Raw genomic sequence first — 663,466 nt, forward strand, 5'->3', positions numbered from 1 at the left:
GGCTTGACCTGGCAGCCAGCCAGGCCTGCGCCACGCACTACCACCTGACGGCTACGCAACGGCAACGCGTGCCACGCCAGTAGTGTAAACAGGCCCTAGTTAACAACCGGCGCAGCCAGGACTCAAGCGCAGGAGTGCGCCGAGTACCGATAACGTGCTTTCTGGCACGTTCCCGTTGAACCCTTCAGGCAGGTCGGCCGTCGAGGCTGTTACCGGCTCCCTGCTACACTGCACCTATCCCGTCACGGATGGATTCATGAGCGACACGACACCAGTCCGGGCGCCGAGGCATCCCGGTATTTATCTGCTGCCGAACCTGTTTACTACCGGCGCCATGTTCGCTGGTTTCTACGCCATCGTAGTCAGTATCGGCGGCCGTTTCACGGATGCTGCCATCGCCGTGTTCGTGGCGGCCCTGCTGGACGGCATGGATGGCCGCGTTGCGCGCCTGACCAACACACAGAGCGAGTTCGGCGTGCAATACGATTCGCTGTCCGATCTGCTGAGTTTCGGCCTGGCGCCGTCGCTGGTGATGTACAACTGGTCGTTGTCGAGCCTGCGTGAGTATGGGCCGTTGTGGGGCAAGATCGGCTGGGCCGCGGCGTTCATCTATGCGGTATGCGCGGCTCTGCGCCTGGCTCGCTTCAATACCCAGGTGGGTGTCATCGATAAACGCTATTTCCAGGGGCTGGCGAGCCCCGCCGCCGCGGCGGTATGCATGTCGTTCGTATGGAGCATGGACAACTTCGGTATTCCTGGTGACGAACTGAATATGTTCACCCCGGTTATGGCGGTTGTCGTCGGCTTGTTGATGGTGAGCCGCTTCCGCTATTACAGCTTCAAGTCACTGCCGATGGGTGACAAGGTGCCATTTCTGTGGATCCTGATCGGCGTGCTGATCCTGGTGCCTTTCTTCGTCGATCCGCCACGAGTGTTGCTGGTGGTGTTTTCGCTGTATCTGTTGTCGGGTCCGGTGGTAACGCTGTGGGGATTGGCGGCGCACCGCAAACGTCCACGGCGCGGCGTGCCATGAACGTACCGGTTGCCAGCGCTGCGCATCGTGCCCGTGTGTTGCGGGCGCTGGGCGTAGTGCCATGGCGTCGGCGCGAGTTGCCTGTCGCGGCAGTGGACATGCAGGTCGAAGCTCTTGTTCCAGTGTCGGAGTCCACCGGCGCTGCCATCGCTGTGGTGGTACTGCCACCAGGATGTGCGGTGCGCGAACTCGATTTGCTAGGGCGCGCACTGAACGCCTTCGGTCCGTCGCTGGCTCGGGCGCCACGCATTGAAGCCTCCGATACGGATGCCATGAAAGTTCCTCGCGCCCGGGCCTACCTGGTCTTCGGCCAGGCCCAAGCACATGCGCTCGGACGTGTGCTGCCGGCGGACGTCATGCGCGATGCACACATCGTGCTGGCGGATGCGCCATCCGAGATCCTGGCGCAGGCTGCATCAAAGCGTCGTTTGTGGCAGGCACTGCGTAGCATGCGCCGGGCACTGACGGCTGGCAGGGTGGCGTGATGGTCGCCGTGGCGCGCCCATCGCTGGAGATGCGCGCGATGCGGCGTGAAGACATGCCGCGGGTGAACATGATCGAGAATGCCTCGTACGATTTTCCATGGACGTTGGGCATCTTCGGGGATTGTCTGAAAGCCGGCCATCCTTCGTGGGTGCTGTGCATGGACGGCGAGATCATCGGTTACGGCATCCTGTCGGTAGGTGCAGGCGAGGCGCATGTGCTCAACGTCTGTATCGCGCCTGAGCAGCGCGGTCGTGGGTTTGGCCGCCATCTGATGCGCCGGTTGCTGGATATTGCGCGCTGGAACGGTGCAGTGCGCGTGTTTCTGGAAGTGCGGCCCTCCAATCCGAATGCGCAGGCTTTGTATCTTTCGCTGGGTTTTCGCGAAATCGGCCGGCGTCCGCGCTATTACCCGGCACATAATGGACGCGAGGATGCCATCGTGATGGCGCTGGAGTTCGAGGGGCTCTCATAAGCCCGGTTTCCTGCCACCTTGACCCCTCCCCGAAGAGAGAGGGAGGTGATGGCGTGCTCAGCCCAGTTTCTGCATCTGCTCGCGTAGGGCGTTGCGCTGTGTGCCCCAGTCGGTGATGCGCTGGCGTTCCTGTGCGACCACGTCGGCCGGTGCGTTCGCAACGAAGTTGGCGTTGCCGAGCTTGCTCTCGCACTTCTTGATCTCGCTTTCGATGCGTGCGATTTCCTTGGCGAGCCGCGCCTTTTCTGCAGTGAGATCGATCAGGCCTGCCAACGGAATGAGAACACGCAAGGAGCCGACCACGGCGGCTGCCGCAGCGGGTTCATCGGCGCCGGATGCAATCCATTGCGGTGCTTCCACGCGTGCAAGAAAGCTGATCTGCGTAGCGAATTTGGCAATGCGTGCGCGATCGTTGGCGTCGCCATCGGCAAACAGCAATGGAATGGTCTTGCCGGGAGCGATGTTCATTTCCGCGCGAATGCGGCGAATGCCGCTGAGCACGTTCTTGAACCATTCGATTTCCGCAGTGGCCGCTTGATCCGCTTCCAGCCTGGAGGCATCCGGCCACGAACGCTGCAGAATGCTATCAGCGCGGATGCCAAGCTTCGGCGCCACCGATTGCCAGATTTCTTCGGTGATGAATGGAATGATCGGATGCAGTGCGCGCAGCACCGTTTCCAGCACCACCAGCAAAGTATGCCGGGTCGACGCGGCGGCGCTTGCGTCATCGCCACTCAAAGCAGGCTTGGACAGTTCCAGGAACCAATCGCAGTATTCGTTCCACACGAATTCGTATAGCGCTTGCGCCAACAGATCGAAGCGATAGGTGACGAAGTGCTGGTCTACGTCGGCGAGCGTTTGCTTGAGCCGCGTGAGAATCCAGCGTTCCGCTTCGGTGACGGCTTGGCCTGCCGGTGCGGCCAATTCGCCTTCCGGCAAGTTCATCAGCACGAATCGCGCAGCATTCCACAACTTGTTGCAGAACGCTTTGTAGCCTTCCGCGCGCTTGATATCGAAATTGATCGTGCGGCTATAGCTGGCCAGCGCCGTAAAGGTAAAACGCAGCGCGTCGGTGCCAATGGCGGGGATGCCGTTGGGATAGTCCTTGCGGATGCGTTTTTCGACTTTCTCGCGGACCTGCGGAATCAGCAGGGACTTGGTGGATTTGTTCACCAGCGGCTCCAGCTCGATGCCGTCGATCAGGTCCAGCGGATCCAGCGTATTGCCCTTGGATTTGGACATCTTCTGGCCTTCCGCATCGCGCACGATGGCGTTGATGTACACCTCGCGGAACGGCACCTTGCCGGTGAAGTACAAGGTTGCCATCACCATGCGTGCAACCCAGAAGAAGATGATGTCGAAGCCAGTGACCAGCACGGCGCTGGGTAGGAAGATCTTGTCCTGTTCCCAGTGGGCGACGATCTCGCCGCGCTCGTTCTTGATCGGCCCGCTGGCAGGCCAGCCGAGGGTAGAGAACGGCCACAGCGCGGAGCTGAACCAGGTATCGAGTACGTCTTCGTCTTGCTTCAAGCTGCCCACGGGAGCGGTAGACGCATGCTTGCGTGCATCAGCTTCGTCTTCGCCGACGAAGATGTTGCCGGCTTCGTCGTACCACGCCGGAATGCGATGGCCCCACCAAAGCTGGCGACTGATGCACCAGTCCTGGATGTTGTCCAGCCATTGTGTGTAGGTGGTGGTCCAGTTTTCCGGTACGAACTTGACGGCGCCGGAGCGCACCGCATCGAGCGCGGGTTCGGTGATCGCCTTGCGACCGCCTGGGCGTCCGTCCGGTTGTGTGTCGTTGGTGAGATCGACAAACCATTGGTCGGTGAGCATCGGCTCGATCACCGCATCCGAACGCTGGCTTACCGGTACCTGCAGTTTGTGCGGTTTGGTTTCGACGAGCAGGCCGGCGGCATCGAGGTCGGCGAGTACGGCTTTGCGTGCGTCGTAGCGATCCATGCCCCAGTAGTTGTCAGGGATACGAAGGTCGTACGGCAACGCATCTTTCTCAACGGTTAAAATTGGAGATTGTGGATTCTCTTTCAGTCGACGCTGTTTCCAACTGAACTCGTCGATGATCTTTGCATCAAGGGTAAAGATTGTGATGGGTCTTAGGTTGTGCCGCTTTCCGATGGCGTAGTCGTTGAAGTCGTGCGCCGGGGTGATCTTTACGCAGCCGGTGCCGAATTCGCGATCGACGTAGTCGTCTGCGATCACGGGGATCGGGCGGCCCGTGAGCGGCAGCGTCAGCGTCTTGCCGATCAGGTGCTGATAGCGTTCGTCTTCCGGATGCACGGCGACGGCAACGTCGCCGAGCATGGTTTCCGGGCGCGTGGTGGCGACGACTAGCCCACGTTTGCCATCCGGTCCGCGCAAGGTCTGATCGGTGAATGGATACAGGATCGACCACATATGCCCGTCGCGTTCGACATTGTTCACCTCGAGATCGGATACGGCCGTACCCAGCACCGGATCCCAGTTCACCAGGCGATTGCCGCGATAGATCAAGCCAGCGCGATACCACTCCACGAACACTTTGCGCACGGCGGCGGACAGGCCTTCGTCCATGGTGAAGCGTTCGCGCGACCAGTCGGCGGCAACGCCCAGGCGGCGCATCTGGTTGGTGATGGTGGAGCCGGACTCTTCCTTCCACTGCCACACGCGTTCGACGAAGGGTTCGCGTCCCAGGTCGTGACGGCTCTTGTTTTCGACAGCGAGCTGGTTCTCCACGATTTTTTGCGTGGCAATGCCGGCGTGATCGGTGCCGACCTGCCACAGCGTATTCATGCCGCGCATGCGCTGATAACGGATCAGCAAGTCCATCACGGTTTGCTGGAACGCATGACCCATGTGCAGCGTGCCGGTGACGTTCGGCGGCGGCAACAGGATGCAATAGGGCTCGCCATGTCCGGATGGATGGAATACGCCGCTCGTCTCCCAGCGCGCATACCATTTCGACTCGATCGGACGGGGCTCGAAACTCTTTTCCATCGGGGACTCACATTGGCGCGCCGTAAGCGACACGCGTGGATAGGGCACAAAGAACGCATTGTAAGGGCAGGCCTTGGACCTGCCAAAGCGCGCGCTGTGCCTGTGCGAGAATGGCTTGATGAACTTGCTAGCCCTCGAAACCGCTACCGAAGCCTGCTCTGTTGCCCTGGTGCATGGGGAAACCATCATCGCCCGCTCGGAACTGGCACCGCGCCGTCACGCCGAGCGCGTATTGCCGATGGCGGATGAGCTGCTGGCAGAGGCCGGCATCGGCAAACATGCGCTGGATGGTATTGCCGTGGGGCGTGGTCCGGGCGCTTTCACCGGCGTACGTTTGGCCGTTTCGCTGGCGCAGGGGATGGCGATGGCGCTGGATCTGCCGGTGGTGACCATTTCCTCGTTGGCAGCGTTGGCGCTGGAAGCGCCAGAAGAGGACGCGGCGATCCTGGCCGTGATCGATGCGCGAATGGGTGAGATTTATGCGGCCAGCTACCGTCGTGACGAAGAGGGTCTTGTGGTCGCGTTAGATGAGGAGCGCGTGTGCGCCCCCTATGCACTGGTCTTGCCGCAGGTTGCGGCATGGAACGTGGTCGGCACCGGTTGGGCCACCTATCAGGAGGCGTTACGCGGCCGTCTTGGAAAGGAGCCACGTTCGGCGGATGGGGCCTGTTACCCGCAGGCGCGTCATGTGGCAACGCTGGCGGTGCGTGAATTCAAGGCCGGTCGTGCGGTGGCGCCGGAGCATGCGCTGCCGGTGTACTTGCGTGACAAAGTGGCTTTGACGCTGGCGGAGCAGGGCCGTTGAGGTTTCGTCTTGCGCGCGGAAGTGGCAGCCTCAAAGCTGCCCGATCACCCATTGCACCAGCAAGCTGCTGACAGATACCGCAGCCCATACACCCAGGCCGAGCAAAATCGGCCGCACGCCGGTGGAGGCCATCTTGCGCAGGTTGGCTGAAAGACCGATCGCGGTCAGCGCAACGATGATCATGAACTCCGCGGCCAGATGAATCGGTGGCAAAGCTACCGCCGGTACAAAACCTGTCGTGCGGATGGCGGATGCCACCAGGAACCACAGGATGAACCAGGGGAAGATCTGGCGCAGGCTGAAATCGCTGGTGATGCCGGCATGCTTGGCCGCACGCTTCTCGCGCATTGCAACGAGGATGGCCAGGACCAGGCAGATGGGAATGATCAGCGTGGCGCGCGTGAGCTTGACGATGGTGGCGTAATCGCCAGCGGCGGTGCTGTAGCTATAGCCGGCAGCAACCACGGATGACGTATCGTTGATGGCCGTGCCTGCCCACAATCCAAAGCCGAGATCGGACAGATGCAATGCGTGGCCGAGCAGCGGAAACAGCAAGACCGCGACGATGTTGAACAAGAAAATCGTCGAGATGGCAAAGGCGGTGTCGTGATCGTCCGGCTTGATGATAGGCGTTACCGCGGCAATAGCTGACCCGCCGCAGATTGCCGTACCCACGCCGATCAGCACCTGTAGCTTGTCGTGGACCTTCATCAGGCGTCCCAGCACCAGCGCGGTGACGAATGCCGTGGTCATGGTGACCAGCGTGACGGAGAGGGATTCCAGGCCGGTCTTCGCAACTTGGGTAAGGCTCAAGCCAAAGCCGAGGGCGATGATCGACCATTGCAGGATCTGTTTGCTCGCGAATTGAATGCCGGGCGTAAAGCTCTCCCGGGGCGAGAACAAATTGCGCACTGCGATGCCAATCACGATGCCGAAAACTGGGCCGCCGATCAGTGGGACAGCATGCCCAAGCCCCCATGCCAGCAGGGCGATGCATAGGGCCAGCAATAAGCCCGATGCGCGTGAGCGCAGGCTGGTTGTGGAGGGGGTGAGAGGGATGGCATTCATAGCGGCGATTCCTGGGATAGCCCTATTGTCTGCTTCGCCATCTATTAGGAAAATTTGAAATATCTAATGAGGTGTATAAGATAGACTGATGCTGAACGTCAGCCTGCGACAACTTGATGTGTTCGTCCAGATCGCCCTGTTGGGGAGCGTGCGTGCAGCTGCCGAGCGTCTGCATCTCACTCAGCCGGCTGCGAGCATGGCGTTGGCCGAGATGGAGCGGCAGCTGGACGCGCCGGTGTTCGATCGCGAACGCGGGAGGCTGCAATTGAACGCACGCGGGCGCGAGCTACTGCCTCTGGCCCAGGAGCTATTGGAGCGTCATGCCGAATTCGGACGTCGCGCGACCGGCACGACGGCGATGCTGGCGGGGGATCTTCGCGTCGGCGCGAGCAATACCGTCGGCAATTACCGGGTGGGTGAATTGTTGGGTGGTTTCGCCCGAGCCCATCCTCATGTCGCGATCCGCCTGCGAGTAGGCAATACCGGCGACATTGCCGCGGCTGTGCTCGACCACAGCCTGGATGTGGGCTGTGTAGAGGGGCCGGTCACGCACCCATTACTCGAATTGCGGCCTTGGCGGGATGACATGCTGGTGGTGTGCGCTCCGCCGGACCATCCTTTGAGTAAGAAACGAGGACTGAAACCCGAGCATTTCGCTGGTGCGCGCTGGATCTTGCGCGAGCCGGGTTCCGCCACGCGGGCCACTAGCGAACGAGCTCTCGCTCAGTTGCCAGCTGGCGAGACGGTGATGGAGCTGGATCAGATCGAAGCGATCAAACAGGCCGTCACGGCGGGTTTGGGCATTGCTTGCCTGCCGGAAGTGGCGGTGACGGATGCGGTGGCGGCGGGACGCCTCGTGGCACTCAAGACCCCCTTCCTGGATCTGGGGCGCAGGCTTTCAATCCTGCTGCATAGGGAAAAGTATCGTGGCGCGGCGCTTGAGGCGTTTCTGCATTCCGTATAGCCGGAATCGCGTTGTTTTCTGCGATGGAACGGCGTCGTAAATGTGTGTCAGGAGTGTGATGCCGGGGCGCTCAAAGCTGCTTGCAGCGGTCGGTAATAGCCGCGAGCAGGGATTCTGCTTCTTCATGCGTGTGCGCCCGGATAAGGCGGGGGGCATGATAGCGAAGCAGGGAATGATCCAGGCCAGCAAGGCGGTCACGCACATGCAAGATGCGGCTGGGATGCATGCTGAATTCGCAAAGCCCCAGGGCCAGCAGCAAGGCGGTGAAATTCACGTCGCCACCGATTTCCCCACATAGGCTGACGGGCTTGCCTGCACGGCGTCCCGCTGAAATGACATGGGATATCAGGCGTAGCAGAGCAGGCTGCAGCGGGTTATAGATATTTTCCAGCGCATCGTTGCCACGGTCGGCAGCGAGCACATACTGAGCAAGGTCGTTGGTGCCGATGGCGAGGAAGTCGGCATGTTCAAGCAGCGCCCGCACGTTGATAGCCGCAGCAGGCACTTCGATCATCGCGCCCAGGGCGAGTTTTTCCGGCAGGTCGATGTTCTCGCGCTTGAGCTCCTGGCGCGCCAGCTTGAACAGCGTGCGCACGGCGATCAGTTCGTCCGGCTGCGTGACCATCGGCACCAGTACGCGTACCGGCCCATAGCAGGCGGCGCGCAAGATGGCGCGAATCTGCGTAGTGAATACCGCCGGATGGCGCAGTGAAAGTCGAACCCCGCGTACGCCCAGCGCCGGATTTTCTTCGCCGCGAATCACCAGGCCGGCAGCATCGGCTTTGTCGGCGCCGAGATCCAGGGTGCGAATGGTGACGGGTGCGCCACCCATGCCAAGTACGACATCGCGATAAGCGTTGAACTGTTCGTCTTCCGACGGCAAGCCTTTATGGCGTAGAAACAGGAACTCGGTGCGATACAGGCCGATGCCATCGGCGCCGCGTGCGCGAGCGAGTGCTACATCGCTGGGCGATTCTGCATTGGCCAGCAGATGCACCGCAACGCCGTCACGCGTGCGTGTCGGTGCATTGGCGAGGCTGGCCAGCCGGCGTCCCTCCTGGGCCGCCTCGCGTTGCCAGGCACGGTAGCAGGCGAGATCCTGCGCCGTGGGGTGCAGAATGGCTTCGCCATGCTCCGTGTCGAGCAGGATCAAGTCGTCATCGTGGATCGTCGACAGCGCGTCGCGCGTACCGACCAGCATCGGCAGGTTGAGGCTGCGCGCCAGGATCGCACTATGGGAGTACGGGCTTCCGGAACTGGTGATGACACCGAGCAAACCATGGTCGGCAAGGTGCGCCATGTCCGCAGGAGCGATCGTATCCGCCACCAGGATTTCGCCGACGCGAGCGGCAAGCTTGCGCTCTTCAGCACTGGTTTGCCGTTGCAGGGCGGAAATGACGCGGCTGATCACCTGGTCGACATCTTCCATGCGACTGCGCAGATAGGCGTCGTCCATGGCGCTGAATACACCGGCAAGACGATCGCGCTGTTTCTTCAGTGCGGCGCCGGCACGATAGTGGCCGATGGTGATCATCTCATCGAGTCCGCGCAGCAATTCCGCGTCATCGAGCAACAGGCTGTGCGCATCGATGAATTCGTTCACCTCGCGCGCCAAGGCACCATGCAATTTGCCGCGCAGTTCGTGCAATTCCTGCCGCGCGGTTTCCAGTGCTGCATGCAGGCGTTCGAGTTCCGAGGGAATTTCTTCCTCAGTCAGCGGACGTGTATCGACCAGATAACGGCTAGGCTGGACCAGGCGGGCACGGCCGAGCGTCATGCCACGAGAAGCCATGGTGCCTGCCAGAATTTGCCTCATGCGCGCTCCTGGGCGGATTCAAGGACAACAGGGAATAAAGAACGATAGATGCAGACAGCTTGCGTGCGCCTGTCGCGCCGCAGACAGAATATTTTCCATTTCTTGTTCCTCGTTCCCTGCATCATCAGGCCCCTTCGTCGAATTTGCGATCGAACAGATTCACGACAGCATCAAGCGCCGCCGATTCGTCAGGCCCCTCGGTGCGCACAGTGAGAGATGTGCCGATGCCCGCCGCCAGCATCATGACGCCCATGATGCTTTGCGCATTCACTTCGCGTCCTTTGCTGACCAACCACACGGTTGATTTGAAGCCTTGTACGAGCTGCACCAGCTTGGCCGAAGCGCGCGCGTGCAAGCCCAGTTTGTTGGAGACCACAATCTCTTTTTCAAGCATGATCGATGAAGATTCCCCCGCGACCGCCACTGGCCGCTATTTCTGCAAGTTCATCCAGCGGCTTGTCGGCGTAATTGAGCACGCGCAACAGCATGGGCAAATTCAGTCCCGATACGCAGCGCAACCTTACGCCCACCGTACTCAGCGATAAACCGATATTGCACGGCGTCGCGCCGTACAGATCGGCCAGCACCAATACGCCGTCACCGTGATCCAGTTCGCGTGCGTGCTTGGCAGTCAATTCGCGCATGACGTCCGGATCGGCACGGGCCGGTACTTCCACGGTAGCTACCCGCAACGGCAGCTTGGGCAACACGTGACGGGCCGCCTTTACCAGCGCCTGGCCAACCGACTCGTGGGTCATCAGCATGACACCGACGCTCATGACACGGCTTCAGCTTGGTTCGTTAAAGACAACATAGGGATCACTCAAGTTCGCGATGGAAAGTCAGAACGCCTTCGCGGGTAGCGCGATAGTGCGCGGCAAGTTTCTCGACCAGGTAGACCGACCGATGCCGGCCGCCGGTGCAACCGATGGAGATGGTGACATAGCTGCGGTCATCGGCTTCGAAACGGGGAAGCCACGTGTCCAGCCAGCGTGTGGTATCGGCAACGTATTCGGCGACCTCGGGCTTTTGCTCGAGGTATTCCCGGACGGCGCCGTCCTTGCCCGAAAGCGGGCGCAGTGTCGGCTCCCAATGAGGATTGGGAAGACAACGGGCGTCGAAGACGAAATCGGAATCCAGGGGCAGGCCGCGCCGAAAAGCGAACGATTGAAACATCAGCGTAAGGCCGGCCGTGGTTTGCGCATAACCGGTGGCGATCAAACGGCGCAGCTGATGTACGTTCAGTTCGCTGGAATCGATGACCCGTTCGGCAATAGCCATCAAGGGCCGCAGCAACCTGCGCTCTTCTGCAATGGCGTCGGCGAGCGACATCCCGCGCACGGCAAGCGGATGCCTGCGACGGGTTTCCGAGAAACGCTTCATGAGGACAGCATCGCTGCAATCCAGAAAGATCAGATGCACATGCACGGTAGCGGCGAGTGCCGACAGCACCTGCGGCATGTGCTGAAAATCTTCATCGCGATTGCGCACGTCCACGCCGACGGCGATCCGTCGACGATGGCTGTCGCCGCGCGTGGCCGCTTCGACCAGTTGCGGCAGCAATGCGCTAGGGAGGTTGTCGACGCAATAGAATTCCAGGTCTTCCAAGGCACGCAATGCAACGGTTTTACCGCCGCCCGACATGCCTGTCAGTACGACCAGGTGCAAGGCGTTCGGATCGTCGGATGGAAGCATTCCTTTGGATTCATTCATGAGATCACCACGGAGGGAGCCGGCGCATCTGATGGGCCTGCCGATCCATGAAACTCTGCGCGGGATCGATGCCCTTGCTCTTGAGCATATGGCTGCGCACGGCAGCTTCCACCAGTACGGCCAAGTTGCGGCCTGGTGCGACGGGCAGTGTGATCATCGGCACCTGTACATCGAAGATTTCGCGGTGGCCCACGTCTCCGGTGAGGCGCGTGAGGGCGTCGGTATTGTCGCCGTCGCGCAATGGCTTGAGATGAATAACCAGTCGCAAGTATTTGGAGGTTTTGACCGAGGTATGGCCGAACATCTCGCGTACGTTGAGTACGCCCAGGCCACGCACTTCGAGCAGATCCTGTAATAGCTCGGGGCAAGCACCGTCGATGACATCGGGCGCGATCAGCGTGAATTCGGGAGCATCGTCGGCGACCAGCCGATGCCCGCGGCTGATGAGCTCCAGCGCCAGCTCGCTTTTACCGGAACCGGCTTCACCGGTGATCAGAACACCGATGGAGAACACCTCCAGCAGCACACCATGCAGCGTAAGACGTGGCGCCATGGTGCGCGCCAAGTGGTATTGCATCCAGGTGAGCAGCTCGTGCCCGCGCTTGGCGCTGATCCATAGTGGTGTATCGGTTTCTTCCGCCACTTCCCGTAAGTCAGCGGGAATGGTCTGATCCTTGGTAACGATGAATGCTACCGGCTGGGTGGCTGCCGCCTTGTGGATCACTTCCCATCGCTGACGGGAATCCAGACCGTCAAGGTAGCTCAGTTCTTCAGTACCGACAATTTGGATCTTGTTGGGATAAATGACGTTGAGATAACCCACGAGCGAAGGGCGTCTGGCTCGCGTCGAGCCGTATTCCAGCAGGCGCGTTTCACCACGCATGCCGGCGACCCATCGCAGCGCCATGCGCTCATGAATATCGTCGAAGAGTTGTCGTGCGGTAAGCCGTTCCAAGGATGTTCCTTTTGCCGCGGGGCTGCCTTACTGGGGGCGGCGGCAGGAACATTGTGCCAGTTTTGCGTTTCTGGCTCCCTCTCGGCTGAAGAAAGGGGGATTCGAAGGGGCATTCTGGCTTGGGCCGAGCTTGGCCCCTCTCCCGCGAAGGAGAGAGGCCATATCGAATGATGCTCAGCCGTATTGGCGAATTTCGCGCACTTCGCGCTGGTGTTTGTCACACAGTTTTTCGCGATAGCGGCGGAGCTGGTTGACGAGTTTGTCGAACATGACGTCGATGGAGGCGTACATATCGTTCTCGGTGGCCTCGGCGTGCAGCGTATTACCGGCTACGTTGATGGTTCCCTCGGCACATTGCTGAAGCTTGTCGACCGAGAGCACGACGTTAAGGCTGACAATACGGTCGTCGAGGCGAGTCAATCGATCGAGCTTGGCAGTGACGTGACTGCGAAGAGCTGGGGTGACATCGATCTTTTGACCACTGAGTTGGAATTGCATGGTGCGCCTCCTTCAAGAGCTGGCCGCCAGCGGCGGCGTTGATCGATGCGCGGATCGCCGTGAAACGATCGTTGCATCGTGAAGCTAGACCTTGTTGTTGAATATGGGATTGCTCCGTCAAGCTGCAAGTTCCCGCAGAGATTTTCGGCGTACAGATTCAGCTATTGCGCTGACGCTCGCTCGAACTGGGAATGCGCAGAATCTCTCGATATTTCGCAACAGTGCGTCGGGCTACCTGAATGCCCTTGTTGCGGAGTTCCTCGGCGAGGGCCTGATCGGACAGCGGCTTGCGGGGATCTTCGCCATCCACCAGCTTGCGAAGCATGGCCTGGATGGCGGTAGCAGAGGCGCTTCCACCGTCTTCGGTGGAAACGCCACTGGAAAAGAAATACTTCAGTTCGTAAGTGCCGCGTGGTGTGTGGATGTACTTGCGAGTGGTTACACGTGAAATCGTTGATTCGTGCATACCTACCTCCTCAGCAACTTCGCGCAGCACCAGTGGCTGCATCGCTTCCGGACCGTAATCCAGAAAAGCGCTCTGTCGCCGTACGATCGCTTCGGCGACTTTCAATAGTGTTTCGGCACGCGACTCCAAACTTTTAATGAGCCAGCGCGCCTCTTGCAATTGTCCGCGCATCCAGCTTGCATCATCACTGCGTGCTTGTGCAATCAGATTGCAGTAATGCTGGTTGAGGCTGAGCTTGGGTTGGCTATCCGGGTTCAGGAAAACGCGCCAGCGCGTGCCATCCTTGCGCGCGTAGACATCCGGTGCCACGTATTCAACGGGTGTGGTGTCGAGGGCCGCACCAGGCCGCGGATCGAGGCTGCGGATCAGTATCGCTGCACCGGTAACATCTTCTTCACTTACATGGAGGCGACGGGCGAGCTTGGCCATGTCGTTGCGCGCCAGCAGCTCCAGCTCGCTTTCCACGATGCGCAGTGCCAGGTCGCGATAAGGCGTACTCGCATCGAACTGTTCGAGCTGCGCGCGCAGGCAATCGGGCAGGTCAATGCTGCCTACGCCAGCGGGATCAAAACGCTGCAACTGCCGGCGTACTGTTTCAACCTCGTCGGGCGTGGCCTTCAGATGCGGTGACAGGGCGGCCAATACTGCCTCCACGCCTTCAGCCAAGTATCCATCAGTATTCAACGCGTCGATGAGTACGGTAGCGATGGCCTTGGCGCGCGGCTCCATGGGTGTCAGGTTGAGCTGCCACATCAGATGTTCTTGCAGCGATTCCGGTGCGGCGCTTTGCGGCTCCATGCCTTCATCGTCGCGGTGGTTTGCGCTGCTGCTACTGCCACTGCCATTGCTGGAAGAAAAATCTATCGGCTCATCGGAACTGATTTCAGCTTCGGTCCACTCGGGCGCTTCATCATTGCTGTCGCTGCCGGATGCGGAAGTGCTGCTTGCCGAAACGGATGCATCGAATTCGTTTTCGAATTCGTCATCGTTTTCAGTTTCGTCCTGTTCCGTGCCCGCATCTTCGGCAAACTCGAGCAGCGGGTTGCTCTCGGCAAGTTGACGCAACTCTGCAGCCAGCTCCAATTGCGACAACTGCAACAGACGAATGGCTTGCTGCAATTGAGGCGTGAGAGCCAGCTGTTGATTGAGACGGAATTGAAGCCCTGGTTTCATGCCTGCCAAAGGGGTCAAGATGGCTTCATCCTAACCCTTCGCTGATGCGTCGGCCATAGCTGCGAAGGGCTTCAGGGTTTGCTGCGCACAGGGATGTGAATCAGCGCAACAGTAGCCTGCCTTGGCGTAACGTTAAAAGCCTGTCCGACATCTGCGCGTAACCTGTCCGGCGCTTGCTGATGGCGCGGCTTGTTTGCCCGTGGACCCATGGTGTCATGTGGTTGCGCATGGACTTTATCCGCCTTGCGCTACTGTGGTCCGAGTGCTCCCATGTGGATGGCGGAGCTGTCGGGCAGGCTTCAGGGCATTACAGGCGGAATTCCCGGCCCAAATAGACCTCGCGCACTTTTTCGTCAGCCAGGATATGCGCCGGCGTGCCGCGCGAAAGGACTTCCCCTTCGTTCATGATATAGGCGCGGTCGCAGATGCCGAGCGTTTCACGCACATTGTGATCGGTGATCAGCACGCCGATGCCACGTTCCTTGAGGTGGCGCACGATGCGCTGGATCTCGCCGACGGAGATCGGGTCCACGCCGGCGAACGGTTCGTCCAGAAGCATGTAGCGTGGTTGTGCGGCCAGTGCGCGGGCGATTTCCACGCGACGACGTTCACCGCCGGACAAGCTGATGCCCTTCTGGCTGGCGATGTGGGAAATCTTCAGCTCGTCCAGCAGGCTTTCCAGCTCTGCATCGCGCTTGCGCTGATCCAGACCCTCACGCAATTCCAGCACCGCCATGATGTTGTCGGCGACGCTGAGCCGACGAAACACGGATGCCTCCTGCGGAAGGTAGCCGATGCCAAGCTTGGCGCGGGCATGCATGGGCAATCCGGTGATGTCTTGTTTATCGAGCTTGATGGCACCCCCATCAGCCTCGATCAGGCCGACGATCATGTAAAAGCAGGTGGTTTTCCCTGCGCCATTGGGGCCAAGTAGACCTACAACCTCGCCTTGGCGGATCGAAAATGCGAAATCGCGCACCACCTGTCGTGCGCGGAAACTCTTTTGCAGGCCTTCTGCGGAAAGCATGTGTAATGGTTATCCCTTGCTCGGCGCGCTGCTCGCGGAGGCCGGCGTGCTGGAACTGGATGAGGACGACGGCTTGGTGGCCGGTGCGGAATTACCTGCCGGCTTCGATGGCGAGGACGTCGCAGGTTGGCTGGTTGAGGCGCCGTGCTTGGGCGGCGGCAATGGCTTCTGTTTCGGCAGGAAAGTCATGGTGACGGGGCCGGCATTGCCGCTCTCCCCGACCATATAGCCGGTTTGTGTGTTGTAGGTGAGCTTGGCGCCATGCGTTTCGCCCTTGTTTTGCTGATGCACGACGGCGTGACCGGTGAGGATCGCGATCCCGTTGACGTTGTCGTAATAGAGCTGGTCGGCATCGCCCGTCATCAGATTGCCGTTGTCATCGATCTGTTCGATATGCGGCTGCTTTTTCGGCGTGCCAGTCACGATGATGTGGTCGACCGAGGTGTCTTCCTTGGCCGTATAGATTTTTGCGACTTGGCCAGTCAGCTTCATCGTGCCCTGGGTAATGAGCACATTGCCCGTAAAGGTGCTGACGGAGTTCGGCTCGTTGTAGCCGTCCATACTGTCGGCATGTACCACATGGATGGGCTGGTTGCGGTCATCCTGCCTTGCCAGCGCCGGTTGCAGGAGCAGCAGCCCCGTGACCAGCAGGCTGAGTCGTAGCATTTTTCTGGCGCGGATACAGGATGCCGTGCACGTCATGGAGCAGCTCCAAGTGGTTATCGTTGAGGTTGGCGCGCATGCCAACGCCGTTCATTACGCTCTGGCCCTGGGTCATCCTGGCCGGGTCCGCCGTCTCCATGCGGTTCTCCTTTGGCCAGCCCGTGACGTTCGAGGTGTGCAATGTTGCCATGGGACTTTGCGCATAGGCAGGACGGTACATATAGACCGCACCGTCCAGGCGCATCAGGGTGCCCGCCTTGTTGACCCATCCGAATGGCGCGTTGCCGTACCAATCCGGAACACCGGGTTTTTTCGACATGATCTGGAAAATCGGGGCATTGATGTAAAGCGACTCATCGCCCGCGCGGCGATCCATGCGTGGCGCTTTCATGGTGAAGTTCAACAGGCCGGTCACGTCGTAACTCCACACTTTCGCGTTGTAGAGCACGTAATCGGAAATGGGCGGCCCGATGAAGTCGTTGACCGGCGGTGCACCGACCACCCATCGTTGCAGCATCCAGCTTGCAGGTGCGGCGATTGCCAACAGGACAATCGCCACGCTGGTGCGGTTTTCGCGAAGGTATTGGCGAACATTCACCGCCAATGCTCCTGTTCCGCTGTCGTCTTGCCCTGTGCATGCAGGATGAGGTCGCACACTTCGCGCACTGCTCCCATGCCGCCACCCAGGCGAGTCTGCCAATGAGCCCGCTGCGCTACCCACGGATGGGCATTGGCGACGGCCACGGCAAGGCCGACTTCGCTCATGGGCGGCAAATCGGGTAGATCGTCACCAACAAAAGCAGCTTCTTCCGGTTGGAGGTTCAAGGCTTCCAGGATCTGGCGCAGGCATTCGCGCTTGTCGGCTTGGCCTTGGTAGACGTGCGTGATATCCAATTCTTCCGCGCGCAAGGCGACGGGATGGCTGATGCGTGCGCTGATGATGCCTACCTGCACGCCGTGTGCCTGCAAGCGCTTCAGGCCGAGGCCGTCATGGACGTGGAACACCTTGGTTTCATGGCCGCTTTCGCTATACCAGAGGCGGCCATCGGTGAGTGTGCCGTCCACATCGAAAACAGCAAGGCGGATGCGGGCGGCACGGGCGAGCACATCGGCGGACAGATGGGAAAAGTAATCCATGGAGAAAAAGTTTCCGTCAGACCACGCGTGCGCGCAGCAGGTCGTGAATGTTCAGGGCACCTACGACGCGTTGCGCTTCGTCGATCACCAGCAAGGCGTGAATCTGGTATTTCTCCATCAGCTGGGCCGCTTCAATGGCAAGTTTGTCTGCGCCGATGATCTTCGGGCCACGGGTCATCAGATCGCAAACCCGGGCATTGCGCAGGTCGACGCCGTCATCGTCCAGCGCGCGACGCAAGTCACCGTCGGTGAACACGCCCAGCAGATGCTGCTCGTGATCGACGACGGCAGTCATGCCCAAATGTTTGCGGGTCATTTCCATCAGTGCTTCGGTCAGGGAGGCGTCGGGGGAAACCATCGGCACTCCGGAACCGGTATGCATCACATCGCTGATGTGCAGCAGCAATCGGCGCCCCAGGCTTCCCGCCGGATGGGAACGCGCGAAGTCCTCGGAGGTAAACCCGCGTGCTTCGAGCAGGGCAATGGCCAGGGCGTCCCCCATCACAAGGGCGGCCGTCGTGCTGGCCGTAGGAGCCAAGCCCAGCGGGCACGCTTCGGCGGAAATGCCCGCGTCCAGATGCACATCGGCCTGGCCGGCAAGCGAGGAATCCGGATTGCCGGTAATGGCGATCAGCGGAATACCCTGGCGCTTGATGACTGGGAGGATAAAGAGGATTTCATCCGTCTCGCCGGAGTTCGACAGCGCCAGTACCACATCCTGCGGCAGGATCATGCCCAGGTCACCGTGGCTGGCTTCACCCGGATGAACGAAAAAGGCCGGTGTGCCCGTAGACGCCAGGGTGGCTGCAATCTTGCGTCCCACATGGCCGGACTTGCCCATGCCGGTCACGACCACGCGTCCCTTGCAGCCAAGAACCAACCGGCAGGCATCGACGAAGGCCTGGTCGATGCGCGGCTCCAGCGCCCGGATGGCTGCTGCTTCAGTGGCGATGACGGTGCGCGCGCTGCGCACGATGGCGGCGGCATCCATGCGGGTGGACTTGGCTTTGGCGATGGGGGCGTTCATGCGTCCTCGAGGCAGGTTGGGCAGGGGAGCCAACACAGGTTGTCGTTTCTGCGACAGCAGATTTCCATTAACATGGCATATTCGCATTCTATCTTGATGCCTGACGCCAATGGCTCGCCCCGCATTGCCCGGCAGCCGGCGTTCAGGCAATCGACGCAGTGGACAATTCATGGACGCAGCCAGCATCCAGGCAATGATCGAAACGGGCCTGCCCGGTGCACAGGTGAACGTGCAGGGCGACGACGGCGTGCACTTCGAGGCAGAAGTCGTAGCCGAGCAGTTCGCAGGCAAGCTGCCTCTTGCACGCCATCGTCTCGTGTACGCCACTTTGGGTGACCTGATGGGGGGCGCCATCCATGCGCTCGCGCTCAAGACCCTGACGCCGGAAGAAGCTGCTGGTCGCCGCTGATGCGCTGCAGCCCTCGCCGGCCTTTCGCTTTCTTCAAGGAATACCGATGGCCAAAATTCTGATCAGCGGCGGTGAGCCGCTACGCGGTGAAGTGGGTATTTCCGGCGCCAAGAACGCCGTGTTGCCGATTCTCGCGTCTTGTCTGCTGGCCGACGAGCCCGTGACGATCAGCAATGTGCCGCACCTGCACGATGTCACGACCACCATGGAGCTACTGGGCCAGATGGGTGTGCAGCTGGTGCTGGACGATCGCATGAAGATCCAGGTGGACCCGCGTTCTACCGACCGCTACTTCGCCCCTTATGAATTGGTGAAAACCATGCGGGCCTCGATCCTGGTGCTGGGGCCGCTGGTGGCCCGCTTCGGACAGGCCGAGGTCTCACTGCCGGGTGGCTGCCAGATCGGCTCGCGTCCGGTGGATCAGCATATACGCGGTCTGCAGGCACTGGGCGCAGACATCGAAGTCGAGAATGGCTACATCAAGGCTCGCGCCAAGCGCCTGAAAGGCGCGCACATCGTGATGGACATGGTGACCGTCACTGGCACAGAGAACGTGATGATGGCCGCCGTGCTGGCTTCCGGTACCAGCATCATCGACAACGCGGCCCAGGAGCCGGAAGTGGTGGACCTGGCCAACTGCCTCAACGCCATGGGCGCGCAGATCGAGGGGGCGGGCACTTCCACCATGGTGATCCATGGTGTCGAACGACTGCACGGCGCTTCCTATGAGGTGCTGCCCGATCGCATCGAAACTGGCACTTTCCTGGTAGGGGCGGCGATGACGGGCGGCAAGGTGCGTGCTCGCAACGCGCGCGCCAATACGCTTGATGCGGTGTTGGTAAAGCTGGAAGAAGCAGGGGCGCACATTGCCACCGGGCCGGATTGGATCGAGCTGGACATGCAGGGCCGCCGTCCGAAGGCAGTGAATATCACCACCGCACCGTATCCGGCTTTTCCCACCGACATGCAGGCGCAGTTCACGGCGCTCAATTGCGTGGCGGACGGCGTGGGCATCATCACCGAAACCGTTTTCGAAAACCGGTTCATGCACGCGCACGAATTGCAGCGACTGGGGGCGGATATCCGCCTTGAGGGCAACACGGCCATCATCCAGGGCGTCGACAAGATGAGCGGCGCACCAATCATGGCCACGGATCTACGTGCGTCCGCATGCTTGGTGCTGGCAGGCCTGGTTGCCCAGGGCGATACCACGGTCGACCGCGTGTATCACATCGATCGCGGTTACGAGAACATCGAGGAAAAGCTCAGCACACTCGGTGCGAAGATCCGCCGTCTACCGACGTAATTGCACCGGGTGTTGTTTTCCCCGACGCAACATCGTCATTCGTCTGATCGCAAGAGCAGGCAAAGGATGAATCCCCGCATTCGCGGGGATAACAAGCTTTTTTCGAGGAGTTCGGCCGGGTTGAGGGTCCAGGTTATGGTGTGCCGTAATGCACCAGTTGGAGGGTCAAATCACCGCCCTCACTTTGCGCCAGCTTGACCGGAAGAGGGAACTGCTTCGGCACGTACCACGCATCAAAGTGCTTGTCCGAATCGGTACGGGTAACACGTTCGGCCTGGAAGCTGCCTGCCGGCACTTTGACCGATTCGGTACCCTGCACCTTGTACTGTTGCTGTTCCACGCGCTGCTTGACGCCTACCGGCAGCGTTACGCTTTGATTGCCGCCACGCAGGGCCAAACCCAGCGCAAACGACATCGTGTTGCGGTCGACCATGCCCGGAACCGCAGCATAGTTGTCGACGCTCTTGCCCTCATCCACGCTGACTTGCCTGGTATTCCAGTTCACCTTCATGAGGCGTTGCTTGGTTTTCAGCGCAGTCACTTTGGATGTGTAAGTTTCGGTTTCCGGCGCATGATCATTCCAGCGGAAGCGAGTGACGTCACTGGAATTTGCGCCGAGCATGGCGGCCAGGCCGGATGTGCCGCGAATCTGGTTGCTGTATTCGTACTCACCGTTGCCGAGCGATTTCAGAGTAATCGTGGCCTCACCCATCGCTTCCCCATCGCGCGAAACCTGGTAGGTCGCGGTGAAGGGCGTGAGCGACGCAGCAAACGCGGCGGAGGTAGAAACGGCCAGCGCGAGGCCAGCAAGAAGAGGGCGGAAGAGTCGTGTATGCATAGGCGGCAGTGTACGCGTATATCCTGAACGTCTGATTGCAATCGGAGACGGCTTGCCCTCAGCGAACGAGTTGTCCGTTCTGGTATCGCAAGGGTTTGCGGAGCGGCTCGTCGTCGTAGCTCACTCCTGCATCATCCAGCTTCAGTCGGCCGGCGGCGATCAGCGCGACGACGGCCGGAAGCAGTTGATGTTCCAGCGGCAACAGTCGCGCGGCCAACGTGTTTTCGTTGTCGTCGGTGTCGATGGTCAACGTTGTCTGGGCAATAACGGGCCCCCCGTCGAGTTCGGCCGTGACGTAATGCACGCTGGCGCCATGCTCAGTGTCGCCTGCCTTCAATGCGCGCCGATGGGTATGCAGCCCGCGGTACTTGGGCAGCAACGACGGATGGATGTTGATCATCCGCCCCGCCCACGGCCGCAAGGCATCACCGTCAATGATGCGCATGAAACCTGCAAGCACCAGCAGATCCGCCTTGCTCGCGGCGAGGCGATCGAACAGGGCGAAGTCGTAATCGCGACGGTCGCGGTAATCGCGCGGATCGAGTACGGCCGTGGGTATGCCTGCAGCTTGCGCTAGCTGCAGCACGGGTGCATCGGCTTTGTCGCTGGCGACCAGCGCAAACTCGACTGGCAAGTCCCCGTGGTCGCGCGCCGCCAAAAGTGCGGCGAAATTGCTGCCGCGACCGGAAGCGAGAATGGCGATGCGAAGAGGTGCGGCCATGGCGTTTGTGCAAAGGTGTGATCAATGGCGCTGCTCAGGAACATCCTGCTGGCGCGGCGAAAGCATCTTGCGATGCTGTTATTCCGTGGCAATCCGCAACGAAACGTTTTATCCAGGCCTCGGTGCGGAAGAACGGCTGCTTCAGGCCCTAGCCGATATGCACGCGTTCATCGTCGCGTGCGGGTACCACTTCGCCGATCACCCAGCTCTTGAGATCGTGCTTGGCCAACAAGGCCGACGCGGCGTCTACCGCGTCGCGAGGCAGCAGAAGGGTAAAGCCCACTCCGCAATTGAACGTGCGCCACATCTCCTCCCGTGGCACATTGCCTTCGCGCATTAGCCAGTCGAACACTGGCGGCAAAGCCAGGGCAGATGCATCCAGGTGCAGGCCGAGGCCATCCGGCACGACGCGAATGATGTTTTCTTTCAAGCCGCCGCCGGTGATATGTGCCATGCCATGCAAGGGCAGCGTTTTGAGCAGGGCCAGCATCGGTTTTACATAGATGACCGTGGGGGCCATTAGTGCGTCGGCCAACGTCACGCCGCCGAGATCGAGGTCCAGCGGGCTGCCCGCACGCTCCACGATTTTGCGGATCAGCGAATAACCATTCGAGTGCGGGCCGGACGAAGCTACGCCGAGCACCACGTCGCCGGCCACGATATCCGCACCGCTCAGCAACGCATCCTTCTCTACCGCACCCACAGTAAAGCCGGCGAGATCGTATTCACCCGGCGGATACATATCGGGCATCTCGGCGGTTTCACCGCCGATCAGCGCGCAGCCGGCCAGTTCACATCCTTTGGCGATGCCACCGACCACGGCCACCGTGGTGTCCACATCCAATTTGCCGGTGGCGAAGTAGTCCAGGAAGAACAGCGGTTCGGCGCCTTGCACCAGCACGTCGTTGACGCACATGGCAACCAAGTCGATGCCGATGGTCTCGTGTCGTTTCAGTTGCTGCGCCAGCTTGAGCTTGGTGCCAACGCCGTCGGTACCGGAAACCAATACCGGCTCCTTGAAGCGCGTACCGAGATTGAACAACCCGCCGAAGCCACCCAGTCCACCCATCACTTCCGGGCGAAAAGTGCGCTTGACCAGCGGCTTGATACGTTCGACCACGGCATTGCCGGCATCGATATCCACGCCTGCGGCGCGGTAGGTGAGGGCGTCGGACATGGCCAACCTGGCTCTTCGAAGATAAGGAAAGGGGTGGGCTGACCGCTCTCCATGCAAGCGTCCTCAACGCCATTTTGCGCGTCATGTTTCGGTCGCCGCAGGCTAGCCAGCCGTTGCGGCGCCCAAGTGATCTACGCGCAAATCATGCACACGGCACGTACACAGAAGGGATCAGAGCATCCCTAATGATAGACGTTAGGGGTCGGATTGGGCAGACTTCCGTTCGATCCCCGAAGCTGAATATGACCGCCCATGCGTCTTCCACGCCTGCTGATCGCCGCCCTTTTGCTGCTTGGCCCCCTCATGGGCTTGCCTGGAAAGGCTTTTGCGCAGACGGCCTCGCCATACAGTGTGGTGGTGCCGGTAACGGATACCAGCGCAGCCCAACGCAACCAGGCATTCCAGACCGCGCTGGGCCAGGTATTGGTGCGAGTGTCTGGCGGCCAGGACTTGAGCAGCAAGCCCGGTTATGCAGAAGCCGTGCAAAACGCCGCGGGCATCGTGCAGCAATTTCAATATCAGCGGGATGGCGGCAGTCCTCCGGCCCTCGCCCTCTCGGTTACCTTCGACCAAGGGGCCGTTCAGCGGCTAGTGACGCAACTCGGCGCCACCGCAGCAGGCGTGAAACCGCCGCTGTTGCTCATTGTGCAGGGCAGTGATGGGCATGTACTGGGCCAGAACGATCTCGGCGCGCTCGCCGCAGCGGCCGGCAAAGGCGGCTATCAAGTGAGCTATGCGGATCCTTCGCAGCTGCCCGATCTAGGCAAATTGGCTTCGGCCGATCCCGCCGCGTTGTCGGCCATCAGCCGGCTGTATCACACGGGGCTTGTGCTGATGGGCAAGTTGCATGCGAATGGCGCGGACTGGACGCTGATCAGTGGCGGCCAGGCGCAGCATTGGAGCGCGCAGGCCGGCAATCAGGGTGACCTGTTTGCCGATGCCGGCAATAACGCCACCGATCGCCTCAGCCAGGCCCTTAATGTGATCGGCGCCACCCAGGTCGATGGAAAGTTCTGGATCACTGGCCTGCATTCTGCGCAGGACTACGCCAACCTGATGGCAACCTTGCAGGCTGATCCGTCGGTGCAGCGTGTTTATACCCTGGGTGCACAGGACGACGGCGTGCTGTTATCCGTGAAAGCGGGAATGCCGCTGGATGATTTGGCGGCGAATCTGGCCGCTGGCGGCCGGCTCATCCAGGGCAGTTCGCACGACGGCGCGGATGTAAGTCTGCGCTGGCTCCACTGAGCTGCGATGCTTGCTGCCTCACAGTCCCGTTGGAGACACCTTCCCAACGCGATTTCGATGTTGCGAGTACTGTTGGTCGTACCGATTGGTTGGACCTTGCTGCAGGGACGTTGGCCGGTTGCCTTGAGCCTGGTTGCGATAGCCGGCGTATCGGACGGCGTCGACGGCTTTCTGGCCCGCCGCTATGGGTGGCAAAGCCGGCTTGGCGGCATGCTCGATGCCATCGCCGACAAGCTCTTGCTGATCACCTGTTTCGTCCTGTTGGCGTGGCTTGGCCATGCGCCGCTTTGGTTGACGGGTATTGTTTGCGGGCGCGACCTGGTGATCGCTTTCGGCGCTTTGCTGTGGCGCTGGCAGGTGGGCCGGATCCAGCCGCAACCCAGTCTGCTATCCAAGGCCTGCACACTGATGCAGATCATCTATCTGCTCGCCGCGCTGCTTGCCCTCGCAGATCATTCGTTACCACGTTTTCCGATCCTCGCCTGGTCCGTAGCCGTGCTCTGTGTGGCGAGCGGCTTGCATTACGTGGTGCACTGGTCGCGCCGTGCCTGGCATATCCGTCATATGGGCTAAGGATTTTCAAAGCACAGCGCAAGACTTTGAACGGCCGGCTACATAAGCCACACTTGTTTGCGTCCCGCCTCTGACGACGAGTCTTTCGTGTCCTTAAGCCAAGAGACATCCCGCCGCTGGCAAATGCTGGCGATCATCCTGGTCATCGGGCTGCTGATCTGGCTGCTTGCTCCGGTGCTGATGCCTTTTGCCGTGGCCGCCATGCTCGCCTATCTCAGCGATCCCCTGGCCGACCGATTGGAGCGGTTGGGCCTGGGGCGTTCGCTGGCCGTGAGCATTGTCTTTGTCGTGCTCATCCTGGTGATTGCGGCAGCCTTGCTTTTGCTGGTGCCCTTGATCGCCAGGCAAATCGAAAACCTGGTGCAAAACTTTCCTCACTACGTGGAGTGGGCCAGGGATAAAGCGCTGCCGTGGCTGCAGGTCAAACTGCATCTGGATCCCAGGGCATTCGATACCGATCGCCTGCTTGCCGAAATCAAGGAACACATCGGCTCCATCGGTAGTGTGATCGGCACCCTCTCTCGCTCTGGCTTCGGCGTGGTGATGTGGATGACCAACCTGGTATTGATCCCGGTGGTCTGGTTTTACCTGCTGCGCGACTGGGACCGCCTGGTCGCGTGGGTCGATCGCATGCTGCCGCGTTCCGTCGAGCCGACCGTCGCGCATCTCGCGCGCGAATCCGACGCCGTGCTAGGCGCCTTCGTACGCGGACAGCTTTTGGTCATGCTGGCACTGGCCATCTATTACGGCGGAGCACTTACCGTGGCTGGCATTTCGGTGGGCCCACTGATTGGCATGGTGGCTGGCTTGCTCAGCTTTGTGCCTTATCTGGGTTTCATCACAGGTTTTGCCGCTGCGATCATTGCGTCGCTGGTGCAGCACGGCGACTGGGCGAACTTGCTGATGGTGGTGGGCGTGTTTGTGGTCGGGCAGCTGCTCGAGGGCTATGTGTTGGTGCCACGGCTGGTGGGCGAAAAAATCGGCCTTCATCCGGTTGCCGTGATTTTCGCAGTGCTTGCCGGCGGTTATCTGTTTGGCTTCCTTGGGGTGTTGCTCGCGCTGCCTGCCGCATCGGTCATCCTGGTATTGCTGCGCTATCTCGCGCAACGCTACAAGCTTAGCGACCTGTATACCGAAGAAGGGTCGCCGGATAGCCTCATCGCAGAAGTGGATGTCGAGGTCGAGCGAAGCGTCGACGGCGATACGCATAAGCCATGACTGCGCAGCTGCCATTGGGCTTGCGTTGGCCTCGCCGCCAACGTTTTGAACACTTCCACGCTGGTTCAAATGCCGCAGCCCTGGCTGCTGTGCGGGCGCTTGCCGTCCAGCCAGGCGCGCCATGGTTGTATCTGAGTGGGCCGGCTGGTAGCGGTAAAAGCCATTTGCTCATGGCGGCTTGTCAAGCAGCCAGCGAAGCAGGGCGCACGGTGCAGTATCTTCCACTAAGACGCTTGAGTGATTACGTGAGCGTGATTCGCGGGGTGGCTGGCAGCCCCTTTCTCGCGCTTGACGATCTGGATCTGCTCGCAGGTGATCGTGATGCCGAACATGCGCTGTTCGATTTGTACAACCGTGCCCGCGCTGAAAGTGCTGCGCTTATCTTCGCGGCAGAGTGCGTACCCATCCAACTAGCGCTCACGCTGCCGGATCTGCGATCGCGGCTAGGTGCATGCACGCAGTTCACGCTCAAGCCGCTGGACGATGCCGAACGCCGCATAGTGCTGAAAAACCAGGCTGCGTTGCGCGGCATCGTATTGGACGATGTTGTGCTCGATTGGCTTTTCGCCCGTTACGCGCGTGACCTCGGTGCCTTGCTCGACCTGCTCGATCGCCTGGACCAGGCCTCGCTGGCTGCTCAACGGCGAGTTACCGTCCCTTTTTTGCGGGGTCTTCTGCGCGACGAGCATCCATAAGTCGAGAAGTCAGCGATCGCGCATGTCAATGGGTGCTTTCATGCCACGCGAGCATGCTGCATCAAATCGTTTTCGGAGTTTGCTTTCCTGAGTGGTTTGCTGGGATGCGGCTGTCATGGGTGCCTCGATCGTTTTCGTGAGCACGCAGGTCCTGCTATTTCGCGATCAAATTAAAATGTTGACAGGCATCGCATACGACACCGCGGCGCGAAAACCCTGTCTGCGCGAGCCATCCGAGCGAGCATGTATGTTGCGAAGATCGGTGTCGACGATTCCATCAAGAAAGTTGCGTTCGGGATAAACGGCGGACGTTCTTCTGCTCAAACAATCCGCTGAAAGCCAGTGATTGCTTTGATGTATCTTGGCAGCCGAACCTGCCTGCATGATGGTTTCCGACCTGGGATAATTGGGGAGTGAGACATGATCGACCACACCGGCATTTCCGTCAGCCATTTTGAAAACAGCAAGGCGTTTTACGTCAAAGCGCTTGCACCGATCGGTTATGCGCTGCTGATGGAAATTCCTGCGTCAGTGACGGGCTATACCAACGTAGCAGCGTTCGGCGAACCGCCCCGGCCGGATTTCTGGATCAACGAAGGTGTGCCGAATCGCCCTGCCGTGCATGTGGCTTTTCGCGTCGAGCGTCGCGCGCAAGTCGATGCGTTTTACCAGGCCGCCATGGCAGCAGGTGGTCGTGACAACGGACCGCCGGGCATTCGCCCGCATTACCATCAGCATTATTACGCCGCATTCGTTCTTGATCCGGACGGGCACAACATCGAGGCCGTGTGCCACTCGCCTGAGTAGCGTCGATCCACGGTAGAGGAGGGAGCGATGGGGCGTCCTTCGGAACCCGCATGCGTTGATTTTTCATGCGCGGCCAGTCCGATCGATAACCGGCCCTCTTCGCGCGGTGAAAACGAGAGATAGCGCTTAAGCCAGACCTTAGCCAGAAGGACGGCGCATCACGCCATCTTCGACAGCGGGGATGTCAGGCGAAGATGCAGAAGGTGCTGAGGGCAGCCATCAGGCCTTCAACAAGCTTGGCGTCGCTTGTTCGCCGATGGCTTCCACCATGGCTTTCACCACATACAGGTTGCCGGCCACAATGTTGCCGCTCTGCGGAATGCCATCGCGTCCGGCGAAGTCGCAATACTGGCCGCCTGCTTCGCGTACCAGCAACGCACCGGCGGCCATGTCCCACGGCTTCAGGCCGATTTCGAAAAATCCGTCATAACGGCCGGCAGCCGTGTAGGCCAGGTCCAGTGCGGCAGAACCGGAGCGGCGGATATCTTCGGCTTGGGCGAGCAGGGCACGGGTCATGGCCAACTGCGCGTCCAGATGCGCGCGTTGTCGATACGGGAATCCGGTACCGATCATCGCTCCTGCCAAGCTTTCGCGCTTGCTGACACGCATGCGGCGATCATTGAGGTAGGCACCGTCTCCCTTGCTGGCTGTGAACAACTCATCGCGCAGAGGATCGAACACCACGGCGTAGACCGGCTCGCCTTTTTCGAGCAAGGCAATGGAAACGCTGAAATGGGGAATGCCGCGCAGGTAGTTATGCGTGCCGTCCAGTGGATCGATGACCCAAACCAGTGGCCCCTTGCCCAGCGCACCGCTTTCCTCGGCGAGGATGGCGTGGGAGGGATAGGCACGGCGCAATTCCTTGACGATCTCAGCCTCGGCCAAACGGTCGACCTCGGATGCAAAGTCCATGCGTTGTTTTTCAACGACATTGAGGCCGTCGATGCGGTTCATGTAACGCAGGATCACGTTACCTGCGGAGCGCGCGGCGCGTACCGCGACGTTGACGGCGGGTCTGGTCATGGCTTTGGCTTGGCAAAAGAACGGGTTAGCGAACGGAAATGGTAACAGAGCGGGGGAGGGCGGCGCGAGAGACAGGTACGGGAACGAAGCCGGATAGCAGGCGAAGCGGCTTGCATCCGTTTGCGTGCCCTCATCACGCACCGCTATTCCTGTGTCACTGCCCCCTTGCTGCCGACTCTCTACTATTCTTCCCAACCTTCGCATTTGCCGTACTCCCGCATGACTGTTGATACAGACTTGGCCAGCCGCATCCGTTTCGTTCTCGTCCGTACTTCTCATCCTGGGAATATCGGCAGCTCAGCGCGTGCCATGCGTACCATGGGGTTTGCGCGCATGAACCTGGTTTCCCCCCATCGTTTCCCGGATCGGGAAGCTACGGCCATGGCGGCCGGCGCCGACGATGTGCTGGCTGAGGCCGGTGTTCATCCTGGACTGGTTGAGGCGCTGACCGGTACGAATCTCGCGTTCGGCCTCTCGGCGCGTCGCCGCGGAGTGAATCTGCCCGAGCTGACACCGCGCGAAGCTGTCACGCAGGCGCTCGCGGCAGCGGCGCGCGGCGAGCAGGTTGCGCTGGTGTTCGGCAACGAGCGTACCGGCTTGGAAAACGAAGAACTGGCACGTTGCCATGCCATGGTACGTATCCCAAGCGTGGACGATTTCAGTTCACTCAACCTCTCGCAGGCGGTGCAAGTGATGGCGTATGAATTGCGTCTCGCGGCACTGAGCGAGACATTGCTGGCGCCACCGCCGTTGCACGATGAACCCCCTGCGGACGCAGTACAGATGGAGCGCTTCTACGAACATTTGATGCAGACGCTGGACGACATCGATTTCCACAAAGGCCGTGCGCCGACCACGATCATGCTGCGTTTGCGCAAGTTGTTTCAGCGTGCACAGATGGATGAGCGCGAGCTGCGCATGCTGCACGGCATCCTTGCTGACGCGCAGCGCATGGCTCACTTGGCAAGGGAAAAGAAATAATTCGAAACGCTAGACGTCGCTAGCTCAATTACTGTTCGTCGTCAGTCAATTCGATCTGCGGCGCGGGCACGATCAGCAGTTTGTCGATGCGCGCGCCATCCAGGTCGACCACTTCGAAACGGATGCCGCGCCAGGTAAATACCTCGCCGGTTTGCGGGATATGGCCGAACGCTGCCATCACCATGCCGGCGGCAGTGCGGAAGTCGTGTTCGTCTTCCCCCGGCAGCAGATCCACATGCAACAGTTCACGTAGATCGTCGGTGGAAATCGAACCGTCGACCAGCCAACTGCCGTCCTCGCGTTGCACGATCGGCGCGCTTTCTTCGCTGCCATGACCAAGCTGGCTGGCGCCGACTACGGCTGCCAGCAGATCGTTCAGCGTCACCACGCCTTCGATGTCGCCGTATTCGTCCACCACCAGTGCCATGGGCGTTTCCGCATCGCGAAACTCTTCCAGCAAATCGAGCGCGCGGGCGGTAGCAGGGACATACAGCGGTTTGGCGAGGGTACGGAACAGCTCCAGCTTACCGGTAGCGATGCCACCCAACAGGCTCTTTACTTCCATCACCCCGACGATGTCGCTCTCGTCGTCGCGGTAAACGGGATAGCGCGAATAAGAGGTCTGCCGCAGCACGTCCAGGTTTTCCTCCATCGGCGCATTCATGTCCAGCCATGCAATGCGTGTGCGCGGTGTCATCACGCTGTCCACGGTGCGATCGCCCAGGCGCAGCACGCGGTTGACCATGGCCTGCTCGTCCGCATCCAGCACGCCCTGTTCCGTGCTTTCAGCCACCAGCAGGCGGATTTCTTCTTCCGTTGCTGCATTTTGGCCGCGATTTTTCACCCGCAACAACGCCAGCAGCAGGCTGCTGGAGCGGTTGAGCATCCATACGAACGGGGCGGTGGCGCGTGAAAGCACCAGCATTGGCATGGCGACGACGGTCGATACCGTTTCGGGGGCAGAGAGTGCCAGGCGCTTGGGTACCAGTTCGCCGACCACGATCTGGATAAAGGAGATCACTACGAAGCCCAGCACAATCCCAACGACACGGGCATAAGGCTCCAACCATGCGACATGGCCGTCATGCAGCAAAGTGCCGATTTGCTTGCCTACAGCGTCCCCGGCCACGGCGCCGGTAATCAGCATGACCAGGGTGATGCCCACCTGCACGGTAGAAAGAAAATGCTCCGGCGCCTCGGCGTGCCGTAGAGCAACCCGGGCTCGGCGGCTAGTGCGGGCCATCTGCTTCAGGCGGCTCTTGCGCGAGGCGACCAGCGCCATTTCCGAGAGCGCGAAGAATCCGTTGCAGAGAGCGAGGACGAGGACGAGCGCGATTGTGGTCAGCATCGCGACGGGGCAGATGGTCGTGGCATGGCCTCAGTGTAAGGCACGGGACTTGGAGCGGGACAGGCACCTGGCCTCTGTCGCGGCTCTCCCTTACCCGCGCTTCGGAAAAGCCCCATCCAAGCTTTTGTCATCGTCCTGTAACATGCGCGTCACGTTTACCCCATCCCCGCTGCCGGGTCCTACCTGCATGTTTTCTCTCCAGACGATTTTTGGCAAAGGCGACAAGTTCTACGGGCTGCTGGAACAAAGCGCCGAAGCCGCCCGTGAAAGCGCCAAAGCCCTGCATGAGCTGGTAACCCAGCCCGACCATGCACCCATCATGGCCGCCTTCGCGGCTGCCCGCTCGCGCGAAAAGAACCTGGCGGCGCGGATCAGCGAGGAGCTGGTGAATACCTTCGTTACGGCTCTGGATCGCGAGGATATCGAGGCGCTCAACAGCGCCCTCTACAAGATCCCCAAGGGGGTCGAGAAATTCGCTGAGCGTTATGAGATCGTCGGGGGCCGCCTGGCCGGGGTGGACTTCGGCCAGCGCGCGCTGGTGCTGGCCCATTCCACCGACGTGGTAGCGGAAATGATCGGGCAGCTCCGCAACGGATTGCGCATCGATCCTGTGAAAAAGCTGCAAGACCGCATGCAGATGCTCGAATCAGAAGGCGACCGCATGCTGCTGGCGCCTTACCGAACGCTCTATATCGAAAGCAATGACGCCATGCGCGCGATGCTGGCCAAGGATCTGTTCGAACTGATCGAAAAAGCCATCGATAAGTGCCGCGATGTCGGCAACATCGTTTATTCCATTGTCTTGAAAAATTCCTGAGGAACACGCCTTGCACGCGTTCCCCTGCTTGAGTGCCGAAGCATCATCTCCCGTCGCCGGCATCGTCCATCCCATCGCACTTTTCTTCCCGGCAGAACAGGGTCGGTTGTCGTACGACCCAGACATGGCGCTGTTCGTATTGGCAGGAACCGAGGGAGTCGACGCATGAGTCTCGGTCTTGTCGCGATAGTGGTGCTGATCGCGCTTGTCTTCACCTATATCAACGGTTTTCACGACACCGCCAATTCCATTGCCACCGTAGTCGCCACCAAGGTGCTGTCACCGGGGCAGGCTGTGCTGTTGGCGGCGGTCACCAACATGATCGGTGCGCTGTGGGGTACCGCCGTGGCGGCCACTATCGCCGCCGGTATCGTCAATACCGGGGTGGTGGAAGCAGGACCGCAGCTTTTGATCTGCGCCTTGCTGGCGGCCATAGTCTGGAACCTGATTACCTGGTGGCTGGGTTTGCCGTCCAGCTCCAGCCATGCGCTGGTGGGTGCGCTGGTAGGCGCCGCGATTGCCGAATCCGGTGGACGTTTTGCGGCAGTGATCTGGGCGCACGGCGGCGCGCATTGGTGGGAAGGCAAGGGCGTGCTGCCGAAAGTCGTGATGCCGATGGTGGTGTCACCCGTCATGGGCTTCGCGCTGGGCTTCCTGCTGATGGGGGGGCTCTATGGACTGCTGGCCTGGTTTGCGTCGCGCAAAGGCGTGCTGCGCTATTTGGGGCGCACACCGTTCGTGAATAGCTTCTTCGGCAAGGTGCAGATTTTGTCCGCCAGTGCCATGGGTCTGGCGCACGGCATGAACGACGCACAGAAAAGCATGGGGCTCATTGCGTTGGCGCTGGCCAGTGCTACGACGGCAGGAACTTTTGATCACTTGCCGGCATGGCTGTCGTTCCTGCGCATCCATACATCCACGGCGGACGGTTTCGCCGTGCCGGCCTGGGTGGCGGTGGTATGCGCGCTCACCATGGCCGGTGGCACGGCCGGTGGCGGCTGGCGCATCATCAAGACGCTCGGCCACAAGATGGTGAAGCTGCATCCCATCAATGGTTTTGCGGCGGAGGGCAGTTCCGCGCTGGTGATTCTCGGTGCATCGATGTTCGGTCTGCCGGTCTCGACGACCCACGTCGTGTCGTCGTCAATCATGGGCGTGGGTGCGGCCAAGCGCTTCAACGCGATTCGCTGGTCCGTCGTGGAGCGGATGGTGTGGGCGTGGATTCTTACCTTGCCGGTCACCGCGTTGATCGCGTATGCCTTCGTATATGTCGCGAAGCAGTTAGGTTAGAGGGCCGGCTTGTGCACCGTGTCGGAGCGGTACGCCTGATGCGGTACAGGTGGCCATCCCACCTAATGTAATACGCTCAGAAGCTGTCGCCGACGTCGACGATCGCCTGTTCCAACTGATCGCCAAGCGCGCCGAGTTCACGGATCAGCCGTTGCAACTCCTGCTGCGTCAGTAATTCATACGGACGGTTTTCACATAAGTGCAGATAGGGCGAACCATCCAGGTCGGCAACAGCAAGAAAGCCGTTGCGCTGTTCCCAGTTGAAACGCAGGCATCGCTTGGGATCGGTGCCCGCGAGTGGGCCGATGGGCGTGGAAATGCGCAGGTAACGGCGCCCGTTCTCGTCTTCCAGCTCGGCCAGATAAATACCCTGGTGACGGCCATGTGGCAGCGTCAGGTCGAAACTGATCACATAGGGATCGTTTCGCCGCAACGCGTGCAGGCCGCCGATCATGGAACGCACTGCTTCGAAGTGTTGCATGCGCTTATCCGAATGGAGACGGATCACTGTACTCTGCCACGATCGTGGTGAAGGTGCACGCTGCTATGAAAGAAGCGTATTTACGTGTCTTTGAAGCCATTGCGGCGATTCCGCCCGGACGCGTCGCCAGTTATGGCGCCATCGCCGCCCGCGCCGGCTTGCCGGGGCGGGCGCGCCTGGTGGGACGGCTGCTTGGCGAGGTGCCCGATGGCATGGTGTTGCCGTGGTACCGCGTCCTGCGTTCGAACGGCCAGATCGCCATGCCGCCGGGTAGTCGTGGGTTTCGCGAGCAATGCCGCCGTTTGCGTGCGGAAGGGGTGGAGGTGAAGAACGGCAAAGTGCCGCTGTCGCGCTTTGGCCTGGATGCGGACGTGGATCGCGCATTGTGGGGATATGCAACGCTTCCCGCGTCTCGGCGCGAGGAAACGTAGCGTGAAAGAGCGAAGCGCGACGCAATGCGATGATTCACCCATTCCCCGCCTGCTACGCCATGCGTGAAAGCAATAAGCTTGTCGCTTCGTAAAAACGGCCCTCATCCCATCCTTTCCCCCAGGGAAGGGAGAAGACATACCAGCAAGCATGCCCGCCACACCTCTTGATATCCTGCACAGCGTCTTCGGCTACAGCGAATTTCGCGGTTCTCAGCAAGCCATCGTCGAACATGTCGCCGAAGGCGGCGACGCGCTGGTGCTTATGCCGACCGGCGGTGGCAAGTCGCTGTGCTATCAGATTCCCGCGCTGCTGCGGCAAGGCACCGGCATCGTGGTGTCACCCCTGATCGCGTTAATGCAGAATCAGGTGGATGCGCTGCGCGAAGCGGGCGTGGCAGCGGCCTATCTCAACTCCAGCCTGGATGCGGCCGCTCAGCGCGACGTCGAGCACAAGCTTATAGCTGGCGACTTGAATCTGCTCTACGTAGCGCCGGAACGCCTGCTCACCATGCGCTTTCTGGAGTTGCTCGGCCGCACGGAAATAGCCCTGTTCGCGATCGATGAAGCGCACTGCGTCTCACAGTGGGGGCACGATTTTCGCCCGGAATATCGCGAGCTGGCGATTCTTCATCAGCGCTTTCCATCGATTCCACGGATTGCGTTGACAGCCACGGCCGATGCACGCACGCGTGAGGAAATCATTGAACGCCTGGCCTTGCAGGAAGCGCGGCAATTTGTTTCCAGTTTCGATCGGCCCAATCTTCGCTATGCGGTAGCGCTCCGCGACAATCCCCGCCGCCAGTTGCTGGAATTTTTGGACGGCCATCGTGGCGACGCTGGCATTGTCTATTGCCTTAGTCGCCGCAAAGTGGACGAAACGGCTGCGTGGCTGGCTGAAGCGGGCAGCGAGGCATTGCCCTATCACGCCGGTCTGGATGCCGCGACGCGGACAGCCAATCAGCAACGATTCCTGCGTGAAGACGGTGTCGTCATGGTTGCTACCGTGGCCTTCGGCATGGGCATCGACAAACCTGACGTACGCTTTGTCGCACATCTGGATCTGCCGCGCAGTATGGAAGGCTATTACCAGGAAACCGGTCGTGCGGGACGCGACGGCCTGCCTGCCGACGCATGGATGATCTACGGGCTGTCCGACGTGGTCACGATCAGTCAGATGATCGCGCAGTCCGAATCGGGCGATGAGCGCAAGCGCATCGAGCGCTCCAAGCTGGATTCATTGCTGAGCTATGCCGAGGCCACCCAATGCCGGCGGGAATTGCTGCTTGCTTCATTCGGCGAAACGTTCCGGGGCCCCTGCGGGCATTGCGATAACTGCTTGCATCCGCCCAGGACCTGGGATGCCACGGTGCCTGCGCAAAAAGCATTGTCGGCGGTGTACCGCAGCGGGCAACGTTACGGTTCCGGACATGTGATCGACATCTTGCGTGGTATCGAGAGCGAACGCATCAACCAGCTTGCACACGACCGGTTGTCCACCTTCGGCATCGGTGCGGACATGGACGAAAAGCAGTGGCGTTCGGTGTTTCGCCAACTGCTTGCCGTCGGATTGCTTGCGACAGATGCCGAAGGCTACGGAACCCTGCGCCTTACGGCAGGCAGTCGCGACGTGCTGATCGGAAAGCATCCCGTCTTCATGCGCGAAGAGCTTCGGCCACAACGTCGCGCTTCGCGCCGTCGCGACAGCCAGCTGATCACTGGCGCAAGCCTTGGCATCGAGGCTTACGAACAGCCGCTGTGGGATGCGCTGCGTGGCTTGCGCGCACGCCTCGCCAAACAGCACGGCGTGCCGGCTTATGTGATCTTCCATGACGCTACCTTGCTGGCGATGTTGCGCGCCATGCCCGAAAACGAAGCAGAGCTGGCAGCGATCAGTGGTGTTGGTGAAGCCAAGCTCAAGCGCTATGGGCGCGATTTTCTGAGTGTGATCAACGCCGATGAATGAACGATGGCGATGAAGATGATCGATTATCCATGGTCGGTCACGTCGCGAGCCGATTTGCCGGACCAGCGCCGCGAACGCTGCACGCGTGCCTGGGAAGGATCGAATCCTTTCGCGCGGAAGGTTTGGGTGGCGCGTGCCAGGCGTGCATGCGGCAAAGCGGCTTCTTCCGCGATGTAGCGCCACTCGCTCAAGTGTTGCGGCAAGCGTGCCTGCGGCCAGCCTTGACGCAGTGCATCAAGCGCCGCTTCCGCGGAATCATGCCGGGCGACTTCACTTGCCTCGATCAGCGACCGCCAACGGTGGCCATGCCGCACGATACGAAACAAGCCACGATTGGTGGGAAATACGTACTGCGAAACCATCGGTAGATACTCCTTGCTTCCAAGTATCGACCAGAGTGATGACGCAACGATTATCTCTCTGCGTCATTACGGTGGCGAAGCATAGACGGCTTCGTGACGACAGAGTTCAATGTGTTAGCACGGTGTGATGTCAGGGGGCGTGACAGTCGATGCCAGGTGCGCTTGCTATGCTTTCACCCGGAGCCAGCGCAGCTAGCATGCCGTCGTGCATGCCCTTGGTCCACCATTGCCATTCATCGCCGATATAACGCGCACCGCTGCCGGATATGGCAATGTGCAAAGTGTGCGTTTCATCACGCAAACGGATAAAGGCGGTATGGGTGTCGGGATACATCGCCTGCACGATTTGCCCGTCGCTGCAGGTGTAGCGAACCCACGGTGTTTTCCGGGTGGCCTGGCGATCAGGCACAGTCGCTGCACAACCTGTCAAGGCAAGCATCAACACGACGGATAAAGCGTTTCGCGCATCCATGGGTCGGCTCTCGTGCTTGAGACTGACTCAGCATAAGGCAATACCTTGCCTGTCATGGAACGGTGAAGCGGCGGCGCCCGTTGCCGGACGCCGCACAATTGCTCAATGCAGGGCGGTTTGCGCCAGTGTCCTGATTTGCGCGGGATCGGTCTGGCCCACGGAGCGGCCCGTTTCCTTCTCGCCATGGAAGGCAATCAGCGTGCTTTGCGTGGCGATGCCCAGCGCGCGTTTTTCAGCGGTCTGGTTGTCGTAGTCGAGTCGCAGGATCATCAGTTTGGAAAAGGCGGGATCGTGCGACAGCGCATCGATCGTCGGTGCCTGCTTGCGGCAGGTGGGGCACCAGCTTGCGTAGGCATCCACCAGTACGGACTTGCCGGAGGCCTGGGCCGCCTTGAGCGTGGCCATGCTGAAGGGTTGGATGGGCTGGGCCATGAGCGGAGCGGTCAGCACCAGGCTAAACAATCCGATCGTGGAAAGCTTGCGAAGGATGGACATGGAAAAGTCCCTGTAGTGGATCCACACGTTTATTCGCCATGACCGCGCGAACGGTTACAGCCGTAACCTGAGAGCAGGATGAAGCGAAAGGACCCATGCACAAAGGCCATCAAGGCCGCGATCCCCAAGGAGTTCATCATGCCGTCCGATCCAAACCCCCTATTTTCCCGCAGTGAGACCACACGGCAATGAGCGACCATCTGCATCCTTTGGTGGCATATGCCGCCGGCGCACTGACGATCTTGTCGCCATGCGTGATTCCACTGGTACCCATCGTGCTGGGAAGTGCTGCACAGCGTCATCGCCTGGGGCCGTTGGCCCTGGCCGCCGGCCTGGTGCTGTCATTCACCCTGACAGGTTTTGCCATCGCCACGATTGGCGCATCGGTGGGATTGGACAGCACCAGCATTCGCTGGTGGAGCGCGCTATTGCTGCTCGTCGTCGGAGCCGTGTTGCTGATTCCCGCATGGCAGACACGTTTCGAGCAGATAATCAGTCCGCTCGCAAACTGGGCTGGCGAGCGCCAGGCCAGGCTGGAGCGTTTCGGGCTGGTCGGGCAGGCCGGTATCGGTGTTTTGCTTGGCCTGGTATGGAGCCCATGCGTCGGTCCGACGCTGGGGGCGGCGACCGTGCTGGCCGCGCAAGGCAAGGATCTCAGCGAAGTCGCCTTCGTCATGCTGGCTTTCGCATTGGGCATCGCCACGGTATTGCTCATCATGGCCTTTGTTGCGCAAAGCGCGATCACACGGTGGCGGGGGCGATTGATGACGGCAGGCGCACGCGGCCGTCAGGTATTTGGTGTGCTTCTCGTGCTGGTCGGCGCGTTGATCCTCACCGGCCTCGATCACCGGCTGGAAACCGCCTTGATCAGCGTATTGCCGGACTGGGTCACCAACCTTACGACATCGCTGTAACAGGTCATCCAGGATGGTGGCCACCCGTCATTCCAGGTGGGGTGGCCACGCGTGGCAATCGCGCAATCTTTTCCATGGTTGCGCTGCCGCCGCAGCGACGCATGGCAACAAACGCTGGACGACGGGACATGGTTGTATGGTGCTCGCGTGCCTACTTTGGGGGAGCCCCTTCCCGCACGGAGAAACGCCATGTATGACATCAAGAACCTTAGCCGTCTGAGCAAGCTGGATGAGAGCGCGCCGGAGGCAATGAAGGCTTTTCGTGCCATGGATGCGGCAACCTTTGCCGAAGGTGCGCTCAGCGTTCAGCAGAAACAGCTGATCGCACTGGCCGTCGCGCTCACCACGCAATGCCCCTATTGCCTGGAATTGCACGTCAAGGCGGCGCGCGATGCCGGGGCGAATGACAAGCAATTGGCGGAAGTCGCACTGATTGCCGCGGCGATGCGTGCGGGTGCCGCCATTACCCACGCCACCCATCTGTTTGGATCGAAGGCATGATGTTCTTTCGCGACGTATCAGAGCGATGGCGCCAGTGGGCGCCATTGCCGATTCGTCTTATCGTCGGCTACGGCTTTCTGGAGCACGGGATTGCTAAATTGCAAAAAGGCCCCGAGCACTTCGTCGCCATCGTGCATGCCATAGGTACGCCGCTGCCGCATCTGATGGCGTGGCTTACCATCCTGGTCGAAGTCATCGGCGGCTTGGCGATGATCTTTGGGGCCTTCGTCACTTTGATCAGTCTTCCCATGGCCATCGTGCTGCTGGTAGCCATGTTCACCGTGCACATCCAGTTCGGCTTTACGTCGATCAAGCTGATGGCGGTGACCGCAGATGGGCCGAAATTCGGGCCACCCGGCATCGAGACGGACCTCTTATATCTTGCTGGGCTGGCTTCGCTCCTGCTGAGTGGCCCAGGTCCCTTCGCGGTCGATCACTGGATTGCCAGGCGACTGCAGAAACAGGCCTAATCGCCACCGATGATCCGGCCGGATTGCGCATCGATTTGCAGTGAGACGCGCGTACCCGAGGGATTCTTCGCCTTGGCCGTCCAAATGCCATGATCGAAATCGACGTCATGTATGTGGGTGTATCCCTGTGTGGAAAGCGATGCGCGAATATCTTCTTCGCTCATCCGTGACACCTGCTTGTTCGGATAGGCCTTGCCGGTAATCGGATCGACATGCACCTTTACATGCGAGCCGTCTCCGCTGCGAGCACGCGCGGTCCACACGCCATCGTGAAAATCCACGTCGTGAATATCGGTATAACCCTGCTGGCTCAATTGCACTTCGATTTGCTGCTTCGTCAATGCTTGTTGTTGTGCCAGGCCCGCGCTACCGAATCCCACCAAGGCCAATGCCAAGGTCAATAAAGCGATCTTCTTCACGGACACCTCCTCATTGCCTGCGCGAAGCATGAGTCTTGGTCGCGTGCGATCAAGCGCCGGTGAAAAAAGGATTAGCCGGGTGGGGGCTATTCATGCTGCGCGATGGAAAGGTTCATGTTCCGTCAAGGCGCTGCGCAACGGCTGGGCTCAGCGTGTGCATGAACGATTCCACGCGATGCGTGTAATCGGCATCAGCCCCAAGCTGTTCATTGATCTGTTCGTGTGTTTTGTTTTCCTCGATGACCGATGCACGCGAACCAAACGCGTTAGCTTTTGCTACGAACCGCTGCGCCTGGGAACAGGAATCCTTGCGTCGGCTGGAGCAGACCGCGAGAAAAGGCGCGATGGGACCGTGCATCTGCTGAAGCGGAGAGGCTGCCATCCAGCCATCAGGCTGGGCACCAAAAGCCCGGTCGTAGAGTGGAAAATGGCGCGCCTGCATGATGGCGACCACATCCAGGGCCGCGCTATCGAGCGACACGGTGCCAAGCCAAGGCTCGGCGTGGTATCGCTGGGCGAGTGCGGTGTCGGTGCTGATCAGCGCTACCAGATGCGCACCTGCCGAGTGTCCCATCAAGATGAAGGAACTGGGATCGCCACCCCATTGCCTGACATGGTGCTGCGCATAAGCCAATGCGTGAGCTACGTCATCTGCCTGCATCAGCGGCGAAGCCTGGGGCAGCATGCGGTAATCAATCGAGATAAGCACAAAGCCACGTGGCACCCATCGGTTCACTTTGTTTTGCACGACACCACGCGCGGCTTTGTCGCCAAATGCCCAGGCGCCGCCATGCACCAGAAAAATCACCGGTGCCTGCTCGGGGTGGGCGGGCACGTAGACATCAAAACGCTGGTGAGGATCGTCGCCATAGCTCACATTACGAATGAGCTGTATGCCTGCCGCCAGTGTTGCAGGCCCTTGCGCGGCCTGCATGGCCTGCAGGCGACGCTGCATGAGCGCGTCTCGCAGCGAGCCACTTTGTGCACACGCGCAAGGCGGCAGCACGACGAGCAACCATAGTGCGGCGCGACACAGCGTGCTGAATGCGGTGGGTTTCATGTACGCCCCCTTGGCATCATGCATTCTCCTGCACTCGTGTTGTGAGATGTTACGAGTCAAGGATTCGTAACTGAGACCTTCAGGTTGACCGACGCGTGTTTATTGCCCACAAGCAACCGTTGCACCACTGGCATTGGTGCACGAACCGCTATGCGTAAAGCCTTCGCCCTTGGTGTAGGTGGTCTGGCCGTTATAGGTAACGCCGGTGGCGTGGTTGGTTGCGCTCGTGTCATGCGTCGTGACGCCGTTCGCCGTATAGGTGCTGGCGTTGTAAGTGCCACGAGGCCCGCTGCCGCTGGTCTGGGAACTACCGGCCACTGCGCCCGTGGAGCTGCGTGAATAAGCCCCATTGCTGCTGAAACTTCCACCTGCCGCAGTCGTAGCACTGCTCGTGTGACTGGACGATGCCGAGCCATCCGCATAGTGCGTGTAGCTGTTGTGACCGACATAGCTGCCGCCGTTGGCACCATGAATGATGCGTCCGCCTTGGTGCTGGATGGTGCCGCCGGATGCCGTGGTATAGCCGCCGCTGACGGCCGAGCCGCGAACGCCTCGCGCGCCGCGCAGATGGAAACGGGTTTGTGCGCTTACGGGGTTGGCAACAACAAGCGTCGTGGCACATGCCAGGGCAAATGCGGCCAAGCGCAGCGTGGGATTCAGGCTCATGGTGTGCTCCTTACGTATAAAAGGATGGGCTGCAGCGCAGCGCAAATGGCTGGCTTGGTTGCATCTTCGGGCACATGCCTGAATCAGGTATTGCCAAGTTCGGCTAAATGTGAGCATTTGTTGCAGGGCGCAGGGCTGGAAACATTTGCTTACAAAAGAGCAGCCAGCTGGCTTGTCCGTCGACTGCCGGGCAGGGGATAGTCGCAACATGGATAACCCGCACATTCTTGTCGTCGATGACGATCTGCGCCTGCGCGATTTGATCGAGCGCTATCTCACCCAGCAAGGTTTTCAGGTATATGGAGCGCCGCATGCAGCGGCGATGCGACGCGAACTTGCTGTGCGCCACGTGGACCTGATCGTGCTGGATCTCATGTTGCCGGACGCCGATGGATTGCAGCTATGCCGCGAATTGCGTGCGGCGGATATCGACACACCTATCATCATGCTGACCGCGAAGGGCGATGATGTCGATCGCATCGTGGGCTTGGAAATCGGCGCCGACGATTACCTGGGCAAGCCTTGCAATCCGCGTGAGCTAGTCGCGCGCATTCGTGCCGTATTGCGCCGTCGTCCGCGTACACCGGTAGGGGCCCCGCAAGCCGAGCAAGCGCCGGTGAACTTTGGCCGCTTCAGCTTCGATCTGTCCACCCGTCAATTGCTTGACAGCGGTACGCCCGTGAAACTGACCAGCGGTGAATTTGCCGTGCTGGCCGCGCTTGTAACGCATCCGTTCGAAACCCTGAGCCGCGAGCGGCTGGTAGCGCTTGCGCGAGGAAGAGACCATGAAGCGTTCGATCGCAGCATCGACGTGATGGTCTCGCGCTTGCGCCGCTACATTGAAGACGATCCGCGCCAGCCGCGTTGGCTTCAGACCGTGTGGGGCGAAGGGTACGTTTTTGTATTGCAAGGAGAGCGTGCTTGAAGCGTGCCCCAACCACGTTTTCCCTGATCCTCGGTCTGGTGGCCATTGCGCTGGTGCTCGCCTTGACGCTTGCCGCGATGTTATCGGCACGGGTCAGCCTCAAGATGGGCAGTGAGACCTATGGGCATCTCACCGCGGCTGCCGTGCTGGCGGCAGATGATCTTTCCGTGCGCAACGATCCTGATGCGGATCGGACCTTGGATGCACTCGATCAAATGGGGCTGCACTTTTCTACGACGACTCCGCCGCCAAGCCTCATTCGCGTGTCGGCGATGCTGCGGGACATCGGTCGTGTTGTCGGAGAAGTGTTGGGTGATCCATCGCGGGTAGTGGTGACGCAAGTGCCGGAGCCGCAGATCTGGGTACGTAGTGCGCGTGATCCGCGGCGATGGATGGTCTTGCGTGCCGTTAGTTATCGTCGCCAGGTACTCGCATCCACCATGGTGGTCATGATCCTGGCCGGCTTGATTGCATGGGTGATTGCTGCGCTTGCCGCACGTGTGCTGACGCGGCCTTTGGAAAGCCTCGCCCAATATGCACGCGAACTGTTGGCCGGCGAACCTGTCGTGCAAACACATTTGAAAGGCAGTCCGCGTGAGGTGCGAGAGCTCGCACAGGCGATCGGTCATGCTGGTGGACAGTTGCGTCATGCGGCACGCGAGCGGGAGTTAATGCTGGCCGGTATTTCGCACGATTTGCGCACCCCCTTGGCACGCTTGCGACTGGCGCTGGAGCTGGGCGATGCCAGCGATCCGCAACGCAGAGATGCGATGGTCGGAGATCTGGAAGAACTCGATAACGCCCTGGAGCAATGCCTCGCCTTCGTCCGCGATGGTCGTGATGAGCCACGACGCGAGATCGATCTCGTGACGCTGGTCGGTCAGTTGCTCGCCCTGCGCACTGAACCCGACGCCTGGCAGCTTCACAGCCCGGAGGTGCTTCCTGTCACCGTAAGACCCAGCCTCCTGCGCAGAGGCATCGGCAATCTGATGGACAATGCCGAACGCTATGGTGCCGCACCGTTTGAGGTGCGTCTCAGTAGCGACCGCATGGATGCGGTGGTGCAGGTCATCGACCACGGTCCGGGCGTCAAACCCGAACTCCTGCCCCATCTCGGGCGCCCCTTTTTGCGCGGAGACCAGGCCCGAGGCGGCGTGGGCACGGGGCTTGGCCTGAGCATCGTAGCGCGGACCGCCGAATGGCACGGCGGCAGCGTGGCGTGGCGCAATGCGCCTGGCGGGGGTTTTGTCGCCAGCCTGCGGATACCTGCCGTAACACCTCTTGGCTAGGCGCCCCTGCTTTTCCCCCGCCCTTCAGCCCCGCATTTTTCACGACGGTGTTCACAAACGCGGGGTCGCAAGATGCTGCGGGTCTTCATCGCGCTAAGATAGTGCCGATAAGGCTGGGGGCGAAGGGGCTTCACCACGATTTCACGTCTGTATTCGGATTGTCGTCAAAATTTGTCGCGCGTCAGGGATCCTTTGTGGGGAGGGAAGTGATGCAAGCGAGTTCCAATGGGAAGCCAATGGGGTGGTGGAAACACATAGCAATCGCCGGGACTTATTGCCTGGCCTTGGTGATATTTCGTCAGCTTTCGATTCCGCACTGGATCATCCTCACTGGATTCCATCTCAGCGTTCTATTGCTTGTTGATTACAAGTATTGGGGCGCCCTGCTGGTAGGCGAAACCGCACGCTTGGCTTATGTAAGCCTTACATGCCTCCATCAGTTCGGCCTAACGTGGGCGCTCGTAAATCTGATTCCATCCATCTTATGGATGATGCCCGTGGTCTGGGTGTTTCGAGAGCGAGGGTATCTTTTCCCTAACCGCGATACGGTCAGCATGGGTAGCTTGATGCTTTGCTCCTTGCTGGTTGCATTCATTGCAACCTTTGTGACGATGGGGCAGATATTAATTACTCCGCTGCCTCAGGGTTATGTGTTGCACTATGGAGAGGTGCTTGCGCAGCTCACCCTTGGTAATTTTCTGGGTGTTTTGACTGTTACTCCGTCTACATTAGCTGCGCGGCAGCTGTTTATGCAGGTGCGACGCAGTCACGTGCGATTCGATCAATCGATTATCGAAAGCCAAGCTTTTTTTGAATGCGTATTTTTAGTCATTCCTATTCTTGCCTTTCTCATATGGATTGGATCGCGGAACGCACATGTTCAAGAGATTGGCCAGATGGCGATGTTCATCCCCGTCGTCTGGCTCGCTTTGAGGCATGGTTGGAAAGGCGCGGCAGTAGGCGGCACCCTCGCTAGCATAGGAATCATGTTGCTAATGCCTGCGCGGAACGACCATTCCACGCTTGAGGCTGAAACACTAGTCGCAATGGCCATCTCGACCATGCTGCTGGTGGGATCGCGCATTGCTCTCTTGGATGGTCAGGCAAGGCACGAAAGTACGCAAGTACGTGCTGCGCTCGCATTGGCGCAGCGAAATGTTTCCTTAGGCGAGGCGCAGTTGCGAGTGGCTGCGGTAGCGCTCGAACAAGTTCGCGAAGGCGCGCACGATGTCTTTAATATGATGCTTTTGCGGTTGAAACATTTGCAGCCTGCCATCGATGATGCAGGTTATCGCCGTTACGTATTTGGTGCTCAAGATCAAATGTTTCGTTTGGCAGATAGCCTCTATCCATCTCAGTTACGCGAGCGCAGTTTGCCATCGGTTCTGCGCGAAGGAATGGTTGCACGGATCTTGGATGAGGGTGGCATCGCTTATTTTTGCGATATTCGCGGACCTATAAGCAATTTCTCACAGGCGATACATGTGGCGCTTTATCGGATTCTATGCGAAGCCATAACCGACGCCTGTGGCAGGAAGAACGTCACCAATATTCGTGTGCGTATTCGATGTGGGTGTCGTACGCGGCGTTGGATAGTACTCCAGCTGGACGCATGGGTGGATCCTGTTCGATTGCCCCATGCCAAATGGGATGAAGTGTTGCCTCGTCTTCATCGCACCACCACAGGATTGGGGCGCAAGGCCATTGAAGATCGGGCTGCCACGTTTGAGGGATGCTTCCGTGAGCAAGATTGGAATGGCGGCAAACGAATCAGCGTGCTGCTATTAGATCCCCGCGACCTCGACTGATGCCGTCGAGGTCGCGGTATTCTGAGTGATGGTGCTGATTAGGGGCTTTTGACGTTGCAATCAACAGGATCGCATGCAAGCAATGCGGTAAGACTGGTAGTGCCATCGCTCAATGGTGTTGCCGTTACTGTGGTCGTCCCATCGCTGTAAACGGTAGTCGGGGCTGATGTGGCCGATGCGCCAGTGAGTGTTGCGGATTGCTGCGGCGTGGAGACAAGCTGGGCAAACTTGCCGACCGGCAACGTGATGAACTGACCGCCGATGGTGCCGACACTACCCAAGACATTCCCGTTCACGTCATTGATCTGGATATAGCGGATGCCGCCCAGAACGAATACGTATGCATGGTAATTAGGACTCTGGCTGACATCGGTTGCATTTGGCCACGCTTGGCCGAGGCCGGTGGCTGGCGGGGTGGCAGCCGCAACCGCGCCGGATAAGCTGAGGGTGAAAAGTACGGTGAGTACGGCACGGCGAGACACGTTTCGCATAGAGTTCCCCTTCGGTGGATTTGACGGCGCTTAAAGCGCCAAAAGCAGCCTAGCACCGGAGATAAACAAAAAAACGTACGGCCAGGACTATGTCTGACTTCACGATTCAGGCGTGTGGCGGCGTCGTGATGTAAGTGTGAAGGGAATTGCGAAGCTCAAATTTGATACGGGCGAACGAGAAAGGTCTGCTTTGATAGTAAATCAGGTGCCGCCGAGGTTGGATAGAAATATGATCCGGAAATGAAACAGCGCTTTCTAACGAAGCAAGTCCCTGCCAGGGATACTGTCGGTTTAATCGATGTATGAGGAGTTGATGGTGAGTTGGGAGCATTTCAGGGCAGTTGCAAGAAGCAGTTTATGGCATGTCGTTGTCGCCTTAGCTTATTTTGCAAGCCTCGCCCTCTTTCGCCAGATCATCATTCCCCAATACGTCTTGCTGTCAGGAATGAGAGTTGCTGTCTTGATACTTCTACCATATCGCTATTGGCCTGCTTTGGTGGTGGGAGAGGAATTGCTGCTCATTCCTATGAGCGTGATTTGCTGGTCGCAATTAGGAAGCGTCTGGGGCTTGTTGAATCTCGTTCCGGCTACTTTATATGGCGCACCTATAATTTATCTTGCGCGGCGATATGGGTCGATATTGAAAAAAGGCTACGTAAGTATCGGAGTGCTTTTGGCTTCTCTATTGAGCGTATCTTTCATCTGTACAGCGTATAATTTGCTGATGCTGTCCGTGGCACGGCTGCCAACCAACTATCCAGTCATTAATTACAAGCAAATGGCTGTCGAGTGGTGGTTGGGAAATTTTCTTGGCATGTTGGCAATCGTGCCGGCAGCGTTGGTCTTTTATCAGGCTGTATTAGATAAAGGTTGGCGAAGGCCGCTGCAGGGTGATCTCTTTGTGAGCGTTTTTTTTGTTATGCCTATCCTGCTCTTTCTTACATGGCTGGGCACGCGTGGCATATATGTACGAATGATCAGCCAGGTGACTATGTTCATCCCTGTCGTATGGTTGGCGTTGCGGCATGGCTGGAAGGGTGCTGCATTGAGTGGAACTTTGGCCAGCATTGGTAATATTGCGATTTTGCTTTCCGTAAAGCGAGAGAGCAGTTATTCAACCCTTGAGGTCGAAACGCTCATCGCCGTAGCCATTTCAACCATGCTGATTGTGGGTGCGCGCATTGCCTTGCTGGACAGACGCGTCAGTGATGAGAGTGCCCATGCACGCATGGCGATGGCCTTGGCGCGACGGAACGCCCAGTTCGGAGAGGTCCGGTTGCGAACGGCGGCGTTGGCGATGGAGCAGGTGCGCGAAACGGCGCACGATGTGTTCCGGATGATGCTTTTGCGCCTGAGGCATCTCCAGCCGGCGGTAGACGATGCCGGTTACCGGCGCCATGTATCCGGTGCGCAGGATAGGATGGTTCGCCTGGCGGATAGCTTGTATCCCGCACAGTTGCATGGGCGTAGCTTGCCCATGGGATTAAGGGAGGGCGCGATTGTCCGTGTCCTGCAGGAAGCCGGTGTTGCGTATACCCATGATGTTCGCGGGCCTATCAGCCTGTTTTCCCAGGCCTTGCACGTAACGCTTTACCGGTTGGTGTGCGAGGCAGTCGCACAGGTCTGTGTGAACAGGGATGCCACCGATGTCCGTGTGCGTATCCGGTGTGGATGCCATGCGCGGCTATGGGTGGTGTTGCAGGTGGATGCGGGGAGCCATCCCGTTGGCCAGCATTTTGTCCGGTGGGATGAGTTGCTGCCGCAGCTTCATCAGATGACGGCGGGATTGGATCGCAAGGCCATGGAGGATCGGGCTGCAACCTTTGAAGGGCGCTTCCGGGAACGCAACTGGCGCGGTCGCCAGCGCATAAGTATGTTGCTGCTCGATCCCGGCGATGGTGCGTAAAGCCGAAGCAAAGCCATGCATGGAACAATTCATGGCTTTGCTTCATTCCGCTGCAACTGTTTAGCGATCCACCAGCGCCATCATCTTTTCGTTGTAGCGTGGGCCGGAAATCTTTTCCGGGGCGAGCGCCTCATCCAGGGCGTCCATCTGTGCGGCAGTAAGTGCGATCGAACCTGCAGCTATGTTTTCCTCCAGATAGGTGCGCCGCTTGGTGCCGGGGATCGGCACGATGTCCTGGCCTTTATGAAGCACCCAGGCGAGGGCGATCTGGCCCGGCTTGGCGTGCAGGTCGTTGGCGATGTCGCGTACAACTTGGGCGGCCTGGACATTGGCGTCGTAGTTTTTGCCCTGGTAGCGCGGATCGTTGCGACGGAAGTCATTTTCCGGATATTCCTCTGCGCGTTTGACGGCGCCGGCAAGAAAGCCGCGCCCCAGCGGGGAGAAGGCGACCAGGCCGATGCCGAGTTCGCGAAGCAGGGGAATGATGTCTTGTTCGAGATTGCGCTCCCACAACGAGTATTCGCTCTGCAATGCCGAGACAGGATGGACGGCATGGGCGCGACGAAGGGTGGCACCGCTGGCTTCGGAAAGACCGAAGAAGCGCACCTTGCCTTGCTTGACTAAATCTCCGACGGTGCCGGCGACGTCTTCGATGGGAACGTTGCGATCAACCCGGTGTTGATAGAGCAGGTCGATGTGATCGGTGCGCAGCCGCTTGAGCGAGGCATCCACGACTTCGCGGATGTGTTCCGGCCGGCTATCGGTGCCGGTGTTCTTGCCATCCACGATCTTGAATCCGAACTTGGTGGCGAGCGTGACTTTGTCGCGTTTGCCGGCAAGCGCACGGCCTAGCAGATCTTCATTCGTGAAGGGGCCGTAGACCTCGGCGGTGTCGAGAAAGGTGCAGCCCAACTCCATCGCCCGGTGCAGCGTGGCGATGGATTCGGTTTCATCGGCAGGGCCATAGGACTGACTCATGCCCATACAGCCCAGGCCGATGGCCGATACCTCAAGTCCTTGGTTGCCGAGTTTTCGTGTGCGTAATGTCATAACTGATTCCTCGTCATACTCGCGGTGCCCAGGTCACCGTTTTGCTTGTTCGTCATACGGAAGGTTCGGCCGTTGCTTTCGGCAATGCGTTTACGGCAATGCACGAGGCTGCCAATCAGCCGCCCATTTGGAAGGTTTGGGTCCCATCACGAATTGCAATGTTCCGCCTGCTTCGATTTGCGCATAGGAAATCACGGGTATCTCCAGCGGTTTGCCGTTTAGCGTGGCCGACTGGATGTAGATGTTGCGCGAGGAATTTTGCGGCGCGCTGATCTCGAAACGTTTGCCATTGGGCAGATTCAACGTGACACGCGTAAATAGCGGGCTGCCGATCACGTATTGGGCAGAAGCCGGATTCAGCGGATAAAAGCCCATGGCGGTGAAGATATACCACGCCGACATTTGTCCGCAGTCTTCGTTGCCGAGCACGCCGTTGGGTGTGTTGGAATAGGCATCGCGTGCGATTTCGCGCACGCGCGCCTGCGTTTTCCATGGCTCGCCGGTGTAATCGTAGAGATAACCATAGTGATGGCTCGGCTCGTTGTCGTGGCGATTGTGTCCGCCATTGAAATGCTCATCCAGCTTGGCCGATGCGGCTTGCGGACCGCCAAGTAGCTTCACCACGCCTGGAACATCGTGCAAGGCAGCGAAGAGATAAACCCATTGGTCGCCTTCGGTCCAGCCATCGTCGGGGGAGGCCCAGCTACCGTCCGAATTCCGGGCCTGCATGAAGCCGCGGGCGGGATTGAAGAGATTCCGGTAAGCGGTCGAGCGCTTCATGAAGAAGGCATAGTCGTCGGTCTTGCCGACGGCCTTGGCAACTTGCGCCACGGCGTAATCGTCATAGGCTTCTTCTTGCGTGCTCGAGGCAGACTCGGACACCTTGTCGGCAGGAATGTAGCCGAGCTTCTTTGCGTAGGTCAGGCCGGCACGCGCTTCATAGGGGGTATGCGGTTCGCGGTCGAACCAGCGGCGCGTGGTGTCGCCATCGGGCGGTGTCATCGCATCCTTGTAGACGGCTTGGTAGGCAAGCTTGTAATCGAAGCCTTTGAAGCCTTTGTTGATGGCTTCTGCGACAAGCGAGTCGGCATGCGTGCCGATCATGATGTTGGTGTAGGAAGGATTGGGCCATTTCGGCATCCAGCCGCCTTCTACGTAATCCTGCAGCAGCGCTTGCACCATGCCGTTGATGCGCTCGGGCGCAAAGATCGTCAGCAAACTGTTTTCCGCGCGGAAAATGTCCCAGATCGAATAGGCGGTATATGACACGCCGTTGTGCACTTTGTCGTCAAAGGCGCTGTAGTAGCGACCGTGTTCCGAAAAGAGTTTGGGATAGAGCAGGGCGTGATAAAGGCCAGTGTAGAAAATGCGACGCTGTGTATCGCTTGCTCCTTCAATCGATGCGATGCCCAGTTTCTGATTCCAGGTTGCCTTCAGCCGATCGCGGATGCCGTTGAAGTCCCACTGAGGCATTTCGGCATCGAGATTGGCGCGCGCCTGGTCGATGCTGATGAAGGAAGTGCCCACTTGCGCTTCGACGACGTTGCCCTGGCTGGCGTCGAACGTTACGAAGGCGCCGACGTTATCGCCTTGGACGTGCGTCTTATCAGGCCACGCTAGCACGCCTTCATACACTTTTGCAGCAGCGAAGGGGCGTTTGAATCGCACCACGAAATAGCCCTTGAAGTTCTTGAGCTGGAGCGGCCCAAGATTGGCATCCATGCGATCGGGGTTGTAGCCGACGATTTCGTTGCGACTGGCGTCGATGCTGACGAAACCCTCGATGCCTGGGCGCGTCGCTTCGATCAATACATTTTGTTTCGCGTCATGCGGGTAGGTGAAACGCAAATAGCCGGCGTGATCGGTGGCCGTGATTTCAGCAAGGATCTTGTGCGCCGGATCAGGCCCCATTTTTACGGAGTAGTAGTACGGCGTGCTGATTTCGTCCTTGTGCGTAAAAGCGAGCCGGCGTGCTTCGGGCGCATAGTTGATGGCGCCCATTTCGGGCATCAGCGTGACGTAGCCGTAATCGCCCATCCAGATGGCCGCCTGATGCGTGCCGATGAAGCCCTGGATATAGGTGTCGTCATATTCATAGGAGCTGACGCTGATGCGATTTTGCCGCGTCTGCGGCGTCCAGTTGGTCATGCCGAACGGTGTGCTTACGAATGGCATCGTGCCGCCGTATTCGGCGCCCTCGCCACCGGTACCGATATACGTGTTGACCCAGTCAACCGGCGTCTTAGGCGTATGGTTTTCGGTGCCGGATGCGGTGGTTGCAGTGGTACACAGCGCGAGGATCAGGCATGCGCTTGCCCCCAGGCGATTGAAATGGAGGCGGGTGGGACGAGACATCGGTAGACCTCTTGAGCACTTCGCTGTGGGGACCGCGAGGTGATACCTGAAAATGCATTTAGATGCGACAAAATTCGTTTCAGCATGATGACAAGCCAGCACGATGTTTCTTGCGCAATGCATCATGGATCGTACAGGCTCAGCCAGGGCATTTGAGAAGGGCGCTGTGCCAGTCGAATGGGGAATCGGTCGCGGCGCATTGTGTTTTGCCTTCTTGTTGGTGGGCGGTACGCATTGCAGTTACGCTTGGGAGCATCCCCTGATCCCAAAAGTGTGACTCGCCGGTTCCGGAACGAGCAGGAGGGTTCGAACGTGGAGCGATGGAGCAACAGCGCAAACCCGTGGCGAAGGATGGCGCCGGGTTTCAAGTTGTGGGTAAAGCCTGCCGTTAACTATGGCGGCATTGATCGCCGTACCCCTTAACGCCAGTTTTCTATGATGTCCGCCGTATCGGTAGCGATTGCTACGACCTGGCTGCTGGGGCTGCTGATGCTGCCCCTGCTTGGCTCGCTGCTTCGTTCTGGCGTGCCGGGGATCAAGGAGTGGCTGAGCGCCAATGGGGTCCTCATTGTTGCGCTGCCATTGCTGCTGTTGCGCGGCCACATTCCTGATGTCGTGTCGATCGTGGTCGCCAATGTGTTGGTGGCGCTGGCGGGCATATTGCTCTACGCCGGCTTCGCGCATTTTCTACACCGCCCGGCTCGCTGGCCCTTGTTGTTTGCTTGCGTGGCGATGACAGCGCCGGCCTTCGCGTACTGGCGGTATGTCGTAGACAGCATTCCCGTGCGCGTGGCGATATCGACCGGATTCACCGCGGCGATATGCATCGCGATCGCAGTTGTCGTGGCGCGCTATCGAAGGGTGGGGCGCGCGCGTTACACCTATGTCGCCACGATGGTGGTGACTGTGTTGTTTGCTGTCAGCCAGGCAGCCAGGGGCATTTATTTCATGACCTTGGGGCACATATCGAATGCGCTGACGTTCGATACCACCGTGAACGTTGTGCTGTTGTGCGTGGGGGCTGCGATCATGCCCGTGCTGCTGATGTGCGCAATGATGATGGTGCACGCCGCGCTCCTGTCCGAGGCGCGTGATGCGGTGAACCGTGATTTTCTTACCGGCGCACTTTCACGCGAAGGCTTTGCATCAGTGGCGCGGGTGCTGTTGGAACAGGCCGACCGCAGTCGGTCTCCCTTGGCGTGTTTGATCGTCGATCTGGATCATTTCAAGGCGATCAACGACACCTTCGGGCATATTGGCGGCGATAAGGTGTTATGCGAGTTCGTCGCATTGGTGCGTTCCACGCTTCGTGCCGGTGACGCGTTGGGACGCATCGGCGGTGAGGAGTTTGCGATTTTGATGCCGGGCGTCACGCTTGATCGTGCGCGTGCATTGGCCGAGCGCCTTCGAAACGCAGCCATGCTTCATGCCGTGGTGACCGATAGCGGCACGTGCACCTACAGCCTTAGCGGCGGCCTGGCAATCAGGTTGCCGGGCGAGACGTTGGATCAACTGATGATGCGAGCTGACCGGGCGCTTTATCAGGCCAAGGTCGCGGGGCGAAATAGGTTGTGCGTCGACGCGCCACCGTTTTGATGAAGCATACGTAATGACTCATTCCCGGTGAGTAGCGTTGCCCCCGAAAATGGCTGTTTTCACGCAGCCGAACCGGTGACCATGGCGGGCCACCAATATTTGGTCGCAAAAAAATAGGTGGCTATGGCTAGCAGGCAGACAGCTGCGCTAAGTACGGCGGCGCCGACGAGTTTGGCAGCGGGCGCCGCTTGCGCGGAACGGCCGCGCAGATAGGCCTCTGCGATCAACAAGTTTGGCACGTAAAAGAAAAACGCCATCACGGCATCGAACGGCCCGTGAAAGCCATGGGTATGGCCGATCCGATGAGCGAACAGAAACCAGAAGGCGTATTCCATGCGATACAGCCAGGAGCCGATCGCCAGTGCGAACAAGCGAATGGCCCATGCGCGATGCGTATCGAGCTCGCGTCGCCGGGCGTATCGGTAGGTTTGCAGGGCGCAGAACACCATAAGCGCACCGTAGAGGCCGAAACCGATGTTCATTGTCGTGCCGCCGATCGTGCCGGCTGTGGCGATGAAGAGCAGCCCTCCCACGCCCGCCAGCGCAGCAGCGGTTACGTAGATGCGGCCAAGCCAGCGATGCAAAGCCGGTACACGGGCGCGCACGACACTGAGCAGCTGAATAAAGCCGAGCGCGAGAATAACGCCGCCGGCAGCAAAGTGGACGCCTATGCCAAACGTTGCCGCGGTACGCGAGCCGGAATAAAGCCCAGGCAGCGAGGTATTCCAGCGCGCCGCGGAATGGGAGGCGAGGGCGCCTGCGTAAAAAACCAGGATGTACAGCCCGAACAGTGCACAGCTGAGCCAGGTAGTGATCATTAGCGCGCGACTGCTGTAATGGAACAGGCGTGCTGACCAGGATGTGGGAGGCATCCGCCTGACGGATGACGCTGCTGCAAGATTGCCTTCGGCCATAATGCCCCCGTGATGAGTGGCGCATTGTAGGGCAGGCGCCAGTTCGCGTTCTTGCGAGTGAGTGCCGCATCGACGCCGCGATAGTTCGCGGGAATGGTTGGGCAAGCGCGAAGCATTTTGGGCAGACGCAGCACGCGGCAGCAGCTGCTTGAACATGCGATCGCAAAGCGTTGGATTGCAGCGGCATCTCGGCAAACAGAAACGCCAAGGCATGTGCCCTGGCGTCTTGGCATAATGGTGGCCGGGGACGGAATCGAACCGCCGACACGGGGATTTTCAGTCCCCTGCTCTACCAACTGAGCTACCCGGCCAGAGTGGACAGCCGCATGGGCTATCTGTGCTGCGTTGAGCCGTGCATTAAATCGGATGGCCGGCGTTGCGTCAAGCCTTGGCGTCAGGATCGATATAGCCTTCGGGGCGCTTCGCTTCGCCGCTGAACAGGAATTTTTCCATTTCTCCGCCCAGGAATTGACGTGCCTTCGGGTCGAGCGGATTGAGGCGGTATTCGTTGATCAGCATGGTCTGGTGCGCCAGCCATTGCTGCCATGCGGGTTTGGATATTTCCGCAAAAATGCGTTGCCCTAATGGACCGGGCCAGGGAGCGAAGTCGAGGCCTTCGGCTTCGATGCCGAGTTTGGCGCAGTGGATCAGGCGGCTCATAGGGGATGTCTCGCTTTCGGGTTACGGCTCAGTGGGTTCCGGCAGCGCCATCAGCAGAGTGCGCACAGGAGCGGGAAGTCCCAATGCGGGCAGGTCGGCGATAGCGCACCAGCGAAGGTTGGCATTATCGGCGATTGTGTGCGCGGGTGTTGCGCCATCGAATAACAGCGGCTGGATCTGCAGGCGGTAATGGCTGAAGACGTGGATAAAAGGGGTCAGCAGTTGGGCATCGTCGATGCGTGCGTGGTGTTGTGCCTCGCGCCAGGCGCTGTCGGTGTCATCGGCTTCGGGCAGGCTCCACAGGCCCGACCAGACGCCTTGTGGGCCGCGTCGGTGCAGCAAGATGCGGCCTTCGTCGTCGCGCATTATCACCATCACCGTGCTACGTGTCGGAATGCTCTTCCCAGGTTTGGGCGTGGGCAGTTGTGCAGTGAGATGATCCCTGTGAGCGACGCAATCGCCTTGCATCGGGCAAGCGGGGCATAGCGGGCGCGTACGCACGCATACGGTTGCGCCCAGGTCCATGATCGCTTGTGAGTAGTCAGCGGTACGTTTTGCGGGTGTATGGGCGTCCGCGTGTTGCCACAGCTGCTTTTCGATATCGCGCTCGCCCGGATGCCCAACGATGCCGTGGTACCGCGTAAGCACGCGCTTGACGTTGCCGTCGAGGATGGGAAAGCGCAATGCATAAGCCTGCGCGAGAATGGCGCCTGCGGTGGAGCGGCCGATGCCGGGAAGCGCGGATAGCGCATCGAAATCCCGCGGCAACGCACCATCGTGGCGTTCCACACAGATTTGCGCGGCACGATGCAGGAAACGCGCGCGCCGGTAGTAGCCCAGTCCGGACCATAGAGCGAGCACCGTGTCTTCATCGGCCACGGCGAGATCGCGCAGCGTCGGCAGTTGCGCAGTGAAGCGCTCGAAATAGGGAATGACGGTGGCTACTTGCGTTTGCTGCAACATGATTTCGGACAGCCATACGCGATAAGCATCGCGTGGGTGCTGCCATGGCAGATCATGGCGGCCGTGACGGTCGAACCAGGTGAGCAGGGCGGATGCGAAATCGGTCACTGAGGATGCGGTGCGGCGGTTTTGGCGGAAGATTCGTCGGGATGATCGGCATTCGCAGACACGGTGTTGCCGGTCTGGATGCTCAGTCCCTCAATATGCACTTTACCGATGTCGAGCCGTGCCATGTCGATTTGGCCGTTACCCGGCGGCGCGCTGAGTTTCGGTCCCAATGGATTGGCGAGCTGATTCCACCATTGGGCCAGCGCGAGCGGTGGTAGTTCGAGATGGATGTGATTATCGGAGCCAAGCAATTGGAGATGCAGCAGCAGGGGTTTGTCTTGCGTGGCAGGAGTCAGCGAAATCGTAGTGTCGTAGTCACCGTCGCCCGCCAGCCTGAACTTGCCTTGCAGGTGCAGCGAGGCATTGGCTGCGCCCATCCACCGTGCACGACCTGTCAGATGCAGACTAGTAGCGCTGCTGTCGGCGGCGTGGATGGCTATGTTGTCGAGCTTCAATGCACCACCGTCGATACGGGGTACGCTGGAGAAGTTCAATTGCAGTGGTGTGCCATCGGTTTCCTTGGCGGCGAGGCTCACCCAAAAGGCCTGGCCTGGCGTCAGGCGACCGGTATCCAGCGCGACATCGTTCAACCACTCGCTGTTATTTTCCACGATGCTGCCGTTGCGTATGCGTACGCCGGTGGCAATGCGCGGAATCTGTTCGGGCACGCTTGCCGATTGTGGCGGCAGGCGCATCAGCCATGCTTGCAGTGCATCCAGATCGACACGTGGCGAACTGATCTGCATGCGCGAGATTTCCACGCGCCCCCCAAAGACGGTACGCCAGGGCAGTACCAGCCGGCCGTTGGCCGCTAGCAGGATAGGCATGTTCGTGGCAGGCGAACCGGTATCGCGGGCGATGAGCGTGATGCCTTCCAATTCCAGTGCCGGACGCGGAAACAGCGTGGGGCTGGCCGGGCTGGATAGCGTTAGCTGAAGTCCGGCTCTACGTGCCTGTTGCTTCAACATGGCAGTAAAGCGATCCGGCTGCAGCAGTATGTACAGGGCGATCAGTACCGTAAGGGCGATGCAGCCGAATACGCTGGCGCAGATGATCAGCAGCAGTCGTAGGGGGCGCGGCAGGGTCATCAGGTTTGTGTGAAGTCGGCAGGAAGCAGACCGTCGACGTAGGCTTCCGCATCGAAGGCGCGCAGATCCGTAGCGGTTTCACCCAAGCCGACGAAGCGGATCGGCAGACCGAATTCGCGCGCTAGTGCGAAGACCACGCCGCCTTTGGCGGTGCCATCGAGTTTGGTGACGACCAAGCCGGTGACGCCCACGATCTGGCGGAATTGGCGCACTTGATTGACAGCGTTCTGGCCCGTTGTGCCATCGATCACCATCAACACTTCATGTGGTGCGTCGGCATCCAGTTTCTTGAGCACGCGGGCGATCTTGCCCAGTTCGTCCATCAGGCCGCCTTGGGTGTGCAAACGTCCCGCGGTATCGGCGATGAGCACATCGGCCTGGCGCGAGCGCGCCGCTTGCAGCGCGTCGAAGATGACGCTGGCGGCGTCGGCATCCTGGCCTTGCGAGATGACGGGCACCTGGTTGCGCTCGCCCCAGGTTTTGAGCTGCTCTACGGCGGCAGCGCGGAACGTATCGCCGGCGGCAAGCAGCACTTGCCGGTTTTCATCGCGCCAGCGGCGGGCGAGTTTGCCGATGGTGGTGGTCTTGCCGACTCCGTTGATCCCTACGGTGAGCACCACGAACGGTTTGTGGCCACCGATATCCAAGGGTTGCTGCACTGGCTTGAGCAGCGCGACCAGTTCGCTCCGCAGTGCCTGAAGCAAGGCCTCGGCGTCGGCGAACTCGCGCTTGTGCATGCGCTTGCGCAGGCTTTCGACCAGTGACGTGCTGGTTTCGATGCCGACGTCAGACGTAATCAGCGTGGTTTCCAGTTCGTCCAGCAGGCTGTCATCCAGCTTGGGATGGCGGGAGAACAGTGAGGTGATTCCACGCGCAAAGGTGCTGCCGGACAGCCGCTCACGCCAGCCGCGTTTGACGGTTGCATCGCCAGCTGCAGGAGAGGAGGTGACAGCCGCGACGGGTTCGCTTGCCGGCTCAGACGCAACCACTTCGTCTTGGGCCTGGACAGGCGCTTCCTGACCGTCCTCCGACCCTTGGTCGGTTGGCTTTTTTTTCCAGAACTTGAGCATGGGAGGTGCAGTTCGAAGACAATGCTGAACATGCTAACACTCCGATCCGTACTGTCCGCTGAGGACGCTGGCGCATGAAGGCCATGCCAGGCCGAATCCGAATTATCGGCGGCAACCTGCGCAATTCACGGCTGAATGTGCCTGATCTTCCGGGGCTTCGACCCACGTCGGAGCGTGTGCGCGAGACGCTGTTCAACTGGCTGGCACCCACCATCGCTGGCGTGCGTGCGCTTGATCTATGCGCCGGTACCGGTGCCTTGGGTCTTGAAGCGCTTTCGCGCGGTGCTGCAACAGTGCAATTTGTAGAACCTGAGCAACAGGCGGCGGAGGCGTTGCGCAGCAACCTGGTCAGGCTCAAGACGAACGGATGGGAGGTGTCCGGGACGGAGGCTTCCGTTTTTTTGCGAGGTTCGCCGCAACTGTTTGACCTGGTCTTTCTCGATCCTCCCTTTTCGCTCCAACTCTGGACGTCGTTGGCGCGGCAGTTGGAGGAAGGAGGCTGGCTTGCCGCTTCGGCGCTGATCTATGTGGAATCGCCGCGCGAGTGGGTAGCGGCCTTGCCCTCAAACTGGATGCTGCATCGTGAGGGGCATGCCGGGGATGTGCGCTACGCGCTTTATCGGCGGACGGAGGACAGTTCCCGGGACGTTCCGTTAAGCTAATGCTTTCTCCCGTGAATCTATTTTTGTGAACCAGTCGTCGGTCAATAGGCGCCTTGCCGTCTACCCAGGTACGTTCGACCCGATTACCAATGGTCATGCCGATCTTGTCGCGCGCGCTGCGCCGCTGTTCGAGCGCATTGTGGTTGCGGTCGCCGAAAGCCCCAACAAGGGCAAGGGAACGGGTTTTTCGTTGCAGGAACGCATCTCGCTGGCGCGCCTTTCCTTGGCCGACTTGCCGAATGTGGAAGTGCGTGGCTTCGATTGCCTGCTCGCTCAGCTGGTTTCCGAAATCGGTGCGGGCGTTATCATTCGCGGCCTGCGTGCCGTGTCAGATTTCGAGTACGAATTCCAGCTGGCGAGCATGAATCGTCATCTTATTCCTCAGGCTGAGACGCTATTCTTGACGCCTGCCGAGCAGTACAGCTTTATTTCTTCCTCGCTGGTGCGCGAGATCGGCCGTCTAGGCGGCGATATTTCGGGTTTCGTGCATCCCGCAGTTCAACAAGCCATGCGCCAGCGCTGGCATAAAAAGCAACCCGAAACCGAAGGGGACAACTATGCGTAAACTCACTCTTATCGCCACCGCTCTCGCGCTGACCGGCTGCCTGGCTCTGTCTGCGTGCAACAAGCAAGAGGATCAGGGCCAGCAGCAAACGCAGCAGACCCAGCAGGTCAGCAAGCCAACCGATCCGAATGACACCAAAGCCTGGGGCGCCTATCTCGGGCAGATCGTGCAGAAGAATTTGCAGGGCATGTCTGCGCCGCAGCCGTACGCTTATATGATTCCGGCCGGCGACAGCGACGATGCGAAGGATGCACGCGACCGCCAGCTGAGCAATGTGCAGGACATCGTGGCTCGTGGCGTGCTGCCGGGTAATCTGCTGGCATTCGGTGGCCCGGATTCGGGCAAGACGGCTGACCTGATCACCACCGCCTTCAAAGACGCCAAGCCGGGCTCGCTCAAGGGCGTGATCATCGTTGTCATCGGCGACCAGGCGGACCAGCAGCGTGTGGAAGACGTGCTGAAGCCGACCAGCGCGACGATCCGCTACGTGCAGATGTAAACAAGCCTTGCTTTGAGTCCTCTCCCCAGCGGGAGAGGACTTGGGCTTGCCCGCGGCGTTGCCGTAGTCCTGCCGCCATGGCAGCCTGGGCCGGGATGGCGGGCATTTTCACGGAGCCCAGGCAGGCTCCTCAAGGCGGAATCCTGATGCTGCTTCGCACAACCCGCCGCCGGTCCATGTAGACTAATTCGGCATGTCCCTGAAGATCCTCGATACCTGCGTCAATTGCGACGTCTGCGAACCCGTCTGCCCCAACAAGGCGATTTCGCTTGGCGAGGAGTATTACGTCATCGATCCCGCCTTGTGCACCGAATGTGTCGGTCACCACGATGAGCCGCAATGCGTGGTCGTATGTCCGGTGGAATGCATCATCGTCGATCCCGCGCAGACTGAAACGCGCGAGCAGCTTGAAGACAAATACAAACATCTGATGGAGATCAAGGGATGAAGCTTGCGTTGCGTTGGCATGTCGTGCTGATGGGGTTTTTGCTGGGCACGAGCGGGGCATTTGCCGCCGACCGTCCTAGTCCTTCCACCCATGCTGCGCACATCGCGCAGCGTCCCGGCCACGCCGGTATCGCCAGTGCCAATGCCTTGGCGACGGAGGCCGGCTTTGACGTGCTGGCGAATGGCGGCAACGCCTTCGATGCAGCCGTGGCGGTGGCTTCTACGCTCTCGGTGGTCGAGCCGGAAAGCTCGGGTCTCGGCGGCGGCTTCATGGCCACCCTCCACGTGGCCGCGAGCAATCGCAACGTCTTTATCGATGCGCGTGAAACCGCTCCGGCCGCGGTGAATCCGAAGGATTATCTCAATCCGGACGGCACGCCTAATCGGGATGCCGCATTGAAAGGGCCGCTTTCGGCCGGGATCCCCGGAGAGCCGGCGGGCCTGGTATGGCTGGCAAAGCACTACGGCAAGCTGCCGCTGTCTGCCTCGCTGGCCCCGGCAATCCACATTGCACGTGACGGCTTCAAGCCAGATAGCAGATTGTTGGGTTCCATCCAGGGTGAGCAGAAAAATCTGCAGCGTTGGCCGGCTTCGGCGGAAAAATACATGCCTGGCGGAAAGGTTCCCGCAGCCGGAGAGATCTGGCGTGATCCCGCGCAGGCGCAGACTCTGGAGCTATTGGCGAAAGAGGGCGATGCAGGGTTCTACACGGGCGTGACCGCAAAGAAACTGGTCGATGCGGTGCGCGCGGCCGGTGGCGATTGGACGCTGCAGGATCTGGCTTCGTATCGCGTCAAGGAGCGTACGCCGATCACTATCGATTACCGCGGCTATAAGATCATTACCGCTCCGCCGCCGTCGTCCGGTGGCGTTGCGATCGCTGAAATTCTCAACATCCTTTCCGGTTTTGATCTAACCAAGTTGGACCAGGCGCATCGCGTGCACTTGATCGTGGAAGCCATGCGCCGAGCGTTTCGCGATCACAACGATTATCTGGGTGACCCGGATTTCGTAAAGATGCCGCTGGATATGCTGCTGTCCCCTTATTACGCCGATGGCCTGCGGCAGTCGATCCTGCCGGATAAGGCGACGCCCTCATCGATGCTGCCTGCATCGGAAGGCCGCGATCCGGGCATGCACACTACGCATTTCTCGATCATCGATGCTGACGGCAACATGGTCGCCATCACATCGACCGTGAACTACATCCTGGGCTCCACCTTTGTGGCCAAGGGCACGGGCGTGCTGCTCAATGACGAGATGGACGATTTCGCGCTGGTACCGAACAAGCCGAACGTGTACGGATTACTGGGCAGTAAAGCCAACGCTCCTGCACCGGGCAAGCGCATGCTGTCGTCGATGTCGCCCAGCATCGTGATCGGCCCTGACCGCACGGCAGTAATTGGTTCACCGGGCGGCTCGACCATCATCACCCAGGTGCTGGAAGGCATTCTCACTTTCATCGATGGTGGCGATGCGCATCAGATCGTGGCGCACAAACGCTTCCATCATCAATACATGCCGGACGTGGTGATGGTGGAACCCGGCACCTTCGATGCAGCGACCAGCGATGAATTGACCCGCATGGGCTATACCTTGAAGGAGCATCAGCCCTGGGGGTTCATGAACGTGGTGATCTGGGATCGTCGCACCAACAAGCTCGATGCGGCCAGCGATCCGCGCCGGGAAGACGGGTTGGGCAAGGTGCAATAAACGTCCTCTTATTGGGCTACTCACACATTCGTCATTCCGGCGCAGGCCGGAATGACGACAATGTAAGTTCGATATGCGCGAGAACAGTCATGCAGTTGTGGTCGATCAACGGCAATACGCAGAAGCTTGATGGCGGTGCGATGTTCGGCAATGCGCCGAAAGCGATGTGGTCGCGCTGGATCGAGCCAGATGAACTCAACCGTATTCCACTGGCCTGCCGTTGCCTGCTGGTCAAGGATCTCGATGGCCGCCATGTGTTGTTCGAAACAGGCATCGGGGCCTTTTTCGAGCCGTCACTGCGTGAACGCTACGGTGTGGTGGAAAGCCATCACGTTTTGCTCGACTCGCTTGCTTCAGCAGGTGTTTCGCACGAAGACATCGATGTGGTGGTGCTTTCGCATTTGCACTTCGATCATGCTGGCGGACTGCTCGCTTCATGGGGGGAAGGCAAGCCGTTGCAGTTGTTGTTTCCGAATGCGCGCTTTCTGGTGGGAGCGCATCATTGGCAGCGCGCATTGAAACCTCATCCTCGCGACCGGGCCTCCTTCATTCCGGAACTGCAATCCCTGTTACTGCAGAGTGGGTGTCTGGAGTTGGTGGCGGGTGAGTATTCTCAAACCCTCGGGCAAACCGTGCGGTTTTATTTCTCGGATGGGCACACACCGGGACTGATGCTCTCGGAAGTGGCAGGCGTGGTTTTTTGCGCGGATCTGATCCCTGGCCGCCCCTGGGTGCATTTGCCGATCACGATGGGCTATGACCGTTCTCCGGAAACGCTGATCGACGAAAAGCGCGCCTTTCTTGAAGATAAGCTGGCGCGCAATGTGCGGTTGTTCTTCACGCATGACCATGCATGCGCGGCGGCACGGGTGACACGCGACGAGCGCGGGCGCTATGGTACGGTGGACGAGCAGCCCGAATTGCGCGGTGCCTGATTGGTGAAGATGTTCCACTCCGGGAGGTTCGATGAGCGGCGATCCCAAGCCTCGCTTCTCAATCCGTGAGTTGCTGTGGCCCGCATTGGGCTCACTGCTTCTGCTTATCGGCGTGGGAGTGGCCGCCGTCGTCGACAGGGGACAAATCGATTACACCACGCAGCTGAAGCGGCATGGAGGCGATGTACTCGATCTAGGTAGCAACGGTCGCCCCGATGCAAGCGAACAGGGATACATGGTGCGTGTGGTGGGGTCGCTGCAAGTCGTCGAAGCCCCGTTGGACCAGCTATTCAATCAGCAGACGGACCAGCCGGTACTGATTCGTCACGTGCAGATGTTCCAGTGGCGCGAGTTGCGTTACGGAGGCTCGCCTTCGTACGAAATGGACTGGGAGGATCATCCGATTGATTCCAGCCATTTTCAGCATCCGGAGGGACATGCCAATCCGGGCAAATTCCCTATCGATGGCGCGCAGTTTGATGCGGGGCTGGTGCGGGTGAATGATTTTGCGCTGGCTCCTGCTCTGGTGCACGCCTTGGCAGGCAGTCAGTCCGTTGCCCCTGATTTGCGGAGTTTGCCGAGTAATCTTGCCGCGAGTTTCAGTCTTTATGACGGGGGACTTGTTACCAGCGCCGATCCCTCCCATCCGCATGTAGGTGATCTACGCGTTACGTGGGAGGCCATACCTGTTCAAATCGTCACCCTTGTGGCGAAAGTGGATGGCAACACATTGGTGCCGGCAAGCAATGCAGCAGACGGTATGGGTTTTGCAGTGCAATCCGGTGACGTGCCATTGACCAATATTTATGCGGACCTGCCTTTGCCGCCCGAACATCTATGGCTGCAGCGCGCGTTCGCTTGGTTGCTGGCGTCGCTCGGTTCGGCATTATTGCTGCAGTGGCGTTATCGCCGTGTCGATCCCATCCTTGCGCCGTCGATTGCGCTTGCGGTGATCGGCGCCATTGACGGCATTCTTTGGCTGGGCCATGGCACTTCGTGCATGGCGATGTGGTTGGGTCTCGCGGTGATCGGCGCCATTGTGACGGCATGGCGGCTACACGCATCAAAAGGATAATGCTCGGTGCTTGCCGGGCGGGTCGGCGCCGCATGACGCGGGGCAAGATTCAGCCGAATATCGCGGCGTGTTCGATAAACCACAAGCCTGCAAATAATTTTGGATCGATGGAATAGCCTTCCTTCGCACGCGCCAGCAGCCAGGCGCCTGCTTCCTGGCGCGGCACTTCGTGCACGATGATGTTTTCGGTGGCGTCTCCACCTCCATCACTGACCTTGGCCAGATCATGGGCTTGGACGAAGGCGATGATTTCGTTGCTCATCCCTGACGACGACGGGCCTTCGTGTACGAAGGTGACATTGCTGCAGCGATAGCCCGTTTCTTCTTCTAGCTCACGCTGGGCGGCGAGCAACGCGCTCTCGTGCTCCTGGTCGGCGAGATCGCCGACCAGCCCCGCCGGCATTTCGATGGTGAATTGCTGGACGGCGACGCGATATTGCTCAACGAATAACACCTTGTCTTCCGGCGTCACGGCAAGAATGATCACGGCACCGCCCGGATTGTTGCGTTCGGCGAATTCCCAGCGGCCACGGCGCTTCAGTCGCAGCCATCGTCCCTGATAGAGCGTTTCGAGCGATGCATGGGCATCGTCAGGCTTGCGGTCTGGATGATTCATGGAAGAGAAGGCCGAATGAGGGTGTCAGTGATCACGTGCCACTTTCTGCGCGGCTGAGTGCGGAAAGCCTTGAGCGCGTCAGTGGGCCAAAACGAAGTTGCTCGTACAGTAGCTCGAGCTTGTCCGTTGATGGAATGCGCAGCAGCCATTCGGCGCCGCTTTCGATCGGGGCGTCCAGGGCAATGCGCGTCAGGCGTCGATAAAGCCTTGCTGCCTCGGCATGCTCGCGCAATTTTGCGGCGCAGCTTGCCGCGCCACGCAAGCGCAAAAAAGGCACTTCGTCGACACGATCCAGCAACGCATCGAGCGTGCCGAAATGGGCTAGCAGCGCTGCTGCCGTTTTTGCGCCGATGCCGGGGACACCCGGAATGTTGTCGACGGCATCGCCGCAGAGTGCGAGAAAGTCCGCGACTTGCTCCGGATGTACGCCCAATCGTTCGAATACGCCGGCAGGTCCCCAGCGCAGGTTGCGTGCAAAGTCCCACTGCTCGTCGTGCTGGCCGAGCAACTGGCCGAAATCCTTGTCTGCGGAAACGATGACGCTGCGGAATCCGTGTGCGCGCAGGCTCCAGAGGGCAGTGCCGATCAAGTCATCCGCTTCATAGCTGTGGTCGATCAGAACGTGCACGCCCAGGGCTTCGGTGATCGCTCGGCACAAGGTGAATTGACGTTCGAGGTCTGGTGGCGGCAATTCGCGGTTGGCTTTGTAGGCCGGATAAATGGCGTTGCGAAACGAAGTGGTCAGCGATGCGTCGAATGCCACGGCAAGGTGTGAAGGACGTTCGCGTTCCAGCAGCTCACATAAAAAACGGGTGTAGCCGTGCACCGCGTTGACCGGGTGGCCGTCTGCATCATGGAATTCGTCCGGCATGGAATGCCAAGCGCGGAAGACATACAGGCTGCCATCGATCAAATGGGCGGTGGGAAGTTGGGGCACGGATTCAATCCTTCCATTCGCGCAGTAGATCATCGAGCGCGGGGCGATCACGGTCTGGAATATCGGTTTGTGGTGTGCCGATATGCACGAAGCCGATCACGCATTCGTTGTCGGCCAATCCGAGGATGTCGGCGACTTCGGGATCGTAGGCGGCCCAGCCCGTAAGCCATTGCGCCCCGAAACCCAGGGCATAGGCGCCCAGCAAGATGTTGTAGGCAACATTGCCCGCGCAGAGTTTTTGCTCGATTTCGGGAATGCCGCTGGCATGATCGAGGCAAGCGGTTACCACGATGACCAGCGGTGCGAAGGTGTAACGCAATCGCTCCTTGTCCCGTTTTGATTCGGGCAGTTCCGGATCGCGACGGATGGCGCGTTCCGCCAGACGCGCGCCGAACTTCAATTTGGCTTCACCACGCAGCGTCGTGAGCCGGAAGGGCACCAGTTTGCCGTGATCCGGAACGCGAATGGCCGCTTCCAGCAAGGCGCGCAAGGTGGCTTGATCGGGCGCGGGCTCGCCTAGCTGGCGTGATGGCGCGGAGTGGCGTTGTTGCAACAGCGAGAGCGCGTTTGACATGGGCCATACCTGGGAAAAGGCCTATCCTACTGCGCGATGCGGTCAGCCATGATGCATGGCAAACGTGGCGATCATGGTGATGCCAGCTTGAATCCGTCCGGCAGCAATGCTTTCACGCTGGTCGAGCGCGTAGCTCCAGCCATGTTCGCCAGCAGCACGGGCATGTTTTGTTCGCACAATTCGGCAAGCACCTGCCGGCATGCTCCACAGGGCGTTACCGGTTCCGGTGTGTCGGCGATGATGGCGATGGTGCTGAAGTCACCGGGCTTGCAGCCATTGGCTATGGCGCTGAACAGGGCGGTGCGCTCGGCACAGTTGCACAGCCCGTAGGCTGCGTTCTCGACGTTGCAGCCCAAAAATAAGCGACCATCTTTCGTTTGCAGCGCGGCGCCGACCTGAAAATGCGAGTAGGGCGCATAAGCCCGTTCACGCGCGCGGCGGGCAAGATCCAACAGTGTGGCGTTGATCTGCTCGGACATCGGAGTTCTTCCCGATTGCGGGCGGCCCAGTCTAGCGCGAAGGCCTGTCGAATCGTCAGCCGTGGCTACACCAATGGTCCGCCATGGACTACGCAGCGGCCGCGGAGAGGCTCTAAGATGCGGGCACCACACCGCGGGGGATGGTTGATGTCGATCACTGTATCTGCATTGCGCGAAACCGCTGCCGGCGAGCGTCGAGTGGCGATCACGCCGGAAGTGGCCAAGAAATTGCGGGGCAAAGGTCTGCGCGTGCTGCTTGAGCAACATGCCGGGCTCGCTGCCGGTTTTCCGGATGCAAGTTACAGCGATGTCGAATTTGCCGCCGCACACGATGTCCTGGCCCAAGCCGATCTGCTCGTCTCCGTATCGCCTCCCGACGACGAAGTACTTGGTAAGTTGCGTGAGGGGACTCTGGTCGTTGGCCAGTTACGTCCGTACGGCGCATCTTCACGCCTTGACGTATTGGCGAGACGAAAGCTGATGGCGTTCTCACTTGAATTGCTGCCGCGTACGACCCGCGCGCAGGCGATGGATGTGCTGAGTTCGCAGGCTGCGGTGGCTGGCTATCGGGCGATGCTGATCGCTGCGGAGCACGCACCGAAATTCTTTCCAATGTTGACCACGGCAGCAGGGACAATCCGGCCTTCGCGTGTACTGGTCATCGGCGCCGGTGTAGCAGGTTTGCAGGCCATCGCCACCGCACGCCGACTTGGTGCACAGATCGAAGGTTACGACGTGCGTCCGGAAACGCGGGAGCAGGTGGAGTCGCTGGGTGCGAAGTTCCTTGATCTTGGCGTCAGTGCTGCCGGCAGCGGCGGTTATGCGCGTGAACTCACTGCAGAGGAACGTACGGCACAGCAGCAGGCGCTGGCGGAGCATCTGAAAGTGTTCGACGTCGTGGTGACGACTGCCGCTGTGCCGGGGCGCGCGGCGCCGAAGATTCTTTCGACCGGGATGGTTCAAGGCATGAAGCCTGGTGCACTGATTGTCGATCTTGCTGCGGAAAGCGGCGGCAATTGCGAACTCACCCGCCCGGGAGAGCGTGTGGAAGAAGGTAACGTCGTGATCCTGGGGCCCCTCAATCTGGCGGCGGGAGCGCCCACGCACGCCTCGGAAATGTATGCGCGGAATATCTACAACTTTGTGGAGTTGTTGATTCGAGAGGATGTCCTGCAACCGGATTTCGAAGACGAGCTGGTTGCGAAAAGCTGCCTGTCACGCGGCGGCGAGGTCTTGTTCAAAGGCTGATAGACGCCACCGGCAAAAGTCCATCCAAGGGCATTCGCTATTCAGGTGAACGATGTCAGTGCCGCGGCATTCCGAAGGCGTGTCCGGCAGGAAGCGTGGAGCGCGGTCCCAGATGCTCCAGCCATTGCCGTTGTTCGTCTGGGGTCTGCTGGAGCCATTGCCGGCGCAGCGCCTCGCGCTGCTCCGGCGGAAGTTGCTGGAAACGCCGGAAAGCGTTGTGCAATTCCTGCTGCTTCGAGGGGGAGAGCGTGTCGTACAGATGCTGATTCTGGCGGGCTCGCGCACGCTGCTCCGGTGTCATCTGCTGCCATCGGGCGATGCGGTTGCGGATTTCCTGCTGCTGCTCAGGGGGAAGCTTCATCCACTCCTGTGTCCGTTGAAGCATGTGTTCCTGCCGGCGAGGCGGAAGGGTGCTCCATTGGGACTGTAGCGGGGCCAGCAGGTATTGCTGGGCCGGATTCAGCGAACTCCACGGATGCGTATCTTGCGCGCGCGAGGGGGCTGCGATCGTCAGACCGAGCAAAAGGACCATCAGTAAAGGCAGGCGAAGTCGGGGTAGCAGCATGAATCAACGCTTGGCCTGGCTGCCGTCGTTGGCGGCAAGCCAGCTATAGAACTCCAGGTTTTGATACAGGCCGGGATCGGCCTTGTCCGCACCGGGCGGCAAGTACTCATCCTGTTCGACCCCGGCAGTTGTTTGTGGGTGGGTTTCATCTTGCAGGTGCGGCGCCGGTTGCCAGATCACGAGCGCAGCCAAGGCAATGGCAGCCAGTGCGCCCACAGGCAGCAGCATGCGTGCGCGATGATGCATGGCCTTCGGTGTCGCGGTGGCTTGGAGCGCGGTGCGCCGGGCAGCACGCAGCCGGCCGACGGTAGCCGGATCGATACGGTAGGTCGCCTCCTGGTAGAGCGCCCGGAGGCGCTGCTCGAATTGTTTGTCGGACGAGTTCATCGCCACTCCTCCAATTGCTCCCGCAGATGCTGCATTGCCCGCGAGAGATGTGTTTTCACGCTACCTTCCGAACAGCCCATTGCCATGGCGGTTTCCGCCACATCCAGCCCTTCCAGTACTCGCAGGATGAAGGCCTCGCGCTGGCGTTGCGGCAGTTTTCCTACCGCTGCGGCCACGTCTGCGTAGGACTGCTCACCGTACAATTTTTCGAGGGGATCCGGGCCGCTATCAGCCGGCTCCCATACGGGCAATTCATCGCCATTGTCATCGTGGCCTCCTCCTAGCCAGCCGACGACGATGGAACGTACCTTGCGGCGGCGCTGCAGGTCCACGATGCGTCGCCGCAGGATGCCCCAGAACAGCGGCGTCCATTCCTCGGCCGGTTTGCCCCGGTAGTGCTTGACCAGGCGAAGCATGGCGTCCTGCACGGCATCCAGTGCATCTTCCCGGTTGCCCAGATGAAGCTCGGCCATGCGGAAAGCACGCCGTTCCATGCTGGCCAGGAACGCATCCAGGGTGGCCGGCGCGGTATGACTGTTCTGCGCAAGAAATTCCGCCTCGAACACGGTGGAGACGCTGTTCATGGCGTCGTTCTCCGATTCGTCAGGGCGAGCATCCCGGGGCTCCATCTGTTCGACTCTCGCCATTAACGCTTGGAGCTCGCCGGGGTTGACCGTCCACCAGCCCAGCGCGACCCGCCAACCGGCGGAGCAACGTGGATCGGGGCATCCCACTCACCGTATGATGCGACGAAGGTGACCGATTGGCGGGGGAAGCACATGCTTGACGGGTTCCTGGCGCTTTACATCTTCATGTTGGCCGCGTTCACGGGATACGAAATCATTGCGCGAGTGCCGGTGATTTTGCATACGCCGTTGATGTCCGGCTCCAACTTCATACACGGCATTGTGCTGGTTGGGGCCATGATCGCGCTAGGCCATGCCCAGACGCCCCTCGAAATGGCGATCGGTTTCATCGGCGTACTACTAGGTGCCGGCAACGCCGCGGGTGGTTACGTGGTCACCGAGCGCATGCTGGAGATGTTCAAGTCCAGCAAGCCCGGGCCGGGTGGCAAGGAGGGGCGCTGATGGCCTGGCCACAGACACTTATTGACGCTTGTTATTTCCTTGCCGCACTGCTCTTCATCCTTGGCCTGAAACGCATGAGTTCGCCGCGCACGGCGCGCGGAGGCATCTTATGGGCCGGCTTCGGCATGCTGCTTGCCGTGGCGGCTACCTTCCTGCTGCCTGACATGGCGCACCGGGGTTTGATCCTTGTAGCGGTGCTGCTCGGCGTGGCGGCGGCCTGGTGGTCGGGGCGACGCGTTGCGATGACGGCGATGCCGCAGATGGTTGCGCTCTATAACGGCATGGGCGGCGGCGCGGCTGCGTCGATTGGCGCGGCCGAGTTGATCGGCCATGTCGGCGAAGCCGCGATGAACAGCCCCCTTGCTGCGCATCCGCTCAGTCCGGTGACGCTGGCTCTGGGCGTGCTGGGCGCGTTCATCGGCTCAGTCAGCTTTTCCGGTTCGTTGATTGCCTTCGCAAAGTTGCAGGGATGGCTGGATCGTCGTTTTGTTTTTGCCGGGCAACAAGTGGTCAATCTGCTGGTGCTGGTCGCGGCTGTCTTGACCGGTATTGCATTGGCAACGGGGCATATTACCTTCGCGCTGGTTACCGCCTTTTTTGTCCTTGCCTTGCTGTTTGGCGTGCTGATGACGCTGCCCATCGGCGGCGCGGATATGCCGGTAGTGATTTCGCTCTACAACGCCTTTACCGGCTTGGCGGTGGCGTTTGAAGGCTACGTGCTGCATAACGAAGCGATGATCATCGCCGGCATGGTGGTGGGTGCGGCGGGCACGTTGTTGACCCAACTGATGGCCAAGGCCATGAACCGGTCGATCGGCAATGTATTGTTCGGTAGCTTCGGCGCGGCAGCAAGTACGGCGGCGCAAGCCATCGATGGTAGCCAAAAGCCGATCGAGGCTGCTGATGCCGCCGTGATGATGGCGTATGCCGAGCGCGTGGTGATCGTGCCTGGCTACGGCATGGCGGTGGCGCAGGCGCAGCACAAAGTATGGGAATTCGCGCAGCTGTTGATTGCACGTGGCGTGAAAGTGAAATTTGCCATCCATCCCGTTGCGGGGCGTATGCCGGGGCATATGAATGTGTTGCTCGCCGAAGCGGGCGTGCCTTACGACCTGATCGTGGACATGGAAGACATCAATCCGGAGTTTCCGGTCACGGATGTCGCCTTGGTTATCGGCGCCAACGACGTGGTCAATCCGGTTGCCAAGACGGATCCGTCGTCACCTATTTACGGCATGCCGATTTTGGATGTGGCAGATGCCAAGCAAGTCATCGTGATCAAGCGCGGCAAAGGCACCGGCTTCGCCGGCATCGAGAACGCGCTGTTCTATGCCGACAATGCGCGCATGCTATATGGCGACGGACAGGCTGCGGCCGGTCAGCTCGTATCGGAGCTGAAAGCCTTGGACGGCTAAATCGCTCTATGAGCGAACTTTCGATGCGCGGATCGCTGTCACGGCGGCAACCGCTGCGCTAGCCAAGGCCCAGGCGACATCACGTCTGCTTGCGCCGATGCGTGCAAAATCCAGCAGTGTGGAAAGTCCAGCAGTTCGCATGGCATCGATCAGGCGATATCCCATCATGGCGGCAATATCCACGGCTGCCATCAGTACACGCAGATAAGCGCTTGCCACCAGCGCGGCGAACGCGGCCAACAGCGCGGCGTTCCCTTTTTGGCCATGCACCCAATGCCGAATAGCGATTCCAAGCAGCCAGCCAGCCAGCAGGCCCAGCCAGGGTGCGGGTCTATGCAAGAGAAGGCTCAGCACCAACCACATGGCCCCGGCGGCGAGACCCAGCATGGCGGCGCAACAGAGCGCAAAACACTCTCCTACGATCTGGCGCAAGGTCATGGGCGGTCGCTAAAGGAAGGTTGAGGCCGGATCACGCGGTGTCCTGCGGGGCAAAGCGTGCATCTTAACATCCCGCCCTTTCTTGCCTGATCTTCCCTTGAGTTTCCCAACGGTGAGCCTGATGTGTGAGGTGCAGGCTTCAGCGGACGCCCGGCATAATAGTGAGCCGGTCCAGCCGGCTGTTTCTCCCCACGACTCTATTGAGATGGCATGAGCGGTTTCAGTCTTAGCAGCGAACCCTTCACCCTGGCACGAGACTGCGGCGCGGTCATGGTGCCGCAAGGCGAAAGCGTTGTATTGCCTGCCGGTCAGGTGGGCTACATCACGCAGGCACTTGGCGGCAGTTTCACTGTGTATGTGGAAGGCAATTTGTTCCGGATTGCCGGCAATGATGCGGATGCGCTCGGCAAGGAGCCGCCGCCGCCCTTGGAATTGGCAGCGGATGCCAGCGACGCCGATGTGGAGAAGTTGGTGTGGCAGCAACTGCGCACGGTGTTTGACCCGGAAATCCCCATCAACGTGGTCGAGCTGGGACTGGTCTACGATGTCAGCCTGGAGTCTGCGGGTGAAGGGCAGCGCAACGTATACGTGAAGATGACCCTGACTGCCCCCGGGTGTGGCATGGGCGATGTATTGGTCGACGACGCACGTACCAAGCTCGAATTAATTCCCACCGTAGTGGAGGCGGATGTCGACCTCGTGTTCGATCCGCCGTGGAATCACTCGATGATGTCAGAAGCGGCAAAGCTCGAGACGGGGATGCTTTGAAGCCCGTTTCTCTCCGATTTGGAGAGCGGGTTTAAAGGCTCATTTCCTCAAACCGGTTCGCTTCGCGGTTTTTGCGGACTTTGGACGGATCCCACACACGGCCGTTCATGGCGATGTAAACACCGTCCGGCAGCGTCTGCACAGCCGCTACTGCGCAACCGATATTGAACACCGCGTCAGAGCCCTGGAAGCGAGCGGGATTCAGCGCGCCGGTCAATACGATCACCTTGCCCTTGATCGATGCCAGTTCTTTGGCAGTTTCCACCATGGTGTCGGTGCCATGCGTCACCAGCACGTGGCGATGCGGCTGTGCTTCGATGGTGGAACGGATCAGCGCGCGATCCTCAGCGGTGATGTGCAAGCTGTCTTTGCGCAAGATCGGAATGACGTCGAACTGGAAAGCTACGCCAAGCTGACTGAGGATGTCGCCGATCTGCGGCGCGCCGATTTTGTAGTCCGACTTGTCATCGAAATAGATCTTGTCGATGGTGCCGCCAGTGGTGACGATGGTCAGATGCTGCATGGTCGCGATGTCTTGGGGATGAATTCGCATTTTAGCTGCCTGTCCGGGGTACGTGCCTCTCATCGCAGCAACAATCGGGTGTCTTCGCTGCCTATGTCGGAAAGACGCAGCAGGCCATGACCGAGGAAGCGGCGCAAAGCGGCTGCGGATCGCTCGTCGTGCCGATCGGATGACCAGGCTGCCTGGCGCGCCATCAGGGCGGCAGCGGCACATCGAGCCAATGTCAGAGCGACGCCGCGTGCGCCGGCTTCCAGTTCGATGCGTCCGAATTTCTGCGTATCCAGGTGCATGGCGACGGCGTCCAGCGCAGCTTGAAGGGTGAACGCGACATGCGAGTCCGGCGTTGCGCCGAGCCAGCCGGCAACTGCCTGGCGCAAGGCTGCGAAGCCCTCGTTACCGCCCAGTACACGCAGGGCATCAAGCGAAAGCACATTCGTAGTGCCTTCCCATATGGCATATACCTGTGCGTCACGCAGCAGCTGGGGTAGGCCGGTGTCTTCGATATAGCCGGCCCCACCGAAGCACTCCAGCGCTTCCGAGCATAGCGTGACTGCCATTTTGCCTGTCCATAGCTTCGTCAGCGGCGTCAGCAGGCGCAGGAGTGCCGGCTCATAGGTTTGGGCAGCCCCGTGCTCCACCCGCCCCAGCATATGTGCCACTTCGAACGTTAGTGCGAACGCACCTTCGAATTCAGCCTGCATATCGGCCAGGGTTTGTGCATGCAGGGGTTGTTCGATCAACGGACGTCCAAATACTTGGCGACGTATCGCGTAGTCCCGGGCCAGGCTGATGGCGCGCGCCATGCTAGCGAGAGCGCCTACGGCATTCCATGTGCGCGTGATGTTCAGCATGGGCGCTACGTGTTTCACACCATGCGCGAGTTCGCCAACCGGCCATGCAGGCAGGCCTTCAAGATGGATTTCTGCCGTGGGCAACTCGTGAGTGCCGAGTTTGTCCTTCAGCCGATCGATGACCAGCTCTGGCTTGCGTACATCGCCGTTCATAGTCTCGACGTAAAACAACGCTAGTGACGATGCGCCTTCACTTGCGCCTTCCGGGCGAGCCAGCGCCAATGCGGCTTCGCCAACCACCGCCGAGCTGAACCACTTGCGGCCGTAAAGGCGCCACTGACCCTGATCATCCTGTTTCGCCGTCGTTTCAGTGCGGCCGACATCCGAACCGCCTGCATTTTCTGTCATCCATTGTCCTGATAGCCAGAACGTATCTGCCTTGCGGCTCAGGAAGTGCGGTAATGCGCGATCGATCAGCGATCGATTACCGGAGGCTTTCAGCGCTGTCGCGGCACCATCTGTCATCGCAAGCGGACAGGTATAGAACTCGCTGGCGACGTGATACAGATAGGCGCGCGCAAATTCTTCCAGGCGCGCATGTTCGTGATGTTCATGACCGGATGCAAGGATGGCATGGCGCGTGGTGAGCTGCGGGCCTTCGAGCCATGCGGTGGTCAATTCGACACGATCAACGCGGCGACCCCATGCATCCCATTGGGTCAACACTGGTTTGCGTCGCGTGCTCTGGTGGCTTCGCTCCCATGCCATGTGTGCGTAGTCGCCCAATGCATCGAGATCCGCATCGAGGCCGGCCCGATGTGTTGCAGGAAACACACGGTCAAGCAGGCCGATCAGCAGGCGGTCGCTACGGTAGGGATGGGCGAGCTGAGGGGCGTCTTGCAGAAATCCCATATCAATCACCTCGGCAAACCAGCAGGGCCAGTATAGGATTTCTGGCACCTCGAACCGCTATCTTGTCCCAGAGGGGCTTGCCAAGAATCAGCTTGGATGCTTGCTTGTGTGTGCCTGGCGACTGGGGTTTTTACGGGCTTTCCATCTTGCGTCGGCACCCAGTGCGCCGATCAATAGCAACGCAAGCAACACTTCCACCAAGGCCGGCAAGCGCTCTTGCGGTGAGCTCCAGCTTTCTGCAACGCCGTGGCAGAAATAGAACAGGCTGAGCATCCCCGTCCAAAGCAGGGCGCGGCGCACTTTGCGAATGGCCAGCAGAGGAAGCAGCAGCGGCATCACGGTGATGCATAGGACCAGCCACATGGGTGTGTGCTGAGGCGGAAACAGCCATGCATACCAAATACATTGCAGCAAGGTCAGCGCTATCCAGGCGGCTATGCCGATGCGATGCATGACGGGCAAATGCGACGTCATGCTTGGGCTGCCAGCTTGCGAGCGATATCCGCCAGGCGCCGCCCTAGTGCGCGGGCGAGATCGCGTTCGTGCTCGCTGATGCCATTGTCTCCTTTGGGGCCCGCCACATGGCTGGCGCCGTAGGGTGTGCCGCCACTCTGGGTATGACTGAGCGCAGGTTCGGTATAGGGAATCCCTAACAGCAACATGCCATGGTGAAGCAGCGGCAGTGCCATGCTTAGCAAGGTCGACTCTTGGCCGCCGTGCATGGTGCTGGTAGCGGTGAAGACGGCGGCGGGTTTGCCCGCCAAGGTGCCACTCGCCCATTCGGCGCCGGTGGTATCCAGAAAATGCTTCAAAGGCGCGGCCATGTTGCCAAAGCGGGTCGGGCTGCCCAAGGCGAGCCCGGAGCATTCGTACAGATCCTGCTTGGTGACATAAGGCGCGCCCTCATCCGGTTCCGGGGGCTGGGCTACCTCGGTGACTGGCGCAACCGGCGGAACCTGGCGTATGCGCGCACGCATGCCTGGCACTTCTTCCACGCCGCGTGCAATCAACCGTGCCAGTTGGGCTGTATGGCCGGTGCGGCTGTAGTACAGGATGAGAATGTCGGTCATGACGCTGGAATGGGAGTGAGGTAAGAGGCCATTCTACGTAGGCGACACGACCTCGTCTGCTTGCCAGGGCATACTGTCGACACGGGTTCCCCGACCGAACAGCGCATCGCGCTACGGTATGGGGTAGTGTACGAACAGCTGGGATGTTGACCGGACTCATGAACCTGCGTTTCGATCGCGACCGCACGCTGACTTTCGGCCGTTTCCTTTGGCGCCGTTTCCTCGATGACAAGTGCTTCGAGACGGCTGGCGCGCTGTCATACACCACGCTGGTGTCGCTGGTGCCGCTCACCGTGGCGGTGCTGGCCATGTTCGCGGCGTTTCCCATGTTTGAGGATGCGCGTGACACATTGATCAATTTTGTTTTCGGCAACTTTGTCCCGGCAGCGGGAGAGACAGTGCAGAAAACACTGCTCGACTTTGCTTCCAATGCGAGCAAGCTCACGGGCATAAGCGTTCTGGTGATGTTGTTCAGCGCAGTGTCGATGATGATCAGCATCGAAGACCGCCTCAATCGTATTTGGAATGTGCGCAGCCATCGGCCGTGGGGGCCGCGCTTGCTGCTCTACTGGGCTGCGCTGACGTTAGGACCCATTCTGGTCGTGGGCGGCATCGCCCTCACCTCGTATTTGGCCGCCGTACCGCTGCTGCGCGATGCGAGTCAGCAATTAGGCATTGGGCAGGAGCTGCTCAAGGCGCTGCCGTTCGTGGTGACTTTCTTTACCTTGTGGTTGCTTTACACCACGGTGCCCAATCGCCAGGTCAATAGAAGACACACTGCCATAGGTGCGTTGCTCGGCGCTGCCTTGTTTGAACTGGCACGCTGGGGTTTCACCCATTACGTGCGGAACGCGCACAACTATCAGCAGATTTACGGCGCGCTGGCCATCATCCCTTTGTTCCTGCTGTGGATATATTTGTCCTGGGTGATCGTGATCCTGTGCGCCTCAGTGTCGGCATCCGTATCGGCTTTCGAATACCAGGCCCCCTGTGACGTATTGCCAGAGGGTTCGGAGTTTCTTGGCTTGCTGGTGGTGCTGCGCCATTTCGTGGATGCGCAGCGCGCAGGGCGGTGCACTGATCTGGCATCTATCCGCGCGGCAGAGCCTTGTCTGCATAGCACGTCGATCGCGCAATATTTCGATGACCTGGTACGCGCCGGACTGATTCATCGTAGTGAAGGAGGCGCGTGGTCGCTGGTTCGTAGCCTGGACAGCACAGATTTGCTGCACGTCTATCGGCACAGCGGCTACCGGCTGCCGCTAAATCCTGCGGAACAGGTCGCTGCATCCGGCATCGAATTGCCGCCGGAATTGCTGGCGTTGCTGACCCGGGTCGCGCACTCGTTGGACGTTACACTGGGTACGCGGCTGGATAGAGTCTATCCTGTGGGCTCCCCACCGGCGCCTTCGCGCCAGATACCCGAGAAGCAGGAATCTGAAACATGAAGTCGTTCGTAACGCTTTTGCTGCTGGCTGCCTGTGTGCTGGCTACTCCTGTACATGCGGCGATGCCTGCGCAGCCGTCGCTCAAGATAACGACCTTGGATGGCAAGCCATACGATCTGGCATCGCAGCGTGGACATTGGGTGATCGTCAATTTCTGGGCGACTTGGTGCGTGCCTTGTATCAAGGAATTGCCGGGCATCTCGCATTTTGTAGCGACGCATCCCAACGTGCGCGCAATCGGCATTGCTTATGAAGACACGGATGCGGCGGATATACGCACATTCCTGAACAAACATCCGGTGAGCTATCCCATTGCACAGGTGACAATGGATAAGCCGCTCAAGGATTTTGACGAACCGCAGGGCTTGCCGACGACATGGTTGATTGCTCCAGACGGCAAAGTGGCGAAACATTTCATAGGCCCGGTAACGCCTGCGTTATTGAGTGCCGCTATAGGTCGATAACGTGATGACCGGCATTCGCTTCCTCATTAGTGGCAAGGTGCAAGGCGTGTTTTTTCGCGCCAGCACCAGGGAGGAAGCGCTGCGTCTTGGGCTATGCGGTCACGCGCGCAATCTCGACGATGGTCGCGTGGAAGTGGTGGTCAGCGGCGACCGGAGCGCTTTGCAGGAGCTTGAGCGTTGGCTATGGCAAGGGCCTTCGGCTGCACGGGTCGATGAAGTGATTCTTAGCGAAGACGATGCTCCCGCACGGGAAGGCTTTCTGATTTTTTAGACGTCTATCTCGGACGGATTGCCGCGCTGCCAAAACATTAGAGTTCGATATCGGCGGGCGGACGTCCAATGCGGTATCGCGCGCTGATGGTGCGCACTGCCTTTCGAAAATCCGCGGCGAAACCTTGCATGTCGAACAACGGGCTCTGGCTATGTTGTTGCATAAGGTGGCTGCGAACCGCCGCCAAAGCCTCCGGATCGTTGCCTAGTGCGGTGGCCATGCCGATGAAGGATACGCCGTCGGCGGTAATCAGTTCGGGCAAGCCAAGATGATGCAAAAGGCTGGCGACGGTCCGACCTGCCATGGTTTCGCCGGTGCGTGTGAGCACCGGGCAGCCGGCCCAAAGCGCATCCGATGCAACGCCACGAGCATTGATCGGCAGCGTATCGAGGTAAAGATCTACATGTGTATAGCGCGCAAGGTATTCGGCGTACGACAGATGCGGCATGAAAATGAGGCGTTCGGGCGCGATGTCGAGTGCACTCGCCGCCTTCCGTAGGCGCGCATCGGTATCCGCCGGACCGGTGAGTAGCCACAGTACGCTGTGGGGTACTTGTTGCAAGATGAGCATGCAGCGTGCGAATACGGAGGGATTGATCGCGTGCGTTTCGCTGAAGCAGGCAAACACGATGCCTTCTTCCGGCAAGCCGCATTCCGCACGGGATGGTAGCGAGGCCTGAACTCGATACGGATCGCTCGGCTGATGGCATCGAGGAAGCCAGATCACTTTTTCGCTGATGTGTTCGCGCAACTCGCGGGGAAGCGCGATGGCATCGGTTAGCAGATAATCCATCCATGGGGCGCCGGAGGTGCCGATATATCCCAGCCAGCCTACCTGCACGGGGGCGGGCCGTAGCGCCATCAATTCAGCGTTGCCGCGACCCCGATAGCCATTCAAGTCAAACAATATCTCGATAGCGGTGCCGTGGATAAGCGAAGCGAGCTGTGTACGGCGCAGTGCGGAGACGTCGTGCAAGGTAGCTGCCGCGGATAGGCGCCGCCGCACGCTGCCGCCATCATCAGGCGTTGCTGCGAACAGGTGGATCTCCAGATCGCTATCGGCGAGGGCCTCAACCAGCGCGACCAGATGCTGTCCGATGGCTGCTTCGTGAAAGCCGTCGGCGAGCATGCCGACTCGAATCGGACTGTCCGGCAATGGCAGGTTATGGCGTAGACCCATTTGCTGCCGAAAGTCCGCTGCCTGTTGCTCGATACGTGCGGCATACGTCTTTGCGCAGCGCAGTTGCGCATCGGCGTCGGCATCTTCGACGAGGTAGGCAAAAGGGTGGATGCCGGGCATGCCTTCAGCCACGGCTCGGGCCACCTGTTCGCTCAGCGCGTCGATGTCTTGCCAATGGCACAGGCGGCGACGTGCGAACAATAGCTGTCCCAGGATCGGTACCGAACCGGGTTCGCGCGCCAGGGCGTCCGCGAAGGCGTCATTGGCGCCAGCAAGATCACCGGCTTCATCCAGCATCAGTGCCGCTTGAAATGCATGTTGTGCATTGTTGGGGGCAAGCTTGCTGGCCTGCCGTAGCGAGGCGGCGGCTTCCTGCGGCCGGCGTTGCATATGCAGCATATGGCCAAGCATGGCATGTGCGATGTCGGAGGAGGGCGCCTGCTGCAGTACTTGGCGCACGTGAGCCTCTGCTTCCGCCAGATGCCCCAATTCCATTTCCGCGGCAGCGAGGTTGAGCCGGATGGCCGGGTGTTGAGGTAGCGCCGAGATGGCCGTGGCAAAAGCATCACGAGCCTGGGCGTGCTGTCCGGTGGACATATAGGCGGCGCCAAGCGCTTGCCACAGGGCGGGATGTTTAGGTGACTTGTTCAAGGCATTCTGCAAACGCTCGATAGCTGCGCCGACCCGGCCATCGGCCATGGACAGGCTGGCCAGATTGCATTGCAGCTCGATGTTGTCAGGGGCAATCTCCGCCGCACGATTCAATGCCGCGTGAGCTTCCCTGCGCTGGCCCAGCCGCAACAGCGCTACGCCATGCAGGCGGATCAATTCGGCGGATACCGGAAATTGACGCCGCGCCAAGGCCGCGAAATGGGCGGCCTCTTCATTGGCATTACGCTGCAGCAGATCGCTGAGTTTTTGCAGCGTCGCGGCGATATCGGTGGGTAGGACGTCGGACATCGGTACCGGATGGATGGAGTGGCGACAAAATCCGCGCTCAAGGCCGTCATTCGGACTCACCGAATGAGCTGCTAGTGAATGCGGAACCCCTGTTCTAGGTCAAAGAGTAGCGCGAGGTGAGGCTCTCAGTGCGTGGCGGCGGCCAGGGATTTCAGTTCGTCTGCCTGATGTTCCCGGGTCAGCGCGCCGAGCAACCCGTCCAGGTCTCCCTGCATGATGTCCGTCAGATGGTGCAGGTCCAGGCCAATGCGATGGTCGGTAACCAGATTGTCCTTGTATCGGTAGGTGCGAATGCGCTGGCTGCGATCGCCGGTGCCAACCTGAAGGCGCCGCGATTGTGCCTGTTCGGCGGCTTGCTTGGATTGTGCTTCGTCCAGCAAGCGGGCCTTGAGCAAGCTCATGGCGCGGGCGCGGTTCTTGTGCTGACTGCGCTCGTCCTGGCATTCCACCACGATGCCGCTGGGCAGATGGGTGATGCGTATGGCGGAATCGGTTTTGTTGATGTGCTGGCCGCCGGCGCCGGAAGAGCGGAAGGTATCGACCTTCAGATCGGCGGGGGAAATGTCGATGTCCTGGATTTCGTCCAGTTCTGGCAGCACCGCGACGGTGGCGGTGGAAGTGTGCACGCGTCCCTGTGATTCGGTGACCGGCACGCGCTTTACACAGTGCACGCCTGATTCGAATTTCAGGCGGGAAAATGCGCCCTTGCCTTCGATGCGGGCGATGATTTCCTTGTAGCCACCGTGTTCACCTGGGTTCTCGCTCAGTACGTCGACTTGCCAGCGCTGACGTTCGGCGTAGCGGGTATACATGCGAAACAAGTCGCCGGCAAAGATGGCGGCTTCGTCACCGCCGGAACCTGCACGAACCTCGAGAAACAGGTTGGCTTCGTCACGGGGATCTTTCGGAATCAGCAATAGCTGCAGCTCATCATCGAGCTGTGCTGTGCGGCTTTCCAGCCGAGCAATATCATCGGCGGCCATGTCGCGCAGCTCGGGATCGTCGAGCATCGTGCGCGCGTCAGTGAGCTCGCGTTCCAGCTGGGTTTGTTCGCGCATGGCGTCGGCGACGGGCTGCAGCTGGGCATATTCACGCGAAAGCTCTCGAAAGCGGGAGCTGTCCGCGAGTACATCGGCCTGGCTGAGCAGCAGGCCGAGTTCTTCATGGCGTTCGGTGATGGCTTCAAGTTTGAGGCGAATGGAGGGAGTCATCGACAAGGATCGTGAATCAAAGTGAGCGGAAGGCCCGCGGTTTGACGGGAAGAAGATGAAGCGCGGCAGCCAGCCGCACTCGCTAGTCTTCTGTGGTCCCTGCTTTTTCGTCCAAGCCGTATAGACGTCCGGCTGCGTGCAGCAAATCGTGATCGCCGCTGAGCGTGGCTTCGCGCAACCGCGCACTGGGGTGATGCAGGAGTTTGTTGGTCAGGGTATTGGCCAGGAACGAGAGTGCCTCGTCCGGCGACTTGCCACGCGCGAGCATGGCGCGTGCTTTTTCCAATACCTGGTCGCGATAGATTTCGGCATGCAGGCGCAGGTCCACCGCGGGATTCTTTATCGTAAGCGCGCGGCGCCAGGCCATGTAGCGTTCGACCTGCAGGTCGATGATCGCATCTGCCTCGCGCGCGGCAGTTTCACGCGAGCGGCGATTGTCATCGATGACTTGGTGCAGATCGTCGATGCCATAGAGATACACGTCTTCAAGCTCGCCGACGGATGGTTCGATGTCGCGCGGTACCGCAATGTCGACCATGAACATGGGTTTGCGGCGGCGTACGGCAATGGCTTTTTCCACCACGGCGCGTGTCAGCACCGGCTGCCGTGCCGCGGTCGAGGCGATGACGATATCGGCTTCGGCCAGATGCTGCGGAAGATCGTGCAGCGCAATGGCGTAGCCGCCATGACGGCTGGCAAGTTCCTGCGCATTTTCCAAGGTACGATTGGCCACGATCAGTCGTCGCACCTGTTTTTCGGCAAGATGGCGCACAGCCAGTTCGATGGTGTCACCCGCGCCGATCAGCAAGACGCAAGCTTGGCGCAAATCCGTGAAGACCCGTTCGGCCAGCCGCACGGCGGTAAAGGCCACTGAAACGGTATGCGCTCCGATCTGCGTATCGGTGCGAATGCGCTTGGCTACCGCAAACGTGTGTTGCAGGAGGCGATCCATCGGTGTTTTCAGCGCATTAGCCTGGCGCGCCTTCTGGTAAGCGTCCTTGACCTGGCCAAGGATTTGCGGCTCGCCCAGTACCATGGAGTCCAGTCCCGTTGCGACCCGGAACATGTGTCTCACGGCCGCCTCGTCATCATGGCGATACAGGAACTCGTCAAGCTTGCCGGGAGTCAGATGATGATGTCGATTGAGCCATTCCTGCGGCACGTGTTCCGCGCCTGCTGTTACGCTGACGTAAAGCTCGGTGCGATTGCAGGTGGAAAGAATCATCGCTTCGTCGACACCGGGTTCATGCGCAAGCTGGCGCAGCGCGGTGTCGGCCGCTTCAGCGTCGAATACCACCTGTTCGCGCAGGCTGACCGGCGCGGTGAGATGGTTGAGCCCGAGGGCGATCAGTTTCATGACGTGATGCGAATGGAGGCGGCGGATGCTGGCCAGCGTAGACTAAGCATCTATGGTGTCGCCGGATATACGGATTGGGTAGTTTGGAGAAATAGTGTGCTGAGCGGGACGGGTAAGTTCAAGCAAGTGCGGCAGTTTGTAACTGGATGGTTGGTTGTGCTTGGTGTGGCCGGATGCGCCGCCGTGCCCCATCGGGCCGGTACGTCGTCCCTGGCGCCGCCGCAGCCATTGGCCCGCATGACGGTCGCCACGCCGGACGAGGATCACGATCTGCTGGCACAGCTGTTAGCCGGTGAGATGGCATTGTCCGGCGCCGATCTCAAGGCCGCATCGCAGGCTTATGACAAAGCGATGATGCTGTCAAAGGACCCGGAAGTCGCCAGCAAGGCGGCTGCACTCGCTATCGCTACGCATGATCCGGACGCGGCACGGCGGTCGATCGATCGATGGCAAGCTCTGGGGGCCAGCCCGGGCCAGCTGGCGCAAGCGCGGGCCCAGCTTGCGGTGGAGCAGGGCCAGACCGAGGAGGCCAGGCGTCAGTTGTCGCTGCTGATTGCCAGTGGCGACAAGGATGCGTGGCGGATGTTTGGCCGTGTACTGATTGGCAGCCGCGACCCGGCGCTCGCCGCTTCCCTGTTGGAATCCCTGGCAACCCCGGACCGTCTGCCAGCGGATCCCAAGGCATGGTTGGCGATGAGCGAACTGGGTGAGCAACTGGGGCGCCATGGTTATGCTCAGCAAATTGCTGATGATGCGATGAGGCGTTTCGGCACGGCCGAAACCTATGCCTGGGCTGCTCAGCTGAAGCTGAATAACGGCGATCGCACCGGGGGGCTCAATTTGCTGCGCCAGGCACAAGTCAAGGACCCGAACAACATCGGCCTGCGCCTGACTTACGCATCCTTGCTCGGACAGAGCGGCCAATACGGCCAGGCCACTCGCCTGCTGGAAAAAGGGCCGCAAAACGCGCAGACCTACGCGCTAAGGGCTGCGCTGGCCGCCAATGCCAAGGACAACAAGACCCTGGAACAGGTATACAAGCAGTTATCCCAGGCGCCCGACGATGTGCGCAGCTCCAGCGCTTATCTCCTTGGTCAATTGGCCGAAGTGCTTGGTCATAAAAAGGAGGCGTTGAAATGGTATGACCAAGTGCCTGACGACGATGATCACGCTTTTGATGCCGACTTGCGCAGCGCGATCTTGTTGCAGGATTTGGGGCGCAGTGCAGAAGCGCATCAGCAACTGGCGGAAGTGCAGACGGACTACCTTGATCAGCCGGCCCAGTTGCGTCGCGCCTACGAAGTGGATGCCGATCTCTATCTACGTGACAAGCGCTATGCGGAAGCCGCAGACGCTTTTAGCCACGCACTGCAAGTGGCCCCAGATGATCCGGATCTCCTCTACGGGCGAGGTCTCGCCTATGCGGAGATTGGCAAGACCGATTTGGCGATAGCGGATTTTCGCCGGTTATTGCAGATCAAGCCGGACGATATCGATGCCAGCAATGCGCTGGGTTTCACGCTCGCGGATGCGGGGCGTGATCTGCCGGAGGCGGAAAAACTGATCGCTGCCGCACGTGCGGCCAAACCGAACGATCCTTCGATTGCTGATTCCTGGGGCTGGCTGCAGTATCGATTGGGTCATCTCAACGAAGCCGTCCAAGTGTTGCAAAATGCCTGGCGATCAGGAAAAGACGCCGATGTTGGCGTGCATCTGGGCGAAGTACTCTGGAAACAGGGGCAGCACGAGCAAGCGCAGCAAGTCTTCGATGAAGTGCGCCGTATGGACCCGCATAACGTTAGCCTGCAGCAAACTTTGAAGCGCCTTCAGCCATGAAAATACCTTCGTTTCGTTTGCTGGCAGGGCTGCTGCCGCTGCTGTGGTTGGCTGCATGCGCCCCGCCACAACTTGTGCGCAACAAGGGTGATGCCGCCGCACTTGCCCAACAGGCGGCGCGCGAGCAGCAGCTGGGGAACGCGGATCATTGGACCCTTGAGGGCCGGATCGGTGTGTCGAATGGAAAGCGGGCCGATAGCGGCAGCGTGACATGGATCCAAAACGGCGACCGCTACGAATTCACTTTGCGCGCTCCGATCATCGGCAGGAGTTGCCGTCTTACGGGAGGCCCTGATGGGGCGGTATTGGAGGGGCTGGACGGCGGTCCTCTACGTGGTCCGAATGCGGAGGCACTGATGCGTCGAGCGCTGGGCTGGGACGTCCCCCTGGATGAGCTGCGCGCTTGGGTGCTGGGTGTGCGTGCCCAAGGAGCAGGGGCTGAGTTGAGTTTCGGTGATAACGAGCTGCCGTCACTATTGCAGCAGGATGGTTGGACGGTCAGTTATCCTGCCTGGGATACCACGCGCCAACCGCCATTGCCGATGAAGGTGTTTGCCGAGAAACCACCCTATAAAGTCCGGCTGGCGATCGAATCATGGAGCATGCATTAGTCATGCAACAGCACCGGGACTTGGTGTGAATACCGCCTCTTCCGATTCTCCTATGTCATTTCGTATCGAACGGGCTAGCACGGCGCACGTTGGCACCCTTTGTTCCATCGAGCGGGCGGCCGTCCAAATGTTTCGTGAGCACGCGGCGTGGCCTTTTTATTCCGCCATGTCGATTCCGCCGGAACAACTGGAACAAGACATTCTGCGAGGACTTGTCTGGGTGGCGCTGGTTGATGAGATCGCCGAGCCGGTAGGTTTCGTGTGGTTGGATGCAGAGCCGCATGGTCAGGTGATCGGTATTGCCGAGCTTGATGTGTTGCCGGCTTTTCACCGGCGCGGGATAGGTGCTGCCTTGCTCGAACACGCATGTGCCTGGGCACGCGCGGCCGGCTATCGTCGCGTGGATCTGGGGACGCTGGCGGATATTGCTTGGAATGCACCTTTCTACAGCGGGCATGGCTTCAGCGTGGTCGACAAGCGAGATCCCGCCTATGCTTATGCGCGTGATCGCGATCGGGAGAACGGTTTCCCTGAGAGCTTGCGGGTTTTTATGTCGCGAGCGCTTGCGCCGCCTGTCGCGAATGAATGGACAGCATGGCCAGCACCGGCAAAGCTCCAGCTCTTTTTGCGCCTCATTGGTGAGCGTGAGGACGGTCGCCGCGAACAGCAGGCGGTGGTCCATTTTCTCGATTGGAGCGATGAAATTCGCTTGCGGGCCCGGGACGATGGCGCTATCCGCGTCCAGGGTATCGACGAGCAGAACATGGAATCCAGTCGCCTTGTGCTGGATGCTGCCGCGCTGTTGCGCGAACGCCTGGGTGCAAGTCTTGGCGCGGATATCGAAGTAGAGAGGCGCATTCCCGCAAATCTCGGGCTGGGGGAATACAGTGCGCATGCCGCCACGGTACTGATGGCGCTCAATCACCTTTGGAAGGGGGGCCTTGGTACTGACGAGCTACGTGAATTGGCAAGCCTGCTCAAGGCCGATGTGCTGGCGTTCGTGCACGGTCGTTCCGCCTGGATAACAGGCGTTGGCGATCGCCTCAGGAGCATCAAATTGCCACGGCGCTGGTATGTCGTGGTGGATCCTCACGAGAGTGCGCCGGCAACGCATGATCTGGATGAAATCGAATTGACACGCTTTGCGCCGCCAGCCACAATTTCATCCTTTGCTTCCGGCGAAACATTGGATAATGCGTTCGAGCCGATTGCTCGCGCACGTTGTCCTCGAATCGCTGCGGCGCTGGATTGGCTTGAATCCCACGGTGGTGCCCGGCTTTCCGGCGACGGTCGTTGCGTTTTTCTCGAAACGGCGACACCTGAACGGGCCGAAGCGGTCGCCAGGCGGTGTCCGACTTCGTTCACAGCCTGGGTGGCTGAGGGCGTAGGGATTTCGCCGTTGCATAGGGCGTTGGCCCGACATGCAACGGGTTGAACCGGCCCCGTTCGGAGGCAAGTTAAAAAATTGAGTAATACTGGGGCGTCGCCAAGCTGGTTAAGGCACGGGATTTTGATTCCCGCATGCGTAGGTTCGAATCCTACCGCCCCAGCCATATTGAACAGGGGGTCTTGCGGCTCCCTGTTTGTGCAACCAGGGATAGGTTGCCACGCATCGGGTACATATATGCTCGACGCGCCAAGCCCTGCTCGGGTGTGTGCTCGAAGGGTGAGTTGAAAGGGCGGCAGGCCGTCTTTTCAAGATTGACCTAAATAATCGCCTGGTTCTGAGGAAACAACCGTGGATACGTCCAGTCCGATGCTGTTTACCGGCAACGCACACCGTGCCCTGGCCGAGGATGTCGCTCATCGCCTGGGCGTGCCATTGGGCAAGGCGCTCGTCGGCAAGTTCAGCGATGGCGAAGCGCAGATCGAGATCGAAGAAAACGTCCGTCGCCAGGAAGTGTTCGTGTTGCAGCCGACTGGTGCGCCGAGCGCAGAGAATCTGTTCGAGCTCCTGACCCTGGTGGATGCGCTCAAGCGTGCCTCGGCCGCCAGTGTGACGGCGGTAATGCCGTATTTCGGTTATGCCCGCCAAGATCGCCGTCCGCGCTCCGCCCGCGTACCGATTACCGCCAAGCTGGTCGCCCGCCTGATCGGCACTTCCGGCGTGGATCGTGTGCTGACAGTTGATCTACATGCTGACCAGATCCAGGGTTTTTTCGATGTGCCGGTAGATAACGTCTACGCTTCGCCGATCCTGTTAGCGGATATCTGGCGTAGCTACAGCATGGATGACCTGATTGTGGTCAGCCCTGATGTGGGTGGCGTAGTGCGCGCCCGCGCTATCGCCAAACGCCTGGATGATGCTGATCTTGCCATCATCGACAAGCGCCGCCCGAAGGCTAACGTGGCTACGGTGATGAACATCATCGGCGACGTAGAAGGCAAAACCTGCGTAATGGTGGATGATATCGTCGATACCGCCGGTACGCTTTGTGCAGCCGCAGCAGCTCTGAAGGAGCGTGGTGCTCGCAAAGTGGTGGCTTATTGCGTGCACCCGGTACTGTCCGGTGCGGCGATCCGCAATATCGAAGGTTCCCAGCTCGATCAGCTGGTCGTCACCAATACACTGCCACTGCGTGATGACGCCAAGGCCTGCGCCAAGATTCGCCAGCTTTCCGTGGCCGAGCTGCTAGCCGAAACGATACGTCGTATCGCCTTTGGCGAGTCGGTCAGTTCGCTTTACATCGATTGATGTATTTCCCCTGACATTCGTCGCCCTGGTAGAACCGGGGTGATGGCTTGGGTGGCGAGCGTCAACGGGGGCATGCCTTTACCGGAGCGATGGCGCCAGCCAGGCGCGTTGCGGAGAGGTCGGTGGTGGGCAGTTCGCCGCCTTTTTTGTATACTTGTGCGCTTTTCCGCCCGCATCCGCGGGTATTCTGGCTCTTCTGGTCGCGGGAGAGTCGATCCGACCGCCGTGAGGCGGTCTTTCAGACCAAGGCAATACCAACATGGCCAAGACTCATGAAATCGCGGCGCAGGCCCGCAAAGACGAGGGGAAAGGTGCGAGCCGCCGCCTGCGTCGCGCGTCCTTTGTGCCCGCAGTAATTTACGGCGCGGGCCAGCCCGCAGAGAGCATCCAGATCGAGCACAACACCATCCTGCTCGCCGCCAAGCATGAATGGTTTTTCTCTTCTGTGCTCGACCTGAATATCGACGGCAAGGTGCAGAAGGTACTGGTGCGTGACTGGCAGAAGCACCCGTTCAAGCAGCAGATGCTGCACATGGATTTCCAGCGCATCAACGAGAACGAAGCGATTCGCGTGAACGTGCCGATCCACTTCCTGAACCAGGAAAAATCTCCGGCAGGCAAGACCGCCGGCGTGGTGGTGTCGCACAACCTGACCGAAGTGGAAGTGGCCTGCTTGCCGAAGGATCTGCCGGAGTTCATCGAACTCGACTTGGCGGACCTGAAGCCCGGCGACATCATCCATCTGTCGCAGATCAAGCTGCCGGCGAACGTCGACATTCCGGCCCTGCACCTGGGCGCTGACCATGATGCGGCGGTGGTTTCCGCCGTGACTGTGCAGGAAGAGGCAGAAGAAACCCCGGCTGCTGAGGGCGCCGAAGGCCAAGCGGCCGCCGACGCCTCCAAGGAAGCCAAGAAGTAATTCGCTTCTCCTCGACTTACCCCTCTCCTTTCTGGGGAGAGGGGTGCGAGTGAGGGGCCAAGCTGGCGGCAAACTTCCGACCCATGGCAGGCCTACGACTCATTGTCGGACTGGGCAATCCCGGTGCCGAATATCCCAGAACCCGGCATAACGCCGGGTTCTGGTTTGTTGACGCCCTTGCCAGTGGGCACAACGAGCGTTTCGGTTTCGACGGCAAGCTGCATGGTGAAACCTGCAAACTGCGTATTGGTGGCGAATCGGTGTGGTTGCTTAAGCCGGCCACCTTCATGAACAAGAGTGGCATCGCCGTTGCCTCCGCGTTGCGCTATTACAAGATCGAGCCCGAAGAATGCCTGGTCGCCCATGATGACCTCGATCTGCCTGCTGGCACAGTTCGCTTGAAGTTCGATGGTGGTCATGGCGGCCAGAATGGTTTGCGCGACATCATGGCTCATTTGGGGCACGGCAAATTTCATCGCTTGCGCCTTGGTATCGGTCATCCTGGCCACAAGGATCAGGTTACGCCGTGGGTGCTGGGCCGTCCTTCCGTCAAGGATGAAGACGCCATGCTGGATGGCATTGCGCGTGCGCTGGATGTGTTGCCGCTGGCGGTCGATGGGCAGTTCGACAAGGCCATGCAGCAGTTGCATACCCCAGTGAAGCAGTGAGCGGACAACTTGCCGTCTACTATTCCGTTTTTCAAATTTTCATTTTTCGGATCGAGAAACCATGGGCATCAAATGCGGCATCGTCGGCCTGCCTAACGTCGGCAAATCCACTTTGTTCAATGCGCTGACCAAGGCGGGTATTGCTGCAGCCAACTTTCCGTTTTGCACCATCGAGCCAAACGTAGGAGTGGTACCCGTGCCTGATCCTCGATTGAACGAACTGGCCGCCATCGTCAAGCCGCAGAAAGTGGTGCCGACCGCGGTGGAGTTCGTGGACATCGCCGGGCTGGTGGCTGGCGCATCGAAGGGTGAGGGGCTCGGTAACAAGTTTCTCTCGCATATTCGCGAAGTGGATGCGATCGCACATGTGGTGCGCTGCTTCGAGCACACCGATATCGTCCATGTGGCGGGCAAGGTCGATCCTATCGCCGATATCGAGACCATCGATACCGAACTAGCCTTGGCTGACCTCGATACGGTCGAGAAAGCGCTTAATCGAGTAGAGCGCGCCGCTAAGGCTAACGATAAGGATGCTTTGGCGAAGAGACCGGTATTGCAGAAGCTTGCCGCCGGCCTCAACGAGGGTAGATCTGCGCGGAGCTTGGGGCTGGATGATGAGGAAGCGGCGCTCGTGCGCGAACTTTTCCTGCTTACGCTCAAGCCGCTGATGTATATCGCCAACGTGCGCGAGGATGGTTTCGAGAACAATCCCCATCTTGATGCCGTGCGTCAGCGTGCGGCAAATGAGGGTGCAGAGGTGGTGCCGGTTTGTGCGGCGATCGAAGAAGAGTTGGCGCAGTTGGACGATGCCGACCGCGATGAATTCTTGAAAGACCTCGGTTTGGACGAGCCTGGCCTCAATCGCGTTATTCGCGCTGGCTATAAACTCCTCAACCTGCAAACGTATTTCACGGCTGGCGAGAAAGAGGTGCGTGCCTGGACGGTCAAGCGCGGCGCTACGGCACCGCAGGCCGCCGGGGTGATTCATACCGACTTTGAGCGTGGCTTTATTCGTGCGGAAACGGTCTCGTACCAGGACTTCATCCAGTACAAAGGCGAAGCTGGTGCGGCAACTGCAGGAAAGCTGCGTAAGGAAGGTAAGGAGTACACGGTAAAGGACGGTGACGTGCTGCACTTCCTGTTCAATGTCTGAGTAAAAGGCCTCGCGCAAGCGAGGCTTTTTTATGTGGCATTTGCATAGGGCGAAGACTGAATGCATATGTCTCAGGGCGTGTTACGCATACGATTGGCGACACTTGAGGATGCGCAAGCGATCGGTGCTTTGAGCCGTCGCGTTGCGCGGCGATGGGTGCTGCCCGATCAGCCGAAAGAGGTTGGCCTTGGACTGCTTTCGCGCCTGACTGCGCCGACCATTCGCAAGCAGATCATTCAGGGGCATCGCTTTTATCTGGCATATCTTGATGCAGCGTTAGTCGGTGTTGCGTCGATACGCGACGACAGTCATTTGGTCCATTTTTATGTGGGTACGCGATATCAGGGGCGAGGTATCGCCCGGCGACTTTGGCAACGCATGCTACAAGATGCGATACAGCGTGCCGGGACACGTTGTTTCACACTCAATGCGACACGTGGCGCTGTGTCGGTCTATTTGCGTTTCGGATTTCGCACGGAGGGTGCTGCAAGACCTTCGCCCAGCGGAGTGCTCACCACACCTATGACGCTGCGAGTGACGATACGGCGTGGCAAGAGAGCATAATGAGCCCTTCGCGACGGATGCACGGGTGGAGATCGCATGTCAGGCCAGCAGCACGAAGTGACATTCCGTTTCCTTGCGCAGCCTACCGATGTCAATTTCGGCGGCAAGGTGCATGGCGGCATGGTGATGAAATGGATCGATCAGGCTGGTTATGCCTGTGCGGTTGGCTGGAGCGGCGCTTATTGTGTAACGGCGGCGGTCAGCGGCATCCAATTCGTCAAGCCCATTCTGATCGGTGATGTTGTCAGCGTCCGGGCGAAATTGATTCATACCGGTACTTCCAGCATGCAGATGGCCGTGGATGTACTTGCGCGTGACCTGCGTACTGGCGAGGAGCGCCTCGCGACGAGTTGTGTGATGGTGTTTGTTGCGCTGGACAAGCCTGATGGCAAGCCGACTCCGGTGCCTCCTTGGATGCCGCGCGATGACAACGAACGTCGATTGCAGCAGCAGGCGCAGCATTTGCTCGAGGTTTCCAAAAGCATGGGGCAGCTGGTCGACACGCGCGGTGCTGGAAACGATTGAAGATCTTGGTCGTTTAGCGCGGGAAAATCTCGGAAAAATCGACTGCTTTAGGTTCGCAAGGTGTTGACACATCAGGCCCCGATCCACACAATAGCCGTTCTTTGTTGGAGGGATACCCAAGCGGCCAACGGGGGCAGACTGTAAATCTGCTGGCTTACGCCTTCGGTGGTTCGAATCCACCTCCCTCCACCAGTTGATTGCTACGGTCAACCGTAGTCATGCTGGAAGGCAGATCGCAAAAGCGGTTGAATGCGCCGATGCGGTTCGGCAGACGAGTTCCGCGCAGGGCGGGAGTAGTTCAATGGTAGAACCTCAGCCTTCCAAGCTGATGGTGCGGGTTCGATTCCCGTCTCCCGCTCCATTGATCTCGTCGTTGTGTTTTGTGCTCATGTAGCTCAGTCGGTAGAGCACTTCCTTGGTAAGGAAGAGGTCGCTGGTTCGATTCCAGTCATGAGCACCACTACGCGAGCCGATCGCAAGGTCGTCTGACAACTTCGTTTAGGTTTCCTTTTTCACTCACTGATTCCATTGGGATTGAACGCTCATGGCAAAGGGTAAATTCGAACGCACCAAGCCGCACGTAAACGTGGGTACGATAGGTCACGTGGATCACGGCAAGACGACGCTGACGGCGGCGCTGACGAAGATAGGCGCGGAGCGGTTCGGTGGTGAATTCAAGGCGTACGATCAGATTGACGCGGCGCCGGAAGAGAAGGCGCGCGGCATTACGATTTCGACGGCGCACGTGGAATACGAATCGCCGAACCGTCACTACGCGCACGTGGACTGCCCGGGCCATGCTGACTACGTGAAGAACATGATCACGGGTGCGGCGCAGATGGACGGCGCGATCCTGGTGTGCTCGGCCGCGGACGGCCCGATGCCGCAGACGCGCGAGCACATTCTGCTGAGCCGTCAGGTGGGCGTGCCGTACATCGTGGTGTTCCTGAACAAGGCCGACATGGTGGACGACGCGGAGCTGCTTGAGCTGGTGGAAATGGAAGTGCGCGAACTGCTGAGCAAGTACGACTTCCCGGGCGACGACACACCGATCATCAAGGGTTCGGCGCTGAAGGCGCTGGAAGGCGACCAGTCGGAGATTGGCGTGCCGGCGATCATCGCGCTGGTGGAAGCACTGGACAGCTACATCCCCGAGCCGGTGCGTGCGCTGGACAAGGCCTTCCTGATGCCGGTGGAAGACGTGTTCTCGATCTCCGGCCGCGGCACAGTAGTGACCGGTCGCGTGGAGAGTGGCGTCATCAAGGTGGGCGAAGAAGTCGAGATCGTGGGCATCCGTCCGACCACCAAGACAACGGTGACGGGCGTGGAGATGTTCCGCAAGCTGCTGGACCAGGGCCAGGCGGGCGACAACGTGGGTCTGCTGCTGCGTGGCACGAAGCGCGAGGACGTGGAGCGTGGACAGGTGCTGGCCAAGCCCGGTTCGATCACGCCGCACACCAACTTCGAGGCGGAAGTGTACGTGCTGTCGAAGGAAGAGGGTGGCCGTCATACGCCGTTCTTCAAGGGTTACCGTCCGCAGTTCTACTTCCGCACGACGGACGTGACGGGCGCGTGCCAGTTGCCGGACGGCGTGGAGATGGTGATGCCGGGCGACAACATCAAAATGACGGTGGAGCTGATTGCGCCGATTGCGATGAGCGAAGGCCTGCGTTTTGCGATTCGCGAGGGTGGCCGCACCGTGGGTGCGGGCGTCGTCGCCAAGATCATCAAGTAAGCGGTAGTATGAGAAGTCGCCCGCGGTGCGGGCTGTGAAGTGCGGAGTTGGCGGCGGATTTGCCAATCCCTTAGCCGAAAGGCGGCTTTGCGGCTCGTAAAGCGAGCGACTTCACTTTTAGTTTTTTAACGTACGCCAGTAGCTCAATTGGCAGAGCAGCGGTCTCCAAAACCGCAGGTTGGGGGTTCGAGTCCCTCCTGGCGTGCCACCTTTCCTGGGAAATGATGGTGGGTGGCCGATAGGTCGTAAGACCAATGCGGCTTGAATCACCCATAAGAGACGCATGAATACCAAGGCTGAACAGTCCAAAGGTACGAGCGGTGCCGATATTGGCAAGCTTGTGCTGGCCGTGCTGGTGCTGGCGGCCGGCCTCGTCGGATATACCTATCTGACCAATATCGGTGCCAGTTCACCGCTGCGGCTGATCACCATTCTCGTTGCGGTGATCGTTTCACTGGCAATTGCCGCTTTCACGGCGCCAGGCCGGCGTGCCCGCCATTTTCTTGCCGAGTCTCAGTTCGAGATGCGCAAGGTGGTCTGGCCCACGCGGGATGAAACCGTCAAAACGACCGGCATCATTATTGTTGTGGTCATCGTGCTCTCTTTGTTACTGGGGCTGATTGACCTAATCCTGAAGTCGGTCGTGCTCGACTGGCTATTGAAGCTGGGTTCGTGAGGAGCGCCGCGATGAGCAAGCGTTGGTATGTAGTTCATGCTTATTCCGGGTTCGAGAACCAGGTTAAGAAATCCCTGGCCGAGCGCATTCATCGTGCTGGCATGGAAGAGAAGTTCGGCGAGGTGCTGGTGCCCACTGAAGAAGTAGTGGAAATGCGCAGTGGCCAGAAGCGACGCAGCGAACGCAAGTTCTTTCCAGGTTATGTATTGGTGCAGATCGAGACCGATACCGAAGGTAAAGCGCCACGTATCGATGACGAGTGCTGGCACTTGGTCAAGGAGACGCCGAAGGTGATGGGTTTCATTGGCGGCACGGCCGATCGTCCCATGCCAATTCGCGACAGTGAGGCCGATACCATCCTGAGTCGCGTGCGTGAAGGTGTGGACAAGCCGAAACCCAAGGTGTTGTTCGAGCCAGGTGAAATGGTTCGCGTCACCGATGGTCCGTTCAACGATTTCAACGGCGTCGTCGAAGAAGTCAACTACGAAAAGAGTCGTTTGCGCGTGGCGGTGCTGATCTTTGGCCGCTCTACCCCTGTAGAGTTGGAGTTCGGTCAGGTCGAGAAAGCCTGAGCTGGCGATTCGGCACAGGGCTTGCTTAAGGCCCGAATCATCTCTAAACTATTCGGTTCACGCTGGAGCCGAATGGCTCGGCGTGTACGTGTTTCTGGAATTCGCAGGAGTCGCGGGTTCCCCTCTATCCAGGGACTGTGTACGGCGAGGAGCCGCAAGGCGTCTGAACTCGCGAGGAAATTTCAATGGCAAAGAAAGTTGTTGGTTATATCAAACTGCAGGTCAAGGCCGGCCAGGCCAATCCGTCGCCGCCCGTGGGTCCGGCGCTTGGTCAGCGTGGCTTGAACATCATGGAGTTCTGCAAAGCATTCAACGCTGCCACGCAGAAGATGGAGCCGGGTCTGCCGATCCCAGTCATCATTACGGCTTATTCGGATCGTAGTTTTACCTTCATTACCAAGACTCCGCCGGCCACGGTCCTGATCAAGAAGGCTACTGGGGTTGCCAAAGGTTCTTCCAAGCCGAACACCGATAAAGTCGGCAAGATCACCCGCAAGCAATTGGAAGATGTTGCCAAGCAGAAGGAGCCGGATCTCACGGCTGCTGATTTGGATGCCGCAGTGCGCACCATCGCTGGTAGCGCGCGCAGCATGGGCTTGGTAGTGGAGGGTTAAGACATGGCAAAGCTCACGAAGCGTTTGAAGGCGGCCCAGGCCGCAGTGCAGCCAGGCAAGCTTTATGGCCTGGATGAAGCCCTCAAGATCGTCAAGGCCAATGCCAAGGCCAAATTCCCCGAGTCGGTAGATGTGGCGGTGCGGTTAGGTATCGACGCCAAAAAGTCGGATCAGGGTGTGCGCGGCTCGTCGCTGCTGCCTCACGGTACCGGCAAAACGGTTAAGGTTGCCGTGTTCTGCCCGGCTGGTGAAAAGGCTGAGGCCGCGAAGGCGGCCGGTGCTGATGCTGTCGGTATGGATGATCTGGCTGAGCGTATGCAGGCGGGTGAAATCGACTACGGTCGCGTCATCGCCACGCCGGACGCTATGCGCGTGGTCGGTAAGCTCGGCCAATTGCTCGGTCCTCGCGGCCTAATGCCGAATCCCAAGGACGGCTCGGTTACGGCCGATGTGGTTACGGCCGTGAAGAACGCCAAGGCGGGCCAGGTGAAGTTCCGCAACGATAAGGCAGGCATCATCCACGCCACCATCGGCAAGGCCAATTTTGAGGCCAACCAGTTGGCCGATAACTTGAATGCGCTGATTGCCGATCTGATGAGGGCCAAGCCGGCTACAGCCAAGGGTCAGTACCTTCAGAAGGTTGCGCTGTCCAGCACGATGGGCGTGGGCGTGCCGGTTGATACGTCGACCCTGGTGGCCGCTTCGGCCAAGTAATAGTTCAAGTCCTGCATGGCGATCCTCGCTATGCAGGCAGTTTTTGAGGGTAGCTCCGGTGCAAAAAAGCCTCCGGGGTCACCGTCAAAGACCGCAGGCGCGTTCAGCGCGTTACGACGACGAGCAGGGAGCTCGTGGTGGCATGGAATCGCCGTCGTGACTAGCGAGATCGCTTAATCGGTTTCATCACGAAGCCGGCCTGCGCAGATGGTGCAGCCCTTTCTGGAATCGTTTTTCTGGAATGGCCACCACCCGGGACATTCATGTCCCCAGCGTCAAGGATGGCGTTGACCAGGACCGCCAGCGGCAGGAGCCGTCTGCGGATTTAATTTGGAGGAGTGATATGGCTCTGAATCTTTCTCAGAAGCAAGAAGTCGTCGCCGAACTGGCAGAAGTTGCCTCGAAGGCCCACTCCTTGGTCGCTGCCGAGTATGCAGGCACCACGGTCGAGCAAATGACCGCGATGCGCAAGAAAGCTCGCGAATCCGGCGTGTACTTGAAGGTTGTCAAGAACACGCTCGCTTCACGCGCTGTAGTGGGTACCGAGTTCGAGGTCGTCAAGGACGTCCTGACCGGTCCGCTGCTGTATGCATTCTCGACGGAAGAACCCGGCGCGGCCGGTCGTCTGATCAAGGAGTTCGCCAAGACCAACGACAAGCTGAAGGCCAAGGTCGTCTCGGTGGAAGGCAAGTTGTTGCCGGCTGCGCACGTCGAAGTGCTGGCCTCGTTGCCGACCCGTGAACAGGCCCTGGCCATGCTGGCCCGCGTGCTGGCCGAACCCGCTGCGATGTTCGCGCGTGCCATCAAGGCCGTAGCTGACAAGCAGGGCGGCGGTGAAGCACCGGCCGAAGCAGAAGCATCCGCCTAAGTTCGACGCGAATCCAATCGAAACCATTTCCAGAGGTAAATCAACATGTCCCTTACCAACGAACAGATCGTTGAAGCCGTCGCCGCAAAGTCGCTTATGGAAGTGATGGACCTGGTGAAGGCCATCGAAGAGAAGTTTGGCGTGTCCGCCGCCGCCCCGGTCGCCGTGGCGGCTGGTCCGGCCGCTGCTGGCCCGGCTGTCGAAGAGAAGACCGAGTTCGACGTCGTTCTCGTGAACGCCGGCGACAAGAAGGTCGACGTGATCAAGGCTGTGCGCGCGATCACCGGCCTGGGCCTGAAGGAAGCCAAGGACCTGACTGAGTCGGGCGGCGTGCTGAAGGAAGCCGTCTCGAAGGAAGATGCCGAGAAGTTCAAGAAGGATCTCGAAGCTGCCGGCGCCAAGGTCGAACTGAAGTAATTGGCGCCCTTGCGCGCCGTCAGTTTGATCGAACGTCACGCAAGCCTGGGGGCGTAAGTCCCCGGGCTTTGCCCGCTTCGGCGGCTCGTGTCTGGCCGAAGTGGGTTTTAAGTGGGTCATGAGGACCCAATGTGGTAAGCCAAATGCTCCCCGCTTTTGACTTATCGAAACCGGAACTGGCAGGCGCCTGTTCCGGCTTTGGCATGGATGCCTGGGACCGGGGCATGGAGGATGGATGGGTCATCATGACTTTTCATCCTCGATTCCCCCATCCAAGTTTTTTTCATTTTGCCGGTGTGTGCACCACCGGCGCCACAGCGAACCGAGGCGTCACCGACCATGACCTACTCGTTTACCGAGAAGAAGCGTATCCGCAAGGATTTCGGCAAGCGTCCGCCCGTATTGGGCGTACCCAACCTGCTGACGATCCAGACCGATTCCTACCGTGAATTCCTGCAGGAGGACATTGCTCCCAAGCAGCGCGAAGACAAAGGTCTGCACGCCGCCTTGAAGTCCGTGTTCCCGATTGTCAGTTATTCGGGCAACGCAGCCCTTGAATATGTCGATTATCGCCTCGGTGAACCGCCGTTCGACGAACGTGAATGCCGCAATCGCGGTATGACCTTCGGCGCGCCACTGCGCGTGACCGTGCGCCTTGTGATTTATGACAAGGACAGCCCGGCTTCGAAGAAGGCCGTCAAATATGTAAAGGAGCAGGAGGTCTACATGGGCGAAATTCCGCTCATGACCGACACCGGCACCTTCATCATCAATGGTACCGAGCGTGTGATCGTGTCCCAGCTGCACCGCTCTCCGGGCGTGTTTTTTGACCACGACCGTGGCAAGACGCATAGCTCCGGCAAGTTGCTGTTCTCGGCACGCGTGATTCCTTATCGCGGCTCGTGGCTCGACTTCGAGTTCGACCCGAAGGATGCGCTGTTCACCCGTATCGACCGTCGCCGCAAGTTGCCGGTGACGGTGCTGCTGCGCGCGCTCGGTTACAGCAATGAAGAGATGCTCTCCATTTTCTTTGAGCACAACGTATTCCATCTGGGCAAGAAGGGCGGTACCACGCTGGAGCTCGTTGCCGAGCGCCTGCGCGGCGAAACGCTGAGCTTCGATCTAATGATTGGCGACAAGGTGCTGGTGGAAGCTGGCAAGCGTATTACCGCACGCCACGTACGCCAGCTCGCGGCCGAAAACATCACTGCGCTGGAAGTGCCGGATGACTATGCGGTCGGTCGTATCTTGGCTATCGATATCGTCGATCCGAAGACTGGCGAACTGCTGGCTTCCGCGAATGATGAAATCACTGCGGAACAGCTTGAGAATTTCCGCAAGGCCGGCATCGAAACGCTGCCGACGCTGTACGTGAATGATCTCGATCGTGGTGCTTACATCTCGCATACCCTGCGTATCGACAGCACCAAGACGCAGCTCGAAGCGCTGGTGGAAATCTATCGCATGATGCGCCCGGGTGAGCCGCCAACCAAGGAAGCGGCGCAGAACCTGTTCTTCAATCTGTTCTTCACGTTCGACCGCTATGACCTGTCGGGTGTGGGTCGCATGAAGTTCAATCGTCGCGTCGGCCGCAAGGAAATTGTCGGCCCCGGCGTGCTGTTTGACCCGAAGTACTTCGGCGAACTCAAGAGCGAAGAGGCGCAGGCCCTGGTGGCCTCACAAGGAGACCAGTCCGACATCCTGGATGTGCTGAAGGTGCTGATCGACATCAAGAACGGCCACGGTACCGTTGACGATATCGACCACCTCGGCAACCGCCGTGTGCGCTCGGTGGGTGAGATGGCGGAGAACACCTTCCGCATCGGCTTGGTACGCGTGGAGCGTGCTGTGCGTGAGCGTCTGTCTCTTGCGGAGGCCGATGGCCTCACGCCGCAGGATCTGATCAACGCCAAGCCAGTCGCAGCGGCAGTGAAGGAATTCTTTGGCTCGTCGCAGCTATCGCAGTTCATGGACCAGAACAACCCGCTGTCGGAAGTGACGCACAAGCGCCGCGTATCGGCATTGGGACCGGGTGGTCTGACGCGCGAACGCGCGGGCTTTGAAGTTCGCGACGTGCATCCTACGCACTATGGCCGCGTCTGCACCATCGAGACGCCGGAAGGTCCGAACATCGGCCTGATCAATTCGCTCGCCGTGTATGCACGCACCAATCAGTACGGCTTCCTTGAGACGCCGTACCGTAAGGTCGTGGATGGCAAGGTCACGAACCAGGTGGAGTACCTTTCGGCGATCGAAGAAGGTGACCATGTGATCGCGCAGGCGAACTCGCCGCTCAATAAGGACGGCAGTTTCGTCGAAGATTTCGTGTCTTGCCGTTTCCGTGGTGAATCCGAGCTGCGTCCTTCGCCTGAAATCAACTACATGGACGTCTCGCCGATGCAGACCGTATCGGTGGCGGCGGCGCTGGTGCCGTTCCTTGAGCACGATGACGCGAACCGCGCGCTGATGGGCGCGAACATGCAACGCCAGGCTGTGCCGACGCTGCGTTCGCAGACCCCGTTGGTGGGTACCGGCATCGAGCGCGCTGTGGCGCGTGACTCGGGCGTTATCGTCACGGCCAAGCGTGGTGGTGTGATCGACCAGGTCGACGCAGCACGTATCGTGGTGCGAGTGAATGAGAGCGAAGTCGGTGAAAACGATGCCGGTGTCGATATCTACACGCTGACCAAGTACACCCGCTCCAACCAGAACACCAACCTCAACCAGCGTCCGCTGGTGAACGTGGGTGACGTGGTGGCGAAGGGCGACACGCTGGCCGACGGTTCGTCGACCGATCTGGGTGAGCTCGCGCTCGGCCAGAACATGCTGATCGCCTTCATGCCGTGGAACGGCTACAACTTCGAAGACTCGATCCTGCTCTCCGAGCGCGTCGTGCAAGAAGACCGCTATACCTCGATCCACATCGAGGAACTGTCGTGCATTGCGCGCGACACGAAGTTGGGTGCGGAGGAAATCACTGCTGATATTCCGAACGTCGGCGAACAGGCGCTCGCACGTCTGGACGAATCCGGCATCGTGTACATCGGTGCGGAAGTGAAAGCCGGTGACATCATGGTCGGCAAAGTCACGCCGAAGGGCGAAAGCCAGCTCACGCCGGAGGAGAAGCTACTCCGCGCGATCTTCGGTGAGAAGGCGTCGGACGTGAAGGACAGCTCGCTGCGCGTGCCGCCGGGCATGGACGGCACTGTCATCGATGTGCAGGTGTTCACGCGTGATGGCATCGAGAAAGACAAGCGTGCGCGCCAGATCGAAGAGATGGAAATCAAGCGCATCCGCAAAGACTTCGACGACCAGTTCCGCATCCTCGAAGGCGCGATCTACAACCGCATGCGCGTACAGCTCGTCGGCAAGGTCGCCAATAGCGGCCCGGCCGGGCTGAAGCGCGGCGCTGAGATCACCAACGAATATCTGGATGGTCTGAAGAAGGACGACTGGTTCAAGGTCAATCCGAAAGACGAAGCCACCGTCGAATTCCTTGAGCGCGCGTCCGAACAGGTCAAGCGCCACAAGGAAGAATTCGATAAGCGGTTCAAGGAAAAGCAGGCGAAGATCACTCAGGGCGACGATCTGGCACCTGGCGTGCTGAAGATGGTCAAGGTGTTCCTGGCTGTGAAGCGTCGCATCCAGCCGGGCGACAAGATGGCTGGCCGCCACGGTAACAAAGGTGTGGTGTCCAACGTGGTGCCGGTGGAAGACATGCCTTACATGGCAGATGGCACGTCGATCGACATCTGTCTGAATCCGTTGGGTGTGCCTTCGCGTATGAACATCGGTCAGATTCTGGAAGTGCATCTTGGTTGGGCCGCAAAGGGCCTGGGCAAGAAGATCCAGCAAATGCTCGAAGCGCAGGAGAAGGTGGCGAAGGTCCGTGAATTCCTGGATCAGATCTATAACCACCATGTCGCCGGGGCTGTACAACACGTCGACCTGAAGTCGCTTACCGATGAGGAAATCCTCACGCTGGCGAAGAACCTGCAGGACGGCGTACCGATGGCCACGCCAGTGTTCGATGGCGCGGAAGAAGCCGAACTGAAGGCAATGTTGAGGCTGGCGGAGCTACCCGAGTCGGGTCAGACCATGCTGTTCGATGGTCGTACCGGCGAGGCATTCGATCGCCCGGTCACCGTTGGCTACATGCACTATCTGAAACTCAACCACTTGGTCGACGACAAGATGCATGCCCGCTCGACTGGTCCGTACTCGCTGGTCACGCAGCAGCCGCTGGGTGGCAAGGCACAGTTCGGCGGTCAGCGATTCGGCGAAATGGAAGTCTGGGCGCTGGAAGCCTACGGCGCGGCCTACACCCTGCAGGAAATGCTCACGGTGAAGTCCGACGACGTGCAAGGCCGCAACCAGATGTACAAGAACATCGTCGACGGCAACCACGAGATGGCGGCGGGCATGCCGGAATCCTTCAATGTGCTCGTGAAGGAAATCCGCTCGCTCGGCATCGACATCGACCTGGAAGAGATCAAGTAACCCGCGGGTTACAGGAGCTTATGCAATGAAAGATTTGCTCAATCTGTTCAACCAGCAGCGCAGCGCGCCAGAGTTCGATTCGATCAAGATCGCACTGGCGTCGCCGGAGCTGATTCGTTCCTGGTCGTATGGCGAGGTCAAGAAGCCCGAAACGATCAACTACCGCACCTTCAAGCCGGAGCGTGATGGTCTGTTTTGCGCCGCCATCTTCGGACCGGTGAAGGACTATGAGTGCCTGTGCGGCAAGTACAAGCGCATGAAGCATCGCGGCGTGGTCTGCGAAAAGTGCGGCACGGAAGTCACGCTCGCCAAGGTGCGCCGTGAACGCATGGGCCACATCGAACTGGCCAGCCCGGTCGCGCACATCTGGTTCCTGAAGTCGTTGCCGTCGCGCATCGGCTTGATGCTGGACATGACGCTGCGTGACATCGAGCGCATCCTGTACTTCGAAGCCTTCGTGGTGATCGATCCAGGTCTGACGGCGCTTGAGCGTGGTCAGCTGCTTAGCGAAGACCAGTACCTCGAGGCCGTGGAAGAACACGGTGACGAGTTCGACGCTCGCATGGGTGCCGAAGCGGTGTATGAGCTGCTGAAGTCGCTCGATCTGCCGGGTGAAGTGATTCGCCTGAAGGAAGAGATCGCCTCCACCAACTCCGAAACCAAGCTCAAGCGCCTCACCAAGCGCGTGAAGTTGATCGAAGCCTTCCTCGAATCCGGCAATCGTCCGGAGTGGATGGTGATGACGGTGCTGCCCGTGCTGCCGCCGGACCTGCGTCCGCTGGTGCCGCTCGACGGTGGCCGTTTTGCGACGTCCGATCTGAATGATCTGTATCGCCGCGTCATTAACCGCAACAATCGCCTGAAGCGTCTGCTCGAGCTCAATGCGCCCGACATCATCGTGCGCAACGAGAAGCGCATGCTGCAAGAATCGGTGGACGCGCTGATGGACAACGGCCGTCGCGGCCGCGCCATTACCGGCACCAACAAGCGGGCGCTGAAGTCGCTTGCCGACATGATCAAGGGCAAGCAAGGCCGCTTCCGCCAGAACCTGCTTGGCAAGCGCGTGGATTACTCCGGCCGTTCGGTGATCGTGGTTGGTCCGACCTTGCGCCTGCACCAGTGTGGTTTGCCGAAGAAGATGGCGTTGGAGCTGTTCAAGCCCTTCATCTTCGCGAAGCTGCAGAGCCGTGGTGAGGCCACCACGATCAAGGCGGCCAAGAAGCTGGTGGAGCGCGAAGAAGGGCAGGTGTGGGATATCCTCGAAGAGGTGATCCGCGAGCATCCTGTGTTGCTGAATCGCGCGCCGACACTGCACCGCCTGGGCATTCAGGCCTTCGAGCCGAAGTTGATCGAAGGCAAGGCGATCCAGCTGCATCCGCTGGTATGTACCGCCTTCAATGCGGACTTTGACGGCGACCAGATGGCTGTGCACGTGCCGCTGTCGATCGAAGCGCAGTTGGAAGCGCGCGCGCTGATGATGTCGTCGAACAACATCCTGTCGCCCGCGAACGGTGAGCCGATCATCGTGCCGACGCAGGACGTGGTGCTGGGCCTGTATTACATGACGCGTGAACTCGTGAACGCGAAGGGCACTGGCATGGTGTTCGCTGGCATCAGCGAAGTGCGTCGCGCGTACGACAACCGTGCCGTGCAGTTGCACGCCCGGATCAAAGTGCGTCTGAAGCAGGTACAAGTGCACGATAACGGTGAACGCACCAGCAGCATTTCGCTGGTGGAGACGACGGTGGGTCGCGCACTGTTGGCCGAGATCATGCCGGAAGGACTGCCGTTCGAACTGGCCAATACCGAGCTGACCAAGAAGAACATCTCGCGCCTGATCAACGCCTGCTACCGTCGCCTGGGTCTGAAGGACACGGTGGTCTTCGCTGACCAGCTGATGTATACCGGCTTCCGTTTCGCGACGCGTGCCGGTATCTCGATCGGCATCGATGACATGATCATCCCCACCGAGAAGAAGCCGATCCTGGAAGAGGCCGAGAAGGAAGTGGTCGAGATCCAGGAGCAGTACCAGTCGGGTCTCGTCACCGCGGGCGAGCGCTACAACAAGGTGGTCGACATCTGGTCGCGCACCAATGAGCTGGTGGCGAAGGCCATGATCGACGGTATCGGTACCGAGAAGGTCACCGATGCCGAGGGCAAGACGGTCAACCAGAAGTCGATGAACTCGCTGTACATCATGGCCGACTCCGGCGCCCGTGGTTCGGTGGCGCAGATTCGTCAGCTGGCCGGCATGCGCGGCCTGATGGCGCGTCCGGATGGCTCGATCATCGAGACGCCGATCAAGGCGAACTTCCGCGAAGGCCTGAACGTTCTGCAGTACTTCAACTCGACGCACGGTGCTCGTAAGGGCCTGGCGGATACTGCGTTGAAGACGGCGAACTCCGGTTACCTCACTCGTCGTCTCGTGGACGTGGCGCAGGATGTGGTCATCACCTCGACCGACTGCGGTACCGAGGAAGGTCTGATCATGCAGCCGATCGTGGAAGGGGGCGACGTGGTCGAGCCTCTACGCGAGCGCGTGCTCGGTCGTGTGGTGGCTGAAGATGTCTACGGTCCCGGCGAAGGTGATGAGCCGATCGTCATCCGTAACACACTGCTGGATGAAGCGTTGGTCGAGAGGCTCGACAAGGCGGGCGTGCAGTCCATCAAGGTACGTTCGTCCATCACCTGTGAAGCTTCGCATGGCGTTTGCGCGCTGTGCTATGGCCGCGACTTGGCGCGCGGCCATCTGGTGAACATGGGTGAGGCGGTAGGTGTGGTTGCCGCGCAGTCCATTGGTGAGCCGGGTACCCAGTTGACCATGCGTACATTCCACATCGGTGGTGCGGCGTCGCGTGCAGCGGCTGTCGACAATGTATCCGTAAAGACTACGGGTACATTGAAGTTCAACAATTTGAAAACGGTGCAGCACGCCCAGGGGCATCTGGTGGCGGTGTCGCGTTCGGGCGAAGTGTCGGTGATCGACGCCAATGGTCGCGAGCGTGAACGCTACAAGGTGCCGTACGGTGCGACCATCACTGTCAAAGACGGCGCGCCGGTGAAAGCCGGCCAGGTAGTTGCTAACTGGGATCCGCATACGCATCCGATCGTGTCGGAAGTGGCGGGTATCGTGCGCTTTATCGACTTCATCGATGGCGTGACGGTGCAGAGCCAGACCGACGAACTCACCGGCCTGGAATCGGCGGTGGTGACCGATCCGAAGCGCCGCGGTACCGCGGCCAAGGATCTGCGTCCGATCGTGCGCTTGGAAGACAGCAAGGGTCGCGAACTCAAGCTGCCGGGCACCGATATCGCTGCGCAGTACTTCTTGCCGGCTGGAGCGATCGTGTCGATCCAGAACGGTGCCGAAGTGGGCGTGGGTGACGTGGTTGCCCGTATCCCGCAGGAAACGTCGAAGACCCGCGACATCACCGGTGGTCTGCCGCGCGTGGCCGACTTGTTCGAAGCACGCAAACCGAAAGAGCCGGCAATTCTGGCCGAGCGTTCGGGCGTAGTCAGCTTCGGCAAGGATACCAAGGGCAAGCAGCGCCTAATCATTAAGGACAGCGAGGGTAATGAGCACGAGGAGCTGATTCCCAAGTGGCGTCAGGTCATCGTGTTCGAAGGCGAGCATGTGGAGAAGGGTGAAACGGTTGTGGACGGCGAGCCCAATCCGCATGACATTCTCCGACTGCTCGGCGTCGAGCCGCTGGCTGCCTATCTGGTGAAGGAAATCCAGGACGTCTATCGCCTGCAGGGTGTGAAGATCAACGATAAGCACATTGAAACGATCATTCGTCAGATGCTGCGGAAGGTTGAGATCACTGAGCCGGGCGAGAGCCACTATCTGCGCGGTGAGCAAGTGGAACGTGTGCGGATTGCTGCCGAGAACGAACGTGCTTGGGCTCGCAGCGAACGTCCGGCGGAATTCCAATCAGTGTTGCTGGGTATCACCAAGGCGTCGTTGGCAACCGAGTCCTTTATCTCGGCGGCCTCGTTCCAGGAAACCACGCGCGTCCTCACGGAAGCGGCAGTTCGTGGCACGCGCGATACCTTGCGTGGTCTGAAGGAAAATGTTATTGTCGGGCGTCTGATTCCGGCAGGTACGGGTCTGGCGTATCACGCACAGCGTCATCGTCAGGGTGGTTTGACCGCCTCGGAGCTGGAAACTCTTTCCGGTTCCGCCCCAGTCTCCTTTGTGGAGGCGCCGGTAGGCACTGATGCAGGTGTTGAGTAAGCCTCGGCGGTTTTGCTCACCGACATACGAAATGAGGCGCATGGAATGCGCCTCGTGTTCGAGTCAAGGACGGCGGGCGTTTTCTTGCCTGAAGCAAGATGCCCATGTTAAATTCCCGCTTCTCGGCAGACCGGTTTATTCGGTCTGCCTTTATGTTTCCCAGGAATAGCTTCGCATGACGACAGTCAATCAGCTGGTGCGCAAATCCCGCAGCCCGAAGAGCTACAAGAGTGCTTCGCCGGCGCTGCAAAGCAGCCCGCAACGTCGCGGCGTCTGCACGCGCGTTTATACCACCACCCCGAAAAAGCCGAACTCCGCCCTGCGTAAGGTTGCCAAGGTGCGCCTGACCAATGGTTACGAGGTCATCAGCTACATCGGTGGCGAAGGCCATAATCTGCAGGAGCACTCGGTGGTGCTCATTCGCGGTGGCCGTGTAAAGGATCTGCCGGGTGTGCGTTACCACACCGTGCGCGGCAGTCTCGACTGCGCTGGCGTTACCAAGCGCCGCCAGGCTCGTTCGAAGTACGGCGCCAAGCGCCCGAAGAGCTAAGTTAAAGGACACGAAATATGTCGCGTAAAGGTTCCCATCCCGCCCGGCTGGTATTGCCCGATCCCAAGCACGGTAGTCAGCTCATTGCTCGTTTCATCAACATGGTGATGAAGAGTGGCAAGAAATCCGTTGCCGAAAGCATCGTTTATGGCGCGCTGACCCATCTTGGCGAGAAGCATGCCGAGCCGGTTCAGCTAGTCGAGAAGGCGCTGGGTAACATCGCTCCGGCCGTCGAGGTGAAGTCTCGCCGCGTCGGTGGCGCAACCTATCAGGTGCCAGTCGAAGTGCGTCCGGGCCGTCGTATGGCGCTGGCTATGCGTTGGGCGATCGAAGCGGCGCGCAAGCGTGGCGAGACGTCCATGCCGCGCAAGCTGGCTGCCGAATTGTTGGAAGCTTCCGAAAATCGCGGTGGCGCCATCAAGAAGCGCGAGGAAACGCACCGCATGGCGGAAGCCAACAAGGCCTTCTCGCACTATCGCTGGTAAGCAGTACCGTACGGATTCGAGGTTAGTACCGTGGCACGCACCACACCCATCGAGCGCTATCGTAATTTCGGCATCATGGCTCACATCGATGCCGGAAAGACTACGACTACCGAGCGCATCCTGTTTTACACCGGCGTCAGTCACAAGATTGGCGAGGTACACGATGGCGCGGCCACGATGGATTGGATGGAGCAGGAGCAGGAGCGTGGTATCACCATTACGTCGGCAGCTACGACGGCGTTTTGGAAGGGTATGGATCGCTCCCTGCCCGAGCATCGGTTCAATATCATCGATACGCCTGGGCACGTTGACTTCACCATCGAGGTAGAGCGTTCGCTCCGTGTACTCGATGGCGCGGTGTTTGTGCTCTGTGCTGTGGGTGGTGTGCAGCCGCAGTCAGAGACTGTATGGCGCCAAGCCAATAAGTACGGTGTGCCGCGCCTTGCGTTCGTCAACAAGATGGATCGCACCGGTGCCAACTTCGGCAAGGTAGTGGATCAGCTTAAATCGCGCCTGGGGGCCAATCCGGTGCCGATGCAAGTGCCGATCGGTGCCGAAGACAACTTTGAAGGCGTAGTCGACCTCATCAAGATGAAGGCGATCGTATGGGACATGGACTCCCAGGGCATGAAGTTCGAATACCAGGATATTCCTGCCAACCTGAAGGATGAGGCCGAAAAGGCGCATAACTTCATGGTTGAATCGGCGGCTGAAACGTCCGAAGAGTTGATGAACAAGTACTTGGAAGAGGGTGATCTCTCCGAGGCTGAGGTCATTTCCGGTCTGCGCGCCGGTACGCTCACCAACAAACTGATTCCCGTATTTTGCGGTAGTGCGTTCAAGAACAAGGGCGTACAGGCAATGCTGGATGCCGTTATTCAGCTGTTGCCGTCACCGGCTGATCGTCCGCCAGTAAAGGGTATCGACGAGAACGAGAAGGAGGCTAGCCGCGCAGCGGATGACAATGCTCCATTCTCCTCGCTTGCGTTCAAGATCATGACCGACCCATTCGTGGGTTCGCTGACCTTCTTTCGTGTCTACTCGGGCACGCTCAACGCTGGTGACCAAGTGTACAACTCGGTCAAGGGCAAGAAAGAACGTATTGGCCGCATTCTCCAGATGCATGCCAACGAGCGCCAGGAAATCAAGGAAGTCCGTGCAGGCGATATCGCTGCTGCGGTCGGCCTGAAGGACGTCACCACTGGCGATACGCTGTGCGCCCAGGATCATGTCATCACCTTGGAGCGCATGACGTTCCCGGAGCCGGTGATCTCCATGGCGGTCGAGCCGAAAACCAAGTCCGACCAGGAAAAAATGGGTATTGCGCTCAGCCGTCTTGCGGCAGAGGATCCTTCGTTCCGCGTGCGTACCGATGAAGAATCGGGCCAGACCATCATTTCCGGTATGGGCGAATTGCACTTGGACATTATCGTCGACCGCATGCGTCGCGAGTTCAATGTGGAAGCGAACGTCGGCAAACCGCAGGTGGCTTATCGCGAAACGATCCAGGGCTCGTACAAGGCAGACTTCAAGCACGCCAAACAATCGGGCGGTAAGGGTCAGTACGGTCACGTTGTGATCGAGTTCTCCGCGATGACGGATGGGGATCACAAGAATCCGGATGTGAAGGACGACTTCCTGTTCGTCAATGAAATCACGGGTGGCGTGGTGCCGAAGGAATACATTCCATCGGTCGAGAAAGGTCTGCGTGAATCCATCACCAGCGGTCACCTGGCAGGTTTCCCGGTGGTGGGGGTCAAGGCGAAGCTCGTGTTCGGTTCGTACCATGACGTCGACTCTTCCGAGATGGCGTTCAAGATCGCAGCCTATGGCGCGTTCAGAGAGCTTTTCAAGGAAGGCGCGAAGCAGTCGCGGCCTATCCTGCTCGAGCCGATCATGAAGGTGGAGGTCGTGACGCCCGAGGACTACCTCGGCGACGTCATGGGTGACATTAGTCGTCGTCGTGGCGTGCTGCAGGGTTCGGACGATACACCTTCGGGGAAGGTCATCAATGCGATGGTCCCGCTAGGTGAGATGTTCGGCTATGCGACCGCGCTCCGTTCGCAAACGCAAGGCCGTGCCACGTTCACGATGGAGTTTGATCATTACGAGCCGGCGCCTAATAACATCGCCGAGCAGGTTATGAAGAAGGCGTGATTGTTGCGGTCATTCGTGGTTTGCAAAAATCGAAAAGCGGCCCTCCATGGCCGCACTCTCAAATATTGATTAACAAGGTTCCTTAAGAGGTTTAGGCCATGGCAAAGGGTAAATTCGAACGCACCAAGCCGCACGTAAACGTGGGTACGATAGGTCACGTGGATCACGGCAAGACGACGCTGACGGCGGCGCTGACGAAGATAGGCGCGGAGCGGTTCGGTGGTGAATTCAAGGCGTACGATCAGATTGACGCGGCGCCGGAAGAGAAGGCGCGCGGCATTACGATTTCGACGGCGCACGTGGAATACGAATCGCCGAACCGTCACTACGCGCACGTGGACTGCCCGGGCCATGCTGACTACGTGAAGAACATGATCACGGGTGCGGCGCAGATGGACGGCGCGATCCTGGTGTGCTCGGCCGCGGACGGCCCGATGCCGCAGACGCGCGAGCACATTCTGCTGAGCCGTCAGGTGGGCGTGCCGTACATCGTGGTGTTCCTGAACAAGGCCGACATGGTGGACGACGCGGAGCTGCTTGAGCTGGTGGAAATGGAAGTGCGCGAACTGCTGAGCAAGTACGACTTCCCGGGCGACGACACACCGATCATCAAGGGTTCGGCGCTGAAGGCGCTGGAAGGCGACCAGTCGGAGATTGGCGTGCCGGCGATCATCGCGCTGGTGGAAGCACTGGACAGCTACATCCCCGAGCCGGTGCGTGCGCTGGACAAGGCCTTCCTGATGCCGGTGGAAGACGTGTTCTCGATCTCCGGCCGCGGCACAGTAGTGACCGGTCGCGTGGAGAGTGGCGTCATCAAGGTGGGCGAAGAAGTCGAGATCGTGGGCATCCGTCCGACCACCAAGACAACGGTGACGGGCGTGGAGATGTTCCGCAAGCTGCTGGACCAGGGCCAGGCGGGCGACAACGTGGGTCTGCTGCTGCGTGGCACGAAGCGCGAGGACGTGGAGCGTGGACAGGTGCTGGCCAAGCCCGGTTCGATCACGCCGCACACCAACTTCGAGGCGGAAGTGTACGTGCTGTCGAAGGAAGAGGGTGGCCGTCATACGCCGTTCTTCAAGGGTTACCGTCCGCAGTTCTACTTCCGCACGACGGACGTGACGGGCGCGTGCCAGTTGCCGGACGGCGTGGAGATGGTGATGCCGGGCGACAACATCAAAATGACGGTGGAGCTGATTGCGCCGATTGCGATGAGCGAAGGCCTGCGTTTTGCGATTCGCGAGGGTGGCCGCACCGTGGGTGCGGGCGTCGTCGCCAAGATCATCAAGTAAGATGTGTCGAATAGAAACCGCCCAGGATATCGGGCGGTTTCATATTCATGCTTGCCCTGTAATTGTAGATAAGCTATAGTTACAAGCTCACTGCTTAGCTAATAACTGGGCAGGTTACCGCGAAATGAGGCGCAGGACGTGCTTCGAGTTCGCTAACAAGGAGGTTTGCGGGAATCGGAGCAAGGCGTCTACCTTGTCTTCAAAAGGGTTTCCGCTGTGATATTTGACTGAGCAGGCCGAAAGAAAGGCCTGCTTGGCTTTTTTGGGTTTCCGGTTGGCGGTGTTGGCTCGGATACCTGGAAGCAGGTGGCAATGTAATTGGGTTGTGCGAAGCGGTGAGAAGCCACTTCGATTCACAGAATTGTTCTTTAGATAACAGGACACGGTTTTATGGCGAACCAAAAGATTCGCATCCGGCTCAAGGCGTTCGATCATCGTCTGATCGACCGTTCGGCCAGCGAAATCGTCGAGACGGCTAAGCGCACTGGTGCTACGGTTCTCGGTCCGATCCCGCTTCCGACCAAGATTGAGCGCTACACCATTCTGGTGTCGCCACACGTCGATAAAGACGCTCGCGATCAGTACGAGACCCGTACTCACAAGCGCGTGCTGGATATCGTCGATCCCAATGACAAAACCGTGGACGCGCTCATGAAGCTTGATCTCGCCGCTGGCGTGGATGTTCAGATCAAGCTTGGTTGAGCGATAGACAGGATACGAACATGAGTATCGGACTGGTTGGCCGCAAGTGCGGCATGAGCCGACTCTTTACCGAGGACGGACGCTCGATTCCGGTGACGCTGATTGAAGCGACGCCCAATCGCGTAACGCAGGTGAAGACGGAAGATAATGATGGCTACAGCGCTGTGCAGGTTGCAGCGGGTGTCAAACGTGCCAGCTTGCTGACACAAGCCCAAAAAGGGCATTACGCCAAGGCGAAGGTTGAGCCGGGTCGTGGTCTTTGGGAGTTCCGCTTGAGCGCGGCTGACCTCGGTAAATATGCTGTGGGCGCCGAAATCAAGGCTGAAGAAGTGTTTCAAGTCGGCCAGATCGTCGATGTGGCTGGTGTCAGCAAGGGCAAGGGCTTCCAGGGCACCATCAAGCGCCACAACTTCAAGATGGGTGATGCCACCCACGGTAACTCGTTGTCGCATCGTGCGCCGGGTTCTATCGGTCAGCGTCAGACCCCGGGTCGTGTGTTCCCGGGCAAGAAGATGTCGGGCCACATGGGTGCGGTGAATCGCACTGTGCAGGGTCTGGAAGTGGTCAAGGTCGACGCCGAGCGTCATCTGATTGCGGTGAAGGGCGCGGTACCGGGTGCTACCGGTGGCGACGTCGTCATTCGCCCGACCACCAAGGGTTGAGGAGAGACGTGATGGAACTGAATGTTATTGGCGCAACATCGCCTAACAAGGCAGCACTCAGCGTCTCGGACGAAGTGTTCGGTGGCGAATTCAAGCAGGCTCTGGTCCACCAGGTGGTCGTTGCTTATCAGGCAGGCGGCCGCGCTGGCACCAAGGCGCAGCTTTCGCGCGGCGAATTGTCCGGTACCACCAAGAAATTCAAGAAGCAAAAAGGTGGTGGCGCTCGTCACGGTGATTATCGTGCCCCGATTTTTGTCGGCGGTGGTGTGACCTTTGCAGCCAAGCCGCGTAGCTACGAGCAGAAGGTCAACCGCAAGGCGTATCGCGTTGCGATTCGGTCCATTCTGTCGGAGCTGAATCGCCAGGATCGTTTGAAAGTCGTTGAGAGCTTCGGTGTCGAAGCTCCCAAGACTAAGGCGATGGTTGCGAAGTTGGCTGAGCTACAGGTTTCCGGACGTGTACTGTTGGTGTCAGAAGATACCAATGAGGCGCTGTTCTTGGCGTCGCGCAATATTCCGTACCTCCATGTGGTGGACGTGATGGCGTTGAATCCCGTTAGCTTGGTCGGTTCCGACTATGTGGTGATGACCGTTGATGCGGTCAAGAAAGTCGAGGAGTGGCTGGCATGAGCAACGAACGCATTCTGAATACGCTGCGCGCACCGCACATTTCCGAAAAAGCCGCCCGTCTTGCTGAGGGTAACCAGTATGTATTCGTGGTTGCCCCCGAGGCGACCAAGGCCGATGTCCGTCAGGCTGTGGAGAAGATGTTCGATGTCAAGGTCGAGCAGGTAAATCTCGTCAACGCCAAGGGCAAGGTTAAGTCCTTCCGTTTCCGCGCGGGCAGCCGCCAGGGCAAGCGCAAGGCGTACGTTCGTCTCGCCGAAGGGCAGACGATCGACGTGACGGCCAAGGCCTGAGCCAGGAGTTCTGACAGATGGCACTAATTACTCACAAGCCAACCTCGCCGGGTCGTCGCGACGCTGTTAGCGTACGCATCGAGGGGCTGCACAAGGGCGCTCCCTACGCGCCCCTGACCGAAAGCCAGTCGAAGACGGGCGGTCGTAACCATTTTGGTCGCATCACCACCCGTCATCGTGGCGGTGGTCATAAGCAGGCTTATCGCATCATCGATTTCAAGCGCGACAAGGAAGGCATCGCTGCCAAAGTTGAGCGCTTGGAATATGATCCGAACCGCACCGCGCATATTGCGCTGCTGTGCTACGCCGACGGCGAGCGCCGCTACATCATTGCGCCGGCCGGTGTGGTGGTGGGTGATCGCGTGGTCTCGGGTCACGATGCGCCGATCAAGGTTGGCAACAGCCTGCCGCTGCGCAATATCCCGGTTGGTTCGACCGTGCATTGCGTGGAAATGAAGCCCGGCAAGGGTGCGCAGATCGCGCGTTCGGCCGGTGCCTCGGTACAGCTGATCGCACGCGAATCCGGCTACGCTACCCTGCGTCTTCGCTCCGGCGAAATGCGCCGTGTGCCGGTTGATTGCCGCGCCACCATCGGTGAGGTTGGCAATTCCGAGCATAGTCTGCGCAAGCTCGGCAAGGCAGGTGCCACCCGTTGGAAGGGCATCCGTCCGACCGTTCGCGGTGTGGTGATGAACCCGGTCGACCATCCGCATGGCGGTGGTGAAGGCAAGACCTCCGGTGGCCGGCATCCAGTCAGCCCGTGGGGCCTGCCGACCAAGGGCTACAAGACCCGTAACAACAAGCGCACGCAGCAGTTCATCGTGCGTCGTCGCAAGTAATTAGGAAACCGTCATGCCGCGTTCATTGAAGAAAGGTCCGTTCGTTGACCTTCACCTCGTGAAGAAGGTGGAAGCTGCGGTTTCCACCAACTCCAAGCGCCCGATCAAGACCTGGTCGCGTCGCTCCATGATCCTGCCGGAAATGGTGGGATTGACCATCGCCATCCACAACGGTCGCCAACACGTGCCGGTGCTTGTCAACGAGAATATGGTCGGGCACAAGCTCGGCGAGTTCGCGGTGACCCGCACTTTCAAGGGCCATGGCGGCGATAAGAAGGGCAAGTGATGAGCACCGAAGCCAAAGCGATCCTGCGCAGCGCTCGCATTTCAGCGCAGAAGGCACGCCTGGTAGCTGACTTGGTCCGCGGTATGCCCGTGGGTCGTGCCAGCGACGTGCTCCAGTTCACTAACAAGAAGGCCGCACACCTTGTTCGCAAGGTGCTGCTGTCGGCCGTCGCCAACGCCGAAAACAACCTCGGCGCTGATGTCGACGAGCTGAAAGTCTCGCGCATCTTCGTGGACGAAGGTCCGGCGATGAAGCGCATGTACGCCCGCGCCAAAGGCCGCGGTTCCCGCATCCTGAAGCGCACGAGCCACATCACTGTGGTCGTTGGTAACTAAGAGGACGTAGACGATGGGTCATAAAGTTCATCCCACCGGTATCCGCCTCGGCATTGCCAAGGACTGGAACTCGAAGTGGTACGCCAATAAGGGCGAATACGCCCAGTACCTCGCTGCTGACCTGAAGGTTCGCGAGATGCTGCGCAAGAAGCTGGCTGCCGCTGGTATTTCGAAGATCCAGATCGAGCGCCCGGCCAAGACTGCCCGCGTGACGATTCACACCGCCCGTCCAGGCGTGGTGATTGGCAAGAAGGGCGAGGACATCGAGAAGCTGCGCAAGGAAGTCAGCGATATGATGGGCGTTCCTGCGCACATCAACGTCAATGAGGTGCGTAAACCTGAGCTCGATGCGCAGCTGGTCGCCGAGTCGATTGCGCAGCAGCTTGAGCGCCGCATTATGTTCCGTCGGGCGATGAAGCGGGCGGTGGGTAATGCGATGCGCCTGGGTGCCTTGGGCATCAAGATCAATGTGTCCGGTCGTTTGAACGGCGCGGAGATTGCTCGTTCCGAGTGGAGTCGTGAAGGTCGCGTACCTCTGCACACGCTGCGTGCGGACATCGACTACGGGACCGCCGAAGCCAAGACCACGTACGGCATCATCGGTATCAAGGTCTGGATCTACAAGGGCGAAATCTTCGACCTGTCCCAGGCCGGTCAGGAGCCGAAGGAAGAGCAGGCCGCGCAGCCGCGTCGTGAGCGCGAAGGTGGCGAAGGCCGTCGTGAAGGTCGTCGGGATCGGGATGGCGGTGAAGGCCGTCGCGACCGGTCGGCGAAGTAAGGAGAGTTGCCATGTTGCAACCTAAGCGAACCAAGTACCGCAAACAGTTCAAGGGCCGCAACGACGGCTTGGCATTCAGCGCGAACCTCGTCAGTTTCGGCGAGTACGGCCTCAAAGCCACCACGCACGGTGCGCTCACGGCGCGCCAGATCGAGGCGGCCCGTCGCTGCATTACGCGTTTCGTAAAGCGCGGCGGCAAGTTGTGGATCCGCGTGTTCCCGGACAAGCCGATCACCAAGAAGCCGATCGAAGTCCGAATGGGTGCCGGTAAGGGTGGCGTGGAGTTCTGGGTCGCACCGATCCAGCCGGGCCGCATGCTTTATGAAATTGAGGGCGTCGACGAGGCTACTGCGCGCGAGGCGTTCCGCCTGGCCGCCGCCAAGTTGTCAGTGCAGACCCAGTTTGTGACCAGAGCGGTGATGTGATGGCCATCAAAGACCTAACAACCAAGTCGGCCGAAGAGCTAAAGCAACACCTGCTGGACCTTCGCAAAGAGCAGTTCAATCTGCGCATGCAAAAAGGTACCGGTCAGCTCAGCCAGCTGCATCAGCTGCGCCGCGTCCGGCGTGATATCGCCCGCACGAAGTTCGTGCTCGGCGGCAAGAAGTAAAAGGCGGCCGACATGAGCGACAACCAAAAACAAGCACGCACCCTTGAGGGTCGCGTTATCAGCAACAAGATGGAAAAGACGGTTACCGTGCTGGTCGAGCGCCAGGTACAGCATCCGCTACTGGGCAAGATCGTACGCCGTTCCACCAAGCTTCACGCGCAGGATGATCTCGGCGCGAATGAAGGTGATGTGGTGCGTATCGCTGAATGCCGTCCGCTTTCCAAGACCAAACATCACCGCGTGGTCGAAATCGTCACGCGCGCCGAAGCGTAAGGGGAGGGTGCAAACATGATTCAGATGCAAAGCACGCTTTCCGCCGCCGATAACAGCGGCGCCAAGGAACTTATGTGCATCAAGGTGCTCGGTGGCTCCAAGCGCCGTTACGCCGCGATCGGTGACGTGATCAAGGTTACCGTGAAGGATGCCATTCCGCGTGGCAAGGTAAAGAAGGGCGAGGTCTACAACGCCGTGGTGGTTCGCACCGCCAAGGGCGTGCGTCGCGCCGACGGTTCGTTGATCCGTTTCGACGGTAATGCAGCCGTGCTCCTCAACAACAAGCTCGAGCCGATCGGTACCCGTATCTTCGGGCCCGTGACTCGTGAGCTGCGTGGCGAGAAGTTCATGAAGATCGTCTCGCTCGCACCCGAAGTGCTCTGAGGCGGAGAAGAACCATGAACCGTATCCGCAAAGGCGATCAGGTCATCGTGATCGCAGGCAAGAACAAAGGTCAGCGCGGCGACGTGCTGCGCGTTGAGGGCGAGCGCGTGTTCGTCTCCAACGTCAATCTGGTCAAGCGTCACACCAAGCCGAATCCCCAGGCCAACCAAGCTGGTGGGATCGTCGAGCGTGAGGCCTCGATCCATATCTCCAATGTGCAGCTGTTCAACCCCGCCACGAACAAGGGTGAACGCGTTGGTGCCAAGACGCTCGCTGATGGGCGCAAGGTCCGCGTGTACCGTTCGTCTGGCGAGGTCGTGGACGCGTGAGGATCACCAACATGACGCGCCTTGAAACTTTTTATAAAGAACAGGTAGTCCAGAAGCTCACTGAGCGTTTCGGCTATCAGAATGTGATGCAGGTTCCGCGCATCACCAAGATCACGTTGAACATGGGCGTGGGCGAAGCGGCGGGCAACAAGAAGGTGCTCGAGAATGCTGTGGCCGACATGGCCAAGATAGCCGGTCAAAAGCCAATTACGACCAAGGCGCGCGTGTCCGTGGCCTCGTTCAAGATCCGTGACGGTTGGCCGATCGGGTGCAAGGTCACTCTGCGCCGTGCGCAGATGTGGGAGTTCCTGGATCGCCTGATCAACATTTCGCTGCCTCGTGTCCGTGACTTCCGCGGTGTATCGGGTCGCGCCTTTGATGGCCGTGGTAACTACAATTTTGGCATCAAGGAACAGATCATTTTCCCGGAAATTGATTTCGACGCCGTTGATGCCATGCGCGGTATGGATATTTCCATTACCACGACAGCCAAGACTGACGAAGAAGCCAAGGCATTGTTGGAAGCCTTCAGCTTTCCGTTCCGCAACTGATACGCGAGAGATTTATGGCAAAGACCTCCATGGTTAACCGCGATATCAAGCGGTCCAAGCTCGTCAAAAAGTACGCTACTAAGCGCGCCGAGTTGAAGGCGATCGTGCTGAACCCGAAGTCTTCCTACGAAGACAAGATGGAAGCGCAGGCCAAGCTGCAGAAGCTGCCCCGCGACGCCAGCCCAAGCCGTCAGCGTAATCGCTGCGAGTTGTCAGGCCGTCCGCGTGGTGTGTACCGCAAGTTTGGCTTGGGTCGTAACAAGCTGCGCGAAGCCACCATGCGTGGCGACGTACCTGGTCTGCGCAAGGCTAGTTGGTGATTTGTTTTAACTGTCACCCTGCCTAGGCAGGGTGGCTAGACTCGTGGGCATGTCGCCATGCCCACGCTGATGCGACTTTAAAGCATCGGTATTCGCAAAAACCGAAAATAGCTGCTATGATCGGCGGTCTGCGTTCTGCAGGTCGGTCTTCGTGCCGGCTCACAATTTAGAATTGATTTCCGGTTTTATCGGATATCGGTGCACTCTGAAGGATGTTTTCATGAGCATGACTGATCCCATCGCCGATCTGTTTACGCGCATCCGCAATGCCCAAGCTACGGGCAAGCAGGTTGTCAGCGTACCGTCGTCGAAGCTGAAGGTGGCGCTTGCCGATCTTCTCAAGAATGAGGGCTATATCCTTGACGCCAAGACCTCCGACGTGGAGGGCAAGCCGGTGCTCGAGATCAAGCTCAAATATTTCGAAGGCCGTCCCGCGATAGAGCGTATCGAACGCGTCAGTCGCTCGGGTTTACGCGTTTACCGCGGCAAAGATGAGCTGCCAAAGATTCTCGGCGGCTTGGGTATTTCGATTATTTCGACGTCCGGCGGTCTGCTGACCGACGCGCAGGCTCGCGCCAAGGGCGTGGGTGGCGAAGTCATCGGCTTGGTCGCATAAGGAGTTCCCGATGTCTCGTGTTGCCAAGAAACCCATTTCCCTGCCTAAGGGCGTTGAGCTTAAGGTTACGGACGAAAGTATTGCAGTGAAGGGACCCAAAGGTACGTTGTCTGTCCATACGCTCCCGGGCGTCTCGGTGGCTACCGAGAATGGAACGGTCAACATCCAGGTCGCCGAGGGTGCAGAGGATAAGTTCGGTGGTACGGCCCGGGCGCTGCTTGCCAACATGGTGAAGGGTGTCTCCGAAGGTTATGAGCGCAAGCTGGAGCTGGTCGGCGTGGGTTACCGCGCTTCGATGACGGGCAAAGCGCTTAACCTTAGCCTCGGGTTTTCTCATCCGGTGGTGTTCAATGCGCCGGAAGGAATCACGTTGGAAACACCGTCACAGACTGAAGTCCTAGTGAAAGGCTCGGACAAGCAGTTGGTTGGTGAAGTTGCCGCCAAGATTCGTGGCTATCGTCCGCCGGAACCCTACAAGGGCAAAGGCGTGCGTTATGCCGGCGAGAAGATCACCCTGAAGGAAGCTAAGAAGGCGTAAGCGATTTTTCGCGATATGCGGCGGTGTCTGTCGCTGCAACGCTCAAAAGAATCGCATAAACGGTCGATCCGCTTTCTGGAGATAGATGATGAACAAGAAAGAAGCTCGTTTGCGTCGTGCCAAGGCTACGCGTGCTCACATTCGCAAGCTCGCCGTGCCTCGCTTGTCCGTGCATCGTACGGGCCAGCATATTTACGCCCAGGTTTTTGATACTTCGGGTGAAAAGGTAGTGGCGGCAGCGTCGACTGTGCAGAAGGCAATTGTCGACGGGTTGAAGGGAACCAAGAACCTTGCAGCTGCGGCGGCTGTCGGTAAGGCAGTGGCGGAGCGTGCCAAGGCTGCTGGCATCGAAGCTGTAGCGTTTGATCGTTCCGGGTTCCGTTATCACGGGCGTATCAAGGCGCTTGCCGATGCGGCGCGCGAAGCGGGCCTCAAGTTCTAAGCGGTAGCACTTAAGCAATAACGACAACAACTCCAAGCGGCTAGTCCGCAAGTAAAAGTCCCGGATAGTCCGGGCATACGGAAAAAATATGTCTTCTACTGATCGCGAAAATACAGACGGCCTGCTGGAGAAGCTGATTGCCGTCAACCGCGTGGCAAAGACCGTCAAGGGCGGTCGCCAGATGAGTTTCACCGCGCTGACTGTGGTTGGCGACGGCGAGGGTAAGGTTGGCTTCGGCTATGGCAAGGCTCGCGAAGTGCCGGTGGCGATTTCCAAGGCCATGGATCGCGCACGCCGGAACATGGTGAGCATTGATCTGAACAACGGTACGTTGTGGTACGCCATCAAGGCCAACCATGGCGCGGCACGTGTGTATATGCAGCCCGCCTCCGAAGGTACGGGTGTCATTGCTGGTGGTGCCATGCGTGCCGTGCTGGAAGTGGTTGGCGTGAAGAACGTGCTGGCTAAGGCCGTGGGTTCGCGCAACCCGATCAATCTGGTTCGCGCCACCATTAAGGGCCTGCAGGCCGTTGCCTCGCCGAAGCAGATTGCTGCCAAGCGTGGCAAGACCGTGGAAGAGGTGCTGGGTAATGGCTAATACCGAGAAAACTATCCGTGTTCGCCTGGTAAAGGGTTTGCGCGGTGTACAGGCTCGTCATCGCCTGAGTGTCAAGGCGCTGGGCTTGAACAAGACCAATGACGTCCGTGAGTTGAAAGACAGCCCGCAAGTGCGTGGCCTCATCAACACGGTCTACTACCTGGTGCGGGTTGAGGAGTAAGCATCATGCGTCTGAATGACATCAAGCCAGCCGCTGGTTCGCGCAAGGCCCGTCTGCGTGTCGGCCGTGGTATTGGCTCAGGTTTAGGCAAAACAGCCGGACGCGGTCACAAGGGTCAACACGCCCGCGCGGGTGGCACCCATAAGTTTGGCTTCGAAGGCGGTCAGATGCCGCTGCAGCGTCGCTTGCCCAAGGTGGGTTTCCGCTCACAGATGAAGGCGGAGAGCCAGGAAGTATTTTTGTATCAGCTGGCGAATCTGAAGGCGGATGTAATCGATGCCGTCGTCTTGCATCAAGCTGGATTGATTGATAGCAAGGCCAAGAAGGTCAAGGTCGTGGCCAAGGGTGATATTGGTCGCGCAGTGAAGCTTTCAGGCCTGCTGGCAACAGCTGGTGCCAAAGCTGCTATTGAAGCTGCCGGCGGCAGCGTGGAGTAACACGTGGCCGCAGCCAAGGGCACATCGGTCGGGTCGCTCGGTAAATTAACCGAGCTGCGTCAACGCATCTTGTTCGTGATCGGTGCGTTGATCGTGTACCGTCTCGGCTCGTTTATCCCCGTACCGGGCGTCAATCCAGATGCGATGGCCAATCTGATTGGTCAAAGCGGCGGGCTCCTGGACATGTTTAATATGTTCTCGGGCGGCTCTCTGGGACGTTTTTCGGTGTTTGCGCTGGGCGTGGTGCCCTATATCTCCGCGTCGATCGTGGTGCAGATGATGGGGTCGGTTGTCCCCAGCCTGCAGGCCTTGCGTAAGGAAGGGCAGTCCGGTCAGCGTCAATTGACGATGTATACGCGCATTGGCACGGTTGGTTTATCGGCGTTTCAGGCCTTTGGTATTGCAGTCGCTCTGATGAAGCAATCGAGTGGCGGCATGCCGGTTGTTTACATGCCCGGCTTTGGATTTGTCCTGTCTTCGGTAGTGGGTTTGACGGCCGGTTCCATGTTCCTGATGTGGCTGGGCGAGCAAATGACGGAGCGAGGGATAGGCAACGGCATCTCGCTGTTAATTTTCGCCGGCATTGTTGCTGGCTTGCCTGGGGCTGTGGCGCATACCCTGTCGATGTCGAGCAACGGCGAGTTGAGCACGATCAAGTTGGTCATGGTGATCGCGTTGGTGCTGGCAGTGACGGCTTTTGTGGTGTTCATGGAGCGGGCGCAGCGACGTATCACCGTGAACTATGCCAGACGCTCGGGCGGCCAGCGTTCGTACATGAATCAGACGTCGCATCTTCCGCTCAAGATCAACATGTCGGGTGTGATTCCGCCGATTTTTGCGAACAGTATTTTGATGTTCCCCGCGATGGCGGCGACTTGGGGTAATGCTAGCCATCAGTCTCGTTGGCTGCAGAACCTGGTGCAGGTGCTGACGCCTGGTGAACCTCTGTACGACATCATCTATGCGGTATTGGTGATTACTTTCGCCTTTTTTTATACGGCGATCGTATTCAACTCGCAGGACACGGCGGACAATCTCAAGCGGTCGGGAGCTCTTATTCCCGGTATTCGTCCGGGTCGTTCGACCGCCGAGTACATCGACGCCGTGATGACCCGTTTGACCGGCGTAGGTGCTTTGTATCTGGTGCTGGTCTGCTTGGTGCCGACGTTCATGCAGAATGCCTGGCATGTTCCGTTCTACTTCGGCGGCACGTCGCTACTGATCGTAGTGGTGGTGGTTATGGACTTTACGGCTCAGGTGCAAGCGCATCTGGTCAGCCACCAGTACGAAGGTTTGCTTAAAAAGGCCAATCTGCGCCGCGGCTGAGGCTGCAGATCGGCATGGGTGGAGAGCGGTGGCACCGGGTGCCGCAGGGCTTTCCTGACAGTTTGATTAAGGTTAGAATTGCGCGTTTACCGCGCAAGAAAGCATCGGAGAAAGTACATCATGGCGCGCATTGCGGGTGTCAATTTGCCGGTCCAGAAGCATGTCTGGGTTGGCCTGCAGAGCATCTATGGCATCGGCCGCAGCCGGGCCAAGAAGGTCTGCGAAGCGGCGGGGGTAAGCCCGAACACGCAGATCAAGTCGCTTAGTGAAGGCGAGGTGGAGAAGATCCGCCATGAGGTTGCCAAGTATGTCGTGGAAGGTGATCTGCGCCGTGAAGTCGGCATTGCCATCAAGCGCCTGATGGATCTGGGTTGCTACCGCGGTCTGCGCCACCGCCGCGGCTTGCCGGTGCGCGGCCAGCGCACGCGTACCAACGCTCGCACCCGCAAGGGCCCGCGTCGCGCGATCAAGAAGTGATCGCTTCTTAAGAGATTTGGATTCCGAACATGGCAAAGCCAGTTAAGACCAAGAAGAAAGTCAAGCGGGTTGTCACCGATGCGGTGGCTCACGTGCAGGCCTCCTTCAACAACACCATCGTTACCATCACAGACCGCCAGGGCAACGCGCTCTCGTGGGCGACTGCCGGCGGTGCCGGTTTCCGTGGCTCGCGCAAGTCCACCCCCTTCGCGGCTCAGGTCGCGGCCGAAAAGGCGGGTCGTGCTGCGGGTGATTACGGTGTTAAGACCGTGGAAGTGCGGATCAAGGGGCCCGGTCCGGGTCGCGAATCCGCGGTGCGTTCGCTGAACGCTCTCGGTTACAAAGTTCTCAACATCATTGACGTAACGCCGATTCCGCATAACGGCTGCCGTCCCCCCAAGAAGCGTCGCGTCTAAGGAGCACAACCATGGCACGTTATCGTGGAGCTACCTGCAAACTTGCGCGTCGCGAAGGCTCGGATCTGAGCCTGAAGAGTCCCGCGCGCGCGCTTGATTCCAAGTGCAAGCTGGAGAATAAGCCCGGCCAACACGGCGCCAACAAGCGCATGCGTATGTCGGACTATGCTGTCCAGCTGCGTGAGAAGCAGAAGGTCAAGCGCATTTATGGTGTGCTTGAGCGTCAGTTCAGCAACTACTACACCAAGGCTTCGACACTCAAGGGCAATACGGGTGAAAACCTGCTGCGCCTGCTGGAAAGCCGTCTGGACAACGTAGTTTATCGTATGGGTTTTGCAGTCACCCGCGCCCAGGCCCGTCAGCTGGTGTCGCATAAGGCGATTCTGGTCAATGGAAAGAAAGTCAACATTCCTTCTTACCAGGTCCGCCCAGGCGATGAAATTGCGGTGACAGATCGTGCTCGCAATCAGTTGCGGGTGCAGGAAGCTGGAACCGTATTCGACACGATGGATCTACGTCCTCAATGGGTGGAAGTAGATAGCAAGAAGTTCGCCGGCACGTTTAAGTCGGTGCCTGATCGCGCAGATCTCCCTACCGATATCAACGAAGCGCTGATCGTCGAGCTTTATTCGAAGTAATCAACCGGAGCCCTGCATGGCAGTTTCGTCAACTAGCGTGTTGCGGCCTCGCGGCCTCAGCGTTGAACAGCTCGGACCGAATCGCGCCAAGGTGGTTGTGGAGCCGCTTGAACGTGGTTTCGGACATACCTTGGGCAATGCGTTGCGTCGCGTGCTGCTCTCCTCGATTCCTGGCAGTGCCATCGTCGAGGTCGAAATTGATGGTGTGCTCCATGAGTACACCACGTTGGAAGGTCTGCAGGAGGACGTGATCGAAGTCCTGTTGAACCTCAAGGAAGTGGCGATTCGTCAGCACACGGGTGATGAAGTCACTTTGGCCTTGTCCAAGAAAGGCAAGGGTGTGGTTACGGCAGGTGACATCGCTGTCGACCATTCGGTGGAGATCATTAACCCAGAGCATGTGATCTGCCACCTGACCAAGGACATCGCACTCAACATGCGCCTGAAGGTGCGTCGTGGCGTCGGTTATCAACCGGCTAGCTCGCGTCAGCATCCGGATGACGAAGCGCGTCCGATCGGTCGCTTGCAGCTGGATGCGTCATTTGCGCCCGTGCTACGCGTAGCGTACGAAGTGGACGCGGCTCGCGTGGAACAGCGTACCAACCTCGATAAGCTCGTTCTGGATATCGAGACGAACGGCACCATCGGGGCGGAAGATGCAGTACGCAAAGCTGCTGAAATCCTTAACGATCAATTGTCTGTCTTTGGTGATTTCTCGCGTCGCGAGAGCGCTACCGACAAGGCAGAGAAGGGTGGGTTCGATCCGTTGCTGCTTCGTCCGATCGACGATCTGGAATTGACGGTACGCTCGGCGAATTGCCTGAAGGCGGAGAGCATCTACTACATCGGCGATCTGGTACAGAAAACCGAGGTGGAGTTGCTCAAGACACCGAACCTCGGCAAGAAGTCGCTTACCGAAATCAAGGATGTTCTGGGCGTGCGCGGTCTTGCCTTAGGTATGAAGCTTGAGAACTGGCCGCCGCCGGGCCTAGCGCACGGCATGCAGCTGGGTTGATGGTCTGTTTTTGCGATTATCATTGATCGCAGTAATCGTCGAATAATAGTGGGTGCGCGTCTTGCGCATCCGTTCGACATCAGAAGTGATCGTTCTGCGGTCACAGTCTTAATAAAAGCCCGGTTCATCAAGGGCCTCGATAGCGGGTAACCGCGGGAAGCCGGACTTAAAGGCCGGCTTTTCATAACAATAGACAAGAGAGTTTAGCCATGCGCCACCAAAAGTCCGGACGCAAACTTAATCGCACCAGTGCTCATCGCGAAGCGATGTTCCGCAATATGGCCTCGTCGCTGGTCAAGCACGAATTAATTCGTACCACGTTGCCGAAAGCTAAGGAACTGCGTCGCGTTGCAGAGCCTTTGATCACGCTCGCCAAAACCGATAGCGTTGCTAACCGTCGCTTGGCGTTTGCCCGTCTGCGCGATAAGCAGGCAGTGGGCAAGCTGTTCGTTGAATTGGGGCCGCGTTATCGCGAGCGTCCCGGCGGCTATCTGCGTATTCTCAAGTGCGGCTTCCGCGCGGGTGATAATGCCCCGTTGGCTTATGTCGAACTGATCGATCGGCCGCGTACCGAGGCGGTTGACGCCGAATAATCCGCACAAACGGTTATTTGAACGTCCAGAAATGAAGCCCCGGCCGGGTGACCCGCCGGGGCTTTTGTTTTGCGTAATTTCCACAGATCGACTTGCTGACAGCGTCGCAGGGAGCGGGTAATGTCAGCATCTCTCTCCATCGCAAATGCCTTCATGAACCCTCTCCGCTGGTCCTACCGCGCAAGCTTTTTCGTTGGTTTCCTGATCTGTGCGGGCCTGCTCGGATTTGCCCTCTACGCCGAGTACGAGCTCGGTATGGAGCCGTGCCCGCTATGTATTTTTCAGCGCATCGGCTTCATGTTCATGGCGATTTTTTTCCTGGTAGGAGCTATCCATGCGCCGCGTGCTGCCGGTCGCTGGTTCTATAGCGGCTTAGTGTTGATGGGCGCCTTGTTCGGCATCGCAGTTGCCGGACGCCATCTTTGGATCCAGTCGTTGCCTCCAGATCAGCTTCCTTCGTGCGGCCCGAATTTAGCGTACATGTTTGATGCTTTTCCTTTCGCCAAAGCGTTGAAATTGGTGTTTACCGGCTCAGGTGAATGTGCCAAGGTTCAGCCGATACTCGGGTTGCCGATGCCCTTTTGGACCTTGGTTTGGTACATCGCCCTTGCTCTCTGGGCGATCCGCGCCACGTTGCATCGAGCCGCACCGAGGTTGCGTTTATGAATCAGACAGCGCACAGCACTCATACGTCGGGTTGGGTGCCCACTTCCTGGCAACAGCGGGTGGCCCTGCAGCAGCCGAGCTATGAGGACACTGCGGAACTCGAGCAGGCGATCGGCGAACTGTCCCATCTGCCACCGTTGGTGACATCCTGGGAAGTATTGGCGCTGAAGCGTGCGCTGGCTGAAGCACAAGAAGGCAAGCGTTTTCTGCTTCAGGGAGGAGATTGCGCCGAGAGTTTTGCCGATTGCACTAGTCCGATCATCTCCAACCGACTGAAGGTTCTATTGCAGATGAGCCTGGTGCTAGTGCATGGCCTCAAGCAGCCGGTATTGCGTGTAGGTCGATTTGCAGGGCAGTACGCCAAGCCGCGTTCGGCCGATGTCGAGACGCGTGACGGCGTGACGCTGCCCAGTTTTCGCGGCGACGTCGTCAATGGTCCTGAATTCACGGCGCAAGCTCGCCGTCCTGATCCGCAGCGCCTTATTCGCGCACATGCGCATTCGGCCTTGACGATGAATTTTGTGCGCGCACTGGTTGATGGCGGTTTTGCGGATCTGCATCATCCTGAGTACTGGGACTTGGCGTGGGTGGAACACTCACCGCTGGCCGCAGAATACCGCCGCATGGTCGCAGGCATTGGCGATTCCTTGCGTTTTATGGAAACGCTCGCAGGCCCTATCGCCGGTTTTACGCGCGTAGATTTCTTCACGTCGCACGAAGCATTGCTGCTGCACTACGAGCAGGCCCTGACACGTCAGGTGCCGCGTCATCCGGGGTGGTTCAATCTTTCTACGCATTTCCCTTGGATCGGTATGCGCACGGCCGCGCTGGATGGTGCACATGTGGAATATTTTCGCGGCATTCGCAATCCGATTGCGGTAAAGATCGGTCCTTCAGTCACTGCCGAGCAATTACTGCCTCTGATTGATGTGCTGAACCCAGAGGACGAGCCGGGTCGGCTTACCTTGATTCACCGCATGGGGCAGACGCAGGTGGCAAGCAAGCTTCCGCCATTGCTCGATGCGGTAAAACGCGAAGGGCGTCGTGTGCTATGGGTTGCCGATCCTATGCATGGCAATACTGAAAGTACGTCCAATGGCTACAAGACGCGGCGCTTTGACAACATTCGCGGCGAGCTGGAGCAAGCGTTCGATATTCACGCCGCAGCGGGTACGCGATTAGGCGGCGTGCATCTTGAACTTACAGGTGAAGATGTCACCGAATGCATGGGTGGTGCGCGCGACCTGAGCGAGGCCGATTTGCAGCGTGCCTACAAATCGACGGTGGATCCACGTTTGAACTACGAGCAGTCGCTAGAACTGGCGATGCTGATCGTACGGAAATCGGGTCCCCTGAGTTAGCTGCTCATTACGTTTGAGGTGCGGTGCGGGTGCGTCTTTCCGTGCGCATGCGTTGCTCCAGGTTGGCCTGACTGTTTGCGGCATACGCTTCGCAGGCTTGCGTGTCGATTGGCGGATTTGATGGCAGGGGCCATGCGCGCTGCTTTGTGGAAGAAGTCTCTGCTGCGTGAGGTGTCCGCAGGATGTCGCAAGGAAGTGTCACCGGCATAACAAACCCATCAGGGGCCAGGGCTTTCGCGGATTTTGCGCTGGTGACTGTGTTGCGCGCCGCTGTCACCGCTGTCGCAACCATCCTGCCCAGGTGTGCTTCCATACAAACATCAGGGATGCGATGTTGGGCGCGTGAGCAAAAATGCTCACATAAGTCGTGGCGAATACCACGCCACAGTGCAAAAAGTGAGCCCCGATTTCATGGGACCTCCATGTTTGGTATGAAGGTTCACCCTGGCTATCCGTCTGGCCGAAGCGAATAGGTTTCGACCAGACGGACGGCTATTCAATGAGTCTCTACGGGCACCGGCGCGTAGGACTTCCCGTCCACAGTCGCCAGGAACTTCGGTGCTTGCCACGCATGAGTGTGTTGCTCAAAGCCGTAAGCGATCGAAATCAAGGTTGGCTCGCTCCATTTGGCTCCAAAAAACACGATGCCTACCGGTAGGCCATGCACCCATCCAGCGGGTACGGTGATCGAGGGATAGCCGGCGACTGCGGCGGGTTGTGATGCGCCACCGATAGTGGGGTTGCCGCTGACGATGTGATCGCCAAGCACCAGGTCGGTCAGGTAGGCGGGTCCCCACGAAGGGGCAAGCAATGCATCGAGATGGTTGGCTTGCAACGCGGCATCAATTCCCTCCGGGCCCGATAATTGTTTCGCTTTTGACAGCGCTTCCAGATAGGCCTTATCAGTAAGCGGTCCCTTCGTCTCTGCCTGCTCGAATAAATCCTGCCCGAACCAAGGCATTTCACGTGCTGCTTCGCGTTTATCAAAGGCAATCAGGTCGGCAAGCGTTTTTACTTGCAGCCCTTTGCGTCCAGCGAGGTAGGCATTGAGATCATGCTTGAAGTCGTACAGCATTACCGTCATTTCCGGATCGCCAAGTTCAGACAGATGCGGCAATGTCACCGGATCGACGATGATCGCGCCTTGCGCCTTCATAGCGGCGATGGCTTCGTCGAGCACACGATCAGCATTCGGTTCGTTGCCGGCCAATTGACGCACTACACCGATGCGCTTTCCGCGCAATCCATTCGGATCCAGGAAACGCGTGTAATCCGTAGCATGCTTGTCGGCATCGGCGGTAGCGGGGTCGCGCGGATCGCTTCCGGCCATGGCGGTTAATAAGATCGCCGCGTCCCTGACGTTACGTGCCATCGGACCGGCAGTGTCCTGATTATGGCTGATCGGGATGATGCCGCTGCGACTGACGAGACCCAAGGTCGGCTTGATGCCCACGATACCGTTCATCGATGCCGGGCAGATAATCGAACCGTCGGTTTCCGTGCCCACTGCTACAGGCACCAAGCCTGCCGCAACGGCAACGGCAGAGCCGGAACTCGAACCGCATGGATTACGGTCCAACGCATAGGGGTTGCGTGTTTGCCCACCGCGCCCGGTCCAGCCGCTGCTCGCGTGGCTGGAGCGAAAATCAGCCCATTCGCTCAGATTGGCCTTACCCAGAATGACCGCGCCGGCCTTGCGCAAGCGTGTAACCAGTGCCGCATCTTCCGGAGCCGGTGCCCCCATCAATGCCAACGAGCCTGCCGTGGTCAACGTACGGTCACCGGTATCGATATTGTCCTTCAGCAGTACAGGTATGCCGTAAAGCGGGCCGTGGGATGACGTGCGTTTTGCATCCAATTGAGCAGCAATCTTCAAGGCGTCCGGGTTCAACTCCAAAACGGATCGCAAGGTGGGACCGGATTGATCGATATGCCGTATGCGCGCAATGTCGTACTGCACCAGCGTTTTGCTGGTGAGTTTGCCGGCCTCCATGTGTTGCTGCAGCTGGGGCACGCTCTGCCATGCCAGGGAGTCATTGTCTTTTGCCAAAAGCAAGAAAGAGGGAAGCGTAGTAAGCGCGAGCGCAGCGCACATCAACGACAGACGGATCATGGCAAGCTCCGAAGCAAGTCAGGCGTGGGTTCTGTGACACGATGACGCAGCATAACTGCAGCAAGACTATTTCGCGCGTGGGGTCCTCCTATACTCGCCGCATGCGAACGCCTGATAAGCCCGCCTGGTCTGGTGCTCTCCTGCGATGGCTGTTGCTATGTGCCTGCATGGCGGGGGCCCGGTTCGTGTCGGCCGACACGACGACAGTACCTGATACCTTGCAGCAACGCATCGCCGCGTGTACTTCCTGCCATGGCATCCATGGCGAGGGATCGCAGGGAGCGGGTTTTTTTCCGCGGCTCGCGGGTAAACCGGCTGGCTACCTGGCGCTACAGATACAGAATTTCCAACGCGGGTTGCGCAAATACGCCCCCATGGAATACACCGTCCGGCTGTTGAGCCCCGCCTACATCCATGAGATCGCAGACTACTTTGCTGCTCAGCAAGTGCCATATGAGCGCAAGCCGGTTCCCGAGCTCGCGCCAGCCGTCCTGCAACGTGGAGCGCAACTCGTAAGGTCCGGCGATCCACGCCTTGGTGTACCTGCCTGCGAGACCTGCCATGGAGCGCAGTTGACCGGGACGGAGCCGGTCGTGCCCGGTCTGGTAGGTCTGCCCTACGACTACATCAGTTCCCAGCTTGGCTCGTGGCGTACCGGCACCCGTGCGTCAGCGCCACCGGACTGCATGGCCGAGATCGCCAATCGGCTGACACCTGCCGACATCACTGCTGTTTCAGCTTGGCTGGCAAGTCACATGGTACCGCCGGATGCGCATGCGCAAGCGGCAGGTTCCATCAAGCCTCCTTTGCATTGCGGTGTGCTCGAGTCGAGGAGTGGCGCATGAAACGCTTGCGCTCACTCTGGTTTCCCTGTGTGCTGATCGTCATCGCCTTTGCCGGCGGCTGGTGGCTGGCGCATCGTTATCCCCAAGCCGGCTTATCGCCGGAAGATCCTGTCATCGCGAAAAAAATAAAAGACGTCACTGAGATCGACAGGGGACGTTATCTTGCGACGGTAGGCGACTGCATTTCCTGCCATACGGCGCAAGGCGGCTTGCCTTACGCAGGGGGACGGATGCTTGGCACGCCGTTCGGCGCTATCCCTGCACCCAATCTCACGCCAGACCCGACGACCGGTCTGGGACGATGGAACTTCAATGATTTCTGGCGTGCCTTGCACAACGGCATAGGTCGACATGGCGAGCCGCTGTATCCCGCCTTTTCCTATACCTCCTTTACCAAGATCACGCGCGACGATGCGCTCGCAATCTACGCGTATCTGCGTTCGTTGCCCGCCGTGCACCGGGCTGCACCGCCGCTGCAATTGCGCTTTCCCTACAATGTGCGCGGTGCGCTTGCTGCGTGGCGGGCTATGTATTTTCAGCCTGGGATCTATCAGTACAGCTCCTCGCAGTCGGCAACTTGGAATCGTGGTGCTTATCTGGTGCAAGGACTTGGACATTGCAATGAATGTCACGCTGCACGTGGAGCCTGGGGTGAGATGGACACTCACTTGCCGTTGTCCGGTGGCGAAATTCCCGCGCAGGATTGGTATGCGCCGGATCTGAGCACGCAAGCGAACGGTGGCTTGCAAGGCTGGAGCAAGCAGGACATTGTCGATTTGTTGAAGACCGGCCAATCCTCCAAAGGTGCCGCTTTTGGACCGATGGCGGATGTGGTGGCAAGCAGTACACAGCACTTGCACGACGATGATCTGCAGGCCATGGCCGAATACCTGCGGTCGCTGCCTGCGCGCAGCAGGCCTGCGCCGCCTGCAGTGAACAGCGATGAAGCGTTTGTTGATCAAGGCGAAGCCATCTATACGCAACGTTGCGCAAACTGCCACGGTAAAGACGGCACGGGTGTTGCAGGGGTGTATCCGCCGCTAGACGGCAATGCCGACGTGACCGAGCCTACGGGCATCAACGCAGCACGTATCGTGCTCCTGGGCGGGTTTCCACCTGTCACCGAAGGAAACCCGCGGCCGTATTCCATGCCGCCTTATGCGCAACAGCTCAGCGATGCGCAAGTCGCTGCGGTAGTGGCCTATATTCGCCAAGCTTGGTCCAACCACGGCTCAGCACTTCAGGAACGAGATGTCATCAAATACCGGCATACGCCGATCGATTAAAGATGCATCCACTGGGGCGAATTTGCGAGAAAACGCCTGCTCGGCTGAGGCGCTTGAATCGCCAGCAAGACCTCAAGCCTGCGGCACAATGAAGACACCCGCTCAATGCCCAAGACGTTGCTGCTGCACTTGATTGGGTGTCGTGACATTGATCTGCTGGCCTTCATAAAGCGAATCCGAAGGGCTGAGTACGATCCGGTCCTGATCGTTCAAACCTTGCGTGACTTCTACCGTATTGCCGAAATCACGCCCGAGCATTACAGGCTGCAAATGGACATGCCGATCTTTGACCAGTGCAATACGTAAACCCTCGCTACGGAACAATAGCGTATTGGCAGGGACGATGAAGTTGCGCGTGGCGGTTGCCAGTGCCAGCTTGACGTTGGCATAAACGCCCGGCACCAAAGCACGATTAGCGTTGTCGACGTCGATTTCCGTTCGCAACGTGCGCGTATTCGGATCGAGCGCATCGGCGGTACGCGCCACCTCGCCAATGATCGGTTTTGCACCGTAGGTATTCAGGCTGACTTCGGCATGCATGCCGACATGCACACTGGCGGCATAGGTTTCCGGCACATCCACATACACACGCAATGTGCTGGTGTCGGCAATGACGAAAAGGTTGCTGCCGGTGGAGCCCGCATCGACCAGCGCGCCAACATCGAGATTGCGCTGCGTGATCACACCATCGAAGGGTGCGTCGATATATTTGAAGTCCTCAAGATTTTGCAGATGAGCCACGTTAGCCTGATCGGCCTGTACGGTGGCGACGTCGGCCGTGTACTGCGCCCTGTACTGGTCAGCCGTCTGCTGTGCTACGAGGCCTTGCGCGGCCAGCTTTGCATACCGGTCGGCAGTGACCTTGGCGAAGGCCTCATTGGCCTGATCGGTCCGCATTTGCGCTTTGCCTTGCAAAAGCTGGTTGTCTACGTCGGGCGTATCCAGGTCAGCCAGGCGCTGTCCTTTCTTTACCCGTGCACCGATGTCGACATACCACTTGGCGACATATCCGGTCGTGCGGGCATAAATCTGCGCGTCCTGCCATGAAGCTACTGTACCGGGCAAAGTCAGCACCTGATCTCTCGGGGCGGCTTTGGGCAGGATCGTGGCTACTGTGGGTATAGCGTCACTGTCGGTCTCTTGCACAAGCTCTCGGTGCGCATGCACTCGTTTGACGATGCCGAATACCGCGAGCCCGACCAGCACGACACCGAGCCCGATAAGAACAAGCCGGGCGCCGCGCGAGGGCTTGGCGGCATGATGCGGAACATGTGTATTAGGCATAAAGGATCTCACACTGCAGCCGCATCAAGGCGCGCCTGGCGGCGCCGATGCAGCAGGCTGAAGAAAGTCGGTACGAAGAACAGGGTGGCTGCTGTAGCAAGCAGCAAGCCGCCGATGACGGCACGCCCCAGAGGAGCGTTCTGCTCGCCGCCTTCGCCGAGGCCCAGCGCCATGGGCACCATGCCGATGACCATTGCCAAGGCGGTCATCAGCACGGGGCGGAAGCGCTGGAAACCGGCTTCAACCGCAGCGCGCACGGGATCGCCATGATGGGCCAGGCGTTCGCGCGCAAAGCTGATCACCAGAATGGAGTTGGCCGTCGCCACGCCCATACACATGATCGCGCCCATCAGGGCCGGTACCGACAGCGGCGTTTCGGTCAGGAACAGCATCCATACCAGACCGGCCAGAGCCGCCGGTAAGGCCGCGATGATAATCAGCGGATCCAACCAACTCTGGAAATTCACCACGATAAGCAGATAGACCAACACAATGGCGAAAGCGAGGCCGCCCAACAGACCTTTATAGGAGGCTTGCATCGTCTGTACTTGCCCGCGCACATTGATGTTGACGTCCCGCGGCAGATGTTTGGCATGTGCATCGACGATGCGCTGTACAGCACTTGCCACGCTGCCGAGATCGGTTTTATCGACCGAGGCATAGAGATCCATTGTTGGACGCGTGCTGTAATGCGTCACGATCGCCGGACCGTCACTGCGCGAAAAACTGGCGAGGTTTTCCAGGATCTGAGGGCTTACGCCACCGGTAGAGCTGCTACTGGCCACACCACTGCCCGACGTGCTGGTAATGGGCAAATCTTTCAACTCCTGCAGTGTATCGATCCGATATTGCGGAGCCTGTGTGGCAATCGTGTAACTGATGCCCGTTTTAGGGTCCACCCAGAAAGTGGGGCTGACTTGCGAAGAGCCCGCTAGCGCCGTAAGCAGGTTGCTGGCCACATCTTGTGTCGTGAGCCCCACCAGGCTGGCTCGGGTGCGATCGATATTGACGTTGATCTGCGGAAGGTTGAGCGCTTGCTGGATACGCAGGTCAACGAGTCCAGGCACCGTCAACAAATCGCGATAAAGCTGTTGAGCCACTTCCGCTGACGCCTTGGCATTGTGGCTGGACACCTGCACGTCGATTGGTGCGGGAGCGCCGAAATTCAGAATCTGCCCGACCATGTCCGCTGGCAAAAACGAGAAAATCACGCCCGGGTATTTTTTTGCCAGTTGCTGACGCAGACTGCGCACGTAATTGATAGTGGGATGGTGATCCTCGTTGAGTGTCACGAAGATATCGCCATCCGACGTACCCACCACACCTGTGTTGCTGTAGGACAGATTGATACCGCTATAAGGCAAACCCAGCGTGTCGACGATACTCGCCAGTTCCTTCTGGGGTATGGTCTGGCGAATCACGCTTTCAATGCCGTCGGCGAGTCGCGCCGTTTCTTCAATGCGCAGTCCTACTGGTGCGCGGAAATGCAGTTTGATCTGGCCGCCATCGACGTAGGGGAAAAAATCACGGCCTAACCATGGCACCAGCAATCCTACCGACAGCGCACAGCTGGCGAAGAACAGTATGGCGAACAAGCCGCGATGACGTTCGGTCGTTTCCAATGCGCCGCGATAGCCCTTACGCAGACGTTCGAAACGCCGCTCGAACGCGAGCTGGAAGCGGCCGAGAGGGCCGGTTGGCTGGGGCGCGTGATCATGTTTCTTGAGCCAGTACAGCGACAGAGTGGGCACCAGCGTACGAGACAGCACATACGACGCAAGCATGGCGAATACCACCGCTTCCGCCAGAGGCGCGAACAGGTATTTGGCGACACCGCCCAGGAAGAAGATCGGCACGAACACGATGCAGATCGAAAGCGTGGATACGAAAGCGGGCACGGCGATCTGATGCGCACCTTCCATGATGGCGTCGTAGACCTCCTTGCCTTCTTCCAGATGCGAATTGATGTTCTCAATCGTTACCGTGGCGTCGTCGACCAGGATACCTACCGCCAGTGCGAGTCCGCCCAGCGTCATGATGTTGATTGTTTCTCCCAAGGCCGACAGCGCAATGATCGAAGCCAGGATGGAGAGCGGTATCGAAATCGCAATGATCAGGGTTGAGCGCCACGATCCCAGGAACAGCAGGATCATCAAACCCGTCAGGCCTGCAGCGATGACGCCTTCGCGGATGACGCCGGCAATAGCCGCACGCACAAACAGCGATTGATCCGACAGGGAATGGATTTTCAGGCTGGGCGGTATCGCTGCGCGTATCGCCGGCAGCATCCCCTTCAAGCTATCGACAATGTCCAGCGTCGAGGCATCGCCGATCTTGAGAATCGACATCAACACCGCGCGCTGACCATTTACACGCACGATATTGGTTTGCGGAGGCGAGCCGTCATGAACGTGTGCGACATCGCGAATGTAAGTGGTGATGCCGTTGACAGTACGAATCGGTGCGTTGTTCAGTTCTTCAATCTGTTGAGGGCTGCCATTCAATCGCACGCTGTATTCGGTGTCACCGATTTTTTCGGTACCGGCGGGCAAAATCAGGTTCTGCGCACCGATGGTGGCTACGACATCGCTAGGCGAAAGCCCGTGCGCAAGCAATGCTTGCGGATTGATATCCACTTCCACTTGTCGCTGCTTGCCGCCGTAAGGATAAGGCGTGGCGGCGCCGCGTACAGATGTCACGAAGGTGCGGACAATCTGATTGGCATCATCAAAGATGGTTGTTTCCGACAGTTCTTTCGATGACAAGGCAAATTGCAACACCGGCACCGTCGAAGCGTTATAAACCAGGATCAACGGTGGAGTGATACCTTGCGGCATCGATCGCAACACGGTTTGCGATATGGCCGTGACTTGCGCCACCGCCATGTCGATCTTCACATTGGGCTGAAAATAAACCTTGACCAGGCCAACGCCGTTGAGCGATTGCGTCTCGGTATGCTCGACGTCGTTCACCGTCGTGGTGATTGCACGCTCGAAGCCGGTGATGATGCGATTGTTCATATCCTCCGCGGGCAGACCGGTGTATTGCCACACCACGGACACCACCGGGATATCGATGTTCGGGAAGATGTCGACCGGCGTGCGGAGAATCGCCAATGGACCAAGGATCAATAGCAGCAGCGCCAGAACGATAAAAGTAAGCGGCCGCTCAAGCGCGATTTTGACAATCCACATAACCGATGTATTCCATCAGCTTCTCGGGCGGAGATGTCCGTCGATGGCCGCTGACTTAACTAGGAAGTTGCCGGGAGAATAGCAGCCTAGACAATTTTCATGATGGCAACCATATGCCAGACGCAATGCGTTTTTCCGCACGTATTTGCGGTTTTGCTCAAAAGCTCGAACGTGTATCACCGCATATCGGTGCGTCCGTTTTGGGCTCCTGCCCAGTGCGTAAAAAAAGATGCGCGCGTTAGTGTCGTCTGAGCGTCTTTACGTAAGCGGCCAGCGCGATCCAGTGCGTCCAGTCCCAGTGCCCGCGTGCCTGCCCGGATGGAGAGGGCAGTACGAATACGTTGGTGCTGCCGAATGCCCGTTCCTGCAAGCCGTAAGTGATTTCGACGCCTAATGCGGCGCGTGCAGCGTTCTTACTGGTGAAGGCGATGACGCGTGGAGCGTGTTGGTCGATCTTGGTTAGCAGGCCTGGCACGTCAAAAGCGTCTTTCGGAAGCTCATTGTCGTTGCCGGCGTGACGTTTGGCCAGATCGGTCAGACCCATGCCAAAGGAGGGCAGCAGGGGGAATTCCTGCGGGGCGAGCAGCCGGGGAGTGAGACCGGCCTGAAACAGGGCACGCCAGAACATGTTGCCCGGGTGGGCGTAATAGGCTCGCTCTGCGGCAGACCGCCTCCCTGCCGCGGTTCCACAGAACACTAGCTGCAATCCCGGGCGTAATACGTCAGGGAGAATGGGGCGGCTCGGCTCGGCCTGGTTGACTGATAAACGGTGGTCAGGGGGACTCATACCATTACTTTACCGAACGCGGCAGTACAGCATGGAACCATGCATCGCGCATCGACAGTGCTCGCACACAGCCGTTATAAATGCAGAGGGGTGCGAGCACCCATTAGCTTCGGGGAAGTCGGTGAGCGAAGAAATCCTGATCAATGTGACCCCACGCGAGACGCGAGTCGGCGTGGTGGAAAATGGCATGCTGCAAGAATTGCACGTGGAGCGCGCGTCGCGGCGTGGTTATGTCGGGAATGTCTACAAAGGTCGGGTGCAGCGCGTTATGCCCGGCATGCAGGCGGTCTTCGTCGATATTGGCCTAGAGCGGGCGGCGTTCCTGCACGCTTCCGACATCGTGCGGCCACCGCTGCCCGAAGGGGCGGACCTGCATCCTGCGAATGGCGGGGGCAATGGGCACATGCCCTCCATCAGCGAGTTGGTGCATGAGGGCCAGGAAATCGTGGTACAGGTGGTGAAGGACCCCATCGGCACCAAGGGGGCCCGGCTATCCACCCATCTTTCCATTCCTTCGCGTTACCTCGTGCTACTGCCGCACGCGCGCACCTTGGGTATCTCCACTCGCATCGAGGACGAGAATGAACGCCAGCGCCTCAAAGAGGTACTTACGTCGTTGATTGGCGAAAACCCGCTTGGCTATATCGTCCGCACCAATGCAGAAGGACAGTCGGCCGAATCGCTGGCGTTCGATGTCACTTATCTCGGCAAGGTCTGGCGAGTCGTGCAGGAAAATATTGCGAAGGCCAAAGTCGGTGACCGCGTCTACGAAGAACTGTCGTTGCCGCTACGCGCCCTGCGCGACCTGCTCAATGACGATATTGAGAAGGTACGCGTCGATTCGCGCGAGACCTTCGAGAAAGTCACCAAATTCGTGCACAAGTTCATGCCAAGTCTGGACGATCGCATCGAGCACTATGCGGGTGAGCGACCCATTTTCGATTTGTATGGTGTGGAAGACGAAATCCAGCGGGCGTTGCGCAAGGAGGTGCCGTTGAAGTCAGGTGGCTATCTGATCGTCGACCAGACAGAGGCGATGACCACCATTGACGTCAACACGGGTGGCTATCTTGGTACACGCAATCTAGAGGAAACCGTTTATCGGACTAACCTGGAAGCGGCGCAAGCGGCGGCGCGTCAGTTAAGGCTGCGCAACCTGGGCGGCATCATCATCATCGATTTCATCGACATGACAGATGAGGAACATAAACGGCAGGTCATCCGCATGCTGGAAAAAGGGTTGGCGCGCGATCACGCCAAAACCACGGTCTATCCCATGTCGCAGCTGGGGCTGGTGGAGATGACACGCAAGCGCACGACTGAGAGCCTGGAGCGTCAGCTATGCGAACCCTGTCCGGCATGCATGGGGCGCGGCACGGTAAAAACGGCCGAAACGGTGACCTACGAGATATTCCGCGAGATCACCCGCGCGGTCCGTCAATTCAACGCCGAAAAATTGCTCGTCATGGCTAGCCCAAAAGTAGTGGGGCGCATTCTCGAGGAGGAGTCCACTGCGGTAGCCGAATTGGAAGAGTTCATCTCCAAAAGCATACGCTTCCAGGCGGAGGAGCATTACTCGCAGGAACAGTTCGATGTCGTATTGCTATAAGCCGGCTCTCAGTGTGGGCGTCCGGTGAACGTGCGTCGACACTCGGTGGTACATCGTTTTACGCGCGCACTCGGCTGGACAGTGGGCGTGGTGGTCATTGTGCTCGCCATCATGGCGGCGCTGGCGCAAGTGCTGCTGCCTTTGCTGGCCAAACATCCTCAGTGGGTCGCCGAAACACTTGGCAATCGGCTACAACGTCAAGTCAGCTTTGTTTCCCTGCAAGGACGTTGGGAGCCTTCCGGACCGCGTTTCGTGATGCACGATGTCACCATCGGACCAGGCATGGGGGGGAGCCCCCTGCACATCCCCGAAGTCGATCTGAAGCTGGATTTTGGGGGCTGGCTGCTGCCATCGCGGCATCTATTGAACCTGCAGGCCAGTGGGCTGGAGTTGGACCTGACGCGCGACGTGAGTGGCCGCTGGCATGTCAACGGCATCGGCGCGGCAGGAGGGAGCGAACGCCAAAACGTTTCATTTGGCCATCTTTCGGTCGAACTATGGCTAGACAATCTGCGTGTCGATATCGAGGATCAGCTTCTCCATAAGCACTACACGTTACTTGCCGACCAGTTGCGCCTGACCCATCAAGGCAGCCACGTTCGTGTAGGTGCGCGCGTGCGTCGGCTTGGCACCGCGGGATCTCTGCAGGCGGCCGGGCGCTTCCGCGACGATGGTGCCAGCGGGCGACTCTGGCTGGCGGCGCGAAACGTCGATTTTCATGGCATGGTCGCGGGCTTCGACCTGGGTGGGTACACCATCGATAGCGGCCACGGCAATGTCTCGGTCTGGATGGATTGGCACCACAGCCAAATTGTGCGTGATCTCTTCCAACTCCATGTCAGTGATCTGGCGGTCACCAGTCCCACGGGTGTCAAAGCCGGGGTGACAGATCTGAACGGTGTTGCGGAACTCAGCCGCCAGGAAGGGGGCTACACCGTTCGCTGGGTGGATGGCGATGGCGGTGCCTTGCGTGTCGACATCCGTCACTTTGGCACGCCCCAGGCCGATATCACTGCCGTAGCCAGTCATCTGCAACTTGCGCCACTGATGCCGTGGCTAGGCTTGAAGCCCGGGCTTTCACCCGGATTGGCACAATGGGTGGCGAGTGGGCGGCCCCACGGGCAAGTGACGCGAGCGACCTTTCACTGGAGCGCGGTGAGAGGATTGCAAAGTTTGTACGGCGCGTTCGACAACCTTGGTATGACATCGGTAGGCAAGCTGCCGGGTGTGGATCATTTGCATGGTGAAGTGCGCGGTGATGCAGAGGCGGTGTCGCTTGAGCTGCCTGCGCAAGCCATAACGATCAGTGCTCCGCACATCTTCCGCAACCCATTCGTAATGAGCCAGCTTGGAGGCAGCATTGCGTTTTGGCGTGATGATGAGGCAACCCATATCGGTATTTCGAGCCTGGATTTCGAAGGCGAGGGTTACGGCGGCAATGCCCAAGGTGACATTGCATTGCCGAGTGCGGGAGGACGTCCGTTTCTGGACGTCTATCTTGCGCTGACACATGCGGACATTAGCGCTGCAAAGCTGTTTTGGCCGATAGAGGGATTATCTCCCCGCGCCATTGGATGGCTGGATCAGGCGCTCGTTTCCGGCACAGTCGATGATGCGGCAGTGCTGGTGCACGGGAGTTTGGCGAATTGGCCGTTCCATCACAATGAAGGACGTTTCGAGGCGCATGCTGATATCAGCGACCTCACGCTGGATTACGGCAAGAGCTGGCCAGCGGCGCAACACGTGGACGCTACCGCCAACTTCATCGACATGGGCATGCTGGTGGAAGCCAGCAAGGGTGATTCGCTAGGCGTAAAAGTAAGCCGGGCCGTGGCAGTGATTCCCGAGCTGGGTCACGCGACGCTGGATCTCAATGTGACAGGCGAAGGCAATGCATCCGATCTGCTGAATTTCGTCAGCCATAGCCCGATCGCCAACAAGCATGCGGATGTACTTTCCAAGCTCAACCTGGGAGGCACCGGCAACTTCGATTTCCATCTGTCGCTGCCGACAAAGGATATGCATGCCTTCCTGCTAAACGGCACGGCGAACCTGAAGGATGTCGACCTTAGTGCGCCAGCATGGAATCTTCAGCTCGATCAGATGAATGGTCCAGCAAGCTTCGACGCCCATGGATTCCATGCTGGCCCGCTTGCCGGCGGATTCCGGGGTGAACCGTCACAAATGGATCTCGCCATTGGCAGAGCGACGAACGACCCGGGTGTCGTGATGTCCGCCAGTCTCGATGGCAGCTATGCCGTTTCGGAATTGCTGCAGGGATATCCGCAACTGAAATGGCTGGGTGATATCGCGAACGGACGTGGCCCGTTCACCATCGGCTATCAAATTGCACATGCGGCGGATCAGGGTTCGGACGTCCAAACACTGAGTATCGATTCGCCCTTATCGGGTGTGGCGTTGAAATTCCCCGTGCCACTGGACAAGCCGGCAGAAAGTACGCTGCCCTTGCACGTGTCGATCGGCATGCCCGTTGCAGGCGCGGATATGCAAGTAAGTCTTGGAGACGTCATGCGGGGACGGTTGCGTTTGCCTGCCGGTGATCAGTTGCCGCTTGCCGCGACGTTCGCCTTCGGTGACCAGATGCCTGACAACCTTCCAGCGAAAGGCATGCGCATTCGTGGCCATGCATCCGAGCTGGATGTGACGGGATGGGTCAAGCAATCCATCGGCGGTGCAGCGAGCGGCAACGGCATGAGCCTGGAGACCATCGACGTCACGACCGATCATGCCGAGATGTTTGGTCGGGACTTCACACAGATGCAGATCCAGGCCAAGCCGACAACGGACACGCTTGAGCTCGACGTGGACAGCAAGCTGGCAGCGGGTCATTTCAGCGTACCGACAGTGGAGCTAAGCAAGCGCGGCATCACTGCGCGCATGCAGCGTCTTTACTGGCCCAAGCAACCTACGGCGCCGGCACCGAAACCCGGTGAGGCGCCTGTGCCGGTGCCCGTGACGGACCCGGCCAATACGGGCATCGATCCGGCCGGGATGCCGCCTTTGCATATCTGGGTGCACGATTTGCGCTTGGATGATGCCAAGCTGGGTGAAGCGCGGCTGGAGACCTGGCCGACGCCTAATGGCATGCACATCGATCAGCTTTCTACGCAATCGCGAAGCGTGCAGATCAGCGGCAGCGGTGATTGGAACGGCACGCCGACCCAAAGCAGTACCCATCTACGTGTGGATTTTGATGCACACAATATCGGGCAGATGCTTAATGCGTTCGGCTATGACGGTATCTTCGATGGCGGCAAGACGCATGCGCAGCTCAATGCGACGTGGCCGGGAGGACCGTGGGCATTCGAACTCGGCAATATGGATGGCACACTGAGCGTGGCGGTCAGCAATGGCAGCATTCCCAAAGCCTCGCCAGGCGTGGGCGGACGCCTTTTCGGGCTTGCTTCGGTGGCTGAATTTCCCCGCCGACTGTCTTTCGATTTCAACGACGTATTCGGCAAGGGTTTTGGCTTCGACTCCATCACCGGTGACTTCAAGCTCAGCAACGGCAGCGCCTATACGAATAATCTGAAAGTGCATGGGCCGGCTGCGGAAATCACCGTTACCGGTCGCACGGGGTTACGCCGCCGGGACTATGACCAGCAGGTCGTCATCATTCCGCATATCGGCAACAGCCTGCCGGTGGTTGGCGCGGTGGTGGCCGGACCGATCGGTGTTGCAGCGGGGTTGGCTGTGCAGACCGTGTTGGGGAAGGGGCTCAATCATGTTGCCATTCAGCGCTACCACGTCACCGGCAGCTGGGACAAACCGGTCTTCACGTCGACAGGATCAAGCCCGCAAGAGAAGACGGTACCTGCCAACCCTCCCAAGGCAGCTGCTGGAGCGAGCACGACTACCGCGCCAGCGGCCTCTTCCACGACCGGCCAGCCGGCCCATCCTTAGCGATGGGATGCGCGCTCTTTAAGCGCCCGGTTTAGCCCATACTTCCTTCACTAACGCATTCTCACGGTAGCTATCGCATGAAGTCCCTTATCGCCCAAGCTGAAAGTCGCCTGCTCGCTCCTGGCGGTCTGGCCACTGGTGACCTTGAGCGGGTTTTTACGCAGCTTATGGGTCCTTCCATCGATGCTGCCGATCTCTACTTCCAGCATTCTCGCAGTGAATCCTGGGTACTGGAGGAAGGCATCGTCAAGGATGGCAGCCATGCCATCGAACAGGGTGTGGGCGTGCGCGCCATGAGCGGCGAGAAGACAGGCTTCGCTTATTCCGATGAGATCGTGCTCCCGCAGTTGCTGGAAGCTTCCAAGGCTGCTCGCGCCATCGCACAAGGCGGCAACGGGGCCGGTCGGCCGTTGGCCGTCAATGGCATCAAGCCGCTCTATCCCGCCATCGATCCGGTAGACAGTTTGCCCAACCCCGAGAAGATCACTGTATTACGTGAAGTAGATGCCTATGCGCGTTCGCGCGACTCGCGAGTGAAGCAGGTCATTGTGAGCTTGAACGCCACGCTCGATACCGTACTCATTGCCGGCTCGGACGGCACGCTGGCCGCGGACGTCCGCCCGTTGGTGCGCTTGAGCGTACAAGTGATCGTTGAACAGAATGGCCGGCGCGAGCAGGGCTATGCAGGCGGCGGTGGTCGTTACGGTTACCGCGAGCTGCTGGAAAACGGGCGCGCCAAGGCATTTGCGGACGAGGCTGTACGCCAGGCCCTGGTCAACCTTGATGCCGTGGATGCTCCCGCTGGCGCCATGACGGTGGTGTTGGGGCCGGGTTGGCCCGGCGTGCTGTTGCATGAGGCCATCGGTCACGGCTTGGAGGGCGACTTCAATCGCAAAGGCAGCTCGGCGTTTGCCGGACGTATCGGTGAGCGGGTGGCGGCACCAGGCGTGACTGTTGTGGATGACGGTACCTTGCCCGGTCGTCGCGGTTCGCTAAGCGTCGATGACGAAGGGACGCCGACCTCATGTACTACGCTGATCGAGGACGGCATCCTCAAGGGCTACATGCAGGACAAACTCAACGCGCGCCTGATGGATATGGCACCCACCGGCAATGGCCGGCGGGAATCATTCGCACAATTGCCGATGCCGCGTATGACGAATACCTACATGCTGGCGGGGGAGCGCGACCCGCAGGAAATCATTCGTTCGGTGAAAAAAGGTTTGTACGCTGTGAATTTCGGCGGCGGCCAGGTGGACATCACCAACGGCAAGTTCGTGTTCTCGGCCAGTGAGGCGTACTTGATCGAGGATGGCAAAGTGACCGCGCCGGTGAAAGGCGCCACGTTGATCGGCAGCGGTCCAGATGTGCTTACGCGCGTGTCGATGATCGGCAATGATCTGGCGCTCGACGAAGGCATCGGTGTGTGCGGAAAGGATGGGCAGAGCGTCCCGGTAGGTGTGGGCCAACCGACACTGCGTGTGGAAAGCATGACGGTGGGTGGTACCGCATCCTGATCTGCCACGTAATGATCGGCTGAGTAGTGTGGATGGGACGTCCTTTCGAGCCGGGCTGGCAGCATGCCATGGTGGTCGGGGGCACTGGCATGTTGGCCGGTGCCTCGCGCTTCATCACAGCGCATGCTCGCGTTGCTTCGTGGTTGGCACGGTCTCCTGAATCTCTCGCGGCAGCGACCGAGGGCATTCCCCGCAGCGAGCGATGCGCTCGTCTCGTGGTGGATTATCGGGAGGTGACTGCGTTCGCACGATGCATCGCGGCGCGGGTCGCCGAGGTGGGCAGTCCTGATTTTGTGCTGGCCTGGTTTCACAGTGAAGAGCCAGCCTTGAGGCTGGCAAAGCAATTGGCCGCGTATGGCACGCCTCTACGCTTCTTCCATGTGCTGGGCAGCGACGATGCCCGGCCGGATTCCAACATGCGTGCGCGGCGTGCCCGCTTTGAGGTGCCGGGGCTGGCTTATCGATCCATTGCGCTAGGTTTCATGCACGACCCATCCGGTTCGCGTTGGCTGACGCACGAAGAAATCTCACACGGTGTGATAGAGGCCGTGCATTCGGACGCCTTGGCAAGCACGGTGGGGATGCTTGATCCGTGGTCTCTGCGCCCGTGACGTCGCGTGGCCAGGGCCTGTTTACACTCCTGGCAACGCGAACGGCTGCGTCTATTTGCGCTGCCATACCGCGTCATCGCTCAGTCGTGTACTGACGTACACGCCTTCGCTCTTCCCTGTCGGGCGCGCAAACAGCAACCACGCCAGTAGTGTAAACAGACCCTAGTTTTCCTGATCGCCAGTCGAAGCAGCTTCCTTGAGCAGTTGGAAGATTTCTCGATAAGCACGCGGTGGCTTGTTCGTATCGCGCTCAACCCGCGCCTGGCGGATCAATGAACGGACATGCTGGCGATCGATAGCAGGATGCTGATTGATAAACTCCTGCAGTGCTTCATCGCTTTCCAGCAAGCGTTCGCGCAGCGCTTCCAAACGATGCATCGTTGCGGTTTCTTTTCGCTGCTGGTCACGGTTTTCTCCCAGCATGGCGCGCGCAGCATCGAATGTTTCGTCATCATGCCGCCGCATGACTTTGGCGAGAAAGCCAAGCTGGCGTTTGCGTGCGATGTGCGAGTTGATCCGGCGCAGTGCGTCGATTTCGCGCATTACGTCTTCAGGCAGCTCGGCACGCGCCAACTTGCTCGGCGGCAGTTCCGACAGTTGAGTGGCCAATGCCAACACGGCCAGCGCTTCTCGCCGTTGCTGGCTGCGTGTAGGGCCGTAGTCGTGGTCGGGATCGTCGGTGTAAGTACGGTTCACGGCGGTTTTCGTTCAACGCTCTGGAAGGGAGGGGAATGTCGATTCATTCTGCGCCGGCGCTTCTGGTCGGTTCGGCATCGACCAGCGCGAAACGCGGAATCGGCTCGCCGTCCAATTCCACGGTTTCGGCAAACATGGTGGCCGGGCGGACCCACAAACCGTGGTCGCCATAAAGCGCTTGATAGACAACCAGCTCTTCCATGGTTTCGCTGTGACGGGCAGTGCCGATCACGCGATAACTCTGGCCCTTGTAGTGACGGTAGATACCTATGGCTATGGACATGAGCCGCTCCTGTGGCAACCTTTCAAGTATTGGCAACGGGTCTGGGCGGCCCCATGTAGCAAAACCTGACCCATGGCTCAGAACTCGGGTCAGGCTCTTATTGTATCCATTAGCTCAGCAGGAAACTCACGTGAATGATGTTGCCATCAGCCAGGACAGCAGCCAAAAAGAGCTCGATCGATTGGCCGGGTTGGCCGAGGACGTGATCCGTCGTGCTCGTGCTGCCGGCGCCAGCCAGGCTGAGGTTTCGGCGAGTGTCGATACCGGCCTCAACGTGAACGTGCGACTTGGCGAAGTGGAAACGGTAGAGCACACGCGTGATCGCGGTTTCGGTTTGACCGTGTATTTCGGGCAGCGCAAAGGCTCGGCGAGCACCGCCGACCTTCATGCGGATTCCATCCAGGCCACGTTGGATCAGGCTTGCGCCATCGCACGCTATACCGAAGAGGATCCCGCTGCCGGACTTGCCGACGGGTCGCGCATGGCCACGCAATTTCCCGATTTTGATCTGTGGCATCCCTGGGCGATCGATACCGTCGACGCCATCGAGCTGGGCCAGCAAATCGAGTCTGCCGGGCGCGCGCATACGGGCGTCACGAATTCCGACGGTGCAAGTGTGCAGATGGGTGAAAGCCTGTCTGTCTACGCCAACTCGCATGGCTTCATCGGGCGGGAGCGCGGTACGCGGCACTCGCTGTCGTTGTCGCTGATTGCCGGTGACGAGGCGGGCATGCAACGAGATTACTGGTACGACAGTGTACGCAGCGCCGATGATTTTATGAGCGCGCGCGAATTGGGCGATAAAGCAGCCGAGCGCACGCTTGCGCGATTGGGCGCGCGACGATTGTCGACACGGCAAAGCGCAGTGCTTTTTTCGCCTGAGGTGGCGAGAGGATTGATCGGCCACTTGATTGGCGCAGTCAGTGGCGGGGCACTCTATCGCCACGCCAGCTTTCTGCTCGATCATGCCGGCAAACAAATCATGCCGGCGTGGCTCAACATCGTGGAACGCCCGCATCTGCTGCGTGGACAGGGTTCCGGAGCCTTCGATGCAGAAGGTGTTGCGACGCAAGACAGCGCCCTGATCGAAAACGGCGTGCTGGCTCGCTACGTGTTGGGCAGCTATTCGGCGCGAAAACTGGGACTGGAATCCACCGGCAACGCTGGGGGGATTCACAATCTGGTGGTTGAGCCGGGACACGCCGATGGTGGTGCGGCGGACGACTTTCGCGGCATGCTTGGCCGTCTCGGTACAGGCTTGCTGGTGACCGAAGTCATGGGGCAGGGCGTCAACACGATTACCGGCGACTATTCACGCGGCGCGGCGGGCTTCTGGGTGGAGAATGGCGAGATCGCCTATCCCGTGGAAGAAATCACGATTGCTGCCAATCTGCGCGACATGTTCATGGGCATTGTGGCGGTTGGTGGTGATGTGGATAAGCGCTCGCATGTGCTCACCGGCTCGATTCTGCTGGATCGTATGACGGTGGCAGGCGAATAGCTCACTTCGTCTGGCTCGGGATGGGCGCAGCAAGTTCCTGCGCAGCCTGCTAGGATGATGCCGCACCGGCATCGGCCGATGTCTGCACGACTTGCCAGGAGATGCGTATGAGCGTTCCGCCCGAGTCTGTGGTACCGCCTCCGCCGAGTGAGCCGTTCGGTGGCGATATTCCCGCCGAGGAACGTACCTGGGCCATGTTGGCCCATTTGTCGGCCTTGCTGGGTGGTTTGCTTACAGCGTCGTTCGGTCGCGGATGGGCCTGCTTCGTCGGGCCACTCGTGATCTGGCTGGTCAAGAAGGACACTATGCCCTTCGTCAATGATCAGGCCAAGGAGGCGCTCAATTTCAACATCACCGTAGCGATTGCTTCACTGGTGCTGCTGGTTTTGTCGATCGTCACCTTCGGCATCGGCTTAATCGTGGCGATTCCGCTGTGGGTGATCATCGGCGTGGCGTGGCTAGTGCTCACCATCGTTGCCGCCATTAAAGCGAACGAAGGCGTGCGCTACCGTTACCCATTTACGTTGCGGTTTATCAAATAAGCCGGTGTGCTCCCCCTCAAAAAGAAGGGGAAACTCAGGGTTCGAACGGCTCGGTATTTTCCGGTGCATCCGGATCGAGCAACAGGCGCACGCGCAGTTCGGCCTGGTCGAGCGCCTGCTGGCAGTGCCGATAGAGTCCGATGCCACGTTCAAAGGCGCTGAGTGATTCATCCAGGCTCATTTCACCGCCTTCCATCCGTGCCACAAGCTGTTCGAGTTCGTCGAGGGAACGCTCGAAATCAGCGACAGGGGTGGTTTCAGCGGGAGCAGAAGTGGACTTGGCCATGGCCGGAACGCTAACGCAGCGCACGAACGGAATCAATCACTGCCCTCGTACAACCTCGCGAAACATTTGTGCCGTGCACGCTTCCGAGGGTCCAGTGCCTATTCTAACGACCGGGACGCCAGCGTGGGCGTACGCCAGCCTCGCGAAAAATCGCCTCGGCGCGCGCACTCAACCAGCGGTCCGCAACGGCAATCAACCTGTCACCTTCGTAGAGGAGTGGGCATGCGTCGCGCTGCCATGGGGGAATCGCTCCGCTCTGAAAGAGTGCGCGTAATTCGCGGGTATAACGATCACCAGCCGGCTTGATACGTTCGCCGCCGCGGCGCCAGCGTATGTGCAGCGCGAAAGGAAGCTTTGCGCAAGGTTCCAAGCTCAACAAACCACCATCAGGCAAGGTCATCGATTCGCCATGCCAGAGCATGTCACTGGGTGCCCCGCTTTGTTTGACAGGTGCCATCGCCCACAGACGATATCTCCACACGTGGACTTCGGCTCCGGACCATTGAATGCATGGTTGTTGTCCATCCTGGGCTACACACTGCCGTTCGATCTGCCGACGCTGTGCGGTGGTCGGTGCAGGTAAGCCCTGAGCATGCAGCCAATAAGCCAGCAGCGGATCACGCAAGGCGGATGGCAGGGCAAGCCAAGCCCGAGCGTCCAGACTGTTCGTCGTGTCATCGCGCAAGGTTTCCAAGGCACTGAGCCAATCTTGTTGCAAGGTATCGGCAGCAGCCCTGCAGAGCATGGCGCTATGCGTGATCGAATGAGCCGCTTGCGGCCAGTTTGCTTTGAGCAGCGGAATTACTTCATGACGCAGATGATTGCGCGCGAGTCGCCGGTCATCGTTGGACGGATCCTGCACGCAGGGCAGACTGTGTGCTTCAACGTATGCGCGTAGCGAGTTCCGTGATAAAGCGAGCAAGGGTCGCCACGCGATACCGCGCCCAAGCGGGCGTTCAGGACGCATGCCGCCAAGTCCCTCCGGTCCGGCGCCACGCAACAGTTTGAGCAGGACTGTTTCGACTTGATCGTCCTGGTGATGGCCGAAAACCAGTCGTTCGTCGGCATGCAGATGTTGGATGAAAACGGCGTAGCGCGCATGCCGGGCAGCAGCTTCCAGGCCGATGCCGACTGAGTGATCTACGTTGGCGACATGCACGTCGCACACCAGTCCCAAGGCCGCGCAGAAAGCTTTGCAATGCGCTGCCCAGCGCACACTTTCTGCGTGTAAACCGTGATCCACATGCAAGGCGCGCAAACCGCGCGCGCGCGCTTCGGGTAAGTGCGCCAGGGCATGCAACAAGGCAGTGGAGTCCGGGCCGCCGCTGTAAGCGACGCAAAGCGATCCGTCCGGATGAGCGTGCAGTGCCTGTTGCAAGGTATGAACTAAAGCCTCGCCGCTGTTCACACACCACCGCTTTTCTTTTTGTTGCGCACATAGATGGCTTTGGGCCGGCCTTCGCCAGGGCTACGTCGATCGAGTTCGAACAGATCGATCGCGGCAATCAGGTCACTCAGCTTTCCATAACCGTAACTGCGCGGATCGAAATTGGGACGTTGTTTGGTGGTGATCGAGCCGACCCCGCCCAGTCCTGCCCATCCTTCGTCGTCAGACGCGGCATCAATAGCGTTACGCAGCAAGTTGATCAGCCCACTGTCTCTTTTTAATTGTGCTGGTGCGCGCGGTTTGAGCGGTTGTTCTTCGTCCGGCTTCGATGCAAGGATTTCGGTGTAGATGAATTTGTCGCAGGCCGCGACGAAAGGCTCAGGTGTCTTGCGTTCGCCGAAGCCATAAACGGTAAGGCCCGACTCGCGAATACGCGCGGCCAGGCGCGTGAAGTCGCTATCGCTGGAGACAATGCAGAAACCATCGAATCGGCCGGAATAAAGCAGGTCCATGGCATCGATGATCATGGCCGAATCGGTGGCGTTCTTGCCGCTGGTGTAACTGAATTGCTGGATCGGTTGGATCGATTGCGTGAGCAATTGTTCCTTCCAGCTTTTCAGGTGATTGCCGGTCCAGTCGCCATAGGCGCGCTTCACATGCGCGGTGCCGTATTTCGCCACCTCGGCCAGCAATCCGTCGGCGATAGCCGGCTGCGCATTGTCGGCATCGATCAGCACGGCGAGTTTGGTGGCTTGATCGTTGGCCATGGATGCTTTTCCCTAGGGACCCGGCAGGATGGTAGCGCGCGAGCGGCCCGTGCGAGACGGGCGCTGCTGAAATGCGCCTGGGCCAGTTCAATCACTCGATCCCGGTCAACCCACTGGCCATCATCTCCGCGGATACGGGAGCTTGGCTTACAAGCCAGCTATTCCTGATAGGCGCCGTAGCCACGCAGGCGACGATAGCGCTGCTCCAGCAATTCAGGCGCCGGGATGGCTTCCAGCTTGTCCAGTTCGTTCAGCAGTACGGCTTTCAGACGTATCGCCATCGAATGCGGATTGCGATGGGCACCGCCGAGCGGCTCGCGGACTACTTTGTCGACTAGGCCCAGTTCCAGCAGGCGCGGGGCGATCAAGCCCAGAGCTTCGGCTGCGTCTTTGGCTTTTTCTGCACTTTTCCAAAGAATGGAAGCGCAGCCCTCAGGCGAAATCACGGAATAGGTGGAGTACTGAAGCATGATGGTGCGGTCGCCAACACCGATCGCGAGCGCGCCACCGGAGCCGCCTTCCCCTATCACGGTACAGATGATCGGCACTTTCAGTTCAGCCATTTCGAGCAGATTGCGCGCGATAGCCTCGCTTTGACCACGTTCCTCGGCGCCAACGCCTGGGTATGCGCCAGGCGTATCGATCAAAGTCAGTAATGGCAGCTTGAAGCGTTCGGCTAGCTTCATCAGGCGTAGCGCTTTGCGATATCCCTCGGGCCTTGGCATGCCAAAGTTACGGCGTACCTTACCTTTGGTGTCGCGCGCTTTCTGATGGCCGATGATGACGACGGACCGTCCGTTTATACGCCCCAAGCCACCCACAATGGCAGCATCGTCGGCAAACGCACGATCACCCGCCAGCTCGTGGAACTCCTCGCACATCACTCCGATGTAGTCGAGTGTGTAGGGCCGAGCCGGATGGCGTGAAAGCTGGGTGATCTGCCAAGGTGTAAGCGCACGGAAAATATCCGCGGTCTTGAGCTTGAGCTTTTCACGAAGACGGCCGACTTCATCGTCGATATTGAATGCCTGGCCGCTGCTGGCGTGCTGGAGCTCCTCGATCTTGGCCTCCAGCTCGGCAATCGGTTGTTCAAAATCGAGGAAATTGGGATTCATTCGGTCACTTACGTGGCACAGAAGCGGGGCAGTATACCCGGGGAGGGTGACAGGGCGAGAACGGTGGCGTATGGCACGCCATGGCCTTCCCGCGGCGGTGGCAAGGGACTATTCCGCAGATTTGACGATCCTCACCCCGGCTCCCAATACGCCCGGCATACCGCGCACGGTACGGAGCAACTCAGGGATGGCGTGTACTTTCCATTCTTGCCCAAATTCAATGTCGGCCTGGGCGATCGCATTGTGATAGCCACTGAGCAGCACACTGGCGCCGCCGCCGCGATGTCCGGCAAGGGCCTGTCGGAATTGGGCGACAAAATCGGGTCCGATGCCGTTGATCCTCACCCGCAAAAGTCGCGCAAAGCGGCGGCATGCATCGGCCAGCGTGTAGGCCGAGCGAGCGCGCAGCTGGAAACCGCCGCCGGAGAAGTCATCGATGCGCAGCCCACCCTCCACCACGAGCAGTTCGTCACGGGTGAGCAGTGGGGCGACTTGCTGGTACACCTCGCCAAAGAAACTGACCTCGATGCTGCCGGTGCCATCCTCCAGCCGTACGAAGGCATCGCTATCACCTCTCTTGCGCACAGCTACGACCATGCCGGCGACGGTCCAGGGCGTATCGGGTCCACGCCGGAAGCGGTTCCCATCGTCCCCCTCGCTTTTGCGGGGCCTGGGTGGCTGGTAGCGGTCCGCGATTTCACCGAGCGGGCAGGTCGCGAGCTGGGCCAGTTCTTCGCGCCAAGGGTCGGTAGGGTGGCCGGAGAGATAATGCCCAAGCGTGTCACGCTCACCCTGCAGCTTTTGCTCCAGCGGCCATTCGGGGGCAGTTGGCAGCTCCACCTGAACGATCGGGGCGATCGCCCCCATCATGGCGCCGAACATGTCGTTCTGGCCCGATTGACGGTCGCGCAGGTGCTGTTCGGCGGCCTTGATCGCATCCGGCAGCTGCAGCATCAGACTGGCGCGGGTCGGCGCCAGCGCGTCGAGGGCGCCGGACAGGATCAAGGCTTCCAGCACTCGTCGGTTGAGCTTGGTGGGGTCCACGCGACGGCAGAAGTCGGCGAGGTCCTTGTAGGCGCCGCCTTTGCGTCGTTCATCGGCAATCGCTTCGCAGGCGCCTTGGCCGACGCCCTTGATGGCCCCCAATCCATAACGGATGACCTTGGGCTCCACGGCGACGAACATGAACTCCGAAGCGTTCACATCGGGGGGCAGAATTGTGAGCTCGATGGCGCGCGATTCGTCGAGGAAGGTCACCACCTTGTCGGTGTTGTCCATGTCCGACGAAATCGTCGCGGCCATGAATTCGGCAGGGTAGTGCGCCTTCAGCCAGGCGGTTTGATATGAGACCAATGCGTAGGCGGCGGCGTGCGACTTGTTGAAGCCATAGCCGGCGAACTTTTCCATCAAGTCGAAGATGGCATCGGCTTTTTCGCCGCTCAGTCCATCTTTGGCGGCGCCTTCGCGGAACTTGGCGCGTTCCTTGGCCATTTCCTCGACTTTCTTCTTGCCCATCGCGCGACGCAGCAGGTCGGCGCCGCCGAGCGAGTAGCCGCCGACGATCTGCGCCATCTGCATCACCTGCTCCTGGTAGACCATGATGCCGTAGGTCTCTTTGAGGATAGGTTCGACGCGCGGGTCGGGATATTCCACTTCCTCGCGGCCGTGTTTGCGCGCCACGAAACTGGGAATCAGGTCCATCGGACCCGGACGATACAGCGCGACCAGCGCGATGATGTCTTCGAAGCGGTCGGGCCTGGCGTCCTTGAGCATGCGCTGCATGCCGGAGGATTCAAGCTGGAACACCGCGACGGTCTGGGCTTTTTTCAGCAGGTCGTAGGTGGCGACGTCGTCGAGCGGCAATGCGGAGATATCAAGCGGTGATTCCCCGTTTTTTTCGCGGCGCGCGTTGATGGTCTTGACGGCCCAGTCGATGATGGTGAGCGTGCGCAGGCCGAGGAAGTCAAACTTCACCAGGCCGACAGCTTCCACATCGTCCTTGTCGTATTGCGTCACCACCCCGGCGCCGCCCGGCTCGCAGTACAGCGGCGCGAATTCGGTCAGCGGCTTGGGACCGATCACCACACCGCCGGCATGTTTGCCGGCGTTGCGAGTAAGGCTTTCCAGTTTCAGCGCCAGATCGACCAGCGACCTGGCTTCTTCATCTTGTTCGTAGAGGTCGCAGAATTCCTTGACGACGCGATCCGGTTCTTTCTGCGCTTTCTCCGAGCGACCCAAGGCGTCGGACAGCGTGAGATCGAGCGGGCGTGCAGGAATCAGCTTGGCGATTTTGTCGACCGCGTTGTAGCCCATGCCCAGCACGCGGCCCGAATCGCGCAGTACCGCCTTGGCGGCCATCGAGCCATACGTGATGATCTGGCTGACGTGGTCGCGGCCGTACTTTCGCGCCACGTAATCGATCACTTCGTCACGGCGATCCATGCAGAAGTCGATGTCGAAGTCCGGCATCGAAATACGTTCGGGATTGAGAAATCGCTCAAACAGCAGATTGAATTGCAGCGGATCGAGATCCGTGATCTTCAACACCCATGCAACGAGCGAGCCGGCACCGGAACCGCGCCCTGGACCAACGGGGATGCCGTTTTGTTTACCCCAATTGATGAAGTCCGCCACGATCAAGAAGTAGCCGGGAAAGCCCATCTTGATGATGACGTCCAGCTCCCGCTCCAGGCGGGCTTCGTAGTCCGCCAGGGTATAGCCGGCGGCAAGGGGGCTCGCAGCCAGGCGTTCTTTCAAACCCTCGCGGGCGATTTCACGTATATAGCTGGCCAAGTCGTGGCCTTGCGGCACCGGGAAGTCGGGCAGGTAGTAGGTGCCGAACGACAATTCCAGATTGCAGCGCTTGGCCAGCTCGACGGTGTTTTCCAATGCTTCGGGAACATCTGCGAACAGCGCAGCCATCTCCTCGGACGTTTTAAGGTACTGCTGGTCGCTGTAGTCGCGCGGACGCTTGGGATCGGCCAGCACGCGCCCTTGATGAATGCAGACGCGTGCTTCATGCGCCTCGAAATCATCCTGTTTGAGGAATCGCACGTCGTTGCTGGCAATGACTGGCAGATCCAGTTCGGCCGCAAGGGTCAACGCGACGTTATTCCAGGCTTCTTCGCCTTCTCGGCCGCAGCGGGTCAGTTCAAGATAAACGCGATCTGGAAACAGGCGGCATAGCGGCTGCATGCGTATCGATGCGGGGCCGGTACCTTGGTTCACGGCTACGCGCCCGCCTTCGCTCTCCCGCCCCAGCAAGGCGATCAGGCCAGACGTCGTGTCAGGTGTAAGCCAGGCGGCATCGACCAGGGCGCGGCCCCCCTGCTGACCTTCACGCCAGGCGCGTGACACCAGCCTGGAAAGATTGAGATAGCCCTCGCGGTTCTGGCATAGCAGGGTGAGCCGCCATGGACGGGGATCGTCTGGCGAGCTGATCCAGAGGTCACAGCCGCCGATGGGCTTGATACCCGCCGCGCTGCATGCTTTGTAGAACTTCACCAGCGCGAACATGTTGCATTCGTCGGTGAGCGCCACCGCCGGCGAACCGGCGTGCACGGACGCCGCCACCAGCGCCTTGATGCGGATGGTCGAGTCGACCAGCGAATATTCGCTGTGCAGATGCAGATGAACGAAACGGACGGACATGGCTCGCACGCGAAGCAATGGCTCAGCCTAACGGGGGCTCTTCGGTGGAGCAAGAATTGACAAGCCCACACCGCCCCGGAAATGGTTCCGGTAGTGCGGTCAATAGCCCACAACTGCTGCCATTTCGAGCTGATGCACGGCAGGATAACAATCTGCGGCAGGGATTGCCTGGCAGCCGCTAACGACCTCTGAATAAGCCTCTTTGTCGAAGACGGCCGTCCTTTCCTTCCTACCTAATGCGCTTCAGTGCACGCGGAACCGTTCCTGCTCCAAAGCCGGCTCGATGTAGTGCGAAAGGCTTTCCACTTGCAACGGTTGCAGGTCGTAATCGAGATGCTGCAATTTGACTTCGTCAGCATCGGGCGGCGGTACGGCAGGCTCAGCGATGTGTTTCTTGAACAGCAGCTTCAGTGCTGAGCGGCGACGGAAAGTAAACATCATGACACCCTCCTCGAAGTCCGGTGTCTGATAGTTTTCGAAAGCACCGGACGGCTAACAGCAGCGTCCTTGCACAACGATGGTCACGCTCGGCATGGCATGTATGCGCAGCCATCTCCCGGCTCCATTCCTATACCTGCTTGGATGCAAGCGCAATAGGTAAGGTTGCATAGTTGGTCGGACATTATGCGCGTCGTAAAACGTGCCACGGGGATTCAGAAAAGCTGACCTTGATCCAACAAAAGTTTCACCGGTGCAAAACTTCGACGATGTTCCTCGCAAGGCCCCAGGCGTTTCAGTGCGGCCAAATGGGCTGGCGTTGAATAACCCTTGTGTTCGGCAAAACCGTAACCCGGATATCGGGCATCCATGGCGACCATGAGACGGTCTCGATGGACTTTGGCCAGGATGGACGCCGCACTGATGGCGGGCTCCAGGGCATCACCACCGATGATGGCGCGAGCGGCACAGGGCAGATCTTTGGGGAGATGGTTGCCGTCGATCAATGCTTCGGTGGCGATTGGGTTCAACTCCATGACGGCTCGCGTCATCCCGACCATGGTGGCCTGGAAGATATTGATGCGATCGATTTCTTCGCGCTCGACCACCACGACGCTATACGCCAGCGCGTATTCCACGATCAGTGGATAAAGCGCTTCACGTTTGGTTTCGCTAAGTTTTTTGGAATCGTTAAGGCCGTCAATCGCGCGTTCGGGGTTGAGTGCGACGGCGGCAACCACCACTGGGCCAGCAAGCGGGCCACGTCCTGCTTCATCGACTCCGGCGATGACTATCCGCGCTGGACGCGTTCTGGCGTTGCCGTCCGCAATACTGGCGGACGAAGAACACGTGGCTCCGGTAGGTTTCATGTGCTGCGCATCCGGGAATCTCAGCGCCTTATCGTAACGGGAGTCTCGATCAATTCAATGATCGCCGCTGCCGCGCGGTCGCCGGCGTGTCCGGGCATGTGACCGCGCAGGATCTCATGCAATTGCTCGAATGCCGCAACGATGGTGCCGCGCCGTTCGCTGTCCTGAAACAGGTCGAGGGTAGCGGCGGCCAACTTGGATGCTATGCAGTTATCTTGCATCAGCTCGGGCACCAACAATGCGTCTTTATCCGTCCCGCATGCACGCGCAAGAATGTTCGGCAGCGCATACACATCGGTCTTCAGCATTCTGAGCATGCGGGCGATGCGGTAGCTGAGCGGCGAAACGCGGTAACCCACCACCATCGGACGCTTGGCCAGCATGGCCTCCAGTGTTGCGGTGCCAGAAGCAAGCAACACCACGTCGGCAGCGAGCATGGCCTCGTGTGCGTGTCCATCGAGCAAGATCGGTGCGGAATCCTCTCTGGCGCCTCGTGCAAGCAATCCCTTGAGCGTGGCGAGAGCACGTGAGTTGGCCGCGGGGACCACAATCCGCAATCCGGGGATGGCGGCGGCTACGCGTTGCGCGGCTTCCAGAAAGATCGCGCCCATGCGTTCCAGTTCAGAGTGGCGGCTGCCAGGCAAGACGGCGAGCACCGGTACGTCCAATGGCAGCTGCAAGGTGCGACGGGCCGGCAAGCGATCCGAAACGAGAGGGAAGCGATCGGCCAGCGGATGTCCCACGAAGCGAGCATCGATACCGTGACGCGCATAGATGGGAGGTTCCATCGGGAACAGGCATAGCACGCGATTAACGCTTCGGCCGATCTTTTCGGCACGGTTTTCGCGCCATGCCCAGATCGATGGACTGACGTAATGCACGGTGCTTAGTCCAGTCTGTTTCAGGCGCCGCTCAACGCCGAGATTGAAGTCGGGTGCGTCGATACCAACCACCACAGCGGGCTTTTCCACCAGCAAACGTGCGACTAGTTCTCTGCGCAGCCTCAGCAATCGTGGCAGGTGGCTCACGACTTCAGCGAAACCAAACAACGAAAGTTCGCGGATGTCGTACCACGACGTGAAGCCGTGCTGTTGCATTCGGTTGCCGCCGATGCCAACGAAGCGCGCCTGTGGGTAGTGTCTGCGCAGGGCCGCGATTAAGTCGGCTCCGAGCTGGTCGCCGGAATCTTCGCCGGCGATGATGGCGATCAGAGGACCTGGATCATTGTTGGACATGGTCGCATTTCCATCCGAAGGCCCTGTTTGATCCGATCGCATGCAATTGCACAGGATCAGCGTGCCAGCCCGCGCTCGCTGCGATCCAGGAAGTCCAACATGGCGCGCACGTCTTCGCTGTCCTTGGCTTGCGCAACCAATTGTTCGCGGGCTTCAGCCAGCGATAAACCGGAGGTATAGAGCGTGCGATAGGCGCGCTTGATGGCGGTAATGCGATCGGGCTCGAAACCGCGGCGCTTGAGCCCGGTCGTGTTCAGGCCACGTGGGCGGCCGCCCTGATCGTTGGCCATCATCAGGAAAGGGGGCACATCTGCGCCAAGCAGGCAGCCCATCGCAATAAACGCGTGTTTGCCGATCTTGCAGAATTGGTGCGCGCCTGAATAACCAGAAAAAACCGTCCAATCGCCGACTTCGACGTGACCCGCCAAGGCCGAATAGTTGGAAAAGATGGTGTGGTTACCGATCTGGCAGTCGTGGGCTACGTGCACGTACGCAAGCAGCCAGTTGTCGTTGCCGATGCGGGTCACGCCGCCGCCATCGCCTGTTCCACGATTGATGGTCACGAACTCGCGAATCAGGTTGCGGTCGCCGATGATCAGCTCGGTCCGTTCACCGCTGAATTTCATGTCTTGCGGATCACCACCGAGCGAGGCGAATTGCGCAATGCGATTTTCCCGCCCGATTTTGGTCGGGCCATCGATCACGACATGGGGGCCGATAACGGTGCCTTCACCGATTTCGACGTCGGCTCCAATGACTGTATATGCACCAATGCGTACATGAGCGCCGATGACGGCGGATGGATCGATTTGCGCAGTGGGGTGGATCATTTATCCGACCTCGCGGCGCACATCAGTTCGCAGCTCGCCACTTCTTTGCCGTCCACCAAGGTGCGAGCCTCGAACAGACCCATGCCTCGCAACAATCGTTTGAGTCTTACTTCCATGCGCAATTGATCACCGGGGACCACCGGTGCGTTGAAGCGAGCGTTGTCGACTTTCGCAAGGTAAAAAAGCGCGCTGGGCGACCCACCTTTCATGCGCGCGCTGAGCTGGGTCAGCAAGCCAGCCGATTGGGCCATTGCCTCCACGATCAGCACACCCGGCATGACAGGGTGACCAGGAAAATGCCCATTGAAGAATGGTTCATTGATGGTCACGTTCTTCAACGTTACCGCGCTTTGCTCCGGCACAATCTCAACCACGCGGTCCACCAGCAGAAACGGGTAGCGATGCGGCAGCAATTGCTGAATCTGTTCCACGGTCACCGGCAGGGTGATCGAAGCGGTGTTGTCAGTCATCGTTCTTATCCTTCTCCAGCGCCGCTAAGCGACGCGCGTATTCATCCAGGTGCTTGAAGCGCGCAGCATTGCGGCGCCACTGTCGGTTTTCCTGCAGCGGCACCCCGGAGGAATACTCGCCAGCCTCCCGAATCGAATGAGTCACCAGGCTCTTGGCCGTTATGGTAACCCGGTCGGCAACTTCCAAATGGCCAAGCACACCGGCATTGCCGCCGATCATGCAATAACGGCCGATCTTTGCGCTGCCGGCCACGGCGGCGCAGCCAGCCATGGCGGTGTGCGCCCCGATGTAGACGTTATGGGCGACCTGGATCTGATTGTCCAGGCGAACATCTTCTTCCAGCACCGTATCATCCAGTGCACCACGATCGATGGTTGTGTTGGCACCGATCTCGCAATCGTCACCGATACGTACACCACCGAGTTGCGGCAACTTCACCCAATGGTCGCGATCGAAGGCGAGGCCAAATCCATCTGAGCCGATGACTGCACCGGGATGCACCAGTACGCGTTTGCCAAGCGTCACGCGTGTAACCAGGGTGACCCTTGCCACCAGGCGCGATTGCGCGCCTACCTTGCAGTCAAGGCCGACGATGCAGTGGGGCCCGAGTATCGCTCCCTCTTCGATGACGGCGCCTTCGTCGATAACGCAACATGGGCCTATGCTTGCGGTGGCGCTTATATGTGCGCCAGGTGCGACTACGGCACTGGGATGTATGCCGGGCGCCGCGGCAGGCAGGCGTTCGAATAGCGCTGCGATGCGGGCATAGGCTACATAGGGATCGCCTGCAATGAGCGCCGAGGTCGGGCAATTGTCCAACGCTTCACTGCTGAGCACGACGACACCAGCGCGCGTGTGAGCCAGCTGAGCGGTGTATTTGCTGTTGGAGAGAAAGCTCAATTGGGTCGGCCCTGCGCCCGTGAGCGTACCGACACCATCAATGATGCGCTCACCATCTCCTTTGAATGCCAGACCGAAGCGTTCGGCGAGTTGGGCGACGCTGTATGGGATCGTACTCATCCATGGCTCCTGGGTATCTGCTGCATTGTAGGGGGTGAATCCCTGCAGAGACACTTGTGCCCCTCGGCCTGTAGCCGGTGCAAAAGAAAGCGCGGCTTGGCCGCGCTTTCCGCAGATGTCGACCGGGCAAACCGTTGCTTAGAACTGGCTGCCGAAGGTGAACTGGATGCGCTCTTCGTATTCGCTGTCGCCCGGTTGCGTGCGGAACGGGAAGCCGAGACTGATGATCAGCGGCCCGATGGGCGCCTGCCAGTGCAGGGAAACACCGGCCGACGCGTCGAGCTGCTTGGCGCTGAAGGTACTGATGCTCTGGTAAGCCTGACCGACGTCCATGAAGACCGACACGCGGGCCGTGTTGATGTCTTTCAGGAACGGTAAGGGCAAGTAGACTTCCGCGGTGCCCAGCACCTTGAACGAGCCACCGATCGGTTGCGCGTAGTAGCTGTAGGTGTTGCCAGCGCAGTAACCGTTCGCTCCCGGTGCCACATAACCGCCGCTCGTCGTACCCGGGCAAGCGCGCGGGCCGAGGGTGTTGTCCTGGAAGCCGCGCAGGTCGGTCACGCCGCCCGCATAGAAGTTCATCCAGAACGGGAATCCCACCTTGTCGCCGGCCTTGTAGCCCACACCAGTAGCCGGATCGTAGTCGGGGGTGGTGAATTTGTAGGTCTGATTACCATAGGTACTGCCGTAACCGACCTTGCCGTCCAGATACAGCACGAAGCCCTTGCCGATCGGCCAGTAGTGATTGGCTTCGCCGTTGAAGGTCCAGTACTGCACGGTCGAACCTGGCAGTGCAACATTCACGCCTGCTGTCAGCTGACCACCATGCGTCGGTGCCCAGTAGGAGTTACGCGTGTCATGCACCCAGGTGAGCGACCCCGTCCACGTATGCATGGTTTCGTGGCCCAGGGCGTTGATGTAGTCGACCAGGATCTGTGGCGTGTAACCCACATAGGTATTGATCTTGGTGCTACCCAGGCCAAGGCTGGCGCTCAGGTGGTCGAAGTCCGTGATCGGAATACCCAGCGTAGTGGAGAACGACTTGGTACTGTTGGAGTAGCTGGCGTACTCGCTACCCAGGTTGCTGTAATCCGCCTTCGAGAAGGTGGCGTTATAACCGATGCCGATACCGTTATCGGTGAGGTACGGATTGTAGTAACCGGCATTGATCGAGGTCAGGTAGTCGCTGCGCTCGGCCCCGATGGTGAAGTGATCGCCGGTGCCGAGGAAGTTGTTTTGCGAAACCGAGCTGGACAGGATGATGCCGGAATACTGCGAATAACCGACGCCGAAAGTCAGGCTACCGGCCGATTGCTCTTCCACCTTTACTGTCAGGTCGACCTCGTCGTCGCTACCTGGAACGGTCTGCTTGTCGATGGTCACTGTCTTGAAGTAGCCGAGCTGCTGCAGACGGATCTTCGAGCGGTCGATGGCCGCCTGCGAGTACCAGGATCCTTCGAGCTGGCGCATTTCACGGCGCAGCACATCGTCCTCAGTACGGGTATTGCCTTGGAAGATCACGCGGCGCACATAGACGCGCGGGCCCGGCTGGATGTACCAGGTGATGTCGGCGGTGTGCTTCTCCTTGTCGAGCTTGGGCACCGAGTTCACCTTGGCAAAGGCATAGCCGATATTGGCCAGCAGGGCCTTGATCGAGTCGGAAGTTGCCTCAATGGCGCGGCGATTGAAAAGATCGCCGTCTTTGACGAAGACAAGCCTGCGCAGGGTTTTTTCCGGAAGAATCAGTTGGCCGAGCAGGTGCGTGCCGGAGATGTGATAGATGTCGCCCTGAGTGACGTCCGCCGCGATGTACATATCGCGCTTGTCAGGTGAAATGGTGACCTGGGTCGAATCGATACCGAAGTCGGCATAGCCGCGATCCATGTAGTAGGACTGGAGCTTCTTCAAATCACCTGAGAGCTTGTCTTGCGAATACTGGTCGTTCTTCGAATACCAGGAGAGCCAGTTGGTTGTTCCGGATTCGAAGTTCTTCTCGATTTCCTTATCGGTGAACGCCGTGTTGCCTACGATGTTCACTTCCTTGATCTTCGCGACCTTGCCTTCGCGAATTTCGATGTCGATTGCAACGCGGTTGCGATCCAGCCGGACGACGTGCGGGCTGACCGATACGTTGTACTTGCCGCGGTTGTAGTACTGACGGATCAGCTCTTGCTGCACGCGGTCCAGCGCCAGGCGGTCGAAGGTTTCGCCTTCCGACAGGCCGATGTCTTTCAGGCCTTTTTTGAGATCGTCGGTCTTGATGTCATGGTTGCCGCGGATAGTCAGCTTGGCGATCGAGGGACGTTCCACCACTTTGACGACAAGGATGTTGCCATCGCGTTCCAGCTCGACATCACTGAAAAACTTGGTGTTATAGAGTGCGCGGATGGCTTGCTGCGCCTCTTCGGTCGTAAGGCGGTCGCCTTTGTTGATTGGCAGATAGTTGAATACTGTGCCAGCCGAGATACGGTTCAGACCTTCGATGCGGATATCGGAAACGACGAAAGGTTCGAGTGCCAAAACGCTCGTAGAAAGGGAGGCAAGCAGGATCAGGGCGGCGATACGCTTCATCGTCGATTCCGTTGTGTTATTCGGACGAGCTGGCCACAAGGCCGTCTCGCTGCAATGTTTTCCAAAGCCGATGTTCCGGCGTTGAGTTTTTATCCGCACTCACGTTCGGCAATGACCCGAGAAAAAAACGGGCCTTGCCTCTTGCGGACGGGTTGCCACGCGATAAGAAGGCCGCGGCCAGCATCCAACCGGAGGTTGCAAGCGGCGCGCATTCGTCTCACGAAGGCAGGATGATGCGATGGATGTCGTTGTAGAACGCCAGCCCCATCAGCGTGAACAACAAGGCGATGCCCACGTACTGGCCCGCGATCATGGTCCGCTCGCTGACCGGGCTGCCTTTGATCAGCTCGATAAGGTAATACAGCAGGTGCCCACCATCCAAGACCGGAATGGGCAGCAGGTTGATGATGGCCAGGCTGAGCGACACCAGCCCCAGGAATTCCAGGAAGCGATCGAGCCCCATCTGGGCAGCGGCGTTAGCTATTTGAGCGATGCCGATGACTCCCGAGATGTTGCGGGTGGATGCCTCGCCCATCAGCATCTTGCCGACCATGCCGAATGTGTCGGTGGCCCGTTGCCACGTCATCGTCAACGACTCGGTCAGTGCTTTCACCGGCCCATAGCGTTGGATAGCCAGTTCTGTTGCCGGCGGCGTTACGCCGATGATCCAGCGCGGGACGCTTCCGTCCACGGATTCCATGCGCGCGGTGACCGGAAAAGACAACTGTTTGCCATCGCGTGCCACCTCAACGGTGAGTTTGGGTGATTTCGAAGCGGCTGCGACAACCTGCTTGCCGAGATCATCAAAGTCTTTCACCGGCGTACCGTTGACGCTCAGGATCCTGTCCCCCGCCTGCAGGCCGGCCAAGGCAGCTGGATCACCGGGAGAGACAGTAGCGGCGATGGCTGGGGCCGGGGCGAGCTGCAGGCCCAGCTTATCCATGTACTGACCCACGTCCTCGCCTGCAGGCAAGCGATTGAGTGGCAATACCAGGGTGCGCTGGATTCCATTTGAGTCGCGTACGGTGACCGCAATCGGCGAACGGCTCAGGAGCGCATTGGCAATTACGTCGAACGACCCACTCCAGGTGGTCACCGGTTCACCGCCTACATTAAGCAAGCGATCGCCGGGCTGAATGCCCGCTTCTGCTGCCATGCTTTGGGGTGCCGCGGTGACAATGGGAGCGTAGTCCGTGCGGCCCAATACAAACATCAGCCAGAATGCAGCAAGAGTGAAAAGGATATTGAAGCCGGGGCCGGCGGCTACGATTGCAATGCGTTTCCAAATCGATTGCGCCGTGAATTCTTGATCGCGCAACGCCGGGTCCACTTCACCTTCCCGCGCGTCGAGCATTTTTACGTAGCCACCCAACGGGATGGCCGCGATCTGGTATTCGGTGCCGTCACGGCCGACGCGTTTCCAGATGGCGCGCCCGAAACCTATCGAAAAACGAAGCACTTTCACGCCGCAGCGGCGCGCGACCCAATAGTGTCCAAATTCGTGAAAGGTCACCAGCACGCCAAGCGTGACCAGCAACCAGAACACCGAGCCGAAAAAGGGATTCATCAAGTCAGGTACGTCTCTAAGGAACTCAAAGCTTATCAGTAAGCGCCGTAAAGTACCCGCCGGGCGCCCCTCCGGTCGCCCGAACGCATTGGTGCGGGGTCCAGGTATCGACCGCAGCCTCTGGCGGCAGTTCCATAGCTGAATCGGATAATTAAGACGCGGTCTTTCAAGTAATCGGTCAACTGCGCAATATTCAAAGCCCTAACAGCAGTTTGCCCAGGGCGAAGACCGGCAGGGCCGCGAACACGCTGTCGAGGCGATCCAGCAAGCCACCGTGTCCCGGAAAGAGGGCGCCCGAATCCTTTACGCTCGCATGGCGTTTGATCAGGCTTTCCAGCAGATCGCCCACAATGGAACTGGCTACGGTGACAATCGTTACGATGATCAGGCCGAGCAGCCGTAGGTCGTGCACACCGAGCAGCCAGCCGGCTACGGCCGCCACGACGGCGCTCGTGGCAAAGGCGCCAAAGACACCCGCCCAGGTTTTGCCCGGGCTAATTTGGGGAGCAAGCTTGCGCTTCCCGAAGAAGCGCCCCGCAAAATAGGCGCCAGTGTCCGCCGCCCAGACCACCAGCATTGCCAGAAAGACCCAGACATGGCCGAGCGGTTCGCTGCCATGGATGCTGAGCGCGGCGACCCATGCAGGAAAAACCACGAAGGCTCCCGCCAGGAGCTTGATGTTACGGTTTTCGGGAGTAGGGGCAGCGCCAAAGGCGAAGTGTCGAAGCCACACGCACGCCACCAGCCACCAGGCAACGCCCGCCACCAGCAATGTCAGCCATACACCCGGGGTGGTGCGCCATTGCCATAGGGCGATGAAGCCCAGGGCGCAGGCACCGAGCAGTATGCCGCGGTTGACGCGATGCTTCATGCCGGCCAAGCGGGACCATTCCCACGCGGCCGCCAGAAACGCTACCGCCAATAAGCATGCGAAGACGTTCGTCGGCGTCAGCAGGATAAGCAGGATAACTAAAGGGGCGAGAAGCAGGGCGGTGAGAACACGCTGTCGCAGCATGGGCGTTGTTCCTAGGGCCTGATCAAAATGCCTGCGCGAGCGTTGCTGCGAGGCGGTATCGGTTGAGGGATGAGCTCTGCTTGTTTGGCGTCTGAGCGGTACGGATGTCGGAGCTTTGCGGACCAAGGCCGCATGGAAGGCGTATCACTGGAACGCATCGTCTGTTCGGGAGCGATCGGCTGGCCGCATGGATGATCGTTCAGTGAGATATCGGCGTGCACGCCATCGTTCCTCTTTGCCCTGAGCGGGAGAAAGATCCGAAGCGCGGGCCACGCGAGGATCGTAGGAAGATTCAACGTACGGCCTGGGTGATTTGATCGCCAGTGCGGCCGAACCGGCGTTCGCGGCGAGCGTAGTCGTTGATGGCCAGTTGCAGTGATGCCTGGTTGAAATCAGGCCACAGCGTATCGGTGAAATACAGTTCCGCATAGGCTAGTTGCCAAAGCAGAAAATTGCTGATGCGGTGATCGCCACCGGTACGGATGAATAAATCCAGTGGAGGAAGTTCGGACAAGCTGGTCCAGCGGTCGAACGCGGCCTCGTCAATGTCATCCACCGAAAGGTCCCCCCGTGCCACCGCCATGGCCGCTTTTCGTGCGGCCTGCACGACATCCCAGCGCCCACCGTAGTTCACGGCAACATTCATGTGCAGCTTGGTGTTGGAAGCCGTCCGCTTCATGGCCTCGAGCATGCGTCTTTGCAGGGGCTTGTCGAAGGCATCGAGGTCGCCGATGAAGCGCAGACGAACCCCATTGCTATGCAATTCATCGACCTCTTTGTCCAGCGCGCGCATGAAAAGGTCCAGCAGTGCGCTCACCTCGTCTGCAGGCCGCTGCCAGTTCTCGCTTGAAAACGCAAACAGAGTAAGCGCTTCCACGCTCTGTTTCAGGCAGCCCTCCACCACTTCACGCACAGCCTTTCGGCCCGCATTGTGGCCAAAGCTACGGGGGCGGTGGCGGGCCTTTGCCCAACGACCGTTGCCGTCCATCACAATACCGATGTGGCGTGGAATGTAGTTGTGCGGGTTCGTGGTCATGGATGGACAAGGGTAACGGCGGCGGCGACGTTTACCTCACCGGGGTGGGCGACAGAAGCGTGTTTGCCAGGGAAAGGCCATCTGCTGCCATCGTCCAGCCTCCTGATGAGCGAAGAAATGCGTTGCGAAGCAGGCGCGCATTCTTCTTTGAGCCCATTCGCATACCGCGCTGCGTAGACTAGCTGTTGACCCTTTGCCCCCCTCGCACGTGCGGCAGGTAGTGCCCGTGGACACGCTCCCAGGCTCAGGCCGTTAGATGGCCATGAGCTCCTCTTCCTTGGCCTTGGCCAGTTGGTCGACTTCCTTCACGAAGCGATCCGTGAGCTTCTGGATATCCTCGTCCGCACGCCGCTCCTCGTCCTCGGTAATCTTCTTTTCTTTTAGCAAGTCTTTGACATGCTGCAGTGCATCGCGACGTACGTTCCGAATGGCGATCTTTGCGTTTTCGCCTTCATGGGATACATGTTTGGCGAGCTCTCGCCGGCGTTCCTCGGTAAGCGGCGGCAAATTGAGGCGGATTACTGTCCCGGCAGTCGTGGGGGTGATACCTATGTCGGAGGCCAACAGGGCCTTCTCGATCGGGGCGACCATGTTCTTTTCAAATGGCGTAACCACGATGGAGCGTCCGTCGGCCAAAGAAATCGAGGCAACCTGATTCAGCGGCATATCCGAGCCGTAATAGGGCACTTTGATGCCTTCCACCAGCGACGTGCTTGCGCGGCCGGTGCGCAGTCGCGACAGATCGTGCTTCAGGGCATCGATGCTCTTGCCCATGCGGGTCTGGGCATCGTGTTTGATGTCGTTGAGCATGTGAAATCACCCGTTTGCGTGCAAGCCGGCAAGTATAGCAGGGGGGCAGAGCGGGATGCGCCGTATGCGACAAGGGTGCAGAGTCCCGCTGCCAAAAGGGTGCGAAGGGCGAGAGTTCCCTGCAGGCCGCTACTTACATCAACTGGCGTCAACCAATGTGCCAATAGGCTCGCCACGCATGATGCGCATGAGATTGCCGGGCACCGTCATGTCATAAATACGGAGGGGCATGCGATGGTCCCTGCACAGGGCAATGGCAGCGGTATCCATTACGGCCAGTTTCCGTTCGATCACCTGATCGTAGGTCAGCCGTTCGAAGCGTTCGGCCTCAGGGTGCTTGGCAGGGTCCGCGGTATAAACGCCGTCCACCTTGGTGGCTTTGAGCAGCAGGTCGGCGCCTACCTCGATGGACCGCAGCGCGGCGGCGGAATCGGTCGTGAAGAAAGGGTTGCCGGTCCCCGCGGCAAACACTGCGATGCGGCCTTTCTCGATGTGGCGAATGGCGCGACGGCGAATGAAATCTTCAGCAACATCGTGGATTTGGATGGCGCTCATCACGCGAGCAAAACCGCCGCGTTTTTCGATGGCGTCCTGCATGGCCAGCGCATTCATTACGGTTGCCAGCATGCCCATGTGATCGCCGGTGACACGATCCATTCCGGCTGCCGCCAGGCCCGCGCCACGAAAGATATTGCCCCCGCCAATCACTACGCCGATTTGTATGCCAGCCTGCTGGACCTCGATGATTTCGTTTGCTAGCCGGCCAATCACTTTGGGATCGATGCCGTAGTCGGCGTCACCCATCAGCGCTTCGCCGGAGAGTTTGAGCAGGATGCGGTGGTACTTTAGCGAGTCGCTCATGAGGGCTCCGGATGGATGAGTGAAGAAATTCGATAGCGTCTGGAATCCTTTTCCAGGCTGCCGATCGGGCAGGAGTATCGGATCGAGGCACGTGGCTGTACCGAAGTGGTATGCCGCGTTTCCGGATACCCAAGCAAAACGAGCGCATTGTAGCGGAGCTCATCGCAGACGTCAGCGCATGATGCTTCTATGCTTTCGCACCATAACCACCAGTTGGAGTTTGTCATGCAGCATGCTATCGCCGCCGTCGCGTTGTTGGTGCGCGACTACGATGAGGCGATTGCGTTCTACACCGGGTGCCTGGATTTCGAATTGATCGAAGACACTCCGCTCGGCGACGGCAAGCGCTGGGTATTGGTTGCCCCGCCAGGTGCTAGCGAGACGCGTTTGTTGCTCGCCCTGGCAAGTAGCTCAGAACAGGATGTATGTGTCGGTGAGCAGGCGGGAGGCAGGGTTTTTTTATTCCTGCGTGTCGATGATTTTTACGCGCGCTATGAAGTCATGCGTTCTCGCGGTGTGCGTTTTCTTGAGTGGCCGCGTGAGGAGCCTTATGGCACCGTAGCTGTTTTCGAAGATCTGTATGGCAATAAGTGGGATCTTCTGCAGCCGCGCGAAACGCGGTGTTGATGCCTTGTACGGAATGAAGTCATAAAAAAGCCGCGGTTTCCCGCGGCTTTCTGTAAAACTTCCGGTGGTGACTTATGCAAGCCCTGCCTGCTTCATCACTTCCGCGGCGAAATCTTCTTCCACCTTCTCGATACCTTCGCCCACGGCCAGGCGAACGACCGAGATGACGTCTGCACCTTCCTTCTTCAGTACGTCACCGACCGAAGTGTTGGTGTCCAACACATAGGGTTGGCCGAGCAGTGTGACTTCGGAAATGATCTTGTTCACCTTGCCGCCGACGATTTTTTCGAGGATTTCGGCAGGCTTGGCCTTTTCCTTGTCGGACATCTGGCTCAGCGCGATTTCCTTCTCCTTCGCCAGGAAATCCGCCGGTACGTCTTCGGCGCGCACATAGGAGGGGTTCATGGCCGCAACATGCATGGCTATGCCTTTGGCCAGCTCATCGGAACCACCCTTCAGGGCGACCAATACGCCGATGCGGCCGCCGTGGATGTAACTGCCGATCACGCCGCTATTGGCAACGTGAGCCATGCGGCGCACCTGGATATTTTCGCCGATAGTAGCGACCAGGGCCTTGGAGGCTTCTTCTACGGTGCTGCCACCGGGATAGGCGGCTGACTTCAGTGCCCCGATATCCTTGGCGCCAGACTTCAAGGCGATGTCCGCAACGTTGTCGCTGAACTTCACGAAGTCGGGATTCTTGGTGACGAAGTCGGTTTCACAGTTCACTTCGACCAGTACCGCGTTGCCATTGCCCTGGGCGGTAACGATGCGCCCTTCGGCAGCCACGCGGCCGGCTTTCTTGTCAGCCTTGGCGAGGCCGGACTTGCGCAGCCACTCCATCGCGGCATCAATGTCGCCATTGTTTTCGACCAGTGCCTTCTTGCATTCCATCATGCCGGCGCCGGAACGCTCGCGAAGGTCCTTCACCAGTTGGGCGGAAATATTGCTCATGGGATCCTCGGAAACTTTGGGGCGCCGGAACCTCTTAGGGGGTTCCGGCGCGTTTAAGACTTAGTCGGCATCGGCGAGATCTTGGGCGCGGCCCCCGCGACCGCCACGACCACCGCGGCCGTCGCGATCACCACGCGGGGCGCCTTTCTTGGCCGGCGCATTGCGGCGCGGGGCGTTGGCGCGACGCTCCTCGTCCTTGGCAACCGGATTGCCTTCCTCGTCTAGTTCGACGAATTCATTGGCATCACCTTGTGCGGCGGCCGGCGCAGCGGCCCTGCCTTCCAGGATCGAGTCTGCAGCGGCGCGAGCGTAAAGCTGGATGGCGCGGATCGCGTCGTCATTGCCCGGGATGGCATAGTCCACCAACTCGGGGTTGTAGTTGGTGTCGACCACGGCGATCACCGGAATGCCAAGCTTCTTGGCTTCCTGCACCGCGATGTTTTCGTGACCGATGTCGACTACGAACAAGGCGTCAGGCAGGCGGTTCATGTTCTTGATGCCGCCGAGGGAGTTTTCCAGCTTGGCGCGCTCACGGCGCAGGGCGAGCACTTCGTGCTTGACCAGCTTGTCAAAGCTGCCGTCGGTTTCAGCTGCTTCCAGCTCCTTCAGACGAGCCACTGACTGCTTCACCGTGCGGAAGTTGGTGAGCATGCCGCCGAGCCAGCGGGCGGTAACGAATGGCATGCCGGCGCGGGCAGCCTCTTCGGCCAGGGCTTCGCGTGCGGAGCGCTTGGTGCCGACGAAAAGAATGGTGCCGCGCTTCTGCGCCAGACCCGACAGGAAATTCATCGCGTCGGTGAACAGCGGCAGGGTCTTTTCGAGGTTGATGATGTGGATCTTGCCGCGGGCGCCAAAGATGTACGGGGCCATCTTCGGGTTCCAGTAGCGGGTCTGGTGACCAAAATGCACGCCAGCTTCCAGCATCTGGCGCATGGTGACTTGAGCCATGGTAATACTCCTGCAGTGGGCCTTTTCGAGTGGCCCGGGGGTTGGGACCTCCATGTATCCCCGGCTTCGACTGCAGCGCCCGTGGTTTGGAGAAGGGCGGCTACAGCACCCCGAAGACGGTGCCGATACATGTGTGGCGTTGGTTGGGGTTGTACCGCAGCGCGGTTACAATCCCGCTTCGCTTTGCGCCGTGTGGGCCTTTATCGGCCGGAAGCGGTCTGCAAAACCCGGAAATTGTAGCCGGGACCACCGCTTCGCGGCAAGTTGCTGGTTTTCGAGGACTTTGCCGCCATATAACGATGCAGCTATGGCCATTACCCTCAAAAGCTCTCAAGATCTCGAAGGCATGCGTGTCGCCGGCCAGCTGGCGGCCGAAGTGCTGGCCATGCTCAAGGAGCATGTGAAGCCAGGGGTCAGCACCGAGGATCTGGACCGGCTCGCCTACGAGCACATTGTGAACGTGCAGAAGGCGATTCCCGCGAATGTGGGCTATCACGGCTTTCCGAAGACGCTTTGCACCTCGGTCAACCATGTGATTTGCCACGGCATACCCAGCCCCGGCAAGGTGCTCAAGGAAGGCGACATCATCAATCTCGATGTCACCGTCATCAAAGATGGCTGGCACGGGGACACTAGCCGCATGTATTACGTAGGAACCCCTGGCGTGCTGGCCAAGCGCCTGGTGGAAACCACGCATGAGGCGATGATGCGGGGCATTCAGGCGGTGCGGCCCGGCGCCACGCTCGGCGACGTCGGGCATGCCATCCAGAAGCACGCCGAAACGGCGGGTTTCTCGGTCGTGCGGGAATACTGCGGCCACGGTATCGGCAAGGTCTACCATGACGAACCGCAAGTTTTGCATTACGGCAAGCCTGGTACCGGGGTGATCCTGCAAAAAGGCATGACGTTCACCGTAGAGCCAATGGTCAATGCCGGCAAGCCGCATACCAAGCAACTGCCGGATGGATGGACCGTAGTCACCAAGGACCATTCGCTCTCGGCGCAATGGGAACACACCATTGCGGTAACAGATGATGGATACGAAATATTGACGCCCTGGCCGGATGCTTGATGAGGAAGCTGGCGGTGAAGACTCCAGCGTGTAGGCTTGAGTCGGCACCTTATATCCGGAGCCTTCGCACCCGTTTGCCATGACTCTTCCGCCCCTCCCGCGTCTTCCCCCTGCGGTTCCTCGTTCGGGCGTTTCCACCGAGGCGCGGCGCGCTTTGCGCCAATTGCTGGGGGATCTCGACCGGACCATCGCCATGGCATTTCGCGATGGTGTCAACGCTGCCGAGCTGGCCCTCCGGCGCAGTGATGCGGTCACGCGCATCGTGACTCATGTATGGATGGCGTGCCTTGGCGAGGTCAGTGATGCAGCTTTGTTCGCCATCGGTGGTTTCGGACGAGGCTTGCTATTCCCTTATTCGGACATTGACCTGCTAGCGCTGGTACAGAATGCCGATCCTGCGCGTCTTCGAGCCCTGGAGCAGAGTTTTGCAACGCTTTGGGACATCGGCCTCAAGGTAGGCCATGCTGTGCGCGATCCGATGCAGTGCAAGGCGCTGGCCGCTTCGGATGCGACGGTGTTCACCAGCTTGCTCGATGCGCGCCGCATTGCGGGGGATCCCGCGCTGGACGTGAGTCTTCGCGGCATCGTGGATGCGCCCGACATGTGGCCGCCGCAAGCCTACCTGCAGGCACGCCTCGCCGAACGCGATGCACGCCATGCGCGATTCGACGATACCGCGTACAACCTGGAACCCAACCTCAAGGATGGACCGGGCGGATTGCGCACACTCGATTCTTTGCGCTGGCTGGGTAAGCGTCTGGCGCATGCGCCGGACTTCCCCGACATGGTGACGGAAGGGTTGCTCGATCCGGCCGAATGCGACACCTTGTTGCAGGCCGAGGCAACGCTGCGGTGCTACCGCTTTGCCCTTCACCTCGAGGCAGGACGTCCCGAGGAGCGTCTGCTGTTCGATTTCCAGCGTGCGATCGCTGCGCGTCTCGGTTTCGAAGACGAACACGAAAAGAATCTCGGCGTCGAGCAGTTCATGCAGGGCTACTATCGGGCCGCCAGCCAGGTTGAACGCCTGGGCATCCAGATCGCCGAGCGCTTCGAGGAAATGCTGGAGCCACCTGGTGACGCGCAACCGGTGGGCGTGGATTTCGTGCGTTATGGCTCACGCTTGGCGGTGAGTGATCCGGAGTTGTTCGTACATCGTCCCGCTGCGCTGGTGGATATCTTTATCGCACGGCTCGACGAAAAAGGCCTTATCGGTTTCACTGCCGAAACAATGCGTCGTATCCATCAGGCAACCGCCATGCTGGGGGAGCGGCTTGCCAGTGATCCACAGGTGCTGGCCTCTTTTTTGCGACTGGTGCGGCGTGGCGCGCCGGCCGTGGACGCGCTTTGGCGCATGAATCGGCATGGCTTGTTGGCTGCCATCCTGCCGGCCTTCGGCAAGGTGTTTGGTCGCATGCAGTACGACCTGTTCCATGTTTATACCGTGGACGAACACACGCTGCGCGTGCTGCGCAATGTGGCCCGCTTTGCCGACCCTGCGACGCAGGCGGAATTTCCGTTGGCTTGCGAAGCCTGGTCGACTTTGCCGAAGCCGGAAGTGCTGTTGTTGGCAGCATTATTTCATGACATCGCCAAGGGACGTGGCGGCGATCATTCGGTACTTGGTGAAGAGGAAGCGCGCGCGTTCGGCCAGAAGCTTGGGTTGCCGGATGATGATGCGGAGCGTGTGGCATGGCTGGTGCGTTGGCATCTGCTCATGAGTACCACCGCGCAGCGTCAAGATATTACCGACCCCGATGTCGTGCATCGCTTTGCGGAAGTAGTGGGCGGGCGTGAGCGTCTAGGGCAGCTTTATCTGCTCACCATTGCCGACATCATCGGCACTAGCCCCCGATTATGGAATGCCTGGAAGGATCGCCTGCTGGCGGACCTCTATACGGCCACACGCTATGCATTGCGTCGTGATGCCAGGCCTTCATCCGGCGCTGCAGCGCGAGCGCAGATCTGTCGCGAGCAGGCAATGTCCATGCTGGTGGCCGAAGGCGGTGATTCGGAAGCCATCGCTCAGCTTTGGGATACGTTCCCGATGGTGAGTTTTCTGCGCCACCGTCCGGAGCAGATTGCATGGCAGACTTCCGAGATCTTGCAGAGTCACGGTAAGTTGCCATTGGTGGCCGTCAATCCTTTGTCCGTGCGCGGCAGCACGGAATTATTCGTGTATGCCCCCGATCGAGACGGGTTGTTCGCGAACGTCACTGCCATGCTTGACCGGCTGCATTTCTCAGTCATGGAAGCGCGCGTGCTCAGCTCGCCCGACGGCAAGGCAATGGATACTTTTTTACTGCTTGAAGCTGAAACCCAGAAGCCGGCCAGTCCAGAGCGTGCAGAAGAATTGCAGCAGCGCTTGCATCGGGCCTTGGCGCAGTCGGCACCTATCATGCCTCCCCGGCGAAGCATGTCGCGCCATCTGAAGCATTTCCAGATGGTCCCGCGGATCGATTTCAAGCAAGCCGATAGCCGCACGCAGATGGCGCTCGTGTGCAGCGATCGTCCCGGACTGCTCGCCGCAGTGGCACAAGTCATGATGGTTTGCGAAGTACGCGTACACGATGCCCGCATTGCTACTTTCGGTGAGCGCGTCGAAGACTTTTTCCAACTTACCGATCGTCGCAATGCCCCATTGAGCGAGACACAGCAACAGCGTTTGTGGCAGGCTTTGGTGGAGCGGATCGGACCACAGAGCCTGACTGCATAGCCCGTTCAAGACGGGGATGCGGGTGGCTTGTAAGGGGATGATTTCCCGCGGGGTCGCGCCCAGCGGCCTGTCATCGAGGGTGCCGCGCACCCTTATCCCTCTTTCTCCGGTTTGGCCTTTGGTGGCCAAGAAGGCTGTGCAGGCATGTCCGCATCCCATACTTTTCTAAAAGTTGTTCGTCAGATTCATCTTTACGCCGGCGTTTTCATTGCCCCGACATTGCTGTTCTTCGCTTTCACTGGTGGCTTGCAGGTGTTTGGGCTGCATGAAGCCAGCCGTGGCAGCGATTACAAACCGCCCGCGTGGCTGGTCACGTTGGCGCAGCTGCATAAGAAACAGACGATGGTAGTGCCAGTGCATCGGGGCCGCCCCTCAGAAGAGGGTCGTCAACTGCCTACAGCCAATCCGGCGCCAAACAGTGCACGGCAAATGGACGTGATGCAGCCTGGGGCGGCAAAGCTGGATTCGCCAAAGCATCAAGCCACCCATCCACTACCGCTGAAAATCTTCTGCGCCTTTGTCGCACTTGGACTCTTCATCTCGACTCTGATCGGGATCTATATGGCTTATCGATACACGCGCAAGCGCGCGCTGGTCACCGCCCTGTTGCTGGCTGGCACGGTGCTTCCTATCGTGTTGGCATCGATTTGATGCTTGGCCTGGCATTCATACATTTTACCTGCCGGTGTCTGGCTGTAATCTTTTCCACTGTCCCGCATACGAGTTCCTTCCCATGCAGTCTCTTGAAAGCCTGATCAATGATGCCTTCGAACGCCGTAACGAACTTGGCCAAAGCGAGATCGAAACGCATCTGCGCCCCGCGTTGAGCCAGGTACTCGATCTGCTGGAATCGGGTGAGCAGCGAGTGGCCGCGCCGGATGGCAGCGGCGGCTGGGTCATCAATCAGTGGCTTAAAAAGGCGGTGCTGCTGTATTTCCGCATCAATGGCAACCGTGTGGTGGACGGTGGTCCTGCCTTGGCGTTTGACAAGGTGCCGTTGCGATTTGCGCATGGTAACGATGTCGAGCTGCAGGGGCTTGGTGCGCGCGTAGTGCCCGGTGCCTTGGTCCGGCGTGGTGCGTACATCGCAAAGGACTCGGTATTGATGCCCAGTTACGTCAATATCGGTGCCTATGTCGGCGCAGGAACGATGGTCGATACATGGGCAACGGTGGGTTCCTGTGCGCAGATCGGCGCGGGCGTGCATTTGTCGGGAGGTGTCGGTATCGGTGGTGTGCTAGAGCCGCTGCAAGCCAACCCCACGATTATTGAAGACCATTGTTTTATCGGTGCCCGCTCCGAAGTGGTCGAAGGCGTGGTGGTGGAGCGAGGGAGTGTCATTGGCATGGGCGTCTTCCTGGGGCAATCCACCCGTATCTATAACCGCGCGACGGGAGAGATCTCTTATGGCCGCGTTCCCGCGGGTAGCGTGGTCGTGGCAGGGAATCTGCCGGCGAAAGACGGTAGCCATAGCCTCTACGCAGCCATTATCGTCAAGCAGGTGGACGAGAGAACGCGCAGTAAGACAAGCATCAACGAATTGCTGCGCAGTGGTGAATGACGGTGATGGCTAGCGGATACGGTCACTCGTATCGTGCTATGTGTTCTCTTCACTTGATGCAATACATAAATGGCTTCGCTTATGACCCCTCAAACTGCAACGCTGTACGGCCTTCCCCATTGCGATACCTGCAAGAAGGCGCGCAACTGGCTGGCGCGATTCGACGTGCCTCATGAGTTCGTTGATTACCGTGCCAATCCGGTGCCAGCGGCAACGCTCAAACATTGGGCGCAGCAACTGGGTGGCTGGGAAAAATTGATAAACAAAGCCAGTACGACATGGCGAAACTTGTTGCCGCAGCGTAAAAATCCCAGTAGCGATCCAGAGTGGACGTTGCTGTTGAAGGAATATCCGGCACTCGTCCGTCGACCGGTTGTAGTGCAAGGCGATGGCAAGGTAAGTGTGGGGTTCACCGACAATGGCTTCAAGAAACTGTTTGGGGTCTAGGTCATGTCTGACGTATTCGATCTTGCTGTTGATCTGATCAGTCGACGCTCTATTACTCCGGAAGATGCCGGTTGTCTTCCCGTTATCGGGGCGCGGCTGACTCGCCTGGGTTTTCGGATCGAGCATCTCCGCTATGGTGACGTCGACAATTTTTGGGCGACCCATGGCACGAATAACACGCCTGGAGAAGGGCCGCTGTTGATTTTTCTCGGGCATACCGACGTGGTTCCTACCGGTCCGGAAGAAGCCTGGCAGAGTCCGCCTTTCGAGCCATCCGTGCGCGATGGCCGTCTATACGGCCGTGGCGCAGCAGACATGAAAGGTGCGGTGGCGGCGATAACGGTGGCACTGGAGCGGTTCGTTACCCTCCATCCTGATCACGCGGGCCGTGTTGGCTTGCTGCTTACCAGTGACGAGGAAGGGCCTACCAATCTCGATGGCGTGCGCCGCATCGCCGGTTATTTGCGCGAAATCGGTGAACGCATCGATTGGTGCGTGGTGGGTGAACCATCCTCCAGGGAAAAGCTCGGCGACCTGATTCGTGTCGGGCGGCGCGGCTCGCTGTCGGGGACTGTGACCGTTCGCGGCGTGCAAGGTCATGTAGCCTATCCCGAGAAAGCGCTCAATCCGATTCATACGTTTGCGCCCGCGCTTGCGGCGCTGACGGCGGAGCGTTGGGATGAAGGTAACGGCGATTTTCCGCCGACTTCATTTCAAGTTTCCAACCTCAACGCGGGCACCGGTGCAACCAACGTCATCCCCGGTTCGCTCACGGCGTTGATCAATTTTCGTTACAGCACGGCCAGCCACGCGGACGATCTGCGTCGACGCACCGAAGACATATTGGCTCGGCACGGATTGGATTACACGATTGCATGGACGCTTTCCGGCGAGCCCTTCCTGTCACCTTCGGGAGGGCGCTTGCGGGACACTGTTGCGGCGGCGTGTCGTGAATTGTGTGGTACGGAGCCCGAGCAGAGTACGGGAGGCGGCACGTCCGATGGTCGCTTCATCGCGCCCATGGGGGCGGAAGTGGTGGAGTTGGGGCCGGTCAATGCCACCATCCACAAAGTGGACGAGTGCATCGACCTCGCAGAGCTGGAACGCTTGCCGGAGCTATACCAGGTCATTTGCGAGCGTATGCTGTTGAGGCCGTGCTGCTGAAGCGGAGCGGCACGGTTTTTGTCCTCAGCGCTGACGCAAGATGATGTGCTGCGGGCCAGTCACTTTATGGCGGAGAGGGTTCGAGAACCAGTGTATGCCGGGTGCGTCCTGGCATAAGCGGAGTGGGGCGTCCGTGTACCCAATCTTCGTGACCGGCGCCATAGAACGGCGATAGCGGGTTGTCGCTCTGTCCGCCCGGCATTTCAAGAATGCCTTCATTTTCGTGACCCGGCGAAACATCCATGCGTTCGGAGGCCCCGAAGCCGGGTGCCGCAACACGTGGCATATTGTGGTCGCCGGGTAGTTCGTCGTCCGGCATGTCAAGCATGTCAGCGAGGAAGGCAGGCAGCGCACGAGATAAAGGGTGGTCGATTCGCGCATGGTTGACCTCGCCCCAGGTGCGAGCGGCAAGTCCGCCCGGCTGCGCGCCAAGTGTTTGCGTAATATGTTTTGCGGCGTCCAGCAGCAGGGCGTGCCAGTCGTGATAGTTGGGCGCCAGCAAATGGACCGGCTGTTGTTGAATCAGCATCCAGACGGCCGCCTCCTGATTGGCCGGACCGGGCCATTCGAAATCAGAGAAACGCTGCTGAATGAGCGCAGTAAACGGTGCGAGTACAAGAGCATGCACCTCATCGCGGAACGCATGCACCAGACGGTAATCAACGCTATCGGGTGCTGCCTGGTTGCGCCACGCTGCGGTTAGCTGGCGCAGCTGATCCAGCGCAGGGTCACGCGTGCCGGCAAGGGTCGTCTGCAGCAGTTGCTGCCAACGGGAAAGAAACACGGCGTGATCATCGAGCTGGATATCCAGCAAATTGGCCGGCTCGAAATCGGCGCGGGCATGCAGGTCGTCGCGAATTTGTTGTGCGCGTGCGCCGAGGTCATATCCGCCGTTCCCGAGCAAGGCGAGTTCGTCTCGCCCTACGATGCGGTTGTTGGCGGTCCACAACCGGCCATCCACCGGATTTTCAATGCGTGGATATTGCGAAGCTGCTGCCCAGCCCAGCCATCCGGTATTCGGTTGCGACCAATCGGATGGCAGTTGGGGATCGAAGCTCGAACGTAGCGGAATACTGTTGCCGGCTATGCTCCAGCCGATGTGACCGGCGCTGTCTGCGACGAGGAAATTCTGCGGCGGCATGCCGAATGTGGAGCCCAGGTCCAGCGCAGACGACACGTTAGTCGCACGCTCAAGCTGCAGCAAAGCAAGATTGTAGGCGCGTGGCCGATCGGCGATCCACGCAAGTGCGAGTGGTGTGCCGTCTGTGTCCGTAGCCAGGATGGGTCCCCAGCGCGTGTCCTCCACATGCAGGGTATAGGGCGGCGCGCCTTTGATACGAATGACTTCGTCATGTTTCTCGATATTGGCCCAACCCTCCGGCACTTTGTAACGGTCCGGATCATGCGGATCGCGCAACACCCGCACCCAGTCCATCCAGTCGCCGTAACTATTGGTAAATCCCCAGGCGATTTGCCCGTTCGATCCCACCACGAGCGCGGGGGTACCCGGCAGCGTGACGCCTACGACATCACGCTCTCCCTTGGGTGCAGTGGGATCGGGGTAACGCAAGCGTGCATGGAACCAGATGTCCGGTACGCGTAGTCCCAGATGCATGTCATTGGCAAGGACCGCCGAGCCAGAGCGTGAAACCATGCCGGAAACCGCAAAGCTGTTGCTGCCGGGAAAAGCACGGTCGGTTGAAAGTGTCCGCCGTGCAATGCGTTGCAAGAGCGCCGTTTTCAGACTGGCACGGCGAAAATCATAGACTTCTGCGGAAGGAATGACAGGCGATGGCGACACATTGCCTTTGAGAGGGGCCTCCCAATCCGGATCGGGGGAAGTAAGAAAATCCACCAACGGGCCAGGCAGAACGGCGCGCATCTGGGCCAAGTGCCGTTCGCGTTCGTTGCGTCCATCGCCATCGAGATTCAGATACATTGCGGCGATCACCAACAATGTGTCTTCCGAGCGCCAGGGTTGCGGCTGGGTGTGCAGCAACAGGTATTCCCAGGGTTTCTCGCGAAGATGCGCCAAGCCTGCATTGACACCGTCGCGATACAGATCCAGCAGGTGTTTTTGCTCTGGCGGGAGCGCAGCGTAGGCGGCCGCTGCGACCGCCCTCAGGCGGTGGCGGCGATGCTCGATGTCTGTCTTTAGCGCGGCCGGTCCTACTAGCTCGGATAGCTCGCCTGCGGCAACCCGGCGCATGAGATCCATAGGAAAGAAGCGCTCTTGTGCATGGATGTAGCCCAGCGCATATGTGACGTCGTCACGCGATTGGCCCGTCACCGTTGCCGTGCCGAGTGCGTCGCGTTCGATCGTGACGGCATGCTGTGGACCGTTGACCACTTGCCTGCCATCGAGTTGGGCGCGGCTACCGGCGACGAGCCACCAGGCGGCGACAAGCAGGCCAGCTACGAGCACCAGCAGCAGCGCGACAAGTGTCCGGAGCCTGAAGAACTTTCGTTTCGTTGTCATTGGTCGGCGAAGACGGCAAAGATGCCCGCATAGGGCTTGACCATGAAGGTAGGGGCGCCGGCATAGCCGGTGCCGTCAATGTAGAACTGGGAGATGGTTCCATCTAGGTAAAGCGCATCGCGACAGCCGAGCTTGTCTCGGAATAGTTGCGCGAAGGTATGGAAATTAACGGGTGATTCGCTCACCGCGAAAATGACTTGATGTGGCGTATGAGCGCATACACCGCTGCGCCATTTTGTGCTGTTGGAGTCATCAACGAATTGGTTGTTGATCTGACCATCGATTACCAGCATTGGACCGGATTGCGTCGCCCAGTCCACGGGTTTGCCGTCCGCCTTGAAATCCGTCGTGGTGCGTACAGCGGCATGCCCGTCCGGATAAATCGCGAATACGCCGTTCGGACGGATCGAAAAATTGCCGGCAGCAGGATTGCCATGCGCAAGATTCAAGGGAACCAAGGTTTTACCGTGTTCTACATAAAGGCCCAGTGGTGCGTAGGATTGATCGTAAATGCCGGCGTTGGCGGCGAAGATCAGTCGCTTGCCATTGGCGGCGCCCCATTCGCGCAGGGTCTGGATGTCGCCGAAGGGTTGGCCGGTATCAGGGTTTTTCCAATGCAGCCCCAGCGATTCTCGATGAAGATCCAGGCTTACGACGGTGAAATCCTGACCCTGGAAAGTAACCTCGCGGTTCTCTATGGGTTGGACCTGGCGATCGCAAGCGGGAAGGGGCGCAAGCACCCCAAGCAAAAGAAGTAGGCGAATCAGCGGGCTGCGGCGCCACCGTTGGAAAAAGTTGAACGAGCGCATTCACCCATGGTGGCGGTGTGACCGTGGCGGATGCAAGAGCCATGCGGCTCGTGCGAACTGTCCCGATGCATGTCATGCAGGCGGTGCCCGGTCTGGAGTGGGCGATGACGGGTTACGTCACGACTGAATGAATCATGCTGCGCTACACCTTAAACTTCGCATTTGACGTCAGGAACGGCAATCCCATGCCCTACACGCCTATTGTCGCCACGCTTGGCTACGTGCTTTCACCTGATCGGGGCAAAGTGCTCATGATTCATCGCAATGCGCGGCCTGACGATCAGCACTTGGGTAAGTACAACGGGCTGGGTGGCAAAATGGAACCGGATGAAGATATTGCTGCATGTATGCGGCGCGAAATTCGGGAGGAGGCAGGCATCGAATGCGAATCGATGCATCTGCGAGGTACGCTCAACTGGCCTGGATTCGGCAAGCAGGGCGAAGATTGGCTCGGTTTCATCTTCGTCATCGACCGCTTCACGGGGGAGCCCTATACCCACAATCCAGAAGGCACATTGGAATGGGCTGATATCGATCGAATCATGGAATTGCCCATGTGGGAGGGCGACCGCCATTTTCTGCCACTGGTGTTCGATCGCGATCCGCGCCCCTTCCATGGCGTGATGCCCTATAAGGATGGGCGCATGCAGTCGTGGGCCTTTAGCAGGCTGTGAAAAAGGTTTTGCAAGCGCTGAACCGGGTGTTTTCTTGCATTATGGAGCGGGACGTACGGCCACCACGGCATTCAGCCCGCCGAACGCGAACGAATTGCTAAGTGCCGCACGCACCGGCATCGCGCGGGCCTGGTGGGGGACATAGTCGAGATCGCAAGCCGGATCAGGGCCGAGGTAGTTAAGTGTGGGCGGCACGATGCCGTAACGCAGGGCGCCCATCACCGCGATCATCTCCAAAGCGCCTGCAGCGCCTAATGCATGACCATGCATGGGCTTGGTCGAGGTAACGGCTAACCGGCGCGCATGATCGCCAAACACGTGGTGGATGGCGCGCGTTTCCGTGCAGTCGTTGGCCGGAGTGCCCGTGCCGTGCGCGTTGATGTAATCGATGTCGGCGGCTTGTATGCCTGCGTCCTGCAAGGCTGTCTGCATGGCTGCGGCTGCGCCGGCATCTGATGGAGCGGCAATATCGCCGGCATCGGCACTCATGCCGACCCCGGCGAGTTCCGCCAGGATGACGGCACCACGCGCACGCGCGCTGTCCAGCGTTTCCAGTACAAACATGGCTGAACCCTCACCGAGCACCAGACCACGCCGGTTGCAACTGAAAGGACGGCACGCATCGGGTGCCAGCACTCGCATGGCTTCCCACGCGCGCAGTACCCCAAGCGTGATGCATGCTTCCGTCCCGCCTGCAATGGCGGCATCCACGAGGCCCGCGCGAATCATCAGCGCCGCCTGCGCAAAGGCATGGTTCGAAGAAGCACACGCGCTCGATACCGTGAACGTCGGACCGGTGATGCCATGCACCATGCTGATCTGGCTGGCGGGCGCATTGCTCATGATGCGCACGATACCGAGCGGATGAAAGCGCCCGGCCTGCTCACCGTATAGTTTCTGATAGAGACCCTCGCGGGTTTCTTCACCCGCCGCACCCACGCCGACGACGATGGCGGTGCGGGCGGCGCGTTCGTTTCGAAAATCCAGCCCGGATTGGCGAATGGCTTCGCTTGCCGCGACCAATGCGTACTGGCTGAGTGGATCGAGAAAGGGCAGCCGTGTTTCGTCGATATGAGCGAGGGGTTCGAAGTCAGTGATTTCTGCCGCGATGGCGTTGTTGCGCAGCTGGCCGGGAGCGACATGCCGCACCGGGCCGATACCACTGCGGCCTTCGGTCATGGCTTGCCAGATATCTTGGGCGTTGTGGCCGAGCGCACAAATGCCGCCCATGCCGGTGATCACGATACGGCGCATGCTTGGCAGGTTCTCTCTTATCCGGCGGCGCTCTTGTTTGCGAGCTGCCGATCCACTGCTTCGATCAAGTGACCGACAGTGCCGTTTTCAAAATCGGTGTCTTCATTAGGCAGATTGACGTTGAAGTGCTCCTCGATGTCGAAGATCACTTCGATCGCGTCCAATGACGCAACGCCCAAGTCCTTGAGCGTGGATTCGTTCTTGATAATGCCGATGTCGATCTTCGCCTGCTTGCTGATGATCTCGAAGACTTCTTGCTGCACATTGCTCATGGAGCTTCCCCGATTACCTATGCTGCACAGCGTGACGAAGAGCGACAGCATTGTCCATACGACCCATGAGCGTAACTTCTTGAGTGCATCATGGGGCGAAGCTTTGCGAAGGATTGCCTGGATGAGGCAATGAATTCTTAATGCGGATGTCGCCAAATGTCGAGGTAGGTGAACTCGGTAGTTCGCAAAAGAGATCAATCGGTGGCGGTGACGCCCAAAGCACCCTTCGCTTCGGTAAGGGCGTCATTTCCGGGATGTGCGCCACTTTCGGCCATAGCCAGGCATGCGATGCCCAGCACAATGACGCCGGCGCCGCACAGGCGCATAGGTGTCAGGGCTTCATGGAACAGCCACGCGGAAGCGAGCATGACGCTCACCACGTCCAGATGCGTCGAGGCAAATGCCGGCCCGATCGGCGCGTGTTTGAGCAGGCTCATCCAGGTAATGAAGTTGCCGATATAACCGACCAGCGCGATGTAGATCCAAGGGTGCCCAAGGATGCGCATGATCCATGCGAAGCTGGCTTCAGGTGGAAAGGCATGTGCGCCGGTCAACTTGAAGCTCAGCTGCACTGCAGTGTCGAAAGCCAACAACAAAGCAAAGCCGCTGAGATAGAAGCGCCATGTTTTGCGTGCCGGCGTCATCCGCGCATCCCTACCATGGCTACGCCGAGACTTACCAGCAGAATGCCAGCCACCCGCAGCGGCGTGAGCTTTTCGCGAAAGAGCAGGCGCCCAGCGATCATGATCGCAACCATGTTGATGGACGCAAGCAAGATGCCTTCGGAAAGGTCGACTAGCGAGACGAAAGCGATCCACGACAATATATGGATGGCGTAGGCGAGGAGCCCCAGCCATATCCAAGGCCGACCAGCCATGTGGCGCCAGCGCGCCATGCCATCGCCGGCCCGCGGATCACTGGCGGCTGCCTTGAAAGCCAGCTGGCCGCCGGTATCGAGCGTCACGTTGACCATCCACAGGGTGGCGACAAGAGGAGACACGAGGGGCGCTCAGGCTGCGGCGCGTGCGGCAGGTTCGCAACTGGCGGCGATCTTGGAGAAGAAATCGGCGGAGTGCTGGATGAGCGTGCGGCGCTCACGGTCGATGGTGATCATGTGATAGCTGTCTTCCAGCCAAAGGGTTTCCACTGGGCCGGACACGGAGCGCGCGACGAGGTGGGCATTTTCTACGCTGGCGACATCGTCTTCGGTCGCATGCGCGATCAAGCACGGTGCGGTGATCCTGGGCAGTTCACGCCGCACAACGGCAGCCATGTTGTACATCTCCGCAAGCGATGGCCAGGGATTGCCGGGCAAGCCGGCCGCCGCGCTATCACCGCCCAGCATGAGGCCACTGATTTGCGCGCGAAGGCGCTCGTCGCGCAGCCCGTAGGGCTCGTTTTCATGCACCATTCGGTGCTTGCCTATCCCAAAGCGCTGGATCCACGGCAGCAAGAACGAGAGACGGCCGTACCACGGAATGGCCCAACCGTCATAGCGGAAGGTTGCGCCATAAACACCCACGCCACGAATCCACTCGGGGCGTTCGGCAGCGAGTTTCAGCGCGAGGATCGCGCCCATGGACAGGCCCGCTACGAACAGATGATCGACCTCACGACGAAAGCCTTCCGCTGCGGCTTCCACGCTTGCATACCAGTCCTTCCATCCCGTCGCGAGCAAATCCGGTACGTCACCGCAGTGTCCGGCTAGCTGCATGCCATAGACGCTGAAGCCTGCGCGATTCAGACCCTTGCCCACCAGCCGCATCTCGCTGGGTGTGCCGGTAAGACCATGAATCAGCAGGACGCCGCAACGGCCGCCTTCGAAACGGAACTCGACATTTTGGATCACAGAAGGGTCTCGACGGCGGAGGCATGGGCAGAATCAGCCGACAGTCTGTGGGGAGAGGCTTTCCAGGCGCTTTCGACACGCATGCCGGCCATGCCTGATGGTGTCTTTTCGAAAGCGCTATGGGTGTGCCGTGAGCTTTAGTCGGCGCAAGCCTTGGTCATGGCGCACCTATCCCGGTTTTCGTGCTCTCCGCAGGCAAGGCGGTCACGTATTAGTGTCCGTTGAAACCGCCGAACCGGCCCACACCGATGGAAATCCCCACCGACCCCGTGGGATGTTCGCAGCTACCTGTGTTTTGGAAGACGCTGACATTACCGGTTTGATAGCTGCCCGTGCCGATATGGCTGCCACTGACTACGCCCACGCCTACGGAACCGTGAACCTGGGGCTTGTTGTAGGTCGAGTCGTCACAAGCCGGGACAGCGGCTTCATTGTTGCCGCGTGCACCGCTGGTATCGCCGTAATAGACCCCTGGAGCCGGGCCAGTGGCAGGAGGCTGGCCATTGACGGTCACTGCGCTTTTGCTGCCGCTGCTGGCAGATGAAGCGGGCTTGGGCGCCGTGCTGCTTGAAGCCGGATAGCTACGATAGCTGTCGTTGGGCGGCAGCTTGAGATTCAGCGGTTGGCTATTGGTTTGCGCCCATGCGGCCGTCATCAGCAGACTTGCGGTCAAGGCGGTGATGGCTCGTCGTTTCATAGGTGCTCCGGAACTCTTCATGCCTGTAACGCACGACCAGGCTGACCGTGCACACATCTATTTGACGAATTGCGGCCGGTTGAGTTCCTTTCAACTGGGTTGGCGAGACAAGGGCGAAAGGTGCAAACCGATAGGTTGATGGCGAGACGCCGGATGACCAGCATTCTCGCCATGGCATCTATGCGATATGGCCGTTTCGTTAAGCCGTTGTCTCGATGCGCTCCACGCGGCGCAGACCGCGTGGCAGCAAACCACCCCGGGTGGCGCGATTGCCGCCGTACTCGACCAGATCGGACCAGCGCAGTGTGAGCTTGCGCTGTCCGGCGAAGAGGGTGATTTCGCCCTTGCCTTCGGTGACTACGGCAATGCCGGCCACGCGTTCGTCGCCACTGCTCAGCTTCGCTTTAGGGATTTCGATCAGCTTGTTGCCTTTGCCCTTGTCGAGTTCGGGCAACTCCGCGACGGAAAACATCAGCAGATGGCCGTCCGTGGTCACGACCACGATGCGATCGCGGGCCGGGTCGGCACTTATTTGCGGGGTCAGCACGCGTGCACCATCGCCCAGGGTGATGATTTGCTTGCCGGCCTTATTGCGGCCGGTCAGCGCTTCAAAACGGGTAACGAAGCCGTAGCCAAAATCGGTAGCGAGCACGAGACGCGTGTCGTTATCGCCTGCAGCCACGGCATCGAAGTGCGCGCCTCCCGGTGGCGTGAAGCGGCCGGTGAGCGGCTCGCCGTTACCACGTGCGGAGGGCAGCGTATGTGCTGGAGTGGAATAGCTGCGACCAGTGGAGTCGATCACTGCTACCTGTTGCGTGGTGCGTGCCTTCACCGTGGCGAGCAAGCTGTCGCCCTCGCGATAGGACAGCCCTTCTGCGTCGACATCGTGGCCTTTGGCAGCGCGGATCCAACCCTTCTTGCTGAGTACCACGGTGACAGGCTCGCTGGCGACCAGGGCGCTTTCGTCCAGCGCCTGTGCCGCTTCGCGTTGCACCAGTGGCGAGCGGCGTTCATCACCGTACTTGGCGGCATCGGCGCGAAGTTCTTCCTTGATAAGGCCCTTGAGTTTGGCGGGTGATTTCAATAGTACGTTGATCTTGGCGCGCTCTTCCTCAAGCTGGTCGCGCTCGGTGTTGATCTTCATTTCCTCGAGGCGGGCCAGCTGGCGCAGCCTGGTTTCGAGGATATAGTCGGCTTGTTCATCGCTCAGCTTGAAACGCGCCATCAACACCGGCTTCGGTTCTTCCTCGGTACGGATGATGCGAATCACTTCATCGAGGTTGAGATAAGCGATGCGCAAACCTTCCAGCAGGTGCAGCCGGCGCTCGACTTTGGCAAGGCGATAGTTGAGTCGGCGCGTGACGGTATCGATGCGGAAGTTCAGCCACTCGCCGAGGATGCGCTTGAGATCCTTGACCTGGGGACGGCCATCCAGCCCGATCATGTTGAGGTTGACGCGAAAACTCTTTTCCAGATCGGTGGTGGCAAAGAGATGTTGCATCACTTCATCCACTTCCACGCGATTCGAGCGCGGAACGATTACCAGCCGAATCGGATTTTCGTGGTCGGATTCGTCGCGCAGGTCCTCGATCATCGGCAGTTTCTTGGCGCGCATCTGCGCGGCGATCTGTTCGAGGATCTTCGAGGGACTGACTTGATGCGGCAGCGCGGTGATCACGATATTGCCGTCTTCGTGTTGATAGACGGCGCGTGCGCGCACGGAGCCGCCGCCGGTCTGATACATCGCGATCAGTTCATTGCGCGGCGTGATGATTTCCGCTTCGGTCGGATAGTCTGGACCGCGCACATGTTCGCAAAGGTCCGTCACCGTAGCGTCGGGATCATCGAGCAGTCGAATGCAGGCGCTGGTGACTTCGCGCAGGTTGTGGGGTGGGATGTCCGTGGCCATACCCACCGCAATACCCATGGAGCCATTCAGTAGCACGTGCGGCAGGCGTGCTGGCAACCAGCTTGGTTCTTCCAGTGTGCCGTCGAAATTCGGCACGAAATCCACCGTGCCCTGGCCGATTTCGGCAAGCAGCACCTCGGCAATCGGGTTGAGCTTGGATTCCGTGTAGCGCATGGCCGCAAAGCTTTTCGGATCGTCCGGCGAACCGAAGTTGCCCTGGCCGTCGATCAACGGGTAGCGGTACGAGAACGGCTGCGCCATCAGCACCATGGCTTCGTAACAAGCGCTATCGCCATGCGGGTGGAATTTACCGATGACATCGCCGACGGTACGTGCGGATTTCTTGGGCTTGGCGCTGGCGGCCAGGCCCAGTTCGCTCATGGCATAAACGATACGCCGCTGCACGGGTTTCAGGCCGTCGCCCACGAAGGGCAGCGCACGGTCCAGCACCACGTACATGGAGTAGTCGAGGTAGGCCCGCTCGGCGTATTCCTTGAGCGGGATCTGTTCGTAGTTGGCTTGCAGGTTCATGAGCGATATCGAATGCCAGGTGGGAGCGATGCCGTGGAGTAGCATCCCTAGAATGGTGCCAGATGGTCGGGAGCTTGGGCTAGAATGCTCTGATACCACGCATTCCCGGGTGAGTCATGCTCTATTTTCGCTATGCCGCCGTTGCCTCGGCCTGCGTTCTCGTCGCGGGTTGCGCGCACTTTGCGGGACGGCATCCGCTGCTCGGGTATAAGGACAAACACCATCCGCAGTCGGATACGGCCATCGTTGCATGCGCCGAGCAGCCGGGATTCATGTGCGGCATCACCGGCGTCAACGACAAGAGCACCTGGGAAAAATTCAATGGCGGCAAGACGCCATGGGTGCGCGTGTTGCCAGGCAAGCAGCTGATCAGGCTGACGCTGTCCAACCTGCACATCATCAATCGTCCTTCGGTGAAAATCGATCATGTGCAAGCAGGTCACGTTTATCGTATCGACGTGGCGTTCAACGGCTCCGCCTTGACGGCTTCTTATACGGACCTGGGCAAGATGGACTCGTATACGATCCACATGTCGCGTTTTCCGTTCTCGCCCAAGGCGATTACGGCGCACTTCTAGGATTTTATCCGTCTAGTCCTGCTGCACCGTAATCCCCAGCTTGGCCAATTGTGCTTGCAAGCTGTCCGGGCCGGCCAGATGCGCTGCGCCGACTGCAACGAACACCGTACCCGGTTGGTCGAGCATGGTCTTTATCTTGGCGGCCCAGGACGTGTTCCGCTGGATGATCAGCACTTGATAAAGAGCTGGCTCCTGCGTTTTCAGTTCGTTGTTCTCCAGCTTGGCAATGGCGCCCGTATCACCTTGTTTCCAAGCATTGATCAGGGACAATAGTTCGTCTTTGTCCTTGCCTGCATCGCGCAGGGTATCCCGCAGCAAAGCGATCTGCAGCGGCATAGATAAATCGGCAAGAAAGCGAATTTGCTGCTCGGCTGTTTCCAATCCGAGCACTGGTTTGCCGGCATGGGACATGTGCGCTTTCAGCTGATTGTCCACGCCTTCGGATGGATCGAGGCCTGCTTTCAATAGCGGCTCAACAGACAGTGTCAGTGCGGCGAGCCATGGTTTCATGGGCTGCAGCGCTACTGCGCCTCCTGGCAGTGCGGCCAAGCGCGCTGCTTTCACCACGGCGGCGTAGTCGCTCCCACTGAGTTCACTCGAGAGGGGATGGGCGGTGTCGATACCGTAGCGCAGCACCAACGACGCCATGTGAGCTTGATCGTCATCAGTCAATTCGATGTATAGCGCATGGCTTTGCATGAGTGCCTGACTGAGCGCGGGGAATTGCCAGTTCGTATCGTTCGGTAACAGGTGCACTGTGCCAAACAGATACACCGTGCTGCCGCCGCGCTTTGCTACCCATAACGCGGGATGCGCCAGGGCGGGGCAGCAAAGAAGTGCCAGCAGGGAGGCAAGCAGAAAACGTCGGATGACAGGCATATTCACTCAGCGCGGAACACGATATCCCCCTGGAACGCCATGGGGACTCAAGGTGAGCTGCCAGAGCTGGTCACGCCGGCTTCGGAAGACGGCGGCAGACACCGCCAGGTAAAAGTGCCACATACGGCGAAAACGCTGATCGTAGCGAATGGAAAGACCGGGCCATGCCGCATCAAAATTCGCACGCCATGCCGTCAAGGTACGATCGTAGTCAGCACCGAAGTTGTGCCAATCTTCCATGACGAACAAACCTTCCATTGCAGCCGTGACTTGACTGGCAGCAGGGATGACCGAGTTAGGAAAGATGTATTTTTCGATCCACGGATCAGGCCGTCCGGGTGCATGATTGCTGCCGATGCTGTGCAGCAGGAATAAACCATCGTCTTTCAGGCAGCGACGCGCGACTTCGAAATACTCGCGGTAATTCTTGCCGCCGACATGCTCGAACATGCCGATCGACATGATGGCATCGAACGGTTCGTGCAATTCGCGGTAATCCTGCAGCCTGATCTCGATGGGGAGGCCCTGGCACAGGTCGCGTGCCAGTTCCGCCTGCTGGCCGGAAACGGTGATGCCAACGGCATTCACGCCGTAGCGTTCGGCCGCGAATTTCACGGCTTCGCCCCAACCGCAGCCGATGTCGAGGACGCGTATGCCAGGCTTCAACCGCAATTTTCGGCAGACCAGGTCGAGCTTGGCTTCCTGTGCATCATCCAGATTCGCGGCCTCTGCCCAGTAACCGCAGGAATACACCATGCGCTTGCCCAGCATGGCTTTGAAAAGATCATTGCCAAGATCGTAATGCACCTTGCCGATTTCAAACGCATGCTGGCCGCGTTGCAGATTGATGAAACGCGCCTTGAGATGCGCAATCAGCGTATCCAGCGTCTTGAGGTGTTCGTCGAGATGACTGCTGAGAATCTTGGTAAAAAGGCCGGGAAGGTCATCGGCATCCCACCAGCCATCCATGTAGGTTTCGCCCAATCCCAAGGAACCGTGCGCGAATACGCGCGCATAGAGTTGCTCGTTGTGTACACGGAGATCGGTCGAAGCAGGTCCGTTGATCTGTACGCCGGCTGTTTCCAGCAATTCGGCCGCACGCTCTCGCAAAGAGTCCTGGCTCATCCTCTTTTTCCTTGGTCTACAGGCTCAAGGGTTCACGACAAAAACCTTGAGCCGGGACTGTTGGTTGCAGGGCGCGCTTTCTTGCTTGATTGAGCTGTGCCATCACGCCTGCGCCGCCTCGTTCGTCCAACAGTCCCGGCCCGGATTGCAGCTAGTTTACTTTGACCCCAAAACCCCTAAGTGTACGGGTGACCACGCATACACCAGATCAACACCTGCTTCGCGGACCAATTGCAGCAGGGTTTGTGCGTTGGCCTCGCTCAACAGAAATTCGATTTTCTGCGGAAGGTCGTCGGCGAGTTCAAAGAAATCTTCATGATGCAGGACGCCATGGCGGCCGAAACCAGCGGTGGCGCGGAACACCGATCCTCCTCCCAACTTGTTCCTCTTTGCCAGCTCGAGCAGCCACTCGGAAATCAGTAACCCATCGTGCCTGGCGTGCACATGGGTATAGAAGCGCAGAAAGATCCCGTTGGCCGGGTCACCCGAGAATGTAGACGACGTATTCATGAGATTGCCGACTCCGTATCAATGGCGCAGCAAGCCGCGTGTAAGGAAGATGCCCAGGATCGTCATGGCAAGTGTGCCGATGAGATGCACCGCGACATGGGCGCCGAACCATACGTATTGTCCACGTAACAATAACGTATTGGCTTCTGCGGAGAAGGTGGAAAAGGTCGTCAGGCCGCCGAGGAAGCCGGTCATGACGAAGAGCTGCAATTCAGGCGGGTAACCCCGAAAATGCTGGAACAAGGTCATCACGCAACCCATGATCAGACCGCCGCTCAGATTGGCGGCTAGTGTGCCCAGCGGCAGGGTGGGGAAAATAGGATTGAACAGGATGCCGAGTATCCAGCGCATCCAGCATCCGACGGCGCCGCCTAAACCGACGGCAAGAAATCCGCTCATGCTCACTTGAATGTGTCTCCCGTTTTGCAATGGTACGAGACCACGGCAACACAGGCACGCCTGCGCCGCCGGAATCCGGTGGTGCAGGCATCATCAACCTTTCGGTGGTTCGTTCCATGGGAGAACACCCAAGGAAACAGGAGGCATGCCATCTCCCTCATGGCTGACATGCTAGCCGATGCCGACCGCCGTTGAACAGGAAGCGCGAGCAAGTTGGAAAATCCGGCAGTCCAATGTCGTGACGAACGTTTGCTGCTTATGACAAAGGATCGGAGAGAGCCAACGGTAAATCGTCGGCCGGCATCGCGCTCAGTTCCGGCATGGCCGCGATGGCGCGCGCGACGTCTTCCGGTGTTTTGCGTTGTGCAGGAATGACATGCCGACCCGGACCATAAGGTCCCCACTCGCTGGCATTGGTAACAGTGAAGATGCCCATGGTCGGCACGTCCGACGCGCACGCCAGATGCATGATGCCGCAGTCGGCGCTGATATAAACGGCTAAACCGGAGAGAACGCTGGCGAGCTTGCGCAAGTCGCTGGAGAAATAGGCAGGGTAGCGGGAGCCGAGCATCGATTCGCCCGAGGCGGGCAGGATTTCCACGATGCGGTGATCGGGATAGGCTGCTTCCAGTACGTTGATGAAACGCCCCCACCACGCTTCGCCCAACAATTTGGGGCCAGTGGCGTTGGCGAAGATGCCGATAATGCCGCGCCCAGGCGTGGAGATGCCATATGCCGCGAGCGAGCGGGTAAGGGCGTCCTTTCCTTGCGCGCGTTCGTTTGCGCTGAGACGAATATCGGGAACGGGGTATTCGGCCGTCACCGCGCGCTTCATTGCGCTGCGTAGCAGATACACCGGACGGCGCCCCTTGCTTTCCAGGTCAGCGGGCAAGGGCACGGCATGGGTGATATCGCCATGTTTCTTGGGGCTGCTGAATCCCAGCGTATAAGTGGCGTTCGAGAGCAGCATCAACAGGCGTCCCGTCTGCGACAGCGGGTCGGCATCGATTGCCAGATCGTAGTGGCGCCGCCGCATACGCCTCAGATTGTCGAAAAACTGAAAGGGGTGTCCTACGCCGTGCGCTGGCAGACGAAAAATCCGCTGCACGTTGAAGAAGCGGCCATAGACGTCTTGCGCGATCGGGCTGCGCGTAAGGATGTCGATTTCGGCCGCGGGATAGACGGTTTCAAGTTCAGACAGCAGTGGCGTAAGCAGCAACGTATTGCCGAGGCTATGGCTGACGTGGCAGACCAGGATGCGGTAGATACCCCGGGTAGGAAGCGGCTCGGAGGTCGGCTGCCCATGGCTGCCGAAGATCAGGCGCATGAGCCGGCGAGCGACGCGGCGGCGAAGGTTATTGATGGGATCGTAGTAACGCGTGTTCTTGAGCACGGCTGAACTTTAAGTCGTTTGACGAGGGCGACTATACCGGGTCGTTAGTTGAAGAGGTTCCGGTCGATCTTCGTGGAAGGGATCGATCGGGTCGGCAAATCGCAAGGCAACGCTTGGACGGGGGCGGAGACACAGGGTCAGGGTTTGTCGATCAACAACCCGTGCTCTTGCAGCCATGCTTTCGCATTCTCTGCGTCGTGTTCGAACCAGGCGCGCGTCGAGCCCAATCGGAATGAATAACCCCACGTATCCATGTCCTTCATGATGCGCTCGCGCCCCACTCCTGGCAGCGCGTCTCCCAGCAGGATTTGCAGATAACAGACGGCGTCTTCTTCCTCGATGGAGTCGGTGGCGTCCGTATGGACGCATGCGCGGCGTTCCGAAGGCAGCACGATCAGGTGGCCGGCTTCATGCAGCAACGAGTGTATGGGGGTATCGCTGCGCGCGTAGACGGTGTTGCCGATGATGCCTGCCTCATCTTCACCCCAGAAGCTGCCCGGGATGGCCTTGCCATCGGCAACCAACGCCAGGTTCAAGCCATAGCTGGCGAGAAGGGATTCGACGGCACTTCGATCGATGTCGGCGAGACGTAGGATGGAGACGGACACGATGCTTTCTTTCTCTTTGACCCGCCTGCGCTATCTTCACGAGGAAGGCGAGAGGCAAGCTTGCGAAGCAGGTAAGTCAGGACGCCGTGAAGCGGGCAAGCCATGCTTCAATCCCTGGACCAACTTTGACGCTGGCCCCTCCCTTGGGCAGGGAGCCTGCGAGTCAGATTGCCGCGCCTTTCCCCGGCTTGCCATCCGGCAACGCTACTGACAGTTCCAGTACTTCGTGCCCGCTGTCACGCTCGACATTGATGTTGATCGCCTCGATGTCGACGTTGACGTATTTCTTGATGACCTCAAGCAATTCATTGCGCAGTAATGGCAAGTAGTCCGGCGCCCCACGCGTGGAGCGTTCCTGGGCCACGATGATGCGCAAGCGCTCTTTCGCGACAACCGCGGTGGGCTCGGGCTTGCGCTTGAGAAAGTCGAGGATACCCATGCGGTCAGCCTCCGAATACGCGCTGAAAGAAGCCCTTCTTGGGTGCATCGAGGAAACGCATAGGGCGATTCTCGCCAAGAATGCGGGCTACTGTGTCGCGATAGGCCTGTCCGGCGAGGGAGTTTTCATCCAGGATCACCGGTACGCCTGCATTGGATGCAGCCAACACGTTTTCCGATTCCGGAATCACGCCGACGACGTTGATGCCGAGGATTTCTTCCACGTCTTTCACGCTGAGCATTTCGCCCTGTTCGACTCGCGAAGGGTTGTAGCGTGTCAGTAGCAGATGTTGGGTGACGGTCCCGTCGCCCCGTTCGGCGCGGCGCGTCTTGCTGGCCAGCAGGCCCAGGATGCGATCAGAGTCGCGTACTGAGGATACTTCCGGATTTACGACGACGACGGCGTGGTCGGCGAAGTACATCGCCAGGTGCGCGCCCTTTTCGATCCCGGCTGGCGAATCGCAGACGACGTATTCGAAATCATCCTTCGCCAGATCATCGAGCACTTTTTCCACGCCTTCCTGCGTCAGCGCATCCTTATCGCGCGTCTGACTGGCGGCGAGTACGTAAAGATTATCGTAGCGCTTGTCCTTGATCAGGGCTTGCTTGATCCCGGCCTCACCGTGGATCACGTTGACGAAGTCGTACACGACGCGCCGTTCGCAGCCCATGATCAGATCCAGGTTGCGCAAGCCAACGTCAAAGTCGATCACTGCTACTTTCTTGCCGGCCATCGCCAAACCCGTGGCAAGTGAAGCGCTGGTTGTGGTCTTGCCCACGCCGCCCTTGCCGGACGTTACAACGATAATCTCAGCACTCAAGGCTCATCTCCCGCATGTGTTCTTGTAATAGTGTTTATTTCAAAGGTGCAATCAACAGCTTTTCGCCTTCGAGCCAGCATTGCACAGACTGACCTTCCAGGTCTTTGGGTATCTGCTCGAACACACGATAGTGTCCGGCGATGGCGACCAGCTCTGCGCGAAAATCCGAAACAAAGATGCGTGCTTTCGTATCCCCTTGGGCGCCGGCCATGGCGCGGCCTTTCAGCCCGCCGTAGACGTGGATGCTGCCATCGGCGATGACTTCGGCACCGTTGGCAATGGTGCCAGTCACGACCAGATCCCGATCACGGGCGTAAATCTGCTGACCCGAGCGGACCGCACCATCATGCCGTTGCGCACCGACGGCGCCGGCGGGGGGCGACAACACCGGTTCGCGCTCGGGCATGGGTGCTGGCACCGCTGTTGCGGCGGGGGCGGATGGTGCCACGCTGTGGCTGCCCTCGGCGGGTTCATAGGCGGCACGGAACTTGGCGATGAGGGGAAGCCCCATGCGCTGGGCCAGGGCCTCGGTAGCAGGGGTGCCATAGGCCAGCCCCACCGGAAGCATGCCGGCGCTGCGTACCGCTTCCAACAGGGCGTCAACCGTTCCGTCATCAGGCAAGTTGGGGAGGTGGCTAAGGTCGAGGACTACCGCCGCACGTGAAAACAGCTGCGGTGCCGAACGCACGCGGCGTTCGAGTTCTTCGCACAGGGCCGCCGCGTCGGGGCGTCGTACACGTACACAGGCAATGCCGACCTGCCCAAAACGCAGATCGCAGGCATCTGATGTTTCCATTTTTGCATTCATGAGCGCCGCTCTCCGGCGAGGCGGCGCGCTCTGGAGTCTTGATTGGCTAAAGGAAGACCGCGGCCCGCCAGCCAGGGAAGGTCGGGTAGGCCGCTGTGTTCCAGGTAGGTATCCCGGACAAAGGCGTAACTGGGTAGGTCCTTGGCGAGCAGACTGACCTGGGGTCCCTCCTCGCCCATGCGCTGCTGGCCTACTTCCTGGAAACCGTAGGTGCCATGGAAGAGCACCACTACGTCGTCACAGGGTTCCAGGAATACCTCGCACGTCAACAGCGGCACGCGCACTTCCGCGAAGCTGTTCACGTCGCAATAGAAAATGCGGCCCAAGCCGTGGCGACGGTAGGCGTTGGCAATCACGATCCGGTCGATGTAGACGAACGAGGGATAGTGCTCGCTGAACCACTGGTAATTAGGGCTGGCGTAATCCCTGCCGTCGCGCAGGGCGATCAGGAAGCCAGCGAGATGTCCGTCGATTTCCGCCACGCGGAAGTAATCCGCGTGCTCATAGAAATAGCGCAACTGCGCGGCATCCAGGACCAGAATGGAGCGACCGGCGGTATTGTTGAGCGCCAGTACGGCATCCAGGTCGTGCTCGCACACGTCGCGGATGGCAAGGGCCATTCGTTGCTCCGCAGTAAGTGGTGGCTAGTCAAGACCGACTGACGGCCCAGCTCAAGCCGCATTATGGCATGCGACACTGGACGGTACATCCTGTGCTGCCGCATGAAGACGCATGTAAAAGCTTCGTAAAACGCAAGGTGCGGGATAGTGGAGTCCGCGCGAAAGCTCATGGTGAGTCGGGTGGTTTGCCAGCGACTCTTCTTCCGGCGACCGCATGACTTCCCGCGCATTACACCACCAGGGCACGGGCCTATGATGCGAGGCATGGCGATGACTAACTTCAACCATAAACGGCTGTTGCGCATTACCGGCTTGTTCGCCTACCTGTGCGACGGCACGCCCTTGTTTACCGGCTGGGCGACCGAACGGCTGGATTTGCTGCATCGCCCCAATTTCGCGCTGCTGATTTGCACGCTGTTCTATCTGATCTTTGGCGTGATGTATCTGCTGATCACGAATAACCTCGGGTCACGGACACATGTCGTTGCGCGGCTGTTCGGCTTGTTGTTGATGACTGCCGCCGCATTGGTGGTGGGGTGGTACACCCACAGCGGCTTATCGGCCATTTTGCTGGTCGTGGTATCGGTCATCCTGCCATGGGTGGTTCCCTTCTGGATCGGGGTGGCTTGGACTGTGCTGCAGATTTTATGTCTGGCCGCGCTGTTTTCGACGTTTTCCGAACTCAAGTACAGCATCGTGCTGGCCTTGCTTCAGTCCAGCATCTATACCGCTTACTCGCTGCTTGCGTTTGTGGTGTCGACCGTGGCCAGCCAACAAGCGGATGAACGCGAAGCGCAGCGTCGCCTCAATTCCGAGTTGCGCGCCACCCGGGCATTGCTTGCCGAATCTACCCGCATTGCGGAGCGCATGCGCATCGCACGCGAACTGCATGACCTGATCGGTCACCATCTCACGGCGTTGAGTCTTAACCTCGAAGTCGCCAGCCATTTGAGCAACGAGGCTGCCGCCATGCACGTGCGGAAAGCACAGAGCACGGCGCGTCTATTGTTGGCGGATGTGCGCGAGGCGGTGAGCGAGCTGCGCCAGGACGATGCCATCGACCTCACTCAGGCGCTGCAGAGCCTTATCGACGGTGTTCCCAGTCTGCATGTGCATGTAGCGGTCCCTCCGCGCTTCAGCGTCGAGGATCCGCGTCGAGCGCAGGTGCTGTTGCGTTGCGTGCAAGAGATCATCACCAACACGGCCCGCCACGCAGGGGCTCGCAACCTCTGGCTTACCTTTGCTTACGAAGATGAAACGTTGCTTAGCCTGAGCGCCCGCGACGACGGCCGCGGCACCGTTGCCATCATGCCTGGCAATGGCCTGTCGGGTATGCGCGAACGTTTGGCGGAGTTCGGCGGCAGCGTATCGATGGAGAGTGGGACGGGGCAGGGTTTTGCTCTCAGCATCCGTCTTCCCTTGGGTACCCCTTCCGTGTTGGCACATACGCCATCACGTTTCGAGCCACCTGCGTTGAGCCTTACTTGATGAATTGCAAGAATGCTAAACGTACGCATGTGGTTTGCTGTAGCTACCTATGTTGCGAGGATCCACGATGATTTCCGTTTGTCTTGTCGACGACCAGAACCTGGTTCGCCAGGGCGTGCGTTCCCTGCTTGATCTGGCCGAGGACATCCGTGTCGTGGCTGAATGCGCGGACGGTGTACAGGCCGTGCAGGACATCCCGCGTATCAAGCCGGACGTCGTGCTACTCGACCTGCGCATGCCCAATATGAGCGGCTTGGAAGTGTTACAGGCCCTTTCGGCGCGCAACGAGCTGCCACCTACGATCATTCTCACCACCTTTGACGATGATCAGCTGGTGTTGCAGGGGTTGAAAGCGGGTGCGCGGGGATACCTGTTGAAGGATGTATCGCTGGAACAACTGGTGGAGGCCGTACGCACCGTTGCCAATGGTGGTTCGCTGGTTGCGCCGATGGTGACGCAGCGTCTGCTGGCCGGCGTCGGCCGTATCCACAACCAGTTCACCAGCCTGGAGCAGCCGGACCCGCTGACCGAGCGAGAAACTGAAATCCTGCGCCTGCTGTCCGGTGGCTACAGTAATAAGGAAATCGCCAATTCGCTCAAGGTCGCGGAAGGCACCGTAAAGAATCACGTGTCCAACATTCTCTCCAAGCTCGGCGTGCGTGATCGCACGCGGGCCGTGTTGAAGGCGCTTGAGTTGGGGATCGTTTGACCGATGCCCGGCGAACCCATGCCATAGGCAGGGTGAGTTGCGTGCGTGGGTACCATGGACTTGGACGCTGGCGCTGAATGGGTCAGCTCGGCATGGCCGGGACCAGGTCCCTATTTTTTGGCTCTTTTCCCCTAACAAATTTGGCCACGTGGCGCGTGATGGCATTGCTGCGAAGCAGCGTAGGAATAAGGCCCGCCATCCCGTAGCGTTCCTGCGCGTGAGCAAGTACCATCGGCAGCTTAGGCGCCGGCCGACCCCCCGTCCTGATGCGGTTTCCCTCGAGGGAAGTGCGATCGTGGCGGTTCCGTTCCGACTTGCGCTTTTCCACCGCACTAGAGAGACGTCTCGGAGAAACCTGGAATGACGCGTGTTCTGGAATTCATCGTTGCCCTGATCATCGTCGCCGTTGTTGGCGTCGTGGTGGGCGTTATCATGCCCGGCAGCGGCCACATTGAGCGGTCACTGGTGGTCAGCAAAGACCTTCGCCAGGTTTACGACGTGCTGGCTAATTTCCGCACCTTCCCTGATTACGGCGTGCTGCGCGCGTACGATCCGAAGACCAAGTACACCCTCTCGGGCAATGCCTATGGTCCCGGAGCTGAAATCAGCTGGAGCGGCGAGGACGAGAAGGTGGGCGACGGCAAGTTGACCATTGCCAGTGTCCAGCCGGAGTTCAACAAGATCGATACGACGGTCAACGACGCCGAGATCATCTGGAACCTGGACAATGCATGGCGCGGTAGCGACAAGCATTTCACCCTGGATCTGTTGCGCCAAGGCAACACCGGCAAGCTGACCAAGATCACGTGGTCGTATGACGTGAGCTATGGCTTCAACCTGATTGACCGTTATTCCAATCTATACATTCATGGCCAGCCGGATGCCTTCATCCAGTACAGCCTGAATAACCTGCAGAACGTGCTGGCGTCGGTACCCAATGTCGACTACAGCGGATTGGATCCGTACATCGTGCAGACCAAGCAGACCCCCGTGCTGATCGTCTCCACATCCATGAATCGCAAGGATGGCCTGGATGGTTTGAACGAAGCCACCGATACGGCCATCAAGCAAATCAACGATGCGGCCAAGAAGCTCGGCGTGAACGTGACCGGGCCGCGCGTCATCTTCACCACCAATTATGGTGATCAGACCTACACCTTCGATGTGGCCGAACCGATCGATTCCGCCAATCTCACGGTTGCGGGTCAGAGCTACCCGCTGACTCCTGCGACGCCTCCCTCGCTTGCCGATCAGGCCGCCGCTCCGGCTTCGAGCAGTACGGCCGCCGCACCGGCCGACGCCAATAACAATGGCCTGCAGCCGGGCAGCAAGGATCGCTACGGTCGTCTGGTCATCGACAACAATGTCCGCGCCACCCTGGCATTTGGTGGTCCGGCCCTGGAAGCTCCTTGGAACGGCACTGCTGCCGGTGTACCGCAGACGCGCGATATGCTGAAGGCTTATGCGCAGACACATGGCTACAAGTACGACGAAGTCACCCATCGCCTGTACGACATCCTGGCGCAGCCGGAAGTGAAGGACGCCAGCGGCAATATCCAGACTTATGCGCAGTACGACGTCTATCTGCCGATCACGGATTCACCGGATGGCGGCACGCTGCCGCAGCAGACGCCGGAACAGCAGGCAGGCATCAAGCAGCCGGGCGTCATCAATGGCAACGGTCAGCCTGCCTCCAGCAGCAGTGCTCCCGCACCGGCCAGCACCAGCGCGGCGCCTGCCGCCCAGTAAGTACCAGCGGCATGTTGTTCGAAAAGCCCTCCCGACCGGAGGGCTTTTTCATTTGTGCTCCGCACACGATGGTGCTCGACGAACTTTGTGGCCTGCTTGCGGTACATTGCACTGCGGTTCCCTTCGCGAGCGGACATGATCGAGACCGACAAGCTCACCAAGCGTTATGGCCATCTAACGGCGGTGGATGCACTCAGCATTTACGCCGAACCCGGACAAGTACTCGGCCTGCTAGGACCCAACGGAGCGGGCAAGACCACGGCCATACGCATGATCGCCGGCTTTCTCGCGCCTACCTCGGGCACAGCGCGAGTCTGCGGTCATGATGTGATCAAGGAACCGCTCAAAGCCAAGCGCGCGCTCGGTTATCTGCCGGAAGGGGCGCCCAGCTATGGCGAAATGACCGTGCGCGAGTTTCTGGTCTTCATCATGCGTATGCGTGGGCTGCGTGCTGATGTGGGCCGGCGCCGCTTCGACGAGGTGGTCAACTACTTGCAGCTCGAAGATGCGCTGAATGTCAGCGTGGATACGCTGTCCAAGGGACTGCGTAGGCGTGTCGGGCTTGCGCAAGCCATCCTGCATGATCCACCGGTGCTGATGCTTGACGAACCCACCGATGGCCTCGATCCCAACCAGAAACATACTGTTCGGCAGTTGATCGACGCCATGGCACGCGAACGGACCATCCTGATCTCTACCCACTTACTGGAAGAAGTGCATGCCCTGTGCAACCGGGTCGTGATCATTGCAGGCGGTCGGTTGCGCGCCGATGCCACTCCGGCGGAACTGGAAGCGCGTTCGCGGTATCACGGTGCAGTGTCGTTCAGTGCGGCGGGCAGCGGCATATCGCAAGAAATGCTTGGACGCTTGCCGCAAGTCGCAGGCATCGAAGTGGATCCACTGGACGGCCGCGTTACCGTTTTTCCAAAACCCGGTGCACGGATTCTGGAGCCGGTTGAGTCGCTGCTGCGCGAACAGGGATTGGAGGTCTCCGAAATCCAGCTTGAGCGTGGACGCCTGGATGAAGTGTTTCGGCAAATCACGCTAGGTGCAGAAATGGAGGCTCGCTCATGAGTCCCGCGATGGCCATCATGCGTCGCGAGCTGCGCAGCTATTTCGTCACGCCAGTGGCGTATGTATTTCTGGTGATCTTCCTCGTGCTCTCGGGCATTCTGACGTTTTACGCCGGGGATTTTTACGAGCGAGGCATTGCCGATCTGCAACCATTCTTCGTCATGCATCCGTGGCTTTATCTGATACTCGTTCCTGCCGTATCGATGCGCTTGTGGGCGGAAGAAGCAAAATCGGGAACCATGGAACTGTTACTCACGCTGCCTACCACGCTTTGGCAGGCGATGCTGGGCAAATTCCTCGCTGCATGGTTCTTCGTGGGACTGGCACTGCTGCTGACCTTCCCGATCTGGATTACCGTCAATTATTTAGGGTCGCCGGACAATGGCATCATCATCGCCGGTTATCTCGGGAGCTGGCTGATGGCGGGTGCATTTCTCGCGATCGGTGCATGCCTGTCCACCGTGACGAGCAGCCAGGTCGTTGCCTTCATCTTGACCGCAGTCGTGTGCGTGCTATTGATTCTTGCAGGGCAGCCCGAAGTCGTCGATTTCTTTCAGGGAACGCTGCCGCGCAAGCTGGTCAATGCCATCGCGCATCTATCGATGCTACGTCATTACGAAGCGATCGCGCGCGGTGTGCTGGACATGCGCGACTTGCTGTACTTCGTTCTCACCATCGCGGCGTGGCTGACAGCAGGCGTGCTGGTCCTCGATCTGAAACGGAGCCGCTGAGATGGCACGCATCACGTTGCGCAGGCGGACTCTTTTGATCAGCTTGCTGATTGCCGTCATTCTTTCCTATTGCGGCCTCGCCCTGGTGGCCAGCCGCTGGCTGGCGCCCGAACGATTCGACCTCACGACGGACGGCCTTTACACCCTCTCGTCGGGTACCCGGCAGATCATTGACAGTGTAAGGCGGCCACTGTGGTTGACGCTGTATTTCTCCCAGCACGCTACGAAAGATCTCCCACAGGTGAGCAGCTACGAGCAGCGTGTTGCCGAGATGCTGCAGGAGATGGTGGCTCGCTCACACGGGCGCATCCGTTTGCAAATTGTCGATCCGGTGCCTTATTCCGACGATGAGGCTAGTGCTGAAGGCAACGGCTTGACTCCTGTTAACGGTGGCAGCAACGGCGAACGCATATTCTTTGGTCTTGTCGGCACTACACGGCCGCCCAATGCAGATACGGCTGATGCGGAAACGGAAAATCCTAAGCACCCACATGGCAAGACGATCAACCGCACGCTAGCCATACCCTTTTTTGATCCAGGCAGGGAGGCTTTTCTGGAGTACGACATCGCCAAGCTGTTGTATCAGCTAAGCGAGCCAGAAAAGCCGCGCATCGGCGTGATTTCGGATCTGCCAATCATGGGCGATCCGCTGCAAGGCACACCGCCGTGGGCCGTCATGAGCCAGTTGCAACAATTGTTCGACGTGGAAATGATTAATGCCAACAAGCTCAATCATATCAATAAGAATATCCACGTCCTCTTGTTGATCCATCCCAAGAACCTGCCGGTCAGCGCGCAATATGCGATTGACCAATACGTGCTCGGAGGGGGGCACCTGGCGGTCTTCGTCGATCCTTTCTCGGAATCGGATCCTGCTCCGCTGGTAGACGATGCAACCAGCGCCACCAACAACCACAGTTCCAATTTGCCGCGCCTCTTTGCGGATTGGGGCGTTTCCTTCAATCCGGATCAAGTCGTACTTGATCGTTCACGTGCACTGCAGATCGAATTGGCCGGCGCCAACCTTGCGCATCCTGGCATGCTCGGTCTAGGTGCGGCTGAGCTCAATCGCGATGACGTGATTACTGCCAGTTTGCAACGCGTGTATGTCTCTTCAGCGGGGCATTTCGACCTGTTGCCCAACGCGAACACACGGCTGATACCTCTGATGCAGAGCAGTGCGGACGCCGAAGTAGTGCCTACCCAGCGGGTGATCGAGGCGAGCGGCAATCCGTCTAGCTTGCTGGACGGATACCAGCCGCAAAATCAGAACTATGTCATTGCCGCCAGGGTGCGGGGCACTTTCAATAGTGCTTTTCCGGAATACGCCAAGAAGCCTGGCCACTTGGCTACCTCGCCGCCGAATACGGAGGTGATTGTGGTGGCCGATACCGATTTGTTGACCGATCGGCTATGGGGGGAAAAGCAGACTTCTTTCCTGGGGCAACCCATGTTTAGCGCCTTCGCCAACAACGGTGACTTCATCAACAACCTGGTGGATAACTTGAGCGGTTCCTCGGCCTTGCTTTCCATTCGAGGACGCTCCAGTTCGCAGCGTCCCTTCACACGTGTGCAGGCCCTGCGGCGCGTGGCCGATCGAAAGTTTCTCCAGAAAGAACGGGAATTGGAGAACGAGCTGGCCGATACCAAGCAGCGGCTCGACGAACTTCAGCCCGCCAAAGGAGCGCGCGACAACTCGACCAGCGTTGAACAGAAGCAGGAGATCGAACAGTTCCTGCAGCGTGAGCTGGCGATCAGCAAGGAGCTACGCGAGGTTCAGCATCAGCTCAATACGGAGATTGATGCCCTGGGTACACGGCTGAAAGTGCTGAATATCGTGCTACTGCCGGTGTTGATCACCCTGGCCGGCTTGATCTATGGATGGCGTCGCACGCGACGCAATCGGCGTCAGCGAGCGTAATAAGTAAGGGGGTGGCTGCGGCAAGCTGGCGCTGCCGGTTTGCGCTACGCTGATTTAAGCTGAGGTACTACCGTCGGGGTGGGTTTGAGCCTGATGATCGCCATCTTGTTGAAGTGGTTCATTCCCTGGGAATTTTCATGGGTGTTCCTCGCGAGCTTCCTGGCTGCATGCGTGCTGTATTGGCGCGGCTGTCGCGCGCTGTCAGTAAGTATGGGGCGGAAGATCGCGTTCTGGTCAGGCATGGCGATCACCTACCTGAGCCTGCATACCTATTTTGATTTCTACGCCGAGCATGAGTTTTTCATGCATCGCTTGCAGCAATTGCTGCTGCACCATCTCGCCCCACTGATCATCATGGCGTCCTATCCTGGATCGGTATTGCGGGCAGGGATGCCGTTGAAGTGGCGTGCGCGCTTCCTGCGGCCGGTATCCCGCATGTGGCCGTGGCGCCTATTAAGCGCCGTATTGTTGAACCCGGCCGTCGCTACCGTGCTATTCGTCGTATTCATCCTGATCTGGCTGGTCCCCACCATGCAGACGATGGCCATGCTTGACTGGCGCATCTATCGATTCATGAATTGGTCGATGATCGTCAGTGGCTTTATTTATTGGTGGCTGGTGCTGGATCACCGGCCCAGGCCGCCCGGGCGCATGGTGCCCGGTGTGAGAGTGCTGTCGCCGGGCATCACCATGACACCTCAGATTCTCGCGGGCGCCATCATCACCTTCTCCAAGGCCGACCTCTATCCCATCTTTGAAATCTGCGGGCGGGCCTTCAACATCAATGTTTTCACAGGGCAGTTGATCGGGGGCATCATCATTTGGGTGCCTGCAGCCATGATCGAAACTGCCGGTGGTCTGCTTGCCATGCGCCAATGGCTACGGTTGTCGCGCAGCGGGCGAATCCGTCGTGAGTCGCGTGCTGCGCAGACGCTACCCACTGCTGCGGCAGCGGGTAGCGCAGGCCGTTAATTCAAAGCACTGGTGCGAGATCGCGCGCGGTGAAATGGGCTTCCGAAGGGTAGCCGAAGGCGTTATTGATATACGAGACGCCATCCAGTGTGATGCGTCGATTGACGTGGCTATGCCCGTATACATGAATATGCGATCCCCATCGCCGCAGCTCCGTTTCAAGGCGTTCCGTACCTAGAACGGGATAGACCTTTCGATGTTTGTCGGGAATGCGGTCCGGCATGAGATCGATCCGCGGAAGGAAGTGTGAAAACGTGATGATCGTACGCGGGCTTGCCAGGTCCAGCGATGAAGGCTCGGGGTTGCGGCTGATGAAAAAGTGCGTAAGTGCCGCATCATCGTAGTCGGGCCAACGGCAGGCGCGGTAATCCGCCCACGCGGTTCTGAGATACGCATCAGCCGGGCCGAAGGAATAGTCGTACCAGCCAAGCAGCGGCACGATAACGATATCGTCGTGGCGGAAGAGATCCGTGTGCACACCGTGATCTTTCGCCGTACCGAGCACCTTTTCGAATTTCTCAAAAGAGTCGGCAACAGGCTCGCGTGTGGCCCACAGGTCGTGGTTGCCTGGCACATATAAGACCACTGCAAAGCGCTTTGCGAGGGCTTCAAACGCATGTTCGAGCAACACTAATCGATCCGAAATGTCGCCGGCGAGGATCAATGCATCATCGTTGTATTCCTGCAACGGCAATTGCTGAAGCCACTCGCGGTTGGGCGCGTAGTCCAGGTGCAGGTCGGAAACTGCGAAAACACGCACGTTCGTGTTTGCCTCATGGCATCGCCGCTTTCTGAAGAGTAGCTGGAAACGGCGGCGCGGGGGTGGGAGCTACGCAAGTATTCGGGTGAGATACCACGAAGCTGCCTGGATTTAGTCGGAGGCGTTCGCCGGACGCGCCGTGAAGGAGACGGGCAGATGACTGCCGTCGGCAAAGTCCAGAGTGACATCGATCGTGTCGCCGGGCTTCAGCGGGCGTGTGGCTCCCTGGAGCATCAGATGATATCCCGCAGGAGCCAAGGCGACTTTAGCGTGGGGGGGAATGGAAAGGCGCTGCAGTGGCGCCATGCTGCTCATGCCATTCGCGCTTAAGGTCGTCTGGTGCAGCATGGCCGTCTTATAAGCTGGACTATGTGCGGAAACGATGACTGAGACAGCGGGACCGTTATTGCGCAGGGTCACATAACCACCGGCCGGTAGGTCGCCAGGCAGCAGACGAACCCAGGCATGCGATGCGCTGATGTGGCTTGCTTGGGCAGCTTGCGTTGCGAGTGGAACCCAGGTCACCAACAAGGCAAGTAAAGCATAGCGCTTCATGTCTAGGCTCCTTGGCTCAGCAGAAGGCGCAGATCATGGATCAATTTATCCTGAGTGTCCGCAGGCGTAGCCAACAGGCGTGCCTTGCCCGTGGTGTCAAAGATGTAAATACCGGAACTGTGGCTGACGTCATAACCGCCGCTGGATTTGTCTGGCTCGCGGGTGAAAGCGGCACGGTAGCGTTTGGTAAGTGCCTCGATGTCAGCTGGGGAGCCCGTCAGGCCAATAACATGAGAATCGAAGGCAGTGACATATCCGTGCAAGACCTCCGGGGTATCGCGGGCAGGATCCACGGTCACAAAAAGGATACGTACACCATCGGCCAATTTCCCTAAATGTTGCATCACCACATGCAGGTGCGCGAGCGTCAGCGGACAGACATCCGGGCAGTGGGTGTAACCGAAGTAGAGCAGCACTACCTTGCCACGGTAATTGGCGGCGGTAACCGTCTGGCCGTGATCATCCGTAAGCTGAAACGAAAGATCAGGCATGTGGCCGGAGATATCGTCCAATTGCCAGGGAGGCGCTTCGTCCCGGTGGCACGCGACAAGTAACAGGCAGATCAATAAAAGTGCCGGCAGAAGGCAAAGGCGAACGCAGCGCAGCAGCTTCATGCAAAAATTCCGACTGGTGGAACCTGATCAGCATACGACAGGCAGAACCTTTCCATCCTCCTTTTGTTCCCGGAAATGATGTTCATGCGACAACTTGCCCAAATGCGTGAAGGCTTACTGGTTGGCATGGCTGGGGCCAGTGCGGTACTACTGGGAGCCTTTGGCGCTCATGCATTGAGAGGGATGCTCGATACGGCGCACTACGAACTGTGGCACACCGCCGTGCAATATCATTTCTGGCATGCCTTGGCGCTGGCTATCGTCGCCATGTCTGGTCCAGGCAAGGCACGGCGAGTTGCCTCGCTGTCCTTTGCACTAGGAATTTTGCTGTTTAGCGGCAGCTTGTACGCGCTGGCACTGGGAGCGCCGCGATGGATTGGCATTGCAACGCCTTTTGGAGGCATGGTCTTCATCATCGGATGGGTTGCCATGGGAGTGGCGGTTCGGGCGTGTGCAAAGTGATATTGAGAGGATTTAACTGGATTGGCTGTCTGGCAAGGTTTTACCTGCGCGGTTTTAACCTGCCGTTTTCGTGCAGTGTTTTGCGCAGTACACATTCGATGCCGAGCTCGTAGGTGGCACTGAAAAATGCCGAGAGCTGTCATCGCCTGTATCGAGCACAATATGCTCGGTATCGAAGTGAGCGGTGACCTACGCGTATCGTACGAACACGCGCGCTTTGTTGAACTGCCGTCAATCTGCAATGCGGCATTCAGCGTGGACGTACAATGCGGGTTTTACCGGAGGCAACGATGAAACCGTTCGGCACCCCCTATTCGGAACATGCTCTCAAGGTGCTGCTGCTGGGAGCCGGAGAACTTGGCAAGGAGGTCGCCATCGAGCTTCAGCGTTATGCTGTGGAAGTGGTAGCGGTAGATCGCTATGAGCATGCGCCGGCGATGCAGGTTGCTCATCGTAGCCATGTTATCGATATGTTGGATGGGAATGCACTGCGCAGCCTGATTGAGCAGGAAAGGCCCGACCTGGTCGTGCCGGAAATCGAAGCCATCCATACGCCTACGCTGATGCAGCTGGAGGAGGCGGGTCTGAAGGTGATTCCCACCGCCCGAGCGGCATGGCTGACGATGAATCGAGAGGGCATTCGCCGTCTTGCGGCTGAAGAGCTGGGGCTTCCTACGTCGCCCTACCGTTTTTGCGACAGCGAGGCCGAGTATCGGGAAGCTGTCGCGGCGGTCGGTTATCCGTTCGTGATCAAACCGGTAATGAGTTCCTCCGGCAAGGGTCAAAGTATCGTGCGTGATCCGGCGGATCTAGAAAAAGCTTGGCATTACGCCCAATCGGGTGGGCGCGCCGGCAAGGGAAGGGTGATCGTTGAAGGATTTATTCCTTTCGACTACGAAATCACCCTGCTCACGGTACGGCATCGGGATGGCACCTGCTTCTGTGCGCCGATCGGCCATCGTCAGGAAGATGGGGATTATCGCGAGTCGTGGCAACCGCAACCGATGAGTGAGGTAGCTCGCTGCGAAGCGCAGCGACAGGCTGAAGCCATCACTGGTGCGCTGGGTGGCTGGGGTGTTTTCGGTGTTGAGTTTTTCGTCAGGGGCGATGATGTCATTTTCTCGGAGGTCAGCCCCCGCCCTCACGATACGGGCCTGGTTACGCTGATTTCCCAGGATCTATCGGAATTTGCGCTGCACGCACGTGCCATTCTGGGGCTGCCGATCCCGATGATCCGCCAGCTTGGCCCGTCTGCTTCGTGCGCCGTGCTGGTCGAAGGGGAAGGAAGGGCGCCGCGTTATGACGGTATAGCCGATGCGCTCAGGGAACCGGACACTCAGCTGCGCATCTTCGGCAAGCCGGAAGTGAAGGGACGTCGTCGCATGGCAGTCACGCTGGCGCGCGATAACGATATTGTTGCGGCGAAAGCCAAGGCGATCCGGGCGGCAAGAGCCATTCGTACTGAATTGTAGAATCGGATAGCCCTCTTTCTGCTGAGGTTAACTAATCCACACGATGGAGAACGAGGATGGAATCAATGGGCTTTGCGCATTGGCTGATCGTACTGGTGGAGACCTTCGCATTGCTGTTCGTCATGCTGATGGTGGCCGTGGTCCTGATCGTACTGGTGGTATGGGTCCTTGACCGCAATCAGACGCATAATTCGGTATTGCGCAATTATCCGGTGATCGGACATTTCCGTTATTGGTTTTTGCATCTGGGCGAATTTTTTCGCCAATACCTATATTCCAGTGACCGCGAAGAATTGCCATTCAATCGCGCACAGCGTATGTGGGTGTACCGAGCAGCGAAGAATTCGGAAAACACCAACGCATTCGGATCCACACGCGACCTACGCGGCGAAGGTGTTCCCTTTTTTGTTAATGCACCGTTCCCTGCGTTAGGCGATCGGCATCTCAAGCCCAAGCCGGTGCGTATCGGCCCGTATGCGCGTGAGCCGTACGATCACGCCGCTTTTTTTAATATTTCTGCGATGAGCTTCGGTGCGTTATCTGCACCGGCGGTACGTGCGTTGTCGATCGGCGCCGCGAAAGCAGGCATCTGGATGGATACAGGGGAGGGCGGTCTCGCGCCATATCACCTTGAGGGTGGTTGTGACATCGTCTTCGAGATCGGCACCGCCAAATACGGAGTGCGTACACCGGATGGAAAGCTGGATGATCAAAAGCTCTTGGCCATCTGCGCGCACAAGCAGGTGAAGATGGTAAGTATCAAGTTGGGTCAAGGAGCCAAGCCCGGTATGGGCGGTCTGCTCCCTGCCGTCAAGGTGACGCCGGAAATTGCGGAAATTCGTGGCATTCCGGTAGGGCAGGATTCGCAGAGTCCCAACCGTCACCTGGATATCGGCAATGTGTCGGAGCTGATGGATGCGCTCCAGCATATTCGGCGCCTTACCGGCAAACCGACTGGCTTCAAGGCCGTGTTTGGCGGTATGGAGTGGATTGACGATCTGTGCGACGAAATAAGTCGGCGAGGTATCGAAAGCGCGCCGGATTTCATCATTGTGGATGGTTCAGAAGGCGGTACCGGGGCTGCCCCGCAAACGTTGATGGAAGGCGTCGGCTTGCCATTGCACGAAGCGCTGCCGGCGCTGGTGAACACCTTGATCCAGCGAGGCATGCGCGATCGAGTCAAAGTCATTTGCTCCGGAAAATGCATCACTGCCTACGATGTGGCGTGGGCATTGTCGATGGGGGCGGATTTTGTCAACTCCGCGCGCGGTTTCATGCTGGCACTGGGGTGCATCCAGTCCTTGCAATGCAACCGCAATACCTGTCCTACGGGGATCACCACCCAGAATCCGCGGCTGCAACGTGGTTTGGTGGTCATGGACAAAAGCGAGCGGGTGGCGCACTACGCCAGGAATGTCATGCAAGAGGTTGGCATCATTGCCCATAGTTGCGGTGTGGACGATCCCCGTGAATTGGATCGCACGCATTGCCGAGTGGTCGGGGATGACGGGGTCTCCGTACCTCTGATCAAGCTGTTTCCATATCCGCAGGCGTCCACGCAAAAGGCAAGCGGTGCCTCAGAGTCGTCGGTCTTGCCTTAGCTCGGTCCAGCCTTCGGCCGTGCGCACTTGCAAAGGCTGGAAGCGCCGCTTGTAGTCCATTTTCGGGTGCCCTTCGATCCAGAAGCCAAGGTACACCCAGGGGATACCTCGGCGCTTCGCCAGTTCGATTTGCTGCAGAATGGCAAAAGTGCCCAGGCCGCGTTCCTTTTCGTTGGGATCGTAGAACGTATAAACGGCTGAAATGCCGGTCATGCATACATCCGTGACGGCGACGCCGAGCAACCGCTCGCCCAATTGCATCTCCAGGAATACCGTGGGGCTCCACGGAGCGGTCAGAAAACGGCGAAAGTCACTGGCTTCGGCTTCATCCATGCCGCCGCCAGGATGGCGTGTGCGCAGATAGCGCGAGTACAGCGCATGACGTTCGCTGTTGTACCCAGCCATGCGCTCGCTCACCATGAGATCCGCATTGCGTTTCAGGCAACGGCGTTGCGAGCGATCGGGCTTGAAGTTCGCTACGTCAATCCGGCACGGGGTACAGGCATGGCAATTCGGGCAGTGCGGAAAATAGAGATGCCCGCCAGCGCGACGAAACCCATGATCCAGCGCAGCCCCATACAGCCGATCCAGCTGGGGCGCGGCGGGGTCGATCACCAGATTCTGCGCGGTACGCCCAGGGTAATAACCGCAGGCATGCGGCAGCGTCTGGAATAGGCGGACGTGGTCAGAGCGCATGGGATGATTCTATGTCCGCTGCGCCCCGCTGTGGCAAGCGGCTTGTTCTTGCGGCTAGAGCACGTGCAGATAATGCAATGCCAGCACCACGAAGACACCCAGGATAGCGAGCAGCACGATGCGCCGGGCTCTCGCGACGGTATGTTCACGGCGGCTATAGATCGCCGTGACGGGGTCGCGCTGGGCCTTCAGCTCCTCCCCGTAGCGAACTTCCGGCGCAATCCCCAGTTGGCGCAGCAGCTCGCGCGCCTTGGTGTAATCGTCAGCCCGGCTGACCCAGACCTGAGGCCAGTTGTCCCGCTTTTCAGTGCGTTGTGAGTAGCTGAAGCGCTGGTAGCTGGGGCGATTCCAGTTGGATCGATTGGTGACGGTGGTTTCGACGCCGTTTTCGGCCATCAGCGCGACAACGCGATCGATATTTTCTTGACGGGGAGAGGTATAGAGCAGGCGCATGGCAAAAGTTTAGAGCCTATTCGTCGCGCAGCCGAATCAGGCCTTCTTGCGCGGTCGACGCCACCAATCGGCCGTCGCGGCTGAAGATCTGTCCACGGGCCAGCCCGCGCGAGCCTTGGGCGGTGGGACTGTCGCACGAGTAAAGCAACCACTCATCCACCCGGAACGGCCGGTGGAACCACAGGGCATGGTCGAGACTGGCCATCTGGATGTTATGCGTGAGGTACGAAATACCGTGAGGGAGAGTGGCTGTGCCGATCAGGTGAAAATCCGAGGCATAAGCCAGCAAGGCCCGATGCAGGATAACGGAGTCGTTGACCGGTGAAGACAACCGGAACCAGATGTGTTGAATGGGCGGCCGCTTGGCGGGATGGAGTTCGTCGCGGGGCCATACCTGCCGAAACTCGAATGGACCGTCGCTGCCGAGCCAGCGCTGCAATTTCACGGGCAAGCGGGCTAGCTCTTCAGGCGGCACCCGATGCATGGGTTCCGAATCCTCCGGAGCAGGCACCTCCGGCATGCTGGATTGATGCTCGACTCCCTTTTCGGGAAGCTGGAACGAGATCGCGCCATTGAGGATGGGTTGTCCATGCTGGATCGCCACCACGCGGCGAGAAGAGAAGGAGCCGCCGTCACGTGCGCGTTCCACGCTGTAAACGATAGGTGCCTCGACATCGCCTGCGCGCAAGAAGTAAGCATGCAGCGAATGCGCCTCGCGAGAGGGATCGACCGTTTGCTGGGCCGCCGAAAGCGCTTGCCCCAGAACCTGCCCTCCAAACACGAACCGCGTGCCGATATCGCGGCTCTGGCCTCGGAAAAGGTTGTCTTCCAGCCGTTCAAGCTGGAGCAGTTCGACCAGTTCCTTGACGTGTGTATCCCGCATGCGGTTAGCCCTGACGCCTAAATGGCTTGGCATTATAGCGGGGCGAATCCCCGCGCTTAGCGGCTTTCAGGGATCCTTTGCAAACGGCTGCCCGCAAGGACCTCGGTCCACGGAAACAAGGGACCTGGATCCCGTTTGCGCGGCACTTCCTGGCCAGGGTCATTGCTGGCGGCCACACGCGCCGTATCTAGATCCTCATGGCCGGCGATCTCGTGCAAATGGGGGTATTCCCGCTGCAATTGTGCCAACAGTGCCCGCAGCGAAACGATCTGCGCAGCAGTGTAGGGTTCGGCCATGATCTGGTTCCGCGAGTCGAACCAGTGCGGGTAGCGGCCCTTGTTGACCAGTTCGATACCGATCGACTGCGGGTTATAGCCACGTACGTGATGGGCTACCCGGGTGCCTGGTGCATAGCGATACACCGCGCCGTCGCGATCGATGTAGTAGTGGCCGCTATTCCCGGTGCCATCTTGATACAACACTTTTTCACCGTATTCGCGTGCCGTGGCCAGATCAGGCAGCTCAGTGCAGTGAATCACGACCAGGGTGACCGCGTTGGCTGACCGTTCCGGCAGCTGGGCGACGTAGGGCAATGGCTGGTCTCGGACGGTCAACATAGGCGCAGCGGCGGTTGTGCTCAGATGAATGAATGGATTATGCGGGAAAGCAACCGGCGAGACCGGATAAGAGAGGCAACAGGCCCGCGGTGCATTGTTCCCCCATAGTTATGCGTCTATGCGATGCCCGGCGGGCTATCATGCGCCTCCCCTGAACGTCCATGGAGGTTGCCATGCCGGGACACGTCATACTTTCTCATGGTTCGGATGCTGGTCCGGATGCCACCAAGGTAAGCGCGCTCGCGGCGGTGGCTGAATCGATGGGGTGGACGACCGAACGTCCGGATTACCGCGATGACGACAAGCTGGGCTATGCCGGTTCCGTTGCGCCGAGGGTGGCGCGTTTGCACCGGTACATGGGCACCTGCGGAACACCTCCCGTCTTGGTCGGTTCCAGCATGGGCGCTTTCGTTTCGGGGCTGGCGTCGCTGGAGCTTCCTGTGGCGGGCTTGTTCCTGATGGCTACGCCGGCAATGATTCCCGGCAACGACATCGCGTTCGACGTGCGCATGGATGTGCCTACCCTGTTGGTTCATGGCTGGCGCGACGAAGTCTGCTCGCTCGACGAAATCTATGAATTCGCCGGACGCCGTCAGTTGCCGCTCTTGATCGTGGATGATGACCATCGGCTGGGCACGCAGCTCGAGACTCTGCGCCGACAATTCGGTTTTTTCCTGGAACAACTGGCGTCACGCTCTTGAGCCATTTTTTTGCAACGTGCCCCAAGGGTCTGGAATATCTGTTACGGGACGAGTTGATCGCCCTGGGCGGAGAGGACGTGCACGAGGCGCTAGCCGGTGTGCGTTTCTCCGGCGATCTGCAAACGGCGTATCGCGCTTGTCTCTGGTCTCGTCTGGCCAGTCGCGTTCTTTTGCCGATCGCTGAATTTGATGCGGCGTCCGACGAAGCGCTGTATGCAGGGGTGCAGTCTGTCGATTGGACGGGGCATCTTGCTCTGCATGCCACATTGGCGGTGGATGCCAATACGGCGCAGAGCAAGCTTTCGCATAGTCAATTTCTGGCGCAGCGAGTCAAGGACGCCATCGTCGATCAGTTCCGGCAGCGTGGCCTGGAGCGCCCTGACGTCGATACGGAAGAGCCTGACGTACGTGTCAACCTACGCTTGCGCCGTGATCGCGCCACGGTATCGATTGATCTCTCCGGAGCGCCATTGCATCGTCGAGGCTGGCGTCAAAGCCAAGGCGATGCGCCTCTCAAGGAAAATCTCGCCGCGGCCATGTTGTTGCGCGCGGGTTGGCCTGACGTATACGCGCAAGGCGGAGCATTGCTTGATCCCATGTGCGGATCGGGCACGTTGCTGGTCGAGGGCGCATTGATGGTCGCGGACGTCGCACCGGGCCTGCGCCGTTCCTATTATGGATTTTTGGGCTGGAAGCAACACGATATCGCGCTTTGGCGCGGCTTGCTGGATGAGGCAAACCAACGTGCCGAGGCGGGCCTGCCCGAGTTGCGCAGTTGCTTCTTCGGTTCCGACGCGGATCCGCGCATGGTGCAAATGGCGAAGCGCAATGCACAGGAAGCTGGCATCGCGGGTTTTATGCGGCTCGATCGCCATGATATGCAACATGTGCGACCACCCCCAGGGATCACGAAGGGGCTGGTGATCACCAATCCACCGTATGGGGAACGGTTGGGCGATCGTGAAAGCATGCCGAAGCTTTATCGTGCATTGGGCCAGACGCTGCGTGAGTACTTCACGGGTTGGCGTGCGGCGGTGCTTGCAGGCGATGCCGAACTCGGTCGTGCCATGACGCTGCGCGCTGAAAAAAAATATGTGCTTTTCAATGGTGCGCTGGAAACGGTGCTGTTGATTTTTGAGCTCTATCCGCACGACGACACACCGCGCGAGCTTGCGCCGCTTTCGTCCGGTGCGCAGATGCTCAAGAATCGTTTGGAAAAGAATGTCAGGCATTTGCGCAAGCGGTTGGAGCGGGAAGGCATCCACGCATGGCGGACATACGATCAGGACCTGCCGGAATATGCCGCCGCAATCGACGTATATGTGACTATTTCAGGTATCCCGCATTTGCACATCCAGGAATATCGCGCGCCTGCGGATGTGCCTGCCGAATTGGCGCGCACTCGCTTGCGAGAGGTAGCCCGTGTTGCGGGTGATGTCTTCGAAACACCGCGCGCGCGCATTGCCATCAAGACGCGCGAGCGTGGCAAGGGCGGTGCCAAGTACGGGCAATTCGATCAGCGTGGGGAATTTATCGAAGTAGCAGAGAATGGCTTGAAATTTCTGGTGAATCTCTACGATTACCTGGATACCGGACTGTTCCTCGACCATCGTCTCGTCCGCGCGAAAGTGCGTGAGCTGGTGCGTGGCAAGCGCTTCCTCAATCTCTTCGCTTACACCGCCACCGCCAGTGTGTACGCCGCCGCAGGCGGCGCGTACGACACCACCAGTGTTGATTTATCGTCTACCTACCTCGCATGGGCATCGCGCAATCTCGCGCTCAACGGATTCACCGGAGAGAAGCATCGCCTCGTGCAGTCCGATGCCGCGAGTTTTCTCAAGCATACGAACGAGCGGTTTGGGTTGATTTATGTCGATCCTCCGACTTTTTCCAACTCCAAGCGTGCGGAGGACTTCGACGTACAACGCGATCATGTCGAACTTTTGTTGGCGTGTGCTGATCGATTGACCCATGATGGCATCATTCTATTTTCCAACAACTTCCGTCGCTTCTCGCTTGATAGCGAAGCGTTGGAGTCGCGCTTGAGCATCGAGCATTGGGGAGCGGGCAGCATCCCGTTCGATTTTTCGCGCCGCGCAAATATTCACGATTGTTGGCTGCTGCGTCTGCGTACGACCGAAGGGGGCGCAAATCCTTGGGATCGTGCTCGTATCAAAAAATGAAACCCTTCAGTACAGATTAAGCGCCTCAGGACCACCATTTATCCCGTATTGACGGAGGTGTGTCATGTTCAAACGCAGTGTCGGCAAATTCGCTGCCGTCGGCTTGGCGCTCGCTATGGCCGCGGCGGTTCCGGTCGGCGCGTCAGCTCATCCGTGGGGTGGCCCAGGATGGCATGGCGGTTGGCACGGTGGTTATTACCGTGGCGGCGGTTGTTGCTACCGCGGCGGCTATTGGAGCGGCGGTCGCTGGATTGCCGGTGCAATCGTCGGCGGAGCCGTGGCAGGTCTCGTAGCAGGTGCGGTGGCTGGGCCACCGGTTTACTACGCACCGCCGCCCACAGTGGTGTATACGCCGGGAACGGTGGTTTATCAGGCCGCACCGCCACCGGTAGTTACCACGACAGTGGTGACGTCGGACCCCTACCAGACGCGTTATATCGGTCCGGCTTATTGATCTTTGTTTGATGGTATCTATTCAATGCAAAAGAGCCCGGCATGTCGCCGGGCTTTTTTTTGTGCTGTGGGTCACGGTGAGGGGCCAGGTTGTTGCGTCCTTATGCTGCTGTGCTTGGCCTTGGCCCGGTATTGGTTGAAAGTGGCTTCGTCGATCAGGCTGAGAGATTGGATGGCACAACCTGGTTGAGACTGCGCTCGGACTTTTTCACCGGGACCACCGCAAATGCGAACTGGTGTTATGGCTTTATCGGCTTGGCTGGGAACGAATATCAAGCCGCGATTGCCTATTCCCAGCCTGGGACAGGCTGCCTGAAGTTTGATCAGATACCGTTGGTAAGGCCCAGTACGCACAATGGCAGTACGTGGATCGATAACATGCCATTCGTTGATTTGGTCAATACGAATGCAATCTTGGTAAGGCAATGTAGTCCACACAGGACTTGATTGCGCTAGCGCCGATCCCATAGAAGTCACGAGCGTAAGGGCCAGCAGTACGGAAATGACGGTCTTCATGGAAGTCACCTCGATGCTGTGTTGGAGAGTGGCGATGACCTTGGCACCATTACGGCCATATCCCTGCCATGCCCGGATCACATAATATGAACAATGCTTGCGGCATGGTGAAGGTTATGATTGTCCAGTGGTCCGAGCTTCACAAGGTGTCTCGCAGCAAGTCATGATTACAGGGTTCGTACCATGAATGTACCTGCATTCGCTGCTGACACCGAGGAGAGCCTCGCCCGGTATATGCGGGTTCGCCGGCAAACCTTGGCGCTATGCGCGGGATTGAGCGGTGAAGATCTGCAAGTGCAATCGATGCCGGATGCCAGTCCCGGTAAATGGCACCTGGCGCACACGACATGGTTTTTCGAGCAATTCGTGCTGGGAAACAATCCCGCCTATCAGCCGCGTCATCCCGAATGGCATTACCTGTTCAATTCCTACTACGAATCGGTGGGCCCAATGCATGCGCGTCCTCAGCGCGGCGTGCTTTCGCGCCCCTCGTTGGATGACATCCGTGATTATCGTGCTCGTGTCGATGAAGCGGTGGGCGAACTTGTAGCGCGTGGCATCGATGCATCGCTGGCGGCGAGGATCGAGCTTGGCTTGCATCACGAGCAGCAGCATCAGGAATTATTGCTGACCGACATCAAGCATGCACTCTGGTGCAACCCGCTGAAACCTTCGTACCACGAAGTTCCCATGCTCGAGCAGCGTACGGCGGGTTCGATGCGTTTTCTTCCAGGTCGGCAAGGGCCCGTGGATGTGGGACATGAGGAAGGCGGTGGATTTGCCTATGACAATGAAACACCACGGCATACGACGTGGCTGTCAGCCCATGCCTTGGCCAATCGTCTTGTGACCAATGGCGAATACCTGGCCTTTGTGCGCGATGGTGGCTATCGGGAAGCAGGCTTATGGTTGTCCGATGGTTGGGCGCTGGTGCAACGAGAAGATTGGCGGCGCCCCTTGTATTGGCAAGAAGACCTGTCCAGCGAATTTACCCTGGCCGGGGTCCGTCCCCTGGATCCGCAAGCACCGGTTTGTCACATCAGCTATTTCGAAGCGGATGCTTTTGCGCGCTGGGCCGGTGCACGCCTGCCAACGGAAGCAGAATGGGAGGACGCCGCTGGGCCGTCACCCATCCGCGGTAATTTCCAGGAAAATCATCGTTTTCATCCGATGGCAGCGCCGTTTGGAGATGGGCTGCTGCAAATGTATGGCGACGTCTGGGAATGGACTGCTTCACCCTACGTCAGCTACCCGAGTTTCAAACCTTTGCCTGGCGCATTGGGTGAATACAACGGTAAATTTATGAACGGGCAATGGGTATTGCGCGGTGGCTCATGTGCGACGCCACGCGATCACATCCGTGCCAGTTACCGCAATTTTTTTCCGCCCCATGCCCGCTGGCAGTTTGCAGGCATCCGATTGGGACAGGACCGATGAATGTGCAAGCTTATGCCGTACGCGATGACGAACAACGCCCACCGGATAACGTGCTGCTGCAAGTGGTACAACGAGGTCTGCGCGCACAACCTAAACATCTGCCGTCCTGGCTGTTCTATGACGAACAGGGTTCAGCTCTGTTCGAGCAGATCTGCGAGCAGCCGGAGTATTACCTGACCCGCGCAGAGATTGCGCTACTCCATATGCAGGCAGGCGATATCGCTGCTGTGCTGGGGCCGGATGTCCGTCTCGTCGAATATGGCAGTGGCCATGCGATCAAGACGCGCCTGCTGCTCGAACACCTCGCAACGCCGGTCGCGTGGGTGCCGATTGAGTTGTCAATGGAACCCCTGCGTCTCGGCATGTCGAAAATGGCCGAACTTTTCCCGCAGCTGCCCATTCAGCCTTTGGCTGTCGATTTCACTCGCCCCTTGCGATTGCCGGTTCCGCCCCGTGCTCCGCGCCGCACCGTGCTCTATTTCCCCGGATCCACGATCGGTAACTTCGAGGATCGGGAAGCCGCACAGCTGTTGCGCAAGATGCGTAGTGAGATGGGGGACAACGGGGGCATTCTCGTAGGCGCGGATATCAAGAAGGATCGGGCGGCCATGGAGGCTGCTTACAACGATCGCGCCGGTATCACCTCGGCATTTACGCTCAACATGCTCACGCGATTGAATCGGGAGTTGGGGTGCAATTTCGAACTCCATGCGTTTCGTCATCGCGCACGCTACAACGCTATGGCCGGGCGCATTGAGACCCACATCATCAGCACGCGGGAACAGCAGATACGAGTAGGACGCCAGGACGTCACGTTCCATGAGGACGAGGCCATGCTGGTGGAATACAGCTGCAAATACTCGTTGGAGGATTTCGCCCAACTGGCAGCTACCGCTGGCCTCGCCGTTCAGCACGTTTGGCTGGATCCGGACGGGATGTTCAGCCTGCAATACCTCACCCGGGCAGGCGCGCTATAGGAAGCTGTTTTTCGCGCGATCAAAGCCGACGTTCATGCGCCGGCTTGTCGTGTTGAATTGCTTCGTATGCGCCTCCCCGCAATGCCAGGCAATCCACGATGATGCCTGCTTGCCGATTCGAACCGGCGCTAGCGTGCCCGAGAAGCACATGCGGATCATGCTGCCTTGCGTGCGCCCAGCCGACCCAGGATGTCTTCCGCCGCACGAATGCGCTCGCTCGCTGCCGGCAATTCCAGTGTGATTTTCAGCTTGTCCTGTCCGTCCAGCTTATAGACGCGGGGCTGGCTCTGGACCAGTCGGATGATTGCCATGGGGTCGACGTCAGGCTTGTCGCGGAACGTCACCCTGCCACCGTTCGCACCAAAATCCAGCTTGCGGACGCCGAGCGGTGTTGCCATCAATTTGAGCCCTGCAACAGCGAACAGATGCTTGACGGCATCCGGCAGCAATCCAAAGCGATCAATCATTTCCACTTGCAGTTCGCGCAATGTTTCATTGTCGCGTGCACTGGCGATGCGTTTGTAGAGTGTCAACCGCGTATGCACGTCAGGCAGATAGTCGTCCGGTATCAGCGCAGGCAAGTGCAGCTCTACTTCCGTTTCGTGCTCGCTGCTCAGATCGAAATCCGGAACCTTGCCCGACTTCAGCGCACGCACGGCGCGCTCAAGCAATTCGGTATATAGCCCGAACCCGATTTCCTGGATCTGGCCCGACTGTTCGTCACCAAGCAATTCGCCGGCACCGCGAATCTCCAGGTCGTGCGTGGCGAGCGTGAAGCCGGCACCCAGTTCCTCCAGCGACGCGAGCGCTTCCAGGCGCTTTTCAGCGTCGGCCGTGATGGCCTTGCGGTCGGGCACGATCAGATACGCATAAGCGCGGTGATGCGAGCGCCCCACGCGGCCACGCAATTGATGCAGCTGAGCCAGGCCGAAGCGGTCAGCACGATGGATGACAATCGTATTGGCCGTAGGAATGTCGATGCCCGTCTCGATGATCGTCGTACATACCAACACGTTGAAGCGTTGGCGATGGAAGTCTGCCATCACCTGTTCCAGGTCGCGCTCCGGCATTTGGCCGTGTGCGATGCCGATGCGCGCATCGGGAATGAGCTCCTGCACTTCACGTGCGGTGCGCTCGATGCTCTCGACTTCGTTGTGCAGGAAGTACACCTGTCCGCCGCGCTGTAGCTCGCGCTGGAAGGCTTCGCGGATCAACGCGGGTTCCCACGCGGAAATAAAGGTACGCACTGCCATGCGATGCGCTGGAGGCGTAGCGATCAGCGAAAGGTCACGCAGCCCGCTCATTGCCATATTCAAGGTGCGGGGGATGGGCGTGGCCGTCATGGTCAGCAAGTCGACCTCGGCACGCAGCTTTTTCAGCTGTTCCTTCTGGCGTACGCCGAAACGTTGCTCTTCGTCGACGATCACCAGCCCGAGTTCTTTGAATTTCACCTCAGGCTGCAGCAATTTATGCGTGCCCACGATCACATCAATCTGGCCATCGGCCAGGCGCTTGAGCGTCTCGTTTACTTCCTTGCTGGAGCGGAAACGGGATAGCACGTCCACCCGTACTGGCCAATCGGCGAAACGATCGGCGAAATTGCGATAGTGCTGCTGGGCAAGCAGGGTAGTAGGAACCAGCACGGCGACTTGTCTGCCAGCCGTCGCCGCCGCGAACGCTGCGCGCAAGGCCACCTCGGTCTTGCCAAAGCCGACGTCACCGCAGATCACCCGATCCATAGCGCGCGGCGCAGCGAGGTCGCTCAATACGGCATCGATCGCGTGAAGCTGATCAGGGGTTTCTTCGAAGGGAAAACTACTGCCGAATTCCTCCACGAGTTGACGGTCGATCGGCAGCGATTCGCCGCCACGGGCCTCACGCTGCGCATAAATCGCCAACAGCTCGGCCGCGACATCCCGCACCTTCTCCGCTGCCTTCTTGCGCGCACGTTCCCATGCGTCACCGCCGAGCGAGTGCAGCGGCGCCAGCTCGGGGGCGGTACCGGAGTAGCGGCTGACCAGCCCGAGTTGCGCGACAGGCACGTAAAGCTTGTCGCCCTTGGCATACTCGATGGTTAAAAACTCGCCTTGCATGCCACCGAGTTCCATCGATACCAGGCCTTGATAGCGGCCGACACCATGATCGACGTGCACGATAGGCGAACCGATGGAAAGCTCGGTGAGATCACGGATGACCGAATCCGGATCGCGCGCGGCACCCCGTCGGCGCCGACGTTCAGTACGTACCCGCTCCCCGAACAGCTCGCGTTCGGTCAGTACCGTAAGGGCAGGTTCGGTTAACGCGAAGCCTTGTTCCAGTGGCGCAATGGTGATGACGAACCGATCTGCATCCGCCAGAAAAGCCTGCCAGTCCTCGATGTTCTGCGGACGCAGACTGGCGGCAGCCAGTTGTTCGAGCAGGGCTTCGCGTCGCCCTGCCGAATCCGCGGCAATCAGGATGCGTCCCGGATAATGTTCGACGAATTGCCGCAGAGAGGTGCCGGGCTCTTCGCCCTTGCGGTTGAGCGGCACATCCGGCGCCGGCTGCGTGCCGGCGGGTACGGCATGCGGATGGCTGCTATCCACCACGTCGACACGCAAACGCTTATTGAGTTGCTCGCGCAGTTGTTCAGTGGATAGGTAGAGTTCCGCCGGTGGAAGCACAGGGCGCTCGATGTCGTGCGCGCGCTGATCGTAGCGTTCGGCTGTCTGACTCCAGAATTGTTCCGCCGCTTCGAACGCGCCTTCGCCGAGCACGAACAGCGCGTCATCGTTGAGATAGTCGAACAAGGTGGCCGTACTGTCGAAGAACAGCGGCAGGTAGTATTCGATGCCGCCCGGTGTAACACCTTCTTTCATGTCCTGATAAAGCGGACAACGGCGTACATCGATGGGAAAGCGCTCGCGCAGGCGATTGCGAAAAGCCTTGGCGCCCTCATCAGTGACCGGAAATTCACGCGCGGGCAGCAGCTCCACCTTTTCGACTTGCTGCTGTGACCGCTGTGTTTCCGGATCGAAGCTGCGGATGGATTCCACTTCGTCATCGAACAGCTCGATGCGATAGGGCGCGGCCGCACCCATCGGGAAAATGTCGATCAAGGCGCCGCGCACGGCGAAATCGCCTGGCTCGCCCACTTGCGGCACATGACGGTAGCCTGCCGCTTCCAAGCGGCGTTGCTCCACCGCCAGATCGAGCTTCTGCCCCTTGCTCAGCATCAGGCCCGAGCCGGTGATGTGCGAGCGCGGTGCAATGCGCTGCATCAGCGTTGCTGCCGAAACCACCAGCACACCGCGTTTCACGGCGGGGAGGTGATAGAGGGTAGCAATGCGCTGAGAGACGATGTCCGGATGAGGGCTGAAAACGTCGTAAGGCAGCGTCTCCCAATCCGGGAAATGCAATACGGGCAGGTTGCCGGCAAACAGGCGCAACTCGTCTTCCAGGGCATGGGCGCGCTGCGTATCGCGTGTTACGACCACGAGCAGGCCGCTGTGCGACCTGGCTGCTTCGGCGACGAGCAAGGCACGCGCCGACCCATGGGGGGGAGTCCAGAAGCGGCGTTGCTTAGGCGTGGTGGGGAGGGGCGGGTGATTGATCGGAGTCTGCATGGGGATGCTGTCTGGAGGGCGTAGTACCGTGCTGCGCCGGTCGAACGGGCAAGTTTAGCGCGTCACCTGGTTTCTACCCATCAAGGAGACACCAAGGCCGTCGCCTAGGGGGTTGTTCTCTGCCAAGATGCCGTCCGGTATCGGCGCCAGTGCGCCAAGTTGATCTGACCGGTTGAGGTCGCCTATCGTCCTGGACGTTTCAGGATCTGTTTGCGCGCCATACCGCGTCATCGCTCCGTCGTGGACCGACGTACACGCCTTCGCTCCTCCTTGTCTGGCGTGCAAACAGCTCCCAGCGCGAGCCTCGCCAATAGGGTAAACAAGGTCTCAAGAGGTCTATGCATGTCTTCTCCAGCGCCTTACGACAGCCAGGCCGGTGCCGCTGTATATTCCCCCGCCGTACTGAAGCTCTACGACTGGTGGGTGCTCGGGGTGTCCAACCGCTGGGCGTGGCAATGTCCGACACGCCGTGTGTTATTGCCGTTTTATCGCCGGCATGTGGGAGCACGGCATCTGGATGTCGGCGTCGGCACGGGCTTCTATCTGCAACATGCCGGATTTCGTTCCGACCACCACATAGCGCTGCTCGATCTCAACGAAAACAGCTTGTACGCGGCGGTCCGGCGATTGGGACGCGCGGATGCCGAACGCTTCGTGCAGGATGTCATGCAGCCTGCCGTCGCTTTGCAAGGACGGCATTTCGACTCGATCGCATTGTTTTATTTACTGCACTGTTTGCCAGGTACCATGGCCGACAAAGCGCATGTATTCGGCCATTTGAAGCATCATTTGGCTGAGGGTGGCGTGCTATACGGCGCTACCATCCTCGGCGACGCCGCCGGCCACAGCGCCATGGGGCGCAAATTGATGGCGATCTACAACGAGAAAGGTATCTTCGGAAACCGGGCCGATACTCTGGATGGCTTGACCAAGGCACTCGAACAGCATTTCGTCGAAGTCGATATTCAGCAGCATGGCAAAGTGGCGTGTTTCGTGGCGCGTCAATCTCGCCACGACTGAAACCTTTATAGCCCCACGTTGATTTATAGCTTCAAGCTGATCAGCGCGGTGCAGGCGTCACCCGGCAGCATTTTCGCCACGAAGCCGAGCTCCTTGCACAGCTGGAGCATGGGGCGGTTTTCCATCAATACGTAGCCCCACAGCTCGCTGAGGCCGCGACGGCGGCATTCATCCACCAGGCGGCGCATCAGCAGCGCACCCAGGCTGATACGCGTCCAGTCGTGTTCCACTAGCACGGAAAACTCCGCGTTGTTGCTGGCCTCGTCCACAAAAATGCGCCCCACGCCACGCAGCTCGGCAGGGTCTACGGATTTGTCGATCAGGGCGAAGGCGGCTTCCACCGCTGGATCAATGCGGCATAGACGCTGCGCCATCGGCGTAGGCAATTCGGACATGGCGTGCATGAAGCGACGGCGAACATCCTGCGGAGACAGTCGCTTGAAGCAGCGCTGTACCGCGGCAACATCGTCCGGCTCGACGCTGCGCAGGATCAGCTCACGGCCATCGGCCGTAAATACCACTTCGCCCTCAGCCTGCGAAGCGGCCGGCTTGGCAAACCGCTCCCGGCTCAGAGGTGGCAACTGAGCGTGGCGGGAATAGGCCTCAAGATCGCGGACAGGGGTCATCATCATCCCCATACTTTAGCGTATTGTTTGCATCGCAACATGAACAATAATAGGTCATATTGCTGAAAATGCCGCTTGGAATGCCATGTGGAGCAGTCAGTCGACGGTCAATTTGCCGCAGTGCGATAAAAATAGTCAATCCACTACGTCGGGCTCGAAAAAGCTCCATCGCACATCGGTAAACCGCGCCTTGAGTTCCCGCTCCACCGTGTTGATAGCGGCGATCATGCTTAGATTATCTGGCGTAGGAACCATGCGCGCCTTCACCGCGACCATCACGTCCGGCCCCATCTGCAGGGTAATCAGGTGGAGCACGTCGGCGACTTCCGGGCGATCGAGCAGGAACGCGAGCAATTCGCGTCGCCGACGAGGCTCAACCCCCTGGCCGATCAGTAACGCCTTGACTTCATAGGCCAGTGCGATGGCGACGACAATCAGCAGGATCCCGATCGCCATAGTGCCCAGCGCGTCGAAAACCAGGTTGCCGGTAAGCATCGTCGCGCCGATGGCCAACCCTGCCAGGCACAATCCGGCCAAGGCCGCGAGATCTTCGCCAAAGATCACCAACAACTCGCTGGAGCGCGTTTCATGAAACCAGCGCCAAAGGCTTTGTTCCCCACGCGCCTGATTCACTTCATGCAAGCAACCGTGCATGGAAATACTTTCCATCACGATGCCGAACAACAGCACGCCCAAGGCGATCCAGGGCCATCGCAACGGTTCGGGATGAGTCAGCTTATGCGCGCCTTCGTACAGGGAGAACACGCCACCCACGGCAAACAGCAGAATAGCCACTGCGAACGACCAGAAGTACAAAGCTCGCCCCCAACCCAAGGGGTATTCCTCCGAGGGCGGATTTTTCGATTGCCGCATACCGAGCAACAGCAATCCCTGGTTTCCGCAATCAGCCAATGAATGGATCGCCTCCGCCAGCATTGCGCCCGAACCGGTAATGATCGCGGCCGCAAGCTTTGCTGCGAAGATGGCAAAGTTGGCGCCCAATGCAAGCAGGATGGCTTTCAGCGAATTAGCGTGGCCGGACATGCCTCACTCCCTGCGCACATGCGATGTATCAACGGATGCCGACACCGACACCCACGCCGAAGTGCACGTTGGGATGTCCTTCGCGCATCTCCGCGGCCGTCCAAACGTGCGACTGCGATACCTTGACCAGGGGATAGACATAGGTCGCTCGATCAACTGTGCCAGCACGACTGCCGCTGAGCTGCCCCGTCAAGGTAATCAGTGTGCCAGTCCGATAATTGAAGGATTCGACATAGCCAGGGAACAGTGCAATGAAACGCCCGACGCCTTGTGCGTTCGGCTTGGGTCGCTGCGATGAATCCAACGGATAGGCGAGAATCTCTATTTCGGAATGATCCGGAAAGTTGCGCACACTGATTACGCTGCCGCCCCAGATCACCTCACTATTGCCGTAACGCTCCGGCGCCTGCGCCACCTGTGCGGGAAAAGCCGTCGTGGTGCCGGGCTGGGCCTTATAGATGGGCGCAGGCGCGCAGGCCGTCAACAGAAGCAACGCCAGCGGCACAAGCCGTGAAAATGAAATGCGAAAATTCATGACGGAATCCTTGCATGAACGAACCGACGCCCGTGTTCGAGCTTAGCGGGGACGATCTGGCCGCGGTAGCGGCCTGGCGTGAGAGAACCGTGATGGCGCTGCGCCGTTATCCTGCAGCAGCCACTCCAGCCGCCAAGTCGCAGCATGCTCCTGCGAAAGCAGAGCGGCCATGACGCGCAAGGGTTCCTGCAAGGTTTGATCGAGATTCCAGGGTGCATTGAGAATCACCATGCCCGATCCATTCAAGCGCAACGGCGAATCGTCCGGGTGCACGAGTAACTCCACGCACAACGCGCGCCGCGCCTTGCAATGTTGTACCCAGCGCAGAAATGGCTGCACCTGACGGCGTTGCTTGATGGGATACCAGATGGCATAGGTGCCCGTCGGCCATCGCTGAAGTGCCGGTTTCAAAGCCGCTTCGATCAGCCGGTATTCCGCCTCCTGCGCTTCATAGGGCGGGTCGATCAGCACCAGTCCGCGCTTTTCCGGCGGAGGAAGCAAGGCTTTCAGTGCTTCGTAACCATTGCGATGGTGGACATGTACGCGATGATCATGGCGAAACAGTTCTCGTAGATGTGAGGCCTCGTCAGGATGCAGCTCGCAAAGTTGCAGGCTATCTGTCGCACGCATGGCTCGGGCAGCCTGCAGGGGAGAGCCGGGATACAGTTTCAGTCCGTGCTCATTGCCCGGCAAAGCAAGCATGGCGTCGACCCAGTGGCGCAGCAACGGCGGTAACGCCGGCGTGTGAGTACGTTGCAAGTCGGGAAACAGCAAACGTGCGATGCCATCGCGATATTCACCTGTCTTGCCGGCTTCTTCGCTATCCAGCGCATAGCAGCCGCTACCCGCATGGGTATCGATCAAGGCGAACGGTGTGTCTTTTGCACGTAGTGCCTGGATCAAGGCAAACAATACGTTGTGCTTGAGCACATCCGCGAAATTGCCTGCATGGTATGCGTGACGATAATTCATGGCGCTCGCGGCTAATAATCAGGTGAGGTAGCGTCTATCGCCACCATGGTCTTTCTGCATGCAGAAAAACAGTAAGGATGCACGGCATGGTGCAGGCAGTCAGGCAACAGGTCCCGCCGTTACCTGCGGGCGCGCAGGGGTGTGGCAGGGAAGTCTAATACGCCACGGTAATGCGTTGCCTTAGCGCGTCATGGTTATCAAGGCGATCGAGCAGGGCGGCTGCAAAGTCGACAAGGCTTATCCGGCTGACTCCCTGGGCATCTACCAGCAACCGGTCAGTGCCCATGCGGTACGTCCCTGTTCGCGCACCGTCCTCGAGCAGCGCGGCCGGGCTGATATACGTCCAGTCGACATCGGCCTTGCTGGCACGGAAGATTTCCAGTGCCCGCGCTTGTGCTTCCGCTTCGGGTCTCCAGGCTTCGGGGAAATGCGAGTCATCGATCACCCTGACGCCGGGTGCGGTCTCCAGGCTGCCCGCGCCCCCCACCCAGAGCAGGCGTCTGATATTCGTGCCGTTGAGCGTATCGAGCAAAGTTCTGGCTGCATTCGGCAGGGTCTCGGCACTGCCATCGCGTCGCGCCGAAAGACTGGCAATGATGGCATCGGCATGCTTTGCATAGGCGAGCCAGATAGCCGGTTCCTCGACGTGACCTACCGCTACGTGCAACCGCTCATGCTGAAGCGTAAGCCGGCTTCCATCACGCACGATGGCCGTGACGTCATGGCCGCGTGCCAGTGCCTCACTAAGGAGCGTGCGGCCGACATGACCGGTAGCGCCGAACAAGATCAGTTTCATGGCATTACCTAACAAAAAAAGGCCTGCCAGGCACCCGCCTGGTTATCGAGGTGATGGAAAGCAGTGATACGCAATGAGCCGTAAATAAAAAGTTGACGATCTGCGGCGATGGATCGGATGGATCAGAACATCCCTTTCGAACGGCTCATAGCGTTCCTATTTTGGCCTGTGTTGGTGCGTATCTGCGTGTCACCCGCCTCATGGCATTCCATCGACGTTATGGCTCTCGGCGGTGCCGAGCAGTTCCGGCTGGATGGACGTCTGTTCCTGTCTGTGCAGCAGCGGGTGTGCAAACACCGCCGCCAGGATCACCACTACCCCGGCGTAAAACCATCCATCGAGCTGGCGCTGCTCGCCCAGCAGAAGTATGGCGAGCACGATGGCATAGACCGGCTCCAGGTTGGTGATCATCTGCATCGCGAATGCGCTGACATGGCGCAGGGCGACCAGTACCAGCGAGAAGGGCAGCAAGGTGCAGCCGAACGACAAGGCCAGCAGCAACACGGCGTCGTGCCGATCTGGCCACTGAAACGCCGGTCCCGTGTGTGGCAACAGTGGCGCGATCAAGGTAAGGAAAAGGGCTCCTGTGCCCAATTCAAGGCAGGTGACCGTCAGTGGCTCGCCGTGCTCGACCATGCGCTTGTTGCACGCGCTGAAAAGCGCCACGAACAACGCGGACAGTACGCCTACCAGCATGCCGAGGCGCATATGACCCGGCATGCCTCCAGCCACCATCGCCACGCCTGGCACCACGGCGGCCGAGATCAACAGTTCACGCGGATCGAAACGGCGACCCGCCACCCACGGCTCGATAAAAGCCAGAAAAGCCGGTCCGAGAGCGATACAGGTCGCGCCTACCGATGCGTTTGCCAGCTTGATCGCTGCATAGAACGTCAGCCAGTGCAAAGCGACGAGCATGCCGATGCCCGCATAGGCCAGGCGTCGCTTCGGTGTCATGGCGCGAAGGCCTCGCCACACTCGCGGAACCAACAGCAGGCTGCCGGCCACCAGCAGCATGCGCCACCAGACCAGCGCCATGGCTGGCAGGGTGATCAATTTGCCAAGAATGGCAGTGAAGCCCCACAGCAGCACGCAGAAGTGGATTTGCAGACGGGCCTTGTTGACGGGCTGCATGAAGGGAATGGCGCCTAGACAGGAGTTCGCCATTCTAGCGGTGCGAGGTATTTCTATGGACGCCTGGCAGGGCCAGGGTCTGTTTGTCCGCCCTACCGCGTCATCGCTCCGTCGTGGACCGACGTACACGCCTTCGCTCTTGCTTGTCCGGCGCGCAAACAGTTCCCAGCGCGAACCGCGCCAATAGGGTAAACAGGTCCTAGTGCGGTTTCGGCCCTTTCGCGTGTCCCTTGGACTGTCCCGGCGGTGGCGCATTCCGCAGATCGGTCAGCACCTTTTGGCAGGTATTGGCATGCTGCTCGTGGCTTGGCACGATCACGGCAAGCAAGGCAGCCACCGGTGCTGCTATGACGCCTAGCGCCACCGCGCCGCCGCCACGCAGCAGCAGCGGTCCGGGCTGCACACCCACATCGGGATTTTTGAAAGTGCCTTTCACGTAGAGTGGCGAGCGCAACGAGAAGATGCGCAGCCCCTTGGTATGCGGCACGACATCCAGATTCAGATGCTCATTGCCGAAGTTGATGGTGCCGCTTACGTCGACCGTTGCATCGCTGGTATCCAGTACGAAGAGCCGGCTAGTGAACAGCCCGTTCGCGCCCGCCAGATCCGCCGCCGCGCAATTGATCTGTACGGTTTTATCGCCAAACAATTTTTCGAGCACCACGTTAGCGACATTCAGTCCTGCCGTTTCCAATAAGGTCTTGCTGATGGCGCCGTCATTCATGAGCAACTTCAACTCACCGGTCGCGCCACCGAGCAGCGAGGACACCGAATCACCGCTTCCATGCAAGCTCATGTCACCGTTGATTTCACCGAAGCTGCTTTGCATGGCTTGCACGGTTGGAAACAACTGCTTCAGACGTAGATGGCGAGCGCGCAAGTCCAGTGCCGTGCGCATGGGTTGTGCATCACCATCGATACGAATCTTGCCGTCGAGATTGCCGCCGGCCATGCTTACGTGCAGCGGATCAAGCCGAAGCGTTCCATTATCCAAATAGATGTGCGTGCTAAGAGCATCAACCGGCAGGGAGCTGGGGTGCTCGATATGTGCCGCATCGAACGTCACGTCGGCATCCATGGCGCGCAGACGATCCGTGCGGAAGGGCTCGACCGGGAGGGCTTTGCCGGCAGGTTGTTGTGTCGTGTCGCCGCGCTCCTTTTTTTCCGCTGGTTTGTCAGCGCCAATCAGCGGCGCCAGATCGACGAAACGCAGCTGTTGTGAATGCACGTCACCACTCAGCTTGGGGCGCGCGCCGCCCGTGACGACTTGCAGATCGCCGCCCAGATCGCTTTCCCCCACACGGCCTCTGAAGTTCCGATAGCTGAAATGGCTGCCTTGCGCGTGCAATTCGGCGGACAGGTGACCTTCCGTCGCGAACGGTGGTGTTTCCGGCAAGGTAATGCCGAGGATGGGGTAGAGCTTGGCCATGCTGGCGCCGGCGAACCAGACGCGTAAATTCAAGGCCCCGAGATGCATCGGATCAGTCAGCGTGCCGACCAGCGCGATCTTGCTGTCATCAATGTGCACTCTTGCCTGCACCGGGAAAGGGCGATCCGCTTGTTGCAAGGCCAACACGCCTCCGGTCTTGCCAGTGCCCTTTACCGGCGCGTCACGGTATGTGCCCTCGGCCGTCCACGCGAACTGATAGTCCGTACGCTTTGCATTGGCCGACATATCGGGCGTGGTCTTGGAGGCTTCCACGGTCTTGCCGAGGTCGTGCCCAACGTCGGCACGCGCGTTGGCAGTGGCTTGCGCTACCAGCTGGCTATAAGGGATGGCTTGCTGCAGGGGCGTGATGATCACATGCAGATGGAGTCTGCTCTGCGCATCATCCACGACTATGTCGCCTTTATCGAAGCCGATGGTACCTAGCGTCAGCTTCCAGCTCGAAGGGGCACCGTGTTGCAGCATGAACTGCCAGTTGGCCTGGCCTTGGGCATCGCGCTCGAGGTCCACATGGAGACCTTCGAGCTGGATCGAAGGGATATAAACGTGATGGATCAGCAAGGGCAGCGGCGATATGCGCAAACGCAAGGCGTCCAGTTGCGCGAATTGCAGCTGTTTCGTCCAGGACGGATTGCCCATGCGGATGTCGCGAGCCGTAAACGTCGGCCATGGCATCCAGCCGCGCCATCCTGGTTCCGACGGCTCCCGTCGCCATGCGGCGGTCAGGTTGCCCTGGATCACGAACGGACGGCCTGTTGCAGCAGTGACCCTTTGATCGATGGAAGACTTCAGCCGGTTCCAATTGAATAAGGCGACAAACAGGACCAGCGCAATCACCAGCAACAGCAGCACGCCTACGATCCAGGCCAGTATGTGATAGCTGCGCCGCATTGCTCCAAGCCTTGTCCGTCGGGCTGATCGGGTGCGATCAGCCCAGCTTCCAAGTAACTATGGTGGAAGCGAAGAATATGTGTAATCAGTCCCCGACGCTTAATGCAGATTCATGTGCGGTTGAAGAAAAGCGAGCTCAGTGCTTCGTATTCGCGACAGTTTCGATACGCGATGGAATGTCGATGCCGCACACGTCGATCTTTCCTGCCGGTACGGTGTAGAACGCGTCACGACGGTTACGCTTGGCTTCGATAAGTGCCGCGAAGGTGGGGCTGTCGGTACGCAGCACTTGCAGCTTCTCGCGCTGGGATGCAGGCAGGTCGGCAGCCAGTTTGACTGAAAGAATCGGCGTGCGTTGCGCTGCCTGCGTGTAGAAACCCAGCGGTCCGGTTCCGCGTGGGAGTGCCGAAAGATAGGACATCCCTTCGATGACGCGGCCTGCGATGGCGAGGTTGCGGTCGAGTCCGCGCGGTGCCTGGCCGATAACGACATACAGCGAGCTTCCGTTGCCACTGTCCGGAGGGACGTCGCGCGCCACGCCAACCATGCCGTAGCAGTGCACCAGCCATTCGCGTCCCGTTGAAGGATTGCGGGCAACGGGGAAGCCCTCGCTAAACCCTACCTGCGGCGCGTAGACGTCGCCATCGGGCAGAGGCGTCCAGGGCAATCTGGAGTCGATCGCACGTGTGTACTCCGGCGGCAACTTGCTTTTTGCATGGCCAAGCGACTTGATCTTGCTCTTGTCGCCACTGTCGTCATCATTGGGATCGCCCCACTGCGTCACGAAGTTATCCTGCACGCGGATGATCGCCAGACCGTCAAAGTAATGTTCGCGAACCAAGGTCCGAATGTTCTCGGCGTGCAGTGGCGTGAAGTCGGGCGCCAATTCGATCACCACGCGGCCTTGTGGCAGCTGCATGTAAAGCAGATTGGCCGGGTCTGGGGTGCGCCATTCTTCAGGCTTTGATTTTGCGAGCAGCTGTTTGGCTGTGGGGGTGGGTTTTGACGTGTCGGCATGGGCCGGCAGTGCGAGCAGCACGCCGAAGGCCATGGCCAGTACGGCCGCAGAGTGGCGCAAATGCATGGATGTCCCCAGACAATCTAGCTAACGAGCGTGGACAGTAGCAGAGACATTCGAGGCTGCGAAGTATCGGTGGCCGCCGGCGACCTGCGCGGCGCATCGCACGATATACAGATGAATCCGGTACTTCCGTGCACGCACTTGCCGAGGTGCACGGCGCCAGCAGGCCGTCACCGAGACCGACCTGTGGTGCCGTGCATGTTCGCGCCCGAAACCCGGGTTGCTGAATTCTTTGTGCTTTCCTATTGAGCGGGCGTCCAGGTGCGGGCATCCCACTTTTTCAACCGGGCCAGGCCGATCCGCGAATCACACTGCAGAAGTTCATCGGCTTGAAACCGGAACGTTTGTCGGCAAGCACGTCAGCTTTGACATTGCCGAATGTCGTTTCCGGCTTATGTCCAATGCCATCGTAGAACGCCTGGATAATGGCTTCTTTGAAGTGATCGTCGCGCGGATGGTGATGAACCACGGCTTCGCGTTCCTGAGCGCTGTACTGGTGATAATCGATGCCGAGCACGTCCATTTCCACGCCGGCTGTGACCAGGGCAACCACCGGATGCATGTGTTGTGGAATACCTGGAGTCGTATGCAGGGCGATGGCCGTCCATACGGTGTCGATGTCCGCCTGCGCGATGCCGTGGCTGCGCAGAAAGTCCTTTGCAGCGTTGGCGCCATCGACTTCGAAACGTTCATTCGCGCTGCTGTACTGCGGCGTCAGTCCCATGTCGTGAAACATGGCACCGGCGTAAAGCAGTTCGGGATCGAACGCCAGGCCGCGACGCTTGCCGGCCAGGGCGGCAAAGTAATAAACGCGGCTGGAATGGTGGAACAGGAGGGGTGACTCGGTATCGCGGACCAGGTCGGTTATTTCACGTGCGAGCTGGCTGTCCGGAATGCTGACACCATCAATTTGCAGGGCCATGGAAGGATCTCCGCTTGGGGGTGACCTCAGTGTCGATCCGGACCGGGTTTGGCATCAATCGGAGCAATACGTCATATACTGCCATTGTCCTTGAATGGCGGACACGGGGATATCCCTGTCATGGCAAAGATGATCGCTATCCTGGCCTTGCCGGGTGTGCAGCTCCTGGATGTCTCCGGGCCGCTGGACGTATTTGCCCAGGCGAATACGGAGGCCGGCAGACAGGTTTACGAACTTGAGGTGATCGCATGCACGCGAGGCCCTCTCGTCAGCTCTTCCGGTGTGCGCCTGCTACCCGACCGGGTGGCGGGCGAGCCGAATGGCCGCATCGACACCCTGCTGGTAGCGGGTGCGCCGCAGGCTCACGAATATGCGTTGCCGGCTGCGGCGCTGACATGGTTGCGTAGTGCGGCATCCCAGGCGCGCCGCTATGGCTCGGTTTGCACGGGCGCTTTCATACTCGCTGCCGCCGGCTTGTTGAAGGGCAAGCGCATTACCACTCACTGGGCTGCCGCCGCCCAACTCAGACAGGCCTATCCCTCGACCTCCGTGGATGAGGACGCGCTTTATGTTCGCGACGGTAAGTTGCGCACGGCGGCGGGTGTGACGGCCGGACTCGATCTCGCCTTGTCACTGGTGGAAGAAGATCTTGGGCGCGATCTCGCCATGCGCGTGGCTTCGCAGCTCGTCATGTTCTTCAAACGTCCGGGCGGGCAAATGCAATTCAGCCGCAAAGGCGAGACGCGCCCGGCCGGTCGTTCCGTGCTGCAGGAAGTACAGCGTTGGATCGCCGCACATCCTGAGCTCGATCACGGCGTTGCAGATCTGGCCAAACGTGCCGGCCTCAGTCCTCGTCATTTCGCGCGTTTGTTCCAAGCCGAGGTAGGCGTCACGCCGGCCACATGGGTGGAAGCGGCACGCATTGCCGCAGCGCGCCAGTGGTTCGAATCCGGGCCCGTCGCACCCAAGCAAGTCGCCGCTAAATGTGGCTTCCACAGCATCGACACATTCCGGCGTGTGTTCGTCAAGCATGTCGGCGTTACGCCGGCCGAATACCGTAAACGGCATGGACCGGTAGCAAGCCGATGACGAGGATGCATGTGACGGCTGTGATCACCGCCTGTTCACGCATTGCCATCGGTGGGAAAACTAGGCTGATCGGCATGCAGGCAGCCGCTGGAGAGTGATATGAGCAAGATCACTTACAACGACAAGTCTTACGACTTCAACGAGATTCGCGACCAACTGGACCCTGAGCTGGCGCGCGAATTGGAAGGCCAGTTCGATACCGATCAGGATTTCTTTGAGACCTATCTGGTTCGTCATCACGAAAAGTTCAACGAACAATTCGAGGTTCATTGAGCGTGTGCGGCTCATGCCGCATATCAATCTTTTGCTGGCCTTGAAGCGCGGAAGGGTTGCGATAAGGCTGCCGACAAAATCACTCCCGTAAGACTATGCTTGTCACGCCGTAGCGTGGCGGATAGACACGGGAGGCTGCATTGAATACAGGAGCCCTTCGACATCGGGTCGTGATCGTCGGCGCGGGTTTTGGTGGTCTCGAAGCGGCCAGGCGCCTGGGCGGGGAAGCGCTTGATGTGACGGTGATCGATCGCAGCAATCACCATCTTTTCCAGCCGCTTCTCTATCAAGTGGCAGCTGCGGCGCTGGATATTTCGCAGATCGCGTGGCCGGTCCGCCACGTACTTCGTCGATGGAAAAACCTCACGACGCTGATGGCGGAAGCCTGTGGCATCGACACGATGGAAAAGGCTGTCGTGCTGGCCGATGGAGGGCGTATCCCCTATGACACGCTGGTCGTGGCGACGGGTGCCACGCATGCGTACTTCGGACATGACGCATGGGCCCAGCATGCGCAAGGCTTGAAAACCCTGGGCGATGCCTTGGCGATCCGGCAGCACTTGCTGACCGTTTTCGAGCAGGCAGAGCGCGAAAGCGATCCGGAGCGACGCCGTAAGCTGCAAACCATCGTCGTGGTGGGTGCGGGAGCAACGGGAGTCGAATTGGCCTGCACCATCGCGGAACTCGCTCATCAGGACATGGCGGAGGACTTCCGTCGTGTAGATACGCGCTGCGCACAGATTGTGTTGGTCGAAGCCACGTCGAGGGTGCTGGCGGGATTTCCGGACACGCTTGCGGACTATGCGAAAGAAACCATGGAGCGTCTGGGGGTCACCGTGCTGCTGGATCATCCTGTGACCGAGTGCCATGCGGACGGCGTGATCTGCAAGGACAAGCATATCGATGCCGGCGCGGTGTTCTGGGCAGCGGGCGTGCGGGCATCGCCCGCTGCGGAATGGTTGCATGCCCCAGCTGACAAAGCTGGCCGGGTAAAGGTGAGGGATGACCTCAGTGTTCCCGGACATCCGGAGATTTTTGTCATCGGCGATACAGCACTTTGCGAACAGCAGTCAGGCAAGCCGGTGCCTGGCTTCGCTTCGGCGGCAAAGCAGCAAGGGCGATATGTGGCCGAAACGATCAAGGCAGGTTTGCACGCGCATCCGTCGCCGCCGGCTTTTCGCTATCGCAATTACGGCAATCTTTCGACGGTGGGCAAGCACACGGCGGTCGCGGACTTCGGATGGCTGAAGTTGCGGGGGCGCCCGGCGTGGGCGGTCTGGGCCATCGCGCACATTTATTTCCTGATCGGTACGCGAAACCGCCTGCTGGTCGGCTTGAACTGGTTGTGGCTTTACCTCAAGGGTGAGCGTGCGGCGCGCATCCTACTCAGCCGGAAAACCTGATCGAAGCGAACATGCCGCGCACACATGGCCAAGTAGCCGGATGCCTGAAGCAGGATCAGTTGCCAAGTTCCCTGCCGGTCATGAATACTCGTCGGTAAGCGTGCGGACGTCCAAACGAATGATCGGGGGAAAGCATGAAGATGAGTCATCTGCTGCTTGCCGCATGGCTGGCGACGCAATTTGCTGCCTGCGCAACGCCATCCGCGCCGACAGCGTCTGCCGCTTTGCATGGCGATGCCGCACATCCCGCACAAACCCAAGGTTGGGTCGATACGAAACTTTATTTTGGCCTTGGTCCGGCGGATCGACCCGATCAGGGGATCAGCGAATCGGCATGGCGCGATTTTCTCGATAAAGAAGTCACTCCGCGATTTCCCGATGGCCTGAGCGTGATCAACGTTTATGGACAGTGGCAAGGCAAGCAAGAAGCAGAACCCGAACGACTGCGTTCGAAAATGCTGGTCATCGATTATCCCGACACCCCCGGAAACCGCGCCAAGATCGAAGCCATCCGCGCGGCGTGGAAACAGCGCACAGGCGATCAATCCGTGTTACGGGTAACCCAGCCGGCGGACGTGTCGTTCTAGGGCCTGTCGACACTCTTCGCATGGGCATGATGCGGCAGTGCGCGGCCTGGCTTGGCAACCGGCCCAGTCAGCCCCGCACTACCATCTAGCGGCTACGTCATGGCAACGTGGGCTACGCGAAGAATGCAGACAGGCCCTCGGCAAACAGCAGGCAACGGCGACAACTCTGCGGAAGCCAGGGGGGGAGGTTCCAACATGATGCTGCCGCAAACGAGAGACATCACGTGAATAAATCCGAACGGCTTCCGCTCTTTGTCAGTGCCGATTTCAACGGTTTTCTGGGTTTGCTGGTCGATAATCTGTCGGTGATGGCGTTTCTTGCCACCGCCTTGATCGGCGTCTTCGGTTTTCCCGCAGACCTCGTCTACACGCGGATGTTTCCCGGCACAACCTTGGGCATTTTGTTGGGCAATCTCGCTTATACCGTGATGGCTCGCCGCGTGGCACGACGCAGCGGGCGCATGCACACGACGGCCATGCCGTTGGGCGTGGATGCGCCAACCACGATTGGCATGGCCTTGCTGGTACTTGGCCCTGCATTCGTCAGCTACAAGCAGTCCGGCATGAGCGAACATGCGGCTGCAATCGCTACCTGGCAACTTGGCATGGCATCGCTAGTGGTCATGGGCGTTTTCAAAACCGTGCTTTCCTTCTTCGGCGCGATGGTGCAGCGGCATGTTCCCCGTGCCGGCCTGCTTGGTTCCATTGCCGGTATTGCCTTAGTGCTGATGGGATTTCTGCCGCTGGTGGAGATCATGAAACTGCCGATGGTCGGATTCGCCGGGCTGGGTATCGTTTTGTATGCGCTGGTGGCACGCGGGCGCATGCCGTGGAACATGCCTGGGGTATTGGTGGCTTTCGTAGTCGGCGTGGTGCTTTACGAGTTGCTTGGTCATCTCGGTTGGCTAGGACACGGCTACCACTCGACCGGCGCCTGGCGGTGGCGGTTTGCACTGCCGTGGCCGACCTTGCAATGGGTGCATGGCCTGCCGTTGACGGTCCCCTATCTGCCGCTGATTCTGCCGTTCGGCTTGCTGATGGTGGTGGGTGGCATCAATGTTACGGAAAGTGCTCGTGCTGCAGGTGACGACTACAACACACGCGACATACTGCTGGTCGAAGCCCTGGCTACCTTGATCGCGGGATGCTGCGGCGGCGTCGCGCAAACGACGCCTTACATCGGACAGCCTGCTTACCGCGTGATGGGCGCGCGCACGGGTTACACCTTGCTTGCCGGTATCGTGATCGGCTTGGGCGGCATCCTGGGCTATCTGTTCAACCTGGTAGAAATGCTTCCGCTTGCCGTACTTGCTCCGATTCTAATTTTCGTCGCCATCGGCATCACGGCGCAGGCGTTCGAGGCGACGCCGACGCGTCATGCTGCGGCGGTCATCTTCAGTTTTTTTCCAGCCATCGCGCGCATGCTCGCAATCAAGCTGAGCGATCCCAGCTATGTCGCCTCGGCTCATTTCACCGCCCTCTATAACGATGCATCGCAGGGGATCTCGGAGCTGGCGGTGATCAACGTGCTTGGCAATGGCTTCATCATCACCTCCATGATCTGGGCCAGTATCGTGGTGGCCATGATCGAGGGCCGGCCGGGGCGTGCCGCCTGGATCACGCTGCTAGGTGCAATCCTTGCGCTGTTTGGCGTGATTCATTCAGTCACCCCGGAGGGTGGTTTGTATTTGCCGTGGATGCTGGATCCCTGGCTTCGTTTCATCGCGTTGCAATTCACCGGTGCCTATCTTGTACTTGCCGCCGTGCTGGCTGGGTTTTCCCTTGGGCGGCGCCCCGCGAGTCTGCCGGAAGGCTGATGAGTGGCGTGATGTTGCACGAAAGCTTCGAAGCAACGCGAGCCACGTCAGTAGTGTAAACAGGCCCTGGCAATGTGGTAGACCGGTTTCCGGCTGCTTGAGAGCGGTCACGATCCCGTAGCCCGAAAACTGGCAGAGTGTGCAGCGCTATCCAGATCACCAGCATCGAACACAGGGGGGCCTCATGATCGTGCTGGAAATTCAGGCGCTCTCGCTGACGCGAGAGGGTTTGCTTGTCGATGTCGGCCGCTCGGTAGCGGCCAGCGGATTTGCCTTGGTACGCCAGCGTCTGATGGATGATGCCAATGGCATATTGCTGACGATGGTGGTACGCGGACTGGCGCGCAAGCAAAAGGCGCTGGAGTCCGCGTTGGCCGAACACGAGCGGGTTGTAAGCTTCGAGATCTTTCCATTCGTGGAAGGGACGGCGAGGGCACATTTCGCCGCCGCACGCTCGATCGCTTCCTCTTATGTTCCGCCGCCGGTCCCCGAGACCAAAACGACGAGCGCCGAGGCTGACGTCAAGAATGAGCCAGTACGCTCTTCGCCATCACCAGTACCGATGTTCCATGGAGACGATGCGCCTGTCGCGGACACCTCATTGCCAGCCATCCGCCTGGATCAAGTGGAAGCGCTTTTGCCGGATCCACCATCCGAGCCGGAATGGGGATTGTTTCGCGCGCAGCCCGCCGCGTCGCCCGCCACGTCGCCGGCACCCATACCCGTCGAACCTTTCGTGGAAGTCGTGCCGCTGGAACCGGATGTTCAAGCGATTGAGCAAGTGTTTCCCGGCCTGACGGCTGAGTATCCACGGATTTATCCATGGCTGGAGAGGTTGGAGCAGTCCGTGCAGGCGGGCGCCCGCGAGTCGTCCCTCCAGGGGATGGGACGACGTGTCGGCGCATGGTTGTTCGGGCGCGACCGTGCGCAAGCAACCCAAGGCGATGGAAAGGAAATCCTCGAAGGCTTTGTGCTGCCTGCGCTAGGCGCACTGGTCGAGGTCGAATACAAGGCTAATCAGCTGCATATCCATGACAGTCCGTTATGCGTAGAGGGCGGACATTGCGGCTGCACGTTTTACATCGGTTATCTCGAGGGCGTACTGGGGGCGGCCGCGCCATCGGATCCCCCGCCAGTCATCGCGATGTGTTGCCGCAGTTGCGGCGCGGATGAGTGTGTACTGGCCATCATGGGATGAGGAGGGACCGGGAATGTATTCCGCGGTGCGCGCGTCGTTGGTTGTGCGTCAGGAGTGCCGCTGTGGATCCCAGGGCGCGTATTGCGAGCAGGCGCTGTAGAAATCGTCCAGGACTTTTTTCACCCCGTCGACTTCGAACGCAAAGCCGTAGCGAAACACGCCCTTCCTGTCGCTGACCCAGGCGCCCATTGCCTTCGCGGACGCTACACGAGACAGCTCCGCGAGAGGGTAGATGCGATGGATGACAATCGAGTCATCGACAAGTGTGGCGCCGCCTTCCTGCGGCAATGTCGGCTGCTGATTGATTTCGAAATAGGAACGTGCGCTTCGCGCCATGATGTCGCGGGCAGGAACCAGACCGACGGTGTCGTAGGTTGTCAGTTCAGCGCCGCCGGGCTTGCACAGCAAGGTAATCCGGTGTTCGCCCGAACGAACCCGTTGTTTCAACTCCAGGTAGGGCGCGCCGGAGTAAAGCTTGTATGTCGCAAACAGATGCAGGCGTCCGTTGTTGGCGAGATCCTCGGCGACCATCTGATCGGCACTCATCCATTCGACGGGATCGTTTGCACTGGCTGCCGACAGAGCGGTGAGCGCATTCGGGTTGATCGCCATGTCTTTCAGAAAGGCGGCCACTTTCTCCGGTGTTTGTTGCACGGGGTAGGTGGGAAAACCGATCCGGTCGCTGCCGGTAGGCGCCCAGCGATAAAGTCCGCCCAGATACGCATAGGCGCATACGCCTTCACAGATCGCCGTCTTGTTGATGTTTTTCGAATGACGCGGCGGTCGCGGGGTGCCCAGGTGAGTCGCCATCGATCCGCCCCGGAACAGTCTGCCCAATGCCAATGCGGCATCCAGGTCGCCTCCGGTGACGTTGAGGTAGATGTCCGAGCCAGGGCGAATCCTCCCTTCTTTCATTGATGTCAGGAATCGCTGCGGCGCATCGGCGTCTATCACGCCATAGAGATAAACCTGCGGCACCTTGGTGATCGCCAAGGTCATCCGGTCATCGTTGATCTGCATAGAGAGCCTGCTGGAAAGCGGCTTGCGCGAACTATGCAACGAAGCACTTTCCCAGGCGTAGGCGCTGCTCGAAAGACCGCTCCAGGCCATCACTAAAAGACCCCAGCCCATGGCATGGCGAAGCAGTGACGGGATTTTGCGAAGAAAAAGGCGCGAAAAAGATGGATACGGCACTGCGTTTCCCTGGCTTGGAGACGGCACACATTTGGAGACCCGAAAGTTTGCTGGGTTTCGTGTGTCCTGCAGATGAACCGCCATTCATTTTCAGGCAGGCGCTGTCGTCGCCTGCTCTGGCGGGCTTCCAGGGGCGATGGATTCAGAATCGAGCTGGGGGTGTGTCATGCCACCGTGTCAGCCGGTTGAGTAGGGCGCATGTCATCAGCAACGAACCGGTGACGAAGAACACGGCATGCAAGCCGATGCGCGCGCCGATCTGTCCTCCGATCAACGGACCGATGACTTGTCCGGCGAATTGCGACGATTGCAGATACCCAAGCGTCTTGCCGATGTGCTGCTCATGCACCAACTGGCGCACCGATTTCGCAATGGAAGGGAGCAGTCCGGCTAGCGTCATGCCCATCAACAGGCGCAGAAGCGCCAACTGCCACCACTGCGTGACAAAGGCCTGCGGCACCATGACGACACCGGTTGCCAGCAAACCCATGCTGATCACTTTCCGGCTACCCACGCGATCCGCGAGTGCGCCCAAACGTGCGGCGGTCAACATGCTGCCCAGTGCGGAGGCAGCCATGACGATGCCGGCGATGCGCGTAAGTTGAGCGGCATGCACACCGAGCTGACGGATGTATACGGTAATAATCGGCTCGATGGACATATTGGCCAGCAATACCATCATCGCGGTCACCAGCAGGGCGACGATCGAGGCACGGTTCGCGGATCCAGCCAGCGTCGTTTTGGCGGCATTGTTGCGTGTGTGTGCATCCCGCTCACGATCGAAGTCTTCGCGGACGAACAGAATAGTGGCGAGCGCGGCGATGGCGATCCATGCGCCTCCCACGAAAAACGTACCGCGAATGCCCACCCATGTGGGTAGAAAACCACCCACGAGTGGACCGACGAGATTGCCGGTCAGTGCGCCGATGGATAAAACACCCAAAGCCCAGCCGGATCGTTCGCGAGGCGCCTGCGTGCCGACCATCACCATCGAGGCGGAGGCATAACCGCCTACCAAACCGGCAACCAGTCGTAACACCACCAATTCGGTAACGTTGTGCACCATGCCGATCAGGGACATCGTGACCGCCATGCCGATGCCTGCGCGTATCAGCATGGGTTTGCGTCCGTAGCGATCAGCCAGGTGTCCCCACAGCGGCGCCGTCACCGCTGTGCCCAGAAACGTGGCGCCGAAGGCCACGCCGGACCACTGGATGACGGCGGATGATGTCGTCACACCCAACTGCTGCACATAAAGCGGAAGAAAGGGCAGCAACATGCTGAGGCTGAGCAGCGTCGTGAACGAACCGAATACACAGACGATGAGATTGCGTCGCCAATACGATGCATGGCGTTCCGCGTAACTCAGTGGCGCTACTTCGAAGCCTGGCTCGTCGACACGTTGAACGGACTGGGCGGACATAATCCTTGCCTGAGAAAAGAGCAACATGCCGCTTGCTCGCATGTCACCAGAGATAGGGCGATGGCGCGGCAAGCCGCGCCATCGCATGCATTACTTCCGCTCGGCCAGCTGCTTGCGATACGCTGGCACCGGCAAACCGCCCCAACCGAAGTTCTCCAGCGCTACCTCTTCGATGACCACGAAGGTCGAGTCGAGCGGTTTGTTGAGAACATCCAGCAGTAACTGGCTGGCTCCTTTGATCAGGGCTGCTTTTTCTTCAGCAGTCGCGGCGTTGCGCCCGGGCCCCGAACCCTCGCGGGTAATTTTGATATTGACGATTGGCATACTGATTCACCTCGTTATCTGTAGAGCACATATCGCGCTTGTTGCGCGGCTCAATGACCGGCGCTCTGGCCACCGTCGACATGCAGGATCTCGCCTGTGACGAAACCTGCAGATTCGAGATACAGCACGGCTTCGACGATGTCGCTGATCTCTCCCATGCGGCCGACCGGATGCAAGGAAGCCAGCGCGGCGTGGGTTTCCGGCGTATGCATGGGTGTCTTGATAATCCCGGGCGCGACAGCGTTCACACGAATGCCGCGCTTGGCATATTCAATGGCCAGCGACTTGGTCGCGGCATTGAGGCCACCCTTGGTCAGCGATGCCAGCACGGATGGCACGCCGTCGATCGCGTAATCGGCCAAGGTGGTGGTGACGTTCACGACGTGGCCGCTGCGCTGTTTCTCCATCTCGGCAATGGCAAGTTGCGTGATGTGGAAGAAGCCATCCATATTGACGGCGAGTACTTTTGCATAGTCTTCCTCGCTGTACGCCGTAAACGGCTTGGCGATGAAGATGCCCGCATTGTTGATAAGCGTGTCGATGCGGCCGAACTTGGACATGGCCTCACGGATGATGCGTTCGGCCACGGCGCGATCCGAGATGTCGCCCGGTACGGCGATGACGTCGGCATCGTTAGAGGGTTTGATGCCACGCGAGTTCGCAACAACGCGGTAGTCGCGGTCACGGAATGCTTTGACCAGCCCCGCGCCAATACCTTGCGACGCGCCGGTAATAACTACAACTTTCTGTGAAGTGCTCATGATGTATAGCTCTCGAAGATGGAAGGGGAGTCGGTCGTATGCCGATCGGGCCTGTGGCGCCGACACCCTTAATCTAGGAGCGCAATACGTATTAGCGAATCCCTGCTATTCGGCAGACACTCTTCCGCGGCGCGGTGGAATCGATGCTTCGGCCAAGGTCTCCGCGTCCTTGGCCAGACGTGCGAATTGCTTGCGAAGACGCGGCAATGCAAAGTCCACGAACGTGCGTACCTTCGGTACTGAAAGACGGCCATACGGCGAAACAAGATGAACCGGAATAAGCGGCGGTTCCGCATGGGCAAGCACGATGCGAAGCAGATCTTGCTTGATGTCCGGCGCGACGTGATAGGAAAGAAGACGCGTGACGCCATGCCCCTCTACGGCCGAAGCCACCGCAGCGCGGACGTTGTTCACCACCAAGCGAGGGGTGAAGGAAACGGAATGAGGAACCGATGAACCTTCCGGCGGAGGAAAGCTCCATGAATCCAGGCCCATATGCTGCATGGCGATGATCGGGTGCTTCGCCAGATCGGACGGCTCTGCGATGCGCGGGTGTGTCGCCAGATAGCGCGGTGAAGCAACCACGACGCGCCGCACCTCTCCAATGCGATGCGCAACCAGACTCGAGTCGGCCAGATGAGTGATGCGCAAAGCCAGGTCCATGCCTTCGTCGATCAGGTTGACCGGTCGTTCCAGCAGATACATGCGAACGTTCACCGTCGGATGCTGTTCCATGAACGCATCGACGATGGGTCGCAATACTTCGACACCCGCAAAGACAGTGGCGGTGATCGTCAATGTCCCGCGCGGAACGGAGCGCTCGCCTGCCGCCTGTCTGTCCGCCTCATCGAGATCTGCAAGCACCTTGCGGCAGGCAATCGCGTAGCGTTCTCCGGCTTCGCTCAATTTGATCGAGCGTGTTGTCCTGTGCAGTAACGGCACTCCGACGTGGGCTTCCAGAAAAGCGATAGCCCGGCTTACCGCGGCTGCCGATCGTCCGGTTTTGCGGCTGGCTCCTGCAAGGCTGCCTTCATCCAGCGCCGCGACAAAAACCTTCATGGCGTCAATGCGGTCCATAGACATGCCTCAAGCGTGGGTCGAGGAAATAAATCATCGACAGTGTGCTACAGGCGCATGAGACGGCGGTAGACGTCGCCAGCCGACTTATCGACGGCGCAACGGCTGCAACCGGGGCCGGATCATCGATTCGATCGCAGGCTTTTGATGGTCTACATCACACGGGCGTCAACCGTGATCAGGGCAGGCCCGGCATCGCACGATCCATTTCTTCCTGCAAAGCCTGCATCAATGCTTGCGTCGACAGGGCGCGGGCCAGGGGCGCACCCTGGCCGGCCCAGTGCGCACCGTAACCAGGCTGCCCGCCGGCTTTGCCGGCCGCGTTCAATGCCTTGCCCGCATCGTAGGTGATGGGGTAGTCGGGAACCGCGTTATCCGGTACGTCCTTGCCCCACTGTGTAAATGCGTTGGCAAGGCTGCGCGCCGGACGGCCGGAGATCACTCGTGTCATGACGGTGTGATGAGCAGCGTCGCTGAAAAGCAGGCGGCGATATTCCGCATCCGCCAACGACTCATCTGTCGCAACGAAAGCCGTTCCCAGTTGGGCCGCGCTCGCACCCAACGACAAGGCTGCCGCAATGCCGGCGCCATCCATGATGCCGCCGGCAGCAATCACCGGAAGGTTTGTCTTGCGCACGAGCAGGCGCGTCAGCGCAAAGGTTCCCAGCTGACTATCCCCGGCATCCGGATCGAATATGCCGCGATGGCCGCCCGCTTCGTAACCCTGAGCGACTATCGCATCGATACCCGTCGACTCAATCGCCTTGGCTTCCTGCAGGTTGGTGGCTGTGGCGAGAAGCATGATGCCTGCTGTGTGCAGCGCTTCGATTTGATGCCGATGAGGCAGGCCGAAATGGAAGCTTACAACCGGAGGCTTTTCTTCAACGAGCATCGCAAGCATGTCGTCGTCGACACGGAAGGACGTGTAGATTTCACGCAACGTCTCCGGTGGCTGGGCGCCAGAACGTTCAAACGCCGGACGCAGCCGTTCAAGCCATGCGGCTTCCTTGCGGGCATCGGCCTGCGCCGGGCGATGGACAAACAGGTTGACGTTAAGCGGCCCATGGCTGCGCTGCCGAAACTGCTGAATGGCTTCACGCGCCTTGGCGGCGTTCATCGCGCCTACGCCGAGCGAGCCCAGCCCGCCCTTATTGCTGACCGCCGCGGCCATGGTGGGTGAGGACACACCTGCCATCGGCGCCTGGATGATGGGCGTCTGCATGCCCAACCGTTCGAGCAAGGGAGAGGAGTAAGTCGTCATACGCGTGACTGTTGCAAATAGGAAAGGGGCGGGCGAAACCTATGGATACTTCCGGCGAGTTCTGAGCTTAGCCGTTTCGCTGATGGATCTCTTCGTTATCCATGACGTGCAAGCACGATGTCCATTACGCCAGGCATCCGATCGCTCCATGGCTGTTCGCGCACACGCCGCCGTACTTTAGATCTGATCCATCCTTCTTCGCAGTCCTGCCCGGTGGCAATCAGTCTTTCATTATCCGGAAGAATCATCGGGTCCCGGCTTCATTCGGGCATGCAAATAGTAAACATATTTGTTGACAATAAACTTATGTGTTGATATTAATGCGACATGATGAATATCCAGAACATGCTGCGGGTGGTGGGCGAAACCGGATTGGATGCGGATGTCGCGCGGGAACGGCTGGACCAGGTTTTCTTTGCCCTGTCGGATCCGATCCGGCGGGAGATCCTGGAACGGCTTGATGGACAGGCATTGTTGGTCTCCGAGCTTGCCGCATCCTTCGACATCTCCCTCCAGGGCGTTTCGCGCCACATCCAGGTTCTGGTGCGTGCAGGGCTTATCCAGCAGGAACGCACGGGACGCATCAGCCGTTGCAGCCTGGATGCCGCTCCCTTGCTCGACGCGGCGGTGTGGATCAACCGCTATAGCAAGTATTGGCAGCAGCAGTTCGACATGCTTGCGGCCACGCTGGCGGACATCGACGAACGGAAATCGAAGCCGCCCACGTCCGCCAAGCCGGGCAAGCCCGCGAAAAAACGGGCAGCACGCAAGAAGTAAATCGCGCCAAGCCTGCCGCGCATATCCAAAACCCAGTCCATACATTGAAAGGAGGGTGTCATGGCCAATCATCCCGTCGTGAATCACGAAGAGTGGATCGCCGCACGCACGCATTTTCTCGCCAAGGAAAAGGAGTTTACGCGCCGCCGTGATCAACTGAGCCGCGAACGCAGGGCGTTGCCGTGGGAGCGCGTTGAAAAGGAATATGTCTTTGAGGGTCAAAACGGCAGGGAAACGCTGATGGACCTTTTCGGCAAGCACAGTCAGCTTATCGTTTATCACTTCATGTATGCCCCGGAGTGGGACATCGGCTGTCCCGGCTGTTCTTTCTGGGCCGACAATTTCAACGGCATCATCCCGCATCTGAACCAGCGTGATGTTTCAATGATCGCGGTATCGCGCGCACCGTTGCAAAAACTGCAGACGCAGGCACGTGCATTCGGTTGGACGTTCAAGTGGGTTTCTTCATCCGATAGCGACTTCAACGTCGACTACGGCGTCTCGTTTTCACCAGAAGCCCTCGCAAGGGATGAAGCGCTCTACAACTACGACACACAGAAAGTGACGGGGGCAGAGCGTCCCGGGATCAGCGCTTTCATCAAGGAGGACGGCGAGATCTTCCACACCTATTCCACCTACTCGCGCGGTGTCGACATGCTCAATACCGCTTATCACTACCTCGACATCGCGCCGAAGGGACGCGATGAAGAAGCGCTGTCGTTTCCGATGGCATGGGTAAAGCATCGCATCGCATACGATCAGTGACGTATCAGCCTGCCGGAGAACACGCTTATGAAATACGCCGATGTAAACGGAAAGCTTGCTGATTATCGCCGGCAAATCGCCGCGATCCGGGAGAAGATGAGAGAAACGCTCATGGGCGTCGAACCGCAAGAGGTCAAAGACTACGAGTTCACGCATGCCGATGGTTCAGTGCGTCTTTCTGAGCTTTTCGGCGAGCATGAGGATCTCATCGTGATCCACAACATGGGTGTCTCCTGTTCGTACTGCACCCTATGGGCCGATGGATACAACGGCATCCATCAACATGTCGTTACGCGAGCTGGCTTTGCCGTGTCGAGTCCGGACCGGCCTGCCGTGCAGAAGAAATTTGCCGAAAGCCGCGGATGGAAGTTCCCGATGGTAAGCCATGCGGATACGAGCTTTGCCGCCGACATGGGCTATGTGTCCGCGAGTGGTGGATGGATGCCGGGTGTGTCCGTTTTCCGGCGCGAAGGCGATGCCATCGTGCGTGTTTCCGATACCGGTTTCAGCCCCGGCGATGATTTCTGTTCGCTCTGGCATTTTTTCGATCTGCTGCCAGGCGGTGTCGGTGAATGGCCGAGCGTCGCAAAGAGACCATCGTGCTGTAGCAGCCATTGAGATTAGGAACCTGCCATGTGCCCGATTTGCATCGGATCAGCTCTTTATCTACTGAGTGGTGCGGGTTCGGCGGGCGGTATCACGGCCCTTGCCCTGCGGTCGAAGCGGCGAGGTCGAAACGCCGAATTCCCTGGCAACTCTGATGGGCGCCCGGAAGGTGATGCCCACGGTGACAACATGGGGGAAGTACGAATGACGGGTGTGCTGGACAACCGTGCAAAGCAATAAAGCTTTCCTACTTCGCTCGCTGACGATTCGCCATCAATTGGACGGCTAGACGACCGTTGATGTGAGCTGAGCACGGGGTCGCAACCGTGTCGTCATGGATGGGGTATAAGGCGTCATGACGAGACGGGGGAGTCACGGTGCTGCGCAGTCTTGCTTCGAGGTTGGCGTTGTGGGTTCTTGCTGGCGCAACAGGCGTATTCGTCCTCAGCGGCTTTTTGCTATTCCGCATGGTGGGGCGCGAGATTTTGCAGCAGGCGCGTCGCGAATCGGGAGCGCTGGCGAGTCAGGGAAGCAGCCTGATCCAGGAGCGGCTGGACAAGATCACCACGACTGCCCAGGTGCTGGCCGTCATCATCGGGCCGCGCCCCTTGGACGCAGAGCCGCTTATCCACGATGCCATGGCGGGGAACACCGACCTCGCAGGGTTGGCGGCTGCGTTTGTTCCGGATAGCGCTGCTGTCCGGGAGGCGGGCCAGTCCCCCTTCGTCAACCGGCAAGACGATGGAACCCTGGTGCGTCGCGACCTGCTCAAGGATCCGTTGCCGTACTCGAGCGCGCCATGGTTTCAGAGAGGGTTGACCTGCCATCGCGGATGCTGGCAGCCAACCTTTTATTCCCGGTCGCGCCACCGATTGCTGGTCAGTTACTCGGCGGCGATGATGGTCGATGGAAACGCGATCGGCGTCGTCAATGCGGATGTCACGCTTGATTGGCTGCAAGGCGTATTGCTGTCGATGCATCTGCCTCCGGGTGCACATGCTTTCGTCATCGATGAACATGGAACCTATCTGGCGAATGACATGGCCAGCCTGGTCGGCAAAATGGCCGCGCCAAGCTTGCTTGGTGAGCTTGGCGCGACAGCGTCCACGCAAGTGCCTTCAAGCGTGCACGGCTTGAACGAGCAGGGGCGTCGCGCATGGATGTATAACGAGCCGATCGGAAACACGCATTGGAGGTTGGGCGTTGTCGTGCCCGACGAACTTATTTATGCCGGAGTGCGCCATGCATTCCTGTGGGTGCTGGTCATTGGTGCGCTCACCTTGTTGATTCTTGCGTTGCTCAGCATGTTCACCATTGCACGTATGCTGGCGCCCTTGGCGGTGCTTGCCGAGCGGGCAGAATTCGTCGCGCGCGGGGCTTTGGACTTTGCCTTGCCACGCGTATCCCGGCGTGACGAGGTGGGAAGGCTCACCACCGCTTTCGACAAAATGCGGGTCGAACTGGCTCAGCATTTGTCGCAGCTGACACGTATTGCGCGCGAGCAGGAGCGCCTTGCCAGTGAATTGGAAATCGCGCAGCAGATCCAGACCGCATTGCTACCCGGATCGCATTATCTCGATGCCCACTGTCAGAATTTTGAACTGTTTGCAGCCCTGAAACCTGCCAGGACGGTGGGTGGGGATCTCTACAGCTATTTCATGCTGCCCAATCAGCGCTTTTGCTTCATGGTCGGCGACGTTGCCGACAAAGGCATTCCCGCTGCCTTGTTCATGGCGCGCACCATCACGCTTGCAAAGGCGTTGGCTTCCCGCGCCCAGTCACCCCATCAGTTGCTTCAGCTATTGAATAAGGAGTTATGCAGAAACAACGATAACTGTATGTTCGTTACGTTGCTATGCGGCTTCCTGGACACGGTAAGCGGAGCCATGACGATGGCGAGTGCAGGTCATGATCCGGCGATGATGTGGGGTCATGACGTTCCGCGGTGGCTGCCGGTTGTTTCCGGCCCTGCGCTGGGACTGGATGAAGCGGCCTCCTATCCCGTTTTTCGTCTGCGCCTGCGGCCGGGTGACACCTTATTGATGTACACGGACGGAGTGACGGACGCAGCCGATAGCGCGATGCAGTCTTACGGTAGCGAAAGACTGCTCGCCCGGATGACGCAATTTCAGGAAGCAAAGCATGGCGACCCGGTCCGGTTCCTGGTGGACGATATCGACGAATTTTCAGCGGGCCAGGGTCAGACGGACGACATTGCCGTGCTTGCGCTACGCTGGAATCACGTCGGACTGGAAAAGGGGGCATCGATGCTCGACCTGGTTTTCCCCGCTTGTTTGGACCATGTGTTCGGCACTCTCGAACGTTGCGAAGAGGCGCTGAGTGAAGCAGACATCCGCAACGATGTGCGACTTGATGTCCGCCTGGTTCTCGAAGAACTGATGGTCAACATGGTTCAACACGGTCGCCCTCAGGACGGCGACGGAACGATCGGGCTGCGCATGACCGTGGCGGAAAGCGCCATCCTGGTCGAACTGAATCACGACGGCGAGCCGTTCGATCCGCTGCAATTCGGCTCGCCTCCTCTCACCGGGGATATTGCGGATAAAGAGGAGGCCGGCGGCCTGGGCATCCACCTCGTGCGCGCGATGGCCAGCGAATTGAATTACACCCACGACGAATACGGCAATCACCTCCAGCTCCGTTTTGTCTGGTCTCATCACGCGGAAAATAGCCATGGCATTTAATTTACGCATCGACTCGCTTGATCCTCAAAAGTCCACACTTTACTTGCAGGGACGTCTGGATGCCCTGACGTTTGGCGAGTTCGATAAAGAGGCCGAGAAGGTTCAGCAGCACATGGCGCCTGGAAGTACGCTGGTGCTGGATCTGTCATTGCTTGAATACATCAGCAGCGCCGGGCTGAGGAGCATTGCCAAGACCAGACGGGCCATGCGGGCACGCGACGGACGCACCTTACTCGTGAATCCGCAGGAGCAGGTGCGGAAGGTGTTCGACATCGTCAAGGCCGTGCCGGTCAATGAGATATTCAAGGACCTGCGGGAACTGGATGAATACCTTGACCGAATCCAGAGAAAGGCACTCGACGGGGATGAGGATGTGGATTGAATGCCTGCTTGCCGGACAAGCAGCATTGTCGCGCGCTTCTATGCACGGATGACCCGGTATATCTAACCACTTGCACCGACACGTTCAAAGGAATTTTTAAGACGCATGATGCTAAAAATCGAACGTACGTGATGGCAAGCTCATAGAGGGGTATGAGGCTCGCGGTTGTCACACGTTTGCCAAGCGTGGCGGTTGTAGTTGTAGACGGTGTTTCCGGACGGCGTTCAAAAACGCCGAGGCCGGAGTGTGGCCGCATCGTTCGCGATGCATTTTTCTGCAAGAGTCAATGGTTCGGGTCTTCACGTCTAGCAAAGCACCAGTAAAGGAAATCAGCCCATGAGCACGATCACGACGAAAGATGGTGTATCCATTTTCTACAAAGACTGGGGCCATGGTCAGCCCATCGTGTTTCATCATGGCTGGCCGCTCAGCGCAGATGACTGGGATACGCAGATGATGTTCTTTGTGCTTCAGGGCTATCGCGTCATTGCGCATGATCGGCGTGGACATGGCCGCTCAAGCCAGGTGGCAGACGGTCACGACATGGATCATTACGCCGCCGATGTGGCGGCCCTGACCGAGGCGTTGGATTTGCGCGACGCCGTGCATATCGGTCACTCGACGGGCGGAGGCGAAGTCGCTCGCTACGTGGCGCAACATGGCAAAGGCCGCGTCGCCAAAGCCGTTTTGATGTCGGCAGTACCGCCGATCATGGTGAAAACACCGGGCAATCCGGAGGGATTGCCCATCGAGGTCTTCGATGGATTCAGAAAGGAGCTCGTTGCCAATCGCGCGCAGTTCTATCGTGATGTGGCCGCGGGTCCCTTCTACGGATTCAACCGGCCTGGAGCCAAACCGCTTGAGGGCGTCATTCAAAATTGGTGGCGCCAGGGCATGAACGGTGGCACCAAGGCGCATTACGACGGTATCAAGGCTTTTTCCGAGACTGACTTTACGGAAGATCTGAAAGCCATCGACGTGCCCACGCTGGTCATGCACGGCGATGATGATCAGATCGTTCCTTACAAGGACGCCGCCTTGCTTTCGTCCAAGCTGCTCAAGCACGGTACTTTGAAGCTTTATCCCGGCTATCCGCACGGCATGCTGACCACGCATGCCGATGTCATCAACCAGGATTTGTTGGCGTTCATACGCAGCTAGGGTCTGTTTACACTACTGGCGTAGCACGCGTTGCCGTTGCGTAGCCGTCAGGTGGTAGTGCGTGGCGCAGGCTTGGCTGGCTGCCAAGGCAAGCCGCGCGCTGCCGCATGGTGGCTACGCAACGGCAACCCGAAGGGCTGGGTCTGTTTGCCCGCCATACCGCGTCATCGCTCAATCGTGTACCGACGTACACGCCTTCGCTCTTCCTTGTCTGGGGCGCAAACAGGTCCCAGCGTGAGCCACGCCAGTAGTGTAAACAGGCCCTGATTGAAGCCATTCTTTTTCGCTGGAGGGCGGCTGTTGCCGTCCTCCGAGATAAGCCGAAGAAAGCGAGGGTGGCCGGTGCTGTTTTCCAGGCGGGTCTTGCCGGGAACGCTTTTTTTGAGGCATTGATGGAGTTGGCGGAATCGATCGCCGCCTACGCCGCATAGGGCAGTTGACGAACTAGGCGCTTGCACTCCGGCCTGCATGGGACTCAGCCCACGCCAGGGCGTCGGCGCCGGCCGCTGTGCGAAGGGGAGTTGATGGATCGTTCGCCGCACGCCACACCGCTTCGGCGACATCCATCGATCGCGTGATAGCCGTCGATTGTTCCCATCCTGCGAAGACACGCTGCGCGAGTTCGGTATATGCCTCGGGGAAGCCGGATTGCATTCGCGACCGTGCGTTTTCGCCAAAGCGAGTCTCCGGGGCACGTCCTGGCAGCACCAGTCTTACTCTTACATTGAATGACTCCAGCTCCAATGCCAGCGATTCGGTGAATGCATTTATGGCTGCCTTGCTGGCGGTGTAGACAGAAAGCAAGGGAAGCGGCCTCAACGTCACGCTCGATGTGACGTTCACGATGACACCGGCTTTTCGTTGGCGAAATTGAGGCAGCACTGCCTGCGTCATCGCAATCGTGCCGAGCGTGTTCGTTTCGAAGATCTCCCGCGCGATGTCCATCGGTGTTCCTTCCAGGGCATTCAACATGCCGATGCCTGCATTGTTGACCAGGACATCGATGGGGCCGGCCGCTTCTAACGCCTGGCGAATGCTTTCCGCACGCGTGACATCGAGAGCAAGTACACGCAGATGCTCAGCGCCGGGAAAAACATCGTCGCGCGGAGAACGCATCGTGGCGATCACTTTCCAACCGTGGTCGAGGAAATACTGCGCGGTTTCAAGGCCGAACCCGGACGAGCACCCGGTGATCAGGACGGTTTTCATGAAGACTCCAGTGATGGGTTTGCCATGACGAGACAATAGGATGCCGAGCCAGGACTGACTACAATCGAAAGTCCAAGTTTCTTTTGCGAGAGTCCTGGCATGACCGATCCACTCGCGGAGATCGTCACCTTGCTTCAGCCGAGTGCGCGCTTTTCCAAGGCGATCAGTGGCGCTGGGCGCTGGAGCGTGCGCCGCACGGAACAGGGGCAACCTTTCTATTGCGTGATTCTCGAAGGCTCCAACCGTCTCCATGTCGACGGACATCCACCGATGACCCTGCAGGCAGGAGATTTTGTGCTGATCCCGGCGGCACATGGTTTCATGGTGACAAGCCTGGAGCCGCCGACGCCGGAGGATATCGACTCGTTGCCCGTTGCATTGCCCGAAGGCGAATTCAGGCTCGGCACGCAAAATGTCCCAGCTGATGTTCGATGGCTGGTAGGTCACTGTGTTTTCGACTCGCCGGACGCAGTGCTACTGGTTCCACTCCTTCCGCAACTCGTACACGTTCGCGGCGAGAAACGACTGGGCACGCTCGTGCAACTGCTCAGAGAGGAATACCGTGGGCAGCGGCCCGCACGCGATGTCATCCTGGACCGCCTGCTGGAGGTTCTTTTCATCGAGGCCCTTCGATCCGCAGCGGGTATCGCAGCGTCACCAGGCCTTTTGCGTGGACTCGCCGATGAGCGCCTCGCATCCGCGATACGGCGAATACATGAAAGCCCGGCCCAGCCCTGGACGGTTGCACAGCTCGCCAAAGAAGCGGCACTCTCACGCTCGGCATTCTTCGAGCGATTCAGCCGAGCCATCGGTGTTGCACCGATGGCGTATCTGCTTGCCTGGCGCATGGCTCTGGCCAAGAACCTGCTGCGGCGTCAAGAAGGAAGCGTTGGGGAAGTGGCCGAACGCGTCGGCTACAGCTCCACCAGCACATTCAGTGTTGCCTTCACCCGCTATGTGGGCATGTCACCCATGCGATATGTGCGGCAGAAGATGCCATGACAACGCTCCCGACTTTGCTTTCCCTTCCACGGTTATTTACAGGAGCGGAACTTTGCATGTCCTGTTTCCAAGCCCTTGCTCAACGGAGCGAGCGGCTCCGTGGCGGTGATTGAAGGGCAGCTACTGCGACATGAAGTTGGCGATACGCTTCGACCAGATGGCCGAGCGGGAAGGCACGGTTTCTCCCACTCGGATTGGGTAGAACCCAGATGGCGGCGCCTTGCATGCGAGTCGATTGCAATCCCCAGGCGATGTCTCGTTGACCTGAGAGCGCGCAGTACGCCGCTTTGCCCAGAAAGGCGACAACGTGTGGCGCGTAGCGCGCGATCTTCTGTTCGAATTCGACCGCGGCGGAAGTGAATTCCTCTGGCGAAAGTTGATCTGCACGCGCGGTCGGTCGCTTTACCACGGAGGTTACGCCGCACCCATATCGGAGTATGGCGCGATCGTCCTGCGGCGAAATTTCCTCAGGTGTAAACCCTGCGAGGTGGATAACCCGCCAGAAGCGATTGCTTCTTCCGGCGAAATGATGTCCCGTCGCAGCCGCTGTCATGCCAGGATTGATCCCGCAGAACAGAACCTTGAGGTGTCGGGCAAGGATGTCGGGGAGCCCGTCTGTCACGACCCGCCTCTCAAGCGCGTGGCACGTCTGTGTGCGATATCCGGACATGTTCTTGCTGGCTTCACAAATGGTGATCGCATTGACGGTCAGCCGCAGATCACGGTGACTGCTTTCTGCGCAAGCTTCTTCAGTTCGCTACGCGAGGTGCCGGAGCGGGCGCGGACGGCCATGCTATGCATCGTCGCCGTGGCGAGCAGAGCGAGGGCTTTAGGATCAGCGTCCTCTTTCAATTCTCCAGCGCTACGTGCGAGTTTGAAGCGTGTTTCGAAATCGGCATCGAGTGCACGGAAACCCTCCGCAACAATACGCCGGATCTCCGGATCGACCGGCGCCTCCGTAATGGCAGTACCGACCACGAAACATCCAAGCACCTGGTCATGGCCAGAGAAATAGATGGATAGCGCGGCCTCGTAGACCTTCATCAAGGTCTCGGCCAAGTTGCCACCGCTCTCGAAGGCTTTGCGCATCACCGCGAATTTGCGCTCCCAATAGTCGCTCAACGCCTTGACATAGATCTCGTGCTTATCGCCGAACGCTGCACGCAGGCTAGGCCGGTTCATGCCGGTTGCAGCAGAAAGATCGTCGAGCGACGTACCGGCATAACCGGTCTTCCAGAACGCCTCGGCTGCCTGTCGGAGAGCCGTCTCAGGCTGGTAGGCACGCGGCCGGCCACGGGGTCTTTTTTCGGCCTTGCCTTTTTTTGTACTAATTCGCATAAAAATACTTGACCTCGGATTGTTTTGATGATTATTATTCGAAACGGTACAAAATTCAACATGCATGGAGCCGAGGTGAGGGTTGGTCAGCGGATGAGCTAGGCCAACGGTTTTCGCCTTGTGCCTGCAGCTATTGAGGACTCTGGGATGCGCGAACAATCTGAGGAAATGATCGGCGGCCTGGGTTCGGATCGCGCCGAGATGGCAACCCGGAGCATCAAGGCAAGATTGCGCGGCCCCCTGATGGCAGCCTTGCCGCTGCTGCTGGCGATAGGAGGCAGCGCCAAATACCTGGCGGATGCACATGAAGTCACGACCGATGACGCCTTTGTGCAAGCTGCGAAGGTCTCCATCAATGCGAGAGTCCCCGGGCAGGTGGTGAACATTGCGGTAAGGGACAACCAACGGGTCCATGCAGGGCAGCTATTGTTCCAGGTCGATCCGGCGCCTTACAGAATTGCCGTGGAACAAGCCGAGGCACGGCTCAACAGCGCACGCCTGCAAGTCGAAGCGCTCAAGGCGACTTATCGCCAGCAATTGGCCAATGTGGCATCAGCGAAGGCTTCGGCTGATTTCGCCGAGCACGAATATCAGCGCAGGAAGGCGTTGCTCGCCACGGATTTCACCTCCCGCTCCGCGTACGAACAGGCCGAAACCAATCTCATGGTCGCACGGCAGCGCATTGTGTCGGTTCAGCAAGCGGTCTCCAGCACCGTCGCCGAATTGGATGGCAACCCCGACATCCAAGTCGATCAGCACCCAGCGGTCCGTGAAGCAAAAGCGCAATGGGATCGCGCCCGGCTTGATCTCTCCTACACCCGTGTCGTCGCACCGGACGACGGTATCGTGACCAAGGTTGATGATCTTCAGGCAGGTGATTTCGTCAGTAGCGGCGCCACGGTGTTCTCGATGATATCGAGCCGGCATGTCTGGGTAGAGGCGAATTTCCGCGAAACCGGTCTGACGCATATGCGACCGGGTCAGGCGGCGATCGTCGATGTGGATACCTATCCCGGGCATGATTTCAAGGCGCATGTAGTCAGCATCAGCCCAGGCACAGGATCGGAATTCGCGGTATTGCCGCCTGAAAATGCCACGGGCAACTGGGTCAAGGTGGTGCAGCGCTTGCCAGTGCGGCTGGAGTTCGACGACATCGATCCGAGGTGGCCGCTGTATTCGGGCATGAGTGTCACCGCGCACGTCAATACCCGGCAGGACAGCTATGCAGCACGTTCCGGCATCGGAGCAGGTTCATGAACGCTGTTCTTGATAGCGGCGCCGAACCGAGCTCTCATCGGTTCCTGGTCATCGCCGCGTTACTCGCGACCTATATGCAAGCGATGAACATATCGATCCCGAATGCGGCGATATTGTACGTGCAGGGCGCCTTGTCGATGACCGACGATGAGATCGGCTGGGTCTTTACCTCCTACCTCGCCGCAAGCGCCATCGTTATGCCGATGACGCATTGGCTGGCGGGCAAGTATGGAAGGAAAGCGGTCTTTCAGGCCTCCATCGTACTCTTCAGCCTCGGGCTCATACTCGACACGCTGGCAACGACACCACTGCAATTCGTATCTGCACGCATCATCCAGGGCGCGGCGAGCGGCACGCTCGCGCCGCTATCGATGGCGATACTGATGCATGAACTGCCACCTCTGCGGCATGGGCGCATCGGCGTTGCATGGAGCGTGTCATCGTTGCTGGGCATGCTCAGTGGCCCGGGTATCGGTGGCTGGCTCAGCGAATATGCCGGGTGGCGTTCGATCTTCTATCTCAGCCTTCCGTTAGCCGCGTTCATTGCGTTGACGATGGGTTTCTACCTGAAGGAAAAGAAAGCCGAGAAAACCCCCGCTTTCGATTTCTTCGGACTGACCACTTTCTCGATGGGCGTCGTTGGGCTGCAGATGCTGCTCGACCGTGGCGAGCGCATGGAGTGGTGGGCGTCGACGGAGATCTGGGCGGACGCCACCGCCTCTGCGCTCGGCTTCTATCTCTTCATCGTGCATGTGCTGACGAAAGACAGGCATTTCTTCAACAAGGCCTTATTCAAGGATCGCAACTACAGTCTTTCGACCATGATGTTCTTCGCGCTTGGCTTCGTCCTGCTGCCAACCTTGGCGCTGACTTCCCCCATGCTTGAGGAATTGCTCGGCTACCCGGCGCACACCGCGGGCGACATCACGATTCCGCGAGGCGTCGCCTTGATAAGCGCATTACTCCTGACGTGGCGTCCGCCGGCACGCATCGACAACCGGTTGTTGGTGATCAGCGGCCTGGCTCTGGTGATCTACGGCAACTGGCGGATGCTTGGCTACTCGCCGCTGATGTACTGGTGGCCGGTGGTTTGGGCCGGCGCTTTGCAAGGTGCGGGCCTGGGCATTCTGATGCCCGCACTGACCCGGGCCGCCTTCAGCACGCTAGACGCGAAATTTCATCCGGAAGGCGCGCTGTTCTTCAATCTGTCGCGGCTCTATGGCAGCACGATCGGCATTGCCGTTGTGCAGATCTTCTTTTTCAACAACACCCAGAGCATGCACTTGGCGCTCGCCAATAACCTCAGGCCCTACCGCATCGCCAGCCTTGCGGGTGGCGTGCCGTCGCTGCATGGACTGGCCATGTTGAACGAGTGGGTCACTGGCCAGGCGGCGATTGTCGCGATCATCGATCAATTCAAGATCCTGATGATGGCCATGCTGATCGTGAGTCCGCTTGTTCTGTTGCTTCGCAAGCCACGTGCTGCCCACTGAGATTTCCGGAGTCGCAACATGAAACTGATCAAATCAATGTCGTTAGGGGGCGCTGCCCGCACGGTCATGCTTGCTTCCACCTTGTCCGTGCTTCTCTCTGCGTGCATGGTAGGGCCCAACTTTGAAAGACCGGCGGCGCCAACCTCGCAGCACTACGACGCCCAGGCCGAACAGAAACTCAGTCGCGCGGACCCGGCGGCTGACGCTCCGCAGATCGATCTCGGCAAGAGGATGGATGACGATTGGTGGTCGGTGTTTGGCTCCGCGAAACTCGACGAGGTGATGCATGAAGCCATCGCCGGCAATCTCGATCTGCAAGCCGCGGATGCCACGATTGCCCAGGCGAACGAAGCGGTGGCTTCCGCTGCGGGTGGCTTGCGTCCGCATATAGGGTTCGGTGCTCAGGGCGGCCGTCAGCGGGCGAATTACGGGTACGACAACATCACGTCCAACTTCTACGCGGTCGGGCCGCAAGTGAGCTTCGATTTCGATCTATTCGGCGGCACGAAACGGCTGGTCGAAGAACGCACGGCACTCGCCGAACTTCAGCGGCATCGATTTGATGCAGCCTACCTGACCGTGACCGGCGACGTCGCCAGCGAGGCACTGCGGCTTGCATCCGCCAGCGCTCAGATTAAGGTCGTGCAGATGCTGATTGCTGATGACAAAAGAAACCTCGAACTGGTTCGCTCAGCACATCAATACGGCAGCACCACGCAAGTCGATATCGAGCTGGCTACCACGCAACTCGCACAAGATGAGACGTTGCTGCCACCCCTCGCGCAGCAACGCGACGTGGCGAAGCACGCGTTGTCCATCCTGGTGGGTAAGGGCCCTGCTGACTGGATGCCGCCGGACTTTGAGCTGAGCGATTTCGCCCTGCAAGAACACGTGCCGGTCAGTCTGCCCTCCGAACTTGCGCGCGATCGGCCGGACATTCTTGAAGCGGAAGCGCAGCTCCATGCAGCGAGTGCCGCGATCGGCGTGGCAACGGCGGATATGTACCCGCATCTGCAGCTCTCGGCCTCGCTCACCCAGGCAGGCCCCGGCATCGGAACGCTTTGGGGCATGGCAACCGGCCTGACCGGGCCGATCTACGAAGGCGGAACGCTCAAGGCGAATCGTCGCGGTGCCATCGACGCGTACAAGGCATCCTTCGCCGACTACCGGCAAACCGTCATCCAGTCCTTGGGCCAGGTAGCGGACATGTTGCAAGCGATCAACCATGACAGTGACGAATATGCCGCGCAGGAGCGCGCGCTGAGCGCCGCCGAAGCGAGCTTGCAGTTAAACCAGCGCGGCTATCAGGTAGGTGAAATCGGCGTGCTCCAAGTACTGGACGCCGAACGCAGCTACCAGCGCGCCGTGATCGGCCAGATTCAGGCGAAGACCGCGCGCTATCTCGACATCGTGCAGCTATCCGTCGCACTCGGCGGCCATTCCAGCGGCGCCTTCGAGCAACGCCTGGCCTACCGTGAGAAACCATGAATGTTCGGATGAATACCTTTCATCCGGCATCTCGACATGCGGCGCAATCAGCCATGAATGCCGCAGACGTTTTAAGAAAAGAGGATACAAACATGCATACCGTTGAGCATTTTCGCAATACAAGCATTCCGTTGACGCATGGCGTCGGAGCGATTCCCGCTGTCGGATTCGGTACGTTGATAGCAGATCCCGTCGCAGCCAGGCAGGCCATCAGCGTAGCGCTGCAGGTTGGATTCCGGCACATCGATGGCGCGGAAATCTACCGCAACGAAGACGTGGTTGGCGAAGCGCTGCGGGAAGCCTTCGAAGCAGGCACGGTCAGCCGCGAGAAGCTGTTCGTCACCACCAAGCTATGGAACAACAATCATCGCCCCGACCGGGTGCGGCCTGCCTTCGAGGCAAGCCTGCGTCGTCTTCAGCTCGACTACCTCGATTGCTATTTGATCCATACACCTTTTGCCTTCCAGCCTGGCGACGAGCAGTACCCCATGAATAAGCAGGGTGCGCCCATCTATGACGAGCAAGTCACGCTGGTTGAGACGTGGCGCGAGATGGAGCGTTTGATGGATGACGGCAGGTGCGGCGCCATTGGGTTGTCCGATATCACCCTGGACAAGCTAAAGGAGATCGTCGCGGTTGCGCGCATCAAGCCTGCCGTCGTTCAAGTGGAGTGCCACCCTTATCTTCCCGAATGGGAGCTGCTCGACTTCTGCCAACAACATGGCATCGTGCTGCTCGCCTTCGCGCCACTAGGGCATGGCATGGAACCGCGCATAACGGATGACCCCGTGATCAAGGCCATTGCACAGCGCGTCAACAAGACGCCTGCGCAAGTGGCATTGGCGTGGGCAGTACAGCGCGGCACCGCGTTCCTCACAACGTCGACCAACCCGGCGCATATCAAGGAAAACTTCGACATTTCTCTGCTGCCTCAAGACGCCATGCAGGCGATGCAGCAAGACATCACCACCAACATCCGCTTGAACGCGGTGGTCGAGACTGGTGTGCCCGGATTTGTTCCACGCCCCCGGTGAGAGTGTCGCCTTGCGCTTTCGGCATGATCGAAGTGAAGCGCGTGCATTTATGCAAGCCACGTGGAACGAAAGAGACTCCTTATGTAATGACGTCACCCCAGTACGCGACCACCACAGCGGGCCAGCAAAAACTCGCCGCCGGTCCCCGCATTGTTCTTTATATTAATTCGGAGCGGAATTTGGCCGACGCAGCGTATTGCGATACGTCCCCCGCCACGCAGCCCGCAATGGAAGCAGACGGCGAAATCCATAGGGTCGCAGCACTCTGCGATGGCCCGCGCCTTATTGATGTAACGACCCGAAATGTGCGGGGCGCACACATCCAAAACGAAGGCATGCTATCGATCGTCAAGTCAATCAAGCGCCGTCTTCTTTTTGGCCTGAGGGCGGGCGATGGCGTTGTTCCAGCCGAATACGGTAACGACTGAGGCTCAACCGATAGCGCCTTCATATGCCCATCCCAAGTGCGACACACCAGCCTCCACGTGGTGTGTCGCGGGCAAGGATCATACGCGCGCGAACGATCTAGCCGATGCCTTCGGTCTTCAGCAGCTCATCGTTCTGCTGGCGAAGTACATGCAGTGCGGCATGCAGCCCTTCCACTTGGGTCGAGTTCAACGGCCATTGATATGCCCCAGCCGGGGCGCCCATCGTTTTCGCTCGGTGGAAAGCTTCGCTGTTGCTCAGCAATTTTTGGATAACGTGGATTGCCAAAGCCATTTCAGCGATCTTCGTGAGGCACGCTTGGCGTTCCGCACGTTCCGGATCCTTGCAGCCTCGTCGAGGCGGAGGGCCAAGCGGCCCGAAGGGTTTTGGCAGGCGTGCGCGTGCCGTATGATCCGTGGTAGCCATGATCAACTCCGTGTTAGCTGGTTGTGGTCAGCGGGTCGTATGGGCTGCTATCCCATGCGATCCGCGCTTTCACTGCATTGCTGCAATGGTCACCCACGTAGCCCAACAAACGACAGCGTGGGTGACCACCCGAGAGTATCCAAGCGCAATAAATGTGTCTGTAGGGGATTTCTGATTTTTGAGGCTCGCGCGAAAGCGGTCTCTTCCCATGCGCCGCACGCATGATCGCTTTGGCGCACGCTCATGGCGAGAACGTAGCGAGTCTTCAGGCCGGATAACGGTCGCTTTGAATGAGACCGTAAAGCACGGTATCCGCAATCTCCCCGCCAATCATCCATCGCTCTCGCAGAAAGCCCTCGCGCATGAAGCCCAGGCGTTCAATCAGTCGGATAGAAGGCTGGTTTCGAGGATCGATATCTGCTTCGATGCGGCGCAATCCAACTCGCTTGAAACCTTGCTCGATCAGCGCATCAGCGGCTTCAATCATGTACCCGTTGCCCCAGTGCTTGCGGCTGAGGCAGTACCCGATCTCCGCGCGCCTGGACTGCGAGACGCCATTAAACAGCCCACAGTCGCCAAGTACCTCGCCGGTATCGCTCAATTCGATAACGCAAGTCACGCTGCTGCCGTCTCTCGAAGACTGCAATTTCTCAGCAATGCGAGCATGCGCCTGCCCGATATCCTGCATGGGTGGGAAGGAAAAGTAACGCACCGCTTCGGAATCGGACCATATTTTGAAAAAGGCTTGGGCATCTTCCATGCGAAGAGGACGAAGGCGCAGACGATGGGTATCGATCGTGATGGGTTCGAACATGCCCACTCCTGACTCGGTCATGCGGTAAGCCTGCGGCTTTGCCGGGGGACTCACCAAGGTTCGACCTATATGGCGGTCATTGTGAACCTGAAATCTTAAGCAAGAGATGAGATTCACGATAAAAGCGTATCAAAGCTTGAGTCATGTGCGATGGGACGGTAAGTACCATGCGGTGTTCATTCGGAAGCGGCGTAAGAAGCGAATGTTCAATTTATCGACTAGCGCATACTGATAATACGAACTGACGGAATCGTCTGGCGGCACGCGGCCGTTAAATGCGTTCCTGAAACCGAAGGGATTTCACGATCAGTGCGAAGGCGGCCGAGTGTTGGCGCCGGCTTGGGTAAAACAGACGGTATCCAGGGTAGGGTGGTGACCCGTTCTCCAACACCGCTTGAAGTGCGCCGCGCGCAATGTGCGGGCGTACTTCACCCTCTGGAACATAGGCGAAGCCAAGGGCCGCCAAAGCTGCGTCCATCATGAGGCTGAGATTGTTGAAGGTGAATTGTCCGTCGACACGTACGACTACATCGACGACGATAATCCCATGCGTGTTATCGATGTCTTCGTCGATGAATTAGACCTTGGCGGCCCGGGTTTTGACGATCAATACATCGATACGTGTTTATCAATTTGAAACCCACAAAATTTGCAGGGAAGTGTCCGGTCAGGATGCCGAAACAGGCTCGCCACGGAGTGATAGCGATTCTTGCATTGTGGGCACGGCGAGCGCAGAAAGGGTAATGCAAGGGGCACGAAAATGAGAGGTGCTGCTGCACGCATACCCCAGCGCACTGCATCAGGCAAACCATCCATACGCTCTGAAGTATACAGACAGCCAATGGCGGCGACGAAACCACCTACCGCCAGATTCCTTTTCTGCTTCATGCTTTCTATAGCGGCCCGCAACCGACGACGCTCCTGCGCCGGGTCCTTGGTCGTGTTGTCCATTCAATTTCCCCCGAGTCCTTACATCAGTTTGAGTGGGAGGACTTATACTCGTCAAGTATGAGCCCAAGTCGGCTGAGCGCGCTGCGCGCCTGTGCAAAGCCAAGCATCTGAGATAACTGCTTTGGGTGGGGTGCGGATATTGATGTCGAGCAGATGTCCATATCTATGACACTTATCCCGCAAAAGTGAAACCAGCGACGGTGATTGCAACTAGCAGAATCACCCAAGCTTCGCCGAGTTGCCAGAGCATGGCGAAGCTTGCTACCCCTGCAACGGGGTGTCGCCTATGAGAGATCGTGCGGTGGGTTAGCACGTACACATAAATGCCGAGTATGGCGACAATTCCTGTCACTACTACAGCGCTAATGGCCTGTACCAAATGAGCGACAAGAAGCCAAAGGATGACGCTGGCGAATGTAAGGAGGCGTCCGACAACTCCATAGTTCCAAAGTGTCCCACGAACCGAAGGAGGTGCATTCGCAGCAATCTCTGAACGTCGCGTCGTGATGATGTCGAGCTCATGTGCGTTCGCGCCGCGCTCGATCAATTCGAGGCGTAATGCCTCTTCTGCCCATTCGGTGCGGCCGTCGGTGGCCCACATCTCCTTGAGCAGATCAGTATCGATGCCTGACAACCGCTTTCGTGCGGCGACTACGATATCAGTGCTATCCGTCATTTTCTCCCCTTTGTCGCTTGATGCGTCCCATGATTCCATGAGATCACCATGTTCGTTCCGGGTCGAGGCTGTATGAAAACGCAAAGTTGAATTTTTTGCTGTATGTTTCTTGCTCAAAATGATCGGCGTGGATCCGATTCTGGCCAACTCGCGGCCAGTAAATCGATCAGATTTTGCTTAGGAGGCACGTCTTTGTTGATCGACCACGTTTTCATACGGCCTGGGTCAAAAGCAGACGCCTCAAATTAGCTTTCCCTGCGCGATTTTATAAAGTTAATCATTCATCTTTCGCCTTCTTGTCGAAGCCTCTCGCGATAAAGAAGGCGAGGAGAACTAAAGAGCCAGGAAAAAGCAGCAACACTTCTACCTCGTCCTGCCGCTTCCGTTCCGCCGCCGTGGCATAGCCGGTCCATCCGCCTCTCATCCTTTCCGGGATCACTCGATCGGGTGGCACCGGGTGGGAGGTCATGCGCGTGGTGTCAATGATTAACCATAGCCACGCAAGCACAAACGGAACGCACGCGATCCCAAGGATCAGAGATGCAACGCTCCATCGAGCGGGCGTGTTGTTTGTTCGCAAATCTGAGGAGTTACGCCGTGCATCACCCGACAATGCCCCGGGCGATGCATGCGAGGTCTTTATATACGCCTTGCCACAAGAGGGACATTCCCAATCGGGTGCCTGATCGGTCGGTTTTCTTTGATAGCCACAAGCCTGGCAAACGGTCTCCACGCTCATTCTCCCCTATGAGTCGATGCGACTGGCTGAGTAATCTTGCCATCATTCAAAAATGTCGGGCTCGGGGCGGAAGCGTACAGCACGTTGATGCGTTTGATTAAGTGAAGCTGATGCCATTATGGGCGGTTCTTAGCTAACCAGGCCTTCCTCGACGGACATCGTTCCATGGCGCGTTTGTAGCCTTCGCGCGCGCGGGTACGAGCCATATAAGACTGCTCTACCTCGCCGAGGACAACGCCTCCGCTTGTTTGAGCCAGTTCCAACGCGTAGGTCACCGAAATGTCGGCTGCGGTAAACGCATTGCCAGCGAGATAAGGCGTACGTGCAAGCTGCCGCGTGACCAGCGTGAGACGACTTTCAAAAACGCTTAGCGCTTGGCCGGCGCTCCAGTTCTGCCGTTCGGACTCTGGCGCAAAATGGCGTGCGCCAACGACAAAATAGATAGAGGCGGCGAGACCGGCTTCGCCGAGGTGGAGGAATTGTTGATAGGCGGGGAAGGCAGGATCGAGCGCATCGGGTGCAAGTGATGTCGGCCCATGGCGAGCTATCAGATATTCCATGATCGCAATGGACTCGACCATCGTGACCTCGCCATCCTGAATCGCCGGAATGAAACCGGCGGGATTGATAGCCAGGAACTCCGGATCTTTTTCGACGCCCGCCAAAAGATCCACCGGCCTTAGCCGGTACTCGAGCCCCATCTCCTCCAGCAGCCAGACGACCCTAAACCCTCTTCCTTCGCCAAAGACGGTTATCATGGTTTGTAGCCCTTCTTTGATTCGGTCTATCGACCCTATTTCGGAAAGACGAACGGTCACTTCGAAAATCGACATCACGGAAGAGATTTGTGGGCGTTCCCGTGATGGAGATTAACCCTGCTGGCCAACCGCAGATCGTCCCCCCTCTAGCTAAAGCACCACTCGGCCAAGACCGGCTGCTTGGTTTGCGACAGTCTCTGCGGCTTCCTTTTCACTCATGACCTTCTCCGGTCAGGTCAAGAGAGCGAATGTCCGCCATGGGCGCCGAAACCGGGCCTGGTCACGCCTCTTATAACCGATGTCAGTGTGATTTACCGGCCGCTTCCGCCAGCGGCGGCCCAATGAATTCGGCTTCAATTGTCACGTCAATCAAGTCGCCCACACCCATCGTTGTGCCCGGCGCAGGTACGCCAAATCCCATGCCGAAATCCGAGCGTTTGAAGGATCCATGCGCAGAAAATCCGATACGCGCATGCGGGTCCATGTCAGGTATTCCTGGATATCCACCGTTGTAAGTGGCGGTTAGCGTCAATGGGCGAGTGACACCGTGCAGATTCAAGTTACCCAAGATCTCAAACGACTTGTCTCCAGTCATTCGAATTTTTTCGGAGCGAAAAATGATCTTTGGAAATTTTGCCGTATCGAGCAGCTGAGGTCCCTTCACGATACCCGTACACATTTTCGGTGCTGCATCCATTTCCAGCGAAGCTGCTTGGATGATGGCCACGAGCTTGGATGCAGGTATGTTGCCCGGGTCAAACGTCAATGTCGCATCGAAATGGCTGAATCGCGTGGTGTAAGTCGAGAATCCCATATGGTTTACGCGAAGTAGAAGGCTCGCATGCGATTTATCGATGTGGTACTTGCCGGCGGGCGGCGCGGTCATAGAGGATGCTGCAAGTGACGCGGATGCATCCAAGGCGCTGGACGTAGCGCAGTACATACCAAGTAGGATGGCAACCGCGCTGACAGCAAACGACCGAAGAGCTGTTCGGGCTGTGTTGTTCATGACAAGTTATTCCCTATCAAAGTGAAGTATTCCGATTGGGGCTGCTCATGTGGACGGGTGTCGACGATGTTCGCAGCTTGTACTCCTTTCGGTCTTGTGCGGCGTGCGCCTTAACCGCGCACGCTTCCACTCATGCAACGAACGACGGATGGATAAATCGACACTAGCGTTGCCTATTGTGCAGGTCGCCGGCGCCTCCAATAATTCAGCATGGTCAGAGTGCCAGCAATGCCCGCTCGGCAACTGGCAACGCATTGCCAGCTCCGGATCAGCCCCCGCGCCGTGTTCAGGCCGGACCGGAATCTGCCGTGGACATGAGCCATGAGATCACCTTGCACCCGTTGACGATAGCGCGTGATGGGATGAGGTTGCCGTTGTCTACACCCGTTGTCGCAGGGCTGCGATAAAGAAGTCAGTTGCGTGACGCACGCGTGTTGGTATCAACCGACGTTTTGGCCAGACGAGGTTGATGTCTCTTGCGTCGCTTATAAAGTCGTCGAGAATCGTGATGACATCCGGATGATGGAGCTCTCCGGACAGCGAGGCTTTGGTGAACAGGCCGATGCCGACGCCGGCCAACACCGCTGCACGGATCGTCTCGACGCTATTGGACGAAAGATTGCCGCGGACGGGCACGTTGAATCGACCTTCCGGTCCGACAAATGGCCAATTTGCCGACCCCGTCATGCCGCCATATACCAGGCAATTGTGATCAATCAGCTCGGCGGGTGTCTTGGGTATGCCATGTTGCTCGAAGTACTGTCGAGACCCGACACATACGAGAGAGGTACTGGCTACGCGCTTGACGACCGCGTCAGGTTCGTTGACGGGGCCGACCCGAATCGTCAGATCGATCCGGTCTTCCACCATGTCTCGCGCAAAGTCTGAAAGCACCAGATCAAGCTGAAGACCGGGGTACTGCGATAGCAGCTCGGGTATAAGCGGAAGAATGTGGAGCCGGCCGAACGTAGAAGGGGCGGCGATCCGGATGAGACCGGAGACATCAAGCGTGCTGCTCGTCATGTCGCTGTCGGCTTCGTCCATTTCGTCAACCAGCGGCTTTGTTCGATCGTAGTAGCGCTGCCCCTGATCCGTCAGCGTCACGCTGCGCGTGCTTCGGTTGAACAGCGCTACGCCGAGACGTTTCTCCAGCGAGCCGATGGCCTTGCTGATGGCGGACTGTGATTCGCCGGTTCTCCGCGCGGCGGCGGAAAAACCGCCTGCTTCAACGACCGCGATGAAGGCATTCAATTCGTGAAACCGATCCATCGCATTCCTCCCGGCTTGTGCAAGGACGTGCGCGCTGCTTGACCTGGTTCATTCCAGGCCGTCCTTTGAGCCCATTCTCTCATCGAATAGGTCTTATGAAGAATGCCCTCATTATCATTTTCGTGGGTGGTAATTACGATCGTCGCCTCATTCACGACGATGCAGAAGGTTCTCATGTCCACTCTCGCAGGCAAGGTTGCCGTCATTAGCGGCGGCACGACCGGTATCGGCTTAGCGATCGCCCAGCGCTTTGTTGCTGAAGGCGCACACGTCTTTATCTTTGGCCGTCGGCAGGCACCGCTCGATGCTGCCGTCAAACTGATCGGGCGTAACGTCACGGCGATCCAGGCGGATGCCACCCATCTCGACGACCTTGATCGCGTCGCGGCAGCAGTAAAAAGCCAGCAGGGCGTCGTCGACATTGTTGTGTCGAACGCGGCCTTGGTGGAGCAGGCTTCGATCGACACCCTCACGCCAGAGCATTTCGACAAAACCTTCAACCTCAACGCGCGCAGCCCGGTTTTTCTGGTGCAGAAGTTGTTGCCGCTGATGACACGGGGTGGGTCGATCGTTCTGGTCTCGTCGGCCATGCACGTGATGGGTATTCCCGGCCATACCACCTACGCGGCCACCAAGGCGGCGCTGCGTTCCTATGCGCGCACCTGGGCGGCGGAATTCAAGGATCGCGGTATTCGTGTCAACACGCTCAGCCCTGGCGTCACCGACACTCCGATGCTGGATTCTCAGGTGACTACTCCCGAAGAGCGCGAGGGTCTGGTGAACATGTATCTGAGCATGATCCCGATCGGCCGGCTCGCTCAGGCGGAGGAGATGGCCAGCGCGGCGCTCTTTCTCGCGTCCGAGCAAAGTTCCTATATGACGGGTGCCGACCTGATGCACGACGGCGGCGTCGGCCAAGTCTGAGGCCTGCGGGCCGCCATCCTCTATTCACCGGAACATGCGGATGCCTGCGTCTGCGGAAGCAGCACGCTTGTTCCTGACAATCATTGAAGGAGTATTCCATGAGCTATGCCATCATCGGGCTTGGCAAGATCGGTACAGCCATTGCACATGCGTTTGCCAACGCAGGCATTGACGTTATCGTGACAGGGCGGAGACCGCTCGACGCGCTCGCTACGCAGATCGGTATATCGCTCATCCCTCGGCGCATGGAGGAAGCGGTCAACGCCGACGTCATCATTCTGGCCGTCCCTTTCGCGGCCCACCCGGATGTCGCGCGGGCTGCTGAAAGCTGGCGAGGAAAGATTGTGATCGACGCAACGAATGCGTTCGGCGTTCCTCCGGAAGAACTGGGCGGATTACCCTCGACTGCTGCCATCGCAAAGACGATGCCGGGCGCCACCTTGGTGAAGGCATTCAACCATTTGCCGGCGGCCACTCTGGCGCAAGGACCCAAGACGCCTCAGGGAGGTCGGCGGGTTGTCTTCGTCTCCAGTGATGACCAGGCAGCCAGTGCCTCCGTGTCGGCTCTGGTAGACCGGCTCGGCTTCGCGCCGGTCGAACTGGGAAAGATCGCCGAGGGTGGATTGCTGGTGCAAGCACGCGGGCACGTGTGGGGCCAGCTTATTTTCCAGGACTTGGCCAAGTTCGATTGAATGCGCTCAAGCAGGCACTCAATGGGAAATACCTGCGTCGCCATGCACAAACGGCATGTTGAAGCCGCGTATCAGCCAGGATCGGTCCAGGTCGATTCAATGTCGTCTTTCACAGCATCGTCAACCTCCGCCACGGACACGCCCGTAAGCTCATTGACACGCCCGTGTCGCATGCCATGGAAATGACCGCTGCGCCGGTAGGTAGCGGTCCAGGTGACGCGGTCGGCACTTATGCGTTCGTAGTCGCCTTCGTACGTAAATCCATTTTTTGTCTTGCCTGAAACGGTCGCCATGGCGGCTGCCTTTGATATAGGTGACAGCCCAGCATAGTCCTTTGCGAGCGCCAAAAACGGCAGTCGTGAGCGACCCAGGATTGGGGTGCGTGAAACGTGCTGGATCGAGCCAAGATCCAGATGTGAGGATGGCCTTCAAGAAGCGCGGCCATCGATCAAAAGTGCGATGCTTGTAACTTGCTTGAAATGCATTTCGCGAAATTACCTGCAGCTAACAAGTGTAGGCGCATGCTGCTCAGGCGCCGGGAAAGTAAACCTTCTCCTTGGCAGGCGTCTCAGCCGCGCGGTCCTATCCCCTAACGCCCACTGAGTAGTTCTCCGATATTTATTCGGGGCTGCGGCTTCGTCCGCTCAAAATCCGCCACGCGGATCATCACTCAAGGCGAACTCATGTCTACTCATGACAGCAATACCTCGCAAACTTCTTCCAAGAACATTGTCGACACGGCAGCGGCAAATGGTTCCTTCCGTACGTTGAGCAAGGCACTTGAAGCGGCCGATCTGGCCAGGGTTTTAAAGGGTTCCGGTCCTTACACGTTCTTTGCGCCGACGGATTCGGCGTTTGAAAAGCTTCCCAAGGGCATGCTGGAAAACTGGCTGAAGCCAGAGAACAAGGCGGAGCTGATCGCTGTATTGAAGTATCACGTGCTACCCGGCCGGGCGTCGGCTGTGGACGTCGCAAAATTGACCGAGCCAAAGATGATGCAAGGCCAAACAGCGGCCGTAAAGAAGGATGGCGAAGCACTCAGCATAGGCGGTGCCCACATCACTCAGCGGGATATCGCGTCGAGCAACGGCTTCATCCATGCCATCGACACGGTCATTATGCCAACCAAGCACTAAGCGACAGGCGGTCGCGGCGGGTGTAGTGCTCCCGCCGCATCGATGCCAACGCCGACGCCGATGAATTTTCCGCGCATCTAAGCTCGTGCCGTCGATGGGGAGACGGGTTTCTTATCCGATGAATGGGGTTGCTTTTGACCCGTGGTCATCAAGGATTGCTGTATGCCCGCTTACCTTCAGAACCATTTCACCTTTACCGATGAAGCGCTCCATTCACTGGGAGCAGAGCCGAACATTCAGATCGGCATGAGCCCTTATAGAGAGGGTTTTCCTGTGCCGAGCCAAGGTGATCTGGTACAAGTGTCGGTCAATGGAAAATCGCGGCAATTTGTGGTTGTCCTGCGGCAGTTCATTTACCAATCTGCGGAAGAGATGAGCATCCGATATGTACTGGATACGATTCGGTAAACCTATCGTTGCTGTCTTGAAGCGCCGCCGTCGCTGTTCTTGATCGCTTGCAGCAATTCAAGCATGCGGATGCGCTCTCCACGTCGTTTCAAGTCTTGCGCCATCAGCAGCACCTGTCTGCGGGGCGTAGGGAAGGGGTTTGCGATCGGCATTCGTATTTCGGATCGTTGGAACATGCCCGTGACGTAACCGCACCATGTGGCAATCCGTGATGCTGTACGAAGCGAGTAGCTGGTTGAAATAGTCATGGCAGCTCACTCAACCGCACGCCGGGGTTTTCGGACGGACGAACGATTCATCGCCTGTGCGATCAATGTGCGCCGTTGACTGTTAGTTGAGTGTAATGGCCCAAGGTCCGCTTCACGCGCAGACGTTTATCCACCCAGACTTCCTCTTCCTATTGCATCGGATGACCGGGGGCAGGAATGAAGCTTGGACTATTACCGAGTGTAGTTCCCATTCGCCCATGTGCTGTTGAATTGACGAATATCCCGGCGCCACTAAACCGACCGTCATCGGTATGAGCATCCCAAGCAGTGGCAACACTGTTGCATGGCGACGCAAAAAAAAGCGCATAAGCATCCCGGTATGGGCTCCTGGCGCGAGCGCTGCCAGCAGCCGAGCCAGCATCGCGGAATAGGGTTGGCATAGACGGCTATCTATCCCTATGTTCGACCTTGTCGTTGTCCGGGGTACAGCTTTACACGCTTTGCGTGGATGTCGGTGGCTGAGGGCCTATGGGCGCCGCTTCTATCTTGGGATACCTTGGAAGATGGTATGCACTTGGCTCCCGCTCGTTACGCGCTGGTCATTTTTAGCGTGGCCTTTGAAACTCGGGCTGTACTCGGGGCAAAGCCGGGCTCGCGCCCGATGCATCAATCGTCGGGAAAGTTGCAGGATGATGTCGATTTCCGAAAACCCCGTTCGTCGCTTCGATACCAGATGATGATTCTGGTTTAAACAAGGAGACAGGCCATGCGTGTGATGGTGTTGGTGAAGGCAACTGAGGATAGCGAGAAGGAGACGACTCCGCCGGAATGGATCGCCGGGATGTTGGATGCGATGGGTAAATTCAACGATGAGTTGCGCGATGCCGGTGTGCTGCTCATGGCCGAGGGCCTTGCGCCCACCTCGAAAGCCAAGCGTATTGCGTTCGATGGCCCTGCACGCGCCGTGATCGACGGGCCATTCACCGAGACTCGCGAACTGGTCGCTGGTTTCTGGATCTGGGACGTCAAGGATATGGATGAAGCCGTCGCCTGGGTGAAGCGCTGCCCCAATCCCATGCCGGGACCAAGCGAGATCGAGATTCGGCCGTTTGGCGTGATAGCGGATTTGCAATGAGGGTCGGGTAATCGCCGATTGACGGCGAGATCATTGTCAAACCACAATAGTTGTATGAATACAACTATTGTCGATCGTGGGCGACCGCAGGCCCATCCAAACCTTATTCTCGGTATTTGCTGCCTCAGCCTGTTGATGGTGGCGATGGACGCCACCATCGTCAACGTCGCGCTGCCTTCGATCCGGCACGATCTCGCCGCGTCGATATCCGGGCTGCAGTGGGTGATCGATGCGTACACCATGGTGGTGGCCAGCCTGCTGATGCTGGCTGGGTCGATGGCCGACCGCTTCGGGCGCCGTCGCGTGTTCCAGATGGGCATGGCGCTGTTTATGCTGGGCTCGTTGCTGTGCAGCGTTGCCCCAAATATCCATAGTCTGGTGGCGTTCCGCATCGTGCAGGCGCTGGGGGCGACGATGCTCAATCCTGTCGCCATGTCGATCATTGCCAACACGTTCCACGAACCCAAGGCACGCGCACGCGCCATTGGCGTCTGGGGAGCGGTGGCCGGTGTCGCGATGGCGTTGGGTCCGGTGATCGGTGGCGCGCTTACCGAGAGTATCGGCTGGCGTTCCATTTTCTGGGTGAACCTGCCGCTTGGTGCCGCGGCAATGCTGCTGGCCGCGCGCTACATTCCCGAATCCAGAGCAGCGCATCCGCGGCGCCTTGATCTGATCGGACAACTGTTGGTGTTCGGCATCCTGGCGATGGTGACTTATGCGGTGATCGAAGGCCACAATGCCGGGTGGGGCTCGACAACCATCATCGGTCTGTTCGCCGCTGCCGGCCTTGCGCTGGTCGCGCTGCTTGTCTACGAACCTCGGCGCCACGAACCGTTGATCGATGTGCGGTTCTTTCGCAGCGCGCCTTTCAGCAGCGCAACCTTGATCGCGGTATGCAGCTTCTCTGCGTTTTCCGGCTTCCTATTCCTCAATGCGTTGTACTTGCAGGAAGTGCGCGGCCTGTCAGCCTTCCATACGGGTTTGTGCACTTTGCCGCTTGCGTTGGCGACAATCCTTTGCTCGCCGTTGTCCGGGCGAATGATCGGCAGGTACGGTACACGTCCCTCGTTGCTGGCATCCGGTACTGCCACCGTCATCAGTGCGTTGATCATGACCCAGCTGACGACCACCACGCCGCTTCCCCTTTTGTTGTTGACGTATGCGATCTTTGGTATCGGCTTCGGCATGGTGAATGCGCCTATTACCCATACAGCCGTATCCGGCATGCCCAAAGCGCAGGCAGGTCTCGCCGCGGCGGTCGCTTCCACCAGTCGACAGATCGGTGCATCGCTCGGCGTCGCGCTGGCGGGCACCATCCTGGGTGCACGCGTACATAACGGTTTTGCCGCGGCCTCGCATTTGTTCTGGTGGCTGGTCGTAGGAGGCGGCATGGCCGTGCTGGGACTGGCGTGGATGTCCACCACGCGCTGGGCGCATGGCACCACCCGTCATGCGGCGCACCTGTTGGAGGAAGCACCTGCGGGAGCAACAGCGTGATGGGTCGCGCCGTCGATGACAGCGAAGCCGACCGAACCTGGCAGTTGCTGGTTGGCGTGGTGATGGATAACCGCGGTGAGTGGCGCCGGAAGGTCAGAGATGCCACTGGGCTGCCCTTCAGCCGTGTACGCATACTGTGGTGTTTGCTCGATGAGCCGAAGACCTTGAGGCAGTTGGCGGATACCACCGGCAGCGATGCACCGGCCACGACCGTGGCCGTGAATACTCTTGAAGATCGTGGCCTGGTCAAACGCCACCCCATTCCCGACAACCGGCGCACGAAACAAGTGTCACTCACAGCAAAGGGACGGCAACTTGTGGAACTGGCACGCCGTGCCGCGCGCGACGAAGCGCCACCCGCTTTCCAGCATCTTTCCAAGACTGACCTTGCGCACCTGCACCGCATTCTGGAACGCATCAAGAGTCGCGGGTGATAGGAAGCTGCTCCTGGTTCATGGCGTTGCACCACGTTAATCACGTTTCTTGTTCCACCCACTGGGCACGCCAAGCAGGAGCGGCGAACGGATCGGCGAAGTATTGTGTTTCATGCAACACCTTTCCGTCCTGGAACTCCATGATGCTCACGGTATAAGCGGTCTTGCCCTCGTAGGTAATCACATACTCGGTCACCCAGAGGTTGCCTTCTCCTACGATGCGCCGCACCTTGAAGCCTGATGGTTTGCCTGGGTGATGGCTACGAAGCGCTTGCAGGTTGTGACGGCCGTGAATGATCTCGCCTGACTGTGGGTATTCACACACGGCATGCTCGTGATAGATCTCATGCTCAGCGATTTGATCACCTGCAGCGGATGCAGCCCAATGTCGATCAATGGCTGCTTGTACGTTCTGCGCTTCCATCAGCGGCCTCCTTTTGAGTCCGCGTCCTTGCGGCACTCTTACGTGGCAGGGAGTCAGCGGCGTGCCATGCGCAGCCGCGTAGATAGATTGCGCTTAGCTAAGCGGGTATACCAGTGTGCGTCAGACAACTCCTGTCGCGCAGTACCCAGACGTCCCGTCAAGTGGAAACGCCAGGATATGCTTCAGGCGGCTCGAAAAATCGCTGTTTTACCGAAGGATTGCTTAGTGGTGGGTGGTTCCATCAACGGTGTTCAATCAGCACGATCTGCAGGCATGGCCGTTGCCGCGGTGAGTTACGGTTATAACTACGGCGTAGACATAAGTACGAGCACGCCGGATCTGCTTATTGGCTCCATCCTCGAACTCGTGTAACAAAGGCGTCGTTATGAAGTCCATCTTCTTCACGGGGAACGGCGAGCTGTCGGATATGGAGCGCGCAATCGTTCGTGATGCCGTCGCTAGCAAGACGGCTAAAATTTATAGGTCGATTACGATGCGGCCATCGATGTTGCCGGCTTTTAGGTCTGCGAACACCTGATTGATGTTGTTCAATGACGATTTGTGGATGTGTGCGTGCACTTTTCCTTCCGCAGCAAAGGCCAGCGCTTCGGCCAGGTCCTTGCGCGTGCCGACAATTGATCCGCGCAAGGTGATGCGCTTCAGTACCACGTCAAAGATTGGCGTCGCAAAGTTGCCGGGTGGCAGGCCTACAAGGCTTACCGTGCCCTTGCGCCGTGCCATGTGAATGGCTTGATTGAATGCGGGCGTCGATACGGCGGTTACCAGGACACCATGCGCGCCACCTGCCGTCTGCTTGATGACCTGTTCAACAGCGTCGGGCGCTTTGGCGTTGATCGCGATATCCGCACCAAGTTTGCGGGCCAAGTCGAGCTTTTCGGCAGTAACATCGAGCGCCGCAACATGTAAGCCCATCGCCTTGGCATATTGAATGGCGATATGTCCTAGCCCGCCGATACCGGAAATGGCTATCCACTCGCCAGGACGAGCTTCGGTCTCCTTGATGCCCTTGTAGGTGGTGATGCCTGCACAAAGTATCGGCGCAAGGGCAGCAAAATCCGGATTGTTCGGCAAGCGTGCGACATAGGCGGCCGACCCAATCGCGTATTCCGCGAACGTGCCATTCACGCTATAGCCGCTGTCATGTTGGGACTCGCACAGTGTCTCCCAGCCGCTGATGCAGTATTCGCAACCGCCACACGCGTCATGCAGCCATGCGATGCCTACCGGATCGCCTTCCTTGAGATTTGTCACGCCAGGACCGATGGCGGCTACATAGCCAGCGCCTTCATGGCCGGGAATAAACGAGGGTGTTGGCTTGACCGGCCAATCGCCGTCCGCCGCATGGAGATCGGTATGGCATACACCCGTGGAAACGATTTTGACGAGGACTTCACCTGGTCCCGGAACCGGAATAGGGACGTCATCAATCGTCAGCGGTTGCCCGAATGCATGTACGACGGCGGCACGCATGGTCTTTGCCATATCACAGGTCCTCGATTCAAGTGAGCAAAAGGTAGAGCAGGTGGCCGGTCGAATATTGATTTTGATCAATACGGAGCACTGCGTAGCGCCGCACGATGGTTCCTGCACTGCGACCCGGCAACGGGTGCTGGCGGGACCAGACAACGTGACAGGAGATGTGGCAATGACCAAACCGATTCAAATCTTCGAGCGCCATCCTTCGGCATTGCGCAAGCAATACGAAAACTTTATTGGCGGAAAATGGGTAGCTCCCGTAAAAGGGCGCTATTTCACCGATACGAGTCCGCTTGACCAGAGCGAACTCGCGCAGATTGCGCGCTCGAGTGCCGAGGACGTGGAACTTGCCCTCGATGCGGCTCACAAGGCGAAAGAGGGATGGCGTCGAACATCGCCGGCAGAACGCGCGCGAATCTTGAACAAAATCGCCGACAGGATCGAAGAAAATCTCCAGGTCCTAGCCAACGTTGAAACGGTCGATAACGGCAAGCCGATCCGCGAGACCTTGAATGCGGATGTCCCTCTAGCAGCCGACCACTTTCGCTATTTCGCTGGTTGCATTCGCGCCGAAGAAGGTTCGCTCGCAGAAATCGACAACGACACGGTGGCTTATCATTTCCGTGAGCCAATGGGCGTGGTCGGACAAATCATTCCCTGGAACTTTCCGCTGTTGATGGCAGCGTGGAAACTGGCGCCTGCACTCGTGGCTGGTAACTGCGTGGTGATCAAGCCGGCTTCGGATACGCCGCTGAGTCTTGCAGTGCTGATGGATATCATTGGTGATTTGTTGCCCCCGGGCGTCTTGAATGTGGTCTTTGGCCATGGTTCCGAAGTCGGTACGCCACTTGCACGCAGCCCGCGCATTGCAAAGATCTCGTTTACCGGAGAGACGACCACAGGGCGGCAGATCATGCAGTACGCCGCGGAAACAATCATCCCGCAAACGATGGAGCTGGGCGGTAAATCGCCGAATATTTTCTTCGCGGACGTTATGGACGAGGACGACGAGTTCCTCGACAAGGCACTGGAAGGTTTCGCGCTCTTTGCGTTCAACAAGGGTGAGGTTTGCACGTGCCCCTCGCGTGCGTTGGTGCATGAATCGATTTTCGACACGTTCATGGAAAAGGCCGTGGCGCGGGTCGCAAGGATCAAGGTCGGCAACCCGCTCGATCCGTCAATTCAGATGGGGCCGCAATGTTCGCATGGCCAGCTTGAGAAGATTCTCAATTACATCGACGTGGGTAAGCGAGAAGGTGCACATCTTGCGACAGGTGGCGAGCGTGCTTATCCGGGTGGCGATCTGGATAACGGCTTCTTCCTCAAGCCCACCGTCTTTGTTGGTCATAACAAGATGCGGATTTTCCAGGAGGAGATCTTCGGCCCGGTACTTTCCGTCACCAAGTTCAAGGATCTCAACGACGCGATCGAGATCGGTAACGACACGCTGTATGGCTTGGGTGCCGGCGTCTGGTCGCGCAACGCCAACAATCTCTATCGGGTCGGGCGTGAAATTCAGGCCGGCCGCGTATGGACGAACTGCTATCACATGTACCCGGCGCACGCTGCCTTTGGCGGCTACAAGCATTCTGGTTTTGGCCGCGAGACGCACAAAATGATTCTGGATCATTACCAGCAAACGAAGAACATGCTGGTGAGCTACAGCACAAAGGCCACCGGTTTGTTCTGACCCAGAGCGATGGGTCGGGAAGGGCATTGGTTTACTCGGCAATGCCCTTCTGAAAACTCACGATGCAGGAAGCTTCCGATGACGCCGCGCGTGATTGCAACAACGCAAGCCGCCGCACTTGTGCGCCACTTGAGTGACACCTTTGGCCCGCTGATCTTTCATCAGTCGGGAGGGTGCTGCGAAGGCACGGCACCGATGTGTTTCAGGCGGTGTGACTTCCACGTGGGTCCTGGCGACGTGTTTCTCGGCGCTATCGAGGGCCATCCGTTTTACATCGGATCGTCCACGTTCCAGTACTTCACGAATTCCCAATTGATTATCGATGTTACGTCGGGTGGCGGCGACAGCTTTTCGTTGGAAGCGCCGGACGGCGTCCGCTTCCTTACCCGGTCCAGGTTGTTCACGGATGACGAAGTCCAGGCATTGCGTTCGTCCGGGCCGCCATCGACCGGACCGGATGCATTCCAGGCCGTGTAACCGGCATCCACTCCTTGAATTGCGGAGACTCACCATGAAAGCGTTTGTTTACCTGGGGCCGGGAAAAAAGGCTCTTGAAGATCGTCCCATGCCGGACATCGTGTCACCTGGCGATGCCATCGTGAAAATCGTCAAGACAACCATATGCGGTACGGACTTGCACATCTTGAAGGGTGACGTACCCACCTGCACCCCAGGCCGCATCCTCGGCCATGAGGGTGTCGGCGTGGTCGAAAAAGTGGGTTCTGCGGTGGCAGCGTTTCATCCGGGTGACCGCGTCATCATTTCCTGCATTTCATCCTGCGGTAAATGTGATTACTGCCGTAAAGGTATGTATTCGCACTGCACCACGGGCGGCTGGATCTTGGGTAACAAGATCGATGGCACGCAGGCTGAATATGTTCGTATTCCCTACGCGGATACCAGTCTTTATCACATCCCCGCGGACGCCGATGAAGAAGCCCTGGTGATGCTGAGCGACATCCTGCCGACCGGGTTCGAGTGCGGCGTTCTCAATGGCAAGGTCGAGCCCGGATCCACGGTTGCCATTGTCGGCGCTGGACCGATTGGATTGGCTGCCTTGCTAACGGCGCAGTTTTATTCGCCCGCCGAAATCATCATGATCGATCTGGACGACAATCGTCTGGCCATGGCCAAGCGCTTTGGTGCAACCACGACGATTAACAGCCATGACGGCGAGACCGTGGATAAGGTCTTAAAAATGACCGGCGGTCGCGGTGTGGATACGGCAATCGAGGCTGTGGGCATTCCGGCCACCTTCGAACTGTGCGAGGGCCTGGTTGCACCGGGCGGCATCATCGCCAACATTGGCGTTCATGGCAGCAAGGCCGATCTGCATCTGGAAAGCTTGTGGGACCGGAACATCGCTATCACGACGCGATTGGTGGATACCGTGACCACACCCATGCTGCTGAAGACGGTCCAGTCGAAAAAAATCGACCCCACCCGACTGATCACGCACCGATTCAAACTCGACAAGATAAACGATGCCTACGACACCTTTGGTCATGCCGCAACGACCAACGCACTTAAAGTCATTATCGAGGCATAACCCGGCGCCGATCCCGTGACGATCAAGATTGCGGTGTTGAAAGAGACGCTCAAGGGCGAATGTCGTGTTGTGATCGTCCCGGATGTGTAAAGACAACGCGCCGATGAATGTTGCGAACACAGCGGTTCGCCCGACACCGGAGGACATCGGGCAGTACAACGAGTGTGTAAGTGGCGGGACGGGAAGGAGTGTCCACTGGATCACAAGCACCACAGACGTGGATCTCAACAGTGCGCTTTCATCGCTTCCGAGAGTCAATTTGGTAGATCCCAAGCACTGGCAGCCGGTGGACCCGGGCCGCTTCATCGCGAAAGGCCAGTCGGTGGGCGCAGCCGTAGACGCGGGTATTGCCAACGGCCTGATGACGCTGGGGGCAATCAGCTTCAATGAGGCGCATGACACTGCAATGCTCACGTTCTCATTCGTATGCGGCAGCCTCTGTGGTCACGGCGGTGTCGCGATGTTCAAGAAGACTTCCAAAGGATGGGTGCAGAGCAAGCAGCCCTGCGGCAGCTGGATATCGTGATCCGTGTGGCACGGAATGCTCGGAATGCATTGGAGACAGTTCAAACAAGCGCGAGTCTGAAACCAACTACCTTACGACAGAGAGTTACCACGGAATTCAGCGATGCAGACAGCGGCAAAACCGTCCGGTGAGGAATACGGTTCCCCATCGATGTGACGGAACAGTCATCGAAGAGGCGCGTCAAAGCGCATTGTTGTACCCAAAGAGCACCGAACCGTTTGTCACGGCGAACGATTGCCCTGCCGTGTATGTACTTGCGCTGCCTTACTGCACGATACGCGGTATTCCGTCATTTGGATGGCCTTCGCCGTGGCCTCCTCAAAACCCCCAAGACCCCGCGACTACGAGACGAACGCCGCGTCCTTTTGCGGTTACTTCGAACAGTGGCATGAACCTGAGCACTTCGGGTGCCTGGGCCTATGGTTGCGAGACTGGCTTGTGTACTTAGTACTCGTTTGTGTACAGTGTACGCATGACCAAGGAGCGCATACTCTCGGCCGCGAAAACTGTGCTCGAATCCGCAGGCTTCGAGGGGCTGACCATTCGTAGGGTCGCTCAGCGAGCGGATCTCTCACCGATGGCGCTGTACCGCCATTTCAAGAACAAGGATGAGTTGGTCAACGCCCTCATGCAGGACGGTATCTCCGCGTGGGAGGCGATCGTTCGCGGCATCCGCACCCAAGACCCGGTGAAGTGGCTGGAGGCACTCATGGAGGCCTATCTCGATTTCGCGCTCAAGCAGCCGCACAAGTTCGACGCGGCGTTCTTCTTGCCTGCGCCTGCGGCGCGCCAGTTCCCCGATGATTTCGCCGCGGGTCGCTCGCCGGCGATTGCGCTCGCGATGGCTCGCATCGATCAAGCGAAGGCCGAGGGTCGGTTCCGCGACGAGCCTACGCTCGGGATCGCCATGGCGCTCGCGGCCTACGGACAAGGATTCGTGTCGATGCATCGCGCCAGACGTTTCGCGAACGACAAACAGTTCAAGGCGTTATACCGCGCGGCGCAGCGCCAGTTCCTCGATTCCCTCAAACCTTCCGGGAAAAACGAATGATCACCCTGCTGGCTGCCGTGTTGAGCGGCATCATGTTTTATCTCGCACAAGGATACGACCACGTCTGGGCCCTGATCTGGCTCGCGCCCGTGCCGCTGTTGTGGCTCGCCTATGGCAATACGCGCACGTGGCAAGTGATCGGGGCGAGCGTCATCGCGCTCCTCGGCGGCGTCGGCTATATGTTGCAATCCCCCTACCTCCACCTCATACCACCGCTCGTCTTCACGTCGGTGCTGACGGTCGATATCGGGCTGTTTTGCGTCGCGGTATGGTTTGCGCGCTTCGTGCAGCACCGGGCATCACCGTTCCTCACGCTGCTTGCGTTTCCGGCTTGTTGGACAGCCTTCGAGTTCCTGATTGAACTGCAGTCCCCGAACGGCACCTACGGATCGCTCGCCTACAGCACGATGTCAGCGCCCGTCCTGATCCAGAGCGCATCGCTCTTCGGGATGTACGCCGTTACGTTCCTGATCTGCCTCTTTGCGAATACCCTCGCCATGGCGCTACGGCTCAAACGAGGCAGGGCCGCAGTCGGCCTCGGGCTGGCGATCTGTGCGGCCAATGTGGTGTTCGGTGTCGTGCGGCTCGCGCGCCCGCAGCCCGACGTGCTGCGCGTGGCGGGAATCGTCGATGAGACGGCCGTAGCGGATTCCTGGCGGGCGAAGACCGTGTCCGCCGATCTCGCAGTGACCGAAACCTATGCGCGCGAGATCCGTGCAGCCGCCCGGGAAGGCGCCAGGTTCGTGGTTACATCGGAAGGCGGCATGGCATCGACGCCTGCCGGACAGAGCACGATCGTTGCGCCGCTCGTTGCCGCCGCCAGGGATACGGGTGTGCAGATCATTGCCGGTTTCCACTCCGAGACGTCGGCCGCCGACTTCGCGCTTGCGATCACGCCCGATGGCAGGATTCAGCGCTATGACAAGCGCCATCCGGTGCCGGGCCTTGAGGACGATCTCACGCCGGGTCATGTCTCGGGCTGGTTAGGCAATGGCCGCGCCGAGGAGATTTGCAAGGACATGGATTTCCCCGACACCATTCGTTCCGATGCTGCCAAGGGCGTCCGCCTGATGGGCGTGCCCGCGGGCGACATGGGTATCGATGGCTGGCAGCACGGCATCATGTCCGTGATGCGTGGCGTCGAAGGCGGATTTTCGATCGTGCGGGCTGCTCATGACGGCTTGGTGTTCGCCAGCGACGCGCAAGGGCGTCTGGTCGCCCTCAAGAAGGATGCGCCTACGGGCCTGACTATGATCGTCGCTGACCTGCCGCTGGGACCCGGGCCAACGCTCTATACGCGGATCGGCAACGCCTTCCCGTGGCTCTGCGGGATCTTCGCTCTCGCGCTTGGCGCAGGGTTGGAGGCGACTGCGAAGCGCCGCTCTGTTGCCGAGCGTTGAAAATTGACCAGAAAGGCGCGGCCTGCGCACTGACGATTGACCAGGAAATTCCAACTTGGTCTGCGGGATTTATGGCCCAGCAAGTACTCGCAGGGTGGTCGGTATTCGACGTGTAGAGGTGGTCGGTTTTCAGCGAGCGCGAACACATGGGCGTGGCACCAAGGTGTGTGCGCTTTTGGAAAGCAAAGTGTGCGCAGTTAAGAGTCCTTATGTACGAAATTGATGTTCAAGCTGATCGGAATCCGCATCAGCACTGGCAGCTTATTTGTCGCCAAATCTCTGGGTTAACTGAGCCGGCTGACGCCAATGTATGTACATGCCTACTGACACCAATGTTTGTACAGGCGGCACATACATTGGTGTCATGCCCACACACATCATTGCCGTAACCCATGACTTCCCACCCATGACCTAGTGTGAACTCCACACTACTATGCTCTCCGACATAAGCAGAAGAGCAGGGCAGTCGTGGACGATAGCGCGGCCCAACTCAAGAAGTTTCAGAAGGAGCTGTCTACCGGCACGGTTTCGCTGGTGTTGCTGGCGGTGCTGGGGCAGTCGCGGCAGGCGTTGTATGGCTATCAGATCGCCAGGCGCTTGGAGGAACTCGGGGAGGAGGGTGTGCTTGCGGGGAAGCAGAGCGCGCTTTATCCGGTGCTGCGCAACTTGGAGGCGAATGGCCTGCTGGCCAGTGAAGTGGAGCCTTCGGTGAGCGGGCCGCCGCGGCGGTATTACCGCATTACCAAATTCGGACGTGATGTGCTGCGTGAATGGATCGTGGCGTGGGAGGCCACGCGCGATTCGGTCGACAGGGTGCTGCAAGGAGAATTGCGATGAGTACGGGTACACCGGGAGCGCCGCGAACCATTGCGGCATATCTGGAGCAGTTGCGAGCGGCGTTGCGTGGTGCGGACCCCGCATTGATCCAGGATGCGCTGTATGACGCTGAGGAGCATCTGCGCGCCGAACTGGCGGAGCAGCCGGGCCGCAACGAAGCCGACATGCTGGCCAAGGTGGTCGGCAGTTATGGTGCGCCGGAGGAAGTGGCGGAGCTCTATCGCGATCAGGAGATCAAGATCCAGCGCGCACTGCGCCCGCCGCAGCCACCGAAGCAACGGTCCGTAGGCGGTCAGTTCTTTGGTGTGGTGGCGGATCCACGCACGTATGGCGCGCTGTTTTACATGGTGCTGGCACTTGCGACGGGTATTTTCTATTTCACGTGGGCAGTTACCGGCATCTCTTTATCGTTTGGCCTGTCGGTGCTGATCATCGGCATCCCCTTCATCGTTTTGTTCTTTGGTTCGGTGCGGATACTTTCCTTGGTGGAAGGGCGCATCGTGGAAACCATGCTGGGTGTACGCATGCCCAGGCGTCCGCCTTTCTCCACGCGCGGCATGTCGTTATGGAAACGCATCGGCGCGCTATTCAGCGATCCTCGCACCTGGGGAACGCTGGTCTACATGGTTCTGATGTTGCCCCTTGGCATCATCTATTTCACGGTGACGGTGACGCTGCTGTGCACATCCCTTGCGCTTGCCGCTGCACCGATCGTGAAGGCGGTTTTTGATGCTATCGGGATGGACAGCTATTCCTCTTGCGATGGCCCTGCGTGGGTTTGCAATGGGGTGCATTGGTGGTCGAGCTGGCCTGGCGCGATTTTGACGTCGATCTTTGGCATTGCCATGGTGTTCGCCATATTGCATGTGATTCGCGCGATGGGATATCTGCATGGTCAGCTTGCCAAGCATTTGCTGGTGCTTGGGACAGGAAGGGAGTGAACGGGCATGGCTGCGGCGGAAGGCCATGATGTGCTTGCCGCCCTGGCTGGCGAGTGGGTGGGCGAGGAAACCATTGCCACCACCCGTTGGGGACAAGGCGGTGCGGCCGTCGGATGCCTAAGCGCTCGCTTCGATCTGGATGGCAAAGTGCTGTTGCAGGATTACTGTGGGCAGCGCGACGGTAAATCTGCTTTAAAGGCCCACGCGATTTTCGTAGCGGGCGCGGAGCCGGGCGAGTATGCGCTGTACTGGTTCGACAGCTACGGCTTTACCCCTGCGCACCCGGCCATGGGTCATTGGGATGGCAAGCGGCTGGTCTTTCTGCGCAGTTCGCAACGTGGGCAGACGCGGCACATTTACGAATGGCCGGTCGAGGGTATTTATCGCCTTACCTTGGAAAGCTCGTTCGATGGTGGCGTGAGCTGGGAGCAGGTCATGCAAGGGGAATATCGGCGGCTGGGTGAGATAGGCGCTATCTAACTGGATTGACCTGCTTCGTTGTTGGCGTGGTCCAGCGCATCGGCTTTTATCGCCTTTCACGCTGCCCCATCCATGGCGATGCTTCGCGTGTGTACCGGAGCGAAGGATGATTTTTTGAACATCCCTAAACCAGATGCAAATCACGTGGCTTTGCTTGCGGGAAAACCGTTTGCAGTTGGTCGCGGCGCAAGCCCCAGATTCGCGCAAACAGGCCGCTATACATATCGCGGTAGTTGTTGAGCACGCGATAGTCGCGGTTTTGCAGCAGGTTCTGTTGCGTCACTGCGATCTGTTCACCGGCGATGCGGCCACCGTCGACACTGCCGCCCAGCACCCAATGCACCGTGCCGTGTCCGTGATCGGTGCCATGGTCGCCGTTTTCGCGGAAGGTGCGTCCGAATTCGGATACCACTACCACCGTGGTATGTCGCCATTCATTGCCGAGTGCGTCGGCATAGGCCGCCAATCCTTCACCGAGATTGTGCAGATTATTGGCCAGGCCACCGTTGACGTTGCCTTGGTTGACGTGCGTATCCCAGCCACCGACATCGACAAAGCCGAGCCGGTATTGATCGCGCATCAAGGTGGCTATGCGGCGGGTTTCCTGTGCGAAACCCGAGGCGCTGGGCGCACCGCGGCTGGCTGCAATCATTTCGTTCTGCAGATCCATCGACACCGTGTTGCGCAGGCTCAGTCCATCGGCGGCAGCGGATGCCAGCGGCGTGTTCTTGTACATGCTGGCGAGAATGGCCGATTGGCGTTCGTTGAAATGCGGCTTGGTGTCGCCTCGGAGCGAGATGTTGGGAATGTCCTTGTGCGCGCCCTGGAAACTCAGCGGCAAACTGTTGGTGAACGCGATCGCCGGCACGCCGGTGAGCACGCTGGACAAGCGTGCGAGGAAGCCGGAGCGGTAATGGCCGGTTGCGTTCAACGGTTCGCCGCGTTCGATGTTGTCCTGGGTTTCGAAATGGCTGCGCGAGAGGTCATCCGTTCCGGCGAAGGGAATGAAGGCGATCTGCTTTTTCTGCCATAGCGGATAGATCGAATCGCGCAACACAGGGTTCAGTGCCCAATTCGCATCCAATGCAATGGCCGTGTGCGGATCGTCTGCGCTGGGCTTGGCGATGGCGATGGTCGGCCGCGATTCGTAATAGAAGTCGCTGCTGTACGGCACCAGGAAACTGTTGCAGTCATAGCCGCCGCGCAGAAAGACGAACAGAAAGCGTGGCGAGTTCGCCGGTGCCGCAAAAAGGCGTCCCGAGAATGAGAGGGCGGGGAGCGTGGCGGCGGCAAGCAGGAATTCGCGACGGTTCATTAGTAGCCTCCGTGGTATCGCTACTCAGCGGTAATTGAAATCAGGCGAAGACAGCAGGAACGTGTTCCACTCGACGGGGGACGTGGCTTTGGCGAGCGCTTCGCGCGTGGCGCTGGACAAATGCGGCTCGATGGTTTGCTGGAAGAGCGAGGAGTTCAACATCGGCGGTCCAACCCACATCACGCTGCCGTCGCTGTCCGCGAACAAACGATTGCGTCCACTGCCGATCGCACGCGCGACGTCGAAACGTTTGGCCATCTGGCCGGAACTCGACCAGCTGGCGCTGTCGGTGGCCCAGCCGTCTGGAGTGATGTGCCCATAGACCGGCTCCGCCATTTGATTCAGCCAGTTCACCAGCGGATCGGCATCGGTGATCGCCTTGCCGTCATAGCTCAGGCGTATCGCCGATACCAGAAACTGGGTGGGGTCTTTGAACTTTTTCCCATCGCCCGTGGTGATGTACTTCGACAGGAACATGGTGCGGAGCACGGCTGCTATGTCGCCATCGGTGCGTTTGAAGGTTCGCGCCATGGCGTCTACCAGCGCGGGTGGCGGATTGTCGGCGACAAAGTACTGAGCGATCTCGTGTGAAATGAATTGCGCGCACGCTGGCTGCTGCACGATCAGGTCCACCGCCTGTTCGATTTCTCCAAAGCCGCTGCCCTGGATGGTGTGACCCAAAAACGTCTTGTCGGAAAAATCGTGTCGCGCAGGGAGAAAGACGAACAAGCCACGGCGCACCACGCCTGGGCGCGGATTGAGAAAGCGGCTGTCGATGCCGTTCACAAGGTTGCGGTCGCGTGGCGGGATGATCCCCGCGCCGGTGAGTATCAGAGCCAACTGCTGCACATCTTGCTGGGTGTAGCCGGCATGGACGCCGAGCGTGTGCAGTTCCATCAGTTCGCGCGCGTAGTTTTCGTTAGTCTTGCCGCGCACATTGTGGGCATTATCCAAATAGAGCTGCATGGCGGGGCTTTCCAGCGTGGCCATGACCAAGTCCTTGAACTTGCCGAGCGCGTGCGGGCGAATCACGTTTTCCTCGTAATCCGTGGCGAACACGCCGACGCCGCCTTTGGCGGCGTAGATGCTGAAGTGATTGAGCCAGAACCAGACCATTTGCTCTTTCAACTGATTGTCGCCATAGATGGCGCGTAACAATTCCACTTCCGCGCTTTGGCGATACAGCGCACGCCGATACATCTGGAAGTTCTTCTTCGCCATTTCCTTGGCCGAAGCATCATCGGCACTCACTTCTTTGATCTTGCGCTGCCTGTCGCGGTATTCGGCAATGAGTGTGGTGGGCGCTGTGTTGTAAACCGCATAGCTATGAATCAGTGCGGCGACGGCAGGCGGCAGCGGGTCTTCGCCACCGGCCAGTTGCTGGTCGAGGAAACGGGTTCGCCCCAGTTCGCGATAGCGTTCGATCGTCGCGCTATCCAGGCCGAACGTATCGCGTCGAAGCCACGCGATGTCGTCGGGACTCAGTGCCCGATTTCCTGCCGCCTTGGCGGTGGGCAGGCCCATTAATGCCAAGGCTGCAGTGAGCAAAAGCCCGCACAGCACCCGACATAAGCGATCTGTTCGTGCGGCGATATCGGCGGGCATGGTTTGTCCCCTGTTTGTTTCTAAGGCTTTCAACGTGCGGTGGCCTGTCGGGCTGACGCAACGATCGCAAAAAGGCCGGCGTATTCCGCCACGATTCACGAATTTGAGGTCGAGGTGTTAATCCGCAGTTACTATGCACGGTTCGAGGAGCTCAACCATGCACAAAACTTACGACCGGGCCTATTTTGACAAGTGGTATCGGGATCCACGACATGCCGTGACATCCGCGGCCGTGCTCAAACGCAAGGTGGCGATGGTGGTGGGGCAGGCCGAGTATTACCTGGGGCGGCCGATTCGCACGGTGCTCGATATCGGTTGCGGCGAAGGGGTATGGCGCGCGCCACTGCGTGCTTTACGGCCGCATGTCCAATATCGCGGCCTGGACGCCAGCGAATACGTAGTGAGGCGTTACGGACGCAGCCGCAACCTTGGCCTGGCTCGGTTCGGCCAATTGGCGGAACTGCGCTTCGATACGCGCTTCGATGTCATCGTGTGTACTGACGTACTGCATTATCTCAAGCCATCCGAGATACGCGCCGGTTTGATCGGCATCGGCGACATGCTGGAGGGTATTGCGTTTCTGGAGGTGTTCACCCGTCGCGATGACGTGGAAGGCGATCATCACGATCTGCAGTTGCGCACGCCGGCGTGGTATTTGCGTGAATTCCGCGACGTGGGATTGTTGCCGTGCGGCTCGCATTGCTACCTCGGGCCGAGGCTGGAGAGGCGAGTGGCTGCATTGGAGCGAGCGCAGCTTGCGTGAATGCCTGGCGCTGTGTTTGCTCCGACGACGATGGCGGTGTCGACAGGCCCTAGACAAGCATCACTTTTACGCCCGCCTCGCGCAGCGCTTGGACCATGTCCGGTGCGGCGCTCTCGTCGGTGATCGCCATATCCAGGGTCTGCACCGGCGTGATGACGGACAGGCTGCGTTGTCCCAGCTTGCTGGCGTCGAAAACAGCGATGGTTTCGCGGGAGACTCGGATCATCAGCGCATTGAGTGAGGCTTCGAGAGGGTCCGGCGTGGTAACGCCGACGTCCGGATCGAGACCGTCCACGCCAAGGAAGAGCTTGTCTGCGGAGATCCGCGACAAGGCCTGTTCCGCATCCGGCCCCACCAATGAATACGAGGTCGGGCGCAACAGTCCGCCAAGCATCATGACGCGCATGTTCGGCAGCCCGGACAGCTCCAGTGCGATATTCAGCGCATTGGTGACGATCGTCAGCGCTTCGAACTTCATCTGCCGGATCTGTCGCGCGATCTCCACCGTGGTGGAGCCGGAGTCGAGGATGATCGTTTCGCCGTCCTTGATGAGCTTGGCCGCTGCGTGACCGATGCGCAGCTTTTGCGGATGCGAGCGCGTTTCCTTGATATTGAGCGGTGTGTCGTGGGTGACTGTTTGCGTCGCCGGCAGCGCACCGCCATGCGAACGCGCGAGGGCGCCACTGCGCGCCAACGCTTCCAGGTCGTTGCGGATGGTGACGGTGGAGATGCTGAAGCGTGCTGCCAATTCCTCGACGGTGGCGCGGCCGTTGGCTTCAACGTATTCGACGATCAGGCGCCGGCGTTCTTCGACCAGCAGGCGTTGCGAAGGTGCGTAGGCACGGTTTTCACTCATAACGAAGGGACGTTTAGAAGTCTGGCGGCATTGTCATGGTATATCTTGCGGAGAATCGTGTCTGGTAAACCCAGGCCATAGATCGACCAGCGGCCCTGCGGGGGCGTCTCGGCGGGGGCGTAGTCGAAGTATTCGTCCTCGGTTTCCAGGAAACGGTAGTAAATCTCGTAAAGCTCGTCGCCAAATAGCTGCTGCGGCACGTCGTTGCCATAGGGCGGTGGCACGGCATCGGTGCCGAACAGGATGCGATCCTGGTAGCGCTCGACAAATCGGCGCGCTGCGCGCGGCTGACGTCCCAATTCACCGATGCGGGCGCTGATATCCACCAGGGTGTTGGGGAAACGGTTCAGGCAGTCCGATACGGCTTCCAGATTTTCGGCCCAGTTGCCCACATGCATCAGTGCGAAGGTGGTTTTGGGATGGCGTGCGATGACGCGATCGCGCGCGGCAAGCAATGCTTCGTTACTGGGAAATTCGGGACCGTAAAACGACCAGTCCGGGTGCTTGCTCAATTCCTCATAACGCTCGTTATGGGCGTCGGTCGGCAGAAAGAATGCTTCCGGATCGGAAACGTGCATGAACACCGGCATGTTGTGGGCCGCGCATGCCTCCCACATCGGATCGAAGCGATGGTCGTCCACCGCCACCAACGGCCCGGTATCGAGCTGCTCGCGCAGGTAGAGCCCCAGCGTTTTCAGCAGCTTCAGGCCGCGTGCGCCGACATGGTGTGCATGTGCGACGGCATCGGCCTGCAGCTGGGGATAGGTGGCTTCGGGGAAGTGTTCATACGAAGGTTCAGTGAGTGTGATGAAGCGTCCGGGTGCCGCCTGGTCGAATTGCGCAACCGTCTGTTCCAGGCCTTTTCCTACGCCTCCGGTGAGATTGACCAAGATGCGGATGCCTTTGCGGTCCATCACAGGCAGCAGTTCTTCCGGAGTGGCGAACACGGTCATTTCTTCGCCGACCGAGATGCCGTTGCGCACGTTCGTCGACCAGGTGAGATGGGTGTGCGCGTCGATCACTGGGAAGCGTGGGCGCTCGATGTTCGTCTTGCGTACCCGCAGCATGCTGCGCGGTTGGAAGTCCTTCAGGCGTAATTCGCTTTTGCTTTGATCCGCGGCGGTTTGCAGGGGATTTTTGCCGCCACCTGCGTTAGCGCGCAGGGTTCCCGTGCCGGTGGGTGGGGCGCAGCAGAAGCAACCAGCGCGTGTTTGTGCGCGGAAAGACCAGGCTGGTGTGAGTTTGCGTGAAGGCGGTCGCATGGTGTCGTGTGCACTCTCCGGCAGTTCAAGGCATTGGTATCGTCAATACGGCGCACACCGAAGTGCTTTTTCGGCAGTGAAGCAGGTCAAGCTAACGCAAACGCCATGCAATGCTCTACCTGCGATAGGCCGCTACGCCAACATGTTGTTGATGGGATTTGTGTATGTCGCCACAGCCCCCTCCCCGGTTGGGTGTACGGAATGCCCGCAGGCATTCCCACCGGGGAGGGAGGGGCGCCGCGCCGATTGCGGGAAAAAAGGGGGGAGCCCGCAATGGCACGGAAGCGAGGCCAGTCAGTGCGGATACCTGGCCATGATCTGATGAACCTGCTGCACCAGGGCAATGGCCTGATCGAGCGGACGCAGCCACATATTGCGGCCGAACATCACGCCGGTAGCACCGGAGGCCATGTAGAACTCCACTTTGCGCAAGACGGCTGCATCGTCGTCATTCTTCTCGCCACCGGAGAACAGCACCATGGTGCGGCCAGCCGAGCGCACGACGCGCTTAGTACGCGCCGAGGCATCTTCCTGCAGCGTGTTGTACGGAGCCGGCAGATGGGCGGTGTGGTCATCGGGCTCGTGCAGTTTGACGATGTCCGCACCCAGCTCCAGCGCAACGCGTGCGGCATAGTCCTGTGCGTAAAGGCTGCCCTTGCCGCCTTTGGCGTCGACCGCCGTGCCGCGTGGGTATGACCACAGCACCAGCGGCATGCCGAAGCGCTCACAATTCTGGCGTACTTTTTCGAACTGGCGGAACTCATCGTGCTGGCGCGGGGAGCCCACATACAAGGTGTAGCCGACGGCATCGGCACCGAGTCGTACGGCATCTTCCACCGAGGCGAACAGAGGCGAGGTGGCCTCCGCGTCGCTGGGGATATTGGTCTTGCCGTTGAGCTTGAGGATGAGCGGGATCTGCCCGCACCACTCACCCATGTATTTTTCGGCCAGACCTACGCCCAAGGCGATGGCTGAAAAATTGCCCTCGACCGCGAGCCGGAACTGATACTCCGGGTCGATCGCGGGCGGGTTGGGGAAAAAGTCGGTGGGGCCGTGTTCCAAACCCTGGTCCAGCGGGAGTACGAGCAGGCTGCCGTTGCGCGGGCCGTGCCCGTACATCAAGCGCCACAGGCGGGTTCGCTTGCCATGGGAAAGGGCGAGACGTGAAAACTTTTCGGAAGTTTTCGAAAGGTATTGTAACGTGTCTTTCATTTCGAATACTCTGGAGTCGCCGTCGAATGGTTTCACATTCGAGCGAATTAAACGAAATGTCAATACTTCATAAGAAAACGAAAGTAAATGCTACATTGGAGGGGCTGCGTTCCTCCTTGGCCAGCGCTCAGCGGGCTGCGGGTTACGCGGACACGTTGCGCGAGATCCTGCAACAACCCGATACCTGGAGCGACACCTTCAGGCTGGCAGAGGACGTGGCGATACGCGAGAAGTGGATCCAGGCGCTCGATCCGCGGCCGTCTCACATCGTGCTGACCGGCTCGGGCAGCTCCATCTACATCGGTGACTGCCTCACACCATTGCTGCAGCCGGCACTTGGCGTGCCGGTACAGGCGATTGCCGCGGGCACTTTGTTGACGCATTGGCGCAGCGTATTGCCGCCGGGGCCTGGCCTGCTGATTTCCCTGGCGCGTTCGGGCGATAGTCCGGAGAGCAGTGGCGTCGTCGATACCTTGCTTGCCGAAGCGCCGTCCTGGCGGCATCTGGTTCTCACCTGCAATGCCCATGGCCGGCTGGCCTCCCGCTATCGCGACGAGCCTCGCGTGACAGTGGTGGTGCTGGACGAACGCACCAATGATCGCAGCCTGGTCATGACCAGCAGTTTCACCAACCTGCTGCTGGGTGGTCTGGGTTTGTTGCGTGACACCTCGGCCGCGCTTGAGGCGGACTCACTGGAAACAGCTGCTTCCCAGGTACAAGACATTTTTGACCAGCAGTCGGATGGGATTGCGGCACTGGCCAGGCATGACGCAGGTTCGGCCATCTATCTTGGCAGTGGCGCGGCATTCGGTGCGGCGCGCGAGGGCGCACTGAAGATGCTGGAAATGACCGGTGGCAAGGTCATGACCATGGCGGAAACCTTTCTTGGTTTGCGTCATGGTCCGATGTCTTTTATTCGTCCGGATAGCTTGATCGTCGCTTTGCTGTCACCCGATCCGGCCGTGCGCAAATACGAGTGCGATCTGTTGCGCGAGTTGTCACGCAAGCAACTTGGCCTGGCCAAGCTGATCGTCGGTCATGACATTCCCGACGACGTGCTGGCACCGAATGACATCGCGATCGAACTGAATGGCACCGCGCCGCAGCCGGAAGTTCCCTCGCTGCTGACCGGCATCGTCGTGACGCAGTTGCTGGCACTGTTTCGCTGTTTGCAGCTTGGCGGCAAACCCGACGCGCCCTCGGAAGGCGTGCTCACGCGAGTCGTCGAGCATTTTGAGATTCATGGGGCGACTTTATGACGCCGCTCGATCGGTCCGCGCGCATTCTGGTCGTCGGCGAGATCAACGTCGATTTCGTGTTCAAGGGCTGCCATGCCTTGCCTGCGCCAGGCAAGGAAGTGCTGGCAGACGATTTTGTGATGACGCCTGGCAGCTCGTCGATGATCTGCGCGATGGGGCTGGCACGCCTCGGTAACCACGTGGCTTTCCACGGCCTTCTTGGAGCCGATGCATCTGGCATGTTTTGTCTGCAGGCTTTGCGTGAAGCGGGCATCGATGTGGCTTCGCTGCGGCTGGACCATGCCTTGCGTACCGGCGTTACGGCTTCGTTGTCCACGCCGCAGGATCGCGCCCTGGTGACGTTTGCCGGGGCGATGTCAGCCTTGCACGCCGAAGACATTGCCGACGAATGGCTGGAGCATGCCGATCATTTGCACGTCTCCTCGTACTACCTGCAAAACGGCCTGCGTCCAGGTTGCCGCGATCTATTCGCGCGCGCGACATCCATGGGCCTTACCACCTCGATTGATCCGGGCTTCGATCCGGCGCAGCAGTGGGGCGAGGATTTGCGGGATACCTTGAGCCAGGTGGATCTCTTCCTGCCTAACGAGCAGGAGTTGCTGGCGATCACCGCCTGCAACGATCTGCGTGAAGCCCTGATGGCGGTGCAGAACGGGCGCACGCGCACCGTGGTAAAGCGTGGGCGTGATGGATGTGCAAGCTTGCATGACGGTCAATGGCTGGCGGTGCCAGCCTATGTTGTCGATGCCATCGATACCACAGGCGCGGGCGATTCTTTCGATGCCGGGTTTCTGCATGCATGGCTGCGTGACATGCCCTGGCTGGATAGCATGCGCTGGGGCAATGCCTGCGGAAGCTTGTCCACGCGCGGTATTGGCGGCACCACCTGTCAGGCCACAGTGAGCGAGGCGCTGACCCTGATGGCGGAGATCCCATGATCACCGTCGCCGGCTTCAACACGGCCATCGATCGTTTCATCCATATCGATGCGTTGACGCCTGGCGAAGTGCATCGGGTCCGCGAAGAAAAACTATATCCCGGCGGTAAAGGTGTGCATGTAGCGCAGACCATCGCCGAACTGGGTGAGCGCGTGCAGTTGGTGGGACTGGTCGACGCTACGTACCGTGATCTCATCAGTGGGCGCATGCGCGAACGCGGCGTGCTGTTTCACGGCGTGGAAATCAGTGGCGCGCTACGTCATTGCCTCGCCTTGCAGGAAGCCGGCGGCAGCATTACCGAAATTCTTGGGCAGGGACCTTGGCTGAATCCGGCTGAATGCGATGCGCTGCTGCAGGCTTTTCGCCGCAGCGCCGAAGAAAGCGATCTGGTGATTCTTTCCGGCAGTCTGCCGCGCGGCTTCCCCGACACGTTGTATGCCGAACTGATCGAATACGTGCGTGGTCTTGGCAAGCGTTGCCTGGTCGACGCGAGCGGGGCAGTGATGCGGCATGCGGTAAGTGCGAAGCCTTACCTGGTGAAGCCGAATCGCGATGAGATCAGCGAACTGGTCGGCTGCCCGGTGATCAACCTGCAGGCCGCTGAGTTGGCGGTGACCGCATTGCATAACCGTGGCTTGGCGATGCCGGTCGTGACGATGGGCGAATGGGGGGCCATCGCTGCGGACGATACCGGCCTATGGCATGCGCAAGGTGATCCCGTGCGCGTACGCAATGCCGTGGGTTCAGGTGATTGTTTTCTAGCCGGCATGGCCGTTGCGCTGCAACGGCGTATGTCCATCGAACATGCCTTGCGCCTGGGTGTGGCGTGCGGCGTGGCGAATGCGGAATCGGAAGAGACCGGTTTTGCAGAGCGAAGCAGCGTGGAGTCGTTGCTTCCGGGAGTGAACGTCCGCCGTCTGCGTGGCGCGGGGAGCGCACACAAGGGATCGAATCAATGACGGTTGGCGAGGAGGCGTAGCCAAAAAATAAATCCGGCGTGCAAGGGGGAGCTTTCGCCCGGATATCTACCTTCGCACGCGGGCATGTTTCCACGCGATGCGACATCACAACACGGGAGGGTAGTTCTGATGTATGCCAGCAAAGCAAGGTGCCGACACCCTGGCACCGCGCATTCCACGACGTACTCGACGAAAACCTGGATGTCGTCACGAAAGAAAGGGATGGTCATTGCAATCGGCAGCTTGCTCGTTTCGGCCGGTGCTTATGGTCAATCGACGACCAGTAATATTTATGGCCAGGCGCCACCCGAGAAGGGCTTGAGTGTCCTCATTCGCAGTGATACCGGACTGTCGCGTGACATCCCTGTCGACAGCACCGGTCGCTATAACGCCGCGCAGCTGCCGGTGGGCACCTACACGGTCACATTGATGCGCGACGGCACCGCGTTGCAAACCCGCGACAAGGTGGCACTGCGCGTCGGTGTCGGCGCCAATGTGTCCTTCACGCAGCCGGTTGCCGCAAAGGAGTTGTCGGGTGTCATGGTATCGGCCAACAGCGTGCCGCCGATCGATGTCAGTTCGGTGGATTCGCGTACCGTCATTACCGCCAAACAGCTGGCCGCGTTGCCGCTGCCGCGTACCGCCGAAGCAGCCGCGTTGCTGGCACCGGGAGCGGTGAGCGATAGCGGTGGCTTCCTCAGCACAACCGGCGTGCCGCTGGTCAGCTTCGGCGGTTCGTCGGTGGAAGAGAACGCGTACTACATCAACGGTTTCAACACCACGGATCCTTATCTCGGCCAAGGCGGTATCACGCTGCCTTACGGTTCGATCGATCAGGAAGAAGTCTATACGGGCGGATACAGCGCGCAGTACGGCCGCTCCGATGGTGGCGTGCTCAACATGATCGGCATGAGCGGTACCAATGAATGGCATTTCGGCGGACAAATGCTTTACGAGCCGGAAGGTTTGCGGTCCAGCCAGGACAATACCTACTACAGGAATGGCCTGCCTCCTTCGCCGGTGGCGGGAAACCTGTTTGATCCAAACAGCAAGGACACACGTTGGACGTCGGTATACGACGCTTACGTCGGCGGTCCGATCATCAAGGACAAGCTGTTTTTCTTCGTGTCCGCGGAGATGAGTGACGAGGGCATTCACACGGTCAACAGCGTGACCAGCGGCACGGCAGAGAACTATAAGACGCGGTTGCCCAAGTGGTACGCGAAGATCAACTGGAACATTACCGACAAGAACCTGTTGGAACTGACCGGTGCTTCCAGCAAGGAGGAGACATACGGCTCGCTCTACAACTACGACTACAACAGTCTGCGGGAAACATCGTTAAGAGGTTTTGCCAACAATACCAAGAGCGGCGGCGACATGCTGTCGGCCAAGTTCACCAGCTACATCACCGACAATCTGACGTTCACGGCCTTGTACGGCAAGATGAAGTCGTTTAACTACAGCATTCCGGAGGACTACGATCCTGACGCGACTTACATCGCAGGCGCCACTTATCAGAATCCTGCTTACAACGGCGGTGTGCCCAATAATGGCATCCAGACGATCCAGTCGCTGTACAACCCTTACTATCGAACCAGCAACCTGCGTGCAAGCCTGAGCTATGTGCTCGGCAGCCATACCCTCACAGTAGGTATCGATAACCTCACATCTGGCGCCTACGACCAAGGTAACCATTCATCCGGTCCCGGTTATTACTGGAACTACGGTTACACACCGGATCCTACCGTGCCTTTGATTCCTGCATTGGGCGTCGGCGCTCTGGCTGCTTATCCGAATGGCGCTTCAGGCTATTACGTCAGCAAGAACATGTTCATCGGCGGCGCCAACCTGCTGACCAAGCAGCGTGCCGAATACATCGAAGATCAATGGCAGGTGAGCGACCGCTGGCTGGTGTCGCTGGGTCTGCGCAATGACGGCTTCGCCAATTACAACGCTGCCGGTCAGACCTACATGGCGCAGACCAAGCCGCAGTGGGCGCCGCGCCTGGGCTTCAGTTGGGACGTCAATGGCGATGGCAGTTTCAAGGTGTACGGCAATGCCGGCCGTTACTATCTCGGTTCGCCATTGGCACCGGGTGGCCCGGCGAACGGTTACATCAGCACGCAGCAATACTTCACCTACAGCGGCATCGCGGCGGACGGTACACCCACTGGCCTTACGCAGGTTTCGAAGCCGGTCTCGGCAGACAATGCTTACGGCCAGACGCCCGATCCGCGCACGATCACGGTGCAAAACCTCAAGGCCGAGAACCAGGATGAATTTATTCTCGGCTTCACCAAGACGCTGGGACCGGCGTGGATCTATGGCGCCAAATTGACGCGCCGGATTCTGCGTCACGACATCGACGATTATTGCGACGTGCAGGCGGTCATCAACAAAGCGGCCTCCATCGGTATCGACGATGTCAATAACGCCAGCTGCTATTACATCAATCCAGGGCAGGCCAATACCTTTGCGGTACAGGATCCGAATGGCGTTTTCCACGACGTGACCCTCACCAATGCGGAGATGGGCTTTCCCGCGATGGTGCGCAAATACTACGGGCTTGAAGGATTCCTGGAACATCCCTTCGATGGGCACTGGTACGGCAAGATCGATTACGTGTTTTCGCGCAGCTACGGCAACAACGAAGGCATGGGCCAGACGAACATCCAGGCGCTGGCGGAAACCCAGAACACCTACTGGGATTTTCCACAGTTGATGGAATACGGTATTGGTCCACAAGGCGAGGATCATACGCATCAGATCAAAGCCTATGGGTATTACCAGATCACACCCGAGTGGCAGGTCTCGGCGAATCTGACCCTGGTATCGGGCGGTCCGAAATACTGTCTAGGCTTATACGGTCCGAATCAGACCGATCCGGTGGGTTATGGCTCGCTTTATCAGTGGTGCGGCGGCCAGCCATCGCCACCCGGTGCGGCAGGCCGCTTGCCGTGGATGAAGCAGCTGGATCTGGGCTTGCGCTATCGCCCTGCGTTCGCCGCACACAAGCTCGGCTTCAGTCTCGATGTCATCAACGTGTTCAACGGCCAGGCGCCGCTCAACGAGTATCCGTATTACAACACCGGAACCGTACCGGCTGCGCCCAACCCTCAATACGGCACACCGATGTTGCTGCAGCAACCACGCTATGTTCGCTTCGGCGTGACCTACGATTATTGAGGTGGCTAAAGGCCGGGCGTCCGGAAATCATCGCAGTGTGTTGGCGATTAGCTTTGCACCGGCAAGCTCGCGATGGTTTTTGGACGCAGGGCTCTAGACGAAGGATGTATTCAAATGCGTTTTTACTCCAAATGGCAGGGCTACCGGCACGCAGTGATGCCGTGCAAGGGTTTGAGCATGGCGACGGCAGCGGTGCTTGTTGTTACGACGACGGTGCTTCCGCTGTCATCCGCCAGGGCGGTCCCGGCTGGCTACGTGTTTGGCAACGCGGCGATATCGGTGCATTGGGAGCCAAGTGGCCGGCATGTCGGTACGCTGGTATTTACGGATCACGTCAATAAGCGCGATCTGTCTGTCGTCTCGCCTTTTGCGTTGACATTCCGCAATGGCACGACGCTGGACGCGTCACAGTTGTCTTTGCTGGCGCCGACCAAAGAGATTGTGCTGAAGGCGGACCCGAAGGCTTCACGGGAAGCCGCGCGATTGCCTGGACATGCTCTTGAGGCGAGCTTCGGCGATGCAGCCGGACGCATTCGCGTCGACTGGCGATGGGTGCAACGTGAGGGCAGCGATTACTTGCGCGAGATCGTCACGGTTACGGCCTTGAAGAACGATCAGGACATCTCGCGCATCGACCTGCTGCAACTCCAGGCGGACCACGCGGAAGTGGTGGGCACGGTGCAGGGTTCACCCGTGGTGTCGCAGCACGACTACATGGGCTTCGAACAGCCGTTATCCAACAGCGAGGTACGCGGCAACCGTGTCCATCTTTGGATCGACGAAGGGCTGCCTTTGCAAAAAGGACAGTCGTATACCTATTCGGCGGTTGTCGGTGTAACTCACGACAATCAGCTGCGGCGTGACTTCGCTACATATGTGGAACGCGAGCGCGCACATCCGTATCGTCCGTTCCTGCATTACAACTCCTGGTACGACATCGGCTATTTCACGCCTTATACGGAGGCAGAGGCACTCAATCGCATCGATGCCATCGGTGAGGAACTGAGCGTCAAGCGTGGCGTGAAGCTGGATTCGTTCCTGTTCGACGATGGCTGGGATGATCGCAGCGGAAGCTGGCATTTCAGCAAGGATTTTCCGCACGGTTTCGTCCCGCTCAAGCAGGCCGCGGCGAAGTACGGCGCGGCGCCCGGTGTGTGGCTGTCGCCATGGGGCGGTTATAGCAAGCCCAAGCAGGAGCGCTTGAAAAACGGCAAGGCAGCCGGTTACGAAATCATCGATGGCGGTTTTGCACTGTCGGGTCCGAAGTATTACCAGCGATTCCATGATGCGGTGATGGAACTGTTGACCAAGGATGGCGTCAATCAATTCAAGTTCGACGGCACGGGCAATGTCAGCAGTGTGTTTCCCGGCAGCCGGTTCACCAGCGATTTCGCTGCGGCCATCCAGTTGATCGAGGACATTCGCAAAGCCAAGCCCGACACCTATATCAATCTCACCACCGGTACCTGGGCATCACCGTTCTGGCTGCGCTATGCCGACTCCATCTGGCGCGGCGGCGAGGACGACTGGCATGCCGGGGTCGGCACCGAGCGCGAACAGTGGATCACTTATCGCGACCAGCAGACCTACGAGAACATCGTGATCCAGGGGCCGTTGTTCCCGATCAATTCGCTGATGCTCCACGGCATCATCTACGCGCAGATGAACAAGCGCCTGAATACCGATCCGGGCCACGATTTTCCCAACGAGGTGCACTCCTACTTTGCGACCGGCACGCAGTTGCAGGAGATGTACATCACGCCGTCGCTGCTCAGCAAAGAGGATTGGGACGTACTGGCCGATGCCGCCAAGTGGGCACGCGCCAATGCGGACGTCTTGCGCGATACGCATTGGATCGGCGGTGATCCGGGACGGCTCGATGTCTACGGTTGGGCGGCATGGTCACCGCACGAGTCGATCATCACGCTGCGCAATCCGGATTCGCATCCGCAACGGGCGATCATTGATTTGCAACGGCAACTGGAATTGCCTCCCGGCGCGGTGCGCCGTTTCCGCGTGCGTGATGTGTGGAAGAGCGGCGGCGATGTGCCGGCGCATTTGGATGCCGATCATGTGAGCACGATCACGCTCGCACCCTTCGAAGTATTGACCCTTGAATTGACGCCTTGAGGTACGCTCGGGCGCTCTGTGCTTGAGCAGTTTGCACTCGCACTGCATGTGACAAGCAAGAGGGCGGGGCGAGTGAAGCAGCCGTGAGGCGGTTTCAACGGCGCAGCAAGTTCGTACAACCCTGCTCCGGCCCTCCCCTGCGCGCAGGGGAGGGGCATGTTGTACCCAAGCACGACTCAAGCAAGCTGTTTGATGAGGGAGCCATGCAACGACGCGATTTTCTTCGGTTTGCTTTGCTGACGCCGCTGGCGGGAAGCATGTCGTTGGTCGAGGCGGAGACGGACACCAAGCTTTCTGTCGAGCCATTACCTGACGGCAAACCGCGCCGCTTTGAACTTGGCCGTAAACAGTTCCTGCTCGACGGCCGGCCGTTCCGCATCCGCAGCGGTGAAATGCATCCTGCACGCATTCCCGCCGAGTACTGGTTGCACCGTATCCGGATGGCCAAGGCGATGGGGCTCAATACCATTGCCATCTATCTGATGTGGAATTATTTCGAAAGCGAACCGGGCATGTTCGATTTCACGACCGAGCGCCGTGACTTCGCGCGCTTCATCAAGCTATGCCAGCAGGAAGGCATGTGGGTGTATCTGCGGCCCGGCCCCTACGTATGTGCGGAGTGGGACTTGGGTGGACTGCCGGCGTATTTCCTGCGCGATCCCTCCATTCGTGTACGAACCAAGGACGATCCGCGCTACATGCAGGCCGTGCAGCGCTACATGGATGCCATTGCGCCGAAGCTCGCGCCGCTGATGGCAAGCCAGGGCGGCCCGATCCTGATGATGCAAATCGAGAACGAATACGCGTCGTTCGGGCATGACCTGGGCTACCTGCTGCGCCTGCGTGAGATGTGGCAGGCGCGTGGAATCCATGGCCCGTTTTCGGTTGCCGATGGCTTGGCGGAAATCCAGCAAGCCAGGACCTATGTGCCGGGCACAGCCTTGGGTTTGGACGGCGATACCGATTTCGCGGCGGCGCAGACAATCGCCGGCGAAATGCCGGTGTGGATGAGCGAGGGATATCCGGGCTGGCTGACGCATTGGGGCGATCTGGATTTTCAGGTCGGCCATTTCACCGGGACGTTGCGCCGACTCCTGGCCGAAGGCCGTTCGTTCAATATGTACGTCGTGCACGGCGGCACCAATTTCGGCTTCACCGCCGGCGCCAATGCACGCAATGACTACGCAGACTTCGAGCCGGTGATCACCAGTTACGATTACGGTGCGCCCATCAATGAACGAGGCGAGGCAACCCGGAATTACCACATGTTCCGCGCATTGATCGCGCCGCATGTGCCTCACACTGTTCCTGAGCCGCCGCCGACACCGCCGACGATCCGCTTTGCGGAGGTGATCGCTCAACCCTTCACCTCGATCTGGGACAACCTCCCGTTGCCCGCCAGCCAAGTGGAGAAGCCCAATCCGAACGAGATGCTGTTCGCGCAGGATCATGGCATGGTGGTGTACCGGAAGACGCTGCTGAGCGGCGGCATGCTGAACATGGAAGGTTTGCGCGATTACGGCACGGTGTTCAGCGACGGCAAGTATCTGGACTATGTGTCGCGCGTAAACAAGCCGGGGCTGCATGTAAGGCACTACGTGGATATTCCCCCGCCAGCCAACGGCGCGGGCACGACGGTGGAAATTCTCGTCGACAGCTTCGGCCATGTAGGTTACGGACAGGCGATGTACGACTTCAAAGGTATCGTCGGTGCCGTGACGCTCGACGGTGACGAGTTGCACGATTGGCAAGCACACAGCTTGCCGATGGACGAGGCCTACATCGCCGGCCTGCCACCGTTCCATGCCAATTCCATCTACAGGCAACGTCCGGGCCTGTTCTTCAAGGCCACGGTTACGCTGGACAAGCTTGGCGATTGCTACCTCGATATGAGCGATTGGGACAAAGGCTACGTGTGGGTCAATGGAAAGCTGCTTGGCCGCTATTGGCGCATCGGGCCGCAGCAGCGCCTTTATTGCCCGGCGTCGTGGTTCATGCGCGGACACAATGAAGTGCTGGTGTTCGACATGCACCGCGTGACGCCGACGGCGATTCGCAGCAGTGATCGGTTGACGGGGTGATGGTGTCGTCATTTCCGCTTGCGCGGGAATGAAAGCTCAACAGCGCGCGGCACTAAAACGGAGTATCACCCTGTCACCCCTGTTTAATGCGCAGGTCCGCTTTTACAAGTGACACGCGCGTCGCATCAAAACTCGATATGGGCTCGCAGTCCCGCAAAACGCGCGGGACCGCGGTCACGGTTGTAGCCTGGGTTGCGAATGAATTGGAAATCCGGGCTGATGCTGAGGTGGTTGATGACCGCCATGCTGTAGTAGATCTCGGCGATCTGTTCCGGGCCGTAGTGCAGTGCGCCGTCGCCTAGCAGAAAGCCTTGTCCACCCAGGGCGAGATAGTGTGCGTGGACGCGGGAGAGTCCATCGATGGCGAGGCCTATGCCGAGCCGGTCATCGGATCGTTGCCAATGCGCGCCAGATAGCTGAAAGCCTCCGCTGAGCGTGCGGTCGACTTCGGTGAATACGAATGATTCGGTGTGTCCATCGTTCCATCCGGCACGCATGAAGAAACCCGTGTCGCCGTTGTCGGCGACCGGCAGTTCACCGTTGATGCCGAAGCCGAATTTATGGCGTCCCGGTGCATCGTCGGCACGGATGTCAGGGACCTGCCCGGTCGCGTCGGCGATATCGATCGCCTGCTGGTAGATGCCCATGTTTGCCTTGTTGTAGAAACCGAGGAAACGCAGTGCCCAGCCGTTGGGTTGGGGTTGCAGGGTCAACTCGATCTGCTGACCGCTTGCATGTCCCAGCGAAGTGTCCAGGCGCTGGCCGTTTGCTTCATACGGCATGCGATAGATGCCATAGCGCAGACTCCAGCCGGACATGATCAAGCCGATCATCACCCCATCGGTGTAGCCGCGGGTGTTGGCAGCGAAATCCCAAGCGGTGTTGTTCCACAGCGACCAGTTCATGAACTGGGTGCGGGTAGCATTGGCATAGCGGTTCTTGTCGAAATCGTCGTTTACCGCCATCAGGCCGGCTTTGATCTCGAGATGCTGCGTGGCTTCGTCGCCGGGTAGTTGATCTTGCCCGCGCTCAAGGTGGGTAACTTGGCCGCCAAGTGGCAGCGTCCAGCGCAGATAGCTGCGCGCCACGTAAGGTGTCTTGCCAAGGTTGGCGACGCCCGAACGGATGATGTCGCCGTTAGTCAGGCCACCTAATCCGGTCGCGCCGCTGACGCCTTCGCCCTTGAACATTTCGACGTCGACGTAGAACTGGAAGTGAGCGGGCAGGGCGACGCCGAAGTAAGCGCCGAAGGTGTGCGAACGTGCCGTCGAACCGTTTGGATTCAGGCTGAGCGGGCCGCTATACGGCGAATGCACGCGCGACTGGTTCTGGTCGACGAAAGTGTATTGAGCGCCCAGCCACTGCGGGACGAACAGCGGTGCATCGTCCGCCTGCGACGCGAGCGGCAATACGGCCAGCAAGAGGCATGACAGGAGGATGCGGCGAACTTGGCTGATCATGAGTGGCGTTGACGGTGACTATGGGCAGGAGGATATGCCAGGGCTGCGCAGGGAATCGGTAGGGGGCGGGGGTTCTCAAAAGCGTGAAACCCGTTCGAGCAGAGCGCGGCAGTATCCGGTATGCGCGTAAAGGACATGAGCGTCTATTGTTCGAGGGAATCATGACAAACAAAAAAAGCCACCTTGCGGTGGCTTTTTTGAGATTCGCAGAACCATCAGGCGCTGCGCGAGGCCTTCTTGCGGTCGTTCTCGGTCAAGTGCTTTTTGCGCAGACGGATTTCCTTGGGCGTGACTTCGACCAACTCGTCGTCGTCGATGAAGTCCAGCGCCTGTTCGAGAGAGAACTTGGTCGCCGGCGTCAGCTGGATCGCATCGTCCTTGCCCGAGGCACGCATGTTGGTCAGCGGCTTGGGCTTGATGGCGTTGACGGTGAGGTCGTTGTCTTTGGCGTGGATACCGACGAGCTGACCTTCATAGACCGAATCGCCTTCCGCGGCGAACAGCTTGCCGCGTTCCTGCAACGGCCCAAGCGAGTAAGCGGGCGTGGTGCCGGCAGCGTTGGCGATCATCACGCCGTTGAGGCGCTTGGCGATCTGGCCTTCTTCCTTCGGACCGTAGTGGTCGAACACGTGGAACAGCAGACCCGAACCTTGCGTGAGGGTCTTGAACTGATTCTGGAAACCGATCAAGCCACGTGCCGGGATCATGTATTCCAGACGAACGCGGCCTTTGCCGTCCGGCTCCATGTTCTTGAGCTGGCCCTTGCGCATACCCAGGCGTTCCATCACTGGACCTTGGTGGATTTCTTCCACATCGATCACCAGCTGTTCGAATGGCTCCATTTTCTGGCCGTCGATTTCCTTGATGATCACTTCCGGACGCGACACAGCCAGTTCATAGCCTTCGCGGCGCATGTTTTCGATCAGCACCGACAAGTGCAGTTCGCCACGGCCTGACACGAGGAACTTGTCGGCATCCGAACCTTGTTCGACGCGCAGCGCCACGTTGTGCACCTGCTCGCGCTCGAGGCGATCTTTCAGCTGGCGGCTGGTGAGGAATTTGCCGCCGGAGAGATCCTTGTTGCCGGCAAATGGCGAGTTGTTCACCTGGAAAGTCATGCTGATCGTCGGTTCGTCGACGGTGAGCGCGGGCAGCGCTTCGGGCGTGTCGAGCGCGCAGACGGTGTCGGAAATGGTCAGCTCCTGAATACCGGAGATGGCGACGATATCGCCCGCTTCGGCGCTGTCCTGCTCGATGCGTTCGAGACCGAGGAAACCGAGCACCTGCAGTACCTTGCCCTGACGCTTCTTGCCGTGACGATCGATGATCGCGACGGGCATGTTCTTCTTGAGCGTGCCGCGCTGGATGCGGCCGATGCCGATGACGCCGACGAAGTTGTTGTAGTCCAGCTGGCTGATGCGCATCTGGAACGGACCAGTGGGATCCACTTCCGGCTTTGGCGCGTGATCCATGATGGCCTGATACAGCGGGGTCATGTCGCCTTCGCGGGCGTCCTGGTCGAGCGAGGCGTAGCCGTTCAGCGCGGAAGCGTAGACGATCGGGAATTCCATCTGCTCCGGCGTGGCGCCAAGACGGTCAAACAGATCCCACACCTGTTCCACCACCCACTCCGGACGCGCACCCGGACGGTCGATCTTGTTAACCACCACGATGGGCTTGAAGCCCATCGCGAACGCCTTCTGCGTGACGAAGCGGGTTTGCGGCATGGGACCGTCCATCGCGTCGACGAGGATCAAGACGGTATCCACCATCGACAGCACGCGCTCCACTTCGCCGCCGAAGTCGGCATGGCCTGGGGTGTCCACGATATTGATGCGGTTTTCACGCCAGGTGATGGCGGTGTTCTTGGCCAGGATGGTGATGCCGCGTTCCTTTTCCTGGTCGTTGCTGTCCATCACGCGTTCGGCCAGCACGGTGCGTTCGGACAGCGTGCCCGACTGCTTCAGCAACTGATCGACGAGGGTGGTTTTGCCATGGTCGACGTGGGCGACGATGGCGATATTGCGCAGGTTTTCGATGGACATGAGTACGGGTACCGGGGCGTGCCGTGGAGCCGCCGCGCTGGTGTGGATAGGGGGTAACCCGCGGATTATACGGGGTTATGTGACAGGTTGCTTGCCCGGGGCACTTTTGCAGCTTTCCTCATCGAGGAACCCGATCAGCATGGGGTTTCAGCTGGCTGAGTGCTTGGGCCCTCCCCTCTGTGCAACAGGGAAGGGCTGGATTGGGATCAAGCAAGTCTGGCGAAGATGTTGGGTGATGTCTTAATCAGGTAGCCGCTCAAGCAGCCGGCGGAACTCACCACCAACCCCACGCCACTCACCGTAGAGGGAATGGCGTCGCGTGAAGCTGAGATGGTGGCCTGGATGCCCATCCGGCAAGCCGACAGCCCTCAGGCTTCTTCGTCTTCCTCTTCTTCCTCGTCCTCTTCGTCTTCCTCGAATTGGGCCAGTTCTTCGACGCGCAGGAAGTTGTCGGCGTCGTCGGCAAAGGCGATGCGCTTGCCCTCGGCGCTCATCGGGCGCACGTCTTGTTGCTTGCTCCCGCCATCCAGGGTTTCGACCAGGGCGAAACAGACCAAGGGGGCGGCGCTTTCCTCACCGCCGTCGTCATAGACCGCCACCCAGCCGGTGGCGGGAAGAATCTGCAGGATATTCGTTTGCTTGGACATGGCAGTTCCGCGTGGTGAAAAACGCGCAAGCTTGCCCGGCGCTCATGACGATCGCAACCGTGTCTGTAAAACCATTTGATTTCACACGAGCCCGGTCAGGTAAAACACCCCGATCACCACGAAGACGGCCACAGTCTTGATGACGGTCACCGCAAACACGTCCCGGTAGGATTGCCGATGGGTCAGTCCCGTGACGGCAAGCAAGGTAATCACGGCACCGTTGTGCGGCAGGGTGTCCATGCCGCCGGACGCCATCGCGGCGACACGATGCAACACATCCATGGGAATGCCGGCCGCCTTCGCGTTATGGATGAAGGTGTCGGCCATTGCGGCGAGTGCAATGCTCATGCCGCCCGATGCAGAACCGGTAATGCCGGCGAGCGCAGTCACCGTCACGGCTTCATTGACCAGCGGATTGGGTACGGCGTGCAGTGCATCGGCCACCGCACGGAAGCCGGGCAGCGCCGCGATGACAGCACCGAAGCCGTATTCGGAGGCGGTGTTCATGGCGGCGAGCAGGGCGCCGCTTACCGCGGCTTTGCTGCCTTCGGCGAAATGCCGGGTGACCGGACGCCAGGCACATGCCAACACGCACAGGATGCCCAGCAGCAATGCACCTTCCACCGCCCAGATCGCCGCGATTTTCGATACTTCCTGCACGATGGGCGGAGGGTTGCCGATGACGGCGGGCACAAAGGATTGGGTCTTGCCGTAAAAGTGCGGGATCAGCTTGGTAAAAGCGAGATTGCCGACGCCAACCAAGATCAGGGGGAGCAGCGCGATCAATGGATGTGCAAGCTTGCTGCCATGAAAGGGCGCCGGTTCGTTGAGCAAGTTATCGCCATAACCTTCGCCGGCAGCCGCGGCTTTGCGTCGCCGGGACTCCAGGTACAGCATGCCCACGATCAGGATAAACAAGGCACCCAGGCTGCCGAGCCAGGGCGCTGCCCAGGCGGTGGTGCCAAAAAATGAAGTGGGAATGATGTTCTGGATTTGCGGCGTGCCCGGCAGCGAATCCATGGTGAAGGTAAATGCGCCCAGTGCGATCGTTCCGGGAATCAGGCGCTTGGGGATGTCCGATTCGCGAAAGAGTTCGACCGCAAACGGATACACGGCGAACACCACCACGAACAACGAGACGCCGCCATAAGTGAGCAAGGCGCAGACGAGCACGATGGACAGCATCGCGCGACTGCGGCCTACCAAATTGATGGTTGAAGCGACGATCGCTTTGGAAAAACCCGACAGCTCGATGACTTTGCCGAACACCGCCCCCAGCATGAAGACCGGAAAGTAGAGCTTGAGAAAGCCCACCATCTTTTCCATGAAGAGACCGGTGAACATCGGTGCGACCAAGGCGGGACTGGTGAGCAGTACCGCGCCGAGCGCGGCGATCGGTGCAAACAGAATCACGCTGTAGCCGCGGTAGGCCGCCAGCATCAAAAAGCACAGGGCGGCCAGCACGATGAGAAAAGCCATTCCATTCATCCTTTTTTACTTGGTTCTGCGACGCGACGATGTGAGGTGCAGGCGTTTATCCGCCGCTGTCATTCCCATGAAGGCGGGAATCCCGTTTTGCTTTTGCCGGAAGGGCGGCACGGATTGACCAGCTTTGCCGTTGAAGAATGCCTCTGCTTTCGCGCCAATAGCGGGAAGGAGAAGTCGTTCTTCATGCCTATAGCCGAACGATGGATGCCGCGTGTCGCCAGTATCCCGGCAGCCTTGCGTGCAACGGCACTGTACGAAGGTACAAGTGCTAGCCCCTGGCGCGCTGCCTATGCTGCGCAGCATGGGCATCCGTGGGTGGATGCACACCACTGCGAGGGGAAACATGAAGCGTAGCCATTTGAGTCTGGCGATCGGCTTGAGCCTGGGGCTTGCCTGCATCGCGCCGCTGAACGCGCAGCAGACCAGCCAAAGCGATAACACGGCATCCAACAACAACCAGGCGAATGCGAATAGCGCCAACCCGGTTCAAGCCAAGAAGCTCGACCAGATCACCGTGACCGCTCGCAAACGCGAAGAAACGCTGCAGGATGTTCCCATTGCGGTGACAGCGCTGACGTCGCAAGCGCTCTACGAACAGAACGTGCAGGACCTGAGCGATCTGCAAGGCAAGGTTCCCGATCTGCAGATCTATGCGGCACGCGGTTCCAATACCACGTTGACGGCGTACATTCGCGGCCTGGGGCAAGCCGATCCGACCTGGGGCTTCGATCCGGCCGTGGGCATTTATCTCGATGACGTCTACATGGCGCGTCCACAGGGCGCGATGCTGGATGTTTTCGATGTCGATCGCATCGAAGTACTGCGTGGTCCGCAAGGCACGCTGTATGGCAAGAACACCATCGGCGGCGCCATCAAATACGTTTCCAAGCCGCTGCCGGTGAAGACGGAAGGTTCGGTGGAAGTCACCACTGGTACGCATGGCGAGAAGGATGTGAAGGCGGCGCTGGGCGGGGCCTCGGCGGACGGCGTCTGGCGCGGACGTATCGCGGTCGCCAGCGAGCACAACAATGGTTTTGGTACCGATCTGCTCAATGGCAGCCGCAACGGTGACAAGGATACCAACGCCGCACGCGCGACCTTGGGGTTCTTCCCGACCAAGAATTTCAATGCGCAGCTGGAAATCGACGGCATGCACGACGATTCCAATCCGCGTGGCGCCAAGATGCTGGAGGTTAATCCGCTCGATCCCGCTTACCAGCCGCTGCCTAGCGACTACAACACACGCAGCGGCATGCCGCAGGTCAACCAGACCAAAACGAAGGGTGCGGCGCTTACCATGAACTGGATCGTGAGCGAGGATTGGACGCTGAAATCCGTCAGCGCCTATCGCGGCTCATCCACGGACAGCAATATCGATTTCGATACCTTGCCGCAGGAAATCGCCGACGTATCGGCGATCTACAGGGATCACCAGTTCAGCGAAGAGTTGCAGGCCAATTACGATTCGGGCGGTGTCATCCATGGCGTCATGGGCCTGTACTACTTCAACGGCACCGCGTCCGGCGACATCCACAATATCTTTCTAGGCTCGCCGCCCTATAACCTGCTGGGACTTTCCGAGTACGGCAGCACCGGCGGCAGCATGGGGACGCGCAGCTACGCGGCTTACGCGGATTACACCTGGGATATCAGCCCGGATTGGAGCCTGGATGTCGGTGCGCGCGCCACCGATGAAAAGAAAACCGCCGTCATACAGAACTATGACTACTCCGACGCGACGTTCACGGTGCCGATCGGCGTGCTGGCGGATTTCACCGGCGCGCATACCTCGCGCAACGTATCGCCCAAGGTATCGGTGGACTACAGCGCCAGCGATCAGGTGAAGTTGTATGCCACCTACAGCGAGGGTTTCCACTCGGGCGGTTACAACATCCGTGCGAACTGCGCGCAGATTCCCACGTCCTGCCGCCCGATCCAGGATGAGAACGTGAAGTCGTTCGAGCTCGGCAGCAAGATGAGCTTCTTCGACAACACGCTGATGATGAACACGGCGCTGTTCCACAACATCTACTCAAACATCCAGCTCTCCGTCTTTACCTCGTACACGGAACCGAATGGCAGCCAGGGCTTCTTCGGCGATTTCACCAATGCGGGTAAAGGCCATATCGACGGTCTGGAAGAAGAGTTTGCCTGGTATCCCTCACAGGATTGGACCTTCAGCGGCAACTTCTCTTACCTGCATACCAAGTACACCGAGTTCTACAGCGGTGGCGTCAACATCGCCAATACGCAGTTCTTTACCAATGCGCCGAGATGGTCGGGTGGCTTGACCTTGCAGCGCAGCTTTCCGCTGGGTGCGTACGGTGACCTGAGTGCGCGCCTCAACTATCAGTATCAGACCTCGGTATGGCCGGAAACCACCCTGTCGCCGCTGATCAAGCAGGGTTCGTACGGACTGATCAATGCGGGTCTGATCTGGCAGATTGACCAGCCCTGGTCAATCAGTCTGCAGGGTTCGAACCTTGGCAATAAATCGTATCGCACCACTGGCTATAACATCGCCGCACTGGGCATCGTGACGGGTTTCTACGGACCGCCACGCATGGTGACGCTCTCGGCCAAATACACCTTCTGAGGTTTGCCCCAGACCCGGTCCGTGCATCCCTCGACACGGGCCGGGCCTTTTCACGCTATGGCGCTAACAGAGCGGGTGCGTCGCGAAAGACGCCAGGATGATTTGATGGTACTTGTGACACTGGGACATGAGAGGACAAGAGCGATGCGTTGGATCAAGGTCGTATGCATGGGTGCGTTGCTGGCTGCCGGGGTTGCCAGCGCGGACGACGTAGCTCCTCCTCTTCCTGTTTTGAAGCTCGACCCGTCGCGAACGGCGGTGGCGGGTCTTTCCTCCGGCGCCTATATGGCGACCCAGATGCAGATGGCTTACCCGGAATTATTTCCGAATGCGGCGTTGATCGCGGGCGGTCCTTATGGGTGTGCCGAGGACAAATTGCAGATCGCACTGAGCAGCTGCATGAAAGGCGTACCGGCGCCCGATGTTTCCGCCTTGGTTGCGACGGCGAAGCAACGTGCGGCCAAAGGCGAGATCGGCCCGTTGAAGGATCTCGCGCACGGACGTGTTTACCTGCTGCATGGCACGGCGGACACGGTGGTCGCCCCGGCAGTCGCGGAGGCCGCTGCGCACTTTTATGAAGCGTTGCGCGACGAGCCGGGTCTGGCGGGATTGCAGGTCAATGACGACGGCAAGCGGAGTTTCTCGCATAACCTGCCGATTGCCGCGGTCGGCGAGGATTGCGGGAAATCCGTTTCGCCGTATCTCGGGCATTGCGGGTTTGATGCAGCGGGCGCTGTCTTCGCACAGCTGTTTGGTCCGCCGCCGCACGCAGCGGGCGCCGAGGCGAAGGGCCGATTGCAACGTTTCGATCAGGATGCATTGAAGCCGGGCGGCGCGGATGCGTGGCTGGCTTCCACGGGCTATGTGTACGTGCCACCGGATTGTGCGGCGGGCAAACGTTGCGGCCTGCTGGTCGCCTTCCACGGCTGCAAACAAAACGCCGATGCCGTGGGACAGGCCTTCGTGAAGGATGCGGGGTTCAATCGCTGGGCGGACGTCTATGACGTGGCCATCCTGTATCCTCAGACGCGGGCAAGCTTCGCGCCATTGAATCCCCAGGCATGCTGGGATTGGTGGGGTTATTCGGGCAACAATTACGACACGCGGCAGGGGGTGCAGCTGCGGTGGGTGGTCAATGCGGTGAGGGCATTGGGATTGCCGGTGGGGCATTGATATCGCATGCAGGCGTGCGGTTGTGCTGCTGGTGGAAGCGGGAGCCTGTATTTAAATGTAACAACGTATGCAGGCTTGGAATTCCAGTGTTTGAACATGCACTGTGGCTGACAGACGGATTGCCTGCGGCGCTTTCGGCCCCTAAGGGGCCGAGTCACGTTCTCTTGCGTGCCCAACAGAAAGTAATCAAAGAGAAAGCCATCCCGAGGATGCGCTTGGCGGGCATCCTGCCCGCCAAGTCCGTGAAGGGGAGGCAGGGTTTTTCGGCAACACATCCCGTGCCGGCGAAAAACAAGCCGGCATCCGTGCCGACTTCCTTACGGGCTCATCCGCCAGCCCTTCACCGCACCCTAGGAGCCCGGGGTAAAGCTGCATGCCCTCCTGGCGCGCGCTTCTTGTTGGCGGGGCATGTCGGGAAAGCGCGCGGTGTTTCGTATCTCTGCACGATTCGGTTGGTTTCATGCTGAGTACGGGGCTGATCGCTACAGCGGCTTTGGTTTGGCTTGGCCTGCTATTTGGCGTTGCGCTTACCGGTGAACGCCGTCCGCATTTGTTCGAGAAGCACTGGGCGATCATTTACGCGCTTTCGTTGGCGATTCACTGTACGTCGTGGACGTTCTACGGCACGGTGACGCAGGCGAGTCGTTCGGGGTGGTGGTTGCCGCCGACGTTTGTGGGCGCGATTCTCATGTATGTGTTCGCTTCGTCGGTATTGCGGCGTCTGGTGCAGCTTGCCCGCGAGTACAACGCCAGTTCCATCGCTGACCTGATCGTGGTGCGTCTTGGTCGGCACGCCGGATTGGCGGCGCTGGTGACGCTGGTGGTGTTGATTGGCATCGTGCCGTACATCGCCCTGCAGCTAAAAGCCGTGGCGATGAGTTACACGCTGTTGCGCCGTGGCGAGCTGGCCGAGTCGGCGCCATGGCATGACAGTGCGTTGTACGTGGCGTTGCTGATGGCGTTGTTCGCGATGTTGTTCGGCACGCGGCGTGCATCAGGCATGGCGCATAACCGCGGGCTGGTGTTGGCGATGGCATTCGAGTCGCTGTTCAAGCTCGGGGCGATGTTGGCATTGGGAACATTGTTGTTTACGCCGCCGCCGGCTGGCGCGGCTATCGGCCTGCCGCCGCCGCACGATAGCAGTGGTTTCCCGGCACTGATCCTGCTGGGCGCCTTGGCGATGTTTACTTTGCCGCATCAGTTTCACGCGGGTGTGGTGGAGTGTCGTGACAGTTCGCACGTACGTACGGCGCGATGGTTGTTTCCGCTTTATATGCTGCTGATTGCGTTGCCGATCCTGCCGCTGGCGAAGATGGGGGACGCGTGGCTGGCTCCGAGCGGCGTGCCGTCCGATCTTTATGTGCTGGCATTGCCGCTGGCGCGCGAGCAGCACGGCATGGCGTTGGTTGCGTTTCTCGGTGGTCTCAGCGCGGCCACGAGCATGGTGGTGGTGGCGACGCTTGCGCTGAGTCTGATGGTGGTCAATCACTTCATTGCGCCGCTGCGTGTGCGTGCGGGTTGGGGCCGTGACGAGCGGGGAGATTTGCGCGGCGAAGTGTTGAACCAACGCCGCGCGGCCATTCTTGCGGTCATCCTGCTGGCGTGGATGTATAGCCGCCTGCTGGCGCGCAATGACGCGCTGGCGGATATCGGAGCGATTTCATTTTCCGCGCTGGCTGGATTGGCACCCGCGTTGCTGGCAGCCGTGTATCGCCCGCAGTTCGGGCCTAGGGCGGTGATGTGGGGGCTGGCCGCAGGCAGTGTGGTCTGGTTGTACGTGTTGTTGCCGGCTGGCTTGTCGCATCCGCCCGCCTGGTTCATGCAAGGGCCGCTGGGTTTGCGTTGGCTTACGCCGGATGGCTTGATGGGTCTGGATGACTGGAGCCGCCTGGGGCGCGCGGTGATGCTCAGCCTGGTGACGAACGTATTAGTGATGGTCGCTGTCGCCAATACCCGCTATGGGCGTCGACGCTGGATGGCCGGCGTAAGTAACGTGACGGTTGTGGAATTGCGTGCGCTGGCGGAACGCTTTCTACCGCATGAGCGTGTCGAGCGCGTATTCGCAGGCATGGATATGCGCGGTCCTGCGGGCAATGCGCGCGTTGCCGAGGTGGAGCATGAATTGGCGGCGGTGATCGGCGCGGCTTCCGCGCGTTTGCTGCTGGAAGTAGTGCATCGGCAAGGGCGCGCCGAATTCGACACGGTGGCGGCGATCGTCGGTGAAGCCGCGCAAGATCTGCATTTCAGTCAGCGTGTGCTGGAAGCGGCGCTGGAAAACATGAGCCAAGGTATCTGCGTGGTCGATACCGAGCTGCGCCTGGTGGCGTGGAATCGCCGCTACGCTACGTTGTTCGGTTATCCGGCGGAGCTGTTGCAAGTCGGAAGGCCGGTGGCGGATCTGATCCGGCGGAATATTGCGGCGGGCATCATTGGTCCTGGCGATGTCGAGGCGCGCGTGCGGCGGCGGCTTGCCCATATGCGGGCCGGCACGGAGCTGCTTTCCGAGCGGCGCTTTCCTGATGGCACGGTGGTCGAAATACGCGGCCATCCAATGCCTGGCGGCGGATACGTTGCTACGTTTACCGATGTCACCGTGTTTCGCGAAACCGCGCACGAGTTGATGCTGACTAACGAAACACTGGAGTTGCGGGTGGCCGACCGAACCCGCGAATTGGCGCAGGCCAGTGCGGAAGCGCATCGCGCGAACGAAGCGAAGAGTCATTTCCTGGCGGCGGTAAGCCACGACTTGATGCAGCCCTTGCATGCGGCGCAATTGTTTGCACATGCCTTGGGCGAGCATGGCTATGACGCGGCCAACGCCAGGCATCTCAATGACGCACTGGCGGCTACCGAAGGTTTGCTTGGTGGCTTGCTTGATATCGCACGCCTGGAAGGCGGCCGTCTTCATCCGCAGCCGCGCGACTTTCCTCTGGCAGAAGTATGGGAGCCGCTGGCAGCGGAGTTTCGTGCGCTCGCCAGCGATCGCGGCGTGCAGCTTCACGTTGTCGACAGTCGTGCATGGGTGCGGTCCGACCCGTTGCTGCTGCGGCGCGTACTGCAGAATTTCCTGTCGAATGCGCTGCGTTATGGCGAACGTGGACGTGTGCTGCTGGGTGCACGTCACCGCGCGGGGGGATTGCGGCTGGAGGTATGGGATACCGGTCCTGGCATCGCCGAGGAGGAGCGCGTTCTGATCTTCGAGGAATTCCGGCGTGGCAGTACGGCGGGAGGGCAAGGGCTTGGCCTGGGACTCTCGATTGCACAGCGTGTGGCAGCGTTGTTGGAGCATCCGCTTGGACTGCGTTCGTGGCCTGGACGCGGCAGCGTGTTTTATGTCGACGTGCCTCGTGCACTCTCTGCTTATCACGCTGCAATACCAACCGCGGTGGAAGTCAGCCCGCTGATGGCGGGGCGAGCATTGATTCTGGACAACGAGCCTTCTGCGCTCGCGGCACTCGGTGCCTTGCTGGGAAGCTGGGGATGGGAAGTGCATGCTGCGTCGCAGGCGGCTCACGCACTTGCTGCACCATGGCGCCCGGATCTGTGCGTGCTGGATTACCACCTCGATCGTGGGCAAACCGGCTGGGATGTGCTTTTCGAATTGCGCCGCCAACACCCGGGTGTCCAGGCAGTTGTGCTTACCGCCGACCGCGATGGCGAATTGCGTCAGCGTTTGCTCGAAGCCGGTGTGATGGTGCTGTACAAACCCCTTAAACCCTTGGCGTTGCGGCAGGTGATGCAGCGAGCTACGGCAGCGCGCGAGTCAGGCATCACGCATCAGGCTTGAGCTGAAAGCGGAGACGCCGCGCCGGGTTCGCCGAGGTCCAGCGCATGCAACAACACGCCAGCCTGGGTGCGATTGCGCACGCCAAGTTTTTCGAAAATAGCCGTTGCGTGCGCTTTGACGGTGCGCTCCTGGATACCCAAGCGATCTGCAATCTGCTTGTTAAGCAAGCCGTCGGCCAGCAAGGCGAGCACGCGGTACTGCTGTTCGGTGAGGCGGGCCAGCCTGGCCGCAAGATCCGCGTCGGCAGGATGACTGGGCAGCGCGGCCACGCTGCGTGCGAGTGCAGGGGGCAACCAGCTGCCGCAATTCAGCACGGTGACTACGGCTTTGCTGATTTCCTCGGGATCGGCGCTTTTGGGGATGAAACCTGCCGCACCATGATCGAGCACGCGCCGTACGACCGTTGGCTCGTCATGAGCGGAAACCACCAGCACTGCCACAGCGGGATATTGGCCACGCAGGGCGGCCAGGCCGGACAGTCCCTGACTGCCAGGCATATGCAGATCGAGAAGCACCAGGTCGATATCCGGATCTGCTGAAAGTGCATCGAGCACGCCGGATAGATTGCAGGCTTCGAGCACGCTGCAGTCGTCCAGATGCTCGCTCGCTGCCTGGCGCAAGGCGGCTCGAAAGAGAGGATGGTCATCGGCGATGAGTAAACGTGGCACGCAAGCCTCCCTAAAGCTTGTGAGATCTGTAAGCACATCGGCGAGTCGGCTTGGCCGGTGCCGCTGGCGATATCGCCGCTCCCCCTTCGGACTGTTACGCGCCCCGTTCTCCTTGGCCGGGGCGTATGCAGACCGATACAGATCTGAGCTTTAGACCATAACCGGGGAGAACTGCGGCGTCGAGATAAAAGAGGGGGTTGGCGGGAGTTACGTTGTTGTACTTTCGTACGATGGTCTGGCGCGATGAGCTTGCTATGGTGGGCGGATGAATATCCGTACATGCTTGATGAGTGTTGTCGTGCTGGCCCTGTTTGCCTGCGGAGGGCGCGTGTCGGCAAAGGAGCCAGTGATGCAAGGGGTCGATTTTGTGCAAGGCGGGATCATGGTGACCGCGCATCGCGATCACGACGACTTGCTCAGCGCCGGACTTGGTCTCGAAGGCTTGAGGGGAGCGCCGGTGCCTTTTGCCGATCCGGCCCATCCCACGGTGCAGGAGTTGCGTCGACGCGCCATCCAGAGCAGTTGGAAGGGGATTGCGGATCTTGGGCCGCTGGGCGGTTATGGAACCGTCTATGGGGCCGTGCCCGACGTACCCGGGCGGGAATATGAGGCGTTTGCCAGGCTGCCGGGCGCGCACTCGCCGCATCGTGTACTGGTGCAAGTGCCGGACCATTTCGACACCGTCCATCGCTGTCTGGTGGTGACGGCATCATCCGGCTCGCGCGGCATCTATGGCGCGATCGCGCTGGCTGGAGCATGGGGATTGCCGCGGGGCTGTGCGGTGGCCTACACCGATAAGGGAACGGGTTCGGGCTATTTCGATTACGCGGATGATTCCGGCGTCAAGCTGGATGGTGAACGGGCGAAGCGCGGTATAGCGATGCTGGAATTCGAGCCTGCTGCGCTAAAAGGCGAAGGCATTGCCGTCAAGCACGCGCACTCCGGCGACAATCCAGAAGCCGACTGGGGGCGTCATGTGCTGCAGGCAGCGCAGTTCGGCCTGGCCATGCTGGATCGTGCGTTTCCCGATCAGGCGCCCTTCACTCCGGCCAATACAAAGATCATTGCAACGGGATTGTCCAATGGCGGCGGCGCCGTATTGCAAGCAGCCGGATTCGATGAGCACCACATGCTTGCAGGCGTGGTGGCGCTAGAGCCGAACGTGCACACGCCGCATCATGGCCGTGCGCTTTATGACTACGTGACCGAGGCTGCCATCTGGCTGCCTTGTGCCTTGATGGATAGCCGCTTTGCTTCGACACCGTTTGCGCGGGATGCCAACGCCGCGCCGCATCCTGCATGGGTGACGCGTTGCGCAAGCCTGCATGCGCAAGGGCTGTTGAAAGCAGCGACGCTGGATGCGCAGGCGAAAGAGGCCTATGAACATCTGCGCGCCAACGGCTGGACTGATCAGGCCATGGCAACGGCCGCTTCATCCACGGCATTCGACTTGTGGCGAGTCATTGGTGCTGCCTACGCGTCTGCTTATCTGCGCCGCGGTGCGGACGATATGCCATGCGGCTACCGGTACGAGGCGGTGGTGGATGGCAAGCCCGGGTTAGCTAGCGAGGCGACGCGTGCGAGCTGGTGGGCAAGTGCATCGGGTATCCCGCCCGGTGATGGAGTCGGGTTGTCCGGTGGCATGGGCGAGGGTGCTGATCCGCAGCTCGCCGGCCTGGAGTGCCTGCGGCAATTGTGGACGGGCGACAGCGCCGATGCGCGCGCCCTGCATGGATCTCTGCAGGCCTTGGCGGCGCGGCTGCCGAGAAAGGATTTACCTCTATGGGTGCTGCAGGGAGCGGATGACGGTTTGCTGCCGACCGCGTTTACGTCGGAGCCGTACATCGCCTGGCTGCATGAGGAAGGGCGCCACCCGCTGTACTGGAAGGTTCCCCACGCCCAGCATTTTGATGCGTTCCTGCCGTTGCCGGGCTTCGGTGAAAAGCACCTGCCCCTGTTGCCCTACGGTTATGTGGCGTTAGACCGCCTCTGGGCGCATCTTTTCCAAGGGCGATCCTGGCCCAGCCAGTTGCCCACCCCGGCAGGAAAGCCGCGTGGGGCCGGTCCCTTGGAGGCAAGCATGCTGGGGCTTTGAATCTTCCATGCGCCTCTGGGTAGAAAGTCGTTTCCGCCCTCTCCAGCAAGAGCCGTTCTGAGGGTATTCTTATGGGTTCGGCATCCGGCTTTTTCCGGATGCCCTATTGAGGACTCATAAGGAATACCCATGGCCATCCAAGTCACGATCACTACCAATCGCGGTCCGATCCGTCTTCGTCTGCATGACGACAAGACGCCGGTGACAGTAGCTAGCTTCGTCAATCTGGCGCGTCGCGGTTATTACGATGGTTTGTCTTTCCATCGCGTGATCGCCGATTTCATGATTCAGGGCGGGTGTCCCGAAGGCAGCGGCCGTGGCGGCCCGGGCTATCGTTTCGAAGATGAATTCCATGCTTCGTTGCGCCACGACAAGCCGGGCATTCTCTCCATGGCCAATGCAGGCCCGCGTACGAACGGCAGCCAGTTCTTCATCACACATGGTGCGACGCCATGGCTGGATGGCAAGCACAGCGTGTTTGGCGAAGTGATGGGTCCTGAAGACCTGGCCATCGTCAACACGGTTGAGCAGGGCGACAAGATCGAAAAGGTGACGGTGGAGGGTGACGTCGATACCTTGCTGGCCGCGCAATCCGACCGAGTGAAAGAGTGGAACGAGATCCTCGATCAGCGCGCTTGATTCGACTGGCATGGCATCAAGCCGCCGTGGTTCGCCACGGCGGCTTTTTCACGCGCGCGTTACGATTGTGCAGACAGCGTGGGCATACAATCCGGGCACTGATCCTCACAGGAGTGTAGCGATGTCATTACTCGGCAGTCTGGGCAGTTTGTTAGGCGGGCAAGGCGAGGGGGCCGGCTCGCTGGTGTCGGTGGCTGGTCAATTGATCCAGCAGGCCGGCGGAGTACAGGGATTGGCCAGCACGTTGCAACAGCATGGCCTGGGCGACGCGGTTCAGTCCTGGATCGGAAATGGAACAAATCAGGCCATCTCAGGCGATCAGCTCAATCAAGTGCTGCAGAAGACGGGTCTGGATTCGGTAGTCACCGAGGCTGCCGGTAAGCTGGGTGTTGATCCCGGCCAGCTTGTTGGCCAGCTTGCGCAAGTATTGCCACATGCGGTCGATCACCTGACGCCAGACGGTCAAGCGCCGGCGGGCGGTGGCGGTTTCGATCTTTCGATGCTCGGCGGATTGGCCGAGCGGCTACTGGCGGCCAAGACGGCCTGATCATTTGCTTCTTCAACGAAAAAGCACGGCGGAATGAATCCGCCGTGCTTTTCTGTTTGGCAAGCATGCTTTCTGTTTTAGATATAGCGAAGCAGGAATAGCAGGACGACCGCGCCGACAATCGACATCAGGAAGCCGGCGGTATGGAATTTCTGGCCGGGCTCCGGCTTTTTGAGCAGGGTGCCGATGAAGCCGCCGATGATGGAACCCACGATGCCCACGACCGTGGTCATGATGAATCCGTAGTGTTCGGCTCCCGGCACGATCCAGCGTGCGATCACACCGACGATAAAGCCAACGATGATGGACCAAATGATATGGAACATAGGTATCTACTCCTTGAATCTGGCTCGTGACTGGTGGTCGGAAAATGTCCCCTCCGCCCGGCGCTGCGGCGGCCTTCGCATAATGCCAGCGGGTAGCAGCGGGGCAATAGGAGTTTTCCTAGATGAGGGCGGCCAGCATCGCGGATGACGCACCGCCACATGCTAAAATCCCCAAGTTTGCTGTCCACCGAGAAACGCCCATGCCCCAGCTCGCCCAGCGCATCGGCCGCGCCAAACCCAGCGCGATCATGGTCATCGCCGAAACGGCCAAGCAGCTCAAGGCTGCCGGTCGTGACATCATCAGCTTCTCGATCGGCGTACCGAATTTCCTGCCGGGCGAGCATGTATATGCCGCAGCCCGCGAGGCCCTATCGCATGACAGCGGCCAATACGGCAGCAATCGCGGTTCGGATGCGCTGCTGGATGCGTTTCTCAAGCACATTGAGGCCTTGGGTTTTACCGGCTACGGACGCTTGAATTTTTCGGTCGGCATCGGTGCCAAACAGATTCTGTACAACCTGGCCGAGGCATTGCTCAACGAAGGGGATGAAATCTGCTTCCCGGCCCCGTACTGGACCACGTATCGCGACATCGCCGATATCGTGGGAGCAAGGGCGAACGTCCTGCATTGCGGGCCTGAGCAGAACTACAAGCTCACCCCCGAGCAGCTGGAAACGGCGCTTGCGCGCAAGCCCAAGGTGTTCCTTTTCAATAACCCCTCGAATCCTACCGGCATGGTCTATACGCGCGAGGAAATCGCCGCGCTGGCCGATGTACTGGTGCAGTACCCGGATACCTGGATCGTGACCGACGATATCTATAACTCGATGGTGTTCGATGGCATCGGGTATCACAATTTCGTGTTTGCGCGGCCGGAGCTGCGCGATCGGCTGATTTTCGTCGATTCGATTTCCAAGACTTACGGGATGCCGGGTTGGCGCGTGGGGCTGATTGCGGGGCCGGAGCCGGTAGCCAAGGCCGTGACCACGCTCAATTCCAATCACATCACCAGCGTACCGGAGGTTGTTGCGGCTGCGGCCATTGCGGCTTTCAGCGGTCCGCAGGATATCCCGCAGGCAAAATGCAAGGAATTTGCGCAGAAGCGTGACATCGTGCTTGCCGCGCTGGCGAAGATTCCTGGTGTAGTGTGTCCGCGTCCTCAGGGGGCGTTCTACGCGTTTCCCGATGTATCGGTGGCGTTCGGCAAGAGCCACAATGGTACGCGCATCGAGAACGATGTCGATTTCTGCGCTGCCTTGCTGGGCGCCAAGGGCGTTGCCTGCGTGCCCGGTTCGGCGTTTGGCGAACCACGCGCCATGCGCATTTCCTATACCTGTCCCACGGCTCAACTGGAACCGGGGCTTGCGCGCATCGCCGAGTTCTTTGCCGAATTGAATTGATTTGTTTTCACGGCCCGCATCATCAAGGTGCGGGCTTGTTGTTTTATGCACCTGAAGGAGTTGCCACGATGAAAGCCCCCGTTCGTGTTGCCGTGACCGGCGCAGCCGGCCAGATCGGTTACGCCTTGCTGTTCCGTATCGCCGCCGGCGACATGCTCGGTCCGGACCAGCCGGTGATTCTGCACTTGCTCGAAATCACGCCGGCATTGCCCGCCCTGCAAGGTGTGGTGATGGAGCTCAACGATTGTGCGTTCCCGTTATTGGCGGGTGTCGTCGCCACGGACGACGTGAATGTTGCGTTCAAGGATGTCGATTACGCGCTGCTGGTCGGTGCACGTCCGCGTGGCCCCGGCATGGAGCGTAAGGATCTGCTGGAAGCCAACGGTGCGATTTTCTCGCCGCAGGGCAAGGCGCTTAATGATCATGCCAAGCGCGATGTGCGCGTACTGGTCGTGGGCAATCCGGCCAACACCAATGCGCTGATCGCACAGCAGAATGCACCGGACCTCGATCCGAAGTGCTTCACCGCGATGGTGCGCCTGGATCACAACCGTGCGCTGTCGCAGCTTGCCGAGAAGACTGGCAAGCACACGACTGATATCAAGAAGGTCACCATCTGGGGCAACCACAGCTCCACGCAGTATCCGGACCTGCACCACGCTACCGTAGGCGGCAAGTCTGCGCTGAGCCTGATCGATCAGGCCTGGTACGAGAAGGATTTCATTCCGACTGTGCAGCAGCGCGGCGCTGCCATCATCAAGGCACGTGGCGCTTCCTCGGCGGCCTCGGCGGCTTCGGCGGCGATCGACCACATGCGTACCTGGGCGCTGGGTACGGCAGAAGGTGACTGGGTGTCGATGGGCATTCCTTCCGACGGTTCTTATGGCATCGAGCCGGGTGTCATCTACGGTTATCCGGTGACCGTCAAGAACGGTAAGTACGAAATCGTGCAAGGCTTGGAGATCAATGAGTTCTCGCGCGCACGTATGGACGCCACCCACAAGGAACTGCGCGAAGAGCGTGCAGGCGTCGAGCATCTGTTCGCCAAGAAGTAACTCTGGTTTTAAGCAGTACAGGAACGAACGGCCATCCAAGCTGGGGTGGCCGTTTTTCTTTTCTGAGGGATCGCGCTTGGGGATGGATAGTGATGTACGGTTCGTCGTTGCTCGCTGACGTCGCGGGCAAACCGCATCCATGTCATTCATAGCTGAAAGTGAAATTCACGCGCAGCGAACAATACGTAGTGCCTGGCGGTACGGCAACAGGCTGCGTCAGCCAAGCATGACTTTCGACGTGCTTTATGCCGGGAGGCGGCGCAGGCTGCGGTTTTGGGGGGTTATGCTTAGTACCGATCCTTGTTCATACCAGTCGCCCAAGACCGCACGTTCGGCCGTATGGCCGTCCAGATCGAAATGATGGATGGCGGGACGGTGCGTATGTCCATGGACCAGATGCTGCACGCCTGCATCGCGCATGGCTTGGGCCACCGCCTCGGTATTCACGTCCATGATGGTCTCGTGCGTGGTACTGGTGTGCGCGCGGCTATCCTGGCGTGCCTGTGCTGCAAAAGCACGGCGTGCTTCCAATGGCATCGCCAATACGTGTGCTTTCCACTCGGCGGTGCGTACGTTGCGGCGAACCGCCTGATAGGCCACATCATCCGTGCACAGCAAATCGCCATGCATCAACAGGGTGGGAAAGTCGTACAGGTCATGCACGACACCGTCTTCGAGCAAGGTCAGGCCGGCACGGTCCGCAAAGGTTTCGCCGAGCAGGAAGTCACGATTGCCTGGCATGAAGTACACCGGGATGCCTGCGTCGCGTACGGCGCGAGTCGCTCGGGCGATACGTTGGGGGAGCTCCGCATCGTCATCATCGCCAATCCATGCCTCTACCAGATCGCCGAGGATGTATAGCGCATCAGCGTGGCGCACCTCTTCACTCGCTAGGTAGTGCTCGAAAAGCGAGGTGATTTGCGGTCGGCTTTCATCAAGATGCAGATCGGCAATGAACAGCGTGCTCATGGTTTGTGCGGGACGCTGCCGGCCGGGCTGGCCGTCGAACTGGATGAAGCTGGCGCTGCTTCACTTTCGACGGTGGCGTTTTTGATAACGACGAGCGGATTGGGTACGTCGGCAGCGAACGGACCTTGGGCGTGAGTCGGAAGGTTGGCGATCTTGTCGACTACATCCATGCCTTTCACGACTTTGCCGAACACGGTGTAACCCCAGGTCAGGCCGCTCTGGTTGCCGACATAGTCGAGGCGTCGGTCGTCGACGAGGTTGATGAAGAATTGGGAGGTGCCGGAGTTGGGGTCCGCACCGCGAGCAACGGCGATCGTGCCACGCAGATTGGAAAGTCCGTTATCTGCTTCGCTAGGCACAGGCGAATGTGTGCGACGAGGCTGCAGCTCCCTAGTGTACAGCCCGCCTTGGATGAGGTAGCCGGGAATGACGCGGTGGATCACCGTGCCGGCATAGAAGCCCTCATGAACGTAGCGCAGGAAATTCGCCACGCTCTTGGGGGACTTGTCAGCAAAGAGTTCGAGCGTGATGTCGCCCTGCGAGGTATGCAGGATGACGATAGGATCCGCAGGCGGCGCGACGGCTGCCGGGCCAGGCTTGGAAGCCTGGGCCATGACGAAAGGCGAGACAAGCAGAAGGGCGGCGCTCAGGAAAAACTTGGGCATGACGATGGGGCGGCATGACAGAAACATTCGCTCATGATACGCGGCCTTGGCCACTTATGGCTGACGCGTGCTGAAGATGATGACGTTGCGATCGCTATCCTGCATAGGTGCCGTTACTTCCCTCTTCGGTTGCAGGACTGCCCGATAGGCGGCAAACGTGCGAAATCATTGTGTAAGCAGTGATAGCGTCAGCCCCAGCTCGGTCATGGGCGTGATTTCTTGCTCCAGGTCGGCATGACTGAGCGGATGCTGCTCCACCCATCCAGCAGGCAGTTGCAGAGCGAGACGCTGGGCCGTAGCGACGAGGCGCATGGGCGGCAACGATTCCGCACGACGTGCACGGCGAAACAGCACTGCCAGTCGCAACAGCGCGGTGATGTATTTGGCGAGTTGGCGATAGCGCTGGGGAAGAGCGGAAAAAGTCGTTTTGTCCGGCTTACGGCGGTGTGCCTGGACGATGGCCGCGAGCAGATGCTGTTCTTGGCGCGAGAAGCCGGCCAGGTCGGCGTTGCGCAGGATGTAGGCGCCGTGGTGGTGGTGCTGGCTGTGCGCGATAGCCAGGCCGATTTCATGCACGCGCGCCGCCCATGAGAGCCATTCGCGCGCTTCTGTATCCAGTTTCCAGCTGGCCGCTACCTGATCGAACAGCATCAGCGCTGTGGCTTCGACGCGACGCGCCTGTGCGCGGTCCACGCCATAGCGGCTGGCAAGGGCGTCGATGCTTGCAGTGCGTGGATCGCTGCCGCCAGCACGCCCGATCAGGTCCCATAGCAGGCCCTCGCGCATGGAGCTTTCGCAGACCTGCAGGCGCTGTATGCCGAGCGCGCCGAAAGCGGCTTCCAGGATGACCACCGCGCCCGCGAACACTGGTGCACGTTCTTCGGTCAAGCCTGGCAGTTTTAGCGTACCGATCTGGCCTTGCTCGACCAGGGCATCGCGCAGCGACGCCAGCGATGCAGGCGTGACGCCGTGATCGGACAGCCGCATGGCATGCACGACGGTACCGATCGCCTTGGCGCTGCCGGAAGAACCGAAGGCATCCGTCCAGCCGGCTTCCAGGTATTCCTCGGAAAATTGTTGGAGTAGTACTCCGATTTCGTCGCGTGCGCGCTGCCAGCGCTTGCGCGTGAGCTTGCCGCCAGGAAAGAACCGCTGCGTCGACGCGATACAGCCGACCTGTACGCTTTCCGTATGCAAGGGCGCCAGCCCGCGGCCGATGATGAATTCGGTACTGCCGCCACCGATGTCGATAACCAGCCGCGGCTCGCGCGAGGCCGGCAGGTCATGGCCGACACCTAGAAAAATCAGGCGACCTTCTTCGCGGCCGGATACCACTTCCACGGGATGTCCGAGTGCCGCTTCTGCCGCGGTGAGAAAGGCTTGCGGGGAGGCCAGGCGGCGTACGGTATTGGTTGCGACGGCACGCACGCGAACTGTGGGAATGCCGGCAATGCGCTGGCCGAATCGGGCAAGACAATTCAGGGCGCGGGCGCGATGCTCGGCGTCCAGCGTGCCGTCGGAGCGCAGACCCGCTGCCATGCGCACGGTTTCGCGCAGACGGTCGATGACGCGGGGCTCCCCGTGTTCCATGCGCGCGACCACCATGTGGAAACTGTTTGAGCCGATGTCGACGGCGGCCATCAGCTCGCCATCCTTGATCTGCATCTGGTCACCGAGGCTCACGCAGGGCTCCTGATCCGGACGGAATGATTGTTATGCACGCGGAGCGCAAAAAAGCATTTTCGCACGTCCCAAGGCGCAGGCAAAAATTACTTGGGCGACGTATTGGACAAAGGAAGATCGCACAGCTTGCTCAATAGCGTTTCCTGCGCCGAATGCGCTGCATCGTCGCCGGGCGTGGCGCGGCGGTAGTGCCCATCGTTTTCGAGCAGCCACGCCTGGGTGTTGTCGGCGAGATAGTTGGCGAGTGTCTCGTCATAGACTCTTGCAGCAAGTTGCGGATCGAGGATCGGAAAAGCCACTTCGATACGCCGCATCAGATTGCGTTCCATCCAGTCTGCGCTCGCACAGTAGAGTTCCGGCGTGCCGTCGTTGGCAAACCAGTACACGCGGCTATGTTCGAGGAAACGGCCGACGATCGAACGCACGCGGATGCGCTCGGAAATACCCGGCAATCCCGGGCGCAGCGTGCATGCGCCACGCACGATCAAATCGATTTCGACACCGGCCTGGGCGGCAGCGTAGAGCGCCTCGATGACGTGCGATTCGTTCATGGCGTTGAGCTTGGCAACGATGCGGGCGGGGCGGCCATTGCGCGCATGCGCGGCTTCGCGCTCGATCTTTTCGATCACGCTCTTGTATAGGGTGAAAGGCGAATGCAGCAGGCGCTTGAGGTTGATCACGGGCCCTAGCCCTGAAAGCTGCTGAAAGACCTTGTGCATGTCCTCGCCGATGTCAGGATGTGCCGTCATCAGGCCGATATCGGTATAGAGGCGGCTGTTGGCCTGGTGGTAGTTGCCGGTCGAGAGATGGACGTAGCGGCGAAGATGTCCGTTTTCGCGACGCACGATCAGCATCATTTTGGCATGCGTCTTGAAGCCGACGACGCCGTAGACCACCTGCACGCCAGCCTCCTGCAGGCGCGTGGCAAAGCGGATATTGGCTTCTTCATCGAAGCGCGCACGTAACTCGATGACGACGGTGACATCTTTGCCGTTACGTGCCGCTTCGACCAGCAGGTCGACCAGCGGCGTGTCCTTGCCTGCGCGATAAAGTGTTTGCTTGATCGCGAGGACGTCAGGATCCTGCACCGCCTCGCGCAGCAGATCCACGACGGCGTTGAACGACTCATAGGGGTGATGGAGCAGAATGTCGCGCTGGCTGAGTACGTCGAATATTTTTCGCCCGTTGCTCAGTGCCGTCGGCATGGATGGTGTGAAGCGTGGAAACTTCAATGAGGGGCGATCGATTTCGTCATAGACGAGGCCGGCGCGAATGATGTTGACCGGGCCATCACAACGATAGACATCGGCTTCTTCGAGTTCGAAATGGCCGATCAGCATCGATACGATCGACTGCGGGCAGTCACTGCCGATTTCCAAACGCACGGGGCGGGCATAGCCGCGCCCGAGCAATTCCTCCGCCAGCGCACGGGCAAGGTTCTCGATTTCTTCTTCTTCGACGATCAACTCGCTGTTGCGGGTGACGCGAAACTGATAGGAACCGGCGACCTTGAAGCCGGGGAACATCATGTCGACGAAGGCTTGCAGCAGCTCGGCCAGGAATACGTAATGGTCTCCCTCGCCGCTCACTTCATTGGGGATGCGGATAATGCGTGGCAATGAACGTGGCGCGCGCACCAGGGCCATATGGCCTTCGTGGCCGAAGGCGTCGCGGCCTTGCAGCACGACGGCGATGTTGAGGGTCTTGTTGAGGATGCGCGGAAAGGGATGTGCCGGATCGAGACCGAGTGGCGACAACACCGGCAGCACTTCATGCTCGAAGTAGCCATGCAGCCATCGGCGCTGCCGTGGCGTCCATTGTTTACGGGTGAGGAAATGAATGTTTTCTGCGACTAAGGCGGGCCCCAGTTCGTTCTGCCAGGTGGTGTATTGCGCATTTACTAGATCAAGCACGCGCTCGCGAATGCGGGCGAGTAATTCGCTGGAGGAAATGCCGTCTGGTCCCGGCGAAGCAGAGCCGAATTGATGGTGATGCTTGAGCATCGCCACCCGAACCTCGAAGAATTCATCCAGGTTATTGGCGACGATACTGAGATAACGCAATCGTTCCAGCAGCGGAATACTGGTATCGCGGGCTTGGGCGAGCACGCGAAAATTGAATTCGAGAGCAGCCAGCTCGCGGCTCAGGAATAGCTCGGGCTGGTGCGCTTCGTGGGGGACGGCTTGGGTGGCTTGGCGGCGTGGCATTCGCTCATTCTCACTCATGAGCTGCCGCATCGCCTATGCATTTGCAACAAATCGTTCAACGTTACGTAATGAGGAGCGCAGGCACGCGCTCAGTGACTTTCCGATGGCCTGGATTCATGGATCTCGGGAGCGAGCAAGCGCTCGCGCCCAAAGCAGCAGGTGAAGGTAGAGCCCTGGCCCGGCATACTGCGGATATCCAGTCGCGCTTGATGCAATCCGAGCACGTGCTTGACGATGGAAAGGCCGAGGCCGGTGCCGCCGCTGTCGCGCGAGCGGCTCGATGAGACGCGGTAGAAGCGCTCGGTAAGACGCGACAGATGATCGGCAGGAATACCGTAGCCGGTATCGATGACCGAGTAATTCGCACCATCTGCCGTGCGTTCCCAGCGGATGGTAATGCGCCCGCCCGTGGGCGTGTAGCGCACCGCGTTGCTCACGAGATTGGACAGCGCACTGTGCAGATCCTTGGGCGAACCCAGCAGATCGAGTTCGGCCGTGGATTCAACGGAGATGCTGTGACGCCCTTGGCTCAGGGCTTCGGCTTCCTTGCGGAGGGTAGCCAGCAGCGGTGCCATGGGGACCCGCTCTTCGTTGACATGGTCTTGCGTTTCCAGCCTGGAAAGCGTCAGCAGATCTTCCACGATCTGCCCCATGCGCTTGGATTGCGCGCGCATCTCGCTCAGGACAGGAGCGAGATGCGGGACGTCTTCCGGATCGAGCAGTTCCAGATAGCCGTGGATGACCGTGAGCGGAGTGCGCAGTTCGTGCGAGACGTTGGCGACAAAGTCCCGGCGGATCTGTTCCAGCCTCGACATATGGCTGATGTCGCGCGCCAGCAACAATCGCTGCCGCTGGCCGAACGGTAGCAACGTGACGTTGATATGCCGGCTGGGCTGACCCGGTGCACTGATGTCGTTCAGCGGTTCAGGCGACGCTTCTTCCAGCCAGCCGGCCAGCTCGGAGTTGTGCAATTTTTCTTTCAGCACCACGCCGCGATCCTGCGGGCGGCGCAGGCCGAGCAGGCTTTCGGCGGCATGGTTGAACCAGCGCACGTGCTGTTCCTGGTCCAGCAGGACAATGGCGTCCGGCAGGTTGCCTGCGGCACGGCGCAGATCATGCAGATTGGCGGCTAGGCGTCGGGAGCGCATCATGAATCGGTCATGCCGGGGTTGGTCGGAATCGTCGGGGGAGGGCGGCGATGAACTCATCATGGGCCGAGCAATGTGACGCAAGTGCGTCAGTAATAAGACAATTTCTGCTACAGCGACGATAGCTACGCCGATGGCTGTGTCACCGCCTGCCAGCCAGCCTGCCAAAGCGCCCACAAACAGCCCGCCGGCCAGCGCGAGAGGTAGCTTCCAGGCGCTCTCGACCAGGCGTTTCATGATGGCGTCTGTGGCAGGCGGGGCTCTCAGGGGCTTGCCGAGAACCGATAGCCTGCCCCGCGTACTGTCTGCACCATGTCTTCGAGTTTCCATGGTTCAAGCGTTTTACGAAGCCTGCGGATGTGTACGTCGACCGTGCGCTCTTCGACATAAACGCTACCGCCCCAGACGTGATCCAGCAGCTGGGCGCGCGAATACACGCGCTCCGGGTGCGTCATGAAGAAATAGAGCAGACGATATTCGGTGGGACCGATCGGCACCGGTTCGTCGCCAGCGAATACGCGGTGTGCCGGGCCATCGATGCGCAGACGTCCCAATTCCACGATGCCTGAGCCATCGTCGCCCTGGCTGCGGCGCAACACAGCCTTGATGCGCGCGATGAGTTCGCGCGTGGAGAAGGGTTTGACGACGTAGTCGTCGACGCCAGCCTCGAGTCCGTTGACACGATCCATTTCCTCACCGCGCGCGGTGAGCATGATGATCGGGACTTCACGGCTCAGTTCTTCCTTGCGCAGGCGACGGGCCAGGTCCAGTCCGCTGGTGCCCGGGAGCATCCAGTCCAGCAGGATCAGATCGGGCACCTGCTCGGCGATGGACATCTGCGCCGTGCGTGCATCCGCTGCCTGGGCAGTGTCCATGCCGGCCTTGCGCAGGGCGAAGGCGACCATGTCGCGGATGGAAGCTTCATCTTCAACAATCAGGATGCGTTTATGCACGCGAAGGTCCAATAGGTGGCCTATGACGCAAATATTGCAGCGGTGCAATGTTACGCGCCGATGACAGTGCGTGAAAACGCCATTGCAAGAGGGGTGGCAATGACCTGAATGTGCTCAATCAGTGCCGCTGGTTAGGAAAGTTGGGGCAATTGGAATGGACGCAGGGAGTGGATTCCTGATCCAGCATTTGCTGAACCACATCCTGGCTGTCGAACGCCGTAGAGCGCCATTGTTGCCCTTGATTGCTGCCGTTGGGGTTGTCGTCCGTGGATATCCGCCGTTTCCGCAACTCCATGACCAACGGGGTGAGTTCGGCGATATGGGCCTGGATACGAGCTCTGGCGTAGTAATCCAGGTCGTTCCTCTTGAGCAGGGTTTTCAGTTGTTCCATGGCATCGAATGGGCGGCCGGACAGATAGCTGGCCTGGGCATAGGCTTCGCCGGCGCGGACGCTGTCGCCAGCCTTTTCGCTGGCGACAGCGTAAGCCGTGAACAGACCGGGTTCGTCGGTGTCTTCCAGCATCGGGCGTAGCATGCCCGCCGCCTGTGCGGCCTGGGCTTTGGTTCCACCATGCGTGAGCGCGTTGGCGTAAGCCAGGCCAATGGCCTTGTTTCTGGGCGATTGCGTATTGAGCTCAGCGTATATCTGTAATGCGGCCGCTCGCTGACCATCCAGCAGGCGGGCATCTGCCATGGCGAGAAGGAGAATCAGGTTGCCGGGATACTTGACCAAGAGCGGCTGCAGTTGTTCGATGGCTTTTCCGGCTTGGCCGCTGCGCATCAGCGCCAGTGCGTAGCCGTAATGGTTCTCTGGGGTGTCGTAGAGGTGATCCTGCCGTCCGAGCAGGCCGCTGTAATAATTGCTCATGCGATAAGCATCATCGGAAAGTACGCGGACGCGCTCGCGCATGAGCAGGTAAGTACTCGGACCGCCATGGCTGCTGCTATGCGCGGTGAGCAGGGTCGTGGGGTCTTTCACGTAGGCAATCGGGGCGGTCTGCTTGTCCCAGCTGGCTTTGTCGAGCAGGTTGCCGCTGGGGCGCATCTTTTGTTCGGCGATCAAGGCGGCAGCGCGTGCCTTGGCATCGCTGATTCGCTGGGCGGTGACCGGGTGATCCTGCAGCAGCGAGGGCACCTGGATGCCGCCTGAGTCGGGGCTCATGACGTCTTCCATGCGCTGGAAAAAGCCGGCCATGGCGTTGGGATCGAATCCGGATTTGGCGAGCGTTTCGATGCCGGTGCGGTCGGCTTCGGCTTCATCTTTGCGGGTAAAGTTGATTTCCTTCTGCATCAGCGCACCCTGGCCGCCCAGCAACGCGGCTGCTGCAGCGTCACCGCCGGCCGCGCCGCCAGCGGCAATGGCGCCGAGTGCTACCAGGGCCATCAGTGGCGTGTCCTTCTTGGCCGATTCGTAGGCGCGTTGCAGGTGGTTTTGCGTGATGTGGCCGATTTCATGCGCCATCACCGCGGCAAGTTCATCCTCGCTGCGCGTGATGGTGATCAGGCCCGAATCGATGCCGATATAGCCGCCCGGTGCGGAGAATGCATTGATGACCGGATCCCTGGCGATGAAAAACGCGAAGTGATCTTTCGGCTTGGCCGAGTTGGCAACCAGGCGGAAACCGAGGTTGTTGATGTAGTCATCGAGCAGCGGGTCGTCTACTACCATATCCAGCGCACGCATCTGCTGCAGCATCATGGCGCCGTAATCTTGAGCTTCCTGGGGCGAGATCAGCGCATTGGCCGAGCTGCCAAGATCGGGCAGGCGGATATCGCCGGACCGGTCCTGCGCGCCGGCGACAAAGGCCATGCTGGCGGTCACCAGTGCGGTCAGCAGGCATTTACGGAAGTGGCGATGCGCTGTGGTCATAGATGAACGACAATATCACTGAGAGCTGCTGTCAAAACGACGTTGCGAAGGTGAGGCAGGCGTGGCGTGCGCCAGGAATCCGCAGCTAATGTACGCCAACTACATGTTGGTTCCCGTATTTGCCTCGCGGTCGCCTGGTATGTGTCAGCAAGCACTTTTGAGACCGTTCCCCGGCGCGGCAGTTCAGTGCGGAGCTGCTTGCTTTTCAAGCTGCGGATCGCCATTTACAGGACAGGTTATTTCGGAGTTTTGTGATGCCTAAGATCGAAGTCTATTCCACCGCGGTGTGTCCTTACTGCGTGGCTGCCAAGAACTTGCTGAAGGCCAAGGGCCTGACGTGGGAGGAGGTGCGAGTGGACACGGATCCAACGCAGCGCGAGCTCATGCTGCAGCGTAGTGGGGGGCGTCGTAGCGTGCCTCAGATCTTCGTCAACGATCAGCATGTGGGCGGGTATGACGATCTTGTCGCGGCTGACCGCAGCGGCAAGCTGGCCGAGCTCATCGAGGCTGCGGCATGAGTGCAGAAAAGGATCGCCTGGCCGAGTTCACGGCATTTCGCCAACGCATGAACGAGCGCATCTTGGCGCAGGACAATCAGGTTGTGCGGCGCTTTTTTGCATTGGATACACAGACGTACAAGCCAGGGGTGCTGGACGTAAAGACCAAGGAAATGCTTGGTCTGGTCGCTTCGATGGTACTTCGCTGCGACGACTGCATCAGCTACCACGTGGCGCAATGCAAAGAGGCGGGTGTCACTCGAGAAGAATTTTTTGAAGTGTTCAGCGTAGGTCTGGTGGTGGGAGGGTCAATTGTGATTCCACATCTGCGCCGCGCCGTGGATTTTCTCGATCAGCTTGAGGCAGGTGCCGAAGCAGGGAGCTGCAGCGAGCACGCTTAGCGACTACTTGCCCCTCTCCGTGGAAGTAGAAAGCGATGCTTTCGTTTGTCCGAATCCGAGTGGTCTTGGCTTTCCCCTTTGATCTTCTTTCTTGCGCTTCAGACGCAACCTGAAGCGAGGAGGGCGAACACCAGCAGTCAGGCGTTCGACTTGAAGCAACGCTCCGTACGAGCATTTCCAACGCTTTGCAAGGGTGACGGGCTATTCGGGAGACGGCTCATCGGGGATAATTGTGCAGTTTTCAGCCAGGCGCCCTCCCTCTGCGCGCCGGCTTCCCCGCTTCATTCCAAGGAGTTTCCCCATGAGCAAGACCATTGCGGTGATCCCGGGCGATGGCATCGGCCCGGAGATCATGACGGCTACGCTGCATGTGCTCGACGCACTCGATTGCGGCCTGACCTACCACAGCGTTGAAGCGGGGATGATCGCGCTCGAAAAGCACGGTGACCTGCTGCCCAAGGCGACCCTGGATGCGATCGCCCAGCATAAAGTTGCGTTGAAAGGACCGTTGACCACGCCAGTGGGCGGCGGCTTTACCTCCATCAATGTGACACTGCGCCGCCATTTTGATCTTTACGCCAATGTGCGGCCGGCGATTAGCTTCCCGGGCACCAAGGCGCGTTATGAGAACATCGACATCATTACCGTGCGTGAGAACACGGAGGGTGCCTATCTCGCCGAAGGTCAGACGCTGTCGGAAGACGGTGAAGTGGCCACGTCGATGATCCGCGTGACGCGCAAGGGCTGTGCGCGCATCGTGCGCTATGCGTTCGATATGGCGGTGAAGAAAGGGCGCAAGAAAGTCACTGCGGTGCACAAGGCCAACATCATCAAGACGGCCTCGGGTCTGTTCCTGAACGTGGCCCGCGAAATCGCCAAGGAATATCCGCAGATCGAATTCAACGAAATGATCGTGGACAACGCTTGCATGCAGCTGGTGATGCGCCCCGAGCAGTTCGATGTGATCGTTACGACCAATCTGTTCGGCGACATTCTTTCCGATTTGTGCGCCGGCCTGGTCGGCGGCCTGGGCCTGGCACCGGGCGACAACATTGGCGAGCACGCGGCAATCTTCGAGGCAGTGCATGGTTCGGCACCGGACATTGCGGGTAAAGGCATCGCCAATCCGTGCGCGCTGTTGCTTGCCGCAGCGGACATGCTCGATCACCTCGGGATGGTTGAGAAAGGTACTTCGTTGCGTCGGGCCATCCGCGAAACGATCGTGAATGATCGCGATCTCATCACGCCAGATCTGGGCGGCAAGGGCAGCACGCAAAGCTTTGGCGAAGCGATTGCCAAACGCGTGAAGGCCTGATGAGGTAAATGCCCTCTCCCTGCTAGGGAGAGGGATTCAAATAAGGCGAATTTGCCTAGAGTCTTATTTGAGGCGCGGCTCCGGCCTGGCAGCAGAGCGAACGCAACTTCTTAGCCCTCTCCCATGAATGAGGGCTGGTGGCATCAGGCTACCTTGCGTTCTGCCGGCTGAAAATCCGGCTCCTTCTTCGATGGTATCGCGATACGATTCCAGCTGTTGATCATGATGACCAGCAGATTCAGATCCATCAGCTCGCGTTCGTTGAAGTGCGCGCTTGCTTGTTCGTACACGTCATCCGGCACGCCGTTTATAGGATCCAAGTGCGTCACGGCTTCGCACCACGCGAGTGCCGCGCGTTCACGTGCATTGTAGAACGGCGCTTCTCGCCAAGCCTGCAGCAGGTACAATCGCTGCTCGGTTTCGCCGTCGGCACGTGCTTCTTTGCTGTGCATATCGATGCAGTAGGTGCAGCCATTGAGCTGCGAGGCGCGCAGCATCACCAGATGAACCAGGGACGTTTCGAGTCCGGATTTGTCGATATGGCCCTTCATCGTAAAAAGCGGTTTCAGAGCCTCTGGATAGCTGAAATAGGAAAAGCGTGACATGGTTGGGTCCTTGTGTAGGCGGCCGCAATGGGCCGTTCAATGCAAGGACGTGTCAGCCTGCCATTTCGTGACAGCGGCTAGGCGCGCCAGCTTTTCCGGGTTGCGCAACACATGCAGGGCGGTAATGCGATCGCCGTCGGACTCGATCCAGATGGCGGTGGTCAGCTGGTCATCTACCCAAGTTAGGAGCACGGGTGCGCCATTCAGGCTATGCAGCTGGCGATGGACCTCGCGCTCTTGCTCGTGTCTGCTGATCTGCAGATAGAGGCGTGCGATGCGTGCATTGCCCAGCAACGGACGCAAGGTGGCGGTGACCAGGCCGCCGCCGTCGGCAATGTGTACGGCGTCCTCGGCGATCAGTGCCCGCAGGTTCTCTTCCGTGGGGTGCTGTAGGGCTTGCGCAAATCGTTCCAGCAAGCGTCGCTGGGCTGAGCTGCTGCTGTTGAAACGGGCACGCTCCTCGCGAAGCCGTTGTTTGGCACGATGTGCGCGCTGGCGACAGGATTCCTCGGTGATGCCCAGCATGGCGGCTGCCTCTGCGTGGGTGTAGTCGAATACCTCGCGCAAGAGAAATGACGCACGTTCTTCCGGAGTGAGCCGCTCAAGCATCAACAGGAAGGAAAGGGTGAGCGTTTCTGCGTGTTCAGCCTGTTTGTCCGGCTGGCTCTCCGGTTCGACCAGAGGCTCGGGAAGCCACGGCCCGGGGTAATGCTCACGTTCGACTTTGGCGTGGCGTAGCCGATCCAGTGCAAGCCGGGTGGTAACGGTCACCAGCCAGGCTTCGGGATCGTCCAGATCAGTTTTATCGTGCGTATGCCAGCGCAGCCACGCATCATGCAACACGTCTTCGGCATCTGCCTGCGTGCCCAGCATACGATAGGCAAGACCTAGCAGGCGTGGGCGATGTTTCTGGAATAGATCGGTATAGGAGTCCATGGTCGCTTCCCGTGAGGACGTATAACCAGGACGCGCGAGCTATTGGAAACGTGACGATTCAGCGTACGAAAGGCCAGGGCGCCAGGAATACCAGCCAGATGAAAATCAGCATGCCGATGTATTTCAGCGTGCGAAACAGTTTCGGATGTTTTTTCTTGAATGCACGCGAGCGTTCACGGCCACGCGCGTTGAGCGCGAAGACGCGATTGACGAAACCGGTTCTTTCTTCCGGTGACTCGGTATTGGGGGAGGCGGTGATCTTGCCCATGAAAGCACCAACGCGGTGGTTGATGGCACCCATGAGGCGGGTGCGCAGGGGACGTTCGACGTCGGCGAATAGAATCACCCGCGTCTGATTGGTCTTGTTTTCCACCCAGTGGACGTAGGTTTCGTCGAACACTACATCCTTGCCGTCTCCCCAGGCATGTTCTTCGCCGTCGACAAAAATACGGCAATCGCGCGAGTTGGGGGTGATCAGGCCAAGGTGGTAGCGCAGGGAACCAGCGAAAGGATCGCGATGCGCATTGAGCCTGCTATGTGGCGCAAGCGTGGCGAACATGGCTGCTTTGACGCTGGGTATGGCACTGAGCAACGCCACGGTTTTCGGGCAGAGCATTTCGGCGGATGCCAATGGCTCGCCGTACCATTTCAGATAAAAACGCTTCCAACCCTGCTTGAAAAAACTATTGAAGCTGGCGTCGTTATGCGTTTCGGCGGCGCGGATGTGGCCTTCGTCGAACAGTTGCAAGGCTTCGTCGCGAATGGTTTGCCAGTTCTGCTGGAGCAGGTCCAGCTGAGGGAAGCCACGACGATCCAGAATCGGGCGCGCTGGTACAGCCGAGAAGGCGTACATCATCAGGTTGTACGGCGCGAAGATGGCGGAATGGTCGACCAGTTGGCGATCGAAACGCAGCCGTGTACGGCCACGCAGATGTACGAGCAGCACGCACAGCACGAAAGCCAGCAGCACGTAGAGGATGATGAAGCGGGGACTGAGGAAATCCATCGTGAAAGCGGCTCGGGTTCGGCCCGGAAACGCATCCGGAGTAGGCGGCCGGCTGGCCACAGGGCAATTTTACGGCAAATCCCGTTCAGTGACGGAGCACGAATGCCGCGCCGCCTCCCGGGCGGTAGCCGTGCTTCAGGGTGCGTTGGACGTAGGCGATGGCGGGGCGTATAGCCTGGCGTGGTGTCGAGCCTTTGGCGAGTTCCGAAGCAACGGCTGAAGCAAGCGTGCAGCCGGTGCCATGGCCTTCGCGCGGAAGGCGAAGATGATGGATCTCCATCAAGCCTTGTGCGTCGAAAAACCGATCAATGACTTCATGGCCGCGTCCATGTCCTCCTTTTAGAAGCACCCCAGCTGCGCCCAGTTCAAGCAGGGTTTCACCGGCCTCACGGATCTGTTTCGCCGTTCGCAGTGTGCGGCCCAGCAATGCTTCGGCTTCCGGCAAGTTTGGGGTGAGCACGTCAGCCAGTGGAATCAGCTCATTGATCACGGCATCGACGGCGTCCTCATCGAGCAGTCGCGCACCGCTCGTGGAAATCATGACGGGGTCGACGACCAGCCATGCTGGTTTGTATTTACGCAAAGCGCGGGCAACCAGGCGCACCGTGGCGGCGTTGCCCAGCATGCCGGTCTTGACTGCGGCGATAGGAAAGTCAGCGAATACCGCATCGATCTGACTGCGGATATGTGCAAGCGGTACGGAGTGGACGGCAGTTACGCCACGGGTGTTCTGGGATGTGATGGCGGCAATGACGGAAAGACCATGCACTTCGTGTGCATGAAAGGTTTTTAGATCGGCCTGAATACCTGCACCACCGCCGGAATCCGATCCGGCGATGGTGAGGGCGATGGGAAAGGAGGACGTCGTCGAGGGCACTTGCTTTAGTTCATCGTCATGGCGAAGGCCGGGATTCTGCAGGATACAAGTCGCATACGAGTACTCGACTACGGATGAGGGAGCTCCATGCAGGACGATGCCTTGCGCAGCCTGCGCGTTACAAGGCCTCCGATGCAAAGTCCGCCAATCGCGAGCGCTCCCCGCGTCGCAGCGTGATGTGCGACGAATGCGTCCAATGCTTGAAGCGATCGACCGCATAAGTCAGGCCCGAAGTCGTTTCCGTGAGATATGGGGTGTCGATCTGCTCCACGTTGCCCAGGCAGACGATTTTCGTACCAGGGCCTGCGCGCGTGATCAGGGTTTTCATTTGTTTGGGCGTCAGATTCTGCGCTTCGTCGATGATCAGGTAACGCGAAAGGAATGTGCGACCACGCATGAAGTTCAGGGAGCGGATCTTGATGCGCGAGGCAAGCAGATCATTGGTGGCTTGGCGTCCCCAGCTGCCGCCTTCTTCGGGATTGGCGAGCACTTCGAGGTTATCAGTGAGCGCCCCCATCCATGGCGTCATTTTCTCTTCCTCGGTGCCTGGCAGAAAACCTATGTCTTCGCCTACTGAAACCGTGGCGCGCGTCATAATGATTTCGCGATAGCGTTGCTGATCCATGACCTGCGCCAATCCAGCTGCGAGTGCGAGCAAGGTCTTGCCGGTACCTGCGGTGCCTAGCAGGGTGACGAAATCTACGTCGGGATCCATCAACACGTTGAGCGCGAAGTTCTGCTCGCGGTTACGTGCGGCAATACCCCAGACACTGTGGTTGCTGTGGCTGTGATCATCCAGCAGCACCAGTGTGGCGCGCATGTCGTCAATGTGCAGCACACGCAGCTCTATGTTGTTGTCGCCAGGCAGATACAAGCACTGGTTGGGGTACCAGTCTTCGTCTTCGTGACGATCGAGTTTGTAGTAGGTACGGCCACGTTCGTTCCATGACTGCACTTCCGGATGGCGATCCCAGAAATCCTCGGGCAGCTCGGCCGAACCGGTGTAGAGCAGCGCGAAATCGTCCAGCGCGCGATCGTTTTCGTAATCTTCCGCATCGATGCCATAGATCTTGGCCTTGATGCGCAGATTGATGTCCTTGGTGACCAGAAAGACCGCGCGGTCTGGATTCTGATCGCGTAGCTCGATGACCGAGGAAAGGATCTGGTTGTCTGCCTTGCCGTGGCCGTTGCTGGTGCGTTGCTGGAAATACAGGCGGCCCACCGCCGCGCCGCGCTTGAGCGACACGCCTTCCGGGTTTGCCAGCTCCAGGCCGTTGCTAATGCCATGTCCATTGCCGCGCTCAATCAATTCATTGAGGAACCGGCTGACTTGGCGGCCATTGCGGGAGACCTCTGAAGCGCCTTTCTTTTTTTCGTCCAGTTCCTCCAGAACCGTCATCGGAATGAAGACGTCGTGCTCCTCGAAGCGGAACAGCGATGTTGGATCATGCAACAGTACGTTGGTATCGAGAGCGTAAATGCGCTTGCTTCCGGTCATGCGGAAGAAACCTCACGAGGCAAGAGGTGGATGGATCGCGTCGCGTAAAGGAGAGCGATGTCGATGGACGTAGGAATCACCGTGGTAGGGCTTCGAGCACTGCCTGGGCATGACCGGGCACTTTTACGCCCCGCCACTCCGCGGCGAGCTTGCCGTCGGGATCAATCAGGAAGGTACTGCGTACCACGCCCATGTGACGTTTCCCGTACAGCACTTTTTCGTGAATGACGTCGAAAGCCTTGCACCAAGTTTCATCCGCATCGGAAACCAGCGGAAAAGGCAGCTCTTGCTTACTGGCGAAGTTGGCGTGGGATTTTACGGAGTCGCGGGAAACGCCGACGATTTCGGCGTGAAGCTTTTGAAATTTGGGATAAAGATCGCGGAAGTCCTTCGCCTCGTTGGTACAGCCGGGAGTGCTGTCCTTCGGGTAGAAATACAGCACTACCCATTTTCCTTTTAGTGCATCGAGTTTGAGCGTGCTGCCATCGCCGGTGAGGCCTTGCAGCTTAGGGACTTTCTTGCCTAGATCGGGCATGGGTTCTCCGGAAGCCAGACTGTTTTTGCGCCTTCCGGGAATGGAGACTAACGCGGGTAGGGCAATGGAAAACAGCCTTGTCAGACGGCTTCAGCCGGAGCATTCTAGAATTTCACCGGATCCATGATGGCGTCGAGATTCAAGCCATCGCAGAACTCGAGGAAATCGTCGCGCAACGCGGCGATATGCAACTTATCCGGAACCCCGATCGTGAACTGGGCCTGGAACATCGAGGCGCCGGTTTGCATGGCCTGGTAACGCATCGAGCTGAGCTGTTCCACGCTGATGTCGTGGCGGCTGAAGAAGTCGACGATTTTTACGAGAATGCCGGGACGGTCGGAGGCTACGACTTCGACCAGGTACGGCAGCAAGTGGCCGCTCGGCTCGCGGGGATTCGTCCGGTAGTAGGTAAGGCGAAGTTCTTCTTCCCGCGCCAACTTGCTCAGGGCGGTTTCCAGCTTGGCCACTGCGTCCCATGCGCCAGCGGCCAGCAGTGTCAGCGAAGTATCCGCGCCAATGGTCGAAACGCGTGCGTCTGAAAGATTGCAGCCGGCATCGGCAATACGCCTTGCCAGGGCAAGCAATGGCGTGCGTCCTGCCGGCGTCAGCGTCTGGATCAACAGTTGATGATCGTTGCTGGATCGCGCGGAAAAAGGGATGGTGGGCATGGACAAGGGCGACCCCGCGTCGTGCGGGAAGACGACGAAACGATATATCAGCTTACTTGCCCGTCCCGTGAAGCCGCAAGTAAGATGCCTAGTCTCGTTTTTTGTGCAGGTCGCGCCATGAAGATCCACGGAAGCGTCTGCGCGCTGGTTACTCCGTTCGACGCGAGCGGAGCGCTCGATATGGCGGCCTTTGGCCGCCTGCTCGATTTCCAGATCGCAGGCGGTACCCAGGCGGTGGTCGTCGCCGGTTCCACCGGCGAATCCCACATGCTTGAACACGATGAGTACGAGCATCTGCTGGCCTTCGCGGTCGAGCATGTCGCGGGCCGTGTCCCGGTGATCGCCGGCACTGGCGAGGCGGCGACGGCCAAAACGGTCGCGCTCACGCAGCGCGCTCGTTCGCTAGGCGCAGATGCTGCCTTGGTGGTGACTCCGTACTACGTGCGCCCGACCCAGGAAGGGTTGCGTCGCCATTTTCTCGAAGTTGCCGATAACGGCGGTTTGCCCCTCATTCTCTACAACGTGCCTACCCGTACGGGTTGCGATCTGGCGCCGGAGACGACAGCCTTGCTGCGCGATCACCCTGCCATCGTGGCTATCAAGGAAGCGCGTGCCGATGCCGAAAGGATCCAGCGCACTGCGGAACTTGTTCGATCAGATTTCGTCTACCTGTGCGGTGAGGATGCTGCTGCCGCGGATGCTATGCTGGCGGGAGCCGCTGGCGTCATATCGGTGGTAGCCAACTTGGCGCCCAGGGCTCTGCGGGCATTGTGCGACGTTGCCATATCGGGCGACCGGGTTGCGACGGCGCATGCCAATGCATTGCTTGAACCGCTGGTTCAGGCGCTGGGTTGTGCTCCCAATCCGATCCCGGTCAAAGCAGGACTGCCGGAACTCGGCCTGGGGACAGCCAAGCCGCGCTTACCGTTGGTAGAACTGGAGCAAGGGCCCGCGCGCGAACGGATAAGCAAGGCCTTGGCGACTCTGGCATCCTTGGCCGATGCTGCGTGATTTTTTGCTCGACTGAACTCGGAACAATACGGAAACCACTACATGAAGAAACCTTCTCTAGCCGTAGCCCTGCCGGCTCTGGCTCTCACCGGCCTGCTTCTTTCGGGTTGTGGCATGTTCCGTTCCGAACGAGCCTGGCAAAATGCCAAGCAGGAATCGCCGCTGGAAATTCCTCCGGGTCTCGATACGCCTTCGGCGAGTGCGGCATTGGTGATTCCCCCACAAGGCAGCAATCAGCCGAGTCCTAATGGGGCTACTGCACGAGTGGGGGGCAATCCAGGCACGATTACGGATGGTTTCATCTTGGCGGACAGCGTGGATGAAACCTATCGCCGCGTAGGCGATGCGTTGAGCAATGGCGAGATCGGCACTCTGCAAGGTCACGACGATGCGACGCACACGTACACTCTGAGCGTGGTTGCTTCCGATCAGCCGCTCGAAAAGCCAGGATTCTTTGGACGCCTGTTTGGCGGTGGCGGCAGCAAGTCGAACGGTCCGGATGCCGTTCCGCGCAAGGTGGTCGTTACCATCAATGGCAGTGGCCAGGGTTCAAGCGAAGTGCGTGCCCAGGGTGAAGCGGCTGCCGTCGCAAAGGTAGTGGATAGTCTCAAGTCCCGCCTGGGTGGCAAGGGTTAAGACGGGTAGTCCCGATGATGTAAAAAACGCCGCTCATCACGAGCGGCGTTTTTATTTGTGTTCCGTTTTGAAGCGAGAGCTTCAGCGCTCCAGCAGGTTCAACTTCTCAGGCTTGTTTTCCCATTCCTTGGCGTCAGGCAGTGGGTCTTTGCGTACCGTAATGACCGGCCACGCTTTGGCGAGTTCCTTGTTCAGCGCGGTATAGCCTTCCTGCCCGGCGGGAACGTCATCTTCAGGATAGATGGCGTTGATCGGGCACTCCGGTTCGCACAAGGTGCAATCGATACACTCGTCAGGATCGATAACCAGAAAGTTGGGGCCTTCATGAAAAGCGTCGACAGGGCAGACTTCGACGCAATCAGTGTATTTGCATTTGATGCAGTTGTCGGTAACGACGAAGGTCATGCTGCCGTGTGCCTGCTTGGGATCGTAGAGCCGATCATAATGGGATAGTGGCGCTCCCAACGAGGTTCGAACTCGTGTTCCCGCCTTGAGAGGGCGGTGTCCTAGGCCACTAGACGATGGGAGCGTAATGTTGCGAGGCGCGGTAGTATAGCTGAATTGTTTCGTCCGGCAACGCCTGCGGGCAGCGGTCCAGGAGGACCGAAACGCTTGCAGGACAACGCTTAAGGCCGGTTTTACCGCCCGGGGCCCAGACATTCAGTTGTGCCATCGGAAGTTGAATGCCCGTAAGGATTTCGATCGCTTGAATCCCAAAGCCAGGAACGAAGTCAAGTTCGCTCTGCAGATTATTCCGCGTGAGCAGCACACGATTTCCCGCAAGAACATCAGCAAGGCTGCCTTGCGAGTGCTCTATCGCCTGAATGAAGCCGGTTACGACGCCTACCTGGTTGGTGGCGCCGTGCGTGACCTTCTGCTGGGCGGTCATCCCAAGGACTTTGACGTCGCCACGAATGCAACACCCGACGAGGTCAAAAAGCTGTTCCGCAATTGCCGCCTGATCGGCCGTCGATTCCGTCTCGCGCATGTGGTGTATGGCAACGAAATCATCGAAGTGGCGACGTTTCGCGGCGCGGGAGTAAGCGAGGAGGACGGTGAAGGAGATCGTCACATCGTAGACGGTCGCATTGTGCGGGATAACGTGTGGGGCAGCATCGAAGAAGATGCCTTGCGGCGGGATTTTCGCGTCAATGCGATGTATTACGGCATCAGCGATTTTTCGGTCCGCGATTATGTGGGCGGTATGCAGGATCTGCATGATCGCGTGCTTCATCTCATCGGCGATCCGGCCACCCGTTATCGAGAGGATCCGGTCCGCATGCTGCGTGCCGTGCGGTTGGCAGCAAAGCTGGACTTCCGCATTGATCCCGGCGCGTCCGCGCCCTTTGCCGAACTGGGATCGTTGTTAAGTGGGGTCGCGCCGGCGCGGTTGTTCGACGAGTCATTGAAAATGTTCCTGGCGGGATACGGTCTCAAGAGCTTCCACATGCTGGAGGAGTGCGGCCTGCTGAAATACATGTTCCCGGCCACTGCACGTGCGCTCAAGCGTGAGGACAGCGCCCTGTGGTCCATGATCGAGGGCGGGTTGGAGAGCACCGATGCCCGTATCGCCGAGGGTAAATCCGTTACGCCGGCTTTCCTTTTCGCAGTGCTGCTATGGGGCGAAGTCCGGGATCTCGCACACACCTGGGTGAAACATGGCAAAAGCGCAGGCGATGCGTGGGCACGTGCCATTACCCATGTGGTCGGCGAACAATGCCAGCGGGTGGCGATTCCGCGCCGTTTTACGATCGTGATGGAAGAAATCTGGTCACTGCAGCCTCGTTTTGAGCAGACGCAGCGGAAAAAAGTTTTTCGCCTGCTATCGCATCCCCGTTTCCGGGCGGCTTTTGATTTTCTTTTGTTGCGAAGGGCGGAATCACCTGCGATCGCCAATCTTGGGCAATGGTGGGATCACGCGCAGCAATTGCCGCACGAGACCTTGGCGGCAGCGTTGCCGACCCAACAAGGGGGCACGCAGTCAGATAACGAGCCAGTCCGTGCGAGCGTGCCTCATAAACGCAAGCGTCGTCGCAGGTCGGCCGCCGGCAAGTCGTCAGGCGGTGCTTGATGCGTGCCTACGTGGCACTGGGAAGCAACCTGGGTAATCCTCGGCAGCAAGTATGGGATGCCATCAAGGCACTTGAAGCGTTGCCTGATACCCAGATGGCGGCGAACTCGCGTTTTTATCGGACGCTGCCATGGGGGCTGGTGAATCAGCCTGACTTTGTCAATGCAGTCGTTGTGCTGGAAACCACGCTTGAACCGCCCAACTTGCTCCAAGCGCTGTTGGACATCGAAAAGGCTGCGGGCCGCGAGCGGAATGGCGAACGCTGGGGGCCTCGTACCTTGGATCTCGATCTGTTGCACGTGGTAGGACGAACGAGCAATACGGAGACGCTGATTTTGCCTCACCCGTACATTGCCCAACGTGCTTTCGTACTGCTGCCGCTGCACGATGTGGCGCCGGACCTCGATATTCCCGGGCAAGGGCGAGTCCAGGATCTCTTGCAGGCCATTAGCCATCATGATTGTCAGGTATTGGCTTGAGCGTTTGTCGTCTCGCGCCGGATAATGGGCATTCGCAGCGTGTAAGGAATGACCGTGTACGTTGAAAATGTTGATGCGCCAGTCCGCAAGCCGGTGACTGTTCCTGGGTTGCATGCGATGAAGGCAGACAGGCGCAAAATCGTCATGCTTACTGCATACGACGCGAGTTTCGCCGTACAGCTCGAACACGCGGGCGTGGATATTGCTCTGGTTGGCGATTCTCTCGGAATGGTGGTGCAGGGGCAGCGCAGCACGCTACCGGTTACCCTCGATCACATGGTCTATCACACTGCTATGGTGGCCCGTGGCCTGTCGGCCACGCTGCTGGTGGCCGATATGCCGTTCATGGCTGATCGCGATGTCAGTTATGCATTGGAAGCTGGCGCCCGGCTGGTTGGAGAAGCCGGGGCTGCGATGATCAAGATCGAAGGAGCGGCGCCACATATTCTTGAATCGATCCACGCATTAACGGAGCGCGCGATACCGGTATGCGCCCATTTGGGGCTCACCCCGCAATCAGTGCACAAGTTCGGTGGTTATAAAGTGCAAGGACGTGCGCACGATGCGGCGGAGCGCGTCGTCAGCGAGGCATTGGCTGTTCAACAGGCGGGGGCGGATTTGTTGGTCCTGGAAGGGGTGCCTTCTTCGCTGGGGGCTCGTGTCACGGATGCGCTCGATATCCCTGTCATCGGTATCGGAGCGGGACCTCAATGCGATGGCCAGGTTCTGGTGATCTATGACATGCTGGGCATCACGCCCGGCAAACGTCCCAAGTTCAGTAAGGATTTCCTGGCCGGCCGAGGCTCCGTCGGCGAAGCCATTGCCGCTTACGCGGCCGATGTGCGCAGTGGCGCCTTCCCTGCGGCCGAACACGGTTACAACTAGCAGTAGAGCGAACTTTTCATGCAAACGGTGCAAGACGCAGCAGGCCTGCGCGCCACGATTCGTGGCTGGCGCGCGCAGGGGCATACCATCGGTTTCGTGCCGACCATGGGTAACCTGCACACCGGCCATCATTCCCTTGTCAAACTTGCCAGGGCGCGGACCGACCGGGTTGTCGCGAGTGTATTCGTCAATCCGACGCAATTTGGACCAAGCGAGGACTTCGAACGCTATCCGCGAACGCTGGTACAGGATCAGGCTGGACTGGCCGAATCGGGGTGCGATCTCCTGTTTGCTCCGGATGTTGCCACGGTCTACCCCTTTGGACCGGCGGGCAGTGTGAGCGTGCATGTGCCTGGGTTGACGGAAACCTTGGAAGGGGCGCATCGGCCCGGCCATTTCGATGGTGTCGCAACTGTTGTCTGCAAGCTGTTCAATCTTGTGCAGCCGGACATCGCGATATTCGGACAGAAAGATTTCCAGCAGCTCAAAGTCATCGAGCGTATGGTGCGGGATCTCTCCCTGCCGGTGAAAATCATGGGCGCGCCGACGCAGCGCGCGGAAGATGGCCTGGCGCTGAGTTCCCGTAATCAGTACTTATCTGAAAAGGAACGCGCTGATGCTGCGTTGATCTATCAGACCTTGCAGCAGATGCGGGAGCTGATAGCCAAGGGGCACGCCCGGAAGGTGGTGGAACAAGCGGCTGCATCACGGCTGGAGCGGGCTGGTTTTGCGCCGGATTATGCGGCCATTCGCCGTGTCGAGGACTTGTCCGAGCCGACTGAAGACGAGCGTGAAGGCTTGGTAGCACTCATTGCCGCCCGGCTTGGAACCACTCGGCTGATCGATAACCTGCCATTTGACTGAAATGGGCAGGATTGATCGCTGCTCCGACCGCCCCCATCTGACGGGCGGGTGCCGTTGTTGCGGTGCAATTGCGGCAGTTCGATAATAACCCGCTACGCAGGCAGTTCCTGCTGGAATGAAGTCATGCAACTGAACATGCTAAAGGCGAAGATCCACCGTGCGACCGTGACCCATGCGGAATTGCACTATGAGGGTTCCATCGCCATCGATGGCTTGCTGCTCGATGCATCGGGCATCCGCGAATACGAGCAGATCCACGCATGGAACATCAATAACGGCAAACGCTTCGTGACTTATGCGCTGCGTGCCGAAGAAGGTTCCGGCATCATTTCGGTAAATGGCAGCGCAGCTCATCGTGCACAACCCGGTGATCTGATCATCATTGCCGCGTTCGTGCGTCTCAACGAGGCAGAGGTGGAGAAATTCCAGCCCACCCTGGTTTATGTCGATGGAAGCAATCGCATCAGCCACACCAATCGCTCGATTCCCAAGCAAATGGCTGCGGCTTAATCGCAGGCTTTATCCATCCACGTGAGGATGGAACGCCCGCGTATCGTTGTTCATCTGCAGATGACATTGTTTGATCATGCCTCGCTCCTGCTGTGCAGGATTGGCGCATGATCAAACCCAGGTAGCGTGCGTTATTTTCTGCAGTGGTGGCGCGCCAGTGCCCACGCAACGTGTTCGCGCACAACCTCCGAAGGGTGATCTTTCCGTTCCATCAAGGCTGCACGAACGGCTGTCGAAGACGGTGCGTTCCCGAGCGCAACGGCGATGTTGCGCAGCCAGCCTTCGTAGCCCGCACGACGAATCGCCATGCCTTCCGTGCGTTGCAGAAATTCCTCTTCACTCCAACTGAATAGCGCTATCAATTTTGCGCCGTCCAGGCTATGCCTGGGTGCGAAATCCGGCTCGGCAGTGTCCTGGGCGAATTTGTTCCATGGACAGATAAGCTGGCAATCGTCACAGCCAAAAATGCGGTTACCCATCGGAGCGCGCAGTTCTTCCGGGATCGTGCCTTTCAGCTCGATCGTCAGATAGGAAATGCAGCGGCGCGCATCCAGACGGTACGGCGCCACAATGGCCTGAGTCGGGCAGATGTCGATGCATTTTCGGCAGGTGCCGCAATGTGCACTGGCGGGTGCGTCAATAGGCAGTGGCAGATTGGTATAAAGCTCTCCAAGGAAAAAGTAAGAGCCGGCCTGGCGATTGATCAACACGGTGTGTTTGCCTATCCAGCCAAGTCCCGCGTTTCGAGCCAGGGCCTTCTCCAGGACCGGGGCCGAATCAACATAGGCGCGATATCCGAAATCACCGATGGCTCCACGTATACGCTCCGCCAGTTTTTGCAGACGATTGCGCAAGAGCTTGTGATAATCGCGACCTAACGCGTAGCGCGACACGTAACCCGCCTCGGCATCGCCGATGACATGCCAGGCATGCTGAACTCCCGGCGGCTGGTAATTCATCCGCACCGAAATCACGCGCTGCGTTCCGGGCTCCAATTCCTCTGGCCGGCTACGCTTGGTGCCATGGCGAGCCATGTACGTCATGTCGCCGTGATAATCATCTTCGAGCCAGCGCTTTAGATGCTGCTCGTCCTGTTCGAGCGTTGTCCCGCTGATGCCGGCTTCCGCAAACCCCAGTTCATGGGCCCAACGCTTGATATTGCTGGCCAGCGCGGCGTAATCGGGAGCAGAAGACATAGGCATGCATGCATTGTAATCGCTGCCTATAATCGGCCGATGCATGCCTACGCGCGTCAACGTGATCTTTATACCGTCGAGCAGGTTCGTGCGCTGGACCGGCGAGCCATTGATGACTTGGGCATCAGCGGTTTTGAGCTGATGAGCCGCGCCGCGGCAGCTGCTTTTGACTGGCTGCGCAAGCAATGGCCGGAAGCGCGGCGGATCGTTGTTTTCTGCGGTCCCGGCAATAATGGCGGTGACGGCTACTTGCTAGCCAGCCTGGCGCACGGTGCCGGCCTTGTGGTCGAAGTGACTGAACTGAGCGACACCCTGCATGGGGACGCGGCGCTTGCACGCGATACCTGGCAGCAGCGCAATGGGGTGACTCACCCTTGGCACCAGGATGCCTCAATACCCGGGGCGGATGTCTATGTAGATGCACTCTACGGCACGGGATTGAATCGTGCTCCAGAGGCTTTGGCTAGCACGCTGATTGACCGAGTCAATGCTTCTGGCGTTCCGGTCATGGCCATCGATGTGCCCTCGGGACTGAACGCGGATACCGGGTACTGTCCAGGTGCCGCCATACGTGCGCAGCTCACCGTCAGTTTCATTGCTGCGAAACGGGGTATGTATACCGGCCAGGCCCCCGCAAAAACGGGCCTTGTTCATGTCGACACGCTCGGGTTGCCTGATGTGCTCTGGCAGGACATGCCAGTGGATGCCTCGTTGTCGGATGCCACTCATCTTCCTCCGCGCGCGCGCGATGCGCACAAAGGCGATTGCGGACACGTGTTGGCCATCGGCGGAGATCATGGCACGGCTGGTGCCATTCGTTTGTGTGGCGAAGCTGCATTGCGCTCCGGCGCCGGCCTGGTATCCGTCGCGACACGTGCCGATAACCTCATGGCGCTAAACAGTGCGCGACCGGAATTGATGGCGCATGGCATCAACGGTCCGCAGGAACTTGAACCCTTGTTGACGCGTGCCACGGTGTTGGCTGTAGGGCCCGGTCTCGGGCAGGGAGCTTGGGGGCATGCACTGTGGCTGACTGCCCTGGACAGCGGAAAGCCGCTTGTGCTGGATGCGGATGGGTTGAATTTGCTTGCGCATGAGTCGCGCCAGTTCACGGTACCTGCCGTGCTGACACCCCATCCGGGCGAAGCTGCGCGGTTGCTGAAAGTATCAAACGGAGAAGTGCAAATGGATCGTTTTGCCGCGGCGCGCGCACTGGCGCAACGGTACGGAGCTGTGACCGTTCTGAAGGGTGCGGGTAGCTTGATCGCAAATCCGGATGGACGTCTGGACGTCTGTCCCTGGGGTAACCCAGGGATGGCCAGCGGCGGCATGGGGGATTTGCTGACCGGGGTGATTGCTGCGCTGATGGCGCAGGGTTGCTCAGCCTGGGACGCGGCTTGTATCGGAGTCGGGCTGCATGCTCGTGCAGGCGACTGGGCGGCGCATGGTGGTGAGCGCGGATTGCTGGCGAGCGATCTGCTTGGACCTTTGCGCTCGTTGGGGAATGGACTGGAAGCGCCGTGACCCGATGGCGGCAGTCAGATTCGCAGCACACGATAGTAGATTGCCTTTTGATGCCGCCTGGCGCAGTCTGCGGGCCTTCCGGATACCGCTCTTTCGGGTTGGCGCCTCCCTTCGTTCCATTATTCGACAGACACCCCCCCCATCTGCACTGCCGCATGGCTTGCTGGCAGGTGATGCCTAAAAATGAATCCGAGCGCCCTATACCGATCTGAACAACACTGGGATCTGGCCGACGAAGAGGCTACGCAAGCACTCGGTGCCCGCGTGGCCCGGGCCTTGGACGATGGTCTTGTGATTTACCTGTACGGCGAACTGGGTGCCGGGAAGACCAGTTTTGCCCGGGCCTTGTTGACAGCATTAGGCGTCGGAGAGCGGATCAAGAGCCCGACCTACAGTCTGGTTGAGGGGTATCAGGCGAATGGGCGTCCTGCCTGGCATCTGGATCTGTATCGCATCGCAGACCCTGGTGAACTCGAGTGGTTGGGGATGGATGCGCTCTCCGATCCGTACGCCTTGGTATTGGTCGAGTGGCCTGAACGTGGTCAAGGGGCGCTGCCGTTGCCTGATATGGAGCTTTACCTTGCCTATCACGGCACAGGTCGCCGCGCCCGGATGGAGTCAAAGACGGAACGCGCAGAGCGTGTGCTGAATCGCCTGAGCTGAGCCTCTGACATAGGTGGCGTGCGCTAAGTGCCGGTAAGGCATGGGAAAACTGAACGAATGGACCGGCACAAACGGCCCTTCGAAATGCATAGGTTATGGCTGATAGCTTGACCAAGCCTGACAAATGCGTCGCAGGTTATGGAAATAAAAGGGAAAAGCTCTTGCATTCAGGAAAATGCTGCGCTTCAATGCGCCACCATGAGGGGCTATCTCACTCGCACTATCAGCCTGCTTGGCGCCGCCATCCTGGTGGTGGTGCCTGGCGCCGCTTTGCGCGCTGCGGAAGTGAAAGATGCCCGTGTATGGGCCGGCCCTGAATACACGCGTGTGGTATTCGATCTCTCCGGCCCAGCGACTTATAAGCTGAGCCAACAAGGCGACCAGATTGCGCTGGATCTGCCTGCCAGCAGTGTTGCCGACCGTTTTACCGCACCCTCGGCGCAAGGCCTGCTCAAGGGGCTGAGCAATACCGTGCAAGGTAATACCCTGCACCTGACCGCCATGGTGTCGCCAAACAGCCAGGCGAAGACATTCACGCTCGGGCCGTCTGCCCAGGCCGGCTATCGCCTTGTGCTCGATCTGTATCCGGGAGATGGAAACAACAATACGTCGTCCCATCGCGAGGCGGTTGGGGGAGCGCGCACGCAGAGCGCATCCGTTCCGGCCGCCTCATCCGATCGCGAAGTACATGATTCCGGCAACGTTGCGCCGACACCGGCAGTCGTCAACGCGAACAGTCGACTGACATCACGCAAAGGCGTTACTACTCGCCAGGCAGCTCTCTTGCTCAATAGCCAACGCCAGGTGGTCGTGGCGGTAGATCCCGGACACGGCGGCAAAGACCAGGGAGCCCACGGCCCGGATGGTGTACTGGAGAAGAACGTCACGCTTGCGGTTGCGCGCGACCTGGCGGCGGAAATCAATCGCCAGCCGGGGATGAAGGCCATTCTCACGCGTAACGGCGATTACTTCATTCCTCTGAAGCAGCGGTATGAAATCGCGCGCCAGAATCAGGCCGATCTATTCATATCGATCCATGCCGATTCCTACACCAGCAGCGATGCCAGGGGGTCCTCGGTATGGGTGTTGTCGTCACGTGGCAAGAGTTCGGTAGCGGCCCGGATGCTGGCCGACCGCGAAAACAGTTCCGACCTTATCGGAGGTGTTTCGCTGGCGGCTGAAAACGACAGCCTCGCTTCGGTTTTGCTCGACATGCAGCAAGGCTGGGCGGTGCAAGCCAGCGACACGGTGGCGCAGAATGTGTTGAATGCGCTGTCGGCATTGGGCCCTACGCATCGCGGTTATGTAGAGCACGCCAACTTCGTGGTGCTGCGTTCGCCGGATGTGCCATCGATCCTGGTCGAGACGGCGTTCATCAGCAACCCGGTCGAGGAACACAAGTTGCGTGATCCGGAACATCAGCAGCAATTGGCCACGGCGATCATGGGGGGCGTGAAAAGCTACTTCATGAATAACCCGCCGCCGGGGACGTGGTTTGCGATGGAGGCTGCACGTCGCAAAGGCTTGCTGGTGGCTGGCGATGGCATGAGCGATGGGTCCAAGGCGTCCGGTAAGGTGGCCAGTGCTGCCGTGCCGGCGGATGCGGATGTGCGCGACATGCATCGGGTCGCGCATGGCGAGACCTTGCGCAGCATCGCCAGGCAATATGGCGTAAGCGTGGATTCGCTGAAAAGTGTCAACGGCATCAGCAACAACAGCGTCCGTGTTGGCACCATGCTGGCCATCCCGGAGAGTTGATCGTTCGCAAAGTGGGCTGACCTGGGCATGCACTGCTAAGCTTGCGCCCCATGTCACGAATCCGCCCGCTTCCTCCTGAGCTCATCAATCAGATCGCTGCCGGCGAAGTCATCGAACGTCCCTCCTCGGTCGTCAAGGAGTTGGTCGAAAACAGCCTGGATGCAGGTGCCACACGTATCGACATCGACATCGAACTGGGTGGCGCACGGCTGATTCGCGTACGTGACGATGGTGATGGCATTGCCGCCGAGGACTTGCCATTGGCGGTAGCCTCACATGCGACGAGCAAGATCGGGAGTTTCGACGACCTCGAGCATGTCGCGAGCATGGGATTTCGCGGTGAGGCATTGGCATCGATGGCTTCGGTGGGCCGTTTTGCGATGACATCTCGTTTGCGTGGAGCCGACAATGCCTTCCGTATTGAAGTCGATAGTGGCCGCATGCAAGAAGCGCGTCCCGCTCAGCATCCGCAGGGCACCACGGTGGAACTGCGCGACCTGTTCTACAACGTTCCCGCCCGACGCAAATTTCTTCGCGCAGAGCGTACGGAATTTGCCCATGTCGATGACTTGCTCAAATCACTGGCATTGGCGCGCGGTACGGTGGAGTTTCGATTAAGCCATAACGGGAAATCACTGCGGATCTGGAAAGCGGCACGCGACAGCCAGTCTATGCTGGCGCGGGTGGCCGAGGTGATCGGTGAAGTATTTCCACAGCAGAGTCTGCGCATCGATCATGCTGCAGCGGGCATGCGTTTGTCGGGCTGGGTAGGGTTGCCGACAGCCTCACGTCCGCAAGCGGATGCGCAGTACTTTTACGTCAATGGCCGCCTGGTTCGGGATCGTGTGGTAGCGCATGCCGTCCGGCAGGCTTACGCGGACGTCCTGTTTCACGGACGGCATCCTGCGTTTGTGCTTTATCTTGAGCTGGATCCCGCCGGTGTCGATGTCAACGTGCATCCCGCCAAGAGCGAAGTGCGTTTCCGCGAGCAGCGGCTGGTACACGATTTTCTATTCAGGACCCTGCACGAAGCCCTTGCTGAGACACGCGCCGGATATGCCGTGCCGGTAGAAAGCCCGTCCCTGTCCTTACCGGCTGGCGTATCGGCGAGCGGTGCAACAGCGATTGCAGTGCAGACGGGCAACTGGGGTGGTGGGGCAGCGGCGCAGAGTCGTCTCCAGCTTGGCGTGCGCGAGACGCCCTTGGCAGATTACGCGGCCTTGCTGGGCGAAGCAGCTGTCGCTCGTCCGGTGATTGCGCCGACTCAATCCATGCCACTTGCCGCTGATGAAGGCGATGTGCCGCCATTGGGCTACGCCATCGCCCAGCTCAAGACGATCTATATCCTTGCCGAAAATGCATTCGGGCTCGTGCTCGTCGATATGCATGCGGCGCACGAGCGCATTACCTACGAGAAGCTGAAATCTGGCCGAGCCTGCAGCAATCTCCGTTCGCAGATGCTGCTGGTGCCGCTGTCCGTTCCGGTGAGCACCAAAGAAGCTGCCGCAGCGGAAGAGCATGGCGAAGCACTGGCCGATTGGGGGCTGGAGCTGTCACGCAGCGGTCCTTCCGCCGTGGTGGTGCGTCGTATCCCTGCCTTGCTGGAAGGGGCGGATGTCGCCGAGCTCACGCGTAGCGTGCTGGGCGAGTTGGCGCAGCATGGAAGCTCGCGTCAGCTGCAGGAACTGGAAAACGAACTTCTCTCCACCATGGCCTGTCATGGCTCGGTGCGTGCCGGCAGGCGTCTCACCCTTCCTGAAATGAACGCATTGTTGCGCGAGATGGAAGCGACCGAACGCTCCGGCCAGTGCAACCATGGACGCCCTACCTGGGTGCAGTTGGGCATGACAGAATTGGATAAGCTTTTTCTACGTGGTCGTTAAGAAGTGCTTGTGCAGCATGTAAATGGATACCGATACTCGGGCCCTATCCTTCTTTGCTTGCAACGCGCGGAGCCAACCCCATGTGGCGTAACGTTCTGGCAGGACTGATCCTTAGTAGTGGAGTTGCTCTCGTGCATGCTGATTCTTCCCAACAAGCGATGTCTTCGGATGCTTACCAGCAAAGCATCGAGACGTGGCGTGCCGAACGCGTCGCGCGTTTGACCGCGCCGGAAGGCTGGCTCAGCCTCAGTGGCTTGGAGTGGCTGCAGCAAGGGGCCAACAAAGTTGGCAGCGCCTCGGATAACGATGTGATTCTTCAGACAGCGCCTGCGCACCTGGGCGTTATCACGCTTGATCAGGCAGGGCATATCCATTTCAAGCTGGCCGACGAAATCGACGCAACGGTCGATGGCGCGCATGTGCCGGAAGCTACGTTGGTCGATGATGCGCACGTCACCGGCAAGGAAGTGCCGACGACAGTGGCTTTCGATACCACGAGCTTCTACGTGATCGATCGAGATGGCCGCAAAGCGCTGCGAGTCAAAGATTCCAGGGCCGCTACCCGCGAGCACTTCCTGGGCATCGATTATTTTCCAATCGATCCGTCATGGCGCATCGTGGCGGACTGGGTGCCTTTCAATCCACTGCATGACCTGCAGATCGGTTCGGTGATCGGCACCATCGATACTGTGAAGGTACCAGGCAAGGCGGTGTTCACACATGGTGGACACACCTATGAATTGTTGCCTTACCAGGAAGAACCTGGCGGCGACCTCTTTTTCGTGCTGGCTGATCGGACGTCCGGACACGAAACCTATGGCGCGGCGCGATTCCTCTATGCCGCGCTGCCGGTGAACGGCAAAGTCGTATTGGATTTCAACAAGGCCTACAACCCGCCTTGTGCGTTCACGCCATTCGCGACATGCCCGCTCGCGCCACCTGAAAATCGCCTCGATCTGCGTATTACGGCGGGCGAGAAGAAATATCGCGGCGGCCACTGATCCTCAAGGGGATGGGGCCACGTAGCGTCAGTGCGCCTCATAAAGGCGCACTTGTCATTGCGGCCTGTTTTCTTGTCCCACTGATCCCTTGTTTCTTATTTTCCCTTGAACGTGGGTTTGCGTTTTTCGAGAAACGCGTTAGTACCTTCCCGCATGTCTTCAGTTGCGAACGCTAGCGCGAACGCCTGGGTTTCGAATTCCAACCCCTGATCCAGCGACATTTCGCCGCCCTGCAGTACAGCATCCAGGATGCCGGCAGCGGCCAAGGGTGCGGCGGCGGCTAACAGGTCGGCGAGCGCATGCACATGTTCGTCGAGGGTTTCATGAGCCACGACGCAGTTGACCACGCCCAATTCGTAGGCGCGCTGCGCGGAGATGGTGCTGCCGGTCAGGCACAGTTCCAGCGTAGCGCCGCGCCCGGCAAGACGCAGCAAGCGTTGGGTACCGCCGAAGCCAGGAATCAGGCCCAGGTTGATTTCGGGCTGGCCGAACTTGGCTTTGTCGCTGGCAACGCGTAGATGACAGGCCATCGCCAGTTCCATGCCGCCACCCAGCGCAAAGCCCTGAATGCGCGCAATGACCGGCTTGCCGAGCCGCTCGATCGTGCTCATAAGGCGTTGTCCGGTGCGAGAAAAACTTTGGGCTTGCACCGGGGCGTAACCATTCATCTCGGCGATATCGGCACCGGCCACGAAGGCCTTGTCGCCAGCCCCGGTCAAAATAACGGCACGCACGCCATCGTCCTGCGACGCCTGTGTGAAGGCTAGCGTCAGCTCGTTCAAGGTTTCGCGATTGAGCGCATTGAGCTTGTCCGGGCGATTGACGGTGATGATGCGGACGGCGTCCCGATTGCCGATTTCGAGGTTGCGATAAGCCACAGCGGACTCCGGAATTGAACGTAAAGCACGGATTTTAGCAGTGGGAACCTTTGCCGCCTCGCGGTTTTCTTAGATCTTGTTCGATGTTTCTGCAGGGTGGGTGGACGGTGCTTTTGACGCCCGTTACCGTTCCAGATCTTGAATGGTTTCATGGCGGTTCCGGCGCCTTTGCTGCTGCATCGAATGCGGGAACCGCTTAGGATGGCGACTTTCGCCGTATGCTTAAGAACCTGCCCCATGTCTCCAGGTAGTCTGTGCGGGTTCCTTATCCCGTACGGTGGCCGCTTGAACTGAGCGGACCGCCTGATGGCATTGGGTAAGCTTTGCGTCGTGGAGAAGGTAATGGCACATAAGCGTTGGGTGGTTTCGGTTTTTCTGCTGCTTGCCGTATGCACGGCTCAAGCGCAGGGACCGGCGTCGTCCAATCCGAGATCGCGACCACCGGTGATAAAGCTCGACCGGCACAAGCTTTCGTACGCGATCGGTTATCGCATCGGGACGCAGTTCTCCGACGGTGATCTGCCGGTGGACATGGCGGTACTGCAGAAGGCGATCGAGGACGCGTATGCAAAGCGCCCGCCGGCGGTGCCGAAGGAAGAGATGTACCAGCAGCTGGTGGGCCTTGGTGAGCGCATGCATGAGCAGGCGATGGCCGAATACAAGCACATTGCGGCCGAGAACGCGCACAAGAGCGCCGAGTTCATGGCGCATAACGCCACGCTGCCGGGTGTGATTCAGCTACCCTCGGGCATCCAGTATTCGGTCATCAAGAAGGGTACGGGCAAGATCAATCCAGGCATCGATAGCCTGGTAACCGTCAATTATCGCGGCATGCTGATCGACGGTACGGAATTCGACAGCACCTGGGCGCGTGGCGCGCCCGCGAGTTTCACCGTCAATAAAGTCATCCGGGGCTGGCAATACGTCATCCCACGCATGCACGTCGGCGATCGCTGGAAAGTTGTCATTCCTCCGCAGCTTGCCTATGGCGAAGATGGTGCACTGCCGAGAATCGGCCCCAATCAGGCGCTGGTATTCGACATTGAGTTATTGGATATCAAGCCGCCGGACCCGAATGCCCCCGGGCCCTGAGAATTTTTTCCTCTTGCGGGCTCCTGTTCCTGGCTCCCATCGTCTAAAAATCCCCGGCAAGTTCTGACGCATGCCTGCCCATGCGCTAGCATGTGAGAGGCATGTCGAACGATTTCTCACCTTCCCCCCAAGCTATCTTGAGTCCGTGCGTAGGTATTTGCCGGCTCGATATGCTTGGCTATTGCCAGGGCTGTTATCGCACTGGCGACGAAATTGCCCGCTGGCGCAGCATGAGCGATACCGAGAGGGCTCATTACATGGATGTGGTGCTGCCATCGCGCGGAGCGGCGTGATGGAGTCTTTGCTGCGCGCTTTGCGCCCGCTGTCGCAGCCGCCGGTTGCACCCGGTTGGAACCATGCCGAAATGGCCGAGCTGCTTGGCGACGTGGTGCGCCGGCCTGCCGCTGTGCTGATCGGATTGCGTGGCGAATGGCCACCTCGGATGGTCTTCACGGTACGGACGGATCATCTGAGTTCGCATGCCGGGCAAGTGGCTTTCCCGGGCGGAAGTTCCGATCCTTCGGATGCCGATGCGGTAGTTACCGCATTGCGTGAAAGCGAAGAGGAGATTGGATTGAATCGGGCGCTGGTGACGCCGCTGGGTTATCTGGATTGCTTCGAGACCATCAGCGGCTTTTGCATTACACCGGTGGTTGCCCGCATTGCCGAAGAGGCTAGGTTCCAGCCTGCACCTGGTGAAGTGGCTGAGGTGTTTGAGGTGCCCTTGTCGTTTTTCCTCCAGCCAGACAATTTGCGGCGCTATGTCATGGACTACCGGGGCCATCGGCGCGACATGGTGGAATTCCACTACGACGGGCATCGAATCTGGGGCGCTACCGCAGCCATGTTGCAGAACTTTTTGCAGAGGATGGAGCAGTCATGAAAAGCACCTTGATCGCCGCCGAGGAACTCGCCACGCTGCTGCAAGAAGGCGTGCTGATTGTCGATTGCCGCCATGACCTTGCCGATCCGGAGAAAGGCGAACGCGATTATCGGGCGGGGCATATCCCGGGTGCTGTGTTCGCCAATCTGGATCGTGATCTTTCCGATCTCAGTCGCGTGAGCATGGGCCTAGGACGGCATCCATTGCCAACCGAAGAGGCTTTTTCCGGCGTGCTTGGCCGATGGGGTTGGCGACCCGGTATGCAAGTGGTGTGCTACGACGCCAGCAATGGTTCATTGGCGGCAGCGCGTTTATGGTGGCTGTTGCGGTTGTGTGGGGAACATGCAGTCGCCGTCCTCGACGGAGGCTATGCGGCGTGGAAAGCGGCAGGATTGCCGGTATCGGAAGAAATCCCTCCGCGACAGCCCACGCAGGTCAGCGTGCGTTACGAAGCTCGCCAGGTTTTGCTTGATCATGCGGCGATTGCCGATAGGTCGAACGATCTGCTGATCGATGCACGGGCCACGCCGCGCTATCGCGGCGACCTGGAGCCCATTGATCGGGCTGCGGGTCATGTACCAGGCGCGGCCAATCGTCCGTTCACCGACAACGTGCAGCCGGACGGTCGCTTTAAATCTCCCGCCGAGTTGCGACGGGAGTTCCTTGCGGTGATCGGTGACTACGAGCCCGGGCATGTAGTGCACATGTGCGGCTCCGGTGTCACTGCATGTCATAACCTGTTGGCAATGGAGCACGCCGGGCTTGCCGGCTCGCGCCTGTATGCGCCGTCTTGGAGCGGTTGGATCAGCGATCCCTCGCGACCGGTTGCAACCGGCAACGCATGAGACACCTGCTACCCTCAGCCTTTCTACGCCGTCTTGCTCTTCAATCTGTTGACCAGCGCCTGCAAGGCAGCCTGTGTTTGCGGATGGAAAAACGCGTCGACAAAGTCATCGATCGGCAAAGCATCGACATCCGCATAGGTGCTTGTCAGGTCGGCTCGCGCAATCCGGCGGGTTCCGAGCATGGCATGGGAGGGCAGGGCTAGTGTTTCGCCAAGCCAGTGAAGAGCCCGCGTGGTCACCTGTTCCACGGCAGTGAGTTCATCGACAAAGCCATAGGCCAAGGCTTGTTGTGCATCGATCAATGCACCGGAGACCAGTAGTCGCTCTGCGCGATAGGCACCTATCACACGGCGTAGCGCCATCTGGATGCAGTCTGGTGCGATCAGCCCCACCTGGACTTCGTTCAAGCCGATGCGATAAGGGCCTTCTGCCATCACGCGGTAATCGCAGAACAATGAAAGCACGGCACCGCCTGCTGGACTGTGGCCGGTGATCGATGCAGCGATCGGCACAGGCAAGTGAGCGATTTCCGCGCAAGTGGCAAAGAATTCGCGCCAGTACTCACGCACACCGGACCGGTCGCACTTCAGCAAGGCCGGCACGTCCACACCGGCCGAAAACATGCCTTGTGCACCGGACAACACGACACCGCGTGCGCCATCCCGCACGGTGTCCTTCAACGCTCGTTGCAGGGCGCGCAAAAGATCCAGATTGAGAGCATTGACAGGTGGCCGCGCCATCTGGATTTCAACGGCGGCCTCGTGCTGAGTGATTTGGAGCATAAGCGTCTCTGAGTGGGGTCAGGATTGCGGATGATCGTTGGCTGTCCACGCGTATCGGACGGCGTAGTCGAGCACGGACTTGCCATTGGCAGGTACATCAACCTTGAATTCCAGCGTATCGGTGGTTTGCTTGCTGGGTTTTATATTGGATGAAGTTAGCGTCCACTGCCGCCAGCGATTCGGGTGCTCGCGAACCGTCACAGTGCGAGCGCTGTCACCAGCATTGGTGAGCGTAATACGAAAGGCTTCGTCCAGGGTGCGGCCGGCGGTGTCCACATGAAAATGGGTGCGTTCGCGCTGTCCGCGTAGATCGAAGGCGGTACCCAAGGTGATCGTGGTTTCGTTGCCCTTGGGTGTGTCCGTGATGCGGCCTTCCCCGATGAATTGCGGAACGCCGTTGCGATCGGCTGTCAGCACGCGCAAGTAGCCGGCGGGCAAGCTGTCGAAAGCCGTGAAGCGGAGCGTGCTAATGATGGCGGTGTTTTCGTCCGGAATGAAATCGCGGTTGATCATCGGTTGCGGCGGCAGCCAGTTGCCTCCGTTCTCATACAGCGCGATGCGTTCGCATCCCAGCGTGCGTGCTGCATACAGCGGTACCTGGCTGATACTGCCGTCGGGCAAGTCGACCGGCGCGGGAAGTGTGTAGCTGCGATAGTCGCCCAGCGATGATTGCTCGGGCAGCGCTTCGGCTGAAGCGGTTTTTGCCATGGCACGCATCATCATCGGTCGCGGCGCCGAAGCTTTGGCGAAGTTCGGCTCACCGGCGATCAGCGTGAGATGGATGTCATGCCAATCGCGACCGCTGCGGTTGGCAATGCTGGCGCGCGATTCGAATTGCATGCTGCACGTATTGCCTGGCCGCAGCGTTGCGACGTAAGCCGCCCGCCAGCCAACGCCAGAAGTGGGATAGCTGAGAACCGTATCGGCTTGCCCGCTGCGAGCGGCGTCGATGCGCAGACGCAGAGTGGAGCCTGTAGGGAAATGACCGCCGCTCGTGTTGACCGCGGCGTATTGGCGAATCAGCGTCGTTCCGTTCTGTCCGCGCACAACCAGCCCATCCTCGCCAGCACGTAGAAGCGTGCCGCTCGCCAATACTTGGCCCGTGTTGCCAAGCACGTTGATATTGCTGCCTGTCAGGCCGATCAGCGCCGCGTTGGGGCCCTGGCCGAGCAATAAGCGCTGAGATAGCACTTTGGCCTCGCCATGGGGAAAGCCAAGCGCCATCGCCTCGGCGTCCAGTTGGCTAGGCAGATCGCCCAACACAAGATCGTGCACGCCAGCCTGCAAGGTCACCGTGCGCTGTTCCCGCACTACCGCATAGCCTTCATTGCTCTCGTTGTCAGGACCACTCGTATAGAGAGAAGGGCTATCGCTGCGATACAGCGTCATCGATGCATGATCAGCACCCAAGGCCCACGCTGTTCCGCCAAGCATGGCAAGGATGAGGGCGAGAACCGCTCGATGCCTGATCGTCATGATGCACTCCCTTGGCGGATAACATGCCCGATCATAGCGAGCGACGCGCGCAGGCGTATGTGCTTGCTCAGCCCCTCGTTCGCTTGCGCTTCAGGGCTGGCGCCAGGGACGGCGTCATTTGAACCAGCATCATCGCCGTGCATCGCTTATCGCGACGCAGCATCCTTGATCGCCCGCGGCAGCGGCACGGACTTCCCCGTAGCGGGGTCCATCCACACCATCACCACGTGTCCATCGCAATACAAGCTGTCGCCATCGGCGGCATCGACGATGCGATGTCCGATTGTCATGGAGCTGTTGCCCATCCGCGCGCAGAACAATTCCACCTGCAACTGGGCTGGCCATGCGATCGGTCGGCGGTAATTGACCTCGCTGGCCGCCATCACCGGCATGGCATGTTCATCGAGCCACGAGCCGGGTACACGCTGCAGCCACTGCAGGCGTGCCTCTTCGAGATAGGTCAGGTAATTGGAATTGTTGACGTGATTGAACGCATCAAGATCACGCCACCGAACACTGATGCTTGCCGTATAGAGCAGTGGAGCCTGAGAGCTTGACGTGTCAGGTGCGGTACTCATGAAGCGACCTTGCGTTTGGGTTTGGCTTTGCCGTTGCCGTTGTCACTCTCGGCCTTCGGTCGTGCAGTTCTGGCGAGCTTCAAATGCGGCGCCAGAAAGCGGCCGGTATGCGAGCCGGATGTGGTCGCGACGATTTCCGGTGAGCCCGCAACCAGGATGCGTCCGCCGCCAGCGCCGCCTTCAGGGCCGAGATCGACAATCCAGTCGGCCGTCTTGATCACATCGAGATTATGCTCGATCACCACTACGGTATTGCCTTGATCCACCAACTGATGCAGTACATCAAGCAATTGTTCGATATCGTGGAAGTGCAAGCCGGTCGTGGGCTCGTCGAGAATATACAGCGTGCGGCCCGTATCGCGCTTGGACAATTCCTTGGAAAGCTTCACGCGTTGCGCTTCGCCGCCGGAGAGGGTGGTCGCGCTCTGGCCCAGCTTGATGTAGTCCAAGCCTACGGCACGCAAGGTGTCGAGTTTGCGTGCTATCACTGGCACATTTTCGAACAGCTTGGAGGCATCTTCCACCGTCATGTCGAGCACGTCGGCAATCGTGTGTCCTTTGTAAAGGATCTCGAGTGTTTCCCGGTTGTAGCGTTTGCCATGGCAAACGTCGCACGGAACATACACGTCCGGCAGAAAGTGCATTTCCACCTTGATCATGCCGTCGCCTTCGCAGGCTTCGCAGCGACCGCCGCGCACATTGAAGCTGAAACGGCCCGGGGTGTAACCACGAGAACGCGCTTCGGGCACCTGTGCGAACAGTTCGCGCAAGGGCGTAAACAAACCGGTATAAGTCGCAGGATTGGAGCGTGGCGTGCGGCCGATCGGCGACTGGTCGATGTCCACCACTTTATCGAACAGCTCCAGTCCTTCTACCGATTTGTACGGTGCAGGTTGAACGCTCGATCCGTTCAACTCGGACGCGGCAATGGCGAACAGCGTGTCGTTGATCAGCGTGGATTTGCCTGAACCCGAAACGCCGGTGACGCAGGTAAACAAACCAGCCGGAATCGACAGGTCCACGTTTTTCAGATTATTGCCGCTGGCACCGTGCAGATGCAGCCACGAATCTTTGTCGAGCTGTTCGCGGCGTTCTTCCGGAATCTTGATTTCACGCTTGCCGGAAAGGTATTGGCCAGTGAGCGAGCGAGGCGACGCAAGCACATCCTTCAGTGAACCTTGGGCGACGATTTCGCCGCCATGCACCCCTGCGCCCGGACCAATATCCAGGACGTGATCGGCGGCACGAATGGCGTCCTCATCGTGTTCCACCACGATGACCGTATTGCCCAGATCGCGCAGCCGCGTAAGCGTGCCGAGCAAGCGTTCATTATCGCGCTGGTGCAGGCCGATCGAAGGCTCGTCGAGCACGTACATGACGCCGACCAGACCCGCGCCGATTTGCGAAGCAAGACGAATGCGCTGCGCTTCGCCACCCGACAGCGTGTCGGCCTGGCGGTCAAGCGTGAGGTAATTCAATCCCACATCGTTGAGAAAGTTGAGGCGTTCGCGGATCTCCTTGACGATCTTCACCGCGATCTCGCCGCGCCAACCGGTGAGCGTGAGTGTTTCAAAGAATGTCACGGCATCGTCGATGGAGCGCGAAGTCAAAGAAGGTAGCGCCTGATCGGCCACGAACACATGGCGCGCCGAACGGTTCAAGCGCTGACCGCCGCATTCAGGGCACGGATGGTCGCTGATGTACTTCGCCAATTCCTCGCGTACGGCCGGGGATTCGGTTTCCTTGTAGCGTCGCTCCATGTTGGGCAGGATGCCTTCGAACGCGTGTTCACGCGTCACCTTGCCGCCGCGCTCCGTGAGATAGCGGAAGGCGATTTTTTCCTTGCCGCTGCCGTACAACACGGCTTGCTGCACAGGCTTGGGCAACTTCTGCCAAGGTGTTTCCACCTCGAAACCGTAGTGCTTGGCCAACGACATGATCAATTGGAAATAATGTGCATTGCGACGGTCCCAGCCGCGCACCGCGCCGCCGGCCAGCGACAGCTCTGGATGGCTTACTACCCGCTCGGGCGAAAACACTTGCGTCACGCCCAGCCCGTCGCACGTGGGGCACGCGCCCACCGGCGAGTTGAAGGAGAACAGGCGTGGTTCCAGTTCCGGCAACGAGTAGTCACACACCGGACAGGAATAACGTGAAGAGAACAGCTGCTCGCTGGCCTTCGCATCATCCATGTCGACCACGATCGCCAAGCCGTCACCCAGGCGCAGCGCGGTTTCAAACGATTCGGCGAGCCGCTGTTTGATGTCATCGCGTGGACGGAAACGATCGATTACCACCTCGATAGTGTGCTTCTGGCGCAAGGTGAGCGGCGGCACGGCGTCAAGCTCGTAGACGGCACCGTCCACCCGCGCACGCACGAAGCCTTGCGCACGCAACTGCTCGAATACCTGGACATGCTCGCCCTTGCGCTCGCGGATCACGGGGGCGAGCAGCATGAAACGCTTTTCCGGATCCAGGGCCAGCGTGGTATCCACCATCTGACTGACTGTCTGCGCTTCCAGCGGTATGCCATGGTCAGGGCAGCGAGGGGTGCCGACGCGCGCATAGAGCAGGCGCAGATAGTCGTACACTTCGGTGATCGTACCGACGGTCGAGCGGGGGTTGTGCGAAGTGGATTTCTGCTCGATCGAGATGGCCGGTGACAGACCTTCGATATGGTCGACGTCCGGCTTCTCCATCATCGACAGGAACTGGCGTGCGTAAGCCGACAGTGATTCGACATAGCGCCGTTGGCCTTCCGCATAAATGGTGTCGAAGGCCAGGGACGATTTGCCGGAACCCGAGAGACCGGTGATCACGATCAGCCGGTCGCGAGGCAGGTCCAGGTCAATGTTCTTGAGATTGTGCGTGCGAGCGCCGCGGATGCGTATGGTGTCCATCACGCTGAAGTATTTGGGTGACCGTCCACTATACCAAGTGACTGCGCCACGTCCCCACGGCGGGGGAGTAAGCCTGCTGACAACGTGGTGTCAGCATTTCCATTCATCCCTAGGCAGCAGACAGGCACGCGACTATCCTCGCTGGCTGGTTCCTGGAATTCTGATGCGAGGGTGGCGTATGGCTGGCAGATGGCTGATGGGCGTGGGGCTATGCGCGGCGCTGGCGACCGGCCCCGTTTTTGCGGCACAACCCACCGAGGCGCAGGTGCGGGAGCTGATGCAGGTGATGAACGTACCGGGACAGTTCACCGTCATGAACAACCAGATGGCGGCCATGATGAGCCAGGAGCTTCCCTGCATACCGGCCACCTACTGGCAGACCTACATCGACAAAAATGGCGTGGAACAACTTACAGCTGCAATGATTCCGGCCTACCAGCATCATTTTACGGCTGAAGAGGTGGAAGGGCTGATCAAGTTCTACCGCTCCCCGCTGGGGCAGAAGCTGGTTGCCCAGATGCCAGCCACCATGGCCGAGGCCGCTCAGAGCGGCCAGCAATGGGGGCGCCAGCGTACTGCGGACATGTTTTCCGAGCTCCAAAAGGAAGGAAAGCTCGACGCCCAGGGGCGCTGCCCAGGCACCAGCAACGCCCAGGGCAGTGGGGATCCGGGACAGTGAGCGAGCCTTCCCGGCCAAGTGGTCAATGATTGACCAGAAAAGCACTGCCTCGCTATAATCCTCAGTTCACTGCGCTCGCGAGCGGGCGCGGTGAACCCAAGAGAATAACGACAGAAGGGCCATTCCCATGAGTTATGCAGTCATCAAGACCGGTGGCAAGCAGTACCGCGTCCAGCAGGGCGACGTCCTGCGCGTGGAATTGCTGAACGCCGAAGAAGGCGCCAGCGTGAAGTTCGACCAGGTGCTGTTGGTCGGTTCGGGCGAGACCGTCACAGTCGGCGCTCCGGTCGTTGCCGGCGCCACCGTAAGCGCCACCGTGCGCAAGCACGGCCGCGCCGATAAAGTCCGCATCATCAAGTTCCGCCGCCGTAAGCATCACAAGAAGCAGCAGGGACATCGTCAGCATTTCACCGAAGTCGAGATCACGGGCATCAACGCCTGATACAGCCGGAGTAAACAGTCATGGCACATAAAAAAGGCGTAGGTTCATCCCGCAACGGTCGCGATTCGAACCCGAAATATCTCGGCGTGAAGATGTACGGCGGCCAGGCCATCGAGGCCGGCAACATCATCGTGCGCCAGCGCGGCACCAAGTTCCATGCCGGTACCGGCGTGGGCCTGGGCCGTGACCACACGCTCTATGCGTTGGTCGATGGAGTGGTCGAATTCAAGACCCGCGGCGAGAACAACCGCAAGTACGTCAACGTGGTCAAGGCCTGATCCAGGCCTCCCGTTGCAACAAAGGCCCCGCCCTGGCGGGGCTTTTGTTTTATAGGCGGGAATCGTCCCCAACCGATTCCCCCCTTTCCTGGAATGTCATGCCTGCTTTCGCGGGAATGACATCCATGAAGGTACGATTCCCGATTAACGATGCCCGGCATGCCATCTCATGAAATTTGTCGACGAAGCGATCATCAAAGTCCAGGCCGGTGACGGCGGCAACGGCTGCATCAGCTTCCGTCGCGAAAAATTCATTCCGTTCGGCGGTCCGGATGGCGGCGACGGCGGCTCGGGCGGTTCGGTCTGGCTGGTGGCAGACGAGGGACTGAACACCCTGATCGATTTCCGCCACCAGCGCAGCTTCAAGGCGCAGCGCGGTCAGAACGGCATGGGCAGCGACATGTACGGCAAGGGTGGCGAAGATACCTCCATCCGCGTGCCCGTCGGCACCGTCGTCACCAACGTCGACACGGATGAAATCATCGGCGACCTTACCGCGCACGGCCAGCGTCTGCTGGTTGCGCAGGGTGGCAAGGGTGGCCTGGGCAACATCCACTTCAAGAGCTCGGTCAACCGCGCGCCGCGCAAAGCCACGCCGGGCACGCCGGGCGAAGTGCGCGAGCTAAAGCTGGAGCTGAAGCTGCTGGCCGACGTCGGTCTGCTCGGCTTTCCGAATGCGGGCAAGTCGACTTTCATTCGTGCGGTATCGGCGGCGACGCCGCGCGTGGCGGATTATCCGTTTACCACCCTGCATCCGAATCTGGGCGTGGTCAGCCTCGGTACCGACCAGAGTTTCGTGATCGCCGACATTCCCGGTCTGATCGAAGGCGCTGCGGAAGGCGCTGGGCTGGGTATTCAGTTTCTGCGTCATGTCGCGCGCACACGTTTGTTGTTGCACATCGTGGACATCGCTCCCATCGACGGTTCCGATGTGGTGGAGCAAGTGCACGCGATCGAACACGAGCTAGAGAAATTCGATCCCGAATTGCTGCATCGTCCGCGCTGGCTTGTGCTCAACAAGGCCGATGTACTGCCATCGGACGAACGTCAGGCCGTGGCGGAGGAGATCATCAAGCGTCTGGGTTGGGCTCAGCCTTGGTTTCTGGTTTCCGCCATCGCACGCGAAAACACCCTGACTGTGTGCCAGCAGATCCAGCGTTTCTTCGAAGCACAGCGCGAGACGCGCGAAGGCCGTACGGATATGCTGCCAAGCGATGTGCGCTTGCGCGACGAGCCTTGAACGCTTTACACCCCCTCCTTTTTGGAGGGGAGCAAGGTGAGGGGCGGACCTTGCAATAAAGGTTATAAAGACGGTTCTTTGGGAAAGCAGCAGACAGGGCGACGATGGAATCCAAGGCGAGTACAGCCCCTCACCACAACCCGTGGATCACGTCCGGATCAGATTCTTCCTCCGCAGGAGAGCGGAGGCCGAAAGCATGAAACTTCAGGCCCGTATCGCCACCTACCGCCGCTTGCGCGACGAGTCGCTCTGGCGTCTGCTCGCAGCCGACCATGCACCGGAAGTCATCGGCTTATTGCAAACTCTGTTGATGGACGGTGAGCGCAAGCTCAGCGCTTCCATTCTGTTCGAACGATTGCAACAGCATCTCGACACCATCAATGCGTCGGATCTGCCGCGCGAGTTGCCACGCACCGCCCAAGCCTACGTGGCCGATTGGTTGGCCAAGGGATTTCTGGAACGCCGCTTGCCTGAAGGGGCTCATGAAGAGGAATACGAGCTTTCTGCGCAGACTTCGCAGGCGATTCGTTTCGTCGGCAGCCTGGACACGCCGCGTGCCGCCGCGACCGAAAGCCGCCTGTCCCTGGTCATCCAGCAACTGGTACGCCTGGCTGAGCAAACCGAAACCGACCCTACCACGCGGTTGAACGCCTTGTACGCCGAGCGCGACCGGCTTGATGCGGACATCGCGCGCGTCAGTGCCGGCAAGCTGGCTGCCCTGGATGGCAAGCGTGCCCTGGAGCGCGTACGCCAAGTGATTCAGCTCGCCGATGAGCTGGCGGAGGACTTTCGTCGCGTGCGCGACGATTTCGAGCAGCTCAATCGCGAGTTCCGCGAGCGCATCATTGATGATGAAGGCCAGCGTGGCGATGTACTCGACCGGCTGTTCGAAGGTGTCGATGTCATCGCCGAAAGCGAAGCTGGTCGCAGCTTTAATGCTTTCTGGAATCTGCTCAATGACATGGAGCAGAGCGCACAGCTTGACGTGGCGCTGGAAAACGTACTGTCGCGTGGTTTCGCCAAAAAATTGCAGCGTCACGAGCGGCAATTCCTGCGCGGCTTCAGCGGCGTGATGCTGGAGCGCGGCGGTCATGTGCATGAGGTGTTGCAGCAATTTGCGCGTAGCCTGCGCGGCTTTGTGCAGAGTCGCGGCTATCTGGAGCAGCGCCGGCTGAATCAGCTTCTCAAGCAGGCGCAGGCCGAAGCGCTGCAACTACGCGACTCGGTAGGCGTGCGTCAGCGCACGCCCTACACGCTTAAACTCACCACCAGCCGCTTGCGTTCGTTGTCGCAGTGGCGCCTGCACGATCCGCGCCATGCTCACGTAGACGGCAGCATCATTCGTAGCGAAGGCGCGGCCATTTCACTGGATAGTGTGAGCGAATTGGTATCGCAATCGGAAATCGACTTCCGCAGTTTGCGCCGCGATCTGCACGAATTGCTGGCCGAGCATGATCAGCTGTCCATCGGTCAGGTGCTGGATTGCAAGCCGGCCGAGCAGGGCCTCGGCAGCGTGGTGGGTTATCTCTCTCTGGCTACGCGCCATGGCATCGTGGCCGACGAACAGGAGGCCGTGCGCTGGAAAGGCGGCGATGGCCATTGGCGCCAGGCGCGCATTCCATTGGTGTGGTTTCTGAAAGAGAAACGTCATGAATTTGCTTGAAGACGAAGCGCCTGCTGCCGAAGCCGAGCAGCCGCCTGCGCGCGAAGGAAAGTTGTTCGATGGCGATACCGGTACGTTGCCACTGGATGCGCGACGCGTGCTGTGCCAGCTGCTGAGTGGTCCCAGCGTCGATCAAGGGCGGCACAGTCAGCTGTGGCCGGCGGTGTTGCGTTACGAAGCGCAACTGCGGGCGCACCTCAACGATCTGTTCCTGGAATTAGTCCTCGACCGTGATGCTGGCGTGGCATTTACGCGCCAGGCCGAAACCGGCGAACTGGAAACACCGGTGCTGTTGCGCTCCTCGCCGCTTACCTTCATTGATTCCGTGCTGCTGCTGTATTTGCGCCAGCAGTTAGCCGAAGCCGATGCGCAAGGTCATCGTGCCGTGGTGGAAGAAGGTGCGCTACTGGATGCGTTATCGGTGTACGAGAAAAATCTCTCGACGGATCGTGCTGGCTTCAACAAGCGCGTCGCTGCCTCCATTGCCAAGATGAAGGAAAATCACGTGTTGGAAAAACTGCGCGGCAGCGAGGATCGCTATGAAGTGTCGCCGGCCTTGAAGCTGCTGTTTTCGGCCGAGGACGTACAGGCCCTGGCGCATGTCTATCGTCAGTTGCGCGAGGCGGACGGGGCCATGGAGGACGTTGCGGATGAACGCTAGACCCAAGGCAGCGCGCAAGCAGGCCAAGTCGGCGAAGCGTGATACGACACCCACGCTGTTCCTGTCTGATCTGCCCGATCCGCGCAGCGAGCAATTCCGCATGCGTCGCTTGCAGGTGTTCAACTGGGGCACGTTCAGCGGCCTGGTCGACATTCCTATCGCCGAACGCGGCTTCTTGTTCGTAGGGCGTTCCGGTTCTGGCAAATCCACCTTGCTCGATGCGATGTCGGCGCTGCTGGTACCGCCCAACCTGGTGGACTTCAACGCCGCTGCGCGCGAAGCCGAACGCAGCGGTCGTGACCGCAACCTGGTTTCGTACGTGCGTGGTGCGTGGGCCGATCAGCACGATGGCGAATCCGGTGAAATTGCCACCCAATACCTGCGTAAAGGCAGCACCTGGTCCGCCTTGGTGCTGGAATACCGCAATGTCCAGGGTGAAACGATCAGCTTGATCCGCCTGTTCTGGGCCGCCGGCAACGGTTCCACGGCGGCGGACGTGAAAAAGCATTACATGGTGTGCGAACGCGCTTTCGACGTCGCCACTGAGCTGCAAGGTTTCGATCTTGACTTGCGCAAACTCAAGACGCGCTTCGGCGAGGATGTGCACCACTTCGATACGTTTGCCGGCTATGCCGAGCGCTTCAGGCGCTTGCTGGGCATCCAGAACGAGATGGCGCTGAAGCTGCTGCACAAAACGCAGTCCGCCAAGAACCTGGGCGACCTCAACACCTTCCTGCGCGGCTTCATGCTGGATGAGCCGGAAACCTTCGGCGCGGCCAACCGGCTGGTGACGGATTTCGGCGAACTGGATGCCGCGCACAAGGCGGTGGTGATTGCGCGCGAACAGGTGGATACGCTGGTTCCCGCGCGCACCGCGCACGAAAGTTTGCTTGCATTGCGGCGCGAGACGAACGCCTTGCGCGAGTTGCATGTGTGCGTCGACACCTGGCGCGAACAGCGTCGCCTGGTGCTGCTCGATGAGCGTCTCGCCGAACTCAAGGTGCGTGACGTGGCGCTGGAAGGCGAAATCGCGCAGCGCCGCCAGGTATTGGAAAACCATGATCGGCGCCTGGCCGATCTGGAACGGCAGCGTCGCGAGCAAGGCGGTGACCTGATCGATCAGCTCGAACGCGAGCACGAGCAGGTCTCGCGCGAACGCGACGAACGTATGAAGCGCCGCGACAAGGCGGAGAAAGCCTGTGGCGAATTGAGCTGGACCATGCCATCCACCGCGCAGGGCTTCGCTGAACTGGTCGGCCGCTCGCGTGAATTGCTGGATGGTGCGCGCGACCGCGCCGCCAGCCTGGAGGAGCACATGGATGCTCTGAAGCGCGAACGCGATCAAGCCGGTCAGCGCTTTGCCGCAGTGCGCGCCGAAATCGATGCATTGAAACGCAATCCCTCCAATATCCCCGCGCCGATCCAGGCGATGCGTGCGCGCCTTTGCAGCGAGTTGGGCTGGTCTGAAAATGCGTTGCCGTTCGTAGGCGAACTGTTGCAGGTGAAATCCGAGCATGCCGCATGGCGTGGCGCCATCGAACGTGTTCTGCATGGTTTCGCGCTCTCGCTGCTGGTGGATGAGCGGCATTACGCGGAGGTCTCCAACTGGGTCAACAGAACACACTTGAGCGGCAAGCTGGTGTATTACCGTGTGGGTCGTGTCGATGCGCTCGGCCAGCGCATGCTGGAATCGCGCTCGCTGGTGCATCGGCTGGAGATTCGCGACCACGCGCACCGCGACTGGCTGACCCATGAATTGACGCGGCGTTTCGACTACGCCTGCGTGGATTCAGCGGCTGCCTTGCGCAACGCGGATCGTGCCATCACCCGCGAAGGCCTGGTCAAGCACGGCGGCGACCGACACGAAAAGGACGACCGTCGCGCGGTAGATGACCGTCGTAATTGGATACTGGGTTTCGACAACCGCGACAAGCTCGCCTTGTTCGAACGTGAAGGGCAAGAACTGGCGCAGACGATTGCGCACGCTTCATCCGGCTTGGACAAGCTGAAATCCGAGCGGGATGCCGATGGCGACCGTCGCCTGGCCGCTTCGCAGCTCGCCAATCTGGAGTGGGAGGAAATCGACGTAGCCCCGAAGCTACGCCGCCTTGGAGATATCGAAGGCCAGTTGCAGCAGTTGCGCGCGGGCGATGCGACGCTGCAAGAGATCATGCGGCAGCTCGATACTGAGCGCATCGCGCGCACGCGCGCTGCCAAGACATGGGAAGACGCATCAGCCGAACGTCTGTCCTTGGGACGTGAGCGCAGCGGCTTTACCCGGCAACGCGAATCCTGCGAGCCACTAGCCAGTGCCATGACCCTTTCGCCTGCGCAGGCGGAAGCGCTGGCTGCGCGGTTGCCGCAGCATCCGCCGCTGGTGCTGGACAATCTTGATCGTCAGGTCAATCAGGCGAAGGACGGCTTGAACCTGTCGCTTGCCGAGCACGCGCAACAGGACAATGCGCTAGTACAAACCATCGAGGAATGCTTCCGCACATTCTGTCGCAGATGGCCGCAGGACAGCGCCGATTTCACGCCCAACATGGATTCGGTCGAAGGCTTCCTATCACGCTTGCGCCGGCTTGAACTGGACGGTCTGCCCAAGCACGAAGCGCGCTTCTTCGATCTACTGCAAAGCCAGAGCAAGCAAAACCTGCTGGTGTTGCAGAAATACATGACCGAAGCGCGCAAGTTGATCGGCCAGCGCATGGAAGAGGTGAACGAAAGTCTGGAACGTGTACCATTCAACCGCGGCACCCTCCTGCAGATCGAACTCACCGATCGCAATCTACCCGAGGTGCGCGAATTCCAGCTGCAACTGCGCGACGTGCTCTCGCATCACCAGACCGAAGATCGCGGACGCGCCGAAGCACAATTTGCGGTTCTGCGCCAACTCGTGGGCAAGCTGGCCGCTGACGATCCGGAGCACAGGCGCTGGCGCGAACACGTGCTGGATGTGCGCCAACACGTGGAATTCGTTGGTGTGGAAAAGGACGCCAACACCCTTGAGACCGTAGAGGTGTACCGCAGCGGTGCTGGTAAATCCGGCGGCCAGCGGCAGAAGCTCGCTACCACCTGCCTGGCCGCGGCGTTGCGCTATCAGCTTGGTGGCGATGATGGCCACTTGCCACGCTACGCGCCGGTCGTGCTCGACGAAGCCTTCGATAAAGCGGATAACGAATTCACCGCACTGGCGATGAATATCTTCGAGAACTTCGGTTTCCAGATGGTGGTGGCCACGCCTTTGAAATCGGTGATGACGCTGGAACCGTTCATCGGCGGCGCTTGCTTCGTCGATATTTCAGGGCGCCACGACTCGGGCGTGCTGCTGATCGAGTACGACGAAGACCACAAGCGACTGGCCTTGCCGGAAAAGGCGCGTGCCGACACCTGAGGAACTGCGTCGGCGTTTGCGTACACGCTGGCAGAACCAGCGGCGCAAATGGCTGATGGGAGAGGGTGAGTGGCCATTGTCGTTGAGCACGGAGCCACCCACTGAAGCAAAGGTGATGGCCGATTGGCCACGTTTCGATCAGTGGCTTGCACAATGGCGCGAGGTTGCCCGTGGCGGAGTCGGCCAAGTGTGTTGCGAGGCGCGCAGTTGGTCGCGGGTCGGTGAACAGCGCGTGCCCTGCGCATGGCAATTCGCGACGCCGGAAGCCGTGGCGGCCGAGCTGGGATTCGCTTCGCGCTGGTCGCTGGCAAGGCAGCGTTTCCATGACTTGGCCGCATGGGAGGCGTCGTCGCCGGTTTGGCGTACCGAGCTGTCGCGTCATATCGATGTACTGGCCGATCTGGACGTGCCCGAATTCGAGCGGTTATGTCGAGTAGTGCAATGGTTGTGGCGTCATCCCGCTTCGGGCCTTTTTGCGCGGCAACTGCCCATTCCCGGCGTTGATAGCAAATGGGTCGAATCGCGACGGCGCCTGGTAGCTGCATGGGTTAGTGCGCTGTTGGGTTCCGCAATACAAGCTGATTTTCATGCGGCGACCGGATTGCGCGCTGCGCCCGATCGCCTGCGCATGCGCGTGCTCGATCCGGCATTGCGAGCCGTATGGGGTGGCTTGTCCGATATCGAAGCGCCTGCCGAGGAATTCATCAATCTGGCGATACCAGCGAGCCAGGTGCTGATCGTGGAAAACCTTGTTACCGGCCTGGCCTGTGAAAATTTACCTGGCACAGTGGTTTTCATGCGTCGCGGCTACGCGGCCAGCACGCTTGCGACGCTTCCTTGGTTGGCGCAGCTTCCCGTTTACTACTGGGGAGATATCGATACACATGGACTGGCCATCCTCAGCCACCTGCGTGGTCATCTACCGCAGACGCGCTCACTGATGATGGACGAAGAGACGTTGCTTGCATTCGAGTCGCTGTGGGGCAGGGAAGACCAGCCGCACACCGCGGCCGAACTGCCAGGATTCACCGAAAGAGAACGGCAGTTATATCGGGCACTACGCGCAGGTGAATACAAGCAGGTACGTTTGGAGCAGGAGCGGATAACCTGGGATTGGGCGTGGCAACAGGTAACGAGCTCCCTTTCGGGACCGGCGTAAAGCCACGCAAAGGCATGACCAGCGCACCATGCGTGCGCTCTCTTTTATCCTCCATCATGGATGTTCTTCCCACCGGAGAGGCTCATGACCGATCGCCGCGATTTCCTCAAAACCACGCTATTTGCCACTTCCGCGCTGGCGCTGCCGCGCTTTTCCCGCGCTGCCGCGACCCTGGGTGGTACTGTCCCGGGTAAGGTGGGAGCCCGCGTCGTTTCTACCTGGGATTTCGGTGTGCCTGCGAATCTGGCGGCATGGGCCGTGCTCGGCAAAGGCGGTAAACCGCTGGATGCGGTGGAGAAAGGCGTGATGGTGCCGGAGGCGGACCTGCACAATCACAGCGTGGGACGCGCGGGCTATCCGGATCGCGACGGCAAGGTCACGCTCGACGCCAGCATCATGGACGGCGACGGTCGCTGCGGTGCGGTGGCGGCGCTGGAACACATTGCCCATCCGATCAATGTGGCGCGCAAAGTGATGGAAGACACGCCGCATGTCTTGTTGGTCGCCGATGGTGCATTGGAATTTGCCTTGCAGGAAGGCTTCAAGAAAGAAAACCTGCTGACGCCCGAATCGGAAAAGGCGTGGCACGAATGGCTGAAACAGGCCAAGTACACACCGGTGGCCAATAGCGAGAACATCGATTACCACCGCAGCCTGCAAGGCCTGGGCATGCCGGGTGGCAAGAACAATCACGACACTATCGGCATGCTGGCGATCGATGCCCATGGTCATCTGGCCGGCGCGTGCACCACCAGCGGCATGGCGTGGAAGATGCACGGCCGCGTGGGCGATAGTCCGATCATTGGTGCGGGCTTATACGTCGATAACGAGGTCGGTGGCGCGACCTCTACCGGTGTCGGTGAAGAAGTGATCCGCAATGCCGGCAGCTTCCTGGTGGTGGAATTGATGCGCCAGGGACGCCGTCCGCATGAGGCTTGCGAGGAGGCGGTGCGCCGCATCGTGAAAAAGCGTCCCGAAGCGACCAAGGACATGCAGGTGGGTTTCCTTGCCCTGCGCCGCGATGGCGAGTGCGGTGCCTATGCCATCCAGAAGGGATTCACCTATGCGGTGTGCGACGTGCACAAGCAGGATCGCCTGATGGCTTCTCCCAGCCTTTACCAGACGACATACACCTGATGCCGACACAAGCCTTGCTCGAGATTGCGGCCGGCTCGCTGGCTTCGGCGCTGGCCGCGCAGGAAGGCGGCGCCGACCGTGTCGAACTGTGCGGCAGTCTGGCGGAAGGCGGCATCACGCCTTCCTACGGAACCTTGGCCGTGGCGCGTGATCGGGTGCGTATTCCGATATACGTGTTGATCCGTCCGCGCGGGGGCGACTTTCTCTACGGTGATGATGAATTCGACATCATGCGACGCGATGTCGAGATGTGTGTCCGCATCGGCTGCGACGGCGTGGTGATCGGCGCGCTGGATGCGGATGGCCGCATCGATTCGCGTTGTCGTGAACTGGTGAGCGCGGCGGGCACGCTTGGCGTGACGTTCCATCGCGCGATGGATGCAAGTTCGGACCTGAGCCGTTCATTGGAGGACATCATCGCGCTGGGCTGCGAGCGGGTGTTGACCTCGGGCGGTCAGGCGAACGCTCTGGCTGGTGCGCAGGTGATCGCCGAGTTGGTGAAGCAGGCGGATGATCGCATGGTGGTGATGGCCGGAGCAGGGATTCGTGCTGCCAACTTGATCGAAGTCGCACAGCTTACGCAGGCGCGCGAATTTCATGGTTCGGCGCGTGGGATGCTTCGTTCTGCAATGCGCTATCTCAACCCGGCCTTGCAGGATCTGTCGCCGGATATCGAGCAGAGCAGGGTGGAAGAAGTACGGACGATGAAAGAACGACTGGTTTCATTCTTTTCCTCGCCTGGGAGGGGAACGGTGCCGTGAAGCAGGTATTCCTCACGGCTGTCATGCCCCTTTGGGGCGAAGCTACGGTGGGGAGGTAGTGGCGCGAGATTGCGCCTCATCCTGCGTTCGCTCTCGGGGGAGAACGAGGGGTACGCAAAAAAGCCGGCGTTTCCGCCGGCTTTTTCACCAACCCTATGCTTGCCTGGCCTTAGGCCAGCTCGCGAATCTTGGCGTTCAAACGGCTCTTGTGGCGAGCAGCCTTGTTCTTGTGGATAAGGCCGCGGGCGGCGTAGCGATCCATCACCGGCTGGGCGGACGTGAAAGCGGCCACGGCGGCAGCCTTGTCCTTGGCCTCGATGGCCTTGACGACCTTGCGCAGGGCGCTACGGACCATGGAACGGGCGCTGGCGTTGCGCAGGCGGCGCTGCTCGGACTGGCGCGCGCGCTTCTTCGCGGACTTGATGTTTGCCAAGGTAGAACTCCGGAATGAATACTTGGGTTGGAAAAAGGCGGCAATTATGGCGGTAATTTGCCGATAGGTCAAGCGCTTAACAGAACAGGCGATGAGAGCTCGGTTTGTCCTCTTCCTGATAGTAGAGAGTACCTCGAAGGAGCGTGTGAAGGGCTGCGAGAGAGGACACGCAGTCTGGCAAGATTGGCCCTCACCCGGCGCTCTCCCCGAGAGGGAGAGCGCAACGCCTAGGATTCTTTCTCCCGCATGAAATCTCCCAGCATGCTACGCGGGCTGTTGTCGTTCAGCAGCATGACCATGATTTCACGCGTGCTTGGGTTGCTGCGCGACATCTCGATCAATCATGTATTCGGGGCCAACGTCGCCACCGATGCATTCTGGGTGGCATTTCGCATTCCCAACTTCATGCGTCGCATGTTCGCGGAGGGCGCGTTTTCCACCGCCTTCGTACCGGTCTTTACCGAAGTGAAGGAGACGGGAACACACGCCGAGCTAAAAACCTTGATGTCACGCACGGCGGGCACGCTGGGCGGCGTGTTGCTGATCGTGAGCGCTTTGTGCGTGCTGTTTGCGCCACAGGTCGCGATGGTGTTCACGCCAGGTGCGGTGGACGAGCCGCAGAAGTTCACCCTGACGGTCGAGCTTTTGCGGCTCACTTTCCCGTTCTTGTTATTCGTCTCGCTGACTGCGCTTGCGGGTGGGGCGCTAAATAGTTTTCATCGTTTTGGGTTGCCGGCGCTGACCCCTGTCATCCTCAATCTATGCATGATCGCGGGCGCCTGGTGGCTGTCCCGCCGTCTGCAGACGCCGATCCTGGCGATGGGTTGGGCGGTGCTGGGGGCGGGCGTCCTGCAGGTGTTGTTCCAATTGCCGACGCTGCGCCGATTGGATCTGCTGGCATGGCCCCAGTGGGGATGGCGGCATCCGCATGTGCGGCGGATTTTGCGCCAGATGGTGCCTACGCTATTCGGCTCATCGGTGTCGCAGATCAATTTGCTGTTCGATACGGTGATCGCTTCGCTGCTGATTTCCGGGTCGCAAACCTGGCTATCGCAAGCCGATCGCTTTCTGGAATTGCCGCTTGGCGTATTCGGCGTCGCGCTCGGTACGGTGATCTTGCCTTCGTTGTCGCGCCATCACATCGCCACCGATCACGAAGGCTTTTCGAAAGCGCTGGATTGGGGGCTGCGTACCACCTTGCTGATCGCCGTACCCGCCATGCTGGGCCTGATGCTGCTGGCCCAGCCGCTGGTTGCTACGCTGTTTCAAAATGGCCAGTTCCATCCTTTTGACACGCGCATGACCACGCTATCGGTAACCGCGTTGAGTTTTGGCGTGCCGGCCTATGCGCAGGTGAAAGTCCTGCTGCCTGCGTTTTACGCGCGCAAGGACACCCTGACACCCGCACGCGCCGGTGTCATCGCATTGCTGTCCAACATGCTGCTCAACGCAGTGTTCCTGCTGGCGCTCTACACTTGGTGGGCGCCGCAAAGCCTGAAAGCCGGACCCTTGCTGGAAGGCTTGTCCCGCGTGCCCGGCCTTCATCTCGCCCTCGGCATGGCCAGCGCGATAGCCAGCTACGTCAACGTGTTGCTGTTGTGGCGTGGGTTGCGGCGGGCAGATGTCTATCAGCGCCAGCCGGGCTGGGGACGTCACCTCATGCGGCTGGCTATCGGCTGCGCAGCGATGACAGTAGTGCTGTCGCTGGGGCGCTGGTACTGGCCGGATTGGACGCAGATGCCGGTGATCGGTCGGGTATGGCGTCTCGCTTTGCTGGTGTGCACCGGCGGCCTCACTTATGTCGCGGTGCTCTTTGCCACCGGGTTCAAGCTGCGGGAATTGCACCACGCATGAGCGAAGAATCGTCAAGGGCATCCTCTATACTGAGCGGATGATGAAACTGTCCCGGGATGCTGCGGGGCCGTGTTTGGCCCCAGGCGGAAGCGTGGTTGCGGTAGGCGCGTTCGATGGCTTGCATCGCGGCCACCAAGCTCTGCTCAACGAAGTGCGCCAGCGTGCGCAGGTGCTTGGCTGCACGCCGATTGTGGTGAGCTTCGAGCCCTTGCCGCGCGCTTATTTCTCCAAGGAACCGGTGCCGCGGCTGTCCAGCGTGCGCGAAAAGCTGCTTGGTTTCGCTGCCGCCGGCATGGCGCACACATTACTGCTGCGTTTCAACCAGGCGTTGACGGCCATGTCCCCGCAGGATTTCGTGCAACGCGTGCTGATCGATCGGCTCAGCGTGCGCGAAGTATGGGTCGGTGCGGATTTTCGCTTCGGTCACAAGCGGGCTGGCGACGTGGCGATGCTGGAGCAGATCGGCAAGGAAAATGCCTTTGCCGCGCACACGATGCCGGCTGTATTGCTCGAGGGTGAGCGCGTCTCGGCCAGCCGGGTGCGTGCCTTGCTTGCCGCCGGCAACTTCGGTGCGGTGGAGCCTTTGCTGGGGCGTCCGTTCGTGATCGAGGGCAAGGTGGAATACGGCAACCAGCTTGGCCGTGAGCTCGGGTTTCCCACCGCCAACATCCATCTGCGTGATCGCGTAACGCCGGTCCACGGCGTTTTTGCTGTGCGTGTGGGTTTGGGCGAAGGGGAATGCAGCTGGCCTGGCGTCGCCAGCCTGGGAACCCGGCCCACGATCAATGAGGTGGCCGAACCGCTGCTGGAAGTGCACCTGTTTGACTTCGAAGGCAGCCTCTACGGGCAGCGCATGGCGGTGGAATTCGTGGCCAAGCTGCGCGACGAAATGAAATTCGATGGACTGGACACATTGACGGCACAAATGCGGCATGATGCGCGCTCGGCCCGGGAGATCCTTGGGATGAACCCGGTATTGATCGATGCGAACCAAGCCACATCATGAGCGCCAGCATGCGAGGCTTGCGTACTCCACTGGCCATCATGGCCGCGACGATCATTATGATTTGACGAGCACTCGCCGAAGCGCGTGCGCGTGGGGTGCTCAGAGCTTTTTTCATGGGTGGCATGATGTCCATAAGGCCCGCAGGTTGTGGCGTGCGGCACAGGGAAGACCGGCTATCTTTTCAAGCCACGCTGTGCAGCATGCAGGCCTTATGGACATCACCCTGCGGTCGGCTCTAACTGTCCGTATGCCTGCGGTCCATCGTCTCGACAGACAGCCAGTCTGCCTTCGCCGATGGCCCTGTGGCCTGCGAACAGTTAAGCCGGCACCCCAGAAAAACAGCTCTGAGCACCCACGCCGCGCGCGGCGGGCACAAGGCATGAGGCTTCGGTTCCCTTCCGGGCATCGAAGCGGAACCACCGTAAACACGGCACCCGAGCGATGACCCAGGACTACAAGAGCACCATCAACCTGCCGCAGACCACGTTCCCCATGCGCGGCGATTTGCCCAAGCGCGAGCCGGGCTGGCTGGCCGAATGGGAACGCGTCAACCGTTACGCACAGATCCAGGCCAGGACCGCTGGCCGACCGATGTTCGTGTTGCACGACGGTCCGCCGTACGCGAACGGTGCGATCCATCTGGGGCACGCGATCAACAAGATCCTCAAGGACGTGGTGGTGAAGTCCAAGCTGCTCGCCGGCTATCACGCACCTTATGTGCCCGGCTGGGATTGCCACGGCATGCCAATCGAGATCCAGATCGAAAAGCAGTTCGGCAAAAACCTGCCCACCAGCGAAGTGATGAGCAAGGCGCGCGCCTATGCGACTGAGCAGATCGAGAAGCAGAAGAAGGATTTCAAGCGCCTGGGCGTGCTGGGCGAATGGGATCGTCCTTACCTCACGATGGCACCGCAGAACGAAGCCAGCGAAATCCGTGCGCTCGCCGAACTGTTGCGCAAGGGCTACATCTATCGCGGCCTGAAGCCGGTCAACTGGTGCTTCGATTGCGGTTCCGCTTTGGCTGAAGCCGAAGTGGAGTATGAAGACAAAACCGACATCGCCATTGACGTCGGTTTTGCCTTTGATGATCCCGATGCTGTTGCCAAGGCGTTTGGCCTGGAAAAGCTGCCGAAGCCGAACGGCCAGATCGTGATCTGGACCACCACGCCATGGACCATTCCTGCCAACCAGGCGCTCAACCTGCATCCGGAATTTAGCTATAGCCTGGTCGATACGGCCAGAGGCGTGCTGATTCTCGCCACCGAGCGCGTGGAGGAATGCCTGAAGACCTATGGCCTGGAAGGGCGGGTTATCGCGTCAGTGGCCGGGCAGGCGTTGGCCGACCTCAAATTCCGCCATCCGCTGTATGCCGTCGATCCGGGTTATGCCCGCTTGTCACCCGTCTATTTTGGCGATTACGTGACGCTGGATACGGGTACTGGCATCGTGCACTCCGCGCCTGCTTATGGCGTGGAAGACTTCCAGTCGTGCAAGGCGCACGGCATGAAGGATGCCGAGATCCTCAATCCGGTGATGGGCAACGGCGTCTACGCATCCTGGTTGCCGCTGTTTGGCGGCATGTTCCTGTGGAAGGCCAATCCGAAGATCGTGGAGGCGCTGGAGCAGGCCGGTTCGCTGCTGCACCAGAACATGTACACGCATAGCTACATGCATTGCTGGCGGCACAAGACACCGATCATCTATCGCGCCACCTCGCAGTGGTTCGCAGGGATGGATATCGCCCCGAAAGACGGTGGCAAGACGCTGCGCGAAACCGCGCTGGATGGTGTGGAAGCCACGCAGTTTTTCCCCGCATGGGGCAAGCAGCGCCTGCATGGCATGATCGCCGATCGTCCCGACTGGACCCTGTCGCGGCAACGCCAGTGGGGTGTGCCGATGGCGTTCTTCGTCCATCGCGAAACCGGTGAGCTGCATCCGCGTACGCCGGAATTATTGGAGGAAGTCGCCAAGCGCGTCGAGCAGCAAGGTATCGAAGCGTGGCAAAGCCTCGAGCCTGCCGAACTGCTCGGTGCAGACGCCGAGCATTACGAAAAGAATCGCGACACGCTGGACGTGTGGTTCGATTCCGGCACGACGCATTGGCATGTGTTGCGTGGCTCGCACGCCGATGTGCTGCGTTTTCCCGCCGATCTTTATCTGGAAGGTTCGGACCAGCATCGTGGCTGGTTCCATTCGTCGTTGCTCACCGCCTCCATGCTCGACGGTAAGCCACCCTACAAGCAGTTGCTGACGCACGGCTTCAGCGTCGATGCGCAGGGCCGCAAGATGTCCAAGTCGCTGGGCAACGGCATCGAGCCGCAGGACATCATGGGTCGCCTGGGTGCGGACATTCTGCGTCTATGGGTGGCCTCGACCGACTATCGCTATGAGATGTCGCTCTCGGAGGAAATCCTCAAGCGTGTGTCGGATATGTACCGCCGCATCCGCAATACGGCGCGTTTCCTGCTCGGCAACCTGGACGGCTTCGATCCGGCCAAGCACCTTGTGCCGGTCGAGCAGAGCCTGTTGCTCGACCAGTGGGCGGTAAGCCAGACGTATGAATTGCAGCAAACGCTGGTTGCTGCCTACGAGCGTTACGATTTCCCCGAGATCGTGCAGCGCGTGCAGAATTTCTGCACCAATGAAATGGGTGCGCTGTATCTGGACATCACCAAGGACCGCCTATACACCATGCCGACCGAAAGCCTCGGCCGGCGTAGCGCGCAGAGTGCGATGTACCGCATTCTCGAAGCACTGGTGCGCTGGTTGGCGCCGATACTGTCGTTCACCGCGGAAGAAATCTGGCAGCATGTGCCGGGCGAGCGCAGCGAAAGCGTGTTGTTCGAAACCTGGTACGACGGTTTGGCGAATACGCAAGGATCGCCGGAACAGAGGCGTTATTGGGCTGACCTGCTGGCGATTCGCGATACTACCTCGCGCGTGCTGGAAGATATGCGCAAGGCCGAGAAAATCGGCGCTGCGCTGGAAGCCAATCTGGTGTTGCATGCTGATCCAGATATTGCCAAGCGTTACGCTGATGTGACGGATGAACTGCGCTTCTTCTTCATTACTTCCGACGTGAGCTTCGCGCCGTTACAGCCGCGGCCCGCGGATGCAACGCTGGTGCCGCTCGAAGGTGGCGAAGTGTATGTATCTGCCAGCGTAAGCGATGCCACCAAGTGCATCCGTTGCTGGCATCGTCGCGAGGATGTCGGCAGTCATCCGGATCATCCGGATATCTGCGGGCGCTGCGTGAGCAACGTGGAAGGGCCGGGCGAACATCGCCAATGGTTCTGATCTTGCCATAAACCCGTTCCTCCCCGACTGCAAGAGGGGAGGAGCACCGTTCTGCATGCTATGCGATCCTTGAGTACATCATGCATTCCAAACCCAACGCACTCTCCTGGCTGCTGGTTTCCGCACTGCTGATCATCCTCGATCAGCTCACCAAATGGTGGGCGATGACTGCATTGCAACCGCCTGGCTTGCCACATCCGGTGATTCCTGGCTTCCTCAATTGGACGTTGACGCTTAACCCGGGAGCCGCCTTCAGTTTTCTCGCGCAAAGTAGCGGCTGGCAGCGCTGGTTCTTCGTTGTGCTTGCGGTGGTGATCAGTGTGGCGCTGATTATCTGGCTGGCGCGGACAGCAAGGCGTGAATGGCGCACGGCGTTGCCCTTGTCGTTGGTGATCGGTGGTGCACTCGGTAATTTGATCGATCGCTTGCACGCCTCGCAGGTCACCGATTTCATCCAGGTCTATTACCGGGATTGGTATTACCCCACTTTCAACGTGGCCGATTGCGGCATTACCGTTGGTGCGGTTTGCTTGGTTTTGTTTGGCCTGCGCGCGGGTTCAGACAAGCCGAGCTGATCGCGATTCGACTTTCCGATCGCCCTTTTTCATATCGGAGCCAAGCCTGCTTGGCCCGTGGCGGAAGCACTGAGCTGCGGACAGGAGTGTCCAGAAAGCAGATTTTCACCTCTATCTCCAGCATGCATCCGACGGTGATGGCATAGCGGATAGATGCTGGTTGCGTGAAGCGCCTAGGGTTTGAAGCGCGCACGCCGGGGCGAAAATGGACACAAATGGCCTGATTCGCTTTTCTGTTGTGGGCCGCATTCAACGGGTGCTGACCGGATGAAGGCCGCAGCTTGGGCTATTTGGTCAAGCCGGGCCATTTATCAATAGCTTGCTAAACAGCAGTTTGTACCGCTTTTCTGAGCTTTTCCGAGTTTTTTCACAAAGGTATAAGCGTGCCGGTCGCCGAAAGGCGCACGTTTATACGCCATGGCCCAATTCTTGCGATACCACTCCTGTGAGGCAGGAGGGTTTGGGGACGCCAGGAGTAACGCGACTTCTCCAACCTGTTTTTTTCTTCCGTTAGGCGCATAGAGCGACGCTGACGATGGGCAGGTGTGTGCGAAAAAAAGTCCGGTTCGTGGCGTGTGCTGCGGCAAAGCGCGCGACGCTTACGCTTTGTCTTGCATTTGCACTGTACGGAAGCGCTGAGGCGGCCGCGGCACAAGCGACGCCGGATCGCCAAGCGCTGCTGAGCAGAGCCCGTTCCGAGCACGATGCGGGACATCGTATGCAGGCGCTGGCCTATTGCCAGGACGTGCTGGCGCGTTGGCCTGACGATCGCGATGCCAAGAGACTTACCGTGCAGCTGCTTTCGGAACTTGGCGCCGCTGCCAGGGCGAAGGAACTGGCAGCGGCGCTTTCCCCTTCGGTCGACAAGGCCGAGCGTGCACGACTTGCCGCCGACTACGCATCGCACGAAGTGCGGTGGGTCAAGGGCCTGCCCGCAGACGCCTTGCATCCGTATGCAGAAGCCGACCGGGCAATCGATGATGTCCGGCGTTTGGTGGACGACCCGACGACGCCTGCAGCGATTCGTCAACGCGCGCAATTCGATTTGCTGGTGGCGCTGGATCAAGGTGATCGAGCTGGCGAAGTACTCGATGTGTATGCATCGATGAAGCAGCAGAGTGTCCAGTTTCCACCTTATGCTGAGCGAGCCGTGGCTGATGCACTGATGCAAAAGCATCGTCCAGACGAAGCAATCGTGCTGTATGAAGACAGCATTCGACGCGATCCCGGCCCGTATGCCGTCGGGGAGACGGACCCGCGTATCGGTCTGGCCTACGCTTATTTCGATGCTGGCCGAGTGCATGATGCATTCGTCACTATTGACGCCGTTGCTACTCGTGAGCCGCCTTGGCTGCATCTGAAAGATGTTCGAGGTGCCAAGCAGAATCCGCGAAAAGTAGATGCGGATACGACCACGGCCCAATTGCAGCAATACGCGGGAGAGGCACAAAAAGCCTATGCCAGTCTGGCGGGCATGAGCGCGGAAGCCCCGGGCAACGCAGATTTACGGCGGCAGTTGGCGATGGCCGAACTGGCGCGTGGCTGGCCACAGCGTGCAGCTGACACGCTGAAAATCGCCGATACGCTCGATGAGCACGACGCCAATGCGGCGCTCGACGAAGCCGATGCGCTACGTGCTATCTATGCCTACGCGGACGCACAGGCGCAACTCGATCTTGCGCAACAGCAAGCCGGACGCAGCGGTCGTGTGCAGGATGCGCTGGCGGCCTGGGACCGCGAGCGTGGCTGGCAATTCGATCTTTCGCACGATAATGGCTGGGGCAATAGCCCTGACTACGGTGACCGGGATCAGGAGACATTGGCGACGCTGGCCAGCCCGCTGATCGATGATCATTGGCGCATCTTGGCGTTGGCGCGTGCCTCGTCCGCAGCCTTGCCCGAAGGGCATGTAGCGAGAGATCGAGCGGGTCTCGGCGTGCAGGGTTATATGACCGGCTTCGAATTCTACGTGCAGGCCTTGCCCGCGGCAGATCGGTATGTCCGTAGGACGGATGTCGAGGCCGGTTTCAATTGGGCGATCAGCGATCAGTGGTCACTGGCTTCCGACTGGAGCAGTGCCGGTGCGGACATTCCTTTGCGTGCCCAGTATTACGGCATCACCGGAAAGACGTTCAGCACAGCCGTTCAATGGCGTGCCAACGAGCTTACGTCTGCACGACTGGCGGTTTATCGCGATCGCTTCAGTGACGGCAATGTACGCAAAGGTTGGCTTGGCGATTTTGTTCAGCGGTTGCACACCGGGCCCAACGTCAGTGTAGACGGCGGTATCGAAGTCGGTGGCTCGAGCAACAGCGAAACTGATCGGCCTTATTTCAATCCTTCACGGGATCGTTCCTACGCTTTGACCGGGAGCGTGCAGAACGTGCTCGATCAGTATGTCGATCGTACTTGGAGCCAGCGTTTCGACGTAGCCGTTGGGCAGTACGTCGAACGCGGCTATGCAAGCGGTTGGATGGCGAGCATGCGCTACGGACAAACCTTCCAGCCCCACGCCGGTTTGCGTTTTGGCTGGGGTGTGAGCTGGCATTGGCAACCTTATGACGGACGGCACGAATCGCGTGTCGCGCTCGACGTCACTTTGCATTGGGGAGAGTAGCGATGCGCTTTGTCCTCCTCGTTCTGTTCCTCTTTGTTCTCGTGGACCCCGTTTTCGCCGATCGTTTCGTACGGGTACGGCCCACGTTGACCGTGCTGACTTATCACGATGTGCGCGACGACGTCGGCCTGCTAGGTGATCACGACCCCGATGCAACCAGTACCGATCATTTGATCGCGCATTTCGACTGGCTGAAGGCCAATGGCTATCACGTCGTCAGCCTTGACGATGTCATCAAGGCGCGGCAGGGCATGAAGGTTTTGCCGTCGCACGCGGTGTTGCTGACTTTCGATGACGGCCTGGAAAGTTTTTACACCCGTGTCTATCCCTTGCTGCGTGCCTACGGCTATCCGGCGGTCTCTGCGCTAGTCGGCGCATGGATGGATATGCAGCCGGGCCAGACGATGCCCTACAACGGCAGCATCTGCACGCGTGCCTGTTTCCTGAGCTGGGATCAGGTGCGTGAGATGCAGCGGTCCGGATTGATTGCGTTCGCGTCGCATACATGGGACCTGCATGAAGGCATCCCGGCCAATCCGCAGGGTAACCAGCTACCTGCCGCGGTGAATCTCTGGTACGACGCGCATGCGGGGCGCTATGAAAGCGAAGCGGCTTACACGGCGCGTTTGCGCCAGGATCTTCGCCACAGCGCCGACGAGATCGAGCATGAGACAGGCCATCGCCCACGCGCGATCGTCTGGCCTTATGGTGCTTATAACGAACTGGCTGTGCGGATGGCAGCGAGCGAGGGCATGACGGTGTCCTTCAGCTTGGATGACGTCGTGCCCATGTCGCCGGATGACCACACCATTCCGCGTTTACTCGTCAGCGGCAACGTCGACGCCAATCGGCTTGGCTGGCTGATCGGCCATCCGCCACAGGTCGATCCAGTGCGAGCGGTGCAAGTGGATCTCGATTACGTCTACGATCCGGACCCGGCGCAGCAGGAACGCAATCTTTCGCGCTTGCTCGATCGCATCAAGCGCATGCATCCCAGCCAGGTCTGGTTGCAGGCGTATGCGGATCCCAACGGCACCGGCGTGGCAGAAGCCGTGTATTTTCCGAATCGCCACTTGCCGATGCGTGCCGATCTGTTCTCACGTGTTGCGTGGCAGCTGCGCACACGTGCAGGTGTACGGGTTTATGCGTGGATGCCGGTGCTCGCCTTCCGCTTCCCGGATGCTGCGGATCTTCCCTCCTTGGGCGGTGAACTCGAACCTGGCGGCGATCCCTATCGGCTCGCGCCGTGGGATCCGAAAGTGCGTCGCTGGATCGGCGACATGTACGAAGATCTGGCGATGCATGCAGACGAGGCAGGCTTGCTGTTCTCGGACGACGCCTTCATGCGCGACACAGACCATCTGGGACCGTGGGCGGATAAGACACCCGCGCAGCGGACGGCGGCACTGATCGATTTCACGCAGGAGCTCACCGCACGCGTGCGTCGCTGGAGGCCGAACGTAAAAACGGCAAGGAATATCTACGCGCGGACCATTCTCCAGCCCCAATCCGAGGCATGGTTCGCGCAGAACCTCCCTGCATTCCTCGCTGCCTACAACATGACGGCTGTCATGGCGATGCCGCAGCTCGACAAGGCGCCTGATCGCGCCAATTGGTATCGCATGCTCGTGGCGCGAGTGGCGGCGGCGGCGCCTGATGCCCTGGATGGAACCTTGTTCGAACTGGCTGCGCGTGATTGGCGCAGCGACCAACCCATGCCGGATGTACAGCTCGACGCGCGGGTCCGCCTGCTGCAAGTCAATGGCGTGCGCCATTTTGGTTACTACCCCGACGACTTCATTCGAAATCAGCCGCGCCTGGAGAAGATACGTCCCGCGATTTCCACTTCCGATTATCCCTATCCGGAGCAATAACGATGGACGGCCAGACACTCCATGCGTTGCTTCAATTCGCTTTCTTCTATCCGCTGGCGATGTCGCTGATGTGGATGAGCGGGGGCTTGATCTATTTCCTGCGCTGGGAGCGCAAGACGCCTTCCCGGATAAAGCCGCCGGCATTGGCATCGTACCCACTGGTGTCCTTGATTGTGCCCTGTCACAACGAGGGCGAGAATGTGCGCGAAACCATTGCGCAGCTGGCCGGGCAGAGCTATCCGCAGTTTGAAATCATCGCGGTGAATGACGGTTCGACTGACGATACTGGCGAACAGCTTGATCAGCTGATGAAGGAATACCCCGAACTGCGGGTGTTGCATTTCGCCAGCAACCAGGGCAAGGCCATGGGCTTGCGCGCCGCGGCACTCGCTTCGAAAGCAGATTACTTGGTCTGTGTGGACGGCGACGCCTTGCTCGATCCTTATGCCACGCATTGGCTGATGGCGCACTTGCTGGCGAGTCCGCGAGTTGGCGCTGTTACCGGCAATCCACGTATCCGCAATCGCTCCACCTTGCTGGGCAAACTGCAGGTGGGGGAGTTTTCGTCCATCATCGGGCTGATTAAGCGCGCCCAGCGGGTATACGGGCGCATCTTCACGGTTTCCGGAGTGATTGCCGCGTTCCGTAAGGTAGCGCTGCACGATGTCGGCTACTGGAATACCGACATGGTCACCGAAGATATCGACGTAAGTTGGCGTTTGCAGATGCGCCATTGGGAAATTCGTTACGAACCGAATGCATTGTGCTGGATTCTTATGCCAGAGACGCTGCATGGTTTGTGGAAGCAACGGTTGCGCTGGGCGCAGGGCGGATCGGAAGTGTTGCTGCGCTATGGGCCACGGTTGTTTCACTGGCGGCAGCGGCGCATGTGGATCGTGGCACTTGAATACCTGGTCAGTCTGGCCTGGTCCTTTGATATGGCCGTCATTGTGCTGCTGTGGACGGCCGGGCAGGTGATGGCGTTGCCGCCTTCGCTATCGGTGCCTACCTTGTTCCCCGAATGGAATGGCGTGGTGCTAGGCATCGTGTGCATGCTGCAGTTTCTTGTCAGTCTGCTTATCGATCGCCGGTATGAGGCGCGCATCGGTCGCAATTATTACTGGATGATCTGGTACCCGTTGATTTACTGGACGCTTACCACGGCGACATCCATTGTCGCGTTGCCCAAGGCGATCCTTAAGCGCAAAGGCGTACCTGCAGTATGGACGAGCCCTGATCGAGGTGTGCGATGAAAGCGCAATTCATTATTGACCATCCCGAGCGGCAACGGCCTTTGCAGCGTACCGTGTATGCACTTATCACAATGGTCGCGTGGACTTTGTGGATATCGCTATGGCTGCCGGTGTTGACGCTGATTGCGTGGTCATTGGGTCTGGAAGACGCTTATCGGCAGCTAGGACTGGTGCACCCGCTGCATGCGGCGGGCGACCTCAGTATGGTGCTGGTGGTGGCGCTGGCGTGCGCGCTATCGATAGGTTCCTGGTCCCAATACAACCGCATGCGTTTTGCCGGCAAGCAACGCCGCCGTGGCAACCGGCATCTTGATGTTGCAGAGATGGCGCCGGCGCTGGCGACATCGGTGGAAACGGCGCGGGAATTGAGGGCGGCCCGGCGTTCGGTAGTTCATTTCACAGCCGACAGACAGATGTTTTTGCGTTCCGATGCGTAGACGGCCATCGGTGTATGGTCGCCGTCCTTAATCCGGGTCATCAGCATCCTCGTCGTTGGTAGCCGTCAGGCGCAACATCAGCGAAGCGGCTTGCAATTCCTGATTCTGTTGCCGGTGGTGCTGCCAGTGTTCACACCGTCCCACTTGGCGAGCTTTCTCGAGAGGACGCACCTGCGTCCTCCGCCGGATGAAGTGGCTGGTATCGGTGCGCCATTGACGCAACTCTTTTCGGACGAACTGGGGTGGCGCGAGCTGGAGAAGAAGGTGGCGGCGGTCTACCGGTCGCTGCCGGATGCCGATCGGCAACGGGCTGCCATCTTTGGCTCCAATGACGGCGAAGCGGCTGCAATAGATATCTATGGCCGCGAGGACGGTCTGCCCGCTGCCATCAGCGGGCAGAATCAGTATTTCCTATGGGGGTCGCGTGGGCACGATGGCAGCGTGGTCATTCATATCGGCGGCAATCCTGATCGCTGGCGCCGGATTTGCAGCAGCGTGGACGTACTGGATCGCTTCGGCGTGCCTTATGCCATGCCCTACGAGCGTGATCAGCCGATTTTTATCTGTCGTGGCATGCACAGAAATCTTTCTCAGATTTGGGGCCATTTCAAGTGGTATCTGTAAGAAAGCGTTCTTAAGCAACGTCTGGATCTGTTTGCTCGACACGATTCCTGCCGTTGCGTTTGGCTTCATACAAGGCCCGATCGGCGGCGGCGATCAGTTCGTTTGGCGTCACGTTGTTTGCTGGGATGCTGCTCGCAACGCCAATGCTTATGGTGACGTGACCGGAAGGGCCGGCCTCATGCTCCATCTTGATACTTCGCACTGCTTCGCATAGGCGAACGGCCATATCCCTGGCGTTCTCTAGGCGCGTATCGGGAAGGATGAGCGCAAATTCCTCGCCGCCGTAGCGCGCCAACGTGTCTGTCGGGCGTTGTGCGGCCTGCTGTAACGCTGCCGCTACGCGTTGAAGGCAGACATCTCCGGCAAGATGTCCATATCGATCGTTGTACTGCTTGAAGAAATCCACATCGATCAGGAGTAGGGAAATAGAGTGCTGCGCGCGCAAAGCCAGGCGCTATTCCCGTTCCAGCGCCTCTTCGAAAGCCCTTCGATTCGCTACGCTGGTCAGACTGTCGCGCATGGCGAGTTTGGCCAGAGCAACGCGGTCGCTGCGCAGTTCATCTTCGGTTTCGATCTGATGAACCTGGCTCAGAATGCTTCGCAGACCGTAGCCAAACACGGCGACGACGACACCGGCGACACCGAGAGCAAACTGATGGCGAAGCAGGAGCAGGGCGATGAACAGAACGGCCAGCGCAAGCAATAAGGGGCTACCGCTGCGAACAAAACGTACCAGGCTAATATGGGGAGATGGCGGATCAGCAGTCTTTGACGATGCGTGCGAGACCAGCGCCGCAAACATCAGAAATGGCACGTCGATAATGATGTCGTAAGCACTGCCTACATCGATTCCAAGATCCAGCGCGACATGATGGTTGTAGTACGCGGCAGTTCCCGCATACACGCATGTGAATGCGGCCATGCTGCCGAAGAGGCGCCGTCGCTCCAGCGTATCGGCGGCAAAGAACCGAATGCTTGTCGTGATGGCGAGAAAGGCATTCTCGGCGTCGAACATGACGGAGATCATCTGCGCCGAGTGGGGATTGGTAGCGCCACGCAGCGTCGTCAGGGAAAACATCAACGCGTAGTAAAGGTAGCCTAACGAGGCCACCAATACGGCGTCGATGGCGCGCAGCACGCGGGTTTCATTGACGTCGATCGTCGCAACGGCATAGAAGATCGGTATGCCGTAAAGCATGTACAACAGCATGCTTTCGCCGGGCACTTGATTGTTGTTGCTGAGGAAGATGTCTTCCCGCAGGCTGCTGATCATGCCGAGCGTCCATAGCAGCATGCTCAGGGCCAACAGGCTCCATCCGTTCGAAGGTGCTGCGTTCGTCAGCCAAACCTGCCTTGAGGCGGCGCCGCATGCGAGTAGAGGCGCGGCGACGAGAAATGCATACGAGACTGCCATGGCATGTGCCGGAACGGACAGGACAAGCGCCATATGCAATAGCATGAACCCGATCGCCAGCAGCATCACCATGACATCTGCAGCCCCCGATAGCGGTGTCACCCACATGCACAACTTAACCCAAAATGCCTAGGGCCACGTACGACAGGCATGAACAGAAGCAAGTCTGGAAGGGGGCACGAAAAAGGCCCCCGAAGGGGCCTTTTGAACGGGCTTGAACCTGCTTGAGCTGCCGCAATGGGAGCGAATCGAGACTTTGCAGGAACAGCCTACATTTTGGTACGGTGATAGGAATCGATAAGCTAGTAACTATGCGGCTTTTGAGGCGTCATTTAAAAAAGTACCAACAAAAGTACCATCATTCGAAGCCAGCTTGGCTGTGATCCACGCTTCAACTTCCGCAGCCGACCACGCCACGGTGCTGCCAGAGGGCGTTAGCTGGCGAGGGCGTGGGAAGTGACCAGATCGGCTCCATCGATAAAGCGTGGCCTTGGATACCCTGACTAGGGCTAATACGTCCGGCAGGCGGAGCAGGGCGCATACATTCGACTGTACTGGTGTGTGCATCATTTTGAGAGTTCCTTCAAGCGTAGGGGGCGTGTCTGCGCGATGGTGTCGGGCATAGCGCGGCGAGAGTAACGACGGGTACGGGGGAGATCAGCCGAAAGCTGGCTGTCTCATGCCCCCTCAGAAATCTGCGGCGAACATTTCGGGGATGTCAGTTCGCACCTTTGGTGCCCGGTGTGTTGCGGCAGAATGACCGCTTGGGTGCAGGAATGGATTCGGTGGTTACTGTTCCAATGGAACACCTGAGACGAAACAGATGGTGGCTACACAAAGCCATTTCCCTGCTAGATCAGAAGTCGTGCGCCTCAGCGGTTTCTTCAGCGAAATCTCGCGCATCTTGATTCGCCACTTCAAATTTCCTCTCGGTCTCCAAGATCGCCATCGCAAGCCTCACAGCCTCTTGGGACGATGCTTTGTCAATCAGTGCGCCGATCTTTCTCGCCAACTTCTCGGCTTCGTGCTGCATTAGTTGTTCGGTTGTCATGAGTTCCTCTATGTCCCGCCAGCCTGCGCCCGCGTCGCGGATATATCGCCAGCGTGGAAAGTTTGTACCGAGATCGAGAGCGTCGGAATGCCAATCCTTTGGATTCACCATTGGCAACTTGTGGAGCATCCGGTGAATCGTGGCAACGCCAATACCGAAACGACCGGCAACTATGCGTGTGGATTCGCCCTTCGGTAATGCCATGCTGCCTCGTTGGGTAATAGCGGCAAGGTACTGCCATGCAGCTTCCCTCTTCTGCTCGGGGTGCATCTCTAGCGCCCTGCCAAAGCAATTGACCAATTTGGACACCAATACTGCCCTTTGGTGATCCATCGGCAACACCCGGACCGGAATGTTCTCCCGCTTTGCCAGCTGGTACGCCTTGAGCCGGTGGTGGCCATCGACAAGCAATAGTTGCCCGTCAATCTCCGCCACCAACAATGGCTCCAGTTGGATACCGCTGGAAGCGTTTAGGGCCAGCAGCAGCCCTCCGATGTGTTCCTTACTTCGATTTTCTACTCGGTCCTTCTCCTTGTATGGCACCACGCGAGACTCACGTGGCTGAAGGACGTTGTCTGTCTTCAGATCGGTCAACGCCATGTTGCGGACCTGGGCAGTCTGAAGGCGTTGGAGGGTCTGCTCGATGGTCATCCGGCTTCTCGCGCCTCGGGGTGCGTATGGATGAGATACTTCAATACCTCTGCGTTGCTGGTGTCGCGCCGGATGCGGCCTTCCAACTTCCGGTGGAAGCTCTTGAGTAGGTCAAAGGTGGGTACGTCGAATGCAATCGTGCGGATGTTTAAAGGCTCGCACAGCATGATGGCGGCGACGAGGTGCGCAGGGTCAAGATCGATCATTGCGTCTGATGGTCACTGTGGGTGGGTGAATGTGCCCAAATAGCGGGCACGGTGAAGTCCCGGGAGGCGGTTGGCATCCTGGTGGCTTGATTTCTTCTGAGCTTCGCGTTTTACGCGACTAGGTCCGGGCTGGGGTGGGCTCTACTCCAAAGGTCAATAGCCGGTCGCAGCTGATGCGACAGCACAAGCGCAGGCTGGCCAACTCGTCGGGTTGCGTTCGGGAGCCCAAATTGCTTAACTTCTAGATTGGGGGCTTAAGAGGGGGAGGCAGGATGCCAATTCCTGCACTGACGGAGGACGGATACCTGCCAGTGGGCGAATTCGATTGTGACCTCGAAGAGGTTGAAGGTGCCTTCTGCGGGAATGACCATAGAACCGGGCTGCTGGGCAAGTTCCGGGAGTTCCTGACCTGGCTTCGTGACGAACACGGTCTCAACCTTCCGTATTTCGTGGACGGCAGCTATACGACTGCCAAAGATTTGCCGGGTGACATCGACTTCGTGCTCGATCTGACAAACGCCAACCAGCGGCAGATTGGTGTCGCGCTAACGCTCTTCACGTTTCAACAGGCAGATATCAAACATACTTACAAGGTTGATTTCTGGTTTTACCATCCGGAAGCCGATAGAGACCTCAGGCAATTCTTCCAGTACGTCAGAGTGGAGGAACTACAGCAACGACAGCTGCCGCCTGACACGCGCAAAGGTATCTTGAGGATTCAGCCATGACCTGGGTTAGAGAGGTCCATTCGAAGGCTCATATCCTTCTCGCCCAAATCGAGAATGCTCGCCGTCTTGCCCAGCGTTCTGGAGTTGACGCCGACGCGCTTTGTCGCGAGCTGTACCGAAAGGTCGATGAACTTTACGAAACGGAATTTCCGCTTGCCAAGGCAATGGACGAGTCTGACCTCGTTTTCCACTTAGAGGGGCCGGCGCTACGTGATCACACTCCGAAGCTCAAGTTAATTGAGGCGGTTTTCTCGAACATTCGGCAGCAGGTCTTTAGTGTTGCTAAGGCAGTTGCGCAGCTAGGCGACAATGTAAATCTTTCCGATCATGACGTAGAACTCTCGCTTTCTGCACTTGCTCCGGGAAGCCTGTATATCGGTATTAAAGCGGAAGCGCCGGAAAGACATGATGGACAACAGTACATGCTCGGCGCGGACGACCCGATCCTCCGCGCGACCCGTGAGGCAATGCGATCTATTCGAGTTATTAGCAAAATTCTAGACGAGGACTCGCTCGAAGCTCGCGAGGAAATCCCGGACGCGAAGGTTCGCGATGCTGCGTTGGTCGCAGTCGCACGGCTCGCACCCACAACCAAGTCCGGTATTGCACGCGTGACCATCGCTTCCTCTGACGAGAGGCGAAGTGAAGTTGGTTCGCCTCTAACGCCAAAGTTGCGCAAAGAGCTTCGGAGCCAGCTTAGGCAGGATAGAAAAGCTGGTCCAACGCAGTTCTCCATTCGTGGCGACGTTCGTGAGCTTGATCTTGACTTCCGTCGCTTTGAGCTACGCCGCCTTGCTCTCGATCCGAACGCTTCCATTCGGTGCCAATTGTCATCGGACGCAATGGTTAATCTCGAAAAGTTGGCCGGGCGCCATGTCGAGGTTTTTGGATTTGGCGAACAAGCATCTGGCGGATTCCCTCGCATGTTGCGCGTTGTTCGAGTGAGCGTCCTCAATGACACGGGCGCGCCGGAAGACCCGGGACTTTTCGCGTAGGCTTGAATGAAGTCCGATGGCAAAGCGAAATCGAACAATTGGATCGGTAAAGTCTGAGCTTATTGCGAAATCGCGTGAAGCGGCGTTATGCGCCATTCGAACGTTCAATGACCCCCACGTTACGTTCAAGTCTGAGACCTTCATCGTCCTGATGATCATCGCGTGGACTTACCTGCTCCATGCTCACTACCGCACCAAAGGAATTGATTACCGCTATTGCCAAAAGGCCGGCAAACGACGGAAGTTCGAAAGGACCAAACAGGGCCAGTTCCGATACTGGGAGCTTGGAACATGCCTTCGGGTAAGTGAATGTCCAATAGATACAGACACGAAAAACAACCTAGTCTTTTTGATTGGCCTTCGACATGAAATTGAGCACCAAATGACACAGGCGCTCGATGCGTGGCTTAGTGGCCGTTATCAGGCATGCGCGCTGAACTACAATCACTACCTAAAGCAGCTGTTCGGCAATATGCATGGGTTGGACAGCATTCTTGCCTTCAGCATCCAGTTCGCTGATTTGTCGCCAGAGCAATCAGGGGGCACTAAGTCAGTGCCGATCATCGCGCAGCCACTCCGCCGATACGTCGAAACCTTTGATGAAGGGATCGGGCAGGACGCATACAACAACCCACGTTACTCGTACCGCTTGATCTTCACTCGGAAGCTTGTGAACAGGTCCGGGCAAGCGGACCGCGTGATCGAATTTATCGATCCTTCGTCAGAGCTGGCAAAGGAAATCGACAAAGAGTATTGGATCAAGAAGGAAGTGGAGCGCACGAAATACCGTGCTAAGGATGTCGTCTCTGCCATCAAAAAGGCCGGATTCAAGAGTTTCAACGTTTTCGGCGCACATACGCGCATGTGGCAATCCGAAGATGCGAAGAATCCCGCAAAAGGATATGGCGTGGACGTTCAGGGCGTCTGGTACTGGTACCAGAATTGGGTGGATCGGTGCATCGAGCTTTGTCGTGAGGCAGGCAACAAATACCGGTGACGACCCTCCTCGGCGTTCCTACCAGTCAAGAAGTACAGGCGTCGGGGGGCGGCCTTTTTCGTCTTGGAGAGGGGTTGCCGCCGGAAGACCACGCCAGCAGACCTCCGCTTCCAATTTAGACTGGAGGAAACCTTCGGTCCGCGCGGCAAGGCGTGCCATCTAATGATAAAAGGGGACAGCACGTCTCTTTTCTCCGATGTTGGCGGTTATATCAATTGACCCCTTGCAAGACGGCCTGAGCGTCTTTGCTCCTAGGTTTGCAGGTTTTATTAGTCTCGCCGGGGCTCAACGGGGGGCGCTTCTAACGGGATGGCTTTCTCTTCCCCGATGTTCGTGGTTATACCCGCTGACCTTGTGTGAGACGGTCTGGGCCGCTTTGCTTCTAGGTCGATCTTTTTACTCCCCCCGTTGCCCTAGTGGCACCCAGAGACCCGCACGAAGACCACAGCAACTATAGCGAACGTATCTAGCAGCGCACGATCAGCGGAGCGGGTTTTGCAAAGGTCGATGCGAGTTCTTCCATTCGAATGAGGATCATGCTTGGTTTCCTTTAGCAGTCATGAGAAGCCCCAAGGCTTTCCAAGGGGGAGCAGGCGAAAACTACAGATAAGGACAGACGCGCACGAAAGCAGCTGGTCTATCCGGCCTTCCGCTTGAAGGGGACGACGCTGGCACCGTGCTTCAGTCCGTCCAGGTGGTCGGCCCACGCCTGCATCATGCGCCTGCGTTCATCCAGGTATTGCGCTGCATGGGTATAGGCGGCTCGGACCTTGTTCGATTCGGCGTGTGCTAGTTGCCGCTCGATGGCATCAGAGTTCCAGCCCATCTCATTGAGACGTGACGCAGCCATGCTTCGGAAGCCGTGGCCTGTCATTTCTTCCTTTCCATAGCCGAGGCGACGGAGAGCGACATTGATGGTGTTCTCAGACATCGGGCGGCTGGCTGTGCGAACGCTTGGAAAGACATAACGGCCTGTGCCGGTCAACGGAAAGAGTTCCCGCAGCACAGCTATGGCTTGCGTTGACAATGGGACGATGTGGGGCGCTTTCATCTTCATGCGTTCCCCTGGAATTCGCCAGATTGCTTCGTCCAGGTCGAACTCTGACCACTCCGCTTTACGCAGCTCGCCGGGGCGCACGAAGACCAGTGGGGCCAGCTTTAGGGCGCATTGAGTGGTGAACTGGCCCGTGAAGACATCAAATGAGCGCAGTAGTTCGCCAATTTGCTTTGGATCAGTGAGAGCTGCGCGATGTGTTGGTTTTGGGGTGGTGAACAACCCCCGGAGACTGCTGGTGATGTCGCTGTGCGCTCGACCTTCCAGCACAGCCCATCGGAATACCTGTCCGGCAGTGATCTTTACTCGGCTCGCTGTCTCTCGTTTGCCAGCTTCTTCGGCCTTCTTCAGGACATCCCGAAGTTCCAGCGCAGTTATCTCAGTGATTGGTCGGGTGCCAATGAATGGGAATAGGTAAGACTCTAGCCGCCATCGGTCTTTGTTAGCGGTTGTCTCGGCGGTCTCGCCCCGCGCATCACGCCACGCCATCCAGTCACGAGCCACTTTCTCGAATGTTTCCATCGCTGTGGCGGCTTCTTCCACCTTGGACATCTTCGCCGCTTTGCGAACGTCGCCAGGATCAACCCCGTTTGCCAGTAGTTTGCGTGCGTCTTCGCGCCGCTGCCGTGCATCCGCTAGGGTGACTGTGGGATATACGCCGAGCGCCAACGTCTTTTGCTTACCGTCGAAGCGGTAATTCATTCGCCAGTATCGACGACCGTCAGGATTGATTAGCAGGAACATGCCGCCGCTGTCCGTCAACTTGCGAGGAGAGTGATGCGGCGTTGCCTTCCGAATGGCTGCGTCTGTGAGCATGTGTTGGTACTTCGCAAGTTGCTGCGGAGGCATCCTACACAGATACCATCAAAAGTACCAACACATACCATCAGCTTTGCTGCGATCTCATGAGACCGCTTGCAACACTTCAGGCATGAAAAAGCCCGCTGTTATGCGGGCTGATCGTCTTACTTGAGTTTTATTGCCACCGCTTGAAACTCGCTATTGGTACCGGTGATAGGACTCGAACCTACACGACATCGCTGCCAGTGGATTTTGAGTCCACCGCGTCTACCATTCCGCCACACCGGCCCGAAACGAACGCCTATTATGCAGGATTCAATGCACCGGGTCGAGACTCAGTTTGCGGTCGTAGCGCTCGTAGCACTGTTCGCCTTCCTTGGGCTGGAAGACCGCGCAGTGGGTCATGTTGCCGGAATAGATGTGCAGGCTTACGGCAACGGTATCGTCGCTCGGGTTGCGGATGGTGTGATATTCGTGCGGAGGAATCAGGCTGCCAGCCGAACCCGGGCCAGCCTGGATCGAGCCGACCGGCTGGAACCGGTACACGTCGCCGTTGGCCGGAAGACGTTCGTACTGTACGACCTCCAACGCGCCGCTCCAGACGCCTTCCACGCACCACATGCCGCAGTGATCATGAATAGGGGTGCCCTGACCGGGGCCCCAGGTCATGGCGACCACGCAATAACCATAATCGTCGCTATGGTAAAGCTCGCGACGGGCGTAGCGGTCCTCGGCGGTCTCGAACACGCACTCGGGGAGCACGATTTCCTTGCTTTGGATCAGTTTGCAGAGGCTATTGCGCAGGCTGTCGGTGATCGCCGGTGTGGAACCCTTGGCGACGGCGTCGTCGATGGTATGGATCAGTTTCTGACAGCCGGGAAATTCCGTGGTGAGCATGATGATCTCGGTCAATCTGGGGATGCGGACAGCCTTGCAGATAAAGCCCGCTGAAGCCTGAATGAAGCTTCTCTGCTAGCCTTTGGGCGATCTACGCCTAAATAGGCCCAAAAGGGGGCGTCCATGGGAGCGATGGTGATTGTAGCTTACCGGCCCAAGCCGGGGCGCGAAGTCGAGTTGGAGTCGCTGGTGCGCGAGCATGTGCCTTGCTTGCGGACGCTGGGCCTGGTTACCGAGCGTCCCGCGCAGGCCATGCGCGCCAAGGACGGCATCATCGTCGAAATGTTCGAATGGAGGGACGGGGGCATCGAGGCTGCGCACAATAGCTCGCGCGTGGCGGAGCTATGGGAGCGTTTTGCGAGTACCTGCGACTACGTGCCGCTGCGGGAACTGCCCGAAGCGGCGACGATGTTCGCGCAGTTCGAATCCATGGCGTTGTAAGCAATCGCGTGGCTTGTCTGGGTTCTTGCTTTGCAGGTAGGGCTACGCGAATAGGGTGACACGCCCTAGGGAAGCTTGGCGAGAAATCCGCCGATCGCTTTGCTGTAGTTCTCGATGTCGACCAGAAAAGCGTCGTGTCCCTGTGGGGAGTCCAGCGCGACGAAGTCGACGGTGGCCCCGGCTGCTTGCAGTCCTTCTGCAATCTGTTCCTGTTGTTCCAGCGGAAACAAGATATCGGTGCTGACGCCGATCACCAAGGCACGCTCGATGCGAATGCGCTTCAAGCCTTCCATGATATTGCCGTCTCCGTATTCGGAGACGTCGAACCAATCGCTGGCGCGCGAAAGGTACAAATAGCTGTTGGGATCGAAAGTCCGCACAAAACGCCGTGCATGGCCTTCCAGATAAGATTCCACCTGGAACTCGAAGCCGAACGGCTGATCCTCGCGTTGTTCCGAATCGAGCCGGATTCGCGCGAAGCGTCCGTTCCACTCCATGGCAGAACGATACGTGATTACGCCGAGCTTGCGCGCGATGCTCATGCCGATATCGGGATAATGCTCATCGTCGTAGCGGCCTTCGTTCCAGTTCGGATCGAGGCGGATGGCTTCGCGCTGCAGTGAGCGGATGGCGATGGCAAACGGCTGCGCTTGGGGAGCAGTATCCACACTGATATGTGCACGCACGCTGTGCGGATGAAGCAGCATATACGCCAGTGCGCTCATGCCACCCATGGAACAGCCAATCAAGCAGGCGAGTTTGTCGATGTCCATGCTTGCTACCAACGCGTGTGCCGCATTGGCGACGTCTTCGAGGGAGAGGTCCGGAAAGCTGAGACGATACGCTTCACCGGTGGCTGGATTAACGGAGGCAGGACACGTGGAGCCTTTATCGCTGCCTAGCGAATTCACGCAGATCACGAACCAGCGGTCGCTGTCGATGGCCCTTCCGGGGCCGAGCATGTCTTCCCACCAGCCATGTGAAGGGTCTTCCGCATGGGAAGCCGCATGCGCACTGGGGGACAGTCCTGTGAGAATCAGCACGGCATTGTCGCGTGCGGCATTCAGTGTTCCCCAGGTTTCGTAGGCGATATGCGCAGCTTCCAACGTGCCGCCACGCTTCATCGCGAAGGGGGACGGCAGGGCGAAATAGCGGCGGGCGTCGCTCATGACCGATCCTTCGTGAGATGCAGATTCATGGTTTGAAAACGTATCGATGCAACGATTGCGAGCTGCTAATCATGCACTTTATCGATCACGATGTTGATCGGCGCCTTGCTATGGACATCCACCATGCCTCCATTGCCTTCGAGGTCTCCAGCCTGGGCCATGGCCTGGCCGCTGTGGCTGATGCGTGCGCCGACAAACACTTTCGTTGCTGATGACAAGTTCATGGATGGCAGCATGCTCATTGCATCGGTCAGTGTCACCGTGGCGGGCAGGTGGCTGGCATCCAGCTTCGCCACGGCCAATGGCATGGGCGGCCCGTTCTCTGCGCGCGCATAGACGAACAGCGTATCGCCGTGCGTGAGCTTTGACTTAAGTGCGGGAGCGAGCGAGACCTTTACCCGCAAGGCAGCCGACTGGCCTGCGTCGGAAGAAGGTGGCTGTTGCGCGCTGGCCGCGCTGGCGGGGGGCTGTCCTGCACGTGCATCTGCCAGGGCAATTTGTTGCGCAACGGCTTGTGCGACGTTGGAGCCGGGTTGCAACATGGGCTGCAAGGTGCGCCAGGTGCTGGCTGCCTCTGTGTAGTTTCCCGCCTGAAAATCGCTGATGCCGAGCAGCCATAGAGCACGTTGATTGTCGGGCTCCAGCTTCACGGCTTGCTGCAGCAGGTCGCGCGCCCGCCCCTGGATACGATGATCAGGGCGCGCCGTTGAATCGGCCTGTGCCCAGCCGACCATGGCGGATGTGTCGTTCGGCGTCAGCTTCAACACATGATCGAATGCGTCGCGTGCCTGGTCCGGTTGCTGCATTTCAAGCATGGCCTGGCCCAACAGCATCCAGCCTTGCGCATCGTTAGGATGGCTGGCCAGGTGCGCCCGCAACTCGTTCAGCGCCTTGCCGACATCCATGGCGGTTTGTGCCTGCGTCGGCACGCCATTGAGTGTGGTGGGTGTACCGACTTTGAGATACAGCAATGCGGTAGCTGCCGGAATAGCCAGGGCAATAAACAGCATCAAGACGAATATGCCGCGAGGATGGCCCGATCGACGCCCGTGCCGCAGCAGCGGAATTAACAGCAGTCCCAGCGCCACAGCGATCATCACTGCGGCGGCGATAAAGAAAAGCGATTTCACCACTCGTCCCCACTGTCGATGGATTCCGCGGATGTTCCGGCGCGGCTGCGTTTGCGTATGGTGTGAATGACGACGCCGGCGCCGGCGATCAGGATCAGCAAGGGGCCGAACCAGAGCAACCAGGTGCGTGCATTCACCGGCGGATCGTAAAGCACAAAATCGGAATAGCGATCCACCAGATATTGCTTGATCTGTGCGTCGCTCTTGCCTTCTTGCATCAGCTCGAACACTTTGTGGCGCAGGTCATGCGCGAATTGAGCATTGGAGTCTGCCAAGTCTTCATCCTGACAGACGAGGCAACGCAACTCGCTGGTCAGGTGCTGAAAACGTAATTCTTCGGCGTGATCTCGAAATGGCAACGGATCGATCGCTTGCGCCGCAGCCAGTGACGTGAGGGCCAGCAGCATCGCCAGCAACGGCACACGCAACCAGCCGCTCATGGTGCTTCCTTTTGCAGGGCTTGGATGGCGGGTTTCAGCTGCCGTTCGATCACATCCGGCGTCAATGGGCCGATGCGTTTGTAGCGAATCACACCTTTGCCATCGATCAGGAACGTTTCCGGTGCGCCGTAGACACCGAAATCGATGGCCGTGTGTCCCGACGTATCCGCGATAACTGTGTCATAAGGATTGCCATGCTGCGCAAGCCACGCCTTGGCATCATTGGGAGCATCTTTGTAGTCGTAACCGACCAGCGGAATGCCGAAGTCTTTCGCTTCGGCCATGAGCACAGGGTGTTCTTCGCCGCAGGCGAAGCACCAGCTGGCGAAAACGTTCAAGAGATAGGGCTTGCCCAACAACGATGCCTTGCTCACCGTTTGCGTGGGGTCATCCAGTTTGGGGAGCACGAAGGCCGGTGCCGGTTTATTGATAAGTGGCGAAGGGACGGCGGTAGGATCGTGCGAGTTGTTCCACCAGATGCCGAAACCAAGCAAGGTAGCGAGAAGCAGAAAGCCGAGGAACGGTACTAGCCGGCTCATGCACGTGACTCCTGCAGCACACCGGCCACTGCTTGCGTAGCTTTCGCTTCACGCTTTACGCGGAAGCGTCGATCCGCCGCGCTGACAAAACCACCAAGCATCATGAAAAGGCCGCCGATCCAGATCCAGCGGACAAACGGCTTGGTGTACAGACGCAGAGCCCAGGCACCCTCGACGTGGTTGGGATCCATGGGCTCGCCCAATGCCACGTAAAGATCGCGAGTGATGCCCGGATCGACGGCGGATTCAGTCTGCACTTGCTCATGCGAATATGTCCGTTTCTGCGGATGCATCACGGCGACCGGTGCGCCATGTCGCGTTACCGTCACCACCCCTTGTTCGGCTACCCAGTTTGGACCGGTAGCCTCGGTGACGCCGTCGAAGCGAAATTCGTAGCCGCCGACTGTCGTCACCTGTCCAGGCGAAAGACGTACATCGCGCGTGACGCTGAGCGATTCGGAGAGCAGCACGCCGATCAGGAAAATCGCCACGCCGAAGTGAGCAAGCAGCATACCCGTCATTTCAGCTGGGTAACGGCGCCCACGCGGCATCTCGCGCCAGCGTTTCAGAAGGTAGAGCACGACACCTACGGCCACCCACACTGCGCCGGCGACACCGGCAATCGCTTTGAGCTGACCTTGCACGAAAAACGCCGCGATCACCGCGCAAGCCACAGCAGCGATGCCTGCGCGTGCAAGCACTTGTTTCAGGATCGGCGTATCGCTTTTGCCCCAACGCAAGTACGGTCCGAAGGGCAGCAGCAAGACGACTGGCAGCATCAGCAGGGGAAACAGCAGGCCGAAGTAGGGTGGCCCTACCGAGATCTTGCCCAGATTCAATGCATCGCCGATCAGCGGAAACAGCGTGCCCAGCATCACCATGGCCGCAGCCACGGTGAACATGAGGTTGCCGATCAGGATGGCGCTTTCCCGCGAGATCAGCGCAAAGGCCTTGCCGCCGGCGACCTTTGGTGCGCGCAATGCATAGAGCAGCAGCGAGCCACCGACTACGACGGCGAGGAAGCAGAGGATGAACGTGCCGCGGCGAGGATCTGAGGCAAACGCGTGGACCGAGGTGAGGATGCCTGAACGCACCAGGAAGGTACCCAGCAGCGATAAGGAAAACGCAAACAACGACAGCAGAATGGTCCATGCACGCAGTGATCCGCGTTTTTCCGTGACCGCTTGCGCATGGATCAGTGCGACGCCCACCAGCCAGGGCATGAAGCTGGCATTTTCCACGGGATCCCAGAACCACCATCCGCCCCAGCCCAATTCTGAATAGGCCCACCAACTGCCTGCGACGATTCCACAAGACAGGAAAGCCCATGCGGCGTTGGTCCATGGGCGAGCCCAGCGTACCCAGGCCTGCTCCATTGAGCCGCCGAGCAAGGCAGCAATAGAGAATGCGAAAGCGACCGAGAAACCCACATAGCCCATGTACAGCACGGGCGGATGGAAGGTCATGCCGGGATCTTGCAGCACCGGATTCAGATCTGCGCCGTCGGCGGGCATCGGCAGCAGGCGCCCGAAAGGATTGGAAGTAAACAGAATGAAACTGAGAAAACCCACCGAAACGATGCCGAGCACGCCGAGCACGCGTGCAAGAAATGCTTCAGGCAGCTGGCGACTGAAGAGTGCCAGCGCAATGGTCCACACATTGAGGATCAATACCCACAGCAACATCGAGCCTTCATGCGCGCCCCATACCGCGGTGATGCGGTAATACCATGGCAATTGCAGGTTTGAATTGTCGGCGACGTATTGCACCGAGAAATCGAAATGCAGGAACGCCCACACCAGGATCGCAAACGCTAGCGCAACGAATACCGCCTGTCCGCTCGCGGCTGGGCGCGCGACAGCCATCAGTGCGCGGTTGCCGCGCCATGCGCCGATCAGCGGCAACACGCTTTGTGCCAGCGCCAGCAGCAAAGCCAGGATCAGGGCGAGTTGGCCGAGTTCGGGAGTCATAGCTGCTGTTTGTCCTGGTTGGCGGCTTCATCGATGTGCTTGCCGGCATGTGCCTTGGCCATCGCGTCTTTGAGCTCTTTCGGCATATAGGTCTCGTCGTGCTTGGCGAGCACTTCCGTGGCGATGAAACGGGCGCCATCCATATGACCTGTTGCAATCACGGATTGGTTCTCGCGAAACAGATCGGGCAAGATGCCGGTGTACTCCACTGGCATGGCGCCTCCGGCGTCGATCACCGTGAAGGTGACTTTCAACGAATCGTTGCTGCGTTGAATCGATCCGGCCTGCACCATGCCGCCGAGTCGGAATGTTTTGTAATGCGTAGCTTCACCCGCCTGTACCTGGCTGGGCGTGAACAGGTAGTTCATGTTCTGCTGCAGTGCATAGACCACCAGGGCAGCTGCCACGATCACCGCGACAAGCACGGCGATGACGATGGTAAGCCTGCGTTGGCGCGTTGGATTCATGATAGGACTCGCTGCCGTACTCAGGTGGGGGCGATGGTGTGTCGATTTGCGCGATCCTTGCGTGCGTGTTGTCGTGCCAGGCGTGCGCGTATCTCGCGCAACACGCGGCGGCGGCGGAATGCCGGTGCCAGCCAATCGATCAGCAACACGATGAAAAAGACTGCATAAGCAGGCCAGACATAGGCCGCGTAACCGCCCATCGCGAAGAAGGCGTGCAAGGAAGTGGGGTTCATGCGCGCGCCTCGCTTTCGGCCATTTGGCGCACCCAGTCTTTGCCGCTTTCCAACGCCAGCAAGTCGGCGCGCGTGCGGCTGCACAGGCTGGCGATGTAGTAGCACTTCGTGGCGATCATCATGGTGAGCAGCGGCCAGATCATCGAGGGTGCAATGGTCGAGGGGCCAAACAGGCGGATAGTGGAGCCTTGGTGCAGCGTGTTCCACCAGTTCACCGAGAAATGCACGATCGGTACGTTGACGATGCCGATCAGCGCCAAAAATGCCGCCGTACGCGCACCCTGGCGGCGATCTTCGAACGAGTGATAGAGCGCGATCACGCCAAGGTACAGAAACAGCAGCACGAGTTCGGAGGTAAGCCGGGCATCCCAGGTCCACCAGGTGCCCCACATCCGCTCGCCCCAAAGCGAACCGGTCACGAGCGTGATGAAGGTGAATGAGGCGCCGATCGGCGCAGAAGCCATCGCCACCACCTCCGCAAGCTTGATGCGCCATACCAGCGCAATGAAGGCGGCGAGGCCCATCACCCCATAAATGAACAGACTCATCCAGGCGCTGGGCACGTGGATGAAGATGATGCGGTAGTCATCGCCCTGCTGGTAATCCGGCGGCGCCAGTACCAAACCGCCATACAGCGCAACGATGCCGAGCACCAGCGCCAAGGCTATCGCCCAAGGTCGGATCGTTCCGGCAAAGCGGTAGAACACCGGCGGCGAGCTCAGCTTGTGCAACCACAGAGGGATCCAATGAGTAGACATGCTACGAATCCAGCGCTATGCGAAGTGCGGCGGCGCAAGCCAATGGGGCGAGCACCACGGCCAGAACGAGTGCCGCACCCAGCCAGATGATGGGGGCGATCCACGGCAATCCTTCCTGGGCGGCTGCCAGCGCCCCAGCGGCGAAGATCACCACCGGTACGCAGAGTGGCAGCAGCATCAAGGCAAGCAGCATACCAGAGCGCCGCGTGCCGGCCGTCAGCGCCACCAGGATGCCGCCCAGCAAACTGAGCAGCGGTGTCGCAAGGAATAGCGCCAGCAGCAGCACCGGTATCACCGAAGTAGGTAGATGCAGCATGCCGGCAAGCAGCGGCGCGATGACGATCAGAGGCAGCGCCGTGGCCAGCCAATGCGCGAGGATCTTCATGCCGAGCATCAGCGCGAGCGGTTGCGGCGCAAGCATCAGCTGTTCGAGCGACCCGTCTTCGATGTCGCTGCGGAACATGGCATCCAGCGCCAGCAGCATGGCCAGCAACACGGTGACCAACACGATGCCTCCGGCAATGCGTTGCAATAGCGTACTTTCGGGCCCCAGTGCGAACGGAAACAGCGAGGTGACGATCAGGGCGTACAACACCGGCAGTACCATGTCGCCGCGCTGCCGCCATGCGAGAACCAGATCGCGACGCAATACAGCCATGCAGGCGTGCCCCAAGCCAGGGCGCAATGCGTCAGCCATGCAGACGGATCCGCTGCGGCTCACCGCCATGAAATTGCACGGCACCGTGACTGGTAACCAACGCGGCACCGCCATGCGCAACATGGGCTTCCAGCAAGGCATTGACCAGCTCGATGCCGGTGCGATCCAGATTGGCGTAAGGTTCATCCAGCAGCCATAACGTAGCGGGTATCAGAAGCAGGCGAGCGAGCGCCACACGCTTTTTCTGGCCTGCCGAAAGCTTGCGTACTGGCTCATCTTCATATCCGCTCAACCCAACCTGAGTGAGTGCGTCATCGATACGGCTATGGTTGCGGTGACCGAACAAGCCGATGGTAAACATCAGGTTCTCACGCGGACTCAATTCCGCCTTCAAACCGAGCTGGTGTCCCAGGAAAACGACCTCGCCGCTGCAGCGATCCCAGGTCAGCGGCTCGCCACGCCACCGCAGCTCGCCTTCCTCTGGGCGCAGCAAACCGGTGAGGATGCGCATTAGGGTGGTTTTTCCGCTGCCGTTATCGCCCTCGATCAGCATCAGTTCGCCCGCGGAGAGACTGAAGTCGAGCGGACCGAAGACGGGTTCGTCCTGGCGATGGAAGCCAAGTGCGCGTGCTTCAAGAAGAGGTGTGGTCAGATCGGCAGTGGTCATCGACGCATTGTGGGTGGTGCTTATCCGGCTTGTCCACGCGGTGGCTGGTCACTGGTCAAGCGCAGACGGGCGTAACCCTTGGCAAGGCCGTGCACATAGGCGTTTTGGTGGAATTGCTGTGCCAGGGAATCCATCTCGGCGAGGGTAGGACCCACGACGAAGAAACTGGGTTCCCGCCAATCCTTGCCAACGCCGATGGCCGGTCGAAGGGTCATGATGCTGGCCAGCGTCCGTAATGCGGCAAGGAGGCTTTGCTGCGCAACACGGTTCTGCTGGCGCGTCTGCGGTTGCGAAAAAGGATTCCAGGCGGTGATGAAGGCCCAGCTGTTTCCACCGATCAAGGCATGCAAAGGCGAGGGCACGGATGCATCGACCTGGATGGAGGCCCAGCCTCCCTGCGGAAGTCGCACCCGGTAGTCAGTGCTGCGGTAAGCGGCGATCAGCCCGTTATCCATGGCGCAAGGGCGGAAGTGGCGGAAGGGTGGCATGCAGCGTAGCCAGCGCCGCGTCCAGCGGCACATCGTCGGGATCGGCGATGCCGCGCAGCAATTGCTCAAGCAACAGATCCTGTGCGCGGCCGCGTTCGTAGGCGTAAGCGTAGGGCAGGTGCGTAAACGTGACCATGCGATAGCGCGCCATGAAGTGATGGGGCGCCTGTTCGGCCAAGCGAGCGCCGAGGGCGCGCTTGGCGAGATAGTGCGGGTCGGCCACCGAGTCGCGCATCTCGATGTAGTTTTCAACCGCCATGGCCGCAATGGCGTCGGCATTGGGCTTGCGGATGCGCTGAAATTCAGCGAAGGCGTCACCTGTGTCGGAGCCTGCTTCGGCCAGGAGATCAGCCAACACGATGGTGTCTTCGAAACCGCAATTCATGCCCTGGCCGTGAAACGGCACGATCGCATGCGCGGCATCGCCGATGAGCAGTGCTTTACCGCCCAGGTGCCAGCGGTCGAGATAAAGCGTGGACAGACTGCCGACGGGATGGCCGTCGTAATCCTCGGCAAAACGTGGAATCAGAGGTAATAGGTCCGGGAAATCCTGTTCGAAAAACGCACGAGCTGCGGCAGCGTCGGGCAGCGAGTCAAAGCTTGGATGCGGGCCGTGCGCCGGAAGAAAAAGCGTTGCCGTGAAGCTGCCTTCTGTGTTGGGCAGGGCAATGCACATGTAGCCACCGCGTGGCCAGATATGGAGCGCGTGCGGTTCGATCGCAAAGCGTTGCGCGCCTGTGCCGGGTGGAATTTCCAATTCCTTGTAGCCGTGGCCGAGTGGTTCTACACGGATGCCCAGCGGCGAATGCGCGTCCATGGCGGCGCGTAGCGCCGAGCCTGCGCCGTCTGCACCAATCAACACGGACATAGGGTGGCGGCGGCGCGTGCCCGCGGTATCGGCCAAGATGATCTGTCCGGCATCGAAGTCGACGGATTCCAGCTCCTGGCCGAAGTGCAGCGTCACCCCGGCCGCTTCGGCGGCATCCAGCAACAGTATGTTGAGGCCGCCTCGCGAAACGGACCAGATCACCTCACTATCATCGACCCCATAGCGCTGCAAGCTGGAGCCGCCCTGCAGTGGATGCACCATGCGACCGCGCATCATGACGGCGCGCTCCAGCACATCTTCTTCAAGACCTGCGCCGCGTAGTGCCTGCAGTCCGCGTTCGGCAAGCGCCAGATTGATCGAGCGTCCACCGACGAATCCGGCGCGACGAGGATCAGGCCGCTTTTCGAAAAGGTCGACCGCAAAACCCCGTTTGGCCAGAAGTTGAGCGAGTAGGGCGCCTACTAAACCACCGCCGATCAGAGTGACTGCTTGCCGAGCCATGCTGCATTCCATGGAAGGAAGCACATCACTGTTCCGCAAGTGGGCGTTTACTGCAAGGGTGCGGCGCGTGAGCCCTATTTTTCGAGCTGTTCAGCCGGATCATGGTGCTGACGGGGTTCAGCGCGTCACTCTGGCATGTGGAAGATGGCTGATTGCGAAAAACAATGAAGCGTTGGTTTCCTCAGAAGCTCATGAAATAGCCGCCGTTCACCGGCAGATTCGCGCCAGTGATATAGCCTGCGTCATCGGCAGTAAGAAAGATCACTGCGCGAGCGATATCTGCCGGCGTGCCAAGTCGCCCGACCGGGATGTCCGCCACGATCTGCTCGCGAATCTCCTGCGGCACGGCGGCCACCATGGGGGTATCGCAATAGCCGGGCGAAACCGTATTCACGGTGACGCCTTTGCGTGCAGTTTCACGTGCCAATGCCATGCTGAAACCATGCACACCTGCCTTGGACGCGGAGTAGTTGGTCTGTCCAAACTGGCCGGTCTGGCCATTGACCGAACTCAGATTGACGATGCGTCCGAAGTTGCGTGCAGTCATGCCTTCGACCACATGTCGGCATGTGTTGAACACACCGTCCAGGTTTACGCGCATCAGGTCATGCCATTGCTGCGGGTCCATCTTGCGCAGACTGGTGTCGCGCGTGATACCGGCTGCATTGACCAGAATGTCGATTTGCCCGATGTTGCGTTCGACATGGTCGATCAGGCCGCCGCATGCCTTGAAATCGCTGACGTCGCAGGGTTCGAAACGAATGGCGCCGTTGCAAGAGGCGGTGTGTTGTTTGAAGGATTCGATGCGGTCGCTGCGTGTTGCAAGATCGACGGCCACTACGGTTCTGCCGGCTTCAGCGAGCCGTATGCATATTTCGGTGCCAATGCCGCCGATGCCGCCAGTCACCACGGCGACACGCGAGCCGAACGTCGATGAAGTCATCACATCTACTCATCTGCGTATGCCGCGCGGCAGCACGTGTTGTGCCGCAGCGCCGGCACGACCTGAGTGATCAGGGTTTCTTGGTGGTACGGCCAGGCTGGCCGGATGCCGGAGTTGCCTGCGTGGCGGCATCCAGGAAGCCGCGCTGCATGTTTTTCCAGGCGTCCAGATTGCGTTCCGTCAACTCGTTCAGCAGCGACCATGGGGTCTGCCCCATCAGGCTGTTGAGCTGATTGCGGAACTGCTGCTGCTGGTCGAGAAACACCTGCAGACTGCGCTCCAGATACGGCCCCATGAATCCCTGCAGGGAGTCGCCGTAGAAACGGATGATCTGGCTCAGCAGCTGGGGCGAGAGCATCGGCTGCCCTTTCTCCTCGTGCTCGGAGATGATCTGGAGCAGCACGGAGCGGGTCAGGTCCTCGCCCGACTTGGCGTCGCGGACCTCGAAGCGTTCGCCGTCCAGTACCAGCTGACGGACCTCTTCCAGCGTGATGTAGCTGGAGATCTCCGTATCGTAGAGTCGGCGATTCGGGTACTTCTTGATGATGCGGATAGGTTGTGCCATGCGACACAAACTAGCAGAAGGTATTGCGCCGCACCAGTCGCTATTCAGTTTTTATGCTGCACTGGAGGGTGCAGCAATACCAGGATTGGGCAACGAAGCATCCGTCAATGCCCTGCAGCACCGCTGGCGCTACCGAATGGCGGGCGCGAGAACCACAGCACGGGAATCAACATCACAAACAGGATGGCGCAGGCGTAGAAGACGTCGTTGACAGCCAGCGTGTATCCCTCCCGGTTGATGATCTGATTGATGTAGCCCAAGCGCTGGGTAGCGCCCAAGCCCAGGTGCGAAAGCTGCTGGATATAGTGTTCGGTGCCCGGCTGAGCTCGGTTTATGTATTCGGTAAGGGTGGCATGGTGGGAAATGCCGCGGTGTTGCCACATCGTGACCATCACTGCGGTGGAGACGCTGGAACCCAGCGTGCGGAAGAAGTTGGAAAGTCCTGAGGCGCTGGCGATCTCTGAGGCGGGCAGGCCAGACAGGTAGATCTGGTTGAGCGGGATGAAAAAGCAGGGAATAGCCAGCCCCATCACGAAGCGCGGCACTACCAGTGTGCCGAAGGATGCGGCGCTGTCGAAGGTGGAAAACCAGTACGAGGTGATTGCAAACACGATAAACGCGAAGGTCACCAGCAGGCGCAGGTCGACCTTCTGCATGTTGCGCCCGACGATCGGCGAGAGCAGAAACGCCAGTACGCCTACCGGTGCGGCAGCCAGGCCGGCCCAGGTGGCGGTGTAATCGAGTGTGGTCTGCAGCCATAGCGGGAACACTACGTTGATACCGAAGAAGGCGAACATGCCTAGCGAGAGGCTGATCACGCCTACCGTGAAATTGCGTTCCTTGAACAGGCTAAGGTCGATCACCGGATGCTTGGCGTGGATTTCCCACACCACCAGGAAGGTGAGGCAGACCAGGGCGATCAGTCCGAGTGTAAGGATCAGCGGCGAAGCAAACCAGTCGTGATCATTACCGTTGTCCAGCATGAACTGCAGACAGCCTACGCCGGCGACCAGCAGCACCAGGCCGACCACGTCGATAGGCGCCTTCAGCGTGCGGGTCTCGCGCTTGTGCAGCAAGGTCCAGGTAATGATGGCAGCCAGGATGCCCACAGGTAGATTGATGTAGAAAATCCATGGCCAGGAGAGATTGTCGGTAATCCAGCCACCCAGGATGGGGCCGAAAATCGGCGCGATCACTACCGTCATCGCCCACATCGCTAGCGCGATGCCCTGCTTTTCTTTGGGGTAGCTGGAGAGCAGCAGGGTCAGCGACAGCGCCACCATTGGGCCGGAGCCTGCACCCTGCATCAGGCGGCCGAATACCAGCATCGGCATGCTGGTGGAGAGGCCGCAGAACATCGAGAAGGTGACGAACAGCAGCACTGAGATAACGAAGGTGCGCACTTCGCCGAAGCGGCGCGCGATCCAGCCCGTGAGTGGCTGCATGATGGCGCTGGCCAGCGAATAGGAACTGATCGCCCAGGTACCTTCATTGGGGCTTACGGCCAGGCTGCCGGCAATGTGTGGCACCGACACATTGACGATGGTCATGTCCAGCACTTCCATGAAGGTGCTGAACGCCACCGCGATGGTCAGCAGCACCAGCGGCATGCCATGCAGCGGTTTCAACGGGGCGACATTGTCAGGTGTGGCAGCCATGCTGGCCTCGCGATTTTTCCCTTGCGTCACTCCCATGAAAACGGATGCATAGGAAGGCAACCGTTTTGGAGCAGGGAAGCATCCAACTGATCCCTGGTACCGGGAGCACTATGGAATTCCTGCTTTCGTGGCATGTCGGCACGGGAACTATTGACGTTGCGGAAGTTAAGTCGATACCGGTACTTTCGAGAAGGAGCCTCAAGGACCAAGGTTGGCGCGGATGATTTTTTCCGCTTCCGCGTCGGCTTGGGCAGCCACCTGGTCGTATACCGAGGTTTCCGCAGGCGGCTGAGCGGGCGAAGAGGCCAGTGCCGCCCCCTTGTCGTTGCGGATGTCCACCGTGACATCGGCGGATAGGCCGACGCGCAGCGGATGCTTGTCGAGTTCCTTGTTATCCAGTGCGATGCGTACCGGCACGCGCTGCACTACCTTGATCCAGTTGCCGGTAGCGTTTTGCGCAGGCAATAGCGAAAACACGCTGCCGGTGCCGGCACCAAGGCCAATGACCTTGCCGTGAAATTCCACGCCGCCACCGTACAGATCCGTCGTGATCTTTACGGGTTGGCCGATGCGAATATGGCGCAACTGGTTTTCCTTGAAGTTCGCGTCGATCCACAAGTCATGTAGCGGCACGATGGTCATCAGCTGCTGACCTGGGGCAATACTGGCGCCGAGCTGTACGCTGCGCTGTGCGACGTAACCGCTCACCGGTGCGACGATGGTGTTGCGTTGCGCGGCAATCCAGGCGGAGCGGAAATTGGCGCGAGCCTGCAGTACGGTGGGGTTGTTGGCAATATCGGTGCCTTCCACGGCCGCACGCGCAGACTGAGCTTGCGCCTTCGCTGCTTCCAGCGCTGCTTGCGCTTGCGCCACGCTGTCACGCATATGCTGCACGATTTCGGGTGATTCAGCTTGTGCTGCCACAAGTGGCCTATGGCGTTTGAGATCGGCTTCTGCCTTGCGCAGGTCAACTTCCCGGGCGGCCACCGTAGCGTCGGCCTCGTTGACCGAATCGTTCTGTTGGCGTACCTGTCGCACAGCCAGCGCGAGGGCGCTCGTGGTTTGGCGCAGACGCACATCCGCGTCGGTGGGATCTAACCTCACCAGCACCTGCCCGGCCGTAACGTGCTGCGTATCGTCGGTAAGGATAGCTATCACGGTGCCGGGCACTTGCGAGGAAAGCGCGACCTGATTACCGCCGACGTACGCGTTGTCCGTGCTTTCGCGCGTGGAAAACACAAAGAACCACAGCAAAAGCCAGGCCAGTCCGGCGATCACGAAAACGGTGACAACAATCAACAGTGCGCGATTGCGCTTGGCAGGATCCTTTGCGGCAAGGCCGCTATCGTTGGCGTTCTTGGGGGGAGTGGACTCGGAAGCGCTCATGATCAAGGAGCTCCAGCAGAATTCGAGCGAGAAGGGGAAGCGATCGCCGTTGGCGCTGCTTGGGTGCGGATGTCTGATCGATAGCCGCCGCCCAGCGCCTTGATCAGCGCCAGATCGGCGCTGAGTGCTTGGGCATGCAGGCTGATGGCTTGGTCGCGTTGTTGCAGCAGTTGTGCTTCGGCGTTCAGGCTTTCGCGCGCGTCCTTTGTGCCGTGCGCAGCGCGCGCTTGTGCGGTACGAAGTAGCGCTTGATCGGCGGCTACCTGCATCTTTTGTTTCGCACGGCGTGCGGCGATCTGCTCAGCCGTGACTACTTGCGTGGCGACCTCACGAGCAGCATCGGTTACCGTCACGTTGTAATCGGCAATGGCGGCATCGAGCTGCGCGCGGCTTGCGCCGTAATTCGCCTTGAGTCGACCGCCTTCGAAAATCGGCAGATGCACGGCCGGCGTAAGGCCAAATACGCGTGCGCCCGTGGTGAACAAGTTACCGAGATCGCCCGTGCTGCCGCTCGAAAAGCCTGCAATTTTGGGAGCGCCCTGGTTCGTACTGGAAAGCCCGGCCATGGCATTGATGCTTATGTCAGGGAAGTAGTCGGCGCGTGCCACATCGGTTTGCTTGAGTGCTGCTTCCACTTGCCATTGACTGGCGGCGATATCCGGGCGGCGAGCGATCAAGTCGAGACGTGCGTCTTCCGGCAAGCCACTTTCCAGTGCAGGTAATGCGTGAGGCTGTAGCGAGGGGAGATCCGCGGGCGATACGTTCGCCAATGCTGCCAGGACGACCCGGCGTAGTTGGATCGAACCTTCCAGCGTGGCTTGCACCTGCTGCGCGCTGGCAAGTTGCGCACGAGCCTGTTGTACGGTGTCGGGCAGGTCTACACCTTGCTGCACACGAAGTTCTGCAATGCGTAGCAGGCGTTGCTGCACAGCGATGGATTGCTTGGCAATCTGTAGACGCCTCTCATCGGCCAGCCACGCGAAATAGGTATCAGCCACTGCATTCTGCAGAGCCAGTGCTGCGGCGCTTCGTTGCGCTTCGGCAGCATGCGCTTGATCCAGCGCAGATTCGATCGACGCCCGCTTCTTTCCCCACCAGTCGAAATCGTATTGCAATTGCACGCTCAGATCGGCCTGGTTGTACCAGTTGAAGCCGAGCAGGGACGGAGGGAAAAGCCCATAGTCGCTCATGCGCTGGCGAGTGAACTGGGCGTCGCCGTTGATGTTCAGGCCGGCCTGCGCGGCCGCGACACGGACAGACTGCTCGGCGGTTTGTACGCGCGCATGGGCTTGCACGAGATCGGGCGATTGTTTCATCGCCAGTGCTATGAGCTGGTCCAGTTGCGGGTCGTGGTATACGCGCCACCAGTCCGTAGCCGGCCAGCCTGCATCGACCTTGGTTGGCAATCCGGCAAGAGGCACATCATCGCGCAGCACAGGGTGCTGCATTTTGGCCGGGATCGTGCATCCGGCTACACCTAGTACAACGATCCATGCTAGAGGTCGAAGCCGTTCAAGGACAGGAGACGCAGTGAAGCTCATGAGGGATCACCCGCTGCGTGTTCGAGTTGGCTGAGGTTGTTGGCGAGTTTGCGCAGCAGACGATTCAGGTTGCTGCAATCGGTCTTGCTGAAACCGTCGAAGATGAGTTGCAAGCGCGGAAACATGGAGGGCAGGATTTTCTGCACGAAACGTCGGCCGGCCGGCGTGATCTGCATGACCACGCGACGCCGATCTTCGGTGCTGGGACCGCGCGTGATCAGTCCGCGCTTGACCAGGGCATTGGCGATGCGCGTCATATTGGTGACGCCTAGTGACGTGAATAGACAGATCTCGCCTGGCGTGGATGTGCCGTCCGGTCGCGAAAACAGCGTGATCAAGGTGCGGAACTCACTGTCGTTGAGTTTGTGCGGATGGAGTTTGTGTTCGAGTTCGGCCTGCAAGCGCTCACTGATGAGCACCAGCATCCGGCACATCGACACATCCTTCGGCATTTCGGGGATGAGCCTGCGCACGCCCGCGACACCTTCGTCGAGCATCCTGATTTGGTCGATCAAGGACATTTCACTGATGCATATTTCATTGATGGAATAAAAGGATGCAATGTAACAACCGCGATTTGCAAGTGCCGGAACGATCCTAGATGGCGAAAAGGCGTTTTACATTTGCGGTGGTTGCTTCGGCCACGGATCTGGGGTCCTCATTGCGTAGATGTGCAATGCAATGCAGGACCTCCGTGATACAGGCGGGCTCGTTACGTTGGCCGCGATGGGACGAGCAGGGCTGATCCGGCGCATCACTCTCAAGCAACAAATGTTCGATGGGCATCGCCGTGACAATGCGACGCAAGCGCTGTGCGCGGGCGTAGGTGACCGGGCCGCCAATCCCGATATAAAACCCCAGTTTCCATAGTTGTTCAGCTTGCTGCTGGCTGCCTGAGAAGCTGTGCACCACCCCGCGCAAGCCGCCCATGCGGCGCAGCGTCATGATGACTTCGTCCATCGCTGCGCGTGCATGCACGATGATAGGGAGATCGAAATCCTTGGCCATGGCTAGTTGCTGCTGGAAATAGGTCCGCTGGCTCTGCGCATCCTGCTCTTTTTCGTGGAAATCCAGGCCGATTTCACCGACCGCAACGGGATGCCGTGTCTCAATCCAGTGGGACAAAGCGACGATGTGTTCCGGGCGGTGCTGATGCATGAACATAGGGTGCAAGCCGTAAGCGGGGAAAAGGCCGCTTCCCGGTGTACATAGGGCATGAATGCGTGGCCAGCTGGTGGCATCCACCCCAGGAACGACCTGCAGCGTTATGCCTGCATTTCGAGCGCGATCAATGACCGCTTCGCGATCTTCATCAAAGCGTTCGTCATCCAGATGTACGTGACTGTCGGCGAGTAGTTGCATGATTGCCATGATGCGTCATCGGGCGCCATTGGCCTAGTTCGTGTGTCGATGTGCCGGGGATGTGTGACGGTGGTTCGGGTGGGGTGCTATGGAGCAGGGGCAGGCCCCCCGGATGAGCCAGTCATGGCTAAAGAGTGCGGATGCCGGGTGGCGTGATGGTGGGCAAGCGCAAGGTCTTGTCAGTTTCTCCGTTGCGGCTTTGTTGAGAATGTCGGCGGTAAGATCGGTAGCCATGACGTGGCGTGGTAATAAAACGGATGAAGTCGCACACCTGCGTGGATCACGGTCCAGGCAATCGCGTCAGGGTGGGGCGAGGCGTTATCGCTGTGTCTGATGCGCAACGGATCAATTTCAGGAGGTCGTCGTGAAAATTAAATCAGTTAATTTCGGCGCGGTAGCCGCATTGTTGGTGGCTGTCGCTGCTCTTTCAGGCTGCCAAACGCAACCGGTTTACCAGGGCCAGACGACTTACAGCTACCGCGGCTGCCAGAGTTGTGGCGTAGTGCAGCAGGTCCAGCAGATCTATATCCAGCAACAGGGCACCAATAACAGCGGTATCGGCACGGTGATTGGTGCGGTTGCGGGAGGTCTTTTGGGCAGCACTATCGGTCATGGCCGCGGCAATACGGCAGCGATTGTTGGCGGTGCGGTAGTGGGCGGCGCGGTGGGTAACAGGGTTGGACAAGCGAATAGTCAGCCCGGAACCACTACTCCAGCGTGGCAGATCGTTGTTCGCCTCGATAACGGCCAGTACGCGACGGTAACGCAGATTCCTAATCCTGGCGTGCGTCCGGGAGATTACGTGGTTATCAGCAATAACCAGGTCTATCCGCGCTAATCTTGGTTGCATAAAAGGACGTCTAGACGTCCAAAACAAAGGCCCTCGAAAGAGGGCCTTTTTTATGATGCGTGATCTTGGTTACTAGTTGATCGAATAGAATCTGTGATCACCAATAGTGATGGCGCTATGGTTGCGCGACCACGTCGGCGTTATCGATACGGAAGCGAAGTGATCCGCGTGAGGTACGAAGATGCGGCGCTCGTCGACAGGCAGATCCCAATTCTGGATCGATTTGCCGGCGATGTCCCACGCTTTCTGGAATGCCGCAACATTGTCGATTTCTTGATTGGGTGATGTCGTGGTGAGCGCAAATTGATGCGGTGATTTCACGACGTCGCACACCGTGCCGCCCCATTGTCCGCGTTCGCGTCGACGCATGGCGACTTCTGCCACGGCCATTTGACCGACCGTCGACTGGCTGCGTGCTTCCAGGTACACAGTGGTCGCCAGGCAAGTCTGGTCTGCGAGCGGTTGGGGCAGTACGGACATAAGCCACAACAACATGGAAAGTTTCATATCTGCCTCCAATTTGCTGTACGTCAAAGCACCACATGCATGCTTTGACGCCATTGCGATGGACGGGCGGGCAGGCCGTTCCATCTGGATCTCTGCTTACGTCGAAACTCGAGGCGCAAGCACGTTTTAACCGCAAATGCGGCGGGATCGACCAGCACGTCCGATGCTGACCGGGGAAACTTTGGCAATTACGCCGCGTGCCTGAGGCACTTCGATGCAGCGTGTTCGCGCATATGGCGAGTTGTACTCCGGCGGTCTTTCTACCGGGTCGCGCCGATCCGGACCCCTCCGGTTCGTCGCGTATGTCGACACCCTGTGGGCAGGTGGGTGTCGGAAAAAGTCTGCCGGAATCTAGTGGGGCTCGTTTGTCTTTGCAAGTGCCAGGCCGGTTCGATTCACGTTCCGCTTACGATATTGGCATGCCCTGCATCATGTAAACGTCAATCCGGCCAAGTGTTTAGAAGTTTTAGGACAGCAATGTTCTCATCGCTGATATTTTCTGTGTGCTGTGCAATATCGTTCGCGATGTCGTCTGCGATAACAGCAAGCGCCTCCACATATTCTTCATGCGCAATGATGTTGAGCAATCGCACGAACTCACGGCCATCACGCTGCAGCGGTGATCCATCTTCGACGGACTTCGATAATTCGATCCGATGCAGATGTCGCTTATTACCGCCGCGATAATGCAATCGTGCGACGATCTCTTGTCCTGGATAACAACCTTTATCCAAGGCGACTGCGCCAAGCCGATGCAACGACAAAGCGGGCGGAAGCAAATCGTTTAGTACGGTATCTGTCAGCCATGGCCATCCGGCACGTAATTGTTCGAGTCGCCATGCATCATCACCATGGACGTTTGCGCCGAACAACATCGCGTGCGATCCGCAACCAAAACTTATAACGCCGTCGTGGACTTCAATGTGATGCAAAGCCAAGGGTGATCCGCCGGCGAGAGAGCCTTCGGCCACCGACAACTTTACGCGCGAGCGGAATACGAAACGGCGCAGCGAATCGATGAAATCTATCGCCGTTCCACCGCGCAAAATCACCAGCAAACGTTCTTCCTCGATGCGTGCCAGATGGAATAGATGGCGCACACGACCCTGCGCATCCAGCCAGCTGCTGAACTGCCAGCGGCCCATTGGAAGAGCAGTAACCTGACTGGTGAACTGGCTGTGCGCGAACGCTACAGCATCAGGGCCTTCGAGGAAGATGGCTTGAGCAATAAGGAATGTCGACATGCGCGCAGGTGTGGGGGCGGCAAGGGGCCGCCGCAAGGGTATCTGCATGGGTCGGCGCCATCCGTCAACTGGTTGTGCCGCTATGCGGCAAGTATTACGCTTTCAGCGATACGAACCATGCCCGACACGTCCTCCAAACCTGTTGCCAGCCCCGAACCCGCAAAGACCGAGCGCGGCACGATGCCCGCTTCGCCTGTGCAGGGAAAGGACCAGGATGCGCGACCGGCTCCGGATCCCACGCGCTACGGCGATTGGGAAAAGAACGGACGCTGCATCGACTTCTGATCGGCTGCGCGATTTGCGCAGCGTCGTGGAGATGGAGCGGAGAGCGGGTGATGGGTATCAGCGATTCCACTCCAGGATAGCCGCCATGGCAGACACGCGACGACCGCTCTCACCCCATCTACAGATATATAAGTGGCAAGTGCAGATGGTGACCTCCATTCTGCATCGTGCTACCGGCATCGTTTTGGCCGTAGGCACCCTGATCATCATCTGGGGCCTGATTGCTTTGGCAGCGGGCGAAGATGCTTTCAATCAATTCAGGACCTGCCTCGGCAGTCCGCTCGGCATGATCGTGATGATCGGCTGGACCTGGTCATTTTTTTATCACCTCTGCAATGGCATTCGCCATCTGGTGCAGGATGCCGGCGCAGGCTATGCCATCGCCCAATTCGTGCGTTCCAGCTGGCTCTCGATCATTGGCAGCCTCGTGCTGACCTTGATTGTATGGGCCTACGTATTATCGGCCGGAGGTGCGGCATGAGTGCGAACGCAAAAGATTTGCGGAATCCGCTGAAGCGAGCTCGTGGATTGGGGTCGGCCCAGTTTGGGGTAGGCCACTGGTGGACGCAGCGCGTGACCGCCGTCGGCCTGATCGTGCTGGGGCTTTGGTTCGTGATGCTGGTGACCAATCTGCTGCACGCGGACTATGCAACGGCCCGCGCCGTGGTCGCGAAACCATGGAACACCATTCTTTTGATCGCCTTCCTCATCAGCATGTTCTGGCACGCCGTGCTTGGCTTGCAGGTTGTCATTGAGGATTACGTACATACCCGCTGGAAGGAAATCTTCCTTCTGGTGGCGATTAAGTTCCTCGCGGTGCTGAGCGTGCTGGCTGGCACGCTGGCTGTGCTGCGCATCGCCCTGGGAGCCTGAGTTCGATGGAAGCTTACAAAATTCAGCAGCACAAGTACGACGTGATCGTGGTAGGTGCCGGTGGCGCAGGATTGCGTGCCACATTCGGTCTTGCCGAAAAGGGACTTAAGGCCGCGTGCATTACCAAAGTGTTTCCCACCCGTTCGCACACCGTAGCGGCGCAGGGCGGTATCGCTGCGGCGCTGGGCAACATGGGCGAAGACGATTGGCGGTTTCACTTTTACGACACCATCAAGGGTTCTGACTGGCTGGGCGATCAGGATGCGATCGAATACATGTGCCGCGAGGCCATTCCTTCGATCCTTGAGCTCGAGCACTACGGCGTACCGTTCTCGCGTACGGAAGATGGACGCATCTATCAGCGCCCATTTGGTGGCATGACCACGCACTATGGCAAAGGCACGGCGCAGCGTACCTGTGCCGCGGCGGACCGTACCGGTCATGCCATCCTGCATACGCTTTATCAGCAGGCGCTGGCCCATGACGCCACGTTCTTTATCGAATACTTCGCGATCGATCTGATTTTCGATGAAGAGGGTGTGTGCCGCGGCGTGCTCGCCCTCGACATGAACGAGGGAACGCTGCATTTCTTCCGCGGCCAGGCGGTGGTGCTTGCCACGGGTGGTTATGGCCGCGCGTACTTCAGCGCGACCTCGGCCCATACCTGCACGGGCGATGGCGGCGGCATGGTATTGCGTGCCGGGCTTGCGCTGCAGGACATGGAATTCGTGCAGTTCCATCCCACCGGCATCTACGGCGCGGGTTGCCTGATCACCGAAGGTGTGCGCGGCGAAGGCGGTTATCTCACCAACTCCAAGGGCGAGCGGTTCATGGAGCGCTATGCACCCAGCGCGAAAGATCTGGCGTCGCGCGACGTGGTCAGCCGTGCCATGACGGTGGAAATCCGCGAAGGCCGCGGTGTGGGCGAGCACAAGGATCATGTGCACCTGAACCTGATGCACCTCGGTCCTGAGGTGATTCACGAGCGCCTGCCCGGTATTGCCGAATCGGCACGGATCTTTGCCGGCGTGGACGTCACCAAGGAGCCGATCCCGGTGCTGCCTACAGTCCACTACAACATGGGTGGCATTCCGACGAATTACCACGGCGAAGTGGTGCAAAAGAAGGGCGACGATGTCGATGCCGTCGTGCCGGGCCTGTTCGCGATCGGCGAGGCGGCCTGCGTATCGGTGCATGGCGCCAATCGTCTCGGTTCCAACTCGCTGCTGGACCTGGTGGTATTCGGCCGCGCCGTTTCGCATCGCTGCGCTGAGCTCATCAAGCCCGGTACTGCCCATAAGGACCTTCCGGCCAGTGCGCTGGACCAGGCGCTGGCCCGTTTCGATGGCCTGCGCAACGCCAACGGCGGCACTCCGACGGCGAAAATCCGCATGAATATGCAGCGCACTATGCAAGATGATGCGGCAGTGTTTCGTACCGGCGAAACGCTCAAGGCGGGTTCGAAGAAGATTTCCGAGGTCCACGATTCGTTCAAGGATGTGCGGGTGAGCGACCGCTCGCTGGTCTGGAATTCAGACCTGATCGAGACGCTGGAGCTCTCCAATCTCCTGGGCCAGGCCGTGGCCACCATGCATTCGGCCGAACAGCGCCCCGAAAGCCGCGGCGCGCACGCCCGCGAAGATTTCCCCGACCGCGACGACCACAACTGGATGAAGCACACCCTGGTGAAGGTCGATGAAAACGGCAAGACCAGCTTCGATTTCCGTCCGGTGCATATGTACACCTTGACCGGTGACGTCGAAGTTGTCCCGCCGAAGAAGCGCGTTTACTAAATACCGACTGGAGAGGCAATCGTGGCCGAGTTCACGCTACCCAAGAATTCCAAGATCCAGCCGGGTAAGCACTATCCGGCGAAGGACGCGAAGAAACCACGCACGTTCCGTATCTATCGCTGGTCTCCGGACGATGGTCAGAACCCGCGCATCGATACCTATGAGGTCGATCTTGCTGCATGCGGACCGATGGTTCTGGACGCACTGCTGAAGATCAAGAACGAGATCGATCCTACACTCACGCTGCGTCGTTCCTGCCGAGAGGGCATCTGCGGTTCCTGCGCGATGAATATCGACGGTACCAACACGCTAGCCTGCACCAGGGCCATTGAGGAATGCGCAGCGGGGGATGTGAAAATCTATCCCTTGCCGCACATGCCGGTAGTGAAAGATCTGGTGCCGGACCTGACGCATTTCTATGCGCAATTTGCATCGATCCGCCCATGGCTGCGTACGCAGAGCGCGGCACCCGATCGTGAGCGCCTGCAATCGCCGGAAGATCGCAAGAAGCTTGACGGGTTGTACGAGTGCATCCTGTGTGCATGCTGCTCCACCAGTTGTCCGAGCTACTGGTGGAATGGTGATCGTTACCTGGGGCCGGCCATCTTGCTGCAGGCTTATCGCTGGATTGTCGACTCGCGAGACGAAGACACGGGTGCGCGCTTGGATGATCTTGAGGATCCGTTCAAGCTCTACCGCTGTCACACCATCATGAATTGCGCACGCACCTGTCCGAAGGGTTTGAACCCGGCGAAGGCGATTGCGGAAATCAAGAAATTGATCGTGGAGCGTCGCTCGGCCTAACTATGTCACTGCCGTGTGCGGTGACGTGGCCTGCCTCTCCGCAAAGCGGAGAGGCAGGCCACGGACAGTTCTCGCATTGCTGTCGAATCGAAGCATGTTTTGATCGAAACTCGGGTGGACTCCAGCCCTTCACCTCAACCCTCTCCTCGAAGGGGAGCGGCGACGAAGGAGGCGCTACGCGCGCTTTTTCTCAATGGATCAGGCTCGTATCAAACGTCTTCGCTGGCGTGCCCGACGTGGAACGCGCGAACTCGATGCTCTTCTGGGTGGATGGTTGGAAAACGCTTTCCCGGCCGCGAATGAGGCCATGCGTCAGGCTTTCGATGAATTGCTGGACGTACAGGATCCCGACCTGTGGGACTGGGTGATGGGTCATGCCCGTCCGCCTCGCGCGGATTGGCAAGTGATCATCGATGACATCCGCGCCAGCCATCGGCTTTGAATACCGCTCCTCGCGCTGGGTGAAGTGGCTATGTATCGCCATCACGTGCTCGGCACTGTGCGCCGTTCTGGCGTCAGGTATGCCGGGATCGTTGCGAGTCTTGCTGATAGCAATGGCGGTAGCGGGGTGTTGCCGCGCCGTGCATCGGCTGAGACTGCCCATCCATGCGGTCGGCTGGGGCAGCCAGAGTGGCTGGACGTTACGGGGACTGGATGGTGGGGATGACGCTGCTATGCTGCTGTCCTTTCGCGTGCTGCGGGATTGCGTTCTGTTGAGGCTCGCTAGTGATCGCTATGGCAAGCTCACGCTGTGGCTCGTACCGGACAATAGCGACGCCGATATCCGTCGCCGTTTGCGCATGCGGCTTGCCGTTCTGCAAACGGCAGCCGTGTAAGCCTTAACCTGTGCGGTCTGGGCGCAGGCGCTTAAGGTTGTCGACGCGTCCGGCTTCGGGCACTCTGCGCGCGCGGCATGGTCCAATGGAACCGTGATGATCGGCGATCATCCGGCTTCGGGCGGCCTGTCACCCGAACTTATAAGCGAAGCCCCCATGTTCCGACCGCTCGAGCTTTTCATCGGCCTGCGTTACACCCGCGCCAAACGGCGCAACCAGTTCATCTCCTTCATTTCTACTGTGTCGATCATCTGCATCACGATCAGCGTGATGGCCTTGATCACGGTGATGTCGGTGATGAATGGCTTCGATTTCCAGCTCCGCTCGCGCATCCTGGGCGCCATTTCCGACGCGACCGTTTCGGGGCTGCCCGGCGAAAGCCTGCAGAACTGGCAATTCGCCATGCAGCAGGTCAGGGCCAATCCGCACGTGAGGGGGGCGGCCCCTTACGTAGAGATCCAGTCTTTCCTGCAAGGTCAGCGTTCCAGCGGTGCGATCGTGCGCGGTATCGAGCCCTCGCAGGAACCGGATGTCTCGGTGATCAATAAGCACATGATTGCCGGATCGTTCAATTCGCTTACTCCTAAGAGCTGGAACATCATTCTCGGCAAGGATCTTGCGCTGCAGCTCGGCGTCAATGTCGGTGACCACGTCACCATGGTCGTGCCTGAGTTACGTGCGACACCGTTCGGAGCCGTGCCACGCGTGCGCGGGTTCACGGTCAGCGGCATTTTTGAAATGGGCATGGAGGAATTCGATTCCGGACTCGGCCTGATCAATATGCAGGACGCGGAAAAGCTCAAGCAGATCGATGGCCCTACCGGCATCCGGCTGAAACTGGATGATTTGTATAACGCTCGCCCAGTGGCAAAAGATCTGGCCAATGACTTGGGGCAAATCTACGAAGTCACCACTTGGATGGATAGCCACGCCAATTTCTTCTCCGCCATTTCGATGGAGAAGCATGTGATGTTCATCATTCTTTCGCTGATCATCCTGGTGGCGGTAATCAATCTCATCTCGATGCTGATGATGCTGGTTACTGACAAACAGGCCGACATTGCCATCTTGCGAACCTTGGGCTCGACGCCGCGCAGCATCATGGGCATGTTCATGGTGCAGGGTGTGCTGGTCGGGGTGGTCGGTATCGGCTTGGGCGTCACCCTGGGATCACTGTTGTCGTGGCGTTTGCCCGGCATCGTGAAATGGATCGAACACGTTACGGGCGTGACGTTCTTGTCGCCGGATGTTTATTACATCAGTGAAGTGCCCAGCAAGCTTGATTGGCATGATGTGACGTGGGTGGCCATCATCACCTTCCTTTTCTCCCTGCTTGCGACGCTCTATCCCGCATGGCGCGCTTCGCGCACTCAACCGGCACAGGCGTTGCGTTATGAATAAATCCACTGCGAATACTTCAACGGACATCGTGCTGCGCGGCAGCCATATCGCCAAGACGTATGAGGACGGCGATCTGAACACCACGGTGCTCACTGACGTGAACTTCACGCTCAAGCGCAGTGAAACATTGGCCATTGTCGGCGCATCCGGTTCAGGCAAGAGCACGCTGCTGCACATCATCGGCGGTTTGGATACGTTGTCCGGTGGCGAAGTAGAGGTGGAGGGGCAAGCGCTTTCCAAACTCTCCGATGCCAACCGCGGCCGGGTGCGCAATAGGTCCCTTGGTTTCATTTATCAGTTCCACCACCTATTGCCGGAATTCACTGCGCTGGAAAACGTCTGCATGCCCTTATTGATTCGAGGCACCTCGATAGCCGAGGCGCAGAAACACGCAAAAGTGTTGTTGGAGAGGGTGGGTCTTGGGCAGCGTCTCTCGCATAAGCCGTCGGAGCTTTCGGGCGGTGAGCGCCAGCGCTGCGCGGTGGCGCGTGCCTTGGTCACACGCCCGTCGTGCGTGCTGGGCGACGAGCCCACCGGTAATCTGGACGAGGACAACGCAGCGCAGGTCTACGCGCTCATGTTGGAACTCAACCGTGAAATCGGTACCAGCTTTATCCTGGTCACGCATGACAGCCGGCTGGCTGCGCGGATGGATCGCACGCTGGAATTACACAACGGCGAATTGCGAGAACGCCCCTGACTGGCCGGGGCACAACCCTACGCCGTAAGCGTTTGTTTCCTTCAAGCTGGAGAGTCCGCGTCCTACAGGCTTGAATATCGTCCTTCGCTAATGTCGACGCTTTGCGAACCGGGTCGACAACATGCGTCAAACACGGATGTGGCCGAGCGCGACGCTTGCCGCGATTGCGTTGCTGGGAGGGGGGCTGATCGTCCAGTGGCTCCCGGCGCTGCCTTCATCTAGGGTCATCGCCGCGTTACTGATAGGCGCGTTTGTCTTGGTCTGGCGGTTTCCGTGCATGCGCTGGCTTGCTGTTGCCCTGTTGGGGTTCGCCTGGGCGGCGTGGCGAGGTCATATCGCCATGGATGGGCGTCTGCCAAGAGCGTGGGAAGAGCAGGTGTTCCATGTAACCGGCAGGGTTGAAGGCTTGGCGCAGCCAAGAGGCGATGCGACCTCTTTTTTGTTCCGTATCGAACGGGCAAAGCTTGGCCAAAAAGACGTGTCCTGGCGGGGACTGGCGCGAATAAGCTGGTACGGCCAATCGCCAGCGAAACTTCAGCCTTGTACGCGTTGGAATCTCGAACTGCGCTTACGCAGGCCACGCGGCATGATTGACCCTGGTGGTTTTGATGGTGAACGCAGTGCGCTCGTGCGAGGGATTGTTGCGGTCGGATATGTACAACAGGGACATGCGGGTTCGTTTGCATCGACATGGTGCATTGATCGATTGCGCGCGTCTCTCGCCGAGGATATCGAAGCGCGCGTCAGCGATCCGCATGACGCTGCCTTGTTGCGCGCCTTCACGGTAGGCGATACACGCGGACTCACCGATCAGGATTGGAATGTGGCCCGAGCCAATGGCGTTTCACACCTGATCGCCATTTCCGGCTTTCATGTGGGCGTTGCCGCGGTTTTCGGCGTCTTGCTCTGCAATGCCTTATATGGATTGTGGCCTGCGCTGGCGTTGCAGTGGGCGCGGGTGCCGGCGCAGGCACTATCGGCTTGGGTTTTCGCCTTGATATATGCAGGGCTTGCTGGCTTCGGCATGCCTACGGTCCGTACCGTACTGATGATCGCGGTGGTAGCGCTTGCACGATGTTGCCGCCGTGCGACGGGAGCCGGGCATGTACTTGCGCTCACGCTCATGATGATCCTGCTGGTCGATCCGTTGGCGGTGTTGGAGGCAGGGTTTTGGTTGTCATTCGTCGGTGTCGGTTTTTTGATCCTATGTCTTGATACGAAAGGACGTGGCCTTCGAGCATTCCTGCATGAGCTGACGTTAGGGCAATTAGTGATGACGGTTGCCTTGTTGCCACTCACGATGTGGTTTTTTGGAGAGGCTTCATTGGTCGGTGCGTTGTCCAATTTGCTTGCCGTGCCATTTGTGAGTTTTGTCATCGTGCCGGCGGCCTTAGCAGGGCTGGTTTTGCTGCTGATATGCCCACCGCTTGCGACGCCAGTACTCCGATGTGCAGCGTGGTTGGCGCATGCGCAGTGGTGGTTGCTGGAGCGAACGGCGCAATGGCCCGGGGCGCATTGGTTTTTGCCGGCCGTGCGACCGTGGGCGTTGATGCTCGCAACGCTCGGCGCGATATGGCTATTTATGCCGCGCGGGGTTCCGTTGCGCTGGCTGGGTACGCTGTTGTTCCTGCCCCTGGCATGGCCGATAAGGCATGTGCCGGCATTAGGTGGATTCCAGGCTTGGACGCTTGACGTAGGACAGGGACTTTCCATCATCGTGCGCACGCAAAACCACGCATTGGTCTACGACACCGGGGCTCGCTATCCCTCGGGGTTCGATCTTGGTGAAGCCGTCGTGGTTCCTTCGCTGCACGCGCTCGGCATCAATCGGCTGGATGTATTGATGGTGAGTCATGCCGATAACGATCACGCTGGGGGAGCTGCGGCAGTCGCCGCAGCTTTTCCCTCCGCGCGCCGTTATGCAGGCGAGCCTGATCGTGCACCGCTGGCAACGCTGTCGATGACGCAGTGCTTTGCAGGACAGCAGTGGATGTGGGACGACGTGCGCTTTCGCGTGCTGAGCCCCGACAAGGTGGATGCAAAAGAGTCGGCGAACGACCACTCATGTGTGCTGTTGATTCAAGGGACTGCTGGTCGCCTGTTACTCACCGGCGACATTGCGATGGATGTCGAACCTTTGGTTGCTGCTGCGATGGGGGTGGGTCCAAGGCCGGTTTTGCAGGTGCCCCATCATGGCAGCAAGCATTCTTCCAGCGCAGGCTTCATTGCGAAGATAAGGCCATGGCTGGCCATCGTCTCGGCAGGCTGGAAGAACCGGTTTGGTCATCCGCGTCCCGAGGTTTTGCGACGTTATGCGGCCGCCGGTGTACCGGTGCTCAATACGGCGCTCGACGGCGCGATTCAGGTTAATTTCCCGGCCCAGGCACCTGCTTATGTTGTGGCGCGCTGGCGCTTGCTGGAACGCCGTTACTGGCGGGAATAACGCAGGCTGGGGCGTCGATTTTCCAGGGGGTAGGCAGTATCGGCACGGGCGCGTCGCATCCATGTCGCGAGCAGTCCAATTGCCACCCTCGCCACGGTATGTCATGGCGACGCTGCTATGATGGCCGCTTCAGGCGGACGGCAGGGCCGGGAGTTTGTTGTGGGTGATTTGGGTCAGATTTTGATGGCTGGCGGCTGGGCGATGGCGCCCATTCTGATCTGCTCGGCCGTGGCGTTGGCGATCGTGCTGGAGCGATGCTGGACTTTGCGGCGCCGTTCGGTGCTGCCGCCTGGGCTCATTCAGGAAGTTCGGGAGTGGGCACGTTCCGATCAGCTTGATCCTGCGCATCTGGAAAAATTGTCCAATGGTTCGCCGCTCGGTGAATTGCTGGCAGCTGCCTTGAGGGTGCGTCATCACTCGCGTGAGCTGATCAAGGAGCGCATCGAAGACACCGGGCGTCATGTTGTGCATCGTTTGGAACGCTACCTCAACACGTTGGGTACGATCGCTTTGATTGGTCCTCTGCTGGGCCTGTTCGGAACTGTCATTGGCCTGATCCGTATGTTCATGCAGGTGATGGTGGGTGGGATGGCTGATCCCACCAAGATGGCCGGCGGCATCGGCGAGGCGCTGATTTGTACCGCTGCCGGTTTGACCGTGGCCATTCCCGCCTATGTGTTGCATCGTTATTTTCGTTCGAAAGTAGCCGGCTACTGCGTCGAGATGGAGAAGCAGGCCACATTGTTGCTGGACGATCTGACGCTTTCCGCGCCGGCGGTAGTGCCGCGTCCGCGTCGTGCGGCGGCGGCTGGCGACAAGGCATCCGTCTAGGTCCGATCATGCGTATTGGTAATGACCGCCGGGGTGACGATTTCGAGATCAACGTCGTTTCGTTGATCGACGTGCTGTTGACGCTATTGATGTTTTTTGTGCTTACCACGACGTTCGTGCAGCACTCCCGCCTGAAGGTGAACCTCCCGCAAGCCAGCGCCGAGGATCGTGACATGCAACCGCCGGCGATCACGGTCATGGTGGATCGCGAGGGGCATTTCTACGTCGGCAGCGATGAGGTGATGGGTGGAAGCGTCGATGCACTCAAAGCGGCGATCGCACGTGTCGCAGGCGATGATCGCAGCCAGACCGTCAGTATTCGCGCCGACGCCATGACGGCGCACCAGAACGTGGTGACGGCCATGGATGCGCTGGGGCAGCTCGGCTTCACTCATCTTTCCATTGCCACGACGCCGACCCAGCCGATGACCGGGCAATGAGCGACGGCAAGAAAAAAGTCTCGTTGTGGGATGCGGAAAGCCGTCGGGCTTATAAACGGCTGTTGGGTTATTCGCGTCGCTATTGGTTGGTGCTGCTGATTTCCATGCTTGGCTTCGCGGTGGATGGGGGGAGTTTGGCCCTTTTCACCAGCAAGTTGCGGCCGATCATGGATAACCTGCTGACGAAGAAGGATCCGTATCTCATCCATTGGATGCCGATCTGGATCATCATCATCTTTCTGGTGCGCGGTATCGCGATTTTTATCAGCAACTACGGCATGGGCTATGTCGGACGCAACATAGTACAAACCATGCAGCGCGATGTGTTCGCGGCTTACCTGCGCTTGCCCGCATCCTATTTTGGAGAGGAACACTCGGGTCACCAGATTTCGCGCATCACTTATACCAGTGAGCAGATCGCAGGCGCTTCAACCGATGCATTGAAGGTGGCGATCACCGAAGGTGTGACGGTTATTGGCATGTTCGTCGTGATGGTCTATCAGAGCATGTATCTGACCACCGCGCTGCTGGTGCTGGTGCCAGCGATCGTGTTGATCGCCACAGCGGTCAGTCGCCGTTACCGCGTCATCAGTCGCCGTATTCAGAGCATGATGGGTTCGGTGACCGGTACGGTAGAAGAAATGCTGGAAGCGCATCGCGAGGTGCGTATTTATGCCGGCCAGCAGCAGGCAGCCGAGCGTTTCCGGCAAGTATCCGGACGTGCGCGCTATCTCAACCTGAAAATCGTGGCGACCAGTGCAATCTCTGGTTCAACGATCCAGAGCGTGGCGTCGTTCGCTCTGGCAGGGATGGTGTTCCTGGCTTCACGCCCGTCGGTGATCAATAGCATTTCTCCCGGTGTATTTATTTCCGTGCTCGCGGCCATGGGGGGCATGCTGTCGTCGCTCAAGCGCCTGTCGAATGTGCAGTCCACCATCCAGACCGGCATCTCGGCTGCGGAAAACCTGTTTGCGGTGATCGACCTGCCGCCAGAGGTCGATCACGGTACAAAGGTACTGGAGCGCACACGTGGCGATCTTCGTTTAGAACACGTGGGTTTGATCTACTCGCGCAATGCCTTTGAAGCGTTGTCCGGTGTGGATCTGCACTGCGCACCGGGTACTGTGACGGCGCTGGTAGGGCGCTCAGGTAGTGGCAAGAGCAGCCTGGTCAGCTTGCTGCCGCGCTTCAATGAGCCCACCAGTGGTCGCATTCTGCTAGATGGTGCCGATTACGAGAGTTACACACTGGCCTCGCTACGCAGGCAGATTGCGTGGGTGGGACAGCATGTGGTGCTGTTCGATGGCACCGTGGCTGAGAACATTGCCTATGGCGAACTGGCTGGCGCCAGCGAGCAAGACATCATTGCCGCAGCGGTGGCTGCCAACGCCATGGAGTTCATCAGCAATCTGCCCGATGGAATCCGCAGCCAGATCGGCGAGGGCGGCAATATGCTGTCCGGCGGGCAGCGTCAACGCATCGCAATCGCGCGCGCCATCCTCAAGAACGCTCCCATCCTTGTGCTGGATGAAGCAACGAGCGCGCTTGATACCGAATCCGAACGTCTGATCCAGCAAGCCTTGCAGCGGCTGATGCGTGATCGCACTACCTTGGTGATCGCCCATCGTCTTTCCACCATCGAGCATGCCGATCAGATTGCTGTGATGGATCGGGGCAAGATTGTCGAGCGCGGCACGCATGCGCAGCTGATGGCTTTGAATGGCCATTACGCGGCTCTCCATCGCATGCAGTTCAACGAACGTTCTGCAGCGGTCGCCGCTGACTGACTCGATGACGCTGACCGAGACGCTCCAGGCGGGCTGGTATGGCGAAAACCGTTTGCCTTGGTGGTGTTATCCGCTCGCTGGGCTTTACGGCGCGATCGTGGTCTTTCGTCGCTCCCTCTACCGCTGGGGCTGGCTGCGCACGGAGCGGCTGCCGTGTCCAGTGATTGTAGTTGGTAACCTCACTGCGGGAGGCGCGGGGAAAACGCCGCTGACATTGGCTTTGGTTCATGGCTTGCGTGAGCGCGGTTATCGCCCTGGTGTGGTAAGTCGCGGTTATGGCGGTCGTGAGCGTGGCCCTTTGCTGCTTGGCGACGCACCTGATCCGGCCGAAGTAGGCGATGAACCCTGTTTGATTCGGGCTTCGGGGGTGCCTGTGGCCATTGCGCGTGATCGTCCTGCGGCGGCCCATTTGTTGCTCGATAACGGTTGTGATGTGCTCATCGCGGACGACGGCTTGCAGCATTATCGTCTCGGGCGTGATGTAGAAATCTGCGTGATCGATGGAGAGCGCCGTTTCGGTAATGCGAAACTGCTGCCTGCGGGTCCTCTGCGAGAACCACTGCGACGGCTAAGTGACGTGGATTTCCGAGTCTGCAATGGCGGAACCCCCCAACCGAATGAAGTGCCCATGCATTTGCGTGGCGACACGGTACGCGCCTTGACGGATGGGTGTGTGCGACCTGTCGAAAGCCTTTCGGGCACTCGCGTCCATGCGGTAGCTGCGATTGGAAACCCGCAACGCTTCTTCGCAAGTCTCATGGCGCGAGGAATAGATGTGATTCCTCATGCGTTTCCCGACCATCACGCTTTTGCGCGAGCAGATGTTAGTTTCAATGATGATCTGCCGGTACTGATGACGGAGAAGGATGCTGTAAAGTGCCGAGCCTTCGCGCTGTCGAATGCGTGGAGCGTTCCTGTCGAGGCTGAGTTGCCCGCAACGTTTTATGATGCTTTGCTTGAGCGGCTCCGCAGCGTCAACGCATGAAGGTTCGTGCCACGGTATCATAGGCAGCATTTTCCCTAGACCGGCATCCTTCGGTGCGCGAGGTTTACATGAGCCTGATCCAGGTCCCCGTTTCGTTCGGCGAATTGATCGACAAGATCACCATTCTTGAAATCAAGGCACGCCAGATTTCCGATGCCGCGAAGCTTGCCAATGTACACAACGAGCTCAATCTGCTTAATGCCACCTGGGCCAATCATCCCGCATCGCAAACGGATATCGGCAAGGAGCGTGCGCGGTTGTTTGCAGTGAACGAGGCTTTGTGGGACATCGAAGATCGTATTCGTCTCAAGGAAAAAGCACAGGCATTCGATGCCGAATTCATTGAACTGGCTCGCTCGGTGTATTTCCAGAATGACGAACGTGCGGCGGTGAAGCGTGAGATCAACCTGAAGCTCGGCTCGCAACTGGTCGAGGAAAAGTCGTATCAGGATTATCGCCAGAAGTAAGGGGCTGTTCGGTACGGCGACAGCTTCAATGCTTGCCTATGGCGTCGGCCGCGGCTTCGAAACGTTCGAGCACGTCGTCGATGTCGATCAAATCCATCACGCCCGGTCGTTCGATCTTGGTGCCCCACGGAATCTCGCTCGCCGGCTTGCCCAGGTATTTACGCGAAGCGGTGTCGTATTTGTCGACGCACCAGCGGCGGTCCGGATAGGGGCCTGAGCGTGCGGGATTGCTCGCGGCATGCAGGCCCAGCACCTTCAGGCCGACGGTATTGGCCATGTGCATGGGCCCGGAGTCTGGCGTAAGCAGAAGCTGGGCACGGCAGAACATCGCCATGAGTTTCTTGAGCGTGTCTTTGCCGGTAAGGTCGAGTGGGACGTGGTGGCAAGCAGCTACGATAGCGTCGGCCATGTTGCGTTCGGCAGAGGATGGACCGCCGATCAGCACGGCGCGCCAGCCATGCCTGACGGCGTAATCCATGACGGCGGCGTAGCGCTCGGGACGCCAGTTGCGCAGGGCGTGGCTGGAAGTGGGGCTTATCAGGAGCACCGGTTTGTCGTTGGGCCATTGCTGGGCAGCCCATGCATGGGCCTCATCCGGAATGGGGATGTCCCAGCGGACTTCGGTCTGTTTCAATCCAAGCGGCTCGCAGAAACTGCCGATGGCCTGCAGGACATGCTCGCCCGTTCTTGCCGGAATGCGCTCGTTAATGACGAGGCCATGCAAGTCCTTGGAGCGTGCACGGTCATAACCGATACGGCGCCGGGCCTTGATACCCAGGCTCAGAAGGTTCGAGCGCAGGGCTACCTGCATGTGCAACAGGGCGTCGAAGCGCCGTCCCTGCAGCGCGACATGTACCGCACGCATGCCATTCCAGCCAGCGCTTTTATCGAAGGTAACAAATTCAACGCCGGGGATGTCCCCGACCAGCTTGCGCTCGAGCTTGCCGACGACCCAGGTCAGCGACGTCTGCGGCCAGGCGTGCTGCAGCGTGCGTACCAGCGGAACGACATGGGTAACGTCACCGATGGCCGAGGTGCGCAACAGGCAGATGGAAGCGGGAGTGGACATGTAAAATCGCCGAGGATGAACCGAGATGGAGCCGCCGCAGCACCGATGCACGAGCAACTGCGCCAAGAGACCAAGGGTGCGATTCTGTTCGACGCCGCCTTGTCCCTACAAGTCGACGGCCAGTGGTTGGATCCCGACTACTGGCGAGGCCAGGCTGCGCTTACGAGTCAATCCGGCGGTCGCGGAGGAGTGGCTGTCATCGTGACACCGATCGGGGAGTGCGTGCTGAGGCATTACCGCAGGGGTGGAATGATAGCCGCGCTGATGGGCGATCGTTACCTGTGGACAGGCGCCGATCAGACGCGCAGCTTTCAGGAATTCCGTTTGCTGCAGGCCATGTTGCGGTTGCAGCTGCCGGTGCCACAGGTGGTCGCAGCCAGCTATCGACGCGCGGGCCTGTATTACCGGGCGGACCTGCTGACCCGGCGTCTTGCCGACGCACATACGCTAAGCGAGTCCCTTGCGCATGGCGCGTTGGATACCGAACTCGCGGAAGCGGTGGGCGTGCTGGTGGGGCGGTTTCATCGAGCTGGCGTATGGCATGCCGACCTCAATGCGCATAACGTGCTGGTGGCGCCTTCCGGTCTTTATCTGTTGGACTTCGATCGCGGTCGCATGCGTGTGCCGGCCCAACGTTGGCGCATGGCCAATTTGCAGCGGCTACAGCGTTCGTTGCTCAAATTGGGGGCCGCTAAGCAGGGCGAGGCGGCTTTCACCCAGACAATCTGGACACCTTTGATGTACGGCTATGAGCGGACATATGGCGCCTGATCTACCCACCTCCATGAATTGGCATTTACGCTTCCTTGGTACGGGGGCTGCCGATGCGGTGGAGCTGGGCTCTTCCTCCGTGGTGCTAGAGCGTGGCGATAAACCGGTACTGCTGGTCGACTGCGGTCCCGACACGCTCGACCGCTATCTCGCTGCTTACGGTGAGCTCCCACGTGACATCTACATCACCCACACGCATATGGATCATGTTGGGGGACTGGAGCGACTGTTTACACGCCTGTGGTTCGATGAGGTGCTACGCGGCAAGACACGGTTGTTTGCACATGCGGCATTGATTCCCTGGCTGCAGCGGCGTGTTGCTGATTACCCGGGAGTGTTGGCAGAAGGTGGCGTGAATTATTGGGAGGCGTTTCGATTGGTGCCCTGTTCGCGCGGTTTCTGGCTGGATGGATTTTGGTTCGACGTATTCGCGACGCGCCATCATCGTCCCGACACGTCGTTTGGTCTGGCCCTGCATGGCAGCTTTGCCTTCACCGGGGATACACGCCCCGTTCCCGAAGCACTGATGCATTACGCCGGCGGCCAGGAATTGATCGCCCACGATTGCGGCTTGGTCGGCAATCCTTCGCACACGGGTATCGACGATATCGAACGGGAATACGACGAAGGCTTGCGTGCGCGTCTCGTGCTTTATCACTACGGCAGCGCGAGCGACGGTGCTGCGCTTGCAACGCGTGGCTATCGCGTCGCACGTAGTGGTGAGCGCGTGCGAGTGTCCATGCCACTCCCTCCGCGAGCGAATGCCGGTTGAGGGGCTATCTTGTCTGAGTCCAGTTCAGCCGCTATGCTTCCGCTTCTTTGCCGGTCCCTATGACGGCAAAGCGGTTTTGCCGCGTGCGGAGAGATGTCCGAGTGGTTGAAGGAGCACGCCTGGAAAGTGTGTATACGGCTTACCCCCGTATCGCGGGTTCGACAAATTCGTCTGGAACGAATTTGGACAGCCGCAGGCTGGCCCCGAGCGATAGCGAGGGGTGAGGCCTAGGATGGGCCGAACAATCCCGCCCGGTGGTTGGAGTGACAATTGAGTTTTTGCGTGCGGAGAGGTGTCCGAGTGGTTGAAGGAGCACGCCTGGAAAGTGTGTATACGGCTTATCCCCGTATCGCGGGTTCGAATCCCGCCCTCTCCGCCAGCATTCACTAAAGACTGGCTTCAAAGTAAAGCGCCAGTTTTCAGGGCCTCGATGCCCACCTTATGGTGGCCCCGTCGGTCCCCCCGCGACGATAGTTCGCAAACCCCGCCAGGTCCGGAAGGAAGCAACGGTAGCGGATGATTCGGGTGCCGGGGTGTGGCTGGCGGGGCCGCCGCCTTTCAGACGTTTTTCCGATGTCCTCGCATGACATGTCCTGACTTGGCACAATCAGGTCTTGCCCCAAGGTAGCCCGGCATGTCTTATCAGGTACTCGCGCGTAAGTGGCGTCCCCGTAAATTCGCTGAACTCGTTGGTCAGGAGCATGTTGTGCGCGCGCTCACCAACGCGCTGGATAGCGGCCGCATGCACCATGCCTATCTGTTCACCGGCACACGCGGCGTCGGCAAGACCACCATCGCACGCATCTTCGCCAAATCGTTGAATTGCGAACGCGGCGAGTCGGCCGATCCTTGCGGCGAATGTGCGGTATGCACCGCTGTCGATGCCGGCCGTTTTGTCGACCTCCTGGAAATCGACGCCGCCAGCAACACCGGTGTGGACGATGTGCGGGAGGTGATCGAAAACGCACAATACGCACCCGCACGCGGACGCTTCAAGGTGTATCTCGTGGACGAGGTGCACATGCTTTCCAAGCCGGCTTTCAACGCCTTGCTGAAGACGTTGGAAGAGCCACCGCCGCACGTGAAATTTCTGCTCGCCACCACCGATCCGCAGAAACTGCCGGTTACGGTGTTGTCGCGCTGCTTGCGCTTCAACCTGAAGCGCTTGCTACCGGATCAGATCGCTGGCCAGATGCGCCATATCCTTGGTGCCGAGCACATCGAATACGAGGATCCGGCCATTTTGGAACTGGCGCGTGCCGCGGACGGCTCATTGCGCGACGGTCTGTCTTTGCTGGATCAGGCGATTGCCTATGGCGGTGGCTCGTTGCGGGCCGATGAGGTCAGGGCAATGCTGGGAAGCGTCGAGAGAGGTCAGGTGCTTGGCTTGCTCGATGCTTTGGCGGCGGGCGATGGGCAAGGCTTGATGGCTGAGTGTGCGCGAATTGCATCTTTCTCTCCGGATTTCGGGAGCGTGCTGGACGATCTTGCCACTGTCCTGCATCGCGTCCAGCTGATCCAATTGGTGCCTGGCTATCAACCCGAAAGCCATGAAAGCAGCGATGCGACATGGACGGATCTGGCCGAGCGGCTGGCGGTCGAGGACGTCCAGCTTTATTACCAGATCGCCACTGCCGGTCGCCGTGACTTGGCGCTGGCTCCCGATACCCGTACCGGATTTGAAATGGCCATGCTGCGCATGCTGGCATTTCGTCCAGATAGTGAGGTGCCATCACAGCCTGCCGGCGGTCAACGTACGGCTACGACGCCTCAGCAGCGTGCGCCGGCCGCCGCTTCGCCTTCTTCGACGCCGGCGCATACGAATGTGCGATCCAATGCAGCGCCGTCGTTTCCGCCACCATCATCTCCACCGACGCGAGAGACGGTTGCTGCTGTTCAACCTGTCGTATCCTCCACGCCATCCATGCGACCTGTCGTTGCAGCGAACGGGCTTCCTGATTGGGAGGCACTGATTCAGCGCGCTGACTTGCGCGGTCCGCTCGGCCAGTTGGCGCAAAATTGTGCGCTCCATGGCAAAGAAGGACAAACTCTGGTGCTCGCCTTGCAACCTGCACATATGCATCTTGCCGTAGAACCCATGGTAGGGCAGATGGCCGATCGCCTCAGCGAAGCCATGGGCGAGACGGTCAAGCTGCGGTTTATCGGCGATAGCCATGGCGCTACTCATACACCTGCAGCACGTGCTGCGGTGGCACGAAACGAGGCGCAGTCCGCAGCGGAAGCTTCTATCGAAGGTGATCCGCTGGTGCAGGCGTTGAAGCGAGAATTTGGTGCGCGCGTGGTGCCGCAATCCATCAAACCTATTGAATCCTGATTCGGGAGCAGATGTCATGAGAGGACAATTAGGCCAGCTGATGCAGCAGGCACAGCGCATGCAGGAAGACATGAAGCGTGCGCAGGAAGAAATCGCCAAGCTTGAGGTGACTGGCAGCGCAGGTGGTGGTCTGGTCAGCGTGGTCATGAGCGGCGCGCACGAGGTACGGCGCGTGCAGATTGATCGCAAGCTGTTTGCCGATGATCCGGAGATGGCCGAGGATTTGGTGGCGGCCGCCGTCAACGATGCCGTCAACAAAGTCGCTGAGGCGAGCAAGAACAAGCTGGGTGGTGTTACATCGGGCTTGAATCTGCCGCCTGGGTTCAAGATGCCGTTTTGACGATATGTTCTCTCTTCCTTGGAGAGTGTGTTGGGTTTGGGATCTCTTTCGCGTTGTATTTCGAAGCGGGCTTTGAATCCTCATCCCACCTCTCCAAAAGAGGAGGGAGTAAAAGAACATCATGAGCGGCTCCCCATTACTCAACGAACTTATCGAGGCGCTGCGCTGTTTGCCTGGCGTGGGCGGTAAGAGCGCGCAACGCATGGCTTTCCATTTGCTGGAACGCGAGCGCGAACGTGGCTTGAAGCTTGCCGCGGTGCTGCAGGAAGCGATGCAGAAGATCGGTCACTGCACCCAGTGCCGTAATTTCAGCGAATCGCCTGTGTGTGCCATTTGTGCCAGTGCCAGCCGCGATCGGCACGTGCTGTGCGTGGTGGAATCACCCACGGATCTGATGGCCATCGAGCAGGCAACGGGTTACCGCGGGCACTATTTCGTCTTGATGGGACGCCTATCTCCGTTGGATGGTCTCGGGCCGGAAGAACTGGGTCTGGGATTACTGGCGGAGCGGCTGGCGGAAGGTGAGGTCGAGGAGCTGATACTCGCCACCAATCCCACGGTGGAGGGTGAGGCGACGGCGCACTATCTGGCGCAATTAGCACGTGCTGCTGGCATTCGTCCAACGCGATTGGCGCATGGCGTGCCTTTGGGCGGGGAACTGGAATACGTGGATCGTGGCACTCTGGCGCATGCCTTCGGCAGCCGACAATCCGTGGAATGATCAGCCTAATGACGGAGAAAACACATGGGTGACACCATCTTCGGCAAGATTGTCCGCCGCGAGATTCCAGCGGATATCGTCTATGAGACGGATGAGGTATTAGCGTTTCGCGATCTCAATCCGCAGGCGCCGGTGCATGTGCTGTTTGTACCCAAGCAGGCGCTGGCGACGTTGAATGACGCCACGCCGGCGGATGCTGAGTTGATTGGCAAACTGGTGCTGGCTGCCGCCGATTACGCCAAGCAAGAGGGCTTCGACAAGGAGGGTTATCGCGTCGTAGTCAATTGCAACGAGCATGGCGGACAGACGGTATTCCATCTCCATGTTCATTTGCTTGCCGGTCGGCGCATGACTTGGCCACCGGGTTAAGTCTCGGACTATGTCCTTAACCCATAAAAAAACGCCGGCCCATGGCCGGCGTTTTTCTGAGCATTTGCTCGATTAGCGATGGCGGCGGACTATGATGACCGGAGCTGGCGCGTACCAACCGCCACCCCAACCCCAACCACCCCAGCCGCCCCAATAGGGACCACCCCAGTACGGTCCCCAGAATGGGTCGTACCAACCTGGCCCGTAGGGGTAATTCACCATCAGTGGGCGCTTCGGCCACAGATAGATCACATTGGCTTCCACGCGCGGGTAGGCATAGTCGTAATCGCCCACTTTGCGCGTCACGATACCCTGGATCGTACCAGCGACGGTGATCTCACGACCGGGCTTGAAAACTTCCGGGTCATAGAAGCCTGCACGACAGGCGACGAAGCGACCTTGGCTGTTAGCGCCGTTTTCGATCGGACGTGCTTGACTGTCGAGCGGACGTCCAAGCACATAGAAGCAGGTCGACTGCTGTCCAGGCTCCGTGCTGATGATGTTGCCACCCCAACGCACCTGCGTGCCGTTGGCGCCGCCCTGCTGGGCACTCAGCGTGGTGACGGTGGCGAAGTTGCCTTGCAACGGCTGCGGCACTGTGGCGCATGCGGCCAACAGGGCAGAGGCCGCTGCGAGACTTAGAAATCGTAAGAGGGGAGACATGGTGTTTTTCTCCATCAAGGGCGGATGCATGCTACATCCTTGCGCCGTCATTAGACCATGCGTTGCGGGTGGAAATTCCGTACCGCGCGCCGGAAGCCGCGCAAAGATTCAGGGGATGGTTCGAGAGTGGCATAGCGCAAGTCGATATAGCACCTCATCAAGTGGTCCAGTTCCGCACGTTGCGCGGGTAGTGCGCGAATCGCACGGCGAAGATAATTTCTCGGTCCTTCGCTGTGTCCGCGAGCGATCCCTGCACGCGCCAGCTTGCGCTCCAGCACTCGCATCGCAGCAAGGATGGCGTCATCTTCCTGTCGACGCCATAGCGCCCACGTCAGGCCTGCTATGCCGAATGCCGCAATGCTGGCTGCGAGTAGCTTTTCCAACATCCAGGTATCCACTTCACGAATACCGAAAGGGGTGAGCAACCCGCGTTGGCGCAACGCGTCAAAGCCGATAACGCTTTGGTTCCACCATCGGTTGACGATGTCCCAATGATTGCGCATGGATTCCAGCACCCCCGATTCGTACCAGGGCAGCTGGTTGCCTGCTGCGCTGGCCGCCCCAAGACTGATCCGCTGAGGCCTTGCCGCTGCAGTGGGATCGATGCGGACCCAGCCACGGCCTGCCAGCCATACCTCGCTCCATGCATGGGCATCGGAATTGCGCACGAGCAGGTATCGACCCATGGCATTCCAGAAACCGCCTTGATAGCCCGTGACCACGCGAGCGGGAATGCCCGCCGCACGCATCAGCACAGTGAAGGCGGAGGCGTAATGTTCGCAAAAACCTTCGCGCGTGTTGAACAAGAAATCATCGACGGCGTTGCGGCCGAGCGGCGCCGGAAGCAGCGTGTAACTGAAGCCGTCGTCATGAAACATACGGAGCGTTGCGCGGATAATGGCTTCGTCGTTGTGGCCAAATTGCCGGCGCCACTGCTCGGCGAGCGCATGGGCACGCGGATCAAAACCATCGGGAAGTTGCAGCGCACGCAGACGCGTGGCGGCGTCCAGTTCGGGTTGGAACCGGTAGCGCAAGGCGGAGCTCAGCGCATAATCCTGCACGCCGTCCACCGGTTTATCGGCAAACAATTCCCCATCCGTATGCAGGCGTGATTGAGGGGCTGGCTGCAGCGGCACATCGAGAGCGGGAAGTATGCGCTGATGCGTGGGTTCGAGACTGATGTGGTAGTGGACGACATCGCTTGGGTAGATGGGAATCGATTTGCCCGGCTGCGGCGCCCCGCGCGACCAGTCTTTGCCGTCGTAATCCCATAAAACATAAGCACGAAAGTAGCGAAACTGCGGCGATGGAGCAGGACCATCGAAGCTGACGCGCATGGCGGCGCTGTCGTCGGTAAGCAACTCCGTGAAGTCGCTTGGCGACATGTGGTCGCTGAGGCCAGTTTTGGCCGCCGCTTGATTGGACGTTCCCCACAGTGGCGAACTCAGCCGCGGCACGAGTACGAAGGCGGTAAGCGCCAGCGGAATGGAGATGAGCAGTAGTCGCAATGCTGGAAGCAGCTGACGCGGTAGCGTTGGCGATGCTTGCGTGGGCTCCAGCGAGCGCCAAGTGGTCAGCGCCGGCAATAATCCCAGCGCGACCAGCAATGTGGCCGTCATGCTTTGTCCAAACAAAAGCGCCGCCATCAGCAGAAAACAGGAAAACGCTGCGGCGACGCGGGCATCGCGCGGCGATTCGCTCTCGGACAGCTTCAGTACCAGCAAGCCCGCAGCGAGCGCCGAACCGGGCTGCCGTCCAAATACAGTTCCGTAATCGAGGATGACGGTTGCGACCAGGATGAGCAGCGCGGGAATTTTCAACCATGCCGGCACGCGCGCAGGGCGGTAAGTTCGCTGCCACCAACGCAGTCCCAGTGCCGCGATCAACGCGGCGCTCAACCAAGGCGGGAAGTGAGATATGTGGACGACAATCACGAGCGCTGCCGTCAAGCACATCCAGTCGAATGTGCGACCGCTCAGTCGCTCGAAGGGGCGTTTGGGCGCTCGTCCAAACGCCATCATGGCAATAACGCCAAAGCACTCATGCAGCGTGCGTAGTGAGAAGGACCCCCACCGACGCCGATGATTTCGTTGGGCAGCCAAAGACTCCATTGGCGACCTTGTGCTTGCGCTTCGGTCACCCAGCGGGCCAGCCGGCTGATGCGTGCCTCGTTATCGAGCCCACGCAAATGCCGCCAATCCAGCTGCCATTCCTGCCTGGCTTCAGGTTGTTCGTAGTCTTTCACCAGTAGATTTTCATGGCGGGCGCTGGCCTTCCACGCAACGTGACGCATCGAGTCGCCGCTGCGGTAGTCGCGCAAGGCGGCCAGGTTCTCGCCGAGGTGCAGGCGCTGCCGGCGGTTGTCTTCGATGGGCGAGGACGGACTGGGGCCGGAGAGTTCCGGTCGGGGCCATACCAATACGGCCTGTCGCGGGTGCATCCAGCTCCAGGCACGGAACAAGCCCATCGGCCAGGTCGTCCAGATTCGAATGCGAGGTAATGGCAGCCAGCCGCGCTGCTCGGTGGGAAGGCTTGCCGTGACGTCTGTACGGCCGCTGACGTCGAATGCATGGGTCGTATCGGCGACGTCGAGTCGGACAGCTTGGCGCAGGCTTCTCGCCTCGACATCGAAGGTGATATCGATAGGTTGGCCCGCCGTGGCATGGCCTGCGCGCAGGCCACGTATACGTAACCCGTTCAACGTGCGGAAGGTCACCAGCATGCTTATGGATGTCGACGCGCCCAGCAGGCAGGTGAGCAACAGCGCCGCATTATTCGAGTAATTCAGGCTGCCGATCATCATCACCAGCAAGAGCAGCGTAAATCCCATACCAAAGCCCGTCGGCACGATGTAGATGCGTCGCTGATGCAACTCGACGGGCAATTCTTCCAGCCGACGGTGACGCGTCAGTGCGGGTAGCCGCCCTTCGGCCCATTGTTGCAGGCGCTGGAACCGTGCATGCATCGATGCGGCCTCAGTCGACCGCAACTTCACTCAACAACATGCGTGCCAGTGTTTCGCCGCTTGCGCCGCGTGCCGCGATGAGTCGATGCGCCGCCAGGGGAACAAACAGTGCTTGCAGGTCTTCCGGCAGGACGTGTCCGCGATCGCTGAGCATGGCCCATGCTCGTGCGGCGGCAAGCAGAGAGAGACCGGCGCGAGGCGAAAGACCGACGCGGATGTCGGCATGGCGGCGGCTGGCGGCCAGCAGCGCCTGCAGATAATCGAGCAGTGCTGGGCTGGCCGTAATGTTTTGTGCTTGCCGATGCAGGGCAGTCAGGCTGGCTGCATCCAACTGAGGCGCTAAGTGGGTGAGAAGATCGCGCCGATCGCTGCCAGTCAGCAGCTCACGTTCGGCGTCGGCATCGGGATAGTCGAGCGATACGCGTAGCATGAAACGATCGAGTTGCGAATCCGGCAACGGGAACGTGCCCGCAAGATCCAGCGGATTTTGCGTGGCCACTACAAAGAACGGATCTGGCAAGGTATGCGTTTGGCCGTCGACAGTGACTTGTTGCTCGGCCATGGCTTCCAGCAGTGCGCTTTGCGTTTTCGGTGTGGCGCGATTGATTTCGTCGGCTAGCAGCAGGCCGGCAAATATCGGGCCGGGATGAAAGCGGAATTGCCCCGTCTCGCGCTCGTACATGCTCACCCCGATAATGTCCGAGGGCAGCAGGTCGCTGGTGAACTGCACACGCTGGAAATCCAGCGCAAAGCTTGCAGCCAACGCATGGGCCAGTGTGGTTTTACCAACGCCGGGCACGTCTTCCAATAGCAGATGGCCGCCGGCAATCAGGCATGTGAACGCCAGTTTGACTTGGCGCACCTTGCCAAGCAGCACCGTATTCACTTGGGCTATGGCGTTATGCAGACGTTTTTGCAGATTTTCATCACGAAGCGGAGTGATGGCTGACATGGATTCGGGAACGGTGAGGACGAAGGAAAGTGACGATGCCAGTGTAGTCGCCAGCCTTGCGCGCTGGCGAGCGGTATTCGTCACGGTCTTCCTTTGCCTGTTCGCCATAAAGCTGGTGCTTGCCGCCACGGTGCAGCCGTTCGGTGACGAGGCGTTTTACTGGCAGGAAAGTCGTCATCTCGCTTGGGGCTATAGCGATCTGCCACCTTTGACGGCGTGGCTGATCCGGTTGGGTGAGGATGTGGCGGGGCATGGCTTGATAGGCATGCGCTGGCCATTTCTTCTGTTGGGAAGTTGCCTGCCGTGGTTATGCGTGCTTTTCGGACGCCGCGCCTTCGATGCATATACGGGTTGGCAAGCTGGCTTGCTTTGCCTGTGCTTGCCGCTGGCTGGCACTCTCGGCGTCATGGCGATGCCGGATGTGCCGCTGACCGTGGCGGGTGCGGCAGGCATGGTCGCCCTATTGCGCGCGATGGATGGCGACCGCTGTCGGGACTGGTTGCTGGTAGGCGTAGCGCTCGCTGCGTGCTGGATGAGCCATTACCGCGCTGCGATGTTCATGCTGACCGGACTGCTATTGTTTTTGTTGGTGCCAAGGGGGCGTGCACAATGGCGTCGAGCGGGATTTTGGCTCGCCATGGCGGTAGCGGCGATGGGGCTTCTGCCATTGCTGATTTCGAATTGGCAGATGCACGGTGCCGGTATTGCCTTTCAGTTGATCGAGCGCAATCCATGGCGTTTCCATGCAGATACTCTGGTGCAGCCACTGGAGCAGGCGGTAACGTGCACACCGCTACTTTATGTGTGTTTGCTGTGGGCGGCTTGGCAATGCTGGCGTCGTCGCCTTCAAGGTGGCCCATGGGACGTGATCGCTTTTTTGTCGCTCACGTTTCTTGTGGTGTATTTCGCGGCAGGTTTGTTTGCTGATGATCAACGCTTCCGCGTGCACTGGCCTTTACCGGGCTATTTACCGCTGTTAGTCGCACTGCCTGCGTTATTGCGACAGGATAAGGTGCCTCACGTTTGGCGTGGGTTCGCCATGGGCGGCGCCTTGCTGGCGTTGCTGTTGCAACTGTTGGGGCTGGGTTATCTAGGTCTTGCAGCGCATCCAAGCACGGCGCGATGGCTCGGTGCGGCGCGCGCCGTGCCTACGGCTTTCATGGGGTGGCGCGAGAGTGCCGAGGTTGCGAAGGCGCAGCTTGCCCTGCAGCCAGGGGTATTGGTTGCGGACAATTTCATGATGGCTGCCGAACTGGATTTCCAGTTCGATGGGCAGCGCAAGATCTACACGCTTGATAGCCCGCTCAATGTGAAATACGGGCGTGCCGTGCAAGTGGCGCTGTGGGGTACGGATGAGGCGGCTTTGCATCGACGCCATGCGGGAGCACCCGCGCTGCTCGTGGTCGACGAATACGCGCTACGCGAACGTGATCGCGCGGCGTGGCTCGAATCCTTGTGCTCACGCGTGGATGGCTTGCGGCTGATCCATCGCTTGAGCTTGTTCGATGGCCGTCGACAGATTGCGTTTTACCGTGGCCGCATCGCTCCTGCGTTCGCGCCGGGCGTGGTTCCGTTAGCGGATTGTGTGGCCTGGCGAGATGCCGTGGTAGCCGAGGATGGGGAGACTACGGCACGTTGAGCCCGGCTTCGCGCAAAAGCCTCGACAACGCGATCAAGGGCAATCCAATGAGCGCGGTGGGATCGCTGTTGTCGATACGGTCGAACAAGCTGATGCCCAATCCTTCGCACTTGAAACTTCCGGCGCAGTCGAACGGCTGTTCACGTTCGATGTAGCGCGTGATTTCCGCGGCACCGAGCTGACGAAAATGAACCCGTGTGAGGTCGAGATGTGTGTAGCGCTCGTCACGGTCTGTATCGAGCACACAAACAGCGGTGTGGAATTGCACCATCCGTCCGGAGCACGCGCTGAGTTGTGCATGGGCGCGGGCCGGCGAGCCGGGTTTCTCAAGCAGAGAGCCATCAAGCTCGGCCACTTGGTCTGATCCGATAACGAGGGCTGCAGAGAGGTCGGCACCGGCATCCTGGGCTTTGGCCGTCGCTAGTCGGGCGGCACGTTCGGCTGGTACTTCTCCAGGCAGGATGGTCTCTACAGTTCCGGGTGCTTTCAGGGCAAAGTCCACGCCGAGCCTGCTTAACAGCTCGGCGCGATAGCGGGAGGTGGAGCCAAGAACGAGTCGAGGCGTCACGAATGGGAATCCTGGCGGATATGTTCACGCATGGCGCTGTCCAGCTGGTTTTGCGCCTCTCCTAGAGCCTGGAGCAGCGGGTGCAGCCTGTCGCGAGTCTGGTCCATGGCATGGGTGGCGGCATCCAGCTCATGCTGGGTGGCGGTGGGAGCCCGGTCGCGGATCCATATGCGCTGCTGCAACAGGGCCCTCAATCCGGCATCGACGGCTTGTACCGCCTCTTTTTCGCTCGCTGCGGGAAGATCAGGATTGAGGGACATAACCGCGTGCGCCTGCTTCAGGCGCATCCGGCAGGATTTCAGGTCAGCCTCCAGGCGGTCGGCCAGGTCCAGCAGACGTCGCAGACTGGCGCTGCGCCGGCTATATCGGCGCAGGAGAAAAGCGACTGCCAGGGCGGATGCCAGCAGAACGATCAGGATGGACAAGCCGAGCGCGAGATAGGTGTCCAAGGTAAGGTAGCCGGCTCTGGCGGGAATGGCAGCAGTCTGCCGTATGCATGGGGCTCAGGCAAAGCAGCAACCGGTTGCCTTTCAATGAGCAGGGGGCGCAGCTTGGGTTGACTTGGCCTGCCCGAAAACTCTACCATTTCGCGATTATGTCCGCGACACTGCCAGAGTCCGTGGACGCTTGGCGCATGGTTTCGGCGCGGCGTTCGTTTCAAGGGGTACTGCCCATCGCCGCAATGCCTCGCTTGTGCGGGGCGCTGGCGGGCGATGCAGGGACGGCCCAGTTCGAGCTCGATTTCGGCCGAGACGAATTCGGCACGGCCTACGTCGATGTGCGGGTTGAGGCGCCATTGTGGCTGCTATGCCAGCGCACGCTTGAACCGTTTGTCATGCCTGTTACGGTGGATAGCCGTCTTGGTTTGATCCGGTCCGAGAGTGAAGAGGCTGCCTTGCCAGCAGGGTGTGAGCCATTGCTGGTTGCTGAAGATGGCAAGTTGAGCCCGATCGATGTGATCGAGGACGAATTGTTGTTGGTGCTGCCGCTGGTGCCGGTCAATCCGGACAGCGAGTTGCCAGAGGAAGTTACGCGCCCGCCGACGGAAGACGTTCCCGTCGAAGAGCGTCCCGATAACCCGTTCGCGGTATTGCGCGAACTCAAAAAGACCTGAATTTAGCTGGAGAACCACCATGGCCGTTCAAAAGAGCCGCAAAACCCCGTCCACCCGCGGCATGCGTCGCTCGCACGACAAGCTGAGTACTGTCCAGTTGGCCACTGATCCGACCAGCGGTGAAGTGCATCGCCGTCACCACGTGACGGCTGATGGTTACTACCGCGGTAAGAAGGTGATCGACACCAACGTCGCCGTGATGGACGAAGACTGAGAGTCTCCAGAGCCATGGGCTCCCTGGAGCCGGGTACAAGCGGCGCGGTGACGCGCCGCTTTGCTTTTCCTGCGCCAGTCTTTGCAGAGCCTATTGAATGGGTTCTGCTGGCAACGTAACGTTTACGGTCTTGGTGTACGCATCACCCGCCGGGCGAATGCCGTGACGCACCTTCCGCTCGCTGATGGACATTCAATGACCCAGATCTACTCTCGCATCATCGCCACCGGCAGTGCTTTGCCGGAGCGTGTACTCACCAATGCCGATCTCGAGAAGTTTGTCGACACCAGTGATGAATGGATCAGGGAGCGCACGGGCATTCGCCAGCGCCACGTGGCCGCCGAAGGCGAAACGACCGGCGATCTGGCGACGTTGGCGGCGCAACGCGCACTCGATGCGGCCGGCGTCAAGGCGTCGGAACTGGACCTGATCATATTGGGCACCACCACGCCTGATATCATTTTTCCTTCTACTGCGTGCCTGATACAGCATCGTCTCGGTGCCAACGGATGCCCCGCATTTGACGTCAATGCAGCGTGTTCCGGTTTTGTTTACGCGTTAGGCGTGGCGGATAAGTTCATTCGCAGCGGCCAGTCGAAGAAGGTGCTGGTGATCGGTGCCGAAACGCTCACGCGCATGATCGACTGGAAGGAACGCGAAACATGCGTGTTGTTCGGCGATGGCGCTGGTGCGGTCGTGCTGGAAGCGTCCAGCGAGCCTGGCATATATGCGACCTGCCTGCATGCCGACGGGGGGCACAAGGAATTGCTCTACAACCCGGTTGGCGTGTCGGCGGGCTTCAAGGACGAACCCAACCACGGTGTTCGTATTCGAATGTCCGGCCGTGAAGTCTTCAAGGTCGCGGTCAAGACACTTGATTCGCTGGTTGAGGAAACGCTCAGTGCGGCAGGCATGGAGGCTTCGCAGCTGGATTGGTTGATTCCACACCAGGCTAATTTACGCATTATCGAAGCCACCGCGAAACGCCTGAACATGTCGATGGACCAGGTGATTGTTACAGTCGACAAGCATGCCAATACTTCGGCAGGTTCGGTTCCGCTGGCGTTGGATTTCGCCGTTCGTTCGGGCAAGGTCAAGCGCGGCCAGAATCTACTGCTGGAAGCTTTTGGCGGCGGTTTTACCTGGGCTTCTGCCCTGCTTCGCTATTGAGCCTTCGCAATTTTCGATGCGCTACGTAGGTCAGGCGCGGCCGAATACGGCTGCGTACGCCGCGCATTGATGGCACCATTTCGTTTTTCCTCGATGGACTGCGCCTTTACATGACTCAATCGTCTGCATCGCTCGCCTTTGTTTTTCCCGGTCAGGGTTCACAATCGGTAGGTATGTTGGCCGACTTGGCGGCTGACCACGTCGAGGTAAAAGCAACGTTCGATGAGGCCTCGCAAGGCGCTGGTATCGACCTCTGGATGCTCAGTCAGCAAGGGCCGGAGGAAGCGCTTAATCGCACGGAGAACACGCAGCCGGCTTTGCTGGCGGCGAGCGTGGCAGTGTGGCGTGTGTGGCAAAAGCGCGGTGGTACACAGCCGGCCCAGCTGTCCGGTCATAGCCTGGGCGAATACAGTGCCTTGGTTTGTGCGGGTGCTTTGTCACTGCATGATGCGGCCGCCTTGGTGGCTGAGCGCGGACGTCTGATGCAGGCCGCAGTGCCGCCCGGCGTAGGCGCGATGGCTGCCATTCTTGGCGGTGACGACGAGCAGATTGCCGCCGTGTGTGCCCAGGTGGCGCAAGATCAGGTCGTTGCGCCGGCCAATTACAATTCTCCGGGACAACTGGTCATCGCGGGCCATGCCGAGGCGGTGGACAGGGCGTTAGCAAGGCTTGCCGAGCTTGGCGTGAAGAAGGCGGTCAAGCTTGCTGTCTCCGTGCCATCGCATACGGCGTTGATGCGGGAAGCAGCAGACAAGCTGGATGAGCGCATGAGCACCGTCGCATGGCAATTGCCAGCCATTCCGGTCGTACAGAATGCGGAAGCGCACAGTTACGCTTCAGTAGAAGATATTCGCCGCGCACTGCAACGTCAGCTTTATCTGCCCGTGCGTTGGAGTGAGTGCGTGCAAACCCTGCTTGCGGGTGGGGCTACTCGCGTCGCAGAGTGCGGTCCCGGCAAAGTGCTGGCGAGTTTGATCAAGCGTATCGACAAGAGTGTGGAAGCACGCGCGATCGGTGCTCCTGCCGAACTTGATGCGGCCTGTAGCGATTGGGCCTAAGCCTTCTCTTCATCTCGAATCGCTTCATCGAAAGGCGTTGAAGACATGACTACATTGCAAGGTGACATTGCATTAGTAACCGGCGCGAGCCGTGGTATTGGCGCCGCCATTGCCAATGAGCTGGCAGCCATGGGGGCCACCGTCATCGGTACGGCGACCAGCGAGGTTGGTGCTGCGGCCATCGAAGAACGTCTTGCTCCGCATGGCGGGCATGGACGTGTCCTCAACGTCACCGACGCAGCAGCCGTGGAGGCGCTGGTCGATGACATTACCAAGCAGCATGGCTCGATTTCCATCCTGGTCAATAATGCGGGCATCACGCGCGACCAGCTTCTGATGCGCATGCGTGATGAGGACTGGCAGGCGATCATCGATACCAATCTCACCTCGGTCTATCGTATGTCCAAGGCAGTGATGCGAGGCATGATGAAGGCACGCAAAGGACGCATCATCTCCATCGCTTCGGTGATTGGCCTCACCGGCAACCCCGGGCAGGCCAATTATGCGGCTGCAAAGGCCGGGATCATTGCGTTCTCCAAATCACTGGCGCGCGAGATCGGCTCACGCGGCATCACCGTCAACGTGGTGGCGCCGGGCTTTATCGATACCGACATGACGCGAGGGTTGCCTGAGGAATCCAGGCAGGCGCTGCTTGGCCAAATTGCCTTGGGTCGCCTCGGTGAAGCGACCGATATTGCCAAGGCCGTCGGCTTCCTCGCTTCACCGGCGGCGGCCTATATCACCGGTGAGACTTTGCACGTCAATGGCGGCATGTACATGCCCTGAGAGTGCGAGAATGGCTCTGGCACTGGGTTGTGGATGATTTTCGCGTTTGAAACCCCGGGGCTTGAACTGGAGCCGCATGAGCCATAAAGAAGTCGTCACGGCCCCCGTTTTAGGGGACAATTGATTTTTACGCCAGTGGGAATCCGGCGATGGCTGCATTCCTGGCATATAATTGGCGGCTTCGCGGCTTAGCCACTACAATGCCGCAGACTTTGCCGGCGACAAACCGGCAAGACAGACATATCCCTTGGGAGGCAAAGGCAACATGAGCACCATCGAAGAACGCGTCAAGAAAATCGTCGTCGAGCAGCTTGGCGTAAAGGAAGATGAGGTCAATCCAAACTCTTCGTTCGTAGACGACCTGGGCGCGGATTCGCTGGACACGGTCGAGCTTGTGATGGCGCTCGAAGAGGAATTCGAAACCGAAATCCCCGATGAGGAAGCCGAGAAGATCACCACCGTGCAGCAGGCTGTTGATTACATCAAGGCCCACACCAAGGAATGATCCGCGTGGTGGAGCGGGCGTACCGCGTCCCATGCAGCACGTAGCGATAAACCGGAATCTGCGCCATCTCGGCGCAGTTTTCGTTTCTGCAATTTGCAACGTCCGATCCCGTATGGTGTGCGGGGTCGGCGCGCATCGCGATGTACGGAAAGTGATGCCTCGCGGCTGATCCTTCCCGAACCAGCAAGGAATTCGATCCATGAGCAAACGACGTGTGGTAGTGACCGGCATGGGCATCATTTCGCCGGTTGGCAACGACATCGCCACCGCCTGGGACAACGTCCTCAAGGGTGTCAGCGGCATTGGCTCGGTGACGCATTTTGATGCCTCGGGATACGCCACGCGTATCGCCGGAGAGGTGCGTAACTTCGATCCAGCGCAGTGGATAGCGCCGAAAGATGTGAAGAAGATGGACCCGTTCATCCACTACGGTATTGCCGCAGGTACCCAGGCTTTGCGCGATTCTGGATTGGAGATCACGGAAGCCAATGCACCACGCATCGGCGTGGCGGTTGGTGCCGGCATCGGTGGTCTCAATACCATTGAGGACACCTCGATCGAATTGCATGAAAAAGGTCCCCGCCGGGTTTCGCCGTTCTTCGTGCCCAGTTCGATCATCAACATGGTTTCGGGCAATCTGTCGATCATATTTGGTCTGAAAGGCCCCAACATTGCATGCGTTACGGCATGCACCACGGCCACGCACAATATCGGCCTCGCCGCGCGCATGATTCAGTACGGTGATGCTGATGCAATGCTTGCCGGTGGTGCCGAATTTGCCACCACCGGTACGGCCATGGCCGGATTCTGTTCGGCGAAAGCCATGTCTACGCGCAACGATGAGCCACATAGAGCAAGCCGGCCATGGGATAAGGATCGCGACGGATTTGTGCTATCTGACGGCGCGGGCGTACTGGTTCTCGAAGAGTATGAGCATGCCAAGGCCCGCGGTGCGCGCATCTACGCCGAGCTGGTTGGTTTCGGCATGAGTGGCGACGCCTATCACATCACCGCTCCAAGCGGCGAGGGCGCGGAGCGGTGCATGCGAAACACGCTGCATGACGGCGGCCTCAATCCGGAGCAGGTTCAATACATCAATGCACATGCCACATCCACGCAGATTGGGGATACCGGCGAGGTTGAATCAATCAAGAAGGTATTTGGCGACCATGCGTACAAGTTGCCGGTGAGTTCGACCAAATCGGTGACGGGACATCTGCTCGGCGCGGCAGGTGGCGTGGAAGCGATCTTTACCCTTCTTGCCATGCGTGATCAGGTATTGCCGCCCACCATCAACCTCGACGAACCTGGCGAGGGCTGCGATCTGGATTTCGTGCCGAACACGGCGCGCGAAGCGAAGATCGATGTGGCTATCTCCAACTCGTTCGGTTTTGGCGGCACTAACGGTACGCTTGCTTTCCGTCGCATCTAGTGAGTGGTGTAACGCGTACGCTTGTCGGCCGGCGCGATTTACTCGCGCCGGCCGCTGCATTTCCAGGGCGCTACCCGGCATTGCTGGAGAGCGTGACGCGGGGCAGTGCGCATGCTCGCTACGACATTCTTTTCGCGTTCCCGGAATCCACGCTCACTTTGACCAGGGAGGGTTTGACTGGAGCGATCGACGAAGCTGCTCCCGCCGATCGCTTTCTTGACGCACTCGATGCAGCCTGGCGTAAAGAGCGGTTGCCGCATGAACGTGATGACGAACTTCCGTTTCATGGCGGCTGGGTTTTACTGCTGTCCTACGAACTTGCTGCCGAAATCGAACCCACGCTTCGGCTGCGTCACGCTTCGCAACTTCCATTGGCTTTGGCCATACGTTGCCCCGCAGCCATCATTGTCGATCATGTAAGCGAGCGCACCATCCTGATTGCCGAAGCAGGGCGAGATGACTTGCTTGAGGCCATGCAGGCCGATCTTGAATCGGTGCCACGGATTCCGAACCTGGCTGCACCAGTGCGTATCGATGAAGATTCGCCATCGCTGTTTTTGGATGGTGTGGCGCATATTCACGAGCACCTGCGTGCGGGTGATGTGTTTCAGGCCAATCTCTCGCGTGCTTGGCATGCGCATTTTGCCGAAGAGCCATCCGCCGCCAGTCTTTACGCAGCATTGCGTCGGGCCAATCCCGCCCCTTTTGCCGGTCTGCTGCAGCAGCAAGACTGGGCAGTAGTCAGTTCATCGCCCGAGCGGTTGATCGAAGTACGTCGCGGGGTGGCGCAAACCCGTCCCATAGCCGGTACGCGGCCGCGGGAAGTCGGTGACGATGATGTGGCCCGCATTCGTGAATTGACTGCACATCCGAAAGAACGTGCCGAACATGTGATGTTGATCGACCTGGAGCGCAATGATCTTGGCCGTGTCTGCAAGCCAGGTACGGTTGAAGTGAATGAGTTGATGGTGGTTGAAAGTTATACACACGTGCATCACATCGTTTCCAATGTGCGTGGCCGGTTGCGTGACGGCATCACGCCGGGCGAAGTGATTGCCGCGACGTTTCCAGGCGGCACCATCACCGGATGTCCTAAAGTGCGCTGCATGGAAATCATTGCGGCGTTGGAGCATGTGCCGCGTGGTGCGTATACCGGTGCACTGGGCTATCTGGATCGCAATGGCGACCTTGATTTGAACATCCTCATACGCACACTCACATTGAGTGGCAAAGAAGTAAGTTTGCGTGCGGGTGCGGGTATCGTGGCCGATTCAGATGCACAGAAGGAATTGGCAGAGACACGCGCCAAAGCCAAGGGCATGCTGCGGGCGCTGGAGTCAGCTGACTGATGATGCTGATCAATGGCCAGCCTGGCGATAGCATCTCGGTCCTGGATCGCGGACTCGGCTACGGCGACGGTTTGTTCGAAACTATTCGTTTTGTCGGAGATCGCGCCCCGCTCTGGACCAGGCATATGCAACGTTTGGCTGCCGGTGCCGGACGTTTGCGCCTCCCGATGCCGGATTCTCAGCAATTATGGCGAGAGTCGCAGCATGTCATAGGTGGCCAGTCGCAGGCGGTGGTGCGCATCACCTTGACTCGCGGCCTCGGGGCACGAGGCTATGCACCACCGGCGAAACCCGAGGTTACGCGCATTGTGGCGGCTTTCCCCATGCCGTCGATACCCGCACGTCTGTCTACCGATGGTATTCGAATGTATCGATGCGAAACCCAGCTGGGGGATCAGCCACAGTTGGCCGGCATCAAACATCTCAATCGATTGGAGCAGGTGTTGGCCCGTGCCGAATGGAACGATCCGGACATCGGCGAAGGATTGGTCTGCGATGCGCATGGCAATGTCATTTCAGCGACGGCTGCCAACCTTTTTGCAGTGGTCGACGGCGCGCTGCTGACACCAGCAGTGAATCGATGCGGCGTGGCGGGGGTCGCTCGCGCAGCCATACTGGAGGTATTTCCTCATTGTGAGATCAGGGATCTGCCGCTTCAGGATTGCCTGCGTGCTTCCGAGCTCTTCCTGAGCTCCAGCGTTCGCGGCATTCTGCCTGTTCAGGCCGTGGGCGATACCGTATATGTTCCTGGCCCGGTCGCTCGCGCTATGCAGCAGTACTGGCGCGATCTTGGATTCCCGATGGAGCAGGCATGAATCAACGTGGTTCACAACTGGGGCGCCTGTCGTGGCGTCTCCTGCTGTTGATAGCGTTTCTGGCGTTTGCAGGCGCTGTTGGATGGGCCTGGCGTGACTTTGCGCGATTCGCCACAGCCCCGCTGCATGTGAGTGCATCCGGAGAAAGTATCGACATCGGCCGAGGCACCAGTTTCAAAGACATTGTGCATCAGCTGCGTGGGCAGGGACTGACTACGTCTTCTCCGCTGTACTGGCGCCTGCTTGCTGAACGCATGCGTGTTGCCGGGCGTCTGCACGCGGGCGAATACGCGATCACGCCCGGCATAACGCCCCAGGAACTGCTGACGCATATGGCACAGGGCAAAGTGTTGCAACGCGACGTCACCCTTGTCGATGGGTGGACCTTCCGCGACGTATTGCAGGCTCTAGCCAGGGCGGACAAGTTGAAGCACGACACGGCAGGGCTCAATGACATCACGATCATGCAGAAAATCGGCGCGCCGGGAGAAAACCCGGAGGGGCAGTTTCTGCCGGAAACGTATGCGTACGTAAAGGGAGACAGCGATCTGGATGTGCTTCGGCGTGCACATGAGGCGATGACCAAGACGCTTTCGGCCTTATGGGCGCAACGCGCTCCGAATCTTCCGTTGACGACGCCTTATCAGGCTTTGATTCTCGCCTCCATCATCGAGAAAGAAACTGGCCGCCCGGATGAGCGCGCACGCGTTGCCGGCGTATTCATCCGTCGCCTGCAAAAGAACATGTTGCTGCAAACCGATCCGACGGTGATCTATGGCATGGGGGCCAGCTATACAGGCACGATCCACAAAAATGACCTGACCACCGACACCCCCTATAACACCTATACCCGCCCCGGCTTGCCGCCGACGCCTATTGCGATGCCCGGCAAGCCTGCCATCGAGGCGGCTCTGCATCCTGCGCCCGGCGACGACCTCTACTTTGTTGCAAGGGGTGATGGTACACACGCCTTCGCCAGTACACTGGAAGAGCAGAACCGGAACGTGGCCTGCTATCAACGAAAGCAATGCCGATGAATCGACGCGGACGTTTCATTTCTCTCGAAGGTGGCGAAGGGGCGGGCAAGAGCACATTGCTGGCCGGGTTGCATGATCATTTATCGCGACGCGGAGTGAATCTGCTACAGGTTCGCGAGCCCGGCGGTACGCGCCTGGGCGAGGCCATTCGCAGCATCGTGCTCGATCCTGCCCACCCTGACATCAGTGCGGAAAGCGAACTGCTGTTGATGTTCGCAGCGCGCGCGCAGCTGGTTCGAGAGCGCATGCTACCCGCGCTGAATAGGGGCGAATGGGTGCTCTGCGATCGGTACGTGGACGCCAGCTACGCCTATCAGGGCGGTGGACGCGGTCAGCCCTTCGAGCGGATTGCTGCGCTGGAACAATGGGCTTGTGAGGGTTTGAAGCCGGACCTCACCTTGCTGCTCGACTTGCCCGTGTCGACCGGGCGTGCACGGGCGGCTGGCCGCGGCGCAGCCGATCGCATCGAAACCGAAGCGGATGCCTTCTTCGAACGGGTGCGCCGCGCGTACCGCCAATGTGCCGAAGCGGAACCGCAACGTTTCCATGTCATCGATGCCAGTCAGTCGCCGGACGCGGTGTTGAAGGCCGCGATCGCTGCAGCAGAACACTTATTCGAGGCCACGCCATGAGTATCCCGGCATGGCATGTCGATCATTGGACGCGCCTGCAAGCGCGTCGTGAGCGCGATGCATTGCCTCACGCGTTGCTGCTGTGTGGTTCGCGTGGTCTGGGGAAGCGTGATTTTCTTCGTCGTTTCGTACGCGGTTTGCTGTGCCAGCATCCACAGGGTGGCGATGCTTGTGGCACCTGTCGCAGCTGCCTGCTGTTCGATGCGGGCACTCATCCCGATTACGTGTCCTTGAGCTATGGCTTGCGCAAGGACGGCGTGCAGCGCTCGGATATCGTGGTCGATCAGATTCGTCATCTCTCGTCCCGGCTTGCTACGGCGAGTCAATTTGGTGGCTGGCAGATTGCCAGCATTGATCCGGCTGACGCGATGAACGCGGCGGCGGCCAATGCACTATTGAAAACGCTGGAGGAGCCGGCGTCGCAAACCATGCTGATTCTGGTGGCGGACGCACCATGGCGCATGCCTGCCACCATTCGCAGCCGCTGCCAGCGGATCGATTTTCAGGTTCCCGTGCGCGAAGAATCGCTCGCGTGGTTGCAGCAGATCGGTGTGCGCGATGCGTCCTCCGCGTTGGATGCAGCTGCGGGAAACCCGGGGCTTGCGCGGATTTGGGCGGAGCAGGGCGCATTGGCGCAGCGGCAAGAGGTGCGTAAGGATCTTGCGGCGCTGGCTTCTGGCCGTGGTGATGCGATGGACATGAGCAAGCGCTGGCTTGACGATGTGCCGGAGCAGCGCCTGTGGTTTGCGGCACAGGCTGCCGCTGATGAGATGCGTGCCCGTGCCGTGGGCCAGAACGGTCCTTTATCTAGCGCTTTTGACGACGAAGAGTTGGTGGCGTGGTACGAGACAGCTAATCGGACGCGCGAAGCTTTGCGTGGTCCGCTGCGAGGGGATTTGTTGTTGCTGGAGTTGCTGGGGCGCTGGCGCTAATGCCGCCGCTGCCCCTCTCCAACCGGACCCGGCTCCTTATCGTGGCGCCGCATCCGGATGACGAGACATTAGGGTGTGGGGTCCTGCTTCAGCAGGTGCTGGAGGCAGGAGGAGAGATTCGCCTTCTGCTTATGACGGATGGTGATAACAATCCCTGGCCGCAGCGTTATTTGGAGCACCGCGTCGTCATCGATGAGGCCTCACGGCGGCGTTGGGGTGAGCGGCGGCGAAGGGAAGTGGTGGCGGCGATTCACCACCTGGGTGCCGCCGCTTCCATCTTGCACCCGTTGGGTTGGCGAGACATGGAGATAACGCGCAGGATACGCGACGATTTGGCAGGATCGGTGGCGACTATGCGTTCGGCCATCCAGGCGTTCCAGCCAAATCTCGTCTGTTGCCCGGCTTTGCGCGATAGCCACCCGGATCATGGTGCCGTGCACGTGCTGTGCCGCCTGGCGTTGGCCGAGGCGAACCTCACGACGCTACTTTTGGCCTACCCAGTGCATGGGGCCATAGATGCAATGGTTTACCCATTCGTGGTGCATGCCAGGGAGGATCAGCAGCAACGCAAGCTCGATGCCATGGCCATGCATAAAACCCAGATGGCGTTAAGCGGGAGTCGAATGAGGCGCCTGGCCCAGGTTCCGGAGCATTACCAACGCGTTGAGGCGTTTAACGGGGAAGGGATATTGCCTTGGCGACCGCCGATCTTTCTGCAGCCATGGCTGCGTCTGTTGGTGGCGAGTTCTTCGGGAAGCAGGGAGTGGCCCTGGCGAGAGGCGCCGATTTGCCCGGATTCAGATGGCAGATATCGGTTGCGAGGCGTAGAGGGGAGTCATGAATCAGGTCAGGTTTTCGCCAAGCTCTATCTGTCCTGGCCTTCGCCCTGGATTTTTGATCACTGGGGCTGGCACACGTTGTGATTGGGTTTCGACGACTGAGAAAAGCGTCTTTGCGCGTAGCTTGCGGCATAGGTAGGATGGGATTCTCTATCTCGGCCGACGGCGTCGTACGACAGGAGCAGGCATGAGCCCGGTAGCCGCCCGTCAGGGCATCATCTCATTGAAGTTCAAGGATACGGCTGCGCTCTATGGTGCCTACATGCCGTTCCTGAAGCACGGCGGCCTGTTCGCACCCACGGCTCAGCGTTACTCGCTGGGTGACGAAGTCGTGCTTTTGATCAGCCTGATCGACGAAAGCGAGCGTCTGTCCGTAGCGGGCAAGGTGGTCTGGATTACGCCGATCGGTGCACAGGGTAATCGCACTGCCGGGATTGGCGTGCAGTTCAATGATTCCTCGGATGGCGAAGCGGCACGAGGTCGCATCGAGGCATTGCTCGCGGGTGCATTGGGGTCCGAGCGAGCGACACAGACGATGTAATGACGCTTGCCTCGCGTGCATTAATTTCCTGTGGCAGCGACCAAACACATCATCTGGAAACAATCGAGGCTTACGCCTTGGCAATCCATGCAAGAAATATCCCATGGTGCGCCACACAAGGCTTGTCGGCGCACCCATGCCAACTGATACAATATCCCGATTGCCGGGCTGACCCGGTGAATTGTCGGACATCCTGCATGGGCTATTGGCATGCAGAGCTGGCCAACCGCTGATCAAAACTTCCGGACCGTTCTACCCCGACGGTCGCTGATGCACTCGCGTAGTGCGGAGGTAAGTTAAACCGTGCTTGCCGAATATTGGCCCGTTCTCCTGTTCCTCGGCGTTGCCGTTGGATTGGGCATCGCCCTCCTGACGATCGGCCTGCTGGTCGGTCCCCGTCGCCCGGAATCGGAGAAACTTTCGCCGTACGAGTGCGGCTTCGAGGCCTTCGAGGATGCGCGCATGCAGTTCGACGTGCGCTATTACCTCCTTGCCATCCTTTTCATCATTTTCGATCTGGAAATCGCCTTCCTCTTTCCATGGGCGGTGGTGTTCCAGCACATCGGCATTGTCGCGCTGATTGAAATGGCGCTGTTCTTGCTGTTGCTGGTGATCGGTTTCGCGTACGTGTGGAAGAAGGGAGCACTGGAATGGGAGTGATCTCCGCCATTGATCGGGTGATGCACAACCCGCAGCCGTTGAACCTGGTGGACGATATCTTGCGTCCGGCCGGCGACAATCCCGTCATCCAGCGTGGCTTCGTCACTACCAGCGTTGATGCGCTGATGAATTGGGCGCGCACGGGTTCGATGTGGCCGATGACTTTCGGTCTTGCTTGTTGCGCCGTAGAAATGATGCATGCCGGTGCGGCACGTTTGGATCTGGATCGTTACGGTGTCATTTTCCGCCCGAGCCCGCGCCAGTCCGACGTGATGATCGTGGCAGGCACGCTGGTCAACAAAATGGCGCCGGCGTTACGCAAGGTCTATGACCAGATGCCTGACCCGAAGTGGGTGATCTCCATGGGCAGTTGCGCGAACGGTGGTGGTTACTATCACTACTCCTATTCGGTTGTTCGCGGCTGCGATCGCATCGTGCCGGTGGATATCTACGTGCCGGGCTGCCCGCCAACGGCCGAGGCATTGATCCACGGCATCCTGCAGTTGCAGAAAAAGATCCGTCGCACCAGCACCATCGCGCGTTCCTAAAAGGCGCAGTCAGTCATGAGCGAAACGCAAACAAACTCGCTGGCCGAGCGGCTTGCCGCGCGATTCGGCGATCTGCTGAACATTACGGTCGCCAATGGCCAGGCCACTGCGGAAGTGGATGCTGCGCATCTGTTATCCGTGGCGACATCCCTGCGCGACGAGCCTGGTTTTCGTTTTAGTGAGGCGGTCGATTTGTGCGGCGTCGACTATCTCGGCTACGGCCAGAGCGAGTGGGATACGAAAGACGTTTCCGGCAACGGTTTCTCGCGCGGCGTTGAAGGGGAGGCAGTGGGTCGCTTCACCTGGAAAGATCGCCCGCATGCAGATTCGATGCCGCGGCGCTTTGCTTCGGTGTTCCATCTGCTGTCGATCGAATTGAATCAACGTCTGCGCGTGCGAGTGTTTTGCGACGACAACACGCTACCTGTCATTCCGTCACTCACCAGCATCTGGCCTGGCGTGAACTGGTTTGAGCGCGAAGCGTTCGATTTGTTCGGCATCATCTATGAAGGTCATCCGGATCTGCGCCGTATCCTTACGGACTACGGTTTCGTCGGTCATCCTTTCCGCAAGGACTTCCCGCTGATCGGCAACGTGGAAGTTCGTTACGACCCTGAGCAAAAACGAGTGGTCTACGAACCGGTTTCGATCGAACCGCGCGTACTTGTGCCGCGCGTGATCCGCGACGACGCCGATCTGATTCAGGCCAAGGCGGAAGCCGCCGACCACTGGCGGGAGAACTGAGTATGTCCGCGCAAGAAATCCGCAATTACACAATGAACTTCGGCCCGCAGCATCCCGCCGCGCACGGTGTGCTGCGTCTAGTGCTGGAGATGGATGGTGAGACGATCGTACGTGCTGATCCGCACGTGGGTCTGCTTCACCGCGGCACCGAAAAGCTCGCGGAATCCAAGCCGTTCAATCAATCGATCGGCTATATGGATCGTCTCGACTACGTGTCGATGATGTGCAACGAGCACGCCTATGTGCGTGCCATTGAAACCCTGCTGGGTATCGAAGCGCCGGAGCGTGCGCAATATATCCGCACGATGTTCGACGAGATCACGCGCCTCCTCAATCACCTGATGTGGGTGGGTTCGAATGCACTCGATCTGGGTGCGATGGCGGTATTCCTATACGCCTTCCGCGAGCGCGAAGAGCTGATGGATTGCTATGAGGCTGTTTCCGGCGCGCGCATGCATGCGACGTACTACCGTCCTGGCGGCGTCTACCGCGATTTGCCGGGCAGGATGCCGCAATATCGCGAGTCACCGTGGCACAAGGGCAAGGATCTGAACCGCCTGAACACCTGGCGCGAAGGTTCAATGCTCGATTTCCTCGATGCATTCACCGCCGATTTCCCCAACAAGGTGGATGAGTACGAGGAACTGCTCACCAATAACCGCATTTGGAAGCAGCGTACGGTTGGTATCGGCGTGGTCTCGCCCGAATTGGCCCAGCAATGGGGCATGACTGGCGTGATGTTGCGTGGATCGGGCATTGCATGGGATCTGCGCAAGAAACAACCGTATGCGAAATACGCTGATGTTGATTTCGACATTCCTGTCGGGGTGGGTGGCGATTGTTACGATCGTTACTTGGTGCGTATCGAGGAAATGCGGCAGTCCAATCGCATCATCAAACAATGCGTGAACTGGTTGCGTGCAAACCCCGGTCCGGTAATGGTGGAAAACTTCAAGGTCGCGCCGCCCAAGCGTGAAGCCATGAAGGAAGACATGGAAGCATTGATCCATCACTTCAAACTCTTCACCGAAGGTTATGGGGTGCCTGCCGGCGAAACCTATGCAGCGGTCGAAGCACCCAAAGGCGAATTCGGTTGCTATCTGGTTTCCGACGGCGCTAACAAGCCTTTCCGCGTGCATTTGCGTGCACCGGGTTTTGCCCATCTGTCGTCGATGGACACCATCGTGCGCGGCTACATGTTGGCCGACGCGGTCGCCGTCATCGGCACCTATGACCTCGTGTTCGGCGAAGTCGATCGCTGAGCCCGGAGGAATGTAACTATGAAAGCGACCGGAAATTACGAGCAGGTCAAACACGTCGACCCGCTCGTCGTGCTTACCGAGCATACGCGTCATCACATCGATCACTGGCTTACAAAGTTTCCGCCGGACCGCAAGCGCTCTGCGCTGATCCAGGCGTTGTTCGCCGCGCAGGAGCAGAACGAGGGTTACCTCACCGACGAATTGATCACCGCAGTCGCCAAGTACATCGATGTACCGGCGGTGTGGGCATATGAGGTGGCCAGCTTCTACTCGATGCTGGAAACCCGTCCGGTGGGTCGCAACAACGTGGCCATCTGCACCAACATCTCCTGCTGGCTCCATGGTGCGGAAGACCTCGTGCGTCATTGCGAGAAAAAACTGGGTATCAAGCTCGGTGAGAGCACTCCGGATGGGCGCGTCTACCTGAAGCAGGAAGAAGAATGCATCGCTGCGTGCGTCTACGCACCGGCGATGACGGTCAATGGTCATTACCACGAGCATCTCACGATCGAAAAGGTCGATGAGATTCTCGACGGTCTCAAGTAAGGGAGGAGGGCCTGCCTATGGGTTCCCAGCAGTCCGCGTTGCTTCGCAGCCACCGCCATGCGGCAGTGCGTGGCATAGGGCAGGGTGGCTACTTGGTCAAGCCGCGCGCCGCCGCATGGCGGTGGCTGCGAAGCAACCCTTCGGGTCGGGTCTGTTTGCCCGCAATCCGGCGTCATCACTCAGTCGTGTATCGACATACACCCCTTCGTTCTTCCTTGGCTTGCGCGCAAACAACTCCCGGCGCGGGCTACTGGGAATCCATAGGCAGGCTCTAAAATGGCAGTCGGACCCGCACCCCAGGAACATCAGGTTGTCTACACCACGTTGCATTTCGACAAGCCGTGGTCGCTGGATAGCTATCAGCAAGTGGACGGCTATAAGGCATGGAAGAAGATTCTCGCTGAAAAGCCGGATCCCGCATCGATCGTTGATATCGTCAAGAACAGCAACTTGCGCGGCCGCGGCGGCGCAGGCTTCCCTACCGGCCTGAAGTGGTCCTTCATGCCGAAGGGCAATATGCAGAAGTACATCCTCTGCAATTCCGACGAATCGGAGCCCGGTACGGCAAAGGACCGCGACATCCTGCGTTACAACCCGCACTCGGTCGTCGAAGGTCTGGCGATTGCTTGCTATGCCACCGGTTCCACCGTGGCCTATAACTACCTGCGAGGTGAGTTCCATCACGAGCCCTTCGAACATTTCGAAGAGGCACTGAAGGAAGCTTACGCGGCGGGGCTGCTTGGAAAGAATATCCAGGGCAGCGGCATCGACGTGGACATCTACACCGCGCTCGGTGCTGGCGCCTACATCTGCGGTGAAGAAACCGCGCTGATGGAATCGCTGGAAGGCAAGAAAGGACAGCCGCGCTTCAAGCCGCCGTTCCCGGCGAACTTTGGTCTATACGGCAAGCCCACCACGATCAACAACACCGAAACCTATGCGTCGGTGCCGCCGATCCTGCGCAACGGTGCCGATTGGTTCCTCAATCTCGGCAAGCCGAACAACGGCGGTCCGAAGATTTTCTCGGTATCCGGCCACGTCAACAAGCCGGGTAATTACGAAATCCGTCTCGGCACGTCCTTTAGTGATTTGCTGGAGATGGCTGGTGGCGTGCGCAACGGCAACAAACTCAAGGCGGTGATCCCGGGCGGTTCATCGATGAAGGTGTTGCCTGCGGACATCATGATGGAATGCACTATGGACTATGACAGCCTGCAAAAGGCAGGTTCGGGTCTGGGTTCGGGTGCAGTGATCGTGATGGACGAAACTACTTGCATGGTCAAGGCCTGTCATCGCATTGCGCGGTTCTACTTCAAGGAATCCTGCGGTCAGTGCACGCCATGCCGCGAGGGTACCGGTTGGATGTATCGCGTGCTCTCGCGCATCGTTGAAGGTAAGGGCACACAGGATGATCTGCATCGCCTGAAGGCCGTCGCCGGGCAGATCGAAGGCCACACCATTTGTGCGTTCGGTGAAGCTGCAGCGTGGCCGGTGCAGGGCTTCCTGCATCACTTCTGGAATGAATTCGAATATTACGTGCAGCACGGCCGGTCGATGACCGAAGACCGGCTTGCCGAAACCCGTGGAGTTGCTGCATGAGTGCGCAGCCAGCCAATACAGCGCCCGATCTGGTGAATATCGAGATCGATGGCAAGCCGACGCAGATCCGCAAGGGTGCCATGATCATCGAGGCGGCCGACAACGTTGGTATCGCCATTCCGCGTTTTTGCTATCACCGCAAGCTTCCCATCGCCGCCAACTGCCGCATGTGCCTGGTGGATGTGGAAATGGGCGGACGCATGATGCCGAAGCCGCAGCCTGCCTGCGCCACGCCGGTGGCTGAGGGCATGAAGGTCATTACGCGTTCCGACAAGGCGTTGAAGTTCCAACGCGACGTGATGGAATTCCTGCTGATCAACCATCCGCTCGATTGCCCGATCTGCGATCAAGGCGGCGAGTGCGAGCTACAGGATGTCGCGCTCGGGTATGGCCGCAGCGTATCTCGCTATACCGAGCGCAAGCGCACCATCGCCGATGAAAATCTTGGCTCGCTGGTCGCTACCGAGATGACTCGTTGTATTCAGTGCACGCGCTGCGTGCGCTTCACCAGCGAGATCGCCGGCACCTACGAACTCGGTGGCATGAGCCGCGGCGAGAATCTGCAGATCGGCACTTACATCGGCAAGGCGCTCGAGACCGAGCTGTCCGGTAATGTCATTGATGTGTGCCCGGTCGGCGCGTTGACCAACAAGCCGTTCCAGTTCAAGGCGCGTGCCTGGGAACTGATCGCCAAGCCGTCGATCGCCTATCACGATGCACTCGGGTCCAACCAATGGCTGCACACGCGCCGCGGTGAAGTGCTGCGCACGGTGCCGCGCGACAACGAAGCCATCAACGAATGCTGGCTGTCTGACCGCGATCGCTACAGCCACGAAGGCCTGTACGCTGCCGATCGCGTGCGCACGCCGGAAGTGAAGCGCCAAGGACAGTGGCAGAAAACCACTTGGGAGGATGCGCTTGCGGTCGCGGTGGAAGCTTTGAAGAGCATTCCCGGCAGTGATCTCGGCGTATTGGTCCACCCCTCGACGACCAGCGAAGAGGGTGATCTGCTGGTGCGCCTGGCGCAGGGCCTGGGCAGCGCGCACATCGATCATCGCCTGCGTCAGCTGGACTTTGCCGACAATGCGTCGGCACAGCCTTTCGGCATGTCCGTGGCGGAGGTGGAGAAGGTGAAGGCGGCCCTGCTGGTCGGTTCAGACCTGCGCTACGAAATGCCGTTGCTCAATCACCGCGTGCACAAGGCGGTGAAGAAGGGGGCCAAGGTTTACGCGGTCAATCCGGCCGAGTTCAACTACAACTACAAGTTGGAAGGCGAAGCGGTCGTTCCTCCGCATTATCTGGTCGATTCGTTGTTGACGCTTGCCAAGGCAGCGATCGAAGCCGGCGCCACGCAGCCGGGCTTTATCAGCGATGAAGCCCTGGCATCGCTGCAGGTGACGGACAAGGCCCGCGAATCGATTGGCGCACTTAAATCCGGTCAGGCTGTGGTGATCGTGGGTGAAGCTGCCGTGACCCATCCGGAGGCTTCGTGGCTGCGTGCTATAGCGCACTTCATCGCTGAGGCTACGGGTGCGGCTTACAACGAACTGCCGGTGGGTGCCAATGCAGTTGGTTTGGCCAGGGTTGGTGTGCTGCCACGCAACGGTGGCTTTAACACGCAGGCTATGCTGGCTCAGCCGCGCAAGGCTTACATTTTGTACGGCCTCGAATTCCCGCACGATTTTGCCGATGGTGTCGCGGTGACCAACGCCTTGCGCGGTTCGCAGCATGTTGTTGCGTTCAGTGCCTTTGCCAATCCTGCTTTGCGTGATGTGGCGGATGTGATCCTGCCCATCGGTTTGTTGCCGGAAATCGACGGCAGCCTGATCAATGTGGATGGTCTCCTGCAGCATGTTGAGCCGGGGGCGAAGGCGCCTGCCGAAGTTCGCGCCGGCTGGAAAGTGCTCCGTGCTTTGGGCGGCCTGATGAATTTATCTGGCTTTGAGTTCGATGACATGGCCGGTCTGCGTGATGGCATCGTCGAGCGTAAGCCTGCGACCACGCAAGGACTGGCAGGGCGTGGAACCGCACAGGGGTTAAGCCGCTTGGCGACGTGGCCGATTTACCGCAGTGATGCCGTCCTTCGCCGCGCCAGCGCATTGCAAGCTCATCCGCTTAACCGGGGGCCTGCCGTCCGCTTGAACGCCCACGAGGTCCAGCGCCATGGTTTGGCGGAGGGTGGCCAGGTCAAGCTTGCCGACGTCGTTCTGCCGCTGGTCGTCGATGCGACGGTTCCTGACGGTGCCGTGTGGATCGAGGCTTCCCATGATCAGACCGCGATGCTGCCGCCGTATGGTGCGGCCATCATCTTGAGCAAGGCGTAATCCATGGCCGATCAACTTCTCAATCAGCTCGTCTGGCCGCTCATCTATACACTCTGCGTTGTTCTGCCGCTGGTCATCACGGTAGCGATGTATGTGTACTGGGAACGCAAGATCATCGGCTGGATGCATGTCCGCATGGGGCCGAACAAGGTCGGCCCACTCGGATTGCTACAGGCTTTCGCCGACGTGGTGAAGCTGCTGGTCAAGGAAGTGATTCTTCCAACCAGTGCGAACAAGTTCCTGTACTACCTCGCGCCGATGATTGCGCTGGTGCCTGCGCTGGCCGCCTGGGCGGTGATTCCGTTCGGCGACAAACTGGTGCTTTCCAACGCCAACGCCGGCTTGCTCTATCTGCTGGCCATGACCTCGATTGGCGTGTACGGCATCATCCTCGCGGGCTGGGCGTCGAATTCCCGTTACGCTTTGCTGGGCGCCATGCGCTCTGCAGCGCAGGTGATCTCCTACGAACTCGCCATGGGTTTGTGCCTGGTATGCGTGCTCGTGCTGGCGGGTAGTTTGAACCTCACCGATATCGTCCATGCTCAAGCGGGCAACAAAGGGCTGTTCGATTGGTTCTGGCTGCCGCTGCTGCCTGTATTTATCGTCTACTTCATCTCGGGCGTCGCCGAAACCAACCGCGCTCCTTTTGACGTGGCGGAAGGCGAGTCGGAAATCGTGGCAGGCTTCCACGTCGAGTATTCGGGTTCAGCCTTCGCGCTATTCTTCCTGGCTGAATACGCCAACATGATCCTGGTCTGCTTCCTGGCGTCCATTCTGTTCATGGGCGGCTGGCTGAGCTTCTTCCCGGCGAGCTGGGGTGTGATCGGGCATCCAAGCATCATCTGGCTGCTCATCAAGGTATTCCTGTTCGCTAACCTGTTCTTGTGGTTCCGTGCCACTTTCCCGCGCTATCGCTACGACCAGATCATGCGCCTGGGCTGGAAGGTGTTCATACCCATTACCATCGTCTGGGTTCTCGTTGCCGGCTGCATGAAGTACTACGGTCTGGTTCACATCGGCACGGGAGGCTGAAGAAAGCCATGTCTCGCGTTACCAACTATTTCAAAAGCCTCTTGCTTATCGAGCTGCTCAAGGGCATGGCGCTGACACTTCGCTACTTATTTAGTCCGAAGTACACCATGCGCTATCCCATGGAGCACATTCCCAAATCCAACCGTTTCCGCGGTCTGCACGCGTTGCGCCGTTACGCCAATGGCGAGGAACGCTGCATCGCGTGCAAATTGTGCGAGGCGGTGTGCCCCGCGCTGGCGATTACCATTGATTCGGCACCTCGAGCCAGCGACGGTCAGCGCCGTACCACGCGCTATGACATCGACTTGTTCAAGTGCATTTACTGCGGCTTCTGTGAAGAGAGTTGCCCGGTGGATTCGATCGTCGAAACGCATGTGCACGAATACCATTTTGAGCATCGCGGCGAGAACGTGGTGACCAAGCCGCAACTGTTGGCCATCGGCGACCGCTTCGAGGCGGATATCGCGGCGGCCCGCGCTCAAGACGCGGCCTATCGCTGAGGACACTATCGATGATTGATCCGTCTGTGTTCCAACTCGTCTGTTTTTATGCCTTCGCCGCGGTCACCGTGCTGGCGGCACTGTCTGTGGTCACGCTGCGCAATTCGGTACATGCCGTGTTGGCGCTGGTGTTGACATTCTTTAGCACCGCCTGTCTCTGGATGCTGGCCGAAGCGGAGTTTCTCGCGATTGCACTCATCGTCGTCTACGTCGGCGCGGTGATGGTGCTGTTCTTATTCGTGGTGATGATGCTGGACATCGACCAGGAAAAGTTACGTGAGGGCTTCGTGAAGTATCTGCCGGTCGGCTTGATTGTCGCGGTAGTCATGCTGCTGGAGATGCTGGGGCTGATCGGGGTGCGCATCATGCACGCACACTTGATGGGTGAAAATCCGGCCACTGCGGCAGGGCTTTCCAATACTGCATGGCTTGGTATGGCGCTTTACACGCAATATCTGCTGCCTTTCGAGGTTGCCGCGCTGATTCTGACGGTGGGCGTCATTGCTGCCGTTGCGTTGACTTTGCGTCATCGCGTAGGTGCCCGTAAGCAGCAGGCAAGCGAGCAGGTTGCCGTCAAGGCCAGTGACCGCGTGCGCATCGTCAAAATGGCGGCGGAGCGTCCGGCTGAAAGCCAACCCGCGCCGACGCAGGAGTCCAAGTCATGATTACGCTTTCGCATTACATCGTGCTGGGCGCGATCCTGTTCTGCATTTCGGTGGCGGGCCTGTTCATCAATCGTAAGAACGTGATTGTGCTGTTGATGGCGATCGAATTGATGCTGCTCGCCGTCAACATCAACTTCGTGGCTTTTTCCCGATTTGGTCACGACGTAGCGGGACAGGTCTTCGTTTTCTTCATTCTTACTGTGGCTGCGGCGGAATCCGCGATTGGCCTGGCGATCCTGGTCTTGCTGTTCCGTAATCGCAGCACGGTCAACGTCGCCGAAATCGACAGCATGAAGGGTTGAGTACCATGGAACTTTCTTCCTCCATTCTGTTGACCATTGCGCTGGCTCCGCTCGTCGGATGTCTGCTCGCCGGATTTCTCGGTAAGCAGATCGGTCGAACCGGGGCGCATAGCGTCACGATTCTCGGCTTGCTGATTTCCTGCGGCCTTTCGTTCTATGTGCTGTACCAAATCACCCTTGGCGGGGCGCCGGTCTATAACCACAACATCTACACGTGGTTCGAGATCGGTCATTACAGCGCCAACGTAGGTTTCTTGATCGACCGCCTCACCGCCATGATGATGGTGGTGGTGACCTTTGTGTCGCTGTTGGTGCATGTGTACACCATCGGTTACATGGCCGATGATCCGGGTTACCAGCGTTTCTTCAGCTATATCTCGCTGTTTACCTTCTCGATGTTGATGCTCGTGATGAGCAACAACTTCTTGCAGCTGTTCTTCGGCTGGGAGGCAGTGGGCCTGGTGTCCTATCTGCTGATTGGTTTCTGGTTCAAGCGTCCAACGGCCATCTTCGCCAATCTCAAGGCGTTCCTGGTTAACCGCGTGGGCGACTTTGGCTTTCTGCTGGGCATTGCTGCCATCCTGTATTTCCTGGGGACGCTGGATTACGCGACGGCGTTCTCTTCTGCGCCAACTCTGGTGGGCAAGACGCTGACGGTGACCCAGAACATCCACTGGGACGCCGCCACGGTCATCTGCATCTTGCTGTTTATCGGCGCGATGGGTAAGTCCGCACAGGTCCCGCTGCACGTGTGGCTGCCGGATTCGATGGAAGGCCCGACCCCGATCTCGGCGCTGATCCATGCCGCGACGATGGTGACCGCGGGCATCTTCATGGTGGCGCGCATGTCACCGCTGTACGAGTTGTCGGATACGGCGCTGAGCTTTGTACTGGTGATCGGAGCAACGGGTGCGCTGTTCACCGGCTTGATCGGTATCGTGCAAAATGACATCAAGCGCGTGGTGGCTTATTCGACGCTGTCGCAGCTTGGCTATATGACAGTTGCGCTCGGTGCATCGGCCTACGCAGGTGCCGTGTTCCATCTGATGACGCATGCCTTCTTCAAGGCGCTGCTGTTCCTCGGTGCGGGTTCGGTCATCATCGCCATGCATCACGAACAGGACATGCGCTACATGGGCGGCCTGCGCAAATACATGCCGATCACCTGGATCACGATGTGGGTCGGTTCGCTGGCGCTCTGCGGTGTTCCGTTCTTCTCGGGTTATTACTCGAAGGACGCCATCATCGAAGCTGTGCACGATTCGCATCGTTGGGGTTCCGGCTACGCCTATGTATGCGTGTTGCTAGGCGCCTTCGTGACAGCAACCTATACCTTCCGCCAGATGTATTTAACGTTCCACGGCGAAGAGCGTTTCCGTGTTGAGCATCATCACGATGCGCACGGGCATCACGACGGATCGAATGATGCACATGCCCATCATGATGCTCATGCGGTGACCGACGATCACGCCACGCACAGCGATCATGGTGGTCATGAGCCGGGTGTGCTGGAGCACGCGCCGAAAGAGTCGCCCTGGGTCGTCACGCTGCCACTGATCCTGCTGGCGATTCCGTCGCTGCTGGTAGGTGCAGTTGCCGCCAAGCCCTTGTTGTACGGTGGTTGGTTCGGCAGCGCCATTCATGTGGATGAGGCCCACAATGTGTTGGGTGAAATGGCCAACGATTTCCACGGCTGGCTGTCGACGGGTCTGATTGGCTTTACCCAGCTGCCGTTCTTCTTCGTGCTGGCAGCCTTCATCATCACGACCTACATCTACCTGTTCAATCCGGCGATGGCGGGCAAGATCAAGTCGGCGCTGAAACCGCTGTGGATCATTCTCGACCGTAAGTATTGGGTCGACGATATCTACTTCGCAGTCTTCGCGCGCGGTGGCGTCAAGCTGGGACGCATGTTCTGGAAGGGTGGCGATGCCGCCGTGATCGACGGTGTTCTCATCGATGGTTCGGCCAGTCTGGTTCAGCGCATCGCCGCGGGCGTGCGCCGTATCCAGTCCGGATATCTGTATCACTATGCCTTTGCGATGATTCTCGGCTTGATCCTGCTACTTGGCGGGTACTGGCTGACCGGGCAATAAGGGACCAGCTCCATGTTCAATCATTTGCTCAGCCTGTTGATCTGGCTGCCCATCGCAGGTGCGGTGCCTGTGTTGCTGGCCGGTTCCGGCCGTCCTAACACAGCCCGCTGGCTTGCTTTGCTGATGGCCATCCTGACCTTCGCCGTCAGCCTGTTCCTCATACCGCAGTACAACCCGGACGTGCTCGGTATGCAGTTGGTCGAAAGCCATCTGTGGATCGCATCGCTGAATGTGCACTATGGACTTGGTGTCGACGGTATTTCGGTGGCGTTGATCCTACTGACCACCTTCGTCGGCATCCTGGTGATCGTGGGGGCCTGGGAGGTCATCCAGGACAAGCCGCATCAGTACATGGCTGCCATGCTGGTGCTCGAAGGTCTGATGATCGGCGTGTTTTGCGCCACCGATGCATTGCTCTTCTACGTGTTCTTCGAGGCGATGCTGATACCGATGTTCATCCTGATCGGTATCTGGGGTGGTCCACGTCGTGTTTACGCAACGCTGAAATTCTTCATTTACACGTTCTTTGGTTCGATCTTCATGCTGATCGGACTGATCTATCTATACCTGAAGGCTGGCACCTTTGATTTGCATACGTTGGCGTCTTTGCCGCTCAGCATGACGGAACAGAGCTGGCTCTTTTTTGCGTTCCTGATCGCCTTTGCGGTGAAGGTGCCAATGGTGCCGGTGCACACGTGGTTGCCGGACGCGCACGTTGAAGCGCCTACCGGCGGTTCCGTGGTGCTGGCGGCTGTGATGCTGAAGATCGGTGGCTACGGTTTCCTGCGCTTCAGTCTGCCTATCGTGCCGGACGCGTCGATGCATTTCGCATGGCTGGTCATCCTTCTGAGTCTGATCGCCGTCGTGTACATCGGTTACGTGGCGCTGGTGCAAGAGGACATGAAAAAGCTGGTCGCGTATTCGTCCGTTGCGCATATGGGCTTCGTGACCTTGGGCATTTTTATTGCCTTTATGCTGGCGCGTGAACTTGGCAACACCGATGCCGCGCGTCTTGGCATGCAGGGTGCGATGGTGCAGATGATTTCGCACGGCTTCGTGTCAGGTGCCATGTTCTCGTGCATCGGCGTGCTTTATGACCGCATGCATACTCGCCTGATCAAGGATTACGGTGGCGTCATCAATGTCATGCCGTGGTTCGGCTTCTTCTATGTGCTGTTTGCGATGGCCAACTGCGGTTTGCCAGGCACGAGCGGATTTGTGGGCGAATTCATGGTGATCCTGGCCAGTTTCAGCGCCAATCCATGGATTGCGTTGTTTGCTGCCTTCACCCTTATCATCGGCGCGGCTTACACGCTATGGCTGGTGAAGCGAGTGCTGTGGGGTGAGATTACCAATCCTCACGTTGCAGAAATGAAGGACATCAATGGGCGCGAGGCATTCGTGCTGGCTGCGTTCGCCGCCCTGGTGCTGGCAATCGGTATCTGGCCCGAACCGCTGACACACCTGATGGACAGCTCCGTGGCGCAGCTGGTGCAAGCGCTCGCCATTCATAAGGTCTGATCGAGAGCGACCATGCCGAATATCAACGACATTCTTATCATGCTGCCGGAGTTCTTTCTGGTTGCGGCGGCGTGCGTTCTCTTGTTAGCCGATGCTTTCATGAAGCCAGCCGAGCGAATCTATCTGCACTGGCTCTCGATTGGCGTGCTGGTGGTCACCGGTTTCTTGGTGATGCATTACCAGCCGGACAGCCCTGTGACAGCCTTCCATGGCATGTTCATCCGTGATGGCGTGGCGGAAATCCTCAAGCTGTTCGCCTTGTTATCGACCATTCTGGTGTTTATCTACGGTCGCCCTTACCTGGTCGATCGTAAGCTGTTCGTCGGTGAGTTCTACACGCTGATGATCTTTGCCGTGATCGGCGTAATGCTGCTCGTGTCGGCCGGCAACCTGGTGATGATCTATCTGGGGTTGGAACTACTGACACTTTCCTCTTACGCCCTAGTTGCCCTGAATCGCGATTCCAGTCTTTCTTCGGAAGCGGCGATCAAATACTTCGTATTGGGCGCGCTGTCGTCGGGCATGCTGTTGTATGGCATGTCGATGATCTACGGTGCCACCGGTACGCTGGATCTGGTGCAACTGCACGCGGCGGTGCCGAACAGTACGATGCCGCATTTGCTTATATTCGGCTTGATATTCATGGTGATCGGCGTGGCGTTCAAACTCGGCGCGGCTCCGTTCCATATGTGGATTCCGGATGTGTATGAGGGTTCGCCCACGGCGGTGACGGCGTTTATCGGCTCTGCTTCCAAGCTCGCGGCTTTCGGCATGGCATTCCGTCTGCTTGCCACCGGCATGGGGGATTTCTCGCAACACTGGCAGATAATGCTGGCCGCCCTTGCCGTGCTGTCACTGGCGATCGGCAACATAGTCGCCATTGTGCAGAGCAACCTCAAGCGCCTGCTTGCATATTCCACCATCTCGCACATGGGCTATTTGCTGCTGGGTCTCGTCAACGCAGGACCAGAAGGATATTCGGCGGCGATGTTCTATGCGGTCAGCTATGCGTTGATGTCAACGGCTGCTTTCGGCGTCATGCTTGCCTTGAGCAGAGCCGGCTTTGAATGCGAAAACATCGATGATTTCAAGGGACTCAATCAGCGTGCACCGTGGATGGCGTTCCTGATGATGCTGGCGCTGTTCTCGCTGGCAGGTGTTCCGCCGCTGTTCGGCTTCTTTGCCAAGTTGCTGGTGCTGCAGGCGGCGATTCACGCGGGCATGTTGTGGCTGGCCATTGTTGGTGCGGTATTCGCCATTATCGGGTTGTACTACTACTTGCGCGTGGTCAAGGTGATGTACTTCGACAAGCCCGAAGCGGGCACTGAAGTGCGTGTCCAACCTGATTTCACGCTGCGCCTGGCATTGTCGCTCAATGCATTGGTGCTGCTCGGCCTGGGGCTTTATTGGGGCCCGCTGCTGAGCTGGTGCAAGCAGGCTTTTCTGGGCTGACCACTGGCGGCTCGCATACTTAAGACAGAATTATTAACGTCATAGGCTTGCAAGAATTCGGCCAATTCGCTAATATTCTCGGACTCTGATGCGGGGTGGAGCAGTCTGGCAGCTCGTCGGGCTCATAACCCGAAGGTCGTAGGTTCGAATCCTACCCCCGCTACCATGTTTAGAATGAAAACGGCGCGTTTCTACGGAACGCGCCGTTTTTGTTTGCGTCGGCATGTTTGTTAAGGCGTGCGAAGACATGCAAGACCTGTCTTGCACGCAGCGCTGCATCTCTACCAGACCTAGGCCGCATGCCAAGCATGCATCGTCAAACTCGTGTTGCGTTTCCGGATAGCGCATGCTCGATGCCGGTTGCAGTGAAGCGATGCACTTTTGTTTGCTGACACGGAAGGACGATCGCGCAGTGCATGCGCATAGTCAAACGTTTGTCGTCCGCCAATAACTATCCCGGCAACTTCCCACTCATGCGTAACGCCAAGTGCGCTTTAGCGAGCCGACACTTTGAGCATTGTGCGCGGCTCTTTTTGCCGTTTGGTCCATGGAGGTAGTGGTGCGTGCTGCAGACGCGCGAAATTCCAGCGCGTCGTGGCCAAACGAGGTTCTTCGTGCCTGCTAATCGACTGCACCGGTTTTGTATCAGCAAGTGTGGCAGAACAGGCACAGTCATCTTCTACCGCGCATGATCGTATGCATGGATTGATATTTATCTGATTGATTTATTTGAAAAATAAACTGGATCGAGGGCGTTGGCACGGCATCTGCTGAGACAAGATGCGCATTCACGCCAACTGAGGCCGGGACGACTGGCCTTTGGGCTCCGGCTTCATTTGCCGGATTCACACGACCAAGGGAGTCGATCCATGTCCAGTCATTCATTACGCACAAGTCTCCATCTGCTTGCTGCCGCGTTTGCATTGGCCTTGCCTGGTATTGCGTTGTCTGCCGATCAATCGCTCGACGCGCTTTCACACGATCCCAATCAGTGGGTGATGCCCTCGGGCAGTTATTCTGCACAGCGATACAGTGCTCTCGACCAGATCAATGTCGACAACGTCAAGAACCTCCATGTCGCATGGACGATGTCAACCGGATCCTTGCGTGGCCATGAAGGGCAGCCACTGGTGGTTGACGGCGTGCTGTATGTGGAAAGTTCGTATCCCAATCACGTGTATGCGGTATCGCTGAAGGATCCGGGCAGGATTCTCTGGAACTTCACGCCTGACCAGAACAAGTTCGCGCCTTCGGTAGCGTGTTGCGATGTGGTTAACCGCGGCGTGGCCTACGGCGACGGAAAGATCTTTGCCAACGCGCTGGATGGCGGTCTCTATGCGTTGGACGCCAAGACCGGCAAGGTGATTTGGTCGGCCAAGAATGCCGATCCGATGATGGGTCAAACCCAGACCATGGCTCCGTTGGTGATCAGGGACAAGGTCATCACTGGTGTATCCGGTGCCGAATACGGCGTGCATGGCTACATCACGGCCAATGACATCAAAACCGGCAAGCAACTATGGCGCGCCTACAGCACCGGGCCCGACGACCAGCTCATGTTCAATCCGGAGACCACTATCGATGGTGCCACGGGAAAACCTGTCGGCAAGGATTCCAGCCTGAAGTCCTGGCAGGGCGATCAATGGAAGCTTGGTGGTGGTACCACATGGGGCTGGTATACCTACGATCCGAAACTCAACTTGCTGTATTACGGCACCGGCAATCCGGGCACCTGGAATCCGACGCAGCGTCCTGGCGACAACAAATATTCGATGTCCGTGATTGCACGCGATCCTGATACAGGCGTAGCGAAATGGGTCTTCCAGATGACGCCGCATGATGGATGGGATTACGACGGCGTCAACGAAAATATCCTCACTGACACCAAGATCGATGGGAAAGATATTCCTACCCTTACGCATTTCGACCGCAACGGCTTCGCATATGTATGGGATCGTCGCACCGGTAAATTGCTTGCCGCTCACAAATTCGATCCGATCGTGAATTGGGCGACTGGCATCGACATGAAAACGGGCCGACCTATCGTCAATCCAGCCAAGATGACCAAGGAAGGACTCAACGTCAAAGACATCTGCCCTTCTTCGCAGGGTTCCAAAGACGAGCAGCCTGCTGCATACGACCCGGCCAGTGGACTGTTCATCGTCCCCACCAACCACGTATGCATGGACTATCAAGCCTTCGATGTGAAGTACAAGGCCGGGTTTCCTTATGTTGGCGCGTTGGTAAACATGTATCCCGCCAATCATGGGGATGTAGGCGGCCGGTTTATTGCCTTCGATCCGGTCACCGGCACAACCAAATGGGCCATCAATGATCGCTTCCAGGATTGGTCGGGTGCACTGACCACGAAAGGTGGCATCGCCTTCTACGGCACGCTGACAGGCTGGTTCCGCGCAGTTGACCTGAAGACCGGCAAAGTTCTGTGGCAGTTCAAATGTCCCTCCGGAATCATCGGCAATCCCATTACCTACTCATATAACGGCAAACAGTACGTGGCGATTCTCAGCGGCGTGGGTGGCTGGGCCGCCATCGGCCTGTCCAACAACCTGACCAAGGCGACCGAAGGCCTTGGAGCGGTAGGTGCCACAGCCTCTCTTAGCGATTACACCAATCTTGGTGGTGTGCTGATGGTCTTTGCTCTCGACTGAATGAATCCCGCGACGCTGGCATTTTGTAATGCCGGCGTCGCGCCATCGGTGTTCCCGGCTTGATATGGAGAACCTCATGAAACACGTCGGACTGCTCATCACAAGCGGATCGTTATGGTTGGCGATGGTGGCTGCTGGGATGCCCGCTTTGCAGGCCAGGCCATCGGCCGGTTCAGTGCTAAGGGTATGTGCCGATCCGAATTATCTGCCGTATTCCAATCATGCGGGGCAGGGCTTTGAAAACGATGTCGCTAGTTTCGTGGCCGGAAAACTCGGCGAGAAGCTGGACTATGTTTGGGCTGACTCGCGTGCCCACGGCGGCTTCAGCGAATACCTTGCGCGAAACCTCGATAGCGGCCATTGCGACGTAGTGATGAACATGCCTTACGGGAGCCAGGAGGAGCTGACCACAGACCCTTACTACGTTTCTTCCTACGTATTCGTGTTCAAAAAAAAGCGTGGCTACGATTTGAGCAGCTTGGATTCACCGCAGTTGCGCAAGTTGAAAATCGGTTTCGAATCCGACACTCCGGTGGAGGACGGTCTGCAGTTGCGCGGCATGGTGATCAAGGCCAAAGCGTACGACGTTGGCGGTGACAGTGGCGCATCGCCACGCAGCGTGCTTGAGGACGTGGAGAATGGAACGATCGACGTGATGATCACCTGGCAACCATCCATTGGCGATTACCTGAAGGATTTTCCCGATCTGACAACGGTGACATTGCCCAATACCCGCGTCACAGGTTCGCCAGAAATGTATTCGTTTCCCATGTCGATGGCCGTGCGAAAAGACGACCAGGCTTTAAAGAACAGATTGGATGCCTTGATCAAGGAGCATGACTCTGAACTGCAGTCGATCCTGCGCAGGCATGGCGTAGAGATGGCTGGGGAAAGCGAGAGCCAGGACGGCACCGCCAGTCTGTAACAAGCATGAGTAGGTGTAGTCAACAAGGGAGCTTTCTGAATGCGTCATCTGCCGCCCCGAATCGCGTTTCCCGCGTGTGCGTTTTTTGTATTGATTACCTTTGCAGCCCATGCAGCCAATACCAATCCGCCTCCAGGTGAAGTCAAGGCCAAGGCCAGTGACTGCTTTTCCTGTCATGCGATCGACCACAAGCTGGTCGGTCCGGCATATCAGGACGTGGCGAAGCGCTATGCAGGCCAAGGTAATGCCGTCATCGCTACCTTGGTGCAGAAAATCAAGAAAGGTGGCTCTGGCCATTGGGGAGATATTCCCATGACGCCGCATCCCCAGCTCAGCGATGCCGATATCACCACCATCGTCAAATGGATTCTTTCATTGAAAAGTGATGCCAATACAAGTGGTGTCAGCAAGGTCGCCACTCAGAGTCATCGTTACAAGAGCCTGGACGGCAAGACCGTAACGGTCGACTTTGCGGTCTTCACCAACTCTGGTCAAAAGCAGGTCACCGACAGCGTGTTTCATGGCTACGAGCAATACAACTCCTACTGTTTTCGCTGCCATGGCGGTGATGCTGTAGGCGGTGAGTACGCTCCGGATTTACGCAAATCACTTGGCAACGGCATGACCTATCAGCAGTTCCTGAGTACGGCCATGGCGGGACGCCCAGACAAAGGCATGCCTTCATGGGCAGGTTTCTTTGAGCCCAGCGACATCCAGGCGATCTACGAATACGTCAAAGCACGCCAATTGAATTTAATACCAGAAGGACGGCCACCTTCGGGCTCCAACTAAAACCCATGGATCCGCACCACGGCTCGACATGCGCGGTGACTTGGTGCGGCGACATCGAATTTGACCCGTCTGACCGAGGAGTAGCGTTCATGAAATCGAGAGCTGCCGTTGCCTGGCAAGCAGGCAAGCCACTGACCATCGAGCAGGTTGATGTCGAAGGTCCCAGGAAAGGCGAGGTGTTGGTAAAGATCGTTGCTACCGGTGTGTGCCACACCGACGCCTTCACCTTGTCGGGCAAAGATCCGGAAGGTCTTTTCCCGGTCATTCTCGGGCATGAAGGCGGCGGTATCGTGCAAGAGGTCGGCGAAGGCGTTACATCGGTGAAGCCTGGCGATCACGTTATTCCGCTCTATACGCCGGAGTGTGGCGAGTGCGAGTACTGCCGCTCAGGCAAGACCAATCTGTGTCAGAAAATTCGTATAACGCAGGGTAAAGGACTGATGCCAGACGGGACGACGCGCTTCTCCATCCATGGCAAGCCTATATTGCATTACATGGGGACCAGCACTTTTTCCGAATACACGGTTTTACCGGAAATATCGGTTGCCAATATCAGCAAGCAGGCACCCTTGGATAAGGTCTGCCTGCTCGGTTGCGGCATCACTACAGGCATTGGCGCCGTACTCAACACTGCCAAAGTGCAGCCGGGTTCCACGGTGGCCATTTTCGGCCTTGGCGGTATCGGGTTGTCGGTGGTGCAGGGCGCTGTCATGGCCAAGGCCTCACGCATTTTGTGCATCGACTTGAATCCCGAGAAATTCGAGATGGCGAAAGCGCTCGGAGCGACCGATTTTGTCAACCCAAAGGACTACGGCGATACCCCTATCCAACAGGTCATTATCGACATGACCAACGGCGGCGTTGATTATTCGTTTGAATGTGTCGGCAACGTTCGCCTGATGCGTTGCGCGCTGGAATGCTGCCATAAAGGTTGGGGTGAATCGACGATCATCGGTGTCGCCGGTGCTGGCGAGGAGATTTCCACACGTCCCTTCCAGCTTGTGACCGGTCGTGTGTGGCGCGGCTCGGCATTCGGCGGTGTAAAGGGACGTTCGCAACTGCCGGGCTACGTGGAGCGTTACCTGAAAGGTGAGATCAAGATTGACGAAATGATTACGAAGGTCATGCCTCTCGAGGACATCAATCATGCTTTCGATTTGATGCATGAAGGCAAGGTGATTCGTTCCGTTATCGTGTATTAGACGGGGCACAGGCGCTGCTCGCGTCTCCTTGTGCGATCGCTTGCGTTATTCGGTTCAGTTGGCGAGCTCTTGCGGACGCCTGCCATATCCCGATCATTTGCTACCGGAGGTAAACATGTCCACCATCACCATTCATCCCGCCGTGGATCACGGGGTCAAGAAAGGCAACGCGAATTTCGCCGGCGGGACCCTTACTTGTCTTTGCAAAGATCAGCCAGTGAAAGTCAGGATCGGTGCACAGACTGCACATAACCACGTTTGTGGCTGTAGCAAATGCTGGAAGCCCAAGGGTTCAGTCTTCGCTCAGATCGCCGTCGTGCCGCGCGACAAAGTGACGGTGCTTCAACATGGCGAAAAACTTTCCGTTGTCGATGCGAAGGCGACTATTCAACGTCATGCTTGCAAAGCATGCGGTGCTCACATGTATGGCCGCATCGAGGATACGAATCATCCGTTCCACGGCCTCGATTTTGTGCATACCGAACTCTCTTCTGAAGAAGGATGGTCGGAACCGACATTCGCTGCGTTCGTGTCATCGATCATTGAACAAGGCTACGATCCCAAGAGTATGGATGCCGTGCGTGCACGCTTGAACGAGCTTGGCTTGCCACCGTATGACTGCCTATCGCCAGCCTTGATGGATGCCATGGCGATTCACAGCGCCAAATCAAAGGGGACCCTTTTTAAGGGGTAAGGATGCCTTCGTTGCTTGCTCGCCTGGTGGCGGTAGTTGGTACGTGCTACCGCCTCGTCATGAGCGGAGAATGGACGGTTTGGCGCGCTGGCAGCGGTCTCGGTCCTGAGCAGGTTATATGGGTCTGGCGCTTGCTGGCCCGCACCTATTCGTTTATCGAGATATCGTGCTTGCGCATCTTTCGATACAGTGTGTTGCGACTGACGCCTAATGCGGAAGCAGCGCGACTGATGTTCCAGTGCACTCGTTCGAGTTCGCGCACCAGAGCCTCTCGCTCGGCAACACGCAAGGGAGCTGTCTGCCTCGTGCCTTCCGTGCTGTTGCTTGCGTTGACGTTGGTGTCCGCGACGCCATTTGTGTGAAGTGCGCCAGTGATTTCATGGGGAAGATTGCCTGCGCGAATTTCCCCTTCCGAACAGAGCGCTGCGGCAGTTCTGAGCGTATTCCGTAGTTGGCGGATGTTACCAGGCCAGGAATAGTTCAACAGAAGTTGCATGGCGTCCTCGCTGATCGCGGGCGGCGCTTCGTCAGCATTCTCCTCGGCGAGCAGGGCGACAATCAGCTCACGCTTATCGATACGTTCCCGCAGAGTGGGAAGTTGCAGTGTGATGCCATTGAGGCGGTAATACAGATCTTCTCGAAATTGGCTGTCCTGGACCATTTGCAACAGGTCACGGTGGGTGGCGCTGATGATATGCAGATCGACGGGTACGGCCTGTTCGCTACCGAGAGGCACCACTTCATGCTCCTCAAGTACGCGCAGCAAGCGGGTTTGCATTTGCAGAGGCATGTCACCGATTTCGTCCAGAAACAGTGTGCCCCCGCTGGATTGGCGGATCTTGCCTAGATGGCCTTCGCGTGCGGCATCGGTGAAGGCTCCGCGCGTATAGCCGAACAGCTCGCTTTCGATCAGCGATTCAGGAATCGCCGCGCAATTCACAGCAACAAAGGGCCGGTCAGCCCACGCACTGGCCATATGCAGCGATTTGGCGAAAGCTTCCTTGCCCGTTCCCGTCGCGCCTTGAAGAATGAGGGGAACTTTGCGCGCAAAGAGGTGCCGCCCGCATTGCAAGTTGTGCTGCATGCGCGGATCGATGGCGACATGGTGCCTGGATGGAGCCTGCTGGGCGGGGCGTTGTCGACGGCCCGGTAATCCGGAGGCCATCGCTTGATGTGGGGGTACATGCACACGGGCAAAGAATCGGCGTCCGTAGGCGAGGTCGCGCACCGGCCACAGCACCGCCGCATCACTGATTACGCGACGCTGCAACGTTTCGATGTCGAAGGGAAATACCGACGTCAGTGGCTTGCCTACCAATTGCTTGCGGGACAGACCCAATTGTGCGGAGGCGCTTTCATTCACGGCATGAATGGTGCCCTCGCTGCCGATAGCCATGAGGGCTTCATGTAAAAGGCCTACGAATTCAGGGCGGCTATGGAAACGAAGGATCCAGTGAGTCGCGCATTCGCGCATAAAGCGACAGCGCGAAATCAGATTGGCCGACATAGCTACAAGCGCCATGGTGTGACGTTGGATCAGTCGTGTATCTGTTGCGTTGACAGTGGACGCGTCCAATACAGCCAGGACGTTGCCCTGCGCATCCAGTACCGGTGCGCCGGAGCAGGACAGTCCGGCGTTGAAGCGGCGGAAATGTTCACCGCGATACACCGTCACCGGTCGGCCTTCCACCAGGCAGGTGCCTAGGCCGTTGGTGCCTTCATACAGTTCGCTCCAGATGGCGCCGGTGCGCAATCCGGCTTCACGGAATTCCCGGGTAAGCGTGGGATCGACGATCGCCCCAATAATGACGCTTTCTGCATCGCTCAGGATGACGGCATAACCCGATCCAGCGATCTGCTCATAGAGGTTTTCCATTTCTGCACGTGCCACATTCAGCAGCTCCCCAAACTCCTGTTGGCGTTCGCGCACGGCTTGCGCGTTCAGTACCGGGGTATCGCGCTTGCCGTCCGGGGTAATGCCGTATTCGCTGACACAGCGTTGCCATGATCTGACGACATGCGGGGCAACATCCGATTTGCCCAATCTTTCTCGCAACATGCCTGTGATGTGCGAGGTTGCCGATGTGGCTTGCAGACTGCTTTTCATGCATGGCTCGCTTTGTGTAAAGGGCTGTAAGGCCCGGCCTGCGCCGCGAAATGCCTGCTATCGATATCGTTTCAAGAATGGTCTTCTCGTTATGGGGAAGCAAATTGCAGTGCAACATTGGCACGGTGTGTCACATCGCCTGTGCCAGAACAGCTACACCGTTCACGAAAGCGGGACACCGGACCGCCCAATGACGGCGCCTTGCATTGACTTGGCCATTGGCCTGTCTCTTGCGTGGCGATGGGAAGCGATATAGCGGAAATCGGGGAGTTTCGCGTGAGCAGGCGGAGGTGCGGCCATGGCGGAGGTACGGGTGACACAGCGCTTGGCGAATCCGGCAGAAATCGTATGGGCGCTTGTTGGTGATTTTGGCGGGCTGCATCGCTGGCACCCGCGTGTGGAAGGATTGGATCTTTCCTGGGAGGGACGTATCCGCACGGTGCGTTATGTCGATGGCAGTCGTGCGGTGGAGCGGTTGGAGGCGCGGAATGATGCGTTGCGCCGTTACGTTTATGTAGTGGTGGATGGCAACATCCCCATGCAACGTTGTCGTGCCGTCCTGCAGGTGGAAGGGGAGGGTAAACGCAGCATGGTGATATGGTCGTGCGAATTTGAGCCACAGGACGATGAGGCCAGCATTGTGGCGGCACTGCGCACATTGTACGGAGACGGGTTGTCGGCGCTTGCCTCGGCCTTCGATGGCAAACGTTGAAAGATCATTTGCGGTGATTGGTTGCGTGTTGAAGGATGTCTCTGCATTCAAAATACGAGACGTGCTCCAAACATATAGGTGCGATCAGGACCTGGTTCGAAATAACGGCCATTGCTGTCGTTGACAATGACCGAGCCGATGTAGCGGCGATCGGCGACGTTATCGACGCGCGCAGTGAGATTCAATAACGTGGCTTTGCTGATATGGAAGGCATAGCCGACATCGATACCGATCAATCCGTAACCGGCCGCTTGTTGTGTTGCAGTGTCGTTGACCGTGACCGAGCCCAAGCCCGTGAGATCGATACCTTCTCGCCAGCCTAGCGTCTGGCCGTGCTGCAGTCTGACTGATCCGAAGTTATCCGGTACGCCAGGAATCCGGGTGCCGCTGGGAATCCGGATGTTTGGAACTGGGCAAGGCGTGCTGGTGCAAGTGAAGAATGCGCTGCGAAAACGCGCCTGCATGTGTGTGAAGCCGGCCGTTATTTGCCAATCGTTCGTCAGTGCGCCGGTGAGTGAAAGTTCCAAACCTTGCCTGCGGGTGTCTCCGACGTTTTGGTAGGTAGAACGTCCATTCTCATTGGTGTCGATGGCCAGTTCGTTGCGAGTGTCCGAACGGAATACATCGGCGTCCCATTCAAGTGCAGAAGTTATCTGCCATTTGAAACCGACTTCATAATTCCTGCTGTAGGCCGGGCGCAGATTGAACGCTAGCCCGGGAAGGCCGTCGCTGCGATAGCCGAGTTCGTTGTAACTGGGAGTTTCAAATCCTTTGCCCGCGCTGACATAGAGGCGTGTGTGGGTGGTCGGTCTGAATTGCAGCCCCACGACAGGTGTCGTCGCAGTGTAGTTCACGCCACCGCTGTCATTGGGATTTTGTGGCGTTATGTAGAAATCGTGCTCCGCGAATCGAACGTCTTCATGGCGAGCGCCAAGCAATAGCGACCATGCTTTGGCGAAATGCCAATACCATTGGGCATACTGGTCGACGCTTGTGACGTTGTCGTTCTCATTGCGGCGAAGCGCACCGATTACACCCAGCGTGCCGTCAAGGAAGTTGTTGTAACCAAGGCGACGCTGTCTTTGATAATCACCGCTGGCGCCGAGCACGAATTCGTAGCGCCCGTCGAGGAATTCACCATTGTGGGTCCACCGGGCATCGGTTCCGCCGTAGTTGGTTTGGAGGTCGACAACGCCACCCGATTGCAAAGGATTGCGTTGCACAGCGGCGGGTATGGCCTGGAATTGAAGGACGCTGCGTTGTCCGTAATAGACCATCGCGCGTATATGGTCGTTTTCGTCGAGGGATTGCTCATAGATCGCGCCCCCCTGGTTCTGCTCGATGCTTTTGCGTGTGTTGTATTGCAGGGAAGCTGGACTGGCTTGGCGTGGGTCGGCATCGACTTGTGCGCGAGTCAGCCCCAGTTCGTCTTGAGATACGGGTTGATAAAGCCGGTTGAAAACCAGGGTGAGCTTTTTGCCATCGCCCAGGTCGATGCCGAATTTTGCGTTGTCCGATTCGCGATGTACACGGCTGTGCTGTCGGTATCCGCCGGAAAGGAATTCGGAACCTGCAATGTTGTAATCGACGGGGCCTACTGTGCCGCGCGTGTCGGCGCTGTAGCGGAACGAATCATTGCTGCCGGCGTTTATGCCAAGCGTGGTTTGCGGCTGAGGCGTGCCATCGGCGGTCCAGATTTGCACCACGCCTCCGGCAGCATTGCCGTATAGCACTGAAAAGGGACCGCGCAATATCTCCACTCGGTCGGCGCTATCGAAATTGAAATGTGAGACCTGGCCCTGACCATCCGGCAGCGTGGCCGGAATGCCATCCACGTAAAGACGAATGCTGCGTACACCAAAGGTGGCGCGCGCACCGAAGCCACGAATGGAGATCTGCTCGTCCTGAGCGTAATTCTGTCGGTCTCGTGCAAGGATGCCGGGCACGCCGACGAGTGATTCAGACAGGTTTACTCCAGGAGTTCCAGCGTTGGCAGGCGCAACCTTGACCACGCTGACCGCGGCGGGAACATCAAATGCCGGCACGTCCAGGCGGGTGGCGCTGACCTTGAGAGCGGGCAAGGTCTTCGCTCGGCTGGAAGGCGCTTGCCCAGTGGGTTGAGAAGGGGGTTGTTGAGCATCCGCTGCCCTCTGAAAGCCCAGGGCGCAGCTGGCCAGGAGCGCAAGGCGGAAAGAAAGGAGTGTCGTCATGTCACTTGCCTCTGGACGGTCGTCGGCGGATGTCCTTCCCTGGCATTTACTGCCCTGCCGAGATTGCGGGACGCAGAATCGTTCAGCAAGTCGCATGCCAGGACGACGGTCACGTATCTGGAGTTTCCGGATGACATTGGCGATGAATAGGCAAGCTACGCCATTGCCCTAAAAAAACGGCCGAATGTGTGAAATCTCCGTTGACACCTTAGTTATTGCGCCAACGTAGACGCGGGCCCTATAATCCCCGAACTCTGAGCGAGGGAGAGGAACGCGAAAGGGCTTCATGAACAGGCCTGGATCGCGCCCCCGCTACCGGATCTTTCTTGGACAAGAAAGCCTCCTCGCGAGGCTTTTTTGTTGGGCGCATGGGATGCGGGCGGCCTTCACCGGGCTTCACGAGCCTGACGGGTTCGAGGAAAGAGCCGGAAGGGTCGAGACATCGGCAAGGTAAGGGAATGGGCCGTTTGAGCCCATTTTTTGTTTCTGGCAATGGTAGACGCGAGATTTGGATACACAAGCGCTGGCACGACGCTTCACCGAGGTACTGGCTGATCTTCAGCTGGAATGCATTGGTGTGGAATTCACCCCCTCGCAGGGGCAAAGCACCTTGCGTGTGTATCTGGATACCGAAGGCCGCGAGGTCAATCTCGATGATTGCGAGGCAGCCAGCCGTGAACTATCGGCCTTGCTCGATGTTGAAGATCCGATTCCCGGCCATTACCTGTTGGAAGTCTCTTCCCCGGGTATCGATCGGCCGCTATTTACAGCCGAGCAGTTCGCCAAGTTCACCGGGCAGGAAGTCAAGGTGCTGCTAAAGGCTCCGCTGGAGGGCCGTCGTCGGCTGCGTGGCAAGGTTGTGTCGGTGGATGGCAGCCAGATCGCCATGGAAGCCGAAGGTAAAGTGTTTCAATTCGGGCACGAGGCAGTGGAAAGCGCGCGTATCGTGCCGGACTGGGCAGCGCTCGGTTATGTGCCGCAGCCCAAACCCGGTGGTCGCAAGCCGGGCAAGAAAAAAGAGTCGAAATAATCAATCTGTCGATGGAACGCCCAGATGGCGTTCACGGAGTGGTTGCAATGAGCAAAGAGCTTTTGCTGGTCGTTGATGCGGTTGCTAATGAAAAAGGCGTGTCGCGTGACGTGATCTTCCTGGCAATGGAAGCGGCGTTGGCATCCGCTGCAAAAAAACGTTATCCGGATGAGGATCCGGATATCCGCGTCGCTATCGATCGCAACTCGGGCGATTACGAGACGTTCCGTCGTTGGGAAGTCATTGCCGACGACGGTGAAATGGAATCCCCATTCCGCCAGCTGCGTCTGATGGATGCGGTGGAAGAGCGTTCCGATGCTCTGGTGGGAGAATTCATCGAACAGCAGATTGAAAATGCCGAATTTGGGCGTATTGCTGCGCAGGCGGCAAAACAGGTGATCGTGCAGCGTGTGCGCGAAGCTGAGCGCCAGCAGGTAGTGGACGCCTTCAAGGATCGCGTCGGCGAACTGGTCACCGGCATCGTCAAGCGCGTCGAACGCGGGAACATCTATCTCGATCTTGGCGGGAATGCCGAAGCCTTCATTCCGCGCGACAAGACCATTCCGCGCGAATCGCATCGTGTCGGCGACCGTGTACGCGGTTATTTGCAGGAAGTACGCTCGGAAGCGCGCGGCCCGCAACTATTCGTATCGCGCGCTGCGCCGGAATTCATGATCGAACTGTTCAAGCTTGAGGTGCCTGAAGTCGGTCAGGGCTTGGTGGAGATCAAGGGTTGCGCCCGCGACCCGGGCGATCGCGCAAAGATTGCTGTAGTCGCGCATGACAACCGTACCGATCCTATCGGCGCATGCATCGGCATGCGCGGTTCGCGCGTGCAGGCGGTGTCAAACGAGCTCAACGGTGAGCGCGTGGACATCATTCTGTGGCATGAAAATCAAGCGCAATATGTGATCAACGCCATGGCGCCGGCTGAAGTGCAGTCCATCATCATGGATGAGGACAAGCACTCGATGGATATCGCGGTAGCCGAGGACAAGCTCTCCCAGGCAATCGGCCGCGGCGGTCAGAACGTACGCTTGGCCAGCAAGCTCACTGGCTGGCAGCTCAATGTGATGACGCAGGACCAGGTCGCCGCCAAGAGTGAAGCGGAACAGGACGCGGCCCGCCAGTTGTTCATGGACAGGCTGGAAGTGGATCAGGAGATCGCCAATATCCTCGTGCAGGAAGGTTTCTCCAGCGTCGAGGAAATCGCGTATGTGCCAAGTGCCGAGCTGCTCGCTATCGAGGGTTTCGACGAGGACATCGTGGAAGAGCTCCGCGCCCGCGCGCGCGACTCGCTGTTGACCGAAGCGTTGGCGGTAGAGGAAAACCTGGACGAACATCAGCCTTCGAACGAACTACTTGAGCTGGAAGGCATGGATGAATCGACCGCGTATGCGCTCGCAGAGCGCGGCGTCGTCAGCTTGGATGATTTGGCCGATCAGGCCGTGGATGACCTCATTGATATCGAAGGCATGGATGAGGATCGTGCCGCGGCACTCATCATGGCGGCGCGTGCGCCGATGATTGCGCGGCTGGAGAAGGGCGGCTAACCGCGGGCGGCAGCGTCCCGGATGGGCGCGCCGGAGACTTTTGGGGTCTCCACCAAGGACGGAGGTGGCCGTGCGAGATAGCGATCTTGTACGGACGATAAGCGCGGGAACGGCGGAGAAAGAATCACGATGTCGGACGTCACAATTAAACAACTCGCCCAGGTTCTGGGTATGCCTGTCGACAAGCTGCTTGCTCAGCTTGGCGAGGCAGGCATGAAATTCTCCGATCCGGAGCAAGTCATCAGCAGCACTGAAAAAGTGAAACTGCTGGGCTTTTTGCGCCGCACCCACGGTAAAGCAGACGCTGCCGTGGAAACCGAGGACTCCTCACCGCGGCAAATTACGCTGAAACGCCGCAAGATCAGTGAGCTCAAGGTCTCCACACCAGGTGGTCGCGGTGCATCCAGTGCCAAGACCGTCAATGTGGAGGTGCGCGCCAAGCGGACCTATGTCAAGCGCAGCGTGATTGCCGAGGAAGCGAACGCGGATACGGAGCGCGAGGAAGCTTTGCGCCGGCTGCAGGAGTCCCAGCAGCAGCGTGAGCAGGAAGAACAGGAACGCGTTGAAGCCGAGCACCGGCGGCAGGAAGAAGTGCGCCAGCGTGCCGAGGAAGAAGCTCGTCGGCAAGCGGAGGTGGAACGCGCCCGGCTGGAGGCCCAAGCTGCCGCGGAAGCGCGGGTCGCGGAGGAGCGAGCGAAAGCCGCAGAGGCTAGGCGTACGCCAGAGCAGGAGCCCAAGCCGGAGTCTATCGAGCCGGAACCTGCACAGCAGGAGGAAAAGGTGGTTACAGCGGAGCCTTCGTCAGCGGAGCCTGCGTCGGTACAACGCATTGACCAGCATTCGCTGGGCATGATCTTGCCCCGCATTCACGAGCCCCGTAAACGCGAAAAGAAACCGGTGGCAGTAGCACCCGCCCCGGCGGCTCCAGCGCCTGCCCCTGCGCCGGCAGCTGCCGCTGGGGACAGCGCGCGTGGTGGCAAATCGCGCCATAATTTCCGGGACCAGGACGAGATTGCGAGCGGCAAACGTTTCGCAGCAGGCGAATTGCATTTGTCAGAGGCTGATCGCGCCCGTCGCTCCACCAAGCGCGGCAAGGGCGGCAAAGCTGCTGTGCGCGAAACCACGCGAGGTGGTTCGCCGGCGGCGACCGGAACGCATGGTTTCTCGCGTCCGACCGCGCCGGTAGTGCGAGAGGTCGTCGTGGGCGATGCCAACGTAGTGGCCGAGCTTGCACAGAAGATGGCGGTCAAAGGATCCGAGGTTGTCAAAGCCCTGTTCAAGATGGGCGTGATGGCAACCATCAACCAGACAATCGATCACGACACTGCTGTGCTGGTGGTCGAGGAACTGGGCCATAAGCCCATTGAGGCCAGCGATCAGGGTGCGGAAGCCGCACTGGCGGCGCACACGCAGAGCGCCGAGCTGGAGGGCGAGCGTGAGCCACGTCCGCCGGTGGTCACGATCATGGGCCACGTCGATCACGGCAAGACGTCGCTGCTCGATTACATCCGCCGTACCAAGGTGGCGGCTGGCGAGGCGGGCGGCATTACTCAGCATATCGGCGCATATCACGTGACCACGCCGAAGGGCGTGATTACCTTTCTGGATACGCCCGGCCATGCTGCATTTACTGCGATGCGTGCACGCGGCGCGCAGTCCACGGACATCGTGGTGCTGGTGGTCGCCGCGGACGATGGCGTGATGCCGCAAACCCAGGAAGCCGTGCAACATGCGCGCGCCGCTAAGGTTCCGCTGATCGTCGCGATCAACAAAATGGACAAGTCCGACGCCAATCCTGACCACGTCAAGCAAGGGCTCGGCAACCTCGAAGTGATCCCGGAAGAGTGGGGTGGCGACACTCCGTTCATACCGGTGTCGGCCAAGACCGGCATGGGCGTGGACGCTCTACTCGACGCCATTTCGGTGCAGGCTGAAATCATGGAGCTGACAGCGGTCAAGGATGGTCCGGCCTCGGGCGTAGTGATCGAGTCGAGCCTTGATCGCGGTCGCGGTCCGGTGGCAACCGTGTTGGTGCAGCAAGGTACGCTCAAGCGCGGCGACTTCGTGGTGTGCGGTATCGAATACGGCCGCATGCGCGCGCTGATCGACGAGACCGGCCACACCGTGCAAGAGGCCGGTCCTTCGATTCCCGTGCAAGTACTGGGCCTGTCCGGTGTACCGGAGGCGGGCGACGATTTTGTGGCTGTGGCCGATGAACGCTTGGCGCGTGAAGTCGCGGCAGAGCGCCAGCTGAAGCGGCGCGAGACCCGCATGGTGAGCAAGGCCAATCGCCTGGAAGACATCATGGCGCAGATGGGCCAGGCCACCGAGCAGCAGACGCTCAACATCCTGGTCAAAGCCGATGTGCAGGGTTCCGTACAGGCCTTGCGCGACTCGCTCAGCCAGATCGGCAATGAAAACGTGAAGGTGAACGTGATCGCAGCCGGCGTCGGTGGTATCACAGAATCCGACGCTACGCTGGCAGCGGCGTCCAAGGCGCTGGTTATCGGCTTCAACGTGCGTGCTGACGCTTCGGCGCGCAAGGTGATCGATACGGCCGGTCTGGACGTCCGCTATTTCTCGATCATCTATGACGTGATCGATCAGGTGAAACAGGCGGCATCGGGTCTGCTCGGCGTGGAAGTGCGCGAGGAAATCATCGGTGTTGCCCAGGTGCGCGATGTGTTCCGCAGTTCCAAGTTCGGTGCCGTGGCCGGCTGCATGGTGGTCGAGGGCTCGGTCAAGCGCAATAAACCGATTCGTGTGCTGCGCAACAACACAGTGATCTTCCAGGGTGAATTGGAATCGTTGCGCCGGTTCAAGGATCTGGTAGACGAGGTTCGTTCGGGCATGGAGTGTGGTATTGCCGTGAAACAGTACAACGATGTGAAGGTAGGCGATCAGATCGAGTGCTTCGAGCGCATTGAAGTCGCACGCACGCTGTAAGTTTGCATCTCTTGGATGAGAGTCAATCTGATTTCAATGCATGATTGACCCTCGGCCGTTTTCCGGCGTGTACCGGGAAACGGCTGAATGCATCGGGTGGCATTGGCACCCCATGCGCGCATGCGTTTCCTGTGGTCCATCAAAGTTGTAAAGCAGGCCAGCATCGTGCCGAAGTGATAGTTTCAGAGCCCACCGCGCGAACATTTTCCCTTTCAGCCATTCGATCGAATACATGCCTTCACGTGACTTCAAACGCACAGACCGCGTTGGCGCCGAGCTCCGCCGCGAGTTGGGTACCTTGGTACATGCAGCGGTGCGCGATCATGGCTTGCCATCGTGCAGCGTGTCGGATGTGGAGGTGACGCGCGATTTGGACTGGGCCACGGTCTGGGTTACCGCGTTGTTGCCACAGCAGTCGAAGGAAGTGGTGAAGGCACTGAACGAGCTGACCGGAGAGTTCCGTCGTTCCTTGTCGCGCATAATGCGTATCCGCCGGGTGCCGGAGTTGCGTTTCAAGTACGACGACTCGGTCGACAAAGGTGAACGGATCGAGCAGTTGTTGCGGCAAAATCCATCGCAGGATTCGGACGAGGGCGAGGATTGAATCGCCAGGCATCGGCGGCTTTTCCATCCAGGGCGCGGGAGGTTGCTGCCGTCTTTCGCTCCCAACTTCCTGGATCCGCTTCTTTCGGATAAGGATGATAAGGCCGGCTTTCTCATTACCCTGGGAAGATTTCCTGGCAAGGGCCGATGCCTCAAATACTCTTCATCTCACCCTATGAGCCGCCGCCGACATCGCCCAGACGCCCGTGATTTGCACGGCATCCTGCTACTCGACAAGCCACTGGGCATGAGTTCGAACAAAGCGTTGCAGATAGCGATGGCCATTCTGCACGCCGCCAAAGGCGGACATACGGGAGCGCTGGATCCGCTGGCAACGGGGCTGCTGCCGTTGTGCTTCGGCGAGGCCACCAAGATCGCAGGCAATCTACTGGGTTCACGCAAGGCTTATCTTGCCGAATGCCGCCTTGGCGTCACAACCACGACGGCGGACCTTGAGGGTGAAGTTATCGATCATCGCCCTGTGCCATCGCTAGAGGAAGCCATCGTCGAAGCCGTACTGGCCTCGTTGCGCGGGCGCATCATTCAGGTACCACCTGTGCATTCAGCACTCAAGCAAGGCGGTGAGCCGTTGTATCTGAAGGCGCGGCGTGGTGAGGCCGTTCAGGCGCCGCCGCGCGAAGTAGACATCGATCGGTTGGAGCTGGTTTCCCGCGACGGAGATACGCTGACTCTTTACGTGGAGTGCGGATCGGGTACTTATATCCGCAGTTTGGCGGTAGATATAGGCGAAAAGCTCGGTTGTGGCGCCCATCTCACTGCCTTGCGGCGGTTATGGGTAGAGCCATTCCGCGAGCCCATGATGGTTACCCTGGAGGCGCTGCGCGAAGCTGCGGAGCAGGGTGAGGACCTGCTGGACAGGATGGTTCTGCCTCTGTCAGCGGGGGTGGCGGATCTTCCGGCGTTACATCTCGATACGGTCGACAGCTTAGCCGTCTCACAGGGACGTCAGATTGACTGGCCCCAGGGAAGGCCGCGGGAGCGGTCGGCCGCTTTTGCCGAGGATGGTCGCTTGCTGGCGCTGGTCGAATACGACGAACGGGGATGGATGCGCATCCTGCGAGGGTTCAATCTGCCTACGACCGGTTAACGTCTTATGTGATGGTCTTGTTGCAATATGCTCAGGGCCGGTACAATTAGCCTCTTGATTCAGTACTTTCACTCAACCTGTCGGAGCTTGCGCAACGTCATCGGGCGGTGACGTTGCGCAAGTTCCGCATCTGTTTTTTTAAGGAAGACATCCATGTCCCTCACCGTAGAACAGTCCAGCAAGATCATTGCTGACTTCGGCCATGCGCCGAACGACACCGGCTCCACGGAAGTGCAGGTTGCCCTGCTTTCTGCCCGCATCGAGCACCTCACTGATCATTTCAAGACGCACAAGCAGGATCATCACTCCCGTCGTGGTCTGCTGAAGCTGGTCAATCAGCGCAAGCGCCTGCTTGGGTACCTCAAGGATCGTGATCTGGCCCGTTATCAGAGCCTGATCGAGCGCCTTGGCCTGCGTAGATAATTTCTGCGCTCATCCATGATCGTGAAGATCAAGAAGCGGCCGTCCTGGTCGCACTCTTTAAAAATTTGGATAACCAATGGCGAAAGTAACCAAGTCGTTCCAGTACGGTAGTCACGAAGTCACACTGGAGACGGGCGAAATCGCCCGCCAGGCTTCGGGCGCGGTCATGGTCAGCATGGGCGGCACGGTGGTGCTGGTCAGCGTTGTGGCTGCCTCGAAGGCGAAAGATGGGCAGGATTTCTTCCCGCTCACCGTTGACTATGTCGAGAAGTTCTATTCGGCCGGTCGCATTCCTGGTGGCTTCTTCAAGCGGGAAGGTCGCCCGACAGAGAAAGAGACACTCACTTCGCGTCTGATCGACCGTCCAGTGCGCCCGCTGTTCCCGGAAGAGTTCAAGAACGAAGTCCAGGTCATCGCTCAGGTCATCTCGCTCAATCCCGAGGTCGATGGTGACATTCCTTCGATGATCGGCGCTTCTGCTGCGCTGACGCTGGCTGGCATTCCGTTCAAGGGCCCGATCGGCGCTGCGCGCGTGGGCTATGCAAACGGCCAGTATCTGTTGAATCCTTCTGTCACCGAGCTGAAGACTTCTGACCTGGAACTGGTCGTTGCCGGTACCGCCAATGCGGTGCTGATGGTGGAGTCCGAAGCCAAGCTGCTCAGCGAAGAAGTGATGCTGGGCGCCGTGGTATTTGGCCACAAGCAGATGCAGGCAGTCATCGGCGCGATCAATGAGTTTGTTGCCCAAGCCGGACGCAAGACGTTCCAGTGGGCGCCGCCGGCGCGTAATGACGCGCTGTTCAAGGATATCGAGAGTATCCTCGGTGACCGTCTGGAAAAGGCTTTCGCGATCCGCGACAAGCTGGAGCGACGCGACGCGATTGCCGGACTGAAGACTGACATCAAGACCGGTATTGCGGAAACCGCTGCTTCGCATGGTTGGACCGATCTCGACATCAGCAATGCGTTTGCGGAAATCGAATACCGCACCATGCGTGATGGCGTGCTCAAGACCAAGGTACGCATCGACGGCCGCAAGCTGGATGACATCCGCCCGATCTCGGTGCGCGTGGGCGTGTTGCCGCGCACGCATGGCTCGGCGCTGTTCACCCGTGGCGAGACGCAGGCACTGGTCGTGGCTACGCTGGGTACTGCCCGTGATGCGCAGATCATCGATGCGCCGGAAGGCGAGTCGAAGGATCCCTTCCTGTTCCACTACAACTTCCCGCCGTTCTCGGTGGGTGAGACTGGCCGTTTTGGCGCCCCAAAGCGCCGTGAAATCGGCCATGGTCGCCTCGCCAAGCGTGGCGTGCAGGCTGTGAAGCCCTCGCTGGAGGAATTTCCGTACGTGCTGCGCGTGGTTTCTGAAATCACCGAGTCGAACGGTTCCTCGTCCATGGCGTCCGTTTGCGGTTCCTCGCTCGCGCTGATGGATGCTGGCGTCCCTCTGAAAGCCCCGGTGGCAGGCATTGCCATGGGTCTGGTGAAAGAAGGCGGCGATTTCGTCGTACTGTCCGACATCCTGGGCGACGAGGATCACCTCGGCGATATGGACTTCAAGGTGGCCGGCAGTGCCGAGGGCGTTTCCGCGCTGCAGATGGACATCAAGATCGACGGTATTACCGAAGAGATCATGCGCGTAGCGCTGGAACAGGCTAAGCGTGGCCGTCTGCACATCTTGGGTGAAATGGCCAAGGTGATCAGCCAGCCTCGTGCGGAAATGAGCGAATATGCACCGCGCCTGCTGACCGTCAAGATTCATCCGGACAAGATCCGTGAAGTGATCGGCAAGGGTGGCGCCACCATCCGGGCCATCACCGAAGAGACGGGCACCACCATCGACATCAGCGACGATGGTACCGTGGTCATCGCCTCGGTCAATCGCCTGGCGGCCGAAGAGGCCAAAAAGCGCATCGACCAGATCGTCTCCGACGTCGAGCCGGGCCGCATCTACGAGGGCAAGGTCGCCAAGCTGATGGATTTTGGTGCGTTCGTGACGATCTTGCCGGGCAAGGACGGTCTCGTTCACGTCTCGCAGATATCCAATGAGCGTGTGGAGAAGGTCTCCGACAAGCTTAAGGAAGGCGACATCGTCAAGGTCAAGGTGCTGGAAGTGGACAAGCAGGGCCGTATTCGCCTGTCCATGAAGGCAGTGGCCGAAGACGAGGGCGCCAGCGCCTGACGCTCTCCGAAAAGTCCGATCTTTGACAACGCCCGGTTCCTGTAGCCGGGCGTTGTCATTTACGCAAGCCTGTATTTGATACGATGGCGATTCAGTTTGAGGATGCAGGCATGCCCGACCAGGCGAATGAGTTTATGAAGGACTACCAGTCTTTTGCGCAACAATCCTGGGACGCTTGGATGCGTTATCTCCAGCAGCAGCAAACGGGCAACCCAGTTCCTCTTTGGGGCATGGGCTCCGCGGCAGTCCCACCGATGCAAGACGATTTGCTGAGTCGCACTCTCGCCAGCCTTAAGGCGTATGGCAGTTGGTTGCAGCAGGCAGCCAGTGCAGGAATGAACCCGCCAGGAAACAGCTGGCAGCAGCCCGCGGCCATGCAGTCCTTTCTCGCTGCATTCAATCAACCCTTTGCGCAGACCGTGGCAGGCATCGATAGTGCTTCCGCCTTTGGCCTGGATCATCAGTGGCAAGCCTGGTTGCAGGCGATGCAGCATGCCGGTATGGGATCGTTGTTGAACCAGTCGGCGGCCTTTGGCATCACGCGTGAGGTGCAGCTTGATCAGCAAGCGCTAGCGAAGGCCATGCAGGAGTATGCGCAACTCAGCGTGCGTTATCACGGCTTACTGCAGAAGATAAATACGCAGGGCATTGCGCGGCTGCAAGAAATGCTTGCGCAACGCGCGGAACCCGGGAAACAGGTTGAATCTTTGAAAGCCTTGTACGACCTGTGGGTGGATGCCATGGAAGAGGTGTACGCCGAAATGGCGCTTTCGGAGGAGTTTCGCGAGGTCTTCGGTGCCATGGTGAATGCGCAGATGCAGGTGCGCAAACTGCAGCAACAGCAAACTGAACAAATGTGTCGTGAGTTGGGCATTCCCACTCGCAGCGAAGTGAATAGCCTCGGCGAGCGGGTGCAGCAATTGCGCCGCGAACTAAAATCGCAAAAGCAAGTTGAGTCTGTGGCGGATACCTCGGTTGATGCTTTACAAGCCGAAATCGTGGCTCTGAAGCGCGAATTGGCAGCAAGCAAGGCAGTTGCAAAAGTTCGTCCCATCGAACGCAAGGCGAGTGGCGAAAACGGCAGCAAAACGGTCACTCCTTCACGGCGCACAAAAGCAACCCGCTCCGCCGCTGGAAAGCGCAAGTAAGGAATAAGCATGCAAAACCCGTTGCATATCGATCCGCAACAAGCTTTCGGCGAGATTGCTGCATTCCAGCGCAAGCTCGCCGCGGGATGGCAAAACCTGCGTGGTCTGGGTGAGCAGGACTATGCAAATACGCCACGCGAGGCGGTCTATCGCGAAGATAAGCTCACCGTCTGGCACATGAAGGGTAGCCACAAACCCACTGCAAAGGTGCCCACCCTCATCGTATACGCGCTGGTCAATACGGTGTGGATGACCGATTTGCAGAATGACCGCTCGCTGGTGCGCAATTTGTTGGAACAGGGTGAAGATGTCTATTTGATCGATTGGGGGTATCCGGATGGTGCCGACCGCTGGTTGACGCTGGACGATTACCTCAATGGTTATCTTGATCGCAGCGTCGATGCGATACGCAAGCGTCACGGGCTTGATGCCATCAATCTGCTTGGCATTTGCCAGGGCGGTACGTTCTCGCTGTGCTACACAGCTATGCATCCGGAAAAGGTAAAAAACCTGGTCACTATGGTGACACCGGTAGATTTCTGCACCCCCGACAATATGCTGTCGCACTGGGTGCAAAGCATGAACGTGGATCTGTTCGTCGATACGCTGGGCAATGTTCCGGCGGAACTGATGAACTGGGTCTACTTGATGCTTAAGCCGCTGCGTTTGAACCAGCAGAAGTACGTCAGCCTGGTCGATATTCTCGATAATCCCGCCGAGTTGAAAAACTTCTTGCGCATGGAGCGATGGATTTTCGATTCACCTGACCAAGCCGGTGAGGCATTTCGTGAATTCATCAAGGATTTTTTCCAGCAGAACAAGCTGATTAAAGGTGACCTGCAAATCGGCAAGCAGCCAGTGGATTTGGGGATGGTGACCCAGCCTCTCCTCAATATTTACGCAACGCAGGATCATCTCGTGCCGCCGGACGCATCGCGTGCCCTGCAACGTTACGTCGGTACCACCGATTACAGTGAAGTTGCCTTCAAGGGCGGCCATATCGGCATCTACGTTTCCGGTCGTGCGCAACGTGAAGTCGCTCCTGCAATTCACCAGTGGCTGCGCGCGCGGGATACATAGCTTCCGATGATTTTCGCGTGGCTTTCGGCGTTGCTTTTCTTAGCTGTTGCTTTTCCGGAAGCGGGTATCTCATTCGTTGCGGTGAGATGAGGTGCGGTGAAGCTCGCTTGTTTTTAAGAGCTTCTTCGCTCCCTACTGCAAAGGAAAGCTGGCGCCCGCTCACCTATTTCTCCGATAAACTATTGCAATGACTAATCTTGCATCTGCACATGACACCATTCGCGCCGTTCAATGGCATGGCGATCGTTTGCGCCTACTGGACCAGCGGCTGCTGCCCGCAGAGGAAAGCTGGTTGGATTGCCGCGATGCATCGGCCGTTACTCAGGCGATCAAAGACCTAGCGGTGCGTGGTGCTCCCGCTATTGGCATCGCTGCTGCATGGGGTGTGGTGCTTGCCGCGCAGCAACGTGTTCCGATGGATAAAGCCCTGGCACAACTGCGCGCGGCACGTCCTACCGCTGTGAACCTGATGTGGGCACTCGATCGCATGAAGGCGTGCATGGATGCCGGTGCGGATGCGGTTGCATTGGAGCGCGAGGCGCAGGCCATTCAAGACGAAGACCTTGCCGCCAATCGTCATATGGGAGAATTGGGTGCCGCGCTGATCGCTCCGGGTTCTGGGGTGATGACTCATTGCAACACCGGCTCACTGGCGACATCCGGCTATGGCACGGCCCTCGGCGTCATTCGCGCAGGCGTCGCCGGCGGACGCATCCAGCAGGTATACGCAGGCGAAACCCGGCCCTGGCAGCAGGGCGCACGTCTCACCATGTGGGAATTGGTGCGCGATGGTATTCCCGCCAAGCTCATCGCCGATTCTGCGGCCTCACACTTGATGAAGTCGGGGGCGGTGCAGTGGGTCATTGTGGGTGCGGACCGTATTTCCGCCAACGGCGATACGGCCAATAAGATCGGTACCTATCAACTCGCTATCGCCGCGCGCCATCACGGCGTGAAATTCATGGTGGTCGCGCCATCTTCCACTGTCGATATGGCCACGGCTTCCGGAGACGATATCGAGATCGAACTGCGCGATGCGTCCGAGTTGCTCAGTGTGGCCGGGCGCCGCACGGTCGTCGATGGCGCGCAGGCCTGGAACCCGGTATTCGACGTCACGCCAGCTTCCTTGATCGACGCCATCGTGACCGAGCGTGGTGTGATCGAACATCCGACGACCGAGCGTATGCGAGCCGTGTTCGCCGCATGAGGCTGCGGCATGAAGTCATGCTGTTTGCAGTCGGGGGCCTGATCGGTTTCGTCATCGACGCCGGCATTGTGCAAGGACTCGTTACTTTTGCGCACTTCAATCCTTACACGGGAAGAATCATCTCGTTTTTAGCCGCGGCTACCGCTACTTGGTGGTGGAATCGTAGCCATACCTTTGCGGCGCGCCGGAGTGGTCGCTCGCTGGGTGTCGAATGGCTGCATTGGATGGCTTTGATGGGCGGTGGTGCCCTGGTCAATTACGCTGCCTATGTAGCATGCCTGATCGCTTTTCCGGACTGGCACCGATGGCCTGCGCTAGCCGTCGGCGTGGGGTCGATTTTTGCTGCTTTGGTCAATTTCGTCAGTGCTCGGACGCTCCTTTTCAGGCGCTCCAAAACAGGGTCCTAACCCTTTGATTGGAAAGGCGAAAACAAGACCTTTTCAAGTGCCGATGTGATACACTTTCAATCTACCGCCCAACCCTAGCGGGCAAGCGCAGCGCGCTTGTCACAGGGCTCTTATTCGTTACCAGGGAAGCCTATTGATGGCAGAGCTCGCCAAAGAAGTCATTCGCGTCAATATCGAAGACGAAATGCGCCAGAGCTACCTCGATTACGCGATGAGCGTGATCGTGGGACGCGCCCTCCCGGATGTTCGTGATGGCCTGAAGCCTGTGCACCGCCGCGTGTTGTACGCCATGAACGAACTTGGCAACGTCTGGAACAAACCCTACAAGAAATCCGCGCGTGTCGTCGGTGACGTGATCGGTAAATACCATCCGCACGGCGATAGCTCGGTTTATGACGCCATCGTACGTATGGCGCAGCCGTTTTCGTTGCGTTACATGCTGGTCGATGGCCAGGGCAATTTCGGCTCGGTCGATGGTGATAACGCTGCAGCGATGCGTTATACCGAAGTACGCATGGCGCGTCTCACGCACGAGTTGCTGGCAGATATCGACAAGGAAACGGTTGACTTCGGCCCCAACTACGATGAGAGCGAACATGAGCCATTGGTGCTGCCCACGCGCGTGCCGAACCTGTTGGTGAATGGCTCGGCTGGCATTGCTGTGGGCATGGCCACCAATGTGCCACCGCATAATCTCAGCGAGGTGATTGCGGCCACGATCGCGCTGATCGACAACCCGTCGTTGAGCATCGATGAGCTGATGCAACACATCCCGGGTCCGGATTTTCCGACCGCCGGCATCATCAATGGCGCAGCTGGTATCGTGGAGGCCTATCGTACTGGCCGAGGTCGCATCCTGGTACGCGCGCGCACGGAGATCGAAACCGAATCCAACGGCCGCGAGACGATCATCGTTCACGAGCTGCCTTATCAGGTGAACAAGGCGCGCCTGATCGAAAAGATCGCCGAGCTGGTGAAGGAAAAACGCGTCGAAGGCATTTCCGAGCTGCGCGATGAATCCGACAAGGACGGCATGCGCATTGTCATCGAGATCCGCCGTGACTCGATGGCCGATGTGGTGCTCAACAACCTGTTCCAGCAGACGCAGCTCCAGGTCACCTTCGGTATCAACATGGTGGCGCTGGCCGATGGGCAGCCGCGTACGTTGAACCTCAAGGAAATCCTTGAGGCGTTTATTCGCCATCGTCGTGAAGTCGTTACGCGACGGACCATTTTCGAATTGCGCAAGGCGCGTGCTCGCGCGCACATTTTGGAGGGCTTGACGGTCGCCCTGGCCAACATCGACGAAATGATCGAGCTCATCAAGACGTCTGCTTCGCCACAGGAGGCACGCGAGCGCATGCTTGCCCGCAAGTGGCAGCCAGGCACGGTTGCCACGCTGCTGGCTGCCGCCGGCGCAGAAGCCTCGCGTCCGGAAGATATGGACCCTCGCGATGGCCTGAAGGCTGATGGTTACCAGCTTTCCGACACACAGGCGCAGGAAATCCTTGCCATGCGCCTGCATCGTCTGACAGGCCTGGAGCAGGAAAAGCTTTCCGATGAATACCGCGAAATCCTTGAAACCATCCGCGGGCTTATTCAGATCCTGGAGGATCCGGAGCGCTTGCTGTCGGTGATTCGTGGCGAGCTTGAAGTCATCAAGGCTGATTTCGGTGATGAGCGTCGCACGGAAATCCAGCATTCGCAGGAAGATCTCAACGTACTCGACCTGATCGCACCTGAAGATGTGGTCGTAACGCTGTCGCACGCAGGTTACGTGAAACGTCAGCCCGCCAATATCTATCGTGCACAACGTCGGGGTGGCAAAGGCCGATCCGCGTCAGCGCTGAAAGAGGAAGATTTTGTTGAACAGCTGTGGGTGGTAAACACGCATGACACGTTGCTTACTTTCACCAGCACGGGGCGTGTTTATTGGCTCAAGGTCTATCAGATGCCCGATGCCGGTCCGAATGCGCGCGGCAAGCCGATGGTGAATCTGTTACCGCTTGCCGAAGGCGAGAAGGTGCAAGCGGTATTGCCGGTACATGAATACAGCTCGGATCGCTATGTATTCTTCGCTACCGCACAGGGCACGGTGAAAAAGACGCCGCTTACCGAGTTCGAATATCAGCTCCAGAAGGGCAAGATCGCCATCAATTTGGAAGACGGCGACGCACTGGTCGGTGTCGTATTGACCGACAGTAACAGCGACGTGCTGCTGTTCGCCTCTAACGGCAAGGTCGTCCGCTTTGACGAATGCGAAGTCCGGCCGATGGGGCGCACTGCTACGGGTGTGCGCGGCATGAAGCTGACCGACAATGCGAAAGTGGTGTCGCTGATCGTCGCCGAGCAGGGAGACATCCTGACCGCCACGGAGCGCGGCTACGGCAAGCGCACGCAACTGGATGAGTTCCCCAAGAAGGGACGCGGCACGCAAGGTGTGATCGGCATTCAATGCTCGGAACGAAACGGTCCGCTGGTCGCTGCTGCGCAGGTCACCGATGCACACGAACTGATGCTGATTTCCAATCAAGGTACGTTGGTTCGCACACGTGCCATGGAGGTGTCGCAGCTGGGACGCAATACCCAGGGCGTTACGCTCATCCGGTTGCCGGCAGACGAGTCGCTTGTCAGCGTGGTGCGGTTGGACGCTGACGAGAGCAGTAGCGATGATGCCGAGGCAGCTGAAGGTGATCCTAGCCCAGGGCAGGATGGTGCGGAGACGCAAGCAGCCGAATAAGTTCAGTCAGTAAGTTTTTGTTAGTAAAAAGCCCTGGTTTTCCAGGGCTTTTGCTATCAGGTACTTCGACACTTAAGCAAGCGTGCCGTTGTTCAAGAAGGCGTGTGTGTACGCGATAAAGCGACATTCGGAGCTTGCCGCAAGAACGGCCGACGGCTCCTGCACGGAAAAGCGAGAAGATGAAGCGGCGACCTATGCATGCGGAGCAGTGGCTTCCAGCAAAGCTTCCGCGGTTGTCACCCGTAGTTCGCCCGGGCTCTCAACAAAGACTTGTCGCACGATGCCATTCTCGGCATACAGAGCCGCACGACGTGAGCGGATTCCCATGCCGTAAGCCGATCCATCCATATTCCACCCTAGCGCCTGAGTGAAGGCGGCGTTGCCGTCCGCCAGCAGTTTCAAGCCGAGGGGAACGCGCTGCGAAGCGGCCCATGCCTTCATCACGTGGGCATCGTTGACGGCCATGCAATACACCTCAATAAGCCGGTGTTGGAACTCCGCATAATGCTTAACGTAACCCGGCAGATGGCGTTCGGAGCAGGTAGGAGTAAAGGCACCCGGCACGGCGAACAGCACAACTTTCCGACCGGCGAAGAGTGGCGCTGTGGTTGTTCGCTGCATGTCTGGACCATCGACAGCGGTCAGTGCTACATCCGGCACGTTCTGCCCGGCTTGGATCGTCATAAGCCACTCGCTGAAATTACGGCAACGCAAGCAATAGTACCGCCGGAATCCCGCTCAAGATCGTCTTGAAACCCCCGAGGCGGGCAACTATCTGGTTGTCAAGCGGCGAACGCACCGCAACCTATTCGAGGAAATAGCCATGAATCCTACCCGTAATACCCTCTGGAGTGCCACGAGTGCTTTTCCGGCCGACATTCGTCAGGCGTTTGAGCGCTTCTTTCAAAATAACGATGAGAGCGACGGTTCCAACGTGGTGACCAGCCAATGGGCGCCGCGCGTGGATATCAAGGAAGAAGACCAGCGTTTTGTGATTTTTGCGGACGTGCCGGGCGTGAATCCGGCCGAGATCGACGTCAGCATGGAAAAGGGCATTCTTACCATCAAGGGCGAGCGTGCGGTCGAGAAGAGCGAGCAAAATGGCGGTCGGTTTACCCGTGTGGAGCGGGCGCATGGTAGCTTCCACCGTCGTTTTGCCTTGCCCGATAGTGCCGATGCCGACAATATTAGCGCGACCGGCAAGTATGGTGTGCTTGAAATCGTGATTCCAAAGAAAGCGGAAAAGGCACCGCGCCGCATTACGATCAACACTGCGCAATAACCGCATCGTTGTTGAGGTTGCGGAGGCAGCCCGCCACGGACGATGATCCGCGGTGGGCTGCTGGTGCTGGTGAAATCGAGTTGGGGAGTGTAAGTGGAATTCAAAGACTATTACGACATTTTGGGCGTAAAGCCTGATGCCAGTGAAGCCGAGATCAAGGCGGCTTATCGCAAACTCGCGCGCAAATATCATCCGGACAAGAACAAAGAACCGGGCGCCGAAGAGAAATTCAAGGCGATCAACGAAGCCAACGAAGTGCTCCGCGACGTGGAGAAACGTCGCGCCTATGATCAGCTGCGCGCTGGTGGCTATCGCCCTGGCGAACAATTCCGCCCGCCGCCGAATTGGCAAGGGCAGGGTTTCGATTTTGGCGACGCTGGCGATGGTGATTTCAGCGATTTTTTCGAAAGCCTGTTCGGTCGTGCCGCAGGTGGGCGGCACGCACCTCGTGCTCGCCGTGGGCGTGACGTGCATGCCCAGGTCCAGATTGATCTGCAGACGGCCTTTAACGGGGGGCGTACTCGCTTGAGTCTGGACGATGGAAGTGGAGCCGAACGCGTACTGGAGGTGAAGATCCCAGCTGGCATCCAGCCGGGGCAGGTGATCCGCCTTGGGGGTCAGGGGCATCCCGGTGCCGGCGGAGGTCCGGGTGGTGACCTGCTGCTCGAGGTGGGCATTCGAGACGATGCTCGCTTCAAGTTAGATGGCCGCAATGTGCTGCATGTACTGTCTGTCAGCCCTTGGGAGGCCGCACTGGGAGCAACCGTGCCGGTACCGACGCTGGCTGGAACAGTTGACCTGCGCATTCCCGCTGGCACGCAATCGGGCCGCAAGCTACGGCTCAAAGGCCGGGGCCTTCCAGGGCAGCCACCCGGAGATCAATTGGTAGAAGTTTCTATCAAGGCGCCGGCAGCGGAGAATGATGCGCAGCGCAAGGCGTATGAAGCACTCCACGCTCAATTTGCCCATTACGACCCGCGGCATTCGTGATGTTCGGCAAATAAAAAAACGGCGCCTAGGAGCGCCGTTTTTTTATTTGCCCTGAGGTTATGCCGGCAATAATTCTTTCAACACAGCCATCAATTCTTCTTCCTTGATAGGCTTGGTGACATAAGCTTTGGCACCTTGGCGCATGCCCCAGACTTTATCGGTTTCTTGATCCTTGGTCGTGACCAGCACAATAGGAATATGTGCGGTCTCGGGATCTTTGCTGATTGTGCGCGTAGCCTGGAATCCGTTGAGATTTGGCATCACGACGTCCATCAGGATAAGAGACGGCTTCTCTTGCTTGGCTACGGCAACACCCGCCGCGCCGTCTTCGGCAGTCAGCGTCTCGTGCCCGAGTTTCTCGACGATGCGTTTGATGCCGAGAAGCTGTGACGGTGAATCGTCGACGATCAGGATGCGTGCCATAAGGTGGGAATCCCCTTGCTGTTTCGTTAATTCTATGTCGCCGTGGCGGCGCTTCCAAGCGCTACATCTTACCGATACGCACAATGGTACGGCCGAATGAGTTGCCCGTAAGCATATGTTCGAACACCTCGGACAACTGTTCCAATGCGATTTCCCGGGTCGCGATCTGGTCCAGGTGACGCGGTTTCCAGTCGTCGGCGAGATGTTGCCATACTCGATCGCGCAGATCCCGGGCGGTTCCTGCCGAGGCGATGCCGAGCAGGCTGACGCCGCGGATGATGAACGGCATGACGGTACTCTTGAACTCGATGCCTCCAGCGTTGCCGCAGAGAGCAACATTCCCATAGGGCACGATCAGTGGCAGTAATCCAGCCAGCATTGCTCCGCCGACATTGTCCAGCGCACCGCCGAAGCAGGCCGAATCCATGGGTTTACCGCTGAATGCGAACGCATGCCGGTCAAGGCATTGCGCTGCTCCCAGGCTATGCAGGAAATCGAAATGCGAAGACTTGCCGCTGATGGCATGCACTTCATAACCGGCACGCGTAAAGATGTCGATCGCCAACATGCCAACACCGCCGCTGGCACCGCTGATCGCAATGGGGCCGAGTGCAGGGGATTGACGATTATCCAGCATGCGGAGCAGTGACAAAGCAGCCGTAAAGCCGGCCGTACCCAAAATCATGCTTTCGCGCAGGTTCAGGCCTTTCGGTAAATGAATCGCCCATTGCGAAGGCAGACGAATGTATTCGCCGTAACCGCCATCGCGCGTTTCGGAAAGACCACTACCGGTACACAGCACCGCATCCCCTTCCTTGAACGCCGGATCTTTGGATGCAACCACGATGCCTGAAACATCGATTCCGCCATTGAGGGGGTATTGGCGGAGAATCCTGCCCTTGCCTGTCCCGGCCAATGCATCTTTGTAGTTCACCGACGAATAGGCAACCTTTAGCAGCACGTCGCCGGAGCTGAGTTCATCCGTATGCATGGTCTGGATGCCAGCGCGATAGCCATCCGCCTCATTACGGATGCGAAATGCTTGAAAACGAGTCGATGCACTCATGATGGTTGTCCGAGTAGTAACTGGAAGAAATCAGGCTTCAACGCTTCTGCTATCGATCCACTTGGGCGCATAGCCGCCTTGATAGCGGGCCATCCAGTCAAACATCTGGGTCATGTCTTCGCCAAACCATATGCTTTCACGCTGCTCGACGCGCACGAATGCTTCATTCACCATGTGATCCATCATGGTGCGCAATTGGCTGTAATACCCTCGCACATCAAGGAACGCACAGGGATATTTGTGTAATCCGAGCTGCGCCCAGGTCAGCATTTCGAACATCTCGTCCATGGTGCCGAAACCACCAGGCAACGCCACAAAGGCTTCTGATAGCTCGAACATGCGGGTCTTGCGTTGATGCATTGTTTCGACCACGTGCATCTCGGTCAGCCCGGGATGGGCTACTTCGCGTTCGACCAGTTGGCGGGGAATGACCCCCACGACGTTGCCGTTGGCGGCCAACACGGCATCGGCCACCGTACCCATCAAGCCCACTTTACCTCCGCCATACACCAGCGTGATGCCGCGGCGTGCCATTTCGGTACCGAAGGCATGGGCACTATGAGCATATTCCGGGGATTTGCCGGAGCTTGAGCCGCAATAGACGCAAAGGGAGGTGGGTAGAGGCATAGTGAAATTTTGAAAGGCGAGAGAGGGGGCAGGTGTCGAGAGACTGGCCGGATATATATCCGGCCAGTCTCTCGTTCTAGAAACAAAACGGCCCGCCCATGTCGCCAGGAGCGGGCCGTCGACCCCGAATCATGGCGCATCCATGCGTCGCTCGGGGTGAAGTCGTCCTGACCTCAGTTGCCTTTATGGATAGCGCGCTTGTCGACCGAGAGTGCTGCTTCATGTACAGCCTCGGAGAGCGTCGGATGCGCGTGAACGATGCGAGCCAGGTCTTCGGAAGAGCCCTTGAACTCCATCGCGACCACACATTCGGCAATCAGCTCGGATACGCCAGGGCCGACCATATGGACGCCGAGAATGCGGTCGGTCTCGGCATGGGCGAGCATCTTCACTTGGCCGATAGCCTCGTTCATGGCAACTGCACGGCCGATGGCGGCGAATGGGAAGGTGCCCACCTTGTAGGGGATCCCCAGTTCCTTCAGTTCCTTCTCGGTCTTGCCCGCCCAAGCGATTTCCGGTTCGGTATAGATCACCCACGGTACCGTTTCCAGGTTTACGTGACCTGCCTTGCCGGCGATCCACTCGGCCACCGCCACGCCTTCTTCGGAGCCCTTATGGGCCAGCATCGGGCCACGTACAGCGTCGCCGATTGCCCATACACCGTCTACACCTGTGTGATTGTGCTCGTCGACCTTGATGCGACCGCGCTCGTCAAGCTGTACGCCTGTACCTTCAGCCAGCAAGCCCTCGGTGTAAGCGCGGCGACCCACGGCCACCAGCAGCTTATCGACAATGAGTTCATGCGCACCGTCCTTGTCTTCATAGGACAGCACTACCTCGTTCTTCTTCACTTCCGCCTTGGTGAGCTTGGCGCCGAGCTTGATGGCGAGGCCCTGTTTCTCAAATTCCTTCTTGGCGATCTTGGCGATGTCCTGGTCAGCAACGGCGAGGAAATCCGGCAACGCTTCGAGGACGGTTACCTCGGCACCCAGGCGTTTCCACACACTGCCCAGTTCCAGGCCGATCACGCCTGCGCCGATCACGCCCAGGCGCTTGGGCACCTCATTGATGTCCAGTGCACCGGCGTTGTCGATGATGTATTTGCCATCGAACTTGGCAAACGGCAGTTCGATCGGTACCGAGCCGGAAGCGAGGATCACGTTGGTGGCACTGATCGTCTGCGTGCTGCCGTCGTTGCCGGTAATCTCCACGCTGTTGCCCTTCAGCAGCTTGCCCTTGCCGAAGTACGGGGTGACCTTGTTGGCCTTGAACAGCTGGCCGATACCACCGGTAAACTGTTTGACGATCTTGTCCTTGCGGCCGATGAAGGTGGCCATGTCCACCTTGGCATTCTCCACGCTGATGCCATGCGCCGGCAGGTTGTGCGACAAGTTGTAGTACTGCTTGGATGAATCGAGCAGTGCCTTGGAGGGAATGCAACCGACATTGAGGCAGGTGCCGCCGAGCGCCTGTTTGCCGTCCTTGCCGACGAAAGCATCCACGCAGGCGGTTTTCAGGCCGAGTTGTGCAGCGCGGATCGCGGCTACGTATCCGGCAGGGCCGGCGCCGATGACGATGACGTCGAATTTATCGCTCATGGTTGTTCCTTGAAGTTTGGTGCGCTTGGTTGGGAGAAGCGCATCAAGGGGGGAGCTTTAGCGGCTGATGGCGAGCGTGTCGTTTATCACACACTTCGCCATCGGCGCTTCGTACCTATTTGCATGTGAGCGGGGCGCTCACATGCATCACATGCCCAGCAACATGCGCTGCGGGTTTTCCAGCTGATTCTTGATGTCGACCAGGAACAGCACGGCATCCTTGCCATCGATGATGCGATGGTCGTAGCTGAGCGCGATGTACATCATTGGCGCGGCAATGACCTGGCCGTTCTCGACGATGGCGCGCTCCTTGATGGTGTGCATGCCCAGGATGGCGCTTTGCGGGGGATTCACGATTGGCGTCGACAACAGCGAACCGAAGGTGCCGCCATTGGTGATGGTAAACGTGCCGCCCTGAAGGTCTTCCAGCCCCAGCTTGCCGTCACGGGCTTTCTTGGCGTAATCGGCAATACCGCGCTCAACATCGGCAAAGCTCATGCTCTGCACATCGCGCAGTACCGGCGTCACCAGGCCCTTTTCGGTAGCCACGGCAATGGAGATGTCCTGATAGCCGTGATAGATGATGTCGTTGCCATCGACCGAAGCGTTGACGATCGGACGGCGCTTCAGGGCTTCGGCGGCAGCTTTCACGAAGAAACTCATGAAGCCGAGTTTCACGCCGTTCGCTTTTTCGAACTGCTCGCCAAGCGTCTTGCGCATCTTGGTGACTTCGGCGAGGTTCACTTCGTTGAACGAGGTGAGCATTGCGATGGAGTTCTTCGACTGCATCAGGCGCTCGGCGATGCGTGCGCGGATACGCGTCATCGGCACGCGCTCTTCCGGACGGGCGCCAGCCGCTGGCGCTGCCGGCGGTGTGGCGGCAGCCGGGGCGCCGCCCTTGCCGTAGTTCACCAGGTCTTCCTTGGTAACGCGGCCGTCGCGGCCTGTACCGGCAACCTTCGAAACGTCGATCTTCTCTTCGGTGGCTACGCGCAATCCGGCGGGAGAAAGATCCCCAGCGCCCTTGGCCGCGGGAGCAGCAGCAGGGGCCGGGGCAGGAGCTGCCGCGGGTGCGGGAGCCGGTGCGGACGCCGCAGTAGCCCCCTCCTCGATTACCGCGATCACCTGCTGGCTGGTCACCGTGTCACCGACCTGGAACTTCAGTTCCTTCAGCACGCCGTCAACCGGCGCAGGCACTTCCAGCACGACCTTATCGGTTTCCAGATCGACCAGGTTCTCATCGCGCTTTACGGCATCGCCGGCTTTCTTGTGCCAAGTGGCGATGGTCGCGTCGGAGACGGACTCGGGCAGAACGGGGACTTTGACTTCGGTAGACATGTTTGAACCTTTTGGTTTGGCGCTCATCCCTGAGCGAGAAAGTCAAAAAGCGGTCATCCTGGCCGCACTTTAAGATGGACTTATTCTGCGGAGTGATCGGGACCGATCGGCGCCACCAGCGCTTGCTCGACCAGTGCCACCTGTTCGGCGATGTGATCGTTGAGGTGACCGGCGGCGGGTGCAGGCGAACGTGCGCGACCAGCATAAGACAGGCTCTGCTTGCTGCCCACGCAGGCCTGCAAATGGTGGCGGATCTGGAACCAGGCGCCCTGGTTCATCGGCTCTTCCTGGCACCACACCACTTCCTTCGCGGAAGGGTACTTCTCCAGTTCGGTCCTCACTTCCGGGCGCGGGAACGGATAGAGCTGCTCCACGCGCACGATTGCCACGTCGTTGATGTCGCGCTTCTCGGCCTCTTCCAACAGGTCGTAATAGACCTTGCCAGAGCAGAGCACCACGCGCTTGACCTTCTTGGCCGGCACATCGCGGTGTTCGCCGATCACCAGTTGGAAGCTGCCATTGGCGAGTTCGTCCAGCGTCGATACCGCCAGCTTGTGACGCAGCAGCGACTTTGGCGTCATGACGATCAGCGGCTTGCGTGCGGGGCGCAGCATCTGGCGACGGATCATGTGGAAATCCTGCGCCGGCGTGGTTGGCACGCATACCTGCATGTTTTCCATCGCACACAGTTGCAGAAAGCGCTCAAGGCGTGCGGAGGAGTGTTCCGGACCAGCGCCTTCATAACCATGCGGCAAGTACAACACCAGGCCGCACAGGCGATCCCACTTCGCTTCGCCGGAGCTGATGAACTGGTCGATCACCACCTGTGCGCCATTGGCGAAGTCGCCGAATTGTCCTTCCCAGATATTGAGGGTGTAAGGATCGGTGGTGGCGTGGCCGTATTCGAAGGCCATCACCGCTTCTTCGCTGAGCAGCGAGTCGATCACTTCCACGTTGGCATCAGCACGCAACGTCGCCAGCGGCATGAACGTATGGCCGTCCTTCTGGTCATGCAGCACGGCATGACGATGGAAGAATGTGCCGCGGCCGGAGTCCTGGCCGACGATGCGCAGGTTGTGACCTTCGTCGATCAATGTCGCATAGGCGAGATTTTCAGCGAAACCCCAGTCACCCGGTAGCTGGCCGGCGGCCATCTTGCGGCGATCGTCATAGATTTTGGCCACGCGCGACTGCAGCGTCACATCCTCGGGCACGTCGAGGATACGGTTGGCAAGCTCGATCAGCTTTTGCTTGGGGAGGGTGGTATTGGTTGGCGTCGAAAGCTTCTTGCCGATGAACTGGCTCCAGTCGACTTCCACGTCCTTGGTCAGCGACGGATGCAGGTCGGTCATCGCCGCGCCTGCTTCGAGGCGGTCGCGATAAGCATCGAACTGCTTCTGTGCATCGCCTTCGGCCATCAGGCCTTCCTTGATCAGCTGCTGCGCGTAGAGTTCGCGTGCGGGGGGGCGCTTGCGGATGATCTGGTACATCACCGGCTGTGTGGCCGCCGGTTCGTCTGCTTCGTTGTGACCGTGGCGGCGGTAGCACACCAGATCGATCACCACGTCCTTGCGGAACTGCTTGCGGAATTCGTAGGCGAGTCGTGTCACCTGGATCACTGCTTCCGGATCGTCGCTGTTCACGTGGAACACCGGTGCATTCACCATCTTGGCCAGGTCGGTGCAGTACAGCGTGGAACGGGCATCTTGCGGATTGGAGGTAGTGAAGCCCACTTGATTGTTCACGACGATGTGCAGCGTGCCGCCAATCTTGAAGCCGCGCGCCTGCGACATGTTGAACAATTCCATGTTCACGCCTTGGCCGGCCAGCGCTGCGTCACCGTGCACCAGCACGGCGAGCGATTGCGTACGCTCGTTGTCTTTGCGGCGAACCTGACGTGCATGGACCGAACCGGCAACTACCGGGTTCACAATTTCCAGGTGCGATGGGTTGAAGGCTAGCGCCACGTGCACGCCGCCCTTGGGCGTACGTACGTCGGCTGAGAAGCCCAAGTGATACTTCACGTCGCCCGAATGACCCGGGTCGTCATCGTTGTGTTCGAATTTGCCTTCGAACTCGTTGAACAGCGTCTTGGGCGGCTTGCCGAGAATGTTCACCAGGACGTTCAGGCGACCGCGATGGGCCATACCGATGACGAGATCCTTGATGCCGTTGTCGCCCGCGGCGCGCACGATATCGTCGACCATCGGAATCAGGCTGTCGCCGCCTTCCAGCGAAAAGCGCTTCTGACCTACGTACTTAGTGTGCAGGTAACGCTCGAGACCATCGGCAGCCGTCAGGCCATCCATGATGCGTTGCTTACCCGCCTTATCCAAACCTGCGCTGCCGTTGGCCTGTTCGAGGCGGCTATAGATCCAATTGCGCTGGGTGTGGTCGGAGATGTACATGAACTCCGCACCAACCGTGTTGGTATAGACACGCTTGAGGCGCGAGAACAGCTCACGCAGCTTCATGCGCTGACCGCCGCCGGCGAAATTGCCACAGTCGAACTCGGTGTCGAGATCGGCATCCGACAAACCGTGGAAGGCCAGATCCAGGTCCGGTGCGTGCATCTTTGGCGCCAGTCCGAGGGGATCCAGGTCGGCGGCCAGATGACCGCGGGAGCGGTAAGCCGTCAACAGGCGCAATACGCCGGCCTGTTTGCGCGCATGTTCGTCGCTGACAGGCGCCGCCGCTACGAAGCCGGGGCGCTGTTTTTGCGCTGCTTCTATACGCGCAATGGCCGCGGTATGGGGAACGTCTCCCGATTCGCGGCCTTTGAAAGTCTTGAAGTAGGTATTCCACTCGGCTGGAACCGACGCGGGGTCAGCTAGCCAGGTTTCATACAAGGATTCGACATAATCGGCGTTGCCGCCTGCGAGTTGCGAGGATTCAAAAAACTCGCTGATCAGGTTTGTGCTCACGTCACCACCGGCAGGGAAGGGAAGCCTCAGCGAACCATCCTTTAGGGCGGGGGTTCGCCGGCGAAAAATCCTGTTAATTATAGCCTGCGGCTTCCGCAACGCGGCAAGCCGATGCGCTATGTCATGAAGAGATCACCGACATTCTTTTCAATCAGCTCGAAGGCAGCCGGGACAAGGTCTTAGGCTTTTGGGCGATCGAACGCGGTGCAAAAGCGGAAGGCCCGGCTTGCATGGGTATTCAGCTAACGGTTTACAAGTCCAGCGGCTGCAACTGGGAGGCGGGAAGGGCGCGGTCCCAGATTTGTTCGAATTGCAGGAGCAGGGGGGCTTGTCCAGGTGTGTCGCATAGTGCCGCCCTTCCCTCCCACCGATTGGCGTCGGGGAGGAACAGATAGCCGCCCGTGTCGTTGAGCAGCCAGGCGCTGGCCTCCATTTCGCTGTCCCGGTCATCGTCGGGTGGGGTGCGGATGCGCAGCATACTGGGCAGCCGTTGAGCCAGATCAATCAGGCGATGTCCTGCGCGCAGGGCCATCACCGGATCGCCAAGGATAATGCGGATCTCGGCACCCCGCCCTGAGGTGGCGATGCGGCGGAGCTGGGTGAGTTCTTCCGGGCTGCTCAGGATGTTCGTCGGCAGCACTGGCAAATGGAGCATCAACTTGTACCGGGTCGCCGCTAGCAGTTGTAAGCGTATGGCGGCGAGTGCCTCGAATCCGTCGATAGCGTGGGCGCCATCATCAGAAGACGCCGATGGGGTATTCATACGCCGCGTCCGCGGAGGCGGCGGAGAACCAGGTACCCGTCATTGACGAGAGTGAGTAGCAGCGCTCTTTCGGTGCCAGACAACTCAAAAGGGGGGGAGTACGTACGTTCTGCACACAGCCGGGCCGCCCATCGGACGGAAGCCGGATAAGCGTGTCCATTGGCGTAGAGCGTGCAGCGCGAACCGGTCTGCGCCCAGGCCATGCGTGCCCATGGGTGGCGCAGCAGCGAAGCGCCGCCGGCAAGCTGCTTCGTAAACGCCGCTTCAGTGAATGGCATACTTGGCGACAGCGGCGTTTGAGCACTGCGATAGCGGGTGATGAAGCGGCCAAACCAGTCGATCAATGTGGCGTCTTCAAGCGCAGTCGAGAACGGCACGGCGACCCGCACGCGCTGCAATGCGGCCTTGTCGATTTCGCCAGGGCGTTTGACGGGTTCCAGATCTGGATCGGTGTAGCGTTGCTCGTCCTGTAAGCGTTCGGCGAGGTAATCGGCGAGATCACCGACGAGTTCGGCCTGCGACGGTGCGCGCATGCCCACCGAGAAAGTCATGCAAGGGCCACCAAAAGCGACACCATCATGGGGGATGCCGGGAGGCAAATAGAGCATATCTCCGGCTTCCAGCAACCACTCATGCGTAGGCTCGAAGTGTTCCAGTTGCTTGAGTTCCACATCGCTGCGAAATGCTTTGGGAGCCAGGGGATCGGTGCTGATAGCCCAGTGGCGCTGTCCCAAGCCTTGGAGCAGGAATACATCGTAGTGATCGATATGTGCGCCCACTCCCCCCCCTGGCTCTGCGTAGGAAATCATCACGTCATCGATGCGCCAGTTCGGCAGGAAGCGGAAATGGTCAAGCAGCGCGGCGACATCCATATCCCATTTGTCGACGTCCTGGACCAGCAGTGTCCAATTGGCATCACCCGTCTTGGCAAAGTCGCTTTCACTCAAGGGGCCGGCTTTGACGCGCCAACGCTGGCGATCTTCGTCATGTTGAATCAAGCGCGACAGGGCGCCTTCTTCGCATGCAAGGCCTGCGAGATCTTCTGGTTCGACCGGTGAGCGGAAATGGGAGAAAGCCTGGCGGATAAGCAGGGGGTGCTTTTGCCAGTAATCACGCAGGAATTGTTCCGGACTCATGCCCAGCGGATACCTGGGAGTGCCGCGTACTTCGATCGGCAATGGTTTGCGGGAGGTGCGAGAGAGGGCCATGAGGGAATTCTAGGAGGATGATGCAAGGTTCAGCGCAGGAGTCGGTAAAAGTTGTAGGCCCCTAACGCAAGTACCGTCAGGCCGGCCATCAATGTGGAAATGCGTGGTGGTAGCCGACGAACCAGCCAGGCGCCGAATGGTGCTGCGGCAACCCCGCCCAGGATCAGTCCCAATACCACGTGCAGTTTGCTCTCGCCGATGCTGAGCAGAAAGGTGATACTCGCTGCGATGCTGACGACGCACTTGGCAAGATGGACGCTGCCAATCACCAGTCGTGGCTCCTGGCCACGTGCCACCATGGCTGTTACCGTCAAGGCGCTCCAACCCCCTCCGCCAGCCGCATCGAGCAGACCGGCGACAAAGCCCAATACGCCTGTGCCGCGTGGCACATCCGCGCGCCGATCTTTGCGTTGAGTCGTGCGCAGCACCAGGAACAAGCCCATCAGGAGCAGATAAGGGGTGAGGAAATAACGGATCCATATAGGCGGCATGTGCGTAAGCAGGGTCGCGCCCAAGATCGCGCCGAGCACGCCGGGAATAGCCAGCACGAGAAACAGCCGACGCTGCACATTGCCCGCCCACCAATGGCTGAGGCCCGATGCACCACAGGTAAAGGTTTCTGCATAATGCACGCTGGCGCTTGCCAGCGCCGGAGCCATGCCTACACCGAGCAGCATGCCCGCCGAGGTGACGCCATAGGCCATGCCCAGCGCGCCGTCGACGAGCTGGGCGAGAGCGCCGATACCGGCAAAGGTGAGAAATTCGGAGAGAGGCGCCATGATGCTCGTTCGGACCGGATAGGGGGAGCATGACAAATGCTCTTCGCTTTTGTCCGGTCCGGCGGATCAGATCGTCTTCGCCAGGTCGGCGGCAAGGCCAATGTAGCGGGCAGGAGTGAGATCGAGCAGGCGCTGCTTGGCATCCTCTGGCAACGCCAGGCCTGCGATGAATTCACGCATGGAGTCACGGGTGATGCCTTGTCCACGGGTCAACGCCTTGAGCTGTTCATAGGGCTCAGGTAGACCGTAGCGACGCATGACGGTCTGCACGGCCTCAGCCAGCACTTCCCAGCTAGCGTCGAGATCCGCGGCGAGTCGATCAGCGTTGACGTTTAGTTTGCCCAGTCCTTTCTGCAGGGATTCCAGTGCTACAAGGGCGTGGCCGAAAGCGGTGCCGAGTGCACGCAACACTGTCGAATCGGTAAGGTCGCGCTGCCAGCGACTGATCGGCAGCTTTTCGGCGAAATGTCCGAGCAGCGCATTGGCAAGGCCGAAATTACCCTCGGCATTTTCGAAATCGATCGGGTTGACTTTGTGCGGCATGGTCGAAGAACCGACTTCGCCAGCCTTCAATGCTTGCTTGAAGTAACCGAGTGAGATGTAACCCCATATGTCGCGCGCGAGGTCGATCAAGATGACGTTGGCGCGGCGGACCGCATCGCAGTATTCGGCAACGCCATCGTGGGGCTCGATCTGCGTGGTATACGGGTTGTAGTCCAGTCCAAGACCGGTAACGAAGCGTTGGGAAAAGGTGCGCCAATCAACCTGCGGATAAGCAATGGCATGCGCGTTGTAGTTGCCCACCGCGCCGTTGATCTTGCCCGGGATCTCCACCATCGCCAGTTGCTTGCGCTGGCGTTCCAGGCGCGCCACGACATTGGCCAGTTCTTTGCCCAAGGTGCTGGGCGATGCGGTCTGGCCGTGTGTGCGTGACAGCATGGGCAGCGTGGCGTTGGCATGCGCCAATTCGCGTAGCTTGGCGATGATTTTGTCGAGCCAGGGCAACAGCACATGCGCACGCGCATCGCGTAGCATCAGCGCGTAAGAAAGATTGTTGATGTCTTCACTGGTGCAGGCGAAGTGAACGAATTCCTTGGCCTGAGCAAGTGCTGGATCGTTGCCGATGCGTTCCTTGATGAAGTATTCCACCGCTTTTACGTCGTGATTGGTGGTGGCTTCGATTGCCTTGATGCGCGCGCCGTCTTCAGTACTGAAGTTGGCTGCAATGGCTCTCAGCTGTGTGGCCTGTGCATCAGTAAAGGCCGGAAGCTCCGCAATGTTGCTTTCGGCCGCTAAAGCCAGCAGCCATTCGATTTCCACGTGTACGCGACGATGCATGAGGCCGAATTCGCTGAAGATCGGGCGTAATGCTTCAGTCTTGCCGGCATATCGGCCATCCAGCGGTGAAAGGGCGGTCAAGGCGTGGGAGGACATCGGGAGGCTTCCGGAGGATCAGAACCGTCTATTTTACATTGCCCCGCAGCAAACGTTTGCGGGCCTATAGTGCGGGCAGTTCCCTGGATATGAGGCGTCATCATGAGAGGTTTCCGTACCGAGCACGACAGTATGGGCGAGCTGAAAGTGCCGGCCGATGCGCTTTACGGCGCACAGACGCAACGTGCGATCGACAATTTTCCCATCTCCGGCCTGCATTTGCCGCGAGCCTTCATCCGGGCATTGGGCTTGGTGAAGGCAGCAGCTGCCGAAGCAAACCTCACCCTCGGGTATTTGAAGAAGGGGCAAGCGACAGCCATCCGCAAAGCAGCCCTTGCGGTGGCCGACGGGCAATTCGACGACCAGTTTCTGATCGATATTTTCCAGACCGGCTCGGGAACCAGCACCAATATGAATGCCAACGAGGTGATCGCTCACCTGGCGGCCAAAAGCAGTGCCAAGGTGCACCCGAATGATCACGTCAATTATGGACAGAGCTCTAATGACGTGATTCCCACCACGATCCATGTCAGTGCCACCCTGACCGCGCACGAGCAGCTGTTGCCGGCGTTGAAACACCTAAGGCGGGTAATCGACCAGCGTGCGCGCGAACTGCGTAACGTGCCGAAGACCGGGCGTACGCATTTGATGGACGCCATGCCGGTTACGTTCGGGCAGGAGCTGTCCGGCTGGTCGGCGCAAATCGCATCGGCACAAGATCGGATTCAGGACAGCCTCAAGCGTATGCGTCAATTGCCGCTGGGCGGCACTGCAGTGGGCACGGGTATTAATGCGGACCCCAAATTCGGTGCAGCGGTGGCTCGAGAACTCAAGAAGTTGACGAACGTGCGTTTCGATTCCGCGGCCAATTATTTCGAAGGCATGGCAGCTCAGGATGCCGCGGTGGAGCTGTCCGGCCAGCTCAAAACCATCGCCGTGGCGTTGATGAAGATTGCCAATGACCTGCGCTGGATGAATTCCGGTCCGTTGGCCGGTTTGGGGGAAATCGAGCTGCCGGCATTGCAGCCCGGATCATCCATCATGCCAGGCAAGGTGAATCCGGTCATTCCGGAGGCCACCGCCATGGTAGCGGCGCAGGTGATTGGCAACGATGCGGCCATTGCTATCGCTGGCCAGTCCGGCAACTTCCAGCTCAATGTGATGCTGCCGCTGATCGCCTATAACTTGCTGCAATCGATCACGATCCTGGCGAATGTCTCGCGGTTGCTGGCCGACAAGGCTATTGCGGGTTTTCACGTGAACGTAGAGCGGGTCAACCAGGCCCTCGCGATGAATCCCATCCTGGTCACCGCCTTGAATCCAGTAATTGGTTATGAGAAGGGTGCTGCGATCGCCAAGCAGGCTTATAAAGAAAAACGTCCCATCATGGATGTCGCGCTGGAGCGCTCGGGACTCTCAAAGGATGAACTGAAGAAGCTACTGGATCCGCGCGCGTTGACCAAGGGCGGCATCCATGGTGGTGGAGGTGCAAGCGGCTGAGGCAGTTGTGCCACCCTCTCCTCATAGTACGGAGGAGAGGGTTCTCACCGTGCGCCTGCATTAATCCTTTGCGCAGTCCGCCAGGCGTTCGCTGGTAACGATGCCTGCATAAGGCTTGAAGGCCGCCAATTGAGCGGCAAGCTGGTCTTGCACATTCTTGATATTCGCTTCGTCCTGGCAGATTTTCTGTGAAAGCGCATCCAATTGCTTGCTGCCGGCCTCCGCATCCTGATCCTGTTTCGCCTTGGACTTGCCGTCGAAGACATTTTTCAATGCTTTGGCGCCTATGCCTGCACCAATTTTGCCCATGTCCACGCCGGTTTGATGGACATCCATGACGTTCTGAAAGTAGAGCATCAGCAGACCATGTTGAGTGGGGGTAACCGGGATGGTCTTGCCACCGATCTGCAACGCTCCGCTTGAGTTGATCAGGGCGTCGGGCGCGCCGTCGACATGCAGCGCCAGGAGATTGTCCTTGAGTGTGATATCACCGTTCATCATGGTGGTATCGGGTACGTCGCATGCGCTGATGGTGGCACAGAGTGCGAGTAGCGTTATTGTCCGTCGGTAGTTCATGATGCGTCCCCTCATGCGGACCATGTGAATAAGAAAACATGACTTGTCGAAGTCATGCCGGCGGTGTGGACATATTGCGTCAGTAAGTGATCAATTTCGATTGCCAATATGCATGTTTGATAGAGGTACGTGCGTTTGGTTAACGACTTCAACCGTGATTCTTCTCGCAATCATTGATGTCCTTGTCGACGACGAGGTGGCTATAAGGCTTGAATGCAGGCAGCATACCGGCGAGTTGATCCTGATTATCCTTGATGCTGCGTAGGTCCTGGCAGATTTTTGCAGCGGCTTCTTTCACCAGTTGAGCCTTGGCGTCGATGTCGTGCTGGATGGCGTTTGGATCGCCGCTGGCCAAACGCGCAAGCACACTCTTTGCCGCCTGTTCCCCTACGGCAGCGCCGGCTTTGCCGGTAGCGACGGCGTCAGTGCGTATCGTCAAAGCATTGCGGTAGTAACTTTTGAGTAATTCGCGGACTGCAGTATCGACAGCGACAGTCTGCTGCTTAACCTCAAAATCGCCGTTGGCGTGAATGACCGCATCAGGCGCAGCGTGCGCATGGATCGTCACTTGATGGCTGCCGAGCTGGAGACTGCCATGACTAAGCTCGCTTGCTTCGCTATCGATCGTTATGAGGTGGTCGCCAGATTGGACAATGGTGATGGAATGTTGGTCCGAGTGATCGCCGCAGCCGACCAACGGGCAAGATAGCGCGACGAGACCCAATAAGAGGCAATGCCGCATGAAAAGGTTCTCCGAATGATTAGTCATGGTTTTCTTTCATGCATTCGTCGACGCTGTTGCTTGCGAAAATAGCTCCGTACGGCTTGAAGCTCGGTATTTGCTTCACGAGCTGATCCTGGAGTGTCTTGAGGTTTACTTGGTCCTGGCACATTTTCAGCGAGAGCTGATTCGCCTGTGCAGTTACTTCATTATAGATTTTCTGCTTTTTATTTGGCTCGGATTTTCCAGCTATCGAATTCTTGATGGCTTTGACGCTTTCTTCCGCACCTGTTTTTCCCATTTCGACACTCTGCGTGCGGATATTTATGACGTCCTGGTAATACAGCATCAGCAGGCCTCGCTCCGATGGTGTGACCGATACGGCTTTGCCATCAACGTTCCAGTCCCCCGATGAGCCTATCGATGCATTTGGGATGCCATGGACATGCAGGGTCAGTACGTTGCCTTTCAAGGTGAGGTTGCCGTTCTTTCCCGTATAGGAGAAATCAGGCATGCCACAGGCTGCGGTAACGACGCATAAGGCCAGCAGCAAGATCATCCGTTGATGCTTCATGACGTGTTCCCCTTCTGATCATGGATGGCTACGCCAGGGGTCGAGCTTTCAGCTATCGTCACGCCGACGGCGGAACCATACAGCGCCTGCAAGCATCGCTATACCTGCAATCGCACCAATCCATATCTCGGGCGAGGCCAGTACCGCGTAAGAGTTGGAAAGGCTGAAGAGGTGGCCGATGGATTCCGGGTTGTTGCCCCATTGCCTTGCGGCGGTATCGCGCAGCCATCCGCCCGGGAACACGCTGAACAATACGCGCGCTGCGATTTCACGCCAATACCAGCCGCCTTTTAATCCGGCTGAGCCGAGCAGGTCGAACCAACTGATCATGACACCCAGTGCAACCGGTATTACCACGGCCCACAGGAAAGGCTTGCTCTTGGCCCAGGCCGAGCACAGCATGAGCCAGCCCACGGTTGGGAGGGCCCATAGCAGGTAGAGCGGAATACTGCCGATCAGAAAGCCGATGACTTGGAATGGATGCGCCAGCGTTAGCAGCGACCAGACACTGACACCATGGAAGGATAGTGCGAGGGCGAAGAGTATCAACATCGCGATACCGGTCAGCACGCCACATATCACTACCACGACGGGAGCGATAAGTACTGCCGCGATTGTTTTGGAAAGCACAGTGGCTGTATCGGAGATCGGCAACGATTTCCAGAACAGGATACTGCGATCGCGCCGGTCGTCGTAAAGGGTGCCAAGGCAATAGAAAAATACCACGAAGGCAAAGACTACGCTGATCAGGAAGCTGGATGAAAGCATGGCCAAATCCAGGCCGGCACTCACTTGTTCTATCTGATGTGGATCAAGTGAATGGATGGCTTCGGCCAGGTCACGATGATCCAGCTCGCCGAAGTTAAATCCATGGTGCAGACCCAGGACTTCACCGCTGACAATCCCCATGATATTGAGCACGAGAAACACAATGCCAGTGATGATTGGCGCCCAGATAAAACCGCCACGGTGTTCCCAGAATTCGCGTTTGATCAGCCAATAGAGGGTTTTCATGCGTAGGTTCCCTTCATGGTGGCGACGAACAGGTCGCTGACTGAGGGTCGGCGGATTTCACCAAGCGCCTGAAGCCGCGCGTGATCGACACCGTCGAACAAGAAGATGCTTTTGCCGAACACCTGGCGTTCGTCCAGCGGATTGAGCTGGCGCGCAGCTGTGGCCATGTCTGCATTAACCATGACTTCGGCGAATCGTTCGCCCATGGCTTCCATGTCGGTATCGAGCACGATCTTGCCGTCGCGGATAAACATCAGGTCGGTAAGGATGTGTTCGATCTCCTCGACCTGATGGGTCGTGACAATGATCGTCTTGTTTTCGTCGAAATAATCTTCGAGCAGGTTTTGGTAGAACTGCTTGCGGTAAAGGATATCTAGGCCGAGGGTAGGCTCATCCAGCACAAGTAGCTTGGCATCGATGGCCATGACCAGCGCGAGATGCAGTTGCACGATCATTCCCTTGGACATCTGCTTTACACGGAGTTCAGGGGTGAGTTTGGTTCGTGCAAGAAAAGCTTCGCATTTGGTGCGCTGGAAGCGGGGGTGAATGTGGGCAATAAAATCGATGGCCTCGCGTACGCGAATCCACCGCGGCAGCACAGCGACGTCGGCGATGAAACATACTTCTTCCATCAGTCGGTTGCGTTGAGTCCGTGGATCTAGGCCCAACACGTTGAGTTGTCCCTGGAAATCGGTCAGGCCAAGGATCGCTTTCAGTGCAGTTGTCTTGCCTGCGCCATTCGGACCGATCAGGCCAACAATGCGGCCCGGCTGGATTTGAAAACTGACGTCGTCCAGGGCAATCGCGTTTTTATAACGTTTGCTCAGGCCGTTAGCGGTAATGACCGCGGTCATGGCTGGTTCTCCGTGTTTTGCGGCGCTTCGCGCATCAGCGACTTGAGATCCAGCCCAAGGCGCTGCAAGCGCGCATAAAGTGCTGGCCATTCTTCGCGCAGAAAGCGCTCGCGTTCGGATTTGAGCAGCGCCTCGCGCGCTCCATCGGTAACGAACATGCCCAATCCCCTCCTTTTTTCCACAAGTTGGTCGTCGACCAGTTCCTGGTACGCCTTGGAAACCGTGAGCGGATTGATCTGAAAATCCGCGGCCACCTGGCGTACTGACGGCAGCGGGTCGCCCTCGTTCAAGGCGCCGTCCAGGATCATCGCCACAACGCGTTCGCGAAGCTGGCGGTAGATCGGGACGCTGTCGTTCCAGGTGATGGACATGGAGTTATTCCTTACCGATGCTGGCAAATTTGGTTGAGCCAAACGAATAGTAGGGCATGGCCAACTGTGCACCGAGCAGGCTTGCGTCGCTTTCGGTTTGGCGGGCGAGGGGCAAGTTGGCAATTGTCAGGCTGGCCGTGGTCAGCATGGCGGCAGCACGTTGATCTTCGGCCGTGGGGCGGACTTCTACAGGGGCCAGGTTGATGACCTTGGCACCGTTGATTTCGGCAGCAGGCACCCTGGGCGTATTCGGGCTCAGGGCAATCAGGCTGATCGACGTAAACAGAACCGCAGCGGTGATGGCGATCGGGTTCGGCGTTTTCATGACAGCTCTCCTGGTGATCTCGTGAACCGGTGTTGTAGTGAACTATAACACAATCTTAGAAGCCGTCAATAGCGAGTTGGGTATGACTAACGGCCTAGCGCGCTATCAGTGGCCACTGAGACACGTGTAAACGGGCTGAGGGTATCCAGCTGGCCGGCAAGAGCATGAGCCGCTGCAAATGAGAGCGGCAGCGGGCAATGTCAGCAATCGGCCCTGACAGGGATCACTTCTCCGATGCGCGGTCGCAGTCGGCTAACATGGTGAATTCCCAAGGGAGCAGAATTTATGTGGTACGCCATCATCGGCACAGATCATCCGGAATCGCTGGAGCGCAGATCGAGCGCACGCGCAGCGCATTTGGCGCGGCTTGAGAAGCTCCAGGAAGAAGCGCGCCTGTTGTTGGCTGGTCCATTTCCCGCTATCGATGCCGAGCAACCAGGGCAGGCCGGGTTTACTGGCAGCCTGATCGTTGCCGAGTTCGCCTCCTTGGCCGAAGCTGAGCAATGGGCGGGAGCCGATCCCTACATCGATGCCGGCGTCTATGCCAGCGTCTCCGTGAAACCCTTCCGCAAGGTGTTGCCAGCATGACGACAGCCATCGTCGAAGAGATTCACCGACGCTTGACGGCGGCGCTGGATCCGATCGAACTCGACGTAGTGGATGAAGGTGACAAGCACGTGGGCCATGCCAACGAGGGGAAGGGGCATTTCCACGTCCGTGTGGTCAGTGCGGCATTTGTGGGCCAAATGCCGATCAAACGGCACCGGCTAGTCTACGCTGCGCTTGGCGAATTAATGGACGACGGTATCCATGCGTTATCCATAGACGCAAAAGCACCCGATTGAATGTTGGTTGGCCTTGCTCTTGTCGCGGGCTCGTTCCAAACAGATTGCGGCGCTGTGCCTCGTTTGGCACAGTGACCTATCGCCCATGACACAGATGGGTCTCCCTCTTTCAAGCTGCTGAATCTGCATGCGCCTAACTACGATCAAACTCGCCGGATTCAAGTCGTTCGTCGACCCGACAACCTTGCACCTGCCTACCAATATGACGGGTGTGGTGGGGCCGAATGGTTGCGGCAAGTCCAATATCATCGACGCCATCCGTTGGGTCATGGGTGAAAGCGCGGCGAGCCGCTTGCGTGGTGATTCGCTCACCGACGTGATTTTCTCCGGTTCCAGCGCACGCAAGCCGGTCGGGCAGGCCACGGTTGAGCTGATCTTCGACAACTCGGACGGCACCATCCAGGGCGAATACGGGCAGTACGCCGAAATTTCGGTCAAACGCCAGGTTACGCGCGATGGGCAGTCTTCGTATTTTTTGAACGGTGCGCGTTGCCGCCGCCGCGATATCACGGATCTGTTCCTGGGCACCGGCCTGGGACCGCGCAGCTACTCGATCATCGAACAAGGCATGATCAGCCAAATCATCGAGGCGCATCCGGAAGAACTGCGCATGCATCTGGAGGAGGCGGCGGGGATCTCCAAGTACAAGGAGCGCCGCAAGGAAACCGAAAGTCGCATCAAGGCAACGCGAGAAAATCTCGATCGCGTGCGGGACGTGCGGGATGAAGTGGAGAAGCAGCTGGAGCATCTCAATCGCCAGGCGCGCGCCGCCGAACGATGGAAAGCCTACAAGGAAGAGCAAACTCGCAAGGAAGCTGAACTTCGTGCGTTGGAATACCGTGGCCTGAAGAGTCAGCACGATGGCCAGGGCCAGGGGCTTTCCACTGCGGAAATCGAAATCGAGAAGCGACTGGCTGAGCAACGTCAAATCGAATCACAGATCGAAAGCGCACGCGAACGACATACGGAAGCCAGTGAGCACCTAAACACTGTGCAAGCGGAGGTGTATAAGGTCGGCGCTGAAATCGCACGTGTCGAACAGCAGGTTCGCTACAACAAAGAGACCGCCGAGCGGCTGCAGCGCGCGCAATCGGATGCCGAGCGCGAACACAGCGAGCTTGCTGCTCATATCTCTACGGATCGCGAGCAGGTCGAGACCTTGCGCATGGCGCTCGCAGAGGGTGAGCCGAAGCTGGAAGCATTCCAGCAAATGCAGGATGAAACCGCCGAAGCACAGCGCGAAACCGAGAGCAAACTCGCCGATTGGCAGCAGCGCTGGGATACCTATACCCGCACCGCCGGCGAGGCTAGTCGTGCTGCTGAAGTGGAGCGGACCAAGCTGGCCTATCTCGATCGTCAGTCGATGGATCTTGCCAAGCGCAAGGAAGCGTTGGAGACCGAACAGAAAGCCACCGATGTTGCGGCACTCGATGCCGCAGCAGAGCAATTGCATCAGGAGCACGATACTCAGCGAGAGCGTGTCGAGTCACTAGGCGGCATGCTCGACCAGCACAAGCTGGCGTATGAAAAAGTACTCGACGAGGAACGACAGGTACAGAGCACACTCAACGACGCGCGCCAGCAATTACAAACGGCACGCGGCCGTCTTGCTTCACTCGAAGCGCTACAACATGCGGCGCTTGGACAGGAAGAAAGTGCTGCCAGTAGCTGGTTATCACAGTTTGGTTTGGATAAGAACCGTCGTCTTGGCGAGATGTTGCAGGTTGAGGCCGGTTGGGAGACAGCGGTTGAGACCGTGCTGTCGGGTTTTATCGACAGCGTCTTGGTCGATAGCGCGCACGATCTGGCAAAAGAGTTTTCCGCACTGAGTGACGCCGATCTCGCACTGCTTGATGCAACCGAAGGCGGCTCTGCAGCCGCGGGCACCCTTGCTGCTCATGTTCGCGGGCCAGCTTCCGCCATGGCCATCCTCGGCCATGTACTTACGGCAGAGGACATCCATGAAGCGCATCACCGTCTAACAGGTCTTTCTGCGCTAGCCCCGTATCAATCAGTGATTACGCGCAGTGGTGAATGGCTCGGTCCCGGTTGGGCGCGCGTGCGTAGTAGTCAGGGAAATCAGCTGGGGGTGCTTGCACGAGAGCGCGAAATTCGCACGTTGACCGAGAAAATTGAGACGCTGGAAGGGCAAATCGAGGAGGCAGGCATCCGGCTCGACGATCTGCGTACCAGCAAGTTTGAGGCGGAACGTGCTCGTGACGATGCCCAGCGCGAGCTTTACAATGCGCATCGGCGTCAGTCGGAACTCGCCGGCCAGCTGCAGAGTCATCGCGGCAAAGTGGAGACAGCGCGCGCGCGGGCTGAAAAAGTCGCCGGCGAACTGTCAGCGCTGATCGAGCAGATGGACGAACTACAGACACAGACGCGCGATGCACGTGCGCGACTGGATGAGTCTGTCAACAACATGGGTGATCTGGAGGATCAGCGCCGCGAACTGGAAAACGAACGGCGCGCCTTGCTGGAGGCGCGTGAAGAGGCACGCATGAATGCACGTGAGGCAGCCGACCAGGCACATGCACTGGCGCTCAGCATGGAGTCCAAACGTTCCTCTCTGACTTCCTTGGAGCAAGCGCTGGCGCGCATGGATGGCCAGATGCGCCAGATTGAAGCGCGCCGTACTGAAATCACCGAACAGTTGGAAGCCGGCTCGGATCCGATCGCTGAATTGGAAGCGGAGCGCCAGACTTATCTCGACCAGCGCCTGTTGGTGGATCGCCAATTGGTGGAAGCACGTCGGGCGCTCGAGGAGTGTGATATTGCGTTGCGCAAACTTGAGCAGCAGCGACACAACCTGGAGCAGGAGTTGTCGGGCTTGCGTGAAAGCTTGTCGGAGAAGCGTCTGGCGGCACAGGCACTGCAGATGCGAGCTGACCAGCTTGCGGAGGCGATTGCAGGCTCCGGTCTGGATCTGGAAACGTTGTTGTCGGAATTACCGGAAGACGTCGATGCTACGCAATGGCGTCAACAGTTGGCTGATCTTGGGCAGAAGATAGCGCGCCTGGAGCCCGTCAACTTGGCGGCGATTCAGGAGCATGCAGAGCAGAGCGAGCGCAAGACCTACTTGGATAACCAGCTCGCTGATTTGACCAGTGCCATGGAAACGCTTGAGAACGCGATCAAGAAGATCGATCGCGAGACACGCCAGCGCTTCAAGGAAACCTTCGATCGTGTCAATGCTGGCGTCCAGGAATTGTTCCCGCGTTTGTTTGGCGGCGGTCACGCTTATCTGGAGCTGACCGGAGACGATCTGCTCAGCACCGGTGTATCGATCATGGCGCGGCCACCGGGCAAGCGCGTTTCCAACATCACCCTGCTCTCGGGTGGAGAAAAGGCGCTTACGGCAGTGTCGCTGGTTTTCGCGATTTTTGCGTTGAATCCTGCGCCGTTCTGCCTCCTGGATGAGGTTGACGCGCCACTTGACGAGGCAAATGTGGGTCGCTTCTCAAACATGGTGCGAGAGATGAGCGAAAAGGTGCAGTTCATTTTCGTCAGCCATAACAAGGCGACGATGGAGGCGGCCAGCCAGCTCTGTGGCGTTACCATGCGTGAGCCGGGTGTTTCGCGCCTCGTGCAGGTGGACCTTGCCGAAGCGACCAAGCTGGCCGGCGCTGCCTGAGGACTGAACGATATGTTGCCTGCATCCGAATTGGCTCTTGTATGGAACCCGTGGGTCGGCGTCCCGATGCTGATCGTAGGGGTGATCGTCTTGGTGCTTGTCTGGTTGTTCGGAGAGCCGAAAAAAGAGCAGGGCAAGCGGCGCGTTGCCCCTGAGCCGAATATGGAAAGACGCGAACCCACCTTGGGTGACCCCGTTGATGAGGGAGATGGCTTTGACGATGAGGCAAGGGATCATCATCGGATCGATCCCTTGTTTGGAGAGCCGGCACCGCAACAAGGCGAACTGGACGTCAATTTGCGCGCTGAGCTGGAAAAGTTGGGGGCCACCCTTGCCGACCAGCGTCAAGCAGGCATGCACATGCCTAAGCCTACCGGCCATGCTGCCTCTATCGTGGAGGTGCTGCGCTCGCCTTCCCAGCCCGAGGTAGTTAAGGCGGCACCTATTGACCACGAGCCAGTCCCGGTTTCCTCCGCACCGGCGCCTTCTCCGGTGCACGAGGCTGCCCAGCCATCAACCTCCCCAACCCCTGCCCCTCGCATTCCCCCTCGTTCCGATTTGGGTAAACGCCCGCCGCAGGTGCCGGTAGAGCGCATCGTGAGCCTGTTTGTCGTGGCTCGCGATGGAGATCATTTCAATGGGGCCGACTTAATTGTGGCGGCTGAAAAAGCCGGCCTGGAATACGGCGACATGGGTATTTACCACCGCCTTGTGGACGGTCGGCGTGAATTGGGCCCGATCTTCAGTGTTGCCAACATGCTCAAGCCGGGCAGCTTTGATCTGACGAGGCTCGATGCGCTGCATACGTCGGGATTGAGCTTTTTCATGGCACTCCCGGGTCCAGTGGCGGCCCTGGATGCCTGGGATGCCATGCTGCCTACCGCACAACGCATGGCTGAGTTGCTCGATGGTCAGGTGCTGGACGAAGAACGCAACGCATTAGGACGCCAGCGTATCGCGCATATTCGTGATGAATTGCGAGGCTGGGATCGCGAGCACGACGGTGGCGAGATCCGCTTCGGTCGCTGAGTTCTCCGTCAAAAAAAGGCGTCCCAATGGGACGCCCTGTAAGTGGGGAAGGGGAGCTGTCTGCTTTCAGGCAGCCTTGGTGGCTAGGGAGCTGATGGTGTTCCGGGCCGAAGCAATGGCTTTTACTTTATGGTCAGCGCTGAGGTTGAGACCCTCGGCGCGGACGAACTGCACATCCGTAATACCGATGAACCCTAGTGCCGTACGCAAGTAACCTTCCTGGAAATCCATGCTGGCAGCCGGTCCGGAGCTGTAGACGCCACCACGGCTGGAGGCGACGATCACGCGCTTGCTGCCCGCCAGGCCCTCGGGGCCTTTCTCTGTGTAGCGGAACGTCTGGCCGGCGACCAGGACACGATCAATCCAGGCTTTGAGCTGGCTCGGTATGGAGAAGTTATACATGGGGGCGCCTATAACGATCACGTCGGCGGCGAGGAATTCCTCCATCACTTCCTGGCCGAGCTTTGCCGCATCGCTTTCGGCGTCGACGACGGGAGCCCAGTGAGGCAGGGCGTTTGCCGATAGGTCACGGTAGGCGATATTCACGGACGAATGCTCTTTGGCCAACTGGGCAACGATGGCCGCGGTTAGTTCGCGCGAGACGGAGTGCTGGCCCAGTGGGCTTGCGTCAAGGTGCAAAACTTTCATGGTGTTATCTCAATGCCAGTCGGGCGGGCCGACGTTGGCATTAAAGATAAATTCCGAACGAACCGGCGATAAGATAGATTGTTCAGAACTTATCGTTCTCAACGGGAAACGACGATGACCCTTTTACCGGGTGCCATGCAGGATCTCAACGATCTGTATTTCTTCGCGGCCGTGGTCGAGCATGGGGGGTTCTCCGCGGCTGGGCGTGCGCTCGGTGTGCCCAAATCCCGCTTGAGCAAGCGAATTGCTCAATTGGAAGACCGGCTCGGTGTAAGGCTTTTGCAGCGTACGACACGGCGCTTTGTCGTTACCGAAGTGGGTGAGCGGTTTTACAGCCACTGTCGAGCCGTGCTCGAAGAGGCGCGGGCAGCGCAGGAGGCGGTGGAGGAGCTACGCGCAGAGCCGCGAGGCGTGGTGCGTCTGAGCTGCCCGATATCCCTGGCTCAGACGGTGCTTGCACATATCCTTCCAGAGTTCATGGTGATGTACCCCAAGCTCCAGGTGAGGGTATTGTCGAATAATCGGCGTGTCGATCTCATCGGTGAAGGGTATGACCTTGCCATCCGCGTACGGACCAAGTTCGACACGGACGCCAACATGATCGTAAGGAGCTTTGGTCAATCGCGCGTGCTGCCCGTTGCCAGTCCATCCTTGCTCAAGACGCATGGTCGGCCCATGCATCCCAATGACTTGGTGCGTCTGCCGGCACTATCGGTGCAAGAACATGAAGGTGCTCAAATCTGGGAATTAATCGGCACTCACGGCGAACATGTCAGTGTGGAAGTGCAGGCCCGCTTGATTACCGGAGATTTCGCCATGCTGTTGGAGGCGGCACGCCGTGGGATCGGTGTCACCTTGCTACCGGAGTTTGTCTGCGCGCCGGCTATCACCAGCGGCGACCTCGAGGTACTGCTGCCAGAATGGAGCGTACCGGAAGGAGTCATGCACTTCGTGTATCCGAGCCGTCGTGGCATGTTGCCGGGCGTGCGTGCCTTGGTGGATTTCCTCGCCGAGCGGCTGCCGGAGGCCACGCGGGTGAGTCACGAAAGGTGCATGGAGCGTCCGCTCAATGCGTTGGAAAAGCCCGAGTAGTCTGGCAGCGAGCCATGTTAGTCTTTGCGTTTAGCCATCCATACTGCCGCTCATGACCATCGAGACAAAGCTTCCGAAAGTTGGAACAACCATTTTTAGTGTGATGAGTCACCTGGCCGTGCAGCACAAAGCGGTCAATCTTGGCCAAGGCTTTCCGGACTTCGAGCCTCCGCAAGCCTTGCGCGAGGCGCTTAGTCGTGCAATGGAAAATGGGCTGAATCAGTATGCCCCCGGTATCGGAATCCTCTCGCTGCGCGAGCAAATTGCGCTCAAGACCGAACGGCTCTATGGACGTAAAGTCAGTCCGGATAGTGATATCACCATCACTTCCGGTGCAACGGAAGCGTTGTTTGCTGCTATTGCGGCAATCGTCCGGGCCGGAGACGAGGTAATCGTGTTCGATCCGGCGTATGACTCTTATGAGCCCGCCATTGAGTTGCAAGGGGCTCGTGCAATCCATATTCCGTTGGCTTTGCCCAGTTTTGCGATCGATTGGCAGCGGGTGCAAGAAGCGGTAACACCGAAGACGCGGATGATCATTATCAATAGTCCGCATAATCCTTCGGGAGCCGTGCTTTCGCCGCGAGATCTGGATACGTTGGCAGATTTGTTGCGTGATACGCCGGTTATCGTTCTTTCCGACGAAGTCTATGAGCACATCGTGTATGACGGTGCTGCGCATCAAAGCGTGCTGCGTCATGCGGAATTGGCGGAGCGTAGTATCGTCGTCTCCAGCTTTGGCAAGACCTATCATTGCACCGGCTGGAAGGTTGGTTACGCGGTGGCTCCGCCTCATCTTTCCGCCGAATTCCGGAAGGTGCATCAGTACCTCACCTTCTGCACTTTTCATCCGGCACAGGTTGCGTTTGCGGAATTTTTGGCAAGTACGCCCGAACACTACCTTGGGCTACCGGCTTTCTACCAAGTCAAGCGTGATCATTTTCGGCATTTGCTTGCGTCGTCCCGCTTTAATTTGCTTGATGTACCGGGCGGTTATTTTCAGTTGGTCGATTACGCGGCTGTCCGTGATGTAGACGATCTCGACTTTTGCGAATGGCTTGTCAAAGAAGGTGGCGTAGCTGCCATTCCGTTGACACCGTTTTACGAGAAGGCTCCGGGTGCGCGTCTCGCGCGTCTGTGTTTTGCCAAAAGTGACGCTACGATGGAGGCTGCGGCAGCGCGTCTATGCAAGCTCTAAATGTTTCTCTCGTGCAAGGTGCTACGCGTTGGCATGATGCGCCTGCCAATCGTGAATACTATGGTGCATTGGTTCGGTGTCTAGCAGGTCAAAGCGATTTGATCGTATTGCCGGAAACCTTTCTTTCGGGGTTTAGCAACGATACGCGAGTCAGTGCTGAGGGCATGGATGGCGAAGGCGTGGCTTGGATGCGCGGACTGGCTGGCGAAGTCAATGCCGTGGTCACGGGTAGTCTCGCCATTCGCGAAGGCGACAAGGTCTATAACCGATTGATTTGGGCACGCCCGGACGGTAGCTACGCGCAGTACGACAAGCGTCATTTATTTCGCATGGCTGGCGAACATACGCGTTACGGTGGTGGTGCGGACCGCCTTATTGTTGAGTTAAAAGGTTGGCGCATCTTGCCGCAAGTTTGCTATGACCTTCGTTTTCCGGTCTGGCTTCGTAATCGACGTGTGGAATCTGCGACGGGTGGCATGGACTATGACTTGACACTGTTCGTTGCCAATTGGCCTGCGCCACGCAGACAGCCTTGGCGCACTTTGCTACGGGCGCGTGCTATTGAGAACCTTGCTTACGTCATTGGTGTAAACCGGGTTGGAATAGATGGCAACGATCTCCCCTATGCGGGTGACAGTGCGGTGATCGATCCAATAGGCGAGCCTTTGGTGGAGCTTGGCGCGCAGGAGCAGGTGGTTACGGCATCGCTGGATCCTGCTCCGTTGTTGGCGCATCGTGAGCGGTTTCCTGCATGGATGGATGCGGATGATTTCACGCTTCATACGGAGTGAGTGAAGCGGCACGCTGGATCGTCATGCGAGTGAGCCAATCCCAACAGTGGTCGGATGTTTCAAAAAAACTTCACAAAGAGTATTGACGGCTGCGACGACTACCTGAATAATTCCGCTTCTTGCTTCGGCGCCTATCGGTTTCGGCAGGCATGAGGCAGAAAGGTTTAGCCACGCGCCCGTAGCTCAGTTGGATAGAGTACCAGGCTACGAACTTGGTGGTCGGGAGTTCGAATCTCTCCGGGCGCGCCAAATTAGCAAGCATGACGTTTTGAGATGTCGCGCGTGCATACAGGTAATCCACCGCTTGTAAAACCGGATAGTAAGATTAAAGTCCGGTGTGTTCGATACGGATTGACTGGCCAGAGTGTCACCCGTAGCATTTCAAGGCTTCGGTAGTGCGAAAGCTGACCGGGTTTCGAAAAAAACGGGGTATAGCTCAGCCTGGTAGAGCGCCAGCTTTGGGAGCTGGATGTCGTGGGTTCGAATCCCTCTGCCCCGACCAGCAGGTGTTCTGCTTTTAGTCAAGCGCCTGTAGCTCAACCGGATAGAGCATCGGCCTTCTAAGCCGACGGTTGCAGGTTCGATTCCTGTCGGGCGCGCCAGTTCGTGGTTACGGTGGGCGTAGCTCAGTTGGTTAGAGTACCGGATTGTGATTCCGGTTGTCGTGGGTTCGAGTCCCATCGTCCACCCCAATTCAATGTAGTTCTGGGCCGTTAGCTCAGCTGGTAGAGCAGTTGACTCTTAATCAATTGGTCGTAGGTTCGAATCCTACACGGCCCACCAGCTAAAACAGGCACTTAGACTTGATCTAAGTGCCTTTTTCTTTGTGCTTGTCGTTGCCGCCGGACAGTGCTGGATAGGGCAATACGGTGCTTGTGTTGGCTGGTTAGGGACCCCTAAAATGGCGGGCTTGGCATAAGGTAGTCATTGATTCAGGGTCGCAACCCGACGGCTGTTCGACGATTCGGCGTAACCGCTGTAAAGTCGTTACAAATCTGTCGCTTGCAATCCGGCGAACGACGCGAAAGTGGCGGAACTGGTAGACGCACTGGATTTAGGTTCCAGCGGGTAACCCCCGTAAGGGTTCGAGTCCCTTCTTTCGCACCATTCGGACCTTGGGCTTGATTAGCGGGCGGCTGGGGCCGCCGCGGTGCCGTTACGGGCCATTACAGGTAATTCCAGGAGACGTCATGCAGTTTTCGGTTGAAAACGTCGGCAAGCTTGAGCGCAAGCTCACGGTTAGATTTCCGGCAGAGCGCTTTGAGACGCAAGTAAGTGCTCGCATTGCTGAGATGAGCCGTACGGTGCGCCTGAAGGGCTTTCGTCCGGGCAAGGTTCCCGCCAACGTAATTCAGCAGCGCTTCGGTGCACAGGTGCGCGGCGAAGTGCTCTCCGATCTGATCGGCAGCACGTTGCGCGAAGCTTTCGAGAAGGAAAACCTTCGCCCAGTCGCCAATCCATCCATCGATACCACTGGTCAACCGGAAAACGGTGAAATCGCCTACACCGCTACGTTCGAGGTTATGCCGGAATTTCCGGATGTCGATGTTTCCACCCTGGAAATCGAACGTCCTTTGGCAGAGGTTTCCGACACTGATGTCGACAAGATGATCGAAACTTTGCGTCAACAGCGTCGAAGCTTTGACGAAGTTGAGCGTGCGTCCGCTGAGGGCGATTTTGTGATGTTCGAATACGCCGCCGTCGTTGGCGACTATCGCTTCCCGGCCGAGGGATTGGAGCGTGCCGGCAGCGTGATCGGTTCTGGCGCTCTGTTCAGGGCACTCGACAGTGCATTGACGGGGCGGAAGGCGGGTGAGGAGTATCAGACTGAGATCGAATTCCCCTCCGATTTCCGTAATGATCAGCTTGCCGGCAAGACGGCAAGCGTGAGCTTCAACATTGTGAAGGTGCAGGAACCTCGGTTGCCCGAGGTCAATGCCGAATTCATCGAGCTCTTCGGTATCAACAACGGTGACCTTGAGCATTTCCGTAAGGAAGTACGTGCCAATCTCGAGCGCGAACTCAAGGCTGCATTAATGGGACGTTTGAAGTCACAGGTCGCTGAAAAGCTGGCTCAGGCCCATAGCGGTTTGGACGTGCCTAACCTGATGGTGCAGGCGGAGGCGCGCAATCTGGCTTCGGGCAGCGTGCCGCGCGGTCAGCAACCGCCCCAACAGCTTATTGATGCAGCTGTACCCGCAGCCCGTATGCGTGTCATTGCGGGCTTGCTGATGGGTGAAATCGCCCGCAAACAGGAGCTGAAGCTGGATCGCACCCGCTTGGCCGAACAGCTCGCTGCGATTGCATCGACGTATGAGGAGCCTGAGAAGGTTATTGAACTTTACAACGGCGATCCCCAGTTGATGTCCGGGTTGCAAAACCGCGTCATGGAAGATCAGGTGGCGGAGTGGGTGGCTGAGCACGCCAAAGTCACACCCCAAAATCTGAGTTTTGATGAAGTGATGCGCCCGGTCGGAGCCTGAAGCGATTGGATCAGGCTCCCGAGCGGCAGGCGAGAGTTTTTCTCGGCTGCCGAGCCGGGTCAGGTTTGGCTCGACGTCAGCGACTAGGGCACTTAAAGTGACTCATCGAAGGCGCTGCCCTACTTGCAGTTCGACCTGATCGTACGAATCGTTGTTCAGTCCCACACCCTCGGAGAGTCACACGTATGGCCATGGACCCGATCCAGAACCTTAACCTGGTGCCGATCGTTGTCGAGCAGACCGCTCGCGGCGAGCGTTCGTATGACATTTATTCGCGCCTGCTGAAGGAACGAGTGATCTTTCTGGTGGGTGAGGTCAATGATCAGGTGGCCAACCTGCTGGTAGCGCAGATGCTGTTCTTGGAGTCGGAGAATCCGGACAAGGACATCCATCTCTATATCAACAGCCCCGGCGGTGCCGTAACAGCGGGTTTGGCCATCTATGACACCATGCAGTTCATCAAGCCTGACGTGAGCACCATGTGCGTGGGTCAGGCGTGCAGTGCTGCATCGCTGCTGCTCATGGCCGGAGCCAAGGGTAAGCGTTATTCGCTTCCCAATTCACGCGTGATGATCCACCAGCCCTCCGGCGGAGCCAGGGGACAAGCGACGGATATTGAGATCCAAGCCCAGGAAATCCTGTACTTGCGCCGGCGTCTTAACGATATTTACGTCCAACATACTGGCCAATCCCTGGAAAAGATCGAGCGTGATATGGAGCGTGACCGTTTCATGAGCGCGGAGCAGGCCAAGGAATATGGCTTGATCGACGAGGTTCTCGACCGTCGTGCTGTTGAAACGGTCAAGTCGGCCTGATTTGAGCCGATTCCCATGTATAAACGGGGTCCCGCGTCCGGGTGCGGACTCGGGGCCCTGTGCTATTCTCGACCCGTACCGGGATTTTTCAGCAGGATCAAACGAATGAGCGACGAGCGGCAGGGCCGTTCCAACGACAGCGGCAAGATTCTTTACTGCTCCTTCTGCGGTAAGAGCCAGCACGAAGTACGCAAGCTGATCGCGGGTCCGTCCGTGTTCATCTGCGATGAGTGCGTAGAGCTATGCAATGACATCATCCGTGAGGAGTTGGAAGAGAAGGCTGCCTCCGGGCGCAGTCAGCTACCAAAACCCAAAGAGATCATGGAGACCCTCGATCAGTACGTGGTCGGGCAGACGCGCGCCAAGAAAGCGTTGGCGGTCGCCGTCTACAATCATTACAAGCGGATGGAATCGCGTCAGCGTAGCGACGATGTCGAGCTGGGCAAGTCCAACATCCTGCTGATCGGTCCTACCGGCTCAGGTAAAACACTGCTGGCCGAAACGTTAGCGCGTCTCCTCAACGTGCCGTTTACCATCGCCGATGCCACGACGCTGACCGAGGCCGGCTACGTGGGCGAGGACGTCGAAAATATTATCCAGAAGCTGTTGCAGAAGTGCGACTACGACGTTGAAAAGGCGCAGTCGGGTATCGTCTACATCGACGAAATCGACAAAATTTCGCGTAAGAGTGAAAACCCGTCGATTACGCGTGACGTTTCCGGTGAGGGCGTTCAGCAGGCACTGTTGAAATTGATCGAAGGCACGTTAGCTTCGGTACCGCCACAAGGTGGTCGTAAGCATCCTCAGCAGGAATTTCTGCAGGTCGATACCAAAAACATCCTGTTTATTTGCGGTGGTGCTTTCGCAGGTTTGGAAAAAGTCATCCAGCAGCGCTCGGAGACGACGGGTATTGGCTTCTCAGCCGAGGTGCGTTCGAAGGAGCGAACAGAGAATCTGGGTAAGGTGCTGGCGGAGGTGGAGCCCGCGGATCTGGTTCGGTTTGGTTTGATTCCCGAATTCGTCGGTCGCTTGCCTGTAGTGGCAACGCTGGACGAATTGGATGAAGCGGCGCTGGTCAAGATCCTCACCGAGCCGCGCAACGCTGTCACCAAACAATTCCGGAAGTTGTTCGAGATGGAAGGCGTAGAGTTGGAGTTTCGTCCGGAAGCGTTGCAAGCGATTGCACGCAAAGCGCTTAAACGGAAAACGGGTGCGCGTGGCTTGCGAACCATTCTCGAACAAGTGTTGTTGGATACGATGTACGAGCTCCCCTCGCTGGAACATGTCAGCAAGGTTGTCGTGGATGACGCGGTGATTGAGGGGCAAGCCGAGCCGTATCTCATCTACCGCGGAAATTTGCAGCAACAACAGCAGCGGATTGGCAGCGAAAGCGGCGACGCTGCTGCCTGAAACCTAAATAGGTTCACATCTACGGCCCCGGTGTTCAGTACCCCGGGGCCGTGTTTTTTTCGTTATGGCGCCAGCACTTGAGTGTGCGGCGTGCCGCCTCCACTTGACGAGTCAGTGGCCTGGGCGCAGTGTCAGGGCCGAACGCTTCATTTTTCGCGAGGAATTTCCTGCGATGGCAAAAAATGCCACTTCTCTACCTGCTACGGCGGGTGCTGCTTTGGATCCGTTGCCAGTACTTCCGCTGCGCGACGTCGTCGTGTATCCACACATGGTGATTCCGCTGTTTGTTGGGCGGGATAAATCCATGCGCGCTCTTGAGCGCGCCATGGAAGGCGAGAGACAGATCCTTCTGGTTGCACAGAAAAGCCCGGATATCGACGATCCGGCAATCAAGGATCTTCACGAAGTTGGTACGCTCGCTGGCGTGCTGCAGTTGCTGAAGTTGCCTGACGGCACTGTGAAGGTGTTGGTTGAAGGGCAAGCACGCGTGTCCATCGAGGAATATCACGATGATGGCGGCATGCTTACGGCGCGGTCTCGCGTCATAGAACCCGTCTACAGCGTCAAAGAACGTGAGTTGGATGTTGTCTCGCGGACCCTTGTCTCACTGTTTGAGCAGCTAGTGAAACAGAGTCGCAAGCTCCCCCCGGAAGTGCTCGCGACATTATCAGGCATTGAGGATCCTTCACGCTTGGCGGATTCCATCGCAGCCCATCTCTCGGTGCGCATGTCCGATAAGCAGAAGGTGCTCGAGACTGCGGACGTCGGCCAGCGCCTCGAATTGCTTATTGGCCTGGTCGATGGGGAAATCGATCTCCAGCAAGTGGAAAAGCGGATTCGCGGTCGCGTCAAGTCTCAGATGGAAAAGAGTCAGCGCGAGTACTACCTCAATGAGCAGATGAAGGCGATCCAGAAGGAACTGGGCGAAGGCGAAGAGGGTCCGAACGAAATCGAGGAGCTGCAGAAAAAGATCGAAGAATCCGGTATGCCGAAGCCCGTTCTTGCCAAGGCCAGGCAGGAGCTTGGGAAGCTGAGGCAGATGTCGCCGATGTCGGCCGAGGCGACTGTCGTTCGCAATTACCTCGACTGGCTGATCGGCGTGCCTTGGAAAAAGCGCAGTAAGGTCCGCAAGGACCTCGCTCTCGCGCAACAGGTGCTCGATGCAGATCACTTTGGCCTGGAAAAAGTGAAGGAGCGAATTCTCGAATATCTGGCTGTGCAGCAACGGGTCAGCACCATGAAGGGGCCGATTTTGTGCCTGGTGGGTCCGCCCGGCGTCGGCAAGACCTCTTTGGGGCAATCGATTGCGAAGGCAACTAATCGCAAATTCGTTCGCATGAGTTTGGGAGGAGTAAGGGACGAAGCAGAAATTCGCGGTCACCGCCGCACCTACATCGGTTCGATGCCCGGTCGTATCGTACAAAACATGAACAAGGTCGGCTCCAAGAATCCGCTCTTTGTACTCGACGAAATCGACAAGATGTCGATGGATTTTCGTGGGGACCCTTCGTCGGCATTGTTGGAAGTGCTTGATCCCGAGCAAAACCACACGTTCAACGATCACTATCTGGAGGTCGATCTTGATCTTTCGGAAGTGATGTGGATTGCGACAGCAAATTCATTGAATATTCCGGGCCCTCTGCTCGATCGCATGGAAGTCATTCGCATTCCTGGCTATACCGAGGATGAAAAGCTTGCTATCGCGCAGCGGTATCTGCTGCCGAAGCAGATCAAGGCGAATGGTTTGAAGCCCGATGAAGTTGTAGTAGATGAAGAAGCGTTGCGTGACATCGTGCGTTACTACACGCGTGAATCAGGCGTACGTAATCTTGAGCGCGAAATTTCCAAAATCTGCCGCAAGGTGGTGAAGCAGTTGACGCTTGGTGATGTCAAGAAAAGCGTATCGTCCGCCAAAACAACGGAGTCGAAGAAGAAATCAAAGGCTGCAGTTCTCGGCAAGGTAAGTGTCAACTCTGAAAACCTTGATCAGTATTTGGGCGTGCGTCGTTTCGATTTCGGTCGGAAAGAGCAACAGAACGAAGTCGGTCTGGTCACGGGACTGGCGTGGACGCAAGTCGGTGGTGATCTACTCAGCATTGAGGCGTCGATCGTGCCCGGCAAGGGACGTCAGGTGCATACCGGCCAGCTCGGTGATGTCATGAAGGAGTCGATCCAGGCGGCCTTGTCGGTAGTTCGCGCACGTGCCAGTCGGTTGGGTATCGAGCCTGATTTCCATGAAAAATACGACTTGCACATCCATGTACCCGAAGGTGCTACACCGAAGGATGGACCGAGTGCAGGTATTGCCATGTGTACGGCACTGGTCTCAGCGCTGACCAAAGTCCCGGTTCGTTCCGAAGTGGCCATGACAGGCGAGATCACCCTGCGGGGTCGTGTACTTCCTATTGGGGGCTTGAAAGAAAAATTGCTTGCTGCCCATCGCGGTGGTATTACCACTGTCATCATTCCGGACGAGAACCGCAAAGACCTAGCGGATATCCCGGAAAATATCACCAGCTCGCTGGATATTCATCCGGTGCGCTGGATAGATGAAGTACTTGATATCGCGCTGGAGCGCCCTCTGCAGCCATTGCCGGCTAAGGAAGGGGCTGAGAATGCTGCTGCGACGACAAGCGAGACAACGACGTCCTCGCATGACGATGGTGCTGAAGCTCCTGCACGCACGCATTGATTGATCAGTGATACTTGCGGATAACGGGCGACACTTGAAATGTGTCGCCCGTTTCGGTTGTGCAATATTGTTGCAAACCGTGTTCGTGATGGATTTCACCTCAGTGGCTGTACGCTGCTGAATCCGCGCAATGCGTTGCTAGTACTCGTATTGCGGACCCCCTGGGGCGCTGGTATAAAGGCTCACCGCTATCCTGAAGCTTCAGCAGAATGCACAGCGATGCGGGATGGCGCGTCAGCGCCCTTCCTGAATCGATGATCTTTCCCCTCGTTGCCCGTCCCAATCTCGTTCGCGGGCCGAATACCTGTTTAAGGGAGTAACTCAATGAATAAAACCGATCTGATCAATGCCGTCGCGGAACAAGCCGAACTGACCAAGGCTGACGCAGGCCGTGCGCTCGAAGCGTTCTTCGAGACCGTACAGAAGGCGCTGAAGAATGGCGACGATGTTTCGGTCGTCGGCTTCGGTACCTTCACCGTACGCAGCCGCGCTGCCCGCACCGGTCGTAATCCCCGTACGAACGAGGAGATCAAGATCGCCGCCTCCAAGGTCCCTGCGTTCAAGGCTGGCAAGTCGTTGAAGGACGCCTTAAACTAAGCGGCCCAATGGGGTGCGGGTGCTTAGCTCAGCGGTAGAGCGTCGCCCTTACAAGGCGAGGGTCGTAGGTTCGATCCCTACAGCACCCACCAGAACGTGGAGCGGTAGTTCAGTCGGTTAGAATGCTGGCCTGTCACGCCGGAGGTCGCGGGTTCGAGTCCCGTCCGCTCCGCCACGGTATGCAAGGGCGCCCCCGTGGCGCCTTTGTTGTTTAGGTCATGCGCGGAAACGCGCCAACATCATCGCGGGAAGAAGATTCCATGCTGCAATCACTGCGCGACAAAATGCACGGATGGCCGGCCATTCTTGTCCTGGGCATCGCTGTGTTTGCCATGTCTTTCTTTGGCATTGAAGGCTATTTCAGCTCTCAAGCCGAAACCTTCGTGGCGAAGGTCGGCAAGCGTGAAGTGAGCCAGCAGCAGTACCAAGATGCCATGAATCGCATTCGTCAGCAGCAGCGAGCGCAGCTGGGCGATCAGTTCGATCCGACGGTCTTTGATAAGCCCGAATTCAAGCAGCAGGTGCTTGATGGATTGATCGATCAGCAACTTCTGTTGCAGGCTAACGCAGATCTCGGCATGCGCGTGTCCGACCAAGCACTGCGTGACACCATCGCCGCCAATCCGGCGTTCCAGGTTGACGGCGAGTTCGATGCGAACATGTATCGTGCTCAACTGGCCGCCGCCGGCATGACTCCCGACATGTATCAGGGCAGCGTACGCACGTCTTTGCAAAGCAGTCTGCTACCGGATGCAATCAGCGGCAGCACCATCATTACCCATGTCGACGTCGACCACTATCTGGACATCAAGCTGCAGCGCAGAGACATCCGTTATTTTGTCTTGCCGCGGCCTGCTCCAACCGATAGCCAGGTAACGGACGCGCAGGTACAGGATTACTACAAAGCGCATCAAGCGGATTTTATGAATCCGGAACAGGTGTCGCTGAAATACATCGAAGTGAATGGGTCTGATCTCAAGTCGGAAACGCAGCCGACAGATGAAGAACTCAAAAAGCGTTATCAAGCTGAGCTCTCCCATTTCGGTCTGCCTGAAGAACGTGAGGTGTCGCATATCCTGATCAATGTGCCGAAGAATGCGACACCGGCCCAACAAAAGGCAGCGCTGGATAAAGCTAACAAGATCGCGGCCGAGGCGACGCCGAGTAATTTTGCCAAGCTGGCACAACAGTATTCGGACGATCTCGGCTCGAAATTGCAGGGTGGTGACCTTGGCTGGCTGCAGAAAGGTGTGACGAATCCTGCGTTCGACGCAGCGATGTTCTCGTTGCAAAAGGGCCAGATTTCCAAGCCTGTGTTATCTGATGAGGGTTATCACATCATCTACCTGCGCGATATTCGCAGCGGGCAGACCAAACCCTTCGAACAAGTGCGTGACCAGCTTCTGCTAGAAGCCATGGCAGGCGATCGTGATCGTGCCTACAACGAATCCGCAGGCAAGATGACCGATCTGACGTCGCAGAACCCTGGCTCGCTTGAACCCGCCGCGCAGGCATTGCAGCTTCAGATCAAGCAAACGCCGTTGTTCAGTCGAGAGGGTGGTCAAGGCATTGCTGCCAACCCCAAAGTCATTGCCGCAGCTTTTTCGAGTGATGTGCTTGCATCGGGCAATAATTCCAATTTGATCGAGCTTGGCAAAGACGATGCAGTCGTTATTCGTGTAAGCAAACATGTCCCGGCGTCGTCACGCCCGATTGCGGAAGTGCATGACGCCATTGTTCAGAAAATTCTTGATCAACGAATTGCTGATGCGGCCCGCCAAAAGGCTGATTTACTGGTACAGCGCCTTGCCAAGGGCGAGGATATGGCAACGATTGCCAAGGCCGAACATGCGGATTTGCAGACGGCCAACCAAGTGCAACGTGTGCAGCAAGGGGTACCGCAACCCATCCTGACCCAGGCTTTTGTGACGCCGCATCCGGTGGATAGTAAGCCCGAGTACGCTGACGTTTCGCTTGACCATGGCATGTATGCGGTGCTCGCCGTCGACAAGGTGGAGGGGGGCGATCTTTCCAAGATGACGGCTGACGATCGCCTGCAGCTTTATCGCCAGATGATGCAGGCCTACGGTAGCGTGGAAACTCAGGGCTTTGTGGACATGCTGAAGGCCCATACGAAGATTGAAATTGCCAAGGACCGCATGTAAGTCCTGGCGATGCCAATGTTTCTCGCATTGCATCAAGGGCGGCTCGGCGAGTCGCCCTTTTTTATCAAATGGCTCGCCTTCGTCTCAAAGATTGTGGTGCCCAGCAATCCTATGGGCAATTTCACTATTAATACCTGACTCTGGTGCGGGCATAGAAAATGCATCCGCATGATCTAGTGTGGTGAGTCAAGCTTCAATACCTGCCCTGGTTTCAGCGTCTTGCCACGCAGATGGTTGAGACGCTCCAGCGTGTGGACGCTTACCGAGTAGTGTCGTGCAATTTGCCACAAGCTTTCGCCGGGACGCACCACATGCGCCCTGACATGCTTTGAAGTGGGCTCAGATGAATCGGTGCTAGTGGCGTAGACCAGTGGAACCGGTGGGTCATTGGAGATCGAGGCACTTGCCGTCATGTCCTGTGCGTTGGCGATCTCCACTGCATTGCGGAGTTGCTCAGCGTTGCGATGAGGCATAAGCAGTGTGCCAGGCGCGTTATCCCCCAGATAATCGCCTTTAAGGGCGGGATTGAGATGACGCAAAGCTTCCATATCCATGCCAGCGCGATCGGCGGCGTTGGACAGCGAGGTCCCATGCTGTACCTCAACTGTTTCTAGATGCTGATCAGCGGGAAGCGTCGGCAGTTCGACATTGAAGCGTGAAGGGTTACGCACTACGCAAGAAATGGCCAATAGCTTCGTCAGATGTTCGCGTGTCACACGCGGCACCGGCAGTCTTGGAATCACCGGCTCATCGGGTGGTAATCCGTGCTGTTGAACGAGTCGTTGAACGCCATATTCGCCGTGGTTGAATGCATAATCGACAAGACGCCAATCGTGTAGCTGATTGTAATAATCCTTCAGCATGCGCATGACACCATCGGTCGAAGCAGAGGTGTCCAGGCGAGCATCATAGTTTCGACTCACATGGAGACCGATGACGCGAGCCGTACTTTGCACGAGTTGCCACATACCGGCTGGTAGATTTCGATGTCCGGGTACGGGCCGATACTCGCTTTCTACCCAAGGCAATAGAACGAATTCACCCGCTACGTCGTATTTTTGGGCGATTTGCTGCACATAGACGAGTTGAGATAGCGCGCCATCCATTTGTGCTTCAAAACGCTTGGGATTTTGCGTATAGCGGTGTGCCCAGGCCATGATTTGTGGATCCGCATCGCAGTCGGCCATGGCGAAACTGCTACGCAGCTTATCCCATACCGTTGCCATGTCGGGGAGTGGCGCTGAAGGCGTGGTGATCTCTGCGGGTGTCGGCGGTGCAGCAACTGGCGGCGGGGTCGAGGGCGAAACGGAGGGTGCATGCGTTGACCTGATCGCAGATGGCGTTGCGCACGCTGCCAACAAAGAAGCGAGCACAACCGGTAAAAGTCGTTTCGCGGCTTTCATGCCCGGAACGTATCTTTGGCCGAACGCAGCGTGGCAAAACGGGCAACCGAATCACTGGCGGCTCCGTGTTGTTCGCACCAGCGAATCACGCTGTTGCTATCGACACGCAAGAAGGGATTGCAGGCAAGTTCATTGGATAGCAACGCAGGCACACTGGGGCGCTGCTCAGCACGCAGCTTTGCAACTTCCGCCAAACGGTGTTTCAGCGCCGTATTCTCCGGTTCTACGGAGAGTGCAAATTGCCCATTCGCCGCCGTGTATTCATGACCGCAGCACACTAGAGTGTCACCTGGCAGTGAAGCGATGCGCTGCAGGGAAAACAGCATTTGCGCCGGTGTGCCTTCGAACAGACGGCCGCAACCTAAGCTAAACAATGTATCGCCGCACAGTAGAACGCCTTCGCCGACATAAATGATGTGACTGAGCGTATGTCCCGGTACGGAAATCACCTCAAAGCGCGCCAAAGGCGCCGGTAATGCGGCTACATCACCGTCTTTAACACGATGGGTGGCGACAGTAATGCGCTCATCGTCGGGGGCATATACCGGAACACGATACCTCGCATGCAACTGAGCCGTGCCACCAATGTGATCGTGATGATGATGAGTCAGCAGGATCGCGCGCAACGTCAGATGGCGTTCACGCAGCGCAACCTCGACGGGGGCCGCCTCGCCGGGATCGACCACGACAGCTTGACCATCATCGTCGTAGAGCAACCAAATGTAGTTGTCGGCTAGCGCCGGTAACGGTACGACGTGCAAGGCGATCTCCGCTCTGTTTATTCGTATCGACTGGCGCAGGCATCCGGCATGCGCGAGACCACCGACTATAAGGCTCAATCGCGGCCAGATCGTTAGATATGCGTTAATCGAAATATTGTTCGAAAGTGATTGCGTACTGGTTCGTCTTTGTGAAGCCAACCAGTAAACTTGCGTAATACGCCCCGCGACAGGCCTCGGATCGATGCAACAGCGCGCCCAAGATATTTATGCAAGTGCGCCCATGCGTGGTCTGCTGGCTGACGAGACAGAGGCTTATATGCCTGATGTACGTCGTTGTGCGGGAACAAGGGCTCTTTTGCTTTCTGCAGCCACCCATGACGAGCCCCCTAATTCCCCTTATTTAGGGCAGTGGGTCAACTTGCGACTGGCGCAAGGACGCTTTCAGGGTGATATATGCGCAAGCGCAGATGAGCCGCTGCCATTTCTGGATCAGGTATTTGATCTTGTTCTGCTGCGCCATGCCTTAGAGTCCGCTCCGCTTACGCTGGATGAATTTGTCCGTGTGCTCGCGCCAAGTGGCTTGTTGGTGCTGACGGGTATCAATCCATTGAGCGGATGGACGCCATGGTGGTTATGGCAGACTCGCGGCAGCGATGTGCGTGCTAAGTCACCCATTCAGCTTGTAGCGCATTTACGGCGCGCGGACCTTCAGGTGGAGCGTGTGCAGCATGTTGGGCGACTTTTGCCTCTGTCGTCGGCTGCGCAAGGACGCTCATCGGGATGGCTTGGTGGAGGTTACGTACTGGTCGCTCGCAAGAAGGGGGCCATGATCGCGCCAACACGTTTGCGGTCTAAACCTGTGACAGCGCCCGTAAGAGGGGGGCTTGCGCCAGGAGCACGTCGCAACTCCGTCAGTTGATCGCTGGACGAACAAAGAACACATCAGAAACCGGAGCGAAGGTCGCGTGACGGATGTAGAAGCATTTACCGACGGCGCATGCCTCGGCAATCCAGGGCCAGGAGGATGGGCTGCATTATTGAGGGCAAAAGGAAATGAGCGCTTGTTGAGTGGCGGGGAAGCACAAACGACGAATAACCGCATGGAGCTGCTAGCGGCGATTAGCGCGCTGGAAGCACTCAAGCGCCCGTGCCAGGTGGTACTGACCACAGATTCGCGTTATGTCATGCAGGGCATTGAGGAATGGGTGCCACGCTGGATCAGCAACGGTTGGCGGACGGCCGATAAGAAGCCCGTAAAGAATCAGGATCTATGGGAGCGCCTGGCGGCAGCGGTCTCACACCATCAAGTACGATGGCAGTGGGTGAAGGGACATGCTGGCCACGTTGAAAACGAACGCGTAGATCAGGCTGCCCGACGGCAAGCGGAGCAATTCAGGAATTGACATGAGGCAGATCGTTCTCGATACGGAAACAACCGGCCTGGAAGTACGTCAAGGTCATCGGCTGATTGAAATCGCGTGCGTCGAGCTGGTCGAACGTAGGCCAACCGGACGTCACTATCAAACGTATCTCAACCCGGAGCGTGCGATTGATGAGGGCGCGCGCGAAGTAACGGGCATTGCCGATGAGTTTTTACTTGATAAACCACGCTTCCATGAAGTCGTAGATGAATTCCTGGCGTTCATCGATGGCGCTGAACTTATCATCCACAATGCCACCTTCGACGTTGGATTTCTCAATGCCGAACTGGCACGCCTAGGCGAGAGCTTCGGATGTATTGCGGATCGCTGCCAGGTGTTGGATACGCTTGTCATGGCGCGCGAGCGCTATCCCGGTCAGCGCAATAGTTTGGACGCGCTGTGCAAACGCCTTGGTGTCGATAACTCTGCCCGCGATCTGCACGGCGGTTTGATCGACGCACAGTTACTGGCAGACGTTTATCTTGCGATGACGTCCGGTCAGGTGGTGCTAGACCTGGGATTCGAGGGGGACGCCGAAACCCGGATTCGCACGGTGGTGACTCCGGTCGTACTGGCGCGGCGACCGCGCGTTTTGCGAGCAAGCGAGGAGGAGATCGACGCCCATCTGCGGCGCCTTGATGCTTTGGACAAAAGCGTGGGAGGGCAGTCTGTATGGCGGAAACAGGAAGCGGAAGCCTGATGCGCGGGTTACTGGATGCGCGTCAGTATTGCCGTAACATTGTCATTGCCGCCGCCATCCAATGCAGCAAGCAGTAAATGATCGATGCACTCCTGTGCCGCCAAATCGTTGCGGACTAGAATTTTCGCGATTTGATCATCGCCGACCTCTTCGGTCAATCCATCGCTGCATACCAGAAAGCTCATACCGGGTAAGGCGCGGCCTGTCGCCATACTGATGTGCAATTGATCGAGTGACGTAATGCCTAGTGCTTGCGTGAGAACATTGCGCTGAGGATGACGCTTAGCTTGAGCTTCGCTGATCGCGCCTGTTTCTACCAAGCGCTGCACTAGGGAGTGGTCGTGACTGATCCGAGTTAGAGCGCCTTTCCATTGGTAAATGCGACTGTCGCCAATCCATGCCACCTCATAGCTTTGCTCGGAGAAGCGAATTGCAGCGAGGGTGGTGCCCATTGGCAAAGCATCGTCATAGCGCTGTGCATGTTCAAGCAATTTGCTTGCAGCATCTTGGATGGCTTCGATCAGGGAATTTCCGCGCCGAACTGATGCCACGACGTTATCTCTCGCCAACGCGGAGGCTACCTCTCCATGTTGATGCCCGCCCATGCCATCGGCGACAAGGAACAAGCCGAGTGTTGCATCGGCGTAGTAGGTGTCTTCGTTACGCGTGCGGCGCAATCCGACGTGGGTTCCGTGTCCGAATTCGATCATAGGTGTTTGCTAGGTAGATATACGCAGCATGCCGGATGTGGATGCTTGGCGCAAAAAATCGTAGAAGGGGCTTTGCGTGAACGGGCGCCGTGCGCGGCATTGTGCACGATCACCTTGCTCGCAGTGCTGGATAGCTTTGCTTTTTTAGCTGATGCGGGCATTGAACGATTTATGCGAGCGAGTCTGGTTCTTACGTACGTCCCCTGCAGAAACAACTGGGGCGTCTGAGCGTTGCTGCCGCCAGAAATACAAACGCCCCCGAGCAGGGGGCGTTTGTATTTCTGGCGGAGAGGGTGGGATTCGAACCCACGGTACGCTTACACGTACGCCTGATTTCGAGTCAGGTACATTCGACCACTCTGCCACCTCTCCGAGAGGGCGCGCGTGGCCCGCGCGAGCCGGTCATCATAAGGGTTGTGCCTGGCTGTGACAATAGGATCGTCAGGACGGGTCGTAAACGAGGTTTTATGGGTAGGCATTAGCTTTTCCGGCCCTCGCCGCCAGGCCGCATACGGTGAATATCCTGTGATTCCACTACGTGAAGAGAACCCCCCTAGTGTTGTCGCATGGCAGTAGTTACCGGCCGGCCAGGGCCTTCGTGGCACCGAAATCTTGAGCTTCGCTGAGGGAGTGCCACGTTTTGGGGTTCCCCAAAAGCGGGCAGGGCAATGTCGCCATCGCCCTGCTTTTCTCAAAGTACAATTTAACCCGCTTTTTTCTTGGCCAATCGTAGCCAGGTATCCACTACGGTGTCCGGATTAAGTGACACCGATTCGATGCCCTGATCCATCAACCATTCGGCCAGGTCGGGATGATCGGATGGCCCCTGGCCGCAAATGCCGATGTATTTGCCACGCGCGCGGGCCGTCTTGATAGCCATGGTGAGTAGCTTTTTCACAGCAGGGTTGCGCTCGTCGAACAGGTGAGCGACCACGCTGGAATCGCGATCCAGTCCCAACGTTAGCTGGGTGAGGTCGTTTGATCCGATGGAAAAACCATCGAAGATGTCCAGAAACTCGTCCGCGAGCAAGGCGTTGGAGGGGAGTTCGCACATCATGATGATCTTCAGATCATGCTCGCCTTGCTTGAGTCCGTTCTGGGCGAGGACATCGATCACCTTCTGGCCTTCTTCCAGCGTGCGCACGAACGGAATCATCACCCATACGTTAGTGAGCCCCATCACTTCGCGGACATGCTTGACGGCCTTGCACTCCAGACCGAAGGCTTCGGCGAAGCCGGCATCGACATAACGGCTGGCACCGCGATACCCGATCATGGGGTTTTCTTCATGCGGTTCGTAACGCTGGCCGCCTAGCAGATTGGCGTATTCATTGGACTTGAAATCAGACAAACGCACGATGACCGTTTTGGGATAAACGGACGCGGCGATCGTGGCGATGCCTTCGGCGAGGCGATCGACATAGAAACTCACCGGATCTTTATAGCCGGCGATGCGCGTATCGATCTTCGCTTTCGTTTCTGCGTCTTGTTTGTTGTATTCCAGTAGCGCCTTAGGATGCACGCCAATGTGGCTGGCGATAATCATCTCCAGGCGGGCCAGGCCGATCCCTGCATTGGGCAGCATGCCAAAATCGAACGCGCGTTCTGGGTTGGCGACGTTCATCATGATTTTCAGAGGCGCTTCGGGCATGGCGCCAAGGTCGGCGGTTACGCGATCGAATTTGAGCTGCCCTTCGTAGATCATGCCGGTGTCGCCTTCGGCGCATGAGACAGTCACTTCATGGCCGTCCGGAATGGTATCCAGTGCATTCCCGGTGCCTACGACGGCAGGTACACCAAGCTCCCGAGCGATAATGGCGGCGTGGCAAGTGCGGCCTCCACGATTGGTAACGATCGCTGAGGCACGTTTCATCACCGGCTCCCAGTCGGGGTCAGTCATGTCGGCGATCAACACATCACCTTGCTGAACCTTGTTCATGTCGGTCAGCGAGCGGATGATACGGGCCTTGCCTGCTCCGATCTTCTGACCAATAGCGCGGCCTTCCGCAAGCACCTTGCCTTTCTCGACGAGATGAAAGCGTTCCAGCTGCGTCGCATGTGCACGCGATTTCACCGTTTCCGGGCGTGCCTGCACGATATAAAGCTTGCCGGTGTAGCCATCTTTCGCCCACTCGATGTCCATGGGACGCTGGTAGTGATGCTCGATCACTAACGCCTGCTTGGCGAGCGCTTCCACGTCTTCGTCGGTAATGCAGAAGCGGTTGCGGTCAGCAAGGGATGTTTCCTCGATGCGTACGCGTTCGCCCGGTTTGTCGGAGTACACCATGCGCTGTTGTTTGGCGCCCAGGCTGCGGCGTAAAACAGCGGGCCTGCCGGCTTTCAACGTGGGCTTGAAGACGTAAAATTCATCCGGATTGACCGCTCCCTGTACAACCATTTCTCCCAGGCCGTAACTGCCAGTCACAAACACGACGTCACGAAAACCGGATTCCGTGTCGAGTGTGAATAGCACGCCCGACGCGCCTACATCCGAGCGCACCATCAATTGCACGCCTGCAGAGAGGAATACGTCCTCGTGCTTGAAGCCCTGGTGCACGCGATAGGCAATCGCGCGGTCATTGTAAAGTGATGCAAAGACCTCCTTGACCTTGTGCAGCACGTCTTCGATACCGACGACGTTAAGGAAGGTCTCTTGCTGGCCAGCGAAGGATGCATCCGGAAGATCTTCCGCGGTAGCAGAAGAGCGCACGGCTACGGCAATGTTTTCGGCTCCGGTGTCTTTGCAGAGCTTGGCGTAGGCTTCGCGGACAGCCTTTTCGAGATCGGCCGGTAATGCCGTATCGATAATCCACCCACGTATTTCCTTGCCACCTGCCGCCAAGGCGTCCACGTCATCAACGTCCAGTGTGGCAAGCCGTTCGACAATCCGCTTGGACAGCCCGCTCTTTTCAAGGTACTGCTGGAAAGCGTCAGCTGTGGTGGCGAAGCCGCCGGGTACGGATACCCCGAGTTGAGCCAGATTGCCGATCATCTCGCCGAGTGATGCATTCTTGCCGCCAACCTTGCCAAGGTCGGTCATGCGCAATTGGTCGAGCCAAAGCACCAGGTCGTTCAAGGGGGTCTCCTCAGAGCTTGTTAGTAAGCAGGGGCGGCAAGGGTGAGGTGCGCCGCGTAAGACTGGTATTGTCGTTGGTCGATGACGCATGGCACAAGAAGACCATTGCTGCCGCGCGCCGCGCCACCTGCATACCAGTCAGCAAAAAGTCAAGCAAAGACAGGGGTTCGTGCTTGCGATATGGTGCAAGGCAAGGATCCACTCAGCCCACGGAACCCTCATGCAACGCTCGGTTTTTTTCATTTCCGATTCTACTGGTATTACGGCCGAGACAATCGGGAACAGCATTCTTGCGCAATTTGAAGGTGTGCAATTCGAAAAGCATCGACTACCGTTCATCGACGATCCGCATAAGGCAGAGAATGCTGCCTTGCGGATCAAGATCCGGTATGCGCAAAGCGGACAGCGCCCTATTGTGGTGAACACTATGGCCGATTCAGCGCTATGTGAAATCGTGGCGACCAGCGGTGCGCTCATGCTGGATGTCTTTGCGCCGTTTATCGGGCCGTTGGAGGACGAGCTAGGTACCCGGCACTCTGGCGCTGTCAATCGCTCGCATGGACTGGTGGACTTCGCTAAGTACGAGGCGCGCATCGCCGCCACTAATTACGCCTTGAGTCACGACGATGGTGTTGCCATTGATTACGCGCAGGCGGATTTAATCCTGATTGGTGTATCGCGCTCAGGCAAAACACCCACCTGCCTTTATCTGGCCTTGCATTATGGGGTCTGTGCCGCCAATTACCCTTTAACCGATGAGGATCTGGAAAAGCTGGAGCTGCCTGGGCACCTGCGCGCTTACAAGGATCGTTTGTTCGGCCTGACGATCGAGCCGCAGCGTCTGGCGCAAATCCGCGAGCAGCGACGTCCGGGAAGTCGTTATGCCACGCTGAAGCAATGCCGCTGGGAGCTGGAGCAAGCCGACCGGCTGATGCGCCAGGCGGGCGTCCCGTATCTCAACACTACTCACGTATCGATCGAGGAGATTGCGAGCAAGATCCTCGATCAGTTCGGTATCGATAAAACCATGTTCTGAGGGATAGTCTTAGCGCTATGAGTGCTGTTCTCGACCGCCCAACCGCTTTGTTGCCAGGACGCTTTGAGTTCCTGATGGGCCTCTATGCCGAAAATTACCATCGATTGACACGCCTGTTTGCTCCCCAGAAGCTGGAGCTGGGCGATTACATTTCGGACGTCGATGACGGCCTTCCTGTTCATCTGGTGCTGCAGGAGCGGCATCCGTACACATTGGAACTGGAACTGACCTACGGCTTTGTCGATGCTCAGACGGGACGCCGAGCACCGTCAGCGCAGTTACGCGTGTACAGCGACGCGCATGTCGCCGAGGCTTTGCACTGCCATCCCGGGCGTCATCTTTGGCAAGTGCTGGGACCTTTTTCGCCAGCCCACACGGTGTTTCAGCATCGGCTGCAGATGAACAGTTTTCTTGCGCGTTGGCTGGAATATCTGGCGGAACAGGGGCATTCGGCGGGTACGCTGGAACGGGTACCGGGCTAGGTCGACAGACAATAAAAAACCCACGATGACGTGGGCTCTTTGCATAACGTGGCGGAGCGGACGGGACTCGAACCCGCGACCTCCGGCGTGACAGGCCAGCATTCTAACCGACTGAACTACCGCTCCGCGTTTTCAAAACACTTTCCAGTTCTGCACATCAAGTCCATTTCCACTCCATCCGCTTACCGGTTTGGAGTGGCGTCCCCACGGGGATTCGAACCCCGGTCGCCACCGTGAAAGGGTGATGTCCTAGGCCTCTAGACGATGGGGACGTATGTGTTGGTGGAGCCAGCCGGGATCGAACCGGCGACCTCTTGCATGCCATGCAAGCGCTCTCCCAGCTGAGCTATGGCCCCCTGCTGGAAGCAAGAAAGAATAGGTTGGGTTCGGAATTCCGTCAAGCGCTTTTTTCAAAAATTTCGCTGTTGGCGAGGTTGCCTGTATGGCCCTTATCAGTACGGCCTAGACAGGGCTTCGGTTTAAGCTGAAAGTGGAGTACAGCAACGAGAGCGGCATGCACGATATCGGTTTTATCCGCGATTTAGCGCTGGTGATGTTGGTAGCTGGCGCTACAACTGTGCTCTTTCAACGGCTGCGTCTACCTGTGCTGCCTGGTTACATCCTTGCCGGCATGGTCATTGGCCCTCATACCCCGGGCGTGCTGGTCCACGATCCTCGTACCATCGGCGACATTTCCAACCTTGGCGTTGTGCTGTTGATGTTCACGTTGGGATTGGAGTTCAGCGTTCGCAAACTGCGCCAGGTGGGTGGGATGCTGATGCTGGTGACCGTGATGGAAGTCGGTCTCATGCTGTGGGTCGGTTATCAGCTCGGTACCTTGTTTGGATGGGGCGGCCGAAATGCCCTGTTTCTTGGCGCGATCATGGCATTGTCCTCAACCATGGTGGCGGTGCGCACCTTGACCGAAAGCGGTCTGTTGCAATGGCCTTTTGCACGCATGGTGGTGGGCATGCTGGTGGCCGAGGACATGCTGACTATTGTGATTCTTACCTTGCTCACGGCGATTGCACTGAGCGGAACAGTACAACCTGCGGTGGCAGTCAGTTTGGTGGGGCACCTCGGTCTGTTTGTTGTGGCCGGCATGATCGTTGGATTGCTGTTGCTGCCTCGGCTCGTGGATTACGTGGCGCGATTCGATCGCGACGAAACTTTGCTTGTCAGCGTGCTTGGTATTTGTTTTGGCGCCAGCTTGCTGGCGGCACGGCTCGGCTTCAGTGTCGCCTTGGGCGCATTCCTGGCCGGGGCGGTGGTAGCGGAAGCACGCAGCGTATCGCGCATCGTGCATCTGGTTGAACCGTTGCGCGATATGTTCGCTGCGTTGTTTTTCGTTGCTGTCGGTTTGAAGATCGATCCATCTCAGATCGTGCACTATGCCGTCCCTGCCATAGTGATTGCTTTTACAGTGATGATTGGCAAGAGCGTTATTTGCGGGATTGGCATGTTCTTCATCGGACATGATTTGCGGACATCATTGCGCACCGGTTTATGCATGGCTCAAATAGGCGAGTTTTCATTCGTGATCGCCACGCTTGGGCTAACGCTCCACGCAGTAGATAGTTTTCTCTATCCAACGGCGGTAGCGGCAGCGTTGATCTGCATGATCGTTTCACCCTATCTACTGCGCTCTGCCGACCTCATGGCGAAGATCGGGCGATACGTTCTTCCTCGGCCGCTTCAGTTGGTGATCACCAGTTACAGTGGTTGGCTCGAGAATCTGCGGCCAGTGAATGAGAACGTGGTTCTCGCGAAGATGTTTCGTCGGTTGATTTGGCATATTGCAGTCAACGTAACGTTGGTGGTCACGCTGTTTGTGATGGGGGCCTATATCAACGCGCATCACGCTGGATGGTTCGAGCATTGGAACCTTGGTCTTGATGTGCGGCATTCGTTGATTTGGGCTTGTGCCTTGTTTTTATCGTTGCCGTTGCTGATTGCGGTGTATCGCAAGGCGGAGGCGTTAGGCATGTTGCTGGCGGAGGTAGGTATCCGCGAACGGTTTACAGGGGCGTATACACAGGCCATCCGACAGGTTCTTGCGAAGCTGATTCCGTTGGCGACCTTACTGGCACTGGCTGTTCTGGTGGGGGTGCTCGGCTCGACGATATTGCCACCTCGGGAAGTGGCGCTATCCCTTCTTGCCGTATGCGTAATGCTTGCCGTTGTCCTTTGGCGGGGGTTCGTCAAGTTGCATGCCAGGTTACAGGCGGCCTTGCGTGACACGCTGGAAAAACCTCCGTCTTCTCCCAATGAGTCAAGCTGAACGAGATGTTGCGCACAGCGGCAGGCATGAACTTTTACCTGGGCTAACGGTCCACTGCGAATCGTCGTTGCCAAGACCTGACTGGACACAGCACAATGCGTGGCCAGCCTCCATTTGGGGGGAGGTCCGGCGCGGCACGCCGGCATATCCATGACTAGGGAGTTCCAAATGAAGCAATTTCTGCGACCCACGCTGACGGCGGCCGCCCTGGCTGTTGCGCTGGGCATCACCGCTGGCGCGCAGGCCCAGACGCCCAAGAGCAGCAGCACCGGCGCTACCGGTACGGTTGACAAGATCAAAGCCAGCACCGTTGTCGGTTATGAACTGGCTGGTTCCGTACCGCCGATCATGCGTGAAGCTGTGGATCCGGCGACCGTTGCAAAGGCTGTTCAGGACGCTCTGTCCGGCAAAAAGCCACCGATGAGCGAACAGGAATTCAATTCCACCGCTCAGGCTTTCGAAGCTCAGCTGCGCGCCAAGGCAAAGGCCGAGTTTGATGCGGCTTCGGCGAAGAACAAGTCCGAGGGCGAAGCTTTCCTTGCCAAGAACAAAAATGCCCCGGGCGTGAAAACCACCGCTTCCGGTCTGCAGTATCAGGTGCTCACGCAAGGTACCGGTGCTCGTCCTGGCCCGAACGACACCGTGAAGGTGAATTACACCGGCACGTTCGTGAACGGCGAAGTGTTCGACAGCTCCTCGAAGAACAACCCGCCGGGGCCGACTTCGATCCCGCTGGCTCGAGTGATTCCTGGTTTCCGTGAAGGTCTGCAGCTGATGCAGGTGGGCGGTCATTACAAGTTCTTCATCCCGCCGAATCTGGCATATGGTGCTGAACCTAGCCGTCCGTTCCCGCCGAATGCAACGCTGATCTTTGACGTGACGCTGGTAAGCACCGGCCCGACACCTGCTTCCTCGCAGGGTGGCGACGACGGGAAGTAATCGTCGCGATACAACGCAAGTTGTTCGACAACGGGGCGCGATTCATTCGCGCCCCGTTCGCTTTGCGAAGGGATACGTGCTTGGCGTCGTTGACATAGGCGTTTCTTTTGAGGCTGTTAAAATCGTTGCTCCTGAACAAGGCGTTGATCTCATACGATGAAAGTCACCATTTTTGGCACTGGCTATGTAGGCCTGGTTACCGGGGCCTGCTTGGCCGAAATGGGTAACCATGTCGTTTGCGTTGACATCGATGAAAGCAAGGTGGCCCGCCTTAAGCGGGGAGAAATACCTATTTTCGAACCCGGTTTGGAGCCGATCGTCCGGCGTAACTATGCCAATGGGCAGCTGGAATTCACTACGGATGCTTCGCATGCTGTGGCGCATGCCCAGATCATTTTTATCGCCGTAGGTACGCCGCCGGATGAAGATGGCAGTGCCGATCTGCAATACGTCCTGGGCGTGGCTCGGAGTGTCGGTCGGCATCTTGATCGTTATGCCGTGATCGTCAATAAATCCACGGTACCCGTAGGCACGGCCGACCGGGTTCGAGAGGCTGTGGCTGCGGAACTCAGTGCACGAGGTGTTGATATTGACTTCGATGTCGCATCCAATCCTGAATTCTTGAAAGAGGGCGATGCGGTAGAGGATTGCTTGCGTCCGGACCGCATCGTCATTGGCAGTTCGAGCGAGCGAGCCATTGGCTTACTGCGCAAGTTGTATGCGCCGTTCAATCGAAATCACGATCGTACGGTCGTCATGGACGTGCGGTCCGCCGAACTCACCAAATACGCTGCAAATGCCATGCTGGCGACCAAGATCAGCTTTATGAATGAAATCGCCAATATCGCCGAGCGTGTGGGTGCGGATGTGGAGCTTGTGCGGCAGGGCATAGGCTCCGATCCTCGCATTGGCTATCACTTTATTTATCCGGGCGCGGGTTATGGTGGCTCGTGTTTCCCCAAGGATGTGCAGGCGTTGGAACGTACCGCCCGATCGGTTGGCTATCATGCACGGTTGCTGGGCGCAGTCGAGGCAGTTAATCACGACCAAAAAACCAGGTTGTTCGAGTTCGTTCGGGATTATTTTGGAGGGGAAGTCAGCGGGCGCACGATCGCCCTGTGGGGGCTTGCCTTCAAACCCAATACCGATGACATGCGTGAAGCTTCCAGTCGTCATCTCATGGAAGCTGTATGGAGCGCAGGCGCCAAAGTACGGGCGTTCGATCCGGAAGCACGTGATGAAACACTTCGCCTGTATGGCGAACGTAGCGATTTGACGCTCTGCGACAACGCTTATCAGGCACTGGATGGTGCCGACGTGCTGGTCATCGTCACCGAGTGGAAAGCTTTCCGCAGTCCGGATTTTGCACGTATTCGGGCTACGCTGAAGGAACCGGCAATTTTCGATGGCCGTAATATGTACGAGCCTGCTGTTGTGGAAGAGGCGGGCTTGGCTTATTACGGTATTGGCAGGGGGCGCAGTATTATGCGATCTGCGTAACCATGGATAACGAGCAACGCCTTACAGAGCTGGAAGTTCGGCTCGCTTTTATTGATGATGCGGTTCAGGCGCTCGTGGTCGCGGACGCAGAACAATCCCTGCGTCTTGCTACGTTAGAGCGGATCCTGCGGGAACTGCGCGGCGAGCTGGAAACGTTGCGAGCAGGGCAGGCTGGCGATCCCCACAGCGAACCACCGCCGCCGCACTATTGAGACGCGATAGGTAATACCGGATTCGGACATGGTTGATTCATTGCGAGATCAGCTGCTCAAGAGCGGCATTGTCAAACAGCTCAAACAAGAGAAACCGCAGCACCGTCCTGCGGCGAAACCGTCAGCGGCTGTTGTCAGGGGCAAGCCGCCGCAGAGAGCGAGCCCCCCACGCCATAGCGAAGAAATCGATCTGGCCAAAGCGTACGCAATCCGGGCGCAAACGGAGGCGGCAGAGCGTAAACGGGCCGAAGAGGAAGCGGCTGAACGCGCCAGGCTAAAGCGCGAGCGCAAAGAAAAAGTGCAAAAGCTATTGCAAGGCAATGTGCTCAATAAAGCAGATGCCGATCAGGCGCGTCATTTTGAATACGGTGGGAAAATCCGACGAGTTTATGTAGATGCCAAGCAACTGGCGGAACTTAACGCGGGAAGCTTGGCCATTGTGCAAAACGGTGGTCGTTATCTGCTGGTTGCGCAATCCGTTGCTGAGCAAGTGCGGGATATAGATTCGCATCTGGTTGCACTATGGGTTGATCCGTCGGCAAGCAGCACTGATGAGGAAGGTATCCCGGATGACCTGATGTGGTGAGGGGGCGGGACCGGATGCAAATCGCGATCCGGTCGTCAATCTTCCCAGGTAGCACTCAGGCTGAGATCGGAAATTCAAGGGTGCTTTGTTGAAGCGCAAGATGATCCCATCCGTTCTTGGGAGTGAATCGCTCGCCGTAGCGCGTTGCTAGTGTTTCCAGTTTTCGCCGAACTGCTTGCACGCCCTCGCTGCGGACAAACTGGATCGGACCGCCACGGAAAGGAGCAAATCCCGTGCCGAAGATCACGCCCGCATCGAGCAAGTCGGCATCGTCTACCACGCCGTCCCCCAGGCAGGCGATGGCCTCATTGACCATCGCCAATACCATGCGATCCTGCAGGTCTGGCGGCGGCGTGTAATCGGCATCGATCTCCGGCTTTTGGGGTTTGCCGTCTTGCCAGGTATAGAGTCCCTGACCATCCTTTTTACCGCGCTTTCCAGCTTCCAACTTTTCTTCCAAGCCTGGCGGCAGCTCCAGGCCCAGAAAAGGTGCCAGCTCCTTGCCGACCGAGGCGCAGACATCAAGGCCGACAGTATCAGCCAATTCGATTGGCCCCATCGGCATGCCGAAACGTTTGGCTTCCTTATCCAGCACCGGACCCGGTACGCCTTCGTTGTACAGACGCAGTGCCTCCAGTAGATAAGGCATCAGGATGCGATTGACAAGGAAACCCGGGGTGCCTTTGACGGCAACCGGCAACTTGCCGAGTGCTTTGCAGAAAGCCATGGCGCGCTTTTCGATTGCTGGGTCCAGCCGCTCGTGGCGCACTACCTCAACCAAGGGCATTTGTGCCACGGGATTGAAGAAATGGAGACCGAGGAAGCGCTGCGGGGCTTTCAGTTTCTTGCGCAATTCATCAAGGGGAATCGAGGATGTATTGCTCGCGAGCACGCCGTCTTCTTTCAGCTGAGGCTCGATCACAGCATAGAGAGATTCCTTCGCCTCGGCATTTTCAAAAATGGCCTCGATAGCGAGATCGGCCTGCGAGACGCCGGTACCTTCGATGTCCGCCCGCAGGCGACGGCATGCTTCTTCCACCTTCTCGGGTACCTTGAGTTTTTTCTCGTAAAGCCTCCTGGCGCGATCCAGTGCAGGCTGGACGTATTTCATGTCTCGATCCTGCAGCGATACATCAAAGCCTTTGAACGCAGCCCATGCAGCAATATCGCCACCCATCACGCCGGCGCCGACGACATGCACATGCTTAATGTTTGCGTCGATACCGCTGCCCTGATTTTTCAAGCGTTCCTGCAAGAAGAAAATCCGGATGAGGTTATGCGCCGTTGGCGTCTGCGCGAGCTTGGCGACTGAACGCGCCTCTAGTTTTAACCGTTGTTGAATATGATTGCCGCCGCGTTTCCACACATCAATCAGGGCGAAGGGGGCAGGGTAATGTTCTTTGCGTACCTTGGCCGCGGTCTGCTTGATGACCACGGGAGCAAGTATCTGCCGGGCCAGCCAGGTATTTGTCGCCCAGGCCATGACGCGTTGTGCCAATGGGCGCGGCTGCGGATGGCGAAGCAGGGAACGTGCTTCCGCCATGAGCTCATCCAGACGCGCCAATCTGTCGACGAGGCCTAGGCTTTTGGCGCGGCGGGCACTCAGGGGCTTGCCGGTCAGCATCAGAGGGAGCGCTTCGGGGGCTCCGATCAGGCGGGGCAGGCGGGCGGATCCTCCCCAGCCTGGATGAATGCCCAGCATCACTTCCGGCAGACCGATCCGGGTCTTCTCATCGTCGACCGCGATGCGTTGGCGGCAGGCCAGAATCAGCTCGGTGCCTCCGCCCATGCATGCCCCATGAACTGCCGCGACAGTGGGACAAGGTAAACGAGCCAGCGACTCGTAGACACGCTGTCCCTGCTCAATATTTTCCTGGATGGTGCCTTTTCGGGCGTATTCGACAAATTCCTTGATATCCGCCCCAGCGGCAAAGCCGCTGGGTTTGCCGGAATGGATGATTACCCCCGCGGGCTTTTCGATCGCCAGTCGTTCGACAATCTGGCCCAGCTCGTCCAGTACTTCCCGCGAGATGGCATTCACGCTGGCGCCGGCACGATCCAGGGTGAGAGTCACAATGCCGCTGTCGTCGAGGCTCGTTTTCCAATGGCTAAAGCGCAGTCCTTCGAACATGGGGATAGGGGGCTGACTGGGAAGTCTTCACCATACCGTCCCGCAGCGATGATTGCGAGACGCCTCCGGGATTACCGGTATGCCGCATGCGTCACGCCGTGGCATACCGCCTATTGCGCTTCGCATAGGACTGCGTAACGTAGGAGACGCGACGACTTCCCTTGGGCTTTATGACCTCCTTGATGGCTCCTGCGCCGCTTGCCGGCAGCGATATTTATGAGCGCATCTTGACCGCCCCCGGTGGTTTGATCGTGCTTGAGCATGTGGATAGCCAGGCCTTGGTGGAGCAGTTCCGGGCGGTAGCCCGACATAACGGGCAATCCGTTTACCTTTGGCGACCGGACAGCGGCATGGAAAACCTACGGGAAGCCCACGCGCATATTCCAGGGTCGCAGCGGCTTGGTAATGCCTTGCGCTATATCCAACAAAGCATCCACTTTGGTATTTATCTGCTTTCACGGTTTCCATTGCCCTTGGTGCCCGCAGAAAGCAGCTTACTAAGGCAACTGGCCCGTACTCCCGCAGGACATGTTCGCCGTGTAGTTTTGCTGGATGCGGTTCCTGCCTTGGTGGCGAGCGTGGACGATGTGGCCGTACGCATGAGGAGCACAGCCAAGGCGGCACAGCATCCCCGCTTGCGGGATGGCCGATGGCTGCTATGACGCCGACCTCCTTGCAAGCCGGTGTCCTGTTGGTGGCTTCCGAACGAGAGCTTCGTCGGGAGTTATTCGACATACTTGATCGCGAGGGCCATCCACCGATCCATTCAGCGCGCGATACGACACATGCCGCCATTCTGCTGGAAGGGCGAGAGCCGCTGGCTTTGATCGTGATGGTTTTTAACGGAGACGGCCGATCGGGCACGGTGCAGTGTGAGCAGCTGAAGCTGCTGCCTGCTTGCGCGAGTGCTCCGGTCATAGCTGTGCTATCTGACGACGCTGTCATCAAGCCGGCGCAGCTGCCTTCTATCATTGAAAGCTGGCTTTATGCCGCTCAGGTCCGCACCGAGCTCATTTCTCGTTGGCAGGGATTACATGGCAAAGGCGCAGCTCCGTTTGAAGAGCACGTGACTCATGCCATCCATTCACCTTCTTCGATTCCGCCGCAATCGGCGGGCGACTATCGCTTCGCGTTTGAAGACGATCGCAATGATTGGTTGATCGTGGATCCGACGGCGCAACGAGTGGTGGAGGCGAATCCCGCATATGTACGCCGTAGCGGTCTGGCTAATAGCGTGCTGAGTGGCTTATCCCTGCGTGATGCGATCGCATTCGAGAACGGCGGCGTTGAAACAGTGATTGCCGACACTCCGCGACAGTGGCTCCCATGCCGGCGCAAATCGATTCGCGGTCATGACATGGGCGAGGCAGTGGTACGTCGTGTGCGTCACGGTGGCCGGGATCTGATCGCGCTGCAATTTCGTAGTGCCAGCGCTGGCGTGCGTCCCGCTGTTGCTTTGTCATTGTTGGCGAAATTGTTTAGCGCCGGTCACGATGATGCAAGCATCGGAGAGACCGCCAGATCACTGCTGGAAGGCATGGAGCTCGACTATTTTGCCGTGTGGTCGGCGCGTCCTGAAGAAAGCAGTGTGCCAGTACAAGTAGTGCAACATTGGCAGGGTGAGGAGCCGATCTGGCCGGGCCCTCAATTGCAAAGCTCATTGAGGCTTGTCTTAGGTGGGCGAACATTGCTGCACCCCCACGATGCCCGACGGCTTGCGGATGTGGACCCATTGATCGGGTTGTTGGATCTGCGCGGATTCATCGGCCTGCCTCTGCTTGATGAGCGCCGGGCGGTACTGGGCGCTTTGCTGGCAGGTAGCCGCAATCCCTTCACTGAACCTGAGGTCATGACGCCTGTGCTGCACTGCGCGGCGGCACATTTTGCCCATATGCTGGAGCTGCGTCGCACGCGCGAGCAGGGACGCGCGGAGGGTTTGCTTGATGCTTTGACGGGGCTTCCCAATCGTTTGTTATTCAACGATCGACTCGACACCATCATTCGCGAAGCCAACCGGACTGGGGAAACCTTCGCGGTGTTGTTTGTTGATCTGGATCGCTTCAAATTCATTAACGACACGCTTGGACATGCTGTGGGCGATCAAGTACTGGTGGCTGTCACGCAGCGACTGCGCAGTAGCGTTCGCGCGTCCGATACGGTGGCACGGTATGCGGGCGACGAATTTACAATCGTATTGCGGCACATCGTGAAGACGGACGACGTCGTGCGCGTGGCCGAAAAGATCGTTCAGCTGATGGAAGCGCCGCTGCACTTGCAGGATGGCCCGGAATTGCAGGTGACAGCGTCCATCGGCATCAGTTTTTTCCCGGAGGACGCGCCGGACGCGGAAACGCTGCTCAAACACGCGGACGAGGCGATGTATGCCGCGAAAAGCATGGGGCGAAACAATTATCGCGTATATGACGTCAGTCCTGCTCAGGAGCAACAGAATGCTGCGCTGAAAGCACGGCTGCGCCATGCCGAAGGCAATGGTGAGTTGCGTGTCTTCTACCAGCCGCAGATCAATGCGGAGACAGAAGATATCGTCGGCATGGAAGCGCTTTTGCGCTGGGAGCATCCCGAGCTTGGAAACATCGGCCCTGGTTTTTTCATTCCATTGGCCGAAGAGACGGGGCTTATCGTTTCCATCGGCGAGTGGGTGCTACGGACTGCCTGCAAGCATGCCAAGGCTTGGGATGACCGTTTTGGATTGCGCCTTCGATTGGGTGTCAATCTTTCGGCAGTCCAACTCATGCAGCCGGATCTGCCTGAGATCGTAGGTGCTGTGCTGGAAGAGACGGGTTTGGATCCAGCGTTGCTTGAGCTGGAGGTCACCGAAAGTATCAGCATCAAGGCGGCCCCCAACTTGATGGAGAACATGCAAAGACTGCATCGGCTTGGCTGCCACATCGCTATCGACGATTTCGGTACCGGTGCCGCGTCGTTGGATTATTTGCGGAAACTGCCGGCCGATCGCATCAAGATCGATCAAAGCTTTGTTCGCAATATCGGCGTTGATCCCGATGATGAGGCCATTGTGCGCGCGACTATCGAAATGGCCCATCGCCTGAAACGAGGCGTGGTTGCCGAAGGTGTGGAAATAGAACAACACCTTCAGTTTCTGCGCGCGAATCATTGCGACGAGCTCCAGGGGTACCTGTTCTGCAGACCGTTGCCGCACGGCAGTTTTGAGCGTTTGCTGGCTGAGCGTGAACGCCTGATGTCTGGCGAAGGGTTATCGGCCGCTTCCGCATAGCAGAATAATCAGCCGCCTGGATTGCTTGCTTGAGCCTACTATAGGCAGCCCCTACTTTAGAATGCTGCGGAGTAGGGCTCCGTGCTGAACTTGCGGGCGTGAAGCCGGTCAGAGCAGCTCACCCATCCGATGGAAGCATCCCGGTATGGTCCAGTGACGAAGGAGACGGCCCGGATGGGCGACAACGAACTCGATAGTGCGCTGGTAGAGCGTGTACAAAACGGAGACAGGCGCGCTTTTGACTTGCTGGTGCGCAAGTACCAGAACAAGGTGATTGGGCTTATTTCCCGCTACGTACACAACTATGCCGAGTGCGAGGATGTGGCGCAGGAGGCATTCGTGCGAGCTTGGCGGGCGATCGGGTCGTTTCGCGGGGAGAGCGCTTTCTATACTTGGATGTACAAAATTGCGGTGAATACGGCGAAAAATCATTTGGTTGCCATGGGCCGCCGGCCACCGGCCGACGATATTTCCGTCGAAGACGCCGTATTCGTCCCGGGAGCGGACCGCATGCAGGAGGGGGCCACCCCCGAGCGCGAATTAATGCGACAGGAAATTGAACAAACTGTGTTTGCTACTGTCCAAGCTTTGCCCGAGGAGCTGCGGACGGCTATCACCTTACGAGAGGTGGAAGGCCTAAGCTATGAAGAGATTGCCGAAGCCATGGGCTGCCCGATCGGTACGGTGCGTTCGCGTATCTTCCGGGCACGTGAGGCAATCGACGAGAAGTTGCGGCCATTGCTTTCAGACCGCGAGGATCGGATGTCATGAGTGAAGCCAACAAGGAAACCCTTTCTGCTGCGGTAGACGGCGAGCTGTCGAGGGAGGAGCTGCGCTTTCTGCTGCGCAGGCTCGACCACGATGCTTCGTTGCAGCAGACATGGGCTCGATACCACGTTGCCGGCGACAGCTTGCGTCGTCACTTGCCTGCCATAACTCATCCAGGATTCGCATCGCGCGTCATGGAGGCCATTGAGGGTGAGGCAGCGACACGTACTACGCCCAAGCGAGATTGGTTGCGCCTGTCCGTGGGTGGAGCCATCGCCGCCAGTGTTGCAGTGGCAGCACTGATGATTTCTCAGCCGACGGCTCCTGATTCTGAACATCCCGTATCGTTGACCGCGAGCGGTAGTATGTCTAATGGGACCCCTCACGCTGGGGCAGCATTGGCATCGATGGCCCCAGCAGCACGCACGAATGATGTGCTCGCAGCCGTTCCTCCCTCGTTGAGTCCCTATTCGGCATCGTCATTGAGCCAACGGGCTTCGGTAACGCTTGGCGATCCATCGGACAACCCTTTGTTTCAGCGCTATTCCAGCCAGGCTTATTCCATTCACGGCTACAAAGCGCTGAATAATCAGGACGGAAGTTACCTGCTCCTGATCGATACGCCGCAAGTGAAGCCTACGGCGTCAAGTGCCCGCTAATAGTGCGGTCTAAAGTGAACCGCCGGGCGCTCTTGCATGCCTCGGCGGTCAGGGACACCCTTGGCATTGGGTTTCCCGGTTTCTTCATTCCACCCTCTCTCCCGTTCCACCCTACCGGCTTAGGAGCGGAAGTGGGGCGCCTAGCATCAGAGGAGGAATCATGAGTCACCCCCGTCTCGTCAGCCGCCGCATTTTCAGTAGCCTTTTGGGCTGCGCTTTGATCACGGGTTTTTCCATGCCTGGCGTAGTGCTAGCCCAGAATGCCGCAGTCACGGGCTTGCCGGACTTCACAAGCATCGTGCAGAAAAATGCGGCCGCGGTCGTGCATGTAGAAGCCAAATACACCGGCCGCCGCCCTAAAGCTGCTGGTGGTGTTCCTCTGCAGGGCATGCCGCCTGATCAGGCTGAAATTTTCCGCCGCTTTTTCGGCATGCCGATGCTTCCTTCTCCGGAAGAACAGGCACATACCTCGCTTGGTTCGGGCTTCATCATCTCCAGCGATGGATACATTCTGACCAATAACCATGTGGTTGATCACGCCGATTCGGTGACTGTGCGGTTACAGGATCGTCGGATCCTGACGGCGAAGGTGATTGGTACCGACCCCACGTACGACATTGCCTTGCTCAAGATCAACGCGGGGGGCAGCTTGCCCACTGTGACTATTGGCGATTCACGCTTGCTCAAGCCAGGCCAATGGGTGTTGGCCATTGGTTCCCCATTTGGGTTCGACTACACCGTGACGCAGGGAATCGTCAGTGCAGTGGGCCGCAGCCTGGGCGCGGGTGATCAACCCAGCACGTCCTTCATTCAGACTGACGTGCCGATCAATCGCGGCAATTCCGGTGGCCCGTTATTCAATCTGCAAGGGCAGGTCGTAGGTATCAATTCGCAGATTTATTCCGACACGGGAGGCTACCAGGGCGTGGCTTTCTCGATTCCGATCGATCTTGCGATGAACGTCGTTCAGCAACTCAAGACGAAGGGTTACGTCACGCGCGGCGAACTGGGTGTCATGATCAAGCCGGTGGATGATGATGTCGTCAAAGCGCTTAAACTGGATAGCGCAAGAGGGGCCATCGTAGTGAGTGTGTCGCCCGATAGCGCGGCCCAGCGGGCAGGTTTGCAGGCGGGAGACATCATCTTGGCCTATAACGGGCAGCCCATCGAGCAAGGTTCCGATCTGCCTCCGCTGGTGTCGATGACAAAACCAGGCACCACCGTACCGATCAAGGTTCTCCGCAATGGAAGCGAAAAGACTTTACAGGCCACCATTGGCACCATGCCGAGAGGGCAGAGTGCGGCCTCCGCATTTGGCAAGGCGGCCCCAAGTACGGGATCAGCTGCTCTAGGCCTGACAGTAGAAGGCCTGGATTCTTCCACGCGTAGTCAACTCGGCCTGAAGGCTGGTGAGGGGGTGGCCATTTCGGATGTCACCGGTCCGGTGGCTGCTCAGGCGGGTTTGCAGCCGGGCGATGTGATTCTGATGGTCAACCAGAAGAAAGTGGGTAGCGTAGAAGCGTTCCGAGCGGCCACCGCCAATGTGAAGCCCGGAGACACTGTGCTACTGCTGGTCCGCCGGGGCGATTCCAGCAATTTCATCGCGCTCACAGTTCCCAGCGGCAAGGATGAATGACCTCCACGGGGCGCCTACAGAGGCGCCCCTGACATCTTTGCGGATTTTCACGTTGCCGTTTGCCTTCTCAATCCGTGCGATAATGAACGGCTAATATCGCCATCCCGGTGATAGGCTGCCTGTGCATCGCGCGAGGCGGTGAAGCTTACAGCGTGCCCATGGAACTGATCCGCAATTTTTCTATCATCGCCCACATTGATCACGGCAAATCCACGCTTGCCGACCGCATCATTCAGATTTGCGGCGGACTGGCCGAGCGCGAAATGGAAGCCCAGGTGCTGGACAGCAATCCCATCGAGCGTGAGCGCGGCATCACCATCAAGGCGCAATCGGTATCGCTGCCCTACAAGGCGCGAGACGGGAAGACCTATCAGCTCAACTTCATCGACACGCCCGGGCACGTCGATTTCTCCTATGAAGTAAGCCGTTCGCTTGCCGCCTGCGAAGGCGCCCTGCTAGTCGTGGACGCAGCCCAAGGTGTGGAAGCGCAGTCGGTGGCCAATTGCTACACGGCCGTAGAGCAGGGGCTGGAGGTTGTTCCGGTACTGAACAAAATCGATCTGCCTACCGCCGATCCAGAGCGTGTGAAGGGCGAAATCGAGGCCGTCATCGGTATTCATGCCGATGACGCGGTGGCTGTGAGCGCCAAGACCGGCCAGAACGTTGTCGAAGTGCTTGAGGCGATCGTGGCACGTATTCCGCCACCAAAGCCGCGCGACACCGATCGCTTGCAGGCATTGATCATCGACTCCTGGTTCGATAACTATCTTGGAGTGGTATCGCTGGTTCGAATCATGCAGGGCGAGATCAAGCCGGGTGACAAATTGCTGGTCATGTCTACCGGTCGCGCCCATGAGGTCGGTGAAGTCGGCGTATTCACACCTAAACGCAAGAAGCTGGACAAGCTTTCCGCCGGTGAGGTGGGTTGGATTACTGCCTCGATCAAGGATGTTCACGGCGCCCCGGTCGGCGATACGCTGACTTTGGCCGCCAAGCCAGCACCCCATCCACTCCCCGGCTTCCAGACCATGCAGCCCCGTGTCTTTGCCGGTCTCTTCCCGGTTTCGGCCGACGATTATCCTGCATTGCGCGAGGCGCTCGACAAATTACGTCTCAACGATGCGGCCCTGTTCTTCGAGCCGGAAAGTTCCGAAGCGATGGGTTTCGGTTTCCGCTGTGGATTCCTGGGCATGTTGCATATGGAGATCGTGCAGGAACGCCTTGAGCGCGAGTACGACCTCGATTTAATCACCACGGCACCCACGGTGGTCTATGAGGTCCTGAAGAGCGACGGGACAGTCATGTCGCTGGATAATCCTGCGCGCCTTCCACCAATCCCACAGATTGAAGAAATCCGCGAACCCATCATCGTCGCCCATATTCTCACGCCCCCCGATTACATCGGGAACATCATTACCCTATGCGAGGAGAAGCGCGGTGTGCAGCGTTCCATCCAGTATCTCGCCACACAAGTGCAGATCAGTTACGAACTGCCGCTCGCGGAAGTGGTGCTGGACTTCTTTGACAAATTGAAATCCGTATCGAGAGGCTATGCCTCGATGGATTATCAGTTCGAACGTTTCGATGCAGGTCCATTCGTGCGGGTCGACGTTCTGATCAATGGCGATCGTGTTGATGCGCTCAGTCTTATCGTGCATCGGAGTCATGCGGACCGCCGTGGTCGTGAACTGGTCGAACGCATGAAGGATTTGATTCCGCGTCAGCAATTCGATGTGGCCATTCAGGCAGCCATCGGCGCTCAGATCATCGCCCGTTCAACGGTAAAAGCGTTGCGCAAAAATGTGCTGGCTAAATGCTATGGCGGTGATGTCAGCCGCAAGAAGAAGCTTCTGGAGAAGCAAAAAGAAGGTAAAAAGCGAATGAAGCAAGTCGGTCGGGTGGAGATTCCGCAGGAAGCTTTTCTTGCCGTGCTTAAAGTAGATAAATAGCAGCTGGCCTTGGAGTCATTGCATGGATTTTGATTTTTCGGCAATTTTGCTTGGACTCACCGTACTTTTTGGTGTGGTGTGGGCCTTTGATCGCCTGTTTTTTTTCAAGAAGCGCAAGGCTCGTTTTGCAGCCTCGGGCGAGGATTATCGCGATCCGGTACCGGTGGATTGGGCCCGTTCGCTGTTTCCGGTGATTTTTGTCGTGTTGTTGCTGCGTTCCTTTGTCGCCGAACCGTTCCGGATTCCATCGGGATCGATGATGCCGACCCTCGATGTCGGAGATTTCATCCTGGTCAATAAATTTGCTTATGGGTTACGCCTGCCTGCCTTCAACAACAAGATTCTCAGCATAGGCGAGCCTAAGCGTGGGGATGTTGTGGTGTTTCGATTTCCAGGCTTCCTCTGCCAGGATGAGAGTGGACGGATCGTCCGTAGCGGCGATGTGACCTGCAGCGATCCGCATGCGCCGGTCGCAAGCGAGAACTGGATCAAGCGCATTATCGGTTTGCCGGGAGATACCATCGAAGTTCACGACAGCCAGATCTTGATCAATGGCAAACCCGTGGTAGACACCGAAATTGGCCCTTTCCAGGGAAATCCAGCGCGCCCCGAAGATAATGAATTGATGTACTACAACGCGACGATCTGGCGCGAACAGCTGGGCGCTGTCAATCATTTGATCGCACGCATGCCTTCTCGTGGTCCGACACCTCCCATCCCGAATGCCCGCGTACCATCGCTCATACCACCAAATTGCTACATTGTGATGGGGGATGACCGTGAAAACAGCGAAGACAGCCGTTGGTGGGGATGCATGCCGGAGAAGAACCTGGTTGGCAAAGCTTTCATGATCTGGTTCAGCTGGAAAGGCTGGGGCACAGGGGGCGTGGGCTTCCATCGCATTGGTAGCATCATTCATTGATGCGCATGGCCAAGAATCAGGAACCGTGAATCCATCGCTGGCAGCGGTAATCTGGACCAGGCAAAGTACGGTTGTAGCGTTAGGGTTTGAAACTGGGTGGGCCGGTCAATCGGCATAGTGAGGGGACTATGAAATCGAAACAGGCGGGCATCACGCTCATCGGCTTCCTGGTGGTGTTGGCAGTCGCAGGTTTTTTTGCCTATATGGCAATGAAACTTGTGCCTGCGTATATCGAGTACGCGGGTGTGGTAAAGGCGATGAATCAGATTTCCAGCGAAGGCGTGGATGGCAAATCAATCGATGAGATTCGCCGGGAGTTGATGTTCAAACTTGGATTTCAATATGTGGATGACGCCACGGTTCATCCCAGTGACATCACCATCGGGCAAGGTGCCAGCGGCAACGAATTGCGCGTCAGCTACGATAAGCAAGTGCCCTTCATATACAACATTGATTTCCTGATTCATTTCGATAAAAGCGTACCCGTGGCGGGTAATATGGCTACGCCGTAAGATCGCAGTGGAATTGGCTTATCATTTCCGGGATGCCTCGCTTGCCACGCTCGCACTGACTCACCGCAGTGCAGGCAAGCCCAATAACGAGCGCATGGAATTCCTCGGCGATGCGCTGTTGGGCGCGATCGTGGCAGAGATGCTTTACGAGACCCATCCGAAAGCTACAGAGGGTGAAATGTCACGCCTGCGTGCGCAGCTGGTGAACGGCCAGGCGCTGGCAGTGATGGCACGGGAGCTGGAACTTGGGGATCGGCTGAGGCTTGGTTCGGGAGAACTCAAGAGTGGCGGTTTTAGGCGGGACTCCATCCTTGCCGATGCGTTTGAAGCACTCGTCGCCGCCATTTATCTCGATGGTGGTTTTGATGCTTGCAGGAACACCGTACGCAGTCTTTTTGCGGGCCGTGTAGCAGCTTTGCCGCGTTCTTCCAAGGACGCCAAGACTCGATTGCAGGAATGGCTCCAGGCCCAGGGATGGCCTTTGCCGCACTATGAACTCGTGGCGGCGGAAGGCGAAGAGCATGCGCGCATCTTTCAGGTGAATTGCGTCGTGATCGAGCCGCTTGCCGTGACGGCCTCCGGTCGGGGCAGCAGCCGGCGTCTTGCGGAGCAGGATGCGGCGGAAGTTGTATTGACGCAGCTCATCGGCAGCCAAGAAAGACCAGGCAGCAGTTCCTAGCGAATCGGTTAGACCGAACTATGTTTTTTTACACGCGCGGGTGGCGTTTATCGGCTCCCGGCGCCATGCTTATACCGTTTGAAAAGAGTCTGCCTGCCATGAATGACGATCGAGACGACACAGTCCAAACCGCTCCCCCTCACCCGGATTTTCGATGCGGTTCGGTGGCCTTGGCCGGACGTCCGAACGTGGGCAAGTCGACCTTGCTTAACGCCCTGATCGGGTTCCGATTGTCGATCGTGAGTCCCAGGCCGCAAACAACGCGCCACCGCATTCTAGGCATTGCCACCAGCGACGCCGGCCAAATTCTTTACGTCGATACGCCGGGGCTGCATCGTGGCGCCAAGCGCGCCATGAACCGCAGCTTGAACCGTGCTGTTCGTTCCGCCATCAGCGACGTGGATCTGGCGCTTCAGCTCATCGAGGCGGGACGCTGGACGGATGAAGATGAAGCGCTTTACGAGGCATTGGCTGAGCAAAATATTCCGCGTCTTTTAGCCATCAATAAGGTCGATCTCAGCAAGGATAAAGCTGCGTTATTGCCCTTTGTGGCCGATCTCTGTGACAAGCACAGCTTCGATGCCGTGCACTATGTCAGTGCACTCAAGCGCAAAGGCCTGGAGGCGTTGGCACACGATATTCTTACGCGTCTGCCGGTACGTGCGCCGATTTTTGGCGAAGACGAAATCACGGATCGCAGCGAGCGTTTTCTTGCTGCCGAAATGGTGCGTGAGCAGTTGATGCTACGTCTCGACCAGGAATTGCCATATGCCACCACGGTAGAGATCGAGCAATTCAACGATCGCCCTGATGGTGTGGCCGAAGTGCACGCCGTGATCTGGGTAGAGCGTGAGGGCCAGAAAGCTATCGTCATTGGTCAGGGTGGCGCGCAACTCAAGGCGATCGGAACAGCCGCGCGCCGGCATATGGAGCGTATGTTCGATCGAAAGGTCTTTCTGCGGCTGTGGGTCAAGGTGCGCGAGGGTTGGGTGGATGACGAGGCCATGCTGAAACAGTTTGGCTACACTGATTGAATAATGGACAAGGTCTAATCCAGACGATCAGCACGGAGCGCAATATGAAGCCTGGGTCGCAGTTGCTGCTCCCTGATTTGTGAAGATCTATGCTCCTGCAGCAGCCCGCTTATGTATTGCATTCCCGCCCTTACCGGGAAACATCGCTGCTGCTTGAGTGCCTCACCCGAGACTATGGACGCGTTGGCGCGGTGGCTCGAGGCGTACGTAGTCCAAGAGGGCGCTTGCAACGCTCACAGTTGGAACCCTTCCAGCTATTAGCCGTAGACCTTCAGATGCGCGGAGAACTGGCCACCTTGCGGGGTGCGGAGATGACATCTTCGCCTTTGCGCTTGGCCGGTGATGCCAGTGTGGCGGGTTTATATATAAACGAACTTGTAGTCCGGCTGACCGAGCGGCAGGACCCGCATGCGGGGCTTTTTCACATCTATAGCCAAACACTCACGCGTTTGGCCGCCGGAGAATGTCTGAGCTGGCATTTGCGCCGCTTTGAACGGGACCTGCTGGCGGCGCTCGGTTACGGGCTGCAATTGGACGTTGAGGGTCATAGCCTTGAGCCATTGCATGCCCAGATTCATTACAGCTATCGACCGGAACATGGGCCCGTGCGCTGCAGGTCTACGGACTCGGGCGCTTTGCGGGGCAGCGACTTGCTCGCCTTGGCGGAAGATCGGATGCCGGATGCGCAAGGACTGCACAGCTTGCGCACGATGATGCGCGAATTAATCCGGTTTCACCTTGGAGGCGTTGATCTGCGTGCGTGGCGAGTACTGCGAGGTGCTCTCTCTCGCCGTTGATCAGCCTTGTGCATTTGAAGGCATGGATTTAGCGCGTTTCCAGAGCCTGGATGGTTTGCAGCAGTGATCGCTGAAATTCTGCCAGTGGCAGCATAGCCCCTCGATGGCCCAACTTCAGATGTCGCTGGAGCGAGCCAATACGTTCGGATAGTGAGGTTGCTCCACAGAAGCCGCAAGATGAGCGCAATTTATGCAGGCGAGTTTCCAGCGCAGGCGGATCTGAACTCAGTTCGTCCCATTCATGCGAAAGCTTTAGCAGTTCCGCATGAAACAGCCTGCGCAGTGCTTGAACAGCTGCTGGTGCACCGCTTGCGTTCAACGCAAGCGCGTCATCGAGTAGCGGAAGTTCCCGCTGGCCAGTGATGGCCAATGTCAGAATATTTCGCAAATCTTGCAGCGAACAGGGCTTAAGCAACGCGGCATGAAAGCCCTTGGCGAGCAAAGCTTGCTGCTCATGTGCATCCAATTCGGCACTGCTGGCAACCGCGGGGCTGGAAACCGAGCGCGCGTGCGCGTCATTGCGCAACACCGCCAGCACTTCCACAGCGCCGTTGAAGGGCATGCGGCAGTCCAGTATGAGGAGGTCGAATGCCTCTGCGCGAGCCAACGTCAAAGCCTCGTTTCCGTCCGAGGCGAGTGCGACCCGGGCGCCGAATTGTCGAAACGCATCGTTTAGAAAATAGCGGCTGGGGGCATCATCGTCGGCGACCAGCACGTATGGCGCGTTCATAGGGTGAGGGGCAGGGGTGTCTGGGGGATATGGCATGGGTCCGTGTCCACATCGTTCAGCTTAGTTTGGCAGAATGACCCCTCCATGGTTTTGACAGTCAGCCGCCTATTCGTCCTTGTCGTTGCCCTGCTTTGGCTTGGGGTGGCGCCCGCCTGGGCGGATTCTGTCGTTTCCGCCAAAAGGATCGAGCTACCGGGCGTCAGCCTTCAAGATGTTCAAGTGCAGCTGATTCAGGGGGTTGACCCTAACACCGTTCAAGTCACCATCCACGCAAGCAAGGTGGGCATCCCCAGCTTTGGGTGGCGCAGGGTGAATCTGGCACTGCAGGGTGTGCTGCAACGCGACATGCAATTACGCTGGATTTTCACGGGAGCAGCCCAGCTGACCGGTGCTCCAGGCGGCGCGTTTGGCAAAGCCACGGTCAGCATGACAGTGGATACCTCGGCCAATACTCTGGAAGTCGACGTCGATCAAGGCGCGGCTCATATCGGGACGGCTTTTCCGCTCGATCAAACCACGCACGCCCAGATCAATCTGCAAAACCTTCCGGCTGGATGGCTGCAAGGGCTGCTAGGAACCGTGTGGGCGGGCCATATTTCGGGTGGCAAGCTCAATGCGGATCTCGCCCTGGATGTGCGCGACCAGGGCTTTCAAGCGTCGGGCGATTTCACGGTTGCAGATCTCCATTACGCCACTCCCACCGGCAATGTGGGAGGGCAGGGATTGGCCGGGCATGCACGGTTCACACTCGACGCTATGGTGTCTCCGGCCCAGCTGATGTTGAATGGCGGGATACGTGGCGGAGCATTACAGCTAGGGCCGGTGTTTGCCCGGCTTCCCTCCCACGATGTGGTCATGGATCTGCGTGCATCCTCGCAACGCGGTGGACTCAGTATCAGCCATTTGCGCTTTGACGATCCCGATGCGCTCCATCTGGAAGGGGCTCTCACCCTCGATGCCAAGGGTGATCTCCAAAAACTTCGACTGGAGCATTTCCAGGCGCGGTTTCCTGCCGCGTATGATCGCTACGGCCAGCCATGGCTGGATGACGGCTTCGCAACGCCTTCCGTGCAGATGGCAGGGCAACTCGAAGGGCATGTCGACTACACCAACAATACGTGGCGCAGCTTTGCATTCCATACCAACGGGCTGAGCATCTCGGATAGCTCCGGCCAGTGGCAAGCCAAGGGTCTGCATGGCGATGTGGATTGGTCGGACCAGAACGAAAGATCAGCAACGACACTGGGTTGGGATGAACTTGCTCTCCGCCAGTTTGTACTTGGCGCTGGACAGGCACGCTGGCGCAGCCATGATGGACATCTGAGCCTGCAATCACCTTTGGATGTGGCTTTGCTCATGGGGCAGGTGCATATCAACCGATTCAGCTGGCAACCCAATGCGGCGCGAAACCAGCGCTTTGATGTTGCGCTTGGCCTGCATGATTTGGACATGGCGGCGTTCAATCAAACGATGGGTTGGATTCCTTTTCCTGGCACATTGAACGGCACCATTTCCTCGATACAGTGGGCAGGAGATCGCTATGCCTTGGACGGCCAACTCACTATCAAGGCGTTCAATGGCACGGCCGAGGTAAATCACCTCTCCGTGCAGCAGCCATGGAGTGCCGGCACCGTATGGGGAGGGGATATAAGCCTGCATCAGATCGATCTTGCGGCGCTTACCAATGCCTTCAATTTTGGAAATATCACGGGGCAGCTGGAAGGTTCCATTGACGGCTTGCAACTCGCCGCCGGTGGCCCCCTCGCGTTCAACGCTTCTTTGCAAGCCCAGAGTGATGGGCGGATCAGCCTGCGCGCAGCCAACAATCTTTCCATTATCACGGGTGGAGCGGCAGCAAGCGGACTGCAAGGGGCGGTGATGCGGCTTTTCAAGACTTTCAATTACAAGCGCATGGGTATTCGTGCCGAGCTTCAGAATGGTGTATGTACGCTTGGCGGTCTGGACGGCGATGTCAGTGGCTACTCGATTGTCGAGGGAAGCGGCCTGCCCTATGTCCACGTCGTTGGTACCCAAACCAAGATCGATTGGCCGGTACTGGTTCATCGACTCAAGACAGCGTCCCAGGGAGCTGTCGTGGACCGCTAAGCCGGCTGTGCCGGGCTGGTATCATGGCTGAATAACCGAGCCGGCAAGGCGAGGTCTGAACCTTCTTCTTATCCGTCTGGGTCGTCCGATCCAGGTCCTCCGTTTTCAAGAGCATCAATGAACGAATTCGAAGTCTCCGTCATCGATTTGAGTCATGATGGCCGTGGGGTTACCCGCATCGATGGCAAGACGGTTTTTGTCAGCGGCGCATTAATCGGCGAACAAGTGCGTCTGCGTATTCGCAAGCGGCATCGCCATTTCGACGAAGCTGAAGCGATCGAAATTCTCGTGCCATCACCCCATCGCGTGGAGCCAAGGTGTGCGCATTTTGGTCAATGCGGCGGATGTTCGCTGCAACATCTGGATGCTGCCGCCCAGATCGAAGCGAAACAGCGTGTATTGATGGACAACTTCGCACGCATCGGCAAAGTGGAGCCGGAAAGTTGGTTGTCACCGCTCACCGATGATGCATGGGGCTATCGCCGCAAAGGTCGTTTGTCGGTGCGTGCCGTCGCGAAAAAAGGTCGCGTATTGGTGGGTTTTCGTGAGGAGAGCAATCCGCGCTTCGTGGCCGACATCATGCATTGCGACGTCGTCCATCCTGCGCTCGGGCCGAAGATCGGGATGCTGGCCGATCTGATCAGTGGCATGCACGCTGCCGCCGATATCCCGCAAATCGAATTTGCTGCCGGTGAGGACACCGTCGCCTTGGTTTTTCGTCACCTCAAGCCATTGAGCGAGGAGGATCGCGCGAAGCTCGTGGCGTTCGGCCAGCTGCACGGGTTCGCCATCTACCTGCAGCCCGGCGGTATCAGCAGTGTGCATCCATTGTGGCCAGAGCATCCTCGCCTCGCATTTCATGTTTCGGCAGGCGAGGGTACGAGCGACGTCGAGCTTGAATTTCAGCCGCTTGATTTTGTGCAGGTCAACGCCGGCATGAATCGGCGCATGATTGCGCGGACACTGGCGTTGCTGGATCCACAACCGCAGGACCGCGTTCTGGATCTATTCTGTGGATTGGGTAATTTCACCTTGCCCTTGGCACGGCGTGCGGCCGAAGTCGTTGGTGTGGAAGGCGAGCATGGCCTGGTTGAACGTGCAGCAGATAACGCCGCACGCAACGGGCTTGGCAATGCTTATTTTCAGGTGGCCAATCTTTTCGAAGATCAGCGTGGTACCGATTGGGCGCGCAAGCCATGGGACAAACTGTTGCTCGATCCGCCTCGTGCGGGTGCGGATAAAGTGCTGGAATACCTTCCCCACAAAGCAACGTCACGGATCGTCTATGTCTCTTGTCATCCTGCGTCATTGGCACGTGATGCCGGCATCCTGGTCGAGCGGCATGGTTTTCGTTTGGTGTCGGCTGGTGTGATGGACATGTTTCCGCATACGGCGCATGTCGAATCCATTGCCTTGTTCGAGCGCAGGTAGCATCCGCATGGGTATCGAAATCGAACGAAAATTCCTGTTGGCCGACGATAGTTGGCGCACGCTTGTCACCTCAAGCCGACCTATTGCACAAGGTTATCTCGTCAGCGTGCGCGCCCTTCGCGAAGGCATTGCACGGGCATCGGTACGAGTCAGGATCAGTGGTCAGCAGGCATGGCTCAATATCAAATCGGTGGAGCTGGGCGTGGCGCGTGCCGAGTACGAATTACCTTTGCCGCTCGCCGATGCGCAGGTGATGCTTCATTCACTGTGCGATGGCGTATTGGAAAAAATCCGACATCACGTGGAAGTGGACGGCTGGTTGTTCGAGGTCGACGAGTTCCTGGGCGAGAATCACGGCCTTGTTGTAGCCGAGATCGAACTGCCTACTGCGGAAGCTGTTTTTCCGCGGCCTTCCTGGCTTGGACCGGAGGTCAGCGAATTGGCACGCTATTACAACGTCAATTTGATCGAGTACCCTTACGCTGCATGGACTTCATCGGAGCGTGAAGCGAATGCCGATATATTGCAGGGGGACCACGCCTGATGTTGTTGATCGGGATCGCGGGAACCGAAGTGTTGCCGCACGAGCGAGCATGGCTCACGGCTCCGGGCGTAGCGGGCGTCATTCTGTTCGCCCGCAATTATGCTCATCGCGAACAGCTCATGACACTGACCGAGTCGATTCGTGCGGTAGCCGGCGAAACGTTTTTGCTTGCCGTGGATCAAGAGGGCGGTCCGGTGCAGCGTTTTCGCGAAGGCTTCACCCGTCTGCCGGCCTTGGCGAAGCTCGGTGAGGTGTATGAAAAGGACCCGGTCGAGGCTACGCGACTGGCTGAGGAGCATGCCTGGATCATGTCCAGCGAGCTGCGTGCCAGCGGTATCGATTTCAGTTTCGCGCCAGTGGCGGATCTGGCTCGTGGCAATGCTGCCATCGGCACGCGTGCTTTCCACGCTGATCCGGATATTGCGGGTGAACTGGTTCACGCTTACGTACGAGGCATGCATCTAGGCGGCATGGCTGCCGTGCTCAAGCATTTCCCCGGCCATGGCTCGGTCGCGGCCGATACCCATAAGGCCCAGGCCATCGACCCGCGCTCGCTGGATGAAATCCGGCACGATGATCTTCGCCCCTTCAAGGAGGGTTTCCTCGCGCATGCGGAAGCCGTGATGATGGCCCATGTGGTCTATCCTGCCGTGGACGACCAGCCCGCGGGCTATTCCCCGCGCTGGATTGGCGACATCCTGCGTGGCGAATTGGGATTTCAGGGGGCCATCGTCAGCGACGATATCAGCATGGCCGCAGCTGGCGTTGCCGGTGATATCGGCCGGCGCGTGCGAGCGCATTTGCATGCCGGTTGCGATCTGGTGCTTGCCTGTTTTCCCGAAGTGGTGGAAGAAGCCATTGCAGCTATCCCTCAGCCCAGCGAAGCGAGCACAAATCGTATTGCGGCGCTGCGGGGAGCAATAGGCGCTACCTGGGAAGGATTGCTCGACAACCCGCAGCGCGACCGTTTCGTCGCCCGCGTCACAGCATTGGACCATTGAGGTACGTCATGACTTCATCTCCTTCCAGCAAGGATCTTCCATCTCTCGCCGAGGCGCTGACTCATTCCGATGTATTGTTCGGACGGGCAGAGCTGGAGACTGTGATCGCCGACATGGGCCGCGCCATCGATGCGGTGCTTGATGGCGAACGTGCCGTGTTTCTCACGGTCATGAACGGGGCGCTGATGTTCGGCGGGCAGCTTGCGCTGTCCATCCGTACAGATCTCGAATTCGATTATGTCCATGCTACCCGCTACCGTGGCACCACTACCGGCAACACCCTGCATTGGCTGCGCGAACCCACGGCATCGCTGCAAGGGCGTACGGTGCTGCTCGTCGACGACATCCTTGATGAAGGACACACGCTCAAGGCTGTACGGGATGATTGTTTCCGTCGCGGTGCCAAACGCGTGCTCGTCGCCACGTTGTGCCGCAAGCTGCATGATCGCTGCGTCGACGGCATCGAGAGCGATTTCAACGGCGTCGACCTCCCCGATCGATACGTCTTTGGCTTCGGCATGGACTACTACGAGCAGGGGCGTAACTTGCCAGGTATCTATGCATTGCGTTGAGGAAGCACCTCCTCAGGCCGACCGTTGATGTGTTTCGCTACGGCGGTGGCCACGTGCCGCCGAGCCGCGATCTATCTATCTTCTGTTTTATCGTGATTCCCGGAACCTACCGTCATGAACCATTCCCTTGATCTTGCCGTCATCGGCGGCAGCGGCCTGTATCGTTTTTCTGGCCTCGAAAATCCGGTGCGGCAGCAGGTCGACACACCGTACGGCCCGGCTTCGGGTGAGGTTGTCATGGGAGATTTCGCAGGGCGGCGGATCGCATTCCTTGCTCGCCATGGCGAAAGCCACACGCTGCCTCCGCACCGTGTGAATTACCGTGCGAACGTATGGGCTCTTCACCATCTGGGGGCGCGCAGAGTGATCGGCGTAAATGCCGTGGGCGGCATTCGCGATGATATGGGCCCGCGAGCCATCGTAGTGCCCGATCAGATCATCGATTACACCAGTGGCCGCTACACGAGTTTTTGCGATATCGAAGGTGCCGAGGTCAAACACATCGACTTTACCGAGCCCTATACGGCGCCGCTGCGCATGGCGTTGATTGACGCAGCGCGGCGCGCCGGTATCGATGTCATCGATGGTGGCTGCTACGGTGCCACCCAGGGGCCGCGGCTGGAAACGCGTGCGGAGATCGTGCGTTTGAAGCGCGACGGCTGCGATCTGGTCGGCATGACCGGCATGCCGGAGGCTGCCTTGGCACGAGAACTGGATATGGACTATGCGTGCCTGGCGCTCGTCGCCAATTTCGCTGCCGGATGCGGAAATGAGCCTGAAATCAGCATTGAAGAGATCTTCGCCCACCTTGCAGCGGCGACCGAAACGGTCCCGCCGATCATCGCCGAACTGCTCAAAAGCTAAGCAATCGGTCCTCCGACGTCGCACCTGACGCAGGCGCATATTGCGCTTTGCCTGAAAACATGCAGATACTTTCTCTGTGCCAGGGGCGGCGGACCTAGGGGTAGAGGTGGTTCTCGCAGAGACTTGGTGCATCCAGTCCTTAGATTCAGAGGTTCACGCAATGCGTTTCGGTACGGTCAAGTGGTTCAACGACGCCAAGGGCTTTGGCTTCATCGCGCCCGAGGATGGTGGGGAGGACGTGTTTGTCCACTTCTCGGCGATCAATGCCAAGGGCTTCCGCAGCCTGCAGGAAGGTCAGCGCGTGAAGTTCGAAGTTACCCAGGGCCCGAAGGGTGCCCAGGCTTCCGGGGTCGAACTCGCGGTCTGATCAAAGCCGTCGTTGCTTTAATCGAGTAGTACAGAGAAAGCCTTGTCTTGCGCAAGGCTTTCTCTTTTTCAAAGGCCTATACGTGTAGTTCTGCACGCTCCACGCTTGAATCGATACAAAACCCGAAGCGCCTTCTGTTGAAAAGCAAAGCAGGAACAAATCAGGCAACGAACTGAAGGCGTGCAAGTTCAGCGTACAAGCCGCCTTCGTCAAGCAGGCTTTCATGGGTGCCTTGCGCCACGATCCTTCCGCCGTCCATCACCACGATACGATCCGCCCGTTGAACGGTGGCAAGGCGGTGGGCAATGACCAAGGTTGTCCGCCCCTTTTCGAGACGTTCCAGGGCCTGCTGGATAGCGGCTTCCGATTGTGCGTCCAGGGCGGAGGTCGCCTCGTCCAGCAAGAGCAGCGGCGCATCGCGCAGAATGGCGCGAGCAATCGCGACGCGCTGGCGCTGGCCACCCGACAATCGCGCACCGTGTTCGCCTAATTGCGCTTCATACCCTCCTTGTAGCAACTGGATGAACTCATGTGCTTCTGCTGCACGGGCGGCGGCATGCACTTTTTCATCGCTGGCATCCTGTCTTCCGAAGCGGATGTTGTTTGCGGCGGTGTCGCCAAAGATCACGGTCTCTTGGGGAACCAGCGCGATTGCGCCTCGCAGTTCAGGCAGCATGAGCGCGCGCAGATCGACGCCATCGAGGCTGATGCGACCTTGCTGTGGATCGTAAAAACGCAACAGCAACGCAAGCACGGTACTCTTGCCTGCGCCGGAAGGACCGACCAGCGCCACGGTTTCGCCTGGGCGTATCTCCAAATTGAATTCATGCAGCGCCGCAGCATCGGGCCGGGTAGGGTAGTGAAAGCCGACGTTTTCGAACCGCAGGCTGCCACGGATCGGTCGCGGCAAATGCTGTGGATGAACTGGATCGGCGATGCTGGCCTGCTCGTGAAAAAGCTCGCCTATGCGCTCCATGGCACCGGCAGCGCGCAGTACATCACCCCATACGTCCGACAAGCCCATCATCGACCCGCCGGAAAGCATGGCGTACACCACGAATTGCGCCAGCACACCGGCATCCAGGCTGCCAGTGAGCACATTGCGCGCGCCCACCCACAACACCAACGTAATGGCGCCGAAAAAAAGCACGATGACGGCCACCGTAAGCATCGCGCGCGTGCCAATGCGCTGGCGAGCCGTAGCTAATGCACGCTGGATGGCGTTGCCGTATCGGCCGCTCTCGATATTCTCGCGGGCGTAGGCTTTTACGGCCGTGGCCGCGTTGAGCGTTTCGTTGGCGATCGCGGCCGCGTCAGCAAGACGATCTTGGCTGGCACGTGAAAGTCGCTGTACTCGGCGGCCGAAAATCAGAATCGGCAACACGACTGCAGGAATCACCAGCGCAGTAAGTCCCGCCAAATGCGGACTGGTCCAGATCATGGCGACGGTAGCACCCACCAGCATCACCGCACTGCGCAAGGCGACCGAAATGCCCGACCCAACGAGTGCCTGCACCACCTCCGTATCGGTGCCGAGCCGGGAAATCAGTTCACCCACCCGGCTGCGTTCGAAAAAGCCCACATCGAGCCGGATCACATGTGCATACAACTTTGAGCGCAACGCGGCCAGTGTGCGTTCGCCCAGCAGTGAGATGCAATAAAACCGAGCCGCCGTGGCGAAGGCCATCACCAACGCCACTGCAAACAAGCCGAGGAAACTATGGTTGATCGCGGTAAGACTGGAATGGCGAAAGCCGCGGTCGATCATGTGCCGCACCGCCGTAGGCAACACCAAGGTGGCACCGGAGGAGATCGCCAGGAATATCAGCCATCCCAATGCCAGCGTGCGATGGGGTCTCATGAATGGCCAGAGCAGGCGCAGCGAGCCTACGCGACGACGTGGCTTGGGGTCATTCGCTGGAGAGGTGCTCATAGGGGCCTGTCGCAATCTGGATCGAAATCAGATTGGGGACCCGGGCCTCTGATTCAATCATGTCCGTGGAGATACTGCGCGAGCGTCATGGACAACGGGGTGCTTCAATCCAACAGATAAGCCTCGATACGGCCTCGGCTGATATCCACGATGCGGGCCTTGGCATCGTCCACGCGTTCCACCGGCAGGCGCAGGTGCAAAGTAACGCCCGCAGCATCAAAGTTTTCCTGTTCGATCTCGGCGCCGATGTCTCGAAGACGCGCTTTCATCAGGGTATGTGCGGCGAAATCGCAATGCACTCCTAGCCGTGTGGTTGCCACGATAGGGGTTCGCCCGGCTAACCGAAGGCATGCCGCGGCGGTGCCGCCGTAGGCTCGCGCCAAGCCGCCCGCACCGAGTTTGATGCCGCCGTACCAGCGCGTGACAACCACGATGATCCGGTCGATACCTTGTCCTTCAATGGCCTGCAGGATAGGGCGTCCAGCCGTGCCGCCGGGCTCGCCATCGTCGTTGAAGCGATAATCCTGGCCGATACGGTAAGCCCAGCAGTTGTGGGTTGCCGTGGTGTCACTTGCCGCATGGACGAAAGCAAGAGCCTGCGCTGCGGTGTCGACCGGGGCTGCCTTGGCCAGAAACCGACTTTTACGAATCTCTTCGCTGTGCTCGAAGGGGGCCAGGAGGGTATGCAGCGTTGAACTCATGCCATGCAGAGTAGGGCAAGCACCCTCGCGAGTCACACGGCATGACGTACTCTACGGCGATACTTTGAAATAAGGACGTGCGCATGTTGATGGTATGGGTCCTGCTTTGTCTGCTTGGATATCTGCTGCACCGCCTGCGACGAAAGCGCAGCGGATGGGCACTTTGCGGCATGGCTTTTCTGCTTTTTCTGGCGACGGGGTGCGGTCCATTGCCCGCCTGGTTGCTAGCGCATTTGCAGGCCCCCTACGCAACGCGACCGGCCATCACCTGGGCTCCTCGTAATGCGATTGTCGTATTAGGGGTGGGAACATCGCGTGTCATCGGCACCTCGCAGATCGTTCCTACCGTATTCGCAGGAGGAAGGCTCACAGAAGGCTTTATCCTGTATCGCCAATGCAAGCAGACTGGCAACCAATGCAGACTGATTGTCAGCGGCGGCGATCCTTTCCATAACGGAAAGTCGGAAGCAGCGGTCTATGGGGAAGTACTGGCGGCAATGGGCGTGGATCGTTCGGATCTGATGCTGGAAACGCGCAGCTTGAATACCTGGCAGAACGCCCAATTCGTACAACCGATGCTTAAAGCGTATGCACCACAGCGCACGGTGTTGGTGTCGTCAGCCGTGCATTTGCGCCGTGCGAGCAAATATTTTGAACACTTTGGCATGTCCGTGATACCGGTGCGCGGTGATTACGCAGATGTGCGACTGACCTGGTTCCCCAACGGGTGGAATGTCGCGTTGACGGAATTTGCCCTGCATGAATACCTCGGCGTGTTGACGTATCACTTGTACAACGCCATGGGCTGGAACACGCCACCCAGCCGCTACGGTGCTCCGTAACACCGAGAACCACGAGCGCCTGCTTTCGTTCGAGGACGCGAAGGAAGGAGGCAGCCGTGTGGACATTGCGCGCGAAACCCTTGCATGCAGCTTCGCGCGCAATGTCCTGCGCAAACTAGGCTGCGTTTTTCAACGAAGCCATGTCAATCACGAAGCGATAGCGTACGTCGCTGTTGAGCATCCTGCCGTAGGCGGTATTGATATCTTGGATGTTGATCATTTCCACATCCGCACCGATCCCGTGCTGAGCACAGAAATCCAGCATCTCCTGCGTTTCCGGAAGGCCGCCGATGAGGGAGCCGGCGACCGAGCGGCGACCGAAGATGAGCACGCCGGCATGAACGGGCGGGTTCACCGGTTCGACCAGGCCGACCAGCACATGTACGCCATTGAGCTTCAGCGTGGCGAGATAAGGATTCAGGTCGTGCTGGTGCGGCACCGTATCCAGGATGAAATCGAAATGGCCGGCGACCGCTTCCATCTGTTTCGGATCGGTCGATAGCACTACATGATCGGCACCGAGCCGGCGCGCTTCCGTTTCCTTGCCAGGCGAACGTGTAAACAGGGTCACGTCCGCGTCCATTGCTTTGGCAAACTTCAAGCCCATGTGGCCAAGGCCCCCGAGTCCAATCACGGCCACCTTGTGGTCCTTGCCGATATTCCAGTGACGCAGCGGCGACCAGGTCGTGATACCGGCGCACAGCAAGGGAGCAGCGGCTTTCGGGTCGATGCCCTCGGGGACGCGAAGGACGAACTTGTCCGACACCACCATGCGCTCGGAATAACCGCCATAGGTTATCCGCCCATCGTGGCGATCGATGCTGTTGTAGGTAAAGGTAGGAACTTCCTTGCAGTACTGCTCAAGCCCCTGTGCGCAGGCATCGCAATGCTGACAGGAGTCGACCAGGCAGCCTACGCCCACCATGTCGCCGGGCTTGAAGCGGCTGACCTGCGTGCCTACCGAGGCTACGCGCCCAATGATTTCGTGTCCGGGCACCAGGGGATACTGGGCGCCGCCCCATTCATTGCGCGCTTGGTGGATATCGGAGTGACACACGCCGCAGTAGAGGATGTCGATGACCACGTCATCGGGGCGAGGGTCGCGCCTTTCGAACTGATGAGGTGCCAGCGGTGTGGTAGCGGACTGCGCGGCATAGCCACGGATGTTCAAGGCCATGTATCTCTCCTGGTAGAACGTCAAAAACAAAAGTATGCGCAGTGCAGCAAAGGGCCCGGTAGCCGGATCCTGCGAAATGCTTGCATGATCCTGCAAAACACTGTTCGGGGGCTCGCAACCATCCGCAGGAACGTGCAATCTCTTTCCCACGAATTGAGCACATTTCCCGCATGAATACTCTACTCAAGCCTATTGAGACCTTTTCTCGTTTAGAACAGGATAGCGAGGAATTGACATCCCTGGTTGAACGATACGCCCAGGCAGAGGGCGTCACGCCGACAGCGTGGCCAGCGTTGACCTTCTTTCGTGCCGATGCCCCCAGCGACCGTAGCTGCGCGATGTATGAGCCTTGCCTGGGCCTTCTCCTGCAGGGTAACAAGCACATCCTGCTTGGCGAGGATCGTTACGAGCAGGAAAAAGGGCGCTACCTGATCAACTCCATCGATCTGCCGGTAACCGCACAGGTGATGCACGCTTCCTCGCAGGTGCCCTGCTTGTGCCTGAACCTGCGCCTCGATCCGGTGCGTATCGGCGAATGGCTCTCGGAAGTGAAGCTGCCTAAGCCAGCGACGGCTACCGCACGCGGCATCGCATTGAGCCTGTTGACCGAGGAAGTGCTCGATCCGCTGCTGCGCTTGGTGCGCTTGCTCGACTCACCGCACGATCTGGCCCTGCTTGCGCCGCTGATCGAGCGCGAGCTCATTTACCGCCTGCTTACCGGGGAACAAGGCGCGCGTCTGGCGCAAATCGCGGTTGCCGGCGGACAGGGGCAGCAAATCGCACGTGCGATCCAATGGCTGAGGCAGCACTACAACAGGCCACTGCGCATCGGCGATCTGGCCAGCATGGTGAACATGAGTCCTTCTTCTCTGCATCATCACTTCCGTGAGATCACGGCCATGAGCCCGCTGCAGTATCAGAAGGTGCTGCGCTTGCATGAAGCACGGCGATTACTGCTGACGGAAGGCTGCGATGTCGCTACGGCGGCGCATCGGGTAGGTTATGAAAGCCCGTCGCAATTCAGTCGTGAGTACAGCCGCCAGCACGGCGCACCGCCCTTGCGCGACGTGAACCGATTGCGGCAGGTAGGCAAGCGTTCCTTCGTCGAAGCTGGCAGCGTGGCGTAAAAACCTGGGCGAGGGTGAGTTCGGCACGATCCGGGCCATGCGTTCAACTCACCCTTCCCATTCTGCAATATCACTGCTCGCGCATGACCATCAACCGGATTTCCGTCATGTCCTCGATGGCGTACCGCACGCCCTCCCGTCCGATGCCCGAGAGCTTGACCCCGCCGTAGGGCATGTTGTCCACCCGGAAGCTAGGCACGTCGTTGACGAGGACACCGCCTTGTTCCAGCTCATTCCACGCACGCATCGCATGATCGAGGCTATCGGTGAAGATGCCCGCCTGCAGCCCAAAGTCGGAATCGTTGACCATGGCGAAGGCATCCTCGATACGCGAGAAAGGCGCAAGCAGCACGAACGGGCCGAACGCTTCCATGCGATTCACCTTGGCATCGCTGGGCACGTTTTCCATCACCGTCGCTTCAAGCATGTTGCCCTTGCGCCCACCACCACACAGGATGGTGCCGCCGGCCTGCTGCGCTTCCTTGATCCAGTTTTGCAGGCGCTCGGCAGCCGCATCGTCGATCATTGGGCCGAGGAATACCTCTTTATTTTTCGGATCGCCGGCCTTCAGTTGTTTGACGGCACCGACCAGGCGTGTCTTGAGTTCTTCGTAAATCGATGCGTGTGCATAGATGCGCTGCACACTGATGCAACTTTGGCCTGATTGATAGAACGCACCAAAAATCAATCGATCAACGACCTTATCCAAGTGTGCGGCTTGATCGGCATCGACAATACAAGCCGCATTGCCGCCCAATTCCAGCGTTACCTTTTTGCGGCCCGCCCGCGCCTTGAGGTCCCAGCCGATCTGGCCGCCGGTAAAGGAGAGCAGCTTCAGACGCTCGTCTTCCACCAACGGCGTAGCATGACGACCGTCCAAGGTGAGAACCGAAAAAGCGCCTTTGGGAAGATCGGTTTCGGCCAGGACTTCGCCGATGATCAAGGCGCCGATCGGTGTTTTCTCCGATGGCTTCAGTACGAACGGACAGCCAGCGGCGATAGCTGGCGCCACTTTGTGTGCAACAAGGTTCAGCGGGAAATTGAAGGGCGTGATGAACGACACGGGGCCGACCGGTACGCGTTGCGTATAGCCGCGGTAACCATCCAATCGTGAAGCAATTTCGAGATTGATCGTCTCCCCGTTGATGCGTACGGCTTCCTCTGAGGCGATGCGAAAGGTTTCGATCAGGCGTGTGACTTCGCCGGCGGCGTCCTTGATCGGCTTGCCGGCTTCGATGCACAAGGCCATGGCAAGTTCTTCATGACGTTCCTCGAAGCGTTTCGCGCAATGCTGCAAAACGGCCTGCCGCGCCCAGGGGCGAAAATGCTTCATCGGACTGGCAGCCTGCACGGCAGCCATGATCGCCTTTTCGGTCGCGGCCTCGTCAGGTACGGCAACGCGCGTCGCCACGTCGCCACTGAACTTGTCATGCACATCCATCAGGATGTCGGATGTTTGCGGCTGGTTGGCCAGGTAATAGGGATAGTGCTTTTTAAGCATGATCACTCCTTCACGGCGGCACTGAGATGACGGATTTCTTCATCTAGTACACGATGGTTGTCGGAATAGTCGACGGCAAGGTCGATAAGGTGCACACCGCCCTGGTCGAATGCGCGCTTCAGCGTCGGCAGAAGCTCGTCGGCGCTTGCAGGACGGTGCCCATGCGCGCCATGTGCTTCGGCGAAACGCACGAAATCGGGGTTGCCGAATTCCATGCCGTAATCTGCATAGCCCATATCCGCCTGTTTCCAGCGGATCATGCCGTAGGCATCGTCGCGCCAAAGCAATATCACCAGGTCCATTTTCAAGCGAACAGCGGTCTCCAGCTCTTGGGCGTTCATCATGAAGCCCCCATCCCCGCAGATGGCGAGCACTTTGCGATCCGGATGCACCAGTTTGGCGGCCATGGCGGACGGCAACCCCGCACCCATCGTGGCCAGCGCATTGTCCAGCAGGACCGTATTGGGTTGGCGTGCTTTGTAGTAGCGCGCGTACCACAATTTGTACATACCATTGTCCAGGCACAGGATGCCGTCGTCCGGCATATACCGGCGCGTGTCAGTGACGATGCGCACAGGATGCATTGGAAAACGAGTTTCATCAGTGTATTGGTGCAGCTGGGTTTGAAAGGCCTCGCGGACCTGGTCGAAATAGTTGAAATTCCAGTGAGCCTGCGGGCTGAGTGCATCCGTCAATCGTTCAACGGAATGGGCGATATCGCCCACTACTTCAATCTGTGGGAAATACACCGTATCGACTTCAGCGGATGAGAAATTGATGTGGATGACCGTGCGGCGACCGCGCTGCATGAAGAATGGCGGCTTTTCGACCACATCGTGACCGACGTTGATGATCACATCCGCGGCGTCGATGGCACGGTGTACGAAATCGCCGTCGGAAAGCGCCGCATTCCCTAGCCAAAGGTGATGGTCTTCGTCGACCACACCCTTGCCCATCTGTGTGGTGAAAAAGGGGAGGCCAAGTTTGTCGATAAAGCTGCGTAGCGCAACCGCCGTGCGTTGACGGTTGGCCGCCGCGCCAATCATCAAGATCGGATGCTTGGCGCCGCTGATGGCCTCGGCGGCCTGGACCAGCGCAGCGTCGTCAGGCGATGGACGCCGCGCATATTCGGTAGGAAGCAAAATCGCGTCTTCGACGTGATCGCGAGCAATATCTTCGGGCAATTCCAGGTGTACGGCGCCGGGACGTTCCTCTTCAGCGCGGCGAAACGCTTCGCGGATACGGGCGGGAATAGTCGCCGCGGAAACGAGCTGGCGGGTGTACTTGGTCAGCGGCTGCATCATGTCGACCACGTCGACCAGCTGAAACAGGCCTTGCTTGTGCGTGCGTATGGGTTTCTGGCCGGTGATCATCAGCATCGGCATCGCGCCGAGCTGTGCATAGGCAGCGGCAGTAACCAGGTTGGTCGCTCCGGGGCCCAGGGTAGAAAGCGCAACGCCGGCCTCACCGGTCAGGCGGCCCCAGGTCGCGGCCATGAAGCCGGCGGCCTGCTCATGACGCGTCACAATCAAGCGAATGGACGACTCGCGCAGCGCTTCGACGAGATCGAGGTTTTCTTCACCAGGCACGCCGAAAATGCAGCGTACCCCTTCGGCTTCCAATGCTTTCACGAACAGAGCGGCAGCCTTCATGCATCGTCTCCCGGAAATTGGCCGGTGCTATATGTAGCACCAATGTTCGATTCATGCGGGAAAACGTTTCATTCGTGCAAGGAATGAAAGCGCGCAAGGCAGCGATCATTCCTTGTTGACGCGCAGCCATAGTTCGCCATCCGCAAGACGGCCGCGTAACTGCGTATCCACGGCGACGTGTTGGGCAGAACGGAGCACTTTTCCCTCGGCATCAAACAAGATCGCGTAACCGCGCTCAAGCGTGGCAAGCGGACTGATGGCATGTAGCGCCCGTGCAGTCTGTTGCAAATTCAGGCGGTCGCGTTCCAGCTTATAGGCGGTGACACGTTTCAGCTGCGCAGCATGTTGATCCAGCTGTTGCCTAAGCATGGCGAGTTGTTGCTGTGGGTGACGCGCAAGCAGGCGTGCATGCAGCCGGTCGACTCGGACGGTTTTCTGGGTGAGCTGGGCAAGGCGAGCACCGAGCAGGCGCCGATGCAGATGCTGCAGGCGTTCCCGGTCGCGCGCCAGCCGAGCTTGAGGGCGCTGCGCTTGCAGACGTGCCAGTAAATGATCGATGCGCTGGATTCCCGCCTGCAGGCGTCGTTCCTGGATGGCTGCAACGCGTTGACGCAACTGATCGAGATGCCTGCGTTGGGCAAACAGATCAGGTACCAGCAGTTCGGCGGCGGCCGATGGCGTAGGCGCACGCAGGTCGGCTACGAAGTCGGCGATGCTGAAATCGATCTCATGCCCCACCGCGCTGACCACCGGCACGCTGCTGGCGTGAATGGCCCGGGCCACCTGTTCATCATTGAAAGCCCAGAGATCTTCCAATGAGCCGCCACCGCGGGTGAGCAGCAGGACATCATATCGGCCGCTGGCTGACGCCCTGCGCAGCATGGATACGATCGCGGCGGGCGCCTCGCGACCCTGGACGGGAACCGGCAGCACATCCACCTCTAGCAACGGCCAGCGGCGGTCAAGCACGCTCAGTACGTCGCGGATGGCTGCGCCGGTGGCGGAGGTAATCACACCAAGGCGGTGCACGAAACGGGGAAGAGGGCGTTTGCGCTCTTGCGCAAAAAGGCCTTCGGCATCCAATTGCGCTTTCAGCCGCTCGAATTCCCGCTGCAAGGCTCCTTCGCCGGCCGGCTCCATATGCTCTGCAACCAGCTGGAATTCGCCGCGTGGCTCATATAGGCCGACGCGTGCGCGCACCAGCACGTGCATGCCGTCTGCCGGTTTGAAGCGCAGCCAGCTGCTCTTGGGTTTGAACATGGCGCAACGCACCTGCGCCGCGCTGTCCTTCAAGGTGAAATAGAGATGCCCGGAGGCAGGCCTCGCCACATTGGAGAGTTCGCCTTCGATCCACACCAGCGGCAGCGCATCTTCCAGCAGATCGCGCACCAGCCGGTTGAGCGTGCTGGGCGTGAGGATGTGCCGGGGCGGCTGGCCACCGGCATCGTCGCTGAAGTCATCGTGCGGATGCATGGAGGCGGGAGACTAACACGAACGGCTTCAAGAACATCCTGTTGGCGGGCGATACGCAGGCATTTTGTCATTCATGTTCTGCAAGTAGCTGATTTAAATCTTATAAATAGCCACTACCGACGATCTGTCGACTCCTTTTCCAGCCTCCGTTGGAACGCGTAGGTCGCGCAGCGGGGTAACCGCGACATGGATCATCTTCCGCACCCGACAGTTCGTGTGTTAGGTTCGCGGGTCATTTTGGGTACCCCGCCGCCTCAGCGACTCCAGCCTATTTTCGATGCGCTACCGGAAAGATATCAGTGGTCTGAGAGCGGTAGCGGTGTTGCTGGTGCTGCTGTTCCATGGCCAGGTTGCGGCGTTCCCCTCCGGCTTTATCGGGGTTGACGTCTTCTTCGTGATTTCAGGTTATCTGATCACGTCGATCATCCAGTTCCAGCTCGACAAAGGCATTTTTTCCCCGGCGGATTTCTACGTGCGCCGGCTGTGGCGCATTCAGGTGGCGCTGCTTGCGGTAGTGCTGGCGACGCTGCTGATCGCGCTGGTGTTCTACCTACCGTCCGACTTCAAGTCCTACCTGAAATCAGCCATCAACACCGTCGGTTTCGTTTCCAATCGTTATTTTGCGCGCACGACTACCGCCTATGCGGCCACAGACGCCGAAGTGCTGCCGTTGCTGCATACCTGGTCGCTGTCGATCGAATGGCAGTGGTATCTGATTTTGCCTTGGGCATTGATGCTGTTGCATCGCTGGCTTTCCCCAGCACAGGGCAGGGTATTCGTCGGCATTTTCACTGTCTTGTTGACCATCTTGGCACTGTACCTGGTGCGCAAAACCGGTAGCAGCGCGTACTACTTTTTCACGCCGCGGGTTTTTGAATTTCTGTTTGGCGCGTCGGTAGCCTTGTTCACACAGAATCGCGCGCCGCTGCAGGGCAATCTGCTGACGAATGGCCTGGGCATTTTGTCGTTGGCCGCCATCATCGGCCTGGCGATGATTCCTGGTGTTATCTCGAACTATCCGAACGGTTATGCAGTATGGGTGAGCGCGGCAAGTGCTGCCGTGATCTGGACTGGCGGTGACGAACGCAGCTGGGCCGCACGCGCGCTGTCATGGCGGGTGCCGGAGTTTCTTGGCGAGATTTCCTACTCGCTTTATCTTTGGCACTGGCCCATTTTCGCGCTGGTTCGCTACCTGGGTTTGTCCGAAGGAACAGGGCTGCTCCTGGGGTGTTATGCATTGACGCTGCTCTGCGCGTACCTTTCGTATCGTTACATCGAAGAGCCTTTTCGCAAGAAACGGCCGGGATTGCGGAGATCTCTGTTATGGCTGGTCGTTATCCCCTTGTTGCTGATTTCGGCGGCATACGGTGTCTGCGACCGGCTGCATTTTCTGCCACGGCGTTTTGGCAGCGAGATGGTACGTATCGATACCACACTGGAGCAATATACCCCGGCTCAGCGTCAGCACTGCATGCAAAGCCATGGTCCACGCATGGCAGATATGAGCCTGTGCGTGTTAGGCGATACCCGCGCCGCACGCAGCGCCTTGATGATCGGGGACTCCTATTCCAATCAGAGCTGGAATTTCATCGGCGTGCTTGCTCGTAACGCAGGCATTCGTGTCACCGCAGTATCGACGCCTTCCTGCCTGGCATTTCCTCATCTCACCATGCAGGGTTGGTGGAAGATGAATAACCGCCAATACCAGGTATGTGTCGATCACATCCAGACGGATTACCAGCGCATTGCGTCGGGGCATTATCAGTACGTCATCGTCGGTGAGAATTGGCACTATTACGACCCGGATGCGATCGTTAATACCTTGGGCGATCCGCGCTCGATCCAGGCTGGACGCGATCGTCTCGAGAAGGCCATGCGGCAAGCGCTGGATTTGATTATTGGCGCGGGTGCAACGCCAGTCTTGCTTGAAAGTCCTGCGCTCATGCCGGCCGATTACCAGGCCTGTTTTTACCGCCACCTCAAGTTACGTACGCTGGCAACGAGCGATGCCTGTCCGGTGCACCGGCGCGACGACGCCACTGCCCAATGGCTCCAGCAATTGTTTGCGAGATTGAAACTGGCTTATCCATCCTTGATTCTCATCGATCCCAAGGATGCCCAGTGCGAAGGGGACAGTTGCTTGTCCGAGATAGACGGCATGCCGATCTATCGCGATGTCGGTCACCTGACGGACTATGCGTCCTATCAATTGGGCAAACTTTATCTGCAGCGGAAGAGCAATCCGTTCAAGCCCGCGCAGTGAAAGCTACCGAATTTTTCTCACCGGTACCAAAGGTAAAAAACGTCACGGGTCCTGATCTGGACTATCCCATCCTTGTTGCCTGCGCTTGCGCTGCTGATGCAATCGCCTGGCACGCACAGCGGTATTGAGCGCAAACCACACAGCAACGGCGGCCACCGGCCAGCCGATCACTGCCGGCCAGAGCACGACGATCATGGCAAATACGAGTAGCACGGCCGTTGCGCCTACCAGCGAACCGATCTCGGTATCCGCAAGCACCCTTCGTTCACTCAGCGCCGCCCCTACTGTATTGGCGAGACGAAGAGCACCCGCGGCGGCGCGGCCGGAGCTGCCACCGACACGACGCGGTTGGGGAGGGCGGGTTTCGCTGGTACGCACGCGTTCCCCGCGACGATAGCGACGTGGCGCCAACACAATCTCGGTAGCGTTCGCCAGGTCTTTTTCATATTGCTCGGCGAGCAGTGTGGCAAAGCCGGGGTCTTCGATGGCTACGTCGAGTTCACGATTATTGAGCCAGCTGGCGAGATTGAGGTTGGACGAGCCCACCCGTGCCCACTGCCTGTCTGCCACCGCTGTTTTGGCGTGCAGCATCGAGCCGTTCCATTCGAAGACGCGGATGCCGGCTTTCAACAGCGGGCGATAGCCAGAACGCGACATGCTGGCTACGAGCGGGATATCGCTGCTGCCAGGGACCAATAAGCGCACATCCACCCCATCTCTTGCGGCGGCGGATAAAGCCTGTACGTAGGGTGCCACCCCCACGAAATAAGCGTCCGTCAGCCACAGGCTGCGGCGTGCCATCGAAGCGATCAGTTGATCGAGCCGATACATCCCGGCCGTGGCTGGCTGCGTAGCGATGACCCGCAAAGAAACCTCGCCGGCATGCATCGCCTCCGCTGCGCGCGTGAAGCCGGGCAGTGGATGGCCCGCTGTCTGCCAGCTGTCAGCGAAAGCCGCTTCCAGCTCCAACACGGCAGGACCTTGCAGGGCGACGCCGGTGTCCCGCCACGGCGGCACGCGACGAGCCGGATCACCCAACCAGCGCGCACTGATGCACACGCCGGAGAGAAAACCCAGGCAGCCATCGACGATCAGTTGTTTGCGATGATCACGACTCATCCAGCCGAGCGCGGATCCAAGCTGGGGCGGGTTGAATACGCGCACTTCACCACCGGCGTCGCGCAAGGGTTTCCAAAAAGCTGCACCGGATTGACCCAGGCATCCCAGCCAGTCCGCGATCACTGCCACGTAGACACCCTGGCGCGCACGTTCCGTCAAGGCATCACGGAAGGCTCGGCCTACTTCATCATCGCGGATGATGTAGTTCTCCAACAGAATGCGTTCGCGTGCATGCTGGATGGCCTCCAGCCATGCATCGAAATGTTGTTGCGCGTCGATCAGCAGATCGACTTTGTTGCCGCCAAGCAAGGGCGCACCCGCGGCCCGGCTCAGTGCTTGTTCGGCCAGCAGTCGGCTTGGCAAAGGCGATAAGGAAGAGACCATCCACCGAGTATATCCAAGGGGTATTGCTTGGCTTGTGTTCTCGGTTGCCACGCTGGGGTTCGATCTACCCAGCGGCTTCCCCCTCAGACGGTGATCAAGGCCAGGCGTTGCGCCATCCCAAATCCTGCTAAAGACACTCACGCGCAGCAGCCTCTCGCCATCCCAATACGAGGTTCCAGAATCTCAAGCAAGCGGCTCTGTTCAATGCTTCTTCACCGACGGGTGGCATCGTGCATAGAGCCTTCGTATATCGGAGATAACTTGGTGGTTTGAATGGGGAGCCGTAACGTGCGCTGGGGAACCGGTCCTTCTGGCATGATGACTTCATGTTGCCAGAGCAGCGCTTTACGGATACCGATGCGTGCGCGCAGCTGATCGTTGAGCGCCTGGGGGCGGATTTGCGCGTGGCGGCGCCCTTGGGCCTGGGCAAGCCGCATGGGTTATTGAATGCGCTTTACGCCCTGATGGTGGCAGATACCTGGCGATCCATGACCTTGTATACGGCGCTATCGCTCACGCGACCGCAACCCAGTTCCGAATTGGAAGCGCGTTTTCTCAGGCCATTCGTGGAACGCCATTTCGGTACGGACTTCGTAGATCCGCACTATGCGCTCGATCAGGCTCGCGGCACTTTGCCGGCGAACATTGCGGTGCATGAGTTCTACATGCAATCCGGCCTCTTGCTGAATTCGGCTAACGCCCAGCGCCATTACATCAGCCAGAATTACACGCACGTTGCGCGAGATCTGGTGGTACAGGACATCAACCTGCTCGTACAACTGGTATCGCGTCGCGAAACGCCGGCAGGTGTGCATTACAGCCTGTCATGCAATCCCGACCTGACCTTGGATTTTCTCGATCGCGTCGAGGCAGCCGGCAAGCCACGCCCTCTGTGCGTGGCGGTGGTACATCCGGCGTTGCCTTACATCGGCGGCCATGCAGAAGTGCCGCAGGATTTCTTCGATATCGAATTGGTTCCGGAGGCGTCGCCACCTTTGTTCGCCGTACCCCGGCTGCCTGTGGATGCCATCGAATACGCGCTTGGCTTGCATGCCAGCGCCCTGGTCAAAGATGGTGGCTGCCTGCAGATCGGTATCGGGGCATTATCCGATGCCCTGGTCAAGGGGTTGGTATTGCGGCACCACGACAACATAGCCTGGCGCAAAGCGTTGCTGGCACTCGATCCGGGTGGCGCAACGCATGCGCTTGCTGGGCGATGGGGTGGCCTAGGCGCTTTCAAGACGGGTTTGTACGGCGCCAGCGAGATGGTGATGGATGGCTTCATGCATCTTGCCAAGGCCGGCATTCTCAAGCGACGCAGTTGGGACAATCTTGCGTTGGAGCGCGCGGCTGCAGCAGGCCACCTGCCGGATGATGTACCGGGTGGTCACTATTTACGCGGCGCTTTCTTTCTCGGCTCGCGCGAACTCTATGAGTGGCTGGAAACAACGGCGGGCAGCGATCCGGATGCCATCGATATGTGCCGTGTTTCCCAGGTGAACCAGCTTTACGGCGATCATCAGCAGTTGGCGTGCCTGCAACGGCGCGGTGCGCGTTTTTTCAACACCTGCATGATATCGACCTTGCTCGGTGCGGCGGTTTCCGACACCTTGGAAAACGGCCATGTGGTGAGCGGGGTAGGCGGCCAGTACAACTTCGTCGCCATGGCGCACGAATTACCCGATGGCCGTTCGGTGCTATTGCAACGAGCTACCCGAAAAAGCAAAAACGGTGTCGAGACCAATATCCGTTGGCATTACGCGCAAACCACAATTCCACGCCATCTGCGCGACATGGTGGTAACCGAGTACGGCGTGGCGGACTTACGCGGCAAGAGCGATAGCGAATGCATCGAGGCCATGCTGGCGATCAGCGACGCGCGATTCATCGATGCGCTGGCCGCAGAGGCCAAATCGAACGGCAAGCTTGCCGCGGATTTCAAAATTCCCGATGCATGGCGAAAGCATCGCCCCGAGGCTCTGCGCGAGGCCCTAGCAAGTCCCATGGCGAAAGGACTGCTCCCGGCGTTTCCGTTTGGCACTGACTTTACCGAGATCGAGCAACGCTTGTTGCCGGCCCTGCAGTGGCTGCAGTCGTCAAGCGCCAACTGGAAAGGGCGATGGCAATTGTTGAAGGCGTTTTGTCGGCCGGGTGATCCCGGCAAGGAGGAAGCGGCAGCACTGGATCGCATGGCGTTGTCGGATGCTACGGCGCTGAAGGACCGCGCGCAGCGTCGTCTCCTGCAGGCGGCTTTGCGGCGCTGAACGGAATCCGCCTCCCGACTTTTTTTACGGGTCACCGGGCAGTCGGATCAGCCGCCGAATGCGACGAAATGCGCGTTGGACAGCAAGCAGGTTTGCAGACGGTAGCTTATGCTTGAGCTGTTTCGTCTGGTATGGCTGCCGCATGGGCAAGTTTGCACGGCGCCGCACTGGGATTTGCAAGTTTGGTGGCAGCATGCGTCGGCATGCGTGCCGGGGAGCAAGGTCATGTCCTGGTTGTCTGTTGTAGTCGCTACATCCGTCGAGTGCACAGCAAACTGTCCGGTTTGCTTACGCGATGTACGTAACGACTGGCCGAACACCGGCCCGCAATCTTCCCTTCTCTTTGACTGATTGCGCGGCGACTGTGATCAGACTGAGTCCCCAGCTACGCACCAGCGGCATCTACATGCTGGTTTCGGCGGCGTGGATCTTATTCTCAGGGCTGCTGCTCGGCGATGTCGTGCGTGATCCGCATCGGATCGTCCTGTTTCAGATTCTCAAAGGCTGGCTGTTCGTTCTATGCACCGGTTTGTTGCTGTATGTGATGATCGGCCGCACGGTTCGGCGCTTGAGTTCGGCCAACCAGCGCTTGCTCGATGGTCATGAACAAGTCTTGCGCGTCCTGGTTGGCGCCATGGATATCCGCCATAAGGAAACAAGCGATCACTCCGAGCGGGTTGTGCGTTTGGCGCTCGGGCTTGCTCGCCTGGCGGGCATGGAAGGCGAGGGTCTGCGCGACATCAAATTTGGAGCTCTTTTGCACGATATCGGCAAGCTCGCTCTGCCGGACGCGATCCTGATCAAGCCCAGCCAATTGGATGAAGACGAGACGCGCCTGATGCGTACGCACCCGCGCATGGGTTATGACATGTTGCAGCGGATCGATTTTCTGCGCAGCGCCAGCGCCATTCCTTATAGTCATCACGAACGCTGGGATGGTTCGGGCTACCCGCAAGGATTAAAGGGCGAAGAGATCCCACTGGCCGCCCGTATTTTCAGCGTGGTGGATGTCTGGGACGCCCTGAGTTTTCCGCGCATCTACAAGGCGGCATGGCCGGAGCCTGAAGTGCTGCAATACCTGCGCGATGCGGCGGGCAAGCAACTTGATCCCCACCTCGTGCGGCTTTTTCTCGACAACTATGCAGCGTTGAAGGTGCTCGCCCTCAATCCAGCTCAGTGAAGGCTGTGCCGTCCAGAACCTGCCCAGCTGACACCGGCGGCAGGTTTCGCCAGCGCTCGGGGTCGAAGGGTAAGGAAACGAGCGTGGTGATCTGGCCAAGGAAAACGTCGCGAGACATTTCCCTGGCGCCGAGGCTCATCAGATGCGGATTGCTGACCTGCGCGTCGATCAGCGGAAACTCCCAGGCGCGGAACAACGCCGCCAGTGCACACAGGGCAAGCTTCGATCCCCCACTGCGGGCGCTGAACATCGATTCGCCGCAGAACAATCGCCCGATCGATACGCCATAAACACCGCCTACCAGGCTGTCGCCATCCCATACTTCAACGCTGTGCGCGAGGCCTTCGTCGTGCAGTACGCAATAGGCATCCATCATGGCTTGGCTGATCCAGGTGCCGAACTGCCCCATGCGAGGCGCCGCGCAGGCTTCTACGACACGGCGGAATGCCCGGTCCACAGTCACTTGCCAGGCCGTGTTTTTCATGGCCCGGCGCAAGCTGCGATGGGGCTTGAGGCGGTCAGTGTAGAAAACGCAGCGTGGATCGGGCGACCACCACAGGATCGGCTCGTTGTCGTTGAACCAGGGGAAGATGCCCTGCATGTACGCGGCTTTGAGCCGCGAGGGTGACAGATCGCCGCCGAAAGCCAGCAGGCCATTGGGCTCAGTAAGCGCAGTACGGGGATCGGGGAAGCGGCCAGGGGTATGTTCGTCGAGCCGTGGTAGCCGGATCATGGCTTTTCGCAAGGGCGGTCTTTGGCGTAGGGGCTATGGTCGAGCAGTTCTTCGGCGTAAGCGTCCACGCCTTCGCCTTCCTGTGCAAGCGCCCGCTTCACGGCAGCACGGAAGCCTTCATGTACGAGATAGTGCCGGGAATGCGTGCGCACGGGCAGAAAGCCACGGGCGAGTTTGTGCTCACCCTGAGCGCCAGGTTCGAACCGTTCCAATCCATGTGCAATGGCGTATTCGATGCCCTGGTAGTAACACAGCTCGAAGTGCAGGTCGGGTATGTCCACGCGTGCTCCCCAGTAGCGTCCATACAAGGTCGCGGCGCTGCGCAGCATAAGCGCCATGGCGACGATGTCGTCGCCCTGCCAGGCGAGTGCCAACTGCACAGCCTGGCCGAATTCGGTACGCAGATAGTGAAAGAATTCCTCCGTCAGTGCTGCGTGATTGCCCTTCATGTCAAAGGTCGATGCATAGAGCGCATGCACTTGCTGCCATAAGCGATCATCGAGTTCGTCACCACCGGCCATGCCGATGCGCAGGCCGGATGTGGCAACGTGTTTGCGTTCGTGCCGTACGTTTTTTCTTTTCTTGTGATTCAATGCGGCAAGAAAAGCGTCGAAGTCGGTATAGCCGCGGTTGTGCCAATGAAATTGCACATCGCTGCGTGCAAGCCATGTGTCATCGAATGCGGCAAGATCGGCCTCATCCAGAAAATTGGCATGCACCGAAGATAGCTGAAGGCGCTGGGCATGATGCTGCATGCTTTCGACCAGCCGTCTGCGCAATGCAGGTGCTTGCGCGAGATCCGTGCCCACCAGCAGGCGAGGCCCGGTAATCGGGGAGTAGGGCACCGCATTGAGCAGTTTCGGATAGTAGTCACCACCGGCGCGCTCCCAGGCACTGGCCCAGCTCCAGTCGAAGACGAATTCGCCATGCGAATTGCCCTTCAGATACAGCGGCGCGGCTGCAACGAGTGCACCATCCTGGTAAAGACCCAGATGCTGCGGTTGCCAGCCCCATTCGGGGCGAATGCAGCCCGTGCGTTCAAGGCCGGCCAGAAACGCATGCGACAGAAATGGATTGTCATCCGGACGCAAGGCGTCCCACGCCGAAGAGGCGATCTCGTCGATGCTGTGATGGAAGCGGGCTTCGAGAGAGGCCAAGACCATTCAACTCACAAGCAGAGTGCACATTCCTCTCATCGGGAGAGGCGTTGGACGACAGGAGAGAGGGGACGATGCGTGATAGGGCGCGCGGTGCAAGACGTTCTCATGTCACCTGATCGTACCGCACGCCAACCGTCATTCGGCACGAAGACCTCGAGCGTGATGAATTCAGCAAGATCATGCCTGCGACTGTGGGCACCGCATGGCACTGAGACGTCGGTAAGAACGGATCCCCGTGGCGGTGGAAATAATAGTCGCGAGGGCAGCACACGTTGGTGGCAGCCCCTCCCCTAAGGAAGAGGGGCTTGTCCGGGGATCAGGCGATCTTCCCGTTCTGGTCCAGCCAGCGCTCGGCATCCAGTGCGGCCATGCAGCCGAATCCGGCGGATGTCACCGCCTGGCGATAGACATGATCGGCCACGTCACCGGCCGCGAACACGCCCGGAACCGAGGTCATCGTCGCCATGCCTTCCAGGCCACTGCGGATCTTGATGTAGCCGTCGTGCATGTCCAGCTGGCTCTCGAAGATGCCCGTGTTCGGCGTATGGCCGATTGCCACGAAAAAGCCGGTCGCGGCGATATCCCGCGTGGTGCCGCTGTTGACGTCTTTCACCCGCACGCCGGTGACGCCTGATTCATCGCCGAGCACTTCGTCCACGGCGTGGTTCCACACCAACTCGATCTTGCCGGCAGCTGCTTTCTCGAACAGCTTGTCTTGCATGATCTTCTCAGCGCGCAATTTGTCGCGGCGATGCACGAGGTAGACCTTGCGTCCGATATTGGCGAGGTACAACGCTTCTTCCACCGCGGTATTGCCGCCACCGACAACCACCACGTCCTGTTCGCGGAAGAAGAAACCGTCGCAAGTTGCACAGGCCGATACGCCTTTGCCCTTGTAATGTTCTTCGCTGGGGATGCCCAGGTACTTGGCCGTTGCACCGGTGGCGATGACCAGGGCGTCGCAAGTGTATTCGCCAGAATCACCTTTCAGCCGGAACGGCCGCTGCTTGAGATCAACGCTGTGGATGTGGTCGAACACCATTTCAGTATCGAAACGTTCGGCATGTTCAGCCATGCGCTGCATCAGCTCGGGTCCTTGCACACCCTTTACATCGCCGGGCCAGTTGTCGACCTCGGTCGTGGTCATCAATTGGCCACCCTGCTGCAAGCCAGTGATCATCGTTGGCTTGAGATTGGCGCGCGCAGCATACACGGCAGCGGTGTAACCGGCGGGACCGGAGCCGAGGATCAGCAGGCGGCTATGCTTGGGGGTGGTCATTGCTATAATCCTTCAAGGGGTTGCTGGCGATTTGTAACAACGGTTCTCCGTCCCGGCAGGGGTGGTTGGGCTGCCGTCCGGGAGTCCGCAAGGATGGGGAACTCACAAGCCCTATTCAAGGCGTCGCCGCTGAAGATCTGTGCCGGTCAATCGTGTAGCAAACGTGGCGCGTATGCCGGTGCAGGCGTTGGATTTGGCGTGCCGCTCACTACGGGCGCCTCTGCCCCTTGTTACACTGCGTCGCGTTCAAGCATTCGAATCTGAAGGAAACACAACCCGGTGGCGGCGCGTAGCGCAAATGTAAGAAAAGAAAAGGAAAAGACTGGCCTGAGCGAGGAGCTCAAGCGCCGTCTGCGCGAGGCAGGGGCGCTGCTGCTGTTGCCGCTGGCGCTTTATCTTCTAGTTTGCCTGATCAGCTACGACATGGCCGATCCCGGCTGGTCGCATGCCGATGCCGGCGTCCACGTGCATAACCTGGGCGGTACGGTGGGGGCTTATGTCGCGGATCTGCTGCGCTATTTGTTCGGCAGCATCGCTTATTTCTTCCCGCTCCTGCTCTTGTTTCTCGGCGTACAGGTGTTGCGCAACCATGGCATGCGCAGCGTGCAGCCGTGGGAGCCTTCGCTACGCCTGGTTGGTTCGGTATTTTTCTTCATCACCGCGCCCGGCCTGTGCTACCTGAAATTCCCCAGCAGCACGATGGGGCCCGAAGGTGCCGGCGGCGTGATCGGCCACGCCGTAGGGCATGGTTTGCTGCGTGCGTTCGACAAAGGCGCGCCCTTGCTGCTGCTGGCGCTGTTCCTGATCGCCGTGACGTTCGCCACGGGGCTGTCGTGGTTCAAGTTGATGGATCTCACCGGGCAAGGCGTGCTGAAGCTCGCCGGTTGGGTCGGTGGCAAGCTGCGTGAGGCGCCGGAAGTCATTGCCGCCCGTCAGGCGCGTGCGGAACGCGAAGTCGTCAAGAAGTCCGAGGCAGTCAAGCAGGCCAAGCGTGAACCCGTGCGGATCGAAGCCCCTGCCGCACCGGTGGCGAAAAGCGAACGTGCCCGCGTAGAAACGCAGATTCCGTTGTTTGTCGGCGCCGCGGAGCCGGGTGAATTGCCACCGCTGTCCTTGCTGGACGAAGCCCCCGAACAGGGCCCTGGCTATTCCGAAGAAACGCTGGAAGTCCTGTCACGGCAGGTCGAGCTCAAGCTCAAGGATTTCCGCATCGAGGCCAAGGTGGTGGGTGTCTATCCCGGCCCGGTGATCACCCGCTTCGAACTCGAGCCCGCGGCAGGCGTGCGCGGTAGCCAGGTGTCGAGCCTGGACAAGGACATTGCGCGCGGCCTTTCGGTGGTCAGCGTGCGCGTGGTCGACGTGATTCCAGGCAAGAACGTGATCGGCCTGGAAATCCCCAACGCCAAGAAGCAAATCGTCTACCTCTCGGAAATCCTCCGTTCGGACAAATACGATCAACAGAAGTCGCCGCTGACCTTGGCGTTGGGCAAGGACATTGCCGGGCGACCGATGGTGGCCGATCTGGCCAAGATGCCGCATTTGCTGGTGGCTGGTACCACCGGTTCCGGTAAATCCGTCGCGGTGAACGCGATGGTGCTGAGCCTGCTGTACAAGGCCAGCGCGAAAGATGTGCGCATGATCATGATCGACCCGAAGATGCTGGAACTCTCGGTATACGAGGGCATCCCGCATCTGCTCGCGCCGGTGGTGACGGATATGAAAGAAGCCGCCAACGCGCTGCGTTGGTGCGTGGCCGAAATGGAACGGCGCTACAAGCTGATGGCCGCCGTCGGCGTGCGCAACCTGGCTGGCTTCAACAAAAAGGTGAAGGACGCCGAGAACGCCGGCCAGCCCTTGCTCGATCCACTGTTCCGTCCCAATCCGGAGATGCCAAGCCTGGTGGCCGAGCCGCTGGAGCCGCTGCCATACATCGTCGTCATCATCGATGAATTCGCCGACATGATGATGATCGTCGGCAAGAAGGTCGAAGAACTCATTGCGCGACTCGCACAGAAGGCGCGTGCGGCCGGCGTGCATCTGGTGCTGGCCACGCAGCGTCCGTCGGTGGATGTGATCACGGGCTTGATCAAGGCGAATATCCCCACGCGCATCGCGTTCCAGGTATCGAGCAAGATCGACTCGCGCACGATTCTCGATCAATCCGGTGCGGAAACCCTGCTGGGTCACGGCGACATGCTGTACCTGCCGCCCGGTACCGCCACGCCCGACCGCGTGCACGGCGCCTTTGTTGACGACCATGAAGTGCACAACGTGGTCAACTGGCTCAAGGCGCAGGGATCGCCGCAATACATCGAAGGCGTGCTGGAAGAAGTGCAGGCCACCAGCGACGGCAAGTTCATCAACGATGCCGGCTTGCCGCAGGATGGCGACGAGGGTGGTGATGCAGATGCCCAACTGTACGATCGGGCCGTACGCATCGTGACCGAAACGCGGCGTGCTTCCATTTCCGGCGTGCAGCGCCATTTGCGCATCGGCTACAACCGTGCCGCACGCTTGATCGAGCAGATGGAGCAAGAGGGCGTGGTAAGCGCTCCGCAGCACAATGGCAACCGCGAAGTGCTGGCGCCACCGCCGCCCAAACATTGATACGACAACGCCCGGTGTAGCGCTTTCCATTAAGGCTCCCCGCCGCAAACTTGAATTTTCACGATCAGGAACGGGACCATGAAACGCCTCCACGTCGCGGCTTTACTCGCCTCGCTTGCATTGCTTGTAAGCGGTTTTGCACAGGCGGCGACAGGTCCCGCGCGAGCCCGCCTCGATGCCTTCGCGCAGGGGCTTCACGCCATCTCGGGCGATTTCACGCAGACGCTCATCGATCCCAGCGGCAAAACGCAAAGCAGCAGCGGCACCCTGGTTTTGCAGGCGCCGCGCCAATTCCGCTGGGACACGCTTACGCCCTACAAGCAAACCATCGTTGCCGATGGCAGCCGCATATGGCTGTATGACCCGGAGCTGGAGCAAGTCACCGTGCGCCGGCAGGACACCGAAGAAGCACATAGCCCGCTCACCGTGCTCACCGACCTCAAGCAGCTCGACAAGGAGTTTCACGTCACCGAGCAGGGCGAGCACGATGGCCTGGCGTGGTTGAGGCTCACATCCACCGGAAAAGATCCGCAGTTCAATTACGCCGATCTCGGCTTTGATGCGAACGGGCTCGCACGCATGCAGTTCAAGGATCAGCTCGGCGCAGTGACCGACATTCGCTTCTCCAACTGGAAGCGTAATCCGGATATCCCGCCGCAGGATTTCAATTTCACTCCGCCGAAAGGCGCGGACGTGATCGGCGATCTGCCGGAACTCACCACGCAACCGCTGCAAAACTGACCGCCTCAACGCATGATCCGGCAACTGCCTCGTTGGGCATGGATAGGCGGCGGCCTGCTCGCGCTGGCTGCCGGATGCATCAACGCGGTCGGTTATCTTTGCTATCGGCATCAGCCGATCACCCATCTCACCGGCACCAGCACCGTACTGGGCATCGCGATAGCGCACGGCGATCTGCCTGAGGTGCTGCACTGGGCGCTCACCATCCTTTCGTTTCTGCTCGGCGCGATGACAAGCGGTTTCATCGTGGAGCAGCGCACACTGCAGCTCGGTAGCCGCTACGGGTTTGTGTTGATGCTCGAATCGCTGCTGCTGTTCGTCGCCACGCCATTGATCCACGATGAGAAGGATCTGGGCCTTTATCTGGCCTCGGCAGCCTGCGGTCTGCAGAATGCGATGGTTAGCACCTACAGTGGCGCGACACTGCGCACCACCCATCTGTCCGGCATTTTCACGGATCTGGGCATCTACCTTGGTCAGCGGTTGCGTGGCTTGAACGTAGATATCTTGCGCATCCACGTTTGCCTGCTAGTGGCCGGACATTTCATTCTCGGCGCCACATTGGGCACCGTCGGGTATGTGTACATGCACGAGCGCGTGCTGCTTATCCCCGCGGTGCTCACCGGCACGGTAGGGATGGGTTATGCGGTCTACCGTCATTTCTTCCTGCGGCGACCGAGCGTTAATCCCTGATCAGGCGGCTCTCGCTTTCAAACAAGCGAGAACCGCATGCTTACATTCAACAACGATCAATGCGCTAGCGCGGTCTCGTTTACCGCAACGGGCAAGCCGAGGGCCCGACGCAACTCACTGCGCGCCGCCAGATAATCCTGCCGCCACGATGGGTCATGCAGGATCCGATCGGCCATGACGGTTCCAGCAAGACGGCCCGCTTCCACGTCGGTAGGAAAATGCACACCCATCACAATGCGGTGGTGCCCATAAAGATCCGCACGTGCAAAGATCGCCGCGCGTTTCTCCGGAAGCATGTTGGCGAGCAGCACGGCAGAGGAGTAACCGAAGGTGGCGTGACCGCTCGGGTAGCTCCAGTCACCTGATTTTTCCTTGCTCAGCGGTTTTACCTGGCTGGAGACCACAGACGGTCGCGGCCGACGCCAATACAGCTTGGCTTGCTTGACTTCCACCTTGTCCAACGCAGCAACCCGAGCGAAGAACGCGGCTGTTTTCGGTAACGCATCCGCTTGCAGTGGGGTACCGAGTTCGTCGGTCAAGCGGAATACGGAATGCACCGCATCCGCTTTGGCCGCTGCGGCCTCCGCGGGCGTGCGAGCCCGCTGTGCTGCCAAAACCGCTTGCAGATCATGCTGAGCCGCAAGCGAACCTGCTGCCGGCGGAGGCGGCAGCAGGTTCGCCAGTTCGACGACGGGCGCTGGAGCGCCCGCGTCGCCGGCCAGTGCGGTCTGGCCAATGAGAAACATGGACAACAGCAGTGCGTAGCGTTTCATCAGAACAGATCGGCCGTAATGGTGAAGTTGAAGTTGCGGGCCGGAATGGTCCAGAACAGCGGCGTGCTATCGGCTGCCGTGGTGCCTGCCAGTGCATTGATGGTCGTGTTGTTGAACAAGTTGTTGATCTGCACGCCAATCTTGAAGTCCTGCACATTGCTGATATGCGGATCGAACTTATAGCTGGCAGCAAAATTGGTCACCGCATAGCCGCCGATCGGCGTGTCATCCGTCGCGTTGGCCGTGTAGTAGGTCTTGCCGACAAACTTGTCGATCAGCGACGCATACACCGAACCGTTGTTGTAAATGAAGCCCAACGCCGCTGTCTTGTGTGGCGTATTAGCGTTCCACAGATTGTCCGTGGTCTGGATCGCGCGATTGAGCGAACCATTGGCGTAAACGCTGAAACCGGCGCCCAGCATATAGGTGCCTTCGAGCTCGACGCCTTTGTAATGCACGCCGCCGCCGTTGTAGAACTCCGTGATGCCGCCGATCTTGTGACTCTGCACGAAATTATTGAAGTTGATCTTGTAGACGTCACCGGACAACGTCAGGCGATCGCTGCTCCAGGTGGTGCCGAGCTGGATATTGGTGGTTTTTTCTGGCGCAATGGCGCTATCGGAAACCGACGGATTCGGCACGTAGAACAAGTTCAGATTAGGTGCCAGGAAGCCCTTGGCCCACTGCGCATAAGCGGTCCAGTTCGAGCTGAAGGCATAGTGGAACGCGGCCGAGGGCAGGGTGGCATTCCAGTCCTTGGAATAGGTCAGCGGGATTTCCGTCTTCTGGTTCACCGGCGCATCGATGTCGCGCTTGAAGTAGTTGTACTTCACGCCGCCGACGAAGTAGGCGTTGTCGGTAATGTTCCACTGGTATTCGACAAACGGCTGGATCGTCACCAGCGTGTTGTTCATGATGCGGTCGGCCGAAGCCAGCGCCAGCGTCGGCGCACCAGGATTGGTGACCGGGTTCATGAAGTCGAGCGTGTCGTCGAATTCATACAGCCAGCGCAAGTCGTCCTGATGGTCGTACCACACACCGGTGCGCGCTTCGCCCGGACCGATTTCCTTGCTCAGGCGGAAGATATCGCCCCACGAACGGTTCGTGTTGCGCATGTGCTGGCCGGGTACGTCATCGGGGCTATAGAAAGTGCCGTTGGGCGTTTCGCCATTCGGATCTTCGCCGTTGAAGCCAAAGTGGTTATAGCCGTAGGTGTACGCCTTGTTATCGATGGTCCAGCCTGCAAACTCCGAATGCAGGCCGATATAAGCCATATTGGTGTTGATGTTGTCCTGGTTGTAGCGGTAGTAGGCCTGGCTGTCCGGATTGTTATTCAACGCATAGTTCGAACCGTACTGGGCGATCTCTGCTTTAGTGGTGCCGAGCGGCACGTACTGGTTGAGTTTGTTCCACAGGGCGGCGAAGGTCAGCGTGGTGTTATCGCCCAACGGCTGCACCACCTTGGCGAACACGCTCTGGCGACGCTGGCCGGCATCGGTCAGATAGCCATCCGACGAACCATTCTGCACATTGATCACGGCGCTGGTACCGCTACTGGTGAAGCGGCCGGTATTGATCAAGGCACCTTCCACGGCGGTATCCCAGCTGCCAAAGCTGATATACGGACGGATGCCGAACTGCTGCTGCGGATCGATCGAATCCACCGAGATGGTGCCGCCGAACGTAGCATTGCCAAGCGTGCCGGCCGTGCCCGGACCACGATCAACCACCACGCTGCCGGTTTCCTGATTGGTGAAATACGAGGTGGAATGGTGCGTGAAGTCGTTGGAATCCATCCAGGGAATGCCATCGAACGTCACGTTGTATTGCCCGTCCTGGAAGCCGCGGATGGATACGACCTGCGCCTCCATCAGGCCGGCGCCGTTCGGCGTGACGGTGTACACGCTCGGTGCAATGGAGGCAATGTCGGTGTAATCGCCGCTTGGCGGTACGTTTTCTTGAATATAGGTGCTGCCGATAATGGATTGCGGCTCGGTTGCGATGGTCGAGCCTTGCGTCGGCGCAATGGCGCTTACTCCATTAGCCGTTACCTGCAAGCCAGTCAGGGTTTTTGCATTTTGGGCTGAGGCATTGCTGTCCGCATTATCGGGCGCATTGGCGGCACTTGTGGTGGAGCTGTCGCTACTGGCCGTATCCGTGGCATGGATTGGCGCTGCAATGCTTAATGCAAGGCACAAGGCAAGGTAAACCGAGGAGCGGCGGTACGACGCAAGTGTCGATGGTGTCATTGTTTTTTTCCGGTATCGGCGGGTTGTAGAAAGGCCGACACCGTAAAGAGACTGTATGACGATTATGTAACAAATATATTAAAAGACTGCATTTTATAATGCGAAAGAAAATGCGCTAAGCTTGATCTAAGTTTTGAATGAGACACGTAATAAATGTCTCGCAAAGGTAAGCCAAGGGTAAGCTTGAATTAAGCCAAAGCTAAGGAATGAAGAATTACCGAAATAAATCGTTTATCCATATTAATTAGGCCATAAGTCGACTGGCAAGCCCATACGGCAGGGAAACACCCACGCCCGTGCCTGAGATGGTCCAGGCGTGATGTCCTATCATCGACCGATGAAGCCGCAAGACAGTACTCCTTCGCTATTCTCCACGGATACGGACGAACTCAAGCCGCTGGCGGAGCGCATGCGCCCGCGCAGCCTCGATGAAATCGTCGGCCAGCAACGCTTGCTCGCGCCCGGCAAGGCGCTTCGGCGCGCGCTGGAAGCGGGCAGGGTGCATTCCATGGTGTTGTGGGGGCCGCCCGGTTGCGGCAAGACCACGCTGGCCCTGCTGGTAGCGCGTTATGCCGACGCGGATTTCCGCGCCATCTCCGCCGTGCTGTCCGGCCTGCCGGAAGTGCGCAAGGCGCTGGCCGAAGCGGAAGCCAATTTCGCCCAAGGGCGGCGTACCGTGCTATTCGTCGACGAGGTACATCGCTTCAACAAGGCACAACAGGATGCCTTCCTGCCGCACATCGAACGCGGCGTGATCATCTTCATCGGCGCCACCACCGAAAACCCGTCCTTCGAACTCAACTCGGCGCTGCTCTCGCGATGCCGCGTGCATGTGCTCGATGCCGTGTCCGTCGACGACATCGTCGCCGCCTTGCGGCGTGCGCTCGCCGATACCGAGCGCGGATTGGGCGAGTTGCAGCTGGAGGTCGCCGATGCATCCCTCACGTTGATCGCGCAGGCAGCGGATGGCGACGTACGCCGTGCGCTCACGCTGCTGGAAATCGCTGCCGAACTGGCGGATGGCCGGGTGATCGACGAAACCACGCTGGAGCAAGTACTCGCCGATCGCACACGTCGCTTCGACAAGGGCGGCGAACAGTTCTACGACCAGATCTCGGCGCTGCACAAATCCGTGCGCTCCTCCGATCCCGATGCCGCCGTGTACTGGCTCACGCGCATGCTCGATGGCGGCTGCGATCCGCTCTACCTCGCGCGGCGCATGACCCGCATGGCGGTCGAAGATGTCGGTCTCGCGGAGCCGCGTGCATGGCGCATGGCTCTGGATGCCTGGGATACCTACGAACGCCTGGGCAGCCCCGAGGGCGAACTTGGCCTTGCGCAACTCGCCATCTGGCTGGCGATTGCACCCAAGAGCAACGCCGCCTATATGGCTTACAACAAAGCGCGCGAAGTGGTGGGCCAAACCGGCACGCTCGACGTGCCCATGCACCTGCGCAATGCACCCACCAAGCTGATGAAAGGGCTCGGTTACGGCAAGGGCTACCAATACGATCACGATGTGGAAGGTGGCGTCGCCCTCGATCAGCAATGCCTGCCGGATGCCCTGGCAGGCACTGAGTTTTACCAACCGGTCGAGCGCGGGCTTGAACTGAAACTGCGCGAAAAACTGCAGGCCCTGCGCGACGCAAGAAAACAGGCGCGGAAGAAATAGAAAAAGTTTAATGCCCAAGCCGGGTGAGCACAGCGAGTCACCAAGTGTCTACGCACGCCAAGCTTGGGCTGTGCAACATGCAAGGCAGGTACGTGGCAAGCGCCAACAGGTTCTAAGATGGCGGTTGTCTGTCCAGTCCCGGGAGGGGCGTGTCATGCGCGTACTGGTTGCAGCGATCTTCGGCGGTATCGTGATGTTTCTGTGGGGCGCCGTGGCGCACATGGCCTTGGGCTTGGGAAACCCCGGCATTTACCAGCCCGCACAGGAAGATGTGGTTCTCAGCAGCTTGCACGAAGGCTTGGGCGCCAGGGCCGGCGTGTACATCCTGCCATCCTTCGATCCGCATCAATGGAACAACCCGGCGGCCAGAACCGCCTACGCCCAAAAAGCCGCGTCGTCACCCTACGCCTGGATCGTCTATCTGCCGCAAGGCGATGACATGACCGACATGCACCGCCAACTGCCGCGCCAGTGGGCATCGGACACACTGGCTTCCCTGGCGTTGGCTTTTGTCATGGGCCTGGGCGGCTGGGGTTTTGCCAAACGCATGGGCATTGCCGTAGCAGCCGTCCTGTTCGCCTGGCTGAGTGTGCTGATTCCGTATTGGAACTGGTATCGCTTTCCTGGCCCCCTGATCTGGGCCGCGCTCACCGAACAACTGATCGGCTGGCTGCTGGCTGGCGCCGTGATGGCCTGGTGGCTGGGGCGGCGGCCTGCGGCGTGATCCCGCAGGCAGGGCAGGCGCGTTGCGACCATGAAGGCGCCACAGCGATAATCCTTCGTTCTCGCCTCTTTCGGATCTGATCATGCTGGACCCCGCACTGCTGCGCTCGCGCCTGGCCGAAACCGCCGCGCGCCTCAAGGAAACCCGAGGCTTCACGCTCGACGTCGCCGCGGTGGAGGCGCTCGAAAGCCAGCGCAAGCAGCTCTCCACCGAAACGCAGGAACTGCAGAACCTGCGCAACACCCGCTCCAAGGCCATCGGACAAGCCAAGGCCAAGGGCGAAGACGTGGCCGCGCTGATGGCCGAAGTGGCGGGCCTCGGCGACAAGCTCAAATCCAACGAACAGGCGCTCGCCGAGGTGCAAGCCAAGCTGTCGGAGATCGCACTGGGCATCCCCAACCTGCCGCACACATCCGTGCCGCTGGGCAAGGACGAAAACGACAACCGCGAGATCACCCGCTGGGGTACGCCGCGCCAATTCCATTTCACCGTCAAAGACCACGTCGATCTCGGCGAGCGTCACGGCTGGCTGGATGGCGAAGCCGGCGTCAAGCTTTCCGGCGCACGCTTCACCGTCATGCGCGGCCAGCTCGCGCAACTGCATCGTGCGCTGGCGCAATTCATGCTCGACCTGCACACGCGCGAGCACGGCTATCTGGAATGCAACGTGCCGTTGCTGGTCAACGCCGACACCATGCAAGGCACCGGGCAGCTGCCGAAATTCGAAGAAGATCTGTTCGCCACCCAAGTCGGCGATAGCAAGCGCTATCTCATTCCTACCGCGGAAGTGCCGCTGAGCAACCTGCTGCGCGACACCATCCAGGATGCTGACGCGCTGCCGCTGCGCCTCACCGCGCACACGCAGTGCTTCCGCGCCGAAGCAGGCAGCTACGGCCGCGATGTGCGCGGCATGATCCGCCAGCACCAATTCGAAAAAGTGGAAATGGTGCAGATCGCGCGTGCCACCGATTCCCACGATCAGCTTGAGGAAATGGTCGGCCACGCCGAAAAGGTGCTGCAGAAACTGGAACTGCCCTACCGGAAAGTGCTGCTCTGCACCGGCGACATGGGTTTCAGCGCCGCCAAGACCTACGACCTCGAAGTCTGGTTGCCGAGCCAAAACACCTATCGCGAAATCTCCAGTTGCTCCAACTGCGAAGACTTCCAATCGCGCCGCATGCAAGCACGCGTACGCAACCCGGAAACCAACAAGCCCGAACTCGTACACACCCTCAACGGTTCCGGCCTGGCGGTAGGTCGCACGCTGATCGCCGTGATGGAGAACTATCAGAACGAAGACGGCTCCATTACCGTACCGGAAGTGTTGCGCCCCTACATGGCCGGCGCGGAGAAAATGGCATGAACCAGCCGGCGAGCCACTCCTGGGACAAGGTAGAGTTCTACACCAGCTACTTCCTTATGTTTGTGCTCGCCTCCGTCATCGGCACACGCCTGAGTTTCGCCGGCGTGTGGGCACTGCCCATGCTCGATCTGGTGCTCAGCACCGTGGCACTCGTACTGGTGATCGCCAGCTTCTGGATCGCACGCAAACGCCGCAGCTGGCGCTTGTGGATCATCGGCTTCGCCACCGCCACGCAATTGCTGCCGATGGTGCTACGCCATCCCGTACTGCTTTTCCCATTGCTTGGCGCCTTGATTCCCGTTGCCATCATGATCTGGGCGCTCGTCGCACTCTCGCGCAAAGGCGCCCATCGCCAGCGCATCGGCGGTTCCTGATAGAATCAGCGCTTCGTCGGCATCGGTTTTACGTAAAGAGATCGCCGAGTGGTTTAAGGCAACCGTCTTGAAATTTGCTGTACGGGTATCTAGCTGTTTGTAGTTGATGCTATAAAAAGTGTGCATTATGTGAATGGTGCGGTCGCTTCTAGACTGGCAGTAAGCTGGTTGTAAGCGCCGCCAGAAAATACGGAAGCGTGGCCGAGTGGTTTAAGGCAGCAGTCTTGAAAACTGCCGAGGGGGCAACCCCTCCGTGAGTTCGAATCTCACCGCTTCCGCCACTACTGCACGCGTTCGGAATTGCTTGGGGAAGCAATGTTCAATCTCTTGATGTTCAACGTCGATTGGTCCTCAGGCAGGGTCAGTGTCCCGATGGAGCGGATGTTTGAATACACCGGTGACCACATCGCCAAGCAATTCCGGGAGGGCGGCAACCCTCTGCTAGATCGCCGGCTGATTTCCCGTGCTTGTTCTGCGAAGAGGGCGTGGCAGACGAAATCGCATATGTGGGTCAGATCAACCGAGCGCGTATTGTTGGCAGGGATGTGTCCCTGGAAGTTAGCTTTGATGCGGAAGTACCTCCACTTCAGAACAGCATGATTCATGCAAACCGGGCAGAACTACACATGCCCAATGACTTCGAATTTTCGCGGAATCATTGGGGAGTGAAGGACGTTGACCTTTACCGCTTCCTCCTCCGGAATGTGCGTTCTCGCCGGCAGCGTCCGGCCGTGTTTCAGATTCCCGAACATGAGAACATCGAACCGACTTTAGCGTCGGCGATGATGCCGTTCGACGCAGGATTTAACCCAGTCTACGACACGATTAGGCAGGCTTCTGACAATGCCGGCCTTCGGTGCAGGCGAGCAGATGATATCTGGGAGAACGCAGCGATCATTCAGGATGTGGTTGCCCTTATCGACCGCTCCCGCGTCGTCGTATGTGACTGCTCGGGTCGAAACCCAAACGTGTTCTATGAGGCAGGCATTGCTCACACGTTGGGGCGTGAGGTGATTCTTATCACACAGAGCGAACACGACATTCCGTTCGACCTGCGCCACCTTCGATATATCCATTATCTTAATAATGCCGAAGGGCGTGCTGCCCTGACTCGGGCGCTGCAGGCGAGAATGCAGACCATCCTCGGACACTGAAGCAATTGATGCTAGCGCTAGGAGCCATAAGACGAGGACTCGCTATCCCGTCTCAGCCCGTGCGAATGGGAAGAATTAGTGTCTCGTCTAATGGGGATGTCATGGGTTGGTTCAAAACGATTCGTTCCTAATGGTTTGCAATTGCGGCCATAGTGGTGTCGATCCCTGTGATGACTGTCTTTGTTCCGTTGAGGTGTGGATGCTGGTCATGGATGAACACTATTCTGGCTACACCTAATCATTTGGCGGCAGCTGCTACGCACCATATTTTGACCAGTGTGGAGGACATGCAATGACCTCTGTGAATGCAGCGTGGTACAGACGATGTACATGCTCGCAAAGCTCCATGAGTTGACTGATCGCGAGGCTCTCTTGCCATGTTCTATCAGTGAAGTGCATCTCCTGAGTTTGGCCAAAATGGAATGCGCCGTGCGTCACTGAATTTCGGATGTGTTGCACTAGCGTGTCCTCTCCACGCTTCATGCTACCGGCTCGATAGATATCCCGAAACGCACGAAGGATGGACGTCTCCGGCACGTTATCCAGATCGCGCTCAAGGTGCTCGCTTCGCATATAACAAAGCGTGGTGAATACCATGAATACCACGGACGCCCTGAGGCGCATTCCCCTTAATTCAATGGCGGGAATGTCTGGGTGGCCTCGAAAATCAATATCAGGCCTAGCGATATCGTGGCTGGCTCCGACACAGTTAAATGCAGTGATAAACCTATCGTCAGAAATGGAGAGGCTTTGGGCTTTTAGCGCCGATCGAAGATCACCGTCTGAAATTACGCGCAATCGAAGGAGAAGGTGCTCAACGTCCATCGCAAAGTGTCCGGCCGCCAAACGCCAGAATTAAGCGATGTCGGCTTGAATGAGTTAATCGGATGCGCCTGCTCGCTGAGCGCAGCCCCTGATGCCTTGCGTTTTCTGAACTTTATCCTGCTTGCGCCCGGCCAACAACCCGGCGCAAAGACGTGCGTTAATTGCTATCTTCGGATGTCCGTTATAGGGCGAGCAAATATCTGGGTGTAGGTCGCCGCTAGGCAGCACGAGCGGAGCGTTCAGCCCTCGCCGGAATCCATGTTCAACTTGGTCGGAATCCGTATTGACGGACAGCACCTTGACCAGCGGCATGTTTGGCGTACTGCCTTGGACGCCGTTGGCATGCATAGGGGTCGCACTGCTCTAACACAGCAGGGTAACTTACCGATTCGTGCAGGCTAAGCGTGACGACGATCCTCTACGTCGCATGTTGCGGCAGCCCTTTGGGGATTGAGAAGTACGAACATACAGCCCACACCGCACATGCTTGATCTGCGGTAAGCACACGAGCGAGCGGCACTTTCCAATATCCCAGCAAATTGGAACTGATCACCCTGTGGGTAATCGCTACAGCGCATGCGTTACGCTCGCCGCTAGCCGGCGGCAGGCGAGGGCAGTTTCTCAACGACGGATTTAGCCAGTCGCGCTATGGTTCCATCCTTGCGGTGAAAGCAATAAGCCGTCTACAAGTCCAACTCATGTCGATTCGATAAACAATCCGTTGCTCAGAAAGCGCTTGTGCACCGCTACTAATAAGAATACCGGGGCAATGTATCGAGTTTTTTGGTCATAAATCGTAGTAGTAGGTGGCCGTGATAATCGCCGCGTTTCTGCCCTCACTGTACGTATCTACGGTGAATTCATAGGACAGCCCCTCTCGTGGCGAGCCTTCAGCTTTGAATAAGCCAGTTTGCGCGTCCTTTTCCGGTCGCGCATGTTCCAGCCACTTGACGTACCCCGCGGATTCAAACGGAGGTAGACCTATCTGAGCTGCTTTAACTGCGAGAATTATCCATCCTCGCTTGTCGGCATCATCTGGCACCTTGTTATATACAAGCATGCGGACAGTTCCCCAAGAATGCTCGCATCCGCCGATGTTGGCAAAGATCATTGCTCCATCTTTAAGCAGGATCGATGCAGTCAATTTGTTATTGCCAACAACAAAGCTTTTTACATCGCGTGATTTGGCAATACTTCCTGCGTCGAGGGGAATTGGTCGCATGGTGCATTCAAAATTTTGCGGAACGATGCCTCTTTGCGATGTCATGGCTGCTGCAAAGATGATTGGGATCATGGAATCATTGCCTTAAAATGAATATCCGAGTCTGTCAGCGGGACAAGGCATCGAACACCTATGGTGATGCTTCCATCCTTTAAAAGAAGGCTGGCTGATTTCGAGTTGTCAACTACGAACGCTTTGGCGCCCTTTGATAATTTGAAGATACGCTAAGCGAGGTATCCATGGCGTTCGGATTAGGTCTCGTACCACGAATCTGGTGGGCAGTGCGGCAATCGCTCAAAACGATAACGCGCTGCCCCAACGCGCCACATTGACCATCGTGGCGTATGCCAAAGCGACCATCCGGGTGTAAGCCGCAGATAGTCCAGTACACGCTCAAATGTTTCCTCGGGTACATCTGAAGCCGCCAATAAACACAACTCCCCTCCCCACATCATGTCGATGGCGAAGCGATAACCTTCGTAGAGAAAGCAGGCTGTGAATTCATCGGTGAGAGGAGAATTATGCAGACTCACTCCTCGCGCGCCCAAACGTTCAGCTTGGGCCAAAAACGCAAACGCATAGGGTCCTTCACCTTCGCGCACAGCGACACAACGCCCATTTTTTCCTAGCAGTATGGGGGAGTTCGAATCTGAAGCAGGGGGAGATTCGCGTAGCTTTTGGTACAGCTGATCTACGTATGCTTTGGACTCGGCTTTGATCTTCTTGTTCCTTGCTCGTGTCCGTAGTTGATTTTCCACCGCAAGCGCAACCAACCCCACCACGAACGCTGTGCCCGCAAGAATCAGCCCCGGATCCATGATTGCTTGCTCATTGCTCGGGTAAGTAATAATCAAAGAGTCTATCCACAGCCCCACTCGCGAGTACCCCCGCTACGAATACAGCGCCGATCAGACAGTCATCGCAAAACATGCCATCAGTTGTACGTATAAGACAGGGTGACGACATCGCCTATGGAGGAAGCAGTGCTCTCTACGGTAACTTCAAATTGGGGATCGTCACCATTGCCAGCGGTTAGGATAAACCGATCAGTCCGCTCAATTTTGGCACTAGGAATCCACTCAGCAATTCCGTTGCCATAGAAGCCGAAAGAGATTTTCGCTAGATGCGCAATCAGTTTTCGCCAGGCAGTAAGGTTAGTATCGGGTGGTGGGTTTGGCACTAAAATTTGCGCCACAGAACCAGAATCCACACACCCCATACTTTTAACGCGGATGACGCTTCCATCCTTTAAAAGGATGCTGGCTGATTTCGAACTGTCAACAACGAATGCTTTGACATCCTTTGATGATTTGAAGGTGTCTACTGCAAGTGGGGGAGGATTCATGGGGCAATTTGATGAATTAGATGCCGAAAGCATGGCTCCAATGAAAAGACCAAGCGCAATCATGGGCCTTGAATCTCGAAGTGATAACCGGGGTCGTTCGGCGGCTGAAAGAATCTAACTACTCGTGGGTCTAAGCGCGCCTCGGTTGCCAAGCGCTGTCCCGCATTTTGTTGATCTGAACCTCGTATTGATCGTGGGCTTACATCGAATACGCTTAAATTTGGCGCTCTTTGAACATGATGAAAATCATCAAGGTGCTGTTTGATAACATTGGTCATGTTGCTTCGAATCGTTGCTGCATCAAGGCCTTGTGCGATCCCCTTCTCATACTGATCTAGAGCCATATTACCTGAGCGTCCATAAAGTCGTCTTTGTGCGGCCAAGTTGGTCCTTGCGTTGTCATACATAATCCTTGCTTGCGAATCCGGCGTTCTAGCCCCACTACTAATTGCAACGGACGATATGCATGCCCGCGAGCAAATTTCGGTCAAAACTCTTATGGCGTAAGCAGAAATATCCGATCTATCGACGCCGCCGTTGTAAGTTACGCTAACTTGGTCAGGTGTAGGGCATCGAGCATTTATAACAGCCGGTGTTGGGTCCTGCGAAGGTGTAAGACGTCCCAGATGAACCTGTGGCGTTGAAGGAAATTGTGCCGGAGACGGGTTGGCCTTTTGATCGCTCATATATATACCTCAATCTGCACATTTTTTGCGCTTGCAGCCGCAATTCGCTTAGTCATACCTTGATCGTCTGTGATGCCGTCCACCGTAGTCCCATCAGGAAGAGTCAATCGATATTCCATATTGGGAATCGGTTTGTTTGTTTGGTTGTTTCTTATGATGAATACCTGATCGAATACTGTATTTTCCGAATCGGAACTCAACACGTTGGTTGTGCTTGCTGTTGAGGCTAACGATTGACCAAATTCGCCATACCCCATCGCCGCCAGCTCATGCGGTTCGAAGCTATGGTAGGAGTGGTCTTGCGATGCATGGATAACAGGCGGTGGGGTGCATTTGCATAGGCAAATATCTCCATCCAAAGCCTCTTGTTTGCCGTGCATGAAGGAGAGGTTGTGTGGGCCTTTCGCTCCGATATGGCCGACTGTCTTGCAGCCGTTGCACCAGACCTCGGCGCCGATATAAGTAATGGGTACGCCGTGGTCGATGCAGTCTTCCATTCCTTGCGTGACGATGCCATTGCTTGATTTATCGCCTTTCCTGAGTACATATCGCCTCATTTCGCCGCCCTTGCGATTTTGAAGCTACGGGGTGCCTCGCTCTTGCGTTCTGGGCTGTCCGTGATGATGTCGCCGTTGTCGAGTTCGCTGCCAACGAAGGCAAGCGGCAGAAAGTGAGATGCGCCCTCAAGAGTCAGGCCGCTAGCAATCCGAGCGGTTGTGCCGTCCGGGTATTGCACAACGTCGCCGATGGTTCCGACTTTTGCCTCACGGCCGTCGATTCGCCAATCGGCGGTAGGCCGATGCAGGACACCGCCATGGGCTGTCGTTGCGCCCTGGATGGCAAAACGGTAACCCGGCTCGCAAGGGGGTGGCACATATTGTGGATCGAAAAGACCTTCAGGTCTCTCACCGTCGGGAACGAACAAGCCGGATTTCCCGCTATTCCAGGGCGTGAATACAATGCGATCACCGTTGCTAAGGCGACTTCCTACCAACGCGCCACAGCGGCCATTATCCACAAAGAGCCTGCCTGAGCCGTCCACGATAATCGCTTCGCTCGCATCGCTGTAAGTAATGACATCGCCAACGCGCGCAACAGCAAGACCGCAAATCGATAGACGAGAGGTTGCACGTGTGACGTAACCACCGCGCTCAGTGCGAGCGCCGAGCGTTGCAAATGCGTATGTCGTTCCCTTGGTTTGTTCCAGATCTGGCATGTCATGTTCTCCTGTAAAAAGCGCTTGAGGCGCAGTGCTGATGCAGCTGATCGAGTCTCGAATGGAACGGCCTGATACACATTTCGCACGCAGAGATCGCGATCCGTATTAGATGGTGATAGTGCGGAGAACGGAATCGCGCTGCTGGGCGATGAGTTCGGACCCGAGGGGCGGAACATAAATGTTTTTTGCGATCACATGAAGGTGTTTTTATGTAAAAAAGCTATCTCGAAAATATTTAGACATTTCTGATCGTCGAATAAGACTTTTCACGTACATGACGCATAAAAAGCATGATAGTTAAAAAGTTTTGTTTTTTTATCTATTCCATCCTGAGCGCGCGAGCGCCATACCCATGCAAGGGTGTGTTCGATGGATGATGATGCCCGAAGGCATGCCAATGGGCCTTGCGTTTCCTCACCGTTACTCTCACGTGAACCCGCAGAATCCGGGTCGATCTTCCCGTCAATCTAGTGATCCATGACCGCACGGAGCATGAGGCTGCTCATCGATTGGTAGAGAATTTGGATGAGCTATATCCGGTACGTGTCGAAAACCCTGATGTGCAAAATCAGGAGAACCGGCCATATGAGCTGCGCGTAATCGATTTGAGGCAGGAGGGTGCTGCCCGAAGGGCCGCAAAGGATACGTAGCCGCACCCATGATCGCTGGATATGCGGCATGCCCAGCCCAGTAGAGGAAGCAACGCCGCGCAACATAAGAGCAAACGCATCCCTTCCATGGATGGTCAGCCATCGCTTTACCAACCACCCCCCAAAATCAGAATTCCCCTACAGACACATCCTGCCGCACGTCGCTACCCTCGACTTGTCACCCACGCTGTCGCTTGACGGGGCGGGGTGGATGACCATTGCAGTGATGCAGTGAAAGCGCGGACCGCATGGGCGGCAACCCAGGCGATCCGCTAACCAAAACCAACTACGTAGGAGTTGATCGTGGCTACCACGGATCATACGGCACGCTCACGCCCGCCAAAACCCTTCCGCCCATTAGACCCTCCGCCTCGACGAGGTTGCGAGGATCCGGAACGCGCGGAACGTCACGCGCGCCTTACGAAGATCGCTGAAACCGCTTTGGCGGTGCACGTTATTCAAAAGCTGCTGCGCAACAGCGAGGCGTTTTACCGGGCCAAAACGCTCGGCGTCCCCGCGGGTGCAAATCAGTGGCCGTTGAACCCCACCCAAGTGGAAGGGCTACATGCCGCATTGCATGTACTTCGTGAGCAGAACGAGGCGTTGTTGAAGGCCGAAGATTTCGGCTGAGTCGTTCGCGTACACATGATCCTTGCCCGCGACACATCATGTGGAGGCTGGTGTGTCGCACTTGGGTGCATGCTTTTTTCCTTTGCCAACTAGACGTCGCCACCCAGATTGCAGCGAATGGCTGTGGGGGTGTGAAACGTGTCTTCGAGAACTACCCAAGGCTCATGCGCGACGTTGTCCATGCCCGTGTGCAAATCGACACGGAAAAACAATGGATTCCCCCCTGGGGATGCGCTCTAAATCCTCATTCGTTGTACCGGCAAGAGCCGAGCTCCGTGTAATTGACGAGAGATCTGCCCGCGTTACGCGTGTTCGGTATAGTGTGTCGAGGCGTTGCATGGTGTTGCGACGGGAGAGGGAGAGAATCAACGATGAAAGCGACGGGTTATTTTTTGCCTGCCTTGATAGGCGTTTTTGTTTGCAGCGCCGCCATGGCGCAATCCCCATCAAACACAGGCCGATCTTCCGGTACGGCATCTGTCGAAGCGGTTGGGGTGGTGCAGAATCCATGCGCCGCATTGCCGCCAGAGCCAGCCATCGTGCAGGCGTATACGGCCAAAGTGGATCAGGCAAAAGCGCATCATCAACCGTTGCCGCAGCCCAGCGCAGAGGTCAATGCAGCCTCAAGTGCATGGCAGAAGGAAAGAAGGTTGCAGGATTTTGGCGACTTATGCCGTTTCCGCGATGCAAACGCCGCGCTTGCGCCGGCATCTTCTCACCGCGTGGTTTTTATGGGCGATTCCATTACCGAAAGGTGGGGTACCGGTGATCCCAGGCTTTTTACCCATGATGTGATCGACCGTGGCATCAGCGGACAAACCACGCCGCAGATGGTGTTGCGTTTCCAGGCGGATGTGATCGATTTGCATCCTTCCGTCGTACACATTCTTGCAGGCACGAACGATATCGCCGGCAATACCGGTCCGACCTCGCTCGATGCCATAGAGAACAACATCAAGACCATGGTGGAACTTGCGCGCGCCAACCACATCCGCGTCATTCTGGCGTCGCTTACGCCGGCAGCCCACTATCCATGGCGACCTTCCGTGGCGCCCATCGAAACGATTAAAGCACTGAACAGCTGGATCAAGACGTACGCAGGCAAGGAAGGCTTGGTTTACGTGGATTACTTCACGCCACTGGACGACGGACATCGTGGCTTCAAGGCAAGGTTCACAGTCGACGGCGTCCACCCGAATCCTGCCGGTTATGCCGTGATGAGCCGGTTGGCCGAAGCGGCGATCTCCCAGGCGCAATCCAAAACACCATGAGGTCGATACGTTCGCCGTAAGGTGCGGATGCAATCGATGTCGTGAAAGAAATTCTGAAGTGACCATCACACGCTTCCCAGATCAAGTGCAGGGAAGCGTTTGATGGTTTAGCTATCGCGGGTGCTGTCAGGCGGCACCTTCGATCGAGCAGGAAAAACCTAGCGTGAGGCATCACCGGGCGTGCTATCAAAGCGGGCACGTGCGGCATGGATGTCACCATGGCAACGGTCGGCCCAATCGATAAGGCTCGCCATCGGTTCCAGCAGCGAGTGGCCTAGCGGGGCCAGCCGATATTCAACGCCCGGCGGCTTGGTCGGAAAGACATGGCGGGTGATCAGTCCATCGCGCTCCAAATCGCGCAAGGTCTGGGTGAGCATGCGCTTGGAAATGTCATGGACAGCGCGGTGAAGCTCGCTGAAGCGGTGCGGTCGCGTCGCAAGAGCCATGATCATGAGCATGCTCCATTTGTCGCCGATACGGTCGAGCACCGGGCAGCACACGGACTGGGACTCTGCCAACGGATAGCGGCTGAACCTTTCGATGGCGCGCAATGCGTTGCTCATGCGGAATTCCTTGATATCTGCTGGTTGCAAAAAAGTGCCTCCTTACGTCCCTCGGGGGCGGTCTCTCTAGTAGACCTAGCCCAAGTCATAAGTCTCCCGCTGACGGAGTCTTCATCTCTCCATCTGTTTCCGCCCGCTTTCTCGTCACTGGCTCCGGCATGCAGGCGCATCGCGCTTGAAGCGGCTTCGCCGCCTGACGATGGAGCGGGACTACAGCTTGGAATCACTTACTCCAGCTAAAGCGTATCGGCAGGCATTCCTGCCTGTTAGTTGGCCTTTACGTACACACATCCTGAAGATCAAGGGAGAACTATGATGCCCATCACGCCGAAGCTCTTCGTCACTGGCGCCAGCGGCCAGCTTGGCCGGCTCGTCATCGATGCGCTGCTTGAGACGGTGCCCGCCAGCACCATCGTCGCGGGTATGCGTGATCCGGCCAAGGATGAGGGAACCGCACATGCGCTTCGCGAAAAAGGTGTAGAGGTCCGCGCCGCTGACTATTCCCGACCGGAAACGCTGGCGAGCGCGCTTGCGGGCGTGGATCGGCTTCTCCTCATCTCCAGCAGCGAGAATGGCAAGCGCAAGGTGCAGCACCGTAACGTCATCCATGCCGCGAAGGATGCCGGCGTCGGTCTGATTGCCTACACCAGCATCCTCCACGCGGATACGTCACCGCTGTTCCTCGCTGAAGAGCATCGCGACACGGAAGCGGCCTTGGCGGAAGCCGGCGTGCCGTTCGTGCTTCTGCGCAACGGCTGGTACACGGAGGTCTATACGTGGCGGCTACCGCTTGCCTTGAAGCATGGCGTCCTCATGGGTGCGGCGCGAGATGGACGCATCTCCTCCGCAGCGCGTGCCGACTATGCCAGGGCTGCGGCGACTGTACTGGCCAGCGGCGACCATGCGGGTCGCATCTATGAGCTGGCCGGCGATGCATCCTTCACGCTGGACCAACTCGTCGCCCTGGTGGCGGAAGCGTCGGGCAAGCCGATGGCCTACCAGAATTTGACGCCGGAAGAGTTTCGATCGGCAGCGTTGCAAGCTGGCGCGCCGGAGATGGTCGCAAGGATCCTGTCCGACACCGATGCAGGTGTCGCCAAGGGCGCGCTGTTCGACAACGGCGGCGAGCTTGCCCGATTGATCGGACGGCCGACCACTCCATTCCAAACCACGATCACCGATTTTGTGCGCGGCCAGCAGGCCACCAGCGAGGCTTCGGGCCACGCATAAGCCGGCCTTCGTGTCGCAGGCGGGTCGCACTTGGCGCGGCTTCGCCGCCTGACGATGGAGCAGGACTACAGCTTGGAATCACTTACTCCAGCTAAAGCGTATCGGCAGGCATTCCTGCCTGTTAGTTGGCTTTTACGTACAAAGATCCTAAAGATCAGGAGAACGTTCATGTTTTTAGTCATGGGAATTACGGGAAAAGTTGGCGGCGCAGCGGCAAAACATCTGCTGGCGCAAGGCAGAGAAGTGCGCGCGCTCGTCCGGAATCGTGCAAAGGCGGCGAAGTGGGCCGACGAGGGCGTGCAACTGGTAGACGGTGACTGGAATGATTCGGCAGCGATCGAGATGGCGCTTAGAGATGTCGAAGGCGCGTTTGTCATGTTGCCGGCGGTATGGGCGTCTTCGCCCGATTACAAAGAAGCGAAGGCTGTGATTGCAAACTACGTCAGTGCGCTGGCCCAGGCAGCACCGCCGCGAGTGGTCGCACTCTCATCCATGGGGGCGAACAGAACCAGCGGGCTGGGAATGATCACGGCGCTATCGCTTCTGGAGCAAGCATTTCGCAGCCTGACATTGCCGCTCGCCTATGTGCGTGCGGGCGGGTTTTTCGAAAATTTCCTCTACGGCTTGCATGTTGCCCAGGGTGGCACGCTCCCCGTCTACTACAACCCGACAGATCGAAAATCGACCATGGTCGCGACCGATGATATCGGCGCCGAGATCTCAGCACTTCTGACCGGACCGGCATGGTTGGGGCATCGCGTCATTGAGCTTGGTTCGATGGTTAGCGCGGATGACGTCGCGACACAATTAGGTGAAGTCTTGAACGTCGACGTCAAAGCTTTTGCTATCCCGCGCGCTGGGTGGCCGGCGGCGTTCGAACAGCTCGGCATTCCGAAGGGCCAGACAGGGCCGGCCGAAGCGGTGTTTGACGCCGTCAACGCAGGCTGGATGGATCTCGGCGTCGAGGGTGCGGAGCACGTTCCAGGCACGACGTCCGCCCGCGATGTCTTCGCGGCAGCCCAGAAGGCCGCTACGGCGTAGGTCCGCTAATCAGCGATGGGATCAGAGTTTCGAAATCTACTCCGGAAATTCGCATCCCATCGCGGTTTTAGCAGAGAAGCCAAAAGAGCCCGTTTCCTCGTGAAGTGCGGCGGTCGTTCCAAAAAATCGAGGTCGACTATGAAGGTTCTTGTTTTAGGTGCAACGGGCGGAACCGGACGGCTGATCGTCCACGACGCCCTGGAGAAAGGTCATTCGGTCGTGGCGCTGGTTCGCTCGAAGGCGGGCGCATCCGATCTTCCGGGAGCGGACATCATCGAGGGGGACGCTCGTGACGAAGGCGCCCTCATGCGCGCCTTGAACGACTGCGATGCGGTCATCAGCTCGCTGGGGACCGGCATTAGCCTTTTCAACGAGGTCAGCCTGCTGACCGAAGCGACCCACGTGCTGCTCCCGGCGATGGCCCGCAGCGGCGTGCGCCGTCTGGTCTGCATCTCGGCCTTAGGGGTGGGAGATAGCCACGGCCACGGCGGCTTCGTGTTCGACCGGCTATTTCAGCCCTTGCTACTTCGCCATGCCTACAAAGACAAGGGGCGTCAGGAAGCCGCGATCCGCGCCAGCGCACTCGATTGGGTCATCGTCCGGCCCGGCAGGCTCACCAACGACCTCGCTCGCGGAAACGTCAGGGCCATCGTTGACCTCGCCGGCGTCAACGGCGGCAAGGTCGCACGCGCCGATGTCGCTCGGTTCGTGGTGGAGCAACTGGCGACCAACACCTGGTTGAAACAGACACCCTTACTCCTGTGGTGAGGACTGGTCTCGTGGGTCACTTTTTCCAGCCGCTGCATTCGTCGGAAATCATCCGGCTTGTCGGTCAGGCTGTCACACCATTCCTCGGCAGAAAACTCATCATCCAAGGTCAGACACATGTCTAAAATCGCCTGGCGCCAAGTCTTACCCTTAGCTCTTGCGGCTTTCTTCGTCGTGGGCTCACTCACCAACATTCTCGCCCCGGGATCGATCTACGCGGAATACCTGAAATGGGGGTATCCGCACTGGTTCCATTTCGTGACCGGATCGCTGGAACTCACCGCCGCCATTCTGCTTTTTCGGGCGCGGAGTCGCCTGGCAGGCGCGGCGCTCGGTGGCACTGTCATGTGTGCCGCCCTCGCGACCGTCATCATCCACGGCGAATACGGGCACGCTGTGCCGCCACTTGTCGTGGCGACATTGTCACTCGTGGTCGGCTGGATAAGCTCGCGCAAGCGGATGGCGTTACCAGCTATTGATCAGCAACGGCGGCACGTTCACTGATTGCTCGAATCGGTTTGATCCGGCCGGAATCCGCAACTATCGCGGGATACGCCCTGCAAGAAAGACAGCAGGGCTATATACATCGAATGCCTTCGTTGAAGCGCGTCGAGATATTCGATGCGCGACGAGCACGCGAACCAGACGCTGCAAGATCCACAACCGGAAGTAAGGCATCCAAGCTGCGCGGAAGCGAGTGATGACAACGATCACTCATGGAGTGGATGGGATGCGCTTCATCTTGAACGTCAACCACAGGGCCGATAGCAAGAAGTACAGGCCACCGAAGGCGGCGTAGGGTGCGAGCTTGGCAATGGTGGGTGCTACCCCGAACGACTGCACGGCAAAAAAGACGCCTGCCAAGGCCGACTGCGCACCGCTGATCATCATGAAAGCTTGTCCGCCCAGTTTGCGGCGCCGGATGCCCACCGCCAGCTGGAACAGGCCGGCAAGAAGTGCCCAAATGCCGAACACCAGCACGCCGCCCGCGTTGCCGTGCAAGGCAAAGGCAACGCCCATGCACACCGCCGTGATGAGGCTGACGAGCGCGTTGAATGTCTGCCCCGGATTAAGTTGAAGCCCTCCGTTTCGCTGCGCGTCGATCACGTTCGCGGCTGCGTCCCATGCGGGGTAGAGCACGAGTAATGCGCCCACCACGAAAAGCGGCGCGTTGGCGAGGAGAAAGGCCAGCGCGACCCAGGCAAAGGCGACACCCGCGCGAAGGAAGTAAAAGGTCCGAAGCAAGTTCATGGGGAGAGATCCTTGAAAAGGTCGACTAAACCTACTAGTAGGTAGATAACATTGTCAAGGATCAGTGCTGGCGAAGTTTTGCCCAGCGATTGGGTGGAACGTGGCGGGGTGGCCATGCAGTCACCTACCTAGTGATAGGATGACTGCATGACAACTCAGCAGAAACTCATCGATTCGGCTCGGCATCTCATTCAGACGCGGGGCTACAACGGCTTTAGCTATGCGGATGTCGCCGACGAGGTGCAGGTTCGCAAGGCAAGCATCCACCACCACTTTCCCAGCAAATCCGACTTGGCACGCGCGGTGGTCGAACAGTCCCGCGCGCTGATCGTGGAGCAGACACACTCGCTTAGCAGTGGCGCCTTCGATCCCGAAGACCAGCTACGCATGTACACCGGTTACTGGGAAAAATGCATCGCGGACGCATCAGCGCCATTCTGCGTGGCGGGAATGCTTGCCAGCGAATTGCCCACGCTACCGGCCGATCTAGCCGACGAGGTGCGCGCGCATTTCCGCGACCTTTCGAATTGGCTGGAAATCGTACTGACGCGGGGCACGCAATTGGGTCGCTTTGAACTGCAAGGTTCAGCACGCCAGGAGGCGGAAGCCTTCATGGCGATGGTGTATGGCGCCATGTTGGCAGCGCGGGCCTATGGCAATCCGAAGGTCTTCGGGGAGATTGTAGCGAGCGGGTTGAATCGACTCACGCCGTCGAGCCCGCGCAAGACCGGCGGAACTCGCGCAGGTTCGACCAAGACCCGCCGGCGGGGACAATAAGCTATCGATGTCCGCTGTGACTGCGGATATTGCCATACTGCCTTGAATGCGTGCGGGGGCTGCATGGGTAGGGTGCGGGAGTGGAACTTGAATCGGCCATGGCGGTTAACCATCGCTGGTTGCGCCCTGGGTTATCTGCTATTGGCCAAGCCATGGCGTGAGGCTGATGAATCGATGGCGTTAGGCGTTTACACCTGCTCGGCGGCATTTATGATCTTGGCACTTGTTCCCAGGCGTACGCGATTTTGGGTCGCTGTTTGTGCGGCGCTCACCGTGCCTGTGCTGACGGAGATCGTGGTCGATGTTCTTCATTTGTCGCAGTAATTAAACACGCTTACCGATGCTTAGGTCATTGACGTTGTCCACGTCCCTCGGGGCAGGCGTGAGACAACCTGGAAGTACGGGCTCCCTATTTCTCAGGGGAAACTATGATCGGCGCGATACGAATCGTCGCAGCGACCTTAACGATAAGGATGTTGCGTTTGTGCTGCATGGGTATCGGCTTTTTGCTGGCAGGCCACGCTTGGGCGGATAGTTGCCACCTGGAACGCTATGGCACGTTGCCGGTAGAACTAGACGGCTGGCGCGCCACGACCATGGTGAAGATCAATGGCAACGATACGCGGTTTGCGCTCGATACAGGCGCTTTTTTCAACACCATGTCGGATGCCACCGCAGCGTCGCTGGGACTCTCGTTGCGCGCTTTGCCATTTGGTTTTCGCATCAGCGGTATCGGAGGCACGGCGACTGCCCAGTACACGCGGGTCAAGGCATTCGGCATCCTCGGCACGACGCTCGAAAATATCGATTTCATCGTGGGCGGTAGCGATGCAGGCTATGGCTTGCTAGGTGCCAACCTGCTCGATTTCGCCGATCTGGAAATCGATATGGCACATGGCAAGTTGACGCTGTTCAAAGTTGATGGTTGCCATAACCAACCACTGGCGTATTGGGCCACGGGCACCAATTACTTCATGGCCGATCTCGATCCGTCCAACAGCAAGATCGACCGACGCACATTTATCGATGTGACAATCAACGGCAAGAAAGTGCGGGCGCTACTCGATTCGGGAGCCTTTGCCACCTTGCTGACCCGTCATGCCGCCGAGCACGTGGGCATCGATCTGCATGCGCCGGACGTGAAAAATGGCCTCGCCGCGACGGGCTTTGGTGCCAAGTCGCTCAAGACATGGATTGTGCCTGTCGATTCGTTTTCCGTCGGCACGGAAACCATCCACCATAGCCAGATGCAGGTCATTGACGGAAACCTGGGCGACGACAGAACCGGCATGTTGTTGGGCTTGGATTACTTGCTCGCCCATCATATGTTCATTGCCAACAGCCAGGGAAAAGCTTATTTCACCTACAACGGCGGGCGTGTGTTTGCGCTTGCCAAAGCACCGAGCGACGGTGACAAACCCGATGCCGGAAGTGCGGCGGACAACAACAGTACAGCGCCCAAGACTGCATCCGATTATGCCTTGCGTGGCGAAGCCTATCTGTTTCGCGGCGAACCGCAGGCGGCCATCGCTGATTTGAACGAAGCGATCCGTTTGGCACCCGATCAAGCCGATTACTATGCTGCCCGCGCAAAAGCGCTTTGGGCAGACAAGCAATCCGATGCGGCGCTTACCGACTTGAACAAGTCTTTGAGCATGGATCCAAAGAACCTCGAAGCGTTACTGTTGCGCGCCAGACTTCACCTCATGCACAAAGACCGCACAAGTGCGGCAGCCGATGTGGTCGCGGCAAGCGCCTTGGCGCCGACAGGTTCAGCCCAGGCACGAATGATTGCCAGCATGTACATTCAGCTCGGTCAGCCCGCTGCCGCGCTGCCATTGCTCGATGATTGGATTCGCCTGCATGACGATGATGCCAAGTTAGGCTCTGCGCTCAACGAACGCTGCTGGGCGCGCGGCCTGAGCAATCAGATGCTCGACGATGCCCTGCATGATTGCCGTAAGGCGATCCGGCGTGACGGCGCGTGGCCAGCCTATCTCGACAGTCTTGGCTTGGTAGAACTGCGCTTGGGACATTACTCCCAAGCGATCAAGGCCTACGAACAGGCCGTCGCCCACATGCCGCGTTCCGCTTGGTCGCGCTACGGCCTTGGTTTAGCCGAGATACGCAGTGGTCAGGCGGACGCGGGCCGTGCCGATCTGGTCGCTGCGCGAGCGCTTGATCCGGGTATCGACGCACGCGCCAACAAGTTCGGCCTGACCGCAGGGGTGCCGTAAACGGTGCCGACGGCTAACAGATCGGGTGAAGGACCGTCTGCAGAAATAGAGGCGACTCAAGGGTGCTTTTTGATTTTGAGTGCCGGAAATGCATTCGGACATATTGAGCAAAGTCTCTAAACTTAGAGGACTTCGAGCGTGAATGGGCATTTGCCACTGGAAGTTGAGAGGCTTGTTGATGCCGGTCGTCGTCGCAAGTACGTTGCGTGGCGACGACGCCGGGTTTGACATCAAAGCTTTCAATGGGCGCTGGTTTAGCGATCTTCGAGTGCCGCACAATGGTCGTTAGGGCAGGCAAAATCGATTTCGGCGTTTCGGCCAACTAGCAGCGCAATATTGGATCGTGTAGCGACGGTTTGTTCGCCTTTTTCCAAGGTCACGGTATAGCTACCTTCCGGCAGGGGACCGATTTTATAACGGCCTGCTTTATTCACAGTTCCCCGGCGATGCAGGCCTGTCGTACTGCTTGCTATCACAATTTCCCCGGCCGGCGCTTTGCCGAAGATCGCGGCGCTTGTGGATTGCGCATAGGCAGCCGCCGGAGACAGTGAACTGATAATACCCAGGGCTATAACCATAGTGGCGTTACACACGGAAAGTGACCACGTGGCCTGAGGTTTGCCGGGTTTGAAATGCTTGACCTTGTGCATGGAATCTCCTGTTTTACGAGTGACACTTCAGACGCGTTGCGCTAGCCATTTGCGGCCTGAATGGCCGCTCATCGGATCACGCCATGTTTGCTGATAAAGCAATGTCATTTTTTGCTTCCTTGCATCGACTGTTCGCGTTACCGCTCTCCCTGTGCGCTGGGTCATGTGTCCCCAGTCGTGATAGATCCACCCGCCATGGGATCCTTCGAAAGGATCGGGTCGGCCCCCAGGGCCTATCATTTGCCATGAATTGCTCCAGCGTCAAATGTCATGGCGCTGCGTCGGGATGAAATAGGCCACTGGGGGTAACGCGGAATACGGTGATGGCTGGACCGGTGACTCGATATGACGACGTCGCGATGATCGAGTCCATTGCGATCATGGAGTACTTACACTCGGTCTATCTTGTTGGCGAGATGCCGCGAACGACAACATCCGTTCCAGGCAACAACGTGGCGTCCATCACAGTGGGCATGATGTTGCAGCCCGTCAACTGCAAGATCTTCATCCTCTTCACCATCGGCACTGTCGGACCTCACCAACATGGCATTGCCACGCAGCGCAAAGCGCATTGGCCACAATGTGGTGTCCCTTTGTGGACGCCGTCATCCGGATGCGGACAACGCAGTAGCGTACCGGCTGCACGTTGCCGCTATGGGGCCTTGATCCACAAGGATTTTCCTTTTTCAGGCCAGCTGGCACAGCGCTTGCCATGGATGGTGCATGGATATTGCAAACCCGATATATGGCATCCGTAAGCGTCGCCGCTTGCGACTCATGGTGGGCGGCGGTGTGCTGGTGATGGTCGTGCTGGCCGGATTGGTCTGGCGGTTGGGGCCGGCGCTGCCCGTGGCGGATCGCAGCAGCTTGTGGATCGACACGGTGCAGCAGGGCGACATGCTGCGCGAAGTGCGTGCCACCGGCACCTTGGTGCCACGCGAGATTCGCTGGCTGGCGGCTTCCACGCCGGCGCAGGTGGAAAAAATCCTGGTGTGGCCAGGTACGTCGGTGCAGCCGGACACGGTGCTGATGCAGCTTTCCGATCCGCAGACCGAGGATGCGCTGCGCAACGCGCAAGCACAGGTGGCGGCAGCACAGGCAGACGTTGCCGCCAAGCGCGCGGAGCTTGAATCGCAGCTGCTTGATCAGCGCTCGGCGCTTGCACAGGCGCAATCCGATTACGCCTCGGCCAAGGTCAAGGCCGATGCTGACGCTATCGCGATCAAGGCGCAGGTGATCCCGCGCGTGCAGTACGAGCAGGGTCAAATCGCTTTGAAGCAGCTGCATGAGCACGTGCAGATCGAACAACAGCGCGTGGCGGCGTTCGCTGCCAGCATGAAGGCGCAGCTCGATGCAGTGCGGGCCGGCCTTGTCCAGCAGCAGAGCAATCTGCAATTGCGTCAACGTCAGGTCGATGCCATGCAGGTGAAGGCCGGCATTGCCGGCGTGTTGCAGGAGGTGGCGGTGCAGGAAGGCGCACAAGTTGCCGCGGGCGCCAATCTTGCGCGCGTGGCCAAACCTGATGTGTTGATCGCGCGCCTGCAGGTACCCGAGGTGCAGGCCAAGGATGTGGCCATGGGTATGCAGGTGAGCGTGGACACTCACAACGGTTTGATCGACGGCAAAGTGGAGCGCATCGATCCTTCCGTGCGCAACGGTAGCGTGCAAGTGGACGTGGCGCTTGCTGGCAAGCTGCCGCCCGGCGCGCGGCCCGACCTCTCCGTGGATGGCCGCATCCTGATCGCGCAGTTGCATGACGTGCTCTCGGTGGGACGCCCCGCGCTGGCCCAGGCCGATGCCGATCTCGGCCTGTTCCGCCTCGACCCCGACGGCGACACCGCCACGCGCGTGCCGGTGCGCATCGGCGCGGCTTCGGTGGATCGCGTACAAGTGCTGCGTGGGCTCAAGGCCGGTGATCGAGTGATCCTTTCCGATGTCAGCCAGTGGGATAAATACGATCGCATCAAGCTGAAGTGAGCAACGAAGTTGAACCCTTTCCCTTTGGAAAAAGGGAAATCACACCAGACTCCGGAGTGGAACCGTCCATGACTCAACCCGCCAATGTCATCACCCTCGACAGCCTCCGCAAGGTATTTCAGACCGACGAAGTGGAAACCCACGCGCTCAGCGATGTGCACCTCACTATTGCGCGCGGCGAATATGTTTCCATCTCCGGGCCGTCCGGCTGCGGCAAGACCACCTTGCTGTCCATCCTCGGCCTGCTCGACACCGCGAGCGACGGCCGCTACGTACTGAACGGACACGACGTCGCCAAGCTCAATGCCGCACAACGCGCGCGCATCCGTAATGCGGAGATCGGCTTCATCTTCCAGGCGTTCAACTTGATCGGTGACCTCACCGTACAAGAGAACGTGGAGCTGCCACTCACCTATCGCGGTGGCATTGATGCCAGCGAGCGGCGCGCACGCGTGCAGGAGGCATTGGAGCGCGTAGGCATGGCGCATCGCATGCGCCACTACCCCGCACAGCTGTCCGGCGGCCAGCAGCAGCGCGTGGCCGTAGCGCGTGCTTTGGTGGGGCGGCCCGCGATCCTGCTTGCCGACGAGCCCACCGGCAACCTCGACTCGCGCAATGGCGAAGCGGTGATGGCCTTGCTCGACGAACTGCACAAGGGCGGCGCCACCCTCTGCATGGTCACCCACGACGCGCGCTACGCCGAACTCGCGCAGCGCAAGGTACGCTTGTTCGACGGTCGCGTGGTGGATGAGGAAACCTTCGACCGCCTGCGTCGTGAGGATGAATCACGCCTTGATGCATTGATCGGTCAACGTATCGAGGTCGGAGCGTGAGCATCTGGTTCGCAGAGATCTGGCAGGCGTGGCGCCCCAGCCTGCGCCGCCCCGCGTTCTTGCTGTTGGCGAGTAGCGTGTTGGCGTTGGGTATCGGAGCCAGCGTGGCGGTGGCCACGTTGATCCAGAACACCTTATGGCGACCGTTGCCGGTACCGCACCCGGAGCAGTTGGCGGTGTTGGGCAGATTGCACGACAACGGTCATCCTGGTGGCATCTCGCCGCACGAATACCAGTATCTGGACAAGCTCGACGGCGTGACGTCGCTGGGTTTTTTCCGCCCCAGGTCGACGGTGAACGTTGCTGGCGCCGGTACGCCGGAGCAGGTACCGGTGATCTACATGGATCGCAACTTGTTACCCACCTTGGATCTGCAGCCGGTGTTAGGGCGCAACTTCGATGTGCAGGAAGATCGTCCGAACGGCTCGCCTGCCGTCATCCTCGGCCATGGCCTCTGGCAACGCAGCTATGGCGGCGACACGCATGTGATCGGACGCACTCTGCGTGTGGAAGGCACACCGCGCACCATCGTTGGCGTGCTGTCTGCTGGCTTCAATACGGTGCTTGGACCAGGCGACGTGATGTTGCCGATGGCGCTGCCGAAAGTGAGCCGCGACTATAGCCGCAACGGTACTGTGGCGATCGCCCGGCTGGCGCCGGGTGCTGACATCGCCGCGGTATCCGCGCAGGTCGATGCGCGCGAGCGTGCGATGTACCGCGACATGGCGATGGGCGGCAATTGGAAGAAACCGCGCTTTGGTGCTGAAGGTTTTGCAGCGACCGCACAACAAGATGCACGACCGACGCTGCTGCTGTTTTTAGCTAGCGCATTACTGGTGCTGATGATTGCGCTGGTCAATCTCACCAATCTGATGCTGCTGCGCGCGCTGGCGCGCAACCACGACGCAGCAGTGCGTAGCGCGCTGGGTGCGTCGTTGCCGCGCCTGATGTTGCCGGCGTTGGCCGAAGGTCTGCTGGTAGGTGGTGTCGGCGCCTTGTTGGGCATGGCGCTGGCTACGATAGGTTTGGCATTGCTGCAAAGCTTCATTCCTGCCGAATGGTTGTGGGGCGGGCAACTGCGCATCGGCGCGGCGGCATGGGCGCTGGCCTTGGTCGTAGGCTTGCTGGGCGCATTGCTCGCGGCGGTATTGGCGCTATGGCGTAGCCGCAGCGCGACCACGGTGGAGGAGTTGCGCGAGGGTGGGCGCAGCGGCATCGGCGTGCGTAGCGGTCGGCTGGGCCGTGTGCTGGTCGTGGCGCAGGTGGCGCTAGCTGCGACCTTGCTCAGCGCTGCCGGTGTGTTCATGCACGCCCTCTACGACGCATCGCAAATGCGCTTGGGCTTTACCGATAGCCACGTGCTCACGTTCGAGTTGGAGCCGGTCCAGGCCACCTATCCGGACGTGGCCGCGGTGTGGAATCTGTCGCAACGGTTGGTGCAGCGGCTACAAGCGATACCAGGCATCACCCATGCCGCGGTGGCCACCAATCTCCCCGAGAGCGATGACATGTATGGCCAGTTCCAGAACGGTATGCGCACGGCGGATGGCAAGGAGTTCGTGACGCAATACCACGGCATAGGTCCGGGCTTCTTCGCGCTGTTTGATATTCCATTGCGCGAAGGGCGCGACTTCACGCGCGACGATACGGCAGGCAGCGAACTGGTGGCCATTGTCAGTCAGGATCTGGCGGATGCGTATTACGGTGGCCACGCCATTGGCAAGATCATCAAGGTGGAAGGGAACGGGGACATCGCCTGGTCCACGCGCATCGTCGGCGTGGTGGGTAACACCATGCAACGCGGCGCGCTGCAGCCGACGCAACCCGTGGTGTACGTGCCGCTGGCACAAGTGCCCGCGCAGAACATGGCGATCTTCCGCAATCTGGAGCCACTGCGCTTCGCATTGCGCGGTCACGGCAATCCGATGGATTGGCAGGCCAGCGTGCGCCAGGCGTTGGCAGAAGTCGCGCCGGAACAACCCATCGCCAAGCTGCGTTCGATGGGCAGCATCGTGCATGCGACCACGCAGAATGCCCGACTCAGCTTGTGGCTGATCGGCCTGTTCGCCGGGCTCGCGTTGTTACTTGCGGCCACCGGTTTGTATGCAGTGATGGCTGTGGCGGTAGCCGCGCGCGAGCGCGAATTTGGCGTGCGCATGGCGCTGGGCGCAGCACCGCAACGCTTGTTGCGCATGGTGTTGCATGGGGGCTTGATGCAGATCATGGTGGGCTTGGCGATTGGCGTGGCAATGGTGCTTGTTGCCTCGCACGCGATGGCGGTGTTGCTGATGGCGCTGCTTGACCGCAGCAATGCCTTCGATCCTGTTGCGATGCTCGGTGTCTGCGCGGTGCTCGCTATAGCCGGTTCACTGGCCTGCCTGCTGCCAGCCATGCGTGCTTCGCGCGTGACACCGATGCGTGCCTTGAGAGGGGAGTAGCCGTCCCATGGGTAGGTATAGGGTCGCCAAGGGTTGCCGATTTATCGATGGATTCTTGCATTTCATGCGAAAGGAAATTTGTCGATGAATGTCTGGTTGAGCGAGATCTGGCGTACCTGGCGAGCCATGCTCCGCCGTCCCGGTTATTTGTCATTGGCCGTCGGTGTGCTGGCGCTCGGCATCGGCGCCAGTGTGGCCGTGTTTGCCTTGGTCGATGCGATGCTGCTGCAACCACTGGCATATCCGCAGGCTTCTCAACTGGTGCAGTTGGGGCAGGAGAAATACGGTGTCGCTTATTGGATATCGCCGAGTGAATATCAGCACTTGTTACCGCTGCGTGGCGTGCGGTCGCTAGGTCTGATCGAGGCGGATGCATTGCCCGTCAACATCGCCGGCGATGGAGTGCCCGAACTGGTGCCAGCCATCCATGTTGATCGCGGCTTGCTGCCGACATTGGAAGTCAAGCCGATCCTTGGTCGCAATTTCAGTGCGGACGAGGATCGTCCGAACGGTCCGAAGGCGGTGATCCTGAGCCATGGGTTCTGGCTGCGCCGCTATGGCGGCGATGCAGACGTGATCGGTCGTGTCTTGTCAATCGAGGGCGTTTCCCATGTCATCGTGGGCGTACTGCCGGAGGGCATCGACCTCAAGCAGGGCGATCTTGTATTGCCATGTGCCTTTCCGGCCAACAGCACGAATGACAACAGCAACAATTACCGGGCGATTGCGAGGCTTGCGCCTGGGGCAACCGCAACATCGATCGGTGCCCAGGTCGATGCGCGGGTGCACGCGATCTTTGAGGCGAAGCACGATCCTGGAAGCGATTACGCAAAAGGCCTGCGGTTTCGTGCTGACGACCTCAAGACCTCGATGCGAATTCAGGCGCGTCCAGTCTTGATGATGTTTCTGGCGAGTGCGTCGCTGGTACTGCTGATTGCATGGGTCAATCTCGCCAACCTGATGCTGTTGCGCAACTTGTCACACCATCACGATGCAGCGATCCGGGGAGCGCTGGGGGCATCGCGGGTGCGGCAGATATTGCCGATGCTGGCTGAGGGCGTACTGATTGGTCTTGGCGGGGCATTGATCGGTACGGCACTGGGTTGGCTTGGATTGGAACTGTTACGTGGATCGATACCGCCGCAATGGCTGGCGGGAAGCGAGCTGCATGCCGATATCTCGATCGTGGCGGTGGCGTTCGCCCTCGGCATCACTGGCGCGTTGCTGGCGACCGCGTTGGGGCTTTGGCGCGGCCCCTCGGGCGTATCGATGGAAGATTTGCGCGAAGGAGGGCGTAGCGGCGCGGGACGTCGTGGCGGTCTGCTGGGGCGCGTGCTGGTGGTGGCGCAGGTGGCGCTGGCCGCGACCCTGCTAGGTGCGGCAGGCTTGTTCCTGCATGCGCTGTATGACGCTGCGCATATTCCGTTGGGGTTTTACAGCAAAGGTATCCTCACCTTCGAGTTGGCACCTGTGAAGGCCGATTATCCTGATGCCGCTTCGCTGCAACGACTGACGCGGCAATTGCTGGATCGGTTGCGCGCGCAACCTGGCGTGGAACGCGTCGCGGTCGGTACGGGCTTGCCGATGGGCGACAAGACGCAGAATTTCTACCTGGGTTACATCCACGCGCTCGGTGGGGAGCCCATGCTCGCAGATTCTCCCCAGCTTCGCGGTATCGATCCGGACTATTTTGGAGTTTTCGATATTGCTGTGCGTGAGGGACGCGCCTTTCAGGCCGGGGATGTCAAAGGCGGCGAGGCGGTGGCAGTTGTCAATCGCACGCTGGCCCAGCGTCTGTATGCAGGACATGCGCTGGGCCAGACCATCGATATCGGTACTAACGAGAAGGGGGTCGGTGTCCGCCCGTATTCCGTCCGTATCGTTGGTGTCGTCGGTGACATCAGCCCGTTTGGCCCGTTGGGCGATCAAGACGGCATCTTGTATCTGCCAATGCAGCAGATACCGGACGATCTGACAGCTTTGCTGCGCGACTACCTGCCATTGCATTTCGCGCTGCGCGTGCACGGCGATCCGAATAACTATCGCGCCGCCGTTGTCGCAGCAGTCGCCGCGGTGGCGCCCGACCAGCCCATTGCTCGCATGCGCAGCATGCAAAGCATTGTCAGCGGCACCATGGATGCCACGCGCATGGACTTGTTGCTGATCGGTGTCTTTGCAGCACTGGCACTCGTGCTGGCTGCTGCGGGCATCTACGCGGTGGTATCGGTTGCGGTGACGTTGCGCGAGCGCGAGTTCGGCGTGCGTCTGGCGCTTGGCGCTTCACCTGCACGTCTGATGCGCAGCGTCCTGCATGGTGCGTTGTTGCAAATCGTCATTGGCCTGGGCACGGGACTGGTTATTGCCGTTGTCCTGGCGGGCGTGTTGCGCGCCGTATTGATACAAATGCAGCGGGGCGTGTTCGATCCACCGGTGTTGCTGGTGGTTTGCCTGGTGCTGATGAGCGTGGGCTTGCTGGCCTGCCTGTTGCCAGCCATGCGTGCTTCGCGCGTGACACCGATGCGTGCCTTGAGAGGGGAGTGACGATGATCGTGCGCGAATTCCGCGAAGCATGGCGGCGGCTAATGCGGCGGCCGGGTTACGCGTTGTTGTCGGTGGGCATGCTGGGTGTGGGACTGGGCGTGGTGTTGTTCCTGTTCAGCCTGGTCAACACGATGATCCTGCGGCCGCTGCCGTTTCCGCATGCGGATCGGTTGGTGGCAATTGGCGAACAATCGTTCGACGGCAACGGCATCGGCGACATTGACAGCGACCAGTACCTGCAGTTGCAGGGACATCTGCGCAGCGTGGATGTGCTGGGCGCCTATGCCACCACCGGTTTCAACTTGGACGGTGGCGGCGGCGCGAATTTTTCGCGTGGCGCCCTGCTCACCGCCTCGATGATGGAATTGCTGGGCGTGAAGCCGATCCTCGGCCGCGGCTTCATTGCTGCCGATGAGGTGCCGGGCGGGGCACCCGTGGTGCTGCTGGGGGAAACGCTGTGGCGGCACGATTTCCATGCCGATCCGCATATCGTGGGGCGCGCGGTGCAGGTGGACGGCGAACCGGCCACGGTGATCGGCGTGCTACCTATGGACTTCGGTTTTCCGCAGGCCAGCCAGTTGTGGATGCCGCTGCGGTTGAAGCAGCGGCAGTATCTCGACATCCACGGCGTGGCCCGATTGTTGCCGTCCATCGGCCTGCCGGAGGCACGCGCGGAACTCGCCGCACGGGCGGATGCGATGCAGCTCGTGATGCCGCAGGCGCAACGCGGGCGGCCGCTGACGATCAAGCCGCTGGCCCTGAGCTTCATTCCCGAGAACATCCGTGGCTGGGTGTGGATGATGTTCGGCGCCACCGCACTGGTGTTGCTGCTGGCCTGCGTCAACGTGGCAAACCTGCAATTGGTGCAGACCCTGAACCGGCGTCGCGAACTGGCCCTGCGCAGCGCGCTGGGGGGTGGCCGTGCGCGCCTGATGGCGGCTGTGTTGATGGAAAGCCTGCTGCTCAGCGTGGCGGCGTTGGTGGTGGCCGTGCCGATCATGCAGTTCGGCAATCGCTGGCTGATTGGCGTGTTCGTAGCCCGCGACGATCCGCCGGACATGTTCCTGCGTTTCGGCATTGATGGTCGGGTGCTGCTGTTTGGTTTTGGCGTGGCCGTGCTGTGTACCGCGCTGGCCGGGCTGGTTCCCGCCTGGCGCGCTGCCCGCGCCGACTTGCAGGATGCGCTCCGCGATGGCAGCAAAGGTTCCGGCAGCGGTTTTGCGCAGGTGGCGAAGGTACTGGTGGTAGCAGAAGTGGTGTTGACCGTAGTGTTGCTGGTGGGCGCGGGCACGTTCGTGCGGGCATTGGGCAGCCTGCTGGCGGAGCGTTCGGTTGGCGCGACACACGCTGCACACGTGCTCACCGCGGATGTGGCCTTGCCGTTGGCACGTTATGTAGACGATGCGCAGCGCATCCGTTTCCTGGATACCGTGGTCGAGCGTCTGCGCAGCGATCCCGCGGTGATCGATGCCTCCGCTTCGGACACCATTCCAAGCGCTGCATTGGGCAGCCACGAAGACGTGTCCCTGCCGGGCCAGCCGCAACCGTCCGACGGCTGGCCGCGGGTGCAGATGGGCATCGTCGATCCACATTTCCTCGTCACCTATGGCGTGCACCTGCGCGCGGGGCGCTTCTTCGATGCGCGTGACCGCGCGGACAGCACGCCGGTGGCCGTAGTCGATGCCAAGCTGGCCGAGGCGATGTGGCCGCACGGCGATGCGCTGGGCCGCAAGCTGGTGTTGTGGCCGGGCCGCATGCAGGCCCTCACGCTGACTGTCGTCGGCGTGATCGAGCCGTTGCAGCTGGACAGTGTGCTGGAAAGGCCACTGCCCGGCCTGCTACTGCCGCTGGAGCAGTCGGCGAACCAGGGACCGTTGCGCCGTGGCATGGGGCTGGCGGTACGCACGCATGCCGATGCGGAAACCTATGTGCGGCAACTGACCGCCGTAGTGCGCGAGGTGGACCCGCAAGTGGCCGTCCATGCGATGTATAGCCAGGCAAGGGCAATGGCGATATCGCGCGTCAAGCTGCTGGTGCTGACCGAAGTGTTCGCGGCGCTGGGGGTGGTCGCGCTGCTGCTGGCCGGCGCAGGTCTGTACGGTGTGCTGGCGTTCTCGGTGGCGCAGCGCACGCGCGAGATCGGCATCCGCCGCGCGATCGGTGCCGGGCATGGCGCCATCGTGCGCACGGTGGCGCGGCAGCTTGCGTGGCAGCTCGGGCTTGGGCTGGGTGTCGGCTTCCTACTGGCGGTGCCGGGCTCGAACGTGCTGGCCGACCCTGGACTGCACACGCGTGCGCGCGACCCGGCGGTATTCGCGATGGTGCTGTTGCTGGTGATCAGCGTTTCCGCATTCGCCGCGCTGGTGCCGCTGCTGCGCGCGTTGCGCGTCGATCCGGCGGTCGCGTTGCGCTACGAGTGACCTTTACACTGCATGGATGAGTGACCGCGTGGCACGTGAATCGAACCCCATCATCCTGATCGCCGACGACCAGGCCGACGTGCGTGAGGCGTTGCGCCTGCTGCTGAAGGCCGAAGGCGTTGCCAGCGTGGGCGTGGCCGATCCGGCGGCAGCAGTGGACGCCGTGCGCAAGCGTGAGTTCGCTTGCGCGTTGATCGACTGCAACTACTCGCGCGACACCACCTCGGGCGAGGAGGGACTGGCCCTCCTCGAAAAGCTGCGTCAGCTCGCACCCGAACTGCCTGTGGTGGCAATGACAGCATGGGGCAACGTGCCGCTCACGGTGGAGGCGATGCGCCGCGGTGCGGCGGATTTCGTCGAGAAGCCGTGGGACAACACACGTCTTGTCAGCGTGCTCCGTGCGCAGATCGCGCTGGCCGAAGGCGCGCGCAAACAGCGCCGGTTGGAAGCCGAGAATGCCTTGCTGCGAGGTGACGCTGGCGAGGATTTCGTCGCCGAATCATCAGCGATGCGCCGTGTGCTGGCCTTGGTGGAACGCGTAGCGGCCAGCGACGCCAATGTGCTGGTGCTGGGCGAGAACGGCACCGGCAAGGGCGTGATCGCGCAACTGCTGCACCGGCGTTCGCCGCGTGCGGCACATTCGCTGGTCAAGGTGAACATGGGGGGCATTGCCGAAAGCGTGTTCGAATCGGAGATGTTCGGCCACGTGCGTGGCGCCTATACCGACGCTAAGAATGAACGCATCGGCCGCTTTGAGTTGGCCGATGGCGGCACGTTGTTCCTTGACGAGGTGGGCAACGTGCCCGCTGCGCAACAACCAAAACTGTTGCGTGTACTGGAAGACGGTGAGTTCGAGCGCCTTGGTTCTTCCCGCACGCAAAAGGTCGATGTGCGGTTGGTTTCGGCCACCAATGCCGATCTTGCGCTTGCGGTGGCCGAAGGCCGTTTCCGTCGCGATCTGCTGTACCGGCTCAATACGCTGGAAGTGCGTTTGCCGCCGTTGCGCGAACGTACTGAAGACATCCTGCCGCTGGCGCGCAGTTTCCTTGCACGCAACGCAGCGCGCTATGGACGCGACGGCTTGCGATTGACGCCATCTGCCGAACGCGCGCTCACCGGCTGGTGTTGGCCTGGCAACGTGCGTGAGTTGCAACACCTGATGGAGCGTGCCGCGCTGCTCGCCGAGCACGATGAGGTAAGTGCGGCAGCATTGGCTTTCGGCGAATCCGCCGCGCAGCCGGCTGCCGATCTCGACAGCATGACGCTGGAACAGGCCGAGGCGCATCTGGTGCAACGTGCGCTGGAGCGCTTCGACGGCAACCTGCAACGTGCTGCCGATGCATTGGGCATCACGCGCCAGTCGCTATACCGGCGCTTGGAAAAACATGATTTGCGCGACGTGAGCAGCGATGCCGATTGAATCTGCCGGGAAGCGCGCAGGCCGCATGCCGCGCTTCGAACGGCGTGTGCTGTTAGGCAACCTCGTGGTGGCGACACCGGCGTTGCTGGCCGCCTGCGTGCTGGCATGCATGCCGCGGGAAGCATCCTTGCGCTGGGCCTGCGTTGCCGTCGCGGTGGTTGTCACTTTACTGCTGGCGCGCTGGCAATATCGCCGTGTGGTATTTCCGCTGTACACCTTGTCCGGTTTGTTGGAGGCTTTGCGGCAAGGCGACTACAGCTTGCGCGGTGTGCAGGGCGGTGTGCTGGGCGATGCGATTTACGACATCAATGCCTTGGCCGAACGCTTGCAGCGCGAACGGTTGGAGTTCGAGGAATCCTCTTATCTCCTCAGCAAGACCCTGGCGGCACTGGACAGCGCCGTGTTCGTATTCGACGAACAGCATAAGCTGCGTTTGCTCAATCCCGCTGCACAACGTTTGCTGGATGCGGAGCGCCACCGCCTGTTTGGTCGCAGCGCGGCGGAACTCGGTCTTGCATCCTTGCTGGAAGGACCCGCTGCGTGCCTGCTTACGCATGTGTTCCCCGGACGCAACGGTCGCTTTGACGTACGCCATGCAGCGCTGCGCAGCGGCGGCCGTGGTGGCCAATTGCTGGTGGTGAATGACGTGGGCCGCGTACTGCGCGAGGAAGAACGCGTGGCATGGCAACGCCTGCTGCGCGTGCTAGGCCACGAAGTAAACAACTCACTGGCGCCGATCCAATCGATGGCTGGCACCTTGGCCATGCTCGCATCGCGCGACCCGTTGCCCGACGATTGGAGTGAGGACTTTCGTGGCGGCCTGGAATTGATCGGCCATCGCGCCGCAGCGCTGACCCGCTTTCTTGCCAGTTACACCAAGCTTGCTCGGTTGCCGCCGCCCCAGCCGCGCGTGGTGGAGTTGTCCGCGCTGCTCGGCAAACTGGCGAAGTTGGAGCATCGTCTGCCGATCGTCTTGGAGGCGGGTGAACCGCTGACAGTCGAAGCCGATCCCGACCAGCTGGAACAGGCCTTGATCAACTTGCTGCGTAATGCCGTGGAAGCCTCGTTGCCGGATGGTGGCGTGCGCTTGCGTTGGCGCCGCGATGGCGACCGCACTGTCATTGAGATAGAAGACGACGGCCCTGGCCCACCGCCTACCGACAACTTGTTCGTGCCATTTTTCACCACCAAACCTGGCGGCTCCGGCATCGGCCTCGCTTTGGCGCGGCAGATTGCCGAGGCGCACGAAGGAGGCGTTGCGCTGATCGCGCGCAAGGATGCACATGGCGCGTTGGCGCAGTTGTGGTTGCTAAGTCATCGCATCGCCGGCACGAATGTTCCTGTGCCGGCGACGGCAGGGCGCTTGGAAGGGCAACGCAGCCCTTCATCGTTTTCGTAGCTGGAAGAACGGATCGTCAACTGGATAGGTGTTCTGTCCTCATTGGCATTCCCATCCGCGGATGGATCGTTCGCTTGAAACCCCATAAGCATGGGTCGCTACTGAGCCATCGACATGGATGGCGGCGCATCGTGCGGGTTGGCGCCCCACGCTTTGTTTGGCTGCGGCCCCATCGTCAGCACCAGAGTGGCGCCGTTCGCGATGTCGGCATGGCTGAACCAGGGTTTGGTCCATGGCTTGCCGTTGAGCGTTGCGGATTGGATGTACTTATTTTGGGCTGAATTGTTGCGCGCGATAATGTCGAAGATTTTGCCGTCACCCATGTGCAAACGAACGCGATCGAAGATCGGGCTGCCAAGAATGTAGTCAGGGCTGGAGGGATCGACGGGATAGAAGCCCATCGCGCTGAGCACGTACCAGGACGAGGTCGAGCCTTGGTCGTCCATGCCGGGGAAGCCGTAGCCGCTGCGGTCGCTGCCGTACAACTCGGCGAGAATGCGGCGGATCAGCGCCTGCGTTTTCCAAGGCTGGCCGCTCCATGCATAAAGGTAGGCGGCTTGCTGATCGGGCTGGTTGCCCTGCACGTACTCACCGATCATGCCGGTGCAGTCGCGGCAGATGCCTTTCGCGTGGTAAGGCGTGGAGAAGAAGGCATCGAGCTTGGTATTGAATGCGGCGCGCCCACCAAGCAGATCGATCAAGCCTTGCACGTCGTGCGGTACCAGCCACAGCGTGGACCAGCCCGAGGCTTCCTTCATCATGAAGTTGTAGTACGGCTCGCCCGGATCGAACGGCGAAATCCATTTGCCGTCAGCGGTGCGGCCACGGAAGAAACCCACCGATGGATCGAATACGTTGCGATAGTTCGTCGCGCGATGCAGGAATATCTGGGCGTCTTGCGTTTTGCCGAGCCGGCGTGCGACGTCCGCCAATGCGTGATCATCCCAGGCGTATTCGAGCGTGGTGGCGACGCCCGCCTTGCCACCCGCGTAGGGTGGGCTTGGATTTCCCGGAGGAATGACGTCGGAGATCCAGCCGTTCTTCATGTATTCGGCAAGATAACCACGTGGACCGTTGGGGTCGGTCGCATTTTTGCGCAAATACGGGTAGACGTCCGCATAGTCGAACGGGATGCCGCGCTGCCATGCGCCGTCGTAGAGGAACACGGCATGGTCGCCGTGGAACGAGGTATCCATGTAACCGCGTTCGCGTGCGCGGTCCAGCTCCGAACGCATGATGTTTTGCACAACGTCAGGCTCGAGCAGCATCAGCAGCACGATCTGGTTGCGGCCGGTATCCCAGAAGGGCACCGGTCCGTAACGGTCGTAGCGGGCGACTTGCACGTGGCCATCTGCATCGGTGAAGTGCTCGCCCTTGCGCGCGATCAGCCGTGGGCTGGCGAAGGAGTGGTACAGCGTCGAGTAGAACAGCATGCGCTGCTTCGGCGTGCCACCGCTCACCTCGACGCGGTCGAGCAGTTGCGCCCACGCCGCGCGCGCCTGAGCATGCACGCGCGCGAAATTGCCATCCGGATCTTCGGCGCGCAGCCGTTGTTCGGCTTCCTCTGCACTGTGGCCGTGGGCGATCCTCACCAGCACCTGTTCGCCAGCCTGGGTGTCGAACGTGACGTAGGCGCCCGCATAGCTACCGGACACATTGCGTCGACCAGCCTGCACATCCTCGTCGCCGAGCCCCCAGCCTGGATGGTCGTGAATGGCGCGAAACGTGCCGAAGCTGGCGAACGGCCGCGAGAATTCGGCCACGAACCAAGCGTCGTCCGCGTCGTTTTTCGATTGCTTGTCTGCGATGACGCCGCGAATAGTGTCGTCACCGATTACTTCCACGTCGCCACCGAGGCGGCGCAGGTTGATAACGACGTTGGAACGGTGGCTCGCCGGGAAGGTGAAACGCATCAGGCTGGTGCGCTGTGTTGCCGTCAGTTCGACGCGAGTGTGGAACGTGTCGAGATCGACCGCGTAATAACCGGGCGACGCCTTCTCGCTCGCCTTGTCGTAATAGGACTGCGAGTAATCCGGGGGCACGGTCCAGTCACCTACCACTGGCATGATCATCGGCGTGCCGCGTCCGCCGTAGGTGGGACCGCCTCCGGTGAAACCGATCATCGTCGGGCGGCCGTAGTAGTAGGGTGTGGCAACGCCGGTGGGATAGCTGAGATCGATGTTGACGTTGACCGGTGCCGCCTCGGTCGAACTTTGCGGCAGGCTCGCACCTGGCGAGGTCATGCCCGGATACAGCGCCTCACCTGGCGGTGGGGCGTTGCCGATCAACGCTTGTTTATCGAGTGGTGCGGTGCCGACCAGCGGATTGGCTTCATCGACGGGCGACGCTGCGGATGGCGGCATGTTGCCGTTCTGGGCATGGCTCGGACCGATGCTGCCGAGCAAGAAGACGGTGACCGCCATAGTGAGAACAGTGTTTCGATTGGGGATCGATGAAGCACGATGGTGAAGACGCGCGCGAGATGAATGCATGGTTTCCTCCGGTACGGAGATGAGGTGTGTTTGCTGCTGTGCTGAGTGAGTCTTCATCTGGCCCTCGCCGGAATGAACTCAACCAGGACAGTGCGTGATCGCTAAGTCCCGAGTTCGAAGCATTGCGCTGCCAGCGGGGTCGGCAAGCGACCCGACCCCGCTCGTTCTTTTTCAACCGCCATCTCCAAACTTGTATGTGAAACCCAGGTAGTACTGGCGTCCGGCATATTCGAGCTGATATAGCCGGTCCGAGGTATCGCTGCCCAGATACTCGCGAGACGTGGAGCGCGTCAGATTGATGATCGAGGCGGTCACCATGAAGTGCTTGGTGAACTCGTAGTCACCGTTCAGATCGATCTGATTGTAGGGCTGCATATACAGGGGAAGGCCAGACGAGAGTCCTTCCATGGTGCGGCCTGTCCAATTGCTGGTGGCACGCAGCAGCAGTCCGTTTTTCTCGTAGAACAACGAAATGTTCGCCGCGTACTTGGCGCTGCCGATCAGCTCCGATTTTCCGACTTGCGTGTTATCCAGCGAGACAGATGTTTCGTTGGTCTTGTTGAGCGTGTAGTTGGCGATGTAGCCAAAGCCCATTGGGAATGTGTGCTGCGTGTAGAGCTCCACGCCGCGAGAAGTACCCGAACGGCCGTTGGCATTGGTGCTGTACGACATGAACGGCGTCGGCGTGCCATTGACGTCGACGGTCGTGTTGTTGACGGTGACCGGCACCACGAAGTTCTTCACGGTCTTTTGGAACACGTCCACGCCGACCACCGATTCGGGCGCGTAATACCATTCGCCGGCCACATCGAACTGGGTGGCCGTGAACGGCTTGAGATTGATATTGGCACCGCTGCCGTACCAACCCGGGAGCGGTGCGCCGAACTGCTTGCGGTCGTTGTAGTAAGCCTGCGTGTCATTGGTAAGGCTGCCCAATTCCGCCAGATCGGTGTAATTGGCGCGGGCCAGCGCCTGCGAGCCGGCGGCGCGCAGCACGATGTTGTCCGGCAGGGTCCAAGCAAAGTTGAAGCTGGGGAGCAGCTTGTTGTACCGCTTGCTCATGGAGCTGTTGGTAAATGACTCCACCACGGCTTGCTCTTGCGGTAGATACTCGAAATCCCCCGGCGCGCACGGGCCGCCCACGATGTTCACGCCAGTAGTCGGGCAGATCAGGATGGCGCCTTGCGGCGAGTGGTAATACACCGCATTGTTAGTGGTGATCATGTCGGCAACGTTGATGTTTTGCAGCGTGCTGACAAAGCGCACGCCGACGTTGCCGCGTACCGGACCTGCGTCGATGTTCGCCTGAACGTAGGCGGCCGAGATCTGCTCGCCAATGACCGATCGATCTTCAGGGTGAGGGTAGACCGTCCTGTCGTAGGTTTGGTTGAGGTAGTTGTAGTAGGCCGGAAAATTGATTGCCGGAAAGATGTTGTCGTTGTACGCCCCGGTGTTCCCGCCAAGCATGGTGGGCTCCAGGAAATTTGCAGGCAGATTGCCCGCGTACGGATCGCAGGTTTGGAACTGTTCCGTCGTGCCGGGGCAGTACCAGCGAATCTCGTAGTTTTCCTGTTGGGCGTGGTTGTCGCGGTATTTCAGGCCGAACTGCAGCGATTGCACCCAACTGGAATCGAAGGCATAGGTGAAGTCGATCTGGGCAAAGTTCTGCGAGGTGGCGGTATCGATGTAGTTGGAACCGGTGGAACCGAGGTCCACCTGACCCTCGCCGGCCAACATGTTCTGCAAGGTGTTCGGCGAGGCGATGAGAGTCGGCTTGCCGTTCAATGTCCACTCGCTCAGCGTGCTGCCGTCTACCCATTGACCATTGACGAAGTTGCGCGGCTTGGCGGCCATGCCAAATTCGACCGACGGGCCGCCCGTCGCCCAGGTGCGACCGACGTTGACGGTTGCGCTGAGATTGCCCTCGCCATCCCACTCGCCTTCGAGGTTGATGGTCTGCGAGAGCGCCTGCTCGATGGAGTAGTTGCCCGTGATCCAGGGCGTTTGCGACGAGCACACGTCCACCGCTTGCCGTTGCGCACCGGTGACAGGATTCGTCAACGCGTTGCATCCCTGGCCCGCGCTCGGAAGGACATATTTGGCGCCGGTGACGATCGTATGCGATGGATCGAACGTCAGGCCGTTGGGCGCGAGCAAATTGCCTTGCTGGTCCGCGTAGCTGCCAGTGGGAAGGCCCCACTCGGGAATTTCCACGGTGTTGGTGATCTGGTCCTGCTGTCGCTGGAAGCGGAAGTAGTTGCCCGTCAGCAAGAAATCTTTGGTGGGCTTGAACTGCATGGTGACCTGATAGCCCTTGGTCTTCAGATCAAGTTGGTTCCTGCTGGTACTGAACTGTTGCGGCATCCAATAGCCGGAATAGCTGTTGTTGGCCTGATCGGTCACGCCGCCGCCGGGCCACAGATTGATGTTGGGTTCTACGGAGCTGCCGAACTGCTGGCCCTGGACGTTTACCGGCGGCTGCGTACAAGTGGTAAAGCTGGTGCAGTTGTTGGACCACCAGTGCCAGTTCGAAGCATTAGCGGTGTAATCGATATCCCGGCGATCCTGATACGAGCCCGCGACCAGTACACCGAAGGTTTCGGCTTTGTTGCGCCAGGACCATAACGCTGAAACCTGCGGGGTGACTTTGCTGTTGGTATCGGCGCCTGCGCCATTGACGGAGATGAAACCGTCATTGGGGGGCATTTCCAGCGGGCGGCGTGTGTGCAGATCGACAACGCCGCCGATGCCGCCTTCATCCAACCGGGCTTCCAGACTTTTGTAGAGCTTGATGTCGGAAAACATATTGGCCGGCATCAGTGTGTAGTTGAATGAACGCGACAGCGAGTCCGAGGTATCGGCTGAAGCTACGTAATTGCCATTCAATTCGGTCAGTGTAAGTTCGGGTGCGAGGCCGCGAATGCTGACGGTTTTCCCCTCGCCGGCGTCGCGACTGATCACCACGCCGGGAACATGCGCAAGGGCATCAGCGATGTTCTTGGCGGGAAATTGCGAGATGTTCTGCGCGTTGATGACCTCGACAATGGAATTGGCATCGCGCTTCTCATCCATGTTCTCGTCAATCGACTGGCGAAAACTCGTGACGACGATGGCTTGAAGCGTCTTGGGATTGGTTGCTTCGCCAGTGGTGGCTTTTTTCTCCTTGGCACTAGCGGCCTTTTTTGCCTTTGTACTATCGGACTCCTGTGCCGAAGGCGGCGTTGTCGCTGAGGTTGCGGCAGGTGCAGGGGTCTGCGCGGCAAAAGCAAACGCGGGTATTCCTAAGCAGCCGCCAAATGACAAGGTTGCCAAGGCGAGCGCGGCGTACAACGGTTTGCGTGTAGACACGGGTGGCAGGTAAGTCATTTTTCTTGATTCCCTTACGTGGTGTGCGCCCGTTTGAGTTGGCGCGGTGATCCCCCTGTTTGATCACATGCTTCGGATGCGCGATTTATGCTTTTGGCGTTCTCCTCCCTGCTGAAACTGGATCGATCTAAAATTCGATTCGCCAACGAGTGCCCGACTCGTCGGTGGTGGATGCTTTACGTCTCTGGAAGCGCTGCTGCGGACACCAGGTTCTGGCGTCGCCAAAGCGGCATGTCGTTCGTCCACGCGTGGCTGGAGCTGGGTAAGCCGAGGAGGGCGAAACCGCGAACGCGCGTACTGTGGCTGGGACGGCTGTCCGGCAAGGCGGCGGTAGCATGCTCCGGCGCTGCAATACCGGAATGGGGAACACGGCGGTGGCTTTCTCGGCGGCCAGCAACGGTCTCCGCGAACGCGGACATGCATGCAGTGCGTGGGCCTGACATCACGGAAATGCGGACGGTTTCTGGCTTCATGCGTCGATTCCCAGCTCCCCTCAACCTGTTCGGCGGGAAACGGCGACACCCCTGGCGACGCGTCATGCGCGTGCCCATAGCCCTTCCCCAGTCCTACCCATTCAGATCTTTCGCCGTGGCGAGATGATCCGATTCATTCTTTGGATCGATCCAAATTGTCGGACGAATTAATACCAGGGAGGCGCAAGATGTCACGCTGCGGCGCAAAAACGCGGTGCTCGCCCGATAGGATTTCGCGGCGGCCAATGCCAGCCACAGCACATTCGAGCCGAGCGCCATAGGGCGCTGGTTGGTGATGGGGGAGCGTTATCGAGGGAGGACCGCCATGGAAATAACGGCACTGACCCGCCCCGCAAGGAAGTTTCCTCAAATGCCTCGGGACTGATATCGCCGAGATGGCTGTGGCGGTACGACTGATGTTGGCCAGTTCCCCTGGTGCCTTGCCGCGGGCCGTGCCGACGTGGGCTCCCGTCGTTGGTCGTCGTTTTATAGAGGTCAAGGATCGACATTGGCATGCCGGCTCTACAAATCATTCCGAGCCCCAGGAAAAGCCATGGCTGCCGCAACGGCAACAAAAAGAAATGCGTGTTGAAGATGGCCGTTTCCCTGGATGGTTTTGTCGCAGAACCGAACGGCGAGGTAGACGGGGTATTTCGGACGTCGAGCGCCGATGGCAGAGAGTAGGTTGCCCTTACGCTTCGCGAAGCTGGCACACACATGCTAGGCAGCCGTACCTGTTCGACATGGCGGCGTTGCTGGCGTTGCAGTAGTCGTTTAGCGGCCGGCATGAACCGTCGCGCACGCGACATGAACTTGGATGTGCTGGATCGGCTGCAGGCTCCGAATACAATGACGCCACGAACGGGAGGAGACGCCACGTGGCGAAAAGATCATGCGGAGTGATGGTTACTGCATTGCTTGCGTTATTGACTGCCGGATGCGGCAATGCCGCGCATCCCGGCACTGCAAGTGTCACATCCGCCACCTCGGCGCAGGAGCTTGCGCTGACGCAGTACGTCGACCCGATGATCGGCACGGACCAGTCTCCGCCGCTGGTTGCGGACATCGCGCGGACTGAATCGCAGCCGGAAGACCTGGGCGGTGGCTTTACAACGCCTGCCGCGACACTGCCTGCCGGTATGGTGCAATGGGGCCCCGATACACCCTCCGTACCCCATGGCTGGAGTCCGCCCGGATATCACTACAGCGAGACGCGCATCACCGGCTTCAGTCTGACTCATTTGAGCGGAGTGGGCTGCAGCGGCGGTGGTGCATTGCCCGTATTTCCCATGTTCGCGGGGCAAGCCGGCGCTGCTTCGTTCAAGCATGCGAACGAAACGGCGAAGCCAGGCTACTACGGCGTAACACTCGACAACGGCATCCATGCAGAACTGACTGCCACGCTTCGCAGCGGAGCAGGGCGCTTCACTTGGCCCGCAGGTCACGCTGCCCAGCTCAGCATCGAAGCCAAGAGCAATGCATCGTCGCAAGGAGGCACGATTACCCAGGACCCGCATGACCCCAAAACACTCTCCGGATCGGTGGTTGGCGGTAACTTCTGCAATAACGAGCAGCCGTACACGATTTACTTCTACGCGCAACTCGATCAGCCGTTCACTCCAACATTTTCCCATGACCATGCCCTGCTCACGTTTGCGTCGACGCCCGGCGTACCCCTGACGGTAAACATGAAGGTGGGCATCTCGTACGTCAGCATCGAGAATGCGAAGAACAACCTGCAACGGGAAAGCGGTACTCGCACTTTCGACCAGATTGCGGAACAGGCCAACGCCATTTGGGAGCATGACCTCCATATAATCGAGGTGACAGGCGGCAGCGCGGGCAACCTCAGGAAGTTCTATACGGCGCTGTATCACGCACTGCTTGCGCCAAGTGTGTTCAGCGATGCAAACGGCGACTACCCGGACATGAGCGGCAAGGTTGTCAACGTGGGAGCCGGCCACGTTCACTACACCACGTTCTCGAGCTGGGACACCTACCGTTCGTTGATGCCCCTCATTGCATGGATCAAGCCGGCTGCCGCGAGCGACATGATGCAATCGCTGGTCGACGATGCCAGCAGCTGTGGCGGTGCTTTTCCGAAATGGGTGGAAGGCAACACGAACAGCGATGTGATGCCGGGCGACAACGTGCCGATTATTGTCGCGCAGAGTTATGCGTACGGCGCCACCGGCTTCGACACGAAAAAGGCATTGTCGATCATGCTCGATACCGCATCGGGGGCCGTCACCGCATGCCGCCATGTCATCGCGTTGCCAGGACTCGCCTTCTACAAGCAGCTTGGTTATCTGCCTGCCGATGCGAACATTCGCATCGACAGCAGCCACAACGGAGGCACCGCGTCGACGACGCTTGAATACGCGACGACCGACTACGCGATCTCACGCTTCGCGCAAGCACTTGGTGATGCCACCAACGCGGCCGCCATGTTGAAGCGTTCGGAGAACTGGAAAAACGTCATCCGTCCGGCCTTTGCCAGTGGCGGAAGCATGACGCCGCCACGGCTGTCCGACCGCAACAGCAACGGCAGTTGGGTGGCGAACTCCTTTGGTGAAGTCGAGGGAAACGTCGAGCAATACACGTGGATGGTGCCGTTCGACATCCCTGGCTTGATCGACACGCTGGGTGGCGATACCGCCGTGTTGCCGCGACTCGATACGTTCAACGCATACCTCAATGCCGGCGCGAAAAGCCCGCATCTGTGGATTGGCAATGAACCGTCGCTCGCAACACCGTGGCTTTACAACTGGACCAGTCGTCCGGATAAAACACAGGCCCTCGTGCGGCGGATCATCGATGAGCAGTTCACCACGGCCGCATCGGGATTGCCCGGCAACGACGACGAGGGCGCCATCTCCGGTTGGTTTGTATGGGCGTCGCTCGGCTTGTATCCGGAAGTGCCGGCCGTCCCGGGTTTCACCCTGTCGAGTCCGCTCTTCAGCCACGCGGTGATTCGCCTGGGCAACGGTAAAACGCTGACGATCGATGCCAGACAGGCAGGCTCGACCTATGTCCAGGACGCCGCGCTCAATGGTGCTGCATTGACGTCGACATGGTTGGATTTCGACAAAGTGAAGGACGGCGGAGCGCTCACGTTCGATCTTGGCGACGCCCCATCGCGATGGGGACGCCCCTGACTGCTAAGTTCAGGAGCCACCTCCTGATGTTGCGAAAGCTTATGGACGGCGAAGAGTTGCCATGTGCCTGCAGTCTGGTCGGCGCTGCTGCATATGGTTTGTATTTCGGCTCGCCGATGTAAAAGATTCGCCGAATCCTGCGGGGGCAATCATCGGCTAGAAGCGCACGTTGTACATCTACAAAAGTTTGAACGGTCCAATCCTGCGACAACTACGGATCGTTATCTTGTCATGTGCGCCTTCTACCGGCGCCCTGTCATGAATGGCCATGAATGGATGTGCGATGCACAGAGGTGTCGGAACTGTTGTGCCGTGATGGAACTCAGGCCGATCTAGTCCGGTGCCGCTGCGATCACGCAGCTTGGGAGGGGGGCGTGGTGTTGAAATTGCGGTTTCAGTCATCCGTTTTCGCGCCACCAAAGGCATAGCTCAAGCCTATGAACCAGGCGCGAGGTGCGCCGGGTGCGACGAACAACGTCGATGTTCCCGGTCCGGTGGTATCAATCAATCGTCCAGGCGTATCGAACACGTTGTCGCTGAGTTGCCCGCTGATGAAGTAATGCCGGTTCAACACATTTTGCGCTTGCGCAAAGAATGTCAGTGACGGGATGGGGTGCCAGTGCAGGTCCAGGTCGAGCAGGCCGTAGCCAGAAATCGGGCCGTGCGAATCCTGATTGTTTTCGTCACCCACGGCATATTGGCTGGAATACACACGCCAGTTGCCGCCCATCGACCAATGCGAGGTGAAATGGTATTCGCCGGCCAGCGTAAACGTCTGGCGTGGTATGCCAGGCAGGCGGTCGCCGCGGCGTACATCGATCACGCCGTTGTCGTTCGCACTGGAGTTGTCTCCGCTCTGTTCCTCGAACGATGCGCCGTACGTGGCATAGATCAGGCTGTCGTTGATTTGCCATTCAAACTTGCCGACTTGTCCGTCCAGGCCAAGGTCCACGCCCTTGCGCACGGTTTTGGGCACGTTGGCGAAATAACCCTGCGAACTGCCGCCGGTGTAAATGGTGAGAATGTCGTTGCTGACACGGCTGTAGTAGGGCGATACGTTCCAGTGCAGTTGGTCGCGATCCAGCGTGCCGCGCAATCCACCGCTCAGCGTGCGTGCAATCACCGGTTTCAATGGTGGATCGCCGGCGAAATCGTTCGGCAGCGAGCAAGGCGCGGTGGGGTTGGCGCATTCCAGCTCGATCGGCGTCGGCGTACGCATGCCTTCGTCGTAGTTGATATAGACGCCGACATCGTGCGTGATAGCCCAGGTAAGCCCCAGGCTTGGGTTGAAGCGATGAAAGGTGTTGCGGCCATCGATAGCCGGTTCGCTGCCGGATAGATCGCTCACGCTGATGCTGTTGTGGTCGTAGCGGACGCCGCCGGTGAGGTGGATGGCATCAGTGAGCGCCAGCATGTCCAGAAAATATAGCCCGTAGCTGCGCGTGCTGGTGGCCGCGGCGGTCATCGGGTCCAGCGCGAATGGCAAAAGGCCGATGGTGTCGCCGCGTTCGGCCTCGTTATAGGGAAAGTACGCAGGCTGTCCGTATTGGGTGAAGCGTGTATCGCCGGCATCTAGGCTTACGCCTATCGTGAACTGGTTGTCGTGGCCGACCAACGCGCCTTCGTTCACGGCCTGCAAGGACCCGCCGTATCCGCGGGTATGCACATTGCCGAGCACATTCGAAGCAGGCACGTTGTTGAGAGTGGCCGAGGGGGCGTGTGGGTTATAGGCGGGCGTGAGCCCGGCGTAGTAGTACTGGCCTAAGGAGTTCGCGTCAAAGGAGCCGTTGGCGGTGTAGCCGAGGGGGCCATCATCGATAGGGTCGTAACTGTCGTAATCGTTGGTATTGCTGTTGAAGCTACGGCTTTGCGAGAGGCGCAGATACGCCACTGCTTGCAGCGACCAATTGGTGCTGAGTTGCCGGATGCCGCGCAGCGTGAACTGGTTGAGGTTGTCGGTGAAATAGTCGGGCCAGGTAAACGCGATCTTTGGCGTGTTCGCCCATGCCACTGGGATGGTTTGGGTGCCATGGAGTTGGCTGTGCGAACCCAGGTAACTCAGCGTGAGGGTGGTGGCATTGTCGGGATGCCAATCCATGCGCACGAAACCCTGTTGCACACGACTGGATGAATGATCGCGCCACCCGCTTTCGTCATCGTTGCCTACGCCGGCATAGAAACCGAATGTGCGGGTGTGAGTGCCAAAATCCGCATCGGTCTGAATGCGCCCCCACGAGCCGCCGGAAATGTCGATGGCACCGCCCGGATCGGTAAAACCGCTCTTGCTGTCCAGCACCAGCGCTCCGCCGAGCGTGTTCAAGCCGTACAGCGGATTGGAGCTGGGAATAAGCGTGATAGTGCGTATCGCGAAATCGGGAATGGCCTCCCAGTTCATCGTTTCGGCAAACGATTCGTTCTGTCGCACGCCATCCAGGTAAAGCGACAAGCCGGAGGGCGAGCCTTGCAGCGGCGATAGCGTGAAGCCATGAAAATACAGATTCGCCTGCCACGGATTACCTTGCGACTGGGTCAGGTTCACGCCCTGAAAATCCGTTTGCAGCAAATCGGTCATGGCCTGGCCGTGCACCTGCAAGATGTCGTCGGCCTGCGCGACCTGCACGTTCAAGGGCACCTGCAAGGCCGGTATGTTCAGGCCGGGCAGGGGCGTCATGCCAATTACCAGCACCTCACCCAATTGATGTACGGGTTGATCGGCATGTGCTGCCGTATAGGGCAGCAACAAGGACAGCGCCACGCACCCTATCCGCTTAGGTGTGCTCCCGGTGATACGCGCGGCACGCCGTGCTCGCGGCACACAACCGGCTTTTTGCGCACGTTCTCTGGAAACGTCACAACATGGTGCGAAGCGATGGGCTGCATGTGACTGTCGCCTGTTCCGTGTCATGGATACCGCCCAGCGTCGATCCCGTGCATAACCATATGGCAAATGCCATGCCGACGATCGGCAGGGCATGGCCGTTATTGCTCTGCAAAAATCGCATGCAGCGCAGGAAATGGTATTCCTCTGCCGTGTTATCGCGTTGCAGCAGGTCATGCGCCGACCAGAGCTCGTGCGGCGGATGCGATCCAGTGTTCGGTTTTGGCACAGTGTCGCGACGTAGTGGCACACGTCGCGAGACCGAGTGGCCGGTCTGTCGTCGATGCGTGAGTAACTAGGGCCTGTTTGCTCGCCATACCGCGTCATCGCTCAGTCGTGGACCGGCGTACACGCCTTCGCTCTTCCTTGTCTGGCGCGCAAACAGCTCTCAGCGCGAGCTACGTCAGTAGTGTAAACAGGCCCTAGGCGAAGGGGCGGGGTAAGACGCATGGGGTTCGTGAACTGCGCTAGACGGAGGTCAGTGAACGCTCCATTTTTGCGTGGGCGGTTCTGTTACCATTTGAATTAACTGCCTATTCTTGGCTAAAACCGCCCTTGTATCCCAAACGCGCCACATATCGGATTGCCACGTCGCTGGCGTGTTTTGCGTTGGGCCTGATTGTCTTTGCGTCACCGGTCAACCGCTTGCTGGTCTCTTTTTCGCCGGGCGTCGCTGGGAGCGGATGCCCCGAACCTATGATCGGCATGGCTCCCGGCCATGACGGCCATCCGGGCGCACCGGTAAGACTCGACCCCTGTGGTTACTGCACCTTGCTGTATCACAGCCCTGCGTTGGCAGGCATGGTGGTGCTGAGCGTGCCGCCAGTGGTGGCACCGCCGTTTGCCGTGGCATTGTCCCTTGCCACCCAGCCGCTTGGGGGGCAGGTAGCGGCCCGTTCTCGTGGACCGCCCTTCCTGGTTTGATGCCAAGGTTTTCCGACCACTGATTTTTTAGTCGCCCTGTTTGCGCGCAACGCTTTTCGTGTGCGCGTGTTTTCTTGCTCCATTTCGCATCGATCGTGACATGTTTCGAATACCCCCATGCTTTGCGCAGCTTGCGCACGTGAAACCCGTTTTGCTTGCTGTCAGTCTTATCGTGCTGGGCGTGAGCCAGGCTGCTTCTGCGGAAAGGCAAGCAACCGAAAGCGCGGCCTGGATCACCGCGTTGCAGCCCATTCCAACTCAAGCCGATTTGCCTTCACGATATCGGCCCCCGCCGCTCGGTGGCCGTACGTTTCGAGAAGTGGTGCATCCGACGGCGGAAGGCAATCAGGTACGGTTGCACATCAGCAATCGCGAGGGTCATGCGCCACTTGAGGTGCTGGATCTGCGTATTGCGCCGGCGAACGGGCAATCCGCGAACCTGCTCGACAAGGGCGTGCGAGCGACGTTCGGCGGGCGCGATCATGTGGTGCTTTCGCCCGGACAAACCGTGATCAGCGATCCGGTACGTTTATCGATCAAGCGCGGTGCGCCTTATGCCATCAGTATCTACGTCGGCGCAGGGCAGCGGTTGGAGGGGTGGCACCGGGTAGCGCGTCAGGCGTCGTATGTCTCCGCACCGGGCGATCATGCGGCGGATGTGTCGTCCAAGGCCTTTCGCACAATCATGACCCAGTTTGCATGGGTAGACGGCCTATGGCTGACGCCGGCTACGCCGGCCGTGATGGCGATTGGCGATTCCATTACGGATGGCATGGCCTCCAGCTTTGGTCGCAATCATCGTTGGCCGGATTTCCTAGCGCGTCGCGTGAGCGAAACGGGTATCGGTGCGGCCGTGTTGAATGCCGGCATCAGCGGTAATCGGTTGCTGTCGGATTCGCCGTGCTATGGCGTCAGTTTGCTGAAGCGTTTTGAAGCGCAGCTTGACGCGGCGCCTGGCGTGCGTACGGTCATCGTGCTTGAGGGCATCAACGATATCAATTTCGCTGCTATGCCTCCTCACGCGGGCCTGGACTGCGATACGCCGCACACGCAGGTTAGTGCGTCGAGCCTGGTCGCCGGCTATCGCGAATTGATCGAAAAAGCCCACAAGCGCGGTGTGCGTTTGTGGTTGGGTACTCTGACACCCGCGGATTTGCCGGCTAATCGTGAAGCAATTCGGCTGGCTGTGAACCACTGGATAAGAAATAGCAATGCGGCGGATGGCGTCGTCGATTTCGACGCTGCGTTGCGTGATCCGAAAGATCCCAGGCGTCTGTTGCGTGCCTTCGACAGTGGTGACCACATCCACCCCAGCGATGCGGGTTATGCCGCCATGGCTAAGGCCGTGCCGATGAATGCATTAGCGGCGCGGACCCTCTGAGGCCGTGCAACGTATATCCGAGATAGTGGCTATGACCGACCTGAGTAAACTTCGCACTTTGATCACCGCCTGCTTGTTCGTGCTTGCAAGCAGCGTGTTGTTGCCATCAGCGGCACATGCGCAACAAGCCGGCGAACGCGTGATTGTGCTCGACTCTGCTGGCGCGCAATTGACGCTGATCGATCCGGTCACCCGGCAGGTCGTCGGCAAGATGGCAACCGGCAAGGAACCGCATCACTTGATGATCACCCCCGATCACAAATCGCTGATAATCGCCAATTCGGTTTCCAATTCGCTGATGTTCGTCGACCCGCGCACGGGACGTCTGCAGCGCACGCTGGAAGATATCCCCGATCCTTACCAGCTAGCGTTTTCGCCGAATGGAAAGTGGTTTGTCACCGCTGCGCTTCGGCTCAACCGTGTCGACATCTATCACTACGATGGTAAAAACTTCACGGTGGCCAAGCGCATCGAACTGGCGGAAACACCCAGCCATCTGAATTTTTCGACCGACGGCAAGATCGTATTCGTGACGTTGCAAGGCACGGGCGAGCTGGCGGCCATCGATGTGGCTTCGCAGACCTTGCTATGGCGCATGCCGGTGGGTAGCGCCCCGGCGGGGTTGTGGATGGTGCCCGGTGATCGTTATCTGCTGGTCGGCATGACGGGCGAAGATGATGTGGCCGTGGTCGATTGGCACAACCGGCGAGTCATCAAGCGGATACCGACCGGGCGCGGCGCGCACAACTTCCGTTCGCTGGATGACGGCGAGCACGTGGCAGTAAGCAATCGCGTATCCAATACCATCAGCATTCTGAATTATCGGACGCTTACGGACGACGGCAATATCACCGGGCTGCTTCCGGGACCGGACGATATGGAGCTGAGCAAGGATCGCCGTTTTCTATGGGTGACGTTCCGATTTGCCCGGCACGTGGGTGTTATCGATATGACTACGCGCAGGCTGGTGACGGTGATTGCAGTGGGCCGCTCGCCGCACGGCATCTACTTTGTCGATAATGCGCCGCCCATCGGCGCCAATCCGGACTGACTGTGAAGGGTAGAGGGCTGCTGCCGTGATTCTCCATATCGTCGATGCACTGCAAAACCTGATCGGGATACTGCAGACCTGGGCGTTTACGCACATCATCGAGCCGATCTTGTATCGATTCGGGTGGATGACGTATGACGATGATGCCTACGACGCGACGTACGGTGTCATCGTCAATATTATCCAGGTTCTGCTCAGCTATGCCTTGCTGCGCCCCTTCGAAGCCTTGCGACCGGCAGAGCAATGGGTGCATCGCAAAGAAACGCGAGTCGATGTGTTTTATACGTGGATGACCAAGCTCGGCATATTGAGCCTTCTGTTCTTCTTTTTATTGCAGCCCGCATTTGATGAGCTGCAGAGCTTTATGGTGATACACCGTCTTCCCAGCCCGGAGCTGGACGCCATCTGGCCGGGCGTGACGGATCAGCCCTTGGTTTCGTTCCTGCTTTACCTGGTAGTGCTGGATTTTGCGGGTTACTGGTATCACCGCTGGCAACACGGTTTGCGCCTTTGGTGGGAGCTGCATGCTGTGCATCATAGCCAGCGTCAGATGTCACTCTGGACGGACGACCGCAATCATGTGGTCGATGTCTTTCTGCAGGCCATGTTCTTTGCGGGCATCTCGCTTTTCATCGGTGTGGCGCCGGGGCAGTACGTCTGGCTGGTCGCATTTGGCAATTTCCTGCAAAGCGTGCAGCACGCCAATATGCGTCTGCCATTCGATAGGGTTATCCGCTATGTGATCGTCAGCCCCACTTTCCATCGGCGTCACCATGCCATGTACTACGGGCACGAAGGCCATCATCACGGTTGTAATTTCGGAGTGCTGTTTCCATGGTGGGATATGGTGTTCCGTACGGCGTCGTGGAACGTGGAACTGCAACCGACCGGTATCCAGGATCAGTTGCCTTATCCAGAAGGCAAAGACCGCGAATACGGCACAGGCTGGTTTAGCCAGCAGTGGTTGGCGATGCGTTCTTTATGCAGGGTGTTATGGCTGGTTAAAGCCGCGCGTTGAGGGATGTCAGCAATAGAGACGTTTCCATCGCCTGCGGAGGATGGCGACGCTAGAGATGCATCGATTCCGTCAACGAACTTTTTTATAGTCGGCGATTTGCGACATGCCGTTATCAGGATAGGGCTCATACGGAGTGAATAGGCGCCGCGGCACATAATCAAGGTCGAAAGAAAAGAAAGCGCTCGCTTTAAGGCTATGTAAAAAAATACCCCGGCTCACGTATGGGCCGGGGTATTTCATGGTCGATCGGCGACGTCGGCAAACAAGCTGACGCGATAACCGTCAATTAGCGACCCTTCACTTTCCTGCGGGTCGCCTTCTTGGCAGTTTTCTTCGTTGAAGCCTTGGCCTTCTGCGCGCCATCGATCAGCAGGCTTTCTGCGGTGACACCGCGCTTCCTGATAGCCGCTGCGAACCACAGCGGTTTCTTGCCGCGGCCGCTCCAGGTCTGGGACGGATCTTCCGGGTTACGGTACTTGGGGGCGACCACGGAGCGCTTGCCAGTTTTTGCGACTTTGCCGCCGCGCGTCGGATAGACGTCGGACAGGCTCAAACCGGCGTTATTGAGCAGCGTATCGATCTTCTTCCTGATTTCCTGGACCTGATTGGTCTTCGCTTCCTGCATGTGCGCTTCCGCGTTTGCAATGAGTACCTGGAGTTCTTTCGGTGAAAGGGTTTTCAGATCGATGGCCATATGTGGTCCTGTTGTGGTTTTCTAACTATATCAGTTACCAAGTTAATCAATATCGATGTATTTTGCAAATATGCCCTTCTTTGAAGGACCAAAATGGTGATGTGGTCGAATAGGCTGGCACCGGTGGTTTGCTATCTTTTTCGACGTTTGTGAAGCTCACGCTTTTATCGCAGGGCGCCAAGTGTTTTTCTTTCTTGAAAAACAGCTTGATTCGCGGAGAGGGTCGACCCGAAGATGCCGGCCATAGGTATGAATCCAGGGAGGGGGCTCCACCATGCACCGGCAATGCCGCATGGGGATTTCATGGGAATGAATACGCTAAACCGGTTTTTAGCGTGGTTCGTGATGCCAGTGACAAGCATACTTGGGCGATTCACGCAGTGTTTGCGCCAACAGGGTTCATTATTCAAGTAATCGACCTTCCTGTGGTCATTCATTATTCGCCTTCCCCCTAAAACGTGAAGCGGAGCATGGATGGACGCCGCCTGATCGCGAAGGCATTAATCGATTGTATCGATCCATGTAATCACTGGTTGCTCATTACTTTCTTCTACGCTTGGCAACGCAGAAGATCATGGCGGATGCTGACGTTGGCCCGGGAGGGGCGATCCTTGATAAAGGGCAGCGCACGGGATGGGTCGCGATCCAGGTGCGCAGCGCATGCAACGTGGGGCGGTGACCGATTCGTCACTCATCGTAAATGGAAGACCGCGTAGTTCAGAAACGATAAAACGGCTGAATCCATCGAAATATGCGCTTTATATGAGATAATCGGCAGTCAACCTCATTGTTAGTTGCCATGACCCTCCCGAAAGATGCCTTTCGCCGCTTCCAGGAAGAACTCGCGGCTCTCGATAAGGAAATCGAACACCGTGGTACCAAGAAACAGACGGCCCGGCAGGCCGCCATGTCCGCCATGGAGCGGGCGAAGGAAGAATTTCTGGCGTTACGCACGCGCTACAACTTGACCGTGGCGGACGTGATGGCGTTCTTCCCCGAAGAAGAGGGCATTGGCTATCTACAGGGCTTGATTGCCCAGCAAGCGCAAGCACCCGCCAAGCCGCGCCGTGGCCGGAAACCCAAGAACAGTGCGGACGAGTAAGGCGTTACCGCAACATATTGCGGATCAGTGAGATCAGCTGCTCTCCGGCCAACATGCCGAACAAGCCGACCAGGGCTACGGTAGGAGGCGCCGGTGACTTTACACGCAGTAGTCCGTAAATCAGACCAACGATGGCGCCGACCGCCAACGAAACGAGATATGCCTTCATGGTTGCTCCGCAGCCAGGGTTATCGAGTAGGGATGATGGTCCTTCAAGGCACCAGGACGACACGGCCTGATGTTCCATTCGCCACGGCCTCATAGGCCTCCCGTCCCTGCTCGAGCGGGTAGCGATGCGCGACGACCGGCGGATCGAATTTGCCGTGGTCGAATTCACGGGCAATGGCCTGCATCAGCCGGGCCGATTCCACCACCCCCAGTTTTGCGCTGTCGGCGCCCAGCAGCTGGGTTTCATTGTGATAGAAGTTGATCAGATCGAACTCCACGCGCCGTCGCCCGGTGCCGCTGATTTCTACAACCCGCCCGCGCCGGCGGGCCAAGCCGAGGGCTGTTTCGAAAGCAATCCCGCCGACGCTGTCGAAGACCACATCGACACCGTCGGCCAGCCCTGGGAGATCGCGAACATGCGCGACGGTATGTTCATCGAAAGGCACGAAGTCATGGATCCGCTTACCGGCCGGTGAACTGGCGTCCACGGGGCGCCGATCGATGCCAACAATGCGGCAGCCCAGCGACTTGGCGATTTGCGTGACCGCGCCGCCGACACCCCCACCGGCGCCGATCACCGCAATGGTTTCGCCTTCGCGTAATTGTGCGTAGTCCATCACGCCAAGCCAGGCGACGACGAAGTTGACGCCGATGGCCGAGGCCTGGGCATGGTCGAGCGCAGCAGGCTTGCGCGTCAGGGCCGCCACGGGCAGTTTGATATACGCCGCATGCGTGCCATCGCGGGAGAAACCGATGTCGCCACCAGTGCCCCACACTTCCACCCCTCGCCAGGCCAGGGGGCCCTGTTCCACCACGCCGCTGAAATCGCGCCCAGGAATGCGCGGCAGGGTGGTGTGCGAAAAATGGCCACCTACGTTCTTGACGTCACTCGGATTGACGGAGGCAGCATGGATACGTACCAAGGCGGTATCGGCGTCGGTGCCAGGGGTCGGGACATCGATGTATTCGAGGACATCCGGACTGCCGTAACGGGCAAATCGCAAAGCTTTCATGGCTATCTCCGGGCGAGCCGTGGACTGCGCATCAGTCTAGACGAGCGCGATCTGGAGAGCCGGTCAAAGGCATTCGAATGCCGGCCAAGCTAGGACCTGTTTGCCCGCCATACTGCGTCATCCCTCAGCCGTATACCGACGTACACGCCTTCGCTCTTCCTTGTCTGGCGCGCAAACAGCCCCGGCGCGAGCTACGCCAATAGGGTACGAGGACGGATGGTTACTGGCCTTCGGCCGCGGTTCCCATGGACGACTGATAAGCCGCCGGCGACCTGCCGAGTTCGCGCCGGAACATATCGCTGAAGCTACTGGGGGTATATCCGAGTGCACGCGCAATCGCATTGACGGATTCGCCCTCGGCGAGGCGCGAGGTGGCAACGGCCAGTTGGACCTGCCGACGCCATTCTGCGAAGCCCATGCCAAGTTGCTGGCGAAACAATCGCGACAGGGTACGTACGCTGGCTCCGGCGCGGTCGGCATACGTTTCCAGGGGAATATCCTGCGTGGGGTGGTCGATGACTGCCCTGCAGACGGATTCCAGCCGGCGATCCGGTTTTGCAGGCAAGGCAATACGCAGCCCGCTGCGTTTTGCGGCGCGTAGTTCGAGCATGATCAGCCGGTAGACGGCATCGACGTAATCCTGTTCGCGCTGGCTGCCTTCTTCTGCCACGGTCACGATCAATTGCCGCAGCAATGGGCTTACTTCGAAAACCTCGCTGCGCAAGCCGAACGATTCGGACGTCTGTGGCGGCAGATACAGATTGCGCATGCGTACCGCGCTCATCATGCGAATCGAATGCGGCGTGCCGGCAGGCAGCCACACGGCGCGTTGTGGCGGCACGACCAGTGCCTCGCACTCCACTTCCACCCACATCACGCCTTCCACGGCATACAACACCTGCGCCCATGCGTGGGTATGCGGTTCGATATGGACACCGCGCGAATATTCGCGTTGCAGGGTATGGAGGCCGAGGTCGTTCTGGCCGAGCAGGGGTGGGCTGGCGCGCGTCATGATGGAAATAGCATATCGCCCTGCCGCATGGATCCGGCTGCAGAAAACGAGCTTTCCGCGCGGCGCCACGCAGCAGCGCGCGGCTTGCCTTGGCAAGCCAGCCAAGCTTGCGCCACGCACTACCACCTGACGGCTATGCAACGGCAACGCGTGCTACGCCCATAGGGTAAACAGGCCCTAAGCTAGGCTCTGCGAAAATGACGCTGGGGTGTTCTCCCCGGCGATCGGTGAAGGTACGGATTCATGCACATCATCCTGGTCGAAGACGACCTGCCATTAGGAGAGGCGATCAAACAGGCCTTGGAGCGCCTCTCCTATGCGGTGACCTGGTTGCGCGACGGGCGCGAGGCGCTGGCGGCGCTGCGTGACCAGACGGCGGATCTGGTGCTGCTGGATCTGGGGCTGCCCGGCAAGGATGGGTTGGAAGTGCTGGCCGAGGCGCGGCGTGCGCACGTCAACACGCCAGTGATCGTCATGACGGCGCGCGATGCCCTGGAGGCGCGCATAAAGGGCCTGGACGCCGGCGCGGACGACTACCTGGTCAAGCCTTTCCATGTCGATGAACTCAGCGCGCGCATCCGTTCGCTGACGCGTCGCGCACAGGGGTTGGCTGCCAATCGCATCGATGTCGGCGTCATCAGCCTCGATATCGGCACGTCGGAAGCGGAATACCGCGGCAAACGGATTGAACTCACCCGGCGCGAGTTTTCGCTGCTGCGCATCCTGATGGAGCGCGCCGGCCGCATCGTGCGTCGCGAGCACCTGGAAAACTCCCTGTATGGCCTGGACAACTCCGTTGGCAGTAGTGCGCTGGAAGTGCAGATTCATGCGCTGCGCCGCAAGTTGAGCTTCGATGCGATTCGTACCATTCGCGGTGTCGGCTACATGATTCCCAGGGATCCGACGTGAAGCCGGTAAGCCTGCGCAGTCGGCTGCGCTGGATGATCATCGCGGTGCTGGTTGCGGTGCTGTTGCCGCTTGGCCTCTACAGCTATTACCGCTCGGTAAAAGAAACGCGGGAATTGCTGGATGGTCGCCTTGCGCAATCGGCGCGCACGCTGGATGTACTGATCCAGCATGCCGGCGAGGAAGTATTGCATCGGCGCGAAGACGATTCGCTCGTCGTTCCCTCGCTGGAACGCAAGACGGTAGAGCGCCTGCTGCATACGCGCACATATGAATCGGAAGTGGGTTATCAGGTTTTCGCTCACGGCCACATGCGTTTGACGACGGCAAATCTGGTTTCGCTGCCCATGCCGCAGACATCGGTGCCGGGGTTCGCAGACTACGCATTCGATGGTTACGGCTGGCGCGTCTTTACCTTGGTGGACGATGCGAACGATGTGCTGATCCGCGTCGGCGAGCGTGACGACAGCCGGCGCGATATCACGCATGCCTTGTGGCTCGATCTTGGCCTGCCGCAGCTGATCGGTCTGCCGCTGTTGGCGCTGCTGGTAGGTTGGGCCGTACAGCGCGGCCTGCGTCCGCTGGAGCGCCTGACGCAGGCCCTGGCATCGCGGGCACCGGGAGGTCGCCAGCCCATCCAGCTGAAGCGTGCGCCGGAGGAATTGCAACCGGTAGTCGGCGCCTTGAATGCGCAACTGGAACGTCTTGAGGATGCCTTGGAGCGCGAGCGCCGATTCAGTGCCGACGTCGCACACGAACTGCGCACGCCGCTTGCTTCCACCATGATTCACGTCGATAGCGCGATGTCGGCAGAGGTGTCACCCGATGCGATGGCAGCGCTAAGCAGTGCACAATCGGGTCTGGCGCGGCTGGCCCGGCGCATTGAGCAGCTGTTGGCACTGGCGCGGCTGGAAGCCGGTGCGGCGGCAGGGCAACGGCGCGAAGTGGATCTGATCATGGTGGCGATGAATGTCATTGACGAGCTGGCGCCTATGCTTGGCGAAAGCGGCGTGGAATTCGCCTTTGCGGAACACGACGACAGCTTGAAGATCCAGGGCTATGAAGCGGCCCTATCCGCATTGCTGCGCAACCTGATCGAAAACGCCATGCACCACGTCCAGTTGGGTGGCCAGGTGCAGCTTTCGTTGCATCGCTCAATCGGCAGGACACTGATCGAAGTGATCGATAACGGCCCGGGTATTCCGGTCGAGCGGCGGGCGAGCGTATTTGCACGGTTTCACCGCGAAGCCAGCGGCGGTGATGGGTATGGGCTGGGACTTTCCATCGTGCAACGCGCGGCACAACTGCACGATGCCACCATCGACTTACTGGATGCGCCGTCCGGGCGAGGCTTGCGCGTGCGGGTAGTGATCCCCGATGTAGCGTCACCGTCCCCACCATCCTGATGGGCCCTCACTCCCTCTCCGCGCAGATGGAGAGGGAGTGAGCCGGAAGCGCTTGGTTCGAGGCAGGCCGTAATATTACGGCTTGCCGACGGTGAGAATGGTGAAGGTGTCCGGTATGGCTTGACGATGCCCACGCGCATCTTTCTTGTCGCTCAGTTGCGCCGCAGACAGATAGATGCGGTGCTTCGCCGGATCGAGTGCCTGCGTACGCGCACTGACCTGCGTCGGTACATGGGCTATCACCTGGTAATGATCCGGATCGTTTTCATGGATCACGGTGAGGGTGCCGCTTTCACCGTTGGAACTGTAGATCAGCCCATCCGATGGATCGAAGGTTACGGCATCGGGACCGTCGCCGATGGGCAGCGTTGCGACGTGGCGGCCAGTATGAGCGTCGAGCACCGTCATGACTTCGTTGTCGCAGACCGAGAACAGGCGTGCATGCGCGATATCCATCGCCAGGCCGCTGGGTGATTTGCATGGCGAAAGCGACCAGACGTGCAACACTTTGTCCTTGTGACTGTCGATCTTGGCGAGTTCGGACTTGTCCTCGATATTGACGTAGAGATGTCCGTGGCCGTCCGCGGCGGAGAACTCCGGCTTGCCGGGAAGCGCGATTGTGCCGATGACAGCGTTCTTTGCAGGGTCAATCACGCTCGCATTGCCGCTCTTCCCGTTGAAGGTGAAAACGTGGTGCGATGCGTCGTCATAAACAATCGAATCCGGCTTCTTTCCCGTGCCAGTGATGGTGGCAACCGTTTTGAGTGTGTCCAAATCGAACACCGTCACGGAATCGGCTTTGCCGTTGCTGGTGAAGCCGCGGTGAAGGTCCTGTGCGATGGCGATGCCATGCACACCATCGGTACCAGGAATAGTGCCGATCTGTTTGTCGTGATCGACGTCGATCACCAGCACACGATCGCCCCGGCTCACGAAGAGGTGCCGGCGTTGTGCGTCGAAATGAAGATAGTCCCAGCCACCAGGTCCGCCGAGCTTGAGCCGGTGGATGACGGCGAAAGAAGGTGCGGTGTCCGCCGCCACGGACGATGCGGCGGCAAAACAGGCCAGGGATGTGAGTACGGCGGTGACGAGAGGGCGAAGCATGGACAAGCTCGCTGATGGTGAGGTCCCGCAAGCTTGCCCCTGCTTACTTACCACTTCCTTAGGGAGGTGTTTTTATCGGCCCTGCAAACGCAACAGTGCGCAGGGAAACATCGTGCCCGGCACCCGAAGGGCAGGCTATATGCGTTGCATGCTCCGAAAGTGGAAAGCGTGGGTAAGGGTAACGCCCGCAAGCCGCACAGAGGTGACGCACCCACCTCAAGCTTTTCTTTTCTTCCCAAACCATTCTGCCGCGACGGGCATCAACGACAAAGGCCTTAAATAGCGCCATGTGGAAGGTATTATTTGAGCATCGATGAGAACACGAATGGCCCAGGAATAGCAGTTGTCCTTGTACCGTGCCTTGGTGAACATGCTGCTGCCAGGCAGCCCCAAGAAGGCGTAGGATACGGACCCTTGCCTGGCCTGCACTTTTTCTCTTTGAATAATGGCGTATAGCCTGCTTCGCTGAAACCTGTCGATCGGGTAGGACAGAATTTTTTTCGGCAACGGGTCCTCGCAGACTATGACTGCCTTCGTGCAGTTCCGTACGATCCGTCAACGCGCAGTCCACTCCAAAAAATACCCTATTCGGCAGGCTTTCATGCGCCTTGACAGGTTGAAAGCTAAGTCCCCAAAAAGCATGCGCCGGATGATTGCCGTCTGGCGGATATTCAATGGACATAACCGTGTGTCCATGCCAAGAGGCATCTTCATTGAAAAGATGCACGATGGCGCCTTCATCATCCATGCATTCATCGTCCGAAATAACCGAGCGCCACGCCATTTTTTATTCTTTTACATAAAGCTTGAGAAAATTTTTATTGGGGAACGTCTGAATTGTCTGGCCGCCTGTCAATCTGAAAGCGGTAAGGCGGCCATGACGCACTTGGACACACGAGCGTGTGGCCTGTCCGTGTTTCAGGAAGGCCAGCATTCAAGCAGAGGAGTGTCGCTGCGTATGGAAACGAGCGTCGTGGTGAAAGCGAGTTGCAGCGCGCGTCAGTCCGAAAGTGTATTCAGCGCTTTTAAACGTGTGCTGCTCCGTAACCGCCCATTACCCCTTTACTGGCATAGGCCACCGCATCATGCGGATGCAAGCTTTCCTGATGTTCCAGACGCACATGGAAATCCACGATGTCCTTGTCCGCATCCAGCGCGCGTTGGATGCGGCGCGCGGCATCCTCGCAGAACATCAGGTTGCTGCCATTGGCCAGGGCGAAGGCCTGTTCGTCCTCGCGCTTGACCG

Annotated in this window: 622 protein-coding genes, 23 tRNA genes, 1 other RNA gene, 2 pseudogenes and 1 riboswitch; of the genes and pseudogenes, 380 read left to right on the top strand and 268 right to left on the bottom strand. The window is 59.0% G+C overall.

Annotation, left to right across the window (positions count from 1 at the left end):
• Positions 1 to 256 precede the first annotated feature (256 nt).
• The 3 genes from pssA to rimI are packed head-to-tail and all read left to right on the top strand — an operon-like array spanning position 257 to position 1,991.
• Positions 257 to 1,033: a CDP-diacylglycerol--serine O-phosphatidyltransferase gene (pssA, locus tag AC4HNJ_RS00005; protein ID WP_490477489.1), complete on the top strand. Its 777-nt coding sequence runs from the start codon at positions 257 to 259 to the stop codon at positions 1,031 to 1,033.
• On the top strand, positions 1,030 to 1,518 hold the full coding sequence (locus AC4HNJ_RS00010; protein WP_490477490.1) for a hypothetical protein: 489 nt from the start codon (positions 1,030 to 1,032) through the stop codon (positions 1,516 to 1,518). The genes pssA and AC4HNJ_RS00010 overlap by 4 nt, the downstream gene beginning before the upstream one ends.
• Entirely contained in the window at positions 1,518 to 1,991 is a 474-nt protein-coding gene (gene rimI / locus AC4HNJ_RS00015) for a ribosomal protein S18-alanine N-acetyltransferase (RefSeq protein ID WP_490478067.1), read from the top strand. The genes AC4HNJ_RS00010 and rimI overlap by 1 nt, the downstream gene beginning before the upstream one ends.
• A gap of 57 nt (positions 1,992 to 2,048) precedes the next feature.
• On the opposite strand, the gene AC4HNJ_RS00020 is transcribed toward rimI, so the two are convergent.
• On the bottom strand, positions 2,049 to 4,985 hold the full coding sequence (locus AC4HNJ_RS00020) for a valine--tRNA ligase (RefSeq protein ID WP_490477491.1): 2,937 nt from the start codon (positions 4,983 to 4,985) through the stop codon (positions 2,049 to 2,051).
• Between the two features lie 118 nt (positions 4,986 to 5,103).
• Here AC4HNJ_RS00020 and tsaB point away from each other — a divergent pair, with 118 nt between their 5' ends.
• Positions 5,104 to 5,790 (top strand): tRNA (adenosine(37)-N6)-threonylcarbamoyltransferase complex dimerization subunit type 1 TsaB, encoded by a 687-nt coding sequence (gene tsaB, locus AC4HNJ_RS00025; protein ID WP_490477492.1) that lies wholly within the window; start codon positions 5,104 to 5,106, stop codon positions 5,788 to 5,790.
• A 30-nt stretch (positions 5,791 to 5,820) separates the two neighbouring features.
• Here the strand turns inward: tsaB and AC4HNJ_RS00030 are convergent, their stop codons facing one another.
• Positions 5,821 to 6,858: a YeiH family protein gene (locus AC4HNJ_RS00030; protein WP_490477493.1), complete on the bottom strand. Its 1,038-nt coding sequence runs from the start codon at positions 6,856 to 6,858 to the stop codon at positions 5,821 to 5,823.
• Between the two features lie 88 nt (positions 6,859 to 6,946).
• Here AC4HNJ_RS00030 and AC4HNJ_RS00035 point away from each other — a divergent pair, with 88 nt between their 5' ends.
• The gene (locus tag AC4HNJ_RS00035) at positions 6,947 to 7,822 is read left to right on the top strand and encodes a LysR family transcriptional regulator (RefSeq protein ID WP_490477494.1); all 876 of its coding nucleotides are present in this window, start codon (positions 6,947 to 6,949) and stop codon (positions 7,820 to 7,822) included.
• 70 nt (positions 7,823 to 7,892) lie between these two features.
• Here AC4HNJ_RS00035 and ptsP read toward each other — a convergent pair whose 3' ends face one another.
• The 12 genes from ptsP to AC4HNJ_RS00095 form a co-directional block, all read right to left on the bottom strand.
• A complete protein-coding gene (gene ptsP / locus AC4HNJ_RS00040) occupies positions 7,893 to 9,638 on the bottom strand; it encodes a phosphoenolpyruvate--protein phosphotransferase (RefSeq protein ID WP_490477495.1) in 1,746 nt (581 codons plus the stop codon).
• A 124-nt stretch (positions 9,639 to 9,762) separates the two neighbouring features.
• The gene (locus AC4HNJ_RS00045; RefSeq protein ID WP_490477496.1) at positions 9,763 to 10,032 is read right to left on the bottom strand and encodes an HPr family phosphocarrier protein; all 270 of its coding nucleotides are present in this window, start codon (positions 10,030 to 10,032) and stop codon (positions 9,763 to 9,765) included.
• Positions 10,025 to 10,417 (bottom strand): PTS sugar transporter subunit IIA, encoded by a 393-nt coding sequence (locus tag AC4HNJ_RS00050; RefSeq protein ID WP_490477497.1) that lies wholly within the window; start codon positions 10,415 to 10,417, stop codon positions 10,025 to 10,027. Before AC4HNJ_RS00050 ends, AC4HNJ_RS00045 begins: the two co-directional genes overlap by 8 nt.
• A 40-nt stretch (positions 10,418 to 10,457) precedes the next feature.
• Entirely contained in the window at positions 10,458 to 11,351 is an 894-nt protein-coding gene (rapZ, locus tag AC4HNJ_RS00055; RefSeq protein ID WP_490477498.1) for an RNase adapter RapZ, read from the bottom strand.
• Positions 11,352 to 11,355: 4 nt separating this feature from the next.
• Entirely contained in the window at positions 11,356 to 12,306 is a 951-nt protein-coding gene (hprK, locus tag AC4HNJ_RS00060; RefSeq protein WP_490477499.1) for an HPr(Ser) kinase/phosphatase, read from the bottom strand.
• Positions 12,307 to 12,480: 174 nt separating this feature from the next.
• A complete protein-coding gene (gene hpf, locus AC4HNJ_RS00065; protein ID WP_490477500.1) occupies positions 12,481 to 12,804 on the bottom strand; it encodes a ribosome hibernation-promoting factor, HPF/YfiA family in 324 nt (107 codons plus the stop codon).
• 157 nt (positions 12,805 to 12,961) lie between these two features.
• Complete coding sequence (locus AC4HNJ_RS00070; protein WP_490478068.1) at positions 12,962 to 14,443, bottom strand: RNA polymerase factor sigma-54; 1,482 nt, start codon at positions 14,441 to 14,443, stop codon at positions 12,962 to 12,964.
• A 307-nt stretch (positions 14,444 to 14,750) separates the two neighbouring features.
• Positions 14,751 to 15,470 carry an LPS export ABC transporter ATP-binding protein gene (lptB, locus tag AC4HNJ_RS00075; RefSeq protein ID WP_490477501.1) on the bottom strand — a complete coding sequence of 240 codons (720 nt, stop codon included), beginning with the start codon at positions 15,468 to 15,470 and terminating at the stop codon, positions 14,751 to 14,753.
• A 9-nt stretch (positions 15,471 to 15,479) separates the two neighbouring features.
• Entirely contained in the window at positions 15,480 to 16,136 is a 657-nt protein-coding gene (lptA, locus tag AC4HNJ_RS00080) for a lipopolysaccharide transport periplasmic protein LptA (RefSeq protein ID WP_490477502.1), read from the bottom strand.
• Positions 16,069 to 16,731: an LPS export ABC transporter periplasmic protein LptC gene (lptC, locus tag AC4HNJ_RS00085; RefSeq protein ID WP_490477503.1), complete on the bottom strand. Its 663-nt coding sequence runs from the start codon at positions 16,729 to 16,731 to the stop codon at positions 16,069 to 16,071. The genes lptA and lptC overlap by 68 nt, the downstream gene beginning before the upstream one ends.
• The gene (locus AC4HNJ_RS00090) at positions 16,728 to 17,270 is read right to left on the bottom strand and encodes a KdsC family phosphatase (protein WP_490477504.1); all 543 of its coding nucleotides are present in this window, start codon (positions 17,268 to 17,270) and stop codon (positions 16,728 to 16,730) included. The genes lptC and AC4HNJ_RS00090 overlap by 4 nt, the downstream gene beginning before the upstream one ends.
• A gap of 16 nt (positions 17,271 to 17,286) precedes the next feature.
• Positions 17,287 to 18,297, bottom strand: a complete 1,011-nt coding sequence (locus AC4HNJ_RS00095) for a KpsF/GutQ family sugar-phosphate isomerase (protein WP_490477505.1) — start codon at positions 18,295 to 18,297, stop codon at positions 17,287 to 17,289.
• Positions 18,298 to 18,466: 169 nt separating this feature from the next.
• On the opposite strand from AC4HNJ_RS00095, the gene AC4HNJ_RS00100 reads away from it, so the two are divergent.
• Together AC4HNJ_RS00100 and murA are read left to right on the top strand one after the other, a co-directional pair.
• Positions 18,467 to 18,706 carry a BolA family protein gene (locus tag AC4HNJ_RS00100; RefSeq protein WP_490477506.1) on the top strand — a complete coding sequence of 80 codons (240 nt, stop codon included), beginning with the start codon at positions 18,467 to 18,469 and terminating at the stop codon, positions 18,704 to 18,706.
• Between the two features lie 46 nt (positions 18,707 to 18,752).
• On the top strand, positions 18,753 to 20,012 hold the full coding sequence (gene murA, locus AC4HNJ_RS00105; RefSeq protein WP_490477507.1) for a UDP-N-acetylglucosamine 1-carboxyvinyltransferase: 1,260 nt from the start codon (positions 18,753 to 18,755) through the stop codon (positions 20,010 to 20,012).
• Positions 20,013 to 20,145: 133 nt separating this feature from the next.
• Here murA and AC4HNJ_RS00110 read toward each other — a convergent pair whose 3' ends face one another.
• The 3 genes from AC4HNJ_RS00110 to purM form a co-directional block, all read right to left on the bottom strand.
• A complete protein-coding gene (locus AC4HNJ_RS00110) occupies positions 20,146 to 20,850 on the bottom strand; it encodes a DUF3108 domain-containing protein (protein WP_490477508.1) in 705 nt (234 codons plus the stop codon).
• Positions 20,851 to 20,908: 58 nt separating this feature from the next.
• On the bottom strand, positions 20,909 to 21,571 hold the full coding sequence (gene purN, locus AC4HNJ_RS00115) for a phosphoribosylglycinamide formyltransferase (RefSeq protein ID WP_490477509.1): 663 nt from the start codon (positions 21,569 to 21,571) through the stop codon (positions 20,909 to 20,911).
• 148 nt (positions 21,572 to 21,719) lie between these two features.
• A complete protein-coding gene (gene purM, locus AC4HNJ_RS00120) occupies positions 21,720 to 22,748 on the bottom strand; it encodes a phosphoribosylformylglycinamidine cyclo-ligase (protein ID WP_490477510.1) in 1,029 nt (342 codons plus the stop codon).
• Between the two features lie 252 nt (positions 22,749 to 23,000).
• On the opposite strand from purM, the gene AC4HNJ_RS00125 reads away from it, so the two are divergent.
• From AC4HNJ_RS00125 to AC4HNJ_RS00145, 5 genes are all read left to right on the top strand, one after another.
• Positions 23,001 to 23,996 carry a DUF8605 domain-containing protein gene (locus AC4HNJ_RS00125; RefSeq protein ID WP_490477511.1) on the top strand — a complete coding sequence of 332 codons (996 nt, stop codon included), beginning with the start codon at positions 23,001 to 23,003 and terminating at the stop codon, positions 23,994 to 23,996.
• A gap of 6 nt (positions 23,997 to 24,002) precedes the next feature.
• Positions 24,003 to 24,569 (top strand): CDP-alcohol phosphatidyltransferase family protein, encoded by a 567-nt coding sequence (locus AC4HNJ_RS00130; protein WP_490477512.1) that lies wholly within the window; start codon positions 24,003 to 24,005, stop codon positions 24,567 to 24,569.
• Between the two features lie 123 nt (positions 24,570 to 24,692).
• Positions 24,693 to 25,787 carry an AI-2E family transporter gene (locus AC4HNJ_RS00135; RefSeq protein ID WP_490478069.1) on the top strand — a complete coding sequence of 365 codons (1,095 nt, stop codon included), beginning with the start codon at positions 24,693 to 24,695 and terminating at the stop codon, positions 25,785 to 25,787.
• On the top strand, positions 25,784 to 26,482 hold the full coding sequence (hda, locus tag AC4HNJ_RS00140; RefSeq protein WP_490477513.1) for a DnaA regulatory inactivator Hda: 699 nt from the start codon (positions 25,784 to 25,786) through the stop codon (positions 26,480 to 26,482). Before AC4HNJ_RS00135 ends, hda begins: the two co-directional genes overlap by 4 nt.
• 420 nt (positions 26,483 to 26,902) lie before the next feature.
• Positions 26,903 to 27,289: a VOC family protein gene (locus AC4HNJ_RS00145; RefSeq protein WP_490477514.1), complete on the top strand. Its 387-nt coding sequence runs from the start codon at positions 26,903 to 26,905 to the stop codon at positions 27,287 to 27,289.
• 219 nt (positions 27,290 to 27,508) lie between these two features.
• Here the strand turns inward: AC4HNJ_RS00145 and AC4HNJ_RS00150 are convergent, their stop codons facing one another.
• Entirely contained in the window at positions 27,509 to 28,312 is an 804-nt protein-coding gene (locus AC4HNJ_RS00150; protein WP_490477515.1) for an inositol monophosphatase family protein, read from the bottom strand.
• A gap of 219 nt (positions 28,313 to 28,531) precedes the next feature.
• Between AC4HNJ_RS00150 and AC4HNJ_RS00155 the strand changes: the two genes are divergently transcribed.
• Positions 28,532 to 29,293: an RNA methyltransferase gene (locus AC4HNJ_RS00155; protein WP_490477516.1), complete on the top strand. Its 762-nt coding sequence runs from the start codon at positions 28,532 to 28,534 to the stop codon at positions 29,291 to 29,293.
• A 28-nt stretch (positions 29,294 to 29,321) separates the two neighbouring features.
• Here the strand turns inward: AC4HNJ_RS00155 and AC4HNJ_RS00160 are convergent, their stop codons facing one another.
• Positions 29,322 to 30,641: a hemolysin family protein gene (locus tag AC4HNJ_RS00160; protein WP_490477517.1), complete on the bottom strand. Its 1,320-nt coding sequence runs from the start codon at positions 30,639 to 30,641 to the stop codon at positions 29,322 to 29,324.
• A 187-nt stretch (positions 30,642 to 30,828) separates the two neighbouring features.
• On the opposite strand from AC4HNJ_RS00160, the gene AC4HNJ_RS00165 reads away from it, so the two are divergent.
• Both AC4HNJ_RS00165 and AC4HNJ_RS00170 read left to right on the top strand, forming a co-directional pair.
• Complete coding sequence (locus AC4HNJ_RS00165; protein ID WP_490478070.1) at positions 30,829 to 31,458, top strand: DUF47 domain-containing protein; 630 nt, start codon at positions 30,829 to 30,831, stop codon at positions 31,456 to 31,458.
• Between the two features lie 165 nt (positions 31,459 to 31,623).
• Positions 31,624 to 32,748 carry an inorganic phosphate transporter gene (locus AC4HNJ_RS00170; protein WP_490477518.1) on the top strand — a complete coding sequence of 375 codons (1,125 nt, stop codon included), beginning with the start codon at positions 31,624 to 31,626 and terminating at the stop codon, positions 32,746 to 32,748.
• Between the two features lie 76 nt (positions 32,749 to 32,824).
• Here AC4HNJ_RS00170 and AC4HNJ_RS00175 read toward each other — a convergent pair whose 3' ends face one another.
• Positions 32,825 to 33,229: a hypothetical protein gene (locus AC4HNJ_RS00175; protein ID WP_490477519.1), complete on the bottom strand. Its 405-nt coding sequence runs from the start codon at positions 33,227 to 33,229 to the stop codon at positions 32,825 to 32,827.
• Between the two features lie 65 nt (positions 33,230 to 33,294).
• On the opposite strand from AC4HNJ_RS00175, the gene AC4HNJ_RS00180 reads away from it, so the two are divergent.
• The gene (locus AC4HNJ_RS00180; protein ID WP_490477520.1) at positions 33,295 to 33,660 is read left to right on the top strand and encodes an MGMT family protein; all 366 of its coding nucleotides are present in this window, start codon (positions 33,295 to 33,297) and stop codon (positions 33,658 to 33,660) included.
• A gap of 148 nt (positions 33,661 to 33,808) precedes the next feature.
• On the top strand, positions 33,809 to 35,623 hold the full coding sequence (gene recQ / locus AC4HNJ_RS00185; protein ID WP_490477521.1) for a DNA helicase RecQ: 1,815 nt from the start codon (positions 33,809 to 33,811) through the stop codon (positions 35,621 to 35,623).
• A gap of 23 nt (positions 35,624 to 35,646) precedes the next feature.
• On the opposite strand, the gene AC4HNJ_RS00190 is transcribed toward recQ, so the two are convergent.
• The 3 genes from AC4HNJ_RS00190 to AC4HNJ_RS00200 all read right to left on the bottom strand — a co-directional run bounded on the left by AC4HNJ_RS00190 (position 35,647) and on the right by AC4HNJ_RS00200 (position 36,952).
• Positions 35,647 to 35,985: a hypothetical protein gene (locus tag AC4HNJ_RS00190; protein ID WP_490477522.1), complete on the bottom strand. Its 339-nt coding sequence runs from the start codon at positions 35,983 to 35,985 to the stop codon at positions 35,647 to 35,649.
• A 130-nt stretch (positions 35,986 to 36,115) separates the two neighbouring features.
• The gene (locus AC4HNJ_RS00195) at positions 36,116 to 36,457 is read right to left on the bottom strand and encodes an MliC family protein (RefSeq protein WP_490477523.1); all 342 of its coding nucleotides are present in this window, start codon (positions 36,455 to 36,457) and stop codon (positions 36,116 to 36,118) included.
• A gap of 102 nt (positions 36,458 to 36,559) precedes the next feature.
• Entirely contained in the window at positions 36,560 to 36,952 is a 393-nt protein-coding gene (locus tag AC4HNJ_RS00200; RefSeq protein WP_490477524.1) for a thioredoxin family protein, read from the bottom strand.
• Positions 36,953 to 37,140: 188 nt separating this feature from the next.
• On the opposite strand from AC4HNJ_RS00200, the gene AC4HNJ_RS00205 reads away from it, so the two are divergent.
• From AC4HNJ_RS00205 to AC4HNJ_RS00215, 3 genes are all read left to right on the top strand, one after another.
• Entirely contained in the window at positions 37,141 to 37,866 is a 726-nt protein-coding gene (locus AC4HNJ_RS00205) for a cytochrome c biogenesis CcdA family protein (protein ID WP_490477525.1), read from the top strand.
• A 189-nt stretch (positions 37,867 to 38,055) separates the two neighbouring features.
• Positions 38,056 to 38,367 (top strand): carboxymuconolactone decarboxylase family protein, encoded by a 312-nt coding sequence (locus AC4HNJ_RS00210; protein ID WP_490477526.1) that lies wholly within the window; start codon positions 38,056 to 38,058, stop codon positions 38,365 to 38,367.
• The gene (locus tag AC4HNJ_RS00215) at positions 38,364 to 38,837 is read left to right on the top strand and encodes a DoxX family protein (protein ID WP_490477527.1); all 474 of its coding nucleotides are present in this window, start codon (positions 38,364 to 38,366) and stop codon (positions 38,835 to 38,837) included. The genes AC4HNJ_RS00210 and AC4HNJ_RS00215 overlap by 4 nt, the downstream gene beginning before the upstream one ends.
• Here AC4HNJ_RS00215 and AC4HNJ_RS00220 read toward each other — a convergent pair.
• The 3 genes from AC4HNJ_RS00220 to AC4HNJ_RS00230 form a co-directional block, all read right to left on the bottom strand.
• On the bottom strand, positions 38,834 to 39,256 hold the full coding sequence (locus tag AC4HNJ_RS00220; RefSeq protein ID WP_490477528.1) for a PepSY domain-containing protein: 423 nt from the start codon (positions 39,254 to 39,256) through the stop codon (positions 38,834 to 38,836). The genes AC4HNJ_RS00215 and AC4HNJ_RS00220 overlap by 4 nt on opposite strands.
• A 112-nt stretch (positions 39,257 to 39,368) precedes the next feature.
• Positions 39,369 to 40,316, bottom strand: coding sequence for an alpha/beta hydrolase (locus tag AC4HNJ_RS00225; protein WP_490477529.1), 948 nt, complete (start codon positions 40,314 to 40,316; stop codon positions 39,369 to 39,371).
• A gap of 99 nt (positions 40,317 to 40,415) precedes the next feature.
• Positions 40,416 to 40,982, bottom strand: coding sequence for a hypothetical protein (locus AC4HNJ_RS00230; protein ID WP_490477530.1), 567 nt, complete (start codon positions 40,980 to 40,982; stop codon positions 40,416 to 40,418).
• 208 nt (positions 40,983 to 41,190) lie between these two features.
• Here AC4HNJ_RS00230 and ompR point away from each other — a divergent pair, with 208 nt between their 5' ends.
• From ompR to AC4HNJ_RS00245, 3 genes are all read left to right on the top strand, one after another.
• Positions 41,191 to 41,907 carry an osmolarity response regulator transcription factor OmpR gene (gene ompR, locus AC4HNJ_RS00235; protein ID WP_490477531.1) on the top strand — a complete coding sequence of 239 codons (717 nt, stop codon included), beginning with the start codon at positions 41,191 to 41,193 and terminating at the stop codon, positions 41,905 to 41,907.
• Complete coding sequence (locus AC4HNJ_RS00240; protein WP_490477532.1) at positions 41,904 to 43,196, top strand: ATP-binding protein; 1,293 nt, start codon at positions 41,904 to 41,906, stop codon at positions 43,194 to 43,196. Before ompR ends, AC4HNJ_RS00240 begins: the two co-directional genes overlap by 4 nt.
• Positions 43,197 to 43,405: 209 nt before the next feature.
• A complete protein-coding gene (locus AC4HNJ_RS00245) occupies positions 43,406 to 45,004 on the top strand; it encodes an MASE1 domain-containing protein (RefSeq protein ID WP_490477533.1) in 1,599 nt (532 codons plus the stop codon).
• 38 nt (positions 45,005 to 45,042) lie between these two features.
• Here AC4HNJ_RS00245 and AC4HNJ_RS00250 read toward each other — a convergent pair whose 3' ends face one another.
• Positions 45,043 to 45,495 (bottom strand): hypothetical protein, encoded by a 453-nt coding sequence (locus AC4HNJ_RS00250; RefSeq protein WP_490477534.1) that lies wholly within the window; start codon positions 45,493 to 45,495, stop codon positions 45,043 to 45,045.
• A 298-nt stretch (positions 45,496 to 45,793) separates the two neighbouring features.
• Here AC4HNJ_RS00250 and AC4HNJ_RS00255 point away from each other — a divergent pair, with 298 nt between their 5' ends.
• Positions 45,794 to 47,401 carry an MASE1 domain-containing protein gene (locus AC4HNJ_RS00255; protein WP_490477535.1) on the top strand — a complete coding sequence of 536 codons (1,608 nt, stop codon included), beginning with the start codon at positions 45,794 to 45,796 and terminating at the stop codon, positions 47,399 to 47,401.
• 60 nt (positions 47,402 to 47,461) lie between these two features.
• Here the strand turns inward: AC4HNJ_RS00255 and AC4HNJ_RS00260 are convergent, their stop codons facing one another.
• A complete protein-coding gene (locus AC4HNJ_RS00260) occupies positions 47,462 to 48,451 on the bottom strand; it encodes an aldo/keto reductase (RefSeq protein WP_490477536.1) in 990 nt (329 codons plus the stop codon).
• A 90-nt stretch (positions 48,452 to 48,541) separates the two neighbouring features.
• Positions 48,542 to 50,806 carry a GH92 family glycosyl hydrolase gene (locus AC4HNJ_RS00265; protein WP_490477537.1) on the bottom strand — a complete coding sequence of 755 codons (2,265 nt, stop codon included), beginning with the start codon at positions 50,804 to 50,806 and terminating at the stop codon, positions 48,542 to 48,544.
• A gap of 435 nt (positions 50,807 to 51,241) precedes the next feature.
• On the opposite strand from AC4HNJ_RS00265, the gene AC4HNJ_RS00270 reads away from it, so the two are divergent.
• Positions 51,242 to 52,402 carry a GGDEF domain-containing protein gene (locus AC4HNJ_RS00270; RefSeq protein WP_490477538.1) on the top strand — a complete coding sequence of 387 codons (1,161 nt, stop codon included), beginning with the start codon at positions 51,242 to 51,244 and terminating at the stop codon, positions 52,400 to 52,402.
• A 59-nt stretch (positions 52,403 to 52,461) separates the two neighbouring features.
• On the opposite strand, the gene AC4HNJ_RS00275 is transcribed toward AC4HNJ_RS00270, so the two are convergent.
• From AC4HNJ_RS00275 to ftsY, 6 genes are all read right to left on the bottom strand, one after another.
• Complete coding sequence (locus AC4HNJ_RS00275; RefSeq protein WP_490477539.1) at positions 52,462 to 53,274, bottom strand: DUF2306 domain-containing protein; 813 nt, start codon at positions 53,272 to 53,274, stop codon at positions 52,462 to 52,464.
• Between the two features lie 277 nt (positions 53,275 to 53,551).
• Positions 53,552 to 53,627: transfer RNA gene (locus tag AC4HNJ_RS00280), tRNA-Phe, on the bottom strand.
• A gap of 70 nt (positions 53,628 to 53,697) precedes the next feature.
• A complete protein-coding gene (locus tag AC4HNJ_RS00285) occupies positions 53,698 to 53,976 on the bottom strand; it encodes an oxidative damage protection protein (RefSeq protein WP_490477540.1) in 279 nt (92 codons plus the stop codon).
• A gap of 21 nt (positions 53,977 to 53,997) precedes the next feature.
• Entirely contained in the window at positions 53,998 to 55,047 is a 1,050-nt protein-coding gene (gene mutY, locus AC4HNJ_RS00290; protein ID WP_490477541.1) for an A/G-specific adenine glycosylase, read from the bottom strand.
• Complete coding sequence (locus AC4HNJ_RS00295) at positions 55,044 to 56,135, bottom strand: AsmA family protein (RefSeq protein WP_490477542.1); 1,092 nt, start codon at positions 56,133 to 56,135, stop codon at positions 55,044 to 55,046. The genes mutY and AC4HNJ_RS00295 overlap by 4 nt, the downstream gene beginning before the upstream one ends.
• The gene (gene ftsY, locus AC4HNJ_RS00300) at positions 56,135 to 57,205 is read right to left on the bottom strand and encodes a signal recognition particle-docking protein FtsY (protein ID WP_490477543.1); all 1,071 of its coding nucleotides are present in this window, start codon (positions 57,203 to 57,205) and stop codon (positions 56,135 to 56,137) included. Before ftsY ends, AC4HNJ_RS00295 begins: the two co-directional genes overlap by 1 nt.
• A gap of 74 nt (positions 57,206 to 57,279) precedes the next feature.
• On the opposite strand from ftsY, the gene rsmD reads away from it, so the two are divergent.
• From rsmD to AC4HNJ_RS00335, 7 genes are all read left to right on the top strand, one after another.
• Positions 57,280 to 57,867 (top strand): 16S rRNA (guanine(966)-N(2))-methyltransferase RsmD, encoded by a 588-nt coding sequence (rsmD, locus tag AC4HNJ_RS00305; protein WP_490477544.1) that lies wholly within the window; start codon positions 57,280 to 57,282, stop codon positions 57,865 to 57,867.
• Between the two features lie 25 nt (positions 57,868 to 57,892).
• Positions 57,893 to 58,432 carry a pantetheine-phosphate adenylyltransferase gene (gene coaD / locus AC4HNJ_RS00310; protein ID WP_490477545.1) on the top strand — a complete coding sequence of 180 codons (540 nt, stop codon included), beginning with the start codon at positions 57,893 to 57,895 and terminating at the stop codon, positions 58,430 to 58,432.
• Positions 58,425 to 58,931 (top strand): hypothetical protein, encoded by a 507-nt coding sequence (locus AC4HNJ_RS00315; protein ID WP_490477546.1) that lies wholly within the window; start codon positions 58,425 to 58,427, stop codon positions 58,929 to 58,931. The genes coaD and AC4HNJ_RS00315 overlap by 8 nt, the downstream gene beginning before the upstream one ends.
• Positions 58,932 to 59,124: 193 nt before the next feature.
• Positions 59,125 to 59,379 (top strand): YfhL family 4Fe-4S dicluster ferredoxin, encoded by a 255-nt coding sequence (locus AC4HNJ_RS00320; RefSeq protein ID WP_490477547.1) that lies wholly within the window; start codon positions 59,125 to 59,127, stop codon positions 59,377 to 59,379.
• Positions 59,376 to 61,091, top strand: coding sequence for a gamma-glutamyltransferase (gene ggt / locus AC4HNJ_RS00325; RefSeq protein ID WP_490477548.1), 1,716 nt, complete (start codon positions 59,376 to 59,378; stop codon positions 61,089 to 61,091). Before AC4HNJ_RS00320 ends, ggt begins: the two co-directional genes overlap by 4 nt.
• A gap of 89 nt (positions 61,092 to 61,180) precedes the next feature.
• Entirely contained in the window at positions 61,181 to 62,026 is an 846-nt protein-coding gene (locus AC4HNJ_RS00330; protein WP_490477549.1) for an MBL fold metallo-hydrolase, read from the top strand.
• 31 nt (positions 62,027 to 62,057) lie between these two features.
• Positions 62,058 to 63,101: a TMEM43 family protein gene (locus AC4HNJ_RS00335; protein WP_490477550.1), complete on the top strand. Its 1,044-nt coding sequence runs from the start codon at positions 62,058 to 62,060 to the stop codon at positions 63,099 to 63,101.
• 49 nt (positions 63,102 to 63,150) lie between these two features.
• On the opposite strand, the gene AC4HNJ_RS00340 is transcribed toward AC4HNJ_RS00335, so the two are convergent.
• The 4 genes from AC4HNJ_RS00340 to cdd form a co-directional block, all read right to left on the bottom strand.
• The gene (locus AC4HNJ_RS00340) at positions 63,151 to 63,717 is read right to left on the bottom strand and encodes an NUDIX hydrolase (RefSeq protein ID WP_490477551.1); all 567 of its coding nucleotides are present in this window, start codon (positions 63,715 to 63,717) and stop codon (positions 63,151 to 63,153) included.
• Positions 63,718 to 63,748: 31 nt separating this feature from the next.
• A complete protein-coding gene (locus AC4HNJ_RS00345) occupies positions 63,749 to 64,687 on the bottom strand; it encodes a 5'-3' exonuclease (protein WP_490478071.1) in 939 nt (312 codons plus the stop codon).
• On the bottom strand, positions 64,659 to 65,228 hold the full coding sequence (locus tag AC4HNJ_RS00350) for a nitroreductase family protein (protein ID WP_490477552.1): 570 nt from the start codon (positions 65,226 to 65,228) through the stop codon (positions 64,659 to 64,661). Before AC4HNJ_RS00350 ends, AC4HNJ_RS00345 begins: the two co-directional genes overlap by 29 nt.
• A 71-nt stretch (positions 65,229 to 65,299) precedes the next feature.
• Complete coding sequence (gene cdd / locus AC4HNJ_RS00355; protein WP_490477553.1) at positions 65,300 to 65,707, bottom strand: cytidine deaminase; 408 nt, start codon at positions 65,705 to 65,707, stop codon at positions 65,300 to 65,302.
• A 147-nt stretch (positions 65,708 to 65,854) separates the two neighbouring features.
• On the opposite strand from cdd, the gene AC4HNJ_RS00360 reads away from it, so the two are divergent.
• On the top strand, positions 65,855 to 66,955 hold the full coding sequence (locus AC4HNJ_RS00360; protein ID WP_490477554.1) for an NAD(P) transhydrogenase subunit alpha: 1,101 nt from the start codon (positions 65,855 to 65,857) through the stop codon (positions 66,953 to 66,955).
• 55 nt (positions 66,956 to 67,010) lie between these two features.
• Here the strand turns inward: AC4HNJ_RS00360 and AC4HNJ_RS00365 are convergent, their stop codons facing one another.
• From AC4HNJ_RS00365 to AC4HNJ_RS00375, 3 genes are read right to left on the bottom strand one after another with little or no spacing between them, the layout of a single operon-like run.
• On the bottom strand, positions 67,011 to 67,520 hold the full coding sequence (locus tag AC4HNJ_RS00365; protein WP_490477555.1) for a DUF3106 domain-containing protein: 510 nt from the start codon (positions 67,518 to 67,520) through the stop codon (positions 67,011 to 67,013).
• A gap of 3 nt (positions 67,521 to 67,523) precedes the next feature.
• Positions 67,524 to 67,907 carry a hypothetical protein gene (locus tag AC4HNJ_RS00370; RefSeq protein ID WP_490477556.1) on the bottom strand — a complete coding sequence of 128 codons (384 nt, stop codon included), beginning with the start codon at positions 67,905 to 67,907 and terminating at the stop codon, positions 67,524 to 67,526.
• Entirely contained in the window at positions 67,904 to 68,491 is a 588-nt protein-coding gene (locus AC4HNJ_RS00375) for an RNA polymerase sigma factor (RefSeq protein WP_490477557.1), read from the bottom strand. Before AC4HNJ_RS00375 ends, AC4HNJ_RS00370 begins: the two co-directional genes overlap by 4 nt.
• A gap of 195 nt (positions 68,492 to 68,686) precedes the next feature.
• On the opposite strand from AC4HNJ_RS00375, the gene AC4HNJ_RS00380 reads away from it, so the two are divergent.
• Together AC4HNJ_RS00380 and AC4HNJ_RS00385 are read left to right on the top strand one after the other, a co-directional pair.
• A complete protein-coding gene (locus tag AC4HNJ_RS00380; RefSeq protein WP_490477558.1) occupies positions 68,687 to 68,995 on the top strand; it encodes an NAD(P) transhydrogenase subunit alpha part 2 in 309 nt (102 codons plus the stop codon).
• Positions 68,995 to 70,410 carry an NAD(P)(+) transhydrogenase (Re/Si-specific) subunit beta gene (locus tag AC4HNJ_RS00385; RefSeq protein ID WP_490477559.1) on the top strand — a complete coding sequence of 472 codons (1,416 nt, stop codon included), beginning with the start codon at positions 68,995 to 68,997 and terminating at the stop codon, positions 70,408 to 70,410. The genes AC4HNJ_RS00380 and AC4HNJ_RS00385 overlap by 1 nt, the downstream gene beginning before the upstream one ends.
• Before the next feature lie 6 nt (positions 70,411 to 70,416).
• Here the strand turns inward: AC4HNJ_RS00385 and AC4HNJ_RS00390 are convergent, their stop codons facing one another.
• Positions 70,417 to 70,848 carry a hypothetical protein gene (locus AC4HNJ_RS00390; RefSeq protein WP_490477560.1) on the bottom strand — a complete coding sequence of 144 codons (432 nt, stop codon included), beginning with the start codon at positions 70,846 to 70,848 and terminating at the stop codon, positions 70,417 to 70,419.
• Between the two features lie 210 nt (positions 70,849 to 71,058).
• Here AC4HNJ_RS00390 and sufT point away from each other — a divergent pair, with 210 nt between their 5' ends.
• Positions 71,059 to 71,616, top strand: a complete 558-nt coding sequence (sufT, locus tag AC4HNJ_RS00395; protein ID WP_490477561.1) for a putative Fe-S cluster assembly protein SufT — start codon at positions 71,059 to 71,061, stop codon at positions 71,614 to 71,616.
• 31 nt (positions 71,617 to 71,647) lie between these two features.
• On the opposite strand, the gene AC4HNJ_RS00400 is transcribed toward sufT, so the two are convergent.
• The 4 genes from AC4HNJ_RS00400 to wrbA all read right to left on the bottom strand — a co-directional run bounded on the left by AC4HNJ_RS00400 (position 71,648) and on the right by wrbA (position 74,912).
• Complete coding sequence (locus tag AC4HNJ_RS00400; protein ID WP_490478072.1) at positions 71,648 to 72,139, bottom strand: asparaginase domain-containing protein; 492 nt, start codon at positions 72,137 to 72,139, stop codon at positions 71,648 to 71,650.
• A gap of 59 nt (positions 72,140 to 72,198) precedes the next feature.
• Positions 72,199 to 73,842, bottom strand: a complete 1,644-nt coding sequence (locus tag AC4HNJ_RS00405; protein WP_490477562.1) for an acyl-CoA dehydrogenase family protein — start codon at positions 73,840 to 73,842, stop codon at positions 72,199 to 72,201.
• 87 nt (positions 73,843 to 73,929) lie between these two features.
• On the bottom strand, positions 73,930 to 74,316 hold the full coding sequence (locus tag AC4HNJ_RS00410; RefSeq protein WP_490477563.1) for a DUF2069 domain-containing protein: 387 nt from the start codon (positions 74,314 to 74,316) through the stop codon (positions 73,930 to 73,932).
• Positions 74,313 to 74,912: an NAD(P)H:quinone oxidoreductase gene (gene wrbA / locus AC4HNJ_RS00415; RefSeq protein WP_490477564.1), complete on the bottom strand. Its 600-nt coding sequence runs from the start codon at positions 74,910 to 74,912 to the stop codon at positions 74,313 to 74,315. Before wrbA ends, AC4HNJ_RS00410 begins: the two co-directional genes overlap by 4 nt.
• Positions 74,913 to 75,070: 158 nt before the next feature.
• Between wrbA and AC4HNJ_RS00420 the strand changes: the two genes are divergently transcribed.
• From AC4HNJ_RS00420 to AC4HNJ_RS00430, 3 genes are read left to right on the top strand one after another with little or no spacing between them, the layout of a single operon-like run.
• On the top strand, positions 75,071 to 76,360 hold the full coding sequence (locus tag AC4HNJ_RS00420; protein WP_490477565.1) for a YihY family inner membrane protein: 1,290 nt from the start codon (positions 75,071 to 75,073) through the stop codon (positions 76,358 to 76,360).
• Positions 76,357 to 76,824 (top strand): TlpA family protein disulfide reductase, encoded by a 468-nt coding sequence (locus AC4HNJ_RS00425; protein ID WP_490477566.1) that lies wholly within the window; start codon positions 76,357 to 76,359, stop codon positions 76,822 to 76,824. The genes AC4HNJ_RS00420 and AC4HNJ_RS00425 overlap by 4 nt, the downstream gene beginning before the upstream one ends.
• Before the next feature lie 4 nt (positions 76,825 to 76,828).
• The gene (locus AC4HNJ_RS00430; protein ID WP_490477567.1) at positions 76,829 to 77,095 is read left to right on the top strand and encodes an acylphosphatase; all 267 of its coding nucleotides are present in this window, start codon (positions 76,829 to 76,831) and stop codon (positions 77,093 to 77,095) included.
• A gap of 37 nt (positions 77,096 to 77,132) precedes the next feature.
• On the opposite strand, the gene AC4HNJ_RS00435 is transcribed toward AC4HNJ_RS00430, so the two are convergent.
• From AC4HNJ_RS00435 to hemA, 3 genes are all read right to left on the bottom strand, one after another.
• Complete coding sequence (locus tag AC4HNJ_RS00435; RefSeq protein WP_490477568.1) at positions 77,133 to 79,235, bottom strand: O-linked N-acetylglucosamine transferase, SPINDLY family protein; 2,103 nt, start codon at positions 79,233 to 79,235, stop codon at positions 77,133 to 77,135.
• A gap of 125 nt (positions 79,236 to 79,360) precedes the next feature.
• Positions 79,361 to 80,446 carry a peptide chain release factor 1 gene (gene prfA, locus AC4HNJ_RS00440; RefSeq protein ID WP_490477569.1) on the bottom strand — a complete coding sequence of 362 codons (1,086 nt, stop codon included), beginning with the start codon at positions 80,444 to 80,446 and terminating at the stop codon, positions 79,361 to 79,363.
• Positions 80,447 to 80,528: 82 nt separating this feature from the next.
• Positions 80,529 to 81,803, bottom strand: a complete 1,275-nt coding sequence (hemA, locus tag AC4HNJ_RS00445; protein WP_490477570.1) for a glutamyl-tRNA reductase — start codon at positions 81,801 to 81,803, stop codon at positions 80,529 to 80,531.
• 96 nt (positions 81,804 to 81,899) lie between these two features.
• Here hemA and AC4HNJ_RS00450 point away from each other — a divergent pair, with 96 nt between their 5' ends.
• The 56 genes from AC4HNJ_RS00450 (at position 81,900) to AC4HNJ_RS00725 (ending at position 125,880) form a co-directional block, all read left to right on the top strand.
• Positions 81,900 to 83,639, top strand: coding sequence for a tetratricopeptide repeat protein (locus AC4HNJ_RS00450; protein WP_490477571.1), 1,740 nt, complete (start codon positions 81,900 to 81,902; stop codon positions 83,637 to 83,639).
• Positions 83,636 to 84,250, top strand: a complete 615-nt coding sequence (lolB, locus tag AC4HNJ_RS00455; RefSeq protein ID WP_490477572.1) for a lipoprotein insertase outer membrane protein LolB — start codon at positions 83,636 to 83,638, stop codon at positions 84,248 to 84,250. Before AC4HNJ_RS00450 ends, lolB begins: the two co-directional genes overlap by 4 nt.
• Before the next feature lie 52 nt (positions 84,251 to 84,302).
• Complete coding sequence (gene ispE, locus AC4HNJ_RS00460) at positions 84,303 to 85,685, top strand: 4-(cytidine 5'-diphospho)-2-C-methyl-D-erythritol kinase (protein WP_490477573.1); 1,383 nt, start codon at positions 84,303 to 84,305, stop codon at positions 85,683 to 85,685.
• Between the two features lie 41 nt (positions 85,686 to 85,726).
• Positions 85,727 to 85,803, top strand: a tRNA-Gln gene (locus tag AC4HNJ_RS00465).
• 203 nt (positions 85,804 to 86,006) lie between these two features.
• Positions 86,007 to 86,945 (top strand): ribose-phosphate diphosphokinase, encoded by a 939-nt coding sequence (locus AC4HNJ_RS00470; protein ID WP_490478073.1) that lies wholly within the window; start codon positions 86,007 to 86,009, stop codon positions 86,943 to 86,945.
• Positions 86,946 to 87,204: 259 nt separating this feature from the next.
• Positions 87,205 to 87,864 carry a 50S ribosomal protein L25/general stress protein Ctc gene (locus tag AC4HNJ_RS00475; RefSeq protein WP_490477574.1) on the top strand — a complete coding sequence of 220 codons (660 nt, stop codon included), beginning with the start codon at positions 87,205 to 87,207 and terminating at the stop codon, positions 87,862 to 87,864.
• Between the two features lie 83 nt (positions 87,865 to 87,947).
• Positions 87,948 to 88,532 carry an aminoacyl-tRNA hydrolase gene (gene pth / locus AC4HNJ_RS00480; protein WP_490477575.1) on the top strand — a complete coding sequence of 195 codons (585 nt, stop codon included), beginning with the start codon at positions 87,948 to 87,950 and terminating at the stop codon, positions 88,530 to 88,532.
• A gap of 61 nt (positions 88,533 to 88,593) precedes the next feature.
• Entirely contained in the window at positions 88,594 to 89,685 is a 1,092-nt protein-coding gene (gene ychF / locus AC4HNJ_RS00485) for a redox-regulated ATPase YchF (protein WP_490477576.1), read from the top strand.
• Positions 89,686 to 89,745: 60 nt separating this feature from the next.
• Positions 89,746 to 90,249 carry a GNAT family N-acetyltransferase gene (locus AC4HNJ_RS00490; protein WP_490477577.1) on the top strand — a complete coding sequence of 168 codons (504 nt, stop codon included), beginning with the start codon at positions 89,746 to 89,748 and terminating at the stop codon, positions 90,247 to 90,249.
• A gap of 36 nt (positions 90,250 to 90,285) precedes the next feature.
• On the top strand, positions 90,286 to 90,774 hold the full coding sequence (locus AC4HNJ_RS00495; protein WP_490477578.1) for an acyl-CoA thioesterase: 489 nt from the start codon (positions 90,286 to 90,288) through the stop codon (positions 90,772 to 90,774).
• A gap of 106 nt (positions 90,775 to 90,880) precedes the next feature.
• A tRNA-Tyr gene (locus AC4HNJ_RS00500) sits at positions 90,881 to 90,966 on the top strand.
• Positions 90,967 to 91,061: 95 nt separating this feature from the next.
• Positions 91,062 to 91,135: transfer RNA gene (locus tag AC4HNJ_RS00505), tRNA-Gly, on the top strand.
• 23 nt (positions 91,136 to 91,158) lie between these two features.
• Positions 91,159 to 91,234, top strand: a tRNA-Thr gene (locus tag AC4HNJ_RS00510).
• A gap of 84 nt (positions 91,235 to 91,318) precedes the next feature.
• Positions 91,319 to 92,509 carry an elongation factor Tu gene (tuf, locus tag AC4HNJ_RS00515; protein ID WP_490477579.1) on the top strand — a complete coding sequence of 397 codons (1,191 nt, stop codon included), beginning with the start codon at positions 91,319 to 91,321 and terminating at the stop codon, positions 92,507 to 92,509.
• Between the two features lie 132 nt (positions 92,510 to 92,641).
• A tRNA-Trp gene (locus AC4HNJ_RS00520) sits at positions 92,642 to 92,717 on the top strand.
• Positions 92,718 to 92,792: 75 nt separating this feature from the next.
• A complete protein-coding gene (gene secE, locus AC4HNJ_RS00525) occupies positions 92,793 to 93,185 on the top strand; it encodes a preprotein translocase subunit SecE (protein ID WP_490477580.1) in 393 nt (130 codons plus the stop codon).
• A gap of 11 nt (positions 93,186 to 93,196) precedes the next feature.
• Complete coding sequence (nusG, locus tag AC4HNJ_RS00530) at positions 93,197 to 93,757, top strand: transcription termination/antitermination protein NusG (protein WP_490477581.1); 561 nt, start codon at positions 93,197 to 93,199, stop codon at positions 93,755 to 93,757.
• A 185-nt stretch (positions 93,758 to 93,942) separates the two neighbouring features.
• Entirely contained in the window at positions 93,943 to 94,371 is a 429-nt protein-coding gene (rplK, locus tag AC4HNJ_RS00535) for a 50S ribosomal protein L11 (RefSeq protein ID WP_192165969.1), read from the top strand.
• A 3-nt stretch (positions 94,372 to 94,374) separates the two neighbouring features.
• On the top strand, positions 94,375 to 95,085 hold the full coding sequence (rplA, locus tag AC4HNJ_RS00540) for a 50S ribosomal protein L1 (protein ID WP_490477582.1): 711 nt from the start codon (positions 94,375 to 94,377) through the stop codon (positions 95,083 to 95,085).
• Between the two features lie 343 nt (positions 95,086 to 95,428).
• A complete protein-coding gene (gene rplJ, locus AC4HNJ_RS00545; RefSeq protein ID WP_490478074.1) occupies positions 95,429 to 95,953 on the top strand; it encodes a 50S ribosomal protein L10 in 525 nt (174 codons plus the stop codon).
• A 45-nt stretch (positions 95,954 to 95,998) separates the two neighbouring features.
• On the top strand, positions 95,999 to 96,370 hold the full coding sequence (gene rplL / locus AC4HNJ_RS00550; RefSeq protein ID WP_490477583.1) for a 50S ribosomal protein L7/L12: 372 nt from the start codon (positions 95,999 to 96,001) through the stop codon (positions 96,368 to 96,370).
• A gap of 339 nt (positions 96,371 to 96,709) precedes the next feature.
• Positions 96,710 to 100,870: a DNA-directed RNA polymerase subunit beta gene (rpoB, locus tag AC4HNJ_RS00555; RefSeq protein ID WP_490477584.1), complete on the top strand. Its 4,161-nt coding sequence runs from the start codon at positions 96,710 to 96,712 to the stop codon at positions 100,868 to 100,870.
• 25 nt (positions 100,871 to 100,895) lie between these two features.
• A complete protein-coding gene (rpoC, locus tag AC4HNJ_RS00560; protein WP_490477585.1) occupies positions 100,896 to 105,107 on the top strand; it encodes a DNA-directed RNA polymerase subunit beta' in 4,212 nt (1,403 codons plus the stop codon).
• Between the two features lie 175 nt (positions 105,108 to 105,282).
• Positions 105,283 to 105,657, top strand: a complete 375-nt coding sequence (gene rpsL, locus AC4HNJ_RS00565) for a 30S ribosomal protein S12 (protein WP_115479997.1) — start codon at positions 105,283 to 105,285, stop codon at positions 105,655 to 105,657.
• 17 nt (positions 105,658 to 105,674) lie between these two features.
• Entirely contained in the window at positions 105,675 to 106,142 is a 468-nt protein-coding gene (gene rpsG / locus AC4HNJ_RS00570) for a 30S ribosomal protein S7 (protein WP_115479996.1), read from the top strand.
• Between the two features lie 30 nt (positions 106,143 to 106,172).
• Entirely contained in the window at positions 106,173 to 108,299 is a 2,127-nt protein-coding gene (fusA, locus tag AC4HNJ_RS00575) for an elongation factor G (protein ID WP_490477586.1), read from the top strand.
• A 98-nt stretch (positions 108,300 to 108,397) separates the two neighbouring features.
• Positions 108,398 to 109,588, top strand: a complete 1,191-nt coding sequence (gene tuf / locus AC4HNJ_RS00580; RefSeq protein WP_490477579.1) for an elongation factor Tu — start codon at positions 108,398 to 108,400, stop codon at positions 109,586 to 109,588.
• A gap of 390 nt (positions 109,589 to 109,978) precedes the next feature.
• Positions 109,979 to 110,290 (top strand): 30S ribosomal protein S10, encoded by a 312-nt coding sequence (rpsJ, locus tag AC4HNJ_RS00585; RefSeq protein ID WP_014402136.1) that lies wholly within the window; start codon positions 109,979 to 109,981, stop codon positions 110,288 to 110,290.
• Positions 110,291 to 110,310: 20 nt separating this feature from the next.
• Positions 110,311 to 110,952, top strand: coding sequence for a 50S ribosomal protein L3 (gene rplC, locus AC4HNJ_RS00590; protein WP_490477587.1), 642 nt, complete (start codon positions 110,311 to 110,313; stop codon positions 110,950 to 110,952).
• Positions 110,953 to 110,963: 11 nt separating this feature from the next.
• Positions 110,964 to 111,581 (top strand): 50S ribosomal protein L4, encoded by a 618-nt coding sequence (gene rplD / locus AC4HNJ_RS00595; RefSeq protein WP_490477588.1) that lies wholly within the window; start codon positions 110,964 to 110,966, stop codon positions 111,579 to 111,581.
• Positions 111,578 to 111,871 (top strand): 50S ribosomal protein L23, encoded by a 294-nt coding sequence (gene rplW / locus AC4HNJ_RS00600; protein ID WP_490477589.1) that lies wholly within the window; start codon positions 111,578 to 111,580, stop codon positions 111,869 to 111,871. The genes rplD and rplW overlap by 4 nt, the downstream gene beginning before the upstream one ends.
• A gap of 17 nt (positions 111,872 to 111,888) precedes the next feature.
• Positions 111,889 to 112,710 (top strand): 50S ribosomal protein L2, encoded by an 822-nt coding sequence (gene rplB, locus AC4HNJ_RS00605; RefSeq protein WP_490477590.1) that lies wholly within the window; start codon positions 111,889 to 111,891, stop codon positions 112,708 to 112,710.
• Between the two features lie 13 nt (positions 112,711 to 112,723).
• A complete protein-coding gene (gene rpsS, locus AC4HNJ_RS00610) occupies positions 112,724 to 112,996 on the top strand; it encodes a 30S ribosomal protein S19 (RefSeq protein WP_115477112.1) in 273 nt (90 codons plus the stop codon).
• A complete protein-coding gene (gene rplV / locus AC4HNJ_RS00615; protein ID WP_128899624.1) occupies positions 112,996 to 113,331 on the top strand; it encodes a 50S ribosomal protein L22 in 336 nt (111 codons plus the stop codon). Before rpsS ends, rplV begins: the two co-directional genes overlap by 1 nt.
• A gap of 13 nt (positions 113,332 to 113,344) precedes the next feature.
• On the top strand, positions 113,345 to 114,109 hold the full coding sequence (gene rpsC / locus AC4HNJ_RS00620) for a 30S ribosomal protein S3 (protein WP_490477591.1): 765 nt from the start codon (positions 113,345 to 113,347) through the stop codon (positions 114,107 to 114,109).
• A gap of 11 nt (positions 114,110 to 114,120) precedes the next feature.
• Positions 114,121 to 114,534, top strand: a complete 414-nt coding sequence (gene rplP, locus AC4HNJ_RS00625; RefSeq protein ID WP_126683172.1) for a 50S ribosomal protein L16 — start codon at positions 114,121 to 114,123, stop codon at positions 114,532 to 114,534.
• Complete coding sequence (gene rpmC, locus AC4HNJ_RS00630; RefSeq protein WP_490477592.1) at positions 114,534 to 114,719, top strand: 50S ribosomal protein L29; 186 nt, start codon at positions 114,534 to 114,536, stop codon at positions 114,717 to 114,719. Before rplP ends, rpmC begins: the two co-directional genes overlap by 1 nt.
• 12 nt (positions 114,720 to 114,731) lie before the next feature.
• The gene (gene rpsQ, locus AC4HNJ_RS00635) at positions 114,732 to 114,992 is read left to right on the top strand and encodes a 30S ribosomal protein S17 (protein ID WP_490477593.1); all 261 of its coding nucleotides are present in this window, start codon (positions 114,732 to 114,734) and stop codon (positions 114,990 to 114,992) included.
• A gap of 15 nt (positions 114,993 to 115,007) precedes the next feature.
• Positions 115,008 to 115,376, top strand: a complete 369-nt coding sequence (gene rplN / locus AC4HNJ_RS00640) for a 50S ribosomal protein L14 (RefSeq protein WP_115477106.1) — start codon at positions 115,008 to 115,010, stop codon at positions 115,374 to 115,376.
• 14 nt (positions 115,377 to 115,390) lie between these two features.
• Entirely contained in the window at positions 115,391 to 115,705 is a 315-nt protein-coding gene (gene rplX, locus AC4HNJ_RS00645; RefSeq protein ID WP_490477594.1) for a 50S ribosomal protein L24, read from the top strand.
• 11 nt (positions 115,706 to 115,716) lie between these two features.
• On the top strand, positions 115,717 to 116,256 hold the full coding sequence (gene rplE, locus AC4HNJ_RS00650; RefSeq protein WP_490477595.1) for a 50S ribosomal protein L5: 540 nt from the start codon (positions 115,717 to 115,719) through the stop codon (positions 116,254 to 116,256).
• Positions 116,257 to 116,270: 14 nt separating this feature from the next.
• Positions 116,271 to 116,576 (top strand): 30S ribosomal protein S14, encoded by a 306-nt coding sequence (gene rpsN / locus AC4HNJ_RS00655; RefSeq protein WP_490477596.1) that lies wholly within the window; start codon positions 116,271 to 116,273, stop codon positions 116,574 to 116,576.
• Between the two features lie 220 nt (positions 116,577 to 116,796).
• Positions 116,797 to 117,192 (top strand): 30S ribosomal protein S8, encoded by a 396-nt coding sequence (rpsH, locus tag AC4HNJ_RS00660; protein ID WP_490477597.1) that lies wholly within the window; start codon positions 116,797 to 116,799, stop codon positions 117,190 to 117,192.
• Between the two features lie 10 nt (positions 117,193 to 117,202).
• Complete coding sequence (rplF, locus tag AC4HNJ_RS00665; protein WP_490477598.1) at positions 117,203 to 117,730, top strand: 50S ribosomal protein L6; 528 nt, start codon at positions 117,203 to 117,205, stop codon at positions 117,728 to 117,730.
• Positions 117,731 to 117,818: 88 nt separating this feature from the next.
• Positions 117,819 to 118,172, top strand: a complete 354-nt coding sequence (gene rplR, locus AC4HNJ_RS00670) for a 50S ribosomal protein L18 (RefSeq protein WP_490477599.1) — start codon at positions 117,819 to 117,821, stop codon at positions 118,170 to 118,172.
• Positions 118,173 to 118,260: 88 nt separating this feature from the next.
• Positions 118,261 to 118,770 carry a 30S ribosomal protein S5 gene (gene rpsE, locus AC4HNJ_RS00675; RefSeq protein ID WP_188792851.1) on the top strand — a complete coding sequence of 170 codons (510 nt, stop codon included), beginning with the start codon at positions 118,261 to 118,263 and terminating at the stop codon, positions 118,768 to 118,770.
• Positions 118,763 to 118,951, top strand: coding sequence for a 50S ribosomal protein L30 (rpmD, locus tag AC4HNJ_RS00680; protein ID WP_204683693.1), 189 nt, complete (start codon positions 118,763 to 118,765; stop codon positions 118,949 to 118,951). Before rpsE ends, rpmD begins: the two co-directional genes overlap by 8 nt.
• Positions 118,952 to 118,956: 5 nt before the next feature.
• Entirely contained in the window at positions 118,957 to 119,388 is a 432-nt protein-coding gene (gene rplO, locus AC4HNJ_RS00685) for a 50S ribosomal protein L15 (protein WP_490477600.1), read from the top strand.
• A gap of 3 nt (positions 119,389 to 119,391) precedes the next feature.
• Positions 119,392 to 120,714, top strand: a complete 1,323-nt coding sequence (secY, locus tag AC4HNJ_RS00690) for a preprotein translocase subunit SecY (protein WP_490477601.1) — start codon at positions 119,392 to 119,394, stop codon at positions 120,712 to 120,714.
• A gap of 120 nt (positions 120,715 to 120,834) precedes the next feature.
• On the top strand, positions 120,835 to 121,191 hold the full coding sequence (rpsM, locus tag AC4HNJ_RS00695; protein ID WP_490477602.1) for a 30S ribosomal protein S13: 357 nt from the start codon (positions 120,835 to 120,837) through the stop codon (positions 121,189 to 121,191).
• A gap of 29 nt (positions 121,192 to 121,220) precedes the next feature.
• Positions 121,221 to 121,607 carry a 30S ribosomal protein S11 gene (gene rpsK / locus AC4HNJ_RS00700; RefSeq protein ID WP_115477094.1) on the top strand — a complete coding sequence of 129 codons (387 nt, stop codon included), beginning with the start codon at positions 121,221 to 121,223 and terminating at the stop codon, positions 121,605 to 121,607.
• An 11-nt stretch (positions 121,608 to 121,618) separates the two neighbouring features.
• Entirely contained in the window at positions 121,619 to 122,245 is a 627-nt protein-coding gene (gene rpsD, locus AC4HNJ_RS00705) for a 30S ribosomal protein S4 (protein ID WP_490477603.1), read from the top strand.
• A gap of 16 nt (positions 122,246 to 122,261) precedes the next feature.
• Complete coding sequence (locus AC4HNJ_RS00710; protein ID WP_490477604.1) at positions 122,262 to 123,260, top strand: DNA-directed RNA polymerase subunit alpha; 999 nt, start codon at positions 122,262 to 122,264, stop codon at positions 123,258 to 123,260.
• 209 nt (positions 123,261 to 123,469) lie between these two features.
• Positions 123,470 to 123,853: a 50S ribosomal protein L17 gene (gene rplQ / locus AC4HNJ_RS00715; protein ID WP_490477605.1), complete on the top strand. Its 384-nt coding sequence runs from the start codon at positions 123,470 to 123,472 to the stop codon at positions 123,851 to 123,853.
• Between the two features lie 153 nt (positions 123,854 to 124,006).
• A complete protein-coding gene (locus AC4HNJ_RS00720; RefSeq protein ID WP_490478075.1) occupies positions 124,007 to 124,519 on the top strand; it encodes a disulfide bond formation protein B in 513 nt (170 codons plus the stop codon).
• Positions 124,516 to 125,880 (top strand): class II 3-deoxy-7-phosphoheptulonate synthase, encoded by a 1,365-nt coding sequence (locus AC4HNJ_RS00725; RefSeq protein WP_490477606.1) that lies wholly within the window; start codon positions 124,516 to 124,518, stop codon positions 125,878 to 125,880. The genes AC4HNJ_RS00720 and AC4HNJ_RS00725 overlap by 4 nt, the downstream gene beginning before the upstream one ends.
• A 496-nt stretch (positions 125,881 to 126,376) precedes the next feature.
• On the opposite strand, the gene AC4HNJ_RS00730 is transcribed toward AC4HNJ_RS00725, so the two are convergent.
• Positions 126,377 to 127,993: an amidase gene (locus AC4HNJ_RS00730; RefSeq protein WP_490477607.1), complete on the bottom strand. Its 1,617-nt coding sequence runs from the start codon at positions 127,991 to 127,993 to the stop codon at positions 126,377 to 126,379.
• Positions 127,994 to 128,160: 167 nt separating this feature from the next.
• On the opposite strand from AC4HNJ_RS00730, the gene AC4HNJ_RS00735 reads away from it, so the two are divergent.
• Together AC4HNJ_RS00735 and AC4HNJ_RS00740 are read left to right on the top strand one after the other, a co-directional pair.
• The gene (locus AC4HNJ_RS00735) at positions 128,161 to 128,838 is read left to right on the top strand and encodes a c-type cytochrome (protein WP_490477608.1); all 678 of its coding nucleotides are present in this window, start codon (positions 128,161 to 128,163) and stop codon (positions 128,836 to 128,838) included.
• A complete protein-coding gene (locus AC4HNJ_RS00740) occupies positions 128,835 to 130,124 on the top strand; it encodes a c-type cytochrome (RefSeq protein WP_490477609.1) in 1,290 nt (429 codons plus the stop codon). The genes AC4HNJ_RS00735 and AC4HNJ_RS00740 overlap by 4 nt, the downstream gene beginning before the upstream one ends.
• Positions 130,125 to 130,226: 102 nt before the next feature.
• Here AC4HNJ_RS00740 and AC4HNJ_RS00745 read toward each other — a convergent pair whose 3' ends face one another.
• From AC4HNJ_RS00745 to AC4HNJ_RS00755, 3 genes are all read right to left on the bottom strand, one after another.
• Positions 130,227 to 131,408, bottom strand: coding sequence for an efflux RND transporter periplasmic adaptor subunit (locus tag AC4HNJ_RS00745; RefSeq protein ID WP_490477610.1), 1,182 nt, complete (start codon positions 131,406 to 131,408; stop codon positions 130,227 to 130,229).
• Between the two features lie 8 nt (positions 131,409 to 131,416).
• Complete coding sequence (locus AC4HNJ_RS00750; RefSeq protein WP_490477611.1) at positions 131,417 to 134,602, bottom strand: efflux RND transporter permease subunit; 3,186 nt, start codon at positions 134,600 to 134,602, stop codon at positions 131,417 to 131,419.
• A 238-nt stretch (positions 134,603 to 134,840) separates the two neighbouring features.
• Positions 134,841 to 135,389 carry a mismatch-specific DNA-glycosylase gene (locus AC4HNJ_RS00755; RefSeq protein WP_490477612.1) on the bottom strand — a complete coding sequence of 183 codons (549 nt, stop codon included), beginning with the start codon at positions 135,387 to 135,389 and terminating at the stop codon, positions 134,841 to 134,843.
• Positions 135,390 to 135,510: 121 nt separating this feature from the next.
• Here AC4HNJ_RS00755 and rng point away from each other — a divergent pair, with 121 nt between their 5' ends.
• The 4 genes from rng (at position 135,511) to AC4HNJ_RS00775 (ending at position 143,050) form a co-directional block, all read left to right on the top strand.
• The gene (rng, locus tag AC4HNJ_RS00760; RefSeq protein WP_490477613.1) at positions 135,511 to 136,998 is read left to right on the top strand and encodes a ribonuclease G; all 1,488 of its coding nucleotides are present in this window, start codon (positions 135,511 to 135,513) and stop codon (positions 136,996 to 136,998) included.
• A gap of 24 nt (positions 136,999 to 137,022) precedes the next feature.
• Positions 137,023 to 140,922, top strand: coding sequence for a YhdP family protein (locus AC4HNJ_RS00765; protein ID WP_490477614.1), 3,900 nt, complete (start codon positions 137,023 to 137,025; stop codon positions 140,920 to 140,922).
• Positions 140,923 to 140,999: 77 nt separating this feature from the next.
• Complete coding sequence (gene tldD, locus AC4HNJ_RS00770; protein WP_490477615.1) at positions 141,000 to 142,439, top strand: metalloprotease TldD; 1,440 nt, start codon at positions 141,000 to 141,002, stop codon at positions 142,437 to 142,439.
• 32 nt (positions 142,440 to 142,471) lie between these two features.
• The gene (locus tag AC4HNJ_RS00775; RefSeq protein WP_490477616.1) at positions 142,472 to 143,050 is read left to right on the top strand and encodes a Rossmann-fold NAD(P)-binding domain-containing protein; all 579 of its coding nucleotides are present in this window, start codon (positions 142,472 to 142,474) and stop codon (positions 143,048 to 143,050) included.
• Positions 143,051 to 143,212: 162 nt separating this feature from the next.
• Here the strand turns inward: AC4HNJ_RS00775 and yjgA are convergent, their stop codons facing one another.
• Both yjgA and AC4HNJ_RS00785 read right to left on the bottom strand, forming a co-directional pair.
• On the bottom strand, positions 143,213 to 143,746 hold the full coding sequence (gene yjgA, locus AC4HNJ_RS00780; RefSeq protein WP_490477617.1) for a ribosome biogenesis factor YjgA: 534 nt from the start codon (positions 143,744 to 143,746) through the stop codon (positions 143,213 to 143,215).
• Positions 143,747 to 143,789: 43 nt separating this feature from the next.
• On the bottom strand, positions 143,790 to 144,029 hold the full coding sequence (locus AC4HNJ_RS00785) for a DUF1653 domain-containing protein (RefSeq protein ID WP_490477618.1): 240 nt from the start codon (positions 144,027 to 144,029) through the stop codon (positions 143,790 to 143,792).
• Between the two features lie 130 nt (positions 144,030 to 144,159).
• Between AC4HNJ_RS00785 and pmbA the strand changes: the two genes are divergently transcribed.
• Together pmbA and AC4HNJ_RS00795 are read left to right on the top strand one after the other, a co-directional pair.
• A complete protein-coding gene (pmbA, locus tag AC4HNJ_RS00790; RefSeq protein WP_490477619.1) occupies positions 144,160 to 145,530 on the top strand; it encodes a metalloprotease PmbA in 1,371 nt (456 codons plus the stop codon).
• A gap of 107 nt (positions 145,531 to 145,637) precedes the next feature.
• On the top strand, positions 145,638 to 146,072 hold the full coding sequence (locus AC4HNJ_RS00795; RefSeq protein ID WP_490477620.1) for a DUF4870 domain-containing protein: 435 nt from the start codon (positions 145,638 to 145,640) through the stop codon (positions 146,070 to 146,072).
• A 34-nt stretch (positions 146,073 to 146,106) separates the two neighbouring features.
• On the opposite strand, the gene AC4HNJ_RS00800 is transcribed toward AC4HNJ_RS00795, so the two are convergent.
• From AC4HNJ_RS00800 to pyrH, 17 genes are all read right to left on the bottom strand, one after another.
• On the bottom strand, positions 146,107 to 146,358 hold the full coding sequence (locus tag AC4HNJ_RS00800; protein WP_490477621.1) for an exodeoxyribonuclease VII small subunit: 252 nt from the start codon (positions 146,356 to 146,358) through the stop codon (positions 146,107 to 146,109).
• Positions 146,359 to 146,461: 103 nt separating this feature from the next.
• Entirely contained in the window at positions 146,462 to 147,766 is a 1,305-nt protein-coding gene (gene tilS, locus AC4HNJ_RS00805; protein ID WP_490477622.1) for a tRNA lysidine(34) synthetase TilS, read from the bottom strand.
• Positions 147,763 to 148,512 (bottom strand): NYN domain-containing protein, encoded by a 750-nt coding sequence (locus AC4HNJ_RS00810; RefSeq protein WP_490477623.1) that lies wholly within the window; start codon positions 148,510 to 148,512, stop codon positions 147,763 to 147,765. The genes tilS and AC4HNJ_RS00810 overlap by 4 nt, the downstream gene beginning before the upstream one ends.
• A 158-nt stretch (positions 148,513 to 148,670) precedes the next feature.
• Positions 148,671 to 149,627 (bottom strand): acetyl-CoA carboxylase carboxyltransferase subunit alpha, encoded by a 957-nt coding sequence (locus AC4HNJ_RS00815; protein WP_490477624.1) that lies wholly within the window; start codon positions 149,625 to 149,627, stop codon positions 148,671 to 148,673.
• 108 nt (positions 149,628 to 149,735) lie between these two features.
• Positions 149,736 to 153,278 carry a DNA polymerase III subunit alpha gene (gene dnaE / locus AC4HNJ_RS00820; RefSeq protein WP_490477625.1) on the bottom strand — a complete coding sequence of 1,181 codons (3,543 nt, stop codon included), beginning with the start codon at positions 153,276 to 153,278 and terminating at the stop codon, positions 149,736 to 149,738.
• A gap of 243 nt (positions 153,279 to 153,521) precedes the next feature.
• Positions 153,522 to 153,719 (bottom strand): hypothetical protein, encoded by a 198-nt coding sequence (locus tag AC4HNJ_RS00825; protein WP_490477626.1) that lies wholly within the window; start codon positions 153,717 to 153,719, stop codon positions 153,522 to 153,524.
• Positions 153,720 to 153,931: 212 nt separating this feature from the next.
• Positions 153,932 to 154,585 (bottom strand): ribonuclease HII, encoded by a 654-nt coding sequence (gene rnhB / locus AC4HNJ_RS00830; protein ID WP_490477627.1) that lies wholly within the window; start codon positions 154,583 to 154,585, stop codon positions 153,932 to 153,934.
• Positions 154,586 to 154,605: 20 nt separating this feature from the next.
• Positions 154,606 to 155,820 carry a lipid-A-disaccharide synthase gene (gene lpxB, locus AC4HNJ_RS00835; protein ID WP_490477628.1) on the bottom strand — a complete coding sequence of 405 codons (1,215 nt, stop codon included), beginning with the start codon at positions 155,818 to 155,820 and terminating at the stop codon, positions 154,606 to 154,608.
• A gap of 56 nt (positions 155,821 to 155,876) precedes the next feature.
• Entirely contained in the window at positions 155,877 to 156,650 is a 774-nt protein-coding gene (gene lpxA, locus AC4HNJ_RS00840) for an acyl-ACP--UDP-N-acetylglucosamine O-acyltransferase (RefSeq protein WP_490477629.1), read from the bottom strand.
• Positions 156,647 to 157,120 (bottom strand): 3-hydroxyacyl-ACP dehydratase FabZ, encoded by a 474-nt coding sequence (fabZ, locus tag AC4HNJ_RS00845; RefSeq protein WP_490477630.1) that lies wholly within the window; start codon positions 157,118 to 157,120, stop codon positions 156,647 to 156,649. Before fabZ ends, lpxA begins: the two co-directional genes overlap by 4 nt.
• Positions 157,113 to 158,141 (bottom strand): UDP-3-O-(3-hydroxymyristoyl)glucosamine N-acyltransferase, encoded by a 1,029-nt coding sequence (gene lpxD / locus AC4HNJ_RS00850; RefSeq protein ID WP_490477631.1) that lies wholly within the window; start codon positions 158,139 to 158,141, stop codon positions 157,113 to 157,115. The genes fabZ and lpxD overlap by 8 nt, the downstream gene beginning before the upstream one ends.
• Before the next feature lie 138 nt (positions 158,142 to 158,279).
• Complete coding sequence (bamA, locus tag AC4HNJ_RS00855) at positions 158,280 to 160,712, bottom strand: outer membrane protein assembly factor BamA (RefSeq protein ID WP_490477632.1); 2,433 nt, start codon at positions 160,710 to 160,712, stop codon at positions 158,280 to 158,282.
• 217 nt (positions 160,713 to 160,929) lie between these two features.
• Entirely contained in the window at positions 160,930 to 162,279 is a 1,350-nt protein-coding gene (rseP, locus tag AC4HNJ_RS00860; RefSeq protein ID WP_490477633.1) for an RIP metalloprotease RseP, read from the bottom strand.
• A gap of 193 nt (positions 162,280 to 162,472) precedes the next feature.
• The gene (locus tag AC4HNJ_RS00865) at positions 162,473 to 163,294 is read right to left on the bottom strand and encodes a phosphatidate cytidylyltransferase (protein ID WP_490477634.1); all 822 of its coding nucleotides are present in this window, start codon (positions 163,292 to 163,294) and stop codon (positions 162,473 to 162,475) included.
• Between the two features lie 292 nt (positions 163,295 to 163,586).
• Entirely contained in the window at positions 163,587 to 164,330 is a 744-nt protein-coding gene (uppS, locus tag AC4HNJ_RS00870; RefSeq protein ID WP_490477635.1) for a polyprenyl diphosphate synthase, read from the bottom strand.
• A 252-nt stretch (positions 164,331 to 164,582) separates the two neighbouring features.
• A complete protein-coding gene (gene frr / locus AC4HNJ_RS00875) occupies positions 164,583 to 165,140 on the bottom strand; it encodes a ribosome recycling factor (RefSeq protein ID WP_490477636.1) in 558 nt (185 codons plus the stop codon).
• A 138-nt stretch (positions 165,141 to 165,278) separates the two neighbouring features.
• Positions 165,279 to 166,001, bottom strand: a complete 723-nt coding sequence (pyrH, locus tag AC4HNJ_RS00880) for a UMP kinase (RefSeq protein WP_490477637.1) — start codon at positions 165,999 to 166,001, stop codon at positions 165,279 to 165,281.
• Between the two features lie 225 nt (positions 166,002 to 166,226).
• On the opposite strand from pyrH, the gene AC4HNJ_RS00885 reads away from it, so the two are divergent.
• Complete coding sequence (locus AC4HNJ_RS00885) at positions 166,227 to 166,628, top strand: VOC family protein (protein ID WP_490477638.1); 402 nt, start codon at positions 166,227 to 166,229, stop codon at positions 166,626 to 166,628.
• 72 nt (positions 166,629 to 166,700) lie between these two features.
• Here AC4HNJ_RS00885 and tsf read toward each other — a convergent pair whose 3' ends face one another.
• Entirely contained in the window at positions 166,701 to 167,582 is an 882-nt protein-coding gene (tsf, locus tag AC4HNJ_RS00890) for a translation elongation factor Ts (protein WP_490477639.1), read from the bottom strand.
• A gap of 60 nt (positions 167,583 to 167,642) precedes the next feature.
• Positions 167,643 to 168,530, bottom strand: coding sequence for a 30S ribosomal protein S2 (gene rpsB / locus AC4HNJ_RS00895; RefSeq protein ID WP_490477640.1), 888 nt, complete (start codon positions 168,528 to 168,530; stop codon positions 167,643 to 167,645).
• A 307-nt stretch (positions 168,531 to 168,837) separates the two neighbouring features.
• On the opposite strand from rpsB, the gene map reads away from it, so the two are divergent.
• The 6 genes from map (at position 168,838) to dapE (ending at position 175,487) form a co-directional block, all read left to right on the top strand.
• Entirely contained in the window at positions 168,838 to 169,602 is a 765-nt protein-coding gene (map, locus tag AC4HNJ_RS00900; protein WP_490477641.1) for a type I methionyl aminopeptidase, read from the top strand.
• A 79-nt stretch (positions 169,603 to 169,681) separates the two neighbouring features.
• Positions 169,682 to 172,315 carry a [protein-PII] uridylyltransferase gene (glnD, locus tag AC4HNJ_RS00905; protein ID WP_490477642.1) on the top strand — a complete coding sequence of 878 codons (2,634 nt, stop codon included), beginning with the start codon at positions 169,682 to 169,684 and terminating at the stop codon, positions 172,313 to 172,315.
• Between the two features lie 144 nt (positions 172,316 to 172,459).
• Positions 172,460 to 172,966, top strand: coding sequence for a PepSY domain-containing protein (locus AC4HNJ_RS00910; protein WP_490477643.1), 507 nt, complete (start codon positions 172,460 to 172,462; stop codon positions 172,964 to 172,966).
• Positions 172,967 to 173,048: 82 nt separating this feature from the next.
• Entirely contained in the window at positions 173,049 to 173,876 is an 828-nt protein-coding gene (gene dapD / locus AC4HNJ_RS00915) for a 2,3,4,5-tetrahydropyridine-2,6-dicarboxylate N-succinyltransferase (RefSeq protein WP_490477644.1), read from the top strand.
• Positions 173,877 to 173,957: 81 nt separating this feature from the next.
• Positions 173,958 to 174,323, top strand: coding sequence for a Spx/MgsR family RNA polymerase-binding regulatory protein (locus tag AC4HNJ_RS00920; protein ID WP_490477645.1), 366 nt, complete (start codon positions 173,958 to 173,960; stop codon positions 174,321 to 174,323).
• A gap of 3 nt (positions 174,324 to 174,326) precedes the next feature.
• Positions 174,327 to 175,487 (top strand): succinyl-diaminopimelate desuccinylase, encoded by a 1,161-nt coding sequence (gene dapE, locus AC4HNJ_RS00925; protein WP_490477646.1) that lies wholly within the window; start codon positions 174,327 to 174,329, stop codon positions 175,485 to 175,487.
• A 64-nt stretch (positions 175,488 to 175,551) separates the two neighbouring features.
• Here dapE and AC4HNJ_RS00930 read toward each other — a convergent pair whose 3' ends face one another.
• Together AC4HNJ_RS00930 and AC4HNJ_RS00935 are read right to left on the bottom strand one after the other, a co-directional pair.
• Complete coding sequence (locus AC4HNJ_RS00930) at positions 175,552 to 177,966, bottom strand: penicillin acylase family protein (RefSeq protein ID WP_490477647.1); 2,415 nt, start codon at positions 177,964 to 177,966, stop codon at positions 175,552 to 175,554.
• Positions 177,963 to 178,775, bottom strand: a complete 813-nt coding sequence (locus tag AC4HNJ_RS00935) for a phosphodiester glycosidase family protein (protein ID WP_490477648.1) — start codon at positions 178,773 to 178,775, stop codon at positions 177,963 to 177,965. The genes AC4HNJ_RS00930 and AC4HNJ_RS00935 overlap by 4 nt, the downstream gene beginning before the upstream one ends.
• Positions 178,776 to 178,960: 185 nt before the next feature.
• On the opposite strand from AC4HNJ_RS00935, the gene AC4HNJ_RS00940 reads away from it, so the two are divergent.
• Positions 178,961 to 179,449 carry an NUDIX hydrolase gene (locus tag AC4HNJ_RS00940; protein WP_490477649.1) on the top strand — a complete coding sequence of 163 codons (489 nt, stop codon included), beginning with the start codon at positions 178,961 to 178,963 and terminating at the stop codon, positions 179,447 to 179,449.
• 39 nt (positions 179,450 to 179,488) lie between these two features.
• Here the strand turns inward: AC4HNJ_RS00940 and AC4HNJ_RS00945 are convergent, their stop codons facing one another.
• From AC4HNJ_RS00945 to parC, 7 genes are all read right to left on the bottom strand, one after another.
• Positions 179,489 to 180,703, bottom strand: a complete 1,215-nt coding sequence (locus AC4HNJ_RS00945; protein ID WP_490477650.1) for a beta-ketoacyl-[acyl-carrier-protein] synthase family protein — start codon at positions 180,701 to 180,703, stop codon at positions 179,489 to 179,491.
• A gap of 17 nt (positions 180,704 to 180,720) precedes the next feature.
• Positions 180,721 to 180,975 (bottom strand): acyl carrier protein, encoded by a 255-nt coding sequence (locus AC4HNJ_RS00950; RefSeq protein WP_490477651.1) that lies wholly within the window; start codon positions 180,973 to 180,975, stop codon positions 180,721 to 180,723.
• A gap of 194 nt (positions 180,976 to 181,169) precedes the next feature.
• Positions 181,170 to 181,619 (bottom strand): DMT family transporter, encoded by a 450-nt coding sequence (locus tag AC4HNJ_RS00955; RefSeq protein WP_490477652.1) that lies wholly within the window; start codon positions 181,617 to 181,619, stop codon positions 181,170 to 181,172.
• Positions 181,616 to 181,975: an EamA family transporter gene (locus tag AC4HNJ_RS00960; RefSeq protein ID WP_490477653.1), complete on the bottom strand. Its 360-nt coding sequence runs from the start codon at positions 181,973 to 181,975 to the stop codon at positions 181,616 to 181,618. Before AC4HNJ_RS00960 ends, AC4HNJ_RS00955 begins: the two co-directional genes overlap by 4 nt.
• Before the next feature lie 9 nt (positions 181,976 to 181,984).
• A complete protein-coding gene (locus AC4HNJ_RS00965; protein WP_490477654.1) occupies positions 181,985 to 182,824 on the bottom strand; it encodes an alpha/beta hydrolase in 840 nt (279 codons plus the stop codon).
• A 211-nt stretch (positions 182,825 to 183,035) separates the two neighbouring features.
• On the bottom strand, positions 183,036 to 183,521 hold the full coding sequence (locus AC4HNJ_RS00970; RefSeq protein WP_490477655.1) for a hypothetical protein: 486 nt from the start codon (positions 183,519 to 183,521) through the stop codon (positions 183,036 to 183,038).
• Between the two features lie 199 nt (positions 183,522 to 183,720).
• Entirely contained in the window at positions 183,721 to 185,961 is a 2,241-nt protein-coding gene (gene parC / locus AC4HNJ_RS00975) for a DNA topoisomerase IV subunit A (RefSeq protein ID WP_490477656.1), read from the bottom strand.
• A gap of 116 nt (positions 185,962 to 186,077) precedes the next feature.
• Here parC and AC4HNJ_RS00980 point away from each other — a divergent pair, with 116 nt between their 5' ends.
• Positions 186,078 to 186,539, top strand: a complete 462-nt coding sequence (locus tag AC4HNJ_RS00980) for a hypothetical protein (protein ID WP_490477657.1) — start codon at positions 186,078 to 186,080, stop codon at positions 186,537 to 186,539.
• Between the two features lie 12 nt (positions 186,540 to 186,551).
• On the opposite strand, the gene AC4HNJ_RS00985 is transcribed toward AC4HNJ_RS00980, so the two are convergent.
• The 10 genes from AC4HNJ_RS00985 to AC4HNJ_RS01030 form a co-directional block, all read right to left on the bottom strand.
• A complete protein-coding gene (locus AC4HNJ_RS00985) occupies positions 186,552 to 187,418 on the bottom strand; it encodes a TraB/GumN family protein (protein WP_490477658.1) in 867 nt (288 codons plus the stop codon).
• Between the two features lie 6 nt (positions 187,419 to 187,424).
• Positions 187,425 to 188,543 carry a cyclopropane fatty acyl phospholipid synthase gene (cfa, locus tag AC4HNJ_RS00990; protein WP_490477659.1) on the bottom strand — a complete coding sequence of 373 codons (1,119 nt, stop codon included), beginning with the start codon at positions 188,541 to 188,543 and terminating at the stop codon, positions 187,425 to 187,427.
• Positions 188,544 to 188,699: 156 nt separating this feature from the next.
• Positions 188,700 to 189,053, bottom strand: coding sequence for a DUF190 domain-containing protein (locus tag AC4HNJ_RS00995; RefSeq protein WP_490477660.1), 354 nt, complete (start codon positions 189,051 to 189,053; stop codon positions 188,700 to 188,702).
• Positions 189,054 to 189,071: 18 nt separating this feature from the next.
• Positions 189,072 to 189,452 (bottom strand): fluoride efflux transporter CrcB, encoded by a 381-nt coding sequence (crcB, locus tag AC4HNJ_RS01000; RefSeq protein ID WP_490477661.1) that lies wholly within the window; start codon positions 189,450 to 189,452, stop codon positions 189,072 to 189,074.
• 77 nt (positions 189,453 to 189,529) lie between these two features.
• Positions 189,530 to 189,617, bottom strand: a riboswitch (Fluoride riboswitch).
• A gap of 91 nt (positions 189,618 to 189,708) precedes the next feature.
• A complete protein-coding gene (locus AC4HNJ_RS01005; protein ID WP_490477662.1) occupies positions 189,709 to 190,845 on the bottom strand; it encodes a glycosyltransferase family 9 protein in 1,137 nt (378 codons plus the stop codon).
• A gap of 137 nt (positions 190,846 to 190,982) precedes the next feature.
• Positions 190,983 to 191,456: a hypothetical protein gene (locus tag AC4HNJ_RS01010; RefSeq protein WP_490478076.1), complete on the bottom strand. Its 474-nt coding sequence runs from the start codon at positions 191,454 to 191,456 to the stop codon at positions 190,983 to 190,985.
• A gap of 160 nt (positions 191,457 to 191,616) precedes the next feature.
• Positions 191,617 to 191,892 (bottom strand): cell division topological specificity factor MinE, encoded by a 276-nt coding sequence (gene minE, locus AC4HNJ_RS01015; protein WP_490477663.1) that lies wholly within the window; start codon positions 191,890 to 191,892, stop codon positions 191,617 to 191,619.
• Between the two features lie 4 nt (positions 191,893 to 191,896).
• Entirely contained in the window at positions 191,897 to 192,712 is an 816-nt protein-coding gene (minD, locus tag AC4HNJ_RS01020) for a septum site-determining protein MinD (RefSeq protein ID WP_490477664.1), read from the bottom strand.
• A gap of 34 nt (positions 192,713 to 192,746) precedes the next feature.
• Positions 192,747 to 193,520, bottom strand: a complete 774-nt coding sequence (gene minC / locus AC4HNJ_RS01025) for a septum site-determining protein MinC (protein ID WP_490477665.1) — start codon at positions 193,518 to 193,520, stop codon at positions 192,747 to 192,749.
• Complete coding sequence (locus tag AC4HNJ_RS01030) at positions 193,517 to 194,140, bottom strand: GNAT family N-acetyltransferase (protein WP_490477666.1); 624 nt, start codon at positions 194,138 to 194,140, stop codon at positions 193,517 to 193,519. Before AC4HNJ_RS01030 ends, minC begins: the two co-directional genes overlap by 4 nt.
• 264 nt (positions 194,141 to 194,404) lie before the next feature.
• Between AC4HNJ_RS01030 and AC4HNJ_RS01035 the strand changes: the two genes are divergently transcribed.
• From AC4HNJ_RS01035 to AC4HNJ_RS01065, 7 genes are all read left to right on the top strand, one after another.
• Positions 194,405 to 195,628, top strand: a complete 1,224-nt coding sequence (locus AC4HNJ_RS01035; RefSeq protein WP_490477667.1) for a sensor histidine kinase — start codon at positions 194,405 to 194,407, stop codon at positions 195,626 to 195,628.
• Positions 195,629 to 195,695: 67 nt separating this feature from the next.
• The gene (locus tag AC4HNJ_RS01040) at positions 195,696 to 196,337 is read left to right on the top strand and encodes a response regulator (RefSeq protein WP_126683082.1); all 642 of its coding nucleotides are present in this window, start codon (positions 195,696 to 195,698) and stop codon (positions 196,335 to 196,337) included.
• 360 nt (positions 196,338 to 196,697) lie between these two features.
• Complete coding sequence (locus tag AC4HNJ_RS01045) at positions 196,698 to 198,086, top strand: SRPBCC family protein (protein ID WP_490477668.1); 1,389 nt, start codon at positions 196,698 to 196,700, stop codon at positions 198,084 to 198,086.
• A gap of 135 nt (positions 198,087 to 198,221) precedes the next feature.
• A complete protein-coding gene (locus AC4HNJ_RS01050) occupies positions 198,222 to 199,160 on the top strand; it encodes an ATP-binding cassette domain-containing protein (protein ID WP_490477669.1) in 939 nt (312 codons plus the stop codon).
• Positions 199,157 to 199,891, top strand: coding sequence for an ABC transporter permease subunit (locus AC4HNJ_RS01055; protein WP_490477670.1), 735 nt, complete (start codon positions 199,157 to 199,159; stop codon positions 199,889 to 199,891). The genes AC4HNJ_RS01050 and AC4HNJ_RS01055 overlap by 4 nt, the downstream gene beginning before the upstream one ends.
• A 1-nt stretch (position 199,892) precedes the next feature.
• On the top strand, positions 199,893 to 201,812 hold the full coding sequence (locus AC4HNJ_RS01060; RefSeq protein WP_490477671.1) for a GldG family protein: 1,920 nt from the start codon (positions 199,893 to 199,895) through the stop codon (positions 201,810 to 201,812).
• 93 nt (positions 201,813 to 201,905) lie between these two features.
• Positions 201,906 to 202,784 (top strand): cytochrome c oxidase assembly protein, encoded by an 879-nt coding sequence (locus AC4HNJ_RS01065; RefSeq protein WP_490477672.1) that lies wholly within the window; start codon positions 201,906 to 201,908, stop codon positions 202,782 to 202,784.
• Position 202,785: 1 nt separating this feature from the next.
• On the opposite strand, the gene AC4HNJ_RS01070 is transcribed toward AC4HNJ_RS01065, so the two are convergent.
• The 3 genes from AC4HNJ_RS01070 to AC4HNJ_RS01080 all read right to left on the bottom strand — a co-directional run bounded on the left by AC4HNJ_RS01070 (position 202,786) and on the right by AC4HNJ_RS01080 (position 204,713).
• Positions 202,786 to 203,544: a metallophosphoesterase gene (locus AC4HNJ_RS01070; RefSeq protein WP_490477673.1), complete on the bottom strand. Its 759-nt coding sequence runs from the start codon at positions 203,542 to 203,544 to the stop codon at positions 202,786 to 202,788.
• Between the two features lie 111 nt (positions 203,545 to 203,655).
• Positions 203,656 to 204,099: a copper chaperone PCu(A)C gene (locus tag AC4HNJ_RS01075; protein WP_490477674.1), complete on the bottom strand. Its 444-nt coding sequence runs from the start codon at positions 204,097 to 204,099 to the stop codon at positions 203,656 to 203,658.
• 2 nt (positions 204,100 to 204,101) lie between these two features.
• Positions 204,102 to 204,713 carry an SCO family protein gene (locus AC4HNJ_RS01080; protein WP_490477675.1) on the bottom strand — a complete coding sequence of 204 codons (612 nt, stop codon included), beginning with the start codon at positions 204,711 to 204,713 and terminating at the stop codon, positions 204,102 to 204,104.
• A gap of 84 nt (positions 204,714 to 204,797) precedes the next feature.
• On the opposite strand from AC4HNJ_RS01080, the gene AC4HNJ_RS01085 reads away from it, so the two are divergent.
• From AC4HNJ_RS01085 to AC4HNJ_RS01095, 3 genes are all read left to right on the top strand, one after another.
• Entirely contained in the window at positions 204,798 to 205,175 is a 378-nt protein-coding gene (locus AC4HNJ_RS01085; RefSeq protein WP_490477676.1) for a DUF423 domain-containing protein, read from the top strand.
• A gap of 290 nt (positions 205,176 to 205,465) precedes the next feature.
• A complete protein-coding gene (gene purT / locus AC4HNJ_RS01090; protein ID WP_490477677.1) occupies positions 205,466 to 206,647 on the top strand; it encodes a formate-dependent phosphoribosylglycinamide formyltransferase in 1,182 nt (393 codons plus the stop codon).
• Between the two features lie 56 nt (positions 206,648 to 206,703).
• Entirely contained in the window at positions 206,704 to 208,248 is a 1,545-nt protein-coding gene (locus tag AC4HNJ_RS01095; protein WP_490477678.1) for an FMN-binding glutamate synthase family protein, read from the top strand.
• Here AC4HNJ_RS01095 and AC4HNJ_RS01100 read toward each other — a convergent pair.
• Genes AC4HNJ_RS01100 through AC4HNJ_RS01115 form a run of 4 tightly spaced genes read right to left on the bottom strand, consistent with a single transcriptional unit; the run spans position 208,225 to position 210,897 of the window.
• Positions 208,225 to 208,944: an arginyltransferase gene (locus AC4HNJ_RS01100; RefSeq protein ID WP_490477679.1), complete on the bottom strand. Its 720-nt coding sequence runs from the start codon at positions 208,942 to 208,944 to the stop codon at positions 208,225 to 208,227. The genes AC4HNJ_RS01095 and AC4HNJ_RS01100 overlap by 24 nt on opposite strands.
• Positions 208,945 to 208,998: 54 nt before the next feature.
• Positions 208,999 to 209,397 (bottom strand): hypothetical protein, encoded by a 399-nt coding sequence (locus AC4HNJ_RS01105; RefSeq protein WP_490477680.1) that lies wholly within the window; start codon positions 209,395 to 209,397, stop codon positions 208,999 to 209,001.
• Between the two features lie 16 nt (positions 209,398 to 209,413).
• A complete protein-coding gene (gene tesB / locus AC4HNJ_RS01110) occupies positions 209,414 to 210,280 on the bottom strand; it encodes an acyl-CoA thioesterase II (protein ID WP_490477681.1) in 867 nt (288 codons plus the stop codon).
• Between the two features lie 56 nt (positions 210,281 to 210,336).
• Entirely contained in the window at positions 210,337 to 210,897 is a 561-nt protein-coding gene (locus AC4HNJ_RS01115) for an N-acetylmuramoyl-L-alanine amidase (protein WP_490477682.1), read from the bottom strand.
• Positions 210,898 to 211,070: 173 nt separating this feature from the next.
• Here AC4HNJ_RS01115 and AC4HNJ_RS01120 point away from each other — a divergent pair, with 173 nt between their 5' ends.
• The 3 genes from AC4HNJ_RS01120 to AC4HNJ_RS01130 all read left to right on the top strand — a co-directional run bounded on the left by AC4HNJ_RS01120 (position 211,071) and on the right by AC4HNJ_RS01130 (position 214,235).
• Complete coding sequence (locus AC4HNJ_RS01120; protein ID WP_490477683.1) at positions 211,071 to 211,598, top strand: alpha/beta fold hydrolase; 528 nt, start codon at positions 211,071 to 211,073, stop codon at positions 211,596 to 211,598.
• Positions 211,595 to 213,781, top strand: coding sequence for a bifunctional 23S rRNA (guanine(2069)-N(7))-methyltransferase RlmK/23S rRNA (guanine(2445)-N(2))-methyltransferase RlmL (gene rlmKL, locus AC4HNJ_RS01125; RefSeq protein ID WP_490477684.1), 2,187 nt, complete (start codon positions 211,595 to 211,597; stop codon positions 213,779 to 213,781). The genes AC4HNJ_RS01120 and rlmKL overlap by 4 nt, the downstream gene beginning before the upstream one ends.
• Before the next feature lie 64 nt (positions 213,782 to 213,845).
• Positions 213,846 to 214,235 (top strand): hypothetical protein, encoded by a 390-nt coding sequence (locus AC4HNJ_RS01130; protein WP_490477685.1) that lies wholly within the window; start codon positions 213,846 to 213,848, stop codon positions 214,233 to 214,235.
• A 71-nt stretch (positions 214,236 to 214,306) separates the two neighbouring features.
• Here the strand turns inward: AC4HNJ_RS01130 and AC4HNJ_RS01135 are convergent, their stop codons facing one another.
• Positions 214,307 to 214,750: a DUF6491 family protein gene (locus AC4HNJ_RS01135; protein ID WP_490477686.1), complete on the bottom strand. Its 444-nt coding sequence runs from the start codon at positions 214,748 to 214,750 to the stop codon at positions 214,307 to 214,309.
• Between the two features lie 183 nt (positions 214,751 to 214,933).
• Here AC4HNJ_RS01135 and egtB point away from each other — a divergent pair, with 183 nt between their 5' ends.
• Together egtB and egtD are read left to right on the top strand one after the other, a co-directional pair.
• Positions 214,934 to 216,187 carry an ergothioneine biosynthesis protein EgtB gene (gene egtB, locus AC4HNJ_RS01140; RefSeq protein ID WP_490477687.1) on the top strand — a complete coding sequence of 418 codons (1,254 nt, stop codon included), beginning with the start codon at positions 214,934 to 214,936 and terminating at the stop codon, positions 216,185 to 216,187.
• A complete protein-coding gene (egtD, locus tag AC4HNJ_RS01145; protein ID WP_490477688.1) occupies positions 216,184 to 217,164 on the top strand; it encodes an L-histidine N(alpha)-methyltransferase in 981 nt (326 codons plus the stop codon). The genes egtB and egtD overlap by 4 nt, the downstream gene beginning before the upstream one ends.
• 155 nt (positions 217,165 to 217,319) lie before the next feature.
• Here the strand turns inward: egtD and mfd are convergent, their stop codons facing one another.
• Positions 217,320 to 220,769 carry a transcription-repair coupling factor gene (gene mfd / locus AC4HNJ_RS01150; protein WP_490477689.1) on the bottom strand — a complete coding sequence of 1,150 codons (3,450 nt, stop codon included), beginning with the start codon at positions 220,767 to 220,769 and terminating at the stop codon, positions 217,320 to 217,322.
• 342 nt (positions 220,770 to 221,111) lie between these two features.
• On the opposite strand from mfd, the gene AC4HNJ_RS01155 reads away from it, so the two are divergent.
• A complete protein-coding gene (locus tag AC4HNJ_RS01155) occupies positions 221,112 to 221,789 on the top strand; it encodes a class I SAM-dependent methyltransferase (RefSeq protein WP_490477690.1) in 678 nt (225 codons plus the stop codon).
• A 23-nt stretch (positions 221,790 to 221,812) separates the two neighbouring features.
• Here AC4HNJ_RS01155 and AC4HNJ_RS01160 read toward each other — a convergent pair whose 3' ends face one another.
• From AC4HNJ_RS01160 to AC4HNJ_RS01200, 9 genes are all read right to left on the bottom strand, one after another.
• Positions 221,813 to 222,415, bottom strand: a complete 603-nt coding sequence (locus AC4HNJ_RS01160) for a GNAT family N-acetyltransferase (protein WP_490477691.1) — start codon at positions 222,413 to 222,415, stop codon at positions 221,813 to 221,815.
• Positions 222,416 to 222,550: 135 nt separating this feature from the next.
• A complete protein-coding gene (locus tag AC4HNJ_RS01165; RefSeq protein ID WP_490477692.1) occupies positions 222,551 to 223,459 on the bottom strand; it encodes a cation diffusion facilitator family transporter in 909 nt (302 codons plus the stop codon).
• A 28-nt stretch (positions 223,460 to 223,487) separates the two neighbouring features.
• Positions 223,488 to 223,994: a Slp family lipoprotein gene (locus tag AC4HNJ_RS01170; RefSeq protein ID WP_490477693.1), complete on the bottom strand. Its 507-nt coding sequence runs from the start codon at positions 223,992 to 223,994 to the stop codon at positions 223,488 to 223,490.
• Positions 223,995 to 224,036: 42 nt separating this feature from the next.
• Positions 224,037 to 224,966, bottom strand: a complete 930-nt coding sequence (locus tag AC4HNJ_RS01175; RefSeq protein ID WP_490477694.1) for a 23S rRNA (adenine(2030)-N(6))-methyltransferase RlmJ — start codon at positions 224,964 to 224,966, stop codon at positions 224,037 to 224,039.
• 154 nt (positions 224,967 to 225,120) lie between these two features.
• Positions 225,121 to 225,762, bottom strand: a complete 642-nt coding sequence (locus tag AC4HNJ_RS01180) for an NAD(P)-dependent oxidoreductase (protein WP_490477695.1) — start codon at positions 225,760 to 225,762, stop codon at positions 225,121 to 225,123.
• 198 nt (positions 225,763 to 225,960) lie between these two features.
• Positions 225,961 to 226,896: a DMT family transporter gene (locus tag AC4HNJ_RS01185; protein ID WP_490477696.1), complete on the bottom strand. Its 936-nt coding sequence runs from the start codon at positions 226,894 to 226,896 to the stop codon at positions 225,961 to 225,963.
• A 199-nt stretch (positions 226,897 to 227,095) separates the two neighbouring features.
• The gene (locus AC4HNJ_RS01190; RefSeq protein WP_490477697.1) at positions 227,096 to 229,234 is read right to left on the bottom strand and encodes an AsmA family protein; all 2,139 of its coding nucleotides are present in this window, start codon (positions 229,232 to 229,234) and stop codon (positions 227,096 to 227,098) included.
• Between the two features lie 136 nt (positions 229,235 to 229,370).
• Complete coding sequence (locus tag AC4HNJ_RS01195) at positions 229,371 to 230,318, bottom strand: peptidylprolyl isomerase (RefSeq protein ID WP_490477698.1); 948 nt, start codon at positions 230,316 to 230,318, stop codon at positions 229,371 to 229,373.
• A 277-nt stretch (positions 230,319 to 230,595) separates the two neighbouring features.
• Positions 230,596 to 231,237, bottom strand: coding sequence for an HD domain-containing protein (locus AC4HNJ_RS01200; RefSeq protein ID WP_490477699.1), 642 nt, complete (start codon positions 231,235 to 231,237; stop codon positions 230,596 to 230,598).
• A gap of 120 nt (positions 231,238 to 231,357) precedes the next feature.
• Here AC4HNJ_RS01200 and AC4HNJ_RS01205 point away from each other — a divergent pair, with 120 nt between their 5' ends.
• The 6 genes from AC4HNJ_RS01205 (at position 231,358) to AC4HNJ_RS01230 (ending at position 237,604) form a co-directional block, all read left to right on the top strand.
• The gene (locus AC4HNJ_RS01205) at positions 231,358 to 232,326 is read left to right on the top strand and encodes a GlxA family transcriptional regulator (protein ID WP_490477700.1); all 969 of its coding nucleotides are present in this window, start codon (positions 231,358 to 231,360) and stop codon (positions 232,324 to 232,326) included.
• A 99-nt stretch (positions 232,327 to 232,425) separates the two neighbouring features.
• Positions 232,426 to 232,599 (top strand): hypothetical protein, encoded by a 174-nt coding sequence (locus AC4HNJ_RS01210; RefSeq protein ID WP_490477701.1) that lies wholly within the window; start codon positions 232,426 to 232,428, stop codon positions 232,597 to 232,599.
• Between the two features lie 173 nt (positions 232,600 to 232,772).
• Positions 232,773 to 234,002, top strand: coding sequence for an NAD(P)/FAD-dependent oxidoreductase (locus AC4HNJ_RS01215; RefSeq protein ID WP_490478077.1), 1,230 nt, complete (start codon positions 232,773 to 232,775; stop codon positions 234,000 to 234,002).
• Between the two features lie 134 nt (positions 234,003 to 234,136).
• Positions 234,137 to 234,589: a DUF3574 domain-containing protein gene (locus AC4HNJ_RS01220; protein ID WP_490477702.1), complete on the top strand. Its 453-nt coding sequence runs from the start codon at positions 234,137 to 234,139 to the stop codon at positions 234,587 to 234,589.
• 224 nt (positions 234,590 to 234,813) lie between these two features.
• Positions 234,814 to 236,406, top strand: a complete 1,593-nt coding sequence (locus AC4HNJ_RS01225; protein WP_490477703.1) for a hypothetical protein — start codon at positions 234,814 to 234,816, stop codon at positions 236,404 to 236,406.
• 184 nt (positions 236,407 to 236,590) lie between these two features.
• Positions 236,591 to 237,604, top strand: a complete 1,014-nt coding sequence (locus tag AC4HNJ_RS01230; protein WP_490477704.1) for a hypothetical protein — start codon at positions 236,591 to 236,593, stop codon at positions 237,602 to 237,604.
• 48 nt (positions 237,605 to 237,652) lie between these two features.
• On the opposite strand, the gene AC4HNJ_RS01235 is transcribed toward AC4HNJ_RS01230, so the two are convergent.
• The 6 genes from AC4HNJ_RS01235 to AC4HNJ_RS01260 all read right to left on the bottom strand — a co-directional run bounded on the left by AC4HNJ_RS01235 (position 237,653) and on the right by AC4HNJ_RS01260 (position 243,644).
• Positions 237,653 to 238,624, bottom strand: coding sequence for a hypothetical protein (locus tag AC4HNJ_RS01235; protein WP_490477705.1), 972 nt, complete (start codon positions 238,622 to 238,624; stop codon positions 237,653 to 237,655).
• A 316-nt stretch (positions 238,625 to 238,940) separates the two neighbouring features.
• Positions 238,941 to 240,221, bottom strand: coding sequence for an MFS transporter (locus tag AC4HNJ_RS01240; protein WP_490477706.1), 1,281 nt, complete (start codon positions 240,219 to 240,221; stop codon positions 238,941 to 238,943).
• Between the two features lie 90 nt (positions 240,222 to 240,311).
• The gene (locus AC4HNJ_RS01245; RefSeq protein ID WP_490477707.1) at positions 240,312 to 240,545 is read right to left on the bottom strand and encodes a tautomerase family protein; all 234 of its coding nucleotides are present in this window, start codon (positions 240,543 to 240,545) and stop codon (positions 240,312 to 240,314) included.
• 50 nt (positions 240,546 to 240,595) lie between these two features.
• Positions 240,596 to 241,306, bottom strand: a complete 711-nt coding sequence (locus tag AC4HNJ_RS01250; protein WP_490477708.1) for an SDR family NAD(P)-dependent oxidoreductase — start codon at positions 241,304 to 241,306, stop codon at positions 240,596 to 240,598.
• Positions 241,307 to 241,411: 105 nt separating this feature from the next.
• Positions 241,412 to 242,383 carry a LysR family transcriptional regulator gene (locus AC4HNJ_RS01255; RefSeq protein ID WP_490477709.1) on the bottom strand — a complete coding sequence of 324 codons (972 nt, stop codon included), beginning with the start codon at positions 242,381 to 242,383 and terminating at the stop codon, positions 241,412 to 241,414.
• Between the two features lie 178 nt (positions 242,384 to 242,561).
• Complete coding sequence (locus AC4HNJ_RS01260; protein WP_490477710.1) at positions 242,562 to 243,644, bottom strand: NAD(P)H-dependent flavin oxidoreductase; 1,083 nt, start codon at positions 243,642 to 243,644, stop codon at positions 242,562 to 242,564.
• A 330-nt stretch (positions 243,645 to 243,974) separates the two neighbouring features.
• Here AC4HNJ_RS01260 and AC4HNJ_RS01265 point away from each other — a divergent pair, with 330 nt between their 5' ends.
• The 6 genes from AC4HNJ_RS01265 to AC4HNJ_RS01290 all read left to right on the top strand — a co-directional run bounded on the left by AC4HNJ_RS01265 (position 243,975) and on the right by AC4HNJ_RS01290 (position 250,040).
• Entirely contained in the window at positions 243,975 to 244,421 is a 447-nt protein-coding gene (locus AC4HNJ_RS01265) for an ArsR/SmtB family transcription factor (protein ID WP_490477711.1), read from the top strand.
• 60 nt (positions 244,422 to 244,481) lie between these two features.
• The gene (locus AC4HNJ_RS01270; RefSeq protein ID WP_490477712.1) at positions 244,482 to 245,186 is read left to right on the top strand and encodes a DUF899 domain-containing protein; all 705 of its coding nucleotides are present in this window, start codon (positions 244,482 to 244,484) and stop codon (positions 245,184 to 245,186) included.
• Between the two features lie 27 nt (positions 245,187 to 245,213).
• Positions 245,214 to 245,804 (top strand): DUF899 family protein, encoded by a 591-nt coding sequence (locus tag AC4HNJ_RS01275; RefSeq protein WP_490477713.1) that lies wholly within the window; start codon positions 245,214 to 245,216, stop codon positions 245,802 to 245,804.
• Between the two features lie 365 nt (positions 245,805 to 246,169).
• Positions 246,170 to 248,497: a SpoIIE family protein phosphatase gene (locus tag AC4HNJ_RS01280; RefSeq protein ID WP_490477714.1), complete on the top strand. Its 2,328-nt coding sequence runs from the start codon at positions 246,170 to 246,172 to the stop codon at positions 248,495 to 248,497.
• Complete coding sequence (locus AC4HNJ_RS01285) at positions 248,487 to 248,879, top strand: STAS domain-containing protein (RefSeq protein WP_490477715.1); 393 nt, start codon at positions 248,487 to 248,489, stop codon at positions 248,877 to 248,879. The genes AC4HNJ_RS01280 and AC4HNJ_RS01285 overlap by 11 nt, the downstream gene beginning before the upstream one ends.
• A 336-nt stretch (positions 248,880 to 249,215) precedes the next feature.
• On the top strand, positions 249,216 to 250,040 hold the full coding sequence (locus tag AC4HNJ_RS01290; protein ID WP_490477716.1) for an alpha/beta fold hydrolase: 825 nt from the start codon (positions 249,216 to 249,218) through the stop codon (positions 250,038 to 250,040).
• Between the two features lie 444 nt (positions 250,041 to 250,484).
• Here AC4HNJ_RS01290 and AC4HNJ_RS01295 read toward each other — a convergent pair whose 3' ends face one another.
• Positions 250,485 to 251,249 (bottom strand): SDR family oxidoreductase, encoded by a 765-nt coding sequence (locus tag AC4HNJ_RS01295; RefSeq protein ID WP_490477717.1) that lies wholly within the window; start codon positions 251,247 to 251,249, stop codon positions 250,485 to 250,487.
• A 99-nt stretch (positions 251,250 to 251,348) separates the two neighbouring features.
• Here AC4HNJ_RS01295 and AC4HNJ_RS01300 point away from each other — a divergent pair, with 99 nt between their 5' ends.
• Entirely contained in the window at positions 251,349 to 252,251 is a 903-nt protein-coding gene (locus tag AC4HNJ_RS01300; protein ID WP_490477718.1) for an AraC family transcriptional regulator, read from the top strand.
• Between the two features lie 79 nt (positions 252,252 to 252,330).
• Here AC4HNJ_RS01300 and mug read toward each other — a convergent pair whose 3' ends face one another.
• A complete protein-coding gene (mug, locus tag AC4HNJ_RS01305; RefSeq protein WP_490477719.1) occupies positions 252,331 to 252,873 on the bottom strand; it encodes a G/U mismatch-specific DNA glycosylase in 543 nt (180 codons plus the stop codon).
• Between the two features lie 86 nt (positions 252,874 to 252,959).
• Positions 252,960 to 253,589 carry a TetR/AcrR family transcriptional regulator gene (locus AC4HNJ_RS01310; RefSeq protein WP_490477720.1) on the bottom strand — a complete coding sequence of 210 codons (630 nt, stop codon included), beginning with the start codon at positions 253,587 to 253,589 and terminating at the stop codon, positions 252,960 to 252,962.
• 147 nt (positions 253,590 to 253,736) lie between these two features.
• Here AC4HNJ_RS01310 and AC4HNJ_RS01315 point away from each other — a divergent pair, with 147 nt between their 5' ends.
• From AC4HNJ_RS01315 to AC4HNJ_RS01335, 5 genes are all read left to right on the top strand, one after another.
• The gene (locus AC4HNJ_RS01315; RefSeq protein ID WP_490477721.1) at positions 253,737 to 254,846 is read left to right on the top strand and encodes an HlyD family secretion protein; all 1,110 of its coding nucleotides are present in this window, start codon (positions 253,737 to 253,739) and stop codon (positions 254,844 to 254,846) included.
• The gene (locus AC4HNJ_RS01320) at positions 254,843 to 256,339 is read left to right on the top strand and encodes a DHA2 family efflux MFS transporter permease subunit (RefSeq protein WP_490477722.1); all 1,497 of its coding nucleotides are present in this window, start codon (positions 254,843 to 254,845) and stop codon (positions 256,337 to 256,339) included. Before AC4HNJ_RS01315 ends, AC4HNJ_RS01320 begins: the two co-directional genes overlap by 4 nt.
• Before the next feature lie 18 nt (positions 256,340 to 256,357).
• Positions 256,358 to 257,827, top strand: a complete 1,470-nt coding sequence (locus AC4HNJ_RS01325; protein WP_490477723.1) for an efflux transporter outer membrane subunit — start codon at positions 256,358 to 256,360, stop codon at positions 257,825 to 257,827.
• A 92-nt stretch (positions 257,828 to 257,919) separates the two neighbouring features.
• A complete protein-coding gene (locus AC4HNJ_RS01330) occupies positions 257,920 to 258,861 on the top strand; it encodes an aldo/keto reductase (protein ID WP_490477724.1) in 942 nt (313 codons plus the stop codon).
• Positions 258,862 to 258,884: 23 nt separating this feature from the next.
• Positions 258,885 to 259,289 carry a hypothetical protein gene (locus tag AC4HNJ_RS01335; protein ID WP_490477725.1) on the top strand — a complete coding sequence of 135 codons (405 nt, stop codon included), beginning with the start codon at positions 258,885 to 258,887 and terminating at the stop codon, positions 259,287 to 259,289.
• Positions 259,290 to 259,386: 97 nt separating this feature from the next.
• Here AC4HNJ_RS01335 and AC4HNJ_RS01340 read toward each other — a convergent pair whose 3' ends face one another.
• From AC4HNJ_RS01340 to AC4HNJ_RS01380, 9 genes are all read right to left on the bottom strand, one after another.
• Positions 259,387 to 259,713 (bottom strand): hypothetical protein, encoded by a 327-nt coding sequence (locus AC4HNJ_RS01340; protein WP_490477726.1) that lies wholly within the window; start codon positions 259,711 to 259,713, stop codon positions 259,387 to 259,389.
• Between the two features lie 265 nt (positions 259,714 to 259,978).
• Positions 259,979 to 260,527: a GNAT family N-acetyltransferase gene (locus AC4HNJ_RS01345; RefSeq protein WP_490477727.1), complete on the bottom strand. Its 549-nt coding sequence runs from the start codon at positions 260,525 to 260,527 to the stop codon at positions 259,979 to 259,981.
• Between the two features lie 271 nt (positions 260,528 to 260,798).
• A complete protein-coding gene (locus tag AC4HNJ_RS01350; RefSeq protein ID WP_490478078.1) occupies positions 260,799 to 261,089 on the bottom strand; it encodes a LysR substrate-binding domain-containing protein in 291 nt (96 codons plus the stop codon).
• A 44-nt stretch (positions 261,090 to 261,133) separates the two neighbouring features.
• Positions 261,134 to 261,478 carry a hypothetical protein gene (locus AC4HNJ_RS01355; RefSeq protein ID WP_490478093.1) on the bottom strand — a complete coding sequence of 115 codons (345 nt, stop codon included), beginning with the start codon at positions 261,476 to 261,478 and terminating at the stop codon, positions 261,134 to 261,136.
• A 172-nt stretch (positions 261,479 to 261,650) separates the two neighbouring features.
• Positions 261,651 to 262,271 (bottom strand): hypothetical protein, encoded by a 621-nt coding sequence (locus tag AC4HNJ_RS01360; protein WP_490477728.1) that lies wholly within the window; start codon positions 262,269 to 262,271, stop codon positions 261,651 to 261,653.
• A 160-nt stretch (positions 262,272 to 262,431) separates the two neighbouring features.
• On the bottom strand, positions 262,432 to 262,623 hold the full coding sequence (locus AC4HNJ_RS01365) for a hypothetical protein (protein ID WP_490477729.1): 192 nt from the start codon (positions 262,621 to 262,623) through the stop codon (positions 262,432 to 262,434).
• Between the two features lie 386 nt (positions 262,624 to 263,009).
• Complete coding sequence (locus tag AC4HNJ_RS01370; RefSeq protein ID WP_490478079.1) at positions 263,010 to 263,726, bottom strand: glutathione S-transferase family protein; 717 nt, start codon at positions 263,724 to 263,726, stop codon at positions 263,010 to 263,012.
• Positions 263,727 to 263,952: 226 nt separating this feature from the next.
• Complete coding sequence (locus tag AC4HNJ_RS01375) at positions 263,953 to 264,660, bottom strand: YceI family protein (protein WP_490477730.1); 708 nt, start codon at positions 264,658 to 264,660, stop codon at positions 263,953 to 263,955.
• Between the two features lie 378 nt (positions 264,661 to 265,038).
• Positions 265,039 to 265,911, bottom strand: coding sequence for a LysR family transcriptional regulator (locus AC4HNJ_RS01380; RefSeq protein ID WP_490477731.1), 873 nt, complete (start codon positions 265,909 to 265,911; stop codon positions 265,039 to 265,041).
• A gap of 192 nt (positions 265,912 to 266,103) precedes the next feature.
• Between AC4HNJ_RS01380 and AC4HNJ_RS01385 the strand changes: the two genes are divergently transcribed.
• Entirely contained in the window at positions 266,104 to 266,853 is a 750-nt protein-coding gene (locus tag AC4HNJ_RS01385; RefSeq protein WP_490477732.1) for an SDR family NAD(P)-dependent oxidoreductase, read from the top strand.
• An 83-nt stretch (positions 266,854 to 266,936) separates the two neighbouring features.
• Complete coding sequence (locus AC4HNJ_RS01390; RefSeq protein ID WP_490477733.1) at positions 266,937 to 267,545, top strand: NADPH-dependent F420 reductase; 609 nt, start codon at positions 266,937 to 266,939, stop codon at positions 267,543 to 267,545.
• Positions 267,546 to 267,616: 71 nt separating this feature from the next.
• Here the strand turns inward: AC4HNJ_RS01390 and AC4HNJ_RS01395 are convergent, their stop codons facing one another.
• Positions 267,617 to 267,838 (bottom strand): TonB-dependent receptor, encoded by a 222-nt coding sequence (locus AC4HNJ_RS01395; RefSeq protein ID WP_490477734.1) that lies wholly within the window; start codon positions 267,836 to 267,838, stop codon positions 267,617 to 267,619.
• 390 nt (positions 267,839 to 268,228) lie between these two features.
• Here AC4HNJ_RS01395 and AC4HNJ_RS01400 point away from each other — a divergent pair, with 390 nt between their 5' ends.
• The 5 genes from AC4HNJ_RS01400 to AC4HNJ_RS01420 all read left to right on the top strand — a co-directional run bounded on the left by AC4HNJ_RS01400 (position 268,229) and on the right by AC4HNJ_RS01420 (position 272,364).
• On the top strand, positions 268,229 to 268,681 hold the full coding sequence (locus AC4HNJ_RS01400; protein WP_490477735.1) for a fasciclin domain-containing protein: 453 nt from the start codon (positions 268,229 to 268,231) through the stop codon (positions 268,679 to 268,681).
• A gap of 162 nt (positions 268,682 to 268,843) precedes the next feature.
• On the top strand, positions 268,844 to 269,089 hold the full coding sequence (locus AC4HNJ_RS01405; RefSeq protein WP_490477736.1) for a hypothetical protein: 246 nt from the start codon (positions 268,844 to 268,846) through the stop codon (positions 269,087 to 269,089).
• 975 nt (positions 269,090 to 270,064) lie between these two features.
• The gene (locus AC4HNJ_RS01410) at positions 270,065 to 270,433 is read left to right on the top strand and encodes a YciI family protein (RefSeq protein WP_490477737.1); all 369 of its coding nucleotides are present in this window, start codon (positions 270,065 to 270,067) and stop codon (positions 270,431 to 270,433) included.
• Positions 270,434 to 270,487: 54 nt separating this feature from the next.
• Positions 270,488 to 271,930: an MFS transporter gene (locus AC4HNJ_RS01415; protein WP_490477738.1), complete on the top strand. Its 1,443-nt coding sequence runs from the start codon at positions 270,488 to 270,490 to the stop codon at positions 271,928 to 271,930.
• Positions 271,930 to 272,364 (top strand): MarR family winged helix-turn-helix transcriptional regulator, encoded by a 435-nt coding sequence (locus AC4HNJ_RS01420; RefSeq protein ID WP_490478080.1) that lies wholly within the window; start codon positions 271,930 to 271,932, stop codon positions 272,362 to 272,364. Before AC4HNJ_RS01415 ends, AC4HNJ_RS01420 begins: the two co-directional genes overlap by 1 nt.
• A gap of 40 nt (positions 272,365 to 272,404) precedes the next feature.
• Here the strand turns inward: AC4HNJ_RS01420 and AC4HNJ_RS01425 are convergent, their stop codons facing one another.
• Together AC4HNJ_RS01425 and adhP are read right to left on the bottom strand one after the other, a co-directional pair.
• Complete coding sequence (locus AC4HNJ_RS01425; protein WP_490477739.1) at positions 272,405 to 272,788, bottom strand: nuclear transport factor 2 family protein; 384 nt, start codon at positions 272,786 to 272,788, stop codon at positions 272,405 to 272,407.
• Positions 272,789 to 273,265: 477 nt separating this feature from the next.
• Positions 273,266 to 274,291 (bottom strand): alcohol dehydrogenase AdhP, encoded by a 1,026-nt coding sequence (adhP, locus tag AC4HNJ_RS01430; protein WP_490477740.1) that lies wholly within the window; start codon positions 274,289 to 274,291, stop codon positions 273,266 to 273,268.
• 163 nt (positions 274,292 to 274,454) lie between these two features.
• On the opposite strand from adhP, the gene AC4HNJ_RS01435 reads away from it, so the two are divergent.
• The 9 genes from AC4HNJ_RS01435 (at position 274,455) to AC4HNJ_RS01475 (ending at position 282,759) form a co-directional block, all read left to right on the top strand.
• On the top strand, positions 274,455 to 275,975 hold the full coding sequence (locus AC4HNJ_RS01435; RefSeq protein WP_490478081.1) for an aldehyde dehydrogenase family protein: 1,521 nt from the start codon (positions 274,455 to 274,457) through the stop codon (positions 275,973 to 275,975).
• Between the two features lie 78 nt (positions 275,976 to 276,053).
• A complete protein-coding gene (locus AC4HNJ_RS01440) occupies positions 276,054 to 276,452 on the top strand; it encodes a DUF779 domain-containing protein (protein ID WP_490477741.1) in 399 nt (132 codons plus the stop codon).
• 88 nt (positions 276,453 to 276,540) lie between these two features.
• A complete protein-coding gene (locus AC4HNJ_RS01445; protein ID WP_490478082.1) occupies positions 276,541 to 277,524 on the top strand; it encodes a zinc-dependent alcohol dehydrogenase family protein in 984 nt (327 codons plus the stop codon).
• A gap of 103 nt (positions 277,525 to 277,627) precedes the next feature.
• Positions 277,628 to 278,050 (top strand): hypothetical protein, encoded by a 423-nt coding sequence (locus tag AC4HNJ_RS01450; protein WP_490477742.1) that lies wholly within the window; start codon positions 277,628 to 277,630, stop codon positions 278,048 to 278,050.
• 472 nt (positions 278,051 to 278,522) lie between these two features.
• Entirely contained in the window at positions 278,523 to 279,101 is a 579-nt protein-coding gene (locus AC4HNJ_RS01455; RefSeq protein ID WP_490477743.1) for a TetR/AcrR family transcriptional regulator, read from the top strand.
• Positions 279,098 to 280,501: a nitrilase-related carbon-nitrogen hydrolase gene (locus AC4HNJ_RS01460; RefSeq protein WP_490477744.1), complete on the top strand. Its 1,404-nt coding sequence runs from the start codon at positions 279,098 to 279,100 to the stop codon at positions 280,499 to 280,501. The genes AC4HNJ_RS01455 and AC4HNJ_RS01460 overlap by 4 nt, the downstream gene beginning before the upstream one ends.
• 468 nt (positions 280,502 to 280,969) lie before the next feature.
• Positions 280,970 to 281,338 carry a PadR family transcriptional regulator gene (locus AC4HNJ_RS01465; protein WP_490477745.1) on the top strand — a complete coding sequence of 123 codons (369 nt, stop codon included), beginning with the start codon at positions 280,970 to 280,972 and terminating at the stop codon, positions 281,336 to 281,338.
• Entirely contained in the window at positions 281,335 to 282,279 is a 945-nt protein-coding gene (locus AC4HNJ_RS01470) for a sensor domain-containing protein (RefSeq protein ID WP_490477746.1), read from the top strand. Before AC4HNJ_RS01465 ends, AC4HNJ_RS01470 begins: the two co-directional genes overlap by 4 nt.
• Positions 282,280 to 282,285: 6 nt before the next feature.
• On the top strand, positions 282,286 to 282,759 hold the full coding sequence (locus AC4HNJ_RS01475; protein ID WP_490477747.1) for a DUF1579 family protein: 474 nt from the start codon (positions 282,286 to 282,288) through the stop codon (positions 282,757 to 282,759).
• A 124-nt stretch (positions 282,760 to 282,883) separates the two neighbouring features.
• Here the strand turns inward: AC4HNJ_RS01475 and AC4HNJ_RS01480 are convergent, their stop codons facing one another.
• Together AC4HNJ_RS01480 and AC4HNJ_RS01485 are read right to left on the bottom strand one after the other, a co-directional pair.
• Positions 282,884 to 284,074 carry a DUF1501 domain-containing protein gene (locus AC4HNJ_RS01480; RefSeq protein WP_490477748.1) on the bottom strand — a complete coding sequence of 397 codons (1,191 nt, stop codon included), beginning with the start codon at positions 284,072 to 284,074 and terminating at the stop codon, positions 282,884 to 282,886.
• A gap of 24 nt (positions 284,075 to 284,098) precedes the next feature.
• Positions 284,099 to 285,679, bottom strand: coding sequence for a DUF1800 domain-containing protein (locus tag AC4HNJ_RS01485; RefSeq protein WP_490477749.1), 1,581 nt, complete (start codon positions 285,677 to 285,679; stop codon positions 284,099 to 284,101).
• 157 nt (positions 285,680 to 285,836) lie between these two features.
• On the opposite strand from AC4HNJ_RS01485, the gene AC4HNJ_RS01490 reads away from it, so the two are divergent.
• Positions 285,837 to 286,442: a methyltransferase gene (locus AC4HNJ_RS01490; protein WP_490477750.1), complete on the top strand. Its 606-nt coding sequence runs from the start codon at positions 285,837 to 285,839 to the stop codon at positions 286,440 to 286,442.
• A gap of 49 nt (positions 286,443 to 286,491) precedes the next feature.
• Here AC4HNJ_RS01490 and agaR read toward each other — a convergent pair whose 3' ends face one another.
• From agaR to AC4HNJ_RS01505, 3 genes are all read right to left on the bottom strand, one after another.
• Complete coding sequence (agaR, locus tag AC4HNJ_RS01495) at positions 286,492 to 287,298, bottom strand: transcriptional repressor AgaR (protein WP_490477751.1); 807 nt, start codon at positions 287,296 to 287,298, stop codon at positions 286,492 to 286,494.
• Positions 287,295 to 288,560, bottom strand: a complete 1,266-nt coding sequence (locus AC4HNJ_RS01500) for an amidohydrolase family protein (protein WP_490477752.1) — start codon at positions 288,558 to 288,560, stop codon at positions 287,295 to 287,297. The genes agaR and AC4HNJ_RS01500 overlap by 4 nt, the downstream gene beginning before the upstream one ends.
• Before the next feature lie 294 nt (positions 288,561 to 288,854).
• Positions 288,855 to 289,772 carry a class I fructose-bisphosphate aldolase gene (locus AC4HNJ_RS01505; protein ID WP_490477753.1) on the bottom strand — a complete coding sequence of 306 codons (918 nt, stop codon included), beginning with the start codon at positions 289,770 to 289,772 and terminating at the stop codon, positions 288,855 to 288,857.
• A gap of 56 nt (positions 289,773 to 289,828) precedes the next feature.
• On the opposite strand from AC4HNJ_RS01505, the gene AC4HNJ_RS01510 reads away from it, so the two are divergent.
• From AC4HNJ_RS01510 to AC4HNJ_RS01535, 6 genes are all read left to right on the top strand, one after another.
• Positions 289,829 to 291,031, top strand: coding sequence for an SIS domain-containing protein (locus AC4HNJ_RS01510; protein ID WP_490477754.1), 1,203 nt, complete (start codon positions 289,829 to 289,831; stop codon positions 291,029 to 291,031).
• A complete protein-coding gene (locus AC4HNJ_RS01515; protein WP_490477755.1) occupies positions 291,028 to 291,969 on the top strand; it encodes a carbohydrate kinase family protein in 942 nt (313 codons plus the stop codon). Before AC4HNJ_RS01510 ends, AC4HNJ_RS01515 begins: the two co-directional genes overlap by 4 nt.
• Complete coding sequence (locus tag AC4HNJ_RS01520) at positions 291,966 to 292,928, top strand: 1-phosphofructokinase family hexose kinase (RefSeq protein WP_490477756.1); 963 nt, start codon at positions 291,966 to 291,968, stop codon at positions 292,926 to 292,928. Before AC4HNJ_RS01515 ends, AC4HNJ_RS01520 begins: the two co-directional genes overlap by 4 nt.
• Positions 292,929 to 293,150: 222 nt before the next feature.
• Positions 293,151 to 296,117, top strand: a complete 2,967-nt coding sequence (locus AC4HNJ_RS01525) for a TonB-dependent receptor (protein ID WP_490477757.1) — start codon at positions 293,151 to 293,153, stop codon at positions 296,115 to 296,117.
• 114 nt (positions 296,118 to 296,231) lie between these two features.
• Complete coding sequence (locus tag AC4HNJ_RS01530) at positions 296,232 to 298,247, top strand: enterotoxin (RefSeq protein ID WP_490477758.1); 2,016 nt, start codon at positions 296,232 to 296,234, stop codon at positions 298,245 to 298,247.
• Positions 298,248 to 298,450: 203 nt separating this feature from the next.
• A complete protein-coding gene (locus AC4HNJ_RS01535; RefSeq protein ID WP_490477759.1) occupies positions 298,451 to 300,328 on the top strand; it encodes a beta-galactosidase in 1,878 nt (625 codons plus the stop codon).
• Positions 300,329 to 300,453: 125 nt separating this feature from the next.
• Here AC4HNJ_RS01535 and AC4HNJ_RS01540 read toward each other — a convergent pair whose 3' ends face one another.
• The 4 genes from AC4HNJ_RS01540 to AC4HNJ_RS01555 form a co-directional block, all read right to left on the bottom strand.
• Positions 300,454 to 301,788 carry a carbohydrate porin gene (locus tag AC4HNJ_RS01540; RefSeq protein ID WP_490477760.1) on the bottom strand — a complete coding sequence of 445 codons (1,335 nt, stop codon included), beginning with the start codon at positions 301,786 to 301,788 and terminating at the stop codon, positions 300,454 to 300,456.
• Between the two features lie 215 nt (positions 301,789 to 302,003).
• A complete protein-coding gene (gene typA, locus AC4HNJ_RS01545) occupies positions 302,004 to 303,833 on the bottom strand; it encodes a translational GTPase TypA (RefSeq protein ID WP_490477761.1) in 1,830 nt (609 codons plus the stop codon).
• A gap of 368 nt (positions 303,834 to 304,201) precedes the next feature.
• Positions 304,202 to 304,480, bottom strand: a complete 279-nt coding sequence (locus AC4HNJ_RS01550) for a hypothetical protein (RefSeq protein ID WP_490477762.1) — start codon at positions 304,478 to 304,480, stop codon at positions 304,202 to 304,204.
• An 81-nt stretch (positions 304,481 to 304,561) separates the two neighbouring features.
• Positions 304,562 to 305,959 carry a GntP family permease gene (locus tag AC4HNJ_RS01555; RefSeq protein WP_490477763.1) on the bottom strand — a complete coding sequence of 466 codons (1,398 nt, stop codon included), beginning with the start codon at positions 305,957 to 305,959 and terminating at the stop codon, positions 304,562 to 304,564.
• 352 nt (positions 305,960 to 306,311) lie between these two features.
• On the opposite strand from AC4HNJ_RS01555, the gene AC4HNJ_RS01560 reads away from it, so the two are divergent.
• From AC4HNJ_RS01560 to AC4HNJ_RS01570, 3 genes are all read left to right on the top strand, one after another.
• Positions 306,312 to 308,564 carry a TonB-dependent receptor gene (locus AC4HNJ_RS01560; RefSeq protein WP_490477764.1) on the top strand — a complete coding sequence of 751 codons (2,253 nt, stop codon included), beginning with the start codon at positions 306,312 to 306,314 and terminating at the stop codon, positions 308,562 to 308,564.
• A 144-nt stretch (positions 308,565 to 308,708) separates the two neighbouring features.
• Complete coding sequence (locus tag AC4HNJ_RS01565) at positions 308,709 to 309,737, top strand: extracellular catalytic domain type 2 short-chain-length polyhydroxyalkanoate depolymerase (RefSeq protein ID WP_490477765.1); 1,029 nt, start codon at positions 308,709 to 308,711, stop codon at positions 309,735 to 309,737.
• A gap of 460 nt (positions 309,738 to 310,197) precedes the next feature.
• A complete protein-coding gene (locus AC4HNJ_RS01570) occupies positions 310,198 to 313,524 on the top strand; it encodes a hybrid sensor histidine kinase/response regulator (RefSeq protein ID WP_490477766.1) in 3,327 nt (1,108 codons plus the stop codon).
• On the opposite strand, the gene AC4HNJ_RS01575 is transcribed toward AC4HNJ_RS01570, so the two are convergent.
• Entirely contained in the window at positions 313,515 to 314,192 is a 678-nt protein-coding gene (locus tag AC4HNJ_RS01575; RefSeq protein WP_490477767.1) for a response regulator, read from the bottom strand. The two genes, AC4HNJ_RS01570 and AC4HNJ_RS01575, sit on opposite strands and share 10 nt — an antisense overlap.
• 265 nt (positions 314,193 to 314,457) lie before the next feature.
• On the opposite strand from AC4HNJ_RS01575, the gene AC4HNJ_RS01580 reads away from it, so the two are divergent.
• The 3 genes from AC4HNJ_RS01580 to AC4HNJ_RS01590 all read left to right on the top strand — a co-directional run bounded on the left by AC4HNJ_RS01580 (position 314,458) and on the right by AC4HNJ_RS01590 (position 317,473).
• Entirely contained in the window at positions 314,458 to 316,287 is a 1,830-nt protein-coding gene (locus tag AC4HNJ_RS01580; RefSeq protein ID WP_490477768.1) for a 3-hydroxybutyrate oligomer hydrolase family protein, read from the top strand.
• 129 nt (positions 316,288 to 316,416) lie between these two features.
• The gene (locus AC4HNJ_RS01585; protein WP_490477769.1) at positions 316,417 to 316,926 is read left to right on the top strand and encodes a peptidylprolyl isomerase; all 510 of its coding nucleotides are present in this window, start codon (positions 316,417 to 316,419) and stop codon (positions 316,924 to 316,926) included.
• 10 nt (positions 316,927 to 316,936) lie between these two features.
• Positions 316,937 to 317,473 carry a YidB family protein gene (locus tag AC4HNJ_RS01590; protein WP_490477770.1) on the top strand — a complete coding sequence of 179 codons (537 nt, stop codon included), beginning with the start codon at positions 316,937 to 316,939 and terminating at the stop codon, positions 317,471 to 317,473.
• Positions 317,474 to 317,550: 77 nt separating this feature from the next.
• On the opposite strand, the gene AC4HNJ_RS01595 is transcribed toward AC4HNJ_RS01590, so the two are convergent.
• A complete protein-coding gene (locus AC4HNJ_RS01595; RefSeq protein WP_490477771.1) occupies positions 317,551 to 317,799 on the bottom strand; it encodes a GlsB/YeaQ/YmgE family stress response membrane protein in 249 nt (82 codons plus the stop codon).
• Between the two features lie 200 nt (positions 317,800 to 317,999).
• Between AC4HNJ_RS01595 and AC4HNJ_RS01600 the strand changes: the two genes are divergently transcribed.
• Positions 318,000 to 319,199, top strand: a complete 1,200-nt coding sequence (locus AC4HNJ_RS01600) for an aminotransferase class I/II-fold pyridoxal phosphate-dependent enzyme (protein ID WP_490477772.1) — start codon at positions 318,000 to 318,002, stop codon at positions 319,197 to 319,199.
• Positions 319,200 to 319,267: 68 nt separating this feature from the next.
• A complete protein-coding gene (locus AC4HNJ_RS01605; protein ID WP_490477773.1) occupies positions 319,268 to 320,254 on the top strand; it encodes a malate dehydrogenase in 987 nt (328 codons plus the stop codon).
• Positions 320,255 to 320,497: 243 nt separating this feature from the next.
• Here AC4HNJ_RS01605 and AC4HNJ_RS01610 read toward each other — a convergent pair whose 3' ends face one another.
• The 7 genes from AC4HNJ_RS01610 to AC4HNJ_RS01640 form a co-directional block, all read right to left on the bottom strand.
• Positions 320,498 to 321,223 carry a UDP-2,3-diacylglucosamine diphosphatase gene (locus AC4HNJ_RS01610; RefSeq protein ID WP_490477774.1) on the bottom strand — a complete coding sequence of 242 codons (726 nt, stop codon included), beginning with the start codon at positions 321,221 to 321,223 and terminating at the stop codon, positions 320,498 to 320,500.
• Positions 321,220 to 321,888, bottom strand: coding sequence for a peptidylprolyl isomerase (locus tag AC4HNJ_RS01615; protein ID WP_490477775.1), 669 nt, complete (start codon positions 321,886 to 321,888; stop codon positions 321,220 to 321,222). The genes AC4HNJ_RS01610 and AC4HNJ_RS01615 overlap by 4 nt, the downstream gene beginning before the upstream one ends.
• Before the next feature lie 165 nt (positions 321,889 to 322,053).
• The gene (locus tag AC4HNJ_RS01620) at positions 322,054 to 323,553 is read right to left on the bottom strand and encodes a Ppx/GppA phosphatase family protein (protein WP_490478083.1); all 1,500 of its coding nucleotides are present in this window, start codon (positions 323,551 to 323,553) and stop codon (positions 322,054 to 322,056) included.
• A 104-nt stretch (positions 323,554 to 323,657) separates the two neighbouring features.
• Positions 323,658 to 325,778 (bottom strand): polyphosphate kinase 1, encoded by a 2,121-nt coding sequence (ppk1, locus tag AC4HNJ_RS01625; RefSeq protein WP_490477776.1) that lies wholly within the window; start codon positions 325,776 to 325,778, stop codon positions 323,658 to 323,660.
• Between the two features lie 89 nt (positions 325,779 to 325,867).
• Positions 325,868 to 327,163 carry a phosphate regulon sensor histidine kinase PhoR gene (gene phoR, locus AC4HNJ_RS01630; RefSeq protein WP_490477777.1) on the bottom strand — a complete coding sequence of 432 codons (1,296 nt, stop codon included), beginning with the start codon at positions 327,161 to 327,163 and terminating at the stop codon, positions 325,868 to 325,870.
• Between the two features lie 26 nt (positions 327,164 to 327,189).
• On the bottom strand, positions 327,190 to 327,879 hold the full coding sequence (gene phoB, locus AC4HNJ_RS01635; RefSeq protein WP_490477778.1) for a phosphate regulon transcriptional regulator PhoB: 690 nt from the start codon (positions 327,877 to 327,879) through the stop codon (positions 327,190 to 327,192).
• Between the two features lie 118 nt (positions 327,880 to 327,997).
• The gene (locus tag AC4HNJ_RS01640) at positions 327,998 to 329,749 is read right to left on the bottom strand and encodes a M48 family metalloprotease (protein WP_490477779.1); all 1,752 of its coding nucleotides are present in this window, start codon (positions 329,747 to 329,749) and stop codon (positions 327,998 to 328,000) included.
• Positions 329,750 to 330,003: 254 nt separating this feature from the next.
• Between AC4HNJ_RS01640 and grxC the strand changes: the two genes are divergently transcribed.
• The 3 genes from grxC (at position 330,004) to AC4HNJ_RS01655 (ending at position 331,962) form a co-directional block, all read left to right on the top strand.
• Entirely contained in the window at positions 330,004 to 330,267 is a 264-nt protein-coding gene (gene grxC / locus AC4HNJ_RS01645; RefSeq protein WP_490477780.1) for a glutaredoxin 3, read from the top strand.
• A complete protein-coding gene (locus tag AC4HNJ_RS01650; RefSeq protein ID WP_490477781.1) occupies positions 330,264 to 330,647 on the top strand; it encodes a carboxymuconolactone decarboxylase family protein in 384 nt (127 codons plus the stop codon). The genes grxC and AC4HNJ_RS01650 overlap by 4 nt, the downstream gene beginning before the upstream one ends.
• 301 nt (positions 330,648 to 330,948) lie before the next feature.
• Complete coding sequence (locus AC4HNJ_RS01655) at positions 330,949 to 331,962, top strand: isocitrate dehydrogenase (RefSeq protein ID WP_490477782.1); 1,014 nt, start codon at positions 330,949 to 330,951, stop codon at positions 331,960 to 331,962.
• Between the two features lie 143 nt (positions 331,963 to 332,105).
• On the opposite strand, the gene AC4HNJ_RS01660 is transcribed toward AC4HNJ_RS01655, so the two are convergent.
• From AC4HNJ_RS01660 to AC4HNJ_RS01690, 7 genes are all read right to left on the bottom strand, one after another.
• The gene (locus AC4HNJ_RS01660; RefSeq protein WP_490477783.1) at positions 332,106 to 332,567 is read right to left on the bottom strand and encodes a carboxymuconolactone decarboxylase family protein; all 462 of its coding nucleotides are present in this window, start codon (positions 332,565 to 332,567) and stop codon (positions 332,106 to 332,108) included.
• A gap of 36 nt (positions 332,568 to 332,603) precedes the next feature.
• Positions 332,604 to 333,503 (bottom strand): RNA polymerase sigma factor SigJ, encoded by a 900-nt coding sequence (sigJ, locus tag AC4HNJ_RS01665; RefSeq protein ID WP_490477784.1) that lies wholly within the window; start codon positions 333,501 to 333,503, stop codon positions 332,604 to 332,606.
• Between the two features lie 58 nt (positions 333,504 to 333,561).
• Positions 333,562 to 334,485, bottom strand: a complete 924-nt coding sequence (locus AC4HNJ_RS01670) for an aspartyl/asparaginyl beta-hydroxylase domain-containing protein (RefSeq protein ID WP_490478084.1) — start codon at positions 334,483 to 334,485, stop codon at positions 333,562 to 333,564.
• Between the two features lie 109 nt (positions 334,486 to 334,594).
• Positions 334,595 to 335,386, bottom strand: coding sequence for a bifunctional hydroxymethylpyrimidine kinase/phosphomethylpyrimidine kinase (thiD, locus tag AC4HNJ_RS01675; protein ID WP_490477785.1), 792 nt, complete (start codon positions 335,384 to 335,386; stop codon positions 334,595 to 334,597).
• A 118-nt stretch (positions 335,387 to 335,504) separates the two neighbouring features.
• Positions 335,505 to 336,884 (bottom strand): PhoH family protein, encoded by a 1,380-nt coding sequence (locus AC4HNJ_RS01680; RefSeq protein WP_490477786.1) that lies wholly within the window; start codon positions 336,882 to 336,884, stop codon positions 335,505 to 335,507.
• Between the two features lie 76 nt (positions 336,885 to 336,960).
• Positions 336,961 to 337,419: a peroxiredoxin gene (locus tag AC4HNJ_RS01685; protein ID WP_490477787.1), complete on the bottom strand. Its 459-nt coding sequence runs from the start codon at positions 337,417 to 337,419 to the stop codon at positions 336,961 to 336,963.
• Positions 337,420 to 337,523: 104 nt separating this feature from the next.
• Complete coding sequence (locus tag AC4HNJ_RS01690) at positions 337,524 to 338,087, bottom strand: glycine cleavage system transcriptional repressor (RefSeq protein ID WP_490477788.1); 564 nt, start codon at positions 338,085 to 338,087, stop codon at positions 337,524 to 337,526.
• A gap of 117 nt (positions 338,088 to 338,204) precedes the next feature.
• On the opposite strand from AC4HNJ_RS01690, the gene dapA reads away from it, so the two are divergent.
• A complete protein-coding gene (gene dapA, locus AC4HNJ_RS01695; protein ID WP_490477789.1) occupies positions 338,205 to 339,098 on the top strand; it encodes a 4-hydroxy-tetrahydrodipicolinate synthase in 894 nt (297 codons plus the stop codon).
• Between the two features lie 42 nt (positions 339,099 to 339,140).
• Complete coding sequence (locus AC4HNJ_RS01700; RefSeq protein ID WP_490477790.1) at positions 339,141 to 339,734, top strand: hypothetical protein; 594 nt, start codon at positions 339,141 to 339,143, stop codon at positions 339,732 to 339,734.
• Between the two features lie 81 nt (positions 339,735 to 339,815).
• Here the strand turns inward: AC4HNJ_RS01700 and fdxA are convergent, their stop codons facing one another.
• Positions 339,816 to 340,139, bottom strand: coding sequence for a ferredoxin FdxA (gene fdxA / locus AC4HNJ_RS01705; protein WP_490477791.1), 324 nt, complete (start codon positions 340,137 to 340,139; stop codon positions 339,816 to 339,818).
• 48 nt (positions 340,140 to 340,187) lie between these two features.
• Positions 340,188 to 340,263 (bottom strand) — tRNA-Glu (locus AC4HNJ_RS01710).
• A gap of 177 nt (positions 340,264 to 340,440) precedes the next feature.
• Here AC4HNJ_RS01710 and pcnB point away from each other — a divergent pair.
• The 5 genes from pcnB (at position 340,441) to panD (ending at position 344,543) form a co-directional block, all read left to right on the top strand.
• Positions 340,441 to 341,805 (top strand): polynucleotide adenylyltransferase PcnB, encoded by a 1,365-nt coding sequence (pcnB, locus tag AC4HNJ_RS01715; protein ID WP_490477792.1) that lies wholly within the window; start codon positions 340,441 to 340,443, stop codon positions 341,803 to 341,805.
• Positions 341,802 to 342,284 (top strand): 2-amino-4-hydroxy-6-hydroxymethyldihydropteridine diphosphokinase, encoded by a 483-nt coding sequence (folK, locus tag AC4HNJ_RS01720; RefSeq protein WP_490477793.1) that lies wholly within the window; start codon positions 341,802 to 341,804, stop codon positions 342,282 to 342,284. Before pcnB ends, folK begins: the two co-directional genes overlap by 4 nt.
• Before the next feature lie 48 nt (positions 342,285 to 342,332).
• The gene (panB, locus tag AC4HNJ_RS01725; protein WP_490477794.1) at positions 342,333 to 343,169 is read left to right on the top strand and encodes a 3-methyl-2-oxobutanoate hydroxymethyltransferase; all 837 of its coding nucleotides are present in this window, start codon (positions 342,333 to 342,335) and stop codon (positions 343,167 to 343,169) included.
• Positions 343,170 to 343,187: 18 nt separating this feature from the next.
• A complete protein-coding gene (gene panC / locus AC4HNJ_RS01730) occupies positions 343,188 to 344,033 on the top strand; it encodes a pantoate--beta-alanine ligase (RefSeq protein ID WP_490477795.1) in 846 nt (281 codons plus the stop codon).
• Positions 344,034 to 344,156: 123 nt separating this feature from the next.
• Positions 344,157 to 344,543, top strand: coding sequence for an aspartate 1-decarboxylase (panD, locus tag AC4HNJ_RS01735; RefSeq protein WP_490477796.1), 387 nt, complete (start codon positions 344,157 to 344,159; stop codon positions 344,541 to 344,543).
• Between the two features lie 131 nt (positions 344,544 to 344,674).
• Here the strand turns inward: panD and queG are convergent, their stop codons facing one another.
• Positions 344,675 to 345,739, bottom strand: a complete 1,065-nt coding sequence (gene queG, locus AC4HNJ_RS01740; protein WP_490477797.1) for a tRNA epoxyqueuosine(34) reductase QueG — start codon at positions 345,737 to 345,739, stop codon at positions 344,675 to 344,677.
• 39 nt (positions 345,740 to 345,778) lie between these two features.
• On the opposite strand from queG, the gene AC4HNJ_RS01745 reads away from it, so the two are divergent.
• The 5 genes from AC4HNJ_RS01745 to AC4HNJ_RS01765 all read left to right on the top strand — a co-directional run bounded on the left by AC4HNJ_RS01745 (position 345,779) and on the right by AC4HNJ_RS01765 (position 352,568).
• Positions 345,779 to 347,263 carry an NAD(P)H-hydrate dehydratase gene (locus tag AC4HNJ_RS01745; protein ID WP_490477798.1) on the top strand — a complete coding sequence of 495 codons (1,485 nt, stop codon included), beginning with the start codon at positions 345,779 to 345,781 and terminating at the stop codon, positions 347,261 to 347,263.
• Positions 347,264 to 347,446: 183 nt separating this feature from the next.
• Complete coding sequence (gene tsaE / locus AC4HNJ_RS01750; RefSeq protein ID WP_490477799.1) at positions 347,447 to 347,926, top strand: tRNA (adenosine(37)-N6)-threonylcarbamoyltransferase complex ATPase subunit type 1 TsaE; 480 nt, start codon at positions 347,447 to 347,449, stop codon at positions 347,924 to 347,926.
• 198 nt (positions 347,927 to 348,124) lie between these two features.
• Positions 348,125 to 349,684 (top strand): N-acetylmuramoyl-L-alanine amidase, encoded by a 1,560-nt coding sequence (locus AC4HNJ_RS01755; RefSeq protein ID WP_490477800.1) that lies wholly within the window; start codon positions 348,125 to 348,127, stop codon positions 349,682 to 349,684.
• A gap of 50 nt (positions 349,685 to 349,734) precedes the next feature.
• Positions 349,735 to 351,567 (top strand): DNA mismatch repair endonuclease MutL, encoded by a 1,833-nt coding sequence (gene mutL / locus AC4HNJ_RS01760; protein WP_490477801.1) that lies wholly within the window; start codon positions 349,735 to 349,737, stop codon positions 351,565 to 351,567.
• Positions 351,568 to 351,725: 158 nt separating this feature from the next.
• Entirely contained in the window at positions 351,726 to 352,568 is an 843-nt protein-coding gene (locus AC4HNJ_RS01765) for a DUF1684 domain-containing protein (protein ID WP_490478085.1), read from the top strand.
• Positions 352,569 to 352,663: 95 nt separating this feature from the next.
• Here AC4HNJ_RS01765 and AC4HNJ_RS01770 read toward each other — a convergent pair whose 3' ends face one another.
• A complete protein-coding gene (locus tag AC4HNJ_RS01770) occupies positions 352,664 to 353,446 on the bottom strand; it encodes an enoyl-CoA hydratase/isomerase family protein (RefSeq protein ID WP_490477802.1) in 783 nt (260 codons plus the stop codon).
• Positions 353,447 to 353,788: 342 nt separating this feature from the next.
• Here AC4HNJ_RS01770 and bamJ point away from each other — a divergent pair, with 342 nt between their 5' ends.
• From bamJ to AC4HNJ_RS01785, 3 genes and pseudogenes are all read left to right on the top strand, one after another.
• Positions 353,789 to 354,538: a BamJ family beta-barrel-assembly machinery protein gene (bamJ, locus tag AC4HNJ_RS01775; protein WP_490477803.1), complete on the top strand. Its 750-nt coding sequence runs from the start codon at positions 353,789 to 353,791 to the stop codon at positions 354,536 to 354,538.
• Positions 354,539 to 354,639: 101 nt separating this feature from the next.
• A pseudogene (locus AC4HNJ_RS01780) lies at positions 354,640 to 355,421 on the top strand (NUDIX hydrolase).
• On the top strand, positions 355,418 to 356,266 hold the full coding sequence (locus AC4HNJ_RS01785) for a sulfurtransferase (RefSeq protein ID WP_490477804.1): 849 nt from the start codon (positions 355,418 to 355,420) through the stop codon (positions 356,264 to 356,266). Before AC4HNJ_RS01780 ends, AC4HNJ_RS01785 begins: the two are co-directional and overlap by 4 nt.
• A 23-nt stretch (positions 356,267 to 356,289) precedes the next feature.
• Here AC4HNJ_RS01785 and AC4HNJ_RS01790 read toward each other — a convergent pair whose 3' ends face one another.
• The 4 genes from AC4HNJ_RS01790 to uvrA form a co-directional block, all read right to left on the bottom strand.
• Entirely contained in the window at positions 356,290 to 357,048 is a 759-nt protein-coding gene (locus tag AC4HNJ_RS01790) for an enoyl-CoA hydratase/isomerase family protein (protein ID WP_490477805.1), read from the bottom strand.
• 18 nt (positions 357,049 to 357,066) lie between these two features.
• Positions 357,067 to 358,524 carry a DUF4139 domain-containing protein gene (locus AC4HNJ_RS01795; RefSeq protein ID WP_490477806.1) on the bottom strand — a complete coding sequence of 486 codons (1,458 nt, stop codon included), beginning with the start codon at positions 358,522 to 358,524 and terminating at the stop codon, positions 357,067 to 357,069.
• Between the two features lie 146 nt (positions 358,525 to 358,670).
• Positions 358,671 to 359,102 carry an acyl-CoA thioesterase gene (locus AC4HNJ_RS01800; protein WP_490477807.1) on the bottom strand — a complete coding sequence of 144 codons (432 nt, stop codon included), beginning with the start codon at positions 359,100 to 359,102 and terminating at the stop codon, positions 358,671 to 358,673.
• The gene (gene uvrA / locus AC4HNJ_RS01805; protein ID WP_490478086.1) at positions 359,099 to 362,002 is read right to left on the bottom strand and encodes an excinuclease ABC subunit UvrA; all 2,904 of its coding nucleotides are present in this window, start codon (positions 362,000 to 362,002) and stop codon (positions 359,099 to 359,101) included. Before uvrA ends, AC4HNJ_RS01800 begins: the two co-directional genes overlap by 4 nt.
• Positions 362,003 to 362,198: 196 nt before the next feature.
• Between uvrA and AC4HNJ_RS01810 the strand changes: the two genes are divergently transcribed.
• The 10 genes from AC4HNJ_RS01810 (at position 362,199) to AC4HNJ_RS01855 (ending at position 373,416) form a co-directional block, all read left to right on the top strand.
• Entirely contained in the window at positions 362,199 to 362,681 is a 483-nt protein-coding gene (locus AC4HNJ_RS01810; RefSeq protein ID WP_490477808.1) for a DUF2059 domain-containing protein, read from the top strand.
• A gap of 127 nt (positions 362,682 to 362,808) precedes the next feature.
• Positions 362,809 to 363,123 (top strand): 50S ribosomal protein L21, encoded by a 315-nt coding sequence (rplU, locus tag AC4HNJ_RS01815; protein ID WP_490477809.1) that lies wholly within the window; start codon positions 362,809 to 362,811, stop codon positions 363,121 to 363,123.
• Between the two features lie 20 nt (positions 363,124 to 363,143).
• Positions 363,144 to 363,401 carry a 50S ribosomal protein L27 gene (gene rpmA / locus AC4HNJ_RS01820; protein ID WP_490477810.1) on the top strand — a complete coding sequence of 86 codons (258 nt, stop codon included), beginning with the start codon at positions 363,144 to 363,146 and terminating at the stop codon, positions 363,399 to 363,401.
• A gap of 169 nt (positions 363,402 to 363,570) precedes the next feature.
• Entirely contained in the window at positions 363,571 to 364,641 is a 1,071-nt protein-coding gene (gene cgtA / locus AC4HNJ_RS01825; protein WP_490477811.1) for an Obg family GTPase CgtA, read from the top strand.
• A gap of 196 nt (positions 364,642 to 364,837) precedes the next feature.
• The gene (locus AC4HNJ_RS01830; RefSeq protein ID WP_490477812.1) at positions 364,838 to 366,304 is read left to right on the top strand and encodes a DUF3375 domain-containing protein; all 1,467 of its coding nucleotides are present in this window, start codon (positions 364,838 to 364,840) and stop codon (positions 366,302 to 366,304) included.
• Positions 366,291 to 366,965 carry a DUF4194 domain-containing protein gene (locus tag AC4HNJ_RS01835; protein WP_490477813.1) on the top strand — a complete coding sequence of 225 codons (675 nt, stop codon included), beginning with the start codon at positions 366,291 to 366,293 and terminating at the stop codon, positions 366,963 to 366,965. The genes AC4HNJ_RS01830 and AC4HNJ_RS01835 overlap by 14 nt, the downstream gene beginning before the upstream one ends.
• Positions 366,955 to 370,359: an ATP-binding protein gene (locus tag AC4HNJ_RS01840; RefSeq protein ID WP_490477814.1), complete on the top strand. Its 3,405-nt coding sequence runs from the start codon at positions 366,955 to 366,957 to the stop codon at positions 370,357 to 370,359. Before AC4HNJ_RS01835 ends, AC4HNJ_RS01840 begins: the two co-directional genes overlap by 11 nt.
• Positions 370,346 to 371,518, top strand: a complete 1,173-nt coding sequence (locus tag AC4HNJ_RS01845; RefSeq protein WP_490477815.1) for a Wadjet anti-phage system protein JetD domain-containing protein — start codon at positions 370,346 to 370,348, stop codon at positions 371,516 to 371,518. Before AC4HNJ_RS01840 ends, AC4HNJ_RS01845 begins: the two co-directional genes overlap by 14 nt.
• A gap of 84 nt (positions 371,519 to 371,602) precedes the next feature.
• The gene (locus tag AC4HNJ_RS01850) at positions 371,603 to 372,655 is read left to right on the top strand and encodes a glycosylasparaginase (RefSeq protein WP_490477816.1); all 1,053 of its coding nucleotides are present in this window, start codon (positions 371,603 to 371,605) and stop codon (positions 372,653 to 372,655) included.
• The gene (locus AC4HNJ_RS01855; protein WP_490477817.1) at positions 372,655 to 373,416 is read left to right on the top strand and encodes a copper homeostasis protein CutC; all 762 of its coding nucleotides are present in this window, start codon (positions 372,655 to 372,657) and stop codon (positions 373,414 to 373,416) included. The genes AC4HNJ_RS01850 and AC4HNJ_RS01855 overlap by 1 nt, the downstream gene beginning before the upstream one ends.
• 169 nt (positions 373,417 to 373,585) lie before the next feature.
• Here AC4HNJ_RS01855 and rpsT read toward each other — a convergent pair whose 3' ends face one another.
• Entirely contained in the window at positions 373,586 to 373,849 is a 264-nt protein-coding gene (gene rpsT / locus AC4HNJ_RS01860; RefSeq protein WP_490477818.1) for a 30S ribosomal protein S20, read from the bottom strand.
• 246 nt (positions 373,850 to 374,095) lie between these two features.
• Here rpsT and murJ point away from each other — a divergent pair, with 246 nt between their 5' ends.
• From murJ to AC4HNJ_RS01905, 9 genes are all read left to right on the top strand, one after another.
• Complete coding sequence (murJ, locus tag AC4HNJ_RS01865; RefSeq protein ID WP_490477819.1) at positions 374,096 to 375,703, top strand: murein biosynthesis integral membrane protein MurJ; 1,608 nt, start codon at positions 374,096 to 374,098, stop codon at positions 375,701 to 375,703.
• 37 nt (positions 375,704 to 375,740) lie between these two features.
• On the top strand, positions 375,741 to 376,709 hold the full coding sequence (locus AC4HNJ_RS01870; protein WP_490477820.1) for a bifunctional riboflavin kinase/FAD synthetase: 969 nt from the start codon (positions 375,741 to 375,743) through the stop codon (positions 376,707 to 376,709).
• A 441-nt stretch (positions 376,710 to 377,150) separates the two neighbouring features.
• Positions 377,151 to 380,006, top strand: coding sequence for an isoleucine--tRNA ligase (ileS, locus tag AC4HNJ_RS01875; protein ID WP_490477821.1), 2,856 nt, complete (start codon positions 377,151 to 377,153; stop codon positions 380,004 to 380,006).
• Between the two features lie 80 nt (positions 380,007 to 380,086).
• Positions 380,087 to 380,581: a signal peptidase II gene (gene lspA / locus AC4HNJ_RS01880; protein WP_490477822.1), complete on the top strand. Its 495-nt coding sequence runs from the start codon at positions 380,087 to 380,089 to the stop codon at positions 380,579 to 380,581.
• A 547-nt stretch (positions 380,582 to 381,128) separates the two neighbouring features.
• Entirely contained in the window at positions 381,129 to 383,198 is a 2,070-nt protein-coding gene (gene pgaA, locus AC4HNJ_RS01885; protein WP_490477823.1) for a poly-beta-1,6 N-acetyl-D-glucosamine export porin PgaA, read from the top strand.
• Positions 383,199 to 383,200: 2 nt separating this feature from the next.
• Complete coding sequence (gene pgaB, locus AC4HNJ_RS01890; protein ID WP_490477824.1) at positions 383,201 to 385,072, top strand: poly-beta-1,6-N-acetyl-D-glucosamine N-deacetylase PgaB; 1,872 nt, start codon at positions 383,201 to 383,203, stop codon at positions 385,070 to 385,072.
• Between the two features lie 2 nt (positions 385,073 to 385,074).
• The gene (gene pgaC, locus AC4HNJ_RS01895; protein ID WP_490477825.1) at positions 385,075 to 386,325 is read left to right on the top strand and encodes a poly-beta-1,6-N-acetyl-D-glucosamine synthase; all 1,251 of its coding nucleotides are present in this window, start codon (positions 385,075 to 385,077) and stop codon (positions 386,323 to 386,325) included.
• A complete protein-coding gene (gene pgaD / locus AC4HNJ_RS01900; RefSeq protein ID WP_490477826.1) occupies positions 386,322 to 386,762 on the top strand; it encodes a poly-beta-1,6-N-acetyl-D-glucosamine biosynthesis protein PgaD in 441 nt (146 codons plus the stop codon). Before pgaC ends, pgaD begins: the two co-directional genes overlap by 4 nt.
• Positions 386,763 to 386,852: 90 nt before the next feature.
• Positions 386,853 to 387,386 carry a thioredoxin domain-containing protein gene (locus tag AC4HNJ_RS01905; protein ID WP_490477827.1) on the top strand — a complete coding sequence of 178 codons (534 nt, stop codon included), beginning with the start codon at positions 386,853 to 386,855 and terminating at the stop codon, positions 387,384 to 387,386.
• A 10-nt stretch (positions 387,387 to 387,396) separates the two neighbouring features.
• On the opposite strand, the gene AC4HNJ_RS01910 is transcribed toward AC4HNJ_RS01905, so the two are convergent.
• The 5 genes from AC4HNJ_RS01910 to AC4HNJ_RS01930 form a co-directional block, all read right to left on the bottom strand.
• The gene (locus AC4HNJ_RS01910; RefSeq protein WP_490477828.1) at positions 387,397 to 387,831 is read right to left on the bottom strand and encodes a diguanylate cyclase; all 435 of its coding nucleotides are present in this window, start codon (positions 387,829 to 387,831) and stop codon (positions 387,397 to 387,399) included.
• A 9-nt stretch (positions 387,832 to 387,840) separates the two neighbouring features.
• Complete coding sequence (locus tag AC4HNJ_RS01915) at positions 387,841 to 388,908, bottom strand: hypothetical protein (RefSeq protein WP_490477829.1); 1,068 nt, start codon at positions 388,906 to 388,908, stop codon at positions 387,841 to 387,843.
• 201 nt (positions 388,909 to 389,109) lie between these two features.
• Positions 389,110 to 389,370 carry a helix-turn-helix transcriptional regulator gene (locus tag AC4HNJ_RS01920; RefSeq protein ID WP_490477830.1) on the bottom strand — a complete coding sequence of 87 codons (261 nt, stop codon included), beginning with the start codon at positions 389,368 to 389,370 and terminating at the stop codon, positions 389,110 to 389,112.
• A gap of 286 nt (positions 389,371 to 389,656) precedes the next feature.
• Positions 389,657 to 390,502, bottom strand: a complete 846-nt coding sequence (locus AC4HNJ_RS01925; protein WP_490477831.1) for a ParB/RepB/Spo0J family partition protein — start codon at positions 390,500 to 390,502, stop codon at positions 389,657 to 389,659.
• Entirely contained in the window at positions 390,499 to 390,708 is a 210-nt protein-coding gene (locus AC4HNJ_RS01930; protein WP_490477832.1) for a hypothetical protein, read from the bottom strand. The genes AC4HNJ_RS01925 and AC4HNJ_RS01930 overlap by 4 nt, the downstream gene beginning before the upstream one ends.
• Positions 390,709 to 390,980: 272 nt before the next feature.
• Between AC4HNJ_RS01930 and AC4HNJ_RS01935 the strand changes: the two genes are divergently transcribed.
• From AC4HNJ_RS01935 to AC4HNJ_RS01945, 3 genes are read left to right on the top strand one after another with little or no spacing between them, the layout of a single operon-like run.
• Positions 390,981 to 391,436 carry a DUF6932 family protein gene (locus AC4HNJ_RS01935; RefSeq protein ID WP_490477833.1) on the top strand — a complete coding sequence of 152 codons (456 nt, stop codon included), beginning with the start codon at positions 390,981 to 390,983 and terminating at the stop codon, positions 391,434 to 391,436.
• Positions 391,433 to 392,431, top strand: a complete 999-nt coding sequence (locus AC4HNJ_RS01940) for a hypothetical protein (RefSeq protein ID WP_490477834.1) — start codon at positions 391,433 to 391,435, stop codon at positions 392,429 to 392,431. The genes AC4HNJ_RS01935 and AC4HNJ_RS01940 overlap by 4 nt, the downstream gene beginning before the upstream one ends.
• A gap of 16 nt (positions 392,432 to 392,447) precedes the next feature.
• Complete coding sequence (locus AC4HNJ_RS01945) at positions 392,448 to 393,428, top strand: DUF3644 domain-containing protein (RefSeq protein ID WP_490477835.1); 981 nt, start codon at positions 392,448 to 392,450, stop codon at positions 393,426 to 393,428.
• A gap of 637 nt (positions 393,429 to 394,065) precedes the next feature.
• Here AC4HNJ_RS01945 and AC4HNJ_RS01950 read toward each other — a convergent pair.
• From AC4HNJ_RS01950 to AC4HNJ_RS01960, 3 genes are all read right to left on the bottom strand, one after another.
• Positions 394,066 to 395,331: a tyrosine-type recombinase/integrase gene (locus AC4HNJ_RS01950; protein ID WP_490477836.1), complete on the bottom strand. Its 1,266-nt coding sequence runs from the start codon at positions 395,329 to 395,331 to the stop codon at positions 394,066 to 394,068.
• A 154-nt stretch (positions 395,332 to 395,485) separates the two neighbouring features.
• Positions 395,486 to 395,571 (bottom strand) — tRNA-Leu (locus tag AC4HNJ_RS01955).
• Between the two features lie 27 nt (positions 395,572 to 395,598).
• A complete protein-coding gene (locus AC4HNJ_RS01960) occupies positions 395,599 to 396,180 on the bottom strand; it encodes a cysteine dioxygenase family protein (RefSeq protein ID WP_490478087.1) in 582 nt (193 codons plus the stop codon).
• Between the two features lie 123 nt (positions 396,181 to 396,303).
• Between AC4HNJ_RS01960 and AC4HNJ_RS01965 the strand changes: the two genes are divergently transcribed.
• On the top strand, positions 396,304 to 396,621 hold the full coding sequence (locus tag AC4HNJ_RS01965) for a hypothetical protein (protein WP_490477837.1): 318 nt from the start codon (positions 396,304 to 396,306) through the stop codon (positions 396,619 to 396,621).
• Between the two features lie 65 nt (positions 396,622 to 396,686).
• Here the strand turns inward: AC4HNJ_RS01965 and metX are convergent, their stop codons facing one another.
• The 19 genes and pseudogenes from metX to AC4HNJ_RS02060 all read right to left on the bottom strand — a co-directional run bounded on the left by metX (position 396,687) and on the right by AC4HNJ_RS02060 (position 413,925).
• Positions 396,687 to 397,838: a homoserine O-acetyltransferase MetX gene (metX, locus tag AC4HNJ_RS01970; RefSeq protein WP_490478088.1), complete on the bottom strand. Its 1,152-nt coding sequence runs from the start codon at positions 397,836 to 397,838 to the stop codon at positions 396,687 to 396,689.
• Positions 397,839 to 397,855: 17 nt separating this feature from the next.
• Positions 397,856 to 398,920, bottom strand: coding sequence for a tetratricopeptide repeat protein (locus AC4HNJ_RS01975; protein ID WP_490477838.1), 1,065 nt, complete (start codon positions 398,918 to 398,920; stop codon positions 397,856 to 397,858).
• Entirely contained in the window at positions 398,917 to 399,360 is a 444-nt protein-coding gene (locus tag AC4HNJ_RS01980; RefSeq protein WP_490477839.1) for a cytochrome c-type biogenesis protein, read from the bottom strand. Before AC4HNJ_RS01980 ends, AC4HNJ_RS01975 begins: the two co-directional genes overlap by 4 nt.
• Positions 399,357 to 399,899 carry a DsbE family thiol:disulfide interchange protein gene (locus AC4HNJ_RS01985; RefSeq protein WP_490477840.1) on the bottom strand — a complete coding sequence of 181 codons (543 nt, stop codon included), beginning with the start codon at positions 399,897 to 399,899 and terminating at the stop codon, positions 399,357 to 399,359. The genes AC4HNJ_RS01980 and AC4HNJ_RS01985 overlap by 4 nt, the downstream gene beginning before the upstream one ends.
• Complete coding sequence (locus tag AC4HNJ_RS01990; protein ID WP_490477841.1) at positions 399,896 to 401,869, bottom strand: heme lyase CcmF/NrfE family subunit; 1,974 nt, start codon at positions 401,867 to 401,869, stop codon at positions 399,896 to 399,898. Before AC4HNJ_RS01990 ends, AC4HNJ_RS01985 begins: the two co-directional genes overlap by 4 nt.
• Positions 401,866 to 402,336: a cytochrome c maturation protein CcmE gene (gene ccmE / locus AC4HNJ_RS01995; protein ID WP_490477842.1), complete on the bottom strand. Its 471-nt coding sequence runs from the start codon at positions 402,334 to 402,336 to the stop codon at positions 401,866 to 401,868. The genes AC4HNJ_RS01990 and ccmE overlap by 4 nt, the downstream gene beginning before the upstream one ends.
• Before the next feature lie 20 nt (positions 402,337 to 402,356).
• Positions 402,357 to 402,569 (bottom strand): heme exporter protein CcmD, encoded by a 213-nt coding sequence (ccmD, locus tag AC4HNJ_RS02000; RefSeq protein ID WP_490477843.1) that lies wholly within the window; start codon positions 402,567 to 402,569, stop codon positions 402,357 to 402,359.
• Complete coding sequence (locus AC4HNJ_RS02005; protein WP_490477844.1) at positions 402,566 to 403,327, bottom strand: heme ABC transporter permease; 762 nt, start codon at positions 403,325 to 403,327, stop codon at positions 402,566 to 402,568. The genes ccmD and AC4HNJ_RS02005 overlap by 4 nt, the downstream gene beginning before the upstream one ends.
• 1 nt (position 403,328) lies before the next feature.
• Positions 403,329 to 404,024, bottom strand: coding sequence for a heme exporter protein CcmB (gene ccmB, locus AC4HNJ_RS02010; protein ID WP_490477845.1), 696 nt, complete (start codon positions 404,022 to 404,024; stop codon positions 403,329 to 403,331).
• Positions 404,017 to 404,652, bottom strand: coding sequence for a cytochrome c biogenesis heme-transporting ATPase CcmA (gene ccmA, locus AC4HNJ_RS02015; protein ID WP_490477846.1), 636 nt, complete (start codon positions 404,650 to 404,652; stop codon positions 404,017 to 404,019). Before ccmA ends, ccmB begins: the two co-directional genes overlap by 8 nt.
• 20 nt (positions 404,653 to 404,672) lie before the next feature.
• Entirely contained in the window at positions 404,673 to 405,140 is a 468-nt protein-coding gene (locus tag AC4HNJ_RS02020) for a DUF3293 domain-containing protein (protein WP_490477847.1), read from the bottom strand.
• Positions 405,100 to 406,470 carry an FAD-dependent oxidoreductase gene (locus AC4HNJ_RS02025; protein ID WP_490477848.1) on the bottom strand — a complete coding sequence of 457 codons (1,371 nt, stop codon included), beginning with the start codon at positions 406,468 to 406,470 and terminating at the stop codon, positions 405,100 to 405,102. Before AC4HNJ_RS02025 ends, AC4HNJ_RS02020 begins: the two co-directional genes overlap by 41 nt.
• A gap of 181 nt (positions 406,471 to 406,651) precedes the next feature.
• Positions 406,652 to 407,413, bottom strand: a complete 762-nt coding sequence (phbB, locus tag AC4HNJ_RS02030) for an acetoacetyl-CoA reductase (protein WP_490477849.1) — start codon at positions 407,411 to 407,413, stop codon at positions 406,652 to 406,654.
• Between the two features lie 136 nt (positions 407,414 to 407,549).
• Positions 407,550 to 407,978: pseudogene (phaR, locus tag AC4HNJ_RS02035) on the bottom strand (polyhydroxyalkanoate synthesis repressor PhaR); the annotation flags it as partial.
• Positions 407,979 to 408,082: 104 nt separating this feature from the next.
• Complete coding sequence (locus AC4HNJ_RS02040; protein ID WP_490477850.1) at positions 408,083 to 409,636, bottom strand: DHA2 family efflux MFS transporter permease subunit; 1,554 nt, start codon at positions 409,634 to 409,636, stop codon at positions 408,083 to 408,085.
• Between the two features lie 198 nt (positions 409,637 to 409,834).
• Positions 409,835 to 411,022, bottom strand: coding sequence for an EmrA/EmrK family multidrug efflux transporter periplasmic adaptor subunit (locus tag AC4HNJ_RS02045; protein ID WP_490477851.1), 1,188 nt, complete (start codon positions 411,020 to 411,022; stop codon positions 409,835 to 409,837).
• Between the two features lie 2 nt (positions 411,023 to 411,024).
• Positions 411,025 to 412,470, bottom strand: coding sequence for an efflux transporter outer membrane subunit (locus AC4HNJ_RS02050; RefSeq protein WP_490477852.1), 1,446 nt, complete (start codon positions 412,468 to 412,470; stop codon positions 411,025 to 411,027).
• Between the two features lie 89 nt (positions 412,471 to 412,559).
• Positions 412,560 to 413,084, bottom strand: coding sequence for a MarR family winged helix-turn-helix transcriptional regulator (locus AC4HNJ_RS02055; RefSeq protein ID WP_490477853.1), 525 nt, complete (start codon positions 413,082 to 413,084; stop codon positions 412,560 to 412,562).
• Between the two features lie 76 nt (positions 413,085 to 413,160).
• Positions 413,161 to 413,925, bottom strand: a complete 765-nt coding sequence (locus AC4HNJ_RS02060) for a TatD family hydrolase (RefSeq protein ID WP_490478089.1) — start codon at positions 413,923 to 413,925, stop codon at positions 413,161 to 413,163.
• 364 nt (positions 413,926 to 414,289) lie between these two features.
• Between AC4HNJ_RS02060 and AC4HNJ_RS02065 the strand changes: the two genes are divergently transcribed.
• Complete coding sequence (locus AC4HNJ_RS02065) at positions 414,290 to 414,763, top strand: outer membrane lipoprotein (protein WP_490477854.1); 474 nt, start codon at positions 414,290 to 414,292, stop codon at positions 414,761 to 414,763.
• A gap of 84 nt (positions 414,764 to 414,847) precedes the next feature.
• Here the strand turns inward: AC4HNJ_RS02065 and AC4HNJ_RS02070 are convergent, their stop codons facing one another.
• Both AC4HNJ_RS02070 and ygfZ read right to left on the bottom strand, forming a co-directional pair.
• Positions 414,848 to 415,282 (bottom strand): cell wall hydrolase, encoded by a 435-nt coding sequence (locus tag AC4HNJ_RS02070; protein WP_490477855.1) that lies wholly within the window; start codon positions 415,280 to 415,282, stop codon positions 414,848 to 414,850.
• A gap of 440 nt (positions 415,283 to 415,722) precedes the next feature.
• Positions 415,723 to 416,526 (bottom strand): CAF17-like 4Fe-4S cluster assembly/insertion protein YgfZ, encoded by an 804-nt coding sequence (gene ygfZ, locus AC4HNJ_RS02075; protein ID WP_490477856.1) that lies wholly within the window; start codon positions 416,524 to 416,526, stop codon positions 415,723 to 415,725.
• A 117-nt stretch (positions 416,527 to 416,643) separates the two neighbouring features.
• Here ygfZ and AC4HNJ_RS02080 point away from each other — a divergent pair, with 117 nt between their 5' ends.
• From AC4HNJ_RS02080 to AC4HNJ_RS02150, 15 genes are all read left to right on the top strand, one after another.
• On the top strand, positions 416,644 to 416,811 hold the full coding sequence (locus AC4HNJ_RS02080; RefSeq protein WP_490477857.1) for a DUF1674 domain-containing protein: 168 nt from the start codon (positions 416,644 to 416,646) through the stop codon (positions 416,809 to 416,811).
• An 85-nt stretch (positions 416,812 to 416,896) separates the two neighbouring features.
• The gene (sdhC, locus tag AC4HNJ_RS02085; RefSeq protein WP_490477858.1) at positions 416,897 to 417,292 is read left to right on the top strand and encodes a succinate dehydrogenase, cytochrome b556 subunit; all 396 of its coding nucleotides are present in this window, start codon (positions 416,897 to 416,899) and stop codon (positions 417,290 to 417,292) included.
• A complete protein-coding gene (gene sdhD / locus AC4HNJ_RS02090; protein ID WP_490477859.1) occupies positions 417,289 to 417,684 on the top strand; it encodes a succinate dehydrogenase, hydrophobic membrane anchor protein in 396 nt (131 codons plus the stop codon). The genes sdhC and sdhD overlap by 4 nt, the downstream gene beginning before the upstream one ends.
• Before the next feature lie 5 nt (positions 417,685 to 417,689).
• Positions 417,690 to 419,477 carry a succinate dehydrogenase flavoprotein subunit gene (sdhA, locus tag AC4HNJ_RS02095; RefSeq protein WP_490477860.1) on the top strand — a complete coding sequence of 596 codons (1,788 nt, stop codon included), beginning with the start codon at positions 417,690 to 417,692 and terminating at the stop codon, positions 419,475 to 419,477.
• 21 nt (positions 419,478 to 419,498) lie between these two features.
• The gene (locus tag AC4HNJ_RS02100; RefSeq protein WP_490477861.1) at positions 419,499 to 420,281 is read left to right on the top strand and encodes a succinate dehydrogenase iron-sulfur subunit; all 783 of its coding nucleotides are present in this window, start codon (positions 419,499 to 419,501) and stop codon (positions 420,279 to 420,281) included.
• Between the two features lie 193 nt (positions 420,282 to 420,474).
• Entirely contained in the window at positions 420,475 to 420,723 is a 249-nt protein-coding gene (locus AC4HNJ_RS02105; RefSeq protein WP_490477862.1) for an FAD assembly factor SdhE, read from the top strand.
• Positions 420,695 to 421,117 carry a protein YgfX gene (locus AC4HNJ_RS02110; protein WP_490477863.1) on the top strand — a complete coding sequence of 141 codons (423 nt, stop codon included), beginning with the start codon at positions 420,695 to 420,697 and terminating at the stop codon, positions 421,115 to 421,117. Before AC4HNJ_RS02105 ends, AC4HNJ_RS02110 begins: the two co-directional genes overlap by 29 nt.
• Before the next feature lie 156 nt (positions 421,118 to 421,273).
• The gene (locus AC4HNJ_RS02115; protein ID WP_490477864.1) at positions 421,274 to 422,518 is read left to right on the top strand and encodes a lipoprotein-releasing ABC transporter permease subunit; all 1,245 of its coding nucleotides are present in this window, start codon (positions 421,274 to 421,276) and stop codon (positions 422,516 to 422,518) included.
• Positions 422,511 to 423,218: a lipoprotein-releasing ABC transporter ATP-binding protein LolD gene (lolD, locus tag AC4HNJ_RS02120; RefSeq protein ID WP_490477865.1), complete on the top strand. Its 708-nt coding sequence runs from the start codon at positions 422,511 to 422,513 to the stop codon at positions 423,216 to 423,218. Before AC4HNJ_RS02115 ends, lolD begins: the two co-directional genes overlap by 8 nt.
• Before the next feature lie 121 nt (positions 423,219 to 423,339).
• Positions 423,340 to 425,661 (top strand): DNA internalization-related competence protein ComEC/Rec2, encoded by a 2,322-nt coding sequence (locus AC4HNJ_RS02125; RefSeq protein ID WP_490477866.1) that lies wholly within the window; start codon positions 423,340 to 423,342, stop codon positions 425,659 to 425,661.
• A 183-nt stretch (positions 425,662 to 425,844) separates the two neighbouring features.
• On the top strand, positions 425,845 to 426,492 hold the full coding sequence (locus tag AC4HNJ_RS02130; RefSeq protein WP_490478090.1) for a MotA/TolQ/ExbB proton channel family protein: 648 nt from the start codon (positions 425,845 to 425,847) through the stop codon (positions 426,490 to 426,492).
• Between the two features lie 8 nt (positions 426,493 to 426,500).
• A complete protein-coding gene (locus AC4HNJ_RS02135) occupies positions 426,501 to 426,932 on the top strand; it encodes an ExbD/TolR family protein (protein WP_490477867.1) in 432 nt (143 codons plus the stop codon).
• A complete protein-coding gene (msbA, locus tag AC4HNJ_RS02140; RefSeq protein ID WP_490477868.1) occupies positions 426,929 to 428,719 on the top strand; it encodes a lipid A export permease/ATP-binding protein MsbA in 1,791 nt (596 codons plus the stop codon). Before AC4HNJ_RS02135 ends, msbA begins: the two co-directional genes overlap by 4 nt.
• Positions 428,720 to 428,723: 4 nt before the next feature.
• The gene (gene lpxK, locus AC4HNJ_RS02145; protein ID WP_490477869.1) at positions 428,724 to 429,704 is read left to right on the top strand and encodes a tetraacyldisaccharide 4'-kinase; all 981 of its coding nucleotides are present in this window, start codon (positions 428,724 to 428,726) and stop codon (positions 429,702 to 429,704) included.
• A gap of 68 nt (positions 429,705 to 429,772) precedes the next feature.
• Positions 429,773 to 430,171, top strand: coding sequence for a DUF6165 family protein (locus tag AC4HNJ_RS02150; protein WP_490477870.1), 399 nt, complete (start codon positions 429,773 to 429,775; stop codon positions 430,169 to 430,171).
• Positions 430,172 to 430,196: 25 nt separating this feature from the next.
• Here AC4HNJ_RS02150 and AC4HNJ_RS02155 read toward each other — a convergent pair whose 3' ends face one another.
• Positions 430,197 to 431,240 (bottom strand): glycosyltransferase family 9 protein, encoded by a 1,044-nt coding sequence (locus AC4HNJ_RS02155; RefSeq protein WP_490477871.1) that lies wholly within the window; start codon positions 431,238 to 431,240, stop codon positions 430,197 to 430,199.
• A gap of 45 nt (positions 431,241 to 431,285) precedes the next feature.
• On the opposite strand from AC4HNJ_RS02155, the gene AC4HNJ_RS02160 reads away from it, so the two are divergent.
• The 8 genes from AC4HNJ_RS02160 (at position 431,286) to AC4HNJ_RS02195 (ending at position 436,548) form a co-directional block, all read left to right on the top strand.
• Positions 431,286 to 432,011 (top strand): 3-deoxy-D-manno-octulosonic acid kinase, encoded by a 726-nt coding sequence (locus AC4HNJ_RS02160; protein ID WP_490477872.1) that lies wholly within the window; start codon positions 431,286 to 431,288, stop codon positions 432,009 to 432,011.
• 13 nt (positions 432,012 to 432,024) lie between these two features.
• Complete coding sequence (locus AC4HNJ_RS02165; RefSeq protein ID WP_490478091.1) at positions 432,025 to 432,783, top strand: MBL fold metallo-hydrolase; 759 nt, start codon at positions 432,025 to 432,027, stop codon at positions 432,781 to 432,783.
• Positions 432,784 to 433,069: 286 nt separating this feature from the next.
• Positions 433,070 to 433,162 (top strand) — tRNA-Ser (locus tag AC4HNJ_RS02170).
• Positions 433,163 to 433,234: 72 nt separating this feature from the next.
• Positions 433,235 to 433,331, top strand: an RNA gene (gene ffs, locus AC4HNJ_RS02175) — signal recognition particle sRNA small type.
• Positions 433,332 to 433,417: 86 nt separating this feature from the next.
• Entirely contained in the window at positions 433,418 to 435,118 is a 1,701-nt protein-coding gene (dnaX, locus tag AC4HNJ_RS02180; protein WP_490477873.1) for a DNA polymerase III subunit gamma/tau, read from the top strand.
• A 16-nt stretch (positions 435,119 to 435,134) separates the two neighbouring features.
• Entirely contained in the window at positions 435,135 to 435,458 is a 324-nt protein-coding gene (locus AC4HNJ_RS02185) for a YbaB/EbfC family nucleoid-associated protein (RefSeq protein ID WP_490477874.1), read from the top strand.
• Between the two features lie 121 nt (positions 435,459 to 435,579).
• Positions 435,580 to 436,179, top strand: a complete 600-nt coding sequence (recR, locus tag AC4HNJ_RS02190; RefSeq protein WP_490477875.1) for a recombination mediator RecR — start codon at positions 435,580 to 435,582, stop codon at positions 436,177 to 436,179.
• A gap of 24 nt (positions 436,180 to 436,203) precedes the next feature.
• Positions 436,204 to 436,548 carry a histidine triad nucleotide-binding protein gene (locus AC4HNJ_RS02195; RefSeq protein ID WP_490477876.1) on the top strand — a complete coding sequence of 115 codons (345 nt, stop codon included), beginning with the start codon at positions 436,204 to 436,206 and terminating at the stop codon, positions 436,546 to 436,548.
• Between the two features lie 72 nt (positions 436,549 to 436,620).
• Here the strand turns inward: AC4HNJ_RS02195 and AC4HNJ_RS02200 are convergent, their stop codons facing one another.
• From AC4HNJ_RS02200 to AC4HNJ_RS02215, 4 genes are read right to left on the bottom strand one after another with little or no spacing between them, the layout of a single operon-like run.
• Complete coding sequence (locus AC4HNJ_RS02200) at positions 436,621 to 437,211, bottom strand: Slp family lipoprotein (protein ID WP_490477877.1); 591 nt, start codon at positions 437,209 to 437,211, stop codon at positions 436,621 to 436,623.
• A gap of 50 nt (positions 437,212 to 437,261) precedes the next feature.
• Positions 437,262 to 439,232, bottom strand: coding sequence for a transglutaminase TgpA family protein (locus AC4HNJ_RS02205; RefSeq protein WP_490477878.1), 1,971 nt, complete (start codon positions 439,230 to 439,232; stop codon positions 437,262 to 437,264).
• Positions 439,229 to 440,176: a DUF58 domain-containing protein gene (locus tag AC4HNJ_RS02210; protein WP_490477879.1), complete on the bottom strand. Its 948-nt coding sequence runs from the start codon at positions 440,174 to 440,176 to the stop codon at positions 439,229 to 439,231. The genes AC4HNJ_RS02205 and AC4HNJ_RS02210 overlap by 4 nt, the downstream gene beginning before the upstream one ends.
• Positions 440,177 to 440,186: 10 nt before the next feature.
• Positions 440,187 to 441,128, bottom strand: a complete 942-nt coding sequence (locus tag AC4HNJ_RS02215) for an AAA family ATPase (protein ID WP_490477880.1) — start codon at positions 441,126 to 441,128, stop codon at positions 440,187 to 440,189.
• Between AC4HNJ_RS02215 and AC4HNJ_RS02220 the strand changes: the two genes are divergently transcribed.
• Positions 441,127 to 442,767 carry an ArnT family glycosyltransferase gene (locus AC4HNJ_RS02220; protein WP_490477881.1) on the top strand — a complete coding sequence of 547 codons (1,641 nt, stop codon included), beginning with the start codon at positions 441,127 to 441,129 and terminating at the stop codon, positions 442,765 to 442,767. The genes AC4HNJ_RS02215 and AC4HNJ_RS02220 overlap by 2 nt on opposite strands.
• On the opposite strand, the gene AC4HNJ_RS02225 is transcribed toward AC4HNJ_RS02220, so the two are convergent.
• Both AC4HNJ_RS02225 and AC4HNJ_RS02230 read right to left on the bottom strand, forming a co-directional pair.
• Positions 442,754 to 443,335, bottom strand: coding sequence for a Maf family protein (locus AC4HNJ_RS02225; protein ID WP_490477882.1), 582 nt, complete (start codon positions 443,333 to 443,335; stop codon positions 442,754 to 442,756). The genes AC4HNJ_RS02220 and AC4HNJ_RS02225 overlap by 14 nt on opposite strands.
• Positions 443,332 to 443,784, bottom strand: coding sequence for a hypothetical protein (locus tag AC4HNJ_RS02230; RefSeq protein WP_490477883.1), 453 nt, complete (start codon positions 443,782 to 443,784; stop codon positions 443,332 to 443,334). The genes AC4HNJ_RS02225 and AC4HNJ_RS02230 overlap by 4 nt, the downstream gene beginning before the upstream one ends.
• A gap of 146 nt (positions 443,785 to 443,930) precedes the next feature.
• On the opposite strand from AC4HNJ_RS02230, the gene AC4HNJ_RS02235 reads away from it, so the two are divergent.
• The 34 genes from AC4HNJ_RS02235 (at position 443,931) to gfa (ending at position 477,292) form a co-directional block, all read left to right on the top strand.
• On the top strand, positions 443,931 to 444,449 hold the full coding sequence (locus tag AC4HNJ_RS02235; protein ID WP_490477884.1) for a YceD family protein: 519 nt from the start codon (positions 443,931 to 443,933) through the stop codon (positions 444,447 to 444,449).
• Positions 444,450 to 444,468: 19 nt separating this feature from the next.
• The gene (gene rpmF, locus AC4HNJ_RS02240) at positions 444,469 to 444,663 is read left to right on the top strand and encodes a 50S ribosomal protein L32 (RefSeq protein WP_490477885.1); all 195 of its coding nucleotides are present in this window, start codon (positions 444,469 to 444,471) and stop codon (positions 444,661 to 444,663) included.
• A gap of 195 nt (positions 444,664 to 444,858) precedes the next feature.
• Positions 444,859 to 445,833, top strand: a complete 975-nt coding sequence (locus tag AC4HNJ_RS02245) for a beta-ketoacyl-ACP synthase III (protein WP_490477886.1) — start codon at positions 444,859 to 444,861, stop codon at positions 445,831 to 445,833.
• A 110-nt stretch (positions 445,834 to 445,943) separates the two neighbouring features.
• Positions 445,944 to 446,891, top strand: a complete 948-nt coding sequence (gene fabD, locus AC4HNJ_RS02250; RefSeq protein ID WP_490477887.1) for an ACP S-malonyltransferase — start codon at positions 445,944 to 445,946, stop codon at positions 446,889 to 446,891.
• 45 nt (positions 446,892 to 446,936) lie between these two features.
• Positions 446,937 to 447,677, top strand: coding sequence for a 3-oxoacyl-ACP reductase FabG (gene fabG, locus AC4HNJ_RS02255; RefSeq protein ID WP_490477888.1), 741 nt, complete (start codon positions 446,937 to 446,939; stop codon positions 447,675 to 447,677).
• 265 nt (positions 447,678 to 447,942) lie between these two features.
• Complete coding sequence (gene acpP / locus AC4HNJ_RS02260) at positions 447,943 to 448,182, top strand: acyl carrier protein (protein ID WP_284322995.1); 240 nt, start codon at positions 447,943 to 447,945, stop codon at positions 448,180 to 448,182.
• A gap of 199 nt (positions 448,183 to 448,381) precedes the next feature.
• Entirely contained in the window at positions 448,382 to 449,614 is a 1,233-nt protein-coding gene (gene fabF / locus AC4HNJ_RS02265) for a beta-ketoacyl-ACP synthase II (RefSeq protein WP_490477889.1), read from the top strand.
• Positions 449,614 to 450,963, top strand: a complete 1,350-nt coding sequence (locus AC4HNJ_RS02270) for an aminodeoxychorismate synthase component I (RefSeq protein WP_490477890.1) — start codon at positions 449,614 to 449,616, stop codon at positions 450,961 to 450,963. Before fabF ends, AC4HNJ_RS02270 begins: the two co-directional genes overlap by 1 nt.
• Positions 450,963 to 451,778, top strand: a complete 816-nt coding sequence (gene pabC / locus AC4HNJ_RS02275) for an aminodeoxychorismate lyase (protein ID WP_490477891.1) — start codon at positions 450,963 to 450,965, stop codon at positions 451,776 to 451,778. The genes AC4HNJ_RS02270 and pabC overlap by 1 nt, the downstream gene beginning before the upstream one ends.
• The gene (mltG, locus tag AC4HNJ_RS02280; protein WP_490477892.1) at positions 451,775 to 452,815 is read left to right on the top strand and encodes an endolytic transglycosylase MltG; all 1,041 of its coding nucleotides are present in this window, start codon (positions 451,775 to 451,777) and stop codon (positions 452,813 to 452,815) included. The genes pabC and mltG overlap by 4 nt, the downstream gene beginning before the upstream one ends.
• Positions 452,812 to 453,447 (top strand): dTMP kinase, encoded by a 636-nt coding sequence (gene tmk / locus AC4HNJ_RS02285; RefSeq protein ID WP_490477893.1) that lies wholly within the window; start codon positions 452,812 to 452,814, stop codon positions 453,445 to 453,447. Before mltG ends, tmk begins: the two co-directional genes overlap by 4 nt.
• Complete coding sequence (holB, locus tag AC4HNJ_RS02290) at positions 453,444 to 454,379, top strand: DNA polymerase III subunit delta' (protein ID WP_490477894.1); 936 nt, start codon at positions 453,444 to 453,446, stop codon at positions 454,377 to 454,379. The genes tmk and holB overlap by 4 nt, the downstream gene beginning before the upstream one ends.
• Complete coding sequence (locus tag AC4HNJ_RS02295; protein ID WP_490477895.1) at positions 454,379 to 455,302, top strand: PIG-L deacetylase family protein; 924 nt, start codon at positions 454,379 to 454,381, stop codon at positions 455,300 to 455,302. The genes holB and AC4HNJ_RS02295 overlap by 1 nt, the downstream gene beginning before the upstream one ends.
• A 103-nt stretch (positions 455,303 to 455,405) precedes the next feature.
• Complete coding sequence (locus AC4HNJ_RS02300; protein WP_490477896.1) at positions 455,406 to 455,759, top strand: PilZ domain-containing protein; 354 nt, start codon at positions 455,406 to 455,408, stop codon at positions 455,757 to 455,759.
• A 303-nt stretch (positions 455,760 to 456,062) separates the two neighbouring features.
• The gene (locus tag AC4HNJ_RS02305; RefSeq protein ID WP_490477897.1) at positions 456,063 to 456,419 is read left to right on the top strand and encodes an NADH-quinone oxidoreductase subunit A; all 357 of its coding nucleotides are present in this window, start codon (positions 456,063 to 456,065) and stop codon (positions 456,417 to 456,419) included.
• A complete protein-coding gene (locus AC4HNJ_RS02310; RefSeq protein ID WP_490477898.1) occupies positions 456,410 to 456,967 on the top strand; it encodes a NuoB/complex I 20 kDa subunit family protein in 558 nt (185 codons plus the stop codon). The genes AC4HNJ_RS02305 and AC4HNJ_RS02310 overlap by 10 nt, the downstream gene beginning before the upstream one ends.
• A gap of 15 nt (positions 456,968 to 456,982) precedes the next feature.
• Entirely contained in the window at positions 456,983 to 457,711 is a 729-nt protein-coding gene (locus AC4HNJ_RS02315) for an NADH-quinone oxidoreductase subunit C (RefSeq protein WP_490477899.1), read from the top strand.
• A 2-nt stretch (positions 457,712 to 457,713) separates the two neighbouring features.
• Positions 457,714 to 458,973 (top strand): NADH-quinone oxidoreductase subunit D, encoded by a 1,260-nt coding sequence (locus AC4HNJ_RS02320; RefSeq protein ID WP_490477900.1) that lies wholly within the window; start codon positions 457,714 to 457,716, stop codon positions 458,971 to 458,973.
• Between the two features lie 18 nt (positions 458,974 to 458,991).
• Positions 458,992 to 459,519 (top strand): NADH-quinone oxidoreductase subunit NuoE, encoded by a 528-nt coding sequence (nuoE, locus tag AC4HNJ_RS02325; RefSeq protein ID WP_490477901.1) that lies wholly within the window; start codon positions 458,992 to 458,994, stop codon positions 459,517 to 459,519.
• A gap of 276 nt (positions 459,520 to 459,795) precedes the next feature.
• On the top strand, positions 459,796 to 461,118 hold the full coding sequence (gene nuoF, locus AC4HNJ_RS02330) for an NADH-quinone oxidoreductase subunit NuoF (RefSeq protein ID WP_490477902.1): 1,323 nt from the start codon (positions 459,796 to 459,798) through the stop codon (positions 461,116 to 461,118).
• Positions 461,115 to 463,442 (top strand): NADH-quinone oxidoreductase subunit NuoG, encoded by a 2,328-nt coding sequence (nuoG, locus tag AC4HNJ_RS02335; RefSeq protein WP_490477903.1) that lies wholly within the window; start codon positions 461,115 to 461,117, stop codon positions 463,440 to 463,442. The genes nuoF and nuoG overlap by 4 nt, the downstream gene beginning before the upstream one ends.
• A gap of 3 nt (positions 463,443 to 463,445) precedes the next feature.
• Positions 463,446 to 464,474: an NADH-quinone oxidoreductase subunit NuoH gene (nuoH, locus tag AC4HNJ_RS02340; protein ID WP_490477904.1), complete on the top strand. Its 1,029-nt coding sequence runs from the start codon at positions 463,446 to 463,448 to the stop codon at positions 464,472 to 464,474.
• An 8-nt stretch (positions 464,475 to 464,482) separates the two neighbouring features.
• Positions 464,483 to 464,974, top strand: coding sequence for an NADH-quinone oxidoreductase subunit NuoI (gene nuoI / locus AC4HNJ_RS02345; protein WP_490477905.1), 492 nt, complete (start codon positions 464,483 to 464,485; stop codon positions 464,972 to 464,974).
• A gap of 11 nt (positions 464,975 to 464,985) precedes the next feature.
• Positions 464,986 to 465,639 carry an NADH-quinone oxidoreductase subunit J gene (locus tag AC4HNJ_RS02350; RefSeq protein WP_490477906.1) on the top strand — a complete coding sequence of 218 codons (654 nt, stop codon included), beginning with the start codon at positions 464,986 to 464,988 and terminating at the stop codon, positions 465,637 to 465,639.
• Positions 465,636 to 465,941 (top strand): NADH-quinone oxidoreductase subunit NuoK, encoded by a 306-nt coding sequence (gene nuoK / locus AC4HNJ_RS02355; protein WP_325364855.1) that lies wholly within the window; start codon positions 465,636 to 465,638, stop codon positions 465,939 to 465,941. Before AC4HNJ_RS02350 ends, nuoK begins: the two co-directional genes overlap by 4 nt.
• 5 nt (positions 465,942 to 465,946) lie before the next feature.
• Complete coding sequence (gene nuoL, locus AC4HNJ_RS02360; RefSeq protein ID WP_490477907.1) at positions 465,947 to 468,037, top strand: NADH-quinone oxidoreductase subunit L; 2,091 nt, start codon at positions 465,947 to 465,949, stop codon at positions 468,035 to 468,037.
• A 12-nt stretch (positions 468,038 to 468,049) separates the two neighbouring features.
• The gene (locus AC4HNJ_RS02365; RefSeq protein ID WP_490477908.1) at positions 468,050 to 469,558 is read left to right on the top strand and encodes an NADH-quinone oxidoreductase subunit M; all 1,509 of its coding nucleotides are present in this window, start codon (positions 468,050 to 468,052) and stop codon (positions 469,556 to 469,558) included.
• Positions 469,559 to 469,570: 12 nt separating this feature from the next.
• Positions 469,571 to 471,010 carry an NADH-quinone oxidoreductase subunit NuoN gene (gene nuoN / locus AC4HNJ_RS02370; RefSeq protein ID WP_490477909.1) on the top strand — a complete coding sequence of 480 codons (1,440 nt, stop codon included), beginning with the start codon at positions 469,571 to 469,573 and terminating at the stop codon, positions 471,008 to 471,010.
• A gap of 89 nt (positions 471,011 to 471,099) precedes the next feature.
• Positions 471,100 to 471,176: transfer RNA gene (locus tag AC4HNJ_RS02375), tRNA-Met, on the top strand.
• 703 nt (positions 471,177 to 471,879) lie between these two features.
• A complete protein-coding gene (locus AC4HNJ_RS02380; RefSeq protein ID WP_490477910.1) occupies positions 471,880 to 473,679 on the top strand; it encodes a methanol/ethanol family PQQ-dependent dehydrogenase in 1,800 nt (599 codons plus the stop codon).
• Positions 473,680 to 473,755: 76 nt separating this feature from the next.
• On the top strand, positions 473,756 to 474,604 hold the full coding sequence (locus tag AC4HNJ_RS02385) for a transporter substrate-binding domain-containing protein (RefSeq protein ID WP_490477911.1): 849 nt from the start codon (positions 473,756 to 473,758) through the stop codon (positions 474,602 to 474,604).
• A 39-nt stretch (positions 474,605 to 474,643) separates the two neighbouring features.
• A complete protein-coding gene (locus tag AC4HNJ_RS02390; RefSeq protein ID WP_490477912.1) occupies positions 474,644 to 475,396 on the top strand; it encodes a c-type cytochrome in 753 nt (250 codons plus the stop codon).
• 89 nt (positions 475,397 to 475,485) lie between these two features.
• Positions 475,486 to 476,598, top strand: a complete 1,113-nt coding sequence (locus AC4HNJ_RS02395) for an S-(hydroxymethyl)glutathione dehydrogenase/class III alcohol dehydrogenase (protein ID WP_490477913.1) — start codon at positions 475,486 to 475,488, stop codon at positions 476,596 to 476,598.
• Between the two features lie 115 nt (positions 476,599 to 476,713).
• Positions 476,714 to 477,292, top strand: a complete 579-nt coding sequence (gene gfa, locus AC4HNJ_RS02400; RefSeq protein ID WP_490477914.1) for an S-(hydroxymethyl)glutathione synthase — start codon at positions 476,714 to 476,716, stop codon at positions 477,290 to 477,292.
• 145 nt (positions 477,293 to 477,437) lie between these two features.
• On the opposite strand, the gene AC4HNJ_RS02405 is transcribed toward gfa, so the two are convergent.
• Complete coding sequence (locus AC4HNJ_RS02405) at positions 477,438 to 479,399, bottom strand: sigma-54-dependent Fis family transcriptional regulator (protein ID WP_490477915.1); 1,962 nt, start codon at positions 479,397 to 479,399, stop codon at positions 477,438 to 477,440.
• Between the two features lie 298 nt (positions 479,400 to 479,697).
• Between AC4HNJ_RS02405 and AC4HNJ_RS02410 the strand changes: the two genes are divergently transcribed.
• Complete coding sequence (locus AC4HNJ_RS02410) at positions 479,698 to 480,111, top strand: SRPBCC family protein (RefSeq protein ID WP_490477916.1); 414 nt, start codon at positions 479,698 to 479,700, stop codon at positions 480,109 to 480,111.
• A 47-nt stretch (positions 480,112 to 480,158) separates the two neighbouring features.
• Here the strand turns inward: AC4HNJ_RS02410 and AC4HNJ_RS02415 are convergent, their stop codons facing one another.
• Positions 480,159 to 482,321, bottom strand: a complete 2,163-nt coding sequence (locus tag AC4HNJ_RS02415) for a TonB-dependent receptor family protein (protein WP_490477917.1) — start codon at positions 482,319 to 482,321, stop codon at positions 480,159 to 480,161.
• A gap of 508 nt (positions 482,322 to 482,829) precedes the next feature.
• Between AC4HNJ_RS02415 and rimP the strand changes: the two genes are divergently transcribed.
• The 12 genes from rimP (at position 482,830) to gyrA (ending at position 498,748) form a co-directional block, all read left to right on the top strand.
• The gene (rimP, locus tag AC4HNJ_RS02420; protein WP_490477918.1) at positions 482,830 to 483,351 is read left to right on the top strand and encodes a ribosome maturation factor RimP; all 522 of its coding nucleotides are present in this window, start codon (positions 482,830 to 482,832) and stop codon (positions 483,349 to 483,351) included.
• A 47-nt stretch (positions 483,352 to 483,398) separates the two neighbouring features.
• The gene (nusA, locus tag AC4HNJ_RS02425; RefSeq protein ID WP_490477919.1) at positions 483,399 to 484,904 is read left to right on the top strand and encodes a transcription termination factor NusA; all 1,506 of its coding nucleotides are present in this window, start codon (positions 483,399 to 483,401) and stop codon (positions 484,902 to 484,904) included.
• Between the two features lie 129 nt (positions 484,905 to 485,033).
• Complete coding sequence (infB, locus tag AC4HNJ_RS02430) at positions 485,034 to 487,850, top strand: translation initiation factor IF-2 (RefSeq protein ID WP_490477920.1); 2,817 nt, start codon at positions 485,034 to 485,036, stop codon at positions 487,848 to 487,850.
• A gap of 232 nt (positions 487,851 to 488,082) precedes the next feature.
• Positions 488,083 to 488,454, top strand: coding sequence for a 30S ribosome-binding factor RbfA (gene rbfA / locus AC4HNJ_RS02435; RefSeq protein ID WP_490477921.1), 372 nt, complete (start codon positions 488,083 to 488,085; stop codon positions 488,452 to 488,454).
• A 174-nt stretch (positions 488,455 to 488,628) separates the two neighbouring features.
• Entirely contained in the window at positions 488,629 to 489,561 is a 933-nt protein-coding gene (gene truB / locus AC4HNJ_RS02440) for a tRNA pseudouridine(55) synthase TruB (protein WP_490477922.1), read from the top strand.
• 153 nt (positions 489,562 to 489,714) lie between these two features.
• Positions 489,715 to 489,984, top strand: coding sequence for a 30S ribosomal protein S15 (gene rpsO / locus AC4HNJ_RS02445; protein ID WP_333676885.1), 270 nt, complete (start codon positions 489,715 to 489,717; stop codon positions 489,982 to 489,984).
• A gap of 76 nt (positions 489,985 to 490,060) precedes the next feature.
• Positions 490,061 to 492,166 (top strand): polyribonucleotide nucleotidyltransferase, encoded by a 2,106-nt coding sequence (pnp, locus tag AC4HNJ_RS02450; RefSeq protein ID WP_490477923.1) that lies wholly within the window; start codon positions 490,061 to 490,063, stop codon positions 492,164 to 492,166.
• A 110-nt stretch (positions 492,167 to 492,276) separates the two neighbouring features.
• A complete protein-coding gene (locus AC4HNJ_RS02455; protein WP_490477924.1) occupies positions 492,277 to 493,314 on the top strand; it encodes a poly(R)-hydroxyalkanoic acid synthase subunit PhaE in 1,038 nt (345 codons plus the stop codon).
• Between the two features lie 9 nt (positions 493,315 to 493,323).
• Positions 493,324 to 494,394, top strand: a complete 1,071-nt coding sequence (gene phaC / locus AC4HNJ_RS02460) for a class III poly(R)-hydroxyalkanoic acid synthase subunit PhaC (RefSeq protein ID WP_490477925.1) — start codon at positions 493,324 to 493,326, stop codon at positions 494,392 to 494,394.
• A gap of 187 nt (positions 494,395 to 494,581) precedes the next feature.
• Positions 494,582 to 495,601 (top strand): S-methyl-5-thioribose-1-phosphate isomerase, encoded by a 1,020-nt coding sequence (gene mtnA / locus AC4HNJ_RS02465; protein ID WP_490477926.1) that lies wholly within the window; start codon positions 494,582 to 494,584, stop codon positions 495,599 to 495,601.
• Complete coding sequence (locus AC4HNJ_RS02470; RefSeq protein WP_490477927.1) at positions 495,598 to 496,008, top strand: GtrA family protein; 411 nt, start codon at positions 495,598 to 495,600, stop codon at positions 496,006 to 496,008. Before mtnA ends, AC4HNJ_RS02470 begins: the two co-directional genes overlap by 4 nt.
• A 136-nt stretch (positions 496,009 to 496,144) precedes the next feature.
• The gene (gyrA, locus tag AC4HNJ_RS02475; RefSeq protein WP_490477928.1) at positions 496,145 to 498,748 is read left to right on the top strand and encodes a DNA gyrase subunit A; all 2,604 of its coding nucleotides are present in this window, start codon (positions 496,145 to 496,147) and stop codon (positions 498,746 to 498,748) included.
• Between the two features lie 192 nt (positions 498,749 to 498,940).
• Here the strand turns inward: gyrA and AC4HNJ_RS02480 are convergent, their stop codons facing one another.
• Entirely contained in the window at positions 498,941 to 499,432 is a 492-nt protein-coding gene (locus tag AC4HNJ_RS02480; protein ID WP_490477929.1) for a peroxiredoxin, read from the bottom strand.
• 139 nt (positions 499,433 to 499,571) lie between these two features.
• Here AC4HNJ_RS02480 and AC4HNJ_RS02485 point away from each other — a divergent pair, with 139 nt between their 5' ends.
• Together AC4HNJ_RS02485 and AC4HNJ_RS02490 are read left to right on the top strand one after the other, a co-directional pair.
• Entirely contained in the window at positions 499,572 to 500,030 is a 459-nt protein-coding gene (locus AC4HNJ_RS02485) for an Hsp20/alpha crystallin family protein (RefSeq protein ID WP_490477930.1), read from the top strand.
• Positions 500,031 to 500,123: 93 nt separating this feature from the next.
• Positions 500,124 to 501,020, top strand: coding sequence for a DnaJ C-terminal domain-containing protein (locus AC4HNJ_RS02490; protein ID WP_490477931.1), 897 nt, complete (start codon positions 500,124 to 500,126; stop codon positions 501,018 to 501,020).
• Positions 501,021 to 501,077: 57 nt separating this feature from the next.
• Here AC4HNJ_RS02490 and pilH read toward each other — a convergent pair whose 3' ends face one another.
• From pilH to purB, 10 genes are all read right to left on the bottom strand, one after another.
• On the bottom strand, positions 501,078 to 501,443 hold the full coding sequence (gene pilH, locus AC4HNJ_RS02495) for a twitching motility response regulator PilH (protein WP_490477932.1): 366 nt from the start codon (positions 501,441 to 501,443) through the stop codon (positions 501,078 to 501,080).
• Between the two features lie 61 nt (positions 501,444 to 501,504).
• The gene (locus AC4HNJ_RS02500) at positions 501,505 to 502,509 is read right to left on the bottom strand and encodes a YhdH/YhfP family quinone oxidoreductase (protein WP_490477933.1); all 1,005 of its coding nucleotides are present in this window, start codon (positions 502,507 to 502,509) and stop codon (positions 501,505 to 501,507) included.
• A 30-nt stretch (positions 502,510 to 502,539) separates the two neighbouring features.
• The gene (locus AC4HNJ_RS02505) at positions 502,540 to 503,136 is read right to left on the bottom strand and encodes an LOG family protein (RefSeq protein WP_490477934.1); all 597 of its coding nucleotides are present in this window, start codon (positions 503,134 to 503,136) and stop codon (positions 502,540 to 502,542) included.
• 173 nt (positions 503,137 to 503,309) lie between these two features.
• Positions 503,310 to 504,734 (bottom strand): dihydrolipoyl dehydrogenase, encoded by a 1,425-nt coding sequence (gene lpdA / locus AC4HNJ_RS02510; RefSeq protein ID WP_490477935.1) that lies wholly within the window; start codon positions 504,732 to 504,734, stop codon positions 503,310 to 503,312.
• Positions 504,735 to 504,881: 147 nt separating this feature from the next.
• Entirely contained in the window at positions 504,882 to 506,072 is a 1,191-nt protein-coding gene (gene odhB / locus AC4HNJ_RS02515; protein ID WP_490477936.1) for a 2-oxoglutarate dehydrogenase complex dihydrolipoyllysine-residue succinyltransferase, read from the bottom strand.
• Between the two features lie 80 nt (positions 506,073 to 506,152).
• Complete coding sequence (locus AC4HNJ_RS02520; protein ID WP_490477937.1) at positions 506,153 to 508,996, bottom strand: 2-oxoglutarate dehydrogenase E1 component; 2,844 nt, start codon at positions 508,994 to 508,996, stop codon at positions 506,153 to 506,155.
• A gap of 250 nt (positions 508,997 to 509,246) precedes the next feature.
• Entirely contained in the window at positions 509,247 to 509,759 is a 513-nt protein-coding gene (locus AC4HNJ_RS02525) for a DUF7931 domain-containing protein (RefSeq protein WP_490477938.1), read from the bottom strand.
• Positions 509,756 to 510,967, bottom strand: a complete 1,212-nt coding sequence (locus tag AC4HNJ_RS02530) for a JmjC domain-containing protein (RefSeq protein WP_490477939.1) — start codon at positions 510,965 to 510,967, stop codon at positions 509,756 to 509,758. The genes AC4HNJ_RS02525 and AC4HNJ_RS02530 overlap by 4 nt, the downstream gene beginning before the upstream one ends.
• A gap of 29 nt (positions 510,968 to 510,996) precedes the next feature.
• On the bottom strand, positions 510,997 to 511,746 hold the full coding sequence (locus tag AC4HNJ_RS02535; protein ID WP_490477940.1) for a sulfite exporter TauE/SafE family protein: 750 nt from the start codon (positions 511,744 to 511,746) through the stop codon (positions 510,997 to 510,999).
• A gap of 66 nt (positions 511,747 to 511,812) precedes the next feature.
• A complete protein-coding gene (gene purB / locus AC4HNJ_RS02540) occupies positions 511,813 to 513,180 on the bottom strand; it encodes an adenylosuccinate lyase (protein WP_490477941.1) in 1,368 nt (455 codons plus the stop codon).
• 102 nt (positions 513,181 to 513,282) lie between these two features.
• On the opposite strand from purB, the gene AC4HNJ_RS02545 reads away from it, so the two are divergent.
• Positions 513,283 to 514,680, top strand: a complete 1,398-nt coding sequence (locus tag AC4HNJ_RS02545; protein WP_490477942.1) for a class II fumarate hydratase — start codon at positions 513,283 to 513,285, stop codon at positions 514,678 to 514,680.
• A gap of 60 nt (positions 514,681 to 514,740) precedes the next feature.
• Here the strand turns inward: AC4HNJ_RS02545 and AC4HNJ_RS02550 are convergent, their stop codons facing one another.
• The 7 genes from AC4HNJ_RS02550 to AC4HNJ_RS02580 all read right to left on the bottom strand — a co-directional run bounded on the left by AC4HNJ_RS02550 (position 514,741) and on the right by AC4HNJ_RS02580 (position 519,115).
• Positions 514,741 to 515,256, bottom strand: coding sequence for a hypothetical protein (locus AC4HNJ_RS02550; RefSeq protein WP_490477943.1), 516 nt, complete (start codon positions 515,254 to 515,256; stop codon positions 514,741 to 514,743).
• Positions 515,257 to 515,404: 148 nt separating this feature from the next.
• Complete coding sequence (locus AC4HNJ_RS02555; protein ID WP_490477944.1) at positions 515,405 to 516,025, bottom strand: hypothetical protein; 621 nt, start codon at positions 516,023 to 516,025, stop codon at positions 515,405 to 515,407.
• Positions 516,018 to 516,551, bottom strand: a complete 534-nt coding sequence (locus AC4HNJ_RS02560; RefSeq protein WP_490477945.1) for a hypothetical protein — start codon at positions 516,549 to 516,551, stop codon at positions 516,018 to 516,020. The genes AC4HNJ_RS02555 and AC4HNJ_RS02560 overlap by 8 nt, the downstream gene beginning before the upstream one ends.
• Positions 516,552 to 516,599: 48 nt before the next feature.
• Complete coding sequence (locus AC4HNJ_RS02565; RefSeq protein WP_490477946.1) at positions 516,600 to 517,565, bottom strand: ABC-2 transporter permease; 966 nt, start codon at positions 517,563 to 517,565, stop codon at positions 516,600 to 516,602.
• The gene (locus tag AC4HNJ_RS02570) at positions 517,562 to 518,419 is read right to left on the bottom strand and encodes an ABC transporter ATP-binding protein (protein WP_490477947.1); all 858 of its coding nucleotides are present in this window, start codon (positions 518,417 to 518,419) and stop codon (positions 517,562 to 517,564) included. The genes AC4HNJ_RS02565 and AC4HNJ_RS02570 overlap by 4 nt, the downstream gene beginning before the upstream one ends.
• Positions 518,416 to 518,790: a GntR family transcriptional regulator gene (locus AC4HNJ_RS02575; protein ID WP_490477948.1), complete on the bottom strand. Its 375-nt coding sequence runs from the start codon at positions 518,788 to 518,790 to the stop codon at positions 518,416 to 518,418. Before AC4HNJ_RS02575 ends, AC4HNJ_RS02570 begins: the two co-directional genes overlap by 4 nt.
• Positions 518,791 to 518,794: 4 nt before the next feature.
• Positions 518,795 to 519,115, bottom strand: a complete 321-nt coding sequence (locus tag AC4HNJ_RS02580; protein ID WP_490477949.1) for a hypothetical protein — start codon at positions 519,113 to 519,115, stop codon at positions 518,795 to 518,797.
• A 285-nt stretch (positions 519,116 to 519,400) separates the two neighbouring features.
• Between AC4HNJ_RS02580 and AC4HNJ_RS02585 the strand changes: the two genes are divergently transcribed.
• The 4 genes from AC4HNJ_RS02585 to zipA all read left to right on the top strand — a co-directional run bounded on the left by AC4HNJ_RS02585 (position 519,401) and on the right by zipA (position 524,626).
• Positions 519,401 to 519,703, top strand: coding sequence for a YciI family protein (locus tag AC4HNJ_RS02585; RefSeq protein WP_490477950.1), 303 nt, complete (start codon positions 519,401 to 519,403; stop codon positions 519,701 to 519,703).
• Complete coding sequence (locus AC4HNJ_RS02590) at positions 519,700 to 519,960, top strand: BolA family protein (RefSeq protein ID WP_490477951.1); 261 nt, start codon at positions 519,700 to 519,702, stop codon at positions 519,958 to 519,960. Before AC4HNJ_RS02585 ends, AC4HNJ_RS02590 begins: the two co-directional genes overlap by 4 nt.
• Positions 519,961 to 520,087: 127 nt before the next feature.
• On the top strand, positions 520,088 to 523,597 hold the full coding sequence (smc, locus tag AC4HNJ_RS02595; RefSeq protein ID WP_490477952.1) for a chromosome segregation protein SMC: 3,510 nt from the start codon (positions 520,088 to 520,090) through the stop codon (positions 523,595 to 523,597).
• 12 nt (positions 523,598 to 523,609) lie between these two features.
• Complete coding sequence (gene zipA / locus AC4HNJ_RS02600) at positions 523,610 to 524,626, top strand: cell division protein ZipA (protein ID WP_490477953.1); 1,017 nt, start codon at positions 523,610 to 523,612, stop codon at positions 524,624 to 524,626.
• A 66-nt stretch (positions 524,627 to 524,692) separates the two neighbouring features.
• On the opposite strand, the gene AC4HNJ_RS02605 is transcribed toward zipA, so the two are convergent.
• Positions 524,693 to 525,274 (bottom strand): FMN-dependent NADH-azoreductase, encoded by a 582-nt coding sequence (locus AC4HNJ_RS02605; protein WP_490477954.1) that lies wholly within the window; start codon positions 525,272 to 525,274, stop codon positions 524,693 to 524,695.
• A gap of 114 nt (positions 525,275 to 525,388) precedes the next feature.
• Between AC4HNJ_RS02605 and AC4HNJ_RS02610 the strand changes: the two genes are divergently transcribed.
• The 17 genes from AC4HNJ_RS02610 (at position 525,389) to AC4HNJ_RS02690 (ending at position 538,517) form a co-directional block, all read left to right on the top strand.
• A complete protein-coding gene (locus AC4HNJ_RS02610) occupies positions 525,389 to 526,366 on the top strand; it encodes a LysR substrate-binding domain-containing protein (protein ID WP_490477955.1) in 978 nt (325 codons plus the stop codon).
• A gap of 52 nt (positions 526,367 to 526,418) precedes the next feature.
• Positions 526,419 to 527,564: a pyridoxal phosphate-dependent aminotransferase gene (locus AC4HNJ_RS02615; RefSeq protein WP_490477956.1), complete on the top strand. Its 1,146-nt coding sequence runs from the start codon at positions 526,419 to 526,421 to the stop codon at positions 527,562 to 527,564.
• Positions 527,552 to 528,355 carry an amidohydrolase gene (locus AC4HNJ_RS02620; RefSeq protein WP_490477957.1) on the top strand — a complete coding sequence of 268 codons (804 nt, stop codon included), beginning with the start codon at positions 527,552 to 527,554 and terminating at the stop codon, positions 528,353 to 528,355. Before AC4HNJ_RS02615 ends, AC4HNJ_RS02620 begins: the two co-directional genes overlap by 13 nt.
• A gap of 172 nt (positions 528,356 to 528,527) precedes the next feature.
• Positions 528,528 to 528,604, top strand: a tRNA-Arg gene (locus AC4HNJ_RS02625).
• Positions 528,605 to 528,780: 176 nt separating this feature from the next.
• A tRNA-Pro gene (locus AC4HNJ_RS02630) sits at positions 528,781 to 528,857 on the top strand.
• Positions 528,858 to 528,880: 23 nt separating this feature from the next.
• Positions 528,881 to 528,957: transfer RNA gene (locus AC4HNJ_RS02635), tRNA-Arg, on the top strand.
• A 13-nt stretch (positions 528,958 to 528,970) separates the two neighbouring features.
• Positions 528,971 to 529,047, top strand: a tRNA-His gene (locus tag AC4HNJ_RS02640).
• A gap of 15 nt (positions 529,048 to 529,062) precedes the next feature.
• Positions 529,063 to 529,138, top strand: a tRNA-Lys gene (locus AC4HNJ_RS02645).
• Between the two features lie 238 nt (positions 529,139 to 529,376).
• A tRNA-Leu gene (locus tag AC4HNJ_RS02650) sits at positions 529,377 to 529,462 on the top strand.
• Positions 529,463 to 529,545: 83 nt separating this feature from the next.
• Positions 529,546 to 530,838: a trigger factor gene (gene tig, locus AC4HNJ_RS02655; protein ID WP_490477958.1), complete on the top strand. Its 1,293-nt coding sequence runs from the start codon at positions 529,546 to 529,548 to the stop codon at positions 530,836 to 530,838.
• Between the two features lie 185 nt (positions 530,839 to 531,023).
• Positions 531,024 to 531,653, top strand: coding sequence for an ATP-dependent Clp endopeptidase proteolytic subunit ClpP (gene clpP, locus AC4HNJ_RS02660; protein WP_490477959.1), 630 nt, complete (start codon positions 531,024 to 531,026; stop codon positions 531,651 to 531,653).
• 105 nt (positions 531,654 to 531,758) lie between these two features.
• Positions 531,759 to 533,063, top strand: coding sequence for an ATP-dependent Clp protease ATP-binding subunit ClpX (clpX, locus tag AC4HNJ_RS02665; protein WP_490477960.1), 1,305 nt, complete (start codon positions 531,759 to 531,761; stop codon positions 533,061 to 533,063).
• A 172-nt stretch (positions 533,064 to 533,235) separates the two neighbouring features.
• The gene (gene lon / locus AC4HNJ_RS02670; protein ID WP_490477961.1) at positions 533,236 to 535,755 is read left to right on the top strand and encodes an endopeptidase La; all 2,520 of its coding nucleotides are present in this window, start codon (positions 533,236 to 533,238) and stop codon (positions 535,753 to 535,755) included.
• Positions 535,756 to 536,079: 324 nt separating this feature from the next.
• Positions 536,080 to 536,352: an HU family DNA-binding protein gene (locus AC4HNJ_RS02675; RefSeq protein ID WP_490477962.1), complete on the top strand. Its 273-nt coding sequence runs from the start codon at positions 536,080 to 536,082 to the stop codon at positions 536,350 to 536,352.
• Positions 536,353 to 536,369: 17 nt separating this feature from the next.
• Positions 536,370 to 536,444: transfer RNA gene (locus AC4HNJ_RS02680), tRNA-Val, on the top strand.
• Between the two features lie 6 nt (positions 536,445 to 536,450).
• A tRNA-Asp gene (locus AC4HNJ_RS02685) sits at positions 536,451 to 536,527 on the top strand.
• A gap of 85 nt (positions 536,528 to 536,612) precedes the next feature.
• A complete protein-coding gene (locus tag AC4HNJ_RS02690) occupies positions 536,613 to 538,517 on the top strand; it encodes a SurA N-terminal domain-containing protein (RefSeq protein WP_490477963.1) in 1,905 nt (634 codons plus the stop codon).
• 173 nt (positions 538,518 to 538,690) lie between these two features.
• Here AC4HNJ_RS02690 and AC4HNJ_RS02695 read toward each other — a convergent pair whose 3' ends face one another.
• Both AC4HNJ_RS02695 and gloB read right to left on the bottom strand, forming a co-directional pair.
• Positions 538,691 to 539,743, bottom strand: coding sequence for a LysM peptidoglycan-binding domain-containing protein (locus tag AC4HNJ_RS02695; protein ID WP_490477964.1), 1,053 nt, complete (start codon positions 539,741 to 539,743; stop codon positions 538,691 to 538,693).
• 173 nt (positions 539,744 to 539,916) lie between these two features.
• On the bottom strand, positions 539,917 to 540,681 hold the full coding sequence (gene gloB / locus AC4HNJ_RS02700; protein ID WP_490477965.1) for a hydroxyacylglutathione hydrolase: 765 nt from the start codon (positions 540,679 to 540,681) through the stop codon (positions 539,917 to 539,919).
• A gap of 277 nt (positions 540,682 to 540,958) precedes the next feature.
• Here gloB and AC4HNJ_RS02705 point away from each other — a divergent pair, with 277 nt between their 5' ends.
• From AC4HNJ_RS02705 to dnaQ, 3 genes are read left to right on the top strand one after another with little or no spacing between them, the layout of a single operon-like run.
• Complete coding sequence (locus AC4HNJ_RS02705) at positions 540,959 to 541,561, top strand: methyltransferase domain-containing protein (RefSeq protein ID WP_490478092.1); 603 nt, start codon at positions 540,959 to 540,961, stop codon at positions 541,559 to 541,561.
• A gap of 46 nt (positions 541,562 to 541,607) precedes the next feature.
• On the top strand, positions 541,608 to 542,045 hold the full coding sequence (gene rnhA / locus AC4HNJ_RS02710; protein ID WP_490477966.1) for a ribonuclease HI: 438 nt from the start codon (positions 541,608 to 541,610) through the stop codon (positions 542,043 to 542,045).
• 1 nt (position 542,046) lies between these two features.
• Positions 542,047 to 542,763, top strand: a complete 717-nt coding sequence (dnaQ, locus tag AC4HNJ_RS02715) for a DNA polymerase III subunit epsilon (protein WP_490477967.1) — start codon at positions 542,047 to 542,049, stop codon at positions 542,761 to 542,763.
• 8 nt (positions 542,764 to 542,771) lie between these two features.
• Here the strand turns inward: dnaQ and AC4HNJ_RS02720 are convergent, their stop codons facing one another.
• The 3 genes from AC4HNJ_RS02720 to ppsA all read right to left on the bottom strand — a co-directional run bounded on the left by AC4HNJ_RS02720 (position 542,772) and on the right by ppsA (position 546,549).
• Positions 542,772 to 543,473 (bottom strand): PP2C family protein-serine/threonine phosphatase, encoded by a 702-nt coding sequence (locus AC4HNJ_RS02720; protein ID WP_490477968.1) that lies wholly within the window; start codon positions 543,471 to 543,473, stop codon positions 542,772 to 542,774.
• 282 nt (positions 543,474 to 543,755) lie between these two features.
• Positions 543,756 to 543,845: transfer RNA gene (locus AC4HNJ_RS02725), tRNA-Ser, on the bottom strand.
• 331 nt (positions 543,846 to 544,176) lie between these two features.
• A complete protein-coding gene (gene ppsA / locus AC4HNJ_RS02730) occupies positions 544,177 to 546,549 on the bottom strand; it encodes a phosphoenolpyruvate synthase (protein ID WP_490477969.1) in 2,373 nt (790 codons plus the stop codon).
• A gap of 220 nt (positions 546,550 to 546,769) precedes the next feature.
• Between ppsA and ppsR the strand changes: the two genes are divergently transcribed.
• Positions 546,770 to 547,585, top strand: a complete 816-nt coding sequence (gene ppsR, locus AC4HNJ_RS02735) for a posphoenolpyruvate synthetase regulatory kinase/phosphorylase PpsR (RefSeq protein ID WP_490477970.1) — start codon at positions 546,770 to 546,772, stop codon at positions 547,583 to 547,585.
• A 17-nt stretch (positions 547,586 to 547,602) separates the two neighbouring features.
• On the top strand, positions 547,603 to 548,067 hold the full coding sequence (locus AC4HNJ_RS02740) for a DUF1249 domain-containing protein (protein WP_490477971.1): 465 nt from the start codon (positions 547,603 to 547,605) through the stop codon (positions 548,065 to 548,067).
• Positions 548,068 to 548,116: 49 nt separating this feature from the next.
• On the opposite strand, the gene AC4HNJ_RS02745 is transcribed toward AC4HNJ_RS02740, so the two are convergent.
• The 3 genes from AC4HNJ_RS02745 to AC4HNJ_RS02755 all read right to left on the bottom strand — a co-directional run bounded on the left by AC4HNJ_RS02745 (position 548,117) and on the right by AC4HNJ_RS02755 (position 548,423).
• Positions 548,117 to 548,193 (bottom strand) — tRNA-Asp (locus tag AC4HNJ_RS02745).
• 70 nt (positions 548,194 to 548,263) lie between these two features.
• Positions 548,264 to 548,339, bottom strand: a tRNA-Glu gene (locus AC4HNJ_RS02750).
• Between the two features lie 8 nt (positions 548,340 to 548,347).
• A tRNA-Ala gene (locus AC4HNJ_RS02755) sits at positions 548,348 to 548,423 on the bottom strand.
• Between the two features lie 158 nt (positions 548,424 to 548,581).
• Between AC4HNJ_RS02755 and AC4HNJ_RS02760 the strand changes: the two genes are divergently transcribed.
• The 5 genes from AC4HNJ_RS02760 to AC4HNJ_RS02780 all read left to right on the top strand — a co-directional run bounded on the left by AC4HNJ_RS02760 (position 548,582) and on the right by AC4HNJ_RS02780 (position 553,585).
• Positions 548,582 to 550,348: a cation:proton antiporter gene (locus tag AC4HNJ_RS02760; RefSeq protein WP_490477972.1), complete on the top strand. Its 1,767-nt coding sequence runs from the start codon at positions 548,582 to 548,584 to the stop codon at positions 550,346 to 550,348.
• Positions 550,349 to 550,516: 168 nt separating this feature from the next.
• The gene (locus AC4HNJ_RS02765) at positions 550,517 to 551,287 is read left to right on the top strand and encodes an FKBP-type peptidyl-prolyl cis-trans isomerase (protein WP_490477973.1); all 771 of its coding nucleotides are present in this window, start codon (positions 550,517 to 550,519) and stop codon (positions 551,285 to 551,287) included.
• 156 nt (positions 551,288 to 551,443) lie between these two features.
• Positions 551,444 to 552,787: a UDP-glucose dehydrogenase family protein gene (locus AC4HNJ_RS02770; RefSeq protein ID WP_490477974.1), complete on the top strand. Its 1,344-nt coding sequence runs from the start codon at positions 551,444 to 551,446 to the stop codon at positions 552,785 to 552,787.
• 2 nt (positions 552,788 to 552,789) lie between these two features.
• The gene (locus tag AC4HNJ_RS02775) at positions 552,790 to 552,999 is read left to right on the top strand and encodes a SlyX family protein (RefSeq protein ID WP_490477975.1); all 210 of its coding nucleotides are present in this window, start codon (positions 552,790 to 552,792) and stop codon (positions 552,997 to 552,999) included.
• A gap of 28 nt (positions 553,000 to 553,027) precedes the next feature.
• Positions 553,028 to 553,585, top strand: coding sequence for a DUF2058 domain-containing protein (locus AC4HNJ_RS02780; protein ID WP_490477976.1), 558 nt, complete (start codon positions 553,028 to 553,030; stop codon positions 553,583 to 553,585).
• Positions 553,586 to 553,640: 55 nt separating this feature from the next.
• Here the strand turns inward: AC4HNJ_RS02780 and AC4HNJ_RS02785 are convergent, their stop codons facing one another.
• Positions 553,641 to 555,716: a 3-hydroxyacyl-CoA dehydrogenase NAD-binding domain-containing protein gene (locus AC4HNJ_RS02785; RefSeq protein ID WP_490477977.1), complete on the bottom strand. Its 2,076-nt coding sequence runs from the start codon at positions 555,714 to 555,716 to the stop codon at positions 553,641 to 553,643.
• A gap of 182 nt (positions 555,717 to 555,898) precedes the next feature.
• Between AC4HNJ_RS02785 and AC4HNJ_RS02790 the strand changes: the two genes are divergently transcribed.
• The 11 genes from AC4HNJ_RS02790 to recO all read left to right on the top strand — a co-directional run bounded on the left by AC4HNJ_RS02790 (position 555,899) and on the right by recO (position 567,928).
• A complete protein-coding gene (locus AC4HNJ_RS02790; RefSeq protein WP_490477978.1) occupies positions 555,899 to 556,378 on the top strand; it encodes a hypothetical protein in 480 nt (159 codons plus the stop codon).
• The gene (locus AC4HNJ_RS02795; RefSeq protein ID WP_490477979.1) at positions 556,375 to 558,972 is read left to right on the top strand and encodes a putative bifunctional diguanylate cyclase/phosphodiesterase; all 2,598 of its coding nucleotides are present in this window, start codon (positions 556,375 to 556,377) and stop codon (positions 558,970 to 558,972) included. Before AC4HNJ_RS02790 ends, AC4HNJ_RS02795 begins: the two co-directional genes overlap by 4 nt.
• Positions 558,973 to 559,146: 174 nt before the next feature.
• Positions 559,147 to 559,743: an RNA polymerase sigma factor RpoE gene (gene rpoE, locus AC4HNJ_RS02800; RefSeq protein WP_490477980.1), complete on the top strand. Its 597-nt coding sequence runs from the start codon at positions 559,147 to 559,149 to the stop codon at positions 559,741 to 559,743.
• Complete coding sequence (locus tag AC4HNJ_RS02805) at positions 559,740 to 560,399, top strand: sigma-E factor negative regulatory protein (protein ID WP_490477981.1); 660 nt, start codon at positions 559,740 to 559,742, stop codon at positions 560,397 to 560,399. The genes rpoE and AC4HNJ_RS02805 overlap by 4 nt, the downstream gene beginning before the upstream one ends.
• 160 nt (positions 560,400 to 560,559) lie before the next feature.
• Positions 560,560 to 562,035, top strand: coding sequence for a DegQ family serine endoprotease (locus AC4HNJ_RS02810; RefSeq protein ID WP_490477982.1), 1,476 nt, complete (start codon positions 560,560 to 560,562; stop codon positions 562,033 to 562,035).
• 158 nt (positions 562,036 to 562,193) lie between these two features.
• Positions 562,194 to 563,984, top strand: a complete 1,791-nt coding sequence (gene lepA / locus AC4HNJ_RS02815) for a translation elongation factor 4 (RefSeq protein WP_490477983.1) — start codon at positions 562,194 to 562,196, stop codon at positions 563,982 to 563,984.
• A 22-nt stretch (positions 563,985 to 564,006) separates the two neighbouring features.
• Positions 564,007 to 564,906, top strand: coding sequence for a signal peptidase I (gene lepB / locus AC4HNJ_RS02820; RefSeq protein ID WP_490477984.1), 900 nt, complete (start codon positions 564,007 to 564,009; stop codon positions 564,904 to 564,906).
• Between the two features lie 128 nt (positions 564,907 to 565,034).
• A complete protein-coding gene (locus tag AC4HNJ_RS02825; protein WP_490477985.1) occupies positions 565,035 to 565,418 on the top strand; it encodes a DUF4845 domain-containing protein in 384 nt (127 codons plus the stop codon).
• A 7-nt stretch (positions 565,419 to 565,425) separates the two neighbouring features.
• Entirely contained in the window at positions 565,426 to 566,097 is a 672-nt protein-coding gene (gene rnc / locus AC4HNJ_RS02830) for a ribonuclease III (RefSeq protein ID WP_490477986.1), read from the top strand.
• A gap of 98 nt (positions 566,098 to 566,195) precedes the next feature.
• A complete protein-coding gene (gene era / locus AC4HNJ_RS02835) occupies positions 566,196 to 567,131 on the top strand; it encodes a GTPase Era (RefSeq protein ID WP_490477987.1) in 936 nt (311 codons plus the stop codon).
• A gap of 89 nt (positions 567,132 to 567,220) precedes the next feature.
• Complete coding sequence (gene recO, locus AC4HNJ_RS02840; protein WP_490477988.1) at positions 567,221 to 567,928, top strand: DNA repair protein RecO; 708 nt, start codon at positions 567,221 to 567,223, stop codon at positions 567,926 to 567,928.
• Positions 567,929 to 567,956: 28 nt separating this feature from the next.
• Here the strand turns inward: recO and AC4HNJ_RS02845 are convergent, their stop codons facing one another.
• Positions 567,957 to 568,694 (bottom strand): response regulator, encoded by a 738-nt coding sequence (locus AC4HNJ_RS02845; protein ID WP_490477989.1) that lies wholly within the window; start codon positions 568,692 to 568,694, stop codon positions 567,957 to 567,959.
• A gap of 48 nt (positions 568,695 to 568,742) precedes the next feature.
• Between AC4HNJ_RS02845 and AC4HNJ_RS02850 the strand changes: the two genes are divergently transcribed.
• The 7 genes from AC4HNJ_RS02850 (at position 568,743) to AC4HNJ_RS02880 (ending at position 575,543) form a co-directional block, all read left to right on the top strand.
• Entirely contained in the window at positions 568,743 to 570,764 is a 2,022-nt protein-coding gene (locus AC4HNJ_RS02850) for a translocation/assembly module TamB domain-containing protein (protein WP_490477990.1), read from the top strand.
• A 117-nt stretch (positions 570,765 to 570,881) separates the two neighbouring features.
• Entirely contained in the window at positions 570,882 to 572,195 is a 1,314-nt protein-coding gene (gene rlmD, locus AC4HNJ_RS02855; protein ID WP_490477991.1) for a 23S rRNA (uracil(1939)-C(5))-methyltransferase RlmD, read from the top strand.
• 7 nt (positions 572,196 to 572,202) lie between these two features.
• Positions 572,203 to 572,739 (top strand): CYTH domain-containing protein, encoded by a 537-nt coding sequence (locus AC4HNJ_RS02860; protein ID WP_490477992.1) that lies wholly within the window; start codon positions 572,203 to 572,205, stop codon positions 572,737 to 572,739.
• Positions 572,739 to 573,740, top strand: a complete 1,002-nt coding sequence (gene nagZ, locus AC4HNJ_RS02865; RefSeq protein ID WP_490477993.1) for a beta-N-acetylhexosaminidase — start codon at positions 572,739 to 572,741, stop codon at positions 573,738 to 573,740. Before AC4HNJ_RS02860 ends, nagZ begins: the two co-directional genes overlap by 1 nt.
• Positions 573,741 to 573,748: 8 nt before the next feature.
• Complete coding sequence (locus tag AC4HNJ_RS02870) at positions 573,749 to 574,312, top strand: hypoxanthine-guanine phosphoribosyltransferase (RefSeq protein WP_490477994.1); 564 nt, start codon at positions 573,749 to 573,751, stop codon at positions 574,310 to 574,312.
• Between the two features lie 114 nt (positions 574,313 to 574,426).
• Positions 574,427 to 575,176 (top strand): S-methyl-5'-thioinosine phosphorylase, encoded by a 750-nt coding sequence (locus tag AC4HNJ_RS02875; protein ID WP_490477995.1) that lies wholly within the window; start codon positions 574,427 to 574,429, stop codon positions 575,174 to 575,176.
• 160 nt (positions 575,177 to 575,336) lie between these two features.
• Entirely contained in the window at positions 575,337 to 575,543 is a 207-nt protein-coding gene (locus tag AC4HNJ_RS02880; RefSeq protein ID WP_115477178.1) for a cold-shock protein, read from the top strand.
• A gap of 160 nt (positions 575,544 to 575,703) precedes the next feature.
• On the opposite strand, the gene AC4HNJ_RS02885 is transcribed toward AC4HNJ_RS02880, so the two are convergent.
• Both AC4HNJ_RS02885 and AC4HNJ_RS02890 read right to left on the bottom strand, forming a co-directional pair.
• On the bottom strand, positions 575,704 to 577,476 hold the full coding sequence (locus AC4HNJ_RS02885; RefSeq protein ID WP_490477996.1) for an ABC transporter transmembrane domain-containing protein: 1,773 nt from the start codon (positions 577,474 to 577,476) through the stop codon (positions 575,704 to 575,706).
• 104 nt (positions 577,477 to 577,580) lie between these two features.
• Positions 577,581 to 578,177, bottom strand: a complete 597-nt coding sequence (locus AC4HNJ_RS02890) for an IMPACT family protein (protein WP_490477997.1) — start codon at positions 578,175 to 578,177, stop codon at positions 577,581 to 577,583.
• 83 nt (positions 578,178 to 578,260) lie between these two features.
• Between AC4HNJ_RS02890 and AC4HNJ_RS02895 the strand changes: the two genes are divergently transcribed.
• The gene (locus tag AC4HNJ_RS02895) at positions 578,261 to 579,019 is read left to right on the top strand and encodes a YdcF family protein (RefSeq protein ID WP_490477998.1); all 759 of its coding nucleotides are present in this window, start codon (positions 578,261 to 578,263) and stop codon (positions 579,017 to 579,019) included.
• 115 nt (positions 579,020 to 579,134) lie between these two features.
• Here AC4HNJ_RS02895 and AC4HNJ_RS02900 read toward each other — a convergent pair whose 3' ends face one another.
• Positions 579,135 to 580,196: an NAD(P)-dependent alcohol dehydrogenase gene (locus tag AC4HNJ_RS02900; protein ID WP_490477999.1), complete on the bottom strand. Its 1,062-nt coding sequence runs from the start codon at positions 580,194 to 580,196 to the stop codon at positions 579,135 to 579,137.
• A 170-nt stretch (positions 580,197 to 580,366) separates the two neighbouring features.
• Here AC4HNJ_RS02900 and AC4HNJ_RS02905 point away from each other — a divergent pair, with 170 nt between their 5' ends.
• Entirely contained in the window at positions 580,367 to 581,323 is a 957-nt protein-coding gene (locus AC4HNJ_RS02905; RefSeq protein ID WP_490478000.1) for an AraC family transcriptional regulator, read from the top strand.
• 70 nt (positions 581,324 to 581,393) lie between these two features.
• Here the strand turns inward: AC4HNJ_RS02905 and AC4HNJ_RS02910 are convergent, their stop codons facing one another.
• From AC4HNJ_RS02910 to xseA, 3 genes are all read right to left on the bottom strand, one after another.
• Positions 581,394 to 582,824 carry an aldehyde dehydrogenase family protein gene (locus tag AC4HNJ_RS02910; RefSeq protein ID WP_490478001.1) on the bottom strand — a complete coding sequence of 477 codons (1,431 nt, stop codon included), beginning with the start codon at positions 582,822 to 582,824 and terminating at the stop codon, positions 581,394 to 581,396.
• Positions 582,825 to 582,826: 2 nt separating this feature from the next.
• Positions 582,827 to 584,476: an acetolactate synthase large subunit gene (locus AC4HNJ_RS02915; protein ID WP_490478002.1), complete on the bottom strand. Its 1,650-nt coding sequence runs from the start codon at positions 584,474 to 584,476 to the stop codon at positions 582,827 to 582,829.
• 105 nt (positions 584,477 to 584,581) lie between these two features.
• Positions 584,582 to 585,949, bottom strand: coding sequence for an exodeoxyribonuclease VII large subunit (gene xseA, locus AC4HNJ_RS02920; protein ID WP_490478003.1), 1,368 nt, complete (start codon positions 585,947 to 585,949; stop codon positions 584,582 to 584,584).
• A gap of 277 nt (positions 585,950 to 586,226) precedes the next feature.
• Between xseA and AC4HNJ_RS02925 the strand changes: the two genes are divergently transcribed.
• Complete coding sequence (locus AC4HNJ_RS02925) at positions 586,227 to 588,212, top strand: acyltransferase family protein (protein WP_490478004.1); 1,986 nt, start codon at positions 586,227 to 586,229, stop codon at positions 588,210 to 588,212.
• A gap of 42 nt (positions 588,213 to 588,254) precedes the next feature.
• Here AC4HNJ_RS02925 and AC4HNJ_RS02930 read toward each other — a convergent pair whose 3' ends face one another.
• The gene (locus tag AC4HNJ_RS02930; RefSeq protein ID WP_490478005.1) at positions 588,255 to 589,715 is read right to left on the bottom strand and encodes a phospholipase D-like domain-containing protein; all 1,461 of its coding nucleotides are present in this window, start codon (positions 589,713 to 589,715) and stop codon (positions 588,255 to 588,257) included.
• Between the two features lie 326 nt (positions 589,716 to 590,041).
• Between AC4HNJ_RS02930 and AC4HNJ_RS02935 the strand changes: the two genes are divergently transcribed.
• Positions 590,042 to 591,979, top strand: coding sequence for an acetyl-CoA hydrolase/transferase C-terminal domain-containing protein (locus AC4HNJ_RS02935; RefSeq protein WP_490478006.1), 1,938 nt, complete (start codon positions 590,042 to 590,044; stop codon positions 591,977 to 591,979).
• Positions 591,980 to 592,343: 364 nt separating this feature from the next.
• Positions 592,344 to 593,159: an HD-GYP domain-containing protein gene (locus tag AC4HNJ_RS02940; protein WP_490478007.1), complete on the top strand. Its 816-nt coding sequence runs from the start codon at positions 592,344 to 592,346 to the stop codon at positions 593,157 to 593,159.
• Here AC4HNJ_RS02940 and aat read toward each other — a convergent pair.
• The 3 genes from aat to trxB all read right to left on the bottom strand — a co-directional run bounded on the left by aat (position 593,143) and on the right by trxB (position 596,331).
• Positions 593,143 to 593,892: a leucyl/phenylalanyl-tRNA--protein transferase gene (gene aat / locus AC4HNJ_RS02945; protein ID WP_490478008.1), complete on the bottom strand. Its 750-nt coding sequence runs from the start codon at positions 593,890 to 593,892 to the stop codon at positions 593,143 to 593,145. The two genes, AC4HNJ_RS02940 and aat, sit on opposite strands and share 17 nt — an antisense overlap.
• Entirely contained in the window at positions 593,889 to 595,049 is a 1,161-nt protein-coding gene (locus tag AC4HNJ_RS02950) for a GNAT family N-acetyltransferase (protein WP_490478009.1), read from the bottom strand. The genes aat and AC4HNJ_RS02950 overlap by 4 nt, the downstream gene beginning before the upstream one ends.
• A 319-nt stretch (positions 595,050 to 595,368) precedes the next feature.
• Positions 595,369 to 596,331 (bottom strand): thioredoxin-disulfide reductase, encoded by a 963-nt coding sequence (gene trxB, locus AC4HNJ_RS02955; protein ID WP_490478010.1) that lies wholly within the window; start codon positions 596,329 to 596,331, stop codon positions 595,369 to 595,371.
• Between the two features lie 279 nt (positions 596,332 to 596,610).
• On the opposite strand from trxB, the gene AC4HNJ_RS02960 reads away from it, so the two are divergent.
• From AC4HNJ_RS02960 to AC4HNJ_RS02970, 3 genes are all read left to right on the top strand, one after another.
• Positions 596,611 to 598,938: a DNA translocase FtsK gene (locus tag AC4HNJ_RS02960; RefSeq protein WP_490478011.1), complete on the top strand. Its 2,328-nt coding sequence runs from the start codon at positions 596,611 to 596,613 to the stop codon at positions 598,936 to 598,938.
• Positions 598,939 to 599,016: 78 nt separating this feature from the next.
• Positions 599,017 to 599,679, top strand: coding sequence for an outer membrane lipoprotein periplasmic chaperone LolA (lolA, locus tag AC4HNJ_RS02965; protein ID WP_490478012.1), 663 nt, complete (start codon positions 599,017 to 599,019; stop codon positions 599,677 to 599,679).
• A 12-nt stretch (positions 599,680 to 599,691) separates the two neighbouring features.
• The gene (locus AC4HNJ_RS02970) at positions 599,692 to 600,372 is read left to right on the top strand and encodes a YoaK family protein (RefSeq protein ID WP_490478013.1); all 681 of its coding nucleotides are present in this window, start codon (positions 599,692 to 599,694) and stop codon (positions 600,370 to 600,372) included.
• A 56-nt stretch (positions 600,373 to 600,428) separates the two neighbouring features.
• On the opposite strand, the gene AC4HNJ_RS02975 is transcribed toward AC4HNJ_RS02970, so the two are convergent.
• Together AC4HNJ_RS02975 and AC4HNJ_RS02980 are read right to left on the bottom strand one after the other, a co-directional pair.
• The gene (locus AC4HNJ_RS02975) at positions 600,429 to 601,145 is read right to left on the bottom strand and encodes an acid phosphatase (RefSeq protein ID WP_490478014.1); all 717 of its coding nucleotides are present in this window, start codon (positions 601,143 to 601,145) and stop codon (positions 600,429 to 600,431) included.
• A complete protein-coding gene (locus AC4HNJ_RS02980; protein WP_490478015.1) occupies positions 601,145 to 603,394 on the bottom strand; it encodes a TonB-dependent receptor in 2,250 nt (749 codons plus the stop codon). Before AC4HNJ_RS02980 ends, AC4HNJ_RS02975 begins: the two co-directional genes overlap by 1 nt.
• 337 nt (positions 603,395 to 603,731) lie before the next feature.
• Here AC4HNJ_RS02980 and AC4HNJ_RS02985 point away from each other — a divergent pair, with 337 nt between their 5' ends.
• From AC4HNJ_RS02985 to AC4HNJ_RS03010, 6 genes are all read left to right on the top strand, one after another.
• Positions 603,732 to 605,066 carry a replication-associated recombination protein A gene (locus AC4HNJ_RS02985; protein ID WP_490478016.1) on the top strand — a complete coding sequence of 445 codons (1,335 nt, stop codon included), beginning with the start codon at positions 603,732 to 603,734 and terminating at the stop codon, positions 605,064 to 605,066.
• Between the two features lie 154 nt (positions 605,067 to 605,220).
• On the top strand, positions 605,221 to 605,790 hold the full coding sequence (locus AC4HNJ_RS02990) for a hypothetical protein (RefSeq protein ID WP_490478017.1): 570 nt from the start codon (positions 605,221 to 605,223) through the stop codon (positions 605,788 to 605,790).
• An 82-nt stretch (positions 605,791 to 605,872) separates the two neighbouring features.
• Positions 605,873 to 607,153: a serine--tRNA ligase gene (gene serS, locus AC4HNJ_RS02995; protein WP_490478018.1), complete on the top strand. Its 1,281-nt coding sequence runs from the start codon at positions 605,873 to 605,875 to the stop codon at positions 607,151 to 607,153.
• The gene (locus AC4HNJ_RS03000) at positions 607,150 to 607,527 is read left to right on the top strand and encodes an LrgA (RefSeq protein WP_490478019.1); all 378 of its coding nucleotides are present in this window, start codon (positions 607,150 to 607,152) and stop codon (positions 607,525 to 607,527) included. Before serS ends, AC4HNJ_RS03000 begins: the two co-directional genes overlap by 4 nt.
• A 191-nt stretch (positions 607,528 to 607,718) precedes the next feature.
• Positions 607,719 to 607,808 (top strand) — tRNA-Ser (locus AC4HNJ_RS03005).
• 204 nt (positions 607,809 to 608,012) lie between these two features.
• Complete coding sequence (locus AC4HNJ_RS03010) at positions 608,013 to 608,681, top strand: hypothetical protein (protein ID WP_490478020.1); 669 nt, start codon at positions 608,013 to 608,015, stop codon at positions 608,679 to 608,681.
• A gap of 879 nt (positions 608,682 to 609,560) precedes the next feature.
• On the opposite strand, the gene AC4HNJ_RS03015 is transcribed toward AC4HNJ_RS03010, so the two are convergent.
• From AC4HNJ_RS03015 to AC4HNJ_RS03045, 7 genes are all read right to left on the bottom strand, one after another.
• Entirely contained in the window at positions 609,561 to 609,818 is a 258-nt protein-coding gene (locus tag AC4HNJ_RS03015) for a hypothetical protein (protein WP_490478021.1), read from the bottom strand.
• A gap of 475 nt (positions 609,819 to 610,293) precedes the next feature.
• Positions 610,294 to 610,800: a hypothetical protein gene (locus AC4HNJ_RS03020; protein ID WP_490478022.1), complete on the bottom strand. Its 507-nt coding sequence runs from the start codon at positions 610,798 to 610,800 to the stop codon at positions 610,294 to 610,296.
• Between the two features lie 179 nt (positions 610,801 to 610,979).
• Complete coding sequence (locus AC4HNJ_RS03025) at positions 610,980 to 611,582, bottom strand: hypothetical protein (RefSeq protein ID WP_490478023.1); 603 nt, start codon at positions 611,580 to 611,582, stop codon at positions 610,980 to 610,982.
• Between the two features lie 80 nt (positions 611,583 to 611,662).
• Positions 611,663 to 612,136, bottom strand: coding sequence for a hypothetical protein (locus AC4HNJ_RS03030; RefSeq protein WP_490478024.1), 474 nt, complete (start codon positions 612,134 to 612,136; stop codon positions 611,663 to 611,665).
• Positions 612,133 to 612,759, bottom strand: coding sequence for a hypothetical protein (locus AC4HNJ_RS03035; RefSeq protein ID WP_490478025.1), 627 nt, complete (start codon positions 612,757 to 612,759; stop codon positions 612,133 to 612,135). The genes AC4HNJ_RS03030 and AC4HNJ_RS03035 overlap by 4 nt, the downstream gene beginning before the upstream one ends.
• Complete coding sequence (locus tag AC4HNJ_RS03040; protein WP_490478026.1) at positions 612,756 to 613,316, bottom strand: PAAR domain-containing protein; 561 nt, start codon at positions 613,314 to 613,316, stop codon at positions 612,756 to 612,758. The genes AC4HNJ_RS03035 and AC4HNJ_RS03040 overlap by 4 nt, the downstream gene beginning before the upstream one ends.
• Entirely contained in the window at positions 613,313 to 613,975 is a 663-nt protein-coding gene (locus AC4HNJ_RS03045; RefSeq protein WP_490478027.1) for a PAAR domain-containing protein, read from the bottom strand. Before AC4HNJ_RS03045 ends, AC4HNJ_RS03040 begins: the two co-directional genes overlap by 4 nt.
• A gap of 956 nt (positions 613,976 to 614,931) precedes the next feature.
• On the opposite strand from AC4HNJ_RS03045, the gene AC4HNJ_RS03050 reads away from it, so the two are divergent.
• Both AC4HNJ_RS03050 and AC4HNJ_RS03055 read left to right on the top strand, forming a co-directional pair.
• A complete protein-coding gene (locus AC4HNJ_RS03050; protein ID WP_490478028.1) occupies positions 614,932 to 615,258 on the top strand; it encodes a hypothetical protein in 327 nt (108 codons plus the stop codon).
• Between the two features lie 371 nt (positions 615,259 to 615,629).
• Positions 615,630 to 616,529, top strand: a complete 900-nt coding sequence (locus AC4HNJ_RS03055; protein ID WP_490478029.1) for an SGNH/GDSL hydrolase family protein — start codon at positions 615,630 to 615,632, stop codon at positions 616,527 to 616,529.
• A 158-nt stretch (positions 616,530 to 616,687) separates the two neighbouring features.
• Here AC4HNJ_RS03055 and AC4HNJ_RS03060 read toward each other — a convergent pair whose 3' ends face one another.
• Complete coding sequence (locus tag AC4HNJ_RS03060) at positions 616,688 to 617,092, bottom strand: winged helix-turn-helix transcriptional regulator (protein ID WP_490478030.1); 405 nt, start codon at positions 617,090 to 617,092, stop codon at positions 616,688 to 616,690.
• A gap of 312 nt (positions 617,093 to 617,404) precedes the next feature.
• Here AC4HNJ_RS03060 and AC4HNJ_RS03065 point away from each other — a divergent pair, with 312 nt between their 5' ends.
• The 4 genes from AC4HNJ_RS03065 (at position 617,405) to AC4HNJ_RS03080 (ending at position 620,635) form a co-directional block, all read left to right on the top strand.
• Positions 617,405 to 618,322, top strand: coding sequence for an SDR family oxidoreductase (locus AC4HNJ_RS03065; protein ID WP_490478031.1), 918 nt, complete (start codon positions 617,405 to 617,407; stop codon positions 618,320 to 618,322).
• A 30-nt stretch (positions 618,323 to 618,352) separates the two neighbouring features.
• Positions 618,353 to 619,363 carry an NmrA family NAD(P)-binding protein gene (locus AC4HNJ_RS03070; RefSeq protein ID WP_490478032.1) on the top strand — a complete coding sequence of 337 codons (1,011 nt, stop codon included), beginning with the start codon at positions 618,353 to 618,355 and terminating at the stop codon, positions 619,361 to 619,363.
• 138 nt (positions 619,364 to 619,501) lie between these two features.
• Positions 619,502 to 620,131 (top strand): NAD(P)-dependent oxidoreductase, encoded by a 630-nt coding sequence (locus tag AC4HNJ_RS03075; protein ID WP_490478033.1) that lies wholly within the window; start codon positions 619,502 to 619,504, stop codon positions 620,129 to 620,131.
• A 117-nt stretch (positions 620,132 to 620,248) separates the two neighbouring features.
• Complete coding sequence (locus AC4HNJ_RS03080) at positions 620,249 to 620,635, top strand: DoxX family protein (RefSeq protein WP_490478034.1); 387 nt, start codon at positions 620,249 to 620,251, stop codon at positions 620,633 to 620,635.
• A 210-nt stretch (positions 620,636 to 620,845) separates the two neighbouring features.
• Here the strand turns inward: AC4HNJ_RS03080 and AC4HNJ_RS03085 are convergent, their stop codons facing one another.
• A complete protein-coding gene (locus tag AC4HNJ_RS03085) occupies positions 620,846 to 621,382 on the bottom strand; it encodes a hypothetical protein (protein WP_490478035.1) in 537 nt (178 codons plus the stop codon).
• A gap of 147 nt (positions 621,383 to 621,529) precedes the next feature.
• On the opposite strand from AC4HNJ_RS03085, the gene AC4HNJ_RS03090 reads away from it, so the two are divergent.
• From AC4HNJ_RS03090 to AC4HNJ_RS03100, 3 genes are all read left to right on the top strand, one after another.
• Positions 621,530 to 622,159, top strand: coding sequence for a TetR/AcrR family transcriptional regulator (locus AC4HNJ_RS03090; RefSeq protein ID WP_490478036.1), 630 nt, complete (start codon positions 621,530 to 621,532; stop codon positions 622,157 to 622,159).
• A gap of 87 nt (positions 622,160 to 622,246) precedes the next feature.
• Complete coding sequence (locus AC4HNJ_RS03095; RefSeq protein WP_490478037.1) at positions 622,247 to 622,483, top strand: hypothetical protein; 237 nt, start codon at positions 622,247 to 622,249, stop codon at positions 622,481 to 622,483.
• 167 nt (positions 622,484 to 622,650) lie between these two features.
• The gene (locus tag AC4HNJ_RS03100; RefSeq protein WP_490478038.1) at positions 622,651 to 624,396 is read left to right on the top strand and encodes an aspartyl protease family protein; all 1,746 of its coding nucleotides are present in this window, start codon (positions 622,651 to 622,653) and stop codon (positions 624,394 to 624,396) included.
• A gap of 254 nt (positions 624,397 to 624,650) precedes the next feature.
• Here the strand turns inward: AC4HNJ_RS03100 and AC4HNJ_RS03105 are convergent, their stop codons facing one another.
• Positions 624,651 to 625,046 carry a carboxypeptidase-like regulatory domain-containing protein gene (locus AC4HNJ_RS03105; protein WP_490478039.1) on the bottom strand — a complete coding sequence of 132 codons (396 nt, stop codon included), beginning with the start codon at positions 625,044 to 625,046 and terminating at the stop codon, positions 624,651 to 624,653.
• A 723-nt stretch (positions 625,047 to 625,769) separates the two neighbouring features.
• On the opposite strand from AC4HNJ_RS03105, the gene AC4HNJ_RS03110 reads away from it, so the two are divergent.
• The 7 genes from AC4HNJ_RS03110 to AC4HNJ_RS03140 all read left to right on the top strand — a co-directional run bounded on the left by AC4HNJ_RS03110 (position 625,770) and on the right by AC4HNJ_RS03140 (position 638,074).
• On the top strand, positions 625,770 to 627,023 hold the full coding sequence (locus tag AC4HNJ_RS03110; RefSeq protein WP_490478040.1) for an efflux RND transporter periplasmic adaptor subunit: 1,254 nt from the start codon (positions 625,770 to 625,772) through the stop codon (positions 627,021 to 627,023).
• Between the two features lie 68 nt (positions 627,024 to 627,091).
• Positions 627,092 to 627,856, top strand: a complete 765-nt coding sequence (locus AC4HNJ_RS03115) for an ABC transporter ATP-binding protein (protein WP_490478041.1) — start codon at positions 627,092 to 627,094, stop codon at positions 627,854 to 627,856.
• The gene (locus tag AC4HNJ_RS03120) at positions 627,853 to 630,294 is read left to right on the top strand and encodes an ADOP family duplicated permease (RefSeq protein ID WP_490478042.1); all 2,442 of its coding nucleotides are present in this window, start codon (positions 627,853 to 627,855) and stop codon (positions 630,292 to 630,294) included. Before AC4HNJ_RS03115 ends, AC4HNJ_RS03120 begins: the two co-directional genes overlap by 4 nt.
• 84 nt (positions 630,295 to 630,378) lie before the next feature.
• Positions 630,379 to 632,835: an ADOP family duplicated permease gene (locus tag AC4HNJ_RS03125; RefSeq protein ID WP_490478043.1), complete on the top strand. Its 2,457-nt coding sequence runs from the start codon at positions 630,379 to 630,381 to the stop codon at positions 632,833 to 632,835.
• A gap of 2 nt (positions 632,836 to 632,837) precedes the next feature.
• Positions 632,838 to 635,255: an ADOP family duplicated permease gene (locus tag AC4HNJ_RS03130; RefSeq protein ID WP_490478044.1), complete on the top strand. Its 2,418-nt coding sequence runs from the start codon at positions 632,838 to 632,840 to the stop codon at positions 635,253 to 635,255.
• A gap of 28 nt (positions 635,256 to 635,283) precedes the next feature.
• Positions 635,284 to 636,675 (top strand): sigma-54-dependent transcriptional regulator, encoded by a 1,392-nt coding sequence (locus AC4HNJ_RS03135; protein ID WP_490478045.1) that lies wholly within the window; start codon positions 635,284 to 635,286, stop codon positions 636,673 to 636,675.
• The gene (locus AC4HNJ_RS03140; RefSeq protein ID WP_490478046.1) at positions 636,665 to 638,074 is read left to right on the top strand and encodes a sensor histidine kinase; all 1,410 of its coding nucleotides are present in this window, start codon (positions 636,665 to 636,667) and stop codon (positions 638,072 to 638,074) included. Before AC4HNJ_RS03135 ends, AC4HNJ_RS03140 begins: the two co-directional genes overlap by 11 nt.
• 98 nt (positions 638,075 to 638,172) lie before the next feature.
• On the opposite strand, the gene AC4HNJ_RS03145 is transcribed toward AC4HNJ_RS03140, so the two are convergent.
• The 4 genes from AC4HNJ_RS03145 to AC4HNJ_RS03160 form a co-directional block, all read right to left on the bottom strand.
• Complete coding sequence (locus tag AC4HNJ_RS03145; protein WP_490478047.1) at positions 638,173 to 640,566, bottom strand: GH92 family glycosyl hydrolase; 2,394 nt, start codon at positions 640,564 to 640,566, stop codon at positions 638,173 to 638,175.
• A 171-nt stretch (positions 640,567 to 640,737) separates the two neighbouring features.
• Complete coding sequence (locus AC4HNJ_RS03150) at positions 640,738 to 643,932, bottom strand: TonB-dependent receptor (RefSeq protein ID WP_490478048.1); 3,195 nt, start codon at positions 643,930 to 643,932, stop codon at positions 640,738 to 640,740.
• A gap of 176 nt (positions 643,933 to 644,108) precedes the next feature.
• On the bottom strand, positions 644,109 to 644,405 hold the full coding sequence (locus AC4HNJ_RS03155; RefSeq protein WP_490478049.1) for a hypothetical protein: 297 nt from the start codon (positions 644,403 to 644,405) through the stop codon (positions 644,109 to 644,111).
• Positions 644,406 to 644,498: 93 nt separating this feature from the next.
• Positions 644,499 to 644,684, bottom strand: coding sequence for a hypothetical protein (locus tag AC4HNJ_RS03160; RefSeq protein WP_490478050.1), 186 nt, complete (start codon positions 644,682 to 644,684; stop codon positions 644,499 to 644,501).
• Between the two features lie 599 nt (positions 644,685 to 645,283).
• Here AC4HNJ_RS03160 and AC4HNJ_RS03165 point away from each other — a divergent pair.
• Positions 645,284 to 647,563, top strand: coding sequence for a GH92 family glycosyl hydrolase (locus AC4HNJ_RS03165; protein ID WP_490478051.1), 2,280 nt, complete (start codon positions 645,284 to 645,286; stop codon positions 647,561 to 647,563).
• A gap of 394 nt (positions 647,564 to 647,957) precedes the next feature.
• Here AC4HNJ_RS03165 and AC4HNJ_RS03170 read toward each other — a convergent pair whose 3' ends face one another.
• A complete protein-coding gene (locus AC4HNJ_RS03170) occupies positions 647,958 to 650,318 on the bottom strand; it encodes a TonB-dependent receptor (protein WP_490478052.1) in 2,361 nt (786 codons plus the stop codon).
• Positions 650,319 to 650,996: 678 nt separating this feature from the next.
• On the opposite strand from AC4HNJ_RS03170, the gene AC4HNJ_RS03175 reads away from it, so the two are divergent.
• The 4 genes from AC4HNJ_RS03175 (at position 650,997) to AC4HNJ_RS03190 (ending at position 654,815) form a co-directional block, all read left to right on the top strand.
• Complete coding sequence (locus AC4HNJ_RS03175) at positions 650,997 to 651,365, top strand: DUF2946 family protein (RefSeq protein ID WP_490478053.1); 369 nt, start codon at positions 650,997 to 650,999, stop codon at positions 651,363 to 651,365.
• A 139-nt stretch (positions 651,366 to 651,504) separates the two neighbouring features.
• On the top strand, positions 651,505 to 652,746 hold the full coding sequence (locus tag AC4HNJ_RS03180) for an SGNH/GDSL hydrolase family protein (protein ID WP_490478054.1): 1,242 nt from the start codon (positions 651,505 to 651,507) through the stop codon (positions 652,744 to 652,746).
• 31 nt (positions 652,747 to 652,777) lie between these two features.
• A complete protein-coding gene (locus AC4HNJ_RS03185; RefSeq protein WP_490478055.1) occupies positions 652,778 to 653,797 on the top strand; it encodes a YncE family protein in 1,020 nt (339 codons plus the stop codon).
• Between the two features lie 25 nt (positions 653,798 to 653,822).
• Entirely contained in the window at positions 653,823 to 654,815 is a 993-nt protein-coding gene (locus AC4HNJ_RS03190; RefSeq protein WP_490478056.1) for a sterol desaturase family protein, read from the top strand.
• Positions 654,816 to 655,101: 286 nt separating this feature from the next.
• On the opposite strand, the gene AC4HNJ_RS03195 is transcribed toward AC4HNJ_RS03190, so the two are convergent.
• On the bottom strand, positions 655,102 to 655,509 hold the full coding sequence (locus tag AC4HNJ_RS03195; RefSeq protein ID WP_490478057.1) for an H-NS histone family protein: 408 nt from the start codon (positions 655,507 to 655,509) through the stop codon (positions 655,102 to 655,104).
• Between the two features lie 799 nt (positions 655,510 to 656,308).
• Between AC4HNJ_RS03195 and AC4HNJ_RS03200 the strand changes: the two genes are divergently transcribed.
• Complete coding sequence (locus AC4HNJ_RS03200) at positions 656,309 to 656,611, top strand: 2-hydroxyacyl-CoA dehydratase (RefSeq protein WP_490478058.1); 303 nt, start codon at positions 656,309 to 656,311, stop codon at positions 656,609 to 656,611.
• A gap of 4 nt (positions 656,612 to 656,615) precedes the next feature.
• Here the strand turns inward: AC4HNJ_RS03200 and AC4HNJ_RS03205 are convergent, their stop codons facing one another.
• The 3 genes from AC4HNJ_RS03205 to AC4HNJ_RS03215 all read right to left on the bottom strand — a co-directional run bounded on the left by AC4HNJ_RS03205 (position 656,616) and on the right by AC4HNJ_RS03215 (position 658,804).
• Positions 656,616 to 656,780, bottom strand: coding sequence for a DUF1427 family protein (locus AC4HNJ_RS03205; protein WP_490478059.1), 165 nt, complete (start codon positions 656,778 to 656,780; stop codon positions 656,616 to 656,618).
• Positions 656,781 to 656,823: 43 nt separating this feature from the next.
• Entirely contained in the window at positions 656,824 to 657,792 is a 969-nt protein-coding gene (locus AC4HNJ_RS03210; RefSeq protein ID WP_490478060.1) for a quinone oxidoreductase family protein, read from the bottom strand.
• A gap of 220 nt (positions 657,793 to 658,012) precedes the next feature.
• The gene (locus AC4HNJ_RS03215; protein WP_490478061.1) at positions 658,013 to 658,804 is read right to left on the bottom strand and encodes an AraC family transcriptional regulator; all 792 of its coding nucleotides are present in this window, start codon (positions 658,802 to 658,804) and stop codon (positions 658,013 to 658,015) included.
• A gap of 243 nt (positions 658,805 to 659,047) precedes the next feature.
• Between AC4HNJ_RS03215 and AC4HNJ_RS03220 the strand changes: the two genes are divergently transcribed.
• Together AC4HNJ_RS03220 and AC4HNJ_RS03225 are read left to right on the top strand one after the other, a co-directional pair.
• A complete protein-coding gene (locus AC4HNJ_RS03220; protein WP_490478062.1) occupies positions 659,048 to 659,713 on the top strand; it encodes a response regulator in 666 nt (221 codons plus the stop codon).
• Positions 659,710 to 661,116: a sensor histidine kinase gene (locus AC4HNJ_RS03225; protein ID WP_490478063.1), complete on the top strand. Its 1,407-nt coding sequence runs from the start codon at positions 659,710 to 659,712 to the stop codon at positions 661,114 to 661,116. The genes AC4HNJ_RS03220 and AC4HNJ_RS03225 overlap by 4 nt, the downstream gene beginning before the upstream one ends.
• A 75-nt stretch (positions 661,117 to 661,191) precedes the next feature.
• Here AC4HNJ_RS03225 and AC4HNJ_RS03230 read toward each other — a convergent pair whose 3' ends face one another.
• From AC4HNJ_RS03230 to AC4HNJ_RS03240, 3 genes are all read right to left on the bottom strand, one after another.
• Positions 661,192 to 662,220, bottom strand: coding sequence for a YncE family protein (locus AC4HNJ_RS03230; RefSeq protein WP_490478064.1), 1,029 nt, complete (start codon positions 662,218 to 662,220; stop codon positions 661,192 to 661,194).
• 58 nt (positions 662,221 to 662,278) lie between these two features.
• Positions 662,279 to 662,968, bottom strand: a complete 690-nt coding sequence (locus tag AC4HNJ_RS03235; protein WP_490478065.1) for a hypothetical protein — start codon at positions 662,966 to 662,968, stop codon at positions 662,279 to 662,281.
• 277 nt (positions 662,969 to 663,245) lie between these two features.
• Positions 663,246 to 663,466, bottom strand: a 221-nt coding sequence (locus AC4HNJ_RS03240; RefSeq protein WP_490478066.1) for a GTP cyclohydrolase, FolE2/MptA family, incomplete at its 5' end; no start/stop codon positions are given.

The sequence above is a fragment of the Dyella sp. SYSU CM1112 genome, assembly GCF_058216415.1.

Coding starts and splice junctions, on each gene's coding strand:
- AC4HNJ_RS02910 (WP_490478001.1), bottom strand. CDS start 582,824: ATGCTTAAAAAGCACTATCCCTATTACCTGGCCAACCAGCCGCAAACA.
- AC4HNJ_RS02785 (WP_490477977.1), bottom strand. CDS start 555,716: ATGTTCGAAGGACTGCGCTTTAGCCATTGGAAAACGAGCCTCGACGAC.
- AC4HNJ_RS01060 (WP_490477671.1), top strand. CDS start 199,893: ATGGCACGCATCACGTTGCGCAGGCGGACTCTTTTGATCAGCTTGCTG.
- AC4HNJ_RS01445 (WP_490478082.1), top strand. CDS start 276,541: ATGCCGGACATCGTGTCACCTGGCGATGCCATCGTGAAAATCGTCAAG.
- tsaE (WP_490477799.1), top strand. CDS start 347,447: ATGAATCCGAGCGCCCTATACCGATCTGAACAACACTGGGATCTGGCC.
- lpxK (WP_490477869.1), top strand. CDS start 428,724: ATGACGCTGACCGAGACGCTCCAGGCGGGCTGGTATGGCGAAAACCGT.
- AC4HNJ_RS01130 (WP_490477685.1), top strand. CDS start 213,846: ATGTTCAAACGCAGTGTCGGCAAATTCGCTGCCGTCGGCTTGGCGCTC.
- nagZ (WP_490477993.1), top strand. CDS start 572,739: ATGTTGTTGATCGGGATCGCGGGAACCGAAGTGTTGCCGCACGAGCGA.
- rapZ (WP_490477498.1), bottom strand. CDS start 11,351: ATGAATGAATCCAAAGGAATGCTTCCATCCGACGATCCGAACGCCTTG.
- lolB (WP_490477572.1), top strand. CDS start 83,636: ATGAAAATACCTTCGTTTCGTTTGCTGGCAGGGCTGCTGCCGCTGCTG.
- AC4HNJ_RS02200 (WP_490477877.1), bottom strand. CDS start 437,211: ATGTCTCCCCTCTTACGATTTCTAAGTCTCGCAGCGGCCTCTGCCCTG.
- rplR (WP_490477599.1), top strand. CDS start 117,819: ATGAACAAGAAAGAAGCTCGTTTGCGTCGTGCCAAGGCTACGCGTGCT.
- zipA (WP_490477953.1), top strand. CDS start 523,610: ATGTTGCCTGCATCCGAATTGGCTCTTGTATGGAACCCGTGGGTCGGC.
- AC4HNJ_RS00255 (WP_490477535.1), top strand. CDS start 45,794: ATGTATGAGGAGTTGATGGTGAGTTGGGAGCATTTCAGGGCAGTTGCA.
- AC4HNJ_RS02480 (WP_490477929.1), bottom strand. CDS start 499,432: ATGACGATCCAAGCCGGGCAGAACGTGCCGGATGTAGCACTGACCGCT.
- adhP (WP_490477740.1), bottom strand. CDS start 274,291: ATGGCAAAGACCATGCGTGCCGCCGTCGTACATGCATTCGGGCAACCG.
- AC4HNJ_RS02025 (WP_490477848.1), bottom strand. CDS start 406,470: ATGGCTCGGCAAGCAGTCACTCTGATCGGCGGTGGTTTAGTAGGCGCC.
- AC4HNJ_RS01925 (WP_490477831.1), bottom strand. CDS start 390,502: ATGACCATCGAGCAGACCCTCCAACGCCTTCAGACTGCCCAGGTCCGC.
- aat (WP_490478008.1), bottom strand. CDS start 593,892: ATGATCCGGCTACCACGGCTCGACGAACATACCCCTGGCCGCTTCCCC.
- AC4HNJ_RS02395 (WP_490477913.1), top strand. CDS start 475,486: ATGAAATCGAGAGCTGCCGTTGCCTGGCAAGCAGGCAAGCCACTGACC.
- AC4HNJ_RS01590 (WP_490477770.1), top strand. CDS start 316,937: ATGGCATCAAGCCGCCGTGGTTCGCCACGGCGGCTTTTTCACGCGCGC.
- AC4HNJ_RS01155 (WP_490477690.1), top strand. CDS start 221,112: ATGTCTTCTCCAGCGCCTTACGACAGCCAGGCCGGTGCCGCTGTATAT.
- cdd (WP_490477553.1), bottom strand. CDS start 65,707: ATGTCCGAGCAGATCAACGCCACACTGTTGGATCTTGCCCGCCGCGCG.
- wrbA (WP_490477564.1), bottom strand. CDS start 74,912: ATGACCGACATTCTCATCCTGTACTACAGCCGCACCGGCCATACAGCC.
- AC4HNJ_RS00825 (WP_490477626.1), bottom strand. CDS start 153,719: ATGATGTTTACTTTCCGTCGCCGCTCAGCACTGAAGCTGCTGTTCAAG.
- AC4HNJ_RS00175 (WP_490477519.1), bottom strand. CDS start 33,229: ATGCAACACTTCGAAGCAGTGCGTTCCATGATCGGCGGCCTGCACGCG.
- AC4HNJ_RS00180 (WP_490477520.1), top strand. CDS start 33,295: ATGAAAGAAGCGTATTTACGTGTCTTTGAAGCCATTGCGGCGATTCCG.
- infB (WP_490477920.1), top strand. CDS start 485,034: ATGTCGGACGTCACAATTAAACAACTCGCCCAGGTTCTGGGTATGCCT.
- AC4HNJ_RS00725 (WP_490477606.1), top strand. CDS start 124,516: ATGAATCAGACAGCGCACAGCACTCATACGTCGGGTTGGGTGCCCACT.
- AC4HNJ_RS00245 (WP_490477533.1), top strand. CDS start 43,406: ATGCAAGCGAGTTCCAATGGGAAGCCAATGGGGTGGTGGAAACACATA.
- AC4HNJ_RS00390 (WP_490477560.1), bottom strand. CDS start 70,848: ATGACCTTGCGCCAGATCGTAGGAGAGTGTTTTGCGCTCTGTTGCGCC.
- rlmD (WP_490477991.1), top strand. CDS start 570,882: ATGAACGAATTCGAAGTCTCCGTCATCGATTTGAGTCATGATGGCCGT.
- AC4HNJ_RS00495 (WP_490477578.1), top strand. CDS start 90,286: ATGTCAGGCCAGCAGCACGAAGTGACATTCCGTTTCCTTGCGCAGCCT.
- AC4HNJ_RS01325 (WP_490477723.1), top strand. CDS start 256,358: ATGAAACTGATCAAATCAATGTCGTTAGGGGGCGCTGCCCGCACGGTC.
- AC4HNJ_RS02935 (WP_490478006.1), top strand. CDS start 590,042: ATGTTGCCAGAGCAGCGCTTTACGGATACCGATGCGTGCGCGCAGCTG.
- AC4HNJ_RS01840 (WP_490477814.1), top strand. CDS start 366,955: ATGAACGCTAGACCCAAGGCAGCGCGCAAGCAGGCCAAGTCGGCGAAG.
- AC4HNJ_RS00195 (WP_490477523.1), bottom strand. CDS start 36,457: ATGGATGCGCGAAACGCTTTATCCGTCGTGTTGATGCTTGCCTTGACA.
- AC4HNJ_RS03000 (WP_490478019.1), top strand. CDS start 607,150: ATGAACCAGCCGGCGAGCCACTCCTGGGACAAGGTAGAGTTCTACACC.
- ftsY (WP_490477543.1), bottom strand. CDS start 57,205: ATGCTCAAGTTCTGGAAAAAAAAGCCAACCGACCAAGGGTCGGAGGAC.
- AC4HNJ_RS00070 (WP_490478068.1), bottom strand. CDS start 14,443: ATGAAACCAGGGCTTCAATTCCGTCTCAATCAACAGCTGGCTCTCACG.
- AC4HNJ_RS00935 (WP_490477648.1), bottom strand. CDS start 178,775: ATGCGCTCGTTCAACTTTTTCCAACGGTGGCGCCGCAGCCCGCTGATT.
- secE (WP_490477580.1), top strand. CDS start 92,793: ATGAATACCAAGGCTGAACAGTCCAAAGGTACGAGCGGTGCCGATATT.
- rplP (WP_126683172.1), top strand. CDS start 114,121: ATGTTGCAACCTAAGCGAACCAAGTACCGCAAACAGTTCAAGGGCCGC.
- rseP (WP_490477633.1), bottom strand. CDS start 162,279: ATGAATCCCTTTTTCGGCTCGGTGTTCTGGTTGCTGGTCACGCTTGGC.
- nuoE (WP_490477901.1), top strand. CDS start 458,992: ATGAAAGCGACCGGAAATTACGAGCAGGTCAAACACGTCGACCCGCTC.
- AC4HNJ_RS02080 (WP_490477857.1), top strand. CDS start 416,644: ATGCCCGACACGTCCTCCAAACCTGTTGCCAGCCCCGAACCCGCAAAG.
- AC4HNJ_RS00775 (WP_490477616.1), top strand. CDS start 142,472: ATGGGACGTCCTTTCGAGCCGGGCTGGCAGCATGCCATGGTGGTCGGG.
- minE (WP_490477663.1), bottom strand. CDS start 191,892: ATGGGTATCCTCGACTTTCTCAAGCGCAAGCCCGAGCCCACCGCGGTT.
- AC4HNJ_RS00130 (WP_490477512.1), top strand. CDS start 24,003: ATGCTTGCTGCCTCACAGTCCCGTTGGAGACACCTTCCCAACGCGATT.
- AC4HNJ_RS02405 (WP_490477915.1), bottom strand. CDS start 479,399: ATGAAAAGCAGTCTGCAAGCCACATCGGCAACCTCGCACATCACAGGC.
- AC4HNJ_RS01260 (WP_490477710.1), bottom strand. CDS start 243,644: ATGACGACTTACTCCTCTCCCTTGCTCGAACGGTTGGGCATGCAGACG.
- AC4HNJ_RS01340 (WP_490477726.1), bottom strand. CDS start 259,713: ATGGCTACCACGGATCATACGGCACGCGCACGCCTGCCAAAACCCTTC.
- AC4HNJ_RS03195 (WP_490478057.1), bottom strand. CDS start 655,509: ATGGCCATCGATCTGAAAACCCTTTCACCGAAAGAACTCCAGGTACTC.
- rpsS (WP_115477112.1), top strand. CDS start 112,724: ATGCCGCGTTCATTGAAGAAAGGTCCGTTCGTTGACCTTCACCTCGTG.
- AC4HNJ_RS01435 (WP_490478081.1), top strand. CDS start 274,455: ATGACCAAACCGATTCAAATCTTCGAGCGCCATCCTTCGGCATTGCGC.
- AC4HNJ_RS02210 (WP_490477879.1), bottom strand. CDS start 440,176: ATGCATGCACGGTTCCAGCGCCTGCAACAATGGGCCGAAGGGCGGCTA.
- AC4HNJ_RS01205 (WP_490477700.1), top strand. CDS start 231,358: ATGGCAAAGATGATCGCTATCCTGGCCTTGCCGGGTGTGCAGCTCCTG.
- AC4HNJ_RS03230 (WP_490478064.1), bottom strand. CDS start 662,220: ATGCTTCGCCCTCTCGTCACCGCCGTACTCACATCCCTGGCCTGTTTT.
- AC4HNJ_RS03110 (WP_490478040.1), top strand. CDS start 625,770: ATGGATATTGCAAACCCGATATATGGCATCCGTAAGCGTCGCCGCTTG.
- prfA (WP_490477569.1), bottom strand. CDS start 80,446: ATGACTCCCTCCATTCGCCTCAAACTTGAAGCCATCACCGAACGCCAT.
- AC4HNJ_RS02975 (WP_490478014.1), bottom strand. CDS start 601,145: ATGAAACGCTACGCACTGCTGTTGTCCATGTTTCTCATTGGCCAGACC.
- AC4HNJ_RS00225 (WP_490477529.1), bottom strand. CDS start 40,316: ATGAAACCCACCGCATTCAGCACGCTGTGTCGCGCCGCACTATGGTTG.
- AC4HNJ_RS02105 (WP_490477862.1), top strand. CDS start 420,475: ATGGATCAGGCTCGTATCAAACGTCTTCGCTGGCGTGCCCGACGTGGA.
- AC4HNJ_RS00030 (WP_490477493.1), bottom strand. CDS start 6,858: ATGAATGCCATCCCTCTCACCCCCTCCACAACCAGCCTGCGCTCACGC.
- AC4HNJ_RS01420 (WP_490478080.1), top strand. CDS start 271,930: ATGGGTCGCGCCGTCGATGACAGCGAAGCCGACCGAACCTGGCAGTTG.
- rplA (WP_490477582.1), top strand. CDS start 94,375: ATGGCAAAGCTCACGAAGCGTTTGAAGGCGGCCCAGGCCGCAGTGCAG.
- nuoK (WP_325364855.1), top strand. CDS start 465,636: ATGATTACGCTTTCGCATTACATCGTGCTGGGCGCGATCCTGTTCTGC.
- AC4HNJ_RS01265 (WP_490477711.1), top strand. CDS start 243,975: ATGAATATCCAGAACATGCTGCGGGTGGTGGGCGAAACCGGATTGGAT.
- AC4HNJ_RS02110 (WP_490477863.1), top strand. CDS start 420,695: ATGACATCCGCGCCAGCCATCGGCTTTGAATACCGCTCCTCGCGCTGG.
- recR (WP_490477875.1), top strand. CDS start 435,580: ATGAGCGGCTCCCCATTACTCAACGAACTTATCGAGGCGCTGCGCTGT.
- AC4HNJ_RS00035 (WP_490477494.1), top strand. CDS start 6,947: ATGCTGAACGTCAGCCTGCGACAACTTGATGTGTTCGTCCAGATCGCC.
- rplE (WP_490477595.1), top strand. CDS start 115,717: ATGACGCGCCTTGAAACTTTTTATAAAGAACAGGTAGTCCAGAAGCTC.
- AC4HNJ_RS02320 (WP_490477900.1), top strand. CDS start 457,714: ATGTCCGCGCAAGAAATCCGCAATTACACAATGAACTTCGGCCCGCAG.
- pth (WP_490477575.1), top strand. CDS start 87,948: ATGGCAGGCCTACGACTCATTGTCGGACTGGGCAATCCCGGTGCCGAA.
- AC4HNJ_RS00260 (WP_490477536.1), bottom strand. CDS start 48,451: ATGACATTACGCACACGAAAACTCGGCAACCAAGGACTTGAGGTATCG.
- AC4HNJ_RS01405 (WP_490477736.1), top strand. CDS start 268,844: ATGCCCGCTTACCTTCAGAACCATTTCACCTTTACCGATGAAGCGCTC.
- AC4HNJ_RS01175 (WP_490477694.1), bottom strand. CDS start 224,966: ATGAATTATCGTCACGCATACCATGCAGGCAATTTCGCGGATGTGCTC.
- rpmA (WP_490477810.1), top strand. CDS start 363,144: ATGGCACATAAAAAAGGCGTAGGTTCATCCCGCAACGGTCGCGATTCG.
- AC4HNJ_RS00430 (WP_490477567.1), top strand. CDS start 76,829: ATGACCGGCATTCGCTTCCTCATTAGTGGCAAGGTGCAAGGCGTGTTT.
- AC4HNJ_RS01530 (WP_490477758.1), top strand. CDS start 296,232: ATGCGTTTTTACTCCAAATGGCAGGGCTACCGGCACGCAGTGATGCCG.
- mutL (WP_490477801.1), top strand. CDS start 349,735: ATGTCACGAATCCGCCCGCTTCCTCCTGAGCTCATCAATCAGATCGCT.
- AC4HNJ_RS02195 (WP_490477876.1), top strand. CDS start 436,204: ATGGGTGACACCATCTTCGGCAAGATTGTCCGCCGCGAGATTCCAGCG.
- AC4HNJ_RS02690 (WP_490477963.1), top strand. CDS start 536,613: ATGCTGCAATCACTGCGCGACAAAATGCACGGATGGCCGGCCATTCTT.
- ispE (WP_490477573.1), top strand. CDS start 84,303: ATGTCATTTCGTATCGAACGGGCTAGCACGGCGCACGTTGGCACCCTT.
- AC4HNJ_RS02185 (WP_490477874.1), top strand. CDS start 435,135: ATGAGAGGACAATTAGGCCAGCTGATGCAGCAGGCACAGCGCATGCAG.
- AC4HNJ_RS01960 (WP_490478087.1), bottom strand. CDS start 396,180: ATGCTCACCACGGAATTTCCCGGCTGTCAGAAACTGATCCATACCATC.
- AC4HNJ_RS01550 (WP_490477762.1), bottom strand. CDS start 304,480: ATGTCCAAGCAAACGAATATCCTGCAGATTCTTCCCGCCACCGGCTGG.
- AC4HNJ_RS01170 (WP_490477693.1), bottom strand. CDS start 223,994: ATGAATTTTCGCATTTCATTTTCACGGCTTGTGCCGCTGGCGTTGCTT.
- AC4HNJ_RS01370 (WP_490478079.1), bottom strand. CDS start 263,726: ATGTCGATTTTCGAAGTGACCGTTCGTCTTTCCGAAATAGGGTCGATA.
- ggt (WP_490477548.1), top strand. CDS start 59,376: ATGAAGCTTGCGTTGCGTTGGCATGTCGTGCTGATGGGGTTTTTGCTG.
- clpX (WP_490477960.1), top strand. CDS start 531,759: ATGAGCGACGAGCGGCAGGGCCGTTCCAACGACAGCGGCAAGATTCTT.
- AC4HNJ_RS00215 (WP_490477527.1), top strand. CDS start 38,364: ATGATGTTCTTTCGCGACGTATCAGAGCGATGGCGCCAGTGGGCGCCA.
- AC4HNJ_RS01650 (WP_490477781.1), top strand. CDS start 330,264: ATGAGTGCAGAAAAGGATCGCCTGGCCGAGTTCACGGCATTTCGCCAA.
- nusG (WP_490477581.1), top strand. CDS start 93,197: ATGAGCAAGCGTTGGTATGTAGTTCATGCTTATTCCGGGTTCGAGAAC.
- AC4HNJ_RS02915 (WP_490478002.1), bottom strand. CDS start 584,476: ATGAAGGCTGCCGCTCTGTTCGTGAAAGCATTGGAAGCCGAAGGGGTA.
- tldD (WP_490477615.1), top strand. CDS start 141,000: ATGAAGTCCCTTATCGCCCAAGCTGAAAGTCGCCTGCTCGCTCCTGGC.
- rplQ (WP_490477605.1), top strand. CDS start 123,470: ATGCGCCACCAAAAGTCCGGACGCAAACTTAATCGCACCAGTGCTCAT.
- rpsG (WP_115479996.1), top strand. CDS start 105,675: ATGTCGCGTAAAGGTTCCCATCCCGCCCGGCTGGTATTGCCCGATCCC.
- AC4HNJ_RS01790 (WP_490477805.1), bottom strand. CDS start 357,048: ATGCTCCAAATCACTCAGCACGAGGCCGCCGTTGAAATCCAGATGGCG.
- AC4HNJ_RS02825 (WP_490477985.1), top strand. CDS start 565,035: ATGAAATCGAAACAGGCGGGCATCACGCTCATCGGCTTCCTGGTGGTG.
- AC4HNJ_RS00050 (WP_490477497.1), bottom strand. CDS start 10,417: ATGAGCGTCGGTGTCATGCTGATGACCCACGAGTCGGTTGGCCAGGCG.
- AC4HNJ_RS01915 (WP_490477829.1), bottom strand. CDS start 388,908: ATGTGGGTGACACCGCTATCGGGGGCTGCAGATGTCATGGTGATGCTG.
- AC4HNJ_RS01605 (WP_490477773.1), top strand. CDS start 319,268: ATGAAAGCCCCCGTTCGTGTTGCCGTGACCGGCGCAGCCGGCCAGATC.
- AC4HNJ_RS01850 (WP_490477816.1), top strand. CDS start 371,603: ATGACCGATCGCCGCGATTTCCTCAAAACCACGCTATTTGCCACTTCC.
- AC4HNJ_RS02845 (WP_490477989.1), bottom strand. CDS start 568,694: ATGCCATATCCCCCAGACACCCCTGCCCCTCACCCTATGAACGCGCCA.
- AC4HNJ_RS03060 (WP_490478030.1), bottom strand. CDS start 617,092: ATGAGCAACGCATTGCGCGCCATCGAAAGGTTCAGCCGCTATCCGTTG.
- AC4HNJ_RS02415 (WP_490477917.1), bottom strand. CDS start 482,321: ATGACGACACTCCTTTCTTTCCGCCTTGCGCTCCTGGCCAGCTGCGCC.
- AC4HNJ_RS01185 (WP_490477696.1), bottom strand. CDS start 226,896: ATGCAGCCCGTCAACAAGGCCCGTCTGCAAATCCACTTCTGCGTGCTG.
- AC4HNJ_RS01235 (WP_490477705.1), bottom strand. CDS start 238,624: ATGCAGATCAACGATGACCGGATGACCTTGGCGATCACCAAGGTGCCG.
- phbB (WP_490477849.1), bottom strand. CDS start 407,413: ATGACTTCATCGACGTTCGGCTCGCGTGTCGCCGTGGTGACTGGCGGC.
- AC4HNJ_RS01595 (WP_490477771.1), bottom strand. CDS start 317,799: ATGTTCCATATCATTTGGTCCATCATCGTTGGCTTTATCGTCGGTGTG.
- AC4HNJ_RS00425 (WP_490477566.1), top strand. CDS start 76,357: ATGAAGTCGTTCGTAACGCTTTTGCTGCTGGCTGCCTGTGTGCTGGCT.
- tmk (WP_490477893.1), top strand. CDS start 452,812: ATGAATCGACGCGGACGTTTCATTTCTCTCGAAGGTGGCGAAGGGGCG.
- egtB (WP_490477687.1), top strand. CDS start 214,934: ATGAATGTACCTGCATTCGCTGCTGACACCGAGGAGAGCCTCGCCCGG.
- sufT (WP_490477561.1), top strand. CDS start 71,059: ATGAGCGGTTTCAGTCTTAGCAGCGAACCCTTCACCCTGGCACGAGAC.
- hemA (WP_490477570.1), bottom strand. CDS start 81,803: ATGAAACTGATCGCCCTCGGGCTCAACCATCTCACCGCGCCGGTCAGC.
- AC4HNJ_RS00735 (WP_490477608.1), top strand. CDS start 128,161: ATGGCGGGGGCCCGGTTCGTGTCGGCCGACACGACGACAGTACCTGAT.
- AC4HNJ_RS01440 (WP_490477741.1), top strand. CDS start 276,054: ATGACGCCGCGCGTGATTGCAACAACGCAAGCCGCCGCACTTGTGCGC.
- AC4HNJ_RS01800 (WP_490477807.1), bottom strand. CDS start 359,102: ATGAGTACCGCACCTGACACGTCAAGCTCTCAGGCTCCACTGCTCTAT.
- AC4HNJ_RS01680 (WP_490477786.1), bottom strand. CDS start 336,884: ATGACCGGAAGCAAGCGCATTTACGCTCTCGATACCAACGTACTGTTG.
- AC4HNJ_RS02980 (WP_490478015.1), bottom strand. CDS start 603,394: ATGACACCATCGACACTTGCGTCGTACCGCCGCTCCTCGGTTTACCTT.
- AC4HNJ_RS02875 (WP_490477995.1), top strand. CDS start 574,427: ATGAACCATTCCCTTGATCTTGCCGTCATCGGCGGCAGCGGCCTGTAT.
- AC4HNJ_RS03085 (WP_490478035.1), bottom strand. CDS start 621,382: ATGAACTTGCTTCGGACCTTTTACTTCCTTCGCGCGGGTGTCGCCTTT.
- panD (WP_490477796.1), top strand. CDS start 344,157: ATGCAACTGAACATGCTAAAGGCGAAGATCCACCGTGCGACCGTGACC.
- AC4HNJ_RS02500 (WP_490477933.1), bottom strand. CDS start 502,509: ATGAGTGCATCGACTCGTTTTCAAGCATTTCGCATCCGTAATGAGGCG.
- sdhC (WP_490477858.1), top strand. CDS start 416,897: ATGGCAGACACGCGACGACCGCTCTCACCCCATCTACAGATATATAAG.
- AC4HNJ_RS01460 (WP_490477744.1), top strand. CDS start 279,098: ATGATCACCCTGCTGGCTGCCGTGTTGAGCGGCATCATGTTTTATCTC.
- AC4HNJ_RS02765 (WP_490477973.1), top strand. CDS start 550,517: ATGAAGCAATTTCTGCGACCCACGCTGACGGCGGCCGCCCTGGCTGTT.
- acpP (WP_284322995.1), top strand. CDS start 447,943: ATGAGCACCATCGAAGAACGCGTCAAGAAAATCGTCGTCGAGCAGCTT.
- AC4HNJ_RS02885 (WP_490477996.1), bottom strand. CDS start 577,476: ATGAGCACCTCTCCAGCGAATGACCCCAAGCCACGTCGTCGCGTAGGC.
- fabG (WP_490477888.1), top strand. CDS start 446,937: ATGACTACATTGCAAGGTGACATTGCATTAGTAACCGGCGCGAGCCGT.
- AC4HNJ_RS03160 (WP_490478050.1), bottom strand. CDS start 644,684: ATGGCGCTCGGCTCGAATGTGCTGTGGCTGGCATTGGCCGCCGCGAAA.
- AC4HNJ_RS01250 (WP_490477708.1), bottom strand. CDS start 241,306: ATGAGCACTTCACAGAAAGTTGTAGTTATTACCGGCGCGTCGCAAGGT.
- nusA (WP_490477919.1), top strand. CDS start 483,399: ATGAGCAAAGAGCTTTTGCTGGTCGTTGATGCGGTTGCTAATGAAAAA.
- AC4HNJ_RS00160 (WP_490477517.1), bottom strand. CDS start 30,641: ATGCTGACCACAATCGCGCTCGTCCTCGTCCTCGCTCTCTGCAACGGA.
- AC4HNJ_RS01835 (WP_490477813.1), top strand. CDS start 366,291: ATGAATTTGCTTGAAGACGAAGCGCCTGCTGCCGAAGCCGAGCAGCCG.
- AC4HNJ_RS01920 (WP_490477830.1), bottom strand. CDS start 389,370: ATGATGCACACACCAGTACAGTCGAATGTATGCGCCCTGCTCCGCCTG.
- AC4HNJ_RS01100 (WP_490477679.1), bottom strand. CDS start 208,944: ATGCGCTCTGACCACGTCCGCCTATTCCAGACGCTGCCGCATGCCTGC.
- AC4HNJ_RS01355 (WP_490478093.1), bottom strand. CDS start 261,478: ATGGACAACACGACCAAGGACCCGGCGCAGGAGCGTCGTCGGTTGCGG.
- purN (WP_490477509.1), bottom strand. CDS start 21,571: ATGGCCGCACCTCTTCGCATCGCCATTCTCGCTTCCGGTCGCGGCAGC.
- pgaD (WP_490477826.1), top strand. CDS start 386,322: ATGAAAGCGCAATTCATTATTGACCATCCCGAGCGGCAACGGCCTTTG.
- AC4HNJ_RS00885 (WP_490477638.1), top strand. CDS start 166,227: ATGCAGCATGCTATCGCCGCCGTCGCGTTGTTGGTGCGCGACTACGAT.
- recO (WP_490477988.1), top strand. CDS start 567,221: ATGCTCCTGCAGCAGCCCGCTTATGTATTGCATTCCCGCCCTTACCGG.
- AC4HNJ_RS01105 (WP_490477680.1), bottom strand. CDS start 209,397: ATGCGCCTGCTCTATACCTCTCCCCGTCAAGAAAATATCGATCGCGTT.
- sdhA (WP_490477860.1), top strand. CDS start 417,690: ATGGAAGCTTACAAAATTCAGCAGCACAAGTACGACGTGATCGTGGTA.
- rpsC (WP_490477591.1), top strand. CDS start 113,345: ATGGGTCATAAAGTTCATCCCACCGGTATCCGCCTCGGCATTGCCAAG.
- minC (WP_490477665.1), bottom strand. CDS start 193,520: ATGAATGCAAAAATGGAAACATCAGATGCCTGCGATCTGCGTTTTGGG.
- AC4HNJ_RS01065 (WP_490477672.1), top strand. CDS start 201,906: ATGATCGCCATCTTGTTGAAGTGGTTCATTCCCTGGGAATTTTCATGG.
- dapE (WP_490477646.1), top strand. CDS start 174,327: ATGTCTGACGTATTCGATCTTGCTGTTGATCTGATCAGTCGACGCTCT.
- AC4HNJ_RS02060 (WP_490478089.1), bottom strand. CDS start 413,925: ATGCAACTACTCGCCGACAGTCACGTACATCTGGATGACGAACGCTTT.
- AC4HNJ_RS03105 (WP_490478039.1), bottom strand. CDS start 625,046: ATGCACAAGGTCAAGCATTTCAAACCCGGCAAACCTCAGGCCACGTGG.
- uvrA (WP_490478086.1), bottom strand. CDS start 362,002: ATGGACACCATACGCATCCGCGGCGCTCGCACGCACAATCTCAAGAAC.
- purB (WP_490477941.1), bottom strand. CDS start 513,180: ATGTCCTCCCACGCCTTGACCGCCCTTTCACCGCTGGATGGCCGATAT.
- AC4HNJ_RS02930 (WP_490478005.1), bottom strand. CDS start 589,715: ATGGTCTCTTCCTTATCGCCTTTGCCAAGCCGACTGCTGGCCGAACAA.
- AC4HNJ_RS02150 (WP_490477870.1), top strand. CDS start 429,773: ATGAGCCTGATCCAGGTCCCCGTTTCGTTCGGCGAATTGATCGACAAG.
- AC4HNJ_RS00320 (WP_490477547.1), top strand. CDS start 59,125: ATGTCCCTGAAGATCCTCGATACCTGCGTCAATTGCGACGTCTGCGAA.
- lpxB (WP_490477628.1), bottom strand. CDS start 155,820: ATGTCCAACAATGATCCAGGTCCTCTGATCGCCATCATCGCCGGCGAA.
- AC4HNJ_RS01765 (WP_490478085.1), top strand. CDS start 351,726: ATGTCTTCGGATGCTTACCAGCAAAGCATCGAGACGTGGCGTGCCGAA.
- AC4HNJ_RS02580 (WP_490477949.1), bottom strand. CDS start 519,115: ATGAAAACGCCGAACCCGATCGCCATCACCGCTGCGGTTCTGTTTACG.
- AC4HNJ_RS02040 (WP_490477850.1), bottom strand. CDS start 409,636: ATGGCTGCCACACCTGACAATGTCGCCCCGTTGAAACCGCTGCATGGC.
- AC4HNJ_RS01330 (WP_490477724.1), top strand. CDS start 257,920: ATGCATACCGTTGAGCATTTTCGCAATACAAGCATTCCGTTGACGCAT.
- sdhD (WP_490477859.1), top strand. CDS start 417,289: ATGAGTGCGAACGCAAAAGATTTGCGGAATCCGCTGAAGCGAGCTCGT.
- AC4HNJ_RS01685 (WP_490477787.1), bottom strand. CDS start 337,419: ATGCCCGATCTAGGCAAGAAAGTCCCTAAGCTGCAAGGCCTCACCGGC.
- rplK (WP_192165969.1), top strand. CDS start 93,943: ATGGCAAAGAAAGTTGTTGGTTATATCAAACTGCAGGTCAAGGCCGGC.
- AC4HNJ_RS01230 (WP_490477704.1), top strand. CDS start 236,591: ATGATCGTGCTGGAAATTCAGGCGCTCTCGCTGACGCGAGAGGGTTTG.
- AC4HNJ_RS03145 (WP_490478047.1), bottom strand. CDS start 640,566: ATGCATTCATCTCGCGCGCGTCTTCACCATCGTGCTTCATCGATCCCC.
- AC4HNJ_RS01535 (WP_490477759.1), top strand. CDS start 298,451: ATGCAACGACGCGATTTTCTTCGGTTTGCTTTGCTGACGCCGCTGGCG.
- AC4HNJ_RS00360 (WP_490477554.1), top strand. CDS start 65,855: ATGTCGATCACTGTATCTGCATTGCGCGAAACCGCTGCCGGCGAGCGT.
- AC4HNJ_RS01085 (WP_490477676.1), top strand. CDS start 204,798: ATGCGACAACTTGCCCAAATGCGTGAAGGCTTACTGGTTGGCATGGCT.
- AC4HNJ_RS02760 (WP_490477972.1), top strand. CDS start 548,582: ATGCACGATATCGGTTTTATCCGCGATTTAGCGCTGGTGATGTTGGTA.
- AC4HNJ_RS02880 (WP_115477178.1), top strand. CDS start 575,337: ATGCGTTTCGGTACGGTCAAGTGGTTCAACGACGCCAAGGGCTTTGGC.
- AC4HNJ_RS02300 (WP_490477896.1), top strand. CDS start 455,406: ATGAGCCCGGTAGCCGCCCGTCAGGGCATCATCTCATTGAAGTTCAAG.
- AC4HNJ_RS00350 (WP_490477552.1), bottom strand. CDS start 65,228: ATGTCAAACGCGCTCTCGCTGTTGCAACAACGCCACTCCGCGCCATCA.
- AC4HNJ_RS01075 (WP_490477674.1), bottom strand. CDS start 204,099: ATGAAGCGCTATGCTTTACTTGCCTTGTTGGTGACCTGGGTTCCACTC.
- smc (WP_490477952.1), top strand. CDS start 520,088: ATGCGCCTAACTACGATCAAACTCGCCGGATTCAAGTCGTTCGTCGAC.
- dapD (WP_490477644.1), top strand. CDS start 173,049: ATGCAGTCTCTTGAAAGCCTGATCAATGATGCCTTCGAACGCCGTAAC.
- AC4HNJ_RS00095 (WP_490477505.1), bottom strand. CDS start 18,297: ATGAACGCCCCCATCGCCAAAGCCAAGTCCACCCGCATGGATGCCGCC.
- fabZ (WP_490477630.1), bottom strand. CDS start 157,120: ATGACTGACAACACCGCTTCGATCACCCTGCCGGTGACCGTGGAACAG.
- AC4HNJ_RS03015 (WP_490478021.1), bottom strand. CDS start 609,818: ATGCCGCTGGTCAAGGTGCTGTCCGTCAATACGGATTCCGACCAAGTT.
- AC4HNJ_RS01375 (WP_490477730.1), bottom strand. CDS start 264,660: ATGAACAACACAGCCCGAACAGCTCTTCGGTCGTTTGCTGTCAGCGCG.
- AC4HNJ_RS02205 (WP_490477878.1), bottom strand. CDS start 439,232: ATGATGGCGTTTGGACGAGCGCCCAAACGCCCCTTCGAGCGACTGAGC.
- AC4HNJ_RS02220 (WP_490477881.1), top strand. CDS start 441,127: ATGGATTCGGGAACGGTGAGGACGAAGGAAAGTGACGATGCCAGTGTA.
- AC4HNJ_RS02895 (WP_490477998.1), top strand. CDS start 578,261: ATGTTGATGGTATGGGTCCTGCTTTGTCTGCTTGGATATCTGCTGCAC.
- AC4HNJ_RS01940 (WP_490477834.1), top strand. CDS start 391,433: ATGACCTGGGTTAGAGAGGTCCATTCGAAGGCTCATATCCTTCTCGCC.
- AC4HNJ_RS01615 (WP_490477775.1), bottom strand. CDS start 321,888: ATGCCCAAGTTTTTCCTGAGCGCCGCCCTTCTGCTTGTCTCGCCTTTC.
- holB (WP_490477894.1), top strand. CDS start 453,444: ATGAGTATCCCGGCATGGCATGTCGATCATTGGACGCGCCTGCAAGCG.
- AC4HNJ_RS02410 (WP_490477916.1), top strand. CDS start 479,698: ATGGCGGAGGTACGGGTGACACAGCGCTTGGCGAATCCGGCAGAAATC.
- lpdA (WP_490477935.1), bottom strand. CDS start 504,734: ATGAGCGATAAATTCGACGTCATCGTCATCGGCGCCGGCCCTGCCGGA.
- era (WP_490477987.1), top strand. CDS start 566,196: ATGAATGACGATCGAGACGACACAGTCCAAACCGCTCCCCCTCACCCG.
- AC4HNJ_RS01870 (WP_490477820.1), top strand. CDS start 375,741: ATGATGAAACTGTCCCGGGATGCTGCGGGGCCGTGTTTGGCCCCAGGC.
- AC4HNJ_RS03020 (WP_490478022.1), bottom strand. CDS start 610,800: ATGATCCCAATCATCTTTGCAGCAGCCATGACATCGCAAAGAGGCATC.
- AC4HNJ_RS01290 (WP_490477716.1), top strand. CDS start 249,216: ATGAGCACGATCACGACGAAAGATGGTGTATCCATTTTCTACAAAGAC.
- AC4HNJ_RS00365 (WP_490477555.1), bottom strand. CDS start 67,520: ATGCTGCTACCCCGACTTCGCCTGCCTTTACTGATGGTCCTTTTGCTC.
- rpsB (WP_490477640.1), bottom strand. CDS start 168,530: ATGGCTCAAGTCACCATGCGCCAGATGCTGGAAGCTGGCGTGCATTTT.
- trxB (WP_490478010.1), bottom strand. CDS start 596,331: ATGACCACCCCCAAGCATAGCCGCCTGCTGATCCTCGGCTCCGGTCCC.
- AC4HNJ_RS01640 (WP_490477779.1), bottom strand. CDS start 329,749: ATGACCACAGCGCATCGCCACTTCCGTAAATGCCTGCTGACCGCACTG.
- AC4HNJ_RS02215 (WP_490477880.1), bottom strand. CDS start 441,128: ATGTCAGCCATCACTCCGCTTCGTGATGAAAATCTGCAAAAACGTCTG.
- rplV (WP_128899624.1), top strand. CDS start 112,996: ATGAGCACCGAAGCCAAAGCGATCCTGCGCAGCGCTCGCATTTCAGCG.
- tsaB (WP_490477492.1), top strand. CDS start 5,104: ATGAACTTGCTAGCCCTCGAAACCGCTACCGAAGCCTGCTCTGTTGCC.
- AC4HNJ_RS00145 (WP_490477514.1), top strand. CDS start 26,903: ATGATCGACCACACCGGCATTTCCGTCAGCCATTTTGAAAACAGCAAG.
- AC4HNJ_RS03055 (WP_490478029.1), top strand. CDS start 615,630: ATGAAAGCGACGGGTTATTTTTTGCCTGCCTTGATAGGCGTTTTTGTT.
- AC4HNJ_RS02590 (WP_490477951.1), top strand. CDS start 519,700: ATGACGACAGCCATCGTCGAAGAGATTCACCGACGCTTGACGGCGGCG.
- AC4HNJ_RS02990 (WP_490478017.1), top strand. CDS start 605,221: ATGCGCGTACTGGTTGCAGCGATCTTCGGCGGTATCGTGATGTTTCTG.
- purT (WP_490477677.1), top strand. CDS start 205,466: ATGAAACCGTTCGGCACCCCCTATTCGGAACATGCTCTCAAGGTGCTG.
- AC4HNJ_RS01475 (WP_490477747.1), top strand. CDS start 282,286: ATGGCTGCGGCGGAAGGCCATGATGTGCTTGCCGCCCTGGCTGGCGAG.
- rnhB (WP_490477627.1), bottom strand. CDS start 154,585: ATGAAACCTACCGGAGCCACGTGTTCTTCGTCCGCCAGTATTGCGGAC.
- uppS (WP_490477635.1), bottom strand. CDS start 164,330: ATGACCACGAACCCGCACAACTACATTCCACGCCACATCGGTATTGTG.
- AC4HNJ_RS02870 (WP_490477994.1), top strand. CDS start 573,749: ATGACTTCATCTCCTTCCAGCAAGGATCTTCCATCTCTCGCCGAGGCG.
- AC4HNJ_RS01200 (WP_490477699.1), bottom strand. CDS start 231,237: ATGGCCCTGCAAATTGATGGTGTCAGCATTCCGGACAGCCAGCTCGCA.
- AC4HNJ_RS00275 (WP_490477539.1), bottom strand. CDS start 53,274: ATGCCTCCCACATCCTGGTCAGCACGCCTGTTCCATTACAGCAGTCGC.
- AC4HNJ_RS02695 (WP_490477964.1), bottom strand. CDS start 539,743: ATGGCAACGGTATGGGATAAGCTGCGTAGCAGTTTCGCCATGGCCGAC.
- AC4HNJ_RS00385 (WP_490477559.1), top strand. CDS start 68,995: ATGGCCTGGCCACAGACACTTATTGACGCTTGTTATTTCCTTGCCGCA.
- AC4HNJ_RS01455 (WP_490477743.1), top strand. CDS start 278,523: ATGACCAAGGAGCGCATACTCTCGGCCGCGAAAACTGTGCTCGAATCC.
- AC4HNJ_RS02295 (WP_490477895.1), top strand. CDS start 454,379: ATGCCGCCGCTGCCCCTCTCCAACCGGACCCGGCTCCTTATCGTGGCG.
- AC4HNJ_RS02810 (WP_490477982.1), top strand. CDS start 560,560: ATGAGTCACCCCCGTCTCGTCAGCCGCCGCATTTTCAGTAGCCTTTTG.
- AC4HNJ_RS00945 (WP_490477650.1), bottom strand. CDS start 180,703: ATGCGCCGTATCGTGATCACCGGCATGGGCGGCATTTGTGCGCTCGGC.
- rpmF (WP_490477885.1), top strand. CDS start 444,469: ATGGCCGTTCAAAAGAGCCGCAAAACCCCGTCCACCCGCGGCATGCGT.
- AC4HNJ_RS00720 (WP_490478075.1), top strand. CDS start 124,007: ATGAACCCTCTCCGCTGGTCCTACCGCGCAAGCTTTTTCGTTGGTTTC.
- AC4HNJ_RS01050 (WP_490477669.1), top strand. CDS start 198,222: ATGATCGAGACCGACAAGCTCACCAAGCGTTATGGCCATCTAACGGCG.
- AC4HNJ_RS00090 (WP_490477504.1), bottom strand. CDS start 17,270: ATGGATTACTTTTCCCATCTGTCCGCCGATGTGCTCGCCCGTGCCGCC.
- AC4HNJ_RS01945 (WP_490477835.1), top strand. CDS start 392,448: ATGGCAAAGCGAAATCGAACAATTGGATCGGTAAAGTCTGAGCTTATT.
- AC4HNJ_RS01565 (WP_490477765.1), top strand. CDS start 308,709: ATGCGTTGGATCAAGGTCGTATGCATGGGTGCGTTGCTGGCTGCCGGG.
- AC4HNJ_RS03155 (WP_490478049.1), bottom strand. CDS start 644,405: ATGAAGCCAGAAACCGTCCGCATTTCCGTGATGTCAGGCCCACGCACT.
- AC4HNJ_RS02005 (WP_490477844.1), bottom strand. CDS start 403,327: ATGTCTACTCATTGGATCCCTCTGTGGTTGCACAAGCTGAGCTCGCCG.
- AC4HNJ_RS00045 (WP_490477496.1), bottom strand. CDS start 10,032: ATGCTTGAAAAAGAGATTGTGGTCTCCAACAAACTGGGCTTGCACGCG.
- ppsR (WP_490477970.1), top strand. CDS start 546,770: ATGCAACGCTCGGTTTTTTTCATTTCCGATTCTACTGGTATTACGGCC.
- AC4HNJ_RS01400 (WP_490477735.1), top strand. CDS start 268,229: ATGTCTACTCATGACAGCAATACCTCGCAAACTTCTTCCAAGAACATT.
- nuoN (WP_490477909.1), top strand. CDS start 469,571: ATGCCGAATATCAACGACATTCTTATCATGCTGCCGGAGTTCTTTCTG.
- AC4HNJ_RS01655 (WP_490477782.1), top strand. CDS start 330,949: ATGAGCAAGACCATTGCGGTGATCCCGGGCGATGGCATCGGCCCGGAG.
- AC4HNJ_RS03080 (WP_490478034.1), top strand. CDS start 620,249: ATGTCTAAAATCGCCTGGCGCCAAGTCTTACCCTTAGCTCTTGCGGCT.
- AC4HNJ_RS01270 (WP_490477712.1), top strand. CDS start 244,482: ATGGCCAATCATCCCGTCGTGAATCACGAAGAGTGGATCGCCGCACGC.
- AC4HNJ_RS01045 (WP_490477668.1), top strand. CDS start 196,698: ATGACGCGTGTTCTGGAATTCATCGTTGCCCTGATCATCGTCGCCGTT.
- AC4HNJ_RS01990 (WP_490477841.1), bottom strand. CDS start 401,869: ATGACTCCCGAACTCGGCCAACTCGCCCTGATCCTGGCTTTGCTGCTG.
- AC4HNJ_RS00135 (WP_490478069.1), top strand. CDS start 24,693: ATGCTGGCGATCATCCTGGTCATCGGGCTGCTGATCTGGCTGCTTGCT.
- AC4HNJ_RS03220 (WP_490478062.1), top strand. CDS start 659,048: ATGCACATCATCCTGGTCGAAGACGACCTGCCATTAGGAGAGGCGATC.
- AC4HNJ_RS02720 (WP_490477968.1), bottom strand. CDS start 543,473: ATGATCGAATTCGGACACGGAACCCACGTCGGATTGCGCCGCACGCGT.
- AC4HNJ_RS01855 (WP_490477817.1), top strand. CDS start 372,655: ATGCCGACACAAGCCTTGCTCGAGATTGCGGCCGGCTCGCTGGCTTCG.
- AC4HNJ_RS01965 (WP_490477837.1), top strand. CDS start 396,304: ATGGGAGCGATGGTGATTGTAGCTTACCGGCCCAAGCCGGGGCGCGAA.
- AC4HNJ_RS01810 (WP_490477808.1), top strand. CDS start 362,199: ATGGGCGTGGGGCTATGCGCGGCGCTGGCGACCGGCCCCGTTTTTGCG.
- lepB (WP_490477984.1), top strand. CDS start 564,007: ATGGATTTTGATTTTTCGGCAATTTTGCTTGGACTCACCGTACTTTTT.
- cgtA (WP_490477811.1), top strand. CDS start 363,571: ATGAAATTTGTCGACGAAGCGATCATCAAAGTCCAGGCCGGTGACGGC.
- AC4HNJ_RS01585 (WP_490477769.1), top strand. CDS start 316,417: ATGGCCATCCAAGTCACGATCACTACCAATCGCGGTCCGATCCGTCTT.
- lspA (WP_490477822.1), top strand. CDS start 380,087: ATGCATTCCAAACCCAACGCACTCTCCTGGCTGCTGGTTTCCGCACTG.
- AC4HNJ_RS00750 (WP_490477611.1), bottom strand. CDS start 134,602: ATGTGGATTGTCAAAATCGCGCTTGAGCGGCCGCTTACTTTTATCGTT.
- AC4HNJ_RS02675 (WP_490477962.1), top strand. CDS start 536,080: ATGAATAAAACCGATCTGATCAATGCCGTCGCGGAACAAGCCGAACTG.
- AC4HNJ_RS00490 (WP_490477577.1), top strand. CDS start 89,746: ATGCATATGTCTCAGGGCGTGTTACGCATACGATTGGCGACACTTGAG.
- AC4HNJ_RS01610 (WP_490477774.1), bottom strand. CDS start 321,223: ATGAGCACGCTGTTCATTGCCGATCTGCATCTTGATGAAAGCCGACCG.
- map (WP_490477641.1), top strand. CDS start 168,838: ATGGCCATTACCCTCAAAAGCTCTCAAGATCTCGAAGGCATGCGTGTC.
- ppk1 (WP_490477776.1), bottom strand. CDS start 325,778: ATGCCACGCCGCCAAGCCACCCAAGCCGTCCCCCACGAAGCGCACCAG.
- AC4HNJ_RS01570 (WP_490477766.1), top strand. CDS start 310,198: ATGCTGAGTACGGGGCTGATCGCTACAGCGGCTTTGGTTTGGCTTGGC.
- lpxA (WP_490477629.1), bottom strand. CDS start 156,650: ATGATCCACCCCACTGCGCAAATCGATCCATCCGCCGTCATCGGCGCT.
- AC4HNJ_RS02315 (WP_490477899.1), top strand. CDS start 456,983: ATGAGCGAAACGCAAACAAACTCGCTGGCCGAGCGGCTTGCCGCGCGA.
- AC4HNJ_RS00335 (WP_490477550.1), top strand. CDS start 62,058: ATGAGCGGCGATCCCAAGCCTCGCTTCTCAATCCGTGAGTTGCTGTGG.
- AC4HNJ_RS03215 (WP_490478061.1), bottom strand. CDS start 658,804: ATGACGCGCGCCAGCCCACCCCTGCTCGGCCAGAACGACCTCGGCCTC.
- AC4HNJ_RS02485 (WP_490477930.1), top strand. CDS start 499,572: ATGAATCCTACCCGTAATACCCTCTGGAGTGCCACGAGTGCTTTTCCG.
- AC4HNJ_RS00190 (WP_490477522.1), bottom strand. CDS start 35,985: ATGGTTTCGCAGTACGTATTTCCCACCAATCGTGGCTTGTTTCGTATC.
- xseA (WP_490478003.1), bottom strand. CDS start 585,949: ATGCATCCGCACGATGACTTCAGCGACGATGCCGGTGGCCAGCCGCCC.
- AC4HNJ_RS02925 (WP_490478004.1), top strand. CDS start 586,227: ATGCGCTACCGGAAAGATATCAGTGGTCTGAGAGCGGTAGCGGTGTTG.
- AC4HNJ_RS01505 (WP_490477753.1), bottom strand. CDS start 289,772: ATGAAAGACACGTTACAATACCTTTCGAAAACTTCCGAAAAGTTTTCA.
- AC4HNJ_RS01030 (WP_490477666.1), bottom strand. CDS start 194,140: ATGGCCCTTGCCATCCGCGACGTGTGCGAGCACGACCTGGATGCCGTA.
- AC4HNJ_RS03040 (WP_490478026.1), bottom strand. CDS start 613,316: ATGAGGCGATATGTACTCAGGAAAGGCGATAAATCAAGCAATGGCATC.
- AC4HNJ_RS02505 (WP_490477934.1), bottom strand. CDS start 503,136: ATGCCTCTACCCACCTCCCTTTGCGTCTATTGCGGCTCAAGCTCCGGC.
- lptB (WP_490477501.1), bottom strand. CDS start 15,470: ATGCTTTCCGCAGAAGGCCTGCAAAAGAGTTTCCGCGCACGACAGGTG.
- AC4HNJ_RS02115 (WP_490477864.1), top strand. CDS start 421,274: ATGTTCCGACCGCTCGAGCTTTTCATCGGCCTGCGTTACACCCGCGCC.
- AC4HNJ_RS02155 (WP_490477871.1), bottom strand. CDS start 431,240: ATGTCCACTCCCGCTTCCATCTGCCTGTTGCGCACCTCGGCCATCGGT.
- AC4HNJ_RS01745 (WP_490477798.1), top strand. CDS start 345,779: ATGCATGCCTACGCGCGTCAACGTGATCTTTATACCGTCGAGCAGGTT.
- bamJ (WP_490477803.1), top strand. CDS start 353,789: ATGGCACATAAGCGTTGGGTGGTTTCGGTTTTTCTGCTGCTTGCCGTA.
- AC4HNJ_RS00405 (WP_490477562.1), bottom strand. CDS start 73,842: ATGGGATTTCTGCAAGACGCCCCTCAGCTCGCCCATCCCTACCGTAGC.
- AC4HNJ_RS00020 (WP_490477491.1), bottom strand. CDS start 4,985: ATGGAAAAGAGTTTCGAGCCCCGTCCGATCGAGTCGAAATGGTATGCG.
- AC4HNJ_RS01480 (WP_490477748.1), bottom strand. CDS start 284,074: ATGAACCGTCGCGAATTCCTGCTTGCCGCCGCCACGCTCCCCGCCCTC.
- pssA (WP_490477489.1), top strand. CDS start 257: ATGAGCGACACGACACCAGTCCGGGCGCCGAGGCATCCCGGTATTTAT.
- AC4HNJ_RS01510 (WP_490477754.1), top strand. CDS start 289,829: ATGTCAATACTTCATAAGAAAACGAAAGTAAATGCTACATTGGAGGGG.
- tuf (WP_490477579.1), top strand. CDS start 91,319: ATGGCAAAGGGTAAATTCGAACGCACCAAGCCGCACGTAAACGTGGGT.
- rplC (WP_490477587.1), top strand. CDS start 110,311: ATGAGTATCGGACTGGTTGGCCGCAAGTGCGGCATGAGCCGACTCTTT.
- AC4HNJ_RS00155 (WP_490477516.1), top strand. CDS start 28,532: ATGACTGTTGATACAGACTTGGCCAGCCGCATCCGTTTCGTTCTCGTC.
- AC4HNJ_RS02560 (WP_490477945.1), bottom strand. CDS start 516,551: ATGAAGCATCAACGGATGATCTTGCTGCTGGCCTTATGCGTCGTTACC.
- AC4HNJ_RS02235 (WP_490477884.1), top strand. CDS start 443,931: ATGTCCGCGACACTGCCAGAGTCCGTGGACGCTTGGCGCATGGTTTCG.
- AC4HNJ_RS01210 (WP_490477701.1), top strand. CDS start 232,426: ATGAGCAAGATCACTTACAACGACAAGTCTTACGACTTCAACGAGATT.
- AC4HNJ_RS01560 (WP_490477764.1), top strand. CDS start 306,312: ATGAAGCGTAGCCATTTGAGTCTGGCGATCGGCTTGAGCCTGGGGCTT.
- AC4HNJ_RS01240 (WP_490477706.1), bottom strand. CDS start 240,221: ATGTCCGCCCAGTCCGTTCAACGTGTCGACGAGCCAGGCTTCGAAGTA.
- bamA (WP_490477632.1), bottom strand. CDS start 160,712: ATGAAGCGTATCGCCGCCCTGATCCTGCTTGCCTCCCTTTCTACGAGC.
- rplX (WP_490477594.1), top strand. CDS start 115,391: ATGAACCGTATCCGCAAAGGCGATCAGGTCATCGTGATCGCAGGCAAG.
- AC4HNJ_RS03075 (WP_490478033.1), top strand. CDS start 619,502: ATGAAGGTTCTTGTTTTAGGTGCAACGGGCGGAACCGGACGGCTGATC.
- rpsL (WP_115479997.1), top strand. CDS start 105,283: ATGACGACAGTCAATCAGCTGGTGCGCAAATCCCGCAGCCCGAAGAGC.
- rimI (WP_490478067.1), top strand. CDS start 1,518: ATGGTCGCCGTGGCGCGCCCATCGCTGGAGATGCGCGCGATGCGGCGT.
- cfa (WP_490477659.1), bottom strand. CDS start 188,543: ATGAGCCAGGACTCTTTGCGAGAGCGTGCGGCCGAATTGCTGGAAACA.
- AC4HNJ_RS01755 (WP_490477800.1), top strand. CDS start 348,125: ATGAGGGGCTATCTCACTCGCACTATCAGCCTGCTTGGCGCCGCCATC.
- AC4HNJ_RS00380 (WP_490477558.1), top strand. CDS start 68,687: ATGCTTGACGGGTTCCTGGCGCTTTACATCTTCATGTTGGCCGCGTTC.
- parC (WP_490477656.1), bottom strand. CDS start 185,961: ATGAACCTGCAAGCCAACTACGAACAGATCCCGCTCAAGGAATACGCC.
- AC4HNJ_RS03130 (WP_490478044.1), top strand. CDS start 632,838: ATGATCGTGCGCGAATTCCGCGAAGCATGGCGGCGGCTAATGCGGCGG.
- AC4HNJ_RS02245 (WP_490477886.1), top strand. CDS start 444,859: ATGACCCAGATCTACTCTCGCATCATCGCCACCGGCAGTGCTTTGCCG.
- AC4HNJ_RS00340 (WP_490477551.1), bottom strand. CDS start 63,717: ATGAATCATCCAGACCGCAAGCCTGACGATGCCCATGCATCGCTCGAA.
- AC4HNJ_RS00165 (WP_490478070.1), top strand. CDS start 30,829: ATGTTTTCTCTCCAGACGATTTTTGGCAAAGGCGACAAGTTCTACGGG.
- dapA (WP_490477789.1), top strand. CDS start 338,205: ATGAAGATCCACGGAAGCGTCTGCGCGCTGGTTACTCCGTTCGACGCG.
- AC4HNJ_RS03235 (WP_490478065.1), bottom strand. CDS start 662,968: ATGGATGATGAAGGCGCCATCGTGCATCTTTTCAATGAAGATGCCTCT.
- AC4HNJ_RS02165 (WP_490478091.1), top strand. CDS start 432,025: ATGAATTGGCATTTACGCTTCCTTGGTACGGGGGCTGCCGATGCGGTG.
- AC4HNJ_RS00435 (WP_490477568.1), bottom strand. CDS start 79,235: ATGTCCGACGTCCTACCCACCGATATCGCCGCGACGCTGCAAAAACTC.
- AC4HNJ_RS01425 (WP_490477739.1), bottom strand. CDS start 272,788: ATGGAAGCGCAGAACGTACAAGCAGCCATTGATCGACATTGGGCTGCA.
- AC4HNJ_RS00250 (WP_490477534.1), bottom strand. CDS start 45,495: ATGCGAAACGTGTCTCGCCGTGCCGTACTCACCGTACTTTTCACCCTC.
- AC4HNJ_RS01525 (WP_490477757.1), top strand. CDS start 293,151: ATGGTCATTGCAATCGGCAGCTTGCTCGTTTCGGCCGGTGCTTATGGT.
- AC4HNJ_RS01080 (WP_490477675.1), bottom strand. CDS start 204,713: ATGAAGCTGCTGCGCTGCGTTCGCCTTTGCCTTCTGCCGGCACTTTTA.
- AC4HNJ_RS00865 (WP_490477634.1), bottom strand. CDS start 163,294: ATGCTGCGACAGCGTGTTCTCACCGCCCTGCTTCTCGCCCCTTTAGTT.
- AC4HNJ_RS00710 (WP_490477604.1), top strand. CDS start 122,262: ATGGCAGTTTCGTCAACTAGCGTGTTGCGGCCTCGCGGCCTCAGCGTT.
- AC4HNJ_RS02535 (WP_490477940.1), bottom strand. CDS start 511,746: ATGGCGCCTCTCTCCGAATTTCTCACCTTTGCCGGTATCGGCGCTCTC.
- egtD (WP_490477688.1), top strand. CDS start 216,184: ATGAATGTGCAAGCTTATGCCGTACGCGATGACGAACAACGCCCACCG.
- AC4HNJ_RS02985 (WP_490478016.1), top strand. CDS start 603,732: ATGAAGCCGCAAGACAGTACTCCTTCGCTATTCTCCACGGATACGGAC.
- gfa (WP_490477914.1), top strand. CDS start 476,714: ATGTCCACCATCACCATTCATCCCGCCGTGGATCACGGGGTCAAGAAA.
- AC4HNJ_RS02380 (WP_490477910.1), top strand. CDS start 471,880: ATGTCCAGTCATTCATTACGCACAAGTCTCCATCTGCTTGCTGCCGCG.
- rplL (WP_490477583.1), top strand. CDS start 95,999: ATGTCCCTTACCAACGAACAGATCGTTGAAGCCGTCGCCGCAAAGTCG.
- grxC (WP_490477780.1), top strand. CDS start 330,004: ATGCCTAAGATCGAAGTCTATTCCACCGCGGTGTGTCCTTACTGCGTG.
- AC4HNJ_RS01700 (WP_490477790.1), top strand. CDS start 339,141: ATGAAGAAACCTTCTCTAGCCGTAGCCCTGCCGGCTCTGGCTCTCACC.
- AC4HNJ_RS01135 (WP_490477686.1), bottom strand. CDS start 214,750: ATGAAGACCGTCATTTCCGTACTGCTGGCCCTTACGCTCGTGACTTCT.
- AC4HNJ_RS00370 (WP_490477556.1), bottom strand. CDS start 67,907: ATGAACTCGTCCGACAAACAATTCGAGCAGCGCCTCCGGGCGCTCTAC.
- AC4HNJ_RS01365 (WP_490477729.1), bottom strand. CDS start 262,623: ATGACCTCCCACCCGGTGCCACCCGATCGAGTGATCCCGGAAAGGATG.
- AC4HNJ_RS02575 (WP_490477948.1), bottom strand. CDS start 518,790: ATGTCCATCACCTGGAACGACAGCGTCCCGATCTACCGCCAGCTTCGC.
- odhB (WP_490477936.1), bottom strand. CDS start 506,072: ATGTCTACCGAAGTCAAAGTCCCCGTTCTGCCCGAGTCCGTCTCCGAC.
- dnaX (WP_490477873.1), top strand. CDS start 433,418: ATGTCTTATCAGGTACTCGCGCGTAAGTGGCGTCCCCGTAAATTCGCT.
- AC4HNJ_RS01515 (WP_490477755.1), top strand. CDS start 291,028: ATGACGCCGCTCGATCGGTCCGCGCGCATTCTGGTCGTCGGCGAGATC.
- rplN (WP_115477106.1), top strand. CDS start 115,008: ATGATTCAGATGCAAAGCACGCTTTCCGCCGCCGATAACAGCGGCGCC.
- AC4HNJ_RS00410 (WP_490477563.1), bottom strand. CDS start 74,316: ATGACGTCGCATTTGCCCGTCATGCATCGCATCGGCATAGCCGCCTGG.
- dnaQ (WP_490477967.1), top strand. CDS start 542,047: ATGAGGCAGATCGTTCTCGATACGGAAACAACCGGCCTGGAAGTACGT.
- phoR (WP_490477777.1), bottom strand. CDS start 327,163: ATGAAACGCCTGGTCGAGAGCGCCTGGAAGCTACCTCTCGCGCTGGCC.
- AC4HNJ_RS02070 (WP_490477855.1), bottom strand. CDS start 415,282: ATGAAACTTTCCATGTTGTTGTGGCTTATGTCCGTACTGCCCCAACCG.
- AC4HNJ_RS02390 (WP_490477912.1), top strand. CDS start 474,644: ATGCGTCATCTGCCGCCCCGAATCGCGTTTCCCGCGTGTGCGTTTTTT.
- ccmE (WP_490477842.1), bottom strand. CDS start 402,336: ATGAATCCAACGCGCCAACGCAGGCTTACCATCGTCATCGCCGTGCTT.
- AC4HNJ_RS01310 (WP_490477720.1), bottom strand. CDS start 253,589: ATGCGAATTAGTACAAAAAAAGGCAAGGCCGAAAAAAGACCCCGTGGC.
- fdxA (WP_490477791.1), bottom strand. CDS start 340,139: ATGACCTTCGTCGTTACCGACAACTGCATCAAATGCAAATACACTGAT.
- rsmD (WP_490477544.1), top strand. CDS start 57,280: ATGAAGGCCATGCCAGGCCGAATCCGAATTATCGGCGGCAACCTGCGC.
- AC4HNJ_RS02530 (WP_490477939.1), bottom strand. CDS start 510,967: ATGGCCCTCTCTCGCACCTCCCGCAAACCATTGCCGATCGAAGTACGC.
- ccmA (WP_490477846.1), bottom strand. CDS start 404,652: ATGACCACTGCCGATCTGACCACACCTCTTCTTGAAGCACGCGCACTT.
- rpsM (WP_490477602.1), top strand. CDS start 120,835: ATGGCGCGCATTGCGGGTGTCAATTTGCCGGTCCAGAAGCATGTCTGG.
- AC4HNJ_RS01450 (WP_490477742.1), top strand. CDS start 277,628: ATGAATGTTGCGAACACAGCGGTTCGCCCGACACCGGAGGACATCGGG.
- AC4HNJ_RS01255 (WP_490477709.1), bottom strand. CDS start 242,383: ATGGACCGCATTGACGCCATGAAGGTTTTTGTCGCGGCGCTGGATGAA.
- AC4HNJ_RS01285 (WP_490477715.1), top strand. CDS start 248,487: ATGGCATTTAATTTACGCATCGACTCGCTTGATCCTCAAAAGTCCACA.
- lepA (WP_490477983.1), top strand. CDS start 562,194: ATGGAACTGATCCGCAATTTTTCTATCATCGCCCACATTGATCACGGC.
- AC4HNJ_RS02605 (WP_490477954.1), bottom strand. CDS start 525,274: ATGAAAGTTTTGCACCTTGACGCAAGCCCACTGGGCCAGCACTCCGTC.
- AC4HNJ_RS00110 (WP_490477508.1), bottom strand. CDS start 20,850: ATGCATACACGACTCTTCCGCCCTCTTCTTGCTGGCCTCGCGCTGGCC.
- AC4HNJ_RS02565 (WP_490477946.1), bottom strand. CDS start 517,565: ATGAAAACCCTCTATTGGCTGATCAAACGCGAATTCTGGGAACACCGT.
- AC4HNJ_RS01555 (WP_490477763.1), bottom strand. CDS start 305,959: ATGGCTTTTCTCATCGTGCTGGCCGCCCTGTGCTTTTTGATGCTGGCG.
- AC4HNJ_RS01040 (WP_126683082.1), top strand. CDS start 195,696: ATGATTTCCGTTTGTCTTGTCGACGACCAGAACCTGGTTCGCCAGGGC.
- AC4HNJ_RS00995 (WP_490477660.1), bottom strand. CDS start 189,053: ATGAATACGTCGTCTACATTCTCGGGTGACCCGGCCAACGGGATCTTT.
- AC4HNJ_RS00295 (WP_490477542.1), bottom strand. CDS start 56,135: ATGACCCTGCCGCGCCCCCTACGACTGCTGCTGATCATCTGCGCCAGC.
- rpoE (WP_490477980.1), top strand. CDS start 559,147: ATGGGCGACAACGAACTCGATAGTGCGCTGGTAGAGCGTGTACAAAAC.
- lolD (WP_490477865.1), top strand. CDS start 422,511: ATGAATAAATCCACTGCGAATACTTCAACGGACATCGTGCTGCGCGGC.
- AC4HNJ_RS01335 (WP_490477725.1), top strand. CDS start 258,885: ATGATCGAAGTGAAGCGCGTGCATTTATGCAAGCCACGTGGAACGAAA.
- AC4HNJ_RS00785 (WP_490477618.1), bottom strand. CDS start 144,029: ATGTCCATAGCCATAGGTATCTACCGTCACTACAAGGGCCAGAGTTAT.
- pyrH (WP_490477637.1), bottom strand. CDS start 166,001: ATGAGCGACTCGCTAAAGTACCACCGCATCCTGCTCAAACTCTCCGGC.
- AC4HNJ_RS00730 (WP_490477607.1), bottom strand. CDS start 127,993: ATGATCCGTCTGTCGTTGATGTGCGCTGCGCTCGCGCTTACTACGCTT.
- AC4HNJ_RS02905 (WP_490478000.1), top strand. CDS start 580,367: ATGAATACTCTACTCAAGCCTATTGAGACCTTTTCTCGTTTAGAACAG.
- AC4HNJ_RS00470 (WP_490478073.1), top strand. CDS start 86,007: ATGCTGTTTACCGGCAACGCACACCGTGCCCTGGCCGAGGATGTCGCT.
- nuoL (WP_490477907.1), top strand. CDS start 465,947: ATGGAACTTTCTTCCTCCATTCTGTTGACCATTGCGCTGGCTCCGCTC.
- tig (WP_490477958.1), top strand. CDS start 529,546: ATGCAGTTTTCGGTTGAAAACGTCGGCAAGCTTGAGCGCAAGCTCACG.
- AC4HNJ_RS02365 (WP_490477908.1), top strand. CDS start 468,050: ATGTTCAATCATTTGCTCAGCCTGTTGATCTGGCTGCCCATCGCAGGT.
- AC4HNJ_RS00955 (WP_490477652.1), bottom strand. CDS start 181,619: ATGACGCCGGCACGCAAAACATGGCGCTTCTATCTCAGCGGCTTTGCT.
- rpsN (WP_490477596.1), top strand. CDS start 116,271: ATGGCAAAGACCTCCATGGTTAACCGCGATATCAAGCGGTCCAAGCTC.
- rplF (WP_490477598.1), top strand. CDS start 117,203: ATGTCTCGTGTTGCCAAGAAACCCATTTCCCTGCCTAAGGGCGTTGAG.
- AC4HNJ_RS00910 (WP_490477643.1), top strand. CDS start 172,460: ATGTCCGCATCCCATACTTTTCTAAAAGTTGTTCGTCAGATTCATCTT.
- hpf (WP_490477500.1), bottom strand. CDS start 12,804: ATGCAATTCCAACTCAGTGGTCAAAAGATCGATGTCACCCCAGCTCTT.
- purM (WP_490477510.1), bottom strand. CDS start 22,748: ATGTCCGACGCCCTCACCTACCGCGCCGCAGGCGTGGATATCGATGCC.
- typA (WP_490477761.1), bottom strand. CDS start 303,833: ATGTCCATCGAAAACCTGCGCAATATCGCCATCGTCGCCCACGTCGAC.
- AC4HNJ_RS00810 (WP_490477623.1), bottom strand. CDS start 148,512: ATGGCCAACGATCAAGCCACCAAACTCGCCGTGCTGATCGATGCCGAC.
- AC4HNJ_RS01660 (WP_490477783.1), bottom strand. CDS start 332,567: ATGTCACGCTTTTCCTATTTCAGCTATCCAGAGGCTCTGAAACCGCTT.
- AC4HNJ_RS02795 (WP_490477979.1), top strand. CDS start 556,375: ATGACGCCGACCTCCTTGCAAGCCGGTGTCCTGTTGGTGGCTTCCGAA.
- AC4HNJ_RS00125 (WP_490477511.1), top strand. CDS start 23,001: ATGCGTCTTCCACGCCTGCTGATCGCCGCCCTTTTGCTGCTTGGCCCC.
- AC4HNJ_RS00420 (WP_490477565.1), top strand. CDS start 75,071: ATGAACCTGCGTTTCGATCGCGACCGCACGCTGACTTTCGGCCGTTTC.
- AC4HNJ_RS00400 (WP_490478072.1), bottom strand. CDS start 72,139: ATGCAGCATCTGACCATCGTCACCACTGGCGGCACCATCGACAAGATC.
- rpsD (WP_490477603.1), top strand. CDS start 121,619: ATGGCACGTTATCGTGGAGCTACCTGCAAACTTGCGCGTCGCGAAGGC.
- AC4HNJ_RS01120 (WP_490477683.1), top strand. CDS start 211,071: ATGCCGGGACACGTCATACTTTCTCATGGTTCGGATGCTGGTCCGGAT.
- AC4HNJ_RS00740 (WP_490477609.1), top strand. CDS start 128,835: ATGAAACGCTTGCGCTCACTCTGGTTTCCCTGTGTGCTGATCGTCATC.
- clpP (WP_490477959.1), top strand. CDS start 531,024: ATGGCCATGGACCCGATCCAGAACCTTAACCTGGTGCCGATCGTTGTC.
- AC4HNJ_RS03035 (WP_490478025.1), bottom strand. CDS start 612,759: ATGAGCGATCAAAAGGCCAACCCGTCTCCGGCACAATTTCCTTCAACG.
- murJ (WP_490477819.1), top strand. CDS start 374,096: ATGAAATCTCCCAGCATGCTACGCGGGCTGTTGTCGTTCAGCAGCATG.
- dnaE (WP_490477625.1), bottom strand. CDS start 153,278: ATGTCCGTCCGTTTCGTTCATCTGCATCTGCACAGCGAATATTCGCTG.
- nuoI (WP_490477905.1), top strand. CDS start 464,483: ATGTCTCGCGTTACCAACTATTTCAAAAGCCTCTTGCTTATCGAGCTG.
- AC4HNJ_RS02310 (WP_490477898.1), top strand. CDS start 456,410: ATGGGAGTGATCTCCGCCATTGATCGGGTGATGCACAACCCGCAGCCG.
- AC4HNJ_RS01470 (WP_490477746.1), top strand. CDS start 281,335: ATGAGTACGGGTACACCGGGAGCGCCGCGAACCATTGCGGCATATCTG.
- pilH (WP_490477932.1), bottom strand. CDS start 501,443: ATGGCACGCATCCTGATCGTCGACGATTCACCGTCACAGCTTCTCGGC.
- AC4HNJ_RS01345 (WP_490477727.1), bottom strand. CDS start 260,527: ATGTTCGAACCCATCACGATCGATACCCATCGTCTGCGCCTTCGTCCT.
- AC4HNJ_RS01315 (WP_490477721.1), top strand. CDS start 253,737: ATGCGCGAACAATCTGAGGAAATGATCGGCGGCCTGGGTTCGGATCGC.
- AC4HNJ_RS02860 (WP_490477992.1), top strand. CDS start 572,203: ATGGGTATCGAAATCGAACGAAAATTCCTGTTGGCCGACGATAGTTGG.
- AC4HNJ_RS00920 (WP_490477645.1), top strand. CDS start 173,958: ATGACCCCTCAAACTGCAACGCTGTACGGCCTTCCCCATTGCGATACC.
- rpmD (WP_204683693.1), top strand. CDS start 118,763: ATGGCTAATACCGAGAAAACTATCCGTGTTCGCCTGGTAAAGGGTTTG.
- AC4HNJ_RS01415 (WP_490477738.1), top strand. CDS start 270,488: ATGAATACAACTATTGTCGATCGTGGGCGACCGCAGGCCCATCCAAAC.
- rpsO (WP_333676885.1), top strand. CDS start 489,715: ATGTCCCTCACCGTAGAACAGTCCAGCAAGATCATTGCTGACTTCGGC.
- AC4HNJ_RS00100 (WP_490477506.1), top strand. CDS start 18,467: ATGGACGCAGCCAGCATCCAGGCAATGATCGAAACGGGCCTGCCCGGT.
- AC4HNJ_RS01385 (WP_490477732.1), top strand. CDS start 266,104: ATGTCCACTCTCGCAGGCAAGGTTGCCGTCATTAGCGGCGGCACGACC.
- AC4HNJ_RS01115 (WP_490477682.1), bottom strand. CDS start 210,897: ATGTTGACCGTCCGAGACCAGCCATTGCCCTACGTCGCCCAGCTGCCG.
- AC4HNJ_RS02770 (WP_490477974.1), top strand. CDS start 551,444: ATGAAAGTCACCATTTTTGGCACTGGCTATGTAGGCCTGGTTACCGGG.
- crcB (WP_490477661.1), bottom strand. CDS start 189,452: ATGAGCGGATTTCTTGCCGTCGGTTTAGGCGGCGCCGTCGGATGCTGG.
- AC4HNJ_RS00315 (WP_490477546.1), top strand. CDS start 58,425: ATGCGTAAACTCACTCTTATCGCCACCGCTCTCGCGCTGACCGGCTGC.
- AC4HNJ_RS00375 (WP_490477557.1), bottom strand. CDS start 68,491: ATGAACAGCGTCTCCACCGTGTTCGAGGCGGAATTTCTTGCGCAGAAC.
- tsf (WP_490477639.1), bottom strand. CDS start 167,582: ATGAGCAATATTTCCGCCCAACTGGTGAAGGACCTTCGCGAGCGTTCC.
- AC4HNJ_RS03205 (WP_490478059.1), bottom strand. CDS start 656,780: ATGAAGGCATATCTCGTTTCGTTGGCGGTCGGCGCCATCGTTGGTCTG.
- AC4HNJ_RS02135 (WP_490477867.1), top strand. CDS start 426,501: ATGCGTATTGGTAATGACCGCCGGGGTGACGATTTCGAGATCAACGTC.
- AC4HNJ_RS02610 (WP_490477955.1), top strand. CDS start 525,389: ATGACCCTTTTACCGGGTGCCATGCAGGATCTCAACGATCTGTATTTC.
- AC4HNJ_RS00800 (WP_490477621.1), bottom strand. CDS start 146,358: ATGGCCAAGTCCACTTCTGCTCCCGCTGAAACCACCCCTGTCGCTGAT.
- AC4HNJ_RS01220 (WP_490477702.1), top strand. CDS start 234,137: ATGAAGATGAGTCATCTGCTGCTTGCCGCATGGCTGGCGACGCAATTT.
- AC4HNJ_RS01795 (WP_490477806.1), bottom strand. CDS start 358,524: ATGACGATCAGGCATCGAGCGGTTCTCGCCCTCATCCTTGCCATGCTT.
- AC4HNJ_RS02555 (WP_490477944.1), bottom strand. CDS start 516,025: ATGACTAATCATTCGGAGAACCTTTTCATGCGGCATTGCCTCTTATTG.
- truB (WP_490477922.1), top strand. CDS start 488,629: ATGAGCCGCCGCCGACATCGCCCAGACGCCCGTGATTTGCACGGCATC.
- AC4HNJ_RS02570 (WP_490477947.1), bottom strand. CDS start 518,419: ATGACCGCGGTCATTACCGCTAACGGCCTGAGCAAACGTTATAAAAAC.
- rplB (WP_490477590.1), top strand. CDS start 111,889: ATGGCACTAATTACTCACAAGCCAACCTCGCCGGGTCGTCGCGACGCT.
- msbA (WP_490477868.1), top strand. CDS start 426,929: ATGAGCGACGGCAAGAAAAAAGTCTCGTTGTGGGATGCGGAAAGCCGT.
- AC4HNJ_RS01980 (WP_490477839.1), bottom strand. CDS start 399,360: ATGAGCGGCTGGTTGCGTGTGCCGTTGCTGGCGATGCTGCTGGCCCTC.
- AC4HNJ_RS03045 (WP_490478027.1), bottom strand. CDS start 613,975: ATGCCAGATCTGGAACAAACCAAGGGAACGACATACGCATTTGCAACG.
- AC4HNJ_RS01275 (WP_490477713.1), top strand. CDS start 245,214: ATGAAATACGCCGATGTAAACGGAAAGCTTGCTGATTATCGCCGGCAA.
- ygfZ (WP_490477856.1), bottom strand. CDS start 416,526: ATGTCGACATTCCTTATTGCTCAAGCCATCTTCCTCGAAGGCCCTGAT.
- AC4HNJ_RS03150 (WP_490478048.1), bottom strand. CDS start 643,932: ATGACTTACCTGCCACCCGTGTCTACACGCAAACCGTTGTACGCCGCG.
- lolA (WP_490478012.1), top strand. CDS start 599,017: ATGAAACGCCTCCACGTCGCGGCTTTACTCGCCTCGCTTGCATTGCTT.
- AC4HNJ_RS02125 (WP_490477866.1), top strand. CDS start 423,340: ATGCGTCAAACACGGATGTGGCCGAGCGCGACGCTTGCCGCGATTGCG.
- AC4HNJ_RS00230 (WP_490477530.1), bottom strand. CDS start 40,982: ATGAGCCTGAATCCCACGCTGCGCTTGGCCGCATTTGCCCTGGCATGT.
- AC4HNJ_RS00265 (WP_490477537.1), bottom strand. CDS start 50,806: ATGTCTCGTCCCACCCGCCTCCATTTCAATCGCCTGGGGGCAAGCGCA.
- nuoG (WP_490477903.1), top strand. CDS start 461,115: ATGAGTGCGCAGCCAGCCAATACAGCGCCCGATCTGGTGAATATCGAG.
- nuoF (WP_490477902.1), top strand. CDS start 459,796: ATGGCAGTCGGACCCGCACCCCAGGAACATCAGGTTGTCTACACCACG.
- pabC (WP_490477891.1), top strand. CDS start 450,963: ATGATGCTGATCAATGGCCAGCCTGGCGATAGCATCTCGGTCCTGGAT.
- AC4HNJ_RS00200 (WP_490477524.1), bottom strand. CDS start 36,952: ATGTCCATCCTTCGCAAGCTTTCCACGATCGGATTGTTTAGCCTGGTG.
- murA (WP_490477507.1), top strand. CDS start 18,753: ATGGCCAAAATTCTGATCAGCGGCGGTGAGCCGCTACGCGGTGAAGTG.
- AC4HNJ_RS02705 (WP_490478092.1), top strand. CDS start 540,959: ATGCCTGATGTACGTCGTTGTGCGGGAACAAGGGCTCTTTTGCTTTCT.
- AC4HNJ_RS00815 (WP_490477624.1), bottom strand. CDS start 149,627: ATGAATCCCAATTTCCTCGATTTTGAACAACCGATTGCCGAGCTGGAG.
- rplO (WP_490477600.1), top strand. CDS start 118,957: ATGCGTCTGAATGACATCAAGCCAGCCGCTGGTTCGCGCAAGGCCCGT.
- serS (WP_490478018.1), top strand. CDS start 605,873: ATGCTGGACCCCGCACTGCTGCGCTCGCGCCTGGCCGAAACCGCCGCG.
- AC4HNJ_RS01520 (WP_490477756.1), top strand. CDS start 291,966: ATGATCACCGTCGCCGGCTTCAACACGGCCATCGATCGTTTCATCCAT.
- rplW (WP_490477589.1), top strand. CDS start 111,578: ATGAGCAACGAACGCATTCTGAATACGCTGCGCGCACCGCACATTTCC.
- AC4HNJ_RS02055 (WP_490477853.1), bottom strand. CDS start 413,084: ATGTCCTTGATCGACCAAATCAGGATGCTCGACGAAGGTGTCGCGGGC.
- AC4HNJ_RS00285 (WP_490477540.1), bottom strand. CDS start 53,976: ATGAGCCGCCTGATCCACTGCGCCAAACTCGGCATCGAAGCCGAAGGC.
- AC4HNJ_RS00205 (WP_490477525.1), top strand. CDS start 37,141: ATGAGCGACCATCTGCATCCTTTGGTGGCATATGCCGCCGGCGCACTG.
- rpsQ (WP_490477593.1), top strand. CDS start 114,732: ATGAGCGACAACCAAAAACAAGCACGCACCCTTGAGGGTCGCGTTATC.
- AC4HNJ_RS01985 (WP_490477840.1), bottom strand. CDS start 399,899: ATGAGCCGGCTAGTACCGTTCCTCGGCTTTCTGCTTCTCGCTACCTTG.
- rpsK (WP_115477094.1), top strand. CDS start 121,221: ATGGCAAAGCCAGTTAAGACCAAGAAGAAAGTCAAGCGGGTTGTCACC.
- recQ (WP_490477521.1), top strand. CDS start 33,809: ATGCCCGCCACACCTCTTGATATCCTGCACAGCGTCTTCGGCTACAGC.
- AC4HNJ_RS01935 (WP_490477833.1), top strand. CDS start 390,981: ATGCCAATTCCTGCACTGACGGAGGACGGATACCTGCCAGTGGGCGAA.
- AC4HNJ_RS02045 (WP_490477851.1), bottom strand. CDS start 411,022: ATGAGCGCTTCCGAGTCCACTCCCCCCAAGAACGCCAACGATAGCGGC.
- AC4HNJ_RS00150 (WP_490477515.1), bottom strand. CDS start 28,312: ATGACCAGACCCGCCGTCAACGTCGCGGTACGCGCCGCGCGCTCCGCA.
- AC4HNJ_RS03210 (WP_490478060.1), bottom strand. CDS start 657,792: ATGAAAGCTTTGCGATTTGCCCGTTACGGCAGTCCGGATGTCCTCGAA.
- AC4HNJ_RS01245 (WP_490477707.1), bottom strand. CDS start 240,545: ATGCCAATCGTCAATATCAAAATTACCCGCGAGGGTTCGGGGCCCGGG.
- AC4HNJ_RS02585 (WP_490477950.1), top strand. CDS start 519,401: ATGTGGTACGCCATCATCGGCACAGATCATCCGGAATCGCTGGAGCGC.
- ileS (WP_490477821.1), top strand. CDS start 377,151: ATGACCCAGGACTACAAGAGCACCATCAACCTGCCGCAGACCACGTTC.
- lpxD (WP_490477631.1), bottom strand. CDS start 158,141: ATGAGTACGATCCCATACAGCGTCGCCCAACTCGCCGAACGCTTCGGT.
- lon (WP_490477961.1), top strand. CDS start 533,236: ATGGCAAAAAATGCCACTTCTCTACCTGCTACGGCGGGTGCTGCTTTG.
- rpsJ (WP_014402136.1), top strand. CDS start 109,979: ATGGCGAACCAAAAGATTCGCATCCGGCTCAAGGCGTTCGATCATCGT.
- agaR (WP_490477751.1), bottom strand. CDS start 287,298: ATGAGTGAAAACCGTGCCTACGCACCTTCGCAACGCCTGCTGGTCGAA.
- rpmC (WP_490477592.1), top strand. CDS start 114,534: ATGGCCATCAAAGACCTAACAACCAAGTCGGCCGAAGAGCTAAAGCAA.
- panC (WP_490477795.1), top strand. CDS start 343,188: ATGCAAACGGTGCAAGACGCAGCAGGCCTGCGCGCCACGATTCGTGGC.
- rbfA (WP_490477921.1), top strand. CDS start 488,083: ATGCCTTCACGTGACTTCAAACGCACAGACCGCGTTGGCGCCGAGCTC.
- AC4HNJ_RS02385 (WP_490477911.1), top strand. CDS start 473,756: ATGAAACACGTCGGACTGCTCATCACAAGCGGATCGTTATGGTTGGCG.
- AC4HNJ_RS03140 (WP_490478046.1), top strand. CDS start 636,665: ATGCCGATTGAATCTGCCGGGAAGCGCGCAGGCCGCATGCCGCGCTTC.
- AC4HNJ_RS01320 (WP_490477722.1), top strand. CDS start 254,843: ATGAACGCTGTTCTTGATAGCGGCGCCGAACCGAGCTCTCATCGGTTC.
- AC4HNJ_RS00795 (WP_490477620.1), top strand. CDS start 145,638: ATGAGCGTTCCGCCCGAGTCTGTGGTACCGCCTCCGCCGAGTGAGCCG.
- AC4HNJ_RS02790 (WP_490477978.1), top strand. CDS start 555,899: ATGGCTCCTGCGCCGCTTGCCGGCAGCGATATTTATGAGCGCATCTTG.
- AC4HNJ_RS01165 (WP_490477692.1), bottom strand. CDS start 223,459: ATGTCCGGCCACGCTAATTCGCTGAAAGCCATCCTGCTTGCATTGGGC.
- AC4HNJ_RS00330 (WP_490477549.1), top strand. CDS start 61,181: ATGCAGTTGTGGTCGATCAACGGCAATACGCAGAAGCTTGATGGCGGT.
- AC4HNJ_RS01300 (WP_490477718.1), top strand. CDS start 251,349: ATGACCGATCCACTCGCGGAGATCGTCACCTTGCTTCAGCCGAGTGCG.
- AC4HNJ_RS00970 (WP_490477655.1), bottom strand. CDS start 183,521: ATGAAACGACGAGCCATCACCGCCTTGACCGCAAGTCTGCTGATGACG.
- AC4HNJ_RS01830 (WP_490477812.1), top strand. CDS start 364,838: ATGAAACTTCAGGCCCGTATCGCCACCTACCGCCGCTTGCGCGACGAG.
- pgaC (WP_490477825.1), top strand. CDS start 385,075: ATGGACGGCCAGACACTCCATGCGTTGCTTCAATTCGCTTTCTTCTAT.
- AC4HNJ_RS01485 (WP_490477749.1), bottom strand. CDS start 285,679: ATGCCCGCCGATATCGCCGCACGAACAGATCGCTTATGTCGGGTGCTG.
- AC4HNJ_RS03030 (WP_490478024.1), bottom strand. CDS start 612,136: ATGATTGCGCTTGGTCTTTTCATTGGAGCCATGCTTTCGGCATCTAAT.
- AC4HNJ_RS02620 (WP_490477957.1), top strand. CDS start 527,552: ATGCAAGCTCTAAATGTTTCTCTCGTGCAAGGTGCTACGCGTTGGCAT.
- AC4HNJ_RS02740 (WP_490477971.1), top strand. CDS start 547,603: ATGAGTGCTGTTCTCGACCGCCCAACCGCTTTGTTGCCAGGACGCTTT.
- AC4HNJ_RS01190 (WP_490477697.1), bottom strand. CDS start 229,234: ATGCGGCGCAGCTATCACATACTGGCCTGGATCGTAGGCGTGCTGCTG.
- AC4HNJ_RS03100 (WP_490478038.1), top strand. CDS start 622,651: ATGGGTATCGGCTTTTTGCTGGCAGGCCACGCTTGGGCGGATAGTTGC.
- AC4HNJ_RS00940 (WP_490477649.1), top strand. CDS start 178,961: ATGCCCTACACGCCTATTGTCGCCACGCTTGGCTACGTGCTTTCACCT.
- AC4HNJ_RS02970 (WP_490478013.1), top strand. CDS start 599,692: ATGATCCGGCAACTGCCTCGTTGGGCATGGATAGGCGGCGGCCTGCTC.
- AC4HNJ_RS00345 (WP_490478071.1), bottom strand. CDS start 64,687: ATGATCTACTGCGCGAATGGAAGGATTGAATCCGTGCCCCAACTTCCC.
- fabD (WP_490477887.1), top strand. CDS start 445,944: ATGACTCAATCGTCTGCATCGCTCGCCTTTGTTTTTCCCGGTCAGGGT.
- AC4HNJ_RS02545 (WP_490477942.1), top strand. CDS start 513,283: ATGAGAGGTTTCCGTACCGAGCACGACAGTATGGGCGAGCTGAAAGTG.
- AC4HNJ_RS03090 (WP_490478036.1), top strand. CDS start 621,530: ATGACAACTCAGCAGAAACTCATCGATTCGGCTCGGCATCTCATTCAG.
- phaC (WP_490477925.1), top strand. CDS start 493,324: ATGCAAAACCCGTTGCATATCGATCCGCAACAAGCTTTCGGCGAGATT.
- AC4HNJ_RS02550 (WP_490477943.1), bottom strand. CDS start 515,256: ATGAACTACCGACGGACAATAACGCTACTCGCACTCTGTGCCACCATC.
- AC4HNJ_RS01580 (WP_490477768.1), top strand. CDS start 314,458: ATGAATATCCGTACATGCTTGATGAGTGTTGTCGTGCTGGCCCTGTTT.
- gyrA (WP_490477928.1), top strand. CDS start 496,145: ATGGCAGAGCTCGCCAAAGAAGTCATTCGCGTCAATATCGAAGACGAA.
- AC4HNJ_RS01195 (WP_490477698.1), bottom strand. CDS start 230,318: ATGCATTTGCGCCACTCTGCGGCCGTACTGGCCATGGCCTTCGGCGTG.
- ptsP (WP_490477495.1), bottom strand. CDS start 9,638: ATGAGGCAAATTCTGGCAGGCACCATGGCTTCTCGTGGCATGACGCTC.
- AC4HNJ_RS01690 (WP_490477788.1), bottom strand. CDS start 338,087: ATGCCCACCATCCCTTTTTCCGCGCGATCCAGCAACGATCATCAACTG.
- AC4HNJ_RS03125 (WP_490478043.1), top strand. CDS start 630,379: ATGAATGTCTGGTTGAGCGAGATCTGGCGTACCTGGCGAGCCATGCTC.
- AC4HNJ_RS01785 (WP_490477804.1), top strand. CDS start 355,418: ATGAAAAGCACCTTGATCGCCGCCGAGGAACTCGCCACGCTGCTGCAA.
- AC4HNJ_RS01295 (WP_490477717.1), bottom strand. CDS start 251,249: ATGAAAACCGTCCTGATCACCGGGTGCTCGTCCGGGTTCGGCCTTGAA.
- AC4HNJ_RS03185 (WP_490478055.1), top strand. CDS start 652,778: ATGACCGACCTGAGTAAACTTCGCACTTTGATCACCGCCTGCTTGTTC.
- AC4HNJ_RS00755 (WP_490477612.1), bottom strand. CDS start 135,389: ATGAGTCCCCCTGACCACCGTTTATCAGTCAACCAGGCCGAGCCGAGC.
- frr (WP_490477636.1), bottom strand. CDS start 165,140: ATGCTCAACGACATCAAACACGATGCCCAGACCCGCATGGGCAAGAGC.
- AC4HNJ_RS02615 (WP_490477956.1), top strand. CDS start 526,419: ATGACCATCGAGACAAAGCTTCCGAAAGTTGGAACAACCATTTTTAGT.
- pgaB (WP_490477824.1), top strand. CDS start 383,201: ATGCGCTTTGTCCTCCTCGTTCTGTTCCTCTTTGTTCTCGTGGACCCC.
- ychF (WP_490477576.1), top strand. CDS start 88,594: ATGGGCATCAAATGCGGCATCGTCGGCCTGCCTAACGTCGGCAAATCC.
- AC4HNJ_RS01055 (WP_490477670.1), top strand. CDS start 199,157: ATGAGTCCCGCGATGGCCATCATGCGTCGCGAGCTGCGCAGCTATTTC.
- AC4HNJ_RS00980 (WP_490477657.1), top strand. CDS start 186,078: ATGCTCTATTTTCGCTATGCCGCCGTTGCCTCGGCCTGCGTTCTCGTC.
- AC4HNJ_RS01180 (WP_490477695.1), bottom strand. CDS start 225,762: ATGAAACTGATCTTGTTCGGCGCTACCGGTCATGTCGGCCGCACGCTC.
- AC4HNJ_RS00930 (WP_490477647.1), bottom strand. CDS start 177,966: ATGACAACGAAACGAAAGTTCTTCAGGCTCCGGACACTTGTCGCGCTG.
- AC4HNJ_RS02525 (WP_490477938.1), bottom strand. CDS start 509,759: ATGAATACCCCATCGGCGTCTTCTGATGATGGCGCCCACGCTATCGAC.
- AC4HNJ_RS02050 (WP_490477852.1), bottom strand. CDS start 412,470: ATGCAGCACCCTGTGCTGCGCGATGATGTGCCTCTTGCCGGATTGCCA.
- rpsE (WP_188792851.1), top strand. CDS start 118,261: ATGTCTTCTACTGATCGCGAAAATACAGACGGCCTGCTGGAGAAGCTG.
- AC4HNJ_RS00270 (WP_490477538.1), top strand. CDS start 51,242: ATGATGTCCGCCGTATCGGTAGCGATTGCTACGACCTGGCTGCTGGGG.
- hda (WP_490477513.1), top strand. CDS start 25,784: ATGACTGCGCAGCTGCCATTGGGCTTGCGTTGGCCTCGCCGCCAACGT.
- AC4HNJ_RS02130 (WP_490478090.1), top strand. CDS start 425,845: ATGGCTGGCGGCTGGGCGATGGCGCCCATTCTGATCTGCTCGGCCGTG.
- AC4HNJ_RS00950 (WP_490477651.1), bottom strand. CDS start 180,975: ATGAGCAATGTGCAGCAAGAAGTCTTCGAGATCATCAGCAAGCAGGCG.
- AC4HNJ_RS01160 (WP_490477691.1), bottom strand. CDS start 222,415: ATGACCCCTGTCCGCGATCTTGAGGCCTATTCCCGCCACGCTCAGTTG.
- AC4HNJ_RS01950 (WP_490477836.1), bottom strand. CDS start 395,331: ATGCCTCCGCAGCAACTTGCGAAGTACCAACACATGCTCACAGACGCA.
- AC4HNJ_RS00170 (WP_490477518.1), top strand. CDS start 31,624: ATGAGTCTCGGTCTTGTCGCGATAGTGGTGCTGATCGCGCTTGTCTTC.
- AC4HNJ_RS02470 (WP_490477927.1), top strand. CDS start 495,598: ATGAGGCTGCGGCATGAAGTCATGCTGTTTGCAGTCGGGGGCCTGATC.
- AC4HNJ_RS01500 (WP_490477752.1), bottom strand. CDS start 288,560: ATGCGACCGCCTTCACGCAAACTCACACCAGCCTGGTCTTTCCGCGCA.
- AC4HNJ_RS00745 (WP_490477610.1), bottom strand. CDS start 131,408: ATGCCTAATACACATGTTCCGCATCATGCCGCCAAGCCCTCGCGCGGC.
- fabF (WP_490477889.1), top strand. CDS start 448,382: ATGAGCAAACGACGTGTGGTAGTGACCGGCATGGGCATCATTTCGCCG.
- nuoH (WP_490477904.1), top strand. CDS start 463,446: ATGGCCGATCAACTTCTCAATCAGCTCGTCTGGCCGCTCATCTATACA.
- AC4HNJ_RS00985 (WP_490477658.1), bottom strand. CDS start 187,418: ATGCCTGTCATCCGACGTTTTCTGCTTGCCTCCCTGCTGGCACTTCTT.
- sigJ (WP_490477784.1), bottom strand. CDS start 333,503: ATGGACTCCTATACCGATCTATTCCAGAAACATCGCCCACGCCTGCTA.
- ompR (WP_490477531.1), top strand. CDS start 41,191: ATGGATAACCCGCACATTCTTGTCGTCGATGACGATCTGCGCCTGCGC.
- panB (WP_490477794.1), top strand. CDS start 342,333: ATGACCGTGTACGTTGAAAATGTTGATGCGCCAGTCCGCAAGCCGGTG.
- AC4HNJ_RS03115 (WP_490478041.1), top strand. CDS start 627,092: ATGACTCAACCCGCCAATGTCATCACCCTCGACAGCCTCCGCAAGGTA.
- AC4HNJ_RS02850 (WP_490477990.1), top strand. CDS start 568,743: ATGGTTTTGACAGTCAGCCGCCTATTCGTCCTTGTCGTTGCCCTGCTT.
- AC4HNJ_RS01095 (WP_490477678.1), top strand. CDS start 206,704: ATGGAATCAATGGGCTTTGCGCATTGGCTGATCGTACTGGTGGAGACC.
- AC4HNJ_RS03065 (WP_490478031.1), top strand. CDS start 617,405: ATGATGCCCATCACGCCGAAGCTCTTCGTCACTGGCGCCAGCGGCCAG.
- mfd (WP_490477689.1), bottom strand. CDS start 220,769: ATGCAGACTCCGATCAATCACCCGCCCCTCCCCACCACGCCTAAGCAA.
- AC4HNJ_RS00475 (WP_490477574.1), top strand. CDS start 87,205: ATGGCCAAGACTCATGAAATCGCGGCGCAGGCCCGCAAAGACGAGGGG.
- AC4HNJ_RS01395 (WP_490477734.1), bottom strand. CDS start 267,838: ATGGCGACCGTTTCAGGCAAGACAAAAAATGGATTTACGTACGAAGGC.
- rpoC (WP_490477585.1), top strand. CDS start 100,896: ATGAAAGATTTGCTCAATCTGTTCAACCAGCAGCGCAGCGCGCCAGAG.
- rpoB (WP_490477584.1), top strand. CDS start 96,710: ATGACCTACTCGTTTACCGAGAAGAAGCGTATCCGCAAGGATTTCGGC.
- pnp (WP_490477923.1), top strand. CDS start 490,061: ATGGCGAAAGTAACCAAGTCGTTCCAGTACGGTAGTCACGAAGTCACA.
- ccmB (WP_490477845.1), bottom strand. CDS start 404,024: ATGGCTGACGCATTGCGCCCTGGCTTGGGGCACGCCTGCATGGCTGTA.
- AC4HNJ_RS02455 (WP_490477924.1), top strand. CDS start 492,277: ATGCCCGACCAGGCGAATGAGTTTATGAAGGACTACCAGTCTTTTGCG.
- AC4HNJ_RS01930 (WP_490477832.1), bottom strand. CDS start 390,708: ATGATCGATCTTGACCCTGCGCACCTCGTCGCCGCCATCATGCTGTGC.
- AC4HNJ_RS02780 (WP_490477976.1), top strand. CDS start 553,028: ATGGTTGATTCATTGCGAGATCAGCTGCTCAAGAGCGGCATTGTCAAA.
- lptA (WP_490477502.1), bottom strand. CDS start 16,136: ATGCTACGACTCAGCCTGCTGGTCACGGGGCTGCTGCTCCTGCAACCG.
- rplU (WP_490477809.1), top strand. CDS start 362,809: ATGAGTTATGCAGTCATCAAGACCGGTGGCAAGCAGTACCGCGTCCAG.
- AC4HNJ_RS01600 (WP_490477772.1), top strand. CDS start 318,000: ATGCCCCAGCTCGCCCAGCGCATCGGCCGCGCCAAACCCAGCGCGATC.
- AC4HNJ_RS02890 (WP_490477997.1), bottom strand. CDS start 578,177: ATGAGTTCAACGCTGCATACCCTCCTGGCCCCCTTCGAGCACAGCGAA.
- AC4HNJ_RS00010 (WP_490477490.1), top strand. CDS start 1,030: ATGAACGTACCGGTTGCCAGCGCTGCGCATCGTGCCCGTGTGTTGCGG.
- AC4HNJ_RS02805 (WP_490477981.1), top strand. CDS start 559,740: ATGAGTGAAGCCAACAAGGAAACCCTTTCTGCTGCGGTAGACGGCGAG.
- ccmD (WP_490477843.1), bottom strand. CDS start 402,569: ATGAACCCCACTTCCTTGCACGCCTTCTTCGCGATGGGCGGTTACGCG.
- tesB (WP_490477681.1), bottom strand. CDS start 210,280: ATGCGGGATACACACGTCAAGGAACTGGTCGAACTGCTCCAGCTTGAA.
- AC4HNJ_RS03200 (WP_490478058.1), top strand. CDS start 656,309: ATGACCCTCCCGAAAGATGCCTTTCGCCGCTTCCAGGAAGAACTCGCG.
- AC4HNJ_RS01035 (WP_490477667.1), top strand. CDS start 194,405: ATGGCGATGACTAACTTCAACCATAAACGGCTGTTGCGCATTACCGGC.
- AC4HNJ_RS01540 (WP_490477760.1), bottom strand. CDS start 301,788: ATGATCAGCCAAGTTCGCCGCATCCTCCTGTCATGCCTCTTGCTGGCC.
- AC4HNJ_RS02775 (WP_490477975.1), top strand. CDS start 552,790: ATGGATAACGAGCAACGCCTTACAGAGCTGGAAGTTCGGCTCGCTTTT.
- AC4HNJ_RS02900 (WP_490477999.1), bottom strand. CDS start 580,196: ATGGCCTTGAACATCCGTGGCTATGCCGCGCAGTCCGCTACCACACCG.
- rplJ (WP_490478074.1), top strand. CDS start 95,429: ATGGCTCTGAATCTTTCTCAGAAGCAAGAAGTCGTCGCCGAACTGGCA.
- mltG (WP_490477892.1), top strand. CDS start 451,775: ATGAATCAACGTGGTTCACAACTGGGGCGCCTGTCGTGGCGTCTCCTG.
- AC4HNJ_RS02020 (WP_490477847.1), bottom strand. CDS start 405,140: ATGCCACCCTTCCGCCACTTCCGCCCTTGCGCCATGGATAACGGGCTG.
- glnD (WP_490477642.1), top strand. CDS start 169,682: ATGACTCTTCCGCCCCTCCCGCGTCTTCCCCCTGCGGTTCCTCGTTCG.
- tuf (WP_490477579.1), top strand. CDS start 108,398: ATGGCAAAGGGTAAATTCGAACGCACCAAGCCGCACGTAAACGTGGGT.
- AC4HNJ_RS01490 (WP_490477750.1), top strand. CDS start 285,837: ATGCACAAAACTTACGACCGGGCCTATTTTGACAAGTGGTATCGGGAT.
- AC4HNJ_RS01410 (WP_490477737.1), top strand. CDS start 270,065: ATGCGTGTGATGGTGTTGGTGAAGGCAACTGAGGATAGCGAGAAGGAG.
- AC4HNJ_RS00210 (WP_490477526.1), top strand. CDS start 38,056: ATGTATGACATCAAGAACCTTAGCCGTCTGAGCAAGCTGGATGAGAGC.
- queG (WP_490477797.1), bottom strand. CDS start 345,739: ATGTCTTCTGCTCCCGATTACGCCGCGCTGGCCAGCAATATCAAGCGT.
- rpsH (WP_490477597.1), top strand. CDS start 116,797: ATGAGCATGACTGATCCCATCGCCGATCTGTTTACGCGCATCCGCAAT.
- AC4HNJ_RS01620 (WP_490478083.1), bottom strand. CDS start 323,553: ATGCAGATCAAGGATGGCGAGCTGATGGCCGCCGTCGACATCGGCTCA.
- rplD (WP_490477588.1), top strand. CDS start 110,964: ATGGAACTGAATGTTATTGGCGCAACATCGCCTAACAAGGCAGCACTC.
- mtnA (WP_490477926.1), top strand. CDS start 494,582: ATGACTAATCTTGCATCTGCACATGACACCATTCGCGCCGTTCAATGG.
- AC4HNJ_RS02160 (WP_490477872.1), top strand. CDS start 431,286: ATGCACGAGCAACTGCGCCAAGAGACCAAGGGTGCGATTCTGTTCGAC.
- AC4HNJ_RS02350 (WP_490477906.1), top strand. CDS start 464,986: ATGATTGATCCGTCTGTGTTCCAACTCGTCTGTTTTTATGCCTTCGCC.